This window comes from Amycolatopsis sp. PSD-21, from assembly GCF_055561455.1.
In genome coordinates this window covers 5,836,136-6,739,529 of the sequence record NZ_CM145712.1, presented here as the reverse complement: position 1 = coordinate 6,739,529, position 903,394 = coordinate 5,836,136, and the positions used below count along the sequence as shown (strand labels likewise).

At 69.4% G+C, this 903,394-nt stretch carries 857 protein-coding genes, 2 tRNA genes, 3 rRNA genes, 6 pseudogenes and 4 riboswitches (2 of these 872 cut by a window edge); of the genes and pseudogenes, 453 read left to right on the top strand and 415 right to left on the bottom strand.

The annotated features are described in order from the left end of the window. From pyrH to ACZ1DY_RS31520, 5 genes and pseudogenes are all read left to right on the top strand, one after another. A protein-coding gene (pyrH, locus tag ACZ1DY_RS31540) for a UMP kinase (RefSeq protein ID WP_005154669.1) crosses the window boundary here: on the top strand, positions 1-535 show its 3' portion. Its footprint begins 209 nt before the window's first position; the window shows 535 of its 744 coding nt (coding positions 210-744); the start codon falls outside the window, past its left edge; it ends in the stop codon at positions 533-535. Between the two features lie 51 nt (positions 536-586). After that, positions 587-1,144: a ribosome recycling factor gene (gene frr, locus ACZ1DY_RS31535; RefSeq protein ID WP_034310934.1), complete on the top strand. Its 558-nt coding sequence runs from the start codon at positions 587-589 to the stop codon at positions 1,142-1,144. After that, complete coding sequence (locus ACZ1DY_RS31530; RefSeq protein WP_126733405.1) at positions 1,144-2,040, top strand: phosphatidate cytidylyltransferase; 897 nt, start codon at positions 1,144-1,146, stop codon at positions 2,038-2,040. The genes frr and ACZ1DY_RS31530 overlap by 1 nt, the downstream gene beginning before the upstream one ends. Before the next feature lie 180 nt (positions 2,041-2,220). Further along, positions 2,221-2,857, top strand: a pseudogene (locus tag ACZ1DY_RS31525) (carboxylesterase family protein). Continuing rightward, positions 2,854-3,069 (top strand): carboxylesterase family protein, encoded by a 216-nt coding sequence (locus ACZ1DY_RS31520; RefSeq protein WP_257485204.1) that lies wholly within the window; start codon positions 2,854-2,856, stop codon positions 3,067-3,069. Before ACZ1DY_RS31525 ends, ACZ1DY_RS31520 begins: the two are co-directional and overlap by 4 nt. 13 nt (positions 3,070-3,082) lie before the next feature. Here ACZ1DY_RS31520 and ACZ1DY_RS31515 read toward each other — a convergent pair whose 3' ends face one another. Next, positions 3,083-3,928: a VOC family protein gene (locus tag ACZ1DY_RS31515; protein ID WP_257485205.1), complete on the bottom strand. Its 846-nt coding sequence runs from the start codon at positions 3,926-3,928 to the stop codon at positions 3,083-3,085. Between the two features lie 115 nt (positions 3,929-4,043). Between ACZ1DY_RS31515 and ACZ1DY_RS31510 the strand changes: the two genes are divergently transcribed. Continuing rightward, positions 4,044-4,883: a class I SAM-dependent methyltransferase gene (locus ACZ1DY_RS31510; RefSeq protein ID WP_465481816.1), complete on the top strand. Its 840-nt coding sequence runs from the start codon at positions 4,044-4,046 to the stop codon at positions 4,881-4,883. Here the strand turns inward: ACZ1DY_RS31510 and ACZ1DY_RS31505 are convergent. The 5 genes from ACZ1DY_RS31505 to ACZ1DY_RS31485 form a co-directional block, all read right to left on the bottom strand. Further along, the gene (locus tag ACZ1DY_RS31505; protein WP_126733402.1) at positions 4,829-5,437 is read right to left on the bottom strand and encodes a PadR family transcriptional regulator; all 609 of its coding nucleotides are present in this window, start codon (positions 5,435-5,437) and stop codon (positions 4,829-4,831) included. The two genes, ACZ1DY_RS31510 and ACZ1DY_RS31505, sit on opposite strands and share 55 nt — an antisense overlap. 88 nt (positions 5,438-5,525) lie before the next feature. After that, entirely contained in the window at positions 5,526-5,993 is a 468-nt protein-coding gene (locus ACZ1DY_RS31500) for a GNAT family N-acetyltransferase (RefSeq protein ID WP_126733401.1), read from the bottom strand. Continuing rightward, complete coding sequence (locus ACZ1DY_RS31495) at positions 5,983-7,191, bottom strand: MDR family MFS transporter (RefSeq protein WP_465481815.1); 1,209 nt, start codon at positions 7,189-7,191, stop codon at positions 5,983-5,985. Before ACZ1DY_RS31495 ends, ACZ1DY_RS31500 begins: the two co-directional genes overlap by 11 nt. Beyond that, positions 7,191-9,359 (bottom strand): YcaO-like family protein, encoded by a 2,169-nt coding sequence (locus ACZ1DY_RS31490; protein ID WP_465481814.1) that lies wholly within the window; start codon positions 9,357-9,359, stop codon positions 7,191-7,193. The genes ACZ1DY_RS31495 and ACZ1DY_RS31490 overlap by 1 nt, the downstream gene beginning before the upstream one ends. Before the next feature lie 88 nt (positions 9,360-9,447). After that, positions 9,448-9,582: a hypothetical protein gene (locus ACZ1DY_RS31485; RefSeq protein ID WP_257485210.1), complete on the bottom strand. Its 135-nt coding sequence runs from the start codon at positions 9,580-9,582 to the stop codon at positions 9,448-9,450. Positions 9,583-9,779: 197 nt separating this feature from the next. On the opposite strand from ACZ1DY_RS31485, the gene rlmN reads away from it, so the two are divergent. The 4 genes from rlmN (at position 9,780) to ACZ1DY_RS31465 (ending at position 12,563) form a co-directional block, all read left to right on the top strand. Further along, entirely contained in the window at positions 9,780-10,886 is a 1,107-nt protein-coding gene (gene rlmN / locus ACZ1DY_RS31480; RefSeq protein WP_457952296.1) for a dual-specificity RNA methyltransferase RlmN, read from the top strand. A 33-nt stretch (positions 10,887-10,919) separates the two neighbouring features. Next, positions 10,920-11,198 carry a hypothetical protein gene (locus ACZ1DY_RS31475; protein WP_126733397.1) on the top strand — a complete coding sequence of 93 codons (279 nt, stop codon included), beginning with the start codon at positions 10,920-10,922 and terminating at the stop codon, positions 11,196-11,198. Between the two features lie 24 nt (positions 11,199-11,222). Then, complete coding sequence (locus ACZ1DY_RS31470) at positions 11,223-11,645, top strand: hypothetical protein (RefSeq protein WP_465481813.1); 423 nt, start codon at positions 11,223-11,225, stop codon at positions 11,643-11,645. Positions 11,646-11,747: 102 nt separating this feature from the next. Beyond that, complete coding sequence (locus ACZ1DY_RS31465; protein ID WP_257485213.1) at positions 11,748-12,563, top strand: DUF1206 domain-containing protein; 816 nt, start codon at positions 11,748-11,750, stop codon at positions 12,561-12,563. Positions 12,564-12,608: 45 nt separating this feature from the next. On the opposite strand, the gene ACZ1DY_RS31460 is transcribed toward ACZ1DY_RS31465, so the two are convergent. From ACZ1DY_RS31460 to ACZ1DY_RS31450, 3 genes are all read right to left on the bottom strand, one after another. Next, the gene (locus ACZ1DY_RS31460; RefSeq protein WP_257485214.1) at positions 12,609-12,932 is read right to left on the bottom strand and encodes a putative quinol monooxygenase; all 324 of its coding nucleotides are present in this window, start codon (positions 12,930-12,932) and stop codon (positions 12,609-12,611) included. Further along, a complete protein-coding gene (locus ACZ1DY_RS31455) occupies positions 12,929-13,705 on the bottom strand; it encodes an acetoin reductase (protein ID WP_465481812.1) in 777 nt (258 codons plus the stop codon). The genes ACZ1DY_RS31460 and ACZ1DY_RS31455 overlap by 4 nt, the downstream gene beginning before the upstream one ends. Before the next feature lie 95 nt (positions 13,706-13,800). Then, positions 13,801-14,574, bottom strand: a complete 774-nt coding sequence (locus tag ACZ1DY_RS31450) for an AraC family transcriptional regulator (protein ID WP_465481811.1) — start codon at positions 14,572-14,574, stop codon at positions 13,801-13,803. Between the two features lie 91 nt (positions 14,575-14,665). Between ACZ1DY_RS31450 and ACZ1DY_RS31445 the strand changes: the two genes are divergently transcribed. From ACZ1DY_RS31445 to ACZ1DY_RS31420, 6 genes are all read left to right on the top strand, one after another. Further along, complete coding sequence (locus ACZ1DY_RS31445; protein ID WP_465481810.1) at positions 14,666-15,469, top strand: sulfite exporter TauE/SafE family protein; 804 nt, start codon at positions 14,666-14,668, stop codon at positions 15,467-15,469. Between the two features lie 127 nt (positions 15,470-15,596). Then, on the top strand, positions 15,597-17,582 hold the full coding sequence (locus tag ACZ1DY_RS31440) for a peptidase S8/S53 subtilisin kexin sedolisin (protein WP_465481809.1): 1,986 nt from the start codon (positions 15,597-15,599) through the stop codon (positions 17,580-17,582). Positions 17,583-17,662: 80 nt separating this feature from the next. Next, positions 17,663-18,844, top strand: a complete 1,182-nt coding sequence (locus tag ACZ1DY_RS31435) for a cysteine desulfurase-like protein (RefSeq protein WP_465481808.1) — start codon at positions 17,663-17,665, stop codon at positions 18,842-18,844. A gap of 157 nt (positions 18,845-19,001) precedes the next feature. Continuing rightward, the gene (locus ACZ1DY_RS31430; protein WP_257485220.1) at positions 19,002-19,553 is read left to right on the top strand and encodes a hypothetical protein; all 552 of its coding nucleotides are present in this window, start codon (positions 19,002-19,004) and stop codon (positions 19,551-19,553) included. A gap of 137 nt (positions 19,554-19,690) precedes the next feature. Continuing rightward, positions 19,691-20,518, top strand: coding sequence for a poly(ethylene terephthalate) hydrolase family protein (locus ACZ1DY_RS31425; RefSeq protein ID WP_465481807.1), 828 nt, complete (start codon positions 19,691-19,693; stop codon positions 20,516-20,518). Between the two features lie 68 nt (positions 20,519-20,586). Beyond that, on the top strand, positions 20,587-21,141 hold the full coding sequence (locus tag ACZ1DY_RS31420; protein ID WP_257485222.1) for an isochorismatase family protein: 555 nt from the start codon (positions 20,587-20,589) through the stop codon (positions 21,139-21,141). A 6-nt stretch (positions 21,142-21,147) separates the two neighbouring features. Here ACZ1DY_RS31420 and ACZ1DY_RS31415 read toward each other — a convergent pair whose 3' ends face one another. Next, a complete protein-coding gene (locus tag ACZ1DY_RS31415) occupies positions 21,148-22,575 on the bottom strand; it encodes a PP2C family protein-serine/threonine phosphatase (RefSeq protein WP_465481806.1) in 1,428 nt (475 codons plus the stop codon). Positions 22,576-22,932: 357 nt separating this feature from the next. Between ACZ1DY_RS31415 and ACZ1DY_RS31410 the strand changes: the two genes are divergently transcribed. After that, positions 22,933-23,757 carry a GAF and ANTAR domain-containing protein gene (locus ACZ1DY_RS31410; protein ID WP_371878827.1) on the top strand — a complete coding sequence of 275 codons (825 nt, stop codon included), beginning with the start codon at positions 22,933-22,935 and terminating at the stop codon, positions 23,755-23,757. A 28-nt stretch (positions 23,758-23,785) separates the two neighbouring features. Then, a complete protein-coding gene (locus tag ACZ1DY_RS31405) occupies positions 23,786-24,649 on the top strand; it encodes an alpha/beta fold hydrolase (protein WP_257485225.1) in 864 nt (287 codons plus the stop codon). A gap of 37 nt (positions 24,650-24,686) precedes the next feature. Here ACZ1DY_RS31405 and ACZ1DY_RS31400 read toward each other — a convergent pair whose 3' ends face one another. From ACZ1DY_RS31400 to ACZ1DY_RS31380, 5 genes are all read right to left on the bottom strand, one after another. Next, positions 24,687-25,028 carry a hypothetical protein gene (locus ACZ1DY_RS31400; protein ID WP_457952312.1) on the bottom strand — a complete coding sequence of 114 codons (342 nt, stop codon included), beginning with the start codon at positions 25,026-25,028 and terminating at the stop codon, positions 24,687-24,689. A 164-nt stretch (positions 25,029-25,192) separates the two neighbouring features. After that, a complete protein-coding gene (locus ACZ1DY_RS31395) occupies positions 25,193-26,728 on the bottom strand; it encodes an alkaline phosphatase D family protein (protein ID WP_465481805.1) in 1,536 nt (511 codons plus the stop codon). 83 nt (positions 26,729-26,811) lie between these two features. Beyond that, positions 26,812-27,774, bottom strand: a complete 963-nt coding sequence (locus ACZ1DY_RS31390) for an NAD(P)-dependent alcohol dehydrogenase (protein ID WP_465481804.1) — start codon at positions 27,772-27,774, stop codon at positions 26,812-26,814. Positions 27,775-27,781: 7 nt separating this feature from the next. Beyond that, positions 27,782-28,003, bottom strand: coding sequence for a helix-turn-helix transcriptional regulator (locus ACZ1DY_RS31385; protein WP_126736070.1), 222 nt, complete (start codon positions 28,001-28,003; stop codon positions 27,782-27,784). Further along, the gene (locus tag ACZ1DY_RS31380; protein ID WP_465481803.1) at positions 27,997-28,425 is read right to left on the bottom strand and encodes a hypothetical protein; all 429 of its coding nucleotides are present in this window, start codon (positions 28,423-28,425) and stop codon (positions 27,997-27,999) included. Before ACZ1DY_RS31380 ends, ACZ1DY_RS31385 begins: the two co-directional genes overlap by 7 nt. 107 nt (positions 28,426-28,532) lie before the next feature. Here ACZ1DY_RS31380 and ACZ1DY_RS31375 point away from each other — a divergent pair, with 107 nt between their 5' ends. Further along, on the top strand, positions 28,533-29,429 hold the full coding sequence (locus tag ACZ1DY_RS31375; protein ID WP_465485734.1) for an LLM class flavin-dependent oxidoreductase: 897 nt from the start codon (positions 28,533-28,535) through the stop codon (positions 29,427-29,429). A 236-nt stretch (positions 29,430-29,665) separates the two neighbouring features. Here ACZ1DY_RS31375 and ACZ1DY_RS31370 read toward each other — a convergent pair whose 3' ends face one another. Then, on the bottom strand, positions 29,666-30,052 hold the full coding sequence (locus ACZ1DY_RS31370; RefSeq protein ID WP_126736066.1) for a MarR family winged helix-turn-helix transcriptional regulator: 387 nt from the start codon (positions 30,050-30,052) through the stop codon (positions 29,666-29,668). A gap of 86 nt (positions 30,053-30,138) precedes the next feature. Here ACZ1DY_RS31370 and ACZ1DY_RS31365 point away from each other — a divergent pair, with 86 nt between their 5' ends. Further along, the gene (locus tag ACZ1DY_RS31365) at positions 30,139-31,596 is read left to right on the top strand and encodes an MFS transporter (RefSeq protein WP_257485229.1); all 1,458 of its coding nucleotides are present in this window, start codon (positions 30,139-30,141) and stop codon (positions 31,594-31,596) included. Between the two features lie 52 nt (positions 31,597-31,648). Here the strand turns inward: ACZ1DY_RS31365 and ACZ1DY_RS31360 are convergent, their stop codons facing one another. After that, a complete protein-coding gene (locus ACZ1DY_RS31360) occupies positions 31,649-32,899 on the bottom strand; it encodes a cytochrome P450 (protein WP_465481802.1) in 1,251 nt (416 codons plus the stop codon). Between the two features lie 48 nt (positions 32,900-32,947). Here ACZ1DY_RS31360 and ACZ1DY_RS31355 point away from each other — a divergent pair, with 48 nt between their 5' ends. Further along, positions 32,948-33,676, top strand: coding sequence for an alpha/beta fold hydrolase (locus ACZ1DY_RS31355; RefSeq protein ID WP_465481801.1), 729 nt, complete (start codon positions 32,948-32,950; stop codon positions 33,674-33,676). Here ACZ1DY_RS31355 and pdxR (ACZ1DY_RS31350) read toward each other — a convergent pair. Together pdxR (ACZ1DY_RS31350) and metH are read right to left on the bottom strand one after the other, a co-directional pair. Further along, complete coding sequence (gene pdxR, locus ACZ1DY_RS31350; protein ID WP_465481800.1) at positions 33,673-35,109, bottom strand: MocR-like pyridoxine biosynthesis transcription factor PdxR; 1,437 nt, start codon at positions 35,107-35,109, stop codon at positions 33,673-33,675. The two genes, ACZ1DY_RS31355 and pdxR (ACZ1DY_RS31350), sit on opposite strands and share 4 nt — an antisense overlap. Before the next feature lie 12 nt (positions 35,110-35,121). Beyond that, a complete protein-coding gene (gene metH / locus ACZ1DY_RS31345) occupies positions 35,122-38,730 on the bottom strand; it encodes a methionine synthase (RefSeq protein ID WP_465481799.1) in 3,609 nt (1,202 codons plus the stop codon). A 519-nt stretch (positions 38,731-39,249) separates the two neighbouring features. Between metH and ACZ1DY_RS31340 the strand changes: the two genes are divergently transcribed. The 6 genes from ACZ1DY_RS31340 (at position 39,250) to ACZ1DY_RS31315 (ending at position 42,909) form a co-directional block, all read left to right on the top strand. After that, a complete protein-coding gene (locus ACZ1DY_RS31340) occupies positions 39,250-39,681 on the top strand; it encodes a hypothetical protein (RefSeq protein WP_465481798.1) in 432 nt (143 codons plus the stop codon). A 340-nt stretch (positions 39,682-40,021) separates the two neighbouring features. Continuing rightward, the gene (locus tag ACZ1DY_RS31335) at positions 40,022-40,456 is read left to right on the top strand and encodes a hypothetical protein (RefSeq protein WP_257485235.1); all 435 of its coding nucleotides are present in this window, start codon (positions 40,022-40,024) and stop codon (positions 40,454-40,456) included. A gap of 26 nt (positions 40,457-40,482) precedes the next feature. After that, a complete protein-coding gene (locus ACZ1DY_RS31330) occupies positions 40,483-40,941 on the top strand; it encodes an SMI1/KNR4 family protein (RefSeq protein WP_192740993.1) in 459 nt (152 codons plus the stop codon). Continuing rightward, complete coding sequence (locus ACZ1DY_RS31325) at positions 40,938-41,465, top strand: hypothetical protein (protein WP_257485236.1); 528 nt, start codon at positions 40,938-40,940, stop codon at positions 41,463-41,465. The genes ACZ1DY_RS31330 and ACZ1DY_RS31325 overlap by 4 nt, the downstream gene beginning before the upstream one ends. A 20-nt stretch (positions 41,466-41,485) precedes the next feature. Continuing rightward, positions 41,486-42,391: an SMI1/KNR4 family protein gene (locus ACZ1DY_RS31320; protein ID WP_465481797.1), complete on the top strand. Its 906-nt coding sequence runs from the start codon at positions 41,486-41,488 to the stop codon at positions 42,389-42,391. Between the two features lie 32 nt (positions 42,392-42,423). After that, the gene (locus ACZ1DY_RS31315; RefSeq protein ID WP_257485238.1) at positions 42,424-42,909 is read left to right on the top strand and encodes an SMI1/KNR4 family protein; all 486 of its coding nucleotides are present in this window, start codon (positions 42,424-42,426) and stop codon (positions 42,907-42,909) included. A gap of 4 nt (positions 42,910-42,913) precedes the next feature. On the opposite strand, the gene ACZ1DY_RS31310 is transcribed toward ACZ1DY_RS31315, so the two are convergent. Beyond that, a complete protein-coding gene (locus ACZ1DY_RS31310; protein ID WP_465481796.1) occupies positions 42,914-43,588 on the bottom strand; it encodes a peptidylprolyl isomerase in 675 nt (224 codons plus the stop codon). Between the two features lie 125 nt (positions 43,589-43,713). Between ACZ1DY_RS31310 and ACZ1DY_RS31305 the strand changes: the two genes are divergently transcribed. Next, positions 43,714-44,316: a hypothetical protein gene (locus tag ACZ1DY_RS31305; protein ID WP_465481795.1), complete on the top strand. Its 603-nt coding sequence runs from the start codon at positions 43,714-43,716 to the stop codon at positions 44,314-44,316. A gap of 12 nt (positions 44,317-44,328) precedes the next feature. Here the strand turns inward: ACZ1DY_RS31305 and ACZ1DY_RS31300 are convergent, their stop codons facing one another. Further along, the gene (locus ACZ1DY_RS31300) at positions 44,329-44,598 is read right to left on the bottom strand and encodes a DUF2631 domain-containing protein (RefSeq protein WP_126736056.1); all 270 of its coding nucleotides are present in this window, start codon (positions 44,596-44,598) and stop codon (positions 44,329-44,331) included. Positions 44,599-44,693: 95 nt separating this feature from the next. Here ACZ1DY_RS31300 and dxr point away from each other — a divergent pair, with 95 nt between their 5' ends. From dxr to map, 6 genes are all read left to right on the top strand, one after another. After that, on the top strand, positions 44,694-45,899 hold the full coding sequence (gene dxr / locus ACZ1DY_RS31295) for a 1-deoxy-D-xylulose-5-phosphate reductoisomerase (RefSeq protein WP_465413338.1): 1,206 nt from the start codon (positions 44,694-44,696) through the stop codon (positions 45,897-45,899). Positions 45,900-45,902: 3 nt separating this feature from the next. Next, positions 45,903-47,144 (top strand): M50 family metallopeptidase, encoded by a 1,242-nt coding sequence (locus ACZ1DY_RS31290; protein ID WP_465481794.1) that lies wholly within the window; start codon positions 45,903-45,905, stop codon positions 47,142-47,144. Positions 47,145-47,262: 118 nt separating this feature from the next. Beyond that, complete coding sequence (gene ispG / locus ACZ1DY_RS31285) at positions 47,263-48,414, top strand: flavodoxin-dependent (E)-4-hydroxy-3-methylbut-2-enyl-diphosphate synthase (RefSeq protein ID WP_167373562.1); 1,152 nt, start codon at positions 47,263-47,265, stop codon at positions 48,412-48,414. Positions 48,415-48,537: 123 nt separating this feature from the next. Then, positions 48,538-49,392 (top strand): GNAT family N-acetyltransferase, encoded by an 855-nt coding sequence (locus tag ACZ1DY_RS31280; protein ID WP_126736053.1) that lies wholly within the window; start codon positions 48,538-48,540, stop codon positions 49,390-49,392. 49 nt (positions 49,393-49,441) lie between these two features. Next, a complete protein-coding gene (locus ACZ1DY_RS31275) occupies positions 49,442-51,247 on the top strand; it encodes a penicillin-binding transpeptidase domain-containing protein (protein WP_465481793.1) in 1,806 nt (601 codons plus the stop codon). Positions 51,248-51,270: 23 nt separating this feature from the next. Further along, positions 51,271-52,128 carry a type I methionyl aminopeptidase gene (gene map / locus ACZ1DY_RS31270; RefSeq protein ID WP_126736051.1) on the top strand — a complete coding sequence of 286 codons (858 nt, stop codon included), beginning with the start codon at positions 51,271-51,273 and terminating at the stop codon, positions 52,126-52,128. 70 nt (positions 52,129-52,198) lie between these two features. Here the strand turns inward: map and ACZ1DY_RS31265 are convergent, their stop codons facing one another. Continuing rightward, on the bottom strand, positions 52,199-52,888 hold the full coding sequence (locus ACZ1DY_RS31265; protein WP_257485244.1) for a FadR/GntR family transcriptional regulator: 690 nt from the start codon (positions 52,886-52,888) through the stop codon (positions 52,199-52,201). A 48-nt stretch (positions 52,889-52,936) separates the two neighbouring features. On the opposite strand from ACZ1DY_RS31265, the gene ACZ1DY_RS31260 reads away from it, so the two are divergent. Beyond that, entirely contained in the window at positions 52,937-54,184 is a 1,248-nt protein-coding gene (locus ACZ1DY_RS31260) for a CynX/NimT family MFS transporter (protein ID WP_465481792.1), read from the top strand. 55 nt (positions 54,185-54,239) lie between these two features. Further along, positions 54,240-54,767: a hypothetical protein gene (locus ACZ1DY_RS31255; protein WP_465481791.1), complete on the top strand. Its 528-nt coding sequence runs from the start codon at positions 54,240-54,242 to the stop codon at positions 54,765-54,767. Positions 54,768-55,036: 269 nt separating this feature from the next. Here ACZ1DY_RS31255 and ACZ1DY_RS31250 read toward each other — a convergent pair whose 3' ends face one another. Both ACZ1DY_RS31250 and ACZ1DY_RS31245 read right to left on the bottom strand, forming a co-directional pair. Next, positions 55,037-56,431, bottom strand: a complete 1,395-nt coding sequence (locus ACZ1DY_RS31250) for a mycothione reductase (RefSeq protein WP_465481790.1) — start codon at positions 56,429-56,431, stop codon at positions 55,037-55,039. Positions 56,432-56,507: 76 nt separating this feature from the next. Further along, positions 56,508-57,272 (bottom strand): M15 family metallopeptidase, encoded by a 765-nt coding sequence (locus ACZ1DY_RS31245; protein WP_465481789.1) that lies wholly within the window; start codon positions 57,270-57,272, stop codon positions 56,508-56,510. Between the two features lie 256 nt (positions 57,273-57,528). Between ACZ1DY_RS31245 and ACZ1DY_RS31240 the strand changes: the two genes are divergently transcribed. Both ACZ1DY_RS31240 and ACZ1DY_RS31235 read left to right on the top strand, forming a co-directional pair. Then, complete coding sequence (locus tag ACZ1DY_RS31240) at positions 57,529-58,362, top strand: S1 family peptidase (protein WP_257485249.1); 834 nt, start codon at positions 57,529-57,531, stop codon at positions 58,360-58,362. A gap of 33 nt (positions 58,363-58,395) precedes the next feature. Beyond that, positions 58,396-58,878, top strand: a complete 483-nt coding sequence (locus tag ACZ1DY_RS31235; RefSeq protein WP_126736046.1) for a GNAT family N-acetyltransferase — start codon at positions 58,396-58,398, stop codon at positions 58,876-58,878. On the opposite strand, the gene ACZ1DY_RS31230 is transcribed toward ACZ1DY_RS31235, so the two are convergent. The 4 genes from ACZ1DY_RS31230 to ACZ1DY_RS31215 all read right to left on the bottom strand — a co-directional run bounded on the left by ACZ1DY_RS31230 (position 58,844) and on the right by ACZ1DY_RS31215 (position 66,079). Next, positions 58,844-60,031, bottom strand: coding sequence for an 8-amino-7-oxononanoate synthase (locus tag ACZ1DY_RS31230; RefSeq protein WP_126736045.1), 1,188 nt, complete (start codon positions 60,029-60,031; stop codon positions 58,844-58,846). The genes ACZ1DY_RS31235 and ACZ1DY_RS31230 overlap by 35 nt on opposite strands. Before the next feature lie 137 nt (positions 60,032-60,168). Beyond that, complete coding sequence (locus tag ACZ1DY_RS31225; protein WP_257485251.1) at positions 60,169-61,674, bottom strand: DEAD/DEAH box helicase; 1,506 nt, start codon at positions 61,672-61,674, stop codon at positions 60,169-60,171. 343 nt (positions 61,675-62,017) lie between these two features. Then, positions 62,018-62,959 carry a serine protein kinase RIO gene (locus ACZ1DY_RS31220; protein WP_465481788.1) on the bottom strand — a complete coding sequence of 314 codons (942 nt, stop codon included), beginning with the start codon at positions 62,957-62,959 and terminating at the stop codon, positions 62,018-62,020. A gap of 294 nt (positions 62,960-63,253) precedes the next feature. After that, entirely contained in the window at positions 63,254-66,079 is a 2,826-nt protein-coding gene (locus tag ACZ1DY_RS31215; RefSeq protein ID WP_465481787.1) for an ATP-binding protein, read from the bottom strand. A gap of 310 nt (positions 66,080-66,389) precedes the next feature. Here ACZ1DY_RS31215 and ACZ1DY_RS31210 point away from each other — a divergent pair, with 310 nt between their 5' ends. The 3 genes from ACZ1DY_RS31210 to ACZ1DY_RS31200 all read left to right on the top strand — a co-directional run bounded on the left by ACZ1DY_RS31210 (position 66,390) and on the right by ACZ1DY_RS31200 (position 70,697). Next, a complete protein-coding gene (locus tag ACZ1DY_RS31210; protein WP_257485254.1) occupies positions 66,390-67,553 on the top strand; it encodes a S8 family peptidase in 1,164 nt (387 codons plus the stop codon). Further along, positions 67,553-69,100: a S8 family peptidase gene (locus ACZ1DY_RS31205; RefSeq protein WP_257485255.1), complete on the top strand. Its 1,548-nt coding sequence runs from the start codon at positions 67,553-67,555 to the stop codon at positions 69,098-69,100. The genes ACZ1DY_RS31210 and ACZ1DY_RS31205 overlap by 1 nt, the downstream gene beginning before the upstream one ends. Before the next feature lie 73 nt (positions 69,101-69,173). Then, positions 69,174-70,697 carry a phytoene desaturase family protein gene (locus ACZ1DY_RS31200; protein WP_465481786.1) on the top strand — a complete coding sequence of 508 codons (1,524 nt, stop codon included), beginning with the start codon at positions 69,174-69,176 and terminating at the stop codon, positions 70,695-70,697. A gap of 53 nt (positions 70,698-70,750) precedes the next feature. On the opposite strand, the gene ACZ1DY_RS31195 is transcribed toward ACZ1DY_RS31200, so the two are convergent. Together ACZ1DY_RS31195 and yaaA are read right to left on the bottom strand one after the other, a co-directional pair. Further along, the gene (locus ACZ1DY_RS31195) at positions 70,751-72,202 is read right to left on the bottom strand and encodes a trypsin-like serine protease (RefSeq protein WP_257485257.1); all 1,452 of its coding nucleotides are present in this window, start codon (positions 72,200-72,202) and stop codon (positions 70,751-70,753) included. 87 nt (positions 72,203-72,289) lie between these two features. Continuing rightward, positions 72,290-73,045: a peroxide stress protein YaaA gene (yaaA, locus tag ACZ1DY_RS31190; protein ID WP_465481785.1), complete on the bottom strand. Its 756-nt coding sequence runs from the start codon at positions 73,043-73,045 to the stop codon at positions 72,290-72,292. 59 nt (positions 73,046-73,104) lie between these two features. Here yaaA and ACZ1DY_RS31185 point away from each other — a divergent pair, with 59 nt between their 5' ends. Together ACZ1DY_RS31185 and ACZ1DY_RS31180 are read left to right on the top strand one after the other, a co-directional pair. Then, on the top strand, positions 73,105-74,073 hold the full coding sequence (locus tag ACZ1DY_RS31185; protein WP_465481784.1) for a GNAT family N-acetyltransferase: 969 nt from the start codon (positions 73,105-73,107) through the stop codon (positions 74,071-74,073). 74 nt (positions 74,074-74,147) lie between these two features. Next, positions 74,148-75,083 carry an aminoglycoside phosphotransferase gene (locus ACZ1DY_RS31180; RefSeq protein ID WP_257485260.1) on the top strand — a complete coding sequence of 312 codons (936 nt, stop codon included), beginning with the start codon at positions 74,148-74,150 and terminating at the stop codon, positions 75,081-75,083. Positions 75,084-75,615: 532 nt separating this feature from the next. Here the strand turns inward: ACZ1DY_RS31180 and ACZ1DY_RS31175 are convergent. After that, on the bottom strand, positions 75,616-76,530 hold the full coding sequence (locus ACZ1DY_RS31175) for a 2-hydroxyacid dehydrogenase (protein WP_465481783.1): 915 nt from the start codon (positions 76,528-76,530) through the stop codon (positions 75,616-75,618). 28 nt (positions 76,531-76,558) lie between these two features. Continuing rightward, on the bottom strand, positions 76,559-76,915 hold the full coding sequence (locus tag ACZ1DY_RS31170) for a VOC family protein (RefSeq protein ID WP_126736033.1): 357 nt from the start codon (positions 76,913-76,915) through the stop codon (positions 76,559-76,561). Between the two features lie 126 nt (positions 76,916-77,041). Here ACZ1DY_RS31170 and ACZ1DY_RS31165 point away from each other — a divergent pair, with 126 nt between their 5' ends. Together ACZ1DY_RS31165 and ACZ1DY_RS31160 are read left to right on the top strand one after the other, a co-directional pair. Beyond that, positions 77,042-78,790 (top strand): proline--tRNA ligase, encoded by a 1,749-nt coding sequence (locus ACZ1DY_RS31165; protein WP_465481782.1) that lies wholly within the window; start codon positions 77,042-77,044, stop codon positions 78,788-78,790. After that, positions 78,790-79,719 (top strand): DUF8017 domain-containing protein, encoded by a 930-nt coding sequence (locus ACZ1DY_RS31160; RefSeq protein WP_465481781.1) that lies wholly within the window; start codon positions 78,790-78,792, stop codon positions 79,717-79,719. The genes ACZ1DY_RS31165 and ACZ1DY_RS31160 overlap by 1 nt, the downstream gene beginning before the upstream one ends. 149 nt (positions 79,720-79,868) lie before the next feature. On the opposite strand, the gene ACZ1DY_RS31155 is transcribed toward ACZ1DY_RS31160, so the two are convergent. The 4 genes from ACZ1DY_RS31155 to ACZ1DY_RS31140 all read right to left on the bottom strand — a co-directional run bounded on the left by ACZ1DY_RS31155 (position 79,869) and on the right by ACZ1DY_RS31140 (position 84,552). Further along, positions 79,869-82,037, bottom strand: a complete 2,169-nt coding sequence (locus ACZ1DY_RS31155) for a bifunctional lysylphosphatidylglycerol flippase/synthetase MprF (protein ID WP_465481780.1) — start codon at positions 82,035-82,037, stop codon at positions 79,869-79,871. Between the two features lie 71 nt (positions 82,038-82,108). Then, positions 82,109-82,960, bottom strand: a complete 852-nt coding sequence (locus ACZ1DY_RS31150) for a DUF8017 domain-containing protein (RefSeq protein ID WP_465481779.1) — start codon at positions 82,958-82,960, stop codon at positions 82,109-82,111. Beyond that, on the bottom strand, positions 82,957-83,856 hold the full coding sequence (locus ACZ1DY_RS31145) for a DUF8017 domain-containing protein (RefSeq protein WP_465481778.1): 900 nt from the start codon (positions 83,854-83,856) through the stop codon (positions 82,957-82,959). Before ACZ1DY_RS31145 ends, ACZ1DY_RS31150 begins: the two co-directional genes overlap by 4 nt. Positions 83,857-83,865: 9 nt before the next feature. Next, a complete protein-coding gene (locus ACZ1DY_RS31140; protein ID WP_465485733.1) occupies positions 83,866-84,552 on the bottom strand; it encodes an HAD hydrolase-like protein in 687 nt (228 codons plus the stop codon). Positions 84,553-84,679: 127 nt separating this feature from the next. Here ACZ1DY_RS31140 and ACZ1DY_RS31135 point away from each other — a divergent pair, with 127 nt between their 5' ends. Further along, a complete protein-coding gene (locus ACZ1DY_RS31135; RefSeq protein ID WP_465481777.1) occupies positions 84,680-85,678 on the top strand; it encodes a YhgE/Pip domain-containing protein in 999 nt (332 codons plus the stop codon). Here ACZ1DY_RS31135 and ACZ1DY_RS31130 read toward each other — a convergent pair. The 3 genes from ACZ1DY_RS31130 to ACZ1DY_RS31120 are packed head-to-tail and all read right to left on the bottom strand — an operon-like array spanning position 85,616 to position 87,415. After that, complete coding sequence (locus ACZ1DY_RS31130) at positions 85,616-86,026, bottom strand: secondary thiamine-phosphate synthase enzyme YjbQ (protein ID WP_257485268.1); 411 nt, start codon at positions 86,024-86,026, stop codon at positions 85,616-85,618. The genes ACZ1DY_RS31135 and ACZ1DY_RS31130 overlap by 63 nt on opposite strands. A gap of 5 nt (positions 86,027-86,031) precedes the next feature. Next, entirely contained in the window at positions 86,032-86,841 is an 810-nt protein-coding gene (locus ACZ1DY_RS31125; RefSeq protein ID WP_465481776.1) for a DUF3626 domain-containing protein, read from the bottom strand. Positions 86,842-86,851: 10 nt separating this feature from the next. After that, on the bottom strand, positions 86,852-87,415 hold the full coding sequence (locus tag ACZ1DY_RS31120) for a helix-turn-helix domain-containing protein (RefSeq protein ID WP_257485270.1): 564 nt from the start codon (positions 87,413-87,415) through the stop codon (positions 86,852-86,854). A 31-nt stretch (positions 87,416-87,446) separates the two neighbouring features. Here ACZ1DY_RS31120 and ACZ1DY_RS31115 point away from each other — a divergent pair, with 31 nt between their 5' ends. Then, positions 87,447-87,977 (top strand): GNAT family N-acetyltransferase, encoded by a 531-nt coding sequence (locus ACZ1DY_RS31115; protein ID WP_185927297.1) that lies wholly within the window; start codon positions 87,447-87,449, stop codon positions 87,975-87,977. Here ACZ1DY_RS31115 and ACZ1DY_RS31110 read toward each other — a convergent pair. From ACZ1DY_RS31110 to ACZ1DY_RS31090, 5 genes are all read right to left on the bottom strand, one after another. Continuing rightward, complete coding sequence (locus ACZ1DY_RS31110; RefSeq protein WP_125673115.1) at positions 87,974-88,618, bottom strand: response regulator transcription factor; 645 nt, start codon at positions 88,616-88,618, stop codon at positions 87,974-87,976. The genes ACZ1DY_RS31115 and ACZ1DY_RS31110 overlap by 4 nt on opposite strands. 8 nt (positions 88,619-88,626) lie before the next feature. Then, positions 88,627-89,889 (bottom strand): sensor histidine kinase, encoded by a 1,263-nt coding sequence (locus tag ACZ1DY_RS31105; RefSeq protein WP_465481775.1) that lies wholly within the window; start codon positions 89,887-89,889, stop codon positions 88,627-88,629. 185 nt (positions 89,890-90,074) lie between these two features. After that, a complete protein-coding gene (locus ACZ1DY_RS31100; protein WP_126736024.1) occupies positions 90,075-90,275 on the bottom strand; it encodes a hypothetical protein in 201 nt (66 codons plus the stop codon). A gap of 10 nt (positions 90,276-90,285) precedes the next feature. Continuing rightward, a complete protein-coding gene (locus ACZ1DY_RS31095) occupies positions 90,286-91,401 on the bottom strand; it encodes a fatty acid desaturase family protein (protein ID WP_034311090.1) in 1,116 nt (371 codons plus the stop codon). A gap of 13 nt (positions 91,402-91,414) precedes the next feature. Continuing rightward, positions 91,415-92,506: a ferredoxin reductase gene (locus ACZ1DY_RS31090; RefSeq protein ID WP_465481774.1), complete on the bottom strand. Its 1,092-nt coding sequence runs from the start codon at positions 92,504-92,506 to the stop codon at positions 91,415-91,417. Positions 92,507-92,595: 89 nt separating this feature from the next. Between ACZ1DY_RS31090 and ACZ1DY_RS31085 the strand changes: the two genes are divergently transcribed. From ACZ1DY_RS31085 to ACZ1DY_RS31060, 6 genes are all read left to right on the top strand, one after another. Then, positions 92,596-93,252 (top strand): TetR family transcriptional regulator, encoded by a 657-nt coding sequence (locus ACZ1DY_RS31085; protein ID WP_126736022.1) that lies wholly within the window; start codon positions 92,596-92,598, stop codon positions 93,250-93,252. Between the two features lie 153 nt (positions 93,253-93,405). After that, a complete protein-coding gene (locus ACZ1DY_RS31080; protein WP_465481773.1) occupies positions 93,406-94,062 on the top strand; it encodes a hypothetical protein in 657 nt (218 codons plus the stop codon). Between the two features lie 511 nt (positions 94,063-94,573). After that, positions 94,574-95,680 carry a Re/Si-specific NAD(P)(+) transhydrogenase subunit alpha gene (locus tag ACZ1DY_RS31075; protein ID WP_125673109.1) on the top strand — a complete coding sequence of 369 codons (1,107 nt, stop codon included), beginning with the start codon at positions 94,574-94,576 and terminating at the stop codon, positions 95,678-95,680. Then, a complete protein-coding gene (locus ACZ1DY_RS31070) occupies positions 95,680-95,979 on the top strand; it encodes an NAD(P) transhydrogenase subunit alpha part 2 (RefSeq protein ID WP_007032801.1) in 300 nt (99 codons plus the stop codon). The genes ACZ1DY_RS31075 and ACZ1DY_RS31070 overlap by 1 nt, the downstream gene beginning before the upstream one ends. Further along, entirely contained in the window at positions 95,976-97,361 is a 1,386-nt protein-coding gene (locus ACZ1DY_RS31065; protein WP_257485276.1) for an NAD(P)(+) transhydrogenase (Re/Si-specific) subunit beta, read from the top strand. Before ACZ1DY_RS31070 ends, ACZ1DY_RS31065 begins: the two co-directional genes overlap by 4 nt. Beyond that, complete coding sequence (locus ACZ1DY_RS31060) at positions 97,358-98,107, top strand: lipoate--protein ligase family protein (protein WP_257485277.1); 750 nt, start codon at positions 97,358-97,360, stop codon at positions 98,105-98,107. Before ACZ1DY_RS31065 ends, ACZ1DY_RS31060 begins: the two co-directional genes overlap by 4 nt. A 102-nt stretch (positions 98,108-98,209) precedes the next feature. Here ACZ1DY_RS31060 and ACZ1DY_RS31055 read toward each other — a convergent pair whose 3' ends face one another. Continuing rightward, the gene (locus ACZ1DY_RS31055; RefSeq protein ID WP_465481772.1) at positions 98,210-98,914 is read right to left on the bottom strand and encodes an Lsr2 dimerization domain-containing protein; all 705 of its coding nucleotides are present in this window, start codon (positions 98,912-98,914) and stop codon (positions 98,210-98,212) included. Between the two features lie 154 nt (positions 98,915-99,068). Here ACZ1DY_RS31055 and ACZ1DY_RS31050 point away from each other — a divergent pair, with 154 nt between their 5' ends. Beyond that, positions 99,069-100,442: a dihydrolipoyl dehydrogenase family protein gene (locus ACZ1DY_RS31050; protein WP_465481771.1), complete on the top strand. Its 1,374-nt coding sequence runs from the start codon at positions 99,069-99,071 to the stop codon at positions 100,440-100,442. Here ACZ1DY_RS31050 and ACZ1DY_RS31045 read toward each other — a convergent pair. Further along, positions 100,439-101,872 carry a hypothetical protein gene (locus ACZ1DY_RS31045; RefSeq protein WP_465481770.1) on the bottom strand — a complete coding sequence of 478 codons (1,434 nt, stop codon included), beginning with the start codon at positions 101,870-101,872 and terminating at the stop codon, positions 100,439-100,441. The genes ACZ1DY_RS31050 and ACZ1DY_RS31045 overlap by 4 nt on opposite strands. Before the next feature lie 193 nt (positions 101,873-102,065). On the opposite strand from ACZ1DY_RS31045, the gene ACZ1DY_RS31040 reads away from it, so the two are divergent. Both ACZ1DY_RS31040 and ACZ1DY_RS31035 read left to right on the top strand, forming a co-directional pair. Continuing rightward, positions 102,066-103,538, top strand: a complete 1,473-nt coding sequence (locus ACZ1DY_RS31040; RefSeq protein ID WP_465481769.1) for a S8 family serine peptidase — start codon at positions 102,066-102,068, stop codon at positions 103,536-103,538. 63 nt (positions 103,539-103,601) lie between these two features. After that, positions 103,602-105,173 carry a recombinase family protein gene (locus tag ACZ1DY_RS31035; RefSeq protein WP_465481768.1) on the top strand — a complete coding sequence of 524 codons (1,572 nt, stop codon included), beginning with the start codon at positions 103,602-103,604 and terminating at the stop codon, positions 105,171-105,173. 90 nt (positions 105,174-105,263) lie between these two features. Here the strand turns inward: ACZ1DY_RS31035 and ACZ1DY_RS31030 are convergent, their stop codons facing one another. From ACZ1DY_RS31030 to ACZ1DY_RS31005, 6 genes are all read right to left on the bottom strand, one after another. Beyond that, a complete protein-coding gene (locus ACZ1DY_RS31030; protein ID WP_465481767.1) occupies positions 105,264-105,431 on the bottom strand; it encodes a hypothetical protein in 168 nt (55 codons plus the stop codon). A 277-nt stretch (positions 105,432-105,708) separates the two neighbouring features. Further along, positions 105,709-107,940, bottom strand: a complete 2,232-nt coding sequence (locus ACZ1DY_RS31025) for an FtsK/SpoIIIE domain-containing protein (RefSeq protein ID WP_465481766.1) — start codon at positions 107,938-107,940, stop codon at positions 105,709-105,711. Next, positions 107,930-108,676: a hypothetical protein gene (locus tag ACZ1DY_RS31020; protein ID WP_465481765.1), complete on the bottom strand. Its 747-nt coding sequence runs from the start codon at positions 108,674-108,676 to the stop codon at positions 107,930-107,932. The genes ACZ1DY_RS31025 and ACZ1DY_RS31020 overlap by 11 nt, the downstream gene beginning before the upstream one ends. Next, entirely contained in the window at positions 108,673-109,008 is a 336-nt protein-coding gene (locus ACZ1DY_RS31015) for a hypothetical protein (RefSeq protein WP_465481764.1), read from the bottom strand. Before ACZ1DY_RS31015 ends, ACZ1DY_RS31020 begins: the two co-directional genes overlap by 4 nt. Further along, positions 109,005-109,325, bottom strand: a complete 321-nt coding sequence (locus tag ACZ1DY_RS31010) for a WhiB family transcriptional regulator (protein WP_465481763.1) — start codon at positions 109,323-109,325, stop codon at positions 109,005-109,007. The genes ACZ1DY_RS31015 and ACZ1DY_RS31010 overlap by 4 nt, the downstream gene beginning before the upstream one ends. Continuing rightward, positions 109,322-109,516: a helix-turn-helix domain-containing protein gene (locus ACZ1DY_RS31005; protein ID WP_465481762.1), complete on the bottom strand. Its 195-nt coding sequence runs from the start codon at positions 109,514-109,516 to the stop codon at positions 109,322-109,324. Before ACZ1DY_RS31005 ends, ACZ1DY_RS31010 begins: the two co-directional genes overlap by 4 nt. A 167-nt stretch (positions 109,517-109,683) precedes the next feature. On the opposite strand from ACZ1DY_RS31005, the gene ACZ1DY_RS31000 reads away from it, so the two are divergent. Both ACZ1DY_RS31000 and ACZ1DY_RS30995 read left to right on the top strand, forming a co-directional pair. Continuing rightward, positions 109,684-110,064 carry a helix-turn-helix domain-containing protein gene (locus tag ACZ1DY_RS31000; protein WP_465481761.1) on the top strand — a complete coding sequence of 127 codons (381 nt, stop codon included), beginning with the start codon at positions 109,684-109,686 and terminating at the stop codon, positions 110,062-110,064. 182 nt (positions 110,065-110,246) lie between these two features. Beyond that, positions 110,247-111,383, top strand: coding sequence for a tetratricopeptide repeat protein (locus ACZ1DY_RS30995; RefSeq protein WP_465481760.1), 1,137 nt, complete (start codon positions 110,247-110,249; stop codon positions 111,381-111,383). Here ACZ1DY_RS30995 and ACZ1DY_RS30990 read toward each other — a convergent pair. After that, positions 111,327-111,917 (bottom strand): NUDIX hydrolase, encoded by a 591-nt coding sequence (locus tag ACZ1DY_RS30990; protein WP_465481759.1) that lies wholly within the window; start codon positions 111,915-111,917, stop codon positions 111,327-111,329. The two genes, ACZ1DY_RS30995 and ACZ1DY_RS30990, sit on opposite strands and share 57 nt — an antisense overlap. A gap of 9 nt (positions 111,918-111,926) precedes the next feature. After that, positions 111,927-113,096 carry a hypothetical protein gene (locus ACZ1DY_RS30985; protein ID WP_465481758.1) on the bottom strand — a complete coding sequence of 390 codons (1,170 nt, stop codon included), beginning with the start codon at positions 113,094-113,096 and terminating at the stop codon, positions 111,927-111,929. Between the two features lie 146 nt (positions 113,097-113,242). On the opposite strand from ACZ1DY_RS30985, the gene ACZ1DY_RS30980 reads away from it, so the two are divergent. The 6 genes from ACZ1DY_RS30980 to ACZ1DY_RS30955 all read left to right on the top strand — a co-directional run bounded on the left by ACZ1DY_RS30980 (position 113,243) and on the right by ACZ1DY_RS30955 (position 118,831). Further along, positions 113,243-113,611 (top strand): recombinase family protein, encoded by a 369-nt coding sequence (locus ACZ1DY_RS30980; protein WP_465481757.1) that lies wholly within the window; start codon positions 113,243-113,245, stop codon positions 113,609-113,611. A gap of 17 nt (positions 113,612-113,628) precedes the next feature. Next, on the top strand, positions 113,629-113,781 hold the full coding sequence (locus ACZ1DY_RS30975; RefSeq protein ID WP_465481756.1) for a hypothetical protein: 153 nt from the start codon (positions 113,629-113,631) through the stop codon (positions 113,779-113,781). A 1,269-nt stretch (positions 113,782-115,050) separates the two neighbouring features. After that, positions 115,051-115,554 carry a DUF3145 domain-containing protein gene (locus ACZ1DY_RS30970; protein ID WP_091599164.1) on the top strand — a complete coding sequence of 168 codons (504 nt, stop codon included), beginning with the start codon at positions 115,051-115,053 and terminating at the stop codon, positions 115,552-115,554. A gap of 42 nt (positions 115,555-115,596) precedes the next feature. Next, positions 115,597-116,190 (top strand): hypothetical protein, encoded by a 594-nt coding sequence (locus ACZ1DY_RS30965; RefSeq protein WP_465481755.1) that lies wholly within the window; start codon positions 115,597-115,599, stop codon positions 116,188-116,190. A gap of 65 nt (positions 116,191-116,255) precedes the next feature. Beyond that, entirely contained in the window at positions 116,256-118,616 is a 2,361-nt protein-coding gene (locus ACZ1DY_RS30960) for a cation-translocating P-type ATPase (protein ID WP_465481754.1), read from the top strand. Further along, positions 118,613-118,831 (top strand): hypothetical protein, encoded by a 219-nt coding sequence (locus ACZ1DY_RS30955; RefSeq protein WP_465481753.1) that lies wholly within the window; start codon positions 118,613-118,615, stop codon positions 118,829-118,831. Before ACZ1DY_RS30960 ends, ACZ1DY_RS30955 begins: the two co-directional genes overlap by 4 nt. Before the next feature lie 85 nt (positions 118,832-118,916). Here the strand turns inward: ACZ1DY_RS30955 and ACZ1DY_RS30950 are convergent, their stop codons facing one another. The 5 genes from ACZ1DY_RS30950 to ACZ1DY_RS30930 form a co-directional block, all read right to left on the bottom strand. Continuing rightward, on the bottom strand, positions 118,917-120,167 hold the full coding sequence (locus ACZ1DY_RS30950) for a beta-ketoacyl-[acyl-carrier-protein] synthase family protein (protein WP_034311114.1): 1,251 nt from the start codon (positions 120,165-120,167) through the stop codon (positions 118,917-118,919). Positions 120,168-120,207: 40 nt separating this feature from the next. Then, positions 120,208-120,453 carry an acyl carrier protein gene (locus ACZ1DY_RS30945; protein ID WP_004559006.1) on the bottom strand — a complete coding sequence of 82 codons (246 nt, stop codon included), beginning with the start codon at positions 120,451-120,453 and terminating at the stop codon, positions 120,208-120,210. 68 nt (positions 120,454-120,521) lie between these two features. Then, positions 120,522-121,505, bottom strand: a complete 984-nt coding sequence (locus tag ACZ1DY_RS30940; protein ID WP_125692366.1) for a beta-ketoacyl-ACP synthase III — start codon at positions 121,503-121,505, stop codon at positions 120,522-120,524. Next, on the bottom strand, positions 121,502-122,428 hold the full coding sequence (locus tag ACZ1DY_RS30935) for an ACP S-malonyltransferase (protein WP_465481752.1): 927 nt from the start codon (positions 122,426-122,428) through the stop codon (positions 121,502-121,504). Before ACZ1DY_RS30935 ends, ACZ1DY_RS30940 begins: the two co-directional genes overlap by 4 nt. Before the next feature lie 334 nt (positions 122,429-122,762). After that, entirely contained in the window at positions 122,763-123,977 is a 1,215-nt protein-coding gene (locus ACZ1DY_RS30930) for a PucR family transcriptional regulator (protein ID WP_126736013.1), read from the bottom strand. Between the two features lie 390 nt (positions 123,978-124,367). Here ACZ1DY_RS30930 and ACZ1DY_RS30925 point away from each other — a divergent pair, with 390 nt between their 5' ends. Together ACZ1DY_RS30925 and ACZ1DY_RS30920 are read left to right on the top strand one after the other, a co-directional pair. Continuing rightward, positions 124,368-125,105: a mechanosensitive ion channel family protein gene (locus tag ACZ1DY_RS30925; RefSeq protein ID WP_465481751.1), complete on the top strand. Its 738-nt coding sequence runs from the start codon at positions 124,368-124,370 to the stop codon at positions 125,103-125,105. A 192-nt stretch (positions 125,106-125,297) separates the two neighbouring features. Then, positions 125,298-125,939: a nicotinamide mononucleotide transporter family protein gene (locus ACZ1DY_RS30920; protein WP_465481750.1), complete on the top strand. Its 642-nt coding sequence runs from the start codon at positions 125,298-125,300 to the stop codon at positions 125,937-125,939. Between the two features lie 72 nt (positions 125,940-126,011). Here the strand turns inward: ACZ1DY_RS30920 and ACZ1DY_RS30915 are convergent, their stop codons facing one another. Together ACZ1DY_RS30915 and aceE are read right to left on the bottom strand one after the other, a co-directional pair. Beyond that, positions 126,012-127,223: an alpha-hydroxy acid oxidase gene (locus ACZ1DY_RS30915; RefSeq protein ID WP_126736010.1), complete on the bottom strand. Its 1,212-nt coding sequence runs from the start codon at positions 127,221-127,223 to the stop codon at positions 126,012-126,014. Positions 127,224-127,339: 116 nt separating this feature from the next. Beyond that, a complete protein-coding gene (gene aceE, locus ACZ1DY_RS30910) occupies positions 127,340-130,135 on the bottom strand; it encodes a pyruvate dehydrogenase (acetyl-transferring), homodimeric type (RefSeq protein ID WP_257485287.1) in 2,796 nt (931 codons plus the stop codon). A gap of 402 nt (positions 130,136-130,537) precedes the next feature. On the opposite strand from aceE, the gene ACZ1DY_RS30905 reads away from it, so the two are divergent. The 4 genes from ACZ1DY_RS30905 (at position 130,538) to ACZ1DY_RS30890 (ending at position 132,618) form a co-directional block, all read left to right on the top strand. Beyond that, positions 130,538-130,969: a DUF3052 domain-containing protein gene (locus ACZ1DY_RS30905; RefSeq protein WP_034311133.1), complete on the top strand. Its 432-nt coding sequence runs from the start codon at positions 130,538-130,540 to the stop codon at positions 130,967-130,969. Between the two features lie 76 nt (positions 130,970-131,045). Next, positions 131,046-131,507 (top strand): peroxiredoxin, encoded by a 462-nt coding sequence (locus ACZ1DY_RS30900; RefSeq protein WP_037342406.1) that lies wholly within the window; start codon positions 131,046-131,048, stop codon positions 131,505-131,507. A 38-nt stretch (positions 131,508-131,545) separates the two neighbouring features. Next, a tRNA-Val gene (locus ACZ1DY_RS30895) sits at positions 131,546-131,617 on the top strand. 47 nt (positions 131,618-131,664) lie between these two features. Beyond that, the gene (locus ACZ1DY_RS30890) at positions 131,665-132,618 is read left to right on the top strand and encodes a GNAT family N-acetyltransferase (RefSeq protein WP_465481749.1); all 954 of its coding nucleotides are present in this window, start codon (positions 131,665-131,667) and stop codon (positions 132,616-132,618) included. A 457-nt stretch (positions 132,619-133,075) separates the two neighbouring features. Here ACZ1DY_RS30890 and ACZ1DY_RS30885 read toward each other — a convergent pair whose 3' ends face one another. Continuing rightward, complete coding sequence (locus ACZ1DY_RS30885) at positions 133,076-133,579, bottom strand: carboxymuconolactone decarboxylase family protein (RefSeq protein ID WP_465481748.1); 504 nt, start codon at positions 133,577-133,579, stop codon at positions 133,076-133,078. A gap of 14 nt (positions 133,580-133,593) precedes the next feature. Between ACZ1DY_RS30885 and ACZ1DY_RS30880 the strand changes: the two genes are divergently transcribed. Further along, entirely contained in the window at positions 133,594-134,112 is a 519-nt protein-coding gene (locus tag ACZ1DY_RS30880) for a MarR family winged helix-turn-helix transcriptional regulator (protein WP_465481747.1), read from the top strand. On the opposite strand, the gene ACZ1DY_RS30875 is transcribed toward ACZ1DY_RS30880, so the two are convergent. From ACZ1DY_RS30875 to ACZ1DY_RS30865, 3 genes are read right to left on the bottom strand one after another with little or no spacing between them, the layout of a single operon-like run. Beyond that, the gene (locus ACZ1DY_RS30875; protein ID WP_465481746.1) at positions 134,109-134,528 is read right to left on the bottom strand and encodes a cupin domain-containing protein; all 420 of its coding nucleotides are present in this window, start codon (positions 134,526-134,528) and stop codon (positions 134,109-134,111) included. The two genes, ACZ1DY_RS30880 and ACZ1DY_RS30875, sit on opposite strands and share 4 nt — an antisense overlap. Before the next feature lie 41 nt (positions 134,529-134,569). Then, a complete protein-coding gene (locus tag ACZ1DY_RS30870; protein ID WP_465481745.1) occupies positions 134,570-136,066 on the bottom strand; it encodes an AMP-binding protein in 1,497 nt (498 codons plus the stop codon). Further along, positions 136,063-136,671: a TetR/AcrR family transcriptional regulator gene (locus ACZ1DY_RS30865; RefSeq protein ID WP_192741052.1), complete on the bottom strand. Its 609-nt coding sequence runs from the start codon at positions 136,669-136,671 to the stop codon at positions 136,063-136,065. The genes ACZ1DY_RS30870 and ACZ1DY_RS30865 overlap by 4 nt, the downstream gene beginning before the upstream one ends. Positions 136,672-136,736: 65 nt before the next feature. On the opposite strand from ACZ1DY_RS30865, the gene ACZ1DY_RS30860 reads away from it, so the two are divergent. After that, entirely contained in the window at positions 136,737-137,228 is a 492-nt protein-coding gene (locus ACZ1DY_RS30860) for a DUF1453 domain-containing protein (RefSeq protein WP_465481744.1), read from the top strand. Here the strand turns inward: ACZ1DY_RS30860 and ACZ1DY_RS30855 are convergent. Further along, a complete protein-coding gene (locus ACZ1DY_RS30855; RefSeq protein ID WP_465481743.1) occupies positions 137,225-138,403 on the bottom strand; it encodes an aminotransferase class V-fold PLP-dependent enzyme in 1,179 nt (392 codons plus the stop codon). The two genes, ACZ1DY_RS30860 and ACZ1DY_RS30855, sit on opposite strands and share 4 nt — an antisense overlap. A 46-nt stretch (positions 138,404-138,449) precedes the next feature. Here ACZ1DY_RS30855 and ACZ1DY_RS30850 point away from each other — a divergent pair, with 46 nt between their 5' ends. Continuing rightward, positions 138,450-139,079: a GntR family transcriptional regulator gene (locus tag ACZ1DY_RS30850; protein WP_192741055.1), complete on the top strand. Its 630-nt coding sequence runs from the start codon at positions 138,450-138,452 to the stop codon at positions 139,077-139,079. Between the two features lie 4 nt (positions 139,080-139,083). Beyond that, positions 139,084-139,845 (top strand): metallophosphoesterase, encoded by a 762-nt coding sequence (locus ACZ1DY_RS30845; protein WP_465481742.1) that lies wholly within the window; start codon positions 139,084-139,086, stop codon positions 139,843-139,845. A gap of 99 nt (positions 139,846-139,944) precedes the next feature. Here ACZ1DY_RS30845 and ACZ1DY_RS30840 read toward each other — a convergent pair whose 3' ends face one another. From ACZ1DY_RS30840 to ACZ1DY_RS30815, 6 genes are all read right to left on the bottom strand, one after another. Then, complete coding sequence (locus tag ACZ1DY_RS30840; RefSeq protein ID WP_465481741.1) at positions 139,945-141,567, bottom strand: CocE/NonD family hydrolase; 1,623 nt, start codon at positions 141,565-141,567, stop codon at positions 139,945-139,947. Between the two features lie 147 nt (positions 141,568-141,714). Further along, entirely contained in the window at positions 141,715-143,103 is a 1,389-nt protein-coding gene (gene aspA / locus ACZ1DY_RS30835; RefSeq protein WP_126735997.1) for an aspartate ammonia-lyase, read from the bottom strand. A 10-nt stretch (positions 143,104-143,113) separates the two neighbouring features. Beyond that, positions 143,114-144,067 (bottom strand): asparaginase, encoded by a 954-nt coding sequence (locus ACZ1DY_RS30830; RefSeq protein ID WP_465481740.1) that lies wholly within the window; start codon positions 144,065-144,067, stop codon positions 143,114-143,116. Next, the gene (locus tag ACZ1DY_RS30825; RefSeq protein WP_257485299.1) at positions 144,064-145,506 is read right to left on the bottom strand and encodes an amino acid permease; all 1,443 of its coding nucleotides are present in this window, start codon (positions 145,504-145,506) and stop codon (positions 144,064-144,066) included. The genes ACZ1DY_RS30830 and ACZ1DY_RS30825 overlap by 4 nt, the downstream gene beginning before the upstream one ends. A gap of 4 nt (positions 145,507-145,510) precedes the next feature. Continuing rightward, positions 145,511-146,182, bottom strand: a complete 672-nt coding sequence (locus ACZ1DY_RS30820; RefSeq protein ID WP_126736085.1) for a FadR/GntR family transcriptional regulator — start codon at positions 146,180-146,182, stop codon at positions 145,511-145,513. Between the two features lie 303 nt (positions 146,183-146,485). Further along, positions 146,486-146,887 carry a nitroreductase family deazaflavin-dependent oxidoreductase gene (locus tag ACZ1DY_RS30815; RefSeq protein ID WP_257485300.1) on the bottom strand — a complete coding sequence of 134 codons (402 nt, stop codon included), beginning with the start codon at positions 146,885-146,887 and terminating at the stop codon, positions 146,486-146,488. Between the two features lie 131 nt (positions 146,888-147,018). Here ACZ1DY_RS30815 and ACZ1DY_RS30810 point away from each other — a divergent pair, with 131 nt between their 5' ends. The 7 genes from ACZ1DY_RS30810 to rrf all read left to right on the top strand — a co-directional run bounded on the left by ACZ1DY_RS30810 (position 147,019) and on the right by rrf (position 160,594). Then, positions 147,019-148,104: a plasmid pRiA4b ORF-3 family protein gene (locus ACZ1DY_RS30810; RefSeq protein WP_465481739.1), complete on the top strand. Its 1,086-nt coding sequence runs from the start codon at positions 147,019-147,021 to the stop codon at positions 148,102-148,104. A 201-nt stretch (positions 148,105-148,305) separates the two neighbouring features. Continuing rightward, entirely contained in the window at positions 148,306-151,890 is a 3,585-nt protein-coding gene (gene dnaE / locus ACZ1DY_RS30805) for a DNA polymerase III subunit alpha (RefSeq protein ID WP_257485302.1), read from the top strand. Next, positions 151,890-153,362, top strand: a complete 1,473-nt coding sequence (locus tag ACZ1DY_RS30800) for an MFS transporter (RefSeq protein ID WP_465481738.1) — start codon at positions 151,890-151,892, stop codon at positions 153,360-153,362. Before dnaE ends, ACZ1DY_RS30800 begins: the two co-directional genes overlap by 1 nt. A gap of 455 nt (positions 153,363-153,817) precedes the next feature. Then, positions 153,818-155,062, top strand: a complete 1,245-nt coding sequence (locus tag ACZ1DY_RS30795) for a low temperature requirement protein A (RefSeq protein ID WP_465481737.1) — start codon at positions 153,818-153,820, stop codon at positions 155,060-155,062. A 351-nt stretch (positions 155,063-155,413) separates the two neighbouring features. After that, positions 155,414-156,932 (top strand): 16S ribosomal RNA (locus tag ACZ1DY_RS30790). Between the two features lie 324 nt (positions 156,933-157,256). Beyond that, a 23S ribosomal RNA gene (locus ACZ1DY_RS30785) occupies positions 157,257-160,393 on the top strand. 84 nt (positions 160,394-160,477) lie between these two features. Continuing rightward, a 5S ribosomal RNA gene (rrf, locus tag ACZ1DY_RS30780) occupies positions 160,478-160,594 on the top strand. Together the 16S, 23S and 5S rRNA genes form the textbook arrangement of a ribosomal RNA operon. A 567-nt stretch (positions 160,595-161,161) precedes the next feature. Here rrf and ACZ1DY_RS30775 read toward each other — a convergent pair. The 7 genes from ACZ1DY_RS30775 to ACZ1DY_RS30745 all read right to left on the bottom strand — a co-directional run bounded on the left by ACZ1DY_RS30775 (position 161,162) and on the right by ACZ1DY_RS30745 (position 167,374). Next, entirely contained in the window at positions 161,162-161,908 is a 747-nt protein-coding gene (locus ACZ1DY_RS30775) for an SIR2 family NAD-dependent protein deacylase (RefSeq protein ID WP_465481736.1), read from the bottom strand. Between the two features lie 15 nt (positions 161,909-161,923). Beyond that, positions 161,924-163,114 (bottom strand): L,D-transpeptidase, encoded by a 1,191-nt coding sequence (locus ACZ1DY_RS30770; RefSeq protein WP_465481735.1) that lies wholly within the window; start codon positions 163,112-163,114, stop codon positions 161,924-161,926. 90 nt (positions 163,115-163,204) lie between these two features. Next, positions 163,205-164,071 (bottom strand): patatin-like phospholipase family protein, encoded by an 867-nt coding sequence (locus ACZ1DY_RS30765; protein WP_126737780.1) that lies wholly within the window; start codon positions 164,069-164,071, stop codon positions 163,205-163,207. 10 nt (positions 164,072-164,081) lie between these two features. After that, a complete protein-coding gene (locus ACZ1DY_RS30760; protein ID WP_126737779.1) occupies positions 164,082-164,744 on the bottom strand; it encodes a DedA family protein in 663 nt (220 codons plus the stop codon). 61 nt (positions 164,745-164,805) lie between these two features. Continuing rightward, positions 164,806-165,807 carry a lipoyl synthase gene (lipA, locus tag ACZ1DY_RS30755; protein WP_465481734.1) on the bottom strand — a complete coding sequence of 334 codons (1,002 nt, stop codon included), beginning with the start codon at positions 165,805-165,807 and terminating at the stop codon, positions 164,806-164,808. Between the two features lie 37 nt (positions 165,808-165,844). Continuing rightward, the gene (locus ACZ1DY_RS30750) at positions 165,845-166,801 is read right to left on the bottom strand and encodes an oxidoreductase (protein WP_257485307.1); all 957 of its coding nucleotides are present in this window, start codon (positions 166,799-166,801) and stop codon (positions 165,845-165,847) included. 42 nt (positions 166,802-166,843) lie between these two features. Then, positions 166,844-167,374, bottom strand: a complete 531-nt coding sequence (locus ACZ1DY_RS30745; protein WP_257485308.1) for a hypothetical protein — start codon at positions 167,372-167,374, stop codon at positions 166,844-166,846. Between the two features lie 132 nt (positions 167,375-167,506). On the opposite strand from ACZ1DY_RS30745, the gene ACZ1DY_RS30740 reads away from it, so the two are divergent. Further along, positions 167,507-168,124, top strand: a complete 618-nt coding sequence (locus ACZ1DY_RS30740; RefSeq protein WP_093938700.1) for a TetR/AcrR family transcriptional regulator — start codon at positions 167,507-167,509, stop codon at positions 168,122-168,124. Between the two features lie 25 nt (positions 168,125-168,149). Beyond that, on the top strand, positions 168,150-169,085 hold the full coding sequence (locus ACZ1DY_RS30735; protein WP_465481733.1) for an LLM class F420-dependent oxidoreductase: 936 nt from the start codon (positions 168,150-168,152) through the stop codon (positions 169,083-169,085). Between the two features lie 64 nt (positions 169,086-169,149). Here the strand turns inward: ACZ1DY_RS30735 and lipB are convergent, their stop codons facing one another. The 7 genes from lipB to lpdA form a co-directional block, all read right to left on the bottom strand. Continuing rightward, entirely contained in the window at positions 169,150-169,893 is a 744-nt protein-coding gene (gene lipB / locus ACZ1DY_RS30730; RefSeq protein ID WP_126737774.1) for a lipoyl(octanoyl) transferase LipB, read from the bottom strand. 10 nt (positions 169,894-169,903) lie between these two features. Continuing rightward, the gene (locus ACZ1DY_RS30725) at positions 169,904-170,518 is read right to left on the bottom strand and encodes a phosphatase PAP2 family protein (RefSeq protein ID WP_126737773.1); all 615 of its coding nucleotides are present in this window, start codon (positions 170,516-170,518) and stop codon (positions 169,904-169,906) included. Further along, positions 170,515-171,399, bottom strand: coding sequence for a TIGR01777 family oxidoreductase (locus ACZ1DY_RS30720; RefSeq protein WP_465481732.1), 885 nt, complete (start codon positions 171,397-171,399; stop codon positions 170,515-170,517). Before ACZ1DY_RS30720 ends, ACZ1DY_RS30725 begins: the two co-directional genes overlap by 4 nt. Before the next feature lie 14 nt (positions 171,400-171,413). Beyond that, positions 171,414-171,911, bottom strand: a complete 498-nt coding sequence (locus ACZ1DY_RS30715) for an ArsR/SmtB family transcription factor (RefSeq protein ID WP_465481731.1) — start codon at positions 171,909-171,911, stop codon at positions 171,414-171,416. A gap of 22 nt (positions 171,912-171,933) precedes the next feature. Further along, on the bottom strand, positions 171,934-173,004 hold the full coding sequence (locus tag ACZ1DY_RS30710) for a serine hydrolase (RefSeq protein ID WP_465481730.1): 1,071 nt from the start codon (positions 173,002-173,004) through the stop codon (positions 171,934-171,936). A 154-nt stretch (positions 173,005-173,158) separates the two neighbouring features. Continuing rightward, a complete protein-coding gene (sucB, locus tag ACZ1DY_RS30705; RefSeq protein ID WP_257485314.1) occupies positions 173,159-174,925 on the bottom strand; it encodes a 2-oxoglutarate dehydrogenase, E2 component, dihydrolipoamide succinyltransferase in 1,767 nt (588 codons plus the stop codon). Positions 174,926-174,981: 56 nt separating this feature from the next. Beyond that, the gene (gene lpdA, locus ACZ1DY_RS30700; RefSeq protein WP_126733821.1) at positions 174,982-176,355 is read right to left on the bottom strand and encodes a dihydrolipoyl dehydrogenase; all 1,374 of its coding nucleotides are present in this window, start codon (positions 176,353-176,355) and stop codon (positions 174,982-174,984) included. A 214-nt stretch (positions 176,356-176,569) separates the two neighbouring features. Here lpdA and ACZ1DY_RS30695 point away from each other — a divergent pair, with 214 nt between their 5' ends. Continuing rightward, the gene (locus tag ACZ1DY_RS30695; protein WP_034324128.1) at positions 176,570-176,914 is read left to right on the top strand and encodes a hypothetical protein; all 345 of its coding nucleotides are present in this window, start codon (positions 176,570-176,572) and stop codon (positions 176,912-176,914) included. 250 nt (positions 176,915-177,164) lie between these two features. Here the strand turns inward: ACZ1DY_RS30695 and ACZ1DY_RS30690 are convergent, their stop codons facing one another. Both ACZ1DY_RS30690 and ACZ1DY_RS30685 read right to left on the bottom strand, forming a co-directional pair. Continuing rightward, positions 177,165-178,148: an SMI1/KNR4 family protein gene (locus ACZ1DY_RS30690; RefSeq protein WP_465481729.1), complete on the bottom strand. Its 984-nt coding sequence runs from the start codon at positions 178,146-178,148 to the stop codon at positions 177,165-177,167. Between the two features lie 83 nt (positions 178,149-178,231). Then, positions 178,232-179,734, bottom strand: a complete 1,503-nt coding sequence (locus ACZ1DY_RS30685) for a leucyl aminopeptidase (RefSeq protein ID WP_465481728.1) — start codon at positions 179,732-179,734, stop codon at positions 178,232-178,234. 133 nt (positions 179,735-179,867) lie between these two features. Here ACZ1DY_RS30685 and ACZ1DY_RS30680 point away from each other — a divergent pair, with 133 nt between their 5' ends. Both ACZ1DY_RS30680 and ACZ1DY_RS30675 read left to right on the top strand, forming a co-directional pair. After that, positions 179,868-180,722, top strand: coding sequence for a hypothetical protein (locus ACZ1DY_RS30680; protein ID WP_465481727.1), 855 nt, complete (start codon positions 179,868-179,870; stop codon positions 180,720-180,722). Then, positions 180,715-181,341, top strand: coding sequence for a DUF402 domain-containing protein (locus ACZ1DY_RS30675; RefSeq protein ID WP_465481726.1), 627 nt, complete (start codon positions 180,715-180,717; stop codon positions 181,339-181,341). Before ACZ1DY_RS30680 ends, ACZ1DY_RS30675 begins: the two co-directional genes overlap by 8 nt. Here the strand turns inward: ACZ1DY_RS30675 and ACZ1DY_RS30670 are convergent. Further along, positions 181,338-181,658 carry a hypothetical protein gene (locus ACZ1DY_RS30670; protein WP_465481725.1) on the bottom strand — a complete coding sequence of 107 codons (321 nt, stop codon included), beginning with the start codon at positions 181,656-181,658 and terminating at the stop codon, positions 181,338-181,340. The two genes, ACZ1DY_RS30675 and ACZ1DY_RS30670, sit on opposite strands and share 4 nt — an antisense overlap. A 116-nt stretch (positions 181,659-181,774) precedes the next feature. Here ACZ1DY_RS30670 and ACZ1DY_RS30665 point away from each other — a divergent pair, with 116 nt between their 5' ends. Next, a complete protein-coding gene (locus ACZ1DY_RS30665; protein WP_465481724.1) occupies positions 181,775-182,878 on the top strand; it encodes a branched-chain amino acid aminotransferase in 1,104 nt (367 codons plus the stop codon). Positions 182,879-183,160: 282 nt separating this feature from the next. Here the strand turns inward: ACZ1DY_RS30665 and cobT are convergent, their stop codons facing one another. After that, complete coding sequence (gene cobT / locus ACZ1DY_RS30660; protein WP_257485321.1) at positions 183,161-184,237, bottom strand: nicotinate-nucleotide--dimethylbenzimidazole phosphoribosyltransferase; 1,077 nt, start codon at positions 184,235-184,237, stop codon at positions 183,161-183,163. A 93-nt stretch (positions 184,238-184,330) separates the two neighbouring features. Here cobT and ACZ1DY_RS30655 point away from each other — a divergent pair, with 93 nt between their 5' ends. Further along, positions 184,331-184,999: an IspD/TarI family cytidylyltransferase gene (locus ACZ1DY_RS30655; RefSeq protein WP_465485732.1), complete on the top strand. Its 669-nt coding sequence runs from the start codon at positions 184,331-184,333 to the stop codon at positions 184,997-184,999. Here ACZ1DY_RS30655 and ACZ1DY_RS30650 read toward each other — a convergent pair. After that, a complete protein-coding gene (locus ACZ1DY_RS30650) occupies positions 184,996-185,400 on the bottom strand; it encodes a hypothetical protein (protein ID WP_465481723.1) in 405 nt (134 codons plus the stop codon). The genes ACZ1DY_RS30655 and ACZ1DY_RS30650 overlap by 4 nt on opposite strands. Before the next feature lie 170 nt (positions 185,401-185,570). Between ACZ1DY_RS30650 and ACZ1DY_RS30645 the strand changes: the two genes are divergently transcribed. From ACZ1DY_RS30645 to ACZ1DY_RS30635, 3 genes are read left to right on the top strand one after another with little or no spacing between them, the layout of a single operon-like run. Beyond that, positions 185,571-186,320 (top strand): GntR family transcriptional regulator, encoded by a 750-nt coding sequence (locus ACZ1DY_RS30645; protein ID WP_192741087.1) that lies wholly within the window; start codon positions 185,571-185,573, stop codon positions 186,318-186,320. Then, entirely contained in the window at positions 186,317-187,168 is an 852-nt protein-coding gene (locus tag ACZ1DY_RS30640; RefSeq protein ID WP_034321413.1) for a phosphoribosylaminoimidazolesuccinocarboxamide synthase, read from the top strand. Before ACZ1DY_RS30645 ends, ACZ1DY_RS30640 begins: the two co-directional genes overlap by 4 nt. After that, on the top strand, positions 187,161-187,388 hold the full coding sequence (locus tag ACZ1DY_RS30635; protein WP_039795309.1) for a hypothetical protein: 228 nt from the start codon (positions 187,161-187,163) through the stop codon (positions 187,386-187,388). The genes ACZ1DY_RS30640 and ACZ1DY_RS30635 overlap by 8 nt, the downstream gene beginning before the upstream one ends. Positions 187,389-187,455: 67 nt before the next feature. Here the strand turns inward: ACZ1DY_RS30635 and ACZ1DY_RS30630 are convergent, their stop codons facing one another. Next, on the bottom strand, positions 187,456-188,445 hold the full coding sequence (locus tag ACZ1DY_RS30630) for an aldo/keto reductase family protein (RefSeq protein ID WP_257485323.1): 990 nt from the start codon (positions 188,443-188,445) through the stop codon (positions 187,456-187,458). A gap of 55 nt (positions 188,446-188,500) precedes the next feature. Then, positions 188,501-189,157, bottom strand: a complete 657-nt coding sequence (locus ACZ1DY_RS30625; RefSeq protein ID WP_126733787.1) for a DUF3043 domain-containing protein — start codon at positions 189,155-189,157, stop codon at positions 188,501-188,503. 143 nt (positions 189,158-189,300) lie between these two features. On the opposite strand from ACZ1DY_RS30625, the gene ACZ1DY_RS30620 reads away from it, so the two are divergent. Further along, positions 189,301-189,678 (top strand): HesB/IscA family protein, encoded by a 378-nt coding sequence (locus ACZ1DY_RS30620; RefSeq protein WP_016336060.1) that lies wholly within the window; start codon positions 189,301-189,303, stop codon positions 189,676-189,678. Between the two features lie 72 nt (positions 189,679-189,750). On the opposite strand, the gene ACZ1DY_RS30615 is transcribed toward ACZ1DY_RS30620, so the two are convergent. Beyond that, entirely contained in the window at positions 189,751-189,939 is a 189-nt protein-coding gene (locus tag ACZ1DY_RS30615) for a hypothetical protein (RefSeq protein ID WP_126733786.1), read from the bottom strand. 141 nt (positions 189,940-190,080) lie between these two features. Between ACZ1DY_RS30615 and ACZ1DY_RS30610 the strand changes: the two genes are divergently transcribed. Next, positions 190,081-191,070: a carbohydrate kinase family protein gene (locus ACZ1DY_RS30610; protein ID WP_257485326.1), complete on the top strand. Its 990-nt coding sequence runs from the start codon at positions 190,081-190,083 to the stop codon at positions 191,068-191,070. Positions 191,071-191,129: 59 nt separating this feature from the next. On the opposite strand, the gene ACZ1DY_RS30605 is transcribed toward ACZ1DY_RS30610, so the two are convergent. Continuing rightward, positions 191,130-191,783: an alpha/beta fold hydrolase gene (locus ACZ1DY_RS30605; protein WP_465481722.1), complete on the bottom strand. Its 654-nt coding sequence runs from the start codon at positions 191,781-191,783 to the stop codon at positions 191,130-191,132. A 56-nt stretch (positions 191,784-191,839) separates the two neighbouring features. Then, positions 191,840-193,774, bottom strand: a complete 1,935-nt coding sequence (gene asnB / locus ACZ1DY_RS30600) for an asparagine synthase (glutamine-hydrolyzing) (RefSeq protein WP_465481721.1) — start codon at positions 193,772-193,774, stop codon at positions 191,840-191,842. Between the two features lie 192 nt (positions 193,775-193,966). Between asnB and ctaC the strand changes: the two genes are divergently transcribed. Further along, positions 193,967-194,905 (top strand): aa3-type cytochrome oxidase subunit II, encoded by a 939-nt coding sequence (gene ctaC, locus ACZ1DY_RS30595; protein WP_371878829.1) that lies wholly within the window; start codon positions 193,967-193,969, stop codon positions 194,903-194,905. A 40-nt stretch (positions 194,906-194,945) separates the two neighbouring features. Then, complete coding sequence (locus ACZ1DY_RS30590; protein WP_126733782.1) at positions 194,946-195,365, top strand: cytochrome c oxidase subunit 4; 420 nt, start codon at positions 194,946-194,948, stop codon at positions 195,363-195,365. Between the two features lie 202 nt (positions 195,366-195,567). Here ACZ1DY_RS30590 and ACZ1DY_RS30585 read toward each other — a convergent pair whose 3' ends face one another. Continuing rightward, complete coding sequence (locus ACZ1DY_RS30585) at positions 195,568-196,473, bottom strand: DMT family transporter (protein ID WP_465481720.1); 906 nt, start codon at positions 196,471-196,473, stop codon at positions 195,568-195,570. Positions 196,474-196,555: 82 nt separating this feature from the next. Here ACZ1DY_RS30585 and ACZ1DY_RS30580 point away from each other — a divergent pair, with 82 nt between their 5' ends. Next, the gene (locus tag ACZ1DY_RS30580) at positions 196,556-197,518 is read left to right on the top strand and encodes a GlxA family transcriptional regulator (protein ID WP_465481719.1); all 963 of its coding nucleotides are present in this window, start codon (positions 196,556-196,558) and stop codon (positions 197,516-197,518) included. Here the strand turns inward: ACZ1DY_RS30580 and ACZ1DY_RS30575 are convergent. Then, positions 197,515-197,904 (bottom strand): cupin domain-containing protein, encoded by a 390-nt coding sequence (locus tag ACZ1DY_RS30575; protein ID WP_465481718.1) that lies wholly within the window; start codon positions 197,902-197,904, stop codon positions 197,515-197,517. The genes ACZ1DY_RS30580 and ACZ1DY_RS30575 overlap by 4 nt on opposite strands. 52 nt (positions 197,905-197,956) lie before the next feature. Between ACZ1DY_RS30575 and ACZ1DY_RS30570 the strand changes: the two genes are divergently transcribed. Further along, the gene (locus ACZ1DY_RS30570) at positions 197,957-198,922 is read left to right on the top strand and encodes a helix-turn-helix domain-containing protein (protein ID WP_465481717.1); all 966 of its coding nucleotides are present in this window, start codon (positions 197,957-197,959) and stop codon (positions 198,920-198,922) included. A gap of 283 nt (positions 198,923-199,205) precedes the next feature. Here the strand turns inward: ACZ1DY_RS30570 and trpD are convergent, their stop codons facing one another. The 3 genes from trpD to ACZ1DY_RS30555 are packed head-to-tail and all read right to left on the bottom strand — an operon-like array spanning position 199,206 to position 201,129. Beyond that, positions 199,206-200,237 carry an anthranilate phosphoribosyltransferase gene (gene trpD / locus ACZ1DY_RS30565; RefSeq protein WP_126733778.1) on the bottom strand — a complete coding sequence of 344 codons (1,032 nt, stop codon included), beginning with the start codon at positions 200,235-200,237 and terminating at the stop codon, positions 199,206-199,208. Positions 200,238-200,241: 4 nt separating this feature from the next. Next, the gene (locus tag ACZ1DY_RS30560) at positions 200,242-200,652 is read right to left on the bottom strand and encodes a hypothetical protein (protein ID WP_257489924.1); all 411 of its coding nucleotides are present in this window, start codon (positions 200,650-200,652) and stop codon (positions 200,242-200,244) included. Positions 200,653-200,694: 42 nt separating this feature from the next. Further along, positions 200,695-201,129: a hypothetical protein gene (locus ACZ1DY_RS30555; protein WP_465481716.1), complete on the bottom strand. Its 435-nt coding sequence runs from the start codon at positions 201,127-201,129 to the stop codon at positions 200,695-200,697. 95 nt (positions 201,130-201,224) lie between these two features. On the opposite strand from ACZ1DY_RS30555, the gene ctaE reads away from it, so the two are divergent. The 4 genes from ctaE to qcrB are packed head-to-tail and all read left to right on the top strand — an operon-like array spanning position 201,225 to position 205,516. Then, positions 201,225-201,848: an aa3-type cytochrome oxidase subunit III gene (ctaE, locus tag ACZ1DY_RS30550; protein WP_091599208.1), complete on the top strand. Its 624-nt coding sequence runs from the start codon at positions 201,225-201,227 to the stop codon at positions 201,846-201,848. Between the two features lie 55 nt (positions 201,849-201,903). Beyond that, positions 201,904-202,722 carry a cytochrome bc1 complex diheme cytochrome c subunit gene (qcrC, locus tag ACZ1DY_RS30545; protein WP_126733776.1) on the top strand — a complete coding sequence of 273 codons (819 nt, stop codon included), beginning with the start codon at positions 201,904-201,906 and terminating at the stop codon, positions 202,720-202,722. Next, positions 202,719-203,852: a cytochrome bc1 complex Rieske iron-sulfur subunit gene (gene qcrA, locus ACZ1DY_RS30540; RefSeq protein WP_126733775.1), complete on the top strand. Its 1,134-nt coding sequence runs from the start codon at positions 202,719-202,721 to the stop codon at positions 203,850-203,852. The genes qcrC and qcrA overlap by 4 nt, the downstream gene beginning before the upstream one ends. Beyond that, a complete protein-coding gene (gene qcrB / locus ACZ1DY_RS30535; RefSeq protein ID WP_126733774.1) occupies positions 203,849-205,516 on the top strand; it encodes a cytochrome bc1 complex cytochrome b subunit in 1,668 nt (555 codons plus the stop codon). The genes qcrA and qcrB overlap by 4 nt, the downstream gene beginning before the upstream one ends. An 80-nt stretch (positions 205,517-205,596) precedes the next feature. On the opposite strand, the gene ACZ1DY_RS30530 is transcribed toward qcrB, so the two are convergent. Together ACZ1DY_RS30530 and ACZ1DY_RS30525 are read right to left on the bottom strand one after the other, a co-directional pair. Then, complete coding sequence (locus ACZ1DY_RS30530; protein ID WP_126733773.1) at positions 205,597-205,881, bottom strand: Lrp/AsnC family transcriptional regulator; 285 nt, start codon at positions 205,879-205,881, stop codon at positions 205,597-205,599. A gap of 37 nt (positions 205,882-205,918) precedes the next feature. Next, entirely contained in the window at positions 205,919-207,637 is a 1,719-nt protein-coding gene (locus ACZ1DY_RS30525; RefSeq protein WP_465481715.1) for a DEDD exonuclease domain-containing protein, read from the bottom strand. 85 nt (positions 207,638-207,722) lie between these two features. Here ACZ1DY_RS30525 and ACZ1DY_RS30520 point away from each other — a divergent pair, with 85 nt between their 5' ends. Beyond that, the gene (locus ACZ1DY_RS30520) at positions 207,723-209,111 is read left to right on the top strand and encodes an NYN domain-containing protein (protein WP_465481714.1); all 1,389 of its coding nucleotides are present in this window, start codon (positions 207,723-207,725) and stop codon (positions 209,109-209,111) included. Positions 209,112-209,202: 91 nt separating this feature from the next. Here the strand turns inward: ACZ1DY_RS30520 and ACZ1DY_RS30515 are convergent, their stop codons facing one another. Next, a complete protein-coding gene (locus tag ACZ1DY_RS30515; protein ID WP_465481713.1) occupies positions 209,203-210,195 on the bottom strand; it encodes a hypothetical protein in 993 nt (330 codons plus the stop codon). Positions 210,196-210,388: 193 nt separating this feature from the next. On the opposite strand from ACZ1DY_RS30515, the gene ACZ1DY_RS30510 reads away from it, so the two are divergent. From ACZ1DY_RS30510 to ACZ1DY_RS30500, 3 genes are all read left to right on the top strand, one after another. After that, complete coding sequence (locus ACZ1DY_RS30510; RefSeq protein ID WP_192741105.1) at positions 210,389-210,631, top strand: hypothetical protein; 243 nt, start codon at positions 210,389-210,391, stop codon at positions 210,629-210,631. 445 nt (positions 210,632-211,076) lie between these two features. Continuing rightward, positions 211,077-212,129, top strand: a complete 1,053-nt coding sequence (locus ACZ1DY_RS30505; protein ID WP_185927155.1) for a C40 family peptidase — start codon at positions 211,077-211,079, stop codon at positions 212,127-212,129. A 77-nt stretch (positions 212,130-212,206) separates the two neighbouring features. Further along, positions 212,207-213,364, top strand: a complete 1,158-nt coding sequence (locus ACZ1DY_RS30500) for a glycosyltransferase family 4 protein (protein WP_465481712.1) — start codon at positions 212,207-212,209, stop codon at positions 213,362-213,364. A 180-nt stretch (positions 213,365-213,544) separates the two neighbouring features. Here the strand turns inward: ACZ1DY_RS30500 and ACZ1DY_RS30495 are convergent, their stop codons facing one another. Then, a complete protein-coding gene (locus ACZ1DY_RS30495) occupies positions 213,545-214,168 on the bottom strand; it encodes a nucleoside/nucleotide kinase family protein (RefSeq protein WP_257485339.1) in 624 nt (207 codons plus the stop codon). Between the two features lie 124 nt (positions 214,169-214,292). On the opposite strand from ACZ1DY_RS30495, the gene ACZ1DY_RS30490 reads away from it, so the two are divergent. The 10 genes from ACZ1DY_RS30490 to ACZ1DY_RS30445 all read left to right on the top strand — a co-directional run bounded on the left by ACZ1DY_RS30490 (position 214,293) and on the right by ACZ1DY_RS30445 (position 226,156). Further along, a complete protein-coding gene (locus ACZ1DY_RS30490) occupies positions 214,293-214,646 on the top strand; it encodes an SRPBCC domain-containing protein (RefSeq protein WP_126733768.1) in 354 nt (117 codons plus the stop codon). 25 nt (positions 214,647-214,671) lie between these two features. Then, entirely contained in the window at positions 214,672-215,871 is a 1,200-nt protein-coding gene (locus tag ACZ1DY_RS30485; RefSeq protein ID WP_257485341.1) for a cytochrome P450 family protein, read from the top strand. Positions 215,872-215,896: 25 nt separating this feature from the next. Then, complete coding sequence (locus ACZ1DY_RS30480; protein WP_219150140.1) at positions 215,897-217,177, top strand: adenosylmethionine--8-amino-7-oxononanoate transaminase; 1,281 nt, start codon at positions 215,897-215,899, stop codon at positions 217,175-217,177. A 239-nt stretch (positions 217,178-217,416) separates the two neighbouring features. After that, positions 217,417-219,675 (top strand): bifunctional SulP family inorganic anion transporter/carbonic anhydrase, encoded by a 2,259-nt coding sequence (locus tag ACZ1DY_RS30475; protein ID WP_465481711.1) that lies wholly within the window; start codon positions 217,417-217,419, stop codon positions 219,673-219,675. Positions 219,676-220,076: 401 nt separating this feature from the next. After that, a complete protein-coding gene (locus tag ACZ1DY_RS30470; protein WP_465485731.1) occupies positions 220,077-222,284 on the top strand; it encodes a SulP family inorganic anion transporter in 2,208 nt (735 codons plus the stop codon). 54 nt (positions 222,285-222,338) lie between these two features. Beyond that, positions 222,339-223,055, top strand: a complete 717-nt coding sequence (gene bioD, locus ACZ1DY_RS30465) for a dethiobiotin synthase (RefSeq protein ID WP_465485730.1) — start codon at positions 222,339-222,341, stop codon at positions 223,053-223,055. A gap of 84 nt (positions 223,056-223,139) precedes the next feature. After that, positions 223,140-224,156 (top strand): biotin synthase BioB, encoded by a 1,017-nt coding sequence (gene bioB / locus ACZ1DY_RS30460; RefSeq protein ID WP_034321321.1) that lies wholly within the window; start codon positions 223,140-223,142, stop codon positions 224,154-224,156. After that, the gene (gene bsaP / locus ACZ1DY_RS30455) at positions 224,143-224,346 is read left to right on the top strand and encodes a biotin synthase auxiliary protein BsaP (RefSeq protein ID WP_257485344.1); all 204 of its coding nucleotides are present in this window, start codon (positions 224,143-224,145) and stop codon (positions 224,344-224,346) included. Before bioB ends, bsaP begins: the two co-directional genes overlap by 14 nt. Positions 224,347-224,443: 97 nt before the next feature. Beyond that, positions 224,444-225,049 (top strand): DUF2567 domain-containing protein, encoded by a 606-nt coding sequence (locus ACZ1DY_RS30450; RefSeq protein ID WP_457960769.1) that lies wholly within the window; start codon positions 224,444-224,446, stop codon positions 225,047-225,049. Positions 225,050-225,097: 48 nt separating this feature from the next. After that, positions 225,098-226,156 (top strand): M48 family metallopeptidase, encoded by a 1,059-nt coding sequence (locus tag ACZ1DY_RS30445; RefSeq protein ID WP_465481710.1) that lies wholly within the window; start codon positions 225,098-225,100, stop codon positions 226,154-226,156. 395 nt (positions 226,157-226,551) lie between these two features. On the opposite strand, the gene ACZ1DY_RS30440 is transcribed toward ACZ1DY_RS30445, so the two are convergent. After that, positions 226,552-227,268 carry an LON peptidase substrate-binding domain-containing protein gene (locus ACZ1DY_RS30440; protein ID WP_465481709.1) on the bottom strand — a complete coding sequence of 239 codons (717 nt, stop codon included), beginning with the start codon at positions 227,266-227,268 and terminating at the stop codon, positions 226,552-226,554. A gap of 40 nt (positions 227,269-227,308) precedes the next feature. After that, entirely contained in the window at positions 227,309-227,944 is a 636-nt protein-coding gene (locus ACZ1DY_RS30435; RefSeq protein WP_034321308.1) for an NUDIX hydrolase, read from the bottom strand. Positions 227,945-228,059: 115 nt separating this feature from the next. On the opposite strand from ACZ1DY_RS30435, the gene nadA reads away from it, so the two are divergent. The 4 genes from nadA to ACZ1DY_RS30415 are packed head-to-tail and all read left to right on the top strand — an operon-like array spanning position 228,060 to position 232,825. After that, the gene (gene nadA, locus ACZ1DY_RS30430; protein ID WP_257485346.1) at positions 228,060-229,070 is read left to right on the top strand and encodes a quinolinate synthase NadA; all 1,011 of its coding nucleotides are present in this window, start codon (positions 228,060-228,062) and stop codon (positions 229,068-229,070) included. Beyond that, entirely contained in the window at positions 229,067-230,722 is a 1,656-nt protein-coding gene (locus ACZ1DY_RS30425; protein ID WP_465481708.1) for an L-aspartate oxidase, read from the top strand. Before nadA ends, ACZ1DY_RS30425 begins: the two co-directional genes overlap by 4 nt. Beyond that, positions 230,719-231,609 carry a carboxylating nicotinate-nucleotide diphosphorylase gene (nadC, locus tag ACZ1DY_RS30420; protein ID WP_257485347.1) on the top strand — a complete coding sequence of 297 codons (891 nt, stop codon included), beginning with the start codon at positions 230,719-230,721 and terminating at the stop codon, positions 231,607-231,609. The genes ACZ1DY_RS30425 and nadC overlap by 4 nt, the downstream gene beginning before the upstream one ends. Before the next feature lie 46 nt (positions 231,610-231,655). Further along, the gene (locus ACZ1DY_RS30415) at positions 231,656-232,825 is read left to right on the top strand and encodes a S8 family serine peptidase (RefSeq protein WP_465481707.1); all 1,170 of its coding nucleotides are present in this window, start codon (positions 231,656-231,658) and stop codon (positions 232,823-232,825) included. Between the two features lie 63 nt (positions 232,826-232,888). Here ACZ1DY_RS30415 and ACZ1DY_RS30410 read toward each other — a convergent pair whose 3' ends face one another. From ACZ1DY_RS30410 to ACZ1DY_RS30385, 6 genes are all read right to left on the bottom strand, one after another. After that, entirely contained in the window at positions 232,889-233,266 is a 378-nt protein-coding gene (locus tag ACZ1DY_RS30410; protein WP_126733753.1) for a hypothetical protein, read from the bottom strand. A gap of 10 nt (positions 233,267-233,276) precedes the next feature. Next, positions 233,277-234,623, bottom strand: a complete 1,347-nt coding sequence (locus ACZ1DY_RS30405) for an alpha/beta hydrolase (protein ID WP_465481706.1) — start codon at positions 234,621-234,623, stop codon at positions 233,277-233,279. 30 nt (positions 234,624-234,653) lie between these two features. Next, positions 234,654-235,967: a WXG100 family type VII secretion target gene (locus tag ACZ1DY_RS30400; RefSeq protein WP_465481705.1), complete on the bottom strand. Its 1,314-nt coding sequence runs from the start codon at positions 235,965-235,967 to the stop codon at positions 234,654-234,656. Beyond that, positions 235,964-236,368: a hypothetical protein gene (locus ACZ1DY_RS30395; protein ID WP_034319402.1), complete on the bottom strand. Its 405-nt coding sequence runs from the start codon at positions 236,366-236,368 to the stop codon at positions 235,964-235,966. The genes ACZ1DY_RS30400 and ACZ1DY_RS30395 overlap by 4 nt, the downstream gene beginning before the upstream one ends. Positions 236,369-236,482: 114 nt before the next feature. Further along, positions 236,483-236,785, bottom strand: a complete 303-nt coding sequence (locus ACZ1DY_RS30390; RefSeq protein WP_005155348.1) for a hypothetical protein — start codon at positions 236,783-236,785, stop codon at positions 236,483-236,485. Positions 236,786-236,806: 21 nt separating this feature from the next. Then, positions 236,807-237,148 (bottom strand): WXG100 family type VII secretion target, encoded by a 342-nt coding sequence (locus tag ACZ1DY_RS30385; protein WP_076153289.1) that lies wholly within the window; start codon positions 237,146-237,148, stop codon positions 236,807-236,809. Between the two features lie 194 nt (positions 237,149-237,342). Here ACZ1DY_RS30385 and ACZ1DY_RS30380 point away from each other — a divergent pair, with 194 nt between their 5' ends. Both ACZ1DY_RS30380 and ACZ1DY_RS30375 read left to right on the top strand, forming a co-directional pair. Continuing rightward, complete coding sequence (locus ACZ1DY_RS30380; RefSeq protein WP_465481704.1) at positions 237,343-238,332, top strand: hypothetical protein; 990 nt, start codon at positions 237,343-237,345, stop codon at positions 238,330-238,332. A gap of 67 nt (positions 238,333-238,399) precedes the next feature. After that, the gene (locus ACZ1DY_RS30375) at positions 238,400-239,146 is read left to right on the top strand and encodes a hypothetical protein (protein WP_465481703.1); all 747 of its coding nucleotides are present in this window, start codon (positions 238,400-238,402) and stop codon (positions 239,144-239,146) included. A gap of 61 nt (positions 239,147-239,207) precedes the next feature. Here ACZ1DY_RS30375 and ACZ1DY_RS30370 read toward each other — a convergent pair whose 3' ends face one another. Next, positions 239,208-239,906 carry a S1 family peptidase gene (locus ACZ1DY_RS30370; RefSeq protein WP_465485729.1) on the bottom strand — a complete coding sequence of 233 codons (699 nt, stop codon included), beginning with the start codon at positions 239,904-239,906 and terminating at the stop codon, positions 239,208-239,210. A 209-nt stretch (positions 239,907-240,115) separates the two neighbouring features. Between ACZ1DY_RS30370 and cpt the strand changes: the two genes are divergently transcribed. Beyond that, positions 240,116-240,637, top strand: coding sequence for a chloramphenicol phosphotransferase CPT (cpt, locus tag ACZ1DY_RS30365; protein WP_465481702.1), 522 nt, complete (start codon positions 240,116-240,118; stop codon positions 240,635-240,637). 220 nt (positions 240,638-240,857) lie between these two features. Here cpt and ACZ1DY_RS30360 read toward each other — a convergent pair whose 3' ends face one another. Then, on the bottom strand, positions 240,858-241,895 hold the full coding sequence (locus ACZ1DY_RS30360; protein ID WP_465485728.1) for an HNH endonuclease signature motif containing protein: 1,038 nt from the start codon (positions 241,893-241,895) through the stop codon (positions 240,858-240,860). A gap of 220 nt (positions 241,896-242,115) precedes the next feature. After that, positions 242,116-242,322 (bottom strand): annotated as a pseudogene (locus ACZ1DY_RS30355) (IS30 family transposase); the annotation flags it as partial. Between the two features lie 579 nt (positions 242,323-242,901). Here ACZ1DY_RS30355 and ACZ1DY_RS30350 point away from each other — a divergent pair. Further along, positions 242,902-243,444 (top strand): GNAT family N-acetyltransferase, encoded by a 543-nt coding sequence (locus tag ACZ1DY_RS30350; protein ID WP_465481701.1) that lies wholly within the window; start codon positions 242,902-242,904, stop codon positions 243,442-243,444. 53 nt (positions 243,445-243,497) lie between these two features. Here the strand turns inward: ACZ1DY_RS30350 and ACZ1DY_RS30345 are convergent, their stop codons facing one another. After that, positions 243,498-244,457, bottom strand: a complete 960-nt coding sequence (locus ACZ1DY_RS30345; RefSeq protein WP_465481700.1) for a serine hydrolase domain-containing protein — start codon at positions 244,455-244,457, stop codon at positions 243,498-243,500. Positions 244,458-244,466: 9 nt separating this feature from the next. Beyond that, the gene (gene eccCa, locus ACZ1DY_RS30340; RefSeq protein WP_465481699.1) at positions 244,467-248,408 is read right to left on the bottom strand and encodes a type VII secretion protein EccCa; all 3,942 of its coding nucleotides are present in this window, start codon (positions 248,406-248,408) and stop codon (positions 244,467-244,469) included. Between the two features lie 153 nt (positions 248,409-248,561). On the opposite strand from eccCa, the gene ACZ1DY_RS30335 reads away from it, so the two are divergent. From ACZ1DY_RS30335 to eccD, 6 genes are read left to right on the top strand one after another with little or no spacing between them, the layout of a single operon-like run. Further along, positions 248,562-249,341 (top strand): WXG100 family type VII secretion target, encoded by a 780-nt coding sequence (locus ACZ1DY_RS30335; RefSeq protein WP_257485357.1) that lies wholly within the window; start codon positions 248,562-248,564, stop codon positions 249,339-249,341. Positions 249,342-249,362: 21 nt separating this feature from the next. Then, on the top strand, positions 249,363-250,400 hold the full coding sequence (locus tag ACZ1DY_RS30330) for a hypothetical protein (protein WP_465481698.1): 1,038 nt from the start codon (positions 249,363-249,365) through the stop codon (positions 250,398-250,400). Positions 250,401-250,417: 17 nt separating this feature from the next. Next, a complete protein-coding gene (locus tag ACZ1DY_RS30325; protein WP_465481697.1) occupies positions 250,418-251,767 on the top strand; it encodes a WXG100 family type VII secretion target in 1,350 nt (449 codons plus the stop codon). 5 nt (positions 251,768-251,772) lie between these two features. Next, positions 251,773-252,291, top strand: coding sequence for a hypothetical protein (locus ACZ1DY_RS30320; protein ID WP_465481696.1), 519 nt, complete (start codon positions 251,773-251,775; stop codon positions 252,289-252,291). Further along, the gene (locus ACZ1DY_RS30315; protein WP_016336001.1) at positions 252,288-252,617 is read left to right on the top strand and encodes a YbaB/EbfC family nucleoid-associated protein; all 330 of its coding nucleotides are present in this window, start codon (positions 252,288-252,290) and stop codon (positions 252,615-252,617) included. The genes ACZ1DY_RS30320 and ACZ1DY_RS30315 overlap by 4 nt, the downstream gene beginning before the upstream one ends. Next, positions 252,614-253,990: a type VII secretion integral membrane protein EccD gene (gene eccD, locus ACZ1DY_RS30310; protein WP_257485361.1), complete on the top strand. Its 1,377-nt coding sequence runs from the start codon at positions 252,614-252,616 to the stop codon at positions 253,988-253,990. Before ACZ1DY_RS30315 ends, eccD begins: the two co-directional genes overlap by 4 nt. 263 nt (positions 253,991-254,253) lie before the next feature. Here the strand turns inward: eccD and ACZ1DY_RS30305 are convergent, their stop codons facing one another. Beyond that, positions 254,254-255,327, bottom strand: a complete 1,074-nt coding sequence (locus tag ACZ1DY_RS30305) for a type VII secretion protein EccE (RefSeq protein WP_465481695.1) — start codon at positions 255,325-255,327, stop codon at positions 254,254-254,256. 146 nt (positions 255,328-255,473) lie between these two features. On the opposite strand from ACZ1DY_RS30305, the gene eccB reads away from it, so the two are divergent. From eccB to ACZ1DY_RS30290, 3 genes are read left to right on the top strand one after another with little or no spacing between them, the layout of a single operon-like run. Further along, positions 255,474-256,898, top strand: coding sequence for a type VII secretion protein EccB (eccB, locus tag ACZ1DY_RS30300; RefSeq protein WP_465481694.1), 1,425 nt, complete (start codon positions 255,474-255,476; stop codon positions 256,896-256,898). Further along, a complete protein-coding gene (locus ACZ1DY_RS30295) occupies positions 256,895-257,635 on the top strand; it encodes a response regulator (protein WP_371878830.1) in 741 nt (246 codons plus the stop codon). The genes eccB and ACZ1DY_RS30295 overlap by 4 nt, the downstream gene beginning before the upstream one ends. Then, entirely contained in the window at positions 257,632-258,288 is a 657-nt protein-coding gene (locus ACZ1DY_RS30290; RefSeq protein WP_037309519.1) for a response regulator, read from the top strand. The genes ACZ1DY_RS30295 and ACZ1DY_RS30290 overlap by 4 nt, the downstream gene beginning before the upstream one ends. A gap of 210 nt (positions 258,289-258,498) precedes the next feature. Here the strand turns inward: ACZ1DY_RS30290 and ACZ1DY_RS30285 are convergent, their stop codons facing one another. Then, positions 258,499-259,392, bottom strand: coding sequence for an SMP-30/gluconolactonase/LRE family protein (locus tag ACZ1DY_RS30285; RefSeq protein ID WP_465481693.1), 894 nt, complete (start codon positions 259,390-259,392; stop codon positions 258,499-258,501). Positions 259,393-259,460: 68 nt separating this feature from the next. Here ACZ1DY_RS30285 and ACZ1DY_RS30280 point away from each other — a divergent pair, with 68 nt between their 5' ends. After that, positions 259,461-259,949, top strand: a complete 489-nt coding sequence (locus ACZ1DY_RS30280) for an Lrp/AsnC family transcriptional regulator (protein ID WP_465481692.1) — start codon at positions 259,461-259,463, stop codon at positions 259,947-259,949. On the opposite strand, the gene ACZ1DY_RS30275 is transcribed toward ACZ1DY_RS30280, so the two are convergent. After that, on the bottom strand, positions 259,897-260,691 hold the full coding sequence (locus tag ACZ1DY_RS30275) for a carbon-nitrogen hydrolase family protein (protein ID WP_465481691.1): 795 nt from the start codon (positions 260,689-260,691) through the stop codon (positions 259,897-259,899). The genes ACZ1DY_RS30280 and ACZ1DY_RS30275 overlap by 53 nt on opposite strands. Positions 260,692-260,775: 84 nt before the next feature. Between ACZ1DY_RS30275 and hisD the strand changes: the two genes are divergently transcribed. The 3 genes from hisD to hisB are packed head-to-tail and all read left to right on the top strand — an operon-like array spanning position 260,776 to position 263,794. Then, the gene (gene hisD, locus ACZ1DY_RS30270) at positions 260,776-262,101 is read left to right on the top strand and encodes a histidinol dehydrogenase (RefSeq protein ID WP_465481690.1); all 1,326 of its coding nucleotides are present in this window, start codon (positions 260,776-260,778) and stop codon (positions 262,099-262,101) included. Continuing rightward, positions 262,098-263,198, top strand: a complete 1,101-nt coding sequence (locus ACZ1DY_RS30265; protein ID WP_126733737.1) for a histidinol-phosphate transaminase — start codon at positions 262,098-262,100, stop codon at positions 263,196-263,198. Before hisD ends, ACZ1DY_RS30265 begins: the two co-directional genes overlap by 4 nt. Further along, entirely contained in the window at positions 263,195-263,794 is a 600-nt protein-coding gene (hisB, locus tag ACZ1DY_RS30260) for an imidazoleglycerol-phosphate dehydratase HisB (RefSeq protein WP_005155296.1), read from the top strand. Before ACZ1DY_RS30265 ends, hisB begins: the two co-directional genes overlap by 4 nt. 58 nt (positions 263,795-263,852) lie before the next feature. Here the strand turns inward: hisB and ACZ1DY_RS30255 are convergent, their stop codons facing one another. The 3 genes from ACZ1DY_RS30255 to ACZ1DY_RS30245 are packed head-to-tail and all read right to left on the bottom strand — an operon-like array spanning position 263,853 to position 265,218. Then, the gene (locus ACZ1DY_RS30255) at positions 263,853-264,413 is read right to left on the bottom strand and encodes a dihydrofolate reductase family protein (RefSeq protein WP_257485368.1); all 561 of its coding nucleotides are present in this window, start codon (positions 264,411-264,413) and stop codon (positions 263,853-263,855) included. Continuing rightward, on the bottom strand, positions 264,413-264,877 hold the full coding sequence (locus tag ACZ1DY_RS30250) for an SRPBCC family protein (RefSeq protein WP_257485369.1): 465 nt from the start codon (positions 264,875-264,877) through the stop codon (positions 264,413-264,415). The genes ACZ1DY_RS30255 and ACZ1DY_RS30250 overlap by 1 nt, the downstream gene beginning before the upstream one ends. A 2-nt stretch (positions 264,878-264,879) precedes the next feature. Further along, positions 264,880-265,218 carry an ArsR/SmtB family transcription factor gene (locus tag ACZ1DY_RS30245; RefSeq protein ID WP_257485370.1) on the bottom strand — a complete coding sequence of 113 codons (339 nt, stop codon included), beginning with the start codon at positions 265,216-265,218 and terminating at the stop codon, positions 264,880-264,882. 87 nt (positions 265,219-265,305) lie between these two features. On the opposite strand from ACZ1DY_RS30245, the gene ACZ1DY_RS30240 reads away from it, so the two are divergent. After that, positions 265,306-265,461 carry a hypothetical protein gene (locus ACZ1DY_RS30240; protein ID WP_167373564.1) on the top strand — a complete coding sequence of 52 codons (156 nt, stop codon included), beginning with the start codon at positions 265,306-265,308 and terminating at the stop codon, positions 265,459-265,461. 55 nt (positions 265,462-265,516) lie between these two features. Further along, on the top strand, positions 265,517-266,071 hold the full coding sequence (locus ACZ1DY_RS30235; RefSeq protein ID WP_465481689.1) for an NADAR family protein: 555 nt from the start codon (positions 265,517-265,519) through the stop codon (positions 266,069-266,071). A 171-nt stretch (positions 266,072-266,242) separates the two neighbouring features. Here ACZ1DY_RS30235 and ACZ1DY_RS30230 read toward each other — a convergent pair whose 3' ends face one another. Further along, entirely contained in the window at positions 266,243-268,423 is a 2,181-nt protein-coding gene (locus ACZ1DY_RS30230) for an MMPL family transporter (RefSeq protein ID WP_465481688.1), read from the bottom strand. A gap of 160 nt (positions 268,424-268,583) precedes the next feature. Between ACZ1DY_RS30230 and ACZ1DY_RS30225 the strand changes: the two genes are divergently transcribed. Together ACZ1DY_RS30225 and ACZ1DY_RS30220 are read left to right on the top strand one after the other, a co-directional pair. Continuing rightward, entirely contained in the window at positions 268,584-269,153 is a 570-nt protein-coding gene (locus ACZ1DY_RS30225; RefSeq protein ID WP_465481687.1) for a TetR/AcrR family transcriptional regulator, read from the top strand. A 46-nt stretch (positions 269,154-269,199) separates the two neighbouring features. After that, positions 269,200-270,072 (top strand): hypothetical protein, encoded by an 873-nt coding sequence (locus ACZ1DY_RS30220; protein ID WP_465481686.1) that lies wholly within the window; start codon positions 269,200-269,202, stop codon positions 270,070-270,072. A gap of 94 nt (positions 270,073-270,166) precedes the next feature. Here ACZ1DY_RS30220 and ACZ1DY_RS30215 read toward each other — a convergent pair whose 3' ends face one another. Together ACZ1DY_RS30215 and soxR are read right to left on the bottom strand one after the other, a co-directional pair. Next, a complete protein-coding gene (locus ACZ1DY_RS30215) occupies positions 270,167-270,715 on the bottom strand; it encodes an RNA 2'-phosphotransferase (protein ID WP_465481685.1) in 549 nt (182 codons plus the stop codon). A 46-nt stretch (positions 270,716-270,761) separates the two neighbouring features. After that, the gene (soxR, locus tag ACZ1DY_RS30210; RefSeq protein WP_016335982.1) at positions 270,762-271,223 is read right to left on the bottom strand and encodes a redox-sensitive transcriptional activator SoxR; all 462 of its coding nucleotides are present in this window, start codon (positions 271,221-271,223) and stop codon (positions 270,762-270,764) included. A 52-nt stretch (positions 271,224-271,275) separates the two neighbouring features. Here soxR and ACZ1DY_RS30205 point away from each other — a divergent pair, with 52 nt between their 5' ends. From ACZ1DY_RS30205 to ACZ1DY_RS30195, 3 genes are read left to right on the top strand one after another with little or no spacing between them, the layout of a single operon-like run. Then, positions 271,276-271,968, top strand: coding sequence for a transketolase (locus ACZ1DY_RS30205; protein ID WP_465481684.1), 693 nt, complete (start codon positions 271,276-271,278; stop codon positions 271,966-271,968). A 4-nt stretch (positions 271,969-271,972) separates the two neighbouring features. Continuing rightward, the gene (locus tag ACZ1DY_RS30200; RefSeq protein ID WP_457952520.1) at positions 271,973-272,863 is read left to right on the top strand and encodes a transketolase family protein; all 891 of its coding nucleotides are present in this window, start codon (positions 271,973-271,975) and stop codon (positions 272,861-272,863) included. 10 nt (positions 272,864-272,873) lie between these two features. Continuing rightward, entirely contained in the window at positions 272,874-273,302 is a 429-nt protein-coding gene (locus ACZ1DY_RS30195) for an NUDIX hydrolase (RefSeq protein ID WP_465481683.1), read from the top strand. Here the strand turns inward: ACZ1DY_RS30195 and ACZ1DY_RS30190 are convergent. From ACZ1DY_RS30190 to ACZ1DY_RS30165, 6 genes are all read right to left on the bottom strand, one after another. Beyond that, entirely contained in the window at positions 273,288-273,956 is a 669-nt protein-coding gene (locus ACZ1DY_RS30190) for an NIPSNAP family protein (protein ID WP_465481682.1), read from the bottom strand. The two genes, ACZ1DY_RS30195 and ACZ1DY_RS30190, sit on opposite strands and share 15 nt — an antisense overlap. 39 nt (positions 273,957-273,995) lie before the next feature. Next, entirely contained in the window at positions 273,996-274,796 is an 801-nt protein-coding gene (locus tag ACZ1DY_RS30185; protein ID WP_126733725.1) for an alpha/beta fold hydrolase, read from the bottom strand. A gap of 12 nt (positions 274,797-274,808) precedes the next feature. Next, positions 274,809-275,309, bottom strand: coding sequence for an SRPBCC family protein (locus tag ACZ1DY_RS30180; protein ID WP_465481681.1), 501 nt, complete (start codon positions 275,307-275,309; stop codon positions 274,809-274,811). A gap of 11 nt (positions 275,310-275,320) precedes the next feature. Continuing rightward, a complete protein-coding gene (locus ACZ1DY_RS30175; protein ID WP_465481680.1) occupies positions 275,321-275,656 on the bottom strand; it encodes an ArsR/SmtB family transcription factor in 336 nt (111 codons plus the stop codon). Positions 275,657-275,741: 85 nt separating this feature from the next. After that, a complete protein-coding gene (locus tag ACZ1DY_RS30170; RefSeq protein ID WP_465481679.1) occupies positions 275,742-276,914 on the bottom strand; it encodes an acyl-CoA dehydrogenase family protein in 1,173 nt (390 codons plus the stop codon). Positions 276,915-276,986: 72 nt separating this feature from the next. Then, entirely contained in the window at positions 276,987-277,166 is a 180-nt protein-coding gene (locus tag ACZ1DY_RS30165; protein ID WP_192741149.1) for a hypothetical protein, read from the bottom strand. Positions 277,167-277,301: 135 nt separating this feature from the next. On the opposite strand from ACZ1DY_RS30165, the gene hisH reads away from it, so the two are divergent. The 3 genes from hisH (at position 277,302) to ACZ1DY_RS30150 (ending at position 279,099) form a co-directional block, all read left to right on the top strand. After that, positions 277,302-277,925: an imidazole glycerol phosphate synthase subunit HisH gene (gene hisH / locus ACZ1DY_RS30160; protein WP_465485727.1), complete on the top strand. Its 624-nt coding sequence runs from the start codon at positions 277,302-277,304 to the stop codon at positions 277,923-277,925. Positions 277,926-277,934: 9 nt separating this feature from the next. After that, positions 277,935-278,672, top strand: coding sequence for a bifunctional 1-(5-phosphoribosyl)-5-((5-phosphoribosylamino)methylideneamino)imidazole-4-carboxamide isomerase/phosphoribosylanthranilate isomerase PriA (gene priA, locus ACZ1DY_RS30155; RefSeq protein WP_007029948.1), 738 nt, complete (start codon positions 277,935-277,937; stop codon positions 278,670-278,672). Positions 278,673-278,751: 79 nt separating this feature from the next. Continuing rightward, positions 278,752-279,099: a DUF1330 domain-containing protein gene (locus ACZ1DY_RS30150; protein ID WP_257485382.1), complete on the top strand. Its 348-nt coding sequence runs from the start codon at positions 278,752-278,754 to the stop codon at positions 279,097-279,099. 161 nt (positions 279,100-279,260) lie between these two features. On the opposite strand, the gene ACZ1DY_RS30145 is transcribed toward ACZ1DY_RS30150, so the two are convergent. From ACZ1DY_RS30145 to ACZ1DY_RS30110, 8 genes are read right to left on the bottom strand one after another with little or no spacing between them, the layout of a single operon-like run. Next, on the bottom strand, positions 279,261-279,647 hold the full coding sequence (locus tag ACZ1DY_RS30145; protein ID WP_126733719.1) for a PPOX class F420-dependent oxidoreductase: 387 nt from the start codon (positions 279,645-279,647) through the stop codon (positions 279,261-279,263). A gap of 9 nt (positions 279,648-279,656) precedes the next feature. Beyond that, positions 279,657-280,391: an ABC transporter permease gene (locus tag ACZ1DY_RS30140; RefSeq protein WP_465481678.1), complete on the bottom strand. Its 735-nt coding sequence runs from the start codon at positions 280,389-280,391 to the stop codon at positions 279,657-279,659. Continuing rightward, positions 280,388-281,110 (bottom strand): ABC transporter ATP-binding protein, encoded by a 723-nt coding sequence (locus ACZ1DY_RS30135; RefSeq protein WP_465481677.1) that lies wholly within the window; start codon positions 281,108-281,110, stop codon positions 280,388-280,390. Before ACZ1DY_RS30135 ends, ACZ1DY_RS30140 begins: the two co-directional genes overlap by 4 nt. A gap of 49 nt (positions 281,111-281,159) precedes the next feature. After that, complete coding sequence (locus ACZ1DY_RS30130) at positions 281,160-281,720, bottom strand: putative glycolipid-binding domain-containing protein (RefSeq protein ID WP_465481676.1); 561 nt, start codon at positions 281,718-281,720, stop codon at positions 281,160-281,162. Next, positions 281,717-282,640, bottom strand: coding sequence for an NADP-dependent oxidoreductase (locus ACZ1DY_RS30125; protein WP_465481675.1), 924 nt, complete (start codon positions 282,638-282,640; stop codon positions 281,717-281,719). Before ACZ1DY_RS30125 ends, ACZ1DY_RS30130 begins: the two co-directional genes overlap by 4 nt. Before the next feature lie 28 nt (positions 282,641-282,668). Continuing rightward, on the bottom strand, positions 282,669-283,667 hold the full coding sequence (locus tag ACZ1DY_RS30120) for a hypothetical protein (RefSeq protein WP_465481674.1): 999 nt from the start codon (positions 283,665-283,667) through the stop codon (positions 282,669-282,671). Continuing rightward, positions 283,664-284,170, bottom strand: a complete 507-nt coding sequence (locus ACZ1DY_RS30115) for a SigE family RNA polymerase sigma factor (RefSeq protein WP_126733713.1) — start codon at positions 284,168-284,170, stop codon at positions 283,664-283,666. Before ACZ1DY_RS30115 ends, ACZ1DY_RS30120 begins: the two co-directional genes overlap by 4 nt. A 10-nt stretch (positions 284,171-284,180) precedes the next feature. After that, complete coding sequence (locus tag ACZ1DY_RS30110) at positions 284,181-284,825, bottom strand: TetR/AcrR family transcriptional regulator (RefSeq protein ID WP_257485388.1); 645 nt, start codon at positions 284,823-284,825, stop codon at positions 284,181-284,183. Positions 284,826-284,864: 39 nt separating this feature from the next. On the opposite strand from ACZ1DY_RS30110, the gene hisF reads away from it, so the two are divergent. The 5 genes from hisF to ACZ1DY_RS30085 all read left to right on the top strand — a co-directional run bounded on the left by hisF (position 284,865) and on the right by ACZ1DY_RS30085 (position 287,686). Next, on the top strand, positions 284,865-285,638 hold the full coding sequence (gene hisF, locus ACZ1DY_RS30105; RefSeq protein WP_257485389.1) for an imidazole glycerol phosphate synthase subunit HisF: 774 nt from the start codon (positions 284,865-284,867) through the stop codon (positions 285,636-285,638). After that, entirely contained in the window at positions 285,635-286,024 is a 390-nt protein-coding gene (locus ACZ1DY_RS30100) for a hypothetical protein (RefSeq protein ID WP_126733712.1), read from the top strand. The genes hisF and ACZ1DY_RS30100 overlap by 4 nt, the downstream gene beginning before the upstream one ends. Next, positions 286,014-286,376, top strand: coding sequence for a phosphoribosyl-AMP cyclohydrolase (gene hisI, locus ACZ1DY_RS30095; RefSeq protein WP_126733711.1), 363 nt, complete (start codon positions 286,014-286,016; stop codon positions 286,374-286,376). The genes ACZ1DY_RS30100 and hisI overlap by 11 nt, the downstream gene beginning before the upstream one ends. Next, entirely contained in the window at positions 286,373-286,735 is a 363-nt protein-coding gene (locus ACZ1DY_RS30090) for a DUF1304 domain-containing protein (RefSeq protein ID WP_126733710.1), read from the top strand. The genes hisI and ACZ1DY_RS30090 overlap by 4 nt, the downstream gene beginning before the upstream one ends. 234 nt (positions 286,736-286,969) lie before the next feature. Next, positions 286,970-287,686, top strand: a complete 717-nt coding sequence (locus tag ACZ1DY_RS30085) for a hypothetical protein (protein WP_465481673.1) — start codon at positions 286,970-286,972, stop codon at positions 287,684-287,686. Positions 287,687-287,883: 197 nt separating this feature from the next. On the opposite strand, the gene ACZ1DY_RS30080 is transcribed toward ACZ1DY_RS30085, so the two are convergent. After that, positions 287,884-288,489 (bottom strand): TetR/AcrR family transcriptional regulator, encoded by a 606-nt coding sequence (locus ACZ1DY_RS30080; RefSeq protein ID WP_192741162.1) that lies wholly within the window; start codon positions 288,487-288,489, stop codon positions 287,884-287,886. A 95-nt stretch (positions 288,490-288,584) separates the two neighbouring features. Between ACZ1DY_RS30080 and ACZ1DY_RS30075 the strand changes: the two genes are divergently transcribed. The 5 genes from ACZ1DY_RS30075 (at position 288,585) to trpA (ending at position 293,713) form a co-directional block, all read left to right on the top strand. Then, complete coding sequence (locus tag ACZ1DY_RS30075; RefSeq protein WP_257485392.1) at positions 288,585-290,147, top strand: anthranilate synthase component I; 1,563 nt, start codon at positions 288,585-288,587, stop codon at positions 290,145-290,147. Beyond that, positions 290,140-290,697 (top strand): Trp biosynthesis-associated membrane protein, encoded by a 558-nt coding sequence (locus ACZ1DY_RS30070; RefSeq protein WP_465481672.1) that lies wholly within the window; start codon positions 290,140-290,142, stop codon positions 290,695-290,697. Before ACZ1DY_RS30075 ends, ACZ1DY_RS30070 begins: the two co-directional genes overlap by 8 nt. A 192-nt stretch (positions 290,698-290,889) precedes the next feature. Further along, on the top strand, positions 290,890-291,699 hold the full coding sequence (gene trpC / locus ACZ1DY_RS30065) for an indole-3-glycerol phosphate synthase TrpC (protein ID WP_465418766.1): 810 nt from the start codon (positions 290,890-290,892) through the stop codon (positions 291,697-291,699). Then, positions 291,696-292,925, top strand: a complete 1,230-nt coding sequence (trpB, locus tag ACZ1DY_RS30060; RefSeq protein WP_192741165.1) for a tryptophan synthase subunit beta — start codon at positions 291,696-291,698, stop codon at positions 292,923-292,925. The genes trpC and trpB overlap by 4 nt, the downstream gene beginning before the upstream one ends. Further along, the gene (gene trpA, locus ACZ1DY_RS30055; protein ID WP_378443638.1) at positions 292,922-293,713 is read left to right on the top strand and encodes a tryptophan synthase subunit alpha; all 792 of its coding nucleotides are present in this window, start codon (positions 292,922-292,924) and stop codon (positions 293,711-293,713) included. Before trpB ends, trpA begins: the two co-directional genes overlap by 4 nt. Before the next feature lie 90 nt (positions 293,714-293,803). Here trpA and ACZ1DY_RS30050 read toward each other — a convergent pair whose 3' ends face one another. Further along, entirely contained in the window at positions 293,804-295,177 is a 1,374-nt protein-coding gene (locus tag ACZ1DY_RS30050) for a glutamine synthetase family protein (protein ID WP_465481671.1), read from the bottom strand. A gap of 96 nt (positions 295,178-295,273) precedes the next feature. Here ACZ1DY_RS30050 and ACZ1DY_RS30045 point away from each other — a divergent pair, with 96 nt between their 5' ends. The 3 genes from ACZ1DY_RS30045 to lgt are packed head-to-tail and all read left to right on the top strand — an operon-like array spanning position 295,274 to position 298,643. Then, complete coding sequence (locus ACZ1DY_RS30045) at positions 295,274-296,416, top strand: amidohydrolase family protein (RefSeq protein WP_465481670.1); 1,143 nt, start codon at positions 295,274-295,276, stop codon at positions 296,414-296,416. Beyond that, positions 296,413-297,582, top strand: a complete 1,170-nt coding sequence (locus ACZ1DY_RS30040; protein WP_126733700.1) for a M20 metallopeptidase family protein — start codon at positions 296,413-296,415, stop codon at positions 297,580-297,582. Before ACZ1DY_RS30045 ends, ACZ1DY_RS30040 begins: the two co-directional genes overlap by 4 nt. A gap of 29 nt (positions 297,583-297,611) precedes the next feature. Further along, a complete protein-coding gene (lgt, locus tag ACZ1DY_RS30035; protein ID WP_465481669.1) occupies positions 297,612-298,643 on the top strand; it encodes a prolipoprotein diacylglyceryl transferase in 1,032 nt (343 codons plus the stop codon). 275 nt (positions 298,644-298,918) lie between these two features. Here the strand turns inward: lgt and ACZ1DY_RS30030 are convergent, their stop codons facing one another. Continuing rightward, complete coding sequence (locus tag ACZ1DY_RS30030; RefSeq protein ID WP_465481668.1) at positions 298,919-299,983, bottom strand: NAD(P)H-dependent amine dehydrogenase family protein; 1,065 nt, start codon at positions 299,981-299,983, stop codon at positions 298,919-298,921. A gap of 12 nt (positions 299,984-299,995) precedes the next feature. Beyond that, the gene (locus tag ACZ1DY_RS30025) at positions 299,996-300,781 is read right to left on the bottom strand and encodes an SDR family oxidoreductase (RefSeq protein ID WP_257485400.1); all 786 of its coding nucleotides are present in this window, start codon (positions 300,779-300,781) and stop codon (positions 299,996-299,998) included. 327 nt (positions 300,782-301,108) lie between these two features. Between ACZ1DY_RS30025 and gltB the strand changes: the two genes are divergently transcribed. From gltB to ACZ1DY_RS30000, 5 genes are all read left to right on the top strand, one after another. Continuing rightward, positions 301,109-305,677, top strand: coding sequence for a glutamate synthase large subunit (gltB, locus tag ACZ1DY_RS30020; protein ID WP_465481667.1), 4,569 nt, complete (start codon positions 301,109-301,111; stop codon positions 305,675-305,677). Next, on the top strand, positions 305,670-307,178 hold the full coding sequence (locus ACZ1DY_RS30015; RefSeq protein ID WP_465481666.1) for a glutamate synthase subunit beta: 1,509 nt from the start codon (positions 305,670-305,672) through the stop codon (positions 307,176-307,178). Before gltB ends, ACZ1DY_RS30015 begins: the two co-directional genes overlap by 8 nt. Positions 307,179-307,555: 377 nt before the next feature. Continuing rightward, entirely contained in the window at positions 307,556-308,947 is a 1,392-nt protein-coding gene (locus ACZ1DY_RS30010) for an alpha/beta hydrolase (RefSeq protein WP_465481665.1), read from the top strand. Between the two features lie 128 nt (positions 308,948-309,075). After that, positions 309,076-310,008 (top strand): trypsin-like serine peptidase, encoded by a 933-nt coding sequence (locus ACZ1DY_RS30005; protein ID WP_126733693.1) that lies wholly within the window; start codon positions 309,076-309,078, stop codon positions 310,006-310,008. Positions 310,009-310,086: 78 nt separating this feature from the next. Then, positions 310,087-311,478, top strand: a complete 1,392-nt coding sequence (locus ACZ1DY_RS30000) for a class II 3-deoxy-7-phosphoheptulonate synthase (protein WP_034319228.1) — start codon at positions 310,087-310,089, stop codon at positions 311,476-311,478. Between the two features lie 71 nt (positions 311,479-311,549). Here ACZ1DY_RS30000 and ACZ1DY_RS29995 read toward each other — a convergent pair whose 3' ends face one another. Then, positions 311,550-312,857, bottom strand: coding sequence for a wax ester/triacylglycerol synthase family O-acyltransferase (locus ACZ1DY_RS29995; protein WP_465481664.1), 1,308 nt, complete (start codon positions 312,855-312,857; stop codon positions 311,550-311,552). A 224-nt stretch (positions 312,858-313,081) separates the two neighbouring features. Between ACZ1DY_RS29995 and ACZ1DY_RS29990 the strand changes: the two genes are divergently transcribed. Then, positions 313,082-313,591 carry a DinB family protein gene (locus ACZ1DY_RS29990; protein WP_126733692.1) on the top strand — a complete coding sequence of 170 codons (510 nt, stop codon included), beginning with the start codon at positions 313,082-313,084 and terminating at the stop codon, positions 313,589-313,591. On the opposite strand, the gene ACZ1DY_RS29985 is transcribed toward ACZ1DY_RS29990, so the two are convergent. After that, a complete protein-coding gene (locus tag ACZ1DY_RS29985; protein WP_257485405.1) occupies positions 313,578-314,363 on the bottom strand; it encodes a DUF1295 domain-containing protein in 786 nt (261 codons plus the stop codon). The genes ACZ1DY_RS29990 and ACZ1DY_RS29985 overlap by 14 nt on opposite strands. Continuing rightward, positions 314,363-315,634: a class I SAM-dependent methyltransferase gene (locus tag ACZ1DY_RS29980; RefSeq protein ID WP_465481663.1), complete on the bottom strand. Its 1,272-nt coding sequence runs from the start codon at positions 315,632-315,634 to the stop codon at positions 314,363-314,365. The genes ACZ1DY_RS29985 and ACZ1DY_RS29980 overlap by 1 nt, the downstream gene beginning before the upstream one ends. 87 nt (positions 315,635-315,721) lie before the next feature. Between ACZ1DY_RS29980 and ACZ1DY_RS29975 the strand changes: the two genes are divergently transcribed. The 11 genes from ACZ1DY_RS29975 to ACZ1DY_RS29925 all read left to right on the top strand — a co-directional run bounded on the left by ACZ1DY_RS29975 (position 315,722) and on the right by ACZ1DY_RS29925 (position 325,009). Next, entirely contained in the window at positions 315,722-316,999 is a 1,278-nt protein-coding gene (locus ACZ1DY_RS29975) for an NAD(P)/FAD-dependent oxidoreductase (RefSeq protein WP_465481662.1), read from the top strand. A 5-nt stretch (positions 317,000-317,004) separates the two neighbouring features. Continuing rightward, positions 317,005-317,733, top strand: a complete 729-nt coding sequence (locus ACZ1DY_RS29970; RefSeq protein WP_257489930.1) for a DUF1365 domain-containing protein — start codon at positions 317,005-317,007, stop codon at positions 317,731-317,733. Beyond that, complete coding sequence (gene sigK / locus ACZ1DY_RS29965; protein WP_465481661.1) at positions 317,726-318,334, top strand: ECF RNA polymerase sigma factor SigK; 609 nt, start codon at positions 317,726-317,728, stop codon at positions 318,332-318,334. Before ACZ1DY_RS29970 ends, sigK (ACZ1DY_RS29965) begins: the two co-directional genes overlap by 8 nt. After that, positions 318,331-319,101 (top strand): anti-sigma factor, encoded by a 771-nt coding sequence (locus tag ACZ1DY_RS29960; protein WP_257485409.1) that lies wholly within the window; start codon positions 318,331-318,333, stop codon positions 319,099-319,101. Before sigK (ACZ1DY_RS29965) ends, ACZ1DY_RS29960 begins: the two co-directional genes overlap by 4 nt. A gap of 425 nt (positions 319,102-319,526) precedes the next feature. Beyond that, entirely contained in the window at positions 319,527-320,849 is a 1,323-nt protein-coding gene (ftsZ, locus tag ACZ1DY_RS29955) for a cell division protein FtsZ (protein ID WP_126733686.1), read from the top strand. 76 nt (positions 320,850-320,925) lie between these two features. Then, positions 320,926-321,633 (top strand): peptidoglycan editing factor PgeF, encoded by a 708-nt coding sequence (gene pgeF / locus ACZ1DY_RS29950; protein ID WP_257485410.1) that lies wholly within the window; start codon positions 320,926-320,928, stop codon positions 321,631-321,633. Next, the gene (locus ACZ1DY_RS29945; RefSeq protein ID WP_257485411.1) at positions 321,630-322,361 is read left to right on the top strand and encodes a YggS family pyridoxal phosphate-dependent enzyme; all 732 of its coding nucleotides are present in this window, start codon (positions 321,630-321,632) and stop codon (positions 322,359-322,361) included. The genes pgeF and ACZ1DY_RS29945 overlap by 4 nt, the downstream gene beginning before the upstream one ends. Positions 322,362-322,443: 82 nt before the next feature. Further along, positions 322,444-323,058 carry a cell division protein SepF gene (locus tag ACZ1DY_RS29940; protein ID WP_457952559.1) on the top strand — a complete coding sequence of 205 codons (615 nt, stop codon included), beginning with the start codon at positions 322,444-322,446 and terminating at the stop codon, positions 323,056-323,058. Between the two features lie 114 nt (positions 323,059-323,172). Further along, a complete protein-coding gene (locus ACZ1DY_RS29935) occupies positions 323,173-323,448 on the top strand; it encodes a YggT family protein (RefSeq protein WP_005155180.1) in 276 nt (91 codons plus the stop codon). Positions 323,449-323,502: 54 nt separating this feature from the next. Continuing rightward, positions 323,503-324,363, top strand: a complete 861-nt coding sequence (wag31, locus tag ACZ1DY_RS29930; protein ID WP_192741184.1) for a DivIVA-like cell division protein Wag31 — start codon at positions 323,503-323,505, stop codon at positions 324,361-324,363. An 88-nt stretch (positions 324,364-324,451) separates the two neighbouring features. Next, positions 324,452-325,009, top strand: a complete 558-nt coding sequence (locus tag ACZ1DY_RS29925; protein WP_257485413.1) for a hypothetical protein — start codon at positions 324,452-324,454, stop codon at positions 325,007-325,009. Here ACZ1DY_RS29925 and ACZ1DY_RS29920 read toward each other — a convergent pair. After that, positions 325,006-326,814: an FUSC family protein gene (locus ACZ1DY_RS29920; RefSeq protein ID WP_465481660.1), complete on the bottom strand. Its 1,809-nt coding sequence runs from the start codon at positions 326,812-326,814 to the stop codon at positions 325,006-325,008. The two genes, ACZ1DY_RS29925 and ACZ1DY_RS29920, sit on opposite strands and share 4 nt — an antisense overlap. A gap of 518 nt (positions 326,815-327,332) precedes the next feature. Here ACZ1DY_RS29920 and ACZ1DY_RS29915 point away from each other — a divergent pair. Beyond that, a complete protein-coding gene (locus ACZ1DY_RS29915; RefSeq protein WP_465481659.1) occupies positions 327,333-328,589 on the top strand; it encodes an HNH endonuclease signature motif containing protein in 1,257 nt (418 codons plus the stop codon). Between the two features lie 369 nt (positions 328,590-328,958). Here ACZ1DY_RS29915 and ACZ1DY_RS29910 read toward each other — a convergent pair whose 3' ends face one another. Beyond that, the gene (locus tag ACZ1DY_RS29910; RefSeq protein WP_465481658.1) at positions 328,959-330,593 is read right to left on the bottom strand and encodes a hypothetical protein; all 1,635 of its coding nucleotides are present in this window, start codon (positions 330,591-330,593) and stop codon (positions 328,959-328,961) included. Between the two features lie 322 nt (positions 330,594-330,915). Between ACZ1DY_RS29910 and ileS the strand changes: the two genes are divergently transcribed. The 9 genes from ileS (at position 330,916) to ACZ1DY_RS29865 (ending at position 342,774) form a co-directional block, all read left to right on the top strand. Beyond that, on the top strand, positions 330,916-334,077 hold the full coding sequence (gene ileS, locus ACZ1DY_RS29905; protein ID WP_257485417.1) for an isoleucine--tRNA ligase: 3,162 nt from the start codon (positions 330,916-330,918) through the stop codon (positions 334,075-334,077). 198 nt (positions 334,078-334,275) lie between these two features. Then, complete coding sequence (locus ACZ1DY_RS29900; protein WP_465481657.1) at positions 334,276-335,877, top strand: penicillin-binding transpeptidase domain-containing protein; 1,602 nt, start codon at positions 334,276-334,278, stop codon at positions 335,875-335,877. Positions 335,878-335,920: 43 nt separating this feature from the next. Further along, positions 335,921-336,604: an ArsR/SmtB family transcription factor gene (locus ACZ1DY_RS29895; protein WP_465481656.1), complete on the top strand. Its 684-nt coding sequence runs from the start codon at positions 335,921-335,923 to the stop codon at positions 336,602-336,604. A 112-nt stretch (positions 336,605-336,716) separates the two neighbouring features. Next, the gene (locus ACZ1DY_RS29890; protein WP_257485419.1) at positions 336,717-338,195 is read left to right on the top strand and encodes a potassium/proton antiporter; all 1,479 of its coding nucleotides are present in this window, start codon (positions 336,717-336,719) and stop codon (positions 338,193-338,195) included. Positions 338,196-338,326: 131 nt separating this feature from the next. Next, a complete protein-coding gene (locus tag ACZ1DY_RS29885; protein WP_465481655.1) occupies positions 338,327-339,010 on the top strand; it encodes a M23 family metallopeptidase in 684 nt (227 codons plus the stop codon). Positions 339,011-339,138: 128 nt separating this feature from the next. Next, positions 339,139-339,253, top strand: a riboswitch (SAM riboswitch). A 32-nt stretch (positions 339,254-339,285) separates the two neighbouring features. After that, entirely contained in the window at positions 339,286-340,641 is a 1,356-nt protein-coding gene (locus ACZ1DY_RS29880) for an aminotransferase class V-fold PLP-dependent enzyme (RefSeq protein WP_465481654.1), read from the top strand. A gap of 19 nt (positions 340,642-340,660) precedes the next feature. After that, positions 340,661-341,263: a hypothetical protein gene (locus ACZ1DY_RS29875; RefSeq protein WP_465481653.1), complete on the top strand. Its 603-nt coding sequence runs from the start codon at positions 340,661-340,663 to the stop codon at positions 341,261-341,263. A 24-nt stretch (positions 341,264-341,287) separates the two neighbouring features. After that, on the top strand, positions 341,288-341,851 hold the full coding sequence (gene lspA / locus ACZ1DY_RS29870) for a signal peptidase II (RefSeq protein WP_465481652.1): 564 nt from the start codon (positions 341,288-341,290) through the stop codon (positions 341,849-341,851). After that, positions 341,848-342,774 carry an RluA family pseudouridine synthase gene (locus ACZ1DY_RS29865; RefSeq protein ID WP_257485424.1) on the top strand — a complete coding sequence of 309 codons (927 nt, stop codon included), beginning with the start codon at positions 341,848-341,850 and terminating at the stop codon, positions 342,772-342,774. Before lspA ends, ACZ1DY_RS29865 begins: the two co-directional genes overlap by 4 nt. Before the next feature lie 5 nt (positions 342,775-342,779). Here the strand turns inward: ACZ1DY_RS29865 and ACZ1DY_RS29860 are convergent, their stop codons facing one another. Further along, complete coding sequence (locus ACZ1DY_RS29860; protein WP_465481651.1) at positions 342,780-343,763, bottom strand: AsnC family protein; 984 nt, start codon at positions 343,761-343,763, stop codon at positions 342,780-342,782. Between the two features lie 136 nt (positions 343,764-343,899). Between ACZ1DY_RS29860 and ACZ1DY_RS29855 the strand changes: the two genes are divergently transcribed. From ACZ1DY_RS29855 to ACZ1DY_RS29840, 4 genes are all read left to right on the top strand, one after another. Further along, entirely contained in the window at positions 343,900-347,211 is a 3,312-nt protein-coding gene (locus ACZ1DY_RS29855) for a DUF885 domain-containing protein (RefSeq protein WP_465481650.1), read from the top strand. 80 nt (positions 347,212-347,291) lie between these two features. Further along, the gene (locus tag ACZ1DY_RS29850; protein ID WP_126733667.1) at positions 347,292-348,332 is read left to right on the top strand and encodes an LLM class F420-dependent oxidoreductase; all 1,041 of its coding nucleotides are present in this window, start codon (positions 347,292-347,294) and stop codon (positions 348,330-348,332) included. A gap of 215 nt (positions 348,333-348,547) precedes the next feature. Beyond that, positions 348,548-349,504 carry a Ppx/GppA phosphatase family protein gene (locus tag ACZ1DY_RS29845; protein WP_126733666.1) on the top strand — a complete coding sequence of 319 codons (957 nt, stop codon included), beginning with the start codon at positions 348,548-348,550 and terminating at the stop codon, positions 349,502-349,504. 39 nt (positions 349,505-349,543) lie between these two features. After that, on the top strand, positions 349,544-349,723 hold the full coding sequence (locus ACZ1DY_RS29840; RefSeq protein ID WP_126733665.1) for a hypothetical protein: 180 nt from the start codon (positions 349,544-349,546) through the stop codon (positions 349,721-349,723). Positions 349,724-349,727: 4 nt separating this feature from the next. Here the strand turns inward: ACZ1DY_RS29840 and ACZ1DY_RS29835 are convergent, their stop codons facing one another. The 3 genes from ACZ1DY_RS29835 to ACZ1DY_RS29825 are packed head-to-tail and all read right to left on the bottom strand — an operon-like array spanning position 349,728 to position 353,421. After that, the gene (locus ACZ1DY_RS29835; RefSeq protein ID WP_465481649.1) at positions 349,728-352,088 is read right to left on the bottom strand and encodes a glycoside hydrolase family 65 protein; all 2,361 of its coding nucleotides are present in this window, start codon (positions 352,086-352,088) and stop codon (positions 349,728-349,730) included. Beyond that, positions 352,085-352,819 (bottom strand): HAD family hydrolase, encoded by a 735-nt coding sequence (locus ACZ1DY_RS29830; protein WP_257485428.1) that lies wholly within the window; start codon positions 352,817-352,819, stop codon positions 352,085-352,087. The genes ACZ1DY_RS29835 and ACZ1DY_RS29830 overlap by 4 nt, the downstream gene beginning before the upstream one ends. 44 nt (positions 352,820-352,863) lie before the next feature. Continuing rightward, positions 352,864-353,421: a TetR/AcrR family transcriptional regulator gene (locus tag ACZ1DY_RS29825; protein ID WP_465481648.1), complete on the bottom strand. Its 558-nt coding sequence runs from the start codon at positions 353,419-353,421 to the stop codon at positions 352,864-352,866. Positions 353,422-353,493: 72 nt separating this feature from the next. Here ACZ1DY_RS29825 and ACZ1DY_RS29820 point away from each other — a divergent pair, with 72 nt between their 5' ends. Continuing rightward, on the top strand, positions 353,494-354,000 hold the full coding sequence (locus ACZ1DY_RS29820; protein WP_034319130.1) for a PaaI family thioesterase: 507 nt from the start codon (positions 353,494-353,496) through the stop codon (positions 353,998-354,000). On the opposite strand, the gene ACZ1DY_RS29815 is transcribed toward ACZ1DY_RS29820, so the two are convergent. The 3 genes from ACZ1DY_RS29815 to ACZ1DY_RS29805 all read right to left on the bottom strand — a co-directional run bounded on the left by ACZ1DY_RS29815 (position 353,997) and on the right by ACZ1DY_RS29805 (position 356,908). Next, a complete protein-coding gene (locus ACZ1DY_RS29815; RefSeq protein WP_465481647.1) occupies positions 353,997-354,350 on the bottom strand; it encodes a nuclear transport factor 2 family protein in 354 nt (117 codons plus the stop codon). The genes ACZ1DY_RS29820 and ACZ1DY_RS29815 overlap by 4 nt on opposite strands. A 419-nt stretch (positions 354,351-354,769) precedes the next feature. Further along, positions 354,770-355,972: an ROK family transcriptional regulator gene (locus tag ACZ1DY_RS29810; protein WP_465481646.1), complete on the bottom strand. Its 1,203-nt coding sequence runs from the start codon at positions 355,970-355,972 to the stop codon at positions 354,770-354,772. A gap of 207 nt (positions 355,973-356,179) precedes the next feature. Continuing rightward, positions 356,180-356,908 carry a zf-HC2 domain-containing protein gene (locus tag ACZ1DY_RS29805; RefSeq protein WP_465481645.1) on the bottom strand — a complete coding sequence of 243 codons (729 nt, stop codon included), beginning with the start codon at positions 356,906-356,908 and terminating at the stop codon, positions 356,180-356,182. A 58-nt stretch (positions 356,909-356,966) separates the two neighbouring features. Between ACZ1DY_RS29805 and sigC the strand changes: the two genes are divergently transcribed. From sigC to ACZ1DY_RS29780, 5 genes are all read left to right on the top strand, one after another. Beyond that, on the top strand, positions 356,967-357,536 hold the full coding sequence (gene sigC / locus ACZ1DY_RS29800) for an RNA polymerase sigma factor SigC (protein WP_126733658.1): 570 nt from the start codon (positions 356,967-356,969) through the stop codon (positions 357,534-357,536). Between the two features lie 179 nt (positions 357,537-357,715). Then, positions 357,716-359,962: a xanthine dehydrogenase family protein molybdopterin-binding subunit gene (locus ACZ1DY_RS29795; protein WP_465481644.1), complete on the top strand. Its 2,247-nt coding sequence runs from the start codon at positions 357,716-357,718 to the stop codon at positions 359,960-359,962. A 26-nt stretch (positions 359,963-359,988) separates the two neighbouring features. Further along, positions 359,989-360,444, top strand: a complete 456-nt coding sequence (locus tag ACZ1DY_RS29790) for a (2Fe-2S)-binding protein (protein ID WP_034324549.1) — start codon at positions 359,989-359,991, stop codon at positions 360,442-360,444. A 140-nt stretch (positions 360,445-360,584) separates the two neighbouring features. Continuing rightward, positions 360,585-361,826 (top strand): PucR family transcriptional regulator, encoded by a 1,242-nt coding sequence (locus ACZ1DY_RS29785; protein WP_465481643.1) that lies wholly within the window; start codon positions 360,585-360,587, stop codon positions 361,824-361,826. A gap of 10 nt (positions 361,827-361,836) precedes the next feature. Beyond that, positions 361,837-362,649 (top strand): aldo/keto reductase, encoded by an 813-nt coding sequence (locus ACZ1DY_RS29780; protein ID WP_465481642.1) that lies wholly within the window; start codon positions 361,837-361,839, stop codon positions 362,647-362,649. Between the two features lie 231 nt (positions 362,650-362,880). On the opposite strand, the gene ACZ1DY_RS29775 is transcribed toward ACZ1DY_RS29780, so the two are convergent. Genes ACZ1DY_RS29775 through ACZ1DY_RS29765 form a run of 3 tightly spaced genes read right to left on the bottom strand, consistent with a single transcriptional unit; the run spans position 362,881 to position 365,664 of the window. Then, positions 362,881-363,624, bottom strand: a complete 744-nt coding sequence (locus ACZ1DY_RS29775) for a class I SAM-dependent methyltransferase (protein ID WP_465481641.1) — start codon at positions 363,622-363,624, stop codon at positions 362,881-362,883. Between the two features lie 49 nt (positions 363,625-363,673). Then, positions 363,674-364,708 (bottom strand): L-glyceraldehyde 3-phosphate reductase, encoded by a 1,035-nt coding sequence (mgrA, locus tag ACZ1DY_RS29770; RefSeq protein WP_465481640.1) that lies wholly within the window; start codon positions 364,706-364,708, stop codon positions 363,674-363,676. Continuing rightward, positions 364,705-365,664 (bottom strand): helix-turn-helix transcriptional regulator, encoded by a 960-nt coding sequence (locus tag ACZ1DY_RS29765; protein WP_465481639.1) that lies wholly within the window; start codon positions 365,662-365,664, stop codon positions 364,705-364,707. Before ACZ1DY_RS29765 ends, mgrA begins: the two co-directional genes overlap by 4 nt. A gap of 62 nt (positions 365,665-365,726) precedes the next feature. Here ACZ1DY_RS29765 and ACZ1DY_RS29760 point away from each other — a divergent pair, with 62 nt between their 5' ends. From ACZ1DY_RS29760 to ACZ1DY_RS29750, 3 genes are read left to right on the top strand one after another with little or no spacing between them, the layout of a single operon-like run. Then, positions 365,727-367,166 (top strand): MFS transporter, encoded by a 1,440-nt coding sequence (locus ACZ1DY_RS29760; RefSeq protein ID WP_465481638.1) that lies wholly within the window; start codon positions 365,727-365,729, stop codon positions 367,164-367,166. A 21-nt stretch (positions 367,167-367,187) separates the two neighbouring features. Continuing rightward, on the top strand, positions 367,188-368,069 hold the full coding sequence (locus ACZ1DY_RS29755; protein ID WP_192741216.1) for an AAA family ATPase: 882 nt from the start codon (positions 367,188-367,190) through the stop codon (positions 368,067-368,069). Then, positions 368,066-369,415, top strand: a complete 1,350-nt coding sequence (locus tag ACZ1DY_RS29750; protein WP_257485439.1) for a vWA domain-containing protein — start codon at positions 368,066-368,068, stop codon at positions 369,413-369,415. The genes ACZ1DY_RS29755 and ACZ1DY_RS29750 overlap by 4 nt, the downstream gene beginning before the upstream one ends. Here the strand turns inward: ACZ1DY_RS29750 and ACZ1DY_RS29745 are convergent. Next, a complete protein-coding gene (locus ACZ1DY_RS29745; protein ID WP_465481637.1) occupies positions 369,412-370,233 on the bottom strand; it encodes a lytic transglycosylase domain-containing protein in 822 nt (273 codons plus the stop codon). The genes ACZ1DY_RS29750 and ACZ1DY_RS29745 overlap by 4 nt on opposite strands. A gap of 273 nt (positions 370,234-370,506) precedes the next feature. Between ACZ1DY_RS29745 and ACZ1DY_RS29740 the strand changes: the two genes are divergently transcribed. Then, positions 370,507-372,210 (top strand): cellulase family glycosylhydrolase, encoded by a 1,704-nt coding sequence (locus ACZ1DY_RS29740; protein ID WP_465481636.1) that lies wholly within the window; start codon positions 370,507-370,509, stop codon positions 372,208-372,210. 65 nt (positions 372,211-372,275) lie between these two features. Further along, complete coding sequence (locus tag ACZ1DY_RS29735; RefSeq protein WP_465481635.1) at positions 372,276-372,791, top strand: hypothetical protein; 516 nt, start codon at positions 372,276-372,278, stop codon at positions 372,789-372,791. On the opposite strand, the gene add is transcribed toward ACZ1DY_RS29735, so the two are convergent. Then, positions 372,748-373,722, bottom strand: a complete 975-nt coding sequence (gene add / locus ACZ1DY_RS29730; RefSeq protein WP_465481634.1) for an adenosine deaminase — start codon at positions 373,720-373,722, stop codon at positions 372,748-372,750. The genes ACZ1DY_RS29735 and add overlap by 44 nt on opposite strands. Positions 373,723-373,875: 153 nt before the next feature. Here add and ACZ1DY_RS29725 point away from each other — a divergent pair, with 153 nt between their 5' ends. Beyond that, a complete protein-coding gene (locus tag ACZ1DY_RS29725) occupies positions 373,876-374,094 on the top strand; it encodes an antitoxin (RefSeq protein WP_016335889.1) in 219 nt (72 codons plus the stop codon). Here ACZ1DY_RS29725 and recQ read toward each other — a convergent pair. Genes recQ through ACZ1DY_RS29710 form a run of 3 tightly spaced genes read right to left on the bottom strand, consistent with a single transcriptional unit; the run spans position 374,091 to position 377,153 of the window. Then, entirely contained in the window at positions 374,091-375,923 is a 1,833-nt protein-coding gene (recQ, locus tag ACZ1DY_RS29720) for a DNA helicase RecQ (RefSeq protein WP_465481633.1), read from the bottom strand. The genes ACZ1DY_RS29725 and recQ overlap by 4 nt on opposite strands. A gap of 48 nt (positions 375,924-375,971) precedes the next feature. Then, complete coding sequence (locus tag ACZ1DY_RS29715) at positions 375,972-376,790, bottom strand: SMI1/KNR4 family protein (RefSeq protein WP_465481632.1); 819 nt, start codon at positions 376,788-376,790, stop codon at positions 375,972-375,974. A gap of 21 nt (positions 376,791-376,811) precedes the next feature. Further along, entirely contained in the window at positions 376,812-377,153 is a 342-nt protein-coding gene (locus tag ACZ1DY_RS29710; RefSeq protein WP_034324421.1) for an ArsR/SmtB family transcription factor, read from the bottom strand. Between the two features lie 100 nt (positions 377,154-377,253). Here ACZ1DY_RS29710 and ACZ1DY_RS29705 point away from each other — a divergent pair, with 100 nt between their 5' ends. Next, positions 377,254-377,766, top strand: a complete 513-nt coding sequence (locus tag ACZ1DY_RS29705; RefSeq protein ID WP_126733647.1) for a mycothiol transferase — start codon at positions 377,254-377,256, stop codon at positions 377,764-377,766. A 57-nt stretch (positions 377,767-377,823) separates the two neighbouring features. After that, a complete protein-coding gene (locus tag ACZ1DY_RS29700; RefSeq protein ID WP_465481631.1) occupies positions 377,824-378,387 on the top strand; it encodes a hypothetical protein in 564 nt (187 codons plus the stop codon). On the opposite strand, the gene ACZ1DY_RS29695 is transcribed toward ACZ1DY_RS29700, so the two are convergent. Continuing rightward, complete coding sequence (locus ACZ1DY_RS29695; protein ID WP_465481630.1) at positions 378,384-379,253, bottom strand: hypothetical protein; 870 nt, start codon at positions 379,251-379,253, stop codon at positions 378,384-378,386. The two genes, ACZ1DY_RS29700 and ACZ1DY_RS29695, sit on opposite strands and share 4 nt — an antisense overlap. 282 nt (positions 379,254-379,535) lie before the next feature. Here ACZ1DY_RS29695 and ACZ1DY_RS29690 point away from each other — a divergent pair, with 282 nt between their 5' ends. Next, positions 379,536-380,486 (top strand): hypothetical protein, encoded by a 951-nt coding sequence (locus ACZ1DY_RS29690; protein ID WP_465481629.1) that lies wholly within the window; start codon positions 379,536-379,538, stop codon positions 380,484-380,486. Here the strand turns inward: ACZ1DY_RS29690 and ACZ1DY_RS29685 are convergent. The 5 genes from ACZ1DY_RS29685 to pdxR (ACZ1DY_RS29665) all read right to left on the bottom strand — a co-directional run bounded on the left by ACZ1DY_RS29685 (position 380,476) and on the right by pdxR (ACZ1DY_RS29665) (position 384,680). Further along, complete coding sequence (locus tag ACZ1DY_RS29685; protein ID WP_465481628.1) at positions 380,476-381,102, bottom strand: TetR/AcrR family transcriptional regulator; 627 nt, start codon at positions 381,100-381,102, stop codon at positions 380,476-380,478. The two genes, ACZ1DY_RS29690 and ACZ1DY_RS29685, sit on opposite strands and share 11 nt — an antisense overlap. A 92-nt stretch (positions 381,103-381,194) precedes the next feature. Next, positions 381,195-381,503, bottom strand: a complete 309-nt coding sequence (locus ACZ1DY_RS29680; protein WP_126733643.1) for a cupin domain-containing protein — start codon at positions 381,501-381,503, stop codon at positions 381,195-381,197. A gap of 36 nt (positions 381,504-381,539) precedes the next feature. Further along, complete coding sequence (locus tag ACZ1DY_RS29675) at positions 381,540-382,568, bottom strand: polyprenyl synthetase family protein (RefSeq protein WP_465481627.1); 1,029 nt, start codon at positions 382,566-382,568, stop codon at positions 381,540-381,542. Positions 382,569-382,652: 84 nt separating this feature from the next. Next, positions 382,653-383,096 (bottom strand): single-stranded DNA-binding protein, encoded by a 444-nt coding sequence (locus ACZ1DY_RS29670; protein WP_126733641.1) that lies wholly within the window; start codon positions 383,094-383,096, stop codon positions 382,653-382,655. Positions 383,097-383,243: 147 nt separating this feature from the next. Beyond that, on the bottom strand, positions 383,244-384,680 hold the full coding sequence (pdxR, locus tag ACZ1DY_RS29665) for a MocR-like pyridoxine biosynthesis transcription factor PdxR (protein WP_465481626.1): 1,437 nt from the start codon (positions 384,678-384,680) through the stop codon (positions 383,244-383,246). An 81-nt stretch (positions 384,681-384,761) separates the two neighbouring features. On the opposite strand from pdxR (ACZ1DY_RS29665), the gene ACZ1DY_RS29660 reads away from it, so the two are divergent. Further along, positions 384,762-386,048 carry an MFS transporter gene (locus ACZ1DY_RS29660; protein ID WP_465481625.1) on the top strand — a complete coding sequence of 429 codons (1,287 nt, stop codon included), beginning with the start codon at positions 384,762-384,764 and terminating at the stop codon, positions 386,046-386,048. Between the two features lie 26 nt (positions 386,049-386,074). Here the strand turns inward: ACZ1DY_RS29660 and ACZ1DY_RS29655 are convergent, their stop codons facing one another. After that, positions 386,075-386,467 carry an NUDIX hydrolase gene (locus ACZ1DY_RS29655; RefSeq protein WP_126733638.1) on the bottom strand — a complete coding sequence of 131 codons (393 nt, stop codon included), beginning with the start codon at positions 386,465-386,467 and terminating at the stop codon, positions 386,075-386,077. 78 nt (positions 386,468-386,545) lie between these two features. Between ACZ1DY_RS29655 and ACZ1DY_RS29650 the strand changes: the two genes are divergently transcribed. Beyond that, on the top strand, positions 386,546-387,703 hold the full coding sequence (locus tag ACZ1DY_RS29650) for an epoxide hydrolase family protein (RefSeq protein WP_465481624.1): 1,158 nt from the start codon (positions 386,546-386,548) through the stop codon (positions 387,701-387,703). On the opposite strand, the gene ACZ1DY_RS29645 is transcribed toward ACZ1DY_RS29650, so the two are convergent. Both ACZ1DY_RS29645 and ACZ1DY_RS29640 read right to left on the bottom strand, forming a co-directional pair. Beyond that, positions 387,696-388,742, bottom strand: a complete 1,047-nt coding sequence (locus tag ACZ1DY_RS29645) for a winged helix DNA-binding domain-containing protein (protein ID WP_465481623.1) — start codon at positions 388,740-388,742, stop codon at positions 387,696-387,698. The two genes, ACZ1DY_RS29650 and ACZ1DY_RS29645, sit on opposite strands and share 8 nt — an antisense overlap. Further along, entirely contained in the window at positions 388,739-389,725 is a 987-nt protein-coding gene (locus ACZ1DY_RS29640; protein ID WP_465481622.1) for a cation diffusion facilitator family transporter, read from the bottom strand. The genes ACZ1DY_RS29645 and ACZ1DY_RS29640 overlap by 4 nt, the downstream gene beginning before the upstream one ends. A gap of 75 nt (positions 389,726-389,800) precedes the next feature. Here ACZ1DY_RS29640 and ACZ1DY_RS29635 point away from each other — a divergent pair, with 75 nt between their 5' ends. From ACZ1DY_RS29635 to ACZ1DY_RS29625, 3 genes are read left to right on the top strand one after another with little or no spacing between them, the layout of a single operon-like run. Beyond that, positions 389,801-390,172 (top strand): ArsR/SmtB family transcription factor, encoded by a 372-nt coding sequence (locus tag ACZ1DY_RS29635; protein ID WP_192741235.1) that lies wholly within the window; start codon positions 389,801-389,803, stop codon positions 390,170-390,172. Between the two features lie 19 nt (positions 390,173-390,191). Beyond that, positions 390,192-390,572: a DUF6153 family protein gene (locus ACZ1DY_RS29630; protein ID WP_465481621.1), complete on the top strand. Its 381-nt coding sequence runs from the start codon at positions 390,192-390,194 to the stop codon at positions 390,570-390,572. A 49-nt stretch (positions 390,573-390,621) separates the two neighbouring features. Next, entirely contained in the window at positions 390,622-391,209 is a 588-nt protein-coding gene (locus ACZ1DY_RS29625) for a DUF305 domain-containing protein (protein ID WP_465481620.1), read from the top strand. On the opposite strand, the gene ACZ1DY_RS29620 is transcribed toward ACZ1DY_RS29625, so the two are convergent. After that, on the bottom strand, positions 391,181-391,606 hold the full coding sequence (locus tag ACZ1DY_RS29620) for a helix-turn-helix domain-containing protein (RefSeq protein WP_257485459.1): 426 nt from the start codon (positions 391,604-391,606) through the stop codon (positions 391,181-391,183). The genes ACZ1DY_RS29625 and ACZ1DY_RS29620 overlap by 29 nt on opposite strands. A gap of 28 nt (positions 391,607-391,634) precedes the next feature. On the opposite strand from ACZ1DY_RS29620, the gene ACZ1DY_RS29615 reads away from it, so the two are divergent. Both ACZ1DY_RS29615 and ACZ1DY_RS29610 read left to right on the top strand, forming a co-directional pair. Further along, positions 391,635-392,330: a methyltransferase domain-containing protein gene (locus ACZ1DY_RS29615; RefSeq protein ID WP_465481619.1), complete on the top strand. Its 696-nt coding sequence runs from the start codon at positions 391,635-391,637 to the stop codon at positions 392,328-392,330. 355 nt (positions 392,331-392,685) lie between these two features. After that, positions 392,686-393,834, top strand: coding sequence for an HNH endonuclease signature motif containing protein (locus tag ACZ1DY_RS29610; protein ID WP_465485726.1), 1,149 nt, complete (start codon positions 392,686-392,688; stop codon positions 393,832-393,834). A 534-nt stretch (positions 393,835-394,368) separates the two neighbouring features. On the opposite strand, the gene ACZ1DY_RS29605 is transcribed toward ACZ1DY_RS29610, so the two are convergent. The 3 genes from ACZ1DY_RS29605 to ACZ1DY_RS29595 all read right to left on the bottom strand — a co-directional run bounded on the left by ACZ1DY_RS29605 (position 394,369) and on the right by ACZ1DY_RS29595 (position 398,606). Beyond that, positions 394,369-395,442 (bottom strand): SagB/ThcOx family dehydrogenase, encoded by a 1,074-nt coding sequence (locus tag ACZ1DY_RS29605; RefSeq protein WP_465481618.1) that lies wholly within the window; start codon positions 395,440-395,442, stop codon positions 394,369-394,371. A 53-nt stretch (positions 395,443-395,495) separates the two neighbouring features. Continuing rightward, the gene (locus ACZ1DY_RS29600; RefSeq protein ID WP_257485462.1) at positions 395,496-395,618 is read right to left on the bottom strand and encodes a hypothetical protein; all 123 of its coding nucleotides are present in this window, start codon (positions 395,616-395,618) and stop codon (positions 395,496-395,498) included. Positions 395,619-395,699: 81 nt separating this feature from the next. After that, on the bottom strand, positions 395,700-398,606 hold the full coding sequence (locus ACZ1DY_RS29595) for an AfsR/SARP family transcriptional regulator (protein ID WP_465481617.1): 2,907 nt from the start codon (positions 398,604-398,606) through the stop codon (positions 395,700-395,702). A gap of 430 nt (positions 398,607-399,036) precedes the next feature. Between ACZ1DY_RS29595 and ACZ1DY_RS29590 the strand changes: the two genes are divergently transcribed. Together ACZ1DY_RS29590 and ku are read left to right on the top strand one after the other, a co-directional pair. After that, positions 399,037-399,315, top strand: coding sequence for a YggT family protein (locus tag ACZ1DY_RS29590; RefSeq protein ID WP_126736729.1), 279 nt, complete (start codon positions 399,037-399,039; stop codon positions 399,313-399,315). A gap of 56 nt (positions 399,316-399,371) precedes the next feature. Further along, on the top strand, positions 399,372-400,328 hold the full coding sequence (gene ku / locus ACZ1DY_RS29585) for a non-homologous end joining protein Ku (protein WP_126736728.1): 957 nt from the start codon (positions 399,372-399,374) through the stop codon (positions 400,326-400,328). Here ku and ACZ1DY_RS29580 read toward each other — a convergent pair. Continuing rightward, entirely contained in the window at positions 400,315-400,962 is a 648-nt protein-coding gene (locus tag ACZ1DY_RS29580) for a B3/B4 domain-containing protein (RefSeq protein WP_465481616.1), read from the bottom strand. The genes ku and ACZ1DY_RS29580 overlap by 14 nt on opposite strands. An 11-nt stretch (positions 400,963-400,973) precedes the next feature. Beyond that, on the bottom strand, positions 400,974-401,585 hold the full coding sequence (locus tag ACZ1DY_RS29575; RefSeq protein WP_192741244.1) for a LysE family translocator: 612 nt from the start codon (positions 401,583-401,585) through the stop codon (positions 400,974-400,976). Positions 401,586-401,723: 138 nt separating this feature from the next. Here ACZ1DY_RS29575 and ACZ1DY_RS29570 point away from each other — a divergent pair, with 138 nt between their 5' ends. The 4 genes from ACZ1DY_RS29570 (at position 401,724) to ACZ1DY_RS29555 (ending at position 403,399) form a co-directional block, all read left to right on the top strand. Then, positions 401,724-402,224 carry an ATP-binding protein gene (locus tag ACZ1DY_RS29570; RefSeq protein ID WP_257489932.1) on the top strand — a complete coding sequence of 167 codons (501 nt, stop codon included), beginning with the start codon at positions 401,724-401,726 and terminating at the stop codon, positions 402,222-402,224. Continuing rightward, positions 402,224-402,907: an alpha/beta fold hydrolase gene (locus ACZ1DY_RS29565; protein WP_465481615.1), complete on the top strand. Its 684-nt coding sequence runs from the start codon at positions 402,224-402,226 to the stop codon at positions 402,905-402,907. The genes ACZ1DY_RS29570 and ACZ1DY_RS29565 overlap by 1 nt, the downstream gene beginning before the upstream one ends. Beyond that, positions 402,868-403,107, top strand: coding sequence for a hypothetical protein (locus ACZ1DY_RS29560; RefSeq protein ID WP_465481614.1), 240 nt, complete (start codon positions 402,868-402,870; stop codon positions 403,105-403,107). The genes ACZ1DY_RS29565 and ACZ1DY_RS29560 overlap by 40 nt, the downstream gene beginning before the upstream one ends. 85 nt (positions 403,108-403,192) lie before the next feature. Then, the gene (locus ACZ1DY_RS29555; RefSeq protein WP_126736724.1) at positions 403,193-403,399 is read left to right on the top strand and encodes a CsbD family protein; all 207 of its coding nucleotides are present in this window, start codon (positions 403,193-403,195) and stop codon (positions 403,397-403,399) included. 45 nt (positions 403,400-403,444) lie between these two features. On the opposite strand, the gene ACZ1DY_RS29550 is transcribed toward ACZ1DY_RS29555, so the two are convergent. Beyond that, positions 403,445-404,551, bottom strand: coding sequence for a cytochrome P450 (locus ACZ1DY_RS29550; RefSeq protein WP_465481613.1), 1,107 nt, complete (start codon positions 404,549-404,551; stop codon positions 403,445-403,447). Positions 404,552-404,637: 86 nt separating this feature from the next. Here ACZ1DY_RS29550 and ACZ1DY_RS29545 point away from each other — a divergent pair, with 86 nt between their 5' ends. The 3 genes from ACZ1DY_RS29545 (at position 404,638) to ACZ1DY_RS29535 (ending at position 406,504) form a co-directional block, all read left to right on the top strand. Continuing rightward, positions 404,638-405,105, top strand: a complete 468-nt coding sequence (locus ACZ1DY_RS29545) for a MarR family winged helix-turn-helix transcriptional regulator (RefSeq protein WP_465481612.1) — start codon at positions 404,638-404,640, stop codon at positions 405,103-405,105. 92 nt (positions 405,106-405,197) lie between these two features. Beyond that, on the top strand, positions 405,198-405,794 hold the full coding sequence (gene sigK / locus ACZ1DY_RS29540; RefSeq protein ID WP_126736739.1) for an ECF RNA polymerase sigma factor SigK: 597 nt from the start codon (positions 405,198-405,200) through the stop codon (positions 405,792-405,794). Next, entirely contained in the window at positions 405,791-406,504 is a 714-nt protein-coding gene (locus tag ACZ1DY_RS29535; protein WP_465481611.1) for an anti-sigma factor, read from the top strand. The genes sigK (ACZ1DY_RS29540) and ACZ1DY_RS29535 overlap by 4 nt, the downstream gene beginning before the upstream one ends. Positions 406,505-406,508: 4 nt before the next feature. Here ACZ1DY_RS29535 and ACZ1DY_RS29530 read toward each other — a convergent pair whose 3' ends face one another. Genes ACZ1DY_RS29530 through ACZ1DY_RS29510 form a run of 5 tightly spaced genes read right to left on the bottom strand, consistent with a single transcriptional unit; the run spans position 406,509 to position 408,667 of the window. Beyond that, complete coding sequence (locus ACZ1DY_RS29530; RefSeq protein ID WP_465481610.1) at positions 406,509-407,075, bottom strand: Asp23/Gls24 family envelope stress response protein; 567 nt, start codon at positions 407,073-407,075, stop codon at positions 406,509-406,511. Beyond that, positions 407,072-407,599 (bottom strand): DUF6286 domain-containing protein, encoded by a 528-nt coding sequence (locus ACZ1DY_RS29525; RefSeq protein WP_465481609.1) that lies wholly within the window; start codon positions 407,597-407,599, stop codon positions 407,072-407,074. The genes ACZ1DY_RS29530 and ACZ1DY_RS29525 overlap by 4 nt, the downstream gene beginning before the upstream one ends. After that, positions 407,596-407,979: an Asp23/Gls24 family envelope stress response protein gene (locus ACZ1DY_RS29520; protein WP_126736718.1), complete on the bottom strand. Its 384-nt coding sequence runs from the start codon at positions 407,977-407,979 to the stop codon at positions 407,596-407,598. Before ACZ1DY_RS29520 ends, ACZ1DY_RS29525 begins: the two co-directional genes overlap by 4 nt. 5 nt (positions 407,980-407,984) lie before the next feature. Beyond that, positions 407,985-408,161: a hypothetical protein gene (locus tag ACZ1DY_RS29515; protein WP_185927356.1), complete on the bottom strand. Its 177-nt coding sequence runs from the start codon at positions 408,159-408,161 to the stop codon at positions 407,985-407,987. Positions 408,162-408,202: 41 nt separating this feature from the next. Next, a complete protein-coding gene (locus ACZ1DY_RS29510) occupies positions 408,203-408,667 on the bottom strand; it encodes an Asp23/Gls24 family envelope stress response protein (RefSeq protein WP_192741251.1) in 465 nt (154 codons plus the stop codon). Between the two features lie 246 nt (positions 408,668-408,913). Between ACZ1DY_RS29510 and ACZ1DY_RS29505 the strand changes: the two genes are divergently transcribed. The 4 genes from ACZ1DY_RS29505 to ACZ1DY_RS29490 all read left to right on the top strand — a co-directional run bounded on the left by ACZ1DY_RS29505 (position 408,914) and on the right by ACZ1DY_RS29490 (position 413,806). After that, positions 408,914-410,356: an alpha/beta hydrolase gene (locus ACZ1DY_RS29505; RefSeq protein WP_465481608.1), complete on the top strand. Its 1,443-nt coding sequence runs from the start codon at positions 408,914-408,916 to the stop codon at positions 410,354-410,356. A 10-nt stretch (positions 410,357-410,366) separates the two neighbouring features. Further along, positions 410,367-411,887: a sensor histidine kinase gene (locus tag ACZ1DY_RS29500; protein ID WP_465481607.1), complete on the top strand. Its 1,521-nt coding sequence runs from the start codon at positions 410,367-410,369 to the stop codon at positions 411,885-411,887. Then, the gene (locus ACZ1DY_RS29495) at positions 411,884-412,537 is read left to right on the top strand and encodes a response regulator (protein WP_465481606.1); all 654 of its coding nucleotides are present in this window, start codon (positions 411,884-411,886) and stop codon (positions 412,535-412,537) included. The genes ACZ1DY_RS29500 and ACZ1DY_RS29495 overlap by 4 nt, the downstream gene beginning before the upstream one ends. A 63-nt stretch (positions 412,538-412,600) precedes the next feature. Further along, positions 412,601-413,806 carry an alkaline phosphatase gene (locus tag ACZ1DY_RS29490; protein ID WP_465481605.1) on the top strand — a complete coding sequence of 402 codons (1,206 nt, stop codon included), beginning with the start codon at positions 412,601-412,603 and terminating at the stop codon, positions 413,804-413,806. Positions 413,807-413,855: 49 nt separating this feature from the next. Here ACZ1DY_RS29490 and ACZ1DY_RS29485 read toward each other — a convergent pair whose 3' ends face one another. After that, a complete protein-coding gene (locus ACZ1DY_RS29485) occupies positions 413,856-414,467 on the bottom strand; it encodes an ANTAR domain-containing response regulator (protein WP_005157321.1) in 612 nt (203 codons plus the stop codon). Positions 414,468-414,639: 172 nt separating this feature from the next. On the opposite strand from ACZ1DY_RS29485, the gene ACZ1DY_RS29480 reads away from it, so the two are divergent. Beyond that, a tRNA-Leu gene (locus ACZ1DY_RS29480) sits at positions 414,640-414,713 on the top strand. 388 nt (positions 414,714-415,101) lie between these two features. On the opposite strand, the pseudogene ACZ1DY_RS29475 reads toward ACZ1DY_RS29480, so the two are convergent. After that, positions 415,102-416,252: pseudogene (locus ACZ1DY_RS29475) on the bottom strand (IS3 family transposase). A gap of 661 nt (positions 416,253-416,913) precedes the next feature. On the opposite strand from ACZ1DY_RS29475, the gene ACZ1DY_RS29470 reads away from it, so the two are divergent. From ACZ1DY_RS29470 to ACZ1DY_RS29440, 7 genes are all read left to right on the top strand, one after another. Then, the gene (locus ACZ1DY_RS29470) at positions 416,914-418,077 is read left to right on the top strand and encodes a hypothetical protein (RefSeq protein WP_465481604.1); all 1,164 of its coding nucleotides are present in this window, start codon (positions 416,914-416,916) and stop codon (positions 418,075-418,077) included. Positions 418,078-418,178: 101 nt separating this feature from the next. Further along, positions 418,179-419,198, top strand: a complete 1,020-nt coding sequence (locus tag ACZ1DY_RS29465; protein ID WP_465481603.1) for a hypothetical protein — start codon at positions 418,179-418,181, stop codon at positions 419,196-419,198. 836 nt (positions 419,199-420,034) lie between these two features. Further along, entirely contained in the window at positions 420,035-420,784 is a 750-nt protein-coding gene (locus tag ACZ1DY_RS29460) for a DUF169 domain-containing protein (RefSeq protein ID WP_465481602.1), read from the top strand. Positions 420,785-421,034: 250 nt separating this feature from the next. Further along, on the top strand, positions 421,035-421,394 hold the full coding sequence (locus tag ACZ1DY_RS29455; RefSeq protein ID WP_465481601.1) for an ArsR/SmtB family transcription factor: 360 nt from the start codon (positions 421,035-421,037) through the stop codon (positions 421,392-421,394). A 32-nt stretch (positions 421,395-421,426) separates the two neighbouring features. Beyond that, a complete protein-coding gene (locus ACZ1DY_RS29450; protein WP_465481600.1) occupies positions 421,427-421,609 on the top strand; it encodes a hypothetical protein in 183 nt (60 codons plus the stop codon). A 35-nt stretch (positions 421,610-421,644) separates the two neighbouring features. After that, entirely contained in the window at positions 421,645-423,888 is a 2,244-nt protein-coding gene (locus ACZ1DY_RS29445; protein ID WP_465481599.1) for a peptidase domain-containing ABC transporter, read from the top strand. A 378-nt stretch (positions 423,889-424,266) separates the two neighbouring features. Continuing rightward, positions 424,267-424,392, top strand: coding sequence for a bacteriocin (locus ACZ1DY_RS29440; RefSeq protein ID WP_465481598.1), 126 nt, complete (start codon positions 424,267-424,269; stop codon positions 424,390-424,392). A gap of 152 nt (positions 424,393-424,544) precedes the next feature. Here ACZ1DY_RS29440 and ACZ1DY_RS29435 read toward each other — a convergent pair whose 3' ends face one another. Continuing rightward, positions 424,545-425,510 carry an alkylmercury lyase family protein gene (locus tag ACZ1DY_RS29435; protein ID WP_465481597.1) on the bottom strand — a complete coding sequence of 322 codons (966 nt, stop codon included), beginning with the start codon at positions 425,508-425,510 and terminating at the stop codon, positions 424,545-424,547. A 95-nt stretch (positions 425,511-425,605) separates the two neighbouring features. On the opposite strand from ACZ1DY_RS29435, the gene ACZ1DY_RS29430 reads away from it, so the two are divergent. Further along, positions 425,606-426,001, top strand: a complete 396-nt coding sequence (locus tag ACZ1DY_RS29430) for a heavy metal-responsive transcriptional regulator (RefSeq protein WP_465481596.1) — start codon at positions 425,606-425,608, stop codon at positions 425,999-426,001. Positions 426,002-426,194: 193 nt separating this feature from the next. Beyond that, complete coding sequence (locus tag ACZ1DY_RS29425) at positions 426,195-426,326, top strand: hypothetical protein (RefSeq protein WP_465481595.1); 132 nt, start codon at positions 426,195-426,197, stop codon at positions 426,324-426,326. A 190-nt stretch (positions 426,327-426,516) separates the two neighbouring features. Here ACZ1DY_RS29425 and ACZ1DY_RS29420 read toward each other — a convergent pair whose 3' ends face one another. The 15 genes from ACZ1DY_RS29420 to ACZ1DY_RS29350 all read right to left on the bottom strand — a co-directional run bounded on the left by ACZ1DY_RS29420 (position 426,517) and on the right by ACZ1DY_RS29350 (position 443,642). Beyond that, entirely contained in the window at positions 426,517-427,392 is an 876-nt protein-coding gene (locus ACZ1DY_RS29420) for a GntR family transcriptional regulator (RefSeq protein WP_465481594.1), read from the bottom strand. A gap of 58 nt (positions 427,393-427,450) precedes the next feature. Beyond that, entirely contained in the window at positions 427,451-427,747 is a 297-nt protein-coding gene (locus ACZ1DY_RS29415; protein WP_465481593.1) for an antibiotic biosynthesis monooxygenase family protein, read from the bottom strand. Positions 427,748-427,758: 11 nt separating this feature from the next. Beyond that, a complete protein-coding gene (locus ACZ1DY_RS29410) occupies positions 427,759-429,051 on the bottom strand; it encodes a CitMHS family transporter (protein WP_465481592.1) in 1,293 nt (430 codons plus the stop codon). 101 nt (positions 429,052-429,152) lie between these two features. Beyond that, entirely contained in the window at positions 429,153-429,566 is a 414-nt protein-coding gene (locus ACZ1DY_RS29405; RefSeq protein ID WP_465481591.1) for a cupin domain-containing protein, read from the bottom strand. Next, the gene (locus ACZ1DY_RS29400) at positions 429,566-430,939 is read right to left on the bottom strand and encodes an NAD-dependent succinate-semialdehyde dehydrogenase (RefSeq protein WP_465481590.1); all 1,374 of its coding nucleotides are present in this window, start codon (positions 430,937-430,939) and stop codon (positions 429,566-429,568) included. Before ACZ1DY_RS29400 ends, ACZ1DY_RS29405 begins: the two co-directional genes overlap by 1 nt. Then, complete coding sequence (locus tag ACZ1DY_RS29395) at positions 430,939-432,009, bottom strand: isocitrate/isopropylmalate dehydrogenase family protein (RefSeq protein ID WP_465481589.1); 1,071 nt, start codon at positions 432,007-432,009, stop codon at positions 430,939-430,941. The genes ACZ1DY_RS29400 and ACZ1DY_RS29395 overlap by 1 nt, the downstream gene beginning before the upstream one ends. 116 nt (positions 432,010-432,125) lie before the next feature. Beyond that, positions 432,126-433,217: an Ldh family oxidoreductase gene (locus tag ACZ1DY_RS29390; protein WP_465481588.1), complete on the bottom strand. Its 1,092-nt coding sequence runs from the start codon at positions 433,215-433,217 to the stop codon at positions 432,126-432,128. Further along, positions 433,214-435,868, bottom strand: coding sequence for an aconitate hydratase AcnA (gene acnA, locus ACZ1DY_RS29385; protein ID WP_465481587.1), 2,655 nt, complete (start codon positions 435,866-435,868; stop codon positions 433,214-433,216). Before acnA ends, ACZ1DY_RS29390 begins: the two co-directional genes overlap by 4 nt. After that, positions 435,865-436,512: a 3-oxo-tetronate 4-phosphate decarboxylase gene (gene otnC / locus ACZ1DY_RS29380; RefSeq protein ID WP_465481586.1), complete on the bottom strand. Its 648-nt coding sequence runs from the start codon at positions 436,510-436,512 to the stop codon at positions 435,865-435,867. The genes acnA and otnC overlap by 4 nt, the downstream gene beginning before the upstream one ends. Then, complete coding sequence (gene otnK, locus ACZ1DY_RS29375) at positions 436,509-437,765, bottom strand: 3-oxo-tetronate kinase (protein ID WP_465481585.1); 1,257 nt, start codon at positions 437,763-437,765, stop codon at positions 436,509-436,511. Before otnK ends, otnC begins: the two co-directional genes overlap by 4 nt. Next, positions 437,762-438,430, bottom strand: coding sequence for an aspartate/glutamate racemase family protein (locus tag ACZ1DY_RS29370; protein ID WP_465481584.1), 669 nt, complete (start codon positions 438,428-438,430; stop codon positions 437,762-437,764). Before ACZ1DY_RS29370 ends, otnK begins: the two co-directional genes overlap by 4 nt. 31 nt (positions 438,431-438,461) lie before the next feature. After that, positions 438,462-439,550 carry an isocitrate/isopropylmalate dehydrogenase family protein gene (locus ACZ1DY_RS29365; RefSeq protein WP_465481583.1) on the bottom strand — a complete coding sequence of 363 codons (1,089 nt, stop codon included), beginning with the start codon at positions 439,548-439,550 and terminating at the stop codon, positions 438,462-438,464. A gap of 36 nt (positions 439,551-439,586) precedes the next feature. Further along, the gene (locus ACZ1DY_RS29360; protein WP_465481582.1) at positions 439,587-440,717 is read right to left on the bottom strand and encodes an ABC transporter ATP-binding protein; all 1,131 of its coding nucleotides are present in this window, start codon (positions 440,715-440,717) and stop codon (positions 439,587-439,589) included. Beyond that, complete coding sequence (locus tag ACZ1DY_RS29355) at positions 440,710-442,479, bottom strand: ABC transporter permease (RefSeq protein WP_465481581.1); 1,770 nt, start codon at positions 442,477-442,479, stop codon at positions 440,710-440,712. Before ACZ1DY_RS29355 ends, ACZ1DY_RS29360 begins: the two co-directional genes overlap by 8 nt. Before the next feature lie 32 nt (positions 442,480-442,511). Continuing rightward, complete coding sequence (locus ACZ1DY_RS29350) at positions 442,512-443,642, bottom strand: ABC transporter substrate-binding protein (protein ID WP_465481580.1); 1,131 nt, start codon at positions 443,640-443,642, stop codon at positions 442,512-442,514. 303 nt (positions 443,643-443,945) lie between these two features. Between ACZ1DY_RS29350 and ACZ1DY_RS29345 the strand changes: the two genes are divergently transcribed. From ACZ1DY_RS29345 to ACZ1DY_RS29335, 3 genes are read left to right on the top strand one after another with little or no spacing between them, the layout of a single operon-like run. Beyond that, entirely contained in the window at positions 443,946-444,638 is a 693-nt protein-coding gene (locus ACZ1DY_RS29345; RefSeq protein WP_465481579.1) for a GntR family transcriptional regulator, read from the top strand. 45 nt (positions 444,639-444,683) lie between these two features. After that, positions 444,684-445,178, top strand: a complete 495-nt coding sequence (rraA, locus tag ACZ1DY_RS29340; protein WP_465481578.1) for a ribonuclease E activity regulator RraA — start codon at positions 444,684-444,686, stop codon at positions 445,176-445,178. Further along, the gene (locus ACZ1DY_RS29335; protein WP_465485725.1) at positions 445,175-446,374 is read left to right on the top strand and encodes an MFS transporter; all 1,200 of its coding nucleotides are present in this window, start codon (positions 445,175-445,177) and stop codon (positions 446,372-446,374) included. Before rraA ends, ACZ1DY_RS29335 begins: the two co-directional genes overlap by 4 nt. A gap of 634 nt (positions 446,375-447,008) precedes the next feature. Here the strand turns inward: ACZ1DY_RS29335 and ACZ1DY_RS29330 are convergent. From ACZ1DY_RS29330 to ACZ1DY_RS29315, 4 genes and pseudogenes are all read right to left on the bottom strand, one after another. Next, a pseudogene (locus ACZ1DY_RS29330) lies at positions 447,009-447,233 on the bottom strand (DUF2637 domain-containing protein); the annotation flags it as partial. A 198-nt stretch (positions 447,234-447,431) separates the two neighbouring features. After that, complete coding sequence (locus tag ACZ1DY_RS29325; protein ID WP_465481577.1) at positions 447,432-448,217, bottom strand: hypothetical protein; 786 nt, start codon at positions 448,215-448,217, stop codon at positions 447,432-447,434. Positions 448,218-448,303: 86 nt separating this feature from the next. Then, positions 448,304-448,714, bottom strand: a complete 411-nt coding sequence (locus ACZ1DY_RS29320) for a hypothetical protein (protein WP_465481576.1) — start codon at positions 448,712-448,714, stop codon at positions 448,304-448,306. A 317-nt stretch (positions 448,715-449,031) separates the two neighbouring features. After that, positions 449,032-450,069: a hypothetical protein gene (locus tag ACZ1DY_RS29315; RefSeq protein ID WP_465481575.1), complete on the bottom strand. Its 1,038-nt coding sequence runs from the start codon at positions 450,067-450,069 to the stop codon at positions 449,032-449,034. 299 nt (positions 450,070-450,368) lie between these two features. On the opposite strand from ACZ1DY_RS29315, the gene ACZ1DY_RS29310 reads away from it, so the two are divergent. From ACZ1DY_RS29310 to ACZ1DY_RS29280, 7 genes are all read left to right on the top strand, one after another. Then, positions 450,369-451,757 (top strand): helix-turn-helix domain-containing protein, encoded by a 1,389-nt coding sequence (locus tag ACZ1DY_RS29310; protein WP_465481574.1) that lies wholly within the window; start codon positions 450,369-450,371, stop codon positions 451,755-451,757. A gap of 704 nt (positions 451,758-452,461) precedes the next feature. Then, the gene (locus tag ACZ1DY_RS29305; RefSeq protein ID WP_465481573.1) at positions 452,462-453,430 is read left to right on the top strand and encodes an alpha/beta fold hydrolase; all 969 of its coding nucleotides are present in this window, start codon (positions 452,462-452,464) and stop codon (positions 453,428-453,430) included. A 374-nt stretch (positions 453,431-453,804) separates the two neighbouring features. Next, positions 453,805-454,272, top strand: a complete 468-nt coding sequence (locus tag ACZ1DY_RS29300; RefSeq protein ID WP_126736902.1) for a hypothetical protein — start codon at positions 453,805-453,807, stop codon at positions 454,270-454,272. Between the two features lie 318 nt (positions 454,273-454,590). Continuing rightward, positions 454,591-455,169 (top strand): TetR/AcrR family transcriptional regulator, encoded by a 579-nt coding sequence (locus ACZ1DY_RS29295; RefSeq protein ID WP_465481572.1) that lies wholly within the window; start codon positions 454,591-454,593, stop codon positions 455,167-455,169. Next, entirely contained in the window at positions 455,166-455,843 is a 678-nt protein-coding gene (locus tag ACZ1DY_RS29290) for a maleylpyruvate isomerase family mycothiol-dependent enzyme (RefSeq protein ID WP_257485506.1), read from the top strand. The genes ACZ1DY_RS29295 and ACZ1DY_RS29290 overlap by 4 nt, the downstream gene beginning before the upstream one ends. 14 nt (positions 455,844-455,857) lie before the next feature. After that, positions 455,858-456,154, top strand: coding sequence for a YkvA family protein (locus ACZ1DY_RS29285; protein WP_465481571.1), 297 nt, complete (start codon positions 455,858-455,860; stop codon positions 456,152-456,154). A gap of 137 nt (positions 456,155-456,291) precedes the next feature. Beyond that, complete coding sequence (locus ACZ1DY_RS29280) at positions 456,292-460,395, top strand: nSTAND1 domain-containing NTPase (protein ID WP_465481570.1); 4,104 nt, start codon at positions 456,292-456,294, stop codon at positions 460,393-460,395. A 46-nt stretch (positions 460,396-460,441) separates the two neighbouring features. Here ACZ1DY_RS29280 and ACZ1DY_RS29275 read toward each other — a convergent pair whose 3' ends face one another. After that, on the bottom strand, positions 460,442-460,780 hold the full coding sequence (locus tag ACZ1DY_RS29275; RefSeq protein ID WP_192741281.1) for a winged helix-turn-helix transcriptional regulator: 339 nt from the start codon (positions 460,778-460,780) through the stop codon (positions 460,442-460,444). A gap of 118 nt (positions 460,781-460,898) precedes the next feature. Between ACZ1DY_RS29275 and ACZ1DY_RS29270 the strand changes: the two genes are divergently transcribed. Together ACZ1DY_RS29270 and ACZ1DY_RS29265 are read left to right on the top strand one after the other, a co-directional pair. After that, positions 460,899-461,597, top strand: a complete 699-nt coding sequence (locus ACZ1DY_RS29270; RefSeq protein WP_465481569.1) for an alpha/beta fold hydrolase — start codon at positions 460,899-460,901, stop codon at positions 461,595-461,597. A 74-nt stretch (positions 461,598-461,671) separates the two neighbouring features. Continuing rightward, a complete protein-coding gene (locus tag ACZ1DY_RS29265; protein WP_465481568.1) occupies positions 461,672-463,042 on the top strand; it encodes a pyridoxal phosphate-dependent decarboxylase family protein in 1,371 nt (456 codons plus the stop codon). 288 nt (positions 463,043-463,330) lie between these two features. Here the strand turns inward: ACZ1DY_RS29265 and ACZ1DY_RS29260 are convergent, their stop codons facing one another. From ACZ1DY_RS29260 to ACZ1DY_RS29245, 4 genes are read right to left on the bottom strand one after another with little or no spacing between them, the layout of a single operon-like run. Continuing rightward, on the bottom strand, positions 463,331-464,344 hold the full coding sequence (locus tag ACZ1DY_RS29260; RefSeq protein ID WP_465481567.1) for an endo-1,4-beta-xylanase: 1,014 nt from the start codon (positions 464,342-464,344) through the stop codon (positions 463,331-463,333). Between the two features lie 33 nt (positions 464,345-464,377). Next, positions 464,378-465,196: a carbohydrate ABC transporter permease gene (locus ACZ1DY_RS29255; RefSeq protein WP_257485512.1), complete on the bottom strand. Its 819-nt coding sequence runs from the start codon at positions 465,194-465,196 to the stop codon at positions 464,378-464,380. Then, positions 465,196-466,161, bottom strand: coding sequence for a carbohydrate ABC transporter permease (locus tag ACZ1DY_RS29250; protein ID WP_465481566.1), 966 nt, complete (start codon positions 466,159-466,161; stop codon positions 465,196-465,198). The genes ACZ1DY_RS29255 and ACZ1DY_RS29250 overlap by 1 nt, the downstream gene beginning before the upstream one ends. Beyond that, entirely contained in the window at positions 466,158-467,450 is a 1,293-nt protein-coding gene (locus ACZ1DY_RS29245) for an ABC transporter substrate-binding protein (RefSeq protein WP_465481565.1), read from the bottom strand. Before ACZ1DY_RS29245 ends, ACZ1DY_RS29250 begins: the two co-directional genes overlap by 4 nt. Before the next feature lie 133 nt (positions 467,451-467,583). Between ACZ1DY_RS29245 and ACZ1DY_RS29240 the strand changes: the two genes are divergently transcribed. Together ACZ1DY_RS29240 and ACZ1DY_RS29235 are read left to right on the top strand one after the other, a co-directional pair. Next, positions 467,584-468,618, top strand: a complete 1,035-nt coding sequence (locus ACZ1DY_RS29240) for a LacI family DNA-binding transcriptional regulator (protein ID WP_360083845.1) — start codon at positions 467,584-467,586, stop codon at positions 468,616-468,618. Beyond that, on the top strand, positions 468,615-470,909 hold the full coding sequence (locus ACZ1DY_RS29235; RefSeq protein ID WP_465481564.1) for a beta-xylosidase/alpha-l-arabinosidase: 2,295 nt from the start codon (positions 468,615-468,617) through the stop codon (positions 470,907-470,909). The genes ACZ1DY_RS29240 and ACZ1DY_RS29235 overlap by 4 nt, the downstream gene beginning before the upstream one ends. Positions 470,910-471,359: 450 nt before the next feature. On the opposite strand, the gene ACZ1DY_RS29230 is transcribed toward ACZ1DY_RS29235, so the two are convergent. Continuing rightward, the gene (locus ACZ1DY_RS29230; RefSeq protein ID WP_465481563.1) at positions 471,360-474,299 is read right to left on the bottom strand and encodes a glycoside hydrolase family 48 protein; all 2,940 of its coding nucleotides are present in this window, start codon (positions 474,297-474,299) and stop codon (positions 471,360-471,362) included. Positions 474,300-474,510: 211 nt separating this feature from the next. Between ACZ1DY_RS29230 and ACZ1DY_RS29225 the strand changes: the two genes are divergently transcribed. Continuing rightward, complete coding sequence (locus tag ACZ1DY_RS29225) at positions 474,511-475,056, top strand: hypothetical protein (RefSeq protein WP_465481562.1); 546 nt, start codon at positions 474,511-474,513, stop codon at positions 475,054-475,056. Positions 475,057-475,084: 28 nt separating this feature from the next. Here ACZ1DY_RS29225 and ACZ1DY_RS29220 read toward each other — a convergent pair whose 3' ends face one another. Then, a complete protein-coding gene (locus tag ACZ1DY_RS29220) occupies positions 475,085-476,113 on the bottom strand; it encodes a lytic polysaccharide monooxygenase auxiliary activity family 9 protein (RefSeq protein WP_465481561.1) in 1,029 nt (342 codons plus the stop codon). A 215-nt stretch (positions 476,114-476,328) separates the two neighbouring features. Between ACZ1DY_RS29220 and ACZ1DY_RS29215 the strand changes: the two genes are divergently transcribed. From ACZ1DY_RS29215 to ACZ1DY_RS29205, 3 genes are all read left to right on the top strand, one after another. Next, a complete protein-coding gene (locus ACZ1DY_RS29215; protein ID WP_465481560.1) occupies positions 476,329-478,896 on the top strand; it encodes a glycoside hydrolase family 9 protein in 2,568 nt (855 codons plus the stop codon). A gap of 28 nt (positions 478,897-478,924) precedes the next feature. Continuing rightward, a complete protein-coding gene (locus ACZ1DY_RS29210; RefSeq protein WP_465481559.1) occupies positions 478,925-479,860 on the top strand; it encodes a glycoside hydrolase family 6 protein in 936 nt (311 codons plus the stop codon). Between the two features lie 707 nt (positions 479,861-480,567). Next, positions 480,568-481,641, top strand: coding sequence for a family 43 glycosylhydrolase (locus ACZ1DY_RS29205; protein ID WP_257485522.1), 1,074 nt, complete (start codon positions 480,568-480,570; stop codon positions 481,639-481,641). A 101-nt stretch (positions 481,642-481,742) separates the two neighbouring features. Here ACZ1DY_RS29205 and ACZ1DY_RS29200 read toward each other — a convergent pair whose 3' ends face one another. The 3 genes from ACZ1DY_RS29200 to ACZ1DY_RS29190 form a co-directional block, all read right to left on the bottom strand. Further along, entirely contained in the window at positions 481,743-482,159 is a 417-nt protein-coding gene (locus ACZ1DY_RS29200) for a VOC family protein (RefSeq protein WP_465481558.1), read from the bottom strand. Positions 482,160-482,259: 100 nt separating this feature from the next. Continuing rightward, positions 482,260-482,385, bottom strand: a complete 126-nt coding sequence (locus tag ACZ1DY_RS29195) for a hypothetical protein (protein WP_465481557.1) — start codon at positions 482,383-482,385, stop codon at positions 482,260-482,262. Positions 482,386-482,416: 31 nt separating this feature from the next. Further along, positions 482,417-483,457 carry a magnesium and cobalt transport protein CorA gene (locus tag ACZ1DY_RS29190; RefSeq protein WP_465481556.1) on the bottom strand — a complete coding sequence of 347 codons (1,041 nt, stop codon included), beginning with the start codon at positions 483,455-483,457 and terminating at the stop codon, positions 482,417-482,419. Between the two features lie 125 nt (positions 483,458-483,582). Between ACZ1DY_RS29190 and ACZ1DY_RS29185 the strand changes: the two genes are divergently transcribed. Beyond that, the gene (locus ACZ1DY_RS29185; protein ID WP_465481555.1) at positions 483,583-484,167 is read left to right on the top strand and encodes a dihydrofolate reductase family protein; all 585 of its coding nucleotides are present in this window, start codon (positions 483,583-483,585) and stop codon (positions 484,165-484,167) included. Between the two features lie 4 nt (positions 484,168-484,171). On the opposite strand, the gene ACZ1DY_RS29180 is transcribed toward ACZ1DY_RS29185, so the two are convergent. Continuing rightward, positions 484,172-485,173: an RNA polymerase subunit sigma-70 gene (locus ACZ1DY_RS29180; RefSeq protein WP_465481554.1), complete on the bottom strand. Its 1,002-nt coding sequence runs from the start codon at positions 485,171-485,173 to the stop codon at positions 484,172-484,174. Between the two features lie 78 nt (positions 485,174-485,251). Continuing rightward, positions 485,252-485,713 (bottom strand): MarR family winged helix-turn-helix transcriptional regulator, encoded by a 462-nt coding sequence (locus ACZ1DY_RS29175; protein WP_257485527.1) that lies wholly within the window; start codon positions 485,711-485,713, stop codon positions 485,252-485,254. Positions 485,714-485,810: 97 nt separating this feature from the next. On the opposite strand from ACZ1DY_RS29175, the gene ACZ1DY_RS29170 reads away from it, so the two are divergent. Next, positions 485,811-487,268, top strand: coding sequence for an amidohydrolase family protein (locus ACZ1DY_RS29170; RefSeq protein WP_465481553.1), 1,458 nt, complete (start codon positions 485,811-485,813; stop codon positions 487,266-487,268). An 11-nt stretch (positions 487,269-487,279) separates the two neighbouring features. On the opposite strand, the gene ACZ1DY_RS29165 is transcribed toward ACZ1DY_RS29170, so the two are convergent. Next, positions 487,280-487,738: a GNAT family N-acetyltransferase gene (locus tag ACZ1DY_RS29165; RefSeq protein ID WP_465481552.1), complete on the bottom strand. Its 459-nt coding sequence runs from the start codon at positions 487,736-487,738 to the stop codon at positions 487,280-487,282. A 77-nt stretch (positions 487,739-487,815) separates the two neighbouring features. Beyond that, a complete protein-coding gene (locus ACZ1DY_RS29160) occupies positions 487,816-489,162 on the bottom strand; it encodes an MFS transporter (RefSeq protein ID WP_465481551.1) in 1,347 nt (448 codons plus the stop codon). 652 nt (positions 489,163-489,814) lie between these two features. Between ACZ1DY_RS29160 and ACZ1DY_RS29155 the strand changes: the two genes are divergently transcribed. Next, entirely contained in the window at positions 489,815-491,113 is a 1,299-nt protein-coding gene (locus tag ACZ1DY_RS29155; protein ID WP_465481550.1) for a phytase, read from the top strand. A gap of 45 nt (positions 491,114-491,158) precedes the next feature. On the opposite strand, the gene ACZ1DY_RS29150 is transcribed toward ACZ1DY_RS29155, so the two are convergent. Continuing rightward, positions 491,159-493,693 (bottom strand): tetratricopeptide repeat protein, encoded by a 2,535-nt coding sequence (locus ACZ1DY_RS29150; protein WP_465481549.1) that lies wholly within the window; start codon positions 493,691-493,693, stop codon positions 491,159-491,161. 172 nt (positions 493,694-493,865) lie between these two features. Between ACZ1DY_RS29150 and ACZ1DY_RS29145 the strand changes: the two genes are divergently transcribed. Further along, a complete protein-coding gene (locus ACZ1DY_RS29145; protein ID WP_465481548.1) occupies positions 493,866-496,349 on the top strand; it encodes a tetratricopeptide repeat protein in 2,484 nt (827 codons plus the stop codon). 411 nt (positions 496,350-496,760) lie between these two features. Here the strand turns inward: ACZ1DY_RS29145 and ACZ1DY_RS29140 are convergent, their stop codons facing one another. The 15 genes from ACZ1DY_RS29140 to ACZ1DY_RS29070 form a co-directional block, all read right to left on the bottom strand. Next, positions 496,761-497,282, bottom strand: coding sequence for a hypothetical protein (locus ACZ1DY_RS29140; RefSeq protein ID WP_465481547.1), 522 nt, complete (start codon positions 497,280-497,282; stop codon positions 496,761-496,763). 202 nt (positions 497,283-497,484) lie between these two features. Then, positions 497,485-498,531, bottom strand: coding sequence for an ornithine cyclodeaminase (locus ACZ1DY_RS29135; RefSeq protein WP_465481546.1), 1,047 nt, complete (start codon positions 498,529-498,531; stop codon positions 497,485-497,487). Continuing rightward, positions 498,528-499,451: an ornithine carbamoyltransferase gene (locus ACZ1DY_RS29130; RefSeq protein ID WP_465481545.1), complete on the bottom strand. Its 924-nt coding sequence runs from the start codon at positions 499,449-499,451 to the stop codon at positions 498,528-498,530. The genes ACZ1DY_RS29135 and ACZ1DY_RS29130 overlap by 4 nt, the downstream gene beginning before the upstream one ends. A gap of 9 nt (positions 499,452-499,460) precedes the next feature. Continuing rightward, a complete protein-coding gene (gene sbnA / locus ACZ1DY_RS29125; RefSeq protein WP_465481544.1) occupies positions 499,461-500,465 on the bottom strand; it encodes a 2,3-diaminopropionate biosynthesis protein SbnA in 1,005 nt (334 codons plus the stop codon). Further along, complete coding sequence (locus ACZ1DY_RS29120; RefSeq protein WP_465481543.1) at positions 500,452-501,390, bottom strand: threonine ammonia-lyase; 939 nt, start codon at positions 501,388-501,390, stop codon at positions 500,452-500,454. The genes sbnA and ACZ1DY_RS29120 overlap by 14 nt, the downstream gene beginning before the upstream one ends. Before the next feature lie 5 nt (positions 501,391-501,395). After that, complete coding sequence (locus tag ACZ1DY_RS29115; protein ID WP_465481542.1) at positions 501,396-508,313, bottom strand: amino acid adenylation domain-containing protein; 6,918 nt, start codon at positions 508,311-508,313, stop codon at positions 501,396-501,398. Then, positions 508,310-516,274 carry an amino acid adenylation domain-containing protein gene (locus tag ACZ1DY_RS29110; protein ID WP_465481541.1) on the bottom strand — a complete coding sequence of 2,655 codons (7,965 nt, stop codon included), beginning with the start codon at positions 516,272-516,274 and terminating at the stop codon, positions 508,310-508,312. The genes ACZ1DY_RS29115 and ACZ1DY_RS29110 overlap by 4 nt, the downstream gene beginning before the upstream one ends. 73 nt (positions 516,275-516,347) lie before the next feature. Then, the gene (locus ACZ1DY_RS29105; protein ID WP_465481540.1) at positions 516,348-518,813 is read right to left on the bottom strand and encodes an ATP-binding protein; all 2,466 of its coding nucleotides are present in this window, start codon (positions 518,811-518,813) and stop codon (positions 516,348-516,350) included. Between the two features lie 133 nt (positions 518,814-518,946). Further along, positions 518,947-522,339, bottom strand: coding sequence for an ALF repeat-containing protein (locus tag ACZ1DY_RS29100; protein WP_465481539.1), 3,393 nt, complete (start codon positions 522,337-522,339; stop codon positions 518,947-518,949). 176 nt (positions 522,340-522,515) lie between these two features. Continuing rightward, positions 522,516-524,375: a trypsin-like serine protease gene (locus ACZ1DY_RS29095; protein ID WP_465481538.1), complete on the bottom strand. Its 1,860-nt coding sequence runs from the start codon at positions 524,373-524,375 to the stop codon at positions 522,516-522,518. A 26-nt stretch (positions 524,376-524,401) separates the two neighbouring features. Beyond that, entirely contained in the window at positions 524,402-524,917 is a 516-nt protein-coding gene (locus ACZ1DY_RS29090; protein WP_465481537.1) for a hypothetical protein, read from the bottom strand. Next, positions 524,914-525,480, bottom strand: a complete 567-nt coding sequence (locus ACZ1DY_RS29085) for a helix-turn-helix domain-containing protein (RefSeq protein WP_465481536.1) — start codon at positions 525,478-525,480, stop codon at positions 524,914-524,916. The genes ACZ1DY_RS29090 and ACZ1DY_RS29085 overlap by 4 nt, the downstream gene beginning before the upstream one ends. 164 nt (positions 525,481-525,644) lie before the next feature. Continuing rightward, on the bottom strand, positions 525,645-526,505 hold the full coding sequence (locus ACZ1DY_RS29080; RefSeq protein WP_465481535.1) for a peptidase inhibitor family I36 protein: 861 nt from the start codon (positions 526,503-526,505) through the stop codon (positions 525,645-525,647). A gap of 307 nt (positions 526,506-526,812) precedes the next feature. Next, positions 526,813-527,250 (bottom strand): hypothetical protein, encoded by a 438-nt coding sequence (locus ACZ1DY_RS29075; RefSeq protein WP_465481534.1) that lies wholly within the window; start codon positions 527,248-527,250, stop codon positions 526,813-526,815. Between the two features lie 132 nt (positions 527,251-527,382). Then, the gene (locus ACZ1DY_RS29070; protein WP_465481533.1) at positions 527,383-528,657 is read right to left on the bottom strand and encodes a threonine/serine exporter family protein; all 1,275 of its coding nucleotides are present in this window, start codon (positions 528,655-528,657) and stop codon (positions 527,383-527,385) included. A gap of 373 nt (positions 528,658-529,030) precedes the next feature. Here ACZ1DY_RS29070 and ACZ1DY_RS29065 point away from each other — a divergent pair, with 373 nt between their 5' ends. The 3 genes from ACZ1DY_RS29065 (at position 529,031) to ACZ1DY_RS29055 (ending at position 531,239) form a co-directional block, all read left to right on the top strand. Further along, positions 529,031-529,339: a hypothetical protein gene (locus ACZ1DY_RS29065; protein WP_192741324.1), complete on the top strand. Its 309-nt coding sequence runs from the start codon at positions 529,031-529,033 to the stop codon at positions 529,337-529,339. A 34-nt stretch (positions 529,340-529,373) separates the two neighbouring features. Further along, positions 529,374-530,621: a nucleotide sugar dehydrogenase gene (locus ACZ1DY_RS29060; protein WP_465481532.1), complete on the top strand. Its 1,248-nt coding sequence runs from the start codon at positions 529,374-529,376 to the stop codon at positions 530,619-530,621. A gap of 81 nt (positions 530,622-530,702) precedes the next feature. After that, on the top strand, positions 530,703-531,239 hold the full coding sequence (locus ACZ1DY_RS29055) for an EF-hand domain-containing protein (protein ID WP_257485549.1): 537 nt from the start codon (positions 530,703-530,705) through the stop codon (positions 531,237-531,239). A 35-nt stretch (positions 531,240-531,274) separates the two neighbouring features. Here ACZ1DY_RS29055 and ACZ1DY_RS29050 read toward each other — a convergent pair whose 3' ends face one another. From ACZ1DY_RS29050 to ACZ1DY_RS29025, 6 genes are read right to left on the bottom strand one after another with little or no spacing between them, the layout of a single operon-like run. After that, entirely contained in the window at positions 531,275-531,676 is a 402-nt protein-coding gene (locus ACZ1DY_RS29050; RefSeq protein WP_257485550.1) for a DUF6917 domain-containing protein, read from the bottom strand. Beyond that, on the bottom strand, positions 531,609-532,553 hold the full coding sequence (locus ACZ1DY_RS29045; RefSeq protein WP_465481531.1) for a Gfo/Idh/MocA family protein: 945 nt from the start codon (positions 532,551-532,553) through the stop codon (positions 531,609-531,611). Before ACZ1DY_RS29045 ends, ACZ1DY_RS29050 begins: the two co-directional genes overlap by 68 nt. After that, positions 532,550-533,599 (bottom strand): Ldh family oxidoreductase, encoded by a 1,050-nt coding sequence (locus ACZ1DY_RS29040; protein WP_465481530.1) that lies wholly within the window; start codon positions 533,597-533,599, stop codon positions 532,550-532,552. The genes ACZ1DY_RS29045 and ACZ1DY_RS29040 overlap by 4 nt, the downstream gene beginning before the upstream one ends. Continuing rightward, positions 533,596-534,816 carry a M20/M25/M40 family metallo-hydrolase gene (locus ACZ1DY_RS29035; protein ID WP_465481529.1) on the bottom strand — a complete coding sequence of 407 codons (1,221 nt, stop codon included), beginning with the start codon at positions 534,814-534,816 and terminating at the stop codon, positions 533,596-533,598. The genes ACZ1DY_RS29040 and ACZ1DY_RS29035 overlap by 4 nt, the downstream gene beginning before the upstream one ends. Further along, positions 534,813-535,631 (bottom strand): sugar phosphate isomerase/epimerase family protein, encoded by an 819-nt coding sequence (locus tag ACZ1DY_RS29030; protein WP_465481528.1) that lies wholly within the window; start codon positions 535,629-535,631, stop codon positions 534,813-534,815. Before ACZ1DY_RS29030 ends, ACZ1DY_RS29035 begins: the two co-directional genes overlap by 4 nt. Further along, positions 535,621-536,640: a Gfo/Idh/MocA family oxidoreductase gene (locus ACZ1DY_RS29025; RefSeq protein WP_257485555.1), complete on the bottom strand. Its 1,020-nt coding sequence runs from the start codon at positions 536,638-536,640 to the stop codon at positions 535,621-535,623. The genes ACZ1DY_RS29030 and ACZ1DY_RS29025 overlap by 11 nt, the downstream gene beginning before the upstream one ends. Positions 536,641-536,891: 251 nt before the next feature. On the opposite strand from ACZ1DY_RS29025, the gene ACZ1DY_RS29020 reads away from it, so the two are divergent. From ACZ1DY_RS29020 to ACZ1DY_RS28980, 9 genes are read left to right on the top strand one after another with little or no spacing between them, the layout of a single operon-like run. After that, positions 536,892-537,956, top strand: coding sequence for a DegT/DnrJ/EryC1/StrS family aminotransferase (locus tag ACZ1DY_RS29020; protein ID WP_257485556.1), 1,065 nt, complete (start codon positions 536,892-536,894; stop codon positions 537,954-537,956). After that, positions 537,953-539,074 (top strand): DegT/DnrJ/EryC1/StrS family aminotransferase, encoded by a 1,122-nt coding sequence (locus ACZ1DY_RS29015; protein ID WP_465481527.1) that lies wholly within the window; start codon positions 537,953-537,955, stop codon positions 539,072-539,074. The genes ACZ1DY_RS29020 and ACZ1DY_RS29015 overlap by 4 nt, the downstream gene beginning before the upstream one ends. Continuing rightward, positions 539,074-539,712 (top strand): class I SAM-dependent methyltransferase, encoded by a 639-nt coding sequence (locus ACZ1DY_RS29010; RefSeq protein ID WP_465481526.1) that lies wholly within the window; start codon positions 539,074-539,076, stop codon positions 539,710-539,712. Before ACZ1DY_RS29015 ends, ACZ1DY_RS29010 begins: the two co-directional genes overlap by 1 nt. Then, positions 539,709-540,635 (top strand): UbiA family prenyltransferase, encoded by a 927-nt coding sequence (locus ACZ1DY_RS29005; protein ID WP_465481525.1) that lies wholly within the window; start codon positions 539,709-539,711, stop codon positions 540,633-540,635. Before ACZ1DY_RS29010 ends, ACZ1DY_RS29005 begins: the two co-directional genes overlap by 4 nt. Beyond that, positions 540,632-541,936, top strand: coding sequence for a protoporphyrinogen/coproporphyrinogen oxidase (locus tag ACZ1DY_RS29000; RefSeq protein WP_465481524.1), 1,305 nt, complete (start codon positions 540,632-540,634; stop codon positions 541,934-541,936). The genes ACZ1DY_RS29005 and ACZ1DY_RS29000 overlap by 4 nt, the downstream gene beginning before the upstream one ends. Next, a complete protein-coding gene (locus tag ACZ1DY_RS28995; RefSeq protein ID WP_465481523.1) occupies positions 541,933-543,426 on the top strand; it encodes a class I adenylate-forming enzyme family protein in 1,494 nt (497 codons plus the stop codon). The genes ACZ1DY_RS29000 and ACZ1DY_RS28995 overlap by 4 nt, the downstream gene beginning before the upstream one ends. Then, a complete protein-coding gene (locus ACZ1DY_RS28990) occupies positions 543,417-544,208 on the top strand; it encodes a class I SAM-dependent methyltransferase (protein WP_465481522.1) in 792 nt (263 codons plus the stop codon). Before ACZ1DY_RS28995 ends, ACZ1DY_RS28990 begins: the two co-directional genes overlap by 10 nt. Then, entirely contained in the window at positions 544,205-545,578 is a 1,374-nt protein-coding gene (locus ACZ1DY_RS28985) for a CoA transferase (RefSeq protein ID WP_465481521.1), read from the top strand. Before ACZ1DY_RS28990 ends, ACZ1DY_RS28985 begins: the two co-directional genes overlap by 4 nt. Next, positions 545,575-547,035 carry a class I adenylate-forming enzyme family protein gene (locus tag ACZ1DY_RS28980; RefSeq protein ID WP_465481520.1) on the top strand — a complete coding sequence of 487 codons (1,461 nt, stop codon included), beginning with the start codon at positions 545,575-545,577 and terminating at the stop codon, positions 547,033-547,035. The genes ACZ1DY_RS28985 and ACZ1DY_RS28980 overlap by 4 nt, the downstream gene beginning before the upstream one ends. Before the next feature lie 318 nt (positions 547,036-547,353). Here ACZ1DY_RS28980 and ACZ1DY_RS28975 read toward each other — a convergent pair whose 3' ends face one another. Beyond that, on the bottom strand, positions 547,354-548,061 hold the full coding sequence (locus tag ACZ1DY_RS28975) for a response regulator transcription factor (protein ID WP_465481519.1): 708 nt from the start codon (positions 548,059-548,061) through the stop codon (positions 547,354-547,356). 68 nt (positions 548,062-548,129) lie between these two features. On the opposite strand from ACZ1DY_RS28975, the gene ACZ1DY_RS28970 reads away from it, so the two are divergent. The 6 genes from ACZ1DY_RS28970 to ACZ1DY_RS28945 are packed head-to-tail and all read left to right on the top strand — an operon-like array spanning position 548,130 to position 556,494. Beyond that, positions 548,130-548,798, top strand: a complete 669-nt coding sequence (locus ACZ1DY_RS28970; protein WP_465481518.1) for a response regulator transcription factor — start codon at positions 548,130-548,132, stop codon at positions 548,796-548,798. Then, a complete protein-coding gene (locus tag ACZ1DY_RS28965; protein ID WP_465481517.1) occupies positions 548,795-550,090 on the top strand; it encodes a sensor histidine kinase in 1,296 nt (431 codons plus the stop codon). The genes ACZ1DY_RS28970 and ACZ1DY_RS28965 overlap by 4 nt, the downstream gene beginning before the upstream one ends. Positions 550,091-550,119: 29 nt before the next feature. Further along, positions 550,120-552,219 carry a fibronectin type III domain-containing protein gene (locus tag ACZ1DY_RS28960; RefSeq protein WP_465481516.1) on the top strand — a complete coding sequence of 700 codons (2,100 nt, stop codon included), beginning with the start codon at positions 550,120-550,122 and terminating at the stop codon, positions 552,217-552,219. Between the two features lie 22 nt (positions 552,220-552,241). Next, on the top strand, positions 552,242-553,195 hold the full coding sequence (locus ACZ1DY_RS28955) for an AAA family ATPase (protein WP_257485568.1): 954 nt from the start codon (positions 552,242-552,244) through the stop codon (positions 553,193-553,195). Between the two features lie 6 nt (positions 553,196-553,201). Continuing rightward, the gene (locus ACZ1DY_RS28950; RefSeq protein WP_465481515.1) at positions 553,202-554,374 is read left to right on the top strand and encodes a DUF58 domain-containing protein; all 1,173 of its coding nucleotides are present in this window, start codon (positions 553,202-553,204) and stop codon (positions 554,372-554,374) included. After that, a complete protein-coding gene (locus ACZ1DY_RS28945; protein ID WP_465481514.1) occupies positions 554,353-556,494 on the top strand; it encodes a transglutaminase TgpA family protein in 2,142 nt (713 codons plus the stop codon). The genes ACZ1DY_RS28950 and ACZ1DY_RS28945 overlap by 22 nt, the downstream gene beginning before the upstream one ends. Before the next feature lie 201 nt (positions 556,495-556,695). Here the strand turns inward: ACZ1DY_RS28945 and ACZ1DY_RS28940 are convergent, their stop codons facing one another. Both ACZ1DY_RS28940 and ACZ1DY_RS28935 read right to left on the bottom strand, forming a co-directional pair. After that, on the bottom strand, positions 556,696-557,907 hold the full coding sequence (locus tag ACZ1DY_RS28940; RefSeq protein WP_465481513.1) for a serine/threonine protein kinase: 1,212 nt from the start codon (positions 557,905-557,907) through the stop codon (positions 556,696-556,698). Between the two features lie 57 nt (positions 557,908-557,964). Beyond that, the gene (locus ACZ1DY_RS28935; protein ID WP_465481512.1) at positions 557,965-559,185 is read right to left on the bottom strand and encodes a protein kinase domain-containing protein; all 1,221 of its coding nucleotides are present in this window, start codon (positions 559,183-559,185) and stop codon (positions 557,965-557,967) included. Between the two features lie 127 nt (positions 559,186-559,312). Here ACZ1DY_RS28935 and ACZ1DY_RS28930 point away from each other — a divergent pair, with 127 nt between their 5' ends. From ACZ1DY_RS28930 to ACZ1DY_RS28920, 3 genes are read left to right on the top strand one after another with little or no spacing between them, the layout of a single operon-like run. Continuing rightward, entirely contained in the window at positions 559,313-560,071 is a 759-nt protein-coding gene (locus ACZ1DY_RS28930) for a hypothetical protein (protein ID WP_465481511.1), read from the top strand. Positions 560,072-560,076: 5 nt separating this feature from the next. Then, entirely contained in the window at positions 560,077-560,469 is a 393-nt protein-coding gene (locus tag ACZ1DY_RS28925) for a hypothetical protein (protein ID WP_257485574.1), read from the top strand. Positions 560,470-560,504: 35 nt separating this feature from the next. Then, entirely contained in the window at positions 560,505-561,254 is a 750-nt protein-coding gene (locus tag ACZ1DY_RS28920) for a hypothetical protein (RefSeq protein ID WP_465481510.1), read from the top strand. Between the two features lie 59 nt (positions 561,255-561,313). Here the strand turns inward: ACZ1DY_RS28920 and ACZ1DY_RS28915 are convergent, their stop codons facing one another. Together ACZ1DY_RS28915 and ACZ1DY_RS28910 are read right to left on the bottom strand one after the other, a co-directional pair. Then, positions 561,314-562,081 (bottom strand): AfsR/SARP family transcriptional regulator, encoded by a 768-nt coding sequence (locus ACZ1DY_RS28915; protein WP_465481509.1) that lies wholly within the window; start codon positions 562,079-562,081, stop codon positions 561,314-561,316. A 65-nt stretch (positions 562,082-562,146) separates the two neighbouring features. Continuing rightward, positions 562,147-563,691 carry an MFS transporter gene (locus tag ACZ1DY_RS28910; RefSeq protein WP_465481508.1) on the bottom strand — a complete coding sequence of 515 codons (1,545 nt, stop codon included), beginning with the start codon at positions 563,689-563,691 and terminating at the stop codon, positions 562,147-562,149. 76 nt (positions 563,692-563,767) lie between these two features. On the opposite strand from ACZ1DY_RS28910, the gene ACZ1DY_RS28905 reads away from it, so the two are divergent. Next, positions 563,768-564,340: a helix-turn-helix domain-containing protein gene (locus tag ACZ1DY_RS28905; protein WP_465481507.1), complete on the top strand. Its 573-nt coding sequence runs from the start codon at positions 563,768-563,770 to the stop codon at positions 564,338-564,340. A gap of 96 nt (positions 564,341-564,436) precedes the next feature. After that, complete coding sequence (locus tag ACZ1DY_RS28900) at positions 564,437-565,249, top strand: class I SAM-dependent methyltransferase (RefSeq protein ID WP_465481506.1); 813 nt, start codon at positions 564,437-564,439, stop codon at positions 565,247-565,249. A 54-nt stretch (positions 565,250-565,303) separates the two neighbouring features. Here the strand turns inward: ACZ1DY_RS28900 and ACZ1DY_RS28895 are convergent, their stop codons facing one another. Continuing rightward, positions 565,304-566,770 carry a hypothetical protein gene (locus ACZ1DY_RS28895; protein ID WP_465481505.1) on the bottom strand — a complete coding sequence of 489 codons (1,467 nt, stop codon included), beginning with the start codon at positions 566,768-566,770 and terminating at the stop codon, positions 565,304-565,306. Positions 566,771-566,991: 221 nt separating this feature from the next. Here ACZ1DY_RS28895 and ACZ1DY_RS28890 point away from each other — a divergent pair, with 221 nt between their 5' ends. Then, positions 566,992-567,879: a class I SAM-dependent methyltransferase gene (locus tag ACZ1DY_RS28890; protein ID WP_465481504.1), complete on the top strand. Its 888-nt coding sequence runs from the start codon at positions 566,992-566,994 to the stop codon at positions 567,877-567,879. Positions 567,880-567,914: 35 nt separating this feature from the next. Here ACZ1DY_RS28890 and ACZ1DY_RS28885 read toward each other — a convergent pair whose 3' ends face one another. Together ACZ1DY_RS28885 and ACZ1DY_RS28880 are read right to left on the bottom strand one after the other, a co-directional pair. Then, a complete protein-coding gene (locus ACZ1DY_RS28885; protein WP_465481503.1) occupies positions 567,915-568,322 on the bottom strand; it encodes a DUF6924 domain-containing protein in 408 nt (135 codons plus the stop codon). A gap of 34 nt (positions 568,323-568,356) precedes the next feature. Then, positions 568,357-568,758: a winged helix-turn-helix transcriptional regulator gene (locus ACZ1DY_RS28880; protein ID WP_371878833.1), complete on the bottom strand. Its 402-nt coding sequence runs from the start codon at positions 568,756-568,758 to the stop codon at positions 568,357-568,359. A gap of 90 nt (positions 568,759-568,848) precedes the next feature. Between ACZ1DY_RS28880 and ACZ1DY_RS28875 the strand changes: the two genes are divergently transcribed. After that, positions 568,849-569,706 carry an SDR family oxidoreductase gene (locus ACZ1DY_RS28875; protein WP_465481502.1) on the top strand — a complete coding sequence of 286 codons (858 nt, stop codon included), beginning with the start codon at positions 568,849-568,851 and terminating at the stop codon, positions 569,704-569,706. A 195-nt stretch (positions 569,707-569,901) separates the two neighbouring features. Continuing rightward, positions 569,902-570,939 carry an ion channel gene (locus ACZ1DY_RS28870; RefSeq protein WP_465481501.1) on the top strand — a complete coding sequence of 346 codons (1,038 nt, stop codon included), beginning with the start codon at positions 569,902-569,904 and terminating at the stop codon, positions 570,937-570,939. A 167-nt stretch (positions 570,940-571,106) separates the two neighbouring features. Here ACZ1DY_RS28870 and ACZ1DY_RS28865 read toward each other — a convergent pair whose 3' ends face one another. From ACZ1DY_RS28865 to ACZ1DY_RS28845, 5 genes are all read right to left on the bottom strand, one after another. Next, positions 571,107-571,280 carry a hypothetical protein gene (locus ACZ1DY_RS28865; protein ID WP_257485584.1) on the bottom strand — a complete coding sequence of 58 codons (174 nt, stop codon included), beginning with the start codon at positions 571,278-571,280 and terminating at the stop codon, positions 571,107-571,109. 146 nt (positions 571,281-571,426) lie between these two features. Further along, positions 571,427-571,984: a PadR family transcriptional regulator gene (locus ACZ1DY_RS28860; protein ID WP_257485585.1), complete on the bottom strand. Its 558-nt coding sequence runs from the start codon at positions 571,982-571,984 to the stop codon at positions 571,427-571,429. Between the two features lie 40 nt (positions 571,985-572,024). Then, a complete protein-coding gene (locus ACZ1DY_RS28855) occupies positions 572,025-572,885 on the bottom strand; it encodes an alpha/beta fold hydrolase (RefSeq protein WP_465481500.1) in 861 nt (286 codons plus the stop codon). A 22-nt stretch (positions 572,886-572,907) separates the two neighbouring features. Beyond that, a complete protein-coding gene (locus ACZ1DY_RS28850; protein WP_465481499.1) occupies positions 572,908-574,299 on the bottom strand; it encodes an NAD(P)/FAD-dependent oxidoreductase in 1,392 nt (463 codons plus the stop codon). A gap of 617 nt (positions 574,300-574,916) precedes the next feature. After that, a complete protein-coding gene (locus ACZ1DY_RS28845; RefSeq protein WP_465481498.1) occupies positions 574,917-575,882 on the bottom strand; it encodes an anti-sigma factor RsbA family regulatory protein in 966 nt (321 codons plus the stop codon). A 247-nt stretch (positions 575,883-576,129) separates the two neighbouring features. Between ACZ1DY_RS28845 and ACZ1DY_RS28840 the strand changes: the two genes are divergently transcribed. From ACZ1DY_RS28840 to ACZ1DY_RS28825, 4 genes are all read left to right on the top strand, one after another. After that, entirely contained in the window at positions 576,130-576,519 is a 390-nt protein-coding gene (locus ACZ1DY_RS28840; protein ID WP_465481497.1) for a VOC family protein, read from the top strand. 4 nt (positions 576,520-576,523) lie between these two features. Further along, a complete protein-coding gene (locus tag ACZ1DY_RS28835) occupies positions 576,524-577,087 on the top strand; it encodes a PadR family transcriptional regulator (RefSeq protein WP_465481496.1) in 564 nt (187 codons plus the stop codon). A gap of 143 nt (positions 577,088-577,230) precedes the next feature. After that, positions 577,231-579,210, top strand: a complete 1,980-nt coding sequence (locus tag ACZ1DY_RS28830) for an APC family permease (RefSeq protein WP_465481495.1) — start codon at positions 577,231-577,233, stop codon at positions 579,208-579,210. Between the two features lie 130 nt (positions 579,211-579,340). Beyond that, a complete protein-coding gene (locus ACZ1DY_RS28825) occupies positions 579,341-579,676 on the top strand; it encodes a hypothetical protein (RefSeq protein WP_257485592.1) in 336 nt (111 codons plus the stop codon). A 4-nt stretch (positions 579,677-579,680) separates the two neighbouring features. Here ACZ1DY_RS28825 and ACZ1DY_RS28820 read toward each other — a convergent pair whose 3' ends face one another. Beyond that, positions 579,681-580,631, bottom strand: a complete 951-nt coding sequence (locus ACZ1DY_RS28820; protein WP_465481494.1) for an ArsR/SmtB family transcription factor — start codon at positions 580,629-580,631, stop codon at positions 579,681-579,683. Between the two features lie 48 nt (positions 580,632-580,679). Here ACZ1DY_RS28820 and ACZ1DY_RS28815 point away from each other — a divergent pair, with 48 nt between their 5' ends. Next, complete coding sequence (locus tag ACZ1DY_RS28815; protein ID WP_257485594.1) at positions 580,680-581,114, top strand: hypothetical protein; 435 nt, start codon at positions 580,680-580,682, stop codon at positions 581,112-581,114. Positions 581,115-581,176: 62 nt separating this feature from the next. Beyond that, positions 581,177-581,563, top strand: coding sequence for a hypothetical protein (locus ACZ1DY_RS28810; protein WP_465481493.1), 387 nt, complete (start codon positions 581,177-581,179; stop codon positions 581,561-581,563). A 717-nt stretch (positions 581,564-582,280) separates the two neighbouring features. Here ACZ1DY_RS28810 and ACZ1DY_RS28805 read toward each other — a convergent pair. The 4 genes from ACZ1DY_RS28805 to ACZ1DY_RS28790 are packed head-to-tail and all read right to left on the bottom strand — an operon-like array spanning position 582,281 to position 586,878. After that, positions 582,281-583,651: an ABC transporter ATP-binding protein gene (locus ACZ1DY_RS28805; RefSeq protein WP_465481492.1), complete on the bottom strand. Its 1,371-nt coding sequence runs from the start codon at positions 583,649-583,651 to the stop codon at positions 582,281-582,283. Continuing rightward, a complete protein-coding gene (locus ACZ1DY_RS28800) occupies positions 583,648-584,433 on the bottom strand; it encodes an ABC transporter permease (protein WP_465481491.1) in 786 nt (261 codons plus the stop codon). Before ACZ1DY_RS28800 ends, ACZ1DY_RS28805 begins: the two co-directional genes overlap by 4 nt. Continuing rightward, positions 584,427-585,368 (bottom strand): ABC transporter permease, encoded by a 942-nt coding sequence (locus ACZ1DY_RS28795; RefSeq protein ID WP_465481490.1) that lies wholly within the window; start codon positions 585,366-585,368, stop codon positions 584,427-584,429. Before ACZ1DY_RS28795 ends, ACZ1DY_RS28800 begins: the two co-directional genes overlap by 7 nt. Before the next feature lies 1 nt (position 585,369). Next, entirely contained in the window at positions 585,370-586,878 is a 1,509-nt protein-coding gene (locus tag ACZ1DY_RS28790; protein WP_465481489.1) for an ABC transporter substrate-binding protein, read from the bottom strand. 102 nt (positions 586,879-586,980) lie between these two features. Further along, positions 586,981-587,107: riboswitch (cobalamin riboswitch) on the bottom strand. Positions 587,108-587,146: 39 nt separating this feature from the next. Here ACZ1DY_RS28790 and ACZ1DY_RS28785 point away from each other — a divergent pair. Next, a complete protein-coding gene (locus ACZ1DY_RS28785; RefSeq protein WP_465481488.1) occupies positions 587,147-587,890 on the top strand; it encodes a class I SAM-dependent methyltransferase in 744 nt (247 codons plus the stop codon). On the opposite strand, the gene ACZ1DY_RS28780 is transcribed toward ACZ1DY_RS28785, so the two are convergent. Together ACZ1DY_RS28780 and ACZ1DY_RS28775 are read right to left on the bottom strand one after the other, a co-directional pair. Beyond that, positions 587,866-588,519 (bottom strand): TMEM175 family protein, encoded by a 654-nt coding sequence (locus ACZ1DY_RS28780; RefSeq protein ID WP_465481487.1) that lies wholly within the window; start codon positions 588,517-588,519, stop codon positions 587,866-587,868. The two genes, ACZ1DY_RS28785 and ACZ1DY_RS28780, sit on opposite strands and share 25 nt — an antisense overlap. Before the next feature lie 10 nt (positions 588,520-588,529). After that, entirely contained in the window at positions 588,530-589,027 is a 498-nt protein-coding gene (locus ACZ1DY_RS28775) for a DUF6790 family protein (protein WP_465481486.1), read from the bottom strand. 57 nt (positions 589,028-589,084) lie between these two features. Between ACZ1DY_RS28775 and ACZ1DY_RS28770 the strand changes: the two genes are divergently transcribed. Beyond that, a complete protein-coding gene (locus ACZ1DY_RS28770; protein ID WP_465481485.1) occupies positions 589,085-589,504 on the top strand; it encodes a MarR family winged helix-turn-helix transcriptional regulator in 420 nt (139 codons plus the stop codon). Positions 589,505-589,507: 3 nt separating this feature from the next. Here the strand turns inward: ACZ1DY_RS28770 and ACZ1DY_RS28765 are convergent, their stop codons facing one another. Then, entirely contained in the window at positions 589,508-590,764 is a 1,257-nt protein-coding gene (locus tag ACZ1DY_RS28765) for an MFS transporter (RefSeq protein WP_465481484.1), read from the bottom strand. A 258-nt stretch (positions 590,765-591,022) separates the two neighbouring features. Between ACZ1DY_RS28765 and ACZ1DY_RS28760 the strand changes: the two genes are divergently transcribed. The 3 genes from ACZ1DY_RS28760 (at position 591,023) to ACZ1DY_RS28750 (ending at position 593,267) form a co-directional block, all read left to right on the top strand. Beyond that, the gene (locus tag ACZ1DY_RS28760) at positions 591,023-591,985 is read left to right on the top strand and encodes a GlxA family transcriptional regulator (RefSeq protein WP_257489936.1); all 963 of its coding nucleotides are present in this window, start codon (positions 591,023-591,025) and stop codon (positions 591,983-591,985) included. Between the two features lie 19 nt (positions 591,986-592,004). Beyond that, the gene (locus ACZ1DY_RS28755) at positions 592,005-592,754 is read left to right on the top strand and encodes a DJ-1/PfpI family protein (RefSeq protein ID WP_465481483.1); all 750 of its coding nucleotides are present in this window, start codon (positions 592,005-592,007) and stop codon (positions 592,752-592,754) included. A 105-nt stretch (positions 592,755-592,859) separates the two neighbouring features. Beyond that, entirely contained in the window at positions 592,860-593,267 is a 408-nt protein-coding gene (locus tag ACZ1DY_RS28750) for a hypothetical protein (protein ID WP_465481482.1), read from the top strand. On the opposite strand, the gene ACZ1DY_RS28745 is transcribed toward ACZ1DY_RS28750, so the two are convergent. From ACZ1DY_RS28745 to ACZ1DY_RS28720, 6 genes are all read right to left on the bottom strand, one after another. Continuing rightward, the gene (locus ACZ1DY_RS28745) at positions 593,248-594,462 is read right to left on the bottom strand and encodes a PP2C family protein-serine/threonine phosphatase (RefSeq protein WP_465481481.1); all 1,215 of its coding nucleotides are present in this window, start codon (positions 594,460-594,462) and stop codon (positions 593,248-593,250) included. The genes ACZ1DY_RS28750 and ACZ1DY_RS28745 overlap by 20 nt on opposite strands. Further along, on the bottom strand, positions 594,462-595,472 hold the full coding sequence (locus ACZ1DY_RS28740) for a SpoIIE family protein phosphatase (RefSeq protein WP_257485608.1): 1,011 nt from the start codon (positions 595,470-595,472) through the stop codon (positions 594,462-594,464). The genes ACZ1DY_RS28745 and ACZ1DY_RS28740 overlap by 1 nt, the downstream gene beginning before the upstream one ends. Then, positions 595,469-595,906: an anti-sigma regulatory factor gene (locus tag ACZ1DY_RS28735; RefSeq protein ID WP_257485609.1), complete on the bottom strand. Its 438-nt coding sequence runs from the start codon at positions 595,904-595,906 to the stop codon at positions 595,469-595,471. Before ACZ1DY_RS28735 ends, ACZ1DY_RS28740 begins: the two co-directional genes overlap by 4 nt. Next, positions 595,896-596,282, bottom strand: a complete 387-nt coding sequence (locus tag ACZ1DY_RS28730; protein ID WP_126735943.1) for an STAS domain-containing protein — start codon at positions 596,280-596,282, stop codon at positions 595,896-595,898. Before ACZ1DY_RS28730 ends, ACZ1DY_RS28735 begins: the two co-directional genes overlap by 11 nt. Beyond that, positions 596,279-597,148 carry an STAS domain-containing protein gene (locus ACZ1DY_RS28725; RefSeq protein WP_126735944.1) on the bottom strand — a complete coding sequence of 290 codons (870 nt, stop codon included), beginning with the start codon at positions 597,146-597,148 and terminating at the stop codon, positions 596,279-596,281. The genes ACZ1DY_RS28730 and ACZ1DY_RS28725 overlap by 4 nt, the downstream gene beginning before the upstream one ends. A 94-nt stretch (positions 597,149-597,242) precedes the next feature. Next, on the bottom strand, positions 597,243-597,719 hold the full coding sequence (locus tag ACZ1DY_RS28720; protein ID WP_257485610.1) for a MarR family transcriptional regulator: 477 nt from the start codon (positions 597,717-597,719) through the stop codon (positions 597,243-597,245). A gap of 136 nt (positions 597,720-597,855) precedes the next feature. Here ACZ1DY_RS28720 and ACZ1DY_RS28715 point away from each other — a divergent pair, with 136 nt between their 5' ends. Next, positions 597,856-599,061, top strand: coding sequence for a PP2C family protein-serine/threonine phosphatase (locus ACZ1DY_RS28715; protein ID WP_257485611.1), 1,206 nt, complete (start codon positions 597,856-597,858; stop codon positions 599,059-599,061). Positions 599,062-599,168: 107 nt separating this feature from the next. Here ACZ1DY_RS28715 and ACZ1DY_RS28710 read toward each other — a convergent pair whose 3' ends face one another. Beyond that, entirely contained in the window at positions 599,169-599,684 is a 516-nt protein-coding gene (locus tag ACZ1DY_RS28710; protein WP_465481480.1) for an ATP-binding protein, read from the bottom strand. A 321-nt stretch (positions 599,685-600,005) separates the two neighbouring features. On the opposite strand from ACZ1DY_RS28710, the gene ACZ1DY_RS28705 reads away from it, so the two are divergent. From ACZ1DY_RS28705 to ACZ1DY_RS28690, 4 genes are all read left to right on the top strand, one after another. Beyond that, a complete protein-coding gene (locus ACZ1DY_RS28705; protein WP_465481479.1) occupies positions 600,006-600,338 on the top strand; it encodes a PadR family transcriptional regulator in 333 nt (110 codons plus the stop codon). Next, on the top strand, positions 600,335-601,147 hold the full coding sequence (locus tag ACZ1DY_RS28700; RefSeq protein ID WP_465481478.1) for an ATP-binding cassette domain-containing protein: 813 nt from the start codon (positions 600,335-600,337) through the stop codon (positions 601,145-601,147). Before ACZ1DY_RS28705 ends, ACZ1DY_RS28700 begins: the two co-directional genes overlap by 4 nt. Next, positions 601,144-601,827, top strand: coding sequence for an ABC transporter permease (locus ACZ1DY_RS28695; protein WP_465481477.1), 684 nt, complete (start codon positions 601,144-601,146; stop codon positions 601,825-601,827). The genes ACZ1DY_RS28700 and ACZ1DY_RS28695 overlap by 4 nt, the downstream gene beginning before the upstream one ends. A gap of 185 nt (positions 601,828-602,012) precedes the next feature. Further along, the gene (locus tag ACZ1DY_RS28690) at positions 602,013-602,318 is read left to right on the top strand and encodes a hypothetical protein (protein WP_257485616.1); all 306 of its coding nucleotides are present in this window, start codon (positions 602,013-602,015) and stop codon (positions 602,316-602,318) included. Positions 602,319-602,321: 3 nt separating this feature from the next. Here ACZ1DY_RS28690 and catC read toward each other — a convergent pair whose 3' ends face one another. The 4 genes from catC to ACZ1DY_RS28670 are packed head-to-tail and all read right to left on the bottom strand — an operon-like array spanning position 602,322 to position 605,507. Next, positions 602,322-602,609, bottom strand: coding sequence for a muconolactone Delta-isomerase (gene catC / locus ACZ1DY_RS28685; protein WP_465485724.1), 288 nt, complete (start codon positions 602,607-602,609; stop codon positions 602,322-602,324). Between the two features lie 23 nt (positions 602,610-602,632). Continuing rightward, positions 602,633-603,484 carry a catechol 1,2-dioxygenase gene (gene catA / locus ACZ1DY_RS28680; RefSeq protein ID WP_465481476.1) on the bottom strand — a complete coding sequence of 284 codons (852 nt, stop codon included), beginning with the start codon at positions 603,482-603,484 and terminating at the stop codon, positions 602,633-602,635. 26 nt (positions 603,485-603,510) lie between these two features. Continuing rightward, a complete protein-coding gene (locus tag ACZ1DY_RS28675) occupies positions 603,511-604,614 on the bottom strand; it encodes a mandelate racemase/muconate lactonizing enzyme family protein (RefSeq protein ID WP_465481475.1) in 1,104 nt (367 codons plus the stop codon). After that, positions 604,614-605,507, bottom strand: coding sequence for a LysR substrate-binding domain-containing protein (locus tag ACZ1DY_RS28670; protein WP_465481474.1), 894 nt, complete (start codon positions 605,505-605,507; stop codon positions 604,614-604,616). Before ACZ1DY_RS28670 ends, ACZ1DY_RS28675 begins: the two co-directional genes overlap by 1 nt. Positions 605,508-606,091: 584 nt before the next feature. On the opposite strand from ACZ1DY_RS28670, the gene ACZ1DY_RS28665 reads away from it, so the two are divergent. The 7 genes from ACZ1DY_RS28665 to ACZ1DY_RS28635 are packed head-to-tail and all read left to right on the top strand — an operon-like array spanning position 606,092 to position 617,161. Beyond that, positions 606,092-607,483 carry a serine hydrolase domain-containing protein gene (locus ACZ1DY_RS28665; RefSeq protein WP_465481473.1) on the top strand — a complete coding sequence of 464 codons (1,392 nt, stop codon included), beginning with the start codon at positions 606,092-606,094 and terminating at the stop codon, positions 607,481-607,483. Then, on the top strand, positions 607,480-608,382 hold the full coding sequence (locus ACZ1DY_RS28660) for a serine hydrolase (protein WP_465481472.1): 903 nt from the start codon (positions 607,480-607,482) through the stop codon (positions 608,380-608,382). Before ACZ1DY_RS28665 ends, ACZ1DY_RS28660 begins: the two co-directional genes overlap by 4 nt. Before the next feature lie 9 nt (positions 608,383-608,391). Further along, positions 608,392-609,990, top strand: coding sequence for an ABC transporter substrate-binding protein (locus ACZ1DY_RS28655; protein ID WP_465481471.1), 1,599 nt, complete (start codon positions 608,392-608,394; stop codon positions 609,988-609,990). Beyond that, positions 609,990-610,970, top strand: a complete 981-nt coding sequence (locus tag ACZ1DY_RS28650; protein ID WP_465481470.1) for an ABC transporter permease — start codon at positions 609,990-609,992, stop codon at positions 610,968-610,970. Before ACZ1DY_RS28655 ends, ACZ1DY_RS28650 begins: the two co-directional genes overlap by 1 nt. A 1-nt stretch (position 610,971) precedes the next feature. Beyond that, positions 610,972-612,873 (top strand): dipeptide/oligopeptide/nickel ABC transporter permease/ATP-binding protein, encoded by a 1,902-nt coding sequence (locus ACZ1DY_RS28645; protein WP_465481469.1) that lies wholly within the window; start codon positions 610,972-610,974, stop codon positions 612,871-612,873. Further along, positions 612,870-613,853 (top strand): ABC transporter ATP-binding protein, encoded by a 984-nt coding sequence (locus ACZ1DY_RS28640; RefSeq protein ID WP_257485625.1) that lies wholly within the window; start codon positions 612,870-612,872, stop codon positions 613,851-613,853. The genes ACZ1DY_RS28645 and ACZ1DY_RS28640 overlap by 4 nt, the downstream gene beginning before the upstream one ends. Then, the gene (locus ACZ1DY_RS28635) at positions 613,850-617,161 is read left to right on the top strand and encodes a serine hydrolase (protein ID WP_465481468.1); all 3,312 of its coding nucleotides are present in this window, start codon (positions 613,850-613,852) and stop codon (positions 617,159-617,161) included. The genes ACZ1DY_RS28640 and ACZ1DY_RS28635 overlap by 4 nt, the downstream gene beginning before the upstream one ends. Positions 617,162-617,230: 69 nt before the next feature. On the opposite strand, the gene ACZ1DY_RS28630 is transcribed toward ACZ1DY_RS28635, so the two are convergent. Beyond that, complete coding sequence (locus ACZ1DY_RS28630; protein ID WP_257485627.1) at positions 617,231-617,809, bottom strand: hypothetical protein; 579 nt, start codon at positions 617,807-617,809, stop codon at positions 617,231-617,233. Positions 617,810-617,955: 146 nt separating this feature from the next. Between ACZ1DY_RS28630 and ACZ1DY_RS28625 the strand changes: the two genes are divergently transcribed. Next, a complete protein-coding gene (locus tag ACZ1DY_RS28625; RefSeq protein WP_465481467.1) occupies positions 617,956-619,059 on the top strand; it encodes an Rv2629 family ribosome hibernation factor in 1,104 nt (367 codons plus the stop codon). A 1-nt stretch (position 619,060) separates the two neighbouring features. On the opposite strand, the gene ACZ1DY_RS28620 is transcribed toward ACZ1DY_RS28625, so the two are convergent. Continuing rightward, the gene (locus tag ACZ1DY_RS28620) at positions 619,061-619,249 is read right to left on the bottom strand and encodes a hypothetical protein (protein WP_126735966.1); all 189 of its coding nucleotides are present in this window, start codon (positions 619,247-619,249) and stop codon (positions 619,061-619,063) included. Between the two features lie 94 nt (positions 619,250-619,343). Further along, positions 619,344-619,598 carry a Prokaryotic metallothionein gene (locus tag ACZ1DY_RS28615; protein ID WP_257485629.1) on the bottom strand — a complete coding sequence of 85 codons (255 nt, stop codon included), beginning with the start codon at positions 619,596-619,598 and terminating at the stop codon, positions 619,344-619,346. A gap of 118 nt (positions 619,599-619,716) precedes the next feature. Here ACZ1DY_RS28615 and ACZ1DY_RS28610 point away from each other — a divergent pair, with 118 nt between their 5' ends. After that, positions 619,717-620,079 (top strand): DUF5313 family protein, encoded by a 363-nt coding sequence (locus ACZ1DY_RS28610; RefSeq protein WP_465481466.1) that lies wholly within the window; start codon positions 619,717-619,719, stop codon positions 620,077-620,079. A gap of 5 nt (positions 620,080-620,084) precedes the next feature. Here ACZ1DY_RS28610 and ACZ1DY_RS28605 read toward each other — a convergent pair whose 3' ends face one another. Continuing rightward, positions 620,085-620,750 (bottom strand): response regulator, encoded by a 666-nt coding sequence (locus ACZ1DY_RS28605; RefSeq protein WP_465481465.1) that lies wholly within the window; start codon positions 620,748-620,750, stop codon positions 620,085-620,087. Continuing rightward, positions 620,747-621,853, bottom strand: a complete 1,107-nt coding sequence (locus ACZ1DY_RS28600) for a sensor histidine kinase (RefSeq protein ID WP_465481464.1) — start codon at positions 621,851-621,853, stop codon at positions 620,747-620,749. Before ACZ1DY_RS28600 ends, ACZ1DY_RS28605 begins: the two co-directional genes overlap by 4 nt. A 193-nt stretch (positions 621,854-622,046) precedes the next feature. Between ACZ1DY_RS28600 and ACZ1DY_RS28595 the strand changes: the two genes are divergently transcribed. Continuing rightward, the gene (locus tag ACZ1DY_RS28595) at positions 622,047-622,382 is read left to right on the top strand and encodes a DUF6223 family protein (RefSeq protein WP_465481463.1); all 336 of its coding nucleotides are present in this window, start codon (positions 622,047-622,049) and stop codon (positions 622,380-622,382) included. A 325-nt stretch (positions 622,383-622,707) separates the two neighbouring features. On the opposite strand, the gene ACZ1DY_RS28590 is transcribed toward ACZ1DY_RS28595, so the two are convergent. Then, positions 622,708-622,932, bottom strand: coding sequence for a three-helix bundle dimerization domain-containing protein (locus ACZ1DY_RS28590; RefSeq protein WP_192741410.1), 225 nt, complete (start codon positions 622,930-622,932; stop codon positions 622,708-622,710). An 83-nt stretch (positions 622,933-623,015) separates the two neighbouring features. Here ACZ1DY_RS28590 and ACZ1DY_RS28585 point away from each other — a divergent pair, with 83 nt between their 5' ends. Genes ACZ1DY_RS28585 through chrA form a run of 3 tightly spaced genes read left to right on the top strand, consistent with a single transcriptional unit; the run spans position 623,016 to position 625,377 of the window. Further along, the gene (locus ACZ1DY_RS28585) at positions 623,016-623,798 is read left to right on the top strand and encodes an arsenate reductase/protein-tyrosine-phosphatase family protein (protein ID WP_465481462.1); all 783 of its coding nucleotides are present in this window, start codon (positions 623,016-623,018) and stop codon (positions 623,796-623,798) included. Then, positions 623,795-624,178: a VOC family protein gene (locus tag ACZ1DY_RS28580; protein WP_257485635.1), complete on the top strand. Its 384-nt coding sequence runs from the start codon at positions 623,795-623,797 to the stop codon at positions 624,176-624,178. Before ACZ1DY_RS28585 ends, ACZ1DY_RS28580 begins: the two co-directional genes overlap by 4 nt. 26 nt (positions 624,179-624,204) lie before the next feature. Further along, on the top strand, positions 624,205-625,377 hold the full coding sequence (chrA, locus tag ACZ1DY_RS28575) for a chromate efflux transporter (protein ID WP_465481461.1): 1,173 nt from the start codon (positions 624,205-624,207) through the stop codon (positions 625,375-625,377). On the opposite strand, the gene ACZ1DY_RS28570 is transcribed toward chrA, so the two are convergent. Both ACZ1DY_RS28570 and ACZ1DY_RS28565 read right to left on the bottom strand, forming a co-directional pair. Next, positions 625,374-625,991 (bottom strand): carbonic anhydrase, encoded by a 618-nt coding sequence (locus ACZ1DY_RS28570; protein ID WP_465481460.1) that lies wholly within the window; start codon positions 625,989-625,991, stop codon positions 625,374-625,376. The genes chrA and ACZ1DY_RS28570 overlap by 4 nt on opposite strands. Before the next feature lie 51 nt (positions 625,992-626,042). Beyond that, positions 626,043-626,492: a MarR family winged helix-turn-helix transcriptional regulator gene (locus tag ACZ1DY_RS28565; RefSeq protein ID WP_257485638.1), complete on the bottom strand. Its 450-nt coding sequence runs from the start codon at positions 626,490-626,492 to the stop codon at positions 626,043-626,045. A gap of 78 nt (positions 626,493-626,570) precedes the next feature. Between ACZ1DY_RS28565 and ACZ1DY_RS28560 the strand changes: the two genes are divergently transcribed. Further along, positions 626,571-627,035, top strand: coding sequence for a cupin domain-containing protein (locus ACZ1DY_RS28560; protein WP_257485639.1), 465 nt, complete (start codon positions 626,571-626,573; stop codon positions 627,033-627,035). On the opposite strand, the gene ACZ1DY_RS28555 is transcribed toward ACZ1DY_RS28560, so the two are convergent. Next, positions 627,032-627,541 carry a hypothetical protein gene (locus ACZ1DY_RS28555; RefSeq protein ID WP_465481459.1) on the bottom strand — a complete coding sequence of 170 codons (510 nt, stop codon included), beginning with the start codon at positions 627,539-627,541 and terminating at the stop codon, positions 627,032-627,034. The genes ACZ1DY_RS28560 and ACZ1DY_RS28555 overlap by 4 nt on opposite strands. 130 nt (positions 627,542-627,671) lie before the next feature. Between ACZ1DY_RS28555 and ACZ1DY_RS28550 the strand changes: the two genes are divergently transcribed. Next, positions 627,672-629,951 carry an ATP-binding protein gene (locus ACZ1DY_RS28550; RefSeq protein WP_465481458.1) on the top strand — a complete coding sequence of 760 codons (2,280 nt, stop codon included), beginning with the start codon at positions 627,672-627,674 and terminating at the stop codon, positions 629,949-629,951. A 36-nt stretch (positions 629,952-629,987) separates the two neighbouring features. Here the strand turns inward: ACZ1DY_RS28550 and ACZ1DY_RS28545 are convergent, their stop codons facing one another. The 3 genes from ACZ1DY_RS28545 to ACZ1DY_RS28535 form a co-directional block, all read right to left on the bottom strand. Next, the gene (locus ACZ1DY_RS28545) at positions 629,988-630,848 is read right to left on the bottom strand and encodes a dienelactone hydrolase family protein (protein ID WP_257485641.1); all 861 of its coding nucleotides are present in this window, start codon (positions 630,846-630,848) and stop codon (positions 629,988-629,990) included. Positions 630,849-631,208: 360 nt separating this feature from the next. After that, complete coding sequence (locus ACZ1DY_RS28540) at positions 631,209-632,399, bottom strand: oxygenase MpaB family protein (protein WP_257485642.1); 1,191 nt, start codon at positions 632,397-632,399, stop codon at positions 631,209-631,211. A gap of 43 nt (positions 632,400-632,442) precedes the next feature. Further along, the gene (locus ACZ1DY_RS28535; protein ID WP_465481457.1) at positions 632,443-633,987 is read right to left on the bottom strand and encodes an AMP-binding protein; all 1,545 of its coding nucleotides are present in this window, start codon (positions 633,985-633,987) and stop codon (positions 632,443-632,445) included. A 196-nt stretch (positions 633,988-634,183) separates the two neighbouring features. Here ACZ1DY_RS28535 and ACZ1DY_RS28530 point away from each other — a divergent pair, with 196 nt between their 5' ends. Continuing rightward, on the top strand, positions 634,184-635,347 hold the full coding sequence (locus ACZ1DY_RS28530) for a TetR/AcrR family transcriptional regulator (RefSeq protein ID WP_465481456.1): 1,164 nt from the start codon (positions 634,184-634,186) through the stop codon (positions 635,345-635,347). Between the two features lie 5 nt (positions 635,348-635,352). Here the strand turns inward: ACZ1DY_RS28530 and ACZ1DY_RS28525 are convergent, their stop codons facing one another. Then, positions 635,353-636,114 carry an IclR family transcriptional regulator gene (locus ACZ1DY_RS28525; protein WP_465481455.1) on the bottom strand — a complete coding sequence of 254 codons (762 nt, stop codon included), beginning with the start codon at positions 636,112-636,114 and terminating at the stop codon, positions 635,353-635,355. 55 nt (positions 636,115-636,169) lie between these two features. Between ACZ1DY_RS28525 and ACZ1DY_RS28520 the strand changes: the two genes are divergently transcribed. The 7 genes from ACZ1DY_RS28520 (at position 636,170) to ACZ1DY_RS28490 (ending at position 642,793) form a co-directional block, all read left to right on the top strand. Then, complete coding sequence (locus ACZ1DY_RS28520) at positions 636,170-637,150, top strand: 2-dehydro-3-deoxygalactonokinase (protein ID WP_465481454.1); 981 nt, start codon at positions 636,170-636,172, stop codon at positions 637,148-637,150. Next, a complete protein-coding gene (locus ACZ1DY_RS28515; protein WP_465481453.1) occupies positions 637,147-637,743 on the top strand; it encodes a 2-dehydro-3-deoxy-6-phosphogalactonate aldolase in 597 nt (198 codons plus the stop codon). The genes ACZ1DY_RS28520 and ACZ1DY_RS28515 overlap by 4 nt, the downstream gene beginning before the upstream one ends. Positions 637,744-637,754: 11 nt before the next feature. After that, positions 637,755-638,903, top strand: a complete 1,149-nt coding sequence (gene dgoD / locus ACZ1DY_RS28510) for a galactonate dehydratase (RefSeq protein WP_465481452.1) — start codon at positions 637,755-637,757, stop codon at positions 638,901-638,903. A 5-nt stretch (positions 638,904-638,908) separates the two neighbouring features. After that, a complete protein-coding gene (locus tag ACZ1DY_RS28505; protein WP_465481451.1) occupies positions 638,909-640,207 on the top strand; it encodes an MFS transporter in 1,299 nt (432 codons plus the stop codon). Between the two features lie 114 nt (positions 640,208-640,321). Beyond that, the gene (locus ACZ1DY_RS28500) at positions 640,322-641,758 is read left to right on the top strand and encodes an MFS transporter (protein WP_465481450.1); all 1,437 of its coding nucleotides are present in this window, start codon (positions 640,322-640,324) and stop codon (positions 641,756-641,758) included. Positions 641,759-641,891: 133 nt separating this feature from the next. Beyond that, positions 641,892-642,362 (top strand): carboxymuconolactone decarboxylase family protein, encoded by a 471-nt coding sequence (locus ACZ1DY_RS28495; RefSeq protein ID WP_257485651.1) that lies wholly within the window; start codon positions 641,892-641,894, stop codon positions 642,360-642,362. Continuing rightward, positions 642,359-642,793, top strand: coding sequence for an ester cyclase (locus ACZ1DY_RS28490; RefSeq protein ID WP_465481449.1), 435 nt, complete (start codon positions 642,359-642,361; stop codon positions 642,791-642,793). The genes ACZ1DY_RS28495 and ACZ1DY_RS28490 overlap by 4 nt, the downstream gene beginning before the upstream one ends. Positions 642,794-642,796: 3 nt before the next feature. Here ACZ1DY_RS28490 and sigJ read toward each other — a convergent pair whose 3' ends face one another. From sigJ to ACZ1DY_RS28470, 4 genes are all read right to left on the bottom strand, one after another. Further along, positions 642,797-643,717, bottom strand: a complete 921-nt coding sequence (sigJ, locus tag ACZ1DY_RS28485) for an RNA polymerase sigma factor SigJ (protein ID WP_257485652.1) — start codon at positions 643,715-643,717, stop codon at positions 642,797-642,799. An 84-nt stretch (positions 643,718-643,801) separates the two neighbouring features. Next, positions 643,802-644,620, bottom strand: a complete 819-nt coding sequence (locus ACZ1DY_RS28480; protein WP_465481448.1) for a DNA ligase-like domain-containing protein — start codon at positions 644,618-644,620, stop codon at positions 643,802-643,804. Between the two features lie 301 nt (positions 644,621-644,921). Continuing rightward, the gene (locus ACZ1DY_RS28475; RefSeq protein ID WP_257485653.1) at positions 644,922-645,497 is read right to left on the bottom strand and encodes an ankyrin repeat domain-containing protein; all 576 of its coding nucleotides are present in this window, start codon (positions 645,495-645,497) and stop codon (positions 644,922-644,924) included. Positions 645,498-645,643: 146 nt separating this feature from the next. Then, positions 645,644-646,189: a GlcG/HbpS family heme-binding protein gene (locus ACZ1DY_RS28470; RefSeq protein WP_465481447.1), complete on the bottom strand. Its 546-nt coding sequence runs from the start codon at positions 646,187-646,189 to the stop codon at positions 645,644-645,646. A gap of 185 nt (positions 646,190-646,374) precedes the next feature. Here ACZ1DY_RS28470 and ACZ1DY_RS28465 point away from each other — a divergent pair, with 185 nt between their 5' ends. Both ACZ1DY_RS28465 and ACZ1DY_RS28460 read left to right on the top strand, forming a co-directional pair. Continuing rightward, positions 646,375-647,544 carry a sensor histidine kinase gene (locus ACZ1DY_RS28465; protein WP_257485655.1) on the top strand — a complete coding sequence of 390 codons (1,170 nt, stop codon included), beginning with the start codon at positions 646,375-646,377 and terminating at the stop codon, positions 647,542-647,544. After that, a complete protein-coding gene (locus tag ACZ1DY_RS28460; protein ID WP_126737064.1) occupies positions 647,541-648,167 on the top strand; it encodes a response regulator in 627 nt (208 codons plus the stop codon). The genes ACZ1DY_RS28465 and ACZ1DY_RS28460 overlap by 4 nt, the downstream gene beginning before the upstream one ends. Before the next feature lie 167 nt (positions 648,168-648,334). Here ACZ1DY_RS28460 and ACZ1DY_RS28455 read toward each other — a convergent pair whose 3' ends face one another. Then, positions 648,335-649,393 (bottom strand): aldo/keto reductase, encoded by a 1,059-nt coding sequence (locus ACZ1DY_RS28455; protein ID WP_465481446.1) that lies wholly within the window; start codon positions 649,391-649,393, stop codon positions 648,335-648,337. Positions 649,394-649,510: 117 nt separating this feature from the next. Between ACZ1DY_RS28455 and ACZ1DY_RS28450 the strand changes: the two genes are divergently transcribed. Further along, positions 649,511-650,341 (top strand): helix-turn-helix transcriptional regulator, encoded by an 831-nt coding sequence (locus ACZ1DY_RS28450; RefSeq protein ID WP_465481445.1) that lies wholly within the window; start codon positions 649,511-649,513, stop codon positions 650,339-650,341. On the opposite strand, the gene ACZ1DY_RS28445 is transcribed toward ACZ1DY_RS28450, so the two are convergent. After that, a complete protein-coding gene (locus ACZ1DY_RS28445; protein ID WP_185927384.1) occupies positions 650,331-650,729 on the bottom strand; it encodes an ArsR/SmtB family transcription factor in 399 nt (132 codons plus the stop codon). The two genes, ACZ1DY_RS28450 and ACZ1DY_RS28445, sit on opposite strands and share 11 nt — an antisense overlap. Positions 650,730-650,826: 97 nt before the next feature. Between ACZ1DY_RS28445 and ACZ1DY_RS28440 the strand changes: the two genes are divergently transcribed. The 4 genes from ACZ1DY_RS28440 to ACZ1DY_RS28425 are packed head-to-tail and all read left to right on the top strand — an operon-like array spanning position 650,827 to position 654,066. Next, a complete protein-coding gene (locus tag ACZ1DY_RS28440; RefSeq protein WP_465481444.1) occupies positions 650,827-651,468 on the top strand; it encodes an arsenate-mycothiol transferase ArsC in 642 nt (213 codons plus the stop codon). Between the two features lie 24 nt (positions 651,469-651,492). Next, complete coding sequence (locus tag ACZ1DY_RS28435) at positions 651,493-651,897, top strand: arsenate-mycothiol transferase ArsC (RefSeq protein ID WP_126737062.1); 405 nt, start codon at positions 651,493-651,495, stop codon at positions 651,895-651,897. A gap of 31 nt (positions 651,898-651,928) precedes the next feature. Then, the gene (arsB, locus tag ACZ1DY_RS28430; RefSeq protein WP_306856011.1) at positions 651,929-653,008 is read left to right on the top strand and encodes an ACR3 family arsenite efflux transporter; all 1,080 of its coding nucleotides are present in this window, start codon (positions 651,929-651,931) and stop codon (positions 653,006-653,008) included. Further along, positions 653,005-654,066: an ArsO family NAD(P)H-dependent flavin-containing monooxygenase gene (locus ACZ1DY_RS28425; RefSeq protein WP_257485659.1), complete on the top strand. Its 1,062-nt coding sequence runs from the start codon at positions 653,005-653,007 to the stop codon at positions 654,064-654,066. The genes arsB and ACZ1DY_RS28425 overlap by 4 nt, the downstream gene beginning before the upstream one ends. Positions 654,067-654,120: 54 nt before the next feature. Here the strand turns inward: ACZ1DY_RS28425 and ACZ1DY_RS28420 are convergent, their stop codons facing one another. Continuing rightward, complete coding sequence (locus tag ACZ1DY_RS28420; RefSeq protein ID WP_457953012.1) at positions 654,121-655,245, bottom strand: S1 family peptidase; 1,125 nt, start codon at positions 655,243-655,245, stop codon at positions 654,121-654,123. Positions 655,246-655,454: 209 nt separating this feature from the next. Here ACZ1DY_RS28420 and ACZ1DY_RS28415 point away from each other — a divergent pair, with 209 nt between their 5' ends. From ACZ1DY_RS28415 to ACZ1DY_RS28390, 6 genes are all read left to right on the top strand, one after another. Further along, the gene (locus ACZ1DY_RS28415; RefSeq protein WP_465481443.1) at positions 655,455-657,104 is read left to right on the top strand and encodes a fatty acyl-AMP ligase; all 1,650 of its coding nucleotides are present in this window, start codon (positions 655,455-655,457) and stop codon (positions 657,102-657,104) included. After that, positions 657,097-657,360, top strand: a complete 264-nt coding sequence (locus ACZ1DY_RS28410; protein ID WP_185927382.1) for an acyl carrier protein — start codon at positions 657,097-657,099, stop codon at positions 657,358-657,360. The genes ACZ1DY_RS28415 and ACZ1DY_RS28410 overlap by 8 nt, the downstream gene beginning before the upstream one ends. A gap of 5 nt (positions 657,361-657,365) precedes the next feature. Further along, complete coding sequence (locus tag ACZ1DY_RS28405; RefSeq protein ID WP_126737057.1) at positions 657,366-657,677, top strand: hypothetical protein; 312 nt, start codon at positions 657,366-657,368, stop codon at positions 657,675-657,677. After that, entirely contained in the window at positions 657,677-660,676 is a 3,000-nt protein-coding gene (locus tag ACZ1DY_RS28400) for a WXG100 family type VII secretion target (protein ID WP_465481442.1), read from the top strand. The genes ACZ1DY_RS28405 and ACZ1DY_RS28400 overlap by 1 nt, the downstream gene beginning before the upstream one ends. A 20-nt stretch (positions 660,677-660,696) precedes the next feature. After that, positions 660,697-661,095: a hypothetical protein gene (locus ACZ1DY_RS28395; RefSeq protein ID WP_126737055.1), complete on the top strand. Its 399-nt coding sequence runs from the start codon at positions 660,697-660,699 to the stop codon at positions 661,093-661,095. 97 nt (positions 661,096-661,192) lie between these two features. Further along, positions 661,193-661,648 carry an SRPBCC family protein gene (locus ACZ1DY_RS28390; protein WP_257485663.1) on the top strand — a complete coding sequence of 152 codons (456 nt, stop codon included), beginning with the start codon at positions 661,193-661,195 and terminating at the stop codon, positions 661,646-661,648. On the opposite strand, the gene ACZ1DY_RS28385 is transcribed toward ACZ1DY_RS28390, so the two are convergent. From ACZ1DY_RS28385 to ACZ1DY_RS28375, 3 genes are read right to left on the bottom strand one after another with little or no spacing between them, the layout of a single operon-like run. Beyond that, a complete protein-coding gene (locus ACZ1DY_RS28385; protein ID WP_465481441.1) occupies positions 661,633-662,691 on the bottom strand; it encodes an NAD-dependent epimerase/dehydratase family protein in 1,059 nt (352 codons plus the stop codon). The two genes, ACZ1DY_RS28390 and ACZ1DY_RS28385, sit on opposite strands and share 16 nt — an antisense overlap. 10 nt (positions 662,692-662,701) lie before the next feature. Beyond that, positions 662,702-664,285: a phytoene desaturase family protein gene (locus ACZ1DY_RS28380; RefSeq protein WP_465481440.1), complete on the bottom strand. Its 1,584-nt coding sequence runs from the start codon at positions 664,283-664,285 to the stop codon at positions 662,702-662,704. Between the two features lie 43 nt (positions 664,286-664,328). Further along, entirely contained in the window at positions 664,329-665,141 is an 813-nt protein-coding gene (locus ACZ1DY_RS28375) for an arylamine N-acetyltransferase family protein (protein WP_465481439.1), read from the bottom strand. Between the two features lie 75 nt (positions 665,142-665,216). Here ACZ1DY_RS28375 and ACZ1DY_RS28370 point away from each other — a divergent pair, with 75 nt between their 5' ends. Beyond that, positions 665,217-665,804 (top strand): TetR/AcrR family transcriptional regulator, encoded by a 588-nt coding sequence (locus ACZ1DY_RS28370; protein WP_465481438.1) that lies wholly within the window; start codon positions 665,217-665,219, stop codon positions 665,802-665,804. Between the two features lie 10 nt (positions 665,805-665,814). On the opposite strand, the gene ACZ1DY_RS28365 is transcribed toward ACZ1DY_RS28370, so the two are convergent. Then, positions 665,815-666,876: a hypothetical protein gene (locus ACZ1DY_RS28365; RefSeq protein WP_465481437.1), complete on the bottom strand. Its 1,062-nt coding sequence runs from the start codon at positions 666,874-666,876 to the stop codon at positions 665,815-665,817. 82 nt (positions 666,877-666,958) lie between these two features. Continuing rightward, entirely contained in the window at positions 666,959-667,918 is a 960-nt protein-coding gene (locus tag ACZ1DY_RS28360; RefSeq protein WP_465481436.1) for a zinc-dependent alcohol dehydrogenase family protein, read from the bottom strand. 76 nt (positions 667,919-667,994) lie between these two features. Between ACZ1DY_RS28360 and ACZ1DY_RS28355 the strand changes: the two genes are divergently transcribed. Next, positions 667,995-668,630, top strand: coding sequence for a TetR/AcrR family transcriptional regulator (locus ACZ1DY_RS28355; RefSeq protein WP_465481435.1), 636 nt, complete (start codon positions 667,995-667,997; stop codon positions 668,628-668,630). Between the two features lies 1 nt (position 668,631). Here the strand turns inward: ACZ1DY_RS28355 and ACZ1DY_RS28350 are convergent, their stop codons facing one another. Next, complete coding sequence (locus ACZ1DY_RS28350) at positions 668,632-669,273, bottom strand: TetR/AcrR family transcriptional regulator (protein ID WP_257485671.1); 642 nt, start codon at positions 669,271-669,273, stop codon at positions 668,632-668,634. Between the two features lie 62 nt (positions 669,274-669,335). Here ACZ1DY_RS28350 and ACZ1DY_RS28345 point away from each other — a divergent pair, with 62 nt between their 5' ends. Together ACZ1DY_RS28345 and ACZ1DY_RS28340 are read left to right on the top strand one after the other, a co-directional pair. Next, complete coding sequence (locus tag ACZ1DY_RS28345) at positions 669,336-669,695, top strand: nitroreductase/quinone reductase family protein (protein WP_465481434.1); 360 nt, start codon at positions 669,336-669,338, stop codon at positions 669,693-669,695. A gap of 93 nt (positions 669,696-669,788) precedes the next feature. Further along, the gene (locus ACZ1DY_RS28340) at positions 669,789-670,943 is read left to right on the top strand and encodes a serine hydrolase domain-containing protein (protein WP_465481433.1); all 1,155 of its coding nucleotides are present in this window, start codon (positions 669,789-669,791) and stop codon (positions 670,941-670,943) included. A 241-nt stretch (positions 670,944-671,184) separates the two neighbouring features. Here ACZ1DY_RS28340 and ACZ1DY_RS28335 read toward each other — a convergent pair whose 3' ends face one another. After that, positions 671,185-672,099, bottom strand: a complete 915-nt coding sequence (locus ACZ1DY_RS28335; RefSeq protein ID WP_126737044.1) for a LysR family transcriptional regulator — start codon at positions 672,097-672,099, stop codon at positions 671,185-671,187. A 72-nt stretch (positions 672,100-672,171) separates the two neighbouring features. On the opposite strand from ACZ1DY_RS28335, the gene ACZ1DY_RS28330 reads away from it, so the two are divergent. Beyond that, a complete protein-coding gene (locus tag ACZ1DY_RS28330) occupies positions 672,172-673,140 on the top strand; it encodes a DMT family transporter (RefSeq protein ID WP_465481432.1) in 969 nt (322 codons plus the stop codon). Here the strand turns inward: ACZ1DY_RS28330 and ACZ1DY_RS28325 are convergent. After that, positions 673,054-673,527 (bottom strand): universal stress protein, encoded by a 474-nt coding sequence (locus ACZ1DY_RS28325; protein ID WP_465481431.1) that lies wholly within the window; start codon positions 673,525-673,527, stop codon positions 673,054-673,056. The two genes, ACZ1DY_RS28330 and ACZ1DY_RS28325, sit on opposite strands and share 87 nt — an antisense overlap. Next, on the bottom strand, positions 673,524-675,089 hold the full coding sequence (locus ACZ1DY_RS28320) for an MDR family MFS transporter (RefSeq protein ID WP_465481430.1): 1,566 nt from the start codon (positions 675,087-675,089) through the stop codon (positions 673,524-673,526). The genes ACZ1DY_RS28325 and ACZ1DY_RS28320 overlap by 4 nt, the downstream gene beginning before the upstream one ends. Positions 675,090-675,169: 80 nt before the next feature. On the opposite strand from ACZ1DY_RS28320, the gene ACZ1DY_RS28315 reads away from it, so the two are divergent. Further along, positions 675,170-675,751, top strand: a complete 582-nt coding sequence (locus tag ACZ1DY_RS28315) for a TetR/AcrR family transcriptional regulator (RefSeq protein ID WP_257485676.1) — start codon at positions 675,170-675,172, stop codon at positions 675,749-675,751. On the opposite strand, the gene ACZ1DY_RS28310 is transcribed toward ACZ1DY_RS28315, so the two are convergent. Then, on the bottom strand, positions 675,739-676,629 hold the full coding sequence (locus tag ACZ1DY_RS28310) for a LysR family transcriptional regulator (protein ID WP_465481429.1): 891 nt from the start codon (positions 676,627-676,629) through the stop codon (positions 675,739-675,741). The genes ACZ1DY_RS28315 and ACZ1DY_RS28310 overlap by 13 nt on opposite strands. A gap of 100 nt (positions 676,630-676,729) precedes the next feature. On the opposite strand from ACZ1DY_RS28310, the gene ACZ1DY_RS28305 reads away from it, so the two are divergent. Then, complete coding sequence (locus ACZ1DY_RS28305) at positions 676,730-677,614, top strand: NAD(P)H-binding protein (RefSeq protein ID WP_465481428.1); 885 nt, start codon at positions 676,730-676,732, stop codon at positions 677,612-677,614. Here the strand turns inward: ACZ1DY_RS28305 and ACZ1DY_RS28300 are convergent. The 4 genes from ACZ1DY_RS28300 to ACZ1DY_RS28285 form a co-directional block, all read right to left on the bottom strand. Next, positions 677,586-677,801 carry a hypothetical protein gene (locus ACZ1DY_RS28300; RefSeq protein WP_465481427.1) on the bottom strand — a complete coding sequence of 72 codons (216 nt, stop codon included), beginning with the start codon at positions 677,799-677,801 and terminating at the stop codon, positions 677,586-677,588. The two genes, ACZ1DY_RS28305 and ACZ1DY_RS28300, sit on opposite strands and share 29 nt — an antisense overlap. Positions 677,802-677,871: 70 nt before the next feature. Next, complete coding sequence (locus ACZ1DY_RS28295; RefSeq protein ID WP_257485679.1) at positions 677,872-678,537, bottom strand: helix-turn-helix transcriptional regulator; 666 nt, start codon at positions 678,535-678,537, stop codon at positions 677,872-677,874. 152 nt (positions 678,538-678,689) lie between these two features. Beyond that, positions 678,690-679,337, bottom strand: coding sequence for a TetR/AcrR family transcriptional regulator (locus tag ACZ1DY_RS28290; protein ID WP_126737036.1), 648 nt, complete (start codon positions 679,335-679,337; stop codon positions 678,690-678,692). Further along, the gene (locus ACZ1DY_RS28285; RefSeq protein ID WP_465481426.1) at positions 679,334-681,607 is read right to left on the bottom strand and encodes an ATP-binding protein; all 2,274 of its coding nucleotides are present in this window, start codon (positions 681,605-681,607) and stop codon (positions 679,334-679,336) included. Before ACZ1DY_RS28285 ends, ACZ1DY_RS28290 begins: the two co-directional genes overlap by 4 nt. Positions 681,608-681,700: 93 nt before the next feature. Here ACZ1DY_RS28285 and ACZ1DY_RS28280 point away from each other — a divergent pair, with 93 nt between their 5' ends. Continuing rightward, a complete protein-coding gene (locus ACZ1DY_RS28280; RefSeq protein ID WP_192741458.1) occupies positions 681,701-682,336 on the top strand; it encodes a helix-turn-helix transcriptional regulator in 636 nt (211 codons plus the stop codon). 6 nt (positions 682,337-682,342) lie between these two features. Here ACZ1DY_RS28280 and ACZ1DY_RS28275 read toward each other — a convergent pair whose 3' ends face one another. Beyond that, a complete protein-coding gene (locus tag ACZ1DY_RS28275; RefSeq protein ID WP_465481425.1) occupies positions 682,343-682,966 on the bottom strand; it encodes a helix-turn-helix transcriptional regulator in 624 nt (207 codons plus the stop codon). Between the two features lie 347 nt (positions 682,967-683,313). Here ACZ1DY_RS28275 and ACZ1DY_RS28270 point away from each other — a divergent pair, with 347 nt between their 5' ends. Genes ACZ1DY_RS28270 through ACZ1DY_RS28255 form a run of 4 tightly spaced genes read left to right on the top strand, consistent with a single transcriptional unit; the run spans position 683,314 to position 686,477 of the window. Continuing rightward, positions 683,314-683,832 (top strand): Arc family DNA-binding protein, encoded by a 519-nt coding sequence (locus tag ACZ1DY_RS28270; protein WP_465481424.1) that lies wholly within the window; start codon positions 683,314-683,316, stop codon positions 683,830-683,832. A gap of 51 nt (positions 683,833-683,883) precedes the next feature. Then, positions 683,884-684,729, top strand: coding sequence for a DUF4097 family beta strand repeat-containing protein (locus tag ACZ1DY_RS28265; RefSeq protein ID WP_257485684.1), 846 nt, complete (start codon positions 683,884-683,886; stop codon positions 684,727-684,729). A 12-nt stretch (positions 684,730-684,741) separates the two neighbouring features. Then, a complete protein-coding gene (locus tag ACZ1DY_RS28260) occupies positions 684,742-685,692 on the top strand; it encodes an ATP-binding cassette domain-containing protein (protein WP_465481423.1) in 951 nt (316 codons plus the stop codon). Beyond that, positions 685,689-686,477 carry an ABC transporter permease gene (locus ACZ1DY_RS28255; RefSeq protein WP_126737030.1) on the top strand — a complete coding sequence of 263 codons (789 nt, stop codon included), beginning with the start codon at positions 685,689-685,691 and terminating at the stop codon, positions 686,475-686,477. The genes ACZ1DY_RS28260 and ACZ1DY_RS28255 overlap by 4 nt, the downstream gene beginning before the upstream one ends. Before the next feature lie 330 nt (positions 686,478-686,807). Here the strand turns inward: ACZ1DY_RS28255 and ACZ1DY_RS28250 are convergent, their stop codons facing one another. From ACZ1DY_RS28250 to ACZ1DY_RS28240, 3 genes are read right to left on the bottom strand one after another with little or no spacing between them, the layout of a single operon-like run. Then, on the bottom strand, positions 686,808-688,250 hold the full coding sequence (locus ACZ1DY_RS28250; RefSeq protein WP_465481422.1) for an alpha/beta hydrolase: 1,443 nt from the start codon (positions 688,248-688,250) through the stop codon (positions 686,808-686,810). Next, positions 688,247-688,966 carry an ABC transporter permease gene (locus ACZ1DY_RS28245; protein ID WP_257485686.1) on the bottom strand — a complete coding sequence of 240 codons (720 nt, stop codon included), beginning with the start codon at positions 688,964-688,966 and terminating at the stop codon, positions 688,247-688,249. Before ACZ1DY_RS28245 ends, ACZ1DY_RS28250 begins: the two co-directional genes overlap by 4 nt. A 17-nt stretch (positions 688,967-688,983) precedes the next feature. Beyond that, a complete protein-coding gene (locus ACZ1DY_RS28240) occupies positions 688,984-689,865 on the bottom strand; it encodes an ABC transporter ATP-binding protein (RefSeq protein ID WP_465481421.1) in 882 nt (293 codons plus the stop codon). A 118-nt stretch (positions 689,866-689,983) separates the two neighbouring features. Here ACZ1DY_RS28240 and ACZ1DY_RS28235 point away from each other — a divergent pair, with 118 nt between their 5' ends. Beyond that, the gene (locus ACZ1DY_RS28235) at positions 689,984-691,087 is read left to right on the top strand and encodes a sensor histidine kinase (protein ID WP_465485723.1); all 1,104 of its coding nucleotides are present in this window, start codon (positions 689,984-689,986) and stop codon (positions 691,085-691,087) included. Further along, positions 691,084-691,686: a response regulator transcription factor gene (locus ACZ1DY_RS28230; protein ID WP_257485688.1), complete on the top strand. Its 603-nt coding sequence runs from the start codon at positions 691,084-691,086 to the stop codon at positions 691,684-691,686. Before ACZ1DY_RS28235 ends, ACZ1DY_RS28230 begins: the two co-directional genes overlap by 4 nt. A gap of 352 nt (positions 691,687-692,038) precedes the next feature. Here ACZ1DY_RS28230 and ACZ1DY_RS28225 read toward each other — a convergent pair whose 3' ends face one another. Further along, positions 692,039-692,608: a helix-turn-helix domain-containing protein gene (locus tag ACZ1DY_RS28225; protein ID WP_257485689.1), complete on the bottom strand. Its 570-nt coding sequence runs from the start codon at positions 692,606-692,608 to the stop codon at positions 692,039-692,041. 68 nt (positions 692,609-692,676) lie between these two features. Here ACZ1DY_RS28225 and ACZ1DY_RS28220 point away from each other — a divergent pair, with 68 nt between their 5' ends. From ACZ1DY_RS28220 to ACZ1DY_RS28205, 4 genes are read left to right on the top strand one after another with little or no spacing between them, the layout of a single operon-like run. Then, positions 692,677-693,270 carry a class I SAM-dependent methyltransferase gene (locus ACZ1DY_RS28220; RefSeq protein ID WP_257485690.1) on the top strand — a complete coding sequence of 198 codons (594 nt, stop codon included), beginning with the start codon at positions 692,677-692,679 and terminating at the stop codon, positions 693,268-693,270. Then, the gene (locus ACZ1DY_RS28215) at positions 693,267-693,731 is read left to right on the top strand and encodes a DinB family protein (protein WP_257485691.1); all 465 of its coding nucleotides are present in this window, start codon (positions 693,267-693,269) and stop codon (positions 693,729-693,731) included. Before ACZ1DY_RS28220 ends, ACZ1DY_RS28215 begins: the two co-directional genes overlap by 4 nt. 13 nt (positions 693,732-693,744) lie before the next feature. Next, positions 693,745-694,716: an alpha/beta fold hydrolase gene (locus tag ACZ1DY_RS28210; protein ID WP_465481420.1), complete on the top strand. Its 972-nt coding sequence runs from the start codon at positions 693,745-693,747 to the stop codon at positions 694,714-694,716. Between the two features lie 36 nt (positions 694,717-694,752). After that, entirely contained in the window at positions 694,753-695,235 is a 483-nt protein-coding gene (locus ACZ1DY_RS28205) for a DinB family protein (protein ID WP_257485693.1), read from the top strand. 49 nt (positions 695,236-695,284) lie between these two features. Here ACZ1DY_RS28205 and ACZ1DY_RS28200 read toward each other — a convergent pair whose 3' ends face one another. The 3 genes from ACZ1DY_RS28200 to ACZ1DY_RS28190 all read right to left on the bottom strand — a co-directional run bounded on the left by ACZ1DY_RS28200 (position 695,285) and on the right by ACZ1DY_RS28190 (position 697,835). After that, positions 695,285-696,442, bottom strand: a complete 1,158-nt coding sequence (locus ACZ1DY_RS28200) for a S1 family peptidase (protein WP_465481419.1) — start codon at positions 696,440-696,442, stop codon at positions 695,285-695,287. Between the two features lie 205 nt (positions 696,443-696,647). Then, positions 696,648-697,367 carry a TioE family transcriptional regulator gene (locus tag ACZ1DY_RS28195; protein ID WP_465481418.1) on the bottom strand — a complete coding sequence of 240 codons (720 nt, stop codon included), beginning with the start codon at positions 697,365-697,367 and terminating at the stop codon, positions 696,648-696,650. An 18-nt stretch (positions 697,368-697,385) separates the two neighbouring features. Further along, on the bottom strand, positions 697,386-697,835 hold the full coding sequence (locus ACZ1DY_RS28190) for a DUF6194 family protein (RefSeq protein ID WP_257485696.1): 450 nt from the start codon (positions 697,833-697,835) through the stop codon (positions 697,386-697,388). Positions 697,836-697,897: 62 nt separating this feature from the next. Here ACZ1DY_RS28190 and ACZ1DY_RS28185 point away from each other — a divergent pair, with 62 nt between their 5' ends. Next, entirely contained in the window at positions 697,898-698,608 is a 711-nt protein-coding gene (locus ACZ1DY_RS28185; protein WP_465481417.1) for a MerR family transcriptional regulator, read from the top strand. Between the two features lie 207 nt (positions 698,609-698,815). Here ACZ1DY_RS28185 and ACZ1DY_RS28180 read toward each other — a convergent pair whose 3' ends face one another. Further along, entirely contained in the window at positions 698,816-699,070 is a 255-nt protein-coding gene (locus ACZ1DY_RS28180; RefSeq protein ID WP_185927381.1) for a hypothetical protein, read from the bottom strand. 115 nt (positions 699,071-699,185) lie between these two features. Here ACZ1DY_RS28180 and ACZ1DY_RS28175 point away from each other — a divergent pair, with 115 nt between their 5' ends. Both ACZ1DY_RS28175 and ACZ1DY_RS28170 read left to right on the top strand, forming a co-directional pair. After that, positions 699,186-699,989: a class I SAM-dependent methyltransferase gene (locus ACZ1DY_RS28175; protein ID WP_465481416.1), complete on the top strand. Its 804-nt coding sequence runs from the start codon at positions 699,186-699,188 to the stop codon at positions 699,987-699,989. A gap of 61 nt (positions 699,990-700,050) precedes the next feature. Continuing rightward, positions 700,051-701,613: an adenylate/guanylate cyclase domain-containing protein gene (locus ACZ1DY_RS28170; RefSeq protein WP_126737016.1), complete on the top strand. Its 1,563-nt coding sequence runs from the start codon at positions 700,051-700,053 to the stop codon at positions 701,611-701,613. Between the two features lie 4 nt (positions 701,614-701,617). Here ACZ1DY_RS28170 and ACZ1DY_RS28165 read toward each other — a convergent pair whose 3' ends face one another. Next, positions 701,618-702,802, bottom strand: coding sequence for a cytochrome P450 (locus ACZ1DY_RS28165; RefSeq protein WP_465481415.1), 1,185 nt, complete (start codon positions 702,800-702,802; stop codon positions 701,618-701,620). Positions 702,803-702,832: 30 nt separating this feature from the next. Between ACZ1DY_RS28165 and ACZ1DY_RS28160 the strand changes: the two genes are divergently transcribed. The 8 genes from ACZ1DY_RS28160 (at position 702,833) to ACZ1DY_RS28125 (ending at position 710,295) form a co-directional block, all read left to right on the top strand. Next, positions 702,833-703,909: a M20/M25/M40 family metallo-hydrolase gene (locus tag ACZ1DY_RS28160; RefSeq protein WP_465481414.1), complete on the top strand. Its 1,077-nt coding sequence runs from the start codon at positions 702,833-702,835 to the stop codon at positions 703,907-703,909. A gap of 56 nt (positions 703,910-703,965) precedes the next feature. Further along, on the top strand, positions 703,966-704,238 hold the full coding sequence (locus tag ACZ1DY_RS28155) for a hypothetical protein (protein WP_034324749.1): 273 nt from the start codon (positions 703,966-703,968) through the stop codon (positions 704,236-704,238). Between the two features lie 42 nt (positions 704,239-704,280). Next, positions 704,281-706,101, top strand: a complete 1,821-nt coding sequence (glmS, locus tag ACZ1DY_RS28150) for a glutamine--fructose-6-phosphate transaminase (isomerizing) (protein ID WP_126737013.1) — start codon at positions 704,281-704,283, stop codon at positions 706,099-706,101. A 27-nt stretch (positions 706,102-706,128) separates the two neighbouring features. Beyond that, positions 706,129-706,485: a YciI family protein gene (locus tag ACZ1DY_RS28145; protein WP_465481413.1), complete on the top strand. Its 357-nt coding sequence runs from the start codon at positions 706,129-706,131 to the stop codon at positions 706,483-706,485. Continuing rightward, entirely contained in the window at positions 706,485-707,666 is a 1,182-nt protein-coding gene (locus ACZ1DY_RS28140) for an RNA polymerase sigma factor (protein WP_465485722.1), read from the top strand. The genes ACZ1DY_RS28145 and ACZ1DY_RS28140 overlap by 1 nt, the downstream gene beginning before the upstream one ends. Before the next feature lie 147 nt (positions 707,667-707,813). Next, on the top strand, positions 707,814-708,575 hold the full coding sequence (locus ACZ1DY_RS28135) for a DeoR/GlpR family DNA-binding transcription regulator (RefSeq protein ID WP_465481412.1): 762 nt from the start codon (positions 707,814-707,816) through the stop codon (positions 708,573-708,575). Continuing rightward, positions 708,572-709,465, top strand: a complete 894-nt coding sequence (locus ACZ1DY_RS28130) for a carbohydrate ABC transporter permease (RefSeq protein WP_465481411.1) — start codon at positions 708,572-708,574, stop codon at positions 709,463-709,465. Before ACZ1DY_RS28135 ends, ACZ1DY_RS28130 begins: the two co-directional genes overlap by 4 nt. A 2-nt stretch (positions 709,466-709,467) precedes the next feature. Then, positions 709,468-710,295 (top strand): carbohydrate ABC transporter permease, encoded by an 828-nt coding sequence (locus ACZ1DY_RS28125; RefSeq protein ID WP_465481410.1) that lies wholly within the window; start codon positions 709,468-709,470, stop codon positions 710,293-710,295. Between the two features lie 735 nt (positions 710,296-711,030). Here ACZ1DY_RS28125 and ACZ1DY_RS28120 read toward each other — a convergent pair. The 5 genes from ACZ1DY_RS28120 to ACZ1DY_RS28100 form a co-directional block, all read right to left on the bottom strand. Next, the gene (locus ACZ1DY_RS28120) at positions 711,031-712,263 is read right to left on the bottom strand and encodes an HNH endonuclease signature motif containing protein (protein ID WP_465481409.1); all 1,233 of its coding nucleotides are present in this window, start codon (positions 712,261-712,263) and stop codon (positions 711,031-711,033) included. 167 nt (positions 712,264-712,430) lie between these two features. Then, positions 712,431-713,780 (bottom strand): GH1 family beta-glucosidase, encoded by a 1,350-nt coding sequence (locus ACZ1DY_RS28115; protein WP_465481408.1) that lies wholly within the window; start codon positions 713,778-713,780, stop codon positions 712,431-712,433. Between the two features lie 11 nt (positions 713,781-713,791). Beyond that, positions 713,792-715,051, bottom strand: coding sequence for an ABC transporter substrate-binding protein (locus ACZ1DY_RS28110; protein ID WP_465481407.1), 1,260 nt, complete (start codon positions 715,049-715,051; stop codon positions 713,792-713,794). A 20-nt stretch (positions 715,052-715,071) separates the two neighbouring features. Beyond that, complete coding sequence (locus ACZ1DY_RS28105) at positions 715,072-718,716, bottom strand: BTAD domain-containing putative transcriptional regulator (RefSeq protein ID WP_465485721.1); 3,645 nt, start codon at positions 718,714-718,716, stop codon at positions 715,072-715,074. A 60-nt stretch (positions 718,717-718,776) separates the two neighbouring features. After that, on the bottom strand, positions 718,777-720,840 hold the full coding sequence (locus tag ACZ1DY_RS28100; protein ID WP_465481406.1) for a BTAD domain-containing putative transcriptional regulator: 2,064 nt from the start codon (positions 720,838-720,840) through the stop codon (positions 718,777-718,779). 276 nt (positions 720,841-721,116) lie between these two features. On the opposite strand from ACZ1DY_RS28100, the gene ACZ1DY_RS28095 reads away from it, so the two are divergent. Together ACZ1DY_RS28095 and ACZ1DY_RS28090 are read left to right on the top strand one after the other, a co-directional pair. Further along, on the top strand, positions 721,117-721,368 hold the full coding sequence (locus tag ACZ1DY_RS28095) for a hypothetical protein (RefSeq protein WP_126734204.1): 252 nt from the start codon (positions 721,117-721,119) through the stop codon (positions 721,366-721,368). 82 nt (positions 721,369-721,450) lie between these two features. After that, on the top strand, positions 721,451-722,086 hold the full coding sequence (locus tag ACZ1DY_RS28090; protein WP_125682074.1) for a helix-turn-helix transcriptional regulator: 636 nt from the start codon (positions 721,451-721,453) through the stop codon (positions 722,084-722,086). Positions 722,087-722,159: 73 nt separating this feature from the next. On the opposite strand, the gene ACZ1DY_RS28085 is transcribed toward ACZ1DY_RS28090, so the two are convergent. The 3 genes from ACZ1DY_RS28085 to ACZ1DY_RS28075 form a co-directional block, all read right to left on the bottom strand. Next, positions 722,160-722,744 carry a helix-turn-helix transcriptional regulator gene (locus ACZ1DY_RS28085; RefSeq protein WP_465481405.1) on the bottom strand — a complete coding sequence of 195 codons (585 nt, stop codon included), beginning with the start codon at positions 722,742-722,744 and terminating at the stop codon, positions 722,160-722,162. Continuing rightward, positions 722,741-725,257 carry an ATP-binding protein gene (locus ACZ1DY_RS28080; protein ID WP_465481404.1) on the bottom strand — a complete coding sequence of 839 codons (2,517 nt, stop codon included), beginning with the start codon at positions 725,255-725,257 and terminating at the stop codon, positions 722,741-722,743. The genes ACZ1DY_RS28085 and ACZ1DY_RS28080 overlap by 4 nt, the downstream gene beginning before the upstream one ends. A 78-nt stretch (positions 725,258-725,335) precedes the next feature. Beyond that, positions 725,336-725,863: an EF-hand domain-containing protein gene (locus tag ACZ1DY_RS28075; RefSeq protein WP_185927183.1), complete on the bottom strand. Its 528-nt coding sequence runs from the start codon at positions 725,861-725,863 to the stop codon at positions 725,336-725,338. A 129-nt stretch (positions 725,864-725,992) separates the two neighbouring features. On the opposite strand from ACZ1DY_RS28075, the gene ACZ1DY_RS28070 reads away from it, so the two are divergent. The 4 genes from ACZ1DY_RS28070 to ACZ1DY_RS28055 all read left to right on the top strand — a co-directional run bounded on the left by ACZ1DY_RS28070 (position 725,993) and on the right by ACZ1DY_RS28055 (position 727,752). After that, on the top strand, positions 725,993-726,199 hold the full coding sequence (locus tag ACZ1DY_RS28070; protein WP_257485715.1) for a hypothetical protein: 207 nt from the start codon (positions 725,993-725,995) through the stop codon (positions 726,197-726,199). 77 nt (positions 726,200-726,276) lie between these two features. After that, positions 726,277-726,453 (top strand): CsbD family protein, encoded by a 177-nt coding sequence (locus ACZ1DY_RS28065; RefSeq protein WP_126734200.1) that lies wholly within the window; start codon positions 726,277-726,279, stop codon positions 726,451-726,453. 67 nt (positions 726,454-726,520) lie between these two features. Further along, the gene (locus ACZ1DY_RS28060) at positions 726,521-727,180 is read left to right on the top strand and encodes a pentapeptide repeat-containing protein (protein WP_465481403.1); all 660 of its coding nucleotides are present in this window, start codon (positions 726,521-726,523) and stop codon (positions 727,178-727,180) included. Continuing rightward, positions 727,177-727,752 carry a dienelactone hydrolase family protein gene (locus ACZ1DY_RS28055; protein WP_465481402.1) on the top strand — a complete coding sequence of 192 codons (576 nt, stop codon included), beginning with the start codon at positions 727,177-727,179 and terminating at the stop codon, positions 727,750-727,752. Before ACZ1DY_RS28060 ends, ACZ1DY_RS28055 begins: the two co-directional genes overlap by 4 nt. Here ACZ1DY_RS28055 and ACZ1DY_RS28050 read toward each other — a convergent pair. Further along, positions 727,737-728,072: a cupin domain-containing protein gene (locus ACZ1DY_RS28050; protein ID WP_257485718.1), complete on the bottom strand. Its 336-nt coding sequence runs from the start codon at positions 728,070-728,072 to the stop codon at positions 727,737-727,739. The genes ACZ1DY_RS28055 and ACZ1DY_RS28050 overlap by 16 nt on opposite strands. Positions 728,073-728,143: 71 nt before the next feature. On the opposite strand from ACZ1DY_RS28050, the gene ACZ1DY_RS28045 reads away from it, so the two are divergent. Next, positions 728,144-729,088, top strand: coding sequence for a GlxA family transcriptional regulator (locus ACZ1DY_RS28045; protein WP_465481401.1), 945 nt, complete (start codon positions 728,144-728,146; stop codon positions 729,086-729,088). A 45-nt stretch (positions 729,089-729,133) separates the two neighbouring features. After that, positions 729,134-729,466 carry a helix-turn-helix domain-containing protein gene (locus ACZ1DY_RS28040; protein WP_126734195.1) on the top strand — a complete coding sequence of 111 codons (333 nt, stop codon included), beginning with the start codon at positions 729,134-729,136 and terminating at the stop codon, positions 729,464-729,466. 333 nt (positions 729,467-729,799) lie between these two features. Here ACZ1DY_RS28040 and ACZ1DY_RS28035 read toward each other — a convergent pair whose 3' ends face one another. The 3 genes from ACZ1DY_RS28035 to ACZ1DY_RS28025 are packed head-to-tail and all read right to left on the bottom strand — an operon-like array spanning position 729,800 to position 732,272. Further along, positions 729,800-730,390 (bottom strand): ClpP family protease, encoded by a 591-nt coding sequence (locus tag ACZ1DY_RS28035; RefSeq protein ID WP_126734194.1) that lies wholly within the window; start codon positions 730,388-730,390, stop codon positions 729,800-729,802. Next, positions 730,387-731,013, bottom strand: a complete 627-nt coding sequence (locus tag ACZ1DY_RS28030; RefSeq protein ID WP_126734193.1) for a ClpP family protease — start codon at positions 731,011-731,013, stop codon at positions 730,387-730,389. Before ACZ1DY_RS28030 ends, ACZ1DY_RS28035 begins: the two co-directional genes overlap by 4 nt. 56 nt (positions 731,014-731,069) lie before the next feature. Then, positions 731,070-732,272 carry a serine/threonine-protein kinase gene (locus tag ACZ1DY_RS28025; RefSeq protein ID WP_465481400.1) on the bottom strand — a complete coding sequence of 401 codons (1,203 nt, stop codon included), beginning with the start codon at positions 732,270-732,272 and terminating at the stop codon, positions 731,070-731,072. 118 nt (positions 732,273-732,390) lie between these two features. On the opposite strand from ACZ1DY_RS28025, the gene ACZ1DY_RS28020 reads away from it, so the two are divergent. Further along, positions 732,391-733,950 (top strand): helix-turn-helix domain-containing protein, encoded by a 1,560-nt coding sequence (locus ACZ1DY_RS28020; protein WP_465481399.1) that lies wholly within the window; start codon positions 732,391-732,393, stop codon positions 733,948-733,950. On the opposite strand, the gene ACZ1DY_RS28015 is transcribed toward ACZ1DY_RS28020, so the two are convergent. The 3 genes from ACZ1DY_RS28015 to ACZ1DY_RS28005 are packed head-to-tail and all read right to left on the bottom strand — an operon-like array spanning position 733,938 to position 736,530. Beyond that, positions 733,938-734,807 (bottom strand): polysaccharide deacetylase family protein, encoded by an 870-nt coding sequence (locus tag ACZ1DY_RS28015; RefSeq protein WP_465481398.1) that lies wholly within the window; start codon positions 734,805-734,807, stop codon positions 733,938-733,940. The two genes, ACZ1DY_RS28020 and ACZ1DY_RS28015, sit on opposite strands and share 13 nt — an antisense overlap. After that, on the bottom strand, positions 734,804-735,916 hold the full coding sequence (locus ACZ1DY_RS28010; protein WP_465481397.1) for an oxidoreductase: 1,113 nt from the start codon (positions 735,914-735,916) through the stop codon (positions 734,804-734,806). Before ACZ1DY_RS28010 ends, ACZ1DY_RS28015 begins: the two co-directional genes overlap by 4 nt. Then, a complete protein-coding gene (locus tag ACZ1DY_RS28005; protein WP_465481396.1) occupies positions 735,913-736,530 on the bottom strand; it encodes a DUF1989 domain-containing protein in 618 nt (205 codons plus the stop codon). Before ACZ1DY_RS28005 ends, ACZ1DY_RS28010 begins: the two co-directional genes overlap by 4 nt. Positions 736,531-736,757: 227 nt before the next feature. Here ACZ1DY_RS28005 and ACZ1DY_RS28000 point away from each other — a divergent pair, with 227 nt between their 5' ends. From ACZ1DY_RS28000 to fahA, 3 genes are all read left to right on the top strand, one after another. Continuing rightward, a complete protein-coding gene (locus tag ACZ1DY_RS28000; RefSeq protein ID WP_257485725.1) occupies positions 736,758-737,291 on the top strand; it encodes a MarR family winged helix-turn-helix transcriptional regulator in 534 nt (177 codons plus the stop codon). Positions 737,292-737,370: 79 nt separating this feature from the next. Beyond that, the gene (locus ACZ1DY_RS27995) at positions 737,371-738,213 is read left to right on the top strand and encodes a hypothetical protein (protein WP_465481395.1); all 843 of its coding nucleotides are present in this window, start codon (positions 737,371-737,373) and stop codon (positions 738,211-738,213) included. Continuing rightward, positions 738,210-739,385 (top strand): fumarylacetoacetase, encoded by a 1,176-nt coding sequence (fahA, locus tag ACZ1DY_RS27990; protein ID WP_465481394.1) that lies wholly within the window; start codon positions 738,210-738,212, stop codon positions 739,383-739,385. The genes ACZ1DY_RS27995 and fahA overlap by 4 nt, the downstream gene beginning before the upstream one ends. Before the next feature lie 183 nt (positions 739,386-739,568). Here the strand turns inward: fahA and ACZ1DY_RS27985 are convergent. The 6 genes and pseudogenes from ACZ1DY_RS27985 to bdeA form a co-directional block, all read right to left on the bottom strand. Further along, positions 739,569-740,315, bottom strand: a pseudogene (locus tag ACZ1DY_RS27985) (ABC transporter substrate-binding protein); the annotation flags it as partial. Beyond that, on the bottom strand, positions 740,312-741,313 hold the full coding sequence (locus ACZ1DY_RS27980; RefSeq protein ID WP_465481393.1) for a branched-chain amino acid ABC transporter permease: 1,002 nt from the start codon (positions 741,311-741,313) through the stop codon (positions 740,312-740,314). The pseudogene ACZ1DY_RS27985 and the gene ACZ1DY_RS27980, both read right to left, overlap by 4 nt. A gap of 1 nt (position 741,314) precedes the next feature. Beyond that, complete coding sequence (locus ACZ1DY_RS27975; RefSeq protein WP_465481392.1) at positions 741,315-742,193, bottom strand: branched-chain amino acid ABC transporter permease; 879 nt, start codon at positions 742,191-742,193, stop codon at positions 741,315-741,317. 140 nt (positions 742,194-742,333) lie between these two features. Next, positions 742,334-743,038: an ABC transporter ATP-binding protein gene (locus tag ACZ1DY_RS27970; RefSeq protein ID WP_126734181.1), complete on the bottom strand. Its 705-nt coding sequence runs from the start codon at positions 743,036-743,038 to the stop codon at positions 742,334-742,336. After that, on the bottom strand, positions 743,025-743,795 hold the full coding sequence (locus tag ACZ1DY_RS27965) for an ABC transporter ATP-binding protein (RefSeq protein WP_465481391.1): 771 nt from the start codon (positions 743,793-743,795) through the stop codon (positions 743,025-743,027). The genes ACZ1DY_RS27970 and ACZ1DY_RS27965 overlap by 14 nt, the downstream gene beginning before the upstream one ends. A gap of 59 nt (positions 743,796-743,854) precedes the next feature. Then, on the bottom strand, positions 743,855-744,715 hold the full coding sequence (gene bdeA, locus ACZ1DY_RS27960; RefSeq protein ID WP_257485732.1) for a bis(hydroxyethyl) terephthalate hydrolase: 861 nt from the start codon (positions 744,713-744,715) through the stop codon (positions 743,855-743,857). Positions 744,716-744,855: 140 nt separating this feature from the next. On the opposite strand from bdeA, the gene ACZ1DY_RS27955 reads away from it, so the two are divergent. Continuing rightward, entirely contained in the window at positions 744,856-745,452 is a 597-nt protein-coding gene (locus ACZ1DY_RS27955; protein WP_465481390.1) for a QsdR family transcriptional regulator, read from the top strand. 48 nt (positions 745,453-745,500) lie between these two features. After that, positions 745,501-747,867 (top strand): helix-turn-helix transcriptional regulator, encoded by a 2,367-nt coding sequence (locus ACZ1DY_RS27950; RefSeq protein ID WP_465481389.1) that lies wholly within the window; start codon positions 745,501-745,503, stop codon positions 747,865-747,867. A gap of 117 nt (positions 747,868-747,984) precedes the next feature. Here the strand turns inward: ACZ1DY_RS27950 and ACZ1DY_RS27945 are convergent, their stop codons facing one another. Then, entirely contained in the window at positions 747,985-748,989 is a 1,005-nt protein-coding gene (locus ACZ1DY_RS27945) for a peptidase (protein WP_465481388.1), read from the bottom strand. A gap of 32 nt (positions 748,990-749,021) precedes the next feature. Then, positions 749,022-749,147: riboswitch (cobalamin riboswitch) on the bottom strand. Between the two features lie 112 nt (positions 749,148-749,259). Then, positions 749,260-749,327, top strand: a riboswitch (cobalamin riboswitch). 89 nt (positions 749,328-749,416) lie between these two features. On the opposite strand from ACZ1DY_RS27945, the gene ACZ1DY_RS27940 reads away from it, so the two are divergent. Genes ACZ1DY_RS27940 through ACZ1DY_RS27915 form a run of 6 tightly spaced genes read left to right on the top strand, consistent with a single transcriptional unit; the run spans position 749,417 to position 756,881 of the window. After that, positions 749,417-751,861 (top strand): hypothetical protein, encoded by a 2,445-nt coding sequence (locus tag ACZ1DY_RS27940; protein ID WP_465481387.1) that lies wholly within the window; start codon positions 749,417-749,419, stop codon positions 751,859-751,861. After that, complete coding sequence (locus ACZ1DY_RS27935; protein ID WP_465412895.1) at positions 751,858-752,436, top strand: flagellar hook-length control protein FliK; 579 nt, start codon at positions 751,858-751,860, stop codon at positions 752,434-752,436. The genes ACZ1DY_RS27940 and ACZ1DY_RS27935 overlap by 4 nt, the downstream gene beginning before the upstream one ends. Then, positions 752,433-753,353 carry an ABC transporter substrate-binding protein gene (locus ACZ1DY_RS27930; protein ID WP_465481386.1) on the top strand — a complete coding sequence of 307 codons (921 nt, stop codon included), beginning with the start codon at positions 752,433-752,435 and terminating at the stop codon, positions 753,351-753,353. Before ACZ1DY_RS27935 ends, ACZ1DY_RS27930 begins: the two co-directional genes overlap by 4 nt. Next, on the top strand, positions 753,353-754,465 hold the full coding sequence (locus ACZ1DY_RS27925) for an energy-coupling factor transporter transmembrane component T (protein ID WP_465481385.1): 1,113 nt from the start codon (positions 753,353-753,355) through the stop codon (positions 754,463-754,465). The genes ACZ1DY_RS27930 and ACZ1DY_RS27925 overlap by 1 nt, the downstream gene beginning before the upstream one ends. After that, complete coding sequence (locus ACZ1DY_RS27920; RefSeq protein WP_465481384.1) at positions 754,462-756,057, top strand: ABC transporter ATP-binding protein; 1,596 nt, start codon at positions 754,462-754,464, stop codon at positions 756,055-756,057. The genes ACZ1DY_RS27925 and ACZ1DY_RS27920 overlap by 4 nt, the downstream gene beginning before the upstream one ends. Further along, the gene (locus ACZ1DY_RS27915) at positions 756,054-756,881 is read left to right on the top strand and encodes an ECF transporter S component (RefSeq protein WP_465481383.1); all 828 of its coding nucleotides are present in this window, start codon (positions 756,054-756,056) and stop codon (positions 756,879-756,881) included. Before ACZ1DY_RS27920 ends, ACZ1DY_RS27915 begins: the two co-directional genes overlap by 4 nt. On the opposite strand, the gene ACZ1DY_RS27910 is transcribed toward ACZ1DY_RS27915, so the two are convergent. Beyond that, positions 756,865-757,242 carry a hypothetical protein gene (locus tag ACZ1DY_RS27910; protein WP_465481382.1) on the bottom strand — a complete coding sequence of 126 codons (378 nt, stop codon included), beginning with the start codon at positions 757,240-757,242 and terminating at the stop codon, positions 756,865-756,867. The two genes, ACZ1DY_RS27915 and ACZ1DY_RS27910, sit on opposite strands and share 17 nt — an antisense overlap. Positions 757,243-757,268: 26 nt before the next feature. Beyond that, positions 757,269-757,874, bottom strand: coding sequence for an SRPBCC family protein (locus tag ACZ1DY_RS27905; RefSeq protein WP_465481381.1), 606 nt, complete (start codon positions 757,872-757,874; stop codon positions 757,269-757,271). A 109-nt stretch (positions 757,875-757,983) separates the two neighbouring features. Here ACZ1DY_RS27905 and ACZ1DY_RS27900 point away from each other — a divergent pair, with 109 nt between their 5' ends. The 4 genes from ACZ1DY_RS27900 to ACZ1DY_RS27885 all read left to right on the top strand — a co-directional run bounded on the left by ACZ1DY_RS27900 (position 757,984) and on the right by ACZ1DY_RS27885 (position 760,060). Continuing rightward, positions 757,984-758,625 (top strand): TetR/AcrR family transcriptional regulator, encoded by a 642-nt coding sequence (locus tag ACZ1DY_RS27900; protein ID WP_465481380.1) that lies wholly within the window; start codon positions 757,984-757,986, stop codon positions 758,623-758,625. Positions 758,626-758,703: 78 nt separating this feature from the next. Continuing rightward, the gene (locus ACZ1DY_RS27895; RefSeq protein WP_465485720.1) at positions 758,704-759,282 is read left to right on the top strand and encodes a hypothetical protein; all 579 of its coding nucleotides are present in this window, start codon (positions 758,704-758,706) and stop codon (positions 759,280-759,282) included. Between the two features lie 115 nt (positions 759,283-759,397). Next, positions 759,398-759,694 carry a hypothetical protein gene (locus ACZ1DY_RS27890; protein ID WP_257485745.1) on the top strand — a complete coding sequence of 99 codons (297 nt, stop codon included), beginning with the start codon at positions 759,398-759,400 and terminating at the stop codon, positions 759,692-759,694. Positions 759,695-759,826: 132 nt separating this feature from the next. Beyond that, entirely contained in the window at positions 759,827-760,060 is a 234-nt protein-coding gene (locus ACZ1DY_RS27885; protein WP_257485746.1) for a hypothetical protein, read from the top strand. Positions 760,061-760,064: 4 nt separating this feature from the next. Here the strand turns inward: ACZ1DY_RS27885 and ACZ1DY_RS27880 are convergent, their stop codons facing one another. Further along, positions 760,065-760,289 (bottom strand): hypothetical protein, encoded by a 225-nt coding sequence (locus ACZ1DY_RS27880; protein WP_257485747.1) that lies wholly within the window; start codon positions 760,287-760,289, stop codon positions 760,065-760,067. Between the two features lie 233 nt (positions 760,290-760,522). On the opposite strand from ACZ1DY_RS27880, the gene ACZ1DY_RS27875 reads away from it, so the two are divergent. Both ACZ1DY_RS27875 and ACZ1DY_RS27870 read left to right on the top strand, forming a co-directional pair. Beyond that, complete coding sequence (locus ACZ1DY_RS27875; RefSeq protein ID WP_465481379.1) at positions 760,523-761,356, top strand: hypothetical protein; 834 nt, start codon at positions 760,523-760,525, stop codon at positions 761,354-761,356. A 15-nt stretch (positions 761,357-761,371) separates the two neighbouring features. Further along, a complete protein-coding gene (locus ACZ1DY_RS27870) occupies positions 761,372-762,085 on the top strand; it encodes a hypothetical protein (protein WP_465481378.1) in 714 nt (237 codons plus the stop codon). 123 nt (positions 762,086-762,208) lie between these two features. On the opposite strand, the gene ACZ1DY_RS27865 is transcribed toward ACZ1DY_RS27870, so the two are convergent. Continuing rightward, a complete protein-coding gene (locus ACZ1DY_RS27865; protein ID WP_465481377.1) occupies positions 762,209-763,864 on the bottom strand; it encodes a glutamate--tRNA ligase in 1,656 nt (551 codons plus the stop codon). A gap of 172 nt (positions 763,865-764,036) precedes the next feature. Here ACZ1DY_RS27865 and ACZ1DY_RS27860 point away from each other — a divergent pair, with 172 nt between their 5' ends. The 3 genes from ACZ1DY_RS27860 to ACZ1DY_RS27850 are packed head-to-tail and all read left to right on the top strand — an operon-like array spanning position 764,037 to position 767,549. Further along, complete coding sequence (locus ACZ1DY_RS27860; RefSeq protein ID WP_465481376.1) at positions 764,037-765,257, top strand: hypothetical protein; 1,221 nt, start codon at positions 764,037-764,039, stop codon at positions 765,255-765,257. Continuing rightward, the gene (locus tag ACZ1DY_RS27855) at positions 765,254-766,789 is read left to right on the top strand and encodes a vWA domain-containing protein (protein WP_465481375.1); all 1,536 of its coding nucleotides are present in this window, start codon (positions 765,254-765,256) and stop codon (positions 766,787-766,789) included. The genes ACZ1DY_RS27860 and ACZ1DY_RS27855 overlap by 4 nt, the downstream gene beginning before the upstream one ends. Continuing rightward, positions 766,776-767,549, top strand: coding sequence for a hypothetical protein (locus tag ACZ1DY_RS27850; RefSeq protein WP_126734162.1), 774 nt, complete (start codon positions 766,776-766,778; stop codon positions 767,547-767,549). Before ACZ1DY_RS27855 ends, ACZ1DY_RS27850 begins: the two co-directional genes overlap by 14 nt. A gap of 166 nt (positions 767,550-767,715) precedes the next feature. On the opposite strand, the gene ACZ1DY_RS27845 is transcribed toward ACZ1DY_RS27850, so the two are convergent. Next, positions 767,716-768,609: an MBL fold metallo-hydrolase gene (locus ACZ1DY_RS27845; protein WP_465481374.1), complete on the bottom strand. Its 894-nt coding sequence runs from the start codon at positions 768,607-768,609 to the stop codon at positions 767,716-767,718. Positions 768,610-768,691: 82 nt separating this feature from the next. Here ACZ1DY_RS27845 and ACZ1DY_RS27840 point away from each other — a divergent pair, with 82 nt between their 5' ends. The 4 genes from ACZ1DY_RS27840 to ACZ1DY_RS27825 all read left to right on the top strand — a co-directional run bounded on the left by ACZ1DY_RS27840 (position 768,692) and on the right by ACZ1DY_RS27825 (position 771,423). Further along, entirely contained in the window at positions 768,692-769,552 is an 861-nt protein-coding gene (locus tag ACZ1DY_RS27840) for a LysR family transcriptional regulator (protein ID WP_465481373.1), read from the top strand. Between the two features lie 91 nt (positions 769,553-769,643). Further along, entirely contained in the window at positions 769,644-770,537 is an 894-nt protein-coding gene (locus ACZ1DY_RS27835) for an MBL fold metallo-hydrolase (RefSeq protein ID WP_465481372.1), read from the top strand. Between the two features lie 9 nt (positions 770,538-770,546). Beyond that, positions 770,547-770,975, top strand: a complete 429-nt coding sequence (locus ACZ1DY_RS27830) for a winged helix-turn-helix transcriptional regulator (RefSeq protein ID WP_465481371.1) — start codon at positions 770,547-770,549, stop codon at positions 770,973-770,975. 28 nt (positions 770,976-771,003) lie between these two features. Next, positions 771,004-771,423: a hypothetical protein gene (locus ACZ1DY_RS27825; RefSeq protein ID WP_126734158.1), complete on the top strand. Its 420-nt coding sequence runs from the start codon at positions 771,004-771,006 to the stop codon at positions 771,421-771,423. 4 nt (positions 771,424-771,427) lie between these two features. Here ACZ1DY_RS27825 and ACZ1DY_RS27820 read toward each other — a convergent pair. From ACZ1DY_RS27820 to ACZ1DY_RS27805, 4 genes and pseudogenes are all read right to left on the bottom strand, one after another. Further along, positions 771,428-771,553: pseudogene (locus ACZ1DY_RS27820) on the bottom strand (DUF3140 domain-containing protein); the annotation flags it as partial. Between the two features lie 73 nt (positions 771,554-771,626). After that, a complete protein-coding gene (locus ACZ1DY_RS27815) occupies positions 771,627-771,836 on the bottom strand; it encodes a hypervirulence associated TUDOR domain-containing protein (RefSeq protein ID WP_465481370.1) in 210 nt (69 codons plus the stop codon). Next, positions 771,833-772,315, bottom strand: coding sequence for an MSMEG_6728 family protein (locus ACZ1DY_RS27810; RefSeq protein ID WP_465481369.1), 483 nt, complete (start codon positions 772,313-772,315; stop codon positions 771,833-771,835). The genes ACZ1DY_RS27815 and ACZ1DY_RS27810 overlap by 4 nt, the downstream gene beginning before the upstream one ends. Positions 772,316-772,351: 36 nt before the next feature. After that, positions 772,352-773,257, bottom strand: coding sequence for a glutaminase (locus ACZ1DY_RS27805; RefSeq protein ID WP_257485759.1), 906 nt, complete (start codon positions 773,255-773,257; stop codon positions 772,352-772,354). A gap of 170 nt (positions 773,258-773,427) precedes the next feature. Between ACZ1DY_RS27805 and ACZ1DY_RS27800 the strand changes: the two genes are divergently transcribed. Further along, positions 773,428-774,816, top strand: coding sequence for an amino acid permease (locus ACZ1DY_RS27800; protein ID WP_126734155.1), 1,389 nt, complete (start codon positions 773,428-773,430; stop codon positions 774,814-774,816). A gap of 203 nt (positions 774,817-775,019) precedes the next feature. Here ACZ1DY_RS27800 and ACZ1DY_RS27795 read toward each other — a convergent pair whose 3' ends face one another. Both ACZ1DY_RS27795 and ACZ1DY_RS27790 read right to left on the bottom strand, forming a co-directional pair. Next, positions 775,020-776,504 carry a CoA-acylating methylmalonate-semialdehyde dehydrogenase gene (locus ACZ1DY_RS27795; protein ID WP_465481368.1) on the bottom strand — a complete coding sequence of 495 codons (1,485 nt, stop codon included), beginning with the start codon at positions 776,502-776,504 and terminating at the stop codon, positions 775,020-775,022. A gap of 20 nt (positions 776,505-776,524) precedes the next feature. After that, positions 776,525-777,394, bottom strand: coding sequence for a Cgl0159 family (beta/alpha)8-fold protein (locus ACZ1DY_RS27790; protein ID WP_465481367.1), 870 nt, complete (start codon positions 777,392-777,394; stop codon positions 776,525-776,527). 109 nt (positions 777,395-777,503) lie between these two features. Between ACZ1DY_RS27790 and ACZ1DY_RS27785 the strand changes: the two genes are divergently transcribed. Further along, positions 777,504-778,253 (top strand): GntR family transcriptional regulator, encoded by a 750-nt coding sequence (locus ACZ1DY_RS27785; RefSeq protein WP_126734152.1) that lies wholly within the window; start codon positions 777,504-777,506, stop codon positions 778,251-778,253. Here ACZ1DY_RS27785 and ACZ1DY_RS27780 read toward each other — a convergent pair. Beyond that, positions 778,233-779,678: an APC family permease gene (locus ACZ1DY_RS27780; RefSeq protein ID WP_257485762.1), complete on the bottom strand. Its 1,446-nt coding sequence runs from the start codon at positions 779,676-779,678 to the stop codon at positions 778,233-778,235. The two genes, ACZ1DY_RS27785 and ACZ1DY_RS27780, sit on opposite strands and share 21 nt — an antisense overlap. A 308-nt stretch (positions 779,679-779,986) precedes the next feature. Here ACZ1DY_RS27780 and ACZ1DY_RS27775 point away from each other — a divergent pair, with 308 nt between their 5' ends. The 4 genes from ACZ1DY_RS27775 to ACZ1DY_RS27760 all read left to right on the top strand — a co-directional run bounded on the left by ACZ1DY_RS27775 (position 779,987) and on the right by ACZ1DY_RS27760 (position 783,933). After that, the gene (locus ACZ1DY_RS27775) at positions 779,987-780,943 is read left to right on the top strand and encodes an AraC family transcriptional regulator (RefSeq protein ID WP_465481366.1); all 957 of its coding nucleotides are present in this window, start codon (positions 779,987-779,989) and stop codon (positions 780,941-780,943) included. Positions 780,944-781,139: 196 nt separating this feature from the next. Beyond that, positions 781,140-782,276: a hypothetical protein gene (locus ACZ1DY_RS27770; protein WP_465481365.1), complete on the top strand. Its 1,137-nt coding sequence runs from the start codon at positions 781,140-781,142 to the stop codon at positions 782,274-782,276. 20 nt (positions 782,277-782,296) lie between these two features. After that, positions 782,297-783,130 (top strand): prenyltransferase/squalene oxidase repeat-containing protein, encoded by an 834-nt coding sequence (locus ACZ1DY_RS27765; RefSeq protein ID WP_465481364.1) that lies wholly within the window; start codon positions 782,297-782,299, stop codon positions 783,128-783,130. Continuing rightward, positions 783,127-783,933, top strand: coding sequence for a tryptophan synthase subunit alpha (locus ACZ1DY_RS27760; RefSeq protein ID WP_465481363.1), 807 nt, complete (start codon positions 783,127-783,129; stop codon positions 783,931-783,933). The genes ACZ1DY_RS27765 and ACZ1DY_RS27760 overlap by 4 nt, the downstream gene beginning before the upstream one ends. Here the strand turns inward: ACZ1DY_RS27760 and ACZ1DY_RS27755 are convergent. The 4 genes from ACZ1DY_RS27755 to ACZ1DY_RS27740 all read right to left on the bottom strand — a co-directional run bounded on the left by ACZ1DY_RS27755 (position 783,897) and on the right by ACZ1DY_RS27740 (position 787,357). After that, positions 783,897-785,180, bottom strand: coding sequence for an APC family permease (locus ACZ1DY_RS27755; protein ID WP_465481362.1), 1,284 nt, complete (start codon positions 785,178-785,180; stop codon positions 783,897-783,899). The two genes, ACZ1DY_RS27760 and ACZ1DY_RS27755, sit on opposite strands and share 37 nt — an antisense overlap. Positions 785,181-785,403: 223 nt before the next feature. Beyond that, the gene (locus ACZ1DY_RS27750; protein WP_126734147.1) at positions 785,404-785,856 is read right to left on the bottom strand and encodes a MoaF C-terminal domain-containing protein; all 453 of its coding nucleotides are present in this window, start codon (positions 785,854-785,856) and stop codon (positions 785,404-785,406) included. Between the two features lie 100 nt (positions 785,857-785,956). Beyond that, positions 785,957-786,430, bottom strand: coding sequence for a carboxymuconolactone decarboxylase family protein (locus ACZ1DY_RS27745; RefSeq protein ID WP_126734146.1), 474 nt, complete (start codon positions 786,428-786,430; stop codon positions 785,957-785,959). A 78-nt stretch (positions 786,431-786,508) separates the two neighbouring features. After that, on the bottom strand, positions 786,509-787,357 hold the full coding sequence (locus ACZ1DY_RS27740) for a cobalamin-binding protein (RefSeq protein ID WP_465481361.1): 849 nt from the start codon (positions 787,355-787,357) through the stop codon (positions 786,509-786,511). Positions 787,358-787,498: 141 nt separating this feature from the next. On the opposite strand from ACZ1DY_RS27740, the gene ACZ1DY_RS27735 reads away from it, so the two are divergent. The 10 genes from ACZ1DY_RS27735 (at position 787,499) to ACZ1DY_RS27690 (ending at position 800,701) form a co-directional block, all read left to right on the top strand. Beyond that, positions 787,499-788,380, top strand: coding sequence for an SIS domain-containing protein (locus ACZ1DY_RS27735; RefSeq protein ID WP_465481360.1), 882 nt, complete (start codon positions 787,499-787,501; stop codon positions 788,378-788,380). A 7-nt stretch (positions 788,381-788,387) separates the two neighbouring features. Then, entirely contained in the window at positions 788,388-789,278 is an 891-nt protein-coding gene (locus ACZ1DY_RS27730) for a 1-phosphofructokinase family hexose kinase (protein ID WP_465481359.1), read from the top strand. A 10-nt stretch (positions 789,279-789,288) separates the two neighbouring features. After that, positions 789,289-790,170: a class II fructose-bisphosphate aldolase gene (locus ACZ1DY_RS27725; RefSeq protein ID WP_465481358.1), complete on the top strand. Its 882-nt coding sequence runs from the start codon at positions 789,289-789,291 to the stop codon at positions 790,168-790,170. An 81-nt stretch (positions 790,171-790,251) separates the two neighbouring features. Continuing rightward, complete coding sequence (locus ACZ1DY_RS27720; protein ID WP_306856012.1) at positions 790,252-791,652, top strand: ABC transporter substrate-binding protein; 1,401 nt, start codon at positions 790,252-790,254, stop codon at positions 791,650-791,652. Continuing rightward, positions 791,652-792,590, top strand: a complete 939-nt coding sequence (locus tag ACZ1DY_RS27715) for a carbohydrate ABC transporter permease (protein WP_257485772.1) — start codon at positions 791,652-791,654, stop codon at positions 792,588-792,590. Before ACZ1DY_RS27720 ends, ACZ1DY_RS27715 begins: the two co-directional genes overlap by 1 nt. A 10-nt stretch (positions 792,591-792,600) precedes the next feature. Next, on the top strand, positions 792,601-793,530 hold the full coding sequence (locus tag ACZ1DY_RS27710; protein ID WP_257485773.1) for a carbohydrate ABC transporter permease: 930 nt from the start codon (positions 792,601-792,603) through the stop codon (positions 793,528-793,530). Between the two features lie 6 nt (positions 793,531-793,536). After that, positions 793,537-794,604, top strand: coding sequence for an ABC transporter ATP-binding protein (locus tag ACZ1DY_RS27705; protein WP_257485774.1), 1,068 nt, complete (start codon positions 793,537-793,539; stop codon positions 794,602-794,604). Next, positions 794,601-796,457, top strand: coding sequence for a DUF5107 domain-containing protein (locus tag ACZ1DY_RS27700; RefSeq protein WP_465481357.1), 1,857 nt, complete (start codon positions 794,601-794,603; stop codon positions 796,455-796,457). Before ACZ1DY_RS27705 ends, ACZ1DY_RS27700 begins: the two co-directional genes overlap by 4 nt. Positions 796,458-796,583: 126 nt before the next feature. Beyond that, on the top strand, positions 796,584-797,369 hold the full coding sequence (locus ACZ1DY_RS27695; protein ID WP_034316006.1) for a DeoR/GlpR family DNA-binding transcription regulator: 786 nt from the start codon (positions 796,584-796,586) through the stop codon (positions 797,367-797,369). A gap of 197 nt (positions 797,370-797,566) precedes the next feature. Beyond that, positions 797,567-800,701, top strand: coding sequence for a TIM-barrel domain-containing protein (locus ACZ1DY_RS27690; RefSeq protein WP_465481356.1), 3,135 nt, complete (start codon positions 797,567-797,569; stop codon positions 800,699-800,701). Positions 800,702-800,750: 49 nt separating this feature from the next. On the opposite strand, the gene ACZ1DY_RS27685 is transcribed toward ACZ1DY_RS27690, so the two are convergent. Next, on the bottom strand, positions 800,751-801,392 hold the full coding sequence (locus tag ACZ1DY_RS27685; RefSeq protein ID WP_126734136.1) for an FMN-dependent NADH-azoreductase: 642 nt from the start codon (positions 801,390-801,392) through the stop codon (positions 800,751-800,753). An 82-nt stretch (positions 801,393-801,474) separates the two neighbouring features. Between ACZ1DY_RS27685 and ACZ1DY_RS27680 the strand changes: the two genes are divergently transcribed. Further along, positions 801,475-801,957: a MarR family winged helix-turn-helix transcriptional regulator gene (locus ACZ1DY_RS27680; protein WP_465481355.1), complete on the top strand. Its 483-nt coding sequence runs from the start codon at positions 801,475-801,477 to the stop codon at positions 801,955-801,957. On the opposite strand, the gene ACZ1DY_RS27675 is transcribed toward ACZ1DY_RS27680, so the two are convergent. Next, positions 801,958-802,494, bottom strand: coding sequence for a hypothetical protein (locus tag ACZ1DY_RS27675; RefSeq protein ID WP_185927180.1), 537 nt, complete (start codon positions 802,492-802,494; stop codon positions 801,958-801,960). 83 nt (positions 802,495-802,577) lie between these two features. On the opposite strand from ACZ1DY_RS27675, the gene ACZ1DY_RS27670 reads away from it, so the two are divergent. Next, positions 802,578-803,171, top strand: coding sequence for an ATP-binding protein (locus tag ACZ1DY_RS27670; protein ID WP_465481354.1), 594 nt, complete (start codon positions 802,578-802,580; stop codon positions 803,169-803,171). After that, the gene (locus ACZ1DY_RS27665) at positions 803,168-803,692 is read left to right on the top strand and encodes a hypothetical protein (protein ID WP_465481353.1); all 525 of its coding nucleotides are present in this window, start codon (positions 803,168-803,170) and stop codon (positions 803,690-803,692) included. Before ACZ1DY_RS27670 ends, ACZ1DY_RS27665 begins: the two co-directional genes overlap by 4 nt. A 175-nt stretch (positions 803,693-803,867) precedes the next feature. On the opposite strand, the gene ACZ1DY_RS27660 is transcribed toward ACZ1DY_RS27665, so the two are convergent. From ACZ1DY_RS27660 to ACZ1DY_RS27640, 5 genes are all read right to left on the bottom strand, one after another. After that, a complete protein-coding gene (locus ACZ1DY_RS27660) occupies positions 803,868-804,581 on the bottom strand; it encodes an ABC transporter ATP-binding protein (RefSeq protein WP_192741557.1) in 714 nt (237 codons plus the stop codon). Further along, positions 804,571-805,344, bottom strand: coding sequence for an ABC transporter ATP-binding protein (locus tag ACZ1DY_RS27655; RefSeq protein ID WP_465481352.1), 774 nt, complete (start codon positions 805,342-805,344; stop codon positions 804,571-804,573). The genes ACZ1DY_RS27660 and ACZ1DY_RS27655 overlap by 11 nt, the downstream gene beginning before the upstream one ends. Continuing rightward, positions 805,341-806,480, bottom strand: coding sequence for a branched-chain amino acid ABC transporter permease (locus ACZ1DY_RS27650; RefSeq protein ID WP_465481351.1), 1,140 nt, complete (start codon positions 806,478-806,480; stop codon positions 805,341-805,343). Before ACZ1DY_RS27650 ends, ACZ1DY_RS27655 begins: the two co-directional genes overlap by 4 nt. Beyond that, on the bottom strand, positions 806,477-807,448 hold the full coding sequence (locus tag ACZ1DY_RS27645) for a branched-chain amino acid ABC transporter permease (RefSeq protein WP_034315979.1): 972 nt from the start codon (positions 807,446-807,448) through the stop codon (positions 806,477-806,479). The genes ACZ1DY_RS27650 and ACZ1DY_RS27645 overlap by 4 nt, the downstream gene beginning before the upstream one ends. A 113-nt stretch (positions 807,449-807,561) precedes the next feature. Next, complete coding sequence (locus tag ACZ1DY_RS27640) at positions 807,562-808,716, bottom strand: branched-chain amino acid ABC transporter substrate-binding protein (RefSeq protein WP_257485783.1); 1,155 nt, start codon at positions 808,714-808,716, stop codon at positions 807,562-807,564. Between the two features lie 465 nt (positions 808,717-809,181). Here ACZ1DY_RS27640 and ACZ1DY_RS27635 point away from each other — a divergent pair, with 465 nt between their 5' ends. Continuing rightward, positions 809,182-809,994 carry an alpha/beta hydrolase family protein gene (locus ACZ1DY_RS27635; RefSeq protein ID WP_257485784.1) on the top strand — a complete coding sequence of 271 codons (813 nt, stop codon included), beginning with the start codon at positions 809,182-809,184 and terminating at the stop codon, positions 809,992-809,994. Here the strand turns inward: ACZ1DY_RS27635 and ACZ1DY_RS27630 are convergent. Next, positions 809,960-810,928, bottom strand: a complete 969-nt coding sequence (locus tag ACZ1DY_RS27630; RefSeq protein WP_465481350.1) for a LysR family transcriptional regulator — start codon at positions 810,926-810,928, stop codon at positions 809,960-809,962. The genes ACZ1DY_RS27635 and ACZ1DY_RS27630 overlap by 35 nt on opposite strands. Positions 810,929-811,116: 188 nt before the next feature. Beyond that, positions 811,117-811,545: a PaaI family thioesterase gene (locus ACZ1DY_RS27625; protein ID WP_093933444.1), complete on the bottom strand. Its 429-nt coding sequence runs from the start codon at positions 811,543-811,545 to the stop codon at positions 811,117-811,119. Positions 811,546-811,607: 62 nt separating this feature from the next. Here ACZ1DY_RS27625 and polA point away from each other — a divergent pair, with 62 nt between their 5' ends. From polA to ACZ1DY_RS27590, 7 genes are all read left to right on the top strand, one after another. Further along, positions 811,608-814,349: a DNA polymerase I gene (gene polA, locus ACZ1DY_RS27620; RefSeq protein ID WP_257485786.1), complete on the top strand. Its 2,742-nt coding sequence runs from the start codon at positions 811,608-811,610 to the stop codon at positions 814,347-814,349. Between the two features lie 64 nt (positions 814,350-814,413). Next, positions 814,414-816,018 (top strand): S1 family peptidase, encoded by a 1,605-nt coding sequence (locus ACZ1DY_RS27615; RefSeq protein ID WP_465481349.1) that lies wholly within the window; start codon positions 814,414-814,416, stop codon positions 816,016-816,018. Next, on the top strand, positions 816,015-818,258 hold the full coding sequence (locus ACZ1DY_RS27610) for a serine/threonine-protein kinase (RefSeq protein WP_465481348.1): 2,244 nt from the start codon (positions 816,015-816,017) through the stop codon (positions 818,256-818,258). Before ACZ1DY_RS27615 ends, ACZ1DY_RS27610 begins: the two co-directional genes overlap by 4 nt. Before the next feature lie 10 nt (positions 818,259-818,268). Further along, positions 818,269-819,681 (top strand): VWA domain-containing protein, encoded by a 1,413-nt coding sequence (locus tag ACZ1DY_RS27605; protein ID WP_465481347.1) that lies wholly within the window; start codon positions 818,269-818,271, stop codon positions 819,679-819,681. Next, positions 819,678-820,766 carry a hypothetical protein gene (locus tag ACZ1DY_RS27600; RefSeq protein WP_465481346.1) on the top strand — a complete coding sequence of 363 codons (1,089 nt, stop codon included), beginning with the start codon at positions 819,678-819,680 and terminating at the stop codon, positions 820,764-820,766. Before ACZ1DY_RS27605 ends, ACZ1DY_RS27600 begins: the two co-directional genes overlap by 4 nt. Further along, complete coding sequence (locus tag ACZ1DY_RS27595; RefSeq protein ID WP_465481345.1) at positions 820,763-822,052, top strand: ABC transporter substrate-binding protein; 1,290 nt, start codon at positions 820,763-820,765, stop codon at positions 822,050-822,052. Before ACZ1DY_RS27600 ends, ACZ1DY_RS27595 begins: the two co-directional genes overlap by 4 nt. Positions 822,053-822,061: 9 nt before the next feature. Then, complete coding sequence (locus ACZ1DY_RS27590) at positions 822,062-822,388, top strand: CU044_2847 family protein (RefSeq protein WP_465481344.1); 327 nt, start codon at positions 822,062-822,064, stop codon at positions 822,386-822,388. A 110-nt stretch (positions 822,389-822,498) separates the two neighbouring features. On the opposite strand, the gene ACZ1DY_RS27585 is transcribed toward ACZ1DY_RS27590, so the two are convergent. From ACZ1DY_RS27585 to ACZ1DY_RS27560, 6 genes are all read right to left on the bottom strand, one after another. Beyond that, positions 822,499-823,077, bottom strand: coding sequence for a TetR/AcrR family transcriptional regulator (locus ACZ1DY_RS27585; protein ID WP_034315955.1), 579 nt, complete (start codon positions 823,075-823,077; stop codon positions 822,499-822,501). Continuing rightward, the gene (locus ACZ1DY_RS27580) at positions 823,074-824,969 is read right to left on the bottom strand and encodes a YhgE/Pip family protein (RefSeq protein ID WP_465481343.1); all 1,896 of its coding nucleotides are present in this window, start codon (positions 824,967-824,969) and stop codon (positions 823,074-823,076) included. The genes ACZ1DY_RS27585 and ACZ1DY_RS27580 overlap by 4 nt, the downstream gene beginning before the upstream one ends. Then, a complete protein-coding gene (locus ACZ1DY_RS27575; RefSeq protein ID WP_465481342.1) occupies positions 824,966-825,655 on the bottom strand; it encodes an ATP-binding cassette domain-containing protein in 690 nt (229 codons plus the stop codon). The genes ACZ1DY_RS27580 and ACZ1DY_RS27575 overlap by 4 nt, the downstream gene beginning before the upstream one ends. A 137-nt stretch (positions 825,656-825,792) precedes the next feature. Beyond that, positions 825,793-826,722 (bottom strand): GNAT family N-acetyltransferase, encoded by a 930-nt coding sequence (locus ACZ1DY_RS27570; protein WP_465481341.1) that lies wholly within the window; start codon positions 826,720-826,722, stop codon positions 825,793-825,795. Between the two features lie 20 nt (positions 826,723-826,742). Beyond that, positions 826,743-827,645, bottom strand: a complete 903-nt coding sequence (locus ACZ1DY_RS27565; protein ID WP_465481340.1) for a GNAT family N-acetyltransferase — start codon at positions 827,643-827,645, stop codon at positions 826,743-826,745. Next, entirely contained in the window at positions 827,642-828,493 is an 852-nt protein-coding gene (locus ACZ1DY_RS27560; protein WP_465481339.1) for a class I SAM-dependent methyltransferase, read from the bottom strand. Before ACZ1DY_RS27560 ends, ACZ1DY_RS27565 begins: the two co-directional genes overlap by 4 nt. A 302-nt stretch (positions 828,494-828,795) precedes the next feature. Between ACZ1DY_RS27560 and rpsA the strand changes: the two genes are divergently transcribed. Further along, positions 828,796-830,298, top strand: coding sequence for a 30S ribosomal protein S1 (rpsA, locus tag ACZ1DY_RS27555; protein ID WP_126734118.1), 1,503 nt, complete (start codon positions 828,796-828,798; stop codon positions 830,296-830,298). A gap of 320 nt (positions 830,299-830,618) precedes the next feature. Here the strand turns inward: rpsA and ACZ1DY_RS27550 are convergent, their stop codons facing one another. Further along, positions 830,619-830,852 carry a hypothetical protein gene (locus ACZ1DY_RS27550; protein WP_125682264.1) on the bottom strand — a complete coding sequence of 78 codons (234 nt, stop codon included), beginning with the start codon at positions 830,850-830,852 and terminating at the stop codon, positions 830,619-830,621. A gap of 197 nt (positions 830,853-831,049) precedes the next feature. Here ACZ1DY_RS27550 and coaE point away from each other — a divergent pair, with 197 nt between their 5' ends. Continuing rightward, complete coding sequence (gene coaE / locus ACZ1DY_RS27545) at positions 831,050-832,234, top strand: dephospho-CoA kinase (protein WP_465481338.1); 1,185 nt, start codon at positions 831,050-831,052, stop codon at positions 832,232-832,234. A gap of 3 nt (positions 832,235-832,237) precedes the next feature. Here coaE and ACZ1DY_RS27540 read toward each other — a convergent pair whose 3' ends face one another. The 5 genes from ACZ1DY_RS27540 to ACZ1DY_RS27520 all read right to left on the bottom strand — a co-directional run bounded on the left by ACZ1DY_RS27540 (position 832,238) and on the right by ACZ1DY_RS27520 (position 838,076). Beyond that, entirely contained in the window at positions 832,238-832,864 is a 627-nt protein-coding gene (locus ACZ1DY_RS27540) for a response regulator (RefSeq protein WP_465481337.1), read from the bottom strand. Next, complete coding sequence (locus ACZ1DY_RS27535; RefSeq protein ID WP_465481336.1) at positions 832,861-834,120, bottom strand: sensor histidine kinase; 1,260 nt, start codon at positions 834,118-834,120, stop codon at positions 832,861-832,863. Before ACZ1DY_RS27535 ends, ACZ1DY_RS27540 begins: the two co-directional genes overlap by 4 nt. Continuing rightward, positions 834,117-835,637: an ArnT family glycosyltransferase gene (locus ACZ1DY_RS27530; protein WP_465481335.1), complete on the bottom strand. Its 1,521-nt coding sequence runs from the start codon at positions 835,635-835,637 to the stop codon at positions 834,117-834,119. Before ACZ1DY_RS27530 ends, ACZ1DY_RS27535 begins: the two co-directional genes overlap by 4 nt. Positions 835,638-835,889: 252 nt before the next feature. Further along, entirely contained in the window at positions 835,890-837,416 is a 1,527-nt protein-coding gene (locus ACZ1DY_RS27525) for an ArnT family glycosyltransferase (RefSeq protein WP_465481334.1), read from the bottom strand. Positions 837,417-837,560: 144 nt separating this feature from the next. Beyond that, entirely contained in the window at positions 837,561-838,076 is a 516-nt protein-coding gene (locus ACZ1DY_RS27520; RefSeq protein WP_465481333.1) for a ribonuclease FAU-1 family protein, read from the bottom strand. 142 nt (positions 838,077-838,218) lie between these two features. Between ACZ1DY_RS27520 and ACZ1DY_RS27515 the strand changes: the two genes are divergently transcribed. Continuing rightward, the gene (locus ACZ1DY_RS27515) at positions 838,219-839,484 is read left to right on the top strand and encodes a DUF5685 family protein (protein ID WP_465481332.1); all 1,266 of its coding nucleotides are present in this window, start codon (positions 838,219-838,221) and stop codon (positions 839,482-839,484) included. 51 nt (positions 839,485-839,535) lie between these two features. After that, entirely contained in the window at positions 839,536-841,692 is a 2,157-nt protein-coding gene (uvrB, locus tag ACZ1DY_RS27510; RefSeq protein ID WP_306856014.1) for an excinuclease ABC subunit UvrB, read from the top strand. Positions 841,693-841,921: 229 nt separating this feature from the next. Here uvrB and ACZ1DY_RS27505 read toward each other — a convergent pair whose 3' ends face one another. The 5 genes from ACZ1DY_RS27505 to ACZ1DY_RS27485 all read right to left on the bottom strand — a co-directional run bounded on the left by ACZ1DY_RS27505 (position 841,922) and on the right by ACZ1DY_RS27485 (position 848,761). After that, complete coding sequence (locus ACZ1DY_RS27505) at positions 841,922-843,331, bottom strand: S28 family serine protease (protein ID WP_465481331.1); 1,410 nt, start codon at positions 843,329-843,331, stop codon at positions 841,922-841,924. A gap of 69 nt (positions 843,332-843,400) precedes the next feature. Continuing rightward, a complete protein-coding gene (locus tag ACZ1DY_RS27500) occupies positions 843,401-844,177 on the bottom strand; it encodes an enoyl-CoA hydratase/isomerase family protein (RefSeq protein WP_126734107.1) in 777 nt (258 codons plus the stop codon). Positions 844,178-844,219: 42 nt separating this feature from the next. Continuing rightward, positions 844,220-844,642 (bottom strand): hypothetical protein, encoded by a 423-nt coding sequence (locus ACZ1DY_RS27495; protein ID WP_126734106.1) that lies wholly within the window; start codon positions 844,640-844,642, stop codon positions 844,220-844,222. A gap of 257 nt (positions 844,643-844,899) precedes the next feature. After that, positions 844,900-845,859 carry an ABC transporter permease gene (locus ACZ1DY_RS27490; protein WP_052121043.1) on the bottom strand — a complete coding sequence of 320 codons (960 nt, stop codon included), beginning with the start codon at positions 845,857-845,859 and terminating at the stop codon, positions 844,900-844,902. Beyond that, positions 845,852-848,761, bottom strand: coding sequence for an alpha/beta fold hydrolase (locus tag ACZ1DY_RS27485; protein ID WP_465481330.1), 2,910 nt, complete (start codon positions 848,759-848,761; stop codon positions 845,852-845,854). The genes ACZ1DY_RS27490 and ACZ1DY_RS27485 overlap by 8 nt, the downstream gene beginning before the upstream one ends. Before the next feature lie 320 nt (positions 848,762-849,081). Here ACZ1DY_RS27485 and ACZ1DY_RS27480 point away from each other — a divergent pair, with 320 nt between their 5' ends. Then, the gene (locus ACZ1DY_RS27480; protein WP_126734103.1) at positions 849,082-850,056 is read left to right on the top strand and encodes a TerC family protein; all 975 of its coding nucleotides are present in this window, start codon (positions 849,082-849,084) and stop codon (positions 850,054-850,056) included. Positions 850,057-850,086: 30 nt separating this feature from the next. After that, positions 850,087-852,048, top strand: a complete 1,962-nt coding sequence (locus tag ACZ1DY_RS27475; RefSeq protein ID WP_465481329.1) for a S9 family peptidase — start codon at positions 850,087-850,089, stop codon at positions 852,046-852,048. Positions 852,049-852,344: 296 nt separating this feature from the next. On the opposite strand, the gene ACZ1DY_RS27470 is transcribed toward ACZ1DY_RS27475, so the two are convergent. From ACZ1DY_RS27470 to ACZ1DY_RS27460, 3 genes are all read right to left on the bottom strand, one after another. Continuing rightward, a complete protein-coding gene (locus ACZ1DY_RS27470) occupies positions 852,345-853,001 on the bottom strand; it encodes an RES family NAD+ phosphorylase (protein ID WP_126734101.1) in 657 nt (218 codons plus the stop codon). A 96-nt stretch (positions 853,002-853,097) separates the two neighbouring features. Next, positions 853,098-853,679 carry a DNA-binding protein gene (locus tag ACZ1DY_RS27465; protein ID WP_257485805.1) on the bottom strand — a complete coding sequence of 194 codons (582 nt, stop codon included), beginning with the start codon at positions 853,677-853,679 and terminating at the stop codon, positions 853,098-853,100. A 335-nt stretch (positions 853,680-854,014) separates the two neighbouring features. Continuing rightward, a complete protein-coding gene (locus ACZ1DY_RS27460; protein ID WP_126734099.1) occupies positions 854,015-854,995 on the bottom strand; it encodes a LacI family DNA-binding transcriptional regulator in 981 nt (326 codons plus the stop codon). Positions 854,996-855,109: 114 nt separating this feature from the next. On the opposite strand from ACZ1DY_RS27460, the gene ACZ1DY_RS27455 reads away from it, so the two are divergent. Continuing rightward, complete coding sequence (locus ACZ1DY_RS27455) at positions 855,110-856,633, top strand: FGGY-family carbohydrate kinase (protein WP_465481328.1); 1,524 nt, start codon at positions 855,110-855,112, stop codon at positions 856,631-856,633. Here the strand turns inward: ACZ1DY_RS27455 and ACZ1DY_RS27450 are convergent. Further along, positions 856,564-857,250 carry a helix-turn-helix domain-containing protein gene (locus ACZ1DY_RS27450; RefSeq protein WP_465481327.1) on the bottom strand — a complete coding sequence of 229 codons (687 nt, stop codon included), beginning with the start codon at positions 857,248-857,250 and terminating at the stop codon, positions 856,564-856,566. The genes ACZ1DY_RS27455 and ACZ1DY_RS27450 overlap by 70 nt on opposite strands. Positions 857,251-857,280: 30 nt before the next feature. Between ACZ1DY_RS27450 and ACZ1DY_RS27445 the strand changes: the two genes are divergently transcribed. The 3 genes from ACZ1DY_RS27445 to ACZ1DY_RS27435 all read left to right on the top strand — a co-directional run bounded on the left by ACZ1DY_RS27445 (position 857,281) and on the right by ACZ1DY_RS27435 (position 859,268). Next, positions 857,281-857,685 (top strand): NUDIX hydrolase, encoded by a 405-nt coding sequence (locus ACZ1DY_RS27445; RefSeq protein ID WP_257485808.1) that lies wholly within the window; start codon positions 857,281-857,283, stop codon positions 857,683-857,685. A gap of 299 nt (positions 857,686-857,984) precedes the next feature. Beyond that, positions 857,985-858,479: an MmpS family transport accessory protein gene (locus ACZ1DY_RS27440; RefSeq protein ID WP_465481326.1), complete on the top strand. Its 495-nt coding sequence runs from the start codon at positions 857,985-857,987 to the stop codon at positions 858,477-858,479. Positions 858,480-858,500: 21 nt separating this feature from the next. After that, entirely contained in the window at positions 858,501-859,268 is a 768-nt protein-coding gene (locus ACZ1DY_RS27435; protein WP_465481325.1) for an ABC transporter permease, read from the top strand. Here the strand turns inward: ACZ1DY_RS27435 and ACZ1DY_RS27430 are convergent. The 11 genes from ACZ1DY_RS27430 to ACZ1DY_RS27380 form a co-directional block, all read right to left on the bottom strand. Next, a complete protein-coding gene (locus tag ACZ1DY_RS27430) occupies positions 859,231-859,917 on the bottom strand; it encodes a histidine phosphatase family protein (RefSeq protein ID WP_465481324.1) in 687 nt (228 codons plus the stop codon). The two genes, ACZ1DY_RS27435 and ACZ1DY_RS27430, sit on opposite strands and share 38 nt — an antisense overlap. Before the next feature lie 181 nt (positions 859,918-860,098). After that, positions 860,099-861,967 carry a Na+/H+ antiporter gene (locus ACZ1DY_RS27425; RefSeq protein ID WP_457960469.1) on the bottom strand — a complete coding sequence of 623 codons (1,869 nt, stop codon included), beginning with the start codon at positions 861,965-861,967 and terminating at the stop codon, positions 860,099-860,101. A gap of 40 nt (positions 861,968-862,007) precedes the next feature. Continuing rightward, positions 862,008-862,403 carry a VOC family protein gene (locus ACZ1DY_RS27420; protein ID WP_465481323.1) on the bottom strand — a complete coding sequence of 132 codons (396 nt, stop codon included), beginning with the start codon at positions 862,401-862,403 and terminating at the stop codon, positions 862,008-862,010. Positions 862,404-862,408: 5 nt separating this feature from the next. After that, on the bottom strand, positions 862,409-862,813 hold the full coding sequence (locus ACZ1DY_RS27415) for a helix-turn-helix transcriptional regulator (protein ID WP_257489944.1): 405 nt from the start codon (positions 862,811-862,813) through the stop codon (positions 862,409-862,411). A gap of 117 nt (positions 862,814-862,930) precedes the next feature. Beyond that, positions 862,931-866,002, bottom strand: a complete 3,072-nt coding sequence (locus ACZ1DY_RS27410; RefSeq protein WP_465481322.1) for a glycosyl hydrolase 2 galactose-binding domain-containing protein — start codon at positions 866,000-866,002, stop codon at positions 862,931-862,933. Positions 866,003-866,126: 124 nt separating this feature from the next. Next, positions 866,127-866,513 (bottom strand): YchJ family protein, encoded by a 387-nt coding sequence (locus ACZ1DY_RS27405; protein ID WP_465481321.1) that lies wholly within the window; start codon positions 866,511-866,513, stop codon positions 866,127-866,129. A 13-nt stretch (positions 866,514-866,526) separates the two neighbouring features. Beyond that, complete coding sequence (locus ACZ1DY_RS27400; RefSeq protein WP_465481320.1) at positions 866,527-866,904, bottom strand: DUF1801 domain-containing protein; 378 nt, start codon at positions 866,902-866,904, stop codon at positions 866,527-866,529. A 73-nt stretch (positions 866,905-866,977) separates the two neighbouring features. Next, the gene (locus tag ACZ1DY_RS27395; RefSeq protein WP_257485817.1) at positions 866,978-867,181 is read right to left on the bottom strand and encodes a helix-hairpin-helix domain-containing protein; all 204 of its coding nucleotides are present in this window, start codon (positions 867,179-867,181) and stop codon (positions 866,978-866,980) included. Between the two features lie 122 nt (positions 867,182-867,303). Then, positions 867,304-869,370, bottom strand: coding sequence for a UvrD-helicase domain-containing protein (locus ACZ1DY_RS27390; RefSeq protein WP_465481319.1), 2,067 nt, complete (start codon positions 869,368-869,370; stop codon positions 867,304-867,306). Between the two features lie 121 nt (positions 869,371-869,491). After that, a complete protein-coding gene (locus ACZ1DY_RS27385) occupies positions 869,492-870,121 on the bottom strand; it encodes a hypothetical protein (RefSeq protein ID WP_465481318.1) in 630 nt (209 codons plus the stop codon). Between the two features lie 184 nt (positions 870,122-870,305). Further along, complete coding sequence (locus ACZ1DY_RS27380) at positions 870,306-871,559, bottom strand: HNH endonuclease signature motif containing protein (RefSeq protein WP_465481317.1); 1,254 nt, start codon at positions 871,557-871,559, stop codon at positions 870,306-870,308. A 227-nt stretch (positions 871,560-871,786) separates the two neighbouring features. Here ACZ1DY_RS27380 and ACZ1DY_RS27375 point away from each other — a divergent pair, with 227 nt between their 5' ends. Both ACZ1DY_RS27375 and ACZ1DY_RS27370 read left to right on the top strand, forming a co-directional pair. After that, a complete protein-coding gene (locus tag ACZ1DY_RS27375) occupies positions 871,787-872,098 on the top strand; it encodes an antibiotic biosynthesis monooxygenase family protein (RefSeq protein ID WP_126734088.1) in 312 nt (103 codons plus the stop codon). Between the two features lie 81 nt (positions 872,099-872,179). Beyond that, on the top strand, positions 872,180-872,977 hold the full coding sequence (locus ACZ1DY_RS27370) for a DUF1684 domain-containing protein (RefSeq protein WP_465481316.1): 798 nt from the start codon (positions 872,180-872,182) through the stop codon (positions 872,975-872,977). Here ACZ1DY_RS27370 and ACZ1DY_RS27365 read toward each other — a convergent pair. From ACZ1DY_RS27365 to ACZ1DY_RS27335, 7 genes are all read right to left on the bottom strand, one after another. Beyond that, positions 872,959-873,954: a BtrH N-terminal domain-containing protein gene (locus tag ACZ1DY_RS27365; protein ID WP_465481315.1), complete on the bottom strand. Its 996-nt coding sequence runs from the start codon at positions 873,952-873,954 to the stop codon at positions 872,959-872,961. The two genes, ACZ1DY_RS27370 and ACZ1DY_RS27365, sit on opposite strands and share 19 nt — an antisense overlap. Beyond that, positions 873,951-874,754, bottom strand: a complete 804-nt coding sequence (locus ACZ1DY_RS27360) for a MerR family transcriptional regulator (protein WP_465481314.1) — start codon at positions 874,752-874,754, stop codon at positions 873,951-873,953. The genes ACZ1DY_RS27365 and ACZ1DY_RS27360 overlap by 4 nt, the downstream gene beginning before the upstream one ends. Before the next feature lie 46 nt (positions 874,755-874,800). Further along, the gene (locus tag ACZ1DY_RS27355) at positions 874,801-877,707 is read right to left on the bottom strand and encodes a discoidin domain-containing protein (RefSeq protein WP_465481313.1); all 2,907 of its coding nucleotides are present in this window, start codon (positions 877,705-877,707) and stop codon (positions 874,801-874,803) included. 168 nt (positions 877,708-877,875) lie between these two features. Beyond that, positions 877,876-878,562 carry a hypothetical protein gene (locus tag ACZ1DY_RS27350; protein WP_126734084.1) on the bottom strand — a complete coding sequence of 229 codons (687 nt, stop codon included), beginning with the start codon at positions 878,560-878,562 and terminating at the stop codon, positions 877,876-877,878. Positions 878,563-878,598: 36 nt separating this feature from the next. Continuing rightward, positions 878,599-879,324 (bottom strand): HEAT repeat domain-containing protein, encoded by a 726-nt coding sequence (locus ACZ1DY_RS27345; protein ID WP_465481312.1) that lies wholly within the window; start codon positions 879,322-879,324, stop codon positions 878,599-878,601. Between the two features lie 190 nt (positions 879,325-879,514). After that, a complete protein-coding gene (locus ACZ1DY_RS27340) occupies positions 879,515-880,000 on the bottom strand; it encodes an AMIN-like domain-containing (lipo)protein (protein WP_465481311.1) in 486 nt (161 codons plus the stop codon). Positions 880,001-880,076: 76 nt separating this feature from the next. Next, entirely contained in the window at positions 880,077-881,096 is a 1,020-nt protein-coding gene (locus ACZ1DY_RS27335) for a DUF6734 family protein (protein ID WP_465481310.1), read from the bottom strand. A gap of 125 nt (positions 881,097-881,221) precedes the next feature. On the opposite strand from ACZ1DY_RS27335, the gene ACZ1DY_RS27330 reads away from it, so the two are divergent. Next, entirely contained in the window at positions 881,222-881,767 is a 546-nt protein-coding gene (locus ACZ1DY_RS27330; RefSeq protein ID WP_257485828.1) for a hypothetical protein, read from the top strand. Positions 881,768-881,778: 11 nt separating this feature from the next. After that, entirely contained in the window at positions 881,779-882,108 is a 330-nt protein-coding gene (locus ACZ1DY_RS27325) for a hypothetical protein (protein WP_257485829.1), read from the top strand. Positions 882,109-882,141: 33 nt separating this feature from the next. Here ACZ1DY_RS27325 and ACZ1DY_RS27320 read toward each other — a convergent pair whose 3' ends face one another. Both ACZ1DY_RS27320 and ACZ1DY_RS27315 read right to left on the bottom strand, forming a co-directional pair. Further along, positions 882,142-882,384 (bottom strand): helix-turn-helix transcriptional regulator, encoded by a 243-nt coding sequence (locus ACZ1DY_RS27320; RefSeq protein ID WP_257485830.1) that lies wholly within the window; start codon positions 882,382-882,384, stop codon positions 882,142-882,144. Between the two features lie 561 nt (positions 882,385-882,945). Next, on the bottom strand, positions 882,946-883,176 hold the full coding sequence (locus ACZ1DY_RS27315; RefSeq protein ID WP_257485831.1) for a hypothetical protein: 231 nt from the start codon (positions 883,174-883,176) through the stop codon (positions 882,946-882,948). Between the two features lie 554 nt (positions 883,177-883,730). On the opposite strand from ACZ1DY_RS27315, the gene ACZ1DY_RS27310 reads away from it, so the two are divergent. Beyond that, a complete protein-coding gene (locus ACZ1DY_RS27310; protein WP_465481309.1) occupies positions 883,731-884,792 on the top strand; it encodes a helix-turn-helix domain-containing protein in 1,062 nt (353 codons plus the stop codon). A 12-nt stretch (positions 884,793-884,804) separates the two neighbouring features. Continuing rightward, the gene (locus ACZ1DY_RS27305) at positions 884,805-885,365 is read left to right on the top strand and encodes an HD domain-containing protein (RefSeq protein ID WP_257485833.1); all 561 of its coding nucleotides are present in this window, start codon (positions 884,805-884,807) and stop codon (positions 885,363-885,365) included. 17 nt (positions 885,366-885,382) lie between these two features. Here the strand turns inward: ACZ1DY_RS27305 and ACZ1DY_RS27300 are convergent, their stop codons facing one another. From ACZ1DY_RS27300 to ACZ1DY_RS27290, 3 genes are all read right to left on the bottom strand, one after another. Next, positions 885,383-885,883, bottom strand: a complete 501-nt coding sequence (locus ACZ1DY_RS27300; protein WP_257485834.1) for a hypothetical protein — start codon at positions 885,881-885,883, stop codon at positions 885,383-885,385. A 152-nt stretch (positions 885,884-886,035) separates the two neighbouring features. After that, positions 886,036-886,209: a hypothetical protein gene (locus ACZ1DY_RS27295; protein WP_257485835.1), complete on the bottom strand. Its 174-nt coding sequence runs from the start codon at positions 886,207-886,209 to the stop codon at positions 886,036-886,038. Between the two features lie 250 nt (positions 886,210-886,459). Beyond that, positions 886,460-887,137 carry an MBL fold metallo-hydrolase gene (locus tag ACZ1DY_RS27290; protein ID WP_465481308.1) on the bottom strand — a complete coding sequence of 226 codons (678 nt, stop codon included), beginning with the start codon at positions 887,135-887,137 and terminating at the stop codon, positions 886,460-886,462. Between the two features lie 107 nt (positions 887,138-887,244). On the opposite strand from ACZ1DY_RS27290, the gene ACZ1DY_RS27285 reads away from it, so the two are divergent. Next, on the top strand, positions 887,245-888,468 hold the full coding sequence (locus ACZ1DY_RS27285) for an acyltransferase family protein (RefSeq protein WP_465481307.1): 1,224 nt from the start codon (positions 887,245-887,247) through the stop codon (positions 888,466-888,468). Positions 888,469-888,545: 77 nt separating this feature from the next. Continuing rightward, entirely contained in the window at positions 888,546-891,401 is a 2,856-nt protein-coding gene (gene uvrA, locus ACZ1DY_RS27280; protein ID WP_192741640.1) for an excinuclease ABC subunit UvrA, read from the top strand. A 25-nt stretch (positions 891,402-891,426) separates the two neighbouring features. On the opposite strand, the gene ACZ1DY_RS27275 is transcribed toward uvrA, so the two are convergent. Then, complete coding sequence (locus ACZ1DY_RS27275; RefSeq protein ID WP_465481306.1) at positions 891,427-892,065, bottom strand: fibronectin type III domain-containing protein; 639 nt, start codon at positions 892,063-892,065, stop codon at positions 891,427-891,429. A 260-nt stretch (positions 892,066-892,325) separates the two neighbouring features. Here ACZ1DY_RS27275 and ACZ1DY_RS27270 point away from each other — a divergent pair, with 260 nt between their 5' ends. From ACZ1DY_RS27270 to ACZ1DY_RS27255, 4 genes are read left to right on the top strand one after another with little or no spacing between them, the layout of a single operon-like run. Next, positions 892,326-892,877, top strand: a complete 552-nt coding sequence (locus tag ACZ1DY_RS27270) for a sigma-70 family RNA polymerase sigma factor (protein ID WP_167373663.1) — start codon at positions 892,326-892,328, stop codon at positions 892,875-892,877. Further along, positions 892,874-893,584 (top strand): anti-sigma factor family protein, encoded by a 711-nt coding sequence (locus ACZ1DY_RS27265; protein WP_257485838.1) that lies wholly within the window; start codon positions 892,874-892,876, stop codon positions 893,582-893,584. Before ACZ1DY_RS27270 ends, ACZ1DY_RS27265 begins: the two co-directional genes overlap by 4 nt. Further along, positions 893,581-894,054 carry an SRPBCC family protein gene (locus ACZ1DY_RS27260; protein ID WP_465481305.1) on the top strand — a complete coding sequence of 158 codons (474 nt, stop codon included), beginning with the start codon at positions 893,581-893,583 and terminating at the stop codon, positions 894,052-894,054. The genes ACZ1DY_RS27265 and ACZ1DY_RS27260 overlap by 4 nt, the downstream gene beginning before the upstream one ends. Positions 894,055-894,063: 9 nt before the next feature. Further along, entirely contained in the window at positions 894,064-894,768 is a 705-nt protein-coding gene (locus ACZ1DY_RS27255; protein WP_257485840.1) for a carbon-nitrogen hydrolase family protein, read from the top strand. Here ACZ1DY_RS27255 and ACZ1DY_RS27250 read toward each other — a convergent pair. Continuing rightward, complete coding sequence (locus tag ACZ1DY_RS27250) at positions 894,747-896,150, bottom strand: MFS transporter (RefSeq protein WP_465481304.1); 1,404 nt, start codon at positions 896,148-896,150, stop codon at positions 894,747-894,749. The genes ACZ1DY_RS27255 and ACZ1DY_RS27250 overlap by 22 nt on opposite strands. Before the next feature lie 99 nt (positions 896,151-896,249). Here ACZ1DY_RS27250 and ACZ1DY_RS27245 point away from each other — a divergent pair, with 99 nt between their 5' ends. Further along, positions 896,250-896,651, top strand: a complete 402-nt coding sequence (locus ACZ1DY_RS27245) for a winged helix-turn-helix transcriptional regulator (RefSeq protein WP_126734071.1) — start codon at positions 896,250-896,252, stop codon at positions 896,649-896,651. On the opposite strand, the gene ACZ1DY_RS27240 is transcribed toward ACZ1DY_RS27245, so the two are convergent. Beyond that, positions 896,641-897,222: a DUF6000 family protein gene (locus ACZ1DY_RS27240; protein WP_465481303.1), complete on the bottom strand. Its 582-nt coding sequence runs from the start codon at positions 897,220-897,222 to the stop codon at positions 896,641-896,643. The genes ACZ1DY_RS27245 and ACZ1DY_RS27240 overlap by 11 nt on opposite strands. A 78-nt stretch (positions 897,223-897,300) precedes the next feature. Continuing rightward, positions 897,301-898,623 (bottom strand): cation:dicarboxylate symporter family transporter, encoded by a 1,323-nt coding sequence (locus ACZ1DY_RS27235; RefSeq protein ID WP_257489945.1) that lies wholly within the window; start codon positions 898,621-898,623, stop codon positions 897,301-897,303. Between the two features lie 205 nt (positions 898,624-898,828). Here ACZ1DY_RS27235 and ACZ1DY_RS27230 point away from each other — a divergent pair, with 205 nt between their 5' ends. The 6 genes from ACZ1DY_RS27230 to ACZ1DY_RS27205 all read left to right on the top strand — a co-directional run. After that, positions 898,829-900,433, top strand: a complete 1,605-nt coding sequence (locus tag ACZ1DY_RS27230) for an ATP-binding protein (protein ID WP_465481302.1) — start codon at positions 898,829-898,831, stop codon at positions 900,431-900,433. Continuing rightward, on the top strand, positions 900,430-901,098 hold the full coding sequence (locus tag ACZ1DY_RS27225; RefSeq protein WP_465481301.1) for a response regulator: 669 nt from the start codon (positions 900,430-900,432) through the stop codon (positions 901,096-901,098). Before ACZ1DY_RS27230 ends, ACZ1DY_RS27225 begins: the two co-directional genes overlap by 4 nt. 36 nt (positions 901,099-901,134) lie before the next feature. Beyond that, entirely contained in the window at positions 901,135-901,500 is a 366-nt protein-coding gene (locus ACZ1DY_RS27220) for a MerR family transcriptional regulator (protein ID WP_465481300.1), read from the top strand. An 18-nt stretch (positions 901,501-901,518) separates the two neighbouring features. After that, entirely contained in the window at positions 901,519-902,469 is a 951-nt protein-coding gene (locus ACZ1DY_RS27215; RefSeq protein WP_465481299.1) for an alcohol dehydrogenase catalytic domain-containing protein, read from the top strand. Positions 902,470-902,622: 153 nt separating this feature from the next. Continuing rightward, positions 902,623-903,171 (top strand): snapalysin family zinc-dependent metalloprotease, encoded by a 549-nt coding sequence (locus tag ACZ1DY_RS27210; protein ID WP_126734066.1) that lies wholly within the window; start codon positions 902,623-902,625, stop codon positions 903,169-903,171. A 205-nt stretch (positions 903,172-903,376) separates the two neighbouring features. Continuing rightward, positions 903,377-903,394, top strand: the 5' portion of a protein-coding gene (locus ACZ1DY_RS27205; protein ID WP_465481298.1) for a DUF5005 domain-containing protein. It continues 1,062 nt past the right edge of the window; 18 of the gene's 1,080 nt are visible here — the first part of the coding sequence; its start codon is at positions 903,377-903,379; the stop codon falls past the right edge of the window.

Here is a 903,394-nt window from a genome sequence, read left to right as displayed (position 1 = left end):
GGACCGCGACCGCGCGGACTACATGGCGATGCTCGGCACCGTCATGAACTGCCTGGCGTTGCAGGACTTTCTGGAGAAGGAGGGCCTGCCGACCCGCGTGCAGACCGCCATCACCATGGGGCAGGTCGCCGAGCCGTACATCCCGCGCCGCGCCGAGCGTCACCTGGAGAAGGGCCGCGTCGTCATCTTCGGCGCCGGGGTCGGCATGCCGTACTTCTCGACCGACACCGCCGCCGCGCAGCGCGCGCTCGAGCTCGGCTGCGAAGCCGTCTTGATGGCGAAGGCCGTCGACGGCGTCTACACCGCGGACCCGAAGAGCGACCCGACCGCCGAGATGTTCCACGAGATCAGTCACCGCGAGGTGCTGGAGCGGGACCTCAAGGTCGCCGACGCCACCGCGTTCAGCCTGTGCATGGACAACAACATGCCGATCATCGTGTTCAATCTGCTCACCGAGGGGAACATCGCCCGCGCGGTCAGTGGTGAGAGGATCGGCACCCTGGTCGACACCCCCGCCGACGGGGTGCCCGCGTAGGCCTGCTCTGATCTTCGCAATCGGTACGCATACACAACTACGGGAGTTGCCGTGATCGACGAGACCCTCCTCGACGCCGAGGAGAAGATGGAAAAAGCGGTGTCCGTCGCCAAGGAGGACCTGTCGTCGGTACGCACCGGCCGGGCCCACCCGGGGATGTTCTCGCGCATTGTTGTCGAGTACTACGGCGCGCCGACCCCGCTGAACCAGATGGCGAGCGTCAACATCCCCGAAGCCCGGATGGCGTTGATCAAGCCTTACGACCAGACCTCGCTCAACGCCATCGAGAAGGCGATCCGCGAGTCGGACCTCGGCGTCAACCCGAGCAACGACGGCAACGTGATCCGCATCGTCATCCCGCAGCTCACCGAAGAGCGCCGCAAGGAGATGGTGAAGGTCGCCAAGGCCAAGGGTGAGGACGCCCGCGTTTCGATCCGCAGCGTCCGCCGCAAGGCCAAGGAAGAGCTCGACCGGATCAAGAAGGACGGCGAGGCCGGCGAGGACGAGGTCGTCCACGCCGAGAAGGAACTCCAGAACCTCACTGATACCTACAGCCATAAGGTCGACGAGCTGGTGAAACACAAGGAAGCCGAGCTACTCGAGGTCTGATGAGCCAGGTGAGCGAGGAACGCGAGGACCGGGTGGACGCCCCGGAACCGGTTCCGGCCGAGAAGCCGGAACCGGCGAAGAAGGTTTCCCGCGCCGGCCGCAACCTGCCCGCCGCGATCGGGGTCGGGCTGCTGCTGGGGGCGGCGATCGTCACGTCCCTGCTCACCGTGCGCTATCTGTTCATCGGCATCATCGCGATCGCCATCGCGGTCGGCACGATCGAGCTGGCCGGCGCACTGAAGCGCGCGGCGGGCATCCGGATCGCGCTGGTCCCGGTGCTCGTCGGCGGTCAGGCGATGATCTGGCTGGCGTGGCCGTACGGCCGCGAGGGCGCGCTGACGGCGTTCGTGCTGACGGTGCTCGTCTGCCTGCTGTGGCGGTTGCCCGGCGGCGCGGACGGCTACCTGCGCGACATCAGCGCGTCGGTTTTCGCCGCCGCGTACATCCCGCTTTTCGGCGCCTTCGCCGCCATGCTCGTCCCGCCGGCGGACGGTGTCGGCCGGGTGCTGGCGTTCATGATCGGTGTGGTCGCTTCGGACACCGGCGGCTACATCGCCGGTGTACTGGGCGGCAAGCATCCGATGGCGCCCAGTATCAGCCCGAAGAAGACCTGGGAAGGGTTCGCCGGTTCGCTCGTGGCCGGAGTGGTCGCCGGCGCGCTGACCCTGAGCCTTCTCCTCGACGGTCACGCTTGGCAGGGCGTGCTGTTCGGCGCGGCGATCGTCTGCACGGCGACGCTGGGCGATCTCGTCGAGTCGCTGATCAAGCGTGACCTCGGCGTCAAGGACATGGGGAACATGCTGCCGGGGCACGGCGGGCTGATGGACCGGCTCGATTCGTTGCTCCCTTCCGCCGTCGTCTCCTGGCTGCTGCTCTCCGCATTCGTGCCTCTTTAGGCCAAGTCCCTGTGACGAGCCGGGCGCTCTGTCATGGCCGGGGGTATGCGCACTCGACGGATGGGTAAGCGATTTCTGGCCACGGCTCTGAGCTTGGTGACGCTCGGAGCGCTGACGACGACCGCGGCGGAGGCGGGCTGAGGCCCGGTCGTCGGCACGGATTCCGGTCCCGTCCGCGGCGTGAGTACCGGCGAATACCGGAGTTTCCAAGGTATTCCGTTCGCCGCGCCCCCGGTCGGTGATCTGCGCTGGGCGCCGCGCAAAGACCTGGACCCTGGACCGCGGTGCGGGACGCGAGCAGACCGGGGCCCCGGGTGCGCGCAGGCGGCGGGCTCGGCCCGGGGCCGAGTGACAACGAGGATTGCCTGTACCTCAACGTGATCAGCCCGGCCAAGCCGGCGCGGAAGCCGCGTCCGGTCATGGCCTGGGTCCACGGCGGCAGCTTCACGTACGGGCCGGAAGCGACTACGACTTCAAGCGCATGGCCCTCGGCGGGGACGTGGTCGTGGTGACCGTGAACTACCGGCTCGGCGTGTTCGGCTTCTTCGGGCTTCAGGACCAGAAGGCCGCGCTTCGCTGGGGGCAGCGCAACGCGCACGTCTTCGGGGGAGATCCGGGGAACGTCACGCTGTTCGGCGAATCGGCCGGCTCGATGAGCGCGTGCGCCCAGCTGGCTTCCCCGTCGGCGGCGGGGCTGTTCCAGCGCGTGATCATCCAGAGCAGTTACGAGTTCGCGGATCGCAACGGACCTTCGCTTCTCCCGGAATGTCCATGGGTGCCTCATATGGAGCCGAATTGGCCTATTTGTCCGATGTGACCGCACTTCCGGCGAATTTGACGTCCGCCCAGCAGGAACTGGCGGCGCTAATGATCCGGTATTGGACCGTCTTCGCGCGCACCGGTGATCCGAACGGCGGGGAACCGCCGAAATGGCGTCCCTCGCCGCGGACGCAATCGCCGGCGCCGGGCGCGATCGGCCCGGTCGACCTCGCGGCGGTGCACAATTGCCGGTTCTGGGCCGGTATTTGACCGGGGAGCGGGCTCAGTCGTCGTAGGGATCGTCGACTTCGGCGGTGCCCCAGCCCTCGACGGCCCGCGAGTGGTCGATCACGGCGAACACCGAACCGTCGGGGTCGGCGAGGATCGCCATCCGGCCGTACGGGGTGTCGTAGGGCTGGACCACGACGGTACCGCCGAGCATCAAGGCCTGTCCCGCGGCGGCGTCCGCGCCGCGGGCCGGGTCGAGCTCGAAGTAGACCATCCAATGCGGGGGCGTGTCCGGCCGGTACTCCGAACCCATCACGTACCGGTAGAGCACGGGTTCGTGTTCGATGAGCCATTCGGCGTAGTCGAGCGAGGCGCCGTCGCCGATCTGGTGGCTGGTGTAGTTGAAGAGGCGGCAGTAGAAGTGATCCGCCGCCGCCCCGTCGTGGGTGTTGAGATCCGCGCCGCTGAAGGTGTTCGGCACCCCGGTCGCGAACTCCCAGGTGGCGGGCGGCTCCCAGAAGACGACGTGCGCGCCGCACGCGTCGACGGCGTGGACGATGTTGCCGCGATGGGGGATCGCCACCGGCCCGAGCGTGACCCGGCCACCGAGACTGTCGACCCATTCGGCGGCCGCGGCCGCCTGTGGCACCGAGATGTGGACGCTCCAGCCTGCCGGGCCGCCGGTAGCCGCGCGGTACAGACCACCGGCCGGGACGCCGTTCAGCGTGGCGATCGAGTAACGGCCGGTCGGTGTCGCCGGATCGCGCTGGACGACGTACTCCCAGTCGAAAAGCCCGCTGTAGAAGGTTTGTGCGGCCGATTCGTCTCTGCACGCGAGCTCGATCCAGCACGGGATTCCCGAAGGTATGACGGAAGTGTGGGCGGCCGAGCCGAGCGACATGCGGTTCTCCCTTACCGGTGGGAGTAAAGTCTAGTCGCTGACCGCATTGTTTCCGTCAAAGATTTCGACCGGACGACCCCGGAACCCGGCCCGGTGTCCCTTCGTTGGAGCTTCCGTGCGCTGGTTTCCCCGAGCCCTCTCCTCCTTCCGCCGCGGCGGTGAGGAGGTGTTGCCGAGCCCGAACATCTGGTACTACCAGAAGGCCTACGAGGTCGAGAATCGCGCGCAGGACGTCGACGACGAGATCTGGCGCGTGCTCGCCGGGTATCGCGATTGGTCCGGCGCGGACGTCCTCGACATCGGCTGCGGTGACGGTTTCCATCTGCCGCGGTTCGCCGCGACGGCGCGGTCGGTGGTCGGGGTCGAACCTCATGAGCCGCTCGTCCTCGACGCGCGGAAACGGGTGGAGCGACTGGAGAACGTCGAGGTGCGGCAGGGGCGTGCCCAGCGGCTTCCCTTACCGGACGCGGCTTTCGACGTCGTCCACGCGCGCACCGCGTACTTCTTCGGCCCCGGTTGCGAGCCCGGTCTTCGCGAAGCGGAGCGGGTGCTGCGTCCGGGCGGGCTGTTGGTGATCGTGGATCTCGATGTGTCGAGTGAGCCCTACGGACGCTGGATGCGGCTGGATCTTCCGCACTACGACCCGCCCGGGGTGGAGAAGTTCTTCGCCCGTCAGGGATTCGGCTGTCGCAAGGTCATGACGCGGTGGCTGTTCGAGGACGCCGCCGCGATGGAGGCGGTGCTGAAGATCGAGTTCAGCGCTCCGGTCGCGGCGAAGGCGATCGCGGACGTGCGGCGCCTGAACGAGGTTTCGTCAGGTGCCGGAGAGAAGCGGATGACGCTGCCGGTGGGCTATCGCGTGCATACCCGCGTCAAGCCCACCGGCCTCGTCGTGCCAGGTCACTCCGCGTCCTCGTCCGGAGTGGCGTCCTCGGCCTCACCGAGGATGCCGTAGATCGTCCGGCGTGCCTCGTTGAGCACGTCGACGGTGCGGGCCTGCTGGCTTTCGCTGCCGGCGTGCATCACCTGCGCGACCGCCGCGGCCAGGGTCGCGCCGGCCTTGCGGAGGTTGACCTCGGCCGGGTCGACGTCGTGGGCGATCTGCTCCCACGGCGGGACGGCGTCCTGCTGCTCGGCCGCGGCTCGGCCGGATTCGGTGAGTTCGAACAGCTTCTTGCCGTTCTCGTCCTTGCTGATCACCAGGCCTTCGTCGGCCAGCAACTGCAAGGTCGGGTAGACCGAGCCGGGGCTCGGCTTCCAGAAGCCGCCGCTGCGTTCGCCGATCTCGCGGATGATCTCGTAGCCGTGCCTCGGCTGCTCCGACAGCAGCGCCAGGATCGCGGCGCGGACGTCGCCGCGTTTGCCGCGCCGCCCGGGACCGCCGCGGCGGCCGTGCCGGTGCCGGTGGCCCGGTCCGCCCGGACCAGGCGGGAAGTCGCCGAAGCCGCCGCGGGACCAAGGTCCGAAGGCGGGCCGGCCGTGTTCTGGGGGGAAGGGTCGTCGTCGCATGAGGTGAATCCTTTCTACGTACTGTCTCGACACGTTCACGATATATCGGAAACAGTCGCACGGCAACCCGTTCTGGGTGATCTGGCTCTCAGGAGAGGTCGAGCGCGAGCAGATCGATGCCGCCGAAGTCGAACTCGCCGACCTTCCGCCAGCCCCAGCGCCGGTACAGCCGCCGGGCGGGAGCCTCGACGCGGGACGCGAGTACGGCGAACCGCTCGGGCCGCTCTTTCAGCAGGTCATCGAGCAGAGCGCGGCCGAGCCCGCGACCGCGGAGCTCGGGGAGGAGCGCCAGCTCGTACACGTAGAACAGCGCTTCGCCGTCGAGCCACGACGGCGCCGGAGCCGTCGCGCGTTCGGGCCACCAGCCGATTTCCTGCCGGACTCCGTAGGCGAAGCCGCCGAGTGCTCCGGCCTCGCGCACCGTCGTCATGGCGAACCCGGGGAGCGCGGCGTGTTCGGCGAACAGCACGCCGAAGCGGGCGACGTCGTCCTCGCCTTCGAGGTACGGCGGTTCGCGGTAGACGCGGCGGTAGACGTCGTCCAGTTCAGAGCGCACGGTTCAGTCTGCCCAGCACCACGATCGCCACGCCACAACAGCCGATCAGCACCAGCCACGGCAGAGCCGCACCGTGCGACAGCAGCCAGGTGAACGTCGCCGGAGCGATCACCCGCGCAACGCTCCACACGAGTTCTTCAAGGCCGAGATAGCGGCCGCGCAGCCGCGCCGGGGCGATCGCGACCGTCAGCGCGCTGCTGGTCGGCGCCTGGAGCAGTTCGGCGGCGGTGAAGACGATCATCGCGAGGGTGAGCACGAGGAACGCCGTCGTGGGCCGCCCGGTGGGCACCAGCGCGAACAGGACGAACGACACCGCCCACACCGCGGCCGAGACCTGGAGCGTCCGCGGCATGCGACGCCGCTCGACCCGGCGCGACACCACGGTCTGCGCGAGCACGACCAGCACCGTGTTGATCGCGAACAGGACACCGGGCTGCCAAGCCGGCAGCTTCAGGCCGTCGAGGACGTACGCGCTCAGCAAGACGGTCAACGCCAGATCGCACAACGCGAAGACGAAGACGGTCACGAGGACGCTCCGGAAGATCCGGTCGGCGAGCACCTTCCGGTAGCCGCCTGGGGGAACGGCCTCGGATCCGCTCTCGCGAGGGGTGCCCGCCGGGGCTCGCCACGAGGCGACCAGAACCGCGGCGACGACGAAACTCGCCGCGTTGACCAGCACGATCGTCGTGTAGCCGCCGGTGCCGCCCCAAGCGACCATCGCGGCGCCGAGCAGCCCGCCGAGCCCGATGCCGACGTTGCGCAGCGCGCGTTCCATCGCGTACCAGCGGGCGCGCTGGCCCTCGTCGGCGACCTGTGCCACCAGCGCGCCGGTCGACGGCCAGAACATGCCTTCGCCCCAGAACGTGATCGCGGCCAGGACGACCAGATGCCAGGCCTCGCCGGCGAAGACGTAGCCGGTGAAGGTCACCGCGCGGATCAGGTTGGCGGTGATCACCATCCGTCCCGGCCCGAACCGGTCGATCAGCCGTCCCGCGAGCGGGCCCGACGGCAGCGCGATCATCGCCGCGATCGACAGCGCCGCTCCGACGGCCGTGAGTGACAGACCCTTCGCCGCGTGGAAGTACACGACGGCGAACGGCAGGAACAAACCGGTCCCCAGCGCGTCGACGCTTTGCGCCGCGATGAGCGGGAACCGGCCGCGAGTGCTCGGGAGCCCGAGCAGGTCGGCGGCGGCCATCACGCGTGGGGGAGCGGGAAGACGTTGAGTTCGTGCTCGGCGAGCGGTTCGTCGCGCCAGCCGAGCGCCACTGCCGCGTCGGCGATCCTTCCGTTGCCCCACAACGGAGATCCGGCGGGGAAGTTCGACACGAGCCCCGGGACCAGCGTATGCGCGGCATGGAATCCGGCGGCCGCGACGTCGCAGGTAGTCAGGTCTACGCTGATCACCTCGAATCCCCGGGCTTCGACGCGGGCTTGGTAGGCCTTCAGCCGCCGTTCCCCGAGTGCGGGAAGGTCGTCCCAGCCACGGCTCGGCAGGTCCCTGAGCCAGGGCGCCACTCGCTTCACGGCCCGCGGGTCGAGATAGAGCTGTTGCTGGCAAAGGAGATCCGCGACGTCGGCGAAGTCCTCGCGGTACGAGTCCAGGTAGCGCCGATCGGCCCGGTGCGGTTTGAGGTTGCCCAGATGCGGCAGGTCCCGGCGCATGCCCGCCAGTTCGCGTTCGTCGTCGAGGGCGCGGCAGGTGTGCTGGAGCGTGAACCCTTCGGCGAGCGCCTTCTTCGCGGCCTCGAGCGCGTCCGGCCGGGTCGCGAAACCGATCGACAGCCAGCGTTTCACGCGGTCGAGGACCACCGCTGCGACCACCGGGACGTCGAACTCGTTGTCCAGGTGGATGAGCGTGACCTCGTAGTCGTCGGTGGCGTCGGCGATGAGCGACCGGATCTCGTCCGGGATCGAGAGCCTGCCGAGCCGTGGCGTGTTGGCCCACCAAAGCATGGTGGTGTCGCGTTCGAGGACCTCTTCGAGGCCGGAGGTGACGGCGTGCTCCTCGGTGGTCCCGCTCGCGAGGCCGGCGATCAGCGGATCGGCGAAATACGCTTCCTCCGGCCGTCGTTCGTTCGAGAACAGGAAGGCCGGAACCCAGACGGGTTCGCCGGTGGTGTGGGAGAAGCCTTCCACCCAAGAACATTCCGTGTCCTGGGTCAGTGGCGCGAACGGGAAACCCGGCGACCGGTACTGCGTGGCCGAATAGAGGTTCAGCCGTTGCGGGTCGAGTGCGGGGACGCCGTAGCGGAAGAATTGCTTGTAGCTGCCGAAGCACACTTCGCGCTCCGGAGCGAGCCAGCTTCCGCAGTAGCGCTCCACCGCTTCGCCGATGGCCGACTGACGCGCGAGGTCGAAGTCGTGCCACGACGTGCCGAAGGCCTGACGGTCGTTGGGCCAGTTCGTCACGCGGCGCATGTCCGCGACATCGACCGCGCAGACCCGCAGCCGGGCGGGCATTCCCGGCGCGGGTGGGATCTCGCCGACGCCGGTCACGATCCCGGTCTGGTCGTCCACCAGCAGTCCGGGGTCGGTCGTGGCGGGAATGGACCGGGCCCGGTCGGGTACGGGGAGGATCGGACGGCGGATCTCGGTGAGGTCCGCCGGGTTGAGTTCGATCTCGCCGGTGGTCAGGCCGGAGCGTCCGCCGGAGAGCCAGTGTTCGAGATGGACGGCGAGGGTGGTCAGCGCCCAGCGGGCGTCGCCCGGCCGAAGCGGGTTGGAGTCCGAGGGGGCCGAGAGGAACGCTTCGACGACTCGCGGGTCCTGTGCGGCGGAGCGGCGCCGCGCGACGACGTCGGCGAAATCGATGCCGCCGGGCGCGATCGCGGGTCCGGCGATCACCCGGCCGCGTTCGCGGCGCAACGGCAGCCAGCGCACCCCGCTGCCGGCGCACAACGCGTCCAGCGCGATCAGTTCGGTGTAGGCGGGGTGATCGAACGCCGCGACCACGACGGTGTTTTCCGTGTCCACTTCGGACAGATCGTGGAAGTAGGGGACCGTCTCGACGCTCGCGTACCCACCGCCGCGGAGGATTTCCGTTAACGGCTCGGTGAGCGCGGGCGAGCCGGTGAGCAGGATCGAGGTGGCGGCGACGTCGTCGTCCCCGGTGTCACGGCCGGAGCTGAGGCAGCCGTCCGCTTCGAGGATCTCCATCATCTCCTCGTAGTCCGGATCCATTCCGGCCAGCAGTTCGGCACGGGTGCGGGTGCCGTCGCATCGGCTCGCCCAGGCGCGGAACTCCCGGGTCGGCGCGGCGATGTAGAACTGGCCCCCGCTGGGCGTGACGAGAAAGCAGAGCTCCGGTTCGAGATCGGTGATCTCGATTCCGTCGAGCCGCGGTCTGACCTCTTCGGACCCCATGGCAACCCCATCGTTTCCAGGACTCCCGCCTCGCCGCCGCGGTCCAGGGCGCGGGACCGCGGCGGCGCGGGCGGCGTTGTCGGCCGGTTTACTTGGCGGCGGAACGGTTGTGGACGACCGCGCGGTTGTGCACGACGGCCCGGTTGTGGACGACCGCCCGGTTGTGGACCACGGCGCGGTTGTGGACGACGACGGCGGCGGGGCGCTCGAAGGTCGAGATCATGGGTCCTCCTGATTTTCGCTCGGGGTCGTCACGCTCCGTGGCGCGACATGACCAAGTCTCGGGCCGGGCGTGACCTCCCGACGTCTCCTGATGTGCGATCCGCACGGACGGCCCGGGCACGCTTCACGTGACCTGGGAAACAGCGATCCGGGGCGGCCAAGGCGCGTCGAAGGTGGACATGGGACACTGAGTGAGCTATGACTGCCCTCCCTCTCGTCTTCGACGCGCCCAAGCGCGGCCTTCCGCCGCGCCACCTCGCCGACCTTTCCGCCGCCGAGCGGGCCGCTGCCGTCGCCGAGCTGGGGGAGAAGCCGTTCCGCGCGAAGCAGCTTTCGAACCATTACTTCTCGCGGCTGACGGTGGACCCGGAGGAGATGACCGACATCCCGGCGGCGTCGCGGGAGAAACTCGTCGGCGATCTGATGCCGACGCTGCTCACCGAGATCAAGGCGCTCGCCTGCGACGACGGCACCACGCGCAAGACGCTGTGGCGCGCGCACGACGGGACGCTCCTGGAGAGCGTGCTGATGCGCTACCCGGATCGGGCGACCCTGTGCATCTCGAGCCAGGCGGGTTGCGGCATGGCGTGCCCGTTCTGCGCGACCGGCCAGGGCGGCCTCGACCGGAACCTGTCGACCGCGGAGATCGTCGACCAGGTCCGTGCCGCCGCCGCGGTGATGCGCGACGGAGCGATGCCCGGCGGACCCGGACGGCTGTCGAACATCGTCTTCATGGGCATGGGCGAGCCGCTGGCCAACTACAAGCGGGTGGTGGCGGCGGTCCGGCGGATCACGGATCCCTCGCCGGACGGGCTCGGTATCGGACAGCGTTCGGTGACGGTGTCGACGGTGGGTCTCGCGCCGGCGATCCGCAAGCTCGCGGACGAGAAGATGCAGGTGCGGCTGGCGGTTTCGCTGCACACGCCCGACGACGAGCTGCGGGACACGCTGGTGCCGGTGAACGAGCGCTGGTCGGTGGACGAGGTCCTCTCCGCGGCCCGGTACTACGCGGACACGTCCGGCCGCCGGGTGTCGATCGAGTACGCGCTGATCCGGGACGTCAACGATCAGCCTTGGCGTGCCGAGCTGCTGGCGAAGCGGCTTCGTCAGCACCTGGGCCAGCTGGTGCACGTGAACGTGATCCCGCTGAACCCGACGCCGGGCAGCAAGTGGGACGCCTCGCCGAAGCCGGTGGAGCGGGAGTTCGTCCGGCTGGTGAACGCGGGCGGAGTGGCGTGCACGGTCCGTGACACGCGTGGTCAGGAGATCGCGGCGGCGTGCGGTCAGCTCGCCGCCGAGAACTGAGTTCTTCCTTTCAGTGATGGAGATTTTGTCGTGATGTATGCCCCCAGCCTGCTGGATCCGGCTGCGGAGGAGCTGAAGCTCACGGACGTGATCGGCCACGGCGCGACCGGTGTCGCGCGCGAGGCCAGGACGTTGCTCGGTGAGCGGTTCAGCTCGGTGACCTTCATGTACGTCCTGATGCGGGCGTTCGAGGTGGAGTACATGGCGGCGCGGGACGCTTCGCGGTGGCACGAGTTCCACGGCGGGCCGTACGCGTTGTCCGACGCCGACCTCGAAGCCCTGCTGGCGCCCTGGCTCGGTTCCCGCCGCTAGACCGCGAGGTGACAGGATGCGGGCGTGTATTGCCTGCAGGCCGTCGTCGTCACCGAGTCCGCACGCGCTGAATTGCCCGCTTCGGTCGAGGGCGCGCGGCTCGTCCCGGTCGGGCATCACCTGTCACTGATGCCGTTGCCCGAGACGCTGCCGGAAGCCGGGGAATTCCGGACCGTGCTCGCAGCGTGCTCCGAGCACGGCGCCGTGGCGTACATCGAGGCCGAGTACTTCGGTGGTGTCGGGACGCAATCCGCGCAGGTGTGGGACCGCGGCGAGACGGTCCTCGGCCCGCTGCACCTTGCCGAGGACGAGCCGGCCCCGGCCGCCGGCAGTCCGATTTCCCAGGCGCTTCGGCGGCTCGGCGTGGCCAAGGGCGACCACTTCGACGAGTTCGATGCCGTCGGGCTCGGCAGGCACCGCCACACCGGCGATTGGCTCTCCTCCTAGCGATCCACTCCTCCTCTGCCGCTGGGCCGGACGGCCCAGTCACGCGGCGGTCATGGCCGTCGGCGGCGACACTCGATGGAGACTCACGAGGAGGTGGACCGGATGTCCGCGACCAAGGCGAGACAGGTGCGCCACAACACGGCCGTCCAGGTACTCGGACGGATCGGGATGGGCTGCTACGGGCTGGTGTACCTGCTCATCGGGTACCTGGCGGTGCGCGTCGCCGTCGGCGGTGGCGGCCAGGAGGCCGACGGCCGTGGCGCGATCACCGAGGTCGGCTCGACCCCGATGGGCGGTGTGCTGTTGTGGGTGCTGGCGGCGGGGCTGGTGGCCTACGGCCTGTGGCAGGGGCTGCTGGCCGCTGTCGGTTACACCTGGATCGACAAGCAGCGGAAACGCACCGTGAAACGGGTGACGTCCGGCGTGCGCTGTGTGGTGGGGATTTCCTTGGGCGTCTACGCGGCCAGGGTCGCCATGGGCTCGGGGGAGCAGGGCAGCGGCGACCAGAAACAGCAGGAGTTCACCGCGCGGCTGCTCGGGTTGCCCGCCGGGCCGTTCCTGGTGACCTTGGTGGCCGTCGTCGTGTTCGGGGTCGCGGTGGGTTCGGTGGTGAAGGGCGTGCGGCGGACCTTCCTGCAGGATCTCGACCTCTCGCGGCTCCCGTCGGGGACGCGGCGGTGGGTCGAGCGCCTCGGCAGGATCGGATACGTGGCAAGGGGTGTCGTATTCGGCGTGGTCGCGGTACTCGTCGGCTACGCGGCGCTGACGCACGACGCGGCCCGCTCCGGCGGGCTCGACGCAGCCCTGCGGACCTTGGCCGCTCAGCCGTTCGGCACGGTACTGCTCATCGTGGTGGCCGCCGGGGTCGCGGCCTTCGGCGTGTACTGCGTCGGGGCGGCACGGGCCCAGCGCGGCTGACGGCGCGGCCTTGTCCCGCCCCGGAACCGAGGCGGGACAAGGGAACTACTCGACGGCCAGTTCGCCCAGCTCCGACCAATCGTCCTGATCGACCTTCGCGTTGACGATGCGCGGCGTCTCGGCCAGGTACCGCGGAAGCTCGCGCTGGGCCGTGCGGAAATGTTCCGAACCGACGTGGGCGGCACCCGCCTCGTCGTCGCGGAACGCTTCGACGAGCACGTATTCGTCCGGGTCGTCGAGGCTGCGAGCCCAGTCGTACCAAAGACAACCGGGCTCGGCCCGGGTCGCCTCGGTGAACTCGCGCGCGATCTCCGGCCATCGGTCCGCGTGTTCGGGGCGGACCCGGAACTTCGCCGTGATGAAGATCATGAGAACTGGATTCCCCCGTCGATCATCACCGATTGGCCGGTCATGTAGTCGGAATCCGGCGAAGCGAGATACGACACGTACGCCGCCACGTCCTCGGGAACGGAGACGCGGCCGAGATGGATCAGGTTCGAGTACTTCTCGATCGCCTGTCCCTTCCGGATTCCTTCCGATTCCGCCAGTTTCTCGTCGATGAGGTCCCACATGGCCGTCCCGACGATGCCGGGGCAGTACGCGTTGACGGTGATGCCGTGGCGCGCCCATTCCATCGCGGCGGCCTGGGTCAGCCCGCGCACCGCCCATTTGGACGCGGAATAGTGGCCGAGCAACGCGAACGGGCGATGGGCGACGATGGAGGCCGCGCCGATGATCTTGCCGCCGTTGCCCTGCCGGATCATCTGCTTCGCCGCGGCCTGGTAACAGAGGAAGATGCCGCGCGCGTTGACGGCCATCATCCGGTCCCAGTCCTCCGGGGTCACTTCGAGCAGCGGCAGGACCTGCGCGATCCCCGCGTTCGCCACCATGACGTCGAGGGAACCCAGCGCGCCGGCGGTTTCGGCGACCATGGCGGTGACCGATTCCGGGTCCGAAACGTCCGCCGTGATCGCCGCGGAGCGCCGTCCCGTTTCGCGGATCTCCTTGGCGACCGCTTCGAGTTCCGCTTCGTTGGCTGCGACGTCGTTGACCGCGACGTCGTGCCCGTCGGCGGCGAGCCGGAGCGCGATCCCCTTTCCGATTCCTCGTGCCGCACCGGTGACGAGTACGTTCTTGCTCATGCGATGACTCCCTTGTTCGCCTGGGCTTGAACGGAAGGTAGGGGCGGCGACGGCAGCTTGGGAGTGGCCTCGTGTCTCACTTTGAGACACGGCGATCAGAGCGACGACGCGGCGCGATAGTCCTTCGGCGAGGTGCCGAGAAGCCGGGTGAACATCGTGGAGAACGCGGCGGGGCTCTCGTAGCCGAGCGAGGCGGCGATCCCGGCGATGGGAAGACCGTCCGACAGCAGCGAGAGGGAATGCAGGACGCAGGCCCGCTGCCGCCAGCGGGCGAAACCCATCCCGGTTTCGGTGGTGAAGAGCCGGTTCAGCGTCCGCTCGCTCACGTGCAGCCGGGCGGCCCAGCCGCCGGCCGGATCGTGGATGTCCGGATCGTCCAAAAAGGACTCGCACAGGGCGCGCAGCCGGTCGTGCTTGGGCAGCGGGAGATCGAGGCGGACCGGGGCGGCCCGGCGGATCTCGTGCAGGGCCAGGCCGATGACCGCGGCGTCCCGCCCGCGCGGGGTGTACAGCTCGGGCACGCCGACGGCCTCGTTCAGGAGTTCGCGGAGGAGCGCGGAGACTTCGACGACCTGGCAGCGGCGCGGGAACCAGGGCACCGCCTTCGGCTCGATGTACAGGCTCCGGGTGCTCACGGTCGTGGTGAAGACCTGATGGACCGTTTCCGGCGGCACGAGCACCGCCCGCCGTGTCGGGATGGTCCACGTGCCGTCGGCCGTTTCGACCCGCATCGATCCCGTCGCGCTGTAGAGGAACTGCGCCCGCCGGTGCCGATGCGGCAGGATCCGGTGCCCCGGCGGGTAATCGGTGCGGATGGCCACCACCGCGCGGTCGAGGTGGTCGACCTCGTCGATGGGGATGTCGCGCACATCACCCAGCGTACGCCGGATGTCCGATACGCGAAAGAAAGTGGCGTTCTTTCGAATGCCCGCCGCGCCCAGGGCGCCTACCGTCGCAGGAGTGCTGATCGAGATCTCGGTGCTCCTCGCGTTCGGATGCCTGAGCGGGGTCACCACCGTCCTTTTCGGATTCGGCGGCGGATTCGTCACCGTTCCCGTCGTCTACGCCTTCGCGCTCGCCGCCCCGGAGAACGCGTCGTCCGCGATGCACGTGGCGGTGGCCACGTCGACCGCGGTGATGGTGGTCAACGCCGGGAGCGCGACCGCCGCGCAACTGCGGACTGGACGGCTTCGCCGCGACTACCTGTGGCCGCTCATCGCGTTCATCGGCCTGGGCGCCGTGCTCGGGTCCTTCGCGGCGACCATGGCCGACGAGGGCGTGCTGCGCTGGCTCTTCGTCGCTTATCTCGCGCTGACCATCGCCGACAGCGTGGCCCGGAAGGGATTCGTGAACAGGCGGGACGACGGCCTGCCGCGTGCGCTCGGCGGGTTCACCACCAGCGCGGGCGGCACCGGGATCGGTGCCGTGGCGAGCTTCCTCGGGGTCGGGGGCAGCGTCCTCACCGTCCCGCTCATGCGGCGCAAGGGTTTGCCGATGGCCGACGCGGCCGCGCTGGCGAACCCGCTGAGCCTGCCGGTGGCGGTGATCGGCACGGCCGTCTACGCCTTCGCGGCGACGGATCCGGCCCCGGGCGCCGCCCACCTCGGCTACATCGACCTGGTGGCCGCGGGTGCGCTGCTGTGCGGGTCGCTGCCCGCCATCGCCGTGACCCGCCGGGTGGTCGGCCGCATCCCGGATCGCGCCCACGCCATCGCGTACCTCGCCTTGCTCGCCACCGCACTGATAGCGGTCGTCGTCCGTTAGTGATCCGATGAGTTCGGCTCATGTCAAGCCTTGACAAGGCCTCACCGGGATGGCAAGGGGTTATCGACAGGCAAAGATCCGACGAATCCTCTATACCTTTGGGGGAACTTGCGCCAAGATCTCCCGCATGAAACTGAGATCGATCACCAAACGCATGTTCGTTCTCGGACTGCTGACGGCTCTCGGGACCACCGGGGCGACGTCGGTGGCCACCGCCGAACCCCAGCTGCCGCCTGCCGAGGTCAACGCGACCGGACAGCCGCACGGCGCCTGGGACCCCGTCGGCCCGAACAGCGTCGGCGGGCTGCTGGCGGTTTCACCCGCCGGTCTCGCGATGATGGTGCCCGGCCCGCCCGCCCTGTGGCTCTCCGGCGACCGCGGCGCCTCGTGGACCGTGCGCAGGGGCCTGCCGGCGGACACGTCCATCCAGGGATTCTTCGCCGATCCGGTGAACCCGGACCGGATGCTCGCGGTGGGCAACTCGCCCGGCGGGATGCCCGGCGAGTGGCACGGGATGTTCCTGCGGACCACCGACCGTGGCCAGACCTGGGAGACTCTGCGCGAGTGGTACCCCGACGGCGCGTTCGGGATGGCCACGGACCCGACAGGCCGGGTCGTCGTGGTGCAGAACCTCGACTCGCTGAGCGTCAGCATCGACGGCGGCGAAAACTGGAACGACGTGCCGAGGACCTGGCCGCGCGAGGGGATCGCCTCGCCGGTCGGCGCGCTCAAGCTCACGATGGTCGGCGACGACGCCTACTTCACGACGGTCTACCCCGAATACGCGCTCTGGGCGGTCCGCGGGGTCAGCGGCAAGGAGCCGCAGGCCGAACTCGTCTACCGGACGAACGGCGAGGTCAATCAGGTCGCCGCGGACGGCGGGCGCCTCGTGGTCACGGTCGGCTCCGAACTACACGGCTCCACCGACGGTGGCAAGACCTGGACGGTGCTGCGCCGCGAGCCCGCCGGGCAGACCCTGCGCGAACCACGTTTCGTCGGCGGACGGCTGTACGTCTCGACGTATAACGACATAGACGTCAGCCCGGACTTCGGCCGCACCTGGGCCCGCAAACCGGTGCCCGCCCCGGGCGAAGGCGTCAGCGACATGATCGAGCTTCCCGCAGCGCCGGGCAAACCCGCCACCACGTTGATCTCCTCGCTGTACCGCGGCGTGTACGCCGATGGCGGCAAGAGCGGATACCAGCAGATCGGCGTGCCCGGTGAGACCATTCGCGACCTCGTGACCACCGGGAACCTCCTGCGGGAGAGCGTCGTCGCGGCCGGTGTGCAGGAGATCTACAACACCCCGCTCCCGCGCGGCAAGGTCTCCGCGACGGACCGGGTCTGGCAGTCGCACCCCACCGACCGGCTGCACGAGGACGCGAGCCTGTCCGTCTCGCCGGGCCGCCCGGACGTCGTCTGGCAGGTCACCAGGAACGGGTTCTCGCTCGACGTGCTGCGCAGCGGCGACGGCGGGCGGAGCTGGCAGTTCGCGGCGAAGGCGAAGGAAGGGCTCCCCAGGACGATCTTCGCTCACCCGGCCGATCCGGACCGGATCATCGTCTCGGCCTTCGCGCCCAGCGGTTACGTGCTCCATCGCAGCGACGACGCCGGGAAGACCTGGGAAAAGCTCTCGATCGACAGTGGCTTCACCACGTTCGCCGGTGATCCGTGGAACCCGAACCGGGTCTGGGGCGGGGACTCCGGCGGCCTGTCCCGGTCGGACGACGGCGGCAAGACCTGGACCCACGTCACGAGCCAACCGGTCAGTTCGATCTCCGTCAGCCGGTGGGGTGGCGGCCGCGTGCTCATCGGCGGCGCGGGCATCCACCTGAGCGAGGACGGCGGCCGGACGTTCCGCCGGGTCCGCGACGGCGAGGACCCCCGTGAGATCAGCCGCATCCTGCCGCATCCGTTCGACTTCCGGGTGTGGTTCGCGAGCGACGCGACCGGGGGAGGCGTGCTGCGCAGCACGGACTTCGGCCGCACCTGGTCGCCCGTGCCCGGCGCGCTGCCCGATCCCAGGGTGCTCTCCCTGGCGATCAGCGCGGACGGCCGGTATCTGTTCGCCGGCACCGCGCAGTCCGGCGCGTACCGGTTGAAGCTGTACTGAGTCCTGGCGCTTCGTGGCCGGAGAAAGTTCCGGCCACGAAGCGTTTACTCGGTCCCCCGTCGAATGTCAGAGTCGAGGGCATGGCCATCGACGTCGCCGCCCTCCGGCTGCACTTCCCTTCCCTCGCCGACGGAACCGCCTTCTTCGACGGGCCCGCGGGTACCCAGACACCCCGGCCCGTCGCCGACGCCATCGCCCGGACGCTCACCGGTCCGCTGTCGAACCGGGGCAAGGTCAGCCCGTCCGAACTCAACGCGGAGAACGCCGTCGCCGCGTTCCGTGCCGCTTACGCCGACTTCCTCGGTGTGCCAGCCGAAGGTGTCGTCCACGGCCGCAGCGCCACCCAGCTGACGTACGACTTTTCCCGGCACCTGGCCAAAAACTGGCGTGCGGGCGACGAGATCGTCGTCAGCCGTCTCGATCACGACGCCAACGTCCGGCCGTGGGTCCAGGCCGCGGACCGAGCCGGGATGACCGTCCGCTGGCTCGACGTCGATCCCGAGACCACCGAACTCGACCTCGATACGCTGGTCCTCACCGAAAGGACGAAGCTGGTCGCGGTCACGGCGGCCTCGAACGTCCTCGGCACGAAGCCGCCGATCCGCCGGATCGCTGATCTCGCCCACGACGCCGGGGCGCTGGTGTTCGTGGACGGAGTCCACTACGCCGCCCACGACCTGGTGGACGTTCCCGCGCTGGGAGCGGATTTCTTCGTCTGCTCGCCCTACAAGTTCCTCGGCCCGCACTGCGGGGTGCTCGGCGCGTCGCCGTCACTCCTCGAAACCGTCGAGCCGGACAAGCTCATGCCGTCGCCCGACACCGTGCCCGAACGGTTCGAATTCGGGACGCTGCCGTACGAAATACTCGCGGGCGCGACGGCGGCCGTGGACTTCCTCGCCGCGCTCGACCCGGGATCGGCCGGATCGCGGCGGGCGCGGCTGGCGAACTCGATGAACTCGTTGCACGAGCACGAAAGCCTGCTGCTCGCCCGGTTGGAGAAGGGACTGGGCGACGCCGTCACCGTCCACGGCAAGGCCGCCGACCGGACGCCGACCGTCCTGATGGGCCTCGGCGGCCGCGAGCGCGAGGCGCAGGAGTACCTCGCCGAGAGGAACGTCGTCGCACCGGCGGGATCCTTTTACGCATACGAAGTCTTCGCGGCCCTGAAGCTGGAGGACCCCGCGCTCCGCGTCGGGCTGGCACCGTACACCAGCACCGAGGACGTCGACAGGCTGCTGGACGGGCTTTCGGCTTTCGGGTGACAGACCACAGTGGACAGTGCGGCGACCCGCACCGGACGGGCTCCACCGCATGTCGTCCACCTGATCATGCGTGTCGTCCGTTCGGGCACGCGAATTTCCGTAACTCGAACAGGTTGGATTTCCGCGCCGTCGCCGGGAGCCGTATTACCGTTCGGTCATGATCGACAACGGGAGGTTCGCGATGCGTTTCCGGTCGGTGGCCGCTTCTGTCCTTCTCGGTTGCGCGCTGTGCGTGGCGCCCGCGGCACTCGGGGCCGGGGCACGGTCGCTCGCGATCCAGCCCTGCCCCGAGGTCAACGATCCGCCCGACTACACCATCTCGAACGGCGCCAAGGCCTGGATGAAGACGAATCTCCGCAGCGACTACCTGCGCGGGCCGGGGACGATCACCTACAACAAGACCACGACCTCGTCGGTCAACGCGTCCATCACCGGTACGACCAGTGCCGAGGCGGGTGTCATCTTCGCGAAGGCGAGTGTCTCGTTGGCGGTGAGCGTCGGCGCGAGCTACTCGAAGTCCGATTCCTGGTCCTATTCCGCGACGGTGCCCGCCGGGAAGACGTTGCGGTTGCAGCAGTACAAGGAAGCGCGCTCGTTCACCGTGCAGAAGTACCGGATCGTCCCGCCGTGCAAGGTCAAGTACCTCTGGAAGAAGAACGCCGTCGCGCCGGTCAAGAGCCCCAGCTACCTGTGGCAGCTGATCGGCTGACCCCGGTTTTGGGGCCGATCACAAGACTCGTTCGCCCGATCTTGTGATCGGCCCCATGGACCTACGGTGACCGTGCCGACACGCTGGGAGGTGCGTCGCGGGCAACGGGGCCCGGACGGAACGGGACGGTGGCCACGATGGGGAGACTTCGCGCACGGATACTGATCGCCGGGATGGTCGCGCTCGCGACCGTGGGCATCGCGCCCGCCGCGACGGCCGAGACCGGCATCGCGAGCCGGTGGAGTGAACCAGGGCCCTACACGGTGACAGTCGAAGCCCTCGACAGCACGCATACCGTGTACCGGCCTTCGCGGCTGGAGAAGCACCCGGTGATCCTGTGGGGCAACGGGACCGGTGCCGGCCCGAAGATCTATGACGGCTTGTTGCGGCATCTGGCGTCCCACGGTTTCGTGGTCGCGGCGGCCGACACGCCGAACGCGGGTTCCGGTCAGGAGATGCTGGCCGGGGCCACGACCCTGATCGCCGAGAACTCCCGTCCCGGCAGCCCGTACCAAGGGAAGATCGACACGGCGCACATCGGTGCCACCGGCCACTCCCAGGGCGGCGGCGGGGCGATCGTCGCCGGCGCGGACGCCCGCGTCACCACGACGATCCCGATCGAACCCGGACCGCAGGGCTCGGCCGCGGCGCTGAAGGGTCCCTCGTTCTTCCTGGGCGGGCAGTTCGACACCATCGTCGTTCCCGGGCTGCTGGTCATTCCGCGGTACCGCCTGGCGGACCAGGTCCCCGCGATCTACGCCGAACTCGGCGGAGCGACCCATTTCACGCCGGTCGGCGACGGGGGCGGGTTCCGCGGCGTGATCACGGCGTGGTTCCGGTTCTGGCTCTCCGGCGACGAGCGGGCCCGCGCGGAGTTCTTCGGCCCGTCCTGCGGATTGTGCCGTGACGGGGCGTGGTCCGACGTCCGTCGCAACGCGAAGGCGCTGGCCGTCCCGGGCGCTTGATCGACGGATCTTGTCGGTGCCCGGGGTTAAGGTCTGCCACAGCAGCCTGACCTGGAGGGATATCCGCGATGACCACACTCGTCAACCGGCCGAACACCGCGCTCCTCGTCGTCGACGTCCAGAACGGCGTCGTCGACGAGGCCCACGAGCGCGACGCCGTGGTCGCGAAAATCGGCGGACTCGTCGGCAGGGCGCGCAGGGAAGGCGTGCCGGTCGTCTGGGTGCAGCATTCCGACGATGAACTCGTGCGGGACAGCGAAGAGTGGCGCATCGTCGGCGAGCTGGACCGTGAAGACTCCGAGCCTCTCGTCGAAAAGTCCTATGGGGACTCGTTCGAGGACACCGATCTGGAGCAGGTGCTCGCCGAGCGCGGGGTCGGACGGCTCGTGGTCGTCGGGGCGGAGACCGACGCCTGTATCCGTTCGACCCTGCACGGCGCGATGGTCCGCGGGTACGACGCGACGCTGGTCGGTGACGCGCACACGACCTTCGACAAATCGGAGTGGGGCGCGCCGACGCCGGAGCAGGTCATCGCGCACACGAACCTGTACTGGCGGCACCAGGTCGCGCCGGGCCGGAAGGGAGGGACGGTCAAGGCGGAAGACGTCGATTTCCGCGGCTGAACCTCTTCACCGCGTTCCTGGCCAGTAGGCGATCAGCAGTCCGGCGTCGCCCGTGAAATCGCTGCCGTGGTGGGACTTCGCCGCGTCGAGCACGCGGCGGACGATTTCCGGCGGTACGTGCCCGGCGCCGGCGGCCAGGCTGTCGGCGAGCGCGAACCGTTCACGGTCGGCGGTGCGCGCTCCCGTGAGGCCTTCGGTGTGCAGGACTAGGAGCTCTCCGGGCCGGAGGTGAGCGGTCGTGATGTGCCCGGGGCCGCCGTCGCCGAACGGTGGCCGCCGCGCACTGTCCACTGTGGCCGGCCCGTGCCCGGTGCCGAACACGAGCGGTGGTTCGCCGCCCGCTTCGAGATGGCGCAGTGTGCCTCGGGTGAGGTCCACTTCGGTCAGCGTGCCGCGGACCGTGGTGCCGTCAGGGAACTGCGCTGAAAGCGCTTTGTCGACAGCGCTTTCCTGGCCGCGTAGATCCTGGCCTTCGCGACGGGCCGATCGATAGGCAGCGAGCGCCGTCGAGACCGCCAGACCCGCGGGCCCGGTGTCCCGGCCCGCGTCGAAGATCGCCAGCCACGCCGTCGTTTCGGAAAGGGCGTAGTCGAAGGACACTCCGCGAACGTCGTAGGCGGGCTCGACGCCGCCCGCGACCACGAAGTCGCCCGTCGCCGCCGTCAGCGGCGGCAGGTTCTGCCAGAGCAGCTCGGCGGTGGGGCCGCGCCACCTCCGGCGCCGGGTCGTGTCGAGGCCGTCGCCGTAGCGCATCGCGGCGGCGATGAGGTGGCCGGACAGCGACGCGAGCCACTGGCACTGGGTGCGCAGGGCGGGGTCGTGGAGGTCGGCGCCCTGGACGGCGCCGATCTCGAGCACGCCCATCCGCTCGTCGCCGTCCAGGAGCGGGGTCCACAGCCGCGGCCCGCCCGGCTCCTCGGACAGCACGGTGCCGGCGTGCCGGTAGGCCCGTCCGGCGGTGCCGGCCTCGATGGGCAGCGGCGGCCGGGCGGGTGCGAACTTGGTGGGGAGGGGGTGGAGCTGCCGCTGCTCGTAGTCGGCGAGGTAGACCGTCAGCTCCAGGTCGAGCGCCCGGCCCGCGGCGGCGACGATCGCGGGCAGCCGCTCGGGAGAGACCCGCTGGGCGCCGTCGAGAAGTCCCACCAGCGCGGCCAGGAGACCGCGGGGGCGGCTGCCGTCGCCGACGTCGCGGCTGTACGGCGCCCGCCGCGTACCCGAGAGCTCGTCGAGCCGCTCGTTGACCGCGTGCGCCACCATGTCCCGCTGGATGCTGGGCAGGGGGAGCACGCCCCTCAGGTAGGCCGCCAAGTCGGCTTCGCTGACGTCACCGCCCAGCGCGAAATACCTCAGCCACAGTTGCTCCAGGGTGAGCCCTGTGCGCGCGAAGCATTCGGCGATGACCCGTCGCTGCTCCGCGGCCTGGAGCGTGGACACAGTGATCACCCCCGGGGTTCTCGGCGACACCGGCCCGGGTACCACGGCGGCCCGAGGTGAAACATGAGCCGGGAGCCGACGGGCCGATGCGGAGTTACGCCAGGTGGACGAACCGTTCATCGTCGGCACGACCGAAGGAGGTGATTCGTGACGGGCGGAACGTGGGTCGCGGTAGGCCGGGTGATCGCATTCGGCTAAGGTCGGTTTCCGAAAGCGGTTCTGAGCGTTGAGAAGTTAGCGCCGATCCGCCGGTAACCGGGTTGGTTGCGGCGGTTGATGGTGCGCGCTCGGCGCCGGTTCCCGCCGGTGACTCCCGTGGTGCATCACGCCGATGTGCAGAAGTGGGAGAGGCGGGCTTTGGCCGATGAATTCGACTGGCAGCAGGACAAGAACCGATTCGTCGAGGATGTCGGCGACGGCGACCTGCCGGTGACCTCAGAGAACGGCGCCCGGCTCATCGCTGGGCCACTGGTCACCCAGTTCGTGGCCCTGACCAGGGCGTTGCTGGATTCCGGTTCGATCGCGGCGGTACTCGAACGGGTGGTCTTCGCGACGCGTGACCTGGTACCGGGCGCGGATCTGGTCAGCGTCACCCTCCTCGATCCCGACGGAGGGTTCCACACGCCGGTGCGGACCGACGAGATCGCCGGCGATCTGGATCAGCTGCAGTACCAGTACGGCGAGGGTGCTTGCGTCGAAGCGGCGCGGGTTTCGGGGCCGGCGGCGGCGTTCAGCGACAATCTGGCGGAAGACGCTCGATGGCCGCGCTTCGGTCCCGCCGCCGCGGCGCTCGGGTTCCATTCGCTGGTCTCGACGGCACTCCTGCCGGAGGCGTCGAGTTCGCAGCCTTCCGGCGCGCTGAACGTCTATTCGCGAAGCCCGCACGGCATCGCCAAGGCCGACCGCGACGTGCTGCTGCTTCTGGCGACGCACGCGTCACTGGCCTTGGCGACGACGCACGCGGTCACGCGAGGCCAGCTCCAGGAGGAGCAGCTCCAGCAGGCGCTCGACAGCCGCGACGCGATCGGGCAGGCCAAGGGCATCCTGATGGCGCGGCGCGGGATCGACGCCGCGGAGGCGTTCGAGGTGCTGCGGCACACGTCGCAGAACATGAACGTCAAACTCCGTGAGCTGGCGGAGATGCTGTCCAAACGGCATACGGAACTGCAACTGCCGGACTGAGCGGGCGGCCGCCACTACGATCGCGGTCATGGGTTTCGGCGAGCTGGAGTTGTCGCGGACGTTCGAATGGCGTGGCCGTTCGGTGGCGTGGGAACGCCTCGGCGAAGGCGCCCCGGTGGTGCTGTGTCACGGGACACCGTGGTCGGCGCAACTGTGGGCGCCTTTCGCGCGAGCGCTCAGCGCGGAATTCGCCGTCCACGTCTGGGACATGCCGGGGTACGGCCGTTCGTCGAAGGATCCCGGCCACGCCGTCGATCTCGGGACGCAGGGCGAGCTTTTCGCCGATCTGCTCGCGTATTGGGGGTTGGCCGCCCCGCACGTGATCGCCCACGACTACGGCGGGGCCGTTTCGCTGCGCGCGAAGCTGCTGCACGGCGCGGAATACGCCTCGCTCGCCCTGGTGGACGTCGTCGCGCTGCGGCCGTGGGGTTCGGAGTTCTTCCGGCTGGTCGCGGAGAACGCCGAAGTCTTCCAGGCGCAACCCCCGGTGGTGCACCGAGGAGCGCTGGAGTCCTACATCGGGACGGCCTCCCATCGTGGTCTCACCGCCGCGCAGCTGGCCACGCTGACCGGGCCTTGGCTGGACGCGGAGGGACAACGCGCCTTCTACCGGCAGATCGCCGAGGCCGACGTCCGGTACACCGACGAGATCCAGGACCGTTATCCGGAACTGGCGCTGCCGGTGAAGGTGATCTGGGGCGCCGACGACACGTGGATCCCGGTGGACCGGGCCGAACGGCTCGCCGGCGCGATTCCCGGTGCCCTCCTGGACGTCATTCCCGAGGCCGGGCATCTGATCCAGTACGACGCGCCGGTCGAACTGGCCTTCTCGCTGCATCGGTGGCTCACCGCGGAAGTGGGCCGGTGGGGACCTGCCGGGAGCGGACGCTGAACCGCGCCGTCAAGATCGACATCTAGTCATTCGGATATCAGAATTCGTCTACGTGATATCCGGCCACGTACGCGCTCGAAAGCAGGGCGCCGTGACATTCCGCCGTCGACGGGCCGAAACCGATCGGGACCCAATGCCCGACGGTGTACCAATAGGAGGATCCGGACGCGCAGTGGGCGACCACCCGGTAGGTCTCCGAGTGTCTCGGCAGCGAGAAGCAGGTCAGGGAAATGCCCTCGCCGAAGAGGATTCCGTAGCGATCACCGTTGCAACCGTAGGGTGGGAACCTGCCTTCGGTCGCCGCGGAGGCCGGCGTGGCGGCCAGGAATACGGCCGCCGAAAAGGCGGCCATGACTAAAGCGGCGATTTTCTTCTTCATCGAATTCTCCCGCGGCTAGTTCCCATTGGAATGCCAAGGTTAGCCGCACGGAAGAATTGTCGTGAATTCATCGGGCAGGTGAAACGAGAACGCGCGCGGTGAACCGCGCTGCTCCGAAAGAGCGTCGCTCGCCCCTCTTCTGAGTTCCCGGCTCCCCTTTTGGCCTAGCGTCGCCGGTACTGCGCCGGAGACGTGATGGTGGAGCGGTCCTCGTACGATCCGGGCCTGCCGCGGTCGACGTGGAACGTCGTCAGGGTGCTGACCGGGGAGCGCGGGTCGCGCCGGTCGCCGATCACGCGCATATGCGTGCTCCAACGGCGCGGGGTGACCTCGTAGACGTCGTAGCCGTACCGGTTGCCCTCGAAGTACTTGAGATGCGGGTTCGCCGCGCCCATCTTCGGTCCGTTCGTGGCGTTCCATTCGGGGGAGTAGGCGCCGGAGCTGACCGAATGCGCGGTGAACTCCGTGCCGATCACCGGGGTGGACGGATCCGCGAAGTCCGGGCGGATGTCGTCGACGAACGCCGAATGCCAGTCGCCGGTGATCACCACGAGGTCTTCGAGGCCGCTTTGGGCCACGTGGGTCAGCACTTCCTTGCGCTCGGCGAGGAAACCGTCCCATTGGTCCGTGAACATGTAGCCGCCGCCGGGCTTCGCGAGCTGGCTCAGCATGATCGAGTTCACCCAGCAGTGCCACGCCTCGCCGGCGCCGGTCACCTGGTCCTTGAGCCACGCCTTCTGGTCCGCGCCGAGGATCGTGCCGTCGGGCAGGTTCTGTGCCGACCGGTACTGCCGGAGATCCAGAATGGACAGATCGAGGAGGTCGCCCCAGTGGCGCTGCCGGTGGATCCTCGGCGTCGAGGGGTGGTCGGGGCGCACCGGCATGTGCTCGAACCAGGCCTGGTACGCCGCCGAGCGCCGCGCCCGCAAAGACGGGGTGGTGCCGCTGTAGTCGTTGACGACCTCGTGATCGTCCCAGGTGACGAACCAGGGGTGGGCGGCGTGGGCGTCCCGCAGCGAGGGGTCGGATTTGTAGAGCGCGTGCCGCCGCCGGTACGCCGGCAGGGTCAGCACCTCGGGGCCTTCGTGGTCGCGCAGCGGATTCCCGCCGACCTGCCCGTGCTCGTAGACGTAGTCACCCAGGTGGACGACGAAATCCAGCTCTTCCCGCGCGATCCCGGCGTGCGCCGCGTAGAACCCGTCGTGGAAGGCCTGGCAGTTCGCCGAGGCGAACCGCACCCGCCGCACCGGCCCGACCGGCGCGGTCCGGGTGCGGCCGATCCGGCTGACCTTGCCGAGCGCGTGGAAGCGGTAGTAGTACTGAGCGCCCGGCTCCAGCCCGGACACCGGGACGTGCACGCTGTGCCCGAGCCTGGCGGTGGCGGCCGTCGTCCCGTGCGCCACGCGGCGGCGGAACCCGCGGTCGGTGGCGACCTCCCAGGCGACCTCGACGGTGTCGTCCAGCGGCTGCTCGAACTCCATCGGCTTCGGCGCGAGCCTGGTCCAGAGCGCGACGCCGTACGGGACCGGGTCGCCGGACGCGACCCCGAGGGTGAACGGCGCTTCGTCCCAGGTCGCGCCCAGCGCCGCCGCGGCCTCCTCGGCCTGCGCGACCGTCATCCGCGAACTCAACGGCCAGGCCAGCCCCAGCGCACCGGCGGTGGCGGCGCCTCGCAACAGATCGCGGCGGTTGACGGACATCGGTGGTCTCCTCGGCACTCGGCGGATCGCTCTCCGACACCGAACACCGCCAAGATGGCCGGAGTCCGACATGGGGGAGAACATCAGACGGTGATGACGACCTTGCCGCGCGCGTGCCCTTCGCGGACGTAGCGGATGGCCTCGGGCACCTCGGCCAGCGAGTAGGCCCGGTCGATGACCGGCGTCAGTTTCCCGGCTTCGACGAGCGCCCGCAGCGTCTGGAGATCGTCCTGGTCCTCCGTGGAGAACAGGCCGCGCAGCTTCTGCTTCACGAACGGCCCGAGGAGCAGCGCCCGCACGTTGCGCCCGACCGCACCGATCCACTTCCCGTCGCTCTCGCCGCCGACGAGGACGAGAGTGCCTTGCGGGGTAAGGGCCTTCCGCAGCGAGGCCAGCGACCGGTTGCCCGCGGTATCGAGGATGAGGTCGTAGCCGCCGCCGAACTCCTCACGGGTGTAATCGAAAACGCGGTTCGCGCCGAGTGAGCGGACGAGGTCGACCTTGTCCGTGCCGCACACGCCGTCCACCTCGGCGCCGAACGCCTTGGCGATCTGCACCGCGAAGGTGCCGACGCCACCGCCGGCGCCGATGACCAGGACCTTCTGCCGGGGCGCGACCCGCCCTCTGTCCCGGAGCGCTTGGAGCGCGGTGAAAGCGGAGATGGGAACAGCCGCCGCTTCGTCGAAGCCGAGCCGCTCGGGCTTCCGGGCGATCTTGTCCACTGTGGTCAGTGCGTACTCGGCGAAGGAACCTTGGCAGGTACCGAAAACCTCGTCGCCCGGCCGGAACCGGGTCACGTCGTCGCCGACGGCGTGCACCACGCCCGCGAAGTCCAGCCCGCGGACCCGGGCCTTCGGTCTCCGCACGCCGAAACCCATCAGCCGCACCAAGTACGGCGTGCCCTCCATGAGGTGCCAGACGCCGGGATCGACCGCGCCCGCCCGGATCCGCACCACCACCCCGCCGGGTCCGGCTTCGGGTTCGGGCAGGTCGGTCAGGGTCAGGACGTCGGTGGAGCCGTACTCGTTCTGGGCGATCGCCTTCACGGCGGCCTCATTCCTGGTCTGGGTACTGGAAAACGTCGTCGAGCGCGACGCCGAACACCCTGGCGATCCGGAAGGCCATCTCCAGGGACGGCGAGTAGCGGCCCTGTTCGATGGCGATCACCGTCTGGCGGGTGGCGCCGATCCGGTCCGCGAGTTCGGCCTGGGTCATCTCACCCTTCGCGAACCGCAGGGCGCGGATGGAGTTCGTGACCTTGGTCGGTTTCACCATGCCTGGAATCCCCAGCGGTAGGCGGCGATCTTCGCGATCGAGCCGAGCAGGGAGGACAGGACGAAGGCGAGGTACACGGTGTTGGCGATCCAGAAGTGGTCCAGCTCCGCCATCGCCATGACGAGCGCCGCGACACCGCCGATCACGACGAACGACTGTCCGATGTACTCGCCGAACCGGCCGATCTCGCGGTCGCGCTGGTCCTTGCGGCCCGCGTCACGCGGTGAGGTGATCGCGGCCGCGACGTTCAGCACGATCGAAGCCGCGACGGCCGCGCCGATCGTCCACAACAACGGTGCCACGTAAGGGATGTCGACGAGCGGGCCGGAGCCCGCCCGGCGGAGGACGACGATCAGGTACGCGGCATAGCCGAAGACCGTGACCACCACCATGATCCACGCACGTTTCTCTTCCATCGCCACGAGCCCAAGGTAAAGAGTTCTAGACATCATGTCAAATATTCTTTACTTCGACACGGGCAAGTAGTTCGTGATACAAATAGTGCGTACTACGAACTTGAGGAGTAATGATGACACTGTTCGGCTTCGGGCTCGAAACCGGCGTCGGCGAGGTGGAAGACCTCCTGCGGCACGCCGAACAGGCCGACCGTGCGGGACTCGACCTGGTCAGCCTGTCCGACCACCCGTACTTCGCCGACCGGCTCGACGCCTACGCGGCGCTGGGCGTGATCCTCGGCCGGACGTCGCGGGTCACGGCCGCGGTGAACGTGACCAACCTGCCGAGCCGTCCCGCGCCGATGCTGGCGAGGACGATCACGTCGCTTTCGGCGCTCTCGGGCGGCCGGGTCGCGCTCGGCATCGGTGCGGGCGGGCTGTGGCGGGAGATCGCCAAACTCGGTGTCGCGCACCGGACGCCCGCCGAGGCGGTCCGGGCGATGGGTGAGGCGATCACCCTGATCAAGGCACTTTCCGGCGGCGGGGCACCGGTGACCTTCGAGGGGGAGTTCTACTCCGTCGACGGGCTGGTGCCGGCGGCCGCGCCCGCGCCCCCGGTCTGGACGGGCGCTGTCGGGCCCAAATCCCTGGCGGTGACCGGAAAACTCGCCGACGGGTGGATCCCAGGGCACGCCGCGGACTGGCTCAGCCCGCGGTTCGCCGAATCCCGTCCGGTGATCGACCAGGCCGCCATCGACGCGGGCCGCGACCCCGGCGAGGTCGCCACCATCTACAACTTCCCTGGCCGCATAACGGAAAAGCCCACGGCGTCGCCGCGTGACGACGAGGGGCGGTGGGTCGGTGGTTCGCCGGAGCAGTGGGTCGAGGAACTGGTCACGGCGGTGCGCGACCACGGCGCCGCGGGCTTCATCTACTTCCCGGTCGAAGACGGGACCACCACCGACAGCGCGCTCGGCCGCTGGGGGAACGAGGTCGTCCCGGCGATCCGTGAGGAGCTGGCCCGGGGCTGACCATGATCGCCTCGTGAGTGACTTGCGGATCGCCGTCTGTGGCTCTGCGGCACCACCAGCCCCAGTGGTCACGGCGACCGCGCGTGAAGGACCCCTTGCCTCGGCTCAGCCGAGGAAACTCGACCTTCACCCCTTCCTCAGTACGTGAAGGCCCCCTTCATTGCGTCTAGCGCAATGAAGGGGGCCTTCACGTACTTCAGTGGCAAGCAAAGGAGCGGTGGCCTGGAGGCTCGAGGTCAGGCTTCGACGGTGAGGGTCTCTTCGAGGGTCGCCCGGTGCGTCGGCTTCGCCTCTTCGTAGCGACGGCGGCCTTCGTCGGTCACGACGACGAAGATCCCGCGCCGGTCCGACTCGCAGAGCGCGCGCTGGACGAGCCCTTCGCGCTCGAGGCGGGCCACGAGTCGTGAGGTGGCGCTCTGGCTCAGGTGCACGACCTCGGTCAGGTCGGCCGCGCGGCATTTGCCAACGACGCAGGTGACTAGTCGTTCCAGGGCTTCGAACTCGGTGACACCGAGGCCGTGGCGCTCCTGGAGGCGGCACTCGAGGCGGCCGAAGACCGCCGCATGCCGGGCGGAAAGTTCGCGCCACTCCTGCAGCAGGTCTTGTTCGGCGACGTCGCTCACGCGGCCCAAGATAGCATGCACGTGAATTTTATGCAAAGTCATTAAATGCACTTGCATTAGATGCGTGTGCATGTACTGTACGGATCATGAGTTCTTCCGTGCAGCTGTCCACCAGCTCGACAAGGTGGGACGCGCGCCTCTGGGGTGTCCTGCTCACTGTGTCCGTCGTCGTTGGCCTCGACGCGCTCGACGTGTCGATGGTCGCCGTCGCCCTCCCGTCCATCCAGGCCGAACTCGGCCTCTCCACCGGTGCCCTGCAATGGATCATCAGCGCCTACGTGCTCGGCTACGGCGGCCTGCTGCTTCTCGGCGGGCGCACCGCCGACCTGCTCGGCAGGCGCCGGGTCTTCCTCGTCGCCGTCGCGGTCTTCGCGCTCGCTTCCCTGCTCGGCGGCCTCGTCGACGACGGCGCGCTGCTGATCGCCACCCGCTTCATCAAGGGTCTCGCCGCCGCGTTCACCGCGCCGGCCGCGTTGTCCATCATCACCACGACCTTCCATGAAGGCCCCGCCCGCAACCGGGCGATCAGCATCTTCGCCGTCTTCGGTGCCAGCGGTTACTCCGCGGGCCTCGTCTTCTCCGGTCTGCTCACCCAGGTGGGCTGGCGCTGGACGTTCCTCCTGCCCGTGCCCATCGCGCTCGCCGCACTGGCCGCCGCGATCAAGCTGATCCCGTCCTACTCGCCGCAGACCGGTGGCGGCTACGACTTCCCTGGCGCGATCACCGGTGCGGCCGGTTCGCTCCTGCTGGTCTTCGCCGTGGTCGAGGCACCGGAGATCGGCTGGGCAGCGCCGCGGACGCTGATCTCGTTCGCCCTCGCGCTCGCCCTGCTCGTCACTTTCGTGTTCATCGAGAAGCGCAGCAAGCACCCGCTGCTGCGGCTCGGCATCCTGCGCTCCGGCCCGCTGGCCCGCGCCAACCTCGGTGGCGCGACGTTCTTCGGCGCCTACATCGGTTTCCAGTTCGTCGTCATGCTGTACCTGCAGAACGTGCTGGGCTGGTCCGCGTTGCAGACCGCGCTCGGGTTCCTGCCCGCCGCGCTGATCGTGGCCTTCGGTTCGCCGAGGATCGAGCCGCTGATCGACCGGCTCGGCACCCCGCGCACGATCCTCGCCGGTGTCGTCGCCCACGTCATCGGGTACGCGCTGTTCCTGCGGATCGACGAGAGCTCCAGCTACGCCGGTTCGGTGCTGCCGAGCATGATCCTGCTGGGTATCGGCTTCATGCTGGCGTTCTCCTCGCTGAACATCCAGGCGACCAACGGCATCTCCGACGACGAGCAGGGGCTCGCCGGCGGGCTGCTGAACACGTCGATCCAGGTCGGCGGCGCGATCGGGCTCGCCATCGTGACCGCGGTCCTGACCGGGAACTCCGGCGGTGCCACCGGCTCGGCCGCGCTGCTGAACGGTCTGGCGCCCGCGCTCACCGTGGTCACCGGTATCGCCGTGATCAGTGTCCTGGTGGCCCTGTCCGGAATCGTCGGCCTGCGCAAGGCCGAAGCCCGCTCCACCGTCGCCGAACCGGAGTTCGCCGCGGCCGAATGACCAGGGGGTGATGGGCCCCTTCCCGCGCTCGGGGGCGGGAAGGGGCTCGTCGCTACCAGCGGATCGGCAGCGATTTCAGCCCGTTCTGGAAGTTCGACCGCAACCGCACCGGAGCACCGGCGGGTTCGACCTCGCCGAGCTGCTCCAGGACCGCTTCGAACATCGCGCGCAGCTGCACCCTGGCGAGCTGGGCGCCGAGGCAGAAATGCGGGCCGTGCCCGAAGGTCAGGTGATCGTTGGGAGCGCGGCCGATGTCGAAGCGGTCCGGATCCTCGAAAACGGTCTCGTCACGGTTCGCGGCGGAGAACCAGACGACCACCTTTTCGCCCGCGCGGATGTCCACATCGGACAGAACGACGTCCTCGGTCGCGGTCCGGCGGAAATGCATGACCGGCGTCCACCAGCGCAGCATCTCTTCCACCGCACCGGGAAGCAGGGAACGGTCGGCGAGCAGCCGCCGGTACTGATCGGGATGCGACAGCAGCGCTTGCATCCCGCCGGGGATGCCGTTGCGCAGCGTTTCGTTGCCCGCCACGGAAAACAGCCAGAACAGGTTCTCGAACTCCGCGATCGAGACCCGGCCGCCGTCCTCCACGTGACCCATGAGATTGCTCATCACGTCCTCGCCCGGGTTCCGGCGTTTGTACTCGCCGAGCGCGGTGGCGTACGCGTAAAGATCCGGCATCCCCGCGCGAGTGCGCGGATCGGGCATCGACCCGTCCGGCCCCGGAACCGGCCGGACCGCCAGCGCCGCCCGCGCGAGATCGGTGACCTCGTCCGCGTCGACGGTCGCGCTCACCGCGTAGTCGGCGTCCTGGTAGCCGATCACGCGATTGCTCCAGTCGTACATCAGCCGCCGGTCCCGTTCGGGGATCCCGAAGACCTCGGCGAGCGTCAGCAGTGGGAGATCGGCGGCGACCGCCGCGAAATCGCACTCACCGTCCGCGCGGACGCCGGCGATCAGCTCCCTCGCCCAGCCCTGGATCCGCTCGGTCAGCCTGGCGACCGCGCGCGGCGTGAACGCCTTGGTGAGCAGGCCCCGCAGCCGGGCGTGCTCGGGCGGATCCATGTTGAGCATCATCCGGCGGACGTAACCGAGGTCCTGCTCGGTCGCCGGATCACGGATCTGCGTCCCGCCGAGGTGCGACGAGAACAGCTTCGGGTTCTTCAGCACGTGCTTGACGTCCGAATGCCGTAGCACGGCCCAGAAATCGTCCACGCGTACGACCGGCGACTCCCGGCGCAGCGCCGCGAGGTGCTCGTACGGCACGCCTCGGGTGTATACGTCCGGATCGGTGATCACGGCGTCGACACTAGCCCGCGGGCGGGGGACTGCGGAAAGATCCGTCCGGTGGACACGCTGAAGATGCGCACCGCCGGAACCGAAGGCCCCGCCGTGCTCCTGCTGCACGGCCTCGGCGCGACGGGCGCGGTCTGGGACGGCCTGATGCTGCAACCCGGCTATCGCTGGCTGGCCCCCGACCTGCCCGGGCACGGCGCCTCACCGCACTCGGCGCACTACTCCTTCGGCGGTCTGGCCGCGGCGGTCGCCGACGCGCTCCCGGAACGCGGTCAGCTGCTGGTGATCGGCCACTCCCTGGGCGGCGTGGTCGGGCTCGCGCTGGCCAGCGGGTGGTTCGGGCTCCGGGTCGACGGGTTGCTCGCGGTGGGTGTCAAGGTCGAATGGAGCGAGTCCGAACTCGCGAAGGCCGCCGACATGGCGGCGAAACCGCCCAGGGTGTTCACGTCCCGCGAGGACGCCGAACGAGCCTTCCTCAAGATCGCCGGGCTGACCGGTCTGGCCGAAGCGGACCCCGCCGGCATCGTCGAAACCGAGGGCGGCTGGCGGCTCGCGCTGGACCCGCGGGCCTTCGCTGTCGGCGCTCCCGACATGCCCGGACTGCTCGGCGCGGCGCGCTGCCCGGTCGCCCTCGCCGCCGGCGAGCACGACCCCATGAGCCGCCCCGAACAACTTCGCGCGCTCAGCGAGGCTTCTGTCGAACTTCCCGGACTGGGCCACAACGCGCACGTCGAAGACCCGGCCGTGCTCCTGGCCTTCCTCGGGCAATTCGGCGGCTAGCGCCTGATCTTGCCCAGGACGGCGATGCCCTCGGCGATGTCACTCGCCGGGCTCGCCCCGTAGCCGAGGACGAGCCCCGGATTCATCGGCCGCTGACAGTGCCACGACAGCGGCTGCACCTTCACCCCCTGCTCCAGCGCGGCGGCGGCGAAGTCGAGGTCGGAGAACTCCGCGTCGAAGGTGATCGTCAGGTGCAGCCCCGCGGCGGCGCCGTGCACCACGGCGTCCGGGAGATGCGCCCGGAGCGCGTCGATCATCGCGTCCCGGCGGCGGCGATGCCGTTTGCGCACGAACCGCAGCTGCCGCTCCATCTCGCCGGACTCCATCAGATGCGCGAGCACCAGCTGCGGGAGGACGGCGTTGCCAAGGTCGGCGAACCGTTTGGCCGCCACCACCTCGTCCCGGTACCGCGACGGGACCAGCATCCAGCCCACCCGGAGCGCGGGCGCGAGCCACTTCGACACGCTGCCCGCGTAGCAGACCTGCTCGGCGAGCATCGAGCGCAGCGCGGGAACGGGCGGGCGGTCGTAGCGGTGCTCGGCGTCGTAGTCGTCCTCGATGATCAGCCCGCCGTCCGCGGCCCAGCGCATGAGCTCGCGACGGCGTTCCCCGCCGAGCACGACACCGGTCGGGAACTGGTGCGCGGGCGTGAGCAGCACGGCCGGCGCGCCACTGCGCACGAGCTCGCCGACGTCGACCCCGTCCTCGTCGACGCGGATCGGCGGCGTCGCCAGCCGCCGGTCGTGCAGATGCTGACGGGCGCCCAGCGAACTCGGGTCCTCGACGGCGATCTCGGAGACGCCGTTCTCGAGCAGCACCTGGGCCAGCAGCCCGAGGCCCTGCGCGACACCGGCGACGATCAGCACGTCGTCGGCGTCGACGGTGATGCCGCGGGTGCGGGCGATCCAGTGCGCGATCGCGAGCCGCAGCGCGGGCGCGCCCCGCGGGTCGCCATAGCCGAAGTCCGCCGCCGAGAGGCTGTTGAGCACCGTGCGTTCGGCACGTAGCCAGGCCGTTCGCGGGAACGCCGTCAGATCCGGCACGCCGGGGGACAGGTCGATCCTCGCCGGGGTCGCCCGCAGCGAGTCGAAGACGCCGATCCCGGGCGCGGGCCGGAAGATCGTGCCCGCGGCGGGCGGACCGGAGGCCGTCTGCTCCTTGGTCCTCGCCGGTGCCGCGACGACCACCGTGCCCGCGCGGCCGCGTCCGGCGACGTGCCCGTCCTCGACCAGCCGCTGGTAGGCCTCGGTGACCACGCCGCGGGAGACCCGCAGGTCGGCGGCCAGCGCCCTGGTCGCGGGCAGCCTGCTGCCGACCGGCAGGCGGCCGTCGGAGATGGCGTGCCGCAGCCGCGACGCCAGCCAGTCCGACCGGCGCCCCGGCGGGGCGTCCCCGATGTCCAGTTGCAGGAAGTCCGAACCTTCTGCAGTCACCTGATCATTGTGTCATTCGGGCTCGTAGGCGAGGTTCGGCCGCAGCCACTGCTCCATAGTGGACAGTTCGAGGCCGCGCCGGGCGGCGTAGTCCTCGACCTGGTCCTTGCCGAGCCGTCCGACGGTGAAGTACCGGGAATCGGGGTGGGCGAAGATCAGCCCGCTGACGCTCGCCGCCGGCGTCATCGCGAACGACTCGGTCAGCCCCATCCCGAGCCGGTCGGAATCGAGCAGCTCGAACAGCTCCCGCTTCTCGCTGTGGTCCGGGCTGGCCGGGTAGCCCAGCGCCGGGCGGATGCCGCGGAACCTTTCGGCGTGCAGATCCTCCAGCTTCGGATCGGCGTCCGGCTCGAACCACTCCCGACGCGCCTGGAGGTGCAGGTACTCGGCGAACGCCTCGGCGAGCCGGTCCGCGAGCGCCTTCACCATGATGGCGCGGTAGTCGTCCTGCTTCGCCTCGAACTCGGCCGCGAAGTCCTCGGCGCCGAGGATGGTGACCGCGAAGCCGCCGAGGTGATCGCCCGCGCCGGCCGGGGCGATGTAGTCCGCGAGGCAGCGGTTGGGCCGCGACAGCGGTTTCTTGGTCTGTTGGCGCAGCATCGGGAACTTGACGCCCGAATCGAGGATGATGTCGTCGCCCTCGGAGTGCGCCGGCCAGAACGCGTACGCGCCCTTCGCCTGGAACCGCTCTTCGGCGATGATCTGGTCCATCAGCGTGTTCGCGTCGTCGAACAGCTCCCTGGCGACCGGGTTGTTCAGGATCGCCGGGTACTTGCCCTTCAGCTCCCAGGCCAGGAACAGGAAGGTCCAGTCGATCATCTCGCGCAGCTCGGTGAGCGACGGCGAGACGTACCGGACGCCGGTGAACGCGGGCGTCGGGATGTCGTCGAAGGAGACCTTCTCGGGGTTGGCCCTCGCCTCCTCGACCGTCAGCAACGGCGTCCGCTGCTTGTTCGCGTGCTGGACGCGCAGCTCTTCCTGGTCCTCGCGGTTCTTCTTGTCGAGGATCTCGGCGCGGTCGGCGTCGAGCAGATCGCCGACGACGCCGACGACGCGGGAGGCGTCGAGGACGTGCACGGTCGTGTGCTCATACGCGGGCGCGATGCGGACCGCGGTGTGCTGGCGTGACGTGGTCGCGCCGCCGATCAGCAGCGGCAGCTTCAGCCCGCGCCGCTCCATTTCGGCGGCGACGTTGACCATCTCGTCCAGCGACGGCGTGATCAGGCCCGAAAGGCCGATGGCGTCGGCGCCTTCGGAGACGGCGGTGTCCAGGATGACCGAGGCCGGGACCATCACGCCGAGGTCGATCACCTCGTAGTTGTTGCAGCCGAGTACGACGCCGACGATGTTCTTGCCGATGTCGTGCACGTCGCCCTTGACCGTCGCCAGGACGACCTTCCCGTTGCCCTGGCGGGTTTCGATCCGGCCTTCGAGGCGCGCCTTCTCCTTCTCGGCCTCCATGAACGGTTCGAGGTAGGCGACCGACCGCTTCATCACACGCGCGCTCTTGACCACCTGCGGCAGGAACATCTTGCCGGACCCGAACAGGTCGCCGACGATCTTCATGCCGTCCATGAGGGGGCCTTCGATGACCTCCAGCGGCTTCGGCAGCTTCTGGCGGGCTTCCTCGGTGTCCTCTTCGATGTAGTCGACGATGCCGTGCACCAGCGCGTGGCTCAGCCGCGCCTCGACCGTGTTGTCGCGCCAGGAGAGGTCGACCGTGCGCTGGGTTCCCTTGCCGTTGACCGTTTCCGCGAACGTGACCAGCCTGTCGGTGGCGTCCGCGCGGCGGTCGAAGAGCACGTCCTCGACCAGCTCCAGCAGATCCTTGGGGATGTCCTCGTAGACCGCGAGCTGCCCGGCGTTGACGATGCCCATGTCCAGCCCGGCCCGCACCGCGTGCAGCAGGAAGGCCGAGTGCATCGCCTCGCGCACGACGTTGTTGCCGCGGAAGGAGAAGGACAGGTTCGAGATACCGCCGCTGATGTGCACGCCGGGGCAGCGTTCCTTGATCCGCGGCAGCGCGTCGATGAACGCCTTGGCGTACCCGTTGTGCTCGGAGATCCCGGTCGCGACCGCGAGCACGTTCGGGTCGAAGATGATGTCCTCGGCGACGAAACCCGCCTGCTGGGTGAGCAGATCGTAGGCGCGGGCGCAGATTTCGACCTTCCGGTCGGCGGTGTCGGCCTGGCCTTCCTCGTCGAAGGCCATCACGACCACGCCCGCGCCGTAGTCGCGGATGCGGCGGGCCTGCTGGAGGAACTGCTCCTCACCCTCCTTGAGGCTGATGGAGTTGACGACTCCCTTGCCCTGCACGCATTTCAGCCCGGCCTCGAGCACCGTCCAGCGCGAGCTGTCGATCATGATCGGCAGCCGGGCGACCTCGGGTTCGGTGGCGATGAGGTTCAGGAACGTGGTCATCGCCTTTTCGCTGTCGAGCAGGTCGGCGTCCATGTTGACGTCCAGCAGGTTCGCCCCGCCGCGGACCTGCTCCAGTGCGACGTCGACGGCGGCCTGGTGGTCGTCGGCCTCGATCAGCTTCCGGAACTTGGCGGAACCGGTGACGTTGGTCCGCTCGCCGATCATGACGAACCCGGTGTCCTTGCCGATCTCGAACGGCTCCAGGCCGCTGAACCGGGTGTGCGGCTTCGGGGCCGGGACGTTCCGCGGCTTCATCCCGCGGACGGCGTCGGCGATCTCCTTGATGTGCGCGGGGGTCGTGCCGCAGCAGCCGCCGACGACGTTGACCATCCCGGCCGTGGCGAAGTCGCCGAGCAGCCCGCCGGTCTCCTCGGGCGTCTGGTCGTAACCGCCGAACGCGTTCGGCAGGCCCGCGTTCGGGTGACAGGCGGTGTACGTGCCCGCGAGGCGGGACAGCTCGGCGATGTGCGGGCGCATCTCCTCGGCGCCCAGCGAACAGTTGACGCCGACGAGCAGCGGATCCGCGTGCTCGATGGAACTCCAGAACGCCTCGACCGTCTGCCCGGACAGCGTCCGGCCGCTCAGGTCGACGATCGTCACCGAGATCCACAGCGGCAGATGCGGCGCGACGTCGCGGGCGGCGGCGATCGCGGCCTTGCAGTTGAGCGTGTCGAAGATCGTCTCGATGAGCAGCAGGTCCACGCCGCCCTCGGCGAGCGCCTTGATCTGGTCGGCGTACGCGGCGTACACCTCGTCGAAGGTGACCGCGCGGAACGCCGGGTCCTCGACCTTGGGCGACAGCGACAACGTGACGTTCAGCGGCCCGACCGACCCGGCGACGAACTTCCCGCCCGCCGCGTCCGCCGCCTCGCGGGCGATCTGGGCGCCGCGGAGGTTCATCTCGTACGCGAGATGCTCGAGCCCGTAGTCCGCCTGGCCGATCGTGGTGGCGGTGAACGTGTTCGTGGTGGTGATGTCCGCGCCGGCGTCCAGATACTGGCGGTGGATGTCGAGCACGACGTCCGGCCTGGTGATGTTCAGCAGGTCGGGGTCGCCGGTGATGTCACGGGGATGGTCCTGGAACCGCTCGGTGCGGTAGTCCTCTGGCTTGAGGCCGGCGTTCTGGAGCATCGACCCCCACGCCCCGTCGAGCACGACGATGCGCTCATCCAGCAGCTTTCGCAGGGCGGTCGTTTCCATCCAGCGCTCCTCCCATGTCGTGGGAGGCGCCCTTGCGGTGAAGTCCGGGGCCGAGCGTGGCGGACCCGGCGGTCCGTTGCAGCGCCTCTCGACCTTGGTGCCCAAGACTACCGGATCAGGACAAGGGCACTTGGCCTGAATTGCTCTCCTGCTGGCCAGCACGGGTTCGGCTTTCCCGCATCGTGGGACGGGGCGGGTTCGGCCTGCGAGGGCCACGATCCTGCGGCCGACGTCGATCATGGGCACCTCGACCCGGTGGCGGAGGACGTCCGAGATGACCAGGGCGACGACGGTCACGGCGACCGCGGTCAAGGTCCGATGCGGGCCCATTTGGGGGTCGACAAGGCGACCACGGCCGCCGCCCCCTGCAAGAGGTGCACGGAGTAGGACCTCTCGCCGATGAACCGCATCGCCGGGGGGGGGCGAAGAGCCAGGCGATCGGACCACGCGGGACCAGTGAGGTGATGAACGGCGGGTCAGTACGGCGCACGTGGTTCCGCCGTCCTGGAAGTCGATCACGTGGAGCTGAAGGACCACGAGAGCCGCGAGCAGGACGAGGCGGGCGATGGGATGGGTGAAGACGCGGAGGACCGCGAAGCCCTTGCGGTAGTGGAGGCCGATGGCGAGGGGGCAACCGATGATGATGCGGCGTGCGGCATCACCGGGATCAGCGCGACCAGTGCGATCGCCAGCCGAGTCGCTTCGGGAAGCTCAGCGCCGCGACTGGCCGAACAGTGCGTTATGGGGAACTCGTTCGTCAAGGTGAGGAGGTATGGCGTGGCTCCGGAGAGTCCGCTGGTGGTGTATCGGCCGCGAAGATGGGTGAACACGATGATGATCCCCAGAGCCGGTGAAATAGGACGGAAGAATGCGGAACGCGCGATGGATATAGAAGTTCGCGAGCGAGATCTTGCCGTTTTCGGTCTTCTTCACGCGGCGCCAGTGTGGTGATCAGGAAACCGGAAGGAGCGAAGAACAGGTGGACGCCGATCCACCCGTTGCCCATGGCCCACGACGGTCCTCGTGGTGGAACCCCACCACGAGGAGCGCGGCGATCGCGCGCAATCCTTCGAGGGCCGGGAATCTCCTTGTGGACAGGTGCTGCTCGTGAGTCATCATCGTGGCCCCAGGCGTCACCGGCTTTCCTGCCGGGTAAGGATGCGCCACTCTGCAGGGTGAAATACTGGTTCCTGTGCGGGGCTGCGCATTCGCCGTGTGGATCGACGGCGCCTGTTGGAGATTAACCGGCTGACGCGGCCCGTCGGGCTCGAATTACTCGAAGGTGGATACGTTGGCGATCGACTATGAAGCGTGGTGCGCCGAGGAGCCGCGGGTGGCGTCGGTCGCTCGTGTGGCCACGGTGACGATGCGACTTCTGCTGGGCGTCGACAACATCGAGATCGTCGTCACCGGTGAGGCCGAGCTGACATGGAGCTTCAGCTGGGGGAGTGCCGCCGGAGCACGGATGATGGTCATGGGTCCGGAGTACGCCGAGATCCCGGGACGATGGTCGGTCTTCGCCGCGGCCGACTCCCGCGGGGTGGACCTCGATGAGCTTCTCTCGCTGGTGATCGTCATCGCGGCCGGGGTCGTACACGGCGGTGAGGTGGTCGACGAGTGTGGCAGGCTCGCGCAGCGCGTGAACGAGCCAGGCGAGCTCATGCTCAAGGTGTTGAGATCGGGCGAACGGGAACCCGCGAGACTGGTGGAGTGTTTGAAGTCGTGAGCGACCGGCGAGAGGGGTGAACGGTCATGGAGTTCGATGAGTTCGATGCCCTCGTGCTGCGGACCAGGGAAAGGCTGCCGACTCAGGACTATCCCGAAGACTTCTTCCCATTCGATTCATGGCGTTCGTCCGAGGAGGAGATCGAGCATGTCGAGCACGAGCTCGATGTTCGCCTTCCTTCGCAGTACAAGGAATTCATGGTGCGACATGGCGGCGGCGGGTTCCTCTTCGTCGATCTGCTGCCGGTCGTCGCAGCTGACCCGAGGGAAGAAGACCTCGTCTCGGTCAATCGTGGTCTCCTGCGGGAGGCTGGATTTCTCGCGGTGGCACCGGTCGGTACCGGGGACTGGTGGGGCTTCACCTTGACCGGGAACGAGTGTGGCGAAGCGGTCGATTTCCGATTCCACGAAGATGGCCTGCGTGAACGTGAGGCGCCCGGCTTTCTCGACTTCCTGGTTCGGCAGGGGCTTCGGTGGGACTCGTGAAATTCGATGGGCACGGACCGGATCTGCGCTTCTGGGCTCAGCGGATGTCCTTCCTGAGTGCCGAGTTCGAGCGGGGATTCGAGGCGAGGTACGGCTACCCGCCGGGCGGGAACCAAGTGGTCCTGGCGGACGAGGCTCCAGGCGATAGCCGACTCCTCGCGGACCTCGGCCGCGCGACGGAGCTGGTGGATTTCTATGCCGTCGTGCGAGAGGTGTCGTTGCCGGATCTCGGTAACGGCATTTTCGTGCATTCGGCGCGGGAAGTGCTCGCCGGGTTGCGCGGGGCGATGCCCACCCGGCTCGGCGGTGCCACAGAGGACTCGATCATCGTTTTCGGGTCGGACGGGGGAGGCGCGCTGTTCGCGCTCAGCACGAGCGGCCGCGGCGTGTACCGGCTTCGCGGTGGCGCCGTCTTGGCCGGCACATACGATGCGGATCAGGCGGAGGTCGCCACGGTGGCCCCGGATCTCCGGCGATTCCTGGACACCGTCCTGGCTGAAGTGGAAGGCCGAGTCATCGAATGAGTGTCGACGCGAGCGAGCGGTTGATCGATCTGGTGCGCGCGAACGGCGACCTGTCGAACCACGCCGACGGCGCGGACGAGGGGATGATCAGTTCCGCTGAACGCACTCTGGGTGTCGCGTTCCCTCCTTCGTATCGACGCCTGGTCGAGGAATTCGGCACCTGGGACATCGCGGGACTGGAGTTCCTCGGTGTGTACCGCACTCCCGGCTACGGCCCGGGCGTGCTCGGATCCGTCGCCGAGACCTTGGACATGCGACGGGATCACGGGCTGGCCCCCGAGCTGATCGTGGTGATGTTCGACGGCATGGGTGGTGCGGTCGTCCTGGATTCCTCGCGGCCGGACGACTCCGGCGAGTACCCGGTCCTGGCTTGGGCTCAAGCCGATGCGGCGCCGGAGAAGCTGGGGGGCGACTTCGGTTCTTTCGCTCTCGCACTGTGTGCGCGGTCTGTGTACCGCGAAGGAGCGAAGCGCCCGATCGATTCTGCGATCACTGTCGCGCAAGATCTCCTCGGGCTGCCTGGATCACGCCGGAAGCCTCCGGCTGTCGACGAGGTCGTATCGGTCATCCACGGCTTCGAAGCCGTCGCGTTCGCTGTGCCAGATGGCACTGACACCGATGGTTTTCTTTTCGAGTACGGCGAAGTGAACTGGCTCTCCGAGCCGATGTTCGCGGTGAGGTTCGTACGGCAGATGCAAATCGTCGATGCCGCCGGTGAGCACGAACAGTACTCGCAGGTCGCCTTTGAGTTCCGCTGTCGTGTGGACGCGGATTCGCGGTCACTCGGGAGCCGTGCGGTGTGGTGGTTTCGCAGCGACGGCACCGACTTCCAGAACTGGCTCGCATCGGTGACGCGGGATCCGGTGTGGAGGGTGCTCCGGCGGAAGGAGATCGCCGAATTCGTTCTCACACAGGAATCTGTCTGACTTCGGCGAGCAGTGATTTGGGGAGGAAGGCGGTGGTCGAACCGTTCGCAAGCGAAGACATGTTCACCGGCCCACCTGTCGACGATGCGCTGATCGCTGAGACCGAGAAACGACTCGGGTATCGCCTCCCGTCGTCCTATTTGGACGTCCTGCGCCGGACGAACGGCGGGTTCCTCCGGCGCAGGCGGTGTCCGACGTCGTTCCCTACCTCGTGGGCGGACGATCATTTCGAGGTGCGATCGCTGATCGGAATCGGCGGCGCCCGGGGAATCGACTCGAACGGCGGACACGGAAGCAAGGACATGATCGCGGAGTGGGGGTACCCGGATATCGGGATCGTCCTCTTCGACATGCCTTCCGGTGGGCACGACGCGGTCATGCTCGACTATCGCGAATGCGATGGCGATGCTGAGCCATCCGTCGTATATCTCGACGAAGATCGGGTTCCCCGCCGGGTCGCCCGTGATTTCGCCGAGTTCCTCGGGCTCCTGGTCGAATCCGGCGACTCGCGAGTCTGAACGATCAGAAACCCACGGTCGCCTTCTGGATCTTCACCGGCTTCGCGGGCAGCCCGTCCTGCGGACCGTTCGGATCCGTCGGGATGATGCCGTTCGCCACGATCCGGTCCAGCACCTCCATACCCCGCACGACCTTGCCCATCACCGAGTAGTTCTTCGGGATGTTCGCGAACGAGTGCACGATGAAGAACTCGCTGCCGTTCGTGCCGGGGCCCTGGTTGCCCATGGCGATGGTGCCGCGCTCGTAGGTTTCGGTGCCGTCGACCTCGTCCGGGAACTTGTAGCCCGGCCCGCCCTTCTCGGCTTCGTAGATGTCGCCGCACTGGAGGACGCCGAGGCGCGACGAGTTCGTCAGACGCCAGCACTGGCTGCGGTCGTAAAAGCGCTGCAGCGCCAGGCTCGCCAGGTTGTGGACGGCGCACGGAGCGGCGCCCGCGCGGTTCAGGCGCACGGTCACCGGGCCGTAGTTGAGGCGGAACGTGACATCGACGGTGCCGCGCGTGAACGCGAAGGGGAGTGGGCGCAGGACCGGGCGGGCCGCGGGGTTTTCCGGCGTCGGGGTGAACTCGCAGCGCACGATCGGCAGGGACGCCGGGGCGGGCGCGGCGGTGGCCACACCGGGCAGCAGGACGGCGGCGAGAGCGGAAACGACAGCGGTGACACCCCAGCGCAGCTTCATGAGGGGGAACCTAACCCAAAAGGATGGTCGTCGGGTAGCCGTTCACGCGGGCGCGCGGTCCAGGTGGTCGTGAGTGGCGATTCGGGTTAGAACACGAATCGCCACTCACGACCACCTGGAGCCGCATGTTCACCGCCGCGTACCTCGCCCTTTCCCTCATCCTGCTCCCGCCCACCGAGATCCGCCCCGACCAGGTCGAACACGTCGCCCTGCCGTGCGTCCAGGCAGGCGCGACGACGGACGACGCGGACGCGGCCAAAAGCCTCAACCAGCAGCTCGCCACCAAGATGCGCGGCTACATGAACCCGTACAACACCTCGTGTGCCAGAGTGATCGTCGAGACGGTCCAGAGATCGGGGCTCAACGATCGCGCGGCGGCCATCGCGATCGCCACGGTGATCGTCGAATCGAGTATCGCCAACCTCGACGGCGGCCTCGGTGACTCGGTCGGGCTCTTCCAGCAGCGCGCGAGCTGGGGGAGTTTCGAGCAGCGGACCGATCCGGTCTGGGCGACCGGCCGGTTCCTCGCCGTGATGCGGCAGTTCTACCCGAACGACTCGTGGAACAACGTCGCCATCGGGGAGGTCGCCGCGGTCGTCCAGCGGCCGGCGGCGAAGTACCGGCATCGCTACGGGGTCGAGGCGGGCGACGCGGTCAAGATCGTCGGCGAGTTGTGGTCCCAGAACGGCCGATGGCCCCTGACCACGAAGGTGGACAGGGGCCATTGAGCCGTGAAGAAGCTACTTGCGCCAGGCCGTGCGCTGCTTGCGGATGTCCAGCACGAGGCCGAACACGAGCAGCAGGGACAGGCCGATCAGCCACAGGTTCTCGGTCCAGCCGTGGTGGTTGCCGTACAGCATCACCAGCAGGATGATCGCGGTCAGCCAGCCCGCGATCCGCGTCGCCTTCGGGAAGGAACCGTGCCAGCCCCACTCGGCCGACGGCTCGTCGCGGGGGTCAACGGTGTCGACGCCCACCCGGCCGCGCTTTTCGACCGCCTTGCTCGCCACGATCAACTCCTCAAAACCCGATGGTTCGCTTGCCCGCGAATGATCCCACACCTGGCTGCACGCGCCCGACGGGCCCCAAGCGACAATGAGCCCCGATGACTACCTCGCGAAGTGTGCTCGTGCTCGGTTCGACCGGATCGGTCGGCGCCCAGGCCCTCGACGTCGCGGCCCGTAACCCGGAGCTGTTCCGGGTCGCCGGGATCGCCGCGGGCGGCTCCGACCCCGCCGCGCTGGCCGCGCAGGCCCTGGCGCACCAGGTCGACGCCGTGGCGATCAGCAGGCCGACGGCCGTGGAAGACCTGCAGCTCGCGCTGTACGCCGAGGCGCAGAAACGCGGCTACAACCGCGGCGACTTCAAGCTCCCGCGCATCTTCGCCGGGGCCGACGCGGTCGTCGAGATGATCGACGCCACCCCGGTCGACGTCGTGCTCAACGCGCTCCCCGGCTCACAGGGGCTCCCGCCGACCCTGCGCGCGCTCGCCACCGGCGCCACGCTCGCGCTGGCCAACAAGGAGTCGCTGATCGCGGGCGGCCCCCTGGTCCTGGCCGCGGCCAAGCCCGGCCAGCTGGTGCCCGTCGACTCCGAGCACTCCGCGATCGCGCAGGCCCTGCGCGCCGGCCGTGAGTCCGAGGTCGCCCGGCTGGTGCTCACCGCGTCCGGCGGCCCGTTCCGCGGGCGCAAGCGCGAGGAGCTGGCGGACGTCACGGTCGAGCAGGCGATGGCGCATCCCACCTGGTCGATGGGCCCGCTCATCACGATCAACTCGTCCACCCTGGTCAACAAGGGGCTGGAGCTGATCGAGGCGAAGCTCCTGTTCGACATCGAGACCGACCGCATCGACGTGGTCGTCCACCCGCAGTCGATCATCCACTCGATGGTGACCTTCGTGGACGGCTCGACGATCGCCCAGGCCAGCCCGCCCGACATGCGGCTGCCGATCGCGCTCGCCCTGCACTGGCCAGACCGCGTGCCCGGCGCCGCGGCCGCCTGCGTCTGGGACAAGCCCGCGAGCTGGACGTTCGAGCCGCTGGACAACGACGCGTTCCCCGCCGTCGAGCTGGCGAGGCACGCCGGGACCGTCGGCGGCTGCATTCCGGCGGTCTACAACGCGGCGAACGAAGAACTGGTGGCCGCCTTCCTGGCACAGAACACCGGCTTCACCTCGATTGTGGACACTATTGCCCAGGTGGTGGAAGCCGCCGACGAATGGCGTCGTGAACCTCGCGACGTTGATGACGTACTAGCTGCCGAGCGCTGGGCTCGCGCGCGTGCCGGTGCGCTGATCGGTAAGGGGAAGTAGCGCGTGGTCTTCATTCTCGGGATCGTGCTGTTCGCGCTGGGCATCTGCCTGTCCGTCGCGCTGCACGAGGCCGGCCACATGTGGGCGGCGAAAGCCTTCGGCATGAAGGTCCGGCGCTACTTCATCGGCTTCGGGCCGACGATCTTCTCCTTCCGCCGCGGCGAGACCGAGTACGGCATGAAGTGGATCCCGCTCGGTGGGTTCTGCGACATCGCGGGCATGACCGCGCTCGACGAGGTCACCCCGGAAGAGTCGAAGCGCGCGATGTGGCGCTTCAAGACCTGGAAGCGCACCGTCGTCATGTCGGCGGGTTCGGCGATGCACTTCATCCTCGGGTTCATCATCCTGTACCTGATGGCCGTCACCATGGGCCTGCCGAATCCGGCCGCGCAGGCCGCGCCCACCGAGGCCGTGATCAGCGCCACGTCGTGTGCTCGTCCGGCCACCACCGTCGAGCAGCTGAACGACACGGCCTGCCCGCCCGGCGCCCCGACACCCGCGAAAACCGCCGGTCTCCAGGCCGGCGACAAGGTCGTCTCCGTCGCGGGCAAGCCGATCAAGACCTGGCGCGAGATGCTCGCGGCCGTCCAGGTCGCCAGTGGCCCGACACCGTTCGTGGTCGAGCGGAACGGCCAGACGCTGAACCTGACCGTCGACGTGCCGCGCGTGCAGCGGCTGGTCGCCGACGGTTCCAACAACACCACGGTCAAGGACGTCGGCATGATCGGCGCCTCGCCGATCCAGAACACCGCGCCGCCGCTGCTGAGCTACGGCCCGGCCGACGCGGTCGGGGCGACGTTCTCCTTCACCGGCACGATGTTCTCCGAGACCGCCAAGCGGCTGATCGAGTTCCCGTCGCGGATCCCGGCGGTGGTGGACTCCATCTTCGGCGGCGAGCGCGACCCGAACACCCCGGTCAGCGTGGTCGGCGCCAGCCGGATCGGTGGCGAGGCCGCCGAGCGCGGTCTGTGGGAGATCTTCGTGCTCCTGCTGGCGAGCCTGAACTTCTTCATCGGCGTGTTCAACCTGCTGCCGCTGCTCCCGCTCGACGGCGGGCACATCGCGGTCGTCTGGTACGAGCGCGTACGGGACTGGTTCCGCAAGCTGCGCGGGAAGGCGGCGGGCGGACCGGTCGACTACACGAAGCTCTCCGCGGTGACGATGGTGCTCGTCTTCATCGGCGGCGCGGTGACCCTGCTCACCGTCACCGCCGACATCGTGAACCCGGTCAAGCTGTTCCAGTGACGCGGGAGGACGGCGGGGGAGCGCGCTGTCAGCATCGTTGCGCTGCCCAGGTAATGCTGCTCACCGTGACGGCTGACGTCGTGGATGTCCGCCGATCGGGATAGGTACGCTTGAGGGCGTGACTGTCGCTCTTGGTATGCCAGCGCTTCCTCCTCCCGTCCTCTCCGAGCGTCGCAAGACCCGACAGCTGCAGGTCGGGCCGGTCGGCGTCGGCAGCGAGCACCCGATCTCGGTGCAGTCGATGACCACCACGCTCACCTCCGACGTCAACGCGACCCTGCAGCAGATCGCCGAGCTGACCGCTGCGGGCTGTGACATCGTCCGCGTCGCGTGCCCGTCGGCGGACGACGCCGAGGCGCTGCCCGCGATCGCGAAGAAGTCGCAGATCCCGGTGATCGCCGACATCCACTTCCAGCCGAAGTACGTCTTCGCCGCGATCGAGGCCGGCTGCGCGGCGGTCCGGGTGAATCCGGGCAACATCCGCAAGTTCGACGACCAGGTCAAGGAGATCGCGCGGGCCGCGAAGGATCACGGCACCCCGATCCGGATCGGCGTCAACGCGGGTTCGCTGGACAAGCGGATCATGGACAAGTACGGCAAGGCGACCCCGGAGGCGCTGGCCGAGTCGGCGTTGTGGGAGGCGTCGCTGTTCGCCGAGCACGACTTCTACGACGTGAAGATCTCCGTCAAGCACAACGACCCGGTGGTCATGGTGCGCGCGTACGAGATCCTGGCCGAGCAGTGCGACTACCCGCTGCACCTCGGTGTCACTGAGGCGGGCCCGGCGTTCCAGGGCACCATCAAGTCGGCCGTCGCGTTCGGCGCGCTGCTGCGCCAGGGCATCGGTGACACCATCCGCGTGTCGCTCTCGGCGCCGCCGGTGGAAGAGGTCAAGGTCGGGATCCAGATCCTGCAGTCGCTGAATCTCAAGGAGCGCAAGCTGGAGATCGTCTCCTGCCCCTCGTGCGGCCGCGCGCAGGTGGACGTCTACACGCTCGCCGAGCAGGTGACCGCCGGGCTCGAGGGCATGGAGGTCCCGCTGCGCGTGGCGGTCATGGGTTGCGTCGTCAACGGGCCCGGCGAGGCGCGCGAGGCCGACCTCGGCGTCGCTTCGGGCAACGGCAAGGGCCAGATCTTCGTGAAGGGCGAGGTCATCAAGACCGTGCCCGAGCACGCGATCGTCGAGACGCTGATCGAAGAGGCCATGCGGATCGCCGAGGAGTCGGGCCAGACGATCGGCGAGGGCGAGCCCACCGTCACCGTCGGCTGAGTGGTCGAGACCACGCCGGGGAACGGACTTTTCCCGGCGTGGTGATCTCGACCTGCCGAAGTTCTCTCAGCGTGTCGTGAAGCTTGCGTTCCGTTTACGCCGCCGATCTGGCACCCTGGAGTGGTGTTGCGGCTTGCAGGTGCACGGCTGCTCGATGATCGGGACTATCCCGCGGTCCGTGCCGCGCTCGCCACAGACCCGGTCGGCAGCTGCATGGTGAGTGCCAGGGTGGAGACGGCGGGTCTCGACCCCTGGCGGCTCGGTGGTGAGCTCTGGGCCGCGGATTCCCGCCCCGTTCGCGCGGGCAGGCTCCAAGGCCTGTGCTTCTCCGGGCCGAACCTGATCCCCTTGCGCGGCAACGCCTCCGCTCTGCGTTCCTTCGCCGATCGCGCCCTGCGCCGTCAGCGCACCTGTTCGTCACTGGTCGGCCCGGCCGAGCAGGTGCTGGGGCTCTGGGACGAACTCGAGCCGGAATGGGGCCCCGCCCGTGAAGTCCGGCACGACCAGCCGCTACTGGCGCTCGACGGGATCCCGTCCGTCGCGGCCGATCCGCTGGTCCGCGCGGTACGCCCGGAGGAACTCGACCGGTATCTCCCGGCCGCGATCGCCATGTTCATCGAGGAGGTCGGCGTCGACCCGCGCAACGGTGACGGTGGCGCCGGGTATCGCGCCCGCGTCGCCGAGCTGATCGCCGGCGGCCGCGCGTTCGCCCGGTTCGAGGACGGCGAGGTCGTCTTCAAGGCCGAGATCGGCGCGATGTCCTCGACGGTCGGCCAGATCCAGGGGGTCTGGGTGCATCCGGAACGCCGCGGCGGCGGGGTCGGCACGGCCGGGACGGCGTCCGTGGTGACCAGGCTCGTCCGCGGGATGGGCCGCACGGCGAGCCTGTACGTCAACGCCTACAACAGCCCCGCGCTCGCCGCGTACCGCAAGATCGGCTTCCAGCAGGTCGGCCGGTACGCGACGGTTCTGTTCTAGACCGTGTCGCGTCCGGCCGGACGGGGCCGGGGCTGGCAGGATCCGGTGCATGCCTGCAGGTCGTCGTGTCGCCGTCGTCGTGCTCGCGGGGGTGGTGGGCCTCTCGGCCGCCGGGTGCGGCCTCTTCGCCGATTCCGGTCCTGAAGACGCCATCTCGGGCTTCCTCGGCGGGCTCTCTTCCGGCGACGTCACCGCCGCCGCCTCGTTCACCGATTCGCCGGAGGCAGCGCGCGCGTCGCTGGACATGGCTCGGAAAGCGCTTTCGCCCGAGTCGATCACCGTCGTGGACAAGCAGGTCCGGCATTCGTCCGGGGCGGACAACGGGACGGCGACCTATCAGCTCACCTGGAAGCTGCCGCGCGGCCGGACCTGGACGTACAAGGCCGACGCGCAGGTCCATTCCACGCAGGACGGCTGGAAGGTGCGCTGGTTGCCGACGGCGCTCCACCCGCAGCTCGCCGCCCAGCAGAGCATCGCGCTGAAGGCCGATCCGCCGGATCTCGCGCCGGTGCTGGACCGGGACGGGATGCCGTTGCTGCGCCCGCAGACGGTCGTCAGCGTGGTGCTCGACCCGGCGAAGGCGGGCGACCTGGTGGCCGTCACCGACAAGCTCGGCGCGGCGCTCAACCGGTTCGAGGCGTCGGTGACCGGCCAGTCGATCCGCGACGGGGTGAAGACGCTCAAACCCGGCTCCGGCTATCCGGTGGTGAGCCTGCGGGCGAACAGCTACCAAGAGGTGAAGCCCGAGATCTACGACCTGCCCGGCGTCCGGTTCAGCCAGCAGGAAAGGCTGCTGCCCGACGACAAGAACTTCGGCAAGCAGGTGCTGCCCGCGGTCCGGTCGCTCGTCGAGGACCAGGTGGAGGGCTCGGCGGGCTGGCGCGTCGTCACGCTCGACACGGGCGGCGGCGAGATCACCGACCTGCACTCCGAGAACCCCAAGCCCGCGCCCGCCGTCGTCAGCACGCTCAGCGTGAAGACGCAGGGTTCGGCGGAGCGGGCGCTCGCCCCGGTCTCGACGGCCTCCGCGCTGGTCGCGATCCAGCCGTCGACCGGCGAACTGCTGGCGGTGGCGCAGAACGCCCCGGCGGACCCGCAGGGCGCGATCTCGCTCACCGGCCGGTTCCCGCCGGGCTCCACGTTCAAGATGGCCACCGCCGTCGCGGGGCTGACCGCGGGTTCGGTGCGGGCGGACAGCCCCGTCGACTGCCCCGGCACGGCCACGTTCGAAAACCGGACGGTGCCGAACGAGGGCAAGTTCGCGCTCGGCGTCGTCCCGCTGTCCACGGCGTTCGCCAAGTCCTGCAACACGACGTTCGCGAAACTCGCGACCGACCTGCCGCCCGCCGCGCTGACCGACGCCGCGCGCGACCTCGGCGTCGGCGCCGACTTCGTGATCCCCGGCCTGACCACGATCACCGGTTCGGTCCCGCCGGCGAACACCGTCGCGCAGCGGGCGGAGAACGGGTTCGGCCAGGGGACCGTCGTGACGAGCCCGTTCGGGCTGGCGGTCGCCACCGCGACGGTCCAGTCCGGGAAGGTCCCGGTGCCGACGCTGGTGCGGGGGATGACCACGACGTCGTCCGGGCTCGGCAAACCCATCAAGCCGGAGGTGCTCGACGCGCTGCGCGGGATGATGCGCGAGGTCGTCACCGACGGCACGGCGACGCTGCTCAAGCCGTTGGCGGACGTACGGGGCAAGACCGGCACGGCGCAGTTCGGCGACGGCACGCGTTCGCACGGCTGGTTCGTCGGCTACACCGGCGACCTGGCCTTCGCGGTGCTGACGACCGACGCGGGAACGTCCAGGCCCGCGGTCGAGGCCGCTCAGCGCTTCCTGACGGGGCTCGGCTAGCCGCCAGGTCGTAGGCTGGGCTCATGTCCGTTCGCTCACCCTTGAAGCCCGGTGTCCAGACGCCGAGGCGAGTCGTCCCCGCCAGCATCGCCCGTCCCGAGTACGTCGACCGGCCGGCGCCGAAACGCGACACGGGCAACGGGGTCCGCACGCCCGAGGTCATCGAGGCGATGCGGGTCGCGGGCCGGATCGCGGCGCAGGCGCTCGAGGAGGGCGGCAAGGCCGTCAAACCCGGTGCGACCACCGACGACATCGACAAGGTGATCCACGAGTTCCTGCTGGACAACCACGCGTACCCGTCGACGCTGGGCTACCGCGCGTTCCCGAAGTCGTGCTGCACCTCGCTGAACGAGGTGATCTGCCACGGCATCCCGGACTCGACGGTGATCGAGGACGGCGATATCTGCAACATCGACGTCACCGCGTTCATCGGCGGCGTCCACGGCGACACCAACGCGACGTTCCTGGCGGGTGACGTCTCCGAGGAGGCGCGGCTGCTGGTCGAGCGCACGCGCGAGGCGACCATGCGCGCCATCAAGGCCGTCCGCCCCGGCAGGCAGCTCAACGTGATCGGCCGCGTCATCGAGTCCTACGCGAAGCGTTTCGGCTACGGCGTCGTGCGTGACTTCACCGGCCACGGCGTCGGCCCGGCGTTCCACACCGCGCCGACCGTGCTGCACTACGAGGAGCCGTCGGTCGACACGGTGATCGAGCAGGGGATGACCTTCACGATCGAGCCGATGATCACCCTCGGGACGATCGACTACGACATCTGGGCCGACGACTGGACCGTCACCACCAAGGACAAGAAGTGGACGGCGCAGTTCGAGCACACCCTCGTGGTGACCGAGGACGGCGCCGAGATCCTGACGCTGCCGTAAGCGCCCGCAGCGCGTGAAGGCCCCCTTCCCTCGGCTCAGCCGAGGGAAGGGGGCCTTCACGCGCTGAAGGTCAGCTCTCGTCCTGCTCCACCCTGGCCAGGAGTTCGTCCAGGAAACCGCACGCCTCGGTGGCTGCCCGGTCGGCGTCGCGGTCGGCGATGGCCTCGGCGAGGCCTTCATGCCCTATCTCCGGCAGGTACTCGCGCCCCGGCGTCACGTTCGAGGTGGCGGCCACGCTGGCCGTGATCACCTCGGTGAGCCCGCGGTACATCTCGGTCAGCAGGGTGTTATGTCCACTTTGGACGACGGCGAAGTGGAATTCCGCGTCGAGGCGGGCGAAATCCTCCCAATGGCCCTCGCGCAGCTCGGCGTTGCGGCGTTCGAGCAGCTCCTTGAGCTCGGCGACCTCCTCGTCGGTCCGCGCCGCGGCCGCGAGCCGGGCGCCTTCGACCTCGAGGATGCGCCGCACCTGCAGCACCTCGCGCAGTTCCGAACCGCACAACCGCCGGATCGCGCCCGAGACCTCGCTCGTCGCCCGCACGTAGGTCCCGTCGCCTTGGCGGACTTCGAGCAGCCCCGTGTGCGCGAGCGCGCGGACGGCCTCGCGGACGGTGTTGCGCCCGACGCCGAGCTGTCCTGCCAGCTCCGGTTCGGTCGGAATCCGCTGACCGATGGGCCATTCTCCCTGCGTGACGGCGTCACGCAGCTGCTCGATGACCTGATCGACCAGGCCGGCACGGCGCGTGGTGGCCAATGGCACAGCGTTGTCCCTTCATCCAATCATCCTATGTATGTGATACTAGCCGACGTGCGTGTCGACTCTCGAGAATCCGTGGCCCCGTTCGACGAAAGCCTTGAACTCGAAGGCTCGATCGAAACGGAGTGGCGGCCGGGAGTGATCACCGGCGGCGTGCTGCTCGGTGTCGCGGTGATCCTGGTGGCGCTCAACCTGCGCCCCGCGATCACCAGTGTCGGGCCCATGCTCGGCGAGATGCGCGACGACCTCGGCGCCACGGCGACCTGGGCCGGCGTGCTCACCACGCTTCCCGGCCTCTGTTTCGCCGCCGCCGGTCTCGCCGCGCCGCTGCTGGCCCGCCGGTTCGGTATCGGCGCGGCCATCGCCTCCGCGCTTTCGGTGCTGGCCGTCGGTCTGGTGCTGCGCGTGCTCGACGGACCGTACGTCGTGCTCGGGGGGACCCTGGTCGCTACGGCGGGAATCGCCTTGGCGAACGTACTGATCCCGGTCGTCATCAAGGACTCCTTCCCGGCACGTGTCGGCATGATGACCGGCGTGTACACCGCCGCTCTGCAGGGCGGGGGCGCCCTGGGGTCCGCGCTCACCCCTCCCTTGGAGAACGCGTTCGGCGGCTGGCGCCAAGGTCTCGGCGCCTGGTCGGTACTGGCGGTGCTCGCACTCCTCGTCTGGATTCTCGCAGCCCGCGGTGCGGGACGTGCGCCCGTTGCCGAGGCAGGCAAGCAGGGTAGCGGGCGATCGCTCCTGCGTAGCCCCCTTGCGTGGATGGTCACGCTTTTCTTCGGAACTCAGGCCTTTTTGGCCTACGTCGTGATGGGCTGGCTGCCGGAGGTGATGATCGACGCGGGGGTGAGCAAGGGTGATTCCGGCCTGCTGCTCGGCCTGATCTCGCTCATCGCCGTCCCGATCAGTCTCGTGGTCGCGCCGATGGCCGCGCGGCACAAGAGCCAGAGCCCGTGGATCGTCGGGCTGGGCGTCCCCGGTTTCGTCGGCATGGTCGGCATGATGGTCGCGCCCGCCGCGTCGCCGCTGCTCTGGTGCCTCCTCATCGGGCTCGGGATGAGCGTCTTCTCGCTCGCGCTGACCGTGATCGCGCTGCGGGCGCGCACCGGCGACGACACCGCGCGGCTGTCGGGGATGGCGCAGGGCATCGGCTACCTGATGGCCGCCGTCGGGCCTTTCCTTTTCGGGCTGCTTCACGACCTCACCCACGGCTGGACCGTTCCCTGGATCATGATGCTCGCCGTCTTCGCCGCGCAGATGACCTTCGGTGCGTTGGCGGGCCGCCGCCGCTTCGTCTGAACGCGTTCAAAAAACATCTTGACCCCACCGGGGGCGGAGCCATAGCCTGATCGAGTTGAACCTGTTCAAAAACTCGGTCCTGGGGGTCGGCGTGGTGGAGGGACTGGCGTACGGGACGGCTCTGGCGTGTTTCGCCGCGGTGTGTGTCGCCGTGGTGTGTGTCGCCGTGGTGCCGGAGCGGGCACCCGAGGTGCGCTCGCCGCACGAGTTCTACCGCGCCGTGGACCGGGTGTGCGTGCGGGTGTGGAAGGACAGCGGCGCCGATATCGAGCGCTACTGGCCGGATCCGAAGGGGGACGCCGCGACGGAGCTGCGCAAGTGGCAGCACTACGTGGCGACGCGGGTGGACGACGCCAAGGACGTCCTCAAGGGGGCGACGGGGGTCCGCGCGGTGCCGGGAGGGGCGGCGTCCGCGCGGGAGGAGTTCTTGGCGGCGATCCGCCGGTACGTCGAGGCGGGCGAGCGGTTCTCGGGGGACGGCGCCCGCTCGGCCGTCTTGATGGGCGCCTCGGACGTCGAGATGCACGCGGTGAGCGCGCTCGCGGCGCGGAACGGGGCCCGCGCCTGCGACCGCGTCGTCTGACCGCGTCTAGTCCTCTAAATGCGGGGGGTTAAGGCGCAGGCGGGCAGGTTGCGAAAGCCACTTTCGCAACCTTCAAGGTTGCGAAAGTGGCTTTCGCAACGTCAGTGGAGCCGTAGCGCGTCGCTGATGTGCCCCCTGGAGAACCCTGCGGTCGAGACGTGTCGCGAAAGCCACTTTCGCGACGTCTGATGTCCTGAAAGTGGCTTTCGCGACACGGTCACCGATCGGGCCGGGACGAGCCGCATTCAGCGGACTAAATGCGGCGAGGGTCAGTCCAAGGGCAGGTTCAGCAGCGCGTTCTCGACCAGTTCCGGCATCGCCGGGTGGATCCAGTACTGCCCGCGCGCCATGCTCTTCGCGTCGAGACCGAAGCTCATCGCCTGGATCAGCGGCTGGATCACCGAAGACGCCTGCGGGCCGATGATGTGCGCGCCCAGCAGCTGCCCGGTGGCCGGGTCGGCGAGCAGTTTCGCGAAACCGGTGGTGTCCTCCATCGCCCAGCCGTAGGCGATACCCGCGTAGTCCTGATGCGACGTGACGTACGAGACGCCACGCTCGCGCGCCTCGCGTTCGGTCAGCCCGACCGAAGCGACCTGCGGCGAGGTGAACACCGCGTGCGGGACGAACCGGTGGTCGGCCTCGATCCGCTCGTCCGGGTGCAGCAGGTTGTGCTGTACGACGCGCTGCTCGTGGTTCGCGACGTGCTTCAGCTCGAAGACCGAAGAAATGTCGCCGAGCGCGTAGATCCCGTCGACCACGGTCTGCTGGTACTCGTCGACCACGACGTGCCCGCGTTCACCCGTGGTCACCCCGGTGGCGGCGACGTCGAGGAGGTCGGAGTTCGGCTTGCGGCCGGTGGCGACCAGCAGCACGTCGGCCTCGACGGTCTCGGCGCCTTCGGGACCTTCGAGGTCCAGGGCGACGCCCGACGCGGTCTTGCGCGCGCGGACGGTCTTCCGGTCGAGCCGGACGTCGAACCGCTGCGCGGCCAGCTCGGTGAACCGGGCGCTGACGTCGTCGTCCTCGGAACGCAGCAGCGCGCCGGACCGGTTGACCACGGTCACGTCCACCCCGAACGAGGCGAAGACGTGCGCGAACTCGGCCGCGATGTACCCGCCGCCCAGGATCACGATGCTCGACGGCAGCTCGTCGAGCCGCATCACCGTGTCGGAGGTGTGGTAGCCGGTCTCGGCAAGCCCGGGGATGTCCGGAATCACCGGACGCCCGCCCGCGGCGAGCACGAACTTGTCCGCGGTGATGGTCTCCGGCGGACGGCCGTCGGAATAGGTGACCTGAAGCTCCTTGTGCCCGGTGAAGCGGCCTTCGCCCTCGTACACGGTGACGTTCTTGTTGTCCTCGTGCTGGACGCGGTACTCGCGGCCGCCGGCGGCGATCGGGTCGATCCGGCCGAAGATCCGGTCGCGGACGTCGCGCCAGCGGACCCCGGTCAGCTCCTCGTCGACGCCGAACTTCGACGACGTGGCGGGGGTGGCCGCGACGTTGGCGGCGTGCACGAACATCTTCGTCGGGATGCAGCCCACGTTCAGGCAGGTCCCACCGAACGTGCCCTTCTCCACGATCGCCGTGTTCCAGTCCGCGAACCGCGGGTCGAGGATCGAGTTACCCGATCCGGTACCGACGATCACCAGGTCGTAGTGGGGCACGCTGTCTTCCTTTGCGGCGGGGGAGCGGGTGGTTCCGACTCTAGCCAACTTGTCACGGCGAGCGGTTGTTCCCGCTTCAGCGCCCGTTGGCGCTGAAGTGCATCAGGTCCTTCGGCGTCGTCCAGGTACCGCCCCAGGTCCAGCCGATCGCGGAGAAGACGGCGACGGTCCGGTCCCCGGCGGTGATCATCCCCGGCCGCCGGTTTCCCCGGTCGAGGTACGCCGACGCGAGCTCGGGCAGCACGAGGTCGCCCTTGGTGTACGGGTTGCAGAAGGGGTTGACGTCGATCGCGAGGCCGTAGGCGTGCGCGGACCAGTTCGTCTGGCCGCGCGCCGGACGGCAGACGAAGGCGTTGGTGTTGTTCCCGTCACCCGTCGGGGGAGCGGTGAGTTCGGCGGGAGCGGTCACGCGCATTTCCTCGATCGGGAACTTCGCGGCGAACAACTGCCCGAACACGGTGACGACGGCGTTCGCCACCGACGCGTTCACGAGCATTTCCCCGGTGTGCGCGCGGCCGTCGAAACCCCAGAACGAGAGCGTGAGATAACGCAATTCGGCGGCCGCGACCGGGCATCCCGCCTGCCAGGTGCTGCGCGCGAGAACCTCGGCGGGAACGGGATTCACCGTGCCCGAGAACCGGTTCCCGGCAGGTGGCGGAAGCAGGTCGGTGGTCGGCAGGGAACGGTTCGCCAGCACGGGAGGAGTCGGGAGGATCTGCCCGAAACCGTCACGGCTCAAGGGAAGCGGCTTCGCACCGACCTTCCAGGCAGGGGCGGGCGGCGGGGTGGAGATGGGCGGAGTCGTTGCCGCCGAAGAGGTTTCGGCGGGCGTGCTGGTCACCGCGGGAGTGGTCGGCGTGGGCGGGGCCGGGCTCGAACACGAAAAGAGCAGAAGGGCCGTAGCCGCCAGAACCGTCGCCGTAGCCCGCACGGCGTCCAGGGTGACAGATGCGTTCGGTGAGCACAGGTCCACCCGTTTCAGTGACACCGCATCGGGCTTTCTCCGATTAGGGTATTCGCGATCGCTCGTGTACGCGCTGGAGTCGAATGACTTCCCAGGGTTTGACCGTACGTACGCCCCGGTGAAGGGACAGAACATGCCCAAGAAGTCACGTCGCACCCTGCTGCTCGCGGTCGGTGCGGTCCTCGCGACGGCCGTGATGGTGCCGGTCGCGGTCAACAGCGCGGCGGCGGACGACACCTCGGCGAGCGGCCCGGAACAGGCGGCCGAGCCGAGGATCGTGGGCGGCGGCAAGGCTTCGGTCTCGCAGCACCCGTACGCGGTCTATCTGGCCGATCGCGGCGGCAACCAGTACTGCGGCGCGGTGATCGTCAGTTCCACGACGGTCGCGACGGCGGCGCACTGCGCGGTCGCGGTCAAGCGCGCCGATATCCGCGTGGTGGCGGGGCGGGACAACAAGCGCTCCCGGGACGGCGTGGAGCTGCGGGTTTCGCGGATCTGGGTCAGCCCCGACTACAGCGGCGACCCCGGAAAGGGTGACGACATCGCGGTGCTGACGGTCGGCGGGCAGTTGCCGTACCGGCCCGCGAAGGTCGCGGACAACGGCGACGCCGGCCTCTACGAGGAAGGCACGAAGGCGACGGTCCTCGGCTGGGGCCGCGTCTCCGAGGGTGGCGCGCGGTCGGACTACCTGCGCAGCGCGGTCGTCCCGGTGGTCAGCGACAAGACCTGCCGCACCGCGTACTCGGGCTACGACCCGAGCGACATGGTGTGCGCCGGCTACCCCGAAGGCGGTATCGACGCCTGCCAGGGCGATTCGGGCGGGCCGCTCATGGTCGGCGACACGCTGATCGGGATCGTGTCGTTCGGCGAAGGCTGCGCGAAGGCGGGCAAACCCGGCGTCTACACCCGCGTCTCCCACTTCGCGAACGACATCTCCCAGCAGAAGAACCGGGGCCTGATCGGCTGATCGGTGCCTTCTTCACGTCCGATGTGCTAACAAGTGGGCGTGACCACCGACACCCCGATCATCGAGACCTCGTCGTTCCCGCTGTCCGTCGCCGGTGACGAGATCACCGCCGCGCAGCTGCACGGCATCCTCCGCCTGCGCGTGGACGTGTTCGTCGTCGAGCAGGATTGCGCCTATCACGAGATCGACGGGCGTGACCTCCTGCCCGGCACCCGGCACCTCTGGATCGGGGGTTCCGTCGCCGTCGATTCGTACCTGCGGGTGCTGCAGGACGCCGGCGGCACCTTCCGCATCGGCCGGGTGTGCACGGCCGTCCGCTCACGCGGCAAGGGACTCGCGGGCCGCCTGATGGAGACCGCGCTCGCCGGGATCGGTGACGCGCCGTGCGTCCTCGACGCGCAGACGTACGCGACGGATTTCTACGCCAAGTACGGCTTCGTGGTCGAAGGCGAAGAGTTCATGGAGGACGGGATCCCGCACATCACGATGTGGCGCCGGGAGGCGCCGCGGCCGTGATCACCCCGACCGCGCGGTCCACGTCGGCCTCGGTGAGGTCGGCCCGCGCGGTCAGGCGCAGGCGGGAGATGCCGTCGGGTACGGACGGCGGACGGAAGCAGCCGACCCGCACACCCTGATCGGCGCACGCGGCCGCCCACGCGACGGCCGATTCCGGTGACGGCGCCTGCACCGAGATCACCGCGGCGTCCGGGAGACCGACCCGGAAACCCGCGGATTTCAGCTGCATGGCGAGATTTCCGGCGGCGTCGGTCACCTTGGTGGCCAGCTCGGGCTCGGCCTTCAACGCGGTGAGGGCGGCCAGCGCGGCGGCCGCACTGGCGGGCGCGAGACCGGTGTCGAAGATGAAACTGCGCGCGGTGTCCACGAGATGTTTGATCACCCGGCGCGGCCCGAGCACCGCACCACCTTGTGCCCCAAGGGATTTCGACAGCGTGATCGTGGTGACGACGTCCGGTGCGCCGGAGAGTCCCGCCGCGTGGACGGCACCGCGGCCGCCCTCGCCGAGGACGCCGAAGCCGTGCGCGTCGTCGATGAGCAGCGACGCGCCGTGCTCGCGGCAAACACCGGCGAGCTGCTCCAGCGGGGCGATATCGCCGTCGACGGAGAACACGGAATCGGTGACGACGAGCGCGCGCGGCTTACGGCGGGTCGCGAGCGCGTGCTTGAAGGCGCTCGGGTCGCTGTGCGCGACGGCGGCGATGTCCGAGCGGGACAGGCGGCAGCCCTCGATCAGCGAGGCGTGGATGTACTTGTCCGTGACGATCGCGGAATCCGCGCCGGACAGGGCCGTGACGGCGCCGAGGTTCGCGGTGAAGCCGGACGAGAAGACAAGCGCGGCCTGTGTGCCGCAGAAACGGGCGAGCTCGTGTTCGAGTTCGGCGTGGACCTCGGTGGTGCCGGAGACGAGCCGGGAGCCGGTGGCCCCGGCGCCCCAGCGCAACGCGGCCGCGGCCGCCGCACCGGCGACGCGCTTGTCCCTGGCGAGCCCGAGATAGTCGTTACCCGCGAGATCCAGCTCCGGTTCCTGCGCCTGCCGGATGCGCAGCTTGCGCACCAGCCCGGCCTCGGCCCGCTTCTCCGCCTCCACGTCGAGCCAGTCGAAGACCTGGTCGGGTGGGAGGTTCTGGGAAGCGGGGCCGGAAGAAGTCACGTCCCGCAGTCTCCCATCCGCTGTTTCCCGATGGGCGTGGTGGTCCCCACAGCGATGAACGGGCCGTTCCTCGCGAAATTCGCGAGGAACGGCCCGTTCAGGGCACTAGCTCGCCGGGAGGACCGGCTTCAGTTGTTTCAGCTGTCGTAGCTGCGACGCGGGCGGCCGTTGCCCGGACGCTGCGGACGGCCGCTGCCGCCACCGGACTCGCCGCGACGCGGGCGGCCGCGGAAGCCGCCGGGACGGCCGCCTTCGCGGTGACCGTGACCCTCGCGCGAGCCCTGGTAACCGCCGCGGTCGCCACCGTAGCCACGGCCACCGCCGCGACGCGGGGACTCACGGCGACGCTCGACGACCGGCTCGCCGCTGGGCTGCTGCGCACCGGTGATACGAGCGAGCTCGGCGTCGCCGGGGCGGACCGTGGTCTGCTCGGCGCGGACACCGGCGCGGTCGGTCATCCGGCGCACCATGCGGCGCTGGTCGTGGGTGACCAGCGTGACCACGACACCCGACGCCCCGGCGCGCGCGGTGCGGCCGGCGCGGTGCAGGTAGTCCTTGTGGTCGGCGGCCGGGTCGACGTGCAGCACGAGCGAGATGTCGTCGACGTGGATACCGCGTGCGGCGACGTCCGTGGCGACGAGGACGGGCGCGTAGCCCTCCTTGAAGTCCGAGAGGACGCGGTTGCGCTGGCCCTGGGTCTTGCCGCCGTGCAGCGCGGCCGCGTGGACGCCCTTCTCGCGCAGGCGCTCGGTGAGGCGGTCCACGTGGTGCTTGGTGCGGACGAACATGATCGTGCGGCCCTCACGGGCGCCGATCTCGGTGATGATGTCCTGCTTGTCCTGGTGCGACACCTGGAACACGTGGTGGTCCATGGTGGTGACGCTCGCGGTCGACGGGGCGACCGAATGCGTGACCGGGTCGGTCAGGTACGCGCGGACCAGCCTGTCGACGTCGCCGTCGAGGGTGGCCGAGAACAGCAGGCGCTGGCCGCGGGCCGGGGTCAGGTCGAGGATCTCGCGAACCTGCGGCATGAAGCCCATGTCGGCCATCTGGTCGGCTTCGTCGAGCGCGACGAAGTTGACGTCGGACAGCGACGCGGTGCCCTGGCGGACGTGGTCCGACAGCCGGCCGGGGGTGGCGATCAGCAGGTCGACGCCGCGGGAAAGCGCGTCGGCCTGGCGGGTGAAGGCCATGCCGCCGACGGCGGTGCGGCACCACAGGCCGAGCGACTTGGCCAGCGGGGTCAGCGAGTCGGCGACCTGCATGGCCAGCTCGCGGGTCGGGACCAGGATCAGCGCGCGCGGGTGCTTCGGCCGGGCACGGCCGCCGTTGAGCCTGGTCAGCATCGCCAGGCCGAAGGCGAGGGTCTTGCCGGAACCGGTCTGGGCGCGGCCGAGCACGTCGCGGCCGGAGAGCGCGTCGGGGATGGTCGCCGACTGGATCGGGAACGGGGAGGTGATACCGGCGTCGGCCAGAGCCCGCAGCAGCGGCTCGGGAAGGCCGAGCTCCGCCCAGGTGGTGGCCTTGACACTCTCGACGGCGTCGTTGTGCAGCATCGAGTCACCCGCGGGGCGGGTGCGCGGCTTACTGCGGTGCTGACGCGCCGACGGTGAGACATGGCCGGAGTTGAACGTGACTGTCACAAATGCCTCTCGGACGTGGCACGTCACAAGGAGGCCCGGGCTGCCCGCACGCAGGCAAGGCAAGATGGTGTGCACAGATGGGCGTTCACAGGGACGAACCCGGCACACCGCGTCTGCGTGACACCGCGCGCCAATTGGTTGATACGGATACCGCGAGCCATTCGGTTGGCTTTGGAGGCGACGGACACCAACTCATCCACGCCGCCGGTTGCGGTCTGTCACTACTGTACCGGACCGTTATCCGGCCTCCCAACCGGAGGGACCGATTGTGGGCAGGGTCTCCACGAAGGGTCGTTCCCGGCGCGGCACGCCGGGAACGACCCTGTCATGACACTGTGGACGGTCACCGGAGACCGGCGATCTCCTTCAGCTCCTCGATCAGCTCCGGGACCGCCGTCAGCCGCTCCGGCAGCCCCCGCGAGTGGAACCACGTCGCGATGTTCCGCACGTCCCGCGCGAGGAACTCCAGCCCGCCCGGATTGGCCACGATGTCGACCACCTGCGGCAGATCGATCACCATGATCCGCTCACGGTGGACGAGCAGGTTGTACGCCGAGAGGTCGCCGTGCGCGAGCCCCTGCGACGCCAGCAGTTCCAGCATCGCCGCGGTCTGGAACCACAGTTCCCGCAACTGGTCGGGCTCCGGCCGGACCTGCGCCAGGCGCGGCGCGGCGGTTTCGCCGTCGCCGAGGAACTCCAGCAGCAGCTCGGTGCCGTCGCGCTGCACCGGGTACGGCACCGGTGCGCCGACCGACCACAACCTGCCCAGCGCGCCGAATTCGGCCACGGCCCACTGTTCGGCGATGAGGTTGCGGCCGAAGCTGCTGCGCGACTCCATCGCCCGCATCTCGCGCGACCGGCGCATCCGCCTGCCTTCGAGGTAGCCGGCGTCGCGATGGAACAACCGGTGCTCGCCGCTGCGATACCGCTTGGCGGCGAGCACGACGCCTTCGGTGCCGGGCAGGTTGCGCCGGACGAGGTGGACGTCCGCCTCCTTGCCGGTCTTGAGGACGCCGAGTTCGGTGTCCACCGCCGCCAGTTCGGTGATCACCCAGTCCGGGCGCGGCAGCGGCCCGTGCTCCGCGTCTCCCCACGTGCTCCAGCGGTCGGCGCCGTCGGGGATGGCGGTTTCGGTGTAGGCGTCCTCACGCAGCCGGGCGAGCCGGACGCGTTCGGCTTCGGTGAGCCGTCCGCCGCGCTCGGGTGCGGGCTCGTCGTCGAAACGGGCACGACGGGAACGGCGAGGACGTTGTTCGTAGGACTCTTCGAGATCGTGCTTGCGCACTGGTGGGTTCTCCTAGATCAGGGATGCCCCACCGGGCGAGCGTCGTGGCTCCGCGCTCAGCCGCGAGGGGCGAGTGGATGGGGGCGGCCAAGGCCCCGGACAGTCATCAGCACGAGGCACCTCCCTGTCGCATCCACCGGCTCCCTGCCGGATCGCGCACGATCATTCCCGACCCCTCCGGGCGACCGCAACCGATTTAATTCCGAGGCGGTGGTGCGGGTGGTCGTGAGTGGCGATTCGGGTTCTAACCCGAATCGCCACTCACGACCACCCGCACCGGTCCGCACGACGTGCCTAGGCCGACCGCAGCCCCGCCAGCTCGCTCCGCGACCGCACCTTCAGCTTCCGCAGGACACTCGCGACGTGCTGCTCCACCGTGCGCCGCGACAGGAACAGCACCTCGGCGATCTCCCGGTTGGTGTGCCCGGCCGCCAGCAGCCGGGCGACGTCGCGCTCGCGCGGGGACAGCTCGTCGCCGTAGCCGCGGCGGCCGCGCCGCGACGGGGCGACCGCGCCGGTGGACCGGAAGGCGTGGCGGCAGCGCGCGGCGTCGCGGGTGGCGCCGAGGTGGTCGAAGGTCTCCGCGAGCGCCGCGAAGATCTCGGCGACGTCCTCATTGCGGGCCAGACGGCAGCGCGCAGCACGTTCGGCGATCAGGGCCGCGTGATACGGCGCGGGAAGAGCCTCGAACCGGGTCCGAGCCTGCTCGAAGGCCTCGATCGCCTCCTCGTGCTCGCCCCGGGACGCCGCGATCAGCCCGCGGTTCGCGGCCAGCGCCGCCCGGGTCGACGGCGCGTCGAGGTCGCCGATCTCCCGTTCGAACTCGTCGGTCAGCGCTTGCGCCTCGGCGTCCCGTCCGGTGGCGCAGTACGCGTCGACGGCGGCCATCAGCAGATCGGCGCCCCAGGCCCAGACACCCTTGGCGCGCAAGAGTTCCAGCCCCTTCTCGGCCTGCGTGACGGCGGCCTCGCCGAGATCCTGCGCGAGCAGCATGCCCGCCATCCCGGCGTGCGCGGCGATCGCGACCGGGGTGAACGCGTTCTCCGGCTGGTCCGCCGCGGTGCCGGCGAACCGGACGGCGGCCTCGTCCCATTCGCCGCGCGCGGCGGCGAGCAGGCCGAGGACCAGGCACAGTTCGCTGGTCACCGGCAGGAGATCGCGGTACTCGTCGATCAGCGCGCAGGCCCGTTCGGCGAGGCCGTCCCAGTTCCCGGTGAGCCAGTCGGTGTGGACGGCCGTCGCGCGGGCCGTGCTGACGACGTACGGCGCCCCGCAGTCGGCGGCCAGCTGCATCCCGCTGTGCAACAGGCTTCTGGCCCGTCGATGGTGGCCCGTCCAGGCGCAGGCGTCGGCGCTGTTGCAGTGCAGCCGCGCCAGATGCCGCTGTTCGTCGGCGGAACCGACGCTGGTGGGCGCCCGGTCCAGCATGTCCCAGCCCCGTGCGTCGCCGATGTGCAGCCGCGACGCCGCGTTGTTGGCCAGCAGGATGATCTTCAGCCGCCGGTCGGTGGCCCGTTCGATGAGCCCGTCCACCCGGTCCATCCAGCGCCGGTGCTCCCGCAGCGGGGTCGCGCCGACCCACGGCTGCGCGAGCACACCCATCCCGCGTCCGGCCAGGTCGGGCCGGTCGGCGAGGTCGTTGACGGCGATCTCGATCTCGGTCCTCGCGGCCTCCAGTCCGCCCGCCTGGCGCACCAGGAGGAGCCCGAGCCCCAGCCGGACCTCGCCGCTCAGGCGTCCGGACAGCCTGCCGTCGGTGAGCAGCCGCTCCAGTGCCGGGACGACCTCGGTCTGCGCGAGACCGTTGCACGCCACCGAACTGAACTTGACCGCCAGTCTGTCCACATCGGACGGTTGCAGGCCCGGTTCGTCGAGCAGGGTGCGGAGCAGATCCGTCGCGGTCGCGAGATCACCGACCGCCGACGCCTGGTCCGCGGCCGCTTCGCCGTACTTCAGGGCACCGGCCCGGTCACCCGCCTTGCGGCAGTGTTCGGCCAGCCGTACCAGGGATTGCGGGAGCCGGTCGCGCAGCAGCCGCGCGGCCCGCCGGTGCAGTTCCTGGCGATCGGGGCCGGGAATGGTGAGGTACGCGGCTTGCTGGGCGTACGCGTGCCGGAAACCGTACGTGCCTTCACCGGTCTCCACCAGGACGTTGCGTTCGAGTGCGAGGACGAGCGCGCGGCGGGCGCGCTCGGGGGAGAGCGCGGCCGCGGCGGCCAGCAGGTCCGAAGTGGACGGTGTGGCGAGGACCGCGGCTGCCTCGGCGATCCGCCGGGCCGCAGGCGGCAGCGCGACGAGGTGTTCGACCGTCGCTTCCCGTAACAGCGCCGGGACTTCGACCGTGTCGAGCAGATGCCGCGCGGTCGTGCCGTCGGCGTGCACCGCGCCCTCGACGCCGCCGATCGCGTGCACGATCTCCTCGACCACGAACGGGATCCCCGCAGTCCGTTCGTGCAGCCGCGCGGCGAACTCGGCGGACACGTTAGCTTCGCCGAGGAGCGCCGAAACCAGCGCCTGGACGCCGTCGCGGTCCAACGGCCGGAGCGTGACGAGCGCGTGCGCGGTCCCGGGAGCAGGCCGATAGGCGCTGCCGAGCGGGATGCCGCCGGGCGTCTCTTCACGCCGGTAGGTGAGCAGGAGCGTCAGGCCCGCGGGCGGGTCGGTCATCAGGAACCGCAGCAGGCGACGGGATCCGTCGTCCGTCCAATGGAGGTCTTCGACGAGGAGGACGTGCGGGCCCAGCGAACCGAGCAGTTCCCGGACGGCGCGGAAGAGCCGGTGCCGTTCGGCCCTCGGATCACCGAGGCGGGGCGGCGGCTCCGGCAGGAAGGCCGCGAGTTCCGGTAGATAAGGCGCGAGCACGCCGGTCACGGGGTTGAGTTCGCGCGCCGGGCGGATGTCCTTCAGCGCGTCGAAGACCACGCCGTACGGGAACGGCTCGCGCAGCGGCTGGCACGTTCCGGTGAGGACCGGCCGCCCGGCCAGTTCGGCGCAGGCCAGCAGTTCGGCGGCGAGCCGGGTCTTGCCCACCCCCGCTTCGCCTTCGAGCATGATCACCGACGGCGAGCGCATCGCGCCGTCGAGCAGCTCGCGTAACTCCGCCTCACGGCCGACGAGCACGGGAGAACTCGTCCTGCGTCGGCAGCCACCGATCACCATTGCCGGGTCACCCCCGCTTCACGAACCACACCGTTCGAGTGAACGCAGCTTAAGCGCCTGCTCAGTGCTCACGGAACCCACCCGGACCGTCACAGAACTTTCGTAGGGACGGGGAGTTTCCCCATTAGATACGTAGTCCTACGGACCGTTGCCTCGCTTGTTCGCGCAGGTCCCGCCACCCGAAAGTGATTCATGCGTGACTGCACGTCACGGCGCCGGCCCGGATCCCCGCCGGCGTGAACCACCTGTTCGAGTGAACGGAGCTCAGGAAATGCGTGGAGAACTTCGACGTCACCGGATCGCGGGTGCGGTGCTCGCCGGGGCCTGTGCGGCGGCCACCGTCGCCTTCGCCGGACCGGCCGCGGCCGCCGAGGGGCAGATCCGCGGCGCCGGTGTGCCGGGAGCCGTCACGGACGGGTACATCGTCTCGCTCAAGAGCGGCGACGCCGGGCTCGCGGCCAAGTACGGCGGCCAGGTGAAGGCGACCTACACCGCCGCGCTGAACGGTTTCTCGGCGAAGATGACCGAGGCGCAGGCGAAACGGCTCGCGGCCGACCCGAACGTCGACTTCGTCCAGCAGGACGCGGTCGCCCACATGACCGGCACCCAGACCAACCCGACCTGGGGCCTGGACCGGATCGACCAGAAGAACCTGCCGCTGGACCGGAAGTACACCTACCCGAACGACGGTGCCGGGGCGACGGTCTACGTCCTCGACACCGGTGTCGACTACCGCCAGTCCGAATTCGGCGGCCGTGCGACCAGCGGGTACGACTTCATCGACAACGACAGCGACGCCCGCGACTGCCAGGGGCACGGCACGCACGTCGCCGGCACGGTCGGCAGCGCGACCTACGGGGTCGCCAAGGGCGCCAAGATCGTCTCGGTCCGCGTGCTGAACTGCCAGGGCAGCGGCCAGTACTCGCAGATCATCAGCGGGATCGACTGGGTCGTGAAGAACGCCAAGGGCCCGTCGGTGCTCACCATGAGCCTCGGTGGCCCGGCCGACTCCGGAGTGGACGCCGCCGTGCGCCGCGCCGTTTCCGCGGGCATCACCAACACGGTGGCCTCCGGCAATTCCAACACCGACGCCTGCGGCACCAGCCCGGCCCGGGTGCGTGAGGCCATCACCGTCAACGCCACCCAGAGCGACGACCGCCGGTCGACGTTCTCGAACTACGGCAGCTGCACCGACATCTTCGCGCCGGGCACCAGCATCACCTCCCTGCGCAACGGTGGCGGTACCCAGCAGATGAGCGGTACCTCGATGGCGACGCCGCATGTCGCCGGCGCGGCCGCGATCTACCTGACCTCGAACCCGTCGGCCACCCCGGCCGCCGTCGCCTCCGGTCTCGCCAACGCCGCCACCAGCGGTGTCGTCAAGAGCCCGGGCACCGGTTCGACCAACAAGCTGCTGAACGTGACGGGTCTCTGATGCGGCGCGGCGTGCGGGCCGGTGTGGTGGCCGTCGCGGCCACCGCGCTGGCCGCGCTCGCCGCGGGCAACGCCCTCGCCGCGGAGGCCGAGGGCGTTGTCGTGCAGGCGAAGCAGCACTACGGCGATCAGTACATCGTGGAGCTTCACGACGTGGGCACCCTGGCGGTCGAGCAGTCCTCGGCCGCGCTGACCGGCCGCTACGGCGGCGAAGTCCGGTCGGCGTACAAGAACGTGCTGCGCGGGTTCTCGGTCAAGGGCATGTCCGAGCGGCAGGCCCGGCGGCTGGCGGCCGACCCGGCGGTCAAGGCGGTCTATGAGGACGGCACCGCACGTGCCGTCGGCACGCAGACCAATCCCACCTGGGGACTCGACCGGGTCGACCAGAAGAACCTGCCGCTCGACAAGAGCTTCACGTATCCGAACACGGGCGAGGGCGTCACCGCGTACGACCTCGACACCGGGATCAACCCGGAGAACCCGGAGTACGAGGGGCGCGCGTCCATCGGCAAGGACTTCGTCGGCGGCAACGGGAAGGACTGCAACGGGCACGGCAGTCACACCGCGGGCACCATCGGCAGCAAGACCTACGGCGTGGCCAAGAAGGTCAAGCTCGTCGGGCTGAAGGTGCTGGGCAACGACTGTTCGGGCAACGGTCCCGACTCCGCCATCGTGGACGCGGCCGAATGGATCACCGCGAACGGCACCAAACCGGCGGTGGCGAACCTGAGCCTGCGGATGGACCAGGTCGGGCTCGGCGACGACGTCATCAAGAAGTCCATCGCGGCCGGCTTCGTCTACGTGGTGGCGGCGGGCAACGAGAACCAGAACGCCTGCAACGTCAGCCCCGCCAGGGTCCCCGAGGCGATCACGGTCGGCGCCTCGGACCAGAGCGACAACAAATCCTCGTTCTCCAACCACAGTTCGTGCGTGGACATCTTCGCCCCTGGCAGCAACATCACGTCGCTGTCCACGTCCAACGGTGGTTCGGCGAACATGAGCGGGACGTCGATGGCCACGCCGCACGTGGCCGGGGCGGCGGCGCTGTACCTCGCCGCGAATTCCGGCGCCACCGCGCAGCAGACGCGGGACGCGCTGGTGAACAACGCCTCCGACGGCGTGCTCAAGGGACTGCCGTCCGGCACGGTCAACAAACTGCTGAACGTGTCGTTCATCGGCGGCGGTGGCCCCACGCCGACGTGCGGGGTCAAGTCCAACACGACACCGGTGTCCATTCCGGACGCGGGTGACGCGGTGACCAGTTCGGTGACGCAGGAAGGCTGCGACGGGAAGGCGTCGGCGACGCTGCCGGTCAAGGTCGACATCGCGCACACCTACACCGGTGACCTGGCGATAGACCTGATCGGGCCGAGCGGTGCGGTGTTCGGCCTCAAGCAGGCGGGAGGGATCGGCGAGGCGACCGGCGTGCACACGTCGTACACGGTGAACGCCTCGTCCGAACCGGCGAACGGGACCTGGAAACTGCGGGTCCGTGACGTCTACCGGTTCGACAGCGGGACGATCGAAGGTTTCTCCATCACCTTCTGAGTCCTTGCGAACGGCGGTGCGCCGCGGTCACGATGACCGCGGCGCATCGTCGTTTTCGCTGGGAGGCTTTCGCATGGAGTCCTATGACGCCGTGATCGTCGGTGGCGGGCACAACGGCCTGGTGGCGGCGGCCTACCTGGCCGGGGCCGGCCGCTCGGTGCTGGTGCTGGAACGGCGTGACGAGGTCGGCGGGGCGGCGGTCTCCTTTCGTGCCTTTACCGGCGTCGACGTCCGGCTGTCGCGGTACTCGTACCTGGTGAGCCTGCTGCCCCGCAAGATCATCGCGGAGCTGGGGCTCGGCCTCGATCTCCGGCGGCGGCGGATGTCTTCGTACACGCCCGTCGGCGACGGGGGTCTCCTTGTCGACACGGGCGATGACGGCCGTACGGCGGCGTCGTTCTCGGCGCTCACCGGGTCCACAAAGGACTACGAGGCTTGGCGGCGGTTCTACGCGATGACGTCCCAGGTCGCGAAACGGACTTTCCCCACCTTGACCGAACCGCTGGTGTCCAAGGAGGAATTGCGCTCGGGTATCGAGCCGGAGGCGTGGGACGCGCTGTTCGAACGGCCGATCTCGGAAACGCTCACCGGGATGTTCGGCGACGACGTCGTCCGCGGTGTCGTCCTGACCGACGCGCTGATCGGCACTTTCGCCGGCGCCGGCGATTTCCGGCAGAACCTGTGCCTGCTCTACCACGTGATCGGCAACGAGACCGGCGACTGGGACGTGCCGGTGGGCGGGATGGGCGCGGTGACCGGGGCGCTCGCGTCGGCCGCGGCGTCCGCCGGGGCACGGCTGATAACCGGTGCCGAAGTGCTGTCGATCGACCCCGGTGGCTCGGTGCGTTACCGGCTCGGCGACGACGGGTTCGTGGTGCGTGGCGGGCACGTGCTGTCGAACGTCGCGCCGCGGACGCTCGCGCGGTTGCTGGGGGAGGAGCCGCCGGAGGCGCCGGAAGGCGCGCAGCTCAAGGTGAACATGGTGCTGTCACGGTTGCCGCGGCTGCGTGATCCGAGTGTCGATCCGCGGGAGGCGTTCGGCGGGACGTTCCACGTCAACGAGAGTTACGAGCAGCTGGCGACGGCCTACGCCGAGGCGTCGGCGGGCCGGATCCCGTCGCTGCCGCCGTGCGAGATCTACTGCCATTCGCTGACCGACCCGTCGATCCTCGGCCCGGCCGAACGGGCCGCCGGGGTGCAGACGCTGACGTTGTTCGGCCTGCACATGCCCGCGCGGCTGTTCGAGGGGCGCAACGACGCCGCGCGTGACGAGGCGCTGCGGGCGACGTTGTCCTCTTTGGACAGTGTGCTGGCCGAGCCGATCGAGGACTGTGTGCTGCGGTCGCCGGACGGCGGCTTGTGCGTCGAGGCGAAGACGCCCCTGGACCTCGAAGCCGAGCTGGGACTGCCCGCGGGACACATCTTCCATCGCGATCTGTCGTGGCCTTACGCGGCGGAGGCCGCCCAGGTGGGTCGCTGGGGTGTCGAGACCGCGCACGAGCGGGTCCTGCTCTGCGGTGCGGGGGCCGTGCGGGGCGGCGGTGTCTCGGGCATCCCCGGCCACAACGCCGCCATGGCTGTCCTGGCAAGCGCGTGAAGGCCCCCTTCCCTCGGCTCAGCCGAGGGAAGGGGGCCTTCACGCGCGTTCGCTTACTGGACGGTGAGGGTATAGGTGGCGGTGGCGGTCTTGCCCGCCGAGTCCGTCGCGGTGACGGTCACCGGGTACGTGCCCCGCTGGAACGGCGCGACCACCTGCATGGTCGAACTGCCGCCGCTCGAGATCGTCTTCGGGTTGAAGAACGGTGCGAACGGCAGCCCCTGCCCGGACGCCGACAGTGTGATCGCGCCCGTGCCCCCGGTGGCGGAAACCGTGACGTTGCTGAAGAAACCGGGCTGCGAGGTCCCGCTGGTGGGGCTCAGGGCGACCTTGAGCTCGCCGGGTTGCGGCGCGCCGTCGCCGACGGTCAGCGTCAGGTTCGTGGTCGCGGTGTCGGTGGTGCCCTTGCCCGAGATCGTGACCGCGTAGTCCTTTTCGGCCGTTCCGGCGGGCACCTCGATGCTCACCTTCGCCGACTCACCCGAGGTGATGGACGAGGGCTGGAACGTGGCCGTCGCGCCCTCGGGAAGTCCCGTCGCGCTGAGATCGACCTTCTCCGCGCCGTTCTTGCCCGGCTTGCTGGTCACCGTGGCCGACACGTACTTGCCAGGCTCGACCTTGAGGGCCGACGGCGTCACGCCGAGCGAGAACTTCTCCGGGTTCTGCGGCTCGCCGATCTGCTGCTTGACCCAGTCGCCCATCTCGTTGTTGAGCCTGCCGTACACGCTGTACCACTTGAAGTCGCTACGGCTCCAGGAAGCGACACCGACGACCTTGCCGTCCACGATCAGCGGACCGCCGCTGTCGCCGGGCAGGATCGTGACGCGGCCGTCGCTGTAGCCGCTGCAGATCATCGTCGCGTCTTTGAAACCCGCGCCGACCCCGCTGCAGTTGCCGCCCTGGACGATGGGCAGCGTGAACTTGTGCAGCTCGACGTTGCGGGTGTCGTCGTTGTGGTCCTTCTTGCCGTAGCCGAGCCCGAGCCCCGACTTGCCCGGCTTGTGCAACTCCGTGTCGGCCGAGGTCGCGACCTTCGCGTACTGGCCGCCCGGCACCGGGATGTCGGCGTCCGTGGTGACCACCGCGACGTCGTAACCCTGATCGAAGTTGACGTACTTCGGGTGCTTCTCGTAGCTGACGACACCGATCCGCGTCCCGCCACCGGCGTTGAGATCGTCCAGCCCGTAGAGGAAGGACTTCTCGCCTGCCGCGTCCTTGCAGTGCGCCGCGATCAGGATCTTGCGCGGCGCGACGACCGAACCCGTGCAGGTCTGGCCCTGCGGCCGCGTTCCCCCTTCGCGCAGGCCCGCGATGATGAAGGGATGGTCCTTGACCGAGGCGGGGGTGCCGCCGATGGAGTTCGTGTGCAGTCCACCGGGGACGACCGCTTGATCCGTCGGGGTGACGGCGGGCAGGTTCGCGGCGGCCGCCGGAGCGGGCAGGAGGACCGAGAGGCAGCCGAGGGTGGCGGTGGCGATCCCCAGCAGCCGTTGTCTTCTGTTCACGGTGGTTCCTTTCCAGGTGGCTGGAAATCACTTTCCGCATGTGCACCTGGCGGAACAACCGAGGAAGAAGCCCGTAGGGGTACGGAACTAATGCGCCCCGTCGCCGGTGAGCAGCTCGATACTGTGGTCACCGGTGCGCTCGACGTCGAGGCCCGCCTTCGTCAGGACCCGCATCAGCTGCTCCACAGTGGACGGTTCGCTGCGCGACTTCACCAGTTCCGCGGCCAGCCGTCCCTTGTACGCCTTGTTGAAGTGGCTCACCGTGGTCCGGTTGCCCTTCGCGTCCTCGGTCACGACGCGCACGGTCACCGCGTCGGGGCGGAGCTTCGCCAGCGCCGAGTAGGTCCCGGACCGCAGGTCGACGACGAGCCCCTCGACGCCTTGGAGCGCCGGTTCGAGGACCGGCTTCCACACGCTGCGGACGGTGCCGAGCGACGGCAGCGCGTTGCCGCCCGAAAGCCGGTACGCGGGGATCGGGTCGGTCGCCGCGACCACGCCGAACAGCGCTGAAGCGACGGCGAGGCGCTTCTCGGCCTTCGCCAGCGTCGCCTTGGTGAACGACTTCACGTCGAGCGCGTCGTAGAGGACCCCGGTGTAGCGGCGCAGCGCGGGCATCGTGGGGGAACTCCACAGCTCGGCGTTGCGGGCGACCTCGTCGGCCTGCCGCGGCGTGATGCCCAGCGCGGCGACACTGGCCGGGACGTCGGCGGCCAGTTCGGTCAGCGCGTCGGCCAGCTTCGCCCGGGTCGGGTTCAGCTCCGGGAACGACAGCGCGTCGAGGTCCAGCGGCGCGCCGGTGCCGCCGGCGGCCTTGGTCTCGGAAGGGGGGAGGAGCACGAGCACCACGGAAGCGTAACTAAATGGGGTGCGTCACCCCGAGGCGCGGGCTTAGCCTCGTCCGCATGAGCCTGACCTGGCGCCCGCTGACCATGGACGACATGCCGCGACTGGCCGAGACCTTCGCCGAGGCGGAGCGTGTCGAGCCGATCGAGGAGCACTACAGCGCGGAGGATCTCGCCGAAGAGATCGGTACGCCGACCGTCGACCTGCCGACGGCGTCCACCAGCGCGTGGGACGGTGAAACGCTGGTCGCCTACGGTCTGCTCCGGAAGCGTGACGCGGCCGATCCGGTGCACATGATGCGGGTCGAGACGCTCGTCCACCCCGCGTACCGCGACGACGCGATCGCCGCGCGCCTCACCGGCTGGTTCGAGGAGGCGGGCAAGGCGCTCCACGCGAAGTCCCACCCGGACGTACCGCTGGAGCTGCACGCCGCGGCCAACACCAAGCAACGCTGGCTCTCCGAGGTACTCGTGGACGCCGGGTACGAGCACGCCCGGTGGTTCGTCGACATGCGGGCCGACCTCGGCTCGATCCCGCCGCTGAAACCGCTGCCCGAGGAGTTCCCGCTCGTCGCGTACGAGCAGAAGTACGAAGCCCTCACACTGCGGTCCCGTAACGAGACCTTCGCCGACCACTGGGGAAGCACGGAGCAGTCCCCGGAGGCCTGGCGGCATCTGGTCGTCGGTGCGAAGGACTTCCAGCCGCACCTGTCGTCCCTGCTGCTGAGCCCGGACAGGGACCGGGTGGTCGCGATGGTGCTGAGCGCCCACTTCGCCTCCGATACGGCGGCCACCGGCGTGAAGGATCTGTACGTCAGCCACGTCGCGACCGACGCGGGCCTTCGCGGGCGCGGGATCGCGGGCGCGCTGCTCGGGCACACGCTCGTCCAGGCCAAGGCCGACGGTTTCCAGCGGGCTTCGCTCAACGTCGACCAGGACAACACCCACCGAGCCCTCGGGGTCTACGAGCGCGTCGGGTTCAGCGAGTTCCAGCGCTGGGCCGGGTACGTGAAGCCCGTTCCGACCTGACCGGTTGTCACCCGAAAGGGCGGATTTCGGTACAGTCGATCTTCTCGGATGAGATCGCTGGGGGTGGTAGGGCGTTGCCGGTTTCCGCACGCCTCGGCTGGCACGACCTGCCGTCGGCGACGCGTGACGCCGTGGAGCGTGAGCTCGGGTCGGCGGTCCGTCGTTCGCTGTGGCAGACCCCGGAATTCGACGGCGGTGTCGCCGCGCGGCTCGAACTCGAACGCGATCACCGCTGGGTCTTCCTGAAGGCGATCCCCGCGGACAGCCCGCGCGCGGGCGGCTACCGGACGGAGGCCGCCATCGCGCGGCGGCTTCCCGCGGAGGCACCCACGCCGAAGCTTCTGTCCTTTGTGGACGGTGAATGGCTGGTGCTCGCGTTCGCCGATTTCGACGGCACCAGGCCGAACCTGCGCCCCGGATCGCCGGACCTTTCCGCGGTGCTGGCCACCTTCGGCGCGCTCAGGCGCACGCTCACACCGTGTCCGCTGCCCGACGTCCCGGACGCCCTCGACGATCTCGGCCCGCTCCTGCGGGGCTGGCACGAACTGGCGAAGGAACCGCCGGACGACCTCGACGGCTGGGCCGTCCGCAACCTCGACCGGCTCGTCCAGCTGGAGACGTCGTGGCATCCCTGGTCGGCCGGGGACACGTTGCTGCACAACGACATCCAGCCCGAATACCTGGTGCGGACCGGGCCGGGCCGGGTGCTGGTCACCAACTGGCGCTACCCGGCGCGGGGCGCGGGCTGGCTCGATCTGGTCGCGCTCGTCCCGTACCTGCTCGACGCCGGGCACGAACCCGCCGACGTCGACCGCCTGCTCCGGCGGCGCCCCGTGCTGGCCGGGGTCCCGGTCTGGGCGGTCACCGCGTTCGGCGTCGCGCTGGCCGGGCACGCCGAACGAGCGTCCCGCTTACCGGAACCGCCCGCGACGACGGGTGTGCGCGCGGCGCAGCGCCGTCTCGCGGCGGCCATGCGCGAGTGGCTCGCTTACCGGACGCACTGGCAGTAGCGCGGCGGCCGGCGCCGTCTATGAAGGATCGGGACGTCGAGTGTCCCAAACCCTTCACAGACGACCTTGTGCCTGCGGCGAACGTGTGTCCGCCCTCCGTGCGGCAGCAGCCCGGCTCGTGAGTGGCCAGGACGGTTCTAACCGTCCATACCGATCACGAGGTTCAGCGGCTCCTCACAGCTGGGCTGAAGGGAGCTTTCGCTGCGTCTGATGCGGCGAAAGGCCCTTTCACGTCTTGCTGGTGGCGCTCTGTTCGGCTTGTACCCTCCCGATTCGGGCGCCGCGTTCGTCTAGTGGCGTCGAGGTGTGTCGCGAAAGCCACTTTCGCGACGTCAGGTGTCCCGAAAGTGGCTTTCGCGACATCGGCCTCGACTAGAGCCGTCGCTACTTCACTGCGGCCGGGGCCCCGTTGCGAAAGCCACTTTCGCAACCTTCAACGTTGCGAAAGTGGCTTTCGCAACGCCACCGGCGGGGGGCCGACGGGCGACACCTCGGGGCGGGGAGAAAGGACTCGTGAGTGGCCAGGACGGTTCTAACCGTCCATACCGCTCACGAGGTTCAGCGGCTCCTCACCGGCGGCGTACCGGCGCAACTGCTCGGCGACCAGCCGCTTCGCGCGCGGGTAGAACGACGCCGAACCGCCCGCGACATGCGGCGTGACGATCACACCCGGCGTGGTCCACAGTGGATGCCCGGCGGGCAGCGGTTCCGGGTCGACGACGTCCAGCGCGGCACGCAGCCGCCCGGAGACGGTCTCGGCCGTGAGCGCCGCGGTGTCGATCGCCGAGCCTCGCCCGACGTTCACGACCAGGGCGCCGTCCGGCAGCGCGGCGAGCTGCGCGGCGCCGAACAGGCCCATGGTCGCGGGCGTTTCGGGCAGGATCAGGACCACGATGTCGGCGGACGGCAGCAGTTCGGCCAGCTCACCCACGCCGTGCACGCGCTCCGCGGGCCGGGCCGTGCTCGCCACGCTGGTCACGACCGCCTCGGCCGCGACCAGTTGCCGCTCGATGGCCTGGCCGATCGAACCGTGACCGACCAGCAGCACCCGGCTGTCGGCCAGCGAACGCGTGTGCTCGCGTTCCCACGACGCCGTCGCCTGCTGCGCGAACCAGCGCGGCAGATCCCGCTGCGAGGCGTGGATCAGCGCCAGCGCGTGTTCGGCCACGCTGAGGTCGTGCAGGCCGCGGCCGTTGGCCAGCTTCACCCCCGCCGGCACCAGCGGGATCAGCTTCTCCACCCCGGCCGACAACGACTGCACGAGCTTCAGCGACGGAAGCCGCGAGAGCAGCTTCATCGGCTCGGCGCCGGTGTCGTAGGGCAGCACGTAGACCTCGACCTCATCGAGGCCCTCGTCCGGCAGCGGGCCCAGACCGTCGTAGAGCCGCGCGTTCAGGCCCTCGGGCAGCTCGATATCGGACCAGGGCAGGATGGCTCGCTCCGTCATGCCGCCATTCTGGCCGCCGCGACCGGCGTCACCCTCCGTGGGCCGCGACGCAGAACTCGTTGCCGACGGGATCGGCCAGCACCGTCCAGGCGAAGCCCGGCATCTCGTGTCTGTCCAGCTTCTTCGCGCCCAACCCGACCAGACGCTCCACCTCCTTCTCCATGTCGTCGGTACCGAAGTCCATGTGGACCCGGTTCTTGCCCGCCCGCTCCTCCGGCACCCGCTGGAAGGCGAACACCGGCCCGTTCTCCTTCTTGGCGTGCAGGATCAGGAACTCGCCGCCGTGGTCCTGATCCACCTCGACCCCGAGCGCCTTCGTCCAGAACGCCGCGAGCCCGCGCGGATCCGCGCAGTCGATCGTGATCATGCCCAGTTCGATACCCATGGCGGCACGCTAGCCGCACCCACCGACAAAACCGGGCGCCCGCGATAACCGGTTGAACCGGCCCGGGGCGGGGTGACTACGCTGCGCAGAACGTCTAAGCACGTAATTCCAGCGAGGAGCCCAGAAGTGATCACCAGGATGTCGTCGTTGTTCCTTCGCACCCTGCGTGAGGATCCGGCGGACGCCGAGGTACCGAGCCACCGGCTCCTGGTACGCGCCGGCTACGTCCGCCGGGTCGCCCCGGGCGGCTACTCCTGGCTGCCGCTGGGCCTGCGGGTGCTGCGCCGTATCGAGAACGTCGTCCGCGAAGAGATGAACGCCATCGGCGCGCAGGAGATCCAGTTCCCCGCGCTGCTGCCGAAGGAGCCCTACGAGGCCACCGGCCGGTGGACCGAGTACGGCGACGCGTTGTTCCGCCTCAAGGACCGAAAGGGCGCCGACTACCTCCTTGGCCCGACGCACGAAGAGCTCTTCGCGCTCACCGTGAAGGGTGAATACAGCTCGTACAAGGACTATCCGGTCGTCCTGTACCAAATCCAGACGAAGTACCGCGACGAGGCGCGCCCCCGGGCCGGCATCCTGCGCGGCCGCGAGTTCGTCATGAAGGACTCCTACTCCTTCGACCTCGACGACGAGGGCCTGACCAAGTCGTACGAGCTGCACCGCCAGGCGTACACGAAGCTGTTCGACCGCCTCGGTATCGAGTACGTCGTCGTCAAGGCGACCTCCGGCGCGATGGGCGGCTCGGCCTCCGAAGAGTTCCTCGCCGTCGCCGAGACGGGTGAGGACACCTACGTCCGCAGCACCGAATCGGGTTACGCGGCCAACGTCGAAGCGGTCACCACGCCCGCTCCCGAGGCGAAGCCGATCGAGGGCCTGCCCGAGGCGAAGGTCCACCACACGCCGGACACCCCGACCATCGAGTCGCTGGTCGCGTTCCTCAACAACGCCGATCTCGGCCGCACCTTCACCGCCGCGGACACGCTCAAGAACGTCCTGGTGAAGACCCGCCAGCCGGGCGCGAAGGAGTGGGAGCTGCTGGCCATCGGCCTCCCCGGCGACCGCGAGGTCGACACGAAGCGCCTCGAAGCGTCGCTCGAGCCCGCCGAGTTCGAGCTGCTCGAAGAGGCCGACTTCGCCAAGAACCCCTTCCTCGTCAAGGGCTACATCGGCCCGAAGGCGCTGAAGGACAACGGCGTCCGCTACCTGCTCGACCCGCGCGTCGTCGACGGCACCGCCTGGGTCACCGGCGCCGACGAGCGCGACCACCACGTGGTCGACCTGGTCGCGGGCCGCGACTTCACCGGCGACGGCACGATCGAGGCCGCCGAGGTCCGCGAGGGCGACGCGTCGCCCGACGGCAAGGGCACCCTGGTCGCCGCCCGCGGGATCGAGATCGGGCACATCTTCCAGCTGGGCCGCAAGTACGCGGACGCGTTCGAGCTCGACGCGCTGGGCCCGGACTCCAAGCCCATCCGCATCACCATGGGTTCGTACGGCGTCGGCGTCTCGCGGCTGGTCGGCGTGCTCGCCGAGCAGAACCACGACGACCTCGGCATCGTCTGGCCGCGCGAGGTCTCGCCGTTCGACGTGCACGTCGTCATCGCCGGCAAGGACGAGACGGTCGCCGCGGGCGCGGAGAAGCTCGCCGCCGAACTGGACGCCGCCGGTGTCGAGGTCGTCCTCGACGACCGCAAGGCCACCCCCGGCGTGAAGTTCGCGGACGCCGAACTCGTCGGTGTGCCGACGATCCTCGTCGTCGGGCGCGGCCTGGCGAACGGTGTCGTCGAGGTCAAGGACCGCCGCACCGGCGAGCGCGAGGAGATCGCCGTCGACGCGGTCGTGGAGCACCTGGTCAAACTCGTCCGTTCGTAATGTTCGGCAAGAAGCGCCGGGATTCCCCGGGCTACGAGGACAACGCGGCGCTGGACGGGTTCGGGGGTTATCAGCCCTCGGACTCGTCCGGCTACACGCCCGCTCCTGAGACCCCGGCGGTAGCCGAGCCGGAGCCGGAGAAGCCCGCGAAGCAGCCGATGTCGCGGAGCGGGCGAAGGGCCATGTACGGCTTCTTCGCGACGCTCGGCGTCATCACGGTCGCCGCGCTCGCGAACAACGGCGGCAGCTCGTCGGACAGCAGCGCGCCGACCACCCGGGCTCCGGTCGTCTACACGCCTTCGCCCCGGGTCGTCGCGCCGCCGGTGACCGAAGGCTGGCAGTCGGTGGCCGGGAAGGACGGCGTCTACGCCTACGACGTCCCGCCGAACTGGACGCCGAAACCCGGCACGATCCACGGCTGGGAAAAGGGCACCCAGGTCCCGGGCATCACCATGGTCGCCAGCGCCTTCGTCGGCGAAGGTTACTGTCCGCAGGAGAAGGGAAGCAGGGTCGGCGGCGCCGGCGTGGCCAACATCAAGGTCTCCGATCCCGCCGCCGCCGCGAAGAAGGCGGTCGACGATCTCGCCATCAGTGCGTACAACCCGGAGAACGGCCCGCTGACCGCCAAGATCACCCCGGAACCGCCCCAGCAGGCCGAATTCACCCTCGGCACCGGCAAGAAGGTCCCCGCCAGCATCGTTTTCGCGGAGGTCGTCACCCCGCCGGGGCCCTGTGGCGCCCAGCGCGCCCTGGTCGGTGTGCTCGCGCCGGAGCTGGGCGAAGCCTCGGCGGCCCTGGCCGTCTATTCGGGCCAGGACGCGCCGGGCGGAGCGAACCGCGAGCTGATCCTGAAGATCCTCAAGACCTACCGGGGTGTCCCGGAGGCCGACCGCAAGACCATCACGCCGCCACCGTCGACGTTGCGCTGAGGCTGCAGGCGGAGCCGGACTGCGGGACGCCTCCAGGCGGTGAAATGTCTGGTTTGTGTTGGGTCGAAAGTCAAACGTGGCAGGTCGCGAAAGCCACTTTTTGCGACGCCTGATGTCCCGAAAGTGGCTTCCGCGGGGCATGGCCTCTTCTACCGTGAAGCCAGCGAAGAAGTACTTCGCGGCTGCGGGTTCACGAGCGTGCGCTGAGGCTTCTTGCCCGACCGCGCGAGCTTCGCCAGCCGCAGCAGCCCGGTGTTCGGCAGATACGCCCGGCCGAGCGCGATCCCGATCCGCGGCAGGTCCGCCTCGTCGCGGAACGCGAGGTACAGCGGCACGTGGCGCGGCTGGAACTTCGCCTTGAACGCGTGCAGCGAACGGAAGCCGTAGAACGGTTCCATCATCGTGCCGAGCGCGTCGAGCACCCGCTCGACGGCGTGCGCGGGTTCGCCGGAGCTCGCCAGCGGCGCACCGGACAGCGAGACGAACTTCGCCCCTTCCTCGCGGAAGGCCAGGCACGAAGACGCGATCAGGAACTCCATCGACGGGCGGAACCCGTCGGCGCGTTTGCGCATGACGTCGAGGGTCCAGCCGCCGATCGCGCCCGCGCCGGTGTACACCGGCAGCCACGACGTCACGCCGTGGACCACGCCGTCGGCGTCCACCGCGAGACCCACCCGGGTCTCGGGATCCATCGCCTCGTCGACGCCGCCGAGGGTGAAGCCCATTTCCGGCATGCCCTTGTCGCTGATCCACTCCTCGGAGATCGCGCGGACCTGCGAGATCACCGCGCGCGGCTGATCGGCGAGCCGCACGAGCCGGAACTCGATGCCGTCCTTCTTGGCCCGGTTGAGCGCGGTCCGCACGTCCTGCCAGCGCTTGCCGCGGAACTCCAGCGTCTCCAGTTCGATCAGGGTGTCCTCGGCGACTTGGACCTGCTTCCAGCCCAGCTCTTCGGTCTTGGCGGTGGTGTCGCCGGTGGCGGAGAACAGGCACGGCACGAGACCGGTGTTCTCGCACATCGTGATGAACTCGGCGATCGTCCGGTCGGCGGCGCCGTCCGGGGCGATCGGGTCGCCGAGGGCGATGGCGACCCCCGCGTGCCGGCGGTAGGCGAGGTAGGACTTGCCGTCCGCGGCCACGAAGTACGAGTTCTGCGGCCAGGTCGTCATCCACGAAAGTGTGCTCCCGCCGTGGCGGCTGAGCAGCGTGCGGGCCAGCGCGGGGTTGCCCATCCGGCCGAGGCGGCGGCATTTCCGCCGCGACGGCACGCGGAAGGCGCCGCGGGAGGAGACCAGCAGGGCGAATTCGACCGTCCAGAGCAGGTTGTCCACGAAGAACAGCGGCGGATCCACCACGCCGGCGTCCTCGCCGAAGATCTCCGCCAGCGTGAGCACCCCGCCGTAGACCATCACCTGCAGGATGACGAACGAGGTCAGGATCATCGCGCACCACCAGGCGACCTGGCTGCCCTTGCGCAGGCCGTTCAGGATCGGCACCACGATCAGGCACAGGACGACGACTTCCCAGGTGGACAGCGAAAGCTCTTCGGACGAACCGAAGGGACCGTTGCCCGGTACGAAGGACATCACCAGTTCGGCGACCGTCAGCACCAGCAGGCCCGCCATGACGTAGAACCGCCACTCGCGCAGGCTGGGCCGCCGTTCGCGCGAGGAATCCTTGGCACCGAGGAACTTCCGGCCGAACGGCAGGGCGAGGACGAGGGCGAAGAAGTGCACGAGGTCGGCCAGCGTGCCGACGAAGATGATCGCGACCCCGGCGTAGACGCACAGCCCGGCGCGCAACCGCAGGCGCCACGGCGGGCGCAGGGTGGCGCTGGCGACCGCGACCGCGGCGAGCGCGCCGCCGGAGAACCCGACGTCGAGACTGGTGGCGACCCGTTCCGCCCATTCCCAGCCGGAGTTGCGGCTCAGCGCCAGGAACTGGACCGCCACCAGGACACTGACGAACTGGCCGCCGATGGCGACGGCCATCGCCCGCCGGGTGCCGAGCCGCCATTCCGCGAACCCGGCGAACAACGCGAAGCTGAGCACCATCGGCAGGTAGTACAGCGGGACGACCGCGAACAGCGGTCCGGTGAACAAGGTCCACCACCGGCCTGATTCGAGCGACGGCAGCCCATACGCGATGTACGGGTACACCGCGCGGTCCTCGGCGGCCGACCAGAGCGCGCCCGTGGCCAAGGCGAGCGCGAGCATGGTCAGCGTGACGAGGCTGGTGAACGGCAGCCGGTGCCTCAGCACCGTGATGATCTTGCGTGTCCGGCCCGGCGCGGCCGTCCCGCTTCCCCCTTTTGGCATGGAACTCAAATTAGGTCCGGGAGGTGCTCGGACACATCCGGCACGGGACCCATTTATCCCTTAGGGGAGTGCTACTCGCGACGGATGCTCTCACCCATCTTGAGGACGACACCGCCGGCTATCGCACCGGGGATCTCCTGGTCCGCCAGTACGAGGAGGACGTGGTAGCGGCCGGATCCGGGCAGCGCGCGCAACGGGAGGGCGATCGCGGTGATCGCGACCGACGGGGCGGGGCACGGCCCGTCCGGGGCGGGGACGACGGAGGTGGTCACGGCGGTGGCGGTCGTCCCGCCGTCCAGGACGGGCACCGGCCCGGGTTCGCCGATCTCCGCCGTCGCGGAGCGTCCGTACGCCGCTTCGGCCCAGCGCAGCGTCGTTTCCTCGGCGGCCTGGGCGAGGCTGCCGACTTCGCCTTCGTCGATCGTGGTGAATCCCGCCGTCGCGCGTGCCGAGAGATCGGTGCTGGGGCAGAACGCCCGGCGGAACCGCGCGACCCCCTGCAGGGTGACGAGGTCACCGGCCGGGGTCTCGTAGCCGATGGCGACGTCGGGCTCTTCGAGCGTCCAATCGGGCGGGACGTCGTAGACGAACGGGTGATCGCCGGACACCACCGGTTGCCAGCCCGCGATCACCGGCTGGATCCGCGTGGCGGGCACCGGGTCGGGCAGGACGAGGTCGTGGGCGGACAGCGGTGGAGGCGCGGTCTTCGCCTGGTAGGTGGCCGTCGCGCCGACGGCGAGGACGACGGCCAGCCCGAGGACGCCCAGCGTCGGCCTCAGGCGCAGGCGACGGCGGGGCGGGACGGCGTCCCGGACGACCGGAAGCGGTCCCGTCCGTTCGGCCTCGGTTTCGAGCGGCTGCCCGGTGAGGGGATCGACGAACCACTGCCGAGGTTCGTCGTTCCTCCCACCGGGGCCGGTCATTGCTGCGGCCTCAAACTCGCGAGGATCATTTGCGCGTCCGCTTCGGGCAGGGCGTCCGGGGTGCCCTGGTCGAGGACCATCACGAAGCAGATGGTCTGCTCACCGTTCTTGAAGGCCGCCGAAGTGACCTTCACACTCGGAGCCCGGCAACCTTCGCCTTCGCTCGGGGTGAACGAGGCGGTGGAACTGAGCGCCTGGATCGTGCCGCCGGCGATGGTGATCTGCTTGAGCTCGGGCAGCGGCACGTCGGCCTTGCCGGTGGCGGACTGGATCCAGAGCCGGACAGCGCCCCGGGCGGCGTTCTCGACGGGGATCTGGTCCGCGGTGGCGAAGCCGACCAGTCCGCGGTGCGAACCGCTGACGTCGGGGCAAGCGCCGAGCTTGTACCTCATCGCTTCGTGGATCACCATCTTCATGTCCCGCTCGGTGTTCCCGGTGACATAGCCCGGCTTGGTCTCCCAGCCCGACGGGGGCAGGTCGTAGGCGGTTTTGTCCTTCACCGACAGGATCCCCTGCCAGCCGGGCGTCGTCGAGGGGACTTTGTTGTCCTTCGGGGCATCACTGCTCGAGGACGGCGGCTTCGACGCCGAAGACGACGGCGGCACCGGCGCGGAGGAAGGCGGCCCGGCCTGGGGCTGCGGCTCTTCGCCGTCACGCAGGACGAAGAACAGCGTGGCGCCGACGGCGATCACCAGGAGGAACGCGCCGAGGCCGATCCACAGCCCTTTGTTGCCCTTCTTCGGCGGCTCCGGCGCGAAACCCTGGTACGTCTGCTGCGGGAACTGCTGGTAACCCTGGTACTGCTGCTGGGGGTACTGCTGCGGGTAGCCCTGCTGCTGGTAGGGCTGTTGTGGTTGCTGCTCCGGCCAGCCGTTGCCACCGCCTGGGTATGCCATGAAGCGAGCTTAGTTAACGTCCCCGAGCACGGCCGCACGCACCGCTGCCAGGTCGGACAGGTCCGCGAGCACGGTGTGCGCGCCCGCGTCGGCCAGTTCCTCCGCGCTGAACTGCCCGGTCGCCACGGCCACCGCGACGGCGCCGTTGTCGAGAGCGGCTCGTACGTCGTCCGGGGTGTCGCCGATGACGACGACCGACGCCGGCGCGAACTCGGTGCCGTGTTTCGCCGAAGCGTGGCCGACGGCGGCGGGCACCAGATCGGGGCGGTGCGCCGAGAGTGAGCCGTAGCCGCCGATCTCGAAGTCCACGTGCTCGTGCAGGTCGAACGCGGTCAGCTTGTGCACGGAGATCTCCGGCAGATTCCCGGTGACCAGGGTCTGGACGATGCCGCCCTGCGTCGCGAAGGCGTTCAGCGCGTCCTTCGCGCCCGGGAGCGCCCGGCCGCTCGAAGCCAGCGTCGGGGCGTGGCTCTCGGAGACCGCGATCAGCGCGAGCCAGAGCTTGCGCACGTTCTCCTCGGTGGGCTCGACGCCGTGCGAGGTCAGGATGTCGGCGCTGATGGCGCGTTCGGTGCGGCCGCCGAAATTCGGCAACGCCCGCAGTTCCACGCCGGCGACCTCGGCGAGCGCGGTCGTGTACCAGGCGGCGCCGACGCCGCGCAGGTCCACGAGGGTCTGGTCGATGTCCCACAGCACGAGCCGATGCGGAGTAGTCACGCGGCCGACGGTACCGGTGAGCTAATTCAACGTCTGTTGACTTCCGTGGCCGCGAGGCTTACCTTGGCAGCTAATTCAACAGATGACGAATAAATGGAGGACGGTCATGTCGAACCGTCGCCCCGCCGGGGCCTTCGCCTTACTCGCCGCGGTGGCCGGTGCGCTGGTCGCCGTCGTGCTCGGCTTTCTCACCTTCGGCGCGCAGGCCACCGTCGCGCCCGACGGGCTGCCTGTCGCGGTGGCCGCGCCCCCTGGACCGCTCCAGGCGGCCGCGAACGGGATCGCGTCCCATGGCGGAGGCCAGGTCTCGTGGCGGGTGACCTCCCCGGCGGAAGGCCGGGAACTGCTGGAGGACAAGGAGGTCTACGGCGTCCTCGAACTGCCGTCGACGGTCGTGGTCTCCGGGGCGGTGAATCCGTCCGGAACGCAGCTCGCGCAACAGGTCCTGACCGGCGCCGCGCAAGCCATCGGCGGGACGCCCAAGGTCGAGACGCTGCACCCCGCGAGCGCGGCGGGCCGGGTCGCGCCGCTCGCGCTGAGCGCGCTGGCGTGGGTCGGCTGCCTGGCCGCGGGCGCAGTACTGATCCTGGCCGGACGGCGGATCGGCCGGGACGCGGGAGCCGCCGCGCGCTTCACGCAGATCGTCTCGGCGGGTGTGCTGGTCACCGGTGCGCTGGCCGGATTCCTGAAGCTGTGGGACTCGTCGCTGCCGCTCGGCTGGGACGTCCTCGGCTTCCTCTTCCTGACCTCGACCGGGTTCGCCGCCCTGCAGACCGGGCTGCTGCGGCTGCTCGGCGTACGGGCGATGGCGATCCTCGGCCCGCTGTACCTGGTCGCGCCCGCCGTCGCGGGTCAGGTGCCGGAGCTGCTGAACCCCGCCTACCGTGCGGTGCTGTGGTCCTGGACGCCGTTCCGGTTCTCGGCCGAAGGGCTCCGGAGCCTGTTGCAGGGCGTGCCCGGCGCGCCGGACGTCGCGACCGGGGTGTGGGTGCTCGGCGGACTGCTCGCGGCGGGGCTGGTCCTCGCGCTGTGGCCGGGCCGGTCAGCCCTCCAGAAGGCTGAAGCGGACGCGCCGGACCGGGTTGTCCAGGTTGGTGTCCACTAGGCAGACCGACTGCCAGGTGCCCAGCGTCAGCACCCCGCCGAGCACCGGGATCGTCGCGAACGGCGGCAGCAGCGCGGGCAGGACGTGGTCACGGCCGTGACCGGGACTGCCGTGCTGGTGCCGCCAGCGGCCGTCGCGGGGGAGCAGTTCGTCGAGCGCCGTGAGCAGGTCTTCGTCGCTGCCGGCGCCGGTTTCGAGGATCGCCAGCCCGGAGGTCGCGTGCGGGACGAAGACGTGCAGGATCCCGTCTTCGGCGTCCGCGTCCCGCAGGAAGGCTTCGGCGTCCTTGGTCAGGTCGTGCACCACGGCCACGCTGCCGGTGCGCACCTCGATCTCCGTGGAGTACATGCTCTTCACGGTAGTGCTCCGAAGCGGGCGACGTAGTGCCAGACGCGTTTGAGGGCCTGCTGGTCGACGTCGCGGGCTTCGCCGAGGACGCGCGGGTCGAGGTAGCCGTCTTCGGCCAGCGCCAGGCCGAGTTCGACGAATTCGGGACCGCGGTACGCCGGATGGCGGGCGAGTTCTTCGGCGGACAGGCGGAAACCGGGATGCCATTCGACCGGGCAGCCGAGTCTCGACGCGGCCTTCTCGACGTCGGTGCCGCGGTGGCTCGGGTCGAGTACGAGGGCTTCGACGTCCTTCGTGAGGTCGATCGGCCCGTGGACGTGTGCCTCGATGTAGTCGTCGAGAAGGTCGGTGTCGTCGCGGGCCGCCAGCTCGATCAGGGCGGAAACCCTGGTACCGCAGCCGAAATCCACCGGGTTCAGCACGCTGTCCGGATAGCAGAACGTCGTCCTGCCGAGGGTGTGCGCGGCCATCCGGAAATGGGCGGAGCCGAATCTCGGCGCGCCGCCGACCGCGCGGCGGCGGAAGTTCAAGGCGCCGTACTTGGGCCGTTCGGCGGCGGGCGCGTCGTTGTAGGCGCCGCCGAACATCCGGCTTTCCCAGTGCCAGCGGTCTCCGCCGGGACGCGCGGTGAGCCCTCCGTTGCTCGTCCCGGTTTCGAACTGGTTGCGGTAGAACCCGTCCTCGGCCATCGCCGCCAGCAGCGGGCGGCCGTCCACTGTGGACCTGTCCGGATGGAAATGCAGCGTCACCGGCAGCCCGGCCTCGTGCCCGCCGCGTGCTTTCGCCGCGACGTGGGCGAGGGCGCGGTGGTTCATCACCCGAGTATCAGGCGTGCCGCCGGGCGAGCGCGACCAGATATCGGACCGGTTCGCCGGTCGGGTTGACGTAGGCGCACGGCTTGGGGGTGCCGAGCTGCAGGCAGTCACCGGCGTCGAGTTCGTGCTCGACGTCGCCCTCGCGGAAGCGCAGGTGCCCGTCGAGCACCCAGATCTGGTGATGGGTCAGCGCGTAGGTGTGCGCGGGGAAGGCGACCTCGGCGCCCGCGGGCAGCACGACCTCGACCAGCTCCAGCGGGCCGCCGAGCGAAGGTGAGACCGCGCGGCGCACGTAGCCGGTGTCGGGGTCGGTCCAGGTCGGCTGATCGGCGGCGCGCACGAGGCGCCGGTCGCCGTGTTCGGCGCGGGCGATCAGCTCGGACAGCGTCATCCCGAGCGCGGCGGAAAGCCTGCTGAGCAGGACCGCCGTCGGCTGCGCCTCGCCCCTTTCGATCTTGCCGATCATCGCCCTGGACACGCCCGAGGACTCGGCGAGGGCGTTGGCCGAAAGGTTCTGGTCGAGTCTCGCGGACTGGAGCGTCGCGGCGAGCGACGCGGACAGGGGATCGGACATGCTGCTTACTATAGTGGCAGCCTCGGTTACTATGGTCGCCATGGTGATCAGGGAAGCGACGGAAGCCGACGCGACGGCGTGCGCGGAGATCTACGCGCCGTATGTCACCGACACGGTGATCTCGTTCGAAACCGAGCCGCCCAAGCCGGACGAGATGGCCGAGCGCATCGCCAAGGCGCAGCGATCACACGCGTGGCTCGTGCTCGAAGACGACGAAGGCCGCGTCGCCGGCTATGCCTACGGAGGCCCCTTCAGCGGCCGGCCGTCCTATCGGTGGTCCTGTGAAGTCAGCATCTATCTGGAGCTCGGCCGCCGGAGGACCGGTGGCGGGCGGGCGCTCTATCAGGCGCTGCTGGACAAGCTGGCGTCGCGCGGCTTCCGGAATTTCTGCGCGGGCATGGTGCTGCCGAACGACGCGAGCGCCGGGCTGCACCGCGCGCTGGGATTCGAGCCGGTGGGGACGTACCGGCGGATCGGCTACAAGCACGGGGCCTGGCGGGATGTCGCGTGGGTGCAGCTGTGCCTGCCCGAGGTGGACGGCGTGCCGGTGGAGCCGTCCTAGGACTCCAGGTACCGCAGCACGGCGAGTACCCGCCGGTTGTCCCCTTCGGACTGCGGCAGCGCCAGCTTCCCGAAGATGCTCGACACGTACTTCTCCACCGAGCCCGCCGAAAGGAACAGCGCCGCCGCGATGGCCGAGTTCGACCGACCTTCGGCCATCAAACCCAGCACTTCCCGCTCCCGCGGCGTCAGCCCGGCGAGCGCGTCCGTCTTCCGGGTGGCGGTGAACAGCTGGCTGACCACCTCCGGGTCGAGCACGGTCTCGCCGTCGGCCACCCGCCGGAGCGCGTCGAGGAAATCCGACACCTCCGCGACGCGGTCCTTCAGCAGATAGCCGACACCGCCCGCGCGGTCGGCGAGGAGCTCCGTCGCGTACTGCGTCTCGACGTACTGCGAGAACAGCAGGATCGCGCACCCCGGAAGCTCCGCGCGCAGCGCGATGGACGCGCGCAGCCCCTCGTCGGTGTGCGTCGGCGGCATCCGGATATCCACAATGGACACATCGGGGCGGTGTTCGCGCACCGCCGCGCACAGGCTGTCCCCGTCGGCGACGGCCGCGACGACCTCGTGCCCCCGGAGGTTCAGCAGTTCGACGAGCCCCGCCCGGAGGATTGCCGAATCCTCCGCGATCACGACGCGCACGCCGCCCCCTATTTCCGTATCGGTATTCCCGCGCTGATCACCGTAGGCCCACCCGGAGGGCTGTCGATGTCGAGCCCGCCGTCCACCGTCGCGAGCCGCTCGGCGATCCCGGCGAGCCCGCCGCCGCGTACCGGCCGGGCCCCGCCTTCGCCGCCGTCGCGCACGACGAGCCGCAGGTCTTCGCCGACGATACCCACGTCGACCTCGATCGCGGCGGAAGTGTGCTTGGCGGCATTCGTCAGCAGCTCGGCGACGGTGAAGTAGGCGATGGTCTCGATCGACGGCGACGGCCGCTCCGGCAGGTCCACGGTGATCCGCGCGTCGATCCCCGAGCCCGCGGCCAAAGTGGACAGTGCGACGTCGAGGCCCGCGTCGAGCGCGGCGGGATGGATGCCGCGGGCGAGGTCGCGCAATTCGACCAGAGCCTGTTTCGCGTTGGCGTGTGCGGCGGTGACCAGGGCGGTGACCTGCTCGATGTCACCATCGCCGGCGAGCTCGTCCTTCGCGATGCCGAGCTTCATCGCCAGCGCGACCAGCTGGGCCTGCGCGCCGTCGTGCAGGTCGCGTTCGATCCGGCGCAGCCGCCGCGCCGCGTCGTCGACCGCGGTCGCGCGGCTGCGTTCGAGCTCGCGCACGCGTTGGGAGAGGTCCTCGGCGCCGAGGACGGCGCGCACCAGCAGGCGGTCGAATTCGGTGAGCCCGTGGACCACCCACGGCATCGCCAGCAGGACGGCCAGCCCGGTGGCGGCGAGCGGCAGGGTGAGGGGCCAGGTGTCGACGCGGAGGTCGAACGTGGGCATGGCTTCGCCGTTCAGGGTGAACCAGAACAGCGGATAGCTCAGCGTGCTCCCTGCGTACACGAACATGGCCGCGACCAGGAAGAACCCGATCAAGGACAGCGGCAGCCGGATCAGCAGGTAGGCGATCGACCGCCAGCCGAGCGGGTCCCCGAGCCGTCCTTTGACGCCGTTCCAGAGCCCCGGCCGCAGTTCCGGCCGGGCGGGCGGGGTCACCTTCGTCCCGAGCAGGACGCGCGCCAGGCCGACGTGGGCGATGCCGATCAGCCGCGCGCCCGCCAGGACGCCGATGAGGACGGGCAGCCCGATGGTGAGCAGGCTCAGGCCGGCGCCGAGGAACAACCCGACGACGACGAGCACCACGAACACCAGGGTCAGCGGCGCGCCGGCGATCACCCACGCCAGCTCGGCCCAGTACGCGCGGCTCAGCTGGGCGCTGAGGACGCGGCGAGGAAGGACGAGGCGGGTGAGCACGGCTTCAGCCTGCCGTGGCCACCCGCCCCGTGCCCATCCGGTTTTCCGTAATCTTCGTCTTGAGCGCGTTTCCGGACTTTCACAAGGACGGCCTGCGGCATGTCGCGAAAGCCACTTTCGCGCCGTCGGATGTCCCGAAAGTGGCTTTCGCGACCTGACCAGGCCGTGTTTCGCAAGTCCTGCCGCTAGTCCTCGCGGTTCTCGTCCGCCTGCGCCCGCTGGGACGCCTCGCGCATCTCGATGACGTCCGTCAGCCAGTCGCCGGTCTCGCGGGCGATGTCCCGGATCGCGCCGGTGATGATCGTCGCGATGTTGCCGATATGGGTGGCCGCGGACTCGGTGACCTCTTGGACCACGTCCTTGGTGCTTTCGAACTGACCGACCATGTCAGACACCTTAAGCCGCTCGGAGGGTCTTGTCGCTCTCCACGGTAGCCGGTGTGCGGGGCTCGCCGTTCCACGGAAGGGCCAGTTTCACGATCTTCTTGGCCACCGAGAACAGCTGCTTGTGCAGCGGGCCGGTGTTGTACGGCAGGCCGTACTTCTCGCAGATCGCCCGCACCTCGCCCGCGATCTCCGGGTAGCGGCGCGCCGGGATGTCCGGGAACAGGTGGTGCTCGATCTGGTGCGAGAGGTTCCCGGTCATGATGTGGAAGAGCTTGCCGCCGGTGATGTTCGCCGACCCGAGGATCTGCCGCAGGTACCACTGGCCCCGCGACTCGTTCTCGGTCTCCTCCTCGGTGAAGCTCTCGACGTCGGCGGGGAAGTGCCCGCAGAAGATGATCGAGAACGCCCACAGGTTTCGGGTCAGGTTCGCGGTGGCGTTGCCGAGGAAGGTCAGCGGCGCGAGCGGACCGGTCAGCAGCGGGAAGAGCACGTAGTCCTTGCCGACCTGGCGGCCCGCCTTCTTGAGCATCTTCAGGCCGACCTCCTTGTTGTCCGACCACTTGCGCTCGCCCTTGACGACGCGGTCGAACTCGAGGTCGTGCAGCATGACGCCCCACTGGAAGAACAGCGCGAGCAGCGTCGCGTACACCGGGTTGCCCAGGTAGTACGGGTGCCATTTCTGCGCGGTGTCCATCCGCAGGACGCCGTAACCGATGTCGCGGTCCTTGTCGAGGATGTTCGTGTACGTGTGGTGGATGTAGTTGTGGGAGTGACGCCAGTTCTCCGACGGCGCCACGGTGTCCCATTCGAACTTCTGCGAGCTCAGCGCCGGGTCGCGCGTCCAGTCGTACTGGCCGTGCATGACGTTGTGGCCGATCTCCATGTTGTCGAGGATCTTCGCCACCGAGAGCGCGGTCACCCCGGCGACCCACGCCGGCGGGAAGAACCCGGCGAACAGCAGCCCGCGGCCGGCGACCTCGAGCGCGCGCTGGGTCTTGATGACGTTGTGGATGTAGTCGACGTCGGCCTGGCCGAGATCGGCGACGATCCGCTGCCGGATCTCGTCCAGTTCGCGGCCGAACTCCTCGACCTGGGCGGGGGTGAGCTTGTCCTGCAAGCCGGTCATCCCGGATTCCTTTCTAAGCGTTGATCTCGACGTCCCCGACCGGGACGGAGATGCAGAGCTGGATCTCTTCGTTCTCTTCGCTCGAGGTCTCGCCGGTCTTGGCGTTGCGCACACAGCCGGAGGTCTTGATCTGCGTGCAGGAGAAGCAGATGCCCATCCGGCAGCCGTGTTCCGGGCTGAGGCCCGCGTCTTCGGCCTGCTCCAGCAACGGTTTCCCGGAGTTGGCGAACTCGCGGCCGCTGCGCGCGAACCGCACCTGCCCTTCGGCGTTCTCGGTGTCGAAGGTGAGCGCCGGCGGCGTGAACTCCTCGGTGTGCAGATGTGCACCCAGGCCGTCGGCCTCGAAGACTTCGCGGACCGAATCCATCAGCGGCTTCGGACCGCAGAGGAAGGTTTCGGCGTCCGGGTACCACGGCGCGGCCTCGGCGAGGTGTTCCTTCGAGAAGAACCCATGCAGGTCGCCGCCGGTCTTGGCGTGAGTGAACGCGTGTATCACCCGCAGGCCGGGCAGGCGGCGCGCGAGGTCGGCGAGCTCGGCGCGGTAGAGCGCGTCCTCGGCGCCGTTGGAGTAGTGCAGGAAGGCGAGATCGCCCTCGTACTTCTCGTCCGCCAGCGTGCGCAGCATCGACAGGACGGGCGTGATCCCGCTCCCGCCGCTCAGCAGCAGGATCCGCCGGGGCCGCGGCGATGGCAGGGTGAACTCACCGTCCGGAGTGGACAGGCCGAGCACGGAACCGATGGTGACCGTGCGGTGCAGATGCCGCGAGACGAGCCCCTGCGGGTCGGCCTTGATGGTCAGTTCCAGTGATCCGTCGTGCTCCGAACCGGCTGGCGAGTAGCAGCGGGTCCGGCGGACGCCGTCGATCTCGACGGTCACCCGCACGTACTGGCCCGCGACGTGTCCCCGCCAGGCCCGGCTCGGCCGGATGGTCAGCGTGACCGTGTCGGATGTCTGCCGGCGGACGTCGGTGACCAGGCCGCGGATCTCGCGGCGGACCAGCATCGGATCGACGAGTTCGAGGTAGCGGTCCATGCCATGGGGCGTGAGCAGGGCCTCGGCCAGCGAGGCCAGCCGCCTGGCCCTGCGCGGTACCAGTGCCGTCATCACTTCTCCCAAATTCAGTGAACGCTTGTACACTCAATAGTGAAGTGGCGACGGTCGCGCTTGTCAACGCGAGAGGAGGGTGATGTGACGTGGGTGATAGTGCGGAGGCGATTACGCTGTCCGTCGTGACAACGGAGCCCGTTTCCCGGCAGGAGCGCAAGCAGCGCACACGGCAGGCGCTGCTGGACGCCGCCCTGGACCTGGTGGCGGAACGAGGGTTCTCCGGGCTCAGCCTGCGCGAGGTGGCGAAGCAGGCCGGGATCGTGCCGACGGCGTTCTACCGTCATTTCGCGTCGATGGACGAACTGGGCGTGGCGCTCGTCGAGGAGTCGATGCGCACGCTGCGCACGATGATCCGGTCGGCACGCACCAAGCCGGCCGCGTACAACGACATGATCAAAACGTCCGTGCGCATCCTGCGCGAGCACGTTCGGGCGCACGAGGACCACTTCCATTTCCTGACCAGGGAGCGGTACGGCGGCACGGGACCGGTCCGGCAGGCGATCGCGTTCGAGCTCAAGCTCTTCGTCAGCGAACTCGCCGTCGACCTGGCGCGGTTCGACAATCTCCGCGAATGGAGCACCGAAGATCTCCATCTGCTGGCCGACCTGATCGTGACGACCATGCTCACGACGGTGCTGGAGCTGCTCGAAGCGCCTTCGCGTGACGACGAGATCGGGCGCACGGCCGAACGGCGGCTGCGGCTGATCTTCCTGGGCGTGCCGAACTGGCGCAGCGTTCCGTGATGCGGAAAGCGCTGTCGTACCAGGCGGGCGGCGTAACCCACTTGTCTTCTGTGGACGGTTCTGGGAATCTGTCCTGTTCTGTGAAGACCTAGGGAAGGTTCGTCGGTGCGGCACTACGCTTATTCGGGCGCCTGGCATGGTCGACACCATTCGATGAAGGTGGCGATCCAGGTCCGGCGGGCTCGGCCCGGCGGCCGGGACTGGCGAGTGATCTGCCCGATCGACGGAACCGCCAACGCGGGACTATGGGCAGACGACTATTGGCGAGAGCTTCACGTGGATCGCCGGGCCGCGTACCGCATCGGCGTGTTGTGGCTGCTGGCAGCACGGTCCAAGCACACCATCATCTACTTGCCGCTGCGCCATGGCAGGCACCCCGCCCACCCCGAACACGGAGGCGGCCGGCGGCTCGACCTGGTCCTGAGTCACCACAGTCTGCAGCTGCGAGCCTCGTCGTGGCCGCGGTTGCGCTCCGCCCTCGGCCGCGGTCTCCGCCAGACCGCGGAAGTCCCAGCGGCGTATCTGCCGGATCCGGCAGGCATCGACTACGCGGCCCGGCACCACCGGAAGAACCGGGACCGGCTGCGCGAGCACATCCACGGCGACACCCTGTTCCTGACCGGTAGCACACCAGCCTTCCGGCACACCGCCGACAAGTTCTTCGACATCGCCTTCGGCGCACCCGGAGCCGCGCCCGGTGAAGAGGCGCCGAACCACGGCTGCACCCAGTTCCACTGGGCCGAGGGCATCCTCAGTAACACCGACGGTATCCACGTGCAACACCGCTCGCGTTGGCTGGCGGCCGTCTAGCCGACCGCAGGTGTCGCGCAGCACGCGCGAAACGGTGGCCGGGGAAGGGTGCCGGCCCTTCTGCTTGCCGTTGCCGTTGCCGATGACCAGATGGTCGGCGATGTCGCGCAGGCATGACCTCGTCGGTGACCGTTGCGTCGCCGATGTTCTTGCCGCGGGCACGGGCGGACCCATAGCCGCGCCACGGCGGCTTCTGCTCCCACACGCCGCCCACCTCGAGGTAGGCCTCGCCGTCAGGATCGAGTGCCCAGATCCGGCTGATATCGCGCGGATCACGGCGCGGGGCGAACTTCCCAAGCCGCTCACGCCGGGCGATCACGCGAGTGAGGCGCCGCACCTTCGTTCGCCGTAACCCCTTATGACGTCGCGCACCTGGATCGATGGCTGGATCGATCGTGATGAGCGATGTCACGGAAAGATGCCGACCGGATACGTTCAGCCAGGAAAGTTGTCGGCCGGGCGTGGTAAGAAGTGCGGGTTCGTGTGGTCCTCTCCAGCGAGGAGGTCGCCTGTGGCGGCAGAGAACGAGCAGCTCACGGTCGGTGTGGTCCGGGAAACCGGACAAGGCGAACGCCGTATCGCGCTGGTACCGAAACTCATCGAGCGCGTTTCCGGACGCGGACTGCGGGTGGTGGTCGAGCCCGGCGCGGGCGCCGGCGCGCTGCTCGCCGACGAGACCTTCGAGCAGGCGGGAGCGGTGATCGGCGATCCGTGGGATGCCGACATCGTGGTGAAGGTGGCGCCTCCGAGCGCGGCCGAAGTCGCGAAGCTCAAACAGGGCACCATTCTCATCGGCTTCCTGAATCCGAGGGGTGATCCCGAGGGGATAGCGGCGCTCGAATCGGCGGGCGTCCGCGCCTTCGCCGTCGAGGCGATCCCGCGGATCTCCCGCGCGCAGGCGATGGACGCGTTGTCGTCGCAGAGCAGCGTCGCGGGCTATCGCGCGGTCCTGCTGGCCGCGGAGAAGCTCACCCGCTTCTTCCCGATGCTCACCACCGCCGCCGGGACGGTGCCACCGGCGAAGGTGCTCGTGCTCGGCGCCGGTGTCGCCGGGCTGCAGGCCTTGGCGACGGCGAAACGGCTCGGCGCGCAGACCACCGGGTACGACGTCCGGCCCGAGGTCGGCGAGCAGGTGAAGTCGCTCGGCGCGAAATTCCTCGACCTCGGCATCGAGGCGGTCGGTGAAGGCGGGTACGCCCGCGAGCTGACCGACGAGGAAAAGGCCGAGCAGCAACGCAGGCTCACCGAGGCGATCACGAGGTTCGACGTCGTGATCACCACCGCCCTCGTCCCCGGCCGCCGGGCACCGGTCCTCGTCACCGCCGACGCGGTGAAGGGGATGCCCGCCGGCGGTGTCGTGGTCGACCTCGCCGGGGAGTCCGGCGGCAACTGCGAACTGACGAAACCGGGCGAGGAGGTCGTCGAGCACGACGTCACCATCTGCTCGCCGCTCAACCTCGCCGCGGAGATGCCCGCGCATTCCAGCGAGCTCTACGCGCGCAACGTCACCGAGTTGCTCGAACTGCTCGTCGACTCCGAAGGCAAGCTCGCGCTCGACTTCTCCGACGAGATCGTCGCCGGGGCCTGCGTTGCCGGAAAAGAAGAAGGGGGCGAGTGATGCTCGTAGGCAGTTTGGCGATCCTCGTACTCGCCGGGTTCGTGGGTTTCACGGTCATCTCCAAGGTGCCCAACACGTTGCACACCCCGCTCATGTCGGGCACCAACGCGATCCACGGCATCGTCCTGCTGGGCGGGCTGATCGTGCTCGGCCTCGGGGTCGACGGCGTACTGAACAAGATCCTGCTGGTGATCGCGATCGCCTTCGGCACGATCAACGTGGTCGGCGGCTTCCTCGTCACCGACCGGATGCTCTCGATGTTCAAGGCGAAGAAGCCGGAAGACGGTGGTGACAAGTGACGACCTTCATCGCCGTCCTCTACATCATTTCCTTCGCCCTGTTCATCTACGGCCTCATGGGCCTGACCGGCCCGCGCACCGCGGTCCGCGGCAACTGGATCGCCGCGGTCGGTATGGCCATCGCGGTGATCGCGACGCTCCTGACGCCGGGCATGAGCAACTGGCTGCTCATCGCGCTCGGCGTCGCGATCGGTGTCGTCGTCGGCGTCCCGTCCGCGCGCAAGGTGAAGATGACCGCCATGCCGCAGATGGTGGCGCTGTTCAACGGCGTCGGCGGCGGAGCGGTCGCGCTCATCGCGTGGGTCGAGTTCCGCACCACCGAGGGCTACGCGCACGAGCCCGCGTATGTCGCGATCGCGTCGTTGTTCGCCGCGATCGTCGGTTCGGTGTCCTTCTGGGGCTCGAACATCGCGTTCGGGAAACTGCAGGAACTCATCTCCGGCCGCCCGATCACCTTGGGCAAACTGCAGCAGCCGGTGAACGCGCTGGTGTTGATCGCCGCGATCGTCCTCGCGGTGGTCATCGCGAGCGGTGGTGACGCGGAACTGCTGATGATCGGCCTGCTGGTCGCGGCGGGCGTGCTCGGCGTCGTGGTCGTGCTGCCGATCGGCGGCGCGGACATGCCGGTCGTCATCTCGTTGCTCAACGCGCTCACCGGATTGTCGGCCGCGGCCATGGGCCTCGCGCTCGACAACACCGCGCTGATCGTGGCGGGCATGATCGTCGGCGCCTCGGGTTCGATCCTGACGAACCTGATGGCGAAGGCGATGAACCGGTCGATCCCGGCCATCGTCGCCGGCGGGTTCGGCGGCGGCACGGCGGTCGCGAGCGGCGGATCCGGCGAGGCCCGGCCGGTCCGCAGCACCTCCGCGTCCGACACCGCGATCCAGATGGCGTACGCCAACAAGGTCGTGGTCGTGCCCGGTTACGGCATGGCCGTCGCGCAGGCGCAGCACGTGGTCCGCGAGATGGCGAAACTGCTGGAGGCCAAGGGGATCACGGTCGCGTACGCCATCCACCCGGTGGCGGGCCGGATGCCGGGGCATATGAACGTGCTCCTCGCCGAGGCCGACGTCCCGTACGAGCAGCTCAAGGAGATGGACGAGATCAACTCCGAGTTCGCCCAGACCGACGTCGCGCTGGTGATCGGCGCGAACGACGTCACGAACCCGGCCGCGGAGACCGATCCGGGCTCGCCCATCTACGGGATGCCGATCCTCAAGGTGAACCACAGCCGGTCGGTGATCGTGCTCAAACGCGGGATGAGCTCGGGTTTCGCCGGTATCGACAACGAGCTCTTCTACGATGCGAAGACCAGCATGCTCTTCGGCGACGCCAAATCGTCGGTGGGCGAGATCGTGGAGGAACTCAAAGCACTGTGACCGGTCCCTCGGAAGTCGTCGCCTCGTTCGACGACCCGGCCGACAACCTCGCGTTCGACGAAGCCCTCCTGCGTGCCGCACCGGAGGCGCCGGTCCTGTGGATCTGGCGCAACACCGACTGTGTGGTCGTGGGGCGGGGGCAGAAGATCGAACGCGAGGTCAAGGCCGACGTCTGCGCGAGCGACGGCGTCCCGGTGCTGCGCCGGGCCAGCGGCGGCGGCACCGTGTTCCACGATCCCGGCAATCTCAACATCACGCTCGTCCTGCCGGGGCTCGGTCTGGCGGGGAAGTCCGTCAGACCACTGGAAGCACTCGGGGAACTGATGACCGCGACGGTGGCCGAACTCGGGCTGCCGTCGCGGCTCGGTGATCGAGGCCTGTTCGTCGGTGACGCGAAGCTGTGCGGTTTCGCCGTGTTCCGGACGAGAACGGGCTTGCTCGCGCATTCGACGCTGCTCGTCTCGACGGCGGCGGAACGGGTCGGCCGGTACCTCACTTCGGCACCCGCGGATCCGCGTCCGCTCGACTCCCACCGGAGCCCGGTCGCGTCGCTCGCCGAGCATGGCCTGCGCAAAGGTGTTGCCGAAGTCACGGCCGCGGTCCGCGTGGCGGCGGCCGCGCAACTGGGTGAACTCGCCACCCGGAAGCCCTCGGCCCAGGAGCTGGAGCAGCATCGCTCGCTTCAGCACACGCGCTACCACTACCCGGAATGGCATGCCGAAGGCGCTCAACGTCCGGCCTCGTGAGTGGTAAGGACGGTTAGAACCGTCCTTACCGCTCACGAGACTTGACACAAAGCGGCCCCCTTCGCTGATTACGCGAAGGGGGCCTTTTTGTATTTCGTGGAACTATTTCTCCGTGGCCGAGAAAGTGACGACGGGCACCTTGCGAGCGGCGCGCGCGGTCTTCTTCGGCTCGGCGGCCTTCTTCGCCGGAGCCTTGGCCGCGGCCTTCGGAGCGGCCTTGGCGGAGGACGTCTTCGCGGCCGCGGTCTTCGGAGCCGCCTTCGCGGTGGTCGTCTTGGCGGTGGCCTTCGGCGTGGCCTTGGCCGGGGTCTTCGCCGCGGCCGCGGCCTTCGCGCGACCGGCGGGCGCCTTGGCCGCGGTGGTCTTCGCCGCCGTGCCGCGGGTCGACTTCGCCTTGGCCGCAGTGGCTTTCGCCGTGGTCTTGGCCGGAGCCTTGGCCTCCGCCTTGGGGGCGGCGGCCGTCTTGGTGGTGGCGGGCTTGCGGCCGGCGACACCCTTCGCGGCGGGCTTGCGGCCCGGCTTCGCGGCCGTCTTCGACTCGGCCTTCGCGGCGGTGGCCGCGGTCTTCGGCGTCGACTTGGTCACGCGCGTGCCCTTGGGCCGCTGCACGACCCGCGGCCGCAGTTTGCGTCCGCCGATCCGGCGGCCGTTCTCCACATAGGCACGCAGGATTTCCCGGAGTGCGGTGGCGTTGTCGGCCGAAAGGTCGATGTCGTAAGCGATTCCGTCCAAACCGAATGCGACCGTTTCTTCCGCCGCCTCGCCGGTCAGATCATCCAGCAAATGCACAGCAGTGTTCCTGGCCATGAAAAACCTCCCGCGCTCGATCGTTCTACTGCGTAACCGGCACGGCGAAACCTGACCCGCGGCTATGACTCACGCAGCGACACGAGGATAGCGGCAGGTTGCGCGAAGCTGCGCGGTGGTGTGCGCTGAATGCATGTCAGCACAGGATTTTGACGTGATCGTGATCGGAGGCGGCCCGGTCGGCGAGGTCGCCGCCGAACGGGCAGCGCGGGGCGGCCTCCGGGTCGCGCTCGTCGAACACGAACGCTTCGGCGGCGAATGTTCTTACTGGGCCTGCATTCCGAGCAAGGCGCTGCTGCGGCCGGGGAACCTCCTCGCCGCCGCCAAACGGGTTCCCGGCGTCCCGGTTGGCGACGCGGTCGACCCGGCCGAGGTGTTCGCGCGCCGGGACTGGTTCACCGGCAAGGGAGACGACACCGGACAGGTCGAGTGGGCGGAAGGCGTCGGGATCGTCCCGATCCGCGGCCATGGACGGATCACCGGTGAGCGGGAGATCACGGTCGACGGCGGTGACGTGCTGACCGCACGGCACGCGGTGATCGTCGCCACGGGCAGTGTCCCGCGGACACCGTCGATCCCCGGGCTGGACACCGTTTCCCCGTGGGGTTCGCGAGAGGCGACTTCGGCGGAGAAGGTTCCGGGACGGCTCGGCGTACTGGGCGGCGGTGTCGTCGGAGTCGAAATGGCGCAGGCCTTCGCCACCCTGGGCGCCGAAGTCCACCTGATCATCTCGGGTGAACGTCCGTTGCCGCGGCTGCCGGAGTTCGCGGGAGACGCCGTCGTCGCGGGTCTCCGTGAAGCCGGGGTCACCGTGCACACCGGTTCCGGTCTCGATTCCGTGTCCGCTGTGGACGGTGGTAAGGAATTGGCCTTGAAAGGTGGCGAGCGGTTGGTCGTCGACGAATTGCTCGTCGCCACCGGCCGCCGCCCGGCGACCGACGGGCTCGGCGTCGAGACGCTGGGGCTCGAAGCGGGCGCGCCGCTCACGACGGACGACAACGGCCGCGTGTCCGCTGTGGACGGTGGCTGGCTGTTCGCCGTCGGCGACGTCACCGGCCGGGCGCCCCTGACCCATCAGGGCAAATACGCGGCAAGGGCGGCGGGCGACGCGGTGGCCGCGCAGGCGGCGGGCAAGCCCGTCGACTCCGCCGCATGGAGCGCGCACAGCGCGACGGCCGATCACCACGCCATCCCGCAGGTCGTGTTCACCGACCCGGAGGTCGCTTCGGTCGGGCTCGCCGGTCCGGAGGAGGGCAAGCCGCACCGCGTCGTCGACATCGACATCGCGGTGGCCGGTTCGTCACTGCACGCGGACGGTTACGCGGGCAAGGCGCGGATCGTCGTCGACACCGAACGCGGTGTCCTCGTCGGCGCCACCTTCGTCGGGCAGGACGTGGCGGAACTGCTGCACGCGGCGACGATCGCGATCGTCGGGGAGGTCCCGCTGCCGAGGTTGTGGCACGCGGTCCCGTCGTTCCCCACGATCAGCGAGGTGTGGTTGCGTCTTCTGGAGGCGTACGGCCTCTAGCCGTTCACGGGCAGTTCGAGCGCGGCCTTCGCGCCGCGGACGAGGCCGGGATCGTCCGGAGTGGACGGTCCCGGCACCCACACCACCTGGACCAGCCGGACCGACTTCCCGTCCAGGCTGCTCTGGTAGGCGGCGCCTTCGAACGCCGGGACTTCGCCCTGCCACTGGCCGGTCTCGGTGGCGAGGTCGAGGATGCCGCCCCCGCCGGGGGTGTCGGCGGTGGCCTTGAACGCGGTCGCCTGCCCGGCGTCCGGGAAGTCCACGACGGCGATCGTCACCGCGGCGTTCCGGCCGTCGATGGAGCCGGCGAAACTCGCGCGTTTCACCCCCGCGCAACTCGTCTGCTGGAGGCTCGACTGGACGTCGCCGTACGCGTGCGACGCGCACTTCTGATCCGCGGCGGACGCCCGCGACGTGAACTGGATGTTCTCCACCGCGCTGCTCGGCGGCGGCGGACTGGTGGACGGCGCCGTCGACGGGGCCGGCGGCGGGGGAGCCTGCGTGGACGCCGTGTCGTCACTGCTGGAAGCGACGCTGATGGCCGCGATCAGCAGCACGATGAGCAGGCCGATCGCGGCGACCGGGAGCCATTTCACCGTCTTGGACTGCTGTGACGTCTTCGGTCCGGGCTCGGCGGGGGCGGCCTCCGGCGGCGGGGGCTTCACGGCGACAGCCTGCTGAACGGGCGGAGCGGCCTTCACCGGCTTGGCGGGCGGAGCGGGCGGCACCGCCGATTTCGTGGGTTTCTTCCCCGGATGCTGCACCGGAACCGTCGGCGCGATCGCGACGAGCGGGTTCTCGCGGATCACCGTCGGCTCGTCGTCGGAGTAGGCGCTGAACCCTTCGCCGAGCAACATCTCTTCGGGCATCGGCGGCGCGTCCGGGGCGAGCGCGGCGATCAGCTCGCGCGCCTGCTGGACCGACCGGGGACGGGGCGCGCTGGCCAGGGAGACCGTCGCGGCGAGCATCGTCGTCGCCGTCGGGTAGAGGACGCGGACCGAGCCGGCGAGGTCCGCGGCGGGCTGGTCGACCGTCTCCACATACGGCCCGACGGCGATGATCGTGCCGATCGGCCCGGCGCCGGGGGCGACGTCCGCGATCTTGTGGGTGCACGCGGCGGACAGCGACAGCGCGTCCGTGGCCGGGTTGATCGACGTGTCGCCGTGGACCAGCGGCCAGCCGTCGGCCTTCCACGGTCCGCCGAGCGGGGCTTCGAGCTTCAACGCCGGATCCGGCAGGTCGACGCCGATGACGATGAGGATGCCCTTGGGCATGACGACGACGGCTTCGACGGGCCTGCCGTCGACCGGGCTGGCGCCGATCAGGGCGACCCCGCCGACGACGTTGCTGCCCCGGCCGAGTGAGGCCAGCGCGGCGCGGACGTCCTCGGCCACCCGGGACGGCTGCTGAGCGAGGCGAACGAGTCGCACCGAACCCCTCCCCATCTCGTCGGTCTCGCTGCACAAACTAGCGCCTCCATCCGGAGCAACGGGACGACACGTCGCAGGTAGGCGAGGTGATGTTGCTCCGAAAAGTTGTAATGCGCGTGAGCACCGTCACCCGTCCGGGTGGTACTCGTTGGTAGGTGACAGTTCCCTGCCCCCTGTCACCAGGAGAAACACCATGGCCGCATTTCGCCACTGGCGTCGACGTGCAGCACTCGTCGTCGCCCTGCTAGCCGTCCCGGCCGCGGGGACGGTTCCCGCGCAGGCCGCGGGACCGCTCGCACCCGTCGCCCCCGGACTCTCCCGGCTGCTCTCGGCCGTCACCGGCGCCACCGGGGTGACCGCGTTCGTGCACGCCGACGACATCGCCACCGCCGAACGCGCCGCGCGCACCGCCGGGCTGAAGAAGATCACCTCGTTCGGGAAGATCGGCGTCGTCGCGGTCCGGGGCACGGCGGACCAGGTGCGCGCGGTCCGCGGGGCCGCCGGGGTCACCTACGTCGAAGGCAACGAGAAGCTCAAGGCGCACGGCAGCCCCGGCACCACGGCGACGCGAAGCCTCCAGACCCAGACGCAGCTCAAGGACGCCGGTGGCGCGCCCGTCGACGGCAGGGGCGTCACGGTCGCGGTCATCGACACCGGCGTCGACCCGACGCATCCGGCGTTCAAAGGCGCCGACGGCAAGACGCGGGTCGTGCGCAACCTCAAGAGCCTCTGCCTGAACGGCACCGCCACGAACTGCATCGTCGACGTCCCGACCTCCGTCGACACCGACACGCTCTCCCTCGGCGGCCACGGCACGCACGTCACCGGTATCGCCGCCGGGAACCGGCTGAAACTGTCCGACGGCACCGAGGTCGGCGGCTCGGCGCCGGGCTCGAAGATCGTTTCGGTCTCGACCGGGGCCGCGCTGCTCGTGCTCGGCACGGACGCGGCGCTGAACTGGGTGCTGGAGAACCACAAGGCGCCCTGTGGCGCGGGCGTCGCGGCGTCGGTGTGCCCGCCGATCAAGGTGACCAACAACTCCTACGGGCCGAGCGGCGGCGGTGCCTTCGACCCGAACTCGGCGACGGTGAAGCTGCAGCGCGCGCTCGCCGCGGAAGGCGTCGTCACGGTGTGGGCCAACGGGAACGACGGCGGCGACGGTTCGGCGAACCTCTCCAACCCGCCGGGACAGGACCCGACGCCGGGCGTGCTCTCCGCGGCGTCGTTCAACGACCAGGGCACCGGTACCCGCGACGGCACGGTCTCCGACTTCTCCTCGCGCGGCCTCAAGGCCGACCAGGCGAGCTGGCCCGACGTTTCCGCGCCGGGGGAGAACATCCTCTCGGCGTGCCGTCCGACGCAGCCGATCTGCACGCAGGGCCTCCAGCCCAAGAACGGACCGGGGCTGCTGGACCTCGGCACCTACAACGTGATCAGCGGGACCTCGATGGCGGCGCCGCAGATCGCCGGGATCGTCGCGCAGCTGTTCCAGGTCGCGCCGAACGCGAGCCCGGGTGACATCGAGGCCGCGATCAAGGGCACGGCGTACAAGTTCGCCAACGGCTCGCCGTACGTGGCCGCGGGACCGTACACGTCGAGCTTCGACAAGGGCACCGGCCTGGTGGACACCTTCGCCGCGGCGAAGTCCCTCGGCGCCCAGGGTTGAGTCGTCTCAAGTCCGTGAAGGCCTCCTTGGCGACTGCTGATTTGTTGACCTACTGTCGTTGGCATGGGTGATGACGACAAGGTTAGCGCTGGTCAGGGCGGACGGCGGCCGGTTCTGGACTCGTATGGCCGGTTGTCGAAGGTCCCGGAGACGGGCGAGTTGGAGAAGGTTGAGACGCAGCACGCCGACAACGCGAAGGTGATCAAGCGGGTTGGCGGTGTGCTGGGTCTTGAGCTGTCGGACGGGCTCTCGGCGTGGAAGCGCGGTGTCCGGCGGCCGGATTGGGAACGGCTGTTGGAGCGTGTGCAGTCGGGTGAGTCGGATGGGTGCGTGGTGTGGCACACGGACCGCTTGTTCCGTCAGCCTCGCGATCTGGAAGCGTTGATCGATCTCGCGGAGAACGGGTACAAGGTGTATTCGGCGCACGGTGAGCGGGATCTGGCTAACCCGGATGACCGGTTCATTCTGCGGATTGAGGTCGCGCACGCGGCACGGTCGAGTGATGACACATCGCGGCGGCTGAAGCGGCGGTTTGAGTCGTTCCGGGCACAGGGCAGGGAGACGGGCGGTACGCGCCGGTTCGGGTTCCCCGGCAAAGACACGTGGTGGACCCCGGGCGAGGGGCAGACGAACACCGACCGTCCGGACGTACCCGCCGAACTGGTCGAACGTGAGCGGCAGGCGTTGCGGGACGGCGCGGCACTGCTGTTGTCCGAGGACGGTTCGGCGAGCAAGGTTGCCGACCTGTGGAACGAGCGCGGATTGCTCTCGGTCACGGGTCTGACGTGGGTTCCGAATACGGTGTTGCCGACGATGAAGCGGCATTCGCTGGGCGGGTACCTGGTCCACGACGGGAAGATCGTGGGGAAGCTGGAGGGTGAGCCGATCCTGGACCAGCGCACCTATGACCGGCTGCAAGCGTTGTTCGCCGGGCGCAAGCGGGGGCGGGTGGCTGGCCGCTCGTATGTCGGGACGGGGATTCTGCGGTGCGGGGTCTGCGGTGGGAAGCTCACCGGCCGCACGACGAATGACAGGACGTACGAGGACGGCACGCCGCGTTCCACCTACTTCTGCCCCAAGCAGCGGCGCGGCTGCGGAACGGTGTTCGTCGACCGTCGCGCGGTCGACGACGAGTTGTTGACGTTCGTGGTGGAACGGCTGTCCGACGAACGGCACGCCTCGCAGGTGTCGGCGTTGCGATCGCAGGCCAGTGTTCGCCTGGAAGCGCTGCGGAAGGAGATCACGGAGGTGAAGGGTCTTCAGGCGGGGATCGGCGAACGTCTCGGAAAGCGGAAGATATCGATGGAGGCGTTCGACGTCATGAACGAGCCGTTGGCGGCGGATCTGGCTCGGTTGACGGCGGAACGTGACGCGCTGTCCAGTGTGACGACAGTCGGGCCGACACAGGCAGAGGCTGCCTCGACACTGGAAAAGGACTGGAAGACCGGGGATATCCAGGAATGCCGCGCGATGCTCACGCGCGCGATCGGCAATGACAAACTGGTCGTGCTTCCCAGCAGCCGCACCGGAAAGCGGGTGTTCGACCGAACCCGGTTGCGGAAGCTAGGCCCGGACGAGTTCGCGGCAGTCGTGGCGGCGTGGAACGCCCAACAGGGGAACACGGCCACCGCTTGAGCGGCTCTATCCGTTAGCAGGGAGACGGGGCCGGACGCAATGCGCGTCCGGCCCCGTCTCCCTATTGCGTCCGGTGAACGACTGGTCTCCTCACCGTCCTGTTGTGCGGGCGTCGATACGGCGCAGGACGGCGGCGACGTCGGCGAGATCTTCGCCGCTCATCGGTTCCATACTGGCCACGATCGGACGCCAGTACGCGCGGGACTCCTCACTGATCCGCGAAACGGGAATGTCCGCGCTCCTGTCCTCCGTCTTCAACGCGGAGCCGCCTACGGCCCTCTCGGCGCCCGCCGAGGCGGTGCCCTGCCCGCCGTCCCGGGGCGCGTCGGTGTCTGGCTGGTCTGCGTCCTGCGGGCTGTCCGCGCGGTCACCGTTCGAGGCGTCCTGTCGGCCGCCCCCGCTGTCTCGGCTGTCCTCGGGCGTGTCGTGTTCGTGGTCATGGTCGCTGCCTTTCCGGCGGGTGTCTGCGGTGGCTGGTCGGGGGGCGCGGGGGGAGGCTCCGGGTGTGGTGCCGATTCCCCTGGTTTCCGGCGGTTTACGGGTCGTCGGTGGTGGCATTCCCCCGCCTCCCCTCGTGGTGTTTGCCCTGGTCAACCGAGGGATCTTCGGCGGGGGAGGCTAGGGGGAGAACTCCCCCGGTCCCTGGTGATTCCCCCGTTGCCTCCCCGCGTGCCTGTCGGCGGGCGGCGGCCACGTCGTCGGCGTGGATGTACATGAGCCCGCGCACCTTGCGGAGCCGTTGCCCGTGGTCGGTCAGCACTGCTTTCAGGTCGGCGAACGCCCACGGTTCGTACTCGTCCGCGTTGTACTCGGTAAGGCGGGTGAGCACGGTCTGTGTCCGCACGCGCTGTTCACCGCCGAGCACGTGCGCAATGTCGGCGAGGTGATCCACTGGAGCCGCCTCAATCTCGATTCGCTCCGCTGTCTCTACTGCCCGCCCAGCGTCCTCAATGGACGCCATGGCGCGGGCGATGACCGGTGTCACGTCGTCGGCCTCATCCTCGAACGGCACGTAGAACGTGCGCACCAACTCGAAAATCTCATCGGTGATGCCGACCGCGACACAGGTTCCCCTGTCCCGGTTGATCCGTAGGTCGGTCGCTCGGATACCGGCCGCGTACCGGCCCGAACCCAACAACCCGTCGTTGGCTACCTGGTCGGCCACGGAGAACGCCACGCCGCAGGAGATGTTGCGCGTGATCTCCCGGGGAATGCTGTCCTTTGTGGGCGACTGCGTGGCCAGCAAGAGAACGACGCCGTACTTGCGGCCGCGTTTGATCAGCCGCACCGCCAGCTCCGCCGCCCGCTTCCCGAACTTGGGGTGCTGGAACAGCTCGTGACACTCATCGATCGCACACACCAGCGGGTGCAAGCCCAACGCGCGTTTGTCGGCGAGCTTGCGCGACACCTTCGGCGGCCGCCCGGGTTGTTCGCCGAGCGTCTTGCCGCGTCGCTCCATTTCGGTCAGCAGGTCCGCCAGTGCTTGCGTCGCCGCCTCGGCGACGGTGTCGTCCATTCCCATGCGGTAGCGGGACAACCGGGGTTCGAACGGCGCGAAGTCCGGGGACTCGCCCATCACGAACACCCACAACTCGGCCGTCGGGTCGAGTGCCGCGCCGAGCATGAGCGTGCGCAGCGCCGAGGATTTCCCTTGCCCGGGGCGGCCTCCGACCAGCCAGTTGACCCCGAGCAACGGCGCGTTGATGACCAGCCCGCGTTGCGACAGTCCGAACGGGACACCCTCGAAAAGGTCGACCTGTCCATCGTGGACCAAGGGCCATTCGCCGACGCCGCGGCCTAGGATGCCCTTGTCCGCGACCCACAGATCAAGGATTCCGTCCTCTTCTCCTTTGGTGGGCCAGGTTTCCAGCGACGACCGCCCGAGGTTTGCCGCCAGCTTCGACCGGCGCGCGGCCACCATGTCGGCTGTCACGCCCAGCGGTAACCGGATCTGCGCGAACGTGCCGTCCCCGTCCGTGCGTGGTGGCACGGGGTAGTCGAGTTCGCCACCGTCCTTATAGAACTTGTTCAACGGGCTGATACCGAGATGTGCCAACGCTTTCGAGATCATCCGTTCGTCAATCCACGAATCCGCGTCGTCCCGGTCCGGCCGCACCAGCCAGCCCGCGCCCGGCGTGCGGTCACGTCCCTCGAACGCGGCCGCGACCACCAGCACCAACGGCAACGCCCACAACACCACCGGCCCGAGGAACACCAGCAGCGACCATGCCGCGTCGAGTCCGTTGTAGACCTCGGCGAGCCACGTCCACATGTCCGCCCGTTCCATGAACGCGGCCACCGCCCACAACACCGCCACCACCGGCGCGGCCACCCGCACCGCGATCACGAACCGCCGAACGGCGATACCGAGTTTCGCCCACCGTGCCGTCGCATCCGACCGGATCAACTCCTGCGCGGCGCGGCGTGCTTCCGCGTCGCCTGCCAGCCGTGCCCGCCGCGCGTCCGCCCGCAGGTCGGCATACGTGGCCCACTGCCAGAATTTCAGCAGCCACCGCCACACGCCGCGCGCCACGAACCACACCAGCCGCGCCACATCGCGCGGAGCCTGCCGGACGCGGTACGCGGCCAGCGACCGCGCCCGCACCACCGGCGCGGACTGCCACACCCGACGCAACCACCGGCCGATACTGCGCCGCACCGTCCGCCGCCGTGGCTGCGGCAACGTGTCGTCGACTAGTTCCCCATCGAGGATGGGGCCGACGTGTTCGACGTCGCGTGACCCGGCACGCTCCAGATCACTGGTCATGGCGCACCCCCTCGGCCACCTCGGCCGCCAGCGCGGCGGCCAGCCGGGACGACAGACCACGCGAACACCCGGTGGCTTCCCGCACCCATGCCGGAGTGATCGCCACCTCCGCCGACCACGCCGCCCGCGCGTCGGCCAGATAGTCGGCGAACAGCTTCCGCCGCTCCGGCCGCGCCACCTCGGCCACGGTCGCGGCCGGTTCATGAACCTCCGTGCGGTTCATGGACGTGGAGACGGCGACGTGAACCGCGTCGGTGAGTTTGTCCCGCAGGTCGGTGACCGCCTCGGCGGCCACGAACACCACCACCGGGGGCACCGAGTGCAGCACCACCCCCGCAGGCGAACCGGCCGCCCACGATGACCACGTGTTCATGACATACGTCGCGGCCAGCGTGAGCCACTTCGCCGCACGCACCCACCGTCCGGTGTGGACCTGGTACCGGGCGGTGATCTGTTCGGCCCGCAGGATGGCCAGCAGGATCAGGCACACGGTCGGGTCCAGCAGCCACGCCGTCAGCCATGGCAGCGAACCCACCTCGGCGCCAGCGGCGGCGAACCATTGAACGTTCGCCGTCGTGAACGCCAGCCCGAGCACGATCCCGGACCAGCACAACCGGTCCACCTGACGGCGGACCCGTTCCACCCGCCACGCGATCACGTCCGGGTGGGACTGCCAGCGCCGAACCTCGGCGGCGTCGGCCGCGTCCCGAGCCAACCGATCAGCGTTCGTGGTCATCGGCGACCACCACCCCGACGCCTCGGCACGGTGTCCACTCCCGTGACGGTCAGCGCCCGCGTCAGGACATGCGCCGCGATCAGGTCCGGCACCGCCAGCACTACCAGAAGCAGCAGTGGGCTACCGGGGTGTGTGATCACGAGCCACTGAACGCCCACGAACGCGGCGCCCGTGAACAGCACCCGTCCGGCCAGCGACACCACCCGGGCGCTAGCCCGTGCCGCGTCGGCAGCTTCACGTGCCTTGCGGGCACTGGCCCGCCAGACCGTGAACAGCAGCACCAGGACACCAGCCCCGGCCAGGATCTGTGTCGTCGTCAGAGAGACAGTCATCGTGCCTCACCACCCCGACGACGCAGCCACACCGGAAGCAGCGCCCGCCGATCGGTATCCGGCAACGCGCCCCACACCCCGACCGTGTTCTCACCGGCCGTGCGCAAGTCGAGTTCCAGACACTCATCGATCACCGGGCACCCGGCGCACATCCGTGCCGCCGTCGCCCTGCCGGTCTCACCCTCGGGGAAGTCGCTCCGATCGAACGCCCACAAACACAGGCCGTCCCTTGCCACCACATCGGACAACACGTCATCCGGCACAGCGGACAACCGGTCAAGCTGAGCAGCCATCTCCGTGTATTCGTTCGCAGTCATCGCGCACCACCGCCAAGCACACGCCGCAGTTCGGCGGCGGGAATCACGAGCTTGGAACGTCGACGCACGGCGCGCAGCGTGCCGACACGGATAGCGCGGTGAACTTCATTGCGGTCGACACCGAGAATCCACGCGGCATCGGCCAAGGAGTAGAACGCCGGGTCACCGGCGGCAGGAAAGTTGTTCGTCATTAGTTTGTGTCCTTAAGTCAATTGCGATGATTTCATCGCATATTTTGAGCTGATTTAGTCGCCTTGAGGCGTGGGAGTGGTCCGAATGCGCGACGCGATGTCGATCTCGCCGCCGCGCAAACCAGGAAGCGCTAATCTCGGCGCTGAGGCGGACCACGGAGGAATGGGTGTCGGAAGATTGGGCGGCGGTCGCGAAGGCCATCAACGAGCGCGTTCACGAGCTCGGATGGAAACAACGCGAACTGGCGGAACGCTCGCAGGTTTCCCAGGCGATCGTTCGCGAGATCCAGAACCACACCGTGGAGCGCAAGCGAAGTGACCGGACGTTGGAAGCTCTGGCGTTGGCGCTCGGTTTGCACCCGCAACACCTGCTTGCGGTGCTGCACGGTCGGATTCCCCCCGCGCCGGGTCAACCGCGTGAGGATATGGAAGACGCAGTGTCGGCACGACTGGCCGTCATTGAGCGACGCCTCACGGACGTCACTGAACAGCTCACTGCCCTGCGGGCAGAAATTGCCGACGTGCTGAGTCGGCCGAACGGAAACTAGGGGTCCAATGCTGAGCGGCGTCGACTGCCTTCGTGGCCAGATCGCCGGCGAGTTCTCGGTGTTTTTCATGCCTCAAGGAAACGGCAGCAAGGCACCTCTGCGCAGGTGGCTGAGGTTAACCGCGGAACCATTAACTGCGATTAACTACGCAGCTCAACGCGGTTATCGGTGGGTGGCGGCCGATGGCTGAGACGAGGCTTCAAGCCGTACGCAGGCAGCTCGGCTACAAGGCCGAGGACGTCATAAAGATGCTCTTGCGACGTGCCGACAGTCTGGCCGTTCCCGTGATGTCGGCAACGAGCCTCAAGACCAAACTGTCCCGTTGGGAGAACGGCCGCGAGACCGTCAGCCAGCCTTACCGTCGTCTGTTCCGCGACGTCTACGGCCGCACCAACGAAGAACTTGGTTTCCCCGAAGAGGAAGTGAACGACGAGGCAGACGAACTGATCTCGCGACTCGCGCTCGCACGCTCGGTTGACGCCGAGACAGTCGAGATCTTCAAGCGGCAGGTTGACCAAGCTCGGCACGTGGACCGACGGTTCGGCGGCGTAGCACTACTGGATCAGCTACGCAGCAACATCGAGCAGATACAGAGCCTGCTTGGATTCAGCACGATGCACGGTCAACGCCAAGCACTCGCCGGAGTCCTTACCGAGGCATCGGCGCTCGCCGGTTGGGAAGCTCTCGACCGCAACGCGATCAGGCAGGCGTGGGAGCACCACGAGACGGCGAAGGCGGCCGCCCGCGAAGCGGGGTCACCGTTCTTGCTTGCGCACTCGACTGCGCAACAGGCGTTCATCTTGATTGACCTCGGCGAGGTAGATTCGGCCGTCGGACAACTCGCCGAAGCACGCGCGCTTGCCGACCGCACGGCTCCGCCAGTCCTGCGAGCTTGGATGGCGGCGGCACACGGGGAAGGACTCGCGGCGGCGGGCCAGAGGGACGACGCGCTACGTGCGTTCGACTCGGCGGACGGCCACTTACCCTCCGACCCCGTGGACCCGGCTCTGCCCTTCCTATTCCTCGGGGGAGCACACCTCGATCGATGGCGCGGCAACGCGCTGAGCAAACTCGGCGAGCCGGACGCGATCCAGCGTCTCACTGACGCGTTACCGCGCCTGCCGCCGGATTTCATCCGCGCCAAGACTGGCATGTTGGTGGACCTAGCTTTCGCCTTCGCGGCGGCAGGCGACCGAGATGCTTCACTCGACTATGCACGGCAGGCGCGGCGGCTCGCCGCGCAGATCAAGTCAGATCGGCAACTACGCCGTCTCGGTGGGCTGATCTTGCCCGGAAGCACCGTCAGCGACATTGCGTGAGGCGATGTAGTACAGCAGCGGAACCAAGGCGCCAGCGCCGAGAATCTCCCTACGCTGCGCCAATTCCGGAATCCGACTGAGGGGAACCCACTCAAGCCGACCAACTTCCTCAGTATCCGTTGGCTCGCCTACCTTCTCGGCGGCCCGCCACAAGTAGACGTCCGTCTGTGCTGTGACCTGCCCGGGTAGCGGCTCGAAGCCGATCAGGTGTTCCGGTTCGCCGGTCGGCTGGTAGCCGCTTTCCTCCCGGATCTCGCGGGCGGCTGTCGCGGCGGGTTCCTCACCGTCTTCGACAAGGCCGCCGAGTAGTTCGTAGCCCCACTGGTCCGTGGCGAATCGGTAGCGCCACAACATCAAGACGCGATCCTGATCGTCCACGATCAGCCCGATCGCGATGCGTGCCAGGTGCACAACGTGGTACTCCCAGCGCTCGCCGTTCGGCGCCTGAACGTCGGTCAGCCCGAGGCGTACCCACTTGTTGTCATAGACGGTCCGCTCACCAAAGGTCTTCCAGGACCCAACATCTCCAGTCACGCACGGAGCCTAGCGTGAACCGACGCGTGCCATTAGCTGTTCAAGTCGGCGATTCTGCCGCGCAGAGCCGATATCAGCGGCGAGCGCTTGCGCGCGTCCGATGTGCACATGAGCTTGATCACGCTCACGGATCGCGGCAAACGCCGTCGCCAGGTCAACCCGCAACGCCGTCTCCGCGCGAACAAACGTGGGGTCAAGACGAGCAAGTGCGTCACTGAGCACGTCAATTGCTTCCGGCTCACCGACTCTCGCGAGAGCGTGACCGCGCCAGCGGCCCAGGTGGACGGGATCAAGGGCGAGATACGGCCCATCATCCTGCCCAACGTCATCCGGGAGCAACGCTGCGGCGTGATCGAACGCGCGAAGGCTCTCAGAACGTTGTCCATCAGCGGCGAGCGTCTCGCCGTGCGCAGCAGCAAGCCACGCCCGAACCGGCCGATCAGTCTTCCTGTCAGCCCGTTGACGAATGCTCGTCATCAACTCGACGGCCGATGCCGTCTTCCCGAAGTCGAGCAACACGAAAGCTTGTCCCGCGCTGGTGTGCGCCTCGAACGCTGGGTTCGTTGATTCCCGGGCGGCCATCTTGCCGTCCTCGTAGTGCCGCCAGGATTGCGCCACATGTCCGAGGTCCAGCGCTTGCCACCCGGCGAGCGTTCTCAACTCGGAGAGCAAGGCCGCCAGTTCCTCGCGTGTCGTCGGCATGACGCTGTGTCCCATAAGCCTGCCGACCTGCCCGACCTTCGTGACCACTTCATCATGGGCGAGTACGGCGCCCAGTTGCCGATCAAGCCTCCGTGTCATGGTCAACTGATCGCGTAGGAGTTGAAGCACGGAACCATCGATCCGGCCAGACGCCCGCAGCAGCGCGCGGAACTCGGCATCTTCGTCGGACGACTCCGGAAGTGCCCGAGGCGGTACGAGTAGGTCATCGATCCCGACGCCAAAGATCCGTTCCAGGAGCCTGACGGTTGGCTGTTGAGGACGCCCGAGCGGCTTACCGCCGTCGCCCCTCCCGGATGCCAACCGCTTCACGTGTCGCACGCTTAGGGTGCCAGGCTCGCCGCACTCCTTGGCGAACCTCGTTGCGAACTCGGCGAACTCGGCGAACGTCTCTCGCCGATCCCAAATCAGTTGCTCAAGCACCGTGTGCGGGCGACGTGACTGCTTCTCGCTATCCATGCCTGCACCCCTTTCGCCTTGTGGCCCTCGCATGGCCCGCAGCTGGCCCAGCGATGGCCTCCGCCGAAATCAGTGTATCTGGGACGCTGATCTCGGCGTATCCAGTCGTTACGGCTGGCCAAGACGACAGGTCGAGTGGACTGATCATGAGCGACACAAGGTCAACGGCGGTTCTCGATAGCCCGGCGACGACACCGCGCGCTTACGGCTACATGCGGGTTCCTTGCGACGTTCCAGACAACAAGGTTCGAAAACTCGAAAACCAAGTGGTCACATTCGCCGAGAATAACGGTCTCCGATTCGTCGGCTTCTTTTTCGAGTTTCATTGTGGATCACGTGAAGCTTTCGATGAATTGGTGGCCGAACTAGTTCGAACCAACGCACATCACGTCGTAGTGCCAAGCCTCCGTCATCTTGCTCAAAATGTACTACTGCAAGATCAAATGTTGGAGCACTTGAGCTTTAAAGCCCGCGCCCAGGTTTTGGCAATGCGACTCAAAACAGCAATCGAATAAGAAGGGGTTGGCAAACCTTGGGAAAAGACCGCGAGCCGACCAAGCAAGAGCTACAGGCCGCTGCGGCCTCACTTGAAGCTCTATATGCGGGCGACAACAAGAAAGCGGCAGTTATAGACAAGCTGCTAGAAATGACTATCGAGGACAACGACAAAAATGCCGAAGGATAGTAGCAGTTCCGCAATGAATGACGACACTAAGGCGCTAATCGAGTCGCTTCAAGCGGTAGCTGCCCAAGCTGGGACAATCGCCGATGCCTTGATGCTCGGCAGGATGACACCCGAAAAACAGCGAGCATACGCAGTCCTGCTAAACGAGCTATCCAAACTTCTTCACGAACACGCCGACCTACAAGAGACGGAGTAGCCTCAATGGTCGGCTGGGGAATCTTTTCGCTCGTGGTCATAGCAGTACCTGTCATTGCCTTCTTTGCCTGGCTACTGAACGAGCACTTAAGCAACCGCCGACGTCGAAAGTTTCTCCAGCACCACGAGCAGCGTTCCGTATCTGGAATACGGAAGCGCATCGAACGAGAGTTGACCAACGAGGACACACAAGTAATGCCAAAGATTCAGTGCGGACCGTTGAAGCCGGATCCACTCCAGGAAGGTAGCCGGTCCGGTAGGTTGCCACCTGTGAAGCGCCCTAGATACTACACGCACACGTGTACCCGAAATCAGCAAAGAAGAGGCACCGACCACTCCCTTTAGTCTCCCCGATGGTCGTTAAAGTCGCCGCTCCTGGTTGCCTCCACCAGAAACCAGGCGGAATCCAAGGTGGTGAGCGGGCATTAGTCCTTATCCCCCGCAATGATCCACCTGCGACCAGCGGGACCCCAGGGTCGAGCCGCCCGCGTCTGCTCAGCAATCAGACGCGGGCGGCTCCTCGTTGCGCTGCCCTGTCCCTACGGCGGCGGGATACAGGCGGACACCTGCGCTGCTGGTCACAAGTAGGTAAACAAAACGGTAGTCGCCTTGAGGGACCCAGAGTCCCTCAAGGAGGCCTTGACGGAACCTGAGCCCGGGCGGTCTCGTCCCAGGCGCACCAACGGGCACAGCGGCCGCGCGTGAAGGCCCCCTTCCCTCGGCTGAGCCGAGGAAACTCGCCCTTCACACCTTCCCCAGTACATGAAGGCCCCCTTCCTTGCGCCTAGGTACAGGAAGGGGGCCTTCATGTACTTCAAGGTGGGCACGCCCCGCCGCTCACTTGAACACCCGCGTGAGGGATCCCTCCGGCCGTGCCCGCGGTGAGGTGGCGGCGACCTTCACGCGAGTCGTGCGTCCCAATCAGGTGCGACTTGTGGTGTTCATGTGGCCAAACAGCACAGTTGGGGTGCACAATGTGCTCACGCGTACCGGGAGGCGGCACGAGCCACCTGACCAGCGCAGCTCGCGAGGTCGTAGGGGAAGACGCCCCTCGTCGAGTAGCGGAGGTCAGCAGTGAGCACCCGTGGCAACACCCGTGGCGTGGTGTACGTCCACTCGTCGCCGTCTGCGGTGTGTCCGCACGTCGAGTGGGCCATTTCGGGCACCCTGGGTGCCCGAGTCGAGTTGAAGTGGACGGCGCAGCCCGCCAGTCCAGGACAGCTCCGCGCCGAATGTGGTTGGCGTGCGCCTTCGGGCACCGGCGGAAAGCTGGCGTCCGCGCTCAAGGCGTGGCCGATGATCCGGTTCGAAGTCACCGAAGAGCCCAGTGCGGGGGTCGACGGGGAGAGGTTCTGTTTCGCTCCGGGCCTCGGCCTGTGGCACGGCAGGACCAGTGCCAACGGCGACATCGTCGTGGGCGAGGACCAGTTGCGCGCCCTGGTGAGCAAGGTCCGCACCGGCGAATCGCTGGCGCACAAGCTTGACGAGCTCCTCGCCGCCAATTGGGACGAAGCGCTCGAACCGTACCGGCACGCCGGTGACGGTGCCCCGGTCACCTGGCTGCACCAAGTCGGGTAGACGCCGGTGATGACGGAAGAGGCGGGCGGCTAACCTTTCAGGGTGACCGCCCAGCCTCGCCCCCTCTCTCGCCAGCGGTGGCTGATCCCCGTTCTCGTGGTCGTGATCTCCTTGACCGTCGGCGTGGGGTTGCTGGCACGTGATCTCTACACGCGCCCGGAGGCCGCGCCGTCCGAGCCGGTCGTGAGCGAGTCTCCGACGTCCGTCGCCCCGGAGCAGCAGCCCGGCTCGCCCGTCGTCGAGGTGACCCCGGACGTCTTCGCGCATCCGCAGTACCAGAACGTCCGGCAGGTGCTGCAGGGGTATTTCGACGCCATCAACGATCGCGACTATCCGAAGTGGACATCGGTGGTCAGCCGCGAGCGGGCGAAGACCAAGACCGCGGCCGAGTGGAGGAAGGACTACCAGTCCACTCGGGACGGCAGCATCCTCGTCTACCGCGTCGAGCCGGGCACGCCGAACACACTCCGGGTGCTCGTCGCCTTCACCAGTACGCAGGACGTCGAAGACGCGCCGCTGTACCTGCCGGAGGGGTGCATCCGCTGGCGGCTGGTGCTGCCGCTGCGGCTGGAGAGCGGGTCGTGGCGGGTCGACACGACCGACGGCGGGACCAACCCCGAGCACGAAAGATGCTGAAGTAAGGGGTGACATGGTCCCCGAGGCTGACGCGGGCGGGGGCCGGGCGGAATAGAGTCGCGGGCATGGCAATTGATCAGCCGGCCCTGCTGGCCGACGCCTCGAGGGGGCTCACCAGCGAAGAGGTCGCCCAGCGGGTGGCCGCGGGCCAGACCAACACGGTCTCGACGAAGACCAGCCGGACGACCGGCGAAATCATCCGGGCGAACGTCTTCACCCGGATCAACGCGATCTACGGCGTGCTGTTCGTGCTCATCCTGTCGACGGGCTACTTCATCGACGGGTTGTTCGGCGGTCTGATCATCGTCAACAGCGCGGTCGGCATCATCCAGGAACTCCGGGCGAAACGGACACTGGAACGGCTCGCGATCGTCGGGCAGGCGAAGCCCACCGTCCGCCGTGACGGGCGGAGCAGCGAGATCGCCCCGGAAGACGTCGTGCTCGGGGACCTCGTCGAACTGGGGCCCGGCGACAAGATCGTCGTCGACGGCCCGGCGCTGACGGCCGACGCGCTGGAGGTCGACGAATCGCTGCTGACCGGTGAATCCGACCCGGTGGTCAAGCAGCCCGGCGACAAGGTGCTGTCCGGCAGCTTCGTCGTCGCCGGCAGCGGCACCTACCGCGCGGACATCATCGGCGACGAGTCCTACGCGGCGAAGCTGGCCGCGGAGGCCAGCAAGTTCACCCTGGTCAAGTCGGAACTGCGCCAGGGCATCGACAAGATCCTCAAATTCATCACGTACCTGCTCATCCCGGCGGGCGCGCTGACGATCTACAACCAGCTCGCGGGCGACCAGGCGTGGCCGGACGCGCTGCGCGGCATGGTCGCGGCGCTCGTGCCGATGGTGCCCGAGGGCCTGGTGCTGATGACCAGTGTCGCGCTGGCGGTCGGGGTCATCCGGCTGGGCAAACGCCAGTGCCTGGTCCAGGAACTCCCGGCGATCGAAGGGCTCGCCAGGGTCGACGTGGTGTGCGCGGACAAGACCGGCACGCTCACCGAGAACGCGATGCGGCTGTCCGAGGTCCGGGAGATCACGCCGGGCCGTCCGGTGGACGACGTGCTCGCCGCGCTCGCCGCCGCCGATCCGCGCCCGAACGCGAGCCTTCAGGCGATCGCGGAGGCGCACCGGACCGATCCGGGCTGGCGGGTCTCCACGACCATGCCGTTCTCCTCGGCGCGCAAGTGGAGCGGCGCGTCGTTCGACGGCCACGGCGACTGGGTGCTCGGCGCGGCCGACGTCCTGCTGCCCGAGGGCGAGCACCGGACGGAGGCCGAGAAGATCGGTTCGCGCGGTTTGCGGGTCCTGCTGCTGGGCCGTGCCGAGCGGGCCGTCGACGCGGCCGAAGGACCCGGCGAGATCGAACCGGTCGCGCTCGTGGTGCTGGAGCAGAAGGTCCGCCCGGACGCGAAGGACACACTGGACTTCTTCGCGCACCAGGACGTCGCGGTCAAGGTCATCTCCGGCGACAACGCCATTTCGGTGGGCGCCGTCGCGGGCACCCTGGACCTGCCGGGCGCGGACAAGCCCATCGACGCGCGGAAGCTGCCGGACGACGCGGAGAAGCTGGCCGACACCGTCGAGGATCGCGCCGTCTTCGGCCGCGTGACGCCGTTGCAGAAACGCGCGATGGTCGGTGCCCTGCAGTCGAAGGGGCACACCGTCGCGATGACCGGCGACGGCGTGAACGACGTCCTCGCGCTGAAGGACGCGGACATCGGTGTCGCCATGGGCGCCGGCAGCCCGGCCACCCGCGCGGTCGCGCAGATCGTGCTGCTGGACGACAAGTTCGCCACCCTGCCGCACGTGGTCGCCGAAGGGCGGCGGGTGATCGGCAACATCGAACGCGTCTCGAACCTGTTCCTCACCAAGACGGTCTACTCGGTACTGCTGGCGCTGATGGTCGGCATCGCGCAGGTGCCGTTCCCGTTCCTGCCGCGGCACATCACGATCACCGCCTGGTTCACGATCGGCCTGCCCGCCTTCGTGCTCTCGCTGGCGCCGAACAACGAACGCGCCCGCACCGGCTTCGTCGGGCGGGTGATGCGGATGGCCGTCCCGGCCGGGCTGGTCATCGCCACCGCGACGTTCGTGAGCTACCTGCTGGTGTACAAGGGATCCGGACAGTCCGAACTGGACAAGATCCAGGCGGGCACGACCGCGCTGATCACGCTCATCACGATCGCGCTGTGGGTGCTCGGGATCGTCGCGCGGCCGTACCGGTGGTGGAAGATCCTGCTGATCGGCGGGATGGTCGTGCTGACGCTCGCGTTGTTCCTGATCCCGTTCACGCAGAAGTTCTTCGCGCTGGACCCGAGCGTGAGCGCGTACACGCTGTCGGCGTTCGCCTGCGCCGGGGTGGGGATCGTGCTGGTGGAGGCCGCCTGGTGGATCGGGCGGCATCTGGTCAAGCGTCAGGAGGCGTGACCGGGGAGTTCCCGAAGGAACGCGCCTTCATGACCTCCGGAACCGCCTCGGATGGCAAAGAGCGCGCTGTGAAAGCCACTTTCGCAACCTTCAACGTTGCGAAAGTGGCTTTCGCAACACCGCGTCCGCAGTCGCGTGGCCGGGATGTCGCGAAAGCCACTTTCGAGACACCTGATGTCCCGAAAGTGGCTTTCGCGACACGCCTGGCTCGGTGAGCGGACAGTAAGCCGCCACCCAAAAATACGTGAAGGCCCCCTTCACTGCGCTAGACGCGGTGAAGGGGGCCTTCACGTACTGAAATCAGGCCGCCGGGGTGAACAGCAGCGCCGTGTTGTGCCCGCCGAAACCGAACGAGTTGCTGATCGCCGCGCCCAGCTCGACCTTGCGCGCCTCACCGGAGACGACGTCGAGCTGCACCTTCGGGTCCAGGTCTTCGAGGTTCAGCGTCGCCGGGATGAGACCGTGGTAGATCGCCAGGATCGTGGCGATGCCCTCGACCGCGCCCGCACCGCCGACCAGGTGGCCGAGCGCGCCCTTGGGGGCGGTCACCACGACGTGCTCACCGATGGCCTTGCGGATCGCCGCGGCCTCGCCGACGTCGCCGACGACCGTCGAGGTCGCGTGCGCGTTGACGTGGCCGACGTCGGCAGGGGAGACCCCGGCCATCGTCATCGCCTGCCGCATGGCGGCGATCTGGCCGACGCCCTCCGGGTGGTTGCCGGTGATGTGGTACGCGTCCGACGTGATCCCGTACCCGCTCAGCTGCGCGTAGATCCGCGCGTTGCGGGCCTTGGCGCGGTCCGCCCGCTCCAGGATCACGACGCCGGAGCCCTCGCCGAGGACGAAACCGTCACGGTTCACGTCGAACGGCCTGGACGCCTTGGTCGGGTCGTCGTTGCGCGTGGACACCGTCCGCGCCTGGGCGAAACCGGCGAGCGTGATCGGGTGGATGCACGATTCGGCACCACCGGCGACCACGACGTCGGCACGGCCCGAGCGGATCATCTCGTAGCCGGCGGCGATACCTTCCGCGCCCGACGCGCAGGCCGACGCGGGCGAGTGCACACCGGCACGCGCCTTCAGGTCGATCCCGACGTGAGCGGCGGGGCCGTTCGGCATCAGCATCGGCACGGTCAGCGGGGAGACCTTGCGGAGTCCCTGCTTGTGCAGAAGGTCGTTCTGGGAGATGAGGGTGACCGGACCGCCGACACCGGTACCGATGGTCACCCCGAGGCGCTCGGGTTCCACATCCTGATGCTCGTCGGTCGGCTGCTCGAAGCCCGCGTCCGCCCAAGCCTGCCGGGCGGCGATGAGCGCCACCTGCTCACAGCGGTCCAGCCGCCGGGCCTGGACCCGCGGCAGGACTTCGGACGGGTCGACGGCGAGCATGGCGCCGATCTTCACCGGCAGTTCGAGTTCGTCGACCCAGTCGGCTTCGATGCGGCGGATCCCGCTCGCCCCGGCGAGCAGGCCGTCCCACGTGGACGCGACGTCCCCGCCGAGCGGCGTGGTCGCGCCCATCCCGGTGATCACGACGTCGATGTTGCTCATTGGAGTCTCCCCAAGGTCGGCGCCAATCAAGAAGTCGGACTTACTTGGAGTTGGCCGACACGTAGTTCACCGCGTCGCCAACGGTCTTCAGGTTCGCCAGCTCGTCGTCCGGGATCTTGACGCCGAACTTGTCCTCGGCCTGGACAGCGATCTCCACCATGGACAGCGAGTCGATGTCGAGGTCGTCCACGAAGGACTTCTCGGCGGTCACGTCGTCCTGCGCCACACCGGCGACCTCTTCGACGATCTCGGCGAGGCCGGCGAGGATCTCTGCGTTGTCTGCCACTGGTTGTTCCCTTCTCGGTGATGCTTTCGGCTGCCCCGCGGACACGGTGCCCGCGGGGGAAGTATTCATCACGGGCAGACGAAGGCCTGGCCCGCGTAGGAGAGTCCGGCCCCGAAGCCCACGGCGAGTACGACGTCGCCCGTTTTGACGGTCCCGGCCTTGCGCATGTGGTCCAGCGCCAGCGGGATCGACGCGGACGAGGTGTTGCCCGAGTACTTGATGTCGTCGGCGACGACCATGTCCTCGCGGGCGCCCTTGGCACGCAGCTTCTTGGCGATGGCCTCGACGATGCGCAGATTGGCCTGGTGCGGGATCAGCACGTCCACATCGGACGGTTCGAGCCCGGCGAGTTCCAGCGCCTGCATGGCGATCGGCGCGATCTGCGTGGTCGCCCAGCGGAAGACCGACTGGCCCTCCTGGTAGATCCACTTGTCGTCGCGCATGTAGATCAGGTCGACGTGCTCACCCGCGCTGCCCCAGGCGACCGGGCCGATCTGCGGGGTGTCGGCCGCGCCGACCACGGCCGCGCCGGCGCCGTCGGCGAAGATGATCGCGTTCGCGCGGTCGACCGGGTCGACGTGGTCGGTGAGCTTCTCGGCGCCGATGACGAGCGCCTTCTTCGCGCTGCCCGCACGGATCAGGTCCGAGGCGACGCCGATGCCGTAGCAGAACCCGGCGCAGGCGGCGTTGAGGTCGAACGCGGCCGGATGCGTGATGCCGATCCGGTCGGCCACCTGCGCGGCGGCGTTCGGGATCTGGGTGGGCATCGTGCAGTTCGGCAGGATGACCGTGTCCACTTCGGACGGGTCCACGCCGGCGTCGGCCAGCGCGGCGGTGCCCGCCTTGACCGCCATGTCGACCAGCGACTCGTCCTTCTCGGCGAACCGGCGCTCGATGATGCCGACCCGCTCGCGGATCCACTGGTCGTTGGTGTCCATGATCTTCGAGAGATCGTCGTTGGTCACGATCTTCTCGGGCTGGAAGCTCCCGACACCGAGGATGCGGGTCCCGGCGGCGCCCGGCGCCTGCCGCAAAGTGGATCGGTCGGTCACGAAGCGTCCTCCTGCCCCTGAAGCTTCGCCAGCTCGGCAGGCGTCTTCAGAGCGATCGTGGTGGTCACGGTTCCCTTGAGCTGCCGCTTGACCAGCCCGGTCAGCGTGCCCGCCGGCGGAAGTTCGAGCGTCGAGGTGACACCCGCGGAGACCAGACCGTCCATGGTCAGGTCCCAGCGCACCGGGTTCGTGACCTGCTCGACCAGCCGGTCGAGGTACTCGGCCCCGCTGGTGACGACCTGGCCGTCGGCGTTCGACAGCAGCGGACGCGTCGGGTCCGCCGGGGTGATCTTCGCAGCGTGGGCCGCCAGCGCTTCACGCGCGGGTGCCATGTAGGCGGTGTGGAACGCGCCCGCGACCTTGAGCGCGCGGACCTTCGTGCCCTCCAGCGGCTCGGCGACGATCTTCTCGATCGCGCCGGCGGCACCGGAGGCGACGATCTGGCCGGCGCCGTTGCGGTTCGCCGCGGCGAGGCCGTGGCCCTCGAGCCACGCGACGACCTGTTCCGGGTCGCCGAGCATGACCGCGGCCATGCTGGTGGGCTCCAGCGCGCACGCCTTCGCCATCTCGGCGCCGCGGACGGCTGCCAGGGCGACGGCGTCTTCGGGGCTCAGGACCCCGGCGACGGCGGCGGCGGCCAGCTCGCCGACGGAGTGACCGGCGACCGGCGCGTCCGCGGCGACCGGGGCCTCACGCTGAAGGTGCTCGAACGCCAGCAGTGACAGCGCCACGATCAGTGGCTGCGTGATCGCGGTGTCCTGGATCTCTTCGGCGTCCGCTTCGGTGCCGAGGCGGACGAGGTCGAGACCGGCCCGCTCGGACCAGGCTTCGACGCGCGCGCGGGCGCTGTCGAGCTCGAGCCAAGGGGAGAGCATGCCTGGGGCTTGGGAACCCTGACCGGGGGCGAGGACTGCAACTGTCACCCCATTAGAGAACACTCTCGGCCACCATGGTCGTGATGCCGACGCTCACCAAGTCCGGCCGACGTAATTGTCGGAACCCTCCAAAAGCGCCTTCCTGATCTCCGCGCTTAACCCAAAAGCCTTGTCGGGTTCAACCAGCTTTCCCTATGAGGTCCATCACTGCGCAGAGTTACCAACCGGTTCGCCGGAGGTCGTGCGCCCGCCTGAGCGATTTGCCCGTTTCGGCGAGCGCGTGCGCAGGGGCCGGGTGTCGCGAAAGCCACTTTCGGGACACCAGACGTCCCGAAAGTGGCTTTCGCGACATGCCTCGGCCGAAGCGAGCCCGAGTCGCCGGCTACCAGAGACCGCGGGCACGGGCCAGCCGCCCGACGGTCAGCGCCACCTTCAGCACCCAGGCGTCCCGCGATTCGGCGGCGTGGCGGCCGGTGAGCTCGGCCGCTTTCCGCAGCCGGTACCGGACGGTGTTCGGATGCACGAACAGCGTCCGGGCGCAGGTCTCCAGGACGCCGCCGCTGTCGAGATAGGTCTCCACGGTCCGCAGCAGCGCCGGGCCGGCTTCCTCCAGCGGTCGCGCGATCTGCTCGACCAGCAGGCGCTCGGCCTCGGGGTCGCCGGACAGCGCGCGTTCCGGCAGCAGGTCGATCGACCTCGCGGGCCGGGGCGCGCCGGGCCAGCCGACGACGGCACGCAGCCCGGAAAGCGCCTCTGTCGCGCTGTGGTGCGCTTCGGCGAGCGTGGGCACCGTCGGCCCGGCGACGACCGGACCCTCGGCGAAGGCGACCGAAAGCTTGGTGAGGATTTCGCGGTCCTTGACGCTGCCGTCGGTGGGTCCGGCGACGACCACGACCAGCCGGGAGCCCTGCACCGAAAGCAGCACCGGGCGCCCGACCCGCGCGGCGCGGCTGCGCACTTCGAACACGACGGCGGGCGGGTCGTCCGAGGTCGGAGTGCCGACCAGCGCGGTGGCGGGCGCGGCCGGATCCCAGCCGAGCGCGGCGGCGCGGGAGAGCACCGCTTCCTCGGCGTCGCCGCGGACGATGCCGTCGACGACCAGCGCCTCCAGCCGCGCATCCCAGGCGCCTCGCGCCTCGGCGGCGGCCGCGTAGGAGTTCGCGGCGGCGAAGGCGATCTCCCTGCCGTAGCGCAGGATCCCCTCGATCAGCGCGGCGCGTTCCGCCTCGTTCGCGGCGAACTCCGGCAGCTGCTCCTCGAACACCTCGATCGCCAGCCGCACCATGCCGACCGCCTGCCGGAGGCTCACCCACCGGGAAAGCTCGGCGGGGGCTTCGCGGAAGGCTTCCGTGGTGAGGGAGAGTGCCTCCTTCGTGTCGCGGAGCCAGTCGACGAAACCGGCGGCACCCGCCTGGGTGATCAGCAGGACGCTCGCGCGCTGGTCGGCGGGGAGGCGGGCGAACCAGCTCAGCCGCTCCTCCATCACCGCCACACTCGCGCTCGCGAGCCGGCCGGAGGCGTGTTCGAGCCGCCGGAGGGTCTTGGCGGACAGCCCGTGGTGCTTGGGCACACGCCGTCCGGAGGTCGCATCAGCCATGGTCAGCCGATCCTAGGCCGTGTCCGGCAAGTCGTGTTCACGGTCTTCGCGAGCCGCCCTGCCGGACATGGCCTGGTCCGCCGGGCAAAGGGCGCCGTCATCCTGCGGCCTTTCGCCGCCGGCGTCCGAAGTGGACAGTCATCGGCAGTGAATGGTGAAAGGTATTCGGATAAAACTCGAGGCCGCCCGGCGCTAGCGTTTTTCGCTGCGCCGGACGGCCTCGTCTCCCCGGTCCCCACCGGTGGAACAAGTATGGGACTTGTCGATCTTTTCCCGCTAGCCGACTCACTCGATCGTGGGGCGCCGAGTTGCCGGTACGGGGCTCGTGATCAACGATCCCTCGCAAGCCGCACCGGGTAGGTCGCGGATGCGCAGAGGAGGGAGTTCGCCGTGGGCGAGCAGCTGAAAGACGGTCTGGGACAAGCATGGAACCTTGTCGCCACCTTCGTGCCGAAATTGCTCGGTTTCCTGATCATCCTGCTGATCGGCTGGCTGATCGCGAAAGCCGTGTCGAAGGGTTTGGGACTGGTTCTGTCGAAGATCGGTTTCGGCAAGCTCATCGAGAAGACCGGACTCACCGGAACGCTCAAACAGGCGAATGTCGACGCGGGCGGGATCCTCGTCAAACTCGTGTACTACTTCATTCTCCTGATCGCGTTGCAGCTCGCGTTCGGCGTATTCGGTGAGAGCAATCCGGTCAGCGCGCTGCTCAACGACATCATCGCGTTCCTGCCGCGGATCCTGGTGGCGCTGGTGCTGGTGATCGTCGCGGCCGCCGTCGCGAAGGTCGTCCGCGACCTGGTGACCGGTGCGCTGTCCACCCGGCCGGCCGGACGGCTGCTCGGCACGATCGCCTACTGGATGATCATGGCCTTCGGCATCATCGCCGCACTCGGCCAGGTGAACATCGCGACGGCCGTGACGGGGCCGGTCCTGATCACCGTGCTCGCCACCATCGGCGGCGTGATCGTCGTCGGCTTCGGCGGCGGCCTGATCAAGCCGGCGCAGGAGCGCTGGCACGGCTGGCTGGCCAACCTGCAGGGCCAGCTGGAGGCCGGGGAGGGCAAGCGGGAGGTCCGTTCGGAGCCGCCGACTTCGCCCGTGGGCATCGGTCGCGTAGATTCCTGAGCATCCGCGCGGGCCCGGTGATCGAGGAAGGCACCGGGCCCGCGTGGAGTCGAAGGGCCCGTCGCCGCGGAACACGCGGTGGAGGGCCCTTCAGCGTCTCTCGAGCCCCCTGGCTGTTCCGCACCTCACACTCCCTAGGGAATGGCGTCGGTACGGAGCATGTTGGAGCGGTAGACGGAGAGGGGTGCGGACGTGGACTTCTTGCTGCACAACGGTGTCACGGTGCTCGGACAGTGGATTTCCTTCGCCGAGCTGGCGGGGCAGATCTTCGCGCTGGCCGTGGTCTTCCTGGCGCAACGCCGCACGTTGTGGACGTGGCCGGTGCAGGTCGGCGCCACCGTGCTGCTGTTCTCGGTCTACCTCTCCGCGCATCTCGGCGGCCTCGCGACCAGGCAGATCGCGATCCTCGTCATCTCGATCTACGGCTGGTGGGCCTGGTCCCGCCGCAGCGACCCGGTCTACGGCGTCGTCGTCCGCAAGGGCACGCTCCGCGAGCGCCTGGCGATGATCGGCGCGTTCGCGATCGGCACCACCGCGATGGCGCTGGTCCTCGACGCGCTGAACGCCTCGTGGGCGCCGTGGCCGGACGCCGCGATCTTCGTCGGCACGCTGGTCGCCTTCGCCGCGCAGGGCGCGGGACTGGTCGAGTTCTGGCTGGTCTGGTTGGTCGTCGACGCGATCGGCGTCCCGCTGCAGCTGTCCTCGGGCCTGTACTTCTCCGCGGCGGTCTACATCGTGTTCGCCGGGCTGGTCGTGCACGGCTGGTGGAGCTGGAACCGGACCGCGAAGCAGGTCCGCACCGCTCCGGCCGCGGTCACTTCAGCCTCCGTCTGACCCGCGTTCGTCCTCTGGATGCGGTAGTTGGTCTTACGAACCATCGCATCCAGAGGACGAAAGGCGCAGGGGTCAGCGCATGGTCGCGTGGGAGGGCTTGAGGTCGGCGAGGGTGCGGACGCCCAGCAGCTGCATCGTCCGGACCATCTCGGCGCGCAGGATGTCCACGCACCGCTGAACCCCGCGCTCGCCGCCGGCCATCAGGCCGTAGAGGAACGCGCGCCCGATGAGCACCGCGTCCGCCCCGCGCGCGATCGCGGCCACGATGTCGCCGCCGGAGAGGATGCCGGTGTCGATCCACACCTCGGCGTCGCCCTGGATCTCGTCGAGCACCGCGGGCAGCAGTTCGATCGGCGTCGGTGCCCGGTCGAGCTGACGGCCGCCGTGGTTGGACAGCAGCACCGCGTCGGCGCCGTGCTTGACCACGTCACGCGCGTCGTCGACGTTCTGGATCCCCTTCACCACGAGCTTGCCCGGCCAGGTCTGGCGGACCCAGTCGAGGTCGTCGAAGTTCAGGGTCGGGTCGAAGAGCTGGTTGAGCAGTTCGGCGACCGTGCCGTCGAATTGGCTCAGCGAGGCGAACGTCAGCGGCTCGGTGGTCAGCAGGTTGAACCACCACGCCGGGTGCATCGCCCCGTCGACGAAGGTCTTGAGGGTGAGCGCGGGCGGGATGGTCAGGCCGTTGCGAACGTCGCGCAGCCGCGCGCCCGCGACCGGCGTGTCCACCGTCAGCATGAGCGTGTCGAAGCCCGCCGCCCAGGCGCGATTCATCAGATCTTCGCCCGCTTTGTGGTCGCGCCAGACGTAGAGCTGGAACCACTTGCGCGCCTCCGGAGCGGCCGCGGCGAGGTCTTCGATCGACGTCGTCGCCATCGTCGACAGCCCCATCGGGATGCCGTTGCGCTGCGCGACGCGGGCCACCGCGGCCTCGCCCTCGTGGTTCATCATGCGGGTGAACCCGGTCGGCGCGAACGCGAACGGCAGCTCCGAACGCTTGCCGAGGATCTCCTTGCCGGTGTCCACATCGGACACGCCGCGCAGGACGTTCGGGTGGAATTCCACGCTGCGGAAGGCCTGCCGGGCGCGGCGGAGGCTGTCCTCCAGCTCCGCGGCGCCGTCGGTGTAGTCGAACGCCGCCCGCGGCGTGCGCTTGCGGGCGAGCATCCGCAGGTCGGCGATCGTGTGCGCGCCCGCCAGCCGCCGGTCGGTCGGGTTGAGCACGATCGGCTTCGGCCGCAGGATCTGCTTCAGCTCACTCGGCTTCGGCAGTCGACGCTTGGTCACACTCACTCACCCTTCCCGCAAACATCCGATGTCTCACCCTAGCCCGTCCGGCCCAGGACGCAATGAACGGTCCGTTCCTCGCGAATTTCGCAAGGAACGGACCGTTCATGGCATCGCTACGCGCTGCCGGAGTCCGACAGCTGCGGACCCGCGGCGGCGACGTCGTCGAGGCGGTACTCGCGCGCCGCCTCGGCCACCTTCGCCCGGTCGAACTCGCCACGCTTGGCGAGCGCGCTCAGCGTGCCGACCACGATCGACTGGGCGTCGACCAGGAACTTCCGCCGGGCGGCCGGGCGGGTGTCGGAGAACCCGAACCCGTCGGTGCCCAGCGTCAGCATGTCGTTCGGCACCCAGGGGCGGATGAGGTCCGGCACGGCGCGCATCCAGTCCGAAACCGCGACGACCGGCCCGTTCGCGCCGGACAGCTTCTGCGTGACGTACGGCACACGCGGGGAGTCGCCCGGGTGGAGCAGGTTGTCGTGGTCGGCCTCGACGGCCTCGCGCCGCAGCTCGGTCCACGACGTGGCCGACCACACGGCCGCGCGTACGCCCCACTCCTCGGCCAGCATCCGCTGGGCACGGAGCGCGTCCGGCATGGTGACACCGGAGACCAGGATCTGCGCCTCCGGGCCTTCGCCCGACGGCGCGTCGGCGTACTTGTAGAGACCCTTGAGCAGGCCGTCGACGTCGAGGTTCTCGGGCTCGGCGGGCTGCTGGTAGGGCTCGTTGTAGATCGTCATGTAGTAGAAGATGTTCTCGCCGTTGCCGTCCGGCCCGGTCTCGCCGTACATCCGGCGCAGACCGTCCCGCACGATGTGGGCGATCTCGAACGACCACGCCGCGTCGTAGGCGACGACGGCCGGGTTGGTCGCCGCCAGCAGCAGCGAGTGCCCGTCGGCGTGCTGCAGGCCCTCACCGGTCAGCGTGGTGCGGCCGGCGGTGGCGCCGAGCACGAACCCGCGGGCCATCTGGTCCGCCGCCGCGTAGAGGCCGTCACCGGTCCGCTGGAACCCGAACATCGAGTAGAAGATGTAGATCGGGATCATCGGCTCGCCGTGCGTGGCGTACGAGGTGCCGACGGCGGTGAACGACGCGGTCGATCCCGCCTCGTTGATGCCCTCGTGCAGGATGACGCCCTTTTCGGACTCCTTGTAGGCCAGCATCAGGCTCGCGTCGACCGACGTGTACGTCTGGCCGTGCGGGTTGTAGATCTTGGCCGTCGGGAACATCGAGTCGAGACCGAAGGTGCGCGCCTCGTCCGGGATGATCGGGACGATCCGCTTGCCGATCTCGGAGTCCTTCGCCAGCTCGCGGACGAGCCGGACGAACGCCATCGTGGTGGCGACCTCCTGCTTGCCCGAGCCCTTGCGGATGCCTTCGTAGACCTTGTCGCCGGGCAGCACGAGAGCCTTCGACGCCTTCGGGCGGCGCTCCGGCAGGAAGCCGCCGAGCGCCTTCCGGCGGCCGATCATGTACTCGATCTCCGGCGATTCCTTGCCGGGGTGGTAGTACGGCGGCAGCTTCGGGTCGCGCTCGAGCTCCTCGTCGCTGATCGGGATGCGCTGGGCGTCCCGGAACAGCTTGAGGTCGTCGAGGGTGAGCTTCTTCATCTGGTGCGTGGCGTTGCGGCCCTCGAAGGACGGGCCGAGGCCGTAACCCTTGATGGTGTGGGCGAGGATCACCGTCGGCTGGCCGTGGTGCTCCAGCGCCGACTTGTAGGCCGCGTAGACCTTGCGGTAGTCGTGCCCGCCGCGCTTGAGGTTCCAGACGTCGGCGTCGGTGAGGTCCTTGACCAGCTCCTTGGTCCGCGGGTCGCGGCCGAAGAAGTGCTCGCGGACGAAGGCGCCGTCGTTGGCCTTGTAGGTCTGGAAATCGCCGTCCGGCGTGGTGTTCATCAGGTTGACCAGCGCGCCGTCACGGTCCGCGTGCAGCAGCGAGTCCCACTCGCGGCCCCAGATGACCTTGATGACGTTCCAGCCGGCGCCGCGGAAGTACGACTCCAGCTCCTGGATGATCTTGCCGTTGCCGCGCACCGGGCCGTCGAGTCGCTGCAGGTTGCAGTTGATCACGAAGGTCAGGTTGTCGAGGCCCTCGCCGGCGGCCACGTGGATGAGGCCGCGCGATTCCGGCTCGTCCATCTCGCCGTCGCCGAGGAACGCCCAGACGTGCTGGTCGCTGGTGTCCTTGATGCCGCGGTCACGCAGGTAGCGGTTGAACCGGGCCTGGTAGATCGCGTTCATCGGGCCGAGGCCCATGGACACGGTCGGGTTCTCCCAGAACTCCGGCATCAGCCGCGGGTGCGGGTACGACGGGAGGCCGCCGCCCTCGCCGGCGTGCGAGAACTCCTGGCGGAAGCCGTCCAGCTGGTTCTCGGTCAGCCTGCCCTCGAGGAACGCGCGGGCGTAGATGCCGGGGGAGGCGTGCCCCTGGATGAAGATCTGGTCGCCGCCGCCCGAGTGGTCCTTGCCGCGGAAGAAGTGGTTGAAGCCCACTTCGTACAGCGCCGCGGACGAGCCGTAGGTCGAGATGTGCCCGCCGACGCCGACGCCGGGACGCTGCGCGCGGTGCACCATGATCGCGGCGTTCCACCGGATGTAGGCGCGGTAGCGGCGCTCGATCTCCTCGTCACCGGGGAACCAGGGTTCGTTCTCGGTGGGGATGGTGTTGACGTAGTCCGTCGACGTCAGCGCCGGGACGCCGACGTGACGTTCCCTGGCCCGCTCGAGGATGCGCAGCATCAGGTAACGGGCGCGCTGCTGACCACCCCTGGCCAGCGCCTCGTCGAAGGAGTCCAGCCATTCGGCGGTCTCCTCCGGGTCGATGTCGGGCAGGTGCGCCGCCAATCCGTCACGGATGACGCGGACGCGTGCCGGGGTCTCCTTGCCGGAGGCGCCGTCGTTCTGCGGGGCCAAGGGGTCTCCTTGCGAAAGGTGGTAGCTGGTTGTGCTCGTACGCGGGCGTGTTCGCCTTCCATCGTCGTCCTCCGGTTCCGTTCGCGTCACCGCTACTGATCGGTAACGTTCGCGGACCCGATTGCGACACGCCTCGCACGCGCCTGTACTCGCGCGCGCGTTTTCTCTCCCACCCTAAAGCAGGGCGTTCGGAGGTGCCCAGGCGCGCCCGGATTGACCCCGTGAGAGTGGGCCGAATGTCCGTACGCCGCGACACGAGTTGTTCAAGATCCGGTGTGGACGGTTGCGCGGAACGCTTCACCAGTGTTCGCTAACGGGCATCGTGTACCCGAGTGTGGTGCCCGCCCGGCCGATCCGGCCGACGCGACACCACGCTCCGTCGTAGTTGGAGGAGTGACAGCAGTGGTCGCCGCGGGAGACGCTGATCAGAGCAGCGTCGCCGAAAGGCTCGGGATCAAGCCGGACATGGTGGTCCAGGAGATCGGCTGGGACGAGGACGTCGACGACGACCTTCGTGCGGCGATCGAGGAACAGATCGGCGGCGACATCCTCGACGAGGACGCCGACGAGGTCATCGACGTGGTGCTGCTGTGGTGGCGCGAGGACGACGGTGATCTCGGTGACACGCTGATCGAGGTCCGGACTCCCCTGAACGAGAACGGCGTGATCTGGGTGCTGACCCCGAAGACGGGCCAGCCCGGGCATGTCGAGCCCAGTGAGATCGCCGAGGCGGTGCCGCAGGTCGGGCTGGCGCAGACGGCCAACATCAGCGCCGGTCCCAAATGGGCGGGCACGCGGCTGGTTTCGCCGAAGTCGTCCAAGACCAAGCGGTGACCTCTCCGGGCGCGCGATCGACACGATAGGGTTGTCGTCGCAGGCCCCTGTTCGCTCTTGAGAGGAAACCGCCGGTATGGCCGTCGAGGTCGGATCGCAAGCCCCGGACTTCACGCTCAACGACTACAACAAGCAGTCCGTGACGCTGTCGTCCTTCAAGGGCGAGAAGCCGGTCCTGCTCGTGTTCTACCCGTTCGCGTTCAGCGGCATCTGCACCGGCGAGCTGTGCCAGCTCCGCGACGAGTTCGCGGACTACGACGGCCAGGGCGTCCAGGTCATCGGTGTGTCCGTGGACACCCCGTTCTCGCTCAAGGCGTGGGCCGAGCAGGAGGGTTACCAGTTCCCGCTGCTTTCGGACTTCTGGCCGCACGGTGAGGTCGCGAAGGCCTACGGCGTCTTCAACGAGGCGGCCGGTCTGGCCACCCGCGGCACCTTCCTGATCGACAAGGACGGCGTCGTGCGGTTCGCCGAGGTCAACCAGCCCGGCGAGGCGCGCGACCAGCAGGCTTGGAAGAAGGCCGTGGCCTCGCTGGCCTGAGTCTTCACCGGTGGCACCCGTGCGCGGTGTCACCTCCCGGGCGCATAGCTCAGCGGGAGAGCACTCGGTTTACACCCGAGCGGTCGTAGGTTCGATCCCTACTGCGCCCACCGAAAACCCGGCGACAGCCCGGCCCGCGCGGGCTACCTTCGGCCGCATGCGCGACCTCACGTGGCGGCCACTGCGGCCCGAGGACGCCGAGGCGTCGGCCGACCTCCTCAACGCGATGGAGACCGTCGACGGGATCGGCGAGAACTACACGGCGGAGGACACCCTCCAGGAGCTGATCGACCCGTACGCGGATCTCGAGCGGGCGAGTCTCGCCGCCTTCGACGGCGACGTGATGGCCGGCTACATGAAGATCCGGTTCAAGCCGTCCGCGTCGGAGATCCACCGGGTCTTCCTCGACGGCGGAGTCCATCCCGGGTATCGCCGTCGGGGGATCGGCGCCACGCTCGTCGACGCGGGTGTGGCGGCGGCGAAGGTGGTGCACGCGCTGCACCATCCGTCGGCGAAGCTCGTGATCGACGTCAACCGGCCCGAGCGCATCGCGGGCCTGGCCGAGCTCGTCCGCTCCCGGGGGTTCGTGCCCGTGCGCTACTTCCAGCGGATGGAACACCCGCTCGGCGTTGCCGATGGCCCGGTGGTCCCTGAAGGGTTCCGTATCGAGCCGTGGTCGGAGCGGAACGACGAGGACTTCCGTGCGGTCCGGAACGAGGCTTATCGGGACTACTGGGGCTCCGTGCCGATGCCCGCCGATCTCTGGCGAAACAAGATCACCAACCAGACCTTCCGGCCCGAGGTCAGCTTTCTGCTACGTGCGGCGGGCTCCCCGGTGGGGATGTTGGTGACCATGTGCTGGGACGCGGACACGGAGGCCACCGGCGTCCGCGACGCGCACTTCATGGCGATCGGGACGCTTCGCGGGTACCGGCGGCGGGGTGTCGCCAGCGCGCTGATGGGGCACGCGCTGCGGGCCGCCACCGAGCAGGGGTACGACCGCGCGAGTTTGAACGTGGACTCGGCGGATCCTTCGGGTGCGCCCGGGGTCTTCGAGAGGGCGGGCTTCACGCCGGCCATGCGCTACGTGCGCTGGGCGCTCGAGGTCTGACCCGCCACGCATTCAGTCGGCTAAATGTGAAGCGAGGTGAGAGCCGTCCGCCTGGACACGCGTGTCGTCCATCCAGTCACACGTGTCGTCCGTCTCGTCACCCGAGACCGCCGCCTGGGGCTCCTTGGCGGCGATGGGCAGGGCGCTCGAGGCCTGACGTCGTGGCACCAGCGCTGTCGCATTTAGTCGGCTAAATGCGGCCGACACACGTGAAGGCCCCCTTCCCTCGACTGAGCCGAGGGAAGGGGGCCTTCACGCACCCCCAACACCTGTGGAACGTTTTCGGTTTCGGCGGTCTGGTCTGCCCCCTCGGCAGGCCAGACCGCCGGTGTGCGCCGCGCCGCGGGTGGCGAACTTTCGGCTACACAAGAGAAGAGGCGGTCGGGACTGCCCAGATACATCAAGATCGGCGGCCATTGGAGTGATCCGTGCCGCGAGGGGCGATCACGCAGAGCGACTAGGCGCGGATGAGCCTGTTCGCCAGGGTCGACATCGTGTAGGCCCCGATGCCCATGACGACTTCCAGGGCGTTCCGTTCGGTGTATCCGAGCCCGAAGAAGGTCCGCAGGGTCTCGTCGTCGACCGCGCCGGCGGTTTCGAGCACCGCGAGCGTGAACTGCCGGACGGCTTCCAGTCGCTCGTCCGGAACGGGCTGCTGCGAGCGGAGCGCCGCGATGATGCCGTCGTCCGCGTGCAGACCCTTCAGCTTGCCGGTGTGGATCTCGACGCACACCCCGCAGCCGTTGCGCGTCGCCACGGTCATCACGACCGTTTCCCGCGCGAGCGGGTCGAGCGTGGTCCGCTCGAAGCTCGCGCTGAGCTTCAGGAAACCGTCGAGAAGTTCCGGTGACGACGCCTGCCGGGCGACGGCGGCGGGGAGGTGGCCGAACTTCCGGATGGTCGCCTCCATCGCGCGACGCGAGGCTTCGGGCGCGGTTTCGACGGTGTGGTCGGTGAACAAGGCTTCCCCTTAAGATGGTCAACGTGGTTGACGAAAAGGTAAACCAGGTTGTCGAACAACGCAAGCCGGTTTCCGACCCGCCCGGGTACGAGCTGCCGCTCCTGCTGTTCGCGGGCTTCCGCTCGATCATCGACCGGATGCACGCCGAACTGGCCGAACAGGGACATCCCGACGTCCGCCCGGCGTACGGCTTCGCCATGCAGGCGATCGGCCGCGAGGGCGCGACGGCGAGCGAGATCGGGCGGCGGCTCGGCATCAGCAAGCAGGCGGCGGGCAAGACCGTCGACAAGCTGGAGCAGCTCGGCTACGTCGCCCGCGTCGACGACCCGGCCGACGCGCGGCGCAAGGTCGTGCGGCTCACCGGCCGCGGGTTCGACTCGCTCGGCCGGACGGCGGCGATCTTCGAGGAGCTGCGCGAGGAGTGGGCCGCCACGCTGGGCGTCGAAAGGGTCCGAGCGCTCGAAACGGACCTCCGCACGATGGCGCCCGCGGACGGCTTCCGCCTGGACGTCGCGGGCTGGTTCGGCGCCTAGAACGGGCAGCCGGGGTTGGGCGCGTCCTGCGAAAGCGGGCTCCCGTGTGGCAGCACGTAGAGCACCTCCAGCACCACCGGCGTCGTCCCGAGGTTCCGTCCGATGTGGACGGTGTCACTCGGCTCGGTGAAGACGGCGCCCTTGCGGTACAAGCCGTCGAGCCCGCAATCGGCCGAGTTGTGCGTCAGCGTGCCGGCCTTGACGTACGCGTGCAGCGTGCCGTCGTGGTAGTGCCAGCCGGTGTAGCCGCCGGGCTGGATGACGACCTCGCGCAGCACGTAATCGGTGTCCCGGACCGTCTTCTGGTGGAAGATCGTCCCGGTCACGCCGGATCCGGGCGTCGCCTCGGCCGTCGCGGGGACGGCCAGGGCGAGCACGAGGGTGGCGAGCAGTGTGGTCACGGACCGCAGGCGCATGAGCGAACCGTACCGCGATGGGCACTGCCCGAAAGGGCCGTTCATTCCGCCCGAAGCGTCCGCCTCAGCATCTTGCCGCTCTCGGTCCGCGGCAGCCGCTCGCGGAAATCGAACCGGCGCGGCGTCTTGAACCCGGCGAGCTCGGCTCGGCAGTGCTCTTCGAGCCGCTTCGCCAGCGCGGCGTCCCCGGCGATCCCCTCGACCGGTTGGATCACCGCGACGACCCGTTGTCCCCACTCGGGATCCGGTTCCCCGATCACCGCGACGTCGGCGACGTCCGGATGGCCCAGCAGCCGCGCCTCGATCTCGGCCGGGTAGATGTTCACGCCACCGGAAAGGATGAGATCCGTCCGCCGGTCGCACAGGAACACCCGCCCCGCGGCGTCGAGATAGCCGACGTCGCCGACGGTGACGAATTCGCCGGAACGCGCGGCGGCCGTCTTGCCCGGATCGTCGTGGTAGGCGAATTTCGTGTGCGCGGAACTGAAGTAGAGAGTCCCGGTCTCGCCGGTGGGGAGTTCCGAGCCGTCGTCGTCGAGGACCTTGACCCGCACGCCGTCCAGCGGGGTGCCGACGGTACCCGGCTCGGCGAGCCAATCGCGCGCGTGCACGGCCGTGATCAGGCCCTCCGACGCGCCGTAGTACTCGTGGACCACCGGTCCGAGCCAGGCGAGCATCCGCTCCTTGACCTCCTTCGGGCACGGCGCGGCGCCGTGGATGACCGAAGTCAGGCTCGACAGGTCGTACCGCGCGCGGACGTCCTCGGGCAGCCGTAGCATGCGGTGGAACATCGTCGGCACCAGATGCGTGCTCGTCACCCGGTGCTTTTCGGTCAGCCGCAACGTTTCCTCGGCGTCGAACCGGTCCATCAGCACGAGCGTGTGCCCGAGATGCAGGATCGCGGTCGAGAACATGCCCGGCGCCGCGTGGTAGAGCGGGCAGGCGACGAGATGCACGCCGTGCCCCGGCCGGACGTCCAGGCGTTCGAGGACGTTCGCGTGGATCGGGTGCAGCGCGGGCGGCCGTCCGGACAGGGCGCGCCGGACGCCTTTGGGGCGCCCCGTGGTCCCGGAGGTGTAGAGCATCGTCTGGCCCGCGGTCCGGTGCTCCGGCGCGGTGGTGGGCTGGTCCGCGCCCCAGGCCGCGTAGTCGGCCCAGCCGGGCGTCTCGCCGCGCGAAAACCGGTGCAGGCCCGCCAGTTCCGTGGTGCACGTGGTGGCGATGTCCGCGTCCGCGACGGCGACCTTGGCGCCGCTGTTGGCCGCGATGTAGGCGATCTCGCCCGGTGAGGACCGGTGGTTGACCGGGGTGAAGTACATCCCCGCCTGCAAGGTCGCCAGCAGGAGCTCGTAGTAGGCGAGTCCATTGTGGATGATCGCGACGACGCCGTCGCCTTCGCCGAGGCCGAGGGCGCGCAAGGCGTGGGTCAGCTGATTCGCGCGCGCCGACAGCTCGCCGAAGGTGGTCTCGCGCCCGTCGACGTCGATCACCGCGACGCGGCCGGGATCGTGGGCGGCGATCTCGTAGAACGTGCTCATTCGGGGCACCTCAGACTTTCCAGATGCCGCCGGAGCACCGTGCGCATCAGCTCCGGCGGCGTCCTGCCCGTCGACAACGCGAGCCCGTCCAGCAGCGCGGCCAGCCGCTCGGTCTCCACGGCCAGGTCGAGGCCGTCGAGGAGGCCGCCCGCTTCGTTCGCGCCGTCGAGCACCCGCCGGACGAGGGCGCGGACTCCCTCGTACATGCGGACGGCCTCCTCGGCGAGGTCCGGGCGGTTCTTCGCGGCGGCCGAAAACGCCAGCCAGACGTCGGTTTCGGCCCGGGTCTGCTCGGTGAGCGGGAGCAGCTCGCCGAGTAGCGCTTCGGTGATCTCCTGCCGCCGTGAGCGCGGTGTCGCGGGGTCGAGCAGATCGGGAAGATGCCCCAGCAGTCTCGCTTCGAGCCGGTCGCCGAGTGACCTCATGGCGAACACGATCAGCTCGTCGTGGCCGCGGAAGTAGTGCCGCACCGAACCGATCGCGAGACCGGCCTCCTCGGCCACGCTCCGGAGCGACGCCTGCGCGAGACCGTCGCGCTGGATCACCCGGAAGACGGCTTCGGCTATCTCCAGGCGCCGGGCGTCGGGATCGACGATCTTGGGCATGTTGCCTTTATAGCACGGCCTTGCTATTTTATTTGGCACAGGCATGCTACAAAGGGGGAGATTCGATGCGGACCTGGTTGCTGATCGCGCTGGTCGTCGCGGTGGTTGTCGTGATCGTCGTGCGCAGGTTGCGTGGGGAGCCGCTGGTAGCCCGCGATGTGTTCGGGGGGCCGGTGATCCTGCTCGCGATCGGTGTCTACGGCCTGACCAAGCTGGAGCACTTCACCTTCACCGACGGTGCCTGGCTCGTGCTGGGCTCCGTGGTCGGCTGCGTCCTCGGCGCCGTCCGCGCCACCACCACGAAGCTCTTCGAGCGCGACGGCGTCCTGTGGCTGCGCTACACCGGCTGGACGTTCGGCGTCTGGGTGCTGTCGATGCTGGTGAACTTCGGGGTCGGCTTCCTGGCCACGATGGCCGGCGCGCATCCCGACGCGCGGCCGGTGACGCTGTCGATCGGCGTCAGCCTGCTGGGGGAGGCGTTGGTGCTCGGTATGCGCGCGAAGACGACGGGGCTGCCGTACGCCCCGCCGTCCGAGTCGGTGCTCTCGCGCCGCTAGGCCAGTTTCCCGACCTCGCCGACGAGGAGGGCGATGTCGTCTTCGGTGTTGAAGTAGTGCACCGAAGACCGGACGAGTGGTGGCAATCCACGCTCGACGAAATCGAACTGGGCGGACGTAGCTTCCGTGACGCTGACGTTGATCTTCGCCGCCGCCAGGTGCCGCTTCACTTCCTGCGACGGTGTTTTCGCCACGCTGAACGTGACGATCCCGCACTGCCGCGTGCCTTGGTCGTGGACGCGGACGCCGGGAATCTCGCGCAGCGCGTCGCGCAATTTCGCCGCGAGGGCGGCGACGCGGGCTTCGATGGCGGGCATGCCCCATTCGAGGGCGTAGTCGATCGCCGCGCCGAGACCGTGCAGGGCGGCGTGATCGCGTTCCCAGACCTCGAACATCTTCGCCGTCGGATCGACTTCGTAGGTTTCGGGCGCGGTCCACGCGGCCGAGTGAAGGTCGAGCATCGCGGGCTCGACGCGCTCGCGCAGCCGCGGGTGCGCGTAGAGGAACCCGGTGCCCCGCGGCCCGCGCAGGTACTTGCGGCCGGTGACGCTGAGGGCGTCGCAGTTCAGGCGTGCGACGTCGAGGTCGAGCTGGCCGGCGCTCTGGCACGCGTCCAGCAGGAACGGGATCCCGGCCTCGCGCGCGACCGCGCCGATCTCTTCGGCGGGGTTCACCAGGCCGCCCTGGGTGGGCACGTGGGAGACGGCGATCAGTTTGACGTCGCCGTCGACACGGCGCTTGAGGTCTTCGACGTCCAGCTGCCCGGACTCGTCGTTCTCGACCACCTCGATGACGGCGCCGGTGCGCTTCGCGATCTGCAGGAACGAGATGACGTTGCTCGCATACTCGGATTTCGCCGTCAGGATCCGGTCTCCCGCGGCGAACGGCAGCGCGTAGAAGATCGCCTGCCAGGAGCGGGTCGCGTTGTCGGTCAGGGCGATGTCTTCGGGATCCGCGCCGACGAGGCGGGCGGCCGAGGCGTAGACGCCGTTCATCCGCTCCGCGGTCGCCGCGGCCTGCTCGTATCCGCCGATCAGGGCTTCTTCCCGCAGGTAGCCGACGACGGTGTCGGTCACCCGTGCGGGCGGCAGCGACGAGCCGGCGTTGTTGAGGTGGACCACCTCCGCGCAGCCCGGTGTTTCGGCGCGGGCACGGCGTACATCGAAGTCCGTCATGCCTAACTGAATACAGTACGGCCGAAGTGCATGCAATACTGCACCGATGACGAGGAACCTGCTCCGGCGCGACCTCGCGGAGGAGATCACCGCCCGCGTGCTCGACGGCCGGATCGCCGCGGACAGCCGCATCAACGAGGTGCACCTCGCCCGCGAGCTGGGGGTCAGCCGGACCCCGCTGCGCGAGGCGCTGATCGGGCTGGCCGACCGCGGCCTGCTCGTCTCGGCACCGAACCGGGGTTTCCTCGTGCCGCCGTTCGATCCGGACGAGGCCCGGCAGCTGTACCCGCTGGTCGCGGAGCTCGAATCGCTCGCGTTGCGCTGGAGTTCGCCGCAGGACCTCGCCGGGCTCACCGGCGGGCTGGACCGGATCGCCGCCGAGATGACCGCGGAACTCGCGCGACAGGGTGATTTGTCTACTTTGGACGACCGGTGGCACGCGCTGCTCGTCTCGCGCTGCACGAATCCGCATCTGCTCCGCCTGCTCGAACAGACGAAGCCGCTGTTGAAACGCTACGACGCGCGCTATTTCGGTGGCGTCGAACGCGCCAGGGAGAGTATCGAAGAGCACCACCGGATCGCCGAGGCGATCCGCGTCTCCGACCTCGCGACGGCGGTGGAGCTGCTCGTGCGGAACTGGGTGAAAACGTTGGCATATCTGGAAGACATGGGGTGACACGATGTTCGTGACGGCACATCTGAGCGACAACCATCTCGACGGCGGGGAGCGCGCCGACGAACGCACCGCGCGGGTCATGCGGTACCTGGAAAGCCTGGCGACCCCGGTCGACGCGATCCTCGTGACCGGCGACATCACCGACCACGGGACCCAGGAGGAATACGGGCGCGCGGCCGAGCTCTTCAAGACCGACGTCCCGCTCTTCGTCTGCCCCGGCAACCACGACAAGCGCGGCCCGTTCCGCGAAGGGCTGCTCGGCCAGACGCCGGACGACGCCCCGGTCAACGCGGCGCACACCGTCGGCGACGTCACGTTCGTCATGGCCGATTCGACCATCCCCGGCAAGCCCGACGGGCAGTTCGACGACGAGACCATGGCCTGGCTGGACGCCGTGCTGGGCGACGGCGACGGCCCGGCCTTCATCGCCTTCCACCACCCGCCGGTCGCGCTCGGGCTGCCGTTGGTGGACGCGATGCGCCAGTACGGTGAGGAAAAGCTGGCCGAGGTGCTCGCGCGCCACCCGCGCGTGGTCGCCCTGCTCTGCGGGCACGTCCACGCCGCGGCGTCGACGACGTTCGCGGGGGTGCCGCTGCGGTCCGCGCCGTCGGTCGGGTCGAGCATCCTGTTCCCGTGGGAGCAGAACGGGCTGAGGTCCTGGGGCGAGGGCGGCCCGGTCGACTACGACCTGCCGCCGTCGCTGCTTTTCCACGTGCTGCACGAAGACGGCAGGCTGACCACGCACCAGCGGGTCGTGCCGGCCTGACGAGGAGTCAGGCGAGGTGGCCGTGTCGCGAAAGCCACTTTCGGGACACCAGACGTCCCGAAAGTGGCTTTCGCGACACGCCGGAGCCGCCGCCCCTCCTCAGCCCGCGAACACCGGCAGTGTGATCCGGGACGGCCGCGCGGGGTCGTGGAAGATCTCGAACCGCGCGGGTTTCCCGTCCACCGCGCTGAAAACCGGCTCGCCGGTGCCGTGGTTGCGGGCGAAGCGCGGGAACGCGCCGCCCGCGACCTGCACCCGCAGGCGGTGCCCGCGCCGGAACCGGTACGCCGTCGGGTCGAGCGAGATCTCGGCGGCGACCACACCGTCCACATCGGACTCCGGTGCACCGGGCCGCAGGCGGAGGATGCCGTCGGTGACGTTGCGGGAGACACCGCGACGGTCCACATCGCACAGCCGGACGAAGACGTCGCCGTGCCCGAGGCTCGTCCGCACGTGCACCAGCGCGGAGATCTCGCCGATGACGTCGAGGTCGCGTTCCAGCACGTCACCGGTGAACAGCAGCACGTCCGGCCGCTGTTCGACGACCTTGTTGTCCCGTTGTTTCTGCACGCCCGACAGCAGCGGGCCGCCGACGGTCGGCGTCGGATCGGCCGGGTCGAAGGTGAACGTGCCCGGTTCCGACTCGACGGGTTCCGCGGTGGAAAGCCCGCCGGGACGCAGGAAGTACGGGGTGGCGTCGGACTCCGGCGGCCAGCTTTCGAAGTCCAGCCAGCGTCCGGAGCCTTGGAGGTACAGGCGCACGGGCGACTGCCTCAGCGGCGCGCGATCACCGAGGAGGTGGGCGGAGAGGAAGCCGATCTGGTCGGTGATCAGGGTCTTCATGCTCGCGGGCTCGCCGTGCGCCCACGGCCCGATGGTGATCCGCGGTGCGCGCCCGGCCGCGGCGAGCTCCTTGAAGTCGCGCAGCTGGGCGGAGATGAACAGGTCGTACCAGCCGGTCACCATGGACACGGGGGTCTCCAGCGCGGCGACCCCCGCGCTGTGATCCGACGGCGCCCAGAAGTCGTCGCCGGGTTCGGCGTGCGCGGAGACGTCCTGCAGGAACCGCACCTGCTTGCCGATGGCCGCGACGTCGGCGCCCGAAACCGGCAGATAGGCCATGGCGCGGCGGGTCTTTTTCGTCTGCCAGGGATTCGGCAGGCCGGCGAACCGGCCTTCCTGGCGGCCGATCAGCGCCGACCACGAGACCATGTTGTCGACCGCGAGGATCCCGCCGGGATAGAACGTCGAGACGAATTCCGACGCGGTGACGCCGAGGCACAGCGCTTCGAGCGGCTCGTCGAGGTACGGCGCGACGGCCCACTGCGTGTGGCCGAGGTAGCTCGCCCCCGCCATCGCGACCCGGCCGTCGCACCACGGCTGCTCGCGCAGCCACGCGACGGTGGCGAGGCCGTCTTCCTTCTCCAGATGGAACGGCCGGAACTCGCCGCCGGAGCCGAAGGTCCCACGGGTGCTCTGGAGGACCGTCTGCAACCCGTGCCGCGCGAACGTCTCGCCGAAGACCTTGCCCATCACGCCCTTGCGGCCGTACGGCGTGCGGATCAGCACCACCGGCCGCGGCTCGTCGCCCGGCACGGCGTAGCGATCCGCCAGCAGCCGGACGCCGTCGGGCATCGGCACGGGGATCGCCTTGGTCACCGAGGGGGGAGGCCCTTCGGCGGGCGGGAGGCCGAGGTACCGGTCGAGGAGTCGGTCGAGCACGCTGGCCGCCTTTCGTGCGGAGGATCACCTTCCGCTTACGACCGTACCCCGCATGTCAGGAAAGGGTCTTTCAGGACGAATAATGTCCTGAAAGACCCTTTCCTGACACTGGCGCGGGGCGGACCGCCCGGTACCGCCCCGCAGGTCTCAGGAAAGCCGGGCGAGCGTCTCCGGCTTCAGCAGCTTCGCCAGCTCCTCGGCGGGCAGAAGCCCCTTTTCGACGACGAGTTCCGCCACCCCGCGCCCGGTCTCGAGCGCCTCCTTGGCGATCTCGGTCGCCGCCGCGTACCCGATCCTCGGGTTCAGCGCGGTCACCAGGCCGATCGAGTTCTCGACGTAACCCCGCATCACGTCCGCGTTCGCGGTGATCCCGGAGACGCACCGCTCCGCCAGCACGAGGCACGCCGACCGCAGATGCGTGATGCTCTCGGAAAGCGAATGCAGGATCAGCGGCTCGAACGCGTTGAGCTGCAACTGCCCGGCTTCGGCCGCCATCGTGACGGCGACGTCGTTGCCGATGACCTCGAACGCGACCTGGTTGACCACCTCGGGGATGACCGGGTTGATCTTGCCGGGCATGATCGACGAACCCGCCTGCACCGGCGGCAGGTTGATCTCGTTGAGCCCCGCCCGCGGGCCGGAGGACAGCAGCCGCAGATCGTTGCAGCTCTTGGAGAGTTTCACCGCGATCCGCTTGAGCACACCGGAAAGGTGCACGAACGCGCCGCAGTCCTGTGTCGCCTCCACCAGGTCCGCCGCCGAAACGACGGGCAGCCCGGTGATCTCGCGCAGATGCGCGACGGCGGCTTCGGCGTACCCGGGCGCGGCGTTGAGCCCGGTGCCGATCGCGGTCGCGCCGAGGTTGATCTCGTGCAGCAGCGTCACCGCTTCGGTGAGCCGAAGCCGGTCTTCGCCGAGCATGACCGCGTAGGTGCCGAATTCCTGCCCCAGTGTCATCGGGACGGCGTCCTGCAACTGCGTGCGGCCCATCTTCAGCAGATCGTGGAACTCGACGGCCTTGGCCGCGAAAGCCCGCTCCAGCACGACCATCGCCTCGGCCAGTTCGCGAACGGCGATGATCGTCGCGACGTTGACCGCGGTCGGGTACGCGTCGTTGGTCGACTGCCCGAGGTTCACGTGCTCGTTCGGGTGCACGCGGGCGTAATCACCCTTCTCGTGCCCGAGCAGTTCGAGCGCGCGGTTCGCGATCACCTCGTTGGCGTTCATGTTCGTCGAGGTGCCTGCGCCGCCCTGGATGACGTCGACGACGAACTGGTCGTGCAACGCGCCTTCGCGGATCTCGCCGCACGCCCGGCGGATGGCGTCGGCGACGTCCGGCTCCAGCAACCCCAGATCGGCGTTGGCGCGGGCCGCGGCCTCCTTGACCGAGGCGAGTGCTTCGATCAGATGCGGGTACGTGGAGATCGCGGTGCCGGTGATGGGGAAGTTCTCCCTGGCGCGCGCGGTGTGCACACCCCAATAGGCGTCGGCCGGGACTTCCTTGTCCCCCAGCAGATCGTGTTCCACGCGGTGCATCGAAGGCTCCTCAGGCGGCGAGGTCGGGTTCGGCCAGCGCGCCGGTCACGCGCAGGCCGGGGGTGGGTTCCAGCACGTCCGGGTCGACACCGCACAGCGCGAGCGTGGCGGCGAGCACCGGCCGCCGCGCGCGGTCGCCGCCGTCGGCGATCTTGATCGCGATCGCCGTCCCGTCCGGGAGGGCGGCGACTTGGACGGCTTCGAAACCGTCCTTGGCGATCAGGCCGGGCACCGCGCGCATGAGCGCGGTGACGTCGCGACGCGTGCCGGCGACCAGTTCCGGATGCTTACGGATCCCTTCGGCGACAAGACCTTCCGGTGTTCCCGGCGCCGCTGCGGCGATCTTGCCGACCGCACGGGCGAGCCCGCGCAGCGAGACCGCGAACAGGGGAGCGCCACAACCGTCGACGGCCACCTTCGGGATCCGTTGCCCGGTCAGGTCTTCGACGCATTCCGCGATCGCGCGCTGCAGCGGATGGCCGGGATCCAGGTAGTCCTTTGTGGACCAGCCGTGCAGACGGCAGGTCGCGAGCATGGCGGCGTGCTTGCCGGAGCAGTTGTGCGCCACCCGCGAAGCCGTCCGTCCCGAAGCGACCCACGCTTCGCGTTCGACCGGGTCGAACGGCAGGTCTTCCGGCGTCCGGAGGTCTTCCGTGGTGAGTCCCGCACCGTCGAGCGTCCTGCGCACCTCGGCGAGATGGATCTCCTCGCCGGAGTGGCTCGCCGCGCCGACGGCGAACCCGGCGGGGCTCAGATCGACGCCGAGCCGCGCCATCGCCGTGGCCTGCAAGGGTTTCGCCGCCGAACGCGGGTAGAACGCCGCTTCGATGTCGCCCGCGGAGAACAGCACACGGCCGCCGGGGGCGAGCACCACGGCCGAACCGTGGTGCACCCCCTCGACCATTCCGTCGCGGAGGAGATGCACCAGCGGTTCGTGCGCGGGGACGCGGATCTCCGGGATCACAGCTTCGTCTTCTCGAAGACGTCCATGTTGATCCGCTTGCGGACCCCGAACCAGCCCGCCACCAGCGCGAGCCCGATGACCGGAAGGCAGTACAGGGTGATCCGGCCGACCTCGTCGAAGCCCATGAGCACCACGACGGCGGCGAGGAAGATCAGCGTCGCGATCTCGGTGTAGGGGGAGAACGGCAGGCGGTACGACGGACGCTCGACCTCACCGAGCTTGGCCTTGCGCACGAACAGCAGATGCGAAAGCACGATGATCGCCCAGGTGCCGAGGATGCCGATGGCGGCGAAGTTCAGCACGATCTCGAAGGCCTGGCTCGGCACGACGGCGTTCAGGCCGACCCCGACCACGCAGACCGCGGAGGTGAGCAGGATCCCGCCGTAGGGCACGTGGTTCTTGTTCATCACGCCGGTGAACTTCGGCGCGGAACCGGCCAGCGACATCGAGCGAAGGATGCGGCCGGTGGAGTAGAGGCCGGAGTTGAGGCTGGACAGGGCGGCAGTCAGCACCACCAGGTTCATCACGTTGCCCGCCTGCGGCACCCCGATATGCGAAAGCACGGTGACGAACGGGCTCTCGTTCTTCGAGTAGGCGTCCCACGGCATCAGCATCGCCAGCAGGATCACCGAGCCGACGTAGAAGATCCCGATCCGCCACATGATCGAGTTGATCGCCTTGGGCATGATCTTGCGCGGGTTCTCCGTCTCGCCCGCGGCGACGCCGACCAGCTCGACCGAGGCATAGGCGAACACGACACCCTGGACGATCAGCACCATCGGCAGCACCCCGGCCGGGAAGATCCCGCCGTGGTCGGAGATGAGCGAGAAGCCCGGCGTGGTGCCGTCGATCGGCTGCTGCGTGACCAGCAGGAAGATCCCGATCCCCATGAAGGTCACCAGCGCGGCGACCTTGATGATGGCGAACCAGAACTCCATCTCGCCGAACAGTTTCACCGAGACCATGTTCAGCGCCAGCACCACCGCGAGCGCGATGAGCGCCAGCACCCATTGCGGGATCGGGGTGAAGAACGACCAGAAATGCGCGTACAGCGCGATCGCGGTGATATCCGCGATACCGGTCGTCGACCAGTTCAGGAAGTGCATCCAGCCCGCGACGAAAGCGCCCTTCTCACCCATGAATTCCCGGGCGTAGGAGACGAAGGCGCCGGAGGAGGGGCGGTACAGGATGAGCTCGCCGAGCGAGCGCACCACGAAGAACGCGAAGAGGCCGCAGACCGCGTACACGATCGCGAGGGCCGGGCCCGCCTGCGCGAGCCTGCCGCCCGCGCCGAGGAACAGGCCGGTCCCGATGGCGCCGCCGATCGCGATCATGTTGACGTGGCGGGGTTTCAGTGCCTTGTCGTAGCCGGCGTCACCGGCGTCGGCGGGCACCGGCGCGGATTTGCTGTCGTCCGCGCTGAGGGTCTGTTCGGTCACGATGTCAGTCGTCCTTGTTCTGCTGCGTCGTGTGGCCCGGCCGCACGATGGTGGTGAGCGCGTCCTCGACGTGTTCGAGATGGGAGGTCATCGCCGCGACGGCGTCGGCTTCGGAACCGGCGGCGATGGCGGTGACGATCTCACGGTGCTCGGTGTTCGAGCGGGTCCGACGGTCCCCCAATTGGTTGAGAAAGGACGACTGGCGGGCCAGCGCGTCCCGGATCTCTTCGATGACCTTGCCGAACACCGGGTTGCCCGAAGCCTGGGCGATGGTGATGTGGAACAGCGAGTCGAGCGCGACCCACGCGGTGTTGTCGGTTTCGACGTCCATCCGCTCCACGAGGTGACCGAGGAGGTCCAGGTCGTCGGTGCTGCGGCGCAGGGCCGCGTAGCCCGCGACAGGGATCTCGACGTGCCGCCGGACCTCGAACAGGTCGCGGGCCGAGTAGGTACCGAAGGTGGGGTTCTCGACCGGCCCGGTGGCGGTCACGAAGGTCCCTTTGCCCGTTTTGGACACGGTGAGCCCGAGTGCCTGCAGCCCCCGCAACGCTTCGCGGACGACCGAACGGCTGACCTCGAACTCCTTGCCGAGCGCGGATTCCGACGGCAGTTTCTGGCCGACGGGGTACTCGCCGCGCTCGATGGCGCCGCGGAGGTGGGCCAGAACGGCCTCCATCGCGCTGACGCGTCGTGGACCACCGTGTCCGGCTGTCTGGCTGTCAGACAGGTTCATGGGACGAGATCGTGCGGTCGGCCGCGACGCTTTGTCAAGCGTTCGGCCGAGTGCCCGGATCCAGCCTGCGAGGTGCGCTTCAGCGAGGTAAGGGGAACCCGTACAGGGCACCTTCGCGGGCACGGAGTTCCGTGAGGGCACCGAATTCCCGCGCGCAAGTGGCCAGTGTCACAAGGTCGGCGCGGGTTGGTCGTGAGTGGCGATTCGGGTTAGAACCCGAATCGCCACTCACGACCCGCGCGAGCTTCAGACGCGGCTGAGCGCGATCACCGGGAACGGCCGTGTGGTCTTCGACTGATGCTCCGCGAGCCGCGGGAACGCCTTCGCCTGCTTCGCGAACAAGCGGTCCCGGGCCGCTCCGGTGACTTCGATCGCCTGGGCGGTGAAGGCCTCTCCGTCCGCCTCGACGTCGACGGACGGCTTCGCGACCAGGTTGCGGTACCAGTCCGGATGCCGGGGCGCGCCCCCGTTGGCGGCGAAGACGACGTAGCGGTCGTCGTCGGCCAGGAACAGCATCGGCGTCACGTGCCGTCGCCCGGTGCGGGCACCGGTGGTGGTGAGCAGCAAGGTCGGGAGACCGTCGCCGTGGCGGCCGTTCGCGCGGAACTCCGCGATCACGCGCTCGTTCATGGCCTGTAGGTCGATCATCAACTCTCCGGGCGTTCGGTTGATCTTGGCGGCTGGCCAGTCTGCACATCCACGCCCAGGTCGGCAAGCATTTTCCGATCAGCGCTGCGCACGGCGCCGAAACTGTCGGTGCCTCCGCCGATACTCGTTCCGTGTCCCCCGTCAGCCGCGGCCGCAAGCCGGCCGAACGACCGAAGCACCAGCGCCCCCGCCGGACGCGTCCGCCCTTGGACGTGTCCAGGGTGGAGCGCTGGCCGAAGCTGCTCCACGGGCCGGTCGAGCTCTCGGGCTGTGTCGTCCAAGGCCAGGTGGATCGGGACCTGGCCGTCCTGGCCGCCACGCTGACCGCGGGCAAACGCTCGGTGGGTGTCGAGGTGGTGGTCGACGGTCGCGAGGTCGACGTGATCGAGCTCCATCCCGAACCCGAGGACGCCCTCGCGGTGCATCGCGGCGGCTTCGAGGTGATCGAGGCGCCGCTGAGCCCCGAGGAGTTCCGAAGCCAGGTCGAGGCGGCGTTGATCGTCGGGGCGGATTGCGCCGCCTGGATTCGGGAGAGGATTCCCGACCTCTTGAAGTTGGGGAGAGATCCGAGGCCCGATCTGCCGGAGCGCGCGGCCCAGCTGCGCCGGTGGCTCGGTCTTCCCGACTACGAACCGCTGCCGCGCATACCGTCGGCCGATCCGCTGCCGCTCGTCCTGCCACCGCCCGCGCCGGTCACCGGGCTCTGGCTGGCGGTCGCCCTGGCCGAGCCGGACGACGCGATCTGGCGGCGGCTCGAGGTCCGGTCCGACGTCACCCTCGCCGGCCTGCACCGCATCCTCGCGGCCGCGTTCGACCGGGACGAACGGGAGTATCGCCGGTTCGAGACCGCGTACGGAAGCTTCAGCGTCGACGCGCAGAGCTGCGAAGGCGACCGCTTCGACGACGAAGTGACACTCGGCCAGGTCGTCAGCTCGCCAGGCCACCGGTTCGTCTACGAGGCGGAGAGCTGGCGGCACTGGATCCGCGTCGAGCGGCGGGTCTCCCTCCCCGAAGCCCCGAGCTGCCTCGACGGTGAACGCGCCGCGCCTCCGCCGGAATGCGAAGACGAGCGGAGCTACGAGATGTTGCTGGAGGCACTGCGCGATCCGGACGACGAAGAGAACGAGGGCCTGATCGAGGAACTCGGCGGCCTCGGGTTCGATCCGGAGTGGTTCGACAGGGAGGTGGTCGACGAGCGGCTCGCCCGGCTGAGCTGATCCGGCGCCCCGATCGGGGGTAACCGAGGTCATCGCGAACCGCGCCGCGTCGGTGCTTGGCGGCGGCCGGACGGAGGGGGAGACTGACCCTCGCCGGGGTGCCATCCCGCCCGGGCGCCGTCGAGCCCCGGCGCATAAGGTGGGAGGACCGGCCCGCGTCAAGCAGCCAGGGATCCGTCTGCCTAGGGGAGGTTTTCGCTGGTGTCGAACGATTCCTTCGTCCACCTGCATGTGCACACCGAGTACTCGATGCTCGACGGTGCGGCGAAGATCGCCCCCTTGTTCAAGGAGGCGGCGCGCCTGGGCATGCCCGCGGTCGGGATGACCGACCACGGCAACATGTACGGCGCGGACGAGTTCTACCAGCAGGCGGTCAAACACGAGCTCAAGCCGATCATCGGCATCGAGGCCTACGTCGCGCCGGAGAGCCGGTTCCACAAGAAGCCGGTCTTCTGGGGCCAGTCGAACCAGCGCGGCGCCGACGAGTTCGGTGAGGGCGGTGACGTCTCCGGTGGTGGTGCCTACACCCACATGACGATGCTCGCCGAGAACTCCACCGGCCTGCGCAACCTGTTCAAGCTCTCCTCGCTCGCGAGCATGCAGGGCTACTACCGCAAGCCCCGGATGGACCGCGAACTGATCGCGGAGAACCACCACGGAATCATCGCGACCACCGGCTGCCCCTCGGGCGAGGTGCAGACGCGGCTGCGGCTGGGGCAGCGCACGGAAGCGATCCAGGCCGCTTCGGACTACAAGGACATCTTCGGCGCCGACAACTTCTTCCTCGAGCTGATGGACCACGGGCTGCCGATCGAGCGCTCGGTCCGTGAAGGCCTGCTCGAGATCGGCAAGCTGCTCGACCTCAAGCCGCTGGCCACCAACGACTCGCACTACGTCACCAAGGACCAGGCCGACACCCACTCCGCGCTGCTGTGCGTGCAGGCGGGCAAGACGCTGAACGACCCGAACCGGTTCAAGTTCGACGGCGACGGCTACTACCTGAAGTCGGCCGCCGACATGCGGGAGTACTGGGACAAGGAGGTCCCCGGCGCCGCCGACTCGACGCTGCTGATCGCGGAGCGCGTCGAGTCCTACAAGGACGTGTACACGCACAAGGACCGGTTGCCCTTCTTCGAGGTCCCCGAGGGCTACGACCAGGGCACCTGGCTGCGGGAAGAGGTCGCGCGCGGTCTCAAGTGGCGCTATCCGGACGGCGTGCCGGACCCGTACTACAACGAGCGCATCGAGATCGAACTCGACGTCATCATCGGGAAGGGCTTCCCCGCCTACTTCCTCATCGTCGCCGACCTCATCAACTACGCCCGCAAGGTCGGCATCCGCGTCGGCCCCGGCCGAGGTTCCGCCGCCGGCTCGCTGGTCGCGTACGTCCTCGGTATCACCAACCTGGACCCGATCCCGCAGAAGCTGCTGTTCGAGCGGTTCCTGAACCCCGAGCGCGTCTCGATGCCCGATATCGACATCGACTTCGACGACCGCCGTCGCGGCGAGATGATCCGTTACGCCACCGAGAAGTACGGCGTCGACAAGGTCGCACAGGTCATCACCTTCGGCACCATTAAGACCAAGGCGGCCATCAAGGACTCCGCCCGTGTCCACTTCGGCCAGCCGGGGTACGCGATCGCGGACCGGATCTCGAAGGCCCTCCCGCCGCCGATCATGGCGAAGGACATCCCGCTCTCGGGCATCGTCGACTCGAAGCACGAGCGCTACGGCGAAGCGGCCGAGGTCCGCGCGCTCGTCGAGACCGACGAGGAGTGCAAGACGATCTTCGAGACCGCGCGCGGTCTCGAAGGCCTGATCCGCAACGCCGGCGTCCACGCCTGCGCGGTCATCATGTCCTGCGACCCGCTGACCGACGCCATCCCGCTGTGGCAGCGCGACGACGGTTCGATCATCACCGGCTGGGACTACCCGTCGTGCGAGGCCATCGGCCTGCTGAAGATGGACTTCCTCGGCCTGCGGAACCTCACCGTCATCGGCGACGCGATCGACAACATCAAGACCAACCGCGGGATCGACATCGACCTCGACACCCTCGGCGTCGACGACAAGGCGACCTACGAACTGCTCTCCCGCGGTGACACGCTCGGCGTGTTCCAGCTGGACGGCGGCCCGATGCGCGACCTGCTGCGCCGCATGCAGCCGACCCAGTTCGACGACATCGTGGCGGTGGGCGCGCTGTACCGCCCCGGCCCGATGGGCATGAACGCGCACAACGACTACGCCGACCGCAAGAACGGGCGGCAGAAGGTCAAGCCGATCCACCCCGAGCTCGACGAGCCCCTGAAGGAGATCCTGGCCGACACCTACGGCCTGATCGTCTATCAGGAGCAGATCATGCACATCGGCCAGAAGGTGGCCGGGTACTCGATGGGCCGCGCGGACGTGCTCCGCCGCGCGATGGGCAAGAAGAAGCAGGAAGTCCTCGAGAAGGAGTTCGAGGGCTTCGAGGCCGGGATGAAGTCGAGCGACCTCCTTCCCGGCGGTTTCTCGTCCGAGGCGATCAAGGCGCTCTGGGACACGATCCTCCCGTTCGCCGGCTACGCGTTCAACAAGAGCCACGCGGCCGCGTACGGCCTGATCTCCTACTGGACCGCGTACCTCAAGGCGAACTTCACACCGGAGTACATGGCCGCGCTGCTCACCTCGGTCGGTGACAACAAGGACAAGTCCGCGGTCTACCTCTCGGAATGCCGCCGCCTCGGGATCAAGGTGCTCCCGCCGGACGTCAACGAGTCGGCGCTGAGGTTCGCGGCCGTCGGGGAGGACATCCGCTTCGGCATGGGTGCCGTCCGCAACGTGGGCGCGAACGTCGTCGAGTCGATCATCAAGACCCGCGAGGAGAAGGGGAAGTACTCCTCCTTCACCGATTTCCTCGACAAGTCCGAGCTGGTGGCCTGCAACAAGCGGGTCATCGAATCGCTGATCAAGGCGGGCGGGTTCGACTCGCTCGGCAACACGCGGCTCTCGATGATCCAGGTGCACGAGGACGCGGTCGAGGCCGTGGTCCCGCTCAAGCGCCAGGAGGCGATGGGCCAGTTCGACCTCTTCGGTTTCGGCGGGGAAGACGACGCCGAAGCCTCGGTGTCCTCTTCGCCGCTCGCACATCTGAAGTTCGGCGAAGAGGAGTACCCGCGCAAGCAGCTCCTGGCCTACGAACGGGAGATGCTCGGCCTCTACGTCTCGGCGCATCCGCTGGACGGCGCCGAACGCATCCTGCGCAAACACGCGCCGCGGCCGATCGCCGCGATCCTCGCCGACCCGCCGAAGGAAGGCGAGCTGGTCGTCTCCGGGCTGATCACCTCGCTGGAACGCCGGGTCAACAAAAAGGGTGAGCCCTGGGCGATCTGCACCATCGAGGACATGGACGCCTCACTCGAGGTGCTGTACTTCCCGAAGTCCTACGCGATGTTCTCCGCCGACCTCATCGAGGACAACGCGGTGCTGGTCAAGGGCCGGGTGAACTGGCGCGAGGACAAGATGTCCATCTTCGGCGGCGGGCTCGTGCCGCTCGATCTGTCCGAGGTCGGCAACGGCGACGACGATCTGCCGCTGGTGCTGCTGGCCGCGGCGGAGAAGATCGACCAGTCGGTGGTCAGCGAACTGAAGCAGACCCTGCTGGCGCACAAGGGTGAGACCCCGGTGCACCTCAAGCTGGTCGGCAAGAACCAGACGGTCTTCGCGCTCTACGACTATCCGGTCAAGGTGACGTCGATGCTGATCGGTGAGCTCAAGGGCATCCCCGGGATCGCCGCCAGCACCTGATGAACACCTCCGAACCCGACCCCCGGCGCTGGAAGGCGCTCGCCGTCACCCTCGCCGCCGGGTTCATGGGGCTGCTCGACGTCAGCATCGTCAACACGGCGCTGCCCTCGATCCAGAAGGACCTCGGCGCGTCGAGCGGCGGGATTCAATGGGTGGTTTCGGGCTACGCGCTGGCTTTCGGGCTCGTGCTGGTGACCGGCGGCAGGCTCGGCGACGCGCTCGGCCGCCGTCGCATGTTCCTGTTCGCGCTCGCCGGGTTCGTGTTGACCAGTGCGTTCGCCGGCGCGGCGCCGGACGAGACGACGCTGATCATCGCGCGGCTCCTGCAGGGATTCGCCTCGGGCATGATGACGCCGCAGAACAGCGGGATGATCCAGGATCTGTTCCGCGGCGCGGAACGAGGCCGCGCGTTCGGCATGTTCGGCGCCACCGTCGGGATCTCGACCGCCGTCGGGCCGGTGCTCGGCGGCGTGATCCTCGCCGTCTTCGGGGATCCGGAAGGCTGGCGCTGGGTCTTCTACGTGAACGTGCCCATCGGGATCCTGGCGTTCGCGCTGGCCCTGAGATGGCTGCCGAAAGCGGAGGCCCCGGCGAGAAGCCTGCGAGGTGAGATCGACTTCGTCGGCATCATGCTGCTGGGTGTCGCCGTTCTCGGTGTCCTGCTCCCGTTGATCGAATCCGAACAGGGCGGGCTCAGCAGCCTGTGGTGGCTGTTCCTCGTCGCGGTGGTCTTCGGTTTCGCCTTCGTGCGCTGGGAACGCTCGATGGTGCGGCGCGGCCGTCCACCGCTGCTGGACACCCGGCTGTTCACCGGAACCCCGGGCTACGCGACGGGTGCGGCCGTCGGCGCGCTGTACTTCAGCGGGTTCACCGGGATGTGGCTGGTCTTCGCCATCTTCTTCCAGCAGGGCCTCGGTTACACGCCCCTGCAATCCGGGCTCGCCGTCACCTCCTTCGCGCTCGGCTCGGCCGTGTCGGCGGCGATCGCGGGACGGCTGGTGCCGAAGTGGGGCCGCAAACTCACCGTCACCGGGCTGGTGATGGTGATCGCCGGGATGGTCACGGTCGCCGTTCTCGCCGGTCAGGACCTCGGCGCCGCGGCGGGCTGGTGGTTCGCCCTGCCACTGCTCGTGGCCGGAGTCGGTGGCGGCATGGTCATCTCGCCCAACACCACGTTGACGCTGGAATGCGTCCCGACGTCGATGGCCGGTGTGGCCGGGGGAGCGCTGCAGACCGGGCAACGGATCGGCACCGCGATCGGCACGGTCGTGCTGGCCTCGGTCTTCCACGCGGTACTCGGTGCGAACGGCGGCTATCCGTGGGCGCTGACCGCCGCGATGCTGTGCGCCGCCGTGTTGACGAGCTCGGCACTCCTACTCGCCGTGATCGAACTCCGCGCACGCCGGAAGCGTCGCGTGCTCACTGAGCGGGAGGAAGCCGAGCGGGCCGCCGCCGACAGTCAACGCGGCTGAGTCTTCCGGGCGGCCGATGACTACGTTCGGCAAGACCGGATGCTCCATCCGAGTGACTGAGGTCGTCATCCCCTGGTGCTACTCAGAGCAACCGGGTACACCTAACGGAGCCTTCACCGCTGTGCGTTGGCTACCGACAGTGGTATTTCTGTCGATCGATCGGGGATGGATCGATCGGCGGGAGCGATCGTGGTGAGTCCGGAGTTCTCAGGAATGGACACCCGCGGTCACGAGCCGGTGGACAGTCGTCGGCGTCCGCGGGGGACCGTTCGGCGGCGGCCGGCTCAACACCACTGGCGAGCCGAGTACCGGTGAGGCATTCGCGCGGGTGGGTTCGCGCGGGGTCGCCTGGGGAGGTGCACCCGGCCCGGACCCACCCGCCGCGCGTTTCTCCGAGTGTGTGAACCGCCTTCGGCTGCGAAGATCTCCGCAGATCGACATGGCGAGGAGCACTGATGGCGGAGAGTTCTGCACGGCGGAGTCGGCTGCGGGTCTGGTACCGGCCGATGACGATGCGCGATTCCGGCGAAGGCCACCGGGTCGCGACCCCGTTGGAGCTGTTGTTCGACCTGTGTTTCGTGGTCGCCGTCGCGCAGGCCGCCGCCGGCCTGCACCACGCGATCGCCGAGAACCACATCGGGCACGGCGTGCTCAGCTTCGGGATGGTGTTCTTCGCGATCTGGTGGGGCTGGCTGAACTTCAGCTGGTTCGCGTCGTCGTTCGACACCGACGACGTCCCGTACCGGCTGGTGACGCTGGTGCAGATCGCGGGCGGGCTGACCGTCGCCGCCGGTGTCTCGTCGGCGTTCGGAGGCGACTTCGCGATCGTGGTCGCCGGCTACGTCCTGATGCGGCTCGCGATGGTCGTGCAGTGGCTGCGCGCCGCGCGGACCGATCCGGAATGCCGCCCCGCCGCACTGCGGTACGCCATCGGTATCACGATCGTCCAGATCCTGTGGGTCGTCCGACTCGGTCTCCCGGAGTCGCTGGCGCTGCCGTCGTTCTTCCTGCTCCTGGTCGCGGAACTCGCGGTCCCGGTGATCGCCGAACGCAAGCGCTGGACGGGCTGGCACCCGCACCACATCGCCGAGCGCTACGGCCTGTTCACGATCATCGTGCTGGGTGAATCCATCCTCGGCGCGACCACCGCGGTCAAGGAGGGACTGGACGAGGGCAAGCACACCGGCAGCCTGATCTCGCTGGCCGCCGCGGGTCTCGTGCTGGTGTTCTCCTTGTGGTGGCTGTACTTCGACCAGCCGGGTCACGTCCGGCTGGAGAAGGCGAAGAGCCTGTTCACCGTGGCGAGCTGGGGCTACGGGCACTATCTGATCTTCGCCTCGGCGGCCGCGCTCGGCGCCGGCCTCGAAGTCGCGGTCGACTACGACACCCACACCGGGCACGTCGCGTCCCTGCCCGCCGCCATGGCGACGACCGTGCCCGTCGCGATCTATCTGCTCAGCGTCTGGCTGATGCACATCGGGCCCACCAACGAATGCCGCCCGATCGCGATCGGCTTCCCGGTGACCGCGGTGCTCGTGCTCGCCGCGTCGTTCACGCCGGCGCCCATCCACATCACCGCGGGGCTCGCCGCCGCCCTCGTCGTGCTGACGGTCGTTGCCACCCACGGCGAGCCGGTTCCGGGAGAGGGTCCGATCGACGCAGGTCAGAGCCCCGGCGCGAAAAAAGGGACCCCCCTGTAAACGCCGGTTTCGGGCCGTGTAATGTTCTCTTCGTCGCCAGGGAAACCGAGCGGCCGCCGGGAACACGAACCAAGCTCCCACCGGATGGTGGTAGAGTGGGTGGTCCCGAACCGGAGAGGTAACTCTACCCCCGCTGAAACGGCAGTTTCGAGCAGGTGCTAGGGTGTGCTCCGGACAAAAGCCAAGAAATAACTGCTTCGGATAAGGCCGCTTAGGTGTGGTGCGATCTGGGGTGTGTTGCTTGAGAACTCAACAGTGTGCTAGTGAACTAAGCCAGTAGAGCTTATGTATTTGAACCTCGTTTGAGGTTCCTTTGAGAGCATTAAATTGCCTCGATTGAATTCGAAGACATTGTTGGAGAGTTTGATCCTGGCTCAGGACGAACGCTGGCGGCGTGCTTAACACATGCAAGTCGAACGATGAACCGGTTTCGGCCGGGGATTAGTGGCGAACGGGTGAGTAACACGTGGGCAATCTGCCCTGTACTTTGGGATAAGCCTGGGAAACTGGGTCTAATACCGGATACGACTTCTGCGGGCATCCGTGGAAGTGGAAAGCTCCGGCGGTACAGGATGAGCCCGCGGCCTATCAGCTTGTTGGTGGGGTAATGGCCTACCAAGGCGACGACGGGTAGCCGGCCTGAGAGGGTGACCGGCCACACTGGGACTGAGACACGGCCCAGACTCCTACGGGAGGCAGCAGTGGGGAATATTGCACAATGGGCGCAAGCCTGATGCAGCGACGCCGCGTGAGGGATGACGGCCTTCGGGTTGTAAACCTCTTTCGCCAGGGACGAAGCGCAAGTGACGGTACCTGGATAAGAAGCACCGGCTAACTACGTGCCAGCAGCCGCGGTAATACGTAGGGTGCGAGCGTTGTCCGGAATTATTGGGCGTAAAGAGCTCGTAGGCGGTTTGTCGCGTCGTTCGTGAAAACTCCACGCTTAACGTGGAGCGTGCGGGCGATACGGGCAGACTTGAGTTCGGTAGGGGAGACTGGAATTCCTGGTGTAGCGGTGAAATGCGCAGATATCAGGAGGAACACCGGTGGCGAAGGCGGGTCTCTGGGCCGATACTGACGCTGAGGAGCGAAAGCGTGGGGAGCGAACAGGATTAGATACCCTGGTAGTCCACGCTGTAAACGTTGGGCGCTAGGTGTGGGCGACATCCACGTTGTCCGTGCCGTAGCTAACGCATTAAGCGCCCCGCCTGGGGAGTACGGCCGCAAGGCTAAAACTCAAAGGAATTGACGGGGGCCCGCACAAGCGGCGGAGCATGTGGATTAATTCGATGCAACGCGAAGAACCTTACCTGGGCTTGACATGCGCCAGACATCCCTAGAGATAGGGCTTCCCTTGTGGTTGGTGTACAGGTGGTGCATGGCTGTCGTCAGCTCGTGTCGTGAGATGTTGGGTTAAGTCCCGCAACGAGCGCAACCCTTATCCTACGTTGCCAGCGCGTTATGGCGGGGACTCGTGGGAGACTGCCGGGGTCAACTCGGAGGAAGGTGGGGATGACGTCAAGTCATCATGCCCCTTATGTCCAGGGCTTCACACATGCTACAATGGCTGGTACAGAGGGCTGCGATACCGCGAGGTGGAGCGAATCCCTTAAAGCCGGTCTCAGTTCGGATCGCAGTCTGCAACTCGACTGCGTGAAGTCGGAGTCGCTAGTAATCGCAGATCAGCAACGCTGCGGTGAATACGTTCCCGGGCCTTGTACACACCGCCCGTCACGTCATGAAAGTCGGTAACACCCGAAGCCCATGGCCCAACCCGCAAGGGGGGGAGTGGTCGAAGGTGGGACTGGCGATTGGGACGAAGTCGTAACAAGGTAGCCGTACCGGAAGGTGCGGCTGGATCACCTCCTTTCTAAGGAGCAACACATCCATCGTTCCCGGGATACCCGGAACCAGAGCGGTGGGGTGGCCAGGACTCAAGTGCCGAATGTGTGCTTGTTCTGGTTGCTCAAGGAATTGTGGAACTACTGGTTATGGTGTCGCCGGCTTCTGCTGGGACGCTCAAGTACTGCACTTTCGGGTGCGTGGAACGGGTGCTTCTGGGGAGTCGGAGGGATTGTTCGCTGGCATGCTGTTGGGTCCTGAGGCAACACGCCGAGGGGCTTACACGAGCTCCAGGGTTGTTTGTTTCTGGTGTGGTGTTTGAGAACTGTAGAGTGGATGCGAGCATCTTTGTGGTCAAGTTGTTAAGGGCACATGGTGGATGTCTTGGCTTCAGGAGCCGATGAAGGACGTGGGAGGCTGCGATATGCCTCGGGGAGCTGTCAACCGAGCTGTGATCCGAGGATTTCCGAATGGGGAAACCCAGCACCAGTTATGTGGTGTTACCCGCATCTGAATATATAGGGTGTGTGGAGGGAACGCGGGGAAGTGAAACATCTCAGTACCCGTAGGAAGAGAAAACAACCGTGATTCCGTGAGTAGTGGCGAGCGAAAGCGGAAGAGGCTAAACCATGCACATGTCAAGCTGTCAGGCGTTGTGTGTGTGGTGTTGTGGGACCCGCCTTGGAGGATCTGACAGTCTTCCGGGTTTGCGCGTGTGTTAGTGGAACGCCTTGGGATGGGCGACCGGAGTGGGTGAGAGTCCCGTACGCGAAAACACATGTTTGTGGACCTTGGTGGTGTTCCCGAGTAGCAGCGAGCTCGTGGAATTTGCTGTGAATCTGCCGGGACCACCCGGTAAGCCTAAATACTTCCTGAAGACCGATAGCGGACTAGTACCGTGAGGGAAAGATGAAAAGTACCCCGGGAGGGGAGTGAAAGAGTACCTGAAACCGTGTGCCTACAAGCCGTCAGAGCCCGAGCACATCTTTGTGATGTTGAGGTGATGGCGTGCCTTTTGAAGAATGAGCCTGCGAGTTAGTGCTGCGTGGCGAGGTTAACCCGTGTGGGGTAGCCGTAGCGAAAGCGAGTCTGAATAGGGCGATTGAGTCGCGTGGTCTAGACCCGAAGCGGAGTGATCTACCCATGGCCAGGCTGAAGCGTCGGTAAGACGACGTGGAGGGCCGAACCCACTTAGGTTGAAAACTGAGGGGATGAGCTGTGGGTAGGGGTGAAAGGCCAATCAAACTCCGTGATAGCTGGTTCTCCCCGAAATGCATTTAGGTGCAGCGTCACATGTTTCTCCACGGGGGTAGAGCTACTGGATGGTCTAGGGGCCTTACCGGGTTACCGAAATCAACCAAACTCCGAATACCGTGGTGTGAGAGTGTGGCAGTGAGACGGCGGGGGATAAGCTTCGTCGTCGAGAGGGAAACAGCCCAGAACACCAGCTAAGGCCCCTAAGTGTGTGCTCAGTGGGAAAGGATGTGGGATTGCCCAGACAACCAGGAGGTTGGCTTAGAAGCAGCCACCCTTGAAAGAGTGCGTAATAGCTCACTGGTCAAGTGGTCCTGCGCCGACAATGTAGCGGGGCTTAAGCACACCGCCGAAGCTGTGTCATTCATACATGTACATCCATCGCCTCCTTGAGAGTGTGATGCAGTGGTATGGATGGGTAGGGGAGCGTCCTGCATCCAGGGAAGCGGCGGCGGAAGCCAGTCGTGGAGGGTGTGGGAGTGAGAATGCAGGCATGAGTAGCGAATGCAGAGTGAGAAACTCTGCCGCCGGATGACCAAGGGTTCCTGGGCCAGGCTAATCCGCCCAGGGTAAGTCGGGACCTAAGGCGAGGCCGACAGGCGTAGTCGATGGATAACGGGTTGATATTCCCGTACCCGAGCACGTGCGCCCAGGATGAGGCGGTTGATACTAACCACCCGAAGCGCCATCCAAGACCCTTCGGGGTGGAGGGTGGTTGTGGAGCGTGGGATCTGATTCCGTAGTAGTCGAGTGATGGGGTGACGCAGGAAGGTAGCTCCGCCAGTGAGTGGTAGTACTGGTGTAAGCGTGTAGACCGGAGTGTAGGCAAATCCGCATTCCATATAGGTTGAGACGTGATGCGTAGCCGATTGAGGCGAAGTAGAGTGATCCTATGCTGCCGAGAAAAGCCTCTAGCGAGTGCGTGCACGGCCCGTACCCCAAACCAACACAGGTGGTCAGGTAGAGAATACTAAGGCGATCGGGTGAACTGTGGTTAAGGAACTCGGCAAAATGCCCCCGTAACTTCGGGAGAAGGGGGGCCAAACACTCTGAAGTCCCTTGCGGACTAGGGGTGGGTGGCCGCAGAGACCAGCGGAAAGCGACTGTTTACTAAAAACACAGGTCCATGCGAAGTCGCAAGACGATGTATATGGACTGACGCCTGCCCGGTGCTGGAACGTTAAGAGGACCGGTTAACCCTTCGGGGTGAAGCTGAGAATTTAAGCGCCAGTAAACGGCGGTGGTAACTATAACCATCCTAAGGTAGCGAAATTCCTTGTCGGGTAAGTTCCGACCTGCACGAATGGCGTAACGACTTTCCGGCTGTCTCAACCACAGGCCCGGCGAAATTGCACTACGAGTAAAGATGCTCGTTACGCGCGGCAGGACGGAAAGACCCCGGGACCTTTACTATAGTTTGGTATTGGTTTTCGGTTCGGCTTGTGTAGGATAGGTGGGAGACTGTGAAGCTGGCACGCTAGTGTTGGTGGAGTCGTTGTTGAAATACCACTCTGGTCGGATTGGGAATCTGAACCTCGGACCATGATCTGGTTCAGGGACAGTGCCTGATGGGTAGTTTAACTGGGGCGGTTGCCTCCTAAAGAGTAACGGAGGCGCCCAAAGGTTCCCTCAGCCTGGTTGGCAATCAGGTGTTGAGTGCAAGTGCACAAGGGAGCTTGACTGTGAGACAGACATGTCGAGCAGGGACGAAAGTCGGGACTAGTGATCCGGCACCACCTGGTGGAAGGGGTGTCGCTCAACGGATAAAAGGTACCCCGGGGATAACAGGCTGATCTTGCCCAAGAGTCCATATCGACGGCATGGTTTGGCACCTCGATGTCGGCTCGTCGCATCCTGGGGCCGGAGTAGGTCCCAAGGGTTGGGCTGTTCGCCCATTAAAGCGGCACGCGAGCTGGGTTTAGAACGTCGTGAGACAGTTCGGTCCCTATCCGCCGCGCGCGTAGGATACTTGAGGAAGGCTGTCCCTAGTACGAGAGGACCGGGACGGACGAACCTCTGGTATGCCAGTTGTCACGCCAGTGGCATGGCTGGTTGGCCACGTTCGGAAGGGATAACCGCTGAAGGCATCTAAGCGGGAAGCCTGTTCCAAGATGAGGTATCCCACCCCTTGTGGGTTAAGGCCCCCAACAGACCATTGGGTTGATAGGCCAGAAATGGAAGCACAGTAATGTGTTGTCGAGTTGACTGGTACTAATAGGCCGAGGACTTGCCCACAAAGATGTTACGCATCCACTCTACAGCTCTGAAACACCACACAACCCCCTCGTTGTGAGGTTGTGGGGGAGTGTTTCACAGTGTTTCGGTGGTTATAGCGTCAGGGAAACGCCCGGTCCCATTCCGAACCCGGAAGCTAAGCCTGACAGCGCCGATGGTACTGCAACCGAAGGGTTGTGGGAGAGTAGGACACCGCCGGACTAACATTAAAGAAAAGGGCCCAGGTCGGTCGAGAACCCAGAGTTCTCCCGACCTGGGCCCTTTTTTTCATACCTAAACCCCGCCACACGCGTGACTAAACCCCTATCTCACGTGATCAGAGACGTCACACGCGTGATTGAACCCGTCACTCACGTGATCAGAGACGTAACTCGCGTGATCACACGGACGACACCCGTGATCAGAGGGACGACACCCGTGTTTGCCGGGACGACAAGCGTGATTGGCTGGCCGACACGGCACCCGGCCACCTGATCACACGTGTCGTCCCTCTGATCACGCGTGTCGTCCCTCTGATCACGCGTGTCGTCCAACCAAACACACGCGCCGGCCGCCTGATCACGTGAGTTACGAGCCTGATCACGCGAATGACGAGTCTGCGCACGCGAGTTACGGGTCTGAGCACGCGAATGACGGACTCAAACACGTGAGTTACGGGTTCACTCGCGCGAGATACGGGTTCGATCACGTGAGTGGCCGGGCTGGGCACGCGAATGACAGGGACGATCACGTGAGTGGCGGGGCTGGGCACGTGAGTGGCGGGTGGAGTCACGGCGGTGGCGGGATCAGGGCGGGGAGGGTGTCGCTGAGGGGGCCGCGGACGACGGCTGTGGCCATGGAGTCGTAAGGCGTTTCGGAGCCGTTGCAGATCACCACGGCGGCTCCGGAGCGGGAAGCGACGCTCACTAGGGAGGCGGCCGGCTGGACGCGGAGCGAGGACCCGGCCACCAGCAGGAGGTCGCTGTCGGAGACGGCGGCGCGGGCGGCTCGGAGCAGGTTCTGGTCCAGGTGCTGGCCGAACGAGACAGTGGCCGACTTGAGGATGCCGCCGCACACCAGGCAGGGCGGATCGGTCTCGCCTGCTCGGACACGTTCCAGGGTCGAGCGCATGTCCCGGTGGTCGTCACAGGACAGGCAGACGGACTCGAACATCGTCCCGTGGAGTTCCAGCACCCGCTCCGGTGGCGAGCCCGCCTTCTGATGGAGCCGGTCGATGTTCTGGGTGATGATCCGCGTCGGCGACAGGCGCTCGAGCGCGTAGTGCGCGGCATTCGGTGTCGCGTCCCAGCCGGGGTGCACCAGCCGCGCCTGCCAGGTCCGTTCGCGGACCTCACGGCTGCCTTGGTACGCCTTGAGGTTCGACATCTTCTCCGCGGCCGGATCACGGGTCCACAGGCCCTGCGGGCCGCGGAAGTCGGGGATCCCCGAATCCGTGGAGATCCCGGCGCCGGTCAGTGCGACGACCCGGCCGGCGCCGGCCACGAGGGAGCGGGCGGTGCTCAGGGTGCTGGTCACCGGCCCATCATGCCTCTACTTGAGCGCGCTGCCCGCCTGCCAGTCGGTCCACGACTTCGACCAGTCGCCGTAGAGGTCCCACACCGGCAGCTGCGGGCCACCGGAGTTGGTCACCTCGACGACGTCGCCGAGCCCCATGTTCTGGTAGAACCACTGGGCGTTGGCGGCGTTGAGGTTGATGCAGCCGTGCGACACGTTGGAGCTGCCCTGTGCGCCGACACTGTTCGGGTTCTCGTGGACGAACTCGCCGTCGTTGGAGATGCGCAGCGACCACTTCTCGTTCGCCTTGTAGTACCCCGGCTGGCCCTGGCAGACGCCGTAGGTGCACGAGTCCATCACGTAGTTCTGGTGTTTGTCCGAAATGACATGGGCGCCCAAATGCGTGGGTGTGGCGTCCTTGCCCATGGAAATCGGCATCGATTTCGCCAGCTGGCCATTGTGGAAGATCTGCATCTGTTCGGTGTTGCCGTCGGCTTTCGCGACCCACGAATCGTGCACTTTGTACGTTTCGGTGCGGTCGGTCGCGCCGTACACGCCATTGCCGAAATCGACGCCGTAGATCATCGCCGACACTTTGAGCGTCGTCCCCGGCTGCCAGTACACCTTGGGGCGGTAGTGGACGTTCTTGTCGTCGATCCAGTACCAGGAGCCCTCCTGCTTCGGCGTGGACTCCACGGACAGCTTCTTCTCGACCTCGGCCTTGTTCTTCACCGGCTGGCCGAAGGCGAACACGATCGGCTGCCCGACGCCGACGCCGGCGGACGCAACCGCCGCTGGGGCCGGGATGAGGTTCGGGTTCGCCTGCTGCTTCGGACTCAGCGTGGAGACCCTGCTCTGCTGCTCGACGGGCTTCCCGTCGGTGCCCTGGGCATGCGCCACGATCTTGTACGTGCTGCCGTAGCCGAGCGGCTCGGTGGTCCTCCAGCTGAGCCCGTCGCTCGCCAGCTCGCCCTTCACCTGGTTGCCCTTGTCGGCGTTGCTGACGGTGACGTCGATCAGTTTGCCGTGCTCGGCCTTGACCACCACCGGCGTCGCCGGATTGACGTTCGTCCCGCCTGCCGGATCGATGGTCACCGAAACCGGGCTCGTGTCCGGTTCGGCGCTGGTGCCGGGCGAATCGGTGCCGCCCGAGGGCGAACAGGCCGAAATCAGCACCACCGCGGCGAGTATTCCGGCCGTCGAAAGTAATGTCTTCTTGGGAAACATGTGAGTCTCTTTTTACGTCGCTATCAGCGGAAAGTTCTCTTTCAAAACTACGCGACGAAGAAGACGTGATCGATGCCGGATGGTTGCCTGTCAATCCACGACGAGACCGGGGGCACCGTAAAGACCGGGGCCATCGACACGCAATTCGCCCAAATAGGTCTTCGCGGCGTCATAGGCTTCGGCGGTCAGCGTGGTGGTGTGGCGGAAGTCCAGCGGGCTGACCCGCACCGGCTTCGGCCCGGGCACGTACACCACGGGCACTTCGGCCGCGGCGATCGGCGCCTCCAGGACGGCCTGGTTCCGCATGCTGATCATCGCGGTGAACATCAGCACCTCGGCGAAGGTCTGCGGGGCGCCGGGCATCTTGCCGGGGAAGGCGCAGTCGAGGACGACAAGCGATTTCGCGCCCATGGCGAGCGCCTGGCGCATCGGCACGTTGGCGACCAGACCGCCGTCGTAGAGCATCCGCTCACCGAACGGCACCGGCGGATAGATCCCCGGGATCGCACAGCTGGCCAGCAGGGGCGCCAGAACGGGTCCCGAGCGGATGAGCAGGGGCTCGGCGGTGTCGACGTCCGTCGCGACGACACCCAGCGGCAGCGCGAGATCCTCGAATCGGGCGCCCTCGCCGATGTGCTCGTCGACGATCGCGGCGAGACCGGTGTTGGGGAACAGGTTGGTCTTGCTGTGCCGCAACGTGCGCACCTGGCTGAACACGCCGCCGGGGAACGCCTCGTGCCGGGTCATCCGGGACCAGATCCGGTCGAGCCGGTCGCCCGATTCACCCCCGAGGGCGAGCACGGCGGCGTTCAGCGAACCCACCGAGGTGCCGACGACGAGGTCCGGGGTGATCCCGGCTTCGGTCAGGGCACGCAGCATCCCGACCTGCATGGCCCCGAGACTGCCGCCGCCACCGAGTACGAAACCGATCGGCTGGGGCAGGTTCAGGGCGGCCATACCCGGGAATTTAGTCGTCCGCGCCGATCTTCGCCGGAGTGGCTTCCTCGACCGCGACGGCGAGCGCCCGCTTCTTCTTGTAGCGCAGCAGGAAGTACACGGCGACGCCGACGAGCACGCCGACGATCACCAGCCCGCCGGTGTTGAGCGCGCCTTCGACCTTCTTGGCGGCTTCACCGAGCGCGGCGCCGATCCCGATGTGGATGGCCGACCAGCATGCCGCGCCCGCCGCGGCGGCGGGCAGGAACTTGCGGAAGGGCAGGCCCGACGTGCCCGACGCCGCCGGCGTCAGCGTGCGGATCACCGGGAGGAACCGCGCGAAGAACACCGCCCACGCGCCTCGCCGTTCGAGCACGCCCGTCGCCTTGTCCCAGGCGTCGAGGCCGTACTTGCGGATCAGCTTCGTCTCGCGCAGACGGGGGCCGAAGCGTTTGCCGATCGCGTAGCCGAGAGAGTCGCCGAGTGCGGCGCAGACCGTCACGACGGCCCACAGGGTCAGGAAACGCGGGACCGACGTCGCCGTCGTGGCCGCGACCAGCAGCCCCGATTCACCGGGGGCGATGAAGCCGAGCCCGATGGTGCATTCGGCGAACACCAGCCCGCCGGTCGCCGCGACCAGTCCCGGTTCCGGGAGACCCTGCAGCCAGTTCAGAAGATCAGTTACCAACGCCACCAGGTCACTTTACTGATTCGTGACCTGGTGGGTGGCGATGTCGCGAGGAGGGTGACCGGAGTCACCTCGCCAGCAGCGAGCTGGCTTCCTGCGCGGCGGGACCTTCGGCGGCCAAGTGGGCCAGGTTCTCCGACAACGGCTCGCCGCGGTGGGCCTTCGTCTGGGCGAACAGCCGTCCGGCGCGGTACGACGAGCGTACGAGCGGCCCGGCCATGACTCCGGCGAAGCCCATGGCCTCGGCGGCGTTCGAGTGCTCGACGAACTCTTCGGGCTTGACCCAGCGGTCCACCGGGTGGTGCCTCGGTGACGGCCGCAGGTACTGGGTGATCGTCAGGATTTCGCAGCCGGCGTCGACCAGGTCCTTCATCGCGGGCGCGACCTCGTCCGGGGTCTCGCCCATGCCCAGGATCAGGTTCGACTTCGTCACCAGGCCGGCCTCACGAGCGCGGGTGATGACTTCCAGCGACCGCGCGTAGCGGAAACCAGGCCGGATGCGCTTGAAGATTCGCGGCACCGTCTCCACGTTGTGCGCCAAAACCTCGGGGCGGGAGCCGAAGACTTCGGCGAGCTGGTCCGGATCCGCGTTGAAATCCGGGATCAGCAGCTCGACACCGGTACCCGGGTTCAGCGCGTGGATCTGGCGCACGGTCTCCGCGTACAGCCACGCGCCACCGTCTTCGAGATCGTCACGCGCGACACCGGTCACCGTCGAGTAGCGCAGGCCCATCGCCTGGACGCTCTCGGCGACCTTCCGCGGCTCGGTCCGGTCCAGCGCCGCCGGCTTACCCGTGTCGATCTGGCAGAAGTCACAACGCCGCGTGCACTGGTCCCCACCGATCAGGAACGTCGCCTCACGGTCTTCCCAGCACTCGTAGATGTTGGGACACCCGGCTTCTTCGCAGACGGTGTGGAGGCCTTCACGGCGCACCAGGCCTTTGAGTTCGGTGAACTCCGGACCCATCCTCGCGCGCGTCTTGATCCACGACGGCTTCTTTTCGATGGGAGTCTGGGAATTCCGGACCTCGAGCCGCAACAACTTGCGGCCATCTGGGGCAGCACTCACACCGCCACCCTACGCCCGCCGGAGCAGTGGTCGCCGCTCACGCGGGGTCGGGGGTGACGCCCGTCAACTTGGTGGTGACGTCCCACAACGCGGCGCCGAGCGACTCGCTCTTCGCGGCGGCCAACGGCCGCACCTTGACCGGCGCGCCACGAAGCCCGCCGAGCCCGCGCGGGCCGATGTAGTCGCCGCCTTCGACCTCGGGGGAAGTCGCCGCGAACAGTTGCGGGAGCGTGCCCTGGCGGGCGTTCTGCGCGATGAAGATCTCGCCGATCCGGTTGCCGCCGGCGACGAGCGCGCGCACCACGGGATTGCGATAGGAACGGGCCATGCCCGAACCGAGCCCGGTCCAGGTGTAGCCGGGGTGCGCCGCCACGCTGACGACGTCGTCGCCCGCAGCGCGCAGCCTGCGGTCCAGTTCGAGCGCGAACACCTGATTGGCGAGTTTCGACTGGCCGTAGGCCGAGCCGGGGTTGTACATCCGGCGCTCGAAGTTCGGGTCCGCGATGTCGATGCGCGCGCCTGTCGCCGCGACACTCGACAGGGTGACGACGCGCGCCCCGGAGCCCTTGCGCAGGGAGGGCATCAGCAGCCAGGTCAGCACCGCGTGCCCGAGATGGTTCGTGCCGAACTGGGTCTCGAAACCGTCCTTGGTGTGGCCGCGCGGGGTCGCCATCACGCCCGCGTTGTTGACCAGGACGTCGAGCTTGCCGTCGGTGAGTTCCTGGACCTTCTTCGCGGCTTCGCGGACCGAGTCCAGGTCGGCGAGATCCAGCCGGACGAGGTCGGGGGCTTCACCGGTCGCGACGGCGCGGACCTGTTCGAGCGCCTTGGCGCCGCGCTCCGGCGAACGGCAGCCGAGCAGCACGCGGGCCCCCTTGCCCGCGAGCACCTCGGACATGCGCAGCCCGAGCCCCGAGTTCGCCCCGGTGACGAACACGGTCCGGCCGGTCTGATCCGGGATGTCGGCCTCGGTCCAGCGCGCGTGAGCAGCCATGTCGGTACCTAACTACATCGTCGGCGGGGCCGCTACGCCGGATCAGGCGCTCGGCGCGAGCAAACGGAGCAAGTGACCCATGGGGCTGCGGCGGCGGGCGGGCTTCGCGTGCCGTCCATGCCGGAGCAGGGCGGCGAACGCGCTGCCGACCTTGGTGATCTCGTCGGCGGGCTCGTCGCCGTCGGCCAGCCCCGCCGTCAGCGCGAGCATGCGCAGTTCGGCCTCGTGGCCCGGGATCAGCGCGGGGCACCGGTCGAGAGCCGCGTCGAGAACGGCGCGGAGGGTCTCGTGTTCGGCGGTGGCGCTGTTCCAGGCGCGGGTGACGGCTTCGACCCGGTCGAGCGCGAGGTCCTGGTCGGCGTAGTCCGGATCGGTCATCTCGGCGCGGAGACGACCGGCGAGCACCTGGTTCCACTTGTACCGAAGCGCGACCAGAAGCTCTTCCTCGGTCGCGAAGTACTTGGTGGCGCCAGGGATTTCTTCGAGTGAGATCGCGTCGGACGGGTGGTGACCCGCCTGGCGCAGTGCGGCTTCGAGGATGTCGCGCCGCTGGTAGAAGTCGTTCCAGCTCATGATGTGGGCTCCCCTCCGTGACCCGGTTCATACCGCAGGTTTGCGGCATACTCCCGGTACGGACCTGACAGCAGCCAACATACCATGGGTATGGAGTGGGACCGGCGGCGTAAAGTTGTGAAGGTGGCGACATTGAGGTCAAGGCGGCTGGACTATTCCGAGTCCACCCGGTCGGCGCTCGTCGAGAGTGCCGTGGAGCTGTTCACCAAACGCGGGTACGCCGGCACGTCTCTCGACGAGATCGCCAAACGGGCCAGGGTGACGAAGGGCGCGCTCTACCACCATTTCAGTGGAAAGCAGGCGCTGTTCGAGGCCGCCTTCGACACGGTCGAGAGCCAGGTCTTCGACCGGCTCGAAAAGATCATGAACGGCCCCGATTCGCCGTGGGAGCGGGCGCTCGCCGGGCTGCGCGGTTTCCTGCAGAGCTGCCTCGACCCGGCGTACCAGCGCATCGCGATCCACGAGGCGCCGGTGGTGATGGGCTGGGAGCGCTGGCGCGAGGCGGAGGAGCGGTGCAGCTTCGGCCTGGTCCGTACCGGGATCCAGTCGCTCATCGAGGTCGGCGAGGTCGACGACGTCCCGGTGGACGTCACCGCGCGGCTGCTGTTCGGCGCGTTGTCCAGCGCCGCCATCGAGATCGCTTCGTCTCCGGAGCCGAAGAAGGTCAGCGCCCAGGTCGAAGAGGTCCTGGTGCGGCTGCTCGTCGGATTCCGCCGTGTCCCGCCCGCGGAGCACGGGAAAGCGAGCTGACCCCACCGTAGCTAGGGTGGCCGTCGTGGACCTCAGGATCTTTACCGAGCCCCAGCAGGGGGCCAGTTACGAAGACCTGCTCCGGGTGGCGAAGGCCACCGAGGACGCGGGTTACGACGCCTTCTTCCGCAGCGACCACTACCTGAAGATGGGTTCGGCGAACGGGCTGCCCGGGCCGACCGACGCGTGGATCACCCTCGCGGGGCTCGCCCGCGAGACCCGCCGCGTGCGGCTGGGCACCCTCGTCACCGCCGCCACCTTCCGGCATCCGTCGGTGCTCGCGATCTCGGTCGCTCAGGTGGATCAGATGTCGGGCGGCCGCGTCGAACTCGGCCTCGGTTCCGGCTGGTACGACGACGAGCACACCGCGTACGGCCTCGACCTGCCGCCGATCAAGGAGCGGTTCGACCGCTATGCCGAACAGCTCGCCGTCGTCACCGGGCTGTGGGAGACGCCGGAGGGGGAGACGTTCTCCTTCGACGGCGAGCACTACAAGCTCGTCGGCTCGCCGGGCCTGCCGAAGCCGGCGCAGCGGCCCCGGCCGCCGGTGATCATCGGTGGTGGCGGCAAGAAGCGCACCCCGGCGCTCGCCGCCCGCTACGCGGACGAGTTCAACCTGCCGTTCGTGGGGCCGGACGTCGCCGCGGCGCAGTTCGGCCGCGTCGACGACGCCGCCCGCGAAATCGGGCGCGACCCCAAGGAGATCATCCGCTCGGCCGCGCTCGTCGTGGCCGTGGGCCGTGACGACGCCGAGGTCGCGAAGCGCGCTTCGGTGCTCGGGCGCGAGGTGACCGAGCTGCGGGAGAACGGGCTCGCGGGGACGCCGTCGGAGGTCGTCGAGAAGGTCGGGCTGTGGCGGGAGAAGACCGGGATCACCCGGCTCTACCTGCAGCTGCTGGACCTCTCGGATCTGGACCAGATCGAGCTGATCGCCTCCGAGGTCGCTCCTCAGCTGGACTGACGCTTAGCGCGTGAAGGCCCCCTTCCCTCGGCTCAGCCGAGGGAAGGGGGCCTTCACGCGCTTCTCAGTTCTGCAGGGCGAAGGTGACGCCGGGGGCGGCCGGGGCTTCGGGGCGCGGCAGCCAACGCTCGTCACTCACGGGCAGGTCGCCTTCCAGCGCCGCGAGGACGGCGTCGCGCGCCATCGGCAGCACCGACGCCACGGTGACCTCGCGGTCGAGCTCGTAGGAAAGCGACGTCACGCCCGCGTCCCGGATGCCGCACGGGACGATCTTGTCGAAGGCGCCCAGGTCGGCGTTGCAGTTCAGCTCGAAACCGTGCATGGTCACGCCGCGCTGGACGCGGATGCCGATCGCGGCGATCTTCCGCTCCGGGCCGCGGTCGTCGGCGGGGATCCAGACGCCGCTGCGGCCCTCGACCCGGCCGGTGTGCACGCCGAGCTGGTCGCAGACGGTGATCAGGGCCTCTTCGAGCCGCCGCACGTAGTGCACGACGTCGATCGGGTCGGCGAGTTTGACGATTGGGTACCCGACCAGCTGGCCCGGCCCGTGCCAGGTGATCTTGCCGCCGCGGTCGACGTCGATCACCGGGGTGCCGTCGGTCGGGCGGTCCTCGGCTTCGGTGCGCTTGCCCGCGGTGTACACCGACGGGTGCTCCAGCAGCAGCATGGTGTCCGGGCCGTCACCGTCGGCACGCGCCGTCACATGCTCTCGCTGGAGTTCCCAGGCTTCGGTGTAGTCGATCGTCCCGATCTCGCGGACGTCGACGGGCTCGGCGGAGGCGCGGCATGACGTGGTCGAAGAGCTCACGTCAGCGACACTACGCCGGGTCTTTCGGCAGGGGGAGCAGGCCCAGCCCGGCCGCCGCGATCAGGCCGACGCCGCCCACCGCGAGCACGGAGCCCGCCGTGTCGGTCAGCCAGTGGACGCCCAGCACGATGCGGCAGAGGGCACCCGCCACCGTCGCCGCGGCGGCGATCGTGATCGCCAGGCGCGTGAGGTGCGGACGGGTCCACGCGCACAGCAGTACCGCGACGAACCCGGTGCACGCGACGGCGACCACATGCCCGCTCGGATAACTCAGATCGGGGAATTCACGCGGCCGCTCCCGGTAGAAGGCCGGTTTCGCGATCAGGCTGGTCATGCGGCACAGCAGCAGGACGACGGCGAGTTTGACGCACAGCACGGTCAGGTCCCGGCGGCGCCAGGCGAGCACCGCCAGCACCGCGCCCAGCGCGAACGGCAGGACCGGGCCGAGGACGTTCGTGACCAGGCCCGCCACCTGACCAGCGGGCCTGGTGTGCTGGCCGCGGAACGCGTCGGCGAGCGCGACGTCCACCGGCGGCGGCCGCTCGTCGACGGACAGCCCGAGGACGACGAAACCGAGCAGCAGGACGAACCCGGCGAGGGTGTACAGACCGCGCCGCACGGTCATGTCGCGGCGGCCAGCGCGTCCTCGAGGGTCGGATGGCGGAACGCGTATCCCGCCTCCTCCAGCACACGCGGCATGGCACGTTGCCCGAACAGCGCCATCTCCTCGGCCGCTTGCCCGAGGGCGATCTTCATGGCGAAACCGGGCACCTGCCAGATCGCCGGCCGGTGCACGGCGCGGCCCAGCGCCTTCGTGAAGGCGGCGTTCGTGGCGGGCTGCGGGCCGGAAAGGTTGACCGCGCCGGACAGCGTTTCGTTCTCCAGCGCGAAAACGATCGCGCCGACCTCGTCGTCGAGCGAGATCCACGGCATGTATTGCTTGCCGTCACCGAGTTTCCCGCCGAGTCCCAGGCGGAACAGCGGGCGCAGGACGTCCAGTAGCCCGCCTTCGCGCGCGAGCACCAGCCCGGTGCGGATACGCACGACCCGGGCGCCGGCGGTGGCCGCGGTCTCGGTGGCGCCTTCCCACGCGGTGCAGAGCTCGGCGAGGAAACCGCTGCCTACCGGACTCGTTTCGTCCACAAGGGACGGACCGGCGTCGCCGTAGTAGCCGACGGCGGAGGCGTTGACCAGCACGGGGATCCCGTGTTCGGCGACGGCTTCCGCGAGGACCTCGGTCGGTTCGACCCGGCTGTCGAGGAGGACCTGTTTGCGGGCCGCGCTCCAGCGTCCGGGCAGCAGCGGCGCTCCCGCGAGGTTCACGACGGCGTCGACCCCGTCGAGCGCGCCGTCCGCGATCACGCCAGCCGGGGGATCCCAGCGGCGTTCGTCGGCCGCCCGCTCCTCCCGGCGGACGAGACGGACCACTTCGTGCCCGGAACGGCGTAACCGTGTCGTGAGGGAGGTGCCGATCAGTCCGCTCGCGCCCGCGATCAGAACTCGCATGATCCGATCGTGTCCTATCCGCGATCCGGCCGCACGCTCAGGTTCTTCAGTTGCCCGGCGACGTCGGACGCGGCGGTGAGCAGCACCAGCACCGGGATCGTCGCGGCGGGCCGGAGCCGGTAACTGCCGCGTTTGTCCTGCTCGACGATCCCGGCGCCGGTCAGCGCCTTGAGGTGGTGGTACAGCTGCCCCGGCGACCCGAGTTCGGCGGCCTCCTGAAGGGCGGGCGCGGTCTGCGCGCCCTTCTCGGCCAGCGTCCGCACGAGTGCCACGCGCGCGGTGCTGGACAGGGCCGCGAGCACTTCGACCCGCGGCCCGTCCTCGAACGCCAGCATCGGGCCGGGCGTGACGTTGATCGCCCAGCTCAGTTCGACGGGCTCGGTGAGTTCGCCGTGGTAGCCGACCAGGCCACCGGGACCCGCCGCCGGTTCGGTCTGCCGGCTGGGTCCTCCTTCGAGCGCGGCGACCCGTGCTTCGAGGGCTGCGATCCGCTCGGCGAACTCGGCGTTCATACCGGTTATCTATACCGCCGCCTCAGTGAAGCGCTCGTTCCAGGGCGGTGAACCGGGCCGGGTCGGACAGCGCCGCGAGCACGAGGTCGATGAGCGGCAGGGCGTTCTGCATGTCCTGGTCGCTCACACCGGTGAGCAGGACCGCCGCCGTGCCCGAACGTCCGCCCGGCCAGCGGACGGAAAGTCCGAGCGTCAGCGAAAGCGGCAGGCTTCCGCCCTTGAAGAGCACTTCACTCGCTCCCGGTGGTACGCGGTCCGCGAGCGGCTTCGCGAGGATCTCGCGCGCGGGGGTGTAGAGGCCCTTCGCGATACTGCGGTGAAGCGAGAACAGATCCGAAGCCGAGCCCTGGCCGTGTCCCTTGACCCACGGCCATTGGGCGTCGGAGGTGCCCGGCATACTCGGCCAGCGCTGGAAGGCTTCGGCGCGGAACCCCGGATCACGGACGAACCGGCGCGCGACCGCGTCGCCCATCGCCCGCCGGACGGCGACCGGGCTGCCGGGCGGGGGCGCGTACTCCGGCATCATCAGCATCAGGACCTCGCCACCGAGCGAACGGGTGTCCGGCCGGAACCAGCCGCCTCGCGCGGCCGCCCGCCGGAGGGCGGGGTCGCCGAGGCGGACGCGGAGATAGTCCGTGGCGGCGTTGTCGCTGAAGAGGATCATCGCTTCGGCGAGCCTCGCCAAGGGGACGCGCTGCTCGGGGTCCTTGGCGATGCCGAAGTCGTCGCAGGGGATGCCAAGCCAGTTGAGCGCCTGGAAATGCGCACGGCCGTCGGCGACGAAGGGATGGTGGGCGTCCCAGTCGCCCACCCGGATCTCTTCCTTCGGGTCGAGCCGGCTTTCGGCGTACGCGCTGAGATGCACGACCTTGACCGATGACGCCAGAACGCGCCGGACGCCGGCGTTGCGCGCGGCACGGCGGCCCGCGCCGTCGTCGATCAGGACGGAGACGTCGCCGCGGTGGGCGGCGATCCAGTCGAGCCAGCCCTGTTCGGTCTTCGTGTCCGGCTGGGCCGCGGTCGCGGTTCCCGGCAGCAGCAACGCGGCCGATCCCGCGGCGGCGCCCGCCAGCAGATGGCGTCTGGTCAGCATGGGTGACATCCTCCCTCTTGTTTTCCGTAATTCCGGAATACTAGAGTCCGAGGTGTCTGTCAAACCCCGCATCCAGAGGACGAAATGCGGGGAGAAAGAGGAAGGCCCCCGCCCCGCCGAAGCGGGACGAGGGCCTTGATCGACTACCCGAGGGTCAGAGACCGAGCTCGTCCTCGAAGTTGCCCTCTTCCAGACGCTGCTTGATCGTCGTGACGAAGCGGCCCGCGTCGGCCCCGTCCACCAGGCGGTGGTCGTAGGTCAGCGGCAGGAACGCCATCGACCGGACGGCGATCGTGTCGTTGCCGTCGGCGTCCGCGATCACGACCGGGCGCTTCACGACCGCGCCGGTACCGAGCATGCCGGACTGCGGCTGCACGATGATCGGCGTGTCGAACAGCGCGCCGTTGGAGCCGATGTTCGTGATCGTGAAGGTGCCGCCCGACAGCTCGTCCGGCTTGATCTGGCCCGAACGCGCGCGGCCCGCCAGGTCGGCGATGCGGTGCGCGAGACCGGCGAGGCTGAGCTCACCCGCGTCGTGGATGACCACCGACAGCAGACCCTTTTCGGTGTCCACCGCGATCCCCAGGTGCACCGCACCGTGGTAGGTGATCTCCTTCGTGTCCTCGTTGTAGGACGCGTTGACGTTCGGGTGCTGCTTGAGCGCCTCGACGGTGGCCTTCGCGAAGAACGGCAGGAACGTCAGGTTGACGCCCTCGCGCTCCTTGAAGGCCGCCTTCGCCCGCTGGCGGAGCTTGGCGATCTTCGTGACGTCGACCTCGTGGACCTGCGTGAGCTGCGCGGAAACCTGCAGCGACTCGCGGGTCTTCGTGGCGGTGATCTGACGGATCCGGCTGGCCTTCTGCACGGTGCCGCGCAGCGCCGCGAGCTCCGGCGAAACCGCGGCCTTGCGCGGAGCCGACGGGGCGGCGGCGGGGGCCGGGGCGGCAGCGGGCTGCGCGGCGGGAGCCGGGGCGGCCTTCTGCTTGGCCTCGGCGGCCGCGAGCACGTCCTGCTTGCGGATACGGCCACCGACACCGCTGCCGGACAGCGACGACAGGTCGATGCCGTGCTCCGAAGCGAGCTTGCGGACCAGCGGCGTCACGTACGGCGCGTTGTCCGAGCCGTTGTCGCTGCTCGCCGCCGGCTTCGGGGCCTCGGCCTTGGGGGCCGGGGCGGCCTGCGGAGCCGGGGCGGGCTTCGGCGCGGGAGCCGCTTCGGCCTTGGGCTCGGGCTTCGGTTCCGGCTTGGGTTCCGGCTTCGGCTCGGGCTTGGGTTCCGGCTTGGGCTCGGCCTTCGGGGCCGGGGCGGAACCGGCGGCACCGATCACCGCGAGCACCCCGCCGACCTCGACGGTCTCGTCCTCACCGGCGCGGATCTCCAGCACGGTGCCGGCGACCGGGGACGGGACCTCGGTGTCGACCTTGTCCGTGGAGATCTCGAGCAGCGGCTCGTCGACCTCGACGCTCTCGCCGACCTGCTTGAGCCACCGGGTGACGGTGCCCTCGGTGACGCTCTCGCCCAGCTCGGGCAGCTTCACCTCGGTGCCTTCGCCGCCCGAAGCCGGCGCGGTGTCCGGCTGGGACGGAGCGGAAGCCTCTTCCTTCGCGGGCTCCGGCTCCGGCTCGGGCTGCGCCTCTTCGGCGGCCGGCTCGGCGGAACCGGAGGACTCCGGCACCCCGCCGGTCCCGTCGTCGATGACGGCGAGCTCGCCGCCGACCTCGACGGTCTCGTCCTCCTGAGCGCTGATCTTCACGACCTTGCCGGCGACCGGGGACGGGACCTCGGTGTCGACCTTGTCCGTGGAGATCTCGAGCAACGGCTCGTCGACCTCGACGGTGTCGCCCTCCTGCTTCAACCACCGGGTGACGGTGCCCTCGGTGACGCTCTCACCGAGCTCCGGCAACGTGACGGAGTAGGCCATCGTTCGCTGACTCCCTTGATATGTCTTGCTTGGTCTGGTTCTTCGACGGTGAGACGTCAGCTGTGGACGTGCAGCGGCTTGCCCGCGAGGGCGAGGAACGCTTCACCGAGGGCCTCGGTCTGCGTGGGGTGCGCGTGGATGAGGGGAGCCACGTCCTCGGGGAACGCCTCCCAGCTGTAGATCAGCTGCGCTTCGCCGATCAGCTCGCCGACGCGGTCGCCCACCATGTGCACGCCGACGACCGGCCCGTCCGGAGCCTTGATCAGCTTGACCCCACCGGAGGTCTTGAGGATCTGGCTCTTTCCGTTGCCGCCGAGGTCGTAGGTGAAGGTGGTGACGTCGGAGCCGTACTTCTCCTTCGCCTGCGACTCGGTGAGGCCGACCGAAGCGACCTCGGGGTGCGAGTAGGTGACGCGCGGGATGCCGCTCTCGTCGATCACGCGCGGCTCCTGGCCGGCGATCTCCTCCGCGACGAAGATGCCCTGCTGGAACCCGCGGTGCGCGAGCTGCAGGCCGGGGACGATGTCACCGACGGCGTAGACGTTCGGCAGGTTGGTGCGCAGGCGGTCGTCGGTGAGGACGAAGCCGCGCTCCATCTTGACGCCGGCCTCCTCGTAGCCGTGCCCGGCCGAGTTCGGGCCACGGCCGACGGCGACCAGCAGCAGGTCGGCTTCGAGCGTCTCGCCGGACTCCAGCGACACGCTGACGCCGTTGTCGTCCTGCTTGGCGCCGGTGAACCGGACGCCGGTCTTGAAGGCGATCTTGCGACGGCGGAAAGCGCGCTCGAGCTGCTTGGACGCGTACTCGTCCTCGTTCGGGACCAGGCGGGGCAGCGCCTCCACGATGGTGACGTCGACGCCGAAGGACGCCCAGACGGACGCGAATTCGACACCGATGACACCACCGCCGAGGACGATGACCTTCTTCGGGATGTAGTCCAGCGAAAGCGCCTGCTCGCTCGCGATGATGCGGCCGCCCAGCTCCAGGCCGGGCAGGGTCTTCGAGTACGAGCCGGTGGCCAGGATGACGTTCTTGCCGGTGTAGCGGGTGCCGTCGACCTCGACGGTCGTGCCGCCGACGAACGTCCCGGTGCCCTCGACGAGGTTCACCTTGTGCGCCTTGGCCAGGCCCTGGAGGCCCTTGTACAGGCGCGAGATGATCCCGTCCTTGTACTTGTTGACGCCGGCGATGTCGATGCCTTCCAGCACGGCCTTGACACCGAAGGTCTCGGCGTCGCGGGTCTCGTCGGCGACCTCCGCCGCGTGCAGGAGGGCCTTGGTCGGGATGCAGCCTCGGTGGAGGCACGTCCCGCCAAGCTTGTCCTTTTCGATCAGGGTGACGGAAAGGCCCAGCTCGGCCGCGCGGAACGCGGCGGCGTAGCCGCCCGATCCGCCACCCAGGATCACAAGGTCGGCGGAGGTGTCGGTCACTTCAATAACTCCTCGGCAAGCGGTAGGGGTGGTGCTCTGGCGCCGCTTCGCGCGGTATACGCGCGCGCGGACACTTGCCATCTTGTCACTACGTATGGAGAGGCTGCGACCTAGGCCGCGTCCTGTGACCCACGGGACACGGCCCGCCAGGGTCGCCACGGTGAGCACACACGCGAGTCGGGATAATGGGCACCGGACGCTACTGGGAAGTGAGGTGGTCGGAGTGGGTCTGTTCGACTCGCTGCGCCGGCGCTCTAAAGGCGGGCAGAAGCCCGGTACGCTGCGGAAAGCCTCTTCGAACGACTTCAAGCATCTTGAGGAGTGGGCCGCTTCACGGACCGGCGTCGAGGCTTATGTCGAGCCCAAGACCAACGTCACGGAGACCACCGTCGTCCTGATCGCCCACGACGGCGAATGGACCCGGCGCCGGATCGAGAGCCTGGACGCGGCTCAGCAGTTCGGCCGCAAACGGTCGATCCCGGTGTACGAGGTGGCGCGGGTCGGTTACCCGAAGCGGATGCGGGAGTACACCGAGCGGAAGAAGCGCGGCGAAGCCTGAGGCCCTCGTGAGTGGCTAGGACGGTTCTAACCGTCCTAGCCACTCACGACGCCGGCCGCAATCCAGGGCGTCGCGAAAGCCACTCTCGCGACGTCTGATGTCCCGAAAGTGGCTTTCGCGACACGGCCGCGGGAGTTTGGGATCCACTCGCGAAGTCGGCACCGGCGATCTCGCGTGATCCGGCGGACGACACGCGTGACTGGATGGACGACGCGACCGCGGAGAGACCGGACCGAATCGGGCCCGGCGCCTATGCGGATTGCGCCAAAAGGAGCAAGTGCCGCTCCAGCAGCGCCCGGAACGTCGGATGGACCGTCGTGCCCAGCGCCGGGTCGATCTCGACCGTCCGCCACTCGTCGCCGGCGGCCGTCAGCAGTACGACGGCCGGGTCCGCGATCACGACGACACCGCCTTCCGCGCGGAGTTCCGCGGTCCCGAGCAGCCGCGGGAAGACGACGTCGGCGGGCAGGCCGTCGCAGGTCTGCAGGAACTCGCGGTAGTCGTCGGGCAGCCGGAGGCCGAGCCGCGCCTCGGCGCCGCCGATGGTGCGAAGCGACGCGGCAGGGGGAGCGGTGCCGCCGCCGCGCAGCCGCAGGATGCCCGCGATCATCTCGCGCCAGGAGCCGGTGTCCGGCGGGTAGCGCTCGTACAGCGCAGCGACCAGCGCCCCGGCGCACACTTCGGTCCAGCCGCCGAGCCCTAGCGGGTCCGCGCCGCCGGCGAGCCGCGGCGCGAGACGCCGGGTCGCGGCGAGCACGGCGACGTCCGGGCGGCCCTGGCGCGACGCGATCTCCGCCCAGGCGTCCAGATCGCCTCGCGCGACGGCTTCGCGCAACCGGTCCGGGCGCGACGGCCCGAGATGCGAGACGGCCTCGCCGATCGGGGAGCCGCCGAGCAGACCGTCGAGATCGGACACCCGCCGGGCGAGGTACTCGTCGTGCGCGCGTTCCTCCGCGTCGAGATCGAGCGGGATCATCCCCGCGGCCCAGTCCGGGTGCGCTCCTCGCGCTTCGAAGAGCATCGCCCACGCGCGGGCCTGCACGGCGCTGGGAACCAGCGCCGTGACGGGACGTTCGGTGAGCGCGTGCCAATGCGTGACCAGCCGGTCGGCGTCCGCCATCGCCCCGGACGCGGCGAACAGCAGTGCCGCGTGCGCGATCCGGTCGTCGAGCGCCGCGTCGTCGCCGCTGAGCACGTCCCTGATCGCGCCTTCGAGATACGCGTCCCTGTCCACGGCACCGACCTTGCCACAAAGCGCGTGAAGGCCCCCTTCCCTCGGCTCAGCCGAGGGAAGGGGGCCTTCACGCGCGAAAAGGATCAGCCGTTCGCGGCGATGTCCGCGAGGACCGCGGCGATGGTGCGGACCGGGACGCCGGTGCCGCCCTTGCCGGTGTAACCCCACGGCCCGGCGGTGTTGAACGACGGGCCCGCGATGTCGATGTGCGCCCAGGGCAGGCCGTCGGTGACGAACTCGCGCAGGAAGATGCCCGCGGCGAGCATGCCGCCCCAGCGGTGCCCGGTGACGTTGGCCAGGTCGGCGAGGCGCGAGTCGAGGTCGGCGCGCAGCTCCTCGGGCAGCGGCATGGCCCAGCCGCCCTCACCGGTGGCCTGCGCGATCGAGGCGACGCGGTCGCGGAATTCGTCCGAGCCCATGACGCCCGCGGTGCGGTTGCCCAGCGCGACGACCTGCGCGCCGGTCAGGGTCGAGGTCTCGATCAGGTAGTCGGGGTTCTCCTCGCCCGCGCGCACGATGGCGTCGGCCAGCACGAGACGGCCTTCGGCGTCGGTGTTGAGCACCTCGACGGTCTTGCCGCCGTACATGCTGAGCACGTCGCCCGGCCGGTACGAGGTGGCCGAGGGCAGGTTCTCCGCCAGCGGGATGTGCGCGACGACCTCGAGCGGGTACTTCAGCTTCGCGGCCAGCACCACGGAGGCGAGCACGGCGGCCGCGCCCGACATGTCCGAGGTCATGTGGTCCATGTTCGCGGCGGGCTTGATCGAGATGCCGCCCGAGTCGAAGGTGATGCCCTTGCCGACCAGCGCGACCTTCTTCGAGGCCTTCGCGGGCTTGTAGGCGATGCGCAGCAGGCGCGGCTGCCGCGACGAACCGCCGCCGACGCCGAGGATGCCGCCGAAGCCCTTGCGCTTGAGGGCCTTCTCGTCGAGGACCTCGAAGTCGAGGTTGTTCGCCTCGGCCAGCGTCTTCGCGCGGTCGGCGAAGGAGGCGGGGAACAGGTCGTTCGGCGGGGTGTTGATCAGGTCGCGGGCGACGATGACCGACTCGGCGATCAGGCCGGCGGCCTTCAGCGTCGCCTTGTGGTCCTTGGCGGTGCCCTCCTCGGGGCTCACGAAGTCGACCTTGGCGACCGGGGCGTCACCCTTCTCGGAGCGGTACTCGGTGAAGGAGTACGCGCCGAGCACGGTGCCCTCGACGGCGGCCTGCAGGTCGATCGCCGACAGCGTGACGAACGCGCGGTCGGTCCCGCTCAGCGCCCGCGCGGCGGCACCGGCGCCCCGGCGGACCTGCTCGGCGGTGACGCCGTCCGCGCCCGCCTTGCCGAGGCCGACGGCCAGCACGACCCCGGCGGACAGCTTGCCCAGCGTCGGTACCTTGACGACCTCGTCGGCCTTGCCGGACGCGCCGAGGGTGCCGAGGACGTCGGCGAGCTTGCCGTCGAAGGCGGCGTCGGCCACGGAGGAACCGGCGGCGAGGGCCAGGCCGTCCTCGCCCTGCAGGGTTCCGATGACGACGACGTCGGCGCGCGTCTTGGCAAGCGCCGCTTCGGCGTTCTCGGTCAGGGCAAGCTTCGGCACGGTCACTTCTGGCTCCTCGCGCGTTCGCGGTGGTACCGGGCGGCCGCCCGGTTGGATCGTGAGCCATGCTAATGACAGCGGGACCTGGGGTAACAGCGGGGCCGATCGGGTAACTGGATGACACCGGAAGGGAGACGGCGTGCGGTTGGCGGGCGGTCTGCTCATCGCACTGGCGGCGGGCACCTCCGGAGCGGATTACTGGGTACTGGTCGCCGTCGTGATCGCGGGCGTGCTCGCCGTCGCGGCGGAGGCATTGCTGCCGCCGGTGGGCGACACCCGGCCCGACCGGATCGCAGGCTCCGTTTCACGGCTGGGCCTGGTCCTCGTCTTCGCGACGACGTTCGGCCAGTACCTCTTCCCGTCCGCGCCGGGTGCCGCCGCCGCGGTGTTCGCCGTCGTGGTGACCGTCGCCGACCTGGCGGGTGTCCGCCTCGGCGACTACGCCGCCCGCTGGGTCACCGGCCTGCTGCTGGCCGCCGCCGCGTCGCTGATCGCGATCTGCGTGGGGATCCCGCCGCTGGCGCAGTTCATCGCGCCGGACCCGCCGTCCGTGCCCGGACTGGGCCTCGCCGTGCTGGTGCTGCTGCCGTTCCTGCTGCCCCGCCGTCCCGGCGCGGGCCGCGCCGCCGCGGTGGGCGCCGTGGCCGTCGCGATCACCGTCGTCGCGCTCTACCAGCTGGGACCGATCCGGCTGGGGCTTTCGGCGACGTCGTTCCGTGAGCTCCTCGCCGCGGCCGACGCGGTCTCGTTGCTGCCGGTGCTGACCGTCGTGGCCGCCGTGGCGACCGTCCCCGTCGCGGTGGACGCCTTCACCGACGGCCGCGAGCGGCTTTCCCCGGAACGTCCGAAGGCGACACTCGCTTGTGGACTGATCGTGGCCGTCGCCGCGGCCTTCGCTGGGCCGGTCGTGGCCCTCGGCCTCGCGGGAGTGGGAACGCTCGCCGAACTGGTTCTACGGTTCCGTGCCCGTCGGTACCGTTCAAGGCGTGCGTGATCCTCACTGGACCCCGGGCGACACGGTCGTCGAACGCTTCCTGCGACCGGACGGCTCGATCGGCCAGCACCACCCGCTGCGCGTGATCTCCGACGACGGCACCGTGCTGCTCGGCTGGCTGCCCGCGGACACCCCGATCGTCGGCAGCAGGCTCGCCGACGGGCGGCTCTTCCGCGAGGCGCCGCTCGAGGAGCGGTTCCGGGTGCCGAGGGTGCGCGTGGCCGATTTCTGGCGCGACACCTCGACGCTGCGCCGCATCGCCGACGACGAATGGTCGTCGGTCTGGTGGTTCTTCGACGCCGGCGGCCGTTTCCTGAACTGGTACGTCAACCTCGAGGTCCCGCTGGGGCGCACGCCGTCGGGACCGGACCGCATCGACGGCATCCTCGACGTCGCCGTCGAGCCCGGCGGACGCTGGCAGTGGAAGGACGAGGACGAGGCGGAGGAAGCCGTCCTCGCCGGTCGCATCACCGCCGGTCAGCTGAAACGGCTGCGCGCCGAGGGCGAGCGGATCGGGGCGCTCGCGGACGCCGGGCGGTTCCCCTTCGACGGCACGTGGACCGACTTCCGGCCCGACCCGGACTGGCCGGCGCCCGGCCTCCCCGAGGGGTTGCTCTAGCTCACCTGCAGCAGCAGGAGCAGCACCAGCACGACGTTGATCACCGTGAGGATGACCACCGACTTGGTGGACAGCTCGCGCGGGAACACCTTGCCGTGGATGCTCTTCCACCAGAAGATGCCGAAACCGCCGGCGACCAGTCCGAGGAACGCGCCGAAGCCGCTGTCGAGCAGGGCCCAGCCGTCCATCATCAGCACGCCGGTGCCGAAGGTGAGCAGCACAGCCGTCACGAAGGTCTTGACGTCGGCCCCCGTGCCGGGGGTGGCGGACTTGGCCGGCTGGGCCGGGTGGGCGGGCTGCATCTGGTTGTACGTCACGCCGCCATCCTAGGGGCGAGGACCTCCCGTGTTCGTCGTGACGGACGGATCGAGGGAGGTAAAGATATGCGGACGTCCGACTAACGTGGGTCCGACCAAGCGTTATCGTCTTAGCCATGACGACCTCGACGCAGTTCACCCACCTCCCGCACCCGAGCCCCGCGAGCCCGGAACGCGTCGCGGACGTATTGGCCGCACCCGGCTTCGGCCTGCACTTCACCGACCACATGGTGACCGTGAAATGGAGCGCCGAGCAGGGCTGGCACGAGGCGACCGTCGGGCCGTACGCGCCCTTCGCGCTGGACCCGGCGACTTCCGTGCTGCACTACGGCCAGGCGATCTTCGAAGGCCTCAAAGCGTACCGCCAGCCCGACGGCACGATCGCGGCGTTCCGCCCCGACGCGAACGCGATCCGCTTCCGTAACTCGGCCGAGCGGCTCGCCATGCCGCAGCTGCCGGTGGAGACCTTCCTCGACTCGATCCGCGAGCTGATCGCGGTCGACAGCCGCTGGGTGCCGACGAAGCCGGGCGAGTCGCTGTACCTGCGGCCGTTCATGATCTCCACCGAAGCCGGGCTCGGCGTAAACCGGCCCGCGAACGAGTACCTCTACGCGCTGATCGGCTCGCCCGCCGGCTCGTACTTCTCCGGCGGCGTGAAGCCCGTGAGCGTCTGGCTCTCGACCGAGTACGTGCGCGCTGTCCCCGGCGGCACCGGCGAAGCGAAATGCGCGGGCAACTACGCGGCGTCCTTCGTCGCGCAGGCACAGGCCGTGGAGAAGGGCTGCGACCAGGTCGTGTGGCTCGACGCGGTCGAGCGGCGCTGGGTCGAGGAAATGGGCGGGATGAACCTGTTCTTCGTCTTCGGCTCCGGTGACGAGGCCCGCGTCGTGACCCCGGAACTGACCGGGTCGCTGCTGCCGGGCGTGACCCGCAAGTCGCTGCTGGAGCTGGCGAAGTCGTTCGGGCACCGGGTCGAGGAGCGGCGCGTCTCCACTGACGAGTGGGAGAAGGCGGCGGCTTCCGGCGAGCTGACCGAGGTGTTCGCCTGCGGGACCGCGGCGGTCATCACGCCGGTCGGGCACGTGAAGCACGCGGGCGGCGAGTTCTCCGTCGCGGGCGGGCAGCCCGGCGAGCTGACGATGAAGCTGCGCGGCGCGCTGACCGGGATCCAGGAGGGCACCCGGCCCGCCCCGGAAGGCTGGATGTACCCGTTGGGCTGACGCTCGAAGTACGTGAAGGCCCCCTTCATTGCGCTAGACGCAGTGAAGGGGGCCTTCACGTACTTGAGCTGGTCGCCCGGTCGCGGCTGTTCGCGGTCGTCGTGGCCGGTGTCGCGAAAGCCACTTTCGGGACGCCACACGTCCCGAAAGTGGCTTTCGCGACGTGTGCGCCAGCCTCGGACTCCCGTGAGGCTGAACCGTCCCCAGTGTCATGAAAGGGTCGTTCAGGACAAGAAACGTCCTGAACGACCCTTTCATGACATCCAGGAGGGGGCGTCAGCGTCAGGAAGCGGGGGCCTCGATCAGCGGCCCGCTCACCCCGGCCTGCTCGTGCGTGGCCATCTCCGCCAGCACCCGCGTCGCCATGAACACCAGCGGCAGCGCCGCGACCGCGCCCGTCCCCTCGCCGAGGCGCACGTCCAAGTCCAGGATCGGCTCCAGGTCGAGGTGCTCCAGCGCCAGCGCGTGCGCGGGTTCGCCGCCACGCTGGCCCGCCGCCCACCACTGGCGCGCGCCGGGGACGAGTTCCTCGGCGACCAGCGCGGCCGCGGAGGCGACCAGCCCGTCCAGGATCACCGGCGTCTTGCGGAGCGAGGCCTGCGCGAGGAACCCCGCCATCGCGGCGATGTCGGCGCCCGCGGCGGTGCGCAGCAGGGCGACCGGGTCGGCCAGCACGGTCCGCGCACGCCGCAGCGCGTCCCGGACCGCCGCGGCCTTGCGCATCCAGGCGTTGTCGTCGATCCCCGAACCGCGGCCGACGACGGCCACCGGCTCACTGCCGGTCAGCGCCGCGACCAGCACCGAGGCGGGCGTGCTGTTGCCGATCCCGAGGTCTCCCGCGATGAGCAGATCGGCCCCGCCGTCGACCTCGGCGTCGGCGATCGCCCGGCCCGCGCGGACGGCGGCACGCGCCTCCTCGTCGGTCAGCGCGTCCTCGACGTCGATCGAGCCGGAGCCGCGCCGCACCTTGAACTCGCCGATCGACCGCGTCGCGGGGGCGTCGCTGTCGACGGACATGTCGACGACCCGGACGCTCGCGCCGGCCGACGCCGCGAGGACGTTGATGGCCGCGCCGCCGGTCAGCATGCTGCCGACGAGTTGCGCGGTGACCTCACTCGGATAGGCCGAGACGCCCTTCGCCGCGATGCCGTGATCCCCGGCGAACACCACGACCCGTGGCCGCGTGAACGGCCGCGGCGGCGACTGGCCCTGGCAGGCCGCGACCCATACGCCCAGTTCTTCGAGCCTGCCCAGCGAACCGGCCGGTTTGATCAGTTTCGAGTGCAGGGCGATCGCCGCCGAGCGCGCGTGTTCGTCAGGCTGCTCGACTTCGGCGAACTCGAGGATTTCGTCGTTCAACGCCCTGCCCCTTCGGATCGCTTCGGTGGCCGGGCCCAACCTACCCACCCGCCTGTGCAAGAGTTGCCTGTGGCTCAGACGAAGGCCGCCGGGGTGGTGCTCGCGAGCGGCGCGGGCACCCGGGTCGGCGCCAAGCTCAACAAGGTGTACCTGCCGGTGGCGGGCGAACGGATCGTCGCGTGGTCGCTCGCCGCCTTCGCCCGCGTGCCCGGGATCGACGTGCTCGTGCTGGTCATCCGGCCGCAGGACACCGAACTCGCGCAGGAGGTGCTCGCCGCGCATCCGGGCGAGGTCGAACTCGTCCACGGTGGCGCGACGCGCCAGGGCTCGGAGCTGAACGCCTTGCGACACTTGGCTTCCCGCATCGAGGGCGGCGAGATCGACGCGGTACTGCTGCACGACGCGGCCCGTCCGCTCGTCACGCCGGAACTGATCGCGGACGTCCTCGCCGCCACCCGGCGCCACGGCGGAGCGGTGCCCGGCGTCGCGGCCGACGACATCGTGCGGGTCGACGGCGACACGGTTTCCGGCGCGCTGCCCGGGGCGATCAGGGTGCAGACACCGCAGGGTTTCCGCGCCGCCCCGTTGCTCGAAGCCTACGAAACGGCCGAGCGTGAGGGTTTCGTCGGCACGGACACGTCTTCGTGCATGGAAAGGTTCTCCGCGCTGCCGGTGCGGTGGGTTCCGGGCAGCGCGGAGAACCTCAAGATCACCTACCCGCACGACCTCGTTGTCGCCGAGCAGGTGATCGGCCGAGGTTAGGGATCTCCCTGGTCGGCCTTGGTCGGTATGGCGGGCAGGATCGTGACCGGCCTTCGTGCCTCCATCGGGATCACGCAGTCCGGATGTGGTTGCAGCAGCTGGATCGGCGCGGCGGCGTCGCCGGGCGCCGGGATGGTGAGCACGGCGCGCAGGGTCCAGTCGGCCGTGGAGTGGTACTGCCACGAGACGAGCGCGGGGTGGAAGACGTCCGTGTCCGGGAGCGTCGTGACGCGGAACGCGCTCGCCCGTTCCTCGCCGCGGAGGATGAGGACGTCGGCGCAGGTGTCCCATTGGAAGACCGCGGCACAGACCTCCGGTTCCTCCCGGGGGCCGAAGATGTAGACGACCCACCTGCGTCTTCGAAGCTCTTCGAGCAGTTCGTCGATGCTCAGATGGTTCATCGAGCCCCCCAACGGGTTTCGGGAACTTCTCGGAGAGTAACAGGTGTACTAGAGCACCGTCCAGAATGTGTACTAGTACGTAATAATGGGGTGTGAGCAGGATCCTTGGTGCTCGCCCATTGGTGTGCTAGAACGCTTGTGCGCACCGCGCGACCTTGTGAGGAGTCACCTTGCCCGCCGTCGATCGACCCGAACCGCCGTATCTCCAGATCGCGGGCAACATTCGCGACGACATCGTTTCGGGCAGGCTCAAGGAAGGCGACGCGGTCCCGTCCGCGCGTGAGATAGCCAGGAACTGGAACGTCGCGATGGCGACGGCCATGAAGGTGCTTTCGACGCTGCGCGCCGAAGGTCTGGTGCGCGCGGTACGCGGCGTCGGCACAGTGGTGCAGACCAGGACACTGCACCGCTCCGCGCACGATCGGACGATCTCGATCGCGCGAACCGGCAAGGTCTATCCGCCGGGCCACTACGCGAAAATCCGTGAAGCCGGCCTGCTGCCGGCGCCGGACAGGGTGGCGGGCGCGCTCGGAATCGATGAAGGCGCTCCGGTGATCCGGCGGCGCAGGACCACGTACGCGAGCGAAGGCCGGCCGGTGTCGACGTCGGTCTCGTGGTTCGACGGCGCTGTCGCGTCGAAGGCTCCGTTGCTCTTCGAGCCGGTGCGGATCGTCGAAGGAACGGTCAAGTATGTGGCGGACCGGACAGGCCGGGTTCTGACCTCGACTCATTCTCAGCACGCCGCGGGGCTGGCGGGTGCCGAGGACGCGGCGGAACTCGGCGTGGCCGAAGGTTCGGCGATTCTGTTGAGTCGCAACAGGTTCATGTCCGCCGAGGGTGACGTACTCGAGTACGGCGAATCGGCGGCCTTGCCGGACCACTGGATTTTCTACGAATACAACATCGAGGACGGGGCATGAAGCACATTCACGCGGGTAAGGTCCGGGACCTTTACGAAATCGACGGCGACATTCTGCTCGTCGCCTCGGATCGCGTTTCGGTCTACGACGTCTCGCTGCCGACCCCGATCCCGGACAAAGGCGCGCTGCTGAACCAGCTTTCCGCCTGGTGGTTCGAAAAGATGGCCGACGTGGTGCCGAATCACGTCCTCTCCACGACGGACGTCCCCGCCGAATTCGCCGGCCGCGCCATGCGGTGCAAACCGCTGAAGATGATCCAGGTCGAGTGCATCGCGCGCGGTTATCTCACCGGCCTCGGAATGCGCGAATACCGGCGCGACGGCAAGGTTTCCGGCGTCGAACTGCCCGCCGGTCTCGTCGAGGCGGACAAGCTGCCCGAGCCGATCTTCACGCCGACCACGAAGATCTCCGACACCGGCCACGACGAGTTCATGACCTTCGCCGACGTCGTGAACGAGATCGGCAAGGAGACCGCGGACCGCCTCCGCGAGCTGACGCTGGAGGTCTATACCAAGGGCGCGGAGCACGCGGCGAAGAACGGCATCATCATCGCCGACACCAAGATCGAATTCGGATTCGACGCCGACGGTGTGCTGACGCTCGGGGACGAGGTGCTCACGTCGGACTCGTCGCGGTTCTGGCCCGCCGACGAGTACGAGCCCGGCCGCACACAGCACGCGTTCGACAAGCAGTTCGTCCGCGACTGGTCCACGACCACCGGCTGGGACAAGACGCCGCCCGGGCCGGCCATCCCGGACGAGATCGTCGAGGCGACCCGCAAGCGCTACACCGAGGTCTACGAAAGGATCACCGGGAAGACCTGGATTCCCGGTGGTGGTCATGCCTGAACAGCAGGTCTACGACCCGTACCGGCTGATCGACGACGTCGAGGGCCTGCTGATCCAGCGGGGTCACCGGCCGGAACGGCTCGACGGCCGGACCGGTGACCGGGTCGCCGGCGCGAGCAGGTTGCTGCGGGGCTTGGGCATCGATCCCTTGCGCGCCCCCGGTGACGCCCTCGACCTCGACGGCCAGATCGCGTACCAGTCCCGGGTGCACGGCGACTGACCTCTGTCGCGGTTGGTCGGCTGAATGCGGGAAAAGCGTCCGCATTCAGCCGACAAACCGCGGGGGATCAGGGCGAGCGGGTCAGCGTCGGGTCGGTCTCGGTGACGCCGTCGAGGGCCTCGTCGATCGCGGCGAGCAGATCCGCGTCCAGCTTCACGCCGGCCGCCTTCACGTTCTCGTGCACCTGCTCCGGCCGCGAAGCGCCGATGATCGCCGAGGCGACGTTCGGGTTCTGCAGCACCCACGCCACGGACAGCTGGGCCATCGTCAGGCCCGCCTTGTCGGCGATCGGCTGAAGCCGCTGGACGCGCTCGAGGACGTCGTCGTTGAGGAAGCGGGCGACCATGTTGGCGCCACCCTTCTCGTCGGTCGCGCGGGAGCCCTCGGGCAGCGGCTGACCGGGCTTGTACTTGCCGGTGAGCACGCCCTGTGCGATCGGCGACCAGACGATCTGGCTGAGCCCTTCACGTTCGGACGCCGGGACGACCTGCGCCTCGATGACCCGCCACAGCGCGTTGTACTGCGGCTGGTTCGAGATGAGGGGCACCTTCAGTTCGCGGGCGATCGCCGCGCCCTGGGTGATCTGCTCGGCGGTCCACTCCGAAACGCCGACGTAGAGCACCTTGCCCTGGCGGACGAGGTCGGCGAAGGCGAGGAAGGTCTCTTCGAGCGGGACGGTCCGGTCGAAGCGGTGCGCCTGGTAGAGGTCGACGTAGTCGGTGCCGAGCCGCTTCAGCGAAGCGTGCGCCGACTCCATGATGTGCTTGCGGCCGAGGCCCTGGTCGTTCGGGCCCTTGGGGCCGGTCGGCCAGTAGACCTTGGTGAAGATCTCCAGGCTTTCGCGGCGCAGGCCCTTCAGGCCGCGGCCGAGTACCGATTCGGCGGCCGTGTTCGCGTAGACGTCGGCGGTGTCGAACGTGGTGATGCCCACGTCGAGCGCCGCCTTGATGCAGGCCTGGGCCTGGTCCTCTTCCACCTGGGACCCGTGGGTGAGCCAGTTGCCGTACGAGATCTCACTGACATTGAGGCCGCTGCGGCCGAGTCGTCGAAACTCCATGGACACGACTCTACCCCAGGCCGTTAGCCACGCTAACGACCCGGGTTTCCGCAGATCAGACCTTGTCGCCGGGCTTCACGCGCGGCTTCGGGACCCGCAGCTTGCGGATCTGGCTCGCGCGGATGAAGGAGTACCAGCCGACGGACGTGCCCTTGATCGTCTCGTTCGGGAACTTCAGGCGGACCATCTTCGCGATCCGCCGCCCGCTGAGGAAGCCCTCGACGATCATGCCGAGCAGCATCACGGTGCACAGCAGCGTCGCGTACCGCTGGACCTCGGGGTACGGCAGGATCAGCGCGACGAACACCAGGATCGCCAGCGGCATGAACAGGCCGAGCAGGTTACGCCGCGAGTCGACCAGGTCGCGGATGTAGGCCTTGACCGGGCCGCGGTCACGGGGAAGCAGGTACTTGTCCTCGCCCGCCATCATCCGCTCACGGCGTTCCTTGGCGGCGTTGCGCTGCTTGAGCTTGTACTCCGGGTCGGCCTTCGCGGACTTCCGGAGCTCCTTGTTGCGCTTCATCGCCTCCCGCATGGTGGTCGGCGGGGGCGCCACCGGGCCGCGGCGCTTGGCCTCGGCCTCACGCCGCTTGGGCGTGGCCTTGCCCTTTCCGGGCGTGTACGACTTGGCCTGGACCTCGACGGCCTCGTCGCCGGGGGTCTCGGTGTCCGTCGTGGCGGAGTCTGTGGTGCTACGGCGCAGGAACCTCACCCCACCAGGGTAGTCGCGGGCGTCACGGTCCCACGCACCAGGCCGAGCGATATGTCACCATGGTGGGGAACAGATCGGGACTCCGACGTGTTGGACCATGTGCAAGACGAGTACCCGCAGCGAGTTCGACCAGAGGGAGAACCATGACGACCGCTGAGCAGGCAGCCGCAGCTCAGGCCGAAACCGCCGAGGAGACCCACGGCGTGACGTTGACCGACGCCGCCGCCAGCAAGGCGAAGGCCCTGCTCGAGCAGGAGGGCCGCGACGACATGCACCTGCGCATCGCCGTCCAGCCCGGTGGGTGCGCGGGCCTGCGCTACCAGCTGTTCTTCGACGAGCGCACGCTCGACGGTGACCTGTTCCGTGACTTCGACGGCCTCCGCGTCGCCGTCGACCGGATGAGCGCGCCGTACGTGTCCAGCGCCGTGATCGACTTCGTCGACTCGATCGAGAAGCAGGGCTTCACGATCGACAACCCCAACGCGACCGGAAGCTGCGCCTGCGGCGACAGCTTCCACTGATCCGCGTCGAGGCATGAAGAAGGGCCGCGAACCTCACCCAGGTCGCGGCCCTTCTTCATGCCCGGAACGGGATCAGACGTAGGCGTCCAGATCGGCCACCTGGGCGAGGCACCGCTCGTCCACGGTCCACGGCGGAGCGATCTGCCGGGGCAGGGGCAGGTTCTCGGCCTGGAGGGACGCCGGGATGCCGGCACAGTCGGCGATGAGTTCGCCGATCGATTCCGGTTCGAGGTGATACGTGGAAGTGGTCACGAACGACAAGCTAATGACTCGTGTGCGAGTAGGACACCACTACCAACCGGTAGTGTTGATGGCCGTGCCCGAAGCAACCCGTATGGGGCATGACCTGCGGGTAACTTAGCCGTCCTCGCCTCGGCGGGGCCGACCGACCAAGGAGAACCGGTGGCAGACAACGCCAGGATCGCGGTATCCGGCAGTATCGCAACCGACCACCTCATGCACTTCCCAGGCAGGTTCGCCGAGCAGCTCATCGCCGAGCAGCTGCACCGGGTGTCCCTGAGCTTCCTGGCCGATGACCTCGTCGTCCGGCGGGGCGGGATCGGCGCGAACATCGCCTTCGGGCTCGGTGTGCTGGGCAAGCGCCCGATCCTGGTCGGCGCGGTGGGCTCGGACTTCGCCGACTACCGGTCCTGGCTCGAGCGGCACGGCGTCGACACCGCCGGGGTGCTGGTCTCCGAGGTCGCGCACACCGCCCGCTTCGTCTGCACCACCGACGAGGACCTCTGCCAGATCGCCACCTTCTACGCCGGCGCGATGGCGGAATCCCGCAACATCGAGCTGGAGCCGGTCGCCGCGCACGCCGGTGGGCTGTCGCTCGTGCTGATCAGCCCGGACGACCCCGAAGGCATGGTCCGCCACGCCGAGGAGTGCCGCCAGCGCGGTTACCCCTTCGCCGTCGACCCCTCGCAGCAGCTGGCCCGGATGGACGGCGCGCAGGTGCGTGCCTTCATCGAGGGCGCGAAGTACCTGTTCAGCAACGATTACGAATGGGAACTGCTGCTGCAGAAGACCGGCTGGTCCGAGGCGGACGTCCTCGACCGCGTCGGCATGCGGATCACCACGCTCGGAGAGAAGGGCGTCGAGATCGTCGGCAAGGGCGGCCTCGCGCTGCAGATCGGCGCCGTCCCGGAACGCGGCAAGGTCGACCCGACCGGCGTCGGCGACGGCTTCCGCGCCGGGTTCATCGCCGGTATCGACGGCGGGCTGGGCCTGGAGCGTTCGGCGCAGCTGGGCTCGCTGATCGCCGTGCTGGTGCTGGAGACCGTAGGCACGCAGGAATGGTCCTTCGACCGCGCCGACGTCCTGGGCCGCCTCAAGGAGGCCTTCGGGCCGGAGTCCGCCGAGGAGATCGCGGCGATCCTGCCTGCTTGAGGCTGCGTTATAGCGCGTGAAGGCCCCCTTCCCTCGGCTGAGCCGAGGGAAGGGGGCCTTCACGCGCGATGGGTCAGGATGGCGGCGAGTTCGGCCGGGCGGGACAGCTGCGGACAGTGCCCGGAGTCGATCTCGATCGCGGTGACCCCGAGCCGCTCCCGGGCGGCACGCCGCATCCACTCCGGTTTCAAAGTCCGGTCCCGCGTGGGGACGATCACCGTCGACGGGATCTCCGGCGCGGCCCCGGCGGGATGTCCGGCGAGTACCGCGGGGTTGAACAAGCGCACGCTGTCCAGCGCCCGCCGTTCGGTCTCGGGATCGCAGTCGTGGAAGAGGAATTCCGACGCCTTCGCGGGATCCGCGGCCGGGTCCACGCCGATCCAGTCCGGTTCGAGCACGTCCCGCGCCTCGTCCCGCAGGCTCCGGCCGCCGTCGAAATCGGGGATGTAGGCGGCGACCCACACCATGGCCCGCGCGTCGAGCGCTTCGGCGACCGCGGGGAGCAGCACCCCGGATCCGGAATGGGCGACGACGACCGGGCGCCCGCCGCCGTACTGCTCCCGCACGTGCTGCGCGTAGCCCTCGACCGGCAGCTCCACCGGGGTCAGCAGGTCCACGGCGATCGCGCGGTGCCCGGCGGTGGTGAGCAACTTGACCACGCGGTCCCAGCTCGCCGGGCTCTGCGTCGTGCCGTGCACGAGGACGAAGTCCATCGCTCCATGCTGGCCTCCACCGGATGAACGGTGAAGGCCAGCATCACGAGTCGTGACTAGAGCTTCACCGGGTAGACGGGTTCCGGCACCTCGGGCTTGATGCGGTTCTCGACGAAGATGCCGTGCCACAGCATGAACACCAGCAGCGCCCACAACTGACGACTGCGGTCGAGCTGCCCGGCCTTGTGCTCTTCGAGCAGCGCCAGGACGGCCTTCTTGTCGAGCAGCGCGTCGGTCTGCGAGTCCGAGATGATGCCCTTGGCCCAGTCGTACATCTCGTTGCGCAGCCACAGCCGGATCGGCACCGGGAAGCCCAGCTTGCGCCGGTTCAGCACGTGCCCCGGGATGATCTTCGCCAGCGCCTGGCGCAGCGCGTACTTCGTGGTGCCGTGCGCGAGCTTCTGGTCGAGCGGGATGGTCGAGGCGACCTTGAACACCTCGGCGTCGAGGAACGGCACGCGCAGTTCCAGCGAGTTCGCCATGGTCACCTTGTCGGCCTTGACCAGGATGTCGCCGCGCAGCCAGGTGTAGAGGTCGACGTGCTGCATCCGCGCGACCGGGTCCCAGTTCTCGGAGATCTTGTACCAGGGCGCGGTGACGTCCTTGAAGCCGATCCCCTCCTCGTACGTGCGCAGCACCTTGCGGAGCTGGTCGTCGCGGAAGTTGCGCGCGTTGCCGTAGTAGCGGTCCTCCAACGGCAGCGCCCCGCGCCGCAGCAGGTCCTTGCCACGGGTGCCCTCCGGGATCTTCGTGGAGACCTTGCCGATGATCTTCCGCATCCCGCCGGGGATCTTCTCGAACGGCGCCAGGGAGATCGGCTCGTTGTAGATCGTGTAGCCGCAGAAGAGCTCGTCGGCGCCTTCGCCGGACAGCACCGCCTTGACGTGCTTGCGCGCTTCGCGGGCGATGAACCACAGCGGCACGAGCGCCGGGTCGGCCACCGGGTCGTCGAGGTACCAGACGATGAGCGGCAGCGCCTCCATCATCTCGTCCGCCGACACCGTGCGGACCACGTGCTTCACGCCGATCGCGGCGGCCGATTCGGCGGCGACGTCGACCTCGGAGTAGCCCTCGCGCTCGAATCCGGTGGTGAACGCGATCAGGTTCGGGTTGTGCTCCTTGGCCAGCGTCGCGGTCGCGGTGGAGTCGATACCGCCGGAGAGGAACGCGCCGACCGTGACGTCCGGGTCGGAGATCATGTGCTTGCCGACCGAGTCGCGCATCACATCGGCGATGCGCTCGTACAGCTCGTCGGCCTCGGCCTGGCTGTTGACCGGCTTGGCGTTGAACTGCGGGTGGAAGTAGCGCGTGAACTCGACGTCGCCGCCGGGGACGACCCGGAACGACGTGCCGGACTCGACCCGGCGGACGCCGGTGTGCATCGACTCGGGCTCCGGCACGTACTGCAGCACCAGGTAGTGCTGCAGGGCCGTCTTGTCCAGCTCGTCCTCGACACCGAGCACGCTCGAAAGCTCCAGCAGGCTCTTCTTCTCGCTGGAGAAGGCGACCTTGCCGGGGCCGGCGGAGTAGAACAGCGGCTTGATGCCGAACGGGTCGCGCGCGCCGAAGACGACCTTCTCCTGGGAGTCCCAGATCATGAAGGCGAACATCCCGCGCAGCTTCTTCACCGCGTCGTCGCCGAGGTAGTGGTACGCCGCGACGATCGCCTCGCCGTCACCCTCTGTGGCGAATTTCGCACCGTGCTCGGCGGCCAGCTCGTCGCGCAGCTCTTTGTAGTTGTAGATCTCGCCGTTGAAGTTCAGCGTGTAGCGCTCGGGGGCCTCCGGCGGACCCCAGATCAGCGGCTGGTGGGCGTGGTCGACGTCGATGAAGGCCAGCCGGTTGAAGCCGTAGACCACCTCGGCGTCGGCCCAGGTGTCGTGCTCGTCGGGGCCGCGGTGCCGCTGGCAGCGCATGGCCGCGTCGACGGCGTCACGGGCGCTCGCAGCGTCGGCTTCGGTCGAACAGATCAGTCCAAGCAGGCCGCACACGTCTAGTTCACACACCTCTTGTTGGCCGAGCGGGGAGAAGGGCCCAGTATGCCGGTGGGTGTGTACACCCGGATGTGGTGGGGGATACGCGTGTTGTGGTCACCCCTTGGTCAGCGCGGCGCCGCAACTCGGCTAGGCTCCGCCTGTCACGAAGATCGGTCGAGGAGGCTCTGGGTGAAAGGGCAAGGCGCAGTGGGAAATCCAGAGCGCACCCCAGTCAAGCGGTCTGGTCGCGTCGTCGCGCTCGCCGTGCTGGTGATGCTGACTGCGACGGGCTGTTCCGGGGAAGAGATCCTCCGCTTCGGCTGGCCTGCCGGGGTGACCCCGCAGTCGCACGACATGCGCACGCTGTGGACGTGGACCGTCATCGCCGCACTGGTCGTCGGCGCCATCGTCTGGGCGCTGATCTTCTGGACCGCGATCTTCCACCGCAAGAAGAAGACCGCCGACGGCGCGGAGGAGGAACTGCCCCGTCAGTTCCAGTACAACATCCCGCTGGAGATCTTCACGGTCGTCGTCCCGACGATCATGGTCTGCGTGCTGTTCTTCTTCACCGCGACCACCGAGAACCGCGTGCTCGCCGAGACGGAGAACCCGGACGTCACGGTCGACATCGTCGCGTTCCAGTGGAACTGGGAGTTCAAGTACAAGAGCGACTCCAAGAACCACGACGACCCCGAGATCACCACGGTCGGCAGCTCGACCGAGATCCCGCTGCTCGTCCTGCCGACGAACAAGACGATCCAGTACAACCTGCGGTCGGCCGACGTCATCCACTCGTTCTGGGTGCCGGAGTTCCACTTCAAGCGGGACGTCATGCCGGACCCGGAGAAGAACAACCAGGACTTCACCTTCCAGAACTCGATCGACAAGGAAGGGTCGTTCGTCGGCCGCTGCGCCGAACTGTGCGGCACCTACCACTCGGGGATGAACTTCGAGGTCAGGGCGCTCTCGCCGGACAAGTACGCGCAGTACATCCAGCTCCGCGGCACGGTGAACCCGAAGAGCGGCAAGCCGAACACCGCCTCCGAGGCGCTGACGGCGATGAACTGCGGCGAGCTGTGCTCGCCCTACGCCGTCACCACCACCCCGTTCAACACCGACCGCACCGCGCGGGTCGCGTCCAACTGACCCGGCTGTTCGAGCCCGAAACAGGAGTGAGGCAACGTCCATGAAGGTCGAAGGACGGATTTTCTTCCTCGTCGCGGTCTTCTCCGTCGTCGTGGCGGGTATCTACGCGTACATGACCGGAACGATGACCCGGGACGGCGTCGAGCCGGTCGGTGTGGTGGCCCTGATCCTCACCGGTGGCCTGGCCTTCCTGGCCGGGAGCTACCTGCAGTTCGTGGCGCGGCGCATCGAGCCGCGGCCGGAGGACCGGGAAGACGCCGAGATCAGCGACGGCGCCGGTGAGCTGGGCTTCTTCAGCCCCGGCAGCTACTGGCCGGTCGGTCTCGCGGCGGCCGCCGCGCTGACCGGTGTCGCGCTCGCGTTCTTCCACGTCTGGCTGCTGATCATCGCGCTGGGCCTGGTGATCGTCGCCATCGGCGGGCTGGTGTTCGAGTACCACACGGGCCCGAACCACGAGTGACGTCTTGACGCCGAAACGGCGCCCCGCTCCCTGTGGAGCCGGGCGCCGTTTTCGCGTGGTGTGGTGGTCCGTGAAGGCCTCAAGGGTCAAAGTTCCCCTCATCCGCCCCCGGCACCACACCCTTGAGTCGGAAGTACGTGAAGGCCCCCTTCATTGCGCTAGACGCAATGAAGGGGGCCTTCACGTACTTCCGAAACGGCACTCACGACCCGCTGGCCCGAGCGGCCACCGCCCTCTCAAGCGCCGGCGCGGGCTTGGGTGCTCGCTTCGGGGCCAGCGCGGCGGCCAGGACGGCGAGCATCCCGAGGCCCTCCGGCCACGTCGGCCGGTGCCCGTAGGCGAGGACGTCCACCACCACCGCGACCACCGGATAGACGTAGGACAGCAGCGCCACCGTCGTGGTCGGCAGCTTGCCGATGCTCGCGTACATCAGGACGTACATCAGCGCGGTGTGCACCGTCCCGAGCAGGATCAGCCACAGCAGGCCCGAGGTATCCGTGGGCAGCGGAGTGACGAGCAGGGCGGGTGCGAGCACGATCGTGCCGGTCACCAGCTGGACGGCCGCCAGGACGTGCGGGCGGACGTGCTTGAGCTGCTTCGCGACGAAGGAGGCGCCGGCGTACAGCGCGGCCGCGCCGAGGGCGAGCGCGATCCCTTCCAGGCGGACGGGTTTCCCGTCGGCGCCGTGCGCGGAAAGCGAGATGAGCGTCACCCCGCCGAACGCGATCAGCGCCCGGACCAGCTGGCTCTTCGCCATCTTCTCGCCGAGGAACGCCGCCGCGAGACCGACCAGCATGAGCGGTTGCGTGTGGTACACGACGGTGCTGACCCCGATCGACGACAGCGAGTACGAGGCGAACAGCAGGACCCAGTTCCCGACCAGGAACAGCCCGCCGAGGACGGCGAGCAGCAGGTCGCGGCGGCTGAGCGTCCACGGGCGGAGCCAGCCCCGGGCCGCGCTCCACACCAGGAGCAGCAGGCCGCCGACGAGGCTCCTCGCGAACGCAACGGCGGGCGCCTCTGCGCCGCTTTCGAGGACGACGGCGCCGATCGTGCCGGAGAGTGCCATCGCGGCGGTCCACTGCAACACGGGGTTGTTCTTGTTCATGGCGACCACTTTCGGCCTTGGGGCCGCGTTCAACCAGTGTCAGAGATGACATCGACCGCAAAACTTGTGACACACTGCCGGGATGGATGTGAAGAAGGTCGCGGTGGTGCTCGCCGACCAGGTCTCGCCGTTCGAACTCGGCGTCGCGTGCGAGGTCTTCGGCACCGATCGCAGCGCCGACGGAATCGAGGGCTGGGACTTCGCGGTCTGCTCGCCCGGTGGTGAGAACGTCCTGAGCTGGTCCGGCTTCGGGCTGGATGGCCTGGAGAGCCTGGACTTCGCGGCGTCGGCGGACCTGCTGATCGTGCCGACCTGCGCGCCGCGCAGCGCGAGCCCACCGGAGCCGGTGCTCGAAGTCCTGCGTGACGCGGCGAGCCGGGGCGCCTGGGTCGCGGGTTTCTGCGCTGGTGTCTTCTCCCTCGGGTACGCGGGGCTGCTCGACGGGCGCAACTGCACCGTCCACTGGGTCTACGAGCAGGAGTTCCGGTCGCGTTTCCCGACGGCGAAGGTCGACCCGAAGGCGTTGTACGTCGACGACGGCGGCGTCCTCACGAGCGCGGGAACCGTCGCCGCCGTCGACCTGTGCCTGCACCTGGTGCGGGAATTGCGCGGTGTCGCGGCGGCCACCACGCTGGCCAGGCGGATGGTCGCGGCGCCGCATCGGGTCGGTGGTCAGGCGCAGTTCGTGCAGGCGCCGGTACCCGAGACCGCCGCGCCGGACGACACCGTGCTCGCCGAAGCGCTCGAATGGATCGAACGTCGCCTCGACCAGCCGTTCACCGTCGCGGAACTCGCCAGGCGCAGCGGCTTGGGGGAGCGCACGTTCCTGCGCCGGTTCTCGGCGGCCACCGGGACGACGCCGCACCGATGGCTCACCGAACGCCGTCTCGACCGTGCGCAGTCCTTGCTCGAAGAAGGCCGTCTGTCCATTGAGGACATAGCACTCGCCTGTGGTTACGCGTCCGCCGCGGCGCTGCGGCATCAGTTCGGCAAGCTGCGCGGGACCAGCCCGAGTGCTTACCGCAGAACGTTTTCCGCCGGCTAGAGCTCCTGCCCCACGGTGACATGGACGTGGTCGGGGACCTCGTCGTGCCGGTCGCCGACGGTGAGCGTGCCGGTCGGCTCGAACAGCAGCAGCGAGGCACCGTCCACTGAGGACGGTTTGTGGAAGGTGCCGCGCGGGACGACGAACACGGCGCCGCGGGGGAGCGTGACGACCCGTTCGCCCGTGTCCTCGCGCAACGCGATGTCGAGCGTGCCGTCGAGGACGAGGAAGAACTCGTCGGTGTTCTCGTGGACGTGCCAGACGTGCTCGCCCGCGACCTTGGCGAGACGGACGTCGTAATCGTTGACGTTGGCGACGATCCGCGGGCTCCAGATCTCGTCGAAGCCGGCCAGCGCGGTGTCCAGATCGATCGGTTGCTTGCTCATGATCCGATCCTGGCCGCTGGACCACCGGAGCGGTGAGTGCTAGGAATCGCATATGTCGCATGATTCCTCGCACAAGGTCGCCGTCCTGGTCGACGAAGGATCCAATCCCTTCGAAATGGGCGTCGCGACCGAGCTGTTCGGCCTGCGGCGGCCGGAGCTGGGCAGGCCCTGGTACGGCTTCACCCTGTGCGCCGCCGAGCCGTCCGTGCGCATGCACCTGGGCATGTTCACACTCACCGGGGTCGCCGGGCTCGAAGCCGTGGAGACCGCGGACACGGTGATCGTGCCCAACCGGCCCGATCCGGAGACCCCGGCCAAGGCGTCGGTGCTGAGGGCCGTCCGGGCCGCGTCCGAGCGGGGTGCCCGGTTGGTGAGCTTCTGCACCGGCGCCTTCACCCTCGCGCAGGCCGGTGTCCTGGACGGACGGCGCGCGACGACCCATTGGAAGTGGGCGGGGCTCTTCCGCGAGCTGTATCCCGAAGTACTGCTGGAGCCCGACGTCCTCTTCGTCGACGACGGCGACGTCCTGACCGCGGCGGGCAGCGCGGCCGCGCTCGATCTGGGACTGCACCTGATCAGCCGTGACCACGGCGCCGAGATCGCCAACGCGGTGAGCAGGCGGCTGGTGTTCGCCGGACATCGCGACGGCGGCCAGCGGCAGTTCGTCGAGCGTCCGCTGCCGCCGGTGCCGGACACCTCGCTGGCTCCGGTGCTCGCCTGGGCGCGGGAACGGCTCGACCGTCCGCTCACCGTCGCCGACCTCGCCGCGCGGGCGGCGGCGAGCCAGGCGACGCTGCACCGGCGGTTCCGCGCCGAACTGGGGACGACGCCGCTGGCGTGGCTCACCACGGAGCGGATCGCGCTGGCGTGCCGGCTTATCGAGCGCGGGGAGCAGCGGCTGGACCTGGTGGCGCGGGCGTCGGGGTTCGGTACCGCCGCGAACCTGCGTACGCAGCTTCGGCGGGCCACGGGGCTGACGCCTACGGCTTACCGGGCGCGCTTCAGTACCGCCTCGTGAGTGGTCAGGACGGTCAGGGCCAAGGGTGTCTTAGGTACCTACTGAAGGTGGCGACCAGACGGACTACACGATCGCCGCCTCAGCCTCGGCAACACCACCAGGCCCAGCAGTCACAGCGGTCGCGCGTAAAGGCCCCCTTCCCTCGGCTCAGCCGAGGAAACTCGCCCTTCACACCTCCCCCAGTACATGAAGGCCCCCTTCCTTGCGCCTAGGTACAGGAAGGGGGCCTTCATGTACGGGGGGCAAGGGCGGCGGTGAGTGGTGGGCAGAGTCTCGTGAGTGGTCAGGCGAAGGCGATCCACCGGTTCAGCAGGTCGGCCGCCGCACCGGAGTCGATGGCCGACGCCGCCCGCGCGAACCCGGCCGCCAGATCGTCTTCCAGCGACCCCGAGAACCCGGTGAAGGCCGCCAGCGCGGCCGCCGAATTGAGCAGCACCGCGTCCCGGACCGGCCCGGTCTTCCCGGCCATCACCTGACGGAACACCTCGGCGTTGTGCGCCGCGTCGCCACCGCGCAGGTCCTCCGCGGTCACCCGGGGGAGGTCCAGCGACGCGGGATCGAAGCTCCGCTCGGTGATCTCGCCGCCGGAGACCACCCACACCGAACTCGTGGTCGTGGTCGTGAGCTCGTCCAGCCCGTCGTCGCCGCGTACGAGCAGCACGGTCATGCCGCGCCGCGCGAACACCTCGGCCAGCACACGGGTCTTGTCCTCGTACGCGCAGCCGATCAGCGAACTGCGCGGCTGCGCCGGGTTGGTCAGCGGGCCGAGCAGGTTGAACGTCGTCGGCACGCCGAGCTCGCCGCGGGTCGGCCCGGCGTGACGCAGGGCGGGATGGAACTTCGGCGCGAAGCAGAAGCCGATGCCCAGTTCGTTCACGCTGCGCTGGACCGTCTCTGGCGGCAGGTCGATGGTGACGCCCAGCTCCTCCAGCACGTCGGCCGCGCCGGACTTCGACGAAGCGCTCCGGTTGCCGTGCTTGGCCACCGGCGCGCCCGCGGCGGCCGTCACCACCGTGGCCATGGTGGAGATGTTGACCGAATTGGACCGGTCGCCGCCGGTGCCGACGATGTCGACCGACGGCCTGTCGATCGTCACCCGCCTGGCGTGCGCCAGCATGGCGTCGGCCATCCCGGAGATCTCCGCCGGTGTCTCACCCTTCGCGCGCAGCGCGACGGCGAACCCGGCGATCTGGGAGGGCGTCGCCGCCCCGCTCATGATCTGGTCCATCGCCCACGCGGTGTCCTCTTCGGACAGGTCCGCGCGCGCGATGAGCTGGTTGAGCAGGGACGGCCAGGTCTTGGCTGCCGAGCCCATCGGCTCAGCCGTGCACGGCCGGCACCCGCCGGGCGCGCAGCACGTCGGCGACGGTTTCGGCGGCGGTCAGCGGGTCGAGCGGGTGGACCAGCACCGCGTCGGCCTGCGACCAGGTCGCGAGCCAGCGGTCGTCCTTGCGCCGCACCGACACCACGATCGGCGGGCAGTTCTCGATCTCGTTCTTCAGCTGACGGGTCAGCCCGATGCCGCCGGTCGGCTGCGCCTCGCCGTCGAGGATGGCGAGGTCCACGTTGCCCGCGTCCATCTCGACGAGGACCTCGGAGATGCCGGACGCCTCGGTGTAGTCCACCCGGCCGAGGTCGGCGGCGGGCCTGCGGCCGACGGCGTTGATGATCGCCTCGCGCACCTCCGCCTTGTGGCTGAACACCAGGATCCGCATCGCCTGCTCGCCCATGAGCGCGCCTCCGCCTCGTCTAGTCATGTCGACCCCGCGATGTTATCCGCCATGACCGACATCACGTGGACCACCCGACGGCTGGAGCGCGTCCCACCCCAGCGAATCCCCGCCGAGCCGCTGCGCGAGGCCCGCCATCCGTGACCGTTCCTGGGCGCAGTGCAGTGCGTCGAGGGTCTGCACCCGCACCGCGTGCGCGAGGGCGAAATCGCCTTCGTGGCCCTGTTCTCGCAGCTCCCAGCCGTCCTGGGCGAGGATCGAGGCCGCCTCCGCCACCTTTTCGGGCGGCAGCTTCAAGTGATGGCGCAGGATCGCGGGCGCTTCGGCGACCCAAGCGGGTGATCTGGCCAACGCCGAGGAATCCGCCTCGGCGGGGTCGAAGGCCTCCACGACGATCTCCACGCCGGGCGTGTCGACCGTCAGGCCTGGAAGCTTCGGCTTCTTGACCAGGTCACGAAGCCGATCTAGTAAACCCATGAGTAGCCCTGTTCCCACTTTCGTTCAGATGTGACCCGACACGCACGCGACCCGCCGTGGACCCACCCGGCGGGCCCCGTGCGTGAGAGGACATAATGCGACGCGTGACAACGGCAGCTCCCACCATCAGCCAGCGGGTCCACTCGCTGAACCGGCCGAACATGGTCAGTGTCGGCACCATCGTGTGGCTGTCCAGCGAACTGATGTTCTTCGCCGGACTGTTCGCCATGTTCTTCACCGTGAAGGCGCAGAACGCGTCCGGCCAATGGCCGCCGCCGCTGCACGGTGAGCCCTTCCACCTGAACATCGCGCTGGCGATCCCGTTCACCGTGATCCTCGTGGCGTCGTCGTTCACCTGCCAGTTCGGTGTGTTCGCCGCCGAAAAGGGTGACGTGTTCGGCCTCCGCCGCTGGTACATCATCACGTTGATCATGGGCGCGATCTTCGTGGGTGGCCAGGCTTACGAGTACCTGAACCTGATCCACGAGGGGCTGACCATCCCGTCCGGCGCGTACGGCACGGTCTTCTACCTCGCGACCGGGTTCCACGGCCTGCACGTCATCGGCGGGCTCATCGCGTTCGTGTACTTGCTCATCCGCACCAAGCTGAGCAAGTTCACCCCGGCTCAGGCCACCTCGGCGATCGTCGTGTCGTACTACTGGCACTTCGTCGACATCGTGTGGGTGGGCCTGTTCGCGGTGATCTACATCCTTCCGTGAACGAAGCCGCCACCACGACCTATCGGCCTGAACTGACAGCAAGGGTTGCCGCAAGATGACCTCCAGCAAGAACAACACGGAGCGCCGCTTCCGCAAGCGGTCGAAGGCACGCAGGCGGTTCGCCGGCGCGCTGGCGCTCGGGATCGCGCTGCTGAGCGTGGGCGGGTTGTACGCCGTTTTCGCCCCGGAGCCGCAGACCGCGCAGGCGCAGGGCGAATCCGCCCTCCTGCGCGAGGGCGAGAAGCTCTACAACAACACGTGTATCGAATGTCACGGGCCGAAGCTCGAAGGTGTCACCGACCGTGGCCCGAGCCTCATCGGCATCGGGGACGCGGCCGTGTACTTCCAGACCTCCACCGGCCGTATGCCGGCGGTCCGCCAGGAAGCCCAGGCGCAGCGGAAGCCGCCGAAGCTGACCGAGGCCGAGATCAACGCGCTGGGTGCCTACATCCAGGCCAACGGCGGCGGCGCGCAGCGTCCCGCCGAGAAGGGTGACGCGCTGCGCGGCGAGGACGTCGCGCGCGGCAGCGAGCTCTTCCGCCTCAACTGCGCCTCCTGCCACGGCTTCACCGGCCGCGGTGGCGCGCTGTCCTCGGGCAAGTTCGCCCCGAACCTGGACCCGGCCACGGAAGAGCAGATCTACACCGCGATGCTCACCGGGCCGCAGAACATGCCCAAGTTCTCCGACCGGCAGCTGTCGCCGGAGGAGAAGAAGGACATCATCGCGTTCGTGAAGTCCGTGAGTCACGGGAACAACTCACCCGGCGGTAACTCGCTCGGCGGTCTTGGCCCGGCCTCGGAGGGCGCGATCGCGTGGATCGTCGGGATCGCCGCGCTGATCGGCGTGACGTTGTGGATTGGATCGAAGGCATGAGCGCCGAAGGGCCGAAGCCGCCGACAGAGGCGGAGTTGGCGGACATGGATCGCGACCAGCTGGTCAAGCTGGGTACCGCGCTCGACGGGGTCGAGATCGTCGAATACCCGACGCCTTGGCCGGTCGAGGGGACGAAGGCGGAGAAGCGCGCCGAGCGCTCCGTCGCCCTCTGGTTCGTGCTGGCCGCGCTGTCCGGCCTCGCGTTCGTGGTCCTCATCGCGTGGCCGCACTGGTTCGAGTACAAGGAGCCGGGCACGCACGGCTACACCCAGTACACGCTGTACACGCCGCTGCTCGGGGTCACCCTCGGGCTGGCCGTGCTCAGCCTCGGTATCGGTGTGATCCTCTACACCAAGAAGTTCATCCCGGCCGAGGTCGCGGTCCAGGAGCGCGGGGACGGCGGCTCCAAGGAGGTCGACAAGGCCACCATCGTCGCCCAGCTCGCCGACTCGGGCAGCCGCAGCACCATCGCGCGCCGCTCGATGATCAAGCGCTCCGCGGGTGCCGGCGCCGGTGTGCTCGGCCTCGCCGTCGCGGCGCTGCCGGTCGCGTCCTTCATCAAGGACCCGTGGAAGGACACCGAGAACCGCGACTCGCTGTGGCACTCGGGCTGGAAGAAGAACTTCCCGGAAGAGAAGGTCTACCTGCGCCGCAACACCGGCCGTCCGCACGAGATCTCCCTGGTCAAGGCCGAGGACCTCGACGCGGGCGCGATGGAGACGGTGTTCCCGTACCGCGAGTCCGAGAAGGACGACGAGCACGCCCTGTCGGCCGCCTTCAAGCGCGTCGACAACCCGGTCATGCTGATCCGTCTCCGCCCGACCGACGCCGCCAAGGTCGTCAAGCGTCAGGGCCAGGAGGACTACAACTTCGGCGACTACTACGCGTACACGAAGATCTGCAGCCACGTCGGCTGCCCGACCTCCCTGTACGAGCAGCGGACCAACCGCATCCTCTGCCCCTGCCACCAGTCGCAGTTCGACGCGCTCCACTACGCCAAGCCGATTTTCGGTCCGGCGACGAGGCCGTTGGCCCAGCTTCCGATTACAGTGGACTCTGAGGGCTACCTGATCGCGCGCGGAGACTTCAACGAGGCCGTCGGACCGGCCTTTTGGGAGCGTAAGTCATGAGTTCACTCACCACCCCGACGAAGGGGACGAACCCGGTCGAGAAGGCCGCGGGCGCTGGTGCGAAGTGGGCCGACGACCGGTATCACCTGGCCAAGGGCATGCGGCACCAGCTCAACAAGGTGTTCCCGACGCACTGGTCGTTCCTGCTCGGCGAGATCGCGCTCTACAGCTTCATCATCCTGTTGCTGTCGGGTGTCTATCTCACGCTGTTCTTCGACCCCTCCATGGAGGAGGTCGTCTACAACGGCAGCTACACCGGCCTGCAGGGCGTCGAGATGTCGCGGGCCTTCGCGACCACGCTGGACATCTCGTTCGACGTCCGCGGCGGTCTGTTCGTCCGCCAGCTGCACCACTGGGCCGCGCTGATCTTCGTGGCTTCGATGATGGTGCACATGTTCCGGATCTTCTTCACCGGCGCGTTCCGTCGCCCGCGTGAGGCGAACTGGGTCATCGGCGCGCTTCTGCTGGTCCTGGGCATGTTCGAGGGCTTCTTCGGCTACTCGCTCCCGGACGACCTGCTCTCCGGTACCGGTATCCGCGCGACCCTGTCGGGCATCGTGCTCTCGGTGCCGGTCATGGGCACCTGGATCCACTGGGCGCTGTTCGGCGGGGAGTTCCCCGGCAACGAGATCATCCCGCGCCTGTACACGATCCACATCCTGCTGCTGCCGGGCATCATGCTCGGCCTGGTGGCCGCGCACCTCGCGCTCGTCTGGTACCAGAAGCACACGCAGTTCCCGGGCGTGCGCCGCAAGGAGACCAACGTCGTCGGCGTCCGCATCATGCCGGTCTTCGCGCTCAAGGGCGGTGCGTTCTTCGCGCTGGTCACCGGCGTCATCGCGCTGATGTCGGGCCTCTTCCAGATCAACCCGATCTGGAACATCGGCCCGTACAACGCGGCGCAGGTCTCGGCGGGTTCACAGCCGGACTGGTACATGGCCTGGGCCGACGGCATGCTGCGGATCTGGCCCGCCTGGGAGCTCTACCTCGGGAACTACACGGTCCCGGCGGTGTTCTTCCCCGGCGCGATCGGGATGCCGCTGCTGATCGGGTTGCTGCTGATGTATCCCTGGATCGAGCGAAAGCTGTCCAAGGACACCGCGCACCACAACCTGCTGCAGCGTCCGCGCGACGTCCCGGTCCGGACCTCGCTGGGCATCATGGCCCTGACGTTCTTCGCGGTCATCATGCTCTCGGGCTTCAACGACATCATCGCGTTCGCCTTCGACATCTCGCTGAACGCGACGACGTGGGCGGGCCGGATCGGTGTCCTGCTGGCGCCGCCGATCGCGTACTACATCACCTACCGGATCTGCCTCGGCCTCCAGCGGGCCGACCGCGAGGTGCTGGAGCACGGCGTCGAAACCGGCATCATCAAGCGCCTGCCGCACGGTGAGTTCATCGAGATCCACCAGCCGCTCGGCCCGGTGGACGACCACGGCCACGCGATCCCGCTCGAATACCAGGGCGCGTCGGTGCCGAAGAAGATGAACAAGCTCGGCTCGGCCGGGCACGCCGTCGCCGGTTCGACCTGGTCCCCGGACCCGGTCGAGGAGACGATCGCGCTGGAGCGCGCCCGGTCCAACGGGCACGGCAACGGCAAGGTCGACGACATCGGTGGCGAGCCCTCCGAGGAGCGCAAGGAGATCACCTCCGGGCACTAGCCCGGGAGACACGCGTGAAGGCCCCCTTCCCTCGGCTCAGCCGAGGGAAGGGGGCCTTCACGCGCTACAAGGGAAGAAGCTCAGGCGCCTTCGACGCCGATGTCGAACGCGGACTCGCTGTCGGCCTTCGAGTAGGAGCGGAACGCGATATGCGTGACCGTGCTCAGCACGCCGGGGACCTTGCCGATCTTCGCCGGGATCAGATCCGCGAGGTCCTCGTGGGCCGCGACGCGGACCGAGGCGATCAGATCGACATCGCCCGCACAGGAATAGACCTCGCGGACACCGTCGATGTCCGCGATCGCCTGTGCCGCCTCGGGGATGGCATCGGCTTCGACCTGGATCAGCACGATCGCCGTGATCAAAGGGTCCTCCTACGTCGGTGAATCCGGTGCCGGAATCCTAGCCCGCCACTCGTTCCAGCGCCGTCGCGCTCGCCGCCAGGTCGAGCCATTCCTGCCAGCCGCCCGCGGCAGCGGGCTCCGCCCAGGGATGCGTCGTGCGCACGAGCCGGACGCCAGGGCGGGTCAGCCAGCGCAGCAGGATGCCGATCTCCTCCGGGACCGCGCCGAAGAGCGGGCCGGGCCCCGGGATCACCGTCTCCGCGGACGCCACGAGCATCTCGACGACGGGCATCGGCGGCACGCCGCGCCGGGCGACCCCCGCCGACGCGAGCCTGCCGTGCCGGATCACCGCCAGCTCCCAGCCGCCGTTCCCGTCCGGCCCGGCGGCGATCAGCTCCGGGATACCCGCCAGCGCCGACTGCCGGTGTGCCCGGCCGACCGCGCGGATCAGGCCGGCCAGCTGATCTCGATGCTGAGCGGCCTGCTCGTAATGCTCCGCCGCGGACAACCGGGCCAGCTGATCGGCGGCGGCCCGCAGCGGACGGCCGTCCGTCCCGGCGATGAGCCCGGACACCGCCAGCACGCTCGGCCGGTACGCCTCGACCGTCTGCTTCCCGGCGCACGGAGCCCCGCAACGCCCGAGCTCGGCGAGGACACAGGGCGTCCCGTTCGGCGCCGTCGCCGAGATGCGCTGGGTGCACGTCCGCAGGCCCGAGGCGCCGGCGAGGGTGTCCGCGGCGGTCCGGGCGTCGGTCTGGGTGCGAAAGGGCCCCAGCATCCCGTCTCGCGGCATGCGGACCACCGACAGGCGGGGGAACGCCTCCTCGGTCAGCGCGACCCACCAGGCGTGCCGTGGGTTCTTGGAACGGCGGTTGTACATCGGGCGGTGGGCGGCGATCAGCCGCAGCTCCCGGACGGCGGCCTCCAGCGCGTGCGCGCATTCCACCGCGTCGACCCGTTCGGCGAGCGCGACCATCTCCCGGATCCGGCCGCGGCTCTCCGAACCGGTGAAGTACTGCCGGACCCGGCGCCGCAGATCGGACGACGTCCCGACGTAGAGGACCTCGTCGCTCGGGCCGCGGAACAGGTAGACGCCGGGCCTCGACGGCAGATGCTCGGCCAGCGAACGTTTGCGGCGCTGGGCGGCGGTCACCTCGGGCAGATAGTCCAGCAGCTCCTCGAGGGTGTGGACGCCGAGGTTGCCCACGCGTTCCAGCAGGGCGTGCAGGACGTCGACGGTGGCGCGCGCGTCCGCCAGCGCGCGGTGGTTCGGCGTGGTGCGCGCGCCGAACAACGCGGCCAGCGCGGAAAGGCGGTAGCTGGGCGTCTCGTCGCGGGAGATGACCCGGCGGGCGAGCCGGACCGTGCAGACGACGGCCGTCTTCGGCCAGTGGTAGCCGTGGCCTTCGCAGGCCGCGCGCATGAAGCCGGTGTCGAAGGCGGCGTTGTGCGCCACGAGCACGGCGCCGGAGATGAACTCGAGGAAGGCGGGCAGCACGCGCTCGATGCGGGGAGCGTCGTAGACCATCGCGCCGGTGATACCGGTGAGCTCGACGATCTGCGGCGGGATCGGCATCCCCGGATTGACGAAGGTGGCGAACTCGCCGACGACCTCGCCGGCGCGGATCTTGACCGCGCCGATCTCGGTGATCCCGTCCGGACCGGGTTTCGTTCCCGTGGTCTCCAGGTCGAATACGACGAAAGTGATGTCCCGCAAAGGAGTTCCCAGCTCGTCGAAGGCGAGTTGCGCCGCGCCGGGCCGCCGTCCGGTGTCCATGGTCGGGCACAGTAGGGGCGGGCACCGACAATCCTGGGGCGTCCCATCCAGCGCGCCCCGAGGGGATGGGGCCTACGCTGGAGCGATGCAACCGCAGCCCGCAGTGCCCGAAACGCCCGAGGACGCCACCGGCGGTCCCTCGGGTGTCGTGGCGTCCGCGGGCGCGCAGGAGACCTCCGAAGAGGTGCCCGCCGAAGGCTGGACGTCCTTGCCGGAGACCGTACGGGAGCGGATCGCCGAGCTGGCGGCCGCCGCCGTGGGCAAACTGCCGTCCGCCGACGTGCCGAGGCAGCTGCGCCCGGTCGCGAAGTTCGCCCCGGCGAAACGCGCGAAACTCGGCGGGACGGCGTTGCTGGCCGCGTTGGGGGAGTCTTCGCAGTTCCGCGTCGCGGTCACCGAATGGCTGCGCGATCACCGCAAGGACGCCCTCGACCCGAACGCCCCCGATTCCGTCGCCGCCGCGGCCGCCGCCGTGCTCCTCGGCGAGGCGGGCGCGGCCGGACGGGTCCGGCTGGTGGCGAAGAACGCCGAGGAGACGGCGTTGCGCGCCGAACGCGACGCCGCGCTGGCTCGCAACCAGCGGCTGGAGGCCGAACTGGCCCAGCTGCGCGAAGAGTTGCGTGAGGCCAAGGAGATCGCCAGTGGCGCGCGGGGAGAACGCGACGCCGAGGTCGAGAAGCTGTTGAAACGCTTGCGGGAACAAGGTGTCCAGTTGCGCCAGGCGAAGGACGCCGTCGCCGAGGCGCACGCTCAGCTGGAGAGCGGCGGCGCCGAGAGCGCTGAGGAGATCAAGGCGCTGAAGGCCCAGCTGGACCGAGAGCGGCAGCGTGTCGCGGCAGAGCGGGCGCGGGCCGAGAAGGCCGTCACGGACGCTGAGATCGCCCGTCAGTCCGCGCGCGAGGCGCGTCAGGCCGACGAGGTCAGGCTCGGGCTGTTGCTGGACACGATCGAAGGCGCCGTCGGCGGGCTGCGCCGGGAACTTTCGGTGAGCGCGCGGGGGCAGCGGCCCGCGGACATGGTCCGCGGCGCGACGTCGGGGATCGGGGCGGGCGGCAAGATCCAGGACGTCACCGGGCTCGACCGGCATCTCGCGTTGCCCAACGTGCACCTGATCGTCGACGGCTACAACGTCACGAAGACCGGATATCCGGAGCTGGCGCTTTCCGACCAGCGCGACCGGCTGATCCACCAGCTTTCCGCGCTCGCCGCGCGGACTTCGGCCGAGGTCACCGTGGTGTTCGACGGCGCCGGAGTGCTCTCCGTGCCCGCGGCGGTGCCGCGCGGGGTGCGGGTGCTGTTCTCCGAACGCGGCGTCCTCGCGGACGACGTCATCCGGTCCCTGGTCGCGGCGGAGCCGCCAGGGCGGCCGATGGTGGTCGCGAGCACGGACCGGGCGGTGGCGGATTCGGTGCGGCGCAAGGGCGCGCACCCGGTGCCGTCGGCGGTGCTGGTTTCACGGCTGAGCCGGGTCTAGAGATGGGATCGCTACTTGAGCGATCGCGCGCCGAGCGGGCGTTGGGGCGCGTCTCGTGAGTGGTAAGGACGGTTAGAACCGTCCTTACCACTCACGAGCACGTCGGGCAGGTGACGCGTGCGGCCGTCGGTCGCCACCCCTCCCGCATGAGGACCACCCGCACCTCGGCCGCGACCTGGCACGGCGAATTCCGGACGTCCTGCCAGCCGTAGACCAGACGCGCCCGGCCGGCTAGTTCGGCCGCGTTGTCCCGACGGCGGTCCCGGAACGCGACGGCGTCCATCGCATGAGTGGCTCGCCCGTCCAGCCGGACGGTCAGCGCCGCGCCTCGTGAGTCGTAGGTGACGTCCTCCCATAACGTCTTTCCGTCGACTTCGACCGCTGTCTGCCGGTCGCCCGGCGGCAGACCGTGTCTCTCCTCGACCTGCTCCTTGAACGCCACTTCGAGCGCTGACATGAGGCCGCCGGCCACCAGCTCGAGGCCTCGCCGGATCTCGGCGCGAAAGCGGAAAGGCGGACGCATCGAGACGCAGTCCCGCATCGCGGAAACCGGGACCTTGCTCCGGCTGACCAGGTCGACGACGACGTTCACCGCGTCGCGTGCAGTGGCCTGGGAGACCGCCAGATCGACGATCGTGTCCGTACGTTTGGTACGCGGCGGCCATGCCTCGGCCGCGGAGTACGGGAGCGCTCGCGACCGATGCACTTTCACCAGTGGAGGCTGGGAAATCGCGGAACTGGAATAGGGCACGGTGACCTCGATCGGCCCCTCCTCGACCGGCAGGAGACGCCATTCCTCAGCCGCGGTGCGATGGCTCAGCACCGCGTGCCCGCCTCCGTAGCGAAGCGCGGCATGAATCCTGGCCGATCTCGGGAGAGGGCCGGTGAAGGTCGCGTAGACCCGCGGCAGCACACGCTGCCAGCGTCCTGCCTCCAGGTTCGCGACGATGTCGGCCTTGCTGTGTCCATAGGCCAGCAGCTGGGCTCTGGTCACGACGCCGTGCTGTTCCTGCAGCAGGACAGGCCAGCTGGGTCGTTGTTCGGCCGGAATGGCTTCTTCCGACCAGCGTCTGTGTAAGGGCACACGTCCACGGTGGCCGGGGCGGGAGGTCGAGAAGGAGGGGTGGGTGAAAGTTGTGGATGGACGGAGCGGTTGTGGACAGCTCAAGTCTCGTGAGTGGTTAGGACGGTTAGAACCGTCCTAACCACTCACGAGGCCGAAACTGTCGGTGGTCGCTCTTAATGTGCACCTCACCACTGAAAGTGAGGAGTTCGAGATGCACGACAAGGCCATCGCCGACATAGCCGACATAGAGACGCTCGTCATCGATTGCGACCGGTGCGCGGTCCGCGGTGACGCATGTCATGACTGTGTCGTCAGCGTCCTTCTCGGCGCCCCGCCGTCGCTCGAATGGGACGCCGACGAACGAAAAGCGGTCGACGCGCTCGCGGAAGCGGGGATGGTCCCGCGCCTCCGGATGGTCGCGATCGTGGAGCAGGAGCGCCGGAAAACCGCCTGAGACACGCCACTACCGGGGCATTCGGCGAGTGGTCGATCCGATCGGGTGAACGGTAGGTAGTCGCGACAGGTCCCAGGATGTAACGCCCGTCACATGTTTCCGCTCATGCTGGTCCGAAGGTGTTTCGGCGCATCACGCAGAGTTTTTGCGCCTGCCATGGTGGACGTCGTGCCCGTGGTTTCGTAACCTGTCCGAGATCTCGTGGCCGGAAGTCGTCGCCAGACGACGACACGGGATCGCCACCGAGGCAGCTTTGTCGGGGAGTTGCATCAGAACCAGCCGTGCGCCAAACCTGTTGCGATAGCTCTCGGCCAGGCGCAAGGCGGGAACGCGGGGAACCGCGCGGGCTTCACGGCCGGCGTCGCGGCTTCGCGGAAGAGGGCCCCCGACCTCTTCGTCCCGGGTTCCGAGTCGGTGGCCGACAGCAAAGGAGACACGCGCGACCGTGCAGTCGCATCCAGTGAAGCGCGTGGTGTCAGGAGCTTTGGCCGCGGCCGCGGTGATCACCGCGGTGACCGTCGTCCAGGCCCCGGCCACTGCCGCCCCAGGCCCCGCCCTCCAACAGCCCCCGTCCGGCTCGGACGCGCTCGCCAAGTACCGCGACCTCGCGGCACAGGCCGAGAAGGCGAACGAAGACCTCCTCAAGGCGAAGGACGACCTCGCCGCGAAGCAGAGCGAGCTCGACAAGGCGACCGCTGACGCCGCCGCCGCGAAGGAACTCGGTGTCAAGGCGGCCGGTGACGAGAAGACGTTCCAGGCCGAGGTGAACCGGTTCGCCGGTGCCTCCTTCACCAGCGGTGTGCAGCTGAACAAGCTGTCGTCGCTGCTGTCGGGCGCTTCGACCCAGGACTTCCTGGAGCGCTCCTCGGCGCTCGAGGTCCTCGCCGCGAACAAGAACACGGCTCTGAACAACCTGAGCGGTGCCGTCGCCCAGGCCGCGGCCGCCGCCAAGCAGGCGGCGGACGCGCAGAACGCGGCCACCGCCGCCCGTGACACGGCCGCCAAGCTGACCACGGACATCGAGGCGCGGCAGAAGACGCTGAACGACCAGCTCGCGGAGATCCAGCGCGCGAGCAACAACCTCAGCGCCTCGGATCGCAACGCTCAGAAGGACAAGGGCGGCGCGTTCCCCAACGTGCCCGCTCCGGGTCCCGCCGCGGCGACCGCACTGGCGGCCGCGAAGAGCAAGCTCGGCAGCCCGTACGGCTGGGGCGACACCGGGCCGTCGTCGTTCGACTGCTCGGGTCTGATGCTCTGGGCGTACAAGCAGGCCGGGCTCACCCTGCCGCGGTCGAGCCGTCAGCAGTCGACCTTCGGCGCCGCTGTGCAGCGTTCGCAGCTTCAGCCGGGCGACCTGGTGTTCTACAACTCGCCGGTCTCGCACGTCGGCATGTACGTCGGCAACGGCATGATGGTGCACGCGCCGACCACCGGTGACGTCGTCAAGGTGTCGCCGCTGCAGAACAACTACGTCGGCGCCCGTCGCCCGACGGCCTGACGAACGACCGGAACGGGGCGGTACCGCGCAAGCGGTGCCGCCCCTTTCGCATGCGGAGGGCCAAGTAGCCTGCAAGGGTGCTGAGGACCCTGCTGGTGACCAACGACTTCCCGCCCCGGCCAGGCGGTATCCAGAACTACCTGAACTCGCTGGCCACCCGCCTCCCCGCGGACGACCTGGTCGTCTACGCGCCGTCCTGGGAATCGAGCACCGGCTCGCACGGCGAGTTCGACGCCGCCGCCCCGTTCGAGGTGGTGCGCCACCCGACGTCGCTGATGCTGCCGACCCCGGACGTGCTCAAACGGGCCAAGGAGATCATGCGTGCCCGCGACTGCGAAGCCGTCTGGTTCGGTGCCGCGGCGCCGCTGGCGCTGCTGGGCCATCCGCTGCGGTCCGCGGGCGCCCGCCGGATCCTGGCGTCCACGCACGGCCACGAGGTCGGCTGGTCGATGCTGCCGGGCTCCCGGCAGGCGTTGCGGCGTATCGGCGACACCGTCGACGTGATCACCTACGTCAGCAAGTACACGCGCTCCCGGTTCTCGGCCGCTTTCGGCCCGATGGCGGGGCTGGAGATGCTCCCGTGCGGGGTGGACACAGCGCTCTACCGACCGGATCCGGCCGCGGGCAAGGAGATCCGCGAGCGCCACGGGCTCGGCGACCGTCCGACGATCGTCTGCGTTTCGCGGCTGGTCCCGCGTAAGGGCCAGGACATGCTGATCAAGATCCTGCCCGAGCTCCGCAAGCGGATCCCGGACGTGGCGCTGCTGCTCGTCGGCGGCGGCCCGTACCGCAAGACGCTCACCGGGCTCGTCGAGGCGATGGGCGTCGAAGACAGCGTCGTCATCACCGGGTCGGTGCCGTGGAAGGAGCTGCCCGCGCACTACAACGCGGGTGACGTCTTCGCGATGCCCGCGCGGACGCGCGGGAAGGGACTCGACGTCGAAGGCCTCGGCATCGTGTACCTGGAGGCTTCGGCGACCGGGCTGCCGGTCGTCGCCGGGAATTCCGGTGGCGCGCCGGAAACGGTGCTGGACGAGGTCACCGGGCACGTCGTCGACGGCCGAGACGAGCAGCAGCTGCGGGAGACGCTGGCCGCGTTGCTGGCGGATCCGGTGCGGGCGCGGCGGATGGGGGCCGCCGGCCGGGACTGGGTCGGCGAGAACTGGCGCTGGGACACCTTGGCCGGCAGGCTTTCCGGGCTGCTCGACGGTGACCCCGTCGCGGCGGTGCGCTGAGTGTCTGTTGGTGAACCCGCGCCGCGATCGACGTCGGCAGGGCGCGACCTGGTAAAGCTCGTTCCTGTGGGTGACCAGGGCGCCCTGCCACCGCGATAGCGGGGCCTTCGGCCGGGCGGGTTCACGCGTTAGGTCCGTTCTACGAGGCCGTCCTCAGCTCCGCCAACAGGCTCTGAGGAGTCAGGGTTCGTAGCGCGCCGGATGCTTCGGATCGTCGACGCGGATGACCACGTCGGACAGCGCCGACGGGTCGACTTCCTGTTCGTAGCGTTCGTAGGCGGGCAGCGCCCATTCCTCGGGCACTCGCCGCTTGAGCGCGGCCGGCGAGAGCCACAGGTGCACGCTCAGGTCGAACGCGAGCCCCGCCCCGAAGAGGAATTCACCGTCCAGCAGGACGACGCCGCCTTCGGGCAGGCTGACCCGTTCGGCCCGCGTGGCGCGATCGCGGACCGGATCCCACAGCGACGGGAGGACCAGCCCGCTGCCGTCCTCGGCTATCGGGTCCAGCACCTCCCGGCGCAGGGCGCCGAGGTCGAGCCAGTCGGTGTAGCGCGAATCCGGGTCTTCCTTGCCGCGTTCGAAGCGCAGCGAGGCCGGCCTGAGGAAGTCGTTCGCCGAGACCCGCACCACCGCGTGACCGGCGACCCGCAGGGGATCGACCAGGGCGTCCGCGAGTTCTGTGGTGTTGGTCGCACCGGACGCGCCGTCGATGGCGACCGCGATCCGGCGGCGGCCCGTGATCGCCGTGATGCGCTGGGTCAGTTCGGAGACCAGCAGAGCGGGAGAAATCGGACGGTAGCGCACAGACAGAGATCCTCCACCCGGACCGGTGACTGTCGCACGGTACACCCGATGGGATGATGGCCCGGTGGTGAAAGCAACGGCCAAAACAGCCGGAAGTGGTTGGCAGGTAGGCGTTTCCCAGACGGTGCCGTACACCAGCACCCAGGTGTGGGACTTCCTGGTCGGACGCGAGGGTGTCGGGATCTGGCTCGGCCCCGGCGCCGAGCTCGGCACCGAGCTGGGCGCGGCGTACGAGACGGCGAACGGGACGACCGGCGAGATTCGAGGCCGCTCCGAGGGCGACAAGCTCCGTCTGACCTGGCGGCCGAAGGATTGGGATCACGATTCGACCCTGCAGATCACGGTGAGCGGAACCGAGCAGAAGACCACGCTCCGCTTCCACCAGGAGTGGCTCGCGGGCGCCGACGAGCGTGAGGAACAGCGGGCATACTGGACCGAGGTGACCGAGCGAGTGGTGGCCGCGCTGGCCGAACGCTGACCGGCGCGCCGGGGGAGGCGTACCGATGGGGGAACCGAAGAAGCTGGACTGGGATCTCGTCCACGATCCACACCGGGTTTCGGCACTGCTGCGCGAAGAGGGCCCTGCCCGCAAGGTCCGGCTGCCGCGCGGTCTGAACGTCTGGATCGTCACCGGATACGCCGAGGCCCGCGCGGTCCTCGCGGATTCCCGCGTCGGCAAGGATCCGGCGGCCATCCGGCGGCTCTTCGAACGCGACGGCTTCGAGTCGGCGGCCGACAACGCCGTACGCGCGCTCGGCGCGCACATGCTCAACTCGGACCCGCCGGACCACACCCGGCTGCGCAAACTGGTCAACCAGGCCTTCACCTCGCGCACGGTTTCCCGGCTGCGGCCGAGGATCGAGCAGATCACCACGGAACTGCTGGACGGCATCGGCGACACCGAGCGCGTGGACCTGTTGCCCGCCTTCGCCGTCCCGTTGCCGATCCGGGTGATCTGCGAACTGCTCGGCGTCCACGCGGGTGACCAGCCGGCGTTCGCGACCTGGTCGAACACGATGGTCGCCTGGTCGACGCCGGAGGAACTCCAGGCCGCGGCGGCGAAGATGCACGCGTACCTCGTCGACCTCATCGAGGAGAAGCGCGCCGAACCCGCCGAAGACCTGCTTTCGGGCCTGATCCACGCCAGCGACGAAGGTGATTCGCTCTCCGCCGAGGAACTGCTGGCCATGGCGTTCCTGCTGCTGGTGGCGGGGTTCGAGACGACGGTCAACCTGATCGCGAACAGCGTCTTGGCGCTGCTCCGGGAGCCGGAACAGCTGGCCGCGCTCCGTGCCGACCCCGCCCTGCTGCCCGGCGCGATCGAGGAGTTCCTGCGCTACGACGGCGCGATCCACCTGGCGACCATCCGGTTCACCAAGGAACCCGTCCCGGTCGGTGACGTCGAGATCCCGGCTGGCGAGTTCGTGCTCGTCTCCCTGCTCGGCGCGAACCGCGACGCCGGGCGGTTCGAGGACCCGCATCGGCTGGACGTCACACGGTCGGCGACCGGGCATCTCGCGTTCGGGCACGGCATCCACTACTGCGTCGGCGCCCCGCTGGCCCGGCTGGAGGCGGAGATCGCGTTGCGCGGACTGCTGGAGAGGTTCCCGGCGCTGAGCCTCGACGCCGAGCCGGAAACCTTGCGGTGGCGGGAAAGCACCCTCGTCCACGGCCTGGAAACCCTCCCTGTGCGCCTGCGCTGAGGAGAGGGTGTCGTAGGGTCGCCGGATGGACGCCGCCGAACTCCTCGCGCTCGACGCGGAACACGTCTGGCACCCGTACGGGCCGATGCCGAGCACGATCGATTCCCTGCTCGTGCGTGAGGCGAGCGGGGTCCGGCTCACCCTCGACGACGGCCGTGAGCTGGTCGACGGCATGTCGTCCTGGTGGGCGGCGATCCACGGCTACCGGAACCCGGTGCTGGACGCGGCGCTGGCCGAGCAGGCGGGCCGGATGAGCCACGTGATGTTCGGCGGGCTCACCCACGAACCGGCCATCCGGCTGGCGAAGACGCTGGTCGACCTCGCGCCGGACGGGCTGCGGCACGTCTTCCTGTGCGATTCCGGGTCGGTGTCGGTCGAGGTCGCCGTCAAGATGTGCCTGCAGTACTGGCAGTCGGTGGGGCGCAAGGAAAAGCGGCGCCTGATGACCTGGCGCGGCGGCTACCACGGCGACACGTTCACGCCGATGAGCGTCTGCGATCCCGAGGGCGGGATGCACTCGCTGTGGCGCGGGATCCTGCCGGACCAGCTGTTCCTGCCCAAACCGCCCGGTGGTTTCGCCGACGAGCCGGATCCGGCGTACCTCGAACTGCTCGCGACCGAGATCGAGCGGCACGCGGGCGAGCTGGCCGCGGTCATCGTCGAGCCGGTCGTGCAGGGCGCCGGAGGAATGCGGTTCCATCCGCCCGCGTACCTGCGCGCGCTGCGCGAGATCACCGAGGCCAACGGCGTCCTGCTCATCTTCGACGAGATCGCCACCGGTTTCGGCCGCACCGGCACGATGTTCGCCGCCGAACACGCCGGCGTCACGCCGGACGTCCTGTGTCTCGGCAAGGCGCTGACCGGTGGTTATCTCACGATGGCGGCGGCGCTGTGCACGCCGGAGATCGCGGACGGGATCTCGCGCGGCGAGCTGCCGGTGCTGGCGCACGGACCGACGTTCATGGCGAACCCGCTGTCCTCGGCCGTCGCCAACGCCTCGCTGGGAATCCTGGCCGAAGGCGGCTGGAAGTCCGACGTCCCGCGGATCGAGGCGGCGCTGAAAGCCGGGCTCGAACCGGCTCGCGAGCTGCCCGCGGTCGCCGACGTGCGAGTGCTCGGCGCCATCGGGGTGGTGGAGCTGGACCACCCCGTGGACATGGCGGTGGCGACCGAGATCCTCACCGCGAACGGGGTCTGGCTGCGCCCGTTCCGGAACCTGATCTACACGATGCCGCCCTATATCTCCCAGGCGGACGACCTCGCCGCCATCACCTCCGCAATGGTCTCGGCCGCCCAAAAAGCGTAAATACGGCGAAGTTCAGCCCAAAGAGTGTGACAGCGGCCACAGCAATCGGGAGAGGTCACGCTGGGTACAGAGCGTGGTCGCGAGTTGATCTTGGTCAAGCGAACGGGCGAGTCCGATCGAGGTCCAACTCGGGCGCTTTGTCGTCAAAGCGTGGTTCGTCCTAGTTCCCTGGTGCACAAGCAAACCTGAGAAACCTTTGCGTAGCGGACTTTTGCGCGCCGATCGGGTTTCCTGCCCCCATGATCGACTTCGTTGGTGACGAGCACGACACCGGGCCTCCGGGCCGCCGCAATCCCGCATCGACCCTCCTGAAGAACCTCCGCCACGACCTCCCGGCTTCGGTCGTCGTCTTCCTCGTGGCCGTCCCGCTTTCACTCGGCGTCGCACACGCCGCCGGGGCCCCCTTGCTCGCCGGACTCGTCTCCGCCGTCGTCGGCGGGATCGTCGCGAGCCTCTTCGGCGCCTCCGCCCTTCAAGTCAGCGGTCCCTCCGCGGCGTTGACGATCGTCATCGCGGAGACCATCGCCACCTTCGGCTGGGCGGCCACCTGCGCGATCACCGCCGCGGCGGGCGTGGTCCAGATCCTCTTCGGCGTCTGCCGCGTCGCGCGGGCGAGCCTGGTGATCTCGCCCGCCATCGTGCACGGCCTGCTCGCCGGGATCGGCCTGATCCTGGTCCTCGGCCAGCTGCACGTCGTGCTCGGTGGCACGCCGCGGAGTTCCGCGATCGAGAATGTCCTCGCGCTGCCTGGCCGGATCGTCGGGCACCACGACCAGGCCGCGCTGATCGGTGTCGTCACCGTCGGTGTTCTGCTGGCCTGGACGCGGATGCCGCGGTCGGTGCGCCGCGTCCCCGGCCCGCTCGCCGCCGTCGCGCTGGCGACCGGCCTCTCCGTCGCGGCCGGGATGGACCTGCCGCGCGTCGACCTCCCGAACGGCTTGCCAGGGCTGGGTTTCGTCCCCGAGGCGCCGTCCGGTTCCTGGGCCGCGATCATCGCCGCCGTCCTCTCCATCGCGCTCATCGCCAGCCTGGAGAGCCTGCTTTCCGCCGTCGCGATCGACAAACTCCGCGAGGGGCGGCGCACCGACCTCGACCGTGAGCTGATCGGGCAGGGCCTGGCGAACGCCGCTTCCGGTTCGCTCGGCGGATTCCCGGTCACCGGCGTCGTCGTGCGCACCATGACCAACTTCGAAGCGGGCGCCCGCACCCGGATGTCGGCGATCCTGCACAGCGTCTGGATCCTCGGCTGCTGCCTGTTCTTGGCGGGCGCGCTGCGGCTGATCCCGCTGGCCGCGCTCGCCGGCCTCCTCGTCTACGTCGGCGCGAAACTGGTCAACCTCACCAATCTCCGCGAGGTCCGCCGCCACGGCGACCTGCCGGTCTACCTCGCGACCCTGCTCGGCGCGGTCGCGGTCGACCTGCTCACCGGCGTCGCCGCGGGGATCGTGGTGGCGCTCGCGCTGATGCTGCGCCGGATGCTGTTCTCCGGCATCCACGTCGAACGGGACGGCCCTCGTAGCCGCGTCGTCATCGAAGGCGCGCTCACTTTTCTTTCCGTGCCAAGGCTCACGACCGTTCTCGCCGAAGTACCCGGACGTTCGGAGGTGACGCTCGAACTGTTCGTCGACTATCTCGACCACGCCGCTTTCGACTGCCTGCGCGGCTGGCAGCGCGCGTACGAACGCGCCGGGGGGACCGTGATCGTCGACGAGATCGGGCATCCGTGGTTCGGCCGCGGCAAGGCGGGTGTCCCGACCGTGCGCCGCGGCGTCGCCTCGCGCGTGGTGCCGCGATGGCTCGCGCCGTGGTCGCAATGGCAGGCCGAACACCTCGAACTGCCGGGCCAGCGTGGCGGCAGCGTTCCGTTGTGCCGTGGTGCTTCGGAGTTCCAGCGGCGGACGGCGCCGCTGCTGCGGAGCACGTGGGACGGGCTGGCGAACGGGCAACGGCCGCACACGTTGTTCGTCACCTGTGGCGACGCGCGGATCGTGCCGAACCTGATCACCACCAGCGGGCCGGGGGACCTGTTCACCGTGCGGAACATCGGAAACCTCGTCCCGCACGCCGGTGCCGAGGCGGATTTCTCGGTGGGGGCGGCGATCGAGTACGCCGTCGGGCTGCTGCGGGTGCGGGAAGTGGTGGTGTGCGGGCATTCCGGCTGCGGGGCGATGAAGGCGTTGCTCGGTGACGCGCCCCCCGGTCTCGTGCACCTCGGTGGCTGGCTGCGGCACGGCGAGGCGACGTTGCGGCGCAGGGAAAGCGAAGGGCCGGTGCTGCTCGACGGTGCCCGGCCCGGCCACGAGGCTGATCTGCTCGCTTTGCACAACGTGGTGCAGCAGCTGGAAAATCTGCGCTCGTACCCGGTGGTGGAGGCCGCGCTGGCGCGGGGCGAACTCCGGCTGACGGGGATGTACTTCGACGTCGGTAAGGCGAACGTGTACCTGCTCGACGAAGCGATGCGGTCGTTCACTTCGGCCGCGACCCCGGTGAAGTCTTAAGCGCTTGCCGACGCCGCGCGAGCAGGTCGCGAAAGCCACTTTCGAGACGTCAGATGTCCCGAAAGTGGCTTTCGCGACACGGCCCGGTGCCACGGGCGGAGCGGCCGGTCCTGCCAGCCGGGACAGGTTGCGAAAGCCAGTTTCGCAACCTTCAACGTTGCGAAAGTGGCTTTCGCAACGCCTCGCCGGGCAGGGACCGGCCCGCGCGCGCAGCCGGCCGAGTTGACCGGGCGGCCGACCGATACATCCCAGGATTCGGGAGCCCGCAAGGCTTTTCGCAACGCGCGGGACATCTCCAGGCAACAGAACGGGCCGAAAGTGGGCCACGCCACCCGCCTGTGGGGTGATATTCACTCGATCAGGTGGTGCATATCGGACAATTCACCAGTTTCCTGGTGATCATGATGGTGATCATCAAGAAACCTCTCGCCGTGCTCCGGCACGACCTGCCCGCCTCGTTGGTGGTGTTCCTCGTCGCCGTCCCGCTGTCACTCGGGATCGCTCTCGCGTCAGGAGCGCCGATCGTCGCGGGGTTGATCGCCGCCGTGGTGGGAGGTGTGGTCGCCGGAGCCCTCGGCGGCTCCGCCCTCCAGGTCAGCGGCCCGGCCGCCGGGTTGACGGTGATCATGGCCGAGACCATCGCGACCTTCGGCTGGGCGACCACCTGTGCGATCACCGTCGTCGCGGGGGCGCTCCAGATCCTGCTGGGCCTGAGCCGCATCGCCCGCGCGGCGCTCGCGATCTCGCCCGCCATCGTCCACGGCATGCTCGCCGGTATCGGGGTCACGATCGTCCTCGGCCAGCTCCACGTCGTACTGGGCGGAACGGCCCAGAGCTCGGCGCTCAAGAACATCGCCGAACTGCCCGCGCAGATCGTCGGCCACCACGACACCGCCGCGCTGATCGGCGTGCTCACCATCGGCATCCTGCTGCTGTGGCCACGGCTTCCCGCGTCCGTCCGCAAGGTGCCCGGTCCGCTCGCCGCGATCGCGCTGGTGACCGTGCTGTCCGTCGCCGCCGGGATGACGCTGCCCCGCGTCGACCTTCCGGGTGACCTGCTCAACATCCGCTTCGCGCCGGAATTCCCGGACGCGGGCTGGGGCGCGTTCGCCGTCGCGGTCATCACCATCGCGCTGATCGCCAGCGTGGAAAGCCTGCTCTCGGCCGTCGCCGTCGACAAGATGCACACCGGCCCGCGGTCGAACCTCGATCGCGAGCTGATCGGGCAGGGCGCCGCGAACATGACCTCGGGTGCGCTGGGCGGTCTCCCGGTCACCGGCGTGATCGTCCGCAGCTCCACCAACGTCGCCGCCGGCGCCCGCACCCGCGTGTCCGCGATCCTGCACGGCGTCTGGATCCTGGTGTTCGTCGCCGCGTTCGCCGGGCTGATCCAGAACATCCCGCTCGCCGCGCTGGCGGGCCTGCTCGTCCACGTCGGCGCGAAACTGGTCAACCCCGGCCACATGAAGCAGGTCCTCAAACACGGCGACCTGGGGCTGTACCTGGTGACGCTCGCCGGCGTCGTCGTCTTCGACCTGCTCACCGGAGTCCTGCTCGGGATCGCGCTTTCGGTGCTGCTGATGCTCCGGCGCACGGTGTGGTCCGGTATCCACGCCGAACGCGCCGGTGACGAATGGCGCGTCGTCGTCGAAGGCGTCCTGACGTTCCTTTCGGTGCCGAGGCTCAGCCGGGTCCTCGCGACCGTGCCCGACGGCGCGAAGGTGACCTTGGAGCTGGTCGTCGACTATCTCGACCACGCCGCATTCGAGAGCCTCTCGAACTGGCAGCAGGCGCACGAACGCGCCGGCGGGCAGGTGATCGTCGACGAGGTCGGACATCCGTGGTTCGCCAACGGCAAATCCGGCGACCCCACGCTGACCAGGACGGCCGCGATGCGGTCGGTGCCGCGGTTCCTCGCGCCGTGGTCCGACTGGCAGGCCAAGGACGTCGAGGTGCCCGGTCAGCGCGGCGGGCCGACCCTGCGCGGGGCGACCGAGTTCCAGCGGCGCACGGCCGCGCTCATGCAGCCCGCGCTCAGCAAACTGGCGGGCGGCCAGTCGCCGCACACCCTGTTCATCACCTGCGGTGACGCGCGGATCGTGCCGAACATGATCACCACCAGCGGTCCCGGCGACCTGTTCACCGTCCGCAACATCGGGAACCTGGTGCCCGCCCGCCGGGCCGATCCGTCGATGGGCGCCACCGTCGAGTTCGCCGTCGGTGTGCTGAAGGTGCGCGAGATCGTGGTCTGCGGGCATTCCGGCTGCGGCGCGATGCAGGCGCTGGCCACCGGCGCCCCGGACGGCGCGCCGATGCTGGCCTCCTGGCTGCGGCACGCCGAGCCGAGCGCGAACCGCAAGGCGGCGGTGACCCTCGACGGCGAACGTCCGGACACCGAGGTCGACCGGCTGGCCCTGCAGAACGTCCTGCAGCAGCTGGAGCACCTGCGCCACTACCCGCTGATCGCCGAGGCGGAGGCGCGCGGCGAACTGCACCTGACCGGGATGTACTTCGACGTCGGCGCGGCGCAGGTCTACCTGTCCGACGACGAGAGCCCGGCGTTCACCCCGGTCGGCGTCGTCGCCTCCGTGCCCGACCAGGGGAGCTGACCGGCCCGTTCAGCCATCCTTCACTCCGACCCACTAAGTTCAACGCACGTGAGCATGCTGGTCATGACCGGCACCGGTACGGGTGTCGGCAAGACGATCTCCACCGCCGCCATCGCCGCTCTGGCCGCCGGTCAGGGCCAGCGTGTCGCCGTGCTGAAACCGGCGCAGACCGGAGTGGGTCCGGACGAACCGGGCGACCTCGCCGACGTGCTCCGGCTCGCCGGTCCGGTCACCACCCGTGAGCTGCGGAGATACCCGGATCCGCTGTCGCCGGAGGCGGCCGCCAGGCTTTCGGGGCTCCCGACGTTGACCCCGAGCGAGATCGCCGCCGCGGCGAGCGATCTCAATGGCGAACACGACCTCACGCTCATCGAGGGCGCGGGCGGCCTGCTGGTCCGGTTCGACGCCGCCGGGGCCACCCTCGCCGACGTCGCGTGGTCGCTGGGCGCGCTGGTCATCATCGTCGCGGAGGCCGGGCTGGGCACGCTCAACGCGACCGCCCTGACCGCCGAGGTCGCCACCAAACGCGGGCTCACCGTGGCCGGGGTGATCATCGGCTCGTGGCCCGACGAGCCGGATCTGGCGGCGGTGTCGAATCTGGCCGACCTGCCGGTCGCGGCAGGCGCCCCGCTGCTGGGCGTGCTGCCCGCCGGGCTGGGCACGGCCACTCCCGAGAAGTTCGCCGACCGGGCCAGGGCGGGTCTCTCGCCGTGGTTCGGCGGGGAGTTCGACCCGGAATGCTTCGTCGGCCGCGCGTCGGCCCAGAAGTGACCTGCGTCGCTGTGGCCGGGACGCCCGGTCGTGCACGATGATGTGCCTTCGCTTCACCGCCCCACCCCGAACAGGAGCCGCCTCGTGACCACTGCCCCGGAGACCGTCGACATCCTCGCCGTGGCGCGTGACCAGGTCCTCGAGCGTGGTGTCGGGCTGAGCGAAGAGCAGATCCTCGAGGTCCTGCGGCTCGACGACGACCACCTGACCGACCTGCTGGCGCTGGCCCACGAGGTCCGGATGCGCTGGTGCGGCCCCGAGGTCGAGGTCGAGGGCATCATCAGCCTCAAGACCGGCGGCTGCCCCGAGGACTGCCACTTCTGCTCGCAGTCCGGCCGCTTCCCGACGCCGGTGCGTTCGGCGTGGCTGGACATCCCCGGCCTGGTCAAGGCCGCCCGCCAGACCGCCGAGACCGGCGCGACCGAGTTCTGCATCGTCGCCGCCGTCCGCGGTCCCGACAAGCGCCTGCTCTCGCAGGTCCGCGAGGGGATCAAGGCCATCCGCGAGGACGGCAACGACATCCAGATCGCCTGCTCGCTCGGCATGCTCACCCAGGAGCAGGTCGACGAGCTCGTCGAGATGGGCGTGCACCGCTACAACCACAACCTGGAGACCGCGCGCTCGCATTTCGCGAACGTCGTCACCACGCACACGTGGGAAGAGCGCTGGGAGACCCTGCGCATGATCCGCGAGGCGGGCATGGAGGTCTGCTGCGGCGGCATCATCGGCATGGGGGAGAGCATCGAGCAGCGCGCCGAGTTCGCCGCGCAGCTGGCCGAGCTGAACCCGGACGAGTGCACGATGAACTTCCTCATCCCGCAGCCGGGTACGCCGTACGAGGGATACGAGGTCGTCGAGGGCAAGGACGCGCTGCGGACCGTGGCCGCGTTCCGGCTGGCGATGCCCCGTCCGCTGCTGCGCTTCTCCGGCGGCCGTGAGCTGACCTTCGGTGACCTCGGCACCAAACAGGGCATGCTCGGCGGCATCAACGCGATCATCGTCGGCAACTACCTGACCAACCTCGGCCGCCCGGCCACCGCGGACCTGGCGATGCTCGAAGAGCTGAAGATGCCGGTGAAGGCGATCAGTGACGTCCTCTGACGAACCCGCGTTCTGCGTCCACTGTGGACAGCCGTCCGACGGTGGCGCGGAACATCCCGCCTGCCACAACCCGAGAACGGCGCTCGAACCGCCGCGCTTCTGCACGTACTGCGCGCGGCGGATGGTCGTCCAGATCACCCCGGTCGGCTGGACGGCCCGGTGCAGCCGTCACGGTGAACTCGCCGGCTGACTTCCCGCATTCGGAGGACGAAACGCGGTGGAGGCGCGTGCGCTGGGGGCGTCATTGGTTACGCTCTGCACAAGCAGCACGAGGGAGGAGTCCGGGGTTGGGCGAGACGACGGGTAAACCGGCGCACCTGTCTTCCAGTGTGCCCGACCCCTGGTCGGTGCCCGTGCTGCCGAGGCCGCGCCGCCCGCACCCCAAGGTCGTCGTCAAGGCCGATCTGCTGCCGGCGATCAGCGTCCTGTCCACGGCGGGGCTGCTCGGCTTCCCGCTGGCCTGGCTTTGGTCGCGGCTCGCGCCGCCACAGCGGATGCGCGTGATCAACGACCGCGGCGCCCTCGCCCCGCTGGAGCTGGAGAGCTGGCACCGCTTCGACGATCTGGCCGTCTACGGTTTCCTCGCGCTCGGCGCCGGGCTGCTGATCGGCATCGTGACCTGGCTGCTGCGGGAGCGCCGCGGTCCGGTCGTGCTGATCGCCGCCACCGGCGGCGCGACCCTCGCGGGCTGGCTGGGGACGACGATGGGCGTCGCGTTCGCCAACGGCCGCTACGAGATCGGCGCGGCGCCCGCCGTCGGCGATGTCATCGCGAAGGCGCCGCAGATCGAATCCCCGTGGATCATGCTCGCCGCGCCGTTGATGACCACGCTGGCGTACACGTTGCTGACCGCGTGGAACGGACGGGAAGACCTGGGCCGCCGCCTCGGCTGACGGATTTCCTCTAGGGTGGGCCGGGACACATCTCTAGGGGGCTTTCTCTTGACCGACGACATCGAGGTTTCCCGGCACAACGCCGTCCGCTTCCCGGGTATCAGCCCGCGCGCGTACGAACACCCCGTGGACCGCGGCGCATTGGCCACCCTGCGCGCCGTTCCCGGATTCGCGCAGGTCGTGAAGGCGGTTTCGGGCTTCTACGCCGAACGCGGCGAGCGGCTGATGGCGCTCGCGTCCGCGATCAGGGTCGGCCCGAAGCAGTATCCGGAACTGGACAGGCTGCGCAACGAATGCGCCGAAACGCTCGACCTCGACCGCGTGCCGAACCTGTTCGTCGCCCGCAGCCCCGAGGTCAACGCGCAGACGATCGGCATGGATGAGCCGTTCATCGTGCTCAACACCGCGGCGGTCGAAGCGATGGACCTCGCGTCACTGCGGTTCGTGATCGGGCACGAGATGGGGCACGTGCTGTCCGGGCACGCGGTGTACCGCACGATCATGATCCGGCTGATCGGCCTGCAGATGTCGATGTCGTGGACGCCGGTGAGCGCCATCGGCATCCGCGTGGTCATCGCCGCGCTGCGCGAGTGGTACCGCAAGGCCGAGCTGTCCTGCGACCGCGCCGGGCTGCTGTGCTCGCAGGACCCGACGGCGGCGCTGCGCTCGCAGATCCTGGTCGCGGGCGGGATCGACCCGGCGAAGATCGACATCCCGGCCTTCCTGCAGCAGGCGTCGGAGTACGAGTCGGTCGAGGACATCCGCGACAGCTACCTGAAGCTGCGTTACGTCGAGACGATGTCGCATCCGCTGGCCGTCGTGCGCGCCGCGCAGTTGCAGAAGTGGGCCGCGTCCGAGGAGTACCGGGGGATCCTGGCGGGCGAGTACCCGCGCCGCGACGAGGACGCGCCGTCGTCCAACTGGACCGAGGACCTCAAGTCGGCCGCGAAGTCGTACAAGGACTCCTGGAACGGCTCGACCGACCCGCTGACGAAGGTGTTCAGCGACGTCGGCGAAGCGGTGTCCGGGGCGGCGGGCAAGGTGTGGAGCAAGTTCGGCGGGGGCAACGGTTCGGACGAGGGTTCGGCGCCGGAGTCCGGTAAGTAGCGTTTCGCGAGTGCTATGACACTCGGGGTATGTCTTAGATGCCTACTGGCTTCCGGCCGCTGTTGATCCCAGGCTCCGGCCCGGGGGTTCCGGCGGTGTGTCGCGAAAGCCACTTTCGGGACACCAGATGTCTCGAAAGTGGCTTTCGCGACATGGTCGCCAGGGCGGTACCAACCCCAGCGCCCGACAGGGACCCGGCCAGTACATGAAGGCCCCCTTCCTGTACCTAGGCGCAAGGAAGGGGGCCTTCATGTACTGGGGAAGGTGTGAAGGTCGAGTTTCCTCGGCTGAGCCGAGGGAAGGGGGCCTTCACGCGCGGCCGCTGTCAGCCGCAGCCGAATCCAGTAGGTACCCAAGACGTCTGACCGGATCGCCGCTCACGAACCACTGCCGCCTCAGTTCAGGTTCGAGGGGCGGGTGAGTTCGCCCAGTTCCCCCGGCGGCATCGGGACCGCGCCGAGCGTGCTGAGGAACCCGGCCTCCCGCGTCAGCAGCCGGCACGCGATCCGCAGCCGCCGCAGCGGGTTCGTCTCCTCCAGCAGGCGTTGCCGGTCCTCCAGCGGGAGCAGGCAGTCCGCGGTGAGCCGGTACGCGAGCGCCGCGATGTCGCCGTCCTCGGGCGGGGTGGTCCAGTCGTCGGCGTGCCAGGCGGATTCGCAGTAGCGCCGGTGCGCGGCCTTCGCGACGTCGGCGAGCCTGTTCACGGTGTCGCCGGGTACCGAGGCGACCCGGTCGTCGGGCACCCATTCGACCGCGCCGATCAGGTACGGCGCGGAAACGCGGTCGATCTCGAGCAGCCGGAACCGGCGCCGCGCGGTGGTGACGACGTCGAATCTGCCGTCCGGCAGCCGTTTCGCCTCGCGCAGCACCGTGCTGCAGCCGACTTCGTGGACGTGCTCCGGCCCGCTGACCTCCCTGACCATCGCCGACCGCAACGCGACGACGCCGAACTCGCGGTCCGGCACGACCTCACCGACGAGGTCGGCCATCAGCTGCCGGTACCGCGGCTCGAAGATGTGCAACGGAAGGTGTGTTCCGGGCAGAAGCACGGTCTGTAGCGGGAACAGCGGCAAGATCGCCTTCCCGGTGGACTCCTCGCTCGGCTCGGTCACCCGTTCAAGGTACGGGGACCGGGAGGACTTCGCAGGACGGTCACTTCCCGGCGGGCGGGCGGAAGACCGCGAACGGGTCGGTGATCTGCATCCCCTTGCCCGCGAAGGAGAAGAGCGCCGCCGGACGTCCGCCGCTGCGCCCGGGCGGGGCGGTGTGCCCGGTGGGGACCAGCAGCCCGCGCCGGGACAGCACCCGCTGCAGGTTCGTCGCGGACACCCGGTAACCCAGCGCAGCCGAGTACAGGCCCCGCAACGCCGATACGGTGAACTCTTCCGGGGCGAGCGCGAACCCGAGATTCGTGTAGCAGAGCTTCGAGCGCAGCCGGTCCCGCGCGCGCAGCACGATGGACTCGTGGTCGAACGCCGTGCGCGGCAGCTCGGAAACGTCGTGCCACTCGGTGTCTTCGGGGACTTCGGGGTCCACATCGGACGGTACGAGGCCGAGGAACGCCGTCGCGACGACGCGGGGCCCCGGCACCCGGTCCGGCGCGCTGAAGACCGCCAGTTGCTCCACATGCTTCAACTGGCGTACGTCGACCTTCTCCGCGAGTTGCCGCCGGATGGACGCCTCGACGTCTTCATCCGGGCGAAGCCTGCCCCCAGGAAGGGACCAGCGGCCGAGATGCGGATCGAGAGCGCGCCGCCACAGCAGGACCCGGAGTGTGTCGGAGCGCACTTGCAGGACCGCTCCCAAGACCTCGTGGGCGAGGGGGGTCTGGGTGTTAAGATGACTTCGCACGGTTTTCGATTGTAAGGCGAAAACCGGAGATCGGTCCAGGAGGGCCAGAACGATGACGAGCACCCTGCAGAACGACCTGACCCCGTACGGCGGAGTTGTCGCCGACGCCGCTTGGGCGGAGGAGGTGCGGAGCCTCGCTCGCAAGCGCGACGCCGTCCTGCTCGCGCACAACTACCAGGTCCCCGAGATCCAGGACATCGCCGATTTCACCGGCGACTCCCTCGCGCTGAGCCGGATCGCGGCGAGCAGCGACGCGTCCACCATCGTCTTCTGCGGCGTGCACTTCATGGCCGAGACGGCGAAGATCCTGGCGCCCGAAAAGACCGTCCTGATCCCGGACGCGCGGGCGGGCTGCTCGCTCGCGGACTCCATCACCGGCGACCAGCTGCGCGCCTGGAAGGCCGAGCACCCCGGCGCGGTCGTCGTCTCGTACGTGAACACCACGGCCGAGGTCAAGGCGGAGACCGACATCTGCTGCACCTCGTCGAACGCCGTCGACGTGGTCGCCTCCATCCCCGCTGACCAGGAGGTTCTCTTCCTGCCGGACCAGTTCCTCGGCGCGCACGTCAAACGCGTGACCGGCCGGGAGAACATGCACATCTGGGCCGGGGAGTGCCACGTGCACGCCGGGATCAACGGCGCCGAGCTGGCCGAGCGGGCCTCGGAGAACCCGGACGCCGACCTGTTCATCCACCCGGAGTGCGGCTGCGCGACCTCGGCGCTGTACCTGGCGGGCGAGGGTGCCGTCGCCCCCGAGCGGGTCAAGATCCTCTCGACCGGCGACATGGTCCACGCCGCCCGCGACACCAAGGCGAAGTCGGTGCTCGTGGCCACCGAGATCGGGATGATCCACCAGCTGCGCAAGGCCGCGCCGGAGATCGACTTCCGCGCGGTGAACGACCGGGCGTCCTGCCGGTACATGAAGATGATCACGCCGGCCGCCCTCCTGCGGTCGCTGCGTGAGGGTGCCGACGAGGTCCACGTCGACGCCGGGACCGCCGCCCGTGCCCGCGCTTCCGTGCAGCGCATGATCGAGATCGGGCAGCCTGGCGGCGGAGAATGACCGACCAGGTTACCGCTCTCCAGGCGAAAACCCACCCGCTCTGGGAGGCCGCCGCCGATCTCGTGGTGATCGGCAGCGGCGTCGCGGGGCTCACTGCGGCCCTGCGGGCGCGGGAACTCGGGCTGCACGTCCTGGTGGTCACAAAGGCGACGGTCTCCGACGGCAACACCCGCTGGGCGCAGGGCGGTATTGCGGTCGTCCTGGAGGGTGAGCACGAGAGAGGGGATTCGGTCGGCAAGCACGCCGAGGACACCCTCACCGCCGGCGCCGGGCTCTGCGACGAAGACGCCGTCCGGTCGATCATCGCCGGTGGCCCGGCCGCGGTGGCCCGCTTGCGCGCGGAAGGTGCGCGCTTCGACCCGGCGGCCGAAGGGCGACCCGAACTGGCCCGGACGCGGGAGGGTGGGCACAGCGCGTTCCGCGTCATCCACGCCGGTGGCGACGCGACCGGCGCGGAGGTCGAGCGGACGCTGGTCGCGACGGCCGGTGACCGGCGGATCCCGGTGCTGGAGCACCACATCGCCGTCGACGCGATCCGCACGCCCGCGGGCGAGGTCGTGGGCATGACGGTCCTGGACCGCAACGGGGTGCCCGGGGTCGTCCGGGCGCCGGCGGTGCTGCTGGCCAGCGGCGGGCTGGGGCAGCTCTACCAGGCGACGTCGAATCCGGAGATCGCCACCGGCGACGGGCTGGCGCTGGCGTTGCGCGCGGGGGCGCAGGTCGCGGACGTCGAGTTCGTCCAGTTCCATCCGACGGTCCTGTTCACGCCCGGCGCGCGCGGCCGTCTCCCGCTGGTCACCGAGGCGGTGCGCGGCGAGGGCGCGACGTTGCACGACGCGACGGGCGCTTCGGTGATGCGGGGAGTCCACCCGCTCGGCGATCTCGCGCCACGGGACGTCGTCTCGGCGGCGATCACCCGCCGGATGGTGCAGGCGCCCGGCGGGGTCGACGACCACGTTTTCCTCGACGCGACAGGGATCTCCGGGTTCGCCAAGCGGTTCCCGACCGTGCACGCGGCGTGCGCGGCGATCGGGCTGGACCCGGCGAAGGAACCGATCCCGGTCACGCCCGCGGCGCATTTCGCCTGCGGTGGCGTGGTGACCACTGTGGACGGACGCTCCGGCGTCCGCGGTCTCTACGCGGCGGGCGAGGTCGCCAGGACCGGCCTGCACGGCGCGAATCGCCTGGCCTCCAACAGTTTGCTCGAAGGCCTGGTCGTCGGGCAGCGGGTGGCGGAAGCGGTCGCCATCGATCTCGCCGCCGGATTGCTCGCCGACCCGCGCCGCGGTGTGCTCATGCCTCCGGCGAAGGTCGCGGTGGCCGATCGCGACGCCTTGCAGCGCGCGATGAGCCGGTACGCCGCCATCGGCCGGGACGCGGAAGGTCTTTCGGTCGTGGGTTCGGTGCTGGATCTTTCGGTCACCGAGAGTCCTTTGTGGACTCCCCGGGTCGTCGAGGACGCGGCGCTCACCTTGGTGGCGGAAGCACTGGTCGCGGCGGCGGCGCGCCGGACGGAGTCCCGCGGCTGTCACGTGCGCACCGATTTCCCCGAACGCGACGACGACGTCTGGCAACGCGGTCAGCTCATCCGGCTCAGCCCATCGGGGCAGCCGGTGCTGGCCGATCCGATCGCTTTGGAGGGTGTGGCATGAGCGAATTCTCCCCCTGGGTCGTCAAGGCGCTGGCCGATCACGGCCTCGACGCCGCCGATGCGCACCGTGTCGTCACGACGGCGCTGGCCGAGGATCTGCGGTACGGGCCCGACGCGACGACGAACGCCACCGTGCCCGAATCCGCTCGCGCGCTGGCCGAACTCACGCCGAGGACGGCCGGTGTGGTCGCCGGGATCCCGGTGGCCCTGGCGGTGTTCGACGTCGTGCTCGGCTCGGGCCTGGAGATCCTGGCCGCCCGTGACGACGGCGACCGGCTGACCGCCGGGGAGCCCGCGCTGGTCGTGCGGGGGCCGGTGCGCGGCCTGCTCACCGCCGAACGCACCGCGCTGAACCTGCTGTGCCACCTGTCCGGTATCGCCACCGCGACCGCCGCCTGGGTGCGCGCCGTGGAGGGAACCGGTTGCCGGATCAGGGATTCCCGCAAGACGCTGCCCGGGCTTCGGTTGCTGGAGAAGTACGCCGTGCGCGCGGGCGGCGGGGTGAACCACCGGCTCGGGCTCGGCGACGCGGTGCTGATCAAGGACAACCACGTGGTCGCCGCCGGTTCGGTGACCGCCGCGCTCGCGGCCGCGCGCGAACACGCGCCCGAACTGCACTGTGAGGTCGAGGTCGACGACCTGGCCCAGCTGGACGAGGCGCTCGCGGCGGGTGCCGACGAGGTGCTGCTGGACAACTTCACGCCCGACGAATGCGCGAAGGCCGTCGACCGGCGCGACGAGGTCTCACCGAAGACCCGCCTGGAATCCTCGGGCGGTCTGCGGCTCGACGTCGCGCGGGCGTACGCGGAATCCGGTGTGGATTTCCTCGCCGTCGGAGCGCTCACGCATTCCTCGCCCGCGCTCGACCTCGGGATGGACCTGCGCTGAGGTGCGGCACTAGAATTCCCTTGTGTGACAAGGGAATTCTGGAGGAATGGTGGGCTTTGCCGGTAAAAGTGCCGTCGCGGGATGCGTCGGTTTCGTGGCACTGCTCGGCACCCCCGTCCCGTCGACGGCGGTCGCCGAGCAGTGCGCGAACCCGACGGGGACCTACACCGCGGCCGTCCCGTGGGGACAGCGGCTGATCGATCCCGTGCGGATCTGGCCCCTGTCCCGCGGCACCGGCCAGCTGGTCGCGGTGATCGGCACCGGGGTCGACGGCGGCAACGGTCAGTTCGCGCCCGGCCAGCTCCTCGGCGGCCAGGGCACCCAGGCCGACGACTGCGACGGCCGGGGCACCATCGCGGCCGGGATCGTCGGCGCGCAACCGGATCCGTCCACGACGTTCACCGGGATCGCGCCCGGCGCCAAGATCCTGCCGATCCGCTACACCCAGGTGAACGGCGGCGGTGATCCCGGGCAGCTCGCGGGCGCCATCGAAACCGCGCTGAACCGCGGCGCCGGGATCATCCTGATCGCCGTCCCGGCCGCCTCCGACAGTCCCGCGCTGACCGGTGCCGTGTCGCGTGCCAAGGAAAAAGGCGCGCTGATCGTCTCTCCCGCCGCGGGGACGCAACAGGGCCAGACCTCCTACCCGACCGCGACACCGGGTGTGCTCGCGGTGGGATCGACCAACCAGACCGGTGCGGCGGTGCAGACGGAATCCGGTTCCTACGTGGGGATCTCCGCGCCCGGCGCCGAACTGGTCAGCACGTCCGCCGGCGCGGGCGGGACCGTGGCGCACCGGTGGCCGGTGAGTGATCCGAGCCTGGCCGCCGCGCACGTCGCGGGGGTCGCGGCGCTCGTGCGCGCGTATCACCCGAAGCTGTCGCCGGAGCAGGTCGTCACCCGGCTGACGCTGACCGCGCATCGCGGGCCGAACGGTGGGCACGATCCCCGGCGGGGCTGGGGCGCGATCGACGCCTACGCCGCCGTTTCCGCCTCGATCCCGGCCGGCACGCCCGGCCCGGGAGGGCCGCCGAGCGCGGGCCCGGACACCTTCGTCGTCCCCGCCGCCGCGCCTGCGCGGGCCAACGCGGACAAGGTTTCCGGTGTGCTCGCCATCTCCGGGGTGGCCGCGGCCATCGCGGCGGGCGTGGTGGTGGCCGCGGTCCGGCGGGGCAAGCGCCGGGGCTGGAAGCCTTCGCGGTTCCGCGCCTCGTGAGCGGCAGCGGTGTACTGGGGGACACCGCCGCCGCTCACGAGGTTTTTCGCGACCCCCTGGGGTTTAGGGGACGGCTACGCAGGCCGTCGAGCCCACGATGGCCACGCCGTCGCCGGCGCGGGAGACGTGCACGTTGAAGTCGGCGCCGTCGCGGCTGAACTGGGCGATCAGCTCACGCGGGTTGCTGCGGTCGCGCGTTCGCCAGCCCTGGCTTTCCAGCAGCGGCAGGACGACGTCGACGAGTTTGCGGATCGCGTCGGTCGCGTCGTCCACCCGGAGGCCGTACTGCCAGCAGAGCAACCGGCCCGGCTGCGTCGGGTCGCAGTCCAGCTCGCCTTCCACGGTGCGTTCGGCGCTGGAGCCGAAGGTGCCCGCGACGCCGTCGATGACCGCGGTCAGGTCCTCGGCCAGCGGGTCGAGCTCGGTGTTCCTGGTGATCATGGTGAACCCCTCACAAGCCTCGTCCGACGCCTTCGATGACCATCTCGCGCAGCGAGCCACTGGTGAAGCCCTCGTGGGTGACCGCGCCGCCGGTGATCACACCGTAGATGTTGTTCCACGAATCGGAACCCGGCTTGAGCACCCCGCTGTGGGACTCGAGGCCCCACTGCAGATCGCCGTTCGCGTCGCGGCCGGTTTCCAGTTCGACGACGCCGGGGAAGCGGTCGGGGTCCGCTCCGTGCCCGGCGCCGAGCCATTCGACGAGTCCCGCATTGCCCTGCGCCACCACGATCGGGTCGAAGGGGGCCGTCATGGAGTACCGCTGTACGCCAGCCTGGCTGGCCGGGAGGTCGTCCGGGCTCCAGATGCCGTGCCCCATCCCCGCGGACTCGACGTGCAGCACCTGGTCGGCCCGCAGGCCGAGCTGCTCGGCGAGTCCCACGGTCGCGCCGCCGTAGCTGTGCCCGACGGCGGTGACCACGACACCCGGTCCGGCGTGGCTGTCGATCTGGCCGCGCAGTTCGTCGCCGAACGCCTTGAGGTCGGGTGCCATCGTCTGCGCGTAGTGCGCGGCGGGCCCTTCTGTGACGACGTTCTGCGGGAAGACCCCGTCGGCCCAGACCACCATCGCGGTGCGTCCGGTGGCGTCCGCGGCGACCAGGCTCTTGCCGAGGTCGGCGTAACTCTGGAAGTTGTCGAACGAGGTGTTGACGCCGGGGACGAACAAGCCGACGTTGCGGGTTCCCGGCTCGATGCGGCCGACCAGCTCGACGATGCGCCCGTTACCGGACGGGTCGAACCGCAGGATCTGCCGGTCGTTGGCGAGGATGTCCTCGTACAGCGCGATCCTGGTGCGCGCGCTCGCGATGTCGTCGGCTTTTCCGCCCTGCGCCAGGAGGTTCGCGAGCCGCTCGCGTTCGGTGGTCAGCGCGTCGGTGACCTTCGTGCGGTTCTCGGCGATCGCGGTGGCCCACGAGCCGGTGTCGGCCGCGCCGCCGACGCCGGCCGGATTCCCGGCCTTGGGCAACGGGCTTTCCGGCATGAGTGACCGGTACGTGGCGGCGATCTGGACGTCGGCGCGCCGGTAGCCGCCGCCCGCGGCCGTCAGGCCCTGGTGGATCACCGTCGCCTTGGTGATCTGGCCGTCGAGTTTGCCCGCGACGTCCTTGATCGTCTTGGTGTACGTGGCCGAAGCCGCGCCGGAAGCCGAAACCTGGCCGAACGCGGTGGCGGGGACGTTCTCACCCGCCAGCGCGGTCTGCGCGGTCTTGAGCACGCCCGCGCGCTGTTCGAGTTCGGCCGCCGCCGCTTCGAGCCTGGCGGGGGCGACTCGGTAACCGCCCGCACTGGATGCCATCACCGAGCCGCCTCTCCTGGTGGAAAACGATCAGTACTGTTCGGGTTCTTCGCCGAGCACGGCGGGAGCGACCGGGGACGACTGGCCCCAGACGTTCTCGGTCTCCACGAGCCACGGCGGGATACGCCGCCCGGAGCCCATGTCACCGCCCGCGCCCATGCCCATCGGCATCATGGGCATCATCGGCATCGCGCCCTTGGCCGCCGCCGCGCCCGCGGCGCCGGCCGCTCCGCCCGCCAGGCCGCTCATCGCGCTGCCCGAGCCGCCGTCGCCCGCCAGACCGGAGAACGCCGCCGGGGCCTCGCCGGGACCGGAAAATCCGCCGCCGCCCCCGCCGGCGCCGATCGCGCCGCCGTCGAGCGACGGCGCTCCGCCACCGCCGATCGGGATGCCGCCGCCGGCGCCGCCCGCGGTCGCGCCCGCGCCGCCGGCACCGCCGCCGACGACCTCGCCGTCCTTCTTCTCGTCCTTGGGGTTCTTGCCGTTCGCCCACGCGGGCACCCGCGGCATGATCGAGCCGAACCGGCCGAACGCGGCGGCCGAGGCCGCGGCGAGACCGGCGGTGAACATGTCGCCGAACAGCGGGTTCGACTTGGGCACCTGGCCCGGCTGCCCGGTGGTGGGCGGTGTGGAGCCGTCCGAAGGCAGCGGATGCGTGTTGTCGCCCGGCACCAGGCCGACGCCGGGGGTGCCGCCGATGTCGTTGCCGACCGAGCCACCCGGGGCGGTGCCGCCACCGGTGACCGGCGGCGGGGCGACGGCGTTCGGCGAGGCCGGAATGGACTCCTCCGCGGTGGAGTACTCGCCCGCGAGCTGGGTCATCACCACGATCGCCTTGCTGTGCGCCGCGCTGGCCGCGCCCGCGGCCTGCTGCTGCGCTTCGACGTTCGCGATGGCCTGCTGCCGCTGCTGCGCGGCGTTGATGATCGTCGCCTGCGATGAATCCGGCGGCAGCAGCGGCGGGTTGACGGCCAGCGCGAGATCCGCGGGGGAGACGTCGGGCACCGCGACCGGCGGCGGCATCTCCTTCTTGGCCTTCACCAGCGCGTCCGCGGCATCCTCGAGGAGGTTGTTCATCGCCTGCGCGGTCTGGGCGACCTTGCGGATTCCGCCGACGAGGTCGCTGATCATCGTGTGGTACTTGTCGGCGGCGCCACCGGTCCAGTTGCCGGAGAACTCCTTCAGCTCGCCGGTCAGGTTCTCGGCCTGTTCGAAGAGCCCGAGGCCGGTGGACTGCCATTTGTGGGCCGCGTGGCGCGCCGTGTTGGGGTCGCCCGCCTGCAGCATCGCGTAGAGCTGCTGGTGCGAGTACGCGGCGAAGTTCGTGTGCGCGGTCTCGGTCATCCCTTGTTCCCCCCGCCGTTCGAGCCGCTGTTACCGCCCAGCACGCCCCCTAGGACGTTGAGCAACGGATCGAGCAGCCCGGTCTGCTGGCTCGCGTGGTTGATGTCGCCCGCCACCGAGTCGTCTGCCGCCGCGTAGCCGTCGGCGACGGTCGTCGTGACGTCCTGCGCGAAGGTGATCGCGCCCTTGACCTGGTCCAGCAGGCCCTGCATCTCGGCGACGGCCGCCTGGTGCGCCTTGGTGAGTGAACCCGCCTCACCGAACTCGCCGAACAGCAGCGGCTGCTCGGTCAGGGTCAGCAGGAAGTCGTTCGGCTTGGACATCGCGTGGATCTGGGTCTCCAGTTCCCGCACGAAGTCCTTCAGTGATTCCAGATGGACGTAGTACGACTGGTCTTGCATTGATCCCGGCTCTCTCGTGAACGGCCACGCCGACAAGGGGGACGACTACGCGCAAAGCCGGCCGGCCGGTGCCGAGGGGGGTGAAAGCACCGGCCGGCCGACGGATGGGGATGATCAGCCGGCGAACAGGCCCTGGTTGCGGTTCTCCAGGCTGTGCTGGAGATCGTGGGCGTCGCCGACCTTGCCACCGAACTGCGCGATGATCGCCACGATGTCCGCGGTGGCCTGGCGCAGGCGGGTTTCAGACGCACGGGCGGCCTCACCGGCGGAGCTGCCGGAGGCGTACCAGGTCTGGGTGATCGGCTGCAGGTTGGTGTGCAGCTGTTCGAGCTGGGACGTGAGCGCCTTGGCCTTGGCGGCCAGCGAGGCCGAGCTGTGCTGCAGCGCGGCGAAGTTGATTTCGACGACGTCAGCCATGATTGGTGGTCCTCTCGCGGATCAGGGGTTCAGCCGGTGGATCACGGTCTGGTCGACGACTCCGCTGACCCCGGTGAGGCTTTCCCGGACCTGCTCGTCACCCGAGTTGTAGTTCCGGTTGCTCTCGTGCACGAGGCGCGACATCGTGTTGAGCTCGTTCACGGCGATGGTCATCTTCTCCTGCAGACGGCGCTGCAGATCCCAGAACGCGACCGCCTGGTCACCCTTGTAGTTGTGCAGGGTCTGGGTCAGCTCGCTCTCCAAGCTGGCCATCGTGGTCTTGGCGTTCGACGCGGTCTCCTCGAACCCCTGGACGGCGCGCGCCATCGCCGCTGCGTCTGCCTGATATCCCGTACCGGTCATTGATGGGCCACCTCCTCTCATCTCGCTGGAAATCCCGGTGAGCACCAGGGGACGCCCTGTCTGCTCTTGTGAAGGACACGCTAGAAAAGAGGGGAGTGCGGTCAAACGGCACAACTGCCGGTCGCGCTGACGGCACTATTACCCACAGGTCGGCGGTAGGGCTTTCCCCACCCTCGATCAGGGGGAGCGCTCCAGTGTCCGGATCGGAGCTTCCCGGCACGCTCGATCCCATGGTGGACAAGGGATCCAGGGTGGCGCCGCATAGGCCGTTGATGATCTTGGCGGCGGCGATGGCGGTGCTCGGGGTCATCGCGCTCGGCGGTCTCGCTTTCGACGACCGCAGCCTCGTCAACGCGCCCATTTGGCTCAAACCGCTCAAGTTCACGATTTCCGTCGGGCTCTACGCGGTGACGCTGGCGTGGCTGATCGGGCAGCTGACCCGGGGCAAGCGGCTCGGCTGGTGGCTCGGGACGGTGTTCGCCGCCGGGCTCGGCCTGGACATGGCGTTGCTGTTCTGGCAGATCGCCATCCGCGGCCGGACACTCCACTTCAACCGGGAGACGCCCGCCGATCAGTGGATCAACAACATGGTCGCGAACGGCGCCTTCACCGGCTGGGGAGCGACGGCGGCCATCGCGCTTCTCCTGTTGTTCCAACGTCTTCCCGACCGGGCGATGAACTCCGCGTTACGCGCGGGTGCCGCGCTGTCGGTCGCCGGAATCGGCGTCGCGCTGCTGATGTTCGGGCCGAACGAACAGCAGATGGCCCAGTTCCGCGCCGGCGAACGGCCGTCGGTCCTCGGCGCCCACGCGGTCGGTGTCCCAGACGGCGGCCCGGGGCTGCCGGTGCTGGGCTGGAGCACCGTGGGCGGGGACATGCGGATCCCGCATTTCTTCGGCATCCACGCGATCCAGGTGCTGCCACTGGTCGCCTTCGGGCTGTTCAAGCTCGCCCGGCGGTATCCGGTGCTCGAATCGGAATTCGTGCGGCGGAATCTGGTGCGGACCGCGTCGGTGGGTTTCGCGGGGGTGCTCGTGTTGCTCACCTGGCAGGCCCAGCGAGGACAGTCCATCGTGCACCCGGATTTCTGGACGCTGGCCGCGGGTGCGGGGATTCTCGCCGTCGTGGCCGCCGGTTCGGCTCTTTCGCTTAGGACTACGCGGCCGATGCGTCAATTGACGTGATCTTCGCGAAATCCGTTCGGCACCTTCATCGCGATCCGATAGCTTTCGGGGCGATGAAGGGGGAACCGTGACTCGTAGACGGTTGACGGGCGTCGTGCTCGTCGCCACGGTGGTAGTGATCGGCGGGGTGGCCTGTTCGTCGGGATCTTCTCCCGACGCGGCCGCTCCGGCGGCGCCCGAGGTGTTCGGTCCGGCGGGATATCGCGGGCTGACCTTGGGCATGGCAAAGGACGCCGCGCTGGCGGGCGGGAAGCTCGCGACCGCGCCGACGTCCACTTTGGATGGTTGTACCGATTTCTCCTATGTCGGCGGTCCGGCGCCCGACCCGGCGCGGATGAAGGCGGAAGCGGATGTCGAGACCAAGGCCAAGGAACTGAACAAGAAGGCCGACGAGCTCGAAGCCGATCCGGAGGCGAAGCCGGGCGCGTCCGCGGAGGAAAGCGCCAAGGCGGCGGAGAAGTCGGCCGCGGACACCCGGTTGTTCGCCGACGCCGCTCAGGCGTCCGCCGATCTGGCGGGCAAGCGGGAGGAACGCGACAAGGCCTTCGTGGCCGCCGGTGGCGCCTCGTTCGGCAAGGACGGGCTGCGTGAACTCGCCGCTCCTCCGGACGCGAAGACGGCGGGAGGGATCGGGGCCGGTTCATCACTGGCGGAACTCAAGGCGGCCTACGACGCCAAGGGATTGAAGGCCGGTGACAACGGCCGGTTCCAGATGCCTGTCTACGGGAAGCCGGGGTGGGTTTTCGAGTTCACCGTCAACGGGGACAAGGTCGGCTCGGTGTCGATGGTCGACCCGAAGGCGAAGTGCTCCTGAGCCAACCGGTTTCCGGGCTAGGAAAGGGCCGTTCGTTTCCGGACGGCCCTTTCCTGTCGGCTCAGACTCCCGCGGTGGTGCGGATCCAGTCGCGGCTCGCCGCGACGCTGGCGTAGTTCTGGGTGCCCTGCGGGTTCGTGCCGGAGTTGCTGCCGGTCGAGCAGACACCGACCTGGACGCCGTTCGCGAGCTGCGGGCCGCCCGAGTCGCCGTGCCAGGCCGAACCGTTGACGCCGACGCTGGCGATGGCCTGGCCGCCGTACGCGTCGCTGCTGGTGCCGGTGATGCGGACGTCGGCCGTCTTCAGGACGCTCGACGGCGGGTTGTTGCCCTGCGTGCGGCCCCAGCCGTAGATCTGGTTGGTGGTGCCGTTGGCCGGGTTCGCGGTGCCGAGCTTCATGTACGTGGTGCTGACCGCGGTCGTGAGGTGCAGCAGCGCGATGTCGCCGCTCGGGGCGGCCTTCTGCTGGTCGACGTCTGCCTCGGTGCCCTGGCTCAGGTTGACGTTGCCGACCTTGACGTGCATGCCGGGCTTGTTGAGGCAGTGTTTCGCGGTGAGGACCCACTGCGGGGCGATGATCGTGCCGGAGCAGTTGAAACCGCCGAACGCGGTGGCGTCGTCCCAGTAGATCTGGGCGCCCCACGGCGCGGAACTCACGGTGCCTCCGCCGATGATGTCCTGGCCCGCGTTCGCGGCGGGAGTGGCGGCAAGGGTCAGCGCCGCGGCGGCACCGGCCACCGTTGCGACGATTTTGGACATACGCATGAATACGCCCTTCGGCCTGCGTCGGGGATTCCGTTTCGGTTTCACCAAGTTAGGCCGCGGTAAGGATTTTTGTAACCTACCGAAGTCGGTTATCCGTCCTGGGTGAATTCCGGAATCGGGTGGATGCTGCCTTTTTGCCGTGGACGTCCGTTGTATCCGGATTCCCAGGCTCTGGTTCGCCTGCCGACGTCTAGGGTGTTCGCGTGACGACAGTGATCGTGCTCAACGGCGGCTCCAGTTCGGGTAAGTCGGGGATCGCCAGGTGCCTGCAAGCGGTGTTGCCGGATCCCTGGCTCACTCTCGGCGTGGACACCTTGATCGACGCCATGCCGTCCACTGTGGACGGGGGGATCGACTTCGCGGCGGACGGCGGGGTGAGTGTCGGATCCGGTTTCCAGCGGCTCGAGAACGCGTGGATGGCCGGTGTCGCGGCGATGGTGCGTGCGGGGGCCCGGGTCATCATCGACGACGCGTTCCTCGGTGGGGCCGCGTCGCAGCGGCGGTGGCGTGACGCGTTGGCCGGACTCGAGGTGTTGTGGGTCGGGGTCCGGTGTGACGGCGTCGTCGCCGCCGGGCGGGAGATCGCGCGAGGGGATCGGGTCACGGGGATGGCGGAGGCGCAGGCCGAGATCGTGCATCGAGGCGTGGTTTACGACCTTGAGGTGGACACCGGGGTGAAGGAGGCCTTGGCTTGTGCGCGGGAGATCGCGGCTCGGGTCGGGTGATTTCGGTGGGGCGCTGGTTGCGGCAGGTAGGCCAACGGTGAGCGGCTGGGGAGTGTGTCGCGACATTCCCTGCAGCGCGCCGCCTCGACCACCCTCCGCAACTTGCTGGCCGGCCTTGCTCGGCGCCCCTGAGTAAGCTCCAAAGTGGACAGACCCATCAGGGCATGACCGAGCCACGAAGGCGCCTCCTGGGAGCCTTCGTCGAAGCTGCCGACCCGCTTTAGAAGGGTGGGGTGTCGTCGTCGGGTTGGGGTCGTGGGTCGTGGAGTGGTTCGGGTGTGGCGGTGTAGGTGTGGCCGGTGGGGGTGGTGATGGTCATGCCGCCGTTGCCGGTAGGGGTGGTGGTCCAGCCGGGTTCTTCTTTGAGGAGGTTGTGGGTCGTGCAGGCGGCGTGGCAGTTGTGGTGGTCGGTGTTGCCGTGGCGGGCCCAGGTGGTGATGTGGTCGATCTCGGAGAACTCCGCCGGCCGGTGGCAGCCGGGGTGGGTGCATTCGCGATCCCGCGCCTTGATCAGCCGCGCGAGTGAGGCTGGGGACCGGTAGGTGCCGGGGCTGGCTTCCAGGAGTTGTCCGGTGGCGGGGTCGGTGATCAGCCGGGACCACGTCGAGGCGGGGTCGGCGGCGATCTCGCGGGCGAGCCACCCGGGAACGGGGCCGTACCCGGCGAGGGTCGCGGGGTCCTCCTGCGCGCCGGTCAGGGTCAGCAAGTCGACATAGACATGGACATGCGCCCGCGGCGTCCCATAACCGTCCTCGGCCAGCAACCGTTCGGCGAAAATATCCGCCCGATGCTGGTCAAGGGTGCGGGACTGATCGGTCCGGCGGCGTCTCTTCGCCGCGTGACTCAGTGACGCGTAGATCGAACTCGCGACCTCGGCGGGAAGCCAACCGGACAGTTTCGACATGGTCTCGTCCTCGTGCTCCAGCGAGACATGCCGCAACGCCCGTTTGGCCGCGGCACGTTCCCGATAGCCATCCGGGTCGAACTTCTGCACCGCGTGATCCACCGACTTCCGGATCGCCCCGGGATCGCGCCCGGCGAGACGCGTGACCATCCAAGCGTCCACCTGCGCGGCGATTTCGTCGGAGACTTCACGGGTCAACTGGGTGACTTTCGACGCCTTGTACAGATCGATGTCACCGTTTTCCAGCGCCGCCAGCGTGTTCGGCAACCGGGCCACCAACGCACACGAGGTTTCGACCAGCAGATACGCCTGATTGCGGGAGACCGAGAAGGCCAACGCGACCTCCTCGGTCACCGATCTTCGCGAACCACCCACCCCGGCGAACCCCGCTATCGAACGCACCTGCCGCCCCTGCGCCCGACGCAACACAACCTCCTCGTCAAATGCGGCATCCAGAAGACGAGCAGCTTTCGGATTAAAAGCAAAAGAAGTGGTCATGACCAAGATCATACTCGAACACCAGTTCGACCGCCACTGAATCCGGGGGTGGTTTCAACCGGTGAGTGCACCACCTCTAGTTCAGCAACACTTTGCCGAACGCTTCGATCGGCTTAAGCCAGCCCAGTGTCTGCCGTGGCCGGTCGTTGAGTTCGCCTGCGATGGCATCGAGTTCGTCTTGTGAATACCCGGACAGGTCGGTTCCTTTGGGAAGGTACTGGCGCAGCAATCCATTGGTGTTCTCGTTGCTGCCGCGTTGCCAGGGCGAGCGCGGGTCACAAAAAGTGGGGCAGGGCAAACCCTAGCCTGGAAAACACTTTGCTGAACGCATAGAGGGGTTTCGGCAAACCAGCACGTGTCGTGGCCGGTCGTTGAGTTCGTCCTGTGAATACCCAGGTAGGTCGGTTCCTGCGGGGTAGACAATCCAGTGGGGTTCTCGTCGCCGCCGCTTGTCAAGCGACCGCGGATCGCAAAATACATCGGCATGCCAGTGGTCACGTGAACTACCTGTGGCCGCTCATCGCGCCGGCATGACGAATCGAGTGTGTCGTTCGGCCAAGGTCGCGATCTGCGATTGATCGTTGCCGACGATCAAATCGCCTTCCCGAAAGTCGGCTCGGCCGGCCGCTCGTCGATCAGGGCCATGGCTTTGATCCTGGCTTCCCGTAGACCTCATTCACGCTACGCGCGACCTCGCGGGACACCACCGTGAGGTGCGCGGATGGGTAGGCCAGCATGGCGAAGCTCCCGGTCGAGCGAGTGATCTTGGTCGACCAGGAGCTTCGCCACATTCAGCACCTGGTGACCGACAAACTCCAGGGCGGGAAGTGCTCAGTGCCTGACGGGCGGGATACTGGCCTTCATGACTCCAGCGAACCGCCCGGACGAAGTCCACTTGAGGGCGTTCACCGAGGCCGACCTCGCCTTTCTCGACCGCCTCTGTACGGATCCCGATGCGCTCGGCGAGTTCGACTGGCCCGGATTCGGTGATCCGAGGGCACGTCGCAAGCGATGGGAGATCGACGGGTACATCTCCGCCGAGTCCGCGGCGGTCGCGATCGCGCGGGCCGACGACACGGTTATCGGTATCGTTACCTGGAAGCCCCGCGGCTTCCCCTCGGGTGTCACCTACGAGATCGGCGTGGGGGTGCTGCCCGAGCATCGTGGGCAGGGGGTGGGCACGATGGCGCAGAGGCTGCTCGTGGACTACCTGTTCGGTCGCACGACCGCGAACAGAATCGAAGCCCTCACCAACGGCGGTAACCTCGGCGAGCAGAAAGCCCTCGAACGCCTGGGGTTCCGCCGGGAAGGGGTCATGCGCGGCAGGTCCTTCTACCACGGCGAGTATGTCGATGTGCTCGTCTACGGTCTGCTCCGCTCAGAGCATCGTCCCGGAACGCCGTGAGCGCTCCAGAGTGAGGCTCAAGGGAGACCAGGCAAAAGCGACCCGAGAATCGTTCACCTCACCACAGGAACAGCATCCGAAACCTCCCGCACGAGTTCCTCGACCCCCCGCCCCCACCGGGAAACGATGACGAGATCCCGACTGGGGTCGACCCACAACAAGTGCTGATCGGCGTTACCACGCGCGGCCCGACCGGTCGACGGCGTGGACTGGAACGGGTTGAGCCACCAGAGATAGCCGTAGTCCGGCTTCAGCGGACAGGGCGTCCAACTGCGCTCGATCCAGCTTTCGCTGAGCAATCCGTTGCGGGGAAAGAGCAGGGCGAGATCAGCGGCGGAGATCCACAGCCCGCCTCCCCAATGGGCGCCACCGCTGACCACCGGGACGGTCTCGTCGCCGATGGTGGTCAGCGAGTTCCGGTAGCCGTGCCAGGACCACGTATCGGACGCGCCGAGCGGGCCGAGGACGTGTTCGTCCAGCACTGAAGGCAAGGAACGGCCGAAGAGGTGGGTGAGGGCAAGGCAAAGCAGGTTGACGCGAACGTCGTTGTACTCCCAGGCCGACCCCGGCGTACCGCCGCGGCGAGGGCCGTCCTGCCACGACGGTTTGCCCCAGAGGTACCCGTCCCATTCGCTGGTCTGCTGCAACAGGTGATGCCAGGTGACCGAGGTCCCGGCCAGTTCCGGCAGGTCGACAGTGTCCGCCACAGGCCGGTTCGGGTCGGGGAGCAGGCCCCGGTCGAACGCGACCCCGGCGACGATCGACACGACGCTCTTGGTGACGCTGAAGGCCATTTCCGGCGTCTCGGGGTCACCCCACGCGGCGATGCGCTCGCCGCGGTGAAGGATCACCCCGCTGGCTCCGGACGCCGGCAGCAGCGGCCCCAGCACCTCACGGTGCGAACGTTCCTTCACCTGGCTCGCCAGATACGCGCTCATGTCGCCGATGCCCGGCGTGACGCGCTCGGCCTGCGCCGCCGCGGCGGCGTGGACAGCGGGCAGATCCAGTGCCATGCCCCGAGATTAGTCCTCCACGGGCTTCGTCCAAGCCACCTGCACCAGCCCCGTCCCATGCCGCCGCGACACCAGCACACCGCGCCCGGCGGGCTGAGGCCCGGGCTTCACCTCCCCGAGCAGCGCCCCTTCGTCCCGCGACCCGGACATCACGAGGCCGGGGGAACCCAGCTCCCGGATCCGTTGCAGCACGGGCTCGAACAGGGATCGCCCGGCGCCGCCGCTGCCGCGTGCGATGACGAGGTGGAGTCCGATGTCCCGCGCCTGCGGCAGGAATTCCAGCAATGGCTGCAACGGATTGCGGCCCACGGTGGCGACCATTTCGTAGTCGTCGACGAGGACGAACAGTTCCGGCCCCCGCCACCAAGACCGGTTCCGCAGCTGATCCGGAGTGACGTCCGCGCCGGGCAGCCGGTTCCGCATGGCCTGCTGGCATTGGTCGATCAGCCCGGTCAGCACGGTTTCGGATCCCGCGTAGCCGAGCAGATGCGAATCCGGCACCGCGCCCAGCATCCCTCGCCGGTAATCGGCGACGACGATCGCGGCCTCTTCCGCCGAATACTTCGACACGATGCCCTGCGCGATCGCGCGCAGGAGCGAGCTCTTGCCCGACTCCACGTCGCCGAAGGCCAGGAAATGCGGTTCGGTGGCGAAGTCGAGGTACACCGGCCGCAGGTTCGATTCCGCGATACCGAGCGTGATCTGCTTGCGCGGCCCGGCTTCCAGCGAGTCCAGCGGGACCTCGGGAGGCAGCAGCCGGACCTGCGGCGCCGCCGAACCCTTCCAGGCCGCCGAAATCCGGCGGTTCAGGTCCAGCCCACCGGCGCCGATGGTGTCCGGGCGCTGGTCCGAGTCGATCCGCGGGAGCGCCGCGAGGAAGTGGAGCTTGTCCGCGGTCAGCCCCCGGCCCGGCCGGTCCGCGGGGACGTTCTGCGCGATCTTGCGGTCGATCAGCGAGTCCGCCGGTTCACCGAGCCGTAGTTCGAACTTGGTGCCGATGGCGTCGCGCAGCGTCGCCCGCATACCCATCCACTGGTTGATCGAGACGACGACGTGGATGCCGAAACCGAGCCCGCGTGAGGCAAGGCTGGTGATCTGTTCCTCCAGCTGCTCGTATTCCTGACGGATCGTGGTCCAGTTGTCCACGAACAGGAAGACGTCGCCGAACTCGCGGCCCTCCGTGCTCTCCCGGAACTCCGAACGCCGCTGGCGGAACGTCGTGATCGACTCGATCCCGTTGGCGGAGAAGAACTCCTCACGCTGTTCGAGCAACGTCGTCAGTTCGGCCACCACACGGCGGCAGCGCTGGGCGTCGCGCCGGGTCGCGTAGCCGGACACGTGGGGCAGCCCGGCGATCGGCGCCAGCGCGCCACCGCCCATGTCCAGCACGAACAGCTGGACCTCTTCCGGCGTATGGGTGAGCGCGAGCATCGCGGCGATGTCACGCATCAGTGTGCTCTTGCCGCTCTGCGGCGCCCCGACGATCAGTGCGTGCCCGGCGGCACCCGAGAAATCGGCCCACAGCATGTCGCGCCGCTGTTCGAACGGCTTGTCCACCAGGGCGACCGGGATCATCAGCTTGCCGTTGCCGCCCCAGCCCAGCGGGCACAGGCCGCGCACGGGGTCTTCGCCGAGCGGCGGCAGCATCTGGTCCAGGGTGGGCGGTTCGGCGAGCGGCGGAAGCCAGATCTGGTGCGCCTCCGGGCCTTTGCCCTCGATCCGCGAGATCATCGCGCCGATGATCGTCTCGCCGGTGCCCTTCTCGACCGGCTCCTCCGCTTCGACGGTCACCGGGATCTCCACCGGCGCCAGCGTGAACGGCATCAGCCCGAGACTCTGGCCGTCCTTGCGCACGATCTTGCTGCGCGGCGGCAGTTCCCCCGAGACGTACGCGGCCTTGAGCCGGATGAGGGTGTCGTTGTCGGACTTGAGATACGCCGAACCGGGCACGGGCGGCAGCTGGTAGGCGTCAGCGACACCGAGCACGGCGCGGCTCTCCGACGCGGAGAACGTCCGCAGGCCGATCCGGTACGACAGGTGCGAATCCAGCCCGCGCAGCCGCCCTTCCTCCAGCCGCTGCGAGGCCAGAAGCAGGTGGATCCCGAGACTCCGGCCCAGCCGTCCGATCGCGACGAACAGGTCGATGAACTCCGGCCGCGAGGACAGCAGCTCGCTGAATTCGTCGATGATCACCAGCAGCGACGGCAACGGCCGCAGGTTGGCGCCCGATTCCCTGGCCTTTTCGTAATCCCGCACGGACGCGTAGTTCCCGGCCGCGTGCAGGAGTTCCTGACGCCGCAGCAGTTCGCCGTTCAGCGCGTCCGCCATGCGGTCGACCAGCGCGAGATCGTCGGACAGGTTGGTGATGACGGCGCAGGTGTGCGGCAGCCCGGTCATCCCGGCGAACGTCGCACCACCCTTGAAGTCGATCAGCGCGAGGTTCAGCTTCTCCGACGAATGGGTGACGGCGAGCGCGGTGACCAGCGTCCGCAACAACTCGCTCTTACCGGATCCGGTCGCGCCGATGACCAGCCCGTGCGGCCCCATCCCGCCTTCGGCCGATTCCTTCAGGTCGAGTTCGACCGGCCTGCCCTCGGGGTTCACGCCCAGCGGGATACGCAGCCGGTCCCGCGCGGATCGCGGTGCCCAGGTGACCTCGGTGTCGGTGTCGCGCGGATCGCCGATTCCCAGCAGCCCGGCCAGCCCGAACGTCGCCGACATCGGCGCCTCGCTGACCACCGCCGCGCCCTGGAACAGCGGCGTCAGCATCCGGGACAGCGCTTCGGCGGCCCCGCGGTCCAAGGTGTCCGGCTTGCCGAGGAAGCCGAGCCGTTGCTCCGTCCCGTCGCTGACGACCATCCCGAGCTGCTCGGGGCTCATGTGCAGGCTCAGCAGCCGTTCCGAGGAGACCGACCGCGGCTGCTCCATGCCGATCTCGATCACGGTGACACCGAGCTTGCCCTCTTCGGCGACGAGCCGCGTGTCGCCGTGGGTGTGCCCGCCGTCCACGATCACGACGATATGCGGCAGGTCCAGCCGCGCGTCCGGCCGCCGGGTGAACGCGGGCCGGTCGCCGAGGTCGGGGCCGAGGAGTTCGGCGAGCTTCCCGGCGCCGGAGTCGACCAGCCGCCGCGGACCGGCGGCGTCGGCGGCGGTGGAGGCGACGTGCGGCAGCCACTTCGCCCATTCCCAGTCGTGCAGCCGGTCGTTCTTGACGCACAACGCGATCCGCAGGTCGCCGGGCGCGTGGAAGGTCGCGAGCTGGGTCAGCAGCGCCCGCGCGGTCCCGAGCGTGTCCGGGCGCCGGCCGGACAGACTGACCTGCGCGAACGACCGGAGCGAGACCGCGACCGGGAGCCCGTCGACCGTCGAATAGGTGCGGATGAAGTGCTTGAGGTTCGTCGAGCACACCGGGTCGAGGTCTTCCAGCGGGACGGTCTGCGGCGCCTTCAGCGGGGTCGCCAGCCGCTGCGGCCCCGTCCCGATCCGCACCTGCCCGAACTGCGCGTCGGACCGCCGCCGATCCCACAGCCTTCCCGTCTCGACGTAGGCCCACAGATCCGCCGGGTCGGGCTGCAGCGCCGCCATCGCCGCGCGCTGGTTGTCCGCGATGTCCCGGACCTGGCCGCGCAACCCGGTCAGATACCGCTGGTAGTCCCGGCGTTCCTCGTTGATCTGCGCCTTCTTCTGCGCGCCGCCGCGGCCGAGCGACATCACCACCATGCCCACCATCGCGGTGAGGAACAACGCGCCGAAGATGTACGTCATCACGCCGCCGTCGCGTCCGATGTAGACGAACGACATGGCGCCCATGCCCAGCATCATCGGCATGAACATCAGCAGCTGCATGGCTCCGCCGGAGGAGCCCTTCGGCAGCATCGGCGGGGACTGCAGGACGATTTCACCGGGCTGCTCGCCCAGGGCCGGCAGGCGGTCGCGAGTGGCGCTCATCAGGGTCTTTCTGGCCGCTTGTGGGTAATCCTGCCGATCATTCTGGCCACTCGTGCCGCCCCTGCGGTGGGTACTTTTGCCGTCCGCTCGCGTCTGGTGGCGAACTTACGCTGCTGGTCAACGCAGACGTGGGGGAAGAGAGTAAGGAGAGCCATGGTCGGCACGGGCGAGTACCGGGCGGAGCCCGAGGCCATGCGCTCGGCGGTCGGGAACCTGGGCGGCATCATCATGCAGGGCATCAACGTCGTCGCCGACCTCGAACGCACCGTCCTCCAGCCGATGTCGTTCGCCACGTTCGGCAGCGCGGTGGCGGCGGCCAACACCGCCATGCAGAGCCAGCAGGTGGTCGCGGTCCGGACGCTCCTGCAGCTGCTGCAGCAGATCAACGGCTTCATCAAGAGCAGCGCCGACGCTTACCAGGCCGCCGACGAGGCGGTCGCGGGCGGATACGGCGGCCGTCCCGGTGGCGGCGCGGGTTCCACGTCGTCGTCGATCTGGGGCAACTCGCACGCCTCCGAACTGGCGACCCTGGCCATCAACGACAGCGCCGGCGGGCAGGGCGAGCCGTCGTCGGTCGGCAACGTGCTGCGCTACCTGGGGGACGCGCGGCTGGGTCAGCTCGGCGACCACCCGATCACCGACACGCGGTTCCACGGCGTCTCGGATTTCAACGACTGGCTGGCCGGTGACGCCGACAACCAGGCGCGGGTCGGGGTCATCGAGGTCTACGCCGGTACGGCGCGCAACTTCGGCGACGTGCCGGGCGGGGTGCACAGCGGCGACGTCGTCGTGGTCGAACCGCTCCTGTTCTCCGACCGCGAGCCGATCATCGCCATCGCCGGAGAGGGCGGGCTGCTCTACAACCACGGAATCGTCGACGCGGACATCAACGGCCTGGCGAAGGTCAGCGTCTACCGCCCGGCTTCCGTCTGACTTCCGGCCTGAGGAGCGACCATGCTGACCTACCCCAATTCCAGCGCGATGGACGCCACGGCGTCCTCGGGCGGGCCGATCACGATCCTGCCGCAGATCCTCACCGGCCAGCCGGAGCAGATCGCGAAGCACGTCCTCGAAGTGCTCAAGAAGGCCAACGAGTTCCTCACCATGTACAACGAGGTGACGAAGGCGGCCGAGCAGCTGGGCAAGATCTGGTCCGGCGCCGCATCGGACTCCGCGTTGAAGAAGATCACCGATTCCCTGAACTCGCTGACCAAGATCATCCAGGTCGTGCAGAAGGGCGCCGAGCTGCTCGGCATCGCCGGGACGCTGATCAAGACCGCGCAGACCGCGTACAAGGCGGTGGTCTCGGCGGTGAACCCGACGGTCGCGGGACTGATGTCGAATCCGTGGACCTACGGTGCCGCGGTCGCGCTTTCCACCGCCACCAGTGCTTCGCTGCGCGCGTTCATCACCGCGATCGGCGCGCTGCTGAAGGCGCTCGGCGTGGTCGACCTCGCCAACCAGATCACCCAGATCGCCACCATCATCGGCGAGGTCCAGAAACTCTTCGGGCACAACGACGCCGGGGACAACGGTGCGGCGGGCAACTCGGCGGTCTCCGGCACGCCGGTCACCAACCCGCAGGCCCCGGGTTCGGTCGCCAGCGGTTCGGGGCAGGCGGCCATCGGCGGTTCCGGTGGCGGTGGTTCCACGCCGGGCGAGACGCCGCCGTTCACCCAGTACCGGCCACCGGCCTTGGGCGGCAACGGTTCCCAGGGCAACTGGCCCGGCGGTGCCGACGCGTGGATCCCGGTGGACAGACCCTCCGGTGGCGGCGCGGGTTCCTCCGGAGGCTCCCTGCCGGGCGTGGGCAACGGGAACACGGTCACCATCACCACCGACCTGAGCACCGGCAAATCGACCGTGCAGGCGCCGGGTGGCCAGGACATCGATATCGACATCGACATGAACTACGGCGGAAAGCACTTCGAGCAGCACATCGACATCGACGTAGACAACGCTGTTGCTGACTCACCGGCGAAGGGCAGGTAGCCGTGTGGGGGAGCGGTGTGGTCGACGCTTCGGGCGTCGTCAGTTCGATCCTGTCGAACTACCGGCGGCTCGTGGTCGAGTACCAGCGGCGGGTCACCGGTGATCCTTCGGCGCTGACCGCGGCCGGCCAGCGGTGCGGCGACCGGGCGTCGACGGTTTCGGGCCGGGCGGACGAGATCGGCAAGGCGGCGAAGGCGCTCAACGCGTCTTGGGAGGGCGACGCCTACACGGCGTTCTCCATCTCCGCCGCGAAACTGAGTCAGGAACTCGGCGAGCTCGGCGCGAAACTGAGCGACCAGTCGAACCGGCTGCGGGCGGGCGCGCAGGCCCTGCAGGGCGCGAAGTCCTGTGTGGACTCGATCCTCGCCCAGTTCGACCAATACGCCGCGCAGCTCGTCAGCCAGGCGCGGACGGCGAACGCGAACGCGGTCGACGCGTTCATCTCCGCCGCCCGGCAGCTCGGCGAACGAGCCGCGCAGGCGGCGCAGGAGATCGCCGACGAGCTGAGCGAAGAACTCGCGCGGCTGTTCCCGCCGGAGGGCACCGGCCGGATCGAGCACGAGCTCGGCAAATGGGGCCGCGGCCCGTTGTACTGGCTCAACGGCGAAGCGCTCGACGGACGCAAGCGCCCGCGCTCGCATCCTTCCTGGTTCGGCAACTCCGGCTGGAAGAAGCTCACCTGGGACGGTCTCGAAGGCACGCGTGCCCCGCGTGCCGGCGACACCCCGTTCGGCAGGCCGAAGCCGGAGAGCCTTGGCGAAAAGGCCTGGGGCAACACCGAGATCACCTATGCCAAGTGGAAGCAGGAGCAGGACGGCTTCACCCCGGGCTGGGACGCCAAGATCTCCTCGCAGGGCTGGGACGTGAAGGCTTCCGGGCACGCGGAATTGGCCGCCTTCAAGGAAGAGCTCGAACGCAAGGGCGAGTGGGGCGTCGCTTCGGGCAGCGCCAAGGGAACCGCGTTCGTCGGCGGTGAGGTGAACGGTTCGCTGCAGGCGGGCGCGCACGGGGTCGGTGTGCACGCCAACGCCTTCGTCGGCGGCAAGATCGAAGGCGAGCTCGCGGCGGACGTGGCCGGGGTGGGCGTCGGTGCGAGCGGCACCCTCCAATATGGACTCGGCGCGCAGCTCGACGGCCAGGCCGTCTACGACGCCGGGCATATCAAGGTCAACTTCAAGGCGGGTCTCGCGCTCGGCCTCGGTGCCGGGATCGGCGCGAAGATCGACATCGATCTGCCGAAGATCGCGGACACCGTCGGCGAGTACGGCGGCGCGGCCGTCGACGCGGTCAGCGGCGCTGCGGGCCAGGCGGCGGACGCCGTCGGCGAGGCGTGGGACGATGCGATCACCTACGTGGGCACGTGGTGACAGGGATGAGCGAAGCGATGACGCAGGACCGGGTCTCCCTCCCGCTCGGGTTCGACATCCCCGAGGGCTGGGTGCCGGTCGAGCCGGCGTCCGTCGGCGCCGAGGGCGCGGTCTTCGTGGCGGTGCGCACCGGGACGCACGCGGAGTTCACCCCGAACATCACCCTGAGCATCGGCCAACGGCCCGACCAGGCGGAGATCACCGACATCGCCGACGAGGCCGTCGAGCGCCTCGGCCGGACCATGGCCGCGCTCGAAGTGGTGCGGCGCAAGGTGATCGGCACCGGGATCGCGCCGGGAGTGACGCAGGTGCTGCGTGTCCGCACCGGCGAAGGACAGGATCTCGTGCAGACGCAGGTGCTGCTGACCGTGCCGGGGGCGACCCCGGCCGAGCGGCTGATCCTCGAAATCGCCTGTACCGCAACGCCCGAGGCGGCCCGTGGCCTCGGCGACGATTTCCGGCGGTTCGTGGGCAGTGTCCACGTCCGGCGGGATTTCACCGCAGATGAAGGAGAAGACTCGTGACCACCGACCCCTACGCCATGCCGGACATGGACGAGTTGCTGGACCAGGTCCGCAAGCAGACCGAAGAGGTGCAGCGCATCCAGCGTTCGGTCGAGGCGATGGAGGTCAAGGCGCACTCGCGGCAGAACGAGGTCACCGTCGTGCTGCGCGGTGACGGCCGGTTCACCTCGATCGACATCGACCCGCGCGCGGTGCGGCAGTACGACGCGCGCAACCTCTCGGAGATCGTGCTGGAGGCGGTCAACAACGGGCTGCAGAAACTGGCCGAGGCCAGCAGCGCCAAATTCGCCCCGGTCATCGAGTCCGCCAAGTCGATCGAAGCATGACGGCCGCGATCGCGGGCTCCACCCGGCGCGTCACGGTGGTGACACCGAGGGCGCGCGTCGACGTGGCGCTGCCGCAGCAGAGCACGTTCGCCGAACTCGTCCCGCAGCTCGTGCGGCTCGCGGGCGCTTCGGGGCAGGCGTCGGCCGAGCATCCCGGCTGGGTGCTGTCGCGGCTCGGCGGCGCTCCGCTCGCGCTCGGGCTCACGGTCGCCGCGGCGCAGGTGCGCGACGGCGAAGTCCTCCATCTGACCCCGCGGGAACGCCCGCGGGGTCCGCTGCTGTTCGACGACGTCGTCGACTCGATCGCCAGCGTCGCCGAGTCGGGCACCGGGCGGTGGGGGCCGTCGGTGGCGCGCAAGGCCGGCATCGTCGCGTCCGTGGTGCTGCTGCTCGCCGGTGGGCTGCTGGTGCAGGCCGCGGCGTCCGGCAGTGTGCTGGCGCCGATCGGGACCGGGCTGCTCGCGCTCGTGCTGGTGCTGGGCGGTGGCGCGCTGAGCCGCGCGTACGGCGATGCGGAGGCCGGTGCCGCGGGTGCGCTCGCCGGCGTCGGCGCGGCGCTGCTGGCGGGGATGTCGATCCTGCCGCCGCATCCGCTGTTCTCGCTGTCGGCCGGGCCGCTGGCCGCCGGGCTCGCGGTGGTGACCGTCTATGGCGTGATCGCGGCCGTTTCGGTGGCGGACCGGCTGCCGTGGTTCGTCGCGGTGACGGTGTCGGCCGGGCTCGGCGCGATCACCACCGCCATCGTCCTGCTGGCCGACGTCCGCCCGGTTTCGGCGGCCGCCGTGGTCGCGGTGGTGGCGACGGCGCTTGCCGCGGTCGCGCCGATGATGGCGCTGCGGCTCGGCAGGCTGCCGCTGCCGCGGGTGCCCGACGACATGGACGCGTTCCGTGCCGACGAGAACCCTTCGCTCGGCGAGGACATGGTCGGCGGCACGACGTACGCGCAGGCGTTGCTGACCGGGCTGCTCGTCGCGCTCGGGCTCGTCGTGGTTTCGGCGTCGGTGGTCCTGTCTTCGTCCGGCGGGGCTTGGGAAGCGGGCTTGAGCGCGTTGCTGGGTCTGGCGCTGATGTTGCGTTCGCGTGCCTTCGCCGGCCGTTCGCAGCGGGTGGTGCTCATCGGTTTCGGCGCGGCGGCCCTGGCGGCGGCCGGATTCTGGCTCGCCGCGAGCGGTCCGCGTTCGTTCGTCTTCGCCGCGGGATGCGCCGTGGTCGTCGCGGCCGGCGTCTGTCTCACCTACGCGACGCGTGTCGCGAAGGGACGTCGTTCTCCTTACTGGGCAAGGACTCTCGATATCGTCGAGTTCCTGGTGCTGCTCTCGCTGATCCCGTTCGTCGGCATGATCGCGGGCGTCTACGAGGCCGTGCGGGGCTGATCTCTCCAGCGTATTCAGTTGACGGGTAAGGCTTAGCTGACGTTGCGAAAGCCACTTTCGCAACGTTGAAGGTTGCGAAAGTGGCTTTCGCAACCTTCAACGTTGCGCGACTGCCCACATTCAGAGGACGAAACGCGTCGCGCGCCCTTTCGGTTCACACGGCGTCGAATAGAGCGAGCCCGAGGCGGCGGTGATGTCGCGAAAGCCACTTTCGCGACGTCTGGTGTCCCGAAAGTGGCTTTCGCGACGTCCATGGCGTCCCCTCAGTTCTCCAGCGCCAGCGGCAGGGTCCGCCGAACCGCCGCCGCGTGCCGTCCGTGCAGCGGGGTGACCGCGATCCCGGCCGGCCGCACCGGTTCCGCTCCCGGCCGTCCGCCCACCCGGATCGTCACCTCGGACTTCTCGCGTCCGCCAGGCGACCGGTACAGCGTGTACGAAGTCGCGGTGAACGCCGAGCCGGGCACGTGAAGATCCAGCGTCCGCCCGAGATCCCGCTCCGACCGTGGCCGGTAGCAGACCTGCGACGCCCCGCCCCAAGCCCAGGAACGCCAGCCGTCCACCGGCGCGTCCTGGCCGCTGCCGAGCGCGACGCGCAGGTTCTCCGTCACCTCGCCCGCTTCGAGCACGGTGCTCTCGAACCCCGCTTCGGCGAGCGTGCCCATCAGGCGTAGCGCCGCGCAGGCGGTGCTCCGCAGCGCGCCGAGCTCTCCGCCGCCTCTGGCGAGCGCGGCGATGGGCGCGTCCTCGGGCCGGTACCGGACGGTGAGCCAGCGGACCCGCAGCAAGGACTGTCCATTGGGGACGGTCCAGGTCAGCAGTTGCGCGCTGGACAAAGGGATCCCGGTGCTCGTGTACGCCTCGCGCAGGATGCCGACGAGCTTGTCCGGCGACGGTGCCACGGTGCCGGGGGTGAGCCGCACGATGGCGCTCCACCCGTCGCTGACCTCGGCGACGCCGAACCGGTTGCCCGCGCGGTCGACGTGCTGGCGCACCCGGACGGGACCGGCGAGCCGGTGCAGTGGATCGGGGACTTCGTTCTTGTCGCGGCGCTTCAGTCGATACCTGGCCCAGGTGAGCGCCCAGCCCGCGGCGTGGCGTCCGGCGAAGCGGACCGAAGTCGTCAGCACGAGGACGCCGGCGACGGCGACGATGCTGATCCACGCGGCCTGAGGGATCCCGTCGACGGTCAGGGCCAGCAGGATCGCGATCCCGGCGATCTCCCAGAGCGCCGCCTGCAGTGGGCGGATCGGCAGCAGCCAGGGCAGTGGCGCCGCCCCCGCGACCCCGCGCGCGGGCGCCTGTTCCGGGACCGGGCGGGCCGGGGCTTCAACCGACAAGGAATTCCCCTCCTCCGTGCACGCGCACGACGGTAGCCCCGCCCCGCGCGGGGGAGGGGCGTAAAAAATACCCTCACCGCGAACCTGGCCGGAACCTAACGTGAGCACCCTCGAACGGGTGGGCAAGAGCGGCGGGGGACGGGAGCGTGTGGACGCAGCGGGACCAGATCCAGGCCTACCAATTCCTCCGCAGGAGACTGGTTTCGGCACTGGTCTCGGCTGACGCCAACCACCCGGTCGCCCCGAGCCGCAGGCTCGTGATCGGGACCCTGTGCGGCCTCGGCGTCGCGTTGCTGGTCACCGCGGTGTTCGGCGTGATCGGCCTGCTGAACCCGTCCGGCGGCAAGGACTGGCTGGCGGGCGGCAAGGTGATCGTCGAAGAGGGCACCGGCGCGCGCTACATCCTCGGCCAGGACGGCGCGCTGCACCCCGTGCTCAACTACGCCTCCGCGCGGTTGATGGCGGGCGGCAACGGCGAGGCCACTGTGACCGTCCCTTCGGACAAGCTCGCGAAGGCGCCGCGTGGTTCGCAGATCGGCATTCCCGGCGCCCCCGACTCGTTGCCCGCGGCGGCCGCGCTCGTGAAAACGCCGTGGACGAGCTGCTCGCGGACCACTCAGGACGCGCCCGCGTCGGCCGAACCGGAGACGACGGTCCTCCTCGGCGCGCCCGCGGCCGGGGTCGACCTGCCGAGGGACCAGGCCGTCGTGGTCCGTGTCCCCGACGGGGAGCGCTACCTCGTGACGGCGGGGCGACGCTACAAGCTCACCCCGGAAGCCGCCACGGCGCTGCAGTTCGACACCTATCCGGTGATCGCGGTGTCCTCCCGGTGGATCGGTACCGTCGCCGCCGGACGCGATCTGGCCTACCGCGCGGTCGAGGACGCCGGACGTCCCGGCCCGAAGGTCGGCGGCACCGCGACGAAGGTCGGTTCGGTGCTCGGCGTCGTCGACGCGATGGCGTCGCCCAACGACGCGACGTCCTACTACCTCGTCCGCGCCGAAGGGCTCCAGCCGATCGGCCAGACCGAGGCGAGCCTGCTGATCAACACGCCGGAGAACGCGGACGCCTACAACGGTGTCCCGGCGCCCGTCGCGGTGCGCGCGGCCGACGTCGCCGCGGTGCCGAAGGTCGCCTCGGCGAGGACGGGCGGCGCCGATCCCGCCGAGTATCCGGACCGGATCCCGCGAAAAGCGCCCGTTACCGGACAGTCCGTGACGTTATGCGCACACGGTTCTCGAATCGTTATCTCCGCACAGGTCCCGTTGCCGCAAGGTGCGAAGGCGATCCCGGTGACGGCGCGCACGGACGCGCTCGTCGCCGACGCCGTCTTCGTGCCCCCGTCGGGAGGCGCGGTGGTGGCGGAATCCGGTTCCGGCACGGTCTACGTCGTCACCGACACGGGCCTGAAGTACCCGGTGGCGAGCACCGAGGCACTCGCTTCGCTCGGGTACGGCCAAGCCGAACGGCAGCCGGTTCCGAATGGATTGCTGGCACTGGTTCCGCGCGGTCCCGCGCTGGACCCGGCGCAAGCGGGTCGTGCGGTGTCCGCGGTGGGTGGGACGGGGTGATCGGGAACGTGCAGGTGACCGAAGACAGGCCGGAGACCGACCGGGTCGACGTCGCGGTGATCGAAGACCATCCGCTGTACCGGCACGCCGTGGTCCGGGTCCTCACCGAGGCCGAAGGGATCGAGCTGGGCGCCGTGGTCGATTCGGTCGCCCGGTTCCACGTCCATCCGCAGCCGCCCGGCAGTGTGGTGCTGCTCGACCTCGGCCTGCCGGGGATCGCCGGGGCGGCCGCCGTGCTCCAGGTGGCCGAACTGGGCCATCACGTGCTCGTGGTGTCCGCGCAGGCCGAACCCGAGCAGGTGCTCGGCGCGATCGCCGCCGGTGCCAAGGGATTCCTGTCCAAGGACGTCGACGTCGACGAGCTGCTGACCGCGATCAGGACGGTCGCGCGGGGCCGGGCCTACGTTTCCGCGGTGGTGGCCGGGATGATCATCAAGGACAACGCCGACCGTCCCGCGCCGGCTCCGGACGTCGCGCTCTCCGCGCGGGAGAAGCAGGTCCTGCGGCTGGTCGCGGCGGGCGAACGCGACGTCGACATCGCCCGCATCCTCGGCATCGGAGTTCGGACGGTCCGCGGTTATCTGGACCGGATCCGTGACAAACTCGGAGAGAGAAGGCGGGCCGGTCTGGTCCGCAAGGCCATCCAGCTCGGTCTCGCGTCTCCGCCGGAGGTGCCCGGCCCGGCTCGGCCGGTCGCGCCCCGCGCCGACGCGGGCGGATTCGAAGGACGCCGGTGAACGCAGACGAGCAGCAGCCGAAACGCACCACGCCGATCAACGTCGGGGTGATCGAAGATCATCCGCTGTACCGGGACGCCGTCGCGCGTGTCCTCACCGAAGCGCCCGACATCGCGCTGGGCGCCGTCGCCGACTCCGTCGCGCGGTTCGCCGTCCAGGAACAGCCGCCCGGCAGCGTCGTCGTCCTCGACCTCAAGCTGCGCGGTGTCCAGGACGCCGCCGCCGTGCTCGAAGTGGGGCAGATGGGGCACAAGGTGCTCGTGGTGTCCGCGCACGCCGAGCAGCCCGAGGTACTGGGCGCCATGCAGGCCGGGGCGAAAGGCTTTCTCTCCAAGGACGTCGACGGCGACGAACTCCTGCGCGCCATCCGCACCATCGCCGACGACAACGCGTACGTGTCGCCGACGCTGGCCGGGATGATCATCCAGGACAGCGAAGACCGCCACGCCGGGCCCAAGATCGTCCTGTCCGAACGGGAGAAGCAGGTCCTGCGGCTGGTCGCGGCGGGCGAACGGGACGTCGACGTGGCGGAGATCCTGAACATCAGCGTGCGGACCGTGCGGTCCTATCTCGACCGGATCCGGGACAAGACCGGGGAGCGGCGGCGAGCCGGCTTCGTGCGCGTCGCGATCCGCGAGGGCCTGCTGCGGTAAGTCTTCGACTGGCAAGGCCGCGAGGTCTTCTTGCCCACCTTCAGGTGGTGAAGGGGCGTTTCACTTCCCTGCGGGAAGGGAAGCCGGCCTTCGTGCGGCCGAGGTGTTCCCTAGGCCGAAGCGTGTGTCGCGAAAGCCACTTTCGCGACGTCTGATGTCTCGAAAGTGGCTTTCGCGACACCTCCGCGGCCACACTGCCGGCTTCGGCCGTCAGAAACGGGGCCCCGAGAAGTTCACTCGCAGCGTGTAGACCGAACTGGACGCGGTGATGAACAGATCGTTCCGCCGCGGCCCGCCGAACGTCAGGTTGGAACACACCTCCGGCACGCGCAGCTTCCCGATCCGCGTGCCGTCGGGCGCGAAGCAGTGCAGGCCGTCGTGCGCGGCGGCCCAGACCCGGCCCGCGGCGTCCACGCGCACGCCGTCGAAAGCGCCGGCGTCGCAGGTCGCGAAGACCTCGCCACCCGACAACACGGACCCGTCCACCGAGAAAACCCTGATGTGGCTGGGTTTCTGCCGCGTGTCCGCGATGTAGAGCAGCGACTCGTCGAGCGAGAACGCCAGCCCGTTCGGGCGCGAGAAATCGTCCGCGACGATCCGTACGGAACCGTCCGGATCGACCCGGTAGACGTGGCAGGCGCCGATCTCGCTTTCCGCCTGGTGGCCCTCGTAGTCGCTGTCGATGCCGTAACTCGGGTCGGTGAACCAGATCGCGCCGTCGGAGGACTCGACGACGTCGTTGGGGCTGTTGAACCTCTTGCCCTGATAGGTGTCCGCGAGGACGGTGGTCGTGCCGTCGTGTTCGGTGCGCGTCACCCGGCGGCCGCCCTGTTCGCAGCTGACGAGCCTGCCCTGGCGGTCGACGGTGTGCCCGTTGTGGAATCCGGCGGGCTCGCGGAACACGCCGACCGCACCGGTGGTCTCGTCCCAGCGCAGGACCCGGTCGTTCGGGATGTCGCTGAACACCAGGTACCGGCCTGCCGGGAAGTAGGCGGGCCCCTCGGTCCACCGGCAGCCGGTGTGGATCCGCTGCATCCACTCGTCCCCGTTGACGCGGGCGAACCGTTCGTCGAGGACTTCGAAATGCGCCTTGACCATGTCCATGAGAACCCCAGTGCTCTGAATGAGATATTGCGATCATCATGAACCGCTGAACTTGATATGGTCAACCCATGGATGACGTGGATCGCATGCTGCTCACCGCGTTGCAGCGGGACGCGACTCAGGCGTACGCCGCGCTCGGCAAGGCGGTCGGCCTGTCCGCGGGCGCCGCGCACGAGCGGGTCCGCAAATTGCGCGAACAGGGCGTCATCCGGCGCACGACCGTGGACGTCGATCCGGCGGCCGTCGGCCGGGGAGTGATGGCGTACGTGCTGGTCGAAGCGGGCTCGTGGATGGGCGACGCGCCGACCAAGGCCGCGCTGGAGGCGCTGCCGGAGGTCGTCGAGGCGCACATCATCGCGGGCCCGGCCTCGCTCCTGGTGAAGGTGCGCACGCCGACCACCGAGGAGCTGCAGGCGTCACTGCGCAGGCTGTACGCCATCGAAGGCGTCACCGGGACGCAGACGATCGTGGTGCTCGAATCCTTCTTCGAGCGGTCTGTAGACGCTAGAGGCGACGGTTCGCCAGCACCCCCGTCGCCGCCCGCGCCTTCCCGCTGACCGCGGGATCCACGTCGACGACCACCAGCTCCGGCCCGGCGCCCAGCTGGGTGTGGACGCGGCCGAAACCGTCGGAGACCGTGGAGTAGCCGATCCCGGTGGGAGCCTTCGGGTTCACCGGGGTCGAGGTCGTGGCCGGATCGGCCTGCCCGCAGCCCAGCACCCAGCAGCCGGAGTCGAGCGCGCGGGCGCGCACCAGCACCTCCCACTGCTCGCGTTTGCCCTCGCCCGCGCCCCAGGACGTCGGCACGAGGACGATGTCGGCGCCGTCGTCGGCCAGCTTCCGGAACAGCTCGGGGAAGCGGATGTCGTAGCAGGTCGCGACGCCGAACGTGGTCCCGTCGACCTCGAAGGTGGCGGGCGCGGCGCCGGGCGCGACCGTGCCGGACTCGGCGAACCCGAAGGCGTCGTACAGATGGATCTTGTCGTAGCCGAGGTGATGCCCCGCGCCGGTGACGAGCAGGGTGTTGCTCACGCGCCCGTCGGGTGACGGCGTGAACATGCCCGCGACGACCACGACGCCGTGCTCTTCGGCGAGCCCGGCCACAGTGGACGCCCATGGTCCGTCCAAGGGTTGCGCGACGGGCCCCAGCGGGATGCCGAAGCGTGCCATCGCCGCCTCCGGGAACACGACGATCCGGGCGCCCTCGCCCGCCGCGGCCGTCACGCCCTCGCGAATCAGCTTCAGGTTCGTCTCGGGATCCTCGGCGGCCGTGAGCTGGCACAACCCGATTCGCGGCACGGAGGCCTCCCTCATCGTGGGATCGCTGGTCACCACCCCAGTGTGCCTGCTCGGGGCGATCCGGCCACCTCGTACCCTTGACCCATGCTGAACCGTACCGACCTGCGTGGACAGGTCCCGTCCGTTGCCGAGCTCAGGCGCACGCTCCCGCGTGCCGAGTACGACGTGGACGCGGCGCTGCATCACGTACGGCCGGTGGTCGAGGCGGTCCGCGATCGCGGCGTCGAGGCGGTTCTCGAGTTCACCGAGAAGTTCGACAAGGTCCGTCCCGGTGGCGTCCGCGTGGCCGCCGCCGAGCTCACCAACGCGCTCGCGAACCTCGATCCCGCCGTCCGCGAGGCGCTGGAGGAGTCCATCGTCCGCGCCCGCAAGGTCCACGGCGACCAGCGACGTCAGGACGTCACGACCGAGGTCGTCGACGGCGGCACCGTCACCGAGCGCTGGATCCCGGTCGAGCGCGTCGGGCTGTACGCGCCGGGCGGGCTCGCGGTCTACCCCTCGACCGTGGTGATGAACGTCGTCCCGGCGCAGATCGCCGGTGTCGGCACGCTCGTGCTGTGCTCGCCGCCGCAGGCCGCGTTCGGCGGGCTCCCGCACCCGACGATCCTGGCCGCCGCCGAACTGCTCGGCGTCGACGAGGTCTGGGCCGTCGGCGGGGCGCAGGCCGTCGCGCTGCTCGCGTACGGCGGCACCGACACCGACGGCGCGACGCTGGAGCCGGTCGACGTCGTCACCGGGCCCGGCAACATCTACCTCACCGCGGCCAAGCGGCTGCTGCGCGGCATCATCGGTATCGACTCCGAGGCCGGCCCGACCGAGATCGCGATCCTGGCCGACGAGACCGCCGACCCGGTGCACGTCGCCGCCGACCTGATCAGCCAGGCCGAGCACGACCCGCTCGCCGCGAGCGTGCTGGTCACCACGTCCGAGGAGCTCGCGGACGCCGTCGACAAGGAGCTGACCGGTCGCGTCGCCGCGACCAAGCACTCCGAGCGGGTGACGGAAGCCTTGGGCGGCAAGCAGTCCGGCATCATCCTGGTGTCCACTGTGGACGAAGGCATCCGCGTCGTGGACGCGTACGCCGCGGAACACCTGGAGATCCAGACCGCGGACGCGTCGGCGGTGGCGGCCCGCGTGCGCAACGCCGGCGCGATCTTCGTCGGTGCGTACGCGCCGGTCTCGCTCGGCGACTACTGCGCCGGGTCGAACCACGTCCTGCCCACCGGCGGGTTCGCGCGGCACTCGTCGGGGCTTTCGGTGCAGAGCTTCCTCAAGGGCGTGCACGTCGTCGACTACAGCCAGGACGCGCTGCGCGAGATCGCCGGCCGCGTCGTCGCGCTGGCGAACGCCGAAGACCTGCCCGCGCACGGCGAGGCCATCACGGCGCGGTTCGAAGGGGAGCGCGCATGAGCATCGGCGAGGAGATCACGCTCGGCGCTCTCCCGCTGCGGGACGACCTGCGGGGCAAGACCCCGTACGGCGCGCCGCAGCTGGACGTGCCGATCCGGCTCAACACCAACGAGAACCCGTACCCACCGCCGGACGCGCTGGTGGCCGACGTCGCCGAGGCCGTCCGCGCCGAAGCCGCTTCGCTGCACCGCTATCCGGATCGCGACGCCGTCGCGCTGCGCCAGGACCTCGCGGACTACCTCGCGGTGTCCACCGGCGTGCTCGTGTCGGAGTCGAACGTCTGGGCCGCCAACGGGTCCAACGAGATCCTGCAGCAGATCCTGCAGGCCTTCGGCGGTCCCGGCCGCTCGGCCCTGGGTTTCGAGCCGTCGTACTCGATGCACCCGATCATCTCGGCGGGCACCCGCACCGACTGGCTGCCGGTGCCGCGCCGCGACGATTTCACGCTCGACACCGAGAAGGCGGCCGCGCTGGTGCGCGAACGCCGTCCGGACATCGTGTTCGTGACCAGCCCGAACAACCCGACCGGCGGGTCGATCCCGTTCGGCGAGCTGCGCGGGCTGCTCGAAGCGGCGCCGGGCATCGTGGTGGTCGACGAGGCGTACGCGGAGTTCTCGTCGCAGCCGAGCGCCGTCGAGCTTCTCGAGGAGTACCCGGCGAAGCTGATCGTGTCGCGCACGATGAGCAAGGCGTTCGCCTTCGCGGGCGGGCGCCTCGGGTATCTCGCGGCCGCGCCCGCGATCGTCGACGCGCTGCAGCTGGTGCGGCTGCCGTATCACCTCTCGAAGCTCACGCAGGCCGCCGCGCGCGCCGCGCTGCGGCACGCGGACGCCACCCTCGCCTCGGTCGCCAAACTCGCGGCCGAACGCGACCGCGTCGTGGAAGCGTTGCTGGGCTTGGGATTCACGCCGGTCCCGAGTGACGCGAACTTCGTCCTCTTCGGACGGTTCGCGGACGCGCCCGCGACCTGGAAGTCCTATTTGGACAACGGCGTGCTGATCAGGGACGTCGGCATCGAAGGACACCTGCGGGTGACCATCGGGACGCCGGAAGAGAACGACGCCTTTCTCGAGGCCAGCAAGGAGGTGCCGCGATGAGTCGCGTCGGCAAGGTGGATCGCACCACCAGGGAATCGTCCATTTCGGTCCAGCTCGACCTGGACGGCACGGGGCAGGTGGAGATCGACACCGGTGTCCCGTTCTACGACCACATGCTCACCGCGTTCGGCGTGCACGGCTCGCTCGACCTCAAGGTGCAGGCGACCGGTGACGTGCACATCGACGCGCACCACACCGTCGAGGACACCGCGATCGTGCTCGGCCAGGCGCTGCGGCAGGCGCTCGGCGACAAGAGCGGCATCCGCCGGTTCGGCGACGCGTGGATCCCGATGGACGAGACCCTCGCGCACGCCGCGATCGACGTCTCCGGGCGCCCGTACTGCGTGCACCTCGGCGAGCCGGAGCAGTTCAACAGCTTCACCATCGGCGGGAACTACCCGTTCGTGCTGACGCGGCACGTGTTCGACTCGCTGTCGTTCCACGCGCAGATCGCGCTGCACGTACGGGTGCTGCACGGCCGCGACCCGCACCACATCGCGGAGGCCGAGTACAAGGCCGTCGCGCGTGCGCTGCGCGCCGCCACCGAGCCGGACCCGCGGGCGGGCGGCATCCCGTCGACGAAGGGCGTCCTCTGACCCCGCATTTCGTCCTCTGGATGCGGTAGTCGCACCCGCGAGGACCGCATCCAGAGGACTAAACGCGGTAGGTGTTGAGGAGCACACCGGACGGGGTGCTCGTGGTGCCGGCGAACTTCAAGGAGCAGGCAGGCGTCCCTTCGGCGAAGAAACGCTTGCCCGTGCCCAAAAGGAGTGGGTAGACGGCCAGCACGACTTCGTCCGCGAGCCCGTTTTCGAGCAGCGCCGACGTCAGCGTGGAGCTTCCCGAGAGGACGAGGTCCGGGCCGTCCTGCGCCTTGACGCGGCGAACGCCTTCGACGAGGTCCGGGCCGATTCCCTCGAACGGGCCCCATTTCAGGCTTTCCGGCCGGTGGGTGACGACGAACTTCGTCGCCGCCTTGAGCCGGTCCGCGAACGGGTCGCTCGGCGCGTCCGGCCAGTACTCCGACCAGAGGTCGTAGGTTCGGCGGCCGAGCAGCAGGTCGAAGTTTTCGGTGTGCGCGGCCAGGAGGGCTTCCCGGCCGGCGGGGGTCCGGTACGGCATGTTCCAGCCGCTGTACGGGAAGCCGTTCTCGTCTTCGGAATGCTGGATCACGCCGTCGAGCGAGATGTGCTCGATGATCTTGAGTCTTCTCATCACGCCTCCAGCAGTGCGTCGAGTTGGGGCATCGCGGCCCGGAATCCCTCTTCCATCCCGGGGATCGTCTTCTCCATGGCTTCGACACTGGAAAACCGCGTCACGTGGATCATCCGTGACCCCGTGGGCGTCGCCTCGAAGGTGAAGGTCATCGAGGTGGGCATGTTTGCGTCGTTGTCGTCGCCGTCTTCCGCCTCGAACGAGTCGATGGGGTTCACCTCGGTGAACTTCCAGGAGTTGGGCCACCTCTCCCCGTTGGGCCCGGACAGGTAGTACTCGGCGCGGCCGCCCGCCCGGAAATCGTGATGGGTGAACGTGGCGGGCGCGAACGGTGGTCCCCAGAAGCGCTCCAGTTGCCTTGGATCCTCCCAAGCCGCCCAAAGCCGCTTTCGCGGAACGGGAAAGTCCGCCACGACGGTGAGACTGAGCTTTTCGGGCTCCTTGGTGACAGAGGTGATCGGCATCGTCATTCCCCTTCTCGCAGGACATCGTCGAGCTGCGCCACACGCTGGCGCCAAAGGACTTCGTAGGAGTCGAGCAGCTCGGTGGCGCGCTGGAGCCGCTCGCGGTCGGTCGAGACCAGCTGTTCGCGGCCGTTGGCACGTTTCCGGACCAGCCCCGCGCGCTGGAGCACGGCGACGTGTTTCTGCACGGCGGCGAAGCTCATCTCGTAATGCGCGGCGAGATCGGAGACCGACGGCGTTTCCGTGATGGCCCGCGCCAGGATGTCGCGGCGCGTGCCATCGGCCAAGGCGCGGAAAAGCCGGTTGAGCGATTCCTCGCTTTCCTCCCGAAGTACAACCATGTGGTTGTACGTTAGCCGGGTTCGGTGCCCGTGGCAAGGCCGAGCCCGGCGGGGTCCCGGCCGTGGGCGTGTGGCAGGGTGGCGGTCGTGAGTAACACGACCATCGCTGTGCTGCTGTTCGCGCTCGGCGGCTTCCTGATCGGCGGCGTCTACGCGACCTGGAAGAGCGTCAAGTTCATGGCCGTCGTGCTGGGGATCGGCGCGGTGCTGGCGATCGGCGGGGCCATCGCCTGGCTGGCCTGACCGCCGCCCGGTAAATCGGCTGCGCGCCGCGACGGCGGCGGGCATGCTGTCCGGCATGTCCGGAAACCCGCGCTCGGTCGCCGAAGTCGTCCGGCTCCAGCGATCGGGGAGCCGCGTCAAATTCCAGTTCTTCTGGGGTCATCAGCCGCGGCGTGACGGCACGATCGGTCCGGAATGCTTCAGCCAGTGGTGGCCCGCCCGGTTCACCGCCGACGGCGAAACCTTCCCGACGGCGGAGCACTACATGATGTGGCGCAAAGCCGTCCTGTTCGACGACGCCGAGAGCGCGGCGCGGATCCTCGCCGCCCGGCATCCGCGTCAGGCCAAGGAGCTGGGCCGCGAAGTGCGGGGATTCGAGCAGAGCCGGTGGGAAGACGCGCGCTCCGCCATCGTCCTAGAGGGGACGATCGCGAAGTTCGGGCAGCATCCGGAACTGTGCGATTTCCTGCTCGGTACCAGGAATCGGGTGCTGGTCGAGGCCAGTCCGCTGGACGCGATCTGGGGGATCGGCCTCGCCGCCGACCACCCGGACGCCGAGAACGCGGAACGCTGGCGCGGCCTGAACCTGCTCGGCTTCGCGCTGGGAGAGGCCCGCGCGGCGCTCGCCTGAGTACGTGAAGGCCCCCTTCACTGCGCTAGACGCAATGAAGGGGGCCTTCACGTACTTATCGAGGGGGTCCAAGCGGCGCGTCGCGAAAGCCACTTTCGCGACGTCTGATGTCTCGAAAGTGGCTTTCGCGACATGGGCGCACCGGGCCCAGGCCGCCTTCGCCTCCAGAACCTACTTCGAGGCGTCGACCAGCTCTCGTTCGTCAGGCGCATCCAGCTGCTTCGCGAGCTTCTCGCCTTCGACGTCGACATCGGGCAGCACGCGGTCCAGCCACTTCGGCAGCCACCAGGCGCCGCGGCCGAGCAGCGACATCAGCGCCGGCACGAGGGTCATCCGGATCACGAAGGCGTCCACCAGCACCCCGAAGGCCAGCGCGAACCCGATCGACTGGATCAGTGCCGATTCCGCGAGGACGAACCCGGCGAACACGCTGATCATGATCAGCGCGGCGGCGACCACGACGCGGGAGCCGTGCCGGAAACCGGTGACCATCGCCTGCTGCGGGTCGGCGCCGTGGACGTACTCCTCCCGCATCCGCGTCACCAGGAACACCTGGTAGTCCATCGCGAGCCCGAACAGTACGCCGATCAGCAGGATCGGCAGCATGCTCATGATCGGTCCGGTCGTCTTCACGCCGAGCAGGTCGGTGAGCCAGCCCCACTGGAACACCGCCACCACGGCGCCGAACGTCGCGACCACGGAGCCGAGGAAGCCCAGCGTCGCCTTCAGCGGGACCACGATCGACCGGAACACCAGCATCAGCAGCAGGAACGCCAGCCCGACGATCAGCGCGAGGTAGGGCAGCATCGCGTCGGCGAGTTTCTCCGAGACGTCGATGTTGGCCGCGGTCTGGCCGGTCACCGCCAGCGACGCGCCGGTGGCCGAGCCGAGGCCCGCGTTCAGGCCGCGGATGTCGCTGACCAGGTCTTCGGTCGCGGTGCTGCTCGGGCCGCTCTTCGGGATGACGGTCAGCAGCGCCAGGTCACCGGCCCGGTTGGTCTTCGGCGGCGTGACGATCGGGCGTTCGGGGAGGCCGCCGATGCCCGCGGCCGCCTGCTGGAGCGCGGCTTTGCGGTCGGTGCTGCCGCTCAGGTCGACGACGATCACCAGCGGCCCGTTCGCGCCTTCGCCGAAGCTGCGCGCGACGGTGTCGTAGGCCTTGCGCTGGGTGGTGTCCGGCGCGGCGGTGCTGTCGTTCGGCAGGCCGAGCTGCATGCTCGCGGCCGGGATGGCGACGATCGCGAGACCGGCGATCGCGGCGATCAGCACCGGGATCCGGCGGCGGGCCACGAAACGTGCCCAGCGCTCGCCGTGTGTCGTCGCGTTTTCCTTGCGGCGCAGGCGGATCTTGCCGCCCGCCAGTTTGCCGCCCGCGAACCCGAGCACGGCGGGCAGCAGGGTGAGCGCGATGACGACCGCGATGGCGACGGTGATCGCCGCGGCGATGCCCATCTCGCCGAGGAACGGGATGCCGACGACGGTCAGGCCGGCCAGCGCGATGATCACGGTCAGCCCGGCGAACACCACCGCGGAGCCCGCCGTGCCGGTGGCGCGTCCGGCGGCTTCCTCCGGATCCCGCCCGATCGTGAGTTCGTGCCGGTAGCGGGAAACGATGAAGAGCGCGTAGTCGATGCCGACGGCGAGGCCGATCATCAGCGCGAGCACCGGCGTGTTCGTGTTCAGTTCGAGGAAACCGGACGCCGTGGTGATCCCCGCCATGCCGATGCCGACGCCGATGAGCGCGGTCAGCAGCGGGATCCCGGCCGCGAGCAGTGAGCCGAAGGTGATGATCAGGACGACCGCGGCGACGGCGACGCCGAGGCCTTCGGTGGCGTTCGTGGCGGGCATCGCCTGGACGGCGTCACCGCCGAATTCCACGGTGTACCCGGCGGCCCTGGCGGAATCCGCGGCGGCCATCAGGCCGTCGCGGTCGGCGTCGGTGAGCTCGAAGCCCGGAACGCGGTAGCTGACCTGCGCCAGCGCGACGTGCTTGTCGGGGGAGATGGCCTGCATCTGCAGCGGGTCGGCCACGCCTGCGACCTTCGGCGCGTCCTTGAGCCCGGTGACGAGACCCGTGATCGCCGCTCGTCCGGCCTCGTCGGTGATGTCGCCGGGCGTCGAGATGACGACGCGTGCGGTCGCGCCACCCGCGGCGGCTTCCGGGAACCGGTCGGCGAGCTGGTCGATCGCCTTCTGCGATTCGGTACCGGGGATGGTCACCGAGTTCGAAAGCTGGCCGGACAGGGTCAGCGCGCCCGCGCCGAGGGCCACCAGGACGGCGGCCCACACCGCCGTCACCAGGACCCGGCGCCGGAACGAGAACCGGCCCAGGCGGTACAGGAAGCTGGCCACGAAAGTCTCCCGTTCACTCGTTCAGGTTCATTTCAAGCTAGCCGATCGGCTAGGGGCCTACAAGCCGATCGGCAAGTGTGTGACTAGCCGCACGGCTAGTACTCGTTTGGCCGGGCGGCCACGCTTGACGTAATCTCCGACGGCTGAACGAGGAGGGAACATGGACGTCGTCCACGTGGAGGACACCCGCACGCGACTATTGAGCACGGCGTTGCGGCTGTTCACCGAACATGGCGTGGAAGGCACCTCGCTGCAGATGATCGCGGACGCCCTCGGCGTCACCAAGGCCGCCGTCTACTACCACTTCAAGACGAAGGCGGAGATCACCGAATCCGTAGCCGAACCCGTGCTGCGTGAGCTCGAAGGCATCGTCGACGACGCCCGCGCCCAGCGCACCCGTGGCGCGCAGATCGACCACCTGCTCGACGGTTTCGTCGATCTCGTGGTGCGGCACCGCGCGCTGGTCGCCCTGTTCTCCAGCGACCCCGGTATCGCCCGCGCGATCGAAAAATCCGTCCACCGCTCGGAAAGCTTCAAGAACCGGCTGCTGGAGATCCTCGCCGGCCCGGAGCCGGACGCGCTGGGGATGGTCACCGCGCAGGTGCTCCTCGCCGGTATCGCCCTCGCCGGCGGCTCGCCCGAGGTCGCTTCGCTCGACGACGAGACGCTGCGTGAAACGCTCCTGGCCGTCGGCCGCAAGCTCTACAACCGCCCGCGCCGCCGTTCGTGACCGATGTGTTCAAGACAGGTGCCGCGATCCGCGCGACCCTGTCGGCATGAACATCGATCTGAACGCGGCGGCCACGTTCATGGCCACCCAGGCCCGGCTGCTCGACAGGCGGCGCTTCGACGTCCTCTTCCGCGACGGTGATCCGGCGGCGGCGCTCGCCGCGCTGGAGGCGTACCGCAATCCCGACGGGGGCTACGGCCACGGGCTCGAACCCGACTGCCGCTCGGCGACAAGCCAGCCCGCCGGTGCGCTGCACGCCTTCGAGGTCTTCGCCGACGTCGGCAAGTCGACAAGTCCGCGTGCGGCCGAACTCTGCGACTGGCTCGCCTCGATCTCCCTGCCCGACGGCGGGATCCCGTTCGCGCTGCCGATGCCGGATCCCGTCGGCAGCGCGCCGTTCTGGGCGAGCGCGGATCCGGCGGTCTCCTCGCTGCAGATCACCGCGATCGTCGCGGTGACCGCGCACCGCGTCGCGGCGCACGACCCCGCGGTCGCCGCGCATCCCTGGCTGGCGAAGGCCACGGGTTACTGCCTGGAGGAGATCGAGAAGCTCGACGAGGCACCGCACGCGCTCGTGCTCGCCTTCGCGATGAAGCTGGTGGACGCCCTGGGCGACACGCGTCTGGTCGAGAAGCTCGGCCGGTTCGTCCCGGACGACGGCGTGGTCGCCGTCGGCGGCGGGATCGAGGGCGAGGCCATGCGCCCGCTCGACTTCGCGCCGGAACCCGGCGGCCCGGCACGGAAGCTCTTCCGGCCCGAGGTCATCGAAGCGGATCTACGCCGGGTGGCGGGCGGGCAGCACGACGACGGCGGCTGGCGCGTCGACTACACGAGCTATTCGCCGGCCGCCGCGCTGGAGTGGAACGGGATGTTCACCGTGGGCACGCTGGGGCTCCTGCGGGCCAACGGCCTGGTCTAGGCCGCGAGTACGACCCGGTACGAGGCCGACCCGCCCGCATCGTCAGGAACCACCTGGATCACGAAGCCCATCGAACAGACTTACCGGACACGGCCTAGGGGAGACGGCGCAGGAATTCCGGCGGAACGGCGGCGGTGAGCCAGACGCCGTTCGCGCTCACCTGGAATTCGTGCCCGGCGGCGGTCATCTCCCTGGCGTCCACGGCGAGCAGCACCGGGACGCCGCGCCGCGCCCCGACCGTCCGCGCGGTGTCCACGGTCGCCGAAAGGTGGACGGCGTGCCGCTTCATCGGCCGGAGCCCTTCGTGCAGGATCGCGCCGAGGAACCGGGAGACCGTGCCGTGGTAGAGCACGTCCGGCGGGATCGCGGCGGGCAGGGCGAGGTCGACGTCGACGCTGTGGCCCTGGCTGGCGCGGATCCGCAGGCCGGACTCGTCGAAGGCGAAGCGCCGCTTGTCGTTGCCCTCGACCACTTCGTCGAGTTCGGCGCGGGTGAGCGGCAAACCGTTGCGGCGCAAGGCCGCCAGGAGTGTGTCGACGTCGACCCAGCCGTCAGGGGTGAGGGTGACGCCGATATCGCCGGGTGCGTGGCGCAGATGCCGGGAGAGTCGTTTCGAGACCCGGATGAGGTGTTTCTTGTCCATTTCGAGTCACAGTGACGCACGTCCGGCACCCGCGTGGCAACGGAATTCAGATGCCGCCCTCGGAAGCCGGGCGCAGTTTCCCGGCGCCGGGGCCGAAGCGGGACATCTGGTCGTCGGCGTTGTAGAGCCCGCAGCTGCGCAGGGAGAGGCAACCGCAGCCGACACATCCGGTCAGCCTGTCGCGCAGGCGCTGCAACGCGTCGATCCGCGCGTCGAGCTCGTCCTGCCAGCCCCGGGACAGCCGGGCCCAGTCGGCCTTGGTGGGGGCGTGGTCCTTGGGCAGGGTCTCCAGTGCCGAGCTGATGTCGTCCAGGCTGAGCCCGACCCGTTGCGCGGCGCGGATGAAGGCGATCCGGCGCAGTACCGAACGCGAGTACCGGCGCTGATTGCCCGCCGAACGCTCGGAACTGATCAGACCCTTGTCCTCGTAGAAACGCAAAGCCGTGTGGGGCACGCCGCTGCGGTCGGCGACCTGCCCGATGCTCAGGTGTTCAGCCAGTCTCGTCACGTCGCCAGGCTAGCCTTGACTTCGACCTAAGTCGAGGTTGCAACCTCGGTTCATGACCACCGACACCAAGACCGGCTACGAGGATCTGCCGAGGCTGATCTCGTTGATGACCGGCGACGAGAAGCATCAGGCCGCCGCGGAGTCCACAGTGGACGTCCTGTGGGTGCTCTACGACCGTGTGCTCGACATCACCCCGGAGAACGTCCGTGCCCCGGGCCGCGACCGTTTCCTGCTGTCGAAGGGCCACGGCCCGATGGCCTACTACGCGGTGCTGGCGAAGAAGGGCTTCATCCACGAGGAGGAACTCGCCGACTGGACCTCGGCCGAGTCCCGGCTCGGTCACCATCCCGACCGGGCGAGGCTGCCCGTGGCCGAGATCTCCAGCGGTTCGCTCGGGCACGGTCTCCCGCTGGCCATCGGTACCGTGTTCGGCCTGCGCGCCAAGGGATTCCGTGAGGCCAAGGTCGTCACCCTCCTCGGCGACGCGGAGCTCGACGAAGGCTCCAACCAGGAGGCCATCGCGGTCGCCGGCCGGATCGGCATGCCGCAGCTGACCGCGGTCGTCATCGACAACTCCTCGGCCACCCACGGCTGGCCCGGCGGGATCGCGCGCCGGTTCGAGGTCGAAGGCTGGACGACCCGCACCGTCGACGGCCGCGATCACGACGCGCTCCACGAAGCCTTCACCACACCGCATCCGGACCGGCCGCTCGCCGTGGTCGCGACCGTCGAGCGAAAGGGCTGAACCCGTGAACATGCGTGAAACGTTCCTCGAAGCCGCCGCCGACGCGCTCGACACCGACCCGAACGTCGCCGTCGTGCTCGCCGACATCTCCGCGGCACAACTCGCCTTCGCCGCGCGGAAACATCCCGACCGGGTGCTGAACGTCGGCATCCGCGAACAACTGATGATGAGCACCGCGGGCGGCCTCGCGCTGGCCGGGATGCGCCCGATCGTCCACACCTTCTCGTCTTTCCTCGTGGAGCGGGCTTTCGAGCAGGTCAAACTCGACCTCGGGCACCAGGACGTCGGGGCCGTGCTGGTGTCCTCGGGCGCGTCCTACGACATGCCGACCGCCGGGCGGACCCACCAGGCGCCCGGCGACGTCGCCCTCATCGACACGCTGCCGGGCTGGACCGTGCACGTGCCGGGGCATCCCGAAGAGGCACGGCGGCTGCTGCTCGAGTCCATCCCGGGCGACGGGCGCGTCTACCTCCGGCTTTCCGCGCAGGAGAACGCGAAAGCCCATCTGGGCGCGGGCCTGCAGACGCTACGCGAAGGTGGGCGAGGGGTCGTGGTGGCCGTCGGGCCGATGCTCGACCGGACGCTGGAGGCGACCGCCGACCTCGACGTGACCGTGCTCTACACCTCGACCGTCCGGCCGTTCGACGCCGCCGGGCTGCGCGCGGCCGTCGACGCCGCCGGGACCACCGACGTCGTGCTGATCGAGCCGTACCTCGCGGGGACGTCGGCGCACGCGGTGACGGGCGCGTTGTCCGAAACGCCGCACCGGCTGCTCTCCCTCGGCGTCCGGCGCGACGCGGAAGTACGGATCTACGGCGAAATGGCCGACCACGACCTCGCGCACGGCCTCGACGCCGGCTCGATCGCCTTGTCCGTCAAGGAATTCCTCCGCTAGCGTCACCAGGATGACGAAGATCCGCCCGCTCGCGCTCGGGGTCATCCGGCGTGGTGAAGACCTTCTCGTGTTCGAAGGCCGCGATCACACCAAAGGGGTGACCTACCATCGCCCGCTCGGCGGCGGGATCGAGTTCGGGGAGACCGCCGCCGAGGCGCTGCACCGCGAATTCCAGGAGGAACTCGCGGCGGAGCTGACCTCGGTCGAGCAGATCGCCGTACTGGAGAACGTGTACACCTACGAAGGCAGGCCGGGGCACGAGATCGTGTTCCTGTTCACCGCGGACCTGACGGACAAGACGTTCTACGAGCGCGACGAGGTCGGCGTGGTGCTCGACGAAGGCGCGCGTGTGCACTGGCTGCCGATGGCCGACGTGGCCAGCGGCAAGGCGATCCTGTACCCGGACGGACTCGCGGACCTCCTTTCAGCGCAGCGCTGACCGCGCGGTCGGCGTCAGTTCCCGCTGTTCCCAAGGACGTTCGAGGCGGCTCGCGAGTTCGGCGCCCGCCCGGGCGAGGAGTTCGCGGTGTTCGTCCGCGGCCTTCGCGAACCAGACGAACACCCGCTCGTCCTCCCGCACGGGCAGCCGGGGGAAGGTGTTCTCCGCGGGCTCGGTTTCGAAGTGGCCGAACGTCTCCACGCCGGATTCCCGCAGGGCGGGCGCCACGTTCTCCGCGAAGTGCTCGGAGAACTCCTTGACGGGACCGATCGGATGGCACACCGTCACCAGCACCCGGGAATCCCCGGCGCCGCCGGGAGCGGGGAACCCCGGCCCGGACGGGCGCAGCAGGAGGACGTCGGAGGCGTCGATCATCGTCTCGTTCGCCGCGGGCCCGTGCGCTCGCCACACGGGCCCGTAGTAGAACGATTCGAGTGCGGCCCGCCTGGACTCCATGTCCCGGAAACCGCGCAGCCACACGAACCTGTCCGGCTCGGCCGGCTCGCGGAAGAGGCCGAACAAGCGCATGCCGCAGGCTTCCTGGCTCTCCACGAACTCGCGCTCGAAGAGCTCGATCAGCTCGTCCCGGCGGCCGGTGTGCAGCGTGTACCGGCGCAGCTCGACGACGGACTGGAACTCGGGGGAATCGGTCATGCGCGGACCCTAGAGGCCCGCACCGACAGTTTCCGGCGCTCAGCCGAGCAGGAAGTCGCGGATCTGCCCGGCGACGGGCTCGGGTGCCATCCAGAAAGCGCTGTGGTCGTGGTCTTCCAGGGTCAGCACGGTGACGTTCGGCAGGATCGCGGCCAGTGCCTCGGCGCCGGTGCGCATGAACGCCTCACCGTTGCCGCCGACGGCGACGGCGATCGGCGCGTCGATGCTCCAGCGGTCGGTGGGCAACGGCGTGCCGTCCTGGAGGCCGCGCCAGATCCGGCCGTCGTAGGCGTAGGTGTGGGCGTACGCCGTCGTCTTCTCCCAGGACGGGTCCTGCGTGATCATCGGGAGGTATTCGGCGGGGACGCCGACCACCTCGCGCATGAAGTACTCGCCCGCCTCGCTGCGCTTGCCCGCCGCGACGAGCGCTTCCATGTGCTCGACGGAATCGGCGGGAACCGGCGGCCGGGAGCCGTCGACGATGAAGGGGGGCTCGTACAGGTAGAGGCCGCTGACCTTCTCGCCCAGCGCGCTGGCCGCGTCCAGGACGATCCCGCAGCCGCCGGATCCGGCGGTCAAGGCCGCGGAGCCACCGAGGACGTCGATCAGCGCCGAGATGTCCTCGATCTCGCGCGCCGGATCGTAGGGCTGCGGGTCGCCGCTGGCGCCACGGCCACGGCGATCGAAGGTGAGCACGGTGAAGTCCTTGGCCAGCGCCGTGACCAGGCCTTCGACGGAGGTGTGGTCCTCCGCGACGTTGCTGACCACGATGATCGCGGGACCGGAGCCGGTCTTCTCGTAGGCGATCGTGGTGCCGTCGGCCGAGGTGATGGTGTCCATGGTCGGTTCTCCTCAGGTGAAGTCGTTCGGGGTGTCCAGTACGCCGCCGAGGCGTTCGAGCGCCTCGGCGTAGCCGTCCGCCATGTGCTGTTCGACAGCGCGCCGCAGCGCCGCGCCGTCGGAGAAGGCCGCGCTGACCTCGACGGTGCAGCCGATGCCCGCGGCGGCGAAGGTGACCTTGGTGGGGAAGGTGCCGGTGCCGTCGGGCCGCCACGCCTCGTCGGCGAACGCGTCCTCGTAGGCCAGTTCGGCACACGGCTCGACCACGGTGTAGGTGGCGACGCTGCGTACCGCGGCCGCCGAGCCGTCCTCCGGCGCGATCTGGAACCGCCAGCGGCCGCCGGGCCGCACGTCCATCTCGTAGACGGTGGCCGCCCAGCCGTGCGGGCCCCACCATCGCCGGATCGCCTCGGCGTCGGTCCACGCCCACCACGCACGGTCGACGCCCGCGGCGTAGGTGCGGCTGATGTGGACGGTGTTGTTCGCCCTGTCGATCTCGATGCCGTCGGGCACGGCCGGCCTCCTCACGGGTTCGGTTCGAACGGGCGGTCGTCGTCGAGAAGTGAGCCGAGACGATCCATCCGTCCGGCCCACAGCGTCGCGAAACCTCGCACCCAGTCGCTGATCAGCTGCATCGTTTCGGGGTGCAACCGGTAGATCCGCTGCTGTGCCCGCTTGGTCGCCTCGACCACGCCTGCCTCCGCGAGCAGCCTCAGGTGCCGGGACACCTGCGGCTGACCGAGGCCGAGCGCGTCGACGATGGCGCCGACCGGCTGCGGTCCCTCTCTGAGCAGCTCGACGATCCGGAACCGGTTCGGCTCAGAGATCGCCGCCAGCCGCTGCTGCACGGTAGCGGTCATGACAGCCAACATACACGAGCCTATATATACACACAAGCAGATATACGACGGCAGGCGTCGTCCCTCGATCGGCGTTCCGGAAAACTCAGCGGAAGGCGGCGAGCCCGGTGACCGACTGCCCGAGCGAGAGCGCGTGCATCTCTTCGGTGCCTTCGTAGGTCAGCACGGTTTCCAGGTTCGACATATGCCGCATCACCGGGTACTCCAGCGAGATCCCGTTGGCGCCGAGCATGGCGCGCGCGGTCCTCGCGACCTCCAGCGCGGAGCGGACGTTGGCGAGCTTGCCGAAGCTGACGTGGTTGTGGTGCAGCGTCCCGGCGTCCTTGAGCCGTCCGATCCGCAGCGCGACCAGCCCGGCGCGGTTGACCTCGACGACGAGATCGGCGAGTTTGCGCTGGGTGAGCTGGAATCCGGCCAGCGGTTTGCCGAACTGTTCCCGGCTCAGCGTGTACTCCAGCGCGGATTCGTAGCAGGAGCGAGCGGCGCCGACGACGCCGAACAGGATCCCGTAGCGCGCCTCGTTCAGGCAGGACAGCGGTCCGCGCAGGCCCCTGACCTCGGGGAACGCCGCCGAATCCGGCAGGCGGACGCCGTCGAGCACGAGTTCCGCGGTCAGCGAGGCTCGCAGCGACAGCTTGTGCTTGACCTCGTTCGCGGTGAAACCCGGCGTGTTCGTGGGGACTACGAAACCGCGCACGCCTTCGTCGGTCTGCGCCCAGACGACCGCGACGTCGGCGACGGTCCCGTTGGTGATCCACATCTTCGTGCCGCTCAGCACCCAGTCCGAGCCGTCGCGCACCGCGCGGGTCCGCATGCTGCCGGGGTCGCTGCCGGCGTCGGGCTCGGTCAGGCCGAAGCAGCCGAGCGCCTCACCGGCGGCCATCCGGGGCAGCCACTCCTGCTTCTGCTCCTCGGTGCCCCATTTGTGGATCGCGTACATCGCCAGCGAACCCTGCACCGAGACGAAGCTGCGCAACCCGGAGTCGACGGCCTCCAGTTCCCGGCAGGCGATGCCGTAGGCGACGGCGCTGGTCCCGGCGCAGCCGTAACCCTCCAGGTGCATGCCGAGCAGCCCGAGCTGCCCGAATCCCTTGGCGAGCTCGGTGGCGGGCAGCGCGCCCGTCTCGTACCACTCGGCCACGTTCGGCAGGAGCTGGTCCTGGGCGTAGGAGCGCACGGCGTCCCGCATGGCCCGGTCCTCGGCGGTGAGCTCGGCGTCGAGATCGAGGAAGTCGCGCGGATCCGGGCTGCTGCTCATGCGGTCACTCCTGGTCGGCTCGGTGGGTCGTCTTCTTATGAAGAAAACCACACACGCGACCGGAGTCGGGTGTCAGTGATTCCGCCATCCGGTGGTCTTCGTCACCTGAACCGATGCCGTGGCCGTCCGGGCGGGGGCGGAGCGCCGCTTCTGCGCCGGGATCAGCAGCTCCGCGAAGGTAGGGAAAGGCACGCTCTCGATGTCGTCCCGCCAGGCGCTGAGCAGGCGGGTCAGTTCGTCGGCGTCCTGCATCGTTCCTCCAAAAGTGCAGGCGGTCCTGCGCCGGCCTTTCACTCGGAGTCGCTATTACCCAGAAGAGTGAAGGTCGAAACGGGGAATCCGGGGAAAATCCGGTCCGCTAGCCTGGAGAGCGTGGCTACTCCTCGCGTGGTGATCCTGGACTACGGGTCCGGCAACCTCCGCTCCGCCGAACGCGCCGTCCAGCGCGCCGGCGCCGACGTCGAGGTCACCGCCGACCCCCATGGCGCGCTCGAGGCCGACGGCCTGGTCGTCCCCGGTGTCGGCGCCTTCTCCGCCTGCATGGAGGGGCTGCGTTCGGTGTCGGGGGAGAAGATCATCGGCAAGCGTCTCGCCGGCGGCCGTCCCGTGCTGGGCATCTGTGTCGGCATGCAGATCCTGTTCGAACGCGGGGTCGAGCACGGCGTGGAGGCCGAGGGCGCCGGGGAGTGGCCGGGCACGGTCGACCGGCTGGAGGCCGACGTCCTGCCCCACATGGGCTGGAACACCGTCCGCGCCCCGGAGGATTCGCAGTTGTTCGCCGGGCTCGACGCGGACACGCGGTTCTACTTCGTGCACTCCTACGCCGCGCGGACCTGGGAGCTGGACTCCGGCCTCGCCGGGCAGCAGCCCAAGGTGACCTGGGCCAACCACGGCCAGGACTTCGTCGCCGCCGTCGAGAACGGGCCGCTCTGGGCGACCCAGTTCCACCCCGAGAAGTCCGGGGACGCCGGGGCGCACCTGCTGCGCAACTGGCTGAACACCCTGTCTTAGAGTGGGCGCGTGACTTTCACGCTCCTTCCCGCCGTTGATGTGGCCGATGGCCAGGCCGTGCGACTCGTCCAGGGCGAGGCCGGCACCGAGACCTCCTATGGCAGCCCGCTGGAGGCGGCGCTCGCCTGGCAGCGCGACGGGGCGGAGTGGATCCATCTGGTGGACCTCGACGCCGCGTTCGGCAAGGGTTCCAACCGCGAGCTGCTCGCCGACGTCGTGGCCAAGCTCGACGTCCAGGTGGAGCTGTCCGGTGGCATCCGCGACGACGCCTCGCTGGAGGCCGCGCTGGCCACCGGCGCCCGCCGCGTCAACCTCGGCACCGCGGCGCTGGAGGACCCGGAGTGGACCGCGAAGGTCGTCTCCTCCTACGGCGACCGCGTCGCCATCGGGCTGGACGTGCGGATCACCGAGGCCGGGCACCGGCTGTCCGCCCGCGGCTGGACACAGGACGGCGGTGACCTCTGGGAGGTCCTCGACCGGCTCGACCGCGACGGCGCGCAGCGCTACGTCGTCACCGACGTGAGCAAGGACGGCACCCTCCAGGGGCCGAACATCGACCTGCTCCGCGAGGTCGCCGCCCGCACCGACGCGCCGGTCATCGCCTCCGGTGGTGTGTCCAGTGTGGACGATCTCCGCGCGCTGGCCGCGCTGGCCCGCGACGGTGTCGAAGGCTCCATCGTCGGCAAGGCGCTCTACGCCGGCGCGTTCACCCTGCCCGAGGCGCTCGCGGCCGTCGCGGAGTTCTGAGCTTTACCTCCCGGGTAATCGACGCCACGCGCCGGCTCGGTCAGGATTCCTTCCAGGACAACGAAACCTGGAGGACACCATGACCGCCTACGGACTCGCCCACCTTCGCCCCGCCGCCGTGCTGGCCGAAGAGGTCTTCGAGTACATGGAACGGATCCAGGCCACGCTCGACCCCTTCGGCGGCAGGTTCCTCGTGCACGGAGCCGGGGTCCACGTCGTCGAGGGGGAGTGGCCGGGGGCGCTCGTGCTCATCGAGTTCCCGAGCCTGGACGCCGCGCGGGAGTGGTACGACTCGCCCGCGTACCAGGAGATCCTGCCGTTGCGGGCCGACCACATCCCCGGCGATCTGATTCTGGTGGAGGGATGCGGGCCGGACCACGATTCGGCGGCGCTGGCGGCCGGGCTGCGGGCGCTGCAGGCGGCCTGAGTGAGCCGGTGCCGGCCGAGGGGTGCCGCGAAAGCCACTTTCGCAGCGTCAGTGGGGGCAGGCGGTTCGGCAGCCGGTGGCACGTCGCGAAAGCCACTTTCGCGACGTCTGATGTCCCGAAAGTGGCTTTCGCGACATGAGCATCTGCCCCCCCCCCCGGGTCACTCCGCCAGCTTGACGGCGATCCCCACCGTCCGGTCCTTCGGCCCACGCAGCCTGCTGAAGAACATCGTGACCCGCCCGGTGATCCCGTACTTCCGCGCGATCACCTTGCGCACCCGTTCGGTCTCGTCGAGGTCCAGCAGCCGCGCCTCGCCCGCGACGACGTCACCATGGGTCTTGGCGCCGCGGAAGTCGCAGGCCTGGACCTCGACGCGGCCGCTGTTGCGGATGCGCTTGACCTTGCCGGCCTTCCGCTCGGACCAGAGCACCAGCTCGCCGCCGTCACCCGCCGCCCAGACCGGCGTCGGCACCGGGGTGCCGTTCTTGCGGAAGGTGGTCAGGACGACGTACTTCTCGGCGGCGATCCGCTCGAACTCCGATCCCATGTGGAAAGTCTAGGGCGTCCGGCGACGCAGCGTCGCCGCGCCGAGCACCAGCGCGGCCAGGGCGCAGGCCCCGACGATGAGCAGGTTCCGGATGAGGGTCGCGTCCACGGTGCCCGAGGTGGTGACCCGGGTGAGCGCTTCGACCGCGTACGAAAGCGGCATCACGTTCGAAAGCCAGTTCAGGAGCCAGCCCATTTCGCCGCGCGGGACGAACAGCCCGCACAGCAGGATCTGCGGCAGCACGAACAGCGGCATGAACTGCACCGCCTGGAACTCCGTCCGCGCGAACGCGCTCACGAACAGGCCCAGCGCCATCCCGAGGAGGGCGTCGAGGACGGCGATGAGCAGCAGCATCCCGATCGAGCCCGCGATGTCGAGGCCGAGCCAGGCGAGCGAGACCCCGGCGGCGACGCCGACCTGCACGACAGCGATCGAACCGAACGCGATCGCGTAGCCGAAGAGCAGGTCCATCCGGCCGATCGGCAGGGTCATCAGCCGTTCCAGGGTCGCCGTGGTGCGTTCGCGCAGCGTGGTGATCGAGGTGATCAGGAACATGATCAGGAACGGGAAGACACCGAGCAGCGCCGGGGCGACCCGGCTGAACACCGCTTCGGAGTTGAAGACGAAGCGCAGCAGCACCATCAGCAGTGACGGGACGACGATCAGCATCGCGACGGTGCGCGGATCGTGCCGCAGCTGAAGGAGGATGCGGCGGGCCGTGGCGAGCGTCAGCGTGGGGTTCACGAGGTCATCTCCGTCTCCCGGACGAGCCGCAGGAACGCCTGCTCCAGATCGGTCGTGCCGGTGCGTTCGCGCAGCCCGGCCGGGGTGTCGTCGGCGAGGATCCGGCCTTCGCGCATGAGCAGCAGCCGGTCGCAGCGCGCGGCCTCGTCCATGACGTGACTGGACACGAGCAGCGTCGCGCCGCCGTCGGCGAGGCCGCGGAACAGCGACCAGAGTTCGTCGCGGAGCACGGGATCGAGGCCGACCGTCGGTTCGTCGAGGACGAGCAGTTCGGGCTTCCCGAGCAGCGCGACGGCGAGGTTGGCGCGGTTGTGCTGGCCGCCCGACAGCGAGCCGACAAGGTTGTCCGCGTGGTCGGCCAGCCCGACTTCGGCGATCACCCTGTCCACATCGGACACTGGCGCGCGAAGGACGGATGCGAAGTAGCGCAAGGCTTCCGTGACGGTGAGGTCGGCGTAGATGGCCGGGTTCTGGGTGGCGTAGCCGATCAGCCGACGCAGCGGCGGGCTGCCCGCGGGATGGCCGAGCACGGTGACCTCGCCCGCGGCGACGATCTGCACGCCGACGATCGAGCGCATCAGCGTCGTCTTGCCGCAGCCGCTCGGCCCGAGCAGACCGGTGATGAGGCCGCGTGGCGTCCGGAACGCGATGTCCTTGACGACCTCGCGACCGCCGCGGACGACCCTCAGTCCCGTCACGGAGATCGCTGAATTAGCCATGCGTTTAATTCTGCGCCCGTTGAGAAGCGCGAGTCAAGGGGTGCGGGTTTCAGGACAGCCGGATGGCGATGCCCGGGTAGTCGCGGACCAGCAGGTGCCGGTCGTAACGCAGTACGCAGGAGAAGTCGAAGACCGGTGCCGCGTAGGCGAAATCGCGGTCACCGATCCGCTCGTAGCGCTGTTCGAGCCGCTCCACGGCGAGGTCGCCCGCCCGGACGTATACGGCGGGCGCTTCGGCGGCGGCGCCCGGCGCCAGGCCGAGCCGGTGCACCGGCAGCGTGTTCGTCATCGACGACGACTCGAGATCCACGTCGAAACAGCCGTCGAGCCGCGGATCCGCGACTCCGTCCACTCGCCAGCGGCCGTCGCCGCCGGATTCGAGGACCGTGTGCCGGGCCCCGCTCGCCGACCGGCCGGAAAGCTCCGCCGACCTCGTATGCCAGGCGACGTCGACGGTGATCGCGTACTCGACGAACCAGGTTTCGCCGTCCTCGACCGCCGTCGTGGCCCCGCTGATCCGCCAGCCGCCTTCGTGTTGCTCGAAGAACGCGACCTCGACGCCGGTCCTCGCGTCCCGATGCAGCCAGCTCGCCGTCGCGGGAAGGTTCACGGGACCAGGACGAGCTTGCCCCGGACGTGGCCCGCTTCGCTCTCGTCCTGGGCCGCGGCCGCCTCGTCGAGCGGGTACACCCGGGCGATCGGCAGGTCGAGCTTGCCTTCGGCGGCGAGCGCGGCACCTTCGGCCAGCGAGCCGGGGACCTGCTCGGCGGGGGAGCCCGACGTGAAGCGGACGCCGTGGTCGGCCGCGTCCGGAGCGGCGATGGTGATGACCCGCTTCGGGCCGCCGGTCAGCTCGACGAGGGTGGCGAGCGAGCCGCGTCCGGAGGCGTCGAAGGAGGCGTCGATGCCCTGGGGAGCGAGGCCGCGTACGCGCTCGGCGAGCCCTTCGCCGTACTGCACCGGGACGGCGCCCAGCGAGCGAAGGTAATCGTGGTTCGCTTCGCTCGCGGTGCCCACGACGGTGAGTCCGCGGGCGACGGCGAGCTGGACGGCGATGGTGCCGACGCCACCCGCCGCGCCGTCGATGAGCAGCGTCTCGCCCTCCTGCAGATCCAGGAGGTTGAGTGCGCGATAGGCGGTGTTGACGACCGCCGGCAGCGCCGCGGCCAGCTCCCAGGACAGTGCCTCGGGCTTGCGGACGAGTTTCGCGGGATCCGCGAGGACGTACTCCGCGTACCCACCGATACCGGACCCCAAGACCTCGTCACCGGCGGCGAACTCGGAAACCCCCTCGCCCACCGCGTCGATCACGCCCGAGATGTCACCGCCGGGGACGGCGGGGAACTTCGCGGGATACACCTCCGCCATCAGGCCGGAACGGATCTTCCAGTCGATCGGGTTCACCCCCGCGGCCCGGACGGCGACCCTCACCTGGCCGGGACCCGGCACGGGAAGCTCGCGTTCGAGGACGCGCAGGACCCCGGAGTCGCCGTACTCGGTGAACGCGATGGAGCGGTAGGTGTCCGTCATGCCGTCGACAACCGCCGCCCGCCCGCCACTATTCCGGCGGTTTCCCGAACCAGCTGTAGTCGCCGGGGACGATCTGCAGGCCCTCGGCGATGTCGAGCAGCGTCGCCCGGTCCCGCTTACCCGACACGGTGAGCCAGCGTCCGCCTTCGACCTGGACGGCGACCGTTTCGTCCAGCCGCTCGAGCCGCCCGTTCCGCGCGGGGAGGGCGAAACCGTCGAGGCCCCGGATCTTGAGCGGCACGGGCGCGGCGTCGCCCGCTTCCGGCCGTTCGCCGCCGAGCCTCGCCGTGACGACCGCCGGAGCGGTGGGCTGCCCGGCACGGGTGGCTTCGAGCTCGGTCCGGCCGCCGCCGACCGCCATGGGCAGGTTCACCGCGGACAGCGCCAGATCGGCGGGCAACCGGCCGAAGCGCAGCTCGCCCGACACCCGGGCGCGGCCGTCCCTGACCATCTCGTCCGCGATCCGCTGACCCACGCCGCGCGCGTCCCGCACGCCGTACAGGGTCAGGTTCAGCACGTACGCGTCGTCGGGTGACCACGTCAGCATCGTCGCGTCGCCGTAGACCTCCGAGACCATGCCGACCCGGCCGTGCACGATGATCTGGTTCGGGGCGGGCGCGATGGTCCACGGCCCGCGCCGTTCGTCCAGCGGAGTGGTGGTCAGCTGGATCTGGCCCGCCTCGCCGCCGTTCCACATCCTGGTCTGAGGCGCGGGATAGGGCTTCGCGGAGCGGCTCATCTCCGTGAAGCCGTCGGGCAGCCAGCCCGGTTTGTACGGCAGCACCGACCAGTCCGCGTCGCGCGGGGAAGCCGGCGTGACCGTGGTGTAGGCCCGCAGGCCCAGCGGCACGCCGAGCGCGATGATCGCGACCGCCGCCGCGACCAGCGCCAAGGCCATCTTCGGGCGGCTTCGTGACCGTTGGTTCAGCGCGTCGCGGATCTCGGCACCATCGGGGGCCCGCGTCGCCAGGTGTTCGAGGCTCTCGCGGATCAGGTCCTCGGTGTGTTCTTCGCTCAGTCGGGTCATTTGCGGGCTCCCGTGGGCACGGACGGGGACGGTTCGGTTTCCCGCAGCGTCGCGAGCGCGCGCGAGATCTGGCTGCGCACGGTCGACGTCGCGCAGCGGAGTACCGCGCCGATCTCCTCGTCGGAGTAGTTCTCGTAGTAGCGGAGCACGATCGCGGCGCGTTGTTTGCGCGGGAGCTTCGCGAGCCGGTCCAGCATCGCGTCGCGTTCGCCGTACTCGATGGCGTGATCGGAGACCGGCGGGCTCATCAGGTCGAGCGCTTCCGGTGACGACGGCGTCACCCGGCGGACCGCCAGGCGCCTCCGCCACGAGAGGTACTCGTTGGTCACCATCCGGCGGACGTACGTCGGCGGATGGTCGATCTTCGGCCAGCGTTCCTGGGCACGCAGCAGCACCTCCTGGACGATGTCCTGCGCCAGGTACGGGTCGTCGGTCAGGACGGTCGCGTAGCGCAGGAGGCCGTCCAGGCGATCCGCGACGAACTCGTCGAAGGTCGCAGGCACGTGTGTCCCCTCAGCCGGTGGTCTCGCTCCAGTGACGCGCGAGACCACCGTCCTGATGCATCGGGAGCCGAACTTTTTCGGTCCCGGGGGTCAGGTAGTACTGCGCGACCGGGGCCAGCATCCCGACGATCTCCTCCTCCGAGGCGTTGACCAGCGGCGGGAGCCCGATGACGTAGCGCAGCAGCGCGAACCCGATCATCTGCGCGGCGATCCCGGCCACCCGCACCTTCGGCACGCCGCGCGCTTCGGCGACCCGCGCCAGCACCGCCCGCTCCAGGAACTGCCGCATCATGGTCGCGACCTGCTCGTTGGTGGTCGCGGACCGGATCATCGCCAGGAACGGCGCGCGGCCGTCCGGCGCCTGCCAGAGGCCGAGGAACGCGCGGACGAGGCGCTCGCCGATCTCCGCTTCGGGGCCTTCGAGGATCCGGGGGACCAGCTCGCCCGGATCCACCGGCAGGTTCATCGACGCGGCGAAGAGCCGTTGCTTGGTGCCGAAGAAATGGTGCAGCAGCGCCGCGTTGACCCCGGCGTCGGCCGCGATGGCGCGGACGGTCGCCCCGTCGTAACCCTGTTCGGCGAATCTGCGCCTAGCCGCTTCGAGGATCTCCTCCCGCGTCTCGGTCTGCCCCGGCCGCCGCCCCGCCTGTGCCATCCCGCGAGCTTAGAACGGCTCTTGACTACGCTTGTCCCCATGTCAGTCGCAGTCAGGGTCATCCCGTGTCTCGACGTCGACGCGGGCCGTGTGGTGAAGGGCGTCAACTTCGCCGACCTGCGCGACGCCGGCGACCCCGTCGAGCTCGCCCGCCTGTACGACGCCGAGGGCGCGGACGAGCTCACGTTCCTCGACGTCACGGCGTCCTCCGGGGACCGTGAGACCACCTTCGACGTCGTCCGCCGGACCGCGGAGCAGGTGTTCATCCCGCTCACCGTCGGCGGCGGCGTGCGGACGAACGACGACGTCAACCGGTTGCTGCGCACGGGCGCGGACAAGGTGAGCATCAACACCGCCGCCATCGCGCGGCCGGAGTTCCTGCGCGAGGCGTCCCGCCGGTTCGGCGCGCAGTGCGTCGTGCTGTCGGTGGACGCGCGCCGGGTCCCGGAGGGGACCGAGCCGACTCCGTCCGGTTTCGAGGTGACCACGCACGGCGGGCGCCGCGGCACCGGGATCGACGCCGTCGAGTGGGCCGCGCGCGGCGAGGAACTCGGCGTCGGTGAGATCCTGCTCAACTCGATGGACGCCGACGGCACCAAGAACGGCTTCGACCTCGAACTCCTGACCCAGGTGCGGGCGGCGGTCCGGGTCCCGGTGATCGCCAGCGGCGGCGCCGGCGCGCTGGAGCACTTCCTGCCCGCCGTCGAGGCGGGGGCGGACGCGGTGCTCGCGGCCAGCGTGTTCCACTTCGGGCAGTTGAAGATCGGCGAGGTCAAGAACGCGCTGCGCGCCGGGGGAGTCGTGGTCCGGTGATCCTGGCCAAATGGAAGGCTTCCACCGAGGTCAAGGTCGTCTGCGCACTGCTGCTCGGGCTTCCCCTCGTCTACATCGCGATGGCCGTGATCCTCATGTTCGCGCCGTACTCCACCGCGAGGACGTTCCTGCTGCCGGGGACCTCGCTGGTCCTCGGCGGCCTGGTCGTGGCGGGGCTGGTGCTGAAGATGTCTTCGGCGCGGTTCGCCGGTTTCGTCGTCAGCTTCCTCTTCGGATTGCTGCACGCGCTTTCCCTGCTGGCGGCGGAACTCTTCTGGGTGAAGATCGTCTCCGGGCTGCTGTTCGCCGGGTACATCTACACGGCGGTCCTGCTCAACTCGATGCCGGTGAAACGGCACCTTCTCGGAGCCACGAATGACGCTTGACCCCGCCCTCTCGGATCGCTTGAAGCGCAACGCGGACGGGCTGATCGCCGCCGTCGTCGTCGAACACTCCACATCGGACGTGCTGATGATGGCGTGGATGAACGACGAGGCGCTCGAACGCACCCTCACCACGCGGCGCGGCACCTACTATTCGCGCAGCCGCAAGGAACTGTGGGTCAAGGGCGAGACCTCCGGCCATGTCCAGCACGTGCGCGAGGTGCGGATCGACTGCGACGGCGATACCGTCCTCCTGCGCGTCGACCAGACCGGCCCGGCCTGTCACACCGGCACGCACACCTGCTTCGACACCGACGAACGGCTGTTGCTGGCCGACGAGAGCGAGAATCCGTGAATGTCGTCGCCAACGTCCTGGTCGGCATCGTCGCCCTGATCCACCTGTACATCGTCGTGCTCGAGATGTTCCTGTGGACCACACCGCGTGCCCGCGCCTCCTTCGGCACCACCGAGGAATTCGCGAAGGAGAGCTCCGCGCTCGCGGCGAATCAGGGGCTGTACAACGGTTTCCTCGCCGCCGCACTGATCTGGGGCCTGATCGCGACCGGCAGCACCGCCTGGCAGTTCAAGATCTTCGGCCTCGCCTGCGTGATCGTGGCCGGGCTCTACGGGACGGCGACGGCGAGCAAGAAGATCTTCTTCGTGCAGGTGGTCCCCGGCACGCTGGCGCTGATCGCGGTGCTGCTCGCGGGCTGACGCGCCTGCTGACTTGCACGCTCGCTGAGCGCTCGCGGTTGCCTTGGAGCGAGATGCGACTCGATGGCCGGAAAAGGCATTTCCCTCGATTAACCTCAGCGCATGAAAGCAGGGAGAAGATCGGACGATCGAGACCGTCCGCGACGGCGTCCGCGGGTCGCCGGGCGGCCTCGGCCCGATTCGGGAGCCGAAAGCCCTGACACGTCGGCGGTACACGACGACGTGGCCATCCCCTTGATCGAGAAACTGTCGCAGTTCAAGGTGCGCGCGCTGGCTTTGTCGGTGCTCTGGCTGATCTTCTTCGTCGTTTGCCAGTTCGGTCTCGACCTGCTCAAGCCGGATTCCGAGGAGCTGGTGAGGTCCGGCGTCTGGGTGGAGGGCACGGTGGAAAAGGTCGAGCCGTCCTCCAAAACCGGACGTCACAAGATCACGCTCACCTATTTCGGTGGCTCGAATCCACGCGCGATCGCGGTCGGCATGAGAGCGGCTCATGGGCTCGAGGCCGGGGACAAGGTGTCTGTGGTCTACGCGCCGGGAAACCCTGCGAAACTCCTGGCATTGAACGGGGAGGCCGTCGGCGACTCCGACGACATTTTGCTGACTCCGTTGTCTTTCTCGGCTTTTCCAGGCTTCGTGGCGTGCCTGTACGCCGCCTATCTCTGGCGGAGGAGGTATCGCTCCACTGCGAAGACCGGATTGCGCGAGGCCACGGCGACCGTGCGGCCCGGCTGGTTGTACCCCAGGATCGACGTCTATCTCGAGCGCGATTACAAGCTGCTTCAGACCCGCAGGTCGCTGCGGATCGCTCCACGTTTCAAGGGACTCGAGAAAGTCCCTGTCTTCATCGGCGGCGAGGGAACGGACATGATCGTGATCTTCCCGCGCGGACGGTTCTCGAAGGACACGCTCTACACGGTTCCCGTCAAGGAGATCGAGCCGGACACGGCCTGATCGGACGACACCCGGCCCGTGAGTTCCGTTTCTCCTCACGCGCGGCGTCACCCTCCGCTCGATGGGTGGTGAAGGCCTCCTTCGCTACCGTCAGGGTAGGCAAGGAGGCCTTGGGCGCGATTCGCGTGTCCAGACGGCGAACTCACGTGATCGAAGGCGGAACTCGCGTGATCGGAGGGCGCACACGCCGGAGCCGCTCAGTCGATGTTCCCGGTCAGGTAGCGCTGCACGGTCGGCGCGATCGCGGTCACCAGTGGCTCGATCTCGCTCGACGCCATGGGTTCGAACTTCGCGACGTACCGCACCAGCCCCATCCCGACGAGCTGGGAGGCGCAGAGCGTGGTCCGCAGTTCGACGCGGTCCGAGCCAAGCCCGCCGATGACCTTCGTGAAGAAGTTCTGGAAGAACCCGCGCAGTACGGCCGCGGCCTGTTCGTGCCCGGCGACGCTGCGGACGAGTGCCTGGAACACATCACCGCCCGCGCCGTCCCATCGGGTGAGGAAGGTGCGCACGATCCGCCGGCCGAACTCCTCGTCGGGCCCGTCCTGAAGTTCCGCGAGCAGTTCGTGCGGGTCGAAGGGGAGCTTCAGGATCGCTTGGGCGAACAGCCCCTCCTTGCTGCCGAACCAGTGATTGACCATCGCCGCGTCGACCCCTGCCCGGGTCGCGATCGTGCGGACGGTCGCGCCGTCGAAGCCGCTCTCACCGAACACCGCGCGCGCCGCTTCGATCAGCGCGGTGCGGGTGTCCTGTCCGCCGGGCCGCCGTCCCCGGCGCCGCGCGGTAGTGTCGTCAACAGCCATGGCGTCATCATGAACGGACCCGGCACGAAATTCAACATTCTTTGAATTCATCCCCGCGTCCCCGCCCGCCCGGGCGTTGCAGCACAATGAGCGGCATGGTCAGCGCCGCTAACGCCAGCCCGTCGGGGCTCGGCTCGGTCAGCCCTTCGCGCGACGAGTTCCGCGCGCTCGCCGAGGGCCGTCGCGTCATCCCCGTTGTCCGCCGCGTGCTCGCCGACGGCGAGACCCCCATCGGGGTCTACCGCAAGCTCGCCGCCGACCGGCCGGGGACGTTCCTCTTCGAATCGGCGGAGAACGGCGCGTCGTGGAGCCGATGGTCGTTCATCGGCGTCGACAGCCCCGCCGCGCTGACCGTGCGTGACGGCGAGGCGGTCTGGACCGGCACCCCGCCGGTCGGCCTGCCGACCGAAGGCGACCCGCTCACCGTGCTGCGCGAGACCGTCGCCACGCTCCACACCGAGCAGCTGCCCGGAATGCCGCCGCTCACCGGCGGCATGGTCGGCTACATCGGCTACGACGCCGTCCGCTGGCTCGAACGGCTCCCCGAACTCGCCGAGCGCGACCTCGACATCCCCGAGCTCACCATGCTCCTGGCGACCGACCTGGCCGCCTTCGACCATCACGAGGGCACCGTCACGCTGATCGCCAACGCGGTCAACTGGGACGACTCGGCCGAGCGTGTCGACGCCGCGTACGACGACGCCGTCGCGCGCTTGAACGCGATGACCAAGCAGCTGCACGTCGCGGCCCCGGCCACGGCCGCCGTCTTCGACCGGCCGGCGCCCGAGTTCACCCGCCGCCGCTCCAAGCCGGACTTCCACGCGGCCGTCGAGAAGGCGGTCGAGGCGATCAAGGCGGGCGAAGCGTTCCAAATCGTGCCGTCGCAACGCTTCGAGATCGAGACGCAGGCCGACGCGCTGGACGTCTACCGCGTGCTGCGCACGTCCAATCCGAGCCCGTACATGTACCTGCTGCGCCTGGACGGTTTCGACATCGTCGGGTCCAGCCCGGAGTCGCTGGTCACCGTGCGGGACGGCCGCGCGACCACGCATCCGATCGCGGGCACCCGCTGGCGCGGCGCCGACCCGGAGGAGGACGCGCAGCTGGCCAAGGACCTGCTGGCGGACGAGAAGGAACGCGCCGAGCACCTGATGCTCGTCGACCTCGGCCGCAACGATCTCGGCAAGGTCTGCAAACCCGGCACCGTGCGCGTCGTCGACTTCTTCGACGTCGAGCGCTACAGCCACGTCATGCACATCGTCTCGACGGTCACCGGCGAACTCCTCGACGACAAGACGGCTTTCGACGCCGTCACCGCCTGTTTCCCGGCGGGGACGCTCTCCGGCGCGCCGAAGGTCCGCGCGATGCAGCTGATCGAGGAACTGGAGCCGACCCGCAGGGCGCTCTACGGCGGTGTCGTCGGCTACCTCGACTTCGCCGGGGACGCCGACACCGCGATCGCGATCCGCACCGCGCTGATGAAGGACGGCACCGCGTACGTCCAGGCCGGCGGGGGAGTCGTCGCGGATTCGGTGGCCGACTACGAGGACAACGAGTCGCTCAACAAGGCCCGCACCGTGCTCTCCGCCGTCGCGGCGGCGCAGACGATGATCGCCGCGGACGAGCTCGACCCGGCGGGTGACAGCACTCGTGTCTGACGCCCCGGCGAAGAAGGCCAAGCGTCCACTGTGGATCGCCGTGGTGGGCCTCCTGCTGGGCGCGGTCGCGCTGTGGGGTTCTTCGCAGCTCGTCTGGTTCGCGGAGTTCCGCGACGGCGGCGTGCGCGGCACGGTGCTGTACACGGAAACCGGTTCACAACGTGCGGTCGCGCTGATTCCGCTCGCGTTGCTGGCGCTCGCCGGCACGGCGGGGCTGATCGCCACCGGCGGCTGGCCACGCCGGGTGCTCGGCGTGGTACTCGCCGTGGCCGGTATCGCCGCCGTGTGGATCGGCGTGGCGGGCGGCTCGTTCAGCGGCTTCGCCGACGGTTTGCCCGTGGCTCAAATGCTGGGAGCCCGCGGTCTCGCGATCCTCGGGGGAATTCTCGTGACGGCGGGCGGGTTGGCAGCCATCAAGGGCGCGGGCCGGATGCCTCGCCTCGGCGCGAAGTACTCGGCGCCGGGGGCGAAGAAGAAGGCCGCCAAGGATCCGGAGACCGAGCTGTGGGAGGCGCTGTCCGAAGGTGAAGATCCCACCGCGACCCGGTGATGGCCGCGGAAAACGCGCGTTTCCGAGATCTACGCCGCGAAAGATGACACGGTTGGCATTCGGAGTAACGGACATACCCGGAACCAGGCCGTATCCGTGCGGGGGTTAGCATCGTTTCGGCGGGAAGGGGAAGGTTTTTGTGAGCGACCTTGCGAAGGAATCAGTGAGTACGACGGCCGGTGAGGGACTCCGGTGAGCGTGCTCGAAGACATCGTCGCCGGCGTCCGTGCCGATCTCGCCGAGCGCGAGGCGGTTCTGCCGTTCGACGAACTGAAGAAGCGCGCGACCCAGGTCGCGCCCCCACGTGACGTGCTCGCGGCCCTGCGCGAGTCCGGTATCGGCGTCATCGCCGAGGTGAAGCGGCGCAGCCCGTCCAAGGGCGATCTGGCCGAGATCCCGGACCCGGCCGCGCTGGCGAAGGACTACGCCGACGGCGGCGCCAGGGTGATCAGCGTGCTGACCGAGCAGCGCCGGTTCGGCGGTTCCCTCGCCGACCTCGACGCGGTCCGCGCGGCGGTCGACATCCCGGTGCTGCGCAAGGACTTCATCGTCAGCCCGTACCAGGTCCACGAGGCGCGGCTGCACGGCGCGGACATGGTCCTGCTGATCGTGGCGGCCCTGGAGCAGAACGCCCTGATCGCGTTGCTGGACCGGGTCGAATCCCTCGGGATGACCGCGCTGGTCGAGATCCACAACGCCGAAGAGGCCGACAGGGCCCTCGAAGCCGGCGCGAAGGTGATCGGCGTCAACGCCCGCAACCTGCACACCCTCGAGGTCGACCGGGACGTCTTCTCGCGGCTGGCCCCCGGCCTGCCGATGGACGTCTTCAAGATCGCCGAGTCCGGTGTGCGCGGCCCCGGCGACCTGATGTCCTACGCGGGTCACGGCGCCGACGCCGTCCTCGTGGGCGAAGGGCTCGTCGCTTCGGGTGACCCGAAGGGCGCGCTGGTCAAGCTCGTCACCGCCGGATCGCACCCTGCCTGCCCGAGGCCTTCTCGATGACCACGGAGTACCACGAAGAACCCCACGGCAAGCACGATCCGGACGACCGGGGCTACTACGGCCCGTACGGCGGACGGTTCATGCCCGAGGCCCTGATCGGCGTCGTCGACGAGGTCGCGGCCGAGTACGACAAGGCGCGGAACGACCCGGACTTCGTCAACGAGTTCCGGCGTCTCCTGCGCGACTACGCCGGCCGTCCGTCGCTGCTCACCGAGGCCAAGCGCTTCGGTGAGCACGCCGGCGGCGCCCGGATCTTCCTCAAGCGCGAGGATCTGAACCACACCGGTTCGCACAAGATCAACAATGTGCTGGGCCAGGCGTTGCTCACCAAGCGGATGGGCAAGAAGCGGGTCATCGCCGAGACCGGTGCCGGTCAGCACGGCGTGGCCACCGCCACCGCCTGCGCGCTGCTGGACCTGGAATGCATCGTCTACATGGGCGAGGTCGACACCGAGCGGCAGGCGCTGAACGTCGCCCGCATGAAGCTGCTCGGCGCCGAGGTCGTCCCGGTGAAGACCGGTTCGCGCACGCTCAAGGACGCCATCAACGAGGCACTGCGCGACTGGGTCACCAACGCCGACACGACGCACTACCTGTTCGGCACGGCGGCGGGCCCGTACCCGTTCCCGATGATGGTGCGGAACTTCCACAAGATCATCGGCGAGGAGGCCCGCGTCCAGATCCTGGAGCAGGCCGGACGCCTGCCGGACGCCGTCGCGGCCTGCGTCGGCGGCGGGTCGAACGCGATCGGCATCTTCCACGGCTTCATCGACGACCCGGACGTCCGGCTCGTCGGTCTCGAGCCGGGAGGTGAGGGCATCGAGGGCAACCGCCACGGCGCCACGCTGACCAAGGGCACGCCGGGCAACCTGCACGGCGCGATGACGTACCTGCTGCAGGACGAGGACGGCCAGACCGTCGAGTCGCACTCGATCTCCGCGGGCCTCGACTACCCGGGCGTCGGCCCGGAGCACTCGTGGCTCAAGGACAGCGGCCGCGCCGAGTACCGGCCGGTGACCGACGCCGAGGCGATGGACGCGTTCAAGCTGCTTTCGCGCACCGAGGGCATCATCCCGGCGATCGAGTCGGCGCACGCGCTGGCGGGCGCGCTGGTGCTGGGCCGCGAACTCGGTCCCGAGGGGCTGATCATCGTGAACCTGTCCGGTCGTGGTGACAAGGACATGGACACGGCCGCGAAGTACTTCGGCCTGGTGGAGAACGCATGAGCGGGTTGAGTGACCTCTTCGCGGCGACGCGCGCGGAGGGGCGTGGCGCCCTGATCGGGTACCTCCCGGCGGGCTTCCCGACGGTCGACGGGTCGAAGGACCTGCTGGCCGCGGTGGTCGACGGCGGCGCCGACCTGGTCGAGGTGGGCGTGCCCTACTCGGACCCGGTCATGGACGGCCCGACCATCCAGGCCGCGTCGGTGAGCGCGCTTTCCGGCGGTTTCAAGCTCAAGCACCTGTTCGAGGTCGTCGAGTCGGTGTCGTCGCGCGGCGGCAAGGCCGTCGTGATGACGTACTGGAACCCGGTGCACCGCTACGGCGTCGACCGCTTCGCGCGGGACCTCGCCGCCGCGGGCGGGCTCGGCATGATCACGCCGGACCTGATCCCGGACGAGGCCGACGAGTGGATGGCCGCCTCCGAGCAGCATGGTCTGGACCGGATCTTCCTGGTCGCGCCGTCCTCCTCGGAGGAGCGGATCGCGAAGACCGTCGAGGCCGCCTCGGGCTTCGTGTACGCCACCGCGGTGATGGGCGTGACCGGCGCCCGTGACCAGGTCGGCGTGCACGCCGAGGACCTGGTCGCGCGGACCCGCGCGCATACGGACCTGCCGATCGGCGTCGGTCTCGGCGTCCGTTCCGGCGAGCAGGCGGCGCAGGTCGCCGGATTCGCGGACGGCGTCATCGTCGGTTCCGCGCTGGTGACCGCCGCCGCGAGCGGACTGGACGCGGTGCGCGAGCTTTCGGCCGAACTAGCCGCCGGTGTGCGGAAGACCGTCGCCCCCGCTTGATCCTCACGCTGGTCGTGAGTGGCGATTCGGGTTCTAACCCGAATCGCCACTCACGACCCACTGGACCGGCCGCTCACCGGAGCTACAGGCTCAGTGCCGCCACCGCTGCGCCGCGGTGATCTCCTCCGGGGTCGCGTGCGCGAACCGCTCGATCTCCGCCCGCCGCACGTCCACGATCGTCGTCGCCAGCGGAGCGCCGAACGCGGCCGCGAGATCCTTGTCCGCCTCGAACGCGGCGACGGCCTCCTCCAGCCGCTGGGGCAGCCGCTCGATCCCGCGAGCGGCGCGCTCCTCCTCGGTCAAGGTCCCGGGGTCGACGTCGAGCGGCACCGGAAGGGTCGCTCCCTCGTCGGTTCCGGCCATCCCGGCGAACAGCAGGGCGGCCGCCAGCAGATACGGATTCGCGGTCAGGTCGAAGCATTTGACCTCGAGGTTCGCCGCCGAGTCCCGGTTCCCGGCGACGCCGCGCACCAGCCGCAGCGGCGTCTCCCGGTTCTCCAGTCCCCACCCGCCGTACACGCCCGCCCAGTGGTGCGGCTCCAGCCGCAGATAGCTGACGACCGACGGAGCCCCGATAGCGAGCAGCGCGGGCAGCCGCCGCAGGATTCCCGCGCTGAACGACTCGGCGGCAGGCGTCAGTCCGAAAACCCTTTCCCCACCGGAGAAAAGGTTCCGGCTGCCGTCCCAGACGCTCAGGTGCACATGCCCGCCGTTGCCGACGCCGGCGGGCGCGAACTTCGGGGTGAAGGACGCCTTCAGCCCGTGCCGGTGGCTGAGCGCGCGGATCGTCTCCTTCGTCAGGACGGCGACGTCGGCCGCGCGCACAGGGTCGGCTACGGCGACCGACAGCTCGAACTGACCGTCGGCGTACTCGGGATGGATCTGCTCGACTCCGAGCCCTTGTTGGTCCAAAGTGGACACCAGGGCGCGGAGATAGTCCGCGTGCTCGGAAAGCCTCGCGTAGCCGTACGCCGGGCCCGCGGTGGCCGAGGTCGGATCGTCCGGGGCGCCGGCATCGGTGATCACCCATTCGATTTCGAAGCTCATCCGTGCCCGCAGTCCCCGGGCGGCGAGCCGGTCCACCGCGGTCGCCAGCAGGGCACGCGGATCCTGTGGATGCGGCTCGCCCTCCTGGTCGAGTTTCGTCACCGGTGCCCAGGCCCAGCCGGGTTGCCCGGCGAGCACGGTCAGCGCGTCGAGGTCCGGATGGAGCCGGAGGTCACCGACCGGGCCCAGGGAATGCTCGCCGCCGGTGATGACGTCGTCCGAGCCGAAGAAATCGAAGGATTTCGAAGCGCCGACACCCCACGCGGCCGCGGACGGCAGTTTCCGCAGCGGCACCGCCTTGACCCGCGCGATCCCGGCGTTGTCCACGAAGGTCAGCGCGACGAGCTCGACACCACGGGCCCGGAGCTCCCCGGTGAGGGCGGTCGCGCGGGCGGTCAGTGCTTCCCGGTTCACCATGGTTCCTCATCCTGGCCGCGATCGGAGGCCCTTGCCACGCCCGGATCCGGTCATAGGGTGAGGCCGCACTCGTCGATCACGAGAAGGGACGCGCCCATGCCGGCAACCCCGATCCTGCCGTTCGTCGCCCGGACGAGGCTGGTGGATCACCACTGCCACGGCGTCGTCACCGGTGATCTGGGCCGGATCGAGTTCGAACAGCTGCTCACCGAGGCCGACACCGTCTCGTCGCTGGGCACGACCCTGTTCGACTCGCTGATCGGGCTCGCGGTCCGCGCCCGCTGCGCCCCGGTGCTCGACCTGCCGCCGCACGTCCCGGCCGAGGTCTATCTGGCCCGTCGTGCCGAACTGGGCGCCACCGAGGTCAACGCGCGGTTCCTGCGCGGCACCGGCACGACCGAATTCCTGCTCGACGGCGGCTTCCTGCCGGACACGCTGACCACGACCGAGCAGTTCGCGGCCCTCTCCGGCGCCCGCGCGCGGGACATCGTCCGGCTCGAACAGGTCGCCGAAGCGGTGATCGGATCCACCACCGCGGCCGGATTCGCGACGGCGTTCGTGGCGGAACTGGCGAGACGCGCGACGACCGCGGTCGGGTTCAAGTCCATCGCCGCCTACCGGGTCGGCCTCGACCTTGCGGGAGAGCGGCCGACGGACAGCGAGGTCACCGAAGCGGCGGGCCGCTGGCTCGCGCGGATCGAGGCGGGCGAACCGGTCCGGCTCGCGGACGAGGTGCTGCACCGGTTCCTGATCTGGACCGGGATCGACCTGGCCCTGCCGATCCAGTTCCACGTCGGTTTCGGCGACTCCGATGTCGATCTGCATCGCTGCGATCCGCTGCTGCTCACCGGGCTGCTGCGGGCCACCCGGTCACACGGGGTGCCGATCATGCTGCTGCACAACTATCCCTTCCACCGGAACGCCGCGTATCTGGCGCAGGTGTTCGAGCACGTGTTCGTCGACGTGGGACTCGCGACGCACAACGCCGGTCATCGTGCGCCGGCGATCATCGCGGAGACAATGGAGATCGTGCCCTTCGGGAAGCTGCTGTTCTCCACGGACGCGTTCGGGCTCGCCGAGCTGTACCACCTCGGCACCGCGCTGTTCCGGCAAGGACTGTCCGACTTCCTGTACGCGGGACTCACTGCGGACGTACTGTCCGAAGTGGACGCGCATCGGATAGCGGCGCTGGTGGGACACCGCAACGCCGAACGGGTGTACGGGCTGGAGGGGACATGACGGAACTGGACGAACTGCAGGACCGGTGGGAGGCCGCCGTCGAGGCGGAGCTGCCGTCCGCGATCGAACTGCGGCACCGGGTGCACGCCGATCCGCGCGCGTCGGGGGACGAGGAGGACACCGCGCGGGTCCTCGTCGAGGCGCTGGGCATCGACGAAGGGGTCCCGGTCGCCAAGACCGGGCGTGCCGTGCTGCTGCCGGGCACCGCGGCGGGACCGGCCGTGGCGCTTCGCACCGAACTGGACGCGCTGCCGGTCGCCGAACGCACCGGGATCCCGTGGGCCTCGGAGACGTCGCTGATGCACGCGTGCGGGCACGACGTGCACATGGCCGCGCTCGTCGCCACCTGCCGCGCGGCCGCCGTGGTCGGCGTGCCCCGGCCGCTGCTCGCACTCCTGCAGCCGCGTGAGGAGACGTCGCCCTCCGGCGCGCTGGACATCGTCGAGTCGGGCGTGCTCACCGAGTACGGCGTCGAGTCGGTCATCGGCGCGCACGTCCAGCCCAGGCTCGCGGCGGGCGTGGTGTCGGCGGTGCCGGGACCGGTCAACGCCTCCACCGACGAATTCGACGTCGTCGTCCGCGGCCAGGGCGGGCACGCCGGCTACCCGCATCTGCTGCGGGACCCGATCCTCGCGCTCAGCCAGATCGTGGTGAGCCTGCAGCAGCTCGCGAGCCGCCGGGTCGACCCGGTGTTCGGCGCGGTCTGCTCGGTCGGGCGGATCGAAGCCGGGACGACGGCGAACGTCGTCCCGAACGAGGCCCGCCTGTCGGGCTCGCTGCGGCTGATGCGCGCCGACGACCGCGACCTCGCCCTGGAGGGGCTCGCCGAGGTCGTCCACGGCACCGCGAAGGCGCACGGCTGCCGGGCGGAACTGGAGATCAGCCCGTGCGAACCGGTGCTGCACAACGACGCCGGGCTCACCCAGCGCGCGCACCGGCGGCTCGTCCGGTCGGGGGCGGGCGTGGACACCGACTTCCGGTCGTTCGGCGCCGACGACTTCGCGCACTACTGCGGGATGACCCGCGGGCTGATGATGTTCGTCGGCCTCGGCGACACGGCGGGCGCGCCCAGCCTGCACGACGAAGTGTTCCTGCCGCCCGACGCGGCCATCGGGCACGTCGCGTCGGCGCTGATCGCGGGCTATTTGGCCGCCGTCGAGGGCTGACGCCCCCAAGAAGCCGGCGAAGCGCTACGGTGGCCGACGTGAATACCGCCTCGGCAGCGTTCCTCGCGACCATCCCCAGTCCCGACCAGGGCGTCTGGCATATCGGGCCGGTCCCGATCCGGGCCTACGCGCTCTGCATCATCGCCGGCATCATCGTGGCGATCTGGCTGGGCGAGCGGCGCTGGGTGAACCGCGGCGGCACGAAGGGCACGGTCATCGACGTCGCCGTCTTCGCGGTGCCGTTCGGCCTGGTCGGCGGGCGGTTGTACCACGTCATCACCGACAACCAGCTGTACTTCGGCGAGGGCAAGAACCCGCTCAACGCGCTGAAGATCTGGGACGGCGGCCTCGGGATCTGGGGTGCCATCGCGCTCGGCGCCGTCGGCGCGCTGATCGCCTGCCGCCGCCGGGGGATCCCGCTGCCCGCGATGGCCGACGCGCTCGCGCCGGGGATCGTGATCGCGCAGGCGATCGGGCGGATCGGCAACTACTTCAACCAGGAGCTCTACGGCGCGCACACCGACCTGCCGTGGGGCCTGGAGATCTACCAGCGCTACAACCCGACCAACCCGGACGACTTCCTGAACGGCGTCGCGCTCGGGCACGTCCCGCTGCCGGACAGCCCGGTGCACCCGACGTTCCTCTACGAGCTGCTCTGGAACCTCGGTGTCGCGCTGCTGATCATCTGGGCGGACAAGAAGTTCCGCCTCGGCCACGGCCGCGTGTTCGCGCTGTACGTCGCCGGGTACACCGCGGGCCGGTTCTGGATCGAGATGATGCGGACCGACACCGCGAACCACATCCTCGGCCTGCGGGTCAACGTGTGGACCTCGATCCTGCTGTTCGTCGCGGCGATCGTGTATTTCGTCCTCGCCGCCAAGCGTGGGCCGCGGGAAGCGCCGGAAACCTTGTGGAGCAAGGACGTGCCGCGGGAGGACTCCGGCGACTCCGCCGAGCCCGCCGATGAGACGCACGCGGACGTGGCGGCGGCTCCGGACACCGTCCGGGACTCGGCCGCGGACAAGGCGACCGAGGACCCGAAGCCCGACGCGGAGAAGTAACGCTCTTCAGTACGTGAAGGCCCCCTTCATTGCGCTAGACGCAATGAAGGGGGCCTTCACGTACTTCCGGCATCCGGGACCCGCCGCGGTGAATCGCGTGCCCAGACGGACGACACATGTGTCCAGACGGACGACACATGTGTCCAGACGGACGACACGCGTGATCAGGTGGACGGCACGCGAGAGAACCTGGCCGCGGCCCGTGTCGTCCGTCCAAGCACGCGTGTCGTCCGTCTGATCACGCGTGTCGTCCACGCAGTCACGGGAAGGCGCGGTCAGGGCGAGACCAGGCCCCGGCCAGTCACCAAAGGCAGGTCCAGCGCCGTCAGCAGCCCGGGCGGAGCCGCCACCACCGCCGGGATCGCGTTCACCAGCCGCATCGCGGTCGCCTTCAGGCCGGCCGTGTTGTGGTCGCCGTCGGTGCCGACCAGGCGCAGGTCCAGCACGTAGTTCGGCTCCCCGGTCACCTGGACGCGGTAGCAGCCTTGCCCGGTCGGCTGCGGCCAGTCCGGCCCGAGGTCGCCGCGCAGGCGCGTGATGTGCTCCAGCACGCACACCGCCCGCCCGCCGCGCAGGCCGCGCACCTCGAACCGCAGCGCCGCCGCCGTGCCCTCTTTGATCGTTCCCGAAGCGATCTCGAACGTTTCGGGAGCCGGGAGCCGTTCGTAGACCTCCTCGACGGCGTCGAGTTCGACGTCCAGCCCGGCCGCGAGCTGCCGCACGACACTGCCCCAGGCGAGCGACAGCACGCCGGGCTGCAGCAGCAGCGGCAGATCGTCCATCTCCCGGCCGAAGCCCATGATGTCGAACAGGACCTTGCCGTTGTCGTATGTCGAATAGTCGAGGATCTCCAGGCAGCGCACCTCGTCGATCCGTTCGCACACGCCGGTGAGCACCAGCGGCAGCCAGTCGTTGGCGAAGCCGGGGTCGACACCGTTGACCCACAGCGAAGCGCCGCCTTCGCGGGCGGCCTCCCGGATCGGCTCGATCATCTCCGGCGGGACGACACCTTCGGGGTACTGGAGGAACACGGGGCTGCTGGACACCACGTTGATCCCCGCGCGCAGGAAGCGTTTCAGATCTTCGACCGCCTCGGGCAGCCGGTCGTCGGCCATCGCCGTGTAGAGCACGCAGTCCGGCTTCAGCGCGATGAGGGCGTCCGCGTCTGTCGTCGCGGCGACGCCTAACGGCCGTCCGAGCCCGGCCAGTTCCCCGGCGTCCACACCCGCCTTGGCCTCGCTCGAAACCCAGACCCCGGCGAGTTCGAGATCGGGGCGGGCGTCGATCCCGGCCAGCGCGTGGCGGCCGACGTTCCCGGTACTCCACTGGACCACGCGCACTGCGTTCGCCTCCTACAGATCGGGCAGACCAAGTTCCAGGTTCGGAGCCTGCAAGCCACCGTCGACTTCGATGATCTTGCCGGTGACGTACCGGCCGGCGCCCGACGCCAGGAACACGACGGTGGCCGCGATGTCCTCGGCCTCGCCGATCCGGCGCAGGGGAGTGGCGGCCTCCATCCGGCCGCGCAGTTCGTCGTTGCCCACCACCACTTCGAGCGCGGAGGTCGCCACCGAGCCGACCGAGATCGCGTTCACCCGCACCTTCGGCGCGAGATCGGCCGCCGCGAGCCGGGTGTAGTGCGCCAGCGCGGCCTTCGCCGTCCCGTACGCGGCGAAGCCACGGCCGGTCACGCGGCCCATGACCGACGAGATGTTGACGACCGATCCGCCCGTCGCCAGCAACGACGGGGCCGCCGCGACGGTCAGCGCGTGCGCGGTGGAGACGTTGAAACGAAAGGCTTCTTCGAGGAAATCGGCGGTGGTTTCCAGCAGCGGCCGGGGATAGGTGCCGCCGACGTTGTTGACCACCAGGTCCAGCCGTCCGAACTCCGCCGTCGCGACCCGCGCCAGCTCGCCCGCGGCGGCCGGGTCGCTCAGGTCGGCGGGCACCACGTGCGCTCGTCGGCCGGTGGCGGCGACCAGGGCCGCCACTTCGTCGAGCTGGGTTTCGGTGCGGGACGAGATCACCACGTCGGCACCGGCCTCGGCGAGCGCCACGGCCGTCGCCGCGCCGATCCCGCGTCCGGCGCCGGTGACCACGGCGACCTGGTCGGTGAGCCGGAAACGGTCCAGGATCATACGCGAAACTGTAACACGTTCTATTTCCGGTGTCCCGGGCTCGCGCGAGGGGCCGGGAGTGACTAGGGTCGCCTCACCGCGTCTCGTGACATCCCGGAACGGGACATATACTTAGCGGAACGAACTACTGTGACCTCATCAGGAACTGTGTCGTTCCGGGCGTCCAGATCGTTACCCATCCGCGGGCTTTCGCGTCCGCCGAACTGATGCCGACGTGTTTCACAGGTGTTAAAGTCGCGCTAACGAACGGGCCATCGTCGTCCCGTGCGCATTCCCCCGGCCGGCCCCGCCCGGCCGCTGAGCACAGACGACGAAGGAGGTCCCTTCATGATCTTCTCCGCCATTCCAGGCAAACAGGGTCTCTACGATCCCGAATCCGAACAGGACTCCTGCGGTGTGGCCATGGTGGCCGACGTCCGCGGGCGGCGTTCGCACGGAATCGTCACCGACGGCCTGTCCGCGCTGACGAACCTCGACCACCGCGGTGCCGCCGGCGCCGAGCCGACCAGCGGTGACGGCGCGGGCATCCTGCTGCAGCTCCCGGACGAGCTGCTGCGGGCCGAAGTGGACTTCACGCTGCCCCAGGCGGACGCCGACGGTCACCAGACCTACGCGACCGGTATCGGTTTCCTGCCCTCGGACCTCGAGGAGCGGAACAAGGCCATCGCCCTGATCGAGCGGATCGCCGGCGAAGAGGGCCTCGACGTCCTCGGCTGGCGTGAGGTCCCGGTCGACGCCGATCGCGCCGACATCGGCCCGACGGCACGTTCGGTGATGCCGCATTTCGCGATGCTGTTCGTCGCGGGCGCCGAGGCCGACGGGCGATGTCCCGCCGGGCTCGAACTGGACCGCCTGGCCTTCTGCCTTCGCAAGCGCGTCGAGAACGAGAGCGTGACCGCGGGCTGCGGCACCTATTTCCCGTCGCTGTCCTCGCGCACCATCGTCTACAAGGGAATGCTGACCCCCGAGCAGCTCCCGCTCTTCTTCGCCGACCTGACCGACACCCGGCTCACCAGCGCCATCGCGCTCGTGCACTCCCGGTTCTCCACCAACACCTTCCCGTCGTGGCCGCTGGCGCACCCGTTCCGGTTCGTCGCGCACAACGGCGAGATCAACACCATCCGGGGCAACCGCAACCGCATGCGCGCCCGTGAGGCGCTGCTCGAATCGGATCTCATCCCCGGCGACCTGACCCGCCTGTACCCGATCTGCTCGGCCGACGCGTCGGACTCCGCCTCCTTCGACGAGGTGCTGGAGCTGCTGCACCTCGGCGGCCGGTCGCTGCCGCACGCGGTGCTGATGATGATCCCCGAAGCGTGGGAGAACCACACCGGGATGAACGCCCAGCGCCGTGCGTTCTACCAGTTCCACGCCAGCCTCATGGAGCCGTGGGACGGCCCGGCCTGCGTCACCTTCACCGACGGCACCCTCGTCGGCGCCGTCCTCGACCGCAACGGCCTGCGCCCCGCCCGCTGGTGGCGGACGGCGGACGACCGTGTCGTCCTGGCCAGTGAGGCGGGCGTGCTCGACGTCGCCCCCGCGGACGTCGTGGCCAAGGGCCGCCTCAAACCCGGCCGCATGTTCCTGGTGGACACCGAAGCGGGCCGGATCGTCGACGACGAAGAGGTCAAGTCGGAGCTGGCCAAGGAACTCCCGTACGAGGGCTGGCTGCACGCCGGTCTCCTGCAGATCGCCGACCTCCCGGACCGCGATCACATCGTGCAGAGTCACGATTCCGTGCTGCGGCGCCAGCTTTCCTTCGGCTACACCGAAGAAGAGCTGAAGATCCTCCTCGCGCCGATGGCGCTCAAGGCCGCCGAGCCGATCGGCTCGATGGGTTCCGACACCCCGCCCGCGGTGCTGTCGCAGCGTTCACGGCTGCTCTACGACTACTTCAAGCAGAACTTCGCGCAGGTCACCAACCCGCCGCTGGACGCGATCCGCGAAGAGCTCGTCACCTCGATGAGCCGGATCATGGGGCCCGAGCGCAACCTGCTCGCCCCCGGCCCGGCCTCCTGCCGTCACGTGCAGCTGCCGTATCCGGTGATCGACAACGACGAGCTCGCCAAGCTGATCCACATCAACGACGACGGCGACCTTCCCGGCTTCGCGTGCAGTGTCCTTTCCGGACTGTACGAAGTGGACGGTGGCGCCGACGCGCTGGCGTCCGCGATCGAGCGGGTCCGGCGCGAGGCCTCCGAGGCGATCGAGGCGGGCGCGCGCACGCTGGTCCTGTCCGATCGCGACTCCGACCACCGGATGGCGCCGATCCCGTCGCTGCTGCTCGTCTCCGCGGTGCACCACCATCTGGTGCGCACCAAGGAAAGGCTGCGGGTCGCGCTCGTCGTCGAGACCGGCGACGCCCGCGAGGTCCACCACATCGCGCTGCTGCTCGGCTACGGCGCCGCGGCGGTGAACCCGTACCTGGCCTTCGAGACCATCGAAGACATGATCTCGACCGGCGGCATCACCGGGATCGAGCCCGCCACCGCGATCCGCAACTACGTCAAGGCGCTCGTGAAGGGCGTCCTGAAGATCATGTCGAAGATGGGCATTTCGACCGTCGGTGCGTACACCGCGGCGCAGGTATTCGAATCCTTCGGGTTGAGCCAGGATCTGCTCGACGAGTACTTCACCGGGACGTCGTCGAAGCTCGGCGGCGTCGGGCTGAGCGTGCTCGCCGAAGAGGTCGCCACGCGCCACCGCCGGGCGTACCCGGACAACCCGACCGATCGGGTCCACCGTGGACTCGAGACCGGCGGTGAGTACGCGTACCGCCGCGAGGGCGAACTGCACCTGTTCACCCCGGAGACCGTCTTCCTGTTGCAGCACGCGACGAAGACCGGCCGGGAAGAGGTGTACAAGAAGTACTCCGACGAGGTGCACCGCCTGTACCGGCAGGGTGGTGCGCTGCGGGGGCTGTTCTCCTTCCGCGAGGGCGCGCGCGAGCCCGTCCCGCTGGACGAGGTCGAGCCCGTCGAGGCGATCTTCAAGCGCTTCAACACCGGCGCGATGTCCTACGGCTCGATTTCGGCCGAGGCGCACGAAACGCTCGCCATCGCGATGAACCGCATCGGCGGCCGGTCGAACACCGGTGAGGGCGGGGAAGACCCCGAGCGGCTCTACGACCCGGCGCGCCGTAGCGCGATCAAGCAGGTCGCGAGCGGCCGGTTCGGCGTCACGAGCGAGTACCTGGTCAACGCCGACGACATCCAGATCAAAATGGCGCAGGGCGCGAAGCCGGGCGAAGGCGGGCAGCTGCCGCCGAACAAGGTGTACCCGTGGATCGCCCGCACGCGGCACTCGACGCCGGGCGTCGGGCTGATCTCGCCGCCGCCGCACCACGACATCTACTCGATCGAGGATCTGGCCCAGCTGATCCACGACCTCAAGAACGCCAACGAGAACGCCCGCATCCACGTGAAGCTGGTGTCCTCGCTCGGCGTCGGCACGGTCGCGGCGGGCGTGTCCAAGGCGCACGCCGACGTCGTGCTGATCTCCGGCCACGACGGCGGCACCGGCGCCTCCCCGATGAACTCGCTCAAGCACGCGGGCACCCCGTGGGAGATCGGGCTCGCCGAGACGCAGCAGACGTTGCTGCTCAACGGTTTGCGCGACCGGATCACCGTGCAGGTCGACGGCGCGATGAAGACCGGCAAGGACGTCGTCATCGCCGCGCTGCTCGGCGCGGAGGAGTACGGCTTCGCGACCGCGCCGCTGATCGTCGAGGGCTGCGTCATGATGCGCGTCTGCCACCTCGACACCTGCCCGGTCGGTGTCGCGACCCAGAGCCCGGATCTGCGCAAGCGGTACACCGGCCAGGCCGACCACGTCGTGAACTACTTCCGGTTCGTCGCCGAAGAGGTCCGGGAAACGTTGGCGGCGCTCGGTTTCCGCACCCTCGACGAGGCCATCGGGCACGCCGAGATGCTGAACACCGACGAGGCGGTCGAGCACTGGAAGGCCTCCGGTCTCGACCTCGCGCCGATCTTCGAGATGCCGACGGAGACCCCGTACGGCGGGGCGAAGCGGCGCACGCGCACGCAGGACCACGGCCTGGAGCACGCGCTCGACCGGACGCTGATCCAGCTCGCCGAGGCGGCGCTGGAGGACGCGCATCCGGTGAGGCTGGAGCTGCCGGTGCGGAACGTGAACCGGACCGTCGGCACGCTGCTCGGCTCCGAGATCACCCGCCGCTACGGCGGCGAGGGCCTGCCCGAGGACACGATCCACGTGCTGCTGACCGGTTCCGCCGGGCAGTCGCTCGGCGCGTTCCTGCCGCGCGGCATCACGCTCGACATGGTCGGCGACGCGAACGACTACGTCGGCAAGGGTCTTTCGGGCGGGCGGATCATCGTGCGCCCGCATCCGGACGCGAAGTTCGCGGCGGAAGGCCAGACCATCGCCGGGAACACGCTCGCTTACGGCGCCACCGGCGGCGAGATGTTCCTGCGCGGCCAGGTCGGCGAACGATTCTGCGTACGCAACTCCGGCGCCGTGGTCGTCGCCGAGGGGGTCGGCGACCACGCCTTCGAGTACATGACCGGTGGGCAGGCCGTGGTGCTCGGCCCGACCGGGCGCAACCTCGCGGCGGGGATGTCCGGCGGCGAGGCCTACGTGCTCGACCTGGACCGCGGCAAGGTCAACGAGGAGATGGTGAACCTCCAGACGCCGTCGTCCGAGGATCTCGCCTGGCTCAAGAAGACCGTGCAGAAGCACTACGACCTCACACGTTCGGCCGTGGCCGCGTCGCTGCTCGGCGACTGGCCGCGTCGCTCGGCGGCGTTCACCAAGGTGATGCCCCGCGACTACCAGCGTGTCCTTGACGCGGCGAAGGCGGCGCGTGCCGCGGGCCGCGACGTCGACGAAGCGATCATGGAGGCCGCTCGTGGCTGATCCGACGGGTTTCCTGAAGTACGAACGCGAAGAGCCGAAGAAGAAGTCCAAAGAAGAGCGTCTCGCCACCTGGGGCGAGGTGTACGCCGACGTGGAGCCGGCCGAGCGCAACGAGCAGGTGCGCAAGCAGGCTTCGCGGTGCATGGACTGCGGCATCCCGTTCTGCCATTCCAGTGGTTCCGGCTGCCCGCTGGGCAACCTGATCCCGGAGTGGAACGACCTCGTGCGCCGCGGCGACTGGGCCGCGGCGAGCGACCGGCTCCACGCCACCAACAACTTCCCCGAGTTCACCGGGAAGCTGTGCCCCGCGCCGTGCGAGGCGGGCTGCGTCCTGTCGGTCTCGCCGCTGTCCGGTGGCCCGGTGGCGATCAAGCAGGTCGAGCAGACCATCGCGGACCAGTCGTGGGAAGCGGGCTACGTGCAGCCGCAGATTTCGGCCGTGTCGTCGGGGCAGCGGGTCGCGGTCGTCGGCTCCGGCCCCGCCGGGCTCGCGGCCGCGCAGCAGCTGACCCGCGCCGGCCACGAAGTGACCGTCTACGAACGGGACGACCGGCTCGGCGGCCTGCTGCGGTACGGCATCCCCGAGTTCAAGATGGAGAAGAAGGTCCTCGACCGGCGGCTCGCGCAACTCCGCAAGGAGGGCACGAAGTTCGTCACCGGCTGCGAGGTCGGCGTCGACCTGACCGTCGAGGAACTGCGGGCGGGCTACGACGCGGTGGTCCTCGCCGTGGGCGCGCTGCGCGGCCGCGACGACACGACGACACCTGGTCGCGAGCTGGCCGGGATCCACCTGGCGATGGAACATCTGGTCCCGGCCAACAAGTACGTCGAGGGCGACGGCCCGTCGGCGGTCGACGCGGCGGGCAAGCACGTGGTCATCATCGGCGGCGGTGACACCGGGGCCGACTCGTACGGCACCGCGACCCGTCAGGGCGCGCTTTCGGTGACCCAGCTGGACCAGTACCCGACGCCACCGTCCACAAGGGACGACGAGCGGTCGCCGTGGCCGACCTGGCCGTACATTCTGCGCACCTACCCCGCGCACGAAGAGGCGGGCGAGCGCAAGTTCGCCGTCGCGGTCACCCGGTTCATCGGTGACGACGAAGGCAACGTGCGTGCCGTCGAACTCCGGCAGGTCCGCGTGGTCAAGGACCCGGAGACGGGCAAGCGCATGGTGACCTCGATCAACGACGAGGTCGAGGAACTGCCCGCCGACCTCGTGCTGCTCGCGATCGGGTTCGAGGGTGTCGAGCACATGCCGCTGCTGGACGGTCTCGGCCTTTCGCTGACCAAACGCGGCACGCTCTCGTGCGGCGCGGACTGGCAGACGTCCTCACCCGGCGTGTTCGTCTGCGGCGACGCGCACCGCGGGGCTTCGCTGGTGGTGTGGGCGATCGCCGAGGGACGCTCGGTGGCGAGCGCGGTGGACGCGTACCTGACCGGTGCTTCGGACCTGCCCGCTCCGGTGCACCCGACGGCGCTGCCGCTCGCGGTGGTCTGACACTCCGGGGGCGACGCGACCGGCAGAGCGTCGCGAAAGCCACTTTCGGGACACCTGATGTCCCGAAAGTGGCTTTCGCGACATGGGCGGGCCGGTGGAGGCCCGCACGGACTTCCGGTAGTGCGGGTTCGCGTGATCAGACGGACGACACGCGTGACTGAATGGACGACACGACTGGCGGCCGGGGCCTGCCGCGAGTCGTCCGTCTGATCACACGTGTCGTCCGTCCAAGCACGTGTGTCGTCCGTCTGGTCACGCGAACGAACCGCTCACGAGGCCTAAGACCAACGTCACGTCCCGCTCCCACCGAAGGTGGAGGTCCCGGGTCAGGCTCCGGGCCGACGCGGTAGGGCAGTCGGCCACGTCAAGCTCTCCGCATGAGAAAAACGTTGGCGCTACTGGCTTTCCTGCCACTGACCATGGCCATCCCGGCCACCGCCGAAGCGGCTCCGGCGCTGCGCTGGACGTCGCCGTGCCCGGACTACGGCGTGACACCCTCACCGACGGCCGGTCTCGAATGCGTGAAGCTCAAGGTGCCGCTGGACTACGCCGATCCCGGCGGGCGGACCATCGAACTCACCGTCTCCCGTAAGGCGAGTAAGTCGCCGAAACGGCGCGGCGTGCTGCTGATGAATCCTGGCGGCCCCGGCAGCCCCGGCCTGGCCATGCCCGCGCAGCTCGCGGAGCGACAGGGACAGTCCGGGCTGCTCGACAGTTACGACATCATCGGATTCGATCCGCGCGGGACCACCTACAGCACGCCGGTGACCTGCGACCTCACCGAGGAGCAGAAGTTCATCCTCGTCGGCCCGTACGCGGAGGGCCCGCGCGACGTCGCCGAGAAGGCGGCGAAGTCGCGTGTGGTGGCGAAGCAGTGCGCCGAGTCGAAGACGGCGGAACTACTGCCGCAGATGACCACCGCCAACACCGCGCGCGATATGGACCGGATCCGCGAGGCGTTGGGGGAGCGGAAGATCTCGTACTACGGCGTCTCGTACGGGAGCTACCTCGGCGCCGCCTACGCGTCGATGTTCCCCGCGCGCACGGATCGGATCGTGCTGGACAGCCTCGTCGGCCCCGGCGGACTGGACGTACAGGCCCATCAGCGTTTCGCCGACGGCTTCGACGATCGTTTCGGCGACTTCACGGCCTGGGCGGCGGCCCGGGACGACGTCTACCACCTCGGGCGGACGCAGGCCGAGGTGACGGCGAAGTTCTTCGAGCTGGCCGAAAAGCGCCCGGGCATCCGAAGCGACACCTGGGGAGCGCTGTACGACGACGCGAACTTCCCACGTCTCGCCGAGCAGTGGACCGCTCCGTCCGCGAAGGCACAGGGCGGTCCGCTAGACACCGACAACCACGCCGCGCTCCAGCTCCAGGTGCTCTGCAACGACTCCGACTGGCCGGAAAGCGTGCGCTACTACCAAAAGGCGGTCGAACGGGCCCGCGTGACGCATCCGATGTTCGGCCCCGCCGCCGCCAACATCACGCCTTGCGCGTTCTGGCCTGCCGAACGCCGCGAGCCGCCGGTGCGGATCCACGACCGCGGACCGTCGAACATCCTGCTGGTGCAGAACCTGCGCGATCCGGCGACGCCGCTTGTCGGCGCCCGCGAGATGCGGTCGGCGCTGGGCGCGCGGGCGAAGTTCGTCACCGTGGACGCGGGCGGGCACGGCGTCTTCACCATGGGGAACGCCTGCGGAGACGACTTCGTGCTCCGGTACCTGCGGGACGGCGCCCTCCCGGTGGCCGACGCGCACTGCCGCTAGACCGAACGGCCCATACGCCACCCCGGATGCGGCCGAACGGCCGCTTGTACGCCCGGTAGCAGGACAAATACTTTCGAAATGTCGTGCAAGTCATACGGCAATTCACCGGTGGCGAAAGGTGGTACGCCATGAAGAGGACGGCTTCCCGGACGGGGATCCTGGCGGCGCTCGTCGGGCTGGCGGTGACGGGGCTGACCGCCGTCGCGAGTCCCGCGCACGCCGGACCGGTCCAGCATCAGGCAGCGACCGGCGCGCAGGCGGTGGCGGCCTACTGGACGCCCGAGCGGATGCGGTCGGCGGTGCCGATCGAACAGCTGGTCCAGGCGCCCGCCTTCACCCCGAAGGACGTCGCGAAGGGCAAGAGCACGATCATCCAGAGCATCCCCAACGGTGGGGGCGCATGGACCGGGGCAGGCAAGGTCGTCCAGACCGCGGGCCGGGTGTTCTTCACCATGGGCGGGCGGAACGCGTCGTGCTCCGGTGACGCGGTCACCAGCGCGAACGGCAGCGTCGTGATCACCGCCGGGCACTGCGTGAAGTACCAGGGCGCCTGGCACACGAACTGGACCTTCGCGCCCGGCTACAACAACGGCAACACGCCCTACGGCACCTGGGCCGCGAAGAGCACGCTGACCACTCCGCAGTGGGAAGCGAGCGAGGACATGAACTACGACATCGGCGCGGCCGTGGTCGGCCCGCTCAACGGGCAGAAGCTGACCGACGTCGTCGGCGCGCAGGGGATCGCGTTCAACCAGGCGCGCAACCAGTCGATGTACACGTTCGGGTACCCGGCGGCGGCGCCGTACGACGGCTCGAAGCTGATCTACTGCAGCGGGAGCACGTTCACCGACTTCCTGCTCACCAAGGACCACGGGATGAGCTGCGACATGACCGGCGGTTCGAGCGGCGGCCCGTGGTTCCTCAACTTCAGCGAGGCGACCGGCGCGGGCGTCCAGGCCTCGGTGAACAGCTTCGGCTACACCTTCCTGCCCGGTTACATGTTCGGCCCGTACTTCGGGACGGACGCGCAGAACCTCTACAACAAGGCGCAGGCCGCCTGATCAGCCCGCCGCCCGTCCACGTTTTGGGACTTTCGTCCCGGTGGGCGGGCGGCTTTCGGCGCGGCATATCCTGGTCCGGTGAACTGGACAGTGGACGTTCCCGTCGACACGCTCCCCGAACTGCCTCCTCTGCCTCCCGAGCTGCGTGACCGGCTCGACGACGCGCTTTCCCGGCCCGCGGCGCAGCAGCCCGAGTGGCCGGACGCCGAGCTGACGAAGCGCGTGCGCGGCGTGCTGGAGAGCGTGCCGCCGATCACCGTCCCCGCCGAGATCGACCGCCTCTCCGACCGGCTCGCCATGGTCGCCCGCGGCGAGGCGTTCCTGCTCCAGGGCGGTGACTGCGCGGAGACGTTCGAGTCGAACACCGAGCCGCATATCCGCGCCAACCTGCGCACCCTGCTGCAGATGGCCGTCGTCCTCACCTACGGCGCGAGCCTGCCGGTGGTGAAGGTCGGCCGGATCGCCGGCCAGTACGCGAAGCCGCGTTCGGCGTCCACCGACGCGCTCGGCCTGCCGGTGTACCGCGGCGACATCATCAACTCGCTCGTCGCCAAGCCCGAGCTCCGCGTGCCCGACCCCGGCCGGATGATCCGCGCCTACGCGAACGCGGGCGCCGCGATGAACCTCGTCCGCGCGCTCACCGGCGCCGGCATGGCGGACCTGCACCAGGTGCACGACTGGAACAAGGACTTCGTGAAGTCCTCGCCCGCCAGCGAGCGCTACGAGGCGCTGGCCTCGGAGATCGACCGCGGCCTGCGGTTCATGTCGGCCTGCGGCGTCACCGACACCTCGCTCCAGTCCACCGAGATCTTCGCCAGCCACGAAGCGCTGCTGCTGGACTACGAGCGCTCCATGCTGCGGATGGACCGCGCTGACGCGGCGAACCCCAAGCTGTACAACCTGTCGTCGCATTTCCTCTGGGTGGGCGAGCGGACCAGGCAGCTCGACGGCGCGCACATCGCCTTCGCCGAATTGCTGGCCAACCCGATCGGCCTCAAGATCGGCCCGACGACCACGCCGGAGCAGGCCGTCGAGTACGTCCGCCGCCTCGACCCGCGGAACGAGCCCGGCCGCCTGACGCTGATCGCCCGGATGGGCAACGGCAAGGTCCGCGAGGTGCTGCCCGCGATCGTCGAGAAGGTCGAGGCGTCCGGGCACAAGGTCATCTGGCAGTGCGACCCGATGCACGGCAACACCCACGAGTCTTCGACGGGCTACAAGACCCGGCACTTCGACCGGATCGTCGACGAGGTGCAGGGCTTCTTCGAGGTGCACCGCAAGCTCGGCACTTACCCGGGCGGCATCCACGTCGAGCTGACCGGCGAGGACGTCACCGAATGCCTCGGCGGCGCGCAGGAGATCTCGGATCTGGACCTTTCGGGCCGGTACGAGACCGCTTGCGACCCGCGTCTGAACACGCAGCAGTCGCTGGAGCTGGCGTTCCTGGTCGCGGAGATGCTGCGCGGCTGACCGGTCCCACGACAAGTGCGTGAAGGCCCCCTTCCCTCGGCTCAGCCGAGGGAAGGGGGCCTTCACGCGCTTCAGTGAGCGGTGTCCAGCAGGCGCGCAGCCGACTTGAGCACGCCGTCCCGCAGCGAACCCACGTCCGAGACCGCCGCCCCGTTCGCCTGAAGTCCGATGTGGACCGAGTCGCGATAGGTCGCCACCGCGATCCCGATCGCCTGCCGCGGCGCCAGCGGCACGAACGGGTACACACCGGAGACCTTCGTCCCGTCCAGGGTGAGCCGGTTGGGCGGCACCGGCACCGTGGTGATCACGAGGTCGAACAGCAGCGGCGCGGCCAGCCCGGCCGCCTTCGAGCCGAGCCGGTGCAGCATCGGCGGCATCCGGTCGGCGAGCAGCGGGAACGCGCCAGGGCCCCGGGCCGGGCCCGCCGCCTTGTTCCGGCTCATTTCGCGCTGGACGGCCAGCAGCCGCTCCACCGGGTCGTCGAGGCCGACCGGCAGGTCGCAGAGATAGCCGGACAGCTTGTTCCCGCCGAGCTGCTCGGCGGCGCGCCCGCGCACGCTGACCGGGATGAGCGCCCGCAGCGTCCGGTCGTCGGCACGCTGGCCGCGGTTGATCATCCAGTCGCGCAGCGCGCCGCTGAGGATCGCCAGCACGACGTCGTTGGCGGTCCCGCCGTGGGCCCGGCGGATCCGCCGGATCTCGGCGGTGTCCAGCCGGACGAGACCGAGCCGTCGTTCGGTCGACGGCGGCGCGCTGATCGGCGACAGCGGCGAACGGGTCGCGCGGACGACCGAAGAGGCGATGCCGGCCTGGGCCAGCGTCGAGCCGACGGCCTCCTTGACAGCGTCCACAGGGGAGCGAGGCGCGGGCGGACCGGTGCCGCTGTGCGGACGCCTCGGCGCGCGGGGGAGTTCGTCGAGCAGGCCGACCGCGACGGCGTACGCGCCCGCCCCGTCGGTGAGGGCGTGGTGCAGTTTCAGCAGCAACGCGAACTCGCCGTCCGGCAGGCCGGTGACGAGATGCAAGTCCCACAAGGGTTTTCCGGTGTCGAGCGGCCGTCCCATCCAGCGCGAGGCGTAGGCGGAGAGCGGGTCCGGTTCGTACAGGGAGCTCAGGTGGTGATGTGAAATATGTTCACTGGCAACGAAATCCGGGTCCTCGGCCCAGATGGCGGCGCCGGGCGGGAACAGCGCGGTGCGGGGGCGCTGACGAAGCTTGGGGAGCCTGGCCGCCCGTTCGGCGAGCAGCGTGGTCAGCTCGCGCGCGTGCACCTGCCCGTGCGGGCGGAAGGTGACCACCGCCCCCATGTGCATGGGCGTCGTTTCGCTTTCCAGGCAAAGGAAAGCGACATCGAGTGCGCTCAGCTGCAGGCCTGACATCAGTGACCTTTCTCGGTACTCCGGCGGCGATGGGCACAACTGCACCAGCCTGACATGACGGGCGGGTGGTCGTCATGTTTCCTCGGCGCTAACTACCGCCGGTTTCACTCGAACGATGGGATCACGTTCGGACATGGACCACGGCTCTGCGACAGATGGTGGACAGTGCGTCCCGGGGTAACTCGTTAGCGGATCATCCGGGGAAACCGGCAGACTGCACCACCATGACCGACGAACCGAAGCGCCCCGAACCGCCCCTCACCGGCGACGAGCGCACGCAGCTGAACGGCTTCCTCGACTTCCTCCGCGCCACGGTCGTGTGGAAGTGTTCCGGCCTCACCGACGAGCAGGCCCGGCGGCCCCTCGTCCCCAGCGAACTGACCACCGTCGCCGGTCTGCTCGGGCATCTGACCCTCGTCGAGCAGTACTGGTTCAACGTGGTGCTCAACGGTCAGGAGGACGTCTGGAAGGAGGCACTCGAGGCCGACCCGGACGCCGAGTTCCGGGTCGCCATGCAGACCCCGATCGAGCAGCTGATCGCCGCCTACGAGGCCGAGTGCGAGCGGAGCCGCAAGATCGTCGCCGCGATGGGGCTCGACGACGAGGTTCCCTTCCGCGGCGATCGCAAGGTCAACGTCCGGTTCGTGGTCGCGCACATGATCGAGGAGACCGGCAGGCACGCCGGCCACCTCGACCTGCTGCGCGAGCTGACCGACGGTCTCACCGGGGAGTGACGCGGCGCGGGGGCAGAGGGAAGAACCCGCTGGTCCGCTCGACGTACGCCGCGTATCCCGGCCGGGAACGCCGCAAGCCCCTCTCCAGCAAAGGTTTTCCGGTCCCCTTGGCCAACGTGTACGTCATCGCGATCGGCGACAGGATCGTCGCCGCCCCCACCCAGCTCGAACACGCGAGCAGATACAGGCCCCACCACACGCACGCGTCGCCGAAGTAGTTCGGATGCCGGGTGTAGCGCCACAGCCCGCTGTCGAGCACCTTCCCCTTGTTGTCCGGGTCGGCCTTGAAGCGCCGCAGCTGCTCGTCGCCGATCGCCTCGAACCCGAAGCCGACCAGCCACACCGCGACACCGAGCCACGCGGTCACCCCGAAGGCGTCGCCGTACATCGCGAACTGGACCGGCAGCGAGACGAACCAGAGCACCACGGCCTGGACCAGGTACACGCGGATGAACAGCTTGAGTGCCGGGTTCTCCCCGGCGTTCTCCGCCATCCGCACGTAGCGCGGGTCTTCGGGCAGCTTGTGGTTGCGCAGGTGGAGGTGGACGCCGAGGCGTACGCCCCACACCGCGGTCAGCAGCGCGGCGACCACCCTCAGCGCGACCGAACCGTCCCCGAGCGGAGCCGCGACCAGCGCGACGAGCGCGAAGCCCGGCCCCCACAGCGTGTCGACGGTGTCGTACCGCTTCCGCCATCGCGCGATGCCGAAGGTGACGACGAAGGCCAGCAGCGTCGCGCCCGCCGTGATCGCGAGGGTCCCGCCGAGCGGCATCAGGACCACTCCCGGGTGGCGGGCAGCGCGCTCAGCCCCTCGTGGGAGGTACGGACGGCGAGGATCTGGTCCACGCCCATCCGGTTCTCTTCGAACGCGAGCGCCCCGCCGACCAGGTACAGCCGCCAGACCCGTGCGCCGGATTCACCGATCAGCGCGACGACGTCGTCCCAGTTGCTTTCGAGCGTCTTCTCCCAGGCCCGGACCGTCCGCACGTAGTGCTCGCGCAGCGCGTGGACGTCGCGGATCTCGAAGCCGGCGGTCTCCAGGTGCCCGAGCGTGCGGCTCAGCGGCCGCATCGTCATGTCGGGGGCGATGTAGCGCTCGATGAACGCGCCGCCGCCGGGGGCCACCGCGCCGCGGGACATCTGCTGCAGGACCAGCCGTCCGGTGGGCTTGAGCATCCGGTACAGCGTCCGCGTGTACTCGGGGTAGTTCTCCTCGCCGACGTGCTCACCCATCTCGATGGACGCGACCGCGTCGAAGGGCTCGTCGGCGAGCTCGCGATAGTCCTGCCGCCGGACCTCGACCCGTTCCTCCAGATCGTGCTGGGCAAGGCGGGCGCGGACGTGCTGCCGTTGCTCCGCCGACAGCGTGATCCCGACGGCCTGGACGCCGTGGTGCTTCGCGGCGTGCACCAGGAGCGAGCCCCAGCCGCAGCCGACGTCGAGCAACCGCATCCCGGGCCGCAGGCCGAGCTTCCGGCAGATCAGCTCGAGTTTGTCCCACTGGGCCTGCTCGACGCCGTACCCGTCCTCGTCGGACGTCCAGTACCCGGTCGAGTAGGCCATCGATTCGTCGAGCAACAGCTGGTAGAAGGCGTTGCCGAGGTCGTAGTGGTGCGCGATCGCCGACTTGTCCCGGCGCAGGGTGTGCAGCTTCCCGGACAGCCGGGCCTCCTCGGCGGGCGGTTTGGGCGGCGGCCCGACGACGCCGAGGCCCACCGCGAGCCGCAGCGCCTCGGCCCATTCGCGGGGGCCGAGCTTCGCGCCACGCGTGGCACCCGATCGGGTCAACGCCCAGATCCGGCGGAATCCGTCGGCGAGGTCGCCTTCGACGTCGAGATCACCTGAGACGTACGCCCTGGCCAGACCCAATTCGCCGGGGGAGTAGAGGAGACGGCGCAGCGCACGCCGGTTGCGGAGGACCACGGTCGGGGCATCCGGCGGACCGGCGCGTACGCCATCCCAGGTACGCAGGCCGACCGGAAGGGAGCCGCCGAGGAGCCGCTCGGCGAACGGGGCTAGGCGGGACGCGGGACTGTTCGGCATAGTCGTCATTCGCTCCCGGACCGGAAAGGGATGGGTCGGATGCCGCGCCGGTTCACGAGATCCAATCCTCGCCCGCCCCGGCTCCGAATGCCTCATGTGCACACCAAAGGTCGACGCATCGGCGTCATCGGCAGCGGCGTGGCCGGTCTCACGGCCGCGTACCTGCTGCAACGCCGCTACGAGGTACTGCTGTTCGAAGCTGACGACAGGCTCGGCGGCCACGCCCACACCCACGACGTCCCGAGCGCGCACGGCGGCACCGTCGGCGTCGACTCCGGGTTCATCGTGCACAACGAGCGTACCTACCCGAACCTGCTCCGCCTCTTCGCCGAACTGGGCGTCGCCACCCGCGACACCGAGATGTCGATGAGCATCCGCTGCGACGGCTGCGGGCTCCAGTACGCCGGCGCGAAGGGACTGACAGGCCTGTTCGCCCAGCCGCGCAACGTCGCGCGGGGCAGGTATCTGCGGATGCTCGCCGACGTCAAACGCTTCCACCGGCACGCGAAGCGCGTCCTCGACGCGCCCGAGGCCGGAGACGTCACCCTCGGCGCGTTCCTCGCGATCGGCGGGTACACGAAGTACTTCGTCGACCACTTCATGCTCCCGGTCGTCTCGACCGTCTGGTCCGCCGACCGCACCGACACGCTGAGGTACCCCGCCCGGTACCTGTTCGAGTTCCTGCGCAACCACGGGATGCTGTCGGTCGGCGGGTCACCGAGGTGGCGCACCGTCGTCGGTGGCTCGCGCGAGTACGTCCAACTGGCCGCCAAGCAGCTGACGGCCGTACACCTGTCGACGCCGGTCCGTTCGGTAAAGCGCACCGCCCGGGGCATCGAGGTCCGCGACGACGCCGACACGCGGCACCGGCTCGACAAGGTCGTCCTGGCCACGCACGCGGACCAGGCACTGAAGCTGCTCTCCTCGCCGACCGAGGCAGAGCGCGAGGTCCTCGGCGCGTTCCGGTACTCCAGCAACGAGGCGTGGCTGCACACCGATACCGGCGTGCTCCCGACGGCGGATTCGGCGCGGGCGGGCTGGAACTACGCCACCCCGTTCTGCGGTGCCGGGCACGGCGCGGTCCAGGTGTCCTACGACATGAACCGCCTGATGCGGCTCGACGAACCGACCGGCTACGTCGTCACGCTCAACCCGGGCACCGCGCCCGACGCCGGTTCGGTGCTGGCCAGGATGACCTACGAGCATCCCGTCTACACCCCGGAATCCGTTGCCGCCCAGCGCCGGCTGGGCGAGCTGAACGACGACACGGTCGCCTTCGCCGGCGCGTACCACGGCTGGGGGTTCCACGAGGACGGCTGCGCGTCCGGCGTGCGCGCGGCCGAGAACTTCGGGGTGCGCTGGTGACCGTCATGGCCGTGCTCTACGACTCCACGGTGGCGCATGTCCGGCGCGCCGATCCGCCGATCTCGTTCGCCCACCGGATCTACCTGTGGTTCGTCGACCTCGACGTGCCGCCGAAGCTGCCGTGGTGGCTGCGCCCCTTCGCCCGCTTCGATTCGCGAGACCACTTCGCGCCCGAGGACACCTCCAGTATCAGGTCCAAATTGGACCGCTGGCTCGCCGCGCGCGACGTCGACCTCCGCGGCGGCCGGGTGCTGATGCTGGCCGGGGCGCGGATGCTCGGCCACAACTTCAACCCGATCACCCTGTACTGGTGCCACCGGCCCGGCGGGGAGCTCGAATGCGTCGTCGCCGAGGTCCACAACACCTACGGCGGCAGGCACGCGTACCTCCTGCGGCCCGACGCCGACGGGAACGCCTTCGCGGACAAGGAGTTCTACGTCTCGCCGTTCCAGTCGATGGACGGCGGGTACCGGATGGAGGTGCCGAGGCCCGGGTCGCTGCTCTCGGTCGAGATCGCCCTCCGTCACGACGGGCGGACGCCGCTGACCGCGTCACTGCGCGGCGTGCGGCGGCCGGCCACCGCCGGGTGGCTGGCGCACCTGCTGATCACCCGCCCGCTCATGCCGTATCGGGTCTCCGCGCTGATCCGGCGGCATGGCGTCAAACTGTGGTTGAAGAAGGCGCCGATCACCCAGCGGACGCCGCGGACGGCCGGAGGCACGCTTGATGGATGAATCGGCACGCCCGCGCCGGATGGCGCCCGTTCCCGGCGACGGCGAACCGGCCGCGCCGACGGCCGAGGATCTGCTCGTCCGGGTCGCGAAGGGCGACGAGCGCGCCTTCGACGCCCTGTACGACCAACTCGCCGGCCCGGTCCTCGGCCTCGTGCGCCGGATCCTCCGTGACGCCGCGCAGTCCGAAGAGGTCACCCAGGAGGTCATGGTGGAGCTGTGGCGCACGGCCACCCGCTACTCCCCGGAGCGGGGGAGCGCGCTGAACTGGGCCATGACGCTCGCGCACCGCCGCGCCGTCGACCGTGTCCGCTCTGCGCGCGCCAGCTCGGACCGCGAGGTCAAGGCGACCTTCGAGGCCGCCCGCGCGCGGCCGTTCGACGAGGTGGCCGAGGCCGTCGCGGCCCGCTGGGAACGTTCGCAGGTGCGCCGCTGCCTGACCACGCTCACCGAGCTGCAACGGGAATCCGTGCTGCTCGCCTACTACCAGGGCTACACCTATCGCGAGGTCTCCGAGGTGCTGCAGACCCCGCACGGGACCATCAAGACCCGGCTCCGGGACGGCCTGATCAGGCTCCGGGACTGTATGGGGGTGACGGCATGACCATGCCCGAGATGCACACGCTCACCGGCGCCTACGCCGTCGACGCGCTGTCCGATGTGGAGCGTGCCCAGTTCCAGCGGCACCTCGCCGAATGCGCGTCGTGCGCGCAGGAGGTCCTCGAACTGCAGATGACCGCGACCCGGCTCGGCGCCGCGCTGGCCGAGGACCCGCCGCCCGAACTCAAACGCCGCGTGCTCGCCGAGGCGATGGCGACCAGGCAGCAGCCGCCGATGACGCGGTTCGGCGCCGGGGAGCGCGTCAAGGACCGGCGCCGCGCCCCGCGCTGGGCGATCGCCGCGGTCGCGGCGGCGGTCGTCGGGCTGGCGGGCACCGCCGTGTTCGGCGGGATCGCCTATGACAACCACTCGCGGCTGACCGCCGCGCGGGAACAGGCGGCGGAGTACGCGGACCGGTACGCGCCGGTCGCCGACGTCCTGTCGGCCGCCGACCTCCGCACCGGGCACGCCGAGACCTCGGCGGGCGGCGGCGGGACCGTGATGATGTCGCGCGCGAAGGACCGGCTGGTGTTCATGGCGGCGCGACTGCCGAAGAACGAACCGGGCCGGATCTACCAGGCCTGGCTGATGTACCCGGGCACCGCGCCCAAACCCGCCGGGCTCATTCCCGGTGGTCAGGACGGTGCGCTGCTGGTCGCCGACGGAATCGGCGGCGCCGAGAAGTTCGCGCTCAGCGTCGAACAGGCGGGCGGATCACCGACCGGGACGCCGTCGAAGGACGTCGTCATGGTCATGTCGATGCCCACCTGATCTTCGCCCTTGCCGTCTGGCAGTGAACCCGCGTCCGCGATCGACGTCGGCAGGGCGCTGCTTGGTCGAATCTCTCACGTCCGTGAGTAAGGCGCCCTGCCACCGCGATAGCGGGGCCTTCGGCGGGCGGGTTCACGCGTCATGTCCCTTCACGAGTTCGTTCTCAGCTCCGCCAATGGCCCCTTTACCAGGCCGCCGTTCGCCGCCGCGGCCGGGTCTCGCTCTTGCGCCCGCGAACATGTTGTGGCAAAACACCTTTGCGACACACGGCGTGGCTACTGGATTCGAGCCAGCCTGGTGCATACCGTCCTGCTTCAACGTCGGCAGTTGACATAACTCTCAATCTGAACTTCAGCTCGAGGGTTCGGCAAGGGCTCAGCGACCGGCGGGCAGCACGAGCACACACGATCAGGAAGGCGGCTCCGATGACGCCCCCGCACAACTACCTTGCGGTGATCAAGGTCGTCGGTATCGGCGGCGGCGGAGTGAACGCCGTGAACCGCATGATCGAGGTCGGCCTCAAGGGTGTCGAGTTCATCGCGGTGAACACCGACGCTCAGGCACTGCTCATGTCCGACGCCGACGTCAAGCTCGACATCGGCCGGGAACTGACCCGCGGCCTCGGTGCCGGCGCCGCCCCCGAGGTGGGGCAGAAGGCCGCCGAGGACCACCGCGAAGAGATCGAAGAGGTCATCAAGGGCGCCGACATGGTGTTCGTGACCGCGGGCGAGGGCGGTGGCACCGGCACCGGTGGCGCGCCGGTCGTCGCCCAGATCGCCCGCAAGCTCGGCGCGCTGACCATCGGCGTCGTCACCCGTCCCTTCACCTTCGAGGGCAAGCGCCGCAGCAAGCAGGCCGAAGAGGGCATCCAGCAGCTGCGGAACGAATGCGACACCCTCATCGTCATCCCGAACGACCGGCTGCTGCAGCTGGGCGACATCGGCGTCTCGCTGATGGACGCCTTCCGCTCGGCGGACGAGGTCCTGCTTTCGGGTGTCCAGGGCATCACCGACCTGATCACCACACCGGGTCTGATCAACCTGGACTTCGCCGACGTCAAGAGCGTCATGTCCGGCGCGGGTTCCGCGCTGATGGGCATCGGCTCGGCGCGCGGCGAGGGCCGGGCGATCCAGGCCGCGGAGAAGGCGATCAACTCGCCGCTGCTGGAAGCGTCGATGGACGGGGCGCACGGCGCGCTGCTGTCGATCGCGGGCGGCTCGGACCTCGGCCTGTTCGAGATCAACGAGGCCGCTTCGCTGGTGCAGGAGTCCGCGCACCCCGACGCCAACATCATCTTCGGGACGATCATCGACGACTCGCTCGGCGACGAGGTCCGGGTCACCGTGATCGCGGCCGGTTTCGACGCCGGCACCCCGACCCACAAGAAGCTCGACCCGCCGGCGTTCGGCTCCCGCTCGAACTCGACCGCGTCCGCGCAGGCCGGTCAGGTCAACGGCGGCGGGGCGACGCCGGTGCAGAGCCCGCCTTCGGGTGCCACGCCGGTGCCGTCGACCGGTTCGAACGGCTACCCGGTGGCACCGCCGCGCACGCACACGCCGATGCCGTCCGCCCGTAACGAGGGCAACGGCTCGATGACCGGCGGGCTCCCGCAGCCCGGCGGTGGCTCGCGCGGCTACTCGCCGATCGGGTCGAACTCGAACCACGGCAGCCTGCCCGGCCGCGCGACCCCGGTGCACGACGACCCGTCGGACGACGAGGTCGACGTTCCCCCGTTCATGCGGCGCTAGCACTCGCCAGTACGTTCCGTGAAGGCCTCCTTGACTACAGTCGAGGGGGCCTTCACTCAGGTCTAGGAGGAAACGCGTGCGGGTACGGCGGGTTGTCACGACAAGGGCGGGCGGGGCTTCCCGGCCGCCTTACGACACCTTCAACCTCGGTGATCACGTCGGCGACGACGCGGGCGACGTCTACGCCAACCGCAAACGTCTCGCCACCGAACTCGGCCTCGCCGAGGACAGGCTGGCGTGGATGGAGCAGGTCCACGGCCGGACCGCCACCATCGTCGACGGCTCGGAGACCTCCGCCGCCGAAGCGACCGACGCGCTCGTGACCGCCGAGCCCGGCCTCGCGCTCGTGGTGCTCGTCGCCGACTGCGTGCCGCTTCTGCTGGCCGACGCCGAAGCCGGTGTCGTCGCCGCCGTCCACGCGGGCCGCGTCGGCGCCAGGGTCGGCGTCGTCCCCGCCGCCGTCGAGGCGATGCGTTCGGTCGGCGCCGAACCGGCCCGCACCGAAGCGCTGCTCGGACCCGCGATCTGCGGCGACTGCTACGAAGTCCCCGCCGACATGGCCGCCGACGTCGAAAAGCACGTGCCGGGCAGCGCCTGCAAAACCCGCAAGGGCACGCCGGGCCTCGACCTGCGCGCCGGGCTCTGGCGGCAGCTGGCCGACCTCGGCATCGGCAAGATCGGCGTCGATCCACGCTGTACCAACGAAGACAAGACCCTCTTCAGCTTCCGCCGCGACGGCACCACCGGCCGGATCGCGGGTATCACGTGGCTGGACGCGTCGTGAGCGACGCACGAAAGGCGGAACTCGCCGCGTCCCTCGCCGAAGTGGAAGAGCGGATCGGCGCCGCGTGCAAGGCCGCCGGCCGGGCCCGCGACGAGGTCAAACTGCTCGCGGTCACCAAGACCTTCCCGGCGCTCGACGCCGCGCTGCTCGCCGACCTCGGCGCGCTCGACCTCGCCGAGAACCGCGATCAGGAGGCGGGCGCGAAGGCCGAAGAGGTCGCCGCTCTCCGGCCGGACGCCCCGATCCGCTGGCATATGGTCGGCAGCCTGCAGCGGAACAAGGCCAAATCGGTCGTGCGCTGGGCGGACGAGGTCCAGTCCGTCGACTCCGAGCGCCTCGCCGACGCGCTCGCGAAGGCGACCAAGTCGGCGCTGGATTCCGGGCAACGCGAGCACCCGCTGGACGTCCTCATTCAAGTAAGTCTCGATGACGATCCGAAGCGCGGGGGCATTCCGTTGAGCGAAATGAGCCATTTGGCGGAGCGGATAGCCCATGTGGGTGATATTCGCCTCCGAGGGCTTATGGCGGTGGCACCGCTGGGTACTGATCCCGCGGAGGCGTTCGGGAAACTCGCTCGTGCGTCGGAGCGTCTACGGGAAGAGCACCCAAAAGCCCGTGAGATCTCCGCCGGAATGAGCAATGATCTCGAGCAGGCGATCGCGCACGGCTCGACCTGTGTGCGTGTCGGAACCGCGTTGCTCGGTGGGCGCGGTTTAGCCTCGCCCTAGGGAATACCGTCTCGTCGTTACGGGGAGTGGCGGCGAGGGCGGGGGAGTACGGTGCGGGACGCGGCTAAGGCTAGGGAGAGGCATGAGCGCGCTGCAGAAGCTGAAGGCCTACTTCGGGATGGTGCCCGCGGACGAAGACGGCTACGACGTCGAGGACGACTACCGGCGAGGTTACGCCTCGAAGGAATACGCCGACGACGAGTACGACTACGACGACGAGCCGCCGGCCCGGTCACGGGGTGGACGTTACCGGGACGAAGTTGACACGTATGACGAGCCCGCGCCCCGGCCTCGGTCACGCTCCGTGGCCAGCCCGGAGCCTGCCGTCCACGGAGCGCTGGCGATGGACCGTCAGCCGGAGCCGGTCGCGCGGCTGCGGCCGGTCACCGAGCCGGTGCGTCCGCCGGTGCGTGACCCGTTGAGCCGGATCACGACGCTGCACCCGACGAGCTACGCGGAAGCGCGGGCGATCGGGGAGCACTACCGGGAGGGCATCCCGGTGATCATGAACCTCACGGAGATGGAGAACGCGGACGCGAAGCGTCTCGTCGACTTCGCCGCGGGGCTCGCTTTCGCGTTGCGCGGATCGATGGACAAGGTCACCAACAAGGTGTTCCTTCTCTCACCGCCCGATGTGGATGTCACCGCGGAAGACCGCCGGCGGATCGCCGAAGGCGGATTGTTCCTGCGCGGCTGATCACCCGGTGACCGCTGAGCGCAGCCGGATGTGATTTTGTCGACTCATCGCCATCCGCGGCCCGTCAACTGCGTCTTTTGACGCGAGGCATGGCAGAGTGGTTACGTGAATGCTGTGTTGCTGGTCGTCTGGTACGTGCTGTTCGCCTTCTGGCTCCTGCTGACGGCACGGATCGTCGTCGAGCTCGTGCGTGCTTTCGCTCGCGAGTGGCGTCCTGCCGGAGGGGTTGCGGTAACGCTCGAGACCATCTACACAGTGACCGACCCACCGGTTCGTCTGTTCAGACGAATCATCCCGACCGTACGAATCGGCGGCGTCGGACTGGACTTATCGATTATGGTGCTGCTGTTGGTTGTGTTCTTCGCGATGCAGCTGGCAACGCCAGGGTGATTTTCGGGGAAGCCCCGGTGGACCTGCAGGCCATGGAGTGCGTGAGGTGATCTGATGTCGTTGACCCCCGCTGACGTGCATAACGTCGCGTTCAGCAAGCCGCCCATTGGCAAAAGGGGCTACAACGAGGACGAGGTGGACGCGTTCCTCGACCTGGTGGAGACCGAGCTTGCCCGGTTGATCGAGGACAACAACGAGCTGCGGCAGCAGGTCGAACAGCTCGACAACGAGCTCGAGACCACCCGTGGTGAGCTCGAGAACGCCAAGGCCGGCGCCGTCGGCCCGCCGCCGCAGGTACGCGACGAGCCGTCGCGCCGCCTGGCGCCGGTGCCGCCGCCGCAGTCGGCGATGGAGCAGACCCAGGCCCACTCGATGGTGCCGGACAACGGGGAGCCCAACGTCCAGGCCGCGAAGGTGCTCGGGCTGGCGCAGGAAATGGCCGACCGGCTCACCGCCGAGGCCAAGACCGAGTCGGACGGCATGCTCGCCGAAGCCCGGACCAAGTCCGAGCAGCTGCTGTCGGACGCGCGGTCCAAGTCGGACTCGATGGTGAACGAGGCACGCACGCGTGCCGAGACCATGCTGAACGACGCGCGAACCCGTGCCGAAACCTTGGAGCGCCAGGCGCGCGACAAGGCGACGACCATGGAGCGCGAGGCTCAGCGCAAGTACACCGAGACCATGAACAACATGAACGCGGAGAAGGGCTCGCTGGGCAAGAAGATCGAGGAGCTGCGCACGATCGAGCGGGAGTACCGCACGAGGCTGCGCGGGTTCCTCGAGTCCCAGCTGCGTGAGCTCGACGACCGTGGTTCGGCCGCTCCCGCGTCGGCGTCCTCGTCGAGCTCGGGGCAGTCTTCGTCCTCCGGTAGCGGACAGGGCTACTCGTTCGGCCCGCGGGCCGAAGCGGGCTGATCCGGTTTCGTTTCTACACAGTGGAACGGCCTCGGCACTCTCCGGAGGGTCGGGGCCGTTTCCCTTTGCCCTCGTGTTGTAATTCACCGTGCTCTACATCGTCCTGGTACTGGTACTGGCGGCTCTGGGGCTGCTCGTCGCGGCGCTCATCACCGCGAACTCCCTGTGGGCTTGGATCTCCATCGGCGTCTCCGTCGTCGCGGGGTTGCTGCTCCTCTTCGACCTGCTGCGCCGCCGCAAGAAGCGCGCGGCTCCGGTTGAAGAGGACACGTCCTCGTCCGACGAGTCCGACGAGGACGAACCCGCCGAGGCTGAGGAAAAGAAACCCGAGGACGCCGAGCAGACCGTCTTGATGCCCGCCGCCGGTGAACTGGGCGACGTGGAGGACACGCCGGAGCCGCAAAGCGGAGGCGACCCCGGCGAGGAGAAGAGCGACCCCGAGGATGTGGCGGTCGTCTCCGAACTCGAGGTCGAAGTCGTCGTCGTCGACGAGTACCCGCGCTATCATGTGACCTCTTGCACGTGGCTCGAAACCCGGGACACCATTCCGCTCGGCATCGGTGAGGCGCGGCAGCTCGGCTTCACGCCGTGCGCGCTGTGCAAACCCGACGCCGAGATCGCCGGGCAGCACCGCGAGAAGGCTTAAAGTTTCTGGGCCGCTTCGCCGACCGCCACGACGTCGGCGGCGATCGTGTCGAGCACCAGGCGCTGCTCCTCGTCCGCGTCGCGGGGCACCGGGATCTCCGCTGCCTCGTCGGTCCCGAGCGTGCGGGCCGCCACGTCGACGGCCTCCGCCGCTCCGGCCGAGCCGGGCCGGAGCAGGAGCGACGACGCCGTAACGGACAGACCGCGCAAGGCTTCGGCCGCGTTCTCCAGCGCGTCCCGCTGGCCTGGCGCCGGTTCCTTGGTGCCAGGTTCCGCGGCTCGCAGACCGTGGTGCGCGACGGCGGCTTCACGGAACTCACGGCCGAGCGTCCGCGGATCGACGTCCTCGCCGCGCAGTTTCCGGGCCACCGAGCCGAGCAGCGCGCGGGTGGCGGCGACGGCGCTCTCGAACCGTTCCGCCGGGCCGGGTTTCGGCACGCCGGGGATCGCGGCGAAACCGAACAGCAGGGCGATGGCGCCGGCGAGGACCATCAGGAGCAGGTACTCGACGAGTACGTAACGCGGGTCGAGATGCCTGGTGGTCGCGTTCATGCCGACCGACATCAGGACCATGCAGCCGTTGAAGATCGCCGGACGCGTCCGCATGACCGAGAACCCGCCGAGCAGTGCGACGAGCCCGATCGGCAGCAGAACCCCTTGTGGCAGAAGCCAAAGAACGAGAGTGAGCACGACGGCGCCGCCGAGTGAGCCGCCGATCCGCTGCCAGGCCTTGCCGAGGCTGTCCCGCCATTCCGGTTGCATGATGGCGAAGGTGGCGAGCAGGAACGACACGGTGAGCGGGTCGCCCGGCCGGAAACTCGCGACCACCAGCGCCAGCCCGACGCCGAGCCCGCAGCGGAGCGCGTGCCGGAACTGCGCCGACCGCCAGGAAAACGCGCCGCTCAGCTCGATCCGGCGCAGTTCCCCGCGGAGTCCTTTCGGAACGTCCACACGCGACTCGTCGCGTTCGGCCGCCGCGGTCCGGATGGTTTCGAGAGCCTCCCAGAGCGCGGTGACGAGCCTCGCCGTGGCGCCGGGAAGCCCGGTGGGTTCCTTGCGGCGCACCGGTTCGACGTCTCCCGGTGCCGCCGGGCTTCGGACGGCGTCGGCGAGCCTGGCGGCTTCTTCCCTGGCGGCGTCGAGCGTTTCGCCGATTTCCTCGCTGTCGAGCCGTTTCCCGCGGATCTCCAGCAGCCCGGTGGCCGCGCGGTAGCGGAACATGCCGCCGAGGACCCGGCCGGTCCAGCGACGTGGCCGGTCCGTGAGCCAAAGCCTCGCCGCGCGCTCCTGCGTTTCGGGCGAACCGGTCGCCAGCGCGTCGGCCAGCGCGTCACGGGTCGGCTTGGCCGGATCCTTCGCGCCCATCAACGCCCGCAACAGGATCACGACGCCCACCGCGAGTGCGGGCGCGCCCAGGATCTGCCCCGCCGACGCCGTTCCCGTCAGCTGGAAGCCGTACCCGAAGAGCGACGCCATCCCGAGTCCCAGCCCGACCGTGACGAACCGGGTCCCGAGCACGGGCAGCAACCCGGCGACGACCACGATCGCCACCAGCAGCGCGATCGCCGCCCACTGCGACACCGCGCCCAGCAACCGCGGCACCCCGACCGCGAGGATCAGCGCGGGCGCGAACCACGCCAGCAACCGCAGATCCGCCCAGAGCGGCCCGCCCATCGCCGCCATGAGGCAGAAGAGCGCGGTGAGGGCCGCCAGGACGGCCGCGTTGCCCAGTCCCAGGAGGAATCCGAGTCCGCTGACGCCGCCGAGGACGACCAGGAGGGCGATGAGGAGTCCGGGCCCTTTCATCGGGCCCCGCAGATCGGCATACCCGTCAACCTAGAGGCGGTGGCGGGGACGGCAACTCGGGCCCTGGGTGGTGGGTCGGAGTTTGCCGCGCTCGCGGTGCGATTCGTGCTTTAAGGGCTACCTAGTGCTTATGGCGCCTTCGCGCCCCTACGGCCCTTCGACGCTCTAAGGCTCCCGCGAACGCCTGACTGTTCCCTTCCTCGCCGCTCGCGGCGTCGATCACCGGGCACAACTTGGCTGTGGACGGTGGTGTCTCGGCGCGTCCGGCCTGGTGATCGCGGATTCGGGTTCCGTGGCGGTTGTCCGACGTGGTGCCGACATCCGCTCCTGCGCTTATCACTTCCGCACTGACACGTGGCCCGCTCGCCTTCAACGCATTCCTTTGCTTCGCGTTCTTCGCACGCTTAAGTATGCTTCGCCGTCTTAAGGTTCTCTTCGTGGTTGCCATTTTTCGGCAATTCTCTCCGTTGGGCCGTTTGGGCTAGCTCAGGTGTTCGATTTCGAGTAGATTTGAGGTCGTGGCCAGCAACGATGCACCCCAGGGGACGTCCACCGAGTGGTGGCGCGTCGACACCGCCACGCTGCATGCCCGCAAACTAGAACTCGAAGTCCTGAAGCGCCGGGCGGATGCGGAACAGAACGCGATCCTGGCGGAAATCAATTCCCGTGGGGTGCGTGGGTGTAGCGGGCATTCGACGTTGGCCGCGTTGATTTTCGAGGACTTCCTGGTGACGGACAAGGAAGCCAGTGCCCGCGCCGACCGCGTCCTGGCCCTGCATCCCGGCCCGTCCATCGGCGGTGAGCCTGAACCGCCCCTGGCGCCCTTGACCGCCCAGGCCGCTGCCGAGGGGGCGATCGGTGGTGGCCAGATCGACGCGATCATCCGCACCCTCGCCCGCATCCCCTCCACTGTCCCGGAGGAGGACGTGCGGGCCGGTGAGGCGATCCTGGTGGAGTTGGCGCGCCGGGCGGGGCCTCGGCAGATCGCCCGCGCCGGACGCCGCCTGCTCGACGAACTCGACCCCGACGGGAAAGAACCCCGCGACGAGGATCTGAAGGACACCCGGCCGGAGCTGCGGTTCGTCAAGCACCGCGACGGCACCCTCGGCCTCAAGGCTCGGCTCGATCTCGAAACCTACGCGCGGTTGAAGTCCGACCTGGACCCGATGGCCAAACCCCACAAAGCCATCGACGGAGTCCGCGACTCCCGCACCCAAGACGAACGCTACGGCGACGCCTTCACCGACTACGTCCGGCTGAAAACCACCAGCCGCAACCTCCCCGGCCAAGCCGGCGAAGCCACCCACATTCTCGTCACCATGTCCTACGACGACTTGATCAACGATCTCGGCGAGGCGCATTTGGATTTGGTCGGCCCGATCAGCGCCACCGACGCCCGCATCCTCGCCTGCGACGCCCGCGTCCGGCCCGGTGTTCTCGGCACTGCCGGCGAACCGCTGGACATCGGGCGGTCGAAACGCACCGTGTCGTTAGCCCAGAAGTACGCGCTGACGATCCGCGACGGTGGCTGTGCGTTTCCCGGCTGCGACATGCCCGTACCCCGCTGCACCGCCCATCACATCGTTTTCTGGCGGCACCACGGCGAAACGAAGATCGACAATCTCGTGCTCCTGTGTACCAAGCATCACCGGTTGATCCACCACAGCGAATGGAAAGTCCAGATCGCCCAAGACGGACTCCCCGAATTCACCCCGCCTACCTACCTCGACCCGACCGGCACACCGAGACGCAACACCATGCACCTCAGGACATAGGCCGTTTGGTGACTGTATAACGACCTACACGGCTGCGCTCAGGGCGAGGTTTTCGATCCATCCTCGCAGCGCTTTTCCGGGCGCCCGCGGCGCGCTGATGCGCTCGGACACTCATGGAATCGACGCGGATCACGAACTCGAAATGGTCCTCCAAGCCCCTAGCGAGGTGTTCCAGGATCCGATCTCAAATACCGTCCGCGGTCCACTTCCGTGACCGCTCATACGCGGCGCAGCCGCTCGGTCAGGTCACGCCACGGCGCACCGGTGCGCTCATGCACAAATCGCGCACCCGCGCCGTTGACTGCGCCGCCGCTCTCCCCGCTGCCCCTTTTCCGCCGGAAGCAACGATGCGATCACCGCGCGACGCCTCTAGGCACGTAAAGCGTAAGCCCGATCCCGCAGTGCCGATGCCCGCGCCGTAGGAGCCAGCCGGACGGCCTCTTCGGCAGCATCGGCGGCGTCTTCGAAACGCTCCATCGTCAAGAAGAGCTCCGCGAGATCGGCGCGGGTCCAGCCGAGCGCGTCGGTGTTCTCGGCGGACTCGAAGCTTTCGGCGGCCATGAGGAGCCGGAACGCCGCTTCGTCGAGATCGCCGAACGCCTGCGAGAGCTTTCCGTGGGTGTACAGCACCTCGGCCTGCACCTCGGGGTTGCCGCCGGTGACGTCGCAATCGCCAATCAGGTCGAGGGCGGCCTTCGGATCGCCTGTGAACGTCAGGACCCAGGCCGCCATCAGTCGTGCGCGGGCGGCGTTCACGTAGTCGAACTTCGCCTGGAGGAGATCGATGGCCTCTCGCGCGAACGTCAAGGCTCGCAAGGGGTCCTCTTCCAGGGACAGCTCAGCGTCCCGGAACGCGCGTGCCCCGGGACCGCGGTCGGTGGCTGCGGCGGGTTCGCCGGAACCGGCGCGACGGCGCGTGAGCAGTTCACCTTCTGGGTTCGGCAGGAGCTCGTCGAACCGCTCCCACATGATGGCCGCGAACTCCGGATCGTCTTCGCTGCGTTCGGCCAGGGAAGCCAGTTCCTCCACGGTCGTCGGATAGATCACGAGTCGCGACCCGATTCGCTTGGTGCTGGGGAGCAACGCGGAACCCAGGTCCACCGCGATCGGTGCCGGATCCGCGGCGAGCAGGGCCCGGATCCGCTCGCTCTGCGCGGAGTTACCGTTGCGGGCGTCGAACCGGGCGGCGATCTCCAGCGCCAGGGATGCGTGGGATTCCGTCACCAAGGCCGCCGCGGCGTGGAACTCCATCGTCGCGGAGGGCGTCGATCGCCAACCGCCGTGCCGGTCGATCAGTTTCCGGGCCGCGGCGTGATTTCCCGTGTGTGCGCAGAACTCGACGTGCCGGGCCAGCGAGCCGAGCTCCGCCTGTTCGGTCCAGAAGGCCGAATAGGACCTCCGGAAGGCTTCCACCGCGTCGTCGAGCCTGCCGGCCCGGGCGAACGGGAGCATCAGTGCCGCGAGCATCGTGTGCGGCTGCCGGGAGCAGTGGTCGTCGTCGGAGAAGAGCTCGACGGCGTCGTCGATGCGGCCGATCCGGAGCAGGTGATCGATCCTCAAGCCGGTGTCGCACTGGCCGCACCGCGAGCTTTCCGCGGGGGCCTCGTACCGGAAGTCCGCCTCGGTGCCGAGGTGCGACGCGATGATCAGGCGATTGTCGGGCATCGGACCGAAAAGCCGTTCACCTTCGTCGAGCGCGGCGAGGGTGTCCGCCAGCGGAACGCGCGGGTCTTCGACGAACGCCTCGGCCAGGTAGTCGAACACCGGCCTGAGCTCGGGATCGCCGGAGGCCAGACATCGGGAGAGGGGCTCGAAGGCCTTCGCGGGCTCGCCGCCGAGCAGGTACGCGGTGGCGAGCCGGACGCGCGCCTCGTTCCGATGCGCGATCAGCCCCAGCGCGTCCACGCGCCGCAACACCTTCTCGAGCGCGGCGATCTGGCCGGGGCCCTCCCACATCCGGTCGGTGACGCGGATCTGGCGCCACAGCTGTTCTTCGGTGCCCATCGGGCGGGAGCCTAATCACGGTGCCCGCCCGCCGCCTCCGAGTTTCCACCCACCCCGGACAACCCGGTTGCCCCCGCGCGCTACCCTTGAACCAACTGGCACCGATCCGGCCATCACCGGGGAGCCTCCGGAAGAACAGGGCCCACACCCTCAGTAGAACCGGACGGGTACGGCCCGTCACAGCCGTCGAATGAGCGGCCCAGCCGGAACACCACCGGCCGGGCAAGCGGGGTGGTACCGCGGAACGCGCCGGAAACGGCCGTCTCGTCCCCGTGTGGGCGCGAGCCCGTACGAGAGAGACGAAGCGCGAGGAGCACCGAAGATGTATCCCAAGGCACAGGTGGACGGCGAGACCGGCGTCCCGTCCCAGCCTTCGTTCCCCGAGTCGGAGAAGCGCGTCCTCGCGTACTGGGAATCCGATCGGACCTTCCAGGCGTCGATCGACGCCCGCGACCCCGGCGTCAACGGTTCGAACGAGTACGTCTTCTACGACGGTCCGCCGTTCGCCAACGGTCTTCCGCACTACGGTCACCTGCTCACCGGGTACGTGAAGGACCTGGTGCCGCGTTACCAGACGATGAAGGGCAAGCGCGTCGAGCGCCGCTTCGGCTGGGACACCCACGGCCTTCCCGCCGAGCTCGAAGCCATGCGCCAGCTCGGGATCACCGAGAAGTCCGAGATCGACGCGATGGGCATCGACGTCTTCAACGAGGCCTGCCGCGAGTCCGTGCTGCGCTACACCGGCGAATGGCAGGACTACGTCACCCGCCAGGCCCGCTGGGTCGACTTCGACAACGACTACAAGACGCTCGACCTGTCCTACATGGAGTCGGTCATCTGGGCGTTCAAGCAGCTGTGGGACAAGGGCCTGGTCTACGAGGGCTACCGCGTCCTGCCCTACTGCTGGCGCGACGAGACGCCGCTGTCCAACCACGAGCTGCGCATGGACGACGACGTCTACGCCAGCCGTCAGGACCCGGCCGTCACGGTCGGTTTCCGCCTGGAGGGCAACGACAACGAGCTCGACGGCACCTACCTGCTGATCTGGACCACGACCCCGTGGACGCTGCCGTCCAACCTCGCGACCGCGGTGCACCCGGACGTGCGTTACGTCGTGGTGGAATCCGACGGCAAGCGGTTCCTGCTCGCCGAAGCGCGCGTCGCCGCGTACGCCCGCGAGCTCGGTGAGGAGCCGACCGTCGTCGGGCACTACACCGGCACCGAGCTGCTCGGAACCCGTTACGCCCCACCGTTCCCGTACTTCGCCGGGCACGAGAACGCGCACCGCGTGCTGTCCGCGGACTACGTCACCACCGAGGACGGCACGGGTGTCGTCCACATCGCGCCCGCCTACGGTGAAGAGGACAAGGTCGTCACCGACGCGGCGGGCATCGTCCCGGTCACCCCGGTGGACGCGCAGGGCAAGTTCGACGCGACCGTCTCGGATTACGAGGGCCAGCAGGTCTTCGACGCCAACCCGAACATCATCAAGGATCTCAAGAACGGCACCGGTTCCGCCGGCCGTCAGGGCGCGGTCCTGCTGCGTCATGAGACCTACGAGCACCCGTACCCGCACTGCTGGCGCTGCCGCAACCCGCTGATCTACCGCGCCGTCTCGTCGTGGTTCGTCGCGGTGACCGAGTTCAAGGACCGGATGGTCGAGCTGAACCAGCAGATCACCTGGTACCCGGAGAACGTCAAGGACGGTCAGTTCGGCAAGTGGCTGGAGAACGCCCGCGACTGGTCGGTCTCCCGCAACCGGTACTTCGGCACGCCGATCCCGGTGTGGCAGTCGGACGACCCGGCGTACCCGCGCACCGACGTCTACGGTTCGCTCGACGAGATCGAGCGCGACTTCGGCGTGCGGCTGGAGAACCTGCACCGGCCGTTCATCGACGAGCTGACCCGGCCCAACCCGGACGACCCGACCGGGAAGTCCACCATGCGCCGGATCGAGGACGTGCTGGACGTCTGGTTCGACTCGGGTTCGATGCCCTACGCGCAGGTGCACTACCCGTTCGAGAACACCGAGTGGTTCGAGCACCACTACCCGGGTGACTTCATCGTCGAGTACATCGGGCAGACCCGCGGCTGGTTCTACGTGCTGCACGTGCTCGCGACGGCGCTGTTCGACCGGCCGGCGTTCCGCACCTGCATCTCGCACGGGATCGTGCTCGGCTCGGACGGCCAGAAGATGTCCAAGTCGTTGCGCAACTACCCGGACGTCAACGAGGTCTTCGACCGCGACGGCTCCGACGCGATGCGCTGGTACCTGATGGCGAGCCCGATCCTGCGCGGCGGGAACCTGGTCGTCACCGACAAGGGCATCCGCGACGCCGTCCGCCAGGCCGTGCTGCCGCTGTGGAACTCGTACTACTTCCTCGCGCTCTACGCGAACGCCGAGGGCGTGGAAGGGCAGTGGCGCACGGATTCGAAGCACGTCCTCGACCGGTACGTGCTGGCGAAGACGCACGAACTGGTGACCGACGTCGAGCACGCGCTCGACACCTACGACGTCGCAGGCGCTTGTTCGACCGTCCGTGACTTCCTCGAGGTGCTGACGAACTGGTACGTGCGCCGGTCGCGCGACCGGTTCTGGGCGGGCGAGCAGGACGCGATCGACACCCTGCACACCGTGCTGGAGGTGACGTCGCGGGTGGTGGCGCCGCTGCTGCCGCTGACGACCGAGGTCGTCTGGCGCGGGCTGACCGGCGGCCGTTCGGTACACCTGACCGACTGGCCGAACGCGCTCGACCTGCCCGCCGACGCGGCGCTGGTGACGGCGATGGACCGGGTGCGCCAGGTGGCGTCTTCGGCGCTCTCGCTGCGGAAGTCGAACAAGCTGCGGGTGCGGTTGCCGCTGGCCAAGCTGGTCGTCGCCGCGCACGAGGCGGAGTCGCTGCGCGAGTTCACCGACATCCTGCGCGACGAGGTCAACGTCAAATCCGTCGAGCTGACCACGGACGTCGCCGCGCACGGCGGTTTCGAGGTCGCGGTGAACGCCCGCGCCGCCGGGCCGCGGCTCGGCAAGGACGTCCAGACGGTGATCAAGGCCGTCAAGGCCGGCGAGTGGACGACGTCGGAGAGCGGCGCCGTCGTGGCGGCCGGGATCGAGCTCGTCGAAGGCGAGTACGACCGGCGTCTCGTCGCCAAGGGCGGCGGCGCGGCGGCGGAACTGCCCGGCGGCGCCGGGCTGGTGCTGCTCGACACCGAGGTGACCGACGAGCTGGCGGCCGAGGGGCTGGCCCGTGACCTGGTCCGGGTCGTGCAGCAGGCCCGCCGTGACGCCGGGCTCGACGTCGCCGACCGGATCGCGCTGACGGTCGACGCGCCGGAAGACGTGGTCACGGCGGCGAAGACGCACGAGGAGTTCGTCGCTTCGGAGACGCTGGCGACGTCGGTGGCCTACGGCGACGTCGCCGACGGCTCGGCCGGGACGGTCGGGGAGGGCACCAAGGTGACCGTGGCGGTCGCCAAGGCCTGACCTCGCGGGTGACAGGAAAGGCCCCTTCATCGCAAATCCGCGATGAAGGGGCCTTTCCTGGAATTCCCGATCACCGGGATCACGAAAAGGATTCGGATCAGCCGCTTTCCCGTCCGAAGCGCGCCTTGCGCGGGGGAAATCGGCAGGCTGGCGCCCGGGGGCGCGCGAGGGGCGCGCCGTATGGGGGAGAGCGAATCCATGAGTCCTGCCCGGAAAAGAGGCATCCTGATCGGCGCCGCGCTGGCGGTCGTCGCCATCGTGGTGGCCGCGGTGGTGCTGCTGGTCAAGGAGGACCGGGCGCCCGCGGCCTCCGGAGGCGGGCCGGGGGAGTCCACCGCGAACGCGCAGGACAGCCCCGCCCAGGTCGCCACCCGGTTTCTGCGGCTGTTCGACACAGGTGACCTGACCACCGCCCCGGTCGACGACCCGGCGGCGGCCACGGCCGCGCTGACCGGGACGCGCAACGCCCTCGGCGGGGCCTCGGTCAAGACGTCCCTCGGCGAGGTCCCGACGACGCCGGGTGACGCGCCCTCGACGTCGGCCACCTTCCACGCCGCGTGGACGTTCGCCGGCGGCAGCGTCTGGAAGTACGAAGGCAAGCTGGACCTGGTGCGCAACGCCGGGAAATGGGTCGTCCGCTGGGCGATGTCGGCGATCCACCCGAAGCTCGAAGCCGGGCAGCGGCTCGCCGTCGCGCCGGTTTCGGCCAAACCGGTCGTGACCGACCGCGACGGCAAGGCCCTCGTCGGCGGTGACGCGTCGGGTGTCGCGCCGATCCTGCAGGGGGCGTTGTCCAAGGTCGCCTCCGGGGAGAACAGCGGCACCGGAGCAACTGTCACCGTGTCTCGCGTGGACGCCTCCGGAAAACCGGTCGAGACGCTCTTCGGACAGGCGGCCGAGACGGACAAGCCGTTGGTTTCGACGTTGAGCGTGGCCTCCCAGACCGCCGCCCAGAAAGCCGTCGACGGCTTCCAAGGGCCGGCGATCATCGTCGCGATGAAGACCTCGGGCGAACTGCTGGCGGTCGCGCAGAACGGCGCCGCCGGGAACCAGCCGAAGGCCCTCAACGGCCTGTACTCGCCGGGGTCGGCCTTCAAGATCGCCACGGCGACCGCGGCGTTGCAGCAGGGCGGCGTCACCGCCGAGTCTCCGCTGGCCTGCCCGGGCAGTGAGCAGATCGGCACCCGCACGCTCAAGAACGACAACGGGTTCGACCTGGGGACCGTCTCGCTGAAGACGGCGTTCGCCGCGTCGTGCAACACGACCTTCGGGCGGCTCGCCAAGCAGCTGCCCGCGGACGGTCTTGCCAAGGCCGCGAGCCAGCTCGGCCTCAACGCCGACTTCGAGATCCCGGGGCTGTCGACCGAGGCCGGGAAGGTGGAGCCGTCCGCCGGCGGTGACGAGCAGGTCGAAGCCGGGATCGGACAGGGCAGGGTGCAGGTCAGCCCGCTTGGCGCGGCGCTCATGGCCGCGACGGTCGCCACGGGGAAGCCGGTGGTCCCGAAGCTGTGGCAGGGTCTGGAGACCAAGGTCAACGTCGGGTACCAGGCCCCGCCCGCCGGGGTGCTGAACCAGGTCCGCGCGATGATGCGCGAGGTCTGCACGACAGGGACCGCGAAGGCGTTGAAGGGCAGCGGAGCGGTCTTCGGCAAGACCGGGACGGCGCAATTCGGCTCGGGCGCGGACGCCAACGGCTGGTTCGTCGGCTATCGCGGGGACGTGGCGTTCGCCGTCATGCTCGAAGGTTCCAACGACTCCAAACCCGCGGTGCAGCTGGCGGCGAAGTTCCTGGCGGGCTGACGCTTCGGCGGTCGCCGAACCGTGGGTCTTCTACGGTGGACGCATGGAGACGATCGCCCTGGCCGAGGTCGCGGCCGTGCTCGCCGATCCGAGCCGCGCGTCGATGTGTCTCGCGCTGCTCGACGGGCGTGCCTGGACGGTGACCGAGCTGGCCGGCGCGGCCGACGTGGCCGCGTCGACGGCGAGCGAGCACGTGACGAAGCTGACCGAGGCCGGTTTCGTCGTGCGGGTCAAGCAAGGGAGGCACAGTTACGTCCGGATAGCCGACCCCCGGGTGGCGGAGCTGATCGAGCATCTGGCGCAGCACGCCGAACACCGGCCGGTGAAGGGGCTTCGGTCGTCGGTGCGGGTGAAGCGGCTCGAGTTCGCCAGGACCTGCTACGACCACCTCGCCGGGACGGTCGGGGTCGCGCTGCGGGACGGAATGCTCGCCGCCGGGCTGATCGACGACGCCGGCGGCCTGACCCTGACCGATCGCGGCCGGGAAGTACTCGGCGCGCTCGGGGTGGAGATCGACGACGGCCGCCGCCCGATGCTGCGCGACTGTCTGGATTGGACGGTCCGGCGTGATCATCTGGCGGGCCGGGTGCCTGCGGCGTTACTGTCTCACGGTGTGAGCGCCGGCTGGTTGTCCTGTGAGGGCAACCGCGCGGTGAAGGTCCTGCCCGCGGCGGAAAAGCCGTTCGCGGCACTCGGTGTCGACCTGGTGGCCCTGCGCAGTCCCTAGTGGACAGTCTGTAACACAGGTTGTCCGGGCGCTTTCCGACCGGTACACGAACGTGTGACGATCACCGCCTCACTATTCTGGAGCCCTCACGGCGACCGGAACGGGAGGCGACATGGAGCAACTCCCGCTCATCCTCGGCACCGGCGGCGCCGTGCTGCTCGTCGCCGTGATCGCCGTCCGGGTGTCGATCCGGGTCGGCCTTCCCTCGCTGCTGCTGTACCTGGGGATGGGGGTCCTGCTCGGCGAAGCCGGGTTCGGCATCCAGTACGACAACCCCGAGCTCACCCAGTCGCTCGGCCTCGCCGCGCTGGTGATGATCCTGTCCGAAGGTGGCCTCACCACCCGCTGGTCGGCCGTGAAACCCTCGCTGGGCATCGGAATCGCACTGTCCACAGTGGCCGTGGTGGTGAGCATCGCGGTCACCGGCGCCGCCCTGCACTGGTTACTGGGCCTGGACTGGCGGATGGCGCTGCTGTGGGGCGCGGTACTGGCCTCGACCGACGCCGCCGCGGTCTTCTCGGTGCTGAGATCCGCGGGGATCGGCAAGCGGCTCGTCGGCGCGCTGGAGATCGAGTCGGGGATCAACGACGCCCCGGCCTACATCGCCGTCGTCGTCCTCGCCGAGGGGACGACCATCGACTGGTCGCTGCCGCTGCTGGTGGTCTACGAACTCGCCGCCGGGCTGGTGATCGGCCTGGCCTTCGGCTGGGGCGGGGCGTTCGCGCTGCGCCGGGCGGCGCTTCCCGCCACCGGTCTGTACCCGCTGGCCACGGTCGCGGTCTGCGTCGTGGCGTATTCGAGCGGGCAGCTCGCCCACGCGTCGGGCCTGCTCGCCACCTACGTCGCGGCCCTCGTGCTGGGCAACTCGAAGCTGCCGCACCGGTCGGACACGCTGTCCTTCGCCGAAGGGCTCGGCTGGCTCGCGCAGATCGGCCTGTTCGTGTTGCTCGGCCTGTTCGCCTCGCCGAGCAGGATCTTCGAAAGCCTCATCCAGGGCCTGGTCGCGGGCGCGGTCGTGCTGCTGCTCGCCCGCCCCCTGTCGGTGCTGCTGTCGGCGCTGCCGTTCAAGATCCCCTGGCGAGAACAGGTGTTCCTGTCCTGGGCCGGGCTGCGCGGGGCGGTCCCGATCGTGCTCGCGCTGATCCCGCTGTCGTCCGGGGTGCCGGGCGCGCAGGAACTGGTCGACGCGGTATTCGTGCTGGTCATCGTGCTGACGCTGCTCCAAGGGGCCACGCTGACCCCGCTCGCGAGAATCCTCGGGCTGGCCCAGCACGCCGAGGCGCACGAGATCGACGTCGACTCCGCGCCGCTCGACGAGATGGGCGCGGAACTCCTGCAGGTCCGGATCAACACCGGATCGAAGATGCACGGCGTGTACCTGGCCGAGCTGCGCCTGCCGGTGGGGGCGACGATCAGCCTGCTCGTCCGCGACGGCTCCGGCTTCACTCCGAACAAGAACACTCGGCTCCAGGAGCGCGACCAGTTACTCGTCGTGACCACCGCCGAAGCCCGTGACGCGGCCGAACGACGCCTGCGGGCCGTCGACCGCGCGGGCCGCCTCGCCAGGTGGAAGGGCGAATCCGGCCAGTAGGTCACGAACCGGCACCAGCTGTTCGTCGGTTGATCTCAGAAACTTCTTCCCATTTGTACTCCTTTTGGATTACTTTCCCCGCAATCGACTCCATCGAATGGGTGAGTGTCACGGGGTAAGGAGTACGCAAGGTGACGAAGCTTCCTGCGCGGTTCGCTGGTCTGGGGGCCACTTTGGCACTCGTCGGAGTGGTTCTCGCCGCCCCGACGGCTACTGCGGCCGGCGCTTTCCCCGCCTTCGGGCTGCCCTTCGACACTGGCCAGTCGGTCTACTCGGCGGGGATCCACTCGGACAACGGCACGTCCGGAGTGAAGAACGCCATCGACTTCAGTCCGGGCGACAAGACCGTTCGAGCCCCGCTGGCCGGCACGGTCCGGATCCAGCACTGCTCCGGCGGCGACTGGGTGACCGTCGACCACGACGGCGGCTGGCGGACCGGGTACTACCACCTGGAGGGCATTTCGGTCACCGACGGCCAGAAGGTCGCCCCGGGCGACGCTCTCGGCCGGACCGGCAACGCGCTGCCCTGCGGTGGCAGCAGCACCGGCGCGCACGTGCACTTCACCCTGTGGACCCTGCCGACGGCCGCCGCGCAGGGCGGCGACTCGCGCGACTTCGGGGTCGGCGCGGGCAACTGGAACGGCCTGTCCTACGACGAGGTCTCGACCAAGGTCGCCGAGGCCTACGGCGAAGCCGTCGACGGCAAGACCTTCGGCGGCTGGCAGTTCACCGCGGGCACCGATCAGTACTCCGGCACCGCGACCGAGGTCTCCTCCCGCTCGACCGTCCCGCTGCCCGGCCGATTCCGGGTCTGACCTGCCGTTGCCCGGCGCGGCGCGGCGCCGGGCAGCGGTTCTTCCCGCTTGCGGAACACGTGAGCGGCGTCTCAAGATGCGGACGAGGGCTGGCTCGATCGCCCGCCCATCCGCTAACTTCGTCCGTAGGTCACGAGTGTCAGCGTCAAGCCCCGGCTAGCTGACCGGCAACCCTCCTTCCGCGGTGGGGTGCCCCGGGTGAGGACCTGGCTCGTCGCGTGGTGCGGCGGGCAAGCGCGGGATCCTCGCCGGGTCCCCTGGCCCGGAGGATGACGATGACCCTCGCTCTCGAACGCACGAACGCCCCCGCTGAAGTCGTTGCCACGCACCAGATCCCGGCGGTCGCGTGCGCCGATCTGCGGGTTCCGCTGGTCACCGGCGGCGACATCGGCTACGCCAACCTCGATCACGCGGCGAGCGCCCCGTGTCTGGACAAGGTGCGTGCCGCGGTCGACGAATTCCTGCCCTGGTACGCCAGCGTGCACCGCGGCGCCGGGTTCGCTTCGCAGGTTTCGACCAAGCTTTACGAGCGCACGCGCGGAATCCTGCGCGACTTCGTCGACGCGCGATCGACCGACACCGTCGTGTTCACCCGCAACACCACCGATTCCTTCAACCTTCTCGCGCGCAGCCTGCCGAAGCACACGTCGGTCATCGTGTTCGACACCGAGCACCACGCCGCGCTGCTGCCGTGGAAGGGACCGAACGTCCGCCGGATCGAAACCCCGCGGACCCGGCTCGCCGCGGTGTCCGCTGTGGACGAAGCGCTTGCGGACTGCCCGCAGGGACCGCGGCTGGTGGTGCTCACCGGCGCGTCCAACGTGACCGGGGAACTGTTGCCGGTCAAGGAGATCGCGGCCGTCGCGCGGCGACACGGCGCCCGGATCGCGCTCGACGCGGCACAGCTCGCGCCGCACCGGAAGATCTCGGTGCGCGAACTGGACGTCGACTACGTCGCGCTGTCGGGCCACAAGCTGTACGCGCCTTTCGGTGCCGGCGCGCTGATCGGCCGCGCCGACTGGCTGTGCGCGGCCCAGCCGTACCTCGCCGGCGGTGGCGCGACGAAGCTCGTCAACCGTGAGTCCGAAAACCTCGGCGTGGTCTGGAACTCCGGTCCCGAGCGGCACGAAGCAGGTTCCCCCAACACCGTCGGCGTCTACGCGCTCGGCGTCGCCTGCGAGACCCTGGCCGCGAACTGGGACGGGATCGTCGCCCACGAGGAGGAACTGCTGGCGCGCCTGCGCCGCGGCCTCGCCGCCATCCCCGGATTCGCCGAACTGCGGCTGTTCGACGCGCCGGTCGACCGGGTCGGCACGCTCAGCTTCGTCGTCGACGGCTTCGACCCGGGCTGGCTCGCCGCGGTCCTTTCGGCGGAGTACGGAATCGGCGTGCGGGACGGCGCGTTCTGCGCGCACGTGGCGACGAAGCGGCTCATCGCCGTGGCCGGTTCGACGGGGCAGCAGGCCGTGCGGGTCAGCCTCGGCCTCGGCAGCACCACCGAGCACGTGGACCGGATCGTCCTGGCGCTGCGCCAGATCGTCGCCCGCGGCGCGCGCTGGCAGTACGAGAAGCCGGAGGGCCGCTGGGTGCCGGAGAACGATCCGCGGGAGCTTCCTCCGTTCTGCGCCTGACCCACTACCCTCACCCTGTATGGGGAACGAGCGACCGCGTTACTGGTTTCCGCTGGCGTTGCTGGGTTTCGCCCAGCTGCTGGTGGTGGCTTTCGGCGGAATGTGGTCCGGGGGCTGGTTCGCGTATGCGCCCGCCGGTGAACGACATTCGTTCGGGTACGTGGGCTTGTACGGGGTCGAGATGAGCCGCGCGAACGTGGCCGCACTGGACGCGTCGTTCGACATCGCCGGCCGGAACGACAGCTGGCTGTTCGCCGTCCTCGCGGTCTACCTCGGCACGGTGCTGTTCTACGCCTTCCGGACGAAGACCCTGCGCTGGTGGAAGGTCGCCGCGATCGCGCTCGGCGGACTGGTCGCCATCGTGCTGGCGGATCTGGTCGGCTACTGGGAATTCGATCTCGACGGCGACACCCGGAGCGCGATCCTGCTGACACTCGGCCTGGCGGGGCTCGCGTGGCTGGAGCGCAGTGTGCTGGTGCTCGTCGTGGCCGCGGCGTTCGTGCTCTGCGCGGTCGTGCTCGCCCAAGGGCAGCTCGCGCTCGTGCTTTCGTCGCTGGTCGTGCTCGCCGGTGCGTTCGCGGCGCTGCTGAGCAGGCCGAAGACAGCCGCCGGGGAGTCCTGAACACGCTCAGTGGACAATGGGGCGGTGAGTACTGAGCCCGAAACGGCGCCACCGTCGCCCCCGCTGCCCAAGAAGCGCGTCGCCGTGGTGTTCGCCGTCGCCGCGGTGCTGTGGGGGATCGACCTCCTCACGAAGCAGATCGCCGTGTCCACGCTGGAGGGCAAGCAGCCGGTCGAGTTCCTCGGCGGGCTCGTGTACTTCCAGCTGGTGCGCAACCCCGGCGCCGCCTTCTCGATGGCCACCGGGCTGACCTGGGTGCTCGCGCTGGTCGCGATCGCCGTCGTGATCGTCATCGTCTGGCTGGCCCGGCGGCTGCGCTCGACCGGCTGGGCGATCGGCCTCGGCCTGGTGCTGGCCGGCGCGCTCGGCAACCTGACCGACCGGATCTTCCGTGCGCCCGGGCCGCTGCAGGGGCACGTGGTCGACATGATCTCCGCGTTCGCGCCGAACGGGCAGGGCTGGGCGATCTTCAACGTCGCCGACTCCGCGATCTGCGTCGGCGGTGTGCTCATCGTGATCCTTTCCTTGCTGGGCAAGGACTACGACGGAACATCCACCAAGGACAAGAAGAAAGCGGCGAGCGAATGAGCGCGCGGATGTTGCCCGTTCCCGACGGGCTCGACGGTATGCGCGTCGACGCGGGGCTGGCGAAACTGCTGGGGCTTTCCCGCACCGTCGTGGCGGAGCTGGCCGAATCCGGCGAGATCTTCCTCGATGGCAGGCCCGCCGGGAAATCGGACCGGCTGACCGCAGGCGGACTGCTCGAAGTGACGCTGCCCGATCCCGCGTCGGCCGTCGAGGTCGTCGCGGAACCCGTCGAAGGCATGAAGATCCTGCATGACGACGACGACATCGTGGTGATCTCGAAGCCGGTCGGCGTCGCCGTGCACCCGAGCCCCGGCTGGACCGGGCCGACCGTCGTCGGCGGGCTCGCCGCCGCCGGGCTGCGCATCGCGACTTCGGGCGCCGCCGAGCGTCAGGGCGTCGTGCACCGGCTGGACGCCGGCACCACCGGCGTGATGGTCGTGGCGAAGAGCGAGCACGCGTACACCGTGCTGAAGCGGGCGTTCAAGGAACGCACCGTCGACAAGGGCTACCACGCCATCGTCCAGGGCCACCCCGACCCGACGCGCGGCACCATCGACGCGCCGATCGACCGGCACCCCCGGCACGACTACAAGTTCGCCGTCGTCCAGGGCGGGCGGCCCAGCGTCACGCACTACGAGGTCGTCGAGGCCTTCCGCGCCGCGTCGCTGGCCCAGATCAAGCTGGAGACCGGCCGCACGCATCAGATCCGGGTGCACTTCTCGGCGCTCAAGCATCCCTGCGTCGGTGACCTGACCTACGGCGCCGACCCGGTGCTGGCGCGCAAACTCGGCCTCTCGCGGCAGTGGCTGCACGCGAAGACGCTCGGCTTCGCCCACCCGTCCGACGGGCGCTGGGTCGAGTTCGAGTCGGAGTACCCGGACGACCTGGCCAACGCGCTGAGGATCCTGCAGGACGAGAACTAGGCGCGTCAGTCCTCGATCGACCAGGTCAGCGTGCGCTCGTCCGGCTCGGGCCGCGGCGACCAGCGCACGGCGACCACGCGAGTCGAGTCCGGCAGCACGTAGACGGTGTGCCCGCCCAGGGTCTCCCCGGGCCGGACGCCGATCTTGTGCGGCGGCCGCGAGGTCAGCGAGACCGGCGCCTTCGCGATCGGCTTGCCGTCCGCGGTGAGCAGTTCGAGGTAGTTGTCCGGAAGCGACACGAACGGGATGTTCCCGCGGTTGGTGATCTCGGTGTGCACCACGACCGACCGTTCCCCGGCCTCCAGCGAGTAGCCCGCGGCGCTGAACAGGTAGTCCGCCGGGTCCTGGACCTCGAGCAGCTGGACGGTGAGCTGCTCGCCCTCCAGGCCCTGGGTCTCCATCACGTCGCCGGTCCGGCCCTTCTTGCCCTCCGGGGCGGCCTGCGGCGTGACCTGCTGCTCGTCGCCGCGCGCCCAGGACGCGGTCTGCGGGACGCCCCAGGTGCTCATCACCGGGTCGGCGGGCGCCATCGGCGGCGGCGCGAACTGCTGCTGCGGCGGGGCGGGCGGCCGTGGAGGCGGCGCCATCGGCTGGCGCACCGGGGTCGACGGCGGGCCGGGGTAGCGGCCCGAAGGCGTGCCGTGCACGTTGTACGCGCCCGACGGCGTCCCCTGGACGTTGTACGGCCCGGAGGGGGTGCCCTGGACGTTGTGCGGGCCCGAATGCCCCGGCGGACGCTGAGGCTGCGGAGGTTGCTGGGGCTGCTGGGCCCACGAAGGCGGCGCGCTCGCGATGGCGGCCCGAAGCCCGTTCGGGTCGCTCTCCACGCCCACGAGCAGCGGCAACCCGCTGCCGGACAGGGCGACCAGGCGGTACGCGACCTCGCGCGGGTCCATCCCGACCTTGGCCGCGAGTTCGTGTACGGCCGCCTTGCCCAGGTCCGCGAGGGCGGCGAGCAGGCGGATGTCCACGGGATCGGTCACGGCCACGTCCGGGAACGCTACCGTCTCGCCCTCGGCGCCGCGGGGAGAGGCCGCCCGAGCGCGGCAAAACCCGGCTTCGGTAGTACGCGGTCTCCATTAGGGTCGGGGACACCGCCTCCATCGACCTCTGGGGAAAGAAAACATGAGCGAAGTCTCCGCCCTCGCCGACGAGTTCGTCGAAGCCCTCTTCGACGCCGAGCCGGTCATGCCCGCCTTGCAGGGCTTCCGTCCGGAATCGACCGGTCTCGGCGATCTCAGCGAGGCCGCGGGGGACGCCTTCCGCGCGCGGCTGGCCGGGTTCGCCGAGCGGGCCGAGGCACTCGCCACCGACGGTTTGAGCGCGGAGGAGAAGACCACCCGTGACGTCCTGATCGCGATGGCCCGGGCCAGGATCGCCCTGCTGGACTCGCGATTCGTCGAGTTCACCGTCAGTGACCTGTTCATCTCGCCCGCCGCCGAGGTGCTCACCGTGCTGCCGATGATGTCGGTCGGGACGGGCGCGCAGGCCGAGGCGCACCTCGGGCGGATCGCCGCGATCCCGGAGTACCTGCGGCAGGCCGCGCAGCGGCACCGGGACGGCGTCGCCCGCGGGCTGGTCCCGGTCGCGTACCTCGTCGACGCCGCCGTCGCCTACCTCGACCGGCACCTCGCCGAGCCGTCGGCCGATCCGCTGCTGCGCCAGCCCGCGCCCGACGAGGACTTCGAGACCCGCCGCGCCGAGCTGCTGCGTGACGTCGTCCGGCCCGCGATCGCGGAGTACCGCGAGGTGCTCGCGAAGGAGATCGCGCCGCACGGCCGCCCCGAGGACAAGCCCGGCGTCTGCTGGCTGCCCGACGGCGAGCGCATCTACGCCCTGCTCGCCGAGATGCACACGACGACCGACCGCACCCCGCGCGAGCTGCACCAGACCGGGCTCGACGTGATCGCGGGCCTCGCCGCCGAGTACCGCGAGTACGGCTCGCGGGTCTTCGGCACCAGCGATCTCCAGGAGATCTTCACCAAGCTCCGCTCCGACCCGGCCCTGCGCTGGTCCGGCGCCGACGAGATGCTCGACTCCGCCCGCGCGGCCATCACCAGGGCCGAGGCCGAGGCGCCGAAGTGGTTCGGCCGGATCCCGCCGCAGCCGTGGACGGTCGAGCCGGTTCCCGCCGAATCCGCGCCCGGCGCACCCGCCGCCTACTACATGTGGCCCGCGGTCGACGGCTCCCGGCCCGGCATCTACTTCGCCAACACCCACAAGGCGGAGGAGCGGTTCCGGCATGCGGCGGAGGCGACGGCGTTCCACGAGGCCATCCCCGGCCACCACTTCCAGCTGAGCCTCGCCCAGGGCCTCACCGAGCTCCCGCTGCTGCGCCGCATCGGCGACTTCACCGCGTACGCCGAGGGCTGGGGCCTGTACACCGAGCGGCTCGCCGACGAGATGGGCCTGTACTCCGACGACGTCGCGAAGCTCGGCATGCTGACCATGGATTCGATGCGCGCCGGACGGCTGGTGGTCGACACCGGACTGCACGCGCTGGGCTGGAGCCGCCGTCAGGCCATCGACTTCCTCGCCGAGAACACGCCGATGGCGCCGGTGGAGATCGAGTCCGAAGTGGACCGGTACATCGCCTTCCCCGGGCAGGCGCTCTCGTACATGGTGGGACGGCTGGAGATCCAGCGCATCCGTGCCGAGGCCGAACTGAAGCTGGGCAGCCGGTTCGACATCAAGGCCTTCCACGACGTCGTGCTCAGCGGCGGTTCGCTGCCGCTGTCGGTGCTGGACGGCGTGGTCCGCGACTGGGTCGCCGGCCACGGCGACACCCCGAACGGTCTGGCCGACGAGCTGATGGAGCTCAAGTTCGAGGAACTTCCGCTGTGGCGTTCCCTGCTCGGGCTTCCCGGTGACGAAGGCGCGTTGCCCGATCCGAGCGCGGAGGCCGCGGCCGCGCAGCGCGCGTCGGCGGTCGCCATCGCCGAGCGCGCCGAAGCCCTGGACACCGAAGGCCTTTCCCCGGCCGAGGCGGTCACCCGCGAGGTCGTGATCCAGCAGGCGAGGGCGATGGTCGACGTCGTCGATTCGCGCGCCGCCGAGTTCTCGGTCAGTGACGGGCTGGCGTCGCCCGCGCTGTTCATGCTCAACGAACTCGCCGTCCTGTCGCTGAACGACGAGGAAAAGGTCCGCGGCTACCTGAAGCGGCTGGAAGGCATGGGCGCCTATCTGGACGCCCTGATCGTGCGCCAGCGCGCGGCGGCGGCCGACGGGCTGGTCCCGCCCGGTTTCCTCGTCGAAGGCGGGATCGCTTACGTGGAGCGCTATCTCGGTGACGAGGCGGGGGATCCGCTGGCGCTCACCGCGTCCGTCTCCGTGGAGGGTTACGAAACCGAACGCGACCGGCTGCTGGCCGAGGTCGTCCGGCCCGCCTACCGGCGGTACCGCGACTTCCTCGCCGACGAGCTGCGTCCCGTGGCGAAGCCCGAAACCGAGCCGGGTCTTTGCGCGCTCCCCGGCGGGCAGGAGAAGTATGCCGCGCTGATCCGCGCGCACACCTCCACCGAGCGCACCGCGCGGGAGCTGCACGACACCGGCCTCGACATGATCGCGAAACTGGCGGACCAGTACCGCGAGCTCGGCGAGAAGATCTTCGGCACCAAGGATCTCGACGAGATCTTCGAGCGGCTGCGCACCGACCCTGCCCTGCGCTGGCGGGACGGCGACGAACTGCTCGACGCCGCGCGTGACGCCATCACCCGCGCCGAAGCCGTCGCCCCGCAGTGGTTCTCGACCGTGCCCGAGGAGCGGTGCCAGGTCGAGCCGGTCCCGCCCGCGGAGGCGCCCGGCGGCACGCTGGCGTACTACATCGAGGCGTCGCTCGACGGCTCGCGGCCGGGCACCTACTACGCGAACACCCACGAGGCCGAGCAGCGCCCGAAGCACACGAGCGAGGCGATCGCCTTCCACGAAGCCGTGCCGGGGCACCACTTCCAGATCTGCATCGCGCACAAGCTCAAGGGCCTGCCGCTGTTGCGCGGGCACGCCGACGTCAACGCGTACGTCGAAGGCTGGGGCCTCTACTCGGAGCGGCTCGCCGACGAGATGGGCCTGTACTCCAGCGATCTGACCAGGTTCGGCATGCTCACCCAGGATTCGATGCGCGCCGGGCGGCTCGTCGTCGACACCGGGATGCACGCGCTCGGCTGGAGCCGTCAGCAGGCGGTCGACTACCTGGCCGAGAACACGCCGATGGCCAGGGTCGAGATCGAGGCCGAGATCGACCGCTACGCCGCCGTCCCGGGGCAGGCGCTGTCGTACATGGTGGGACGGCTGGAGATCGAGCGGATCCGCGCGGAGGCCGAGGCCGCGCTCGGCGACCGGTTCGACATCAAGGGCTTCCACGAGGTCGTGCTGGGCAACGGGATCCTGCCGCTGCGCGTGCTGGACGACGTGGTGAAGGCGTGGGTGGCCGCGCAGTGAGCCGGAACACAGGCGAACCGCGCGGTCCCGGCGCATACTGTCGCTAAGCGAGCGCTCAGTAACTTCACGAGGAGATGCCGATGAGGATCGGGACCGCGATCAGCTACGCCGGTGGTTTCGCCGACAGCGTGGCGGACATCGTCGAGCTGGAGAAGGCCGGGCTGGACATCGTCTTCGTCCCCGAGGCCTATTCGTTCGACGCGGTCAGCCAGCTCGGCTACGTCGCGGCGAAGACCGAACGGGTCCAGATCGCGTCGGGCATCTTCCAGATCTACACGCGGACGCCGACGCTGACCGCGATGACCGCCGCCGGGCTGGACTTCGTCTCCGACGGCCGGTTCACGCTCGGCATCGGCGCGTCGGGTCCGCAGGTCATCGAGGGTTTCCACGGCGTGAAGTACGATGCGCCGCTGGGCAGGACCCGCGAGATCATCGACATCTGCCGTCAGGTGTGGCGGCGGGAGAAGGTAGTGCACTCCGGAACGCACTACTCGATCCCGCTGCCACCCGAGCAGGGCACGGGCCTCGGCAAGCCGCTGAAGCTGATCAACCACCCGGTGCGCGAGCGGATCCCGATCCTGCTGGCCTCGATCGGCCCGAAGAACGTCGCGCTCACGGCCGAACTGGCGGAGGGCTGGGAGCCGATCTTCTTCCACCCCGAGAAGGCCGCCGAGGTCTGGGGCGCGTCGCTGGCCGAGGGCAAGGCGAAGCGCGACCCGTCGCTGGGCGAGCTGGACACCTTCGTCGGCACCGCACTGGCGATCGGTGACGACGTCGAAGGGCTGCTGGACCACCTGCGCGGCATGCTGGCGCTGTACATCGGCGGCATGGGCGCGCGCGGCAAGAACTTCTACAACAGTCTCGCCCAGCGGTACGGCTACGAGGCCGAAGCGAAGCTCATCCAGGACCTCTACCTGGACGGCAAGAAGGACGAGGCCGCCGCGGCGGTGCCGAAGGAGCTGATCCGGGCGATCTCGCTGATCGGGCCCGAGGGCTACGTCAAGGAGCGCCTCGCCGCGTTCCGCGAGGCCGGTGCGACCACGCTGGTGGTCAATCCGCTGCTGCCCGGTCGTGAGGCCCGCGTCGCGCAGGTTTCGAAGCTGCGCGAACTCATCGACTGACGCGGACCAGGGCACGCGGCGGGGAGGCGAACCTCTCACCTGTATCGATCCGGTATACTTGACCTGCGCCGGTATAACCCCTTCGTGGTCAAAAAGCGGCCTCCCGGTGGAAAGAGAACGTAAACCACGCCTGAACGGCCGGAAAATCCGCCATTATCAGGAGTGAAAGCGAGACCTCGGGGGAATCCGTTCGCGACGAAGGTGAGGTGCCTCGCGTGCGCAAGCAGATCGGCGAGCCGTCCGCCGCGGTCCTGGACGTCGGGTCGTTCGGCGCGCGGCTGGTGGTACTGGCCAAGGGCGGTTCGCCGCTCGACCCCGCGCTGAACCACCAGACGCGGCTGCGCCTGGACCGGGAACTCGACGATGACGGGAACCTGACCCGGCGTGGTATCGACGCGGTCTCCTCCGCGGTCGAGGCGGGGATGACGATGGCCGCCAAGCACGGCGTCGAAAACGTGTATCCGCTCGCCACCTCGTCGATCCGCGACGCGGCCAACGTCAAGCAGGTCGTCCGCGACGTCGCGAAGGCCACCGGGGTCAAACTGCGGTTCCTCACCGGCCGCCGCGAGGCCGAACTGGCCTACGTCGGCGCGCGCCGGTGGTACGGCGCTTCCGCCGGCGGGCTGCTGGTGCTCGACATCGGCGGCGGGACCGTCGAGCTCGCCGCGGGGGACGCCGAGGAGGCCGGGTTCGCGCACTCCCTGCCGCTCGGCGCGCGATCACTGACCCGGGACTGGTTCGCCACCGAATGCCCGTCGCCCAAGGTGGTACGGGCGATGCGGGAACACGTGCTCGACGAGGTCCGCGACGCGATGCAGGACGTTCTCCCGCATATCCGCGACCATCGCGCCGTCGGCTGCTCCAAGGTGCTGCGGCAGCTCGCCCGGCTCGCCGGGGACCGGCCGTCCCGCGCCAGGGAACTGCACCTCGACGACCTCCGCGCGTGGATCCCGCGGCTGGCGAAGCTGCCCGCGAAACGCCGCGCCGAGCTGCCGGGTATCTCGCGGCAACGCTCCCACCAGGCGCTCGCGGGCGCGATCGTCGCCGAGGCGCTGCTGACGCTGGCCGGCGGCCAGGTCGCCATCTGCCCGTGGTCCACCAGGGACGGGCTGCTGCTCGGCATGCTCGACGGGCTGGTCACGCCGGAGGGCGAACCGGCGAAAGCCGCCTGAGGACTGGCGCATCCGGCCGCGAGCGGGTACCCCGGACACATGAGGGAAAGCAAGAAGAACTTCGGGCAGGACGAGGAAGAAGACCTCGACGACCTTCGCGGGATCCAGCCGAAGACCGACGTGCCCAGCGCGCCGAACCGTGACATCGGGCCGCATGGCACCAAGGAGGTCGACGGCGTGCCGGGCAGCGGCGAGGTACCGGTCGAGCCTCCGGACTGAGCACTCACCCGTCCTTCGGCCGCCTCCGCGCCGGAGCGCGGCCCGCGGGCTGCACCGGCGCCGGACCCGGGTCGATCGCCGGGATCGGCAGCCGCACCGGCTCGGCGGTCACCGTGAACGTCTCGCCGTGGTGCGCCAGTTCCAGCGGCTCCCCGGTGATCACGTGGTACGTCGCGCCCTCGCCGTCGATCTCGACCTGGAACCGGGTGCCGCGGAAGGTCAGCCGGAACGCGATCCGCCGGAGTTGCGGCGGCAGCCTCGGCGCGAAGGTCAGCCGGCCGCCGTAGTCGCGCAGGCCGCCGAAACCGGCGACGGTGCCCTGCCACGCGCCCGCCAGCGAGGCCAGGTGCAGGCCGTTGCGGACGTTGTTGTGCACGTCGTGCAGGTCGGTGAGCGCCGCCTCGGCGAGGTAGTCGTAGGCCAGTTCGAGATGCCCGACCTCGGCCGCCACCACCGCCTGAGTTCCCGCCGACAGCGAGGAGTCCCGTACGGTCCGCGCCTCGTAGTACGCGAAGTCGCGCGCCTTCTCCTCGGGGCTGAAGGAATCCCCGCACAGATGCAGCGCGAGCACGAGGTCGGCCTGCTTGACCACCTGTTTGCGGTACAGGTCGAAGTACGGGTAGTTCAGCAGCAGCGGGTAGAAATCGGGGTCTGTGGCCTCGAAATCCCACTCGTCGTGTTCCAGGAACCCCTCGGACTGCGGGTGTACGCCGAGATCCTCGTCGTAGGGCACCAGCATCGCGTCGGCTGCCTTGCGCCACAACGCGACCTCGTCCGCGCCGACCTCGAACCGCCGGGCGATGTCGTCGTGCTGGCCGACGATTTCGGCGGCGTAGAACAGGTTCCGGCGGGCCATCAGGTTCGTGTAGACGTTGTTGTCCGCCACCGCGGAGTACTCGTCCGGTCCGGTGACGCCGTCGATCCGGAACCGGCCCCGCCGGTCGAAATGCCCGAGCGACAACCACAACCGCGCGGTTTCGAGGAGCAGTTCCGCGCCGCAGGTCCGCATGAACTCGTCGTCGCCGGTGGCGTTGAGATAGCGCACGACGGCGTCGGAGATGTCCGCGCTGACGTGGAACGCAGCCGTGCCGGCCGGCCAGTATGCCGAGCATTCCGCGCCGTTGATGGACCGCCAGGGGAACGCCGCACCGCGTAAACCCAGCTGGGTGGCCCTTTCCCGCGCCTTGTCCAAAGTGGAGTGACGCCAGCGCAACGCGTCCCGGGCGGCGTCCGGGATGCTGTAGGTGAGCACGGGCAGGACGAAGGTCTCGGTGTCCCAGAACGCGTGCCCGTCGTAGCCGGGGCCGGTCAATCCCTTGCCCGCCAAGGCCCTCGTCTCGCCGCGGGCTCCCGCCTGCAGGAGGTGGAAGAGCGCGAACCGCACGGCCTGCTGTAGTTCCGCGTCGCCGTCGATCTCGATGTCCGAGGTCTCCCAGAAGTCGTCGAGGAACGCCTTCTGCTCGGCGAGCAGCCCCTTCCAGCCGGTCTGGCGTGCCCCGGCCAGCGCGGCCTCGACCTGCGCGCGCACGGCGGGCACCGAACGCTGCGCGGACCAGCCGTAGGCGAGGAACTTGGTGATCCGCAGCCGCCCGCCCTTGGGCACGTCGACGGCGATGGTGAGCCGCGCGAGATCGTCCTCGGCCTCGATATGCGTGCGCACGCCGTCGGAGACGTCGATCTTGTGGTCCATCGCGGCGGCCATCCGCAACCCGGAGCGCCGGGTCTGGTGCACCAGCACGGCGTGATACGCCTCCGCGTGGTGGTATTCCCCGATCAGCGGCGACTCCAGCGCCGCCGCGACCCGCGGGTCACGCGTGTCGGATTCGATCGGTTCGTTCGCCAGGAGATCCGACTGCACCACCAGCTGGAGTTCGTCGTCGAGCGGCTCGACCTCGTACCTGATCGCCGCGACGGCCCGCTGGGTGAAGGAGACCAGGCGTTCGGTCTTCACCCGGACCCGGCGGCCGGTCGGTGAGGACCAGACGGTGTCGCGCGCGAGCGTGCCCTTCCGGAAGTCGAGGACGCGGTCGTGTTCGGTCGCCTGGCCGTACCGCATGTCGAGCGGCTCGTCCTCGACCAGCAGCCGGATGACCTTGCCGTCGGTCACGTTGACGACCGTCTGTCCCTCTTCGGGATAGCCGTAACCCGTTTCCGCGTAAGGAAGATCGTGCTGTTCGTAGAAACCGTTGAGATAGGTGCCGGGAAGACCGCGCGGCTCGGCCTCCTCCAGTGTGCCGCGCAGGCCGATGTGCCCGTTGGACACCGCGAACGCCGATTCGGTGCGCTGCAACGCGTCGACGTCCATCCCGTGCCAGCGCAGCTCCCAGGGCGCGACCTCGTAGCCGCGGAAAAGCGATTCGCTCACTTGCGGTCCTCCAGGAGCTCGGCGAGGTCGTCCACCACCACGTCGGCGCCGTGCGCGAGCAGTTCGCCCGCCTGGTGCGCGCGGTTGACCCCGACCACGTAACCGAAACCGCCGTCCTTGCCCGCCTGCACCCCCGCGAGGGCGTCTTCGAAGACGGCCGCGTTCGCCGGTGCGACACCGAACGCCTCGGCGCCGGCGAGGAACGAATCCGGGGCGGGTTTGCCACGCAGATTCTTTTCGGCGATCACGATCCCGTCGATCCGGGTTTCGACGAACTTGGTGAGATCGGCGGCGTCGAGCACCTTCGCGCCGTTGGCCGACGAGGTGACCACGCCGATGCGCAACCCAGCCGCCTTCGCGGCTTCCAGGTACCGGACGGAACCCGGGTACGGGGTCACGCCCTCGTCCTCGATGATCTTCAGCACCAGCTGGTTCTTCCGGTTCCCGACGCCGTTGACGGTGGCGGCGTCGATCCCGTCGTCCGGGCTTCCCTCGGGCAGTTCGATCCCGCGCGAGGTGAGGAACGTGCGGACGCCGTCGGCCCTCGGCCTTCCGTCGACGTAGGCCGCGTAGTCGTTGTCGGTGAACGGCGAGAACGAGTCACCGTCGCGGGCGCGCAGGAATTCGTCGAACGTGCGTTTCCACGCTTCGCGATGCTGGGCCGCGGTTCCGGTCAGCACGCCGTCGAGGTCGAAGAGACAGGCCGTGATGGTGTCGGGCAGACCGATCATGTCTGGCCACGCTACCCGGGCTCGCCGGTGCCCGCTCGGCTTCGTCAGGAGGCGCGGATCACGAGCGCGACATGCCGTGCGGCCCGGTCCAGCGGCTCCGGCGACCGGCGGACCCGGCTGACCAGCAGGGCGCCTTCGAGGTTGTTCATGATGGCCGTCGCGACGTCTTCGGGATCCGTGACGTCGCCGAGCAGTTCGACGAGCAGCGTGTGCCAGGCGGCGAACGCGTCCTGGCACGCCTTGGTGATCGCGGGCGAAGCGTGCGCCATCTCCAGCGTGATCGTGGCGAGCGGGCAGCCGCCGCGGTAGTCGTCGGCCGCCAGCGCCTCGCCCGCCTTGCGATACCACCAGGCCACGGCGCCCTCGACGGTCTCGGTGCGCTCGAAGGCGCGGCGGACCGTCTTGGACACGACGGCGGTGCCGAGTTCGATGGCGGCGACCGCGAGCTGTTCCTTGCCGCCGGGGAAGTGGTGGTACGCCGATCCCCACGGCGTCCCCGCCTCTTCGACCAGCCGTCGCCACGAGGTCGCCTGGTAGCCCTCGCGGCGGAAGAGCTTCATCGCCGTCGAGATCATCCGCTCGCGAGTCGTGGTGTCGGACACGTGGCTCAGCATAGCCCTTGACTAGGACGACCGTCTTAGGAAAGCCTAGGACGATCGTCTTAGGAGGCAGCCATGACCACCGACGTCACCGGGCAGACCAGGCAGAAGACCGTGACCTGGCAGGATCCGCTGCCCACCGCGCGGCTCGGCCGGGAAATGTCCGGGCTCGAGTACCTGACCGGGATCGCCGAGGGCCGGATCCCGCCGGCGCCGATCTCGGCGCATTTCGGCATGCGCTGGGTGAGCGTGGCCGAAGGCGACGTCGTGATCGCCGCGACGCCGGACGAGTCCCTGTACAACCCCATCGGGACCGTGCACGGCGGCGTCGCGGCGACCCTGCTGGATTCGGCGGTGGCGTGCGCGGTGCACTCGACCCTGCCCGCCGGTGTGGGGTACACCTCGGTGGAACTGAAGGTGAACTACCTGCGCGCCATTTCCGGCTCGGTGGGGGAGATCCGCGCGCACGGCTGGGTCGTGAAGGCCGGTTCGCGCGTCGCGTTCGCCGAGGGCGACATCCGCGACGGGCAGGGCAAGGTGCTCGCGACGGCGTCGAGCACCTGCCTGATCATCAAGCCCTAGAACATTTCCGCGCCGGGCGGCACCGGTTGCTTGACGTCCCAGTGCTCCACGATGAGCCCGTCCTCGACGCGGACGATGTCGACGACGGCCGCGCCGGATTCCTCATCCGGCCGGACGACGTGCAGGTGCACGACGACGTGCTCGTCGTCGGCGATCACGCGTTTCACCGAGACGTCCGCGCCCGCCATCGGCGAATTCCGCATCGCCTCCACGAAAGCGTCGCGGCCGGAAGGAAATCCCGGGCTGTGGGTGACGAAATCCGGGTGCACGTTCGTGCCCGCGGCGGCGAAGTCCTTGTGCACGAACATGTTCTCGAAGCAGTCGAGGACGATCTTCTTGGCTGTGGTCATAGGAACATCGTCCCTCCACTGTCGATTACCGCGGAGGTAAAGGCTTGCCTATGGAGGGGTTCCGGTCAGCGGGCCTGCGGAACGTCCGGCTCCAGGACGCACTGTGTGGATTTCGGTGCGTTGGATGACCGGAAATCCACACAGTCCCCGCGTGACCGGTACGGTCACGACGGCCAGACCGCCGGTGACGGGAGGGGTGTGTGGAAATAGGGACGTTGAACGTCCCTATTTCCACACACCCCTCACCCGCGGTGACGCTCACGCCCCATCAACCACGAGTGATCGCACGGGGTGAAGACTCGGTCCCTCGGCGACCGATCGCAAGTACCACGCCACATTCGACTTGCCACTCGACAACCCGAAACGCCACTCACGACCCGCTCGCCAGGTGCGAGCCGACGCGAACTTCCGACCCGGGCTTAAGCCGCGCCCACCTTGCGTTCGAAGACCAGGCCCTCGGCGGCGCGCAGGCCGACACTGATCGCGCCGGTCAGCACCCCGTCGTCGCCCAGTTCGCCCTGGACGACCGCCGGGACCAGGGGCGTGAACGAACGCAGGGCGCGGTCGATCGGGTCGAGCAGCAGATCGGCCGCGGTGCCGATCCCGCCGCCGAGCACGATCAGTTCGGGGTCGATCACCGCCGCCACCGACGCCACGGTGTACGCGAGCCTGTCGGCCTCCGCCTCGACGGCGCGCAGGGCGAGTTCGTCGCCGTCGCGGGCGAGCCGGAAGACCTCGCGGGCCGATTTCGCCGTGCCGAGGCCGAGTTCGCGCGCGCCGCGGACGACGGACTGCGCCGCCGTCGCCTCTTCGAGGTGGCCGCGGACCGGCGGCGAGTCCTCGCCTTCGCTCGCCGCGTGCGACTGGCCGTACGGCAGGTACCCGATCTCACCCGCCGCGCCCGTGGCGCCACGGAAGACCTGGCCGTTGACCATCACGCCCATGCCGACGCCGGTGCCGATGGTGATGCAGCCGAACACCGACGCGCCGCGCGCGGCACCGCGTTCCCATTCGCCGACGGCGGTGAGATTCGCGTCGTTCTCGACCATCAGATCCGGGCCGAGGACGGCTTCGAGTTCGTCGAGCAGGCCCGCCTTGCCCCAGCCGGGAAGGTTCGGCGCGTGCCGGAAGCAGCGTTTGTCCGGGTCGGCGACGCCGGGGGAGCCGAGGACCCGCACGACGATGTCCGCCTGCGACAGTCCCGCTTCGCGCACGGTGGCCGCGGCGAGGGCGCCCACCGCGCTGACGAGCGCGGTGCCCGACCGCGAGGTGTTCCGCTCGTCACGGCGGGCGACCACGGTATGGCCGAGATCCGAGACGGCGACGCGCAGATGCTCGCGTCCGATGTCGACACCGAGGACGTAGCCCGCCGTGGGATCCGCTTCGTAGAGGACGGCGGACCGGCCGGTGCCGGTCGAGGTGTGCCCGGTCGCCCTGGCGAGCCCGGCCGCTTCGAGCGCCAGTAACGCTTGGCTCACCGTGGGTTTCGAAAGCCCGGTGTCCTTCGCGACCTGGGGCCGCGTCGCCGGGCCGCTGCGGCGCAGGAGGTCCAGCACGGCGCGCTGATTGATCTTCCGCATCCCGGCGGGGGTGCCGACGGGTGGGTTTTCTGCGCCAACCACGAGCTTCGCCTCCTGTCGAACCAAGGTGTTCCACCAAAGTTATCCGCCTCCGGCCCGAAATGGGCAAGAAGGTTTACATTCGGTGGTCCAAGGCGACGATAAACGTGCCCGCGCCGCGAATCGCGCACGCCGCGCGCGAAAAACCGTGATTCACCCGGTATCCGTGCGCGTGCTCCCAGTGACCGGTAATGGTCTAGACCAGAAGATTCAAGCCACGTGGCGGCTCGCCGGGCGCCGGAAACCCCTGTGCTGACGGGGTCGTTCGGCGACTTCGCCGGTTTCGTGGTCCGGTTCGGCGGTGCGGGAATCCGGGTAACCGGCCGTCGTCGCCGGGCTGGGGCGGTTGCGCAGCCGGTGCTGGCGGTTCACCACGAACAGCAGCAACACCCCGGCGACGACCAACCCGTGCGTGAGCACCCGTCCGGCGGTCACCTGCCCGGTGACGAGGTCGCCCGCCGACAACGCCAGCAGGAGCGCGACGAAACCGGTCAGCGCGGGCAGCTGCCCGGCCGCCGCCTTCGTGCGGACGGCCGCCCAGCCGAGGCCGACACCGACGGCGAGGTTCCACGCGCTGCTTTCATGCGAAAGGTGCCCGATCAGGGATTCCGTGCCGTGTCCCGCGGTGTGGTCTTCCACGCCCAGGAGCTGGGCGAAGGCGAGGCCGAGCTGCGCGATCGCGACCAGCGCGAGCGCGATCCTGGCCGTCCAGCCCTCACTCGGCGGGGCGGGGGTGCGTTCGAGGATGACGGCGGTGAGGTCCGGGACCGGGGGAGCGGGCCGCAGCAGCATCCCCCGGTGCATCCGCTCGGCGCGCGAAAGCCACGAGCGGCACGCGGGGCAGCCGGCCACGTGCCGGTCGACCACCTCGGGCGGGGCGGGTTCGGTTTCGCCGTCGAGCCGGGCCGACAGGGCCTCGCGGCAGGTCTCGCACTTCACGTCTCACTTGTCGGGCGCGGGCCTGCCCCGGTTCCCGGGACGCTGCTACGTTTCTCGTATGGCCAGGCCGCGCAACCACGACGACGAGCGGGTGACCGAGCTCGCTCTCGCCGCCGCCCGCGGCGACCGGCGGGCGCTCGAGGACTGGGTGCGTGCCACCCAGGCCGACGTCTGGCGTTTCGTCGCGCACCTCGCCGACGTCGGCGCCGCCGACGATCTCACCCAGGAGACGTACCTGCGGGCGTTCGGCAGCCTGCGGCGGTTCGCCGGCCGGTCCTCGTCGCGGACCTGGCTCCTGTCGATAGCGCGCCGTGTCGTCGTCGACCGCATCCGGGCGGCTTCGGCACGACCGAAGCTCGCCGACGTCGACTGGGAGGCCACGGCCGAGCGGCGTGGCGCCCGCCAGGCCGAGGGCGTCGCCGGGTTCGAGGATCTTGTGGAGCTGCGGATGCTGCTCGACGGGCTCGACCCGGAGCGGCGCGAGGTCCTCGTCCTCACCCAGGTGCTGGGGCTCTCGTACGCCGAGGCCGCCGAGATCTGCGGCTGCCCGGTCGGCACCGTGCGCTCGCGTGTCGCCCGTGCCCGCGAAGACCTGCTCGAAGCGGGCCGGGAGCGCGACTCCATCTAGCCCTCGCTGTGGCGCGCCACACATTCGGGGCCGTTCGCTGTCATCTCGTCACACAGATGGGCCGACCCGACTACTCCGCGTTGACTAGGCCGAATGCCGATGCCTAGCGTGTCGCCATCCGACCCCAGGCCGCGCGAGGGTCCCCGCCTTCTCCGCGCGCTCTCGAAGGGATCTTCCCGATGGCCAGTCCCACCACTGGAACCCAAGGCGAGGCTCCGGACTCCGGAGGCCTCGGCCGCCGCCGGTTCCTGAGCTTCCTCGTCGCCGCGCCCACGCTCACGATCGCCACGAAGATCGGTATCGACACCGTCGCGCCCGAAGAGGCCGAAGCCGTCATCCCGACCCCGCCCGGACCGGCCGAGATCCTCGACCTCGGCGACGTGCTGATCCTGTCGAACGCCCCCACCGCCGGTCTCCTGGTGCTCGAAGTCCGCGAAGACGGCCGCGTGCGGCTCGAACTGCCGCGGACCGAGGTCGGCCAGGGCATCACCACGGCGAACGCCATGCTGGTCGCCGAGGAGATGGACCTGCCGCTCGACCGCGTCGACGTCGTCCTCTCCGACGCCCGCTCCGAGCTGCTGTTCAACCAGCTGACCGGCGGTTCCAACACGATGCGCTCGCTCTACACCCCGGTGCGGGTCGCGGCCGCCGCCGCGCGTGCCCGCCTGGTCGCGGCCGCCGCCCGGCAGTGGGGCGCCGAGGCCGCGCGGCTGTCCACAAGGGACGGTGCGGTGATCGCGCCCGACGGCCGCCGGGCAGGCTACGGCGCCCTCGCCAAGCCCGCCGCCCGCGCCGACCTCGGCAAGGTGACCGCGACCCCGAAGGTGGAGTCCGCGCACCGGCTGGTCGGCACGCCGCAGTCGCGCAAGGACGCCCGCGCGATGGTCACCGGGCAGCTGCAGTACACGCTGGACCTGGACATCCCCGGCGCGAAGCCGGTCATGGTCCGCCGTCCGCCGACGATCAACGGAACGGTGAAGCAGGTCAACAACGAGGCCGCCGTCCGCGCGATGCCCGGCATCATCGACATCGCCGTGATCAAGACCGGGGTCGCGGTGATGGCCGAGACCTTCGGCCAGGCGCTGGACGGCAAGAACGCCCTCGACGTCACCTGGAACGGCGGCACCGTCGACGGCGAGAACAACGCGACGATCAAGAAGAAGCTGCAGGCCGCGGCGCTCCCGTTCGTCGTGCCGCCGCTGCTGACCCAGTACGTCGACGGCGAGTTCGACTTCGCCTTCGCCAGTCACGCGCCGCTGGAGACCAACTCGGCCGTCGCCGACGTCCGGGAGGACAGCGCGACCATCTGGTCCGGGATGAAGGTCCCGATCCTCGCGAAGCAGAACATCGCGCAGGAGCTCGGGCTGCCGGAGAACAAGGTCACCGTGCACGTCCAGCAGGCGGGTGGTTCCTTCGGCCGTCGGCTGTTCTCCGACGGCGCCATCGAGGCCGCGCGTGCCTCGAAGGCGTTCAAACGGCCGGTCCGGCTGATGTGGAGCCGCATCGACGACATGCGCCACGGCCGCGCGCGGGCCGCGAGTCACCACAAGATCCGCGCCACCTTCGCGCTCGGCCAGGTGCTCACCTTCGAGCACCGCGTCGCCAGCGTGGAAACCGACTGGAGCCACGGGCTCGGCGAGGTCCTCACGGCGTTCGCCTCCGAACTGCCCGTCGGCGGCAACCTGAGCTTCGCGCAGACGGTGTTCCTCCTGACGGTGAAGTCGCCGTACAACTTCGGTGTCACGACGCAGTTGCTCAACGAGGTCCCGGTGGACTTCCACACCGGTGCCTGGCGGTCGGTGTACTCCGCGAGCACGCGCGGCGCGGAAGAGATCATGGTCGACGAGATCGCCGCGAAACTCGGCAAGGACCCGGTCGAGTTCCGGCGCGAGTTCATCAAGAACGACCGGCAGCGCGCGGTGCTGGACAAGGTCGCCGAACTCGGCGAGTGGGGCAAGAAGATGCCCAAGGGTTTCGCGCAGGGGGTCGCCGTGCACGGCGAGTACAAGTCGTACACCGCCTGCCTCGTCGAAATGGACGCTCGCGACCCGAAGAAACCGCGCGTCACGAAGGCGACCATCGCGGTCGACGTCGGCAAGCCGATCAACCCGCGCGGGATCGAGGCGCAGATGCTCGGCGGCCTGACCGACGGCATCTCCACCACGCTGACCGCGGGTCTGCACATCGACAAGGGCCTGCCGCTGGAAGGCAGCTACTCGCAGTTCCACTACGCGCGGCAGAAGAACTCGCCGACGGACGTCAAGGTGTTCGTGATGCCGGAGACGGGCGAGATCGGCGGCGCCGGGGAACTCGGCGTGCCCGCGCCGGTCGGCGCGATCGCCAACGCCTACGCGCGGGCCACCGGGATCAAACCGCGCAGCTTCCCGATCAACTTCCCGATCGACTTCGAACCCTTCCCCCGCTGACTTTCCTTCCCCGCCAAGGAGTTCCGATGCCCAACTACACCTTCACGGTGAACGGGAAGACCGTCACCGTCGACGCCCCCGCGGATCTGCCCATGCTGTGGGCACTGCGGGACAAGCTCGGCGTCCGCGGGCCGAAGTACGGCTGCGGGATCAACGTCTGCAAGGCCTGCACCAGCCACCTCGACGGCGAGGCGTTCAACCCGTGTGTGACGCCGGTGTCCGAATGCTCGGGCAAGGAGGTCACCACGATCGAAGGCCTCGCCGACGGCGACGACCTGCACCCGGTGCAGGAGGCCTGGCTGGAGCAGGACGTCGCGCAGTGCGGTTACTGTCAGCCGGGGCAGATCATGGCCGCGGTGGCGCTGCTGAAGAAGACGAAGAACCCGACCGACGCCGAGATCGACGCGATCCAGAACGTCTGCCGGTGCGGCACTTACTTCCGTATCCGCGAAGCCATCAAGAGCGCGGCCGCGAAGCTGTGAAATCCCGCCGGTGCGGCGGGAATCCCGATTTTCCGCCGCACCGGCGGCGCCCGCCGGTTTCGACAGGCCGCCCGCGGGCAAGTCGTGTTAGATGGCGTCCCCAGGGGCTCGACGAGGAGTCCCTGCCCCGGAGGACGTCCATGCACTACCGAACTGTGCTCCGCGAAGGTTCGGCCGCCGTCGTCGCCGAGCTGGCCGTGGAGGTCGAGAAGCAGCTGCCGGCGCTCATCGACAGCACCGTCGGGCAGATCCGTGCCGAGATGCCGGTGTACCGCGACGCGCAGTTCGTCAGCCTCGCCGAACTGCGGACGTCGGTGCGGAACAACCTCGAGTTCGTCATGCGGACCCTCCGCGGCACTGAGGAACCGGACCTCTCCCAGGCCAGGGCGACCGGGCGCGCCCGCGCGCTGCAGGGCGCGCCGCTGCCGGAGCTCCTGCGCGCCTACCGGATCGGGCTCACCGAGGTGTGGAACCGGTTCGTCGAGCTGACCGCTTCGAGCGAGCACCAGGACCTCCGCGGTCTCGTCGCCGCCACGTCGGCGATCTGGGCGCTGGTCGACGACTACGCCGAGGCGCTGACGACGACGTATCGCGACACCACCGCCGAAGTCATGCTGGCGCACCAAAGCAGACGCTCCGCGTTGGTCGAGGCGCTGTTCGCCGGCGGCGCGGCCACCGAGGGCACGCTGTGGGACATCGCGCGTGTGCTGGAGCTCTCGCTCGACGGGACCTATGTGGTCGTCGCCGCCGAGACCCCGCGCGTCGGGCACGAACCGTTGCCGCAGATCGAAAACCGGCTCCGCGAACGGCATCACGCGTCCGCCTGGCGGCTCACCCCGGACCTGCAGGTCGGCGTGGTCTCGATGCGGGATCCGGCGGCGTCGCAGGTGATCATCGAGCTGTTGCGGGAGAACCAGACCGGCCGGATCGGCGTCAGCCCGGTGTTCACCGGCCTCGGGAACACCTCCCGCGCGCTGCACCTCGCCAGGGTCGCGCTCTCCAGCCTGCTGCCGGGGTCGACGGGAATGGTGCAGTTCAACGAATCGCCGCTGGCCGGTCTCGTCGCCAGCGCGCCGGAGGCGTCGGTCCAGCTCGCGCACCACGTGCTGCGGCCGATCCTGGACCTGCCCGGCGACGACCGGAACGTGCTCCTGCTGACGTTGCGGGCGTGGTTCGAATGCCAGGGCTCGACGAAACTGACGTCCGAGCGGATGTTCTGTCATCCCAACACGATCCGGCACCGGCTGAAGCGGATCTCCGAGGAACTGGGCCGTTCGCTGACCGACCCGGCCGACATCGCCGAACTCGGCGCCGCCCTGCGCGCGCTCCACATGTTCCCGGACACCTCGCATCTGCCCTCGCCGAGGGATCCGCTGCGCTAGGTTCGTCTCCATGGAACAGTTCGCCATCGGCGGAGACCTGCCCGTGCGCCGGATCGGTTTCGGTGCCATGCGCCTGCCGACCGAAGCGGGACCCGGACGTGAGCATTCGATCGCCGTCGCGCGGCGCGCGGTCGAGCTCGGCATCACACTGATCGACACCGCGCATCTCTACGGCGGGGGAGCGAACGAGGAGCTGCTGGCCGAAGCGCTGTATCCGTACCCGGACGACCTGGTTATCACCACCAAGGTCGGCGTCGTGCGGACCGGCGACGACTGGAAGTACGACGCCCGCCCGGAATCGCTGCGGTTGCAGGTCGACGAGGGGCTGCGACGGCTGCGCGCCGAGCGGATCGAGCTGCTGCAGCTGCACCGCCTCGACCCCGAAACCCCGCTGGCCGACCAGCTCGGCGCGCTGCGGGATCTGCGCGACGAAGGCAAGATCGGCCGGATCGGGCTCTCCGAGGTCACCGCGGACGAACTCGCGCGAGCACGGGAGATCGTGGACATCGCGAGCGTGCAGAACCGCTACAGCCTCTTGGACCGTTCGTACGAGTCGGTGCTGGACGCGTGCGAAGCGGCCGGAATCGCTTTCCTGCCTTGGCGTCCAGTGCTCGGCGCCGCTTCCGAGGCCGGTTCCGAGCTCACCGCCGTCGCCGCCGAACTGGGAGTGACCACGGCGCAGGTCGGGCTCGCGTGGCTGCTGGCGCGGTCGCCGGTGATCCTGCCGATCCCCGGGACGGCGAATATCGCGCACCTTGAGGAGAACTTCGCCGCGGGGGACGTGAAGCTGACCGCCGAGCACCTGGAGCGCTTGTCCTCGTGAAGGGTGAAGGCACGTGGGTTCGGGGCGCCGCGCTCACCGGTCCGTGAAGGCCTCCTTACCTACCCTGAAGGTAGGGACGGGGCCCTTCACTACCAGCCGATGTGGGCCGCCCCCTGTCGCGAAAGCCACTTTCGGGACGCTGAGCGTCGCGAAAGTGGCTTTCGCGACACGCCCGATTTGCCTTACCCCTCAAGAGAACCGACCACGAGGTCGGACCTGGGACCAACCGGACTAGGGCTTGACGGCCTCCACGAGCACCCGCCGCGAGTGCGCGACGAACTTCCCGTCGGTCTCGATGATCCGATGGAGTTCCGCGAGCCGGTCGCGGTACGTCTCGACCTCGAACCCCGGCACGATCCAGATCACCTTCCGGAGGAAGTGGACGACGGCGGCGAGGTCGAAGAACTCCATCCGCAGTTTCGCCGGTTCGAGACGCTCGACGCGCAGCCCGACGGCCTCCGCCTCGACGCGCAGGACGTCGGGTGTCCAGCCGCCGTAGTCCTGCGGGCCGAGGAAGAACTCCTTCAGCTCCCGCACGGTACCGGCGCCGATCTGTTGCGACAGGAAGGTTCCGCCCGGGCGCAGCACGCGGGCGATCTCCCGCCACGGGTTCGCGATCGGATGGCGGCTGGTCACCAGATCGAAGGACTCGTCGGGGAAGGGCAATGGCGCGTCGTGCTCGGCCTCGACCACCTCACCGCCCAGCGGCGCGAGGTTCCTTCGGGCGACCTCGACGTTCGGCGGCCAGCCTTCGGTGGCGGCGAGGACCGGCGGCGGTTCCGGGATGCCCGCGAGCACCTCGCCGCCGCCGGTCTGCAGGTCCAGCCCGGCGGCGGCCGCCGCCATCCGCTCGCCGAGCAGCCGCGAGTAACCCCACGGCGGCCGTTCCTCCGTGGCCCGGCCCTCGAACCACGAGAAATCCCAGCCTTCGACCGGGACGGCCTCTCCTTCGGCGAGTAGATCTTCGAAAGTCATGCTCGCAGTCTCGGCGCCCCGGCCCGGCGGGGCAACGCGATTTCGGGTGTCATCCGGCGTCGGTCGAGCGCTTCCAGAGGTTGATGTCGGCCTCGGTGGCGTAGCGGTCGATCTCGGCCAGCTCTTCCTTCGTGAAGTGCAGGTTCTTCAGCGCGCCGACGTTGTCCTCCAGCTGGGCGACGCTGCTCGCGCCGATCAGCACCGACGTCATCCGCGGGTCGCGCAGGCCCCACGCGAGCGCGAGCTGCGCCAGCGTCTGCCCGCGCCGCTGGGCGATCTCGTTCAGCGCCCGGATCTTGCCGAGGGCGCTCTCGGTGATCGTGTCCGGGTTGAGCGACTTCCCTTGCGCCGCACGGGAATTCTCGGGAACCCCGTCGAGGTAGCGGCTGGTCAGCAGCCCCTGCGCGAGCGGCGAGAAGGCGATACAGCCCGCGCCTTCGGCTTCGAGCGTGTCGAGCAGTTTGTCGCCTTCGAGCCAGCGGTTGAACATCGAGTACGACGGCTGGTGGATCAGCAGTGGGGTGCCCAGTTCGCGCAGGAGCCGGGCGGCCTCGGCGGTCTTCTCCGACGAGTACGACGAGATGCCGACGTACAGCGCGCGTCCGGAGCGGACGGCGGTGTCGAGCGCGCCGACCGTCTCTTCGAGCGGGGTCTCGGGGTCGAAGCGGTGCGAGTAGAAGATGTCGACGTAGTCCAGGCCCATCCGGCCGAGCGACTGGTCCAAAGAGGACAGCAGGTACTTGCGCGAGCCCCATTCGCCGTACGGGCCGGGCCACATGTCGTAGCCGGCCTTGGTCGAGATGACCAGTTCGTCCCGGTAGGGCTTGAAGTCCGACGCCAGCAGCCTGCCGAAGTTCTCCTCGGCCGAGCCGTAGGGCGGGCCGTAGTTGTTGGCGAGGTCGAAATGGGTGATGCCCAGGTCGAACGCGCGCCGCGCGATGTCCCGCTGGGTGCCGAGCGGCTTGTCGTTCCCGAAGTTGTGCCACAGGCCCAGCGAGATCGCGGGCAGCTTCAGGCCACTGCGCCCGGTGCGGCGGTAGGGGATGCTCTCGTATCGGCCCTCGGCCGCGACATAGGTGCTCACGGCCCGATGCTAGCCGCCGTGAAGAGGGCGGCGACGGACGCGAGGTGGTCTTTGAACGCCGAAGGGCTCTCGACCTCGAAAGGCGCGCCGATGGCGGCGAGGATCAGGACGGGCCAGTCGAAGGTGTCGACGTTCATCGTCAGACGACACGAGGTCTCGTCGATCGCTTCGAGCGCGCCGCCGAGGTACCGCACGGCCGCCTCGACCTGTGCCTTCGGCGCCTCGACCCGGACGACCAGCGAATGCGTGGTCGGCCTCGCCTTGATCTGGGCTTCGACGAACTTGACCGCGTCGCCGCCGGGGATCTCGCGCGGGCGGTAGCGGGCGCCGGTGGTGCGAGGCTCGCTGAGCCTGTCGACGCGGAACGTGCGCCAATCCACCCGATCGAGGTCCCAGGCCACCAGGTACCAGCGCCGTCCGAGTGAGACGAGCCGGTGCGGCTCGACCAGCCGTGCGGACTCCTCGCCGCCGCGTGCCGCGTAGTCGAACTTCAGCCGCTCGTCGTCCCGGCACGCCTGCGCGATCACCGTCAGGCTGGCGGCGTTGACCCTGGGGCCGGTGACGGCCGCCGGCGTCGTGTACGCCTGGAGCGCGTCGACCCGCCTGCGCAACCGGGGCGGCATCACCTGGACGACCTTCGTCAGCGCCCGGACCGAGGTCTCCTCGATGCCCTCCACCGAACCGCTCGCCGCCGTCCGCAGGCCGACGGCGATCGCCACGGCCTCTTCGTCGTCCAGCAGCAACGGCGGCATGACCGTGCCCGACCGCAGCTGGTAGCCGCCCGCGACACCGCGGCTCGCGTTGACCGGATAACCCAGCTCGCGCAGCCGCTCGACGTCGCGCCGCAGCGTCCGCTCGCTCACCTCGAGTTTGTCGCTCAGTTCGATCCCCGACCAGAAGCGGTGTGTCTGCAGCAGGGACAGCAACCGCAGCATCCGCGCACTCGTATTCGCCATGAATCCAGGTTCGCTCGCATTCCGGTCAGAAAGTGGCCGGAATTGACTTTAGCGTTGTTCCCATGACGATGACACTGGACACCCCGAGCGGTGTGACCACGGAAAACGTGGAGAAGTCCTACCGCTGGCGCTGGCCCGCGCTGTTCGTGATCCTGACCGGGTCGGTGATGGAACTGCTCGACATGACGGTCACGAGCATCGCCGGACCGGTCATGCGGGAGTCGCTCGGCGGCGGCACCGCGATGATCCAGTGGCTCGGCGTCGCCTACACCCTCGCGATGGTGTCCGGCCTGCTCACCGGCGGCCGCCTCGGCGACATCTTCGGCCGCAAGCGCATGTTCCTGATCGGCGCGATCGGTTTCGTCGCCGGCTCGCTGTTCTGCGCGGTCGCGGTGAACCCGGAGATGATCATCACCGCGCGGGTGGTGCAGGGACTCTTCGGCGCCGCGATGGTCCCGCAGGGCCTCGGCATGATGAAGGAGATGTTCTCCGGCAAGGAACTTCAGTCCGCGTTCGGCATGTTCGGCCCGGTGATGGGGCTCGCCGCGGTCGGCGGCCCGATCCTCGCGGGCTGGCTGGTCGACGCCGATCTCTTCGGCACCGGCTGGCGGATGATCTTCCTGATCAACCTGCCGATCGGTGCGCTGGCCGTGCTCGCCGCGTTGAAGTTCCTGCCTGCCAGCCGGCCGGGTGCCTCGCTCAAACTCGACATCCCCGGTGCGCTGCTCGCCACGACCGGCGCGCTGCTGATCGTCTTCCCGCTGGTGCAGGGCCGCGAGTACGGCTGGCCGCTGTGGACGTTCGCGATGATGGCCGCCGCGGTCGTGGTGTTCGGGGTGTTCGCGTGGTTCGAGAAGCGCAAGAGCGCTCGCGGCGGTGACCCGCTGGTGGAGCCGAGCCTGTTCCGCAAGCGCAGCTTCCTCGCCGGGATGGCGACCGGGACGATCTATTTCGCGGCGTTCTCCGGCTTCGGTCTCGTCTTCACGCTGTACCTGCAGCTCGGGCTCGGTTTCTCGCCGCTCAAGGCGGGGCTGAGCGGGGTGCCGATGTCGCTGGGGATGATCGTCGGGATGGGCCTGGTGCAGGCGGTGCGCAAGCACGGCCGCAAGGTGCTGCACACCGGTGCCCTGATCATGACCGCCGGTGTGGTCGCGTTGCTGCTGGTCCTCGGCCCGGAGACGGGTCCGTGGCAGATCGCGCCCGCGTTGCTGGTGGTCGGGATCGGCTCCGGCCTGATCATGGGGCCGTACTTCGAGATCGCGCTGTCCGGAGTGGAACCGTCGGAGGCCGGATCGGCGTCGGGGGCGCTGACGTCGCTCCAGCAGGTCGGCGGCGCGCTGGGACTGGCGTTGCTGGGCACGGTGTTCTTCGACGCCGGGACCGCCGACCCGACCGACGCGGCCCAGCGGACGTTCTGGGTGGTCGCGGTGATGGTGATGCTCACCTTCGCGGTCGGGTTCCTGCTGCCGAAGCGGATCCGCGACGTAGAGTCGGCCGGGTAGGCGATCGAGCTGGGAGGCCGCGTGGCTGGGACCGGGTACTTCACATCCGTCGAAGACGTGACGGCGAAGCTCGCCGACACCGGCTACCTGGCCTCCGCGGCCGTCGCCACCACGGTGTTCCTCGCGGACGCCCTCGGCAAGCCGTTGCTGATCGAGGGCCCCGCGGGGGTCGGCAAGACCGAGCTGGCGAAGGCGGTCGCGCAGGCCAGCGGCTCCCGGCTCGTGCGGTTGCAGTGCTACGAAGGCGTCGACGAGTCGCGTGCGCTGTACGAGTGGAACCACGCGAAGCAGCTTCTCCGGATCACCGCCGGCAAGGACGAGACCTGGGACGAAGCCCGCAACGACATCTTCGGTGAAGAGTTCCTGCTGGCCAGGCCGCTGCTGACGGCGATCAAGGGCGACGAGCCGACGGTCCTGCTCATCGACGAGACCGACAAGGCCGACGTCGAGATCGAGGGCCTGCTGCTGGAGGTGCTCGGCGACTTCCAGATCACCGTCCCGGAACTCGGCACGATCACCGCCGGGCGCAAACCGTTCGTGGTGCTGACCTCGAACGCGACGCGTGAGCTTTCCGAGGCGCTGCGACGGCGTTGCCTGTTCCTGCACATCGATTTCCCCGACGCCGCACTGGAGCAGCGCATCGTGCGGCTCAAGGTGCCGGGCGTCGACGACGCGCTCGCCGCGTCCGTGGTCAAGGTGATCACCGCGCTGCGGGCGATGGAACTGCGGAAGGCGCCGTCGGTCGCCGAAACCATCGACTGGGCCCGCACCCTGCTGGCACTCGGCGCCGACAGCCTCGGCGAGGACGTCGTCCGCGCGAGCCTCGGCGTCATCCTCAAACACCAGGACGACGTCGTGAAGGCGGACGCGCGGCTGGAACTCGGCAAGGTCCTCGGCTCGTGAGCGGTGTGCCGGGCAGGCTCGTCGAATTCGTGGAAGCGTTGCGGGAGCACGGGATCCCGGCGGGTCCCAGCGAGACGGTCGACGCCGCCGCGGCACTCGAAGTGCTCGGTCTGGCCTCCCGCGAGCAGATGCGTGAAGGGCTCGCGGCGGCACTGGTCCGGCGCGGCGGCCAGCGTGCCGTGTTCGACGCGACGTTCGACATCTACTTCCCGCTCGGCGTCGGCGCCCCGTCGCAGGATCCCGTCGAAGACCTGGCCGCGTTGCGGGATCGGCTCGCCGCGGCGCTCGCGGCCAACGACCAGACGGAACTGACGCAACTGGCCGGGCTCGCGGTCGACATGCTGGGGGAGTACGGCGGTACGGCGGGAAGCGGCGGCTGGTCGGCGCACCAGACACTGGAACGGCTTCAGCCGCAGACACTCGTGGTCCGCGTCCTCGAAGCGATCCGCGCGGGCGGCCAGGAGGACTTCACCGACAGACTGGACCGCGACGACGTCCGGCGGCGGGTCGAAGGCTTCCGTGGGCTGGTGCGGACCGAAGCCCGCCGCAGGGTGGCGGAAGTCCGTGGCAGGGAACGGGTTTCGCGGCACGCCGTGCCACCGGCGGCCGACCGCGTCGACTTCCTGCTCGCCAGTCGCGCGCAGCTCGCCGAACTCCGCCGCGTCGTCCAGCCGCTGTCACGCAAGCTCGCCACCAGGCTGGCCGCCCGGCGACGGCGGCACGCGCGCGGGCAGATCGACCTGCGCCGGACGCTGCGGCGCTCGCTGTCCACCGGCGGCGTCCCGATGCGGCCGTCGTACCGGCGGCACCGGCCGGGACGGCCGGAAATCGTGCTGCTGTGCGACATGTCGGGCTCGGTGGCCGGTTTCGCGAACTTCACCATGCTGCTGGTGCAGGCGTTGCGCGACCAGTTCAGCAAGGTGCGGGTGTTCGCGTTCATCGACGCGTGCGACGAGATCACCCACCTCGTCGACACCGGGGCCGCCGATCCGGAGGACCTCGGCGCGCGCATCCTCGCCGACGCGGAACTGACCCGCTGGGACGGGCACAGCGACTATGGGCACGCGCTCGGCGAGTTCGCCGAGCGCTATTCGGATGCCGTGGGGCCCAAGACGTCCCTGCTCATCCTCGGGGACGCCAGGACCAACGGCGGCGACCCGAATCTGGAGGCGGTGCGCGGGATCGCCGCCGCGGCGAGGCATACGTACTGGCTCAACCCCGAGCGGACCGCGCTGTGGTCCACCGGGGACTCCGAGGCGCACGCGTACGCCCAGGTCGTCGAAATGCACGAATGCCGGAACGTGCACCAGCTGACGCGGCTGGTGACCAGATTGCTGCCGGCTTAAGGCTTCAGCGCGGCCTTCCCATAGGCGTCGGCGTTGCTGAACACTTCCTGCCCGTACGCGGTGGAGTTGTTGTAGGTCAGCACCGCGGTCCACCAGCCGGCGGGGTCTCCGAGGTCGCCGCCCCGGGCGCACATGTACCGCGCGGTCGTCAGCGCCGCGTCGTCGATGTTCTGCGGGTCGGGCGCGTCGCCGTCGCCGCTCGCGCGGACGCCGTACCGCTTCCAGGTGGCGGGCAGGAACTGCATGGGCCCGACCGCGCGATCCCACTTCGCGTCGCCGTCGAGGGCGCCCTTGTCGGTGTCGACGACCGCCAGCACACCGGGGGAGCCGTCGAGCGGGATGCCGATGATCGGCGGCGTCACGACGCCGTCCTCACCGGCGCGGGAACCGTCGTGCCGGGCGTGCTGGGACTCGGTCCGGCCGATCCCGGCGATGGTCGCCCAGGTGATTTCGCAGCGTGGAGTGGTCTTCGCGGTCTTCTCGGCGGCGTTCACGTAGGCCCGCAGCGCGCGCGAGGGGATGTCCGTGTTCTCCGACACCTTCGCGATCCAGGCGTCCTTCGCGGGCTCCGCGGGCAGCGGTCCGGCGTCGCCGGGGATCGCCGAACGCGGGGCGGGCTTGAGCGCGGGGACCTCGAACGCCGGCTTGACCGGCACCGGCTCGCGGTCGCTGAGACTGATCACGACCCAGACGGCACCGGCGACCAAGGCGCCGACGACCAGGAGCGCGAGCATCACGCAGCCACGCGGGCCACGTTTCCTGGGCGGCTGTTCCCACTGGTCCATGAGGTCCAGTGTCGAAGGGGACGAAGCGGTCACCGGTTCCACGGTACGTGACGAATGTGGAGAACTTGTGTGGCCCGCCGTCCGGGTGACCCGGCCCACCTCCGCGTTTCGTCCTCTGAATGCGGTCCTTGCGCGTGCAACTACCGCAAGTAGAGGACCAACTGCGGGGTGCGATCGCCCCTTTTGCCCGGTTGACAGCGCTTCGGGCGGGTGGTGAGACTGGTCCGCGTTAGGAAGGTTTCTTAACGAGGGCTCGCCGCGCCCCTGCTTCACGGAACGCAACGACGCTTCTGAAGGAGGCACAAAGTGGTACGCCCAAGATGGCGGGCGGCGCTGGTCACGGTGCTCGCGGCCGCCTCGGTCCCGATCTCCGCCCAGGCCGCTTCCGCGGCTCCCGTCCGCTACGAGTCCGAGAACGCGACGATCTCGCGCGGCTTGGTTGAAGCGAATCACACCGGCTTCACCGGATCGGGCTTCGTCAACTACGACAACGTCACCGGCAGCTACGTCGAGTACACCGTCAACGCGGCGCAGGCCGGGCAGCACACGCTGACCTTCCGCTACGCCAACGGCACCACCGCCAACCGCCCGCTCGACATCACCGTCAACGGCTCCCTCGCCGTCGACGACCTCGGGTTCGCCGGCACCGGCGCGTGGACGACCTGGCGGACCGTCACCACCACGGTGAACCTCGCCGCGGGCAGCAACAAGATCCGCACCACCGCCGTCACGTCGAACGGCGGCCCCAACGCCGACTCGCTGTCGGTCGAGGCCAGTGGCGGCTCCAACGACACCGAAGCGCCGACGGCGCCGGGCACACCCACCACGTCGAACGTGACCTGCGGCAGCGTGACCCTGACCTGGCAGGCCTCGGCCGACAACGTCGGCGTCACCGGGTACCGCGTGCTCCGGAACGGGCAAACCGTTGCCACGACGGCGAATCCGCCCGCGACGGTGACCGGTCTCGCCGCGTCGACCGCCTACTCGTTCACGGTGGTCGCCCACGACGCGGCGGGGAACACGTCCGCGCCGAGCGCCGCCGTCTCCGCCACCACACCGGCGTGCGGTACCGGGACACCGGTGTCCATCAACGGAAAGCTCCACGTCTGCGGCGTCAAACTGTGCAACCAGTACGGCAAGCCCATCCAGCTGCGGGGGATGAGCACGCACGGGATCCAGTGGTACAGCCAATGCGTGAAGACCGCCTCGCTGGACGCGCTGGCCAACGACTGGAAGGCCGACATCCTGCGCGTCGCGATGTACATCCAGGACGACGGCTACGAGAGCAACCCGCGCAAGTTCACCGACATGATGCACAACTACATCGAAGAAGCGACGAAACGCGGGATGTACGTCCTCGTCGACTGGCACCAGCTCGACCCGGGCGACCCGAACGCGAACACCCATCTCGCGAAGACCTTCTTCACCGAGATCGCCCAGCGGCACAAGGACAAGGTCAACATCATCTACGACGTCGCGAACGAACCGAACGGCGTCAGCTGGGCGGACGTGAAGCGGTACGCCGAAGAGGTCATCCCGGTGATCCGCGCCCAGGACCCGGACAGCGTCGTCTTCCTCGGGACGCACGGCTGGTCGACCTTCGGCGTCTCCGACCAGCGTGACGAGACCGACATCCTGAACAACCCGGTGCACGCCACCAACATCATGTACACGTTCCACTTTTACGCGGCGTCGCACCAGGACGAGCACTACGACGCACTGGCGCGGACGGCCGACAAGCTCCCGGTCTTCGTCACGGAATTCGGCACCCAGACCTACACGGGTGACGGCGGGAACGACTTCGCCTACTCGCAGAAGTACCTTGATCTGCTGGCCGCCAAGAAGATCGGCTGGACGAACTGGAACTTCTCCGACGACTTCCGCTCCGGTGCCGTGTTCAAGACCGGGACCTGCGCCGGGAACTCCTTCACCGGCACTTCGATGCTGAAGCCCGCCGGTGTCTGGGTGCGGGACCGCATCCGCACGCCGGACGACTTCCCGACCGGCTGACCCTCGGACGCCTCGTGCCCGCTTTCCGGGCACGAGGCGTTCCCCGGCGTGGCAGACTCCGCCGGATGAACGCGTGGCTCACCAGCCTCATCGCCGTCGCCGGGACTCTGCTCGGCTCGACGTCGACCTTCTTGTTCCAGCGGCTCAACACCGCTCGCACCGAGCGGTTCACCCGTGAGGAACGACTCCGCCAGGACCGGACGGAAGCCTGTGTCGACTTCGCGGGCGCGATCACCGGGCTGCGGCGTGGTGCCGTCAGTCTCTGGCTACTCCGACGGCGTGCCGCCGCTGACGACGAGGATGTGCGCGCCGCGTTCACCGAATCCGACGTTCTCGGCGCCGCGGCGGACCACGCCCGCTTCCGGGTGGCGCTGATCACCGGCGATCCGGAGCTGGTGGCGCTCGCCGATGTCGCGTTCGAACACTGTGGTGCGATCCGGGAGGCGGCCGACCACGCCGAACTGGCCGATCACGAAGAGCGGTGCCAGCGGGCGCTCGACGCCTTCATCGACGCCGCGGGTGTCCAGGTGCGCGGCGTCAGGCCAGCCAGGCGTCGATCTCTTGGTGGATCGAACGCTTGAGCTCGGCGGACGCGAAGGACGCGTCGACGGACGCCCGGGCGAGACCCGCGAGCGCGAGGTCGTCGTAGGCGAACGCCTCGCGAGTGCGCAGGAACTCGTCGGTCAGCGTCGTCCCGGTGACCGACGGGACGTCGGTGCTGAGCGTGACGACGAGCCCGGCGTCGACCAGACGGGGGAGCGGGTGCTCCTCGAACGAGGGCACGAGCCCGAGCGTCACGTTCGACGACGGGCAGACCTCCAGGGCGATACCGCGTTCCCGCACCTCGGCGACCAGCGCGACGTCCTCCAGGATCCGGATGCCGTGGCCGATCCGTTCGCTGTGCCCGACCTCCAGCGCCTCGCGGATGCTGGCCGGGCCGGCGTCCTCCCCTGCGTGGTGGATCAGGTGCAGCCCTGCCTCCTCGGCCTCGTCGCAGATCGCGGCGAACGGCGCGAGCGGGTACTTCTCCTCCCCGGCGAGCCCGATGGCGAACACCCCGTCCGGGGCGTACCGGCGGGCCAGGTCGAGGGTGAGCCGGGCACGGTCGACCGACCGGCGGCGCGAGTGGTCCAGCAGCACCCGCCAGTGGAGCCCGTGTTCGGCCGCGCCCACCGAGAGTCCTTTGAGGACGGACGCCAGCGGCATGTCCGGCTCGCCCAGCCGTTCGCCGTGCGAAGCCGCCGTGAAGGTGACCTCGGCGTAGCGGACGCCGTCCGCGACCTGGTCTTCACAGAACTCGCGCGCCACCCGTTCGAAGTCCTCCGGCCTCCGAAGACAGGACCGCAGCAGCCCGTTGTAGTCACCGAACGCGCGGAAGCCATCGAAAACGGGTTGTTCCGCGGGTACGGCGATGCCGTTCGCCTCGCCGATGTCACGGAGCGTGTCCGGCCGGATGGTGCTCTCGAGGTGGACGTGCAGATGGGCCTTGGGCAGCAGAGAAAGATCCCGCATGAACTCGAATTTAGTGCGCCCGGCCCGCATCGCGCGCCCGGTTTTCCGGCGGCCCGGTATCCGAAATGAGTGATTCGGCTCGCCGCGGGGAACCCTGGGGGCACCACCGGTCGTTGAGCAGGACACCAGACGACCCCGAGGAAAGGGACCACAGTGCCTCTACTGCGGAAGTTGACCGCCCTGGCCGGCACCGCCGGGGCCGTGCGCGCCTACGTGCGGAAGAACCCCGAAAAGGTCTCCAAGGTCGTGAACAAGGCCGCGACCTTCGTCGACCACAAGACCAAGGGCAAGTACCACAGCCAGATCGACGGCGCGGTGCGCAAGGTCGACGGAATGACCGGGCGGCCGCCGCGCCGGCCCTACGAGCACTAGGCGTCGGCTAGCGTCTCGAGGATCTGCTCGCCGTATTTCGCGAGTTTGTTCTCGCCGACGCCGCTGACGGTACCCAGCTCCTGCAGCGTGGTGGGCCGTTTGGTGGCGATCTGGCGCAGGGTCGCGTCGTGGAAGATCACGTACGCGGGCACCCCCTGTTCCTTCGCCGCCGCGGCCCGCCACGACCGCAGCAGCTCGAACACCGGCGCCGCCTCGGCGGGCATGTCGGCCGCCGCGGCCTTCTTCGCGCTGGACCGGGCCGCGGCCTTCGCCGCCCGCTCCGGCTCGCGCCGCAGCTGGACCTTCCGCTCCCCGTTCAGCACCTCGGCACTGGCCTCGGTCAGCACCAGCGAGCCGTAGTCGCCCTCGACCGCCGCGAGCCCCTGCGCCAGCAGCTGCCGCACCACGGCCCGCCACTCCGGCTCCTTCAGCTCCGTGCCGATCCCGAAGACCTTCAGTGAATCGTGCCGGTGCTGCGTCACCTTCGGCGTCGACTTGCCGAGCAGGATGTCGATGATCTGCCCCGCGCCGAACTTCTGGCGCCGCTCGTTCTGCAGCCGGACGATGGTCGAGAGGATCTTCTGCGCCGGGATCGTGCCGTCCCAGGTCTCCGGGGGCGCCAGGCAGGTGTCGCAGTTGCCGCAGGGCTCGCTCCGCTGCCCGAAGTAGTTCAGCACCTGCACACGACGGCATTCGACCGTCTCGCACAGCGCCAGCATCGCGTTGAGGTGGGCGCTCAGCTGCCGCTTGTGCGCCTCGGACCCCTCCGACATGTCGATCATCTTGCGCTGCTGCACGACGTCCTGGAGCCCGTACGCCAGCCACGCCGTCGACGGCAGACCGTCACGGCCGGCGCGACCGGTCTCCTGGTAGTAGCCCTCGACGGACTTCGGCAGGTCCAGATGCGCGACGAACCGTACGTCGGGCTTGTCGATGCCCATGCCGAACGCGATCGTCGCGACGACGATCAGCCCGTCTTCACGCAGGAACCGCGACTGGTGCTTCGCGCGGGTCCGCGCGTCCAGCCCGGCGTGATAGGGCACCGCCGGGATCCCGTTCTCCACCAGGAAATCCGCGGTCTTCTCGACCGAATTCCGTGACAGGCAGTAGACGATGCCCGCGTCGCCCTTGTGCTCGGTGCGCAGCAGCTCCAGCAGCTGCCGCTGCGGCGAGTTCTTGCCGACGATCCGGTACTGGATGTTCGGCCGGTCGAAGCTCGCGACGAAATGCCGCGCGTCCTCCAGATTGAGCCGGGACGCGATCTCGGCGTGCGTCGCCTTGGTGGCGGTGGCGGTGAGCGCGATCCTCGGCACGTCCGGCCAGCGCTCGTGCACCGCGGACAGCATCAGGTAGTCAGGCCGGAAGTCGTGACCCCACTGGGACACGCAGTGCGCCTCGTCGATCGCGAACAGCGAGATCTTGCCGCGGTCGAGCAGCCGCACCGTCGACTCCACCGAGAGCCGCTCGGGGGCCAGGTACAGCAGGTCCAGCTCGCCGGCGACGAACGCGGCCTCGACCCTGTTCCGCTCGGCGTAATCCTGCGTCGAGTTGAGGAAACCCGCGCGGACGCCGAGGTTGCGCAGCGCGTCGACCTGGTCCTGCATCAGCGCGATCAGCGGGGAGATCACCACGCCGACGCCCGGCCGCACCAGCGCCGGGATCTGGTAACACAGCGACTTGCCGCCGCCGGTGGGCATGAGGACGAGCGCGTCACCGCCCGCGATGACGTGTTCGACGATGGCGTGCTGGTCGCCGCGGAAGTCGTCGTAGCCGAAGACGCGGTTCAGCGTCGCGAGGGCTTCCGAGGTACCGATGTCGGGGGCTGCCACCCGGACGATTCTAGGGGCGGGGTCCGACAGTCGACGCGCCCGCGCACCTCAGCGCGGGAATTCCCAGTCCAGCGCCCGGTTTCCGGTGACGACCGGCCGGTAGCCGCCGTCGGTGGGCCCGCCGGTCTCGAGCGCGGACGCGGTCCGCTCCAGCAGCTCGGTCAGGGTCGCGGGCCGGTGATCGAAGCTCACCGAACCTTCGTGGTTCCAGTCGCCGAGCCGCCCGGTGCCGGTGCGCTGGTCGAGGAAGAGGCCGTCGCCACCGCCGTCGACGGCGACGGGTACGAACCGCCCGTGCCACCACGAGCCGACGCTGTCGTCCCACCCGCCCGAAATCAGCACTTCGCACATGACCTTCGCCTGACTCGCGATGGTTTCCGTGGAAGCGAGGTGTTCGAACGGGGGCAGCGCGAAGCTGTCGCCGATGCCCGAAACACCGTCGTGCCGCAGCAGGAAGGCGACGAGTTCGGCGGGGAAGACGACGCCCGTCTCGCGTTGCGCCTGGGCGATCTTCGCGAGCGTCGCGGGCGGGCGGAGGCTCGCCGCCGTCGTCGGCGCGTTGGCCTCGAGCCATCGCTCGACGCGGTCCCAGGCGGCGTTCACCCGGCGGGTGGTCGCCTCGGGCACCGGATCGAGTGCGGCAGGCCCCTGTCCCAGGCGGCAGCCGCTGTCGACGGTCAGCGTCGGCCGGGTCGTGGGCGCGGGCGCGGCGGTCGAGTAGGATGGCATGCGCGGTGTCGTCGGTGCCGCGTACCACTGCGCTCCCTTGTCCCGCCCGCCACGCACCGTGACCGCGAACACGAGCCCCAGCACGATGACGACACTCGCGACGGCGATCACCACTGCGCGACCCCAGCCTTTGCGCATGAGGAGAGACTAGGACACGGCCTAGTCCTCGGCGGCCTTCCGGCGTTCGCGGCGGCCGCGCGCGATCTCGGTGGCCAGCGCGTCGAGCGGCCCGGTCCAGAACCGCCGGTACTGGTCCAGCCAGCCGTCGATCTCCTTGAGCGGGCCAGGATCGACCGAGTACAACCGCCGCGCGCCCTCGGCGCGGACGGTGGTGAAGCCGTTCTCGCGCAGGACGCGCAGGTGCTGGGAGACCGCGGGCTGCGAGATGCCGAACTCGGCGCGGACCACCGCGGTCACGTCGCCGGAACTCTGTTCCCCGCCCGCCAGCAGTTCCAGGATCCGGCGGCGCACCGGATCCCCGAGGACGTCGAACGCGTGCATCCGGCAACTATCACGGCCTGGACTTATATAAGTCAAGCGTGCAAGGCCGGGGTCACCTCGCGGTGGCATCGTGGGACGGGAGACGCCGGAAGGGGAATCGATGAAACTGGCCGAAGTGGTGGCCGACGGGTTCGGCCGCGTCCAAGAGGTCGTGCACGACGCCGTCGAGGGGTTGAGTGCCGAGCAGCTGACCGAGAGCCCGGCGCCGGGTGCGAACACGATCGCCTGGCTGGTCTGGCATCTGACCAGGGTGCAGGACGATCACGTCGCCGACCTGATGGGCACCGAGCAGATCTGGACCGCACAGGACTGGGTGGGCCGCTTCTCGCTGCCGTTCCCGGCGTCGGACACCGGGTACGGGCATCGCCCCGAAGACGTCGAGGCGGTCCGCCCCGATTCAGCCGACCTGCTGACCGGCTACTACGACGCGGTGCACGAAGCGACGACGGCGTGGGCCGCCGGACTGGCCGAAGCCGACCTCGACCGTATCGTCGACGAGGGCTGGGATCCGCCCGTGACCCTCGGGGTTCGCCTGGTCAGCGTGCTTTCCGACGATCTTCAGCACGCGGGGCAGGCGGCGTACGTCCGGGGGCTCGTACTCCGCGATACGTAGGCGAGGTGCCGCTCCACGACGGACGACGGGGACGCCGCCCGCGGAAACACTGGTCGCATGAGTACTTCCACAGTGCGGCGACCGCCGATGACGCTCACCCCGCGGTGGCGGAAACTCGTCCTCGTCGTCCATGTCGTCTCCTCGCTCGGCTGGCTCGGGATCACCATGGTGAACGCGGTCCTGACCTTCACCTCCGTGTTCACCGACGACCCCCGCCGCCAGCACGCGGCCATCCTGATGATGGACCAGATCGGCGGCTATCTCCTGCTGCCGGTCAGCATGACCGCACTGGTCAGCGGGATCGTGCTCAGCCTCGGCACGAAATGGGGCCTGGTCCGGTACAAGTGGGTCGCGATCAAACTGGTCCTGACCATGATCGCCGCCGGGCTGACGCTGTTCTCGCTGCTGCCGGGCATCCGCGAACTGGCGGCCGCCGCGGAGTCTACTTTGGACGGTGTGTTCGTGGAGGCGGGGCAGCGCGTGGACGGGTTCTATCCGATCATCGTGTCCACGACGATGTACGTGACCATGACCGTGCTGTCGGTGTACAAGCCGGGCGGCAAGACCCCGTACGGCCGCCGGGTGACGGCCACCCGGGTTCGTGACCGGCAGCCCGCTTAGAACTCGTTCAGGGCTTCGTCGATCCTCTCGGCTTCGGCGCGCAGATCGTCCAAGACGGTCTGCGCGGCCGTGGTTTCATCGTTCGCCGTCTCCTCCTCGAGCTCGGCGTCGGCGAGCCGCCGCCGGAGCTCGTTCGCCTTCTCCGTGGCCTTCTCCGCCCGGCGTTCGGCGCGGGACACGTCGATTTCAGCCTGTTTGCAGGCCTTCGCGAGCTCGGCGGCCTCGCGCCGGAGCCGGTTGAACTCCGCCACCCGCTTCTGTTCGCGTTCCGCCTCTTCGCGGGACTTGGCGATCCGCTCCTGTTCGGCCTTCTCGGCGGCCTTCTGCTTCGCCTTCCGCCGATCGTCCAAATGCGACACGGTGGCGGGTTTTTCGCGCTCCGGCGTGGGTTTCCGCTTCGGTTGCGGGACGAAGCCGCTGGTCAGCCACTGGTCACCGGTGCTGTCCGCCCCGCTGCTCAGCCGCCCGGCCAGTGCGAGCGCCGCGACCTCGGGGTCGGCCACGACGGCTTCGAGGGTGGCTTCGACTTCGCGGGCGACCGGCTCGCTCATCGAAGGCTCGTCCCGGAGGATCCGGTTCACCAGCTCCTGCCGTCGCCGGGCGAGTTTGCGCAGGTCGGCGCCGGCGAGCGCCGAATGCGCCTTGCGCAGATCGTCCCCGAGCCTCGCCAGTTCCGCCAGCTCGGAGGAGCCCGCCCGGCGGTTGAGGATCGAGGCGGCCAGCGTGGGCTTCCGCAGGGCGCGGATACGCTCGGCCAGGGCGGGATCCCCCGCGGCTTTGGCCTCTTTCGCCCGCTGGTTGCGCACCGAGACGAACTCGGCCGGATCGCCGCCGTAGAGCTCGTCCGCGACCTCGTCGAAGTCCATCGCCCTCCGCAGGGTCAGTGGCCGGTCAAGGCCGGATCGGGGTGGCCATGCTGCCGTACGCGTCAGCCGATGATCCCACGAGATTCGGGAGCTTTCACCTTTTCGGGGTCATCCGGCCACCTAGCGGATCGGGCCTTCCGGCGACACCCGCCGGACCGGTGAATCCGGGTTGCCCGGAGCCGGTCGGACCAACGGCAGATCGGCACTTTGGAGGTGGCTTCCTCCCGATGGCGGAACAACGATGGTGATCAGGGGGAAACCATCAGCCGCTGGAGGCACCGAATGTCCGTGACCGAACGCGTACCCGTTTCACCGCAGGCGAGCTTTCTCGGTTCCGGACCGTATCCGGAACACCGATGGCGGGTGGTCCTCTGGTCCGTCCTCGCGGGATTCGCGCTGACCGTGATCTGGTCGGCGCCCTTTGTGGACAGTGTGATCGGGGACAGTGTCGCCAACACGCTGCTGGGCCACGACGCCAAGGCGACCCCGATCGGCGGTGTGCTGGCCGGAACGTTCTTCGCGTTCGTTTCGGGGCTGGCCGGAACGTTCACCGCGTGCAACATCGCCGCTTTCGGCGCCGTCGCCCCGCTGGTCGGCGGGGGAGCCACCGGGCGGCCGAAGTTCGCGGACACCCTCAAGCCGCTGGGCTGGATCGCCACGGGGATGCTGACGGTTTCCGTGGTGTACGGCGTCATCGTCGCGCTCGTCGGCACCAGGATGCCACAGTTCTCGACGGCCTCGTCCGCCGGTGGGCTCTCCCCGCGGAACATCCAGTCGATGATCGTCTACGGCGTGATCGGGATCGTGTTCATCGTGCTGGGCCTGGCTTCCGTCGGCATCGTCCGCAACCCGATCGCCGGGCTCACCCGCCGGTTCCCGCCCGCGCCGCTCGTGCTGATGGGCGCGCTCATCGGCGGTTTCCTGATCGGCAGGCCGTTCCCGCTGTTCCGGATGATGTTCCGCAGCGCGGCCGAAAGCCACAACGTGTTCTACGGCGCCGCCGCGTTCGCCCTCCAATCGGTCGGCAACATCCTGGTGATGGCGCTGTTGTTCCTTCTGCTCACGCACGGCACGGGCGGGCGGCTGCAGCGGTGGATGCTCGCGAAGCCCACCAGGATCGCCGTGGTGACCGGTGCCGCGTTGCTGGTCGCCGGCACGTTCACGCTGTTGTACTGGGACCTGCGCGTGCTGGGCCGGACGGGCGTCATCTGGTACCCGACGATCAAGTGGTGAAGAGCCGGGCCAGCACCTGCTCCACTGAATCCTGAAGGCACCTCGCCGCGTCCTCCCGGCCGGCGAGGTGCTTCAGCAAGCCTTGCTGGAACAGACCGTCGAAGAGCGCATACGTCGTCGACGGGGAGAAGTCCGTCGGCTTGCCCAGTAGTTCCGCGTACCGGGAGACGACCCGCCAGATCATCAGTTCGAGTGTCTCGTCGATGGCGAGGACGTCGGCCTGGAACAGCTTCTCGAACAGGCTCTGATTGCGCAGGTCGTACCAGAGCCGGTGCAGGCGCGCGTTTTCCCGCAGCGTGGCCGCCGTCGCGGCACCGAAGGCCGTTCTCAGTTCTTCGGCCGTCTCCGCGGTCTCGGCTATCCGGTCGTACCGGGTGACGCATTCGGCCTTGTACTGCTTGACGCAGTAGGTGATCAGCTCGGCCTTGTCCCGGAAGTAATAGTGCAGGACCCCGTGCGAGAACTCGGAGTTCTGCGCGATCTCCCGCAGGCTCGTGCGCGCGTAGCCCAGCTCGGACAAGGTGACCAGCGCCGACATCGCCAGCTGCGCGCGCCGTTGGCCGAACCTGTCCTCCTGGCGGGTCTCGTCACCGCTGCGGTCCGCCACGTCGGTCACAGTTCCCGGTTCCCGTCGCCTCGGGTGCCCGCCGTCCACGAGCACGTCGCCGGATTCTAGCCCGGGAAAGGGTTTTCTTGCGCCCGGCAGAATTACTCGAGCCACTCGGTGATGAAATGGTCGCTTTCGTGGATGTGGACGGCTTCGTAGACTTCCGGCCCGATCACGGCGAACTTGTGCGGGGTGTCCGCGGGCACGACCAGGATGTCGCCTGTTCCTCCTTCGCGTTCGGTGTCCCCGATGGTGAACCTCGCCCGGCCGCGGATGACGACGAACGTCTCGCGGTACGGATGCTGGTGCAGCCTCGGTCCGGAACCGTCGACGTCGGTCCGCTCGCGGATGATCGAGACTCCGGAACCGATGTCGCGGCCTTCGACGTTTCCCAGGGTTTCGGTGCTCATTCCGCCACTCTAGCCCTGGTCACGGGTGCGGTGGGCCTACTCGCCGCGGTCGACCACGAACGCCGAAAGGCCGACGAGCAGGGCCCTGGCGGGCCGGTCGGGAAGGCCGAGCGCGAGGTCCCTCGCCTTGGCGGCGTATCCGTGGGCTTCGGCGAGCGCGCGCACGACACCGGCGGATTCGCGCAGGAGCCCGAGCGCCTCCTGGCGGACCACCGGATCGGTGACCGGTCCGTGGCCGATGATCTCGCGTAACCGAGCGGCGCCGGGCCCCTCGTCGTCGAGCGCGTGGAGCATCGGCAGGGTGACGACGCCTTCGCGGAGATCGGTGCCCGCGGATTTGCCGAGGTCGGTGGTGGACGCGGAGATGTCGAGGACGTCGTCGGAGATCTGGAACGCCACCCCGATCAGTTCGCCGTACTGGCCCAACGTTTCGATGGTCCGCTCATCCGCGCCCGACACCTGCGCGCCGAGCCTGCCCGCCATCGCGATCAGCGACGCGGATTTGTCGGCCATCACCTGGATGTGGTGCTCGTACGGCGCGTGACGGCCGCAGTCCTCGAACGGTCCGGTCGTCTCGAGGAACTGGCCGCGCACGAGCCTGCCGAACGTCTTCGCCTGCGACCGCAGCGCGTAGTCGCCGAGCCCGGCGCCGACCTGTGCCGCGCAGGCGAGCACGTAGTCTCCGATCAGGACGGCCTTCTTGTTGCCCCACAAGGAGTTCGCACTGGTGACCCCGTGCCGCATCGGCGCCTCGTCCATCACGTCGTCGTGATACAGCGTCGCGACGTGAACGAGCTCGACGAGGGTGGCCGCCGAGATCGCGTCGCCTCGCCCGTCGCCGAACGCCGCCGCGGTCAGCGCCATCAACGGACGCAGCCTCTTCCCGCCCGCGCGGACGAGATGGGTGGCGGCTTCGGTGAGTTCCGGATGACCGGGGCTGCGCAACACCTCCTGAAGTCTCTCTTCGACCCGGGCGAGCCCGGCGCGGAGTCCGGCGGCGAACTCCGCGTGCCGCTCGATGGCCGGGTCCAGGCCGAGTTCCGTGATCGTCGTGGTCGTGTTCACGACCTCCAGCATCCGAGCCGGAGGCTCGCGACCGCATGGCGCCCGGGAGGGAGATCGCTCCCTCCCGAGAGGGAAACCTCCCGGTCAGAAGGGCGGCTCCGGGCTTCCGGCGGACACCGGCGTTCGCTCCCAGGCCCCGTCCGACGGTGTGCCGCCCGAACTTCGGCCCGCCTTGTTCACCTTCGCCGTGGCATACCGCAGCGACGGGCCGATCTCGTCGACGTCGAGCTCCACCACCGTGCGTTTCTCGCCTTCCTTGGTTTCGAAGGATCGCTGTTTCAGCCTGCCCTGCACGATGACCCTCGTCCCTCTGGTGAGGGATTCGGCCAGGTTCTCCGCGGCCTGCTTCCACAGTGCGCAGCGCAGGAACAGCGGGTCTCCGTCGCGCCATTCCCCGCTCGCGCGGTCCAGGACGCGTGGTGTCGACGCGACCGTGAAGTTCGCGACCGCCGCTCCGGACGGGGTGAACTTCAGCTCCGGATCGGTCGTCAGGTTGCCGATCACCGTGAGCACCGTTTCTCCGGCCATGGGACTTTCCTCCTCGGGCCGGCGCGCGGACCCGGCCGGGCCCGCTGTCGCCTGTGAAGAGGAGACCACCGGGGTACGACAGTTTCCGGCGTCCCGCGGCGGGCCGGTTGTCACGAAAGGGTGGTTCAAGGCGAAAAGTGCGCTGAACTACCCTCTCGTGATCCCGCGAGCGGCCGAAACGCTTTCCCCGAGCCGCGCGAGTCCCTCGTCGACGCGGTCCGAACCGACCAGGCCGTAGCCGATCACCAGTCCGCCGCGCGTTCCTCCGTAGGCGGCCAGGCTTTCGACGGCCACCCCCGCGCGAGACGCTTCCGTCACCACACCGTCCACAGTGACCGTCGCATGTGGACGGAACAGCGCGCACAGGTGGAGCCCGGCACTCGAAGGAACGACTTCCAGCAGGTCGCGCAGTTCGTCGCGGACGAACGCCAGGATCCGCTCCCGTCGCACCGAATACTCCCGGGTCGCCTTGCGCACGTGACGCGCGAGCAGACCCTCGTCGATGAAGCTCGCCAACGCGGCCTGTGTCACGAGATCACCGTGCCAGTCCGTGAGCTGTTTCGCCTGCCGCAACGCCGGGCGCAGCGAAGTGGGCGCGACGAGGAAACCGAGGCGCAGCAAGGGAAGCAGTGTCTTCGAGAACGATCCGACGTAGACCACCCTGCCGTCGCGGTCCAGGCTTTGGAGCGGTTCGAGCGGCCGGTCCGAGAACCGGTACTCGCTGTCGTAGTCGTCCTCGACGATCACCGCGTCGTTCCGCTCCGCCCACGCCAGCAACGCCGTCCTCCTGGCGAGTGACATCGGCGTGCCGAGCGGGAACTGGTGCGACGGCGTCGTGTAGATCAGCCGGGTGCCCTTGGCGAGCGCGGCGACGTCGAGGCCTTCGGCGTCCACCGGCACCTTGGTGATCCGGGCACCGTGGGCGGCGAAGAGCCGTTCGGCCGGGGGATAGCCGGGATCCTCGACGGCGACCCGCGTGCCGGGTTCGATCAGGACCCGGCCGATCAGGTCGAGAGCCTGCTGTGCTCCCTGGGTGACCACCAGATCTTCACCGCCGGCCCGTACCGATCGGGCGGCGCCGATGTGCCGGGCGATCGCCACCCGCAGTGCTTCGAGCCCGGCGGGGTCGGCATAACCCGACGGTGGCAGCAGCGACGGCCGCAAGGCTTGGCCGACCAGTCGTCGCCAGGTCCGCAGGGGGAACAGGGCCGGATCCGGAGCGCCGACGCGGAAGTCGAACTCGGGAGCGGACCGGTCTTCGCCGGGGAGGGCCGCAAGCGAACGCCAGCGGGCGACCGGCCGCACTCCGGAGCCCGCGGGCGCGGCGCGTTCCGCCCGCGCCACGGGATCCGCGCTGACGAACGTCCCGCGTCCGACGTGGCCGCTGAGGAACCCCTCCGCGGTGAGCCGTTCGTAGGCGACCGCGACGGTGTTGCGCGAGACGTCGAGCTCGCGGGCCAGTTCCCTGGACGGCGGCAGGCGCTCCCCGGCGCGCAGGCGCCCGTCGAGGATGCCGTCGCGGAGCTGGCGGTAGATCCGCGCGGCCAGGTCGGTGTGTCCGTCGAGGCTGATGTGGAACGGCACGGGGCGAGCCTATATTGGCCCAAAGAGAATGGCTGATATTGGAACTGGGAAATGGCCAATCCGGCACTTAGCTTGAGTCGTATGAAGCGACTGACCTCGGCCCAGCTGATCAGCTCCGTCGGCGACGGCGCCTACTACGTCAGCTCGGCCCTCTACTTCACGCTCGTCGTGGGGCTTTCGCCCGCGCAGGTGGGCCTCGGCCTCACCGCGGGCTGGGCGGTCGGCTCGGTGGCCGGGATCGCCCTCGGACATGTGGCGGACCGTCGCGGCCCCAAGGGAACGGCCGTCGTCCTGGCGCTGGGCACGGCCGCGTCGGTGACGGCGTTCCTCTTCGTCGGCTCCGTCGTGACGTTCGTGATCGCGGCCTGCGTCTACGCCTGCTTTCAATGCGGTCTCGGCGCGGCGAGGCAGGCGTTGCTCGCCGGCCTGATCGACCCGGCCGAGCGCACGACGTTCCGCGCCCGGTTGCAGGCGCTTTCCAACGCGGGGATCGCGATCGGCGCGGCGCTCGGCGGTATCGCGCTGGCGCTCGGGACGCGGGAGGCCTTCCTGACCGTCTTCGTCCTCGACGCGCTGGCTTTCGTCGCCGCGGCGCTTGTGCTCCGCAAGGTGCCTTCGGTGGCTCCGGTGGCGGCACGGGAGGGCGAGCCGTCCGTCGCCGTTCTCCGTGATCGCCCGTACGCGTTGCTGGCGCTGCTCAACATGGTCATGTTGCTCTACATGCCGCTGTTCAGCCTGGTCCTGCCGCTGTGGATCTCGACCAGGACCGCGGCCCCGAGCTGGCTGGTCTCGGCGATGCTCGTGCTCAACACGGCGAGCGTGGTGGTCTTCCAGGTCCGCGTGGCGCGCGGCGTGACCGGGCTGCGCAGCGCCTCCCGCTACGCCCGGTACGCGGGACTGCTGCTCTTCTTCTCTTGCCTGGTGTTCTCGTTCTCCGCCATGGGCGAATCCGCGTGGGCGGCGGCGCTGGTCCTGCTTCTGGGGGCCGCGCTGCAGGTGGTGGGGGAGATGGCGCAGGCGGCGGGCTCGTGGGAGATCGGCTTCGGTCTCGCTCCCGAGGGTAAACAGGGTCAGTATCAGGGGCTTTTCGGCGCCGGGGCGGCCATCGCCCGCATGCTCGGCCCGGTGTTGCTGACCGGGCTGATCCTCGTCGGCGGCGCGGCGGGCTGGGTGGTACTGGGTGGGTTGTTCCTGGTGGCGGGCACGCTCACCGGCCCGGCCGTCCGCTGGGCGGAGCGGAGCTCACAGCGGTGTGATCCGGCGGACGGCGGCGCCGTCGCTCATGCCGGGCAGATCGATGGAGAGGCCGTTGTAGGTGACGGTGCCGTCCGGCCCGAGCGAGGCCGTGAAGTCGAGACCGTCGGCTGAAGCCTCGAGCGGGACTGGTCCCGGGATCAGCCTTCGAGTGCTCGCCGGAAGTGATCGGCGAGATCGAGTGCCGCGGCTTCTTCGCGGGTGTACCAGGTGAAGGCGTCGTGTTCCCCGGGATCGAGCACCACTTCGTCCGCGGTCTCTTCGGAGAGCGCGTACACCGTGGCGTGGATCCGCATCGGCTTGCCCGCGACGTCGTCCCAGCTGTGGGAGCCGCGTTCGCCGGTCACGCGGACGGTCAGCCCGGTCTCCTCGGCGAACTCGCGGACCACGGTCTCGTCGGGCCGCTCGCCCGGCTCGACGGTGCCGCCCGGCATCTCCCAGCGGCCGCCGAGGAAGGCGCCCGGCCGCCGCCGGATGAACAGGATCTTCCCGTCGCGGATGAGCCTGCCGTAGGCCAAGTACTTGTCCGTCACGAGCGCATCTTCCCGTATCCGAAATGCCCGCCGAATCAAGGACCGAAACTGTCCGCAATGCCTCGTAACGTGGGCTTCATGGAAAACACCGAGATCCGCCCCTTCCGCCTCGACATCCCGCAGGAGCAGCTGGACGAGCTGCACGCGAAGCTCGACAGCGCGCGCTGGCCCGCTCCGCTCCCCGGCGACGGCTGGGACACCGGCGTGCCGGTGGCGTGGCTGCGCGGACTCGCCGAATACTGGCGCGACGGCTACGACTGGCGTGCCGCCGAACGCGAGATCAACCGTCATCCGCAGTTCACCACGGTCATCGACGGCCAGAGGATCCACTTCCTGCACGTCCGCTCGCCCGAAGCCGGCGCGACGCCGCTGATCCTCACGCACGGCTGGCCGGGTTCGGTGGTGGAGTTCCTGGACGTCATCGGCCCGCTCACGGATCCGAAAGCGTACGGCGGAGACCCGGCGGACGCGTTCCACCTCGTGATCCCGTCGCTGCCCGGCTTCGGTTTTTCGGGCCCTGTCTCGGATTCCGGCTGGACCATGCCGCGGATCGGCCGGGCATGGGCGGAGCTGATGCGCCGCCTCGGCTACGAGCGCTACGGCGTGCAGGGCGGCGACCTCGGCGCTTCCGTGTCACCGGAGGTGGCCAGGGTCGCGCCGGACAAGGTGATCGGCGTGCACGTCAACGGCGGGCTGACCCCGATGCCGCCGATGTCCATGCCGGAGGAGGAGTTCGCGTCGCTCACCGACGTCGAACGTGACCGCGTCAAGCGGATCGAGGCCTTCATGCAGGAGGAGTTCGGCTACATCGCGATCCAGTCGACGCGGCCGCAGACCCTCGGCTACGGACTCGTGGACTCCCCGGTCGCGCAGCTGGCCTGGATCATGGACAAATTCCGTGAGTGGACGCATCCGCGCCCGACGTTGCCCGAAGAGATCATCGGCAAGGACCGGTTGCTGACCAACGTGATGTTCACCTGGCTCACCGGCACGGCGGCTTCGTCCGCGTACGTCGGCTACGCGCAGGCGGAAACCTGGGGAGCCGTCGAGAAGAACTCCGGCGTGCCGACGGCGGCGCTGGTCTTCGCGCACGACGTCGGGATCCGGCGTTACTCGGAGGACGCCCACACGATCGTGCGGTGGACCGACGTCGATCGCGGCGGGCACTTCGCGGCGTTGGAGGAGCCCGAGATCCTGGTCGCGGACGTGCGGGAGTTCTTCCGCTCGCTCAAGTGAGGAGGACGGCCGTTCGCCCGAGGAAGCGGCCGTAGGCATCCACTTCGGACTCCAGCCCGGCGATGGCGGACCGCGGCAGCGTGGCGAAGGGTTCCACGACGACCTTCGTCAGCTTCGCGGTCCGCTCGGTGTGCCAGGTTCCGGCGATCCGTCCGTCGATCAGCACGGTCGGCGCGATCATCCCGCCGCCGGAGTTGACGCGTTTCGTCTCGGCCGGATCGAGGAGCAGATCGCGGTCACGGTAACCCAGCAGGTACGTGTCGAAGGCGCCGAGCAGGCGCGGGGGACACGGGGGAGCGGACAGATCGGTCTCCGGGAGGGCGAAGGCCTTGCCGACGGGAACGGGGTCCAGCGCGGTGAAAGCCTTGCGGCAGAGGCCGATCGGGAGCCCGGACCAGGCGCTGAAGTCCTCGGTGGTCGCGACGCCATAGGCGGTCAGGTACCGGTGCGCGAGTTCGGTATGCGGTTCGTCCGGCGTGCGGCTCTCGGTGACCCACTCGTCGAGGAGCACGTACGTCGGTTCCGTGCCGACGTCCTGGCCTCGGCACAGCAGTCCGCGGTTGGCCGCATACGCCAAGAGATGCGCCGGTGCCTGAGACTTCGCGTCGAGCGCGATGCCCTCGGCGGCCAAGCCGTCCACGATCTCCTGTCGAGTGAGTTCCTTGCCCCGCAAGAGATCCTGGAGTTTCCCGAGCGCGCGTTCGCAGAGTTCGTCGGTGAGGTCCAGCTGCCTGCGCCGTCCCTGCCCCGCCTGGGCGTTGCGGGGGCCGAACAGCCGGTTCAGCCAGCGGAGATCCGCCGTCGGGACGAGATGGAGCGTCTTGCGCATCAGCCAGGTGCGCGTCACGGCGCGGGAAGCGTCGACGTCCGGAGCGGTCAGACCCCGGCTACGGGCCCGGATCGCGAGGCGGGCGGCGGGCGTCGACTGCGCCTGGACCGCGGCGACGGAACCGACCACGGCGAGCACGTCCCCGGCCGGCGCGGTCAGCAGTTGCGCGTGGGCGCGGACGGCGCGGATGTCGTTGCCGGACAGTGTCACCCGCTGACGATCTCATGGGCGTGCGCCGGTTCGGTGTGCACCACCGCTTCCGCGAGCCGCGGGAGGACCTCGCGCAGCCGCGCCTCGACACGATGGGCCAGGTGGTGTGCCTCGGTGACGCTCAGCCCGGCCTCGACCGACACCGCCAGTTCCGCGCGCAGGCTGTGCCCGATCCAGCGCATCCGCAGGTCCCGCGTGCCGAGCACACCCGGCACCTCGGCGGCCGCGCGTTCGGCGCGATCGACGTCGGCCGGGTCGACGGCGTCCATCAGGCGGCGGAAGACCTCCTTGGCCGCGTCGCGCAGGACGAACAGGATGGCGACGGTGATGGCGAGGCCGATGATCGGGTCGGCCATCGGGAACCCGAGCCCCACCCCGACGGCGCCGAGCACGACGGCGAGCGACGTGAAACCGTCCGTGCGGGCGTGCAGCCCGTCGGCGACCAGCGCGGCCGACCCGATCTCGCGGCCGACGGTGATCCGGTACCTGGCCACGAGTTCGTTACCCGCGAAGCCGATGACACCCGCCGCCGCGACCACCCACAGATGCTGGACCGGGCGTGGATCGAGCAGCCGGGTGACGGACTCGTAGCCGGCCAGGAAGGCCGAGGCGGCGATGAGCAGGACGACGATCACGCCGGCCAGGTCCTCGGCGCGGCCGAGCCCGTAGGTGTAGCGGCGGGTGGCGGCACGGCGGCCGAGCAGGAAGGCGATGCCGAGCGGGACCGCGGTCAGCGCGTCGGCGAAGTTGTGGATCGTGTCGCCGAGCAGGGCCACCGAACCGGTGATCAGCACGAGCGCGAGCTGGGCGACGGCGGTGACGAACAGGGCGGCGAACGACCAGATCAGCGTCCGGACGCCGCGTTTGCTGGTCTCCAGCGCGGAGTCGACGCGGTCGGCGCTGTCGTGGCTGTGCGGAGTCAGCAGATGCCGGAGACGGCCCTTCGCGGACTGGTGGCCATGACTGTGTCCATGCCCGGGCATCTTCCACCTCCTTGTCACAGTACCTGCGCAGTCATGCAGGTACGCAGGCAGAAGGATAGCGGCTATCCTCCTGGCATGCACGAGTCGGTCCCGGATTTCGAGATGCCCACCGAGGAGCAGGTCCACCTGGCCGCGGAGACGTTCCGGCTGCTCGCGGATCCGACGCGGGTCAAGGTCCTCTGGGCGCTGCTCCAAGGTGAGTCTTCGGTCGCCTGTCTCGCGGAACTGGCGGGAGCGGCGCCGACGGCGGTCAGCCAGCATCTCGCGAAACTGCGGCTCGCCGGACTGGTCAAGGGGCGTCGCGAGGGGACGTTCGTCTACTACTCGGCGGCCAACGACCACGTCCGCGGGCTGCTCGCGCAGGCCCTGTTCCACGCCGACCACATCGATCGGGACATCCCGGCACTGCATTCGGCGGGGAAACCCCACCGTCCGGCGGCGCGCTGAATCCGGCTACGGTGGAGCCGTGACCCAGCCCGCGTACCCGGCCGCCCTGTGGTGGCTGTTGTTGTGCGTGGTGGCGCTGGGTCTGGTCGGCATGCACCACGTCGTCGCTGAATCCGGGCACGACGCCGGGCACTCCGCCGTCGCGATGGCTGATCCGTGTTGCGCGGACACGTCTTCGCACGACGGCGTTGGACACGGTGGACACAGTGGACTGCACCTGTGCCTCGCGGTGCTCGCCGCGGCCGTGCTCCTGATCGTCTCCTGGCTGCTCGTCCGGAATGGACGGACGGTGACGACCTGGAAATCGCGTCCGCGCGGCGGTTCGGCGTCGGGCCGTGATCCGCCGCGCTGGAGACCGGTGCCCGAAAGATTGTCGCTTCTCTGCGTGTTGCGGGTGTGACAGGCGGGTTCGTCCCGTCCTGACCACAACCGATTTTAGAGGAAGAACCATGACCAGCAGGAAACTGGCCGGGGCCGCGCTCGCCGCCCTGGCCTCCTTCGCCGTGCTCACCGGCTGTGCCAGCTCCGACACCGCCTCCACCGGGCACTCCATGTCCACGGTGAAGGCGCCGGATCCCCAGCGGGCCGGCCACAACCAGGCCGACGTCACGTTCGCGCAAGGGATGATCCCGCACCACGAACAGGCACTCGAGATGGCGAAACTCGTCGACGGCCGTACTCGTAACGCGAAGATCGTCGACCTCGCCGCGCGGATCCAGAAGGCGCAGGATCCGGAGATCCAGCAGCTGAACGGATTGTTGAAGGGCTGGGGAGTGGCGCCGTCGGGCGAACACTCCGGGCACGGCTCGGCGTCCGGCATGATGACCGACGGCGATCTGGAGAAACTCGGCAAAGCCAAGGACGCCGCGTTCGACAAGCAGTGGCTCGAGATGATGATCGAACATCACGAGGGTGCGCTTTCGATGGCGAAGACCGCCCTGCAGCAGGGCAGCAACGCCGAGGTCAAGGCGCTGGCGCAGAAGGTGATCGACGGTCAGCAGGCCGAGATCACCGAGATGCGCGCACTGCTCGGCTGAGCCGGGACGGTGGCGCGGGCCGAGCTCGCGCCACCGCCTCCCGGAAGTGCGCGCACCGGGTGAAGTCGTCGTGCTCGCACCCGAGCGCGCAGTCGACGATCGTGAGCGACGCCTGCGCGGCCGCGATACGTCGTTCGAGTTCTTCTTTGTGGCGCTTGAGGATCGCTTCGCGCTCGCTGGGCTTGCCGAACATCTCGCGGATTCCGTCGAGGCTCAGGCCCGCCTCCTTCGAACGCAGGATGATCGCGATCCGGTGGAGGTCGTTGTCGTCGTACCGCCTCCGGCCGCCCGACCGGGCAGGCTCGAGGAGGCCGACGGATTCCCAATGGCGCAACACGTGCGTCGCCAGGCCGAAGCGCTCCGCGACCTCGCCGACGCTCAAGGTGCTTGACTTCATGTCGTCATTAAGTCGGACGATCCCCGGTATGTCCATGTTGCAGCGGCTCGACGCCGCCGATGCCCTGCCGGGAGCCGCCGAACTGCGGGCCCGGACCTACGAACTTCTCCGCCTCGAACCCGGCTCCGCCGTGATCGACGTCGGCTGCGGTGCCGGGCTCGCCGTATCCGAGTTGTCGTCACTGGGTTTCCGCGCCGTCGGTGTCGACCTTGCGGCGGAGATGGTGGACGAGGCCCGGCGGCGTTCACCCGATCGGGAGTTCCTGGTCGGGGACGCTTACGCGTTGCCGGTCGAGGGTGGGTTCGCGGGCTACCGGGCGGACAAGGTGTTCCATGAACTCGCCGATCCCGAGGCCGCCCTCGCGGAGGCTCGGCGGGTTCTGGTCCCTGGTGGACGGATCGTGTTGTCCGGGCCCGACTGGGAGGCGCTGGTGATCGATTCCAACTATCCGGCGCTGACCCGGGAGATCGTGCGTGCGCGGGCTTCGGTGATCACCGCGCCGCGGATCGCGCGTGGGTTCCGGCGGTTGCTTGTCGGGAGCGGGTTTCGTGAGGTGTCGGTCGAGGGAGTGGTCGGGTTCCTCGGTGGGGTGGGGTTCTTGCGTGGGCTGGTGGAGGTGGCTGTTCGGGCGGGGGCGATTTCGGTGGCGGAGGGGGAGATCTGGCTGGCGGATCAGGTCGGGGAGGTGGCTGTGCCGCAGTTCTTGGCTTCGGGGGTGGTGTGAGGTGGTCGTTGCCGGGATTTGGTGACGGGGGTCGGTGGTTGTTGTGCTCTGGCGTGAGGTGGGCTGGGCGTTGCCGGAATTCGGCGACGGGCAAGAGGGTGTTGGAAGCGTTGTGGTACACGGTGGTTTGAAGGCTTCCGGTTCTATGGTGGGTGGGTTCGGGCCGTTGCCGAAATTCGACGACAGGGCAACTTGGTGCCGAAACCGTTGTGGTTCAAAGGAAAAGCTCGTGGGTGCGAAAACTGTCGGTGGCCGGTTGTAGCTTCGGTGTGTGGATACCCGCAACGCCATTGTGGCGGTACTCAAGGAAATCACGTCGGCTGATGTTTTGAAGGAGGTCAATGGCGCGTTGGATATGTTGGAGGACGGCGATGCTGTTGCTGCTGCGGTGGCTGCGTCTGAGGGGATCGCGCGGTTGGAGGCGGTGCGGTTTCGTGCGTTGGCGCAGTTGAGTCGTCACCGTGGCGGTGCTGGCGGTGTGGTGCAGGAGGTTGCGCTGGGGTTGTCTGTTGTGGACGGTCACGCGGCTGGGCTGGTGTCGACGGCGGAGGCGTTGACCACGCGGCTTCCGTGCACGCTGGGGTTGCTGGATCGGGGCAAGGTGGGTGGCTATGGGGCGATGAAGGTCGCTGCCGCGACTGCGTGGCTGTCCGATGACGATGCGCGTGCGGTGGACGCGGTGCTGGAGGATCGGTTGCCGGGGCGGAATTCCGAGCAGGTTCGGAAGGCGGCGAATCATGCGGCGATGATGGCCGACCGCGAGGGCGCGGCCCGGCGTGCGGAGCGGCATCGTGCCGGGCGCCGGTTGTCGATCCGCCACGGCGAGGCTGGGGTGGCGTCGATCGAGGTCGAGGACGGGCCGGTGGAGAAGGTCGCCGCTGCCTACACCCGGATCGATCGTGAAGCCCGCGCTCTCAAGACTGGTGGGGAGCCTCGCACTCTGGATCAGCTGCGTGCGGATGTGGCCCTTGATTTGTTGCTGGGTGGGCAGGGTGGGAGTGAACGGTCCGAGGTGTTCCTGTACATGGATTTGAACACCTATCTCGGGCTGAACGATGATCCCGCCGAGCTCGCCGGGCACGGGCATATTCCGGCTGCCCTGGCCCGGCACATCGCCACCGGGCCCGATACCGTCCTGCGGCGGATCGTCACCGACCCCCTCTCGGGGCAGGTGCTGGATCTGGGTCGTGACCGGTATCGGCCCACCGCGGGGTTGGGGGAGTTCGTGCGGGTGCGGGACCGGGAATGCCGAAGACCCGGCTGCCACCGGGTCGCTCAGGCTTGCGATCTTGACCATGCGGTGCCGTGGCAGCACGGCGGCCACACCGCTCACACTGAGCTGATCGATCTGTGCCGCCGGGACCACCGGTTGAAAGACGAACCTGGCTGGGTCTACCGACTCGACGCCGACGGCACTCTCACCATCACCACGCCGACTGGGCAGAGCTACGACAGCACACCACCGCCACTGCACGAACCTCGTGCCGAGGAACCACCGTTCTGAAACGTCGCCGGAAAACGGCCACGGCGCCCCAGGGCTGGGACCATTGCCGAAAGACGGCCACGGGAGTCGATATGTAGTCCAAGGCACTTTGTTCGCCGAGTCCCAAGGGATACCGCCACCGCATTGCCCGAGATACGGCGACGGCTGAGCCCATCGACAGGGACTCGGTCCTGGGCGACCGTCCGCATCCCCGCGCCGCTTGGTTAAGGACTGCTGCCCGGCCAGGCGTTGCCGAAAAATGGCGGGCCGCGAGCACGCTCTGAGGTTCACAGCGGCGACAGTGCCTCGGTGAGGTGTCATCGCCGAATGACGGCCACGCGGGTCGATACGTAGCTCGTTCGCCGAGCCCCGGAGATACCGCCACCACATTGTCCGAAATACGGCAACGGCCGAGCGCGTGGACAGGACTCGCAGCGGCTGTCGCGCTGCATGCGGTCCTGGGGTTCATCCGCACCGGGCCGCACCATAGCCGTCATGCCGACGGCCAAAGTGCCCCATCGCCGAAATACGGCAAAGCGCTACATCATCAGGCATTCACAAGCGAGTGCCCAGCACCGACATGCCCAGCACCAGCTCGCTGGCCGGATCGCAGCCGAGAAGGTCCTCGACCAGTTCATCGCGAAGCGCCGCGGTGAACGTGACGTTCAGTCCCAGCGCGGTCGCCATCAGGTACACGGTCTGGCTCAGGTGCCCGACGTCCATCAGCAGTACCCGATAGGTGCGGCTCACCGGGTACTTCCATTGGTTCCGTTCGATGACGCTGGTATAGATCAGCAGCGCGCCGGCGTTCCGGGTCCACTGCTGGTCGCCGGCGAGGGTGGTCAGTTCGTCGTCGTCGAGCTTGGCGTCCAGTGGCGTGAGGCGATGCGAGAAACCGTCGTAGTGGTAGGCGCCCCGATCCAGGCCCTCGACGTTCCTCGCGTAGACGTACACCTCGGTCGGATGCCGGGCTCCGCCCGACGGGCTCGTCTTGAAGACGTTCCCGGTGGTGGGGATGTCGGAATGCGTTTCGGGCCTCGTCGGCCTCGCCACGGTGAGGAGAGTGCTCAAATCGCGCAGCCGCAAGGGTTCTTCGCCGAACTCGCGGACACTTCTGCGCTGGTTCAGCGCGTCGCCCAGCGCGATCGCGTTCAAGGGTTCCGGTGACGGTTCGGGCAGCGCTATCGCGTCGTGCTCGCCGGATGGCCTCACCGGAGAAGGCGGAGGACTGGCCTTCGCCTTCTCCAGCAAGGTTTTCGCCGTCATTTCGCTGGTCGTGAACTCGGTCTCCCGCAAGGAACGGGTGCCGAAGTGAAACGCCCGCGCGGACGTTCCCCAAGGGCCCCAATCCCGAAGGATCTCTTCTTCCCGTTGTTGCCTGGAAGAACCTTTGACCACCAGCACGTCGTACCGGATCATCGCTCGCGCGATACGGACGAGCCTTTCCCCGATCTCGGGATTCTCGTCCGCAGTGCGGATCGATTCCGGTTCCCGCCAAGAACTGAACCAGCGCAGCACGCGTTCGGTTCCCTCGGCGAGTTTCAGCTGGCGATGGCCGAGATGGTCGTCCCAGACGACGTCACCATCGGACCAATAAAGCGTTCCGCACGAGGAAACCCTGACCAGCATCGAATGTCTTGTGCCCCAGTCCCCAGTAATACGTTCCGAATACGTCAGGTCATTCAGCGTGGCGAGCGGAAAGGGGGCCCGCCGTGCGGAGGCGGCTCGAACCCGCCCCAAGTGCTCTGCGCCTTGTACTCCGCTTCGAGCTCGTACAAGAACTCGTCGTCATCCTCGTCGTGCATGCCGCCGATCCTCTCCGTGAGTGGTTACTCCGGTCAAGCGAATATACCCACGCCAACAGAGTACCGGAGCAGAATGGACAATTACGCCGAGTAATCGCTCAGGCGCTGTTTGAGTTCGCGAACCTCCGGCGACTCCGAAATGCCGAGATCGCTGTAGAGGCGCAATGCGAACCGGCGATGACGGTCCGCATTCAGTCGCTCACCGAGAATGTCGAACGCGAACGCCATCTCCTTGTGGGCGATGGGCAGCATGCTGCGATTCCCGGTCGATTCGAGCACTTCCACCGCGGTCGTCAACTGACTGACCGCGAGCGCGCCGTCACCGAGTCCGCGCGAATTGATACCGAGGGCGAGAAAGCATTCCGCCTCGAGATCGGGCGATTCGTTCTCCTGTGCCAGCCTCAGCGCCTTGTCGAGTTCCTCGGCGGCTTCGGGATAACGCCTGTTCTCGGTGTGGATCAGCCCGATCCGGTGCCTGGCGCGGGCTTCGATGAGCACGCTGCCATGGGCATGGGCGGTCTCGCGGACCCAGCCGAGGTGTTCGATCGCCTCGTCCGACTCGCCCTTGAGCCAGTGGGTGACCCCCGAGTTGCCCCTGGCCCGGCACTGCATCCGGATGTCGCCGGTGGTCGCTGCCAGCTCGAACACCTCGTTGAACAGCCTGTTCGCTTCGGTGAACTCGTCGAGCCGCCACAGGGTCAGCGCGTACATGTGCAGCGCCTGGTACTCGAGGACCACGTTCCCGGTGACCCGCGCCGCGGACAGGGCGAGGGTCTCCAGCTCCCTGGCCTGCCGGTAGTAGCCGCGGTTGTCGAAGTAGCGCCACACCGCCGAACAGAAGGGCACGAGGTCGGAGTACTGCTGGTGGTTGTTCATCGCGACGGCCACCGGCAGCACGTTCTGCCATTGCGCGTCCATCCAGTGCGCCGCCTGGTCGTAGTCCGCGAAGGACTGTCCGAACTCGCTCTTCGGGACCTCGAGGCCACCCGGCTCGTCTTCGGAGTCCGGGTCGATGAACTCCATCGCGGCCGCGACGGTGCTGCGGTAGTAGTCGAACAGCCGCCGCATCATCGCCTCGCGCTGGTGCTCGGGCTCCTCGGCGAGCAGGAGTTCACGACCATAGCTACGGAGCAGGTCGTGCATCTCGTATCGGTCCATCGACGGCTGGCGCAGCAGGTTCACGTCGACGAGGCGTTCGGCGAGACGGCGGGCCTCGCCGAGGCTCACTTCCGCCAGGGCCGCCGTCGAGTGGAGATCGAAAGCGGCGCCGGGATGATGGCTCAGCCGGCGGAAAACCCGGCGCTCGGTCTCGGTCAAGTTCAGATAGGACACCCGGAAGGCGCCCGCGACGTCGCGTTCCCCGGCGGTGAGCTCGCCGAACCGGTTCCGTTCGTCGCGCAGCTGCCTGGCGACGAAGTCGAGCGTCCACGACGCCCGCGCGCGCAGTCTGCTCGCCGTGACGGCCAGTGCGAGCGGGAGATCACCGCACAGGCTCGCGACCTGGTCGGCCGCGTCGGGGGATTCCCTCCTCAACCGCGACGGCCCGACGATCCTGCCGAGCAGATCCACGGCGTCGGCCCGGCTGAACGGTTCCAGTGAGAGGAGCTCGGCGCCGTCGAGGTCCACGAGCCGGGTGCGGCTGGTGATCAGCACGCAGCAACTCGCCGAGCCGGGCAGCAGCGGGTTCACCTGCGCCGCCCCGATGGCGTTGTCCAGCACCAGAAGCACGCGTTTGCCGGCGAGGCAGCTCCGGAAGAGCGCCGCGCGCTGTTCGGTCCCGGAGGGGATGTCCGAACCCTGGATGCCGAGCGACCGCAGGAGCGCTTCGAGCGCGGCTCCCGGGTCGACCGGGTCGCCCGCGGGCGAGAACCCTTCGAGGTTCACGAAGAGCTGCCCGTCGGGGAACAGCGGCGCGAGCCGGTGTGCGGCGTGGACGGCCAGCGCGGTCTTGCCGACCCCGGGCATCCCGTCGATCGCGATCAGCCTCGGCCCCGCCGAGGAGCCCGCCTGGCCGATCTCCAGGACGGTCCGCAGTTCCGCGGCGCGGCCGCCGAACGCGGGGAGATCCGCGGGAAGTTGCGCGGGGCGGGGGAACAGCGCCTTCTGCGCGTCCGCGTCCTCGCGCCGTCCGCCGGTGTCCATTCCGGCCCGGAGCCCGCCGACGCCGTAGCGGACGAGGGCGCCGTCCGTCATCAGCTCGGCGTCGGCGCGCAGGATCTGCTGGTGGAGCGCGCTCAGTTCGGCGCTCGGGTCGACGCCGAGCTCCTCGGCGAGCGCGACCCTGGTCCGGTCGAACGTCCGGAGCGCGTCGGCGCCGCGGCCCGCCCGGTAGAGCGCCAGCATGGTGAGGCACTGCAGGGTCTCGCGCGTGGGATGCCAGGCGGCGAGGTCGAAGGCCTCGCGAGCCGCCGCTTCGGTTTCGCCGAGCCGGAGCCTGGCACCGATCAGGAGCTCGCAGGCGGCCAGGCGTTCTTCGTCGAGGCGTCGCGCCGTCTGCTCGATGGCGTCGCCTTCGAGACCGTCGAACGCCGGTCCGCGCCAGAGCGAGAGCGCGTCCGCCAGCTTGGCGGCCGCCTGGGAGATCAGCCCGGCGGACAGGAGTTCGGCGCCCTGGTTGTAGTCCGCTTCGAAGCGGACCGAGTCGAGCGAGGCGCTGCTGACGACGACGCGGTACGCCGATCCGGTGGTGACCACGGCGGACCGGGCCACGCCGAGATCGTGCCGCAGCCGCGCGATCGCGTTGCTGACCTGGCGGACCGCGGTCTTCGGCGGGTTCTCCGGCCACATCGTGCCGATCAGGTACGACACCGGGACCAGCCTGCCCGCGTTGATCAGCAGGGCGGCGAGGAGGCGCTGTTCACGGCGTCCGCCCAAGCGGACGGGGACACCGTCGACCTCGGCTTCGAGCGGGCCGAGAACGGAGAAGCTGAGCTGGGATGGGCCGCCGGTGGGCGATCCCGCCGAATCGGGTAAACGATCAGCGGTCATATGCGACTATGTCGTCCGAGACCGTGAGCGTGCTCACGCACTACCTCCAGTCCGTTCGGCGGCTGACCGGCACCCTAGCCCACCGCTTCGGCCGCCAGCCAGGTCGGCGCGGTGCGCGCCTTACGGCATTCGGCCTAACGGACGGGCACGGGGCTGCCCTGAAACCGGTTCGATTCTACGCCCGGCCACTCCTGAACTGCGCGGATGCCATGCGGTGGAGAGCCGATGTAATTCCGATGCAGGGCCTTGGAAAGCTGAAGGCACAGCTGGCGGGTCGGAGCGACGGGGCAGCGCGCCGAACCGCGGGTAGGGGCTCCGCGGCGGTTGGCCTTCGAACTGGGGGTGGCCAACCGCCCTGGTAGCCCTTTCTTTCGTCACAGGTTGCTCCCAGCAAAGCGCGGCACACTGGACCAAAGAGGAGTGTGCCGCCATGAGTGCTCTAGGTGATCTGCTGGGCTACCTGCTCACCCTGTTCCTGATCGTGCTCATCGTCCGCATGGTGCTGGACTGGGTCGTCAACCTCGCCACCCGTCCGCCCGGCTGGGCCTTCCGGGCCCGCGGGATCGCCCATCGGCTGACCGAGCCCGTGCTGGCGCCGGTCCGCCGCGTCGTGCGCCCGGTTCGGGCAGGCGGGGTCGCGTTCGACCTCGCCTTCACCCTCGTGTTCCTCGGGGTCGTCCTCCTGCAGTCCCTCGCGTTCAGCCTCTGACCAGGTGTGATCCGCCTCGATTCCGGGTACCAGCCCACTGGAGGAGAGGAGTGCCCATGCGTCCGGTCTGGAGCGGTTCGCTTTCGCTCGGCCTGGTGACGGTGCCGGTCCGGCTCTACAGCGCGGTCGAGGACCATACGGTGCATTTCCGCCAGTTCCAGCGCGGAACCGAGGACCGCATCCGGTACCGGCGGGTGAACGAGCGCACCGGCAAGGAAGTCGACTACGAGGACATCGTCAAGGGTTACGAGCTCGACAACGGCGAGTACGTGGTCGTCGAACCCGAGGAGCTCGACGAGATCGCCCCCGGCCGGTCGAAGTCGCTCGACATCGAGAGCTTCGTCGCGCTGGACGAGATCGACCCGATGTTCTTCGACAAGACGTACTGGCTCGCGCCCGCGAAGGACGAGTTCGAGCGTCCGTACGCGTTGCTGCTCGAGGCGATGGACTCCTCTGGCAAGGCCGGGATCGCCAAGTTCGTCATGCGCGGCCGCGAGTACCTGTCGCTCGTCCGCTCCGGGGACGGCGTGATGGTGCTCAACACCCTGCATTTCGCCGCCGACCTGCGGGATCCCGCCGAGCAGCTGCCGGACCTGCCGGGCAAGGCGAAGGCGCGCGGCAAGGAACTCGACATGGCCGTCAACCTGATCGACGCGATGAGCGACGACTGGCGGCCCGAGGACTACCGCGACACCTACACCGACCGCGTGCGGGAGCTGATCAAGGCCAAGAAGAAGGGCGACACCATCACGCCCGCGACCGAACCCGGTGAGCCGACGAAGGTGGTCGACCTGTTCGAGGCGCTTTCGAAGAGCGTGGAGAGCGGGAAGGCCAAGAAGAAGTCGGGCGCGAAGAAGCCGGCCGCGAAGAAGACCGCGGCGAAGAAGGCTGCTGCGAAAGACCTGTCCTCGCTGTCGAAGGCGGATCTGGACAAGCTGGCGCGGGAGCGGAACATCAAGGGGCGGTCGAAGATGACCCGCGCCGGCCTGGAGAAGGCGCTCAAGGCGTCGTGACGACACCCGCCGTCGCCAGTTCGCCCGCGATGGCCTCGATCAGCAGCCGGACGTCCTCGGCCGCTGTCGCGTGCAGCCCTTCGGAAACGATCAGCACGTCGGACGTCGTGGCCGAGACCGCGGAGTGCCCGCTCTGCCGGTTCGTCCACCGGCGCGCGTGGGCTTGACCGTCCTCGTCGGCGAAGATCACCTCGCCGGGGTTCGGGTGTTCGACGGTGCCGGCGAAGGTCACGTACTTCTCGTCGCCCCGCGCGTGGCGGACCTCCAGCGAGCCGCTGATCTTCGCGACGTCGAGCACCGCGACCGGGATGGCGTAGGCGACCGAGACCGCGTTGCAGAGGTCGATCACCGGATGGATCCGGGGGAGCGTGCCTTCTTTCCGCAGCCTGCGCAGCAGTGACTCCGACGCGCAGCGGTACTGCGTCGGCTTCAGGCCCATCTTCGTGAACGCCCGCCGCCAGGCCTGGATCTCGGGGAATTCCGATTCGGGCCCGTCCGCGAGCCGCCGCGTCGCCCGCGCGAGGAACTTCTCGAGGTCGACCGGCATTTCCGTGGTGATGCCGGTGGCCTGCAGCGTGCCGACGGCGAGGCCGGGGTGAGCGGCGCGGATTTCCGGGTGGTGCTGGAGCTTCATGCCGAACCTGTCTACTGGGTGGTGAACGCGAGTTTGACGCCGAGCGCGGCGAAGGAACCGGCGAAGACCCGCCGGAGCCACGAGAGCACGCGCGGCCGGGAAAGGACGTGGTGCCGCACGCCGGCGGCGAGGACGCCGTACACGCTGAACACCACGAAGGTAGCCAGCATGAACACCCCGCTCAGCAGCAGCATCCGGGGAATCGAACCGGGCTCGCCCGCCGGGACGAACTGCGGGAGGAACGCGAAGAAGAACAGTGTCAGCTTCGGGTTCAGCACGTTGATCAGCACGCCGGAGGTGATCGTCCGCAGGGTCGACGCGGGTTCGGGATCACCGTCCACGACGATCGCTTCGCGGTCCTTCAACGTCGCCCACGCCATGTAGAGCAGGTAAGCGACGCCCAGGTACTTGATGATCTCGAACGCCACGGCGCTCGCGTGCAGCAGCGCCGCGAGGCCGGTGATCGCGGCGATCATGTGCGGGATGATGCCGAGGGTGCACGCCAGCGCGGCGATGACGCTCGCGCGTCTGCCCCGGGCCAGCCCGGCGGAAAGGGTGTAGACCACGCCGGTGCCGGGCGTGGCGACCACGACCAGCGTGGTGATCAGGAAGGCGATGCTCACGAGATCACTGTGCGCGCGTTTTGGTCCGACGGACAGAGCCAAAGCCGGTGGACTTCACAGGACCAAAGCCCGGCGTGAAGGGTTCACCGGATGGAGTGGCATGATGCACGCTCGCACGTCGACGAGGAAGGCCTTGGTTTGAGCGCGCGCACTTCCCAGGTGGACGACCTCCGGCTGGTGGCACAACCGAATGCCGTGTTGTGTTCCGAGCTCTTCGTCCGTCTCATCTTGTCGGATTGGTCCTTGCGGCCGTTGCTCGATCAGGCGAAGACCGCCGCCGCCAGATTGGTGGGCACGCTGGTCGACGCGGCCGATCCGAAGGAGCCGCCGTTCCTGACGCTGAGACTGCGCCTGCGGTCGGACGTGCTGGTCATCGAGGTCGACCACGAGCTGGACGGGCTCCCCGTGCCGACGCCCGCGCCGGGTGAGCGGACCGGGGTGGCGCCGAGCGAGACCCGCGGCGTGACCTTCTGGTGCGAGCTGCCGCTGCCCGGTGGCCTGTCGGCCGGACAGGTCCGGTTGCCGAGGCGGGGCGACCGTCGCACCCTGGTGGACGAACCCGTCTCCGGCGAGCCCGTCGGCGCCGATCCCGAAGTCCTGGAACGGCTTTTGACCCGGTTGAGCGGCTGGTCCGGCTGATGGCCACGAAGCGCGTCACCACACCGGTCCTGGAGATCGAGTACGAGCACTTCGGTGAAGCGGGCGGGCCGCCCGTGGTCCTGCTCCACGGCTTTCCGTACGACGTGCGGGCCTACGACGAGGTCGCCACGCTCCTCGCGGCGGACGGAGCCTCGGTGTACGTCCCGTATCTCCGCGGGTTCGGCGGGACGCGTTTCCTCGACGAGGCGACACCGCGCTCCGGACAGCAGGCCGCCCTCGCCCAGGACCTGCTCGATTTCCTGGACGCGCTGGGGTTGGAGAAGCCCGTCGTCGCGGGATACGACTGGGGTGGCCGCGCGGCGTGCATCGCGGCGGCGCTCCGGCCCGAGCGAGTGCGCGGGCTCGTCTCGGTGGACGGCTACAACGTCCAGAACCTCGCCTACGCGGGGAACCCGCACCGCCGGAATGGGAACGCACGTACTGGTACCAGTTCTACTTCCATTCCGAGCGGGGCCGTCGCGGGCTGGCGGAGAACCGCGACGAGCTGTGCGCCTTGTTGTGGCGCACCTGGTCGCCGACCTGGACCGGTGCCGCCGAGGCGTTCCCGGCCAGCGCCCCCAGCCTCCACAACCCGGACTTCGTCGACGTCGTCATCCACTCGTACCGGCACCGCTTCGGGCTGGTGGAAGGCGATCCGCGGTACCAGGCGCTCGAAGACCTGATCGCGGAGGAGCCGGCCATCACGGTGCCGGCGGTGGTGCTGGAAAGCGGGGACGACGGCATCGGCGGCCCGAGCGCCGAGGGCGACCGCGAGTACTTCACCGGGCCGTACGAGCATCGGGTCCTGCCGGGGGTGGGGCACAACGTCCCGCAGGAAGCCCCTGAAGCGTTCGCGGCCGCCGTGGCGTCGCTGCTCGGGTGAGGCCCATCACCCGTCCGTGCGCGTGACGAATCGCGATCTTCGTTTGTCCTTCGAGGGTAAGGCGTTCGATCCTGAGGAGGACACGATGTCGTTGGGTGACAAGATCAGCAACAAGGCCGAGGAGTTCGGCGGCAAGGCCAAGGAGGCCGCCGGCGACGCCACTGGCAACGAGGAACTGCGCGCGGAAGGTCAGGCGGACCAGGCGAAGGCCGGTCTCAAGGGCGCGGTCGAAAACGTCAAGGACGCCGTCGGCGACGTGGCGGACAAGGTCCGCGACACCTTCAAGAAGTAGCGTCTCCGGGCCGGGGCAGCGGATTTCCGCGCCCCGGCCCGTTTTTCAGTCGCGCAGGACCACCGGCAGGCTCGTGAGCCGCGTCCCCTGGATGCCGCCGAGGAACGTCTGCCGGAGTTCGCCGTAGGGCACGGCCAGCCGGGCTTCGGGGAAGTCCGTGCGCAGAACCGTCGCCACCGCCCGCAGTTCGAGCTGCGCGAGCTGGGCGCCGACGCAGAAATGCGGGCCCGCGCCGAAGGTCAGGTCCGGGCCCGGTTTCCTGGCCGGGTCGGTGTTGATGCCCTGGATGTCGACGAGCACCGGGGCCCCGGCGGGGAGCCGGATCCCGGCCAGGTCGAGTTCCGCGGTGGTGAACCGCCAGAGCGTGAACGGCGCGGGCGGATGTTCCCGGAGCGTTTCGCGGACGAGATCGTTCACGGAGGCGTCGTCCTCGTTCAGGAGCCGCGAGATCAGGAACCCGATCGAGGCGTCGGTGGTCAGCTGTCCGGCGAAGATCAACGCGAACAGGTGATACCTCAGGTCCTTTTCGGACGTCTCGGGCGGGAGGTTGTCGCGGAGTTCCGTCGCGAGCCCCGTCCGGTTCGGTGTCAGTCCGGCGGCGGCGAGATCCGCGATCGCGGCGATGGCCTTGCCCTGTGCGCCCGGTTCGGGGTCGGACATGCGCCGGCAGGCGTCGACCGCGGCGTCGAGCAGGTGCAGCGGGATGCCGAGCAGATCGAGCAGGACGGTCAGCGGGAAACGGGTGGAGAACCCGTCCATGAGGTCGACCGTGCCGTCGCCGAGATCGGCCAGCAGTGTTCGCGCGATCCGGTGAATCCGATCGGATTGCGCCTGGATCCGTTTGGCGCTCAGCAAAGGAGCGTGCGCTCGCCGCAAGAGCGCGTGGCCGGGGCCGTCCAACGTGGTGAGGGACGGCTGTTCGGCGGCGGTTTGTTCGAACCTGGTCCAGCCCTCGGGGGCGAGCGCGGGATCCTTGGCGAAACGCGGGTCCGCCAGGACCTCGCGGGCCAGCTTTTCCTCGGTCACTATCCACGCGCTCCCGCTTTCGGGGGCGGCCACTTCGACGAGGGGGCCGGCGGCCCGCAGCGCGGGGCGGACGGGGTCGGGTTCGGTGATGCCGCGGGTCGTCGCGGCGAACGGATCGGGGAGCACCAGAACTCCTTCATGAGAAAGTTGCTTCATCATGAAGGTATATTTGCGGCCGGTAGGTTGTCAAAGCACGGATCCGAGGAGGGGTGATGGCGGACGATGTCGCGGCGCGGAGCGCGTCGCTGCTGGACGGCCTCCGGAGTTTCGGGGCGAACTACACCGAGTTCACCCGGCGGTTCGCGGACTGGCTCGGCCTGCACGCCACCGACGCCGCCGCGCTGGTGGAGATCCTCTACGCCGAAGACACCGGCTCGCCGCTGTCCCCGGCCCGGCTCGGCGAACGCATCGCGCTGACCTCCGGCGCGACCACGAATCTGCTGAACCGGCTGGAAAACCTCGGCTACGTGGTGCGAACCAGGGAGAACGCCGACCGGCGGCGGGTGACCCTGCGCAGCGGCCCGGACATCCAGGGGCCGGCGCGCGAGTTCTTCGGCCCGTTCAGCGCCGGGCTCGCGGCGCTGGTGGCGGGGTACCCGGCGGAGGAGATCGAACGGTTCGAGGCCTTCCTGCGGCATCTGAAGTCCACAATGGACAGCGTGCTCGAAGAACAGGGGTGACCCGGACCAGTCCGATCCGCCCTCGGCACCGAATCCCTCCCGGACGTCACGGCACCGCGTAGCCGGGCGTCGGGTGAGGTGGAGGCGGCTTGATGGTCGAGGGTGTGCGGACGAGTCCGCGCGGAAACGGCGGCTCCGGAGCGGAGCCGGCCGAGACGAGTTTGCTGCAACGGGTCGCGGCGGGTGACGAACAGGCGTTCGCCGACCTGTACGACGTCGTGGCGGGACCGGTGTGGGGAGTGGTGAACAGGGTCGTCCGCAACGGCACGTTCGCCGAGGAGGTCACCCAGGAGGTCCTGGTGGAGGTGTGGCGGACGGCGGCCCGGTTCAAACCGGGCAAGGGGAGCACGCTTTCCTGGGTGCTGACGATCGCGCACCGGCGGGCCGTCGACCGGGTGCGTTCGCATCAGGCCGCGCTCGACCGCGACGATCGCGCGGGAAGACTCGACTTCCGCCGCCCGTTCGACGAGGTCGCCGAGTCGACGATCAGCAACCTGGAGCAGCAGCGGGTGCGCCAGTGCCTGTCCGCGCTGACCGACCTGCAACGGGAATCGGTCGTGCTGGCCTATTACAACGGCTACACGTATCCGGAAGTCGCGGAAGTGCTCAAGACCGCGCCCGGCACGGTGAAGACCCGCATCCGCGACGGCCTGATCCGGTTGCGTGACTGCCTGGGGGTCGGGCAATGACGGCGGAACTGCACACACTGACCGGGGCTTACGCCGTGGACGCCGTCCCGGAGGAGGAGGCCGCGGCCTTCGAACGGCACTTGCGGGGCTGCCCCGCGTGCCGTCAGGAGGTCCGGGAACTCCGCGAGGCCGCCGCGCGTCTTGGCTCGGCGCTCGCCACCCCGCCACCGCCGAGGCTGCGGGAAGCGACGCTCGCGGAGGTCGCCCGCACCCGTCAGTGGCCTCCGCTGGTCGCTGTCGCGCGTCAGGGCGGGCCGGTGAAGACGCGGATCGCCCTATGGGGTGCCGCGGCGGCGGCCGTCGGAGCGCTGGTGTTCAGCCTGGTCACCACGACCACCGATCCGGGGGCGGACCCCGCCCAGCAGCAGCTGGCCTCGGTCAACGCCGTGCTCACCGCGCCCGACGCGTCGACGGTCAAGGGCGGCGAACGAGGGGCCACCACGGTCGTGACCTCGCGGAGCAAGGGCAAGGTCGTCGTACTGGCGGGTGATCTCCCGCCGTTGGCGCCCGGCAAGGCGTATCAGGTCTGGCTCATCGGGGCGAGTGGCGTGCATTCGGCCGGGCTGCTGGCGCCGGACGGTCCACATCGGACCCGGCCGGTCCTGGTGGACCTGCCGGGCGCGATCGACCGGGTCGGCATCACCGCGGAACCGGCCGGTGGCTCGCCTGCCCCGACCGTTCCGGCGGTGGTCATGGTGGACCTGGTCTAGCGGGTCACTGGATGCGGGATCCGGTCTTCGCGGAGAAGCGGAACTCGATGGTCATCGGAAGCTCGGCGAGATCCAGCGCCTGGCGCAGCCGCGGCAGGCCCTCGTCGGCGATCCGCTCGCGGATGGCGGCCAGATCGCCGTCCTGCTCGGCGCTGAGCACCACGGCCAGCACCGGCGCGTCCTGCGTTCCGCCGAGCGTGGCGTGCGCGGCGTGGACACCGGGATAGGTCGCGACCTCCGCGGTGAACGGTTCCACCGCGGTGCTCGCGGCCAGGGAGGTCTCACCGGTCTCCTGGTCGAACCGCCAGGTGTGGGACTTCGGTTTGCGGACGGGCTGCGCGATCAGCCAGCGCAGCGCCAGCAGCCCGACGACCACCGCGGCCCCGGCGACGGCGTACCAGACCCATCCGGGCGGCATGGCGGTGCCGGGGACGAGCGTGGCACCGGGATCGAGCAGCGGGATCCGGCCGAAATGGGTGCCGACGGCGAACCCGCCGACGGCGAGCAGCACGATCCCGGTGAGCACCAGCAGTGTGCGGTTCAGCCGGGCGGGACGGTTGAGGTCGGTCATGACGCGCTCCTGGTGGCCTTGACGCGGACCCGCACGGCCGGGACGGTGGCGGGGCCGATCTGGGAGAGGCGGTGCTCGATGGCCGCGCGGACGGCGTCGGCCAGCCCCGCGGTGTTCGTCCGCCCGGTGGTGACCACCGAGACGATCTTGCTCCGCTTGACCTTCAGTTTCGCCGCCGAGACACCATCCACAGTGGACGCCGCGGTGCGCAGCGTCGACCGGTAGCTGCGCCGGGAGGCGCCGGAGTCCGTGCCGCCGCCGAGCGGCTGCACGGTGGGCCGCCCGGGGACGATCGCGGCCACGAGGAGCAGCAGGCCGAGCAGCGCGACCACGCCGCCGGCGATCGCCGGAAGCGGATCACTCCACCGGATGCCGTGCAGGGCGGAGGCGACGGTGTCGTAGCGGATCCACGGTTTCTCGCCGATGATCGTCTGGACCGCGACGGTGGCGGCCAGCGCGCATCCGGCGAGCACCACGATGCCGACCAGCACGGCCGGGACGGTGCGGCGGGGGCGCCGTTTCATCGGACCCTCCTCGTTTCGGTCTCCGTGGAATGCAGGGCCGTGACGGTGATGTCGACCCGCGTGACGGCAAGGCCCGACAGTTCGCCCACGCGGCGGATCAGGTGCTCTCGCGCCCTTTCGGCGGTGGCACGCACGGAAAGCGGGTACTTCACCGAGAGCCGGACGTCCAAAGTGGCCGTCGAGCCGGTGACGTGCGCGCTCACCTTGGCGCCCTGGTCGAGATCTTCACCGCCGACCGCGATCCCGAGCACCCGGGAGGCCGCGCCGCCGACGCCGTCGATTTCGGTGATCGCCCGTGCGGCGATCCGCTCGACGGCGCCGTCGGCGACGGTCAGGGCGCCGCGCCCGTCCGTTCCGGGCGCGGCGGTCATGGTCGTCATGGCGATCAGCCCCTGTCGCGGCCCGACAGGGCCGAAAGGTCGAGCTTGCCGTCGAGGAACCGGCCGACCAGCAGGCCGAGGACGGCGAGCACGAGCACGACGAGGAAGGCGCCGAAGCCGCCGAACGCGCCGGCCACGCCGAGCACGAGACCGGTCAACAGGCCGAGATGGGTGGCGTTCATGAACGTTCTCCTTGTGGTCGGGCGCGAACCGGCGCCGGTGGTCACTGGACGCGGGTGGATTCGTTGTTCTCGTCGGCGTCGTCGTCGCCCGGGATGTACACGTCGGACACGTTGATGTTGACCTCGACGACCTCGAGCCCGGTCATCTGCTCGACGGCGCCGATCACGTTGCGGCGCACCGACTTGGCGAGATCCGCGATCGCGACGCCGTATTCGACGACGATCTGCAGGTCGACCGCGGCCTGGCGCTCGCCGACCTCGACGGAGACACCCTGCCCGGCGGACGCGGTGGCGCCGGGGATGCGCTCGCGCAGCGCGTTGAACGCCCGGACGGCGCCGCCGCCCAGCGCGTGGACACCGGTGATCTCGCGGGTCGCGAGGCCCGCGACCTTCTGCACGACGGTGTCGGCGATCGTGGTCACGCCCTGCGTGGAGACGAGCGCGCTGTTCTCGGCCGGGGCGGTGGAGTTCGAGTTCGGCTTGGCGGTGGTGGCGGTGTTCGTCATCGCGATCTCCTCGGTTCGGATTCCGTTGCCTGCGGTGGAAGTTCTTCGCTTCCACACTCCATAGACCCAGCCGCGCGAAGATCGTCACGACCCGATCGTGTGGTCTGGATCTCACCGATCGTGGGTATGTCTTTTGGCCTACTCCCCACGGCCGACTACGGTGCCGTCATTTCAGCCTGTCGAAGGTCGTGCGAGGACCGGGCGCCGCGGTTGGATCGTCCGGTGTCCCGAAGGCAGGAGTTACGCGTGAGCTGGAAGTGCCTGGTGTTGTCGGTCGTGCTGGTCGCCGGATGTACTACGTCGCAAGGAAGCCCGGCCCCGGTGGCCAAAGTGGACGAACCCGAGCGCGAGGCGGCCCTGTCGTCGTTCTACCGGCAGACCTTGGACTGGCGTCCCTGCGACGACTTCCAGTGCGCGAAACTGACCGTGCCCGTCGACTACCGGCGGCCGGACGGGCCGAGGTTCACCCTGCCGGTGATCAAGGCCGCGGCGACCCGGCCGGGGCCGCTCGGCACGCTCGTCGCCGGCGCGGGCGGCCCCGGCCAGTCCGGTGTCGCCATGATCAAGGACATCGCGGGTACCTGGCCCGCCGCGGTCCGGGAACGGTTCGACCTGGTCGGCTTCGACCCCCGGGGGATCGGCGGCAGCGAACCGCGGCTGCGGTGCGACACCGAGGGCGAGCCCGCTTCGAAGGCGCCCGACGGGCTGCCGCTGATCGGCGCGGAGGTCCCGAGCACCCGGCAGTACGCCGAGGCGTGCCTGCGCGGCACGGGGGAGAACGTGCTGCGGCACCTCGGTACCGACGACGTCGTCAGCGATCTCGACGTCCTGCGGGTGGTCACCGGCCAGGAGAAACTGAACTACCTCGGCTACTCCTACGGCACGCGGATCGGGCAGCTGTACGCCGACCGGTTCCCGAAGAAGATCCGCGCCATGGTGCTCGACGGCGTCGACAACACCTATCTGGATTGGCGGGCGGACACCGTCGAGCAGGCGAAGGGGGTGGAAGACACGCTGCTCACCTACGCGAAACAGTGCGCCACCAGGACCGGCAAGCCGTGCCCTGGCCGGGACGAGACCGAAATCCTCGCCGCCGTGGACCGGGTACTGGCCAAAGCGGACAAAGCGGGCGACGGAAACGCGCTCAGGCAGGAGATCTCCGCGAAGCTCACTTTCCCGGCGGACTGGGCGGAGCTGTCCGGAATCATCCTCGCCGCCGATGCTCCCGCCGACGACTCGCCGGACGAACCGGCCGACGAGCCGGAGCCCTCGGGAGACACGACCGACGCGCTCACCGTCGTCAACTGCCTCGATCGTGCCCATCCCACCGAGCTGGCCGCCTACGAGGACGCCGCGCGCGAGCTCCGCCGCGTTTCCCGGCTTTCGCCCGGAACGGAGGCGCTCGGCTGCGCCTTCCTGCCCACCGGATCGGCTCCGTCGCGGACGGTCCGTGCCGAGGGCGCGCCGCCCATCCTGCTCGTCGGGACCACGAAGGACGCCGCGACACCCTACGGCTGGGCGCGGCGGTTGCCGGAGAGCCTCAAGTCGGCGGTGCTGTTGTCCAATGAGGACGTCGGGCACGCCGTCTTCGGCGGCGGATCGTCCTGTGTGGACGAGCGGGTGAGCCGGTACCTGATCGATCTGACGCTTCCCGCGGCCCCGGCCCGCTGCGCCACCGGTCCCGTGTGATGCTGGGATCGTGAAAAGGACCGACCGGCGGTGGGGAACCGTGCTCGCCGAGGCGCTCCTGGCCGGGTTCGTCGCGGGCGTGACGATCTTCCTCGCCGATCTGCTGCCCGCGTGGGGCTGGCCGGAGGTGTTCTCCCCGACGGGGCCGGTACCGGCCGCGGTGATCGTCGGCGCCGTCGTGCTGACGCTGGCGCGCCGCCGGTTCACGGTGTCCGCACTGCTCGCCGCGACGGTGTCGTTCGGGCTGTTCCCCGCGACCGGCGTCGCCCTCGCGGTCGTCGCGCATACCGCGGGGACGCGCGGGCGGAAGTGGCCGCTGTTCGGTGTCGCGGCACTGTCGCCCGCCGCGGTCGTATTGATCACCCAGCCCGCGTTCCGCTGGCAGTACGTCCTGGTGGTGATCGTCGTTTCGACGGTCTTCTGTCTCGTCCTGCCCGCGCTGGCCGGGGCGATGCAGGCGCAGCAGGCCAGGCTGGTGGTGGCGTTGCGCGACCGCGCCCGGCTGGAGGAACGCTCGCGCCTCGCCGAGGAGATGCACGACCAGCTCGGGCACCGGCTCAGCCTGATCACGATGTTCTCCGGCGCGCTGGAGGTCGCCGCCGAGGGCAAGGATCCCGAGCTGCGCCACGCCGCCGGCCACGTCCGGTCGACGGCCAAGCTCGCGCTCGAAGAACTGCGGGAGTCACTCGGCATCCTGAGGCCGGGAGGGGAACCGGCCGACCCCGCCGAAGCCACCGACGCAGCCGGTACGAAGGCGGATATCGCGGGCCTGGTGGCGTCGTCGCGTGACGCCGGCCTCGACGTGGAGCTGGACTGGAGCGGGACGGACCTCGACGGCGTCCGGCCACCGGTCCGCCGGGCCGTGCACCGTGTGGTGCGCGAGGCGCTGACCAACGTGCACAAACACGCCGCGGCGGCGTCGGTCACCGTCGTCGTCGACCATGGTCCCGAGCTGGTGAAGGTCGTGGTGCGCAACACCGCCGAGCGGGTCGAGGCGGAGCGTCTGCCCGGCACCGGTCGCGGGCTGACCGGCCTGCGTGAACGGGTCCGTCTTCTCGGTGGAGTGTTCGCGGCCGGGCCGGATCCGGAAGGTGGTTTCGCCGTCACGACCGAGCTGCCGCTGCGGGCAGGCGCGCCTCTCGTCGACGAAGTGGCCGAGGAGCGGCCAGGTCGCTTTCAGTCGGGGCTGCTGCTGGTGACGGGTCTGGCCGCCGTCGCCGCGTTGCTGCTGACGACACTGGCCTTCGTGCCGCCGCTCGCGCCAGCGGACAGCGAGGATCCGCTCGCCAGCGTCCGGATCGGGATGACACCGGAAGAGGTCGAGGAGTGGTTCGGCCCGAACGAACCGTCGGCGCAGGTCGCCGCGCAGGGGCACGAGCCGCCGATACCCGAGGGCAGCTACTGCGTCTACACGGCGGCCGCCGATCCGCCCGACGCGGAGACCGCCGCGATCTTCCGGTTCTGTTTCGGCGACGACCGGCTGGTGGAGAAGACCTGGTTCGAGGTCCCCGTACCGAAAGAGGAGCGATGATCCGGGTTCTGCTCGCGGACGACGAGCCGCTGCTCCGTGCCGGCGCGCGGCTCCTGCTGGACCAGGCGGGTGACATCGAGGTCGTGGCCGAGGCCTCCGACGGCGCGGAGGCGATCGACGTCGTCCGGCGGATGACCGTGGACGTCGCGCTGATGGACATCAGGATGCCCAGGATGGACGGGCTCGCCGCCGTGGAGGAGATCGCCCGCGAGGTGCGGGTCATCATGCTCACCACGTTCGGGGACGAGGCCTACGTCGCGCGTGCCCTGCGCGCGGGTGCGGCCGGCTTCCTGCTCAAGGACACGGATCCCGCGCAGCTGATCCAGGCCGTGCGGTCCGCGGCCGCCGGGGAGGCGGTGCTGTCGCCCCGGATCGCGAAGCAGGTCATCGACCGGTTCCGCGACGCCGACGCGGCCGACGCCGACACCGTCGCGCGGGCGAGGCGAAGGCTGGACGCGCTGACCGCCCGCGAACTCGAAGTCCTGGTGCGGGTGGGGCGTGGGCTGGGCAACGCGGAGATCGCGAGTGAGCTGCGGCTTTCGAGCGGCACGGTGAAGATCCATGTCAGCCGGATCCTCGCCAAGCTGGGCTGTGCGAACCGGGTCCAGGCCGCGATCCTCGCCCACGACGCGGGCATCCTGCGCGGCTGAGCGGGCCTCTGGCCTCTACGTGACTTCTCTGTTAGGAAAGGTTCCTAACTAACGGGAGGCGATATGCGCGGACGTGGTCTGGCGGCGGCGACGGTTCTGGTGGTCCTGTGCGGTGGCTCGGCCGCCGTCGCGGACACCACGACCGCGCGCTCGGCACGCAACATCATCTACATCCAGGGGGACGGCCTCGGCCTCGGCCAGCGTGACCTGCTTCGCCTGGCGCTCAAGGGCAAGAACGGCAGGCTGGCGATGGACGGGCTCGCCGTCACCGGCCTCGTTCGGACGTCCTCGGCCGACCCCGGCGAGATCGTCACCGACTCCGCCGCCGCGGCCACCGCCCTCGCGACCGGGCACAAGACGCGCAACGGCGCGGTCGGCGTGGACGCGCACGGGCGTCCGCTGGAGACGATCCTCGAACGGGCGAAACGGGCGGGGAAGTCGACCGGCCTGGTGACGACCGCGCAGGTGACCGGCGCGTCGCCCGCGGCGTTCGCGGCGCACGTGCCCAGCCGGGACTCGCAGAGTGACATCGCGAAGCAGTACATCGAGAACAGCCGCCCGGACGTCCTGCTCGGCGGCGGCGAGGACTGGTGGTACCCGAAGGGGAATCCCGGACTCTGGCCGGACAAACCGGGCGAGGAGAGCCGCAGCCCGTACGGCAACCTGGTCGAACGCGCCCAGCGCACGGGTTACACCTACGTACGCGACGGCGAAGAGCTGCGGAACACCCGCGCGAACCGGATCCTCGGCCTGTTCGCGAACGAGGACATGGTCGACTACGGCCCGGACGGTGTCGGGAAGTACGCGCCGCGGGTGCCGCTCCAGCAGATGGCGCGCAAGGCGCTGGACACCCTTTCCAAGAACCCACGCGGTTTCTTCCTCTTCCTGGAGGAGGAAGGAACCGACGGGATGTCGCACGAGAACAACGCGCATGGCGTGATCGACGCGGGCCGCGCACTCGACGCCACCGTCGCCGAGGTCATGCGGTTCGTCCGCACGCATCCCGACACGCTGGTGATCATCGGCGGCGACCACGAGACCGGTGGGCTCGCCATCGAGAACTACGACGCCTCCGACACCGACCCCGACCAGGACGGCCCGTTCGACGTCCCGGGCTCGAAGCTCCGCTTCACCGTCGACTGGACGACCCACGACCACACCGGATCCGACACCCCGGTCACCGCCGAAGGTCCCGGTGCCACCCGTTTGGGTGGCACCGTCGAGAACACCGACGTCCACTGGGTGATGCGGGCCGCAAGCGGCCTCTGAACCGGAAAAGGCCACCTCCGGCGACGGAGGTGGCCTTCACGGATGCCGGTCAGCCGATGCTTTCGACGACGGCCTCGGCGACCGCCTTCATCGTGGTCCGGCGGTCCATCGCGGTGCGCTGTATCCAGCGGAAAGCGTCCGGCTCGGTGAGCCCCTGACGGCTCATCAGCAGCCCCTTGGCGCGGTCGATGACCTTACGCGTCTCGAGCCGGTCCGTGAGGCCCGCGACCTCGGACTCCAGGGCCTGGAGCTCGGCGAACCGGCTCACGGCCAGCTCGATGGCGGGCACCAGGTCGCGCTTGGCGAACGGCTTGACCAGATACGCCATCGTGCCCGCGTCCCTGGCCCGCTCGACGAGGTCGCGCTGACTGAACGCGGTCAGGATGACGACCGGCGCGATCCGGTCGCCGGTGATCTTGGAGGCGGCCTCGATACCGTCGAGCTTGGGCATCTTGACGTCGAGAATCACCAGATCGGGCTTCAACTCGGTGGCCAGGTTGATGGCCTGCTCGCCGTCCCCGGCCTCACCGACCACCTCATAACCCTCTTCACGGAGCATCTCGACGAGATCCAGACGGATGAGGGCCTCATCTTCGGCCACGAGCACCCGCCGCTGGGGTGCGGCGACGGCACCATTGGCCTCGGCAGCCTGCTCGGTCACCGGGGTCCTCCTGAAGGTCGTCGGGCAGTTCGGCTCGCGGTCAGTCCGCGAACCTGAAGCCTACCGGGAACGATCCAGACGGCTAGATGGCGTTCACCACGTCAGACGGGCATCACACCCCGGGCCCGGCGAAAGGCGCGGACCCGTGATCCCGTAAAGTTCACCGGGCACCGCCCCCGTAGCCCAACTGGCAGAGGCAACGGATTCAAAACCCGTCCAGTGTGAGTTCGAATCTCACCGGGGGCACTCGCAGGATGCACACTGAGTCTGACCTGGGCATTGTTGCCGCGACGCGACGTCGCTGATGGCGGATATCGAGTCCAGGTCTCCGGGGAGCGTGGCCGTGATGGTCGCTTGGTCGTCCTTGTAGTGGACTCTGATCGTGAACTGTGTCAGGTCTAGCAGACGGTGAAGCAGGCCCGCTGGAGCGTGGCGCAGGTTGGCCTTCAGGTACGGCAGGGCGTCCAGCAGGTTCGCTCGGTCCACGTTCGATGGGCCTGAGGCATCTCCATCGTCAGTGATTCGGCTTAGCGCGTCGAGCAGTGTTTTACGCTCGTTGAAGACCTTGAGCTTCCCCCGGTTGTCCGGACACCTTGGCGTTGCCCCCGATCTCCGGACCGTCGTCTGTGGAGTGTCAGGCGGGTTGTTGTAGTTCGTGGAGTCTCTCATATTCGACTGGGGTGAGGTATCCGAGTTTGGAATGGCGGCGTTGCCGGTTGTGGAAGATCTCGAGGTACTGGAAGATCTCGTTGGCCAGTTCGGTCCGGGTTTTCCATTTCCGGCGGTCGAGGAGTTCGGTCTGCATCTTCGACCAGAACGACTCCATCATCGCGTTGTCGTAGCCGTCACCGACGGTTCCGAGCGAGGGCATCAGCCCGGCTGCCTTGACTCGGTTGGTGAAGGTCCAGGACGTGAACTGCACGCCGTGGTCGGAGTGAAAAACGGTGCCAGGATTAGGATTCCGGTTGCTGATTGCCATCTCCAGGGCGTTCACGACGAGCGTGGTGTTCTGGCTGTTGTCGATGGACCAACCCACGATTTTGCGACTGAACGCGTCCAGCACCGCGCAGCAGTAAAGCTTCCCTTCCCGAGTGGGATGCTCGGTGATGTCGCACACCCAGAGCAGATTTGGTTGGGTGCGCAGGAAATTCCGGTTGACCAGGTCTTCGCTGCGGACCTCGATTTTCGGGTTCTTGCGGGTCTGTCGCCGCGGAATCCCCGCCAGCCCGGCCGCCCGCATGAGTTTGGCGACCGTCTTGCGGCTGACCATGATGCCCATCCCCAGGCGCAGTTCGGCGTGCACCCGTGGTGCGCCGTAGGTGCCGCGGGAGCGAGCATGGATCTCGGTGATCACCCCGGTCAGCCATTCCCGACGCAGCGCCGCCGGCGAGGTCGGCCTCGAGCGCCACTCGTAGAAGCCGGAATGGCTCACCTCCAGCAACCGGCAGGCCATCTTGACCGGTAGCCCCCGCTCCGCGAGCCGGGCGACTACCGGGAACGCCCTTTTGGGTCGCCCTTCAGCTCCTCGTAGATCTTCGAAGCCTCGCGCAGGACCTCCAGCTCGGTCTCCAGCTGGCGGATCCGTCGCTTCGCCGCCACGAGATCGGCGTGCTCGGTGCTGCTCAGACCGGGACGTTCACCGTGGTCGATGCGGTCCTGCTTGACCCAGTTGTGCAGGCAGGACTCGCTGATCTCGAGCTCACGTGCGGTCTCCCGGACCGACTTGCCAGCCCGGACCAGGGCGACCGCCCGAGCCCGGAACTCAGCGGGATAAGCCTTCGGCATGATCGACAGCCTTCCAGACGACAAGCCATCTACTCCACAAACCCAAGTCCGTCATCTGGGGGCAACGCCACAACAACGAGAGCTAGCCGCTGAACTCGGTGCGCATCCGGCTCTTCTCACCGGGCACGCACCGCACGGATCTGGTCGCGTGGTCCGGTTTATCAACGCGCTCGCCGCAGCCCCAGGATCGTCGATCGCGCCTGTGTGCTGTCCTGGATGCGGCCGGAGCGCGCCGTTGACACGGCGGCTGGATGGAGTCCTTCACTGCACGAAGTGCTGCCGGTCCCGCACGAAAGAACCGTGCGCGTTCTGCGGTTACTTGGAGTCTCCCGCTGCCAGGGACGCGGACGGAAGGCCGATCTGCTCCGGTTGCCGCAAGAACGACCGCGTCTCACGAAGGTGGCCGCGGTGCACACACTGCGGCGCCCGGTGCACGGCGAAAGACGAGGGCAACGTCTGCTCCAGCTGCAGGCCCCGCAAGCAACGCTGCGATCGGTGCGGCCAGATCCGTCGCATCGCGATCCAGCTGCCCGACGGCAAGCTGTGCCGTGTCTGCGACAAGACAGACCCGCGGCGGCACGGTGAATGCACAGGCTGCGGCATCCAAGCGCAGCTCGTGACCTTGGGCAGCCGGCAGTGCCCTCGTTGCTGGGTCAAGGACATGGTCCGGCAGCGACTCGCCCGCGCCGACGGGACCATGCGGGCTGAACTGGAGCCGCTGATCGACGCGCTCGCCACGACGCAAGCACCAGCCACCCTCAGAACCTGGATCACCAAGGCCGGTGTCCCTGCCCTGCTCGCGAAGCTCGCCGCGGCCGACGGCCCCTTGACTCATGCCGAACTCGACGAGCTCCAGCCGCCTGCCCGGGTCCGGTGGCTCCGTAAAGTCCTTGTCGCGCACGGCGTCCTGCCGGAGCGGGATGAACTACTCATCGCCCTCGAGGCGTGGTTCAGCACCGTCACGGACGCGATCGCCGATGCTCCGGCAAAGCACCTCGCCCGCAGTTACGCCGAATGGCACTACCTTCGCCGACTCCGCCAGCTCACCCCGATCAGCTGGGGGCAGAACACCCGTGCCCGCTGGCACTTCATGCACGTTGTCCGGCTCCTGGCCTGGCTCGACGAGCACGGCGCAACACTCAGAAGCTGTCGCCAGGCAGACATTGATCTCTGGCTCACCGAAGGCCCGGCGACCGGGTTCCCCGCCCGCGGTTTCCTACGGTGGGCCAGCCGCAACGGGCACGTGCACAACCTCGTCATCGACAGGCGCTTCGTCCTGTCGCCGCACTACCGTGCAACCGAGGATGCCCGATGGGCGAGCATCCGCAAGCTCCTCCACGACGACGCCCTGCCGACAGGGGATCGGGTCGCAGGACTTCTCATGCTGCTGTTCGCCCAGCCGATCTCCAGAATCGCCCGTCTGAACAGCAACGACATCGTCGACACAGGGCAGCGCGTCCTGCTGAGGTTCGGGACCGAACCACTCGAGATGCCTCCGCCGCTGGATCAGCTATGCCGGCAACTGCTGAACGACGTCGGTAGCGATGCCCAGCAGGCCACCTGGCTCTTCCCGGGCGTAGTTCCCGGGACCCCAGCGTCGACAACGACCCTGTTCCGGCACCTGCGTCGCCATGGGATCGTCAACACGCGCAGCAGCCGCAACAGCGCCATGTTCGCCCTCGCCGAGCAGCTACCGGCGTCCGTCCTGGAGAACCTGCTCGGCATCTACCCGACGACGGCAGCGAAGTGGACAAAGCTCGCAGCTGGACATAACCACCGATACGCCGCCGCCCTGCTTTCCCGGCGCATCCAGCCAGCCGACTGACCGCAATCCCACCGGTGATCGCAGACACTGCCAGCGCGAGGTCGGCGTGATCGCTAGCGTGATGATGTCGATGGCCTTGGGTGCGAGGGGAGTGCCGGGATATGTCGAGCGAAGATCCGGATGATCTGGCGGTCTGGGGCCTGCACTGTTTTTGTCTCGGCGCTCGAAGCACTCCGCACCGTGTGGTGGGGATGGATGACAACGGCCGTCTTCTCTTCCATGCGCGCGCTGGCACCACGTTCGCGGACTTGGCGGTACACGGCATCCGGCCTCGGGAGAGTCAGGTTGCGCTGCTGGTCGCGTACAACCTGTTGACCGTCAAGGGCGATTGGCTGGTCACGACGTTTCCCGTCCTCGGATCGGCTGGGACGGCGGCCTTGCGTGGGAGAACGAGAGGCGCGGCGGAAGCGATCGTTCCGATCATCCGCGCCGACGTGACGGCCATCGTCGACCATCTGACTGGTCAGGGCCTGGAAGAATGTGCCTACGGAGTGATCTTCGGGTATGTGATCGATGGCCTTGTGTGGGATCGGTTACGGGCAGTGGGCAGGCTGCCCACTACGGAGTTGAATCTCGAACGCCCCTATTGGAACGGTGCGTTCTGGGCGATCCATCCTCCACGCGCGGGAGCCGCAGGAACGAACGAGGTTTCGGAGCCCGGTGTCGCACTCACGATGGTCTGGACGGAATCCACGGTCGACAGGTTGAACATGCTGGCCTCGGCGCCAGGATTGCGAACAGTCCTGCACGCGGTGGCCGGCGAGGGACTACCAGGCGATCCGCTTGTCACCGCAGACGGTGACATATGGCGCTTCACCCGGATTGACGGCGAACCCGCCATCCCGGTCATCCATCGCCGAATGTCCGATCCCGTTCACGGCCCTGGCTTGCGGGTCGCTGACACAGTCGCGAGGGCCCTGCTGCGGGACCATGCGGACATACCTGGCCTCGAGGGACATAGTGACGAAGCTGTGCTCGTAATCGCCCACGAACTGATCTGGGATGTGATGGTCCTCCTGACAACGACCGGGATCGTCGACCGGCCGAAAGTCCTCGACGATCCGAGAGCGACACCCGATGCCCTGCGCGCGCAGATCTTCGTCAGCATCGAGTATTCCTAGGCGTCGCGCTGTGCCGCCGCCTTGCTGGACGTGTGCGGCGTATAGCTACCGAGCCGGGCCGACGTCCGGTGGCCGGGCCGGTAGAAGGACTGGTCGCGGCACGGCGGTACCCGTCTAGGCCTAACTCAGACGCTCGAAATTCGGCTTGTACGGAAACCGCCGACACGGCGCTATTCCGCTAGTTGTGATAGCGGACCCTGCCAGTAAAGCGGAAGTGGTGCCTGCTGAGTCGCGATGGACGAAGTGGTGGTGAGCGGGGAAGGAATCAGCGGCAGGTTTGGTGACGTCGCATCGGTGATAGTGGTGCGCCCGGTTCCTTTCGCTGCTCCCCGGGTTCAGTGTTCCGGCAGTCGAGTGTCGTCGCCGAACCTGACGGCTTGCCACGACGAGGCCCGAGTATGAAACGAATCCGGCGGTGCTGAATCAATCTGGTGCAGTGTTTCGCGGTACGCGGGGGTGTACTTGCTGGTATTCGTAGAGAATTGTTGGATATTAGTGTTTTCGCTGGTGTCCAGTCGGGGTGGATGAGGGGCTCGACGTTGCACCCGAGTGGACGACGCGCTGTCTGCTCAATGGGGGGCAGAATTTATCGGCTACCCGGGTTCGCTGATCTCGTCTTGATCATCGCGGCCCAGGTCCGGGCTTTGTAGTGCGCAGGTCGAGGGGTGGGGTGGCCAAGTCGTGGCTCGTACCGCAATGACGTCCGTGGCACGCTCCCTTCCTCTTGTTTCGGCGAGGGTGAGCCTGCGCATTATTTCTCGGTCGGCACGAAGGAAATCTGGGAACTCCGCATTGCTGGGCTGCCGCCATCACGTAGAAGGAGTGCCGTCGGCCTGGTGATCGTGTTCCGCCACCATCAGATGACCAGTGAAAGGCGCACAATGGAGCACGCTCACGCTGCTACACGAATCAAGGACCTGCTCTCGGCGGATTTGCCGCCGGTGGCGTTGACGTTCGCTGACGCACCACCCGACGGTGTCACGGTGTCGTCGGAAGCTGTTCCGTCGAGTTGTAACTTCTGGCGTGTCGCTGAGAAGGGGGTTTTTTACGCCGCTGCCGAACAACATTTCAACTGTCCGGTCGGGGCGATGGTGATGGGGTTCGAGTTGCCCGAGGCGACGGGTGAGCAACTCGGCGGCCTGGTGCAGTCGATGTGCGACGCCCGGTATCTCGACCCTGACGAGGCGGCGAACATTCCCTCGGTGGGCAAGAAGAGTGCGGGGATCGTGTATGGGCCGCTCGCCGAGTTTCCTGTCGAGCCCGATCTGATTCTGCTGTGGCTGACGCCAGCGCAGGCGATGATCTACAACGAGGCCGCTGGAAACGCGAAGTGGACCGCGTCGCCGATGGATGTCTCAGGCAGGCCCGGTTGTGCAGCGCTGCCGCTGGCCTTGAAGAGCCAGACGCCGCGGATGGCGCTGGGATGCATCGGTATGCGGACATTCACCGACATCGCCGACGACCGCATCCTCGCCGTCCTGCCCGGTGGGCTGGCCGAGGAGTTTGTGTCGGCGTTGGAGACGACGGTGGCCGCAAACGCCGAGATGAAGAAGTTCTACGAGACCGCGAAGGCCGGCTTTGTGTGAGCCTGAGGTCGCTGTGGTGATGCACGCGTTGTGACAACCCCTGCCGCCGGTGGTTGGACCATTCCGGTGGCAGGGGTTGTGCCCTGAACAAGGGACTCGTACGGTCGCACACATCGAAGAATCTGGATCTAGTACATCGAGGTATCTCGATGAGGGGGTTGGCGTGACTCGAGTGGAGCGGACCGTGGTGGTCGCCCCGTCAGAGGCCGAGTGCGCCCCAATCCCGCCGTCCGGGGTTCCGTTGTGCAGCGTGCCCTTGACGACGCCGCGGCTGCCCGCCGACGAGGCCAAGCAGATCTCGGTGCTGTTCAAGGCCCTCGGGCACCCGCATCGGGTGCAGCTGGTGAATCTCCTGGCCCGCCAGAGCTCTCCTGTGTGCGTCTATGACATCACCATGGCGATGGAACTCGCGCAATCCACCGTGAGTCACCATCTCAAGCAACTCGTCTCGGCAGGGCTGCTGCGCCGCGAGCAGCGCGGGATCTGGGCGTACTACTCGGTCGATCGTGTGGCGACGGAACACCTGTCCGCGGTGATCGATTTGGATGTCGCACCGCGGCGAAACGATCGCGACGCGGCGACGCAGGAGACGGCCACCGCGAGATCGTGACCGGACCGCAGTGTCGAGAGGGTGGGGAACCGATGGGGGACAACAAGAAACGCGTCCTGTTCACCGATGACGACACCCAGCTGCTCGCGGGCCGGGAGCGCGACATACTCCCGGCAGCGGTGCGGGCACCGGCACTACGGCTGTTGTGGGGCTTGCTTGCGGTGGCCGCGATCTGTCTCGCGGTTCTGGGGATCGTGATCGGGCGGCTGCTGTGACGCGCACGGCGAGGTTCGCGCGGCGACGTGGCCGGGTGCCGCTGGTATTGCAGTCGAGCAACGCCGAATGCGGTCTCGCGTGCCTGTCGATGATCTTGAGTTATCACCGGCGGCACACGCCGGTGCGGGAACTGCGGGAGCTGTGCGCCCCGGGCCGGGACGGAGTCAGCGCGGGCGGGCTGCTGCGCGCCGGACGCGCCTGCGGTCTGACGATGTCGGGCTACGCCGCCTCCCCCGAGGCGTTCGAGACCGTCGCATTGCCCGCGATCGCGCACTGGGAAGGCAACCATTTCGTTGTCGTGGAACGAATGTCGCCACGACGGGTCGACATCGTGGACCCCCGCCGCGGACGCCGCCGCGTGACAGCCGAAGAGTTCCGCACCGGCCTCGGCCGCGCGGTCCTCACGGCAGGCCCCAGCGACGAGTTCGAGCCGCGACCGTCGGCTGGGGAGCTCTTCTGGCGGACCTATGCCCGCTCGCTGTGGCGGCTACCCGGGACGACGGCGCTGCTGCTGCAGGTGCTCGCGGTCAGCATCGTCGCGCAGGCGCTGGTGGTGGCGATGCCGCTGGCCACCCGCACCGTCGTCGACGACCTGCCGGCGTTGCGGACCACCGACGTGCTCCCGCTGATGGGCATCGGCATCGCGGTGGTCGCCGTGGCGCAGTTGGTCAACACGTTGTTGAGATCGTCGCTGCTGGTCTATCTGCAGGGCCGCCTGGACACCGCCGCGCTGCTCGGGTTCAGCGCGCATCTGTTCCGGTTGCCGCTGCGGTTTTTCGAACAGCGCAGCACCGGCGATCTCGTCACCCGCTTCGGCAGCATCGCGATGCTGCGTGATCTGATGACCGGCCAAACCCTCGGATCCTTGCTGGACGCCGTACTGGTCCTGGCCTACCTCGGAGTGCTCGCGGCACTTGACCTGCCCGTGGCGCTGGCGGTGCTGGGTGTTCTGGCCGCGGTGGTGATGCTGCTGATCGCCACCACTCGCTCGGTCCGCGAGCGGATGGCCGCTGATCTGGCCACCCAGGCCGAAACCCAGGGCTATCTCGTCGAATCCCTGGAGGGGATCGCCACCTACAAGGCCGCCGCGGCCGAAGACCGTGCCCTAGGTCGCCTGGGACATCTGCTGTCCGGCTGGATGAGCGCCACGCTCGGCCGGACCTACCTCGCCGCTGTCGTCGACGCCGTCACCACGGCGCTGCGGGTGCTGACGCCGCTGCTGGTGCTGTGGCTATGCGCGACCCGCGTGCTCGACGGCACCATGACCCCCGGCACCATGCTGGCGGTCGCCTGGCTCGCGTCGGCCATCGTGTCGCCGCTGGCGACGGTGGTGGCCAACGGGCAACGGCTGCAACTGGCCGGTGCCCAGCTGCAACGACTCGCCGACGTCCTGGACAGCCCGGCCGAACGCAGCGACCCCGCCGCCGCGGGCCACCGGCTACGTGGCCGCATCGACCTCGAACAGGTCGGGTTCCGCTACGACCTGTTCAGCCCGCCGGTCCTGCGCGACATCAGCGTCCGTGTCGAGCCCGGCGAGAAGGTCGCCGTCGTCGGCGCCACCGGCTCCGGCAAAACCACCCTCGGCATGGTGCTGCTCGGCCTCTACACCCCCACCAGCGGGCACATCAGCTTCGACGGCATCGAAGCCGGCGACCTCGATCCCCGCGCGCTGCGAGCTCAGATCGGTGTCGTGCCACAGGAACCGTTCGTGTTCGCCGGCACCATCGCCGACAACATCACCCTGCGCGACACCACCGTTCCCGCCGAAGAGATCGAACGCGCGGCCCGGTTGGCGTGCCTGCACGAAGAGATCACCGCGATGCCGATGGGCTACGGCACTCAGCTCGCCCAGCGCGGCAGCGGTCTCTCCGGCGGGCAACGGCAACGCCTCGCCCTCGCCCGTGCTCTCGTGCGCGAACCCCAGATCCTGCTTTTGGACGAGGCCACCAGCCACCTCGACGCCGCCACCGAAGCCTGTATCCACCGCAACCTCGCCGAACTGAAATGCGTGCAGATCGTCATCGCGCACCGGCTGAGCACCGTCCGCGACGCCCACCAGATCTTCGTCCTGCACCACGGCAGCCTCGCCGAACACGGCACCCACAACGACCTGCTCGCCCACGGCGAGCACTACGCCCGGCTCGTCGCAGCGCAGATCGACCAGACATCCAACGGCCACCACGCGAGCGGCACCACCGAGCCGGCGAGCCCGGCCTCCCTGCTCACCGCCACTGCAGGCGGCGAGAACCACGCCACACCAGATGCCGAAAGGAGGTGAACACCATGGACGACACCCTCGTCACGCCCGAACTCACCGAAGCCGAACTCGACGAGATTCACGGCGGCCACAACGGCGACCCGTGCTGCACCCTGACCCCCGACGGCGGCTGCGGCTGCTGACCGGCCACACCGAGTATCGGAGGAGAACCAGGTGGCGGGCGGGCCAGTCGCTCGCTGGCCCGCCCGCCACCCGGCTATCTCACGCCCGCCACCACGGGGGCGCAACCGCCATCCTGCCGTGAAACCCGATTGGCCGCGTCACCGTTGTACGCCCGGAGCCCGGCGTGACGGTTGGCCACCGCCTGTCACGGGTTCTCGACGCTCACGCCACACCCGGCGCTGAGACCGCATCGGCATGCGACAGGAGGTGACACACATGGAGATCACGACTGCCCCACCGCAGGAACTCACCGAGACCGAACTCGACGAGATCCAGGGCGGCCAGGGCGCACAAATCTGCGCGAGCAGCGTGGACGGCGACTGCATCTGCAAGCCCGAATAGATGCCGACGTCCGCGATGACCGCGGATGAATGAACGTGTGGTGAGCGGACCAGTCTTACCCTGGTCCGCTCACCACACCCATCTCACGCCCGCGTGAACGAGCGCAGTACGCATCTTCCCGCGAAACCCGCTCGCACCGCCGACCGAGCCCCTCAAGCCAGGAGCGAGCCGAAGATCTCCCGCCCCAGCTCGCCCGCCTCCTCCATATCGAGAATCGTTCCCTGGACGTCGGGATGTGCCGTGGCCCAGTACTCGGCAGCAGCGCGGCTACTGAAGAAGTTCACATGGCCGCAGCACACCTCCGCGGCCGGCCCCGCGTCACAGCTTGTGCCCACGAAGACCACGGCCGTCGACGGCTCGGCCCCGGGACGGCCGCCGCGTACTGCGACGACGACGTCGGCGCCGTCAGGCGCGGTCGAGACGACCTCCGCGTCCGTGGCCAGCATCGCCGGGATCCCGAGAGCGTCGACCGCGCACATCGCGAACACCGTCACCCCACCCTCCGGTGTGACCCGATGCCGGGTCGGGAGCGCCGAAAACGGATAGGCCGCGGTGATACGCCCAGCCTCGTCCAGCCGGAGAAAGTCGCCACGATGCAACGCGGCCAGCACCTGCGAGGCCGTGGTCGAGGACTCCGCCGCCACCCGCGCCAACTCGTCCGACGTCGGCGGACGCCCCGTAGCGGTGAAGGAACGCAGGACCGCCTGCTGAATCGCCCGCTGGCCCCGCTCCTCCGGGGCACGGCGCCGCTGACCACCGGCACCCAAGATCTCGCGTAGCCGCGTCGATAGCCTCCACAGCGATGACGCGGTTCCACCCGCACGGGCGAGCGCGGCGACCAAGGCCGCCCTCGACGGCGCGGGCCGCGCCCGGCCGTCCTCGTCACGGAACAGCCGACACGACACGCTCGGCTGTGAACCTGGCGCCACGAACGGGTCAATCCCATTCACCAGCAGGGTTGGCGAACCATGCATGCCCTCCCGCTCAGCCTGGTCCTGGTCGCGGACCTGGCGGTGAACCACCCGGACGCCCTGGCGATCGCCGAGCACATCCCGCAGCGCATCGTCCAGGAGTGCAACATGTGGACAGTCCGGAACGGACAGTACGACCAATTCCATGACACCCGTCCTCTGCTTCGTGGCACGCGCGACGAATCCGATGACGACCGTAAACCTTCCCCTCGACTGGAAGGTCAAGGCGTAGCATCGGCACCATGCGCATCGGCGAACTCGCCCGGACCGCCGCGGTCAGCACCAAGACGATCCGGTACTACGAGCAGGCCGGCCTGCTGCCTGAACCGCCTCGCACATCCAGCGGCTACCGCGACTACGACCCCGATACCGCGCACCGGCTCGAGTTCATCCGCACCGCCCAGACCGCAGGTCTCTCCCTGGCCGATATCCGGGACATCCTCGCCATCCGAGACACCGGCCAAGCCCCGTGCGATCGCGTCGGTGAACTCATCGATCACCATCTCGGTAACGTTCGCCGCCGCATCGCCGACCTGCGCGCGGCCGAGCAGGGCCTGAACCAGCTCAAGACACGGGCCAGTACCTATCCCGCGGCCTCCTGCGCCAGCACCGCCGTCTGCGGCATCTTCGCCCGCTGATCGAGCCGTCAGCGCCCGCACATGCTGCTGCCAAACGTCCTGATCGGCATCGGCCTGCTTAACCTCGTCGAAGTCGGTGCGGTCGCGAGGTAGGTGACAGCATTCTCCGGCAAGAAGGTGGCGCCGAATGCCGCCGCGACGGCGATGGCGAGTATGGCGATGAAGCCAACGCACTTGACCGGAGAGTGACAGCGTGGCCGGCCGGTCCGAGGATCTCGTCGACGGTGAAGAGGCCCACCGCCTCTCCGATGACGCCGATGCTCACGCCTGGGTCGATTTCGTGTTCGTGATCCGCGCGGCGAAGGGCCTGGCGGCTGGCGTGTAGCTGCTGTGTTGGCGGGGTCGAGGCCCCAGGCAGCGGGCTCGCCACGGGCCGGGCGCGGAGGTAGTGTTTGAAGGAATTGTTGCTCAGCGCAGTACAACAAGTGTTCCACGCAGTTTGGCTTGACCAGCACGGCAGGCGCGACGGTCGGCAGCGAACGATCTGACCCCTTCGGGGCATCCGGTGGGCCGCGTCAGGTGTCTGCTGACTTCTCCATGCTGACCGTGTCGAGGTGCCGGCGGAGGTACTCGGCGGCTTCTTCTCGTCGGCCGGCGAGCAGGAGATCGGCGATGTCGACGTGTTCTTGGCAGCGGATGACCGCGCGGTCGCGGGGGAGTGATCGGCGGTATTCGATGAGGCGGCGTAGCCGGTCGAGACGGCGTAGGGAGTCGATGAAGAAGACATTGTGGCTGCATTCGATGACGGTTTCGTGGAAACCGCTGTTGAGGTCGAACAGCTCGGCGTTCCCTACAGTGTGGATGTCACCGTCGACAAGCTTTTGCTGTTGAGCGCGGACCTTTTCGAGTGCGGTGCGGTCGAGTTCGAAAGTCGGCTCGAGGATGGCGGTGGGTTCGATGAGCAGCCGGAAGCGATAGCTGTCCTGATAGGCCTGAAGAGAAGTGAGCATGGGCTGGAACTGCCAGCCGTAGCCGGGCAGGCGCTCGATCCAGCCTTCGGCGTTGATGCGACGGAGCATGTGGGCGAGTTGGGCCTGAGTGAGGCCATAGTCGCGGGCGAGCCGGTTTTCGGTGACGCGGTCGGGAAGGACGCCGTCGAGCCGGTCGGCTGCCACCCGTAGGTAGAGGGCTTCCGTCTCGTCGGCGTCGCCGGAGGGCAGGTCAGTGAGCTTGTCCCCGGTGTGCAGCACGGTGTAGCCGCCTGTGTCGGCGACGCCGACGATGCCGTCGTCGGCGAGCAGGCGCAGGGCGCTGCGCACTGGGGAGCGCGAGACCTTCAGCTGTTCGGCGAGGGTGCGTTCGACCAGGCGTGTACCCGCGGGAGTCTTCTCGGCGCGGATGAGGTCGACGATGCGGGCGGCGGTCTGCCGGGTCAGCGGGGTCGGCGCCATGGTCGGGACCCGTCCTTCCGGTGATCGTTCCAGCGGCCGATCGTACCCGCGCTCGAGCTCAGTGCCGGAGCACGTCGTGCACGTGTTCCACTTGGGGAGGACTGGCGAAGAACGGTCCTGCCAGTTCGCGCCAGCGGTCGAACGCGGCAGAGCCACGGAAGAGTTCGGTGTGGTGGTCCACGGTCTCCCAGTCGACCATGAGGCGATAGCGCTGCGGGAACTCCGCGCTGCGGTGCAATCGGACGCCGTGGCAGCCGTCGGCGGACTTGAACAGCGGGACGGCGGTCGCGACGGCCTCTTCGAAGGCTTGTTCGTCGCCGGGGGCGACCTCGATGAGGGCGATTTCGGTGATCATGCCGGGTCCTTTCAGAGGGTGATGGCGCCGGTGAGCAGGGTGAAGCCGACCATGGCCAGGGAAGCGACGGTGACCGGGACGAGCGAGAACCGCTGGAACTCGCCCAGGTCTTTCTTGATCAGCCCGAGCAGGACCCAGAGCGGTGCGGAGGCGGGGCCGATGGAGTGCAGCATCTGCCCGGCGACGCCGGCGCGCGCGATCTCGTAGGAGGCGATGCCGTGCTGGGCCGCGGATTCGGCGAGCACGGGTAGCACGCCGAAGAAGTAGGCGTCGTTGGACATGAAGAAGCTCAGCGGCAGGCCGATGAGGGCGGTGAACAGGGGGATCAGGTTGCCGAGCGAATCGGGGACGGCGGAGAGCAAGGTCGAGGCCATCGCGTCGACCATCCCGGTCTCGGAGAGGATTCCGGTGAAGATGCCGGCGGCCAGGACGAGCATGACGACCGGGACGGCGCTGGCGGCGTGGCGTTTGACGACCTCGCCCTGTTCGGCGATCTTCGGGTGGTTGACCAGCAAGGCGATGACGAAGCCGCCCATGAACAACGTCACCAGCGGGGCGACTCCGGCGACGAGCAGCACGAGCAGCAGCACGGTGAGCGCGGCGTTGACCCACATTTTCCAGTCGCGTAGTGCCGTTCGGTTCGGTTCACGGTCGGCGATTTCGGCGGCGAGATCGGTGATGGCCTGGCTGTCGACGCGCTTGCGTTGTCCTCGGCCGAGCAGGTAGGCGAGCAGGATGACGAAGGCCGAGGTGAGCAGCAGTGAGGGGATGAGCGGGACGAAGTACTCGGTGGCGTCGAGATGGAGGACGCTGATGGCGCGGGTGGCTGCTCCGCCCCACGGTGTCGCTCCGCTGATCAGCCCGAGGCTCATCGTCGCGATCGCCGCGATCACCAGCGGGTTCATCCCGATGCGGCGGTAGATCGGCAGAAACGCCGAGCAGATGATCATGTAGCTGGTGGTGCCGTCGCCGTCCAGAGCGACGAGCAGGGAGAGGATCGCCGTGCCGACGCAGATGCGGACCGGGTCCCCTTTGGACAGCCGGATGATCCCGTTGGAGATGGGGTCGAACAGCTTGGCGTCCATCATGACGCCGAAGTAGAGCACCGCGAACAGCAGTAGCACCCCGGTCGGTGCAACGGTTTCGATGCCCTTGATGGCCATTTCGCCGAGGTCCGCACCGCGCCCGGCGATGATGGCGAACAGCACGGGCGCGGCGATGATCGCGACGAACGCGGTGGCGTACTTACGCATGACGAGCACCATGAAAGTGCCCAGGGTGAGGAAACCCAGTGTAGCGAGCATCGTTGCTTCTCCACAGTTTGGGCGGGCCGGGAGGGTTTTCCGGGCAGGCCGAGGGCCGGGGCGACTGCGCTGTGGCAGTCACCCCGGGGAGGGGAGGTGGTTCAGGACCGCTGGTGTTCGGCGTCGACCCGGGTGGTGACCCCGGTTTCGACGATCGTTCGGGTCGCCTCGATCGAGGCGTAAGTCCACAGGATCCGCATGGGCGCGGTGGCGCTGGCGTTGCGGAAGCGGTGCGGCACGCCGGCGTCGACGTAGGTGGTGTCGAACCTGGTGAGCTGGTGTTCGGTGCCGTCGATCTCGACGATGGCGTCGCCTTCGAGGATGACGACACTTTCGGGGCAGTTGTGCGTGTGCAGGGGGATTCCGGCGCCACCGTCGAACAGCGTCTGTCCATTGAGGAATACCTGGGCACCGCGCGCACGGGTGACGAGCGGGATGGTGGCGGCACCGCCGCCGCGGGAGAACGCCGTCAGCTCGGCCGGTCGCAAGACCGACGCGGGGAAACTCTGGCACATCAGGCGGTCACCGGTCCGATCCACAGTGTTTTGAGGTTGACGAATTCGCGGATGCCATCGGCACCCAGTTCCCGGCCGTAGCCGGACTTCTTGATGCCGCCGAAGGGAAGACGGGCGTCGGAAGCGACCAGGCCGTTGATGAAGACGGCACCGGCGTCGAGGGCGCGGGCGAGTTGCCGTGCCCGGTCGACATTCGTGGTCCACAGGGCCGCGCCGAGGCCGAATTCGGTCTGGTTGGCCAGTTCGACCGCCTGTTCTGGATCGGCGACGCGGGTGATCGCGGCGACCGGGCCGAAGGTCTCCTCGTCGAAGGCCGCCATACCGGGCGTGACGTGATCGAGAACCGTCGGCGGGTAGAAGAATCCCGGACCGGCGTCCGGCTCTCCGCCGGTGAGCACCTCGGCGCCCGCCTGCACGGTGCGGACGACTTGACGGTGCAGGGCTTCGCGCAGGTTGGCGCGGGCCATCGGGCCGATGGCGGTGTCCCGCTCGGTGGGGTCGCCGACCTTCAGCGCGGCGGCGGCTTCGGTGAACGCGGCGACGAACTCGTCGGCCACCGCCTCTTCGACGATGAATCGCTTGGCGTTGACGCAGGACTGCCCCACATTAGTGAAACGGGCCTTGACCGCGGTCGCCGCGGCGGCGGGCACGTCGGCGTCGGCGAGGACGATGAACGGATCCGATCCGCCGAGTTCGAGCACCTGCTTCTTCAGCGCGGCACCGGCCTGGGCTGCGACGATCGCACCGACCTCGGTGGAGCCGGTGAGGGTGACCGCGGCGATCCGGTCGTCGGCGATCAATCCGGCCACCGCGGGGACTTCGACCAGGACCGTCCTGAAGAGACCGTCCGGGACGCCCGCTTCACGGACGACCTGTTCGACGGCGAGCGCGCATTGCGGGACGTTGTTGGCGTGCTTGAGGATCGCGCCGTTCCCCGCGGCGAACGCGGGTGCGGCGAACCGGAAGAACTGCCAGAACGGGTAGTTCCACGGCATGACCGCGAGCACCACGCCCAGCGGGTCGTGGACGATCAGGGACTCGGTCGCGTTGGACGCCACCGGCCGGTCGGCGAGGTAGGCCGGGGCGTGCTCGGCGTAGTGCTCGCAGGTGACCGCGCACTTTTCGATCTCCGCCTCGGCTTCGGCGATCGGTTTGCCCATCTCGGCGGTGATCAGCCGCGCGTAGCGCTGCTTACCCGCCCGCAGGACACGGGCCAGTTCACGAAGGAGCCCGGTGCGTTCACCCACCGGCCGCGAGCGCCACGCACGCTGGGCGGTGACGGCGGCGTCGAGGGCGGCGTCGATTTCGGCGGCGGTGTGCGGCTCGAAACGTGCCAGTTCTTTCTCGGTTGCCGGGTCGATGGAGACGATCATCAACGGGCCGCCTTTTCGAGGGTTTCCCGGACGGTGGCGGCGAAAGCGGCGGTGCCGAGGTCGCCGCCGACATCGCGGGTGCGGGTGGCCGGGTCGGCGAGCACCTCGTCGACGGCCGCGCCGATCAGCTCGGCGGCCTGGACCAGAGCGGGTTTGTCGTGCTTGTGGCCCAGCCAATCGAGCAGCATCGAGGCGGACAGGATCAGTGACGTCGGATTGGCGACGCCCTGTCCGGCGATGTCCGGCGCCGAGCCGTGCTGGGCCTGGCCGACGCAGATGTCGTGGCCGGCGTTGATCGAACCGGCGAGGCCGAGGCTGCCGGAGAGTTCGGAGGCTTCGTCGGACAGGATGTCGCCGAACATGTTGGTGGTGACGAGGACGTCGAAGGTGTGCGGCCGCCGGATGAGCAGGGCCGCCGCGGCGTCGACGATCAACTCCTCGAGTTCCACGGCGGGGAACTCGGCGGCGACCTTGCGGACCTCCCGCAGGAACAGTCCGTCGGACAGCTTCACCACGTTCGCCTTGTGCACCGCCGTGACCTTCTTGCGGCGGCCGGCAGCGAGTTCGAACGCGGTACGCGCGACCCGCTCACACGCCTTGGCGCTGATCTTCCGCAGGGAGATGGCCAGGTCCGGATCAGGCATGAACTCGCCCGAGCCGGCATACATGTTGCGGTCGGAGTAGAAGCCCTCGGTGTTCTCGCGGACGATCACCAGGTCCATCGGGTGCCGCAGGATCGACAACTCGGCGTGGGACCGGCACGGGCGCACGTTCGCGAACAGTTCGAATACCGTGCGCAGCTCGGCCGACGGGTTGATCCCGCCTTCGGCACGCGACGGGTAGTCGTAATGCGACACCGGCCCGAGCAGCACTCCATCGACCTGGGGGATGCGCTCCATCACCTCGGCGGGCAACGTGGTGCCGCGTTCGGTCAGGGCCTTCAGGCCGATGTCCTTCGTCTCGAATTCGAGGCCGAGGTCGAGCAGCCGGTCCGCGGCCGTGAGCACGTCGAGAGAGGCCTCGGTGATCTCGGGGCCGATGCCGTCTCCGGGCAGGACAAGGATTTCCACGCGGTTTCCTTCCGATTGCGTGCGATGCGGCCGCGGCCGGTCGCGGCCGCCGCATGCGAGGGACAGTAGAACGCCATTTGGTATTTTGCAATGGCGTTGTACCAAGCTGGCGGATATCAAGCGGCGACCTCCGGCCGTGGGAGATCGATCTCGACATCGCAGGCCGCGGCGAGGTCGTGCAGTTCGCCGAGTGTCTTCGCCGGCAGGAGCACGCCGTCCGTCCGGCCGGCGGTCTCTGCGCGTTCCTCGATCTCGCCGGGGTAGTAGATCTCCAAGGCGCCCGGGGCGAGCGGGACCTCCTTGGTCCTGGTAATGAGGTCGTCAATCCGCGAGGCGAACCGGCTGGGTTCGTGCAGGGCATCGACACGCAGGGCGAGGACCAGGTGCCCGCAGCCCGAACGGCGGTCCGGCACAGCGGGCCCGACGACATCGGTGGCGTAGGAACTGCCGGTCAGCACGCCGGAGAGCACGTCCATCATGAAGGCGATGCCGTACCCCTTGTGCCCGGCCATCGGCGCGAGGATGCCCTCGATCGCCGCCCGTGGGTCGGCGGTGGGAGCGCCGTCGGCGTCGATCGCCCAGGACTCGGGAATCGCCTCGCCCCGTTGTAGTGCGGCGTAGATCTTTCCCCGAGCGACACCGGTGTTCGCGATGTCGAGTACGACGGGGCCGTGCGAGCCGCCCGGGGTGGCGATGGACCAGGGATTGGCTCCGACGGTCTTTTCCCGGCCGCCCCAAGGCGCCATCGCGGGACTGCCGTTGGTGGTCAGGATCCCGACGCAGCCCGCCTCGGCCATCCGGCGCGTCCAGTAGGCCGCGGTCCCGAAGTGGTTGCTGTTGCGCACGGCGACCACGCCGACGCCGTGGACATCCGCGCGTTCGACGGCGAGCTTGCAGGCTCGGTCGGCGATGACCTGGCCGATACCGTCGGCGCCGTCGAGCACCGCCACCGCGCCGAGCCCGCCGAGCAGTCGCGGTTCGGTCACCTGCTTCATCACCCCGGATCGCAGCCGGGCGACGTACCAGCTCAGGCGGAGCATGCCGTGCGACGGATGTCCCCACAGGTCGGCGGTGACCAGGCTTTCGCTCACCAGCGTGGCGTCGGCCCGCGGAACTCCGGCCGCGCTCAGGATGCGGATGCCCGCGGTGGTGAGTGCGCGGGCGTCGACGGTGATCGTCCTCGGTCGAAAGATCCCTTCGGTGGTCATGGTTTCCGCAGCAGGTCGCGCAGGACGAAGGGCAGGATCCCGCCGTGGTGGTGGTATTCCTGCTCCCGGACGGTGTCGAGCCGCACGATCGCCTCGAACCGGCGCCCGTCCGCCTCGATCGCGACCGTTTTCGGATAGCGGCCGGGCTCGGCCCCGGCGAGGCCGCGGATGTCGAAGGTCTCGTGGCCGGTGAGACCCAGGGTTCCGGCCGACTGCCCCGAGGCGAACTGCAGGGGCAGCACACCCATGCCGATCAGGTTGGATCGGTGGATCCGCTCGAAGGACTCGGCCAGTACCGCGCGGACGCCCAGCAGCGCGGGACCTTTGGCAGCCCAGTCGCGCGACGACCCGGCGCCGTAGTCCCGGCCCGCGAGCACCACCAGCGGGACATCCTCGGTCTCGAACCTGAGTGCGGCGTCGTAGACGCTGGTCACGTCGCCGGCAGGGGCGATCGCGTGACCGCCTTCCCGACCGGGGACGAGTTGGTTGCGCAGCCGCACGTTGGCGAAGCAGCCGCGCATCATGACCTCGTGGTTGCCGCGGCGGGAGGCGTAGGTGTTCAGTTCGAACCGGGTGACGCCGAGCCCGTCGAGGTATCGCCCGGCGGGTGTGCCGGGCGGGATCGCCCCCGCCGGGGACACGTGGTCGGTCGTCACCGAGTCGCCGAGTTTGACGAGCACACGGGCGCCGAGGATGTCCTCGGTCCGGCCGGGTTCCGCGCGCATTCCGTCCAAATACGGCGGACGCCGGAGATAGGTGGACTCGTCGTCCCAGGCGAAGGTCTCCCCGGCCGGGGCCTCGAGTCGCCGCCAGCGGTCGTCCCCGGCGAACACGTCGCGGTAGACCTCGGTGAACATCTCCGGACGCAAACACTCGTCGACGACCTCGCGGACCTGTGCCGAAGTCGGCCAGATGTCGCGCAGGTACACCGGTTTCCCGTCCGCGCCGGTGCCCAGTGGTTCGGTGAACGGGTCGAGGTCCATCGTGCCCGCGAGCGCGTAGGCGACGACCAGTGGTGGTGACGCGAGGTAGTTCATCCGGACGTCGGGGTTGATGCGGCCGTCGAAATTGCGGTTGCCCGAAAGCACCGCGGCGACGGTCAGGTCGTGCTCGTCGACCGCGGCGGTGACCTCTTCGATCAGCGAACCCGATGCGCCGATGCACGTCATGCAGCCGAATCCGGTCAGATGGAACCCCAGTTCGTCCAAAGAGGACGTCAGCCCGGCCGCGTCGAGGTAGTCGGTGACCACGCGGGAGCCCGGCGAGAGACTGGTCTTGACCCAGGGTTTGCGGCTCAGCCCCGCGTGGACGGCGTTGCGGGCCAGCAGCCCCGCCGCCACCATGACCGCCGGGTTGGAGGTGTTGGTGCACGAGGTGATCGCCGCGATGGCGACGGCTCCGTGGCCGAGGAGGTGCTCGTCACCGCCGAGCCGGACCGGGACCGGGTCACGCGACGGCGGATCCAGATCGGTGACGGCCCGCCGGAAGCCCTCCTTGGCCTTGTCGAGCCGTACCCGGTCCTGGGGACGGCGCGGTCCGGCCAACGAAGGGACCACTGTGGACAGATCGAGTTCCACGTGCTCCGAATAGGCGGGTGCCCGGTCGGGTTCGTGCCACAGCCCCTGTTCCTTCGCGTAGGCCTCGACCAAGTTCACCCGCTCCGCGGAGCGACCGCTGAATCTCAGGTACCGCAGAGTCTCGTCGTCGATCGGGAAGTACGCGCAGGTAGAGCCGAATTCGGGGCTCATGTTGGCGATCGTCGCCCGGTCGGCCAGCCCGATGGCCGCGACGCCGGGTCCGGAGAACTCGACGAACTTGCCGACCACACCGTGCGCGCGCATCAGCTCGGTGATGGTCAGCACGAGGTCCGTCGCGGTCGTGCCCTCGGGCAGTTCGCCCCGCAGGCGGACGCCGACGACGGGCGGGATCAGAAGGGACAGTGACTGGCCCAGCATGGCCGCTTCGGCCTCGATGCCGCCGATACCCCAGCCGAGCACGCCGAGGCCGTTGACCATCGTGGTGTGGGAATCGGTGCCCAGGCAGACGTCCGGGTAGGCCCATCCCTGTTCGGCCATCACCACGCGGGCCAGATACTCGAGGTTGACCTGGTGCATGATCCCGGTGCCCGGCGGTACGACCGCGAAGTTCTCCAGATTCTGCTGCCCCCACTTGAGGAAGCGGTAGCGCTCGGCGTTGCGCTCGTACTCGATCTCGACGTTGCGCGCCATCGCGTCGGGCCTGCCGAAGACGTCGGCGATGACCGAGTGATCGATCACCAGCTCGGAGGGGATCGCCGGGTTGACCCGGCGCGGGTCACCGCCCAGCCCGGCCATCGCGTGCCGCATGGCGGCGATGTCGGCCAGCACGGGCACGCCGTTGGTGTCGTGCAAGAAGATCCGCGTGGGGTGCAGGGCGACAGCGGTGTCGTGCACCCCGGGCCCGCCCCACCGCAGCAGTGCCTCGATCTGGCCTGTCGTGACGGCGGCGCCGTCCTGGTGGCGGAGCAGGTTCTCCAGCACGATCCGCAGGGTGTAGGGCAGATCGGCCGGTGCGGGAGCGGAGATGCGGTGGATGAGGAAGTGCTCCGCTCCGACCTCGAGCGTGGCCCTGGTCCCGAAGTCGTCCCGTCCCGGAAGGCGTGGGGTGCTCATGTCCGGTCCGCCGGTCGGAGGGCCGCGACCTGTTCGGCGGTCAGCGGCCGCGTGCGATGCCCTTGCAGCACCAGGTGCAGCCGCGCGGTCTCCTCCAGCTCCTCCACGATGTCGGCCGCGGCGGCGAGGTCGGCCCCGGCCACGACCGGACCGTGGTTGGCGAGCAGCATCGCGTGGTGGCGCCGTGCGGTCTGCTCGGCGAGCGGACCCAGCGTGTCGTCGCCGGGAGCGTGGTACGGCAGGAGCGGAAGCGTCCCGACCCGCATCGCGTAGTAGGCGGTGATCGGCGGGAGGACGTCGGCCGGGTCGACGTCGGCCAGGCATGACACGGCGACCGAGTACGTCGAATGCAGGTGGACGACGGCGCCCGAGTCCGGCCGGGCACGGTAGACCGCCGCGTGTAGGAACGCCTCTTTGGACGGACGAGGCCCGTCCACGTGCCGCCCGGCGAGGTCGATCACCGAGAGCTTGTCCGCGTCGAGGGTGCCGAGGCTCACCCCGGTCGGAGTGACGAGGATGTGCTCACCCTGGCGGACGCTGATGTTCCCGGTGCGGCCGAAGGTCAGGCGCCGGGCGAACAGCGACCGGCCGAGTTCCACGATCTGCGCGCGGTGGGGGACGGCGCCGAGCGGGGTCGCGGTCATGCCGTGCTTCCTTCCATGGCGCGGACGAGGAGGTCGGAACGGCCGAAGTTCCCGGACTTGAGCAACAGGGCCAGGGGCCGCGGCCCGACAGTGGTGCACCACGGGACGCCTTGATCGGCTTCCTCGCCGATCACCACCTGGTCGATGTCGAGTGCCGCGGTGACCGCGCCGGAGGTCTCGCCGCCAGCGACGACGACGCGGCGTACGCCGAGTTCGGTGGCGCGCCGGGCGAGGACACCGAGGGTGTGTTCGAGGATCCCGGCGGTTTCGGGGCCCATGGCCGCTCGTGCCCGGGCACGTTCGTCGGGAGTCGCGGACGAGTAGAGGACGACAGGGCCGCCGCCGAGGTGGTTTTCCAGCCAGGCCAGTGCGGTCTCGGCGAGGTGGGCGGGGTCCGGGGTGGCCACCGGATCGAGCCGGTGGGCGGGGAACCGTTCGAGTGCGTGATCGAGCTGGGCGAGCGTCGTCGTCGAACAGCTCCCGGCGAGGATCACCCCCGGTCCGGCCGGGAGTTCCGTCCGGGTGGCGGTGCGGCCGCCGGGCGGTGCGGCCACCCGGGCCATCGCCCCCGCCAGCCCGGCGCCTCCCGTGGTCAGCGGTAGATCGTCGGTGCCCTGAGCGACGGTGAGCAGGTCATCGTCCTCGATCGCGTCGACGACGATGTGGCGGACGCCGTCCTCGCCGAGCGCATGGACCTCGGCGCGGACGGCGGCGGAACCGCGCCGGACGACCTCCAGCGGCAGAAGCCCCACGCGGTGCGGTGTCTGCCTGCCGAGCACCCGGACGATATCGGGGTCCGTCATCGGGGTCAGCGGGTGGTTCCGCATCGAAGTCCGGGACAGCAGCACACCGTCGACGAACAAATGGCCGCGGTAGCTGGTGCGGCCGTGTTCGGGCGACGCCGGGCAGATGAGCGTCGGCGTGCCGTCGATCCGATCGAGGAGCGCGTCGGTGACGGGTCCGATGTTGCCTTCGTCGGTGGAATCGAAGGTGGAGCAGTACTTGAAGTAGAAGCGGGAGACGCCGAGACCGGCGAGCCATCGCTGCGCGGCGACCGAGTCGGCCACCGCCCGCGAGGCCGGAACGCTCCGGGATTTGAGGGCCACAACGACGGCGTCGCAGTCCGGGATGCGAGCGTCCTCCGCGGGAACGCCGAATCGCAGCACCGTCCGGAGGCCGGCGCGGCGCAGCGCCGCCGCGACGTCGCCACCGCCGGTGTGATCGTCGGCCACACAGCCGATTCGGGGGCTCATGCCGGAGCCTTCGCGAGCGCCGACCGGATTGCCGTCGCGGCCAGATGGGGCGGACTGAGCAACGGAACCGACAGTGCCCCCTGCGCCGCGTCGCGGGTCGGTGCGAGGGAGAACTGCCCCAGCAGCACCAGATCCGCATCCGGTGCGGCTTGGGCGGCTCCGATCACCAGCCGAGCCGCCCGATCGGTGTCACCGGTGGCCAGCGCGTCTCGGGCGCCCTCGACGACGGAGCCGGACACGGCCGTGTCCGGCCCCGTCGCGGCCCGCAGCCGTCGCACCGTGTCCTGGGTGCCCGCCTCGATCGGTCCGAGGACGTGCGCCCTCCGAGGCGCCCGCCGGAGGACTTCGTCGAACAGTGCCGCGTCGGAGGACAACACGGGGATGTCCAGCTCTGCCGCGAACTCGTCGGCGACAGGCCCGTACAGCGAGCAGCTCAGCAGGACCGCGTCGGCGCCGCCGTCGACGGCATAGCGGATCAAGGACCGCATGCGCTTACGCAGCGGCGCGGTGAGCCCGCCCGCTCGTTCGGCGTCACCGATCAGGGTGTCGTCGAGGAGGTTCCGCAGTCGCGCGTCCGGGAACACGTCGGAGAAGGCGGACGCGGCCGGTGCCAGGGCGGCGGGGGTGGCGTGGACGATCGCCACGAGGGGCTGGTGCCCGGTCAAGGAATCGGCCTTTCGGTCGGGGCTCGGGGAATCAGGCCGTGGCGATGGCCGCGACGACGGCGTCGGTGAACTCGGTGGTGGATGCCGAGCCGCCGAGGTCGCGGGTACTCGTTCCGCCGGTGACCGTTGCGGTGACGCCGTTCTCCACCCGCGCGGCCGCGTCGCGCATCCGGGTGTCGTCGTTCTTGGCCGCCAGCCACTCCAGCAGCATGGCGCTGGAGAGCACCATCGCGATCGGGTTCGCCACGTTCCGCCCGGCGATGTCGGGTGCGGACCCGTGCGCGGCCTGCGCCATCGCGTGAGTGTCCGACGAGTTCACCGACGGCGCGATGCCGAGCGATCCCGCGATCTCCCCGGCGAGGTCGGAAAGGATGTCGCCGAACATGTTCTCCGTGACGATTACGTCGAACTCGTCGGCCTTGCGGACCAGCTTCATCGTCATCGCGTCGATGTGGAAGTCGTCGACGGTGACGTCCGGGTGGTCCGCGGCGACCTCGAGGCAGACCTTCCGGAACAGCCCGGTGGTCAGCTTGAGCACGTTCGCCTTGTGCACGATGGTCAGCTTCTTGCCACGGGTCTCGGCCAGTGCGAACGCCGTGCGCGCGATCCGCTCGGTCGCCGCGCGGGTGATGATGCCCATGGCGATCGCGACGTCGGGGCTCGGCATGTACTCACCCGTGCCGGCGAAAGTGTTGCGGTCGGCGTAGAAACCTTCGGTGTTCTCACGGACGATGATCAGATCGGTGTCCTCCACCACCGCGTTACCACCGGGGAAAGCCTTGGCGGGACGGATGTTGGCGAAGAGCCCGAAGTGCTTGCGGATGGTCCCGCTGGGGTTGAGCTGGGACTTGAACGGTTCGGGATAGGACACGCTGTCGTGCGGCCCAAGCAGCCATGCGTCGAGGCCGGCGAGCGCTTCGAGCGTGCTTTCCGGGGTGTGCGCGCCGTGGGTTTCGATCGCCGAGGCGCCGAGCGGCAGTTCGACCCATTCGACGGGTTCGACGCCTGCGGCGGCGAGCGCCGCGTCGACGATCGCGACCGCGGACGGAACGATCTCGGGTCCGATGCCGTCGCCGTGGAGGACACCGAGGCGGTAGCGGCGGTACGGGGTGTTGGTCACTGTTGCTGCCTTTCGCAGGAGTGGAGCGGTCGGGGGTCAAACCTGGAGAGTGAGCAGTTCCTCGGCTTCGTCCGAAGGAAGCGCGGCCTCCGGGTAGAGCAGGGCCGCGTCTGGGGCGAAGGTGAGACCGACCCGGCCGGACAGACCGGGCTGAGTGCTCTCGACCTGTACCACGTGATCGCCGAGGCGCACGTCGTACTCGTAGCGCGAACCGACGTAGGAGCGGGTCAGGATTTCGGTGGACAGAACGTTTCCCGCGGCCTCGCCGGTCTCGTCCTCGGGGACGACGTCGAGCTTCTCGGGGCGGATGGCGACGGTGACGTCTTGGCCCGCGGTCACGGATGTGGCGGAGGCGACGGTGACGACCTGGCCGCTGGCGTCGAGCCGGATGTCGATGCGCTCGTCGCTGAAGGCCTCGACGTTGCCCCGCAGGAAGTTGCACCGTCCCACGAAGGCCGCGACCGCCGCAGCGGCGGGCTGTTCGTAGATCTCGTGCGGACTGCCGATCTGGAGCATGTCGCCTTCGCTCATCACGGCGATCCGGTCCGACAGTGCGAGAGCCTCGTCCTGGTCGTGGGTGACGTAGACGGTGGTGATGCCGAGATCCTCCTGCAGCCGTTTGAGCCAGGCGCGGGCCTGCTCGCGCAGCTTGGCGTCCAAATTGGACAGAGGTTCGTCGAGCAGCAGCACACTGGGGGAGTAGACCAGTGCACGGGCGAGCGCGACACGCTGTTGCTGGCCGCCGGAGAGCTGATGAGGATAGCGGTCCCGCAGATGCGCGAGCCCGACCTTCTCCAATGCGTCGGTGATGCGCCGGACCTGCTCGTCCTTGCCGGTCTTGCGGATCTTCAGCGGTACCGCCAGATTCGCGGCGATCGTCATATGCGGCCAGAGCGCGTAGGACTGGAACACCATGCCGAGATTGCGTTCCTCGGGAGTGCGGAAGGTCCCGGTCTCCGAATCGACGAAAACGGTGTCACCCACGGTGATCCGGCCGCCGGTGGGTCGTTCCAGCCCGGCGATGCAGTTCAGCGTGGTCGATTTCCCGCAGCCGCTGGGGCCGAGCAGGGTGAAGAACTCGCCGTCGTGGATGGTGAAGTCGACTTCCTTCAGCACGGTGGTCGTGCCGAACTTCTTGTGCAGCTGGTGGACGGTGACTTCAGGCATCGGTATGTCCCCTCATGAGTAGCCCGGCGAGACCGACGAACGCGGCGGTGATGGCGATCTGGACGGTGGCCAGCGCGGCCACGGAACCGGTGTTGCCCTGGACCCAGAGCTCGAGCATGGTCGTGCCGATGATGTTGGAGTCGGCCGAGGCGAGGAAGATCGCCGGCGAGTACTCCTTGAGCATGGTGACGAAGGTGAGGATGACCGCCCCCGCGAACGCCGGGGTGAGCAGCCTGCCCAGCACCGAGGTGAACGTGCGCACCCAGTCCGCGCCCGAAACCCGAGCCGCGTTGTCGAGTTCCTGTCCGAGTTGCAGCACCGACGGCGCGATGGAACCGAACCCCGAGGGCAGGGCGCGCAACCCGAACCCGATGACCAGGGCGACCAGCGTTCCCTGCACAAGACCGCCCAGACCCAAGGGCAAGTAAGCGAAAGCCCAGAACAACCCGATGCCGATGATGATCCCTGGAATGGCCTGCGGAGCCAGCGCGAGGTACTCGACGAGCTTGCGGTGGCGGAAGGTCGAGCGTTTCGACACCAGTACCGCCAGCACCGCGACCAGGCTCACGGCCACCGCGCCGATCCCGGCGACGAGCAGACTGTTCCAGATGGACTGGACGTAGGCCGAGAAACCGAACACCCGCTCGTAATTGGCACCCGTGATGCTCTGGAAGGGATTCTGCAGCGGGGTGAACACGCGGGTGAAGGACCGGAACACCAGCCCACCGATCGGCAGCAGCGCCCCGAACACCACGTAGACGGTGATCGCCGCGACGCCGACCCATTTGAGCGGACCCAGTTCGAGCTTGCGCGGCCGGGTCGCCTTGCCCCGCACCGAAACGAACCGTTGCGCGTTCTTGAGCAGCTTCGCCTGGATCGCGACCAGCCCGACGGTGACGAGGAGAATCAGCGTCGACGCCGCCCCCAGAATGCCGTAGTCCGGATCGATCGACTGCAAACCGTTGGTGTAGAGGAAAGTGGAGAAGACGCTGATACCAACGGGCTGGCCGTAGAGCAGCGGCACGCTGAGCGTCTCCACCGACATGCTGAACACCAAGATGGAGCTGTACACCATCGGCGGCCGCAGCATCGGGACGATGACCGTGACCAGGATCCGCATCGGCCGGGCGCCGCACACCTGCGCGGCGCTCTCCAGCGAGGCGTCGGACTTGCGTAACGCGTTGGCGCAGAACACATAGGCGATCGGAGCCAGCGCCACCGCCTCGGTGATCGCCATCCCGGGGATGGAGTAGAGGTTCCACGGCACGACGCCGATCCAGTCACGGACCGCGGTGCTGACGAACCCGGCGGGTCCGTAGAGCGTGATCCAGCCGAAGCCGAGGATGAGCGAGGAGATGAAGAACGGCCACTGCATCGCTCCGGCGAAGATCCGGCCGAACGGCAGTTTCGTCCGGACCACCAGCACGGCCATCGGCACCGCGATCAGCAGGGTCAGCGCCGTGGTGCCGATGGCGAACAGCGCGGTGTTCAGCACCACCTTGCCGAACCCGGCCTCGGTGAACAGCCGCACGTAGTTGTCGAGGGTGAAGATCCCGCCGACCTCGTACAGTGGCCGGTCGAGTACGGACTGGATCAGGGTCGGGACGACCGGGGCGAGCACCAGCACGGCCAGAAAGGCCAGTACCGCGTACTGCACCCACAGCTCCCGGCGCGCGCCGAGCAGGCGCCGGTATCGCGGAGTGGGCAATGCCGCGCCCGCGACAGGCGGGCTCACTCGTGGGGGTTTGGTCTGGACTGTCATGTCGCATGCGCTCCGATCGTCGTCTCGCCGCCTCAGCGGGCCAGCAGCCCGTCCCAGCGGCCGACGAACTCCTTGACCTTGTCCTCGGGCGTGAGCTCGTACTTGGCGACGATCACGTTCTCCGCGCCGACGGCGTTCACGACCTCCTGGTGGGTGCGCAGGCCCGGCGCGGCCGCGACGTCGGGGCGGTAGGCGGTCAGGCCGCCTTCCGCCACCGCGCGTTGACCCTCTTGCGACAACACGAAGTCCAGGAAGAGCTTGGCGGTGTTGGTATGCGGCGCCTTCGGAGTGATGCCGATGCCCAGGGGCAGGACCACGGTCCCGTCCTTCGGGAACGCCACCTGGAACAGGCCGCCGCTGCTGTCGACGACCGGGTACGCCGGGGCACCGGAGATGAAGAACCCGACCAGGTACTCGCCCGCGAGGATCTTTTCGGTCTGCGTTCCGGACGAGGTTTCCGGTCGGGCCAAGGGCAGAAGGGTTTCCAGGTCCCGCCAGGCGTTCGGGGCGGCTTGGGTGAAGGCGTTGGACACGGTGAACCCGAACGCGCCGTTGACGTCGCGCGTGGTGATCTTGTCCTTGAACTTCCCCGGATCCTTGCGGACCGTGTCCGCGAGATCGGCCAGGCTCGTCGGGGCCCGGTCCAGCAACGAGGTGTTGTAGGCGATCGTCATCGGGTCGGTCGCCATGGTGTAGACGTTCGGCAACACCTGCGCGAAATCGGTCAGTTTCGGCAGCTCTGGCGATTGGTAGGCGAGCAGGCGGCCGGGCTGCCGCGCGTACTCCGCCCACGCCTGCGCCGCGTTGGAAACCAGGATATCCGCGGGCGAGTTACCGGTGGCCTGCTCGGACAGCACCCGCTGGAAGACCTCGTCGGAGTCGAGGTTGTTCGCCTTGATGTCGGTGACCCAGGGATATTTCGTCTGGAAATCGCGGAACACCGGCGCCCAGTTCTCCTGGTCGGTGTTCGAGTAGATGGTCAGCGTGCCGCCCTCGCTCTTCGAGCCGGAGAGGACCTGCGCGTACTCGGCCGGGTAGTACTCCGGGACCTTCTCCACGGAGATCGGGTTCTCGGCGGCCTGTTGCCCGGTGGCCCCTCCGCCGCCGCAGGCTGCGAGCACCGCGGTCATGCCCACCGCGACGAGCACCCGGGCCGTGCGCACGGCCCGGCCCCGGCTTCCTCTTCCTCCGACGAGTACCGACGCTGTAGTCATCCCGCACCTCTTCTGGCGATAGCGACACTGCTGTCGCGGGAGACTCTGAAGGTTATAACCTGCATTCGTCAAGCCCTGGAGGTGACAAGTAAGGGAAGCTGAGTCTTCTTGTTTCAGTAAATATGCAGCTCAAGGCACCTTGAGCGGCCCGAGTGATCCTTATAACGGGTGCGTCTCGTGTGTGGTCGGGCTGGGTGCGTTCGCGAAGGGCTCGGCAAGATGCGGTACGTTATAAGCAGTGAGAGGGGTGCGATGACCGAACCTGCCGAGCCGTACGTGACGAAGAGCGACTACGCCTACCAGACCATGAGGGAGAAGATCCTCTCCGGCGAATTCGCGCCGGGCGCGGTCCTCAACCAGGCCATGCTCGCCAAGACCATCGGCATCAGCACGACGCCGTTGCGCGAGGCCCTTCGACGACTGAAGTCAGAAGGCTTCGTCGAACTCGGAGCGCACAAGGACGCCAAGGTCAGTGAACTGTCCGGCGAGGAGGCGCGAGACCTGCTCGAACTGCGCCGGTCACTCGACCCGCTCGCGGTCGGCCTCGCCGCCGAACGCCGCACCCGCGCCGACATCCGGAACATCCGCGAGGCGATGCAACGGGTCGAACCGCTGAGGTCGAATCCCGGGTACGACGACCTGATCGCCCATCGCCATTTCCACGTCGCCCTCTACACCGCCTCGCACAACGATCTGCTGATCCAGACGCTGGACAGCTTGTGGGACAAGGCGGACCGCTACCGCCGAGTCGGACTGCAGATCGAGCGTGACCAAAGCGAGCGCGATCAGAAGCACGCCGAGCATCTCGGACTGGTCGACGCGATCGTCGCCGGCGACAGCGAGACAGCGTCGGCATTGATGCTTCAGCACATCGACACCAGCCTCGGCGCCAAGGCGGCTTCCAGACTCGGGATGGGGCTCACCGCCACGCCCCACGAGATCTGACCTTTCCCCACAGCTTTCGGCAGAACGACCCTCGACAGGAGAACCATGTCCTCTTTCAGCCCCGCATCGCCGCCGACGTCGGATCTCTATGACGAACACCTCGATGCCCTCGAGTCGTGCGATACACAGTTCCGGCAGTTCGGTGGCCGCACGGCGTTCTCGGGCGAGATCGTGACCGTGCGCTGCGACGAGGACAACGCCTTGCTCAAGTCCGTGCTTTCGGAGCAGGGGGAGGGCCGGGTCCTGGTCGTCGACGGTGGCGGTTCGGTCCACCGGGCGCTGCTCGGCGACATGATCGCCGGGATCGCGGCCGGCAATGGATGGTCCGGCATCGTGATCAACGGCGCCGTCCGCGACGTCGCGGTCCTGCGCGGGATGGACATCGGTGTGAAGGCGCTCGGCTCCAATCCTCGTAGGAGCACCAAATCCGGTGCGGGTGAGCGGGATGTGGTGCTCGAATTCGGCAACGCCACGTTCACCCCGGGCGCCACCCTGTACAGCGATGACGACGGGATCGTCGTCCTGCCCGCCGACGGCTGACGACCACGGGACCCCGAGCCGGCGGGGCCGGATGGCGGGCGAGTGTCGTCGCCCTGCTCGTCTGCACCATCCTGAGCCAGACCGCCTTGAATCTCGCACGTCCGCTGCTGTCCTACCGCACCATCGCGCTCGACGGCGGCGGGCTCTCGATCGGCCTCGTCACCGCGTCCTATGCCGTCCTCTCCTTGATCGTCGCCTTGCCGCTCGGGCGGTTCGTGGACCGGACCGGGAGTACGGCACCAGTTCTCGTGACCGGAACGGCGCTGATCGCGATCGGTCCGATCGCGCTCGCGCTTTCGCCTGCCATCCCCTGGGTCGGCGCGGCGGCGGCGTGTCTGGGCTTCGGCCACATCGTGTTCATGGTCGGCGCCCAGGGCTACATCGCGTCGGCGGTGCCCGACGCCGACCTCGACCGCTTCTTCGGTCTCTTCACCGCTGCCGTGTCGGCTGGGCAGATGTTCGGTCCCTTGATCGCCGGCGGAGTGCTGGGCACGGAAACCGGAGCGACACTCGGGCGGACCGCGATCGCAGCCATTGTCGCGGCAGGGATCGCCGTCTGCGCCCTGCCGGGTGGCCTTGTCCTGTTGCGGCGCCAGGCCGCCCGGGATCGCGCGGCCACCTCGACGACAGGGCCGGCCCCCGGAGTCTTTGCGATGCTGCGATCACGTGGCATGGTTTCGGGGCTGTTCGTCAGCCTCGCGCTGCTCGGTGCCGTCGACCTGCTGACCGCGTACTTGCCGTTGATCGCCGAAGACCGAGGCGTCGCTCCCGCTGTCGTCGGTGCCTTGCTGGCTTTGCGTTCCGGTGCGTCGATCCTGTCCCGGCTCGGCCTCGGAAAGCTCGCTCGGCGCTGGAACCGGCGCACGCTGATCATTGCCAGCGCCGCCGGGTCCGCGGTGGCTCTGGCCGTCGTCGCGCTCCCGGCGGCGACCGTGCCCGTCATGGCCGCAGCGCTGTTCATCGGCGGCCTGCTGCTGGGCATGGGGCAGCCCTTGACGATGACCGTCGTCGTCCAGGCCGTGCCCCAGCACGGCCGCAACGCGGCACTGGCCCTGCGACTCTGGGCAAACCGGCTGGGACAGGTCACCGTCCCCGCCGCCGCGGGAATGATCGCCGCCCCGCTCGGCGCCACGGGCGCGCTGTGGCTCGCTGCGGCCCTCCTTGCCGGGGCGGCCGTGCTGGCTTCAGGCGACTGAGTTCAACTGTGGGACCGCCATCCCCGCGAGCGCAACCGTGGCGGACGACGTGAAGGCAAAGGCTGCTCCGCCGGCGACGGCCACGGCCAGGCGCTTGATCAGAGCTTGATTGGCCAGACGTCTGCGTTCGTTCGGAACGGTGGGTGCGCGCGTAGCAATGGAGGTGGGCGAAAGGGTGAGCGGTTCGAGTTCACGTCGTTCTCGGGCTCCAGCCCGGCCGACGGTAGCGACCGGGCTGGAGCACCGGCATGACGCCGAGGGGTCCGCGCCGCCGATCCTGTGCACTCCGCGGTGACGACCGCAGGCCGGCCCTAGAGGGTGACCCGGTTGCGGATGAAGCGAAAGGGACTCGCTACCGGCCACGTCGACGGGCATGGTGGCCACGTTCCCACGACTTACGGCCGCAATCGCAGTGCTGCTTGTGGTGGTGGAGGTGCGGCTGGGGCCAGTCGAGCGGGTCAGGTACCACCCATCGACTGGTCTTGGGCCCCACGCAAGCTCGCCGTCTGCGATAGCGCTGTCCATCTAGAAGGAATCATCGCGCAGCACGAAGCAGGCCGCTCGGCGGCGGTGTCAGGCGGTCTGGGTATCGTCCTCACCGGGTTCGTGTAGTTCGATGCTGAACGCCTCCACTAGCGTCCATCCAGAGTTCGACGGTGGCGATCATGAGGAGGCCGTCGACGATGAGTGGCCAGATGGCTGCGGTGGTGTGGTCGGCGCCGAAGTGGAGGGCGAAGTCTCGTCCGTGGCGGTAGGCGGCGCCGAGGGCGACGAGGGCTGTGCAGCCGCATTGAACGACTAGAACTAGAGCGAGGTCACGGGGAACAGCTGGCGAAGTTGCTCGAGTCGCGCTGTTCATGGCCGTCACCTGGCCGTGCGACGTCGCCGTGCGATCACGGTCGTCGCGGAGATCTGCAGCTCACGGGGCATTTTGGTTCGTGAGGTACCTGTTGGAACCGCGCCCGGGGGCACTCGCGACATCCCCACAAGCTCAGGCGCGGCTTTTGCTGGACCTTGACCGGCCCGACGCCCCGATCGCGCGCGGTTCCCGTCGCAACTACCTCTTTCTCACGATCTCTGTCGCGCGTGCGATGAGGTTTCGGTGACCCGCCAGTGCCTTGGTCAGGCGTTCCCCGAGTTGTGCGATCGCTTGCCGTTGGTAGGCGGAGTCCACGGCGTGCCAGATGCCCACGTAGTTGGCGCGCCGAGCACAGGTGGCGTCGAGCTTCGCCATCGCACGTTGCTGTTCGGGCGGCGCGGTGCCGACCGAGTCCGCCGCGTCCCAACGGTGCTGGAAGTCGTGGCCTGCCTCCCTCATACACTCGATCCAGGACGCCTCGGCGGCGCGTGCACGACTGTCGGCACGGGTGTGCGTCCACGTCTCGTTGAGCAATTTCTCGATCAGCGGCACGAGTTCATCGTCATCGCCGCGCAGCCGCCGCCAGGCCTCTTCCGCGCAACCACCCGCCGGGACCGGTGCTCCGTCGGCCGCCCGCACGGTGGCCGGCCCGCCGGTGGGGCTTCGCCCCGTGACGACCTCGTACTCAAGTCCGGAAGGACTCCACTGCGCGCCGCCGTCGGTTTCCTTGTTGGGACGCGCATAGCCCAGTCGTGCTGCTTCGTCCACATCGACCACGCCGTAGCGGCGGTCCGTGCCCTCGAGAACGCCCGGCTGCTCCCCGGAGCGGACGGTGTAGGTCACGCCGAAGCGCCGGGCGCAGGCTTCGGTGAGGGCGATGACAGCCTGTCCGATCACCTCGTCGTCTTTGCCGGACGGCACATAGTCGGCGATCGGCAGGCGCAGCTGAGCAGCGTTCTCGATCGAGGCTATGGGGTGGGGCAATGCGGGCTCACCCGTGTCCTGCGTCCCACATCCGGCAGCAAGGAAGAGTGCGGCCGCAGCGGCTGCGGCCGCACTCAACCTCATGCTCAACTGAGTTTGAAGGACGACGTCTTGTCGTTCCAGCGCGGACCGACATACTTGCCGCCCGTCCCGCCGTCGATCCATCCGGTCGCTTCGCCGCCGCCGTCGATGTCCATGTACAGCTTCGTGTCACACGAGGCGTAGTCGTAAACCCGCGAAACGGCGTCGTTCCAGCTCGGCGGCATGGTGCGGATGAAGTTGTCGGTGTCCGTTCTCGTCGCCGTACACGGCGAACTGCCGTAGACCCGGATCTTGTAGCCGGAGCCATCGGCGTTCTCGGCGAGGGTCGCCCGGAGCACATTCCCGTGCTGCCGTCCGAGGTCCACATTTCTCGTCGGGGTGTCTGCATGTGCCGCGGGGGCCAAGACGAGCAGGCCGGCCGTGACCGCGCAGATCGAAACAATGCTCTTCAACATGATTTCTCCTCGAGATGTTTCATCGGAAACCGCCGATTTGTCGACGGTTGATCACCTACAGGACTCCCAGGGGGCACCCGGCAGGGAATCCTCATATTCATCCTATTTTCATATTATTGGCGCCGATCGGCATTTATCGATCTGATCGGATCGCAGGTGAAGGCGAGAGCATCAGTGCGAACTGAACGTTTCGTGTGGAAACCTCCTGGTCAGGTGCTGAAGTATGGCTCGCCTTCTATTCGCCGCTGCACGAATTCGTCCGGCGGAACAGGACTCGAGGTCGTCGAGACCGACGATGCGTAGTTCGCTCGCTGTCGTCAGCTCTTGACGGGAACGACGAACACATGGCTCATGCCGGCGTTGTGGGTCGTGGTCGACCCGCGTGAGTCGGGCAGGCCTACCGCGGTTCCCTGGACCCCGCCGTCCATGCCGTCTTTCCACTTCACCAGGACGTAGGCGTTGAACCGCTGTTCGCAGTCGGCCCGGACTGGGAAGTCGGGCAGGTGCAGCGGCACGTAATGGTGGTGGACCGAGTAGGACATCCGGCGGGTCGTCGTGGTGGCGTTGCTTGTCTGGCAGAGTTTGTCGCCGTTCCACTGGTTGACGAAGAGCGTGAAGGTGGCCGTCGAGGCCGGCGGTTCGGTGCAGTCCTTGTCCTTCACCGGGTAGCACGTCTGGTACTCGGTGTCGGCGAAGACGCTGAGTTTCGTGAAGCCCGGCGCGAGGGTGAAGTACGGCAACGCGGGCTCGCGTGCCACGACCTCGGGGTCCGTCCCGACACGCACGAGGCCACGGGGCGTGGCGCGCTGGGCGGGCAGACCGGCCGCGGTGTTGGCCACGGACGTGTCCGCGAACTCGAGGAATCCGTCGTGCAACTGGAACCGGGCGTCGAGTTCCTTGCGCATCGTGGCGGCACGGACGTATGCGGTGCAGGTGACCGTGGTGGCGACGCCGGGGTGCACCAGGAAGCGGGTGGTGAGCTGGACGTCCTCCTTGTCCGGCTCCAGGGACGCGCCCTGCTGCAGGATGTTCTGCCCCGTCACGAAGCTCTGTTCACCCCCTTGCCAGGTACACCGCACCTCGTTGTCGAACAGCGAGCGGTAGGTGGCCGAGTTCGCGCGCATCACCGATCTGACGTAGGCGGTCTGCGTCGCCGACATCTCCAGATCCACGCTGCCCAGCTTCTTGACCTCCTGGTCGAACTTCACCGGCTCACCCGGCTTTGTCTCGGGCACCTTCGGCGCGAGCACCTGTTGCGGCGTGAACCTGACATAGGTGACATCGCTCGCGATCGCCGCCGGCGCGAGCACGACCAGCACCACGGCACCGAGAATGAACGACAGGATTCGCTTCACCCGCGGTCTCCTTTCACCAGTGAGAAATTAGCGTGACGAACTATTTCGACGATGACACATAATCCCTTTATGGCGATCGAAGTGTCGAGTTTCCGTGGTTACGGATGGTCTAGGTGGTGAATTTGATTCACATCCCACGGGGGGCGTGGAACAACCATGTCGGGTAACGGGTGGCGGCAGCAAGGGTTGCCGGAACGTATGTCGTCCTGGAATGAGTGAAACGGTCCTGAGCAGGGGTTTCCCGAAGGGCGTGGGACGGTGCCATACTGGCTGCGGCACCGGAGACTTGGGGAGGGTCGATGGATGTGTCGAGCACGCGCAGCGAGCTTGCCCAACTTCTCGCTGCACTCAAGGAGCGCAGCGGGCTGAGCTACTCAGAGCTTGGCCGAAAGTCGCATATCAGCAGTTCCACCCTGCATCGATACTGCTCTGGAGTAACAGTTCCACCCGATTACCGGACGATTGCCGCAATCGCCACCGCATGTGGAGCGACTGACCAAGACCTCGCCGATTTGCTACGGCATTGGCATGTGGCCAACGGCAAGATCACCGCAGAGAAGCCGGTTTCCTCAGTCGACACCCCGGATTTGGCTTCCGGCTCTGGCCGGCGGCGCCCACGATCACTCCCGGCCGCCGTTGCGGTCCTCGTGGCGATCGTGATCCCGTCGAGCACGGCATTCCTTGATGCAGACCCCTCCACTTCCGCGCCCGCCGACACCGCCATCCGATACGACTTCACGCCACGTCGCATACTCGCACCGCGGATGCCCAAGGCAGAACCTGGCGGTTCCTGGAAGCCCGACCATGAGGTGGCGGCGCTGGGCAGCGTCGAGCTCGAGATGTCGACGACCCAGACCGCGTACGTGGTGTCGGTGATGCGCGCGAGCTCGGCGACCCATCGCTCGCGGTTCGACAACGAGGTGCGGTGCAGGTGGCCCGGCGGTGAACAGAGCTTCGTGACCGGACAGAACATCCTGCAGGAAGGCGCGTCGTCGGAGCGGGAGAAGGAAGAGGTCGAGCTGACCACACGCTTCCTGCTACATCCCGGTGTGGCCACCAAAGTCGCCTGCACCGCCTACGTCCGCGCCGCCGCGCTCAGGGAAGACCTCGACGCGCAGTTCCGGCTGGACAGCGGGCGGATCGAGGTCGCCGACACGTCCGTGGACAACACGACCACAGGCGCGCCCGCCCAGGATGCGGTGCCGCGTGGCCTCCTGCACGTGGGACCGGCTCCCCGCATGATCGCCCGGGAGCCGGTCCTCAGGTCCTTCACCTTCGCGCCGGGATTCACCCATCTCAGCGTCGTCGCCGACACTCAATTCCAGGTCTGTTATCCGCAGAAGGACAAGCACTGCGACACGCCCGCCCCGGCCACGTCGACGGCCACCTTCACTCTGTACGTCACCCAGTGGAAGGGCAACGAGGTCTGCCACAAGGACCGGGCTACCGGGGAACTCCGCGAGATGTCCTACGCGGTGCACCACCATCACGTACCACTGCACCTGCTCGACTTCACCATCCGCGCCGACTGTGACCCCCGGTTCAGCGCCTACGTCATGGTGAAGTGGGTAGACGGGATGGACGGCGGGGTGCAGGGCGCCGTGGAAGGCCTGACCGACTCACGCGGGTCGACCACGACCCACAACGCCGGCATGAGCCACATTTTCGTGGTTCCCTACAAAAGCTGAACAGGTCAGCTGCGGACCGGGACCTTGTTCAACGACCGCGTGCGGCCTGTTCACAAAATGGTCGTATATGCGAACGGCGAGCCGGCGCGGCAGTGTGTCGACGTCCTGAATTTCACTGTTCGTCGCGTGTTGCGAAAGTGAAACGCGACCGACGACCTGGTGGACAGTCTGACTCGGGTTCTATTGGGGTTGTGTCCGGGAGCGCGCCCTGTTTGCGCCATTTCCGGAGGATGAGGTGGCCGTAGTTATGGGTTCCGGCGATGCGGTCGAGTTTCAGCGACTACCACGGTCATCGTCTTCGCCGCCGTCGTGACCACGTCCCGGATCGCCATCTCGTTCGCGGATCCTGGCCGTCGATCGGACACAGCAACGGACACCGCTGGACGCGCTGGGGACCGTGCTGCCCTTCACGCTCAAAGCCCTCGTAGTCGGCGTCCTGTTCGGCGCGGGACTGGCGTTGCTGCTGACCGCGGCCCACCGCGCGCTGGCTCACCGAACAGTCCGGACGCGTCACTGTGCTGCTGACCTACACCGCGACTGTCGCGATGGACGGCAACGGTTTCGTCGCCTCCTCCGTCTGTGGTGTCACATTCCGCTACGTCCAAGGCCAGCGAAGCCGGCTCGTCGCTGAACCTCCGTGTCCGGGGCTTGGGCGACTCGCCCACGAGTTCGTTAGGAGCGGAACTCCGGGGGAGTATCTGGGCGTGCCGCTGGTGATGCTCGCCTACGGCAGTTCCGTCACGGTCGACACGTTCGTCAATCCGGCGATGGTGTGCGTGGCAGAAATGTACCCATCGATGTCTTTTCAGACTCTCGGCGAGGAGGTGATCTTCGCGCATGCTGGTCTCATGAGTGAAGCCGCGGAGCCGGGTGTGGTGAGGACGACGGTCGAGGTCGATGGTGAAGCCGCCAGTTACCTGACCGTGGAGCAGGATGGGCCGGTCGTGTTGCTGCTGCACGGTACGTATTGGAGCCGGGTGTGGCTTCCGGTGCTGAGCCGTCTCGCGGAGGCGGGGCTACGACCCATCGCGGTCGATCTTCCCGGCCTGGGGCGCTCGGGAGGTGAGTTGACCCCGGAGACGGCCACCGTCCCGGCCCTCGCGGGCTGGGTGACGCGATTCTTGTCCGCGTTGAGGATTTCCGGGCCGGTCGCCGTGGGAGCGCACGATATCGGCGGCGCCATCGGACAGCATCTCCTGGTCCGCGGTCGTCTGGAGGTGTCCCGGCTGGCGTTGGTCAATTCGGTCACCTACGACTCCTGGCCCGCGCCGCACGTGGCCCGCTTCGGTGATCCGGAGATCGCCGGCACCCTTCTCGATGCCCGCCGCCAAGCGGTGACCTCGGCATTGGCCGGTGCCGCCACCGAGCGACTCGTCGCCGAATATCTGGATCCGTGGCACGATCCGCGGGTCCGCCGCTCCTGGCTCGCCTTGGCCGGCGCGGCCGATAGCCGCTACACCCTGGATCTCGTTCCCGCGCTGAAACGGTCTGCCACGCCCAAGTTGCTGATCTGGGGCGAGGACGATGCCTTCGAGAGGGTGGAATACGCCGAGAAGTTCGCCTCGGAGATCCCGCGAACCACGCTCATCCGTATTCCGGAAGCGGACCACATCCCCACGGAGAACGCCCCCGCCAGGATCGCCCGCGCCCTCGTGGATTTCTTTACGGCGTAGAGGTTCGGGGTGCCCGCCTGTCAAGGCAGCGGCCAGCCGACGGGGCCTCATCACACGCGCGAGAGACATCGTGGGACCGGGGTGGTTCGACCGGCGGCCAAGTTCCATCGGCGTCGGGCCTGATCGATGGAGACATGGCTCCTCCCGCGTCGCGTCGGTCGCGGAGCCGTGCGCGGATCGTGTCTTGGGTGCACGGCCGCCCAGTAGCTCGAGTGTCTCTTGACGACTTCGCCGTCGGTCATACGGCGTGCGGTTGGCACGCCGCGAGAACGATCTTCCGCTCTTCGGGTGATCGTTTCCCCTTTCCACTGACGAAGTCCGCCCTTGGAGTGGGTGAATGGCCTTCTGGGGAAACAACTCTGGGGAGAGAAACTATGCGATGGAAGACTTCGCTGGTCGTTTTCGTCATGGTCCTCATGGCCTCGTTCGCCGCCGCGGCACCGGCTTCGGCGGAACCGATCACCGCGGAATCCGCGGCGGACTGCGAGCGTGGCGCGAACGGTTTCGTGGACATACCCGATGGCCTCACCGGCGACCCGGTCCGCGTCATGGTGGTGGGCGGGTTCATGACGGTGACCCTGTACAAGGGCTACGTCCAAGGGCTGCGCGGGTGGGCGCACGCGCGTGGCGCCACGCAGGCGGGTGACCTGGTCTGGATGGACTGGACGCGGGACGGTGGCCGGAGCTGGATCCAGTGCGGGCCCTTCGTGATCCCGCATTCGCAAGCCACCAAGACCAGCGCGGCGCAGCGGACGAACCCTTCGCCGACCTGGCAGTTCCGGGCCTGTGGCATGTTGCGTGATCAGCCGCGGACCACCAAGTGCACCGAACCTTGGTGGTGAGAGTTCACCGCCGGGCACGGCGAGGGCTTCCGGCGCCGGAAAAGCTCCGAGACACCACGTGAAATCGCGGTATACGTGCAAAACCGGATGACCTCGTTCGATTCGGGGCGATTTGACCTGCCGCATAACGGCGCGCGTGCGTTCCAGTACGACTGCCTCGGCCGCGTCGACCGGTCGAGGCAGTCGTACTGCGGGTGGTCAGCCCCAATGCGCTCCCAAGTTTCGCGTCACTCGGCGTCGAGCGACGTCTAGGTACTGCGACCGTAGTCTTGAACACTACTATTGCAGTGTTTTCTACTACGATGGTAGTCTGCGTTGGTGTCCGCACGACGTGACGAACTCCTCGACGCCGCGATCTCGGTCCTTGGCGAGCGCGGCATCCACGGGCTGACCCACCGCGCCATCGACGCCGCCGCCGGGCTGCCCACCGGCTCGGCCTCCAATCACTTCCGCACCAGGGACGCCCTGCTCAACGCGGTCGTGGAACGCACGTCCGATCGGGAGCGCGCGACCTGGGAAGCCCTCGCGACGACGTACTACCCGGTCACCCCTCAGGAGCTGGCGCAGGCGATGGCCGGGCTGGCCCGTGAGGCGACCGGCCCGAACCGGACGCTGACCCTGGCTCGGTACGCGATCCTCGTCGAGGCCGGCATCCACCCCACGCTGCGGCCACAGCTGCTGGCCACCGGCGCCCGGGTCAACGCCTGGTTCATGAACTGGCTGCGCGCCGCCGGCTCCACCGATCCCGACCGCGACGCGCCCATCATCGCCAACCACTGGACCGGGATCGTGCTGCACGAACTGGCCGTCCCGGACCCGGCGTTCGATCCCTACCCGCAGATCGCGGCACTCGTGACGAGCGTCGTCCGCCCTCGCTCCGAGGAGGTCCCGATATGACCGGCAAGCGACCGGCGCCGGACCGCGACGCGATCTGGCGGGTCATCGCCGCCCAGCGGACCAGCCTGGCAGACCTGCTCGACGACCTGTCCGACGACCAGTGGCGGCACCCGTCGCTGTGCGCCGGCTGGACCGTTCGCGACGTCGCCGCGCACCTGACGCTGCAACAGCTCGGCCTCCGCGACCTGATCGCGACGATGGCCCACTGGCGCGGCAGCATGGACCGGACCATCGAGGACGCGGCCCGCCGGCGCGCCGCGGAACTGTCGACCGCCCGGATCACCGCCGAGATCCGCGCGACGGCAGGCTCGCGGCGGCACACCCTCGGCGTCACCTACCTGGAAACGCTCGCCGACATCCTCGTCCACGGCCAGGACATCGCCATCCCTCTCGGTTTGCGCCACGAGATGCCACCGGACGCGGCTGCCGTCGCCGCGGACCGAGTGCTGTCCATGCGTTGGCCGCCTCCTCTCCCGTCGGCGCGCAAGATGGCCGGGTTCCGGTTGACCGCCACCGACATCTCCTGGTCCACCGGCACCGGTCCGGAGGTCCGCGGCCCGATGAGCGCGCTGCTGCTGGTCTGCGCCGGCCGCCTGGCCGCTCTCCCTCGCCTGTCCGGCGACGGCGCGGGCGATCTCGCGGCCCGGCTTTCGGGATCCGCTTCGGCGACCTGATGAGAGAGGATCAAATGGAGTCTCTGTGGACGACACTCGGCGTGGTGGCCGTGGTGGTGGTCGTCGTCCTCGTTCTGATCGCGTTGTTCCTTGTGGTCAAACTGGTGCGGAAGCATCGTCAGGTCCATCAGCCGGGCACGCCGGTGCCGACCAAGGCCGCCTACTGGGTTTCCCTGGCCTACACGGTTTTCCCGTTCGACCTGTTGCCCGACCCGGTGTACTTCGACGACATCGTGGTCCTGGCCGGCGGGCTGGTCTACGTCAGCAGGTCGCTTACCAAGAAGGCGCGCGACGACCGCCGGGCGGAGTGAACTACGGCTGTTCTCGGCCAGAACTCTCGTCGACAGCCAATCGGTTCACGCGAACGAGTGAAAGCTCGTCAGGCTTTGTGCGGCCGCGAGGACTATGGCGGCATCTTTGGCCGAGTGACGTGATCTGGGGAGGTTTCGTGTCGCCTGACGCGCTGCATCGCACTGTTCTGGTGGTGGACGTGGAGCGCTTCAGCGGCCGGAAGAACCCGGAACAGAGGAACGTGCGCAACGCTGTCTATACGGCCTTGGCTCATGCGCTCGGCTCGCACTGGAGCGTCTGCCATCGCGAAGACCGGGGTGACGGTGTGCTTCTTCTGGCGCCGGCGGATGTTCCGAAGCAGCTGTTCGTCGAGCAGGTGCCCGGTCGCCTGGTGAAAGCGTTGAACAGGCACAACCGGGCGCACGGGACCGGCGAGCAGATCCGGTTGAGAATGGCGGTGCACGCGGGGGAGGTTCTGCTTGACGCGCACGGCGCGACCGGCGTCGCGATCAATCACACGTTCCGGTTGCTCGACGCGCCGCCGTTGAAGGACGCCCTCGCCGGGTCGGCCGGTGTGCTCGCGGTGATCACCTCCGACTGGTTGTTCCGGGAAGTGGTCTGGCACAGCGCTGCCGATGAGACCCGCTATCGGCCCAAACGCATCCGGGTCAAGGAAACGGCGACGGTGGGGTGGATCTGCCTACCGGACGACCCGTACCCGCCCGACGTCAGCCAGGCGGAGTGGCCGGAGGACGTCTGCCCCTATCCGGGTCTGCGGGCGTTTCAACCCGACCAAGCGCGGTGGTTCTTCGGCCGCGAGGCGGCCTTGTCGGTGTTGATGGACAAGATCGATCACCGCAGCGGGCCGGTCTTCGTCGTCGCGCCGTCCGGTGTCGGCAAGTCGTCGCTGCTTCGAGCAGGCGTGACGACCGCGGTCGCCGACAGTGGACGCCCATGGCTGTTGCTCACCCCGGCGAAGGAGCCCTGCGAGACACTGGCACAGCAGGTCGCGCAGCTCATCGACGGCAGCGTGGACGGCGTGCTCTCGGCGATCAGCTCTGACCCCGCCCGGCTGGCAAGCATGCTGCCTGACGGGACTGTCATCGTGGTGGACCAGTTCGAAGAGGTGTTCACCCTGTGCGCCGGCGAGGCCGAGCGGCGGCGTTTCATCGCCGCACTGATCGCGATGCGCGCGGTTCTCGGGGTGCGGGGCGACTTCTACGACCACTGCCTCGCCGACGATCAGCTCGCGGAGTTCCTGCCGGCGAGCCAGTTCAACCTCCAGGCGATGACTCCGGTGGGGTTGCGAGCGGCCATCGAGCGGCCGGCTCGGCAGATCGGCGTCGACGTCGAGCCGAGTCTGGTCGAGGTGCTCCTGCACGAGATCGGGACGGATGCGGGCGGGCTCCCACTGCTGGCCCACGCATTGGCCGTCACCTGGCAGCGGCGCACGGGCGACAAGCTGACCTTGGCGGATTACGACCGGGCCGGGCGGATCCAAGGCGCGATCGTGGCGACCGCGGACGAGGCCTACGCGCGTTGTTCCACGGCCGAGCAGCGCCTGATCTTCCAGCAGATCCTCATGCACCTGGTCGTGGTCAGGCACGACGCGCCGCCTGCGAGACGGCGCGCGGATCCGGCCGACCTCGTCAAGGGTTTCGACGCACCGCGGACCGCTGAGACAGTGCTCGGCTGGCTGATCGAGAAACGCCTGGTCACGTTGGACGACAACGCCGTCGAGCTTTCCCACGACGTGTTGCTGCGGGCGTGGCCGCAACTCGGCGCCTGGATCGAGGCGGGCCGCAATGATCAGGTCGTCCGGCAGCAGTTGATCGAGGCCGCCGAACAGTGGGAGAGAGAAGGGAAACCGGCCGGATCGCTGTATCGCGGTGATCGGCTGGCCATCGCAAGGGGGTGGCAGTCCAGGAGTGAGCACCGCGCCGCCCTCACGCCGCTCGGAGCGGCCTTCCTCGGCGCGTCGATCCGGCACGAAAGCCGGCGGGGCAGAATCCGTCGAACCGCGGTCACCATGCTGGCCGTTCTCGGCCTCGTCGCGTCCAGTGCCGCCGTCTACGCCTTCCAGCAACGCGACATCGCCCAGGAACAACGTGACGCCGCGATCTTCAACAAGGTCACCGCCGAGGCGAACCGGATACGGACCATCGACGTGTCGCTGGCGGCCCAGCTCGATCTCGTCGCCCACCGCATGCGCCCGGCGGATCCGGACACGGGCACCCACTTGATCGTCGACGCGAACGCGCCGCTTTCCGCCACGTTGCCCTCGGGCGCCAAGGACGTCGGCGTGGTGGCGTTCAGTCCCGATGGGCGAACGCTGGCCACCGGCAGCGGCAGCGGTGACAGGCTCGTGCGGTTGTGGAACGTCGCCGAGCCGGCCCGCCCGGTGCTGCTGAACGAAACCATCAGTCACGGCGAAGCAACCCGTGCGCTGGCGTTCAGCCCGGACGGACGCACTCTGGGCACTGGCGGCGCCGACAACACGGTGCGGTTGTGGAACGTCACCGACCCAGCCCGCCCTGAGGCGATCGGCCCGCCGATCACGGGGCACACCAAGACGATCCGGTCGTTGGTGTTCAGTCCTGACGGGCGGACTTTGGCCAGCGCGGGCGACGATCGGACCGTACGGCTGTGGAACGTCACCGACGTCGCCCGGCCTACGGCACTCGGCCCGCCGATGGCCGGGCACGCCGACACGATCCACTCCGTGGCGTTCAGTCCTGACGGCCGGACTCTGGCTACCGGCGGCGATGACCGGACCATGCGACTGTGGGACGTCGCCGCGCCGGACCGAGCCGAACCCCTCGGGCCACCGTTGACCGGACACGCCGGGGCTGTCCAGTCGGTGGCGTTCAGCCCCGATGGACGGACTTTGGCCAGCGCGAGCAACGACCGGACAGTGCGGCTGTGGAACGTCGCCGACCCGGCTCGCCCGGTGGCGCTGGGCCGGCCGATCACGGGGCACGCCAGCGCGATCCGGTCGTTGGCGTTCGGGCCCGACGGGCGGACGCTGGCCACCGGCGGCGATGACTACACCGTGCGGCTGTGGGGCGTCACCGATCCCGCCCACCCCACACGCATCGGCACGCCGATGACCGGGCATGCCGACGGCGTCCGGTCGATGGCGTTCAGCCCGGACGGCCGCAGCCTGGCCACCGCCAGTGGCGACCGGGCGGTAAGGCTGTGGAACATACCCGACACTGTCCTAAAAGGACATACGGGGGAAGTCAACGCGTTGGCGTTCAGCCCGGACGGGCGCGTCCTGGCCACCGGTGGCGGCGACCGGACCGTCCGGTTGTGGACACCGGCCGATCGGCGGCAGCTGGGCCGTCCGCTCACCGGCCACCAAGACGACATCAACGCCTTGGCGTTCAGCCCGGACGGCCGTGTGCTGGCCACCGGCGGCAACGACCGGACGGTGCGACTGTGGGACGTCACCGATCCGGCCCGCCCGGCGCCCATCGGCGCGCCGATCACCGGCCATGCCGACGACGTCCGGTCGATGGCGTTCAGCCCGGACGGCCGCGTCCTGGTCACCGGCGGCGACGTGAAGGACGAGAACTCCGCGCGGTTGTGGGACGTCACCGACCCGGCCAAACCCGTGCTGCTGTCCCGGATCGTGATCGGACCGGACGCCAACGCCTTGGCCGTGGCGTTCAGCCCGGACGGGAGAACTCTGGCGACGGGCACCGAATACAGCGACGTCGCGGTGTGGTTGTGGAACGTTTCCGATCCGGCCGAACCCACGTTGCTCGCCGGACCCCTCAAAGGGCACCAGGACGACATACGCAGGGTCGCGTTCAGCCCGGATGGGCGGACATTGGCCAGCGGCGGTGACGACGAGCAGGTGCGGCTGTGGGACGTCACCGATCCCGCTCACGCCAGACCGCTCGGCGAACCCCTTTCCGGCCACACCAACCCCGTCTCGGCGGTGGCGTTCAGCCCAGATGGTCACACGCTGGCCAGCGGCAGCGGCGACAACACCGTGCGGCTCTGGCGGACAGCCGACCGGACGCAGTCGGGTCAGCCGCTCACCGGACACCAGGCCCACGTCAACACGGTGGCGTTCAGTCCCGATGGCGCCACCCTCGCCACCGGCAGCCACGACCACACCGTGCGGTTGTGGGACCTGACCGTGCCCCAGGCCATGCACCGCATCTGCGCCGTCACGGGAAACACGCTCACTCGCGAGATGTGGGACGAGTTCGTGTCGGCTGAGCTGCCGTACAGCCCGCCGTGTTCCTGAGACAGGCTCGACACGCGGGACCGACCAAGTTCGCGTACGCGGCGCACTAACGGTTGTCGTACGCCGCACGGGCGGCGTCGATATGGGGCAGGTGTTCGATGCTCCAGTCGAGCAGCGGTGCGGTGGCCTCGCGCAGGGTCCGGCCCATCGTGGTCAGCTCGTAGCTGACGTGTGGCGGCATGACGTTGCGGACCGTGCGCGTCAGGATCCCGTCGCGTTCGAGGTCGCGCAGCGTCACTGTGAGCATGCGCTGGCTGATGCCGTCGATGGATCGTTTGAGTTCGGTGAAGCGTCGCGGCCCGTCCTTGAGCATGCGCACGATCAGCAGCGCCCACTTGTCCCCGACGATCCCGAGGACTTCGCGGGCTTGGCACGGGTCCTGCATGGTTACCTCCTGAGAACCGGGGCACCCGAAAGTGCCGTATTGCCCGGTGCGCGTCGGGTGGATCACGATGTTCTCGGTTATCAAAGGGTACCGAGGCACGAGGAGGAACCACGCGGCTATGGCCACCTTTCTGTTGGTACACGGCGCCTGGCACAGCGGACGTGCCTGGGATCGGCTGGTCCCGCTGCTGGAGTCGGCCGGGCACCGGGTGCTCGCGCCGTCGCTGACCGGCTACGGCGACAAGGCGCACCTGCTGGGCCCCGAGGTCGGGCTCGGCACTCACATCGACGACGTCGTCGACGTGATCGAAGGTGAGCGTCTCGACGACGTCGTGCTCGTTGGGCACAGTTACGCCGGGATGGTCATATCGGGGGTCGCGCACCGGGTCCCGGAGCGGATCGCGCATCTGGTGTTCCTCGACGCGATGGTGCCCGAAGACGGCGAAGCCGCGGTCGACGTCCTTCCGGTCACCAAGCAGCTCATCGACGTCGCCGTGGACGGCTGGCGGGTTCCGCCGATGCCGGAGCAGCCGCCGCCGCTAGGCCTGTTCGGGGTCACTGATCCCGAGGACGCCGCCTGGCTGCGTTCGATGCTGTCGGACCATCCGGTGGGGTGCCTTCAGGAGCCGGTCCGGTTGGACGACCCGGCCGCGCGCACTATCCCGCGTACGCACATCCATTGCGTCGGGGCCGAGCCGGACGGCATCACCCGGCGTCCCGTTCCGGCAGGCGAGCGGCTGCGGGAACTGCCGACCGGCCATGACTGCATGATCACCATGCCCGGCGAACTCGCCGGTCTGCTGCTGGAGGCGACCTAGCCGTCGCTGCGGTCGAGACCCGTACCGTGTGGTCCGACGGGCCAAGTCGCCGTGGCGTTGCCGGAAGGACGTTCATGCACGAGGAGCACACTCTCTTCACACGGGCGGCGGAGCTGGCTGCCGGGTATGTGGCCGGTCTGGGTGACCGACCTGTCGCGCGGCCTGTCGACCTAGCGGTCTTGCGGCAGGCTTTCGGTGAGGAACTTCCCCGGGAGCCCAGCCCTCCGGAAGCCGTCATCGAGGAACTCGCCCGCATCGCCGAGGAAGGGCTCGTGGCCACGGCGGGCCCGCGGTTCTTCGGGTTGGTCATCGGCGGGGCGTTGAGGTCCGCGGTCGCGGCGGACTTCCTGGCGGCGGGATGGGATCAGAACAGCTTCAATCCCGCTCTGTCACCGGCCGCGGCCGCCGCGGAGGACGTGGCCGGCCGGTGGCTCAGGGATCTCCTCGGCATTCCGGCCACCGCGTCGACCGGGTTCGTCACCGGCGGCCAGGCGGCCAACACGGTCGGACTGGCGGTGGCACGTCACCACGTCCTCGCTCGAGCCGGGTGGGATGTCGAACGGGACGGTCTGGCCGGGGCGCCCGCCCTCCGGGTTGTCGCAAGCGCCGAGCGGCACGCGACCATCGACCGCTCGCTGAGGTTGCTCGGTATCGGCACCAGGGCGATCCAGGCGGTGGCCGCGGGTCCGCAGGGCGCGATCGACGTCGAGGATCTGGCCAGGGTGCTGGCCGCGGGCGAGGGTCCCACGATCGTCTGCCTGCAGGCGGGGAACGTGAACACCGGTGCCTGCGACGACCTGCGCGCCGCCTGCACACTCGCGAAGGGGCATGATGCCTGGGTCCACATCGACGGTGCCTTCGGACTCTGGGCCGGCGCCAACCCCGCGACAGCGGCGCTGGTCGACGGCCTGGAGCTGGCCGACTCCTGGGCGTGCGACGGGCACAAGTGGCTGAACGTCCCCTATGACTCCGGCTTCGCGTTCTGTGCTCATCCGGCGCTGCACGCCGAGACCATCGCCTATCGCGCTCCCTACCTTGCCGGCTCCGCCGAGCTGTCCCGAATGGGCGACCTCACGCTCGAGGCATCGCGTCGCGCGCGGGTGTTCGCGGTGTGGGCGGCCTTGCGGGAGTTGGGGCGCGACGGTGTGGCGGACCTCGTCGACCGCTGCTGCGGGCTTGCGCGGCTGTTCGCCACGATCCTCGCCGAAGGTGGTGCCGAGATCGCCAACGACGTCGTCCTGAACCAGGTGCTCGTCGGGTTCGGTGACGATGACCGCACCGACACGATCATCGACGCGGTCCAGCGCGACGGCACCTGCTGGCTGGGCGGCACCACCTGGCGCGGTCGTCGCTACCTGCGCATCTCGGTCTCCAACTGGTCGACCACCGAGTCCGACGTCGAGCGCTCGGCCGCGGCGATCCTTCGGGCGGCAGCGGCGAACTGACGGGCTCCCACTCAGACGGGTTCAGGGGCGCGACTGTGCTCCCGTTCAGGCACATTCGCCTCGACACGCTCCATCAGCAGCGCGAACGACATGACCAGCAACGGGATCATCAGCACCATCCACATGATCCTTCTAATACCCGGATCGGCGGCCGGGTAATCGCCCCCCATCTCTGGTCGCGCCGCGGTGGCCGGTGAACGGGCACACGGTACGACCGGCAAACCGGCCCCTCACCAGGGGAACAAGTGAGGGACCGGTGCCGTGCCGTCCGGCCGAAACCCGCCTAGGTCACGGGTTGATCCGCGTGTACGCCGGCTTCGGCCGCAGGTTCGTGTCGAACAGGCAGGCCGCGCCCTCGCCGGGGAACGTGTCCGGCACCCACGAGTGGCGGTCGGTGAAGCCCCACGTCGTGAACTCCACACACCGCGCGACGGCGTGGCAGCCGTCCCAGAGTTGCTTGAAGTAGCTCGCCTGCGTGTTCAGTTTGGTCGTGTCGGCGGGCATCGGGATGCGGACGTCGGCCTCGGTGATGGCGACGTCGACGCCCAGCGCCGCGAAGCGGGCGAGGTTCGCCTGGTAGCCGCCGGGGAAGCCGTACCGCGTCGCGAGGTGTGCCTGGAAGCCGACGCCGTCGATCGGCACGCCTTGCTGCTTCAGCGTCCGCACCAGGTTGTACAGGGCGTCGCTCTTCGCGTTGAGTCCTTCGGTGTTGTAGTCGTTGATGTACAGCTTGGCCGACGGATCCGCCGCCCGCGCCCACCGGAACGCGTCGGCGACGTAGCCGTCGCCCAGTTTCTGCTGGAACACCGAGGCACGGCGGGTGCCGTCGTCGTTGAACATCTCGTTCACGACGTCCCACGCCCGGATCTTTCCCTGGTAGCGCCCCATCGCGGTGGCGATATGCCGTTGCGTCACCGACCGCAGATCACCGGCGGAGAGGTTGTTGACCCAGCCGGGCAGCTGACTGTGCCAGACGAGCGTGTGCCCGCGGACGGATTTGCCGTTCCGCTGGGCGTAGTCGACGATCGCGTCCGCGCCGGACCAGTTGTACTGGCCGCGGTTCGCCTCGACGACGCCCCATTTCATCTCGTTCTCCGGGGTGACGTTGTCGAATTCCCGGGTGAGCACCGAACGATAGTCGGCTTCGTTGGCCAGGTGGTTCGCCGCGACGGCGCTACCGACGTAGCGATTCGTGATGTCCTTCAGCGGACCTGCCGCCGAGGCCGGTGGTGCGTTCAGCAACGCGACACCTGCCAAAGCGGTGAAAAGAGCGACGGTTCGTTTCAGGGAAATGGTGTTCATCGTGGAACTCCTTTCGGAAACCGAACGGTTCGATCAGCCCTTCACGGATCCGGTCAGCCCGCCGACGATGCGGCGTTCGGCGAGCACGAAGAAGGCGAGCGCGGGGATCATCGACAGCGCGGTGAACGCGAGCACGCGCGCGGTGTCCTGGGAGTACTGGGACTGGAACGTCGCTACGCCGAGCGGCAGGGTGAAGTTCGCGGAGTCGTTGAACACCAGCAGCGGCAGCAGGTAGAAGTTCCAGCTGGTCACGAACGCGAGCACGGCGACGGTGGTCAGCGCGGGCGCGGACAGCGGCAGCAGGATCCGCCAGAAGAAACCGAGCCTGCTCGCGCCGTCGAGCACGGCGGCGTCCTCGATCTCGCCGGGGATCGCGCGCATGAACGGCCGCAGGATCACGATGGTCACCGGGAGCGAGAACGCGGCCTCGGGGATCGCCACGCCCCAGAAGCTCTCAAGCATCCCCAGCTGACGCAGCCACAGGTACAGCGGCAAGGTCGCCACGCCGAGCGGGAACAGCAGGCCGAGTGTGAACAAGGTGTAGAAACCCTCGCGGCCCTTGAAGGTGTAGCGGGACAAGGCATACGCGGCCATCGATCCCAGCGCCACGGTCAGCGCCGTGGCGATCACCGCGATCAGCGCGCTGTTCCCCAGGAACGTCCAGAACGACGCCGAACCGAGGATCACCGCGTAGTTGTCCCAGACCCACGGGCCGGGCAGGCCGGCGGGCGAGGCGTTGATCTGCGCGGTGGTACGGAAACCGCCCAGTATCACGAACAGCAGCGGCACCACGGTGATCCCGAGGACGGCGATCGCGGCGACGTAACCGATCGGCGTCCCGGCGCGGCGCATCAGTCCACCATCCTGGTGAGCGCGCCATCGGTGTCACGGCGCAACGCGAACCTCTGGTACAGCAACGCGAACACGAAACAGACCACGAACAGGATCACCGCGACCGCGCTCCCGAAACCGAATTCGTAGCGTTTGAACCCGTGGTCGACCAGGTAGGTCGCCATGGTCGCCGACGCGTTGGCCGGCCCGCCGAGAGTCATGATCCACACCAGGTCGAACAGCTGCAGCGAGCCGATCACCGACAGGAACACCCAGATCCGGATGGTCGGCCCCAGCAGCGGCAGCACTACGTGCCGGGTGGTCTGCCAGGCCGACGCGCCGTCGAGCGCGGCCGCTTCCCGCAGCTCGGCGGGCACGCCCTGGAGCCCGGCGAGCAGCAGGATGATGCCGAAGCCGATGTACTTCCAGGTGATCACCGCGAACAGGGTGTAGAGCACGATCCCCGGGTCGGCGAGCCAGTGCTGTACCAGCCCGCCGAGGCCGACACCACGCAACATCTGGTCCACGAAACCGTTCGGCTGCAACATGAGCAGCCAGATCACCGCGGTGATCGCCTCCGACAGCACGTAGGGTGCGAACACGAGCGCGCGGAGGACGGCGCGCCCGCGCAGCTTGCGGTTGAGCAGCAGCGCCAGCCCGATGGACAGCGGCAGCTGGACCACGAGGGACAGGCCCGCGATGATCAGGTTGTGCCCGATGGCGCCTTGGAACACCGATCCGGACAGGGCGTCGGCGTAGTTGCCGAGGCCGACGAATTCGTCGAGCGGACCGAAACCGTTCCACTCGTAGAGGCTGTAGAACGCCGCGATCCCGATCGGGACCAGCACGAACCCGGCGAACAGCACCAGCGCCGGCCCGAGCAGGAACGTCAGTTCCAGCTTCTTGCGCACTCCCGGTGTCCGCGTCCGGACGGCGGGTGCGGACGGCCGCGCCGCCGCCCGCACCCGCGTGGCCGTCGCCGTCACTTGTCGCCCGCCGCTGCCTTGTTCACCGCGTCGACGATGCCTTCCGGGGTGCCCTGCCCGGCGAAGAAGTTCGCGACGGCGTCGTTGAGCGCGGCGCCCACCGCGGTCGGGAACGCCTTGTCGAAGTACATCTGCACGTACGGGGCCTTCTGCCCGTAGTCGAAGACGGACTTCAGCGACTCGGTCTTGAGCGATCCGGCCGCCGACGCGGACATCGGCAGTCCGGCGCCCTTCGCCGCGAGCTGGTTCTGCACCGGTTCGCTGCCGAGGTACCGCAGGAAGTCCACGCACACCTTGACCGCGCGGGTGGTGCAGGAGAAACCGTCACCGCCGCCGAGCACCGCGGCGGGATCACCCTGGCCACCGGGGACCGCCGGGAACGGGAACCAGCCGACCTTCGAGTCGAGGTCCTTGTCCTCGGTGAGCGACGACATCGTGCCGGGCTCCCAGTCGCCCTGCAGTTCCATCGCCGCCTTGCCGTTGGCCACCAGTCCGGCCGAACTGCCCGCCCCCTGCTGGGCGGGAGTGGCGGTGAAGCCGGGCTGGAACGGCTGGGTGGCAAGGAACGCCTGCAGATCACGCCCGGCCTTGGTCCAGCAGGGATCCTCGAGTTTCACCGCTTTGACCGACTGTTTCAGCGTGTCCGCCGAGCAGGCCCGGAGCGCGAAGTAGTTCCAGTAGAACGCGTCCGGCCAGCGATCCTTGCCGCCGACCGCGATCGGCGTGATACCCGCCTGCTTGAGCTTGGCGACGGCCGTATTGAGCTCGTCCAAAGTGGACGGAGGCGCCGTGACGCCCGCCTGCGCGAAAAGGTCCTTGCGATACCAGAAACCGACGAAATGCTGCTCCCACGGGATCCCGTACTGCTTGCCGTCGACCTGCCAGCTTTCGGCGAGTTTGCCCACCGTGGAGAGCCAGTCCTTGGCCGCGTCGGTCAGGTCGGCGACCTTGCCCGAGGTGGCCTGCGACGCCAGTTCGCCACCGCCCCAGGACTGGTAGACGTCCGGCGGTTCGTTCGACTGCAGGGCGAGCGGGACCTTGGTGGTGAACTCCTCGTTCTGCAGTGGCTGCCCCTTGATCGTCACCTCGGGATGCGCCTTCTGGTAGTCCGCGACGACCTGCGCCCAGATCGACTTGAGCGGATCGGTCGTGCCGTTGTGCCACCAGGTGAGCGTGACCGGTCCGGTGGGCTCGGCCGCGGGCTCGGTACCTCCGGAGCAGCCGGCGAGCGCGAGCGGGATGGCCGCCGCCAGCGCGGCGGCGGCGGGGATTCGGCGGTTCGAAAGCATGGTGAGTCCACTCCTGACGACTTCGGCCGAGTAGGACAGGGCGTGACTGCGCCCGGACTGGCGATGAGTTTGCGCGCCCGGATTTCCGATGTCAATCGTTGTCGATAACGTTTTACATCGCTAGGCTGACCGTATGCAGCCCAGTTCGAGGGTCACTATCCGTGACGTCGCCGCCCGCGCCGGCGTCTCCGTGGCCACGGTGTCCAAGGTGATCAACGACCGCTACGGCGTCGCCGCCGCGACCCTGGCCAAGGTCCGCGCGGTGATCGACGAACTCGGCTACGAGGCGAGCCTGGTCGCCCAGAGCCTGCGCAACCACAAGACGAACGTGATCGGGATCCTGGTCGCCGACCTCGAACCGTTCTCCACCGAATTGCTCAAGGGCGCCGCCGACGCCATCCGCGGCACCGGCTACGAACTCGTCGTCTACTCCGCCGGCGGCCGGACCGGTGACCCGTCGGGCTGGGAGAAGCGTTACCTGTCAAGGCTTTCCGGAACGCTGGTCGACGGCGCGGTGCTGGTGACGCCGGTGGCTTCGCTGGAAGCCGTCCCGGGGACGCCGGTGGTCGCGGTCGACCCGCACACCGGCCCCTCGACGGTGCCCACGATCGATTCCGACAACCTCCGCGGCGCCCAGCTGGCGACCGAGCATCTGCTGGAGCTCGGCCACCGCCGGATCGGTTTCCTCGCCGGGCGGCCGGATCTCGAATCGGCCGAACTGCGCAAGACCGGGTACCTGCGGGCGCTCACCGCCGCCGGTGTCCCGATCGACGAGGACCTGATCCGGCTCGGCGCCTACGATCCGGAGATCTCCGCCCGGTCCGCCCGCGAACTGCTGACCGGCGCGGACCGTCCGACGGCGGTGTTCGCCGCCAACGACATCTCGGCGATCGCGACCGTCGGGGCCGCCGCGGAACTCGGCCTGTCCGTCCCGGACGACTTGTCGGTGGTCGGTTTCGACAATGTCCCCGAATCGGCGCTCTGCACCCCGCCACTGACCACAGTGGACCAGCCGATCCGCGAAATGGGTCACCGCGCCATCACCCTCCTGATCTCGCTGATCAGCGGGGAACCCGAGAAGGAAACCCACATCACCTTGTCCACGGGTCTCGTGGTGCGCCGCTCGACGCGTGCCCTCGGAGCCACGACGAAGGGCGGACGACCTTGACCACCCAGCCCAGCGAGTCGCCCCGGCCATGGCACGACACCGCCGCGGACCCCGCCGATCGCGTCCGCGCGCTGATGGACCGGATGACCTTGCGGGAGAAGGTCGCCCAGCTCTACGGCGTCTGGGTCGGGATCGACTCCGGCGGCGAGATGGCCCCGCACCAGCACGACTTCGCCGAAGTGGCACTGGACTGGGACGAACTGGTACGCCACGGGATCGGCCAGCTGACCAGGGTGTACGGCACCCGCCCCGTCGATCCGGTGACGGGCGCGCACAGCCTGGCCCGCTCGCAGCGGGAGATCGTCGCCAACGGCCGGTTCGGCATCCCGGCGCTGGTGCACGAGGAGACCCTCACCGGCCTCGCCGCCTGGCAGGCGACGGTGTATCCGTCCCCGCTGTGCTGGGGAGCGAGCTTCGACCCGGATCTCGTGTACCGCATGGGGGCGCGGATCGGCGGCACCATGCGGCGACTGGGTGTCCACCAAGGACTCGCGCCGGTCCTCGACGTGGCACGTGACCTGCGCTGGGGCCGCGTCGAGGAGACCATCGGCGAGGATCCGCATCTGGTCGGCATGATCGGCGGCGCCTACGTCGCGGGTCTGGAGTCGGCCGGGGTGATCGCGACGCTCAAGCATTTCGCCGGCTACTCGGCCTCCCGTGCCGGCCGCAACCTCGCGCCGGTGTCGGTCGGCCCCAGGGAACTGGCCGACGTCCTGCTGCCGCCGTTCGAGATGGCGTTGCGCGCGGGCGCCCGGTCGGTGATGAACGCCTACGTCGACAACGACGGTGTCCCCGCCGCCGCGGACAAGGCGCTGCTGACAGATCTGCTGCGTGATACCTACGGGTTCTCCGGGACCGTGGTCGCGGACTACTTCTCCGTGGCATTCCTGCACAAACTCCACGGTGTCGCGGCCGATCGCGGCGACGCCGCCGGGCAGGCGCTCGCCGCCGGGATCGACGTGGAACTGCCCACAGTGGACTGCTACGGCGAGCCGTTGCTCGCGGCGGTGGAGGAGGGCGCGGTCGACACCGCCGTCGTCGACCGCGCCCTCGAACGGGTGCTGCGGCAGAAGTGCGAACTCGGGTTGCTCGACGAAGACTGGGTGCCGGAGGTCCCGGACGAGATCGACCTCGACGACCCGGAATCCCGTGCGCTGGCAAGGGAGATCGCCGAACGCTCGATCGTGCTGCTGCGGAACGACGGCGTGCTCCCGCTCTCTCCCCGCCACAAGGTCGCCGTCGTCGGGCCGCGGGCGGACGACCCCGGCGCGATGCTCGGCTGCTACTCGTTCCCGATGCACGTCGGCGTGCACCATCCGGAGGTGCCGTTCGGGGTTTCGGTTCCGACGGTGCTCGACGCGCTCGGCGAATACCACGAAGTCACCTATGCGCTCGGCTGCCCTGTGCTCGGCGGCGAGGACGCGGACATCGCCGAAGCCGTCGCCGCCGCCGAGGCCGCGGAAATCTGTGTCGCCGTGCTCGGTGACCGGGCGGGCCTGTTCGGCGGCGGCACGTCGGGCGAGGGCTGCGACGTGCCGGACCTGAAACTGCCGGGGCGGCAGGAAGAACTTCTCGAAGCCCTGCTCGGGACCGGGACACCGGTGGTACTGGTGCTCCTGTCCGGACGGCCGTACGAGCTTTCGCGGCAGGCCGGCAGGCTCGCGGCGATCGTGTGCGGTTTCTACCCCGGTGAAGAGGGCGCGGTGGCGCTCGCCGGCGTTCTCAGTGGACGGATCAACCCCTCCGGCAGGCTTCCGGTCGGGTTCCCCGGCGAGAACGCCTCCCAGCCGTCGACCTATCTCACCGCTCCGCTCGGGCAGCGCAGCGAGGTCAGTACGGTGGATCCGACACCGCTGTTCCCGTTCGGGCACGGGCTTTCCTACGGCGCCCTCAGCTGGGACGACGTCTCCGTGGCGGACCCGGCGTGGCCGACGGACGGACGCTGCCGGGTCCGGGTGACGCTGAGCAACACAGGCGACCGCACCACGACGGAGGTCGTCCAGATCTATCTGCACGATCCGGTGGCCGAGGTCGCGAGGCCGGTCCAGCAGCTGATCGCGGCGAAACGGGTCGAAGTCGCTCCCGGTGCGACCGAGGTGGTCGAGATCGGGCTGCACGCCGATCTGACCTCCTACACCGGACGAGCGGGCACGCGGCTCGTCGAGCCCGGGGACGTCGAACTGCGGGTGGGCACCTCCAGCGTGCGGATCGTGGCGACGCTCGGCTGCACGTTGACCGGTCCGCGTCGGGAGGTCGGCTTCGATCGGGTGCTGGCTCCGGACTTCGCTTGAGGGTGGCGTTCGAGGTGGTGTGTCGCGAAAGCCACTTTCGGGACGTCTGATGTCCCGAAAGTGGCTTTCGCGACATGTACGGACTTCGCAGGGCGGACGATTGGGCTGTGTCGGTGCAGGTGGTCGTGAGTGGCAAAGACCCCCACGCGGCGGCTACGTCTGTCCATAAAGGACGCAGGATCGGCTTGCCGCGCCCGATTTGAGCACTTCGCGCGGGGGTCGTGAGTGGCGATGGTGGTTCTAACCCTCTTTGCCACTCACGACCCCCGCGCGAAGTGCCCGAACCGGACACAAAAGAGGCCGTTACGTCCTTTGTGGACGATCAGCGCCGTGATCCGCTTACGTGAGCGCGCAGGCGGTCGTGTTCATGGTCTCCTCATCGCCATCCTCTCGACTTGCGGGGGAGGCCAGGTCCCGCCGGTGGCGGCCGGCGGGACCTGGGGTATGGACTCAGCCGAACAGTTGCACGTGCAGGGAGAAGGCGGTCGCGATCTCCGCCTGCGCCCAGAACCGGTGGTAGGTGAACGTCGGCGCCGCTCCACCGTCCAGATAGGACTGCACCTTCGGCCACTGCGGGTCGTCCCGGTAGAACGACCGGATGGACAGGAAGTCCGCGCCCGCGGCGATGGGATCGCCGTTGGGCATGGTCCCGGTCCAGCCCGGCGGCACGTACACGCCTTCACCGGTGGACGAGTCGTATTCGTCGTCGAACCGGTTGTAGTCCGTACGTGTTTCCGGGACCGCGATACCGATCGAGTCGGTGTGCGCGAGCATCGCGTCGAGTAGGCCTTCGCCGACCGTCCGTGCCTGCGCGTTCCCGGACCGGGCGGCGTAGTTCAGCAGGATCTTCGAGTACGACGCCGCGACGCCGACGTCCTGGCTGTGGTTGAGCACCCGGACCCGCAGATTCGCGTTGCTTCCCGGCGTGGCCGGGTTCCACGTGTCGGGTTTGCCGGTCCACTCCAGGTCGGACGGGATCCGGAAGTCGCCGCCGGAGCCGACCGTCGTGTTCGCGATGGCCCACGGCACCCACTTGTCGAGGATGCGTTTCGCCCGTTCGTCCCCGGTGAGCTGATACAGCGCGGCGACCCGCTCCAGGCCCCACGCCTGGAACCCGAACCACCGGTTGGACGGCGGATCGTGCCAGACGGGCTGCTGGTCGTAGTACATCCCGTAGAAGGTCGGCGAACCCGCCGGGGGAGTGGCGTACTGGCCGTCCCAGCTGTTCGTCGCGCCGCCGGCGATGCCGCCGTCGGCGGACTGCAGCCACTGCAGGAATTCCAGTTGCCGGTCGAGGCTTTCCGCCCAGTCCGTCGCGCCGGTCGCCGAGACCGGCTTCAGCGCCGGGTCGTTGGCGAGCGCGTGCGCGGCGAGCGGGTTCTGGTAGCCCTGATGCGCCGCGCCGTCACCGATCCGCCACGCCCAGCCCGCGGACGTGTCGGTGGCGCCACCCCACGCGTAGTACCACGACATGAGGTAGTGCGAGCTGTTCTTGCCGCTGCCCGCCGGACACGTGCTGGGACCGACGCAGTCGCCGATCTTCTTGAAGTACTTGTCGAACATGGCGTATCGCAGATAGTCGCCCATCTTCGACGCCTTCTTCACCACATCGGCCACCTGGGCGCCCTTGCCCTGCGCGGTCGCCCACTGGTTGGCCAGGTGCGCCACCTGGACGGCGCGCGCGTCGGCGTCGGGCGCGTTCGTGTACTTCCACTGCTTGGCGTAGCTCGCGTCCTTGGTGAACAGGTCGAGGTACCCGTTCGGCCCGCCGTGCGCGAACGTGTCGCAGGAAGGCTGCGGGATGGTCTCCCACACCGATTCGCTGGACCCGCGCTGGTAGGTGTTGATGTAGGCGGGCGCGGTGGTGCCGTCGCCGCACCGGCCGAAACCGTACGTGCTGTCGACGTCCAGCAGCCAGTGCATACCGTAGACGTCCGAGGTGCCGTAGGCCTGGCGCAGTTCGCCCGCGATCGGGTCGGAGCCGACCGGGACGCCGCCGTCCAGAACCGCCGGATACCGGTCCATCCGCGGGTGCTCCGGTGCGTAGGTCGCCGGGTCGGCGGCGTTGTACTTGTCGTTGGTCGGCTGATCCGCGTGCGCCGGGATGATGAACTTCTCCATCGACGCCCACGCCTGGTTGAACGGCGCCCAGTCACCCTCCAGCTGTCCGTAGGCGGCTTCCAGCCACAGGTAGTAGCTGAACGCCTCGGACGTGGTCTGGTGCCCGTGGTCCGGCGCCTCGACCAGCAGCGTCTCCACCGAGTGGTACGGCACCAGCAGGCCGTCGAAATTCCGGAAGTAGCCGCTGTCCGCGTCCTTGATCTTGTGGTACTGCTCGAGGAAGGCGGCCCGGTAGTCCGAGGCGGAGGCGTCGATCTCCGCCACGTCGAGGGTGGCCGCGGTAAGGCCGGGCCCGGTGATCGAGAACGCGGCGGTGGCGAGCGCGCCACCGTTCGCCGCGGAAGCGATCGTCACGGTTTTCGCCGTGTTCCAAGTGTTCTGGTCGAACGTGAGTGTCGCGGGCATGGCCGTGAGGTCGGCGCTGCCCGCCGTGCGTGCCACGTTCAGCGTGACCGGACCCGTCGGCCGGGTCGCGAGTTTCACGTCCACTCCCGCCGAGCCGCCCTGCTTGACGCGGACCGTCGACGGGGTGGCGACGACCGACGGCGCGGCCAGCACCCGCACCGCGACCGGCGCGGAAACCGTTGCCGCACCGAGGTTGTCGATCGCCCGCGCGGTGACCGAATACTCGCCCGCCGTCGCGCCGGTCCAGGTGTATTCGAATGGTGCGGTGGTGTCGGCGCCCAGCCGGGTGGTGCCCGCGTAGAACTCCACCGAGGACACCGAACCGTCGCCGTCGGCGGCGGAGGCCGCCAGTTCGATCGGTGACGACACGGCGAACGCCGCGTTGTTCTCCGGCTTCGTGAGCCGCACCGCCGGTGCCGCGTTCGGGCCGGCGCAGCTGACGCCGTTGACCTTGAAGTCGACCGGCACCCGGTTCGCGGCGCCGGTCTTCGCCGCGTTGAAGCCGAATTGAACGGACGCGCCGGGGCCGATGCCGCGCTGCCAGTCCGCGCCTCGGACGCTCACCGTACCGCCGGACTGCGTGAACGTGCCGTTCCACAGCTGGGTGATCCGCTGGCCGTCGGCGAAGCTCCAGGTCAGGTTCCAGTCGGGGATGGCGTCGCCGCCTTCGTTGCGGATCGAGACCGTCGCGCCGAAACCGTTGTCCCATTCGCTGCTGATCTTGTACGTCGTCGTACAGGAAACCGCGGCCGCCGTGGCCGTCGGCGCGACGCCGGTGGTGACCGCCGCCGCGAGGGCAACGGTGGCGGCCAGCGCCGTGACGGGACGTGCTCTCGTCGAGCGCGCCAATGGTCGTGATCTCACAGGTCCTCCTCGTCCGAGCGGATTTCCGGCACCCTCAAGAGGTGGAACCGGCCCAGGGCCACGTGGGCAGGCAATGGCCCTGAGCCGGGGTAACGGGAGTGGATGAGTCTGAGAGCGCTCTCATGAGAGTAGCGGCGGACCGTCCGATTTGTAAGGGCGTCTTTCGGCGAAGTGTTGTGATCCGGCCGTTTTCGGAGTAGAGCAGAAAAGCATGAGGCGACTCGCCACCACATTGTTGATCTCCGCCGGAATACTCACCTGCTGTTCCGCGCCGTCGCCGACGGCCACCGCCGGGGCCGGGGCGCTCGGCGCCCGACTGACCACAATGGACGATCTGGTCGACTGGATCGACGAGACCGCGGGGGATTGCGCCGCGGTCTCCCGCCGGGAGATCGGAGAGCTGCGCACGTTCGCCGGTCCGGATATCGCCGCGCGCTTTCAGCCGCATGTGGCCGAATGGGCCACCTGCCGGGTGTCACCGGAATTCCCGGTCGTCGGTCTCCTTCTCTTCGACGGCGATGAGCAGCGGAGATTCCAGGAATCCTGGCACGCGGCGATGAGGGCGGGCGAGATCGCCGACGGGCCGACCTTCGCCTTCGGCAACGGTTTCGCGGTCTCCGCGGGATTTCTCGGGGTGAGCGAGCTGGGGCTGTACTACTTCCGGTGCGGAACCGTCGATCCCCGGGTGCATCAGGTGCCTTCGGACGTGGCGGGGTGCGTGTTCGCCAACCCGGAGCACGGACACGGGCACCACTGAAGCCGCCACTTCACTGGTGCCCAGGGTGCTACGGGCTCGAACAGGTCAGCTCCGGTGCGGCGATGCTCCCCGTCGCGTTCGCGCTCAACCCGAACGAACGGGTGGTGCTCGCCGGTAGTGACCCGTTCCAGTCCGCGTTGCCCACGGTGGCCCGCGTGCCGTCCAGGGTGAGGGTGCCGTTCCAGACGCTGTTGATCGTCTGTCCCGCCGGAACGGTCCAGCCGACCCGCCAGCCGGACAGCGCCGTCGTGCCCGGGTTGGTCACGGTCACTTCCGCCTGGTACCCACCGTTCCAGTTGCCGGTCGTCGTCCACTTCGCCGTGCACGCGCCGTTGGGCGGCTGCCCGGGATCAGGGGGATCGTCGACGACGCCGATCCCGGTGACCTCGCCGTTGCCGCCGTCGAACACGACGTCGGAGCAGCCGTAGAACGTCTCGGTGCTGTCGGATCGCTTCCAGACCGAGTAGACGACGTGCTTGCCCGATTTGGCCGACGGGAAGTTGCCGGTCCACTTGTACTGGCCGTCGACGCTGCCGACGTTGCCGCTCACCTGCGGGTGGTCGACCGTGAGGAAGGGCTGTTCCTCGAGGTCGTCCCAGCGCAGTGCGCGGCTCGGGTCGTACCCGTCCTTGGTCACGTACAGGTAGAACCAGCCGGGGTGGGCGGCCCACGCGTTGTAGGAGAAGCCGAACGACGCGCCGGCCGTCAAATGGGTCACCGGCCAGTTCCCCGTGCGGTCGTAACCCGCGAAGTTCGGATTCCCGCCCGAGCAGAGCTGCCCGTCCGGGATGAATCCCTCGGTGCGGCCGGCGCCGTCCGAACGGAGTACGGAGAACCAGTTGTAGAGCGAGTTCTCCCCGCTTTGCGCTACGGCCGCCTTGCACGCCGAGTTCTTCGGAACGATGTTGCCCTGTGGTGTCAGTCCGTCCTGCCAGCAGAAGAAAGTCCTGCTGCCCGGTTTCATCAGCGCGCCGTGTGCCGACGCGGTCGGAGCGTTCAGTGTCGCGGTCACGAGACAGGCCACCATCGTGGTGACGACGGCCAGTATCGCGGTCATTGCCTTTCTGTGTGTCATCGCGCCTTCTTTCCGACAAAGACTGGGAGCGCTCCCAGTGTCGGCACCTTAGCGTGGGTCCGGCGCCGGGGGAACAGGGCCGAACGAGTGAGAAACGTCCGGTATCGGCGATTTCGGAGAATGGTCTTCCCTGTCGGGCGGCCATCGGGCTAAATTGTGGGAGCGCTCCCAAACTCGGCCTCCGAAAGGATCACGACGTGGTGATCGACAATTGGCGTGTGCTGCTTCCCGCCGTACTCCTCGCGGCCGTCGCCGTCGCTCCGGAAGCATCTTCCTCGGCGGCGGAGTACGAGCGGATCGTGAACGGCGATTTCTCCGCGGGTGGTGCCGACCCTTGGTGGGCCGGTGCGAACACCCGTGGCTCGGTGACGGACGGCGAGTACTGCGTCGATGTCACCGGCGGCACGGCCAACGGGTACGACGCCTTGTCCGGCCAGAACGGCGTGCCGTACGAGGCCGGCCAGTCCTACACGCTGAAGTTCGACGCGCGGGCGACCGTCGCGCAACCGCTGTCCGCGGTCGCGGGCGAGGCCGTCGATCCGTACCGGCAGATCGCGCGCACCGACGTGACCGTGACGCCCGTCAAGCAGACCTTCACGCTGACCTTCGAGTCCACAGTGGACTTCCCGGCCGCGGGCAACGGCCAGTTCGCGTTCTGGTTCGGCGGCCAGTCGTTCGACAACACCGTCTGCGTCGACAACGTTTCGCTCGTCGGTGGCGTGCTGCCGCCACCGGGCGTGGAACCCGCCGGGCCGCTGCGGGTGAACCAGGTCGGCTACGTGCCCGGCCTGCCCAAACAAGCGAGCCTCGCGACCGGCTCGACCACGCCGTTGACCTGGACGCTGCGGGACGGCACGGGCGCGTCCGTCGCCACCGGCCAGACCACTCCGAAGGGCCACGACGCCGCGTCGGACGAGAACGTCCACGCCATCGACTTCTCGGCCTACGACCGGCAGGGCAGCGGCTACACGCTGAGTGTCGGCGACGACGTGAGCCGCCCGTTCGACATCTCCCCGACGGTCATGACCCGGCTGCGGCACGACTCGCTGGCGTTCTTCTATCACCAGCGCAGCGGCACACCGATCGAAGCGCGGTATGTGGGGGAGGACTACGCGCGACCGGCCGGACATGCGAACGTGGTGCCGAACCAAGGGGACGACGACGTCCCCTGCCGGGCGGGCCTGGAGTGCGGATACACCCTCGACGTGCGCGGCGGCTGGTACGACGCCGGTGACCACGGCAAGTACGTGGTGAACGGTGGGATCGCCGCGTGGCAGTTGCAGAACGGCTACGAGCGGGCGGCGCTGCTCGGTGACGAAGCCGCGCTCGGCGACGGCACCCTCGCCATTCCCGAGCGGTCGAACGGAGTGCCGGACGTGCTCGACGAGGCGCGGTGGGAGCTCGAGTTCCTGATGAGCATGCAGATTCCCGACGGGCGGCCGTTGTCCGGTATGGCCCACCACAAGATCCACGACGAGCAGTGGACCGGCCTGCCGACCTTGCCGCATCAGGACGCCCAGCCGCGCAGGCTGTCCGCGCCGAGTACCGCGGCGACCCTGAACCTCGCGGCGGTGGCGGCGCAGGCGTCGCGACTGTGGGCTCCTTACGACGCCGAGTTCGCGGCCCGCGCGCTGGCCGCCGGTGAGAAGGCCTACGCGGCGGCGAAGGCGCACCCCGGCATGATCGCCGACCCGAACGACGGCGTCGGCGGTGGTTCGTACAGCGATCCCACGGTGACCGACGAGTTCTACTGGGCCGCGGCCGAACTGTACGTGACCACCGGCCGGTACCGCGCGGATGTGACGGATTCCCCGCTGTTCGGCGGAAAGAGCTTCGACGCGCGCGGTTTCGACTGGGGTGCCACGGGCGCGCTCGGCGACATCTCCCTGGTGCTGGCCCCGCGCGGGGTGTCCACCGAGAACATCCGGTCCGCGATCGTCACGACCGCGGACACGCACCTCGCGAACATGGCGTCCGCCGGGCACCCGGCGCCGTACCGGACCGGCGACGGCGGGTACGAATGGGGATCGAACGGCTTGGTCGCCAACAACGGCATGCTGCTCGGCCTCGCCCACGACCTGACGCGCGCGGCGAAGTACCGGAACGGCGCCTTCGCCGCGATGGACTATCTGCTGGGCCGTAACCCGGTCGATTTCTCCTATGTCTCCGGGTGGGGCGATCGGCCGGTGCGCAATGTGCACCACCGGCACTGGGCGAACCAGAAGGACCCGTCGCTGCCGACCGCGCCGCCCGGTGCGCTGTCGGGCGGGCCCAACAGCGCGTTGCAGGACCCGGTCGCGCAGCGGCTGCTGCCCGGCTGTGCCCCTCAGCGGTGCTGGGTCGACCACATCGAGGCCTATTCGCTCAACGAGGTGACGGTCAACTGGAACTCGGCGTTCGCGTGGCTGTCGAACTGGGTGGCGGAACACTCGGCCGCGCCGCCGTCGGCGGGCTGCCAGGTGACGTACACGGCGTCGACCTGGCAGACCGGGCTGTCCGCGGCGCTCACCGTGAAGAACACCGGCACGACCGCGTGGGACGGCTGGGGGTTGACCTTCGCCTTCGGTGGTGAGGAGAAGCTGACGCACGGCTGGAGCGCCGCGTGGAGCCAGTCCGGCTCGGCCGTCCGGGCGGGCAACGCGTCGTGGAACGCCGTGGTCGCGCCTGGCGCGTCGGTGTCCATCGGCTTCAACGCGAACAACACCGGCGCCCATCGGTCGCCGTCGGAGTTCATGGTCGACGGACGGCGATGCGTGTCCGCCTGAGTTTCCCGACGATTCTCCGGAGGTAGGAATGACGCTCAAGACAGGAGCCACGGTGCTCGCCGCGCTCGCGGTCGTCCTCCTGACCGCGGGGACGGCGCAGGGCGCGCCGTCCGGGTTCTACGTCGACCCGCAGACCAACGCCGCCCGGTGGGTGGCCGCGAACCCGAACGACGGCCGGGCCGCGGTCATCCGCGACCGGATCGCGAAGGTGGCGCAGGCGCGCTGGTTCACCACGACGAACACCGGCACGGTGCGCGCGCAGGTCGACGCCTTCGTCGGCGCCGCGGCGGCCGCGAACCAGATCCCGATCATGGTGGTCTACAACATCCCGAACCGCGACTGCGGTGGCGCCAGTTCCGGCGGCGCGCCGTCGCACGCCGCCTACCGCGCCTGGGTGGACGAGGTGGCGGCCGGTCTCGCCGGGCGGCCCGCGTCCATCGTGCTCGAACCGGACGTGCTGCCGTTGATGACCACTTGCCAGAACGCCGGTCAGCAGGCCGAGACCAGCGCGTCCATGGCGTACGCGGGCAAACGGCTGAAGGCCGGGTCGGCGGCGGCCAAGGTGTACTTCGACATCGGGCACTCCGCGTGGCTGTCGCCGGGTGAAGCCGCCGCGCGGCTGCGGGCGGCCCAGATCTCCGTCGCCGCGGATGGCATCTCCACCAACGTTTCCAACTACCGCAGGACCGCCGACGAAGTGGCCTTCGCGGGAGCGGTGCTCGCCGGGGTCGGCGACGGCAGGCTGCGCGCGGTCGTGGACACCAGCCGCAACGGCAACGGGCCCGCGGGGAGCGAGTGGTGCGATCCGCCGGGCCGCCGGATCGGGACGGCCAGCACCACGAACACCGGGGACGGGCGGATCGACGCGTTCCTGTGGGTGAAGCCGCCCGGCGAGGCCGACGGCTGTATCGCGTCGGCGGGCCAGTTCGTCCCGCAACGCGCCTACGAACTCGCGACTTCCTGAGTTGAGCGGGCATATCGGCGGGAAAGAGCGCAGCCGGCCTCGCCGTATCCTGTCGCTGTAACAATTCCGGCGACTCGACCTATGACCCCTTCGGCAAGTACGACAGGCTGAGCTGCTCCGGCCGGTGGATTGGACGAAATGTCTAAAAAGGGCGCTGCCTTCATATTCTTGATAGTGCTTGGCGGGGCAGGAGTGACATTTTGGGTCAACGAGCTACCTTCGATCGGGCTTCCCCTGATCGGTGGCGCGGTCGGTGCCGTGCTGGGGGCGGCAATTCGGTCGCGTAAAGCCAAATGACGAGATCAGTGCCGGAACGGCTGCCGCTGCCTGTGCGGAACACTCGCAACGCCGTGCTCGGCGCCCTGGCCTGCAGGATCGTGGCCGCCTGACGCCATGATGACCAGCACTGGTCATTCGGCGGTGGGAGCGGATCACCGCGCACTGCCGGGGTAGCTCCAACGGCTCCGCCGGATGGGCCGTACGGATGTATCGAGCGGCAGTTTCCGCGCTTTCTGTCGCGTCGGCGACGGGGGTCACATAGTTTTCCGACTGGCGTACTTGTCCGTCCACAAGTAACCGGGGAGGCCGGCCGGTCTCCCCGGCGGATCGTGCTCCGCATCGCAGCGGCAGGGCTTGCCGCCTCGACCGTGGTGGCCGGGTGCGCCTTGTGATCGACACTACTCTCCTTGCCTAGTAAGGGATTCAGTATGCGCAAGTGGACGACCAGATTACTCGTGGCGGGCGTGCTCGCGACGACCGCAGCGGCCGCCGTCGTGGGGGTCGGCACGGCCAGTGCGGCCGACGGTGTCTCGACCGCGGCCGCCGAGTCGACGTTCCCGCTCGCCGACCCGGACACGGTCCAGGCGAAGGACGGCTCGTACGTCACCTACGGCACCTCGGTCGGCGCCGGTGTCGGCGCCCGGTGCGGCGTGACCGGCCACCTGTTCGTGCCGGTGCTCGTGCACGGCTCCGGCAACACGGTCGGTGTGGGTACCTGCGCGTCCGCCGACGCACTGCCCAACGGGCCGGGTAGCTGGGCGGAGGGCAACGTCTGGGCGCCCGGCGTCGTCCGCTTCGGCGACACCTACTTCATGTACTACACCGCGTCCAAGCGGGGAAGCGGCCAGAAATGCCTCGGCCGCGCCGTCTCGGGCAGTGCGCGGGGACCGTTCACCAACCCCGTCGAGTGGGCTTGCCCGGGCAGCGGCCGCTGGGCCATCGACGCGAACCCGTTCGTCTCGGGCAGCTCCATGTATGTCGCCTACCGGGACGACGCGATCACCTCGTACCCGGAGACCGGCATCTCGATCGTGCGCACCCATTCCAACGGCATGGCGGACTGGGACACCCGCCGGGACGCGTTGAAGAGCACCGACATCGGCTGGGAGACCATCCGGATGAGCGGTGGCACGCACGTGGTCGAGAACCCGTCGATGTTCAAATCCGCCGACGGTTACTGGTACCTGGCCTACTCCGGCAACAACTGGGACAGCGCGCGATACGCGACCGGCATCGCCAGGTGCGGCACCGGCCCGCTGCCGTCGACCCGTTGCACGCCGCGGCAGAACGGGAGCGAGCGGCCGTACTTCGGGTACACCGGCACCGGGGGCCTGAACCCCTACCGCGGCCTGCCCGGCAACCACCCCGGCCCGGGCGGGATGGACTTCTTCCAGGCGGCGAACGGCCAGTACCACGCGGTCTACCACTGGTGGAACGGCACCCGGCGGTTCCCGATCGTGGCGACGGTCCTCCGCAACGACGGCGGCTTCTACCTCAGCTGAGAAAGGGCTTCACGCCATAACCGGTTCGTCGTGAACGGCGCGTTCGATCATGAACGCGCCGTTCACCATGTCGGACGACGGCTGTGCAGCGTCCCCGCGGGTCAACGCCAGGGCATGTGCTGCAGGCACCAGGTATTGCCGTCGGGGTCGGCGAAGTACGCGTAGAACACTCCACCGAGGTCCTCGACCTCGCTGATCTCGACGCCGCGTTCGACCAGTTCGGCGCGGGCCGCTTCGATGTCGGCGACCACCAGGTGCAGACCGCGCAGTGTTCCCGGAGGCATGTCGAGGGTGGGAAGACCTTCGGCGAGCGTGATCGAGCAGGCCGAACCGGGTGGGGTGAGCTGGACGATGCGGACACCGGGCTTCGGGTTGACGTCGACGTCGAGGCGGAATCCGAGCCGGTCCTGGTAGAAGGCCTTGGCCCGCTCGATGTCGGTGACCGGCACCGGCACCAGCTCCAGCAACAGCTTGCCGGGCGGCACGGGCGGGTTGCCGGGGGTGGACGTCTCGGTCATGGACGGCGCCTTTCGTGGATGAGGGTGGGGCTGGAACTTCGGGTGAAGACGGTCTTCGGAAGCAGTCGCGTGTGCCGTGGGCGTGGGTTCGTCGACGGGGTCATCCACTCATCCGCCGGCTCAGGGAGGCGCCGCCCATTCTCAGCCAGATCTGCACGACGGCCAACGTGAGCCGGCCGAGGAGGAGCACGACGAGCCGGAACGTGGGTTTCTTCAGTTTCGGCAACGCTGTCTCCTGGTCTCGGCAGGCTCGGTCGTCAAAGCCATTTCTTGCCTTTGAAGATCCGGTAGAGGACCAGGCACGCGGTCAGGATCACCGCCATCACGGCGGGATAGCCGTACTTCCAGTGCAGTTCGGGCATGAAGTCGAAATTCATGCCGTATATCCCGACTCCCATGGTCGGGACGGCGATGATGGCCGCCCACGAGGTGATCTTGCGCATGTCGTTGTTCTGTTGCAACGACAGTTTCGCCAGTGTCGCGTCGACGAGCGTGGTGAGCAGTTCGTCGAACCCGGCGACGCGTTCGGTGACGGTGGTCAGGTGGTCGTCGACGTCGCGGAAATAGGTCCGGACCTGATCGGAAATGAGCGGGGTGGAGCCCTCGGCCAGCCTCCGCAGCGGGGTGGCCAGCGGCATCACCGCCCGCCGTAGTTCGACGATCTCCCGTTTCACCAGGTACATCTGCTCGGCGCTGATCGGGCTGCCGGGGGCGAACACGAGCGCCTCCATCACGTCGATGTCGTTCTCGAACGCCTCGCTCACGTCGAGGTAGCCGTCGACGACGTGGTCGGCGATCGCGTGCAGGACCGCGGACGGCCCGGCGGCCAGGCGTTCCGGGATGGCTTCCAGTTCCGAGCGCACTCTCCGGAGCGCGGAGTGCTGCCCATGGCGCACCGTGACGATGAAGTCCTTGCCGAGGAACACCATGATCTCCCCGGTCTCCACGATCTCGTTCGCCGTGGTCGGCGACTCGTGCTCGACGAACCGGACGGTCTTCAGCACCATGAACAACGTGTCGCCGTAGGGCTCCAGTTTGGGGCGCTGGTGGGCGTGAACGACGTCCTCGACCGCCAGCTCGTGCAGCCCGAACACCTCGGCGACGCCCTGCATCCTCGCCGCGTCCGGCTCGTAGAGCCCGGCCCAGACGAATCCGTCGCCACGGCGGCGTACCTCGGCCAGCGCTTCGGCGTGATCGCGCAGGCCCGGCAAGCGGCCGCCGTCGACGTACACCGCGCAATCCGTCACCGGTGACGGCGAGGGCGCCCCGGATCCGGCACCCTCCGAACCGACCGCCACCCGAGCTCCTTCAGCCGTCCAACCTGGAACGCCGCGGAAGTCTAGTGGTCCGTGCCCGGCACCGATCAGGTTTTCCCGCCCCGTCCGTCTGTATGGGTGAGATCTACTCACGGGAGGCTGACGCCATGCGAAAACTGACCTTCGGCATGAATGTGTCCCTGGACGGCTACATCGCCGCGCCCGGTGACGACCTCGGCTGGAGCGGGGGTGACGGACCGGACTCGTCGTCGAGTGGCGAGTTGTTCCAGTGGTGGTCCGACCGGGTGGCCGCGACGGGTCTCGCGCTGTACGGGCGCAAGTTGTGGGCGGTGATGAGTGCCGATTGGCCGACCGCGGATCAGCGGCCCGGCGCGACGCCGGCGGAGATCGAGTACGCGCGCCGCTGGCGGGACATGCCGAAGGTGGTGTTCTCCTCGACGACCGGCACGGTCGCCTGGAACACCCGCCTGGTCACCGGCGACGCGGTTACCGAGATCACCCGGCTCAAGGCCGAGGACGGCGGCCCGATGGACATCGGCGGCGCGACGCTCGCCGGGGCCGCCATGCGGGCCGGGCTGATCGACGAGTACCTGCTGGTCACCTTGCCGGTTCTGGTGGGCGGGGGTACGCCGTTCTTCACCGCGCTGGACAGCTGGGTGAAGCTGAACCTCGTGGAGACGCGGACGTTCCCCGGCGGCGTGGTGCTGACCCGCTACGAGACGAGGCGCTGAGCGATCACAGTGCCGGGGGAAGGTCCAGCCATGGTTTGCCGGTGGCGTCGAATCCGGTGAGTTCGGCGAGCTTCCCGTCGACGACGCGCAGGGCCGCGATGGCGAACAGCCGGTGGTCCGGGCCGCCGGGGGTGCGGAGGTACAGCGCGGCGGCCGGCATGCGGTTGACCGTCGTGGGGAGACCGCGCCAGTCGTCGTGGCCGCGCTGGAAGAGCCCGCCGGAGATCCAGCCGTCCACCGCTTCCCCGGCCGTCCTGGTCACGGTGCCCGGATCGGGCAGCATCGCGAAGCGCAGATCGTCGCGCAGCAGGGAGATCAGGCCGTCGAGGTCGTTGCGCTCGTGGGCGTCGATGTACGACTTCACCACGCCGCGCTCGTCGTTCGACAGTTCGTGGGTGGCGGGGCTCCGCCAGTCGAGACGGCGGCCGGGCAGCTGCTCGCGCATCGTCACGCGTGCCCGTTGCAGAGCGCTGGTCACCGAGGCGACGGTCAGCTCCAGGGCGTCGGCGGCCTTCGGTGCCGGCCAGCCGAGGACGTCGCGCAGCACGAACACCGCCCGCTGCCGCGGCGGCAGCCGCTGGACGGCGACGATGAACGCCAGCTCGATCGTCTCCCGCGCCACCACCGATTCCTGCGGGTCCTCGGGGAGCATCCGGTCGGGGAACGGCTGCAGGTAGCCCGGCTCGGAGTCCGCCAGCCCGGCCGGGACGGGGGTCCGATCGTCGCGCTTCTCCAGGAAGTCGAGGCAGACGTTCGTCGCGATCCGGTACAGCCAGGTCCGCAGCGCGGCGTGGCCCTTGAACGACTCCCGCTTGTGCCACGCCCGCAGGAACGTCTCCTGCGTCATGTCCTGGGCGTCGTCGTAGTTCGCGAGCATCCGGTAGCAGTGCACCTGCAGCTCGCGCCGGTGGCGCTCCGTGATGAGCGCGAACCGTGCCGTATCGCCTGAGCGGGCCACCGCGATGAACGTGGCTTCGTCGGTGCCGTGCGGGCTGGCGTCGGTCATGGTCGTCGATCCTTCCACCGGTGCGAGGGGGCCACCAGAACCGACGACGTGGCGGAGGATTTCTGATCGGTGAAGCCGCTACGCGGGTGGCTGGTCCTCCTGCAGGTGCTCGAGGATCGTGGTGGCGATACCGGCGAACTGGTCGAGTTCTTCAGGAGTGAGGCGGTCGACCACAAGGCGCCGGACCTCCTGGGCGTGGCCGGGCGCGGCCTGCTTGAGCGCGGTGAGGCCGTTCGCCGTGATCACCGCCTCCATGCCGCGCGAGCCGCAGCGTTCCCGCGTGACCAGGCCCCGCTTGCCCATCCGGGTGAGCTGGTGATGCATGCGGCTCTTTTCCCAGGAGGCCGCCCGGCCGAGCTCGTAGACGCGCATCCGCCCGTCCGGCGCCTCGGACAGCAGGGCGAGCACGGTGTAGTCGGCGTTGGACAGGCCGCTGCTGGCCTGGAGCTGCTGCTCGATACGCGTCCGCAGCAGCTCCAGCATCTGGAAGGACACCCGCCACGCGCGGAGTTCGTGTTCCGTCAACTCCTGCTGCTTCATGGTGTCACCCTACCCCACGAGTTGACAAATCAACTCGTCGGCGAGTACCAGTTGATACATCAACTCAAAGTTCTCGCACGAAGGAAGGCACCCCCCCATGACCGAAAGACGTGACGAGGGCGAGCCGCCGGAAGACAGCGGGCGTCCCGGACGCCGCTACGTCATCCGTGGCGGCGCGGTGATGTCCATGGATCCGAACGTCGGCGACTTCGCGACCGCCGACGTTCTGGTGGAGGGCGGAGAGATCGTCGAGATCCGGCCGGATATCCGTGCTGATAACGCCGGCGAGATCGACGCACGGGGGCGCATCGTGCTGCCGGGCTTCGTCGACACGCACCATCACCTGTTCGAGACCGCGGAGCGCGCGTTCCTCGCCAACGGCCTGCTCCTCGACGATCACTCGGGCTCGCCGAGCGCGCAACCGAACTACGGAGAGCACATCCTGCAGGGTTTCGCGCGGGCCTATCGTCCGGCGGACGTCTACGTCAACTCGTTGTCCGGAGGGCTTTCCCAGCTCGACGCCGGTGTCACGACGGTGCTGGACGTCTCGCAGATCCACCACTCACCAGAGCACACCGACGCGGCGATCCAGGCGCTCGTCGACACCGGGCGGCGTTCGGCGTTCGGGTTCTTCGAGGGCGACGGCCGCACGGGCGCCCGGTATCCGCAGGACGCGTACCGCATCCGCGACCGATGGTTCTCCTCGAACGACCGGCTGGTGACCATGGTCATGGGCGGGGAGCTCCACCTCGGCAGGCAGGTGTACACCCGCGCCTGGGCGATCGCCCGCGAGCTCGACCTCAAGATCGCCGCGCACGCCGTCGGTTCGTGGGGGATGCGGCCGGTCTTCGACGACCTCGCCCAGGGCACCGCCGGGGTCGAAGTGGGGCCGGACAACCTGTTCATCCACATGACCGGCATGTCCGACCGGACCTGGCGACGGCTGCGGGACGCCGGTGCGCAGGTCTCGCTGGCCTTCCCGATCGAGATGACCATGCGGCACGGCACGCCGCCCATCCTCAAGATGCGGGAACTCGGTCTGGAACCTTCACTGAGCTCCGACGTCGAGACGACGATGGCCGCGGACCCGTTCACGCTGATGCGCTCCGCGATGACCATGCAGCGCATGATCGTCAACCAGATGATCCTGGACCAGGGCGACCTCGTACCGCCGGGCAACTGGCCGACGCCTGCCCCGGGCACGCCCGAACTCCTCACCGTCCGCGATGTGCTGCGGTACGCGACCGTCAACGGTGCCAAACACCTCGGCCTCGACGGCAGGACCGGCACCCTGACGCCCGGCAAGGAGGCCGACATCGTCCTGCTCGACGCGACCGCGCTCAACGTGGCCCCGCTCAACAGCGTGCCGGGAGCGGTCGTGTCGCTGATGGACCGCACCAACGTCGAGACGGTGATCGTCGCCGGCAAGGTGCGCAAGTGGAAGGGACGGCTGCTCGACGCGGACCTGACCCGGTTGCGCCAGGAACTCGAAGCGTCGCGCGATCACCTTTTCGCGGCGATGAACCTCGAACAGGACCTGTTCGTCTGGAGCTGAGAAGCCATGGATCAGAAGCGGCCGCAGCGGTCCACGCGTTTCCACGGCCATTCCGAGGCGAGCCAGCGCGCGACCGTGTCGGCGAGTGCCGCGTCGAGGTCCGCCTTGTCGGCTCGTACCCAGGATTGCACCGTGACGTCCCATTCTTCGGAGTCCGGGGGATACAGATACACGCAACCGATGACGTCGTCCGCCGGGTCGAGGACGGTGAAGGTGAACCCGGTGCGTCGCGCGAAGTCCGCCGCGTGGCGGCGAAGATCCTTGAGGTTCTCTTCGGGAGTCATGCCGTCGCGAGGCGGCCAGTCGCCGTCGGGATAGCCGGGAGTGGAGCGAATGTGCTCGATACTCGACATCCAGGCGGCGTGGTCGGCCGAATTGTGTTGCGGCCCCAGCGGTTCGAGGCGGAACCGTTCGGTCACGAGCGAGGCCGGAGGGACGAATCCGGCCGGTACGAACTCATCCGAGGTCATGGCCAGGACCGTAGCGGCCGTCCCGGCTTCGCGCACTCGAATTGCGGTCGGCCGGCGTCATGCCGGGATTTCGCCGGTCACCTGTCGCCGGAATTCAGGTCGGCGCCCCGGGTTTCGGCGCTGAGGAGCAGCGCGACGAGGGTGACCGCGATCGTGCCGACGAGGTACAGCACGACCGCCGTCGGGCCCTGTTTTTCGGCCAGCCACACGGCGATGAGGGGAGCGGGCGCGCCGGCGATGATCGAGGAACCCTGGAACACCAGCGAAGCACCGGCGAAACGGCGGCGGGTCGGGAAGAGTTCGGCGATCCACGCGGCTTCCGGCCCGGCGAGGAGTCCGTGCAGTGCCGCGCCGACGCCGATACCGAGATAGAGCAACGGCAGATTGTCGGCTTGGACGATGGCGAAGAAGACCGGTGCCCACACCGCGAGGCCCGCCGCGGGGACCAGCATGGCGATACGCCGTCCGACGCGGTCCGACCAGTAGCCGCCGGCCAGCATCCCCGCGAACTGCAGCAGGGACCCGACGGCCACGGCGAGGAGGACGTCGGACTTGCCGTAGCCGAAGGTTTTCGTGGTATAGGCGACCACGAAGACGGTGTAGACGTAGAAGGCCACGTTCTCGCCCAGCCGCACGCCGAGCCCGCGGAGGACGGGACCGGGGTGGGCGAGCGTCTCCAGGATGCTCGACCGCTCCCGGACGGCGTCCGCGGATGCCGTGGCCCGCGCCTGCGCTTCCTGGAATACCGGAGACTCGTCGATACGCCGCCGGATCCAGAAACCGATGGCCAGCAACGGGATCGCGAACAGGAAACCGACTCGCCAGCCCCATTGGTCGAAGGCGTTTTCGGGGAGTACCAAGGCGATCCCGCCGACCACGGCCGTGGCGAGCACCGTGCCCAGCGGCGCCCCCGCCTGCGGCCAGGCCGACCAGAAGCCCCGCCGTTTCGGGCTTCCGTACTCGCTGACCATCAGCACGGCCGCGCCGAATTCGCCGCCGAGGGCGAACCCTTGGATCAGCCTCAGCACGACGAGCGAGATCGTCGCCCCGATGCCGGCCTGAGCGTAGGTGGGGAGCAGCCCGATCGCGGAGGTCGACAGCCCGAGCAGCAGGAAAGTGGTCACCAGCATGGGTTTGCGGCCGAGGCGATCACCGAGATGCCCGAACACGATGCCGCCGATCGGGCGCGCGACGAAGCCGAGCCCTTGTGTCGCCAGCGCGAGCAGCAACTGGGCGAACCCGTCGCCGCCGGGGAAGAACAGCGGCCCGAGCACGGTGGCCGCGAGGATTCCGTAGAGCGCGAAGTCGTACCACTCGAGCACCGCGCCGGCGGTACTGCCCGCCAGGACCCGCCGGAACGCCGACCGGCTTACGCCGCCAGACCTCGAACCGGCCGTTTCGTGCGAGGCGGGCACGTTCGTCACTTTCGCTCCTCGTCGAGTCGGCCGGACAGGCGCGTGTCCGGTATGCGGACACTTCGGAACGCTATCCGGACACGTAGGAAGATAGACCGCGGCGGCGGGATCGCGCAATCACTTGCTGCGGGTCGTGGGTGGCGTTTCGGGTTCTATTTGAGGGGTAAGTCAAACCTGGCGTGGTCGGCCCCCTGACGCGCAGGCCGTCTTCGCTACTTCGCGCCGAGACGGGATGGCGTGGCCCCGGAGAGACTGTCGGCCCACCGCCCGCCAAATGTCCACAAGGGACTCTTCGCGCCGATTTAACGCCTGATTTGTGTCGCGATGCCCGATTCCGCGCGGTGTCGTGAGTGATAAAGAGGGTTAGGACGATCATTGCCACTCACGACTCCCGCGCAAAGCGCCCAAATCGGGCATCAGAAGAACCTTGAGTGTCCCTTGTGGACAGTTTGGGTCATGATCGGTCCCGCAGGCCCGTCTCCGCTCACAGCACGACACGTTTGCCTTGCCTCTCAAATAACCCGAAACGCCACTCGTGACCGAGCAAGGGGACGGCGGTGTTCACGTCCTGGTCACCCGGATGTGCCGTTACTTTCGGGTAACTTGTCACGCGGTGACTTCATAGTGGGCTGTCCGATTCGCTCCAGGAAGGAACACCTTCATGGCTCAGGCCTCCAGAGCCCGCGTCACCGTCGGCGGGCTCGTGCTGGTCACGGCGCTCTCCGCGGTCTTGCCCCCTTCGGCCTCGGCGGCCGACGCGTTGCCCGGCGTCAAGCCGACGACCGAAACCCCGGCCGTGTACGACGACGAAGCAGGCGGCAACGCGGACGCCGACGACCCGGCGATCTGGCGCAACCCGGCGGCTCCCGACCGGAGCCTCGTCGTCGCCACGGTCAAGGAGGGCGGCCTGCGGGTCTACGACCTCGACGGCCGTGAAGTGCAGTCGATTCCGGCGCCCGAAGCGCCCGGACCGGACGATGCGCCCGGCCGGTTCAACAACGTCGACCTCGTGCACCGCGTGAAGGCCGGCTCCCGGGTGAGCGACCTGGCCGTCACCAGCGATCGCGGCCGTGACCGGCTGCGGATCTACCGTATCGACGGCGGAAACCCCGGCGCCCCGCTCACCGACGTCACCGATCCCGCCGCGCCGGCGATCTTCTCGTCGTCGCAGGAGGAGATCAACGACCAGCGCACCGCTTACGGCCTCGCCACCTGGACCGATCCCGCCAGCGGCCGTTCGTACGCGGTGGTCAGCCAGCGGGAACGCACCGCGCTCAGCCTGCTGGAGCTGACCGCGGGCGCCGGAGGCACGGTCTCCTACCGCGAGGTGCGCTCGCTCGTGTTGCCGTCCGAGTTCCGGCTGCCGAACGGCAAGACGTGGACTCCGTGCGGTGAGCCGGGTGAACTGCCCCAGGTCGAGGGCATGGTCGTCGATGCCGCGACCGGCACTCTCTACGCCGGGCAGGAGGATGTCGGAATCTGGCGGCTGGACGCCGGCCTCGAAGGCACTCCGAAGCTCATCGACAAGGTCCGCGAGTACGGCATCCCCGGAACCTACGACGAGGCGACCGAGGAATGCGTACCCGGATCCGACCCGGGCTACGGTGGCAAGCGCCTGTCGGCCGACGTCGAAGGTCTCACCATCCTCAAGCAGAAGGACGGCGACGGCTACCTGCTCGCCTCCAGCCAGGGGGACGACACTTTCGCCGCCTACGACCGCGAACTCGACGAAGACAACGAGTACGAAGGCGGCTTCCGGGTGACCGCCGCGTCCGCGACCCTCGACGGAACCGAGGAGAGCGACGGCGCCGCCGTCCTCAACGAGCCGCTCGGCGGCAGGTACCCGAACGGCCTGCTCGTCGTCCAGGACGGTGACGACAAGCCGGGGGAGCCGGGCCGGGACGCCACGAACTTCAAGTTCGTCGACCTCGGACGCGTGCTCGACGCCCTCGACGACTGACCGGATCCGTTGGGGCGGCGGGAACGCCGCTCCAACGGGCCTGACCTACGACGCCACCGTCGCGGCCGACACGAGACGTTCGTGGACGTCGACGGCCTCCGGCACACCCATCTCGATGAACGCGGCGTGCGCGGTCCGCCAGTGTTTCCGCGCGGCGACCGGATCAACGGCGGCGGACAGTGCGTCGCCGAGTCCACTTTGGGCTCTGGCCAGTTCGTAACGGCTGTCCGCCGCGGTCGCCGACTCGATCGACTGCCGCAGGCAACGCACGGCGTCGTCGGCCCGCCCGGCGGCGAGCAGGGCCGCGGCCATGTCGTTGGTCGCGGCCAGCATTCCTTCCCTGCCGCCGATTTCCCTTGCCAGTTCGATGGCCTGCCGATGATGCGCCAGCGCCTCGTCGAACCGCCCCGCCGCGACGAGCAGGACCCCGAGATGGTTGAGCACCTTGCCCTCGTCGGCCCGGTTGTGCGACTGCCTCGCCACGGCGAGCGCCTGCTCGTAATGGGCCCCTGCCTCGGTGTCCTTTCCCATTCGCCAGAACGTGGTGCCGAGACCGTCGAGCGCCCGGCATTCGCAGAGGTGGTCCGCGCTCGCCCTGGTCACGGCGAGCGCCTGCGACAGATTGTCGACGGCGGCGGGATAGTTCCCCAGCCGCATTTCGGCGAGGCCGATATTGCACAACTGCCGTGCCCGGAACGACTCGTTGTTCCTTGCGACGGCGAACTCCATGGCCCGCCGGAAACAGGGCAACGCGGCGCGATAGTCGCCGAGACCGGTCAGCAACAGGCCGACGTTGCCCGACAGGTTGACGACGTAATCGGATGCACCGGCGGCGGAGAACTCCCTGATCGCTTCTTCCAGGACGACGAGCGCTTCGGCGGCGTCGCCCCGTTGCCAATGGGTCATGGCCAGCCCGTTCAGGACGTGCCCCCGGGTGACACCGGACGCGACCCGGACGGCGTTGCCGAACAGGGCCTGCGCGTCGCTCACGTGCACGCGCGCCTCGAAATAGCTGGTCATCACGCACGCGAGCCGCGTCACGTGGTCGTCGCGTCCCTCGTTCAGCGCCCAGCCGGACGCGACGACGAGGTTGACCCGCTCGGTGTCCAGCCAGGCCATCGCCTCGTCCGCCCCGTCGAACACGAGAGCGCGCGCCGCGGGGGTGGGCAGGTCCTCCCACCGCTCCGCCTCGTGGGGATAGCAGGTGACGAGCGCGGCACGGGCGGTGGCGAGCTGGAAGTCGAGCAGCCGCCCGGCCGCGGCCCGGCGCATCCGGGCTTGGACGCTCTCCCGGACGCGTTTCTCGGCGAACACCCGGACCAGGTCGTGCAGTTCGAACCGGGAGGCGCGGGCGGTGATCATGTTGGCCGCCACCAGGTCGTCGAGTTGGCGGCGCACGACGCCGACCTCGACGCCCGCCAGCGCCGCGGCCGCGTGGTCGTCGAAATCGCGTCCCGGATAGATGGCGAGCAAGCCGAGCAGGACGCGGTCGGCTTCGGCCAGCTCGTCGTACGACGTGCGCAACGCGACTTCGACCCCGTCGTCCAGCCTCAGCATGGTCCGCAGGTCGGCGAGGCGGTCGCGGTGGTCGGCCATCGTCCACTCGTCCGAGGCGGCCAGCCGCCGGGTCACCAGTGCGAGGGCCAGCGGTAACCGGCCGACCAGTTCGATGATGTCGGCCGCTTCGCCCCGCTCCGCGTCGACGCGTTCGTCGCCGATCCCGTCGCGGAGCAACTCGACCGACTCCTCCGGCGTGAACACGTCCAGCGCCACGTGCCGGGCCGTGTCCAGCCCGGTGAGGCGGCGCCTGCTGGTGACCAGCACCAGGCAGGTCGGCAGATCGGGCAGCAACGGCAGCACCTGGTCGACCGACGCCGCGTTGTCCAGCAGGATCAGCGCGCGACGCCCGTCCAGCAGCCGCCGGAACAGCGCGCTCCGGCCGGCGAGGGTGAGGCAGCCGATCTCGCTACCGGACGCCCCGAGCCGGCGCAGGAAGCCTTCGAGCACCGCGGCCGGGTCCGCGGCGGGCCGATCCGCGTCGAAACCGCGGAGATTCACCACCAGCCGCACGTCGGCGAACCGGCCCCGCGCGGCCAGCAGCCGCGCGACCTCGCTGGCGAACCGGGTCTTGCCGACCCCGGCCATCCCGGAGATCGCCCATACGCCGGCGGCGTCCGGCCCGGCCTCCAGTATCCGGCTCAGCTGCGCCTGCCTGCCGACGAACCCGCCGTCCGGGGTGGGCAGGTGATCGGCCACGCTGATCACGGCCGCCTCGGTGGCGTGCCCGGTGATCACCCGGTGCGCCTGCCGCCATTCCGCCGCGACGTCCATGCCGAGCAGCACGGCCGCGATGTCGACGACCAGCTCGACGTCGAGTCGCTTGCGTCCCGGCAGCAGGCAGCGGTACACGGTGTTGTAGGCGGGAAGGTCGGCCGCGCCCCTGGCCGTGCGCAGGCGCCGCACCCGGCGGTGCAGTTCCCGGTGGGTCAATCCCGCCCAGGCCAGCGCCTGCCGCAGCCGCTGGGAAAGCTCGTCGTACGACCGAGCCCCGATCGGACTCGGCGGCCGTTCCTCCGGCACAGGAACCCCCTGGACACGTGAACCGATCCGCCCGGTGGCGACCCCCGGACCGAATGCGGCTCGACCATAGTCGAGATCGGCGACCGGGTGGGCCGGATGGACGAACTCGCTGTCCGGCGGATCGTCCTGTTCGGACCTTGCCGATCGGCCGAACGGACTACCCTTTCCGGCCATGGATCCCGACCGAACGCCGGAGCCGGTGGGCGCCGGTTCGTTCGACGAGCTGGCGGCCCGGCTGAACTCGCTGCGCGGCTGGAACGGCGTGTCCTACCGGGAGCTGCACCGGCGGGTCGTCCGGGCGCGGCGGACGGCGGGCAACCCCGACCTGCCGGTGTTCAACACGGTCTACCGCTGCCTGCAGCCGGGCAGGCGGCGGATGGACGTGGACCTCGTCGCGGACATCGTGCGCGCGCTCGCCGCCGACGAGGCGGTGGTGGCGCGGTGGCGTCAGGTGTGTCAGGTGATCGCGGGCCTCACGGCCGACTCGTCGTGGGTGACCGTGGCGGGTGAGCTGCCCGCCGACAGCACGGAGTTCGTCGGCAGGCAGGCCGAGCTGGCCGCGATCACCGGGGGCGACGAGCGCTCGCCGGTGGTGGTGATCGACGGGATGGCAGGCGTCGGCAAGACCAGTCTCGCCGTCCGTGCCGCGCACCGGCTGGCACACCGGGACGGTGCCGAGGTCCGGTTGTGGGCGGACCTGCGTGGCTACGACGCCGACCGCGCGCCCGCCGATCCGCTCGCGGTGCTGGACGAGTTCCTCCGGCGGCTCGGGGTGCCGGGGAAGGAGATCCACCGCCTCGGCTCCGACGGCAGGCGGGCGACCTATCGCAGGCTGCTCGCGGACCGGCGGCCGGTCGTGGTGCTGGACAACGCGGCGGACGCCGATCAGGTGTGCCCGCTGCTGCCGGACCGGCCGGGCGGCACCGTGCTGATCACCAGCAGACGGCGCCTGACCGGCTTGGCCGGTGCGCGGCTCGTGCACTTGGACGCGCTTCCGGGGACCGAGTCGCTCGACATGTTGCGCAGGCTGGTCGGCGAAGCGAAGGTCGCCGAGGACACCGAGGCCGCCGCGCGGATCGCCGAGCTGGTCGGTCATCTGCCGCTGGCGTTGACGGTGGTGGCGGGCCGGATCCGGAACCGGCGCGACTGGACGTTGCGCGACCACGCCGCCCGGCTCGCGGAACGCCGGGACAGCCTGCGGGTCGAGGACGAGCTGGAGAACGCCATCGGCCTGTCCTATGCGGACCTGCCCGCCGATGCCGCGCTGCTGCTGCGGCTCCTCGCGATCCACCCCGGCCGCGACGTCGACGCGCGGGCGGCGGCCGCGCTCGCCGGGGTGGATCTACCCAAGGCTGAGGCGCTGCTGGGGGAACTGGTCGCCGGCAGCCTGGTGCAGCGTAGCGTCCAGGACCGGTTCGGCCTGCACGACGTCGTCCGTCTTTACGCGGCGGGACTGGCGCGGGACGTGGACGCCGCCTCCGCGCGGCGGGCCGCACTCGGGCGGTTGTTCGGCTACTACCGGCACGCCGCCTGCCGAGCCATGGACCGCTACGCCCCGCACGAGTGCGACCGCAGGCCCGTTGTGTCCACTTCGGACGTTCCGGCGCCGGATTTCGCCGACGTCGCGGCGGCGACGGCGTGGCTGGACGCCGAGCGGCACAACCTGGTCGGTATCACCGTGCTGACCGAGGAACAGGGTGGGCGCGAGGACGCGGCCATGATGTCGCCGATCCTGAACCGGTACCTGTACAACGCGCTGCACTTCGCCGACGCGGAGATCGTGCACGGTGTCGCGGTCCGCGCCGCCGACCCGCTGGTCCAGGCGAGCGCGTACATGAGCCTCGGGGCGGTCTACCTGCGTTCCAATCGCTATCAGGAGAGCATCGACCGGCTCAAGGAGGCGCTCGCGCGCTACGAGGCGGGCGGCGACCGGGCGAGCTGGGCGCGGGCACTGAACAATCTCGGCAACGCGTTCGACCGGCTCAGCGACTTCGCGGCGGCCGAGGACTGCTACCGGCAGGCGTTGCTCGTGCACCGGGAGACCGGCAACCGCACCAGCGAGAGCCGCGCGCTGGGCAACCTCGGGAACAGCGCGATGCGCGTCGGTGACTGGGACAAGGCCCAGGCGTACCTCGACGAGGCTTTGGCGATCATGCTGGAGGTGGGGGACCGGGTGGGGGAATGCCTGACCTACGGCAACCTCGGCACGGTGCACGAGCAGCAGGGTCACTCCGCCGAGGCACTCGGCCACTACCGGCGGGCGCTCGCCACCGCACGCGAATTCGGCTACCCGTTCCCGGAGACCGAGGCGTTGCTCCACATCGGCTCGCTGCTCGCGCGGCTGGGCGAGCACGACGACGCCCTGGTGCACCTGACCGAGGCACTGGACCTCGCGCGCCGGAACAGCTTGGGGGAGTTCGAGATCAAGGCGCTCAACGGCATCGGTATCGCACTCGGCGACCTGGGCGACGCCGCCGGTTCGATCGTCCGGCACCGGGAAGCGCTTGCGGTCGCCGAAAAACTCGGTGACCGCTACGAACAAGCGCGGGCGCACAAAGGGATCGAGCACGGAGCGGCCGTCGCCGGCGACACCGGCATGGCCGACGATCACGGGCGGAAGGCGCAGGCGCTGCTCACGGAGATCGGACTGCGCTAGGCGGCAAGGGCTGTTCCAGCGGGGTAATGCAATGTGGCGTGTCGCGAAAGCCACTTTCCCAACGGTGGAGGTTGGGAAAGTGGCTTTCGCAACGTCGGCGGCCTGCCCAGGTGGCCTGAAGGCGTGTTGCGAAAGCCACTTTCGCAACGGTGGAGGTTGGGAAAGTGGCTTTCGCAACGTCGGCGGCCTGCCTAGGTGGCCTGAACGCGTGCCGCGAAAGCCACTTTCGAGACGTGTGATGTCCCGAAAGTGGCTTTCGCGACATGACGCCGGCGGGACTGGCAAAGAGGCCCGCGCCAATTCGCTTGATGCGCGACGTGGCCGGTGCACCACGGATCCGGGGCGCCATCGAGGGGGAGTGGCGGTGTCCCGGATCCGTGGTGGCCATCGGTCACGCCGGCGCGAGCAGGCTCACTTCCAGCTGTACGCGACGCCGCCGAAGCCCGGCTGGACCTTCGCGCGCACCCTGGGGGTCGCGGCGAGGCCGAGGTAGCCGCCGCCTTTCTTCGGCGGGCCCGACCAGCGCACGACAACGGTGCCGCCGGTTCCGCATCCCGCCGTCTTCCAGGTCTTGACGCTCTTGTTCTTCTTGGTGCTCCAGTAGTGGCCCTCCGCCTGGACACAGATCCTGCTGTTGCTACCGGGCGGGAGCTTCCACGTGTAGCGGCGGTGCTGCGGGTTCTTCTTGGAATCCGGGCTGATGTAGCCGCAGCCCGCCTTGTCCACCTTCCAGCGGCCGTAGCCCGCCAAACCGCCCCGCCATCCGCCGCAGTCGCCGGAAGCGTCGATGCCCTCCGTGGTCACGTCGGTCAGTGCGACCTCGGTCGTGGTGGCGTCCACCTCTTCCTCGGCCATCGCCGGCGCGCTCTGCACGGCGAGTGCCATTCCCGCGACCAGCAGGCCGGTCGTGACCCGTGTCGTCCATTTCTTCACTGGTGTTCTCTTTCTCGTTGTTCGGATCGAAAGGCCTTCTGGGTTATTTCCGCGCCAGAAGAGCACGACTTGCCCGCGTGAGTGATTTTCCGTCAGCCAATCAACTGGCCACGGCGAACATTATCGGCAATACGTGGAGCCGCCTAGTGATCTTGTGCGGTGATCTTGATCGAGGTTGTTCGAAAACGCCGGACCCAAGGCATCAGCCGAGATCGATGAGCGATCCGAAGCCCAAGTGACGGGCTTGCGAGGCGATGGCGCCGTAGAGCGCCACGTCCAGCACGCCCATGCCGAACGGGTTGAGCACGACGTGCGGCCGGGCGGTGCCACGGCTGGGGTACCGGCCGGTGAGCAGCCCGCCCAAGGTGGCGTCGACGGGTTTCGCCGTGCCGTCCGACGGGCGGGTGACCAGTCCGTCGCGCATCAGGCGGCCGAGGGGGCGGCGGGGATTGTCCGCCACCAGGTCGAGGTCGTCGACGTACAGGGCCGCGGCGTCGAGGAACGTCTCATCCGCCAGATCGCCCAGTGACACGTTGACCAGCAGTGCGCCGGGACGCGCCCAGTCGGGGGTCACGTAACCCTCGTCGGCGGTGGTGGTGAAGACCGCGATCTCGCCGGCGCCGACCGCGTCGCGGGCCTTGTCGTGCACGGTCACTTCGAGGTCGTCGCGGGAGAGCAGGTCCGCGAGGCGGTGGGCGACGGCCGGGTCGCGGTCGTGCAGCGACACGGCGCGCAGGGAAGGCAACCTGCGGGTCAGCAGCGTCGCGTGCATCCGCCCCTGCGCTCCGCATCCCACGATCGCGAGCGAGCGGGCGCCGCCGAAACCGGTGACGTCGACACCGACCGCGCTCACCGCCGCGGTGCGCACCGCGCTCAGCAGACCCGCCTCCATGATCGACGTGACCCGGGCGGTCTCGGCGTCGAAGCACAGGCCCAGCCCGCCAGCGCGTTCCAGGCCCGCCGCCGGGTTGGACACGCTGGCGTTGATGATCTTCATACCGTGGTGCGGCCCCACCGCGCCGGGCATGCCGATGGACCGGGTGTAGGCACCCCGCGAGTTCTCCCATCGCAGGTACGCCTCCGCGGGGAGCAGGCTCTCGCCACGGTCGTGACGGGCGAGCGTCCGCCGCACGATCTCGACCGGGTCGATCGTCGCGAGGCAGCGCCGGACGTCCGCGCGCGACAGCACGGTCACCCGGCCCGCGCCCGCCAGCCCCGTGTCCGCCTGGTCGTACCACTGCTCGCTCATGCCGAATCCTTGCCCCGGCACCATTCCAGTGCCGCCATCGCGCTGTACATCTTGTTCTCCGCCTGGGTGAACGCGATGCTGTCCCGGCCGTCCAGCACCTCCGCGGTGACCTCCTCGCCGCGGTGCGCTGGCAGGTCGTGCATGAACACCGCGTCCGGACTGGTCCGCCACAACGCCCGCGTCACCTGGAACGGCGCGAAAACCTCGCGCCAGTCAGGGTCCGGTTTGGTCGTCCCCGTCGTCTCCCATCGCGTGGTGTACACGACGTCGGACACGGGCAGGTCGTCCATGTCGTGACGCTCCACAATGGACGCTCGGTGTCGTGCGGCGTGCGCTCGCGCACGGGCCAGCACCGCGGGATCGAGGCCGTAACCGGGCGGGGTGCGCAGCTGCAGTTCGGTACCGGGGAACCGGGTGAGCGCCAACGCGAGCGCGGCCGCGGAGTTGTTGCCCTCGCCGAGATACAGCACCCGCAGCCCGTCGACGCGCCCGAACCGGCGGGCCATCGTGGTGAGATCCGCGAGTGCCTGGGTGGGATGCTCGTCCGCGGTCATGGCGTTGACCACCGACATCCGCTTCTGGTCGGCCATGGCCCGCAGCTCCACCGGGTCGCCGGCGGTGCGCACCACGAGCGCGTCGAGCATGGAGGACAGCACCCGGCCGGTGTCCGCGATGGTCTCCCCGGTGTTGAGCTGCAGATCGCCCGGCCCGTAGGAGACGATGCGCGCGCCGAGCCGCAGCGCGCCCGACGAGAACGCCGTGCGGGTGCGCGTGGAGGTCTTGCTGAAGTAGATCCCGACGACCTCGCCGGACAGCGGCGAACCCGATTGCCGCGGATCGGCGGCCAGGGTCGTCGCCCGCGCGACGATGGAACGCAGTTCCCCGTCGGTGAGATCGTCGAGGGAAATGAGGTGGCGCAAGGTTTCTCCTTACCGGGCGGCGGTCAACGGCCGGGCCGTGACCTCGGGAACTTCACCGAAGTGCTCGAGTACCCAGGAATCCGAGTAGATGGTGTCGAGGTAGCGGTTGCCGTCGTCGGGGAAGACGAGCACACAGCGGGAACCGGCGGGGATGCGGTGGCGCAGCTTGCCGAGCGCGGCCACGGTCGCACCCGACGACCCGCCCGCCAGGATCGCTTCGCGCGCCACCAGCGACCGGCAGGCACGCACGCATTCCAGGTCGGTCACGTGGACGATCTCGCTGATCACACCGGTGGAATCGGCCGAGCCGACCAGCGGCGGCCGCCACCCGGCACCGTGCCCGGGGATGAGCCGGTGCTCGGTCGGGGTGTGGAAGATCGCGCTGCCCGCCGCGTCGACCGCGACCAGTTTCGTGGTCAGGCCGCGGTCGCGGATGTGGTCGGCGCAGCCGCGCAGCGTGCCGCCGGTGCTCACCGAGCAGAACAGGTAATCGACCCGGCCGTCCAGCGCGGTGACTATCTCGGCCATCGTCTGTTCGTGCGCGGCCGCGTTGAGCGGATTCTCGTACTGGTTGGGCCAGAACGCGTCCGGCAACAGTGCCACCAGCTCCCGGACTCGGCCGATCCGCGCGCCGAGCAGGTCGCCGTCCGGCGCGGACACGACTTCCACCGCCGCGCCGTAGGCCTTCAACAGCGCGACGGATTGCGCGGTCGTCCGAGTGTCGACCACGCAGATCAGTTCGAGTCCGAAGTAGGCGCACAGCTGGGCGAGGCCGACGCCGAGGTTGCCGGACGTCGACTCCACCACCACCGACCGGCCCGGTACCAGCTCCCCGGCCTGGATCTTGCCGCGCAGCATGTGCAGCGCGGTGCGGTCCTTGACACTGCCGCCCGGATTGAACTTCTCCATCTTCGCGAACACCTGGACGTCCGCGATCGGCACGACCCGCTCCAGCGCGACCAGCGGCGTGCCGCCGATCGTCGCGAGCACACCGCTCAACTCATCCGTGCTCAACGGACACCCGCTCTCCCCGCGCCACCGGAGCCGGGGCGGCGACATTGCCGCCGGACACGATCGCCACGGTCGCGCCCCGCCATCGCCCGGTCAGATGGGCGGCGGTCGCCACCGCCCCGCTCGGCTCGGCTCGCACGCCGAACCGGCCGGACAGGTACTCCTGCGCGGCGACGATGCCGTCCTCGTCGACGGTGACGATGTCGTCCACGAGCACCTTGATGTGCCGCCAGGCGAGTTCGCCGAGCACCGGCGCGCGCAGCCCGTCCGCGATCGTGCGGTAGGTCCGCTCCACCGGCCACCGCACCAGCCTGCCCAGCCGCAGCGATTCCGCCGCGTCCCCGGCCAGTGCCGGCTCGACGCCGACGACCCGGGTGCCGGGGGACACCGCTTTCACGGCGGCGGCGACCCCGGCGAGCAGACCGCCGTTGCACACCGGCACCAGGACGGTGCGGACGTCCGGCAGATCCGCCATGATCTCGGCGCCGACCGTGCCGTGCCCGGCGATCACGTCGAAGTCGGCGGAACCGACGACGGTGGCGCCGGTCCGCGCCGCGAGCTCGGCCGTGGCCCGCTCGCGCAGCGCGGGCGGCACGATCACGACGTGGGCGCCGAGCGCACGGACCGCGTCCACCTTCAACGCGGGCGCCGTGGCGGGCAGGACGACCGTGGCCCGCAGCCCGTGCCGTGCCGCCGCGTACGCCACGGCCCGCCCGTGGTTGCCGGACGACTGGGCGAGGACGTGGCCCGTGGTGAGCCGGGCGACCGCGTTGAGCGCGCCGCGTGCCTTGAACGAACCGGTCCGCTGCAGGTGTTCCGGCTTGAGCCACAGGTCGCCGAACGGGCCGAGCAGGGGCGTGCGGTGCACGGAGTGCCGGATCCGCTTGGCGGCGGAGCGCAGGTCCGCGGGGGTGACGAGGGAGGACATCGGCGTCACCGCGCCAGGTTCCGGTCGGCGACCGCCTGCACGCGGTCGAGGTCGGCGTCGATCTCCGCCGGTGGCGCCGCGTCCGGCAGCAGGTCCTCGATGTCGCGCAGCGGCCGGTACCGCAGGCCGAGCACACCCCACACCACCAGCACGGCGCCGGAGACCACCATCAGCGTGGCGAAGCCGCCGAGCCGGTCGGCGAGCGGTCCCGCGGTCAGGAAGCCGAGCGGTTGCATGGCGGTGGCCAGCATGACGTTGATCGCCAGCACCCGGCCCTGCAACCGCTGGCCGACCTTCGTCTGGATCACCGACAGCCAGTGCGCGTTGCCGATGCTCATACACGCCAGCCGCACGAACAGGCCGATCGCGACCACGAACACCGAAGGCCACGCGCCCATCAGCGCCACGCCGAGCCCGGAGCCGATGACGAAGGCGATCATGCCGGTGGCCCGGCGCGCGGTGCCGCCCCAGGTGATCACGACGAGCGCGCCCACCGCCGCCCCGATCCCGCCGACGGCACTGACCATCCCCAGTTCGCCCGTCGAGCCGATCGACAGGACCAGCGGGGTGAGCCCGACCCACATCACGGCGGTGAAGTAGTTGACCACCGCGAAGTAGCCGATCATCACCAGCAGCGGTTTGCGGCGCAGCACGAACCTCCATCCGCCGGTGACCGCCTTCGCGAACGGTTCGGCCTGGGTGAAGAACATCCGGTTCGGGAACCGCACCAGCACCAGGGTGAGCACCCCGATCGCGAACGTGGCGACGTCGACCACGACGACCGCGGTCAGCCCGGACAGTCCCATGAGGACACCGCCGAGGACGGGCCCGAGCACGGTGCCGAGCCCGGCGCCCATGTCGGCGAGCGCGTTGGCCTGCGGCAGGTACGGCTTCGGCACCAGCTGGGCGATCGCCGCCAGGTAGGCGGGCCGGTGGAACGCCGAAGCCACCGACATGACCCCGACGATCGCGCACACCGCCACGAGATCCAGCCGCCCCAAGGCGAACAGCACGGCGAGCACGGCCATCGCCGCGCCGCTCGCCAGGTCGCAGCACAGCATGATCCGCCTGCGGTCGACCCGGTCGGCGAGCGCGCCGCCGATCGGGGTCAGCAGCATGCTCGGCACGCGGGCGAGCAACATGACCAGCGCGAGGTCGACGACGCGGCCGCTGAGCTGATAGGCCCACACGCCGAGGGCGAACGCGCTCAGCTCGTTGCCGATCATCGACACCGCCTGGCCACCCGCCACGGTGTAGAACGCACGCAGCCCGCGCCGGGTCGCGGTCGCGGCGACCGGGACGTCGTGGACTTCGGGCGGCAGGTCGCCGCCGGCCCAGCGGGACAGCCGGTCCCGCAGCAGTGCGGCGACCTCGGCGGCCTGGTGGCGCAGGAAGTAGTGCCCGGCCTTGGGCAGCACGGCCAGTTCGACGCGATCGGCGAACACGCCCCACTCGCGGTATCGCTCCTGGTACAGCTCGGTCGCCGGGTCGCTCGACCCGACCACGCACAGGACCGGGGCCGTGAGCCGGGGTCTTCCGGCGGCGTCCGGGTCGAGCGCGCGGCCGAACCACGCCTGCGCCTGCCCGGCGTCGTGCCGCAACGCCCGCAGCATCGCCGCGCTCGCGGACTCGTCCATGTCGTCCAGCAGTCCGCCGGTGGCCCGCAGCGTGTCCCGGTAGAGCCGGTCCGCCACCCAGCGTTCGCGCGGGAACCGGCGCTGCAGCCAGGCCGACAGCCTGCCCGGCAGGCGTGCGGCGGGGAAGCTGCCCGCCACGACCACTCCGGCGACGACGCGGCCGTCGGACTCGAGCCGGGCGGCGAGCGCGGTGGCCACCGCGGAGCCGACGCAGTGCCCGTACACCGCGACAGGGCCGGTGACGGTCCGGCCGATCTCGTCGGCCAGCAGGTCCACGACCTCGTCGACGGTGCGGAACGCCTCGTCGGGCCGGGCCACGTCATGGCCGGGCAGTTCGACGGCGAGCAGGTCGATTTCCGGTGCGGCGGCGGCGAGTTCGGTGGCCAGCGGCTGGAACACCGCGGCCGAGCCGCCGCCGTAGGGCACGCAGACGAGCGTCAGCTCCGGTGTGCCCGCGCGGGCGGGGGAGAGGCGGTGCAGCAGGCGCCCGTCGTCGGTCTCCCGCCCGGCGTCGAGATGGGCGGCCAGTTCGCGGACGGTCGGGTGCAGGAACAGGTCGATGACCCGGAGCCGCTCGTCGATCAGCCGGACCGCGCGGACCGCGGTGAACGAATGGCCGCCGAGGGCGAAGAAGTCGTCGTCCGCACGGACCTCGGGCAAGCCGAGTACCTGTGCCCATACCTGGGCGACGCGTTGCTCGGCCGGCGTTTCCAGTGCACGGGAACCCTTCACCGTCACGGGAATGGGCTCGGTGACCGGGCGGGGCCCGCTGCGGGCCGGACCGACCGCGGCGACCGGCTGGTCCACATCGGACAGTAACCCGGTCAGGAGTGCTTGGAAGTCCGCGACGATCCCGTCGGCGGTGACGGCGTCGAACAGGTCGGCCCGGTAGGCGAGGCCGCCGAGGTAGGTGTCGCCGTCGTTGACCAGCACCATGCTGAGGTCGAACTTCACCTGCTCGCCCGCGTCGCGGACGGCCGTCACCTCGACACCCGGGATGGCGGGCGGCGTCGCCGGCTGGTCGAGAACGTTCAGCAATACCTGGAAGATCGGCGTCGCGCCCACCGACCGCTCCGGCCGCAGCCGCTCGATGATCCTTTCGAGAGGTGTCTCGGCGTGCGCGAACGCGCCGAGCACGGTCTCGCGGGACCGGCCGAGCAACTCCCGCACGGTCGGGTCGCCGCCGAGGTCCGTGCGCAACACGAGCGTGTTCACGAAACAGCCCACCGTCGACTCGGCGTCCGGGTGATGCCGCCCGGATTCCGGCACGCCGACGGCGACGTCGTCGGTCCCGGCGCGGCGGCCGAGCAGTTCTTGCCAGCAGGCCAGCAGCACCATGAACGGCGTCACGCCCGCCTCGGCCGCGACCTGCCGGACGCGTGCGGTGAGCGCGGCGGGGAGGGCGAACCGGACGTGCCCGCCGGACCAGCCGGCCACCGCCGGGCGGGGCCGGTCGGTCGGCAACGCGAGCAGCGGCGGCAGCCCGGACAGCCGGTCGCACCACCAGTCCAGGTCCTCGTCGCGCCCGCGGGCGGCCAGCCAGGCGGCGTAGTCCGCGTACTGGACGGGCAGGGCCGCGTCCGGTGCCGATCCCGCGAGCCGCGCGGCGTACGCGTCGGCGAGATCCGTGCCGATGACGCCGCGCGACCAGTTGTCGGTCGCGATGTGGTGCACGGTGAGCGCGAGGACGTGCTCACCGGCGGCGATCCGGAACAGCGAGGCCCGCAGCGGCGGCTCCCGGTCGAGCGCGAACGGCCGCGCCAGCTCCGCCCGGCACGCCGCGTCCACCCGGTCCGCGGATACGTCCACAATGGACACGGGCACGCGGTCGGCGGGAACCGGAACGGCCACCGGGGTGCCGTCCCGCTCCTCGACGACGCTGCGCAGGACGGTGTGCCGGGCGGCGACGTCCCGTACGGCGAGCACCATCGCCGCCGCGTCCAGCGGCCCGCGCAGCCGCAGCACGAGATCGGCGTGATAGGCCGACCCCGGGCCGAGCAGTTCGAGAAACCACAGCCGCGCCTGCGCCGACGACAAGGGCGCGGGCGCTTCGGGGTCCGGCCGCACGGGGATGGGCGCGCCGCCGAACGCGCCGCCCGGATCGGCGGCCAGCGCGGCGGCGAGGTCGGCCAGCACCGGGTGCTCGAACACCGTGCGCACGGCGACGTCCCGGCGCAGCGCCTCACCCAGCCGCCCCGCCACGCGCACCGCGGCGAAGGAATGACCGCCCACGGCGAAGAAGTCGTCGTCGGCGGAGATGTCGGCGTTCCCGAGGACGTCGCCCCAGACCCGCGCCACGAGCCGCTCGGCCGGGGTCGCCACCGGCCTCCGCGCGGCGGGCTCCCGCTCGGCGACGTCGGGCAGCGCGGACCGGTCGATCTTGCCGTTCGCGTTGAGCGGCAAGCGATCCAGGACCGTGAGCGAGGCGGGCACCAGGTAGTCGGGCAGGCGTTCCCGCAGCGTCCGGCGGACGGTCGCCACGTCGAGCCCCGGCCCGACCAGCCAGGCGGCGAGCCTGCGGTCCAGGCCGGTGCCGACCGGCAGCACCACGGCCTCGGCCACCCCGTCGACGTCGCGGAGCGCGGCGGTGACCTCGCCCAGTTCCACCCGGTGGCCGCGCACCTTGACCTGGTCGTCGGCGCGGCCGAGGAACTGCACGGCGCCGTCGGCCCGCACCCGCAGCAGATCGCCGCTGCGGAAGCATCGCACGCCGGTGCCCAGCGGGTCGGGCACGAACCGGGCCGCGGTCTGCGTGTCGTCGCCCAGATAGCCGCGGGTGATCTGCGGCCCGCCGATCACCAGTTCACCGGTCATGCCCTCGGGCACGACCGCGCCGCGCGCGTCGACGAGATGCCCGACGACCCCGGGCAGCGGCGTGCCGAGTGGCACGTATCCGGTGCGCTCGTGCGGCGGGACGGCCGCCACGTCGCACGTCATCGAGATCATCGTGCTCTCGGTGTGCCCGTAGTGACTCTGCACCCGAAGGCCGGGGCGGGCCGCCTCGACGCGCTCGACGAGCGACCACGGACACGCCTCACCGGCGAGGATCAGCAGCCGCCTCGGCAGCACGGTGGCCAGATCCCCGTGCCGGGCAAGGAGTTCCAGATGACTGGGCACGCACTTGAGCACGTCGGCCGGGTGCTCGGCGAGGTACCCGGCGAAGGACTCCGGATCCATCGCGGTGTCCCGGTCGACCAGGTGGACGGTGCCGCCGGTGGTCAGCGCGCCGTACACGCCGGTGAGGCCGAAGTCGGCCGCAGGGGTGGAGACGACCGCGAACGACGCGCCCGCCACGTCACCGAGCCGGGGCAGCATGCCCGACAGGTAGTGCGCGACGTTGCGGTGCTCGACCGCGACCCCCTTCGGCGCACCGGTCGAACCGGATGTGAAGATCACGTGGATCAGGTCGGTCCCCGCGACCGGGACGTCCGGGCGGGTGTCCGGCTGGGCGGCGACCGCGTCGTCGACCGTCAGGACGGTGACGCCGGGAACGGTGACGTCGAGGCCGGGTTCGGCGAGCAGGATCCGCGCGCCGGCGGTGGCGAGGATGGTGGCCACCCGCGCCCGCGGGTAGGTGGTGTCCATCGGCAGGTACGCGCCGCCGGACTTCATGATGCCCAGTACCGCGCACGCTACGTCCGTACCCTGTTCGAGCAGTATCCCGACCGGCTCGTCGGCGCGCACGCCGAGCGCCCGCAGCCGGTGCGCGATCCGGTTGGCCCGTTCGTCGAGCCGCCGGTAGGTGAGCGAGCCGGTCGCGCCGACCACGGCGACCCGGTCCGGGTAGCGGTCGGCGGTGTCCTCGATCAGCGTGTGCACCGGGCGAAGCTCCGTCCGCCCCGGTTCCGGTCCCGCCAGCACCGGCGCGGTGACGGCTTCGATCGGCACTTCGGCCACCGGCCGGTCGAGGTCCGCGGTGATCCCGTCGACGAGGGTGACGAACCAGCGGGCGATCCGGTCCGCGGTGCCCCGGTCGAACAGGTCGGTGCGGTAGGACAGCCCGCCCGAATAGCCGTCGCCGGACCGGGACAGCGCGAGGTTCAGGTCGAACTTGACGCTCCGCACCGGCGGTTCGGTGACCCGTGCGGCCAGGCCGGGGAATTCGGGCGTCCGCGACGGTTCGTCGAGCACGTTGAGCATGACCTGGAAGATCGGCGAGGCGTCGAGCCCGCGTCGTGGCGCGACCCGTTCGACGATCCGCTCGAACGGCACGTCCGGGTGGGCGAACGCGTCGAGCACCGTGTCCCGGGCGGCGGCGAGCAGTTCGCGGCCGGTGACCGCACCGGCCAGGTCGGTGCGCAGCACCAGCGTGGTGACGAAGCAGCCGACGACCCGTTCGGCGTCCGGGTGGCGGCGGCCGGACTCCGGCACCCCCACCGGCACGTCGGTGGTCCCGGCCAGCCTGGCGAGCAGTGTCTGCCAGCACGCCAGGAACACCATGAACGGGGTGACGCCGGTGGCGCGGCCGATCTCCCGCACCCGCGCGGTGAGCGCGGCGGGCACTTCGACCTCGACCTCGGCGCCGTCGTCCCCGGCGACGGCCGGGCGAGGCCGGTCGGTCGGCAGCTCCAGCACCGGTGGGAGCCCGGCGAGCCGTTCGTGCCACCAAGCCAGGTCGGCCTCGGCGGTGTCCGGCCTGGAATCGTTCCACGCCACCAGGTCCGCGTACTGGAGCGGCGGTTCCGGCGGCAGGTCACGGACGCCGAGGCGGGCCGCGTAACAGGCGGCGAGGTCGTCGAGCACGACCGCGGCCGACGGGGCGTCCATCGCGATGTGGTGGAACGTCAGCGCCAGCACCCGCCGGTCGGCGTCGACCCGGAACAGCACAGCCCGCATCGGTGGCTCGTCCTCGAGCGCGAACGGACGGGTGGCCTCGGCGGCCACCTCGGCGTCCAGCTCCGCCGCGGCGACGTCCACAATGGACACCGGGACGGCCGGTCCGGCGCACCGCATCGGCACGCCGTCGATCTCCCGGTACACGCCGCGGAGCACGTCGTGGCGGTCGGCGACGTCCCGGACCGCGGCGAGGAGCGCGGTCTCGTCGGCCGGTCCCGCCAGTTCGAGCACGAGCGGCAGGTTGTAGGCGTGGCCGCCGGGTTCGAAGCGGGCCAGGAACCACAACCTGGCCTGCGCGGACGACAGCGGCACCGGTGTCCCGTCGCGAGGGAGCCGGGGGATGGCTGGCTCCTTCGCGACGGGCGTCCCGCCGTGCAACGCGGCGGTGGCGCGGCCGGCGAGCAGCTCGCGCAGGCGTCGTTGTGCGGGAGTGACGAGTGAGTCGGTCATGCCGTGCTCCCGGTCGGGACATCGGCGCCGTCGTCCGCCAGTGCGGTCATCGCGATCCGTTCCAGTTCCGTGGCGAATTCCCGCAACACCGGCCGGTCGAACAGGCACCGCACCGGGACGGGGAAACCGAACGCCTCGGCGAGGCGGCCGACGACCTTGGTCGCGGCGAGCGAATGTCCGCCGAGGCCGAAGAAGTCGTCCAGCGCGCCGACCCGCTCCCGGCCGAGCATCTCGGCCCAGGTGATCGCGATGAGTTCCTCGACCGCCGACGCGGGCGGGCTGTCCGGCCTCGCCGGTGCCGAGGGTGCGGGCAGCGCGGCGCGGTCCACCTTGCCGGTCGCGGTGACCGGGAACGCGTCGAGTGAGACCCACCGGTGCGGTACCGCGTAGCCGGGCAATCGGCCGCGCAGCACGGCCGCCACCGTCTCGGTGTCCACAGTGGACGGGGTGAGATAACCGACGAGGTGGGGTTCGCCTTCTCCGGTGCGCATCACGACCACCGCGTCGGTCACTCCGGGGACCGTGCGCAGCACGTGTTCCACCTCTCCGAGTTCCACCCGGTTCCCGCGGATCTTCACCTGGTGGTCGGCGCGGCCGTGGAACTCCAGCACGCCGTCGGCGCGCCAGCGGACCAGATCCCCGGTGCGGTAGGAACGCCCGCCGTGCAACGGGTCGATGCCGAAGGCGGCCGCGGTCCGCTCCGGGCGGCCAAGGTAGCCCGGTGTCACACCGGCGCCGCCGATGGCCAGCTCGCCGACCGCACCGGGCAGCGCGACCCGGCCGAACGGGTCGATCACCGTGAGCAGGGTGCCGCCGAGGGGGCCGCCGATCGGTATCGGCCGGTCGGCCGCCAGGTCGGCGGTGGTCACCAGATGTGTGGTCGCGGTGATGGTGGTCTCCGTGGGTCCGTAGCAGTTGCGCAGGCTCGCGACCCGGGCGGTGATCTGCCGTGCCAGCGCGACGTCGAGGGTCTCGCCGCCGGAGAACACGTGCAGTCCCGGCAGATCGGGGAGCCCGGCGGCGACGAGCATCCGCAAGGTGGTCGGTGTCGGGTTGAACTTGGTCGCGCCGGTCGAGACGAGCCGCCGCACGAGCGCGTGCCCGTCGATGGCGCAGTCCCGGTCGGCGATCGCGCAGTGCGCGCCCGCGGTCAGCGTCGTCCAGATCTCGCCGGTGGCCGTGTCGAACACGAGCGGCGCGATGGCGAGCCAGGTGTCGGACGGCCGCACGTCGGTGACCTCGCGGAAGGCGTCGACCAACGCGGCGAGGTTCCGGTGCGTGACCGCGACGCCCTTCGGTTCGCCGGTCGAGCCGGACGTGTAGAGGACGTAGGCGAGGTCGTCTTGGCCCGGCTCTCGCAGGGTGCGGCTGTCCGTGACAGGGGCGTCGAGGTCCACGACGGTCAGCTGCGGCAACGCGGTGCGGGCCACGTTCAGCGCTTGTCCGCGGGCGGCGACGACCCGGACCCCGGCATCGGCGGCGAGCGCCGCGATCCGGTCCGCGGGGTGGCCTGGATCCAGTGGCAGGTACGCGCCACCCGCCCGCCACACCGCGAGCAGCCCGGCGGGCAGGTGTTCGTCGCGGGGCAGGCACACGCCGACCACGTCGCCGGTGGTGACGCCCGCGGCGAGCAGACCGCGGGCGCCCTGTGCCGACCGGTCGGCCAGGTCTCCATAGGACAGTCGTCCGGCCGGTGACGACGTCGCCACCGCGCCGGGCGGTTGCGCGAGCACGTCGGTGACCACGGTCCGGTTGGCGGGCAACGGGTTCCCGGTACCCCAGCGGCGCAGCGCCGCCCGTTCCGCGTCGTCCGATATGTCCAGTGTGGACAGTTCGGCGGCCGGATCGGCGGTGAGCCGGTCGAGGAGGGTGCCGTACCAGCGGGACCACCGTTCGATCGTGGCGCGGTCGAACAGATCGGCGCGGAACACGAGCCTTCCCACGTAGCCGTCGCCGGTGGCGGCGAGGTCCAGGTTCAGGTCGTACAGCGCGGTGGCGACCGGTTGCGGCAGCACCGTCACGGCCAGATCACCGAGCTCCGCGGTCGCCTGCTCGTCGAGGACGTTCATCATCACCTGGCACACCGGGGTGCTCGCCGGGTCCCGCTCCGGCGCGAGCCGCCGCACGACCTCGTCGAACGGCACGTCGGCGTGCGCGAACGCGTCGAGTGCCGCCGCGCGTGTCCTGGCCACGAGGTCGCGGCCCGACCGGGCTCCGAAATCGGCGCGGATGGCCACGGTGTTCACGAAGAAGCCGACCATCCCGGCCAGTTCGGCGGTGCGGCGGCCGCTGTGCGGAACGGCGACCGCGAGGTCCCGTACCCCGGCCAGCCGCGCGAGCAGCAGTTGCCAGGCCGCGAGCAGGATCGTGAACGGCGTGGTCCCGGCGTCACCCGCCAAGGCGCGGACCCGGCCCGTGACGTCCGCGGGCAGCCGGACCGGGACCTCGGCCGCCGTCCAGTCGGCGACGGCGGGGCGGGGCAGGTCGGCGGGCAGCCGCAACGCGGGCAGGTCCGCGAGCCGCCGCTCCCACCAGTCGAGACCCGCGGTCCGGTCCTGCTCGCGTTCCCGTGCGGCGTGGTCGGCGTACTGGAGTGCCGGTGGTGTCGGCCAGTCGCCGGGTTCGGTGCGGTAGAAGTGGTCCACTTCGGACAGCAGGAGCCGTTGGGAGACCGCGTCGGTGGCGATGTGGTGGCAGGTCAGGGTCAGCACGTGGTGGTCCGGGGCGAGCCGGAACAGGACCACGCGCAGCGGTGGCGTGGCGTCCAGCGCGAACGGCCGCCGGATCTCGGCCGCCACGGCCGTGTCCGCCGACCTTTCCTCGATGTCCACAGTGGACATAGGTACGGCTTCGGCGGGCCCGAGGAGCGCGACCGGCTCCCCTTCGATCTCGGTGAAGAGGCTGCGCAGCACGTGATGGCGCGTGGCGAGCGCGTGGACCGCGCGGTACAGGCGCGGCTCGTCCAGCGCGCCCCGGAGCCGCAGCACGGTGGGGGAGTTGTAGGCGGCGCTGTCCGGGTCGAGCTTCGCCGCGAACCACAGCATGCGCTGCGCCGGCGAGAGCGGCGCGGGTGCGGCAGGGTCCGCCCGGGCGACGAGCGGGCGGTCGTCGAAGGCGGGTTCCCTGTCGATCCGTGCGGTGAAGTCGGCGAGTACCGGGTGGTCGAACAAGGTGCGGACGGTGACCCGGCGTCTCAGCCGGGTGTGCAGGAGGCCGACCACCCTGGTCGCCGCCAGCGACCGGCCGCCGAGCGCGAAGAAGTCGCTGTCCGGCCCGATCTCCCCGTCGAGTTCGAGGCATTCCCGCCAGACCCGCGCGACCAGCGCTTCGGCGTCCGAAAGCGGCGCGGCCGCGGCCGGAGGGGTGCCGGGCACCGGCGGGAGCGCCCGACGGTCGAGCTTTCCGTTGGGCAGCAAGGGAAGCGTGTCCAGGGTGTGCCACGAGCTTGGCACCATGTATGCGGGCAACAGCCTCCGCAGCTGCCGCTCGACGGCCGCCGCGTCGACGGTCGCGGGAGTGAGGTAGCCGATCACGTGCGCGTCCACGCCTTCCGCGGCGACCGCCACCGCCGCATCATCCACATCGGACAGTCCACGAAGGACGGACTCGATCTCGCCCGGCTCGAACCGGTTGCCGCGCACCTTCACCTGGTCGTCGGCGCGCCCGAGGAACTCCAGCGTCGCGTCGGGACGCCACCGGACCAGGTCACCGGTGCGGTAGCAGCGTTCGCCGGGACGGACCGGGTCGGCGACGAACGCGGACGAGGTCAGCTCGGGCCGCGCCCGGTAGCCGGTCGCCACACCGGCGCCACCGATCCACAGCTCACCGATCGCGCCGGGCGGCGCGAGCCTGCCCGCCTCGTCCACCACGTACAGCCGGGCGCCCGGCGTCGGCGAGCCGATCGGGACCCGGTCCCGGTCCTGGCCGGTGAGCCGGTGCGCGGTCGCCGCGACCGTGGTCTCCGTGGGGCCGTACCCGTTCCACAGCTCGCCGACCAGCGGCAGGGCCCGCGCGGCGAGCTCCGGGTCGAGCACCTCGCCGCCGAGCAGCAGCCGCAGCGCGGGGTCGCCTGACCAGCCCGCGGCGAGCAGCATCCGCAGGCTCGTGGGCGTCAGGTCGACGACCGTGACACCGCTCTCGGCGATCCGCCGCGCGAGCCGGTGACCGTCGACGGCGGTGTCGCGGTCGGCGACGACGCAGCGCGCGCCGGTGGCGAGCGGCCACCACAGTTCTTCGGCGGACACGTCGAAGGCGAGCGGCGCGAGCGCGAGCATCGCGTCGTCCCGCGTCATGCCGGGGGAGAGCATCCGCGACCGGACGAACGCGTGGAGGTTGGCGTGGCTGATCTCGACACCCTTGGGCCGCCCGGTCGACCCCGACGTGTACAGCACGTAGGCGAGCGCGTCGCCGTCCGGCAATACCGGCTCGAAAGGCTCTCCGTCGGTTCGGTCGGCGTCGACCACGCGCAGGCCCGGTACGGCTTCGGCGACCTCCGACGCCATCGGCTGGGCGTCGCCCCGCGTGAGCACGACGCGCAGCTCCGCCTCACTCGCGAGCTGGGCCAGTCTGGCGGCGGGTTGCTCGGTGTCGAGCGGCAGGTACCCCGCACCCGCCCGCCAGACGGCGAGCAGCGCGGCGGGCAGGAACTCGTCACGTGGCAGGCAGACCCCGACCGTGTCGCCGGCCGTCACCCCGGACGCGGCGAGTGCACGCGCGATCCGGTCGGCGTGGCCTGCCAGTTCCGCGTACGTCAGCCGTCCGCTCTCCGACGACACCGCGACCGCGTCCGGTGTCCGCGACGCGGTGCGCCACACCGCGTCCGGCACCCCGGTCGCGTCGCCGGCGGGCAGCGCGGGGCCGGCTCCCCACGTCGTCAGCTCGGCGATTTCCCCGTCCGCCGCCGGTGCCAGCGCGGACAGCGCGATGTCCGGTGTGGACACCGCGGAACGCAGAAGGTGCACCAGGGAACGGGAGAACCAGCGGGCGCGGCCGGGCGCGAGCCACGACGGGTCGTGCTCGACGATCAGTTCGGCGCCGCCGACGTTGGCGTTCACGAACACCGTCAGCGGGGTGTGACCGCCGCCGGTCGGCAGCTCGCCGAGCAGGTCCAGCCGGGTGCCGGGCCCGTACGCCGACAGCGGGACGCCGTCGGGTTGCACCGCGATCGACACCGGCGTGAGCGGGACCCCGGCGGGCCGGTCGCCACCCCACAGCCCGGCGAGTTCACCGCTGGGCAGGCCGCGGTGATCGATGGCGTGTGCCGCGGTGGTCATGGCCGCGCGCAGCAGGTCGCGGAACGAAGTGTCCGCGTCGAGCCGCAACCGGACCGGCAGGACGTCGACCAGCGGGCCGATGGTGTGTTCGAGCTCGGGGCGGTCCCGTTGCGCCGCAGCCATCCCGAGGAGCACGTCCTGGCCCCGCACCAGCTCGCCGACCAGCACCCCCACCGCGGACAGGTACACCGCGAACGGCGTCACCCCGGTCGATTCGGCCAGCGCGCGCACCGCCGATCCCAGCGACTCGGGCAACGGCGTGCTGATCCGCTCACCGGCGAAACGCCGACGGCCGTGCACGACGCGGTCGAACAGGGCGTCCGGCGGCGTCGCTCCCGCCAGCTCGGCCGACCAGTACGCCTTCAGCCGGTCTCGCTCGCCGGGCACCCCCGCAAGCGCGCGTTCCCGCAACGCCACCGCACCGACCTGCGCGAAGGAAGCCGCGGGCGCGCCGGCCAGTTCCGCCATGAGCACACCGACGGACGCGCCGTCGGTGGCGATGTGGTCGGACACGACGACCAGGTCGGCCACGTCGTCGGCGAGGCGGAGCAGCGTGATCCGCAGGAGCGGCGTGTCCTTGGTGAGGTCGAACGCGTGCCGGGCGGCGGCCTCGGCCAGTTCCTTCGCACGGCGGTCCGCGTCGGCGAGCCCGCGCAGGTCGTGCTCGTCCACGGGGACCGGCGCCGGCGGCCCCACCACCATGACCGGTTCGCCGTCGTGGTCACCGATCGTGCCGCGCAACACCTCGTGCCGCGCCACGATGCCGTCCGCGGCCGCCCGCAGCGTGGGCAGCGACACCCGGCCATGAAGCCGCAGCCGCCACGCGACCGTCGTCGCGGTACCGGTCGAGCCGAGCTGGGCGAGGGTCCACAGATCCCGCTGCGTGCCGGTCAGCGGGTAGCTGTCACGGTCCGGGTTTTCCCGCAGTGCCACCGAGGGCGCCGCGGCCGGGGCGTCCGCGAGCCGCCGTGCGACCGCCTCCACCGTGCCGCCGGAGAGGAATTCCGCCAGCGTCACCACCCGGCCGGTGGCCTCCCGCAGCAGCGCGACCGCGCGCGCCGCGGCGAGGGAATGCCCGCCCGACTCGGAGAACCGGTCGTGCACCCCGATCCCCGGCAACCCGAACGCGGCCGCGACCACGTCGGCGACCAGCCGCTCGGCCTCGGTACGCGGGGCGACGTACGCGGTCTCCTCACGGTCGAACACCCACGCCGCCAGCGCGGCCCGGTCCGCCTTTCCGGTCGTGCCGAGCGGGATCGCGTCGAGCACGGCGATCCGGGACGGCACCAAATGCGCGGGCAGCCGCGATCGCAGCCACCGCAACAGTTCCGGCTCGGACACCGAATCACCGGCCGGTTCGGCGAACCCGACGAGCCTGCGCTCCCCGTGCTCGTCGGCGGGCGCGAGCACCACCGCGTTGCCGACGGCAGGATGGGTGAGCAGCGCCGCCTGGACCTGTCCCGGTTCGATCCGGAAGCCGCGCACCTTCACCTGGTCGTCGGCGCGGCCGACGAAATGGTGCACGCCGTCGCGGCACCGGACCAGGTCACCGGTGCGGTAGTGCCGGACGCCGTGGGAGTCGGTCACGAACTTCTCGGCGGTCAGCTCCGGCTGCCCCAGGTACCCGCGGGTCACGAGCGCCCCGCTGACCCACAGCTCACCGACCTCGCCGTCACCGAGCGCGCGGCCGTCGGTGGCCCGCACCGAGAACGCGGCGCCGGGCAGCGGGGTGCCGATCGGCGGGTCGTCCAGCCCGTCCCGGTCTACTTCGTGGCACGAGCAGTTCACCGTCGCTTCGGTCGGGCCGTAGCAGTTCACGATCCGCCGTACGCCCGGGTTGGCGTAGAGACGGTCGACGAGCGACCGGTGCAGTGCCTCACCCGCGATCGCGACGGTCCGCACCGAACGCGGTAGCGGCGTGCGCGCCAGCACCGCCAGTACGGACGGCACGCCCTGCACGAACGTCACCTCGTCCCGCGTGGCGAGCCCGGGCAGCGCGAGCAGGTTCTCGGCGAGCACCAGGCTCCCGCCGGTCACCAGCGGCGGGAACACCTCGGCGACGGACGCGTCGAAACAGACCGACGCGGCGCCGAGCACGCCACGCAGTTCGTCGTCGCCGTAGGTCGCGGCCGCCCACGCCAGCAGCGCGAGCACGTTGCGGTGCTCGACCTGGACGCCTTTCGGCCTGCCGGTGGAGCCGGATGTGTAGATCACGTACGCGAGATCCGTGCCGGAACCCGGGACACCGGGGGAGGTCGTGGGGGAGGAGGCGGCGTCCCCGACGGCCAGCACCGGCACGCCGGCGTCCGCGAGCGCGGCCGGATCAGGTTCGTCCGCCAGCACCAGCGACAGCCCGGAGTCCGCGACGACCGACGCGCCGTGCGCCGGGGGAGCGGACGGGTCCAGCGGGACGTACGCGCATCCCGCCTTCAGCACTCCCAGCAGCGCGGGCACCAGCCAGCGGCCGCGGCGCAGGCAGACGCCGACCAGGTCACCGCGCGCCACCCCGCGGCCGAGCAGGGCGTGCGCGACCGAGTTCGCGGCCTCGTCCAGCCGGGCGTAGCTCAGCCGCTCCTCACGCGCGACGAGCGCACAGCGGTGGGGCGTCTTCCGCGCCTGCTCCTCGAACGCCTCGTGTACCCGGTCGAACGCACCCAGATCTGCCCGCAACCCGCTGAATCCCCTCATGCCCGTCCGGAATTCCGGACCTCGGCAGATTGAACTTGCGGGACGACGCCGGGACCAGGAACTCCGACCGGAACTATCCGGCGGGCGAAGTTCCGGTCACGACCATCGCGGTGCCCATGGCGTCGTACAGCGTCCGCGCGCGTTCGCGGAACGGCCTGGCCTTGTCCGGATCACCGGCGTCGTCGTGGATCGCGGCGATCCCGGTCAGCGCGCGGGCCTCTTCGTGCGGTTCGCTGGTGAGCCGGGCGAGGTCGGCGGCGCGCGTGTAGTGCGCCATCGCGGACGACCGGTCCCCGCACGCCAGCGCGCTGTCCGCGAGCCCGTTGTGCACGAGGGTCTCCAGCGGCCGGATGCCGGTCGCCACCGCGATGTCGAGCGCCGCCTCCTGATGCAGGCGGGCCGCGGCCAGGTCGCCCTGCCGGAGGTGCACCAGCCCGAGATAGGCCAGTGCGTACCCTTCGGCCTCGCGGTGGCCCTCGGCCCTGCTGACCGCCAGCGACCGGTCGAGGTGGTCGCGGGCTTCCGCCCACCGGCCCAGCGCGCGGTACACGTCGCCGAGATTGTGCAGCGAGATCGCCTCGCTCAGCCGGTCGTCGATGCTCTGGGCGATGGTCAGGCACTGTCGGTAGCAGCCGAGAGCGGCGTCCAGATCGCCCCGGCGTTCGTGGATGAAGCCGAGGTTCGACAGCGAACGTCCCTCGTTGAGGCGATCCCCGGTCTCCTGGGACACCGTGACCGCCCTGCTCAGATGGTCCACCGCGGCGGTGTACCGGCCCAGCTGCGCGTACACGGTGCCGAGCGTGTTCAGCGCGCGGCCGGCGACGACCGGGCTCCCGTCGACGTCGAGGCAGCGGGTCAGATGGGTCACCGCCTCGTCGAAATGGCCGAGCCTGGCGCAGATCGCGGCCAGGTCGACGAGCGCCTGCTGGGTGCCGATGGCGTCGCCCGCCCGCTGTGCCTCGGTGAGTGCGAGCCGGTGCAGGGTGCGCAGGGCACCGTAGTGACCGTTCACCCGCAACGCCTGCCACAGCACGGTCGAGAGGTCGCGGGCGTAGGTGTCGCCGGTGGCCGACGACTGTTCCGCGATGGCGATCAAGGTGGGCAGCTCCGCCGCCAGCCAGGTCGCCGCCTCCTCGGCGCCGGTGAACACGACGTTCCCGGCGACCGGGGTGAGCAGGGGTCTTCGGTTGGGGTCGCCCGCCGTCATCGCCCTGGCCGCGTCGGCCGCCCCGGCCACACAATGCTCGCCGAGACGGCGCAGGGCCGCCGACCGCCGCTCCGCCGGTTCCTCGTCGGCGCGGCCGCGCGCGTAGTCGCGGACCAGGTCGTGGAACTCGAACCGGCCGTCCGCGCGGTGCGCGAGCAGCAGATGGCTGTCGACGAGCGCGTCGAGGATCCGGCGGGTCTCCGCCGGATCCGTGCCCAGCAGCGCGGCCGCGGCGGCGGTGTCCCAGTGCGGGCCGGGATGAAGCCCGAGCAGCCGCAGGCCCGAGGCCACGTCGCCGGGTAGCGCGTCGTAGGACCAGGACAGCACGGAAGGCAGCGAGGTGGTCTTCTCTTCGGTGGTCAGCGCGGCGAGCCGGTTCCCCGCCGGGAGCATCGAGGACGCCACGTTCGCCAGGTTCCGGTTGTGCGCGAGCCGCTCGCCGACGATGCGCAGGGCGAGCGGCAGGCCGCCGCATCCCGACACCATGTCGGCGAGCGCGGTCCGGTCGGCGAACCGCCGCCCGGGGCCTGCCAACCGGTCGAGCAGGGAGAACGACTCCTGTTCGGTCAGCAGTGGCACCGGCACCCGGTGCGCGTCGGCGCTGATCGTCAGCCCGTGCAGTGCCGCGCGGCTCGTCACCACCACCGCGCAGCCCGCGTGGCCCGGCAGCAGCGGCCGGACCTGGTCCGCCGAGCGGGCGTTGTCCAGCACGATGAGCACCGAACGGCCGGCCAGCACACTACGCAGCGACGCGGCCCGGTCGTCGAGGTCGGCGGGCACGTCCGCCACGGGCACGCCGAGCGCCCGCAGGAACGACCGCAGCACCTCGGCCGGATCGGCGGGCGCCCCCGGCCCGTACCCGCGCAGGTTCGCGAACAGCTGCCCGTCGGGGAAGTCCTGTTTGACCCGCTGCGCCCACTGCACGGCCAAGGAGGTCTTGCCGACCCCGGCCATACCCTCCAGCACCGCGACGACGACACCCTCGCCGGCCCTCCCGCCGTGGAGGGCGTCGAGCGCGTCGATCTCCCGCTGCCGCCCGATGAACGACGTGATGCCCGAAGGCAGCTGCGCGGGCACCGAGACGACCGGCGTTCTCGCCGGCGACACCGCGTCCGGGCAGTAGTGCCGCACGAACCGGCTCGCCTGCTCGCCCTGGAGACCCAGCCCCAGCGCCAGTGCCTCCACCGAATGGCGGCGCGGCCGGGCGACCCGGCCGCGCTCGATGTTGCTGATGCTCCGCACCGTCAGCCCGGTGCGTTCCGCCAACTCCTCCTGCGTGAGCCCGGCGTCCCGCCGCGACTCACCCAGCAACGACCTCGGCCGGGGGTCCATTTTGCGGATGATAGAGCGGGCGCGACGACGAAAAGTGGAGGTTCACCGAGAATTTTGATCGAAATTGGTCGAAAACGCCCGCCGGGCCGGGTCCTGCGGCGAGCGAGGACCCGGCCCATCCGTTGATCGGAGATCAGGGGTTGAAGAGACGGTGCAGCCAGCCGAAGGTGCCTTCGAACGCGTCCCACGTCACTGAGCCGATTTTTTCGTAATGGCGCTCCAGCAAGAACTGCGGGATAGCCGACCAACCTTCCGGCAGGGACCTCTTGGCGATCTTGATCGAGCCGATTCCCGTGAAGACGGTGTTCACCATCGCCTTCCCGAGGGCTGTGTGGAACTCACTGCTCTCCCAGCCGTAACGCATGCCGTTCGCTCCCGCCGCGAGGAATCCGGAGGCGATGGACACGATCTTGGCGCCGGTGCCGATGGCGGCGAGAACGGCGGCGAGCGGTAGCGCTCCCGCGGTGAGCAACGCGCCGACACTGCAGCCGGCGGAGAGCAGGCCCGCCCAGTCCGCGAGGCGGTCGAAGAACTTCGCCGATTCCTCCAGTAGCCGATCAGGGTTGTTCTGCCACATCCCGATGATCGACGAATCGCCCTGCGCGTTGGGATCGAGACTGTCGTCCCTCGCCGCCCTCTGCGCCGCGAGCGCGGCTTCGGCTTCCGCGGCCATGACGACGATGTGCCGGGCGTGGCTAGCCGCCTCCGCCGCCGCCGTGGCGTCTTTGCCCGCCTGGATGGCGGACACGCGGGCGCTGTTCGCGGAGGCCTGGGCCTGGTAGGCGAAGCTGACCGCCCGGTCGGCACAGTCGAACGCGCGCAGCATCGAGGAGTTCGCCGAGCGCCGGGCCTTGTTCGCGACGGCGGCCGCGGCCGCGGCCTGGTCCGCGGACCGCCGGGCGTCCGCGGCGGACTGCTCGGCGGCGGTGGCGTTGTTCGCGGCTTCGGTCGCGGACCGTTGGGCGTCCGCCGCGTACCCGGCCGCCCGGTTGGCCCAGGTGACCGCTTCGGCGGCGGCTTTCCTGGCCTCGGCGGCGGCCTTGGACGCGAGGGCCGCGTCCGCCAGCGCGTTCGACGCGACCCTGGCCGCGTGCGCGATGGCCGCCCGGATGGCGGCGACGTGCGTGGCCCAGTCGTGGTCGAGTCGAGTGGTGTCGAACTGGGTACCGGCGACGAAACCGCGACGCATGTTCGTGGTGCCCGCGAGCGCGATCTTCGCCGCCGCCTTCGTGTACGGGCCGCCCTCGTTGAGCAGCCGGTACGCCTCGACCTGATCGTCCTCGGCGGCCGCGTCGACGATGGTCACCTTGAGGAACCGGTGCAACGCCGCGGGCGATCCGTCGTTCAGCGCCGCCTCCGCGGCGGTACGCACCGCTGTCCCGGGATTGTCGGCGAGAATGGCGAAGATCGTCCGCCTGTTGTCCTCGGCCGCGGCGTTGATCGCGCCGGTCGTGAGGAATTCGGTGACCGCCCCGGGATTCTCGGCCTCCAGCGCCTGGGCGGCGGCGGAGGCCACCGCCATCGTCGACACACCGGCCACGGCGGCGACGGATTCGGCGTCGTCCTGCCGTTGTGACAGCAGCCGGTCGGCGCTCAGCCAGGCCAGCACGTCCTCGTCACCGCCCGCGACGGCGAACTCCGCCGCCGACTTGGTCCAGCTTCTGGTGAGCCCGTTCGTGATCAGCTGGAGCGCGGCCTGCCGTCCCAGCGTGGCCGCGCGGCCGGTGTCGCCGGCGCGCATCGCGGTTTCGGCGTCGGCGATCAAGGTGCGGGTCGCCTCGTCGGTCAAGGCGTTCTGGGTTTGCTGCCGGGCGAGCCTGGCCCGTTCGTCCGCCTCCTCCCGCGCCTCCCGCTGGGCGAGTTCGACGCCGAGTTCGGTCTCCACGGCCAGCGAGGCGGTCTCCGCGTCCCTGGCCGCCTGCTCGACGGCCCGTGCCTGGTTGACCGTGTTCAGGGCCAGTTCGGCCGCGGTGACCGCGCGCTGGGCGGCCGCCGTGGACCTGTTCGCGTAGTCGATCGCCTGGCCGGCGTGGTTGGCGGCCTCCTCCGCGGCGGCCGCCGCGGCGTCCGCGTGGTCGGCCGCGCTGTTCGCCGCATCGCGTGCGGCGGCGGCCGCCACGGAGGCCTGGTTGGCGAACCCCCGCGCGGCCTCCGCCGCCCGGTTGGCGCGAGCCGCCGCCGCCGTGGCTTCGGCCGCGGCCTGACGCGCTTCCTGGGCCTCGGCCTTTGCCACCCCGGCGGCCGACGCGGCGTCGGACGAGGCCTTCGCGGCGTCTGCCGCGTCGGTCGCGGCGGCCGCGGCCGAGCTACCGGCCGAGACCGCGCTCCAGCTGGCGATCCGAGCCTGCTCGGCGGCTTTCGCGGCGTTCCGCGCTTGCCCGGCGGCGTTGCGGGCGGTGACGGCGGCCTGCCGGGCGGCGGCCGCCGCGCTCGCGTTGTTGGACGCGGAAATGGCCGCGTTGTACGCGCGAGCGGCGGCCTGGCCCGCCGCGGCGGTGGCGTGCGCGGCGGCCTGGGAGGCATAAGCGGCGCGGCGCGCGGCCTGCTGGGCGGCACGGGAGGCGCTGATCGCGGTGGCCGCGCAGGAGGCCGCGTTCTTCGCCGCGCGGGCGGCGGCGTTGGCCGCCTTCGCCGAGCGGCGCACGTCGTTCTGCGCGGCTTGGGCCTCCGCCAGCGCGGCGAGCGCGGCCTGTTTCGCCTTGGCCGCCGCCTCCTTCGCGGCGTTGGACAGGGCAACGGCCTGATCGGTGCACCGTTGCGCGATGCGGCCTTCCCGTTCGACGATCCCGACCAGCTGCTGGATGGTGGCGGACTCTTCGTCGCGGGCGCGGGCGATGTACTGACCGGTGCGCAGGAACCAGTCGATCGCTTCGGGGGTACCGGCGTCGATCGCCCGCTGGGCGTAGAGCTTCACCTGCGGTGACCCGGTGTTGAGCATGGTGAAGACGAGGATCCTGGCGTCCTCGTCGTGAGCCGGGTACTGGTCGGTCTCGATGAACGCGGTGAACGCGGCCAGGGTGTTGGTGTTCAGTGCGTTGGTCGCCGCCCGCTGTACCGCGGTCCCGCCCGTGTTCTTGATGGTCAGTACCTCGACCCGCTTGTCCTCGGTGACCGCGGCGCTGTAGCCGTCCCGCAGGAAGGCCGACATCGCGGCGCTGCCGCCGGACAGGGCGGTGCCGATCCCGGCGGTGGCCGCCCGGCCCGCGAAGGGCAGCGCGGCGAAGAGGGCGAACCGGTTGTCCTCGTCGATGGCGTGCTGGAGCCGGTTGTTCAGGAAATCCGTGATGTCCGCGTCCGAACCGAGCAGGGCGGCCTTCCCCTCACGGCGGACCGCCTTGCCGCCGATCTTGTACTGCCACAGTGCCCGGCCCCTGGCGGTGTCCGGCAACCCCGCCTCCGCCGGGCCGGTCTCGGCGAGAGCCGGGCCGGCGCCGGCGAGAACGAACCCGGCGGGCAGTGCGGTCAGCGCGGCGGCGCCTCCGAACACGCGGAGCGCGGTGCGTCTGGACCATTCGTTCGAGGACATCACGGATTCCTTTCCAGAGCGGGGCTTGCTTCAGGGCGGGACGGGGATTTACCGAGGGGGAGGCAAAGGTGTCGTGGCCAGGCTCGGTGGCGGTGGTCGTGAGTGGGGTTTCGGGCTCTAACCCGAATCGCCACTCACGACCCCCTGAACCCGCCACGGCACCTTCGCCCCGCTCGTCACCAGCCGAAGTTGCTCAGGCCGGTGCCGTACTGGATCTGGTTGAACCCGGCCGTGTTGATCGTCTTGGTGTGGGTCAGCGTGATCGCCCCGGCCGGATCGACGGCCACCGCGGGCTCGACGTCGGGGTTGGAGTTCGCCGCGGGGGTGGTCCGCAGTGTTGGCAGCCTGCCGGTGGTGGTGCCGTCCGCGTTGACGCCGCGCACGTACACCTCGCCGCCATACCGCCAGGCGACGACGGCGCGCCGCTGGCCGTCGATGCCGACCTTCGGTTCCGCCCCGTTCGGGCCGTAACTGGTGGGGCCCCCGGTACCCGCCGCGGTGTACGACCGGACCGCGACCTGCCTGTTGCCCGTGCTGTCGTTCTGCCAGCCGACGACGAAGTTGCCCGCGAAGTCGGCGGCGACGCTCGCGTCACGCTGATCCCCGGTGCCGCCGGGGGCGCGGTACCCCAGTGACTCCGTGCCGTCCGGGGCGAACCCGCGGATGCGGATGGCGAACGAACCGCCGCCGGTGTCCATCTCCCAGACCACGACCGCGTTCCCGTTCGAGCCCATCGCCACGTCGGGGTTCTGGCTTGGGCCGGCGCCGGGGCTGATGATCTGTTCCCACTTCTTCGTGGTGATGGCCGAGTAGAACGCCAGGTGCACCTGTTTCGGGGCGCCGTTCCAGGTTTCGAAGGCGATGGCGAAGCCCGTGCCGTTCGGGTCCGCGGCGATCCGGGGATTCTGCTGCTGTCCGGCCGCGTTCGCGTTGACCAGGGCCGAGCCGGTCTCACGGGCGGCGGCGTCGAACGTCTTCACCCTGATGTCGTAGTAGCCGTTGCCGTCATGGTCGTCCGCGTAGGTGACGATGGTCGTGCCGTCGTCGCGGACCGCGACGTCCGGCTGGATGTGTTTCCAGTTCGCCGTTCCGGTCCCGGTGACCGCGCGGGTGAACTTGGGCTGCCCGTTCTGGTACAGCCGCAGGTAGACGTTGGTGCCGACGGTGTCGGCGGGATTGGTGCCCAGCCGGTCGTCCTCCCACACCACCGCGGTCGTCGCGCCGTTGTTCGAGGTCGCGATCGCCGAGTCGGTCTGGTTGTCGCCGGAGACCGTGGCCGCGTCGGTCCAGTGGACGCCCAGCGCGACGTTCGCGATCCACGGCCGCACGTCGTCGACGCGGGTGTCGATCGCCCCGGTCCGGGTCTCGGTCGACGGCGTGCCGAAGCAGCCGCCTTGCCAGGAGCGGCTGTTCACCGCGGCCACCTCGACGCCGGAGGCGGTGGTGCGGAGCGCGGGGCCGCCGGTGTCGCCGGCGCAGACGGCGGCGCCGTTCTGCCCGGTGAGCGCGAGGTCCCCACCGGTGACCGCGTCGACCGTGAAGGTGCCCGAGTGCTGGTGCAGCGGCGCCCACTCGGTCGCGGTGCGGCCGTAGGCGGGGAGGGTCAGCCGCTCACCGGCCGTCGGCGCGGTCGAGCTGACCGCGACCGGGGTGACGCCCGGGACGGACAGGTTGAGCTGGGCCATCATCAGGTCCCGTGACTCGTGCGGCACCAGCCGGAGCACGTTCCGCACCACGCCGGTGGTGGTCATGAGATCGGGGCGGCCGACGGTCGCGGTGACGGGCTGAGGAGGTGCGCCCGACGGCGGGAGACCGCTGCCGGGGGTGGCCGCGAAGCAGCTCGCGGAGGTGAGCACCCAGCCGGGCGCGACCAGGGCGCCCGAGCAGGCGCGGGCGCCGTTGCCGATGTCCAGCCGCACGACGAACGCGTGGTCGCCGTCGCCGCCGACGACGGCCGCCGCGGGTGTGGTCGTCACCGCGGTGGCGGCCAGTGCCAGGCCGGACAACAGAGCCAGTCTTCTGGCGGGTCTTTTCATGACTGAGTTCCTCGCACGGTGGCCGGTCAACGGGAGACCTTGATTTCCAGGAGCATGTACTCGCCGCCGGTGCCGCCGGGGTCGGTCTCGCCGACGCCCGCGTAGCTGTTCGGCGGCACCTTGTAGGTCTTCTTCGTCGCCCCGTCGTCGGGGGTCAGGACGACCTCGCTGGTGAAGTTCCCGGTGTCCACGCCGTAGACGGACGGCATTTCCACGGTCAGGTGACCGGTCTTCCCCGAGACGCGGAAGCACACGTAGCCGGGGGCAGGCTGGCCACGTTCGGCGATCCGCAGCAGATCCGGATCCGCCGAGTCGGCCGGGCAGGTGGCGAGCAGCACGATGTGGCCGTCGCCGCGTTTGAGCAGGAACCCGCGTTCCGCCTGGATCTGCGCGGCCTGCGGGTAGTTGAAGTCCTCGATCGCGAGCGGTGGCAGAGCGTCGGCCTGCGGTGTCACGTCGGCGCCGGCGGGCACGGCGCCGATGGCGAAGCCGGCGAGAGCGGCGAGAGTGGCGGCCAGCGCCGCTCTCCACGGATGCTTCATACGGATCTCCTCTTGCGGTGGTTTCCCGGCGCTGACGTGCCGGTGGTCGGTCGGGACGAGGCCGCTGCCCGTTCGAAGTCGGCGCGCGCCTGGCCGGACAGGCCGAGCCCGGCGGCGATGAGCCGGACCGTGTCGCGGCGGGGCCTGCTGACCCGGCCGTGTTCGAGATCCCTGATCGCCCGGACGCTGACGGTGGAGCGGGCGGCGAGAAGCCGCTGGGTCGCGCCGAGGCTCTGCCGGTGGCTCCGCAGCAACTCGCCGAAGTGGGCCGGACGCTCATCCGCCGGGGTGATCGACTCCAGCGCCGGGGCGGCTTCGGCCACCCGCATGAGGTATCCGGGAGGCCTGGTGACGATGGCCGAGGGCAGCCCGATCCCGCCCAGGCTCGCCCGCAGCGCCGACACGCAGAGCCGCACCTGGGTCCGCGCGGTGGCGGGCGGTTCGGTGTCCCAGACGGCGTCGATCAACCGGTCGATGCCGACCACCTGGTTCGCGTTGAGCAGCAATACGTCCAGCACGATCGCCTGCCTGCCGGACAGGCCGATGTGAACACCTCGAGTCACTGGCGTCCTCCGGTTCGCTCAGCGACTCACGTCACCGATGCCGCATCATGGTCGGAAAGCGACAGAGGAGGGACAACCGGAAGTTTCACCGAAAAAGTGCCGGTTCGACGTGCGTGGCCGGAGAAGCCCGCCCGGCTCGGGTGAGCGGAGCGGGCTCGGCGGCGCTATCCGCAGCAGATGTTGTAACCGTGGTTCCGCCAGAACATCGACGGGCTCGGGTTGTCGAGCACCGGATCGCCGGTGCTGTCCGCGGCGCTCTCGCGCCTGCCCGGACGGTACTCGACATGCGTGTGCGTGGCGGTGGCGCCGCGGTACTCCTCGGTGCCGATCTGCTGGCCGCGGTTCACGAACTCACCGACCGCGAGCCCGTTCGACGGGTTGAGGTGCAGGTAGATGATGGTGAAATCCTGATCACGATTGTAGATCGCCAACGTGGACAGGCCGGCGCTGCCGTTGCTGCCCTCGGTCTTCCTGATCACGTAGCCCTGCGTCATCGAGTACACGGGAGCGCCGAAGCCGCGCGCGAAGTCGATCCCCTCGTGCCTGCCCGACGTGCTCACGTAGCCGTCGAAATAGGAGGTGATGCGGCCGGAATCACTGTGGTACAGCCCGGTTTCCAGCCAGTCGTTCCCCACAAGGCCGAGCAGGTGCCCGGCGTTTTCGTTGTACGCCGAGCTCAAGTTGCCTTTGGCGCCGTGCGGGAACGAATCGATCGGCCCGGTCCAGCCGTTCTTGGAGAACACGGTGACGACCGCGTCCCGCCGGTTCCACACCGAGGCCGCCTTGTCCTTCACGCACAGGCCCCTCCCCGCGCCCGCGCCGAGGAAGTGATAGCAGTCGGAACTCGTGCCGTAGTTGGCGACCGACGCGTCGAAATCGCTGACCGATCCCTGCTGATTACTGTTGTAGTACAAGCAGAACTCGCCGTCCTCGCAGACGCCGTTCCGTGCCGTCGCGGCTTGTGCCGCCGGGGTGACCAGGAGAGTGCTGCTCAATGTCAGTGCCACGCCGAACAGTACGGCCATCAATCTTCTCAACGACGTTCCCTTTCTCCCTGAACGCGGCCAATCAATCAGTGCGCGACGCTACGGAGCCGGGAGACGCTCAGGGAAGTCATAAAGGGCAAACTGCCGCTCGGTGGGCGGCGCGGGTCCGCCGGTGCCGACGGCGGCCTCGACCGGGCGACCACCGGCACGGCGCACCCGCGGACAGCCGAGGCATGTCGCGAAAGCCACTTTCGCGACGCCTGACGTCCCGAAAGTGGCTTTCGCGACACGATCCCGCGCGCCGCCGTAGGAAAAGCTCAGTGTCCTATATGGACGATCGGTGTGACTAGCCGTCCCGCCAGTGCCTCAGGGTGCCCATCCTGTACTCGCGGATACCGTCCCACGCGAAGAAGATCACGGTCTTGAATCCGACGAATCCTTCTGGCCAATCGTTGTCGCACACTTTCGTGGTTCCGCCGCCGGAGGTGTTGTAGCACAGCCAATACCGGGTGGCTCCGTTGACCGTCATCTGCACCCTGGCCATGACCGGATTCCCGTCGGCGCAGTGATCCCGCACGGTGATGCGGTCACCGTTGAGCGTGACCCAGGCGTCACCCACCGACCTTCGCTCTCCCATGCACTCCATGGAGGTGGCCATGCTGACCGGCCCGACGTCGATGCTCGTGTAATCGGCCGCGGCGACATGGGGCGTGGCGAGCATCTGTGACGAGAAGACCAGCGCTGTCGCCGCGACTGGCGCGAGAATGCGCGAAAAACGGGGCATTGCGTTCCCTTCGGTTCGGCTATCGCATCGGCCCGAGGGTAACGCGCGTCCGATATCGGACGCAGGGGCCATTCGGACCACAAAGGACACTCGGATCGAAATGACTTCCTTTTGTGGAAAACACTTCGAAAATCAGCGAGCGCCGAGAGCGCGGCGCCCGGCGCGGTGCAGCGCGGCGAGCTGGAGACCGAGTACGACGCCGACGCCGATGGCCGCGGTGGAGACGATCGCTTCGGCCACGGCGGTCCACGCGCCGGGGACCCGGGCGAAGACCTGCGACAGGCTCAGGTAAAGCGCGGGGCCGGGCAGCACGGCGCCGGTCAGCCCGGGGATGGTGACGACGGCGGTCGGCACTCGCAAGGTCCGGGCCGCCGCGCCGGCCAGTGCGCCGAGCACCGTGGTCGCGAGGAAGATCGACAGCGGAGTGGCCAGGCCGAGTATCGAGTGCCCCGCCCAGTTCACCAGGGACGTGACGATCCCGGCGCCGCAGGCGAGCAGCCACCACCGCGCGGGCGTGCCCATCAGGATCGCGTTGCCCAGTGAACCGACGAGCGCGGTCGCCGGCACCAGGGCGAGCGGCAGCGTGGCGAGGTGGACCCGGCCTGCCTCCCCGAGGATGTCGAGATCGTTGGCCACCGACACCACGACCATGACTCCGGTGACGATCGCGCCGGTGAGCAGCAGAACGGTGACCATCCGCGCCGCGGCCATCAGGTGGAAGTCGCCGACGGCGTCTTCGACCAGGGACACCAGCGACAGGATCGGCAGTAGCAGCACGAGATTGGCCGCCGAGAGGCTCGCGGCCTCGTGCCCGTCGAGCAGGCCGAGGGACAGCAGGGAGATCGCGGCGACGAGCACGGTGCTCGCTTTGGCCGCGACCTGGAAGAACTCCGCGATGCCGATCGTGCCGAGCGCCCAGCCGACGCGGTTGGCGAGCACGAACAACGCGGCCGAGACCACCGCGGCGAGCAGGGTGCCGTTGGCCTGCAGGCAGATCATCGCCGCGAGGAGGCAGCCGCCGAGCAGGCTGACGTACCACGGCCAGGTCGGGCCCGCCTTGGCGAGTTCGCCGATCGCGTGCTCGGCCTCTTCGGGCGAGGTCGCGCCCGTGCCGGCACGGACCGCGAGCGCTTCCAGATCGCCCATCCGGCCGATGTCGCGGGTGTCGTTCGCTTCGACACTGCCCAGCAGCACCACCGGCTCGCCGCCTCCGCTCGGGCAGTACTGCAGATGGACCGTCCGCACCCCGACCGAGATCCGCGGATCGTCGATACCGCCCGCGTTCGCCAGCCGGCGGATCGTGCGGACGACGACGGCGGTCTCGATGCCCTGACGGAACATCTGCATCGCCACGTCGAGCGCGAAGGCCAGCACACGTCGCGCCCGCGCGCGTTCCTCCTCCGACATGGTCGGCACTGTAAGGGCTGACCCGTGCGGGACGGAGCCGCTGGCCGGAGCGGAGGCCCGGCTTAGCCCGATCGTGGCACGAAGAGTGAGAACGCCGGGCCGCGCAAGCTTTTCCGGTCGACGAGGGCCCGGGACACTCAGCGTCTCTATTCACCGCCGATCATCCCTGACTTCATTGCCCGCGCCACTCGTTCATGTGAACCGGACGCTTCCGAAAGATCACGCGAAGAGTGCTTGAAGCCGCCATCCGAATGACCCGCCGGGACGGACCGCAACCTGCGCGCGTGAAGTTCCGGCGAGACCCCGATTTCACCAAGAGTGACTGTTAGCGTGCGGATTGAAGTCATGATCTTGGATGTGGAGGAGGCATACGATGAACCGTCTTGTCATCGCCGCGATGAGCGCGGTGTCCGCCGGCGCCCTGCTGATGGTCGCGAGCCCACCGGCTCAGGCCGCGGCCGGGGAAGTGGTGGTCTTCTCGACCGAGTTCCAGCGTCTGGACACCTATCGGAACCCCGACGGCTGCTACAAACTCCCCATCGCCGCCCATGTCCTGGCCAATCTGACCTCGGCCGAGGTGGTCGTCTACGGCGATCCGCTCTGCCTGACGCCCGGGATGCGCGTCCCGGCGGGCTACGGCTCCCACGTCCCACCGGGCACCGGGTCGTTCTCGGTCAGCTGATCGTTTCGTGTGACATCGAGACTGAGGGGGTCCCGTGTCTGTCGATCTTGTCGTGGTCGGAGTCGGTTACGTCGGACTGCCGTTGGCCGAAGCCGCCTGCGAGGCGGGTTTGTCGGTCGCCGGGTACGACACCTCGCCGAGGGTCGCGGCCGCCGTGGCCGCTGGGCGTTCGCATGTGCCCGACGTGACCACGAGCCGGTTGCGGGCCATGCGGGCGAGCGGGTTCACCGTGACGACCGACCCCGGTGTGCTCGGCACCGCGGAAACCATCGTGCTCTGCGTGCCGACCGGGCTGGACCCGTCGGGCGGGCCGGATCTCGCCGCGGTGCGTGAGGCGGCGGAGACGGTGGCCGAACAGTTGCGGCCGGGAACGCTGGTGGTGCTCGAGTCGACGAGTTTTCCCGGCACCACCGACGAAATCGTCCGCCCCATCCTGGAGAAGCACGGCCTGACCGCGGGGGAGGACTTCGCGCTCGCCTATTCGCCCGAGCGGGTCGACCCGGGCAACCGCCGCTTCGGCATCCGGAACACGCCGAAGGTGATCAGCGGGCACACCCCGTTGTGCGCCAAGTACTGCGCGGCGTTCTACGGGCGCTTCGTCGACACGATCGTGGTGGCGCGCGGCACCAGGGAGGCCGAGATGGCCAAGCTGCTGGAGAACACCTATCGCTACGTGAACATCGCCCTGGTCAACGAGATCTCCATCTTCTGCGACCGGATCGGGGTCGACGTGTGGGACGTGGTGCACTGCGCCGCGACCAAACCCTTCGGCTTCATGCCCTTCGTGCCGGGGCCGGGCGTCGGCGGGCACTGCATCCCGGTCGACCCGAAATACCTGCTGGACAAGGCCGACCGGGAAGGGACCCCGCTCGGTGTGGTGCACGCCGCCCGGCTCGTGGACGACCGGATGCCCGAGCACGTGGTCGAGCGGGTGACGCGCCTGCTCGCCGAGCAGCGAAAACCGTTGTGCGAAGCGAAAGTCCTGCTGCTGGGTGTCGCGTACAAGGCCGACGTGCCGGACACCCGCGAGTCCGCCGCCATCCGGATCGCCCTCCGGTTGCGCGCGCTCGGCGCGGACCTGGCCTACCACGACCCGGTGGCCGTGGCCGTACCCGAATTGGGGCCACCGGCCACCGACCTCGACGAGGTGCTCCGAACCGCGGACGTCACCGTCCTGCTGGTGGCGCACCGCGCCTACGACCTCAGCCGGCTGACCTCGACGGCCAGGCTGCTGTTCGACGTGACGGGCCAGGTGCCCGGAGAGGAGGTCGTCCGTCTTTGACCGTGTCCGGCGGGTCGAGAGCCGCCGGGTACGCGCGTACCGCAGATTCTTCCGAGTTCACGCGAAAAGGAGTGTGCACGAATGACCACGGCGGTCAAGAACGACAGGCTCAAGAAGCGTTTCGAGAAGTGGGACGTCAACGGTAACGGCAAGATCGAGAAGTCCGATCTCGAGGCCGAAGCCGGCCGGATCATCAAGGCGTTCGGCGAAGACCCGGCCTCGCCACAGGCGCGCGCGGTGAAGGACTCTTTCGTGGCGATGTACGAGTACCTGGCCGGTAAGGCGGGCGCCGGCCCGAACGGTGCGCTGAGCGAGCAGCAGTTCACCGAGGTGATCGAGGCGCAGATCTTCTCCGAGGGCGACTCGGGATTCGACCGGGTGGTCCGGCCCACCATCGCCGCGATCGTCGGCCTGTGCGACACCGACGGCGACGGCGAGGTCAACCAGCAGGAGTTCGCCAAGTGGCTGGCGGCCATCGGGGTCGAGTCCTCGGCCGTGGCCCCCGCGTTCCGGGCGATCGACGTGAACGGCAACGGCAAGCTGACCGTCGACGAACTCGTGCACGCGGTACGCGACTACCATCTCGGCAAATCGGACGTGCCCCTGCTCGGCAAGTAGCGGCGAAGTGGTGAGTGTTCCCGGGCCGGGAACACTCACCACCGGCCGCGGAAACGCACCTCCAGTTCCGGTTTCAAGCCGAGCTCTTCACCGGTCACCGGCGGCGTGGTGTGGATGAGAATGTTGTAGTGGTTGGGAAAATGGCAGCCGTCGAAGCCGAGCACGGTGCCGACGAGTTCGCCGCCGATCCACACCTCGTCGCCTCGGTCGATCACCCCGGCCCGCTCGATTTCGGCGAAGCCGAGGAAACCGACGCGGTCGATCGGCGCTCCGGGCTCCGTGTCCTCGTGGCCGGTCGTGACGAGTTCGTGGATCTCGCCGGCGCGAACGCATCGGCTGGCGAAGGGCTCCAGGCTCATTCCCCGGTCTTCACGGTGATGTACGAGCACCTTCACCACCGTGCCGGTGATCTCCCGTTTCGGCCCGTCCTCGCGCATCGCGCTCCTTCCGGTAACATTCGTCCACTATGGACAGAGTGGTGAGACCGCTGTCGCGCCAGGCCCCGCCCTTGCGCACGGCTTCCTCGAACTCCCGCAGCAACCCGTCGTACTCGTGCCGGAGTGATTCCTTGAACGCCGGGAACCCGGCGAGCATGTCGGCGCGCAGCACGGTGCCATCGGTCAGGGCCACTTCGATGTCCTTGACCTCTCCGGGAAACGACCAGTCGAGTTCCACCACCGCGTTGTCGAGCACGAGGGTCGCCTGCCTGTCGACGCCCTTCGCGTCCCGCGTGATCCGCACGCTCCGCAGCGACACCGCCCCGAGGAACATCTGGACGAGGTCGAGCGCGTTCGGTCCGTTGTCCGCCACGCAACCGCCTCCGCAGCGCGCGGTGTCGAGATACCAGCGGTCACCGCCGACGTGTTCTTCGATCCGCTCCAGATAACGCACCCTCAGTGAGGCGATCGGCGCCCGGCCCGCGAGGTCCTCGTGCAGCGCCCGCACGTTGCTGTTGTACCTGCGGTGGAACGCGGTGAACAGGGCGACGTCGTGCCTCGCCGCTCTCGCCACGAGATCTTCGCCGTCGGCGAGCACGGTGGCGAGCGGCTTCTCCACGCAGACCGGCAGACCGGCGTCCAGCACGTCCCGGCACACGGCCGCGTGGACGTCGTTGGGCGCGGTCACGATCACCGCGTCGAGCCCTCCGGCGGCGAGCATCTCCCGGTGATCCCGGTAGCCGGGCACGCCGATCCCGGCGAGCGCCGCCGGATCGAGATCGCAGACCGCGGCGAGCCCGAAGGCACGGGACCGTTCCACCGCGGCGAGGTAGAAGCGTGCGATGACGCCGAGCCCCACGACACCGACGCGGATCATCCGACCGCCCTTTCCCGCACCGCGTGCAGTACTTCGTAGACGTCGTCGGGCACCGGCACCCCGTGCGCGCGGAACCGGGCCGCGCGTTCACCCTCGTGCCAGCCCGGATAGACGACCGGGGCGGCGGGGTCGCGGGCGGGCCAGCCGCGCACGGCGGCGAAGAACGCGGTCGCGTCGGCGGCGAATCCGCCCCGCAGGAGTTCCGGTGCGATCGCCAGCGTCAGCACGCCGATGTCGTCGTCGCGGTTCCCGTCGGCGGACAACGCGCCGAGCATGGCGCCGGGTACCAGCGCGCCGAGCACCTCGACGAGCAGGCCAAGGCCGAATCCCTTGTAGGCGCCCGTTTCGGGGTCGCCGCCCAGCCACAGCAGGTGGGCGTCGCCGCGGTCGAACGCGGCGGCGTCGGTCACCGGCGCGCCGTCATCGGTGGCGAGCCACCCCGGCGGGATCGCGCGGCCTTCCCTCGCCGCGGCCCGCACCCGCCCGGTCGGCACGACGGTGGTGCTCATGTCGAGGACGAACGGATGCGCGTCACCGGCGGGACAGGCCAGCGCGAGCGGGTTCGTGCCGAGCATCGCCGCCGCGCCACCCGGTGGCGGGGCGATGCGCTGCCCGCCGCAGTTCGACGCGACGAGGCCGATCATGCCGTGGGCGGCGGCGCGCGCGGCGTGGTGGCCCGCACAGCCGATATGCGTGGCGCCCCGCAGCGACACCATCCCGATGCCGTGCCGCGAAGCCCTGGCGCACGCCAGCTCCATGGCCTGCGACGCCGACCACAACCCCAGCGTGCGACGGGCGTCGGCGAGGACGCACGCGCCCAGATCGGTCTGGATCACCATGTCCGCCGCCGGATCCGCCCGGCCTTCGTCGAGCAGTGGCAGGTACAGCCGGGTGAGGTTGACCAGTCCGTGCGAGGTCACCCCGGTCAGGTCGCCGTGGCACAACGCGGTGGCGGCGATCGCCGCCCGGTCCCGCGGGACGCCGCGGTCCACGAAGATCGCGGTGACCAGGGACAGAAGCTCGGGGTAGGGCATCAGCACGGTCATGCTCCTCCGTTCCGGCTGAATCGCACGACGATCTCGCGGACGACGTCGGAGAACTTGTCGAGCTCTCCGACGTCGGCGAACTCCCCGGCGGAGTGCGCGTTGTTGCCGCCGAGGGAACCGGGGCCGAGGACGGCCGTCCGGGTGCCGGGGACGTCGGCGAGCCACAGGGCGTCGCAGGTGAAGCCGGGCTCGTCGTCGGGCCAGCGGGTGACGAACTCGTCCAGCAGGGGGATGTCCCGCGCCATAAGGGCGGGCAGGTCGCGTTTGAGCCACCGCACGTCGGTGATCGCCGCGGCGTCGGCCGCGGTACGGGCGAACGCGGGGGACTCACTGAACCGGGTGACGAACGCGGCGATGCCCGACCGCAGCCCGTCCTCCAGCGCGGAGGTCATCTTCGCCGCCGCTTCCCGGCTGTCGTAGGGAATGTTGAGCAGAAGCTCCCCGCTGCCGTACACCCTGTTGTGCAGGCGTCCGGTGTGCAGCCCCGCCACGCAGACCCGGCCGTGGTCCGCCAGGTCGAGCGCGAGGTGCTGGGCGAGGAAGCCGAGCAGGACGGTGGCGTTGTGCCCTCGGTGCGGTTCGTCGTCGATCGCGTCTTCCCCGCGCACCCGCACGCACGCGGTCATCGACGCCGAGCAGCGGGGCAGGTAGCGCAGGCCGGTCGGCTCGCAGAAGATGTTGAGCTCGCCGTGGAAACCCGCCTCGACGAGCGGCCGCGTGCCGAACGTGCCCATCGCGCCGCCTTCCTCGCCGGAGACCGCCTGGATGAGCACGCCGGCGTCCCGGCCGACCGCCGGATCCGCCGCGACCGCGGCCCGGATCCCGGCCAGCAGCGCCACCGCGGGCCCCTTGGCGTCGATCGCGCCCCGGCCGGTGAACCTGGTCCCGTCGAAACCCGCGGGCTCGAACGGCGCCACGGTGTCGAGGTGGACGTTGAACATCACGGCGGGACTGGCCGGGCCGAGCCGGAGCACCAGGCTCGGCTGGCAGGCGAGGAAGTCCGGCCCGGCTTCGCGGACCGCGACCGGGACACCCGGCCGGTGCAGCACCGAGGGTTCCGGGGTGCCGAGGTACAGCGTCTCGAAACCGATCCCGGCCGCCGCATCGGCGTAAGCCCGCATCGCGTCCCAGAGGCGGACTTCACCGGTCGTTTCGAGCGGACCGGCCGTCGGCAGGGCGAGCAGCCGTGACAGCAGTTCCCGATCCTCGCGGATCACGGGAACAGCCCGGCCATCGCCCGGCCGGCGGCGACGAACGTGGCCGCCGCGTCGTGCGCGAGCACACCCGGCTCATGGGGTTTGAGCGCGAGATGGGGTTCCAGCGACCAGGCGCCGCGATACCCGTTGGCCTGCAACAACTTCACGCAGTCCGCGACGCGTGCTTCACCCTCGCCCGGGAGGGTGAAGCCGTGCTCGTCCGCGTCCTTGACGTGCACGTGCTCGACGTGGCCGGCGATATCGGCCAGCAGGTCGAATCCGTCGTAACCGTGGGGCACGCCGTTCCCGGTGTCGAACAGCAGTTTCAGCGCCGGGCTCGCGACCTCGTCCAGCAGTTCGAGCATCCGCTCGGCACTCGTGCCCGCCCAGCCCGAGCAGTTCTCGTGCAGCAGCGTCACGCCGTGCCGTTCGGCGTGTTCGGCGAGCACGGTGATCCTCGCGATGGCCCGGCGGCGCCAGTCGTCCTCGCACAGGCCATCGCCGGGATACGACATGATCCGGAGATAGCGCGTGCCGATCGACCGCGCTCGCCTGGCGAGGACGTCCAGTTCCGCGAGGTCGTGCCGGAAATCGGTGGTGATCGGCCTGCCCCAGCCGCCGATCCGGGACGCCAGGCAGACCACGCCGATCGCCTTGCCCGCCAGCGTCGTCGCGACCTCGTCGAACCGCTCGTCGGTGAGGTCGGCGACGGGGATCCGATCGACGGTGCGCAGCTCGATCGTCCGCCACCCCAGTGCGTCGAGCGCCGCGATCTGGCCCCCGAGGTCGTCGGCAGCCTCGTCGGTGATGCCGGCGAACACCGGGTCAGTCGGCATGGGCCGCCACCGCGCCGGGTTCGGGACGGGAGACCGGTTCCGCGCAGATGTTCTTGGCCACCGACAGCAGTTGCACCACCTCGGTGGCGAAGGTGAAGCCCTGCGTCTGCTCCCCGTCCACCTGGAACTTCCGGTAGGCCTGGAACATCCATTCGGTCATGGCGTCGTCGCGCAGCACGACGTGCTCGGACCGGCCGTTCGACCGCAGGGTCAGCTGCGAATGGTGGTCGTCGCCGCTCACCGCGAAATGCCCGACCGCGGTGCCCGTCTCGAAGTCGACGGTGACGCGCCGCTCCCGCACCGGCGAGGTCAGATCCGAACGGATCTCCGTGTGGATTCCCGAATTGTGCCGGAGACCGACGCTGGCGCCGCCCATCCGGGGGCCGACGTTCCCCTCGACCTCGAGATCGGTCCCGGACGCGTGGGTGACCCGCGCGGCGCCCGCGAGCCGCAGCGCGAGCGCGACCCCGTGCGGCAGTTCGACGTCGAAGGCGGTCGGGTGTCCCGGCGTCACGAGCGACCGGCGGAACCGCGGTTTGTTCTGCACGATGTCGATGGATTTCGGAGCGCCGAAGCGGCCGCTGCGGATCAGCTCGACCAACCGTGCGGTGAGCGTGCTGGCGAGCCAGGGCTCGACGACCTCGACGTGCAGTTTGTACTTGCGGCGCAGGCGGATGATCCGGGCGAGGTCGTCGATGTCGGCGGCGAGCGGCTTCTCCACGATCACCTTGCGGAAGCCCAGCGTGGCCAGTTCGGAGAGCACGGCGAGGCGTTCGGTCGGCGGGGTGCAGACGTGCGCGACGGTGACGGCGGGGTCGAGTCCGGCGGCCGCGGCCTCGATGGTCGGAACGACCTCGAGACCCGCCCGCGGGGCGACGTTCGGCCGCGGTTCGCACGCGGTGACGGGAGCGTCGTCGAAGAGCAGCGGGGTCCGGGTACGGAGTTTGGCCAAGACCGGCAGATGCAGACCCGCGCCTGCCCGGCCGAGTCCCACAATGAGTGAACGCACTGGTGAGCCTGCTCCTCAGAGTTTCCCATTCGGAATCCATCGCAAAACTGACATCCGCCATGATCAACTGTCAATACTTTCCCCTGGGGTTGACCAGGAAGTGCGAACCTCGCGAGGGCCCGGTTTTCCTGACATACGCTCGGGAACGGGTTCCAACGCCACCGGAGGTGGGTACGCTGTCGGTGTCATTTTTCAACCAATCGAGCACATTCGAGCGAACGTGGCCCAGCGCAAGACGACATATTCTCGAAGTGTTCGAAAATGGCAAGTATTCGCACGGCCGCAAGGTGGCCGAGCTGGAAACCGCGCTGGCCGGTCACACCGGTGCGAAGTTCGTCATCGGGGTCAACAGCGGAACGGACGCGCTGGTCCTGCTGCTGCGGGCGGCGGGCCTGCGGCCGGGCGACGAAGTGGTCGTCCCCGCCTTCTCCTTCGGGGCGTCGGCCACGTCGGTCGTGCTCGCGGGCGGCCGCCCGGTCTTCGCCGACATCGAGCCGGACGGGTACGGCATCGACCCCGCCGCGGTGGCGGACGCCGCGGGGGAGCGCACCCGCTTCGTCATGCCGACGCATCTGTTCTCGCGACTCGCGGACATCGACGGCGTCCTCGGCGTGGCCCGGCGGCTCGGGCTCACCGTGGTGGAGGACAGCGCGGAGGCCATCGGCATGCGCCTTCGCGGCAAGCACGCCGGGCTTTTCGGCGCGGGCGGGGTGCTGTCGTTCTTCCCGACCAAGACGCTGGGCGCGCTCGGCGACGCGGGCGCGGTCCTCACCGACGACCGGCGGATCGCCGAGACCGTCGACGCGCTGCGCCACCACGGCCGGTTCGGCGGCACGATCGCCGATTTCCCCGCCATCTCGACGGCGACCGGCCTGCCCGGCGTGAACAGCAAGATGGACGACATCCAGGCCGCCATCCTCCTCGCGAAGCTCACCAGGCTGGACCTCGACATCGCTCGCCGCGCGGAGCTGGCCGCCCGGTACACCGCGGCGCTCGCGGACGTGGAAGGTGTGCGCAAGCTGCCGTCGGCGCGGCCGGACAGCGTCTTCTACGTCTACGTGGTGGAGGTCGACGCGCGCGACGACCTGGCGGCGCATCTGTCGGCGGAGGGTGTGGAGACCGAGATCTACTACCCGGCGCCGCTGCCTCAACAACCGTGCTTCGCCGGGCTCGGCCATCGGAAGGGCGAGTTCCCGAACGCCGAGAACGCCTGCCGTCACACCCTCGCCCTCCCGCTGTATCCGGACATGCCCACCGCGGATTGCGACCGTGTCTGCGACTCGATCCGCGCGTTCTACCGCGGGCGGCGTGGATGACGCTGCCGTTCTTCCCGCCCGATCTCTTCGACGAAGACCGTGCCGAACTGCTGGACATCGTCCGCCGCGTCGGCCTCGCACCGGAACAGAAGTTCATCCTCGGCGACCAGACGGCCCGCTTCGAGGCGGCGATCCGTGACTCCGTCGGCGCGGCGGACGCGATCGCTTGCGGCAGTGGGACTTCGGCGCTGACGCTGGTGCTGCGCGCGATGGACGTCGGCGCGGGGGACGAGGTGATCGTGCCCGCGTTCGGCTGCGCGCCGCTCGCCGCCGCGCCCGCCTTGCTCGGCGCGACGCCGGTGTTCGCCGACATCGACCCGTGGTCCATGGTGGTCGATCCCGAAGCGGTCGCGAGCCTGGTCACTTCGCGGACCAAGGTGATCATGCCGGCGCATATGTTCTCGGTCATGGCGGACATGCCCGCGCTGCGCCGGATCGCGACGGCGGCGGGTGTGCGGCTGCTGGAGGATTCCGCCGTCGCGCAAGGAGGAAGCCTCGCGGGCACGCCTGCCGGGAGATGGGGTGACGCGGGCGTGTACTCGTTCGTCCAGGTGAAGACGTTCGGGATGCCGGGCGAGGGCGGCATGGTCGTGACCGACGATCCGGAACTCGCCACGGCCGTGCGGATGCTGCGCAATCACGGCCAGGACGGCAAGAACCGGTTCCTTTACCACCGCGTCGGCTACAACAGCCGGTTCGACGAGATCATGGCCGCGTTCCAGCTGTACCGGTTCCCCGGCCTCGCCGGGAGGCTCGCGCGCCGGGCCCGGATCGGGGAGTACTACACCGAGCGCTTCGCAGACCTGGCGGGTTGCGGGGTGCTGGCGCCGCCCCCGGTGAAGGACGGACGGTGCTACTACGTCTATTCGCTGCTCGTCGAGCGCCGGGACGAACTCCGTGCCCACCTGGCGGCGCGGGGGATCGGCTCGCACGTCTACTACCCGGCCCCGCTGCCGCGGCAGCCCGCGTTCGCGCGGTACACCCGGCCGTCGGACACCTGGCCCGCGGCGGAGCTGGCCGCGCGGCGCACGCTCGCCATACCCATCTACCCCCATCTGACGGACGAGCAGGTGGAACGCATCGCCGACGCGGTGTGCGAGTTCGCGAAGGAGCCGTGATGCAGCAGATCACCAGCACGCCCGCGCCGAGCGAGGTCGCCGAGGAATGGCACAGGCGGGCGGAGCGCGCCGGGCTGTCCCGCGTCATGCGCGCCTCGCAGCCCGCCGAACTCGCGGCCGAGACGACCACTCGCACCATCCGGCTCGTCACCGGTCTCCTGCGTTCACTGGGCGACGTCGGTGCCGCGCTGGAGATCGGCTGCGGGATGGGCAGGCTCACCCCGGCGGTCGCGGCGCACGCCCGTACGGTGACGGCGATCGACATGACCCCGCGCATGCTCGCGCTGGCGAGGGAGAACTGCGCGCATCTGTCCACTGTGGACTTCGTGCGCACGACGATCCAGCGGCTGCCGTGGCGGGACAGGCGGTTCGACGTCGCCGTCTGCGTGTGGGTGCTGATGCACGTACTGGACGACGACGAGATCGCCGAAGCGTGCCGGGCGATCGCCGCGGCGGCCCGCCATCTCGTGCTCGTGGAATACGAGGAGGCGGACATCCCCGTCGGCAGGTTCTCGCGGTTGCGGACCGTCGAGGAGTACCTGGCCTTGCTCCCGGGCGCCCGGCTGCTCGAACGGCACGACCTGCATTACGGCGGTGACCGGTCCTTCGCCGCGCTGATCGCGTTGGACGGGCGATGACCGCGACACTGGCCGCGACACGCGGCAAGGCGTATTTCCGGCTCGCGAAACTCGACATCGTCGACTACTACCTCGGCGTGGTCGTGGTGTGGACGCTGCTCGCGCCGGCGTCGAGGTTCGACAGCGGTGTCCTGGCCTCGGTCGGGGTGTTCCTGCTCGGCGAGGTGTTCGTGATCGCGGCGATGGTCGCCCTCGACGACCTCACGGGATACCGGGACGGCAGCGACATCACGAACTATTCGCCGGACGACCCGAAGCGCAAGCGGTATCGCAAACCGCTGGTGGCGGGCACCCTCGACGAGGGCCAGGTGCTGCGGTTCGCCTGGGTGACGGGCGTCGTCGGCGCCGCGCTGTGGCTGACGGCCATCGCGATCGCGCCGCACCGTCCTTTATGGACAGTAGTGCTGATTGTGGTCACCTACTTCTTCTCGCTGCAATATTCCTGGGGCGTGAAGCTCAGCTACCACGGCTTCCAGGAGTTCTTCATCGCGGCGCTCGGCTGGGCGCTGGTGCTGGCGCCATACGGCCTCGCGGCGGGCGAGTTCACCGGTTTCGCGCTCGCGCAGGCGTTGCTCTTCGGGCTGGGACCGCTGCTGTTCGGCGTGTACTCCAACACCAACGACGTCGACGGCGACCGGCGGGTCGGCAGGCCGACGGTCGCGGCGCTGACCACTCCGCGCGGCAACATGTACTTCGTGGTCGCCGTGTCGGCGGCGGAGTTCGCGCTGATCTTCGCCGTGCCCGCACTCGGCGGCCCGTGGTGGTTCCCCCTCGCGTTGCTCCCGACCCTCGTGGCGCGGATCCGGCAGCTCTGGCTCGGGTTCGTTCAGGACGACATCATGCGAGCCAGGAAACTCGGCATCCACATCCACCGGATGACCGTGCTGAGCCTGGTCGTGGTCAACCTGGTCGTGATCACGTGACCGATGTCGAGGTGGCGGTGGTCGGCGCCGGCGTCGCCGGGCTCACCACCGCGTACGAGCTCGGCAAGGCCGGGCGTGAGGTGCGGGTGTTCGAAGCGGCCGACGTGGTCGGCGGCCGGATGACGACGGTGCGCGAGGACGGCTTCCTGATCGACACCTGCGCCGAGCAGATGGCCGAGCGGGGGTATCGCGAGACCTGGCGGCTGCTGGCGGAGCTGGGCATCGACGCCGCCGACGCTCCCCGGATCGGACGCGGCATCGCGATGTGGCGAGGCAGACCCAGGTCCGGCGTCGCGGAGACCAGGGGACTGCTCACCGGAGCGGGGTTGTCGCTGCGGGCCCGGCTGGGCGGGGTGCGGGCGATGCGGGGCGAGTTCGACCCCGAACGGCCGGAGATCTCGCGGCTGGGCGGCCGCACCGTCGCGGACTTCGCCGCGCCGCACCACCCGGATCTGCTGAACTACCTGCTGCAGCCGGTCGTCTCCGGGTTCTTCGGCTGGGATCCGGCGCGTTCGGCGGCCGCGCCCCTGCTCGCCCTGCTCACCTCGGTCGGCCCGCCGCCGACGTGGCGGGCGTACCGCGACGGAATGGACACCTTCGCCCGGGCTCTCGCCGAGAAGGTCGACGTCAGCACGGGTTTCCGCGTCGATCAGGTCGTCGACGACGGTTCCGCGGCACGGATCACCAGCGGTACGCGCGAAATCAGCGCGAAGGCCGTGGTGCTGGCCGTGCCCGCCCCCGTCGCGGCCGAGCTGCATCCGGGACACGGGTCGGCTTTCCTCGCCGCCTGCTCGTTCACGCCGGTGGTGAAAGCGCATCTGCTGCTCGATCGCCCGCTCGGCGGGCCCGACTACGCCGTGATCGTGCCGACCGCGGAGAACGGCACGGTGGCCACGATCATCTTCGACCATCTGAAGCATCCCGGCCGCGCGCCCGCGAGCCGCGGCCTGGTCACGGTCATGGCCCATCCGGACGCGGTGCCGGAGCTGCTGGCCGCCACCGACGAGGACGTGGCGACCCGCTTGACCGACGCGGCCGAGCGCCTCGTTCCGGGCCTGCGTGCGGCGACCCGCCGCGCCCTGATCCGGCGGGTGCGGCACGCGGCGCCCGAGGCGACACCACGAGCGCTCGCCTTGCGTTCCGCCTTCGAGGCGGAGCTCGGCCGGGGCGTCGTCGACTACGCGGGCGACTGGGTGTTCCTGTGCCCGTGCAGCGAAGCCGCCGTCCGCTCGGGCGTCCGGGCCGCGCGGCGCCTGACCGAGCGGATCGCGTGTCCCGTCCAGGAGGAACGAGCCGGATGAAACCGCACGACATGGGAACGTTGTTCGACGAATGCGCGCGCACGCGGACGACGGTGCGCCTCGACCGGCCCTTCGACATCGCGCCCGAGCGCGGAACCGTCCACTCGGTCGCCGGGCTCGCCGAACTGGTGCGGGACGCGGCGGGATGGCTGTCCGAAGCCGGTGTGCGGCCGGGGGACCGGGTCGCCATCGTCAAGCGGAACCACTGGGACTACGACCTGCTGGCGTGCGCCGCGGCACGGCTGGGGGCGGTCGCGGCGAAACTGTCCGGGCATCTGCCGGACGACACGCTGGAAATCCTGCTGAAACGGCTGGACGCCGCGGTCGTGGTCACCGACCGGCCGTCGCTGCGCGGAGACCGGGTCCTGCCCATCGACGGTTTCGCCGCCGCCCCGCCGCCGGAGCCGTACCGGAGGCACCCCGACGAACCGCTGCTGATCTGCCATACGTCGGGGACCACCGGGACACCGAAGCTGGTGGTCCACACGACGCGGACGATCATCGACCGGCTGGCCCGGCCGGAGGCGATCCGCTGGCCCGTCCTCGGCGTCCGGCGTGACGACGTCCTGGGCAACGCTAGCGCCTACGCGCACGGCCGGACGTTCTGCTGGACGGCGTCGGCGCTGTGCCTCGCTCCACGGGAGATCGTGATCCTGAGCGAGCCCGCCTCGGCGGCGCGGGTGTTCGGACGGCATCGGCCGACGGTCATCGAGGCCCTCCCGTCGACCTTCGTGCGCTGGCGGCCACTCGCGCGGTCACCGGAGAATCCGTTCCGCCGGGTGCGGCGGTTCGTCAGCACCTACGACGCCGTGCACCCACCGGTGATCAGGACCATGCTGAACGCCACCCGCCGAAACCGTCCACTGTGGATGGAAGGCTGGGGTCAATCGGAGACCGGCCCCCTCTCGTTCCGGTTCTTCACCAGGAACTCCGTGCGGGCGACGCGGGACATCGGCAGGCCGCTGCCCGGCCTCGCCAGGCTGCGGGTCGTCGACCCGGAGACCATCGAGCCGGTCCCGCGGGGCACGCCGGGGCTTCTCCTGGCACGCACTCGGGCTCGCTGCGTGGCCTACGTGGGCGAACAGGACCGCTGGGCGGCCAAGGCGCACGGAGCGTGGTGGAACACCGGCGATCTCGGCGTGGTGAGCCGGACCGGCGTGGTGACTCTGCTCGATCGGGAGGTCGACAGCGTCCCCGGGCTGAGCTGCCTCTCGGTGGAGGACGCGATCGAGGACCGGCTTCCGGCCATCGCCGAATGCGTCGTGCTTTCCGCGGCGGGGCGGGCGCCGATCCCGGTCGTCGTGACCGACACCGGGCTGGATCCCGCGCGGTGGCGGGCCGCTGTGGCCGATCTGCCGCCGATGGGGGAGCCGGTGACGCTCGCGTGGGACGACGTCCCGCGCACCGGCACCGGGAAGGTGCGGCGGCTGGAACTGCTGGAGCGGCTGACCGGGACGGCCGCCACGAACGGATCGGGAAGGTGGACGTGACGACGGCCTACGTGTTCGACAACCACAGCGGGCACGCGACCGAGCAGCATCGGTGCCTCTCCGAGGCGTACGACCCGGCCACCTTCGAGCGGCTGGAGCGGACCGGCTTGCGAGAGGGCTGGTCCTGCCTCGAAGTCGGCGCGGGCGGCAGCGGCGTGGCGCGGTGGCTCGCCGCGAGGGTGGCGCCGACCGGATCGGTGCTGGCGACCGACATCAAACCCGATCACATCGGGACCGGGCCGGGACTGACCGTCCTCCGGCACGACGTCGTCCACGATCCGTTGCCGGGCGGCGGGTTCGACCTCGTCCACGCCCGCCTGGTCCTGCAGCATCTGCCGGAGCGGGAGGCCGTCCTCCGGAAACTGGCGCGGGCACTGAAACCGGGCGGCTGGATGCAGATCGACGAGTTCGACATCTCCTACGGTCCGGTGCTGCTCGCACCCGATGCCCGCGCGGCGAGTGTCTACGAGAAGTTCCTGGCGGCCAAGGAAAAGACGTTCAAGACCGCGGGCGGGGACGGCACCTGGGGCCGCCGCGTCGCCGCGTCGATGGCCGGCGCGGGCCTGGTCGACGTCGACCCGGTTCCCCTGATCTTCCCGTGGCGGGCGGGCTCGCCCGGTGTGCGGCTGCTGATCCACCACACCCGTCATCTGCGGGACCGGTTGCTCGCCGCGGGGATGACCGACGGCGAACTCGCCGAGGTGCGTGCGGTCATAGCGGATCCGGGGTTCCGGGCCTCGTCGTGCGTGCTGTACTCCGTGCAGGGAAGGCGTCCCGAATGATCACCGAGGTGGACGCCGTGACCGTCGCGGGTCCGGTCGACCTGCCGCTGGCCGGTGAGCTCGACGTGCAGGCGGCCTGCGGGATCATGCACGTCCACGGCCGGCGCTTCGGCAGGCCGACCCCGCTCGGGCTCGACTACGCGTCCATCCTCGCGGCCGAACTCGCCGAACTGGGCGGCGTCGCGCTGGCGCTCGCTCGTGACCGAGGGCTCCCGCTTCGGGGCGTGTCCACTTCGCTGGCGCAGGCTGCTTTGCTGGCGATTTCCCAATATCTGGCGGCGGCGACGGCCGAAGACGACCATACCGAGGACTTCTTCCCCGGTGGTCCGCCTTTCCGCTCGGCCGACGGCGTCGCCTACGAGATCGAGACGCTCGATCCGGCGGTGTGGCAACGGTTCTGGCGGGAACTCGGCGTCGACGGGCGGGTGATCTCCAGTGCCTGGCGGCCCTTCGTGCAGCGCTTCGCGACCGCGACCTGCCCACTGCCGCCTCGGCTGTCGGAAGCGCTCGCGGCACGCCCGATCGCGGCGGCGGAGCGGATCGCGGTCCGCACCGGGATGACGCTCGTGAGGGTGGCGGATCGGAGACTCGACCGGCTGCCCGCGTTCGTGGTGAGCGGGCTGGGCCGCGGGCACCGGCCTGCCAGGCCGTCGATGCCGCTGCCGTTGTCCGGTCTGGTGGTGCTCGAATCCTGCCGCCGGGTACAGGGCCCGCTGGCCGGGCACCTGCTGCGGCTGCTCGGCGCCACGGTGCTGCGGATCGAGCCGCCGGGTGGCGATCCGCTGCGGTGGGTCCCGCCGATCGCCGGCGACGCGTCGGCCAGGTTCCGTGCGCTCAACGACGGCAAGGAGGTCATCGAGATCGACCTGAGCACCCGGGACGGCAGGGGCCATTTGCTCGACCTCGCCGTCGGGGCCGACGTGTTCCTGCACAACTGGGCGCCCGGGAAGGCCGGGCGGTGGTCGTTGAGCGCACTCGATCTGGCGCGTGCCCGGCCGGGGATCCTGTACGCGCACGCGTCGGGATGGGGCACCGAGCTGGGGCCGGAACCGCCGGTGGGCACGGATTTCGTCGTGCAGGCCCACGCGGGCGTCCCGCCGTCGCTGATGACGATCGTCGACGTGTTCGGCGGGGTCGTCTGCGCACACGGCATCGTGACGGCCCTGGCGCGCGGCGCGACGCGGGTCGACTCGTCGCTCCTGTCCGCGGCCAGCAGGCTCAACGCGGGAGCCCGGCGGCGCTGTGACCGTCCGTTGACCGTGCCGGTGTGCGACGACCTCACCGCACTCGCCGCGGATCCCCGCTTTTCCCGCGCGCTGATCCACGACGACTGTGTGCTCGTCGCGTCGCCGTGGGAATTCACGTCATGACCTGGGTTTCCGCGACCGGGGTGGTGCTGCGCGACCTCGTGCCCGCCGGGCTCCGCCGCGAATGGGTCCGATGTGGACACTGCCCGGACAGGGATCTGTACTCGCTCTTCGGCGAGCGGGTGCGCGAGCATCCACTTCGCACGGCGGTGATCGACGACGAAGGCTCGCTCGATTACGCGCGCTTGGACGCTGCGGCACGGGAGCTGGCAGCGCGCCTGGCGGCCGCCGGATGCGGTTCGGCGGAGATCGTCGGGGTGCGGGAACCCACCGGACGGGCCGCGGTGGTCGCGGAACTGGCCGTCCTCGCGCTCGGTGCCGTCGTGCTGCCGTTGCCGCCGGGCTCGGACGACCTCCTCGACCGCGCGCGCGTGCGGTTCGTCGTCGAGAACGGGCGGGTGGCAGGGGAATCGCGCCAAGCGACGCACGTCGTCCGTCCGCATCCGGAGGCACCGGCGCGGATACTGGTGTCGTCCGGTTCGGAGTCGGCGCCGAAGATGGTCGCCTACTCGCACAACGCCTTCGCCGGCGGGCGGGCGAACTACCTCCGTGCCGTCCACGGCGACACGAAGGTTCCCCGCGACCTCGTCCTGGTCTCGCCGACGTCGGGATTCGGCTCGTTCGCGGTGCCGGTGACGCTGTGCCGGCTCGGCGGCACGCTGATCCTGACGCGCCGCTTCGAAGCGGGCGCGGCGCTGCGACTGATCACCGAACACCGCCCGACCCACGTGTTCGCCGTACCCGCGATGTGGCGGCGCATGGCCGACCATCCCGCCACGGTGGACACCGCCGGGCTCGCGGCCATCGTCTCGAGCGGCGACACACTGCCCCCTTCGACGCTGGCCGCGTGCCGTGAGCGGTTCGGCGTCGAGATGGTCGATGTCTACGGCTCGTCCGACGGCGTCAACTGTCATACGACGCAACCGGAGAACGGTGTCGGCGTACCGGATCCCGCGGTATGCGAGATCCGGATCGTCGACGGCGAAATCCACGCGCGCGGCCCGATGACACCGCTGTGCTACGTCGCCGCGCCGGAACTGGACGCCGCGTACCGGCCCAGCGGCGGCTGGGTGCGGACCGGCGACAACGGCCGTTTCGACGAGCGCGGCAGGCTCCACGTCACCGGCCGGAGCAAACGCGTGGTGATCCGCGGCGGATACACGATCAGCCCGGCGGAGGTGGAGCGCACGCTCGGCGAACATCCCGCGATCAGGGAGGTCGCCTGTGTCGCGGTACCGGACGCCGAACTGGGGGAACGGCTCTGCGCCTGCGTGGCGCCCAGGAACGGCCACTCGCCGACGCTGCCCGAGCTGACCGCGTTCCTCACCGCCAACGGCCTCGCCGCGCGGAAGCTGCCGGAGTTGCTGGTCACCCTTCCCGAGCTCCCGCTGGGCCGCACCGGCAAGACGTGCCATCGCACGCTGGCCGATCTCGCGGCTCGCCGCGCTGCTCGTCCTTGAAGGGCTCCTTCACCACCTCGCCGACGCGTGCCTCCCGGCCAAGGCGTGTCGCGAAAGCCACTTTCGGGACATCAGACGTCCCGAAAGTGGCTTTCGCGACACCTCCGCCGGGGGCTCGCGCAAGGGCGGCGGCACCAGGGCATCCGATGCGGCGAAAGTCCCCTTCACAACACCGACAGCGCCCTCGGCCGTGAATGAACCGCCGATGAACCGGCGTCCGCCATCATCGAGACGATTCACCGCCCCCGACGGCGGCATCGGCCCGAGGTGTACGAAACAGGTGGCGAGTTGCGCAGCGATGACGTCCGGACGGCGAGGTCAGCCGATGCGGTAACCGGCCCTCGGCACCGTGGTGATCAGCGGCGGCTTCAGCAGCTTCCGCCGGAGGCTCGTCAGCAGGACGTCGAGGACGTTGGACGTCGGATCGGCCACCTCGTCCCAGCCCGCCCTGATGAGCTGATCGCGGGAAACCGGACGGCCCGCGTTCTCCAGCAGGCAGCGCAGCACGGCGAATTCCGTGCGGGTCAGGCTCAGCAGGACCCCGTCGCGCCGGACCTCGTGCCGTCCGGTGTCCAGTTCGAGGTCCGCGGCCCGCAGCACCGACGGCAGCGGGACCCGGCCGCGGCGGCAGAGGCTGCGCACGCGCGCCACCATTTCCGCGATGGCGAAAGGTTTTTCGAGGTAGTCGTCGCCGCCGCGCCGCAAACCGGCGACGCGCTGATCGGGGTCGCCCAGCGCGGTCAGGAACAGCACGGGGGTCGTCCAGCCGGTGCCGCGTTTCCGCTCGACGTAGTCCAGCGCGTCGCCGCTGGGGAGCATCCGGTCGAACACCACACAGTCGTAGGCGTTGACGAACAGGGCCTCGTCGGCGGGGCGGAGATCGTCCACCGCGTCGACGGCGAACCCGGCGGAACGCAGGGACGAGTGCACAGACGACCGGAGCGCTTCGTCGTCTTCGATGACCAGGATCCGCACACGGCCAAGGTAGCCGAGCCGCCGGGCGGCCGGATCGGGGTGATCGCCCATTCAGCGGAGCGCAGGGCGCTAATCTCCCACGGTGACCCCATGACCTCCCTCTCTGGTGCGAGGATTGGATGCCGATGAACGCGAGGGTGCTGGTCGTCGAGGACGACGAGGACATCCGGATGGCGGTGTCCGCCGAGTTGCGCGCCGCCTCGTTCACCGTGGACGCCGCCGGTTCGCTGGCGGCCGCGGCCGCGGCGCTCGGCGCGACCGGAGCGCACGACTGCGCGGTCTTCGACCGGATGCTGCCCGACGGTGACGCCATCGGTTTCGTCGACGAGCGCAGGCGGCGGGGCTGGGCCGTGCCGGTGCTGTTCCTGACCGCGCTGGATTCGAGCAGCGCCCGGATCGAGGGATTCGAACACGGCGGGGACGATTACCTGGTCAAACCCTTCGTGATGGCGGAGCTGCTGGCTCGGGTGATGAACCTGTGCCGCCGCCGGGACAGCAGGCCGCCGGTGTTGCGCCACGCCGACCTCGAAGTCGATTTCGCGCGCTGCGAGGTCCGCCGGGGCGGCGTGCTGCTCTCCTTGAGCAACCGTGAATTCGCGATCCTCGAATACCTCGCGACCCGTCCCGGGATGGCGGTGTCCCGGGCGGATCTCGTCGAGCACTGCTGGGACCTCGAGAACGAGCCCACGGCCAACGTCGTCGACGCCGTCGTCAAACGGCTGCGCCGCAAACTGGGCGAGCCCGATCCGGTGGAGACGGTGCGCGGAGTCGGGTTCCGGCTCTCGTGACCGGCACTTCGACCGACACCTCGACCGGGCGGCTGCGACGGCTCCGCGGTCTGCTGACGCTGCTGTTCACCGCGATGAACGCGGTCGGCCTGGTGGTGCTGGCGTGGCTGCTGATCGAGGCGGACGCCGATCAGGGCAGGCAGCGGCTCGACAGCGACGTCCGCCAGGTCTCCGCGACGCTGGCCAGGCTGATCGCGGCGGACGGCGGCGCGATCGTCACCGCCTACATCGGCACCGACACGGTGAACGAGCAGTGCCCGCAGTTCGCCGTCCTCCCCGGCACCGCCCCGCGCTTCGAGCCCTACCGCGGCGAACGCGAGTGCGTCCCCGTCGACGACGCGTTGCTGAACCGGCTCGCGACCGAGGCAACCGGCACGAACCTTTCGAAGACCGGCTACGAGAAGACGGCCGCCGGCCGGTCCGTGTACGTCGCCGCCGATCCGATCAAGGACACCTCGCAGCAGATCGTCGGCGCCGTCGTCGTGGTGGCCGACGCCGAGGTCGTCGACGAGCGGCACGACGAGTGGACGCTGCTGGTGATCGGCGGCTGCGTGCTCCTGGTGCTCGGGCTCGGCGCGGCCGGATACTTCATCGCGGGACGCGCCATGCGGCCGGCGACCGCGGCGCTGGAACAGCAGAAGTCGTTGCTGGACGGGGTTTCCCAGCTGCTCGACGGCGTCGTGCACGACCTCAAGACGCCGGTGGCGGGCCTGCGCGCGCTGGCCGAGACGGCGTCGCGGAACCCGGCCGCACAGGCCGAGATGTTGCCGAGGACCATCCGGCTCGCCTCGATGATGGGCGACATCATCGATCTCTGGCCGAGTCGTGCCCGGATGACCGCCGGGGTCGAGAAACCGGCCATGGAGCCGTTGATGCTCGATCAACTGGTCGAGATGGTCGTCGAGGACATGCCCGCCGACGGCGCCCGGATCTCGGTCACCTCCGCGCCGACCCGCGTCGAGGGCGACGCGACGTTGCTGCGGCGCGCGGTCGCGAACCTGATCGGGAACGCGGTGAACCACGGCCGCGCGCCCGGCGAGGAGGCCGACATCCAGGTCACCGTGCTCGACGGCAGGGTGATCATCGCCGACCGCGGTCCCGGCGTCGATCCGGAGGGGGCGGCGGAACTGTTCGAACGTTTCGTCAGCGGCGGCGGATCGACCGGGATCGGCCTCGCCGTCGTCAAGTGGGTCGCCGACATCCATGGCGGCACGCTGCGTCTCTACAACCGCGACGAGGGCGGGGCGATCTTCGAGCTCGCGTTGCCGATGGGACCGGTGGACAAGCCATGACGCCGAACGAACGGGTTACCCTGCCGGATGTGATCCGTGCAGGTAAGGGGACCGCCGGGGCGCGCTGGCGGGCAAGGGCTCCGATCGCGTTGATCGTCGCGGGCTGTGTCGCGGTGGTCGGCATCGCCGTGGGCGGCGCCTCGAAACCGCTGCCCGGGCTGGACGTGGTGCCGACCGGGCACTGGATCTACAACTCCGTGCTCGGCAAGGCGTTCCACATCGACGGCGCGGGCAAACGGGCGGACGCCGAAGTGAGCGTCCCGGGCGCGGACAAGGACAGCCAGGTCGTGCAGGGCCCGACCCAGGGATACGTCGTCGGCCCTTCGAAGAACATCGAGTTCGGCAAGTCGACGTTGTCGGTCGAAGGCAGCCATCCCGCGCCCGCTCCCGAACGTCCGGTGACCCTCGAAGTCCGCGGCGGGCCATACGCCGTCTACCGCGCAGCCGGGACGGTGAGCCGCTTCGGCGAGCACGCCGTCACCGTCAAGGCGGGGGGACCGCTGGGGACCCCGGTCGCGACCCCGGACGGGCGCCTTTGGCTGCACCGGCTCGACACCGGGCTGCTGTGCGAACTGGCTCCCGGTTCGGAGCGGCTGTCCTGCCCCTTCGTGATTCCCCAGGGACACAAGGGTTCCCTCACCGTCGTCGGCGACACCGCGATGTTCGTGGACACCACCGACGACACCGCGCGGACGGTCGCCGTCACCGGCCTCGGGGATCCGGTGAAGCTCGGCGTCGAGGTCCCGGAGACCGCGGTCGCGGCGTCGAACGACGTCGAGGGCAGGGTGGCGATCCTCGATCCGCAGGGGTCGCGGCTGCATCTGGTGGACGCCGCGCCACAGAACAAGACCCCTCCGGTGACCGTCGGCCTTCCGCCGGGTGACTACGCGGGCGTCGCCGCCTCGCGGACCGCCGTCGCGGTGGTCGACCGCACCAGCAAGACACTGCGCACCTACGACCGTGACGGCCGGGAGCGGGACAAGAAACCGATCCCCGGCGAGGGCGGCAGGCCCCCGGTGCGCGGCCAGGACTCCAGGGTCTACGTCGACGGCGTGGACGGTTCCCACGTGCTGGTGGTGGAGCACGACGGTGCGGTGAACGAGGTCCCGGTGACCGGTGCTCCCGATCCCGCCCAGGATCCGAAACCGGTGGCTCCGCCGCCGCCCCAGAACCCTCCGGACACGCGAGGACCTGTCACGCAGCCCCAGCCGCCGCCCGCGCCGGCCGGGAAACCGGACCGGCCGGTCGTGCCGCAGCCGACGAAGAGGCCCCCGCCCGTCGCGGCGAGCCCACCGGGCGCGCCGCGGTCGGTGACGGCCACACCGGGCAATGCCTCCGCGACCGTGCGGTGGAACGCCGCGGCCGCGAACGGCGCCGCCGTGACCGGCTACCGGGTGACCTGGTCCGGCGGTGAGACCATGGTCGGCGGCGGCGCGCGGACGGCGTCGATCACCGGGCTGACGAACGGTGCCTCGTACGTCTTCACCGTGGCCGCGATCAACCGTGCGGGCACGGGGCCCGGTGCCAGTTCCGCACCGGTGACCCCGGCGGTGCCGAAGCCGCCGAGCGCCCCTGGCAACGTCGCCGCGCAACCGCAGGGCAACGGCGGCGCGCTCATCACCTGGACACCCGCGACCGCGAACGGCTCGCCGATCACCGGCTACCGGATCTACTGGTGCCCGGACAGCGAAGGCCCGAATCAACCGCACGACCCGCCGGACTGCGGCGAGGACACCGTGGGGCCGTCGGCTCGGCAGTACGTGGCCGACTTCCTGTTGGTGGGCACCGAACTCCGGTTCTACGTCGAGGCCATGAGCGCCGCGGGCAACGGCCCGGCGGGGGACGATCCGACGACGCCGAAGGGACGGCCGGACATCGAGGTGACCCAGCGGAACGGGATGGTGCGGCTGGTGGCCAGGACGATCACCGAGAGCTCCAACTGGAACGCCACGCTCAAGGTCGTCGTCCGCGGACCCGGGTGGGAAGACGAGTTCACGATCAAGCTCACCGGCCAGCACAACACCGGCACGGATCTCGTCCGCTATCCCGGCGCCACGGGTGATCAGGTCACCGTGACGCTGTATCCCAACTCCTACGACCCGATCACGAAGACGATCACCTGGAAATGACGGGCACGAAACAGGGGGCACGATGAACCAGCCGACCGCGACCGGGGTCTACCAGGCGGTCGCCGAGAACGTGCAGCGCGTGCTGCGCGGCAAGCCGGACGTCGTCCGGCTCGCGATCGCGGCTTTGCTGTCCGAAGGACACCTGCTGATCGAGGACGTCCCTGGCCTGGGGAAGACGACGCTGGCCCGGTGTCTCGCCCGCAGTATCGGCGGGAGCTGGAACCGGATCCAGTTCACGCCCGACCTGCTGCCCGGTGACGTGACCGGGGTGATGGTCTACCACCAGAACAACGAGAAGTTCGAGTTCCACCCCGGCGGGATCTTCGCCAACATCGTCCTCGCGGACGAGATCAACCGCGGCACGCCCAAGACCCAGTCCGCGCTGCTCGAGGTGATGTCGGAGCGGCGGGCGACGGTCGATTCCGTGCCGCACGAGGTACCGCATCCGTTCCTGGTGGTCGCCACGCAGAACCCGATCGAGATGGAGGGCACCTATCGCCTGCCCGAAGCGCAGCTCGACCGGTTCATGATGCGGATCTCCGTCGGCTACCCCGATCACGACTCCGAGGTCCGGGTGCTCATGAGCGACTGCGCGCGGGTCAGCCCGGACGAGCTGGGCCCAGTCGTCGACCTGGAGACCCTGCGCCGTGCCATCGACCAGGTGCGGGACGCCTACCTCGATCCCGCGATCTGTTCGTACGCGGTCCGGCTGGCCGCGGCGACCCGGGATCACGCGGCGGTCCGGTACGGCGCGAGCCCGCGCGGGAGCATCGCCCTCGTCCGTGCGGCGCAAGGGATCGCGGCCACCGACGGCCGCAATTACGTGACGCCTGACGACATCAAGTTCATCGCGAAACCGGTGCTGGCCCACCGTCTGGTGCTCACCGCCGACGCCGAGCTCAACCAGCGGTCCGCGGCCGACGTCGTCGACGAGGCGCTGGCGGCGACGCCGGCGCCCGCTATCAACGCGGTCTGAGCGAGGATGCGGCTCACAGGACGCGGTACCGGACTGCTCGTCGCCGCCGTGCTGCTGTACGGCGCGGGCGAACTGGCCGGATACCCACTGCTGCGCGTGCTCGCGGGAGCCGCGGTGGGCGCGTTGCTCGCCGGGGTGGCGCTGGCGATCCGGCGCCCGCGGGTCGAGGTGCGGCGCGACGTGTTCCCGGACCGCGTCGAACGCGGACGCCCGGCGATGGCCCGGCTGCTGGTCGGGAATCCGGGGACGCGGCGGCAGGCCGGGTTCACGGCGCGGGAGCACGGGGAGCACGGTGCCGAACTGGCCGTCACGGTTCGCCCGCTGCCACCGGGCGGCGAGGCGACCTACCATTACGAACTGCCGACGCGGCGGCGCGGGCGGTTCACGGTCGGGCCCTTGATCCTGGAGCGTGCCGACCCGCTCGGCCTGGTCCGGCGCCCTCTTCCGGCCGGTGACACCGCGACGCTGTGGGTCTACCCGAAACTGCATCCCGTGCGCGCGCTCGCGACCGGTCATCCCCGCCACCATCACGACGGGCCGACGACCGACGATTCGCTGCACGGTTCGGCGGATCTGCGGGACGTGCGCGAGTACGTCGTGGGGGACGAGGTCCGTCACCTGCACTGGAAGGCCACGGCCCGGACCGGGCAGCTGATGGTCAGGGACTACGTCGATCCCGATCACCCCCGGTTCACGCTGCTGTTCGACACCCGGGCGAAGGTGTTGTCGGAGAACGAATTCGAGGAGGCCGCCGAGCTGGCGGCGTCGCTGGTCAACGCGGCGGCGACGGCCGGGCACCGCTGCCGCCTGCTCACCTCGACCGGCGAGGATCTGACGACCTTCGGCGGCGCGCAGGCGGCGAGGCGGCTGCTGGACGTGCTGTGCGAGGTCGGCCAGGACCCGGCCGCCGACCGGCCGATGATCCCGATTTCGTTGTCCCGCAAGGGAGTCCGTGGTGGCTGCCTGGTCGTCGTGACCGGCAGGGCCGGGCCGGACCTGCGCGGGCTCGCGGTCGTCCGGCCGCATTTCTCGTCGGTGTACGTGCTCGGGGTCGGCACGCACGGGCTGGGGATGGACGGGCTCGGCGTGCACGGCGTCGAGGGCGTCCCCCGCGCCCGGAGGGTCAGCGCGGCGGACGCGGCCGAGGCGGTGAACCGGTGGAACGAGCTGGTGTCGTGACCCCGCGGATCGCGGACGTGGCCGTACTCGCCGCGGCGGCGATCGGAGGACTGCTCTTCGCGCCGGTCTTCGGTTTGACCGCGCTGCTCCTGCCGATCGGCGCGGTGGTTCTGGTGACGTACGGCGTCTCCGAACTCGGCAGGCGGTTCCCGAAGACGGTGCCGTGGCGGCCGGTGATCGCGGTACTGGCGGGGCTGCTCGCGGTGATCGCGACGGCGCTGCCCGGAACGACCGCGGCGGGGATCCCGACGGGGGAGACGCTCGCGGTGCTCGCCGCCGGGGCCGTCGACGGCTGGCAGCTGACCCTGCGGACGACCTGGCCCGCCCGGCCGGAACCGGAACTGATCTCGTTCGTGCCGCTGGCCGTCCTGGTCGCCGCCGTACTGGGGATCGAACTGCTGCACCGGCTGCGCCGGCCACTGGTCGCGCTCGTGCCGGGGCTGCTCGTCCTGGTGCTGAGCCAGGCCTACGTCGCGGTGACCGGCGCCGCCGCGGTGGCCACGGGCATCGGCTACGCGGTCATCGCCGGACTGTTGCTGGTCAGCGGCGGGGGGATCGCGTTGCCCCGGCTGCTGAAGCTGGTCGCGCCAGCCGTGGTGCTCGGCGTCGTCGGCGCGCTCGCGCTGGCCGTGGCCGATCCGCTCGGGCGCCCCGCGTACTCCTTGAAGGACGACGAATCCGTCCCGCTGGCCGAAGAGTCCGTCACGAGCCCGCTGTCCGAGATCGCGTACCGGACCAAGAATCCGTCGCCGCGGGTTTTCCGCTACACCGGGGACACCCCGGCCTCCCGGCGCTGGCCGCTGGCCGTGCTGGACGAGTTCGACGGCTCGAACTGGTTACCCGGTGGTGGTTTCCGCCGTCTCGGCGCGGAAATCCCGCCCCGTACAGGAGCGGAAGTCCCGGCCGCCAGGCGCCAGGCCACGATCGAGATGTCGGCTCCGTCCGGGCCGTGGCTCCCCGGCCAGACGTCGCCCGCGTCGGTCACCGGCGTCGACGCGCTCGTCGACGAGACACGCGGAACCCTGGTCACCACGGAGCCGTCGCCACCCCGGTACACCCTCGGCTGGTGGGAACCCCAGGTCGGCTCGGAAGACCTGATCGGCGCCGGAACGGATCCCGCGCTCCCGGGTGGTCTCGGCGGTCTCGGCACGGTTCCCCCGGAGATCGGCGAACTCGCCGACCGGGTGCTGCCGCCCGACCTGCGGCCGTCGTTCCAGACCGCCGTCGCGCTGGAGCGGTACCTCGCCGGAAACCACCGGCTCGCCACGGGTGACGACCTGCCGACCGGGCACGGCTGGCCGCAGCTGCGCCGGTTCCTGATCGACGGTGACAAACGGGGTACGAGCGAGCAGTTCGCCGCCGCGTATGTGGTGCTGGCCAGGCTGAAGGGGATCCCGGCGCGGCTCGTCGTCGGCTACCGCGCGCCGGAACGGGCCGAAGCCGACGGCACACACGTCGTCCGCAACTCCGACATCATCGCGTGGCCGGAGGTCGCCGTGGCGAAGGTGGGCTGGGTTCCGCTAGACCCGTCCGGCGCCGCCGCGCAGAGCGGATCCGCGGCCGCGAACGGGATCGCCGCCGCGGTGGCGGAGGTGCGGACCCAGCTGCCGCCGGTGCAGAAGCTGGAGAACCCGCCGCTGCCGCCCGGGGAGTCCGAAGAGGACGCCGGCTCGGGCATGGGGAACTGGCGGACAGCGGCGATCGTCGTCGCCGCCGGGCTCCTGGTCCTGCTGGTGCTATGGGGTGCGGGCGTTCCCGGCGTGACCGCGTTCCGCGCTTGGCGACGACGTCGAAAGGAAGGCCGGGACGCGGTGATCGGCGCGTGGGCCGAGGCCAGGGACCGGCTGCGGGCGCACGGACTCCGGGTGACCGCCGGGATGACCGTACGGGATCTGGCCGCCACCGCGGGCGTCTTCGGCGATCAGTCCACAGTGGACGGGCTGCACTCGCTGGCGAGATCCGTCGACGCCGCGCTGTGGTCCGGGATGGCACCGGACGTCGCCCACGAGGCCTGGGCCGCGGTGCGGACCGTCCGAAAAGGACTCCGGCACCGATCTTGGGCGGCGAGGCTGCGGGCGGCGGTCAACGTCCGGGTCCTGTTCCCGCCCCGCGCCGCGTGATCAGACGGACGACACGCGTGCTTGAACGGACGACACGCGTGATCAGATGGACGACACGTGTGTCGTCCGCCCAATCACGTGTGTCGTCCGTCTGGTCACGCGAAACCACCGGGAGAGGCACGTTGCGAAAGCCACTTTCGCAACGTTGAAGGTTGCGAAAGTGGCTTTCGCAACCTTCAACGGAGCTTCGCGCGGTGCGGCTCAGCGCTTGCAGACGGCGCCGCGGAGCGGCTGGAACTCGCTCTCGTAGGTGCCCTGCGGGCTGCTGCCCTGGATCTGGAAGCAGTACCGCAGGCCCGGCCGGACGTCGACCCGGCGCTGCTTTGTCCGCTGCGTCAAGATCACCTGCGGTTCCGCCCGGCCTTCTTCGGCGAGGATGATCGCGAAGTCCAGTTCGGCGTTCGACGTCCACGACAGTTCGACGTAGGTTTCGTGGTCGACGGGCGGCGACAGCCGGATCGCGACGCCGCTCGACGGGGGAGCGGCCGTGGGCGGCGGCGCGGAGGGGGCCTCCTCGCTGCCGGACAGGAGCCACGGAACGGCGACGGCGCCGCAGATCCCGGCCAGGACCGCGGCCGCGATGACGTATTTCCGCTTCGATGCCGCGGTTTCCGGCGGCGGCTGCTCCGGACGGGACGGCTTCAGCACGAGGATCGGTTCCGCGGGCAGGTCGAGCGGGATACCGGCCCGGGCCGCCGTGAATTTCCGGTGCAGGTGCTCCAGCCGGGCTTCGGGGTCCTCCGGCCGTCGCTCCGGGTCTTTGGCGAGCAGTTCGCCGACGAGCGCCGCGAGTTCGTCCGGGACGTCCGGACGGGTGATGGGTGCGACGGGCTCGGTGAGCACGCGGTGGATGCGAGTGCCCGGCTGCTCTCCGACGACCGTCCTGTGTGGAGGTTCGCCAATCAGCGCGAGGTACAGGACGGCGCCGAGGCCGTAGCGGTCGGTCCGCTCGTCCATGGTCTGGTCGTGCACGGTCTCCGGGGCGGTGAACTCGAGGCCGTGCAGCGGATCACGGGGGAACCGCCGCCGGAGCGCCACTCCGAAGTCGGCGACGACGGGTTCGCCGGTGCGCCGGATCAGGACGTTCCCGGGCGACACCGAACCGTGCACCACGCCGGCCCGGTGCGCGGCGGCCAACGCCCGCGCGACCGTTTCGCCGATGATCAGCGCGTCCTGGACCGGCAGCGGCTCGGCCAAGGTGGTGAGGGAGCGGTCGCAGCGCGGCATGCGCAGCGCCGTCCGGCCGTCGGCGAGCTTGCCGATCTCGTCCACCGGCAGGATCGACGCGATTCCGGAGAGCGCGGCCCGTTCCCGGTCCAACGCCGCCCGGGTCTCGCGGTCCAGCGAACCCGGGTACACCTTGAGAACCGTATCGCCGGGGCCGGGCACGATGGTGGCGGAGGCGCTGCTCATACGACGGCCGGATCCCCTCTCCACCGTGGACCCCTCCACGGTACAACAGGGCCCGGTTCACTTCCGGCAGACCGCGCCCCGGATGGGCCGCGGCGCGCTCTCCCGCACGTCGCCGCCGTCGGTGATCTGGACGAGGAAGCAGTACTTCCGGCCCGGGTCGACGGGGATCTTCATCGTCCGCTGCTGCCGGACGATCGTGGTCTTGGCCTCGCCGGTGCCGTCCGCGACGACGACGGCCGAGTCGAACCCCTCCGGCGCCCGCCAGGTCAGCTCGACCATCGAGCCGTGGTCGATCGGTGCGTCGAGTTCCACCCGGGGTGCGGGTTTCGGGTTCGTGTTCGTCTTCGGCGGGCTCGGTTGTGCCTGTGCTTGCGGCACCGGTTCGGGCGAACCGGGGATGAGGAACCAGGCCGCGGCCGCGAGCACGGTGGCGGCGCCGATGGCGAGCGCCGGCCAGGTCGACCTCTTGTGAGGCTCGGGTGCCGGCGCCGGTTCCGGTGCGATGGTAAGGAGCGGATATCCCTGGATCCCTCGTGACACCACGACGGGAAGTTCTTCGTCCATAGTGGACGGTGTGGGGGTCAGCGCGATGAGGATCTCTTCGACCACGGCCATTCCGGAAGGACGGGAAGCCGGGTCTTCGGCGAGGAGGTTCTCGATGAGGGAGAGGAGGTCGATCGGCGCGTCGACCCGGTGCAGCTCCGGCCGGTCCGGCCCGGGCGGGAGGCCGGTCAGCGCGAAATGGAGCACGGCACCGAGCCCGTAGAGATCCGCGTCTTCGCCGTGGGGGCCTTCCGGGGCGAGGAAATCGCTTCCGTGGTCCGGATCCCGGACGAAAACCGGGCGTAGGGTGCGTTCGAAATCGTTGATCACGGGTTCACCGGACGCGCGGAACAACACGTTGGCGGGGGTGAGCCTGCCGTGGACGATCCCGGATTCGTGCGCCCTCGCGAGCGTCGACGCGATCGCGGAGCCGAGGACGAGGGTGTCCGCGACCGACAGCGGGCCGGTGCTCTCGACCAGATCGAGCAGTGACCGGGTGCAGAGTTCGCTGCGGAGCGCACACCGGCCGTCGGGCAGTTCCTCGATGGCTTCGGGTACCAGGACCTGCCCGCCCAGCGCGGAAAGCCGCTCCAGTTCGTGTTCCAGCCGGAGGCGGGTGCGCTCGTACAGCCTGCCGGGGAACACCTTGAACGCGACGTCGCCTTCGTCCGACGGCAGGGCGAAGACGGCACCGGCCGATCCGCTGCCAAGCGCTTCCCCGTCCTCAGGTCGCATATCCGCAGAGTAATGCGGAGAACGCGATCGCGGGAGCGCGGATGAACCGCCGATGTACCGGCGCTGAACCGTGCCGCGCCACGCTGCTTCTCAGCAGCGACGCCACGGAACAAGCGAGGTGGGACGGATGAAGCAGAAGAACAATCTCCGGCGGGCGGCCGTCTACGGCGTCGCCGGTATCGCCACCGCGGCCATCGGCGCCACCACCGCGAACGCGATGGTGGACGACCGGCCCGACGAGAAACCGGTACAGGACACCGCGCAGGCGGCCGAACCGCAGCAGGTCCAGGCTCCGGCCCCGCCGAAGCAGACGGCACCCCAGCCCAAGGCCGAGCCGCGGACCGAACAGGCCGCGCCTCGCAAGGCGATCCCGCCGCCGGCGGTGGTTGCCCCCGTCGTACCGGCCAAGGTGCCCGTGGCCCCAGCCGTGCCTGCCAAGGTGCCCGTGGCCCCAGCCGTGCCTGCCAAGGTGTCCGTGGCCCCGGTCGTCAAACAGGCCGTTCCGGTGCAGCGCGCGGTGAAGGCCGCGCAGCAGGTCAAGAAGGTGGCCCAGCCGGTGCCGGTGGTGAAGAAGGCGGCGGTCGTCAAACCCCGCGTGGTGAAGACGGCCGTGCCGAAACTGGCGAACGTCCTCCCGGAGAAGAAGTTCGTCGTCCGCGCAGCGGTCGCCGAGACGGCTCCGCGCACGATCCGCGAGCAGCTGCGGGACAAGGCCAAGGCCGTCGACACCGCGAACGAAGCGGTGGAACGGGCGGGCAAGGTGCTGGACAAGGCCAAGGACGACCTGAAGAAGGCCAAAGGCGAGCTGAAGAAGCTCCGGGAGAGCGCCAAGAAGATGAAGGATCACGACAAGCCGGTCAAGATCATGACCGGCGACCGGGACTGAGCGCCATGGCCACGAACCTCGCCGAACGACCGGCGCTGTCGCTGTGGGCGGCCTTCCGGAAGTTCTCCGTCCCGCGCGCCCCGCAGCCCCGGTATCTGGTGATCCCGGAGGAGGCGTGGCTGAACCAGCGACCGTCCACTCCGGACACCGAGGACGACGAACGAGTCGAGTACGACTACTACCTGGAACACGAGGACAAGCCGCTCAGCAAGAGCGCGGTCACCGGCTTCGGCGGTGGGACCGCGTCACTGGTCTTCGGGGTGACCACCGGACTGGTCATCGCCACGCCCGTCGGCATCGCCGTCGGCGTGGCCGCCGGGATCTTCGGCGGCCTGATGGGCCGCTCCCTGGCCGAAGAGTTCTACGAACGCCGTCACGAAGACGAACCCCAGCTGTGAACGTCACGGCGGGCAACAGGAAATCGAGGTATCCCATGAACATCAAGCGTGCAGGCGTGCTCGGCGTCGCGGGCCTGACGACCGCCGCCGTCGGAGCGTGGACCTTCGGCGCCTTCGACGGGGCCGACGAAGCGACCGCGTCCGCCACTCCCGCCCCGGCCGCGGCAACCGCGCCGAAACCGGCCGCCGCCCCGCAGCAGCAGCCGGCCGCCCCCGTCAACCCGCTCGTCCAGCAGGCCGCGCCGCCCGCCGCGATCCCCGCGGCTCCGGCCGCGAAACCGGTTCCGGTCAAGCAGGTGGCCAAGATCAAGCCCGCCGCGGTGACGGTGAAGAAGGTGGAACGCCAGAAGACGCGGCTGCCCGTGGTCAAGGCGGCCGTCACCAAGGACAGCCGCGCCGAGCTCCGGCCCCGGGTGATCGTGGTCGAGAAGCCCGCTCCCGTCGTGCGGGAAAGCACGAAGAAGATCATCGAGTCGGTCGCCAAGGCCAACGGCTCGCTGGACACGGCCAAGAAGCTGGTCGACAAGGCCGGCGACGAGGTCAAGAAGGCCAAGAGCGAGCTGGACAAGGCGAAGAGCGAGCTGAAGAAGCTCAAGGCCGAAAAGCACAAGCACAGCAAGGACAAGGGGAAGAGCAGCGAGAGCCGGAAGCAGACCGAAAAGCGGACGGGCACCGGGCACGTGTCGGTGGACAGCAAGGGTCTGAAGCCGGGCCAGACCCGGACGGTCACGACGTCCAGCCCGGACGGCTCGTCCTGGTCCAGCGCCACGGTCACGGTCAAATAGCACGAACCAGTGAGCGGCGATTCGGGATCGGTCCCGAATCGCCGCTCACGAGGTGGGGATCAGGCGGCCTGACGGTATCCGGTGGCGTGGCCGAGCAACGCGGCCCGGTGAGCGTCGGTGAGGGCGGCTCCCGGTTCGACCCCGAGCTCCCGCACGATGATCGCGCGGGCACGGCGGAACGCGGCGAGTGCTTCGCTGCGCTGACCGGTTTCGTTGAGCACCGTCACCAGCTTCGCCCACGCGTGCTCGCGCAGCGGGTCCTCGTCGATCAGGCCGTGCAGGAGCGAGACCGCGTCGAGGTGCCTGCCGAGCGCGTGGTCGGCTTCGGCGAGATCTTCGCGGATCTGCGTGTGCAGACGTTCCAGCCGGGCGATTTCGGCGAGGGCGTCCGGGGTCCGCAGGCCCTCGAACGGCGAGCCGCGCCACAGGTCCAGCGCGCCGGTGAGCAGCTTGGCCGCCCGCTCGTGATCGCCTTCGCGGAGCGCCTCGCGGCCTTCGGCGAAGTCGCGGCCGATGTGGTCGACGTCGGTGTCCTCGCGGTCGACGACGATCCGGTACGCGCCGGGCCTGCTCTCGATGCGTGTCCTGTCCGCCGCGGGTGCCAGTGCGCGGCGCAGCCCGCAGATGTAGGACTTCAGGTTGCCCCCGGCCGACGCCGGCGCGGCCCGGCCATGCCAGGCCGCGTCGATCAGCCGGTCGACGCCGACCCACTTGCCGCGGTCGAGCAGCAGCGCGGTCAGCACGGTGGTCGGCTTGCCCGGTTTGATCGCGAGCGGCGGCCTGCCGGGTACGGTGACCTCGATCGGTCCGAGGAGCTGGAAGAGCATCGGATGTCCCCCCGTGGCGTGCTTGTGCTGTCAGCGGACAGCGTGCCCGACACGGTATTAGGATTTCATGACAGTCTCCGCGGACCACGGGCGGTGAGGTAAACGAACAGGACGCCCAGCATGGCGGCGCCCACCCACATGGCCTGCTGCCAGCCGTCCACAAAGGACTGTTGGGCGGCGTGGATCAGCTCCTGCGCGCGCGGGCCGGCGTGCTCCGCCGCCGCGACGGCGTTGGCGACCCCCTCGCGGGCGTCGTCCGCGGCTCCCTGGGGGATGCCGGTCAACCGGCCGTCGATCGCGCCGCGGTAGCCGGTGGCCACGAGCGCTCCGAGCAGGGCGACGCCGAGCGCGGTACCGAGCTCCCGGGTGACGTCGTTCAGGGCCGAGGCGACGCCCTGCTTCGCCCGTGGCAGGGATGCGGTGATGGCCTCGGTGGACGGCGCCATGGACAGGCCCATGCCGACACCCATGGCGATCATGCCGGGCAGGATCGTCGGGTAGCCGCCGTCGACGGAGACGAGTACGGCCATCGACACCAGTCCGGCGGCGGCCAGCGCGATCCCTGTGGCCATGGTCGAACTGCTGCCCACCCGCGCGGCGAGCCTGGGAGCCAGCCCGGAGGTCAGCATCATGGCGACGGCCATCGGCATCAGGGCCGCCGTGGACAGCAGGCCCGACCAGCCGAGCACCGCCTGGAAGAACGGGAACAGCACCACGGCGATACCCGCTTGGACGCCGAACACGACCAGGAGCGTGATCGAGCCCCCTGTCAGGCCGCGCTCCCGGAACAGGCGCACGTCCAGGAGCGAGGCATCGCGGCGGCGCAGTTCCCAGACCACGAAACAGATCGCGGCGACGACCCCGACGGCGAGGCTGATCAGCGTCGCGGGGGAGGCCCATCCGCGTTCGGGACCCTCCTGCAGCACGAAGATGAGAGCGGCCACGGCTATGACGGAGACCAGCGCGCCGACGGTGTCGAAGCGATGAGCCGAGGTCTCGCGCGAGTCGGGCACCGAGGTCAGCGTCGTGACCAGTGCCGCGACCGTCAGGAGGGCGGGCAGGACGAACAGCCAGCGCCAGTCGGCGACGTCGACCAGGAGCGCGGAGAGGAACATGCCCAGGATCCCGCCACCTCCGGCGACGCCGGTCCAGACACCGATCGCCTTGCCCCGGCGGTCTTCGGGGAAGGTGGAGGTGATGACGGCCAGCGTGATGGGCATGATCATCGCGGCCCCGACGCCACTGGTCACCCGCGCGGCGAGCATGACCCCCGCCGACGGGGCCAGACCCGCGGCCACGGTGGCCACGCCGAAGACGACGAGTCCGGTGATCAGCATGGGTTTGCGGCCGAGCCGGTCGCTGACGGCGCCGAGCGGCAGCAGCAGCGCGGCGAGCGCGAGCGTGTAGATGTTGATGATCCAGAGGATCGTGGTCTGCGAGGCGCCGAACTCCACGGCCAGCTGGGTTTGCGCGACGTTCAGTCCGGACACCGAGGCGATGACCGCCATCAGCGCGATCGAGACGGAGATCAGGATCGCGCGCAGCCGGCGCGCGTCCGGTGTCGCCCCTCCATCGGCTTCCGCGGCGGGGGCGAGCTGGTTCGTACTCATGGATTCCCTTCGGACGGCAGGTCGAGTCGAAGCCGAAGCTAACCGCCTCTTGCGGGCAAGGCATACAATCTTGCTCATGACGCAAGAAGATGACGATCTGGACAGCCTCGTGCGCAAGCGCATCCGGGCTCTGCGGGTGGCGCAGGGCTGGTCACTGGAGGAATTGGCCGCCCGCGCGCACCTCAGTCAGTCGTCACTGAGCCGGATCGAGAACGGGCAGCGCCGGCTCGCACTGGACCAGCTGGTGACGCTCGCCCGCGCGCTGGACACCACGCTGGACCAGCTCGTGGAGACCGCGACCGACGACGTGGTCACCAGCCCGTCGATCGACGGCCCGCACGGCCGGATGCGGTGGACCATCAAGGGCGACCCCGACATGACCGTGGTGCGGCACCGCATGACCGAGCCGCCGCCCGATAACCCGGCGCGGATGCGCGCGCATCCGGGACGCGAATGGCTCGTCGTCCTGTCCGGTACCGCGGTGCTCATGCTCGGCCACCGCCGCATCCGCGTCGAGACCAACCAGGCCGCCGAGTTCCCCACGATGATGCCGCACGCGATCGGCGCCGAGGGTGGGCCGTGCGACATCCTCGGCATCTACGACCGAGACGCGCGTCGCGGCCACCAGCAGGAGAACGACCTCGAATGAGCCGCCTCTTGCGCCTCGGGCAGCGGCAGACGCCTTCGTCTTGCGTAAACCGGGATAGGATGTGCCTTAGGCGCATACTCGCTCTACGGTGAAGTCATGAACCACGCCCACCACCACGCAGACCTGACGGAGATCCTCGATCTGGATGCCGAGATTCTCGCCGAGCACACGGCCGCCATCACCGCGTGGCTGCCGCTGAAGACGCCTCCACGCCGGATCGTGGATCTGGGCTGCGGCACGGGCGCTGGCACCTTCGCGCTCATCGACCGCTTCCCCGACGCGCACGTCACTGCCGTCGACGCCTCCGTCGCGTACCTTCAGCGCGTCCGCGAGAAGGCGTGCGCACGAGGCGTCGAAGAGCGCGTGCACACCGTGCACGCAGACCTCGACGACACCGCGTGGCCCGAGCTCGGCTCACCGGATCTGGTGTGGGCTTCGGCCTCCATGCACCACATGGCTCATCCCGGCCGAGCCCTGCGAGCCGTCCACGACGCGCTCGCTCCCGACGGCCTGTTCGCCGTCGTCGAGCTGGCGGGTCAGCCCCGGTTCCTGCCCGAAGACGCTCCCGAAGACGCGCCAGGCCTGGAGGAACGCGTGCACGCCGCGGCCGATCGACGCCACGCCGGACACCCGACCCATCGCGGCGCCGACTGGGGCCCGATGCTGACCGCGGCCGGATTCACGGTCGAGGGCGAGCGCACCGTCACGGTGAACATCCAGGGCTCCCGTAGCGACGCGATCGGCCGCTACGCGCTCGGAATCCTGCGGCGCGTCCGCGGTGCCGCCGCCGAAACGCTTTCCCCGGAGGATCTCGCGGCGCTCGACCGGCTACTCGACTCCGACGGCATTCTGCGGCGCGACGATTTGATGGTGCGAACCGAACGCGCCGTCTGGGCCGCACGCCGATGATCGGTCCGTCACCGGCACTTCTCGCCGATGACGGACCGATCCGGGCCGGAGGCGCTACTTTTCTTCCTTGCCGGCGAAGTATTCCCACGTCGCGTCGACCGCGCCGCTGGTCACCAGGCCGGCGGCCGCGCCGCCGACCAAGCCCGCGACGATGCCGGGCGGTCCGCCGACGGCCCCGGCCACCATGCCCCCGAAGGCGCCGCCGGCGACGGTGCCGAGAACCGAGGAAACCGTTGCCTGCGCCGGATCCTTCCCCTCGCGAATATCGTAGATCGCACCCAGCGTGCCCCCGACGATGCCGCCGGCCTTGCCCATGTTCCGGAGGAAGCCGACCTTCTTGCTCAGGTCCGGATCGACCCGGCCTTGGAGTTTCCGCTGGGTCTTCGCCTCGCGCTCCTTGATGGCGCCGGGTGCCTCGCCTGCGGTGGCGGCCGCGGAAAGCAAGCCCTTCACCTCGTGAGAATAGTCTTCCCGCATTTTCCGCAGGGCATCATTGGCCACCCGTCCGGTGTCCTCGGCCGCTCGCTGCCATCCGTTCGGGACGCCCTGCGGGCCGGCACCGCCGGCCGGCTTCCGGCGTTCGAGCCGCTGGACCTCGGCGTCGGCGGCGCGGGCCTGCTGCTGCCTGATCTCCCACGCGCGAGTCGATCCAGCGGGGCGCGCCGCGGCGGCGCGAGCCTCCTCCGCACGCTCACGCGCGTCCCTCAGCTGGCGGGCCTGTCCTGTCCCCGGTGCGCCACCCCGTTGCGAGGCCGCGTAATCGGCCCGCCCGGGCGCTGTCCGCTGCAGATCACGCATGGCTTCGTCCCGGCGTGCCTGGTCGCCCGCCTTGCGGATTTTGTCGGCTCGGGTTTGGCGTTCGCGTTTGCCGGTTTGTTCGTTGCGGCCTGATGGTCCGGCGTCTATGGCTTTGCGTTCGGCGGTTTTTTTGTCGTCTTCGGTTTTCTTTTTGTCGGCTCGGGTTTGGCGTTCGCGTTTGCCGGTTTGTTCGTTGCGGCCTGATGGTCCGGCGTCTATGGCTTTGCGTTCGGCGGTTTTTTTGTCGTCTTCGGTTTTCTTTTTGTCGGCTCGGGTTTGGCGTTCGCGTTTGCCGGTTTGTTCGTTGCGGCCTGATGGTCCGGCGTCTATGGCTTTGCGTTCGGCGGTTTTTTTGTCGTCTTCGGTTTTCTTTTTGTCGGCTCGGGTTTGGCGTTCGCGTTTGCCGGTTTGTTCGTTGCGGCCTGATGGCCCGGCGTCTACGGCCTTGCGCTCCGCGACCTTCTTGTCGCTCTCCGCCTTTTTCGCCGCCCGCGTCTGGCGTTCGCGTTTGCCGGTCTGCTCGTTCCGCCCCGACGGCCCGGCATCCACGGCCTTCCGGTTCGCGACTTGCTTGTCCGCCTCCGCCTTCTTCGCGGGCGGGGGTGGCGGCTGTGGGGCGGCTTCCGCCTGCTGGGCGCCGGCGAGGGTGAAAAAGGCTGACAGCGCGCCACCCGACACGGCGTAGAGCGCTGTCCTGCCGGCGGAACTTCCCGTGGTTTTCACGATGCTCCTCTCCTCTCGAGTGCACGAACGGCGAGTGGAGGGCGAAAGCGACCTGCCCGGCATTCCTCGGTCCCGCCTCTCGATCGGCCCGTGACAGGGCAACTCTGAAGCCGGCCGGTTCAGCGGACATACATTCTCGGTACATCGAGTCGGTCCCGGTAAGGCATGGCGCCCTGCGCATCGGCCAACGGAATCGCCGACCGGGCCGCTCTCCCGGCTCCATGCGCGCGGAACTCCTTAGCCGGTCTGAAATCGCGGTGCGCCGACCGGCGCTCGACCGTACTGTTCGTGAGGTGATGGAGCCAAGGCACGAGATCGTCGAGCACTATCGGGCGGCCGACGAGGGAGCGCGACTCACCGGGGCCTCCGGCCGCCTGGAGTTCGTACGGACTCAAGAGATCATACGTCGCTACCTGCCCACCGGCCCCCAGCGTGTGCTCGATATCGGCGGTGCCACCGGAGTGCACGCCGCCTGGCTCGCCGCGGACGGCCATCAGGTCGCGTTGTTCGACATCGTCCCGGAACACGTCGCCGCTGCCCGGCAACTGGCGGACGGGACACCGGGGATGACCGCTTCCCTGGGCGACGCCCGCGAATTGCCGGTGCCGGACGGAAGCTTCGACGCCGCGCTCCTGCTTGGCCCCCTCTATCACCTCACCGACCGAGACGACCGGCTGACGGCTTTGCGCGAAGCCCGCCGTGCGGTTCGCGCCGGTGGCTGGATATTCGTCGCGGCGATCTCCCGCTTCGCCTCGCTGTTCGATGGCCTGTCCCGCGGTTTCCTCTTCGACCCGGAGTTCCGGCGGATGGTGGACACCGACTTGGCCTCCGGGCAGCATCGCAATGAAGACGACCGGCCCCACTGGTTCACCACCAGCTACTTCCACCATCCCGGCGAACTACGTCAAGAATGCCTCGACGCGGGTCTGAACGTCCTCGACGTGCTGGGAATCGAGGGGCTCGCGGGCTGGCTGCCGGAGCTCGCGGAGCAGTGGGACGACCCCGTGAACCGGGAAGTCATTCTCCAGGCGGTCCGCGCTGTCGAAAGCGAACCGTCCCTGCTCGGTCTGAGCAGCCATTTGATCGCGGTCGGCCGGACGCCGGTCTGATCCACCCTCGTCGTCGACGAACCGTTCGGCCCGCGTCAGAACCCGCGGAACACGCCGTCGCCGCTCAACGACCTCGTGAAGTCTTCCCAGTCCATGTTCCCGAGGTTGATGTTGTTCTCCACACTCCACAGTTCGGCGGACACCACCCGGAACGGCTGGTGGTCATCACCCCGACGCGGGAGAACCCAGACGGCGAGGATGGGATGTCCGGCGTTCGTGAGGGTCGTCTCGTCCGCGAGGAAGGAGACGATCGCTCCAGTGGTTTGCTTTGCCGTCAACGCTTCCGCGCTCAAGCCGGCGAAAGCCGGGTCGTTCACCACGGCGACACTCGCCTGGAACCCCTCATCGCTCGGCGTCTCCACCTCGTGGACCAGAGACTCCCACGCACTGTCGTCACCGAACCAAGTGCGGACCAGGACCGAGGCGACCGGTAACTCTGCCATGCGCGCACCATAGCCGCGGCAGGCCCGGATGCGGTCAGCCGAGTTCCGCCTTCGTGGCGTCGTAGTCCTCTCGTGCCTTCTCGACGGCGGTCATCCGCTGCTCCGTCCAGCGAGCGAGGCCGTTCACCTGGTCGGCGGCTTCCTTGCCGAGTTCGGTGAGGGAGTAGTCCACCCGGGGCGGGATCACCGGTTTGGCGTCGCGGTGGACCAGGCCGTCGCGTTCCAGGGTCTGGAGTGTCTGGGCGAGCATCTTCTCGCTGACCTTGCCGATCTGCCGTCGCAGCTCGTTGAAGCGGTACGGACGGTCCAGCAGGGCTATCAGGACGAGCGTTCCCCAACGGCTCGTGACGTGTTCGAGGACCAGGCGTTGCGGGCACATCGTGTCGCCGCCGGCGAGCCGGACGCGGTCCACCAGCGTCATTCCACTTACGTCCATAACAGTACCTTACTTCAAGGTGGGTACTTCCCAATCGGTGAGCGGGGCCTCAAGGTTAGGCCGAAGCGATCCAGAAGGAGAAGTACGAGCATGAGCATCGTCGTCACCGGCGCCACCGGAAGCCTTGGCCGTTTCGTCATCGAGGGCTTGCTGGAGAAGGTTCCGGCCGAGCAGATCACCGCCGTCGCCCGCAGCCGGGAGAAGGCCGCCGGTTTCGCGGCCCGGGGCGTCCGGGTCGCCATCGCCGACTACAACGACCCGGAGACCTTCGGCGGCCTGTTCGCGGCGGGCGACAAGGTGCTCCTCATTTCCGGCAACGAGTTCGACAAGGGGCGCGTCCGGCAGCACAAGATCGTCCTCGACGCGGCGAATGCGGCCGGAGTCGCCCTGTTCGCGTACACCAGCGCGCCCGGCGCTCTGACCGCCGCGCTCGCGGACGACCACCGGGGCACCGAGGCCGCGATCCTCGAATCCGGTCTGCCGTACGTGTTCCTGCGTAATGGCTGGTACAACGAGAACTACACCGAGCGGCTCGCCCCGGTACTCCAGTCCTCCACCGTCACCCAGGCTGCCGGCGACGGGCGCATCGCCTCCGCCGCCCGGGCCGACTACGCGGTCGCCGCGGTCGCCGTGCTCACCGGTGCAGGCCACGAGAACAAGACCTACGAGCTCAGTGGCGACACCGCATGGGGCTTCGCCGAGTTCGCGGCCGAACTCGGCAAGCAGACCGGCCGCGAAATCGCCTACAAGTCCGTCTCGGCCGAGGCTTTCTCCGAGATCCTGACCGACCATGCCGGGCTCCCCGCGCCGCTCGCCGCGACCTTGACCGGGGTGGAGCTGGCCATCGAAAAAGGGGAACTGGCGGGCACCGGCGGCGATCTCGGTCGCCTGATCGGCAGGCCCACCACGCCGATCGCCGACTCGCTCGCCCTCGCGCTCAAGGACTGACACGGCCCGCGACGCCGCGAAGCGTCGCCAGTGGACAGTCCTTTTCAGACACCTTTTCCCAATCGACGATATCCGCCATAGCGGTCGGGTAACGTCCGTTGCGCCGGTGGGAACGGTGTGATCTGGTATCGGAACCCGCGGCCAGGTGGAGCGGGGTTCGAGTGGATTCACGGTCGCGGCCGGTGAGGAGGCGGGGTGTCGTTCGTCTTGGCGCGGCTGCTGACCCGCTGGGTCTTGCAGCAGGGCTGGTTGCTTCCGGTCGTCGTGGTCGTCTTCGTCTTCGCGACCAGCTGGCCGCTGATGACGCTGGCCGAGCCCGCGGGCAGTGAGCTCGTCCAGGCGGGGAACTACTGGTGGTACTTCGTGGTCACGGCCGCGACGGTCGGATACGGCGACTTCTCGCCGGAGACGACCGCGGGCCATTTCGTCGGGGCCTATGTCATCATCGGCGGGATCGCGACGCTCACCACGGTGTTCACCAAGCTCGCTTCCAGGCTCGAACAGGCGAAGGGACGGCGGATGCAGGGGATGGAAGCCGTACGGGCGAGCGGGCACACGCTCCTGATCGGTTACACGCCGGGCCGCACCGAGCGCATCGTCGCCCAGCTCATCGCCGACGGCGTGACCGGGATCGTCCTCTGCGCGAGCGACGAAGTGCAGGTGCACCCCATGCCGTCGCAGCCGGTGGACTTCGTCCGTGGCGACCCGACCGCGGCCGAAGTGCTCACCCGGGCCGCCGTCGCGAAGGCGGGCACCATCCTGGTCGACATGCGCGACGACAACGAGGCCTTGGCGGTCGCGGTGACCGTCGACCACGCGAACCGGTCGGCGCATGTCGTGGTGACGTTGCGGGACATGGAGAAATCCGAGCTGGTCCGCTACGTGGATCCGCGGATCAAGTGCGTGCAGTGGCACACGCCACGGATGGTCACGGAAGAACTGACCTCCCCGGGAATCACCGAGGTCTACTCCGAGCTGATGACGGCGGGCGGAGCGGCGACGTACTCGGTGACCTTGCCCGAGTCGTTGGGACGGCTGAGCACCGAGAAATGCCGGATGGCGCTGGGCCGCGCTTTCGGCGCCACGGTCCTGGCCGCACGGACCGGCGACGACCTGGTGGTCAATCCTTCGTGGGACGGCGATCTCCCGGCAGGCTCGGTGCTCTACTACGTCAGCCCCCGGCGCCTCGCCGACACGGAGATCGAGACCGCCCTGCGAGGCCTCGGCCGCTGACCTCAGGACCGGCGAGGGACACCTGGGCCGATAGCACTTCGGAAGACGCTGCGGCTCCGGCCGGATGCGGGACGGTGAGTCCACACGTACTCGTCGGAAAGATCGCGGCCGCCGTCATGGCGGTGGCCACCGGGTACCGCCTCGGCAGGCACGGTCACCCAGACCTACTACGTCAACGGCACGGACATCGGCAGAACGGTGAACGTGACGATCACCGCGCCTGCCACCGTGACCCGCGGCGTGCCCGTGCCCGTCTTCCTCAAGATCCAGGACGTCAAGCCCCGGACGGGGAGCCCACTGGAGGCACGAGCGATCCGGGCCATCGCTTCCGTCGAGGGCACCGAACAGTTCACCTTCACGACTCCGGGCACCGTCACGCTCAGCTTTCGCAACTTCGCCCCAGCCGATCCACTACGGGTGCCACATGCCCAAGGACCAGGAACTGCCGGTGATCGAGACCGTGACGGTGAACTGACCGAGGATCGGACTATTCACGGCCGGCGTTCTGGAGTCGTTCGATGGTCTCGTCGATCCACTCCACCCAGGTCTGGGCCATCATCTCACCGGCCCGGCGGACCGAGTCCCAGACCAGGGGATCGAGTTCGCCGCCGCCGGTGAGGGCCGCGGCCGCCGTGATCTGGTCCGGCAGTTCGACGGCGAGCCGCTCGCGATCCTTGACGTGGAGGTCGCGCATGACCCGGAGCTGGGTCACGGTGTCCTCCAGCGGACGGGAGCCGGCGAAGAAGAAGCGGACCATGAAGGGCACGCGGACGGGGTCGAGTTCGGTGACCAGTTCGCTCAGCCAGGAATCGAACGCCGCCCGCCCGGATTCGGTGACCGTGTACACGCGGCGGTCCGGCCTGCTCTGCTGTGGCTCCACTTCGGACACGACCAGCCCGCTGTCTTCGAGCTGGCTCAACGTCCGGTAGATCTGGCTGAGCTGGGCGGGCCAGACGAAGTGGATGCTGGCACGGATCGCGGTGGCCAGGTCGTAGCCGGTCATCGGCTGCCGGAGCAGGAAACCCAGCAGGGCGAATCTGAGCATCGGGCTCCTTCCGGCGGGAGACCCGGAGAATAGCAATCGATCAACTCCGGTCCGCGTGCCGTGCGAACCAGGCGGCGAGCAGTTCGGTGACCTGCCCGGGTCGTTCGCGGTGCGGCCAGTGTCCCGTGTCGAGCCAATGCAGTTCGGACCGTTCGCACAGGGCGGCGCTGGGTTCGGCGAGATGCCTGCCGAGCGCACCGTCGCGGCGTCCCCAGATGATCTGCGTCGGCACGCGGACCGTCCGGGCGGGCGCGGCGCGCCGTGGCATCGTCCTGAACATCGCGCGGTACCAGAAAAGCGGCCGCTGGATCGTGCCGGGATGGCGCCAGACCGCTCGATGCCGGTCGAGGTCGGCCTCGCTCAGCCGGGCGCCGTGTTCGAGCATCGCCGCGAGGACCGCGCCGCCGCGCGCGCCGAGGACGGCCTCGGCGAGACCGGGGATCTGGAACGCCAGCATGTACCAGCTCCGCAGCAGCTGGAAAGGCTTGCGTCGCAACGAGTCCGCGAACACCTGTGGATGCGGGCAGTTGACGATGGTCAGCGAGCGGACCAGATCGGGCCGTCCGGTCGCCACCGCCCAGGCCACCGCCCCGCCCCAGTCGTGCCCGACCAGATGGACCGGCGCCGCGTCCTGCCGCTCGATGAGGAGCACGATGTCGTCGACCAGGCGGGGCATCTCGTAGTCGGCGACGGTGGCGGGTTTGGAGGAAAGGCCGTAGCCGCGCTGATCCGGCGCCAGCGTCCGGTACCCCTGTGCGGCGAGGGCGGCCATCTGCGGCTCGAAGGTGAACCAGAGATCGGGCCAGCCGTGGAGGAACAGGGCGGCTGGACCGTCGTCGGGGCCGTCGGTCTCGACGTGCAGCAGGACGTCATCGACGTCGACGAACTGTGGCCGGAACATGGGTCTCCTCGTTCGGGCGGGTTCAGGCGGCGCCGAGTACGGCGGCGACCGTCGCGGACAGGGGACCGGGATCGCGGTCACGCAACGGCCGCAGCACCCGGCGCGCGATCCGCGGAGAACCGAGCGACGACAGCGGCCGGTGGAGATTGAGGACGTCGTTGAAGGCCGCCGCCACCTCGGGATCCAGTGCAGCCGCTCGTTCCAGCCGGTTGCGGTAGCCCTCACCGAACCGGGCGGCCCAAGGTGAGCGGGTCCCTTCGGTGCGGCAGCCGTAACGGAGATCCTCGCCGACCGCGAGCCGCCACGCCTCGGAGGACGTGGCGGCGATGGCGCGCGCCGCCCGGCGTCCGAACCCCTCGCCGTCGTCGGCGGCGAGTACCCGGCCGAGCGCGGCCGCGGAGAGGGCGGCCACGCTCATTCCCTGGCCGTATATGGGATTCGCCGCGCTGGCGGCGTCGCCGAGCGCGAGGACCCCGTCGGGCATTTCGCGAACGCGGTCGTAGTGCCGCCGGGTGTTGCTGCGGACGCGGAAGGTGCGGATCGGGCCGACCGGGGTCGAATGGCGAAGTGCCTCGGCCACCACCGGTGCCGTCAGCCGATCGGCGAAATCGCGCAACTCGGCCAGGTCCGCCGGAACCGGCCCGCGCCGGGCGATCGAGCCGAACGAGATGTGCAGCAGGCCGTGCTCGACGCGAAGCACGACGCCGCCGACGGAGGAGCCGGATGTGGCCTGGCCGCCGAGGATGGCCATCCATTCGGGGTCGAAGGACGGATCGGGTTCGGTGACCACGCTGATGTAGCGGACGTCGGAGTGGACGACAGACTGTGGCGGCGGCCGGTATCCGATCCGCTCGAGCCACTCCGGCAGCGGCGAGTTCCGGCCGGAGGCGTCGACGACCAGATCGGCGTCCAGGTTCCTGTTCGGTGTTCGGACCCCGGTGACCCGGCGGCGGGACCGATCGGTCAGCAGGCCGGTGGCGGGTGTCCGGTCCAGGACCGTGACGTTCGGCAGCGCCCGTACGCGGGCGCGGATCGCGTGCTCGAGCAGGATCCGGCTCGCCCCGAAACCCCCGCTCCACCAGGCCGGGATCCGGATGGTCGTCGCGCCGCGGACCAGGAAGAGCGAACGATCTCCCAGCGCGGGATCGGCGGAACCCGGGGTGAGCGCGCCGCCGGCGGCCAGTTCCGCGGACAGGCCGGGGAACAGCCCGACCAGCACCCGGCGGCCGGACCCCAGCAGACCGTGCGCGTGATGCGACTGCGGGACGAAGCGCCGATGCCCCGGCAGGTCCGGGAGCTCATCCCGCTCGACCAGGAGCACCTCGTCGTAGTGCTCGGACAGGACCCGTGCGGTCACGAGACCGGCGATCCCCGCGCCGAGCACCGCTGCGCGGCCGGTGTGTCGATATGACATTGTTCATATATAACTTGTTGAGTATTGGAGGTCAATCGTCGATGTCGGTGATCCCGCGGGACTGGCGGGCGCGTGTCGCGACCTGCCCGGCTGGGGTTGCGAAAGCCACTTTGCCAACGTTGGAGGTTGCGAAAGTGGCTTTCGCGACACGCCACCTGTGGAGCAGCGAAGCCCCAAACTGACGGGCAGTGGTGTCGCGAAAGCCACTTTCGGGTCACCTGACGTCGCGAAAGTGGCTTTCGCGACACGCCCGAACCGCGCGCCACGGCCGCCCTCGGGAGCGCGTCATCCGCCTCGGTTGGGGTTGCGAAAGCCACTTTGCCAACGTTGGAGGTTGCGAGAGTGGCTTTCGCAACACGCCACCTCTGGGGAGCGAAGCCCCCAAACTGACGGGCAGTCGTGTCGCGAAAGCCACTTTCGGGTCACCTGACGTCGCGAAAGTGGCTTTCGCGACACGTGTCCGAACCACGCCCCACAGCCGCCCCCGGGAGCGCGTCATCTGCCTCGGCTGGGGTGCGAAAGCCACTTTGCCAACGTTGAAGGTTGCGAAAGTGGCTTTCGCAACACGCCACCTCCGGGGCAGCGAAAGAATCGATCTATCCGCCAGGGCGGGAGCGCTAAGCGGTGGCGAAGCAGGCGCGGACGGTGGTGCCCTCCGGCCCGGTGTGAAGCCGTACGAGATCGGCCAGGTGGTTGATCAGCAGGAGCCCGCGGCCGCGCAGCTGCCCGGGGGAGGCGGGCCGCCGTCCGGCGAGCGGATCGGTCAGGTGGCCGGTGTCGCGGACTTCGCAGACCAGCAGGCCGCCCTCCGGCCAGATGCTGAGCCGTCCTTGCCCGCCGCCGTGGTCCACGCTGTTGGCGACGAGTTCGGCGACCACGAGTTCGACGTCGTCCACTCGATCGCCGGTGAGGCCCGCCCGCCGCGCCTGACCGCGGGCCATCGCACGGGCTTGCGCCAGGGAGGCCGCGTCGCCGGTGACGGCGTCGAGGGTGGTGTGCGCGGCGGGTTCGGTCGGGGACGGCGCGGGCAGTGGGGTGTTGTAGCCGGTGATGATGCGGCCGGGGTCGTAGCCGTCGCTGGCGCGCTCACCGGCGGAGTCGATCAGGAGCGGGTGGGTTGCTTCGGCGTCGGTCAGGGCGCGGGCGTCGAGGCGGGTGACGTCGTAGGGGCACAGGATGGTGACTTCGCGGCCGGTGAACGCCAGGTTGATCAAGGCCTCGTGCTGGGCGCACGCCGGATATTCCAGCTCCGACCGCTCGGCCCAGATGGGCTCGCCGATGATGCGGACGCGCTGTCCGGGATGGCTGTCGGCGAACGCGCGGAGGACACCGGGGATGATCCGGCCGGGGTTGCGGCCTTCCTCGGTCATGTCCAGCAGCCGTACCCGCTCGGCGTCCTCGCCCAGCGCGGTGCGCAGCAGTTCCAGGTTGGGGCCCGGCACCGAGACCGCGACCGGTTCACCGTTGTCCAGGCCCTGCCGGATGAAGGGGACAGTGCCCGTCAAGTAGTCGTCCTGCCCGCGGTAGAACAGCGCCGGGTGGACGAAGGGGTCGGTATCCGCGGCCGTCGTGCTCGGATTCACGGTGACCGGATGCCCTGGTTCGGCGGATTCATGTGCCGGAAGTCTTCCTCGATGCCCGGGACGGGGCGTTCGTCCCGCCACCGGCGGTCACCAGCATCTCCGAGCTCCGTTCCCAGGTCGGCGGGTCGAGACCGCCGACCGATAAGTACTCCTCCCGACAGCTTAGTGGCCCGAATCCGGTGGTTCACCTATGGGCGGCCGGCGGGTAGAGTCCGAGTAGCTAAATTTGGCTAGTAGGGAGAGGCTGATGTCGGTTACGCCCTATGTGATGGTGGACAGCGCGAAGGCATACAGACGGTTTCTGGAAGACGCGTTCGCCGCCGAGGTGTCGAACGTGATTCCGCTACCGGAGGATCCGGAGCGGATGGTGCACGCCGAAGCGCGGATCGGGACCGGTGTGGTGTTCTTCGCCGACTCCGGGGCCGGAGGGATGCGCTGCCTGCGGTCGCCGTCGGATCCGGTGCACGTCCAGTTGTGGGTCACCGTGCCGGACCCCGAGGACGTCTTCGCGCGGGCGGTCGAGGCGGGTGCGAAGCCGGCCATGCGGATCACCGCGCAGGACGACGGCAACCGGATGGGCGGCTTCGTCGACCCGTTCGGGACGTTGTGGTGGCTCAGCACGAACTCGCCGGGCTGACCACGTGTCGACGGTTCGCATGCTGGTTCTGGGCGCGGTCCGGCGCCGTGGCCGCGCCCACGGCTACCAGGTTCGCTCCGACCTGGAGTCGTGGGGCGCGCACGAATGGTCCACGGCGACCTCCGGTTCGGTGTATCACGCGCTCAAGGCCATGACCGGACAGGACTTGCTCGTTCTCCACGAGACGGTTCCCAGCGAGGCGGGCGGGCCGCCGCGGATGGAATACGAGATCACCGCGAAGGGCGAACAGAGCTACTTCACCTTGCTCCGCAAGGCACTCGGCAGTCGCGAGCCTCGGCTGGACATGCTCGCCGCCGCGGTGGGGCTCATCGAGGACCTGACCCGCGCCGAGGCGATCGAGCTGCTCCGGCAACGCGCCGAGGCCATGCGGCAGTGGGAGGCGAGTATCACCGCGCATCTGCCGCCGGGCGCCGACCTCGACGACTGGGGCCCGGTCGGCGAGGTCGTGGGGCTGTGGCTGCACACCGCCGCGCACCGCGTCGAATGGACCGATCGGCTGATCCGGCGCCTGGAGGACGGCGCCTACCGGATGGCGGGCGAGGCCTAGGGCGGAGGCGCGCCTTTACGACACTTACGTTTTCTTTACGGTCGGGGCCGGGATTCTTAGCGCCGGATCGTTAGTGTCCGCGTCGGTGTGCGGCCACCACAGGTCAGGTGGCCAGCCGGGTGTGCGATCGGGGAGGGCACGGAATGACCGAGGTACCGGAGCATGCTGTGCCGGAGCGGGTGGAGAGCCCGGTCCGGCAGGCGGCGCCGTCGGGGAAGGTCGGCAAGTGGCTGATGGAGCACCGGGTTCAGCCGGTGGGGCCGGAGAGCCATGAAGAGCACGCCACGCCGCAGTCGTGGTGGAAGGTCATGTGTCTCACCGGCGTGGACTACTTCTCCACGTTGTCGTACCTGCCCGGGATCGCCGCGCTGGCGGCGGGCGCGTTGTCTCCGCTGGCGACGTTGCTGATCGTGGCGCTGACGCTGCTGGGCATGCTGCCGATGTACCGGCGGGTGGCGAAGGAGAGCCCGCACGGTCAGGGTTCGGTCGCGATGCTGGAGAATCTGCTGCCGTTCTGGCGCGGCAAGATCTTCGTCCTGGTACTACTGGGTTTCGTCGCCACGTCGTGGATCATCACGATCACCCTGTCGTCGGCGGACGCCACCGTGCACGCGCTGGAGAACCCGATCGCGCCGTCGTTCCTGCACGGGCACGAGGTGCTGATCACGGTCGCCCTGCTGCTGATCCTCGGCGGGGTGTTCCTGCTCGGGTTCAGCGAGGCGGTCGGGGTCGCGATCCCGCTGGTCGCGATCTTCCTGCTGCTCAACGCGGTGGTCGTGGTCGCCGGGATCGGCGAGGTGATCGCGGATCCCGCCGCGTTCGACCGCTGGCTGGACGCGCTCACCTCCGGGGGAGGCGGGTTCGGCGGCGTCATCGGCCCGGCGATCCTGGCGTTTCCTTTGCTGGTACTGGGTTTGTCGGGTTTCGAGACCGGTGTGAGCATGATGCCGCTGGTGGCGGCCAAGGGCGAGAACGCCGAACGGAAACTGGCGGACCGGATCCGCAACACCCGCAAACTGCTCACCGCCGCCGCGCTGATCATGTCGGTGTACCTGATCGCGACCAGTTTCGTCACGACGGTCCTGATCCCGCCCGACGCGTTCAAACCGGGTGGTGAGGCCAACGGCCGGGCGCTGGCGTACCTCGCGCACGAGTTGCTGGGCGAGTGGGTCGGCACGGCGTACGACATCAGCAGCATCCTGATCCTGTGGTTCGCCGGGGCGTCGGCGATGGCCGGACTGATCAACATCGTTCCGCGCTACCTGCCCGCCTACGGGATGGCGCCGGACTGGGCCCGCGCCGTCCGGCCGGTGGTGCTGGTCTACACCGCGATCTGCGTCCTGGTCACGATCATCTTCAACGCCGACGTCAACGCCCAGGCCGGGGCGTACGCCACCGGGATCCTCGCGATGATGGTGTCGGCGTCGGTCGCGGTGGCCATCTCCGCGGCGAAGAAACGGCAGCGGAAGGCGGCGATCGCGTTCGCCGTGCTGACCCTGATCCTGATCTACGCCTTGGTGGAGAACGTCATCGAGAAACCCGACGGCCTCACTATTTCCGCGTTCTTCATTCTCGGGATCATCGTGGTGTCGCTGGTGTCGCGGGTCACCCGCACTACGGAACTGCGCGTGGACCACATCGAGTTCGACGAGCCCGCGCGCCGGTTCATCACCGAGTCGATCGCGCACGACGGCGCGCTCACCATCATCGCGAACCGGCGGCAGGCCGGGGACGCCGACGAATACCGGGCGAAGGAAGCCGAACAGCGCGGCCTGAACCCGGTACCGGGCGCCGCCGACGTCCTGTTCCTCGAAATCGACGTCATCGACCCGTCCGGCTTCAGCGACGTGCTGAAGGTCCGCGGTGTCGAGATCGAGGGATTCCGTGTCCTGCGGGTGGAAAGCCCGGCCGCGCCGAACGCCATCGCGGCTGTCCTGCTCGCGCTGCGCGACGCCACCGGTGTGCGGCCCCAATGTCATTTCGAGTGGAGCGAGGGTAATCCACTCGGGCACCTGTTCCGCTATCTGATCCTCGGCCGTGGCGACACCGCGCCGGTCGTCCGCGAGATCATCCGCACCAGCGAACGCGATCCGGCGCTTCGCCCGGGAATCCACGTCGGCTGACCGGAGTCAGGATGACGCGCGCCGCGCTCTGCCTGCGGTTTTCCACTCTGGCGCAAAAGTGTCGTCGTCCGGTGGGGAGAGGCGGCAGGCTGTTCCCGTGCCCAGGGGAGGGCACAAGGGGAGGGGAACGATGATCCGGAAAGTGATGCTCGTCGGTGGCGCGATGATCTCCGCGCTGGTGCTGGGGACCTCGACCGCGGAGGCGGCCGGTTACCTCATCAAACAGGGACACGATTACGCGCAGTACGAGACCACCCGCGATTTCGCCGAGGTCTGCGACGAGGAGCAGGACGGCAACGGCGTCTACGCCCAGTACAGGCAGAAGATCGGTTTTCTGACTCTTCGCGACAACAACGGTTCGAAGATCGGCTGTGGTCACGCCACGATCCCGGATGTGACGTCGTTCCGGCTCTGCGAGGACGACGCGGGAGACGACAGCTGCACGCCGTGGCGGATCGTGCGCTGAGGTTTCAGCCCAGCATCGCGGCGCCCACCGGCGTGAGATTGTGCAGCACCACGGCTCCGTGGCGTCGGCTGGTGATGAGCCCGGCGTCGCGGAGCACCGTGGTGTGCCGCGAAACCGCGGCCGCCGAAATGCCGAGCCGGTCGGCGAGTTCGCCGCTGGTGGGGCAGCCCGCGACCGCGTACAGGACGGCGGCGCGGGTCCGGCCGAGCAGGGTGGCGAGGTGTTTCGGCAGGGGAGCCGGCTCGTGCTCGTGGGACACCGGGAAGACGAGGACCGGTGGAAGGTCGTCGTCGGCGAGGGCGACCGGGGTGTCCCAGCAGAAGTAGGACGGGACGAGCCGGATGCCGCGTCCGCGAAGGTGGAGATCGCGGTCGATGGGGTAGCGCACGGTCAGGACCGGCGCCTCCCAGCGGAAGGCCGGGCGGAGCGACTCGAGCAGGCCGAGGGCGCCGTTCTCGCCGGCGAGGCGTGACCGTACGGCCCGGTCGGTGTCGACCTGGGTGCGGACGGTAGTCCACTGTGGAGCGACCAGGGTGTCGTGGGCGATCCGCAACGCTTCGGTGACCTGATCGAGCGCCGTGCCCGCCGCGAGTCCGTGTGTCCAACTGGGCAGGCGGCGGTGCTGTGCCATCAGCCCGACTTCGCGCCCGAGCCGGTCCGCCGGGGTTCCGCGGAGTGCCTCCAGCCCGGCCTCCAGCCCGCCCTCGGACTCGGCGGGGGTGAGGAAGTCCGGGAAGTACCGGGCCGGTGGCGCGATCGTCTGCAGGAAACGCACCGCCGTCCGGGTGTCGCGTTCCCGCAGCCCTTCCCGCACCCGGCGCCGCCAGCGCGCGAAGGCGGGAATGCCGTCGAGCGTGAGTTTCTGCATGGCCAGAACCGTTTCCCACAGCGGATCCGGCGCGGCCGCGACACGGACACGGGCCAGGTCACGGTCGGTGAAGTGAATACGAAGCATGACGCCTCCCCCTGGAGTCGTCGTTCATTTATCACATCGGAGGGGACCATGAAGCGTTTTCTGAGCAGGAACCTGCGGCGGGTGGCGACGGCGGCCGTGGTGGCGTCGGCGGCGACGCTGGCGTTCACGGGCACCGCGTCGGCGGCGACGGGCGCGGCCACCGGATCCGGGAGCGAGGTCTACGGATCGGCCAACTGGACCTGGACGCTCAGCGGGATGAAGAGCATCAACATGGCCGTGCGGGACACGAAATGCGACGGCAATCCGGTCTACGTGCACTTCGAGGCCGACCTGGGCATGGGGACCATCGACCCGACGCCGTACCGCTGGAACCAGAGCGGATGTGGCACCACGACCACCTGGAGCAACCTTTGGTACAGCTCGGGAACGAAGCTCACCCGGGTCCGCGTCGTGGTCTGCGTGGACGACGCGGGCTGGGACACCTGCTATCGGAGCGGCTGGCAGTACAACCCCGAAGCGTAGACTCGTCCCGCTGCCGCGCGACCGAAGGACTGACGATGAGCCTGCCCTCAGCCGACCGGTTCGTGGATTCGCTCGAAGCCGCGTACCGACGGCTGATCGAAAGCGGGGCGGTCTCGCTCAGCGTCGAACACGATGACGACGAGACGGTCGTCCGGGTCGAGCCTGCTGTCCCCGGTGCGCCGCGCCTGCTGCTGCGCATGACCGGAAGCATCGGGGACCTGTTCCTTGACGATCTGAACGCGTTCGAAGTGGATTCGCCGGAAGACGACGAAGAGTTCGCGGCGTTCGCGCGGGCGCTGGTCGATGGGGAGGTCGAGGTGGTCTTCAGGAGGACCTTGCTCGGCTGGCGGCCGGCGGGGGTCGAATGGCCTGGTGGTGGGTGGTCGCTTCCGGGCCTCTTTGGCTGGGCTTTCCGGTCGCGTCGGGAGAAGGTTCGGGGATATTGCTGAGCTGGTCCTTGTGTCCACAGAGGACGGTTTTCGGGGCTTGAGGTCGAGGTGGCGTGTTGCGAAAGCCACTTTCGCAACGTTGGGTGTTGGGAAAGTGGCTTTCGCAACGTCGGTTGGCTGGGTGGGGTCCGGTCGTGGTGCGCCGGTTCGGGCGGGTGTCGCGAAAGCCACTTTCGGGACGTCTGGTGTCGCGAAAGTGGCTTTCGCGACACGCGTGCCGGTCGGGTGGGCCGGTTGGTGGTGTGAGGCTTCGGTGTTGCAGAGTGGCGTGTTGCGAAAGCCACTTTCGCAACGTTGGGTGTTGGGAAAGTGGCTTTCGCAACGTCGGCGGATGGCTGGGTGGGGTCCGGTCGTGGTGCGCTGCTTGGGGTGGTGTCGCGAAAGCCACTTTCGGGACGTCTGGTGTCGCGAAAGTGGCTTTCGCGACACGCGTGCCGGTCGGGTGGGCCGGTTGGTGGTGTGAGGCTTCGGTGTTGCAGAGGTGGCGTGTTGCGAAAGCCACTTTCGCAACGTTGGGTGTTGGGAAAGTGGCTTTCGCAACGTCGCCTGGCCGGCTGGGGTCCGGTCGTGGTGCGCTGCTCAGGCGGGTGTCGCGAAAGCCACTTTCGCGACGTCTGGTGTCCCGAAAGTGGCTTTCGCGACACGAGCGTCAGGGCCGCGCCCCCCGTCCGCCCGTAAAACCAAACGCGCCCAGAACTGTCCCCTATGGACAGTAGGTCACTCAGGCATCGTGATCGCGAACGGAGCCGAGACGTCCTCATGGCTGATCATGAGCAGCGCCGTCCCGCGCCGCGTCGCCTCGGCGGTGAGGAAATCCAGCAGCCGCGCGCGGTTCGCCGTGTCGAGCGCCGAGGTCACCTCGTCGCAGATCAGCACCGTGGGGTGGGCGAGGAGCGCCCGGGCCACGGCACAGCGCTGGAGCTGGCCACCGGAGAGCTGGCCGGGCCGCCGGTCGGCCGCGTCGATTCCGAGGCAGCGCAGGGTTTCCGTCGCTTCGAGCCGGGCGTCCGCGCGGCTGAGCCCGCGAAGGAGGCGGGCGGTGTCGGCCACCTGGTCGAGCACGTCGCGGAATTCGTCGAAGGACGCGCGGCTGTCCTGATGGACGTATTGGATCGCACGCAGTTGCGCGCGGGTGCGACGACGGGCGAGGCGGGGAAGCCGGACGCCGTCGATTTCGATGGTGCCCGCGCTCGGTGGAGTCAAACCGGCGAGAGCACGGGCGAGTGTCGTCTTGCCCGCGCCCGAGACGCCGGTGAGCGTGGTCCGGCTGCCGGCCGCCAGCTCCAGGTCGAAGTCCTCGACGAGCGTCGTCCGCCCGGCGCGCACGGTGAGTCCGCGAACGACGAGCACCGGCGAAGACGGTGAAGGGGGCGGCGGGCCTTCGAAACGCACGGGGTCGGGGAGCGTCGGGGACGGCACCAAGCGGTGGTCGCGGAGTTCGGCGACGTCGCCGTCCAGGGCGCGGGCCAGCGTGAGGTCGTGGGTCAGGATCAGCAACGCCGTCCCGGCCCGGGAAAGCTCCGCGAGCCGGGCGGTGAGCACGGCCCTGTTCGCCGCGTCGAGACCGCTGGTCGGCTCGTCGAGGACCAGCACCCGGGGCCGGTTCACGAGGGTGGTGGCAAGCGCCATGCGCTGCTGCTGTCCGCCGGACAACTGATGCGGGAACCGCCGCCACAACGCCTGTTCGAGCCCCGATTCCGCCAGCGCGGTGCGGGCCGCCGCCAGCCGGGCGGCACGGCCGTGGTGGCGGAGGGCGGCGAGTTCGGCCAGCACGGGCCCGCAGCGGCGGACCGGGTCAAGTACCGCCGACGGCTGCTGCGGCAGGTGGCCGATGACGCCTGCCCGCGCCCGCCGCAGTTCGGAAGCGGTCCGGCCCAGCAGCGGGGATCCCGCCAGCATCACCGACCCGGACAGCGTGATCCCCGGGCGAGCCTGTCCGGTCGCGGCGAGACCCAAGGTGGTCTTTCCCGTGCCGGACGCGCCGAGCACGACGAGTACCCGGCCCGGTTCGAGGGACAGTGAGACGTCGTCGAGCAGAACGGTTTCCCCGGCGCGGGCGGACAGCCCGCTGATCTCCAGGACGGTCACGGGATCACCCGCCTGGCGGCGAGCAGCCGGTCGGCGACGAGGTTCGTGCCGACGCACAACGCCATCAGCAGCGCGGCGGGCACGAGGACCACCGCGGGCGAGGTGTAGAGCGCTTCGCTGTTGCGTTCGATGACCACGGCCCAGTCCGGGGAGTCGGCCGGCAGGCCGAGACCGAGGAAGTTCGCCGACGCCAGCAGGTAGAGCACCACGCCGAGACGGGTGCCGGCGTCGGTCGCGACGGGGCCGGCGAGGTGCCGGGCGACGTACCCGAGCTGGATCCGCCACCACGGTTGTCCTTGCAGGGTAAGGGCTTCCACGGCGGTCCGGCAGCCGGGCGCCAGCGCCGCGGCCCGCACCACGCGGGTGATCGCGGGCAGCTGGAGCACGGCGACGACGGGAATGAGCACGCCCGGCCCCCGGTGCCCGGTCGCGGCGAGCACCATGAGCACCAGCAGCGAGGGGAAGGCCAGCACGAGATCGAGGGATCGCATCACGGTTTCGTCGGCCAGGCGTCCGCGCCCGGCCGCGACCAGACCGAGCGGCACCCCGATCAGATAGGCGAGCCCGAGCGCGGCGGCCGTCATGCCGATCACGGGAAAGCCGCCCGCGAGGATCACCGTGAGCGCGTCACGGCCGAGGACGTCGGTGCCCAGCGGATGGGTGCCGTCGGGTGTCTGCCACGGCGCCCCGACCGATTCCACAGGGCCCGCGATCACCGGCCCGGCCATGGCGAGCGCCAGCGGTACCGCGAGGAGGGACCAGCCCAGCATCCGTTTCACCACGTGGCACGCTCCCGCTGCGGCGTGAGCCGATGCGCCACGAGGTCCGCGACGAGGTTCCCGAGCACGACCACCCCGGCGAACAGCAGCACGTAGCCCTGCACCTGCGGGATGTCCCGGTTCTGCACGGCCTCGACGAAACCCGTGCCGAGCCCGGTGATCGCGAACAGGGACTCGACGATCACCGTGCCGGTCAGCAGGCCTTCGACGGCGCGGGCGAGTTGCTGCACGGCGGGCGCCGCGGCGGCGGGCAGGAGATGCCGCAGCACCACGGTGCGTTCGGGCAGGCCCAGCAGGCGCAGGTGCCCGGCCACCTGGCCCCGGGTCTGCTCGGCGATTCCGATCCGGAGTTGCCGGGCGACGTCGCACAGCTGCCGGGCGACCAGCACGATCACCGGCAGGACGAGGACTTCGGGGCGTGCGGTCAGGTCCGTTCCGGCCGCGGTCGCCGGGAGCAGTCCGGTGTAGACGGCGAATCCGGCGACCAGCAGCAGACCGAGGACGAACTCGGGGATGGCGTGCAGGAACAGCGTGACCGAGGTGAGCATCCGGTCGGTCCGTGATCCTTCGCGCAGCCCGCAGGTCACCCCGATGGCCAGCGCGAGCGGTACGAGCACGAGCAGGGTCACCCCGGCGAGCACGGCGGTGGCGGCGAAACGCCGGGTGATCTCGTCGGTCACCGGGGCACCGGTCACGAGCGACCGGCCGAGATCCCCGCTCATCAAACCCGAAATCCAGTGCCCGAACCGGTCGAGGACCGGCTGGTCGAGGCCGAGCCGGTGGCGCACGGTCGCCACCTGCTCGTCGGTGGCCTGCTCGCCGAGCACGACCGACGCCGCGTCGCCGGGAAGCAACGCGGTCACGGCGAACGTCGCGACCAGCACGAACATCGCCTGCAGTACCGCGAAACCCAGCCGCCGGGCGGTGTAACCCGGCACGTCAGGACAGCCGGGCGCGGTCGAACCTCGCCCAGTCGAAGGTGTTCGGCGGCGCGGTCACCAGTCCGGAAACCCGCTTCGACACACCGATCGTCCAGGTGCTGAACCCCCAGGCGAGCAGGCCTCCGGACGCGTGCACGATCCGCTGCGCGTCACCGAACAGCGCCAGCCGGGCACCTTCGTCCGCGGTGGCCGCCGCCCGGTCCATGAGGGCGTCGAACTCCGGCGAGGCGAAGCCGTTGACGTTGTTCGAACCGCCGGTCCGGAAGCGCTGGTTGAGGAACGTCGGCACCGGCAGGGTGGCCGTGCGGGTCAGCGCGGCGACGCCCTTGGTCTTGATCTCGCTGAAATAGGTGCTCGACGCGCGCGTGTTCGGCGTGACCTTCAGCCCGATTTCCCCGAGCTGCCGGGAAATCAGCGTGGCCGCGGTGGCGAAACCCGGGTCGACGTCGCTGGTTTCGACGGCGAAGGCCAGCCCCTCCGCGCCCGCCTCCCGGACGAGCGAGCGGGCCAGTTCCACATCGCGCCCGCGCTGGGGGATACCGGCGGCGTACCCGCGGAGTCCCTTGCCGAACAGGTCGTTGCCGATCTCGCCGCGGCCGGCCAGTGCGACGCGGTTCAGCGCCTCTCTGTCCACTCCGGACAGTACGGCGCGGACCAGCCTCGGGTCGGCGAACGGCGGCTGCGTCACGCGCAGGATCATGCCCTGCATCGTCGTTCCCTTGGCTTCGAGCAGCGAGACGCGCGCGTCACCGGCCAACCGGGCCGCGGTTCCGGCCGCGAGATCGTGGGCGTAGTCGACCTGCCCGGACAGCAAGGCGTTGACGCGCGCGGCTTCCTCGTTGACCGGGACGAATTCCAGTTCGCCGACGTTCGGCGCACCGTCCCAATGGGACTCGTTCCTGCGGAACACCGCCGGGCCGCCAGGGGTGAACGAGACGAACCGGAACGGGCCGGAGCCGACCGGCGCCGTGAAGTCCGTCGTACCGGCGGGCACGATCTCTGCGCCCGGAGCGCCCCAACCCGACGGGAACTCGAAGTCGGGCGCGGTCAGGATCAGCTCGATTTCGTTGGGGGACACCGCTTTGCTGCGGCCGAAATCAACCTTCGCGAAGTACTGCCGTGATGAGGAGGCCAGCGCGGGATCGGCGATCCGCCGGAAGGTGTAGAGCACGTCGTCCGCCGTGACCGGACGGCCGTCGTGGAAGGCCGCCCGCCGCAGCCGGATCCGCCAGCGCGTGCCCGAATCGTCGCTCTCCCAGGACTCCGCGAGCCGCGGCCGCAACGAGGTGTCGGCGTTGTAGGCGACCAGCGTGTCGAAGAGCGCCTTTGCCCTCGCCTGGTCGACGAAAAGGGAGACCTGCGCCGGGTCCAGCGTCTCCTTCGAGCCGCCCGCGGCGAACGCGACCCTCAACCGGCCTGTGTCCGCCGGCGCGGTCCCGCACGCGGCCAACGGCGTGAGAGCGGCCAGGGCGAGGAGCCGCCGGCGGGTGAGCGGATGACGCGTCATAGGAACCTCCGGGACATCGAGCACTGTCCCGGGCGCGCGGCCGCACGTGAACGGGACCCCGCTCCGTACTCCACGACAGTTGGGGCTGGCGGTACCCGGCGGGCAGTCCGGCTCTCGGCACCGGGAGTCCTCCCAGGCCGATCACGGTTGCGGGTCAGCGCCGGATTCACACCGGCTTCCCCCGACGGGCACCTTCTTGCGTTGTGGCGCCCACGGTAACCCATGACCGCGGTGTGCTACACAGGATCAAGATCACGAAGGGAGGCCGGTGGACGAGAAGCTCGCGGCGGACTGGGTGCGCCGGTGGGACATCCAGCAGGAACGCTACATCGCCGACCGCGAAGAACGCTTCGCCGTGCTGATCGACGTCGTCGAGCACGTATGCCGTGGCGTCGCCGAGCCGCTGGTGCTGGACCTCGGCTGCGGACCGGGATCGCTGGCCACGAGGCTTGCCGGGCGGCTCCCGCGGGCACGGATCGTCGGCGTCGACAACGACCCCTTCCTGCTCGCGCTCGCCAGGGCCACCCGGCCGCCGGGGGCGGAAATCGAGTACCTCCAGGCGGACCTCGCCCAGAGCGGCTGGCTGAAGTGGGGGCCGGTCGACGCCGCGGTCTCGACGACCGCGTTGCACTGGCTGCGTCCCGAGCGGCTCGCCGAGGTCTACCGTGACCTCGCCGGAGCGCTGAGGGCGGGCGGAGCGCTCGTCAACGGTGATCACTTCTACGACGAACAGCCTGCCATCCGCGAACTCGCCGAGGTGGTCAAGAACCGGCGGGCGGAGCGTGCCGGGGTCGGCGCCAACGAGGAATGGAAGGCCTGGTGGGCCGCGGTCGCCGCCGATCCCGCGCTGCGTGAGCGGTTCACGGCCGACGAGCTGCGCGGCATTTCGACCGGCTACGGCAACCGGTTGAGCCCGCAGGAACACACCAGGCTGCTCCGGGAAGCGGGCTTCGCCGAAGTGGCCCCGGTGTGGCAGTTCGGCGACGACTACGTCCTGACGGCCTTGCGCTGACGCCGATCCGGCCGTCGGTCCTGGACGCGTCGGGCGACGGCGAGCACGACAGGCGCCGCGAGCCAGCACAGGTAGGCGGCGGTGTCGTTAGTCAGGAACGAGACGGGTACGGAGATCCCGAACACCGCGGCGAGGCAGACGCTGCGAGTCAGGCTTTGGGCGAACACCTTCGGCGGCCCGCCGGTCCCGTACAGGTGTCCGCGCCGGATCTCCCGGATGATCAGCGCGAACGACGCCGAGGCCAGGACCTGCACCATCGCGTACACGCTGAACCGGAGCGGGAAGGCGCCCTCGGCGGTGATGACCCGCGTCGCGAACGGCATCAGGACCTGCATGAACAGCCAGGCCAGGGTGAGGCTGATCAGGCGCCCGTTCAGTGCGCGGACGTAGGGGAAGATCTCGTGGTGCGCTCGCCAGTGCGCGGAGATCACCACGAAGCTGAGCGCGAAGGCGATGTATTCCTTGCCGTGGGCCGAGATCGAGCTCAGCATGGCGCCGGTGGTGTCGCCGTGGGGGATCGGGAGATCCAGCGCCAGCAGGGTGAGCGCGATCGCGATCACCGCGTCGGCGAAGATGCCGAGCCGCTCGGCGGCGGCCTTTCCGATCGCGCCGCCGGTCTGTGTCGTCATGGTGAGTGCCTCAGGCGGCGATCTTCGCGGCGAGGCGCCGCGATCGCAGGGCCAGGACGATCATGACCGCCGGGAGCAGGACGTCGGTGACGAGCACTCCGCCGGTGTTGCCGGGGGCGTGGTCATCGTTGGCGAACCATTGGTAGACGTGGCCGATCGCGGCTCCCCAGAGGAACATCCCGCCGGCGATGCCGATGGTGAGGCGTTCGCGCGCGGAGGCCGAGGCGGCCCGGAAGCCCAGGACGGCCAGCGCGAGGTTGGCGAAGGCGATCTCGAACATGAACGGCGTCCGCTCGAAGCCGATCGCCGTGGCCATGACGTCCGGGAAGGCGAGGAAGGCGACCGTCATCCACAGGCTGCCGCAGCCGAAGGCGCCGATGGCCCACCAGCGCTGCCAGATTTCGAGCCGCTCCTGAGACGACGTCGCGTGGCGGGCGCGGAGGAAGGCTCCGGCGGCGGGCACGACGACCCAGACCAGGGGGAAGGCGGATTGGGTGAAGTAGTTCATGCCTTCAGTCTTACCTAGTTAATATTAACCCGTCAACACTGATGGTAGGGTGGCTCCGTGGACGACGGACTCGCGGACCTGCTGCACCGGGTGGTCATGCTGATGGGCGAAGCCGCCCGTCGGCGCGCCGACGACCCAGACGGTTTGACGTACAGCCAGATACGGCTTCTGGGCACGCTCGAGGAGATCGAGCCGGCGACGCAGCACCGGCTCGCCCAGGCGCTGTCGGTCTCCGACCCGGCGATCAGCCGGGCCCTGCGGCCACTCGAAGCGGACGGTCTGGTGCGGATCACCGTCGATCCCGAGCACGCGCGCCGACGGCTGGTCCGGCTCACCGATCTCGGCCGGAAAGCCTTCCACGCCGCGGGAAAGCCGCTTTACGACGAGCTGCGCGAAGGGCTCATCGCGGCGGGCTTTCCGTACGAGCGCTATCTCCAGGACACCGTCCGGCTGGCCGAAATCCTCGCGGCCGACTGAGCCTTACCGGGCTTTTTCCAGCACCAGCGGGGTTTCCGCGGCCGGCAGGACGCGTGCTTTCGCCTTCACCCGAGACAGCATGACCGCGCACACGATCGCGAAGAGGAGGGGCACCGTGGCCGCCACGACGATGTCCCGCGCCGCCAGCGCCTGCCCGATGAGGACGCCCGCGATCCCCGGCCCGACGATGGAACCGAGCCGTCCCAGCGCGGCCGCCCAGCCCACACCGGTGGTCCGGGAGCCGGGCGGATAGGTCGCCACCGCGAGGGCCAGCTGGCCGAGCTGCGCCGACACCACGCCGACTCCCGCACCGGCGAGGCACAGGAGCAACGCGGTGTCGCCGAGGGACGCCTTCGCCGCGATGATCATGAACACCCCGCCGATGGCGGGCATCAGGATCATCGCGCGGGCGATCCCCAGCCGTCCGGCGAGCGGCAGCAACGCCAGGCCGCCGATGATGCCGCCGAGGGTGAGGAACGCGAGACCGAGCGGAGCCTTGGACGGGCTGAAGCCGTATCCGGTGAGCAAGGTGGGGATCCACGAGATCAGGACGTAGGAGGTGATGAAGACGAGGAAGGAGAAGGCCCAGATCAGCGTGGTGGGCAGGCGCAGGGCCGGGTCGAAGAGCCTGCCGATCTTCGCGTCGCTCTTGTCGCCGACGGTCGCCGTGACCGCGGTCCCTTCGGCGGGCAGCAGCCACGCCAGCACGGCGGCGAACAGCAGCGGGACGATCCCCGCGACGTAGAAGACGCCGTCGCTGCCCACGAGGTTCAGCAGACGCCCGCCGAGAAGCCCGCCGAGTCCGGCGCCCGCCCCGAGACCGAGGGCCACCGCGATGGATACCTGCTCCCGGCGGTTCTCGGCGCTGTGTTTCGTGGCCAGGCCGACGGCCGCGGGCACCACCACGCCGAGCCCGACCCCGGTGACCAGGCGGGTCGCCGAAAGCAGCGCGATCGACTCCAGGGGCAGGGTGGCCGCCGTCGCGATGGTGGCCACCCCGAAGAGCACGACGGCACCGATCAGCAGCCGCCGTCCCGGTATCCGCGCGCCGAGGTATCCCGCCGACAGGTAGCCGAACACCACGCCGATGTTGGTCAGCACGACGGCGAGGGTGAACGCGGCCGGCGTGACCGCCCATTCGGCGGCCATCGTGGGGATGGCGAGCGAGAGCGCGGCCGTGTCGAAGCCGTCCAGGAGAATCGCCAGGAAACAGAGGACGACGACCGTCCAGTGCACGGAGCCTGCCCGGGTGGCGCTCATGAAGTTCTCCTGTTCTGGCCGTGGGGAGTGGCTTTCGCGACACCCCTCGCTGGAACTCGTGCCCGGCCGCGACGAAAGCATTCGCGGCGGGTGTCCACAGTGGTCATCACGCGGCGACCTGCCGTCCAGCATAGGGAAAGCCCAGCACAGACTGGGGAATCGACGGCGGAGAAGGCAGTTCAGGAGAACGCGCCGCCGGATCGGGCATCCGGCGAGTAGGTTCGCCTTGTGGGGTCTGTACTGGAATCGGTGCGCCGCGTGGTGATCGTAGCCTTCGACGGCGCGCAGATACTCGATGTCGCCTGCCCCAGCGGGGCGTTGGAGATCGCGAACTCGCACGGTGCCGCGCCGCCGTATTCCGTCGAGCTGGCCACCGTTCATGGGCGCACGACGCGGAGTTCGTCGGGGATCCTGCTCGCCGGTGTGCGGCGGCTGGCCGAGGTGTCGGGGCGGATGGACACGATGCTGGTGGTCGGAGGCGCGGGAACGGAGGCGGCCGCCAGGGACGAGCGATTGCTGACGCAGGTGCGGCGGCTGGCCGAACGGAGCCGGCGGGTCGCTTCGGTGTGCACGGGGACGTTCGTGCTGGCGGCCGCCGGGTTGCTCGACCACCGGCGGGTCACCACGCACTGGGGATACAGCGAGCAGCTCGCCGCGACTTTTCCCGCCGTGACAGTGGATCCCGCCCCGCTCTACATCCGCGACGGGAACGTCATCACCTCGGCCGGGGTCATCAGCGCGCTGGATCTCACGCTCGCGCTGATCGAGGACGACCACGGTCCGACGCTGGCCCGCGAAGTCGCCCGTGAACTGGTGACCTATCTGCACCGCCCGGCCGACCAGGCGCAGATCAGCACGTTCCTGGCCGCTCCGCCGCCGGGCAACCGGGTCGTGCTGGATCTGCTGGGCTACATCTCCGCGCATCTCACCGAGGATCTGAGCCCGCCGGCGCTGGCGGCGCGGGCCGGGGTCACCACCCGGCACCTCACCCGCCTGTTCACCGCCGAGCTGGGCAGCACCCCGGCGCGGACCGTGCGCACGGCGCGGACCGAGGCGGCGGCCCAGCTGGTGCGGTCCACCGCGTTGCCGCTCGCCGCGGTCGCGCGGCAATGCGGGTTCGCCTCGGCGGAAACCCTGCGCACGGCGTTCCGCCACCACTACGGGCTGTCCGGGGACAAGCTTCGCAGGATGCCGGACATGCCACGCCCGATCGTCCCCTGACCGCTCCAGGATTCGCGGCATGAACGATGCGAAGACCACGCGCAGGACAGTGCTGGCGGGAGCCGCGGCGGCCGCGGCGTTCGGCCTCGGCACCGGCACCGGCACGGCCCAGGCGGAGAGCTCAGGATCGAAGATCGGCATCCTGCTCTACGACGGCTTCAGCCTGCTGGATCCGACCGGCCCCGCCGAGGTGTTGTCCCGGCTTCCCGGTGCGACGGTGACGATGATCGCCGAGCGCCGCGGCCCGGTGCGCACCGACACCCGGGACGTCGCGGTGATGGCGGAACGTTCGGTGGCCGAGGTGAACCGCCTGGACGTGCTGCTGGTCCCGGGCGCGGGCAACCGCGGCACGGTCGCCGCCATGGAGAACCAGGTCCTGCTCGACTGGATCCGGCGCGTCCACCGGCACACGACCTGGACCACGTCGGTGTGCACGGGATCCTTGATCCTCGGCGCGGCGGGGCTGCTCCGCGACCGGGCCACCACGTACTGGGCGTCGGCGGACTACCTGGAGAAGACCTTCGGAGTGCGCTACGTGGCCGAGCGGTACGTCCAGGTCGGCAAGGTCGTCACCGCGGCGGGGGTGTCCGCCGGGATCGACCTCGCGTTCCATCTCGCGTCCCTGCTGGCCGGAGAGCGGATCGCCCGCGGTATCCAGCTCGCCGTCGAATACGACCCGCGGCCGCCGTTCGACTCGGGCGACGCCGCGAAGGCGAGCCCGGAACTCAAGGCACTCGCCCTGAAACTGCTCGCCGAGTCGCAGGAATAGCTGAATGGCCGTCGACAGCTCGGGGCGTCCCGGCGAAGAATGGGAACGTCGACGGAGTACGTGTCATCGAAATGTGCCGAGGAATCGCGAAGGGACATCCTTGTCGTGAAAACGCTCCGCAATTTTGCGATTATCGTAGCCTTGTTCGCGTTGTTCCTGCCGATCTCCGCGTCCGCCCAGGGGCAGGCCGAGTCGGGACTGCAGGAAATCCAGTCTGTCAACGGAGATCGGGCCGAGCAGGGGGCGGCGGGAATCGGCGCCGGCGTCTACGCCAAGTTCAACCTGCTCTCGCTCTTCCAATGCCCGTACACCAATTGCAACCAGGGGTGGGTCAACGACGGGCTACCGTTGCCCGCCGACGACGTGGCGGCGATCTGCCAGTTCCCGGGATGGAAGAGTCCGCGGGGGAACAACTGGGTGCTTCTGCTCAGCCATCAGAACAATCACGTGGGATTCGCGGATATCGGTGACGTCGTCGCACAGAACGGGACGTTCACACCGCCCGCGTGCTGAGGTCCGCCCCGGGAAGTGTCCGCCGGACGGCGAGGACGACGGTGTCGTCGGCGTGCAGGACGACGTCGTGCATCCGGACGGCCAGTTCCCGGGGAAGCTCGCCGATGGGAAGGGCGGCGTGCGCGGGGGCGAGGTCCAGGAGCCGGTCCTGTCCTTCGAGATAGTCCTTGCGGCTTTCGACGAGGCCGTCGGTGTAGAGGAGCAGGGTGTCGCCGGGGTCGAGGGTGTGGTGGCGGAGTTCGGGGCTGCCGGGGTCGGGGAAGCCGATCCCGCGGCCGACGACCGGGGCGCGCAGCAACCGCGCCTGACCGTCCACAGTGGCCAGTACGGGAGCGGGATGGCTGCCGTTGGCGAGGGTCAGTTCGCCGGTAGCGGGGTCGATCCTGGCGAGGATCACGGTCGCCATGAGATCGGGTTCGATGGTGGCGAGGGTGCGTGCGGTATGGGCGATGAGATCGCGGAAGGGATGGCCCTCCAGCGCGAGGGTGCGGATCGCGTGGGTGACGGTGAGGGCGTGGCGGGTCGAGGTGACCCCGTGCCCGACGGCGTCGACGAGGGTGATGTGCAGGTGGCCGCCGGGAAGGACGAACCAGTCGTAGAGGTCGCCGCCGGTGGGGGAGTCCTGGTCGGTCGGCGAGTAGTGGACGGCCAGTTCGAGCCCCGGCACGGCGGGCGGGCCTGGCCGTAGCGCGTCTTCGAGTTCGCGGAAGATGACGGAGTGCGCGCGGCGGAGTTGTTCGTCGCGCTGTTCGAGTTCGATGTACATGGCCAGCACGCCGCTGTTGGTTTCGGCGAGTTCGTGTTTGAGCTCCCGTTGTTCCTGGGCGAGCGCGTCGGCGCGGGCGATGAGCGCGAGGGTCTCCTCGTCCGTGGCCCGGTCGTCGGCGGCCGGGACGGGATGCCGGGCGGTTCCCGTGGGGAGGTGCCAGGTGAGGCTCGTGTCGTCTTCGGCGTCGGGCAGCAGCGGGAGCGTGTTGCGCCGTGGCCGTTCGACCGGGCGGGGGAGCCGGACGGTGACGGCCAGCAGGCCGTCGGCGGTGCTGCTTTCGAGCGTCACTTCCGTGCCGGTGTCGAAGGCGGGTTCGGCGAGCAGGGTCGCGGCCATGACGAGCCGGGCGCGGTCTTCGACGGGGACGCCGGCTTCGGCGCAGACGGTACGGAGGCGGCGGCGGAGCCGGGCGAGGTGTGGGTGCATCAGCCGAGCTGGTCCGGGTGCAGGGCGATCATGGCGGCGTCGTCGCGGGGGTTGCGATGACGGTGGGCGAGAAGGGCGGCGAGGAGCAGCGCGTTCGCCGGCTGCGTGGCGCTCGCCGGTGCGCGCCAGGTGTGGTCGACGCCGTCGGTGTGCAGCACGACGAGGTCGCCGGCGGTGAGCGCGGCGTGCCGGACCTGCGCGGCGGGCAGGGCGTAGCCGACGACGCCGGGGATGCTGAGCAGCAAGCGCGATCGGCCGTCCCCGCTGAGCGTCGTGCCGCTGATGTTGCCGACGCCGCAGAATTCGAGCCCGCCGGAGGCGATCCGGGCGAGCGCGACGGCGGCGCCACGCGTCGTGCGCAGGGCGCGGTGCATGGTCGCCAGCTGATGGGGGAACGGGCGATCGGGGTTCTGGCGGAACACGCGGATCGCCGTGTCGGCGGCTTCGGCGGCTTCGGGCCCGTGGCCGAGGCCGTCGACGACGACCGCGGCCCAGCCCCCGGACAGTTCGGCGAGGGCGACGGCGTCGCCACAGTGGTCTTCCCCGTCGCGGGGGAGGCAGAAATGCCCGACCGCGGCGGCGGGCCCGGCCGGTGTCCCGGGGACGAGGACCCTGGCCGCGGCGAGCGTGCCGGACCGGGGCGCCGAGCGGATCCGGAAGACGGTGGCCATCCTGCCGACCGCGCCGAGGCCCGTGCCGAGCGTGCCGGTGGTGGTGTTGCCGTCGACGAGCCAATGCCCGACGTCGGCCATCCCCGGGCCGTCGTCGGCGGCCAGGACGTCGATGCCGAGCCCGATCGCGGGCCGCTGCACGACGATCGAACCGTTGATCGCGTGCCGGTCGAGGTTCCCCGCCAGTTCCGAGGTCACGACGGCGGCGCGTTCGGTGAGCACCGAGGGCAGCCCGCCCGCCCGTCCGGTTTCGCGGGCGGTCCGTGCGGCGGCGTAGACGGCGCTGGCGTGGTCGACGCGCAGGTGGCGCGAGGGCGGGGGAACCACGATGCCGGTCATGGTTTCCAGCGCGTGATCGTGATGGTCGTGCCCCGGCCGGGAGCGGTGTCGATGGTGAATTCGTCGACGAGACGGCGGGTCCCGCCGAGGCCGTGGCCGAGCCCGGCGCCGGTGCTGAAACCGTCGGTCATCGCCTGGGCGACGTCGGCGATGCCGGGCCCGTCGTCCCGGACCCGCAGCCGCAGCCCGAGCCTGCCGCGGTCGTCGCGGAGCATGGTGATCGTCATGGATCCGCCGCCACCGTGGATGTAGGCGTTGCGGACCAGTTCGCTGGCGGCGGTGACGATCTTGGTCTGGTCGACGATGGAGAACCCCGCGGCGACCGCGCTGGACCGCACGGCGTGCCGGGCGGTGAGCAGATCCTCTTCGGCGCGGACGGCGTGTTCGAGGGGCGGGACGTCGCGTCCGGGGTCGGTGAGTTCGTCAGGGAGCATGAGGCGCCTCGGCGGGACGGCGCCAGCCCAGCAGTTCCATCGCCTGTTCCGCGTTGAGCGCGGTCCGGACGCCGGTGAGCTGGAGCCCGAGTTCGGACAGCGTGATCGCGACCGCGGGGCGCATCCCGGCGACGATCATCGTGGCGCCGAGCAGGCGCCCGGTGTCGGCGAGCTGCATCAGGACCCGGGCGACGAACGAGTCGATGATCTCCAGCCGGGAGATGTCGATGATGACGCCGCGGATGTCTTCGTCGGCGATACGGGCGGTGAGCTCTTCGGTGAACCGCAGGGCGGTCTTGTCGTCCAGGTCGCTGAGGAGACCGGTGAGCAGGATGTCGCCGAGCCGGAGGATCGGCAATCCCGCCTGGGCGCTCACACCGTCACCGTGCTCGCGTGCGTGCTGTCGCCGATGAGCCGCATCGCGGTGGCGAGCGCGTCGGCGAGGGAACCGCGGGTGACGATATGCGACAGGTCGATACCCAGCTGGGTGATGGTCTGCGCGATCGACGGGCGGATGCCGCTGACGACGCATTCCGCGCCCATCAGCCGGACCGCGCTGACGGTCTGCAGCAGGTGCTGGGCGACCGCGGTGTCGACGGTCGGCACGCCGGTGATGTCGATGATCGCGACCCGGGCTTCGTGGGTCTGGATCGCCTCGAGGAGGTTGTTCATCACGACCTGCGTGCGGGCGCTGTCGAGGGTGCCGATCAGCGGCACCGCCAGCACGTGCCGCCACAACCGCACGACCGGGGTGGACAGTTCGAGCATCTGGTCGTGCTGCTGGCGGATGATCTGCTCCCGCCCGGTGACGTAGACCGCGAAGGTCAGCACACCCGCGCTGTCGAGCAGTTCGCTGACCAGCAGCGCCGCCCGGTAGCGCAGGCCGGCGTCCTCCGTGTGCCGCTCGACGGCGGCCAGCATCATGCGTTTGAGCGACAAGATCGCCAGGGCGGTGGCCGACGGCTCGGCGCCCGCGCGGGCCCGGCGCTGCGAAAGGGAGATCAGCGCGTCACGGACCGCGCCGTCCCGCGCCACGATCCGGTCCGCGGGCAGTGCCGTGCCCAGCGCGGCTCGCAGGGCTTCGAGCAGTTCGGCGGCCTCGCGGCGGAGATCCTGCTCGGGGTGCGCCGCGGCGGGCGGTTCGAGCTGACGGCGGACCCAGTCGTCCACCAGCGTGGTGTGGTCGTCGTCGAGGGTCTGCGTCAGCAGCTCCCGAACGGGGGCATCATCCGTCCCCAGCACCGTGTCCTCCTGCGGTTTGGGGCGCGCTCTGCTGTACGCCGGTGAACTGTTGTCATATAACAACAGTCGAGGGTACTCCCGCAACAGCGGGGTCTCACGGCGACCCGCCGCCGACCTCGTCCACGGCGCCGGCGGCGTGGTATTCCCGCAGTCCGGCGGCCAGCGCGGCCCTTCCGGCGGGGGTCATCTTCTCCAGGACCGCCTGGATGTTCTCCCGTCGCCGGGCGCGGAGCTCCCGGAGGTAGGCGCGGCCGCGTTCGCTCAACCGCAGCGTGAGCTCGCGGCGGCTGCGGGTGCTCGGCAGGCGTTCGAGGAAACCGACCGCTTCGAGGCGGTCGCAGAGCCTGCTCACCAGCGGCGGGGTCGAGCCGAGCAACTCGGCGAGGGTGCGCAGGTTCAGCCCGTCGTGGTGGTCCAGGGCGATCACCGCGCGCAGCTGGGCGGTGGACAGCGGCCGCGGGGAGACGTCCTGCACCCGCTCGACCACGAGTTCGACGAGGCCGGGCAGGTCGAACACCGCAGCCGTCCCGTCCGGGGTTGGCTGCTCGCGGGACCGATCCACGGTGTCCACTCTGGCATCCTTATGCTCGTCTCTGCAGCACAGCTCACGCGAATCGCCGTAGACCGGCACGCCGGAGCGGCGCAGACTCAAGAGATTCGACGTGTGCCTGCCCGGTGCGCGATCCGGGCGAGCGGGAGGCGGGGCGTTGGACAGATCCCTGGCGGTGGAGCGGCTTTTGCGGGACGTCCCGCCTCACGACCTGCCCGCCGCACTGCGCTCGGCGCTGTCCGAGCACTTCGGGGCGCGGGCGGTCGAGCTGCTGATGGCCGATTACGCCCTCACCGAGTTGTGCCAGGTGAGCACGCTGCCCTACACGTCGGACCCGATCCCGGTCGAGGGCACGGTGCCGGGGGCGGCCTTCGTCGCGCAGGCCGCCACGTTCGACCACGACGGCGCGAGCGTGACCGGGTACCTGCCGGTCAGCGTCCGCGGTGACCGGCTCGGAATCCTCGCGGTGACCCTGCCCGAGGAGCCGGAACCGCCGGTGTGGGCCGAACTCGAACGGTTCGCCGAAGCGCTGGCGCACGAACTGTTCGTCGCCGACCGCGACACCGACCTCTACATCCAGGCCCGGCGTTCTTCGCGGCTGACGCTGGCCGCGGAGATGCAATGGCAGCTCCTGCCCGGCCGGGCCTGCACCCGCGCCGAATTCGCCCTGGGCGGCCAGCTCGAACCCGCGTACGCGATCTACGGTGACTGCTTCGACTGGTCGGCCTCCGCCCACAAACTCGCCGTCACGCTCATCAACGGCATGGGGGAGGGCAGCGAAGCCGCGCTGCTGACCAATCTCGCCGTCAACGCCCTGCGCAACGCCCGCCGCGCCGGAGTCGCCCTCGACGCCCAGGCCGAGCTCGCCGACCAGGCGCTCTACGCGCACTATCGCGGCGCGCAGCACGTCTCGGCGTTGCTGCTGGAGTTCGACCTCGCCACCGGAATGGCCGACGTCGTCGACGCGGGATCGCCGCGCCTGTGGCGGCTGCGGGACGGGAAGGCCGAGCAGGTCCATTTCGACGAACAGCTGCCGCTCGGCACGTTCGAGGACACCCTCTACACCGCCCAGCGATTCCAGGCCCTCGACGGCGACCGGTTCGTGTTCGTCAGCGACGGCGTCTACGACGCGGCCGGGCCGCACGGTGATCGCTATGGGGAACACGAACTCGCCGAGGCGGTCGTCGCGACCGCCGACCTGCCCGCCGCCCATGTCCCGGGCTCCGTGCTGCGGGAACTGTCCACCCGCCGCCACGGCGAGCAGGCCGAGGACGACGCGATGGTGGTGTGCCTCGACTGGTTCGGGCCGACCCCGCGTTCGGGCCCGGAGCCCGGCCCCGCGGTCTCGGTGGGGCCACGTTAGACGGTCCGGTCGCCATGGTCGTGAGTGGCGTTTCGGGTTAGAACCCGAAACGCCACTCACGACCATGGCGCGCGCGGAATTGCAGGGCACAGGCTAGGCGGTTCCGGTCAGGATGCGGTGTTCCGCCGGAGCGCGGCAGGCCGCCACACCATGTCCACCCGCGTGCCGTGCGCACCGGTGTCGATGGTCATCTGGTCGGTGAGCTCGTCGATCAGGTTCAGGCCACGACCACCGGACGCGGGCTTGTCCGTCCGTGTCCGGGATCCGGGGATGCCGTCCCCGGTGTCGGTCACCGTGACCGTGATCGCGTCGCCCGCCCAGTCGGCGTAAAGCCGGACCCAGCCTCGCCCGCCGGGGTAGGCGTGCACCGCCGTGTTGGCCAGCGCCTCGTACGTGGCGATGGTGATGTCGTACTTGCTGTTCGCGTCGATGGGCAACGGGTCCAGCCAGTCCCTCAGCTTCCGTCGGAGCAGGGCCACCTCGCCGGCCATTGCCGGGACGAGCTCCTCGAAGGCCGACTTCACGGCCGGGTCGATCGGTGCGCCGATGACGGCGTCGGCCTTCGGATCGGCCGCGTCGGCGTCACTCGTCTCCGTGCTCGGATCCGGAGTATGTCGATACACGATCTACTCCTTCCTGTTCGCCCGCGTCCCCCATGGCCACCGGCGTCATGGCACTGGATACCCACGATGTCCCTTTCCTACCCGTGGCGGTTTCGTCCCGCGACCGAACTCACGTGATCAGCGGCGTAACTCACGTGATTGAAGGCGTAACTCACGTGATCAGAGGCGTAACTCGCCCATCTCGAGTCATCCGGCCCCAGACACGCGAGATACGCCTCCAAGCACGCGAGATACGCCTCCAATCACGCGTGATCCGGCTTCGTGCACAACTGGCGGGCTAGTTTGTAGCGCTACCTAGATAGGACTGCTACATTGCGCGGCGTGGATCAGGACCGGCGCGGCCAGTGGTTGAAGGGCGTGCTGGCGCCGTGCGTGCTGGCGCTGGTCGCCGAGCGCGAGTCCTACGGCTACGAGCTGGCCCAGTCGCTCGACGCCGCCGGGCTGGGGCCCATCCAGGGCGGCACGCTGTATCCGGTGCTGCTGCGGTTGCAGCGGTTCGGCCTGGTCACCGCGAGCTGGCGGGACGGGCCGGCCGGGCCCGCGCGCAAGTACTACCGGATCACCGCGGAAGGCCGGGAAACACTGCGGCGCGCCACCTCCGACTGGCAGGAGTTCTCCGCCGGGGTGGCCTCGATCTTGCGGGAGGGAAGATGAACCACGACGGATGGCTTTCCGCGCTGACGCACGAACTGCGCCGCCGGGGCGTCGGCGGGGACGCGGCGCGGCAGGTGGTCGCGGAGGCGGCCGGGCATCTGCGGGAGAGCGGCGGAGATCCGGTGCGGGTCTTCGGGCCGCCCGCCGCGTACGCCTCGGCCGTGGCCGAAAGCGTGGGACGTCCCCGGCGTCGTCCTGGCGAAGTGTTGCTGGAAGCCAGGGGCATCACGAAGAAATACGGCAGGCGGACCGTGCTGGACGGCGTCGACCTCGTGGTGCGCTCGGGCGAGATCGCCGCGGTGATCGGGGCGAACGGCTGCGGCAAGAGCACGTTCCTGAGCATCTGCGCCGGTATCACCGGCCCGGACAGGGGCGAGGTCCGCGTGCGCGGCTCGCTCGGCTACTGCCCGCAGGACGGCGGCACCGCGGACTTCCTCGACGCGGGTGAGCACTTCATCCTGATCGGCGCCGGGCGCGGGATGGCCCGCCAGGAGTCGGCACGGATCGGTGCCGCCCGCGCCGCGGCACTGGACTGGACGCCCGGACGCGGCACGCAGGCCCGGCACCTTTCCGGTGGGACCAGGCAGAAACTGAACCTCGTGCTGGCCGGGCTCGGTGAACCGGACGTGCTCCTGCTCGACGAGCCCTACCAGGGTTTCGACAAGGGCACGTACCTCGACTTCTGGCACCAGGTCTGGCGATGGCGCGAGGCGGGCAAGGCGATCGTGGTGGTGACCCACCTGCTGAACCAGCTGGACCGCGTCGACACGGTGCTCGAACTCTCCCCCGCCAGGAAGGCTGTCGCGTGAAGAAGATCCTGACGGTCGCCGAGATGTCGCTGCGCGAACTGCTGCGGCGCCGGTCGGTCCTGCTGATCCTCCTGCTGCTGCCGCTGGTGTTCTACCTGAGCAGGCGCGGTGACCACCTAGGACAGTCGATCCGGTTCGTCTGCCTCGGCCTCGGCTGGGCGCTGAGCACCGCCGCGCTGTTCGCCGGCAGCGCGAGCCGCGCCATGGAACCCCGGCTGCGGCTTTCGGGCTACCGCTCCCGCGACCTGTACCTAGGTCGCTTGAGTGCACTGTGGACGGTCGGATTCCTGTTGTCCGCCCCGTACTTCGTGCTGATCCTCGTCGATCAGCACGACGTCCGGTACGGCTCGGTCGCCGTGGTCATGGTGTTGACGGTCGCCGTGTCGGCGCCGTTCGGGCTCCTGCTCAGCGCGGTGCTGCCCAGGGAACTCGAAGGCACGCTCGTCCTGCTGGCGGTCGTCGGCCTCCAGATGATGGCCGATCCGTCGAGCCTGATCGCGCGGCTGCTGCCGTTCTGGTCCAGCCGCGAGATCGGCACCTACGCCATCGACCACACGGACATCGGCTACCTGACCAGGGGTGTCGCGCACGGCGTGGCTGCGTTCGTGCTCCTGCTCGGCGCGGTCGCCGTCGTGTCCGGCTTCCGCATGCGGCGCCGTTCACACCTCACGTTCGTCTAGGCCGTGTCCTGTAAGTCTGTTCGATGGGCTTCGTGATCCAGGTGGTTCCTGACGGTGCGGGCGGGTCGGCCTCGTACCGGGTCGTACTCGGCCGAGCCCGCCCGTGCCGTCAGGGAGCGCCTGGGCGCGGAGACCGCGAACATGACTTGCAGGACACGGCCTAGCCGGCTGATATGTTGCGGCCCATGTCAGAGTCCAACTCCACTGAGGACGGCCAAGGCGCCGCTCCACCGGGCCGGACCGGCAAACGCATCGCCGGCGGCATCTTCCTGATCCTCGCTTCGATCGCCCTGTTCTACACGGCGGTCGACGCGCTCGCCGATCCGAGCGGCGTGGTCTCCCGTTCCTCGAAGTCGGCGCGCAGCCCGGACACCGATGCCGAGGCGCAGTTCGGCGGCTTCATCCTCCTCATGTTCGGGATCACGGTGCTGGGCTTCGGCATCGGGATGATCGTTTCCAAGGGGCCTCTCTTCGCGAAGAGAAAGGACTGATCCTCAGCCGCCGTCCCCGATCTTGGACGGATGCGCCGCCAGCGGCGTGACCGCGATGTCCATGTACGGGAACAACGGCAGCCCGGACAGCAGCGTGTGCAGCTCGTCGTGGTCGGCGACGTCGAGGATCGAGAAGTTCGCGTACTCGCCCGCGATCCGCCACAGCTGCGGCCACTTTCCTGCACGCTGAAGCCGTTGGCTGTACGCCTTTTCGCGGGTGATGAGGTCGGCCCGTTCCGCCGCGTCGAGATCGGGCGGCAGGCGGACGTCCATGCGCACGTGGTAGAGCAACGTCACTCCAAAAGGGACACTGATCAGGGACGTTCGGGGTCGAGGACGAAGCCGTACTCGACGGTCTCGCCGTCACCCGACGGCTTCGGGTCGAGCACGAGTTCCGGTTTGACCGCCGAAGCGATGTCGTCGTCGTTGTGCTCGTCGCCGGGGAAGTACAGCTGCGCCGTGAGCAGCTCGTGGCCCGGGGCCGAGACCTTGACGTGCAGATGCGCCGGACGCCACGCGTGCCAGCCCGCCGCGGCGATGAGCTTGCCGCAGGAGCCGTCGGTCGGGATCTGGTACGGCGCCGGGCGCACGGTGTGGATCTCGAAGCGGCCATCTGCGTCGGCGGTGAAGCTCGCGCGCAGGTTCCACTCCGGGATGCCCGGCGCGAACTGGGAGTAGAAGCCGTCGGCGTCGGCGTGCCACAGCTCGACCTTCGCGCCGCTCAGCGCAGTGCCGTCGGTGGAGGTGACCCGGCCGGTCCAGACGAGCGGTGTGCCGGGCTCGTCCTCCCGCATCGGGACCGGGCCGCGGGCGCCCTGCTCGGGCGCGCCGGGCACGTAGTACGGCCCCTCGATGGTGCCCTTGTTGCCCTCGCGGTGTTCGGTGGCGACCTCCTCGACGACGTGCTCCACCCAGACGTCGAGGAACAGCGGCCACTCGCCGTCCTCGCCGACGCCGATCAGCCACGACTTGAGCGCGTTGTACTCGTCGTAGGTGACCTTGTGCTTCCGGATCGTGCCGTGCACGGCTTCGAGCACCTCCCTGGCCAGCAGGCTGACACGCTCCTTGGGCGTTCCGGCGACGCCGGTGGACTTGTCGCTCTTGAACCGTTCCGTCGCGTTGGCGCCGGACGCGGCCGCGGTGGCCGACTCGTGGATGGCGGTCATGAATCCTCCTTGATTCGTGCTGGGAGTCAGTGGTCCTGGCGGTAGTGCCGGAGCTTGTCCGGATCGATTTCGGCACCGAGACCGGCACCGGGACGGACGGTGAGTTCGCCGTCGACGACCCGCAACGGCTCGGTGAGCAGGTCGTCGCTCATGTCGAGGAAGTTCGAGAGTTCGCCGGGGCGCCGGGACGTCAGCTCGTAGGCCGAGCCGAAGGCGACCGTGCACAGCGAGCCGAGCTGACCGTCGATCTGATTGCCCATCACGACTTCCAGGCCGAGTCCTTCGGCGAGGTGGTGGGTGCGCTGCGAACGGGTGAAACCGGTGCGGGCGGTCTTGATGCTGATCGCGGTGGCGGAGCCGCCGAGGATCTCACGGGTGACGTCGGCCGGGGCCACCGCGGATTCGTCGGCGATGAACGGCACGTCGAGCTGCCGCACGAGCCAGCGCCTGCCGAGGACGTCGTCGGCGGGGCACAGCTCCTCGGCGAAGAGCAGCCCGAGGTCGGCCATCTCGCGCATCGCGCGGGCCGATTCGGCGGCGGTCCAGCCGCGGTTCCCGTCGACGTAGAGGTCGACGGCGTCGCCGAAATGCTCCCGCAGCGCGCGCACGACGGCGGTGTCGAGCGATGCCGGACGACGGCCGACCTTGACCTTGAAGGTGGTGATGCCGTGCGTCTCCCGCATCCGCTCGGCCTCGGCGACCATCGCCGACGGCTCGTCGAAGCCGAGCATGTGGGATACGCGCATGCGGTCGGTGTAGCCGCCGAGCAGTTCGGTGACCGACACGTCGAGGCTGCGCCCGAGCGCGTCCCAGACGGCCATGTCGATCGCGGATTTCGCGGTCGGGTTGCCGACCGTGCGGGCGAGCCGGGTGTGCACCGTTTCGCGGTCGAGCAGGCTGAGGCCGACCACCTGCGGGGCGAACAGGGAGTCGATCACCGCGATGATCCCCGCCTGTGTCTCGCCGTAGGTGAACGGCCGCGGGGGCGCCTCGGCCACGCCGACGACGCCGTTGTCGGCGTGCACCCGCACGAGGACGTGCTCGGCGACGTGCACTTCGCCCGAGGCGAACTTCAGCGGTTTCCGGTACGGGATGGCGAACGGGATCGCCTCGACTCGCGTGATCTTCATCAGGTGCCCTCTGCGGTGGGGAAGACGTCCTCGAGCACGTCGAGGACGGTCGTGACGAGCGGGGACGGGGTTTCGCGGTGCCACGCCAGCGCCAGTTCGACGGTCGCCGCTCCGGCGAGGTCGCGGAACACGACACCGGCCAGGGGCAGCGCCCGCGCCGAGGCGGGCACCACGCCGACCCCGAGGCCGCCGGCGACCAGCGCCAGCAGGACCGCGGTCCCGGATGCCTCGTGCAGCTGATGGGGCGTGAGCCCCGCCTCCCGGCAGCTGCGGGCGACGGCGTCGTACACGACGGAGTTGCGCCGGTCGTAGGTCACGAGCGGTTCGGTCCGCAGCTCCGCCATCGCGACGACGGGTTCGGCGGCCAGCCGGTGGTCGGCGGGGACGGCGAGGACCAGCGGCTCGCTCTCGATCACCCGGAAGCCGATGTCGTCCCCGGTGACCGGCGGCCGGAGCACCCCGATGCCCAACGTCCCGGTGCGCAGGCGCTCGCACTGCTCGGCGGTGAGGAGGTCGGCGCGGATCTCCAGCTCCACATCCGGTACGCGTTGGGCGAGCGCCCTGGCCAGCCGCGGCAGATGGGAGAACGCCGCGGTGCCGGTGAAGCCGACCCGGAGCAGGCCCCGCTTGCCCTCACCGATCCGGCGGACCCCGCGGACTCCCACGTCCAGCCCGGCGAGCACGCGCCGGGCTTCGGCCAGGAAGAACTCGCCCGCCGGCGTCACGCGGACCTGCCGGGTCGTCCTGGCCAGCAGGACGACGCCGAGTTCGTCCTCCAGCTGGCGGATGGTGTGCGAGAGCGCGGGCTGCGCGACGTGCAGCCGCTCGGCCGCCCGGCCGAAGTGACAGGTCTCGGCGACGGTGACGAAGTAGCGCAGGTGACGAAGTTCCATGAGACGCCTCCCTCCATTGCCTCTGCCGCCGATCGGTCCACGGTACGAAGCGGAATCATCGAAGACAAAGACTTGGTTCCGGCCTATTGATAAACAGCGGTTATCAATCGCAGCGTAGTGCGGGAAGGTGCCGTGATGCCGGGGGCGCGTCGCGAAAGCCACTTTCGCGACGTCTGGTGTCCCGAAAGTGGCTTTCGGGACACCGCCGCTGGGGCTGTCGTGAGTGTTCGGGGACGACACGGACTGGCTGCCCCACGCGCCGCAGGAGCCCAGCGGCTGCCCTCCCAAGTACGTGAAGGCCCCCTTCCTTGCGCCAGGCGCAAGGAAGGGGGCCTTCACGTACTTCAGCGGCGACCCCGCGGACCGGTAACCCCCGTCCTTCCGGTGACGGGCGGCATCGTGTCCGGGAACTCCTTGTCTCCCTTGCTGTCGTGTGACGACCGGGATGAGCGGCTCCGACTCCAGTTCGTCAGCACGGATGAACTTTCCCGTCGCTCTCGTCGTTCCGCACGAATCGGTGGCGCCGGTTCCCGGCATAGCATCCCGGGAACCGCGGCCGACGCTTCCCTGACACGAGGTGGAACATGGCGAAACTTTCCGAAATCGACGCCTGGTTGGACCGGAACCTTTCCGCCCTGCTGGCCGAACACCGGGTTCCCGGTGCGGCCGTCGCGGTCCTCGCCGGCGGCGAGGTGATCGAGCACGCGGCCGGCGTGCTGAACAAGGACACCGGTGTCGAGTCCACAGTGGACTCGTTGTTCCAGATCGGCTCGATCACGAAGGTGTGGACGACGACGCTGGCGATGCAGCTCGTCGACGAAGGTCTCCTCGATCTCGACAAGCCGGTCCGCAGCTACCTGCCGGAGTTCGTCCTCGCCGACGAAGACGCGGCGTCGCGGATCACCGTCCGGCAGCTGACCTGCCACACGTCCGGTTTCGAAGGCGACATCTTCACCGACACCGGTGTGGGCGACGACTGCGTGGAGAAGCTGGTCGCGACGCTGTCGGACGTGCCCCAGTTGTTCCCGCCGGGGGAGATGTTCTCCTACAACAACGCCGCCTACTGCGTGCTCGGCCGCGTCGTCGAGGTGCTGCGGGGCAAGTCCTACGACGACTGCCTGCGTGACCATCTGTTCGCCCCGCTGGGACTGACGCACGCGGCGGCCGGGCCGTACGACGCGATCCGGTACCGCGCCGCGATCGGGCACCTCGCGCCGGAACCGGGCGGCGACCCGCGGCCCGCCGGGATCTGGGCGCTGACCCGGTCGAACGCCCCCGCCGGATCGATGCTCTCGATGCGCCCGCGTGATCTGCTGACCTTCGCGCGGATGCACCTGTCCGAGGGCCGCGCGGACGACGGCACCCAGGTGCTCCGGCCGGAAACCGTGCGATCGATGTGGGACCGCCAGGTCGAGCTGCCCGACCTCGGCCTGATGGGCGGGGCGTGGGGCCTGGGCTGGATGCTCTTCGACTGGCCGGGCGGCCCGGTGATCGGCCACGACGGCGGCACCATCGGCCAGTCGGCCTTCCTGCGGGTGGTCCCGGGACGCAACGTCGCGGTCGCCCTGCTCACCAACGGAGGCGAGACGCTCCACCTGTACGCGGACATCTTCCGCAAGGTGCTGGGCGAGCTCGCCGACGTCGAGGTCCCCGCCCTGCCGGAGCCGAACGCGGCGGCGGCCCCGGCCGACCCGTCCCGGTATGTCGGCGAGTACTCGTCGCGCGTCGCCGACACCGTGGTCACCCAGGACGACGACGGCAAGCTGTGGATCGAGCGGGTGCCGAAGGGGGTCATGGCCGCGACGGGCGGGGAAGCCGAGAAGGCGGAGTTGCTGGCCTACAAGGACCACACGCTCGTCGCGGCCTACAAGACCCACCCCGGCCTGCACCTGCCGCACGCGTTCGTCGGCGACGACGGGAACGGGCGGGCGCTGTACCTCCACACCGGGCGCGCCGACCGTCGGGTGAGCCGGTGAGCCGGATCGCCGGCGAGATCGAAGCGGTCTTCGCGGCCGCCGGGGCTCGGGGATTCCTGCACGCGCGGGAGGTCGGCGTCTCCAGCGGGCCCGAAGTCGCGGTGGGCGCGGACGATCCGGTCGTGCTCGCGTCGGTCTTCAAGATCCCGGTCGCTGTCGCCTACGCCAGGGAAGTGGTGGCCGGGCGGCTGGACGAGACCGAGCGGACCCGCGTCACCGCCCGGTACCGGATCGGCGGGATCGGCACCGCGGGCTGTGCGGACGACGTCGAGATGAGCTGGCGCGACCTGGCGCATTTCATGCTGACGATGAGCGACAACGCCGCGACCGACCTCGTCTACCACCGGGTCGGGCAGGAAGCCGTCGACCGGGTGCTCGCCGATCTCGGGCTCGCCAGGACGCGGTTGATCGGCTGCTGCGAAGACCTTTTCGCCTCGGTGATCGCCGATCTCGGCGCGAAACCGGACGACGACCTGGAAGCCGTCTTCGCCGCCGCCACGCCCGAACAGCTGTGGAAGCTCTCGGTGCTCGACCCGGAACGCACGACGGCGTCGACGCCGCGGGAGATCACCGCGCTGCTGGACGCGATCTGGACCGACCGCGCGGGCGACCCGGCCGCCTGCGAACGCGTGCGGAAGACCATGGCGCAGCAGATCTGGCCGCACCGGATTTCGTCCGGTTTCCCCGCCGGGGTGGCGATCGCGGCCAAGACCGGGACGCTTCCCGCCGTCCGCAACGAAGCGGGCGTCGTGTCTGATGTGGACGGTCGCCGGTACGCCGTCGCGGTGTTCACCCGCGCCGAATCCCTCGCCGACCGCCTGCCCGCGGTCGACGCCTCGATCGGCACGGCGGCGCGCCTCGCCGTGGACCACCTTCGCGCACTTTCCGTCGAACCGTAGGAGAACCGCATGAAGACAGCTCGGCTCACCGCCGCCATGGCGGGCGTGGTGGCCTTGACCGTGAGCGCGTGCGGGGGGACATCGCAATCCGGGGAGGACCGGACCGCGAACCAGAAACCGGCCGACGGCAAGACCTTCACGATGGGCCTGCCGACCGATCCGGGGACGCTCGACCCGGCCGTCACCGTACTGTCGATCGCCAGGCAGATCGGGCGGTTCCTCTACGACGGCCTGATCAACCTCGACTCGGCGGGCAAACCGGTCGCGGGGCTGGCGGAGAAATGGGACGCCACGACGACCACGGCGAACTTCACCTTGCGCGATGGGATCAAATGCGCGGACGGTTCGCCGCTGACCGCGCGGGACGTGGCCGCCAACATCGACCACGTCGGCGATCCGGCGACCAAGTCCCCGCTGACCGGGGTCAGTGTCAAAGCGGGGACGAGGGCGGTGGCCGACGACGCCGCCCGGACCGTCACGGTCACCAGCGGGGCACCGGATTCGTTCCTGCTGCGCAACGTGGCGGCCGTGCCGATCGTCTGCGCCAAGGGGATGGCGGACCGGGCGTCCGTCGCGAAAGGACAGCACGGCACCGGCATGTTCACCATGACCGAGATCGTGCCGAACGACCACTACACCCTCACCCGGCGCAAGGACTACACCTGGGGCCCCGGCGACTGGAAGACCGAACAGCCTGGGCTGCCTGAGAAAGTGGTCTTCCGGGTCGTGCCGAACATGACGACGACGGCGAACCTTCTGCTGTCCGGCGAACTCAGCGCGGCGGCGGTGACCGGACAGGACCAGCAGCGGCTGCGGTCGCAGAAGTTGTTCCACGCCGACGTCATCGTCCCGATGGGCGAGGTGTTCTTCAACCAGGCGCCCGGCAGGCCCGGCCAGGACCTGGCGGTGCGCCGGGCGCTGACCCAGGCGCTCGATTTCGGCCAGATCGGCAAGGTGCTCACCACCGGCAACGGGCAGCCCGCCAAGGGACTCGTCACCGGAGAACCCTTGGCGTGCCCGGGTGATTCGATCAACGGCAAGCTGCCCGCCTTCGACGTCACCGCCGCGAAGGCCGGGCTCGACGCCGCGGGGTGGACGCCCGGCCCGGACGGAATACGGGTCAAGAACGGCAAACGGCTCGCGCTCACCGTCGTCTACGGCACCCAGGTCGGGCCGACGATGGTCTCGGCCGCGGAGCTGATCCTCCAGTCGTGGAAGAACATCGGGGTCGAGGCGACGATCAAGGCCGTCGACGGTCCCGGTACCAGCCAGGTGCTTTTCGGCACCGGCGAGTGGGAGGTTTCGCTGGCACCGCTGGGATTCGTGCTGCCCAGCCAGGCCATTCCGTTCGTCTCCGGCGCGAAACCGCCGCAGGGCACGAATTTCGCGTACATCGAGAACCCCCGGTACGCCGAGCTCGCCGGCAAGGCGTCGGCGCAGGCGGGCGAATCCGGTTGCGGTGACTGGCTGGCCGCCGAGTCCGCGCTGTTCGAACGGCTCGACGTGGTGCCGTTCGTGAATTCGACCGTCCCGACCTTCGCGAACAGCGCGCGGTTCGAGATGAACCAGGGGCAGATCCTGCCCTCGTCGATCCGGATGTACTCCTGATGACGAGCGCCGTCGCGACGGCGGGCCCGAGGACCAGTCCTTGGCTGTCGTTCGGGCTCCGCCGCCTCGGCCGGTTCGCGGTCTCGTTGTGGGTGCTGGTCACCACGGCGTTCCTGATGATCCAGCTGATCCCCGGCGACCCGGTCCGCGCGGCGCTCGGGCTGACCGCGCCCGCCGAGCTGGTGAACGCCCGGCGGGCCGCGCTCGGCCTCGACGATCCGCTCTGGAAGCAGTATGCCGACTATCTCGCCGGTCTCTTCTCCGGCGACTGGGGAACGTCGATGACCACCGGGGTGCCGGTCGCGGACGTCATCGGCGCCCGGCTCCCCGCGACGCTGCAACTGGCGTTGCCCGCCTTCGTGGTGGTCATCGCGGTCGCGATCCCGCTTGGCCTGCTGTTCGCCGTGCTGACCAGGGGCGGCCGCCGCCGCGGCGGGGAACTGGCGTTCACCTCGGCGACGGTCCTCCTGGCGGCGATCCCGGAGTTCCTCGTCGCGGTGGCGCTGGTGGCGTTCTTCGCGGTCCGCCTCGGCTGGTTCCCGGTGGCGGGCAGCGAAGCACCGGGCGCGCTCGTGCTCCCGGTGATCGCGCTTGCGCTCGGCCCGGCGTCGGTCCTCTCCCGTATCGTCCGGGTGGAGACGCTTTCCGTGCTGGGCAACGATTTCATCCGCACGGCGCGGGCGAAAAGGCTGCCCGCGCGGCTGGTCTACCTGCGGCACGCGCTGCCGAACGCGCTGACCGCGACCCTGACCATGGGCGGGCTGATGCTGACCGGGATGGTCGCCGGGACGGTGCTGGTGGAGAACGTGTTCGCCTGGCCGGGCCTCGGTTCCACCATCACGCAGTCGATCCTGCAGAAGGACTACCCACAGGTACAGGGAATCGTGCTCGTCTACGGCATCGGTGTCCTGCTGGTGAACCTGGCGGTGGACGTGCTGCTGGCCGTCCTCGATCCGCGTTCGACGATCCGGGAGGACTGAGATGGCGAATCCGCGCGGAGCGAAATGGCTCGCGGCCCTGCGCACCCCGCTGGGCGCGTGCTCGGCCGCGCTGCTGGCGCTGGTGATCGTGCTCGCGGTGCTGGCCCCGATCCTGTGGCAGGACAAGGCTTTCGAGATCGACACGAACGCGATCGGGCAAGGACCGTCGGCGGCGCACTGGCTGGGCACCGACGACCTCGGCCGCGACATCCTCTATCGCGTGCTGGTGGCGACCAGGCTGTCGATCGTGCTGGCGCTGCTCGCCACCGCGCTCGGCGTGGTGACCGGGCTCGTGCTCGGCACGCTGCCCTCGGTGCTGCCCCGTCCGCTCGCCCGGCTGGTGATCGCGGCGGTCAACATCGCGGTCGCCTTTCCCGGGCTGCTGCTGGTGTTGTTCTTCTCGGTCATCTTCGGCGTCGGGACGCACGGCGCCGTGCTGGCGGTCGGTTTCGCGCTGGCACCGGCGTTCGCGCGGCTGGCGCAGACGATGGCCGCTTCGGTGGCGGGACGGGATTTCGTCGCGGCGGCCAGGATCTCCGGCGTCGGCCGGATCCGCTTGCTGTTCCGGCACATCCTGCCCAATATCGGCGAACCGCTGGTGGTCAACGCGACCATCGGCGCCGGCGGGGCACTGCTCGCCTTCGCCGGTCTGTCGTTCCTCGGCATCGGTGTGCAGGCCCCCGAATACGACTGGGGGCGGATCCTCGGCGAAGGACTCAACGGCATCTACGTCAATCCGGCGGCGGCGCTGGCGCCCGGGGTCGCGGTCGTTCTCGCCGGCCTTGCCTTCAACCTGGTGGGGGAGACCGTCGCCGGGGTGATCGGCGTCCGCACGGGGCTGCGGAGATTCGCGCCGCGGCCGGCCGCTCCGGCCAGGGAGGACGCCGCCGAGTCCCGCGACGACGCCGTGCTGGTCGTGGAGAACCTCCAGGTCGCGTTCCCGAACCCGGCGGGCTGGACCGTTCCGGTGCGCGGAGTGGGTTTCACCGTCCACGCCGGTGAGGCCGTCGGTGTCGTCGGCGAGTCGGGTTCAGGGAAGAGCCTGACCGGGTTGGCGGTGTCCCGGCTGGTCGAAGCGCCAGCCGTGGTCACCGCGGACAAGCTCGAATTCGCCGGGAAACCGTTGCTGACGACCTCGGAACGGGAGTCGCGCGGCCTGCTCGGCACCTCGCTGGCGATGGTCTTCCAGGATCCGATGACGTCGTTCAACCCGACCAGGCGGATCGGCCGCCAGCTGGCCGAAGTCGCCGAACAGCATCAAGGTCTCCCGCGTGCCAAGGCCTTCGAGCGCGCGGTGGACCGGTTGCGCGCGGTGCGGATCCCCGCCGCCGAACGGCGGGCGCGGCAGTATCCGCACGAGTTCTCCGGCGGGATGCGGCAGCGCGCGATGATCGGCATGGGCCTGATGGGCGACCCGAAGCTCATCATCGCCGACGAGCCGACCACGGCCCTGGACGTCACCGTGCAGCGGCAGTTGTTGCGCCTGCTGGCGCGGACCAGGGCCGAACGGGACACGGCGATCATCCTGATCAGCCACGACATCGCGGTCGTTTCGCAGACGTGCGAACGGATGCTGGTCATGTACGCGGGCCGGGTGGTGGAGGATCTGCCGACCGGCGGGACACCGCGGCATCCGTACACGCGGGCGTTGCTGGCCGCGACGCTCGACCTCGATACCGATCGCGACGCGCCGCTCGCGGTGATCCCCGGCCGTCCGCCGGAACCGGACCGGGTGCCCGACGGCTGCGCTTTCGCCGACCGGTGCCCGGCGGTGACCGATCGATGCCGTCTCGAAGACCCGGCGCTGGAGCACGTGGAACCCGGGCATCGCGTCGCCTGCTGGTATCCGGCGCCGCTTTCCCAGCCCGTCAAGGAAACCGTGACCGCCGGAGGTGCGGAGTGAGTGATCTCGTCTTCGACGCGGTGAGCGTGCGCTACGGCGGACGGCGCGGGCTCACCGCCGTCGACGGAGTAGCGCTGACCGTCCCTTCCGGACAGGTCGTCGGGCTGGTCGGTGAATCGGGCTCGGGGAAGTCGACGCTGGCGCGTGCCGCTGTCGGGCTCTCGCCGATCAGCGCCGGACGGGTACTGCTTGGCGGTGTGGACGTCCGCGAGCTGCCCCGCCGCCCGCCGCTGCAGATGGTGTTCCAGGATCCGTATTCCTCTTTGGACCCCCGGATGAGTATCGGGGAATCGATCACCGAGGCGATCCCGCGCGGCGTCCTCCCCGGGCGCGCGGCGCGCCGCGACGAGGTCGCCCGGCTGCTGGAGCTGGTCAACCTCGATCCCGAACGGGCAGGCCACCTGCCGGGACGGCTTTCCGGCGGCCAGCGGCAACGGGTGGCGCTCGCCCGCGCGCTGGCCGGGCGGCCCGAAGTGCTGATCGCGGACGAGATCACCTCCGCGCTCGACGTCTCGGTGCAGGGCGCGGTGCTCAACCTCGTGCGGTCCGTGCAACGGCGGCTCGGCCTGTCGATGCTGTTCATCTCGCACAACCTCGCGGTGATCCGCTATCTCAGCGACATCGTCGCCGTGATGTACCTCGGCCGGATCGTCGAGGTCGGCCCGGCCGAACAGGTGCTCACCGACCCGCGGCATCCGTACACGCGTGACCTGCTCGCCGCCGCGCCTTCGGCGACCACGTCACTGCTCGGCACCGGCTCGGACGACGTGATCGCCGACGCCGAACCCGCCGACCCGCACCATCCGCCCGGCGGATGCCGCTACCACCCACGCTGCCCGGTCGGCCCGCTCGTGCGCGCCGACCGCGACCTCTGCCTCCGCGTGGATCCCGCCGGCGGAGCGGCACAGCGGCGTCACTCGGCGGCCTGCCACTTCAGCGAAAACGAGCTCACGACCTCCAGAGGAGCCAACGCATCATGACCCGACGTCTCGGTCTCGACGACCTGTACGACATCGCCGTCCCCAGCCGGCCGTCGCTGTCCCCGGACGGTGAGCGGATCGTCTACGTCCTGCGCACCGCGGACCGTGACGAGGACCGGAACGTGCACACGCTCTGGGAGGTCGGCGCGACCACCGGCGAAGCGCGGCGGCTCACCCGCGGAACCGCCGACCTGGCCCCGAAATGGGCGCCGGACGGTACGCGGATCGCGTTCCTGCGTGCTCAGGACGGGCCGCCGCAGGTGTGGTTCCTGCCGTCGTCGGGCGGGGAGGCCGAGCAGATCACCGAACTCCCGCTCGGGGCGGGCGCGCCGGTCTGGAGCCCGGACGGCGGCAAGATCGCCTTCTCGGCCGCGGTCGACCTGGCCGGCGGGGAAGCCGCGCCGAACGCGCCGGTCGTGGCCGATCGGCTGGACTTCAAGGCCGACGGCGCCGGGCTGATCAAGACCGTCCGCAAGCATCTGCACGTCCTCGACGTCGCCACGCGCGAAGTCCGGCAGGTCACCTTCGGCGACTGGCACGCCGGTGACCCGGCCTGGTCGCCCGACGGCACGCACCTCGCCTTCTCGTCCGGACAGGACGGCGACGCCGATCTGACCTTCCGTTCCGGCGCCTACGTCCTCGACGTGACCGCGAAGACCGCCGAGCCACGGCTGGTCGGCTCCGGCGAGGGCATGGCGGGCACGGTCGGCTGGACCGCCGACGGCGGCGCGCTGCTGGTGGTCGGCCGGGCCGACACCCGGGTCGGTCATCTCGGGTTGTGGCGTGTTCCGCTCGACGGCGGGGATCCGGTCGAGCTGACCGCGTCCTTGGACCGCAACGTGATGGCCGGAGGCCCAGGCTATCCGGGTGCCCTTCCGCAGACGACGGAAGACGGAGCCGTGCTGTTCGGTGTCCGGGACCGCGGCTGCACCCATCTGTACGAAGTGGACGGTGGGAGCCCGCGTGCGGTACTGGCGGGCGCGGATCGCGTGGTGTCCGGAATGGACACCGCCGCCGGGCGGATCGTGGTCGTCCTGGCGACGGGCGATTCGTTCGGCGAGGTCGCCGTCGTCGACCGGGCGACCGGCGTCGTCGACGTCCGCACGAAGCACGGCGCCTCCGTGTCCGAGGTGGAGCTTTTCCGTCACGAGGAACGGGAATTCACCATCGGCGACGGCACCGTCGTCCACGGCTGGCTGCTGCGGGACCCGGCGCGATCCGGTGCCGCGCCGCTGTTGCTGGACATCCACGGCGGACCGCACAACGCCTGGAACGGCGCGGCCGACTCGATCCATCTCTATCACCAGGCGCTCGTCGCGCGGGGCTGGGCGGTGCTGCTGATCAACCCGCGGGGCAGCGACGGCTACGGCGAGGACTTCTACACCGCCGCCGTCGGCGGATGGGGCGTCGCGGACGCGGCGGACTTCCTGGAGCCCTTGGATCACCTTGTCACCGAAGGGATCGCCGACGCGGACCGGCTCGCGGTGGCGGGCTACAGCTACGGCGGTTTCATGACCTGCTACCTCACCAGCCGCGACAGCCGGTTCGCCGCCGCCGTCGCCGGTGGCGTGGTCAGCGACCTGACCAGCATGGGCGGCACGTCCGACGCCGGGCATTACCTGGCCGTCGGCGAACTCGGCGGTCCGGCGTGGGACAAGGCAAACGAGCGGTTCTCGCCGTTCGCCCAGGTCGAGCGGGTGCGGACGCCGACGCTCGTCATCCAGGGCGCGAACGACGACCGGTGCCCGGTCGGCCAGGCCGAGCAGTGGTTCGGCGCCCTGCGCGCACGGGGCGTCCCGTCACGGCTGGTGCTGTACCCGGACGCGTCGCACCTGTTCATCCTCGACGGGCCGCCGTCGCACCGGCTCGACTTCAACCGGCGCGTCCTCGACTGGGTCGAGCAGTACACGGCGCCGGCCGACGGACCGTCCCGGGTGCCGATCGAGGCCGCGCACTGGCGGCGGCGGCTGGCCGAACTCGCCCGCAAGCACCGCGTTCCCGGTGCGGCTCTCGGCATCGCCCGGATCGGGGAAGACGCCGAGGTGCTGGCGTCCTACGGCGTGCTGAACACGAAGACCGGGGTCGAGGTCACCGAGGACTCGGTGTTCCAGATCGGCTCGATCTCCAAGGTGTGGACCGCGACCGTGGTCATGCGACTGGTCGACGAAGGGCTCCTCGAACTGGACGCGCCGATCGCGGACGTCCTGCCGGAACTACGGCTGGCCGACCCGGGCGTGGCCGGGAAAGTCACCATGCGGCATCTCCTGACGCACACCAGCGGTATCGACGGCGACGTCTTCACCGACACCGGCCGCGGCGACGACTGTCTCGAACGCTACGTCGAAGTCCTCGACCAGGCCGCGCAGAACCACCCGCTCGGCGAGACCTTCTCCTACTGCAACTCGGGTTTCGTGGTCATGGGCCGGGTGATCGAGAAGCTCACCGGGCTGACGTGGGACGCGGCGATGCGGGAGAAACTGTTCGCCCCGCTCGGTCTCACCCACACCGTGACCCTGCCCGAGGAGGCCTTGCTCTTCCGGGCGGCCGTCGGCCACGTGACCGACGGGGACGAGGACCCGGCGCCCGCGCCCGTCTGGGGACTGCCCCGGAGCATGGGGCCCGCCGGGCTGATCACCGCCACGGCGAAGGACGTGCTCGGCTTCGCGCGGTTGCACCTCACCGGCGGGCTGACCCCGGCGGGGGAACGGATCCTGACGACGGACTCGGTCACCGCGATGGCCGCGAAACAGACCGAAATCCCGGACAAGCACTCGCTCGGCGACTCCTGGGGGCTCGGCTGGATCCGCGACACCTGGGGCGGGCAGCGCGTCATCGGTCACGACGGCAACACGATCGGCCAGTCGGCGTTCCTGCGGCTCCTGCCCGACCAGGGGCTCGCCATCACCCTGCTCACCAACGGCGGCAACACCCGGGACCTGTACGTGGAGCTGTACCGGGAGATCGTCGCCGAGCTCGCCGACGTGGCGATGCCCCGGCCGCTCGAACCGCCCGCGACTCCGGTCACCGTCGACGGATCGAGGCATGTGGGCGGCTACGAACGGGCGGGCGCGCGGATGGACGTACTGGCCGCCGGGGAAGGGTTGCGGCTGCGGCAGACCGCCACCGGACCACTCGCGGAACTCCTGCCGGAGAAGACGCAGGAGTTCGAGCTGGTGCCGGTGACCGATTCGCTGTTCGTATGCCGTGAGCCAGGGACGCGGACGTGGATGCCGGTCACGTTCTACACGCTGCCGACGGGTGAGCCGTACATGCACTACGGCGTGCGCGCGACACCGAAGACGGCCTAACCGGTCGTGATGTCCGTGAAGGCCTCCTTCCCTACCCTGAAGGTAGCGAAGGAGGCCTTCACGGACGGGTCAGCTTTCGGCCTTGACGTACAGGCGCACGGTTCCGCCGCGATGGGTGCGGAAATAGTTCTGGAGCTGCGCGCTGCTCGCGACGCATCCGGCGCTGGTGAATTCGTTTTCGCCCGTTCTGGGCAGGACGACGGAACACTGCGCGAGATAGCTGAACTTGTCCGGCCACAGCACGAAGAACGTCGCGGTTCCGGAACCCGTGCCGCCGTTGTTGCGGAAGACCGCGCTCATCGAGCAGGCCTTGTCGTCGCACGGCCCGTTCCACTGTGAGGAGCGGACCTGGAAATCGGGCCGGGCGGGCGGCGTCGTCCGGGTGGTGGGCGCCTTCTTCGTGGTCCGCGCCGGTTCGCGGGCGGGCGGCGACGCGGTGGCCCGCGGCACGCTCGTGGCCACGGCGAGCGGCCGTGAAGCCGATGTCTGGCTGGTGGGGGAGGGCGCGAGGCCCTTCAGCGGATTGAACCCGGTCAGCGTGTTGACGGCCGCCAGAATGGCGAAGACCCCGCTGATCGAGCCGATGATGACGCCCCACTTCTTGTAGTCCGGCTCGTCATCGCTCTTCTTCGACTCGTCCCCCGACATCGCCCCATTCTACGGGCACAGCCCCTTACGACGGAAAGAAGAATTCGGGCGCTCCCAAGTCCCACCCGACTGCCGGAGCCATGATTCACCGGCCTTCTCCCGGGTACCCGAAGATCGAAAACGGAACCGACGAGACAGGAGATACCGTGCACACTTCAACGCTTCGGCAGGTCACCGTGCGCGAAGGACCGTTCGCGTCGGTCTACTTCGACAACTCGCACAACACCGAGGACGCCGCCGCGCGGCTGGACCTGCGCTGGCGGTCGCTCCGCAAGCGGCTGGCCGACGAGGGCGCCGAGGAGCGGACGCTCACCGCGCTCGACGAGGCGGTGGCCGCCGCGCCGCCTTCGGAGGGGACGGCCGGGCGCGCCCTGGTCGCGGAGGGCGGCGAGGTCGTGCTCGACGAGGAGCTCGTGGAGCCGCCGCCCCGCGAGGTCGCCCGGGTCGCGCCGCAGCCGTACCTGCTCCCGCTGCTGCGGCTCACCCCGGCTGTCGTGCCGCATGTCGTGGTGGTCGTGGACAAGACGGGCGCCGATCTGTACGCGGTCGGCGAGGACGGCGCCGAAGAGCGGACCGTCGAGGGCGAGGACCACCCGGTGCACAAGGTGCGCGGCGGTGGCTCGGCCTACTGGAACATCCAGCGTCGCGTGGAGGCCGTCGCCGAACGCAACGCCGCGGAGGTCGCGCGGGAGGCGGTCAAGCTCGCCGACTCCGTCGGCGCCGCGGTGCTGGTGCTCGCGGGCGAGGTACAGGCGCGGGCGCTGGTGCGCGACGAACTCCCGCCGCGGGGGACCGAGAAGGTCGTCGAGCTCGAAGAAGGCGGCCGGGCGGAAGGGAGCGCGCCGGAGGCGCTCGAGGCCGAGGTGCGGCGAGTGCTGGCGGAGCACGCGGAACGCCGTCGCCAGGACGTGATCGACCGCTTCCGCGCCGGACAGGGGCGCGACGGCGGACTGGCGGTGGACGGGCTCGCCAGGACGACGGCGGCCCTGCGGTCGGCCGCCGTCGAGACGCTGCTGATCGACGGTGAGTCGCTGGCCGACCGGCTCGTCTGGGTCGCGGGCGACCCGACGCAGGTCGCGACCACGAAGGAGGACCTCGACGTTTCGGGGGCCGCCGCGGAGGATCTCAGGCGGTGTCGCGCGGACGAAGCGCTTCCGGCGGCCGTGCTGGCCGAAGGCGCGGATCTCGTCCCCGTCAGCGGTGAGGGCCTGGCCGACGGCGTCGGCGCGATCCTGAGGTTCGCGATCTGACTCAGTGGGCGGCCGTGCCGTCGCGGGTGACCTGGTCCGCGCGGTGAGGTCGGCAGAACGTGCACACGAGGGTCTGCCCGACCTCACCACCGTTGTCGGCGACGAGCCGGGCGACGTGCACCGTGGGGCGGCCACACCGTTCGCATTCGAGGGTCGTGCCGTCGCGGTCGATGACCATGCGGGTGATCATGGGACCTCCTCCAAGGAGCAGTGGCCTGCCGGGTACCCCCACCCGGTTTCGCCCTACCCCGGAGGAGCCCCATGTCACTCGAATGGCGCAGTGCTCAAGTCGTGGCGACGGCGTCCCGTGCCTTCTCGCCGCCGGCCACCGCGCTTTCCCGCGCGCAGTGGGCGCAGCAGAAGAACCGGTCCTCGACCTGGACACCGTGCCCGACCACGCGGCAACCGCAGTGGTCGCAGATCGGCGCCAGCTGGTGGATGGCGCATTCGAACGAGTCGAAAGTATGCGCCCCTCCATCGACGGTATGGATCTCGAATGTCTTCTCGTAGTCGTTTCCACAGACTTCGCAGGCGGCCATCGGGCATCCTCCTCGATCTCGCTCCGGTGCCGATGGGCTACCCGGCCCGGTTCTCCGGCAACCACGGACTCGTACATGAATCGAGGCGAAAAGGGGTAATCCACAAGAGGTGATTCGCATGGAGCGACCGGGCCCGATCCGCTGGGTGCAGTACGTCTACGGACGTCGGCTGCCCGAGCGATACCGGGAGTGGGTCCTGCACGACGCGACGGCGCGGACGTGGCTGCTGCGTTTCGCCGCCCGGATCTGTTTCGAGGCCTTGCCGTGGCTCGTGGCCGCGTTCGTACTGCTGGTGACGCTGACGCCGCTCCCGGTGGCGCCGGTGCTGGGCGCGCTCGTGCTGAGCCTCTTCCTCGCCCTGTTCTTCACGATGACCAGCGCGGACGAACTCGCCGAGGTCCGGCTCGGCAAACACGGTTTCCCGCGGGGCACGGGCAAAGCCGTCCGGTCCGCCCGTGGTGGCTCGGGCAGCTGGCCCTGATCGGGCTAGCCCGCGTCGCCAGGGACGACCAGGCCGGATTCGTAGGCGAGCACGACGAGTTGCGCGCGGTCACGGGCGTGGAGTTTGGTCATGGCGCGATTGACGTGGGTCTTCGCGGTCAGCGGGCTGATCACCATGCGGCCGGCGATCTCGTCGTTGGACAGGCCCCGGGCGACCAGGGCGACGGCTTCGCGTTCGCGGTTCGTCAGTTCCTTCAGCCCGCCACCCGTTCCGGCGCCGGGCGGCAGGGTGACGTACCGGTCGATCAGCTTGCGGGTGATCGACGGCGCGAGCAGGGCGTCACCCCGGGCGGCGACGCGGACGGCGTGCAGGAAGTCCTCAGGTTCGATGTCCTTGACCAGGAAACCCGCCGCGCCCGCGCGCAGCGCGTCGAAGACGTACTCGTCCAAGCCGTAGTTGGTCAGGATGACGACGTGCACGCCGGACAGGGCCGGATCGGCGGCGATGCGCCGGGTCGCCTCGATCCCGTCGACCACGGGCATCTGGATGTCGATGAGCGCGATGTCGGGCAGGTGCTTCCTGGCGAGCGCCACGCCGTCGCTCCCGTCGGAGGCTTCGGCGACGACCTCGATGTCGTCCTCGACGTCGAGCAGCGCACGGAAGCCGCTGCGGAGTAGCGGCTGATCGTCGACGAGCAGGACACGGATCACGACGTTCGCTCCACGGGAAGTTCGGCCTGGACGGAGAAGCCGCCGGCACTCCGTGGTCCGGCGTGGAGACTGCCGCCGAGGGCGGTGACCCGTTCGCGCATACCCAGCAGCCCGACACCGGGCACCGGTGTGGTGTCCGGGGTGGCCCCGCCGTCGTCGTCGACCCGGATGGCCAGAGCGCCGGGCCGGTGGTCGATCCGCACCGACGCGGTCTTGGCCGCGGCGTGCCGGGCGATATTGGTCAGCGACTCCTGAACGATGCGGTACGCGGTGCGGTCCACCGCGGCGGGCAGGTCGTGCCGCTGCCCGCCGACGATCAGCGTCGCGTCCAGACCTGTCGACTTCGCCCGTTCCACCAGATCGGGGATCCCGTCGAGCCCGTGCGGCGGGTGCGTTCCGTCGTCACGCAAGGCCTCCAGGGTCGCCCGCAGTTCCCGGGTCGCCTCGCGACCGGCTTCCCGGATCGCCAGCAAGGATTCCGGCACCGGTTCACCCCGTTTCGTCGCCAGGTGGACGGCGACTTCGGCCTGCACCTTGATGACGGAGATCTGGTGGGTGAGCGAATCGTGCAGCTCCCGCGCGATGTGCAGGCGCTCCTCGTCGGCCCGCCGCCGCGCGGTCTCCTCGCGCGTGCGTTCGGCCTCGTCGGCCCGGCGTTCGGCCTGTCTCAGCGCTTCACCCGCCGCACCGGCGGCGATCAGCCAGGCCAGCTGGAGCGCGTCCCGGCTCTGCGCGAGCGCATCGCTCATGGTGACGGCGTTGGCGGAGGCCAGGAGCACGAGCGGGAGCGCGGCGATCATGAACAGCGAGCCCGCGACGGCGACGATCCGGTGACCGGCCCGGACAGTGGCGTAGACCGCGACCAGATAGGCGACGACGGGAACGTCGAAACCGAGGGCCTGGTATCCCAAGGCGCACACCCCGGCCACGGCCAGCACCGTGATCGGCGCCCGCCGGTGCGCGGCGAGCGCCAGGCCACCGGCGACCAGCAGCACGTGGCCCAGCGGGTCGAGTCTCGTCGTGGAGTCCACACCGGACAGTCCCGTGACGAGCAGGACCGCCGTCACCCCGGCGGCGATCACCCAGTCCCAGACCCTGCTCATGCGTGCACCCTAGCCAGCCGCCCGCCGGAACGACTCGTCCGCGCGGACCATCCGCGGACTACCGCGGACGTGGTAGTCCGCGCTCTCCTGCGGCATCGGCGGTAGCCCGGATTGTCCGCGTTCGCCGGACGACCGACGCGATCCCGGCGGACACCATCCAGGGTGACCCAGTCATCGAACGAAGGAGCACCCCATGTCGGTCCCTCTGCTGGCCGAGCCGATCGCCGCCGCCTCCCTGACCTCAGGCCGTCTCTGGTCCTTGGCGGCCGCGCTGGCCGGCGTGATCGGGTTGATCGCCGGAGGCTTGGCCCTCGCTCGCATGCGCTCCGGCGACTCCCGGCGCGGGGCCTTCGTGGCGCTCACGGCGGGGCTGCTCGGGATGGCGGGCGGTGGTTACGTCGTGGCCGCCGCCGAGGGTGGTCCCGGCACCGGCTACGGAATCGTCGGCGGGTTCATCGCTCTGGTGCTCGGGCTGCTCGCCACGATCGTCGGGTGGCTCGCCCTGTCACGCGCCCGCCGTGTGGCCTGAAGACCTACCGCGGTTGCGCGGAAGGGTGCTTTCGCGTGATCAGTCGGACGACACGCGTGATCAGTCGGACGACACGCGTGTTCCTGCGGACGGCACGTGGCGGAATCCGGCCGCGGTCGTGTCGTCCGTCCAATCACGCGTGTCGTCTGTCTGATCACGCGTGTCGTCCATTCGGGGCTCGCTCTGCCGGTGTTTCTTGCTCGCCGGGTCTGGCTGGGCGCTTGCCCGGGGGTCGCGAAAGCCACTTTCGGGACATCAGACGTCCCGAAAGTGGCTTTCGCGACACCGCCTCCAGCGCGGAAGCAGTGGCTCCCGGGCAGGAACCTCAGTGATGCGCCGGATAGCGGGCGCGAAGTTCGTCCGCGGTCTTGCCTTCGGTCAGTTGGAGGAGGTACGCGTCCACCGGGGCGTCGGAGCTGAGCTCCGTGAAGTTCCGGTGGACGATCGCTTCGACCTCCTCGCGACCGGCGGGAAAGCGCTCGGTCAGCGCGTCGATCAGTTTCTCGAGGTTTTCGTCGCTGGGCGGCAGGTGCGGCGGGTCAGCGGTCATGACAACTCCACGATCTCGGGAGACGGCACCTCACGACGGTAACCGCCTCGCACGCCGAGGTCTGGATACATCAACTCGTATTGATGTATCTTCACCGCGTGGCGACCGCCGAGATGTCCGACCCGCCGCCGTTCGTGCGGCTGGCGAGTGATCCGCTGCGCTGGCGACTGCTGCGCGAGTTGTCGCACGGCGACCGCCGGGTGCGCGAGCTGGTGGAACTGGTCGGCCAGCCGCAGAACCTGGTGTCCTATCACCTGCGCAAGCTGCGGGCGGCGGAGCTGGTCAAGGCGCGGAGAAGCAGTTTCGACGGCCGCGACACCTACTATCACCTGGATCTGGGGCGGTGTGCGGACGCGCTCGCCCAGGCGGGAGGCTCGCTGCATCCCGCTCTCGTGCCGGATCCGGCGGACGCGAAAGCCACCGGTTCCCGGCTCAAGGTGCTGTTCGTGTGCACCGGCAACAGTGGACGGTCGCCGATGGCCGAGGCGCTGCTGCGGCACCGGGCCGGTCCGTCGGTCGAGGTGGCCAGCGCGGGCAGCCATCCGAAACCGCTGCATCCGGACGCGGTGCGCGTCATGGCCGAGCGCGGCATCGTCCTCGACCATGAACCGTCCCATGTGGACGGTCTCCGGAACAGGCGATTCCATTGGGTGATCAGCCTTTGCGACCGGGTCCGCGAGGTCTGCCCGGAGTTTCCCGGGCATCCGCGCGTCGTCCATTGGAGCCTGCCGGACCCGGCGCGGGAGATCGACGACGCGGGCGAGACCTATCCGGCGTTCCGTCGCCTCGCCGCCGAACTGGACCGCCGGATCGGGTTCCTGACCGCCCAGCTGAAGAACCGGTACGACGAGGTGAAGAGGACATGACTTCGGATCTGGTGAGTGTGCGTTATCTGGTCGACGACGTCGCGGCGGCCGTCGAGTTCTACACCGGGCACCTGGATTTCACCGTGCGTTCGAGTGTGCTGCCCGCGTTCGCGGACGTGGTGCGCGGGAATCTCCGGCTGCTGCTCAGCGGTCCGGCGAGTTCGGCGGGCCGTCCGATGCCGGACGGCACGAAACCGGCGCCGGGCGGCTGGAATCGCATCCATCTCCTCGTCGAGGACATCGACGCCGAGGTCACCAGGCTGCGTGCGGCGGGCGTCGAGTTCCGCAGTGACGTCGTGACCGGGCCGGGCGGTCGTCAGATCGTTTTCGACGACCCGGCGGGCAATCCGGTCGAGCTGTTCCAGCCGGCGGCCCGGTGACATCGCACGGCGAACAGGAGCCCGCGATGCCGCACAAGTCCACTCAGGACGCCGGTCTGGGAACCGTCCTCCTGGAATGGGGCCGGATCGGCTGCATCGGTTTCGGTGGCCCGCCGACGCATATCGCCCTGCTGCGCAAGTTGTGCGTGCAGCGCCGGGGCTGGCTGTCGGATCAGGAGTTCGAGGACGCGATCGCCGCCTGCAACCTGCTGCCCGGCCCGGCGTCGACCCAGCTGGCGATCTTCACCGCGTGGCGGGTGCGCGGCCGCGCGGGGGCGCTGGTCGGCGGCGCGGCGTTCATCGTGCCCGGCCTCGTCGTGATCTTGGCGCTGGCCGCGCTGTTCCTCACCGGTTCGCCGCCGGCATGGGTCCGCGGCGCCGGAGCGGGAGCGGGTGCGGCGGTCGCCGCCGTCGCGGTGCACGCGGGCGTCGGCCTGATCCCGGCGGGGTGGCGGCGCGCGGCCACCACGGGGCGCGTGCGCTGGGCGCTGTACGTCGTCGCGGGTGTCGCGTCGGCCGCCTTCCTCGGTCCGTGGCTGGTGCTCGTCCTGCTGGGCTGCGGCCTGATCGAGCTGACCGTGAACCGCGCACGCCGCGGCGAGTCCACCGCCGCGCTGTTCGCCGTCCCCGTCCAATCCTTGGCCGCCGCGGCCGCGGGTGCCGGGGTGTTCGCGTCGGTGGCGTGGGTGGCGCTCAAGGTCGGGATGCTGTCCTACGGCGGCGGTTTCGTGATCATCCCGCTCATGCAGGACGACGCGGTGAACACCTACGGCTGGATGACCGCGGGGGAGTTCCTCAACGCGGTCGCGCTCGGCCAGGTCACCCCGGGGCCGGTCGTGCAGACCGTCGCCGTCGTCGGCTACGCGGCGGCGGGGCTCGCCGGCGGCCTCCTCGCCTCGCTGGTCGCCTTCGCCCCGTCGTTTCTCTTCATTCTCTTCGGTGCCAAGCATTTCGACCGGCTCCGCGGCAACCCGAACGTGCGGGCGTTCCTCGACGGCGCAGGCCCGGCCGCCGTCGGGGCCATCCTCGGCTCGGCGGTCCCGCTCGCGCTCAGCCTGACCCAGGCATGGCAGTACGCCGTACTCGCCGGTGCCGGGGTCCTGCTGTTCGTGTTACGGCGCGGAGTGGTGACCACGATCCTGGTCGCGGCGGGTGCCGGAACCGTTTTCGCGCTGGCGGGGGCGCTCCTGCCGAGTTAGCCCAGCCCGCGGGTGGTGACGACCCGCGCGTTGCCGTCGGCCAGGTGGTACGACAGCCCGGCGACGGCGGTCTCGCCTGCCTCGATCTTGTCGGCGAGCAGCCTGGAGCGGTCGACGAGGAGGTCGACAGTGTGGCGGATGTGCTCGTCGATGATGTCGTCGTTCTCGGTGAGCCCGGCGGCCTGGGCGGCGAGCACACTCGGGGTGACCCGCTCGATGACGTCGCGGACGAAGCTGTTGGTGCCGAGTCCGCCGGTCAGCGCCGCGCGGGTCGCGGCGACGGCGCCACAGGAGTCGTGGCCGAGGACGACGACCAAGGGAGCCTTGAGGATGCTGACGGCGTACTCGATGCTGCCCAGCACCTCCGAACCGGCGACGTGGCCGGCGGTGCGGACGACGAACAGGTCGCCGAGTCCGCGGTCGAAGATGATCTCGGCGGCCAGTCGCGAGTCGGAACAGCCGAAGAGGACGGCGAAAGGGCTCTGTTCGGGAGCGGTTTCGGTGCGGCGTACCGCGTCCTGGTTCGGGTGTTCCGGGGTTCCGGCGACGAACCGCCGGTTACCGGAGAGCAGAAGGTCGAAGGCCTCGGAAGGGGTCGGCGGCGCGTCGCTCATGATCGGGACATTACCGGGTGGCGGTATGACGGGCAGCTCACCGGACGCACGTCACAGATCGAGCCGCGCGGAGACGGCGCGCATGGCGCGGCCGACGGCCTGGAGGTCTTCGGGCGCGATCACGTCCACGAAGTGGTCGCGAACCGTGCGGAGGTTGTCCGGCGCCGCGCGCAGCAGGGTCTCGTACCCCTTGTCGGTGAGCCGCGCCCGCACACCACGGCCGTCGTCGGCGGTCGATTCCCGCTGGACCAGGCCCCGGCTTTCCAGCCCGCCGACGCGGTGCGACAGCCGGCTGCGCGAGTAGTACGCCGATTTCGCCAGGTCCGCCATGCGCATCGACCGGCCGGTGGCTTCGGACAGCCGCACCAGGAGTTCGAACTCGGCCAGCGAAAGGCCGTGCTCCTCGCGCAGCCGCCGGTCGAGCAGGTCGATGAAGCGCACGGAGCCTTCGATGAACGCACGCCAGTCGCGCTGCTGTTCCGGGTCGAGCCAGTCGGTCACGGCGCACACCGTAACAGTTGACGGCTTCAACCACTTCGGGCTAGCTTTGGTTGAAGACTTCAACTAGATGGGAACGAGATGGCGAACGAAGCCTGGGTGATGCAGGAGAAGGACGCGGAAGTCATCGAGAAGCCCGCGTTGTGGTTGCTGGCCGACGGCGAGCACACGGGCGGGTTTCTCGGCGCCAACCGGTTGTCGCTCCGAGCCGGGGAACCCGGCACGAAACCGCACTACCACGAGAAATCCGCGGAGGCCTTCTACGTGCTGGAAGGGGCGCTGCGCATGCTGGTGGGCACGGAAACGGTCACGGTCGAGCGAGGGGGATACGTGGTGATCCCGCCGGGCGTGCGGCACGCGTTCGCCGCGCCGCCGGACCGGGCCGCGGACGTCCTCATCACGCTGGCGCCTGGCGTCGACCGGTTCGGCTATTTCCGCGTCCTGCCCGAGATCCTGCGCGGGAACGTCGCGCCGGAGGAAGTCGAGCGGCTGCACGAGCGGTACGACGTCCACTTCGTCGACGCGCCGGAGTGGGACACGGCCTAGCCGATACGGAGCCGCCGCGTCGCCTCTTCGTCGATGCTGACCCTCCTGACCGACCCGACGCCGCCCGATCCGGTGAGCACCATCGCCGCGAGCAGGAGGGGGAACAGCAGGGTGCGCACGACCATGGCCCAGCAGGCCGCCGCGCCGATCCGCCCGCCGTCCTTGATCCGGACGAGCCGGGTCCCGGTGAACGCGGCGCCGAGCACGCGGCCGTCGCCGAAGAACAGGCCATAGAGCACCGGGACACCGATCAGCAGGCCGAGCAGCGTCAGCAGCGCCGCGCTGTCGGGGATCACCCTGTTCCGGGTGGCGACCGCGAACACGACGAAACCGATCGCCGTGCCCAGGACGTAGACGGCGAAATCCACCAGCCAGGCCAGGAACTCGGCCCACCCGCCGGCCGACACGTACAGGGTCCCGTCGTCGAATTTGGCGAGTCGTTTCGCGACCTTCGGGCCGAGGGTGCGTTCGACCTGTTCCCTCGCGGCGGTGAGCTGGTCGGTCATCGAGTGCCCCCACGTGTCTCTCCGGTCCGGGGCATTATGCGGCGCGGGCCCGGCTGTGGTGCGAACAGCCCACGTCACCCCGGCAGGGCATGCTTCGATAGGCGATCGACGGTTCGGCGGGTGATGAGGCATGACGAGCGACAGTGACGTCCGGGACATCCGGCGGCGGCCCCTGACGACTTACGTCGGCCGTGCGGACGAGGAGAACGAGGTCCGGCGGCTGCTCGGCGCGGGACGTCTGGTGACCTTGACCGGCGCCGGCGGGGTGGGCAAGACCCGCCTGGCGGCCCAGGTGGCCAGTTCGCTCACCCGGGAGTTCCCCGGCGGCGTCGCGGTCGCCGGGCTGGGGGAACTGCGGGACGAACGGCTCGTCCCGCGTGCGGTCGCCGACAGCCTCGGCCTGCACGACACGGCGGGGCGCACCGACCTGGACGCCGTCGTCGCGTATCTGCGTCCGCGGCGGTCGTTGCTGCTGCTGGACAACTGCGAGCATCTCCGCGACGGCAGCGTGGAGCTGGTGACGGCGTTGCTGCGGGAATGCCGGGAGCTCGTGGTCCTCGCCACCAGCCGCTGCTCCCTGGGGCTCGCCGGTGAGCAGGTCCTGACGATCCCGCCCCTGGCCGTGCCCCGGGACGAGCTCGCCACACCCGAAGCGGCGCTCACCTTCGGCGCGGTACGGCTGTTCGCGGAGCGCGCCGCCAACGTCCTGCCCGCGTTCGAGGTCACCGAAGGCAACGTCGCGGACGTCGTCCGCCTCTGCCGTGGCCTCGACGGACTGCCGCTGGCGATCGAACTGGCGGCGGCCCGGATCCGCGCCTTGTCGCCGTCGCAGATCGCCGATCGGGTCGAGCAGAACTCGGGGGTGCTGGCGAGCGGCCTCCGGATGCCCGTCGAGCGGCATCGGACGCTGCGCGCCACGATCGACTGGAGCCACTCCCTCTGCACCGAGACCGAGCGGATCGTCTGGGCGCGCTGTTCGGTGTTCGCGGGGCAGTTCGACCTGGCGGGCGTCGAGGCCGTCTGTGCCGAGGAGGGCGGTTTGGACTCCCTGGCCGTACTGGACGCGGTGGACGGTCTGGTCGACAAATCGGTGCTGGCCCGGATCGACGGCACGGACAGGGTCCACTACCGGATGCTCCGGCTCCTCCGCGAATACGGCGGACGGCGGCTCGCCGCTTCGGGAGACGAGCTCGCCGTGGCGAGGAAGCACCGTGACCACTACGCCCGGCTCATCGCCCAGGCCGCCGAAGCCTGGTTCGGGCCGGGGCAGGACGAGGCCTACGAGCGCCTGACGGCCGCCCACGCCGACATCCGCGAAGCGTTGTCGTGGTCGCTTCGAACCCCCGGTGAAAGCCGGGTGGCGCTGGAGATGGCCACCGGCACGATCGAATACTGGGTGGCCCGCGGCGCGGCCTGGGAACTGCGGGACTGGATCGATCGCGCGCTCGACGCGGCGCCGCCGGAGACCCCGGGACGGGCGAGGGGGCTGGCGATCGCGGCCCTGTGCGCCGCGCTGCACGCGGATCTTCCGCTTGCCCGGCGGCGGTTGGCCGCCGCCGAGGCCCTTGGGGACGAAGACGCGGCTCCCTACATCGCGCATGCGAGTGCCTTCGTGAGGATGCTGTCGATCGAGCCGAACACCATGATCCGCGCGGCGGAGGCGGTGCGGCTGTTCGGTGAGCGAGGCGACGTACGGCGGCAGATGCACCCGATGTTCATCCAGGGGGTCGCTCTCGCCTACCGAGGGGATCTCCCTGGAGCGCGGGAGCTGCTGGGCTCGATGCGTCGGCTGTGCGAAGAAGCGGGGGAGTACCGGTATCGCTCCATGGCCCTGTTCGGGCTGGGGGTCGCGGAGGTCTGTTTCGGCGGAGATCTCGACGAGGGGGAACGCTGGATCCGTGCCGCGCTGGAGATCGACCTCCGCGCCTCCGATGTGCTGTCTGTGGCCTATCGGGTGGACAGCCTCGCCTGGGTGGCCGCGCGGCGGGAGGACTGGGTCCGTGCGGCGGAACTGTTCGGAACCGCCGCCACGCTGTGGGACCGCTGCAGCGCCGAACCCGACGTGGCCGTCACGATGACCCACCGGATGTTCCACAAGGCCACCCGGGACGCCTTGGGAGCGGCGCGGTTCGACGCCGCGTTCGCCGAGGGACGGCGGCGGAACCCGCACGACGCCCTGAGCGGCCCGCCGTCCGAGCCCGTCGGCGAGCAGGCCGTGCTCGCGCCGCTGACGCCCCGCGAATCGGAGATCGCGCGGCTGGTCGCGGCCGGGCTGAGCAACCGGGAGATCGCGGCGAGGCTGGTCATCGCCCGGCGCACGGTGGAGACGCATCTGCAGCACATCTCGCACAAGCTCGACTTCGTGAACCGGACCCAGCTGGCCGTCTGGGTCGAGCAGCGGCCGCTGTGACCTCCTGGGAGCACAGCGGCCGCGGGACGCCCGGCGTCAGTCGATCGGGCAGGTTCCCTGGTACACGGCGATCTTCGGGTCGTTCGCCGGAAGCGGGCACAGGAACTGCTCGTACCTGGTGTCCTGGTCCACGAAGCGTTTGAGCCACGAAAGGCTGTACTTCGCGATGGTCACGTTCGGGTTCGTGGGCGCCATGTGGCCGGCCCCGGCCAGCAGCATGTACGCCTTGTCCAGCGACGCGGGAAGGCTTTGGTAGAACGGCCGGGAATGGGAGCCGTCCGGGGCGATGAAGTCGTTCTGGGCACTGACGACGAAGGTGGGGACCTTCAGGTCGGAGAACGTCGTGTTCGGATTCCAGCCCGTCAGCGGGATCGCCGCCTTCAGCGTGGGCGCCTTCTGGGACGCGATCAGCGCCCCGCCGCCACCCATCGAATGCCCCATGACGGCCAGCCTGTTCGGGTCGACCCGGCTCTTGGCCTGGCTCGAATCGGTGACGTAACGCAGCGCCGCGAGCAGCTGGTCGGAGCGCCTGTCCGGGGTGTCCCAGAGGCTGTTGGTCGAGAACGTGATGACGACGAAACCCTGGGACGCCAGCCGCGGGCCGTACCAGGCGATCGCCGCCTCCGACTCCAGGAAGCCGGGCGCGATCGCGATCGCGCCGAACGTACCCTGGCCGGTGGCGGTCGGGTAGTGGATCGTCCCGCCGCCGAAACCTTGTCCGGCGGGGACTTTCTCGGTGGCGGTCTGGAACGTACCGCGATCCGCTTCGATACTGGCTTTCGTCGGCGCCGGGCCGCGGGCATACGGACTCTCTTCGGCGGCGGCCGGTACCGCCGCCACGAGAAGTGCGGTCACCGCACTGAGAACCGCGGCGCCCCACGTTGATCCACGCTTCATTGCGCATGTCCTCTCGGAAGAACCGTTCCGAGGCCGGAACGGATTCCCAGATATAGCGGGATTCCGGGGAAACGCGCGTCGTGGAAACTACTGAGACGCGGAAAATTGTCATGTGGCGGTGGATTCCGCGGTCGTGAATGGTGAGATCCGTCCTGGTTGCCGGAGGCGGCGTGTCGCGAAAGCCACTTTCGCGACGTCTGATGTCCCGAAAGTGGCTTTCGCGACACGCGTTCGTGGCGCCACGTGCCTCGGCCGAGCGGTCTGGCGCGGAGGCGTTGCGAAAGCCACTTTCGCAACCTTCAACGTTGCGAAAGTGGCTTTCGCATCACGTCACCTTGGGGAAGCCCCTCCGACCACCGCTCAGGCCCCCGGCCGGTTCCCGGTCGGGATCGTGATGGGGGTGGTCGTCGGCGAGGTGCCCTTGTTGAGGAACAGCATCGCCAGCGCGCGCACCAGCTGGTCGAACATGTAGAAGCCGGCGGGCATGACGGGGATCAGCCCCTCGCGGAAGGCGATGTAGGCGGGCCACGCGGTGCGGATGAGGGCCGCGGACGCGTAGTCGCGGCGCAGTCCGAGCCAGTCGCCGATCGCGTCGCTCAGCACGTAGCGTACGAATTCGTTGAGGAATCCGCGGGTGACGCCCAGATCGATCTGCGCGGTCAGCCCGAGCAGGTCTTCGGCGAGCTCCTTCCCTTCGTGCGATGGGGAAAGGATCGGGGTGAGCACCTGCGCCGACTGTGCGTGCGCGGCGGCCCACGTCTTCGGGATGAACTCCTCCCGGACGCCGAGCAGGTGGATGGCGACCTGCCACATGTGGAGGAAGGCCTCTTCGTCGGCGGCCGACATCGGGACCTTCCACTCGCGCAGCTTCCGGTGCACGTAGGTGCCGAGGCTGTGGAAGGTGACCAGGATGTCGCCGTTGCTGATCGGGATCCGCTCGTCCGCGACGGCCTTCCAATGCGCCGACTGCGGCAGCAGATGCCGCACCGCGGCGTGCACGAGCCTGGTCTTGTTGGCGGTGACCACGAACTGGCCGCCGGGTTCGAAAGCGTTCAGATCGCTCAGGTCGTAGCCGAAGGTGAACGTCTTGGCCGCGCGGTCCTGCATGTCGGCCCCGCCCGCGGACCAGTAGACCGATTTGGCCTCACGTGGGATGACGGTGCTCATGATGCCGCTGCCGAGCCCGTACAACATGAACAGATAGGTGTCCTTGCGCCGGTTGAAATCGGCCGCGCGGCGCAGTTTCGCGGGGTCGGCCCAGGACGGCAGCTTGTGGACGCCCTGGAGGTAGCCGGCGAGATCGGCGGGCAGGCCGCCGGGCAGCGGATCGTTGTTGTCCACCCAGGGTTTCAGCGCGGTGTTGACCGCCGGAACCTGGCCCGCCTCGAGGATCCTCGCCATGATGCGGTCGATTTCGTCGTCCCAGACCCACCACGGGTCGGCGGCCGAACCGGATCGCGTCGCACCCCAGGCCGGTGCGACGCTCGCCGCGCCGACCAGCCCCAAGGCGACACCGAGGGACAGGACGTTCCTCCTGCTGAGATCGCTCATTTACTGACCTAACTTCCTTGGTAGGCATCCGATGAGTGATTCGCTAGTGACGTACGCGTTTCTCGTCCAGGTCGCGGAGGGAACCCTTGACCACCTTCCCGCCCGCGTTGCGCGGGAGTTCGGCGACGACCACGAGATCCTTGGGCAGCTTGAAGGACGCGAGCCTGCCTTCGAGGAATTCGGCCAGTTCCGCCAAGGACGGTCCGCCGTCGGGCGGAGTGGTGACGAACGCGACCGGCACCTGGCCCCAGCGCTCGTCGGGCCTGCCGATCACGGCGACCTCCACCACCGACGGATGCGCGGAGATCGCGTTCTCCAGTTCGGCGCAGTAGATGTTCTCGCCACCGCTGATGATCATGTCCTTCTTGCGGTCGACCACCCAGATGAAGCCGTCTTCGTCCTGGGAGACCAGATCGCCGGAGTGGAACCAGCCACCGGCGAAGGCTTCCGCGGTCTCCCGAGGTTTCTTCCAGTACCCCTTGGTCACCGTCGGGCCGCGATAGACGATCTCGCCGACCTCGCCCGGTGCGACGTCGTTCATGTCGTCGTCCACGACGCGGTATTGAAGGGTCGGGATCGGTTTGCCGACGGAGCCGAGTTTGCGCATCGAGTCCTCGCCGCTGAGGACGCAGGTGATCGGGGAGGTCTCGGTCTGGCCGAACACGGCCACGTTGAGAGCACCGGGGAACTTCTCGGCCATGGCGAGGAGTGTCGTCCTGGACGCGGGAGCCGCGCCCCAGCTGATGATCCGCAGTTTCAGGTCGCGGTCGGCGATGTCCGGCTGAGCGCAGATCAGGTCCCATTGCTGGGGGACGTTGAATACCACGGTGGCGCCTTCGCGCTCGTAGGCGTCGAGCACCGCGCGCGGATCGAAGGCGCCCAGTGGATGGATCACGACCACGCCGCCGACCAGGAAGTTCGCCACGATCGAACCCAGGCCCGCGATGTGGAAGAAGGGCGCGGTCAGGAAGGCGACGTCGGTGTTGTCGAAGATCTTCATCGCCCGGATGCAGGTGATCGCCTGCATCTGCAGGTTGCGATGGGACAGCATCACCCCTTTCGGTCTGCCGGTGGTGCCCGAGGTGTACATGATCAGCGCGGTCGACTCTTCGCTGACGTCCGGCAGCTCCAGCGGCTCGTGCGCGGTCAGGAATTCCTCGTACGACTCCCCGAGCACGAGCACCGTCCCGATCGACGCGGCGTTCGGCGCGGCGTCGAGCAGGGGCAGCAGCCGCTCGTCGACGACGATGGCGGACGGTGTGCAGTCGGCGAGGATGTAGTCGAGCTCCGCCGGCGCGAGCCGGAAGCTGAGCGGGACGGCCATGGCGCCCAGGCTGTTCGCCGCGAACACGGTTTCCACGAACCACGGGTGGTTCAAGGTCAGCGTGGCCACCCGATGGCCTTCGGCGACCCCGTGCGCGGCGAGCCCGGCGGCCAACCGCAAGGACCGCTCGGAAAGCTCTGCCCAGGTGGTCGTCTCCCCGAGGTACCGCAGGGCGGGCTTGTCCGGACGCATCATCGCGTGGGTCGCCGCGTGCGCCATCCAGTGGTGCCGGAAGGACGAGGCGGGAGCCGAAGCGGTCGACATGGCCATCCTCAGGTGTCGGAACGGGACTGGTCGCGAAGCCAGTATGCATGCCAAAGTGCCGGTTGAGAACCCATAAGTTAATCGGGAATCACATCAGGGCCCGGTCTTCGCCGGTCAGTTCCCGTGCCGGTGATCCGGTTCGTGGTTGACTTCCCCGCATGGCCCAGTTCCCGTCCGCAGCCGCTCGGCACCCGCGATGAGCGCCGACTCGACCGCGGCCGTCCGGCCCCGCAACCGCAAGCAGACGATCGTCGACGCGGCCGGCCGGATCTTCAGCGAACACGGCTACCACGCGGCGTCGATGGAGGAGATCGCCGCCGACGTCGGCATCACCGCGGCGGCCCTGTACCGGCACTTCCCGAACAAGTACGCGCTGTTCGCCGCGTGCGCGAACATCATGGCCGACCGGCTCGTCGCCACCCTCGACGAGGTCGCGCCCGGCGCGCCGCTGGCGGAGGTCCTCGCCGCCGTCACGCGGGGCACGGTCACCCATCGGGCGTCGAGCGGCCTGTACCGCTGGGAATCCCGGTATCTCGACCGTGACGACCGGCATTCGCTCGCGCTGAAATTCGGTCAGGTCGTGGACCGGGTGGCCGACGCGGTGCAGCGGGAGTACCCGCTCCCCGACGCGGGCCTGCGGGCCGTGGCGGCGCTCGGCGTGATCGGGTCCATCACGATGCACCGCACGTCGATCGCCCAGCGCCGGGTCGAAGAGGTGCTGGTGGAGTCGGCGCTGCGGGTGGCCGCGACCGACCCGGCGACGGGTGGCGGGAGCGCACACGCCGTCGAGCTGCCGTCCAGCCCGGAGTCGCGTACCCGGCGTTCGGAGATCATCGCGGCCGCCATCCCGCTGTTCGAACAGGACGGGTTCGCCAACGTCACGAACGGCCGGATCGCCGAGGCCGTGGGGCTGGTGCCGTCCGCGCTCTACCGGTATTTCCCTGGTAAGGCCGACATCCTCGCCGCCGCCTGCCTGCAGGCCGCGGGGATTCTGGCCCAGGCGGTGGAACAGAACCTTCGCGGTGTCGGCGACCCGGGCCAAGCCCTGCTCGCACTGGCGCGGACGTATGTGGCGTACAGCTTCGAGCACACCGCGCTCACGAGCGTCGCCAACGCGGAACTGGCGGGCCTCCCGGCCGCTCTGCAGCGGCCCTTGGTCAGCGCGCAGCGCGAGCACATCGCCGTCTGGGAAAGGGAATTACGGTCGGCCAGGCCGGAACTCGGCCAGCGTCAGGCGAGGGTGCTCGTGCACGCGGGTTTCGGGGTGGTGGTCGAGGCGGGCCGGAGGTTGCGCTGGGAGGACGTCCCCGCCAACCGTGACGCGGTGAGCGCGCTGCTCGTGGGCGCTTTGGGCATCTGACGGACCTAGGGTTCGCGGTGGCCGAGCCCGGCGGAGACCTGTCGCGCCGCGCGGCCGACGACGCGGTTCAGGCCGCGCATGCGGGCGGCGGGCATGTACGGCCGGGTCGCCGAAACGCTGATGGCGCCGGCGATCGCGCCGGTGGCGTCCCGGATCGGCGCCGCGACACAGCGGATCCCCGGTTCGTTGTCCTCCAGGTCCATCGCCACCCCGGACTCCGCGTACTCGCGCATCCGCGCCAGGAAGGCGTCGACGTCCTCCGGGCGCACCCGGCCGGGTTCCGCCGGTGTCTCGGCCAGATACAGCTCCCGCCACTCCGGCGCGGAGTCCAGCAGCAGCGCCATGCCGACCCCGGTGCGGGTCAACGGCATCCGGTGCCCGATACGGGAGCGCATCTCCGCGCCCCGTGAACCCGGCAGCTTGTCCAGGTACAGCAAGGAATCCCCGTCGCGGACGGCCAGATGCACGGTGTCCCGCAACTGCTCCGCCAGCTCCTCCAGCACCGGCCGGGCGACCACCGGCAGCGGACTTCCGTGCAGGGCTTGGAAACCCAGCTCGATCAAGGTCGGCCCGAGTGTGTAGCCGTCCCGTCCGCTGCGCAGATAGCCCTCGCCGACCAGCAGCTGGACCAGCCGGTGCGCGGTGCTGCGGCCCAGGCCGGTGTGGTCGACCAGGGCGCGGAGGTCGGTCGCGCCGTTCGCGACCGCGCGGATCACCGCGAGGCCGCGGGCGAGGGTCTGGGTGCCGGGCGGTGCCGTGTCGGACATGGCTGGATCCTACATATAGGGACGGCGATCGCATTATCGGGAACGCGACCGCACGATGTCGCTCGTGACGGACACTGAACCCGCCTTGATCGCGCTCGACTGGGGGACCTCCGGTCAGCGCGCCTGGCTGCTCGGCAGGGACGGCGGGATCCTGGCCTCCCGCGACGCCGGGCGCGGACTGCTCACCACGACCGAGGACGTGGACCTCCGGGACCCGCGAGCGAGGGCGGCCGCCTACGAGTCGGCCTTCCGGCAGGCCTGCGGTGACTGGCTGACTGCGTATCCCGGGCTTCCCGCGCTCGCCTCCGGGATGGTGGGCAGCGCGCAGGGCTGGATCGACTCCGGCTATCGCACCGTCCCGGCGCCGCTCGATTTCCCTTCGCTCGTCCCGGTTTCCCATCGCGACGGCGTGCTCCATCTCGTGCCGGGGCTGCGGATCCCGTCCGGTGAAGACCCGGGCGACGTGATCCGCGGCGAGGAAACGCAACTCGTCGGCGCGCTCGAGACGCTCGGGCACCCCGGCGGACCGCTCACCGTGGTGCTCCCCGGCACGCACAGCAAATGGGTCCGCGTCGAGAACGGGATCGTCACCGGCTTCACCACCGCGATGACCGGCGAACTGTACGGATTGCTGACCGCACACGGCATTCTCGCCCGCACGGCCGCCGATCCGGTCGCCGACGACGCGGCCTTCTCGCGGGGACTGGCCGCGGGACGGCGTTCGCGAGGACTCGCCACCGAGGCGTTCGGCGCCCGGCCGCTCGTGCTCGACGGCGTACTGGAGCCGGAGTCGTTGCCCGACTACCTCTCCGGCGTCCTGATCGCCGACGAGGTTTCGCATCTGCTGCACGCGTCGGACACACACGTCGTCCTTTGTGGAGCGAGCGAACTCTGCCGTCGTTATGCCGCCGCACTCGCCGGAAGGGGAGTGGAGGCCACCGTGCTCTCCGAGGAGATCACCGTCCGGGGGTTGTGGCGTATCGCGACGGCCGCCGGACTGCTCGAAGACCGTCTCGAAAGGACACTGAAGCCGTGACCGGTTTGATCGCGATCCTGCGCGGAGTGACCCCGGCCGAGGTCGTCGGCATCGGCCGGGCGCTCGTCGACGCGGGCTTCCCCGCCATCGAGGTGCCACTGAACTCGCCCGAGCCGTTCGAGAGCGTCCGCCTGCTCGCCGACGCGTTCGGCGAATGGTGCGAGATCGGCGCGGGCACCGTGCTCACCACCGAAGACGTCGGCCGGGCGCGGGCGGCCGGGGCGCGGATGATCGTGGCGCCCAACACCGATCCCGCGGTGATCTCCGCCGCCGTGGCCGAGGGGATGACGCCGTATCCCGGCGTGGCCACGCCCACCGAGGCCTTCGCCGCGGTGGCCGCGGGAGCGCGGAATCTCAAGCTGTTCCCCGCCGGCGCGGTCGGGATCGGGGGCATGAAGGCGTGGCGCGCCGTGCTGCCACGCGAAATCGGGCTGCTGCCGGTCGGCGGCGTCGACGAAGCGAACCTGGCGGACTGGGCCGCCGCCGGGGCGGCCGGGGCGGGGCTGGGTTCCTGCCTCTACCGGCCGGGTGACGACGCGGACGCGGTCGGCGCCCGTGCCCGCGAATTTTCCAGGATTTGGCACCAGGACTAAGGAAGAGACCCATGAAGATCGTGTCAATGACGACATATCAGGTGCCGCCGCGCTGGTCGTTCCTGAAGATCGAAACCGACGAGGGCGTCACCGGCTGGGGTGAACCGGTCCTGGAGGGCCGGGCCGCTTCGGTGGCCGCCACCGTGGAGGAGCTTTCCGACCACCTGATCGGCAAGGATCCTTCGCGGATCGAGGATCTGTGGACGGTGCTCTACCGCGGCGGGTTCTATCGTGGCGGTGGTATCCACATGAGCGCGCTGGCCGGGATCGACCAGGCGCTGTGGGACATCAAGGGCAAGGCGCTCGGCGTCCCGGTCCACGAACTGCTCGGCGGCCGGGTGCGCGACCGGATCAAGGTGTACTCGTGGATCGGCGGAGACCGCCCCGCCGAGACCGCCCGCGCCGCGCGTGAGGTGGTCGATCGCGGATTCAGCGCGGTGAAGATGAACGGCACCGAGGAACTGTCCTATCTGGACACCTGGGACAAGGTCGACCGCTGTGTGGCCAATGTGGACGCGGTGCGCCAGGCGGTGGGCCCGGACATCGGCATCGGGGTGGACTTCCACGGCCGCGTGCACAAGCCGATGGCCAAGGTCCTGCTGCGTGAACTGGAGCCGTACCGGTTGATGTTCGTCGAGGAGCCGGTGCTGTCCGAGCACGTCGACGGGTTCGCCGACGTCCTGCGCAACTCGCCGATCCCGATCGCGCTCGGCGAGCGGCTGTACTCGAGGTGGGATTTCAAGGCGGTGCTGGCCTCGGGCGCCGTCGACATCATCCAGCCGGACCCTTCGCACTGCGGCGGCATCACCGAAGCACGCAAGATCGCGCACATGGCGGAGGCCTACGACGTCGGCCTGGCCCTGCACTGCCCGCTCGGCCCGATCGCGCTGGCGGCGTGCCTGCAGATCGACGCGGGCTGCTACAACGCCACGATCCAGGAACAGAGCCTCGGCATCCACTACAACACGAGCAACGATCTCCTGGATTATCTGGCGGAGCCGTCGGTGTTCGCCTACGACGAGGGACAGGTCGCCATCCCCCGCGGGCCGGGGCTGGGCATCGAGATCAACGAGGAGTACGTCACCGAACGCGCGGCCGAGGGACATCGCTGGCGGAATCCGGTGTGGCGGCACACCGACGGCTCGTTCGCGGAATGGTGAGCGCGATGACGACTTCCGTCCAGACCACTGTGCGCCCGACCCGGTTCCGGGTGCTCATCGCGGTGATGTTGTTCGTCACCGTCGTCATCAACTACCTCGACCGCTCGAACCTGTCGATCGCGATGCCCGCGATCGCCGGCGAACTCGAGCTGACCAAAGCGGAACAGGGCCTGCTGTTGTCGGCCTTCGGCTGGACCTACGCCGCGTTGCAGCTGCCCGGTGGCTGGCTGGTCGACAAGATCCCGCCGCGGCTGCTCTATCCGGCGTGCCTGATCCTGTGGTCGCTCGCGACGTTCTTCATGGGGATCATCGGCGGATTCGTGGCGCTGATCGCGTTGCGGCTGATGGTCGGTGTCTTCGAGGCGCCCGCCTATCCGATCAACAGCAAGATCGCGACCGTCTGGTTCCCGGAACGCGAACGCGCCACGGCCATCGGTTTCTACACCTCGGGCCAGTTCATCGGGCTGGCGCTGCTGACCCCTGTGCTGTCCTGGTTGCAAACCGTGCTTTCGTGGCACTGGGTGTTCATCGCCACGGGCCTGGTCGGCATCCTCTGGGCGGTGCTCTGGTACGCGAAGTACCGGGAGCCGCGCGACTCGCGGGCCAACGAGGCCGAGGTCGAGCTGATCCGCACCGGCGGCGGCCTGGTGGATCTACCGCGTGAACGGCCGGAGCGGGCGCGGATCACCCGAGCGGATCTGGCGACGGTGCTGAGCAGCCGGAAGCTGTGGGGAATCTACTTCGGACAGTTCTGCCTGACCTCGACGCTTTGGTTCTTCCTCACCTGGTTCCCCACGTATCTCGTCGAATACCGGGAAATGGACTACATCAAGTCCGGTTTCCTGGCGTCGCTGCCGTTCATCGCGGCGCTGGTCGGTGTGCTGGCTTCCGGTGTCCTGTCGGATTTCCTGGTGCGCCGTGGTGCTTCGCTCGGGGTGGCGAGGAAGGGGCCGATCATCGCGGGCCTGCTGCTGAGCACCGTGATGGTCGCCGCGGGCTTCACCGACTCGACGACGCTGGTCATCGTCATCCTGTCGATCGCCTTCTTCGGCAACGGGCTCGCGTCGATCACCTGGTCGCTGGTCTCGGCGCTGGCCCCGCGACGGCTGCTCGGGCTGACCGGCGGGATGTTCAACTTCATCGGGAACCTGTCGTCGATCGCGACCCCGATCGTCATCGGCCTGATCGTCACCGACGACAGCTTCGCGCCCGGGTTCGCCTACATGACCGTGATCACGATCGCCGGGATCCTGTCCTACGTCCTCCCGGTCGGCAAGGTCGAGCGCGTCGCGGAGCGGCTGTGACCAGCGCTACATAGATACCCCCTTGGGGTACTTGCGCCGAGTGTGGACCCAGGCATAACTTCGTCTCCGTCAGGTACCCCATGGGGGTATCAACTTCTCGAAAGGACGGTCGTCATGGCGGAGACAACCCCGGACCCACGACGGTGGTGGGCGCTGGGACTCATCGCGCTGGCCCAGTTCATGGTCATCATGGACACCTCGATCATCGGCGTCGCACTACCCGTCATGCAGCAGGACCTCGGGTTCTCCCCGGGGGACCTGTCGTGGGTGTTCAACGCCTACGTCATCGCGTTGGCCGGGCTCCTGCTGCTCGGTGGACGTCTCTCGGACCTGTTCGGCGCGCGGAAGATGTTCACCGCCGGCTGGGTCGTCACCCTCGGCGGTTCCGTGGTCGCCGCGGTCGCGGGTACCGCGTGGGTCGAATTGCTCGGCCGGGTACTGCAAGGCGCGGGAGCGGCGCTGATCGCGCCGTCCGCGCTGACCCTGCTGATGATGCTGTTCGGCGCGCGTCCTCGTGAGCTGACCAAGGCGCTCGCGCTCTACGGCGCGGCCGCCCCGGCGGGTGGTACCGCCGGGGTGTTCCTCGGCGGTGTGATCACCGAATGGCTGTCGTGGCCGTGGATCTTCTGGCTCTACGTCCCGATTTCGCTCATCGCGGTGCTGGCGACCGGCAGGCTGATGCCGTCCGCGCCCGCACGGCGTGGTTCGGTCGACATCGCCGGTGCCATCGCGGCGACCGCGGGCCTCGGGCTGACCGTGTTCGGCGTCGTCCGGGCTCCGGAAGCGGGCTGGGACTCGGCGGGCACGTGGGGCGCGCTGGTGGGCGGGGTCGCCCTGCTCGCGGTGTTCGTGCTGATCCAGCGCAGGCGTGAGGTTCCGTTGGTACGGCTGGGGATCTTCCGGACACCGAACCTCGGCGGCGCGAACCTCGCGCAGTTCCTGCTCGGCGCGGCGTGGATCCCGATGTGGTACTTCCTCAACCTGTACCTGCAGCAGGTGCTGGGATACGGGGCCTTCGCCAGCGGTGCGGCGCTGCTGCCGATGACGGTGCTGATCGTCGTGCTGATGGTCGCGGTCGCGCCCCGGCTGATCGGCCGGTTCGGGCCGAAGAAGATGATCATCGGTGGTCTGTGGGCACTCGCCACGGGTCTGGTGTGGCTGTCGTTCGTCAGCCCGACGGGCAATTTCCTGGTCGACGTCCTGCCCGCGTCGCTGGTCGCGGCTCTGGGCCAGGCGCTGGCGTTCATCCCGTCGCTCGGCACGGCGATTTCCAGCGCGAAGCCGGAGGAAGGTGGGCTGGCGTCGGGGATCGTGAACACCTCGTACCAGATCGGTTCGGCGCTCGGCCTCGCCGCGATGACCGCGGTCGGCGTGTCGTTCGGCGCGGGGCGGATCGGGGACCCGGTCGCGCTGACCGGCGGATACTCGGCCGCGTTCCTCGGGGCCGCGGGAATCGCGGTCGCCGGTGGCTTCCTGGCCATGGCCACCCTGCGCTTCCCCCGGAGCGCGCCGAGCGAAGTCACCGGAGGTGACCCGGCGGTCGTGCGATGACCGGCTGTATCCCGTGTGGAGGGTGAGACCGTTCCAGGTCCGCCCTCCACACGTGTTTTCGGGCCCGGCCTCACATTCCGCGCGGCTGCCTCGTCGGTTGGACAGGAACATCCACCAACGCAAGGAGATCGCGATGAACGCCAGGCTCGACTACTTCGGCAACAAGGTCGGCGGAAAGTTCGTGAAGGCTCTCGTCTCGGCGAACAAGGGGCTGGTCGACTCGCCGCTGTCGCTCACGATCCAGGAACTGGTACGGATGCGCGCGAGCCAGATCAACGGCTGCGCGGTGTGCCTGGACATCCACACCAAGGAAGCGGCCGCCGCGGGCGAAACGGACGTGCGGATCAACCTGGTCGCCGTGTGGCGGGAGGCGAACTGCTTCACCGAGGCCGAGCGTGCCGCGCTGGAGGTGACCGAACAGGCCTGCCGGATGGCCGACGGCGGCGGCGTCACCGATGAGGCGTGGTCGAACGCCGCCAAACACTTCGACGAAGACCAGCTCGCCGCGCTGGTCGGAGTGATCTCGCTGATCAACGCCTTCAACCGGATGAACGGCATCATCCAGAACCCCGGCGGCGACTACCGGGTCGGGCAGTTCGCATGACCGCCGCCGAGACAGCCCGCAACCGGGCGGCGTTCGATCGCTTCCACGACGCGACCAACAGTGGCAGCTACGACGTCATCGAGAAGATGATCGACGAGGTCGTCGCGCCGGACGTGGTGTTCCACGCGCCGGTGCCGATGGAGACGACGGGAGCGCAGGCACTGAAACAGGTGTGGACGGTGCTGCTTCGCGCGTTCCCCGACCTGCGGGTCACGGCCGAGGACGTGCTCGCCGTCGGCGACAAGATCGTCTGCCGCAACACCGTCACCGGCACCCATGGGGGCGAATACCGGGGAATGCCCGCCACCGGGAAACCGGTTTCCTACAGCGAGATCTTCATCCTCCGCTTCGCCGGAGGGCGGGTCGCCGAGATCTGGGGCGTCGTCGACGTCCTCACCCAGCTCCGGCAACTCGGCGCCCTCGCGGCGTAGCGGTCAGGCGTCGGCCCACGGCCGGAGTTTCTCCGGATTCCGCATCCCCCAGATCCGCTGGATGCGGTCGTCGGCGACGTGGAACGCGAACACGGCGACGGTCCGCCCGGCCTGCTGGAGCACGAGGCCGGGCAGTCCGTTGACCTCCCGCTCCACCAGGTCGAGGCCGGAGGTCAGGTGCGCCACCGTGAGGAGATAGGACGCGACCGCCTCGCGCCCCTCGAACGGGTGCAGCGCGGCCCTGACGACACCTCCGCCGTCACTGGCCGCCTTGACGTCCGGATCGAGGAGACCGATGAGGGCTTCGATGTCCTTGGCCTCCCACGCCTTCTTGAACTCCTTGACGAGGTCCGCCTGCCGGGCGACCGGCGCGGGCACGAGCCGCGACGCGCGGATGCGGCGGCGTGCGGAGGTCGCCAGCTGACGGCAGGCGGCCGGGCTACGGCCGACGATCGCCGCGACCTCGGCGAAGGGGTAGCGGAAGACGTCGTGCAGGACGAACGCGACCCGCTCGGCCGGGGTCAGTGATTCGAGCACGACGAGAAACGCCATGTTGATCGACTCGTCGAGGGTGACCCGGTCGGCCGGATCGTCGGTGGGCGGGCGCAGGGTCGTCCACTCGACATGTCCCGGCACCGGCTCGGGGAGCCACTCCCCGACGTAGCGTTCCCGCCGCTTGCGGGCCGAACCGAGGAGGTCCAGGCAGATGCGGCCGGCGACGGTGGTCAGCCAGGCGCCGGGGGAGTCGATCGCTTCCCGCTGTGCCGGGGACAAGGCGTACCAGCGGGTGTAGGTCTCCTGAACCACGTCCTCGGCCTCGGAAAGCGAACCGACCAGGCGATACGCGAGGCCGATCAGCTGACGCCGCTCACTCACTATCGCCTTCAACGCCGGGTCGAGCGGGTCTTGCGTGCGTTCGGTCATGGGAAGTCGCCCCCTGGGTCTCGTGCGTTGTCCCGGGTACGACGAGACACGACCGCCGGTTGTGAGGTCACTGCCGGCAGTGGGCTATGCCGTAGCGGAGCGGGGGAAATCCTTGCGCTTGATCTTGGCCCGGCGGCCGTCCGGATGATGGAAGACGATGCCCTCGGCCACATGCCCGGGAGAGAACCGGCTGTCCAGCGTGGCGAGGAAATCCCTGAGTTCGTGGTAACTGCGCGGCACTTCGGGGACGGCCGGCGCTTGGAAGTCGAACGGGACGCATCGGTGTTCTTCCAGTCCAAGGGGATTGCCCTGGATGCGAGGTCCGAGCGCCTCGCTCGGATGCTCCCCGTCCGGCCATCCGGACACGTCGGTGTTCCCGGCCGCCGCGAGGATCCACTTGTCCTCGGCGGAGCCGCTGTCGGTGTCCACGTACCAGCCGTCCACGATGCCCTGCTGCTTCTGTGCCTTGCTCGGGTTGCGGCGCTTCTCGACCCGGACCAGCTGCCCTGCTCGCACGGTCAGCCGGACGTTGGTGCCGTCGAGTTTTTCGGTTCCCACCCCGGCACCGTCGAACACCCATGCGCATTCGGCGCGAGGCTTGTCGACGACGTGGAAGCGCTCATCGCGCTCGAAAAGCGTGGGGATCTTTTCCATGACGGTCTTCCCTTTCACGACGTGCCCGATGAGTTCCTCAGGAGTGATGGCGCCGACGGCAAGGCCGCCGGCGAGCGCCCGTATCAGCTCTGCCACGGAAACGTCGGCTTCGACGGCCACGTGCTTCAGCGCCTTCTTCTCCTGTGGGGAGATCCAGGCGACCAGCCGTGACCAACCTTCGGGAGGCGTCCATCGGGCCGGCGCCGCGGGGTCTTTGCGCGGCCTGCCCCGTCCTCGTGCCTGCTCCACGGTCGAACCGTATCGATCAGGGGACCTTGTGTCAATTGGCATAACAGAAAATAATGTGCAGGTCAGCGGCCTGATCGATCTCGTGCATCGACCCTCCGCGGCTCAGGAGGACGTTCCAATGCCACAGGCCGCCGCCAGCTTCTCGGTCGACTGCGAGGTGACCAACCGTGTCGGGGTGTGGAATCAGGGCATACCGCGTCCCTATTTCCACATCCCCGACACCCGGCGGGCCGGTTGTGGCGCCGGAGGCTCATGGTCGGAGATCAGGGTTGTCTCGCGTCCATGAAGGACTTGGGACCGGTCAGCGCGCCCCGGCTTCGGTGAGGATCCGGACGACGGCCGCCTGGCCTTTGGACCGGGCGTGGGCGAGGGGAGAGACGCCCTGTTTGTCGGCGAGGTTCATGTCGGCCCCGGCGGCGGCGAGTGCTCGGACCACCTCCTGGTGACGTGGCCCGCCGTCGCCGAGGATGACCGCTTCCAGCAACGCGGTCCAGCCGAGATCGTTCACGTGGTCGACGTCGATCCCGCTGCCGGCCACCAGCCGCACGTACTCGGCGTGCCCGCGTTCGGAGGCGGGGATCAGCGAGACGCCGCCGTAGCGATTGGTGATGGTCAGATCCGGTTTGGCCTCCAGCAGCAGCTTCGCCATCGGGACGCTGCCGGTGACTCCGGTGACCAGCCACGGCGTGTCGTGCCGTCCGTCGAGCGCGTCCGGGTCGGCGCCCGCCCGCACCAGGACCTCGGCGACGTCGACGCGGTTCTCGGTGACCGCGACGAGCAACGGGGTCCGGCCGCGATCGTCACGGGTCTCCAGATCGGCGCCCGCCTCGACGGCCTGCCGGACGCGGTTCACGTCGGCTTCGAAAAGCTGGCTCACGGGGACTCCTTGGCGGGGCGGCTGGGACGAGGCGGGCGGCGGGGCGGTGCTCGGAGCCGTCCGGGGTGGTGCGCTCGGTGCCTGGGGGGAGCAGGCACCGAGCACGAGGGCGGCGAGCAACGCCACGATCGCCCGCTCACCGATCATCAGCGAAGTTCCCCGATGGCGCGCAGCCCGGCCGTGGCGAAGCGCTCGTCGAGCTCACCGCTGGGCGCCCCGCCGACACCGATCCCGGCGATCGGGCCGCCGTTCGCGGCGACCGGCACCCCGCCGCCGAGGAAGAGCGTGCCCGGGATGTCGCGGATGGTCGGACCGTCACCCTGGGCGTTCTTGGCCAGCGCGGACGTGGGCTGTCCGAAGGAGACCGCGGTGAAAGCCTTGCGCTTGGCGGACTCTTCCGTCTGCGGCCCGGCGCCGTCGCCCTTGAGCAGCACGCGCACGTCACCCGAGCGGTCGACCACGGCCACGGTGACCCGCTGGCCCTCCTTCTCGGCGGCGTCCAGCGCGGCCTGCGCGGCCCGGGTGGCGGCGTCGACGCCGAGCACGCTGGTCTGCACGACGGCCTGCTGGGCGGGCGGCTGCGGCTTGCGGTCCTGTGCCTGCGCCGCGCCCACACCGGTGGCCAGCGCGACGGTCGCGAGACCGGCCGTCATACCGAGGATGAGACGAGTGCGGGGGAGCTTGGCGTTCATCGGATTTCCTTTGCGGTGAGGGGGTGTTGCCTTCCCCTACGACTCTCCCGTCCGGCGGGGCGCGGCGAATCGGGAGAGTGGACATCGATCGGGCGTCGAGTGATCGGTGGGGGCATCAACCGAACGATTGATGCGGAACACCCAGCCTCCCTGCTTACGATCATCGGCGACGAAGGGAGGACCGAATGGAATCGCACCTCGGCGCGGCCACCCGGCTGAACGCCGCGATGCATGCCGGGTTCTTCCTGCTGCTCGCCGCGTCGGTGGCCCGGTTCGTCGCGGGGCACGGGTTGAGCGGTGCCACACCGTTGATCCTCGTGCTCACCGGCGCGCTCGCGCTGGTGTACGTGGCGGGGATACTGAGCTGGGAAACGCTGGGCCGGTGGCGTCCGGTGTGGTTGACGGCGGTGATCGCGGTCTGGCTCGCGCTGGTGGTGGCCGCGCCGAGTTTCGCCTGGTGCGCCGTGCCGTTGTTCTTCGTCTGCCTGCAGATGCTGAGCCCGCGGGTGATGGTCGCGGTCGTGGTCCTGCTGACCGCCGCGACCATCCTCGCCCAGCTGAGGATCGCGAGTGGGTTCGATCCGAGCCTCGTCCTCGCGCCCGTCGCGGTCGCGCTGATGGCCACGATGACCTTCCTGCAACTCGACCGGGGCCGGAGGAAACTGGGGGAAGCCGTCAAGGCACTCCTGGGCGCCAGGGTCGATCTCGCGCAGAGCCAGCGACTGGCCGGGATGATGAAGGAACGGGAGCGGCTGGCGCGGGAGATCCACGACTCCCTCGCACAGGGGCTCTCGAGTATGCGGATGCTGCTGCAGGCGGCGGAGCGGTCGTGGGACACGGACCCGGAGCTGGCGAAAGCCCATGTGTCCCGCGCCGTCGAGGCGGCGGGGGACAACCTCGCCGAGGCGCGCCGGTTCGTCAGAGGCCTCGGGTCACCGCGGCTCGACGCCGGGGATCTCGCCGAGACCTTGAAGGAACTCGCCGAGCAGATCATGTTCGCCGCCATGCACGAGGTGCGCTTCGAGACCAGCGGAGACCCGTATCCACTGCCGCCCGCGGTGGAGGCGGCTCTGCTCCGGGTCGCACAGGGCGCGCTGGCGAACGTCAGCGAGCACGCCAAGGCGACGAAGGCCGCCGTCACGCTGACCTACCTGGCCGACAAGGTCGTCCTCGACATCCGCGACGACGGTGTCGGCTTCGACCCGGCGTCGACTCGCGCGAGCGGCGACCGGGGGAACGGTATGCGGATGATCAGCGAGCGGCTCGCCGAACTCGGTGGTGAGATGGTCGTCGAGAGCGCGCCGGGAGAGGGCACCGCGCTCGCCGTCGCCGTGCCCACCAGGGAGGTCCGATGACCGTCCGGGTACTGATCGTCGACGATCATCCGGTGGTGCGGGCGGGAATCGCCGCCCTGCTGGCAGGCGAGCCCGGCTTCGAGGTGATCGGTGAATGCGCGGGCGCCGACGAGGCCGTGCTCTTCGCCACCGCGGAGAAACCGGACGTCGTGCTGATGGACCTGCAACTCGGCGACGGCCCCGACGGCGTGAACGCCACCGAACGCCTGACCGCTCTGCCGGAGCCGCCGAAGGTGCTGGTGCTCACCACCTACGACGCCGAGCTGGACATCACCAGGGCGGTGGCCGCCGGCGCCACCGGCTACCTGCTCAAAGCGGGACCGCCCGAGGACCTCTTCAAGGGCATTCACGCGGCCGCGCGCGGGGAGACCGTGCTGGCACCTCAGGTCGCGGCCCGGCTCTTCGGGCATATGCGGGCTCCCGCCCCCGCATTGAGCCCCCGTGAGACCGAGATCGTGCAGTTGGTGGCGGAGGGGTTGATCAACCGGCAGATCGCCGCGCGGCTGTTCATCTCCGAAGCCACGGTGAAGACACACCTGGTCCACATCTACGACAAACTCGGCGTCGACAGCCGTGCCGGTGCGGTCGCCGTCGCCACGGAACGGAGGATCATCCGCAACTGAAGGCGTTGCCCGGTCGCATTCAGCCGGCTACTTGCGTTGCGTTGGCGCCGGGCCCAGCGTCGCGAAAGCCACTTTCGCGACGTCTGGTGTCCCGAAAGTGGCTTTCGCGACACGCCCCGGCAGCGGCGGAGCGCACGTCAAGGCGCAACCCTGCGGGGAACGGCGAGTCAGCGTCGCGGTTCGATGGTCATGTCGCCGCGCGTCAACGCGAGCGTCGTGGAGCGGGACAGCAATTCGTGCGGGAAACCGAGATCGATCGCGCTGGCCTCGTCGAGGCGGGCCAGTTGCGAGCCGGTGAATCCGACCTCCAGCGCGCCGAGATTGTCCTCCAGCTGGGCGGGGGTGCGGGCGCCGATGATCGGTGCCGTCACGTTCGGGTTCTGCAGCGTCCAGGCGAGACCGACCTGGGCGGGGGTGCGGCCGAGTTCCGCGGCGACCTCCTTCACCACGTCCACGATGGCGAGGTTGCGTTCGGTGAGCGTGCCCAAGGCGAAGTTGAAGTTCTTGCGAGTGCCGTCCTCGGACGGCACCCCGGTCAGATCGTCCCGGCTGTACTTCCCGGTGAGCACGCCGCCCGCCAGCGGTGACCAGGGGACCACTCCCAGCCCCATCTCGCGTGCCATGGGGATCAGGTCGCGTTCCCCGGTGCGCTCGATCAGGTTGTACTCGATCTGCAGCGCGACCAGTGGCGACCAGCCGCGCAGGTCGGCGATCGCCTGCATCCGCGAAACCTCCCAGGCCGGCGCGTTGGAGATCGCCACGTACAGAACCTTGCCCTGCCGGACCAGATCGTCCATCCCGCGCAGGATCTCGTCGACCGGGGTCGTGAAATCCCACACGTGCAGGTAAAGCAGATCGATGTAGTCCGTGTTCAGCCGCCGCAGACTGGATTCCACCGACGCGAACAGGCTTTTTCGCTGGGCGCCCCCGGAATTCGGGTCGCCCGGACGGCGCAGGGTCGTGTATTTCGTCGCCAGCACGAGGCTTTCGCGGTTGTCGCGGGCGAATTCGCCCAGCAGCCGCTCGGAGCTGCCGTCTGTGTAGGTGGATGCGGTGTCGATGAAGTTGCCGCCGCGTTCGACGTAGGTGTCGAACAGTTCGCGCGCCTCGTCCCGCCCGGCGCCCCAGCCCCATTCGGTGCCGAACGTCGCCGCGCCCAGGGCCAGCGGGGACACCCGCAGCCCGGACCGGCCCAGCAGCCGATAGGTGTCGAGGGTGAGCGACATCGTGTCCTCCTGTACTCGTGATCCGTTGTCGAGGACGAGTCTGCGACCGCCGCGAGCAGGGGTTAAGGGAGAAGACATCCTGGGAACACCGGTCCCACCCTCGCTGTTGGACCGGGCATGACGACCCCCACCGTGGACACGACCCAGGAGCTGGCCGCGTTCCTGCGGACCCGGCGTGAACGCCTGGACCCGGACGAATTCGGCCTGCCGTCACGCCGCCGGTCCCGGCGGACCCCGGGTCTGCGCCGCGAGGAGGTCGCCGAACTGGCCGGGATCAGCATCGACTACATCGTGCGGCTGGAGCAGGCGCGCGGGCTGCGTCCGTCGGCGGAGGTGGTGGAAGCGCTCGCGCGAGCGTTGCGCCTGGCCCCCGACGAACGTGTCTACCTCTTCGACCTGGCCCGTCAGCGACCCCGCAACGCCGAGAAACTCGCCACCACCGCGGCGCCGCCGCTGGCCCGGCTGATCGCCGATCTGTCGCCGTTGCCCGCCATGTTGCTGAACCACCGCTACGACATCCTGGCCTGGAACGACGAAATGGCGAGGCTGCTGGTGGACTTCGCCACGTTGCCGCCGTCGCAGCGCAATGCGATGTGGTTGTGCCTCAAGCATCCCGAGGTGCGCGAGTTCTACGCGGACCGTGAACGGGTGGTGCGGGAAGGGATCGCTCATCTGCGCGCCGCCTGGGCCGCGCATCCGGACGACCAGGCCTTGGCCGATCTCATCGCCGAATTCACCAGCGACGGGGAATTCGCGCGGCTGTGGGCTGAACGTGATGTCAAGGTCAACGGCCGTGGACGCAAGGTGCTGCGGCATCCCGAGGCAGGCGTGCTCGATCTGCATTTCGAAGTGCTGACGCCGCTTCAGGATCAGGATCAGCGGCTGGTGATCTATCGCGCCATGGCCGAAGAAAGCCGCTCGGCGCTGGACCGGTTGTTCAGCACCTAGTCTTGCTGAGCCGCGCGGGGCGGTCGGCGAGCGGCCCGCCCGAGCGGAGCAGGTTCCCCAGCGTTTCGAGCGGCTCGGGGACGACGGTGTACCAGCTCCAAGTGCCACGCCGCTCCCGCTCGAGGATGCCGGCGGAGACCAGCACCCGCAGGTGATGGCTGAGCGAGGGCTGGGGCATGTCGAACTCCTCGGCGAGGTCGCAGAAACACGCCTCGCCGCCGGGGGAGTGCCGCACGAGCGACAGCAAGCGGATCCGGACGGGATCCGACAGCGCCTTGAACAGCTTCGCGGCCGTCTCGGCGTCCCCGGGATCGACGACCGCCGCGGGTTCGGCCATCAGCAGGGTCACCGCGACCGGCTTCCGGGTGCGTCCGTTCTCGCTCGTCACGAGCCCAGCGTACCCGTTGAATTGACAAAATTCGATCCAAGCTCTTCAATTTGGATCGAGATACTTCAATCCAGGTCGCCCGGACCGAGGAGACGTGATGAACCCTGCGACCGAGGGCTTGCCCGGCCGTGCGGCGCTGGACCAGCTCGACCGGATCGCCGACGAGCTGGCCGATCGGTTCCGTGGCACGTTCGGCCGCGAGACGGTCGAATACTGCGTCGAGGAGACGTACCGGCTGCTGGATCGCTCGGCGACCGTCAAGGTCCACCTGCCGGCGCTGACCGCCCGGTTCGCCCGGCTGCGGCTGGTCGACCTCGCCAAAGTCGGCGGGCTCACGTTGGTGACCGCGCCGCAGGTCTTGTTCGTGTGCGTGCACAACGTCGGCCGCTCACAGCTGGCCGCGGCACTGCTCGACCATCACGCCTTCGGGCACGTGATGGTCCGCTCCGCCGGATCGCGGCCCACCGGGGAGATCCCTCCGGTCATCACCGAGGCGCTGGCGGAGCTGGGCATCCGGCTCGCGGGCGCCTACCCCAAGCCGTTGACCGACGAGGTCGTCCGTGCGGCCGACGTCGTAGTGACGATGGGCTGCGGGGACGCGTGCCCGGTCCACCCTGGAAAGCGGTACCTGGACTGGGACGTGGCGGACCCGATGGGCCAGTCGCTGGCGGTCGTCCGCGGGATCCGGGACGACATCGGCCGCCGCGTCCGGCACCTGCTCGACGAACTCATCGACTGATCACCGCAGAAAGGCGGACTTGGTATGACCCGCAAGCCCGAGGTGCTGTTCGTGTGCGTGCACAACGCCGGCCGCTCCCAGATGGCCGCCGCGTTGCTGCAGCACTACTCGCTCGGCCGGATCGCCGTCCGGTCCGCGGGGTCCGAACCCGCGGACAAGGTGAACCCGGCCGCCGCCGCGGCGCTCGCGGAGTGGGGATTGGACGTCACCGCCGAGGTGCCGAGCAAGCTGTCCACAGAGGACGTCGAAGCGTCCGATGTGGTGATCACGATGGGCTGTGGTGACACCTGCCCGGTGTTCCCCGGCAAGCGTTACCTCGACTGGCCGCTGGAGGATCCCGCGGGCCAGGGTGTCGACGCCGTCCGCCCGATCCGCGACGAGATCGACCGCCGCGTCCGTGGCCTGGTCGCCGAAATCCTCGACGCCTGACCCTCGCTTCCGACCTCTGGAGACCAGCCCCGTGACCCGAACCGCCGAAGAGACCGGCACCGACGTCCTGCACAAACTGTCCTTTTTGGACCGGTTCCTGCCGGTCTGGATCATCGTCGCGATGGGCGCCGGGCTGCTGCTGGGCAGTGTGATCCCCGGTCTGCAGGGTGTGCTGGACGCGGTGAAGATCGGCCAGGTGTCGCTGCCGATCGCGCTCGGTCTGCTGCTGATGATGTACCCGGTGCTGGCGAAGGTCCGCTACGACAAGCTCGACACCGTGACCAAGGACAAGCGCACGATGGTGCTTTCCCTGGTGCTGAACTGGATTCTCGGTCCGGCGCTGATGTTCGCGCTCGCCTGGCTGATGCTGCCCGACCTGCCGGAGTACCGGACCGGGCTGATCATCGTCGGCCTCGCCCGGTGCATCGCGATGGTGATCATCTGGAACGATCTCGCCTGCGGTGACCGCGAGGCCGCGGCGGTGCTGGTCGCGCTGAACTCCGTCTTCCAGGTGATCATGTTCGGTGTGCTCGGCTGGTTCTACCTCGATCTGCTGCCCGGCTGGCTGGGCTTGGACACCACGAGCATCGACTTCTCGCCGTGGGAGATCGCGCTCAGCGTGATCATCTTCCTCGGGATCCCGCTCGCCGCCGGTTACCTTTCCCGCCGCGTCGGGGAGCGGAGCAAGGGCCGCGACTGGTACGAGGGCGAGTTCCTGCCCAAGATCGGCCCCGTCGCGCTCTACGGCCTGCTGTTCACCATCGTGATCCTGTTCGCCCTGCAGGGCGACAACATCACCTCCCGCCCGCTCGACGTCGCCCGGATCGCGCTGCCGCTGCTGGTGTACTTCGCGATCATGTGGATCGGCGGCTACCTGCTGGGCAAGGCGTCCGGTCTCTCCTACGAGCGCACCACGACGCTGGCGTTCACCGCGGCGGGCAACAACTTCGAACTCGCGATCGCCGTGGCCATCGGCGTCTTCGGCGTCACCTCGGGGCAGGCGCTCGCCGGGGTCGTCGGACCGCTGATCGAAGTACCGGTGCTCGTCGCGCTGGTCTACGTCAGCCTCTGGTTGCGCAAGCGCTGGACCGCGAAAGCGCCCGCGGAGTGACCGCAGCCGTGCGGGTGGTGGTCATCGGCGGGGGTCAGGCCGGTCTCGCCGCGGGCTACTACCTGCGCCGTGCCGGGCTGGACTTCGTCATCCTCGACGCCCAGGCCCGGCCGGGCGGCGCCTGGATCCACGGCTGGGACTCGCTGCGGCTGTTCTCCCCGGCACAGCACAGTTCCCTGCCGGGGTGGCCGATGCCGCCCTACCCAGGGCCGGGTTATCCGACCGCCGACCATGTCGTCGAGTATCTCGCGGCGTACGAGAAGCGCTACGAACTCCCGATCCGCCGCTCGGAGCCGGTGAGCGACGTGTCCCGTGACGGCGGACGATTCACGGTCAGCACCGATACGGGGGAGTGGAGCGCCGAGGCTGTCATCAGCGCCACCGGCACCTGGTGGCGGCCCTTCCTGCCGTTGATGCCTGGCGGATTCACCGGTCGCCGGCTGCACACCGTCGACTACCGGGATCCGGAGGAGTTCGCGGGCCAGGACGTCGTGGTGGTCGGCGGCGGCAACTCCGGCGCCCAGATCGCCGCCGACCTCGCGGGCACGGCGAACCTGACCTGGGTCACCCGCCGCCCGCCCCGCTACCTGCCCGACCACGTCGACGGCAAGGCCCTCTTCGACGTCGCCACCCGGCGCCGCCGAGCCCTCGAAACCGGGCAGGCCGACACCGGCGGAGTCGGCGGTCTGGGCGACATCGTCGCCGTCCCACCGGTCCGGGAGGCCCGTGACGCCGGGCTGCTGCGGCCGCGTCCGATGTTCACGAGACTGGACAGCGAAGGTCCTGTGTGGACGGACGGGACCCACCGGCACGCGGACGCGGTCATCTGGTGCACCGGGTTCCGGCCCGCGCTGAGCCATCTCGCGTCACTGCGGCTGCGGACCACCCGCGGCCGCATCCCCACCGAAGGCACCCGAGTGGTGGCCGAGCCCCGGCTGCACCTTCTCGGCTACGGCGACTGGACCGGGCCCGCGTCGGCCACGCTGATCGGTGTCGGGATGACCGCGCGGGCCGCGGTCGCCGACATCAAGGCCATGCTGGAGACCGGCGGCTCGTAGGCGTGAAGGCCCCCTTCCCTCGGCTCAGCCGAAGGAAGGGGGCCTTCACGCGCATCAAGCGGTGACGAGCGACAAACCGTAGTTCTGCAGGATCTCGTTCACCGGCTGGAACCAGGTCTCCCCGCCGGAACCGCAGTTGCCCCAGCCGCCGGAAGTGACTCCTTGCGCCTGGTCGCCGGTGATGAAGGAGCCGCCGGAGTCGCCGGGTTCCGCGCAGACGTTGGTGCGGGTCATCTGGTGCACCGCGCCCTGCGAGTAGTTGACCGTCTCGTTGTGCCCCAGCACGGTGCCGCAGTGCCAGTGCGTCGTCGAACCGGACCGGCACACCGAGGTGCCGACCGGCGCGACCCACGAGCCGCGGACGAGCGCGTCGCTGACGGTGCCCCAGCCGAGGACGACCGGCGCGGTCCACCAGCCGTTGCCGATCCGGATGAAGGCGTAGTCGTTGCCGGGGAAGGAAGAACCGGCGAAGTTGCCCATCGCCGAGCCGTCCCAGCCGACGACGGAACTGCCGGTGCCGCCGCAGTGGCCCGCGCTGACGAAACCGCCGTGGACGGAGAAACCGATGGAGCAGCGGGTGTTCCCGTTGATGTAGTACGGGTCGCCGCCGACGGTGCCCGCCGCGAACGGTTCGGCCTTGGGGGCGGTGACCACCGTGACCGGACCGGATTTCCTCGCCCTGGCCAGGAAGTCGTCGACGTCGGAACCGTGCGCGCCCGGCCGCACCGCGACCACGACGCTGCCGCTGCGCGGGTCGGCGCGCCAGCCGCTGACGGCGGCGGGGGCGGGCTCGGTCTCGACCGACCTGTCGATTTCGGCCTTGGCCGCGTCGAGCCGGGCCGCGCTGATCGCGGCCGCGGTGGGTTCGGCGCCTGCCTGCCGGACGGCGGGAGCGGCGGCGGGGTCGGTCACCCCGACGACGAGTTTGCCGCGCGCCGGATCGAACCAGGCGCCGCCGAACGCCGCACCGGCGGCCTGCTGGGCGGCGGGCAGCACCCGCGACGCGGTCATCTCCTGGGTGAGCCGGGCGGAGGCCTGCGCGGCGGTGAGCCCCAGGTCCCGCTGCATGGCGGCGATCAATCCGGGGGAAGCCTGTGCGACGGGAGCGAAAGCGGCGGATGTGAGGCTCGCGGTCAGGACGGCGGCGCCGCCGACTGCCAGGGCGATTCTTCGACGCATGGTCTAGTCCTCCAAGGCCGGGGGAAAGAAACACACTGCCCGCCGAGTGTGCGGCCCTGGTCCACGAAAGGGCGAGGATTGTCCGGTCTTCTGTCCGGAATTCACAAGAGCGAATTCCGGTGGACCGGACCATTCAGTGTCTACTTAGGACGGACAGTCGGCTCGGGCCGTCCGAGCGCCCTCGCCGGGGTTCCAGTACGTTGCCGGATATGACCGCGTCGCCGGAGGATGTGCCGGAGCAGGTGCTGCGCACCTCGATCGTGGAGCGGTTGTTCGCTCGTGAAGCCGACCCGCGCCCGCTGTTCACGCACCAGGACCACAGCGCCGGTGTGGACAGCTCGGTCACCTGGACGGCGTTCGTCTCGCGCGTGCGAGTGGTCGCGGGCGCGCTGCGCCAGGTCGCACGGCCGGGTGATCGTGCGGCCGTGCTCACCGGCCAGGACCTGAATTACCCCTTGGCGTTCTTCGGAGCGCTCGCCGCCGGGCTCATCGCCGTGCCGTTGATGGCACCCGGCAGCCCATCCCAGCGAGCCAGGCTCACCGGTGTGCTGGAGGACAGCGGCGCACGGGTTTGGCTGACCTCTTCGGCCGCGGCCGCGAAGGTCCGCGAAGCGGGCACGCCGGACCACCTGATCGTGGTCGACGAACTGTCCGGGCCGGGGGCCGATCCGGTCCCCGTCGCACCGGAAAGCCCCGCGTATCTGCAGTACACGTCCGGGTCGACCCGCGAACCCGCCGGTGCCGTGATCCCGCACCGGGCGGTGGCCGCCGCCTGCTGGCAGGCGAGCCGGGCCTACGCCGTCGACGAAGGCACGACCTGTGCCGGCTGGATCCCGTTCTTCCACGACATGGGCCTGATCCAGCTGCTGTGCCTGCCGGTCCACGCGGGGGCGCGATCGGTGTTCATGTCGCCCGCCGAATTCGTGCACCGTCCGGCGCGCTGGCTCCGTCAGCTCGCGGATCACCCGGCCGTGTTCACCGCCGCGCCGAATTTCGCCTTCGACCTGGCCGTCGAAGCGGCCGGAGAAGCGGGGGACGACCTCGACCTCTCCGACGTCCGGATCGCGCTGAACGGCGCCGAGCCGGTGCGGCCGGACACGGTCGCGCGCTTCCGGGAGACCTTCGGCCCGCGCGGATTCCGTGCCGACGCCCACCGTCCGTCCTACGGCCTGGCCGAGGCCACCGTGTACGTCGCGAGCGCGGACGCGGAAGGACCGCGTAGCGCGGTGTTCGACCGCGAAGCCCTCGCGCAGGGCCATGCGATCGAGGTGCCGGAAGGTCAGGAACTCGTCTCGGTCGGCCGGCCGCTCGGCCAGCGGGTCCGGATCGTCCGGGACGGGGTGGCGCAGCCCGACGGCCTCGCCGGGGAGATCTGGATCCACGGGCCGAACGTCGCGGCGGGGTACTGGGGCCGTGGCGACGCCGCCGCGTTCGGCGGCGAACTCGACGGCGTCACCGGCTGGCTGCGCACCGGTGACCTCGGCGTGGTCCACCGCGGCGATCTCTACATCACCGGCAGGCTCAAGGACCTCATCGTCATCGACGGCCGCAACTTCCACCCGCAGGACATCGAGGCGGTGGCGGGTGAGGCGCATCCGGCGATCCGCCGCGACCGCGTCGCCGCATTCGGTGTCACGGACGAAAGGGGAGAAGGGGCGATGTTGGTAGCCGAATGGGCAAAAAACGCCGAGGCGGATGTCAAAGAAGTGACGAGAGTGGTATTGCGCGCCGTTTCCAGGGAACATGATCTGACGCTGAGATCGGTACGTCTGGTTCCCTCCGGTGACCTTCCGCGCACTTCCAGTGGCAAGGTCGCGCGATCCGCGGCGAGGGCGCGTTATAGTCGGCCCCGTGGGTGATCACCGCGCGGAGGTCGTGAAGGTCGTCAGTGAGACTTTTCGGCTTGATCCCGCCGAAATCGAGTCCGACGCGCCGCTCGAAGAGCTGGGTATCGACTCCAAGGGACGGATAAGACTCCTGTCGGCGCTGGAGATCTACCACGACGTGAGGATCGATCTGGACCAGCTGGACCGGTTCACCGACATCGGGTCGGTGGCCGAGGTGCTCGCAGAGGCACTCGGCGTCAAGGCCGACGGATCCGACGAAAGGCGCTGAAAAGAATGAGCGGGGGCTTCACCGCGGCGACCGATGCGCTTTCATCGGCGTCGAAGAACATCGGAAAGCTGACGGAACAGCTGCTCGAAGACAATCCGGATCTGTCGAACACCCCGGTGAACGCGGCGGGCTTCGGCCAGGCGCACGGCGACCACGCGAAGAAGTACACCGACGGCGTGGCGGCGTTGTGGGCGTCGGTCCAGGGGTACAGCACCACGCTCGGCTCGTTCGGCACGAACCTCGGTACCGCCGCCACCGCCTACGGCACCAACGAGGACGAGCAGAAGAACAAGATCACCGAGACGGGGATGCGCTAGTGGCCACCGAAACCACCTGGACCGACGTCAAGGCCGTCCTCGACGACCCGGCCGTCCCCGCCGAGCAGAAGACCAAGCTCATCGGCTCGTGGATGCGGACGCATCCGGCGCCTCCGCCGTGGTCGGCGGACCAGGAGCCGGAGGACATCAAGCGCAAGCGCGAGGAAGCCGAGAAATACGCGGCGTCCTACAACGCCATCCCGTTCCTGGCGTCCGACGACGTCGGCAAGGTCTACGACGAGGCGAAGAAGGCCGGAGATCAGGCCAGCTTCAACCAGAACGAAGAGACGAAGGCCGTCGACGAAGGCAACAAGAAGCTCGACGGCGTGAAGGAACCCACCGCCGAGGGCGCCGGGACCAAGACGTCGGACGAGATCTTCGACGCCGCCGCGCCCGCGCTCAAGGTCTTCCAGACCTTCGGCTCGCTGCTGGCGAAGGTTCCGGAAGACTGCCGTGGAGCTTCTCGCGCGCTCGATTTCGACAAGGACATCCAGAAGCCGTTCGACGAGCAGCGCGGGATCAGTTTCAAGAACTTCGTCGACGACGCCGCTCACTTCAAGACCGGTGCGAAGACCGTGCAGAAGGCCATCGACGACACCGGTTCCCAGCTGACCACGCTGTACGGCACCTGGACCGGGAAGGCCGCCGACGCCTCGTCGGCCAACTACAACGAGAAGATCCTCCCCAAGGCCAAGAAACTTTCGCAGACACTGGACAACGCGAGCGAAGCGACGCTGCACACCACCGCCACGGTCTTCAAGCTGTGCAAGGGCAAGGCCGACACGGTCGTCGACCTCTACAAGGAGATCGTCGGCAAGGCGGACTTCACGATGGCGCAGAAGGTCATCGCCATCGCCGCCGGCGAGAAGAGCGGCAAGGAGGACCTCGGCGCGATCGCGGGCTGGATGGACGTCAACTTCGGCTCCAATCTGGTCCAGCAGCTGAACAACGACGGCTGCTGCGACGACGACGAGTTCAAGAAGGCGGGCCAGAACCTCGCCAAGCAGTGGATCCAGAACCAGTTCATCCCCGAGATGTGGACCATCATCTACGAGGGATTCGCCAAGTCCTGCAAGGAAACCAAGGATTTCGTCAACCAGGCCTACGACGAGCTCGACAAGGTCATGGGCAAGGTCAAGAACGAGTTCGAAGGCGCGGGCGCCGGTGGAGCCGGTGGCACGGGTGGCGGCCCTGGTGGCACGGGCGGTGGCCCCGGCGGCACGGGCGGCGGGCCAGGCGGTCAGGGGCCGGACTTCACCGGTGGCCAGGGCGGACCGGGCGGTGGCCCCGGTGGTGGTCCTGAAGGCTCGGGAACCGGTGGACCTGGCGGTGGGCCGGGCGGTTCGGGCAAGGGCCCGGACTTCACCGGTGGCACGGGCGGCGGACCAGGCGCGGGTCAGGGTCCAGACTTCACCGGCGGCACCGGCGGCGGTCCGGGCGGCGGCGGCCCCGAGGGCGGCTCCGGCAGCGGCCCCGGTGGCGGTGGTTCCGGTCCCGACGGGAGCGGTACCGGTCCGACGGGCGACGTCAAACCCCCGCCGGTCCCGGACGTGAAGATTCCCGAGAGCGGCTCCGGGGCTCCGGGTGGTTCCGGCGGCGGTCCGGACGCGAACAAGGATCAGACGTCGCCCTCGGGCGTGACCCCGCCGCCGTCGAACGGCGACGAGCAGAAGGCCGCGGCCGAAGAGGCGAAGAAGCAGGCCGCCGCGGCGGCCGAGAACGCGAAGAAGCAGGCGTCCGAGGCGCTGGGCAAGCTGGGCGACGGTCCGGCCGGTGCCGACCTCGGTGGTTCCGGCGGCTCCGGGCCGGGCGGTTCGAGCCCCGGTGGCGGTGGCAACACCGACGCTGCGGCCGAAGCCAAGGCGGCGGCCGAGAAGGCCGGTGAGGAGGCGAAGAAGCAGGCTTCCGACGCGCTGAACAAGCTGGGCGACGCCCCCGGCGGCATGGGCGACACCGAAGGCAAGGACGGCGACTCGAAGGACGGCGAGAAGTCCGCCGACGAGGCGAAGAAGAAGGCGTCGGACGCCTTGGACAAGCTCGACGACGAGCTGTCCGACGAAGACAAGCTGACCGGTGACAAGCCCGGTGAGGACGGCGGCAAGGCCGAGGACGGCGAACGCGAGACCCTCAAGGTCAAGCAGGGCGACACGACCTTCGAGATGACCGAGCCGGACGAAGACGGCGAGATGGAGATCAAGGTCGGGGACGGTTCCGGGCCCGCCAAGGACTTCAAGCTCGACTGGACCGGCGACGGCGACGAGTCCAAGCTGGGCTCGACCCCAGGCCAGGACGACGGGAAGCCGGACAAGGACGGTGTCCACCGTCCCGGTCCGGACGGCAAGATCCACATCCAGGACGGCGATGTGAAGATCACCGCCGAACGGCCCGACGGTCCCTCCGGGCCGACGGTCGTCACCGTCGACGACGGCACCGGCAAGCCGACGACGTACACCCTCGGCGAGGACAAGCCCTCCACCGACAAGCCCTCCACGGACAAGGCGGCACATCCAGCGACCCCCGTCACCGGGACGGCGCAGCCCGACTCCAAACCGGAGTTCACCCCGCACCACGGTGGCGGTGGGACCGTCCCCGACGGGATCCGCGCCGGTGACATCGGAGGCGGTGGCGGTGGTGGTTTCGGAGGCGGCGGCGGTAGTGCGCCGTCGATGCCCTTCGAGACCGCGAGCCCCGCGACGGGCCAATCGCTCAGCGAAGGCGTGCACACCGGCGGCGGTGGGACCCAGCAGCCGCAGCCCGTGGCCGCGGGTGCCCCGTCGGCTCCGATGGGCAGCCCGTCGGGTCAGTCGTTCGGCGGCGGCGCGATGCCGCCGATGGGCATGGGTGCCGGCGGAGGGGGCGGCCAGGGCGGAGACCAGGAACGGACCAACCGCGCGTACCGGATCGAGGGCGAGGTGTTCGACCAGATCAACGAACCCACCGGCCGCATCACCGGTTCGCTGCTGGACGACGAGGATCAGTCGGTCACCCGCAAGCGGTGAGCCGGGTCAGGGGAGAACAGATGAGCGCCGATGACACCGCCGCCATGAAGGCGACCCTGGACGGCCTGGTCCGCGAGCAGTCGGAGCGCCGGGCGCTGCGGGACAAGCGCGCCGACGAGATCAAGGCGAGCTCGCAGGAGTTCATGACCAAACAGGTCGCGACCGCCCAGCGGTACGTCGAGCACCGGCGGGAGCTGGGGCAGCGCAAGACGAAGTCGGGCTGGAGCACCGACCGGTCGCACGCGCGGCCGGGGGCGGCGTCGCCGTTCGAAGACGAGCCCGTGGACATGGCGGCTCCGTTCGCTTCGGAGCCGCCTGCCCGCCCGGGGCGGGACACGCCCCGGCGCGCTCCCCGCACCCGCCCGGCACCGGCGGACGACGAGGACGACGCGTTCCTCAACAACCGCTGGCGCGACTGAACGCCATCGGCACGGGTTTGCCCTTGCCGCCCCGGGGTATCCGGGGCGGTGAGGCGAGCCGGAACGAGCCGGCCGGTTATCCAGGGCGGATGGGTTCATGGTCGACGTGAAGATGACGGTAGACGCTTCTCCCGAGCGTGTGTTCGAGGTGCTCGCGGATGGCTGGACGTACGCGGCGTGGGTCGTGGGGGCCTCCCACATCCGTGACGTCGACGCGGGCTGGCCGGCGCGGGGGACGCGGATCCACCACTGTGTCGGGTCGTGGCCACTCCTGCTCGACGACGTCACCAAGGTGCACGTCGCCGACCCGCCGAGGCTGCTCGAACTCGACGCGCGGGCCTGGCCCTTCGGCACCGCGCGGATCCGGTTGGAACTGCGGGAAACCGCGCCGGGGACCACGGAGATCCTGATGTCCGAGCAGGCGACCCGCGGGCCGGGACGTCTGCTGCCGGAGGCCGCGCAGGCGCTCTTCCTGGTGCCGCGGAACCGGGAATCCCTGCGACGTCTCGCGGATCTCGCGAAGGGCCGCGAAGCCGCTCAGCCGCCGGCTTGATCCTGGTGGCTCGGCCGCCCGAGCCGGATCCGATCGCGCGGCGGGTCGAGCGGGCGGCTGTCTCCCCGTCGCCCGGCGCGGATGGCGGCGAGCAGTTCCTTGATCGTGGTCGCCGCGTCGTGGCGGGGCCGCCAGCCGAGTTCCTCCCGCGCGCGCCGGGTGTCCACAAGGGACGCCCGATCGGCGAGCCGCAGCCAGGACGGATGCAGTGGTTGCAGGCCGAGCCGCCAGCTCGGCCAGGCCAGCCCGGTCAGCAGCCGCAGCGGTACGGGAATCCTGAACCCGCCTGCCAGTCCGGCGAGGTCGCGGCTGTCGAGGACGGGTTCGCCGGCGAGGTTGAACGCACCGGTCGCGCGGCGGTCGAGGATCGCCCGGATCGCCTGTGCCACATCGTCGGAGTGCACGACCTGCATCCGCAGCCCCGGCCACAACGGCACCGGCAGCCATTTGCCGCCGAGCGGCAACGGCGGCGCGAGCGGGCTGAGCAGCCACCCCGAGAACTCGGCCGCGGCGTCCGGCTGCACGACACCGCACGGCCGGATCCGCGCCACCCCGATCTCGGGGTGATCACGGCAGAATTCGTCCAATTTGGACTCGAAAGCCGCTTTTCCCGCGCTGTAGGCGCTTTCGGGGAGACCGCCGCAGGGCCACTCCTCGTCCACCTCGGCCCAGCGGTCCGCCGGGGTGTAGGCGGCGACAGACGACGCGCACACGATGTGCTTCACGCCGGCGTCGGCGGCCGCGCGCAGGACGTTCGCGCTGCCCGCCAGGTTGGTCCGGCGCATGGCCGGATCGTCGGCACGCGGATGGATCGCCCACGCGAGATGCACCACGGCGTCCGCGCCGCCGAAGATTTCGGTCAGCCGTGGCCAGGCGTCGTTCGCGCCGATGTCCTGCTGGACCCAGCTGGCCGACGAGTAGGGCGCGGCGGACGTGTCGGGGTGGCGGCGTGCCACTCCGAGCACGTCGTGATCCTCTCCGGCCAGTGCCCGGAGCAACGCGGTCCCGATATTGCCGCTCGCCCCGGTGACGACGATCTTCATCCGCGAGTCCTCATCGGTAGACGGCGCGGTGCGCGGCACGCACCGTCGCGCGATAGACGGAACCGGCCCAGCCGTCCCTGGTCAGCGCCGCCCTGGCGGCGTTCGAGCCGGGCGCGCCGTGCACCGCGCCGCCGGGATGCGCCGACGCGGACGCCAGGAAGAGCCGGTCGATCGGCGTGTCCGCCCGGCCGAGACCGGGGACGGGCCGGAAGAAGAGCTGCTGCTGGATGGCCGCGGTCCCGGCGTTGATCGAACCTTCCACCAGGCTGTGGTTCCCTTCCTCGAGTTCGGCGGGCCCGGCGATCGCGCGGCCGGCGATCAGGCCGCGGAAACCAGGCGCGTGCTTCTCGATGACCTCCTCCATCAGGTCCGCGTACCGGCGCAACCGGGAAGCGGACCAGGACTCGCCCCTCGGCACATGCGTGTAGGCCCAGGCCGATTCGGTCCCGGCGGGGGAGCGGGTCGGATCCGCGGTGGTCATCTGCCCGAGCAGCAGGAAGGGATCGTGGGGCACCCGTCCGCAAGCGAGATCGTTGGCGATTCCGGCGAGGCCGTCGAGGTCCGCTCCGATGTGGACGGTACCCGCTTCGCCGACTTCGGCGGCGCTCCACGGAATGGGCGAGGACAGCGCCCAGTCCACTTTGATCGTGGCGTCGTCCCAGACGAACCGGTCCAGATCGGACACCAGCCGCGCGGGAAGGTGCGCGGCGCCGACCAGATCCCGGTAGAGCACCGGAGCGGGGACGTCGGCGAGCACGGCCTTGCGGGCACGGACCGATCGTCCGTCCGCGTCCCGTACACCCACCGCCCGGCCGTCCGAGACCGTGACTTCGGTGACCGGCGTACCGCAGACGACCTCGCCGCCCTTGGCGGACAGGCGGTTCACCAGCGCGTCGGTCAGACGGCCCGCCCCGCCTTCCGGCACCGGGAATCCGACGTCCTGGCCGAGCATGGTCAGCAGCCAGCCGAAGACACCGCTCCCGGCCTGGTCGGGGCCGAGGTCGGTGTGCATGGCGTTGCCCGCGAGCAGCAGACGGGCGCCCTCGCCGTGGAACTTCTCCTTGCCGAGGCCGCGGGCGGTCAGGGTCAGCATCCTCGCCAGCCGGAGCGATTCCGCCGTGCCGAGTGTCTTGAACAGCCGCGTCCCCGACCGCACCGGCGGAAAGGGGCGCACGATCGCGTCGAGCAGCGGTTCGCGCAGACGCTGCCAGTTCGCGTGCTCGGCCCGCAGGCTGTCCGCGTCCCGCGCGTCGAACTCCGCAACGGAACGAGCCGTGCGGTCGAGGTCGCGGGACTGCAGGACGTACCGGTCGTCGGGCAGCACATGCGCCAGCACCGCCGGCGCGTGCCGCCACCGAAGGCCGTGGTCCTCGAGGTTCAGCCCGGCGAGTACCGGCGACGCCGCGCCGAGCGGATAGAAGGCGCTGTAGACGTCGTTGCGGAAACCCGGCGCGGTGAGTTCCTCGGTCCGTACCGCGCCCCCGGGCGCGGCCGTGGCCTCGATCACCAGCGTCTCCCAGCCGGCGTCGGCCAGGAGATTGGCCGCGACCAGGCCGTTCGGCCCCGATCCGATCACCACGGCGTCGACTTCCATGGTCAGGGCATACCCCGGACGGGCGGATTCAATCCCCGTAGATCTACTTCGCCCGCATGGACAGCCAGGCCTCGTGCTGCTCTTCGGTCGTGGCCCAGAGGGCCGCCAGTTCGCCGGTACCGATGTCCTCCACCGGAATACGGAACTCGCGCAGCGTCTCGGCGAACTCGTCGAGAGAGGCCAGGGTGTGGCGGTCGCCGTCGCCGCGTTTGAGCGTGCGCGCCCGAAGAGCCAGTTCGCGGCCGTCACGATGATGTTGCGCCACCAACACCTTGGCGAACGGCGAGTCCGGGGACCTGATCTCGGCCCGGTCGGCGAATTCGGTGACCTCGCGGGGCTCGGTGCGGTAGTCGCAGGAGCCGACCGTGCCACCGGGATGGTGGTGCATCCGCCAGGTCCCGTCGTCGAGGCGCTCGATCCGGAAGGGCAGTTCCCCTTGCCGGTACGTGCCTTCCCGCACCGGGAGGGGTTCGAGGAACGCGTCGCCGATCCCGGTGTCGGCGAGCCAGGTCTGCCCGTCGACGTCGACCAGCAGGGCGATGTGGTTGCCCCATTGGCCCTCGCCGCGGGTCGAGCGCAGGACAGCGCCCTCCACGACGGTCACCGCGAATCCCGCCGCTCGCAGCAGAAGGGCGAGCGCGCCGTTCATCTCGTAGCAGAGACCGCCGCGGCGACGGCGCGTGAACTTGTCGATCAAGGCCTCCTGGTCGAGCAGGATCGTCCTGCCGAGCTGGAGGTCGAGGTTCTCGTAGGGCACGCGCAGCCGCCAGGCCCGGTGCAGGTTCCGGAGCGTGGCCGGATCCGGGCGGACGGGCTCGCGGTACTCCAGCCGGTCGAGGAACGCGTCGAGGATCATGGGGCCTCCTTGAGTAGATCGACTCTAAAGTTAGAGTAGCTCTAATTTTGGCGTCGATCCAGTATGCTGCTCCTCATGACCGAGCCGGTGGGTTTGCGGGAACGGAAGAAATGGCGCACCCGGAAGGTGTTGATCGAGACGGCGTACCGGCTTTTCGAACGACAGGGCTACGACCGGACGACCACCGCCGAGATCGCCGCGGCCGCCGAGGTGTCCACCGCGACGTTCTTCAACCACTTCGCGACCAAGGAAGACCTCCTGCTCACCGACGACGGCGAACACCTCCTGCGCGTGGGCCTGGACGTGCTCGCCACGCGCGAGGCGGGCGAGACACCCGGCGGGCTTCTGCGGCGCGCCATGCTCGAGATGCTCGCCGAGGCGGGCGAGGGTCTCCGCGATCCGGGCGCCGAGCCGGAGCGGATCCGGCTGGACCTCATCACGTCGGTGCCGTCGTTGCGAGCGACGATGCTGCAGCGCGCCTTCGACGCTCAGGAGCGGCTTTCGGCCGCGTTGTGCCGAGCCTGCGAGATCGACGAGGTCGACGCCGCGGCGCTGGTCGGTGCCGCCACCGGGGCGGTCTTCGCGGCCGGGCGGACGGCCCTCCGCCTCGGGACTCCGCTGGACGAGGCGATGCGCCGCGCGATCGAGCTCGCGACGGCCTGACCGGGCGGTTTCACGAACGGTGCCAGGCGATCCCGCGGTAGGCGGAGCTGTCCGCCGCGAAGCCGTAGCCGATGACGACGGTGCCGGTCGCGTTGATGTGCTGGGCCACTATCGCCGTGATACCGGCAGGTGACGGGAGCGGGAAGGGTGTCGCGTCCGCGTCCCAGCGCACCGGCCGCACCCTTCCCTCGCGCACGGACTCGCCGACGACGGTCCCGGCCTCGTCGACGTCGAAACATGTACTGGCGGCGTCCGAAGGCAGGGGCCGGAGCACGGTGGGCCGTCCTTCGCGATCCCAGCGCGCCGCGACGCCGCGCCGGTCCGGCGTCAGGCCCCAGCCGATCGCGTCACCCCGCCCGGTGATCCGGACGACCTGCCCCGCGGAGAACTCCGGTTCACCGGTCAGCAGGACGGTGCCTCCGTCGCGGTGCCACACGACACCGTCGCCGAGGATGGCGCCAGCGTCGGTGATCCCGCATGCCGTCGTACGGCGGGGCGGGGGCAGGGTGCTGATCTTCCCCGAGGACGTCCAGCGCACCGCGGTGCGGACGCCCGAGCCGTTCCTGGCCGATCCGACGACCTCGTCCAGCCCGTTCAGGTCCTGTCCCTGTGTCTCGCCGTCCCCCGGCAGGGTGGCGAGTTCGACGATCTCACCGTCCGGTGCCCAGCGCAGCGCCCGCCAGCGGTGGCCCGGCCACATCGCGTTCCCCAGGATCGACCCGCGCGCGTTCACCCGGCACGCCGTGCCGGAGAGCGCCCCGGCGGGGAGTTCGAGCGCGCGCACCCGGCCGTCGGGCCACCAGCACACGGGCCGCAGGTGTTCGCCGGCGACGAGTGAACCCACGATGGCGCTCGCGGCATTGACGCCGACCGCGCGTCCGCCGGAGCAGCCGTCGAGGAGAGGCAACGGGGTGGGATGTCCGTCGCGATCCCAGCGCGCCGGCCGTGACCCGGACTCGCCCACGATCACCCCGGCGTCGTTCACGCCGTAGGCGCCGGTTCCCTCTCCGCCGGAGAGCGGCCGCAGGCCGACCGCCGTGAAGCCGGGTCCCTCTGGCATCGGATCGGGCACGAGTGGGCAGCCTAGTGCGACGGCGCACGCGATGGGGAAACTTGCACTGACCGGGTGACGCGGCACTCCACAATGGACCTGGCTACGGCGTCAGCACGATCCGGCCGAACACTTCGCCGTCGTCCATCTTCCGGTGCGCCAGCACGGCTTTCTCCAGTGGCAGCACCTCGTGCACCACCGGACGCAGTTCACCGCGCGCCGCCGTGCCGAACTGCTCCGCGCTCACCGCCCGCCTATCCGGCTCGGGGATCGAGTCCGCGCTGAAGGCCGCGAACGACAAGGACTTCCGGAAGGCCGCCATCAGCTTCGCGCCGAAATCCGCCGGGGGCATGCCCGCGACCACGCCGACGAGGACCATGCGGCCGTTCGGATTCAGGCGGTCGAAGAAGGACGGCATGTCCACACCGGACACGATGTCGATGACGACGTCGTACCCCGGCGGCCCGGCCCCCTCGCCGGACCGGTCGAGGACGTGGGTCGCCCCCAGTTCGCGCAGGCGCTCGCCGCGTTCGGCCGAGGACGTCGTGACCGCCACCGCGCTCGCGCCACCCTGCGCCGCGAGCTGCACCGTCATGATCCCGATGCTGCCCGCCGCCCCGCGCACGAGCACCGATTCGCCCGGCGCGAAATGGGCGTGGGCGAGCGCGAAATGGGCCACCATGCCGGAAGTCCCGATGGCCACCGCGTCGGTGGCGGGCAGGTCGCCGGGAAGCGGGAGGATCCTGTCCGCCGGGGCGGCCACCTGTTCGACGTAGCCGCCGCCCTCGCCGGTGAACGTCCAGACCCGCCGCCCGGCCAGGGCCGGATCGACCCCGCCGCCGACCGCCGTGACGGTTCCGGCCACCTCGTTGCCGGGGACGAATCCTTCCTGGAAGCCGCCGAGACCGGCCAGAGCGCCGCTGCGGATCACGGTGTCGACCCCGCCGACACCGATCGCTTCCACGTCGATCAGCACTTCTCCCTCGGCGGGAACGGGGGAGGGGACGTCGATCACGGCAAGGCCTTCGGGGGCGCCGAACGTCCGGATCTCGACTGCGCGCATTTCGTCTCCTGGTCGTCGATCACTGGTCCGGCGGACGGTAACGGACGCCCCGTCCGTTTTGGCTAAACTGAGAGCGGTGACCGATCGTTTGCCTCGGATCCCGCGCTCCGACGCCGTGGACAACCGGGAACGCATCCTCGAAGCGGCTCGCGCGCTGTTCGCCACCGAGGGCCTGAACGTGCCGTTGCGGGAGGTCGCGCGCCGCGCGGGAGTCGGCCCCGCCACGCTGTACCGACATTTCCCGACCAAGGAGATCCTGGCGACGGAGGCGTTCGCCGAGCAGATGCGCACCTGTCACGCCGTCGTCGACGAAGGGCTCGCGGATCCTGACCCGTGGCGCGGCTTCTGTTCCGTGATCCAGAGGATCTGCGAGCTGCATTCGCGCGACCGGGGCTTCACGGCGGCCTTCGTCTCGGCCTTCCCCAAGGCGGTGGACTTCACTGCGGATCGCGACCACGCGCTCAAGGCGATCGCCGAGCTGGCGGGCCGGGCCAAGGACACCGGGAAGCTGCGCCCCGATTTCGTCCTCGACGACCTGATCCTCATGCTCATGGCCAACAACGGGATCCAGGCCGCTTCGGCGGCCGCGCAGGTGGCGGCGTCCCGCCGGTTCGCCGCACTCGCGATCCAGGCCTTCCGGGCCGCGCCGGAACGGTCGCCGTTGCCGCCGGTGGCGCGGCTGGCCCTCGTGCTGCCGGGAGTGACCCGCTGACTCATTTCCTGCGGGCTTCGAGCCCTTCCAGGATGAGGTCGAGGCCGTAGGCGAATTCCTTCGTGTGGTCGTAACCCGGCCGCCGGGCATGCTCGGTGATCACCTCGGCCAGATGCGGGAACTCGTCCCGTGGCAGGCCGTCCAGGATGTCGCCCGCGACCTCCGGGACGTCTTCGCTCAGCGGGAGGTTCGACTCCTGCAGCACGAATCCGCCGATGTAGCTGTCGATGAGCGAGACGGCGTGTACCGCCATCGGGACCGTGAATCCCGCCCGCCTAAGGACACCGAGGACGGCGTCGTGGTGGCGTAGCGTCGCCGGCCCCGGATTCCGCCGGGAGTCCATGAGGCCCAGCGCCCAGCTGTGCCGCGAAAGGACCGCGCGCGCGGACGAAGCACGCGCGCGGATCGCCTCACGCCAATCGACGGCGCCGGGGTCCGGCAGCTCGATCGCCGCGAACACCGCGTCGACGACGCCGTCGAGGATCGCGTCCTTGTTCGGCACGTGGTGGTAGAGCGACATGGCCTCCACGCCGAGGTGCTGCGCGACCCGGCGCATCGTCATCGCCTCCACGCCGCCGCGATCGGCGACTTCGATCGCGGCCTTCAGTACGCGGTCCCTGGTGAGTGATCGGCGAGGCGGCACGTTGACAACCTTACAGGTGTAAGACAACCTTACGGGTGTAAGGCCATCGAGAGGAGAGACCGATGCCGATGCCGAGATGGTGGGGCCACATCAACAAACGGGTGTTCAACCCCCGTGCGATCGCCGGAGGGAGGTATCCGGTGCTGATCCACGTCGGCCGCAGTTCCGGAAAGACCCGCCACACGCCGCTCGACGCGCATCCCGTCGACGGCGGCTACCTGTTCGTCCCGGTGTACGGCCCGGAGGCGGACTGGGTGCGCAACATCCTGACCGCGGGGGAAGCGCGGCTCCGGATCGATGGACGGGAAGTGGACCTCACCCGCCCGCGGCTCGTCGGGGCGGAGGAATTCCCCGACGGCGTGACCCGTCCGCCGAAATTGCTCCGTGTCACCGAATTCCTCCGGATGGACCTGAAACCCTGAGAGGACCCTGTGCTCCGTTAGTACCAGGGAGGGAGGCGGTGTCGTCCTCCAAGCCGATGTCCGGTGTGCCCGTGCCTTCGTAGTTTTGCCGATATGAAACGCACTTCAGTCGTCATGGCCGTGCTTTGCGCGGCAACGCTCGTCACCCCGGCCGTCGCGTCCGCGGCGCCATCGCTTCAGCGGACACTGCAGCGCGATGCCGACACGCTCGTCGCGAACGGGTCGCCCGGCGTGCTCATGGAGGTCAGCACGGCGAAGGGCGGCGTCAAGGTGCGCAGCGGCCACGGCGATCTGCGCACCCGGACCGCGGTGCCGTGGAACGGGCACTTCCGGATCGCGAGTTTCAGCAAGACGTTCCTGGCCGCGACGATGCTCCAGCTCGTCGGCGAGGGACGGCTTTCCTTGGAGGACAAGGTGGACCGGTGGCTTCCGGGGGTGGTGAGCGGGAACGGCAACGACGGCAAGGCCATCACCGTGCGGCAGCTGCTGCAGCACACCAGCGGGCTGCACGACTACATGGCGGAACTGGACATGTTCACCGAGAAGGGTTTCCTGCGGCACCGGTTCGACGAGCTGAGCGCGTCCGAGGCGGTGAAGCTGGCGGTCGGAAAGCCGCCGGAGTTCGCGCCGGGGACGAGCTGGGGCTACTCCAACACCAACTACGTCCTCGCCGGGATGGTGACCGAGAAGGTGACCGGGCGGGGCTGGCGACAGGAGATCATCGACCGGATCGTCCGCCCGCTGGACCTGCGCGAGACCACCCTGCCGTATACGTCGCCGTTCATCCCGGCACCGCACGCGCGAGGGTACGACCGGTTCGTCGTCGAGGGCTCGAATCCGCCGCGGCTCGGACGGCGGGTGGACGTGACGCTGATGAATCCGTCGATGGGCGGGGGAGCGGACGGGTCGATCAACAGCACCACCGAGGACGGCAACAAGTTCCTGCGGGCGCTGCTGGGTGGCAAGGTGCTCCCGCCGTCCATGCTGGCCGAAATGAAGAAGACCGTGCCCGCCCCGGGGCTCGGCGCGTACGGGCTCGGCCTGGTGAAGGCGACCGCTTCCTGCGGTGACTACTGGGGCCACGGCGGCGCGCTGCCCGGCTACCTGACGGGCAACGGGGTGACCGAGGACGGCAAGCGCAGCGTGATGGTCTCGCTGAACACGCTCACGCCGTACCACCCCGGCGCCGAACCGCCGCCGGGGAACCCGCTGGACCCGGTGATCGACCACGCCCTCTGCGGCCGCTGACCCGCCTTCGTGAGTGGTAAGGACGGCTAGAACCGTCCTTACCACTCACGAGGTTCAGCACCGGCGATTTCCGTGATCGGGCGGACGACACACGTGACTGGATGGACGACACGCGTGATCAGATGGACGACACGAGCGCTGCCGGGGTTTCGCCGCGTGTCGTCCGCCCGATCACGCGTGTCGTCCGTCTGGTCACGCGAATCCGCCGGCGGAACGTAGCTCAGTGAGCGTGGCGGTGCATTCACGAGCCCCAGGACCTCGCCGCCTCCACCAGGGCCGTGACGCACTCCGCGACCGCGGGCCGCGTTTCCCCGTGCGGCTGCACCGCGTAGAGCTGGCGGTGCAGCACCGGTTCGAGCGGCGCGCACACCACCGCCGGCGGCGCGATCGTGGTGGCCATCCCCGGCACCAGCGTGACGGCGCCGAGCCCGGCGACGACGGCGAACTGCGTCCCGAATCCGCTGACCGTATGCCGCACGATCGGTTCGATCCCGCGTTCCCGCAGCGTCTGGCGGATCCAGGCGTTCGCCAGCGTGGGCCGGGCCCAAGCGACCCAGATCTCGTCCGCGAGGTCTTCGGCGCGCACCGAATCCGCGCCCGCCAGCGGATGCCCGGCCGGGAGCACGATCATCGCCGAGTCGTCGCGCAGTCCGGTCCAGCGGGTCGCGGGCGGGCGGGTGAGCGGCAGGTTCTCCCAGCTCTCGACGACCACGACGTCGAAGACCCCGTCGGCCAGCGCGGGAAGGGCGACTTCGGGTTCGACCTCGTGCAGCCGCGCCTCGATGCCGGGGTGGCGCACGGCGAGCCCGGTGAGCGCCGGCGCGATGAACGTGTGCACCCCCGACGGAATGGCGCCGATCTCGACGACGCCGGTCGTCTCCCCGGTGAGGGAGTCCAGATCCGCGCGGGCGGCGCGGAGTTCGGCGAGCACCCGGTCCGAGCGCTGCGCCAGCAGCAGCCCCGCCGGGGTGAGCCGCACGCCGCGCCCGTGCCGGACCAGCAGCCCGGTGCCCGCCTCCCGCTCCAGTTTGGTCAGCTGCTGGGAGATCGCCGACGGCGTAACGTGCAGCAGTTCGGCGGCCGCGGCGAGCGATCCCCGCCGCCACACCGCGTGCAGCATCCGCAGCCGTTCCACATTGGACAGATCGCCACTCATTAGCCGAGCTTAACCCTCGGGGTAAGAGGATCTCGCTGGTCCTGCCCGCCGCCGTGCGATCGAATCGAAGGCATGCGGCACACCGGATTCTTCGTCGATCCGAGGACACAGGGAGTCCTCGGCGCCCTCGCGATCGCCCTCTCCGCCCCGCTCGTCGCGCTGTCCGGGGTCAGCTCGACGACGGCGACGTTCTTCCGCTGCCTATTCGCGTTGCCGATCCTCGTGGTCCTGGCGCGTTCCCGGGAGCGGGGACGGCGCCCCGCCCCGGCCGCGCGCCGGAGCCACGTGCTGGCAGGCGTCCTGCTCGGGGTCGACATGGTGCTGTGGAGCGAGGCGATCCTCTCCGTCGGCGCCGGAGTCGCCACGGCGCTGGTCAACGTCCAGGTCGTCCTCGTCCCGCTGGCCGGTCTGCTGTGGTTCGGCGAGCGGCCGCCGCGGGCGTTCTGGCTGTCCATCCCGGTGATGCTGGCGGGGACCGCGCTGGCAGGCGGGCTGGCGGACGGCGGCGCCGCGGGCAGCGATCCCTGGTACGGCACCGTCATGGCGGTGCTGGCGGGAGTCGCGTACGCCGGTTACCTGATCCTGTTGCGCCGCGCCGGATCCGACGGCGGCGGGCGCACGACGATGCTCGCCACCGCGACCGCGGCGTCGGCGAGTGTGGGCGGACTTTCGGGCCTGTTCGCCGGAAACCTCGACGTCACGCCGCCGGTTTCGGCGTTGCTGTGGCTGTTCGTGCTGGCCGTGACCGGTCAGGTGCTCGGCTGGCTCCTGATCGGGAAGGCCCTGTCCGCCCTGCCCGCGAGCGGCGGGTCCGCCGTGCTGATGCTGCAACCCGCCGTCGCGATCCTGTTCGGTGCCGCCCTGCTCGGCCAGTGGCCGACACCGTTGCAGCTGGCGGGTTGCGCGCTCGTCGTCGCCGCGGTGGGGGCCGTGTCGTTCCTCGGCGGCCGGTCGTCAGGGAACGACCAGCACCGGCCAGTGCCCGGTCCTGATGAGCTTGGTCGCGACCGACCCCGCGAACCGGTGACCGGCCTGCTGTGAGGCGCCGACCACGACGGTGTCGACCTTGCCGCGGTCGGCGGTGTCGCGGAGCACGGTGTACGGATCGCCGTAGGTCTTCAGGAAGCTGACCGGCACTTCCAGTTCTTCGGCGGCCTCGCGGATCTGCTCGCGGATCTCCGCGTAGAGCTGGACCGCGGTGTCGTGTTCCATCGTCGCCGCGACCGCGGGACCGAGCGCCGGACGGCAGACGAAGGCGACGATCAGCCTGCCGCCCTCGCGTCGTGCCATGCCGAAGGCGAAGGCGGCCGCCCGCATCGCCGTGTCGGAGCCGTCGACCCCGGCCAGGATGGCCCGCTCCGGATGGGGCCGGGGCGGGCCGAAACGCTCCACAGTGGACTCGAAGGCCCCGGCGGCGTTCTCGTTCATCGCGCGACCGGTGCTTCCGACGGCGTCTCCACGTCGAGCGTGGTGCGCAGGGTGAGCGGCTTGAGCAGCAGCGCCGCGATCACGCCCACGACGCCCACCGCCGCGGAGATCAGGAAGATGTGCGCGGTCGCGTCGCCGTACACGGTGTGCACGATCGTCTGGACCTCCGGCGGCAGCGCCTTGAGGTTCAGCGCGCTGACGCTGCCCGTCGACGCCTGGCCCGCCGGCACGTGCAGCGCGGTCGACAGGTCGGCGGTGACCCGGTTCGCGAGCACCGCGCCCAGCACCGAGACGCCGATGGTGCCGCCGAGCGACCGGAAGAACGTGACCGAAGCGCTGGCCGCGCCCAGATCCCGCAACGGCACGGTGTTCTGCACCGCGAGGACGAGGTTCTGCATCGTCATGCCGACACCGACGCCGACGATCGCCATCGCGACACCGACCAGCCACAGCGGCGAGGCGTGGTCGACGGTGCCCAGTCCGAGGAAACCGATCACCAGGGTGATCGTGCCCGCCACGATGTACGGCTTCATCCGTCCGGTGCGGCTGATCAGGCGCCCGGACACGGTCGAGGAGACGAGCACGCCGCCCATCAGCGGGATGGTCAGCAGTCCGGCTTCGGTGGGGGAGTAGCCGCGGCCGACCTGGAAGTACTGGCCGAGGAACACCGCGCCGCCGAACATCGCCATCCCGACCGCGAGGCTCGCGATGATCGCCAGCGCCGGGGTGCGCTGGGTGATGATGTGCAGCGGGACGACGGGTTCGCGGACCTTCCGTTCCACCATCACGGCGAAGGCGAGGAGCACGGCGCCGCCAGCCACCATCACGGCCGTCTGCCACGACAGCCAGTCGAAGCTGTTGCCGACGAAGGAGACCCAGATCAGCAGGACGCTCACGCCCGCCGCGATCAGGCCCGCGCCGAGGTAGTCCACCTGGACGCCTTCCCGGCGCACGGTCTCCAGCTTCAGGGTCCGCTGCAGCACGATGAACGCCGCCACCGCGATCGGCACGCCGACGAAGAAGCACCAGCGCCAGCCGAGCCAAGGCACGTCCACGATCAGGCCGCCGAGCAGCGGCCCGCCGACGGTGGCGACCGCCATGACCGCGCCGAGGTAACCGTTGTAGCGGCCGCGTTCCCGCGGCGGGATGATCGCCGCGATCACGACCTGGACCAGCGCCTGAAGACCACCGACACCGATGCCCTGGAACGCGCGGGCGGCGATCAGCTGCCCGGTGTTCTGGCTGAATCCGCTGATCATCGACCCGATCACGAAGATCACGATGGCGATCTGGACCAGCGTCTTCTTGTTGAACAGGTCGGCGAGTTTGCCCCAGATCGGGGTGGTGGCCGTCGCCGCCAGCAGGGTGGCCGTGACCACCCAGGTGTATTGCGTCTGCGAGCCGTTCAGCGAGCCGATGATCAACGGCAGGGCGGTCGACACGACCGTCGAGCTGATCATCGCCACGAGCAGCGCGAGCAGCAGACCGGACAGCGATTCGAGCACCTGGCGGTGCCCCATCGCCCCTGACGGTGCCTCCGCCGTTGTTCCCTCGGTCTTCATGGCGTCCTTTCGAGCGGCAATGTTGCTCACTGTGCAAACTTGCACAGTGAGAACTTTATTCCCCTCGCTACGCTGTCCTGGTGGACACCCTCGACACGCTGCGCACCCGCAAGAAGGCGGCGACGCGGCAATCGCTGCACGAGGCCGCGCTCCGGCTGGCGATGGAGCACGGGCTGGACGGGGTGACCGTCGAGGACATCGCCGACGCGGTGGGCGTGTCCCGGCGGACGTTCTCGAACTACTTCGCGAACAAGGAGGACGCGATCCTGCACGCCGACCGCGAGCGCACCGGCCTGCTGGTGTCGCTGGTCGAGGGCAGGCCGCCGGGCGAGAAGCCCTGGCAGGCGCTGCGGGCGGCCTGCCGGGAGCTGTACCGGGCGCACCCCGTCCCCGACCGCGAATGGGTGGCGCAGCTACGGCTGCTGCGGCGGCATCCGTCGCTGCTCGCGCGGCAGGCGGGCGATCAGTTCGCCCTCGAACGCGACCTGATCGCGGTGCTGCTCGCCAGGGGGCACGGCCTCGATCAGGAGCTGGCCAGGCTCACCGCGGCGACCTTCCTCGCCACGTTGCGCACGGGGAACGTCCTGTGGCTGGAAGGCCCGGAGGAGCAGTCGCTTCCCGAGCTGGTGGACCGGCTGCTCGGCCGCGTTCAGCTCCGGTGACCGAGGGCGTACGCCGTCGTCACCACCGTGGTGGCCGCGCGGACGAAGGCGGCGACGGCCGGTGAGCGGGATTCCTGCGGCCACATCACGGCGAGGGTCGTGGGCTCCACGTCGTCGACGGGCAAGTACGTGATCCCAGCCCTGCGGTAGCGATCCGCCACCGAAACCGGCAGGAAGCAGACGATGGCCCCCAGTTCGACCAGTTTGAAGATCTGCGTCAGATCCGAGACGGGACCATGGGGTGCCGCGGTGGTGGGCGGCCCGGCCGCCGGGCCCTGATCGGCGGGTGCGCCATCGGGGAGAAGGCGGCCTTCGAGATCCGCCAGTCGCAGTCGTGACCTGGCCGCCAGCGGATCGTTGGCCGCCAGCGCGACCAGCCGCGGTTCGGTCAGCAGTGGTTCGAAGTCCAGGCGGCGCGCGTCGAACGGGGACGGGACGAGCGCCACGTCCGCGCGGCCGTCCCGTAGTTGCCGCGGTTGCTCGCCCCGGCCGCCGAGGACCAGTTCGATCGGCAGTGCGCCGTCTTCGGCCTCGTAGGCCTCGATGATCTTCGGCAGCAACCCGGCGTCGTGATCGGCTTTCAACGCCAACCGGAGCCGGGGATCGGGGCGGCCGGCCTGTCGTGCCCGCCGTTCCGCCGCGGCGACCGCTTCTAGTGCGATTTTGGCGTCCCGCAAGAAGATCTCGCCCGCTTCCGTCAAGGCGACCTGGCGGGTGGTGCGTTCGAGCAGCCGGACGTCCAGCCGTCGTTCGAGGTCGCGGATCGCCCTCGACAGCGGCGGCTGGGCCATCGAAAGCCGCTCGGCGGCCCGGCCGAAGTGAAGCTCCTCGGCGACCGCCACGAAGTATTTGAGCTGCCGCGTCTCGAGGTCACTCATATCACCAGGGTATCAATGGCGTCCGAGGCGGTCCTTCAGCGCGGCGGCCGTCCCGGCTTGACTGGGTGACGTCGAAAACCCCTATCACCTCGGAGTCTTCATGATCGTCGTCACCGCGCCGACCGGACAGATCGGCAGCCGGGTGCTCGCCACCCTCCTCGACAGTGGGGAACAGGTCCGTGTGATCGCCCGCGATCCCGCCCGATTGCCCGATGACGTTCGCGAGCGCGTCGAGATCGTCAAGGGCTCGCACGGCGACGCGGATGTTGTCGGCGAAGCCTTCGCCGGTGCCGACACCGTTTTCTGGCTGCTCGCCGCGGATCGCCGTGCCGAGAGCCTCGAAGCCGCCTATCTCGACTTCACCCGTCCGGCCTGCGCGGCCATCGAAAAGCAGGGCGTGGCCAGGGTGGTCGGCATCTCCGCCCTCGGCCGGGGGTGCGCGGAAAACGCCGGGTACCTTTCGGCGTCGCACGCCATGGACGACCTGATCGCGGGCACGGGCGTGGCCTACCGGGCGCTGACGATGCCCACGTTCATGGACAACCTCCTGTGGCAGGCCGGGCCGATCGGCAGGGACGGCGTCTTCTTCGGGCCGTTGCCTGCCGGCCTCGAGGCCCCGATGTGCGCCACCCGCGACATCGCCGCCGTCGCCGCGAAGTGGCTGCTCGACCGGTCGTGGCACGGCGTGGCCGACGTCCCGGTGCTCGGCCCGGAAGACCTGTCCCAGAACGATCTGGCGGAGATCATGTCCGACGTCCTCGGGCGGCCGGTGCGCTATCGGCAGGTGTCCATCGAGGACTTCCGCGCGACGCAACTCGACCAAGGCTGGTCCGCGGCGATGGCCGAGGGCATGGTCGACATGATGCTCGCCAAGGAGGCGGGCATCGACAACGCCGAACCGCGCACCCCGGAAGCGACTACGCCGACGACGTTCCGTCAGTGGTGTGAAGAAGTGCTCAAGCCGGCGGTCGGCTCGGTGCGCTGACGGCGTCCAAGAGCAGTTGCGCCCGCGCGCCGGTCTCGGGTGACAGGGCGGCGGCGAGCGCGGCCGTCAGGGACTCGACGGTCGGAGCCGGATCCTGGTGCGCCGCACCGATTCCCGGTTCCGCCACCCGCTCGGCCCGGTACGGCTGATCCGCGATCCGCGCGCCCCCACGTCGTCGGCAGAACACGCGTTCTCCACGTCCGCTACAAGTCGAAGGGGCGGGGAAAGGGATTCTCTTCCGTCCATTTCGGACTCAGTCAGATCGAGCCGGTGCGCAAGGCGAAGGCGACGGCGTGCGTGCGGTTGTGCAGGCCGTATCGCGACATCACCCGGTGGAGGACGTTCTTCACCGTGCTCTCCGAATAGGCGAGTTTGGCCGCGATCTCTTCCGTGCCATGGCCGTCGGCGAGCAGTCGGAGGACTTCCCGTTCCCGGTCGGACAGGCCGGACAGCGCGAGTCCGTTGGGCGCCAGCAGGTCTTCCTGGATCCGTTCGAGCTGGGAGAGCAGGCTGCCCTGCAGCCGCGGCGGCAGCGCGCCCGCGCCCTGGCTGACCGCCAGGATCGTCCGCGCCAGATGCTCGCCGTCGAGATCGCGCCGCGGCAGCAGCGCGGCCATCCCGCATTCGATCGCCGTCATCAGCACCTGGACCGGGAAATGGTCGGTGACGATCACGCATCTCGGTGGCGTCGCCAGTGACGACGCGGCGCGGACCTGGCGCAGGAAGGCGAAAACGCCGTCGCCGATCGAATCCCCGACCGTCACGACGACTTCGGCGGACCCGAGATCGGTGCCTGACAGCACGTCCAGCCGTTCGTCGGCGCCGAGGATGCTCGTCGTGCCGAGCCCGGCCAGCAGATCCGGGGCGTATACGGCGACTCTGACGCGCTCGGTCCTCCTGCTGATCTTCTCCCCGTGAATCATGCGAAGTCCCCATCCGAAGCGCCAGCGTTAATAGCTATTGCAGTACTTAGAAGCTATAACGTTCCAACGGTGCATGTCAACCGCGGTCGGCAGCGGCGTCACAGGGCAAGACGCCCGGCAGGCGGGAAAGGTTCACTGCGAAGGTGATCGGGTCACCGGGCCGTGAGGTCGTCCAGTTCGTCCGCGATCAACAGGTCGGGGTCGAATTTCATCCCGGTGAAATGGCCGGCGAGTTCGAGTGAGAGCACGCCGTGGAGGCGGGTCCAGAAGGCGATCGCGCGGTGCAGCGTCGAGGACGGGGCAGGGTCGTCGCCCGCCCAGTCGCGATGGCCGTCCAGATGCTTGTCGAACGGGGTTTCCGGCTTGTCCACGGTGATCGCGCGGCACGCTTCGAGCAGCACGGCCATGACCTCGCTCGAGATGGCGGTGGTGTCCTCGGGCGCGTGGTAGCCGGGGACGGGCGTGCCGTAGATGAGGAAGTAGCGCTGCGGGTCGCTCCGGGCCCAGTCCCGGATGGTGACGGCGAGCCCGGCCAGATCTGCGCCGCCGTCGAACGCCGCGCGGACGGTGTCGGCGAGGCTCCGGTACGCGTCGCGGATGAGCGCGGTGATGAGGTCGTCGCGGCTGGCGAAGTACCGGTACAGGGCGGGGCCGCTCATCCCGACCTGTTTGGCGATCGCGTTGAGGGACAGCGCGGGCACCCCGGCGGCGGCGATCTGCTCCCACGCGTGCTGCTTGATCTCCGCGCGCACCTGGTCGCGATAGCGCTCCCGCGGGCTCTTCCCGTCCGCGTCCGTCATCGGTCCTCCCGCTCTGTCGGCCCGAAGCTTAGTCGGCGCTCCACGGGCAGGAGCGCCAGTTCGGCCGAAGCCTGCTCGCGCAGCGCGCCGAACGACGGCCCCTCGGAGAGGTCCACGGCCATGGCGAGGCACTCCCTGGCCTCCTCGAAGGCACCGGCCTCCCGCCAGGCCCGTCCCTCACGGACGGCGCAGGTCGCCTCCAGCGCGTCGAAACCGCCCTCCCACGCGAGCCACCGGCCGGTGCGGTAGTGGCCCGCCGCCTCCCGCCATTCGGCGAGATCACCGAGCACGTCGCCGATGGCGCGCAGGGTCAAGGCCTTCAGCAGCCGGTGGAAAGCGGGATACGTGTCGCCGGCCAGCCGCTCGGCGTCGGAAAGCACGGCCCGGTGCACGGCGAGCGCTTCGGTATGCCGTCCGGCGTTGAGCAGCGCGCGCCCGTAGACGTTCCGCGCCGTGGTTTGCCCGTCCCAGAACGGAAGTTCGCCCGCCAGTTCGTACCCGCGCTTCGCGAACTCGAACGCTTCGCCGGTCTTCCCGGTCAGCCGCAGCACCTGGCCGAGGTAGATGGACGCCCAGGTCTGCTCGACGCGGTCGCCGATCCCGGTGGCGATGTCCAACGCGCGGCGGTGTGCCGCCACGGCACCCTCGTCGTCGCCGAGACAGACGCTGGCGGCCCAGCCGACGAAGTTGAGCAGCTTCGCCTCTGCACCGGCGTCGCCGAGCGCGTTCGCCGCGGCGGCGCCGAGCGAGAAGATCTCCCACCACGGACGCTGGGCGCTCCGCCCGTCGGAGTACCAGTGCAGCGCGACGGCGAGGTCCCGGACCTCCCGGTGCATGCCCTTCCGTGCCGCCACTCGGTGCGCGGCGACCCAGTTCCCGCCTTCGGCGTCCAGCCAGCGGGCGCTTTCCTCCCGTGAGCCGAACCGGCCGTTCTCCGGTGCCCCGGGGTAGAACAGCCTGGCCGCTTCCGCCGCCTTGCCGAGCAGATGGGCGAGCACGGTGTCCCGCGCGGCCGGGTCCTCCTCCGCCTCGAACCGTTCCTCGGCGAACAGGCGGATCAGGTCGTGGAACTGGTGCCGTTCCGGCTCCGCCGTGCTCTGCAGGAGGCTGGCGTCGACGAGTTCGTCGAGCTGGTCGCGGACGTCGGCGGGTGGCGCGCCGGAGACGACGACCGCGAGTTCGAGGCCGAAGTCGGCGCCGGGCACGGTCGCCAGCAGCCGGAACAGACGCCGGGCCTCGGGCGAGACCGCGCGATAGGACAGATCGAAAGCCGAGCGCAGCCGCAGATCGCCCGCCGCGAGCGCGCGCAGCCGGGTGCTTTCGTCGCGCAGCCGGTCGGCCAGCCGGGTCAGGGACCACTGCGGCCGCGTGGCGAGCCGGTTGCCCGCGATGCGGAGCGCGAGCGGCAGATATCCGCACAGCTCGGCGAGTTCGCGTGCGGCGGCGGGCTCCGCGGCCACCCGGTCCGGTCCGGCGATCTTGGCGAGCAGGCCGGTCGCGCCGTCGTCCGAAAGCGTTTCGAGCGCGAGCCACCGGGCGCCTTCGAGCCCGGCGAGCGTCCGGCGGCAGGTGATCAGGGTGAGGGAGCCGGGCCCGGTGACCAGCAACGGCCGGATCTGCGCCTCGTCGGCCGCGTTGTCGAGCAGCAGCAGGACTTTGCGGCCTTCGAGCAGCATCCGTAGCAACGCCGACCGGTCGGCTTCGGAGGCGGGCACCTGTCCCGGCGCGACGTCCAGCGCGCGCAACAGCCGGTCGAGCGCGGTCCCGGCGCTCAGCGGTCGTTCGTCCATCCCGCGCAGGTCCACCGCGTAGCCCCCGTCCGGGAACTCCGCGCGCCACAGATCCGCGGCGGTCACCGCGAGCGCGGTCTTCCCGACCCCGGCCTGCCCGACGATCGCGACCACGCCACCACCTTCGGCGACCTTCGCCGACAGCTGCTCCAGCTCGCTTTCGCGGCCGGACAGATCCGCGGTGGGCGCTGGCAGCGCGCAGGTCGCCGCGACCTGGGCGGCCAGCGCCGGATTCCGGCGACGTCCCTGTTTGGCGACGGTCAGGAAGAACTCCCGGTCCCCGCCGGTCAGGCCGAGCGCGTCGGCCAGCACCTCGGCGGAGCGTTGCTGGGCGGCCCGCGCGCGGCCGCGTTCCAGTTCGCGCAGGGCACGGACGCTGATACCGGAGGCCTCGGCCAGGCGCCCCTGCGTCCACCCCGCGGCACGACGGTGTTCGAGCAGGAGCTTGCCGAACACCGACCGCTTCTCGTTCGCCTCCACCGCGGCCCATTCAACCGGCAGGCTTCCGGCGACGAAAAGCTGCCCCCTGCTTCCGCTTGTCCGGCCTTCTCGGAGGCCGGTTACCTGGAAGGCATGTCGACGATCATGACGACGCCCGTCCGCCCGGTGCTCCGGGCCGAGAAGATCCGGGTCGCGGTGCACGCCGCCGACCCGCTCGTGCGGGCGGGACTGCGCAGCGCGCTCGGCGACGGGCCCGGCATCAGCCTGCGCGACGACCCGGAGCAGGCCGACGTCCTCGTCGCGGTCGCCGACGACGACCCGCGGCGCATCCCGGCCGGGTCCGCGCGGCTGGTCCTGGTGGCCGATCAGCCCAACCAGGCCGAACTGTGGGCCGCCGTGGAACGCGGGCTCGCCGTCGTCGTCGCGCGCTCCGAGGCGACGCCGGCGCGGCTGCTGCGCGCGGTCGCCGACGCCCACGCCGGCCGCGGCGATCTGCCCGCCGAGCAGCTCGGCAGCCTGCTCCGGGGGATTTCGCGGCTGCACAAGGAAGTTCTCGAGCCCCGCGAGCTCACGCTCAGCGGTCTGTCGCCCCGCGAGACCGAAGTGCTCCGCCTGCTCGCGGAAGGATTCGACACCGGTGAGATCGCCCGTCGGGTGGCCTACTCCGACCGGACCGTGAAGAACATCCTGCACGGCCTGCTCAGCCGGTTCAATCTGCGCAACCGCACCCATGTCGTGGCGTACGCGCTGCGCGAGGGGCTCATCTGAGCGCTTTCAGATGACCCCTTCCCGGATCGCGTAGGCCACCGCGTGCGACCGGTTCCGCAGGCGCAGCCGGTCGGTGACCGCGTAGATGACGTTCTTCACCGTTCGCTCCGAATAGGCGAGTTCGGTGGCGATCTCCTGTGTGTCCAGCCCATCGGCCATCAGGCGGAGGACGTCGATCTCCCGCGAGGAGAGCGCGACCCCGGCGGGCACCTCCGGCGCGAGCATCTCCCGGTGCAGCCGCTCGGCGTGTTCGGTGAGCCTGCCGAGCAGATCCCGCGGCGGGTGCACGGTGCCCGACGCGGCGGCCCGGACGCTGTCGGCCACGCGGGAGTCGGTCATCGCCGACCTCGGCAGGATGGCGACCACCCCGCACGCCACCGCCGCCGCGAGGCCGCCTTCTTCGATCCGGTCGGTGACCAGCACGATCGGCCTGCCGATTTCGGCGGTGACCGCACGCAACGCGGTGACCGCGTCGGCGGAAAGCCGGTCGAACGCGGCGACGACGACGTCGGTTTGGTCCCGCGCCCGGCCCTCGACGACCTGCACGGACGGGCGCGCCTCGAGGAGGCCGGCCGTCCCGGCCTTCGTGATGGGGTCCAGTGCGCAGACGCTCACCCGGACTGGTCGCATATACCCTCTTCTGTCCACTGTGGATCTTCGATTTGTCAAGAGCCGCAGGGACAAAAAGCGTTGCCCGCATGAGCGAGCGGGGCTCTTGTACGGTGGGAACCGGGTAGCGGCCCGCGTCGGGTGACCCCCACACTCGATGGCGGGTCGCTTCCTTTCGTGCGGCTCGTGGCGATTCTCGCCCGCCGCGAACAGCCCCGGCAACGCGTTCGCCCGCCTCCTGCTTTCCCCGCCAACCGAGACTGGCCGAAGGGGCAATAATCGGCCCTGACCTGCGGTGACGCCACTCTGGCGCATCATGGCGCCAAGTTGGCCTTGCAATGGCGCCACGATGGTGCCATGATGGCATCATGGATTTGACGCCCTTTGTGGACAACGTTCGCCGGGAACTCGCCGTCGCCGCCGAGGCTGGGGGAGCCGAGGCGAGCGCGCTCGCCGAACGCCTGACCGCGCCGCTCGCGTCGGCCATTCGTCTCGCGCTGCTGGACGCGCTGTCCGCCGCGTCGGACGAGATCACCCGTGACCTCGCGCCGGGTTCTGTAGAGGTCCGGTTGCGTGCCGGGGAAGCCAGTTTCGCCGTCACGCTGCCCTCGGTCGAACAGGCCGAGCCGGTCGCGGCCGCCGCGCCGGAGCCTCCGGCGGCGCCGCTGCCCGAGGACGAAGGAGCGACGGCCCGGATCAACTTCCGGCTTCCGGAACACCTCAAGACACGCGTCGAGGAAGCGGCGGCCGCGCAAGGCCGTTCGGTCAACGCGTGGCTCGTGCGTGCCGCCTCCGCGGCGTTGAACCCGTCGGAGCCCGCCGCGCCGCCCGCCCCGGTGAGCGGCGGTCGTCGCGGCGCGCAGCGCTACACCGGCTGGGTCAGCTAGACCTCACCTACCAGCACAAACACCGATCACACCACCTTCGAGGGGACAACCATGCCTTCTTTCGCCACCCCGGAACCCATTCTCGCGGACCTCGAGCCGGTCGTCGGCAACGTCCGCATCGTCGCCGGCGACCGCGCCGACACGGTCGTCGAAGTGGCGCCGCTCGACGAGAACAACGAATCCGACGTCGACGCCGCGAAGCGGACCGTCGTCGAATTCTCCGGCGGCACCCTGACCGTCCGCGCGCCGAAGATGCGCCTGCTCGACTTCTCCAACCGGACGAGGTCGATCGACGTGACCATCGAACTGCCCGCCGGTTCCCGGGTGCAGGGCAGCACCGGGCTCGGCGACCTGACCGTGACCGGGCGGATCGCCGGCTGCCGTTACCGGTCCGGGACCGGGCACATCCACCTCGACCAGACCGGGGAGCTGAAACTGCACTCCGCGTCCGGGAACATCGTCGTCGAACACGCCGACGGGAACGCCGACATCAGCACAAGCTCCGGCCGGGTGCACGTCGGCCGGATCGACGGCACCGCGGTGGTCAAGAACTCCAACGGTGCCACCACGATCGGCGCCGTCGCCGATTCGATCCGCATCCGTTCGGCCAACGGCGACATCACCGTCGACAAGGCCGAAAGCGGCGTCGAAGCCAAGACCGCCAACGGTTCCGTCCGCGTACTCGACGCGGCCAGGGGCACACTCACCCTCGAGACGTCGCTGGGCGACATCGAGGTCGGCATCCGCGAGGGCAGCGCGGCCTGGCTCGACGTGAACACCCGGTTCGGCCGTGTCATCAACGACATGGCCGCCGCCACCGCGCCCGGCGACGCGACCGACAAGGTCGAGGTCCACGCCGGCACCTCCGTCGGCGACATCGTCGTCCACCGTTCCTGAAGGGGATCCCCGATGAGAAACCCGGCCATTTCCGCCACCGGACTGCGTAAATCCTACGGCGACAAGGTCGTCCTGGACGGGATCGATCTGCACGTCCCGGCGGGCACCGTCTTCTCGCTGCTCGGCCCCAACGGCGCGGGCAAGACCACCACGGTCAACATCCTGTCCACTTTGGTCACTCCGGACGCCGGTGCGGCGACCATCGCCGGAGCCGACCTCGGCACCGACCCGGACGGCGTCCGCGCCGCCATCGGCCTCACCGGCCAGTTCTCCGCCGTCGACAACCTCCTCACCGGCGAGGAGAACCTGTTCCTCATGGCGGATCTGCACCATCTGCCGCGCCGGGCGGGGCGCAAGCGCGCCGCCGAACTCCTGGAGCGGTTCGAACTGTCCGACGCGGCGAAGAAGACGCCGTCCACCTTCTCCGGTGGCATGCGCCGCAAACTCGACCTGGCGATGACGTTGATCGGCGACCCGAAGGTCATCTTCCTCGACGAACCGACCACCGGCCTCGACCCGCGCAGCCGCCGCACGATGTGGGAGATCATCCGCGACCTCGTGGACGGCGGCGTGACGATCTTCCTCACCACGCAGTACCTGGAGGAGGCCGATCAGCTCGCGGACCGCGTCGCCGTCCTCGACGGCGGCCGGATCGTCGCGCTGGGCACGCCCGACGAGCTGAAGCGACGCGTGCCCGGCGGGCACATGCAGCTGAAGTTCCCGGACGCGGTCTCGCTGCGTGACGCGACCCGCGTGCTTCGAGTGTCCACTTCGGACGAAGACGCGCTGGCGCTCCGCGTGCCGACCGACGGCACCGTCGCCGATCTTCGCGCCGTGCTGGACCGTCTCGACGCCGAATCCGTCGCCGTCGACAGCCTCACCGTGCACACGCCGGACCTCGACGACGTGTTCCTCAGCCTCACCGGTCACCGGACCGGCGCCAGCAAGGAGATGGCCCGATGAGCACCCTGTCCCTTTCGATGCGCGACTCGGCGACCATGCTGCGCCGCAACATCCGGCACATGCAACGGTATCCGTCGCTCACCATCATGCTGATCGGCCAGCCGATCGTGTTCCTGCTGCTGTTCGTCTACGTTTTCGGCGGCACGCTCGGGAACGGGCTCGGCGGCGGAGGCGGCAGAGCCGAATACGTCGGCTATGTCACGCCCGCCATCCTGCTGGTGACCGTGTGCAGCGCCGCGCTCGGCACCGCGATCTCCGTGGCGACGGACATGACCGAAGGCATCATCGCGCGGTTCCGCACGATGGCGATCAGCAAGGCTTCGGTACTGACCGGGCACGTCGTCGGCGCGCTCATCCAGACCGCGTTCGCGCTCGCCGTGGTCTTCGGGGTCACGCTGCTCATCGGTTTCTCGCCGACGGCGGGAGTCGGCGAATGGTTCGCGGTCGTCGGCCTGCTGTTGCTGCTGACCATCGCGCTCACCTGGCTTTCGGTGGCGCTCGGCCTGGCGGCCAAGAGCGTGGAGACGGCCAGCAACACGCCGATGATCTTCATGCTGCTGCCGTTCCTCGGCAGCGGGTTCGTGCCCACCGACTCGATGCCCGCGTGGCTGCGCTGGTTCGCCGACTACCAGCCGTTCACGCCGGTGATCGAAACCATCCGCGGCCTGCTGCTCGGCACTCCGATCGGCAGCAGCGGCTGGCTCGCGATCGGCTGGTGCGTCCTGCTCTCGGTCGTCGGATACGTGTGGTCGAAGTCCTTGTTCGCCAAGGAACGCGACCGCTGAACTGGGGGTCGCCCCGGGCCGGAACGTTCTGTTCCGGTCCGGGGCGCTTGGTCTTGTCTCCCGCAATTGGTCGACTGATTGCGGGAGATCCGCGTCGACAACCTCGGCGCGACGCCCTGCGGCTTGCGTGACTGGACCGATCGTGCGCCACTGTGTGGATTTCGGGTCATCCAACGTCCCGAAATCCACACGGTCGTGTCTGAGGGGTCCGGTCATGGTCGGGGCGTTGCCCGATCACGGTGCCTCGGCGGTCTCGCGGACCCCGCCACCCGGGTCTGCAGGTGAGATCGTGCCGCGTGCCGTCGGGCGTGCCGGTCACGACCCAGGCGATCAGCAGGCGAAATCGTGCCCCGGCCGCGTCCCACCCACCAGGAACCCCGTCGCGAGATCGTTCGCGCACCTGTTGTCCTTGAACAGGTAGGCCAGATGCCCGCCCTGGTCGACGGTCACCATCCTGGCGCGGTCGCCGAAGGCTTCACGCAGTTTCCGTGCCCCGGCCAGCGGCGTCGCCGGGTCGCGGAGGTTCTGCACGATCAGCACGTTCGACGGGCCACGGTCGGTGATCTTCACGGGCGGTTCGATCGGTTCGGACGGCCAGAACGCGCACGGCGTGATGTTCGCGGCCGCCGCGCCGAACAGCGGATGGCGGAACCGGTCGATGGCGACGTTGCGTCGATACGTGCCGACGTCCTCCGGCCAGTCGGAGTCGTTGCAGATCACGTGCAGCTGACTCGCGATGTAGTTGTCCGACGGGTAGCCCGCACCGGACAGAGACGAAGGGACGGGCTTGCCGGTGTCGAGCGCGCGCCAGGTCTCGGCCAGATGCGGCAGACGCCGGTCGTAGTAGAGCTCGGCGAAAGTGACGTGGCGGAACACCTGGCCGTTGTAGCCGTCCGGGCTCGGTGTCCGGTCCAGCCGCGCGGCGAGCTCGAAGTACTTCGCCGTCACTTGCGCGGGCGTCCGGCCCAGGCCGTATTCGGGTTTCGAGGCGGCGAACTCCGCGAAGTCCGGGAAGCGGTCTTCGACGCCTTGGCCGAACAGGCGCGAGAAGGAGGCGTCCCAGCCGCCGGGGCCGGTCGCGCTGTCGATCAGGAACCGGTCGCTGCGCTCGGGGAACAACGACGTGTACACCGAGCCGAGGTAGGTGCCGTACGAGATGCCGAAGTAGTTCACCTTCCGCCCGCCGAGCGCCTCGCGCACCCGGTCCATGTCGCGGGCGGTGTTGGCGGTCGTCATGTACGGCAGGAGCGGGGCGGTGGCCGAGGAACCGCATTTCGCGGCGACGGCGGCGACCCGCTGCGCCTCGCTCGTGACGTCGGCCGAATTCCTGGCATACCTCGGGATGTTGGTCGGATGCTCCGCGAGGGAAAGCCCGCACGTCACCGGTGTGCTGTTGTGGACGCCCCGCGGGTCCATCTCGATGACGTCGTAGGCGTCCAGCACCTCCTGCGGGATGTTCAGCTTCTTGAGCGTGGCCGGATAGGCCAGCCCTTCGCCGCCGGGGCCACCGGTGTTCGTCAGCAGTACGCCGCGGCGCTTCTCCGGTTTGGTGCTCGCCAGCCGGGAGATCGCGATCTCGATGGTCTTCCCGCCGGGATCGCGGTAGTCCAGCGGTACCTGGATGGTGCCGCATTCCAGGCCGAGCCCAGCCGCCTCCTCCGGGCACGGTCCCCATTTCGGCGCAGGTGAGGCCGACGCTACCGCCGGGGTCGCTGTGGTCACCAAGACCGCGACCAGAACGGGAAGCAGTTTCATTCCACTTCGGACGGTCATCGGCGCGGCTCCCAGCGGAAGAGCCGCGTCGCCAGGACGACGGCGACGACGACCCAAGCCAGCGTCGGGGCGAGCAGCAGCAGCGAGTCGGTGACGGCCACGCCGCCGTTCCACGCGTTGACGGCGAGTTCCGTCGCCGAGCCTCCGGGCAGAAGCCGTTTGAGCAAGGTCAGCTCGTCGGTACCGGAGATCCCGACCCAGCTGGCGACGGCGATCACGCCGAGACTGACCGGCAAGGTGGTGACCTGGGCGTGCTCGGGGGAATTGGTCAGGCCCGCGGTGGCCAGGCCGAGGCCGATCATCATGGCGACGCTGGCAAGCACCGCCACCACCAGCAGGGCGACGTCGGCGGGCGTTCCGGTGATCGAGCCCAGCACGATCATGATCACCGCCACCTGGACGAGCGAGATGACGGTCACCGGCAGCACCAGGCCGGCCAGGATGGACGCGTCACCCGCCGCGGTGGAGCGCAGCCGTTTGAGGAAGAGGTTCTGCCGTCGCGAGGCCAGCGTGGTCACGGCGCTGGTGTAGAGGCCGAACGCGCAGACGGTGAACATCACGATCGCCGCGATGTACCCGAGACTGCCGATCTTGGCGAAGACCTCGTGCTGATAGACGAAGAACGTGGAGATGGCCAGCGGCATCACGAAGCTGGTGATCAGGACCGAGCGGTTCCGGAAGATCTGGATCAGTTCACTGCGGGCTATCGAAAGCATGAGAGAGTCCTTTGTGGCTAGTCGTTGTCGATGGCGCGGAACACGTCGTCGAGCCGGGTCGGGCCCGCTTCGAGATCCCGTAGTTCGACGGCGTTGTCCTGCGCCCACCGCAGCAGGACGTGCAGGTCCTTCTGCAGGCCGAAGGTTTCGATGACGAACTTCCCGTCGTGTTCACGCTTGCCCTGCAAGGGCAGCGCCGGGGCCGAAGGCGGCAGGGAGAACCGGATCACGGCGGGCAGCGTCCGCGTGAGTTCGGAGACCGTGCCCTCCCGGTGGAAGGTGCCCCGGTGCATCAGGCCGATGCGGTCGGCGCGCTGCTGGGCCTCTTCCAGGTAGTGCGTGGTGAGCACGATGGTCGAACCGTCCTCGCGGAGTTTGTCGACCGCGTCCCACAGTGCGTCCCTGGACTGGATGTCCAGACCGGTCGTCGGCTCGTCGAGGAACACCAGCCGCGGCGAGCCGTACACCGCGGTCGCGAAGTCGAGCCGCCGCTTCTCGCCACCGGAAAGCTGCGACACCTTCGTGTTGGCCTTGCGGGTCAGGTCCACAATGCCGAGGACCCGTTCGAGCCGGTCCGTGCGCCGCGTCAGGCTCCCGATCAGGCGGATCGATTCCTTCACCGTCAGATCCGGCGAGAAACCGCTCTCCTGCAGCATGATGCCCATCTCGGGGCGGACGGCGGCGCGGTCCCGCGGGCTCTTCCCCAGCACCCGCACCGTGCCCGACGTCGGATTCCGGTGTCCTTCCAGGGTCTCCAGGGTCGAGGTCTTCCCGGCGCCGTTCGTGCCCAGCAGGGCGTAGAACTCGCCCTGCCGGACCTGGAAGGTCAGATCCTTCACGGCGTGGAAGTCGCCGTACTTCAGGTTCAGGCGGTCAACGTCGATTGCTGTCGAAGTCATGCCCTGATTCCAGCCGCCCGGCCGCGGCCCGGCCAGTGTGCTCACGTCACGAACGGGTATGACGCAGTGTCACTGGTGCCCGCCTTCGCGCAGGGCCGATACTGGGCTCATGTCTGCTGTGGACACCGAGCCGGCGAAGGGAAAGCTGCGTCGGCTCAACCTCACCATGTTCTTCCCGCTGCTCGTCGTCGGCGGGGTGATCGTGGTCGCGTCCGACGCGCGGACCTGGTGGCACGCGGCCGTCCTGAGCGCGGGCGTGCTGGCGGCCATGGTCGCCTTCGTGCGGTGGGCGGCGGGCGAGGTCCTGCGGGTGGCGATCCCGTGCCTGGTCGTCGCGGCGGCCGTGTGGCCGTTCTCGGTGCTGGTGGCAGGCGGGAGTTCGTCGTTCTTCGGCGTCTTCCTCGTGGGTTCCCTGGTCGTCCCCCAGTTGCCCCGGCACCGGATCGCGGCGGCCGTCGCGCTCGTCGCGTACATCGCGGCGGTCGGTGCGCTGAGGCCGCTGGTCTCCCACGAGGACGTCTCCGGTGAGCTGGTCAGCTTCGTGTTCGTCCCGGCGGCGCTCACGGCCGTCGTACTCGGCCTCATGTTCCCCAACAAGCGGTTCTACGACGTCGTCAAGGAGCTCGAAGAGTCACGTGAACGGGAGGCGGAATTGGCCGTGATCCGGGAACGCGTCCGGTTCGCGAGCGATCTGCACGACATCCAGGGGCACACGCTGCACGTGGTGAAGCTCAAGACCGCGCTCGCCAGGAAGCTGGTGGACATCGACGCCGAGCGGGCGAAACAGGAACTGGGGGAGATCCACGCGCTCGTGGCCGACACGATCACCCAGACGAAGGAACTCGCCTACGCCCAGCGTCGCCTCAACCTCTCCGCCGAACTGGAGAACGCGAGGAACCTGTTCGAGGCAGCGGGGATCCGTGTGCGCGTCAACCGGGAGGCGGACGTCGATCCGGCGGCGGGCAGGCTGCTCGGCCAGGTCCTGCGCGAGACCACGACCAACATCCTGCGCCACGCGCAGGCGACCCGCGTGCGGATCACGCTGTCGGAATGGAGCATCAGTATCGTCAACGACGGTGCCCAGCGAGCGCCGCTGCCCGAACTCCGCGGGCTGGCCGCGCTCGAACAACGTGTCGTCGCGGACGGTGGTGAACTGACGGTGCAACAGGAAGACGGGCAGTTCGTGACAGCGGCGTCCTTCCCCGTCCGGGAGGAACGATGACCACGGTCGTGCTCGCCGACGACGAAGTCCTGCTGCGCAAGGCGATGGCCGCGCTGCTCCCGCTCGAAGGCGAGATCACCGTCCTGGCCGAGGCGGAGAACGGCGAAGAGGCCGTCGAGGCCACCTTGCGGCACGAGCCCGACGTGCTCGTCATCGACCTCGAAATGCCCGGCGTGGACGGGCTGGGCGCGGTCGCGGAGATCCGCCGCACCCGGCCGAACCAGGTCATCCTCATGCTGACCCGGCACGCGAAACCCGGGGTGCTCCGCAAGGCCCTCAAACTCGGCGTCCAGGGCTTCGTGAGCAAGGCCGCCGAGCCGTCGCACATCACGTTCGTCATCGGCGCCCTGCATCAGGGCAAACGCTGGATCGACCCGGACGTCTCCGCGCTCGCCGTCGTCGACGACTGCCCCCTCACCGAGCGGGAACTGGAGGTGCTGCGGGTGACCGGTGAGGGCTATTCCGTCGCCGAGATCGCCGCGCAGCTCCATCTCGCGCAGGGCACGGTGCGGAACTACCTCTCGAACGCCATGCAGAAGACCCAGACGCAGACCAGGCACGAAGCCGCCAGGTACGCCCGCGAGCACGATTGGCTTTAGGCGCTGTCCTGCAAGTCAGTTCGCGGTCGGGGCCGGCGGTGGAGTGTCGCGAAAGCCACTTTCGCAACGCTGAAGGTTGTGAAAGTGGCTTTCGCAACGTCGGTGGGCGCGGGCTTCGAGCGGCACCGCCCCGCACTCACGACCCTCTGTACCGACGTTTTCGGGCACCTTTGGCTTTTCGGCACCGTCTAGGGCGTGTCCTGTAAGTCTGTTCGATGGGCTTCGTGATCCAGGTGGTTCCTGACGGTGCGGGCGGGTCGGCCTCGTACCGGGTCGTACTCGGCCGAGCCCTCCCGTGCCGTCAGGGAGCGCCTGGGCGCGGAGACCGCGAACCTGACTTGCAGGACACGGCCTAGTGCGCCCGGACGTGCGCGCGCTCGCCCTGCGGTCCGAAAAGGACGAGGGTTTCGACGGCCTTCCCGTCGGCCGAGCCGAGCCAATGCGGCAGCGCGGTGTCGAACTCGGCGGCTTCGCCGGGCGGCAGGACCATGTCGCGGTCGCCGACCACCAGCCGCAACCGTCCATTGAGGACATACACCCATTCGTAGCCGCCGTGGGTCTGCGGCGTCGGCTCCGCCGGTTCGGCCCTGCTGGGGATGAGCATCTTGAACGCCTGCACCCCGCCGGCGCGCCGGGTGAGCGGCAGGAACGTCATGCCGTGGCGGTGGATCGGCTGGAGGTGGATGCGCGGATCACCGGTCCGGGGAGCGCCGACGAGGTCGTCGAGCGGCACGCCGTGCACGCGGGCCAGCGGCAGCAGTAGCTCCAGCGTCGGCCGCCTGCCGCCGCTTTCCAGCCGCGACAAGGTGCTTTCCGAGATCCCGGTCGTCGCCGACAGCTCGGCAAGGGTCAGTCCCCGGCGTTTGCGCAGCGCGCGCAACCGGGGGCCGACCGCGTCCAGTACCTCGTCCGTCTCGTCCATGTCGCCGATCTTGCCAGGTCGGCAAGTTTTCGTGCCAAATCGGATGCGCTGAGGCGAGAGTGACGATCATGAACGCGACGGAATTCTGGGACGAACTCCACGAACGGCGGTCCGAGGGGACGCCGAAGGTGAACGCGAGACTGGCCGAGATCGCGGGCCCGCTGGCACCGGGCACCGCGCTCGACCTCGGCTGTGGTGGCGGGGGAGACGCGGTGTGGCTGGCCGCCCGAGGCTGGCGGGTGACCGCGGTCGACATCTCCGGAGCGGCCGTGCGTTCGCTCCGGGAACGTGGCGGACCGATCACCGCGCTCCGCGTCGATCTCGCCGAAGACTTCCCAAGCGGCACCTTCGACCTGGTGTCGGCGCAGTACTTCCACACACCGTTCGAGCTGGACCGCGCCCGCGTCCTGCGCACCGCCGCGGGTTCGGTGAACCCCGGCGGGCGGCTGGTCGTCGTCGACCACGGCTCCGCCGCGCCCTGGTCGTGGGATCAGGACGCCCACTACCCCACGCCTGCCGAGGTGGCGGCCGGATTGGAGCTCGCCCCGGCGGAGTGGTCGATCGACCGCGCGGAGGCGGCGGAACGCCTGGCCACCGGTCCTGCGGGCCGGACCGCGATGGTCGTCGACCACGTCCTGGTGCTCCGGCGGGCCGGGCGATGAGCCGCAAACGCGACACCGGGCCGCCTTCGACGGGCCCGGGGGAGAAGGAGGTGCTCGCCGGGTTCCTCGACTACCTCCGCACCGCGGTCATGGCCAAGGCCGAAGGGGTGCCGGAAGACCGGGCCCGCGCCCCCGGCGTGCCGTCCGGCACGAATCTGCTGGGCCTGGTCAAACACCTGACCCACGTCGAACGGCACTGGCTGCTCGGCCACCGCGTCACCGACTGGAAGGCGACGTTCCGGCCGAGCCCGGACGACACGACGGCCTCGATTCTGGCCGCCTACCGGGAAACAGTCGCCGAGGCGAACGCCGAGATCGCTTCCTGGGACGACCTCGCCGCGACCGGGCCCCGCCGGGGATCACGGCGCTGGACGCTGACCCACCTGATCGAAGAGACCGCACGGCACGCGGGACACGCCGACATCCTGCGCGAACTGATCGATGGCGCCACCGGGCGCTGAAACGGAGATCCCCATGTTCCACCGAGCCGCCGCGTTCTTCGTGGCCCTCGTCCTGCTGACGGCCTGCGGTTCACCCCCGGCCGCCACCCCGCCCTACGAGAACGTCACCCGCGGCGACACGGCTTTCGCGAGTCAGTTCCGGCACGAGTTCGCCGACGTCGACGGAGTGAAGATGCACTACGTCACCGGTGGCAAGGGCGCCCCGCTCGTCCTGCTGCACGGCTGGCCGCAGACCTGGTACGGCTGGCACCGGGTCATGCCCGCGCTGGCCGAACACTTCACGGTGTACGCCCTCGACCTGCCCGGACTCGGCGACAGCGCCGGCTCGCCACCCAGCTACGACAAGGCGACGCTCGCGCGCTATGTGCACGGCCTCGTGGCCGGACGGCTCGGCCTGCGCGACGTCCGGATCGCCGGGCACGATCTCGGCGCCGCGGTCGCCTTTCAATATGCGGCGCAATTCCCCGGCGACATCACCAAACTCGCGTACCTCGATCTGCCGCTGCCGGGCCCCGCGCTCGACGCGACGGCCTACCGGAATCTGAGCTGGCACATCGCGTTCCATTCGCAGAAGACGGTTCCCGAAGCCGTCGTCGGCGACGACGTCCGCGAATACCTGTCCCTGTTCTACCCGCAGGTCGCCTACTCGGGGACGGCCTTCGGCGGGCCGGGGGCGCCGTCGCCGTTCGACGACGCCGAGATCGACGAGTACGCCCGCACCTACACGAGGCCGGAGGTCCTGCACGGCGGTTTCGAGCTCTACCGCACACTCGGGCAGGACGCGACCGCGAACGCCGGCGCGAAACCGATCACGACCCCCACACTCCTGATGACCGCGGAAGGTCTGCTCGAACCGCAGAAGGCGACCGTGGCACCCCGCGTCGCGAACCTGGCCCGCGCCGTGGAGGTGCCGAGGGCGGGACATTGGCTCGCCGAGGAGAATCCGGAGTTCGTGAGCGCCGAACTGGTCGGCTTCTTGAAGTAGTTGCCCAAGATCGAGAACCTTTGCGATGCTTCCCCCATGTCCACGCTGGAAGTCCTCAACCACCCGTTCCGCGAGCAGTTCGAGGTCTTCCTCGACGAGCACCGTCGTGTTCTCGACAGCTCACTGGAAGGGCTGACCGAGGAGGAGGCCCGCCGGTCGCTCGTCCCCTCCCGGACGACCCTGCTCGGGTTGGTGAAGCACGCGACCTTCGTGGAGAAGGTGTGGTTCGTCGAAGCCGTCACCTGTCGCCCGCGGACCGAGATCGGCCTCCCCGAGACGCCCGACGAGTCGTTCATCCTCGGCGAGGAGGACACGATCGCCACGGTGCGGCAGGCGTATCGCGAAGCCTGCGAGGTGTCGCGGAAGGCGGCGGCCGCCCTCGACCTGGACGACCTGCTCCACGGCAACCGGCGCGGCCCGCTTCCGCTGCGCTGGGTGTACCTGCACATGCTGCGTGAACTCGCCCAGCACGGTGGTCACGCGGACATCCTGCGCGAGCAGATCCTGAGCTCCCGGTAGACGACGATGACCGGGGAGCGGGCGCTCCCCGGTCATCGCGATCAGTGCGTCAGGAACGGGTCAGCGTGACCCCGTACTTGTTCGCCGCGTCCACGACGGGCTGGTAGTAGGAGTACGAACCGGTGGCGTTGGCGCCCTGGTTCCAGCCGCAGTCGTGGCCGTCGGCGGGGCCGCCGGAGGTCATGCCCTGCGCGGTGTTGCCCGCGATGTAGGCGCCGCCGCTGTCGCCGCCCTCGGTGCAGACGGTCGACTTGGCCAGGCCGGTGGTGGCGACGCTTTCGCCGCTGTAGCGGACGGTCTGGTTGTACGCGGTGATCTTGCCGCAGGTCCAGCCGGTGGTGTTGCCCGCCTTGCACAGCGTGGTGCCGACCGGCGCCTTCGAGCTGCCGGTGATCCGCACCGTGGTGCCCATGCGGGTGTCGACGTAGCCGCGGCCGGTGTCCTCGGCGTCGATGTCCATCAGGCCCATGTCGGCCGACGGGAACTGGGTGGCGACACCGCGGCCGATGTGGACACCGCTGCGGTTGAGGATGTCGGGGTTGCCTTCGACGCAGTGCCCGGCGGTGAGCATCACGTTGTTGCCGCTGCTGGTGGTGCCGGGGAAGCCGAGCGAGCAGTTGGTGCCGGGGACGAGGTCCATGATCTGGCCGGGGATGACGTCGGCGTGCGTGGTGTTCCCGTTGGCGACGCCGGTCTGGACCGACACGCCCGGCAACGCCGTGAGGCGGCGGACGAGGGCGCTGTCGGCACCCGGCTGCACGGTGACGACGACCTGGTCGGCCGCGAGTTCCGGACCCCAGGCCTGGACCTGGCCGACGTCCTTGCCGATCACCGTGCCGACCTTGGCGGACAGGGCGTTCAGCGCGTTCTCGCCGCGGACACCGGTGCGCGGGGTGAGCCCGGCCGAACGGAGCTCCTTGGCGGAGGCGGCGTCGGCGTTCACCACGAGGGCGCCGGCGTCGTCGAAGTACGCGCCGTCCGTGTGGAGGCCGCGCGTTCTGATGCTCTCCAGCGACGCGATCAGGTTCTTTTCGTGGTCCAGCTTCTTGGCGGCCTGAAGCGGGCTGACCTTGAGCTGGGCGGCGAGGGTCTCGAGCATCGTCTGGTCGTAGGCGGTGACCGGCGCGGCGGTCGCCGGCACGGCGAGCGCTCCGATTCCGGCACAGACGCTCAGCAGGGTGAGCATGACGGGTCCGCGAATTCGCATGCGAATTTCCTTCGATAAGGAGGGAACGACGAACCGCCGGAATATGTTCGGAAAGCGCAGGGGACCGGGCGGTTCATCTCGACGTCACGCACAGTACGAGCGCCCGTACGGCATGCCGTAGCGCCGAAAGTAGGATCCGTGATCGCGGACCTACTTTCGTATGCGGAAAACGTGAATTGCCCGCGTAATCAATTGCGCGGAAGTGTCATTGGCGCAAAAGTGCCACGTCGAGGTAGCTCTCCAGCGCGGCGGCACCGGAGAGCAGGGCGCGTCCCCTCGCCGAGAGACGCGAGTGCCAGTCGCGCAGCGCCGACTCCAGCGGGACGATCCCGCCCGCCGAACGGACCTGGTCGAGCACCGGCGCGATCCGCTCCAGGAGGTAGCCGCCGCGCCTGAGCTGATGCGTCAGTTTCGCGTCGCGTACGTCGGCCGCGCTGTAGACGCGATAGCCCGTCTTCGGGTCGCGTCCGGGGCGCAGCAGGCCCGCTCGTTCCCATTCGCGCAGGGTGGCGGGCCGGACGCCGAGCTTCCGCGCCAGCGGGCCGACGAACATCTCACCCCGCTCCTGCGCCACGGGTTCGAGATCGCGGATCGCGGCCGCGACGTCCTGAAGGGTGCGGCGGTCGTCGAGCAGTTGCACGTGGCTTTCGTCGATGAGCCGGAGAGCCTCCTCGACCGCGTCCTGGTTGACCGCGCGCATGATCGACGTCGCCGTCGCGTGGCCGTGCCCGGGTACGAGGGCGAGGAACGCGCGAAGGGCTTGCGCGTGCAGCGGCGTGTAGGTGCGATAGCCCTGCGGACCGCGTTCGGCGGCGGGGAGGATGCCGTCCGCCTCGTAATTGCGGACGGCCTGGGTGGACAAACCGTGCTCGCGCGCCAGGTCGACCGGCCTGAGCCGCTCGCGGGGTTGAAGGTTCCGGCCCACCGCCCCACGATATTCGGTCTACCGGCGGCGCGAGGAATCCGCCCGCCGCTCGTAACGGGCGCGAGCCAGCCGATAGGCCGTTTCGAGCAGCTCGCGGGTGGCCGGGTCGGTGTTCGTCGCCGGGTTGACCACCGCCAGCCAGCCCGCGGTGCCGTACACGGGATGGGCGATCAGGGTGTCCGTGGCGGAGGGGTCCTGGCCGAGCTGGCGGGTGAACTCCTTCTTACCGGCGTGGATGTTCACACGGAACGTGTCCGGGCGGTCCAGCCGCGAGCTCTCGTCGCCGGGATAGTTCTTGGTCACGATCGTCGCGAAGGGTTGGACGTTCGTCGGGACGACACCGTCGGGGGAGTAGTAAAAGAACGCGTCGCCCCAGCTGAGCTCGGGCCATTCGTCGCCGGGGCCGGGGGTGAGGGTCAGGACGCCGTCGAGGCCCGATACGAGGCCGATGATCTCTTCGATGGTCATGTGCTCAAGCGTGGCATTAAAGTGCTTGTGGAGGGTTCGAGTGGGTTTTCGACGGAGTCAAGGTGTCAAGTCTCAAATCGATGCGCACGGCGGAGGTCGCGCGCCTGGCGGGTTGCTCCGTCCAGCAGGTGCGCAACCTCGAACGAGACGGCGTGCTCCCGGCGGCGTCACGGACGGCCTCGGGCTATCGGACCTACGGCGAGATCCACCTCCGGTCCGCGCTGGCCTACCGCGCGCTCGCGGCCGGGGTCGGGCCGGTCGAGGCCAAGAAGATCGTCCGCGCCGTGCACCGGGATCCGCTCCCCGACGTGCTCGCGCTCCTCGACGCCGCCCACGCCGGGCTCGACGCCGAACGCGCGGACCTCAGGGAGGCAAGGGAAGCGGTCCGGGTGATCTCGCGCGAACCGATCGAAGACGTACGCGGCTCGGACTCGATGAGCGTCTCCGAGCTCGCGTCGGCGCTCGGCGTGCGCCCGTCGACGCTGCGGCACTGGGACACGGAACGGCTCGTCGTCCCCGGCCGCGATCGGCGGGGGACGCGGCGGTACACGCCTTCCCAGGTGCGGGACGCGCGGATCGTGCAGCAGCTGCGGCTGGCCGGTTACCGGGTCGCGCCGCTCCGGGCGTTGATGCCGGAGCTGCGGCGCTCCCGGCGGCTGGAGGACGTCGCGTCCGCGCTCGCCGCCAGGGACGCCGGGATCGCGGCCCGCTCACGGGCCCTTTTCGACGGCACCGCCGCCCTTTCGCTAGTGGTGCGGGAGGCCGAGAGGTGAGCGCGCCTTCCCCGCACGGTCCGGGCCCGGCGCTGGTGTCGCGAAAGCCACTTTCGGGACATCTGACGTCGCGAAAGTGGCTTTCGCGACACGAGCTGGGGGTACCGAGACCTCCCGCCCTGTCGACGTTGCGAAAGTGGCTTTCGCAACACGCCGTCCCCCTCAAGTGATGGTCCACATAGGACAGAAGTGGGCGCCGGATCGCTCTCAGCGCGTGCAGCGCCAGAAGACCGTCGCCGAATAGGGCGAGATGACCAGCTTGTAGTACTCCTCGCAGTCGGTGAACCCGGCCCGTTCCGCCTGGGTCCTGGCGTCGTGGCGGGCGTGGAAGAGCGCGAGGCCGAAGTCGCTCGACCCGTGCCCGACGAATTCCCTGGTCTCCTGCGTGCTCGCCGACGCGGGGGTGGCGATCGCGCCCGTCATGGCGGCCGCGCCGAGCAGCGCGAGCAACGTTTTCCTCATACCGGCCACGCTAGGGCCGCGACGGTGCGCGATTCGCCCACTGGATGGACGTTCCCGCGGCCTCCGTCCGTCGCAGCCGGGTTCGCACGGTGCGCGAAACGGCTATCGTCGCGGCATGTCTTCTCGCAAAGTGGGAACCCAGCGGGCCTTCGACGCGGCCGCCGCCGATTTCGCCGCGCTCGGGCGGCATCTCTGGGAGCCGATCGGCGCCGCCACGGTGGCGGCGGCGGGGCTCGCCGAAGGAGACCGCGTACTCGACGCCTGCTGCGGCACCGGGGCGTCGGCGATCCCCGCGGCGCGCGCCGTCGGCGCCGGTGGCGTGGTGGACGCGATCGACCTCTCGGGCCCGATGGTCGGCGAACTGCGCCGCCTCTCGGCCGATCTGCCGCAGTTGCGCGCCCACGAGGCCGACGCGACGGCATGGGGCACCGGCGGCTACGACGTCGTGCAGTGCGCGCTCGGCATCTTCTTCTTCCCCGACATGACGGACGGCACCGAGCGGCTGATCGGCCGGGCCCGGTCCGGCGGCCGGGCCGTGTTCACGATCTGGCGCGGCGGGTCGATGGTGGCGGCGGGCCGTCACCTCGGCCGCGTGGTGGCGGCGGTGACCGGTTCCGCGCCGCCGCCCGAACGCGAGCCGGGGCTGATCGACCGCATCGACCAGGCAGGACCTTACGGAGAATGGCTTTCCGAGCGGAATCTGTCCGATGTGGACGTCGTGGTGAACGAGCTGCGACTGGAGATGACACCGGAGGTCGCGTGGCTGGTCGTCATCGGCTCCGGATTCCGCGGACTGCTCGACGGCCTCGAACCCGGCGCCGTCGAGGAGGTGCGTGAGCGCTACCTCGATTCCCTGCGGGCCGAGGGCGTGACCGAACTCGACGCCACGACACTGATCGGCTCGGGCACCGTCCGCTGACGGCCGAACCCGCTTCGGTGTACATTCGTTCACTCAAACCGGGGTGAACGGCGGGACACGGGTGCGACCAGACAACGACTCCTCTGTTCGGGGCCGCGGGCAAGGGCCGTTCGGCTCTTGGCTGCTCGGCCCGCTCTACCAGGATCCGGCCGCGTTGCGCCGTCGCGTCCAAGGACTGCTCACCGGGACGCTGATCGCGACCAACGTCATCGGCGCACTGGTCGTGGTCGGGCTGGCGGCGCTGCTCATGCCCGCGCCCGGCATGTCCGGCGAACTCGTCCGCGTGACCGCCATCGCGGTCCCCGTCTACGTGGTCTCCGCCGTCGTGGTCGGCGCGCTGTGGGGCACCCGTGGCGCGCTGCGGACCCTGCGCTGGGCCGCCGACGGCCGGACGCCGAGCGACGAGGAGCGAGCGGCGAGCCTCCGCGTCCCGTTGCGGCTGACACTGGTCCAGGCCGTGCTCTGGGGTATCGCGACCGTCGTCTTCGGTGTGCTGGCCGCGCTGGTGCAGCCGCGGGTCGTGCTCACCGAACTGCTCGTGGTCGCCTTCGCGGGGGTGGTCGTCTGCGCGATCGCCTACCTGGCCGGGGAGTTCATCCTGCGGCCGTACGCGGCCCTCGCTCTCGCGGGCACCTCGCCGGACCGGCCGCTCAGCGGCGGGGTCAATCTGCGGATGCTGCTGTTCTGGTGCCTCGGCACCGGGGTGCCGGTGGCCGGGCTGGTGGTCACGGCGGTGCTGGCGTGGGTGCGTGGCGACGTGTCGACGACGAAGCTCGCCATCTCGGTCATCGCGCTCGGCTTGGTAGTGCTGGTCTTCGGCCTGCTGGTGACCGTGTTCACCGCGCGCGCCGTGGTGAACCCGATCCGGTCGGTGCAGCACGCGCTCGGCCGGGTCCGGGCCGGTGACTTCGCCGTGGAGATCCCGGTCTACGACGGCACCGAACTCGGTCTGCTGCAGGCGGGCTTCAACGGGATGGCCGTCGGTCTCGCCGAACGCGAACGTTTGCGGGACCTGTTCGGCAGGCATGTCGGCGAGGACGTCGCGAGCGAGGCGATGCGCACCTCGGCCGAACTCGGCGGCACGGTGCGGACGGTGTCGGTGTTGTTCGTCGACCTGATCGGGTCGACCGCGCTGGCCGCGAGCCGTCCGCCCGAGGAGGTCGTCGGCCTGCTCAACCGGTTCTTCGCGGTGGTGGTCGACGAGGTCGACCGTAACCACGGGCTGGTCAACAAGTTCGTCGGCGACGCCGCGCTGGCGATCTTCGGCGCACCGGTGCGGCTGGCCGACCACGCGACCCTCGCGCTGTCCGCCGGCCGGGCGATTTCGCGCAGGCTGGCGGCGGAGGTTCCCGAATGCCCGGCCGGGATCGGCGTGGCGACGGGCGAGGTGGTCGCCGGCAACGTCGGTGACCCGAGGCGGTTCGAGTACACGGTGATCGGCGACCCGGTCAACGAAGCCGCCCGGCTGACCGAACTCGCGAAGAACGTCGAAGCCCGGTTGCTCGCTTCGTGGACGGCGATCGAGTCGGCGGCCGAGGACGAAGCCGCGCGGTGGAAGGCGACGGAGGACGTCACCTTGCGGGGCCGCGCCCGGCCCACCACGCTCGCGACACCGAAGGCGTGACCCCTCAGGCGAATTCGAGCCGCAGGCTTTCGAGGCCGCGCAACGTCACCTGCTTCACCCAGACCGGATCCGCGGTCCGGTGGAAGGGGCCGGCGCCGAGCAGCGCCTCGAACAAGGTTCGGCCCTCCAGGCGCGCGAGCGGGGCACCGAGGCAGAAGTGGATGCCTTGCCCCAGCGCGAGATGCCTCGGCGAGGGGCGGCCGACGTCGAAGCGGTCCGGATCCCCGTAGGCGCGCGGGTCGCGGTTGGCCGCTCCCAGCAGCACCACGGCCTGCGCGCCCTCGCCGACGGACTGACCGCCGACGGTCGTGTCCCGCAGTGCCAGCCGCGTGGTCAGCTGGACGGGGGAGTCGTACCGGAGCATCTCCTCGATCGCGTTCGGGATCTTCGAGCGGTCTTCGGCCAGTTTCCGGTGCTGTTCCGGATGGTTCAGCAACGCGAGGACCCCGTTGCCGATCAGGTTGGTCGTCGTTTCGTGCCCGGCGACCAGCAGGAGCATCGCGGTGATCACCAATTCGCCTTCACTGAGCCGGTCGCCCTCGTCGGACACCGACACCAGGTCTGAGAACAGATCGCCGGTCGGCCGCTTCCGCCGGTCCTTCGCCAGCTCGCGGAAGTAGGCGACGAATTCGCGCCGGGCGGCGACGGCCGCCGCGACGGTCTCCTTCGCGATCAGGAAGGAGGGGTCGAGCGCGCGCCCCATGGCATGCGACCAGCCTTCGAAGCGCTCGCGGTCGGCCAGCGGCACGCCGAGCAGCTCGCTGATGACGACGACCGGCAGCGGTTTCGCGATCTCGGTCATCAGGTCGAATTCGCCCATTTCGAGCGCTTTCGACACGAGTTCCTTGGCCAGTTCCTCGATCCTCGGCGCGAGCTGCTCGACCATCCTCGGCGTGAACGCCTTGGACACCAGCCGCCGCAGCCGCGTGTGGTCGGGCGGGTCGAGTGCGAGGAACGATCGGACCACCCGGCCCTGCTCGTCGACCGGCTCGTTCTCGTGCGGATCCGGCAGCACCTCCGGCTCGCCGTGGCCGAACGCGGGGTTCTTGAGCAGCGAGGACGCTTCCTCGAACCCGCTCACCACGAAGAACCCGTCCGCGGCCGCGAAGACCGGGCCGCGGTCGAAGACCTGACGGTAGAACGGGTACGGGTCGTTCCTGGTCTCCGGCGTGAGCAGGTTCTCGAGCATGATCCCGATCCTATGCGCGAAGGTATCGGCATGACTGCGGACGCGATGATCGAAGACCTCCGGACCCTCGTCGAGATCGAGTCGCCCTCGGGGGACGTCGAGGCACTCACGGCGTCGGCCGAGGCGGTGGCCGCTCTCGTCGAGGCCCGCCTCGGCGGAACGGCGACCCTGGTCGAGAGTGCGGCGGGACCGCACGTCCAGTGGTCCGGCGGCGGTGAACCCCGCGTGCTGATCCTGGGGCACCACGACACCGTGTTCCCGATCGGCACGCTGGCGCGCCGCCCGTTCGCCGTGGCCGGCGGCCGCGTGACCGGGCCTGGGGTGTTCGACATGCTCGGCGGACTGGTGCAGGCGATCCATGGCGTGGCCGCGCTCGGCGATCTCTCCGGTGTCGAGATCCTGGTGACGGCCGACGAGGAAACGGGTTCGCACGCGTCTCGCGCGCTCATCGAGGAACGCGCCCGTGCGTGCGGCGCGGTGCTCGTGTTCGAAGGCGCGGCCGACGGCGGCGGGCTCAAGATCGGCCGCAAGGGCTGCGGCACGTTCGAGGTCCTCGTCACGGGCCGGGCGTCGCACGCCGGCCTCGAACCCGAGGCGGGCGTGAACGCCCTGACCGAAGCCGCGCATCAGGTGCTGGCGATCGCCGCGCTCGACCGGCCCGAGGCCGGGACCAGCGTCACCCCGACGGTCGCCTCGGCGGGAACGGCGAGCAACGTCGTGCCCGCGTCCGCGACCGTCGTGGCCGACGTGCGAGTCGAGACCACGGAGGAGAAGGAACGGGTCGAAGCCGGATTCGCCGCGCTCACCCCGCGCCTGCGCGGGGCGGAGATCACGGTGCGGGGCGGGATCCACCGGCCGCCGATGCCCGAGTCCGCCGCCGCGGACCTGTTCGCGATCGCGGAACGGCTGCTGCCCGGAATCGCCGGGGTGTCCGTCGGCGGCGGGAGCGACGGCAATCTCACGGCCGCGATCGGCGTCCCGACCCTCGACGGGCTCGGCGCCGTCGGTGGCGGCGCGCACGCCGATCACGAGTACCTGCTGGTCGGGTCGATGGCGGAACGGGCGGAGCTGGCCGGCGGGCTGGTGAAGGCGATCCTGGGTCGCTGATCGCCGGTTCTTGCCCGATTTCGGGCAAGAACTGGCATTTGGATACCCCGATGTGCATGATGGGCTCCGTGGAGGACGCGGACATCGTCGAGCAGGTGGCCTTGTCGACGGGTTTGTCGACGGCCATCGCCGCCCGTGTCGTCGAGGACGTCCTGGCGTTCTACCGGCAGCCGGTCGAGCAGTACGTCCGGGAGCGGCATGCCCGGTTGCAGGCCGAGGGCAGGAAGAACCCCGAGATCTTCCCCCGTATCGCCGGTGAGCTGAGCCGTCGTCTCGTCGCGCCTCCCGACCTGTCCGAGCGGCAACTGCGCCGCATCGTCTACGGCTGACGGACCACGCCCGTCCGTTTTCTTTTGTGAGGTTGACTCGTCATGTGCGGAATCGTCGGCTACATCGGCGGCCAGAACGCCGCCCCGATCCTGATCGAGGGGCTGACACGCCTGGAGTACCGCGGCTACGACTCCGCCGGGATCTCCGTCCTGGGCGGTAAAGGCGCCCAGGTGCACCGGATCGTGGGGCGGGTGCGGAATCTGACGGCCGCGCTGCCCAAGCGGCTCGCGGGCAAGGTCGGCATCGGGCACACGAGGTGGGCGACGCACGGCCCGGCGACCGAGGCGAACGCCCATCCGCACGTCTCCGAGGACGGCCGGATCTCCGTGGTGCACAACGGGATCATCGACAACGCCGACGCGCTGCGCGAGCAGCTCACCCAGGCCGGGGTGACGCTGTCGTCCGAGACCGACACCGAGGTGCTCGCACACCTGATCGCGCGGTCGGGCGCGAAGACGCTGGAAGACGCGGTCGTCGAGGCCGTCTCCCGCGTCACCGGCACCTACGCCATCGCCGTCACCGACACCGCGCACCCCGACCGGGTCGTGGTCGCGCGGAACGGTTCGCCGCTGATCATCGGCGTCGGTGACCGGGAGATGTTCGTGGCCAGCGACCTTTCCGCGCTGGTCCGGCACACCTCGCAGGTGGTGCACCTCGACGACGGCGAGTTCGCCAGCGTCTCGGCCACCGGCTACCGCACCTTCACCGTCGACGAGAGCGACACCGGCAAGGCCGCGACGGCGATCGACATCCAGGCCGACGACCTCGACCTCGGCGGGCACAAGCACTACATGTACAAGGAGATCCAGGAGCAGCCGGAATGCCTGGAGCGGATGATCCGGGGACGGCTGGACGACCGGTTCGGAGTGTCCCGTTTGGACGGTCTGAACCTGACTCCCCGTGATCTGCGCGGTTTCGCGCGGGTGAAGATCCTCGGCTGCGGTTCGGCGTACTACGCGGGCCAGATCGGCGCCACCATGATCGAGGACCTGGCGCGGGTCCCGGCCGACGCGGAGGCCGCGTCCGAGTTCCGTTACCGCAACCCCATCATCGAGGCGGACACCCTCTACATCGCGGTCAGCCAGTCCGGCGAGACCGCGGACACCGCGTTCGCCGTCGAAGAGGTCAAGCGCAAGGGCGGCCGGGTGGTCGGCCTCGTGAACGTCGTCGGCTCGACGATCGCGCGGGCCTGCGACGGCGGCCTGTACCTGCACGCCGGCCCGGAGATCGCGGTCGCCTCGACCAAGGCGCTCACCAACATGGCGGTCGGATTCGCGATGATCGCGCTCGCGCTGGGTCGCGTCCGCGATCTGTCCAACGCGGACGGACAGCGGATCGTCGCGGCGCTGCGCGCGTTGCCGAAGCAGGTCGCGGCCGTGATCGAGGCGGAGGACCGGATCGCCGAACAGGCCAAGATCTGCGCGGACGCGCGGAGCCTGTTCTTCATCGGCCGGGTCCGTGGCTTCCCGGTGGCGCGGGAGGGCGCGCAGAAGTTCAAGGAGATCTCGTACCGGCACGCGGAGGCCTACCAGACCTCGGAGCTCAAGCACGGTCCGCTCGCGCTGATCGACGAGGAGCTGCCGACGGTCGCGATCGTGCCGTCCGACGACCTGGCCGACCGCAACCTGGCCGCGATGCAGCAGATCAGGGCGCGCAAGGGGCAGGTGCTGGCGATCACCCACGACGACGTGGACTTCGGCGATCTGGACGTGCCGCGGTTCGTGGTCCCGCGTTCGGAGCCGGAGCTCGACCCGATCCTGCTCACCATCCCGCTGCAGCTGCTGGCCTACCACGCGGCGCTGCTCCTCGGCCACGACATCGACAAACCGCGTAACCTCGCGAAGTCCGTCACCGTGGAATGATCTCCTGAGCCGTCGAAGGGGTCCGTCATGAGGCAGTACCTGCTCGCCGTCCAGTTCGACGAGAGCGAACGGGACGCGCCGGAGGAAGAGGTCCGGGCGATGCTGGCCAGGACGGGCAAGGTCACCGACGAGATGAAGGCCGCTGGTTCCTGGGTCTTCGTGGGCGGGCTGGAGCATTCGGACGTCTCCACGGTCGTCCGTCCCGAAGGCGGCAAGGTCACGATCACCGACGGGCCGTTCGCCGAGACGAAGGAACAGCTCGGCGGGTTCTGGGTGATCCAGGTCGAGGACCTCGACCAGGCGCTGGCCTGGGCGGAGAAATGCGCGCTCGCCTGCGGGCAGCCGATCGAAGTGCGGCCGTTCGGCGAACCGTCGCTCCCGTGATGGATTTCGACGGGATCTACCGGGCGGAATACGGCCGGTGCGTGGCCACCCTGACCCGTCTCCTCGGCGACATCACGCTCGCCGAGGAGGCGGTCCAGGACGCGTTCGCGACTGCGGTGGAGAAGTGGGCGGGAACGCCGCCCAATCCGGGCGCGTGGATCGTGACCACCGCCCGCAATCGCGCGATCGACCGCATTCGCCGGGAATCCACCCGCGAGGCCCGGCACGCCCAGGCGCTCCTCCTGCACTCGCCGGATGAGCCGCGTGAGCTGGGGCCGGTGCGCGACGACCAGCTCCGCATGATCTTCACCTGCTGCCATCCGGCGCTTTCGCCGCTCGCGCGGACCGCGCTCACCCTGCGCCTGATCGGCGGGCTGGAGGTGGGGGAGATCGCGCGGGCGTACCTCGTCCCGGAACCGACCGTGGCCCAGCGGATCGTCCGTGCGAAGAAGAAGATCCGCGACGCGGGCATCCCGTACCGCGTGCCGGGGAAGGACGAGCTGCCGGATCGGCTGGATTCGGTGCTCACCGTGCTCTACCTGGTTTTCAACGAGGGGTACACGTCCACGTCGGGTGACCTGCTGCGGACGGACCTCTGCGTGGAGGCGGTCCGTCTGACGAGGGCACTCGCCGATCTGATGCCCGACGAGCCGGAAGTGATCGGGCTGCTGGCCCTGCTCTTGCTCACCGAAGCCCGGCGGCCCGCGCGGGTGGGGCCCTCCGGTGAGCTGGTGGTGCTCGCGGAGCAGGACCGGTCGCTGTGGAACCGGGAACTGATCGCCGAGGGGCACGAACTGGTGCGGCGATGCCTGCGGCTCGGCCGTCCGGGCCCGTACCAGGTGCAGGCCGCGATCAACGCCGTGCACACGGACGGTGAGTCGACCGACTGGACACAGGTGCTGGCGCTCTACGACCAGCTGTGGCGGCTCGCCCCGACGCCGGTCGTCGCGCTCAACCGTGCGGTCGCCGTCGCCGAGGTGCACGGCCCGGCGGCGGCACTGGCCGGGATCGAGGGACTGGATCTGCCCGGGTATCACCATCTGCCCGCCACGCGGGCGAACCTGCTGGCCCGCCTCGGCCGGACATCGGACGCCGTCACCGCCTACGACGAGGCGATCGCCTTGGCCACCAACGATACGGAACGGGCTTTCCTGCGGGCCAAACGGGCAGTCCTGGCGTAGTTTCGGGCAACCGCCGACGAAAACGCCGCGCTCACTGTGTCCTCAATGGACAGAGCGCCGCGGCCAGGTGGAGGGTTCCGTTGTCGGACCGGTGAGAAACCAACTATTGTCGCCATGACCGCTCGTCCGCCAGGCAGGAGGTGACCGTTGTACGCCGAAGAGCGGCAGCGCGCCATCCTCAAACAGGCGCGGCAGCACGGCCGGGTCGACGTGGCGACGCTCGCGGCGGCCTTCGAGATCACCAGCGAGACCGTCCGCCGCGACCTGACGGCGCTGGAACGCAGCGGAGTGGTGCGGCGGGTGCACGGCGGCGCGATCCCCGTCGAGCGGCTGGGTATCGAGCAGGGGCTCGACGCCCGCGACGCGGTGATGACCGCGGAGAAGGACCGTATCGCCGCCGCGGCGCTGGAGCAGATCCCCGACGGGGGCTCGATCCTGCTGGACGCGGGCACCACGGTGGCCCGGCTGGCGAACCTCGTCCCCGCCGATCGCGGGCTGACCGTGGTCACCCCTTCGCTGCCGAACGCGTTCACGCTCGCCAACCGGCCCGGCGTCACGCTGATGCTGGTCGGGGGAAGGCTGCGCGGCCGGACCATGGCGTCGGTCGACGGCTGGGCGCTCGACGCCCTCAAGGACACTTTCGTCGACGTCGCTTTCCTCGGTACCAACGGTCTTTCCGTCGAGCGGGGGCTCACCACCCCGGACACCGCCGAGGCGATGGTGAAGCGCGCGGCCATCGCGTCCGCCCGGCGGACGGTGCTGCTTGCCGATCACACGAAGATCGGCGACGACCATTTCGCCCGGTTCGGGGGCCTTTGCGACGTCGACACCCTGATCACCGACAGTGGTGTCGAACCGCGGGAGATCGACGACATCAGCCGGGCAGGCGTCAAGGTGATCATCGTTTGAAGCGTTCGGGCGAGCGGCTCGCCGGATACCTGATGACAGCGCCGTTCTACGTCCTCTTCGGCGTGTTCGGGCTTTTCCCATTGCTCTACACCGCTTGGGTGGCGCTGCACCATTGGCATCTGGTCAACGGTGACACCGGGTTCGCCGGGCTGGGCAACTTCGCGGTCCTGCTCCAGGATCCGTACTTCTACAACGCGCTCTTCAACACGGTCAGCATCTTCATCCTTTCGACCGTCCCGCAACTGCTGGCCGCGCTCGGGCTCGCCGCGCTCCTCGACCGGCCCTTGCGGGCGAGGACAGTGTGGCGGGCGAGTGTGCTGTTGCCCAACGTCGTCTCGGTGGTCGCGGTGGCGCTGGTGTTCAGCCAGCTGTTCGCCGAGGACTACGGCGTCGTCAACTGGGCGCTGGGGCTGGTGGGGATCGACCCGGTGGACTGGCGGTCCGACCGGTTCGCCTCGCACGTCGCGGTGAGCACGATGGTGATGTGGCGCTGGACCGGCTACAACGCGCTGCTCTACCTCGCGGCCATGCAATCCGTGCCGCAGGAACGCTATGACGCCGCGATGCTCGACGGCGCCTCGCGCTGGCGGACCTTCTGGTCCATCACCGTGCCGGCGATCCGCCCGACCATCGCCTTCACCGTCGTCGTCTCGACCATCGGCGGGTTGCAGCTGTTCGCCGAGCCGCAGCTGTTCGACGACACCGGCGTCAACGGGACGGGCGGTGCCGACCGGCAGTTCCAGACTCTCGCCATGTACCTGTACGAAAAGGGGTTCGGCGAGTTCGACGCCGGATACGCGGCGGCAATCGCGTGGTTGCTTTTCCTGTGCTCGGCCGTGTTCGCGCTGGTCAACTTCTCGCTCGTGCGCCGGATGCGGGGCGGTGAGTGACCGTGGCGGCAAGGGAACGGACCGGTTTCGTCGTCTACGGGCTGCTGCTCGCCGTCGCCGTCGCGTCGATCTTCCCGTTGTACTGGTCGTTCGTGGTGTCCTCCAAGGACAATTCCGCCCTCGGTGAGACCACGCCGCCGCTGCTGCCCGGCGGCAACCTGGTCGAGAACGTCGGCAGGGTCTTCGGCACCGTCGACTTCTGGCTGGCGATGCAGAACTCGCTGATCGTCGCCGGCACGGTCACCGTTTCGAACGTGCTGCTCTCCAGCCTGGCCGGCTTCGCCTTCGCGCGGCTGCGCTTCCCGGGCCGTGACTCGCTTTTCCTGGTGGTCATCGGTACCGCGATGGTGCCCGCCCAGCTCGGCGTCATCCCGCTCTACCTCGTGGTCGGGGAACTCGGCTGGTACGGACGGCTGGAAGCGGTGATCGTGCCCGGGCTGGTCGGCGCGTTCAGCGTGTTCTGGATGCGGCAGGCGTGCGAAGAGGCGATCCCCGGCGAACTGCTCGACGCCGGCCGCGTCGACGGCTGCTCGACGGTGCGGCTGTTCTGGCATGTCGCCATGCCCGCCATCCGCCCTCAGGCCGCCGTGCTCGGGATGCTGACGTTCATGACGGCGTGGAACGACTTCTTCTGGCCGCTGATCGTGCTCGACCCCAACGCTCACCCGACCGTCCAGGTGGCGTTGTCGCGGCTGGCGAGTGGTTACTTCACCGATTACTCGCTGATGCTCACCGCGGCGACGATCGGGGTGCTGCCAGTGATCGTGCTGTTCATCCTGCTGGCCAGGAAGGTGGTCGACGGCGTGATGCGGGGTGCGCCGCGGGCTTGACCGCGGTGGTGATGGGCTCTGGAGTTGCCGCGGTTTTCGTTGGGGGTGGCATGTGGTTTCAAGGGGGCGGGCGGGCCGGTGGGTCACGGTGGGGTTCGGATCGAGGTGTGTCGGTCTTTGGCGACGGGATCTTTTGGGGGAGGGCTCCGGCGTGTGCCGCGCGGTGCCGTTCTCGCGGGGTCGTTGGGTGGTTCGTGGTTGCGTTCAGGTCGGCCTCTGGTGCGGTCACGGATGGGTTTGTGAGGCGTAGCCGTCTTTTGGCGACAGCACCTTGCCGTGCTGTGGTTCGGTAGTCGCGGTCGGCTGGCGCAGGGCGTGATGACGTGCGGACTCCAGTGCGGGTCATGTCCTTTGGCGGCGGGCTGATGCCGGTCGTCGCGAGTATGGGCGGTTGCCGTTTTTCGGCGATGCCGTTGGGCGGCATGCTGTTCCGTAGGTGCGGGCGGGCCGGCGTGATCGCGTGCGTGGCCGTTTTTTGGCGAAGGCCGGGGTGACGGTCATTGGCGATGATGTTGGGTTCCACGGTTCGGTTGTTGCGGTGAGGCTGGCGCATGGCGTGATCACGAGCAGCTCCAGAGCGAGCTGTGGCCATGTTTTGGCGACGGGGCTGTTGTCGCCATTCGGGGACGTTGTGGGCGGCCACGGCGTGATCATCTGCGGACTCCACAGCGGGCCATGGCCGAATTCCGGCAACCCGCCCTGACCCTGGCACCGGTGCCGTTTTTCGGCGATGGTTCAGAACGGTGGTTCCTCGGCGCGGGGTTCGTGCAGGGGTGGTGGTGTGCTGTCGTAGGTCTGTCCGGTGGGTGTGGTGATGGTAAGGGTGCCGTCGGCGTCGAGTCGGTAGGTCCAGCCGGGTTCGTCTTTCAACCGGTGGTCTCGGCGGCACAGGTCGATCAGGTCGGTATGGCTGGTGTGGCCGCCGTGCTGCCACGGCACCGCATGGTCGAGATCGCAGGCTTGGGCGACGCGGTGGCAGCCGGGTCTTCGGCATTCCCGGTCCCGCACCCGCACGAACTCGCCCAACCCTGCGGTGGGCCGATACCGGTCACGGCCGAGGTCGAGGACCTGTCCGGAGAGGGGGTCGGTGATGATCCGCCGCAGGACGGTATCGGGCCCGGTGGCGATGTGCCGGGCCAGGGCGGCGGGAATATGGCCGTGTCCGGCGAGTTCGGCGGGGTCATCGTTCAGCCCGAGGTAGGTGTTGAGGTCCATGTAGAGGAACACCTCGGACCGTTCACTCCCGCCCTGCCCGCCCAGCAACAGATCAAGGGCCACGTCCGCACGCAGCTGGTCGAGGGTGCGGGTCTCCCCGCCGGTCTTGAGGGCGCGGGCTTCACGGTCGATCCTCGTGTAGGCGGCGGCGACCTTCTCCACCGGCCCGTCTTCCACCTCGATCGACGCCACCCCGGTCTCGCCGTGGCGGATCGACAACCGGCGCCCGGCACGATGCCGCTCCGCACGCCGGGCCGCACCCTCGCGGTCGGCCATCATCGCCGCATGATTCGCCGCCTTCCGAACCTGCTCGGAATTCCGGCCCGGCAACCGATCCTCCAGCACCGAGTCCACCGCACGCGCATCGTCATCAGACAACCACGCAGTCGCGGAGGCGACCTTCATCGCCCCGTAACCGCCCACCTTGCCGCGATCCAGCAGTCCAAGGGTGCACGGGAGGCGGGTGGTCAACGCCTCGGCGGTGGAGACCAGCCCGGACGCGTGACCGTCCACAACAGACAGTCCGAGTGCGACTTCCTGCACCACACTCGACGCGCCGTCGCGGTGACGACTCAGCTGCGCCAACGCCCGGAACCGCACCGCCTCCAACCGTGCGATCCCTTCCGACGCGGCGACGGCAGCGGCGACGGCATCGTCGTCCTCCAACGAATCCAGCGCGGCATTGACCTCCTCTAAAGCGTCAGCCGACGTGATTTCCTTGAGTACCGCCACAATGGCGTTGCGTGTATCCACACACCGAAGCTACAACCGACCACCGACAGTTTCCGGCAGCGGGTAACGAGCGAAGTGACGAGGCCGAGCCTGCGTTTCGAAATGAACCTGCCTCGCCGATTCCGGCGACGATCGACGCGTGTCAACCTGGTTCGGAAGAACTTCGGCACGGCAACAAAGTCGAGCCGTCAAAGACCGTTGCGCGCCACCACATCCGCGTAGAACCGCGCGCTGTCCTTGAGTACTCGCTCCTGCGTTTCGAAATCGACGTGCACGAGGCCGAACCGCTGCGTGTACCCCATCGCCCACTCGAAGTTGTCCAGCAGCGACCAGGCCATGTAGCCGCGGACGTCGGCGCCGCGTTCGATCGCGTCGTGCACGGCGGCGAGGTGTTCGGCGAAGTAGCGCACGCGTTTCTCGTCGTGGACCCGCCCGTCGACGACCTCGTCCTCGAACGCGGCACCGTTCTCGGCGATCACGAGCGGCAAGCCGGGACAGTGTTCGTGCAGCCACAGCAACAGATCGGTGAACGACGAGGGCCGCTGCTCCCAGCCGAGCGAGGTCAGATCGCCGCGGGGTGGCTGGACGTCCATTCCGCGCAGGCCGGGCAGCGGGCAGTTGCTGTCGGCCTCGGGGTCTTCGAGCGGGACCGCGCGGGCGGGCGCGTAGTAGTTGACGCCGAGGACGTCCAGCGGCTGAGCGATGATTTCCAGGTCGCCGTCGGCGATCGCCGGTTCCAGTGTGCCGAGATGCGCCAGATCCGCCAGCAGTTCGGGCGGATAGCCGCGGCCCAGCAACGGGTCGAGGAAAAATCTGTTGTGCAGGAAGTCGAACTTGCGCGCGGCCTCGCGGTGCGCGGCGTCGTCCACATCGGTCAGCACCGGGGCGAAGTTGAGCACGATGGACACCTCCTGCCCGCCGCCAGCAGAGCGCAACGCCTGTGTCGCCTTGCCGTGCGCCAGCAGGAGATTGTGCCCGGCGACCAAGGCCGCGCCTTCGTCCTTGATACCCGGTGCGTGATCGCCGTTGCCGTAGCCGATGAAGGCGGCGCAGAATGGTTCGTTGATCGTGGTCCATTGCCGCACCCGGTCGCTGAGTACATTGTGGACGGTCGTGGCGTAGTCGGCGAAAAGGCTTGCGAGGTCGCGGTTCGGCCACCCGCCTTCCGCCTGCAGGGCTTCCGGGAGATCCCAGTGGTAGAGCGTCACCATCGGGGTGATCCCGTGCTCCAGCACCGTGTCGACAAGGCGATCGTAGAAGGCGAGACCTCTTGGCTCGACCGTGCGGCCGTCCGGCATGATCCGCGACCAGGCGACGGAGAACCGGTAGTACGGCACGCCGAGCCCGCTCAGCAGCCCGATGTCCTCGCGGTAACGCCGGTAGTGGTCGCAAGCCGGGTCACCGGTGGCCAGACCCGGCCGTGCGGTGAAGGTGTCCCAAATGGACGGTCCGCGGCCATCCGCCGTCGTGGACCCCTCGATCTGGTACGCCGCCGTGGCCGTGCCCCAGCGGAACCCGGCCGGAAACCTGCGTGTCACGCCGTCCCCGCTCAGTTGGCGGCCGCGGCGCGGCCCTCGGTCGCGGCCTGGTTCCATGCCTCGTCCAGCGATTGCTTCCCTTCTTCGACGCGGCCGAGCGCGTGCCCGTACACCGGCCGGACCTCGCCGTCGCGCAGCCCGCGGTAGTTCGGCCGCAAGGCCTCGGCGGAGGCCGCGAAGATCTTGCCGATCGGCGCGCCGCTGAAGTACTGACTGGTGTGGGAAAGCACGGCGGTGTCCTGGTACGCGCCCAGCGCGCTCGGCAGGAGCCCGCTTTCCAGGAAGATCCGCTTCTGTTGCTCGGGCGCGGTGAGCCAGACGGCGAGGTCGTAGGCTTCCTTGCGGTGCGCGCCCTGCTTCGGGACGGTCAGGAACGAGCCACCCCAGTTGCCGGCCTTGCCCGGAACCGAGGTGACGTCCCATTTGCCCGCGAGCTCCGGTCCGCCCGCCTCTTCGATCTGGGTGAGCATCCACGCGGGACAGGTGATGGCGGCGAACCGGCTCTGCTTGATCGCCACCGTCCACGGCTGGGTGAAGGTGGTGACGGCGGCCGTCTCCTTTTTCAGCGCCATCCCGCCCGCCAGTTCGAAGGCCTTGCGCACGTTGGGGTTCGTGTCGGCGATGAACCGCTCGTCCTTGGCGAAGTAGTTCTCCTGCGCCTGGTTGAGCATCGCCGTGTAGACGGTGCCCGCCGAATCGGCGAATTTGACGTCGTCCGGTGCCTTGGCGCTGAACCGCTCGCCGGTTTCGGCGAACTTCTCCCACGTCGGCCACAGCGCGGCCACCTGGTCGCGGTCGGTGGGCAGGCCGGCGTTGGCGAACAGGTCGCGCCGGTAGCAGAGGGCGAGGCTGCCCATGTCGGTGCCGAGGCCCATCACGAACTTCCCGTTTTCGGCGGTGCCCTGGTCCCATTTCCAGGCAGGCCACTGCTCACGGAGCCCCTGCGCGCCGAACTCGGACAGGTCGCTGAACTTGTCCGTCGACTGGCGGAACTTGGGGAGATACTGCTCTTCGATCGCCACCACGTCCGCGCTGCCGCGACCCGCTCCCAGCCCGGTGGCGAGCTGGCGGTGATGCGTCTCGAAGTCGGCGACCCGGCCTTCGACGGTGATCCCTGGATGGGCCTTTTCGTAGTCGTCGAAGAGTTTCTCGTACCCGAACTCGCCGAACGTGGCGACGGTGAGCTTGATCGGGCCGCCGGCTTCCGGCGTGCCCGAACAGCCGCTGAGCAGCAGCACGAGGGCCGTCAATCCGGCCAGTACGCGGGTCATGGTTCTCCTCGGTCGTGTGGTCACGCGAGTCGTCTCGGCAGCTGGTCGCCGACGGTCAGCCGGGAATCGGCGTGCAGTTTGGTCAGCACCCTGGACACCAGCGACTGCACCGTCCGCCGCGGCAGGCTCAGCTCGGCGGCGATCTCCGGGTTCGACAGCTTCGCCGCCACCAGCCGCGCGACCCGCAGTTCCAGCGGCGACAGCGCCCCGCTGTGCCGGGGGCTCCGCTCGGCACGGCTGAGTACGCCGTAGCGGCGCAGTCTGCTTTCCGCCCGGCGGATGCTCCAGGTGGCCCCGACCTCGCCGAGCACCTCACACGCTTCGGTGAGCGAGCGCGTCGCCGCTTCGAGGTAACCGGCGCGGCCGAGCAGTTCGGCGGCGTCCTCCAGCGCGGCCGCGAGTTCGATCGGGCGGTCGACCTCGCGGTAGTGATCGGCCGCGGCCAGCATGCCGTCGGGGTCGCCGTCGATCAGCGACCGGCACCGGAGTGCGGCCGCGGTCGCCCTGGCGGGGACGGTCTCCTGGCTCGCCTCCTCGGCGCAGACGGCGAGCGCTTCCTGAGCGACGGCGTCGTTCCCGGCGGCGAGCGCGACGCGGACGACGTCGGGAAGCCATTGGTGGCGCAGCATCATCCGGGCGTAGTCGGGGCGCAGCACCGGCGCGAACAGCCGCAGCGCGTCCTCGAGTTCGCCGCGCTGCTCGGCGGCCATCGCCTGTGCCGCCAGGTAGAAGTCGCAGCTCTCGCGTTCGGACGAGTTCGACGGCGAGTGCGCTTCGGCCGCCTCCAGATGGGCGCGGACGGCGACGCGCTCGTCGCGATGGCCCGCGATGAGGGCGGCGACCCCGTGCAGCAGCAGGGCGGCGGCGCCCGGCTCGCGGACACCGTAGAAGGTGATCGCGGGGCCGTCTTCGGTGACCGAGTCCAATTCGGCCAGCGCCTCGTCCCAGCGGCCGGTCCAGTAGTAGTGCACGGCCGCCGAGACCTGCGGGCCGGTCGGCAGGCCGTGCCGCGCGGCCGTCTCGTACCCGGCGTGCAGGGTGGCGTCGGCCTCGCTCAGCCGGTCGAGGTTCTGCAGGGTGAACAGGCGGTTGTCGAGCAGGTCGAAGCGCAGGGTCGCCAGTTCGGCCTCGTCGCCGGTGGTCTCCAGTGCGGCGTCGATCGCGGTCAGTGCCCGGTCGTGCTCGCGGCGGATCGAATGCACGAGCCACAACGTCTGCTGCGCGTGCGCGGCCGGGTAGCGCTCACTCGCCTCGGCGTACAGGGCCCGCGCGATCCGTTCGGTCTCGTCGAGATCGGCGAGCGTGCCGCGCCGGAAGTTGGCGAGCAGCGTCCGGGTGCTGGTGCGCCACAGCTCCGGCATCGACGGGTCGTCCGCGGTGTCGCCGAGCGCCTCGATCGCACCCGGGGTGTCGCCCCGGCGGTAGCGCAGCGCGGCGAGGAAATGCCGCATCTGTGCCAGATCCGCCTTGTCGGTGACGATCTTCACCGCCTGCTCGGCTTCCGCCTCCGGAGCCAGTTCGAGCCGGAACAGCACGCGCACCAGCGCGGCGATCAGCGTCTCCCGCTGCTCGCCGGTGGGCACCGTGCTGTCGAGCGCGCCGCGGAGCAGGTCGGCCGCGATATGCGGGGCCCTGTTGGACACCGCGACGTGGTTGGCGGTGAGCCAGCCCGCGAGCCACGGGTCGAACGGCACCGGCCCGGCGGCCAGCTGCTCGGCGACCCGTTTGATCGGCGCGCCCGCCCGGGCGAGTGACTCGGCGGCGCGCCGGTGCAACGCGGCGCGGACCGGTTCGGCGATGGCGCCGTAGAGCGCCTGACGCTGGAACGGGTGATGGAAGGCGAGTTTGTCGCCGGCGTACTCGATGACGCCCGCGGTGGTGGCGGGCTCCAGCTCCCGCAGGACCTCCAGCGGACCCTTGTCCGCCAGCGCGGCCAGGTCCTCGACGGCGAACTCCGCGCCCAGCAGCGAGGCGGTCCGCAGGATGTCGGTCGTGGCGGGGTCGAGGCATTCCAGCGTCCTGGCCACCGCCGCCAGCAGCGACCGCGGCGCGTTCTCGGTGCCGTCCAGCGTCACCTCGGCGACGCCGTCCTTGATCCGCAACGAGCCGGTGCGGACCAGATCGTGCGCGATTTCCCTGGCGTAGAGCGGATTCCCGGCCGCGCGCCGGACCAGCGGGCGGAGACTCGCCCCGAGCTTGGCCCCGAGGACCACCTCGAACACGGCGGTGACGTCGTCGTCGGTCAGCACCTCGACCGGCATGATCTCGCCGTCCCTCGCCTCGACCCCGCGGCGGAGCTGGGCGAGGTCGCGGCGGCCGTGCCCGGTGCGGGTGGCGGCGACCAGCAGGAGCGGCAGCTGGCGGGTGGCGGCGGCAAGCCGTTGCCACAGCAGCACACTCGCCTCGTCGGCCCAGTGGAGGTCGTCGATCACCAGCACCAGCGGGCCGGCCGCGCAGGTCTCGTCGACCAGCGCGAGCAGTTTGTCCACAGTGGACAAGATCGGGTCGGCGGGGCCCCAGTTCCCGTGCGCGGGTTCGGCGTGCAGCTCGCCCGCCAGTTTGGCCTTGGCCGGATCCGCCGCGCCGTGGTGCACCCCGAGGCATTCCATGATGACCTGCAGCGGGAACCGTTGCCGCAGCTCGTCGGCCGCGGTCCAGGCGAGCTGGCAGCCCCGCGCCGCGGCGCCCGAGAGCCCGGCGATCAGCAGTTCGGATTTCCCGATACCCGGTTCGCCTTCGAGCCAGACCGGGCGGCCGCGGCCGGCGAGCACGTCGGTGACGAAACCGTCCAGTCGCTCGACCTGCCGGGCGCGGCCGGGCAGCCTGCCCTGGCCGCCGCGTTCGATCGCCTTGGCGACCGGCGGCGGCACGACGCGGACCGGAGCCGGTTTCGGTCGGGTGACAGGTTTTTCGCTGCCGTCGAGGATCCGCTGGTGCAGATCACGCAACGGCGCACCGGGTTCGACGCCGAGCTCGTCCCGCAGTATCCGCCTGGCCTCGCGATACGCGCTGAGCGCTTCGATCGGCCGCCCGCTGGCGTGCAGGGCGCGCATGAGCGTCTCGTGCAACGACTCGCGGAGCGGGTGCCGCTGCACCAGCGCGGTCAGTTCGGCCACCACTTCGCGGTGGTCGCCGATGCCGAGTAGAGCCGTGGCGCGCAGTTCCGTGGCGGTGAGCTGGAGTTCGGTCAGCCGGACGCGTTCCGCTTCGGCGAACGGCCCCGGCACGCCGGAGTAGGCCTCGCCGCGCCAGAGGCCGAGCGCGGTGGTGAGCCGGGCGGCCGCACCCCGCTGATCGGTCTGGGCGAGCAGCCGTCGAGCGGCCGCGGCGTCCTGCTCGAACCGGCTGACGTCGAGCGCTTCCCGGTCCAGCCGCAGTACGTAACTCGACCCGGACGAGCTCAGGACCTGGTGCGCGTCACCGCCGGCCTTGCGGATCGCGCCGCGCAGACCGGAGACGTAGGTGTGGACGCTGCCGGTGGCGCTGGCGGGCGCCGACTCGCCCCAGACGCCGGAGATCAGTTCGCCGAGGGAGATCGCCTGGCCGCGCCGCGCCGCCAGGGTGGCGAAGACCGCGCGCTGCCGGGCGGGCCCGAGCTTCAGCTCGACGTCGTCGAGCCAGGCACGAGGCGGCCCGAGCAGCTCGACGCGCAGCCCGTTCGTCACGCCGGCTCCATTTCTCGTCATGCACCGAAAGTGGCCGGATCACTACTGTGTCCCCGCAGTTTAGGACGTCCTCGATCCGGTTCGGTTGCGCACCCGGGCGAGTGCGTGCAGCGGCGCGCACCAGGGCTGCGCGGACCCGGGGGGCGTGGCGCCCGATTCGGGCAAAAGGAGCGCGGCGAGCTCGCCCGCCAGGCTCCGGTGCTGCTCCTCGGTCAGATTTCGTTGGTGGGAAAGCAAATGGAGCAGTTCGACCGCCGGCCCGGTGGACAGCGCGCGGACGTTGTCGAGCAGCCACTGCGGGATCCAGCGGGCCGTCAGCTCGTCGCCGACCTGGAGCAACTGCTCGGCGACGCGGTCCGCGGGCGCGCCGGAACCCGCCATGGTGGCGGCGATCTCCTGGTGCAGCACGGCGCGGATGGCGGGCGGGGTGTTCGCGGCGAACACGTCCCGCACCAGCGGGACCCGGAACCGCAGCCGTTCTCCCTCGGTTTCCAGCACGTGCGCGGCGAGCGCCTCTTCGACCGATTCGATGAGCGCCCGCAGTTCGCGGCCGGTGACACCCGTCAGATCGGCGACCGTGAACGACGAGCCGAGCAGGGCCGCCGAGCTCAGCGTTCGCTTGCACGGCACGGAAAGCGCGGCGAGATGATCTTCGACCACGGCGGCGAGCCTGCTGTGCGGCGTGACGTCTGGTTCGCGCCCGTCGGCGAACTCGGCGAACAGCTCGCACAGGTAGCCGATATTTCCGGCGCTGTACTCGGCGGCGAACCCGAGGAAGTCCTCGCCCGGGTCCCTGGCCAAGGTCTCCTCGGCGAGCGCGGCGACGGCCGGGCCGTCGAACGGTGGCAGCGAGATGACGTCCCCGTCGAGCCGCGAGCGGAGGACTTCGAGGGTGCGGCGCCGGGGGAGGTGGCGAGCCGAGCCGACCAGCAACAGCGGCAGGTGCGCGGTGAACCCGTGCAGCCGTTGCCATGCGAGCAGGCTTTCCTCGTCGGCCCAGTGCAGGTCTTCGAAGACGAGCACCCACGGCCCGTCCTCGCACAGTTCGGTGACCGTTCTGCCGAGATCGTCGAGCGCTTCGCCGCCGAGGCTGTCGGCGATGAGGCTCAGCGGGACCGCGCTGGTCAGCTCGTCGGCCTCGACCCAGCGCGTGCGGCTCCGCGCCGAGGCGAGGGCCTCCGCCAGGAACGCGCTCTTGCCGCCGCCCGCCTCGCCGTCCAGCCAGATCGTCCCGCCGCGGCCTTCGTCCATGAGCGCGGCCAGATGACGGCGCACCCGGCGGAGTTCGAACTCCCGGCCGACGAACGCGGACGGCCGTTGGGGCACGGCGTGGGCCTGCCGATGCCGTTCCGGCCGGTCCTGGTGGTGCAGCGCCGGATCGTCGTCCAGGACCCGCTGCCGCAGCGCGAGCAGCTCCGGCCCGGGTTCGAGACCGGACTGCTCGATGATCGTCTCGCGGGCACGGTCGAACGCGGCCAGCGCCTCGGCCTGCCTGCCGGACCGGAACAACGCGGTGATCAGCATCCGGTGCAGGCCTTCGCGCAACGGATGGCGCTCGACCAGCACGGCGAGCTCGCCCACGAGTTCGCGGTAGGCGCCGAGGTGCAGCGCGACCTCGGCCTGGCGTTCGAGCGCGCTCATCCGCAGCTCGTTCAGCCGGGCGCGCTGGGTCTCGGCGAACGGCCCGGGGATCCCGTCGAGCGCGGAACCCCGCCACTGCCCGAGCGCGGAGTGAAGCGACTCCAGCTCCCGTTCGGGCGAGCCGGCGAGCCGGTGCGCGCGGGCCCGCTCCAGCTCGGCTTCGAAGACGTGGACGTCGACCTGCTGCCTCGGCAGGTCGAGGCTGTAGCCGGCGCGGCTGGCGACGAGCGGCCCGCCCGCCGGCTCCAGCGCGCGGCGCAACGCGGAGACGTAGGTGTACACGATGCCGGTGGCGCTGTCCGGGGGACGCTCGCCCCAGACGGCGTCGATGATCTCCTTGCGGGAGACGAACTGGCCGGCACGCAGGGCGAGGGTGGCGAACACCGCCTGCCGCTGGGCGGGGCCCAGCGCGATCTCGCCTTCGCCGTGGCGCGCGGGGGAACCGCCCAGCAGACGCACCGTCAGCGAGGAAACCTCGTCCATGACCTGCCGCCTGTGCGTCCGACTGCCGAAAAAGAGTGTCCTGCTCAGCGGAAAGCCTAGTGGCGGCGATGTGGGTTTCGCAATCAATCGGGCACTCACCGTGTGGGTTTCGGCGGCCGAGCCCGGAACAAGCCGTTTCGTGGACTGTCGGATGTCCGTTCATGTGGGTTTCAGGCCTTGTTCAGGCCAGGGGCGACCGGGCAAGCCGGGCGTGCTCGGGGGCAGAAAGTCCGGCGGCGCTGGTGGAAGGCATGCGACGCTGTGCATGCTGTGACAGTGAGCCAGGATCTTGAACACTTCGCCGGTGACGTCCTGCTCAGCCTCGCCAGGAACGGCAGGCTGGTGCTCGACGCCGATGAGGCCGAAGCGCGTATCGCCGAGCTTCGGCGGACGCTGGCTTTCGGCTACGCCCTCCTGGCCGACCCGGACTACACCGGACCCGAGGGCAGGCTCCGCGAGATCCTGGACGAGCTGCCCAAGTACGTCGAGGCGTTTCAGCAGGCCACGAAGTCCTTCACGCCTCGTTGAGAACTCGTGGAGACTTCGTGAAGAGCTCCTTCGCAGACTGTGTCCCATCCGACTGGGGCCGCGGACAAGCGGAGGGGACGAAGTGGACACGGAAACCCGACAGATCACCGTGGCGGTGCACGCGCCCGACCCGATCACCACCGCGGGTCTGGCCAGCCAGCTGGGCACGCAGCAGGGGATCGACATCCGGGACTGGGATCAGCGCGCCGAGACCGACGTGCTGGTGTTCGCCGCCGAATGCCTGACGCCGGAGATCGTGCTCTGGCTGCGGCGGCTCGCCGCCGAGGACGGCAAGCCGGTGGTGCTCGTGGTGAGCCAGATCAGCGAGGCGGAACTCGTACCCGCCATCGAATGCCGGGTGGTGGCGGTCCTGCCGCGCTCGGCCACGACTGGCGAACGGCTGGCGCACGCCGTCCGCGCGGCGGCCACCGGCGGCGGAGTGCTCCCGCCGAGCCTGCTCGGCGAACTGCTCAAGCACGTCGAGCGGTTGCAGCGCGAGGTGCTCGACCCGATGGGCGTCAACACCGCCGGGCTCACCACCCGGGAGATCGACGTCCTGCGGCTGATGGCCGAGGGCAAGGACACCGTCGAGATCGCCGGCGAGCTCAGCTACTCGGAACGCAGCGTGAAGCACATCATCCAGGGCATCACCGGGCGGCTGAAGCTGAAGAACCGGCCGCACGCCGTCGCGTACGCGGTGCGGGCCGGGGTGATCTGAGACCGGACTCGCGTGGTCGAGGGCGCAACTCGCGTGATTGAGGGCGTAACTCGCGTGATTGAGGGCGTAACTCTCAGATCAGGCCGGCCCGGATGGCTTCGGCCACCGCTTCGGCGCGGTTCCGCAGGGCCAGCCGCCGCTGCGCGTGGTGCAGGATGTTCTTGATGGTGCGCTGGGAGTAGCCCATCGCGGCACCGATCTCCGCGGTGTCCTTGCCCTCCGCGATCAGCCGGAGCACGTCGATCTCGCGCTGGTGGAACGGCGCCGGGCCTTCGGCCAGGGCGCAGTATCCGGCGGCCAGCCGGTCGGCGGAGGCCGTCGGCGCCGATCGCGCGGCCGTGACCTCGGCGATCAGCCGGTCCGGGTGGGCCGCCCGATGCGGCAGGACGCAGCGCACGCCGGCGTCCGCGGCCCAGCGGTGGCCGGACGGCGGGAGCGGTCCGGCGATGAGGATCCCGGGCAGGGCGCCCAGTTCGCTCACCGCCCGCCGGAGCACGGGCAGGTCCTGCCCGGCCGGGTCCTCGGCGGCCACCAGCACGTCGGCGTCCTGGTCGGCGACCACCGCGATCGTCGCGTCCTGCGAAAGGATGCCGACGAGGCCCGCGCTGGTCACGGGGTCCGCCGCGTAGACGGCGACCCGGACGTCCGGCGCCTTCACGAGGCGTATCGGCCGTTCAACAGGGCCGTGGCCAGTTCGATCCGGGAGCGGTAACCGGTCCGGGTGAAGAGCAGGCTCAGCCGTCCGTCCACACTCTTGCGGCTGGTCTGCAGGGTCTTCGCCAGCTGCTCGTTCGTCAGCCCTTCGCCCGCCAGCAGTGCCAGCAGGTGCTCGTTCTCGGCGGCCGTCGCCTCGTGGTCACCGGGGGGAGTGATCCCGTTGTCCCGCATGAGATTCCGCAACCGCGCGCGGTACAGCAGCGCGTCGAGCGAACCGAGCGTCTCGTAGACCTCGACGAGCACCTTGGGATCCGTCGCGTGGTGCCGTACCAGGCGTTCGGCCGCGATGGCGCGTTCGAACGGCTGATCGCGTTCCCCGGCCAGCCACAGGCACTCGTCGTCCGGCTCCTGTCCGAGGCAGGCGCGGACCAGGTGGCGATGCAGCAGCACCCGCCCGGTCGGCATCGCGGAAGCGAGTTCTTCCAGCGCGTCGAGCGCCTTCCTGGCCGCGGCGCGGTCGTTCTTCCGCAACGCGAGTTCGGCGAGATCGGCCCAGGCGATGTCCGTGCCGACGGCGAGTCCGCAGGTGGCCGCGTGCAGGCGTTTGGCGGCCCGGTCGGTCTCGCCGAGCGCCATGTCGACCCGGGCTTCGGCGATGTCGAGCAGATGCGCCAGCATCGGCGCCGTGGCGCGCGCGGCGGTCAGCAGTTCCCGTGCCGCGGTGAACCGTCCCTGTGACAGCAGGACCGAGACGGTCGACAGGTGCATCGCGGCCGAGCCGGTGTCGTACCCGCGCCGCGAACGGTCGGCCACGCTGCGGTGGGCGAAGTCGATGGCGCGGGCGGGCAGGCCCCGCATGACCGCGAGCATCGAACGTTCGCTGTCGCGCAGCCCGGTTTCGGGGAAGTCCTCGTCGGCGAGCAGTTTCTCCGCGCGTGCTCGTTCGCCCAGCACCAGCAACGCGGTGACGTACGAGGTGATCTGGTCGTTCCGGTGCCGCCGCGCCGTCCTCAGCGGCCACCGTTCGCGTTCGGTCAGGTTCGCGCCGAACCTCGCCGAGCGGCCTGCCCAGAGCTCGGCCAGACTGCCGAAGAGTTCGCCCAGCATCGCGGAAACCATCGATCCCGTCCGCCAGGAATCGTTCTCCGCCAGCAGTTCGGCCGCTTCCGCCCAGCGGTCCAGCAGGCTCAGCGCGATCGCGCTCGAGGCCACCGACCAGTCCGGCGGGTTCGTGGCGATCCTCGCCAGTTCGGCCGTGTTGCCGGAGTTGTGCAGCGCGCAGACGGCGATCGACTGGGCTTCCTGCGCGGCGTCGGCGGACAGCCGGTCGGGGAATTCCTCCAGCAGCCGCCGCGTCCCCACGAGACTCTGTTCGTGGTCGCCGTTCAGGTGACACCACATGGTGTGGAGCAGGGTCACCCTCGCCCGCTGCGGCCGGTCCTCGGTCAGCTCGACCGCGGCACGCAACCATCGCGCGCCGCGGGTGGTCTGGTCGTCGGGCAGGAATGCCGCGTTGTCGAGCAGTTCGGCGAGGGCGCGGCGCGGGTCGATCAGCTTGCCTGCCTCGGCGATCCGGTCGGGAAGGTAGTACGGGGCGGACGTGTGCGCGGTCCCGTTCCACAACGCGGTGACGGCGGCCGCGGAGATACGCCGGCGTTCGAAGGGCCCGAGTTCGGCGATCAGCGCGTACGCCACCACCGGCACGGTGAACCGCCAGCCCCGGCCGCGGTGCAGAATCCCGTCCGCTCGCAGGGTTTCCAGTATCGCGAGCGTTTCCGCGGGATCCTGCGCGAGGACCTCGCTGATCAGCGACGGCATCGCCGCACCGAGCGGATGCAGCATCGCGGCGGCCTTCGCGACCGCGAGCCGCTCCGGGGCCAGCTGCATGGATCGCAGCGGCACCAGCGTGCCGGGCACGAGGTAGGCGCGCCGGTCGACGATCCGGATCGCGCCCTGCGCGCGCAGCAGGTCCAGCGCCTGGCGCAACGCGGCGGGCACTCCCCGGCTGAGTTCGTGCAGCCGGTCCCGGAGCAGGTCGCTCGGAACGGCGCCCAGCGCCTCGACGACGGGCCGCGTGATCTCCGCGGCCGTCAACGGCAGCAGCCGCACCGGTTCCACCAGGCCTTCGGCACGCAGCCGGCGCACGACGGCGAGCCTCTCGGCCGCGTCACGGACCGGGGTCCGCGTGGCGCAGACCAGCCTGTGCGACGAGCGGCGGATCAACGTCGCCAGGACGGCGAGGTCGTCGTTTCGCATCCATTGGGTGTCGTCGAGCAGCAGCACGTGCCCGTCGCCGGTGACGGGAGGCCACGGATCGCCGCCGGGCGCGAGGTCGCCGTCCTGCGTGAAGCGCACGGTCGAAACCTCTTGCCCTGACGCGGAAAGCCGCTCGGACAGCCGCGCGAGCAGCGTGGTCCGGCCGACGCCCGCCGGCCCGGTCACCCAGACGCAGGGCGCGCCCTCGCCGGTGACACGCTCCAGGATCCGCTCGGCCACCTCGTCCACGCCTGACATCCTGAGCGGCCGGGACGTCCGCGACGCGGTGGAGGCCGGGGTCTGGCCCGTATGGCCACCGGGTCCGCCCGAAAGCCGTCAGGCGGCCAGCGGGCCGAAGACCAGGGTGCCCGGGGCCTTCGCGTCGTCGCCCGCCCAGAACTCCAGCCACAGCGCGGCGAACTCGTCACGGGACAGCATTCCGTCACCGTCGGAGTCGAGCAGCGGGAAGGTGGCGTCGGTGTCGGTGGGGCGGCCGTTCCAGACCTCGATCAGCTGGCGGTACTCCGCCGCGGAGATCAGCCCGTCGCCGTTCTCGTCGATCGCTTCGAACATCGCGTCGGCCGTCGCGGTCACGGCCTCGGGCGTGTCCGGGAGCTTGTCGACCACCAGCAGGACCTCGTCCAGGGTGACCTTGTCGTCCCGGTCGAGATCCGACGCGGCCAGCAGCGTCGTCCACCAGCTGAGCATGATGCCGGTCAGGCGCCGCTCGTCACCCGGGCCGCGCCGCCGCGCCCAGCGGTCGGCCAGCGCCTGGAAGTCCCGCTCCTGGAGAAAACCGTCGCCGTCGACGTCCATCGCGGCGAAGACGCCCGAAATCTTGCGCCGCTGCAAGTCGCTTGCCATGCGTCCGAACGATAGAACCGGTGGCGTAGCGGCACATCGGCCATTCAGGGCCACGGCGATCCACGATCGGGGGACGGTGCGGGGAGCGCCGTACCGTGAAGGGGGAACGACCACACCCGGAGGTGGCGGATGACGGCCGGAATCGAACGGGCGGCCCACGCCTACTGTCCTGTCTGCAACCCGGACCCCGGCCTCGGCGAGCCGGTCACGGCGCTCTGCGGGGCGACCCATGCGTACTGGGGCCGCCGCGAGCGGCCGGTGAACAACTGCCCGGCCTGTGAGGCCGTCGTCGCGCAGACGGTGTACCCGTGCGGCCACACGGGTGGGGAGAGATGAGGGCCACAGCGAAAACGTCGTTTCCCTGGCCCGCCGGCGGGTATCCGGAGGCAGCGGACAACGAAAGGGAGGCCCTGATGAACGACAAAGCCGAGAACAAGATCGACGAGCTCAAGGGCAAGGCGAAGGAAGCCGCCGGTAACGCCACGGACAACGAGCAGTGGCAGGCCGAAGGCAAGGCCGAGCAGGGCAAGGCCAACGTCAAGCAGGCAGGCGAGAAGATCAAGGACGCCGTGAAGGGCGTCGGGGACTGACCCCTGCGGGCTTGCTCGCGCGTGAAGGCAGCCTTCACGCGCGAGCCCCTGGGGTACGGTCCGGATCATGGACTTCCGGGATTTCGACGGCATCAAGGTGCGGCGCCCTTCGGTCGAGCGCGACGACCTCGAAAGCGAACCCGCCGTGTTCCGGGGCGAATTCGACTTCGACTCGGTCCGCCTCGACGGCGGCGACCAGAGCGGGGTCCGCGGCGGCGGCGAGATCGCGCGTTCAGTCGTCTCGGACGTGAGCCTGGCGAACTCCCGGCTCGACAGGCTGACGCTCTCGGACGTGACCTTCGAAGGCGTCGACCTGTCCAACGCGGCGATCCGCGAACTGTCTGCCCGCCGGGTCGAAATCCTTCGCTGCCGCGCGATCGGGCTCGGGGTGGCGATCACCTCCGCGACCGATCTGTACGTCGAGAACGGGCGGTTCGACTACGCGTCGGTGACGGTCGAGCGCGCCAAGGGTCCGGCCGTCTTCTCCGGATGTTCTTTCCGGGAAACGGTGTTCTCCGGTGACCTGTCCCGGCTGACCTTTGTGGACTGTGAGTTCGCCGGAACGGAATTCGCTGCCGTCTCCGCGCTGGACTGCGATCTCCGCGGTTCGCGCCTGTCCGATGTCCGCGGTCTGCTGACCCTGCGCGGCGCGAAGATCACCGGCGAGCAGGCCGTCTCGGTCGCGGGGATCCTCGCGACCGAAAGCGGATTGTCGGTCGTCGGATGACCAACGTCGTCCTCTTCCACTCGGTCCTGGGATTACGGCCTGCCGAGCTGGCCGCGGCCGACCGCCTGCGCGCCGCCGGGCACGAGGTCACCACTCCCGACCTCTACGGCGGCGAGACCGCGACCACGCTCGAAGACGGATTCGCGCTGAAGGACCGGATCGGATGGTCCACCGTCGCCACCCGTGCGCTCGACGCCGCCCGGAAGCTGCCCGAGGACACCGTGCTGGCCGGGATGTCGATGGGCGCGGTGGTGGCCGCGGGCCTGCTCCCGCACCGGCCAGACACCGCCGGCGTGCTCTTGCTCCACGCCATCGCCGACCTGCCCGCGAAAGTCCGCGACGGGCTGCCGATCCAGCTCCACGCGGCCGACCCGGACGATTTCGCGCCACCGGCCGCGCTTCCCGGCTGGCTCGCCGCGGCGGCCCGCTCCGGCGCCGACGCGCGGGTGTTCACCTACCCCGGAGCGGGCCACTTCTACACCGACAGCAGCCTGCCCGACCACGACGAGGACGCGGCGGCCCTGACCTGGCAACGGATTCTGGCGTTCCTGGCGGCTCAGCCCTCGGGATAGAAGACGAAGAGCGTGCATCCGGTCGCCGACGCGGGCACGTGCCACGAACCGGCCGGAGCGTGCAGGAAGGTCCCCGCCGGATAGTCGCGCGCTCCGTCGTTGAACGTGCCGGAGACGACGAACACCTCTTCGGGGCCCGGTTCGTGGACGTCGCGATGCGGCCACGAGGAGCCGGGGTCCATTTCCAGCACGTTGGCCTGCGCGCCGTCCGCTCCCGTCCACAGTGGACGCAGTCGGATCCCGGGGAACAGCTCGCGAACGGGGGATTCCTTGACAGGGACGGAAGTGTAGCCCTCTTGGGCGAGGATCTCGGAGTGCATGACCTCATGGTGCCGTGGCCGCCTCGCGGCCGGACAGTGTCAGGTAAGACACCATAGGGTATTTTTCTGCCATGCATCGCGTGAGGGCACTGGTACGGCCGGTGCAGTCGACCTTCGAGCTCGGGATCGCCGCCGAGGTCTTCGGCACGGAGCGCGCCGGAGTGCCGCGGTACTACGAATTCGACGTCTGCACGGAGAAACCCGGCCAGGTGCCGACCACGGCCGGGTACGCGATCTCCGTGACCAAAGGCCTGTCCGCGCTGGCGGACGCCGACACGGTGCTCATCCCCGGCTGGTCGCCGGCGGAGGCGCCGCTCTCGGCCCCGGTGCGCCGGGCGCTCCTGCGCGCGCACGCCAGGGGAGCGCGGCTCGTCACGATCTGCACGGGTGTCTTCGCGCTGGCCCGCACCGGGCTGCTGGACGGCAGGACGGCGACCACGCATTGGGCGCGTGCTTCCCGGCTGCAGGAGGAATTCCCCCGGATTCGCGTGGAACCGGACGTGCTCTACGTGGACCACGGTGACGTCGCCACGAGCGCCGGGGCGGGCGCGGGAATCGATCTCTGCCTGCACCTGGTCCGGCGCGACCACGGGGCCGCGCACGCCGCCCTCGTCGCCCGGCACATGGTGATGCCGCCGCACCGTGACGGCGGTCAGGCGCAGTTCGTCCCGGCCCCGCCGCCCGGCGACGAGCTGGACGGTCTCCTCGAATGGGCGGGTGAGCGCCTCGGGACACCGTTGTCGGTGGGCGATCTGGCCGCGCACCTCAACGTCTCGCCCCGCACGCTCGCCCGGCGCTTCGCCGATCAGCTCGGCACCACGCCGGGCGCCTGGTTGCTGACGCGGCGCGTGACCGAGGCGCGCACCCTGCTGGAGGAGACCGGCTTACCGGTGGAGGTGATCGCGACCCGCGTCGGCCTGACGTCGGCCGTGAACCTCCGCCGCCGTTTCCGTGATCAGGTCGGCACGACGCCGGGCGCGTACCGGCGCGCGTTCCGTGGCTCCGTTTCGCCTTGAGCGGAACGGAGCACGCGCGCCCCGGCGGAATGTCACGATGAGCGTATGGCGGACATCCTCCCTTTCCACCAGAAGCGTCCCGAACCGGAGCCGCTGTGGCGTGACGTGCTGGGCAAGAGCCTGCGCGCCGCGCGGGAGGAACAGGGCGGCCGCCTCGTCGACGTCGCCGAACGCGCCGGGATCTCGCCGCAGTACCTCTCCGAGATCGAACGCGGCCGCAAGGAGCCGTCCAGCGAGATGATCGCCGCGGTCACCGGCGCGCTCGGGCTCGACCTGGCGGATCTGCTCTTCGGTATCGCGGGCACGATCAGCCGGGGCGGCAGCACGGGGCTCGCGGTCGGCCGCCGCCCGCGAGGGCCCGTGCTCATGGCCGCTTGAGCGTGTTCCATATCGAGGGGTAAGCCGAAGGCAGCGTGTTGCGAAAGCCTCTTTCGCAACCATCAGTGTTGCGAAAGAGGCTTTCGCAACGTCGATGGGGGATTGAGGCCGGAGGTCTCAGCGCTGTCGGATGTGTCGCGAAAGCCACTTTCGGGACGTCTGGTGTCTCGAAAGTGGCTTTCGCGACATCAGCACCAGCGCTGTCGGCTTCGAGTGTGCCCCGCGGAAGTGCCGACCACGCCACCTTCGCCTTACCCGTCAATAAGCCTGTTCGATGGGCTTCGTGCTGCCAGTGACCGCGAAAGACCGCGAACCTCGGCTTATGAACACCGCTTAAGCACGCTCGTCGAGAACGCGGTCCGCGAGCCCGTACGCGACCGCGCCCGCCGCGTCGAACACGCGGTCCCGGTCGGTGTCGTGCCGGAGATCGGACACGGCTCGGCCGGTGTGCGCGGAAAGGATCTCCTCCAGCTGCGTCCGCACCCGCACGACCTCGTCGGCCTGCAGGATGAGGTCCGGGATAGTGCCCCGGCCCTGCGCGGCGGGCTGGTGCAGCACCACCCTGGTGTGCGGCAGCACGAACCGGTGCCCCGCCTCGCCCGCGGCCAGCAGGATCGCGCCCGCCGCGACGGCCTGGCCGACACAGGTCGTGGCCACCGGCGCCTTGATGAAACGCATGGTGTCGTACAACGCGAGCATCGCCGACGGGTCGCCGCCCTCGGTGTTGATGTAGAGGTTGATCTCCTGCTCGGGGTTGTCCGCCTCCAGGTACAGCAGCTGGGTGATCAGGGCGTTCGCCACGCCGGAGTCGATCGCGGTCCCGAGGTAGATGATCCGCTCCGACAGCAGATGCGAGTAGACGTCCATGATCCGCTCGCCGGCGGGGCTGCGGGAGATGACGTTGGGGATGGTGTAAGAGCTCATGCGCCCGCACCCCTTTCCGTGCCGAGGCCGAGTCTGTGCGTGCGGACGGGGACGACCTGGTCGAGGCTCTCGACGATGTGGTCGATGAAGCCGTATTCGCGCGCCTGCTCGGTGGTGAACCAGCGATCGTGGAGCGAGTCGGCGAAGATCCGGTCGATGGGCTGCCCGGTGTCGTCGGCGATGAGGCCGAGCACCGTGTCCCGCGTGTAGCGCAGGTCGTCCGCCTGCACCTCCACCTCGACGGCCGAACCGCCGATACCGGCCGAACCCTGGTGCATGAGAATCCGGGCGTGCGGCAGGGCGAAGCGTTTGCCCGGGGTGCCCGCCGAAAGCAGGAACTGCCCGGCACTGCACGCCAGCCCCAGCGCGAGGGTGGCGACGTCGCACGGCACGAGCCGCATCACGTCGCGGATGGCCAGCATCGACGGGACCGAACCGCCCGGCGAGTGGATCCACAACGCGATGTCCTTGCGCGGGTCCTCGCTCGCGAGTGACAGCAGCTGGGTGGTGAGGACGGTCCCGTTGTCGTCGTCGAGCGCGCCGTCGAGGACCAGCACACGCTGGCTGAAGAACCGTTCCCGGAGCCGTTGGTCGAAGAGTGGCTGCTTCTCGTTGTCGGTCATGCCCCGACCATGCCGCCGGGGCGCGGCCGCCCGCCGGTTTCGCTGCTGTGAGCGGATCAGCCCACAGCAGGGCGTTTGACCGGGACCAGCCACACGCCGATGACCAGCACGGCGGCGAAGACGAGCGCGACGAGATCGAGAGCGAGCCCCGGATACAGGGGAAGGCCCAGGTATTCCCGTTCGTCCAGCGTCTGCAGCAGGAGCAGGCTGAGCAACGTCAGCCCCGCGCCGGCGGCGGTCACGACCTGACCGCGGCGGACGCTGGCGAACAGGAGACCGCCACCGACGATCGAAAACACGCCCGCCAGGACGATGCCGACGCGGGCGAGGAGCATCGGCGGCCAGAACACCTCGAACAGGTACGGCTGGTGGATCATCATCGCGTCGGTCAGCACGTAGAAGCCGAACAGGATGCTCGCCACCCCGGCCAGGATCGCGGGCATCGAAGGCATGCCGAGCCCGGGAGAAGGCGGCCGCGGCACGGGGGTTTCGACCCCGCTCGCGGCGTGAGCCAGCAGCGGGAGCGCTTGGTCCGGCAGCATGCGTGCCTGCGGTGCCTTCGCCAGCAGCCCGCGGAGGACGTCCGCGAGCGGCGCGGGCGTCCGGTTGAACGGCGGCTGCTCGTTGACGACGGCGTACAGCGTGGCCGCGACGTTCGCCCGCTGGAAGAAGTTCCCGCCCTCGCTCGCGCTGAGCAGCGTCACGCCGAGCGACCAGAGATCGGAATGGGGAGTGGCCTCGTGCCCCGCGATCGTTTCGGGGGCGAGGAACGCGGGGGTGCCTGCCGGGTCGAGGGCCTTGGCGATCCCGAAACCGGTCAGTTTCACCGTCCCGTCGGGAGCCACCAGGATGTTCGAGGGCCGCACGTCCCCGTGTACGACGCCCGCCGTGTGCGCGGCGGTGAGCGCGCCGAGCACCTGTCCGCCGAGGTCCGCCACGAACCGCGGAGGCAGCGGACCCGCGGACGCGATGTCCTCCAGAGTCCGCCCTTCCACGGGGCCCATCACGAGGAACGCCGTCCCGTCCGTCACCACGACGTCGTGGACGGGCACCACCGACGGGTGATCGACCGTGACGCGGGCTTCGCGCTGGAGCCGCTCGACGAGGGCGGGCTCGTGGCCGGGGAGCCGTAGTTCCTTGATCGTGACCCGGTCGCCGTCCGGCCCGTCCTCGGCACGCCACAGCACGGCCGTCCCGTCGCGCCCCAGCTCCTCGAGCAGGGTGTAGCGCTCGGCGATCGTGCGGGAAACTGCCGTCACAGTGGTTCTCCTCGAATCCTGAAGGGGTCTTCGAAGCACGCTAATCAGCGCTCATGACAAAACGATGAAATGGCCGTTCATCCATAAAGGACGTACCCGGCTGGATATATTCACAGTCATGCTGACCTTGGCGGCCCTGGTCGACGACCCGGCTCTCGAACTGCGGGTGGTCGTCCCCGGCCGCGACGGGGCGCTGACCGGGCAGGTGCTGTGGGTGCACAACACCGAGCTCCCCGACCCCGGGCCGTACGTGCGCGAGCACGAGGTCGTGCTGACCAACGGACTGTGGCTGGACCGCGTCGCCCCGGCGGACTTCGTCGCGCGGGTGGCCGGCGCCGGAGCGGCGGGCGTCATCTTCGGCCTGCGCGTGGAGCAACCCGACACTCCTCCGGAACTCGCCGAGGCCTGCCGGGAAGCCGGATTGCCCCTGTTGGAGATCTCGGTGGCGGTGCCGTTCACGGCGGTCACCCGCGCCGCGGCGGCGATCCAGGCCGCGGACCGGCAGAACGCGCTGATGTCGATGGTGCGCCGGGGCGACGAGCTGACCTCGGCGCTTTCGCGGGGCGCGGGCGCGGCCGGGGTGCTCGCGATCCTCCGTCGTGAGCACGAGCTCCCGCTGGCCGTCGTGGACCGGATGGGCCGGGAGCTCGCGTCCGCCGGTGCCGCGCTGGACGCCGGGCAGTCACGCGCCGCGGCGGAGGCGCTGGCCGGGCATCCGCCGCCGCTGGAGGCGGATCTCGGTGCGGGGACGCGGGCGGCGTTGTTCCCGGTGGGCGCGATCGGCGACGCGGACGCCGCGCTGCTGTGCCTGCGGCCCGTGGCCGGCCTGACGCGCGAGGAGCGGGACGCGCTGGAGCAGACCGCCCGCTACCTCAGCCTGGAGGTGGCCCGGCACCAGGCGGTGCAGGCGATCGAGATGCGGTTCGCCGTCGAACTGCTGGACATGATCCTGTCCGGAGCGCAGCGCGCCGCGGAGGTGCCCGGCAGGCTGCGGGCCTTCGGCGTCGACCCGGATGGGCCCCTGGCGGTGATCGCGCTGGCGTTCGCGGGCGACGACGCCGCGACGCGGGCGGGGATGGCGGAGGCCGTGACGGATTTCCTGCTGGCGGACGGACTGCCCGCGGTCGTGGCGGCGGGCAGCCAGGACGTCGTCGCGGTACTGCCGTTCCGGTCGGGACGGCAGTCGCCCGCCGCCTTCGCGCCGCGGCTGGCGGCGGCGGTGTCACACCGGCTCGCCGGCGGACGCGTGGTGGTCGGACTCGCCGATCCCGTGCCCGGCGCGGCCGAACTGCGGGTGCCGTTGTCACGCAGCCGCGAAGCCTGCCGAGTGCTCCGGGGCAGACGCGGCGGCCCGGTCGCGGCGAGTTTCGCCGAACTGGGCAGCTATCGCCTGCTCCTGGAATCACACGACGAGCAGTGGCGGCACACCTTCGCCGACGCCCTGCTCGGTCCGCTGCGCGAGCACGACCGCGTCCGCGACGGCGACCTGGAGGCGACCCTGCGGGCGTTCCTCGACCACGACGGCCAGTGGGCGGCCACCGCCGCGGCCCTGTACGTGCACGTCAACACCTTGCGCAACCGGCTGGCCAAGGTCACCGAGCTGACCGGCCGCGACGTCGGGCGGACCGCCGACCGGGTCGACCTGTTCCTGGCGCTGGAAGCGGCTCAGTCCGGGTAGACCGCCGGGTCGATTTCGAGGCGCCGCAAGGGTTCCGCGGGCAACGCCAGGTCGGCCAGCGCCGCGGCGGCCACGTCACGGCACCGGGCGAACCGGACGTCGCCGAGGCCGAGCCCGAACTCGATGAGCGAGCGCACGGCCTCCAGCCGTCCCGGCCTGCCCGAAAGGAACGGATGCAGGCACAGGTTGAACAGGCACCGGTAGCGGCGCATCGCGTCCAGCTCCGCGCGCCACATCTCCAGCACCCGCACAGGGGACGTGATCACCGAGCCGACCTGCGGTGCGGGAAGGAACGCGTACTGCTCCCAGTCGTCGAGCGACCAGTGCACCGGCAGCTCGGCGATCCGGCCGGCCGCGGTTTCGATCAGGTACGGCCGGTCGTCGGCCATCAGCGACGAGTCGTAGCTCAACCCGTGTTCGGCCACCAGCGCCGGAGTGTCCCAAGTGGACTCCCAGCCCGCCGCGCGATGCCCGCTGATCTCGATGCCCTGTGCGGCGAAGACCGCCATGCCCCGTTCGAAATCGGCGCGTTGCTCCGCGGCGGTCATCGCGGTCGGCGGCCGGTGGCTGTAGGAGTGGTGGGCCACCTCGTGCCCGCGCTCCACGATCGTGGCGGCGAGGCCGGGCCGCTGTTCGGCGACCCAGCCCGGCACGAAGAACGTCGCGGGCACGGCTAGTTCGTCGAGCAGGTCGAGGATGCGCGGCACCCCGACCCTGGGCCCGTACGCCTGATGGGACATGGTCGAGAGGTGGTCGGCGTAGCCCCGCCCGCGCGCGAGGATCGGGGATTCCGCGTCCACGTCGAAGGTCAGGGTCGCCACCGCGGCCGCGCCGCCGTGCCAGCTTGGTTCCGTCACGCCTGCCGACTCTCCCGCCAACGGCGCGCGTTCGCCACCGTGACCGTCGGGGAGACCATCGCGCGATCGAACTCGGCCAGTGGCCGCGCCGCCGCGACACGGGCGGGCAGGTCGGGGTTGGCCAGCGCGCCGTGCCCGAGCGAGAGCAGGTCCGCGTGCCCGCCGGTGAGCACCTCGTGCGCCTGGGCGAGGTCGTGCATCCCGCCGTTGGCGATCACCGGCAGCCCGGTGACCTGCCGGGCGAGCGCGGTGATGGTGCCACCGTCGGCCAGCTTCGCCGTTTCGAGCCAGTTCCGGCCCTCGCTGGCGATGTGGAGGTACTGCGCGCCCGCTTCGGCGACCGCGGCGAAGATCACCTCGGCTTCGTCGCGGCCGCCGGGCCAGCGGTAGGTGAAGTCGTTGACCTTCGTCTGCGACAGCCGCACGCCGGTCACCAGCTCGGGCACCGCCTCGGCTACGGCGGTCACGACGCGGGCGGTCAGCCGGATCCGGTTCGCGACCGGTCCGCCGTAGGAGTCCGTGCGGTGGTTGGTGTAGTCGGTGAGGAACTGGTCGAGGAGGTATCCGTTCGCCGCGTGCACCTCGACGCCGTCGAACCCGGCCTGACGGGCACGCACGGCCGCTGCCGCGAAGCCTTCGACGACGTCGTCGATCTCGGCTGTGGTCAGCTCGCGCGGCACCGGCCACGGCCCGGAACCGCCGTACGCGCGCATCATCTCCCCGCGCGGCTGGACGGCCGAAGGAGCGACTGTGTTCGGGTGGCCCTGCGCGATCGCCCCGGCGTGCATGAGCTGCGCGATCATCCGGCCGCCCGCCGCGCGGACTCCGGCGGTGACCACGCGCCAGCCCGCGACGTGTTCGTCCCGCGCGAGGCCCGGCTGGTTGAGGTAGCCCTGGCTGGCCGCGCTGTCGGGATAGGTGCCTTCGCTGAACACCAGCCCGAAGCCGCCGCGGGCGAATTCGGCGTAGTAGTCGGCCATCTCGCCGGTCGGGGTGCCGTCGGGACTTGCCGAGACGCGGGACATGGGGGCGACGGCGTAGCGGTTGCGCAGCGCGAGACCGCCGAGCGTGGTGGGGGCCAGCGCGGGGTGTTCGATGGTGGTCGTCATGACCGGTTTCCTCCATTGTGGACGGTTTCGATGGCGAGCGGGGAGAGTCCGGCGTCGCTGATCCGGACAAGATCCTGCGGGCAGGCGGAGACCACGACGACGCAGTCCAGCTCGGCGCGCAGGGTCACCGCGTCGCCGGGCCGTGAGTTCGCGGTCAGCCAGTTCAGGCGCCCGTCCCCGCCGACCGGGACGCGCATGAAGACGTTGATCGGCTGCGGCGTCGGGCCCGTGAAGCCGAGACCTTCGGTCGTCAGCGCCTCACGCAGGTTCGCGGCGCAGGACCGGTGGCCTGGAGCGCCCAGCGCGGCGTAGCGGGCCGGGTCGCACGCCGGGACGAGCATGTCGTGCTCGCCGGGTGAGATGTCTTCGATCAGCGTCAGGATCGGGCGGCGCAGGTCGGTCAGGAACGATTCGCCGACCGCGGGGAACAGCCGGTCGACACCGGCGCGGGTGTGCGCCGCGCTGTGGTGCTCGGTCAGTTCGGTCCCGCCGCCGTCGCGGAAGGCGAACACATCGCCGACCTGGCCGCCGTCGACGTCGATGACCCGCACCAGATCCCCTGCGGCCACGCGGACGGCCTTGGCGGTCCCCGGTGGCACTTCCGTTCTGCTCATGGCTCCAGCAAACAGGGGTGGACGGGCGCCCCGCCATGGAGAAATCTCTACTATACAGGCTACTTAGTAGAGAAACCTCCAGGCGAGCAAGGCGTAACTCGCGTGCTTGAAGGCGTAACTCGCGTGATTGGAGCCGCAACATCGTGTTACGGCTCCAATCACGCGAGTTACGCGGTGAGATAGTTTCGACTTTGACCATTTTCGCGGAGCCGGGTTAGGGTTCGCCGATGGAGGACGTGGACGCGGCCGGGCTCGATTTCTGGTCGTTCGTGGCGCTGGCGAACCGGCGGCTCGCGCACGAGTACGGCTTCCGGCACCAGCTGGCGACCGAGGTGCTGCTGACCCTCAATCGCGCCTCCGACCTGGTGACCTACGACCTCGAAGCCGCGGTGCACCGGCCGCGCGGCCGGTCGTGGTCGGCGTTCCGGCTGCTGTTCGTTGTCTGGCTCGCCGGGCCGCTCGAACCGACGAGCGCCGCCCGGCTGACCGGGATGAGCCGGGCGGCGGTGTCGAATCTGGTCAAGACGCTGGTCGCGGAGGGGATGCTCCACCGGGTCCCGGACGAGCGCGACGGCCGTTCGGTGCGGCTGTCGCTGACCGAGGCGGGGCACGAGGAGATGGTCTCGGTCTTCCGTGAGCACAACGAGCGCGAATTCGGCTGGACGAACGCGCTGACCGAGACCGAACAGCGCATCCTGGTGATGCTGCTGGGCAAGCTGATCACGAGCCGCGCCGAGTTCGGCACCCGGAGCCGCAAGTAGGCCTTCCCGTCGCGCGGACGACCGGACTACCCTTCCCAGGGATAGTAAAAGCCTGAACTAAATCGGCGAGGAGGAGACCATGGTGGACGGCGGACGGATTCCCGCGCTCTTCGCCGGGCTGTGCGACGACGCCGCGGTGTTCCCGCCGGGGCTGGCCCCGCTGCCGGACGCCGTCGCGGCACACGACGAGCACCTCGATGCCTGGTACGCCGACCTCGTCGGCCCGCTCGTCATCGCCGCCACCGCGCTCGGCGACCTCGCCGAAGTGCTCGGCGACCGGTCGACCCCGCTGCCGGTCTCGGTGACCCTCCCCGGCGGGCCCGAGCAGCTCGACGGGGTGCTCGGCGCCGTGGAGAAGCTCCCGGTGAAACTCGACGCGCTCGAGATCGCCGTCCCCGAGGGGATGGGCCCGGACGAGGTGCTCGCCGGGATTTCCCGGGCCACCGCGCCGGTCTTCGTCGAGATCCCGCGCGACGAGCGCCGTGTCCCGCTGCTGACCGCCCTTTCCGGCACGGGTCACCACGCGAAATTCCGCACCGGTGGCGTCCGGGCCGACCTGTATCCCGGCGAAGCGGAGCTCGCCGCCGCGGTCCGGGCGGCCGTCGGGGCGGGCGTTCCGTTCAAGGCCACCGCCGGGCTGCACCACGCCCTCCGCAACACCGATCCGGAGACCGGCTTCGAACAGCACGGCTTCCTCAACCTGATGCTCGCGACCGACGCCGTCCTCACCGATGGCGACGCCGAAGCCGTTCTCGCCGAACGAGACGGCGCCGTCGTCGCCAGGCGGCTCCGGGAGCTGGACGCGGATCGCGTCGCCGCCCTCCGCGCGGCCTTCACGTCGTTCGGCACCTGCAGCATCACCGACCCCCTGACCGAACTGGCCGGACTCGGCCTGCTCGACGCGCCCCGAGGAGAGGCATGACCACGATCGACATCCCCGCAGGCTCGCTGTTCGGGATCGACAACCTGCCGTACGGCGTGTTCTCCGTCGACGGCGATTCCCCGCGCGTCGGCGTGCGCGTCGGCGACTCCGTTCTCGACCTGGCCGTGGCGCTCGGCGACGACGTGTTCACCGCGCCGGCGCTGAACCCGTTCATGGCGCAGGGATACGACCGCTGGGTGGCGGTCCGGGAGCGGATCCGCGACCTGGTCTCCGGCGAGCTCCCCGACGGCGCGGTCCACGCGATCGAACGGGTGACCCTCCACCTGCCGATCGAGGTCGCGGACTACGTCGACTTCTACGCCTCCGAACACCACGCCTCGAACGTCGGCAGGCTCTTCCGGCCCGACGCGGAACCGTTGCTGCCCAACTGGAAGCATCTCCCGGTCGGCTACCACGGCCGGTCCGGCACCGTCCTGGTCTCCGGTACGGACATCGTGCGCCCGAGCGGCCAGCGCAAGGCCCCGGCCGAAGCGGCGCCGGTGTTCGGGCCGAGCACGCGGCTGGACATCGAGGCCGAGATGGGCTTCGTCGTCGGCACCGGCACCCCGCTGAACACCCCGATCACCCCGGATTCCTTCCCCCGCCACGTTTTCGGCGCGGTCCTGCTCAACGACTGGTCGGCCCGCGACATCCAGGCCTGGGAATACGTCCCGCTGGGCCCGCACCTCGGCAAGAGCTTCGCGACGTCGATCTCCCCTTGGGTGGTGCCGATCCTGGCGCTGGAGGCCGCGCGGATCCCGCTGCCCGGCCAGACGGATCCGGAGCCGCTGCCGTACCTGCGGGAGAGCGAGCCGTGGGGCCTCGACATCGACCTCGTCATCGAATGGAACGGCGAGGAGGTCAGCCGCCCGCCGTTCCGCGAGATGTACTGGTCGCCCGCTCAGATGCTCGCGCACCTGACGGTCAACGGCGCTTCCTCGCGCACGGGCGACCTGTACGGCTCCGGCACGATCTCCGGACCGGAGAAGAACCAGCGCGGCGCGTTCCTCGAATTGTCCTGGGGCGGCAAGGAACCGCTCACGGTCAAGGGGGAGGAGCGCACCTTCCTGCTGGACGGCGACGAGGTCGTGATCACCGGGACCGCGCCCGGCGCGAACGGCTCGCGGATCGGGTTCGGCGAGGTGCGCGGGCGCGTCCTGCCGTCGAACTGAGCCGATGCGGCTGTGACCGGTGTGGTGTGTCGCGAAAGCCACTTTCGGGACATCAGACGTCCCGAAAGTGGCTTTCGCGACAGGTGGCCGGTTGCCGATGGCCCTTGAACCGACGAGCGCGGGGTCGGAGCCGACGTTGCTGTAGACCCACTTCGGCTTGAAACCGATCTTCAGCGACGCCAGCTGGGAAAGCGCGGTGTACGACGGAACGGTGAAGCCCAGCACCAGATCCACGCCCGCGGCCTTGAGTTTCGCGATCTGCGGCGCGATGTCGGTGTTGCCGGGCGAGTACTTCGCGACCTCCACGATCTGCTGGCCGAGATGACGCCGGGCGCCCTTCTCGCCGTCGCGGCCGAAGTCGTCGTCCTGGAGGAACAGGCCGACCTTGGCGTTCGGCAGGTTCTGCCGTACCCAGTCACCGATGATCTTGCCTTCGATCTCGTAGTCCGGCTGCCAGCCGAAGGTGAACGGCGCCTTCTTCGGATCGTCGCCCCAGCGCAGCGAACCCGACGACACGAACAGGTCCGGCACCTTGGAGTTGTTCAGGAAATCGACCACGGCGCTGTGCGTCGGCGTGCCGAGGCCGCCGACCATCGCGAAGATCTCCTCCTTGAGCACCAGTTCGTCGGTGACCGCGCTCGTGGTGGTCGGGTTGTAGCCGTCGTCCTTCACCACGAACTCGATCTTGCGGCCGTTGACGCCGCCGTTCGCGTTCACGTAGTCGTAGTAGGCCTGATGACCGCTCGGGATCTCGCTGTAGCCCGGCGCGGCGACGCCGGTCAGCGGGAAATGCGCCCCGATCTTGATGGTCGTGCCGGTGACGCCGACCGTCGAACCCTTCCGCTCGCCCTCGGGTCTGCCGCCCGCGCCGCAGGCGGCGGTGACCGTGACGGCCAGGAAGACGGCCACGGCCTTGGCCCAGCGTTTCATGAAGTTCTCCTCCGGTGGATGAGTTTCCGCAGCCCACCGGCGAGGCCGGCGGGTGCGAGCAGCACGATCAGGACGGTGACCAGTCCGTAGATCAACGGCGCCAGATGCGCGGCCTGCACGTCGGACAGGCCGAGATCCGTTCCCGCGCCGGTCACCAGCGGCGGCAGGAAGGTCAGCAGCGCGGCCCCCGCGAGCGCTCCGGTCAGGCTCCCGAGCCCGCCGAGCACCACCGCGGACACCAGCAGCAGCGACAACGTCAGCGCGAACCCGCTCGGTGCCGCCAGCCGCGCCGACAACGCCATCAGCGCTCCGGCCAGCCCCGCGCATCCCGAACTGACGACGAACGCCCGCACCCGCGTGCGGCCGAGGTCGATCCCGGCCAGTTCGGCGGCCACGTCCTCGTCGCGCACCGCCCGCCAATCACGTCCGACGCGGCCGCGGGAGAGATTCGCCAGCAGGACGAACACGATGATCACCGCGAGCCACGAAAGGTAAGCGAGGTAACGGATCGACGTGAGTTCCTGCCCCGTGACGAAGTACGCGGCGTCCGCCAGCCAGCCGGGGATTTCCGGCATCCGCACGGGTAAGCCCTGCTCGCCGCCGAGCACTTCACCGAAGAACAACGGGATCCCGGGAACGGCGACGGCGAGCGCGAGCGTCGCCCCGGCGAGATACGGCCCGTGCAGCCTGGCCGCGGCGACGCCGACGAGGGCCCCGACGGCCAGGGTGATCACCATCGCCAGCGCCAGGATCAGCGGCAGCGGAAGGAATTCCGACTTCAGCAGGAGCGCCGTCGAGTACGCGCCGACGGCCATCAGGGCGCCGTGCCCGAGCGAGAGCTGCCCGTTGAGCCCGGTCAGGACGGTCAGGCCCGCGGCCGCGATCGCGAAGTACGCCATCGTGGTGAGCTGCGAGGTCAGGAACGGCCCGGAGGTCTCCAAGACCAGCACGACGACGACCAGCGCGGCGAGCGCGATCAGGAGAGTGCGGCGTGGCATGTCAGACCTTCCGCTCTCGGACGCTCGCGAACAGGCCGCCGGGCTTCAGGAGCAGCACCACCATGAGCAGCGCCAGCGCGGCGAGCGGAACGAGTTCGGAGCCGATGTAGCCGCTCACCAGGCTCAGCGACAGGCCGAGGACGACGCCGCCGACGACCGCGCCGACCGGGCTGTCCAGTCCGCCGAGCACCGCGGCGACGAAACCGTACACCACCACACCGTCCATATAGGACGGATGGACGAGACCGCCGCCGGCGATCAGCAGCCCGGACAGCGAACCGGCGAGCGCGGCCAGCGCCCAGCCGAGCGTGAGCATCCGCCCGACTCGCACGCCGAGCAGGCGCGCCACCTCCCGGTCGAAGGCGGCGGCCCGCATCCGCAGGCCCAGATCGGTACCGCGGAACAACAGCACGAGCCCGATCAGCACCACCCCGACCGCGGCGATGGTGAACACGCCGAACCCGGTCAGCGCGATCGTCGTGTCACCGACCCGGAAACCGGTGAGCCCGAACGGCGCCGGGAACGACCGGTACCGCGAGCCGAACACCAGCGCCGCCAGCGCGTGCAGCACGATGAACAGCCCGAGGGTGAGGATGACGGCGTTGATCTCGGGTTTCCCGGAGACGAACCGGATCACGAACCGTTCCACCAGCGCGCCGAGCACCAGGCCCGAAAGCAGCGCCACGGCGAAACCGGCCCAGTACGACCAGCCCGCGTCGATCAGGACCAGCGCGAGGTAGGTGGTGATCATCGCCATCGGCGCCTGCGCGAAGTTCACGATCCGCGTCGCCCGCCAGATGAGCACGAGCGCCAGCGCGAACGCGGCGTAGACCACGCCCAGCGTCAGGCCGGTGAGCGCGGTGGTCAGCAGTTGCTGCACAGGGCTCCCTTTCTCCAGGGGTGAGGCGCCGAGCCGGGCACCGGCGAGCCGTGGGGGCGTCGCGAAAGCCACTTTCGCGACGTCTGATGTCCCGAAAGTGGCTTTCGCGACATGGTCGTGTGGTCCACCGAGCCTCCCTTTCAGAATCCGAGGTAGGCGTGCCGGAGGGCGTCGTCCGCGACGAGCGCGGCCGCGTCCCGCCGGACGACGACCTGCCCGAGGTTGAGCACGACCCCATGATCGGCGATGGACAGCGCGCTGCGCGCGTTCTGCTCGACCAGCACGACGGCCAGCCCTTCGTCGTGCACGAGGCCGCGCAGCAGGCCGAAGATCCGCGCCACGATCCGGGGCGCGAGGCCCAAGGACGGTTCGTCCAGCAGCAGCACCTTCGGCCGGGAGAGCAGCGCGCGGCCGATGACCAGCATCTGCCGTTCCCCGCCGGAAAGGACGTGCGCGAGACCGTTCTTGCGGTCGGCCAGCGCCGGGAAGAGGTCGTAGATCCGGCGGAGATCGGCCGCCGTCGCGCGGCCGCGCGCCCCGAGCGCGCCGAGCCGCAGGTTCTCCTCGACGGTCAGTTCGGCGAGCACGCCGCGGCCTTCGGGGACGTGCGCGAGGCCGAGCGCGGGAAGGTCCTCTGTGGACACTCGTCGCAGGTCTCGGCCCGCGAGCGAGATACCGCCGCCCGCCGGTGGCACGAGACCGGAAATGGTGCGCAGCAAGGTGGTCTTGCCCGCGCCGTTCGCGCCGAGCACCGCGGTGATCTCACCCTCCGCGGCCGAAAGGCTCACCGAGTCCAGCGCGCGCACCGGGCCGTAGCTCGCCGAGAGGTTCTCAACGGTCAGCACCGGCCACCTCCTCGCCGAGGTAGGCCGCCTGGACCGCCGGATCCGCGCGGATCTCGTCGGGGGTGCCGCGGGCGATGACCCTGCCGAAGTCCAGCACCACGATCTCGTCGCAGACGCCCATCACCAGATCCATATGGTGCTCGACGAGCATCACCGACATGCGTTCGGTCAGGCCGCGGACCAGCGCGCCGACCTCGTCGATCTCGGCCGACGACAGGCCACCCGCCGGCTCGTCGAGCAGCAGCAGGTCGGGTTCGCTCGCCAGCGCCCGCGCCAGCGCGACGCGTTTTCGCACCGGGTAAGGAAGGCTCGCGGGATACCGATGGGCGACGTCGGCGATGTCGAACGCCTCCAGCTGAGCCATCGCTCGCTCGGCCAGCGCCTTCTCGTCCTTCGTCATGCCCAGCAACGACGACCAGAAGCCGGATTTCGCGTGCCTGCCCGCCCCGGCGAGGACGTTGTCCAGCACGGTCATCCGGTCGAACAGGCCGAGTTCCTGCAGGCTGCGGGCGATCCCGAGGCCGGCGAGCTGATGCGGCCGCAGCCGCCGCAGTTCCGTTCCGCGCCAGGTCAGGGTGCCGGTGTCCGGGCGGACGAAACCGCACGCGACGTTGAAGAGCGTGGTCTTGCCCGCCCCGTTCGGGCCGATCACCCCGAGCACCCGGCCCGGGGCGACGGTCAGGGAGACGTCCGACAAGGCGACGAGACCACCGAAGGTCACCGTCACGCCGGACATCTCGAAGGTCGACAGGGTCACGCAAGAACTCCCAACGGAGAGAGGAGGTCCCGGCGCGGGCGCGCCGGGACCGAGGACACTCAGGCGTGCGGACATGTGTCCCGGTAGTCGCTGATCGTGCGGTCGTCCGGGGCGGGGCAGAGGAACTGCTCGTAGCGGGTGTCGTTGTCCACGAACCGCTTCAGCCACGAGATCGTGTACTTGGCCATGGTCGTGTTCGCCGTGTTCGGGAAGAAGTGGCTGGCGTTGTCCAGCTCCATGTACGCCTTCTCCGAAGAGGCGGGAATGCTGGTGTAGAACGGGATCGAGTGCGATGCCACCGGCGCGACCGTGTCGGACTCGCCGCCGATGACGAACGTCGGCACCCGCAGCGAGGACCACGACTTCTGCGTGTTCCACGCCGCGAGCGGCACCGCGGCCTGCAGCGACGGCCGGTCCTGTGCTGCTTCGAGCGAACCTCCGCCGCCCATCGAGTGGCCGGCCACCGCGAGCCGGGTGGTGTCGACGCGGGAGCGGACGGTGCTGCGCTGGGTCAGGTAGTCGAGCGCGGCCAGCAACTGGTCACCGCGGCTGTCGGGCTGGTCGTAGATCGTGTTGGTGTCGATCGTGAACACCACGAAGCCCTGCGAGGCCAGCCGCGGGCCCATCCACGCGATGCTCGACTGGGTCGCGGTGAACCCGGGCGAGATGGCGACCGCGCCGAACGTGCCCTGCGCGGTGCTGGTGGGGTAGTAGATGGTTCCGCCGCCGAAGCCGGTGACGGCCAGGCTCGACACGGAGGTCTGGGATACCGCGAACGAGCCGCGGGAGGCTTCGATGCTGCTTTCCGTCGGGTCGGGGCCTCGTTCGTAGGGGTTCTCGGCGGCGTAGGCCGCCGTGGGGGCGACAGTGAGTGCCGCGACGGTGGCCAGTCCACAAAGGATCCGAGTCGTACTGCGCATGGTGCCGTCTCCGTTCGCCGTTGAACACGGTCCGTGGTGATGGACTGTGGCAAAGGGCGGGACGGGGCTGCATCGGTGAAATCGCCAGTCTTGCTCCGCGCGCGTTCCGGACGGCCCGGCCGCCCGTACGATCGGCGATCGTGAACCCCTCAGCCGAGGACATAGTCCGCACCGCGGCGCGGTGGATCGATCGCGGCGTCCGCGTCGACACCTCCGCCTTCGCCCAGGAACTGGGCATCTCGCGCAGCACCCTGTTCCGCCGCGTCGGCAACCGGGAAGACCTGCTCGGTGATGCCCTCTACTACCTGTCCGAGCGCACCCTGACGGCCGCCGCGCGCACCTGGGAGCGCGATGAGGGCGACGTGGTGCGCAACGCGGCCGGTGAACTGCGCTGTCTGTCGATCATGCGCGAGTACCGGTCCGTGCTGGCGGCGAGTGCTGGGTTCCGGCGCTTCCTCGACGACGAGCCGGTGCTGGCGATCCGGCTGCTGACCGACCCGGACGGCCGCGTCCAGCCGAGGGTGATCGCGGCACACGTCGAGCTGCTTCGCCGCGACGTCGAGGACGGGGGCTTCGAGCCCGCGGTCGGCTTGGACAGCCTCTGCTACGCCATCGTGCGGCTGGGGGAAGCGTTCCTGTACTCGGACGTCCTCGCCTCCCGGACCCCCGATCTCGAAGCGGCGTCGACGCTGCTCGGCGCGCTCGTGGAAGGACGGGTACCGAGCAAGACCTTGTGAAACACTTACGCCTGGTGTTTCATCGAGAGGGATCTCGAGGAGGCGCCGATGCCTGTGTACCCGCTGCGGGGGAGGGACGACCTCTTCGGCGGGCTGCGGTCGGCCGCCGGACGCGCCGTGCTGGTCCGCGGCGCGGAAGGGCTCGGTAAATCGGCCCTGCTCACCGCGTTGCGCGCCACCCTCGGCGTCCGGCTCGTCGGTGTACGGGGCCTGCGCGCGGAACGCGAGCTGCCCTACGGAGCCCTGCAGCGGATGTTCGGCGCGCCGGTCTCCGGCGGCGCGGAGGCGCGGGACCGCCTCGGCGCGGTTTCGGCGCCGACGATCTGCTGGGTCGACGACGCGCACTGGGTCGATCCGGAATCCTTGGCGGCGCTGGGTTTCGCCGCCAGGCGATTGGCGGGCGCGCCGGTCGGGATGGTGCTCGCCTCGCGGTCGGGATCCGACGAGTTCGACTCCGTCGAGCTGCCGCCGCTGACCGATTCCGCCGCCGATCAGGTGCTGCGTGACCGCGGCGTGCCCGCCGGGGTGCGCCCGCAGCTGGTCGAGCTGGGAGACGGGAACCCGGCCGACCTGGTCGCGCTGGCGGCTTCGCTGACATCCGCTCAGGCGGCCGGGCGGGAGCCGGTCTCGCCCATCCTGCGGGAGCGGCTGCCTCGTTACGCGGCCGAGCTCGAAGCGATGCGGCTCGACGAACGTCTCCGTTTTCTCGCCACCTGCATGGACTTCTCCGCGAGGAAGGCGACCTGGTACGCGGCGGCGTCCCCGGCCGACCGCAGGGCGGCGCACGCGCGTCTGGCCTTCGCCGAGGAGGGGCCCGACGCGCTCTGGCATCGCGCGATGGCGACGGCCACGCCGTCCGAGCCGCTCGCGGACGCGCTCGCCGCGGCACCGGCGGTGGATCACGCGGCCGCGGCCCGGCAGCTCGAACGCGCCGCCGCCCTGACCGCCGATCCGGCGACGCGGGCGACCAGGCTCCTGGCGGCGGCGGACGCGGCCTGGCAGGCGGGCAGACCGGGTTGGGCGCGCCTGCTGCTGTCCAGGGTCGACACGGAACCGGGCGCGGTGGCGTTGCTGCACGGGGAGATCGAGCTGCGCGACGGCGATCCCGCCGTCGCCACCCACGAACTGGGCGCGGCGGCGGAACTGCTGCCCGATCCGGCGGGCGCGCTCCTGCTGGCGGGTGAGGCGCGCAGGCTCGGTGGTGACCTGAGCGGCTACCGGGCCCTCGCCCGGACGGTCCCGGCGGGCGACGAGCTGGCGTCCGCCCATTTCCACGGTCTCACCTCGGTTTACGCCGGCCGCCACGAGGACGCCGTCGCTCCGTTGACCGACGCCGTCGCCAAGGGGATGGCCGGTTCGGACGTCGCCGGGGCCGTCTGGGCGGCCGAAGCGGCCTTCGCCCGCGGGCATGCCGAACGGGCGCACGAATACGCGGCCGCGGCCGTGAGCCGCGCGCGGCTCGGCAAACGGCACGCGGAACTGCCGTGGGCGCTGATCTACCTGTCGCTCTCGGCGATCGCGCTCGACCGCATCCCCTGTGCGCGGGCGGCGTCCCGCGACGGGCTGCGCGCACCGCACAACCTGCGGATGGAGCATCTGACGCTGCTGGGCCTGGCCGCCGCCCTGCTCGGTGACCGTGTACCGGAGCTGGACGAGGCGGCCGAGGGGATCGCCGAACGCGGTCTCGGCAGGCCCGCCGCGGTCGCCGCGTGGGCGAACGCCTGTCTGGACCTCGCCGAGGACCGGCCCGACGACGCGTTGAGCAGGCTCGAAGATCTCGCTTCGGGTGTCTCCGGCGACCAGCCGGTGATCCGGGTGCTGGCCACCCCGCAACTCGTCGAAGCGGCCGTCTGTTCCGGGCGGCCCGAACGCGCGCTGGCCGCGCTGGAGGTGTTCGACCGCTGGACCCTCGCGGGCGCGGAACCCTGCTGGCTCGCGCTGAGCCACCGTTGTCACGCGCTGACCGCGCCGGATCCGGAGACCGCGGAACGGCGTTTCGTACGGGCCATCGAGGCGCACCGGCGGGCGGGCGGCGCGATGGAACTCGCCAGGACCCGGTTCGCGTACGCCACCCTGCTGCGACGGCATCGCCGGACCCGCGACGCCCGCGACCAGTTCCGCGATGCCTTACGGGGCTTCGAAAACGTCGGCGCCACCCGGTTCGCCGAACGGGCGCGGGCCGGGCTGCGGGCGACCGGCGAGACCGTCGACACCCCGCACCGGTCGCTCGCCGGGCTCACCCCGCAGCAGGACGCCATCACCCGGCTGGTGGCGGCGGGGGAGACGAACAAGGAGATCGCGCGGCGGCTGGTGATCAGCCATCGCACGGTGGATCACCACCTGCGGAACATCTTCACGGCACTGGGAGTGCGGTCCCGGGTGGAGCTCGCGCGCCGCGTCGCCGCCGGCGAATGACGAACTCGCGTGATCGAAGGCGTAACTCGCGTGTTTGGAGCCGTAACTCGCGTGATCAGCGGCGTGACTCGTGAGTTACGCCTCCAAACACGCGAGTCACGTCTCTGATCACGCGAGTTACGGGCAGGCCAGGACCGGGGCCTGCGGACGTCCGCCGCCGTGCAGGTCGCTCAGCGGAACCCTGGCCAGGCCGAGGATCGCCTGCGCGGTCGCGCGCGGGGCGGTCGACGGGTTCAGGCCCGTGGCGTCGTAGGCGATCGCGCCGCGGTCCGCCTCGGCGCCGGCGCAGCCGGTCTGCAGCGACCGCAGGAATTCCCGCGCCTTGATCGCGGCGGCGGGGCGGTGCCCGGCCAGCGCCTGCGCGGCGAGGCCGGTGCTGTTGGCGTTCGGCGCGTCGGTGGCGAAACCGAAGCCGCCGTTCGGGTGCTGCTTGGTGACCAGCCAGGAGGTGCCCTCTCCGGCGTTCACCGCGTCACCGGTGGCGCGCAGGGCCTGGACGACCGTCGCGGTCGCGTCGACGTCGCTCACGCAAGTCGCTTCGCCGAAGTTCAGGGGGAAACCGCCGTCCGGGCACTGGCTGCCCGCGAGGAACGCCACGGCCCGCGCCGGCGCCTCGCCGGTGCGGTCCAGCGCCAGCAGGGCGAGCGACTGCGAAAGAGCGTTGGAGTAGTCGCCGTATTCGGACCGGTCGGAGAACCGGCCGGACGGCGTGAGCAGCGAGAGCAGGCCCGCCTTCAGATCGACACCGCCGAACGACGCCGGGTCCTTGCCGCGGATCTGCGCGGCGAGCAGCAGCTTGGCGTGCGCGCCCGCGTACGCCTCCGTGCCACCGCCGACGTAGGCCGTGGTGATCTCCGGTTTCGCCAGCCACGCGATCGCCTTGCCCGCGTTCGTGTCCGACACCCCGGCGGCGGCGAACGCGAAGATCGCGTCGATCGTCAAACCCTGGTCGGGGAACTTCTGGCCGCCGAAGTCGGCTTCGAACCGTTCCCCGTCGGTCATCTGCCTCGCGAGCCAGCCCGCGGCGGCGTCCGCCTTGTTGTGGGTGGCCGCGGCCGCCGCCGGAGCGGCGACCAGCCCGATGCCGCACAGCAGCACGACAGCGAAAACCAAACGTCTCATGAGAACCCTTTCCCGCATTTCCACGACAGGAGTCGGTGACACCGCGCGACGTGGGTGACCGGGCTCGCCTGGAGGCACACCGTTGCGGGACAGCGCCGGACTCTCACCGGACTTCCCCCACGACCGCGCTGAATCGGACGAACCGAAGAGTACCGCCGAGCGCGAAGGACCGGTGTGATCCTGATGACCGACCTGGTCAGCGGTGCCTGCCGGAGGTGATCGAGTGTTAACCTCGCCTCGCTCGACAACAGAACACCGCCGCCCGTGACGGGGAAGCCGGTCGAAATCCGGCGCTGTCGCGCAACCGTAGGCCCTTCACCGGGGCGAGCCGGGATACCGAACGGGCGGATGAACGAACCACTGTCGCGATAAACAGGGGTGACCGCGGCGTCCCGCGCCGTCCTCCGTCACGCCGCAAGGAGGAGCCATGCGCCGCGGGTACCTGGCCGCGATGGCGTTCGCCGTCAGCGTCGGCGTGGTCGCCGCACTGCTCACCGGGACGGCCGCCGCCGTGAACGACCTCGGCGCCGCGAAGGCGAATTCCCGCTGGCTCGCGACGAAGCTGAAGCCGGACGGCACGCTCGAGAATCCCAGCGGTGGCACACTGCCGGACCACGGCGTGATGCTCGACGTCCTTTTCGCGATGTACGCCTCGGGCGACGGCACGAAAGCCGAGCCGATCATGAGGTTCCTCGACGAAGAAGGCCACGCCACCGACTACTTCACCTGGGACGGGCTGATTCCCGGGGGCGGGTACGACAAGGTCGTCGTCGGCGGCTCGCTGGCCAAGATGCTGGTCGCCGCGCAGGTTTCCGGCCGGGACCCGCGAAACGTCGACGGATACGACCTGGTCGCCGAGACCCATGCCGCGATCATGCGCAAGGGCCCCGACAAGGGCCGGATCAGCGACTACTCCAAGGATCCGGAGCACACCGGCCCGGTGAACAACGACGCGAACACCTTCGGCCAGGCGCTCGGCGTCATCGGGCTCGCCGCGGCGGGGGAGAGTGAACGGCTCGCCATCGACAAGCTGCTGACCCAGCAGTGTTCCGAGGGCTACTTCCGCCTCTTCTTCAAGGACATCCCGACGAACGAGACCGGTGACCACGTCACGCCGGACGGCCGCAAGATCTCGACCTGCGACGAGGGGAAACCGCTCGACCTGTCGCCGTCGGACGGCGACGCCACCGGTCTCGGGCTCTCGGCGCTGCTGGCCGCACGGAAGGCGGGCGCGACCGGGCTCGACGCGCCGATCGCCAAGACCGTCTCGTGGCTCAAGGCGAACCAGACCGCCGGTGGCGGCTGGGGTGGTGGCGTCAGCACCGAAGCGCCGAACACCAACAGCACCGGCCTGATCGTCCAGGCGCTCGCCGACGCCGGCGGCGCGGACGCGGCGGTGGACAAGGGCGTGCGGTACCTCAAATCCGCGCAGGCGAACGCCGCCGCCGACTCCGGTACCAAGCTCGCGGGCGAGCTCGGCGCGATCGCCTACAACCCCGCCGACTACGAGTCCGCGCGCACGTCGGGGATCAGCGGGCTCGACACCTGGATCCGTGCGGGTGCCCAGGCTTCGCTCGGGTTGGCGCAGGTCGGCTTCTACGCGCTCGCGAAGGGTGACGTCCGGCCGCCGGCCAACGTCGCCCCGGCTCCCACGACGACCACCATCACGACCGCGGTGACGCCGCCGCCCAGACCCAGGAAGGCGGGCACGCCCACCGGCCTCCAGGTAAGGACGGAGACGGCGATCGCCATCCCGGACACGGCGACACCGCCCGTCCGCCTCGGCGCCTACCTGGCGAACCGGCTCTCCGGCGGTGACCACGTGGAGGTGGCCGAGGACGGCAAGACCTACGTCGACTACGACGCCACCGCCGACGTGGTGCTGGCCCTGCGAGCGCTGGACCAGCAGCCGGACGCGGTCGCCCGCGCGTCGCAATTCCTGCTGAAGCCGGAAGCCGTCCAGGCCTATGCCCACGGCGCGCCGTATGAGCAAGGCGAGGCGTCCTATGCCGAACCGCTCGCGAAACTCGTGCTCGTCGCCGAGTTCGCGAAGTCGGATGCCGCCGGGCCACTGCGCGCCGATCTGGTGAAGCTGCGCGGTGCCGACGGCGAGTTCACCGACACCGGATCGTTCGCCGATGCCGACGAGACCGTCGAGCGGCATGCTTGGGCGGTGCTCGCCACCGCCGCCGATCCCGGGCCCGCGGTCGAACTGCTCCTTTCGCGTCAGTGCGCCGACGGAACTTTCCCGAAGCATCTCGACACCGTGGAATGCGGCTCCGGCGACCTCGCCGCGACCGCAGCCGCGGTCACCGCGCTGGCCGCGCGGCCGCACACCGACGCCGCGCCCCCATCCCGGCGCCCGGACGGCTGGACCGAGCGGCGTGTGTCGGCGTTCGTCTCCGCGGTGGGCGCGCTCGGCGTCCGGCCGACCGGCGAGGGCGTCGTCACCGGAGAGGGCGGAGAACCGGACGTCGCGTTGAGCGCCGCCGTCGCCGCCGCACGGCAGGCCGCCGGCCTCGACGTGAGCGGAACGGCGCGGTCACTGGGCAAGCTGGTCCGAGCCGACGGCGGTTTGGCCAAGGGATCCGCCGGGGAGACCGACTTCCCGACCAGTCTGGCCGCCGCGCAAGGAGTCGCGGGCCGCTCTTGGCTGACCGCGGCCGAGTCGCCGCTCTCGCCCGCGATCCGGCTGCCGCTGACCGAGGCGAATCCGTCCGCCGCACCGGTACTGGCCGCGGAGCAGTCCGGCTCCCCGCCGTCATGGCTGATCTGGGGGCTCGCCGGACTGGCCGTCCTGCTGCTGCTCACCGTGCTCGCCCTGGTTTTCGTACTTCGCCGTTTCACCAAGAAAAAGGGGGCAACACCATGAAGAGACTGCTCGCCGTCACGTCCGTCCTCATCGGACTGATCGGGCTTTCCGCCGCACCCGCGAACGCGGTCGACACCACCAAGGGCTACAACGGGATCTGCACCGGCCCCGACGCGCTCACCGGCGTCACCGTCGTGGTCGACTTCCAAGAGCTGGACGGCAACGGCGGGACCGCCGCGCCGACGATCACCCGCTGCTCGCCCAACGCCGCGCCGGGCACCACCCGCACGGGTATCAAGGCGTTGCAGGACGCGGGGATCGCGGTCGCCGGCACCGCCCGCTGGGGCCTCGCTTTCGTCTGCCGCCTGGAAGGCCGCCCGGCCGCGACGGAGACCATCCCGCTGTCGTCCAACCCGAACTACAAGGAAGCCTGCGTCACCACGCCTTCCCCCGGCGCGTACTGGGGTTACTGGCACGCCGACGGCTCCGGGACCACCTGGACCTACAGCACCACGGGCGCCCTCAACCGCACCGTGACCCCCGGCGGTTTCGAGGGCTGGTCGTTCTCGCTGAACAAGTCGGCGACGACCAACCCGCCGCCCGGTGTCACGCCGAGGAACCCGGCCATCCCGTGAGGAAGGTCCTTCCCGTGGTGGCGGCGGTCTTCCTGATCGCCGCCACGGCACCGTCCGCGCACGCCGTCGACCAGGGCAAGGGGTATCCCGGGTTCTGCAAGGACGACACCGGGGTCACCGTGGTGGTGGACTTCCAGCAACTCGGCGGCACGGCCATCGTCCGCTGCAATCCCCAGACCACCCGCGGCACCGGGCTGGACGCGCTCAAGGGCGCCGGTTTCCAGATCGCCGGGGTGCAGCGCTGGGGCGAGTCGTTCGTCTGCCGGATCGAGAACCGCCCGTCCGCGGCCGAGAACATCCCGGTCAACGGCCGCGGGGAGTACCGGGAGCCGTGTGTCGACACGCCTCCCGCGCAGGCCTACTGGTCCTACTGGCACGCCTCGAACAACTGCGCGTGGGACTACAGCCAGTGGGGGCTCAAGAACCGCGACTTCACCCCCGGCGGCTTCGAGGGCTGGTCGTTCTCCTTGAACGCCACCGCCAAGAGCAACCCCGTCCCGCGCGTCTCCGCCGTGCGGCCCGGCACCGAGGGCCGGCCTTGCGTGCCGCGCGAAGAGGCCAAGCCCGCCACCGGCGATCCCGGCGAGCGGCAGCAGCGACCGCAGCCGGGGGACGATCCGCGGCAAACGGCCGGTGCGGAACCGAGCGCGGGAGAAGCCCCCGCCGCGGGTACGGATTCCGGCGCGCTGCCGCCGCCCAAACCGCGTCCGAGCGCCTCGGCGCGGCCGAAGGCACCGGACCCGTCGTGGAACGTCGCGTTCACCGGAGGTGAGCACGCCGAGGACGTCAACGCGGCGATCGAGCGCGAGTCCGGGGCCAGCGACTGGGCGCCGTGGGCGGCGGGCGCCGCGGTACTGGCGTTGTGCCTGGCGGGATTCCTGATGGCGCGCAGACGCAAACGCGCGCAAGGAGCCTGATGACGTCCTACTTCCTGCCGCGCGACCTGCATCCGGCCGCGTGGTGGGTGTGGGCGCTGGGACTCGCCGTCGCCGCGACCCGCACGACGAACCCGTGGCTGCTGCTGACTATCGTGGCGATCGCGGGATACGTCGTCGTGGCCCGGCGCGGAGAGGCGCCGTGGGCGCTGGCGTTCCGGCTCTACCTGTACCTCGGCGCGTTCATCGTCGCGATCCGCGTGTTCTTCCGCATCGTGTTCGGCGGTGCCGAAGGATCCACGATCATCCTGCGGCTGCCCGAGATCCCGCTGCCGGAATGGGCGGCGGGGATCCGGCTCTTCGGCGACGTGTCCGCGGAATCGTTGCTGGGCGGGCTTTACGACGGGATGCGGCTGGCGGCGATGGTGATCTGCCTCGGCGCGGCCAACGCGCTCGCGAACCCGAAACGGCTGCTCAAGGCGATGCCGCCGGCGTTGTACGAGGTGGGCACGGCGGTGATCGTCGCGCTGTCGGTGTTCCCGCAGCTGGCCGAAAGCGTGCTGCGGGTCCGGCGGGCCCGCAAACTGCGCGGCGGTTCGGGGAAGAAGAAGATGAAGGCCCTGCACACCGTCCTCATCCCGGTACTGGAGGACGCGCTTTCGCGTTCACTGCAACTGGCCGCGTCGATGGACTCGCGCGGCTACGGCCGGGCGGGGCTGGCCGAGGCGCGGACCAGGCTGATCACGGGAACGCTGATGATCGTCGGCCTGCTCGGTGTCTGCGTCGGCGTTTACGCCACTTTGGACGGTTCGACGCCCCGCTACCTCGCCGCGCCGGTGCTTTCGGCGGGAGTCGTGATCGGGCTGGCCGGCTTCCGGTCGGCGGGCAAACGGGTCCGGCGCACGCGGTACCGGCCCGATCGCTGGCACCTGCCGGAAATCGTCGTCGCCGTCAGCGGGATCGGGGTCGCGGTGACCCTGTTCGTGACCTCCAGCGTGAACCCGATGAACATGAACCCCTCCCTGATCGACCTGTCATGGCCGTCGCTGTCGTGGGCGCCGTTGTTCGGGGTACTGGTGGGCGTGCTGCCCGCGTTCCTGACCCCGGCCCCCGAACCTCCTTACGCCGCACTAGAAGAAGAAGCCCGCGCATGATCGAACTCGACCACGTTTCCTTCACCTACCACGGCCGCACCGAACCGGTGCTGTCCGACGTGACGCTGTCCATCGGTGAAGGCGAACTCGTGCTGTTCGCGGGCCGGACGGGCGCGGGCAAGTCGACGCTGCTCGCCACGATCAACGGTCTCGTCCCGCATTTCACCGGCGGCCACCTCGAGGGCACGGTGTCCGTCGACGGCGTGACGACGCAGTCCCGGCCGCCGCGCGAATTCGCGCATCTGGTCGGCGTCGTCGGGCAGGACCCGCTCGCGGGTTTCGTCACCGACACGGTCGAGGACGAGCTCGCGTACGGCATGGAGCAGCTCGGCCTCAGCCCGCAGGTGATGCGGCGCCGGGTGGAGGAGACCCTCGACCTCCTCGGCATCGCGGAGCTGCGCAGGCGCGCGCTGCGGACGCTGTCCGGCGGGCAGCAGCAGCGGGTGGCGATCGGTTCGGTGCTGACCACCCACCCCAAGGTGCTGGTGCTGGACGAACCGACGTCGGCGCTGGACCCGACCGCGGCCGAGGAGGTGCTCGCGACGCTGGCCAGGCTGGTGGAGGACCTCGGCACGACGGTGCTGATGGCCGAGCACCGGATGGAACGCGTGATCCCGTTCGCGGACCGGATGATCCAGGTCCCCGGCACCGGCGGAGTGATCGATGGGACACCGCCGGAAGTGTTGAAGGACATGCCCATCGCGCCCCCGATCGTCCACTTGGGACGGTTGGCGGGCTGGGATCCGCTGCCGATGTCGGTGCGTGACGCCCGGCGGCGCGCTTCGTCGCTGACCCTCGGGACGCCCGCCGCGCGAAGCGTCACCGTCGGCGAAGAGCTGCTTTCCGCGTCCGGGGTGGTCGTGCGGTACGGGCCGAAGGTCGCCGTGCGGGAGGTCGATCTGTCCCTGCGCGCCGGCGAAGTACTGGCGATGATGGGGCGTAACGGCTCCGGCAAGTCGTCGCTGCTGTGGGCGGTGCAGGGCTCCGGGCCCCGGCAGGGCGGCAAGGTCACCGTCGATGGCAAGGACCCGAAGACGCTGAGCAGCGCCGCGGCGAGGGCGCTCGTCGGCATGGTGCCGCAGACCGCGAGCGACCTGCTGTACCTCCAGACCGTCGCCGCCGAATGCGAAGCCGCCGACGCGGAATCCGGTGCGGAGCCGGGGCATTGCCGGGACCTGCTCGACCGGCTCGCTCCGGGGATCGATCCCGCGTCGCATCCGCGTGACCTGTCCGAGGGACAGCGTCTCGCGCTGGTGCTCGCCGTGCAGCTGTCGGCCGCCCCGCGGATCATGCTCCTGGACGAACCGACGCGCGGCCTCGACTACACCGCGAAGGCGGCGCTGGCGCGGATGATCGCTTCGCTGACGGCCGAGGGCAAGGCGATTGTCGTGGCCACCCACGACGTCGAGTTCGTCGCGACGATCGCGCACCGGGTGATCGTGATGGCGGAGGGGGAGGTCGTCTCCGACGGCCCGACCGGTGAGGTGCTCGGCGGTTCCCCGGCGTTCGCCACCCAGGTCGCGAAGATCCTCGGCGAGCCTTGGCTGACCGTCGAAGAGGTCCGATCGGCGCTCCCGCTGGAGGTCCCGTGACCACGACGGCCCCGGCGGTCCGGCTCGGCCCCCGTTCGGCGACCGTGCTCGGCCTCGCGTCGCTCGCGGGGCTGATGATGTTCGTCTGGCCGCTGCTGGTCCGCGTCGAGCCGCAGTCGATGCAGCACGGCCAGGACGCGCCGTTCGTGTTCATCGGGATCCTGCCGATCCTGATCGTCATCGTGCTGGCCGAGATGTCCGAAGGGGGCATGGACTCCAAGGCCCTCGCGATGCTCGGCGTGCTTTCCGCGGTGAACGCCGCCCTGCGGCCGCTCGGCGCGGGGACCGCGGGGATCGAGACCGTGTTCTTCCTGCTGGTGCTGGCCGGCCGGGTGTTCGGTCCCGGCTTCGGTTTCGTGCTCGGCTGCACGTCGATGTTCGCTTCGGCGCTGCTGACCGCCGGGGTGGGACCGTGGCTGCCGTTCCAGATGATGTGCTCGGCGTGGATCGGGATGGGCGCCGGACTGCTGCCGCGCCGGGTCACCGGCAAAGCCGAGATCGCGATGCTGGTGGGTTACGGGATCCTCGTCGCGTACGTCTTCGGGCTCCTGATGAACCTGTGGTTCTGGCCGTTCATCACCGACGCCGAAGTGCCGTACCACGACGGGCACATCTCCTACGTGCCCAGCGCCCCGCTGCTGGAGAACCTGCACCGGTTCGCCGTGTTCACCGTGCTGACCTCGACGGCGGGCTGGGACACGGGCCGCGCGATCACGAACACGGTGGCGATCCTGGCGCTGGGGCCCGCCGTGCTCGCGACGTTGCGCCGGGCTTCGCGGAAGGCTTCCTTCGGCGTGCTCCCTTCCTTCACTGCCCGCGATTAGTCCTCTGAATGCGGGACTTCCGGGGCACGACGTGGCAGGCCACGGCGAACGTCGCTCCCACGGCGACGATGATCGCGGCGAAGACGGGATGCATGTCCTTGGACAGGCTCTGTGCGCGTTCGGGGCCGATGGCCCACAGTGCCAGTGGCGTGGCATAGGCCGCGGTGAGGGCGATCGCGCCCCAGCGGAGCGCCTTGAACCGGGCGTCGCGCAGGGTGCCGATCAGGGCCAGGGCGACCGGGACGACGGCGAGCATCGCGAACTGGCCGATGATCATGACCGGTACGGCCCAGGCCGAGACGAGGACGGAACGCGGGAAGCGGCGGACGGTGGTTTCGCGGTCGAGCGTCGGGGTGGACATCGGTTCCTCCGGGGTTCGGAATGCGGTCAGCAGTGGGATTCGGCGGTGGTCTTGAGATCCTTCAGCCAGGCTTCGAGGCCCCAGCCGAGGAATTTGGTCGCGGTGGGCACGTCGGCCTCCACCTGGGCGCCCGCCCAGTTCTCCTCGGTGCGGACGAGCACGCCGCCCTTGACCTCGGTGAAGGTCCAGACGTGGACGCCGTTGTCGATGCTGAGGCCCTCGCCGACCGCGGGTCCGCTCCAGCGGAGGCATTCGCCGCGCTGGATCTGGTGGACGGTCGAGGTGATCGACAGCGTGGTGGCGGGGGTCGTGGCCGTCGGCGGCGCGGGCGTGGTCCAGCGGAACCGCGAGTTCTTGCGGAGCGGGCCCCGGTCGAGGCGTTCGTTGCTCAGCACCGGCTCCTGCCAGGACGGCCAGCGTTCGACGTCGGTCTGAAGCCGCCAGATCTTGCTCAGGGGAGCGTTGATCAAGGTCTCGGTCCGGTAGTGGATCGGGGCCTTCGTGTCGATGGTCTTGCCCTGGCACGAAAGCGGGGCGGGGGAAGTGGTGGCGGCCTGCGCGGGTGTCACGGCGCCACCGAGCAGGCCGAGGGCCAGGGGAAGCGCGAGGGCGGCGGTGCGGCGGAGGGTCATGCGAGCTCCTTGTTAGTGCTGATTGCGATAGTTAGAAGCTATAACCATGCGACCGTGAGTGTCAATAGGAAAAGTGATAACCTCTAACTGAAACCTGGAGGGAGTCGCCGTGAGGACGTCGCGTGAGCGGTACCGGGCCCAGGTGTGCGCCGAGATCAAGCGGTACGCGTGGGAGCAGCTGGGCACGACGGGTGTCTCCGCGCTGTCCCTCAACGCGATCGCCAAACACGTCGGCATGAGCGGTCCCGCGCTGTACCGGTACTTTCCCAGTCGCGACGACCTGATCACGGACCTCGTCCGGGACGCCTATCGAAGCCTCGCCGACGTCGTCCGGGCGGCGGCCGGTTCCGGCGGCGTGGCCGAAGTCGCCTACGCGATCAGGGATTGGGCGCTGGCGGATCCGCAGCGATACCTGTTCGTCTACGGGACGCCGATTCCCGGCTATCGCGCGCCCGGTGACACCACGGAGATCTCGAACGAGATCATGGCCGCACTGCTCAGGGTGCACGCGGACGCTCCCGGCGACGGGCGGGTGACGGCGTTCGACGGTCACGTCGAGGAGCATCGCGAATGGGCGGGCGGACTGCCGGTGTCCTCCGCGATCCTCCGTCGCGCCGTGACGTTCTGGACCCGGATCCACGGCGTCCTGTCGCTGGAGCTGGCCGGGCATTTCGCCGGGATGGGGTTCGACCCCGCCGTGCTGTTCGCCGCCGAGCTCGCCAGTCTGTCCACAAAGGACGATTCCCGCTGAGCGGGGCATGGGCGCCCGCTGTGCTAACTTCCGGGGATGCGCAAAGGATCCAGGGTTCCTTTCGGTCGTACGCTCGCGGTGATCGCGTCGATGTTCCTGGCCTCGCTGATCGGCCCCGGTGCCGTCGCGAACGCGTCCGGCCGGCACGGCTGTGAATGCGCCACCCCGTCGATCGACCGGTTGCAGCAGTGGCTCGCCTCCGGAGAGGGCGCCACGGTGCCGCCGACCGGTAGCCTGCTCGTCCGCGAACGCGGGGGTTACGCGGCCAAGGTGGACTTCCTCAACGCCGAATGGCACGTGGTCGTCGTCTGGCTGGGGAATCGGTTCGAAGCACAGGCCGATCTTTCGAAATCCGCCGGTTTCTGGATGACCTACAGCGCGACCGACGATCTCTACGTCCAGCTGCGTCCCGCCTCGAAGTGGAGCGGCGGCGACAAGTGGCTCACGAAGGTGCCGTCGACCGGCGGGAAGCTCGTGAAGAAGTTCTTCAGCTTCAAGGCGGAGGCCTGGACGACGCTGCCCGAGCTGGGGACGCCCGGGTACTCCTTCGCCTCGGCGCTGACCGAGGCTCGCGGCCTGGTCTTCGTCGGCAAAACGCCGAACCGGCTCGATTTCCGCGGCCTCTCGATCGACCGCTACCGGCCGCCCTGTCTCTGAGCACTCCTCGGTATTCACCTGTCCGGAGCGGTGATGGTCGCGCACCGTGCCCGTTTTGTCCTGTACGGTGAACGTTCAGCCGCCTGCGCACGACCGATTTTGAGGAGTACCCCAGATGAGCCTGTTCGACTCGCTGAAGGAAAAGGCCGCCGAGTTGCTGGGCGGCGCGGGCGACAAGGTCAGCGAACTGACCGGCGTCGACCTTTCCGGCGCCGCCGACCAGGTCACCCAGTCCGCCGGCGGACTGGCCGAGACCGGCCAGGGGCTCGCCGAAAGCGCCACCACCGCGGGCCAGGACGCCGTCGACTCGGCCACCGCGGCCGGTCAGGGCGTCGTCGACTCCACCGGTGCCCTCGGCGACGCCGCCACCGGGCTGGCCGGCGACGTGATCGACCCGAACGCCCGGGGCTGACCGCCCCCGGTGCCCGGTGTCCGCGAACCTCGCGGATACCGGGCACCGTCATGTTCGGCGAAAATGAGATCCGCCCGGCCGTCGTTCACCGCTACCCTGGTCGAAACTGACTGATCTGCGGGGGAGCGGACCATGGTCGGAATCTGGATAGCACTCGGAATTCTCGTGCTGGTGATCGGCGTCGCCGTCGTCACCGATCTGCGCGACCGGGGCCGGGGCGGGACACGCAAGTTCATGTTGCCGGGCTGGGCCTCGCGGCGTGCCGACTACACCGAGAACGACCTGGTCCACGGGCGCTGGACGGAAAAGTCGCCGCGTGAGCAGGACGAGGAGCACCAGCGCAAATACCGGGCGGGTGACGAATAGCGAGTCAAGCGGCAGACCTCGTCCAGCACCAGGCGGCGCGCAGCGCGGCGATCAAGGCCTCGTCGTCGGCGAAGGTCGGTTCATCCCCGACCGGCACCCAAACGCGGTCGACGACTTCACCGTGGCTGGTCCGGACGACGGAGATTCCGGGGTAGGACAACGCCGCGCCGCCGTCCTCGGCCACGCGGCGAGGTTCCCAGCGCAGCTGGACAACGCGATCAGCGCTCATCGACCACAACTTTCCCTACTTGCGTACCGGGTAAGTCGTCTGTCGGTGTCCGCGCGTTTCACGCCGTCCCTGTGACGTGCGCCCTTCGTGCTGCGGATTCCCGCGCCGGATTCGATTCTTCGCGTGAATTCCGCGGAGCAAAAGGCGTCACACGAAAGGTGGTGACCCCGATCACAGGGGTCTCTCTCATCGTGGGAACATAAGAGCCAAGGTCACCGTATCCCGGAGGGTGAATGCTCCGCAGAATGCGTCGCTGGCTCGAATTGCTCAGTCTCGGCGGGTTGGCGGTGGTCGGCTTCGCGGTCGGGATCGCGGAACAGCTCGGCCTGCTGGACAAAGTGGCGCCGAAGGGCATCTCCACGCTGACGCTGATCATGGTCAGCGGAGTGGTCGTGGTGCTGCTCATCGAGCTGACCCCGTTGCGCGCGCTGGAAGACATCCGCTCCCGGCTAGCCGGCCTCGACATCGACACCATCGCCGCGAGCCAACGCCGTTCGCACTACGGCGGCGTGGTCGAAGTGCACAAACGCTTTCCGGACGACGAGTTCGCGGCGCATATCGCGAAGGCCAAACAGGTGACGATCCTGAACACTTGGATCCCCAACCTGCAACGACTGGAAAAGGAACTGGAAGCCGCGATCGTCGACCGGCGCGCCCAGGTGCGCATCATGCTGCTGCACCCGAACTCGATGCTGGTGGGGCTGCGCGAAGCGGCGTTGGACCGGAGCGACGGCGCGGGCAAGACCTTCGTGAGCACGGGGATCGTGGACTGTCTGGAGACCCTCGCCCGCCTGCACAGGCGGCTGGCGAAACGTCAGGCCAACCTGAAGGTGCGGGTGTTCAACTCGCAGGCCTCGGTCTCGGTGTACCGGGCCGACGGGCGCTACCTGGTCAGCATGTTCCTGCACGGCCAGCTGGCGATCGACTCGCCGCAGTTCGAGATCGAGGGCACGCACGACACCGTGCTCGGCGAACAGATCCAGCGCGAGCTCGACACGTTGTGGGACATCGGCCGCGACGTGGACCTCGCCGACTGGAACCGAAGCATCGACATGATCCGTTTCTGAGCAAGAGGTGTAGTGATGCGCGAACTCGACGAGTACGAAGACGGTTTGATCGAGCGGTTCCGGCGGCATCCGGCGCTGCGCGGCGTCACCGAGCTCTCGCCGGAGGACCTGCGGGCCGTCCTGCTGCAGCGGCGGTTCCTGTCACTGGCCTTCACCATGGCCTACGACCTGGCGATCGACCTGCTCACCGACGAGCAGTCCAAACGGATCGCCCGCGTCATCATCCGCGAGGAGTACCCGGACAACACTTCGCCCGGCAGCACGCCTTCGCACCGCGAGGACCTGATGGCGGACATCCTCGCGCTGGGCGTCCCGCGGGAAGCGCTGGTGCGGTCGCGGAGGTCACTGGCCACGACGGCCTGCATCGACACCACCATGGAGCTGATCGCCTCGGCAGGCGACTCGAAGTACGCCGACGTCGAACTGCTGACCATCCTGCGTTTCTGGGGCGAGGTGCTGGTTTCGGTCGAGTACGGCGAACTGTGGCGCCGGATCGGCCCGGTGCTCGGCGACAAGTCCGTCTTCTATTACCCGCACCATGTGCACGACGCGAAGTCCCGCCCGCTCGCCGCCGCGTCCCCGCTTTCGCTCACCCATTCCGATCAGCTCGGCTTGCGGCTCGTGCAGCTGATCGACTCGAGCGAGGCGCGGGAGCGGTTCCGGGAGACCGAGGATGCGGTCGTCGCGGTCAAGACGGCTTTCTACGACCAGTTCCTGCCCGCCTCGTGAGCGGCCCCGGCCCGGCACTCCAACAGGGCCCCTAAGTACATGAAGGCCCCCTTCCTTGCGCCAGGCGCAAGGAAGGGGGCCTTCATGTACTGGGGAGGAGCCTGCTGGCGTTCACGGACCGGGTCACTCGGCGACGAGGCCGGAGAACCGGCCCAGCGTCTCCTCGCGCCCCAGCGCCTGGGTGATCGCGTGCAGGTCGGGGCTCCGGGTCGAGCCCGTGATCGCGATCCGGATGATCTGCGACGCCTCGCGAATGGAGCCAGGGAAGCCTTCCGGGTTCTTCTTGAACTCCTTGGCGTTCTTCGCGAAGCCGTGCTTCGCCGCGACCTCGCGGATCTGCTGGAACCATTCCTGGCCGTCGTCGAGCTGCTGGTAGTTCTCGACGAAGTCCCGCGCCACAGCCCGGACGACAAGCGGATCGACACCGAGGGCGGCGATCCGCTCGTCGTCGGCGCTCGCCACGGCGGCGTGCAGCTGCGGGAAGAAGAAGCCGTAGACGGCGCGGAACTCGCTCCACTTCTTCAGGTCCTTGCGCGGGTTCTCGGCGCCGTCGCGCTCGACGGCGAGCGCGCGGAGCGCGAGCTCCGGCTCGGCGTCGAGGACGGTCCGCAGCTCCGGGTCGAACCGCTCCGCCCAGCCCCGGACCTCTTCGAGGATCTCGGCGCCGGTCAGCGTGGCGATGTGGTCGGCCGAGATGTCGTCGAGTTTGACCAGGTCGACCAGCGGGCCGGCGACGCCGCATTCCTCGAGCTTGATCGGCTCGGCCAGCGCCTGGTCGAGCGGCATCTCGGCGAGCCGTCCGTTGGCGAGGCCGCGCAGGTAGTAGAGGACGGCCTTGGTGGGGTAGCCGGACTCGATGTAGAAGTCGACGCTGGCTTCCGGGTCCTTGCGCTTCGACAGCTTGCGCTTGCTGCCGCCCTCCTGCTTCATCAGCGGCGCGATGTGCGCGTACGTGATCGGCTCGAAGCCGAGCGCGTCGAACAGCTGCTGGTGCACCGGCACCGACGAGATCCACTCGTCGCCGCGGATGACCAGGTTGACGCGCATGAGGTGGTCGTCGACGGCGTGCGCGAAGTGGTAGGTCGGCAGCCGGGGGCTCTGGTCGGAGCTCTTGAGGATGACGACGTCGTTGCGGTTGGCCTCGGCCTCCAGCGGGCCGCGGATGGCGTCGGTGAACCGCGCGCGGGCGCCGGTGTCGTCGGGCGCGCGGAACCGCACGACGTACGGGTCTCCGGCGTCGAGCTTGGCCTGGACGTCTGCGGGGTCGGCGTCGCGCCAGATGGCCCACGAGCCGTAGTAGCCGGTCGGCAGCTTCGTCGCCTGCTGCCGGGCGGTGATCGCCGCCAGTTCGTCCTTGGTGGCGAAGTCGAGATACGCGCGGCCGCTACGGAGCAGATGACGGACGTAGGTCAGGTAGATCTGCTCGCGCTCGGACTGCTGGTACGGGCCGTAGTCGCCGCCGCGGTGGATGTCCTCGTCGGCGGCGAGGTCGAAGTAGGCGAAACCGCGCTCGAACTGCTCGATGGCGCCTTCGACCTCGCGGGACCGGTCGGTGTCCTCGACCCGGACGAGGTAGCGGCCGCCGCTGCGGCGGGCGACGTCCTGGTCGATGGTGGCGACGTAGACGCCGCCGATGTGGACGAACCCGGTCGGCGAGGGGCCGAAGCGGGTGACCAGGGCACCCTCGGGGAGCTCGCGGGCGGGGTAACGCTGTTCCCAGTGCTCGGGCTCGGGCAGGTCGGCGGGGAAGAGGGCGTCGATGACTGCTCGGTCCAGCATGGCGGTTCAGATCTCCCGGCGTCGCGGTGCATGGCGGTTTTCGCCACCGAAGAGCCTAACCGTCCGGCCTCCCGGCCTGGTGAGGGTGGGTCCCGAAGCCGGATCGAGACGTGCTTTTTCGTCGGTGCCCCCCGGTAAAATAGGCCTTGCCGGACATTCGGGGAGGAAATCGGTGACCACCGATAGCTCGCTTCGTGAAGAACCCCAGCTCACCATCCGACCAAAGCCTTCGGCGTTCTTTCTGCGCCGTCGTTTTCTCCGCACTTTCGGGCCCGCGCTGGTGCTGGCCGTCAGCGGCCTGATCGTCCTGCTCGTGAGCGGAACCGTCGTGGTGCCGTTCCAGCAGACGCTGGTCCTGCGCGGCAAGATGGGCTCGAAATCGGATCTCTTCGAGGACGCCAAGGTCCAGGAAATCCTGATGCGTCACCACATCCGGGTCCACGTGACCAGGACGGGATCACGGGACATCGCCACGCACGACCTCAGCCAGTACGACTTCGTGTTCCTCTCGGGCGAACCCGCCGCCGGTCTCGTCCGGCGGTCGAGGGCCAACGAGTGGACGGGCTCCGCGCGGCAGCCGTTCACCAGCCCGATCGTACTGGCCACGTACCGCCGTTACGCGGAAACGCTGGCGGCCAAAGGGATCGCGGCGAAAGCGCCGGGACAGGACCTCTACTACACGCTGGACACCGACAAGTTCGTCCAGGTGATGAAGCGGGGGGAGAGCTGGGATTCGCTGGGCGTCCGCGACCACGGCGCCGCCAACGGCAACCGGGTGCTGGCGCAGACGTCGAACATCTGCGACTCGAATTCGGGCGCGACGTACCTGATCTTGCTGGCGTTCCTGGAGAACGGCCGTCAGGTCCCGGTCGTCGACCCTCAGTCCGCCGGGCCGCCGAGCCTCACGAACGCGAAGGAGCTGGCCAAGCGGATCAAACCCCTGGTGGCCGCCCAGGGCTTCCCGTCGTCCGATCTCTCGGAGTCCTACGCGAACGTCGCCGAAGGTGACAAGCCGATCGTCGTCATCTACGAGCACCAGTACCTCGCCATGCAGTTGCGGGCCAAGGCGCAGAGCGGGCAGCCGGACCACGACCGGGTGCTGCTGTACCCGAAGGACAACATCCTGACGAAACCGCAGTTCCTCGCCCTGAAGCCGGAAGCGGAGCGGCTGGGCGAGCTGATCACCTTCGATCCCGAGCTGCAGCGCCGCGCGATGGAGCTCGGGTTCGGCGTCGCGACCCCCGCGGGCAGCACGAAGAGCGCGCGGCTCTACGACTTCCTGCGCGCGCAGGGATTGCCGACCCCGGAGACCGCGGACAACGACAGCACCACGCCGCTGCCGGACAACCTGGTGCTGGAAGAGATGATCAAGACGGTCGGGGACTGCCCGTGAAGCGGCTGCTCGCGGTCCTGTGCTGCCTGCTCCTGGTGGTCGCCGCCTGTACGAGCGGCGGCGAGAAGGTGAAACTGCGCGTGCTCGCCAGTTCCGAACTGGCCGACCTCGGGCCGATTCTCGACGACCTCCGCGGGGAAACGGGAATCGAACTGGAAATGGATTTCCGGGGAACGGTCGACGCGAGCGCTTCCCTCGCGCCGGGGAAAGCGACACACGATCTCGCCTGGCTTTCCACCGACCGGTATTTCCAGCTCAAGCTCCGGCAATCGGGCGACAAGGGGGAGCGGCCGCTCGCGACCAAGACCATGGTGTCGCCGGTCATCGTCGGGATCACCCCGGCGAAGGCGGCGGAACTGCGCCGCGGCAAACCGGACGGGAAGCTCTCGTGGGCGGATCTGGCGGACGCGGCGGCGGGTGGCGGCTTCCGGTTCGCGATGGCGGATCCGGCCAAGTCGACCAGCGGGCTCACCTCGCTCGTCGGGGTGGCGACGGCCGCCGCGGGCACCGGTGCCGCGCTGCGTCTCCAGGACATCGAATGCGACAAGCTCCAGGGCTTCCGCACCGGGCACACGCTCACGGCGGACACCTCCGCCGCCGTGGCCGAGCGGTTCGCCGAGCGCCAGGACGTGGACGCGATCATCGGGTACGAGTCGACGCTGCTCTCGCTCAACGCGAGCGGCAGGCTCAAGACACCGCTGGAACTGGTGTACCCGCGCGACGGCATCGTCCAGTCCGACTATCCGGTCCTGCTGCTCGACCCGGCCAAACGGGAGGTGTACGACAAACTCGTCTCCTGGCTCAGGAGCCCGGCGACACAGAAGAAACTGATGGAACGCACCCTCCGGCGGCCGGTCACCGGCGACGTGGGGCTGGATCCGAGGCTGCCCGCCTCGACCGGGAACTCGCTGTACTTCCCCGACGAACAGGCGGTCGTGGACAAGCTCCTCGACGATTACGCGGCCACCGCCGGCCGTGCTCCCGGACGCGTGATCTTCGTGCTGGACTTCTCCGGTTCGATGAAGGGCCCGAGGATCGCGGCGCTCCGCGCGACCTTCGCCGGGCTGAGCGGCGGGCCGGACGGCGGCTTCGACCGCTTCTACCGCGGCGAGCGGCTCACCGTCCTCCGTTTCGGCGGAAAGGTATTGGGGGACAGGGAATTCGCCGTCGGCGGGCCCCAGGATCTCGACGCGCTACGGGCCTTCATCGCCGCCGACGAATTCGACGGCGCCACAGCGGTCTGGTCTGCGCTCGGCGAGGCCTACGCGAAGGCCGGCGCCCATCGCCGCGCCGAGCCGGACCGGAGCGTCTCGATCGTGCTGATGACCGACGGCGAGAACAACACCGGGCCGGGCATCGAAGAATTCCTGCGCGCGCCGAGGGATCCGGGCGTGCGCACGTACACCATCCGGTACGGCGAGGCCGATCCCGCCGAACTGGAACGCGCGGCCGTGGCCACCGGTGGCCGGATGGTCGACGCGAACGCGACATCCCTGCTCAAGGCCTTCAAGGAGATCCGTGGTTGCCGATAATCTGTGGTGGGACGTCTGGGGACTGTGGCTCGTGGTCTGGGTGCTGACCGTGGCCGCCTTCCTCGTCGCGGCCGTCGTCTTCGTGAAGCACTGGCGCCGCGCCCGATCCGACGGGGACCAGGGGATGATCCGGGGCATCGCCTTCTACCTGCACACGAAATCCGTGATGGGGCTCTACCAGTTGCATCGCTACAACGAGGCGCTGGAACAGGAGGTCGAGAAACGGAAGAGCCGGGGCTGGCGGTTCTGGGGCTCGGGCGGATTCGGCCCGCTGCAAGGGGAAACCGAGCGCACCGACACCGATGAGGAGTTCCGGCGGTACATCCGCAAGGCGGAGCCGATCACGGTGATCGGCATCGTGACGAAGGTGCTCGAGAAGCACCACGACATCATCTACGTGGACCTGGCGAAACAGGAACTGGTCCACAACCGGGCGCTGGTGAAGGAACTCGGCTGGGCCGACGGCCCCGAGAGCACCCGGCAACTCAAGACCCGGCTGCGGGGTGTCGAGGCGTTCGTCTCGGTGAAGGGCCTGTTCCGTAAGCGCTCCCAGACCGACACCGAGACGGTTTTCGTGGCGCCGTACGGGAATCCGGACGATCCGGGGCGGAGCAGGCGGATCCGCTTCACCTGCGTGACCAGCGACCTGCGCGACACCGCGCCCTCCGGCGCGTTCCGGGCGCGGTGTCTCGGCAAGGTCGAGGACTGGGACCCCGAAACCGGTGAACTCGTCGTTCACCCCATCGCGATCTTCAAATGATCCGTTAAGAGGCGACAGCCACGTTCGCAACGTCGGCTTTCCGCCTCGCCGGTCTGGACGCGCGTCGCGAAAGCCACTTTCGAGACGTGTGATGTCCCGAAAGTGGCTTTCGCGACGAGCCCCGACGGCGCCACGAGCGAACCACCTACCTGCAACCACGTCGGATTCATCCGGCGTCGGCGCAGAAACACCCGACGCCTTTCGCGATCCAGTCCCGGCCCTCCCACTCGGGGTGCCGGTCGATCATCAGCGCTTCGACCTCCGCCGCGATGGTCTCTTCGGGAAGAGCCGAGTCGCGCCGTGACCAGGTCTCGTCCCGCAGCAGTTCGAGGTACTCGCGGACGTCGGTCAGGATCCGGCGTCCGGAGACGTCGCCGTGGCCGGGGACGACGATGTCGGGCCCGGCGGCGGCCAGCCGTCCCAGTACCTCGATCCACCGCGATCCCGAGACGTCGGTGTCGTGCGGCGGGAACCACGGGAAGATCGCGAACTGGCCGGTCTCGACCAGATCCCCGGTGAACAGCACGCCCGCGTCGGGCACGGTCACCACCTGGTCGCCCTTGCTGTGGGCGCGTCCGGTGGCCTCCATGCGCACCATCCGTCCGCCGAGGTCGAGTTCGTACGCGTCTTCGTAGACGACGTCGGGGGTGGCCAGGGTGACGCCGTCCAGAGCCCGCGCGACCGGGGCGCCGAGGCCGCGGAACATCTCCAGGTAGGCCGGTCCTTTGTGGACCAGGTCCGCCGCCTGCGCGCTGTTGACGAGGTAGGTCGCCTCGTCCGCGAAGACCTGTGCGCCGAAAGCGTGCTCGGGGTGGAAATGCGTGGTGGTGAGGTAGAGCCGGCGGCCACGGGCGTGCTCGGCCGCGAAGGCGAGCACCTTCTCCGCGTTGCGGGGACCGAGCCCGGTGTCGACGACGAGCACCGAGTGGGAACCGCCGATGACCCCGATGTTGGGGACGAGGTCGACGCCGAGATTCGGGATCACCACGAGATCCCGGGCGATTTCCCGGGCCTGGCCGGGTTCGACGGCGGGTTCGTGGGTGAGGGGTTCGAAGGGCATGACCCCACCTTCGGGCCGCTCCCGGCGCACCGTCCAAGTCCGATCTCCACCGCCCGATACCTGATGGGTATCATCGCTGGTGATGGAGCTTCGTCTGCTGCGTTACTTCGTAGCCGTCGCCGAGGAGCGGCACTTCGGCCGGGCCGCCGTGCGGCTGCACATGACCCAGCCGCCGCTGAGCCGGGCCATCCGTCAGCTGGAGAACGACCTCGGCGTCGTCCTGCTGCTCCGCTCGGCCGCCGGCGTCGAGCCCACCCCCGCCGGAACCACCCTGTACGCCGAGGCCCGCACCCTGCTGGACCAGGCCGATCGCGCCCGCGCCCGGGTGCTGGAGGTGGCGGGGCCCGCGACGCTCACCGTCGGCACCCTGGCCGACGGGGCGGGGGAATCGGGCACCCGGCTCGCCGCGGCGTTCCGGCGACGGCATCCCGAGGTCTCGATCCGCTTCCGCGAGACGGATTTCACCGATCCCACCACCGGGCTACGCGCCGGGCTGGCGGATGTCGCGCTGACCCGGTCACCGTTCGACGAGACCGGCCTCAGCGTCCGCGTCCTGCGTACCGATCCGGTCGGGCTGGTGGTGCGCACCGGTGATCCGTTCGCCGGTCGTACGTCGCTCCGGCTGGCCGATGTCGCCGATCGGCCCTGGTTCCAGCTGCCGGAGGGCACGGATCCGCGGTGGCGCGAGTACTGGAACGGGGCGACGCCCATCGGAGGGCGTCCTGCCGGGCCGGTGGTGCGCACGGTCGGCGAATGTCTTCAGGCCGTCCTCTGGAACGGCTCGGCCGGGATCGCGCCGCTCGGCCACACGTTGCCCGACGGGCTGACCTGGGTGCCGCTGGCCGACATGCCACCGAGTCCGCTGGTCGTCGCCTGGGTGACCGCGCGGGAGAACCCGCTGATCCGCTCCTTCGCGCGGATCGCCGTCGAAAGCCATCGCTAGAACGCACTTGCAAGTGCGTACTTCCCTTTGGAGAGCGGCTCCCCGAAAGTGAGTCACAGCATCGCTCACCGTCCACAAGGGAGAACACGTCATGTCGAGACCCGCTGCCAGGTCCCAGATCCGGGTCGGCCGCACCACAGTCACCTACCTGCCTGACGGCCATGCCTGGCTCAACCCCGCCGTTTTCCTGCCATCGAGCCTCCCGTCCGGCTGGGCGGCCCACGACGCGTTCCTCGACGAACGCGGATGGTTCCCGGTCAGCATCGGCTCGTTCCTGATCCGCACCGGGGACCGGACCGTCCTGGTGGACCTGGGGCTGGGCGCCGCCGACTTCGCCTTGCCCGGTGCCGCCGAGTTCCACGGCGGCGGCCTGCTCGACGCACTGGCCGCGGAGGGCGTGACACCCGAAGACGTCGACACGGTGATCTACACGCATCTGCACCACGACCACGTCGGCTGGACGACGAACGTCGCGCCCACCCCGGACGGCACGGCCGAGCCGGCGACCGGGCTGACCTTCCCGTCGGCGCGGCACCTCGTCAGCGAGCGCGAATGGGCGCACTGGTCCGGCACGAACGACCCGGTCGGTCCGGATCCGCTCGCCGTCCAGCGGCCGCTGGCCGACGTGATCGGGTTCTTCGCCGACGGCGACAGCGTCGCGCCGGGTGTGCGGATACTCGCCACGCCGGGGCACACGCCCGGCCACAGCAGCGTCGTGGTCACCGATCCGGCAGGGGAGGACCCCCGCCGCGTCGTCGTCCTCGGCGACGTCATGCACTGCCAGGTGCAGATCACCGAAAGCCACTGGACGTTCGCGTTCGACGTCGATCCGGCGGAGGGGGTCGCCACCCGCGAGCAGTTGCTGAAGGAGATCGAGGACGACCGGACGATCCTCGCGGGCGGGCATTTCGCCGGGCAGGTGTTCGGCCGGGTCCTGCCGCCCGAGTCACGCCGGATCTGGGCCGCCGGCCAGGTCACCGGATAACGTCGGGGCATGCCGGAGCCATCCCGCCGCCGTCCCCGTCCAGGCACTCCAGGCCAGGTGCTGGCCTGGTTGCCGGACGGGCGGCCGGCCGACGTGTACAGCGCGCCCTGCCCTTCGCGACAGGTCCTGGACCGCATCGCGGACAAATGGACCGCGCTCATCGTCGGCTGCCTCTCCACGGGGACCAAGCGCTACAGCGAACTGCGCACCGCGATCGACGGGGTGAGCGAGAAGATGCTCACCCAGACCCTGCGCGGCCTCGAACGCGACGGTCTGGTCACGCGCACGGCGCATCCGACGGTGCCGCCGAAGGTCGAGTACACGTTGACCGCGCTCGGCGGCACCCTCACCGCGCCGCTGGCGGTGATCCGGGACTGGGCCGAATCCCATATCAACGAGATCAACGACGCCAGGACGCGGTACGACGCCGGGGTGTAGAAACACCGGCTCCGGGGCATTCACCGGCATGCCGGACTCATCTCCAGAACCTGACGAGGCGACCGTCGACGCGGTCGGCAAGCTGGTCTTCGCTCTCGAAACGGTCGAACAAGCGCGCGGCCACCTGTACGCGTTCCACCACCTCACGGGAACCGCCGACTTCGCACTCGGCGAGGCCGTCGAAGGGCTCCGGAAGGCAGGCCACGCGGACTGGGCCGAGCGCATCGAGACCGAGCTGATCGGGCTCAACGTGCTGCCGGACCGGTGGACCTTCCAGGTGATCGAGGAGTACGACCAGGGCTACTACGCGGCCTACCGCGACATGACGCGGGGCGTCGCCGAAGACCTCACCGGAGGGCGCCTTCACCTGCACGAAGAGCGGATCAAGCGCAGCAGGCGTACCGAGGGGCGGCCCGGGCACGAGATGGGGCGGCCGTCGAGTAGCTGAGCTGCTTGCAGGGGTCGTGTCCCCAATTCATCAGCGAGTGCCGCCAGGTCGTGTCCTCGATGTCGCCGGACGGGCGCTGCGCGAGGTGCCGGTGCACGTAGCCGATCACCTTGCGCATGTGCTCTTCGTCCTTGTGCTGCCCCGCCTGCGGGACTCGTCTTCAGCCATTTTTCGAGTTCGCCCGCCGCTTCACTTGTCCTCGCTCACAGCTTCTCCAGTGCCTCGGGCTTGTGCACCGCTTCGCCACCGCTCTTGTCGCTGCGCACCAGGTACTGCGGCTCCTCTTCGGACGCGCGCACCGTGCGGCCGCCCGCCTCGGTGTCGGCGGTGATCTCCTTCAGGACCTCACCTTCGGCCTGCCCGCCGTGACTGTTCCAGCGGACCTTGTCGCCTTTGCGGAATCGCTCGGTCATCGCACTCCTTCTCGTCGTGGCCGGTCCGACGCCGGCCAGACATAGGGCAGGTCGTCGGGGACGTCCGGGAACTTCGGGCGGTAGTGCTCCGGTTCCTTGCGGACGAGCGCGGACTGGTGGCCGCGGTGGAAATCCGGGTCGCCGAGCCACGGCGGAAGCTCCTGCGCGTCCGCGAGGCGGTCCTGGGTGCGGACCTCGTGGATCCCGGTGGCGCTGAGCAGATCGAGCCGCAGCGTGTCGCGGCAGGTGTCTTGCCGCCCGGTCGCGCACCAGACCTCGCAGATGTCGAAGCCGTACCGGACGAGCGCCTCCTCGTAGCCCGCCCACATCGCCGCGGCCGGGTGGTGCCGCCAGCCGTACCCCGGCACCGTCAGCGCGCGCAGCACCTGGATCGTCTCCACGCGCTGTTTTCCCAGCCTTCGCTGGTCGAGGACGGAAGCGGAGGCCCGGAAGCCGGCGTACGGGAGAAACGTCTGCACACCGGCGTTTTCCCCGTCGTCACGGGTTCAAACCGATCAGAAGATCGACCAGCCGGTCAGGGTGGTGAACCGGTCCAGCGCCGCAACGCCCGCGACGGAGTTGCCGCGCGGGTCCAGTCCCGGGCTCCACACGCAGATCGCGCACCGGCCGGGGACGATCGCGACGATGCCACCGCCGACCCCGCTCTTGCCGGGAAGCCCGACGCGATAGGCGAATTCGCCCGCGGCGTCGTAGGTGCCGCAGGTCAGCATCACCGCGTTGACCCGCTTGGCCGCGCTCCGCTCGAGCAGTCTGGTGCCGTCGTTGCGCACGCCGTGCCGGGCGAGGAAGACCGCCGAGCGCGCGACGTCGCGGCAGCTCATCGCGATCGAGCACTGGCGCATGTACTGGTCGAGGACGGCGGGCACCGGATGACGCATGTTCCGGTACGACGCCATGAAATACGCGAGCGCGCGGTTGCGGTCGGCGTGGGCGGCCTCGGACTCGGCGACCTCGGTATCGATCCCGATGCCGGCGTGGCCGCTTTCCTCGCGGAGGAACCGAAGCAGCGTCTCCGCCGCGTCGCCGTGGTGCGCCAGCTCATCGGTCACCACGAGCGCGCCCGCGTTGATGAAGGGATTACGGGGGATCCCGTCCTCGTTCTCCAGCTGCACCAGCGAGTTGAACGGGTTGCCGGACGGCTCGCGGCCCACCCGTTCCCACACGCCGTCGCCGTGGGAGAGCGCGAGCGCCAGGGTGAAGACCTTCGACATGCTCTGGATGGAGAACGGCGTCTCCCAGTCGCCGACGCCGTGCAGTCCACCGTCCACTTCGGCCACCGCCATGCCGAACCGCCCGGGTTCGACCCTGGCCAGGGCGGGGATGTAGTCCGCGACGGAGCCGCGGCCGATCTCCGGCGCGACGTCGTCGGCGATCCGGTCCAGCAGCGCTGCGAGGTCCACGGCCGTAGCGTAGAAGCGCTCCTTCGCGCGCGAAGATCGGGGTTCGCCGGTGAACTTGTCAAATCGAAAAGGGAAATTCCAGTAAAACCACCAGAGTGACGTCCCGCACACCTTAAGTCTTCCTTAGCACTGTTGGTGACCTGCCGCACACGCTCTAGCGTCTGGCAACCATGGATTCCTCGCTGCTCACCGAAAAAGGTGAAAGCTACTCAAAAGCACTGGGCAACCGCCAAGTGCAGATGATCGCCATCGGCGGCGCGATCGGCGTCGGGCTGTTCCTCGGTGCCGGAGGCAAGCTCCACCAGGTGGGGCCGTCGCTGGTCCTGTCGTACGCGCTCTGCGGTATCGCCGCGTATTTCGTGATGCGCGCCCTCGGTGAGCTGGTGCTCCACCAGCCGACCTCCGGCAGTTTCGTCACCTACGCCCGCAAGTTCATCGGGCCGTGGGCGGGTTTCGTCTCCGGCTGGATGTACTGGGTGAACTGGGCGATGACCGGGATCGCGGAGATCACCGCGGTTGCCATCTACGTGCACAAATGGCTGCCCGACGTGCCGCAGTGGATCACCGCGCTGGTCGCGCTCGGCGTGCTGATCGTGGTGAACCTGCTTTCGGTGAAACTATTCGGCGAGCTGGAATTCTGGTTCTCGGTGGTCAAGGTGCTGGCCATCGTGGTCTTCCTGGTCACCGCGGCCGGGCTGGTGCTCACCAGCGCCGACATCGGCGGCACCACGGCGGGCGTGCACAACCTGACCGCCCACAATGGATTCTTCCCGGCCGGTATCGGCATCGCGCTGATGACGCTGCAGGCGGTCATCTTCGCGTATTCGGCGATCGAGGTCGTCGGTATCGCCGCCGGCGAGACCAAGGACGCCCGCAAGGTGCTGCCGAAGGCCATCAACGGGGTCGTCTGGCGGATCGGCGTGTTCTACGTGGGATCCGTGCTGCTGCTGGCGATGCTCCTGCCGTGGCCGTTCTACAACGGCGGCGAAAGCCCGTTCGTCACCGTGTTCAGCCGCCTCGGGATCCCGGGCATCGGCGACGTGATGAACGCCGTCGTGCTCACCGCCGCGCTGTCGAGCTGCAACTCCGGGCTCTATTCGACCGGCCGCATCCTGCGGGCGCTCGCGGACAAGGGCGAGGCGCCGAAGTTCGTCGGCCGGATGAGCAGCCGTCACGTGCCCTACGGCGGCATCCTGTTCACTTCCGGCGCCTACGTGCTCGGCGTGGTGCTCAACTACCTGGTGCCGAAGGACGCCTTCGACATCGCGATCGCGATCGCCTCGCTCGGCGTGATCACCACCTGGGCGACGCTGATCTTCTGCCAGCTGCGGCTGCGCCAGGCGGCGCTGCGCGGAGAGCTCGAAAGGCCGTCCTACCGGATGCCTTGGGCGCCGTACAGCGGCTGGGCGACGCTGGGCTTCCTCGCGCTGGTGGTCGTCCTGATGGGCTTCTCCGACGGCGCCGAGAAGATCGCGTTCTACTCGATCCCGGTGCTGGTCGTGGTGCTGGCGGTCGGCTGGCGGATCGTCGGGAAGCGGCAACGGCAAGAGGTGCGCTGATCCCTCACCGATTTCGTGAGTGCTTCGAGATCGGGGCCGTGTCGCGAAAGCCACTTTCGCGACGTGTGATGTCCTGAAAGTGGCTTTCGCGACAGGTGAGGCGCGGGCGCCGGATGGGGTGAAGGGAGCCTTCGCTGCGTCAGATGCGGTGAAAGGCCCCTTCACCCCGCCCCGAAGCGCATTCAGAGGACGAAACGCGGTCGTCAGCTCGAGGTCGGGAAGTGGAAACCGGCGGTGGAGTGCGGCCACCGGGTCGTGACGACCTTCGCCCGCGTGTAGAACCGGACGCCCGCCGGGCCGTGGATCGGGCTGTCCCCGATGAGGGAGTCCTTCCAGCCGCCGAAGGAGTAGTACGACATCGGCACCGGGATCGGCACGTTCACCCCGATCATGCCGACCTTCACCTCGCGCTGGAACCGCCGCGCCGCCTCGCCGCTGCCGGTGAAGACCGCCGTCCCGTTGCCGTACGGATTCGCGTTGATCAGCGCGATCGCTTCGTCCAGTGTGGACACCCGCACGATCCCGAGCACCGGCCCGAAGATCTCGTCGCGATAAGCGGCCATCTCGGTGGTCACGTGGTCCAAAAGGGACGGTCCGACGAAGAAACCCTCTTCGTGCCCGGCGACCCGGAGGTCCCGGCCGTCGACGACCACGGTCGCGCCCTGCTCCGCGCCGAGGGCGACGGAGTCGATCACCCGCCGCCGCGCTGCCTCCGTGACCACCGGGCCCATGTCGTTGCCCGCCTCGTGCCCGGGGCCCACCTTGATCCCGGCGGCCTTGCGCTCGAGGATCTCGACCAGTCCGTCGCCCGCCGGACCCACGGCGACCCCGATGGAGATCGCCATGCAGCGCTGCCCGGCGGAACCGAACGCGGCGGCCGTGAGATGGTTCGCGGCGTACTCCAGATCGGCGTCTGGCAGGACGACGGCGTGGTTCTTGGCCCCGCCGAGCGCCTGCACGCGTTTGCCGGTCGCCGTCGCGCGTTCGTGGACGTACTTGGCGATCGGGGTCGACCCGACGAACGACACCGCGGCGACATCGGGATGCTCCAGGATCGCGTCGACCGCGACCTTGTCCCCGTTGACGACGTTGAACACCCCGTCGGGAAGCCCTGCCTCGGCGTACAACTCGGCGACCAGCCGGGACGCCGACGGGACGCGCTCGCTGGGCTTGAGGACGAACGTGTTGCCCGCCGCGATGGCGATCGGATGCATCCACAGCGGCACCATGATCGGGAAGTTGAACGGCGTGATCCCGGCGACGACCCCGAGCGGCTGCCGGAAGTCGTGCACGTCCACGTCGCGCGAGACCTGGTCGGAGAAGCCGCCCTTGAGCGCGTCGGCGATCCCGCAGGCGTACTCGACGATCTCGCGGCCGCGGACGATCTCGCCGCGGGCGTCGTCGATCACCTTGCCGTGCTCGGCGGAGATGATCCGGGCGAGTTCGTCCTCGTGCTTCACCAGCAGCTCGCGGAAGGCGAACATCACCTTCGTCCGCTGAGACAACGACGAATCGCCCCAGGTTTCGAACGCCTTGCCCGCGGCGGCCACCGCGGTGTCCACATCGGACGGTTCCGCGAGGAGGACTTCCGCCCGCGCGCGTCCCGCGGCCGGGTCGTACACCGGGGCGGTGCGGGTGGAGCCCGCCGTGGTCGCGGCGCCGTTGATCCAGTGGTCGATGGTCTTCACGCGTTGTCCTCCACAGGTGTTCACAGCAGTCCGACGGCCGTGTCGACGGCCTTGGCGACGTCGCCGTCGTGCGGGTAGAGCAGGGACCGGCCGACCACGAGGCCTTGCACGGTCGGCAGCGCGAGCGCACGCTGCCAGGCGGCGAACGCGGCGTCGGGGTCCTTGACCTCGCCGCCCAGCAGGACGGCGGGCAACGTCGAGGCGGCCAGCACGCGCTCCATGTCCTGCACCACCGGCAGTTTCAGCCAGGTGTAGGCCGACGAACGGCCGAGCGCGGAGGCGATGGTGATCGAGCGGATCACGGCGTCGGGGGAGAGGTCGGTGCGGAGGCGTCCGTCGACCCAGTCGGCGAGGAACGGCTCGACCATCGCGATCAGTTTCCGGTCGGCGAGGTCGTTGACCGCCTTCGCGGTGTTCTCGAGGACGCTCGGCGTCGCCGGATCGGTCAGGCAGATCCTGGTGAGCGTCTTGCCGCCGTCGAAGCGCATCCGCTCGATGGTTTCGGCGTCGTAGCAGGCGAACCGGTCGTCGATCTCGAAAGTCGATCCCGCGAGCCCGGTGCGGTTCATCGAGCCGATGACGGTCTTGCCGTCGAGGGCGCCGAGGAGCAGCAGGTCGTCGATGATGTCCGGCGTCGCCAGCACTCCGGTGACCCCGGGACGTTCCAGCGCCAGGCCGAGGCGGTCGAGCAGTTCGCCGCGGTCGGCCATCGCGAGCGGGTCGGAGCCGACGCCGTTCGCGCCGCGCGCCGGATGGTCCGCGGCGATGATCATCGTGCGGCCCTTGTCGTTGAAGGGGGTCTTCGCCCGGACGCGGGTGGCGGCGGCCACCGCGACGGCCCCCGGATCGCGCACCCGCGCGGCGACGATCCGGCGCACTGTGTCCGACACCTTCGTACCTCCCGGCTCGCGTGGTCCTCCGACCATCGCAAGGCTTGGGAGATTTTGTCAAGACATATGGACATAAGGTCATAGTGGCCGGTCGCGGTAGGCTCCGCGCATGAAACCCTGGGCGCCCGGCGAGATCGTGGTGGATCCGAACGGTCCGGAGCCGCTGTATTCCCAGGTCGCCCGGCAGATCGGCGCCGCCATCGAGGACGGCAGGCTGCCCAACGGCGCCAGGCTGGACAACGAACTCGATCTGGCCGCGCGGCTGCACCTCTCGCGGCCGACCATCCGCCAGGCGATCCAGTCACTGGTCAACCAGGGGCTCCTCGTCCGCAAACGCGGGGTCGGCACGCAGGTCGTGCGCACCAAGGTCGCGCGGCCGCTGCGGTTGAGCAGCCTCTTCGACGACCTCAGCGAGATCGGCGACAAGCCGGAGTCCGTCGTCCTCCTCAACCGGGTCGAGCCCGCGGGTGACGACGCGATCGAGTATCTCGAGGCGCCGGGCCTGACCCACGTCCGGCGCCTGAAGCGGGTGCGTTCGACGGGCGGCGAGCCGCTGGCGATCATGAACAACTATCTGCCCGACGGCCTCATCGCCCCGGCCGACGACGAGCTGCGGGACAAGGGCCTCTACCAGCTACTGCGCTCCGCGGGCGTCCGACTGCACGCGGCCCAGCAGAACGTCGGTGCCCGGCAGGCGACCGAGGAGGACGCCGAACTGCTCGACGAGAAGCCGGGCGCCGCACTGCTGACCATGCGCCGCACCACCTACGACGAGTCGGGCAAGGTCGTGGAATACGGGTGGCACGTCTACCGGGCCTCGCGTTATTCGTTCAACCTCTCACTGACCAACAACGTTTGACGGCTCGCGTTCCAGGTCGGTCTCCAACGCCGCGTACACCGAAGGGCGGAACCGCCGCAGCCAGCCGGCGAGCGCGAGCCCGGCCAGCGCGACCACCAGGAGCAGCCACGGAAGGTGCGGGACGACGCCGTTGCTCGAGCCAGCGAGCGTCGGGAAGTTGAGGATCGCCAGCGTCACGATCAGCCCGAGCCCCACCGCGCCCAGGCCGGGGGCGATCAGCGTCTTCACGACCCGGCGATCCCGCGTGCGGCGGAAGTAGACCAGGATCGCCACCGCCGCGAACAATTGCAGGGTGAGGATCCCGAGCGTGCCGAAGCCGGTCATGCTGGCGGTGAGGTCGGCGACCGGGTCGAGTCCGGCGAGCCGGAACGCCAGCGCCACCAGCGAACCGAACCCGAGCTGGACGATCGAGGCGTAGCGCGGCGCGCCGTTGCCCGGGCTGGTCTTGCCCAGCAGGCGCGGCAACACGCCGACCCTGCCCAGCGCGTACAGATAGCGGGTGGCCGAATTGTGCAGCGCCAGCAGCGCCGCGAAGAGACTGACCACCAGAAGCAGCAACATCACCTTCGTCAACGGGCCGCCGAGGTACTCCTGCGCGACCGATAGCACGAGATCCCCGCTCGACAGGTGCGCGGCGGCCACGTCCTGCGCCTGCTCGGCGCCGATCGCGCTGACCACGGCCCAGGTCGTGAACGCGGCGAACACCCCGATGAACCCGATCGCGATGTAGGTCGCCCGCGGGATCGTCCGCTTGGGATCCTTCGCCTCCTCGCCGAACAGCGCCGTCGCCTCGAACCCGATGAAAGCGTTGGCGGCGAACAACAACGCGAGCCCGCCCGCACCCTGGAACATGACGGACGGGCTGAACGCGGCGAACGAGAAGCCGTGCCGGAACAGCACGCTGAAATCCATGATCAGCAGAATCGCCACTTCGAGGATCAGCGAGACACCCAAGACCTTCGCGCTGACCGCGATTCCCCGGCGGCTGAGCAGGAGGACCAGCACGACTGAAAGCGCGCTCCAGAACAGCCAATCGAGTTTCACGCCGAAGACGTCGTCGATCGCCGTGGAGGTGAAGAACCCGCTCGTGCCGATCGCGCCCGCGACGAAACAGTTGTAGCCGAGCATCGCGACGAATCCGGCGACGAGACCCGGTGTCCTGCCCAGCCCCTTGACCACGAAGGCGTAGAAGCCGCCCGCGCTGGTGAGCACCCGCGACATCTGCGCGTAGCCGACGGCGAACAGCAGCAGGACGACCGTCGCCAGCAGGAACGCCGCGACCATGCCGCCGCCGTTCCCGACCGCGATGCCGATGGCCGCGATCACGATCATCCCGGTCAAGGGCGCGACCGCGGCGAGCACGAGGAAGACGATGCCCGGCACGCCGAGGACGTTCTTGGCGAGCGACGTGTCGTCACGGCTCATTCGGTGCTCCTCGTCTCGGCTGGACGGCCAGTATGGGAGCGAAGGTGGGCGCGGCCTTTGCCTTTGCGTGCTCGGGGCTTGTTCGTCAGCGCTGAGTACTCCGAGCGGGTGTCCGCGCCCGAGGCCGGTCGACCGGAATCGACGCGTTTAGAGCCCGAGAGAGTGGTTAGCCCGATACGGCCGATCTCGCCGCTTAGGCTGTTCGGTCGGATTTGCCCGTCCCGTCCAGGTCATCCCACCCGACCGGGTACACGGTAAGGAGCGCCGTCAGGAACGATCCGCCTCCGGTGTCCTCAAGGGGGACTCGAATGGACACACCGCTGGGAAAGTTCATGCTGCTGGTTTCGGAAGACCCGGAGGAGATACGGACATGTCTCGCCGGCCTCTTCGGGGAATGCCGGTTCCGCGCGCGTTCGGCTTCGAAGGTCCGCGTGCACGCCCGGCGGACGAAGAACTTCACGGTCGCCTACGTCGCTTGTCCGGCCGCGGCCGGACTGCGGATCGGCTGTACCCGCCAGCACTTCCTGATCGCCGTCCCGGTGGCCGGCAGTGCGGCCACCACCGGGGAAGTGTGCAATCCCGGTTCCGTGCTGGAGGCCGGCTGGTCGCGGGAGTTCGCACAGTTGATGGTGATCATCGACCGCGGAATGCTGGAAATGCGGTTGAGCGTGATGCTCGGGCGCGCACTGCCGCAGCCGTTGCGATTCGAGGAGACGCTGAACACCGGTCGTCAGCCCGCCAAAGGATGGTATGACGCTTTGACGGCCTACGTGGGGTCGTTGGACGACACGGACAGCGCGCTGGAGATCGAAGCCGTCGCGGATTCCGTCGAACAGGGCTTGATGACCACGTTTCTGGCCTCACAGAAGCACAATTACTGGGACGTCGTGACCGGCGAAGCGAAACTCGTGTCTTCACGCACCATTCGCGAGGCCACCCGGCTGATCGACGGGCAACCGCACCGGCATCATTCGGTGACGAGCCTCGCCCGCGAGCTCGGGGTGAGCGTGCGCGCGCTGGAGAAGGGGTTCAAGCGGCATCTGGCGACCACTCCCAACGCCTATCTTCGCGATGTCCGGTTGGAACGCGCCCACGCCGACCTTTCCGCGGGCGAGCCCGACGCGGTCACCGTGGCACAGGTCGCCCAACGGCACGGGTTCTTCCACTTCGGGCGGTTCGCGGCCACTTATCGTGACCGGTTCGGTGAAGCCCCTTCGCATACCTTGCGCCGCCTCGTCGGGCCTTTTCGCTCGGGGTACGGATGATGGACAGGACCGTGCGCGGAAGTGATCGCCACGGTCCCCATGCCCTCATACGGTGGACTTGAGCGTCACCCACCGGTACATCGTTCTTCCCTGCTGCACCAGGTATACGCGTGACGCTTCCGGTACCTCCGACGGAAGGGTCAGGGCCATGCCCCAAGAGCGTGAAATACCGTCACGAAGAGGAGGTGCCGCGGCCGTGCTGGCCGCGGCCCCTCGCGTGCCGGCCGGCGACGTCCCGGCGTGGCTGACCGGCCTGCTCACCGAATGTCCCGGCCCCGACGCGGCCAGCGCGTCGGCCGCGTGGGCCGGAATAGGCGAGCACTGGATCGCGCGATGGTGCGCCATCACGGGTTCTTCCGCCCCCGCGATGGACGACGCCATCCGCGAATTCATCCAGACCATGCGCGGGGAAGGCGATCTCTCCGAAGTCCAGCTGGCGCAGGTGTGCCACGCCATCGATCCCGGTCGCGGCCACCCCCTCGCGGACGGCGCCGGCTCGGCGATCGAACGGTTCCTTTGGCGAGTCCGGCCGTGGCTGCCCCTCTGGGTCTCCTTCGCGCACTGGGTCGTCCGATGGTGCGTGCACCGCCGTCGCCGTCACGTGCTCTTCCTCGCGCGCGACATGCTGACGACGTACCTCACGGCGCGGCGGCTCGACCTGAAACTGTCCACCGGTCTCGACCTCCGTCTCGCCCACGCCTCACGCGCCGACCACGGCGCCCTCGCGGACGTGCTCGGACTGCGAGACGGTGAGTGGTTCGAGCCCGAACGTGTCGCGCTGGTCGACTCCGGTTGTTACGGCACGGTCATGTCGCGGCTGGCCAGGCAGATCGACGCCGGGGCACACACCGAGGAAGAAGCCGCCTGCCTGTTCTATTTCAGCCGTAACCCCAAGATCTTCGGCTACCTCAACTATCTTCTCAGTCCCAGCATCCTCGAACTCGACATCGCGGGCACGGACGTCGCCGACTTCGTCATCTACGCCGGAGACCTGCTCGAAGCCATGCCCAAGCCGTACCGCGTGGTCCGGACCGAGTCCGGTCTGGTCGCCGAGCCGCAGGATCTGCTGACCTTCTGTCTCGGCATGGCCGTGCTCAAGGAGGTCGACGACTTCGTCGCCGCCGGTCCGCTGGCTTCCATTCCGCAAGCGCAGCGCCGGGCGCTGGAGCTGTACAACGCGTACGCCAACGCCTCGGGGAACCGGATGCACGCCGATTCACTGCTGTTCCACACCCCCGCACCGCAGCAGCTGCCCGCCGACTACGGCTTCGAAGCACTCGACTTCCAGAGTTTCCCGCCACAGAACGAGATCTTCGGATCCGCGCCCGGCTGAGGAAGAAAGGAAAGCACACCATGACCGACGCCCTCACCTTCGTCGAATCCTGCCGTGACAGCGACGGGTTGCTCGTCGAGACCGATGAAAGCGCCCCCAGCCTCGAGGCCGCCCGGTTCGGCGCCGAGATCCGCGCGATGCGGGGAATCGGCCTGACGCGGCCGGAGCTGGAATTCGCCTCGGCGGCCCGGACCGGTGGCGCCTACGCGATGTTCCGGGGCGGGGCACCGTCCTTGGGAGCGACGTACTACGCCTTGCGGCTGTATCAGCTCGCCGGGGTCCCCGTGCCGGATGCCGGCGCGGTGGTCCGGTGGGTGGACGAGGCGCTCGTCGCCGGCGGCAGGGTCGTCGTCGACATGGACGACCTCTTCTACGGGGTCAGGTCCCTGATCATCCTCGACGCCCGGCCGGAACCGGACGGCGCCGCCGAGATCCGCGCGTTCCTGCGCGCGTGTACCGGGGACGATCGTGGCTGTGCGCTCCTGCCCGACGGTCCGTCCGACATCGAACGGACCTATTGCTCGGTCGCGATCCGGCAATGGCTCGGAACCGAGGACGATCACGCCGACGCACAGGCGAGCGCTCCGTTCGTCGTCTCGTGCGACGACGGTTTCGGGCACATCCGGATGCGGCCGTCGCGCGCGGAATGGTCGCTCGCGAGCGCTTACTGGGGTGCGCGAACCGCTCAGTTGCTGAACCTGGCTTGGCCATGGGCCGAGTTGCACGCCGCGGTCCAGCGATGCGCGCAACCCGACGGCGGGTTCAGCACGAACCCTGGTTCGACGTTGTGGGAGACCTATTGTGCGCTGCGGGTCATGAACATCGCCGCCTCCAGGCAGGAGCAACCGGTATGAGTGCCGGTCTTCGTGAGAGCGTCGCCATCAGCGGAAGACTGGGGTTCGGCGTCTACCTGATCCCGGGTTTCCCCGACTGGGACACCAGCCTCGCCGCCGTCCGTGCCGCGGTGGCCGAGGGAGTGGACTTCGTCGAGTTCCCGATCCTGCTCGACGAGGGCTTCTCCGCCAGCACCGGGAGCGTCGTCGCGGAGGCGCTGGCGAAGGCGGGGCCGGACAACCTGGACCCGCGCTCGTCCCGGCTGCGCGAATGGCTGGCGGAGGCGCCGGTGCGGGTCGGGATCGTCTACCGATCGGCCTGGCCCGCCGCCGACGACTGGCGGGCCGGTGACGAAATCCTTGCCGGTTGCGCGGGTCTGCTCTGCGAGCACGACATCCGGCCGTTTCCCGAGTACGCGGCCCGGGCGCGCCGCTGCGGACTGGCCCTGGTGCCACCGCTGCGGGTGACGGCCGGGCACCTCACCGACGAAGAGGCCGGCGTGCTCGGCAGCGGCGACGGATTCGTGTATCTCGCGCTCAGCGCCGAGACCGGACGGGCGGGCACCATAAACGATGGGCTCGGCCGCCGTATCGGTGACATCCGGCGTATTCGTCCGGACCTGCCTGTCTACACCGCTTTCGGCATCCGGGACGCCGCCGACGTCGCAGCGGTCGCGCGGCAGGGAGCCGACGGTTTCATCGTCGGCAGCCACGCGCTCACCGTCCTCGGTCACGGTGTGCCGGCGTTCGAGCGCTGGCTCGCCGGGATGACCGCGGCCCGGTCCGCTCAGGTTTCAGGGGACCTTCTGGAGAACTTCAGGTAGAGCAGTGCCCCCACGGCGAGCGCCGCCGCGAACAACAGGTACCAGCCCGCCAGCAGGAGCACGCCGAACACCAGGACCGTCGCGATCACCGCGAACCACCGTTGTTTGCCGCCGGACGGCAGAAGCCGGACCCCGGCGGCCATCGCCACCAGGTAGATCGCGATCAGGCAGGCGTTCTCCGCGAGCAACGCCTGTTCCAGTTCGAAGCCGGTGAGGATCGCGACGAGGAAGCTGATCGCGGTCCCGGTGGTCACCACGAGCAGGCTGCGCCTCGGAACGTCACCCGATCGGCTGCCCTTGGCCAGCCAATGCGGCAGAGCGCCATCACGGCCCAGCGCCGCGCCGAGTTTCGCCATACTCGCCACGAACACGTTGAGCACCCCCAGGGTGACCACGACGGCGATCACCGCGGCGACCACTCGAACGGAGGTACCGAGCCCTTCGCCGAGCAACGCGGCCAGTGGCGCTTCGGTTTCCCCGGCTCGCGGGCCGAGCACGAGAATCGTCATTCCGCCGACGGCGAGATAGAGCACGCCGATGACGACGATGGAGATTCCCGTGGCCAAGGGCAGATCTCGCCGCGGATTCCGGAAATCGGGGGCCAGATGGGTCACGGTCTCCCACCCGATGAAGGCCCACACCAGCAGGCTGATCGCGGTCGCGATACCGGAAAAGCCGTGTGGCGCGAACGGCTGGAGGTTGGCCGTGTCCGCCTTCGGCGCCGCAAGCACCACGGCGCCGACCAGGAGGAGTGCCAGGAAACCGGTGAGCACCAACTGCACACGGCCGGACAGGTGCACGCCGAAAAGGTTCACCCCGATGGCGATGAGCACCAGCACGGCGGCCAGGAACATCGTCATCGTCCGGCCGCCACCGACCAGTTCGGTGATGTAGGCCGCCCCGAACGCGCTGGCGGCGGGCATTCCCGCCAGGGTGCCGAAATAGAACCACCATCCGGTCACGGCCGAGGTCTTCGGCCCGAACGCCCGCAGGGCGAACGTCGCCGGCCCGCCGGCGTCCGGATGCCGTCCCGCCAGCGCGCCGAAGGTCGCCGCGACCGGGGCGGAGACCAGCACCAGGACCAGGAAGGCGATCAGGGAAGCCGGACCCGCCGCCTTGGCCGCCAGCGCGGGAAGTACCAGCAGACCGGTGCCGAGGACGGCGCCGACATACAGTGCGACGCCCTGGGGCACGGTCAGATGCCGGGTGTTCGACCGGGACGAGTGCTCGACTGTCGATCGGCTCATGACCGTCAGATACCCGGCACGGGCCTGGGGTTAACTTCGCCGGCGGGATCAAGCGGAGAGCGGCGTTCGGGTGTCAAGCGTATAGGCGAACGTGGAGTGGTGGGTGAAGGGAGCATTCACCGCCGGCGCCCATGTCGCGAAAGCCACTTTCGCGACGCCTGATGTCCCGAAAGTGGCTTTCGCGACACCCCCTACGCCACGTTCGCCGTATTCCACAGAACGCTCAAGAGCCGCGAGGCGCGGGAAAGGAAGGCCACCCGTGCGGCTTCTCCAGAATCTCGATGGTCGCCTGGTCCACCAAAAAGTACTGCCCGCCGTCCTCGCGCGGATTCGTATAGGCCGCCGTCGCGATCGAGCGGCCGAAATCGGCCATCACCGCGATGGGATAACCGCCGTCGAAGATCTCGCCGTGCGCGGCCGTCGCGACGGTCCCGGTCTCGTACCAGGTGACGAAATACTGTGCCGGACCGGTTTCGAAGACTCGCAGTGTCGCTTCCTTCTGCCGTACACCGGCGAAATCACCGGACACGCCGGTCCAGATCATCGTGGTCCGGTCCGCGTAGTGCTGCTCCAGCACGTTCCCGGAGCCGTAATGGAAGTTCGCGCGGAGCCCGACGAGGTCGGTGCTGAGCGGATGGGTCCCGGTCACGGGGAAGAAACGGACGTCGAGTTGCACGGGCTGAAACCTCCGGGTCGCTGGTATCCGCAGGTTTAGCAGCCCGTCGCCTCTCGATCGTTGTCCGGCGAAGCGATCCTCTTGTCGGTGGACGCGAGGATCAGTCGAACATGCCGGGCTGGTAGTCGCCGGCGGGCGTCCTGGCGATGACGTTGAGCCGGTTGTACGCGTTGATCGCGGCGATCAACGCGATCAGGGCGCCGATCTGCTCGTCGTCGTAGTGCTTGCGCACCTGCGCCCAGGTGTCGTCGCTGACGCCGTGGTGCGCGTCGGCGATCCGGGTGCCCTCCTCGGTGAGCGCGAGAGCCGCGCGCTCGGGCTCGGTGAACACGTTCGCCTCCCGCCAGGCGGCGACCAGGTTGAGCCGCACCGAGGTCTCGCCGGCGTGCGCGGCGTCCTTGCTGTGCATGTCGGTGCAGAAACCGCAGCCGTTGATCTGGCTGGCGCGCAGCTTCACCAGTTCCTGGGTCGCGTGGGGCAGCGAGGACTCCTCGATCGGCCGGTTCGCGGCGCCGAGACGCTTGACGTACTTGAGGATGACGTCGTTCTCGAACAGGTTGATTCGCGGTTCCATGATCTTTCCTCTCCGTCGGTTCCTGCACACATGACGAGTGGGGCGGAGGGGTTGTGACAGCGTTCGATGTGACGCCGGTCACCCATGGAAGAGCTCGGCGAGGATCTCCGCGCCGTCGACGACGCGCGGGCCGGGCCGGTTGAAATAAGCCGGGCCGTCGAGGACGTGCACGGTCGGGATGTCGTCCCAGCCCGGCAGGCCGGTCAGCAGACGCAGTTCCGCCTCGGTCCGCTCCGGCGGGAAGCCGCAGGGCATGAGCAGCAACACGTCGGGTCGTGCTTCGGCGACGGCGTCCCACGTGATCGGCCGGGTGTGCTCGCCCGCGGCGGCGAGCAGCGGGATGCCGCCGGCGGCGTCGATCTGCTCCGGAACCCAGTGCCCGGCGGGCCAGAGCGGGTCGAGCCATTCGATGGCGGCCACCCTCGGCCGCGGTCGTCCCGCGACGCGAACCCGGACCGCCTCCCAGCGTTCCTGGAGAAGGCGAGTCTCGTGAGCCGCGCGTTCGGGGACGCCCAGCACTTCGCCGAGCGTGGCCAGGCAGGTGAAGATGCCGTCGAGCGTTCGCGGTTCGAGGCTGACCACCCGGATGTCACCGTCCAGTGCGCGCACGGTCTCCGAGACCTGCCGGTAGGAGACCGCGCAGACGTCGCAGAGATCCTGCGTGAGCACGACGTCGGGTTCGGCCGCCGCGAGCATGGCGGCGTCGAGGGAGTACAGGGCCGAGCCGCGATGCTCGCCGCCGACGGCAGCCGAAATCTCCCGGCTCGACAGCACGTCGTGGTCGATCGCGCTGCTCGTGACCACCGGGACGTCGTCCAGCGCGCCGGGTGGCCAGTCGCATTCGTGGGTCCGGCCGGCCAGCGACGGCAGGAGCCCGAGGGTCGCGACGAAGTCGGTCGCGGCGGGGAGCAGCGAGACGATCCGCATCCGCCCACGGTAGGCGACCGGGCCATCCTGCACATCTGCGCGGAGCAAATGCGTGAAAGTGCGCTAACAGAGCATTGACGTTGCACAAAACTGCACCTAACGTGACAGCTATTGCGCACAACTGGCACGGATGGGGAGTTCATGAGCGGGACCTTCATGGCGGCGGAGATCGCGAGCCAGCCCGGCTGCTGGCGGGAAGCGGCGGCGCTGGCCTCGGCGAACAGTGACCTGTTGCCGCCGCCGGGCGCGCGGGTCGCGATCGTCGGCTGCGGCACGTCGTGGTTCATCGGCCAGGCGTACGCCGTCCTCCGCGAGTCCGCCGGGCTCGGCGAGACCGACGCCTTCGCCGCGTCCGAGTTCCCGGAGGGCCGTGGCTACGACCACGTCGTGGCGCTGACCAGGTCGGGTACGACGACCGAGGTCCACGCCCTGCTGGCGAAGCTGCGGGGCAGGACGCCGACCATCGCGATCACCGGCGTGCCGCGCGAGATCGAGGCCGCCGCGGACAAGATCGTCGACCTCTCCGTGGTGGACGAACGCTCGGTCGTGCAGACCCGGTTCGCCACGACGGCGCTGGCGATGCTGCGCGCCCATCTCGGCGAGGACCTGACCGCGGTCGCCGACCAGGCCGACCGCGTGCTCGCCGAACCGCTGCCCGACGAGCTGGTCACCGCGGAGCAGTTCAGCTTCCTCGGCACCGGCTGGTCCGTGGGCATCGCGAACGAGGCCGCGCTCAAATTCCGCGAGGCCTGCCTGCTGTGGACGGAGTCGTACCCGGCCTGGGACTACCGGCACGGCCCGATCAGCATCAGCGAGCCGGGCCGGGTGACCTGGATGTTCGGGCAGGCGCCGGAAGGGCTGGCCGACGACGTCGCCCGCGCGGGCGGCCTGTTCGTCGAGAGCGGCCTGGATCCGTTGGCGGACCTGGTCCGCGCGCAGCGCGTCGCCGGGGCCATCGCCGCCCGCAAGGGACTCGACCCGGACAACCCCCGCAGCCTCACCCGTTCCGTCGTCCTGACCTGAGCTCGCCGTGATCGTCACCGTCACGCCGAACACCGCGCTGGACGTCACGTACACAGTGGACGGTCTACGGCCCGGTGACGTGCACCGCGTGCGGACCGTGCGGCAGCGGGCGGGCGGCAAGGGCCTCAACGTCGCCCGCGTGCTGCACACGATCGGCGCCGACGTCCGCGCGATCTTCACCGCGGGCGGCCCGACGGGAACGGCCGTCGTGGGTGAGCTCGCGGCGGCGGGTATCCCGGCGGGCGTCGTGCCGATCGGCGGCGAAACCCGGCGCACCACCACGGTGCTCGCGGACGACGGATCGGTCACGCTGCTCAACGAGCCAGGGCCGCGGCTCACCGATGACGAATGGCAAGCGCTTGCGGCGGCCGTCCGGGCCCGGAAGCCGGACGTGCTCGTCTGCTCGGGCAGCCTGCCGCCGGGAGCCGGGGGATACGCCGGGCTCCTCGGCGGCGCACCGTCCATCTTGGACACTTCCGGCGAGGCGCTGCTCGACGGCCTCGCCGGAAGACCGTCCGTGGTCAAACCGAACGCCGACGAACTGCGCGAGGTCACCGGCCTGCGGGATCCGGTGGCCGCCGCGAGGGAGCTGCGCAAGGCCGGGGCGGGTGCCGTCGTGGTCTCGCTCGGGCCAGAGGGGCTCCTGGCGGTGACCGGTTCCGGCACCTGGCACGCGGCACCGTCCACTGCGCTCCGCGGCAACACCACCGGCGCGGGCGACGCCGTCGTCGCCGCGCTGGCGCTGGGGCTGAGCCGTGCCGAATCGTGGCCGGACATCCTGCGCCGGGCCGTCGCGCTGTCCGGGGCGGCCGTGCTCGGCCCACTCGCCGGCGACGTCGACCTCGCGCACTACCAAGCCGAACAGGGGCTGGTCGCCGTGCGCGCCCGCCCGGACTAGGAGAACTGCCATGCCTCTGGTGGGAACCGGGGAGATCGTCGGAGCCGCCGCGGCCGCGCGGCACGGCTGCGGCGCGTTCAACGCCATCCAGCTCGAACACCTCACCGCGATCATCGACGGCGCCGACGCGGCGGAAGCACCGGTGATCGTGCAGCTGAGCCAGAACGCCGTGAAGTACCACGGTTCGCTGGCGCCGATCGGAACCGCGGCGCTCGCCGCGGCGAGAGAGGCCGTCACGCCGGTCGCGGTGCATCTCGACCACGCCGAATCGGCCGACCTGGTCCGTGAGGCGGTCGCGCTCGGTTTCGGGTCGGTCATGTTCGACGCGTCCAAACTGGACTACGCCGACAACGTGCGCGCGACCCGTGAGGTCGCCGCGTACTGCCACGACCACGGCGTCTGGGTCGAGGCCGAACTCGGCGAGGTCGGGGGCAAGGACGGCGTCCACGCGCCCGGCGCGCGCACCGATCCGGACGAGGCGGCGGAGTTCGTCGCGGCCACCGGGGTCGACGCGCTCGCGGTGGCGGTGGGCAGTTCGCACGCCATGCTCACCCGTGACGCCGCGCTGGACTTCGAACTGATCGCGCGCCTGCGGGAGCGGGTGCCGGTGCCGCTCGTGCTGCACGGCTCGTCGGGCGTGCCCGACGACGGGCTGGCCGAGGCGGTCCGGGCCGGGATGACGAAGATCAATATCGCCACCCAGCTCAACAAGGTGTTCACCGCGGCCGCCGCGGAGGACTGGCGCGCGCATCCGGAGCGCGTCGACCCGCGAAAGTATCTCGGTGCCGGGCGCGCCGCGGTCGCCGTCGAGGTGCGGCGGTTGCTGGGAGTGCTCAAGCTTGATCGGATTGAACCGGTCAAGGTGACGATTGAGCAGACTTTGCGCGATTGACTGTTGACATGTGCGCGAAACCTCACAAAACTGCGCAACAACAAGCAGAACTTGTGTGATCTTCGATCCAGGTGGTGGCGGATGCGGGTAGGCAGGCTCACGACAGCGGTGTCAGCGATGGCAGGGGCGGCGCTCCTGCTCGCGGGATGCGGCGGCGGGGACGTCGCCGGTGGCACCGGCGAGAACGCGCTCCCGGGCGTCGACCAGTTCCTCAACGCGCCTTGTCCGGAGGCGGCGGTGAAACCCGCCACGGACAAGGAATTCACGTACTGGTCCATGTGGACGGCCGACGAGCCGCAGGGCAAGGTCCTCCAGAAGGCCTTCAAATGCTTCCAGGAGAAGACGGGCGTCAAGGTCGACGTGCAGTGGCTGGGCCGCAAGGCCTACACGCAGAACCTGGTGCCCGCGCTGAACACCGACGCCGTGCCGGACCTGTTCGACCAGGACGTCAGCAAGGTCGGCGCGGCGGTCATGACGCCGGGCGGCACGCAGAGCGTCGACGACGTGTTCGCGATGAAGGTCGGCGAAGGCGACAAGACCGTCAAGGACGTGCTTTCGCCCAGCTCGTACGACTTCCCGCAGAACAAGGACCGCGAGGGCCACAACTTCATGGTCCCGTACACGATCCAGTCGAGCGCCTGGTGGTTCAACAAGGACACCGCCGGCGACATCCAGCAGCCGAAGACGATGGACGAGCTGATCGGCCTGTTCGACAAGGCGAAGGCCGACGGTAAGGCCGCTATCAGCCTCGACGGCGACATCCCGTTCTACAACATGTACTTCTACACCCAGCTCGCCGAGCGGTACGTCGGCGCGGGCGGGCTGTACAAGGCGGCGACCGACAAGACCGGTCAGGCGTGGAAGACCGATCCCGGCTTCCTCAAGGCCGCCACCGAAACCGCGAAGCTGCCCAAGTACTTCATCGACGGCTGGGACGCGGCGAAGTTCCCGCAGGTGCAGCAGCGCTGGGCCGACGGCGACTCCCGGTTCCTCTACGTCGGCAGCTGGGCGCCGAGCGAGACCCGCGAGTACCTGGACAAGCAGGGTGCCGGGACGAAGATCAACTACGGTTCCTTCCAGTTCCCGATGCCCGAAGGCGCCACGCACGACACCGTCGAGCAGATGTCGATCGGCTTCTCGGTGACCAAGAAGGCCAAGCACCCCGAGGCGGCCAAGGCGTTCATCGCCTACTTCCTCAACAAGGACCTGCTCGCCGGGATCCCGATCGTGGCCGACAACCTCGTGCCGCGTGCCGACCTCGCCGTGCCGGACGACCTCAAGCAGGTCAAGGCCGCGCTGGACGACCCGAAGAAGGAACACGTCCTGCAGTACGACGGGATCGACGGTGTCGCCGGCGGCAAATGGCAGACCGACGTCTTCGACCCCGCCGACATCGCGCTGCTGAAGGGGCAGATCACCCCGCAGCAGTTCGTGGACCAGCTCGCCACCAAGGGCGCCGAGTTCTGGAAGAACCAGGGCTGATGGCGACGGTCACGACGCCGGTGCGGGCCGTGAAGGCCGGGGCGCACCTGAGTCGCAAGAAACGGCTGTTCTGGCCGTTCGCCGCGCCGGCGCTGGTGCTGTACCTGGCCTTCCTGGTCCTGCCGACGATCGCGACCGTCGTGCTGAGCTTCACCAGCTGGGCCGGGGCGGGGGACACGCCGGAACCCAACGGCGTCACCAACTACACGCAGATGTGGGCGAGCGACTCGTTCCAGTACGCCTTCCGCAACACGCTGATCTACGTGTTCCTCGGCGGCATCGGCACGTTCGCGCTGGCGTTCCTGTTCACGATGGTGCTGCGGGACATGAAGGGCGGCAAGATCGTCCGCGCGATCCTGTTCTTCCCGAACATCGTCGCGCCGGTCGCGCTCGGCATGTTCCTCGGCTTCGTCTTCAAGTACCAGCCGGGGAAACAGGGACTGGCGAACTACGTGCTGGAAAGCCTCGGCGCGGACGCGGCGAAATTCCTCGCACCGTCCAATGTGACCGGTGTGGTGACGGCTTCGCTGATCTGGGCCAGTTCGGGGTTCTACATCACCATCCTGATGGCCGCGGTCGACCGCATCCCGCCGTATCTCTACGAGGACGCCGAACTGGGCGGCGCGTCGCCGTGGCAGAAGTTCAAGAACATCACGCTGCCGATGACCTGGGACGTCGTCGGGGTCGCCGGGGTGCTGTGGACGATCAACGCGCTCAAGATCTTCGAGCTGGTGTTCGTGCTGGCCGGGCCGGGCACCTACGCCCCGCCCAACGAGGCGTGGACGCTGGGGATCTACGTGTTCGACCGGACCTTCGGCTCGAACGGCACCCCGGACTTCGGTGCCGCGTGCGCCTGCGCGGTGGCGATGATCGCGCTGGTGTCCGTGCTCGTCGTCCTGCTCCGCCGGTTGATGCGCCGTGACGCGATCCAGTTCTGAGGGAGATCACATGTCCGTCACCGACGTCGAGGCGCCCGCGCGCCCGTCGCCGAAACCGGTGCGCAAGCCGCCACGCAAACCGCGCCCGGCGCCCGGTTCCAAACGGTTCAGCCCGTTGCGGGTACTGGGTTCCACGATCGTGTGGCTGTTCACCGCCGGCAACATCCTGGTGCTGTACTGGCTGCTGACGGCGTCGTTCAAGACACCGGTGGAGATCTTCACCAAGCCGTTCGACCTGCCGTACCAGTGGTTCAAGGCCGGCAAGCCGTTCCGGAACTTCATCTACGCCTGGAACAACGCCGGTTTCGGGGAAGCCGTGCTGACCACGGTGGTACTGGTCGGGCTGGCGACGGTCGTCACGGTCGCCGTCTCGGCGCCCTGCGCGTACGCCCTGACCAGGCTCGGTGTCCGCGGTGCCGGGCCGATGACGAACGTCGTCGCGATCGGCATGGGCGTGCCGTTCCAGACCGTGATCATCCCGCTGTTCGTGGTGCTCAGCAAGGTGCACCTGGACAACGAGTTCGGCCTGTTCGTGTTGTACGTGGCGCTGTCGATCCCGTTCACGGTGTTCCTGATGACGGGCTTCTTCCGGTCGCTGCCGGACGAACTGGAGGAGGCGGCCGCGCTCGACGGCGCCTCGCCGACGCGCACGTTCTTCTCGGTCATGCTGCCGCTGACCCGCGGCGGCATGATCACCGCGCTGACCCTGAACGCCATCGGCCTGTGGAACGAGACGCTGCTGGCGATCGTGTTCCTCAAGGACCAGGCGCATTTCACGCTGTCGCGCGCGCTGTTCACCTTCTACGGGGCCGCGAGCTACCAGTCGGAGTACGGCGGCCTGATCGCCGGTGTGGCGATCGTCGTCCTCCCGATGCTGGTGCTCTACCTCGTGCTCGCCCGCCGGATCATCACCGGCCTGACCCTCGGCGCCGGAAAGTAGGACCTGATGGCCACCGTGACCTTCTCCGACACCACCCGGTTCTACGCCGGAGTGGAACGCCCCGCGGTCGACGGCCTCGACCTCGAGGTCGCCGACGGCGAATTCCTGGTGCTGGTCGGCCCGTCCGGCTGCGGGAAGTCGACCACCCTGCGGATGCTCGCCGGGCTGGAAGGCGTCGACGACGGCTCCATCCACATCGGCGACCGCGACGTCACCGAACTCCCGCCGAAGGACCGGGACATCGCCATGGTGTTCCAGAACTACGCGCTCTACCCGCATATGACGGTGGGGGAGAACATCGGTTTCCATCTGAAACTGGCGAAGATGGCCAAGGCCGAACGCGAGCGCAAGGTGCGCGAGGCCGCGGCCGTGCTCGACCTGACCGAGTACCTGGACCGGAAACCCGCGAAGCTGTCCGGCGGGCAGCGGCAGCGGGTCGCGATGGGGCGGGCGATCGTGCGCGAGCCCAGCGTGTTCCTGATGGACGAGCCACTGTCCAATCTGGACGCCAAACTCCGGGTGCAGACCCGGACCCAGATCGCCTCCCTGCAGCGGCGGCTGGGCATCACGACGCTCTACGTCACGCACGACCAGGTCGAAGCGATGACCATGGGCGATCGGGTCGCCGTGCTGAAGGACGGGATCCTGCAGCAGTGCGACACGCCCGTCGGGTTGTTCGCCAAGCCGGTCAACGTGTTCGTCGCCGGGTTCATCGGCTCGCCCGCGATGAACCTTCTGGAGACCACTGTGGACAGTGACGGTGCCGTCGTCGGCGGTACGCGGCTGCCGCTGACCCCGGCACAGCGCTCGGCGCTGACCGGCCCCGGCATCGTCGTCGGTGTCCGGCCCGAGGGCTGGACGATCGGGGACGGCGGTTTCGAGGCGGTCGTCGAGGTCGTCGAGGAACTCGGCAGCGACCAGTACCTCTACTGCCGGGACGGCGACCGCGTGCTGACCGTCCGCACCCCCGGTATGGCCCCGTGGCAGCGCGGCGAGCCGATCACCCTGACGCCGCAACCGGGCGCGGTGCACCTGTTCGACGCCGCCACGGGCGATCGGCTCCCCGGCGCATGACCCGCCTGTACCGCACCGGGTTGCTGCTGCCCGCCGCCGACCTCGGGCCGGAGAACCCGTTGCCGCCGCTCCGGAAGCCCGAAGCGGTGGCCAAGGTGTCCAATGTGGACGAGTTACCGCCGGACCTGGCGGAGAACATCGGGTACGGGCGCCTGGACACGCCGCTGCCGTGCCTCCTGCAGGACGGCTACACCCGGGATCGCACGGAACGCGAACTCCCAGCGTTGGTGCTGGAGAACGACAAGCTCCGCGCCACCGTGCTGCCGTCGCTGGGCGGACGGCTGTACTCGCTGGTCCACAAGCCGTCCGAGCGTGAGCTGCTCTACCGCAATCCGGTGTTCCAGCCCGCGAACCTCGCGCTGCGGGACGCGTGGTTCGCCGGCGGTGTCGAGTGGAACCTCGGGAGCACCGGGCATACGACGCTGACCTGCGAACCGATGTTCGCCGCGGAGATCGAGGGCCCGGACGGCACGCCGGTGCTGCGGTTGTGGGAATGGGAACGCACCCGCGACCTGCCGTACCAGATCGACTTCTGGCTGCCCGACGGCTCGGAGCACCTGCTCGTGGCCGTGCGGGTGCGGAATCCGCATCCCTACGACGTCCCGGTGTACTGGTGGTCGAACATCGCGGTGCCGCAGAACGAAGGCACCCGTGTGCTCGCTCCCGCGACTCAGGCATGGCACTACGGCTATTCGGGACGGCTCGACCTGGTCGACGTGCCCGGCGAGCTGACGTATCCGGCTCGCGCCGAGGCCGCGGCGGACTATTTCTTCGAGGTGACCGGGCGGCCGTGGGTCGCGGCGGTCGAGGCCGACGGCACGGGGCTGGCGCAGTCGTCGACCGGCCGCTTGCGGGGCCGCAAGTTGTTCCTGTGGGGAGAATCCACCGGTGGACGCCGCTGGCAGGAGTGGCTGGCTCCCGGCGCGGGCGGCTACCTGGAGATCCAGGCCGGGTTGGCCCGCACCCAGCTGGAGCACCTGCGCTTGCCACCGGGGGAGAGCTGGGACTGGCTGGAGGCCTATGGTCCGGTCACCGCGGATCCCACGGCGGTGCACGGCGAGGACTGGACGGCGGCCCGGGAAGCCGTCGCCACCGGCCTGCCGTTGGCGGAAACCCTGGACGAATACCTCGTCGACTGGCGCAAGATCGCCGACGTCACCCCGGAATCCTTCCTGGCCACCGGTTCCGGCTGGGGCGCGCTGGAGAACCGGCGCGCGCCGATGTGCCTGCCCGGCACACCGTTCCCGGACGAGTTGCTCGGGCCGGACCAGGAGCCGTGGCTCGCGTTGCTCGACGGGACGCCGCCGGACGGGGATCCGCTCGCGGTGCCGCCGCCGACGCTGGTGAACCGGTACTGGGCGGATCTCATGGAGTACGCCCCGAAGAACTGGCTGACCTGGTACCACCGCGGCGTCGCGCACTGGGCCGCCGGGCGGCATTCGGACGCGGTCGGCGCCTGGCGCGAGTCCGTGTCGGCGGCCGAGAACCCTTGGGCACTGCGGAATCTCGCGGTCGCCACCGCCGGGCCCGAGGCCGCCTGGCTGTACCGGCGGGCGGTCGCTCTCGCGCCGTTACTGCGTCCTCTGCTCGTCGAGGCCATCGCGGCCCAGCTCGCCGCCGGCCTCCCGGACGAGGCGAGCGAACTGCTGGCCGGGATGCCCGTGGAAGGGCGGATCGCTCTGCTGACCGCCCGCACCCGGCTCGCCCTCGGCGACGCCGCCCGGGCCAAGGCCGTGTACGACGCCGGTTTCGAGGTCGCGAACATCAGGGAAGGGGAGACGTCTTTGTCCGACACCTGGGCGGCGGTTTCCGATGAACCGCTGCCGGAACAGCACGACTTCCGGATGAAGTGACCGGCCGGGCCACTCGACCGGCGTGCCGCCCGCGGCGGACAACCGCGATGCAGCATACTGCTCGAAACAGTGGCCAACAGCGCACCGGTATGCGCGATAGGCCGCAGCGAGCTAGGAGTGGCGCCGATGGCCCGGCACGAACGGCTGAGCACCCTGCTGGACCTGCTGGGGCAGCGGGAGAAGATCGACGTCGAGGACGTGGCCGAGGAGCTGAACGTCTCCGCCGCCACGATCCGGCGCGACCTCGACCACCTGGCGGAGCAGCAGTTGCTCACCCGCACCCGGGGCGGGGCGGTGGCCAACGATCTCGCCTACGACCTGCCGCTGCGGTACAAGACCGCGCGGCACGTTCCCGAGAAACAGCGGATCAGCGTCGCCGCGGCGGCGCTCGTCGCGCAGGGCATGGTGGTCGGCCTCAACGGCGGGACGACGACGGCCGGTGTCGCGCGGTCGCTGGCCACGCGGTCCGATCTGGCCGGTCTCCGTGATTCGCCAGGGCTGACGGTGGTCACCAACGCGCTGAACATCGCACACGAACTCGCGGTCCGGCCACACGTGAAGATCGTGGTCACCGGCGGGGTCGCGCGTCCGCAGTCGTTCGAGCTCAGCGGACCGCTGGCGACGCGCGTGCTCAGCGAACTGACGATCGACCTGCTGTTCCTCGGTGTCGACGCGTTCGACGCGGACGCGGGCGCCTTCGCGCACCACGAGGGTGAGGCGAGTATCAACCGGCTGATGGTGGAACGTGCCGAGCGCGTCGTCGCCGTCGCCGACGGCTCGAAGCTGGGCCGCCGCGCGTTCGCGCGGATCTGCGCGACTCCTCAGGTGCACGCGCTGGTGACCGACTCCAACGCCGACCCGAAGGTGCTGCGGGCGTTCGAGGCCGCGGGCGTCGAGGTCCAGGCCGTCTGAGTCCAGGTACATGAAGGCCCCCTTCCTTGCGCCCAGGTACAGGAAGGGGGCCTTCATGTACCTGGGTACCCGTTGCCCCATAAGGATCTTCGGACGACCCGACGAAAGTCGGCAGCACCGCTTCGGCGGATGACTTTGCGCGAACCGTGCGCTATACAGAGACCATCTTGCGTATTCATGCGCGAAAGGTGTCTCGAATGAGCAGAGTTGCGCAATCCCTGAGTTGTTTGGCCGCAGTGGCCTTACTCGGGCTTTCCCCGGTCGCCGCCCACGCGGATCCGGCCGCGGCGTCGTCCGGCAAGCTGGGTGATCTCACCGGGATCTCCGCCGAAGGCCCCACGGTCACCCTGAATTCGGGAAGCGCCGCGGTACGCGTGAGCTTCCCGGCCGAAGGCGCCGTCCGGGTCTGGCTGGCGCCGGACGGCACGTTCACCGATCCGGCCGGAAGCAAGATCGTGCTGCCGCGTACGGGTGCCCCGGTCACGCCGAAGAGGACGGACAAGGGGGACTACTGGGCGATTTCCACGGGCAAGGCGACGCTGCGGGCGTACAAGCATCCGCTGCGGCTCGCGTTGTACGACGGCGCGGACCGCAAGCGGCTCTGGGAGGAGTCGGCGCCGCTGTCCTGGACCGGCAAACAGACCACGCAGACCCTCGCCCGGACGGCGACCGAGCAGTTCGTGGGCGGCGGCGAGCAGAACGGCCGCTTCAGCCACCGCGGGCAGACGATCCGGATCTTCGCGGACTACAACTGGAACGACGGCGGAGCCCCGAACTCGCAGCCGTTCTACGCCTCCACAGCCGGATACGGCGTGCTGCGCAACACTTTCGCGCAGGGCACCTACGCCTTCACCGAGCCGGTGCGCACCACGCACGACGAGCGCCGCTTCGACGCGACGTACGTCGTCGGCGACGGGCTCAAGGACGTCATCACCGGCTACACCGATCTGGTCGGGAAGCCTTTCCTGCCACCGCTCTACGGTCTCGAACACGGTGACGCCGACTGCTACCTGCACAACGCCAACCGCGGTGAGCGGCACACGCTGGACGCGGTCAAGGTCGCGGAGGGCTACACCGAGCACGGCATGCCCAACGGCTGGATGCTCGTCAACGACGGATACGGCTGCGGGTACGAAAACCTGCAGCAGACCGGTGAAGGCCTCCGCAGGAACAACATGCAACTCGGGCTGTGGACCGAGAACGGCGTGCCGAACCAGGTCGAGGAGGTCAAGGCCGGGGTCCGGGTCCGCAAACTCGACGTCGCGTGGGTCGGCCCGGGGTACGAGTTCGCGCTGGACGCCTGCGACACCGCGTACAAGGGCATCGAGGACAACAGCGACGCGCGCGGTTTCGTCTGGACGCCGGTCAGCTGGGCGGGCGCGCAGCGCTGCGGCGTGCTGTGGAGCGGCGACCAGGCCGGTTCGTACGACTACATCAAATGGCAGATCCCGACCTACGCCGGCGCCACGACGTCCGGCATGGCGTACAACACCGGCGACATCGACGGCATCTTCGGTGGCAGCCCACAGACCTACGCCCGCGATCTGCAGTGGAAGGCCTTCCTGCCGGTCTCGATGACGATGGACGGCTGGGCCGCGTCGGACAAGCAGCCGTGGCGATACGGCGAGCCGTACACCTCGATCAACCGCAAGTACCTGCTGCTCAAGGAGCGGCTGCTGCCCTACACCTACAGCCATTCGGTGGAGGCGCACAAGACCGGCGTCGGGCAGGTCCGCCCGCTGGCGCTCGAGTACCCGGACGACCCGAACGTCTGGGGCGACAAGGCGAAGTACGAGTTCCTCTCCGGCAAGGACTTCCTGGTCGCGCCGGTGTACGAGAACTCGACCGTGCGCAACGGCATCTACCTGCCGAAGGGCACCTGGGTCGACTACTGGAGCGGCAAGACCTACACCGGTCCGACCACTGTGGACGGTTACGACGCGCCGCTCGACACGCTGCCGCTGTTCGTCCGCGCCGGGGCCGTGGTGCCGATGTGGGCCGAGGGCACGAAGTCGTGGCAGACCAGGGACAAGGGCGTGCTCGACCTCGACGTGTACCCGCAGGGCAAGGGTTCGTTCACGCTCACCGAGGACGACGGCGTCACGCGGGCCTACAAGAACGGCGACCAGGCGAAGCAGACCTTCACCGTGGACGCGCCGACGTCCGGCCTTGGCACGGTGACGGTCGGGATCGGTGCCAGTTCCGGTTCCTACGCAGGGAAGCCCGCTTCACGGAACTACCAGCTGACCGTCCACACGGGAAGCAAGCCCGCGACGGTACTGGCCGGGACCTCGATCCTGCGGCAGTACGGCAGCAAGGCCGAACTGGACGCGGCACCGTCGGGCTGGTGGTTCGATCCGGCCACCGGCGGGGTCGTGCGGGTCAAGACGGGCCAGATCGGCGCCGGTGACCGGCAGGACGTGCGGCTGTTCGGCACGAGCGCGGTCGGCGGGATCTTCCCCGAAGACCGCAACGGTTCGGTCGCTCTCTCCGTGCCGGCGGTCGCCGGTCCGGGGCAGACCGCGACGGGCACGCTGAGCTTCACCAACGGCACCCCGCTGCCGGTCCGCGACGTCTCGTTCTCCTTGCCCGCCAACGGCTTCCGTGTCGAGGTGCCCGCCGGGCCGCGGCTGGTGATGCCCGGCAGGACCGTCCAGGTCCCGGTGAAGGTGACACCGGACGCGGGTATCAAGCCGGACGACTACCAGCTCACCGCGTCGGCGTCGTACCAGGCGCGGCTCGGGGAGAACCGGGTCACCGACTCGGTGACGGTCACCGTGCCGCATGCTTCGCTGGCCTCGGCGTACGGCAACGTCGGCGTCACCGACGCGGCGCATGTCGCGGTGGGGGACATCGATGGCGGCGGCAGCAGTTTCCGGGCGGAAGGCCTCGCCGAAGCCGGTCTCAAGCCCGGTGCGGGCTTCTCCGCGCTCGGTGCTCGGCTGACCTGGCCGGTGACCGGTGGCGGGCAGAAGGACAACGTCCTCGCGTCCGGCCAGACCATCGCGGTACGCGGTTCGGGCACCAAACTGGTGCTGACCGGAACCGGGACGGGTACGGCGAAGGGCACCGTCGTCGTCCGCTATGCCGACGGCAGTACGAGCCAGGCCGAACTCGGGTTCCCCAACTGGTGCTGTGCCGATCCGGCCCAGTACGGCGCGACCACGGTCGCGACCGTGATGGGCAAGAACACCCGCGCGGGGGCGGCGTATCCGACCACGCCTTACCGGGTGTTCGCGAACTCCGTCCCGCTGACCGCCGGGAAGGAGGTCGTCGCGGTGACGCTTCCGTCGAACACCGCGATGCACGTCTTCGCCGCCGGCATCGGCTGAGTCCTCGTGAGTGGTAAGGACGGTTGGAACCGTCCTTACCACTCACGAGTCAAGCCGCGACGGGTGTCCACAGCGCGTCGATGGCGCGTTCGGCCTCGGCCTGGCTGGCCTCGGCCAGCGGGATCAGCTCCGCCATCGCCGGGTTGACCATCGCCATGGTCAGCTCGGCGGTGACGAAGCGCGGTTCGAGACCGGTCAACGAGATACCGTGCGGGATCCACGCCTGTGCGTGGTCCCAGCCCTCGCGCGGGGTGCCTTCGCCGTAGCCGCCGCCGCGTGCGGTCACGACGATGAAGTCACGGCCGCCGAGCAGGCCTTCCCTGGTCTCGGCGTCGAGCGACAGTCCCGGCGCGATCAGGTGGTCGACCCAGGCCTTGACCGTGCTCGGCGGGCCGAAGTTGTACAGCGGCAGGCCCAGCAGGATCGTGTCGGCCGCCTTCACCTCGTCGACGAGCTCCTTGATGAGCCGCCAGGCGGCGGCCTGCTCCGGGGTGTGCTGCTCCGGCGGGGTCGCCTTGGCCGCGTTGGCCGTCGCGTCCAGATGCGGCAGCGGGTCGGTGCCCAGGTCGCGGTAGGTGACCGTGCCTTCCGGATGCGCGGCGCGCCAGGCCGCGGCGGCACGCGCGGTGAGGCGGCGGCTGATCGAGTGCTCGCCCGTGATGCTCGAGTCGATGTGCAGCAGATTCGTCATGCCTACTATCTTGCACAGATAGTTTGTGTAACGCAAACCATTGATGCTGTGGTGACCATCATGGGGAACGTACACTTGACGGGTGTCCGAACTCCCGGTCGTGAACCAGCCCCCGCACCGCTGCGGCGCGCTGCTCGACCACGTCACCCGCCGGATCCGGCTGCGCAGCGAGTCCGTCCTGACCCCGCTCGGCCTGCGGCCCCGGCACCTCGTCGCGCTGACCGTGCTGCGCGACCTCGGCGGCTGCTCGCAGCAGGACCTCGCGAAGACGCTGGAGATGGACAGCACGAACGTCGTCGGGCTGCTGAACGACCTCGAGTCCGCGAACCTGATCGAACGCCGGCGGTCACCGGCGGACCGGCGCCGCCACATCGTCGAACTCACCGACGTCGGCCTGAAGCAGCTCGTCAAGGCCGAGTTCGCCCTCGCCGCGGTCGAAGACGAGGTGCTCGGCGCGCTCGACAAGGATCAGCGCGAGACGCTGTACACCCTGCTGTACCAGGCGGCGGGGCACGCCGAGCCCGCCGGCTGCGTCGACGCCGCGCACGTCGTCGAAGACTGCTGATCAGCGGTACGCCGGCTGTTCCCGATCGGGGTTCGCGGCGACGATGTCCAGCCGTGGGTCGGCGAGGAGCAGGTCCAGCGTCGCCGCGTCGGCACCGATTCCCGCCCAGTGCGGATCGACGTCCTTGGCCACGCACCAGGCACGGTCGGACGGCCAGACGAAGGCGGGCCCCGGCGTCCCCCAGAAGCCGGCGTCCGCCGTCGTGCCGCTGAAGAGGAAGTACTCCCGGTGGGGGACGACGACCTTCGGGTGTCCGAACGCGTCGCCGTAGCCGTCCCACAGACAGAAAAAGCAGTCGTCCGGGGTGCTGGTGCGCGTTGCGAGGACTTCGAAGAGGGCTCGCAGCAGTTCGTCTTCCGGAGCGGCCGCCACGGCGTCACTCTCGCTCTGGCCGTCGAACGCCGGGTCGGGGACGAAGCGCAGCCGCGCGTAACCGTCGAAACCTGCCGGCCCGAAGGTGACCAGCCGGCGCCATGGCAGGTCACTCGACGAGATCCAGCCGGCGGGGGACAGGTCGGCGCGGGGAGTCGGGGCCACGCGTTCGGTTGTACCCCGATTTTCCGGCTCAGTGAAGACGTCGAAGCGCCACCGCCGCACAGTAGTCGTAGGAGAATGTCGGGGTGAGCGACGCGAGCGCGCGATGGCGCACCACAACGCACGACTGGGCCGGTTCCGTGGACCTCGGTCATCTGGCGGAGATCCGCCGGAACGCGGGCGAGTTCGCCCCCGGTGGCGTGCCGCATCTCGTCCTCGAAGTGCTCGCCTATGCCGCGGAGGAAGCCGAAAGCACAGGCGCCGGGCATGCCGTCGTCACGGTTCATGCCGACGGCTCGGTCTCCGTGGCGGACGACGGCAGGGGAACGGCCACCCGCGCCGACGGGCACGGCGGCTTCGTGAAGAAGCCGGTCATGTCGACCAAGGATCTGCGCTTCTTCGATTTCCCCGGCGTGCAACGCCTCCCGGATGGTCATCCGCGGCGCGGAGTGTCGGTCGTGGCGGCGCTCAGCGAATGGCTCGTGCACACCAACCGGCGTCGCAACGGTTCCTGGACCCAGCGCTACGAACGTGGCGTCCCGGTCTCCGATCTGACGCCGATCCCGGACGACGGCACGACCGGCACGACCGTCCGTTTCCGGCCGGTCGAGGCCGTTGGCCCGGTACAGCTGCCGGACGTCGACGTGTGGCAGTACCTGAGCGTGGAGGTCGCCCGATGAGAAAATGTCTCGCGGTCGCCTTCCTCGTGCTCGCCGGCTGCACCACCGAGCAGGGAGAGCCGCCCGCCAAACCCGTCTACGACCTCCCCGCCAGGGAGGTCCGGCCGGACGAGACCGCCCTGCACCTGCCACCGGCGCTCAACGGGGAGACCGAGTTCTCCCTCATCGGCCTGGCCGCCGGGCTGCCCAGCCTCACCGGCAGCCACGCCGAGTTCGAGGCGAAGGGGCAGTTCGTCCGGCTCCGGCTGGTGGTCACCGGGAAAGGCGTGTCCGGAATCCTCTTCGACACCCGGCGCCAGCAACTCGTCACCGATTCCGGCGCGGTGATCGCGGTCGACAACCAGGCCATGACGATCAAACGGCAGCCGGACAAGTTCGAGCTGGGGCGCGGCGTGCGGGTCGAGTTCGACCTCTACTTCGATCTCCCCAAGGAGGCGAAACCCGTGGTGCTGCGGGCTTTCGGCGGTCCGACGCTGACCGACATGAAGAACCTCACCGGCACGGACATCAAGCTGGGATGAGGGGTACGTCAGACGCGATGCGAGCTCCCGGGGCGTGTCGCGAAAGCCACTTTCGGGACGTCAGATGTCCCGAAAGTGGCTTTCGCGACACGGTCACCGGCACTACGCCTCGGCTATCTCTCAACAAGAAAGGGCCCCGCCGCGAAAACGCGACGGGGCCCCTCCGGACAAGGCGTCAGACGCCCAGGTCGCCACCGAGATAGGCGGCCCGCACCTGCGGGTCGTCCAGCAGCTCGGCACCGCGGGCGCTCTTGACCACTCGACCGGTCTCCAGCACGTACGCGCGGTCCGAGAGCTTCAGCGCCTGCTGCGCGTTCTGCTCCACCAGCAGGACCGTGGTCCCGCGTTTGTTGATCTCGCGGATGATGTCGAAGATCTGCGCGATCAGCATCGGCGCCAGGCCCATGGACGGCTCGTCGAGCAGCAGCACCTTGGGCTTGGTCATCAGTGCGCGGCCGATGGCGATCATCTGCTGCTCGCCACCGGACATCGTGCCGCCGAACTGGGTCTTGCGCTCGTTCAGCCGCGGGAACAGCTCGTAGACCTCGTCGAGGTCGGCCTTCAGGTCGTCCTTACGGGTGTAGGCACCCATCAGGAGGTTCTCCTGCACCGTCATACCGGGGAACACGCCCCGGCCTTCCGGTGACTGGCCGATCCCGAGCTCGACCCGTTTGTGGCCGGGCGTCTTCGAGATGTCCTTGCCGTCGAAGAGGATCCGGCCGCTGGTCAGCGGACGCAGGCCCGAGATCGTCTTCAGGGTCGTGGTCTTGCCCGCCCCGTTGGCCCCGATGAGCGAAACGATCTCGCCCTCGCCGACCTCGATGGTCATACCCTTGAGCGCGGCGATCTTCCCGTAGTGGACGTTGATGTCCTGAACCTCAAGAAGCATCTTCCGCCACCCCCAGGTAAGCCTCGATCACCTTTTGGTTGTTCTGCACCTCGTGGGGGAGCCCTTCTGCGATCTTCTGGCCGAAGTCGAGCACGGCCAGCCGGTCGGCGATCTGCATGACCAAGCCCATGTCGTGCTCGATGAGCAGCACGGTGCGGCCGTCGTCGCGGATCTTGCGGATCAGTTGCTGCAGCGAGTTCTTCTCCGCCGGGTTCATCCCGGCGGCGGGCTCGTCGAGCAGCAGCAGCTTCGGGTCGGTGGCGAGCGCACGCGCGATCTCCAGACGGCGCTGGTCGCCGTAGGAGAGGTTCTTCGCGGTGTTGTGCTCGACCCGGCCGATGCCGACGAAGTCCAGCAGGTCCCGAGCCAGCTCGCGGCCCCGCTTCTCTTCCTTGCGGTGCACGGGCAGGCCCAGCGTCGCCGAGATCGCGCCGGTCTTGTGGTGCGAGTCCGCACCGACCATCACGTTCTCGAGCGCCGACATGTTGTGGAACAGCCGGATGTTCTGGAACGTGCGGGCGATCCCGGCCTGGTTGATCTTGAACCGCTTCATCCCGTCGATCCGGGTGTCGCCGAAGCGCACCTGGCCTTCGGTCGGCCGGTAGACGCCGGTGATCACGTTGAAGACCGTGGTCTTCCCCGCGCCGTTCGGGCCGATCAGGGCGAAGATCTCACCCTGGTTGATGCCGAGGTTGACTTCTTTCAACGCCGTGACACCGCCGAAGCGCATGGTCACGTTGTCGAATTCGAGCAGCGCGCTCATTTCGTCACCTCCGCCGAAGCCTCGGAATCCGGACCCGCGACTTCGGCGCCCATGGCACCCATCCCGCCCGTTCCTTCTCGTAGTTCCGCCTTGCGCTGCCGCGACGGCAGCAGACCCTCCGGCCGCAGCGCCATCATCAGTACCAGCACACCACCGAAGATCAGGATGCGGTACTCGGACAGGAACCGGAACCGTTCCGGAAGCCAGGCGACCAGGAAGGCACCGAGCATGACGCCGGGCAGGTTGCCCGCTCCACCGAGCACCACGGCCGCGAGGATGGTCGCGGACAGGATGAACGGGAAGTTGTTCGGCTCGATGAAGACGGCCTTGCTCGCGTAGACCACACCGGCCATACCGCCGAGCATGGCGCCGATGGCGAACGCCAGCAGCTTGAACTTGAACGTCGGGACACCCATCAGTTCGGCGGCGTCCTCGTCCTCGCGGATGGCCGCCCACGCCCGCCCGACGCGGCTCTTGTGCAGCCGCACCGAGAAGATGATCGCGATCACGATCGCCGCGAGGATCAGGTAGTAGTACGGCGCCGGGTCGAGCAGGAACTCGGTCCCGAACATGGGCTCCGGGTGCGGGATGTTGGTGATACCGCGGGCGCCGCCGATGGAGTCGGTGTTCGTCGCGGTGATCCGGACGATCTCACCGAAACCGAGGGTCACGATGGCCAGATAGTCACCGCGCAACCGGAGCGTCGGAGCACCGAGGATCACCCCTGACATCGCCGCCAGGAAGATACCGAGCACGAGCGTGCCCCAGAATCCCCAGCCGTGCAGGGTGCCCATCACGGCGAGCGTGTACGCGCCGATCGCGAAGAACGCGACGAACCCGAGGTCCAGCATGCCCGCGTGGCCGACCACGATGTTCAGGCCGATCGCCAGCAGGATGTACACCCCGACCGGGAAGATCAGGACCGTGGTCCAGTCCGATTCCGGCGACATGAACGAACCGATCGCGGGCGCGGGCAGGATGAGCGCGCCGATGATCAGGGCGATGTACACGCCATAGCGTTGCCAATGCGGAGCGCGTGCCCACCAATCCCGCATACCGTCCACGGGGTGGAAGCCGGCGCGCGTCGGCTTTCCGTTCTCTGGGGACTTTTCAGCCACTTCTTCGTTGCCCTTCATGCGCGTGCCCGCTGCAGCGATTCACCGAGGATGCCGGTGGGACGGAACATCAGGACCAGCACCAGTACCACGAAGGCGGTGACGTCCTTCCAAGCCGAACCGAAGAAGATGGAACTCCAGTTCTCCACCAAACCGAGCACGATGCCACCGAGTAGAGCGCCGCGCAGGTTGCCGATACCTCCCAGCACGGCCGCGGTGAACGCCTTGATACCGAGGAGGAACCCGATGCGGTAATCGGTGTTCTCGTACTCCATCACGTACAGCGCGGCGGCGACACCGGCCATCGCGCCGCCGAGCAGGAACGTGAGGCGCACGATCTTGTCGATGCTGACGCCCATCAGCACGGCGGCTTCGGGATCCTGCGCCGTGGCGCGGATACCTCGGCCGATGCGGGTGCGGCTGACCAGCTGGTCGAGCACGACCATCATGATCACGGCACCGACGACGACGAACACGTGGTCCGTTCGGACCACGCCGTTGCCGATGTGGAACAGCTCCTCGTGCGGGATGAAGCGCGGCGCGTTCTGTTGCACGCGGCCGGACTTGTCGGTGATCCACTCGATGATTTCGAGGCCGAACAGTTCCTGGAGGAACAGCGAGGCGCCGATGGCGGAGATCAGGGCGGCGAGCCGGGTCGCGCCCTTCTTGCGGAGCGGCCGGTAGGCCACTTGCTCCAGCAGGACCGCCGCACCACCGGATACGGCGGCCGAAGCGATGATGATCAACAGCAGGACGGCGATCATCCCGAACACGCCGAGCGTGATCGGGGCGGTGCCACCGGCGATGGTGATCAGGACGAACAGGGACGTGACCGTCCCGATCATGAAGATTTCGGAATGCGCGAAGTTGATGAGCCGGAGTACGCCGTAGACCATTGTGTAGCCGAGGGCGATGAGGGCGTAGATGCTTCCGGCGACCAGTCCGCCGATGGTGCTACCGAGGAACTGGGCTTGCAGGTCTTGAAGCATGACGTGGATGCCTTACGGGACGGGGCGAGGATTCTTTCGCCACATTTGCGGGAAGCGGGGGTGCTGTGATCGCACAGCGCCCCCGCTTCCGTTAGGTGTTCCTATCTGCTCCGTCAGCCGTTGAGCTTGGCTTCGGTCGAGACGCCGAGGTTCTTCAGGACACCACCGGTGACCTGGTAGATGTTGATCGCCTCCGTCGACGGTTCGCCGTTCTCCTTGAACTTGATCTGCTTCGAGGCACCCTTGAAGTCGATCGTCTTGAGGGCCTCGTTGATCTTCTCCGAGGTGTTGGCGCCGGACTTGACCGCGTTGATGATGGCGGTCGCGGCGTCGTAACCCTCGCTCGAGTAGATCGCCGGGTCCACGTTGAACGCGGCCTTGTACTTGGTGCTGAACTCGTCGGTGGAGCCGGCGTCCGGGATGTTGCACGGGCAGCCGACGACGGCCTTCTCGGCGGCCGCGGCACCGGCACCGCTGATCAGCTGGGCGTCGAGCGAACCGTCACCGGTCGCGAAGGTGGCGGTCACGCCGCCGTCACGCAGCTGCTTGAGCAGACGGCCACCCTGGGCGTAGTAGCCACCGAAGAGGATGATGTCCGGGTTCGCGGCCTTGACCTTCTGGACGGTCGAGGAGTAGTCCGACGCGTCCTTGGCGAACTTGTCGCGCTCGCTCGGGACGTTCTTCTCCTTCAAGGTCTTCTCGAAGTTGTCGGCCAGGCCGACGCTGTATTCCTGGTCGTCCGAGATGATGTAGGCCTTCTTGGGCGACTTCGCCGTGACGAGGAAGTTGGCGATCGCCGGTCCCTGGCTGGCGTCGCTCGCGACGACGCGGTGCCAGTACTTCCATCCGTTCGAGGAGAGGCCCGCGTTGGTCGCCGAAGGCGAGACACTCGGGATCTTGTTCTGTTCCAGCTGACCGCCGATGGCCTTCGACTCACCGGAGAAGGCCGGGCCGATCAGCGCGGTGATCTTGTCCTGGCCGACGGCGGTCGCGATCAGCGACGTCGCCTGCTCGGGCTTGCCCTGGCTGTCGTATTCCTTGAGCTCCAGCTTGATCGCCGGGTTCGTCTTGTTGTACTCGTCGATAGCGAGCTTGGCGCCGTTGCGGGGCGGGATCACGATCCCGGAGTTCTCACCGGTGAGGTCACCCATGAACCCGATCTTCAGCGTGCTGCTGTCACCGCTGCCGGACGAGCTGCTGCCGCCTGCACAGCCCGCCAGCGCCAGCGACGCAGCCGCCGCGACGGCGAAAACCCGTCCAAAACGCACTCCTGACACCGACTACCTCCCATGACCAACCAGCCGCCGGTAGGCGTTGCCCCCGACACAGGGGCTAGGTTAGGGCAGGAAGATATCCCCCTACGCCATGATCTGCCCAGACGCCCATCACTCTGTGTCCACATCGTGACGGTCGAAACCAGAACGAATTGCACGAAAAGGCGAATGTTGCCGGTTGGCGGGTCTTCGCTGGTCACGCTGGGGATTCACCGCTACCACGCCGATCATGCTCGTGGGTAATGATCATGTTTCGGCCGCGTATCTTCCGCTTTTTCAGCCCCTTCGTGGGCGGCCGTTCGTCGTAGCAATGCTGCCCCAAAGGGCGCCAACGGTGCCCCCGCTTCCCCGGTGCCATGACAACCGATGGTTGTCGTCGCGGTCCGAAAGGCTGTTGGATCTCGGCCCTGACCTCGCGATTAGCTGTTCCCAGAGCCGAAAACGAGGATCTGGGAGAACATGAAGATGAGCGTCGAAACGATCGAAGGCGTCGCCGCGGGAGTCCCGTTCGTGGCGGTGCCGCCGTCGGACCGGGCACGTCCGGCGCCGCTGGTGCTGACCTGGCATCTGCTGGGCGCGCCGTTCAGCGAGGCGGCCATGGCGGCGGCGCTGCCGATGCGGGGGCTGCACGCGTGGCGGGTGCACCTAGGGTTGCCGCTGACCGGTAAACGGTTCCCCGAGGGCGGTTTCGAGGGCTTCTTCCGGCTCGCGAGCGAGGACAACGTGCTCAACGTCGTCGAACCGCTGACCAAACAGGTCGAGGCGGAGTTCCCGGCCGCGGTGGCGGAACTGCGCTCCCGCCTGTCCATTGAGGACGGACCGGTCGGGCTGGTCGGCGGTTCGCAGGGCGGTGCGGTCGCGTTGCAGATGCTGACCCATCCGGAGATCGACGTGGCGGCGGCCGCGCTGGTGAACCCGGTGACCCAGCTGGCGCCGGTGATCGCGGCGAACGAGCGGGTCTACGACGTCACCTACCACTGGTCGGACCGGTCCCGCGCGGTCGCGAACGAGTACGACTACGTGCGGCGGGCGGACGAACTGACCGCGCCGGTGCTGCTCGTCATCGGCGAGGAGGACGACGTTTCGATCACCGAGCCTGCCGAGGCCCTGCACAAGGCGTTGGGGGAGGGGCGATCCGAGCTCGTCACGATCCCGGGGATGGCGCACGAATTCGCCGAGGCGCCCGGCCTCGAGCCGGCTCCTCAGACGGCGCAGGCGAAGCTGGTCGACGCCGAGCTCACGCGCTGGTTCGCCCGGCACCTAGCTGTCTGAAGTCGTCGTCCGGCAGCCAGGATCGCGCGGGATCGTAGGTGCACCAACCTTCTTCGTGGCTGGTCCGGCCGGCGAGCGCCAGCAGGCGCCGCAGGGCCGGGCCTTCGCCGCGTCGCCACACCACCGACCACGGGAACAGCGGCGACGGCTCGAACGGAAGGACCCGCAGATTGAGGTCGGAGGCGAGGTCCATGTCGGCGCCGGCGAGCGTGACCCGCTGCTTCCCGTAGCGAGTCTGTTCCAGAGTGTGTCTGAGGTCGTAACTGACACCGGAGTCGTCGATCGGGACGTCGAATTCTTTGCATAGGCGTTGCAAATAAGAAAGCCATTCGACCGGGCCGCCCAATTGCGGAATCCAGATGCCCTCACTCCGGAGATCGGACAATTTCAGGACATCGTTGCTCGCGAGCGGGTGTTCCGGTGCGAGAAGGGCGACCAGTGGCTCCAGCCGGACAAGGCGGTGTTCGAGTTCCGCGGGCACTTCGCGGCCGAGATCCGCGACGCGGCCGAACGCGAGGTCGATCTCGCCGCGGACCAGGGGGTCGAGGGCGTTGGCCAGCCCGCGTCCGGCGACGCGCTCGACCGCCAGCGCCGGGTCCCGCTGGGCGATGCGGCGCAGCATGTACATGGGGGACAGGCGCGGATCGATGACGTCGAGGCGGGGCGGGCGGTCCTGCAGGCCCATCGCGGCGACGGCGGCGTCGGCCGCACGGATCAGCTCGCGCGCGTGCGGGAGGAACCGGTCGCCGTCGGCGGTCAGCTCGACGGACCTGTTGGTGCGCCGGAAGAGCTGGACCGACAGGGTGTCCTCGAGCTTCCGGACGCGCTTCGACAGCGCCTGCTGGGTGAGGAACAGGGATTCTGCCGCGCGACCGAAATGGCCGTGGTCGGCGGTGGCGACGAACGCGCGCACCTGGGCCGTGTCGAGATCCACGTCCCTGAAGGTACGTGAAGGCCCCCTTCATGTACCTAGGCGCAAGGAAGGGGGCCTTCATGTACTTCAGGCGTCTCGTGCGCGGGTTCGCGTTCCGCCGGCTCCGCGTGAAGGCCCCCTTCCCTCGGCTCAGCCGAGGAAACTCGACCTTCGTACCGTGAAGGCCTCCTTCACGACCCTTCGAGAGCTCAAGCGCCCGGCGGCCGCTCCCGCACCACGCAGGTCAGCCGCGCCGTGCACGACCGTCGCCCCTGGTCATCGGTCAGGACGATCTCGGCGGTCACGGTCCCGCGTCCGACGTGCACCGGGGTCGCGACACCGGTCACCCGCCCGGAGCGGACCGCCCGGTGGTGCGTGCACGAGAGTTCGAGCCCCATCGTCGCCTTGTCGGTGCCGGCGTTGAGCGCGCAGACCATCGAACCGAGCGCCTCGGCGACCACGGCGTTCGCGCCGCCGTGGAGGAGACCGTAGGGCTGGAGGTTGCCCTCCACCGGGATACTGCCCACGACGCGTTCGGGACCGAATTCGCTGATCTCGAGCCCGAGCTTGTCGTTGAGCTGCTGTCCGGCGTAGGCCGGGTCGATCCCGGCGAAGGATTCGAGGGCTTGTTCGGTCACGCAGAGCTCCTTAAACGACACGACAGGTAGGACTGTCAGACCCTCACCCTAGACTCGCTCCCGTGAGCCCGAGTGAGAACACGACCGTTGCCAACGCCACACCCGCCACCGCACAGGCCGAGCGGCCCAAACTGCTGCTGATCGACGGCCATTCGATGGCGTATCGCGCGTTCTTCGCGCTGCCCGCGGAGAACTTCAAGACGAAGACCGGGCAGACGACGAACGCGGTGTTCGGGTTCACCTCGATGCTCATCAACCTGCTGCGCGACGAGGCGCCGACCCACCTCGCGGTGGCGTTCGACCTCTCCCGCAAGACGTTCCGGTCGGAGACGTACGCGGAGTACAAGGCCAACCGCAGCACCACCCCGGACGAGTTCAAGGGCCAGGTCGGGCTGGTCGAGGACGTGCTGAAGGTCCTCGGCATCCCGGCGCTGACCAAGGAGAACTACGAAGCCGACGACATCATCGCCACGCTCACGACACAGGCGACCGCGGAAGGTTTCGACGTCCTCATCTGTACGGGTGACCGTGACGCGCTCCAGCTGGTGACCGACCAGGTCACCGTGCTGTACCCGAAGCGCGGCGTGTCGGAGATGACCCGGTTCACCCCGGAGGCGGTCGAGGAGAAGTACGGCCTCACCCCGGCGCAGTACCCGGACTTCGCCGCGCTGCGTGGCGACCCCTCGGACAACCTGCCCAGCATCCCGGGCGTCGGTGAGAAGACGGCCGCGAAGTGGATCAGGCAGTTCGGCTCCTTCAACGAGCTGGTCGACCGGGTCGACGAGGTCAAGGGCAAGGTCGGCGACGCGCTGCGCGAGCACCTCGGCGCGGTCATGCTGAACCGCCAGCTCACCGAGCTGATCCGCGACGTCGAGCTGGAGCTCGGCCCGACCATGCTCGAGCTGCGCCCGTGGGACCGCGAGGCCGTCCACGCGCTGTTCGACGAGCTGGAGTTCCGCGTGCTGAGGGACCGGCTCTTCGCCACCCTGCAGAGCGCCGAGCCCGAGGCCGAGGAGGGTTTCGAGGTCAGCGGTTCGAAGCTCGCGCCGGGCGCGCTCACGGAATGGCTGTCCGCGCACACCGGCCAGGACAAGCCGGTCGGCCTGGCGTTCCGCACCACCGGGGCGTCGGTCCGCTCCGACCTGAAGGCCATCACGTTCGCGGCCGCGGACGGCGAGGGCGCGTATGTCGACGTCACCGCGATGGACGCCGAGGACGACAAGGCGCTCACGGCCTGGCTCGCCGACGAGAAGATCCAGAAGATCGGCCACGAGCTCAAGGTCCCGCTGCACGCCGTCCGGGCGCGCGGCTGGACGTTCGCCGGGCTCGTCATGGACACCGCGCTCGCGGCGTACCTGGTCCGCCCGGGGCAGCGCACCTTCGAGCTCGACGACCTGGTCCTGCGGTACCTGCATCGTGAGCTGCGGTCCGAGGCCGACACCGGGGACGGGCAGCTTTCGCTGCTCGACGGTGGCGCCGAGGATCTGGAGCAGAAGGAGATCCAGGCCGAGCTGGTCAAGGCCCGTGCGGTCGCCGAGCTCGCGGGAGCACTGACCAAGGAGCTCGAAGAGCTGGGCGGCGCGCAGCTGCTCGCCGAGCTCGAACTGCCGCTGCTGCAGGTGATCACCGGTCTCGAAGCGTCGGGCATCGCGGTCGACATCGAGCATCTGACCAACCTGGAGGCGCACTACCTCGGCCGGGTGACACAGGCCGCGGAAGAGGCGTACGCGGTCATCGGCAAGCAGGTCAACCTCGGTTCGCCGAAACAGCTGCAAGTCATCCTGTTCGACGAGCTCGGCATGCCGAAGACCAAACGCACGAAGACCGGCTACACCACCGACGCCGAGGCGCTGCAGAGCCTGTTCGAGAAGACCGAGCACCCGTTCCTGCAGCATCTGCTGGAGCACCGGGACGCGACCAGGCTGCGCACCACGGTCGAGGGCCTGATCAAGTCGGTCGCCGACGACGGCCGCATCCACACCACACTGCTGCAGACGATCGCCGCCACCGGACGGCTCTCCTCGGTCGATCCGAACCTGCAGAACATCCCGATCCGCACCGAGGAAGGCCGCCGCATCCGCGACGCCTTCGTCGTCGGCGACGGATACGCCGAGCTGATGACGGCGGACTACAGCCAGATCGAAATGCGGATCATGGCGCACCTCTCGCAGGACGAAGGGCTGATCCAGGCCTTCAACAGCGGCGAGGACCTGCACACTTTCGTGGCGTCGCGCGCGTTCTCGCTGCCGCCGGAGGAGATCACGCCGGAACTGCGCTTCCGGGTGAAGGCGATGTCGTACGGCCTGGCGTACGGGCTTTCCGCGTACGGCCTTTCGCAGCAGCTGCGGATCTCGACCGAAGAGGCCAAGGAACAGATGGAGGCGTACTTCTCCCGGTTCGGCGGCGTGCGCGATTACCTCCATTCGGTCGTGGGCGACGCGGCGAAGGTCGGTTACACCGAGACGATCTTCGGCCGCCGCCGTTATCTGCCGGACCTCAACAGCGACAACCGGCAGCGCCGCGAGATGGCCGAGCGGATGGCGCTCAACGCCCCTATCCAGGGCAGCGCGGCCGACATCATCAAGGTCGCCATGCTCAACGTGCACAAGGCGCTGACCGAGGCGAAGCTGAAGAGCCGCGTGCTCCTGCAGGTCCACGACGAGCTCGTCCTCGAGGTCGCCGATGGCGAGCGCGAGCAGCTGGAAACGTTGGTGCGCCAGGGAATGGGCTCCGCCTACGAACTGGCGGTCCCGCTGGAGGTCTCGGTCGGATACGGCCGGTCGTGGAACGACGCCGCGCATTAGGCCTCGTGAGTGGTAATGACGGTTAGAGCCGTCATCACCACTCACGATCGGTAGGGTCGTTCGGGTGACTTCCGAGCGCAGACGCTGGCGGGTGCGGCTGCGCGATCACCGTGGGCGGATCCTGGGCGCCGGGACCATGCTCGACGGCGAACACCTCCTCACCTGCGCTCACGTGATCGAAGGCCATGACGACGTCGCCGTGGATTTCGTGGCGCTTCCCGGAGTGGAGCCCGGAATCGCCACGATCCTCGCGCAGGCCGCGCCCATCGGCGACGACGGCGGGGACATCGCGTTGCTCCGGTTGCGCGACCCCGAGGAACAGATCTCCGGCGCCCCGCTCCACCGGACGGCCCTCGAAGACGGCCAGCGGGTCCGCGCGTACGGCTTCCCGACCGGTTCGGACGGCATGTGGTCGCTGGCGACCGTCGTCGGCGACGGCGGGCACGGGCTCGAACGCGTCCAGCTGCACCGCACTCCGGACGCCGAGCCGATCACCCACGGCTTCAGCGGTTCGGCGGTGATCGCCGACAAGACCGGCCATGTCGTCGGCATGGTCGCGACCCGGTACGCGACCGAGGCCGCCCGCGTCTCGTGGATGATCCCGGTCGAGACCATGCTCGGGTATCTGCCCGCCCTGCGCCGCTGGGCCGAAGGCACCCCAGCGATCGACCCCAGCTTCGTGCGGTACCCGGAACCGCCCGCGATCGATCCGCGGTTCGCCCGCGAGTTCGCCCGGTGGCTCGGCGGGCACGGCCGGGCGGACGTCCGGGTGATCATCATGGGCGCGGACGATTCCGCCGTCGCCGCCTCGTTGCGGCGCGCCGTCGTGCTCGCCGACCGCGAACGCGGCGCGGGCCGGAGCGTGACCGGCCCGACGGTCCCGCCGCTGGGCAGTGTCGTGCTCGCCGTCGACGCGGTCGGCAAGACCGCAGAAGAGGTCCGCCGCCGGATCTCCGATCGGCTCGACGTCGCCGCGGATTCGCCCGCCGGCCGCCACGGGGCCGCCCGTACCGTCGTCGTCTACGGGATCGACGAGGCGGCCGAGCCCGACGCGCTCGTCGGTGAGGTGCTCGTGCCGCTCGCCCAGCGTGCGCACGAACTCGGGTTGCGGCTCGCGCTGGCCTTCCGCGAGGAGACCTCGCCGGGGGTGAGCGTGGTCCGGTCGAGCACGGACGTCCTGCCCGCCACCGAGGACGACACCGAGGGCCGTCTCGCCCTGCTGGAAACCCGGTTGGGTGAACTCGACAGTCTGGAGAAGGACAATCTGAGCGACGCGCCCCGCTTCTCGGACGCACCGCATGTCCATCCCAAGGCGCGACGGTTGAGAGGCGCGTTGACACAACTGCGTTCGGCGGAGCAGGACGGCGACACCGATTGGGTGAAACGGCAGCTTCCGGTCTGCGAGCGAGCCGTGGCCAAGACCGTCGAGCACGCCCGCGACCTCCGTCGCCTCCTCGACGAGAATCTCGCGCGGCGCGCGGAACTGCGCGCCCGGCTCGACGCGTACGGGGAGATGGCGCGTAACAGCGGCCTCGTCGAAGACGTCGAACTGGATGCCGCCTATGCACCCGCCTGGCGGATGCTCTTCGAAGGACCTTGTGACCTCGCGGCCGCGGCGGAGGCCGTCGAGCGATACGCGGACACCGTACGGAAACGGATCGACGGATGACGGCCTGCGGACGGGACGGCTGCCCGGGTGTACTCGGCAAGACCGGCTTCTGCAAGATCTGCGGACTGCCGCCAGGGGCGACGGAAGAGCCCGCGCCGCGGGAGAAACCGACCCTGGTGATCCCCGGCCCCGGCGAGGCGCCGACCAGGATCACCAGCACGGTGGTCACCCGTTCCCAGCAGATCGCGGGCCACGCGAGCGCGGACGACCGGGTCCCGCTGCCGGTCGTCGAACTCCCGGACGTCGCGGGCCGTCTGCTCACCGAGCCGCATGTCCCGGAGGAGGAACGGTTCTGCGGCAAGCACGGATGCACGGCCACCCCGGTGGGCCGCTCGATCGGCGGCGGACCCGCGCCCACCGAAGGGTTCTGCCCGGTCTGCCGGACGCCGTTCTCCTTCGCGCCCAAGCTCGCGGCAGGTGACGTGGTCGACGGCCGGTACCACGTGCTCGGCTGTGTCGCGCGCGGTGGACTCGGTTTCGTCTACCTGGCGACGGATTCCGGCCTCGGCGACCGGTACGTCGCGCTCAAGGGCCTCATCAACACGAACAACACCGCCGCCGTCCGGATAGCGGAGACCGAAAGCCAGGTGCTCACCGCGCTGGACCACCCGAACGTCGTCCGGATCCTCGACGTGGTCGAACACGAGGGCCTCCGCTACATCGTCATGGAGTTCGTCGACGGGCTTTCCCTGCGGGAGGTCAAGAACCGCGGCCGGGCCGGGCTGGACTCCAGTGAAGGACGGCTGCTCGTCGAGCACGTCGTGGCGTACGGCCGCGAGATCCTGACCGCGCTCGACTACCTGCACGGCGAAGGCCTGCTGTACTGCGACATGAAGCCGGACAACGTGATCCACGGCGAGAAGCGGATCAAGCTCATCGATTTCGGCGCCATCCGCAAGATCGCCGACGACGAGAGCCCGATCGTCGGCACCGAGCACTATCAGGTGACCCCGGCGGAACGGGTGAAACACGGGCTCACCGTCCGGTCCGACATCCACACCGTCGGCGTGACGCTGCGGGAGCTCTTCCAGGCCAGCGACGGCTGGTCGGTCACCACCGACGCGCGGGGTGTCCGGTTCGGCATCGAATCGTTCCTCCGGGTCCTCGACCGCGCGACCGCCCCGTTCGAGCAACGGTTCGCGACCGCGCGCGAGATGCTGGTCCAGCTCGACGGTGTGCTGAGCGAAATCCTTTCCTTGCGGGACAAGCAATCCCGACCCGCCGGCTCGACGTTGTTCGCCGAAGGGGCGGTCCTGCTCGACGCCGGGCTCGGCCAGGCGCCGCCGTTGGAGCACTGGACGCGCGGGACACCCGTCTCGCTCGGCGCGCGTCCGAGCGCCGCGGAGATCGCCGTCGGGCTCCCCGTGCCGCGCGAGGATCCGGACGACCCGCAGGCGAGCTTCCTGCGCGCCGTCCGGGCGCCCGATGCCGCGCGGCTGCTGAAGAAGCTCGACAAGGTACCGGGTTCGGTCGAGGTCGAGTTCCGCCGCTGCCGGGCACATCTGGAGCTCGGGGCGACCGTCGAAGGTGCGCTGGCGGTGGCTGAGGCCGAACGGCTGCTCGGCGAGTGTGCCGCCCACGACTGGCGAGTGGCATGGCACCGCGGCCTGCTCGCGCTCGGCGCCGGCGATTTCGCGGCGGCCAAGGAGAAGTTCACCGCCGTGTACCGCGACATCCCCGGCGAGGAGCCGCCGAAACTCGCGCTCGGGCTCTGCGAGGAGCACCTCAACGGCGCGGCCGCCGCCGAGCGGTACTACGACGCGCTGTGGGTGCGGGACCGGTCGCAGGTCAGCGCGGCGTTTGGGCTCGCGCGGGTCCGGCTGCTGCGTGGCAACCGCGCCGCCGCCGTCGAAATCCTCGACCAGGTCCCGGAATTCTCGCGCTACGACGAGGCGGCGCGGATCGCCGGGGTGCGAGTGCTGTCCGCGCCGATGCCGGGGACGGGGGATCTCCCGGCGTCGGCCGAACTCGACGACGCCGTGGTCCGGCTGACCGCTCTGGACCTCGACGGTGATTCCCTCGACAGGCTGGTGACCGCCGTGCGCGAGACCGGGCTGGCCGCCGTGCTCCTCGGGCAGGACGGGATCACCGAAGGCGAGATCTTGCGCGCGGGCGAGACGGGCGCCCGCACGGTGCTGGACAAGTCGTACCGGCGGCTCGCCCACCACGCGCCGACGGCGGAAGCGCACGACGTGCTGATCGATCTCGCCAATTCCGTGAGACCGGTGACCTTGGTGTGAAAGGGGCGAAATGAGGGAGCCGAGTCTGGGCCTCGAAGTGCACCAGAACAAGTTCCTTGCCGAGGGGGACCGGACGATGACCGCGATCGTCCGGGTCGTCTCCTGCGGCGGCGAGGCGGCCGTGTCCAGGACGGCCGCCGAAGTCCTGATGATCGACTGCTCCAGTTCGATGCGCTTCCCCAGCACCAAGATCGGCGAGGCCCGGCGGGCGGCAGCGGCGGCCATCGACGTCCTGCCCGACGGCGTGCGGTTCGCCGTCATCCAGGGCACCGACCGCGCGAAGATGATCTACCCGGCCGAAGACGGCCTGGTGACCGCCTCCGCGGCGACCCGGGCGGAGGCGCGCGCCGCCGTCGGACACCTCGCGGCCGTCGGCGGCACCGCCATGGGTGCCTGGCTCGCCAAGGCACGTGACCTCTTCGACCTCGTGCCCGACGCCGTCCGCCACGCGATCCTGCTCACCGACGGCCGCAACGATTCGCAGACCAGGGCCGACCTGATGAGCGTGCTGAACGCCTGTGAGGGCCGGTTCGTCTGCGACGCCAGGGGGATCGGCGACGGCTGGGAGCCCGCCGAACTCACCCTGATCGGCCGGGTGCTGCGCGGGAACGTCGACTCGGTCGTCGAGGACGACAAGCTCGCCGAGGATTTCCGGCAGCTGGTCGAGAGCGCGATGACGAAGGTGCTGCCCGAGGTCCGCCTGCGCGTCGGCACCATGCCGTTCAGCAGGCTGCGGTCGGTCAAGCAGGTGTTCCCGGACGAATACGACCTCACCGACCGGTGCCGGGAGGTCGCCGTCCGCGAGCAGGAGCTGTCGCTCGGTTCGTTCGCGGGCGACGAGACGCGGGACTATCAGCTGATCCTGGATCTGGATCCGGATCTCGAACCCAGCCATGGGCAGGACCGTCAGCTGGCGTGGACGGAACTCGTTGCGGTGCCGGGAGCCACGGTCGAGGAGGACGCGCTGGCCATCGCGGGGAGGTGGACCCACGACCCGATCCCGCCGACCCTGATTCACCCGATGGTTTCGAAATACGCCGCCCAGGCCGATCTCGGCGAGGCGCTCACCTCCGGCGGCGACGCCTATGCGGCGGGCGACCAGGCCGGGGCCGAGCGGGCCTGGGGCCGGGCGGTCGCCTTGGCCACGGCCGCGGGCGACGAAGAGACGCTCAGCCGTCTCTCGGGGGTCGTGGAGATCGTCGACGCCGAGAACGGGGTCGTGCGCCTGCGGCCGGACGCGACGCGCAGCCACGCGTTGCACGTCGTCATCCCGTCGAGGGTTTCGGAAATCGCGCTTCCGCAGGAAGATCGGCCGATGCCCGGAGGAGCACCACTCACCTGTCCCGTCTGCCCCGCGCTTTCGCCCGCCGGGGCGAACTTCTGCGTCGGCTGCGGAAGACCGTTCGGCGAGGCGGTTTCGTGACGGCCACCCGGGTGCGGCTGGTCCGGCTCCGGACCGCCCTGCTGGCGCTCACCCTCGCGGTACTGGTGGTGTCGCTGTGGGCGTTCCAGAACGTCCAGAACACGGCGGAGACCGTCCGCGACCGCACCGCGCACGCGGTACTCGAAGTGACCGCCGCGCGGGCCGCGCTGGTGGCCGCCGACGCCGCGGCGATCGCGAGTTTCGCCTCCGGCGAGGCGAAACTCGCCGGACCGGGGCAGGAGTACTCGAATCAGCTGGCGCTGGCGAGCCAGAGTCTCGCGAGGGTCGCGGAGTTCAACCAGGCGGGTGAAGAAGGCGGTAACGCGCTGCAGGTGATCGAAAGCCAGGTCGCGGCCTACTCGGGCTCCATCGGGCAGGCCGACGTGCACTTCCGTCAGCCGGACGCCGCCGTCCTCGGCGCCGTCGACCTCTGGCACGCCTCACGGTTGCTGCACGCTCCGGGCGGTGTCCTGGAGGAGCTGGACCTGTTGCAGGGCAGGCAACGCGAGGCACTGAACCGGCAGCTGACGTCCACCGGGATGAGCCTCGCGATGCTCCCGCTGTGGCTTCTGCCGGTGCTCGCGCTCTTGGTGCTGCTGGTCTTCACCCAGCTGTACCTGAGGAAACGGTTCCGCCGCGTGGCGAACGTCCCGCTGCTCGCGGCGACCGTGCTGATCGCCGCCATCGGCGTCGCCCTGGTGTTCACCCTGGTCAGCCGTGACCGGCTCGACTCGGTCGGGGAGCGGCTCGACGGTGTCGCCGCCGCTCGGGCCGCGCAGATCAAGGCGGCCGACGAAGACGGCCAGCGACGGCTCGCCGAGCTGCTGGCCGGATACTGCGACGAGGAGCAGGGATGCGGTGTGACCGTCGACGGTTTCCGGGAGCGGGCACGGCAGGCCTCCGCGCCGGCGACCGACAACACCCGGGTCGCCACGGCGGGCGCGAAGGCGGTGGCGGCCGACGCCTCCGCCGCGGCCGAATCCGGCGGGCGGGAATTCCTGATCCCGGCGGGCACCCTGCTCGCGGGCGGGCTCGTCCTGCTCGGCTTGCACGCCAGGATCGACGAATACCGGTACCGCCCGTGAAACGCCTGCTGGCCGTGGTGATGGCGCTGTCGCTGCTCGCGGGCGGCTGTTCGGCGTCGGCGGAAGACGGGCCGGTCGTCGTCCTCGCGTCCTGGACGGGGGAGGAGGAGCGGGCGTTCCGCCAGGTGCTGGACGCGTTCAAGGCCGACACCGGGATCGACTACCTCTACGAGGGCACCCGGGCGGTCGACCAGGTGCTCGCTTCGGACGTCCAGCGCGGCACTCCGCCGGACGTGGCCGTCCTGCCCAACGCCGGGGTGCTGGCGAAGTACCAGAAGTCGGGCGACCTGCTGCCGCTCGACGAAGACCTCTCCGCCGCCGTGACCCGGTCCTTCAGCCAGCAATGGGTCACGCTGCAGCAGATCGGCACCGAGAGGTTGTACGCGGTCGCCGTGAAGGCCGACCTCAAGAGCCTGATCTGGTACGACCCGGCGCGGATGACCGGGGTCCGGCCCACGACGTTCGCCGGGCTCCGCGAGTACTCCGCCGGGCTGGTGGCCGCCGGCGGTACGCCCTGGTGCGTCGGGATGGGTGCCCCGCCAACCTCGGGCTGGCCGGGAACCGACTGGATCGAGGACATCCTGTTGCACTCGGCGGGCCCCGGCAAGTACCGGCAGTGGGCGTCCGGCGGCCTCGAATGGAGGTCGCCGGAGGTCAAACAGGCCTGGCTGGACTGGGGTTCCCTGCTCGAGCCCAGCGCGATCCGCGGCGGGACCGCGGCCGCCCTGCTGACCGACTTCGGCGACGCGGGCAAGCCGATGTTCGCCGATCCGCCCGGATGCGCGCTGGAACACCAGGCGTCGTTCATCATGAGCCGGTACCAGAACTTCCAGCGGCCCGACGGCACGTTCCCCAAGCCCGGCACCGATTTCGACTTCCTCGCCTTCCCGGGGCGGGACGTCTCCGAGGTCGCCGCCGACCTCGCCGGGATGTTCCAGGGGACACCCGGGGCGCGGAAGCTGATGGAATTCCTCGCCTCGGAAAAGGCGCAGCGGATCTGGCCGTCGATTCCCCGCGCGAACGCCTTCTCCGCCAACGGAAAACTCGGCCTCGACGTCTACCCGGACCCGGTGAGCCGGAAGGTCGCGGAGACGATCACCACGGCGTCCGCGCTGTGCTTCGACGCCTCGGACCTGATGCCCGCGACGATGACCGGCGCGTTCCACCGTGCCGTCCTGGAGTACCTGAGCAACCGGGACCGCCTCGACATCCTGCTGAAACAGCTCGACGACGTCCGGGAGAGCATCCAGCCCGGCGAATGGTTGAACATCCATTGTGGACAGTGAGGAGCATCGGTGAACGACCTGGCGCGGTTCCCCCTCGAAGGCGGCGGTTCGGTGGTCGTCGAGATCGACCCGGTCCCCGGCACCGCCCGGGTCTCCCGGCGTGACGACCTGGTCGACGACGCCAAGGGGTCCTTCGAAGCGGCGCTCGCGAACGTCAAGGACGCGGCCGTGGCGGCACTGGACACCTTCCGATCGATGACCAGGGGACCGGACGAGGTGGAGCTCAAGTTCGGCGTCAAGCTGACCGCGCAGGCGGGCGCGGTCATCGCGAAAACGGGCCTGGAGGGGAACTTCGAGGTCAAGCTGAAGTGGGCCCGAAACACCGAAGACGCGTGATCGAAGCCGTAACTCGCGTGATCAGACTCGTAACTCGCGTGATTGAAGCCGTAACTCGCGAGTTACGAGTCCAAGCACGCGAGTTACGGCTCTGATCACGCGAGTTACGGCTAGCGGCCGAGGCCCCGGATCAGCACCATCACCGATTCCCGCACGTCGGCCCGCGTCCGCTTCGGCTGGAACACCTGCCAGTCGAGGGCGACCACCAGCATCGTGCCGAACAACCCGGCCGCCGCCGTCGGGATCTGGACGCCGTCGGGCAGCCGCCCGGCGGCGTCCAGCCGGTGGAGCTGTTCGCGCACGATCGAGATGATCTCCTCGCGCAGCAACGTCAGCGTCTCGTGCCAGGTGCCGGGTGTGCGCCACATCTCGCTCACCAGGATCTGCGAGAAACCGGGGTATTCGGCGATGAACTCCAGCGCACCGTCCACTTGCGACTCGATGACGTCCATCGGGTCGCCGTCGCCGGTGGCCGCGCGCAGCCGGTCCGCGAGCACGCCGACGCCGTAGCGCAGCAGCGCGTCGACAAGACCGTCCTTGCTGCCGAAGTTGTAGTAGACGGTGCCCTTCGCGACCTTCGCCTCGGCCGCGATGTCGTCCACCGTCAGGCCGACGAGGCCGCGGCTGGCGGACAGCCGCAGGGTCGCCTCGAACAGCTTCTGCTTCGTCGCCTCACCCCGGGGACTCACAACGCGAGCTCGGGTTTCAGCGCCGAAACCGTCCACGTGCGCCGTTTCCGCGCCGCCAGCGTCGAGACCAGGATCCCGCCGACGAGATACGCGACCAGGACGCCGATGTCACCGAGGATCTCCATCGAGGCGCCACTGTAGAGCAGGTGCCGGAACCCGTCGATCGCGTAACCCATCGGCAGCACGATGTGCAACGGGTACAACGCGTCCGGGATGGTCTGCCACGGGAACGTGCCGCCCGCGCTGACCAGCTGCAGCACCAGCAGCACCAGGCCGAGGAACTTCCCGACGGCGCCGAAGAACGCGTTGAGCGCGTGCACCACGGACGTGAAGGTCAGCGACACCAGCACCGCGAACCCGATCGCGCCGAGCGGATGCGCGACGTCGATGCCGACCAGCCAGGTCACCGCGCCGAACAGCACGATCACCTGCGCGATCCCGAGCAGCGCCGAGGACAGCCAGCCGCCGAGCGCGACCTTGAACGGCGACGCGCCGGCGGTCAGGGCGCGGGTCGAGAGCGGGCGCAGCAACAGGAACAGCACGAAGGCGCCGATCCAGGTCGCGAGCGAGATGAAGAACGGCGCGAGACCGGCGCCGTAGGTCCCGGCCGAGGCGACGCCGGAGGAGTTGACCGCCACCGGGTCGGCGATGGTGTTGGCGGTCGCCGCGCGGGTCGGGTCGTCCGGGTTCGGGATCTCCTTGAGCCCGGCGGCGAGCCCGTCGCGCAGCTGCACCGAGCCGTCGGCGAGCTGGTTCGTGCCGGTGACCGCGGACTTCTCGCCGTCGTTCAGCTTCGCGGCGCCGTCACGGATCTGGTTCGACGCGTCGGCGGCCTGCGCGATGCCGCTGGTGAGCTGCGGGGTGGCCGAGGCCAGCTGGTGCGCGCCGTCGGACACCTGCCGGGCACCGGACGCGAGCTGCGCGAGCTGGCTGTTCGCGCCCTGGATCTTCGTGTTCGCCTGGTCGACCGGTGACCGCAGCGTGTCGAGGCGGCTCAGGATCTCCTGCACCTTCGCCTCGGGGACTTCGGCGGCGCGCAGGTCCTGCGCGAGCTGGGTGCGGTAACCGTCGAGTTTGGCTTGGATGTCCCCGGACGCCGTCGCCGCGAGCGAGGCGGCGTCGGAGACCTTCTGGTTGCCGTCGGCGACCTGACCGGCGCCGTCGGCGAGCTTCTGCGTCTGCGCGGGGAGCTGGGCGGTACTGGATTTCAGGGTGCCGAGCCCGGTCGCCAGCTGGGAGCTGCCGGAGGCGAGCTGGGAGGCGCCGTCGGCGAGTTGCTGCTGTCCCGACTTGAGCTTGCCCGCGCCGTCGGCGAGCTGTGAAGCACCCGTCGACGCTTCCTGGATCTTGCCGTAGATCGTGGAGAAACCGACCAGGAACTTGTCCGCCGCCTCGCTGCCGACCTTCTCCGCGATCGTCTTGCGGACCTGCTCGGCCACCTGTTTCGCGATGGTCCCGGACAGGTAGTTGTTCGCGTCGTTGGTGGTCAGCGTGATCGTCGCCTGCTGGGGCTGGAAGTTGCCCGAGGACAGCAGCGCGGTGGAGAAGTCGCGCGGGATGCCGATCGCGAACGAGTACTTGTCGTCGCGGACGCCCTTCGCCGCCTCCTCCGGCGAGACCTCGTGCCACTGGAAGGTGCCGGACTTGACCAGTTCGTCGGTGACCTCGCGGCCGACGTTGCGTTCCACGCCCGCCGAGTCCTTCGCGCCGGTGTCGGCGGTGAAGACGGCGGCGGGCAGCTTGTCCAGACGCGAGTAGGGGTCGTAGTTCGCGTAGAGGTAGAAGGACGCGTAGAGCAGCGGCACCAGGACGAGCGCGGCCATGGCGAGCTTCGGCAGGGTGCCGCTGCTCAGCCGGCGCAGCTCGTTGGCGGCGATCCGGACGGGGTTCATTCCTGGTCTCCTGAAGTCTTTTCGATCTCCGCGGTTTCGGCAGGCTCGGGCTCGACGGGCGCGCAGCGCACGGGGTCGGGCTGATCGAGGGCGCCGCAGAGGGCGGGTTTCTCCGGCAGGGCCGAAACCGGGGTGGTGGCGGTGAGCACGATGACGGCGAGGCCGCGCTCGGCGTGTTCGCGGGCGAGCTTCGCCCAGCTGTCGACGTCGCTGGTGTGCCGGTCCGGGGTGTCGAGCACGAGGACGCCGACCCCCTTGCGGTCCGCGGCGAGGGCGGTGAGCAGCCGCGTGCGCGTCACCGGTTCGAGGTTTTCGAAGCGGGTGGTGGCGTAAGCGGCGGCGTCGTGCTCGGCCAGCCAGGTCGCGACGGCGGCCTTGTTCGCCGGGCGCTTCGCCAGTTCGAGTTCCTCACCGACGACGACCTGCAGCGACAACGCGCCGTCCGGCTCGCTCACGCCGGGGGCGTCGACGATCGCCACGACCTTCCGCGGATCGCCGCCCTCGACGGTCACCGTCCCGGTGGCGGGCTTCAACCTGCCTGCCAGCGCCAGCCCGAAGGCGGTGACGCCGACCCCTGGCTCGCCGTGCACGATCGCCAGCTCACCGCCCGAAACGGTGAGCGAGGTGGGCGACAGCAACGTGCCGTGGGGTCCGGTCACGGACACCCTGTCGGCTTGAACCCGCACGAAGAACTCCCAGGTCGGTGACTCGCGGAACTTGAACTGACTGGTCAGTTCAAAAGTTAGCCCTGACCTGGGAGGGATACAACCGTGGGGGGCTCATGTCACACGCAAGAGTGACGAAACCACCGCAAACCGGACGGCTAACGCAGGGCCGAAGCCGGATGGACCTCCCAGGACGTCCACAGTGGACGATAACCCTGGCGGTGCCAGAACACCGAAGAAAGCGGGTTGGTCGGGTTGTAGTAGAGGTACGTGCCGTCCGCGCCGCCCGCGGCGAACTCCTCGTGCACCGCCGCCATCAGTGTGCGGCCGAGACCGCTCCCGCGCAGGGCGGGCACGGTGACCACGTTGTTGACGTAACCCCAGCGGCCGTGGGGGAGGAGCTCGGCCTCGGCCGAACCCGGCGACGAGGTGATCCAGGCGCCGTGCGCGAACGCGGCGACGCGGGCGTCCCGTTCGGCCAGCCACAACAGCGGCCGGTCCTTGTCGAGGGCGAGCTCCAGCGCCGGGGCGAGCAATTCGGCGGCGTTCGGGCGGTACCGGGTGGCGACCTGGCCGATGTAGTCGTGCGTCGACACGGCCAGCGCGAGCAGGGTGTCGAAGTCTTCGTGCCGGGCCCTGCGGACGGTCACACCGTCGGCGCCCGGATCGCCGCGACGGCGCCCGGTGCGCACGGCGAGCGCGGACATCGGCACCAGCCCGTGGTCGAGGAAGGCGCGGATCGCCTCGGCGTCCCGGCTCGGCCAGTTGATCACGCAGGCCGAGTCCTCACCGGGGGTTTCGGCGTCCATCCGCGTCCGCCACGCGCGCAGCAGCACGTCCATGCCCTCGGTGCCGGTGTCGCCGACGAAGGGGAACAGCTGCCGGGCGTCGGCGGCCGACCAGAGCAGGGTGACGTCGTCCGGGCCGTGCAGCTGACGTTGCACCACGCCGGTGACCTGGACACCCGCCGCCGTGGCGGCGTCCACACGCTCGCCGCCGACCGGGGGCGGCGCGGCCTCGGGCAGGAGCCGGTCGATCGCTGCGAACCGGGCGCGGTGCGCGTCGAGCAACGTCTTCTCGATTTCCATCCCGTCCCCCGGATCGACCGCTACCGCAGGGCCGCGGCGGGACTGGCGGCCCACGTCGTCCACAGTGGACGATAACCCTGCCGGTGCCAGAACACCGGGGAGAGCGGATTGGCCGGATTGTACGAGACGAAGGTACCGCGCAGCGACGGCGAAAACAGTTCGTCGTGTGCGACGGCGGTCAGCGCGCGCCCGATCCCGCGGCCCCGCGCGGCCGCGGTCACCGCGAGCGTGCCGACATAGCCCCACTCGCCGGGCGGCAGCCGCCCCGCGAGCGCGTCACCGGGGATCGGGGAGCGCTTTCCCGTGGTCACGATCCCCACCGTGACGCCCTCCTCTTCGGCGATCCACACGCGGCCGCCGAACTGCAGGCCACGCCGGACCTCTTCCGCGAGCAGGGCCTCGGCCCCCGGCCGGACGACACCGTGGCCGACCAGCGAGGTGTAGCGGAGTTCTTCCAAGCGCAGGCCGACGATCTCTTCGAGGTCGCCGTGTGTCGACGCGCGGATCGTCACGCCGGGTATGGAGTACTCCTCACCCGCCGCGGGCGCGCGGACGGCCAGTGCCAGTTGCGGCGCGAGCCCGTGGTCGAGCAGTGCGCGTGACACCGTGACGTCACGGCTGGGCCAGGTGACCGTGCACGACGAATCGGGTTCGGCGTCGGCGAGCGCGATCCGCCCGCGCCAGGCGGAGAGCAGCGCGCTCATCCCCGCGCCGGCGTCGGCCGGAAGGATCGCGGAGAGGATCTGCAGATGAGCCGGGCTCCAGAGCCGTTGCCAGGAACCCGCCGCGAACCGCACGTGCGTGATCGTCCCGAAGGCGCCGGCCGCCTCGACGGTTTCGCCCGCCGGGAGCGGGGGCGGCGGCGGGAGCATCGGGTCGAGTGCGGCGAACCGCGCCCGCTGCCGCTCCGCCGCCGGGGTCATCCCCGCTGGGTGCAGAAGATCGCCGTGCCGGGGAAGAGCTTGCCGCGCAACGGGCTCCACTGTCCCCACGTGCGGGAGTGGCCCTCCGGCCAGGCGGGTTCGATGAGGTCGGTCAGCGCGAACCCGGCGTCGGCGAGCGCGCGGACGTAGTCGCCGAGGGTGCGGTGGTACTCGACGTAGGTCGCGACGCCCTCTTCGTCGACCTCGACGTACGGCGTGCGGTCGAAATACGGCTGGGTGACGGTGAGCCCCTGCGGGCCGGGGTCGTCGGGGAAGATCCAGCGCATCGGATGGGTCACTGAGAACACCCAGCGGCCACCCGGCCGGAGCACCCGGCGCACTTCGGCGAACACGACGTCCACCGACGCCACGAACGGCACCGCGCCGAAGGCCGAGCAGGCCGCGTCGAAACTCGCGTCGGCGAACGGGAGCGACTCCGCCGTCGCCTGCACGAGCGGGACGGGGGTGCCGGTCCGTTCGTTGCCCTCCCTCGCGTGGCGCAGCATGCCCGCCGACAGATCGGTCGCCACCGCGTCGGCACCCTGCGCGGCGAGCCAGCGAGAGCAGGCCGCCTGCCCGCAGCCGACCTCGAGGATCCGCTTCCCGCCGACTTCACCCAGAAGCGCGACGTCGGCCTCTCGGACGCCCTCCGGGCACCAGACGAAGTCCGCGTCGCCGAGGAAGCCGCCGTGGGTCGCCTGGTAGTCGTCGGCGTCGGCGTCCCACCACGCCAGGTTGGCGGCGGTCGCCTCCGGCGCCGAGACCGCCCGATAGGCGACCCCCGCGGTGCCGAGCCGCTCCTCGGCCTCTGCGTGCCGTTCGGGCTCGGTGACGGACTGCTGGCTCAAACCGATATCCTTTCCCCAGGTCAGGGCTTCGCGGGACAGTTTATCCGCCCGCCGTGATCGTGCGGGCGACCCTGATTGTGCCGTGTACAGGGGGCCGCGTAGGATATCTGTTAGCGCAGTGGGTTCGCGCTACTCTTTCCCCCGGTTCGCTCAGCGTCCGGGTCAGGGGGTCGCGTACCGGATGCGGTGATGCTCGCGGTCGTTCCCTGTGGACGTTTGCTTATGCGGTCGCCTCATGTCGGAAGCCCATGGTGCCCTAACTGCAAACCCACTACTTCCCATCCACCGGAGCAACCCGCCTAATGACGACCGACACCGCCACCGCCCCGACCGCCCCCGCCGGGCCCCAGCAAGTCGCTATCAACGACATCGGGTCGGAGGAAGACTTCCTCGCTGCGATCGACAAGACGATCAAGTACTTCAACGATGGCGACATCGTCGAAGGAACCATCGTCAAGGTCGACCGTGACGAGGTCCTGCTCGACATCGGCTACAAGACCGAGGGTGTCATCCCCTCGCGCGAGCTCTCCATCAAGCACGATGTCGACCCGGCTGAGGTTGTCACCGTCGGCGATGAGGTCGAAGCCCTGGTCCTCCAGAAGGAGGACAAGGAAGGCCGTCTGATCCTGTCCAAGAAGCGCGCGCAGTACGAGCGCGCCTGGGGCACGATCGAGGAGCTCAAGGAGAAGGACGAGCCCGTCAAGGGCACCGTCATCGAGGTCGTCAAGGGCGGCCTCATCCTGGACATCGGCCTCCGCGGCTTCCTGCCCGCGTCGCTGGTCGAGATGCGCCGCGTGCGCGACCTGCAGCCGTACGTCGGCCGCGAGCTCGAGGCGAAGATCATCGAGCTGGACAAGAACCGCAACAACGTGGTCCTGTCCCGCCGCGCCTACCTGGAGCAGACCCAGTCCGAGGTGCGCAGCGAGTTCCTCAACGCGCTCGCCAAGGGCCAGGTCCGCAAGGGCGTCGTGTCGTCCATCGTCAACTTCGGTGCCTTCGTGGACCTGGGTGGCGTCGACGGCCTGGTGCACGTCTCCGAGCTGTCCTGGAAGCACATCGACCACCCGTCCGAGGTCGTCGAGGTCGGCCAGGAGGTCACGGTCGAGGTTCTGGACGTCGACATGGACCGCGAGCGCGTCTCGCTGTCGCTGAAGGCGACCCAGGAAGACCCGTGGCGTCAGTTCGCCCGCACCCACGCGATCGGCCAGATCGTGCCGGGCAAGGTCACCAAGCTCGTCCCGTTCGGTGCGTTCGTGCGCGTCGAGGAGGGCATCGAGGGCCTGGTGCACATCTCCGAGCTGGCCGAGCGCCACGTGGAGATCCCGGAGCAGGTCGTCCAGGTCAACGGCGACGTGATGGTCAAGGTCATCGACATCGACCTCGAGCGTCGTCGCATCTCGCTGTCGCTGAAGCAGGCGAACGAGGGCGTCACGCCGGAGACCGAGTTCGACCCCACCCAGTACGGCATGGCCGCCGAGTACGACGCCGAGGGCAACTACATCTACCCCGAAGGCTTCGACCCGGACACCCAGGAGTGGCAGGAAGGCTTCGACAAGCAGCGTGAGGAGTGGGAGCGTCAGTACGCCGAGGCTCACACCCGCTACGAGGCTCACATGAAGCAGGTCCAGAAGGCAGCCGAGGCGGACGCCGAAGCCGCCGCGGACGCCGCGACCGGTGTCACCTCCAGCGACTCGGGCGAGCAGAGCTACACCTCCGCTCCGGCCGAGGCCAAGAGCGGTGGCACGCTCGCCAGCGACGAGCAGCTCGCGGCTCTCCGCGAGAAGCTGTCGGGCGGCGCTGCCTGATCCAGGCGCTCAGCCCTTAGCTGACAGACAGCGGCCCCGGTCCACTTCGGACCGGGGCCGCTTTCTTTGTCGCGTTTCGTCCTCTGGATGCGTTCCTTGCACGCGCAACTACCGCATTCAGAGGACTGAATGCGGTGAAGGGGAAGGCGTGGCGGTGCCGCTTCGCTCACGTCGCCGTGTCCCGCTGCCCTCGCCCTCTCCGGGCCGACTTCGGCGTCGCGAAAGCCACTTTCGAGACATCTGGTGTCCCGAAAGTGGCTTTCGCGACGCTGGCTCCCGCCGCATTCAGAGGACTGAATGCGGTAGTGGGGGAGCAGAGGTCAGGAGGTGGCGGTCCGGACGGACGGGACCGACGGCACCCAGATGCGTTCGAGCGCCGCGGCGCGGGCCTTGCGGCGGAGTCCGGCGAAGCTGTGCTTGGCGGGAACGAGGAGCGCGCTCAGCCACGTGCGCCGGTATTCGGCGAGGGCGTCGGCCACGGGACGATGGAGGACACAGTGCACCAGGCCCGGCGTTCCGAGCCGGTGCCTTCCGACGTGCTTACCGTCTGCCATCTTTCCTCCGTGTGGGCTACCTTCGCCGCGCACGGTACGCAATCAAGCCTCCGAAGACCGGTAACCGCCCGGCGTGTCACCCATAAAGGTTGAGTCTCGCGTCACGATGAACTTGCCTTTTGCATCCGTCTGTGCCGGAAGTGCGCGTCCCGTGACCCTGCGCGGTCGGCCAGGTTCGCGGCACTAGGCTGCTCGGCATGCTGCGTGTGGGCCTGACCGGCGGGATCGGCGCCGGAAAATCGACGGTGGCGAACCGGCTTTCCGAGCACGGCGCCGTCCTCATCGACTCCGACAAGATCGCCAGGGAGGTCGTCGAGCCGGGGACACCGGGGCTCGCCGAACTCGTCGAGGCGTTCGGCGAAGACATCCTCGCCGCCGACGGCGCGCTGGACCGGGCCGCGCTCGCCGCCAAGGCGTTCGCCGGCGAAGAGTCCCGCAAGCGGCTGAACTCGATCGTCCATCCGAGGGTCGGCGCCAGGACGGCCGAACTGATGGCGGCCGCCCCGCCGGACGCGATCATCGTCCACGACATCCCGCTGCTGGTCGAAGGCGGGCTCGCGCCGATGTACCACCTCGTCGTCATGGTCGACGCGCCAGAGGAGGTCCGGGTCCGTCGCCTGGTCGAGGCGCGGGGGATGGCCGAGGACGACGCGCGCGCCAGGATCAAGGCGCAGGCCACGACCGATCAGCGCCGGGCGGTGGCCGACGTCTGGTTCGACAACAGCGGGGCGCCCGACATCGTGCTCGCCGAGGTCGACGCGCTGTGGGCGGACAGGCTGACCCCGTTCGAGGCGAACGTGCGGCTCCGCAAGCCGCGCGCGCCGATGTCGCCGAAGATCGCGCCGTACGACGAGACCTGGCCCGTGCAGGCCGAGCGGGCGCTCGCCCGCGTTCGCGTGGTGGTGGGTGACGCCGCCGTGCGGGTCGATCACATCGGTTCGACGTCCGTGCCGGGGCTGCCGGCCAAGGACGTCCTCGACCTCCAGCTGACCGTGTCCACTTTGGACAAGGCCGACGAGCTGGCCGACGCGCTCTCCGACGCGGGGTTCCCGCGGGCGGAGGGGGAGTGGTACGACGACGCGCACGGTGAAGAGGGCACCTGGCCCAAGCGGTTCCACTTCGGCGGCGACCCCCGCCGTCCGGTCAACCTGCACGTCCGCTCCCAGGAGACGCCGGCCTGGCGGCTCGCGCTGCTGTTCCCGGAATGGCTGCGGCGGAACCCGGCCGAGCGCGACGCCTACGCGGCGGTCAAGAACGCCATGGCCGCGAAGCACGCCGGCGATGGAACGGTCGAGCAGTACACCGACGAGAAACAGGTCTGGGTCGACGCGGCCTTCACCCGGGCCGACGCGTGGGCGGACTCGACCGGCTGGACCCCTTAGGCCTCAGCCGCCGAGCAGTCCCCGCGCGAAAGCGGCCGCGACGGCGGCCGCGCGATCCTTCACCCCGAGCTTGGCGTACGCGTGCACGAGGTGCGTCTTCACCGTGGCCTCACTGATGAACAGCAGTTTCGCGGCCTCCTTGTTGGTCGATCCGCGCGAAATCAGGGTGAGGACCTCCAGCTCCCGCTTGCTCAGTGGCTCCGGTGTGGGGGCGCGCATCCTGCCAAGGATCACGTCGGCGACGGCGGGGGAGAGCACCGCCTCGCCGCGCGCCGTCGCCCGGACCGCGCGGAAGAGCTCCTCGCGTGGAGCGTCCTTGAGCAGGTAGCCGGTCGCGCCCGCTTCGATCGCCGGGATGACGTCGGTGTCGGTGTCGTAGGTCGTCAGCACGAGGATCCGCGCGGGATTGCCGAGCTTCGCCAGCGTCGCGATCGCGGCGACCCCACCGGAACCCGGCATTCGCAGATCCATCAGCACGACGTCGGGGCGGAGTTTCTCCGTCAGCGCGACGGCCTCGTCACCGGACGACGCCTCTCCGAGCACCTCGAATCCTTGATCCGCGGTGAAGATGCCGCGCAGCCCGTCGCGGACGATGGGATGGTCGTCGGCGATCAGCAGCGTGATCGTCATACCCTGGCCTCCAGCGCGATCGCGGGCAGATCGGCCGACACGGCCGTCCCGGCGCCCGGCTCGGATTCGAGGTGCAGTGTTCCCGCCAGCCTGGCGACGCGCGCCCGCATCCCGGGAATGCCGAAACCACCATCGCCTGCCGTGTCCGGCTCGAAGCCCTTCCCGTCGTCCCGGACGTCGACGGTCACCTGATCGCCCATGTAGGACAACGTGAGCCCCACGATCGTGGCGGCGGCGTGCTTCTCGACGTTGGCCAGCGCTTCCTGTGTGATCCGCAGCAACGTCGCTTCGATCTCGGGATGCAGCGCCCGCGTGGTCCCGGTGGTGGTGAACCGGACCTCGACACCGGTCCGGCCGCTCCATCGCCGGGAGACCTCGCCGAGCGCGTCCGGCAGGGTCGCGGCGGCCAGTGGCTGCGGGCCGAGCGCCCGCACCGAACGCCTGGCGGCGGTCAGGTTCTCCCGCGCCAGGGCCATCGCGGATCCGACGTGCCGCTGCCATTCCGCGGGATCGCCCTTCGCCTCGGCGGCCGCCTCCAGCTGGGTGATGATCCCGGTGAAGCCCTGGGCGAGCGTGTCGTGGATTTCCTGGCTCAACCGCTGACGCTCGTCGAGGACGCCGGTTTCGTGCGCCTGGCTCAGCAGTTGCCGTTGCAGCACCGCGTTCTCCTCCTGGGCGGCGGCCAGTTCGTCGAGCACGCGTTTGCGCTCCGCGTGCTGCCGCGCCATCGCCGCCGAGACGAGCCCGCCGCCGCCGACCGCGGCCGTCTGCACCAGCGTGACCACGGCCCACAACGCGGGCTGATCGGCGAACGCCCGTAGCGGGCCGCCGTTGGGGATCGTGTTGATCAGCGCGGAGACCACGAAGATCCCGGCCAGCGCCAGCGGGGCGGGCCGCAGGCGCATCGCGTCGAAGAACCCGGTGATCATGAAGATGAGGAAGATCGTGTCGTGCGCTTCGAGCACCGCCGCGATCGTGACCAGTCCGGCGAAGGACACGGCGACCACGGCCGGATGATCCTCCCAGCGTTCCGGTATCAGCGTGAAGCCGAGCAGGAGCCAGCCTGCCGCGATCCCGGCCAGCCCCAGGGTGGGCAGCGGGTCGTGGCCGGAGAGCACGAGACTGAGCACCGTGCTGAGCGCCAGCAGCGCGTACGGCAGATACCTCTCGATCCGGCCGCCCCAAGGGCGCCACAGTGACCCGCCGTCGTCAGCAGACGGCCACAGCGAGTCCTGCCACCGGATCCAGCTGGTCATACCCGGAATTCTCGCAGGCCCGGCCATGCCGTGGCCCAGGTTTCGGTATGGCCGGTGACCAGCCAGATCGGCATCCCCCGGCTCACGTTGCGGACGCCGGCGGCGTTGTCCACGCGGGAGACGATCCGGGCGTCGGTGAACGAACGCAGCAGCCGCGCCGGATCCGGCCCGACGAACAGGACGCTGTCCGCGGTCTCGGGTGGATGCCCGAAGTACCAGAAGCCCCGGCTGGGGCTGTACACGGCGGGAAGCCCGTAGTCGGCGCCGTACCGGTCCAGCGCTCCGGCCTGCCAGTACCCGGCCGTGACGAGGGTGGTGCGCGCGCGTTGTTCCGGCGGGAGGCGGTGATAGGCGTCCGCGACGGAACGCGCGAGGTCGGGCCAGCCGATCTCCTCCAGCGCGTACGCCGGGCGCGGGACGTCCCGGCCTTCCGCGAGCCAGGCGGACGGCCACACCGGCAGCGCGTACGGGAGCGTGTACAGCGCGGAAAGCAGGAACACCGGCCAGGTCGGGATCCACCGGAACAACCGGGACGGCCTCAACTGTCCGAAGTGGACGGCGGCGCCCGCCCACAGGACGCCGAACATGCCCGCCGCGTAGTAGTACCGGCCGTTCGACAGGATGAACAGCGTGATCACCCCGACCGCGGTCCAGCCGAGGAACCGGTACTCGCGCAGCCTGGCCGAGAACAGCAGGACCCAGAGTCCATAAAGGACTCCGACGACACCGATGCCGAGCCCGGCGCCGGTCAGCAGGGCGGGCAGGAACCCGGCGCGGCCGCTCCAGCCGCCGGTGGTCTCGTGCGCGATGACGTCGCCCATCTCCAGTTGCGGCCAGCCGTTCGCGGCCTGCCACCACAGCGTCGGCACCATCGAGAGGGCGGCGATCCCCGCACCGAGCCAGAGTTTGGGCCTGCGCAAGAGATCCCGGGGCCCGAAGACCAGGATCGCGACCCCGGCGGCGACCCAGAACGTCGCGATCAGGAGCTTGACGTTCAGCGCGACGGCGGTCGCGATGCCCAGCCACAGCAGCAGGTTGTCATCGCGGGTCCGCATCCACCGCACGAGCAGCCACGCGATGAGCGTCCACAGCGCCGGGTCGATCGTCGAGGTGGCCAGGTAGTGCCCGCTGCCGAGGAACTGCCCGCAGATCGCGTACGCGGCGGCGGCGCGGGTCTGCGCCCGGCGGTCCCCGCCCATCTCGTAGGCGACGAGCCCGGTGAACACGACACCGGCGGCCGTCGCGAGGACGGCGGGCAGGCGGAAGACGAAGACGTTTCCCGGCGCGAGCGTGTCCATGGCCAGCGCCAGGGCCGGGAGCACCGGCGGCTGATCCGCGTAACCCCAGGCCAGCCGCTTGCCCGCGGAGAGGAAGTACAGTTCGTCGCCGAAGTAGCCGTACCGCCACGCCGTCGCCATCAGGACCGCCGCGGCCGCGGCGGCGAGGAGCCCCACCGGGAGCCGGGCGAACGCCGCACTGGACACGGTCGGTGTTTCGGCCGCGTGGGCGGCTTCCATCCCATTCCTCGCAGATCCGTCGGGTGCCGGTCCTCTCGCACCTTACGTGCCTGTTGGCGGAGCTGGAGATGGACCCGCAAAGGCGATCGAACGTGTGACCCCCCGCTATCGCGGTGGCGGGGCGCCTTGTCCGCGCCCGTGACGTGGTCGACCGTGCAGCGCCCTGCCGACGTCGATCGCGGTCGCGGGTTCACCGACAGACACTTACGTGCCACCGGCGTGGCGCGTCGGGCGTGAGAGGACCGGTGAGGCTCAGAAGCCCCAGTCCGTGAGTTTCGGCCACACCGTGTCCCAGCTCCCGTTCCGGCCGGTGGCCAGCCAGATCTTCATGCCCTGACTCACGTTCGCGATCCCGGCGCGGTTGTCGAGGGCACCGACCTCACGCACCTGCGTGAAGTACGGCACAAGCCCCGAAGGGTCGTTCCCGACGAACAGGATGTCCCGTGCCGATTCCGGCGGCCTCGGCAGCGTCACGTAGCCGCGGTTGGGGCTCGACGGCGACGGAAGCCCGAGCTCCGGTCCATAGTGGTCGATGGCGCTGGCCTGCCAGTACTTCGCCGTGACGACACCGGTCCGGGACGGATCGGGAGCGGCCCGGTGCGCTTGTGCCACCGACTCCGTGATCTCCCGCCAGCCGACCTCCTCGACGGCGAAGATCGGCCTCGCCCACACCGGAGCGCTCGCCAGCTGTGCACGCGGGAGAATCGGCAGTGCCTGGGGGATCGCGATCACCGCGGCCAGGAGGTACACCGGCCAGGTGGCGATCCAGCGCCAGTACCTCGACGCCTGGCCCGCTTCGATCTCCACCGCCGCCGCGGCGAACAGCGGGGCGAACATCCCGGCCGCGTAGTAGTAGCGCCCGTTCGCCAGGAGGAACAGGGCGAGGACGCCGAGCGCGGTCCAGCCGAGGAACCGGTACGGCCGCAGGCGTTCGGACCGCAGCAGGCGCCACAGTCCATAGCAGACCAGGATCGCCCCCACCGGTACGCCGGCGCTCAGCACCAGCGTCGGGACGAAGGTGATCCGCCCGCCCCAGCCCGCCGAGACCTCCTGGGAGATCGCGGCGCCCATGGTCAGTTGCGGCCAGCCGTTCGCCGCCTGCCAGACGAGGGTGGGCGCGATCATCGCGGCGGCGATCAGCGCGCCGAGCCACAGCGCCGGGCGGCGGACGAGGTCACGGGGCCCGAACACCATGGCCGCGGCCAGCACGACGACCCAGAAGCCCCCGACGAGGAACTTCGTGTTCAGGGCGAAGCCGGTCACCACGCCGGCCAAGACCAGGAGCTTGTCCGCACGGGTCCGCACCCAGCGGACGAGCAGCCAGATCAGCAGCGCCCACAGGAACGGGTCGATCGTGCTGGTGGCCAGGTAGTGCCCGCCGCCGAGCATCTGGATGGACACCGCGAACGTCGCCGCCGCGATCGTCTGCGCTTTGCGGCCGCCGCCCAGTTCCCTGGCGATGAGCGCCGTCAGCACGACGCCCGCCATCATCGCGAGCATCGCCGGGATCCGCAGGACGAACGGTGAATCGGCACCGAACGCGTCCATCAGGCGGGCCAGCAGCGGCAGCAACGGCGGCTGGTCGGCATACCCCCAGTCCAGATGCCGTCCGGCCGCCAGGAAGTACAACTCGTCGCCGAAGTAGCCGTAGCGATCGGCCGTCGCCGCGAGGACCGCCCCCATCGCGCCGGCGATCACCAGCACCGGTGTCCTGGCGAACGACGCGACCTCCCCGCGTTCTCGTCCATCGGACCGTTCCCGGAGTCCCTCGGCCTCCATGACCACGGGTATCCGCCCCCTCTCGATCGGTTACGCCCTTGATCGAGAGTCCCGCGCCGCCGCCTCTCCGGGGATCCATCGGCCGGTCAGGATCGGCTCACCCAAGGGATGAGCCAGGATCAACCGATCGATGGATGCGGGGGATCAGTGCCGTCGCCAGCCGAGGGTGATGTCCTTTGTGGACAGCCAGCCGCGCAGGTCGTGGCCGTGCGTTGCCAGTCCGTCGACGGTCGTGTGGCTGATGCCGAGCGCGCGTTCGCCGTCGGCGGGGGAGAGCAGCCCGGCGGTGACCGCGGCGAGGAGTTCGTCGGCGTCGATCACCTCGACGGATTTCTTGTCCCGCAGGACGAGGTCGAGATAGAGGTCGGTGGCCACCCAGACGCCGCCCTCGCGGCGGATGTCGACGACGTCGAGGTAGAAGTCCTGGTCGCGTTCGTGGCCTGGCGTGAACCAGAAATCGGTGATCCGCAGGCCGAGATCCGGCAGCAGCCAGGATTCGATGTAGTGGAACTGCGCCCGCCCCGGCGTCGGCCGCGCCATGTAGAGGCCGAAGGGTTCTTCGCGGTATTCCTCGACGTCCCTCACGATGCCCTTGGGGTCCGTGTTGGTCTTCGCGGCCGGGTCGAAGTACTCGACCTTGGGCGGATGCAGCGCGGTCATCCGCCCATCTTGGAAGGCGGCGCCGCCCGCGACCACCGCCCAACCGGGTGGACGATCACGGTTTGCCGGTTTCGGAGGAGCAGCGGCGCCCGGCCGGATAAGGTGCGCTGGTTCCGCCAGTGGGGTGAGTGGGAGTCGACGTATGTTCGGGATCATCAGGCCGTGCCGCCACCGGCTTTCCGCGGGTCTGCACGCGGAGTGGCTCGCCCATCTCTGCGGTCTTTGCCTGGCTTTGCGGGACGAACACGGACATCTCGCCCGAATGGTGACGAACTATGACGGGCTGATCATCTCGGCACTCGTCGAAGCGCAGTCGCCGCGTGCGGAAGGCCGCCGCGACGCCGGCCCTTGCCCCCTTCGGGCGATGAAGGGGACGTCGGTCGCGAAGGGTGGCGGTGCCCAGCTCGCGGCGGCGGTCTCCCTCGTGCTGGCGTCGGCCAAGATCAGTGACCACGTCGAGGACCGCGACGGCGCCTTCGCGCGGCGTTCCGTCGCGCTGGCCGCGAGGCGGGTCGCGACGCGCTGGGCGGACCAGGGAAGCCGCACGGGGATCCGGGTCGGCTTCGACACGGCCGTCCTGACCGAGGCCGTCGACCGGCAGGCCGAGATCGAAACCGCCGTCCGCCTCGGTGATTCGGCCGTCCTCGCCACCGAACCCGCCGAACTGGCGACGGCGGCGGCGTTCGCGCACACCGCCGTCCTGGCGGGCCGCCCGGAGAACGCGGCGCCGCTGGCCGAGGCAGGACGCCTGTTCGGCCGGGCCGCGCATCTGCTCGACGCCGTCGAGGACCTCGCGGACGACGAGGCCGCCGGCGCGTGGAACCCGCTGACGGCCACCGGGACCGGGCTCGCCGAGGCGCGGCGGTTGTGCGACGACGCGGTGCTCGGCGTCGAACTCGCCCTCCGCGAGGTGGCGTTCGATCAGCCCGAACTGGTGCATGCGCTGCTGGTCCACGAACTGCGGCAGGCGGTGCGGCGCGCCTTCGGGCACGGTCACGGCCCGCAGCAGCCGCCGCCGGGCTGGATCGGGCCCGGGCCTCAGCCGCAACAACATCCTCACCAGCCTCATCCGCCCCACCAGTACCCGCAGGGCGGCTACCAGCCTCCGCCTCCGCCGGCAGGCGCTCCCGGTGGCGGAGGCCCGCCGCAGGAGCCGCCGAAGAAGAAGGGCAGGCACCGCGGCGAGGGCGGACCGGTCGATGGTCAGGGCGGTGGCTGCTGGGTCCCGAAGTTCCGTGTCCCGCCGAAGCCGAGGAACTTCTTCTTCGGCTGCGCCGTGGCGACCTACATGTGCTGTTCGTGCCAGTTCTGCTGCCGCGATCCCTTCCCCGGCCCGTGGAGCGGCAAGCCCAACAGCAGCTGTGACTGCGACTGTGACTGCTGTTCCTGCTGTGACTGTTCCTGCTGATCCGACCAGGCGAAACGGAAACTGTCGGACCCAGCGCTTACTCTGGTTCTCGTGGCTTTCGCAACCGAACACCCCGTGCTCGCCCAGTCGGACTTCCGCCCCGTCACGGACATCCCCCGGACAGGCGGCCGATTCGAGGTGGTCAGCGACTACAAACCCGCCGGTGACCAGCCGGCGGCCATCGACGAGCTCGAACGCAGGATCAACGCGGGCGAGAAGGACGTCGTGCTGCTCGGCGCCACGGGTACCGGCAAGTCGGCGACGACGGCCTGGCTGATCGAGCGCGTCCAGCGCCCGACGCTGGTGATGGCGCCGAACAAGACGCTCGCCGCGCAGCTGGCGAACGAGCTGAGGGAGCTGTTCCCGCACAACGCGGTCGAATACTTCGTCAGTTACTACGACTACTACCAGCCCGAGGCGTACATCGCGCAGACGGACACCTACATCGAGAAGGACTCGTCGATCAACGACGACGTCGAGCGGCTGCGGCACTCGGCGACGATGAACCTGCTGTCCCGGCGCGACGTCATCGTGGTCGCGAGTGTCTCGTGCATCTACGGTCTGGGCACCCCGCAGTCGTACCTCGACCGGTCGACGAAGCTGAAGGTCGGCGAGCAGCTCGACCGGGACGTCTTCCTCCGCGCGCTGGTGGACGTGCAGTACACCCGTAACGACATCGCCTTCGCGCGCGGCACCTTCCGCGCCCGCGGCGACACGGTCGAGATCATCCCGGCGTACGAGGAGCTGGCCATCCGCGTCGAGTTCTTCGGCGACGAGATCGAAAAGCTGTACTACCTGCACCCGCTCACCGGCGACATCGTCAAGGAGGTCGACGAGGTCCGCATCTTCCCGGCCACCCACTACGTGGCCGGCCCGGAGCGGATGGAGAAGGCCATCCGCGGTATCGAGGCCGAGCTCGAGGAGCGGCTGGCCGAGCTGGAGAAGCAGGGCAAACTACTCGAGGCCCAGCGGCTGCGGATGCGCACCGCCTACGACATCGAGATGATGCGCCAGGTCGGGTTCTGCTCCGGCATCGAGAACTACTCGCGGCATATCGACGGCCGCGGCGCCGGCTCCGCGCCCGCGACCCTCATCGACTACTTCCCGGAAGACTTCCTGCTGGTCATCGACGAGTCGCACCAGACGGTCCCGCAGATCGGCGGCATGTTCGAAGGCGACATGTCGCGGAAGCGGAACCTGGTCGACTTCGGGTTCCGGCTGCCCAGCGCGGTCGACAACCGGCCGCTGACCTGGGAGGAGTTCACCGACCGGATCGGCCAGACGGTGTACCTGTCCGCGACGCCGGGGCCGTACGAGATGGGGCAGGCCGGCGGCGAGTTCGTCGAGCAGGTCATCCGGCCGACCGGCCTGGTCGACCCGAAGGTGGTCGTGAAGCCCACCGAGGGCCAGATCGACGACCTGGTGCACGAGATCCGCGAGCGGGCCGAGAAGGACGAGCGCGTCCTCGTCACCACGCTCACCAAGAAGATGGCCGAGGACCTCACCGACTACCTGCTGGAGCTGGGCATCCGGGTGCGGTACCTGCACTCCGAGGTGGACACGCTGCGCCGGGTCGAGCTGCTGCGGCAGCTGCGCGCCGGCGATTACGACGTGCTGGTCGGCATCAACCTCCTCCGCGAGGGCCTCGACCTGCCCGAGGTCTCGCTGGTCGCGATCCTCGACGCGGACAAGGAGGGCTTCCTCCGCAGTGGCACGTCGCTGATCCAGACGATCGGCCGCGCCGCCCGTAACGTCTCGGGCGAGGTGCACATGTACGCGGACAAGATCACCGACTCGATGCAGCACGCCATCGACGAGACCGATCGCCGCCGCGCCAAGCAGGTCGCGTACAACAAGGAGCGCGGCGTCGACCCGCAGCCCCTGCGGAAGAAGATCGCCGACATCCTGGACCGCGTCTACAGCGAGGCCGAGGACACGGAGTCCGTCGCCGTCGGCGGTTCGGGCCGGAACTCTTCGCGCGGCAAGAAGCCCGAGCAGGGCGACCGCGTGCGCAGCTCCGGGATGCTCGCCGACAAGGACGTCGCCGGGATGCCGCGCGCCGAGCTGGCGGATCTCATCCAGCAGATGACCGACCAGATGATGCAGGCCGCGCGCGACCTGCAGTTCGAGCTGGCCGCCCGGCTGCGGGACGAGGTCGCGGACCTCAAGAAGGAGCTCCGGGGCATGGACGCGGCCGGCATCAAGTAGCCGCACGGCCTCGCGGGCGGTAAGGGCGGCTCTGACCGTCCTTACCGCTCACGAGGCCCAGCTCCGGCGATGTCTCGTGACTGACCGGACGACACGCGTGATCCGGCGGACGACACGCGTGACTGGATGGACGGCACGACTGCGGCCGGGTTCGGCCACGTGTCGTCCGTCTGATCACGCGTGTCGTCCGTTCAATCACGCGTGTCGTCCACCGGATCACGACGGCGGGTCAGAGCCGACGGCGCTCCAGCATGGTCAGGTCGGCGTCGAAGTCCGGGAATCCGGCGGGGGCCGAACGCGTGCTGATGCCCGGCGAGACCGGAGGCAGACCCGCCCACCGCCGCACGGTGTTCGTCGCTTCGGCGGCCTGGGCCGCGGGAAGCTGCGAGATCCGGGCGCCGTGGTTCCCGCCCGGCACCGTGTAGCTGTAGGAATCCTTCGTGCCGAAGCCGAGTTTGAACGGCTCCGCGCTCCACGGGTCGTTCTCGCCGTTGACGAACATCAGCCGCTTCCCCTGGGACTTCACCCAGAAGTCGATGTCCGGCATCGCCAGATGGTCGAACCGCGGGATGTCGATCGAATCCGGCACGAACGTCCGCGACACGTTGGAGCCCGGGTAGCGCAGCAGATCCCGCAGATAGCCTTCGTAGGACTCGGGGGCGCCGAGCTGGTAGGCCGCCTGGAAGTAGTACGGGACGTAGACCTCGAGGTTCTGGTCGGAGTAGGTGTTGAGGCTCTCGACGCGTTCGAACCAGGCATAGATCTCCGCCGCCGGGGCACCCGCCTTCGGGATCGTCGCGCAGTCCGACTGCCTCTGGTACTGCCAGAAGGCGAAGTACGAGTCGATCACGGAGATCTCCAGCGACACGTCCGCCGAGCCGACGGTCTTGAACGTGTAGCCGTTCTTGGCCGCGTCGGCGGCGGCGAGCCCCGTGAACTCCGGACGCCGGGTCAGCACGTCACGCTGGATCGCCTTCAGCGCCGAACGGCAGGCCGGATCGTCGCCGACGTTCGCCAGGAACCGGTTGTAGCGGTCATGCGAGTTGATGACGTCGTTGGGCGCGACGTACGGGATCGTCGCGTCGACGTCGTCCGGGAAAAACCTACGGAAGTAGGTCGCCGTCATACCGCCCTTGCTGCCTCCGGTCGCGAGCCACTTGCCCGGATAGATCCGCTTGAACGCCTCGACGGCGCGGTGCTGGTCGGCGGCGGCCTGCCAGATCGTCAGCTGCTTGCCCCAGTCCGGGTGGTCCGGCCGCGAGGGCGTGAAGAACCGGTACTCCATGGACAGCTGGTTGCCGTCGACGATCTGTGTCGGCTCCGAGCGGTTGGGCGATTGCGAGACGTTGTACCCGCTCGTGTACACCACCGTTGGCGACCGGAATTCCTTGTGCAGCAACGTGAACCGCTGCTGGAAGGTACCGCGGTCCGGCCTGCGGTGGTCGACGGGCTGGGTGTAGGCGAGTTTGAAGAACCGATATCCGGTCGGCGCCGGGTTCTCCGAGACGACGGTCAGCCCGGGGACCCGCCCGAGCGCTTCCTCGATGTCGCCGGGTGCCGCCTGCGCGGCCGGGGCGAGCCCGGCCAAGGCGAGAACGGTGATCGCCAGAACCGGCCACGCGGCCGTGAGCTTCCGCATCCATGCCCTCCCCATCGGGACCTGTTGAGCTGTCGGATACTCACAGAGTCACCGCCGGTGGGCAATCGCCTATCCGGTCGAGCCGCCGCGCAACACCCGGTCGACATAGGCCTTGATCGCCGCGGTGGCTTCGGGCGAACTCCACAGTTCGAGGACGTGGGCGTCGTCGCCGGTACGGTGTTCGGCGATCCGCTCGTGGAACGGCCGGTGCAGCTGCGCCTTCGTGTGCGCGTACGCGGCCGCCGGGATCTCGGCGAGCTTCCTGGCCACCTCCACCGCCCGCCCGACGACGTTCTCGGGCGCGGTCACCTCGTTCACCAGGCCGAGCCGGAGCGCGTCCGCGGGCAGGTGGGTCTCGCCGAGGAAGGCGAGTTCGGCGAGGACGTCGGCCCCGAACCCGGACCGCAGGATCTCCAGCGCCGCCAACGGGAACGGCACGCCGACGAGCAGCTCGGTGATCCCGATCCGGCCGGGGCCGTCGGCGAGGACACGGCGGTCGCAGGCGGCGGCGAGCACCGCCCCGCCGGCGATCGCGTGCCCGTTGACGGCCGCGACCACCGGGCCGGGGAAGCCGAAGACCGAGAGGAACGCGTCCGACAGCGCGGGCAGGAAGTCCTCGATGTAGTCCGCGCCGCCGTCGTGCACTCGCCGCAGGTCGACACCCGCCGAGAAGATCCCGCCGGTGCCGGTCAGCACGACCCCGCGACAATCGCTCAGCTGCACGTCTTCGAGCCGGAGCGTCAGTTCCCGGCAGAACTCGGTGTCGAGGGTGTTCGCCTTGCCGTGCTGGAGAGTGACGACGGCGATCCCGCCTTCGTCGTCCACGCGGATCGAGGAGGTGGCCATGGCCCGACCGTACCCGAGCCCGCGAGGATCTACAGTGGACCGCTAATCCCTGAGCCGCACGGTGACCGTCGGGCTGAAGGACCGCTTGCGGTTCCAGCCGGTCTCGGCGCCGATGCTGAGCTGGATGGCGCGGTCGGCGGGCGCCCAGTAGCCGGTGCGCACGAAGTAGGCGTCCATCGAACACAGCCTGGCACAGGACTTGCGGTTGCAGATGGTCTCCCAGCCCCACTGCCTGCCGCTCTCCTCGACACCGTTGCGCCGGACGAAAAGATGCGGATTGCCGATTTCGCGGCAGTACGCGCTGCCCTCGGAGATGTAGAGGACCCCGTCGATCTTGTAGAACCGATTGTTGTCGAGAAGCGTCACCTGGCCCGAGACGGCGAATCCGACCCGGCCGCCCTTGCCGGTGCTCATGGTCCAATCAAGAGAGAATTCCTGGACCGGGGTCTCGACTGACTGGGTCATGGTGACATCCCCGCTTTCCGCTCGCGTCGGCACCTTTCCACTGAAGATAAGGATTTCCCGGAGGGGTCCGAAGATGAATTCGAGGTTTTCACCCAATGAGTCGATGATCGGAAAATCGATGTTCTCATGCGCATGAAACACCGGTTACCGGCGCTAATGGGTGAAGGTCGCCACGGCCAGTGAAAACCGGGGCCCACCAGGGAAGAGGATTTCGTCTTCCCGGTGGACCCCGGTGATTTTCCGGTACGGAATCGCTCTCAGCTGGTGATGTCCTTCGTCGCGAACCGGCGGCCTGCCAGAAGGAAGAACACCGTGCCGTACAACGCCGCGGACAGCATGCCGTTGGCCATGTTCGTCCAGTCGATGTCGGTCGAGATCAGATCCATCCACGAGAACGCGAAATGCGTCGGAAGGTAGTCGCGCAGCCCTTCCAGCGCGGTGATCTGGTCGAGGATCTGCGAAACGATCGCGACGATCACCGCTCCGCCGACGGCGCCCAGCGGGGCGTCGGTGGCGACCGAGAGCAGCATCGCCAGACCGGCCACCCACGCCAGCTGCAGGATGATGTAGATCGTCGCGAGCCCCATGGCGACGAGGCTGTCGCCGAACGACACCGCGTCGCCGGTCGGGCTGATCGCGTCGCCCGCGCCGTACCAGATCACGCCGACCACCAGCGAGACCAGCGGCAACAGGATCAGCGCGACCGCGGAGAGGATGCCGGAGACGATCGCCTTCTGCCGCAGCACCCGATGCCGGGGGACCGGCATCGCGAGCAGGTACTTCAGGCTCGACCACGATGCCTCGCTCGCGATCGTGTCGCCGTAGAACAACGCCACGATCATCGGGAGCAGGAACGTCCCGGACACGAACAGCGCGAGCACCACGAAGTTCGGCGCGCTCGCGGTGGCGAGGTCGACGAAGCCGCCGCTGCGGCGGTTCGGGTTGGCCTGCCCGATCTCGAACGCGATCACCAGGATGAACGGCAGCAGCGCGACGAACCCCAGCATCAGCTGGGTCCGCCGCCGCTTGAGCTGCCGCTTCAGTTCGACGCCGAGCCGCAGCGTCCGGTCGGCACGGTAACCCGCCACCGCGCCGTCGGGGCCGACCTCGGTCGGTTCGTGCGACGCGACCTCGGTCAGCTCCAGCAGGGCCGCCGGATCGGTGTGCACGCCGTGATCCGCCCTGGTCGCCGGGCCGGAACCATTGGTCTTACTCACCCTTCGAGTCCTCTCCGACCAGCTGCAGGAACGCGTCTTCCAGACGGCGCCGCGGCCCGGCCTGCTCGACCGCGACCCCGGCCCGCACCAGGGCGGCGACCGCCTCGGCGCGCGCGAGACCGTCGAGATCCGCGTGGACGAGTTCGCCGTCGACGTCGACGCCGGAAACACCGCCGACCTTCCGCAGCGCTTCGGCCGCTTCGGCGGGCTTGTCGACGCGGAACGTCGCCTCGCCGCTGGACGCGGCCAGTTCGCCGACCTCACCCGAGGCGACCAGCATGCCGCGGTGCATCACGACCACGTGCGTACAGGTCTGCTCGACTTCGGCCAGCAGGTGGCTCGAGACCACCACGGTGCGCCCGGTCGCCGCGTAGCGCTGGAGCACCTCGCGCATCTGGTGGATCTGTGGCGGGTCGAGCCCGTTGGTCGGTTCGTCGAGCACCATGAGCTCCGGCAGGCCGAGCATCGCCTGCGCGATCGCGAGCCGTTGCCGCATGCCCTGGCTGTAGGTGCGGACCCGCCGGTTCACCGCGTCGCCGAGCCCGGCGATCTCCAGTGCCTCGGCGAAATGCGCCTTGTCCCTCGGACGGCCCGTGCTCGCCCAGTACAGCTCCAGGTTCTCCTTGCCGGACAGGTGCGGCAGGAAGCCGGAACCCTCCACAAAGGACCCGATCCGGGACAGGACCGGCGCGCCGGGCGCGATCAGGTGGCCGAATACGCGGATGGTGCCCGCGGTCGGCGTGATGAGTCCCATCAGCATGCGCAGGGTGGTCGTCTTGCCCGCGCCGTTCGGCCCGAGCAGGCCGAGCACCTGACCGGGTTCGACGCGGAACGACAGATCCTTCACCGCGACGAACCCGCCCGCGTACGCCTTGCGCAGACCTTCGATCACCAGCGGCGTCTTCGCCAGGCTCTCGTCGACGTCGTGCGCGCGGCGGCGGCGGAAGGCGGCGATCACGGTGATCGCGATCCCCGCGAGCAGCGTTCCGGCGATCCCGAGCAGCTGCGCGGTGGGCGCGCCCGCACCGACCGAGGTGCCGGGGACGACCGGCACGCCGAGGCGTCCGCCGTCCGCCAGCCCGATGCGGAACACGGCGGGCTCGACCGGCGTCGAGAACGCCTGATCGGTCGTGCCGACGACCAGCCGCAGCGTGTGCCCTGCCTCCAAGGGCCGCACGATGCCCGGCAGCGTCACGGTCACCTCGACCGGGCTGCCGTCGGCGGGCAGGCCCGAGACGCGGAAGGGGGCGACGGCGTTGGCCGGAAGCGTGCGGACACCTTCCGAGTTGACGTCGTAGAGCTTCGCGAACAGGACGGCTTCCCTTTGCGGAGCCGCGGCGGACGGATCCGCCGAGATCTGGAGCCGGACCGTCGACGAACCGGCCGCGATCGTCTGCGTGTCGAGCGGCGGCGTCGCGAACTGCGCCGCCTGCCCCGGCGGGTCCAGGCTGAACAGTCCGGAAAGGCGGGACGAACCCGCCACCGCGCCGTTCAGCCCGGGGATCCCGCTCACCGCGGCGGGGTTGCCGCCGGCGGGGCGCACGACCGGCTGCGCCGGACCCGCCAGGGTGAACTGCCGCCGCTCGGTGGCGTCCCCGGTCGCTCCCGGGTACGCCGGTGCGGTGACGGTCCTGACCGAGGGGGCGCCGTTCGCCCGCAGCGTGCCCTGGATGTCGTAACTGAACCCGGTGCCGGGATCGGTGCCCTGCCCGGTGAGGGAGAACTTGAGGAAGTCGGCGATCTGCGCGCGCAGTTTCTGCCCGGGCTTCCCGCCGTCGTGGCCGCCGGTGTACCAGATCGTGCGGACCTTGCCGCCCGCCGCGGTGATCTGCCGTGCGGTCGCGTCGGACTGGTCCAGCCCGAACAGCGTGTCGCTTTCGCCCTGCACCAGCAGGGTCGGCACGGTGATCTTGTCCGTCACGGACGCGGGGGAGACCCGGCGGAGCAGATCGACGGTCTTCTGGCTCGCCTTCCCCGTGGTGGCGAGCTCGGTGTAGGCCTGGCAGACCTCGGCGGTGAACCGTCCACAAGGGTCGGCCGGGCCCGCCGGTGGCCGCTGCCCGTTCTGGCCGCCGAGCGGCAGTGACTGCGCCGCGGCACCCGCCGCGCCCGTGCCCTGTGCCGCACCGGATTCGCTCGTCTCGTCACCCGCTTCGGGCGCGTCATTGGCGGGGGAGCCGCTCTGCGCCGCGCCGGAACCGGCGGAGAAGAAGATGCCCGCCCACGACTTCTTGAAGACGCCGTCGGCGGTGAACGCGCCGGCGGCCGGAGTCGTGGCGTTCGGCGGGGCCGGGGCGGCGGCGTTCGGGAACAGGCCCTGCGCGAGATCGTTGTAGGTGATCACCGGCGCGATCGCGTCGACCCGCTTGTCGGTCCCGGCGAGCAGCAGCGAAAGCGCGCCACCGTAGGAAGCGCCGGACACGGCCACCTTCGGGTCGCCGTTCTCTTTGAGGACCTCGGGCCGGGCGGCCAGTCCGTCGATCAGCTTCTTGGCGTCGGCGACCTCGCGGTCGGGGTCGTTCAGCGCGATCTTCCCGGTGCTGCGGCCGAAACCGCGCGCGGACCAGGTCAGCACGACGAAACCCTTGCCGGCGAGTTCGCGGGCCTCGGCGGCGACACTGTTCTTGTCACCGCCGAAACCGTGGGCGAGCAGGACGGCCGGAGCCGGGGTCTGTTCGGGCAGGTAAGTGGTCGTGTCGATCTTCACGACCTCGGACGAGCCCGGCGTTTCGGGCAGGTCGAGGGTCGCGTCCTGGGTTTCGACCGCGGACGGCGCGGGTTCGCTGTTCGTCCACACGACGGCCGCGGCGGCCAGGACCACCACGACCGCGGCGAGCGCGGTGAGCTTCGCGCTTCGCGTGCGAGGGAGCGGGATTCGGGGCACGGAACGACCGTATTTCACCGAAGCTGAGAACCGCTTCTCCGGCACACACGGACCACACAAGCGTGACGTTAGGCCGCCACCGGAACGGGTACTCGAGGAGTGAGAAGAGGTGGATGTGACGGGAGTTACGCCATCATCTTGGTGACAAGGGCAACCTTAACTGGCGTCATGCGTACAGACAGGTCAAACTGGACCAGCTGTGAGGGGAGTATTCCTTCGCGGCGGTGTCGTCAGCACGGTGGTCTTCGCAGGCCCCCGGCACCGTCGGCCGGTTTTTCGTACCGGCGGAAGAGACCTCCGGTTAGTTGCTGCTGTGCACTTTCCGGAGGGTTGGTTACATGTCTGTTCCCCTGTGGCTATGGATCGCCACGGTCGGTGGCCTGCTCGCGCTCATCGCGCTGGACCTGGTCATCGTCGATCGCAAGCCACATGAGGTCACCACCGGCGAGGCCGCCAGGTGGGTCATCTTCTACATCGCCGTGGCCATCGCGTTCGGTGTCGGCGTCTGGGTCTTCGCCGGGCACGACTTCGGTGTCCAGTTCTTCACCGGGTACATCACCGAGTACTCGCTGAGCGTCGACAACCTGTTCATCTTCATGATCATCATGACGTCGTTCAAGGTGCCCGCGATCCACCAGCACCGGGTGCTGCTGATCGGCATCCTGCTCGCGCTCGCCATGCGCAGCGTGTTCATCGCCGTGGGCGCCGCGCTGATCGCGCAGTTCGTCTGGGTCTTCTTCCTCTTCGGCGCCGTCCTCGTCTGGACCGCGGTCAGCATGGTCCGCAACAAGGACGAAGAAGAGGAATACGAGGAGAACGCGCTCACCCGCTGGGTGCGCAAGCTCTTCCCGGTCACCGAAGAGTGGCACGGGCACAAGTCCTTCGTGAAGAAGGACGGCAAGCGCTGGATCACCCCGATGTTCCTGGTGATCGTCGCGATCGGCAGCGCGGACCTGCTGTTCGCGGTCGACTCGATCCCCGCGATCTTCGGTATCACGCAGGAGGCCTTCCTGGTCTTCACCGCCAACGCGTTCGCGCTGATGGGTCTGCGCCAGCTGTACTTCCTGCTCGGTGGCCTGGTCACCAAGCTGGTGTACCTGTCCTACGGCCTCGCGGTGATCCTCGCCTTCATCGGCGCCAAGCTGTTCCTGCACGCGCTGCACGAGTACCACGTCGTCCCGGACTGGCTGGACATCAACAACTGGGTCTCCCTGGGCGTCATCGTCGTGGTCCTGACCGTGACGACGGTGGCCAGCCTCGCGAAAGCGAAGAAGCTCGAAGCCGCTGAGCGGGAATCTTCGATCAGTAGTTAGAACTGCTAAGGATCGGGTACCGTCGGGGCCGTGCGTCCCGTTGACATCGAAGCCCTGACGGTCCCCGGCATCCTCACGCTGCGCGGCGACCTGCTGCTCACGGCGGTGAGCAGGCCTGATCTGAAGACGAACGGCTACCGCGGCGCCCTGCGCAGGGTCGACCTGGGTGGCGGCGGAGAGAGCCCCTGGACCCACGGGGTCAAGGACTCCGCCCCCGCCATCTCGCCGGACGGCCGGTGGGTCGCGTTCCTCCGGGCCGGAGAGGGTTCCGGGCGCGAGGCCAAGCCGCAGGTGCACGTGATGCCTGCGGCCGGCGGCGACGCGAAGCGGATCACCAGCCTGCCCCTCGGCGCGGGCTCCCCGGTCTGGGCACCCGATTCCCGCCGGATCGCCTTCGTCGCCCGTGTGCCCGAACCCGGCCGGTACGGCACCGAGAACGCGGACGGCGAAACCCCGGAGCCGGGCGAAGAAGCGCCGCGGCACATCAAGAACCTCTTCTACCGCGTCGACGACGTGGGTTTCCTCAACGACCGTCCACGGCGTCTGTTCGTCGTGGACGCCGTCGCCGCGCTGGACGAGGAGCCGCCCGCCGAGCTCACGCCGCTGACCGACGACCGGGCCGACGTCGACCATCCTTCTTGGACGGCCGACGGCGAGCAGATCCTGTTCACCGCCCCGCGTGACTGGGCCGCCGAGGACACCGTCCGTTCGGACGTCTACGCCATGCCCGCGGGCGGTGGCGAACCCCGGCCACTGGTCCGGTCCCTGGGCACCGCGGACCGGCCCATCGCCGCTCCGGACGGTTCGATCCTGTTCTACGGCAACGAATTCCCCGGTATGGAAGACGTCGCCCGCAACACCGGGCTCTGGCAGGCGCCGTGGCCCTCCGGTGACGAGCCTTCGTCACCGCGCCGGCTGACCGACGTCGAAACGGTGGACTGCGACCACGCGGCCAGCCCTCCGGTCGTCGTCGGCGACGAGGTCCTCGTCGTGATCAGCAATCGCGGTGCCGCGGAGCTGCGTGCCGTTCCCCTCGACGCCGAACTCGCCGAGCTGAAGTCCCTGCGCCGCCTCGCCGGTGAACGCACCGCGGTGAAGTCGTTCGCCGTCGACGGCGAACGGATCGTCGCGGTGATCGGGACACCCGAGAGTTCCGGTGACGTCGTGCTGCTTTCCGGCGGCGAACAGCGTGTGCTCACCGACTACTCGAAGGCGTTGCGGGACACCGGGATCCTGCCGCTGGAGGAACTGGACGCGACCGCCCCGGACGGCTATCCGGTCCACGGCTGGGTCGTCCGGCCCGAAGGGGACGGGCCGCATCCCGTGGTCCTGATGGTCCACGGTGGACCGTTCGCGGCGTACGAATGGAAGGTCTTCGACGAGGCGCAGGTGCTCGCCGACGCGGGCTACGCCGTCGTTCTCGGCAACCCGCGCGGTTCCGCCGGCTACGGCGAAAGCCACGGCCGGAGCATCGTCCACGGACTCGGCACCGTGGACGCGGACGATCTGCTGGCACTGCTGGACGAAGCGCTCAAGCTGCCGAATCTGGACGGCGACCGCGTCGGCGTGATGGGCGGCTCGTACGGCGGGTTCATGACGAGCTGGCTCGCCGCGCACCACGGTGGCCGGTTCCGCGCCGCGTGGAGCGAGCGCGCGGTCAACGCCTGGGACTCGTTCGTCGGCAGTTCCGACATCGGCTGGTTCTTCGCCGGGGGCTACGCCGGCGACGACATCGAAGAACAGCGCAAGCGCAGCCCGCTGACGTACGCGGGGAAGATCGACATCCCGTTCATGGTCGTGCACTCCGAACAGGACTGGCGATGCCCGCTGGAGCAGGCGCAGCGGATGTACGTGGCGCTGCGGCAGAACGGCGTCGCGGCCGAATTCCTGCTGTTCCCCGGTGAGGGACACGAACTCACCCGGTCCGGGCTGCCGCGGCACCGGGTGCAGCGGTTCGACGCCGTGCTGGAGTGGTGGGGACGCCACCTCTGAACCTCGTGAGTGGTGAGGACGGTTCTAACCGGCCTCACCACTCACGAGGGCAGGGGCATGGCCGGGGGTTGCGAAAGCCACTTTCGCAACGTTGAAGATTGCGAAAGTGGTTTTCGCAACGTTGGCCGTGGCCGGGCCTGGCACTGCCCTGGTGATCATGTCGCGAAAGCCACTTTCGAGACGTCTGATGTCCCGAAAGTGGCTTTCGCGACACCGGCTCGAGATTCCTCAGGCCTTCATGGGGCCGGGCGACACCCTCGGCTGGAGCCGTCCTTGCCACTCACGAGGGCAGGAGCTCAGCTGAGCAGTGTGTAGTTCAGCTCTTCGCACACCCGGCCCAGCGGGACGTCGAGCCCCGGATGGTCCAGCGGGAGCAGCACGTCCGGCGCGACCGGCAGCGAGTTCCCGGCGGGCGGGTCCCACAGCGCGAGCGCGGGGCCGCCGGAGTCCATGGACGACCGGTACCAGACGCCGTCGAGGTCGCCGAACGCGGCGCGGATGGCCCGGGCCCAGGCCTGGGTGATCTTCTTCGGGCCGCTGGAGATCTCCTGCGAGGCGCCGACCCTGGTCGGCCACAGGCCGGCGAGGTCAAGCAGCCGCAGCGTGCGGGTCGGCCGGACGACGACCAGGCGCGGGCCGCGGGACTTGCGGTCGACCGTCGACGTGGTCTGGAAGACCTCCGCGATGCTGGTGCGCACGGTGAGACCGAAGTACAGGACGCCGTTCCCGGGGTCGGTGACCGGGCGACCGCCGCGACCGGGGGTCTGCGGGTCGAACCGGCCGTGCGGGAGCGGGCCGGTGTAGCGGAACGAATTCCACTGCTGGGGGTGGTTGCCGTGCGCGGTGAAGATCCTGACCAGCCTGGTGCCGGGGTGCACCGTCACCACGTCGTTGGTGCGGTGCAGCTCCTTGACCAGGACAGAGCGTGCGGGCGGCAGGGGAAGCCGGGCCATACCTCGGGAGTCGTCCGTCCTTGTCGGGTGATCTTGCTCGATGGGGTCAGCCTACGGCCTACCCCCGACTGAAATTCCCGTCGTCGGGCAAGGATCTCAGAACGGCGAACCCAGCGTGGCCACCAGTCTCGCGACGTGCTCGGGGTCGCCGCCGGAGAGGAGCCACTGGCGCGGGGTGGCCGGGTGGTCGTTGATCACCAGATCGGCCTGCGGGGTGCTCATGAACGCGGCGACGACGAGCGCGGGCTGGTCCTCGGGGACGGCGCGCAGCACGACCTCCAGGCCGGGCAGCACCCCGGAGCCGGCGAACTGCCAGGAGGGCAGCCTCCAGCCCTGATCCTTCCAGCCGGTGAGCCTGCCCTCCTTCAGGCGGTGCCGGATCCGGCTGTCGTCCACGCCCAGTGCCTTCGCCGCTTCCAGCACACTCAGCGCCGAATCGGCGAGTACGGCGTGCGCGGCGACCGTGCGGGCACGGAAGTCCGGCTCGTCCTCGCCCCGGGGGGAGAGGTCGAGGCCGACATCGGTGAGCGCGGCCCGCTGGTCCGCCGAGAAATAGTGGGACGGATCGGGGTTCGGTGGGGTCAGTCTCCGCGCCGCGTCCTCGACGAGGTTCAGGAACTCGTTGGCGTCGACCTTCAGGCCCGCCTTGGCGAGAACGTTCTCGAGCGCTATCGACATAGCGCCTAGGGTAACGCGTCTGTGCGGGTTCGTGCGGTCTCATCTCGATTTCGTGGGTGAATTCACCAGAGATGAACACAGAGTGCACGGAATCAAACACGCGCAGTAGGCAAGTCCGCCACAGTCTGCCCGGATCGGGCGAGCTTGTCCAGGACTTCGGCTTGACACGTGGTAAACAGGAACTTACCTTCCGAAAGGTAAACGATTTCTTCCCACCGCTTCGGAGAACCCGGCTGGTGTGGGGCCGGCTTGGGGGAACAAGGGGGTGGGGCGTTCCTGGGCGGCCGGTGCGAACCGGTCGCCCAGGCACGTCGTGCACCTGAAGTCTCCCGGGGTCAGTCGCGCCGTGAACTCCGGCGCACGATCAGTTTCGCCTGAAGCGTGGTCGTCGTGGCCTTGCGCGTGCTGTCGCCGATCCGGGCGAGCAGCAGTTCGGCGGCGACCCTGCCCACCTCGTTCGCGGGCTGGGCGACCACCGTCAGCGGCGGGTCGATCAGCGTCGTCCACGGCGCGTCGTCGAACGACACGATCCCGACGTCCTGTCCCGAGCGCAGGCCTCGGGCGGCCAAGGCCTCCAGGACACCGATCGTCATCGTGCTGTTGCCGACCAGCAGCGCGTCCGGCGGCTCGGGCTCGTCGAGCAGGCTGAGCGCGGCGAGCCTGCCGCCCTCGGCGCGGAACTCGGCACGCCGGGTGAGCGCGTTCTCCTCGCCGACCGCGTCGGTGTAACCGGCCAGCCGGTCTTCGGCCGTGCGCACCCCGGGCGGCCCGCTGACGCAGGCGACCCGCCGGTACCCGCCGTCGAGCAGGTGCCGGGTGGCGTCGCGGGCGGCGAGCCGGGTGTCGACCAGGACCTGATCGCCGGTGTTCTCCAGCAGCGGCCGGTCGACGGCGACCACGGGGGTGCCGCGTTCGGTAAGCCGGTCGACGTTGGTGGCCCGGCCGGTGGGGGAGAGCACGACGCCGGCGACCCGTTCCTGGAGCGCGACGTCTATGTAGCGCCGCTCCTTCTCCTCGTTGTCGTCGGCGTTGCACAGCACCACCGAATAGCCCGCTGTCTGCGCGATGTCTTCGACGCCGCGGGCGATCGCGGTGAAGAAGGGGTTCTCCACGTCGGAGATGATGAGCGCGAGTACCGCGGTCTCCTGACGGCGCAGATTCCTCGCGAGCCCGTTCGGGTGGTATCCCAATTCGGCCGCGGCGGCCTGCACCCTTGCCGCGAGCACCGGGTCCACAGTGGACTTCCCGTTGAGCGTTCTCGACACGGTCGCCGTCGAAACCCCGGCCTTCGCCGCCACGTCGTTGATGGTGGCCACCGTGACCTCCCCTTCCACAGGTGTGTTGACACCCTCGCACGGGAAGAATAGCTTGGCCGACAATCGTTACCATCCGCTGATCGCGCTACTCGCGCGGAGGAGTTCGGAGGCGTCGTGCGGGAACCGGGCCTGGTGCTCGGCGTCGACATCGGCACCTCGAGTTCCAAAGGTGTCCTCGTCGATTCCCAGGGCACCATAGTGGCACGGGCGTCCCAGCCGCACGAAACCTCCCGGCCGCGTCCCGGCTGGTTCGAGCACGACGCGGAAACCGTGTGGTGGCAAGACTTCGTGGCGCTGGCGCGGGAACTTTCGGCGGCCGCCGGGGATCATCCCATCATCGGAGTGTCGGTCAGCGGGATCGGGCCGGTGCTGTTGCCCGCCGACGCTTCCGGCAAACCTTTGCGTCCCGCGATCCTTTACGGCGTCGACACCCGCGCATCCGACGAAATCCGGGAATTGAACCGGGAATTCGGCGAAGAATCCATTGTGGAACGCGGCGGGAGCGCGCTCGGCTCACAGGCCGTCGGGCCGAAATGGCGCTGGCTGGCCAAGAACGAGCCGGACGTATTCGAGCGAGCGAAGCTCTTCCTGATGGCGAGTTCGTTCCTGGTGCTGCGTTTGACCGGTGAATACGTCCTCGACCACCACTCGGCGAGCCAATGCGATCCGATGTACGACCTGCGCGAGGCGCGCTGGGCGCCGGACCGGGCCGCGGCGATCGCCCCCGGCGTCGAGCTGCCGAGGCTCGCGTGGCCGACCGAGGTGGCCGGTTCGATCACCGCTGGGGCGGCCGCCGAAACCGGCTTGCCACAAGGGATCCCGGTGACGGCGGGAACGGTGGACGCCTGGGCCGAGGCGACCAGCGTCGGGGTCACCGCGCCCGGCGACACCATGCTCATGTACGGCACCACCATGTTCCTGATCCAGATGCTCGCCGATCCCCGGCCGGGGCAGGGGCTGTGGACGACCCGAGGTGTCTTCCCCGGCAGCTATTCGCTCGCCGCGGGGATGGCCACCTCCGGCGCGATCACCGATTGGCTGCGGGAACTCGTCGGTGGCGGGTTCGGGGAGCTGGCCGCGGCGGCGGCCGAGGTACCGGCGGGCAGCCGCGGCCTGCTGATGCTGCCGTATTTCGCCGGAGAACGGACGCCCGTGCCCGACCCGGACGCGAGAGGGATCGTCGCCGGGCTGACCACGTCCCATGGTCGTGCGGATCTGTACCGCGCTGCCCTGGAAGGCACCGCGTACGGCGTGCGGCACAACCTCGAAGCCATGCGCGAGGCCGGTGGCGGCACCGGCCGGATCGTCGCCGTCGGAGGCGGGACACAGGGCGGGGTGTGGACGCGGATCGTCAGCGACGTCGCGCGGATCGAGCAGGAGATCCCCGTGGAAACCATCGGCGCCGCGTTCGGTGACGCCGTCCTCGCCTCGGTCGCGCTGGGCAGGGAACCGGATCTCGAAGCCTGGAACCCCGTCGCCGAGATCGTCCGCCCCGGCGCCGACGCCGACGTCTACGACGAGTTCTACCCGCACTACCGTGATCTGTACCGGTCCACTGTGGACATCGCTCACTTCCTGGCGCGGAAGAACTCGCTCGCCTTCAGCCCGGAGAGTTCCCGGCAATCCCGGCTCAGGTGAGCCTGATCGGCGTACCCCGCCGAAAACGCCAGCGAAGCGAGATCCGGCGCCGTTCCCGCGAGGCCGATGGCGCGCTGGAACCGGGCGACCCGCAGATACGTGGCCGGTCCGTAGCCGACCGCGAGGGTGAACCGTCGCCGCAACTGCCGCTCGCCGGTGGTGAAACTGTCCAGTGCGGCAGAAACCCGGGGAACGCCGCCGTCCAGCCTGGCGATCAACGCCGAGACCTCACGGTCGGCCCGGCCGGCTCCGCGCCGCTCGACGACGTCCATCAGCGAAGCCGCGCCGGAAAGCACGCGTTCGGCCAGCAGCTCGCCTTCCCTGCCCCACAGGTCGCGCAGGGGGACACGCTGATCACGCAGCTCGTCGGCGCCCAGGCCCAGGACGTCACCCGCTCTGCCGGGAGCGAATCGCACACCCCTTGCCCGTTCGCTGGTCTCCCAGGTCCAGGCCGCGGTGTCCGGCCCGGCGACGAAGACCTCGCCGCCGCTCTCCACCAGGTCCACGCAGCCGTCGGGCACGATCCGCTTCGGCGCCGTGCCTGTGTCCTCCCACAGGCAGCGCACCACGCCGGACGGCCCGCCGGGTGCCGTCGTCTCCCGATACACGGTTGCCATGATGCCCCCGTCCTACGACAGAATCGGGCCGTGTCCGAAGCAGAGATCGATTCACTGGCCTGGATCCACGTCCGCGACCGCCGTCTGCTGTCGGTGCGGACCGAGGGAAAGACCAAGTTCTACCTGCCTGGAGGCAAGCGGGAACCCGGCGAGGGCGACGTCGCCGGGCTGTGCCGGGAGCTCAGGGAGGAACTCGGCATCGAGCTCGACCCGCCGAGTTTCCGCTTCTTCGCGCTGCTGAACGAGCAGGCCGACGGTTACGCGGACGGCCGCCGCGTCCGCCTGACCTGCTACACCGCAGACCATCGCGGGGAGCCCGCGCCCGGCCGTGAGATCGCGGAGTCCGCCTGGCTGTCGTCGGCCGACGCGCACCTCTGCCCGCCGGCGGGACGGCGGGTCCTCGGGCTGCTCGCCGACGCGGGTCTCGTCGACTAGGCGGGGTCCTGCGCGTGGGTCGGGTCGTGAGTGGCGTTTCGGGTTAGAACCCGAAACGCCACTCACGAGCCGGGCACGGACTCGCAGGCCACCGCCTAGGTCGGGTCACTCAAAGTGAGCTGTTCGGCTCACTGTGCTTACGCCGATCGCCCCATGACCAGGGGTTCTCCACTCACTGGGACACCCAAAAGGGTGAATATCGGGTTTCTTCCCGATAACGGCTAACGCGGAGTCACCTTCGTGCGAGAAGTAGTCGACGCACTCGACGGAAGTGCGCTCGGACGAGAGAAGACCTCTCCATGGGTGTTCCCACCGCGACCCCTCCGGCATCGGCGCCGGGACAGGGTGCCCCCGGCAGGCTGAAGCCGCTGGGGACCGTCGTGGTCGTGCTGGGTGTGATGGCCGTCGCCGTCACCTTGACCAGCTACGTGTTGCCGAAGGCCTCCAAGCCCGCGCAGAGCCCGCCCGCGCCGCAGATCGAGCAGGTCGAGCAAGCCGCGGCCGCGGTGCGCACCGTGCTGCACACCGTCGTCTACGAGCTTTCCGGCGCGAAGGGCGCCCAGAACGTCACCTACGTCGCGCAGGGTTCGGAACTCATGCAGAAGACCGAAGTGGCGACGCCGTGGAGCACCACCTTCGAGCGCAGGAGCGAAGAAGGCCGCGACGAGTTCTACAGCCTGTCCGCGCAGGGTTCGGGCAGCGGCGCGCTGCGGTGCCGGATCCTCGTCGACGGCGAGGTCGTCAGCGAGCGCACCGCCCCCGCCGCGGGCGCGCCGGTGGCCTGCACCGCCTGATCCTGCGGCAGGATCATCCGGGTGACGGATGGTGCGATCGCGTTCGGCCCGGTGCTCGCCGTGGTCCTGGCCGTGCTGGCGATCTTCGGCGCGGCGGTGGTGCAGTTCGGGCGGCTGGGGCAGGGCAAGGCGGTGCTGTTCGCGGCCGGGCGCGCCGTCGTCCAGCTCGCCGCCGTGTCGCTGGTCATCGTCGGGATCCTGAAATCAGGCTGGCTGACCGGCGGTTTCGTGCTGCTGATGTTCACGATCGCGGCGGTCACCTCGGCGCGCCGGATCGGGGTGGCGAAGGATCTGGCGTGGGTCGCGCTCGCCATCGCGGCCGGAGTGGTGCCGGTGCTGACGCTCGTGCTCGCGACCGGGGTGGTCCCGTGGCGGCCGATCGCGATCGTGCCGATCGCCGGGATCGTCATCGGCGGCGCGATGTCCGCGACCTCGCAGGCGGCGCGGCGGGCGCTGGACGAACTCGTTTCCCGCCACGGCGAATACGAAGCCGCGCTGGCGCTGGGTTTCCTGCGCCGCCCGGCCGCACTGGAGATCTGCCGCCCCTCGGCGGGACACGCGCTGATCCCCGCCCTCGATCAGACCCGCACGGTCGGCCTGGTCACCTTGCCCGGCGCCTACGTCGGTGTCCTCCTCGGTGGCGCCGGGCCGGTGCAGGCAGGCGTGACCCAGGTGCTCGTGCTGATCGGGCTGCTGGCCGCCGAGGCGGTCGCGGTCCTGGTCGTCGTGCACCTGGTCGCGGCGGGCCGGATCAGCCGAAAGGCGACTGAAGATGCGACGTGTCGTTGAACCGCCGCACCATCCAGTTGTCGCCCGACACCACCAGATGTGAGATCGAGCCGTTGTCCGCGCCCAGGAACGCGAACCGGTTCTTCGCGTCGCTCGCCTGCGCGAAGACCTCGCCGATGACACCGCCGTGGGTGAACACGGCGATCCTCCGGTCCGGGTTGGCCGCCGCGAGCCTGCCGATGGCCGCCCTGATCCGCCCGCCGAACGATTCCATCGTCTCCGCGCCGGGAATGACGTCCCAGCGCTGTTCGCGCCACAGCTGCTCGACGATCGGGTGGCCTTCGTAGGTGTAGCGCCGGAAAAGCCCGTTCTCCCACTCGCCGAGGTGGATCTCGCGCAGATCCGCCTCGACTTCCGGCGTGAGCCCGAGCTTCGCCGCCAGCGGTGCCGCGGTCTGCGGTGTCCGGCGCAGTGTCGTCACGTACAGCGCCGAGATCCGCTCGTCCGCCAGACGGCGCCCCACCCGCTCGGCGTGGTCCCTGCCTTCCGGCGCCAGGTCCGGATCGGCCTGCCCGTCGACGAGGTCGAACGGGTTGTCGCCCTTCGCCGGAGCGGATTCACCGTGGCGGACAAGGAAGATCTCGGTCGCGCCTGGCGGGGGAGAGAACCGGTGCTGGCGGTATTCGACTTCCTGCTCAGGGGTGCTCATGCTTCGGACGATACCCAGGTCGCGTCCGGTGCGTCTTGTCCGCGATCTCCGCGCCCAGCCGGCCCCTGACGGCACGGGCGGACGCGGCCGAGTACGACCCGGTACGAGGCCGATCCGCCCGCACCGCCAGGAACCACCTGGATCACGGAGCCCATCGGACAAGACGCACCGGACACGACCTTCAGCCCAGCTGTTTGTCCACGAAACACCAGCGCCAGGTCTCGCCGGGTTCGTGGCTGCGCATCACCGGGTGCAGGGTGTCGTGGAAGTGCTCGGTCGCGTGCTTGCCCGGTGAGGAGTCGCAGCAGGCGACGTTCCCGCATTTGACGCATTCACGCAGATGCACCCAGGTCATCCCGTTCTCGACGCAGACGGCGCAGACGTCGGGGGAGCTGGGTTCGACCGCGGGCCACTCCTTGGTGAGATGTTTGCAGGATCCCGCCGTCGCGGCGGGGGTGCGCAGTTCCCGATCGGAGTCCGGCACGGTCTCCTCCTCCCTGTCCAGCATGGATTCCTCGATGTCGAGGCGTTCGAGGATCCGGCGCAGGACATCATCATCGGCCATGCCGGAGTCACGCGCCTCCAGGAACTTCTCCCGTTCGACTTCGAGCAGCCGCAGCCTCAGCCGCCGGTACGCGTCGCTCGGTGTCTCGGACAGCGCACTCTGCCTGCCGAGCTCCTCCCAGGCCGAGTCCGAGCGGTGCTGGAGCCGGCTGCGCAGGCGTTCGACGATGTCGTCGGGGTCCTCGGGCGTCCGGATCTTCTCCAGTTCTTCGAGCGCGGCCCTGGTCATGTCGTGGAGGACGGCCGCCTCCTGCAGCGCGTCCTCGGCCGGATCGGGCGGCGGCAGTTTCAGGCGGCGGACCAGCACCGGCAGCGTCGTCCCGTGCAGCAGCAGCGTTCCCGCCACCACGACGAACGCGACCAGCACCAGCACGGCCCGCTGCGGGGTGTCCGCGGGCAGCACGAACGCCGCCGCGAGCGTGACGACCCCGCGCATCCCCGCCCACGCGATCACCGCCGAATACCGCCACGGCCAGGCGTGACGGTGGAACACGCGTCGCGCCAGGCCGATGCCCGCCATCCAGACGATCCGGGTGACGATGGTCGCGGCCAGCGTGGCGGCGCAGATCAGGACCAGTTCCAGCGCGGTCAGCCCGCTGTCGCCGACCTCGGTCATGATCCGGCGGACCTGCAGGCCGATCAGCAGGAAGACGATGTTCTCCAGCAGGAACTGGATGGTCTGCCAGTTCAGCCTGCTGGCCAGGCGCGAGCGGCCCGAAAGCATGCTCGGCGCCTTGTGCCCGAGGATCAGCCCCGCGACGACCACGGCGATCACGCCGGAACCGTGGATCGCCTCGGCGGCCAGATAGGCGACGAACGGGACCACCAGCGAAAGCGCGGTGTCGGTGACCGGGTCTTCCAGCCGGGTGCGGATCAGCGCGGCGAGCGCGCCGACGGCGAACCCGATCACCAGTCCGCCGCCCGCGGCCAGCAGGAAATCCCCGCCGACCTGCAGCAGGCTCACCGAACCCGCGATGGCCGCGATCGCGGTCCGCAACGCGACCAGCGCGGCCGCGTCGTTGAACAGGCTTTCGCCCTCCAGCAGCCTGGTCAGCTTGCGCGGCATCCCGACCTTGCGGGCGACGGCGGTGGCCGCGACCGCGTCGGGCGGCGCGACCACCGCGCCGATGGCGAGCCCCGCGGCCAGCGGCAGACCGGGGATCACCAGCCACGCCACGACCCCGACCGCGGCCGTGGTGAAGATGACGAGCCCGACCGACAACAGCAGGATCGGCCCGCGGTTGCGGCGAAAGTCGATCAGCGACGTGCGGATCGCGGTGGCGTACAGCAGCGGGGGCAGCAGCCCCAGGAGCACGACCTCCGGATCCAGTTCGTACTCCGGGACGCCCGGCACGTACGACGCGGCGACTCCGACCGCGATCAGGCACAGGGGCGCCGACCAGTCGAGTTTCCGCGCCGCGGCGGTGACCAGGAGGACGGCCACCACCAGTGCCACTAGTTCTACCGCGATCTCCACGCCGCTCATCATCACCCGGGAGCGTCAATACGCGCGCATCGAGGCCCGGCTAACGCTCCTCGAACCGCACCAGATTGCCCGCCGGGTCGCGGAAAGAGCAGTCGAAAGCGCCCCAGGACTGCTTCATCGGTTCTTGGACGACGTCCGCGCCCGCCGCCTGGATCCGGTCGAAGGTGCCGACCAGATCCGGCGTGGACAGCACGATGATGCCGTGGACGCCCTTGGCCATCAGCTCGGCGATCGTCGCGCGTTCCTCGTCGGTGAGCTCCGGATCGGCGGCGGGCGGGTGGAGCACGAGCGACGTCTCCGGCTGTCCCGGCGGGCCGACCGTGGCCTGGAGCGGGCCTCGGTCACGCACTTCGAAGCCCAGGATGTCGCGATAGAAGGAGAGTGAAGCCTCGAGATCGTCCGCGGGAAGGTAGGACGCCTGAATCGAGAGGGTCATACGACTCAAGGTAGGTCGGCGCGCGGCGGCGACGCTTCTCGATTCCTGATCGGTCGCATGACCTGTTTGACGACGCAGCCGGGCATGCCGCGGCCCTCCTCCGCCGCCTGTTTGCGGTACGCGCTCGGCGAGATGCCGACCAGTTCGGAGAAGCGCGTGCTGAACGTGCCCAGCGACGAGAAACCGACGTCGAAGCACACTTCGGTGACCGACATGTCCCCGCGGCGCAGCAGCATCATGGCCCGCTCGATCCGGCGGGTCATCAGGTAGCTGTACGGCGATTCGCCGTACGCGGCGCGGAACTCGCGGCTGAGGTGCCCGGCGGAGACGTGCACGCCGCGCGCCAGCGCTTCGACGTCCAAAGGCTGCGCGTAGTCGCGGTCGATCCGGTCGCGGACACGGCGCAGCATCGCCAGGTCCCGCAGGCGCGGGTCGGGTTTGCCGGTCACCCGGAAAGCGTAACCCAAGCCCGCACGGGAGAGGCCCCCTTCGCCGGGTGACGAAGGGGGCCTCGGGCGACTCCCGCGCTAAAGGGTGATCTTGTCGATGTTGGGGCCGCCGTTCGCCGTGGTGGCGACCGCCTTGATCTTGTTCGCTCCCGCCGCCAGCGTGACCTTGACTGTTCTGGTCGTCCAGTTCGGCCAGGCCCCGGTGCCGCCGAAGCCGACACCGGACGCGCTGATCGAGCCGTTGACGGAGAAGTCCAGCGGCCGGTTCGCCGTCGTCCCGTTGGCGTAACGGACGACCACGTCGTAGGTGCCCGCGGCCGGCACGTTCACCGTCCACTCGACCGAGCTGCCCGCGACGTTGTCGTAGTTGACGAATCCGGTGCCGGTGAACCCGGCGTGGTTCGACTCCACCGCGCCCTGGACGATCGTGGCGTCCTCGGCCTGGTAGTCGACCGGGTCGGCCGGTCCGGAGCCGTCGGCGGGAACGGTCTGCGTGCCGGTGTTCCAGCCCGAGACGCGGACCGAAGGCTTGGAGCCCTTGAGGTCGGCGGTGCGGTACTTCGCGGTCAGCGTGGTCGTTTCACCCGGCCACAGGCTCACCGCGTTGTCGTTCCACTCCACCGGCAGCACCGGCTTGCCCGCGGCGTCCACTACCTTCGAGTCGACGTAGAACGCCGGGAGCTTGCCGCCCGAGGTGTTCTTCAGCGTCACGGTGGTCGTGGTGGTGCCGTCGCCACCGGCGACCGACTTCGCCGTCGCGCTGACCGCGGACTGGCCGAGGTTCTTCAGCCCGGTCAGGTCGGCGTAACCCGACTGGGGCGTGTAGTACCAGTCGCTGCCGGCCCAGTTCAGCGTGTCGGCCTTGGTGGAGAGCCAGTACACGTTCCGGCTGACCTCCTTGCCCGACGAGTCGGTGAGCACCAGCTTCGCCAGGTAGGTGCTCGACAGCCCGCTCACCGCCGGGACGGTGACCGCGGTGGCCTTGGCGCCCAGCGCGCCGACGGACAGCCCGGTCTTGGTGTTGCTGTACTTCTCGGTGCCGTCGAGGTTGTACAGCTTCGTGGTCGCCGTCAGCCCGCTCACCGCGTTCGACGTCTGGTTGATCACCACGACCGACCGGTTGTCGTGCGAGTACTGGATGTGCAGCGGCTCGTTGGCCTTCTTCGCCCCGTAGTAGGCGCCGTTCTGGTCCATGTAGGCGTCGAACAGCTGCCAGTGCAGCGAGGTCCACGGGCTGTTGAGCATCCAGTAGATCAACCCGGTCGACGGGTTGGTCGAGTCGGTGTAGTTGCGCGAGTGCGACTCGAACTCCGCGCGGACGTTCTCGTACTGCGCGAGCTGCGCCTTCCGCACGAAGTCGTTCAAGTCGGCCGGCGCGCCGTAGCGCTTGGTGAGCGCGTTGGCGAACAGCTTCAGGTTCGCGAACGTCGTCGACGAAGAACGGTGGTACTGGGGCGCCGACGGGTCCTTCCACATCGTTTCCAGCTCACTGGCCGACATCATCCGCTTCAACGTGTCCATCGTCGGGATGTCGACGCCCGCGCTGGTCTCGGAGTTGAAGCTCCAGGCGCCGCCACGGTCCTTCTGCGACTTGTCGTACCAGTAGACGGGCGGGACGTAGTCGTACGGGCCATTCATCTTCATGCCGGAGGCGCCCGTGATCGGGGACGGCCTCTTCGACGCCGACGGGATCACCGGAAGGGTGAAGTCGGCGGCCTTCATCGCGTCGAGGTAACCCTGCTCGATCCGCCGGTCGGGAGCGAAGTCGCTGCCGATGTGGAACGAGATGACGCTCGGGTGGTCACGCAGGCGCTCGGCCTCGGAGAACATCGACGCCTTGGCGATCGGGTAGTCCGACTCGACCCACGGCTCGCCCTTCTCCTCGCCGTTGACGTGCCCTTCCCATTTGTCGCAGCATTCCCAGCCGGGCATCGTCAGCACACCGAGGTCGTCGGCGAGGTCGAAGAACTCGTCCGGCTCGATGTGGCCTTCCAGCCGGACCGTGTTGAGCCCGAGGTTCAGCACGTACTTGAGCTTGTCGGCCGCCGCGGTCTCGTTCCAGCGCAGGAACAGGTCCGGCGTGTAGCCGCCGCCGCGGATCAGCAGCGGTTTGCCGTTGACGCTGTACTGCCGCCCGCCGCTGGAGTTCAGCGGCGCCTTGACGTCGCGGACACCGAACTTCGACTTCGAGGTGTCGGACGGCGTGCCGCCGACACTCGCGGTCAGGTCGAGTTCGTACCGGTGCTGGCCGCCCATCCCGGCGGGCCACCAGAGATTCGGCTTGTCGAGGCCGACCACGGGGAACGTCACGGTCTTGCGTTCCTTGGCGGCCAGCGAGACCGTCTGGGTGACCGGCTTGCCCGCGACCGTGCCGGCGACGGTGGCCTGCACCGCGTCCGCCGTGTCGTTGCGGACGTCGGCCTTCACGGTGAGGTCGGCGTGGTCGAGCGAGGAGTTCAGCTTCTGGACCACGTGGGCGCTGCGCAGCGCGACCGGGCCGCTGCGGCGGACGAGGACGTCGCGCACGATGCCCATGTTCTGGTCCGGCGGGGTCTGCGCCCAGTCGATCCAGCCCATCGAGAGGTCGTTGTTGGGGTCGTTGGGGTAGACCTTGAACGCGACGCTGTTGACGCCCTGGCGCACGTGCGAGGTGATGTCCAGATCGTGGCGGGTGTAGGCGCCGTTGACCTGGTCCTTCGTCGCGATCCTGGTGCCGTTGACCCAGACGTCGGCCTTGGAGAGCACGCCGCTGAAGTCGAGGTACGTGCGCTTCGAGGTGTCCTCGACGTTCAGGTCCGTGCGGTACCACCACGGCACCGAGAACTGCGCGGTCGGGACGTTCTTCATGTTCGTCGAGTAGAACGGGTCGGCGTACTTGCCGTTCTGCAGCAATCCGGCGTAGACCGTCGAGCGGGACGACACCGGATACCAGCCGGCGGTGGGGAAGCCCGGCTTCGACACCGCCGAGTCGTCGCTGACCTGCGCCGAAGACTGGATCACGTAGCCGGGGATCGGAGTGGCGTTGCCCGCGACGGCCACTTCCGCGCCGGTGGCGACGGGGGCGGTGGTCACCCCGCAGACCGCGGCGGCCAGCGCGGTGACGGTCAAGGCCAGTAACGGGAGCCGGGTTCTCTTCTGCCGAAAACTCACGAGCGCGCCTCCTCGGGCACACGGCGGCGGACCTTTGGTGAAATCGTTAAGAAAGTTCCCTAACAATGTGGGGGAGATAGTAGCCGCCACCGCACGCGGAGAACAGACCCTTGCGCCGGGTTCGTCAGCCGACGGGTGCCACGTAGATCCACTGCCCGTCGACGCGGACGAAGTGGCTGTTCTCGTGCATGCTGTCCGCCCGCCGGTCCTGCCGGTAGTGGGCCCGGAACTCCACGGTGCCCTCCCTTTCCGGCAGTCCGCCGCCGGTCTTGCCGAGGATCTCCAGGAACGTCCAACGCTGTCCGGGATCGAGCTCGAGCTCGGCGGGCCTGGTCTTCGGATGCCAGGTCTTCATGAGATAAGCGGTGTCACCGACGGCGAACGCGCTGAACCGCGACCGCATCAGGAGTTCGGCGGTCGGTGCGGCCGAGGCTCCCCGATGGAAGCGGCCGCAGCACGCGCCATAGGGCTCGCCAAGGCCGCAGGGGCAACGGGACTCGTCGGTGATCACGTCGGCGATTGTGTCATCGAGCCGCCGTGGTGGTTTCGAGGTCTCGCGCCTGCTTGAGCCAGCCTGTGAACAGGTCGGCGTCGATGTCCTCGACGGAGCGCAGCTTGACGTGCGCCATCTCCCGCGCGCTCGCCTCCAGCCTGCCGGACTCGTCGTCGATGAGCTGGCCCTTCCACAGGGCGAAGGTGACGTACGACGAGTAGGCCTTCAGCAGGCAGACGAGGTTCTTCCCGACGGCTTCGCCGGCGCTCCAGGTGGGGGAGGCGTGGTACATCGCCTCGATGGAGCCGGGCAGGGCGGCGTTGACGATCGGGCGCAACGCGGTGGCGACTTCGCGCAGGTTCTCGGGCAGGGCGGCGATGTAGTCGTCGACGTTCGCGAACTTGGCCATGACTCGTTCTCCTTCGGTCGGTGTGCTGCGCTCAGCTAACCGTCCGACGGCTGAAGTTGTCAAGACAAAAAATTTAGTCGGTGGGTTTGAATGTCTGACCTCGTGTTTCCAGCGCTTCGCGGATGATGCGGAGCGCTTTGGGGCCGACGCCGTGCAGGCTCGCTAGCTCGGCTTCCGTCGCGCGGGTGAAGTGCTCCAGCCGGGTGTAACCGGCGGCGGTGAAGGCGCGTGTCGCCGGGTTGCCGATGCCGGGCGGCAGGTCGGTCTGTTCGTTCATGGGTGTCCTCGTCGGTCAGTGGCCGTGCCGTCGCATCCATTGTGGACTGCAGCAGAACTCGCACGGTTCGAGCTCACCGGGGGCGACGGAACCCCAGGCGAGACGCGTGACGTCGTGGACGTTCATGCCCTGCCGATGCGCGCGCCCCTGGCCCTTGCGCAGCCAAGTGCAGTCCGGGTCGTTGTGATACGCGTTTCCCCCGGAGGTCCGGAAGCCGTGGGAGAGGACGTTCGGCGGCGGCTTACGGCACAGCGAGCACCACGAGATCGGCATGTCGTGGACGCAGTCCTCTTCGGCTTCACGGCTTTCGCCTGCTCATCGGCCTGCTCGGGCGCGGTGTCGTCGAGCACGCCCCACCAGAGGAAGTCGCGGGCCCGCGTCGCCGCGACGAGATGCTGCCTGCCGCGTAACTCACGGCGTTCCTCCTCGGCCTGGCTCCCGGTCACGCTCTCGTGGGTGTTCTGCAGTACCAGCACGGCCTCGAAGTCCAAGCCCTTCGCCCGGTGCACAGTGCCGACCTTGAGCTTGCCGTCGGCCGCACCGGTGTAGTGCTCCAGTGCCAGCGTGGGGATCCCGGCCGCACGCAGGATCTCGACGCATCGGCCGAGATCCTTGTGATGGAAGACGATCAGCGCCGAATGATCAAGGCGCGCCGGCAGTTTCCGGACCGCTTCGACCAGCGCGCCCGGCAGTTCTCCGGACGTGCCCCGCCAGGTCTCGGTCGTTCCGCCCTCGCTGGCGGACTCGGCCGCGCGAAGAGCGATCCCGTCGGCGCCGTCGAGATCGTCGACCCGGTTCGTCGCGTCGAAACGTCGCGCGAAGCCCAGAACCTCGGCACGGTTGCGGTAGTTCACCTTCAGGATCTCGCCGCGGCCCTGGACGGGGATGCCGGCGTCGGACAGTCGCCAGCCGCCGGGGTAGACCTGCTGCTGACCGTCTCCGACCAGCAGAAGCCGGTTCGGGCCGTCACCGGCAAGGTCGCGCAGCAGTCGCAGCCCGCACAGGGGGATGTCCTGCACCTCGTCGACGACGACTCCCGCGTACGGCGTTTCGAGCGGCCGCTTCGCGAGTTCGGTGCGGCCGAGCTCGATCAGGTCGTTGTAGTCGTGCACGCCCCTTTCGGCCAGTCCTCGCTGGTAGTGCTCATAAAGGTCCCAGACGAGCGCTTTCTGGCTCGCGTCGAGCCGGAGGATCCGTCCACGCCGCTGGACCGCGACGTAGCCGGCGAGCGTCGTGATGCCCCTGCCCTTGATCACCCGGTCCAGTTCCGTGCGCCAGTAGTCGACGCTCGGTTCGATGACCTGCAACTTCTCCCGGTGGGCCATCCACGCGAAGCTGAACGCCGTGTCGATCTTGCGCCGATCCACCTGCGCGGGCACCTCGCGCTCGGCGAGGAATCGGCGCACCCAGGCGTGCAGGTTCGTGAACTCGACGCGACCGTCCAGCTCGGGCGCGAGCCGGTCGAAGGCCGTCTTGATCACCGAGGGCAGTGTGTGGACGTAGGTGGTGAACAGCAGCGGCCCGGTGCTGAGCCGGGCCAGATGCCTGAGCCGGTGGAGAGCGACGACCGTCTTGCCGGTCCCCGCCGGGCCACTGATCCGCGCCGGCCCCGAGTAGTCCCGCTTGACGATCGCGTTCTGCTGAGGATGCAGGAAGGTGAGCCAAGAATCGAACGGACGTCGCTGGGCTGCTCCGACTTGGTCTTCGATCAGTTCGGTGACGTCCAGCAGCCCTCCCGTGCTCGGCTCACGGTCCGGCTGCTGGACGGCCAGGGGCCGGTAGTCGCGCAGCCGTCGTTCCGCCTGCTCCGCGATGGCGGCGACCGACCGTTTGTCGAGATGAAGCGCGTCCCGACGGAAAATCCGGCCGAGGCTCGACTCGGTCAGTGACCAGTGGACGCCGTCCTGACGGGGGTCGCCCGCGCCCTGGCCGATCACCGCGAGGTGGATGGCGCTCTCGGCCAGGGAACGGCCCTGTGGTCCGGGGATTCCGGCAAAGCGTTCTTTCGCGTGGCGCAGGATCTGGTTCGCGGTCTCGAAATCAGGCCCCTTGTCCGAGATCAGGAGAGCGAAAACGCCGGTCTGGCCGATCAGGAAGGCGTCCGCGCTCCGGCTGTCCCCCGACGGCAGCGCCGCCTTGACCATGAGCCGCCAGCCCGTACCGGTCCGGCTGAGCAAGGCGGTGAGCACGTTGCGTTGTAGTGAGTCCAGACCGGTGAAGTTTCTCGCGAGTATTTCTCGAGCCTGGCTTTCGAGTCGCCTTCTGGAATGGTCGCTCCTGCTCACATGCGTTCCGTTCGTCGGTGGTGGTTCAAGGTGCGGGGAACTCGACGGCGACATCGACGGCCGTCTCAAGCGTCGCTTCGCTCGGCCGTCCAGAGGCGGGCGCGGATTCGGCGATCACGACCAGCTTCTTGGCCAGGCGGGAGTCGTAGTTCTTGCCGGTGAAACGGCTTCCCGGCGGCGCCTCGCCGAAGAGCATGACGTTGCCGGTGCCGTCCTTGTCGGCGAGCCGTTTCAGGTCGCTCGCCTCGCTTGCCTTCGGCATCTTCACCCAGGCGACGGAGACGGTGATGGTGTTGCCGGCGCCGTCGTCGACGATGACCATCATGCGGTCGAGATCGACGCAAGGATGGCGCAGGAAGAAGCGCTGGACTTCGCCGAAGGAATGTGGTCCGCATTCGAGCTCCCGCTTGGCGGTCTTCTTCAGCTGACGCCAGCCAAGACGTTGCCAGGATTCGGAATGACGGCCCTTCTGGGCGGATTTCTTGCTGGAGCTCTTGCCTTTGAGGGCTTGGCTCGCGGCGGAATCCAGGGAGGCGGCGGTGCCTCCGCCTATGCCGTTGGTAGCTGCGACGACCACTCCTGCCGTGCCTATCGCGCCCGCGCCGTACTTGTATTTGACCCAACGGCCGTCCGGGCCGCGCGGTTGATTCACCATGGTGCGCTCCGTCCCCTCCCAAGTCCGGAACGGCGATCTTGCTCCGGCTTTTGCGGAACAATCGAGGACTCTTGCGCCAATACGCCCGAACGGCGCAATCGATTCCGGGGTTTCCGCCGGTACTGAACAGTTTTAGGCATGACGAGGGGCCCGTCGCCGGTGTGGCTGGCGGGCTCCTCGACGTTCAGCGGTGGTGGAGGGTGTTGCGGCGGGGTTGTCGGAGTGGGTCTCGGTATTGGGGTGGGATGAACTCTGGTAATCCGTCGGCGGCCATGCGGACTTCCCAGTCGCCGTGGTGGATCAGGCGGTGGTGGAATCCGCACAGCAGCACGAGGTTCCGGAGGTCGGTGGGGCCGTCGTCTGCCCAGTGGATGATGTGGTGGGCGTGGCAGTTCTTGGGTTTCCGGTGGCATCCGGGGAACGCGCAGCCGCCGTCGCGGATGTTCAACGCGCGTCTCTGCCCTGGGGTGACGAAGCGTCGTAGCCGACCCACATCCAGGGGTTCTCCGGCGGCGCTCATCACGACCGGCAACATCAGGCAGTCGCAGGCCGCCAGCCGCGCTTCGCGGGCGGTCATCGTGCCGACGAAGTCGAGGCAGGCGGTGCCGAGGCCGGTTTTGAGTTCGTCGAGTCCGATGGTGACGTGCACGAGGGTGCGGTAGCCGCTGGTTCCGGGCTGGTCCGGGCACGCGATGGCTAGGTCGAGGAGGTCGGCCCAGGCGTCGCCCAGGCGTTCGCACTTCATCCGCAGATCGGCCTGTCCGAACTCGTCCACTGGCCGCGGTTGGGCGTAGGCCTCCAGGGCGGCGGCGGTGCGGGCGCCGGTCTCGTCATCGAGGAGGCCGGTGAGTTTCCAGAAGCCGTCTTTGCGGCGTTCCAGGGTGATTTCGCGGCGTGGTTCTTTGGGTTCGGGGTCTTGGGGTTCGTTGCCGTCGGGGTCCAGCCAGCCCAGCAGGTTCGCTTCGGCCTTGGCGAGCTGCTGCGGACCGGCGGTCGGGGCCAACTCGGCGAGGATCTTCTCCGCGACCGCCTTATCTTCGGCGGAGGTGTCGGCGGGGAGTCTCTTCAAGATCTCCAGAATCTGATCGATCCGCTCATCCCCGACCAGCCCCTCGGCAGCGACCGCGGCCGTCTCGGGTGCCACGGCCGGGGCTTCGGTGCCATCCAGGTTCCGCGTCGGATTCAAAGCGATCGCCCGCTTCACCACCGCACCCGCCTCGGCCCGCGACAACCCCGCCATCTCCGCGAACCAACTCGCCGTAGTCCCATGCCCGAACAAGTCTTTCGCGCCCCGAGACTCGACCTCCGCCAGGAACCGCCCCAAACCCGCGGTGGCCATCCGAATCACCCGCAACGACTGCTGCACGCCATGGGCAAGCTCCAGCTTGCCGGCACGCCACAGTTCCTGCGGCAACTCGGGAAGGAAGGTCTCGGACACGCCTCCATGATACCCGACAAAATCGAACAGGTGTTCGTAATTTTAAGCGATAAGCGAAACGCGCGAACAACACCGAAGGGTGATGCTGCTGCGCAGGGAGATCACGCAAAGAAAACGTGACGCATTTAGTCGGCTAAATGCGGGCGGACGTGCGCAAGTAGTCGGCTATACGCGAACAAAGCAAGTGGTCGAACGAACGCGAAGGGTCGTCGCCTAGCATCGGCACCATGACGACAGGCACCAAGACGACAGTCGAACTGACCCGCTTCAAGGTCCCGGCCGACCGCGCGGACGAACTGCTCCAGGCCCGGCCCGCGATGCTCGCCGACTTCCGGGCCGACCGGGAAGGGTTCCTCGACGCCCAGCTGATCCGGGTCGACGACGAGACCTGGCTCGACGTCGTGTGGTGGCGGTCCTCGGAGGACTTCGCCGCATCGCGGGAGAAGGGGGCGAACCTGCCGGGGATCAAGGCGTTCTTCGCGCCCATCACCGAGTTGATCTCCGCCGAGGAGGGCACCACCGGGGATTTCCGGGCGTAGCCCACATACCGGGACAGGAAATATCATCACCGCCCGCCCGTTGACCTGGGGGAAGAGCGAGGCCACGGGAAGGGATCGTCGATGAGCACAAGCCTGGACACGTTCACGCACGACTGGCAGGACTGGAAGACCCAGCGCGAGCGCGATCTCGCCGATCCGCTCGGCTGGCTCGCCCTGGTTTCCCTTGACTGGCTCGAGGACGAGCCGCGCGCGTACGACGGGCTGCCCGGTCTGTGGTGGCAGGACGCCGAAGCGGCGTACCTCGACCCTCAGGGCGCCGATCTCTCGCACGACGGCGAGCGGATCACCGGTGTCCGTCGCTTCGAGCTGGTCAACAGCGGCGCGACCACCAGGGTCGTCGCCGGCGAGATCGAGATCGAGGTGGCGCGCCGCGGCGGGTACCTGATCCGGACGCACGACCCGAAGGCGCCGGTGCTGAACGCTTTCCGCGGTGTCCCGGCGTACGAGCCAGACGCGGCCTGGGTGCTGTCCGGGACTTTCGAGCCCTTCGACGAGCCGCGGCCGACCACGGTCGGAGCGGTCGTCGAAGGGCTCAGCCATGTCTACGTCTCGCCGGGCATCGTGCGTTTCGACCACGACGGCGCGGAGCACACGCTCACCGCGTTCAACGGCAAGAAGGACGGCCTGCTCATCCTGTTCACCGACGCCACGAGCGGCGTCACCACCTACGCCGCGAATCGGTCGCTCGCGGTGCCGCCGCCGGCGGAGGACGGGTCGGTCGTCCTCGATTTCACCCGCGCGACGAATCTGCCGTGCGCGTTCACCGATTTCGCCACGTGCCCGTTGCCGCCGGCTGGCAACAAGCTGCCGTTCGCGGTCGAAGCGGGGGAGAAGCTGCCCTACGAACGGCTGGGCTGAACAGTCGCGAGCGCCGTCATCGCCTCCTGTTCGAGCCTGGCCAGCTCGGACAGGAGGGCGGACGCGTCGTTCAGCTTCCCGGCGTCACCGGTTTCCCCTGCCAGGGTGAACAATCCCGCGACCTGTGTCCATAGTGGAGTGATTTCGCGGTATTTCTCATACGCGGTGCGGAGACCGGCGTCGTCGACGAGGGCTGTGCATTCTCCGAGGAAGTCACGGTAGAGCCGGCGGAAGAGCGCGCCGCCGGTCCCCGCCCGCTCCATCAGCATGGCGGCCTGCGGAAGATCGCGCGCCGGATCACTGCTTCGCTCCAGCCATTTCCGCACCTGGACGGCGGCTTTGCCGATCCCGCGATAGCCGAGGTTCGCGATGGGCGGGTCGAGGAACTCGGCCGCGTTGGCCCGGACGGCCGCGCGGACGGCGTCGGCGAGCGGAACGAGAGGCGCGTCGACACCGATGGTGAACGAGCGGTTCTTCGCCGTCATCGGGCCCTTCTCTCCACGGGCTCGTTCCAGGCTCTCCAGTGTTGTCGACACGGCCCCTCCCTGCTGAGCCGTGTCGACGAGGAAAGCGCGCTCGTCGTCATAGCCGTACATGGCGACGAAGTGCCCGCCGAAGTGGACTTTCGACGTGAAGTACTCCAGGTGGTACGAATCGAGTTGCAGGCCGACCGGCACACCGGTGTCGATCTCCTCGGCCACGTTCCGCCACGCCGTGCGCGCCGACGTCGTTTCCTTGACCCGCAAGGACAGTCCGAGCCGGTCGGTCAGCCTTCGCGTGATCTCGGCGGGTTTGCTCCGCCCGCCGAGGAACGGGAACGGCAGGTTCTTCCCGTCCCAGTAGACGAAGCCCAAGCCTTCGCCGAGTCCGAACAGCATCGGCTCGGACAGCTCGATCCCGGCGTGCCGCAGGAGGACGTCGAGCGTGCTGGTCTCGCAGTGCTCCCCGCCCGCGGCCGCGATTCCCTCGATGATCACGAGGTCACCGGCCAGGCGATTTCGGTGCGGTAGGCCTCGGGCACGACGCCCGGCCCCGGTGCCACCAGGTAGAGCTCTTCAGCGGGCCCCACTGGGACGCGGTCGCGCTCGGCGATCCAGCGGCCGAGTGATCGGTACGCGGTCTCGACGTCTTCGTAGCCACCTTCGTGGATCGTCGCCACGAGCAGACCACCGGGAAGCTCGGCGGGGCCGATCTCCCCGTCTTCCCGCACCGGCCCGTCGACGGGGACGAACAGTTCGACGGTCAGCTCCTCGGGATCGCCGGTGAGGTATCGGGTCCCGGGCGGTCCGGACGGTGCCACCCCTTGCGCGCCGAGCGCCGCGAACAGCCGGGCGTACGCGGGGCCGATCCGCTCCGCCAGGCCGCTCAGCGGGGTCCGGATCGACAGGCGCGCGATCGGCTGCGGTGTGCGCACACGCTCGTAGACATGCAGCCACCGCGTCGGTTCGGCGAGCACGGAGTCGAGCCCGTCGGTGATCGCCGCTAGCTCCGCGGCCCGTGCCGCCACCCGGTCGTGATGTCGTTTGATCGCGGCCTTGACCTCGTCCGGGTCGCCCGCATCGAGGATCCCCGCGATCTCCGCCAGCGGCACCTCGAGCTCCCTCAGCCGCCGGATGAGGCTCGCCCGGGCGAACTGTTCGAGCGAATACCGGCGGTACCCGGTGCCGGGGTCGATCCTGGCGGGCACCAGCAGCCCGATCCGGTCGTAGTTCCGCAACGCGCGGACCGACAGCCTCGTGGCGTGCGCGAACACGCCGATCGGCATCAAGGTCGTCATGGGACCAGCCTGAACCCTCTCCCGGGGAGAGGGTCAAGCCGGTACCTCACCCCAGTGACAGCCGATCGAGATCCGGGGCGGACGCGTGGTCGTTGTGCAGTGTGATCGTGTTCGCCCCCGCCTTCAGTTCGACCGGCAAAGAGGTCGTGAGCTGGGTGTTGTTGCCGGTGCCGTCGACCTTCACCTCGATCGGTGTACCGCCGTTCACCGTGACGAAGTACGAGCGCGGCCCGTTGACGGTGAAATCGATGTGGAGGGTGTAGCGCCTGGTCTCGGGCACGGTGACGCCGTCGAACCGCACGAACGAGCCCGGGTCGCCGCCGATGTTGCGGACCTTCTGCCCGCCCGAGCACACTCCGCAGTTCGTGACGCCCGCGTCGCCGACGTCGTTCGCCGAGTCTTCGGCCTCCCGCATGAAGACCCGGTCCGCGGGACGCGGGCTCACCCGGACGGGTTTGCTCACCGATTGAGCCCGGCCGAGCAGGTCGAACGACGCGGTGATCGGGACGTCGGCCGCGGTGACACCTTCGGGGGAGACCAGCGTCCACGAGGCTTCGAGCTCGTTCCCGACCCGCATAGACGCCGTCGTGGCCGGAGCACCCTGCAACGTCCAGCCCGCCGGGACCGCGGGCGTCAGGCTGACCTGCTTGATCGTGTCGTCGGCGTCGAGCCGCAGCTTCGCGGTCACCTGAAGGGATTGCCGCCCCGGCGCGAGCCATTGGAGGCCGCCCGGCTCGACGGTCAGTGTCGTCTTCGGCGTGTAGGACGGCGGTGGCAGGGGAGCGATCGCGATCCGGTCGAGGCCTGGCCCCGAAGTGGCGTTGCTGAACACCTTGACCGTGTTGGCGCCGGCGTTCAGGTCGACGGGAATCGCCGTCGAAGCCACGACTCCGGGCGTTCCCGCGTCGATCGCGGTCTCGACAGGGGTGCCGCCGTTGACACTCACCGCCACCGATGTCGCGGGCCCGCCCATGGTGTCGAGCTGAAGCCGGTGACTTCCGGCTTCGATGGCCGTCACATTCGGATAGGTGACCGAGTTGCGCGGGCCGCCACCGAGCCCGGTGATTTGGAACGATCCGGAGCAGGACGAGCAATGGCCGAGCCTGGCGCGGCCGTCGTGGTCGTTGCGGAAGGACTCCGCCTCCAGCGGAACCTGCGCGCCCAGCACAGAGCTCGGGTAGCCGTACGCCACCTTGATCTCGTCGATCGCCAACTGCTTGTAGAAGGGTTTCGCCTGCGGCCCGGACCAGGTGTTCAACACTTCGAGTTTGACGAACCGGGTCTGCCGCTCGCCGAAATCGATGAACTGCACGCCGCGGGCGCTCGGCATCGCGCCGGTGCGGACCGGTTCGCCCCAGTTCCGCCCGTCGTCGCTGACGTAGACGCGATAGTCCTTGATCCGCGCCGAGTCCTCCGGCCTGCCGAACGACTCGCGCGCGTGTGTCGGCGACATCTCACGCTGGTTCACCGCGAGGTAGGTGGCGGTCCGTCGCCTGCCGAGGTCCAAAGTCAGCGAGACCGGCTGCTTGCCGTCGGCGTCCCAGTAGTTCTCGAAGTTCCCGTCGACCAGGTTCGACGCCGGATGCCCGGCGCGCGATGACGAAGCGGTCGCCTTGATGGTGCGGGAGTCGAGGAAGTGCTGCTGCCTGGCGGTTTCCACCTTGAACACCGTGTCGTAAGGGTCCCAGTCCTTGATGTCCACAATGGTCAGATAGCCGCCGGATTGACTGAAGCGCAGCGGCTTGCCCGTGCGCAGATCGGACACCCTGGTGACCTTGTATCCGTTGTCGCGTAAGCGGAGCAGGTCGGTGCGCGGCCGCGTGACCACGTGAAGGTACTGCGTTGCCGCGCCTGGCTCGACGGTGATGACGCCGTGCGCACCGTCGTTCCAGAACCCGGGCTGCATCCCGCCGTACATGTACCCGCCGCCCTCTTTGCCTTGGAGGGAGGACTTGATCGGGGGCACCCAGCTCGCCATGAAGTTGTTGTACGCCTCCTGCCGCGGCGGGAACTTCCCGTTCACCATCGGGGTCTCGGCCATCAGCGACTTCATCGACGAACCCGCGTTGGCGATGTAGCGCCCGGTGGACAGCCGGAAGTCGACGGCCTGATCGGCGCCGTCGTACCACCAGGCCCCGTTGGTCGGCAGCTTGTAGTCGGCCTCGGTGAGCCTCGGCATCGGGGTGAAGGCGGCCTGCGGATAGTCGTACGGTGGGGTGATGCCGGTCTTCTGTTCGTTGCTTACGGTGTCCATGATCGGGGTGTCCTCGTTGTTGTTGCTCAGCAACCAGGACGGCCGTTTCTCGCGGATCTGTTCGTAGAGCCGGTTCTTCTCCCAGTAGTCGTTGTCGTTGTCGATCCAGAACCCGGAGAGGTCGGCGTAGCGGTCCATGACCTCGTGGAAGAGGTCGTAGCTGTACTCGCCGAAGCCCTGGCGGGTCGTCAGGTCGACCTGCTTGCCCTTGTAGGCGGAGTACGCGGCGGAATCCAGTGACTCGACACCGGTCTCCTTGTGCCACTGGGGATCGTCGGTCATGTAGAGGATCGTCCGGACGCCTTTGGCATTGCCCGCTTCGACGAGTTCGCCGAGGAGGTCGCGGCGTGTGGAGCAGCTGCCCGGGATCGCCGACGGCCACGGACGCGCGTAGCCAAGCCTGCTGTGGAAGGTGGCGAGCACGATGTAGGAGGCGCCCAGCTTGCGGGCTTCGTCCACCCAGTAGTCCGCGCTCCAGCCGCCGTCGGTGACGGCGCGTTCCCAAGCCGCGCAATCGGTATGACGTGGCGCGGTGAACATGCCCCAATGGAGGAAGAGGCCGGCGGTGGCTTCGCGTAACCACTTCTGCCGGGGATGGTGCACCTCCGCGCTCGCGGCCGTCGTGGTGAGCAGGCTTGCCAGCAGGGCGAGAACTACGGCGAGCCAGGCGGTGCGATGCGCTCGAACTCTCATGACCATCCGCTCTCATCCAAGGCGTGGTTTCCCGAGAGATCCGATGATTGCGGCAGAAATCTCCGTGGTCAAGCCCCGATGAGCGGGACATGGTCCAAGTCGTCAGAGGTATTACGTGACGTTGAAGGCAGGGCCCCCTCGTCTGCAGTACGAGAGGGCCGTGTCGGTCCTGCTTCAGATGTTGAAGCCCGGGTGGGTCGCGAAGGCGTTGTCGATCACGAGGTTCCCGCGCTGGCGGGCTCGTTCACGCAACGCCGACGTCGTGCGGGCGCCCTGGGCGTAGAACCACCACAGGTAGAGCGCGCCGTACATCCAGGCGCCCTCGTAGCCCCAGGTGGAGTCGGCGCCGCTCTTGCCGGCACCGAACACCGAACCCGCCGGGAAGTTCGCGTTGTGCGGCTTCCCGCCCTGGTGTCGCGATTCGTGGATCAGCGTCTCGGCGCGGCCGGGAACGTCCTTGGAGTACCAGAAACCGAGGTACAGCTCGATCCGGTCGTCGACGAACGCCCCGCTGAACGAACGCGCGATGGCGCTGCCGTCGCCGCACAGCGAGCGGAGGTCGTCGCAGTTGTCGCGGACGTACCGGCGGGCCCAGTTCAGCATCGCCCCGGAATAGGCGTCGTTCTGGTAGTCCTGCGCCGAATAGGTCAGCAGGTAGCACGCGTTGAACGTCCGGGCGAGCGGCTTGTCGGTGTTGCACGCGTCTTCCCAGCCGAAGCCGTCGTCCCAGTAGTCCTTGTTACCCGCGAAACCGTAGGTGTTCCAGAAATAGTCGATGTAGGTCTGATTGCAGATCGAGGCGCCGTAGAAATTGTCCCCGGTCACGTTCTTGTCGGGCACGGTGTAGCTGCAAGTGGCCATCGGAGATCACCTGTCTGTAGAAGGAATGGGTTCGGTTCAGGAGCGCGGGGGCTCCGGCGGCGGCACGTCGTCGGCCCGTGAGTCCTTCACGTGCCGGCCGCCGACGGCCTGGGGCACGCCGCGGACGTCGACCCGCCGGATGTTCAGCAGGTGCTCGTCCTCGGTGCCGCTGAGCTCCTCGCGCACCCGGCCGGTGAGCTCGGTGTCCCCGGACTCGGCGATGGCCTGGACCGCCGCGCGCCGTATCGTGAACACCTCGTGCCGGACCTGGCGAAGCAGCAGCTCCTTCGCCGCGCTGTCCCCGGCGGATGCCAAGCGCGCCAACGCTTCCACGGCGGTGGTGCGGATGATCACCTCTTCGCCGACGGTGCTGATCCCGTGGGCGGGATCGTCGGAACGCTCCGGCGGGATCGGCTGGCGCAGCACGTTTTCCAGCACCGAAGCGGCGGCCGGGTGTCTCAGATCGGTGAGCAGCTGGACCAGGCCCCAACGCTCCAGGTACTGCTCCTCGGACAAGGCGTCGTACTGCGCTCCGAGCGCCGGGACGACGTCGTCCGCGCGCTCGCGAAGCCGGTCGAGGCTCCGCTGGTAATTGCGCTCGGCGTCCTCGCCGGACGCGGCCATGGTTTCGGTGGCCTGGGTGACCAGTTCGCCGATTTCGCTGTCCGAAAAGCTTCCGAGGCCCGAGCTGTCCGGGCCCGCTTCGAGATTGTCGCCACCCGGGCCCAAGGACGGGGTGTCGGGATTGCGTGGGGTCGGCATGAGGTTCTCCTTCGCAGCGGCGGTGATGCTGACGGAAGGAAGGAACGCGAACCCTGGCGGCAGATACCTGATTTTCCGAAAAATCGCCCGTTGGGGCAGAACGTGATTTTCACCGCGGGAATCCGAAAAGGATTTTGCTCACCGGAAATGGGATGATCGCCGAAAAGTCTTCACGGATTCCCGCTCGTGATCAATGACGGACGTCGATGACGACACGGTTCGGCGAGGTCAGGGTGGAGACGCTGACCGTGGTCCTCGATCGGACACCGAGACCGATGGACAGGGTGCCCTCGAAGTCGCCGGTGACCGCGACCGCCATGACGTTGCGCAGATTCCGGGTCCGGAACTTCTGCGGTCCGGGATAGGTCGGATTCCCGGCGTCGTCGTGTGCCGCGGCGGGCGACGCGGTGACCGCGACGAAGAATTCCCCGGTCAGCCAGACGATCTCGCCGGAACCGTCGGCGATCAACTCGTCGACGAGGTCGTACCGGACGGCGGGAGCCGGACCGGCGGTCAGGTCGAGCACGACCCGGTCGAAGCCGGGGTTCTGGCCGGTGCGGATCCCGGTCATGGCGGGGATCTGCGGTGCCGCGGCGGACGCCGGGACGACGGCGGCGACGGCGCCGGTCAGCATCAGGACGGTGGCGGCGAGCGCGCGTCGTAGGGTGATGGTCATGAGATGACCTCCTGCCGGAGAGTTGTTTCCGGAGAGACGCCTCTGGGGCTGGGAGGTTGTATTCTTCGCGCGATCGTTACCGATCGCCGAATTCGCGTCTAACGATCTCGAAGTCGGCGGGGAAATGGTTTCTCACTTGCTTCGCTAGCCAGCGCATGTAGCGGAGATCGCTTTTCGCGGAAGCGATGAGATGGGTGAATCTCCGGTCGTCTTCGCGATAGCTGTCGTCCTGCGAGGCGAAGACGCATTGGACGTCAGTGGTGCCGCCGCTCCAGCAGAGTGCGCCGAGAAGGTACTGCTCGACGACGAGGTTGTAGTCCTCGAGCGGCGCGAGCCGTCGCCAGGCTGTCTGGTTCTCCGCCGACTCGACCATGCGGATGGCGAGATCGGCGTAGCGGCGGAGGAGGGGGATCGCCGTGCCGCCGACGATTCCAGTGCACAGCGCGGCTTCCCCGGTGTAGTCGCCGAATTCCTTCGGCAGGAAGCCGCCCGTGCTCCGGATCGCCTCGGTGGCTGCCGCCGGGCGGTAATAGCCCGCATCGGAAGCCGGTGCGTGCTCGGGATTCTGGGCGACGACCTCGCCGTCGAGCCCTTGCGCCGGGAATCCGGGCCAGAGGAACACGTCGTTGTCGATGTGCAGGAACGGCTCGCGCTGCTGGCGGTACGCGTGCAACTTCCCGAGCGCCCACCAAGACGGGTCCTGCCCGGCGAGTCCGTTGAGCGTCAGGGAAATGTCGTCGAAGGGCAGTCGTAACCGTCCGACGAGCAGCTCGTGCCCCCAGCCGTCGGTCACCAACGCCGTCGTGGGGAAGAGGCGGGACGCGAGCCGGAACGACAGGACCCAGGACAACGCGTGGAAGAAGTCGCTCGGCCAATGCCTTCCGTGCCGGCGCCGGTACGGGACGCTCCAAAACGACCAGACCGCCCGGCGGATCGGCCGCGCGGCCCTGTCACCTGGACGGAGCACGCGGACCGGCGGAGGACGCCAACCCGGCACGCTGATCTCGCCGTATCCGCCGTGGCGGGGGATTCCGGGCGCGAGCAACCGGCCGCCGATGGCGACCGCGGTGCCGGGGTCGTATCCGTAGTACGGCATCGCGCTGTGGTTCGTGCCGGGGAGGTCGAACGTTACGCTCGTTTGTGGTGTACTAGTACACCTTGGGCGCGACGACCGGTGAAAGCCTTCGCCGGTTCTGATCTTTCACGGTCAGGAGGAGTTTCTTGTCGTCACGAGCGGGGACGCAGCCCGTGTTCCTGGAACGCCTGCTGCTGGACGTGGAAATGCGGCGAGGGCAGGTCCATCGCCGTCTGGCCGTGCGAACCGTCATCGCCTGCGAACACGGCGTCGACGGCTTCCGGGACTCGGTCCCCGTCAAAGCGATCATCGGCTGCCGCGCCGAGACTTCGGTGCTGCGCTTCCCGAAGCCGTTGCGCAAAGGAGAACGGCACGAGTTCGTCTCCCTCGTCTGCGACGACGATCTGGACGGCGAGAGGCAGTGGATCAACGTCGACGTCGACCATCACGGGATCGCGCCCGGCGCCGTTGACGATGAGGGCAAGGTGGTCGGAGGGCTGAACGTCAGCATCACGTTCGACGACCGCGTTCCCGAAGCCTGCTGGTGGTACGCGGAGCAGACCGAGTGCGAGCGCGTGGTCCGGCCGCCCGCCGGCGATCGGCGTCTGCTCGAGATCCGGCGCGGCGTCGTCGAGCACACGTTCGCGGGGCCTTGCCGCCCACGGGAGCAGTACGGCATCGCTTTTCGCTGAGGGGAGTGGACATGGCCGGTGACGTGGGCTTGGAGTCGCTGCTCGACTACGCGCGAGAGGACCGGGTCGGGCTCTCGGTCGTGGTCGCCGTGGCGGGAGCGAAGGCGGGCGAAGGTGCGACGTTCGCGGAGAAGACCGCGGTACTGCTCTCGGTGGTCGGTGACTTGATGGACCGGGGCGCGGTCCCCGGCGACCTGGTGGGCGCGGATCGCGACTTCGTGGCTTGGCCGGGGTCGAAGGCCGCCGTTCTGTCACGGCTGGCGTGCGAGGTCAAAGCGCTGGGGGAGGAGGCGGCGACGGGGGAGCTTTGCTGGATCCACGATCCGGCCGCCGCTGGGTGAGCTCGCTGCTGCTCGGGTGCCTTGCCGGGACTGTTACGGCCCGGTCAGTTCGCGCCGACCGGTGTCCGTGAGCACGTAGTACGGTCGCCCGTCGGCTGTGGTCTTGTCGAATTCATGGGCTATCCAGCCGAGGTTGCGCATCACATCCAGCATCTCCGACAGCCGCCGATGGCTGAGGGAAGCTTCGCGCCGGAGGTCCCTCGCGTAGAAGCGGGCTTCGGTGCCTCCTGCGAGGAACACCGCCGTTAGCCTGCTCATTTCTCGGGCTGTGCGCATGAACCGATTCTAGACCTCGTCGTCCTTTTCCGGCGGGCTGGAAGCCAATGGAATGGTGTGGACGGATAGGCGCTACACGGATGAGTTGGCCCGATCGGCTGTTTCGGCGGACGACTTCCCGTCGAAGACCATGTTTCGCATCTGGCCTCCGACAAGACAGCTATAGCGGTAGCGTCGTCGTCGTTTCTTGGCCACGGCTACCGCTTCGATGGGGGGTCCGGAAAGTCCGGCGGCTTGGGGACGCTGGGCGGACCGGAGTTTTTGTCCGTGGGCCGTGTGGGTGTGTCCTTGCCCGGTCCTGGATTCGTGGGACTGGTCCCTGCAGGATTGCGTTCGCGTGCCATCGGCCCTATCCCTCGTCCTCGTTGTCGGACTTGTCCCTTGGCGGGGGTGTGGCTGGAGTCCGGGGCGGGATGGGGCCCGCCCGCCGGTCCCGGTTGCCCGCCGTCCTCTTCCGCCACGGCGGCGGGGTTTGGAACCTGGTCGACGCGCAGGGAGGACCCTCACGCCGACCAGGCGACCCGACGCCACACAGGTGAAAGGGGCGTGGCGTCGGGCGGACTAGGGGCGTGGAGCTGGTGATACTCCGATTCCGAGCTGTTCGCCGTCGACCTCGTTCGCGCGTCGTACGAGCGCGACACCGATCGCCACGAGGTCACGGCCGAGGCACCGGAGCCCGGCCGCGTAGTGCTCGTCCGAGGACTGCAAGGCCAAGAGGTCCAGCGTGACCTTGCCGATGTCGGTGTTGACCCGCGCCAGGCCGGAGAGAAGGTCGCGGTCACGCTTGTCCACTGCGCCCCCTTTCGCCGCGTGCTTCCGCGTTCGCATCGCGTAGTAGTCCTCCGCATATGACGCATCGAATGGCCGCTGCCGGCGCTGCGATCCGGTCTTCGCCGATGGCGGTCCGCTCGTGCCCGAGCGGCTCTTGATGCACTTCTTCGCACCACGGGAGCAGCATCGGAGGCCAGTAGAGACCCGGGGTCAACAGCGCACGGCGGTACAAGTGTGCTTCGGACTCGGCGAATAGACGCCATTCGTACCCGGCTGCCGCCGACACCGACGCTTGCCGTGCCTGTGGCGCCCACTCCCGGCGCGTTCCACTGGGACGGCCACAGAACTGTCGATTTCGCCGGACAGCTGTTCGCATGACTGGGTCACTCCCGTCGTGTTCTGGCTGGTCGGAGCCATCCCGAAACCTGCAAAGTGACGCTACGATCACCAGTGATTACGCAGAACCGACCGCGAGTACGGGTGCGGTGCGACAGAAGTCGTCCAGAGCGGGAGCGACCGTGGGTGGATCACCGGCAACACCGACCGGGAGTCAGGGTTCCCGGTCAACGGGCATCGTGACCGGCTACGTACTCAAGCTCGCACGCCAGTCCGCGGGGCTGACGCAAGAACGGCTGGCGGAACGGCTCGCGGTAGACGCCAGCACAGTTCAAGCATGGGAATCGGGGCGGCGGCCCCTGTCGGCGATGGCTGCCGGAGAGTTCGTCCGGTTGTGCGCCCGGCTGTCACGGCTCGGCGCGCCGTCGTCGACCGGCCGACATCTGCGTGTGGCGATCGAAGCCGATCTGGTCCTCTCGACCGGGATTTCGGCCGGCGCCGATCGGTTCGATCCCGAGGTGCATCCGCTGGCGGCGAGCGTGCACCGCAAGTCACTGACGAACCTGATCACGTGGCCATTTACCGGGCACATGCCGCCCGAGTTGGAGGTATTCAAGCCGAAAGTGCCGCGTCGTGGACCGGTCGCGTTCGGGCCCACGATGGGTGCTGATGAACGAACCCGGTTCTTCGACCATCTGCTGACCGTCGCGGAACGCGGTACTCACGCCGAGGATGCGCTGCTGCGGCGACAAGCGGTGTATCTGCTCGGCTTCGACCAGCGCGAGCAGGTGGCCGAGTGGCTTCGCGGTGAATGGGCAAAGGCCGGGCGCCTCCCGATCGCAGACGGCGACGTGACCAGTCTGCTCGAGGCTCGCTCGGCGTCCGTCGCGCTCGCTTCAACTGGCGACGGCTCGCACTTGCACGACTTCGTCAAGCGCGCCAACGGGACGCGCGCGGAACTCGCGAACCTCAACTACTGGGCACACTGGATCGGCGAACTCCACGACGACCAGATCGACGACTCCTTCATGGCCGACGACGACAGCATGGCGTGGTCCGGTGTGCGGCTGCTTCACCACCTCGTGAGCCGCCTCGATCCGGCTTTACCGCACTTGCCCCTCAATCTGCACACCGTGCACACGCTCGTGGCCAGCCGTCCCGCTCTGCTGACGACAAGCCCTGCCGTCCGCAGAGCACTTGCTAGGGCGCTTGAGGTGGTCACCTCCGCCGATACGCTGACCCGCGACGGACGCGACCAGGTTGCTGGCCTTCACTATGCTCTGCGCCTCGCCGATCGATAGGAGATTCCCACCATGCCGGACGAGTCCACCGCTCTCGCCGCGTTCACCTATGAACTCGGGTTGCTCAAACGCATCCGTCGCGCGGGATGGTGGCACGCTGGCGTCCGCGATCCGGAGTCAATCGCGGAACACAGCTTGCGCACAGCACAGGTCGCGGCGCTGCTCGCCGCCGAGGAAGGAGCGAACCCCGAGCGTGCTGCGTTTCTCGCGCTATGGCACGACACGCAGGAGACCCGGACCGGGGACATCCCGCACACGGCGGCCAAGTACATGAGCAAACCCGAGCCCCGCGAGATCACCGCCGACCAGACGGCCGCCCTGCCGTCCACGTCAAAGGACCTGGTCCGGTCTGCAGTCGATGAGTACGAGACACGGCAGAGCATCGAAGCGAAGTGCGCGAAGGACGCGGACAAGCTCGAAATGCTGTTCCAAGCCGTCGAGTACCGGGAAACCGGAGTCGAGCGCGTCGCCGGATGGATCGACTCTGCTCGCAAGGGGCTCGCGACCGAGACCGCTCGACGCATCGCGGAAGCCGCTGTCACCCTGTCCCCACTGGCGTGGCGAGACCGGTAAGCGAGCTTGCCCGGCGGCTAACCGCCGATGGTCAGGTGAAACCCGCTCTTCTCGATTTCGTCCGAGTTCTTCCACAGCGTGCCTCGATTGTTGTTGCCGACGTGCACGCCATAACGGTCGGCGCTTGGAACTTCGGCGAACGCGAACGTAAAGGTGCGTACCCACACGCCACCAATGACGCTGGTCTTCTCGTCGGGCGCCCGACGAAGCTCCGTGATGGCAATGACCTGGCCAGCCTCGTCAACGAGGGTCACCTGCGATCCGTCGCTTATGTCGCTATAGCCGTCATACCCGTTGGCCGTCGCCTTGGTGCACTGCCTATCGCACAGCAAGTACAGAGTTCCGTTGACGGACTTGGGACTTGACGCAGTTGTCACGATGATCAGGACGGCAGCAATAGAGGCAGCGAGTACGGCTCCGACCACGATGAAGATCAGCTTGCGGCTTCGGCGACTCGGATGTGACATCGGAACGGGATCGGGTTGCGGCTGAGGGTAAGCATTCGCGTCGGAGGTCATCGGCCTGCCTCACTCTCGGCTGATCTGTGCGTTAGACGTGTTGATCAACGACCTTGTTACGCAAGGTGATGATGGAACGCTCACTGAGCGCTCACCCCCGTCTCGCCTGCGCGTGTGAGCCGATCGTGAGTGTTGAGCGCTCTGCGAGCTGATCACCCGGCGTGGGTCCACTTCCTGCGCACCTCGCGTCGTGCCTCGCCCTCGGCCTCGGCGCTGAGCAGCCCGACGATCTGGTCGTGCTTGCTGGTCAGGCGCTGCACTGCCACCGACGGCATGGGCAACGGCACCAAGTCCTCACGCTCGATCCGCTCTGCCTCCGCGCGCACCAGCTCGCTGTCGGCACCGAGCAGCCACTCCGCCGCCCGCGGTCCGGCGACCGGGCGCCGGACAACCCGGTGAAGAACCGCGCCCGTTCGGCCGGGGCACGAAGTACCCTTCGACCGAAGCGGGACGTCGTGGTCCTGGTCGTGCAGATCGATAACGCCGGTCGGTAGCCCTTTCCGATGCTAAGCCCGGCTGCGCAGCGAAACGGGGCCGCCTACCAGGTAGACAGCCCCGTTCTAAAACCTCGCCGGCTCACCAGCCGCGTTCGCGCCACTCCGCCAGGTGCGCCCGCTGCTCACCAAGCGTCGAGTCGTCCCCATGCCCCGGGTAGAACCACGTCTCGTCCGACAGTTCGTCGAAGATGCGGGAAGAAACATCGTCCAGCAGCGACTTGAAGTCCTCCGGCGAGTTCGTCTTCCCGACGCCGCCGGGGAACAGCGAGTCCCCGGTGAACAGGTGCGGGTGCCCGTTCGGGTCGCGGTACAGCAGCGCGATGGAGCCGGGGGTGTGGCCGCGCAGGTGGATCACCTCGAGGGTGATCTGCCCGACCTTCACCGTGTCGCCGTGTTCGACGAGGAAGTCCGGCGGGATCGGCAGCGGTTCGGCGTCCAGCGGGTGGGCGGCGGTGTTCGCGCCGTTCGCGCCGGCGACGGCGCCGAGGGCCTGCCAGTGGTCCTGGTGCTGGTGGGTGGTCACGACGGTCTTCAGCGCGGGCCGGTCGGGGCCGTGGCCGATGAGGTCGGAGATCCGCTCCGGGTCGTTCGCGGCGTCGATCAGCAGCGCTTCGTTCTCGGCGCGGCAGACGAGCAGATACGCGTTGTTGTCCATCGGGCCGACCGACAGCTTCGTGATGGTGAGCGCGTCCAGGGTGCGACGGGCGGCGTCGCCGCCGGGGTCGACATGCCCGGTGTAGGTCTCGACGATGTTCACACCGCATACGGTAGTCGTTCGCCTGCAATCGGTTCCACCCGCACAGGCGGCGCACAGGTGCACGACGTAGGCTCGCGTCGCCCCGCCAGCCGAACCACAGGACGCTCGTGCCCGACGCTTCGCCGCGCGCCTCGCGCAAGATCAGCTGGGACGTCCTTCGCGTTGTAGCCGTCTTCGCGGTCATGCTCGGGCACGTCACCCATCAGGGGGCGCTTCTGCATCCCGAACTGGTGGGGTACCCCTTTCAGGTGACCGCTCAGTTCGGCGCGGCCATCCTTCTGGTGATTTCCGCCTTCTTCGTGTGCGCGAGCCTGCGCAAGGGGCGGCCCGGGCGGTGGCTGTGGAACCGGGTCGCGCGGCTGGTGCCCGCGTACCTGGTGGCGGTGGCCGTCACCTACGTCGTCGCCCGGTACGCGACGATCCGGTTCAGCGGCTTGCCGTTCCCGCCGGGCCTGTCCGGATTCCTCTTCGGCGTGCCGCAGGGCCCGCCGTCCGATCCGTCGCCCTGGTACGTCCCCACCGGCGCGGATCTGCTCGCCAACCTGGGCATGGTCCAGGAATGGGGCTGGCGGTACGAGCTCTTCTACTATCTCGACGGCGCCTACTGGACGCTGCCGGTCCAGCTCGCCGCCTTCACCGCCGCCGCCCTGCTCTGGCCACGCCGGTGGCGCACCCACCGGCTCACCGTCGGGCTGCTCTGGGCGCTGATCCTGGTGCCGCTTTTCCTCCGGTTCGTCGTGTTCGACCCGGTTTCCACGCCGAAGCTCGTGGAGACCTTCTACTACGGCCTCGGCCTGCACCGCGTGCACGTCTTCGCCATCGGGATCGCCATCTGGCTGTGGTCGAAACGACGGCTGGCGCACTGGCACGTCGCGTTGTTCGTGCTCGCCGCCTGTGCCGCACAGGACCTGCAGGTCTTCCCGTTCCACCAGGCCCTGCCGAACGATCCCGAGCGCTGGCCCTCGGCCGTCGGGTTCGCGATCATGCTTCTGCTGGTGTGCCTGGCCGCGCGCGGACCGGACTGGCGGCTGCCCGGCATGTCCAGGGTCGCCCCGGCTGTCACCTGGCTCGCGGGCATCTCGTATGGTCTTTATCTGGTGCACCAGGAACTCGGTTACATCCTGGCCCGTGCCCTGCTGAACGCCGGCGTCCCCGGTTGGCTGCGGCTCCCCATCGTGCTGGCCGCCGCCGTGTTCGGGGGCTGGGCGATCACCGCCGGCGTTGAACGACCGGTCCACCGGTGGCTCACCGCTCGCCGGGATCGACGCGAAAAGCCGGGAAAACCGCAGGTCAAAGAGTCGGAACCGGTTTCTGTCGGTGGTGCCTCGTAGCATGGATGCGGCCGCCCGTGCAGCTATCGACCGGGACGGCGACCGCAGCTGAGAATGAAACCTGAAGGGACCCTGGCGTGGCTGATCGCCTCGTTGTTCGCGGCGCCCGCGAGCACAACCTCCGCGGTGTGGATCTCGACCTGCCCCGCGACAGCCTGATCGTGTTCACCGGTCTGTCCGGGTCCGGGAAGTCGAGCCTCGCCTTCGACACCATCTTCGCCGAAGGGCAGCGGCGCTACGTCGAGTCGCTGTCGGCGTACGCGCGCCAGTTCCTCGGCCAGATGGACAAGCCGGACGTCGACTTCATCGAGGGCCTTTCGCCCGCGGTGTCGATCGACCAGAAGTCCACCTCGCGCAACCCGCGTTCGACCGTCGGCACCATCACCGAGGTCTACGACTACCTGCGCCTGCTCTACGCCCGCGCCGGAAAGGCGCACTGCCCGCAGTGCGGCGAGGCGATCAGCAAGCAGACCCCGCAGCAGATCGTCGACCAGGTGCTCGCGATGGAGGAGGGCACCCGCTTCCAGGTGCTCGCTCCGGTCGTGCGCGGCCGCAAGGGCGAGTACCTCGACCTCTTCGAGAACCTGCAGCAGCAGGGCTACGCGCGTGTCGTGGTCGACGGGACGGTCCATCCGCTCACCGACCCGCCGAAGCTGAAGAAGCAGGAAAAGCACCAGATCGCCGTCATCATCGACAGGCTCTCGGTGAAGACCAGCTCGCGGCAGCGGCTCACCGACTCCGTCGAGACGGCGCTCCGGTTGGCCGACGGCCTGATCGAGCTGGAGTTCGTCGACCTCCCGGAGAACGACCCGCATCGCGTACGCGGGTTCTCCGAGAACCTCGCCTGCCCGAACGGCCACCCGCTCGCGATCGAAGACCTCGAGCCGCGGTCGTTCTCCTTCAACGCGCCCTACGGCGCCTGCCCCGACTGCACCGGTATCGGCGTCCGCAAGGAGGTCGACCCGGAGCTCGTGGTCCCCGACGACGAGATGTCCCTCGGCGAGGGTGCCATCGCGCCGTGGGCGGGCGGCCAGAGCGCGGACTACTTCATCCGCCTGCTGGAGTCGCTTTCGGAGACCATCGGCTTCCGCATGGACACGCCGTGGCGCAAGCTGCCGGCGAAGGTGCAGAAGGCCGTCCTGCACGGCGTCGACGAGCAGGTCCACGTCCGCTACAAGAACCGCTACGGCCGCCAGCGTTCGTACTACGCGAGCTTCGAGGGTGTCATCCCGTTCCTCGAGCGGCGCCAGGAGCAGACCGAGTCCGAGTACATGCGTGAGCGGTACGAGGGCTACATGCGCGAGGTGCCGTGCCCGGCCTGTCAGGGCACGCGGCTCAAGCCGGAGATCCTCGCCGTCACCCTGGAGCACAAGACGCAGGGCGACCGGTCGATCGCCGAGGTCTGCGCCCTTTCGATCGCGGAGGCGTCGAAGTTCCTCGACGAACTGGAGCTCGGCAAGCGCGAGCAGGTGATCGCCGGCGCGGTGCTCAAGGAGATCCAGGCGCGGCTGCGCTTCCTGCTCGACGTCGGCCTCAACTACCTCTCGCTCGACCGCGCCTCCGGGACGCTGTCCGGCGGCGAGGCGCAGCGCATCCGGCTCGCCACGCAGATCGGCTCCGGTCTGGTCGGCGTGCTGTACGTGCTGGACGAGCCGTCGATCGGCCTGCACCAGCGCGACAACCACCGCTTGATCGAGACGCTGGTCCGCCTGCGGGATCTCGGCAACACGCTGATCGTCGTCGAGCACGACGAGGACACCATCCGCTCCAGCGACTGGGTGGTCGACATCGGCCCCGGCGCCGGTGAGCACGGTGGCCACATCGTCCACAGTGGACCGTACAAGAAGATCCTGCGGAACAAGGAATCGATCACCGGCGCGTACCTCTCGGGCCGCACCAAGATCGAGGTTCCGGCGATCCGGCGCCCGATCGACAAGAAGCGGCAGCTGACCGTCGTCGGCGCGCGCGAGCACAACCTGCGCGGTCTCGACGTGTCGTTCCCGCTCGGCTGCCTCGTGTCGGTCACCGGTGTCTCGGGTTCCGGGAAGTCCACGCTGGTCAACGACATCCTCGCGACCGTGCTGGCGAACAAGCTCAACGGTGCCCGCCAGGTCCCCGGCCGGCACACCCGCGTGAACGGGCTGGCCAACGTCGACAAGCTGGTCCGTGTCGACCAGTCGCCGATCGGCCGCACCCCGCGGTCCAACCCGGCGACGTACACCGGCGTGTGGGACCACGTGCGCAAGCTGTTCGCCGCGACCACCGAGGCGAAGGTGCGGGGCTACCAGCAGGGCCGGTTCTCGTTCAACGTCAAGGGCGGCCGGTGCGAGGCCTGCGCCGGTGACGGCACGATCAAGATCGAGATGAACTTCCTGCCGGACGTCTACGTCCCCTGCGAGGTCTGCAAGGGCGACCGGTACAACCGCGAGACCCTCGAGGTGCACTACAAGGGCAAGACCGTCTCCGACGTGCTGAACATGCCGATCGAGGAGGCGGCCGAGTTCTTCGAGCCGATCAAGGCGATCCACCGGCACCTGGCGACCCTCGTCGACGTCGGCCTCGGCTACGTCCGGCTCGGGCAGCCCGCGCCGACGCTGTCGGGCGGTGAGGCGCAGCGCGTCAAGCTCGCCAGCGAACTGCAGAAGCGGTCCACCGGCAAGACGGTCTACATCCTCGACGAGCCGACCACGGGTCTGCACTTCGAGGACATCAGCAAGCTGATCGGCGTGATCAACGGGCTGGTGGACAAGGGCAACACGGTGATCGTCATCGAGCACAACCTCGACGTCATCAAGACCTCGGACTGGATCATCGACATGGGTCCCGAGGGTGGTTCCGGCGGTGGCACCGTGATCGCGGAGGGCACGCCGGAGCACGTCGCTTCGGTGGAGGAGAGTTACACCGGGCAGTTCCTTAAGACCGTTCTCGCATAGGGGCTCGTGAGTGGTAAGGACGGTTCTAACCGTCCTTACCACTCACGAGGTCCAGCACCGGCGAAGCGGGTCCGTAGTAGAAGGCGCGCAGCCGATACGAGGCACCTTTTTCGCCCGGCATCGTGGCGAGCCCGGCCGACGTCGTCCCGGGATCGGAGACCTCGATCGGCACGAACTCGGCGGCGCCGGGTTTCTTGATCTCCACGAGGAAGCCGTCTTCGTCGGTCGAGCGATCAGTCCAGCTGAACCGCACCATCTCCTCCGGCGCGGGCTCGGCGCGGAACGACGCCGGAGCGGCCGAGCGATCGCCCGACCGCAGGGGCACAAGAGGTCCGGGAGCGGCCGGAGTGGCCGGTCCGGAAACCGTGACGGCGTCCGAAACGGCGCCGTAGAACGGCCGGATCCGGTAATAGAACCGCGTTTCCGGCATCAGGTCCGGATGGCGGAAGGTCGTCTGCCGCGGCGGCACGAACTGCAGGATCGTGTATTCGCCGTGCGGATCGGTCGTGTACTCGACGATCCGCCCCGCGGCGGCCGGATCGTCGTCGGGCCAGCTCAGGTCGACGTTCACCGGATCCGTCAGCGCCGCGGTGAAACCGGGCTCCTCGCCGCATCCCGACACGAAAGCGACCGCCAGCAGAACGGCCGCGAGTTTCCTTGGCACGCCGAGACCCTCCCGGGAATCAGGCGGCGGCGGAATCCGGAGGCGTCAGCATACGAGCGCGTCCGGTGATCGACAAGGCCCCGGTTGAACCGCGTCCCCGTGCCGTCCGTGTGGGAGGCAAGAGGAGGCGGCCATGGAGAACCGAGGAGAGGCCGGTGCCGATGCACAGTTCGATCGCGGCGCGCGCCGAACGATCCACTCTGCCCCTGCGGGTTGCAGTACTGTCCTCGCCGACCCAGAAGACCGTCGGGAGGACGCGAGTGGCGATCGGAGGCTGGCGGCCCAAAAAGGCCAAAGGCGAGGACTTGGTCCGGCACTTGTACGCCGAACACGGGCGAAGCCTGCTGGCGTACGCGACGAGGCTGACCGGGGACCGCGCGGCCGCGGAGGACGTCGTGCAGGAGACCCTGGTCCGGGCCTGGAAGCACGCCGAAGACCTGGAGAACGACGCGAAGGGATCGGTGCGGGGCTGGCTGCTCACGGTGGCCCGCAACATCATCACCGACCGCGCGCGGGCCAGGGCGGCGCGGCCACCGGAAGTGGCGGAGCCGGAGGAAGGGGTGCCCACCCCGGCGGTCGAGCGGGATCACGCGCAGAGCGTCGTGGACTCGATGGCCGTGCTCGGGGCGATGGACGGCCTTTCCACGGAACATCGTGAGGTGCTGGTGGAGATCTACTACCGGGGCCGGACGGTGGCCGAAGCGGCACAGTCCCTCGGCGTGGCCCCGGGTACCGTTAAGTCGAGATCTTATTACGCGTTACGGGCGCTCAGAGCCGTGATGGCGGGACCGGGAAGGGAGGTAGCGCGATGAGTGCGGTGGGACACGACCAGGGCCAGCTCGCCGCCTACGTCCTCGGCGGGCTCACCGCGGCGGAAGCGGCCACGTTCGAGACACATCTGGCGAACTGCCCCACGTGCCGTCGTGAGGTGCGTGAGCTGTCGGAACTGCGATACCACCTCGACGAGGTACCGCCGGAGGCGTTCCTCGAAGGACCTCCCGACGGCGGAGACCTGCTGCTGCAGCGCACGCTGCGTCAGGTTCGCGAAGAAGAAGGCACTCAGGAACGCAAGCCGCGGCGGCTCCTCGCCGTGGCCGGTGCGGCCGTGCTGGTCGTCGTGGCGCTGGGCGCGGGTGTGCTGGTCGGACGCCAGACGTCGCCCGAACCGTCGACGGTTGCCCTGCCGGTGCCGACGGTGGCGGCCCCGGTGCCCGGCACCCGCGATCTCGCGGCGACCAACCGGGACACGGGCGTCCAAATGGCGGTCCGGGTCGTCCCGGCGGCGGGCTGGGTCCGGCTCCACGCCAAGGCGACCGGCGTCCGCGAGGGCGAGAAGTGCACGCTCGTCGTGGTGACCAAGAGCGGAGAGCGGGTCAACGCGGGCAGCTGGCTCGTTTCGGAGAAGGGGCAGCGCGAGGGGACCGGTGTCGACGGTTCCGCCCTGGTCGCCCCCGGCGACGTGGCTTCGGTCGACGTCGTGACCATGGACGGCCGGAACCTGGTGTCGGCGCGGGTATGACGGATTCGCTCGCGGGTCGCGGAGGCGGTTGGTACCGCTTCCGCGACACGTGGGTGCTCCCGGCCTCGCCCAAGGCGGTTTTCGACGCCGTCATCGATCTGGCCGCGTATCCGCTGTGGTGGCGCGACGTCCGATCGGTCAGCCAGGTGGACGAGGACACGGCCGAACTCGTCTGCCGGTCCAGGCTGCCGTACGCGCTGACCGTCCGGATGCACCGGGACCGGCAGGACGAGCGCGAGGGCCGGGTGCGGGTCCGGCTCAGCGGCGATCTCGAAGGGATGCTGGCCGGCGCGCTGATGGCGGTGGGGAGCGGCACCAGGCTGGAGATCACGCAGGAGGTCGAGGCGCGGAAACCGTTGCTGCGCAAGCTCGACCGGATCGCGCGGCCGGTGTTCCGGATCAACCACGCGCTCATGATGCGGCGGGGCCACAACGGATTACGGGGGTATCTGCGGGCATCCTCGGGTTAGGCTCGCGCCATGCGTGTCGCCACCGTGCAGCCGTTCACCGTTCCCGCTGACCTTTCCGCGAACATCGCCGAACACGCGAGGCTCATCCGGATCGCGGAGGCCGATCTCTGCGTCTTCCCCGAACTTTCCCTGACCGGCTTGGAGTTCGAGGCGCTCGCCGCCGATCCCGGACTCTGGCTGTCCCACGACGACCCCCGCCTCGAACCGCTCCGCGAGGCGTGCCGGGCCAGTGGTGTCCATGCCGTCATCGGCCTTCCGCTTGTGGAGGACGGACGGCGGCTCATCGGCTCGCTCGTCCTCGGGCCGGCCGGGGAAACCATTGCCACCTATGCGAAACGGAACCTGCACAACAGCGAGGAAGAGCTGTTCGAACCGGGCGCGCGGCAGGTGATCGTCGAGGTCGGCGGCAGGCGTCTCGGCCTCGCGATCTGTCTCGACGCGGCGAATCCGGACCATGCGCGGGAGCTCGCCGAGGCGGGCGCCGAGGTCTACGTCCTCAGCGCGCTCTTCAGTGAGGGCCAGGAACAGCGGCTGCTCGACCAGGTCGGCGTCGCGGCCGGGTATGGGATGTGGGTGGTGCTTTCCCAGTATTCCGGCAAGACCGGCGGGATGGCCGCGTTCGGCGGCAGCGGGGTCTGGAAACCCGGAGGCGCCGCCGAGGTACGCCTCGGCGGCGAGGTCTCCGAGTGGGCCTACGCGACGATCGCTTCCTGAACCTTCCGGGTGCGAAGGAACACCGTCGCGGAGAAGACGGCGAGAGCGAGCAGTCCGGCGCTCAACGCGTACGCCGTCCGGTAGCCGCTGGTGAGGGCTTCGGGAATCGTGGTGCCCTCGGCCAGGAGCGAGCCGGTGCGGGACGCGGCGGCGGTCGCGAGCACGGCGGTCCCGATGGCCGCGCCGATCTGCTGAGTGGTGTTGATCAGTCCCGAAGCGACCCCGGTGTCGGCGGGGGCGACGCCGGACATCGCCTGTCCCATCAGCGCCGGCATCGCCGCGCCGAACCCGATGCCCATCAGGACGAGCGCGGGCAGGACGTCCGTCGTGTAGTTTCCGTCCGCCTCGACGGTGGCGAGGAAGCCGAGCGCCACCGTGACCAGGGAAAGCCCGGTGACGAGTACCGTTCGCGACCCGAAGCGGTGGTTCAGCCGTTCGGCGAAGACCAGCGACATCACCGCGATCGACAGCGGTGCGGGCAGGAAGGCGAACCCGGTGCTCAGCGCGTCGAGTTCGAGCACTCGTTGCAGATAGAGCGCGGTGACGAACTGGAAGCCGAACAACCCGGCGACCATCAGCACCATCACGGCGTTCGCCCCGGACACCGCGCGGAGCCGGAAGATCCGCAGCGGCAGCAGCGGCTGACGGGCCTTCGCCTGCCGGAGCACGAATCCGGCGAGAAGAAGCAGCGACACCGCGAGCAGCCCGAGCGTGCGGGCGTCGGCCCAGGTGTACTCCTCGGCCTTGACGATCGTGTAGACCAGGAGCATCAGCCCGCCGGTGACCAGCCCGGCGCCGGTGACGTCGGTGCCGCCGCGCAGGCCGGGGCCCCGGTCGTCGGCGAGCAGCCGGACGGCCAGCGCCAGCGCGACCGCGCCGATCGGCAGGTTGACGAAGAACGTCCAGTGCCAGTCGAGCAGTTGCGTGAGCGTTCCGCCCGCGATGAGCCCGATCGACGAGCCCGCGGCCTGGGTGAAGCTGTAGACGCCGATGGCCTTCGCCCGTGCCCGCGGTTCCGGGTAGAGCGTGGTGATCATGCCGAGCACGACGGCCGACGCCAGCGCGCCGCCCGCGCCCTGCAGGAAGCGGAACACGATGAGCTGTGCCTGGTCCTGCGCGACTCCGCACAGCAGCGAGGCGAGCGTGAACAAGCCGAGCCCGGCGAGGAAGACCCGTTTCCGGCCGATCAGGTCGCCCAGCCTGCCGGAGAGCAGGAGCAGCCCGGCGAACGCGATCAGGTAGGCGTTGACCACCCAGGCCAGGGTGGACGGCGTGAAGCCGAGGTCGTTCTGGATCGCGGGCAGCGCGACGGCGACGATCGAGCCGTCGAGGACGACCATCAGCGAGACGGCGCAAAGGACGGCGAGGGTGAGAGCGCGCATGGTGATCCTTCGAGATTTCCCCAGGTGATGCCTTGGTGCACCACTTGTAACAGCGCCCATCTTGTGTGACTCTGTTCCTCGCCGGAAGGAGGCACTTTCATGTCCCAGGGGAACACCGATGTGACCGCGCAGGCCAGGCTGGTCGATCCGGAGAAACTCGAGGTGTGCACCGTGCTCGAGGTGATCAACCGGATCAGCGGCAAGTGGGCGATCGGCATCCTGCTGGAGGCCACGCGCGGTCCGGTGCGGTTCACCGAGCTGGAACGCTCGGTGGAGGGGATCAGCAGGCGGATGCTCACGCTGACGTTGCGGAACCTCGAACGCGACGGCTTGCTCGTGCGCACCGTGTATCCGACGGTGCCGCCGAAGGTGGAGTACGAGGCCACGCCGATGGCGAAGGAACTTTATGCGTCGCTGAGCGGTTTGCTGAGCTGGGCCGAGCGCCACCGCGACTCGATCGCCGCGTCCCGCGTCGTCTACGACGAGAAGGTCAGCGCCTGACGTCCGCCGCGTGCACGGCGCGTTGGACGTGTGAGCACAGCATGGCGAAGTACATCTTGTGGAACGGCAGGTCGGTGCCGTTCTTCGCGGACCAGCTTTCCCAGAGGCCGCCCGGCCGCAGGTAGCGTGACGTGTACGCGGTCGTGAGGTCGGCGTCGATGTGGTGCAGGGCCGCGAGCGCCCATTCCTGGTCGTAGCGCAGGTCCGGCCGCGCGAGATAGTGGTCCAGATAGGACACGAGGATCTCGGCGTCGGCGATCGTGCCGAACCGGGCGAGCGCGAAACAGTAACCCTGCCCGGCGAAGACCAGGCCGCTTTCCAGGAACAGGTCCCGGATGCGGCCTCGCCACGCGGTGCGCCGGTCGACGCCGATCAGCCAGGCCGCGGTGATCCGTGGCCGCCAGTCCGCGGCGAGCAGTTCGCCGAGTTCGTCGTCGGTGATGCTCCGCGCGTCCTCGACCAGGTCGCGCAGGAAGGCCTCGCGTTCGGGGTCGCTCATCATTCCGGCGAAGTTGCCGTGCAGCAGCTTGGAATACCGCGAGACCACGTAGCGGTCGATGGCGTCCGGCATGCCGGTGAGTTTCCCAGAAACGAAGAACCGCGGTGCGAGGACGGGGGACCCTCGCACCGCGGTTCGTTCTCGCCGTGGCTAAGCGTTGACCACGGTCTTCTCCCGGTCGCCGTCACGGTCCTCGGGGGGATCCGCGGCGTGATCGTCGATCAGGGTGGCTTCGTCGAACGGCGCCTGGCCGCTGAAGACCCGGTTGGCCTGGTCGCGGTCGAATTCCTTGGTCCACGTGCCGACCAGGACGGTCGCGACGGCGTTGCCCGCGAAGTTGGTCAGCGCGCGGGCCTCGGACATGAACCGGTCGATGCCGAGGATGAAGCCGACGCCGTCGACCAGTTCCGGCCGGTGCGACTGGAGGCCGCCGGCGAGGGTGGCGATCCCGGCGCCGCTCACGCCCGCCGCGCCCTTCGACGCGATGATCATGAACAGCAGCAAGGAGATCTGTTCGCCGACGCCCAGCGGCTGGTCCTGTGCGCTGGCGATGAACAGCGTCGCCATCGTCAGGTAGATGGCCGTGCCGTCGAGGTTGAACGAGTAGCCGGTGGGCACGGTGATGCCGACGACCGGTTTGGAGACCCCGAGGTGTTCCATCTTCGCGATCAGGCGGGGCAGGGCCGATTCGGACGACGAGGTCGACAGGATCAGCAGGAACTCGCGGCCCAGGTAGCGCAGCAGGGTGAAGATGTTGATCCGCGCGCCCAGCCACAGGACCGCGCCGAGCACACCGAACACGAACACCAGGCAGGTCAGGTAGAAGCCGATCATGATGACGGCGAGGCTGCGCAGCGCGCCCCAGCCGGTTTCGCCGACCACCGCGGCGATCGCGCCGAACGCGCCGACCGGGGCGGCCCACATGATCATGGCGAGGATCCGGAACACCAGCCGCTGGATGTGCTCGATGCCGCGGCGGATCGGCTCGCCCTTGGTGCCCAGCTTCTGCACGGCGAATCCGGCGAGCAGCGCGACCAGGAGTGTCTGCAGCACCTGGCCTTCGGTGAACGCGGAACCGAAGCTGGTGGGGATGATGCCCATCAGGAAGTCGACGGTGCCTTCGCCGCCTTCGGCCTGCTTGTGCGCCTTCGCGGCGGCGGCGGGGTCGAGGTGCAGGCCCTCACCCGGGTGCAGCAGGTTGCCGACGACGAGGCCGATAGCGAGCGCGAAGGTCGACATCATCAGGAAGTAGCCGAGCGACAGCAGCCCGACCTTGCCGACCTTCGCGGCTTTCGCCACCGATCCGATACCGAGGACGATGGTGCAGAAGATGATGGGGGAGATCATCATCTTGATCAGGTTGACGAAACCCGTGCCGAGCGGCTTGAGTTCCTTGGCCAGATCCGGGGCGGCGAAACCGACGATGACGCCGAGGACCACCGCCGCGATCACGGCCAGGTACAGGTAGTGCATCTTGTCGCGACGTCGTGGCGCCGCTTCCGGCGTTGTAGGCACCTTTGCCTCCAGCTCAGGGGGTGTCCGTGGGATCGCCGGTCACTATCACCCGGCCAGGTGAGCTGGGTCACGGTTGTGTTCATTGAGTTCGCGCGAGCGGTTTCCGGGGAATTCCGGCCGGGCGCGCCGAGCGGCCCCGGTGACGGTGTGCTGGTATGAGCGGGTGCCCTCGACGACGCGGATCCGGACCAGGCGCGGCAGTCTCGCCCGCCAGCTGCTGGTTCTCCAGCTCGTGGTGCTTTTCGTGCTCGTCGCGGCGGGGCTGACCTTCGCCTATCTCGATTCCGTCCGGGCCACCGAAGACCGGGCGGAGGACAAGGTGATCGCGGTCGCCGAGTCGGTGGCGGACGCGCCGGGGGTGCTGGCCGCACTGTCCACATCGGAGCCCACTGCCACGCTGCAGCCGTTCGCGCAGCGTGTCCGCGCGGACACGGAAGTGGATTTCGTGACCATCATGGACAAGAACGGGATCCGCTACACGCATCCGAATCCGGAGCTGATCGGGCAGCCGTTCATCGGCAACATCGGCGAGGCGCAACGCGGCGGCAGGGTGCTCGAGACCTACGCCGGCTCGCTCGGGCCGTCCGAACGTGTCGTGGTCCCGGTGCACGGTGCCGCCGGACAGGTCGTCGCGCTGGTGTCGGTCGGCATCACCGTCGAAGCGATCGACGCCGAACTGAGGGAACGGCTGTGGCCGCTGATCGGCGTCGCGGTGGCGGTGCTGGTGGTCGGCGGGATCGGCAGCTACCTGGTGAGCGCCCGGCTCCGGCGGCAGACCAGGGGGATCGCGCCCGAGGAACTGAGCAACCTGTTCGAGTACCACGAGGCCGTCCTGCATTCCGTGCGCGAAGGGCTGCTGCTGGTCGGCGGCGACGGGCGGGTGGTGCTGTGCAACGACGGAGCCCGCGCGCTGCTGGAGGTCACCGATGATCCGGTCGGCCGCGAACTGTCCGCATTGGACGTTCCCGACGATCTCGTCGAAGCGTTCACCTCGGGTGAGGAGCGCACCGACGAACTCCATCTCACCGAGGCCAGGGTGCTCGTCGTCAGCACGTCGCCGGTGCGCTCGGGTGGGAAGGCGATGGGCACTGTGGTGATCCTGCGCGACCATACGGAACTCCAGGCGCTGACCGGGGAACTGACCACCGTGCGCGGTCTGGCCGAGGCGCTGCGGTCGCAGGCGCACGAGGCGGCGAACCGGCTCCACACCGTCGTTTCGCTGGTCGAGATCGGCCGCCCCGAACAGGCCGTCGAGTTCGCGACCGAAGAACTCGCGCTGGCGCAGGAACTCACCGACCGCGTGGTCGGCGCGGTCGCCGAACCGGTGCTCGCGGCGCTGCTGCTCGGCAAGGCGGCGGAGGCGAGCGAGAGGGGCGTCGAGTTCACGATCACGCCCGACACCGTCATGGAGGACGCGGACACCGGTGTCCCGCCGCGGGATCTGGTGACCATCCTCGGCAATCTGATCGACAACGGCATCGACGCGGCGGCCGGGAACGCCGGCGACGGCGGACGGCCAGGTGTCGAAGTGACCGTCCGCGCGGACGTCGACGGGTTGCTGCTGCGGGTCGCCGACACCGGGCCGGGCGTCGAGGACGTCGAAGAGGTCTTCCGGCGAGGCTGGTCCACCAAACCCGAGGACGGGCACGGACTCGGCCTGGCACTGGTGGGTCAGGCGGTACGGCGGCACAGTGGGACGATCGACGTCGGCCGTGCCGAGGGCGCGGTGTTCACCGTCCGCCTGCCGCCGAAGGAGTCCGCGCGATGATCAAGGTGCTGGTCGTCGAGGACGAACCGGTGGCCGCCGACGCGCACCGGGTGTACGTCGAGCGGATGCCCGGCTTCACCGTGTCCGGCGTCGTCCACTCGGGCGGCGACGCACTGCGGTTCTGCGAACGCGAACCGGTCGACCTGGTGCTGCTGGACTTCTACCTCCCGGACACGCACGGTCTCGCCGTCTGCCGGTCGCTGCGCGCCGCCGGGCTCCCGATCGACGTCATCGCGGTGACCTCGGCGCGGGATCTGGCACTGGTGAAGGCAGCCGTGTCGGTCGGCGTGGTGCAGTACCTGCTGAAACCATTCACTTTCGCCTCCCTGCGGGAGAAACTCGAGCGCTACGCCGAATTTCACGGCGCTTCGGGCGAAGTCACCGGACAGGCCGAGATCGACCGCGCGCTCGGCACCCTGCGCACCACCGAGCGGCAGGCCCTGCCGAAGGGGATGAGCGCGCAGACCCTGGAGTCGATCACCGAGGTCCTCGCCTCGGCCGGTGACGGCCTCTCCGCCGGGGCGGCCGCGACCGCGATCGGCGCCTCCCGTGTCACCGCGCGCCGCTACCTCGAATACCTCGCCGACAACGGCCTCGCCCAGCGCGAACCCCGCTACGGCCAGGTCGGCCGCCCCGAGGTCTGGTACAAACCGAAAACCGTATAACGACCTATACCGCGGCCCGCGGGCTACCTTGGGATCGTGAAGATCGGCGAACTCGCGCGGAAGACCGGGGTCAGCGTCCGCGCGCTGCGCTATTACGAGGAAGAGGGCTTGATCAGCCCGGGCCGCGAAGGCAACGGCTATCGCGACTTCCGCGAAGGCTCGGTCGGGGCAGTCCTGCAGATCCGCGGGATGCTCGACGCCGGACTGCCGGTGCGGCTGATCCGCGAAGTCCTCCCGTACCTCGACGGACCGGAGGAGGTCCGGCCGAAGGAGCCGTGCGAGTACATGATCGGCGAGGTCGCGCGGCAGCGGGAAGTGCTCGATCGACGGATCGCGCTCATGACCCGCAATCGCGACGCCCTCGACGCGTACCTCCGCGACTTGACCCTCACGCAAATGTGAGGGTTTTAGCGTGCGGACATGACTTCGATGCGCGCGCTGCGACAGAACTCCTCGAACGGTCCGGAAGGCCTGCACCTGATCACCGACGCTCCCGTCCCGGTGCCGGGGCTAGATGAAATCCTGCTGAAGGTCACCGCCGCCGGGGTCAACTTCGCCGACGTCATGCAGACGCGGGGCACGTACGAGGGCGGGCCGGAAGCCCCGTACGTCGCCGGGTTCGAGGCGGCAGGCGAGGTCGTGGCGCTGGGGGAAGGGGTGACCACGCCCGCGGTCGGCGATCACGTCGTCGGGACCGGCGGCGGGGCTTTCGCCGAGTACATGGTCATGTCCGCGTCCGGCGCGGTACCGGTGCCCGGCGGCTGGTCGGACGAGCAGGCGATCGGGCTGATCCTGAACTGGGTCACGGCCCTCGCCGCGCTCAAACCGCTGGGCAGGCTGGCCGCCGGTGAGACCGTGCTGGTGCAGGCGGCGGCGGGCGGGGTCGGCCAGGCCGCGGTCCGGCTCGCCAAGCACTACGGGGCGACCGTCATCGGCGCCGCGTCGCCGGGTAAGCACGACTCGGTGCGGGCGCTGGGCGCCGACCGCGTGGTCGGATACGGCGAGGAGACGGGGGAGGTGGACCTCGTGCTGGAATCGGTGGGCGGCGCGGCTTTCTCCGCCGGTCTGGCCGCGGCCAAGCGGGTCACCGGACGTGTCGTGGTCTACGGCGTCGCCGGGGGAGAGGTCGCGATCACCAACCGGGACTTGAACTTCCGGCATCAGATCCACGTGATCGGGCTGCATCTCGGCGTCCTGATCGAGCACGCGCCCGCGATCTTCGCGGAACTGATGGACGAACTGCGTGCTCTGATCGCGGCCGGGGTCTGCGTGCCGGTCACGCCGACGGTGTACGACCTCGCGGACGGGCCGAAGGCGCTCGCGGAACTCGAGGCGCGGGCGACGTCGGGAAAGCTGGTGCTCCGGCCTTGAGCCCGGCATGATCATATGCGAACACGTGCATGTCAATAGGGCAGAAGTGTTGGTAAATCACCAGCTGTCGGAAGCGACGAAAGTTGGTGCCGTGCCCTGGCCGGGACTTCTAAATTCACGAACCATTCCGTTGTCCTGACAAGGAGTGGGTCCATGGCAAGGAAGTTCTTCGTCTCCGCGTCCGTGAGCTTGGCGCTGCTGGCCGTCCCGGTCACCGCGGGCCAGGCCACGGCGGCGGTCCAGCCTGCTCAGCAGACCGCGGCGGCGACCACGGTCTACTACGACGCCTCGGGGGCGCCCAGCTTCCGCGCCGCCATCCAGGCGGGCGTGGCGAACTGGAACAACTCGGTGTCCAACGTGAAGCTGCAGGAGAGCTCGTCGGGCGCCACCCTGCGCTACACCGAGGGCAACGACCCCTCGGGTTCGTACGCCGAGACCGACGGCCACGGCCGCGGCACGATCTTCATCGACTACACGCAGGCGCGGGAGTACGACCAGACGCGGATCGCCGCGCACGAAACCGGCCATGCGCTCGGCCTGCCGGACAACTACCAGGGCCCGTGCTCCGAGCTGATGTCCGGCGGTGGCCCCGGCCCGTCCTGCACCAACGCGAAGCCGAACGCCCAGGAGGTCTCGCGGGTGAACTCGCTGTGGGCCAACGGGCTCGTCGCGGCGGGTGTCATGCAGCGCATCTACAACTGACGCTTCGGGTCCCTCGTGCCATTCGGTGCCGGTGGGGGCCCGGCCCGGCCGCGGCCCTGGTGAGCATGTCGCGAAAGCCACTTTCGGGACGTCTGGTGTCCCGAAAGTGGCTTTCGCGACGCCGCCACGGAAAGCAGTCTCAGGACATCCCGCGGACGGCGCGCAAGGGTCGTACAAAATCCCCGGTCGCCTTTAGCATGATCCGATGCGCCGGGCGTCGAGG

Coding starts and splice junctions, on each gene's coding strand:
- ACZ1DY_RS30175 (WP_465481680.1), bottom strand. CDS start 275,656: ATGACCGCTACCGTGCAGCAGCGGCTGGCGGCGATCTCTGAGCCGAAC.
- ACZ1DY_RS27605 (WP_465481347.1), top strand. CDS start 818,269: ATGAGGGAGCCGAGTCTGGGCCTCGAAGTGCACCAGAACAAGTTCCTT.
- ACZ1DY_RS30330 (WP_465481698.1), top strand. CDS start 249,363: ATGCTGACCTACCCCAATTCCAGCGCGATGGACGCCACGGCGTCCTCG.
- ACZ1DY_RS27710 (WP_257485773.1), top strand. CDS start 792,601: ATGTCCGTCACCGACGTCGAGGCGCCCGCGCGCCCGTCGCCGAAACCG.
- ACZ1DY_RS30075 (WP_257485392.1), top strand. CDS start 288,585: ATGGTCAGCGCCGCTAACGCCAGCCCGTCGGGGCTCGGCTCGGTCAGC.
- ACZ1DY_RS31485 (WP_257485210.1), bottom strand. CDS start 9,582: ATGATCTCGACCTTCGAGCGCCCCGCCGCCGTCGTCGTCCACAACCGC.
- ACZ1DY_RS27250 (WP_465481304.1), bottom strand. CDS start 896,150: ATGCGCGCTCTCACCCTCGCCGTCCTTTGCGCCGTCTCGCTGATGGTC.
- ACZ1DY_RS27345 (WP_465481312.1), bottom strand. CDS start 879,324: ATGCCGACCCCACGCAATCCCGACACCCCGTCCTTGGGCCCGGGTGGC.
- ACZ1DY_RS30040 (WP_126733700.1), top strand. CDS start 296,413: ATGACGGAACTGGACGAACTGCAGGACCGGTGGGAGGCCGCCGTCGAG.
- trpA (WP_378443638.1), top strand. CDS start 292,922: ATGAGCGGGTTGAGTGACCTCTTCGCGGCGACGCGCGCGGAGGGGCGT.
- ACZ1DY_RS30870 (WP_465481745.1), bottom strand. CDS start 136,066: ATGAGCACGTTCTACGAGATCGCCGCCCACGATCCCGGCCGCGTCGCG.
- ACZ1DY_RS31145 (WP_465481778.1), bottom strand. CDS start 83,856: ATGGCATACCCAGGCGGTGGCAACGGCTGGCCGGAGCAGCAACCACAA.
- ACZ1DY_RS29790 (WP_034324549.1), top strand. CDS start 359,989: ATGCCCAACTACACCTTCACGGTGAACGGGAAGACCGTCACCGTCGAC.
- ACZ1DY_RS30845 (WP_465481742.1), top strand. CDS start 139,084: ATGTTCGTGACGGCACATCTGAGCGACAACCATCTCGACGGCGGGGAG.
- ACZ1DY_RS30190 (WP_465481682.1), bottom strand. CDS start 273,956: ATGACCGATTCCCCCGAGTTCCAGTCCGTCGTCGAGCTGCGCCGGTAC.
- ACZ1DY_RS29535 (WP_465481611.1), top strand. CDS start 405,791: ATGACGGCGGAACTGCACACACTGACCGGGGCTTACGCCGTGGACGCC.
- ACZ1DY_RS30560 (WP_257489924.1), bottom strand. CDS start 200,652: ATGGGCGAGCAGGCGATGCGGATCCTGGTGTTCAGCCACAAGGCGGAG.
- ACZ1DY_RS28985 (WP_465481521.1), top strand. CDS start 544,205: ATGATCACCGAGGTGGACGCCGTGACCGTCGCGGGTCCGGTCGACCTG.
- ACZ1DY_RS29830 (WP_257485428.1), bottom strand. CDS start 352,819: ATGATCGGTCTGCCCGACACCATCACGGCCTGTCTCTTCGACCTCGAC.
- ACZ1DY_RS28855 (WP_465481500.1), bottom strand. CDS start 572,885: ATGTTCCGGCCACAGTTCGTCGACGTCGATGACGTCCTGCTGCACGTC.
- ACZ1DY_RS29210 (WP_465481559.1), top strand. CDS start 478,925: ATGACGCTCAAGACAGGAGCCACGGTGCTCGCCGCGCTCGCGGTCGTC.
- trpD (WP_126733778.1), bottom strand. CDS start 200,237: ATGGGCTCGGCAGCCAAGACCTGGCCGTCCCTGCTCAACCAGCTCATC.
- rlmN (WP_457952296.1), top strand. CDS start 9,780: ATGACTGCCCTCCCTCTCGTCTTCGACGCGCCCAAGCGCGGCCTTCCG.
- ACZ1DY_RS27660 (WP_192741557.1), bottom strand. CDS start 804,581: ATGCTTCTTGAGGTTCAGGACATCAACGTCCACTACGGGAAGATCGCC.
- ACZ1DY_RS28000 (WP_257485725.1), top strand. CDS start 736,758: ATGGAGGACGTGGACGCGGCCGGGCTCGATTTCTGGTCGTTCGTGGCG.
- ACZ1DY_RS28765 (WP_465481484.1), bottom strand. CDS start 590,764: ATGAGCGCCACCCGGGCAGGCTCCGTGCACTGGACGGTCGTCGTCCTC.
- nadA (WP_257485346.1), top strand. CDS start 228,060: ATGACGAGCACCCTGCAGAACGACCTGACCCCGTACGGCGGAGTTGTC.
- ACZ1DY_RS27690 (WP_465481356.1), top strand. CDS start 797,567: ATGAGCAGAGTTGCGCAATCCCTGAGTTGTTTGGCCGCAGTGGCCTTA.
- ACZ1DY_RS29030 (WP_465481528.1), bottom strand. CDS start 535,631: ATGCCGACTGACCCGGTGTTCGCCGGCATCACCGACGAGGCTGCCGAC.
- ACZ1DY_RS28925 (WP_257485574.1), top strand. CDS start 560,077: ATGGCCACGAACCTCGCCGAACGACCGGCGCTGTCGCTGTGGGCGGCC.
- ACZ1DY_RS27920 (WP_465481384.1), top strand. CDS start 754,462: ATGATCGAACTCGACCACGTTTCCTTCACCTACCACGGCCGCACCGAA.
- ACZ1DY_RS28040 (WP_126734195.1), top strand. CDS start 729,134: ATGGCGGACATCCTCCCTTTCCACCAGAAGCGTCCCGAACCGGAGCCG.
- ACZ1DY_RS28100 (WP_465481406.1), bottom strand. CDS start 720,840: ATGGACGAGGTTTCCTCGCTGACGGTGCGTCTGCTGGGCGGTTCCCCC.
- bioD (WP_465485730.1), top strand. CDS start 222,339: ATGCTGGTCATGACCGGCACCGGTACGGGTGTCGGCAAGACGATCTCC.
- ACZ1DY_RS29290 (WP_257485506.1), top strand. CDS start 455,166: ATGACCGGCAAGCGACCGGCGCCGGACCGCGACGCGATCTGGCGGGTC.
- ACZ1DY_RS28675 (WP_465481475.1), bottom strand. CDS start 604,614: ATGAAGATCACGCGAGTCGAGGCGATCCCGTTCGCCATCCCGTACCGG.
- ACZ1DY_RS29420 (WP_465481594.1), bottom strand. CDS start 427,392: ATGGCGCCGACCCCGCTGACCCGGCAGACCGCCGCCCGCATCGTCGAC.
- ACZ1DY_RS30010 (WP_465481665.1), top strand. CDS start 307,556: ATGAGAAAAACGTTGGCGCTACTGGCTTTCCTGCCACTGACCATGGCC.
- ACZ1DY_RS30575 (WP_465481718.1), bottom strand. CDS start 197,904: ATGAGCAAGCAACCGATCGATCTGGACACCGCGCTGGCCGGCTTCGAC.
- ACZ1DY_RS30720 (WP_465481732.1), bottom strand. CDS start 171,399: ATGCGAGTTCTGATCGCGGGCGCGAGCGGACTGATCGGCACCTCCCTC.
- ACZ1DY_RS29590 (WP_126736729.1), top strand. CDS start 399,037: ATGAGTGCTCTAGGTGATCTGCTGGGCTACCTGCTCACCCTGTTCCTG.
- ACZ1DY_RS29345 (WP_465481579.1), top strand. CDS start 443,946: ATGACCGAACCTGCCGAGCCGTACGTGACGAAGAGCGACTACGCCTAC.
- ACZ1DY_RS29080 (WP_465481535.1), bottom strand. CDS start 526,505: ATGGCCGTACTGTTCGGCGTGGCACTGACATTGAGCAGCACTCTCCTG.
- ACZ1DY_RS30345 (WP_465481700.1), bottom strand. CDS start 244,457: ATGGCACTGGATCTGCCCGCTGTCCACGCCGCCGCGGCGGCGCAGGCC.
- ACZ1DY_RS29650 (WP_465481624.1), top strand. CDS start 386,546: ATGGAAAACACCGAGATCCGCCCCTTCCGCCTCGACATCCCGCAGGAG.
- ACZ1DY_RS27225 (WP_465481301.1), top strand. CDS start 900,430: ATGATCAAGGTGCTGGTCGTCGAGGACGAACCGGTGGCCGCCGACGCG.
- ACZ1DY_RS29865 (WP_257485424.1), top strand. CDS start 341,848: ATGAGCGCGCGGATGTTGCCCGTTCCCGACGGGCTCGACGGTATGCGC.
- ACZ1DY_RS30995 (WP_465481760.1), top strand. CDS start 110,247: ATGGCTGAGACGAGGCTTCAAGCCGTACGCAGGCAGCTCGGCTACAAG.
- catA (WP_465481476.1), bottom strand. CDS start 603,484: ATGACCGCCATCCACGAGTCGGCCACCGCGGCCGCGTCCGGCGCCAAC.
- ACZ1DY_RS29155 (WP_465481550.1), top strand. CDS start 489,815: ATGGCTCAGGCCTCCAGAGCCCGCGTCACCGTCGGCGGGCTCGTGCTG.
- ACZ1DY_RS31170 (WP_126736033.1), bottom strand. CDS start 76,915: ATGGGTATCGAACTGGGCATGATCACGATCGACTGCGCGGATCCGCGC.
- ACZ1DY_RS30820 (WP_126736085.1), bottom strand. CDS start 146,182: ATGGAGGCCGTTCTGGCCCACCTCCGCGGCGCCATCGAGCGCGGCGAG.
- ACZ1DY_RS30590 (WP_126733782.1), top strand. CDS start 194,946: ATGAAGGTCGAAGGACGGATTTTCTTCCTCGTCGCGGTCTTCTCCGTC.
- ACZ1DY_RS30005 (WP_126733693.1), top strand. CDS start 309,076: ATGAAGAGGACGGCTTCCCGGACGGGGATCCTGGCGGCGCTCGTCGGG.
- ku (WP_126736728.1), top strand. CDS start 399,372: ATGCGTCCGGTCTGGAGCGGTTCGCTTTCGCTCGGCCTGGTGACGGTG.
- ACZ1DY_RS30640 (WP_034321413.1), top strand. CDS start 186,317: ATGAAGCACATTCACGCGGGTAAGGTCCGGGACCTTTACGAAATCGAC.
- ACZ1DY_RS28490 (WP_465481449.1), top strand. CDS start 642,359: ATGACCGCCGCCGAGACAGCCCGCAACCGGGCGGCGTTCGATCGCTTC.
- ACZ1DY_RS29995 (WP_465481664.1), bottom strand. CDS start 312,857: ATGTCAGGCCTGCAGCTGAGCGCACTCGATGTCGCTTTCCTTTGCCTG.
- ACZ1DY_RS29960 (WP_257485409.1), top strand. CDS start 318,331: ATGACCATGCCCGAGATGCACACGCTCACCGGCGCCTACGCCGTCGAC.
- ACZ1DY_RS31010 (WP_465481763.1), bottom strand. CDS start 109,325: ATGACTGCGAACGAATACACGGAGATGGCTGCTCAGCTTGACCGGTTG.
- ACZ1DY_RS30245 (WP_257485370.1), bottom strand. CDS start 265,218: ATGGTTGTACTTCGGGAGGAAAGCGAGGAATCGCTCAACCGGCTTTTC.
- ACZ1DY_RS30255 (WP_257485368.1), bottom strand. CDS start 264,413: ATGAGAAGACTCAAGATCATCGAGCACATCTCGCTCGACGGCGTGATC.
- ACZ1DY_RS29840 (WP_126733665.1), top strand. CDS start 349,544: ATGAGGGAAAGCAAGAAGAACTTCGGGCAGGACGAGGAAGAAGACCTC.
- ACZ1DY_RS27550 (WP_125682264.1), bottom strand. CDS start 830,852: ATGGCAGACGGTAAGCACGTCGGAAGGCACCGGCTCGGAACGCCGGGC.
- ACZ1DY_RS29410 (WP_465481592.1), bottom strand. CDS start 429,051: ATGCTCGCTACACTGGGTTTCCTCACCCTGGGCACTTTCATGGTGCTC.
- ACZ1DY_RS27305 (WP_257485833.1), top strand. CDS start 884,805: ATGCCGGACGAGTCCACCGCTCTCGCCGCGTTCACCTATGAACTCGGG.
- ACZ1DY_RS30605 (WP_465481722.1), bottom strand. CDS start 191,783: ATGGACTTCGTCCTCGTGCACGGCACGACGCAGAGCCCGGCGAGCTGG.
- ACZ1DY_RS29565 (WP_465481615.1), top strand. CDS start 402,224: ATGGCCACGAAGCGCGTCACCACACCGGTCCTGGAGATCGAGTACGAG.
- ACZ1DY_RS30120 (WP_465481674.1), bottom strand. CDS start 283,667: ATGACCCGACTGAGCGAAGAACACACCGAGGACCTGATCCGCGAGAGC.
- ACZ1DY_RS27260 (WP_465481305.1), top strand. CDS start 893,581: ATGACGGATTCGCTCGCGGGTCGCGGAGGCGGTTGGTACCGCTTCCGC.
- ACZ1DY_RS31135 (WP_465481777.1), top strand. CDS start 84,680: ATGTCGAACCGTCGCCCCGCCGGGGCCTTCGCCTTACTCGCCGCGGTG.
- eccCa (WP_465481699.1), bottom strand. CDS start 248,408: ATGAGCGCCACTCGCGACCGCCTGCCGGCCCTGGGCGAGCAGCCCGGT.
- ACZ1DY_RS29260 (WP_465481567.1), bottom strand. CDS start 464,344: ATGAACACCATTTCCCTGAAACGAACCGTCGCTCTTTTCACCGCTTTG.
- ACZ1DY_RS28280 (WP_192741458.1), top strand. CDS start 681,701: ATGTCGACGATCATGACGACGCCCGTCCGCCCGGTGCTCCGGGCCGAG.
- ACZ1DY_RS29580 (WP_465481616.1), bottom strand. CDS start 400,962: ATGAAGCTCCAGCACCACCCGGAAATCCGCGCCGCTCACCCCGGCCTC.
- ACZ1DY_RS30510 (WP_192741105.1), top strand. CDS start 210,389: ATGCACGACAAGGCCATCGCCGACATAGCCGACATAGAGACGCTCGTC.
- hisI (WP_126733711.1), top strand. CDS start 286,014: ATGACGCTTGACCCCGCCCTCTCGGATCGCTTGAAGCGCAACGCGGAC.
- ACZ1DY_RS29900 (WP_465481657.1), top strand. CDS start 334,276: ATGAGTCCTGCCCGGAAAAGAGGCATCCTGATCGGCGCCGCGCTGGCG.
- ACZ1DY_RS28175 (WP_465481416.1), top strand. CDS start 699,186: ATGTCTTCTCGCAAAGTGGGAACCCAGCGGGCCTTCGACGCGGCCGCC.
- ACZ1DY_RS28900 (WP_465481506.1), top strand. CDS start 564,437: ATGAACCACGCCCACCACCACGCAGACCTGACGGAGATCCTCGATCTG.
- ACZ1DY_RS31150 (WP_465481779.1), bottom strand. CDS start 82,960: ATGACCGGCCCCGGTGGGAGGAACGACGAACCTCGGCAGTGGTTCGTC.
- ACZ1DY_RS29910 (WP_465481658.1), bottom strand. CDS start 330,593: ATGGGCACCGAAGAACAGCTGTGGCGCCAGATCCGCGTCACCGACCGG.
- ACZ1DY_RS28700 (WP_465481478.1), top strand. CDS start 600,335: ATGAACCACGACGGATGGCTTTCCGCGCTGACGCACGAACTGCGCCGC.
- ACZ1DY_RS29465 (WP_465481603.1), top strand. CDS start 418,179: ATGTCGAGCGAAGATCCGGATGATCTGGCGGTCTGGGGCCTGCACTGT.
- ACZ1DY_RS28070 (WP_257485715.1), top strand. CDS start 725,993: ATGACGGCCGGAATCGAACGGGCGGCCCACGCCTACTGTCCTGTCTGC.
- ACZ1DY_RS30525 (WP_465481715.1), bottom strand. CDS start 207,637: ATGGACACCGGACGGCGGCCCGGCGCGGCGCAACTCGCCTTCGACGAG.
- ACZ1DY_RS29225 (WP_465481562.1), top strand. CDS start 474,511: ATGAGGCGACTCGCCACCACATTGTTGATCTCCGCCGGAATACTCACC.
- ACZ1DY_RS27765 (WP_465481364.1), top strand. CDS start 782,297: ATGACCGACGCCCTCACCTTCGTCGAATCCTGCCGTGACAGCGACGGG.
- ACZ1DY_RS28745 (WP_465481481.1), bottom strand. CDS start 594,462: ATGCACCCACACCTCGCCCGGCTCCGCCGCCGCCTCCGTACCGTCTGC.
- ACZ1DY_RS31435 (WP_465481808.1), top strand. CDS start 17,663: ATGGCCATCGACGTCGCCGCCCTCCGGCTGCACTTCCCTTCCCTCGCC.
- ACZ1DY_RS29270 (WP_465481569.1), top strand. CDS start 460,899: ATGGCCACCTTTCTGTTGGTACACGGCGCCTGGCACAGCGGACGTGCC.
- ACZ1DY_RS30715 (WP_465481731.1), bottom strand. CDS start 171,911: ATGAACGCCGAGTTCGCCGAGCGGATCGCAGCCCTCGAAGCACGGGTC.
- ACZ1DY_RS30390 (WP_005155348.1), bottom strand. CDS start 236,785: ATGGCTGACGTCGTCGAAATCAACTTCGCCGCGCTGCAGCACAGCTCG.
- ACZ1DY_RS29470 (WP_465481604.1), top strand. CDS start 416,914: ATGGTCCGGCAGCGACTCGCCCGCGCCGACGGGACCATGCGGGCTGAA.
- ACZ1DY_RS29775 (WP_465481641.1), bottom strand. CDS start 363,624: ATGACTTTCGAAGATCTACTCGCCGAAGGAGAGGCCGTCCCGGTCGAA.
- ACZ1DY_RS29490 (WP_465481605.1), top strand. CDS start 412,601: ATGCGCGGACGTGGTCTGGCGGCGGCGACGGTTCTGGTGGTCCTGTGC.
- metH (WP_465481799.1), bottom strand. CDS start 38,730: ATGGAAACGACCGCCCTGCGAAAGCTGCTGGATGAGCGCATCGTCGTG.
- ACZ1DY_RS28290 (WP_126737036.1), bottom strand. CDS start 679,337: ATGACGGACGCGGACGGGAAGAGCCCGCGGGAGCGCTATCGCGACCAG.
- ACZ1DY_RS29660 (WP_465481625.1), top strand. CDS start 384,762: ATGAAGCGACTGACCTCGGCCCAGCTGATCAGCTCCGTCGGCGACGGC.
- ACZ1DY_RS30350 (WP_465481701.1), top strand. CDS start 242,902: ATGACTCCAGCGAACCGCCCGGACGAAGTCCACTTGAGGGCGTTCACC.
- ACZ1DY_RS31130 (WP_257485268.1), bottom strand. CDS start 86,026: ATGTACTCCACGGAGATCGAGGTGCGCACCGGCAGCGTGGCCGTGGTG.
- ACZ1DY_RS28370 (WP_465481438.1), top strand. CDS start 665,217: ATGACCGAGCCGGTGGGTTTGCGGGAACGGAAGAAATGGCGCACCCGG.
- ACZ1DY_RS30395 (WP_034319402.1), bottom strand. CDS start 236,368: ATGCAAGACCAGTCGTACTACGTCCATCTGGAATCACTGAAGGACTTC.
- bdeA (WP_257485732.1), bottom strand. CDS start 744,715: ATGCGCAGTACGACTCGGATCCTTTGTGGACTGGCCACCGTCGCGGCA.
- ACZ1DY_RS27880 (WP_257485747.1), bottom strand. CDS start 760,289: ATGAGCGCTGATCGCGTTGTCCAGCTGCGCTGGGAACCTCGCCGCGTG.
- ACZ1DY_RS28970 (WP_465481518.1), top strand. CDS start 548,130: ATGCCGATGAACGCGAGGGTGCTGGTCGTCGAGGACGACGAGGACATC.
- ACZ1DY_RS30195 (WP_465481683.1), top strand. CDS start 272,874: ATGACGAAGATCCGCCCGCTCGCGCTCGGGGTCATCCGGCGTGGTGAA.
- ACZ1DY_RS29005 (WP_465481525.1), top strand. CDS start 539,709: ATGACCGCGACACTGGCCGCGACACGCGGCAAGGCGTATTTCCGGCTC.
- ACZ1DY_RS27505 (WP_465481331.1), bottom strand. CDS start 843,331: ATGCGGAAGCTCACGGCCGCGTGGCCGGTTCTGGCGATCACCGTTCTC.
- ACZ1DY_RS28570 (WP_465481460.1), bottom strand. CDS start 625,991: ATGAGCGACGCGCCGCCGACCCCTTCCGAGGCCTTCGACCTTCTGCTC.
- ACZ1DY_RS28055 (WP_465481402.1), top strand. CDS start 727,177: ATGACCAACGTCGTCCTCTTCCACTCGGTCCTGGGATTACGGCCTGCC.
- ACZ1DY_RS28010 (WP_465481397.1), bottom strand. CDS start 735,916: ATGACGACCACCATCGAACACCCCGCGCTGGCCCCCACCACGCTCGGC.
- ACZ1DY_RS28820 (WP_465481494.1), bottom strand. CDS start 580,631: ATGCTTCGTATTCACTTCACCGACCGTGACCTGGCCCGTGTCCGTGTC.
- ACZ1DY_RS31090 (WP_465481774.1), bottom strand. CDS start 92,506: ATGACGGCACTGGTACCGCGCAGGGCCAGGCGGCTGGCCTCGCTGGCC.
- ACZ1DY_RS30125 (WP_465481675.1), bottom strand. CDS start 282,640: ATGACGGACACCTACCGCTCCATCGCGTTCACCGAGTACGGCGACTCC.
- ACZ1DY_RS28080 (WP_465481404.1), bottom strand. CDS start 725,257: ATGTCAGGCGTGGACGAGGTGGCCGAGCGGATCCTGGAGCGTGTCACC.
- ACZ1DY_RS29525 (WP_465481609.1), bottom strand. CDS start 407,599: ATGAAACGGCGCCCCCGCCGCACCGTCCCGGCCGTGCTGGTCGGCATC.
- ACZ1DY_RS27610 (WP_465481348.1), top strand. CDS start 816,015: ATGACGGCCTGCGGACGGGACGGCTGCCCGGGTGTACTCGGCAAGACC.
- ACZ1DY_RS31055 (WP_465481772.1), bottom strand. CDS start 98,914: ATGGCCAGGAACACTGCTGTGCATTTGCTGGATGATCTGACCGGCGAG.
- ACZ1DY_RS27375 (WP_126734088.1), top strand. CDS start 871,787: ATGACGACAGGCACCAAGACGACAGTCGAACTGACCCGCTTCAAGGTC.
- qcrB (WP_126733774.1), top strand. CDS start 203,849: ATGAGTTCACTCACCACCCCGACGAAGGGGACGAACCCGGTCGAGAAG.
- ACZ1DY_RS27780 (WP_257485762.1), bottom strand. CDS start 779,678: ATGAGCCGTGACGACACGTCGCTCGCCAAGAACGTCCTCGGCGTGCCG.
- ACZ1DY_RS31440 (WP_465481809.1), top strand. CDS start 15,597: ATGAAACTGAGATCGATCACCAAACGCATGTTCGTTCTCGGACTGCTG.
- ACZ1DY_RS29620 (WP_257485459.1), bottom strand. CDS start 391,606: ATGAAGTCAAGCACCTTGAGCGTCGGCGAGGTCGCGGAGCGCTTCGGC.
- ACZ1DY_RS30555 (WP_465481716.1), bottom strand. CDS start 201,129: ATGGGTTTACTAGATCGGCTTCGTGACCTGGTCAAGAAGCCGAAGCTT.
- ACZ1DY_RS30185 (WP_126733725.1), bottom strand. CDS start 274,796: ATGGACACCATCACCTCGGCCGACGGCACCACGATCGCCTACGAGAAG.
- ACZ1DY_RS31460 (WP_257485214.1), bottom strand. CDS start 12,932: ATGATCTTCATCACGGCGAAGTTCCGGGTCCGCCCCGAACACGCGGAC.
- ACZ1DY_RS28225 (WP_257485689.1), bottom strand. CDS start 692,608: ATGGACGAGACGGACGAGGTACTGGACGCGGTCGGCCCCCGGTTGCGC.
- ACZ1DY_RS29185 (WP_465481555.1), top strand. CDS start 483,583: ATGCGAAAACTGACCTTCGGCATGAATGTGTCCCTGGACGGCTACATC.
- ACZ1DY_RS28415 (WP_465481443.1), top strand. CDS start 655,455: ATGACCGCGTCGCCGGAGGATGTGCCGGAGCAGGTGCTGCGCACCTCG.
- ACZ1DY_RS28220 (WP_257485690.1), top strand. CDS start 692,677: ATGAACGCGACGGAATTCTGGGACGAACTCCACGAACGGCGGTCCGAG.
- ACZ1DY_RS28470 (WP_465481447.1), bottom strand. CDS start 646,189: ATGAACGCCAAGCTCCCCCGCACTCGTCTCATCCTCGGTATGACGGCC.
- ACZ1DY_RS28585 (WP_465481462.1), top strand. CDS start 623,016: ATGTATCTTCACCGCGTGGCGACCGCCGAGATGTCCGACCCGCCGCCG.
- ACZ1DY_RS29040 (WP_465481530.1), bottom strand. CDS start 533,599: ATGACCGTGCTGATGCCCTACCCCGAGCTTCTGTCCCTGGTCACCGCG.
- ACZ1DY_RS28335 (WP_126737044.1), bottom strand. CDS start 672,099: ATGAGTGGCGATCTGTCCAATGTGGAACGGCTGCGGATGCTGCACGCG.
- ACZ1DY_RS28030 (WP_126734193.1), bottom strand. CDS start 731,013: ATGACCGACAACGAGAAGCAGCCACTCTTCGACCAACGGCTCCGGGAA.
- ACZ1DY_RS29555 (WP_126736724.1), top strand. CDS start 403,193: ATGTCGTTGGGTGACAAGATCAGCAACAAGGCCGAGGAGTTCGGCGGC.
- ACZ1DY_RS28210 (WP_465481420.1), top strand. CDS start 693,745: ATGTTCCACCGAGCCGCCGCGTTCTTCGTGGCCCTCGTCCTGCTGACG.
- ACZ1DY_RS30985 (WP_465481758.1), bottom strand. CDS start 113,096: ATGGATAGCGAGAAGCAGTCACGTCGCCCGCACACGGTGCTTGAGCAA.
- ACZ1DY_RS30335 (WP_257485357.1), top strand. CDS start 248,562: ATGGTCGGCACGGGCGAGTACCGGGCGGAGCCCGAGGCCATGCGCTCG.
- ACZ1DY_RS28500 (WP_465481450.1), top strand. CDS start 640,322: ATGGCGGAGACAACCCCGGACCCACGACGGTGGTGGGCGCTGGGACTC.
- ACZ1DY_RS29165 (WP_465481552.1), bottom strand. CDS start 487,738: ATGACCTCGGATGAGTTCGTACCGGCCGGATTCGTCCCTCCGGCCTCG.
- acnA (WP_465481587.1), bottom strand. CDS start 435,868: ATGAGCACCCCACGCCTTCCGGGACGGGACGACTTCGGGACCAGGGCC.
- ACZ1DY_RS29095 (WP_465481538.1), bottom strand. CDS start 524,375: ATGAAAAGACCCGCCAGAAGACTGGCTCTGTTGTCCGGCCTGGCACTG.
- ACZ1DY_RS30980 (WP_465481757.1), top strand. CDS start 113,243: ATGAGCGACACAAGGTCAACGGCGGTTCTCGATAGCCCGGCGACGACA.
- trpB (WP_192741165.1), top strand. CDS start 291,696: ATGACCACGGAGTACCACGAAGAACCCCACGGCAAGCACGATCCGGAC.
- ACZ1DY_RS28155 (WP_034324749.1), top strand. CDS start 703,966: ATGATGGGCTCCGTGGAGGACGCGGACATCGTCGAGCAGGTGGCCTTG.
- ACZ1DY_RS30080 (WP_192741162.1), bottom strand. CDS start 288,489: ATGGCTGTTGACGACACTACCGCGCGGCGCCGGGGACGGCGGCCCGGC.
- ACZ1DY_RS27935 (WP_465412895.1), top strand. CDS start 751,858: ATGAAGAGACTGCTCGCCGTCACGTCCGTCCTCATCGGACTGATCGGG.
- ACZ1DY_RS30570 (WP_465481717.1), top strand. CDS start 197,957: ATGTCGCATGATTCCTCGCACAAGGTCGCCGTCCTGGTCGACGAAGGA.
- dxr (WP_465413338.1), top strand. CDS start 44,694: ATGACTACCTCGCGAAGTGTGCTCGTGCTCGGTTCGACCGGATCGGTC.
- rraA (WP_465481578.1), top strand. CDS start 444,684: ATGTCCTCTTTCAGCCCCGCATCGCCGCCGACGTCGGATCTCTATGAC.
- ACZ1DY_RS29360 (WP_465481582.1), bottom strand. CDS start 440,717: ATGCCTGAAGTCACCGTCCACCAGCTGCACAAGAAGTTCGGCACGACC.
- ACZ1DY_RS28600 (WP_465481464.1), bottom strand. CDS start 621,853: ATGAGCAGGGTCTGGGACTGGGTGATCGCCGCCGGGGTGACGGCGGTC.
- ACZ1DY_RS31040 (WP_465481769.1), top strand. CDS start 102,066: ATGGCCGCATTTCGCCACTGGCGTCGACGTGCAGCACTCGTCGTCGCC.
- ACZ1DY_RS29895 (WP_465481656.1), top strand. CDS start 335,921: ATGGAGACGATCGCCCTGGCCGAGGTCGCGGCCGTGCTCGCCGATCCG.
- ACZ1DY_RS28440 (WP_465481444.1), top strand. CDS start 650,827: ATGAACCCTGCGACCGAGGGCTTGCCCGGCCGTGCGGCGCTGGACCAG.
- ACZ1DY_RS30475 (WP_465481711.1), top strand. CDS start 217,417: ATGATCGACTTCGTTGGTGACGAGCACGACACCGGGCCTCCGGGCCGC.
- ACZ1DY_RS29300 (WP_126736902.1), top strand. CDS start 453,805: ATGCGATGGAAGACTTCGCTGGTCGTTTTCGTCATGGTCCTCATGGCC.
- ACZ1DY_RS28205 (WP_257485693.1), top strand. CDS start 694,753: ATGTCCACGCTGGAAGTCCTCAACCACCCGTTCCGCGAGCAGTTCGAG.
- ACZ1DY_RS30765 (WP_126737780.1), bottom strand. CDS start 164,071: ATGGCCGCCCTGAACCTGCCCCAGCCGATCGGTTTCGTACTCGGTGGC.
- ACZ1DY_RS31240 (WP_257485249.1), top strand. CDS start 57,529: ATGCCCAAGAAGTCACGTCGCACCCTGCTGCTCGCGGTCGGTGCGGTC.
- ACZ1DY_RS27700 (WP_465481357.1), top strand. CDS start 794,601: ATGACCCGCCTGTACCGCACCGGGTTGCTGCTGCCCGCCGCCGACCTC.
- ACZ1DY_RS30855 (WP_465481743.1), bottom strand. CDS start 138,403: ATGACGGACTTCGATGTACGCCGTGCCCGCGCCGAAACACCGGGCTGC.
- ACZ1DY_RS28780 (WP_465481487.1), bottom strand. CDS start 588,519: ATGACGACACAGACCGGCGGCGCGATCGGAAAGGCCGCCGCCGAGCGG.
- ACZ1DY_RS30890 (WP_465481749.1), top strand. CDS start 131,665: ATGCGCGACCTCACGTGGCGGCCACTGCGGCCCGAGGACGCCGAGGCG.
- otnK (WP_465481585.1), bottom strand. CDS start 437,765: ATGAGCCCCCGAATCGGCTGTGTGGCCGACGATCACACCGGCGGTGGC.
- ACZ1DY_RS29320 (WP_465481576.1), bottom strand. CDS start 448,714: ATGTTGAAGAGCATTGTTTCGATCTGCGCGGTCACGGCCGGCCTGCTC.
- ACZ1DY_RS31015 (WP_465481764.1), bottom strand. CDS start 109,008: ATGACTGTCTCTCTGACGACGACACAGATCCTGGCCGGGGCTGGTGTC.
- ACZ1DY_RS28525 (WP_465481455.1), bottom strand. CDS start 636,114: ATGTCCGACACGGCACCGCCCGGCACCCAGACCCTCGCCCGCGGCCTC.
- ACZ1DY_RS30235 (WP_465481689.1), top strand. CDS start 265,517: ATGTCCGGAAACCCGCGCTCGGTCGCCGAAGTCGTCCGGCTCCAGCGA.
- ACZ1DY_RS30865 (WP_192741052.1), bottom strand. CDS start 136,671: ATGCCCAAGATCGTCGATCCCGACGCCCGGCGCCTGGAGATAGCCGAA.
- ACZ1DY_RS29355 (WP_465481581.1), bottom strand. CDS start 442,479: ATGACAGTCCAGACCAAACCCCCACGAGTGAGCCCGCCTGTCGCGGGC.
- ACZ1DY_RS27840 (WP_465481373.1), top strand. CDS start 768,692: ATGGAGCTTCGTCTGCTGCGTTACTTCGTAGCCGTCGCCGAGGAGCGG.
- ACZ1DY_RS29820 (WP_034319130.1), top strand. CDS start 353,494: ATGACCACCGACGTCACCGGGCAGACCAGGCAGAAGACCGTGACCTGG.
- ACZ1DY_RS27520 (WP_465481333.1), bottom strand. CDS start 838,076: ATGACCGCGCTGCATCCGCCCAAGGTCGAGTACTTCGACCCGGCCGCG.
- ACZ1DY_RS27735 (WP_465481360.1), top strand. CDS start 787,499: ATGAGCGGGACCTTCATGGCGGCGGAGATCGCGAGCCAGCCCGGCTGC.
- ACZ1DY_RS31120 (WP_257485270.1), bottom strand. CDS start 87,415: ATGTCCGATCCCCTGTCCGCGTCGCTCGCCGCGACGCTCCAGTCCGCG.
- ACZ1DY_RS29970 (WP_257489930.1), top strand. CDS start 317,005: ATGGCCGTGCTCTACGACTCCACGGTGGCGCATGTCCGGCGCGCCGAT.
- ACZ1DY_RS27835 (WP_465481372.1), top strand. CDS start 769,644: ATGTCGAGACCCGCTGCCAGGTCCCAGATCCGGGTCGGCCGCACCACA.
- ACZ1DY_RS30750 (WP_257485307.1), bottom strand. CDS start 166,801: ATGGCTGCTCACGCGCGCTGGACCGAGGCCGACATCCCGGATCAGACC.
- aspA (WP_126735997.1), bottom strand. CDS start 143,103: ATGCACCGCGTGGAACACGATCTGCTGGGGGACAAGGAAGTCCCGGCC.
- ACZ1DY_RS27235 (WP_257489945.1), bottom strand. CDS start 898,623: ATGCACTACCTGTACCTGGCCGTGATCGCGGCGGTGGTCCTCGGCGTC.
- ACZ1DY_RS27645 (WP_034315979.1), bottom strand. CDS start 807,448: ATGCTTCAAGACCTGCAAGCCCAGTTCCTCGGTAGCACCATCGGCGGA.
- ACZ1DY_RS29075 (WP_465481534.1), bottom strand. CDS start 527,250: ATGCCCCGTTTTTCGCGCATTCTCGCGCCAGTCGCGGCGACAGCGCTG.
- ACZ1DY_RS30795 (WP_465481737.1), top strand. CDS start 153,818: ATGGCGGAGAGTTCTGCACGGCGGAGTCGGCTGCGGGTCTGGTACCGG.
- ACZ1DY_RS28495 (WP_257485651.1), top strand. CDS start 641,892: ATGAACGCCAGGCTCGACTACTTCGGCAACAAGGTCGGCGGAAAGTTC.
- ACZ1DY_RS27500 (WP_126734107.1), bottom strand. CDS start 844,177: ATGGCCACCTCCTCGATCCGCGTGGACGACGAAGGCGGGATCGCCGTC.
- ACZ1DY_RS28850 (WP_465481499.1), bottom strand. CDS start 574,299: ATGTCATATCGACACACCGGCCGCGCAGCGGTGCTCGGCGCGGGGATC.
- ACZ1DY_RS29705 (WP_126733647.1), top strand. CDS start 377,254: ATGAAACTGGCCGAAGTGGTGGCCGACGGGTTCGGCCGCGTCCAAGAG.
- ACZ1DY_RS28550 (WP_465481458.1), top strand. CDS start 627,672: ATGACGAGCGACAGTGACGTCCGGGACATCCGGCGGCGGCCCCTGACG.
- ACZ1DY_RS27215 (WP_465481299.1), top strand. CDS start 901,519: ATGACTTCGATGCGCGCGCTGCGACAGAACTCCTCGAACGGTCCGGAA.
- ACZ1DY_RS29070 (WP_465481533.1), bottom strand. CDS start 528,657: ATGTCGGAGGAGGAACGCGCGCGGGCGCGACGTGTGCTGGCCTTCGCG.
- ACZ1DY_RS30520 (WP_465481714.1), top strand. CDS start 207,723: ATGCAACCGCAGCCCGCAGTGCCCGAAACGCCCGAGGACGCCACCGGC.
- ACZ1DY_RS28180 (WP_185927381.1), bottom strand. CDS start 699,070: ATGAGGAAAACGTTGCTCGCGCTGCTCGGCGCGGCCGCCATGACGGGC.
- ACZ1DY_RS29495 (WP_465481606.1), top strand. CDS start 411,884: ATGATCCGGGTTCTGCTCGCGGACGACGAGCCGCTGCTCCGTGCCGGC.
- ACZ1DY_RS31420 (WP_257485222.1), top strand. CDS start 20,587: ATGACCACACTCGTCAACCGGCCGAACACCGCGCTCCTCGTCGTCGAC.
- ACZ1DY_RS29700 (WP_465481631.1), top strand. CDS start 377,824: ATGAGTACTTCCACAGTGCGGCGACCGCCGATGACGCTCACCCCGCGG.
- ACZ1DY_RS30415 (WP_465481707.1), top strand. CDS start 231,656: ATGGTGGGCTTTGCCGGTAAAAGTGCCGTCGCGGGATGCGTCGGTTTC.
- ACZ1DY_RS28775 (WP_465481486.1), bottom strand. CDS start 589,027: ATGAACTACTTCACCCAATCCGCCTTCCCCCTGGTCTGGGTCGTCGTG.
- ACZ1DY_RS29105 (WP_465481540.1), bottom strand. CDS start 518,813: ATGGACCCCCGGCCGAGGTCGTTGCTGGGTGAGTCGCGGCGGGACGCC.
- ACZ1DY_RS31035 (WP_465481768.1), top strand. CDS start 103,602: ATGGGTGATGACGACAAGGTTAGCGCTGGTCAGGGCGGACGGCGGCCG.
- ACZ1DY_RS27875 (WP_465481379.1), top strand. CDS start 760,523: ATGCTCCGCAGAATGCGTCGCTGGCTCGAATTGCTCAGTCTCGGCGGG.
- ACZ1DY_RS31175 (WP_465481783.1), bottom strand. CDS start 76,530: ATGACGGAGCGAGCCATCCTGCCCTGGTCCGATATCGAGCTGCCCGAG.
- ACZ1DY_RS28245 (WP_257485686.1), bottom strand. CDS start 688,966: ATGCTTTCGATAGCCCGCAGTGAACTGATCCAGATCTTCCGGAACCGC.
- ACZ1DY_RS29880 (WP_465481654.1), top strand. CDS start 339,286: ATGACCCTCGCTCTCGAACGCACGAACGCCCCCGCTGAAGTCGTTGCC.
- ACZ1DY_RS28520 (WP_465481454.1), top strand. CDS start 636,170: ATGTCGCTCGTGACGGACACTGAACCCGCCTTGATCGCGCTCGACTGG.
- ACZ1DY_RS29170 (WP_465481553.1), top strand. CDS start 485,811: ATGACCGAAAGACGTGACGAGGGCGAGCCGCCGGAAGACAGCGGGCGT.
- ACZ1DY_RS28890 (WP_465481504.1), top strand. CDS start 566,992: ATGCGCGCGGAACTCCTTAGCCGGTCTGAAATCGCGGTGCGCCGACCG.
- ACZ1DY_RS28690 (WP_257485616.1), top strand. CDS start 602,013: ATGTCAGAGTCCAACTCCACTGAGGACGGCCAAGGCGCCGCTCCACCG.
- ACZ1DY_RS31430 (WP_257485220.1), top strand. CDS start 19,002: ATGATCGACAACGGGAGGTTCGCGATGCGTTTCCGGTCGGTGGCCGCT.
- ACZ1DY_RS29175 (WP_257485527.1), bottom strand. CDS start 485,713: ATGAAGCAGCAGGAGTTGACGGAACACGAACTCCGCGCGTGGCGGGTG.
- ACZ1DY_RS27415 (WP_257489944.1), bottom strand. CDS start 862,813: ATGCTGCGCCGTGTCCGCGACCGGATCGACCGCGACTACGCGCAGCCT.
- ileS (WP_257485417.1), top strand. CDS start 330,916: ATGTATCCCAAGGCACAGGTGGACGGCGAGACCGGCGTCCCGTCCCAG.
- ACZ1DY_RS29815 (WP_465481647.1), bottom strand. CDS start 354,350: ATGACCACAGCCAAGAAGATCGTCCTCGACTGCTTCGAGAACATGTTC.
- ACZ1DY_RS29055 (WP_257485549.1), top strand. CDS start 530,703: ATGACCACGGCGGTCAAGAACGACAGGCTCAAGAAGCGTTTCGAGAAG.
- ACZ1DY_RS28035 (WP_126734194.1), bottom strand. CDS start 730,390: ATGAGCTCTTACACCATCCCCAACGTCATCTCCCGCAGCCCCGCCGGC.
- sigJ (WP_257485652.1), bottom strand. CDS start 643,717: ATGACCGAACGCACGCAAGACCCGCTCGACCCGGCGTTGAAGGCGATA.
- ACZ1DY_RS29405 (WP_465481591.1), bottom strand. CDS start 429,566: ATGTGCCAGAGTTTCCCCGCGTCGGTCTTGCGACCGGCCGAGCTGACG.
- ACZ1DY_RS28270 (WP_465481424.1), top strand. CDS start 683,314: ATGGATTTGACGCCCTTTGTGGACAACGTTCGCCGGGAACTCGCCGTC.
- ACZ1DY_RS27495 (WP_126734106.1), bottom strand. CDS start 844,642: ATGACCCAGTCAGTCGAGACCCCGGTCCAGGAATTCTCTCTTGATTGG.
- ACZ1DY_RS28345 (WP_465481434.1), top strand. CDS start 669,336: ATGCCGATGCCGAGATGGTGGGGCCACATCAACAAACGGGTGTTCAAC.
- ACZ1DY_RS29940 (WP_457952559.1), top strand. CDS start 322,444: ATGAGCGCGCTGCAGAAGCTGAAGGCCTACTTCGGGATGGTGCCCGCG.
- ACZ1DY_RS28790 (WP_465481489.1), bottom strand. CDS start 586,878: ATGACGCGTCATCCGCTCACCCGCCGGCGGCTCCTCGCCCTGGCCGCT.
- ACZ1DY_RS30370 (WP_465485729.1), bottom strand. CDS start 239,906: ATGTCCAAAATCGTCGCAACGGTGGCCGGTGCCGCCGCGGCGCTGACC.
- ACZ1DY_RS29680 (WP_126733643.1), bottom strand. CDS start 381,503: ATGAGCACCGAAACCCTGGGAAACGTCGAAGGCCGCGACATCGGTTCC.
- ACZ1DY_RS30725 (WP_126737773.1), bottom strand. CDS start 170,518: ATGACCGTGCGGCGCGGTCTGTACACCCTCGCCGGGTTCGTCCTGCTG.
- ACZ1DY_RS30285 (WP_465481693.1), bottom strand. CDS start 259,392: ATGGACATGGTCAAGGCGCATTTCGAAGTCCTCGACGAACGGTTCGCC.
- ACZ1DY_RS27350 (WP_126734084.1), bottom strand. CDS start 878,562: ATGGCCACTTGCAGCTACACCGTGCCCGACAAGAACGTGACCGGGGAC.
- ACZ1DY_RS29415 (WP_465481593.1), bottom strand. CDS start 427,747: ATGATCACCGAAATCGCCCTCATCGAGGTCGCCCCCGGCGACGAACAA.
- ACZ1DY_RS28140 (WP_465485722.1), top strand. CDS start 706,485: ATGGATTTCGACGGGATCTACCGGGCGGAATACGGCCGGTGCGTGGCC.
- ACZ1DY_RS28815 (WP_257485594.1), top strand. CDS start 580,680: ATGAAGCGTTTTCTGAGCAGGAACCTGCGGCGGGTGGCGACGGCGGCC.
- ACZ1DY_RS27725 (WP_465481358.1), top strand. CDS start 789,289: ATGCCTCTGGTGGGAACCGGGGAGATCGTCGGAGCCGCCGCGGCCGCG.
- ACZ1DY_RS27515 (WP_465481332.1), top strand. CDS start 838,219: ATGTTCGGGATCATCAGGCCGTGCCGCCACCGGCTTTCCGCGGGTCTG.
- ACZ1DY_RS27335 (WP_465481310.1), bottom strand. CDS start 881,096: ATGCCGTACTACGGATACGACCCCGGCACCGCGGTCGCCATCGGCGGC.
- ACZ1DY_RS29850 (WP_126733667.1), top strand. CDS start 347,292: ATGAGGATCGGGACCGCGATCAGCTACGCCGGTGGTTTCGCCGACAGC.
- ACZ1DY_RS28190 (WP_257485696.1), bottom strand. CDS start 697,835: ATGACCATCGAAGAGATCATCGGCCTCGTATCGGGCCTCGACGGCGTC.
- ACZ1DY_RS29145 (WP_465481548.1), top strand. CDS start 493,866: ATGGATCCCGACCGAACGCCGGAGCCGGTGGGCGCCGGTTCGTTCGAC.
- ACZ1DY_RS31080 (WP_465481773.1), top strand. CDS start 93,406: ATGAAGGTGGCGATCCAGGTCCGGCGGGCTCGGCCCGGCGGCCGGGAC.
- ACZ1DY_RS27870 (WP_465481378.1), top strand. CDS start 761,372: ATGCGCGAACTCGACGAGTACGAAGACGGTTTGATCGAGCGGTTCCGG.
- ACZ1DY_RS31020 (WP_465481765.1), bottom strand. CDS start 108,676: ATGACCACGAACGCTGATCGGTTGGCTCGGGACGCGGCCGACGCCGCC.
- dgoD (WP_465481452.1), top strand. CDS start 637,755: ATGAAGATCGTGTCAATGACGACATATCAGGTGCCGCCGCGCTGGTCG.
- ACZ1DY_RS31125 (WP_465481776.1), bottom strand. CDS start 86,841: ATGAACCACCGCGCCCTCGCCCACGTCGCGGCGAAAGCACGCGGCGGG.
- ACZ1DY_RS30665 (WP_465481724.1), top strand. CDS start 181,775: ATGACGACCTCGACGCAGTTCACCCACCTCCCGCACCCGAGCCCCGCG.
- ACZ1DY_RS30410 (WP_126733753.1), bottom strand. CDS start 233,266: ATGATCACCAGGAACACCGAGCTCGACCCGCTGGCCGAGGACCTGACC.
- ACZ1DY_RS29180 (WP_465481554.1), bottom strand. CDS start 485,173: ATGACCGACGCCAGCCCGCACGGCACCGACGAAGCCACGTTCATCGCG.
- ACZ1DY_RS30800 (WP_465481738.1), top strand. CDS start 151,890: ATGAACACCTCCGAACCCGACCCCCGGCGCTGGAAGGCGCTCGCCGTC.
- ACZ1DY_RS28260 (WP_465481423.1), top strand. CDS start 684,742: ATGAGAAACCCGGCCATTTCCGCCACCGGACTGCGTAAATCCTACGGC.
- ACZ1DY_RS28420 (WP_457953012.1), bottom strand. CDS start 655,245: ATGCGTCGAAGAATCGCCCTGGCAGTCGGCGGCGCCGCCGTCCTGACC.
- ACZ1DY_RS28395 (WP_126737055.1), top strand. CDS start 660,697: ATGAGCGCCGATGACACCGCCGCCATGAAGGCGACCCTGGACGGCCTG.
- ACZ1DY_RS28020 (WP_465481399.1), top strand. CDS start 732,391: ATGCTGACCTTGGCGGCCCTGGTCGACGACCCGGCTCTCGAACTGCGG.
- ACZ1DY_RS30145 (WP_126733719.1), bottom strand. CDS start 279,647: ATGGGATCGGAGTTCGAGCGGATCGCCGCCGAGAAGTACGTCGTCCTG.
- ACZ1DY_RS29120 (WP_465481543.1), bottom strand. CDS start 501,390: ATGTCCTCCCTCGTCACCCCCGCGGACCTGCGCTCCGCCGCCAAGCGG.
- ACZ1DY_RS29695 (WP_465481630.1), bottom strand. CDS start 379,253: ATGGACTTCGACGAGGTCGCGGACGAGCTCTACGGCGGCGATCCGGCC.
- ACZ1DY_RS27720 (WP_306856012.1), top strand. CDS start 790,252: ATGCGGGTAGGCAGGCTCACGACAGCGGTGTCAGCGATGGCAGGGGCG.
- ACZ1DY_RS28825 (WP_257485592.1), top strand. CDS start 579,341: ATGATCCGGAAAGTGATGCTCGTCGGTGGCGCGATGATCTCCGCGCTG.
- ACZ1DY_RS29635 (WP_192741235.1), top strand. CDS start 389,801: ATGCACGAGTCGGTCCCGGATTTCGAGATGCCCACCGAGGAGCAGGTC.
- ACZ1DY_RS29110 (WP_465481541.1), bottom strand. CDS start 516,274: ATGAGGGGATTCAGCGGGTTGCGGGCAGATCTGGGTGCGTTCGACCGG.
- ACZ1DY_RS29285 (WP_465481571.1), top strand. CDS start 455,858: ATGGAGTCTCTGTGGACGACACTCGGCGTGGTGGCCGTGGTGGTGGTC.
- ACZ1DY_RS30280 (WP_465481692.1), top strand. CDS start 259,461: ATGGATGACGTGGATCGCATGCTGCTCACCGCGTTGCAGCGGGACGCG.
- ACZ1DY_RS29310 (WP_465481574.1), top strand. CDS start 450,369: ATGGATGTGTCGAGCACGCGCAGCGAGCTTGCCCAACTTCTCGCTGCA.
- ACZ1DY_RS28005 (WP_465481396.1), bottom strand. CDS start 736,530: ATGAGCAGAACGGAAGTGCCACCGGGGACCGCCAAGGCCGTCCGCGTG.
- ACZ1DY_RS28580 (WP_257485635.1), top strand. CDS start 623,795: ATGACTTCGGATCTGGTGAGTGTGCGTTATCTGGTCGACGACGTCGCG.
- ACZ1DY_RS29975 (WP_465481662.1), top strand. CDS start 315,722: ATGCCTCATGTGCACACCAAAGGTCGACGCATCGGCGTCATCGGCAGC.
- ACZ1DY_RS29010 (WP_465481526.1), top strand. CDS start 539,074: ATGCAGCAGATCACCAGCACGCCCGCGCCGAGCGAGGTCGCCGAGGAA.
- ACZ1DY_RS30900 (WP_037342406.1), top strand. CDS start 131,046: ATGGCCGTCGAGGTCGGATCGCAAGCCCCGGACTTCACGCTCAACGAC.
- ACZ1DY_RS29240 (WP_360083845.1), top strand. CDS start 467,584: ATGCAGCCCAGTTCGAGGGTCACTATCCGTGACGTCGCCGCCCGCGCC.
- ACZ1DY_RS28450 (WP_465481445.1), top strand. CDS start 649,511: ATGACGACCCCCACCGTGGACACGACCCAGGAGCTGGCCGCGTTCCTG.
- ACZ1DY_RS30850 (WP_192741055.1), top strand. CDS start 138,450: ATGACGAGGAACCTGCTCCGGCGCGACCTCGCGGAGGAGATCACCGCC.
- ACZ1DY_RS30860 (WP_465481744.1), top strand. CDS start 136,737: ATGCGGACCTGGTTGCTGATCGCGCTGGTCGTCGCGGTGGTTGTCGTG.
- ACZ1DY_RS28390 (WP_257485663.1), top strand. CDS start 661,193: ATGGTCGACGTGAAGATGACGGTAGACGCTTCTCCCGAGCGTGTGTTC.
- sigC (WP_126733658.1), top strand. CDS start 356,967: ATGGCCAGGCCGCGCAACCACGACGACGAGCGGGTGACCGAGCTCGCT.
- add (WP_465481634.1), bottom strand. CDS start 373,722: ATGCGGGATCTTTCTCTGCTGCCCAAGGCCCATCTGCACGTCCACCTC.
- ACZ1DY_RS30320 (WP_465481696.1), top strand. CDS start 251,773: ATGAGCGAAGCGATGACGCAGGACCGGGTCTCCCTCCCGCTCGGGTTC.
- ACZ1DY_RS27950 (WP_465481389.1), top strand. CDS start 745,501: ATGCCTGTGTACCCGCTGCGGGGGAGGGACGACCTCTTCGGCGGGCTG.
- ACZ1DY_RS27360 (WP_465481314.1), bottom strand. CDS start 874,754: ATGACGACCTTGATGCCGATCGGCGTGTTCGCGCACGCCACGAGGCTG.
- ACZ1DY_RS31160 (WP_465481781.1), top strand. CDS start 78,790: ATGTTCGGCAAGAAGCGCCGGGATTCCCCGGGCTACGAGGACAACGCG.
- ACZ1DY_RS28740 (WP_257485608.1), bottom strand. CDS start 595,472: ATGACCGGCATCGTGGTTCCCCCGCCCTCGCGCCACCTGCGCGTCGAC.
- sigK (WP_465481661.1), top strand. CDS start 317,726: ATGGATGAATCGGCACGCCCGCGCCGGATGGCGCCCGTTCCCGGCGAC.
- ACZ1DY_RS31365 (WP_257485229.1), top strand. CDS start 30,139: ATGAGTTCTTCCGTGCAGCTGTCCACCAGCTCGACAAGGTGGGACGCG.
- ACZ1DY_RS27400 (WP_465481320.1), bottom strand. CDS start 866,904: ATGGCCAAGTTCGCGAACGTCGACGACTACATCGCCGCCCTGCCCGAG.
- ACZ1DY_RS27910 (WP_465481382.1), bottom strand. CDS start 757,242: ATGTCCACCCCGACGCTCGACCGCGAAACCACCGTCCGCCGCTTCCCG.
- ACZ1DY_RS31310 (WP_465481796.1), bottom strand. CDS start 43,588: ATGAAGCTGCGCTGGGGTGTCACCGCTGTCGTTTCCGCTCTCGCCGCC.
- ACZ1DY_RS28595 (WP_465481463.1), top strand. CDS start 622,047: ATGTCGGTCCCTCTGCTGGCCGAGCCGATCGCCGCCGCCTCCCTGACC.
- ACZ1DY_RS31025 (WP_465481766.1), bottom strand. CDS start 107,940: ATGACCAGTGATCTGGAGCGTGCCGGGTCACGCGACGTCGAACACGTC.
- ACZ1DY_RS31005 (WP_465481762.1), bottom strand. CDS start 109,516: ATGACGAACAACTTTCCTGCCGCCGGTGACCCGGCGTTCTACTCCTTG.
- ACZ1DY_RS27470 (WP_126734101.1), bottom strand. CDS start 853,001: ATGGCCCGGCTTCCCCTGCCGCCCGCACGCTCTGTCCTGGTCAAGGAG.
- ACZ1DY_RS28590 (WP_192741410.1), bottom strand. CDS start 622,932: ATGACCGCTGACCCGCCGCACCTGCCGCCCAGCGACGAAAACCTCGAG.
- ACZ1DY_RS28340 (WP_465481433.1), top strand. CDS start 669,789: ATGAAACGCACTTCAGTCGTCATGGCCGTGCTTTGCGCGGCAACGCTC.
- ACZ1DY_RS28050 (WP_257485718.1), bottom strand. CDS start 728,072: ATGCACTCCGAGATCCTCGCCCAAGAGGGCTACACTTCCGTCCCTGTC.
- ACZ1DY_RS27395 (WP_257485817.1), bottom strand. CDS start 867,181: ATGAACGAACAGACCGACCTGCCGCCCGGCATCGGCAACCCGGCGACA.
- ACZ1DY_RS28915 (WP_465481509.1), bottom strand. CDS start 562,081: ATGCTCTTCCAGCTCCTCGGACCGATCGAGGTCACCGTACCCGGCAGG.
- ACZ1DY_RS29765 (WP_465481639.1), bottom strand. CDS start 365,664: ATGGCGAATACGAGTGCGCGGATGCTGCGGTTGCTGTCCCTGCTGCAG.
- ACZ1DY_RS29430 (WP_465481596.1), top strand. CDS start 425,606: ATGCGCATCGGCGAACTCGCCCGGACCGCCGCGGTCAGCACCAAGACG.
- ACZ1DY_RS28975 (WP_465481519.1), bottom strand. CDS start 548,061: ATGGGCGATCACCCCGATCCGGCCGCCCGGCGGCTCGGCTACCTTGGC.
- ACZ1DY_RS28045 (WP_465481401.1), top strand. CDS start 728,144: ATGCATCGCGTGAGGGCACTGGTACGGCCGGTGCAGTCGACCTTCGAG.
- ACZ1DY_RS27715 (WP_257485772.1), top strand. CDS start 791,652: ATGGCGACGGTCACGACGCCGGTGCGGGCCGTGAAGGCCGGGGCGCAC.
- ACZ1DY_RS31495 (WP_465481815.1), bottom strand. CDS start 7,191: ATGGCCGCCGCCGACCTGCTCGGGCTCCCGAGCACTCGCGGCCGGTTC.
- ACZ1DY_RS28060 (WP_465481403.1), top strand. CDS start 726,521: ATGGACTTCCGGGATTTCGACGGCATCAAGGTGCGGCGCCCTTCGGTC.
- ACZ1DY_RS29605 (WP_465481618.1), bottom strand. CDS start 395,442: ATGCTGGTCAGGGTTTCCTCGTGCGGAACGCTTTATTGGTCCGATGGT.
- ACZ1DY_RS29545 (WP_465481612.1), top strand. CDS start 404,638: ATGGCGGACGATGTCGCGGCGCGGAGCGCGTCGCTGCTGGACGGCCTC.
- ACZ1DY_RS28830 (WP_465481495.1), top strand. CDS start 577,231: ATGACCGAGGTACCGGAGCATGCTGTGCCGGAGCGGGTGGAGAGCCCG.
- hisB (WP_005155296.1), top strand. CDS start 263,195: ATGAGTCGCGTCGGCAAGGTGGATCGCACCACCAGGGAATCGTCCATT.
- ACZ1DY_RS30150 (WP_257485382.1), top strand. CDS start 278,752: ATGACCGCCTACGGACTCGCCCACCTTCGCCCCGCCGCCGTGCTGGCC.
- ACZ1DY_RS30425 (WP_465481708.1), top strand. CDS start 229,067: ATGACCGACCAGGTTACCGCTCTCCAGGCGAAAACCCACCCGCTCTGG.
- ACZ1DY_RS30225 (WP_465481687.1), top strand. CDS start 268,584: ATGGACGTCGTCCACGTGGAGGACACCCGCACGCGACTATTGAGCACG.
- ACZ1DY_RS30630 (WP_257485323.1), bottom strand. CDS start 188,445: ATGGAGTTTCGACGACTCGGCCGCAGCGGCCTCAATGTCAGTGAGATC.
- ACZ1DY_RS28460 (WP_126737064.1), top strand. CDS start 647,541: ATGACCGTCCGGGTACTGATCGTCGACGATCATCCGGTGGTGCGGGCG.
- ACZ1DY_RS28330 (WP_465481432.1), top strand. CDS start 672,172: ATGCGGCACACCGGATTCTTCGTCGATCCGAGGACACAGGGAGTCCTC.
- ACZ1DY_RS31375 (WP_465485734.1), top strand. CDS start 28,533: ATGACACTGTTCGGCTTCGGGCTCGAAACCGGCGTCGGCGAGGTGGAA.
- ACZ1DY_RS28905 (WP_465481507.1), top strand. CDS start 563,768: ATGACGCAAGAAGATGACGATCTGGACAGCCTCGTGCGCAAGCGCATC.
- ACZ1DY_RS28160 (WP_465481414.1), top strand. CDS start 702,833: ATGACTGCGGACGCGATGATCGAAGACCTCCGGACCCTCGTCGAGATC.
- eccD (WP_257485361.1), top strand. CDS start 252,614: ATGACGGCCGCGATCGCGGGCTCCACCCGGCGCGTCACGGTGGTGACA.
- ftsZ (WP_126733686.1), top strand. CDS start 319,527: ATGACGCCCCCGCACAACTACCTTGCGGTGATCAAGGTCGTCGGTATC.
- ACZ1DY_RS27540 (WP_465481337.1), bottom strand. CDS start 832,864: ATGACGATCACGCTGCTGATCGCCGACGACCATCCCATCGTCCGCGAC.
- ACZ1DY_RS30815 (WP_257485300.1), bottom strand. CDS start 146,887: ATGATCGACCTACAGGCCATGAACGAGCGCGTGATCGCGGAGTTCCGC.
- ACZ1DY_RS27815 (WP_465481370.1), bottom strand. CDS start 771,836: ATGACCGAGCGATTCCGCAAAGGCGACAAGGTCCGCTGGAACAGTCAC.
- ACZ1DY_RS31515 (WP_257485205.1), bottom strand. CDS start 3,928: ATGTCGCTCGGCTCGGCCGCCCACACTTCCGTCATACCTTCGGGAATC.
- ACZ1DY_RS27355 (WP_465481313.1), bottom strand. CDS start 877,707: ATGGTCATGAGAGTTCGAGCGCATCGCACCGCCTGGCTCGCCGTAGTT.
- ACZ1DY_RS28545 (WP_257485641.1), bottom strand. CDS start 630,848: ATGAAGCGTGGATCAACGTGGGGCGCCGCGGTTCTCAGTGCGGTGACC.
- ACZ1DY_RS29735 (WP_465481635.1), top strand. CDS start 372,276: ATGAACGCGTGGCTCACCAGCCTCATCGCCGTCGCCGGGACTCTGCTC.
- ACZ1DY_RS30470 (WP_465485731.1), top strand. CDS start 220,077: ATGATGGTGATCATCAAGAAACCTCTCGCCGTGCTCCGGCACGACCTG.
- ACZ1DY_RS27890 (WP_257485745.1), top strand. CDS start 759,398: ATGAGCCTGTTCGACTCGCTGAAGGAAAAGGCCGCCGAGTTGCTGGGC.
- ACZ1DY_RS30950 (WP_034311114.1), bottom strand. CDS start 120,167: ATGAGCAACATCGACGTCGTGATCACCGGGATGGGCGCGACCACGCCG.
- ACZ1DY_RS28380 (WP_465481440.1), bottom strand. CDS start 664,285: ATGGAAGTCGACGCCGTGGTGATCGGATCGGGGCCGAACGGCCTGGTC.
- ACZ1DY_RS28540 (WP_257485642.1), bottom strand. CDS start 632,399: ATGAGCGATCTCAGCAGGAGGAACGTCCTGTCCCTCGGTGTCGCCTTG.
- ACZ1DY_RS28065 (WP_126734200.1), top strand. CDS start 726,277: ATGAACGACAAAGCCGAGAACAAGATCGACGAGCTCAAGGGCAAGGCG.
- ACZ1DY_RS27385 (WP_465481318.1), bottom strand. CDS start 870,121: ATGGTGAATCAACCGCGCGGCCCGGACGGCCGTTGGGTCAAATACAAG.
- ACZ1DY_RS29435 (WP_465481597.1), bottom strand. CDS start 425,510: ATGGAATTGGTCGTACTGTCCGTTCCGGACTGTCCACATGTTGCACTC.
- ACZ1DY_RS29670 (WP_126733641.1), bottom strand. CDS start 383,096: ATGGCCGGAGAAACGGTGCTCACGGTGATCGGCAACCTGACGACCGAT.
- ACZ1DY_RS29600 (WP_257485462.1), bottom strand. CDS start 395,618: ATGCACGACGAGGATGACGACGAGTTCTTGTACGAGCTCGAAGCGGAG.
- ACZ1DY_RS28110 (WP_465481407.1), bottom strand. CDS start 715,051: ATGACCCGCGTACTGGCCGGATTGACGGCCCTCGTGCTGCTGCTCAGC.
- ACZ1DY_RS30620 (WP_016336060.1), top strand. CDS start 189,301: ATGACGACCGCTGAGCAGGCAGCCGCAGCTCAGGCCGAAACCGCCGAG.
- ACZ1DY_RS27320 (WP_257485830.1), bottom strand. CDS start 882,384: ATGCGCACAGCCCGAGAAATGAGCAGGCTAACGGCGGTGTTCCTCGCA.
- ACZ1DY_RS30385 (WP_076153289.1), bottom strand. CDS start 237,148: ATGACCGGTACGGGATATCAGGCAGACGCAGCGGCGATGGCGCGCGCC.
- ACZ1DY_RS27635 (WP_257485784.1), top strand. CDS start 809,182: ATGAAGATGAGCGTCGAAACGATCGAAGGCGTCGCCGCGGGAGTCCCG.
- ACZ1DY_RS29115 (WP_465481542.1), bottom strand. CDS start 508,313: ATGACCGACTCACTCGTCACTCCCGCACAACGACGCCTGCGCGAGCTG.
- ACZ1DY_RS29015 (WP_465481527.1), top strand. CDS start 537,953: ATGACGCTGCCGTTCTTCCCGCCCGATCTCTTCGACGAAGACCGTGCC.
- ACZ1DY_RS27825 (WP_126734158.1), top strand. CDS start 771,004: ATGCCGGACTCATCTCCAGAACCTGACGAGGCGACCGTCGACGCGGTC.
- ACZ1DY_RS30050 (WP_465481671.1), bottom strand. CDS start 295,177: ATGGTGAACCGGGAAGCACTGACCGCCCGCGCGACCGCCCTCACCGGG.
- ACZ1DY_RS28535 (WP_465481457.1), bottom strand. CDS start 633,987: ATGTCGACCGCTTCGGCTCCCGCCTCGTCCTTCCGGCACCACTGGATG.
- ACZ1DY_RS29135 (WP_465481546.1), bottom strand. CDS start 498,531: ATGAGCGAGCAGTGGTACGACCAGGCGGACACGGGGCTGGCGGGCGCG.
- ACZ1DY_RS28250 (WP_465481422.1), bottom strand. CDS start 688,250: ATGACCGTCCGAAGTGGAATGAAACTGCTTCCCGTTCTGGTCGCGGTC.
- ACZ1DY_RS27530 (WP_465481335.1), bottom strand. CDS start 835,637: ATGGAAGCCGCCCACGCGGCCGAAACACCGACCGTGTCCAGTGCGGCG.
- ACZ1DY_RS27325 (WP_257485829.1), top strand. CDS start 881,779: ATGGCCGGTGACGTGGGCTTGGAGTCGCTGCTCGACTACGCGCGAGAG.
- ACZ1DY_RS28455 (WP_465481446.1), bottom strand. CDS start 649,393: ATGTCGCTCACCCTCGACACCTATCGGCTGCTGGGCCGGTCCGGGCTG.
- ACZ1DY_RS27830 (WP_465481371.1), top strand. CDS start 770,547: ATGCCGGAGCCATCCCGCCGCCGTCCCCGTCCAGGCACTCCAGGCCAG.
- ACZ1DY_RS28435 (WP_126737062.1), top strand. CDS start 651,493: ATGACCCGCAAGCCCGAGGTGCTGTTCGTGTGCGTGCACAACGCCGGC.
- ACZ1DY_RS29990 (WP_126733692.1), top strand. CDS start 313,082: ATGACCGACGAACCGAAGCGCCCCGAACCGCCCCTCACCGGCGACGAG.
- ACZ1DY_RS27465 (WP_257485805.1), bottom strand. CDS start 853,679: ATGTCGATAGCGCTCGAGAACGTTCTCGCCAAGGCGGGCCTGAAGGTC.
- ACZ1DY_RS28255 (WP_126737030.1), top strand. CDS start 685,689: ATGAGCACCCTGTCCCTTTCGATGCGCGACTCGGCGACCATGCTGCGC.
- ACZ1DY_RS28165 (WP_465481415.1), bottom strand. CDS start 702,802: ATGCTCGAGAACCTGCTCACGCCGGAGACCAGGAACGACCCGTACCCG.
- ACZ1DY_RS27980 (WP_465481393.1), bottom strand. CDS start 741,313: ATGCCACGCCGCACTCTCCTGATCGCGCTCGCCGCGCTGGTCGTCGTC.
- otnC (WP_465481586.1), bottom strand. CDS start 436,512: ATGACCGCGACCCCGCTCGGCGCCGTCCCCCACCGCGCGCAGATCGTG.
- ACZ1DY_RS28735 (WP_257485609.1), bottom strand. CDS start 595,906: ATGCTCCCTGACGAACTCACCGACCCCGGACGCGACGTCCCGCCCCTC.
- ACZ1DY_RS27340 (WP_465481311.1), bottom strand. CDS start 880,000: ATGACCATCACCCTACGACGCGCGCTCGCCGCCACCGTCCTGATGCTG.
- ACZ1DY_RS30585 (WP_465481720.1), bottom strand. CDS start 196,473: ATGAACAAGAACAACCCCGTGTTGCAGTGGACCGCCGCGATGGCACTC.
- ACZ1DY_RS29045 (WP_465481531.1), bottom strand. CDS start 532,553: ATGATCCGCGTCGGTGTCGTGGGGCTCGGCGTCATCGCACGCTTCTAC.
- ACZ1DY_RS28875 (WP_465481502.1), top strand. CDS start 568,849: ATGAGCATCGTCGTCACCGGCGCCACCGGAAGCCTTGGCCGTTTCGTC.
- ACZ1DY_RS31385 (WP_126736070.1), bottom strand. CDS start 28,003: ATGGTGAAACCGACCAAGGTCACGAACTCCATCCGCGCCCTGCGGTTC.
- ACZ1DY_RS28230 (WP_257485688.1), top strand. CDS start 691,084: ATGACCACGGTCGTGCTCGCCGACGACGAAGTCCTGCTGCGCAAGGCG.
- ACZ1DY_RS29875 (WP_465481653.1), top strand. CDS start 340,661: ATGGGGAACGAGCGACCGCGTTACTGGTTTCCGCTGGCGTTGCTGGGT.
- ACZ1DY_RS28755 (WP_465481483.1), top strand. CDS start 592,005: ATGAACGATGCGAAGACCACGCGCAGGACAGTGCTGGCGGGAGCCGCG.
- ACZ1DY_RS29625 (WP_465481620.1), top strand. CDS start 390,622: ATGACCAGCAGGAAACTGGCCGGGGCCGCGCTCGCCGCCCTGGCCTCC.
- ACZ1DY_RS30205 (WP_465481684.1), top strand. CDS start 271,276: ATGACCACCGACACCAAGACCGGCTACGAGGATCTGCCGAGGCTGATC.
- ctaE (WP_091599208.1), top strand. CDS start 201,225: ATGCGACGCGTGACAACGGCAGCTCCCACCATCAGCCAGCGGGTCCAC.
- ACZ1DY_RS27800 (WP_126734155.1), top strand. CDS start 773,428: ATGGATTCCTCGCTGCTCACCGAAAAAGGTGAAAGCTACTCAAAAGCA.
- ACZ1DY_RS30875 (WP_465481746.1), bottom strand. CDS start 134,528: ATGCGCCTGCGGTCCGTGACCACACTGCTCGCCACCCTCGTGCTCGCC.
- ACZ1DY_RS27665 (WP_465481353.1), top strand. CDS start 803,168: ATGAGAAAATGTCTCGCGGTCGCCTTCCTCGTGCTCGCCGGCTGCACC.
- ACZ1DY_RS27430 (WP_465481324.1), bottom strand. CDS start 859,917: ATGAGCACCCCTGAGCAGGAAGTCGAATACCGCCAGCACCGGTTCTCT.
- ACZ1DY_RS28630 (WP_257485627.1), bottom strand. CDS start 617,809: ATGTCGGGGGACGAGTCGAAGAAGAGCGATGACGAGCCGGACTACAAG.
- ACZ1DY_RS31475 (WP_126733397.1), top strand. CDS start 10,920: ATGTATGCCCCCAGCCTGCTGGATCCGGCTGCGGAGGAGCTGAAGCTC.
- ACZ1DY_RS29760 (WP_465481638.1), top strand. CDS start 365,727: ATGACGATGACACTGGACACCCCGAGCGGTGTGACCACGGAAAACGTG.
- ACZ1DY_RS30960 (WP_465481754.1), top strand. CDS start 116,256: ATGGCAATTGATCAGCCGGCCCTGCTGGCCGACGCCTCGAGGGGGCTC.
- ACZ1DY_RS29855 (WP_465481650.1), top strand. CDS start 343,900: ATGAGCGAAGTCTCCGCCCTCGCCGACGAGTTCGTCGAAGCCCTCTTC.
- ACZ1DY_RS30930 (WP_126736013.1), bottom strand. CDS start 123,977: ATGGCTGATGCGACCTCCGGACGGCGTGTGCCCAAGCACCACGGGCTG.
- ACZ1DY_RS27775 (WP_465481366.1), top strand. CDS start 779,987: ATGGACACACCGCTGGGAAAGTTCATGCTGCTGGTTTCGGAAGACCCG.
- ACZ1DY_RS28635 (WP_465481468.1), top strand. CDS start 613,850: ATGACCCGACGTCTCGGTCTCGACGACCTGTACGACATCGCCGTCCCC.
- ACZ1DY_RS27885 (WP_257485746.1), top strand. CDS start 759,827: ATGGTCGGAATCTGGATAGCACTCGGAATTCTCGTGCTGGTGATCGGC.
- ACZ1DY_RS27705 (WP_257485774.1), top strand. CDS start 793,537: ATGGCCACCGTGACCTTCTCCGACACCACCCGGTTCTACGCCGGAGTG.
- ACZ1DY_RS28555 (WP_465481459.1), bottom strand. CDS start 627,541: ATGACCGACCAGCTCACCGCCGCGAGGGAACAGGTCGAACGCACCCTC.
- fahA (WP_465481394.1), top strand. CDS start 738,210: ATGACCACGATCGACATCCCCGCAGGCTCGCTGTTCGGGATCGACAAC.
- hisD (WP_465481690.1), top strand. CDS start 260,776: ATGCTGAACCGTACCGACCTGCGTGGACAGGTCCCGTCCGTTGCCGAG.
- ACZ1DY_RS30400 (WP_465481705.1), bottom strand. CDS start 235,967: ATGACCGAGACCGCGCACACGAACTTCGCCGCGTACTCGCACCAGCAG.
- ACZ1DY_RS29715 (WP_465481632.1), bottom strand. CDS start 376,790: ATGCGCAAAGGCTGGGGTCGCGCAGTGGTGATCGCCGTCGCGAGTGTC.
- ACZ1DY_RS30710 (WP_465481730.1), bottom strand. CDS start 173,004: ATGCTGACCAGACGCCATCTGCTGGCGGGCGCCGCCGCGGGATCGGCC.
- ACZ1DY_RS29785 (WP_465481643.1), top strand. CDS start 360,585: ATGCACTACCGAACTGTGCTCCGCGAAGGTTCGGCCGCCGTCGTCGCC.
- ACZ1DY_RS27255 (WP_257485840.1), top strand. CDS start 894,064: ATGCGTGTCGCCACCGTGCAGCCGTTCACCGTTCCCGCTGACCTTTCC.
- ACZ1DY_RS27925 (WP_465481385.1), top strand. CDS start 753,353: ATGACGTCCTACTTCCTGCCGCGCGACCTGCATCCGGCCGCGTGGTGG.
- ACZ1DY_RS28980 (WP_465481520.1), top strand. CDS start 545,575: ATGACCTGGGTTTCCGCGACCGGGGTGGTGCTGCGCGACCTCGTGCCC.
- ACZ1DY_RS28930 (WP_465481511.1), top strand. CDS start 559,313: ATGAAGCAGAAGAACAATCTCCGGCGGGCGGCCGTCTACGGCGTCGCC.
- ACZ1DY_RS29980 (WP_465481663.1), bottom strand. CDS start 315,634: ATGCCGAACAGTCCCGCGTCCCGCCTAGCCCCGTTCGCCGAGCGGCTC.
- ACZ1DY_RS30650 (WP_465481723.1), bottom strand. CDS start 185,400: ATGAACCATCTGAGCATCGACGAACTGCTCGAAGAGCTTCGAAGACGC.
- ACZ1DY_RS27570 (WP_465481341.1), bottom strand. CDS start 826,722: ATGGAAATCGAGAAGACGTTGCTCGACGCGCACCGCGCCCGGTTCGCA.
- ACZ1DY_RS28620 (WP_126735966.1), bottom strand. CDS start 619,249: ATGATCACCCGCATGGTCATCGACCGCGACGGCACGACCCTCGAATGC.
- ACZ1DY_RS28995 (WP_465481523.1), top strand. CDS start 541,933: ATGAAACCGCACGACATGGGAACGTTGTTCGACGAATGCGCGCGCACG.
- glmS (WP_126737013.1), top strand. CDS start 704,281: ATGTGCGGAATCGTCGGCTACATCGGCGGCCAGAACGCCGCCCCGATC.
- ACZ1DY_RS27440 (WP_465481326.1), top strand. CDS start 857,985: ATGGGTGTTCCCACCGCGACCCCTCCGGCATCGGCGCCGGGACAGGGT.
- ACZ1DY_RS28505 (WP_465481451.1), top strand. CDS start 638,909: ATGACGACTTCCGTCCAGACCACTGTGCGCCCGACCCGGTTCCGGGTG.
- ACZ1DY_RS30250 (WP_257485369.1), bottom strand. CDS start 264,877: ATGCCGATCACCTCTGTCACCAAGGAGCCCGAAAAGCTCAGTCTCACC.
- ACZ1DY_RS29530 (WP_465481610.1), bottom strand. CDS start 407,075: ATGACCGACCTCAACCGTCCCGCCCGGCTGAACCGCACACTGCTGGTG.
- ACZ1DY_RS28360 (WP_465481436.1), bottom strand. CDS start 667,918: ATGCGCGCAGTCGAGATCCGGACGTTCGGCGCCCCCGAAGGCCTTGCC.
- ACZ1DY_RS31330 (WP_192740993.1), top strand. CDS start 40,483: ATGGAGTTCGATGAGTTCGATGCCCTCGTGCTGCGGACCAGGGAAAGG.
- ACZ1DY_RS29220 (WP_465481561.1), bottom strand. CDS start 476,113: ATGACCGCGATACTGGCCGTCGTCACCACGATGGTGGCCTGTCTCGTG.
- ACZ1DY_RS30110 (WP_257485388.1), bottom strand. CDS start 284,825: ATGGCACAGGCGGGGCGGCGGCCGGGGCAGACCGAGACGCGGGAGGAG.
- ACZ1DY_RS27760 (WP_465481363.1), top strand. CDS start 783,127: ATGAGTGCCGGTCTTCGTGAGAGCGTCGCCATCAGCGGAAGACTGGGG.
- ACZ1DY_RS28920 (WP_465481510.1), top strand. CDS start 560,505: ATGAACATCAAGCGTGCAGGCGTGCTCGGCGTCGCGGGCCTGACGACC.
- ACZ1DY_RS27695 (WP_034316006.1), top strand. CDS start 796,584: ATGGCCCGGCACGAACGGCTGAGCACCCTGCTGGACCTGCTGGGGCAG.
- ACZ1DY_RS27450 (WP_465481327.1), bottom strand. CDS start 857,250: ATGGCAACCGTGTATCGGGAGACGACGGCACCCGGCGGGCCGTCCGGC.
- ACZ1DY_RS28385 (WP_465481441.1), bottom strand. CDS start 662,691: ATGAAGATCGTCGTCACCGGGGCGAGCGGCAATATCGGGACCGCGTTG.
- ACZ1DY_RS31100 (WP_126736024.1), bottom strand. CDS start 90,275: ATGGTCGGTCAGTTCGAAAGCACCAAGGACGTGGTCCAAGAGGTCACC.
- ACZ1DY_RS29510 (WP_192741251.1), bottom strand. CDS start 408,667: ATGACGAACACCGCCACCACCGCCAAGCCGAACTCGAACTCCACCGCC.
- ACZ1DY_RS27565 (WP_465481340.1), bottom strand. CDS start 827,645: ATGACCCCGGCGGCGGAGCGGCAGCGGGCGCGGTTCGCCGCACTCGAC.
- ACZ1DY_RS27995 (WP_465481395.1), top strand. CDS start 737,371: ATGGTGGACGGCGGACGGATTCCCGCGCTCTTCGCCGGGCTGTGCGAC.
- qcrC (WP_126733776.1), top strand. CDS start 201,904: ATGACCTCCAGCAAGAACAACACGGAGCGCCGCTTCCGCAAGCGGTCG.
- ACZ1DY_RS28325 (WP_465481431.1), bottom strand. CDS start 673,527: ATGAACGAGAACGCCGCCGGGGCCTTCGAGTCCACTGTGGAGCGTTTC.
- ACZ1DY_RS27905 (WP_465481381.1), bottom strand. CDS start 757,874: ATGACCCTCCGCCGCACCGCCGCCCTCGCGCTTCCCCTGGCCCTCGGC.
- ACZ1DY_RS28950 (WP_465481515.1), top strand. CDS start 553,202: ATGCGGCTCACAGGACGCGGTACCGGACTGCTCGTCGCCGCCGTGCTG.
- ACZ1DY_RS31465 (WP_257485213.1), top strand. CDS start 11,748: ATGTCCGCGACCAAGGCGAGACAGGTGCGCCACAACACGGCCGTCCAG.
- ACZ1DY_RS28375 (WP_465481439.1), bottom strand. CDS start 665,141: ATGATCCTCGACGCGTTCCTCGACCGGCTGGAGTACCGCGAGCCCGTC.
- ACZ1DY_RS29100 (WP_465481539.1), bottom strand. CDS start 522,339: ATGTCCTCGAACGAATGGTCCAGACGCACCGCGCTCCGCGTGTTCGGA.
- ACZ1DY_RS28405 (WP_126737057.1), top strand. CDS start 657,366: ATGAGCGGGGGCTTCACCGCGGCGACCGATGCGCTTTCATCGGCGTCG.
- nadC (WP_257485347.1), top strand. CDS start 230,719: ATGAGCGAATTCTCCCCCTGGGTCGTCAAGGCGCTGGCCGATCACGGC.
- ACZ1DY_RS27655 (WP_465481352.1), bottom strand. CDS start 805,344: ATGAGCGCGCTGCTCGAATTCGACAACGTGACCATGCGCTTCGGCGGT.
- ACZ1DY_RS29255 (WP_257485512.1), bottom strand. CDS start 465,196: ATGCGCCGCGCCGGGACGCCGATCGGTTACGTCGCCGCGATCGCCGTC.
- ACZ1DY_RS29795 (WP_465481644.1), top strand. CDS start 357,716: ATGGCCAGTCCCACCACTGGAACCCAAGGCGAGGCTCCGGACTCCGGA.
- ACZ1DY_RS29050 (WP_257485550.1), bottom strand. CDS start 531,676: ATGCGCGAGGACGGGCCGAAACGGGAGATCACCGGCACGGTGGTGAAG.
- ACZ1DY_RS31095 (WP_034311090.1), bottom strand. CDS start 91,401: ATGACCGGCTTGCAGGACAAGCTCACCCCCGCCCAGGTCGAGGAGTTC.
- sigK (WP_126736739.1), top strand. CDS start 405,198: ATGGTCGAGGGTGTGCGGACGAGTCCGCGCGGAAACGGCGGCTCCGGA.
- ACZ1DY_RS28305 (WP_465481428.1), top strand. CDS start 676,730: ATGATCGTCGTCACCGCGCCGACCGGACAGATCGGCAGCCGGGTGCTC.
- ACZ1DY_RS28880 (WP_371878833.1), bottom strand. CDS start 568,758: ATGGACGTAAGTGGAATGACGCTGGTGGACCGCGTCCGGCTCGCCGGC.
- ACZ1DY_RS29275 (WP_192741281.1), bottom strand. CDS start 460,780: ATGCAGGACCCGTGCCAAGCCCGCGAAGTCCTCGGGATCGTCGGGGAC.
- ACZ1DY_RS28295 (WP_257485679.1), bottom strand. CDS start 678,537: ATGATTCACGGGGAGAAGATCAGCAGGAGGACCGAGCGCGTCAGAGTC.
- ACZ1DY_RS31400 (WP_457952312.1), bottom strand. CDS start 25,028: ATGAAGAAGAAAATCGCCGCTTTAGTCATGGCCGCCTTTTCGGCGGCC.
- ACZ1DY_RS29265 (WP_465481568.1), top strand. CDS start 461,672: ATGCACGAGGAGCACACTCTCTTCACACGGGCGGCGGAGCTGGCTGCC.
- ACZ1DY_RS27745 (WP_126734146.1), bottom strand. CDS start 786,430: ATGGAACCGCGAATCAACCTGTTCGAGAACGACGTCATCCTCAAGTAC.
- ACZ1DY_RS29440 (WP_465481598.1), top strand. CDS start 424,267: ATGGAGATCACGACTGCCCCACCGCAGGAACTCACCGAGACCGAACTC.
- ACZ1DY_RS31200 (WP_465481786.1), top strand. CDS start 69,174: ATGGAGTCCTATGACGCCGTGATCGTCGGTGGCGGGCACAACGGCCTG.
- ACZ1DY_RS29595 (WP_465481617.1), bottom strand. CDS start 398,606: ATGACCGCTGATCGTTTACCCGATTCGGCGGGATCGCCCACCGGCGGC.
- ACZ1DY_RS27945 (WP_465481388.1), bottom strand. CDS start 748,989: ATGAGACGTTTGGTTTTCGCTGTCGTGCTGCTGTGCGGCATCGGGCTG.
- ACZ1DY_RS28955 (WP_257485568.1), top strand. CDS start 552,242: ATGAACCAGCCGACCGCGACCGGGGTCTACCAGGCGGTCGCCGAGAAC.
- ACZ1DY_RS31155 (WP_465481780.1), bottom strand. CDS start 82,037: ATGCCAAAAGGGGGAAGCGGGACGGCCGCGCCGGGCCGGACACGCAAG.
- ACZ1DY_RS29890 (WP_257485419.1), top strand. CDS start 336,717: ATGGAGCAACTCCCGCTCATCCTCGGCACCGGCGGCGCCGTGCTGCTC.
- ACZ1DY_RS27265 (WP_257485838.1), top strand. CDS start 892,874: ATGAGTGCGGTGGGACACGACCAGGGCCAGCTCGCCGCCTACGTCCTC.
- ACZ1DY_RS27210 (WP_126734066.1), top strand. CDS start 902,623: ATGGCAAGGAAGTTCTTCGTCTCCGCGTCCGTGAGCTTGGCGCTGCTG.
- ACZ1DY_RS31405 (WP_257485225.1), top strand. CDS start 23,786: ATGGGTTTCGGCGAGCTGGAGTTGTCGCGGACGTTCGAATGGCGTGGC.
- ACZ1DY_RS29515 (WP_185927356.1), bottom strand. CDS start 408,161: ATGAACGCCACCCATCTCGGCCTGTTGACCGGTCTCGTGCTCGGCGTG.
- ACZ1DY_RS28645 (WP_465481469.1), top strand. CDS start 610,972: ATGGCGAATCCGCGCGGAGCGAAATGGCTCGCGGCCCTGCGCACCCCG.
- ACZ1DY_RS28145 (WP_465481413.1), top strand. CDS start 706,129: ATGAGGCAGTACCTGCTCGCCGTCCAGTTCGACGAGAGCGAACGGGAC.
- ACZ1DY_RS31275 (WP_465481793.1), top strand. CDS start 49,442: ATGCCTGCAGGTCGTCGTGTCGCCGTCGTCGTGCTCGCGGGGGTGGTG.
- ACZ1DY_RS31070 (WP_007032801.1), top strand. CDS start 95,680: ATGCTCGTAGGCAGTTTGGCGATCCTCGTACTCGCCGGGTTCGTGGGT.
- ACZ1DY_RS27300 (WP_257485834.1), bottom strand. CDS start 885,883: ATGACCTCCGACGCGAATGCTTACCCTCAGCCGCAACCCGATCCCGTT.
- ACZ1DY_RS29610 (WP_465485726.1), top strand. CDS start 392,686: ATGTTGGAGGACGGCGATGCTGTTGCTGCTGCGGTGGCTGCGTCTGAG.
- ACZ1DY_RS27480 (WP_126734103.1), top strand. CDS start 849,082: ATGTCTGTTCCCCTGTGGCTATGGATCGCCACGGTCGGTGGCCTGCTC.
- ACZ1DY_RS28935 (WP_465481512.1), bottom strand. CDS start 559,185: ATGCGACCTGAGGACGGGGAAGCGCTTGGCAGCGGATCGGCCGGTGCC.
- ACZ1DY_RS31530 (WP_126733405.1), top strand. CDS start 1,144: ATGAGCCAGGTGAGCGAGGAACGCGAGGACCGGGTGGACGCCCCGGAA.
- ACZ1DY_RS29920 (WP_465481660.1), bottom strand. CDS start 326,814: ATGAAAGGGCCCGGACTCCTCATCGCCCTCCTGGTCGTCCTCGGCGGC.
- ACZ1DY_RS29985 (WP_257485405.1), bottom strand. CDS start 314,363: ATGCCGCTCGGCGGGACCCTCGCGATCACGGCGGGCGCGACGCTGCTG.
- ACZ1DY_RS27755 (WP_465481362.1), bottom strand. CDS start 785,180: ATGAGCCGATCGACAGTCGAGCACTCGTCCCGGTCGAACACCCGGCAT.
- gltB (WP_465481667.1), top strand. CDS start 301,109: ATGATCTTCTCCGCCATTCCAGGCAAACAGGGTCTCTACGATCCCGAA.
- ACZ1DY_RS30045 (WP_465481670.1), top strand. CDS start 295,274: ATGCCGGCAACCCCGATCCTGCCGTTCGTCGCCCGGACGAGGCTGGTG.
- ACZ1DY_RS29450 (WP_465481600.1), top strand. CDS start 421,427: ATGGGGGACAACAAGAAACGCGTCCTGTTCACCGATGACGACACCCAG.
- ACZ1DY_RS28940 (WP_465481513.1), bottom strand. CDS start 557,907: ATGAGCAGCGCCTCCGCCACCATCGTGCCCGGCCCCGGCGATACGGTT.
- ACZ1DY_RS27420 (WP_465481323.1), bottom strand. CDS start 862,403: ATGACCCTCTCGATTCAGGCGTCCTACCTTCCCGCGGACGATCTCGAG.
- ACZ1DY_RS29090 (WP_465481537.1), bottom strand. CDS start 524,917: ATGAAGCATCCGTGGAGAGCGGCGCTGGCCGCCACTCTCGCCGCTCTC.
- ACZ1DY_RS28910 (WP_465481508.1), bottom strand. CDS start 563,691: ATGAGTACGAACCAGCTCGCCCCCGCCGCGGAAGCCGATGGAGGGGCG.
- ACZ1DY_RS28665 (WP_465481473.1), top strand. CDS start 606,092: ATGGCGAAACTTTCCGAAATCGACGCCTGGTTGGACCGGAACCTTTCC.
- ACZ1DY_RS29780 (WP_465481642.1), top strand. CDS start 361,837: ATGGAACAGTTCGCCATCGGCGGAGACCTGCCCGTGCGCCGGATCGGT.
- ACZ1DY_RS30580 (WP_465481719.1), top strand. CDS start 196,556: ATGGATGTGAAGAAGGTCGCGGTGGTGCTCGCCGACCAGGTCTCGCCG.
- ACZ1DY_RS31425 (WP_465481807.1), top strand. CDS start 19,691: ATGGGGAGACTTCGCGCACGGATACTGATCGCCGGGATGGTCGCGCTC.
- ACZ1DY_RS27650 (WP_465481351.1), bottom strand. CDS start 806,480: ATGAAGGGCAACGAAGAAGTGGCTGAAAAGTCCCCAGAGAACGGAAAG.
- ACZ1DY_RS28840 (WP_465481497.1), top strand. CDS start 576,130: ATGTCGGTTACGCCCTATGTGATGGTGGACAGCGCGAAGGCATACAGA.
- ACZ1DY_RS31455 (WP_465481812.1), bottom strand. CDS start 13,705: ATGAGCAAGAACGTACTCGTCACCGGTGCGGCACGAGGAATCGGAAAG.
- ACZ1DY_RS28320 (WP_465481430.1), bottom strand. CDS start 675,089: ATGAAGACCGAGGGAACAACGGCGGAGGCACCGTCAGGGGCGATGGGG.
- ACZ1DY_RS31185 (WP_465481784.1), top strand. CDS start 73,105: ATGAGCCTGACCTGGCGCCCGCTGACCATGGACGACATGCCGCGACTG.
- ACZ1DY_RS29245 (WP_465481565.1), bottom strand. CDS start 467,450: ATGCTTTCGAACCGCCGAATCCCCGCCGCCGCCGCGCTGGCGGCGGCC.
- ACZ1DY_RS28650 (WP_465481470.1), top strand. CDS start 609,990: ATGACGAGCGCCGTCGCGACGGCGGGCCCGAGGACCAGTCCTTGGCTG.
- ACZ1DY_RS31205 (WP_257485255.1), top strand. CDS start 67,553: ATGCGGCGCGGCGTGCGGGCCGGTGTGGTGGCCGTCGCGGCCACCGCG.
- ACZ1DY_RS30220 (WP_465481686.1), top strand. CDS start 269,200: ATGAACATCGATCTGAACGCGGCGGCCACGTTCATGGCCACCCAGGCC.
- rpsA (WP_126734118.1), top strand. CDS start 828,796: ATGACGACCGACACCGCCACCGCCCCGACCGCCCCCGCCGGGCCCCAG.
- ACZ1DY_RS31115 (WP_185927297.1), top strand. CDS start 87,447: ATGGTCGCCATGGTGATCAGGGAAGCGACGGAAGCCGACGCGACGGCG.
- ACZ1DY_RS29400 (WP_465481590.1), bottom strand. CDS start 430,939: ATGATCGTCTCCATCGACCCGGCAACCGAGAAAGAACTGGCACGTTTC.
- ACZ1DY_RS27740 (WP_465481361.1), bottom strand. CDS start 787,357: ATGCGGATCGTCTCGCTGCTCCCCGCCGCGACCGACTTCGTCGCGACC.
- ACZ1DY_RS28215 (WP_257485691.1), top strand. CDS start 693,267: ATGAGCCGCAAACGCGACACCGGGCCGCCTTCGACGGGCCCGGGGGAG.
- coaE (WP_465481338.1), top strand. CDS start 831,050: ATGCTGCGTGTGGGCCTGACCGGCGGGATCGGCGCCGGAAAATCGACG.
- ACZ1DY_RS28310 (WP_465481429.1), bottom strand. CDS start 676,629: ATGAGTGACCTCGAGACGCGGCAGCTCAAATACTTCGTGGCGGTCGCC.
- ACZ1DY_RS30480 (WP_219150140.1), top strand. CDS start 215,897: ATGGACGCCGCCGAACTCCTCGCGCTCGACGCGGAACACGTCTGGCAC.
- chrA (WP_465481461.1), top strand. CDS start 624,205: ATGCCGCACAAGTCCACTCAGGACGCCGGTCTGGGAACCGTCCTCCTG.
- ACZ1DY_RS28560 (WP_257485639.1), top strand. CDS start 626,571: ATGGCGAACGAAGCCTGGGTGATGCAGGAGAAGGACGCGGAAGTCATC.
- ACZ1DY_RS27580 (WP_465481343.1), bottom strand. CDS start 824,969: ATGAACCCCGTCCGGATCGCCGCCAACGAGCTGCGCCGGCTGAGCAGC.
- ACZ1DY_RS29200 (WP_465481558.1), bottom strand. CDS start 482,159: ATGACCGAGACGTCCACCCCCGGCAACCCGCCCGTGCCGCCCGGCAAG.
- ACZ1DY_RS30770 (WP_465481735.1), bottom strand. CDS start 163,114: ATGTTTCCCAAGAAGACATTACTTTCGACGGCCGGAATACTCGCCGCG.
- ACZ1DY_RS28240 (WP_465481421.1), bottom strand. CDS start 689,865: ATGACTTCGACAGCAATCGACGTTGACCGCCTGAACCTGAAGTACGGC.
- ACZ1DY_RS27240 (WP_465481303.1), bottom strand. CDS start 897,222: ATGCCGGACGCCATCGACCGCTACGTGGTCTCGCGGTATTCCAAGCTG.
- ACZ1DY_RS30165 (WP_192741149.1), bottom strand. CDS start 277,166: ATGCAGGACGCCGACGAACTGACCCGCCTGCTCAGCGCCTGGCGGGAC.
- ACZ1DY_RS30170 (WP_465481679.1), bottom strand. CDS start 276,914: ATGAGCAGCAGCCCGGATCCGCGCGACTTCCTCGATCTCGACGCCGAG.
- ACZ1DY_RS30405 (WP_465481706.1), bottom strand. CDS start 234,623: ATGGCATCCAGTGCGGGCGGTTACCGAGTCGCCCCCGCCAGGCTCGAA.
- ACZ1DY_RS29205 (WP_257485522.1), top strand. CDS start 480,568: ATGCGCAAGTGGACGACCAGATTACTCGTGGCGGGCGTGCTCGCGACG.
- ACZ1DY_RS30025 (WP_257485400.1), bottom strand. CDS start 300,781: ATGATCCTGGACCGTTTCCGGCTCACCGACCAGGTCGCCGTGGTCACC.
- ACZ1DY_RS28615 (WP_257485629.1), bottom strand. CDS start 619,598: ATGGCCGCCTGCGAAGTCTGTGGAAACGACTACGAGAAGACATTCGAG.
- ACZ1DY_RS31505 (WP_126733402.1), bottom strand. CDS start 5,437: ATGCGACGACGACCCTTCCCCCCAGAACACGGCCGGCCCGCCTTCGGA.
- ACZ1DY_RS27370 (WP_465481316.1), top strand. CDS start 872,180: ATGAGCACAAGCCTGGACACGTTCACGCACGACTGGCAGGACTGGAAG.
- ACZ1DY_RS28885 (WP_465481503.1), bottom strand. CDS start 568,322: ATGGCAGAGTTACCGGTCGCCTCGGTCCTGGTCCGCACTTGGTTCGGT.
- ACZ1DY_RS30215 (WP_465481685.1), bottom strand. CDS start 270,715: ATGGACAAGAAACACCTCATCCGGGTCTCGAAACGACTCTCCCGGCAT.
- ACZ1DY_RS28465 (WP_257485655.1), top strand. CDS start 646,375: ATGGAATCGCACCTCGGCGCGGCCACCCGGCTGAACGCCGCGATGCAT.
- ACZ1DY_RS30135 (WP_465481677.1), bottom strand. CDS start 281,110: ATGGCTAATTCAGCGATCTCCGTGACGGGACTGAGGGTCGTCCGCGGC.
- ACZ1DY_RS29390 (WP_465481588.1), bottom strand. CDS start 433,217: ATGACCACCGAAGGGATCTTTCGACCGAGGACGATCACCGTCGACGCC.
- ACZ1DY_RS28655 (WP_465481471.1), top strand. CDS start 608,392: ATGAAGACAGCTCGGCTCACCGCCGCCATGGCGGGCGTGGTGGCCTTG.
- ACZ1DY_RS27845 (WP_465481374.1), bottom strand. CDS start 768,609: ATGCCCTTCGAACCCCTCACCCACGAACCCGCCGTCGAACCCGGCCAG.
- ACZ1DY_RS27865 (WP_465481377.1), bottom strand. CDS start 763,864: ATGCTGGACCGAGCAGTCATCGACGCCCTCTTCCCCGCCGACCTGCCC.
- ACZ1DY_RS29615 (WP_465481619.1), top strand. CDS start 391,635: ATGTCCATGTTGCAGCGGCTCGACGCCGCCGATGCCCTGCCGGGAGCC.
- ACZ1DY_RS29710 (WP_034324421.1), bottom strand. CDS start 377,153: ATGCACGCGTTCGACGTCCTCGGGGATCCGGTGCGCCGCCGGATCCTG.
- ACZ1DY_RS30485 (WP_257485341.1), top strand. CDS start 214,672: ATGGGGGAACCGAAGAAGCTGGACTGGGATCTCGTCCACGATCCACAC.
- ACZ1DY_RS29065 (WP_192741324.1), top strand. CDS start 529,031: ATGAACCGTCTTGTCATCGCCGCGATGAGCGCGGTGTCCGCCGGCGCC.
- ACZ1DY_RS27685 (WP_126734136.1), bottom strand. CDS start 801,392: ATGACGAATCTGCTGCACATCGACTCGAGCATCACGGGCGAGCACTCG.
- ACZ1DY_RS30880 (WP_465481747.1), top strand. CDS start 133,594: ATGGTCAACGTGGTTGACGAAAAGGTAAACCAGGTTGTCGAACAACGC.
- ACZ1DY_RS28275 (WP_465481425.1), bottom strand. CDS start 682,966: ATGCGACCAGTCCGGGTGAGCGTCTGCGCACTGGACCCCATCACGAAG.
- ACZ1DY_RS29520 (WP_126736718.1), bottom strand. CDS start 407,979: ATGACGACCATGACCGCCGCGCCCGGAACGGACGGGCGCGGCGCCCTG.
- ACZ1DY_RS27245 (WP_126734071.1), top strand. CDS start 896,250: ATGTCCCAGGGGAACACCGATGTGACCGCGCAGGCCAGGCTGGTCGAT.
- ACZ1DY_RS31490 (WP_465481814.1), bottom strand. CDS start 9,359: ATGGGGTCCGAAGAGGTCAGACCGCGGCTCGACGGAATCGAGATCACC.
- ACZ1DY_RS27535 (WP_465481336.1), bottom strand. CDS start 834,120: ATGACCAGCTGGATCCGGTGGCAGGACTCGCTGTGGCCGTCTGCTGAC.
- ACZ1DY_RS27940 (WP_465481387.1), top strand. CDS start 749,417: ATGCGCCGCGGGTACCTGGCCGCGATGGCGTTCGCCGTCAGCGTCGGC.
- ACZ1DY_RS28075 (WP_185927183.1), bottom strand. CDS start 725,863: ATGGCAAGCGACTTGCAGCGGCGCAAGATTTCGGGCGTCTTCGCCGCG.
- ACZ1DY_RS30745 (WP_257485308.1), bottom strand. CDS start 167,374: ATGAGCTGGAACGACTTCTACCAGCGGCGCGACATCCTCGAAGCCGCA.
- ACZ1DY_RS28530 (WP_465481456.1), top strand. CDS start 634,184: ATGAGCGCCGACTCGACCGCGGCCGTCCGGCCCCGCAACCGCAAGCAG.
- ACZ1DY_RS28860 (WP_257485585.1), bottom strand. CDS start 571,984: ATGCTCAGATTCGCCCTGCTGGGTTTCCTGCTCCGGCAGCCGATGACC.
- ACZ1DY_RS29690 (WP_465481629.1), top strand. CDS start 379,536: ATGTCCGTGACCGAACGCGTACCCGTTTCACCGCAGGCGAGCTTTCTC.
- ACZ1DY_RS31305 (WP_465481795.1), top strand. CDS start 43,714: ATGTTCACCGCCGCGTACCTCGCCCTTTCCCTCATCCTGCTCCCGCCC.
- map (WP_126736051.1), top strand. CDS start 51,271: ATGTCCGTTCGCTCACCCTTGAAGCCCGGTGTCCAGACGCCGAGGCGA.
- ACZ1DY_RS31210 (WP_257485254.1), top strand. CDS start 66,390: ATGCGTGGAGAACTTCGACGTCACCGGATCGCGGGTGCGGTGCTCGCC.
- ACZ1DY_RS29640 (WP_465481622.1), bottom strand. CDS start 389,725: ATGCCCGGGCATGGACACAGTCATGGCCACCAGTCCGCGAAGGGCCGT.
- qcrA (WP_126733775.1), top strand. CDS start 202,719: ATGAGCGCCGAAGGGCCGAAGCCGCCGACAGAGGCGGAGTTGGCGGAC.
- ACZ1DY_RS28670 (WP_465481474.1), bottom strand. CDS start 605,507: ATGGAACTTCGTCACCTGCGCTACTTCGTCACCGTCGCCGAGACCTGT.
- ACZ1DY_RS30265 (WP_126733737.1), top strand. CDS start 262,098: ATGAGCATCGGCGAGGAGATCACGCTCGGCGCTCTCCCGCTGCGGGAC.
- ACZ1DY_RS28200 (WP_465481419.1), bottom strand. CDS start 696,442: ATGCGAATTCGCGGACCCGTCATGCTCACCCTGCTGAGCGTCTGTGCC.
- sucB (WP_257485314.1), bottom strand. CDS start 174,925: ATGGCCTACTCCGTCACGTTGCCGGAGCTCGGTGAGAGCGTCACCGAG.
- hisF (WP_257485389.1), top strand. CDS start 284,865: ATGTCAGTCGCAGTCAGGGTCATCCCGTGTCTCGACGTCGACGCGGGC.
- ACZ1DY_RS28265 (WP_257485684.1), top strand. CDS start 683,884: ATGCCTTCTTTCGCCACCCCGGAACCCATTCTCGCGGACCTCGAGCCG.
- ACZ1DY_RS27525 (WP_465481334.1), bottom strand. CDS start 837,416: ATGGAGGCCGAGGGACTCCGGGAACGGTCCGATGGACGAGAACGCGGG.
- ACZ1DY_RS27785 (WP_126734152.1), top strand. CDS start 777,504: ATGAAACCCTGGGCGCCCGGCGAGATCGTGGTGGATCCGAACGGTCCG.
- wag31 (WP_192741184.1), top strand. CDS start 323,503: ATGTCGTTGACCCCCGCTGACGTGCATAACGTCGCGTTCAGCAAGCCG.
- ACZ1DY_RS30635 (WP_039795309.1), top strand. CDS start 187,161: ATGCCTGAACAGCAGGTCTACGACCCGTACCGGCTGATCGACGACGTC.
- ACZ1DY_RS31395 (WP_465481805.1), bottom strand. CDS start 26,728: ATGTCCGTCAACCGCCGCGATCTGTTGCGAGGCGCCGCCACCGCCGGT.
- ACZ1DY_RS27425 (WP_457960469.1), bottom strand. CDS start 861,967: ATGAGCGGCGTGGAGATCGCGGTAGAACTAGTGGCACTGGTGGTGGCC.
- ACZ1DY_RS28610 (WP_465481466.1), top strand. CDS start 619,717: ATGGAGCGACCGGGCCCGATCCGCTGGGTGCAGTACGTCTACGGACGT.